General features: G+C 63.6%; 689 protein-coding genes, 3 tRNA genes, 2 rRNA genes, 10 pseudogenes and 4 riboswitches (2 of these 708 cut by a window edge). Of the genes and pseudogenes, 357 read left to right on the top strand and 347 right to left on the bottom strand.

Annotation, left to right across the window (positions count from 1 at the left end; genetic code table 11):
• On the bottom strand, window positions 1–274 hold the beginning of the coding sequence (locus Amn_RS19550; protein ID WP_286290962.1) for a helix-turn-helix domain-containing protein. The gene continues 620 nt to the left of window position 1, outside the view; only the first 274 of its 894 coding nucleotides appear in the window; it begins with the start codon at window positions 272–274; its stop codon lies beyond the left edge, outside the window.
• Between the two features lie 152 nt (window positions 275–426).
• On the opposite strand from Amn_RS19550, the gene Amn_RS19555 reads away from it, so the two are divergent.
• Window positions 427–1,257 (top strand): N-acyl homoserine lactonase family protein, encoded by an 831-nt coding sequence (locus Amn_RS19555; RefSeq protein ID WP_157097054.1) that lies wholly within the window; start codon window positions 427–429, stop codon window positions 1,255–1,257.
• A 24-nt stretch (window positions 1,258–1,281) separates the two neighbouring features.
• Here the strand turns inward: Amn_RS19555 and Amn_RS19560 are convergent, their stop codons facing one another.
• Both Amn_RS19560 and Amn_RS19565 read right to left on the bottom strand, forming a co-directional pair.
• Complete coding sequence (locus Amn_RS19560; RefSeq protein WP_286290963.1) at window positions 1,282–1,752, bottom strand: GNAT family N-acetyltransferase; 471 nt, start codon at window positions 1,750–1,752, stop codon at window positions 1,282–1,284.
• 84 nt (window positions 1,753–1,836) lie between these two features.
• Entirely contained in the window at window positions 1,837–2,448 is a 612-nt protein-coding gene (locus Amn_RS19565) for a LysE family translocator (RefSeq protein WP_286290964.1), read from the bottom strand.
• Window positions 2,449–2,683: 235 nt separating this feature from the next.
• Here Amn_RS19565 and Amn_RS19570 point away from each other — a divergent pair, with 235 nt between their 5' ends.
• Window positions 2,684–2,953 carry a DUF2798 domain-containing protein gene (locus Amn_RS19570; RefSeq protein WP_083948529.1) on the top strand — a complete coding sequence of 90 codons (270 nt, stop codon included), beginning with the start codon at window positions 2,684–2,686 and terminating at the stop codon, window positions 2,951–2,953.
• Between the two features lie 306 nt (window positions 2,954–3,259).
• Window positions 3,260–5,428 (top strand): right-handed parallel beta-helix repeat-containing protein, encoded by a 2,169-nt coding sequence (locus tag Amn_RS19575; RefSeq protein ID WP_286290965.1) that lies wholly within the window; start codon window positions 3,260–3,262, stop codon window positions 5,426–5,428.
• Window positions 5,429–5,471: 43 nt separating this feature from the next.
• Here Amn_RS19575 and Amn_RS19580 read toward each other — a convergent pair whose 3' ends face one another.
• Entirely contained in the window at window positions 5,472–6,083 is a 612-nt protein-coding gene (locus Amn_RS19580) for a TetR/AcrR family transcriptional regulator (RefSeq protein WP_067966292.1), read from the bottom strand.
• 144 nt (window positions 6,084–6,227) lie between these two features.
• On the opposite strand from Amn_RS19580, the gene Amn_RS19585 reads away from it, so the two are divergent.
• The 3 genes from Amn_RS19585 to Amn_RS19595 all read left to right on the top strand — a co-directional run bounded on the left by Amn_RS19585 (window position 6,228) and on the right by Amn_RS19595 (window position 8,047).
• Window positions 6,228–6,926 carry a PspA/IM30 family protein gene (locus Amn_RS19585; RefSeq protein ID WP_286290966.1) on the top strand — a complete coding sequence of 233 codons (699 nt, stop codon included), beginning with the start codon at window positions 6,228–6,230 and terminating at the stop codon, window positions 6,924–6,926.
• Between the two features lie 48 nt (window positions 6,927–6,974).
• On the top strand, window positions 6,975–7,235 hold the full coding sequence (locus Amn_RS19590) for a YiaA/YiaB family inner membrane protein (RefSeq protein ID WP_115731274.1): 261 nt from the start codon (window positions 6,975–6,977) through the stop codon (window positions 7,233–7,235).
• A 155-nt stretch (window positions 7,236–7,390) separates the two neighbouring features.
• Window positions 7,391–8,047, top strand: coding sequence for a methyltransferase family protein (locus Amn_RS19595; protein ID WP_154384851.1), 657 nt, complete (start codon window positions 7,391–7,393; stop codon window positions 8,045–8,047).
• Between the two features lie 4 nt (window positions 8,048–8,051).
• On the opposite strand, the gene Amn_RS19600 is transcribed toward Amn_RS19595, so the two are convergent.
• Window positions 8,052–8,306: a putative hemolysin gene (locus Amn_RS19600; protein ID WP_154384850.1), complete on the bottom strand. Its 255-nt coding sequence runs from the start codon at window positions 8,304–8,306 to the stop codon at window positions 8,052–8,054.
• Between the two features lie 119 nt (window positions 8,307–8,425).
• Window positions 8,426–9,508: a citrate synthase gene (locus Amn_RS19605; RefSeq protein WP_286290969.1), complete on the bottom strand. Its 1,083-nt coding sequence runs from the start codon at window positions 9,506–9,508 to the stop codon at window positions 8,426–8,428.
• Window positions 9,509–9,582: 74 nt separating this feature from the next.
• Between Amn_RS19605 and Amn_RS19610 the strand changes: the two genes are divergently transcribed.
• Both Amn_RS19610 and Amn_RS19615 read left to right on the top strand, forming a co-directional pair.
• Window positions 9,583–10,788, top strand: coding sequence for a citrate synthase family protein (locus tag Amn_RS19610; protein ID WP_286290970.1), 1,206 nt, complete (start codon window positions 9,583–9,585; stop codon window positions 10,786–10,788).
• A gap of 72 nt (window positions 10,789–10,860) precedes the next feature.
• Window positions 10,861–11,247, top strand: coding sequence for a DUF1801 domain-containing protein (locus tag Amn_RS19615; protein ID WP_286290971.1), 387 nt, complete (start codon window positions 10,861–10,863; stop codon window positions 11,245–11,247).
• Here the strand turns inward: Amn_RS19615 and Amn_RS19620 are convergent.
• Entirely contained in the window at window positions 11,244–11,852 is a 609-nt protein-coding gene (locus Amn_RS19620; protein WP_286290972.1) for a TetR/AcrR family transcriptional regulator, read from the bottom strand. The two genes, Amn_RS19615 and Amn_RS19620, sit on opposite strands and share 4 nt — an antisense overlap.
• 86 nt (window positions 11,853–11,938) lie before the next feature.
• Here Amn_RS19620 and Amn_RS19625 point away from each other — a divergent pair, with 86 nt between their 5' ends.
• From Amn_RS19625 to Amn_RS19635, 3 genes are all read left to right on the top strand, one after another.
• Window positions 11,939–12,694 carry an SDR family NAD(P)-dependent oxidoreductase gene (locus Amn_RS19625; protein ID WP_286290973.1) on the top strand — a complete coding sequence of 252 codons (756 nt, stop codon included), beginning with the start codon at window positions 11,939–11,941 and terminating at the stop codon, window positions 12,692–12,694.
• A gap of 31 nt (window positions 12,695–12,725) precedes the next feature.
• Window positions 12,726–13,283: a class I SAM-dependent methyltransferase gene (locus Amn_RS19630; RefSeq protein ID WP_263006499.1), complete on the top strand. Its 558-nt coding sequence runs from the start codon at window positions 12,726–12,728 to the stop codon at window positions 13,281–13,283.
• Window positions 13,284–13,634: 351 nt separating this feature from the next.
• Window positions 13,635–14,021 (top strand): DUF930 domain-containing protein, encoded by a 387-nt coding sequence (locus Amn_RS19635; RefSeq protein ID WP_286290974.1) that lies wholly within the window; start codon window positions 13,635–13,637, stop codon window positions 14,019–14,021.
• Between the two features lie 143 nt (window positions 14,022–14,164).
• On the opposite strand, the gene rpoD is transcribed toward Amn_RS19635, so the two are convergent.
• Window positions 14,165–16,189, bottom strand: coding sequence for an RNA polymerase sigma factor RpoD (gene rpoD / locus Amn_RS19640; RefSeq protein ID WP_286290975.1), 2,025 nt, complete (start codon window positions 16,187–16,189; stop codon window positions 14,165–14,167).
• Window positions 16,190–16,514: 325 nt separating this feature from the next.
• Window positions 16,515–18,455 (bottom strand): DNA primase, encoded by a 1,941-nt coding sequence (gene dnaG / locus Amn_RS19645; RefSeq protein ID WP_067959808.1) that lies wholly within the window; start codon window positions 18,453–18,455, stop codon window positions 16,515–16,517.
• Window positions 18,456–18,808: 353 nt separating this feature from the next.
• Between dnaG and Amn_RS19650 the strand changes: the two genes are divergently transcribed.
• The 3 genes from Amn_RS19650 to Amn_RS19660 all read left to right on the top strand — a co-directional run bounded on the left by Amn_RS19650 (window position 18,809) and on the right by Amn_RS19660 (window position 22,821).
• Entirely contained in the window at window positions 18,809–20,473 is a 1,665-nt protein-coding gene (locus tag Amn_RS19650) for a Na/Pi cotransporter family protein (protein ID WP_286290976.1), read from the top strand.
• 396 nt (window positions 20,474–20,869) lie between these two features.
• Window positions 20,870–22,030, top strand: coding sequence for an amidohydrolase (locus tag Amn_RS19655; protein ID WP_286290977.1), 1,161 nt, complete (start codon window positions 20,870–20,872; stop codon window positions 22,028–22,030).
• Window positions 22,031–22,236: 206 nt separating this feature from the next.
• Complete coding sequence (locus Amn_RS19660; protein ID WP_182573270.1) at window positions 22,237–22,821, top strand: glyoxalase superfamily protein; 585 nt, start codon at window positions 22,237–22,239, stop codon at window positions 22,819–22,821.
• 126 nt (window positions 22,822–22,947) lie between these two features.
• Here the strand turns inward: Amn_RS19660 and Amn_RS19665 are convergent, their stop codons facing one another.
• Window positions 22,948–23,397, bottom strand: a complete 450-nt coding sequence (locus Amn_RS19665) for a GatB/YqeY domain-containing protein (RefSeq protein ID WP_115733732.1) — start codon at window positions 23,395–23,397, stop codon at window positions 22,948–22,950.
• Between the two features lie 289 nt (window positions 23,398–23,686).
• Between Amn_RS19665 and carA the strand changes: the two genes are divergently transcribed.
• Window positions 23,687–24,889 (top strand): glutamine-hydrolyzing carbamoyl-phosphate synthase small subunit, encoded by a 1,203-nt coding sequence (gene carA, locus Amn_RS19670; protein ID WP_067959797.1) that lies wholly within the window; start codon window positions 23,687–23,689, stop codon window positions 24,887–24,889.
• An 89-nt stretch (window positions 24,890–24,978) separates the two neighbouring features.
• Here carA and Amn_RS19675 read toward each other — a convergent pair whose 3' ends face one another.
• From Amn_RS19675 to Amn_RS19690, 4 genes are all read right to left on the bottom strand, one after another.
• Window positions 24,979–25,203 (bottom strand): hypothetical protein, encoded by a 225-nt coding sequence (locus Amn_RS19675; RefSeq protein WP_067959794.1) that lies wholly within the window; start codon window positions 25,201–25,203, stop codon window positions 24,979–24,981.
• Window positions 25,184–25,831, bottom strand: a complete 648-nt coding sequence (locus Amn_RS19680) for an alpha/beta fold hydrolase (protein WP_067959790.1) — start codon at window positions 25,829–25,831, stop codon at window positions 25,184–25,186. The genes Amn_RS19675 and Amn_RS19680 overlap by 20 nt, the downstream gene beginning before the upstream one ends.
• A gap of 102 nt (window positions 25,832–25,933) precedes the next feature.
• Window positions 25,934–26,419, bottom strand: coding sequence for an SRPBCC family protein (locus Amn_RS19685; RefSeq protein ID WP_263006492.1), 486 nt, complete (start codon window positions 26,417–26,419; stop codon window positions 25,934–25,936).
• Window positions 26,420–26,445: 26 nt separating this feature from the next.
• Complete coding sequence (locus Amn_RS19690; RefSeq protein ID WP_154384841.1) at window positions 26,446–26,787, bottom strand: ArsR/SmtB family transcription factor; 342 nt, start codon at window positions 26,785–26,787, stop codon at window positions 26,446–26,448.
• Window positions 26,788–27,085: 298 nt separating this feature from the next.
• On the opposite strand from Amn_RS19690, the pseudogene Amn_RS32640 reads away from it, so the two are divergent.
• Both Amn_RS32640 and Amn_RS19700 read left to right on the top strand, forming a co-directional pair.
• A pseudogene (locus tag Amn_RS32640) lies at window positions 27,086–27,340 on the top strand (ABC transporter substrate-binding protein); the annotation flags it as partial.
• Between the two features lie 61 nt (window positions 27,341–27,401).
• Window positions 27,402–28,073, top strand: a complete 672-nt coding sequence (locus tag Amn_RS19700) for an ABC transporter ATP-binding protein (protein WP_502874731.1) — start codon at window positions 27,402–27,404, stop codon at window positions 28,071–28,073.
• 28 nt (window positions 28,074–28,101) lie between these two features.
• Here the strand turns inward: Amn_RS19700 and Amn_RS19705 are convergent, their stop codons facing one another.
• From Amn_RS19705 to Amn_RS19735, 7 genes are all read right to left on the bottom strand, one after another.
• Window positions 28,102–28,701, bottom strand: a complete 600-nt coding sequence (locus Amn_RS19705; protein ID WP_154384839.1) for a YdeI/OmpD-associated family protein — start codon at window positions 28,699–28,701, stop codon at window positions 28,102–28,104.
• Window positions 28,701–29,957, bottom strand: coding sequence for a TCR/Tet family MFS transporter (locus tag Amn_RS19710; protein ID WP_154384838.1), 1,257 nt, complete (start codon window positions 29,955–29,957; stop codon window positions 28,701–28,703). Before Amn_RS19710 ends, Amn_RS19705 begins: the two co-directional genes overlap by 1 nt.
• A gap of 199 nt (window positions 29,958–30,156) precedes the next feature.
• Window positions 30,157–31,074 (bottom strand): aldo/keto reductase, encoded by a 918-nt coding sequence (locus Amn_RS19715; protein WP_154384837.1) that lies wholly within the window; start codon window positions 31,072–31,074, stop codon window positions 30,157–30,159.
• Between the two features lie 14 nt (window positions 31,075–31,088).
• Window positions 31,089–32,000 (bottom strand): KPN_02809 family neutral zinc metallopeptidase, encoded by a 912-nt coding sequence (gene ypfJ, locus Amn_RS19720; protein ID WP_192315190.1) that lies wholly within the window; start codon window positions 31,998–32,000, stop codon window positions 31,089–31,091.
• Between the two features lie 117 nt (window positions 32,001–32,117).
• Window positions 32,118–32,306: a hypothetical protein gene (locus tag Amn_RS19725; protein ID WP_067959764.1), complete on the bottom strand. Its 189-nt coding sequence runs from the start codon at window positions 32,304–32,306 to the stop codon at window positions 32,118–32,120.
• A 108-nt stretch (window positions 32,307–32,414) separates the two neighbouring features.
• Complete coding sequence (locus Amn_RS19730) at window positions 32,415–34,964, bottom strand: AMP-binding protein (RefSeq protein ID WP_286290987.1); 2,550 nt, start codon at window positions 34,962–34,964, stop codon at window positions 32,415–32,417.
• Between the two features lie 183 nt (window positions 34,965–35,147).
• Entirely contained in the window at window positions 35,148–36,320 is a 1,173-nt protein-coding gene (locus Amn_RS19735) for an MFS transporter (protein ID WP_286290988.1), read from the bottom strand.
• Between the two features lie 147 nt (window positions 36,321–36,467).
• Here Amn_RS19735 and Amn_RS19740 point away from each other — a divergent pair, with 147 nt between their 5' ends.
• Window positions 36,468–36,809 (top strand): ArsR/SmtB family transcription factor, encoded by a 342-nt coding sequence (locus Amn_RS19740; protein WP_067959756.1) that lies wholly within the window; start codon window positions 36,468–36,470, stop codon window positions 36,807–36,809.
• A gap of 2 nt (window positions 36,810–36,811) precedes the next feature.
• Window positions 36,812–37,567: a metallophosphoesterase family protein gene (locus Amn_RS19745; RefSeq protein ID WP_286290992.1), complete on the top strand. Its 756-nt coding sequence runs from the start codon at window positions 36,812–36,814 to the stop codon at window positions 37,565–37,567.
• A gap of 38 nt (window positions 37,568–37,605) precedes the next feature.
• On the opposite strand, the gene Amn_RS19750 is transcribed toward Amn_RS19745, so the two are convergent.
• Window positions 37,606–40,008 carry a DNA/RNA non-specific endonuclease gene (locus Amn_RS19750; RefSeq protein WP_286290994.1) on the bottom strand — a complete coding sequence of 801 codons (2,403 nt, stop codon included), beginning with the start codon at window positions 40,006–40,008 and terminating at the stop codon, window positions 37,606–37,608.
• Window positions 40,009–40,105: 97 nt separating this feature from the next.
• The gene (locus Amn_RS19755; protein WP_067959746.1) at window positions 40,106–40,702 is read right to left on the bottom strand and encodes a TetR/AcrR family transcriptional regulator; all 597 of its coding nucleotides are present in this window, start codon (window positions 40,700–40,702) and stop codon (window positions 40,106–40,108) included.
• A gap of 130 nt (window positions 40,703–40,832) precedes the next feature.
• On the opposite strand from Amn_RS19755, the gene Amn_RS19760 reads away from it, so the two are divergent.
• The 5 genes from Amn_RS19760 to Amn_RS19780 all read left to right on the top strand — a co-directional run bounded on the left by Amn_RS19760 (window position 40,833) and on the right by Amn_RS19780 (window position 47,950).
• On the top strand, window positions 40,833–41,837 hold the full coding sequence (locus Amn_RS19760) for an NADP-dependent oxidoreductase (RefSeq protein WP_083948523.1): 1,005 nt from the start codon (window positions 40,833–40,835) through the stop codon (window positions 41,835–41,837).
• Window positions 41,838–41,930: 93 nt separating this feature from the next.
• Window positions 41,931–42,932 carry an NAD(P)-dependent oxidoreductase gene (locus Amn_RS19765; RefSeq protein WP_286290997.1) on the top strand — a complete coding sequence of 334 codons (1,002 nt, stop codon included), beginning with the start codon at window positions 41,931–41,933 and terminating at the stop codon, window positions 42,930–42,932.
• A 250-nt stretch (window positions 42,933–43,182) separates the two neighbouring features.
• Window positions 43,183–46,677 (top strand): carbamoyl-phosphate synthase large subunit, encoded by a 3,495-nt coding sequence (gene carB / locus Amn_RS19770; protein WP_286290999.1) that lies wholly within the window; start codon window positions 43,183–43,185, stop codon window positions 46,675–46,677.
• Window positions 46,678–46,984: 307 nt separating this feature from the next.
• A complete protein-coding gene (locus tag Amn_RS19775; protein WP_286291001.1) occupies window positions 46,985–47,359 on the top strand; it encodes a hypothetical protein in 375 nt (124 codons plus the stop codon).
• Between the two features lie 225 nt (window positions 47,360–47,584).
• Entirely contained in the window at window positions 47,585–47,950 is a 366-nt protein-coding gene (locus Amn_RS19780) for a hypothetical protein (RefSeq protein WP_067959738.1), read from the top strand.
• A 70-nt stretch (window positions 47,951–48,020) separates the two neighbouring features.
• Here Amn_RS19780 and Amn_RS19785 read toward each other — a convergent pair whose 3' ends face one another.
• Window positions 48,021–48,509, bottom strand: a complete 489-nt coding sequence (locus tag Amn_RS19785) for a GNAT family N-acetyltransferase (RefSeq protein WP_371746484.1) — start codon at window positions 48,507–48,509, stop codon at window positions 48,021–48,023.
• Between the two features lie 2 nt (window positions 48,510–48,511).
• A complete protein-coding gene (locus tag Amn_RS19790; protein WP_286291005.1) occupies window positions 48,512–49,606 on the bottom strand; it encodes a lytic transglycosylase domain-containing protein in 1,095 nt (364 codons plus the stop codon).
• A 235-nt stretch (window positions 49,607–49,841) separates the two neighbouring features.
• On the opposite strand from Amn_RS19790, the gene Amn_RS19795 reads away from it, so the two are divergent.
• On the top strand, window positions 49,842–50,360 hold the full coding sequence (locus tag Amn_RS19795) for a methylated-DNA--[protein]-cysteine S-methyltransferase (RefSeq protein WP_439502347.1): 519 nt from the start codon (window positions 49,842–49,844) through the stop codon (window positions 50,358–50,360).
• 102 nt (window positions 50,361–50,462) lie between these two features.
• Here the strand turns inward: Amn_RS19795 and Amn_RS19800 are convergent, their stop codons facing one another.
• Entirely contained in the window at window positions 50,463–50,789 is a 327-nt protein-coding gene (locus Amn_RS19800; RefSeq protein WP_286291009.1) for a hypothetical protein, read from the bottom strand.
• A 333-nt stretch (window positions 50,790–51,122) separates the two neighbouring features.
• On the opposite strand from Amn_RS19800, the gene Amn_RS19805 reads away from it, so the two are divergent.
• Window positions 51,123–51,332, top strand: coding sequence for a cold-shock protein (locus Amn_RS19805; protein ID WP_067959730.1), 210 nt, complete (start codon window positions 51,123–51,125; stop codon window positions 51,330–51,332).
• Window positions 51,333–51,618: 286 nt separating this feature from the next.
• Here Amn_RS19805 and Amn_RS19810 read toward each other — a convergent pair whose 3' ends face one another.
• From Amn_RS19810 to Amn_RS19820, 3 genes are all read right to left on the bottom strand, one after another.
• Window positions 51,619–52,230 carry a glutathione S-transferase family protein gene (locus Amn_RS19810; protein WP_067959727.1) on the bottom strand — a complete coding sequence of 204 codons (612 nt, stop codon included), beginning with the start codon at window positions 52,228–52,230 and terminating at the stop codon, window positions 51,619–51,621.
• A 102-nt stretch (window positions 52,231–52,332) separates the two neighbouring features.
• Window positions 52,333–53,169 (bottom strand): EAL domain-containing protein, encoded by an 837-nt coding sequence (locus Amn_RS19815; protein WP_286291014.1) that lies wholly within the window; start codon window positions 53,167–53,169, stop codon window positions 52,333–52,335.
• Window positions 53,162–54,073 carry an EAL domain-containing protein gene (locus Amn_RS19820; RefSeq protein WP_286291015.1) on the bottom strand — a complete coding sequence of 304 codons (912 nt, stop codon included), beginning with the start codon at window positions 54,071–54,073 and terminating at the stop codon, window positions 53,162–53,164. The genes Amn_RS19815 and Amn_RS19820 overlap by 8 nt, the downstream gene beginning before the upstream one ends.
• Before the next feature lie 280 nt (window positions 54,074–54,353).
• On the opposite strand from Amn_RS19820, the gene Amn_RS19825 reads away from it, so the two are divergent.
• The 4 genes from Amn_RS19825 (at window position 54,354) to Amn_RS19840 (ending at window position 58,681) form a co-directional block, all read left to right on the top strand.
• Complete coding sequence (locus Amn_RS19825) at window positions 54,354–55,556, top strand: pyridoxal phosphate-dependent aminotransferase (protein ID WP_182573280.1); 1,203 nt, start codon at window positions 54,354–54,356, stop codon at window positions 55,554–55,556.
• 220 nt (window positions 55,557–55,776) lie between these two features.
• Window positions 55,777–56,169, top strand: coding sequence for a hypothetical protein (locus Amn_RS19830; RefSeq protein WP_154384827.1), 393 nt, complete (start codon window positions 55,777–55,779; stop codon window positions 56,167–56,169).
• A gap of 125 nt (window positions 56,170–56,294) precedes the next feature.
• Complete coding sequence (locus Amn_RS19835) at window positions 56,295–56,465, top strand: type II toxin-antitoxin system antitoxin (protein WP_018428911.1); 171 nt, start codon at window positions 56,295–56,297, stop codon at window positions 56,463–56,465.
• A gap of 329 nt (window positions 56,466–56,794) precedes the next feature.
• Complete coding sequence (locus Amn_RS19840; protein ID WP_286291023.1) at window positions 56,795–58,681, top strand: MFS transporter; 1,887 nt, start codon at window positions 56,795–56,797, stop codon at window positions 58,679–58,681.
• A gap of 71 nt (window positions 58,682–58,752) precedes the next feature.
• Here Amn_RS19840 and Amn_RS19845 read toward each other — a convergent pair whose 3' ends face one another.
• Window positions 58,753–59,646 carry an NAD(P)/FAD-dependent oxidoreductase gene (locus Amn_RS19845; RefSeq protein ID WP_263006473.1) on the bottom strand — a complete coding sequence of 298 codons (894 nt, stop codon included), beginning with the start codon at window positions 59,644–59,646 and terminating at the stop codon, window positions 58,753–58,755.
• Window positions 59,647–59,857: 211 nt separating this feature from the next.
• Here Amn_RS19845 and Amn_RS19850 point away from each other — a divergent pair, with 211 nt between their 5' ends.
• Window positions 59,858–60,304, top strand: a complete 447-nt coding sequence (locus Amn_RS19850) for an Rrf2 family transcriptional regulator (protein ID WP_192315163.1) — start codon at window positions 59,858–59,860, stop codon at window positions 60,302–60,304.
• A 160-nt stretch (window positions 60,305–60,464) separates the two neighbouring features.
• Window positions 60,465–60,821 (top strand): annotated as a pseudogene (locus tag Amn_RS32645) (DUF3291 domain-containing protein).
• Between the two features lie 103 nt (window positions 60,822–60,924).
• On the opposite strand, the gene Amn_RS19855 reads toward Amn_RS32645, so the two are convergent.
• Window positions 60,925–62,418, bottom strand: coding sequence for an MFS transporter (locus tag Amn_RS19855; protein ID WP_067959704.1), 1,494 nt, complete (start codon window positions 62,416–62,418; stop codon window positions 60,925–60,927).
• Window positions 62,419–62,515: 97 nt separating this feature from the next.
• Here Amn_RS19855 and Amn_RS19860 point away from each other — a divergent pair, with 97 nt between their 5' ends.
• Complete coding sequence (locus Amn_RS19860) at window positions 62,516–63,193, top strand: winged helix-turn-helix transcriptional regulator (protein ID WP_286291031.1); 678 nt, start codon at window positions 62,516–62,518, stop codon at window positions 63,191–63,193.
• Between the two features lie 115 nt (window positions 63,194–63,308).
• Window positions 63,309–64,223, top strand: coding sequence for a pyridoxal-phosphate dependent enzyme (locus Amn_RS19865; RefSeq protein WP_154384823.1), 915 nt, complete (start codon window positions 63,309–63,311; stop codon window positions 64,221–64,223).
• Between the two features lie 31 nt (window positions 64,224–64,254).
• Here the strand turns inward: Amn_RS19865 and arsK are convergent, their stop codons facing one another.
• Together arsK and Amn_RS19875 are read right to left on the bottom strand one after the other, a co-directional pair.
• On the bottom strand, window positions 64,255–65,448 hold the full coding sequence (gene arsK, locus Amn_RS19870; RefSeq protein ID WP_286291034.1) for an arsenite efflux MFS transporter ArsK: 1,194 nt from the start codon (window positions 65,446–65,448) through the stop codon (window positions 64,255–64,257).
• A gap of 253 nt (window positions 65,449–65,701) precedes the next feature.
• Window positions 65,702–67,291 (bottom strand): ABC transporter substrate-binding protein, encoded by a 1,590-nt coding sequence (locus Amn_RS19875; RefSeq protein WP_263006470.1) that lies wholly within the window; start codon window positions 67,289–67,291, stop codon window positions 65,702–65,704.
• 297 nt (window positions 67,292–67,588) lie between these two features.
• On the opposite strand from Amn_RS19875, the gene Amn_RS19880 reads away from it, so the two are divergent.
• Window positions 67,589–69,640: an elongation factor G gene (locus Amn_RS19880; protein ID WP_263006469.1), complete on the top strand. Its 2,052-nt coding sequence runs from the start codon at window positions 67,589–67,591 to the stop codon at window positions 69,638–69,640.
• Between the two features lie 175 nt (window positions 69,641–69,815).
• Window positions 69,816–70,775, top strand: coding sequence for a protein-methionine-sulfoxide reductase catalytic subunit MsrP (msrP, locus tag Amn_RS19885; RefSeq protein WP_286291037.1), 960 nt, complete (start codon window positions 69,816–69,818; stop codon window positions 70,773–70,775).
• 106 nt (window positions 70,776–70,881) lie between these two features.
• Here msrP and Amn_RS19890 read toward each other — a convergent pair whose 3' ends face one another.
• A complete protein-coding gene (locus Amn_RS19890) occupies window positions 70,882–71,313 on the bottom strand; it encodes a GFA family protein (RefSeq protein ID WP_286291039.1) in 432 nt (143 codons plus the stop codon).
• A gap of 753 nt (window positions 71,314–72,066) precedes the next feature.
• Between Amn_RS19890 and Amn_RS19895 the strand changes: the two genes are divergently transcribed.
• Entirely contained in the window at window positions 72,067–72,606 is a 540-nt protein-coding gene (locus tag Amn_RS19895) for a methyltransferase family protein (RefSeq protein ID WP_192315154.1), read from the top strand.
• A 47-nt stretch (window positions 72,607–72,653) separates the two neighbouring features.
• Here Amn_RS19895 and Amn_RS19900 read toward each other — a convergent pair whose 3' ends face one another.
• From Amn_RS19900 to trxB, 5 genes are all read right to left on the bottom strand, one after another.
• The gene (locus tag Amn_RS19900; RefSeq protein ID WP_286291043.1) at window positions 72,654–73,073 is read right to left on the bottom strand and encodes a GFA family protein; all 420 of its coding nucleotides are present in this window, start codon (window positions 73,071–73,073) and stop codon (window positions 72,654–72,656) included.
• Between the two features lie 28 nt (window positions 73,074–73,101).
• Entirely contained in the window at window positions 73,102–73,569 is a 468-nt protein-coding gene (locus tag Amn_RS19905; protein ID WP_263006466.1) for an SRPBCC family protein, read from the bottom strand.
• 2 nt (window positions 73,570–73,571) lie between these two features.
• Entirely contained in the window at window positions 73,572–73,886 is a 315-nt protein-coding gene (locus Amn_RS19910) for an ArsR/SmtB family transcription factor (protein ID WP_067959677.1), read from the bottom strand.
• Between the two features lie 292 nt (window positions 73,887–74,178).
• On the bottom strand, window positions 74,179–75,075 hold the full coding sequence (locus Amn_RS19915; RefSeq protein WP_067959672.1) for a LysR family transcriptional regulator: 897 nt from the start codon (window positions 75,073–75,075) through the stop codon (window positions 74,179–74,181).
• A 32-nt stretch (window positions 75,076–75,107) separates the two neighbouring features.
• Window positions 75,108–76,082, bottom strand: a complete 975-nt coding sequence (gene trxB, locus Amn_RS19920; RefSeq protein WP_154384817.1) for a thioredoxin-disulfide reductase — start codon at window positions 76,080–76,082, stop codon at window positions 75,108–75,110.
• A gap of 241 nt (window positions 76,083–76,323) precedes the next feature.
• Between trxB and Amn_RS19925 the strand changes: the two genes are divergently transcribed.
• Complete coding sequence (locus Amn_RS19925; protein ID WP_067959664.1) at window positions 76,324–76,794, top strand: Lrp/AsnC family transcriptional regulator; 471 nt, start codon at window positions 76,324–76,326, stop codon at window positions 76,792–76,794.
• Here Amn_RS19925 and Amn_RS19930 read toward each other — a convergent pair.
• The 7 genes from Amn_RS19930 to greA all read right to left on the bottom strand — a co-directional run bounded on the left by Amn_RS19930 (window position 76,791) and on the right by greA (window position 83,198).
• Window positions 76,791–77,729: an IS481 family transposase gene (locus tag Amn_RS19930; RefSeq protein ID WP_067955524.1), complete on the bottom strand. Its 939-nt coding sequence runs from the start codon at window positions 77,727–77,729 to the stop codon at window positions 76,791–76,793. The genes Amn_RS19925 and Amn_RS19930 overlap by 4 nt on opposite strands.
• 119 nt (window positions 77,730–77,848) lie before the next feature.
• A complete protein-coding gene (locus tag Amn_RS19935; RefSeq protein WP_286291054.1) occupies window positions 77,849–78,721 on the bottom strand; it encodes an FkbM family methyltransferase in 873 nt (290 codons plus the stop codon).
• Between the two features lie 102 nt (window positions 78,722–78,823).
• Window positions 78,824–79,615 carry a glycosyltransferase family 25 protein gene (locus Amn_RS19940; RefSeq protein ID WP_182573288.1) on the bottom strand — a complete coding sequence of 264 codons (792 nt, stop codon included), beginning with the start codon at window positions 79,613–79,615 and terminating at the stop codon, window positions 78,824–78,826.
• A gap of 44 nt (window positions 79,616–79,659) precedes the next feature.
• On the bottom strand, window positions 79,660–80,433 hold the full coding sequence (locus tag Amn_RS19945) for a glycosyltransferase family 25 protein (RefSeq protein WP_286291058.1): 774 nt from the start codon (window positions 80,431–80,433) through the stop codon (window positions 79,660–79,662).
• A 12-nt stretch (window positions 80,434–80,445) separates the two neighbouring features.
• Window positions 80,446–81,300: a glycosyltransferase family 25 protein gene (locus tag Amn_RS19950; RefSeq protein ID WP_286291060.1), complete on the bottom strand. Its 855-nt coding sequence runs from the start codon at window positions 81,298–81,300 to the stop codon at window positions 80,446–80,448.
• A gap of 295 nt (window positions 81,301–81,595) precedes the next feature.
• Window positions 81,596–82,681: a glycosyltransferase family 4 protein gene (locus Amn_RS19955; protein WP_502874732.1), complete on the bottom strand. Its 1,086-nt coding sequence runs from the start codon at window positions 82,679–82,681 to the stop codon at window positions 81,596–81,598.
• A 43-nt stretch (window positions 82,682–82,724) separates the two neighbouring features.
• Window positions 82,725–83,198: a transcription elongation factor GreA gene (greA, locus tag Amn_RS19960; protein ID WP_115731214.1), complete on the bottom strand. Its 474-nt coding sequence runs from the start codon at window positions 83,196–83,198 to the stop codon at window positions 82,725–82,727.
• Window positions 83,199–83,479: 281 nt separating this feature from the next.
• On the opposite strand from greA, the gene Amn_RS19965 reads away from it, so the two are divergent.
• Window positions 83,480–84,613 (top strand): PQQ-dependent sugar dehydrogenase, encoded by a 1,134-nt coding sequence (locus Amn_RS19965; protein ID WP_286291062.1) that lies wholly within the window; start codon window positions 83,480–83,482, stop codon window positions 84,611–84,613.
• Window positions 84,614–84,735: 122 nt separating this feature from the next.
• Here the strand turns inward: Amn_RS19965 and Amn_RS19970 are convergent, their stop codons facing one another.
• The 7 genes from Amn_RS19970 to Amn_RS20000 all read right to left on the bottom strand — a co-directional run bounded on the left by Amn_RS19970 (window position 84,736) and on the right by Amn_RS20000 (window position 89,569).
• The gene (locus Amn_RS19970; protein WP_286291065.1) at window positions 84,736–85,026 is read right to left on the bottom strand and encodes a peroxiredoxin family protein; all 291 of its coding nucleotides are present in this window, start codon (window positions 85,024–85,026) and stop codon (window positions 84,736–84,738) included.
• Window positions 85,027–85,294: 268 nt separating this feature from the next.
• Complete coding sequence (msrA, locus tag Amn_RS19975) at window positions 85,295–85,804, bottom strand: peptide-methionine (S)-S-oxide reductase MsrA (protein WP_067959640.1); 510 nt, start codon at window positions 85,802–85,804, stop codon at window positions 85,295–85,297.
• A complete protein-coding gene (msrB, locus tag Amn_RS19980) occupies window positions 85,801–86,259 on the bottom strand; it encodes a peptide-methionine (R)-S-oxide reductase MsrB (RefSeq protein WP_286291070.1) in 459 nt (152 codons plus the stop codon). The genes msrA and msrB overlap by 4 nt, the downstream gene beginning before the upstream one ends.
• Before the next feature lie 70 nt (window positions 86,260–86,329).
• Window positions 86,330–87,229: a LysR family transcriptional regulator gene (locus Amn_RS19985; RefSeq protein WP_154384811.1), complete on the bottom strand. Its 900-nt coding sequence runs from the start codon at window positions 87,227–87,229 to the stop codon at window positions 86,330–86,332.
• Between the two features lie 158 nt (window positions 87,230–87,387).
• Window positions 87,388–87,927 carry a tetratricopeptide repeat protein gene (locus Amn_RS19990; protein ID WP_154384810.1) on the bottom strand — a complete coding sequence of 180 codons (540 nt, stop codon included), beginning with the start codon at window positions 87,925–87,927 and terminating at the stop codon, window positions 87,388–87,390.
• A 646-nt stretch (window positions 87,928–88,573) separates the two neighbouring features.
• Window positions 88,574–89,158: a tetratricopeptide repeat protein gene (locus Amn_RS19995; RefSeq protein ID WP_067959626.1), complete on the bottom strand. Its 585-nt coding sequence runs from the start codon at window positions 89,156–89,158 to the stop codon at window positions 88,574–88,576.
• Between the two features lie 60 nt (window positions 89,159–89,218).
• Window positions 89,219–89,569, bottom strand: a complete 351-nt coding sequence (locus Amn_RS20000; protein WP_067959623.1) for a DMT family protein — start codon at window positions 89,567–89,569, stop codon at window positions 89,219–89,221.
• A gap of 154 nt (window positions 89,570–89,723) precedes the next feature.
• Here Amn_RS20000 and Amn_RS20005 point away from each other — a divergent pair, with 154 nt between their 5' ends.
• The 5 genes from Amn_RS20005 (at window position 89,724) to Amn_RS20025 (ending at window position 94,588) form a co-directional block, all read left to right on the top strand.
• A complete protein-coding gene (locus tag Amn_RS20005) occupies window positions 89,724–90,149 on the top strand; it encodes a DUF3775 domain-containing protein (protein WP_067959620.1) in 426 nt (141 codons plus the stop codon).
• Window positions 90,150–90,651: 502 nt separating this feature from the next.
• On the top strand, window positions 90,652–91,236 hold the full coding sequence (locus Amn_RS20010; RefSeq protein ID WP_246670736.1) for an extensin-like domain-containing protein: 585 nt from the start codon (window positions 90,652–90,654) through the stop codon (window positions 91,234–91,236).
• A 112-nt stretch (window positions 91,237–91,348) separates the two neighbouring features.
• Window positions 91,349–92,350 (top strand): extensin-like domain-containing protein, encoded by a 1,002-nt coding sequence (locus Amn_RS20015; RefSeq protein WP_067959617.1) that lies wholly within the window; start codon window positions 91,349–91,351, stop codon window positions 92,348–92,350.
• A gap of 147 nt (window positions 92,351–92,497) precedes the next feature.
• Window positions 92,498–93,205 (top strand): LssY C-terminal domain-containing protein, encoded by a 708-nt coding sequence (locus tag Amn_RS20020; RefSeq protein WP_286291078.1) that lies wholly within the window; start codon window positions 92,498–92,500, stop codon window positions 93,203–93,205.
• A gap of 93 nt (window positions 93,206–93,298) precedes the next feature.
• Window positions 93,299–94,588: a hemolysin family protein gene (locus tag Amn_RS20025; RefSeq protein ID WP_067959614.1), complete on the top strand. Its 1,290-nt coding sequence runs from the start codon at window positions 93,299–93,301 to the stop codon at window positions 94,586–94,588.
• 58 nt (window positions 94,589–94,646) lie between these two features.
• On the opposite strand, the gene Amn_RS20030 is transcribed toward Amn_RS20025, so the two are convergent.
• Entirely contained in the window at window positions 94,647–95,252 is a 606-nt protein-coding gene (locus Amn_RS20030; RefSeq protein WP_067959611.1) for an NADPH-dependent FMN reductase, read from the bottom strand.
• 102 nt (window positions 95,253–95,354) lie between these two features.
• On the opposite strand from Amn_RS20030, the gene Amn_RS20035 reads away from it, so the two are divergent.
• Window positions 95,355–95,723 carry a winged helix-turn-helix transcriptional regulator gene (locus Amn_RS20035; protein ID WP_067959608.1) on the top strand — a complete coding sequence of 123 codons (369 nt, stop codon included), beginning with the start codon at window positions 95,355–95,357 and terminating at the stop codon, window positions 95,721–95,723.
• Between the two features lie 145 nt (window positions 95,724–95,868).
• On the opposite strand, the gene Amn_RS20040 is transcribed toward Amn_RS20035, so the two are convergent.
• Window positions 95,869–96,261, bottom strand: coding sequence for an acyl-CoA thioesterase (locus tag Amn_RS20040; protein WP_067966274.1), 393 nt, complete (start codon window positions 96,259–96,261; stop codon window positions 95,869–95,871).
• 181 nt (window positions 96,262–96,442) lie between these two features.
• On the opposite strand from Amn_RS20040, the gene Amn_RS20045 reads away from it, so the two are divergent.
• The 4 genes from Amn_RS20045 (at window position 96,443) to Amn_RS20060 (ending at window position 100,729) form a co-directional block, all read left to right on the top strand.
• On the top strand, window positions 96,443–98,059 hold the full coding sequence (locus Amn_RS20045; RefSeq protein ID WP_067959605.1) for a GMC family oxidoreductase: 1,617 nt from the start codon (window positions 96,443–96,445) through the stop codon (window positions 98,057–98,059).
• Window positions 98,060–98,147: 88 nt separating this feature from the next.
• Complete coding sequence (locus Amn_RS20050) at window positions 98,148–99,359, top strand: mandelate racemase/muconate lactonizing enzyme family protein (RefSeq protein ID WP_154384801.1); 1,212 nt, start codon at window positions 98,148–98,150, stop codon at window positions 99,357–99,359.
• A gap of 7 nt (window positions 99,360–99,366) precedes the next feature.
• Window positions 99,367–100,284 carry an NAD(P)-dependent oxidoreductase gene (locus Amn_RS20055; RefSeq protein WP_182573295.1) on the top strand — a complete coding sequence of 306 codons (918 nt, stop codon included), beginning with the start codon at window positions 99,367–99,369 and terminating at the stop codon, window positions 100,282–100,284.
• A 223-nt stretch (window positions 100,285–100,507) separates the two neighbouring features.
• Window positions 100,508–100,729, top strand: a complete 222-nt coding sequence (locus tag Amn_RS20060; RefSeq protein WP_067959595.1) for a DUF6500 family protein — start codon at window positions 100,508–100,510, stop codon at window positions 100,727–100,729.
• Between the two features lie 64 nt (window positions 100,730–100,793).
• On the opposite strand, the gene Amn_RS20065 is transcribed toward Amn_RS20060, so the two are convergent.
• Complete coding sequence (locus Amn_RS20065) at window positions 100,794–101,732, bottom strand: diacylglycerol/lipid kinase family protein (protein ID WP_182573296.1); 939 nt, start codon at window positions 101,730–101,732, stop codon at window positions 100,794–100,796.
• A gap of 248 nt (window positions 101,733–101,980) precedes the next feature.
• On the opposite strand from Amn_RS20065, the gene Amn_RS20070 reads away from it, so the two are divergent.
• Window positions 101,981–102,394, top strand: coding sequence for a hypothetical protein (locus Amn_RS20070; RefSeq protein ID WP_182573297.1), 414 nt, complete (start codon window positions 101,981–101,983; stop codon window positions 102,392–102,394).
• 144 nt (window positions 102,395–102,538) lie between these two features.
• Here the strand turns inward: Amn_RS20070 and Amn_RS20075 are convergent, their stop codons facing one another.
• Window positions 102,539–102,781 carry a DUF1344 domain-containing protein gene (locus tag Amn_RS20075; RefSeq protein ID WP_067959585.1) on the bottom strand — a complete coding sequence of 81 codons (243 nt, stop codon included), beginning with the start codon at window positions 102,779–102,781 and terminating at the stop codon, window positions 102,539–102,541.
• A gap of 463 nt (window positions 102,782–103,244) precedes the next feature.
• Between Amn_RS20075 and Amn_RS20080 the strand changes: the two genes are divergently transcribed.
• Entirely contained in the window at window positions 103,245–103,502 is a 258-nt protein-coding gene (locus tag Amn_RS20080) for a SemiSWEET family sugar transporter (RefSeq protein WP_154384799.1), read from the top strand.
• 111 nt (window positions 103,503–103,613) lie between these two features.
• On the opposite strand, the gene Amn_RS20085 is transcribed toward Amn_RS20080, so the two are convergent.
• The 3 genes from Amn_RS20085 to Amn_RS20095 all read right to left on the bottom strand — a co-directional run bounded on the left by Amn_RS20085 (window position 103,614) and on the right by Amn_RS20095 (window position 106,898).
• On the bottom strand, window positions 103,614–104,456 hold the full coding sequence (locus Amn_RS20085) for a DUF3137 domain-containing protein (protein WP_348640613.1): 843 nt from the start codon (window positions 104,454–104,456) through the stop codon (window positions 103,614–103,616).
• 216 nt (window positions 104,457–104,672) lie between these two features.
• Window positions 104,673–105,734, bottom strand: a complete 1,062-nt coding sequence (locus Amn_RS20090; RefSeq protein WP_182573299.1) for a CapA family protein — start codon at window positions 105,732–105,734, stop codon at window positions 104,673–104,675.
• A gap of 72 nt (window positions 105,735–105,806) precedes the next feature.
• Window positions 105,807–106,898 carry a glycosyltransferase family 4 protein gene (locus Amn_RS20095; protein ID WP_182573300.1) on the bottom strand — a complete coding sequence of 364 codons (1,092 nt, stop codon included), beginning with the start codon at window positions 106,896–106,898 and terminating at the stop codon, window positions 105,807–105,809.
• A 252-nt stretch (window positions 106,899–107,150) separates the two neighbouring features.
• On the opposite strand from Amn_RS20095, the gene Amn_RS20100 reads away from it, so the two are divergent.
• Together Amn_RS20100 and uvrB are read left to right on the top strand one after the other, a co-directional pair.
• Window positions 107,151–107,378 carry an SH3 domain-containing protein gene (locus Amn_RS20100; RefSeq protein ID WP_286291100.1) on the top strand — a complete coding sequence of 76 codons (228 nt, stop codon included), beginning with the start codon at window positions 107,151–107,153 and terminating at the stop codon, window positions 107,376–107,378.
• 302 nt (window positions 107,379–107,680) lie between these two features.
• Window positions 107,681–110,734, top strand: a complete 3,054-nt coding sequence (gene uvrB / locus Amn_RS20105) for an excinuclease ABC subunit UvrB (RefSeq protein WP_286291101.1) — start codon at window positions 107,681–107,683, stop codon at window positions 110,732–110,734.
• 38 nt (window positions 110,735–110,772) lie between these two features.
• Here the strand turns inward: uvrB and Amn_RS20110 are convergent, their stop codons facing one another.
• Window positions 110,773–111,003, bottom strand: coding sequence for a DUF1127 domain-containing protein (locus Amn_RS20110; RefSeq protein ID WP_182573303.1), 231 nt, complete (start codon window positions 111,001–111,003; stop codon window positions 110,773–110,775).
• A gap of 88 nt (window positions 111,004–111,091) precedes the next feature.
• On the opposite strand from Amn_RS20110, the gene Amn_RS20115 reads away from it, so the two are divergent.
• Together Amn_RS20115 and Amn_RS20120 are read left to right on the top strand one after the other, a co-directional pair.
• Window positions 111,092–111,964, top strand: a complete 873-nt coding sequence (locus Amn_RS20115; protein WP_192315113.1) for a LysR family transcriptional regulator — start codon at window positions 111,092–111,094, stop codon at window positions 111,962–111,964.
• A 197-nt stretch (window positions 111,965–112,161) separates the two neighbouring features.
• Window positions 112,162–112,584, top strand: a complete 423-nt coding sequence (locus tag Amn_RS20120) for a VOC family protein (RefSeq protein WP_067959564.1) — start codon at window positions 112,162–112,164, stop codon at window positions 112,582–112,584.
• A gap of 42 nt (window positions 112,585–112,626) precedes the next feature.
• On the opposite strand, the gene Amn_RS20125 is transcribed toward Amn_RS20120, so the two are convergent.
• Window positions 112,627–113,244, bottom strand: coding sequence for a glutathione S-transferase family protein (locus Amn_RS20125; protein WP_286291108.1), 618 nt, complete (start codon window positions 113,242–113,244; stop codon window positions 112,627–112,629).
• A 228-nt stretch (window positions 113,245–113,472) separates the two neighbouring features.
• Here Amn_RS20125 and Amn_RS20130 point away from each other — a divergent pair, with 228 nt between their 5' ends.
• From Amn_RS20130 to Amn_RS20140, 3 genes are all read left to right on the top strand, one after another.
• Window positions 113,473–113,904 (top strand): hypothetical protein, encoded by a 432-nt coding sequence (locus tag Amn_RS20130; protein WP_182573307.1) that lies wholly within the window; start codon window positions 113,473–113,475, stop codon window positions 113,902–113,904.
• Entirely contained in the window at window positions 113,879–114,856 is a 978-nt protein-coding gene (gene dapA / locus Amn_RS20135; RefSeq protein ID WP_286291110.1) for a 4-hydroxy-tetrahydrodipicolinate synthase, read from the top strand. Before Amn_RS20130 ends, dapA begins: the two co-directional genes overlap by 26 nt.
• A gap of 128 nt (window positions 114,857–114,984) precedes the next feature.
• Window positions 114,985–115,248, top strand: coding sequence for a hypothetical protein (locus Amn_RS20140; RefSeq protein ID WP_182573309.1), 264 nt, complete (start codon window positions 114,985–114,987; stop codon window positions 115,246–115,248).
• Window positions 115,249–115,261: 13 nt separating this feature from the next.
• Here the strand turns inward: Amn_RS20140 and Amn_RS20145 are convergent.
• A pseudogene (locus tag Amn_RS20145) lies at window positions 115,262–115,958 on the bottom strand (IS5 family transposase).
• Here Amn_RS20145 and Amn_RS20150 point away from each other — a divergent pair.
• Window positions 115,950–116,261 (top strand): annotated as a pseudogene (locus tag Amn_RS20150) (carboxyvinyltransferase); the annotation flags it as partial. The pseudogenes Amn_RS20145 and Amn_RS20150 overlap by 9 nt on opposite strands.
• 53 nt (window positions 116,262–116,314) lie before the next feature.
• Here the strand turns inward: Amn_RS20150 and Amn_RS20155 are convergent.
• On the bottom strand, window positions 116,315–116,680 hold the full coding sequence (locus Amn_RS20155; RefSeq protein WP_182585758.1) for a hypothetical protein: 366 nt from the start codon (window positions 116,678–116,680) through the stop codon (window positions 116,315–116,317).
• Between the two features lie 136 nt (window positions 116,681–116,816).
• The gene (locus tag Amn_RS20160) at window positions 116,817–117,302 is read right to left on the bottom strand and encodes an Lrp/AsnC family transcriptional regulator (RefSeq protein WP_246340515.1); all 486 of its coding nucleotides are present in this window, start codon (window positions 117,300–117,302) and stop codon (window positions 116,817–116,819) included.
• 102 nt (window positions 117,303–117,404) lie between these two features.
• Between Amn_RS20160 and Amn_RS20165 the strand changes: the two genes are divergently transcribed.
• Both Amn_RS20165 and Amn_RS20170 read left to right on the top strand, forming a co-directional pair.
• The gene (locus tag Amn_RS20165; RefSeq protein WP_286291114.1) at window positions 117,405–118,601 is read left to right on the top strand and encodes a diaminopropionate ammonia-lyase; all 1,197 of its coding nucleotides are present in this window, start codon (window positions 117,405–117,407) and stop codon (window positions 118,599–118,601) included.
• Between the two features lie 87 nt (window positions 118,602–118,688).
• Window positions 118,689–120,044, top strand: a complete 1,356-nt coding sequence (locus Amn_RS20170; protein WP_286291116.1) for a serine hydrolase — start codon at window positions 118,689–118,691, stop codon at window positions 120,042–120,044.
• 78 nt (window positions 120,045–120,122) lie between these two features.
• On the opposite strand, the gene Amn_RS20175 is transcribed toward Amn_RS20170, so the two are convergent.
• The 7 genes from Amn_RS20175 to Amn_RS20205 all read right to left on the bottom strand — a co-directional run bounded on the left by Amn_RS20175 (window position 120,123) and on the right by Amn_RS20205 (window position 129,093).
• Window positions 120,123–123,266, bottom strand: a complete 3,144-nt coding sequence (locus Amn_RS20175) for an efflux RND transporter permease subunit (protein WP_286291119.1) — start codon at window positions 123,264–123,266, stop codon at window positions 120,123–120,125.
• 108 nt (window positions 123,267–123,374) lie between these two features.
• Window positions 123,375–124,514 (bottom strand): efflux RND transporter periplasmic adaptor subunit, encoded by a 1,140-nt coding sequence (locus Amn_RS20180; protein WP_286291121.1) that lies wholly within the window; start codon window positions 124,512–124,514, stop codon window positions 123,375–123,377.
• 52 nt (window positions 124,515–124,566) lie between these two features.
• Entirely contained in the window at window positions 124,567–125,175 is a 609-nt protein-coding gene (locus Amn_RS20185; RefSeq protein WP_067959534.1) for a TetR/AcrR family transcriptional regulator, read from the bottom strand.
• Between the two features lie 214 nt (window positions 125,176–125,389).
• Entirely contained in the window at window positions 125,390–127,123 is a 1,734-nt protein-coding gene (locus tag Amn_RS20190; protein ID WP_154384787.1) for a cation:proton antiporter domain-containing protein, read from the bottom strand.
• Window positions 127,124–127,345: 222 nt separating this feature from the next.
• On the bottom strand, window positions 127,346–127,873 hold the full coding sequence (locus tag Amn_RS20195; RefSeq protein ID WP_154384786.1) for a GNAT family N-acetyltransferase: 528 nt from the start codon (window positions 127,871–127,873) through the stop codon (window positions 127,346–127,348).
• A 6-nt stretch (window positions 127,874–127,879) separates the two neighbouring features.
• Entirely contained in the window at window positions 127,880–128,452 is a 573-nt protein-coding gene (locus tag Amn_RS20200) for a helix-turn-helix domain-containing protein (protein ID WP_154384785.1), read from the bottom strand.
• A 32-nt stretch (window positions 128,453–128,484) separates the two neighbouring features.
• Window positions 128,485–129,093 (bottom strand): TetR/AcrR family transcriptional regulator, encoded by a 609-nt coding sequence (locus Amn_RS20205; protein WP_154384784.1) that lies wholly within the window; start codon window positions 129,091–129,093, stop codon window positions 128,485–128,487.
• 138 nt (window positions 129,094–129,231) lie between these two features.
• On the opposite strand from Amn_RS20205, the gene Amn_RS20210 reads away from it, so the two are divergent.
• Window positions 129,232–129,717 carry a hypothetical protein gene (locus Amn_RS20210; RefSeq protein ID WP_154384783.1) on the top strand — a complete coding sequence of 162 codons (486 nt, stop codon included), beginning with the start codon at window positions 129,232–129,234 and terminating at the stop codon, window positions 129,715–129,717.
• Window positions 129,718–129,750: 33 nt separating this feature from the next.
• Here Amn_RS20210 and Amn_RS20215 read toward each other — a convergent pair whose 3' ends face one another.
• A complete protein-coding gene (locus Amn_RS20215; RefSeq protein ID WP_169808321.1) occupies window positions 129,751–130,416 on the bottom strand; it encodes a class I SAM-dependent methyltransferase in 666 nt (221 codons plus the stop codon).
• A 189-nt stretch (window positions 130,417–130,605) separates the two neighbouring features.
• Here Amn_RS20215 and Amn_RS20220 point away from each other — a divergent pair, with 189 nt between their 5' ends.
• On the top strand, window positions 130,606–131,352 hold the full coding sequence (locus Amn_RS20220) for a polysaccharide deacetylase family protein (protein WP_286291137.1): 747 nt from the start codon (window positions 130,606–130,608) through the stop codon (window positions 131,350–131,352).
• 518 nt (window positions 131,353–131,870) lie between these two features.
• Here the strand turns inward: Amn_RS20220 and gfa are convergent.
• From gfa to Amn_RS20240, 4 genes are all read right to left on the bottom strand, one after another.
• Entirely contained in the window at window positions 131,871–132,443 is a 573-nt protein-coding gene (gene gfa, locus Amn_RS20225) for an S-(hydroxymethyl)glutathione synthase (RefSeq protein WP_286291140.1), read from the bottom strand.
• Between the two features lie 162 nt (window positions 132,444–132,605).
• Window positions 132,606–133,250, bottom strand: a complete 645-nt coding sequence (locus Amn_RS20230; RefSeq protein ID WP_286291142.1) for a VOC family protein — start codon at window positions 133,248–133,250, stop codon at window positions 132,606–132,608.
• A gap of 197 nt (window positions 133,251–133,447) precedes the next feature.
• Window positions 133,448–134,146 (bottom strand): aspartate/glutamate racemase family protein, encoded by a 699-nt coding sequence (locus Amn_RS20235; protein ID WP_286291144.1) that lies wholly within the window; start codon window positions 134,144–134,146, stop codon window positions 133,448–133,450.
• A 38-nt stretch (window positions 134,147–134,184) separates the two neighbouring features.
• On the bottom strand, window positions 134,185–134,907 hold the full coding sequence (locus Amn_RS20240) for a TetR/AcrR family transcriptional regulator (protein WP_286291147.1): 723 nt from the start codon (window positions 134,905–134,907) through the stop codon (window positions 134,185–134,187).
• 108 nt (window positions 134,908–135,015) lie between these two features.
• On the opposite strand from Amn_RS20240, the gene Amn_RS20245 reads away from it, so the two are divergent.
• Window positions 135,016–136,254, top strand: a complete 1,239-nt coding sequence (locus Amn_RS20245; RefSeq protein ID WP_286291149.1) for a glycosyltransferase — start codon at window positions 135,016–135,018, stop codon at window positions 136,252–136,254.
• Between the two features lie 355 nt (window positions 136,255–136,609).
• Here the strand turns inward: Amn_RS20245 and Amn_RS20250 are convergent, their stop codons facing one another.
• From Amn_RS20250 to Amn_RS20260, 3 genes are all read right to left on the bottom strand, one after another.
• Window positions 136,610–136,903, bottom strand: coding sequence for a hypothetical protein (locus Amn_RS20250; RefSeq protein ID WP_286291152.1), 294 nt, complete (start codon window positions 136,901–136,903; stop codon window positions 136,610–136,612).
• 32 nt (window positions 136,904–136,935) lie between these two features.
• Window positions 136,936–137,184, bottom strand: coding sequence for a hypothetical protein (locus Amn_RS20255; protein ID WP_286291154.1), 249 nt, complete (start codon window positions 137,182–137,184; stop codon window positions 136,936–136,938).
• Between the two features lie 96 nt (window positions 137,185–137,280).
• Window positions 137,281–138,195 (bottom strand): LysR substrate-binding domain-containing protein, encoded by a 915-nt coding sequence (locus Amn_RS20260; RefSeq protein ID WP_263006422.1) that lies wholly within the window; start codon window positions 138,193–138,195, stop codon window positions 137,281–137,283.
• A 362-nt stretch (window positions 138,196–138,557) separates the two neighbouring features.
• Between Amn_RS20260 and Amn_RS20265 the strand changes: the two genes are divergently transcribed.
• Together Amn_RS20265 and Amn_RS20270 are read left to right on the top strand one after the other, a co-directional pair.
• Window positions 138,558–140,114: a serine hydrolase gene (locus Amn_RS20265; protein WP_286291159.1), complete on the top strand. Its 1,557-nt coding sequence runs from the start codon at window positions 138,558–138,560 to the stop codon at window positions 140,112–140,114.
• 93 nt (window positions 140,115–140,207) lie between these two features.
• Window positions 140,208–141,119: an agmatinase gene (locus Amn_RS20270; RefSeq protein WP_286291161.1), complete on the top strand. Its 912-nt coding sequence runs from the start codon at window positions 140,208–140,210 to the stop codon at window positions 141,117–141,119.
• A gap of 231 nt (window positions 141,120–141,350) precedes the next feature.
• Here the strand turns inward: Amn_RS20270 and Amn_RS20275 are convergent, their stop codons facing one another.
• Window positions 141,351–141,785 (bottom strand): Kazal-type serine protease inhibitor domain-containing protein, encoded by a 435-nt coding sequence (locus tag Amn_RS20275; protein WP_067959479.1) that lies wholly within the window; start codon window positions 141,783–141,785, stop codon window positions 141,351–141,353.
• Window positions 141,786–142,219: 434 nt separating this feature from the next.
• Here Amn_RS20275 and Amn_RS20280 point away from each other — a divergent pair, with 434 nt between their 5' ends.
• The 4 genes from Amn_RS20280 to Amn_RS20295 all read left to right on the top strand — a co-directional run bounded on the left by Amn_RS20280 (window position 142,220) and on the right by Amn_RS20295 (window position 144,088).
• Window positions 142,220–142,432: a cold-shock protein gene (locus Amn_RS20280; protein ID WP_067959476.1), complete on the top strand. Its 213-nt coding sequence runs from the start codon at window positions 142,220–142,222 to the stop codon at window positions 142,430–142,432.
• A 205-nt stretch (window positions 142,433–142,637) separates the two neighbouring features.
• Window positions 142,638–143,048: a hypothetical protein gene (locus Amn_RS20285; RefSeq protein ID WP_067959474.1), complete on the top strand. Its 411-nt coding sequence runs from the start codon at window positions 142,638–142,640 to the stop codon at window positions 143,046–143,048.
• A gap of 181 nt (window positions 143,049–143,229) precedes the next feature.
• Window positions 143,230–143,442: a cold-shock protein gene (locus Amn_RS20290; RefSeq protein ID WP_018428999.1), complete on the top strand. Its 213-nt coding sequence runs from the start codon at window positions 143,230–143,232 to the stop codon at window positions 143,440–143,442.
• A gap of 205 nt (window positions 143,443–143,647) precedes the next feature.
• Window positions 143,648–144,088 (top strand): BA14K family protein, encoded by a 441-nt coding sequence (locus Amn_RS20295; RefSeq protein ID WP_067959472.1) that lies wholly within the window; start codon window positions 143,648–143,650, stop codon window positions 144,086–144,088.
• Between the two features lie 194 nt (window positions 144,089–144,282).
• Here the strand turns inward: Amn_RS20295 and Amn_RS20300 are convergent, their stop codons facing one another.
• From Amn_RS20300 to Amn_RS20310, 3 genes are all read right to left on the bottom strand, one after another.
• Window positions 144,283–144,924 (bottom strand): MBL fold metallo-hydrolase, encoded by a 642-nt coding sequence (locus Amn_RS20300; protein ID WP_154384770.1) that lies wholly within the window; start codon window positions 144,922–144,924, stop codon window positions 144,283–144,285.
• A 253-nt stretch (window positions 144,925–145,177) separates the two neighbouring features.
• Complete coding sequence (locus Amn_RS20305; RefSeq protein ID WP_154384769.1) at window positions 145,178–145,468, bottom strand: hypothetical protein; 291 nt, start codon at window positions 145,466–145,468, stop codon at window positions 145,178–145,180.
• A 151-nt stretch (window positions 145,469–145,619) separates the two neighbouring features.
• Window positions 145,620–146,513: a branched-chain amino acid aminotransferase gene (locus Amn_RS20310; protein ID WP_154384768.1), complete on the bottom strand. Its 894-nt coding sequence runs from the start codon at window positions 146,511–146,513 to the stop codon at window positions 145,620–145,622.
• Between the two features lie 238 nt (window positions 146,514–146,751).
• Between Amn_RS20310 and Amn_RS20315 the strand changes: the two genes are divergently transcribed.
• From Amn_RS20315 to Amn_RS20330, 4 genes are all read left to right on the top strand, one after another.
• Window positions 146,752–147,282, top strand: a complete 531-nt coding sequence (locus Amn_RS20315; protein ID WP_067959459.1) for a MarR family winged helix-turn-helix transcriptional regulator — start codon at window positions 146,752–146,754, stop codon at window positions 147,280–147,282.
• Window positions 147,272–147,991 (top strand): response regulator, encoded by a 720-nt coding sequence (locus Amn_RS20320; protein ID WP_067959456.1) that lies wholly within the window; start codon window positions 147,272–147,274, stop codon window positions 147,989–147,991. The genes Amn_RS20315 and Amn_RS20320 overlap by 11 nt, the downstream gene beginning before the upstream one ends.
• A 108-nt stretch (window positions 147,992–148,099) precedes the next feature.
• Window positions 148,100–148,339 carry a PA2433 domain-containing protein gene (locus Amn_RS20325; protein ID WP_067966263.1) on the top strand — a complete coding sequence of 80 codons (240 nt, stop codon included), beginning with the start codon at window positions 148,100–148,102 and terminating at the stop codon, window positions 148,337–148,339.
• 373 nt (window positions 148,340–148,712) lie between these two features.
• Complete coding sequence (locus tag Amn_RS20330; RefSeq protein ID WP_154384767.1) at window positions 148,713–150,125, top strand: ATP-binding protein; 1,413 nt, start codon at window positions 148,713–148,715, stop codon at window positions 150,123–150,125.
• Here the strand turns inward: Amn_RS20330 and Amn_RS20335 are convergent, their stop codons facing one another.
• The 3 genes from Amn_RS20335 to Amn_RS20345 form a co-directional block, all read right to left on the bottom strand.
• A complete protein-coding gene (locus Amn_RS20335; protein ID WP_286291178.1) occupies window positions 150,126–150,782 on the bottom strand; it encodes a methionine ABC transporter permease in 657 nt (218 codons plus the stop codon). It abuts the gene before it with no gap.
• Entirely contained in the window at window positions 150,763–151,845 is a 1,083-nt protein-coding gene (locus tag Amn_RS20340) for a methionine ABC transporter ATP-binding protein (RefSeq protein ID WP_192315083.1), read from the bottom strand. Before Amn_RS20340 ends, Amn_RS20335 begins: the two co-directional genes overlap by 20 nt.
• A 74-nt stretch (window positions 151,846–151,919) precedes the next feature.
• Window positions 151,920–152,768, bottom strand: coding sequence for a MetQ/NlpA family ABC transporter substrate-binding protein (locus tag Amn_RS20345; protein WP_286291181.1), 849 nt, complete (start codon window positions 152,766–152,768; stop codon window positions 151,920–151,922).
• Between the two features lie 394 nt (window positions 152,769–153,162).
• On the opposite strand from Amn_RS20345, the gene Amn_RS20350 reads away from it, so the two are divergent.
• Window positions 153,163–154,167, top strand: a complete 1,005-nt coding sequence (locus Amn_RS20350) for a glycosyltransferase family 4 protein (protein WP_067959444.1) — start codon at window positions 153,163–153,165, stop codon at window positions 154,165–154,167.
• A gap of 137 nt (window positions 154,168–154,304) precedes the next feature.
• Here Amn_RS20350 and Amn_RS20355 read toward each other — a convergent pair whose 3' ends face one another.
• The 3 genes from Amn_RS20355 to Amn_RS20365 all read right to left on the bottom strand — a co-directional run bounded on the left by Amn_RS20355 (window position 154,305) and on the right by Amn_RS20365 (window position 155,805).
• Window positions 154,305–154,664 (bottom strand): tRNA-binding protein, encoded by a 360-nt coding sequence (locus Amn_RS20355; protein WP_067959441.1) that lies wholly within the window; start codon window positions 154,662–154,664, stop codon window positions 154,305–154,307.
• A 9-nt stretch (window positions 154,665–154,673) separates the two neighbouring features.
• Window positions 154,674–155,174, bottom strand: coding sequence for a type III secretion system chaperone family protein (locus Amn_RS20360; RefSeq protein ID WP_067959436.1), 501 nt, complete (start codon window positions 155,172–155,174; stop codon window positions 154,674–154,676).
• 316 nt (window positions 155,175–155,490) lie between these two features.
• Window positions 155,491–155,805, bottom strand: coding sequence for an accessory factor UbiK family protein (locus Amn_RS20365; protein ID WP_067959433.1), 315 nt, complete (start codon window positions 155,803–155,805; stop codon window positions 155,491–155,493).
• Window positions 155,806–156,008: 203 nt separating this feature from the next.
• Here Amn_RS20365 and lgt point away from each other — a divergent pair, with 203 nt between their 5' ends.
• The 6 genes from lgt to Amn_RS20395 all read left to right on the top strand — a co-directional run bounded on the left by lgt (window position 156,009) and on the right by Amn_RS20395 (window position 161,711).
• A complete protein-coding gene (lgt, locus tag Amn_RS20370) occupies window positions 156,009–156,863 on the top strand; it encodes a prolipoprotein diacylglyceryl transferase (RefSeq protein WP_154384765.1) in 855 nt (284 codons plus the stop codon).
• A complete protein-coding gene (locus tag Amn_RS20375) occupies window positions 156,860–157,945 on the top strand; it encodes a class I SAM-dependent methyltransferase (protein ID WP_286291190.1) in 1,086 nt (361 codons plus the stop codon). The genes lgt and Amn_RS20375 overlap by 4 nt, the downstream gene beginning before the upstream one ends.
• 105 nt (window positions 157,946–158,050) lie before the next feature.
• Window positions 158,051–158,842: a peptidoglycan editing factor PgeF gene (gene pgeF / locus Amn_RS20380; RefSeq protein ID WP_286291192.1), complete on the top strand. Its 792-nt coding sequence runs from the start codon at window positions 158,051–158,053 to the stop codon at window positions 158,840–158,842.
• A 4-nt stretch (window positions 158,843–158,846) separates the two neighbouring features.
• Window positions 158,847–159,998 carry a M24 family metallopeptidase gene (locus Amn_RS20385; RefSeq protein ID WP_067959425.1) on the top strand — a complete coding sequence of 384 codons (1,152 nt, stop codon included), beginning with the start codon at window positions 158,847–158,849 and terminating at the stop codon, window positions 159,996–159,998.
• Window positions 159,999–160,041: 43 nt separating this feature from the next.
• Window positions 160,042–160,662 (top strand): hypothetical protein, encoded by a 621-nt coding sequence (locus Amn_RS20390; RefSeq protein WP_286291197.1) that lies wholly within the window; start codon window positions 160,042–160,044, stop codon window positions 160,660–160,662.
• Window positions 160,663–160,775: 113 nt separating this feature from the next.
• Window positions 160,776–161,711, top strand: coding sequence for a ribose-phosphate pyrophosphokinase (locus Amn_RS20395; protein ID WP_067959419.1), 936 nt, complete (start codon window positions 160,776–160,778; stop codon window positions 161,709–161,711).
• 77 nt (window positions 161,712–161,788) lie between these two features.
• Here Amn_RS20395 and chrA read toward each other — a convergent pair whose 3' ends face one another.
• The 4 genes from chrA to Amn_RS20415 form a co-directional block, all read right to left on the bottom strand.
• On the bottom strand, window positions 161,789–163,120 hold the full coding sequence (gene chrA, locus Amn_RS20400) for a chromate efflux transporter (RefSeq protein ID WP_286291199.1): 1,332 nt from the start codon (window positions 163,118–163,120) through the stop codon (window positions 161,789–161,791).
• A 1-nt stretch (window position 163,121) separates the two neighbouring features.
• Window positions 163,122–163,925 carry a chromate resistance protein ChrB domain-containing protein gene (locus Amn_RS20405; protein ID WP_157097205.1) on the bottom strand — a complete coding sequence of 268 codons (804 nt, stop codon included), beginning with the start codon at window positions 163,923–163,925 and terminating at the stop codon, window positions 163,122–163,124.
• A gap of 121 nt (window positions 163,926–164,046) precedes the next feature.
• Complete coding sequence (locus Amn_RS20410; RefSeq protein ID WP_286291201.1) at window positions 164,047–164,811, bottom strand: sulfite exporter TauE/SafE family protein; 765 nt, start codon at window positions 164,809–164,811, stop codon at window positions 164,047–164,049.
• A gap of 19 nt (window positions 164,812–164,830) precedes the next feature.
• Entirely contained in the window at window positions 164,831–165,094 is a 264-nt protein-coding gene (locus tag Amn_RS20415) for a hypothetical protein (protein ID WP_286291203.1), read from the bottom strand.
• On the opposite strand from Amn_RS20415, the gene Amn_RS20420 reads away from it, so the two are divergent.
• The 8 genes from Amn_RS20420 (at window position 165,082) to Amn_RS20455 (ending at window position 171,632) form a co-directional block, all read left to right on the top strand.
• Window positions 165,082–165,693: a 50S ribosomal protein L25/general stress protein Ctc gene (locus Amn_RS20420; RefSeq protein ID WP_286291204.1), complete on the top strand. Its 612-nt coding sequence runs from the start codon at window positions 165,082–165,084 to the stop codon at window positions 165,691–165,693. The genes Amn_RS20415 and Amn_RS20420 overlap by 13 nt on opposite strands.
• A 27-nt stretch (window positions 165,694–165,720) precedes the next feature.
• On the top strand, window positions 165,721–166,458 hold the full coding sequence (gene pth, locus Amn_RS20425) for an aminoacyl-tRNA hydrolase (RefSeq protein WP_286291206.1): 738 nt from the start codon (window positions 165,721–165,723) through the stop codon (window positions 166,456–166,458).
• Window positions 166,459–166,545: 87 nt separating this feature from the next.
• Window positions 166,546–166,953 carry a GFA family protein gene (locus tag Amn_RS20430; RefSeq protein WP_286291209.1) on the top strand — a complete coding sequence of 136 codons (408 nt, stop codon included), beginning with the start codon at window positions 166,546–166,548 and terminating at the stop codon, window positions 166,951–166,953.
• Window positions 166,954–167,061: 108 nt separating this feature from the next.
• Window positions 167,062–168,165 (top strand): redox-regulated ATPase YchF, encoded by a 1,104-nt coding sequence (gene ychF, locus Amn_RS20435; RefSeq protein WP_286291212.1) that lies wholly within the window; start codon window positions 167,062–167,064, stop codon window positions 168,163–168,165.
• A gap of 457 nt (window positions 168,166–168,622) precedes the next feature.
• Window positions 168,623–169,420, top strand: a complete 798-nt coding sequence (locus tag Amn_RS20440; protein WP_286291214.1) for an APH(3')-II family aminoglycoside O-phosphotransferase — start codon at window positions 168,623–168,625, stop codon at window positions 169,418–169,420.
• A gap of 235 nt (window positions 169,421–169,655) precedes the next feature.
• Window positions 169,656–170,630 (top strand): magnesium/cobalt transporter CorA, encoded by a 975-nt coding sequence (gene corA, locus Amn_RS20445; protein ID WP_067959398.1) that lies wholly within the window; start codon window positions 169,656–169,658, stop codon window positions 170,628–170,630.
• Between the two features lie 82 nt (window positions 170,631–170,712).
• Complete coding sequence (locus tag Amn_RS20450) at window positions 170,713–171,177, top strand: MaoC family dehydratase (protein WP_286291216.1); 465 nt, start codon at window positions 170,713–170,715, stop codon at window positions 171,175–171,177.
• On the top strand, window positions 171,174–171,632 hold the full coding sequence (locus tag Amn_RS20455; protein WP_067959392.1) for a MaoC family dehydratase: 459 nt from the start codon (window positions 171,174–171,176) through the stop codon (window positions 171,630–171,632). The genes Amn_RS20450 and Amn_RS20455 overlap by 4 nt, the downstream gene beginning before the upstream one ends.
• A gap of 444 nt (window positions 171,633–172,076) precedes the next feature.
• Here the strand turns inward: Amn_RS20455 and Amn_RS20460 are convergent, their stop codons facing one another.
• From Amn_RS20460 to Amn_RS20505, 10 genes are all read right to left on the bottom strand, one after another.
• On the bottom strand, window positions 172,077–173,459 hold the full coding sequence (locus Amn_RS20460; protein WP_286291220.1) for an FAD-binding oxidoreductase: 1,383 nt from the start codon (window positions 173,457–173,459) through the stop codon (window positions 172,077–172,079).
• A 365-nt stretch (window positions 173,460–173,824) separates the two neighbouring features.
• Window positions 173,825–174,370: an adenine phosphoribosyltransferase gene (locus Amn_RS20465; RefSeq protein WP_067959386.1), complete on the bottom strand. Its 546-nt coding sequence runs from the start codon at window positions 174,368–174,370 to the stop codon at window positions 173,825–173,827.
• 179 nt (window positions 174,371–174,549) lie between these two features.
• On the bottom strand, window positions 174,550–175,413 hold the full coding sequence (locus Amn_RS20470) for a cytochrome c1 (protein ID WP_067959383.1): 864 nt from the start codon (window positions 175,411–175,413) through the stop codon (window positions 174,550–174,552).
• A 29-nt stretch (window positions 175,414–175,442) separates the two neighbouring features.
• Entirely contained in the window at window positions 175,443–176,744 is a 1,302-nt protein-coding gene (locus tag Amn_RS20475) for a cytochrome b (protein WP_067959379.1), read from the bottom strand.
• 19 nt (window positions 176,745–176,763) lie between these two features.
• The gene (petA, locus tag Amn_RS20480) at window positions 176,764–177,267 is read right to left on the bottom strand and encodes a ubiquinol-cytochrome c reductase iron-sulfur subunit (protein WP_245432124.1); all 504 of its coding nucleotides are present in this window, start codon (window positions 177,265–177,267) and stop codon (window positions 176,764–176,766) included.
• Window positions 177,268–177,648: 381 nt separating this feature from the next.
• Window positions 177,649–177,960, bottom strand: a complete 312-nt coding sequence (locus tag Amn_RS20485; protein WP_067959373.1) for a DUF6665 family protein — start codon at window positions 177,958–177,960, stop codon at window positions 177,649–177,651.
• A 9-nt stretch (window positions 177,961–177,969) separates the two neighbouring features.
• Window positions 177,970–179,838 carry an ABC transporter ATP-binding protein gene (locus Amn_RS20490; protein ID WP_286291232.1) on the bottom strand — a complete coding sequence of 623 codons (1,869 nt, stop codon included), beginning with the start codon at window positions 179,836–179,838 and terminating at the stop codon, window positions 177,970–177,972.
• A gap of 313 nt (window positions 179,839–180,151) precedes the next feature.
• Entirely contained in the window at window positions 180,152–182,029 is a 1,878-nt protein-coding gene (locus tag Amn_RS20495; RefSeq protein ID WP_286291234.1) for an ABC transporter ATP-binding protein, read from the bottom strand.
• Window positions 182,030–182,233: 204 nt separating this feature from the next.
• The gene (locus Amn_RS20500; protein WP_067959362.1) at window positions 182,234–184,114 is read right to left on the bottom strand and encodes an ABC transporter ATP-binding protein; all 1,881 of its coding nucleotides are present in this window, start codon (window positions 184,112–184,114) and stop codon (window positions 182,234–182,236) included.
• A 155-nt stretch (window positions 184,115–184,269) separates the two neighbouring features.
• Window positions 184,270–184,587, bottom strand: coding sequence for a hypothetical protein (locus Amn_RS20505; protein ID WP_263006402.1), 318 nt, complete (start codon window positions 184,585–184,587; stop codon window positions 184,270–184,272).
• Window positions 184,588–184,867: 280 nt separating this feature from the next.
• Between Amn_RS20505 and Amn_RS20510 the strand changes: the two genes are divergently transcribed.
• A complete protein-coding gene (locus tag Amn_RS20510) occupies window positions 184,868–185,326 on the top strand; it encodes a tRNA (cytidine(34)-2'-O)-methyltransferase (RefSeq protein ID WP_263006401.1) in 459 nt (152 codons plus the stop codon).
• A 164-nt stretch (window positions 185,327–185,490) separates the two neighbouring features.
• Window positions 185,491–185,928 (top strand): redox-sensitive transcriptional activator SoxR, encoded by a 438-nt coding sequence (soxR, locus tag Amn_RS20515; protein WP_154384750.1) that lies wholly within the window; start codon window positions 185,491–185,493, stop codon window positions 185,926–185,928.
• Window positions 185,929–185,978: 50 nt separating this feature from the next.
• Here the strand turns inward: soxR and Amn_RS20520 are convergent, their stop codons facing one another.
• Window positions 185,979–186,752, bottom strand: coding sequence for a DUF4394 domain-containing protein (locus Amn_RS20520; RefSeq protein WP_263006400.1), 774 nt, complete (start codon window positions 186,750–186,752; stop codon window positions 185,979–185,981).
• 167 nt (window positions 186,753–186,919) lie between these two features.
• On the opposite strand from Amn_RS20520, the gene Amn_RS20525 reads away from it, so the two are divergent.
• Together Amn_RS20525 and Amn_RS20530 are read left to right on the top strand one after the other, a co-directional pair.
• Window positions 186,920–187,471 (top strand): sigma-70 family RNA polymerase sigma factor, encoded by a 552-nt coding sequence (locus Amn_RS20525; protein WP_286291244.1) that lies wholly within the window; start codon window positions 186,920–186,922, stop codon window positions 187,469–187,471.
• Window positions 187,468–188,190, top strand: coding sequence for an anti-sigma factor (locus tag Amn_RS20530; RefSeq protein WP_263006398.1), 723 nt, complete (start codon window positions 187,468–187,470; stop codon window positions 188,188–188,190). Before Amn_RS20525 ends, Amn_RS20530 begins: the two co-directional genes overlap by 4 nt.
• 98 nt (window positions 188,191–188,288) lie before the next feature.
• Here the strand turns inward: Amn_RS20530 and Amn_RS20535 are convergent, their stop codons facing one another.
• The gene (locus tag Amn_RS20535) at window positions 188,289–188,546 is read right to left on the bottom strand and encodes a hypothetical protein (protein WP_184766810.1); all 258 of its coding nucleotides are present in this window, start codon (window positions 188,544–188,546) and stop codon (window positions 188,289–188,291) included.
• A 78-nt stretch (window positions 188,547–188,624) separates the two neighbouring features.
• On the opposite strand from Amn_RS20535, the gene hemF reads away from it, so the two are divergent.
• From hemF to Amn_RS20550, 3 genes are all read left to right on the top strand, one after another.
• Window positions 188,625–189,539 carry an oxygen-dependent coproporphyrinogen oxidase gene (hemF, locus tag Amn_RS20540; protein WP_182573325.1) on the top strand — a complete coding sequence of 305 codons (915 nt, stop codon included), beginning with the start codon at window positions 188,625–188,627 and terminating at the stop codon, window positions 189,537–189,539.
• 122 nt (window positions 189,540–189,661) lie between these two features.
• Window positions 189,662–191,479, top strand: a complete 1,818-nt coding sequence (locus Amn_RS20545) for a DEAD/DEAH box helicase (RefSeq protein ID WP_067959342.1) — start codon at window positions 189,662–189,664, stop codon at window positions 191,477–191,479.
• A 275-nt stretch (window positions 191,480–191,754) separates the two neighbouring features.
• Entirely contained in the window at window positions 191,755–192,015 is a 261-nt protein-coding gene (locus tag Amn_RS20550; protein ID WP_192315062.1) for a DUF1344 domain-containing protein, read from the top strand.
• Window positions 192,016–192,176: 161 nt separating this feature from the next.
• Here the strand turns inward: Amn_RS20550 and Amn_RS20555 are convergent, their stop codons facing one another.
• Entirely contained in the window at window positions 192,177–193,547 is a 1,371-nt protein-coding gene (locus Amn_RS20555; protein WP_286291255.1) for an IS1182 family transposase, read from the bottom strand.
• Between the two features lie 274 nt (window positions 193,548–193,821).
• Here Amn_RS20555 and Amn_RS20560 point away from each other — a divergent pair, with 274 nt between their 5' ends.
• Entirely contained in the window at window positions 193,822–194,007 is a 186-nt protein-coding gene (locus Amn_RS20560; protein ID WP_067959336.1) for a DUF1059 domain-containing protein, read from the top strand.
• 59 nt (window positions 194,008–194,066) lie between these two features.
• On the opposite strand, the gene Amn_RS20565 is transcribed toward Amn_RS20560, so the two are convergent.
• From Amn_RS20565 to Amn_RS20575, 3 genes are read right to left on the bottom strand one after another with little or no spacing between them, the layout of a single operon-like run.
• Window positions 194,067–195,323, bottom strand: coding sequence for a CCA tRNA nucleotidyltransferase (locus Amn_RS20565; protein ID WP_067959334.1), 1,257 nt, complete (start codon window positions 195,321–195,323; stop codon window positions 194,067–194,069).
• Window positions 195,320–195,952 (bottom strand): CoA pyrophosphatase, encoded by a 633-nt coding sequence (locus Amn_RS20570; protein WP_067959332.1) that lies wholly within the window; start codon window positions 195,950–195,952, stop codon window positions 195,320–195,322. The genes Amn_RS20565 and Amn_RS20570 overlap by 4 nt, the downstream gene beginning before the upstream one ends.
• Window positions 195,952–196,596: a DUF1285 domain-containing protein gene (locus tag Amn_RS20575; protein ID WP_067966250.1), complete on the bottom strand. Its 645-nt coding sequence runs from the start codon at window positions 196,594–196,596 to the stop codon at window positions 195,952–195,954. Before Amn_RS20575 ends, Amn_RS20570 begins: the two co-directional genes overlap by 1 nt.
• Before the next feature lie 317 nt (window positions 196,597–196,913).
• Between Amn_RS20575 and Amn_RS20580 the strand changes: the two genes are divergently transcribed.
• Genes Amn_RS20580 through Amn_RS20595 form a run of 4 tightly spaced genes read left to right on the top strand, consistent with a single transcriptional unit; the run spans window position 196,914 to window position 203,737 of the window.
• On the top strand, window positions 196,914–197,918 hold the full coding sequence (locus Amn_RS20580) for an AAA family ATPase (RefSeq protein ID WP_067959330.1): 1,005 nt from the start codon (window positions 196,914–196,916) through the stop codon (window positions 197,916–197,918).
• Window positions 197,918–198,832, top strand: a complete 915-nt coding sequence (locus tag Amn_RS20585) for a DUF58 domain-containing protein (RefSeq protein WP_067959328.1) — start codon at window positions 197,918–197,920, stop codon at window positions 198,830–198,832. The genes Amn_RS20580 and Amn_RS20585 overlap by 1 nt, the downstream gene beginning before the upstream one ends.
• On the top strand, window positions 198,829–201,654 hold the full coding sequence (locus Amn_RS20590; protein ID WP_286291264.1) for a DUF4159 domain-containing protein: 2,826 nt from the start codon (window positions 198,829–198,831) through the stop codon (window positions 201,652–201,654). The genes Amn_RS20585 and Amn_RS20590 overlap by 4 nt, the downstream gene beginning before the upstream one ends.
• Before the next feature lies 1 nt (window position 201,655).
• Entirely contained in the window at window positions 201,656–203,737 is a 2,082-nt protein-coding gene (locus tag Amn_RS20595; protein ID WP_286291266.1) for a hypothetical protein, read from the top strand.
• Between the two features lie 14 nt (window positions 203,738–203,751).
• Here Amn_RS20595 and Amn_RS20600 read toward each other — a convergent pair whose 3' ends face one another.
• Complete coding sequence (locus Amn_RS20600) at window positions 203,752–203,922, bottom strand: hypothetical protein (RefSeq protein WP_157097043.1); 171 nt, start codon at window positions 203,920–203,922, stop codon at window positions 203,752–203,754.
• A 346-nt stretch (window positions 203,923–204,268) separates the two neighbouring features.
• Between Amn_RS20600 and Amn_RS20605 the strand changes: the two genes are divergently transcribed.
• The 5 genes from Amn_RS20605 (at window position 204,269) to Amn_RS20625 (ending at window position 205,554) form a co-directional block, all read left to right on the top strand.
• Window positions 204,269–204,475 carry a cold-shock protein gene (locus Amn_RS20605; RefSeq protein WP_067959320.1) on the top strand — a complete coding sequence of 69 codons (207 nt, stop codon included), beginning with the start codon at window positions 204,269–204,271 and terminating at the stop codon, window positions 204,473–204,475.
• A 131-nt stretch (window positions 204,476–204,606) separates the two neighbouring features.
• Window positions 204,607–204,873, top strand: a complete 267-nt coding sequence (locus Amn_RS20610) for a hypothetical protein (protein ID WP_067959317.1) — start codon at window positions 204,607–204,609, stop codon at window positions 204,871–204,873.
• Window positions 204,870–205,124 (top strand): hypothetical protein, encoded by a 255-nt coding sequence (locus tag Amn_RS20615; protein ID WP_067959314.1) that lies wholly within the window; start codon window positions 204,870–204,872, stop codon window positions 205,122–205,124. Before Amn_RS20610 ends, Amn_RS20615 begins: the two co-directional genes overlap by 4 nt.
• 29 nt (window positions 205,125–205,153) lie before the next feature.
• Window positions 205,154–205,294, top strand: a complete 141-nt coding sequence (locus Amn_RS20620) for a hypothetical protein (RefSeq protein WP_165915833.1) — start codon at window positions 205,154–205,156, stop codon at window positions 205,292–205,294.
• 29 nt (window positions 205,295–205,323) lie between these two features.
• Window positions 205,324–205,554 (top strand): hypothetical protein, encoded by a 231-nt coding sequence (locus Amn_RS20625; protein WP_067959310.1) that lies wholly within the window; start codon window positions 205,324–205,326, stop codon window positions 205,552–205,554.
• Between the two features lie 55 nt (window positions 205,555–205,609).
• Here the strand turns inward: Amn_RS20625 and clpS are convergent, their stop codons facing one another.
• Complete coding sequence (gene clpS / locus Amn_RS20630) at window positions 205,610–205,915, bottom strand: ATP-dependent Clp protease adapter ClpS (RefSeq protein WP_286291274.1); 306 nt, start codon at window positions 205,913–205,915, stop codon at window positions 205,610–205,612.
• Window positions 205,916–206,104: 189 nt separating this feature from the next.
• Between clpS and Amn_RS20635 the strand changes: the two genes are divergently transcribed.
• The 4 genes from Amn_RS20635 (at window position 206,105) to Amn_RS20650 (ending at window position 208,652) form a co-directional block, all read left to right on the top strand.
• Complete coding sequence (locus Amn_RS20635; protein ID WP_286291276.1) at window positions 206,105–206,458, top strand: DUF1428 domain-containing protein; 354 nt, start codon at window positions 206,105–206,107, stop codon at window positions 206,456–206,458.
• A 153-nt stretch (window positions 206,459–206,611) separates the two neighbouring features.
• Window positions 206,612–207,565: a helix-turn-helix transcriptional regulator gene (locus Amn_RS20640; RefSeq protein ID WP_286291277.1), complete on the top strand. Its 954-nt coding sequence runs from the start codon at window positions 206,612–206,614 to the stop codon at window positions 207,563–207,565.
• Between the two features lie 230 nt (window positions 207,566–207,795).
• A complete protein-coding gene (locus tag Amn_RS20645) occupies window positions 207,796–208,149 on the top strand; it encodes a hypothetical protein (RefSeq protein WP_154384742.1) in 354 nt (117 codons plus the stop codon).
• On the top strand, window positions 208,146–208,652 hold the full coding sequence (locus Amn_RS20650) for a hypothetical protein (RefSeq protein WP_286291280.1): 507 nt from the start codon (window positions 208,146–208,148) through the stop codon (window positions 208,650–208,652). The genes Amn_RS20645 and Amn_RS20650 overlap by 4 nt, the downstream gene beginning before the upstream one ends.
• Window positions 208,653–208,698: 46 nt before the next feature.
• Here the strand turns inward: Amn_RS20650 and choV are convergent, their stop codons facing one another.
• From choV to choX, 3 genes are all read right to left on the bottom strand, one after another.
• Entirely contained in the window at window positions 208,699–209,880 is a 1,182-nt protein-coding gene (gene choV / locus Amn_RS20655) for a choline ABC transporter ATP-binding protein (RefSeq protein ID WP_286291282.1), read from the bottom strand.
• Window positions 209,877–210,731, bottom strand: coding sequence for a choline ABC transporter permease subunit (gene choW, locus Amn_RS20660; RefSeq protein WP_067959292.1), 855 nt, complete (start codon window positions 210,729–210,731; stop codon window positions 209,877–209,879). The genes choV and choW overlap by 4 nt, the downstream gene beginning before the upstream one ends.
• 129 nt (window positions 210,732–210,860) lie before the next feature.
• The gene (gene choX / locus Amn_RS20665) at window positions 210,861–211,796 is read right to left on the bottom strand and encodes a choline ABC transporter substrate-binding protein (protein WP_286291287.1); all 936 of its coding nucleotides are present in this window, start codon (window positions 211,794–211,796) and stop codon (window positions 210,861–210,863) included.
• Between the two features lie 212 nt (window positions 211,797–212,008).
• On the opposite strand from choX, the gene Amn_RS20670 reads away from it, so the two are divergent.
• The 8 genes and pseudogenes from Amn_RS20670 to Amn_RS20705 all read left to right on the top strand — a co-directional run bounded on the left by Amn_RS20670 (window position 212,009) and on the right by Amn_RS20705 (window position 222,159).
• Complete coding sequence (locus Amn_RS20670) at window positions 212,009–212,623, top strand: thymidine kinase (protein WP_286291290.1); 615 nt, start codon at window positions 212,009–212,011, stop codon at window positions 212,621–212,623.
• A gap of 106 nt (window positions 212,624–212,729) precedes the next feature.
• Window positions 212,730–213,818: a hypothetical protein gene (locus tag Amn_RS20675; RefSeq protein ID WP_067959283.1), complete on the top strand. Its 1,089-nt coding sequence runs from the start codon at window positions 212,730–212,732 to the stop codon at window positions 213,816–213,818.
• 223 nt (window positions 213,819–214,041) lie between these two features.
• Entirely contained in the window at window positions 214,042–215,190 is a 1,149-nt protein-coding gene (locus Amn_RS20680; RefSeq protein ID WP_286291293.1) for a hypothetical protein, read from the top strand.
• 196 nt (window positions 215,191–215,386) lie between these two features.
• On the top strand, window positions 215,387–217,297 hold the full coding sequence (locus tag Amn_RS20685) for an AAA family ATPase (RefSeq protein WP_286291296.1): 1,911 nt from the start codon (window positions 215,387–215,389) through the stop codon (window positions 217,295–217,297).
• 59 nt (window positions 217,298–217,356) lie between these two features.
• Window positions 217,357–217,766, top strand: a pseudogene (locus tag Amn_RS20690) (endonuclease domain-containing protein).
• A 65-nt stretch (window positions 217,767–217,831) separates the two neighbouring features.
• Window positions 217,832–219,118, top strand: a complete 1,287-nt coding sequence (locus Amn_RS20695; protein ID WP_286291298.1) for a DUF6638 family protein — start codon at window positions 217,832–217,834, stop codon at window positions 219,116–219,118.
• 11 nt (window positions 219,119–219,129) lie between these two features.
• Complete coding sequence (locus Amn_RS20700) at window positions 219,130–220,254, top strand: DUF2333 family protein (protein WP_067959273.1); 1,125 nt, start codon at window positions 219,130–219,132, stop codon at window positions 220,252–220,254.
• A gap of 225 nt (window positions 220,255–220,479) precedes the next feature.
• A complete protein-coding gene (locus Amn_RS20705) occupies window positions 220,480–222,159 on the top strand; it encodes a formate--tetrahydrofolate ligase (protein WP_067965347.1) in 1,680 nt (559 codons plus the stop codon).
• A gap of 134 nt (window positions 222,160–222,293) precedes the next feature.
• Here the strand turns inward: Amn_RS20705 and Amn_RS20710 are convergent, their stop codons facing one another.
• Both Amn_RS20710 and Amn_RS20715 read right to left on the bottom strand, forming a co-directional pair.
• Window positions 222,294–222,704 (bottom strand): TipAS antibiotic-recognition domain-containing protein, encoded by a 411-nt coding sequence (locus Amn_RS20710; RefSeq protein WP_067959267.1) that lies wholly within the window; start codon window positions 222,702–222,704, stop codon window positions 222,294–222,296.
• A complete protein-coding gene (locus tag Amn_RS20715) occupies window positions 222,701–223,045 on the bottom strand; it encodes a MerR family transcriptional regulator (RefSeq protein ID WP_067959264.1) in 345 nt (114 codons plus the stop codon). The genes Amn_RS20710 and Amn_RS20715 overlap by 4 nt, the downstream gene beginning before the upstream one ends.
• 239 nt (window positions 223,046–223,284) lie before the next feature.
• Between Amn_RS20715 and Amn_RS20720 the strand changes: the two genes are divergently transcribed.
• Complete coding sequence (locus Amn_RS20720) at window positions 223,285–225,297, top strand: bifunctional metallophosphatase/5'-nucleotidase (protein WP_286291308.1); 2,013 nt, start codon at window positions 223,285–223,287, stop codon at window positions 225,295–225,297.
• 125 nt (window positions 225,298–225,422) lie between these two features.
• On the opposite strand, the gene Amn_RS20725 is transcribed toward Amn_RS20720, so the two are convergent.
• Window positions 225,423–226,544, bottom strand: coding sequence for an acyl-CoA dehydrogenase family protein (locus tag Amn_RS20725; RefSeq protein ID WP_067959261.1), 1,122 nt, complete (start codon window positions 226,542–226,544; stop codon window positions 225,423–225,425).
• Between the two features lie 217 nt (window positions 226,545–226,761).
• Here Amn_RS20725 and Amn_RS20730 point away from each other — a divergent pair, with 217 nt between their 5' ends.
• On the top strand, window positions 226,762–227,454 hold the full coding sequence (locus Amn_RS20730; RefSeq protein ID WP_067959258.1) for a winged helix-turn-helix transcriptional regulator: 693 nt from the start codon (window positions 226,762–226,764) through the stop codon (window positions 227,452–227,454).
• Here Amn_RS20730 and Amn_RS20735 read toward each other — a convergent pair.
• The 3 genes from Amn_RS20735 to Amn_RS20745 form a co-directional block, all read right to left on the bottom strand.
• Window positions 227,451–227,921 carry a GFA family protein gene (locus Amn_RS20735; RefSeq protein ID WP_067959255.1) on the bottom strand — a complete coding sequence of 157 codons (471 nt, stop codon included), beginning with the start codon at window positions 227,919–227,921 and terminating at the stop codon, window positions 227,451–227,453. The genes Amn_RS20730 and Amn_RS20735 overlap by 4 nt on opposite strands.
• Window positions 227,922–228,065: 144 nt before the next feature.
• Window positions 228,066–228,539, bottom strand: coding sequence for a 6,7-dimethyl-8-ribityllumazine synthase (locus tag Amn_RS20740; RefSeq protein ID WP_067959252.1), 474 nt, complete (start codon window positions 228,537–228,539; stop codon window positions 228,066–228,068).
• 76 nt (window positions 228,540–228,615) lie between these two features.
• Window positions 228,616–228,762, bottom strand: a riboswitch (FMN riboswitch).
• A 58-nt stretch (window positions 228,763–228,820) separates the two neighbouring features.
• A complete protein-coding gene (locus Amn_RS20745; protein WP_067959249.1) occupies window positions 228,821–229,375 on the bottom strand; it encodes a sugar O-acetyltransferase in 555 nt (184 codons plus the stop codon).
• A 150-nt stretch (window positions 229,376–229,525) separates the two neighbouring features.
• On the opposite strand from Amn_RS20745, the gene Amn_RS20750 reads away from it, so the two are divergent.
• Both Amn_RS20750 and Amn_RS20755 read left to right on the top strand, forming a co-directional pair.
• The gene (locus Amn_RS20750; protein WP_067959246.1) at window positions 229,526–229,987 is read left to right on the top strand and encodes a hypothetical protein; all 462 of its coding nucleotides are present in this window, start codon (window positions 229,526–229,528) and stop codon (window positions 229,985–229,987) included.
• The gene (locus tag Amn_RS20755) at window positions 229,984–231,366 is read left to right on the top strand and encodes an FAD-containing oxidoreductase (protein ID WP_286291317.1); all 1,383 of its coding nucleotides are present in this window, start codon (window positions 229,984–229,986) and stop codon (window positions 231,364–231,366) included. The genes Amn_RS20750 and Amn_RS20755 overlap by 4 nt, the downstream gene beginning before the upstream one ends.
• A 43-nt stretch (window positions 231,367–231,409) precedes the next feature.
• On the opposite strand, the gene Amn_RS20760 is transcribed toward Amn_RS20755, so the two are convergent.
• Together Amn_RS20760 and Amn_RS20765 are read right to left on the bottom strand one after the other, a co-directional pair.
• On the bottom strand, window positions 231,410–232,177 hold the full coding sequence (locus Amn_RS20760; protein WP_067959240.1) for an isocitrate lyase/PEP mutase family protein: 768 nt from the start codon (window positions 232,175–232,177) through the stop codon (window positions 231,410–231,412).
• Window positions 232,178–232,377: 200 nt separating this feature from the next.
• Window positions 232,378–232,830 carry a MarR family winged helix-turn-helix transcriptional regulator gene (locus tag Amn_RS20765; protein WP_067959237.1) on the bottom strand — a complete coding sequence of 151 codons (453 nt, stop codon included), beginning with the start codon at window positions 232,828–232,830 and terminating at the stop codon, window positions 232,378–232,380.
• Between the two features lie 179 nt (window positions 232,831–233,009).
• On the opposite strand from Amn_RS20765, the gene Amn_RS20770 reads away from it, so the two are divergent.
• The 8 genes from Amn_RS20770 (at window position 233,010) to Amn_RS20805 (ending at window position 244,092) form a co-directional block, all read left to right on the top strand.
• Entirely contained in the window at window positions 233,010–235,439 is a 2,430-nt protein-coding gene (locus Amn_RS20770) for a membrane-bound PQQ-dependent dehydrogenase, glucose/quinate/shikimate family (protein WP_067959234.1), read from the top strand.
• A gap of 404 nt (window positions 235,440–235,843) precedes the next feature.
• Window positions 235,844–237,010: an MFS transporter gene (locus Amn_RS20775; RefSeq protein WP_067959230.1), complete on the top strand. Its 1,167-nt coding sequence runs from the start codon at window positions 235,844–235,846 to the stop codon at window positions 237,008–237,010.
• A 32-nt stretch (window positions 237,011–237,042) separates the two neighbouring features.
• A riboswitch (cobalamin riboswitch) is annotated at window positions 237,043–237,252 on the top strand.
• A 108-nt stretch (window positions 237,253–237,360) separates the two neighbouring features.
• Window positions 237,361–238,176 carry an ABC transporter ATP-binding protein gene (locus Amn_RS20780; protein ID WP_286291326.1) on the top strand — a complete coding sequence of 272 codons (816 nt, stop codon included), beginning with the start codon at window positions 237,361–237,363 and terminating at the stop codon, window positions 238,174–238,176.
• A 16-nt stretch (window positions 238,177–238,192) separates the two neighbouring features.
• Window positions 238,193–239,137, top strand: coding sequence for an ABC transporter substrate-binding protein (locus tag Amn_RS20785; protein WP_263006370.1), 945 nt, complete (start codon window positions 238,193–238,195; stop codon window positions 239,135–239,137).
• Window positions 239,138–239,191: 54 nt separating this feature from the next.
• A complete protein-coding gene (locus tag Amn_RS20790; RefSeq protein ID WP_192315031.1) occupies window positions 239,192–240,199 on the top strand; it encodes a FecCD family ABC transporter permease in 1,008 nt (335 codons plus the stop codon).
• A 243-nt stretch (window positions 240,200–240,442) separates the two neighbouring features.
• Entirely contained in the window at window positions 240,443–242,632 is a 2,190-nt protein-coding gene (locus Amn_RS20795; protein WP_286291334.1) for an anthranilate synthase, read from the top strand.
• Window positions 242,633–242,700: 68 nt separating this feature from the next.
• Entirely contained in the window at window positions 242,701–243,657 is a 957-nt protein-coding gene (locus Amn_RS20800) for a cation diffusion facilitator family transporter (protein WP_286291336.1), read from the top strand.
• A gap of 129 nt (window positions 243,658–243,786) precedes the next feature.
• Window positions 243,787–244,092, top strand: coding sequence for a putative quinol monooxygenase (locus tag Amn_RS20805; protein WP_182575822.1), 306 nt, complete (start codon window positions 243,787–243,789; stop codon window positions 244,090–244,092).
• Between the two features lie 5 nt (window positions 244,093–244,097).
• On the opposite strand, the gene Amn_RS20810 is transcribed toward Amn_RS20805, so the two are convergent.
• The 3 genes and pseudogenes from Amn_RS20810 to Amn_RS20820 form a co-directional block, all read right to left on the bottom strand.
• Window positions 244,098–245,303, bottom strand: coding sequence for a ZIP family metal transporter (locus Amn_RS20810; protein ID WP_182575823.1), 1,206 nt, complete (start codon window positions 245,301–245,303; stop codon window positions 244,098–244,100).
• A complete protein-coding gene (locus Amn_RS20815; protein ID WP_157097042.1) occupies window positions 245,300–246,442 on the bottom strand; it encodes a multicopper oxidase domain-containing protein in 1,143 nt (380 codons plus the stop codon). The genes Amn_RS20810 and Amn_RS20815 overlap by 4 nt, the downstream gene beginning before the upstream one ends.
• A 272-nt stretch (window positions 246,443–246,714) precedes the next feature.
• Window positions 246,715–247,745 (bottom strand): annotated as a pseudogene (locus tag Amn_RS20820) (Bug family tripartite tricarboxylate transporter substrate binding protein).
• A gap of 185 nt (window positions 247,746–247,930) precedes the next feature.
• Here Amn_RS20820 and Amn_RS20825 point away from each other — a divergent pair.
• From Amn_RS20825 to Amn_RS20850, 6 genes are all read left to right on the top strand, one after another.
• Complete coding sequence (locus Amn_RS20825; RefSeq protein ID WP_067959202.1) at window positions 247,931–249,013, top strand: AbrB family transcriptional regulator; 1,083 nt, start codon at window positions 247,931–247,933, stop codon at window positions 249,011–249,013.
• Between the two features lie 83 nt (window positions 249,014–249,096).
• On the top strand, window positions 249,097–249,399 hold the full coding sequence (locus Amn_RS20830) for a DUF6958 family protein (RefSeq protein ID WP_067959199.1): 303 nt from the start codon (window positions 249,097–249,099) through the stop codon (window positions 249,397–249,399).
• A 388-nt stretch (window positions 249,400–249,787) separates the two neighbouring features.
• The gene (gene leuA / locus Amn_RS20835; protein WP_067966244.1) at window positions 249,788–251,455 is read left to right on the top strand and encodes a 2-isopropylmalate synthase; all 1,668 of its coding nucleotides are present in this window, start codon (window positions 249,788–249,790) and stop codon (window positions 251,453–251,455) included.
• Between the two features lie 136 nt (window positions 251,456–251,591).
• Window positions 251,592–253,361 carry a tetratricopeptide repeat protein gene (locus tag Amn_RS20840; RefSeq protein ID WP_067959196.1) on the top strand — a complete coding sequence of 590 codons (1,770 nt, stop codon included), beginning with the start codon at window positions 251,592–251,594 and terminating at the stop codon, window positions 253,359–253,361.
• Window positions 253,362–253,491: 130 nt separating this feature from the next.
• Entirely contained in the window at window positions 253,492–254,292 is an 801-nt protein-coding gene (locus Amn_RS20845; RefSeq protein ID WP_067959194.1) for an alpha/beta fold hydrolase, read from the top strand.
• 154 nt (window positions 254,293–254,446) lie between these two features.
• On the top strand, window positions 254,447–255,049 hold the full coding sequence (locus Amn_RS20850) for a hypothetical protein (protein WP_067959191.1): 603 nt from the start codon (window positions 254,447–254,449) through the stop codon (window positions 255,047–255,049).
• Here Amn_RS20850 and Amn_RS20855 read toward each other — a convergent pair.
• Complete coding sequence (locus Amn_RS20855; protein ID WP_067959187.1) at window positions 255,039–255,974, bottom strand: metallophosphoesterase family protein; 936 nt, start codon at window positions 255,972–255,974, stop codon at window positions 255,039–255,041. The two genes, Amn_RS20850 and Amn_RS20855, sit on opposite strands and share 11 nt — an antisense overlap.
• 53 nt (window positions 255,975–256,027) lie before the next feature.
• On the opposite strand from Amn_RS20855, the gene Amn_RS20860 reads away from it, so the two are divergent.
• A complete protein-coding gene (locus Amn_RS20860; protein ID WP_067966242.1) occupies window positions 256,028–256,522 on the top strand; it encodes an NUDIX domain-containing protein in 495 nt (164 codons plus the stop codon).
• Between the two features lie 285 nt (window positions 256,523–256,807).
• Here the strand turns inward: Amn_RS20860 and Amn_RS20865 are convergent, their stop codons facing one another.
• Window positions 256,808–257,797 (bottom strand): glutathione S-transferase family protein, encoded by a 990-nt coding sequence (locus Amn_RS20865; protein WP_286291346.1) that lies wholly within the window; start codon window positions 257,795–257,797, stop codon window positions 256,808–256,810.
• 273 nt (window positions 257,798–258,070) lie between these two features.
• Here Amn_RS20865 and Amn_RS20870 point away from each other — a divergent pair, with 273 nt between their 5' ends.
• The 5 genes from Amn_RS20870 (at window position 258,071) to Amn_RS20890 (ending at window position 261,639) form a co-directional block, all read left to right on the top strand.
• Entirely contained in the window at window positions 258,071–258,607 is a 537-nt protein-coding gene (locus Amn_RS20870) for a GNAT family N-acetyltransferase (RefSeq protein WP_067959181.1), read from the top strand.
• Between the two features lie 66 nt (window positions 258,608–258,673).
• Window positions 258,674–259,435 carry a 3-hydroxyacyl-CoA dehydrogenase gene (locus Amn_RS20875; RefSeq protein ID WP_067959179.1) on the top strand — a complete coding sequence of 254 codons (762 nt, stop codon included), beginning with the start codon at window positions 258,674–258,676 and terminating at the stop codon, window positions 259,433–259,435.
• A 146-nt stretch (window positions 259,436–259,581) separates the two neighbouring features.
• A complete protein-coding gene (locus tag Amn_RS20880; protein ID WP_067959176.1) occupies window positions 259,582–260,346 on the top strand; it encodes a HugZ family pyridoxamine 5'-phosphate oxidase in 765 nt (254 codons plus the stop codon).
• Between the two features lie 130 nt (window positions 260,347–260,476).
• On the top strand, window positions 260,477–260,773 hold the full coding sequence (locus Amn_RS20885; RefSeq protein WP_067959173.1) for an ArsR/SmtB family transcription factor: 297 nt from the start codon (window positions 260,477–260,479) through the stop codon (window positions 260,771–260,773).
• A 62-nt stretch (window positions 260,774–260,835) separates the two neighbouring features.
• Entirely contained in the window at window positions 260,836–261,639 is an 804-nt protein-coding gene (locus Amn_RS20890) for a TrmH family RNA methyltransferase (RefSeq protein ID WP_286291351.1), read from the top strand.
• 2 nt (window positions 261,640–261,641) lie between these two features.
• On the opposite strand, the gene Amn_RS20895 is transcribed toward Amn_RS20890, so the two are convergent.
• Both Amn_RS20895 and Amn_RS20900 read right to left on the bottom strand, forming a co-directional pair.
• Complete coding sequence (locus tag Amn_RS20895) at window positions 261,642–262,784, bottom strand: coiled-coil domain-containing protein (protein ID WP_286291352.1); 1,143 nt, start codon at window positions 262,782–262,784, stop codon at window positions 261,642–261,644.
• A 105-nt stretch (window positions 262,785–262,889) separates the two neighbouring features.
• A complete protein-coding gene (locus tag Amn_RS20900) occupies window positions 262,890–263,471 on the bottom strand; it encodes a DUF1134 domain-containing protein (RefSeq protein ID WP_067959164.1) in 582 nt (193 codons plus the stop codon).
• Window positions 263,472–263,815: 344 nt separating this feature from the next.
• Between Amn_RS20900 and chpT the strand changes: the two genes are divergently transcribed.
• The gene (chpT, locus tag Amn_RS20905; protein WP_067966240.1) at window positions 263,816–264,445 is read left to right on the top strand and encodes a histidine phosphotransferase ChpT; all 630 of its coding nucleotides are present in this window, start codon (window positions 263,816–263,818) and stop codon (window positions 264,443–264,445) included.
• Between the two features lie 213 nt (window positions 264,446–264,658).
• Window positions 264,659–265,027, top strand: coding sequence for a response regulator (locus tag Amn_RS20910; RefSeq protein WP_067959161.1), 369 nt, complete (start codon window positions 264,659–264,661; stop codon window positions 265,025–265,027).
• 99 nt (window positions 265,028–265,126) lie between these two features.
• Here the strand turns inward: Amn_RS20910 and ctrA are convergent, their stop codons facing one another.
• Window positions 265,127–265,822, bottom strand: coding sequence for a response regulator transcription factor CtrA (gene ctrA / locus Amn_RS20915; RefSeq protein ID WP_067959158.1), 696 nt, complete (start codon window positions 265,820–265,822; stop codon window positions 265,127–265,129).
• A 451-nt stretch (window positions 265,823–266,273) separates the two neighbouring features.
• Between ctrA and Amn_RS20920 the strand changes: the two genes are divergently transcribed.
• Window positions 266,274–266,651 (top strand): flagellar export protein FliJ, encoded by a 378-nt coding sequence (locus tag Amn_RS20920; RefSeq protein ID WP_067959155.1) that lies wholly within the window; start codon window positions 266,274–266,276, stop codon window positions 266,649–266,651.
• Window positions 266,652–266,739: 88 nt separating this feature from the next.
• Here Amn_RS20920 and Amn_RS20925 read toward each other — a convergent pair whose 3' ends face one another.
• Window positions 266,740–267,150 (bottom strand): winged helix-turn-helix transcriptional regulator, encoded by a 411-nt coding sequence (locus Amn_RS20925; RefSeq protein WP_067959153.1) that lies wholly within the window; start codon window positions 267,148–267,150, stop codon window positions 266,740–266,742.
• A 95-nt stretch (window positions 267,151–267,245) separates the two neighbouring features.
• Between Amn_RS20925 and Amn_RS20930 the strand changes: the two genes are divergently transcribed.
• Together Amn_RS20930 and Amn_RS20935 are read left to right on the top strand one after the other, a co-directional pair.
• Window positions 267,246–268,172: an NADP-dependent oxidoreductase gene (locus Amn_RS20930; RefSeq protein WP_067966238.1), complete on the top strand. Its 927-nt coding sequence runs from the start codon at window positions 267,246–267,248 to the stop codon at window positions 268,170–268,172.
• Window positions 268,173–268,256: 84 nt separating this feature from the next.
• Complete coding sequence (locus Amn_RS20935) at window positions 268,257–268,724, top strand: paraquat-inducible protein A (protein WP_286298117.1); 468 nt, start codon at window positions 268,257–268,259, stop codon at window positions 268,722–268,724.
• 102 nt (window positions 268,725–268,826) lie between these two features.
• Here the strand turns inward: Amn_RS20935 and sciP are convergent, their stop codons facing one another.
• Complete coding sequence (gene sciP / locus Amn_RS20940) at window positions 268,827–269,102, bottom strand: CtrA inhibitor SciP (protein ID WP_013529904.1); 276 nt, start codon at window positions 269,100–269,102, stop codon at window positions 268,827–268,829.
• A 268-nt stretch (window positions 269,103–269,370) separates the two neighbouring features.
• Here sciP and mnmA point away from each other — a divergent pair, with 268 nt between their 5' ends.
• Genes mnmA through Amn_RS20955 form a run of 3 tightly spaced genes read left to right on the top strand, consistent with a single transcriptional unit; the run spans window position 269,371 to window position 271,356 of the window.
• On the top strand, window positions 269,371–270,561 hold the full coding sequence (gene mnmA / locus Amn_RS20945; protein WP_286291568.1) for a tRNA 2-thiouridine(34) synthase MnmA: 1,191 nt from the start codon (window positions 269,371–269,373) through the stop codon (window positions 270,559–270,561).
• A 10-nt stretch (window positions 270,562–270,571) separates the two neighbouring features.
• Window positions 270,572–270,952, top strand: coding sequence for a hypothetical protein (locus Amn_RS20950; protein ID WP_286291570.1), 381 nt, complete (start codon window positions 270,572–270,574; stop codon window positions 270,950–270,952).
• Window positions 270,953–270,981: 29 nt separating this feature from the next.
• Window positions 270,982–271,356: a YkvA family protein gene (locus Amn_RS20955; RefSeq protein WP_286298118.1), complete on the top strand. Its 375-nt coding sequence runs from the start codon at window positions 270,982–270,984 to the stop codon at window positions 271,354–271,356.
• 62 nt (window positions 271,357–271,418) lie between these two features.
• Here Amn_RS20955 and Amn_RS20960 read toward each other — a convergent pair whose 3' ends face one another.
• Window positions 271,419–272,372 carry a Gfo/Idh/MocA family protein gene (locus tag Amn_RS20960; protein ID WP_286291572.1) on the bottom strand — a complete coding sequence of 318 codons (954 nt, stop codon included), beginning with the start codon at window positions 272,370–272,372 and terminating at the stop codon, window positions 271,419–271,421.
• 285 nt (window positions 272,373–272,657) lie between these two features.
• On the opposite strand from Amn_RS20960, the gene Amn_RS20965 reads away from it, so the two are divergent.
• Window positions 272,658–272,734 (top strand) — tRNA-Met (locus Amn_RS20965).
• A 168-nt stretch (window positions 272,735–272,902) separates the two neighbouring features.
• On the opposite strand, the gene Amn_RS20970 is transcribed toward Amn_RS20965, so the two are convergent.
• On the bottom strand, window positions 272,903–273,832 hold the full coding sequence (locus Amn_RS20970; protein ID WP_286291573.1) for a sugar phosphate isomerase/epimerase family protein: 930 nt from the start codon (window positions 273,830–273,832) through the stop codon (window positions 272,903–272,905).
• 195 nt (window positions 273,833–274,027) lie between these two features.
• Here Amn_RS20970 and Amn_RS20975 point away from each other — a divergent pair, with 195 nt between their 5' ends.
• From Amn_RS20975 to ugpC, 5 genes are all read left to right on the top strand, one after another.
• Entirely contained in the window at window positions 274,028–274,402 is a 375-nt protein-coding gene (locus Amn_RS20975) for a hypothetical protein (RefSeq protein WP_286291575.1), read from the top strand.
• 160 nt (window positions 274,403–274,562) lie between these two features.
• Window positions 274,563–275,894: an extracellular solute-binding protein gene (locus Amn_RS20980; protein WP_286291577.1), complete on the top strand. Its 1,332-nt coding sequence runs from the start codon at window positions 274,563–274,565 to the stop codon at window positions 275,892–275,894.
• A 76-nt stretch (window positions 275,895–275,970) separates the two neighbouring features.
• The gene (locus Amn_RS20985; protein WP_067958858.1) at window positions 275,971–276,855 is read left to right on the top strand and encodes a carbohydrate ABC transporter permease; all 885 of its coding nucleotides are present in this window, start codon (window positions 275,971–275,973) and stop codon (window positions 276,853–276,855) included.
• A gap of 14 nt (window positions 276,856–276,869) precedes the next feature.
• Window positions 276,870–277,766 (top strand): sn-glycerol-3-phosphate ABC transporter permease UgpE, encoded by an 897-nt coding sequence (gene ugpE, locus Amn_RS20990; RefSeq protein WP_067958855.1) that lies wholly within the window; start codon window positions 276,870–276,872, stop codon window positions 277,764–277,766.
• Between the two features lie 12 nt (window positions 277,767–277,778).
• Window positions 277,779–278,918, top strand: coding sequence for a sn-glycerol-3-phosphate ABC transporter ATP-binding protein UgpC (ugpC, locus tag Amn_RS20995; protein ID WP_286291582.1), 1,140 nt, complete (start codon window positions 277,779–277,781; stop codon window positions 278,916–278,918).
• A gap of 179 nt (window positions 278,919–279,097) precedes the next feature.
• Here the strand turns inward: ugpC and Amn_RS21000 are convergent, their stop codons facing one another.
• From Amn_RS21000 to Amn_RS21015, 4 genes and pseudogenes are all read right to left on the bottom strand, one after another.
• The gene (locus Amn_RS21000; protein WP_286291584.1) at window positions 279,098–280,024 is read right to left on the bottom strand and encodes a LysR family transcriptional regulator; all 927 of its coding nucleotides are present in this window, start codon (window positions 280,022–280,024) and stop codon (window positions 279,098–279,100) included.
• 277 nt (window positions 280,025–280,301) lie between these two features.
• Window positions 280,302–281,921, bottom strand: coding sequence for a TadE/TadG family type IV pilus assembly protein (locus tag Amn_RS21005; RefSeq protein WP_286291586.1), 1,620 nt, complete (start codon window positions 281,919–281,921; stop codon window positions 280,302–280,304).
• Window positions 281,922–282,096: 175 nt separating this feature from the next.
• A pseudogene (locus Amn_RS21010) lies at window positions 282,097–283,296 on the bottom strand (peptidoglycan D,D-transpeptidase FtsI family protein); the annotation flags it as partial.
• Window positions 283,200–284,693 carry a penicillin-binding protein 1A gene (locus Amn_RS21015; RefSeq protein ID WP_502874733.1) on the bottom strand — a complete coding sequence of 498 codons (1,494 nt, stop codon included), beginning with the start codon at window positions 284,691–284,693 and terminating at the stop codon, window positions 283,200–283,202. The pseudogene Amn_RS21010 and the gene Amn_RS21015, both read right to left, overlap by 97 nt.
• 205 nt (window positions 284,694–284,898) lie before the next feature.
• Between Amn_RS21015 and Amn_RS21020 the strand changes: the two genes are divergently transcribed.
• Window positions 284,899–285,780, top strand: a complete 882-nt coding sequence (locus Amn_RS21020; protein ID WP_067958837.1) for a LysR family transcriptional regulator — start codon at window positions 284,899–284,901, stop codon at window positions 285,778–285,780.
• Between the two features lie 92 nt (window positions 285,781–285,872).
• Here Amn_RS21020 and Amn_RS21025 read toward each other — a convergent pair whose 3' ends face one another.
• The 10 genes from Amn_RS21025 to phnF form a co-directional block, all read right to left on the bottom strand.
• Window positions 285,873–286,952 carry an NAD/NADP-dependent octopine/nopaline dehydrogenase family protein gene (locus Amn_RS21025; RefSeq protein ID WP_083948502.1) on the bottom strand — a complete coding sequence of 360 codons (1,080 nt, stop codon included), beginning with the start codon at window positions 286,950–286,952 and terminating at the stop codon, window positions 285,873–285,875.
• A gap of 70 nt (window positions 286,953–287,022) precedes the next feature.
• A complete protein-coding gene (locus tag Amn_RS21030; RefSeq protein WP_067958831.1) occupies window positions 287,023–287,637 on the bottom strand; it encodes a helix-turn-helix domain-containing protein in 615 nt (204 codons plus the stop codon).
• A gap of 30 nt (window positions 287,638–287,667) precedes the next feature.
• The gene (locus Amn_RS21035; RefSeq protein WP_067958829.1) at window positions 287,668–288,243 is read right to left on the bottom strand and encodes a peroxidase-related enzyme; all 576 of its coding nucleotides are present in this window, start codon (window positions 288,241–288,243) and stop codon (window positions 287,668–287,670) included.
• Entirely contained in the window at window positions 288,240–288,740 is a 501-nt protein-coding gene (locus Amn_RS21040) for a CMD domain-containing protein (RefSeq protein WP_067958823.1), read from the bottom strand. Before Amn_RS21040 ends, Amn_RS21035 begins: the two co-directional genes overlap by 4 nt.
• Window positions 288,741–288,750: 10 nt before the next feature.
• Window positions 288,751–290,250 (bottom strand): NAD(P)-binding domain-containing protein, encoded by a 1,500-nt coding sequence (locus Amn_RS21045; protein ID WP_067958820.1) that lies wholly within the window; start codon window positions 290,248–290,250, stop codon window positions 288,751–288,753.
• A 110-nt stretch (window positions 290,251–290,360) separates the two neighbouring features.
• Window positions 290,361–291,446: an ABC transporter ATP-binding protein gene (locus Amn_RS21050; RefSeq protein ID WP_067958817.1), complete on the bottom strand. Its 1,086-nt coding sequence runs from the start codon at window positions 291,444–291,446 to the stop codon at window positions 290,361–290,363.
• Entirely contained in the window at window positions 291,446–292,240 is a 795-nt protein-coding gene (locus Amn_RS21055; protein WP_067958813.1) for an ABC transporter permease, read from the bottom strand. The genes Amn_RS21050 and Amn_RS21055 overlap by 1 nt, the downstream gene beginning before the upstream one ends.
• Entirely contained in the window at window positions 292,240–293,229 is a 990-nt protein-coding gene (locus Amn_RS21060; RefSeq protein ID WP_115731047.1) for an ABC transporter permease, read from the bottom strand. The genes Amn_RS21055 and Amn_RS21060 overlap by 1 nt, the downstream gene beginning before the upstream one ends.
• A 244-nt stretch (window positions 293,230–293,473) precedes the next feature.
• Window positions 293,474–294,583: an extracellular solute-binding protein gene (locus tag Amn_RS21065; RefSeq protein WP_067958797.1), complete on the bottom strand. Its 1,110-nt coding sequence runs from the start codon at window positions 294,581–294,583 to the stop codon at window positions 293,474–293,476.
• Window positions 294,584–295,002: 419 nt separating this feature from the next.
• Window positions 295,003–295,788 carry a phosphonate metabolism transcriptional regulator PhnF gene (gene phnF, locus Amn_RS21070; protein WP_067958795.1) on the bottom strand — a complete coding sequence of 262 codons (786 nt, stop codon included), beginning with the start codon at window positions 295,786–295,788 and terminating at the stop codon, window positions 295,003–295,005.
• An 86-nt stretch (window positions 295,789–295,874) separates the two neighbouring features.
• Here phnF and phnG point away from each other — a divergent pair, with 86 nt between their 5' ends.
• From phnG to Amn_RS21105, 7 genes are all read left to right on the top strand, one after another.
• A complete protein-coding gene (phnG, locus tag Amn_RS21075) occupies window positions 295,875–296,339 on the top strand; it encodes a phosphonate C-P lyase system protein PhnG (protein ID WP_067958793.1) in 465 nt (154 codons plus the stop codon).
• Window positions 296,339–296,944 carry a phosphonate C-P lyase system protein PhnH gene (phnH, locus tag Amn_RS21080; RefSeq protein ID WP_157097024.1) on the top strand — a complete coding sequence of 202 codons (606 nt, stop codon included), beginning with the start codon at window positions 296,339–296,341 and terminating at the stop codon, window positions 296,942–296,944. Before phnG ends, phnH begins: the two co-directional genes overlap by 1 nt.
• Window position 296,945: 1 nt before the next feature.
• Window positions 296,946–298,055, top strand: coding sequence for a carbon-phosphorus lyase complex subunit (locus Amn_RS21085; protein WP_067958786.1), 1,110 nt, complete (start codon window positions 296,946–296,948; stop codon window positions 298,053–298,055).
• A 234-nt stretch (window positions 298,056–298,289) separates the two neighbouring features.
• Window positions 298,290–299,171: an alpha-D-ribose 1-methylphosphonate 5-phosphate C-P-lyase PhnJ gene (locus Amn_RS21090; RefSeq protein ID WP_067958784.1), complete on the top strand. Its 882-nt coding sequence runs from the start codon at window positions 298,290–298,292 to the stop codon at window positions 299,169–299,171.
• Complete coding sequence (gene phnK / locus Amn_RS21095) at window positions 299,168–299,944, top strand: phosphonate C-P lyase system protein PhnK (RefSeq protein ID WP_067958780.1); 777 nt, start codon at window positions 299,168–299,170, stop codon at window positions 299,942–299,944. The genes Amn_RS21090 and phnK overlap by 4 nt, the downstream gene beginning before the upstream one ends.
• Window positions 299,945–300,010: 66 nt before the next feature.
• Window positions 300,011–300,718: a phosphonate C-P lyase system protein PhnL gene (gene phnL / locus Amn_RS21100; protein WP_067958777.1), complete on the top strand. Its 708-nt coding sequence runs from the start codon at window positions 300,011–300,013 to the stop codon at window positions 300,716–300,718.
• A complete protein-coding gene (locus tag Amn_RS21105) occupies window positions 300,715–301,332 on the top strand; it encodes a DapH/DapD/GlmU-related protein (protein WP_067958773.1) in 618 nt (205 codons plus the stop codon). Before phnL ends, Amn_RS21105 begins: the two co-directional genes overlap by 4 nt.
• Before the next feature lie 7 nt (window positions 301,333–301,339).
• Here the strand turns inward: Amn_RS21105 and gltS are convergent, their stop codons facing one another.
• The 3 genes from gltS to Amn_RS21120 all read right to left on the bottom strand — a co-directional run bounded on the left by gltS (window position 301,340) and on the right by Amn_RS21120 (window position 304,502).
• A complete protein-coding gene (gene gltS / locus Amn_RS21110) occupies window positions 301,340–302,545 on the bottom strand; it encodes a sodium/glutamate symporter (RefSeq protein WP_376769279.1) in 1,206 nt (401 codons plus the stop codon).
• 200 nt (window positions 302,546–302,745) lie between these two features.
• Window positions 302,746–303,768: a Tim44 domain-containing protein gene (locus Amn_RS21115; protein WP_182575860.1), complete on the bottom strand. Its 1,023-nt coding sequence runs from the start codon at window positions 303,766–303,768 to the stop codon at window positions 302,746–302,748.
• Window positions 303,769–303,995: 227 nt separating this feature from the next.
• Window positions 303,996–304,502, bottom strand: a complete 507-nt coding sequence (locus Amn_RS21120; RefSeq protein WP_353622411.1) for a GFA family protein — start codon at window positions 304,500–304,502, stop codon at window positions 303,996–303,998.
• A 155-nt stretch (window positions 304,503–304,657) separates the two neighbouring features.
• Between Amn_RS21120 and Amn_RS21125 the strand changes: the two genes are divergently transcribed.
• From Amn_RS21125 to Amn_RS21155, 7 genes are all read left to right on the top strand, one after another.
• On the top strand, window positions 304,658–304,996 hold the full coding sequence (locus Amn_RS21125; RefSeq protein ID WP_182575858.1) for a winged helix-turn-helix transcriptional regulator: 339 nt from the start codon (window positions 304,658–304,660) through the stop codon (window positions 304,994–304,996).
• Window positions 304,997–305,217: 221 nt separating this feature from the next.
• Window positions 305,218–306,060 carry a phosphonate ABC transporter ATP-binding protein gene (phnC, locus tag Amn_RS21130; protein WP_182575857.1) on the top strand — a complete coding sequence of 281 codons (843 nt, stop codon included), beginning with the start codon at window positions 305,218–305,220 and terminating at the stop codon, window positions 306,058–306,060.
• Between the two features lie 91 nt (window positions 306,061–306,151).
• Window positions 306,152–307,063 carry a phosphonate ABC transporter substrate-binding protein gene (gene phnD / locus Amn_RS21135; RefSeq protein ID WP_067966223.1) on the top strand — a complete coding sequence of 304 codons (912 nt, stop codon included), beginning with the start codon at window positions 306,152–306,154 and terminating at the stop codon, window positions 307,061–307,063.
• A gap of 76 nt (window positions 307,064–307,139) precedes the next feature.
• Window positions 307,140–308,093, top strand: a complete 954-nt coding sequence (phnE, locus tag Amn_RS21140; protein WP_286291629.1) for a phosphonate ABC transporter, permease protein PhnE — start codon at window positions 307,140–307,142, stop codon at window positions 308,091–308,093.
• A 4-nt stretch (window positions 308,094–308,097) separates the two neighbouring features.
• Window positions 308,098–309,483: a phosphonate ABC transporter, permease protein PhnE gene (phnE, locus tag Amn_RS21145; protein ID WP_286291631.1), complete on the top strand. Its 1,386-nt coding sequence runs from the start codon at window positions 308,098–308,100 to the stop codon at window positions 309,481–309,483.
• A 99-nt stretch (window positions 309,484–309,582) separates the two neighbouring features.
• Complete coding sequence (locus tag Amn_RS21150) at window positions 309,583–310,290, top strand: DUF1045 domain-containing protein (protein WP_286291633.1); 708 nt, start codon at window positions 309,583–309,585, stop codon at window positions 310,288–310,290.
• A 1-nt stretch (window position 310,291) separates the two neighbouring features.
• Window positions 310,292–311,428 (top strand): alpha-D-ribose 1-methylphosphonate 5-triphosphate diphosphatase, encoded by a 1,137-nt coding sequence (locus tag Amn_RS21155; RefSeq protein WP_286291635.1) that lies wholly within the window; start codon window positions 310,292–310,294, stop codon window positions 311,426–311,428.
• Between the two features lie 45 nt (window positions 311,429–311,473).
• On the opposite strand, the gene Amn_RS21160 is transcribed toward Amn_RS21155, so the two are convergent.
• Entirely contained in the window at window positions 311,474–312,097 is a 624-nt protein-coding gene (locus Amn_RS21160; RefSeq protein WP_154386860.1) for a helix-turn-helix domain-containing protein, read from the bottom strand.
• 114 nt (window positions 312,098–312,211) lie between these two features.
• Between Amn_RS21160 and Amn_RS21165 the strand changes: the two genes are divergently transcribed.
• The 3 genes from Amn_RS21165 (at window position 312,212) to Amn_RS21175 (ending at window position 316,175) form a co-directional block, all read left to right on the top strand.
• On the top strand, window positions 312,212–313,366 hold the full coding sequence (locus Amn_RS21165; RefSeq protein WP_286291640.1) for an NAD(P)/FAD-dependent oxidoreductase: 1,155 nt from the start codon (window positions 312,212–312,214) through the stop codon (window positions 313,364–313,366).
• 79 nt (window positions 313,367–313,445) lie between these two features.
• Window positions 313,446–315,044 carry an ABC transporter substrate-binding protein gene (locus Amn_RS21170; protein WP_286291642.1) on the top strand — a complete coding sequence of 533 codons (1,599 nt, stop codon included), beginning with the start codon at window positions 313,446–313,448 and terminating at the stop codon, window positions 315,042–315,044.
• A 27-nt stretch (window positions 315,045–315,071) separates the two neighbouring features.
• On the top strand, window positions 315,072–316,175 hold the full coding sequence (locus Amn_RS21175; protein ID WP_286291644.1) for a serine hydrolase domain-containing protein: 1,104 nt from the start codon (window positions 315,072–315,074) through the stop codon (window positions 316,173–316,175).
• A gap of 60 nt (window positions 316,176–316,235) precedes the next feature.
• On the opposite strand, the gene Amn_RS21180 is transcribed toward Amn_RS21175, so the two are convergent.
• Window positions 316,236–316,844, bottom strand: a complete 609-nt coding sequence (locus tag Amn_RS21180) for a DUF6969 family protein (RefSeq protein WP_263006304.1) — start codon at window positions 316,842–316,844, stop codon at window positions 316,236–316,238.
• Between the two features lie 21 nt (window positions 316,845–316,865).
• Between Amn_RS21180 and Amn_RS21185 the strand changes: the two genes are divergently transcribed.
• Window positions 316,866–317,204 (top strand): hypothetical protein, encoded by a 339-nt coding sequence (locus Amn_RS21185; RefSeq protein ID WP_286291647.1) that lies wholly within the window; start codon window positions 316,866–316,868, stop codon window positions 317,202–317,204.
• A gap of 67 nt (window positions 317,205–317,271) precedes the next feature.
• On the opposite strand, the gene Amn_RS21190 is transcribed toward Amn_RS21185, so the two are convergent.
• The gene (locus tag Amn_RS21190; protein WP_286291649.1) at window positions 317,272–318,483 is read right to left on the bottom strand and encodes a YeeE/YedE family protein; all 1,212 of its coding nucleotides are present in this window, start codon (window positions 318,481–318,483) and stop codon (window positions 317,272–317,274) included.
• Between the two features lie 105 nt (window positions 318,484–318,588).
• Window positions 318,589–319,512, bottom strand: a complete 924-nt coding sequence (locus Amn_RS21195) for a sulfurtransferase (RefSeq protein ID WP_286291650.1) — start codon at window positions 319,510–319,512, stop codon at window positions 318,589–318,591.
• A gap of 289 nt (window positions 319,513–319,801) precedes the next feature.
• On the opposite strand from Amn_RS21195, the gene Amn_RS21200 reads away from it, so the two are divergent.
• The 3 genes from Amn_RS21200 (at window position 319,802) to Amn_RS21210 (ending at window position 322,881) form a co-directional block, all read left to right on the top strand.
• A complete protein-coding gene (locus Amn_RS21200) occupies window positions 319,802–321,388 on the top strand; it encodes an ABC transporter substrate-binding protein (protein ID WP_192314949.1) in 1,587 nt (528 codons plus the stop codon).
• A 77-nt stretch (window positions 321,389–321,465) separates the two neighbouring features.
• Window positions 321,466–322,047, top strand: coding sequence for a hypothetical protein (locus Amn_RS21205; RefSeq protein ID WP_286291654.1), 582 nt, complete (start codon window positions 321,466–321,468; stop codon window positions 322,045–322,047).
• 276 nt (window positions 322,048–322,323) lie between these two features.
• Window positions 322,324–322,881 carry a transglutaminase-like cysteine peptidase gene (locus Amn_RS21210; protein WP_286291656.1) on the top strand — a complete coding sequence of 186 codons (558 nt, stop codon included), beginning with the start codon at window positions 322,324–322,326 and terminating at the stop codon, window positions 322,879–322,881.
• 15 nt (window positions 322,882–322,896) lie between these two features.
• Here Amn_RS21210 and Amn_RS21215 read toward each other — a convergent pair whose 3' ends face one another.
• A complete protein-coding gene (locus Amn_RS21215; RefSeq protein WP_182576115.1) occupies window positions 322,897–323,379 on the bottom strand; it encodes a hypothetical protein in 483 nt (160 codons plus the stop codon).
• Window positions 323,380–323,386: 7 nt separating this feature from the next.
• The gene (locus Amn_RS21220; protein WP_067958720.1) at window positions 323,387–324,202 is read right to left on the bottom strand and encodes a helix-turn-helix transcriptional regulator; all 816 of its coding nucleotides are present in this window, start codon (window positions 324,200–324,202) and stop codon (window positions 323,387–323,389) included.
• Window positions 324,203–324,911: 709 nt separating this feature from the next.
• On the opposite strand from Amn_RS21220, the gene Amn_RS21225 reads away from it, so the two are divergent.
• From Amn_RS21225 to Amn_RS21245, 5 genes are all read left to right on the top strand, one after another.
• A complete protein-coding gene (locus tag Amn_RS21225; protein ID WP_067966216.1) occupies window positions 324,912–326,714 on the top strand; it encodes a hypothetical protein in 1,803 nt (600 codons plus the stop codon).
• Window positions 326,715–326,855: 141 nt separating this feature from the next.
• The gene (locus tag Amn_RS21230) at window positions 326,856–328,907 is read left to right on the top strand and encodes a type I secretion protein (RefSeq protein ID WP_154387572.1); all 2,052 of its coding nucleotides are present in this window, start codon (window positions 326,856–326,858) and stop codon (window positions 328,905–328,907) included.
• A gap of 603 nt (window positions 328,908–329,510) precedes the next feature.
• Window positions 329,511–331,406: a type I secretion system permease/ATPase gene (locus Amn_RS21235; RefSeq protein ID WP_376769284.1), complete on the top strand. Its 1,896-nt coding sequence runs from the start codon at window positions 329,511–329,513 to the stop codon at window positions 331,404–331,406.
• A gap of 12 nt (window positions 331,407–331,418) precedes the next feature.
• Complete coding sequence (locus Amn_RS21240) at window positions 331,419–332,762, top strand: HlyD family type I secretion periplasmic adaptor subunit (RefSeq protein ID WP_182576113.1); 1,344 nt, start codon at window positions 331,419–331,421, stop codon at window positions 332,760–332,762.
• A 35-nt stretch (window positions 332,763–332,797) separates the two neighbouring features.
• Window positions 332,798–334,420, top strand: coding sequence for a GNAT family N-acetyltransferase (locus tag Amn_RS21245; protein ID WP_182576112.1), 1,623 nt, complete (start codon window positions 332,798–332,800; stop codon window positions 334,418–334,420).
• Window positions 334,421–334,457: 37 nt separating this feature from the next.
• Here the strand turns inward: Amn_RS21245 and Amn_RS21250 are convergent, their stop codons facing one another.
• From Amn_RS21250 to Amn_RS21310, 13 genes are all read right to left on the bottom strand, one after another.
• Window positions 334,458–335,396, bottom strand: a complete 939-nt coding sequence (locus Amn_RS21250) for an IS481 family transposase (protein ID WP_286291674.1) — start codon at window positions 335,394–335,396, stop codon at window positions 334,458–334,460.
• 87 nt (window positions 335,397–335,483) lie between these two features.
• On the bottom strand, window positions 335,484–336,290 hold the full coding sequence (locus tag Amn_RS21255; RefSeq protein ID WP_154386432.1) for a 3-methyl-2-oxobutanoate hydroxymethyltransferase: 807 nt from the start codon (window positions 336,288–336,290) through the stop codon (window positions 335,484–335,486).
• Window positions 336,291–336,333: 43 nt separating this feature from the next.
• Complete coding sequence (iolB, locus tag Amn_RS21260; RefSeq protein ID WP_154386433.1) at window positions 336,334–337,146, bottom strand: 5-deoxy-glucuronate isomerase; 813 nt, start codon at window positions 337,144–337,146, stop codon at window positions 336,334–336,336.
• A gap of 4 nt (window positions 337,147–337,150) precedes the next feature.
• Complete coding sequence (locus tag Amn_RS21265; protein ID WP_067958695.1) at window positions 337,151–337,354, bottom strand: hypothetical protein; 204 nt, start codon at window positions 337,352–337,354, stop codon at window positions 337,151–337,153.
• A gap of 148 nt (window positions 337,355–337,502) precedes the next feature.
• A complete protein-coding gene (gene iolE / locus Amn_RS21270; protein ID WP_182575638.1) occupies window positions 337,503–338,420 on the bottom strand; it encodes a myo-inosose-2 dehydratase in 918 nt (305 codons plus the stop codon).
• 91 nt (window positions 338,421–338,511) lie between these two features.
• On the bottom strand, window positions 338,512–340,362 hold the full coding sequence (iolD, locus tag Amn_RS21275) for a 3D-(3,5/4)-trihydroxycyclohexane-1,2-dione acylhydrolase (decyclizing) (RefSeq protein WP_286291681.1): 1,851 nt from the start codon (window positions 340,360–340,362) through the stop codon (window positions 338,512–338,514).
• 61 nt (window positions 340,363–340,423) lie between these two features.
• Window positions 340,424–342,352: a bifunctional 5-dehydro-2-deoxygluconokinase/5-dehydro-2-deoxyphosphogluconate aldolase gene (locus tag Amn_RS21280; RefSeq protein WP_154386435.1), complete on the bottom strand. Its 1,929-nt coding sequence runs from the start codon at window positions 342,350–342,352 to the stop codon at window positions 340,424–340,426.
• A 170-nt stretch (window positions 342,353–342,522) separates the two neighbouring features.
• Window positions 342,523–343,512 carry an inositol 2-dehydrogenase gene (gene iolG / locus Amn_RS21285; protein ID WP_154386436.1) on the bottom strand — a complete coding sequence of 330 codons (990 nt, stop codon included), beginning with the start codon at window positions 343,510–343,512 and terminating at the stop codon, window positions 342,523–342,525.
• A 154-nt stretch (window positions 343,513–343,666) separates the two neighbouring features.
• Entirely contained in the window at window positions 343,667–344,710 is a 1,044-nt protein-coding gene (locus Amn_RS21290; protein WP_067958676.1) for an ABC transporter permease, read from the bottom strand.
• Window positions 344,711–344,738: 28 nt separating this feature from the next.
• Window positions 344,739–346,280 carry a sugar ABC transporter ATP-binding protein gene (locus tag Amn_RS21295; protein ID WP_169808377.1) on the bottom strand — a complete coding sequence of 514 codons (1,542 nt, stop codon included), beginning with the start codon at window positions 346,278–346,280 and terminating at the stop codon, window positions 344,739–344,741.
• A 93-nt stretch (window positions 346,281–346,373) separates the two neighbouring features.
• Entirely contained in the window at window positions 346,374–347,312 is a 939-nt protein-coding gene (locus Amn_RS21300) for a substrate-binding domain-containing protein (RefSeq protein WP_067958671.1), read from the bottom strand.
• A 320-nt stretch (window positions 347,313–347,632) separates the two neighbouring features.
• Complete coding sequence (locus Amn_RS21305; protein ID WP_067966212.1) at window positions 347,633–348,448, bottom strand: TIM barrel protein; 816 nt, start codon at window positions 348,446–348,448, stop codon at window positions 347,633–347,635.
• Window positions 348,449–348,588: 140 nt separating this feature from the next.
• Window positions 348,589–349,620 (bottom strand): LacI family DNA-binding transcriptional regulator, encoded by a 1,032-nt coding sequence (locus Amn_RS21310; protein WP_067958669.1) that lies wholly within the window; start codon window positions 349,618–349,620, stop codon window positions 348,589–348,591.
• A gap of 161 nt (window positions 349,621–349,781) precedes the next feature.
• On the opposite strand from Amn_RS21310, the gene Amn_RS21315 reads away from it, so the two are divergent.
• The 4 genes from Amn_RS21315 (at window position 349,782) to Amn_RS21330 (ending at window position 353,581) form a co-directional block, all read left to right on the top strand.
• Window positions 349,782–350,870 (top strand): fatty acid desaturase family protein, encoded by a 1,089-nt coding sequence (locus Amn_RS21315; RefSeq protein ID WP_067958667.1) that lies wholly within the window; start codon window positions 349,782–349,784, stop codon window positions 350,868–350,870.
• A gap of 25 nt (window positions 350,871–350,895) precedes the next feature.
• Window positions 350,896–351,210 carry a MocE family 2Fe-2S type ferredoxin gene (locus Amn_RS21320; RefSeq protein WP_067958664.1) on the top strand — a complete coding sequence of 105 codons (315 nt, stop codon included), beginning with the start codon at window positions 350,896–350,898 and terminating at the stop codon, window positions 351,208–351,210.
• Between the two features lie 17 nt (window positions 351,211–351,227).
• A complete protein-coding gene (locus Amn_RS21325; protein ID WP_185910334.1) occupies window positions 351,228–352,448 on the top strand; it encodes an NAD(P)/FAD-dependent oxidoreductase in 1,221 nt (406 codons plus the stop codon).
• Between the two features lie 113 nt (window positions 352,449–352,561).
• A complete protein-coding gene (locus Amn_RS21330; protein WP_067958657.1) occupies window positions 352,562–353,581 on the top strand; it encodes an aldose epimerase family protein in 1,020 nt (339 codons plus the stop codon).
• A gap of 3 nt (window positions 353,582–353,584) precedes the next feature.
• Here Amn_RS21330 and Amn_RS21335 read toward each other — a convergent pair whose 3' ends face one another.
• From Amn_RS21335 to chvE, 5 genes are all read right to left on the bottom strand, one after another.
• A complete protein-coding gene (locus Amn_RS21335; protein ID WP_185910333.1) occupies window positions 353,585–354,355 on the bottom strand; it encodes an SDR family NAD(P)-dependent oxidoreductase in 771 nt (256 codons plus the stop codon).
• A gap of 10 nt (window positions 354,356–354,365) precedes the next feature.
• Window positions 354,366–355,361 (bottom strand): AraD1 family protein, encoded by a 996-nt coding sequence (gene araD1 / locus Amn_RS21340; protein ID WP_154386439.1) that lies wholly within the window; start codon window positions 355,359–355,361, stop codon window positions 354,366–354,368.
• A 156-nt stretch (window positions 355,362–355,517) separates the two neighbouring features.
• Window positions 355,518–356,732 (bottom strand): multiple monosaccharide ABC transporter permease, encoded by a 1,215-nt coding sequence (gene mmsB / locus Amn_RS21345; RefSeq protein ID WP_067958652.1) that lies wholly within the window; start codon window positions 356,730–356,732, stop codon window positions 355,518–355,520.
• Window positions 356,729–358,267, bottom strand: coding sequence for a multiple monosaccharide ABC transporter ATP-binding protein (gene mmsA / locus Amn_RS21350; RefSeq protein WP_154386440.1), 1,539 nt, complete (start codon window positions 358,265–358,267; stop codon window positions 356,729–356,731). Before mmsA ends, mmsB begins: the two co-directional genes overlap by 4 nt.
• 227 nt (window positions 358,268–358,494) lie before the next feature.
• Complete coding sequence (gene chvE, locus Amn_RS21355) at window positions 358,495–359,511, bottom strand: multiple monosaccharide ABC transporter substrate-binding protein (RefSeq protein ID WP_154386477.1); 1,017 nt, start codon at window positions 359,509–359,511, stop codon at window positions 358,495–358,497.
• 338 nt (window positions 359,512–359,849) lie between these two features.
• Here chvE and Amn_RS21360 point away from each other — a divergent pair, with 338 nt between their 5' ends.
• Window positions 359,850–360,836, top strand: a complete 987-nt coding sequence (locus tag Amn_RS21360) for a LysR family transcriptional regulator (RefSeq protein ID WP_067958645.1) — start codon at window positions 359,850–359,852, stop codon at window positions 360,834–360,836.
• Between the two features lie 93 nt (window positions 360,837–360,929).
• Here the strand turns inward: Amn_RS21360 and Amn_RS21365 are convergent, their stop codons facing one another.
• From Amn_RS21365 to Amn_RS21400, 8 genes are all read right to left on the bottom strand, one after another.
• Window positions 360,930–362,108 carry a serine hydrolase domain-containing protein gene (locus Amn_RS21365; RefSeq protein WP_154386441.1) on the bottom strand — a complete coding sequence of 393 codons (1,179 nt, stop codon included), beginning with the start codon at window positions 362,106–362,108 and terminating at the stop codon, window positions 360,930–360,932.
• A gap of 26 nt (window positions 362,109–362,134) precedes the next feature.
• A complete protein-coding gene (locus tag Amn_RS21370; protein WP_154386442.1) occupies window positions 362,135–363,331 on the bottom strand; it encodes a serine hydrolase domain-containing protein in 1,197 nt (398 codons plus the stop codon).
• Window positions 363,332–363,494: 163 nt separating this feature from the next.
• Window positions 363,495–364,520: an extracellular solute-binding protein gene (locus Amn_RS21375; protein ID WP_246670843.1), complete on the bottom strand. Its 1,026-nt coding sequence runs from the start codon at window positions 364,518–364,520 to the stop codon at window positions 363,495–363,497.
• A 117-nt stretch (window positions 364,521–364,637) separates the two neighbouring features.
• Window positions 364,638–365,672, bottom strand: coding sequence for an ABC transporter substrate-binding protein (locus Amn_RS21380; protein WP_067958641.1), 1,035 nt, complete (start codon window positions 365,670–365,672; stop codon window positions 364,638–364,640).
• A gap of 17 nt (window positions 365,673–365,689) precedes the next feature.
• Complete coding sequence (locus Amn_RS21385) at window positions 365,690–366,490, bottom strand: ABC transporter permease (protein ID WP_067958639.1); 801 nt, start codon at window positions 366,488–366,490, stop codon at window positions 365,690–365,692.
• Complete coding sequence (locus Amn_RS21390) at window positions 366,483–367,403, bottom strand: ABC transporter permease (protein WP_154386443.1); 921 nt, start codon at window positions 367,401–367,403, stop codon at window positions 366,483–366,485. Before Amn_RS21390 ends, Amn_RS21385 begins: the two co-directional genes overlap by 8 nt.
• Before the next feature lie 3 nt (window positions 367,404–367,406).
• On the bottom strand, window positions 367,407–368,501 hold the full coding sequence (locus tag Amn_RS21395; protein WP_067958634.1) for an ABC transporter ATP-binding protein: 1,095 nt from the start codon (window positions 368,499–368,501) through the stop codon (window positions 367,407–367,409).
• Between the two features lie 126 nt (window positions 368,502–368,627).
• Window positions 368,628–370,304 carry an amidohydrolase gene (locus Amn_RS21400; protein ID WP_067958631.1) on the bottom strand — a complete coding sequence of 559 codons (1,677 nt, stop codon included), beginning with the start codon at window positions 370,302–370,304 and terminating at the stop codon, window positions 368,628–368,630.
• 254 nt (window positions 370,305–370,558) lie between these two features.
• On the opposite strand from Amn_RS21400, the gene Amn_RS21405 reads away from it, so the two are divergent.
• Window positions 370,559–371,212 carry a TetR/AcrR family transcriptional regulator gene (locus tag Amn_RS21405; protein WP_067966206.1) on the top strand — a complete coding sequence of 218 codons (654 nt, stop codon included), beginning with the start codon at window positions 370,559–370,561 and terminating at the stop codon, window positions 371,210–371,212.
• A gap of 17 nt (window positions 371,213–371,229) precedes the next feature.
• Complete coding sequence (locus tag Amn_RS21410; RefSeq protein ID WP_154386446.1) at window positions 371,230–372,261, top strand: histone deacetylase family protein; 1,032 nt, start codon at window positions 371,230–371,232, stop codon at window positions 372,259–372,261.
• Between the two features lie 92 nt (window positions 372,262–372,353).
• Here Amn_RS21410 and Amn_RS21415 read toward each other — a convergent pair whose 3' ends face one another.
• Window positions 372,354–373,541 carry a TMEM43 family protein gene (locus tag Amn_RS21415; protein ID WP_286291711.1) on the bottom strand — a complete coding sequence of 396 codons (1,188 nt, stop codon included), beginning with the start codon at window positions 373,539–373,541 and terminating at the stop codon, window positions 372,354–372,356.
• A gap of 413 nt (window positions 373,542–373,954) precedes the next feature.
• Here Amn_RS21415 and Amn_RS21420 point away from each other — a divergent pair, with 413 nt between their 5' ends.
• Window positions 373,955–374,656, top strand: a complete 702-nt coding sequence (locus Amn_RS21420; RefSeq protein ID WP_067958623.1) for a helix-turn-helix transcriptional regulator — start codon at window positions 373,955–373,957, stop codon at window positions 374,654–374,656.
• Window positions 374,653–375,408 (top strand): helix-turn-helix transcriptional regulator, encoded by a 756-nt coding sequence (locus Amn_RS21425; RefSeq protein ID WP_286291716.1) that lies wholly within the window; start codon window positions 374,653–374,655, stop codon window positions 375,406–375,408. The genes Amn_RS21420 and Amn_RS21425 overlap by 4 nt, the downstream gene beginning before the upstream one ends.
• A 127-nt stretch (window positions 375,409–375,535) precedes the next feature.
• Here the strand turns inward: Amn_RS21425 and Amn_RS21430 are convergent, their stop codons facing one another.
• Genes Amn_RS21430 through motA form a run of 6 tightly spaced genes read right to left on the bottom strand, consistent with a single transcriptional unit; the run spans window position 375,536 to window position 380,437 of the window.
• Window positions 375,536–375,973 (bottom strand): BspJ family T4SS effector nucleomodulin, encoded by a 438-nt coding sequence (locus Amn_RS21430; RefSeq protein WP_067958619.1) that lies wholly within the window; start codon window positions 375,971–375,973, stop codon window positions 375,536–375,538.
• A complete protein-coding gene (flhB, locus tag Amn_RS21435; RefSeq protein WP_286291718.1) occupies window positions 375,970–377,046 on the bottom strand; it encodes a flagellar biosynthesis protein FlhB in 1,077 nt (358 codons plus the stop codon). Before flhB ends, Amn_RS21430 begins: the two co-directional genes overlap by 4 nt.
• Before the next feature lie 26 nt (window positions 377,047–377,072).
• On the bottom strand, window positions 377,073–378,086 hold the full coding sequence (locus Amn_RS21440) for a flagellar motor switch protein FliG (protein WP_067958615.1): 1,014 nt from the start codon (window positions 378,084–378,086) through the stop codon (window positions 377,073–377,075).
• 49 nt (window positions 378,087–378,135) lie between these two features.
• Window positions 378,136–378,540, bottom strand: a complete 405-nt coding sequence (gene fliN, locus Amn_RS21445; RefSeq protein ID WP_067958613.1) for a flagellar motor switch protein FliN — start codon at window positions 378,538–378,540, stop codon at window positions 378,136–378,138.
• 52 nt (window positions 378,541–378,592) lie between these two features.
• Window positions 378,593–379,525: a FliM/FliN family flagellar motor switch protein gene (locus Amn_RS21450; RefSeq protein ID WP_286291722.1), complete on the bottom strand. Its 933-nt coding sequence runs from the start codon at window positions 379,523–379,525 to the stop codon at window positions 378,593–378,595.
• A 36-nt stretch (window positions 379,526–379,561) separates the two neighbouring features.
• Window positions 379,562–380,437 carry a flagellar motor stator protein MotA gene (gene motA / locus Amn_RS21455; RefSeq protein WP_067958601.1) on the bottom strand — a complete coding sequence of 292 codons (876 nt, stop codon included), beginning with the start codon at window positions 380,435–380,437 and terminating at the stop codon, window positions 379,562–379,564.
• A gap of 154 nt (window positions 380,438–380,591) precedes the next feature.
• Between motA and Amn_RS21460 the strand changes: the two genes are divergently transcribed.
• The 43 genes and pseudogenes from Amn_RS21460 (at window position 380,592) to Amn_RS21670 (ending at window position 418,495) form a co-directional block, all read left to right on the top strand.
• Window positions 380,592–381,716, top strand: a complete 1,125-nt coding sequence (locus tag Amn_RS21460) for a DUF1217 domain-containing protein (RefSeq protein WP_067958597.1) — start codon at window positions 380,592–380,594, stop codon at window positions 381,714–381,716.
• A 7-nt stretch (window positions 381,717–381,723) separates the two neighbouring features.
• Window positions 381,724–382,446, top strand: a complete 723-nt coding sequence (gene flgF / locus Amn_RS21465; protein WP_067958594.1) for a flagellar basal-body rod protein FlgF — start codon at window positions 381,724–381,726, stop codon at window positions 382,444–382,446.
• Window positions 382,447–383,847, top strand: a complete 1,401-nt coding sequence (gene fliI / locus Amn_RS21470; RefSeq protein WP_067958590.1) for a flagellar protein export ATPase FliI — start codon at window positions 382,447–382,449, stop codon at window positions 383,845–383,847. It begins immediately after the preceding gene.
• Window positions 383,831–384,460: a hypothetical protein gene (locus Amn_RS21475; protein WP_286291731.1), complete on the top strand. Its 630-nt coding sequence runs from the start codon at window positions 383,831–383,833 to the stop codon at window positions 384,458–384,460. The genes fliI and Amn_RS21475 overlap by 17 nt, the downstream gene beginning before the upstream one ends.
• A gap of 70 nt (window positions 384,461–384,530) precedes the next feature.
• Window positions 384,531–384,911: a flagellar basal body rod protein FlgB gene (gene flgB / locus Amn_RS21480; RefSeq protein WP_067958577.1), complete on the top strand. Its 381-nt coding sequence runs from the start codon at window positions 384,531–384,533 to the stop codon at window positions 384,909–384,911.
• Window positions 384,912–384,916: 5 nt separating this feature from the next.
• Window positions 384,917–385,333: a flagellar basal body rod protein FlgC gene (gene flgC / locus Amn_RS21485; RefSeq protein WP_067958576.1), complete on the top strand. Its 417-nt coding sequence runs from the start codon at window positions 384,917–384,919 to the stop codon at window positions 385,331–385,333.
• The gene (gene fliE, locus Amn_RS21490; protein ID WP_067958573.1) at window positions 385,333–385,647 is read left to right on the top strand and encodes a flagellar hook-basal body complex protein FliE; all 315 of its coding nucleotides are present in this window, start codon (window positions 385,333–385,335) and stop codon (window positions 385,645–385,647) included. The genes flgC and fliE overlap by 1 nt, the downstream gene beginning before the upstream one ends.
• Window positions 385,648–385,658: 11 nt before the next feature.
• Window positions 385,659–386,447: a flagellar basal-body rod protein FlgG gene (flgG, locus tag Amn_RS21495; protein ID WP_067958571.1), complete on the top strand. Its 789-nt coding sequence runs from the start codon at window positions 385,659–385,661 to the stop codon at window positions 386,445–386,447.
• 59 nt (window positions 386,448–386,506) lie between these two features.
• Window positions 386,507–386,926 (top strand): flagellar basal body P-ring formation chaperone FlgA, encoded by a 420-nt coding sequence (flgA, locus tag Amn_RS21500; protein WP_246340990.1) that lies wholly within the window; start codon window positions 386,507–386,509, stop codon window positions 386,924–386,926.
• Entirely contained in the window at window positions 386,923–388,200 is a 1,278-nt protein-coding gene (locus Amn_RS21505; protein WP_067958568.1) for a flagellar basal body P-ring protein FlgI, read from the top strand. Before flgA ends, Amn_RS21505 begins: the two co-directional genes overlap by 4 nt.
• A 9-nt stretch (window positions 388,201–388,209) precedes the next feature.
• The gene (locus Amn_RS21510; protein ID WP_154386450.1) at window positions 388,210–388,794 is read left to right on the top strand and encodes a MotE family protein; all 585 of its coding nucleotides are present in this window, start codon (window positions 388,210–388,212) and stop codon (window positions 388,792–388,794) included.
• On the top strand, window positions 388,791–389,495 hold the full coding sequence (gene flgH / locus Amn_RS21515) for a flagellar basal body L-ring protein FlgH (RefSeq protein ID WP_067958564.1): 705 nt from the start codon (window positions 388,791–388,793) through the stop codon (window positions 389,493–389,495). The genes Amn_RS21510 and flgH overlap by 4 nt, the downstream gene beginning before the upstream one ends.
• Window positions 389,496–389,504: 9 nt before the next feature.
• Window positions 389,505–390,014, top strand: coding sequence for a flagellar basal body-associated FliL family protein (locus tag Amn_RS21520; protein ID WP_067958562.1), 510 nt, complete (start codon window positions 389,505–389,507; stop codon window positions 390,012–390,014).
• Window positions 390,011–390,742: a flagellar type III secretion system pore protein FliP gene (gene fliP / locus Amn_RS21525; protein ID WP_067958555.1), complete on the top strand. Its 732-nt coding sequence runs from the start codon at window positions 390,011–390,013 to the stop codon at window positions 390,740–390,742. Before Amn_RS21520 ends, fliP begins: the two co-directional genes overlap by 4 nt.
• A gap of 293 nt (window positions 390,743–391,035) precedes the next feature.
• On the top strand, window positions 391,036–392,028 hold the full coding sequence (locus tag Amn_RS21530) for a flagellin N-terminal helical domain-containing protein (RefSeq protein ID WP_067958545.1): 993 nt from the start codon (window positions 391,036–391,038) through the stop codon (window positions 392,026–392,028).
• A 258-nt stretch (window positions 392,029–392,286) separates the two neighbouring features.
• A complete protein-coding gene (locus Amn_RS21535) occupies window positions 392,287–393,384 on the top strand; it encodes a flagellin N-terminal helical domain-containing protein (RefSeq protein WP_067958540.1) in 1,098 nt (365 codons plus the stop codon).
• A 30-nt stretch (window positions 393,385–393,414) separates the two neighbouring features.
• A pseudogene (locus Amn_RS21540) lies at window positions 393,415–393,549 on the top strand (flagellin); the annotation flags it as partial.
• 296 nt (window positions 393,550–393,845) lie between these two features.
• Window positions 393,846–394,829, top strand: a complete 984-nt coding sequence (locus Amn_RS21545; protein ID WP_067958538.1) for a flagellin N-terminal helical domain-containing protein — start codon at window positions 393,846–393,848, stop codon at window positions 394,827–394,829.
• Window positions 394,830–395,119: 290 nt separating this feature from the next.
• Window positions 395,120–396,097 (top strand): flagellin N-terminal helical domain-containing protein, encoded by a 978-nt coding sequence (locus Amn_RS21550; RefSeq protein WP_286291746.1) that lies wholly within the window; start codon window positions 395,120–395,122, stop codon window positions 396,095–396,097.
• Between the two features lie 326 nt (window positions 396,098–396,423).
• A complete protein-coding gene (locus Amn_RS21555; RefSeq protein WP_067958535.1) occupies window positions 396,424–397,425 on the top strand; it encodes a flagellin N-terminal helical domain-containing protein in 1,002 nt (333 codons plus the stop codon).
• Window positions 397,426–397,603: 178 nt separating this feature from the next.
• Window positions 397,604–399,253 (top strand): flagellar basal-body MS-ring/collar protein FliF, encoded by a 1,650-nt coding sequence (gene fliF / locus Amn_RS21560; protein WP_067958533.1) that lies wholly within the window; start codon window positions 397,604–397,606, stop codon window positions 399,251–399,253.
• Complete coding sequence (locus tag Amn_RS21565; protein WP_067958527.1) at window positions 399,253–399,882, top strand: hypothetical protein; 630 nt, start codon at window positions 399,253–399,255, stop codon at window positions 399,880–399,882. The genes fliF and Amn_RS21565 overlap by 1 nt, the downstream gene beginning before the upstream one ends.
• Window positions 399,879–401,201 carry a MotB family protein gene (locus Amn_RS21570; RefSeq protein ID WP_286291754.1) on the top strand — a complete coding sequence of 441 codons (1,323 nt, stop codon included), beginning with the start codon at window positions 399,879–399,881 and terminating at the stop codon, window positions 401,199–401,201. Before Amn_RS21565 ends, Amn_RS21570 begins: the two co-directional genes overlap by 4 nt.
• Entirely contained in the window at window positions 401,198–402,580 is a 1,383-nt protein-coding gene (locus Amn_RS21575; protein ID WP_286291756.1) for a MotC family chemotaxis protein, read from the top strand. The genes Amn_RS21570 and Amn_RS21575 overlap by 4 nt, the downstream gene beginning before the upstream one ends.
• Entirely contained in the window at window positions 402,577–403,872 is a 1,296-nt protein-coding gene (locus Amn_RS21580; protein WP_286291759.1) for a flagellar hook-length control protein FliK, read from the top strand. Before Amn_RS21575 ends, Amn_RS21580 begins: the two co-directional genes overlap by 4 nt.
• Complete coding sequence (locus Amn_RS21585) at window positions 403,802–404,392, top strand: transglycosylase SLT domain-containing protein (RefSeq protein WP_154386454.1); 591 nt, start codon at window positions 403,802–403,804, stop codon at window positions 404,390–404,392. The genes Amn_RS21580 and Amn_RS21585 overlap by 71 nt, the downstream gene beginning before the upstream one ends.
• Window positions 404,393–404,604: 212 nt before the next feature.
• Window positions 404,605–405,273, top strand: a complete 669-nt coding sequence (locus Amn_RS21590; protein WP_067958516.1) for a response regulator transcription factor — start codon at window positions 404,605–404,607, stop codon at window positions 405,271–405,273.
• Window positions 405,274–405,338: 65 nt separating this feature from the next.
• On the top strand, window positions 405,339–406,592 hold the full coding sequence (locus Amn_RS21595; protein ID WP_067958514.1) for a flagellar hook protein FlgE: 1,254 nt from the start codon (window positions 405,339–405,341) through the stop codon (window positions 406,590–406,592).
• 36 nt (window positions 406,593–406,628) lie between these two features.
• Window positions 406,629–408,083 (top strand): flagellar hook-associated protein FlgK, encoded by a 1,455-nt coding sequence (flgK, locus tag Amn_RS21600; protein ID WP_067958512.1) that lies wholly within the window; start codon window positions 406,629–406,631, stop codon window positions 408,081–408,083.
• Between the two features lie 4 nt (window positions 408,084–408,087).
• Entirely contained in the window at window positions 408,088–409,131 is a 1,044-nt protein-coding gene (locus Amn_RS21605; protein ID WP_286291763.1) for a flagellar hook-associated family protein, read from the top strand.
• 26 nt (window positions 409,132–409,157) lie between these two features.
• On the top strand, window positions 409,158–409,505 hold the full coding sequence (gene flaF, locus Amn_RS21610; RefSeq protein WP_067958507.1) for a flagellar biosynthesis regulator FlaF: 348 nt from the start codon (window positions 409,158–409,160) through the stop codon (window positions 409,503–409,505).
• Window positions 409,502–409,942, top strand: a complete 441-nt coding sequence (gene flbT / locus Amn_RS21615) for a flagellar biosynthesis repressor FlbT (RefSeq protein ID WP_286291766.1) — start codon at window positions 409,502–409,504, stop codon at window positions 409,940–409,942. Before flaF ends, flbT begins: the two co-directional genes overlap by 4 nt.
• Complete coding sequence (gene flgD / locus Amn_RS21620; protein WP_154386456.1) at window positions 409,942–410,355, top strand: flagellar hook assembly protein FlgD; 414 nt, start codon at window positions 409,942–409,944, stop codon at window positions 410,353–410,355. Before flbT ends, flgD begins: the two co-directional genes overlap by 1 nt.
• Window positions 410,352–410,618, top strand: coding sequence for a flagellar biosynthesis protein FliQ (fliQ, locus tag Amn_RS21625; protein WP_067958500.1), 267 nt, complete (start codon window positions 410,352–410,354; stop codon window positions 410,616–410,618). Before flgD ends, fliQ begins: the two co-directional genes overlap by 4 nt.
• A 269-nt stretch (window positions 410,619–410,887) precedes the next feature.
• Window positions 410,888–412,531, top strand: a complete 1,644-nt coding sequence (locus Amn_RS21630; RefSeq protein ID WP_067958498.1) for an MFS transporter — start codon at window positions 410,888–410,890, stop codon at window positions 412,529–412,531.
• 220 nt (window positions 412,532–412,751) lie between these two features.
• Window positions 412,752–414,842 (top strand): flagellar biosynthesis protein FlhA, encoded by a 2,091-nt coding sequence (gene flhA, locus Amn_RS21635; RefSeq protein WP_067958496.1) that lies wholly within the window; start codon window positions 412,752–412,754, stop codon window positions 414,840–414,842.
• Complete coding sequence (fliR, locus tag Amn_RS21640; protein WP_067958493.1) at window positions 414,839–415,591, top strand: flagellar biosynthetic protein FliR; 753 nt, start codon at window positions 414,839–414,841, stop codon at window positions 415,589–415,591. The genes flhA and fliR overlap by 4 nt, the downstream gene beginning before the upstream one ends.
• Before the next feature lie 3 nt (window positions 415,592–415,594).
• A complete protein-coding gene (locus Amn_RS21645; protein ID WP_067958490.1) occupies window positions 415,595–415,984 on the top strand; it encodes a hypothetical protein in 390 nt (129 codons plus the stop codon).
• A gap of 61 nt (window positions 415,985–416,045) precedes the next feature.
• Window positions 416,046–416,600: a rod-binding protein gene (locus Amn_RS21650; protein ID WP_154386459.1), complete on the top strand. Its 555-nt coding sequence runs from the start codon at window positions 416,046–416,048 to the stop codon at window positions 416,598–416,600.
• A 10-nt stretch (window positions 416,601–416,610) separates the two neighbouring features.
• Window positions 416,611–417,021, top strand: coding sequence for a hypothetical protein (locus Amn_RS21655; RefSeq protein ID WP_154386460.1), 411 nt, complete (start codon window positions 416,611–416,613; stop codon window positions 417,019–417,021).
• The gene (locus Amn_RS21660; RefSeq protein ID WP_182575624.1) at window positions 417,018–417,557 is read left to right on the top strand and encodes a hypothetical protein; all 540 of its coding nucleotides are present in this window, start codon (window positions 417,018–417,020) and stop codon (window positions 417,555–417,557) included. The genes Amn_RS21655 and Amn_RS21660 overlap by 4 nt, the downstream gene beginning before the upstream one ends.
• A 110-nt stretch (window positions 417,558–417,667) precedes the next feature.
• Entirely contained in the window at window positions 417,668–418,027 is a 360-nt protein-coding gene (locus tag Amn_RS21665; RefSeq protein WP_263006254.1) for an SCP2 sterol-binding domain-containing protein, read from the top strand.
• Between the two features lie 150 nt (window positions 418,028–418,177).
• Window positions 418,178–418,495 (top strand): hypothetical protein, encoded by a 318-nt coding sequence (locus tag Amn_RS21670; protein ID WP_182576010.1) that lies wholly within the window; start codon window positions 418,178–418,180, stop codon window positions 418,493–418,495.
• 850 nt (window positions 418,496–419,345) lie between these two features.
• On the opposite strand, the gene Amn_RS21675 is transcribed toward Amn_RS21670, so the two are convergent.
• Together Amn_RS21675 and odc2 are read right to left on the bottom strand one after the other, a co-directional pair.
• Window positions 419,346–419,987 carry a GNAT family N-acetyltransferase gene (locus Amn_RS21675; RefSeq protein ID WP_154386462.1) on the bottom strand — a complete coding sequence of 214 codons (642 nt, stop codon included), beginning with the start codon at window positions 419,985–419,987 and terminating at the stop codon, window positions 419,346–419,348.
• 116 nt (window positions 419,988–420,103) lie between these two features.
• Window positions 420,104–421,237, bottom strand: coding sequence for an ornithine/lysine decarboxylase (gene odc2 / locus Amn_RS21680; protein ID WP_154386463.1), 1,134 nt, complete (start codon window positions 421,235–421,237; stop codon window positions 420,104–420,106).
• Between the two features lie 549 nt (window positions 421,238–421,786).
• Here odc2 and Amn_RS21685 point away from each other — a divergent pair.
• The 4 genes from Amn_RS21685 (at window position 421,787) to Amn_RS21700 (ending at window position 425,807) form a co-directional block, all read left to right on the top strand.
• Window positions 421,787–422,986 carry an amidase gene (locus Amn_RS21685; RefSeq protein WP_182576012.1) on the top strand — a complete coding sequence of 400 codons (1,200 nt, stop codon included), beginning with the start codon at window positions 421,787–421,789 and terminating at the stop codon, window positions 422,984–422,986.
• A gap of 4 nt (window positions 422,987–422,990) precedes the next feature.
• On the top strand, window positions 422,991–423,899 hold the full coding sequence (locus tag Amn_RS21690; protein WP_067958465.1) for a LysR family transcriptional regulator: 909 nt from the start codon (window positions 422,991–422,993) through the stop codon (window positions 423,897–423,899).
• 77 nt (window positions 423,900–423,976) lie between these two features.
• On the top strand, window positions 423,977–424,642 hold the full coding sequence (locus tag Amn_RS21695) for a DUF1007 family protein (protein ID WP_067958463.1): 666 nt from the start codon (window positions 423,977–423,979) through the stop codon (window positions 424,640–424,642).
• Window positions 424,643–424,646: 4 nt separating this feature from the next.
• Window positions 424,647–425,807, top strand: a complete 1,161-nt coding sequence (locus tag Amn_RS21700; protein ID WP_182576014.1) for a nickel/cobalt transporter — start codon at window positions 424,647–424,649, stop codon at window positions 425,805–425,807.
• A gap of 119 nt (window positions 425,808–425,926) precedes the next feature.
• Here the strand turns inward: Amn_RS21700 and Amn_RS21705 are convergent, their stop codons facing one another.
• A complete protein-coding gene (locus Amn_RS21705; protein WP_067958446.1) occupies window positions 425,927–426,181 on the bottom strand; it encodes a hypothetical protein in 255 nt (84 codons plus the stop codon).
• A gap of 53 nt (window positions 426,182–426,234) precedes the next feature.
• The gene (locus Amn_RS21710; RefSeq protein ID WP_246341060.1) at window positions 426,235–426,687 is read right to left on the bottom strand and encodes a hypothetical protein; all 453 of its coding nucleotides are present in this window, start codon (window positions 426,685–426,687) and stop codon (window positions 426,235–426,237) included.
• Window positions 426,688–426,737: 50 nt separating this feature from the next.
• Here Amn_RS21710 and Amn_RS21715 point away from each other — a divergent pair, with 50 nt between their 5' ends.
• The gene (locus Amn_RS21715) at window positions 426,738–427,454 is read left to right on the top strand and encodes a response regulator (protein WP_182576015.1); all 717 of its coding nucleotides are present in this window, start codon (window positions 426,738–426,740) and stop codon (window positions 427,452–427,454) included.
• Window positions 427,451–428,881, top strand: coding sequence for an ATP-binding protein (locus Amn_RS21720; RefSeq protein WP_286291786.1), 1,431 nt, complete (start codon window positions 427,451–427,453; stop codon window positions 428,879–428,881). The genes Amn_RS21715 and Amn_RS21720 overlap by 4 nt, the downstream gene beginning before the upstream one ends.
• Window positions 428,882–428,893: 12 nt before the next feature.
• On the opposite strand, the gene Amn_RS21725 is transcribed toward Amn_RS21720, so the two are convergent.
• Both Amn_RS21725 and Amn_RS21730 read right to left on the bottom strand, forming a co-directional pair.
• Window positions 428,894–429,100: a hypothetical protein gene (locus tag Amn_RS21725; RefSeq protein ID WP_067958433.1), complete on the bottom strand. Its 207-nt coding sequence runs from the start codon at window positions 429,098–429,100 to the stop codon at window positions 428,894–428,896.
• 147 nt (window positions 429,101–429,247) lie between these two features.
• A complete protein-coding gene (locus Amn_RS21730; protein ID WP_371746477.1) occupies window positions 429,248–429,955 on the bottom strand; it encodes a GNAT family N-acetyltransferase in 708 nt (235 codons plus the stop codon).
• 59 nt (window positions 429,956–430,014) lie between these two features.
• Between Amn_RS21730 and Amn_RS21735 the strand changes: the two genes are divergently transcribed.
• Complete coding sequence (locus tag Amn_RS21735) at window positions 430,015–431,199, top strand: pyridoxal phosphate-dependent aminotransferase (RefSeq protein ID WP_182576018.1); 1,185 nt, start codon at window positions 430,015–430,017, stop codon at window positions 431,197–431,199.
• Between the two features lie 21 nt (window positions 431,200–431,220).
• Here Amn_RS21735 and Amn_RS21740 read toward each other — a convergent pair whose 3' ends face one another.
• From Amn_RS21740 to trhO, 5 genes are all read right to left on the bottom strand, one after another.
• The gene (locus tag Amn_RS21740; RefSeq protein WP_182576019.1) at window positions 431,221–431,916 is read right to left on the bottom strand and encodes a methyltransferase family protein; all 696 of its coding nucleotides are present in this window, start codon (window positions 431,914–431,916) and stop codon (window positions 431,221–431,223) included.
• Window positions 431,913–432,731, bottom strand: a complete 819-nt coding sequence (locus Amn_RS21745; RefSeq protein WP_246341061.1) for a sterol desaturase family protein — start codon at window positions 432,729–432,731, stop codon at window positions 431,913–431,915. Before Amn_RS21745 ends, Amn_RS21740 begins: the two co-directional genes overlap by 4 nt.
• A gap of 113 nt (window positions 432,732–432,844) precedes the next feature.
• Window positions 432,845–433,600 carry an SDR family oxidoreductase gene (locus Amn_RS21750; protein ID WP_067958423.1) on the bottom strand — a complete coding sequence of 252 codons (756 nt, stop codon included), beginning with the start codon at window positions 433,598–433,600 and terminating at the stop codon, window positions 432,845–432,847.
• A gap of 330 nt (window positions 433,601–433,930) precedes the next feature.
• Window positions 433,931–434,683: a tellurite resistance TerB family protein gene (locus Amn_RS21755; protein WP_182576020.1), complete on the bottom strand. Its 753-nt coding sequence runs from the start codon at window positions 434,681–434,683 to the stop codon at window positions 433,931–433,933.
• 118 nt (window positions 434,684–434,801) lie between these two features.
• Window positions 434,802–435,731 carry an oxygen-dependent tRNA uridine(34) hydroxylase TrhO gene (gene trhO, locus Amn_RS21760; RefSeq protein WP_286291797.1) on the bottom strand — a complete coding sequence of 310 codons (930 nt, stop codon included), beginning with the start codon at window positions 435,729–435,731 and terminating at the stop codon, window positions 434,802–434,804.
• A gap of 139 nt (window positions 435,732–435,870) precedes the next feature.
• On the opposite strand from trhO, the gene Amn_RS21765 reads away from it, so the two are divergent.
• Complete coding sequence (locus Amn_RS21765) at window positions 435,871–436,740, top strand: N-acetylmuramidase domain-containing protein (RefSeq protein WP_067958414.1); 870 nt, start codon at window positions 435,871–435,873, stop codon at window positions 436,738–436,740.
• A 156-nt stretch (window positions 436,741–436,896) separates the two neighbouring features.
• The gene (locus tag Amn_RS21770) at window positions 436,897–437,538 is read left to right on the top strand and encodes a 2-dehydro-3-deoxy-phosphogluconate aldolase (RefSeq protein ID WP_286291800.1); all 642 of its coding nucleotides are present in this window, start codon (window positions 436,897–436,899) and stop codon (window positions 437,536–437,538) included.
• A 197-nt stretch (window positions 437,539–437,735) separates the two neighbouring features.
• On the opposite strand, the gene mepK is transcribed toward Amn_RS21770, so the two are convergent.
• Both mepK and Amn_RS21780 read right to left on the bottom strand, forming a co-directional pair.
• Window positions 437,736–439,475, bottom strand: a complete 1,740-nt coding sequence (mepK, locus tag Amn_RS21775; protein WP_286291802.1) for a peptidoglycan L,D-endopeptidase MepK — start codon at window positions 439,473–439,475, stop codon at window positions 437,736–437,738.
• A 356-nt stretch (window positions 439,476–439,831) separates the two neighbouring features.
• Window positions 439,832–441,340 carry a sigma-54-dependent transcriptional regulator gene (locus tag Amn_RS21780; protein WP_286291805.1) on the bottom strand — a complete coding sequence of 503 codons (1,509 nt, stop codon included), beginning with the start codon at window positions 441,338–441,340 and terminating at the stop codon, window positions 439,832–439,834.
• Window positions 441,341–441,482: 142 nt separating this feature from the next.
• Between Amn_RS21780 and Amn_RS21785 the strand changes: the two genes are divergently transcribed.
• The 7 genes from Amn_RS21785 (at window position 441,483) to Amn_RS21815 (ending at window position 448,247) form a co-directional block, all read left to right on the top strand.
• A complete protein-coding gene (locus tag Amn_RS21785) occupies window positions 441,483–443,318 on the top strand; it encodes a M3 family oligoendopeptidase (protein WP_067958406.1) in 1,836 nt (611 codons plus the stop codon).
• Window positions 443,319–443,339: 21 nt separating this feature from the next.
• Entirely contained in the window at window positions 443,340–444,494 is a 1,155-nt protein-coding gene (locus Amn_RS21790) for an aminodeoxychorismate synthase component I (RefSeq protein WP_154386471.1), read from the top strand.
• Window positions 444,443–445,111 (top strand): aminotransferase class IV family protein, encoded by a 669-nt coding sequence (locus Amn_RS21795; RefSeq protein ID WP_286291809.1) that lies wholly within the window; start codon window positions 444,443–444,445, stop codon window positions 445,109–445,111. The genes Amn_RS21790 and Amn_RS21795 overlap by 52 nt, the downstream gene beginning before the upstream one ends.
• A gap of 59 nt (window positions 445,112–445,170) precedes the next feature.
• Window positions 445,171–445,452 (top strand): CopG family ribbon-helix-helix protein, encoded by a 282-nt coding sequence (locus Amn_RS21800; RefSeq protein ID WP_067958397.1) that lies wholly within the window; start codon window positions 445,171–445,173, stop codon window positions 445,450–445,452.
• The gene (locus tag Amn_RS21805; protein WP_067958394.1) at window positions 445,449–445,748 is read left to right on the top strand and encodes a type II toxin-antitoxin system RelE/ParE family toxin; all 300 of its coding nucleotides are present in this window, start codon (window positions 445,449–445,451) and stop codon (window positions 445,746–445,748) included. The genes Amn_RS21800 and Amn_RS21805 overlap by 4 nt, the downstream gene beginning before the upstream one ends.
• Complete coding sequence (locus tag Amn_RS21810; RefSeq protein WP_286291814.1) at window positions 445,745–446,662, top strand: heme-dependent oxidative N-demethylase family protein; 918 nt, start codon at window positions 445,745–445,747, stop codon at window positions 446,660–446,662. Before Amn_RS21805 ends, Amn_RS21810 begins: the two co-directional genes overlap by 4 nt.
• Window positions 446,663–446,801: 139 nt before the next feature.
• Window positions 446,802–448,247 carry a homospermidine synthase gene (locus Amn_RS21815; protein WP_286291816.1) on the top strand — a complete coding sequence of 482 codons (1,446 nt, stop codon included), beginning with the start codon at window positions 446,802–446,804 and terminating at the stop codon, window positions 448,245–448,247.
• Between the two features lie 65 nt (window positions 448,248–448,312).
• Here the strand turns inward: Amn_RS21815 and Amn_RS21820 are convergent, their stop codons facing one another.
• From Amn_RS21820 to Amn_RS21830, 3 genes are read right to left on the bottom strand one after another with little or no spacing between them, the layout of a single operon-like run.
• The gene (locus Amn_RS21820; protein WP_067958390.1) at window positions 448,313–448,600 is read right to left on the bottom strand and encodes a PTS sugar transporter subunit IIB; all 288 of its coding nucleotides are present in this window, start codon (window positions 448,598–448,600) and stop codon (window positions 448,313–448,315) included.
• A gap of 21 nt (window positions 448,601–448,621) precedes the next feature.
• The gene (locus Amn_RS21825) at window positions 448,622–449,083 is read right to left on the bottom strand and encodes a PTS sugar transporter subunit IIA (protein ID WP_154387488.1); all 462 of its coding nucleotides are present in this window, start codon (window positions 449,081–449,083) and stop codon (window positions 448,622–448,624) included.
• A 57-nt stretch (window positions 449,084–449,140) separates the two neighbouring features.
• On the bottom strand, window positions 449,141–450,577 hold the full coding sequence (locus Amn_RS21830) for a PTS galactitol transporter subunit IIC (RefSeq protein WP_286291818.1): 1,437 nt from the start codon (window positions 450,575–450,577) through the stop codon (window positions 449,141–449,143).
• 258 nt (window positions 450,578–450,835) lie between these two features.
• On the opposite strand from Amn_RS21830, the gene omp10 reads away from it, so the two are divergent.
• The 8 genes from omp10 (at window position 450,836) to Amn_RS21870 (ending at window position 459,563) form a co-directional block, all read left to right on the top strand.
• On the top strand, window positions 450,836–451,225 hold the full coding sequence (gene omp10 / locus Amn_RS21835; protein WP_286291820.1) for an outer membrane lipoprotein Omp10: 390 nt from the start codon (window positions 450,836–450,838) through the stop codon (window positions 451,223–451,225).
• A 213-nt stretch (window positions 451,226–451,438) separates the two neighbouring features.
• Window positions 451,439–453,403, top strand: a complete 1,965-nt coding sequence (locus Amn_RS21840; RefSeq protein WP_286291822.1) for a 5'-nucleotidase C-terminal domain-containing protein — start codon at window positions 451,439–451,441, stop codon at window positions 453,401–453,403.
• Between the two features lie 221 nt (window positions 453,404–453,624).
• Complete coding sequence (gene hemH, locus Amn_RS21845) at window positions 453,625–454,689, top strand: ferrochelatase (RefSeq protein ID WP_154387489.1); 1,065 nt, start codon at window positions 453,625–453,627, stop codon at window positions 454,687–454,689.
• Window positions 454,690–454,754: 65 nt separating this feature from the next.
• Entirely contained in the window at window positions 454,755–455,969 is a 1,215-nt protein-coding gene (locus Amn_RS21850) for an NAD(P)/FAD-dependent oxidoreductase (protein ID WP_286291824.1), read from the top strand.
• Between the two features lie 113 nt (window positions 455,970–456,082).
• Window positions 456,083–457,033 (top strand): SPFH domain-containing protein, encoded by a 951-nt coding sequence (locus Amn_RS21855; protein WP_067958370.1) that lies wholly within the window; start codon window positions 456,083–456,085, stop codon window positions 457,031–457,033.
• 36 nt (window positions 457,034–457,069) lie between these two features.
• Window positions 457,070–457,534 (top strand): NfeD family protein, encoded by a 465-nt coding sequence (locus tag Amn_RS21860; RefSeq protein ID WP_154387491.1) that lies wholly within the window; start codon window positions 457,070–457,072, stop codon window positions 457,532–457,534.
• Between the two features lie 121 nt (window positions 457,535–457,655).
• Window positions 457,656–458,261: a TetR/AcrR family transcriptional regulator gene (locus tag Amn_RS21865; protein ID WP_154387492.1), complete on the top strand. Its 606-nt coding sequence runs from the start codon at window positions 457,656–457,658 to the stop codon at window positions 458,259–458,261.
• A 93-nt stretch (window positions 458,262–458,354) separates the two neighbouring features.
• On the top strand, window positions 458,355–459,563 hold the full coding sequence (locus Amn_RS21870) for an MFS transporter (protein WP_154387493.1): 1,209 nt from the start codon (window positions 458,355–458,357) through the stop codon (window positions 459,561–459,563).
• A gap of 33 nt (window positions 459,564–459,596) precedes the next feature.
• On the opposite strand, the gene Amn_RS21875 is transcribed toward Amn_RS21870, so the two are convergent.
• Window positions 459,597–460,595 (bottom strand): KpsF/GutQ family sugar-phosphate isomerase, encoded by a 999-nt coding sequence (locus Amn_RS21875; protein WP_154387494.1) that lies wholly within the window; start codon window positions 460,593–460,595, stop codon window positions 459,597–459,599.
• 150 nt (window positions 460,596–460,745) lie between these two features.
• Between Amn_RS21875 and Amn_RS21880 the strand changes: the two genes are divergently transcribed.
• The gene (locus tag Amn_RS21880; protein ID WP_263006235.1) at window positions 460,746–462,431 is read left to right on the top strand and encodes an outer membrane beta-barrel protein; all 1,686 of its coding nucleotides are present in this window, start codon (window positions 460,746–460,748) and stop codon (window positions 462,429–462,431) included.
• Here the strand turns inward: Amn_RS21880 and bluB are convergent.
• Both bluB and galU read right to left on the bottom strand, forming a co-directional pair.
• A complete protein-coding gene (bluB, locus tag Amn_RS21885) occupies window positions 462,428–463,162 on the bottom strand; it encodes a 5,6-dimethylbenzimidazole synthase (RefSeq protein WP_067966194.1) in 735 nt (244 codons plus the stop codon). The genes Amn_RS21880 and bluB overlap by 4 nt on opposite strands.
• Before the next feature lie 47 nt (window positions 463,163–463,209).
• Window positions 463,210–463,392, bottom strand: a riboswitch (cobalamin riboswitch).
• A 63-nt stretch (window positions 463,393–463,455) separates the two neighbouring features.
• Complete coding sequence (gene galU, locus Amn_RS21890) at window positions 463,456–464,343, bottom strand: UTP--glucose-1-phosphate uridylyltransferase GalU (protein ID WP_263006234.1); 888 nt, start codon at window positions 464,341–464,343, stop codon at window positions 463,456–463,458.
• A 247-nt stretch (window positions 464,344–464,590) separates the two neighbouring features.
• On the opposite strand from galU, the gene Amn_RS21895 reads away from it, so the two are divergent.
• From Amn_RS21895 to Amn_RS21905, 3 genes are all read left to right on the top strand, one after another.
• Window positions 464,591–465,808, top strand: a complete 1,218-nt coding sequence (locus Amn_RS21895) for a lytic murein transglycosylase (RefSeq protein ID WP_154387497.1) — start codon at window positions 464,591–464,593, stop codon at window positions 465,806–465,808.
• Between the two features lie 15 nt (window positions 465,809–465,823).
• Entirely contained in the window at window positions 465,824–467,065 is a 1,242-nt protein-coding gene (locus Amn_RS21900; protein WP_286291836.1) for an SGNH/GDSL hydrolase family protein, read from the top strand.
• A gap of 94 nt (window positions 467,066–467,159) precedes the next feature.
• Window positions 467,160–468,529 (top strand): IS1182 family transposase gene (locus Amn_RS21905; protein ID WP_185910139.1). Its coding sequence is split into 2 segments (ribosomal slippage): window positions 467,160–467,718 and window positions 467,718–468,529, totalling 1,371 coding nucleotides; the frame shifts between segments, so codons are not numbered across the junction.
• Window positions 468,530–468,689: 160 nt separating this feature from the next.
• Here Amn_RS21905 and Amn_RS21910 read toward each other — a convergent pair.
• The gene (locus Amn_RS21910) at window positions 468,690–470,144 is read right to left on the bottom strand and encodes a glutamate synthase subunit beta (protein WP_067958344.1); all 1,455 of its coding nucleotides are present in this window, start codon (window positions 470,142–470,144) and stop codon (window positions 468,690–468,692) included.
• Between the two features lie 116 nt (window positions 470,145–470,260).
• Window positions 470,261–474,991: a glutamate synthase large subunit gene (gene gltB / locus Amn_RS21915; RefSeq protein WP_067958341.1), complete on the bottom strand. Its 4,731-nt coding sequence runs from the start codon at window positions 474,989–474,991 to the stop codon at window positions 470,261–470,263.
• A 501-nt stretch (window positions 474,992–475,492) separates the two neighbouring features.
• Between gltB and Amn_RS21920 the strand changes: the two genes are divergently transcribed.
• A complete protein-coding gene (locus Amn_RS21920; protein WP_154386972.1) occupies window positions 475,493–476,542 on the top strand; it encodes a threonine aldolase family protein in 1,050 nt (349 codons plus the stop codon).
• Between the two features lie 74 nt (window positions 476,543–476,616).
• Here Amn_RS21920 and Amn_RS21925 read toward each other — a convergent pair whose 3' ends face one another.
• Window positions 476,617–477,084, bottom strand: a complete 468-nt coding sequence (locus Amn_RS21925) for an Hsp20 family protein (protein WP_154386971.1) — start codon at window positions 477,082–477,084, stop codon at window positions 476,617–476,619.
• Window positions 477,085–477,548: 464 nt separating this feature from the next.
• Between Amn_RS21925 and Amn_RS21930 the strand changes: the two genes are divergently transcribed.
• Window positions 477,549–478,508, top strand: a complete 960-nt coding sequence (locus Amn_RS21930; protein WP_286291846.1) for an alpha/beta fold hydrolase — start codon at window positions 477,549–477,551, stop codon at window positions 478,506–478,508.
• A gap of 6 nt (window positions 478,509–478,514) precedes the next feature.
• Here Amn_RS21930 and hisN read toward each other — a convergent pair whose 3' ends face one another.
• Entirely contained in the window at window positions 478,515–479,288 is a 774-nt protein-coding gene (hisN, locus tag Amn_RS21935) for a histidinol-phosphatase (protein ID WP_286291850.1), read from the bottom strand.
• 222 nt (window positions 479,289–479,510) lie between these two features.
• A complete protein-coding gene (locus tag Amn_RS21940; RefSeq protein ID WP_067958326.1) occupies window positions 479,511–480,401 on the bottom strand; it encodes an N-formylglutamate amidohydrolase in 891 nt (296 codons plus the stop codon).
• Between the two features lie 228 nt (window positions 480,402–480,629).
• Between Amn_RS21940 and cpdR the strand changes: the two genes are divergently transcribed.
• Window positions 480,630–480,992: a cell cycle two-component system response regulator CpdR gene (gene cpdR / locus Amn_RS21945; RefSeq protein ID WP_018429348.1), complete on the top strand. Its 363-nt coding sequence runs from the start codon at window positions 480,630–480,632 to the stop codon at window positions 480,990–480,992.
• A gap of 126 nt (window positions 480,993–481,118) precedes the next feature.
• Window positions 481,119–481,193: transfer RNA gene (locus Amn_RS21950), tRNA-Val, on the top strand.
• A gap of 83 nt (window positions 481,194–481,276) precedes the next feature.
• On the opposite strand, the gene Amn_RS21955 is transcribed toward Amn_RS21950, so the two are convergent.
• Complete coding sequence (locus Amn_RS21955) at window positions 481,277–482,764, bottom strand: flavin-containing monooxygenase (RefSeq protein WP_182575411.1); 1,488 nt, start codon at window positions 482,762–482,764, stop codon at window positions 481,277–481,279.
• 109 nt (window positions 482,765–482,873) lie between these two features.
• Window positions 482,874–483,326, bottom strand: coding sequence for a cupin domain-containing protein (locus Amn_RS21960; RefSeq protein ID WP_067958320.1), 453 nt, complete (start codon window positions 483,324–483,326; stop codon window positions 482,874–482,876).
• A gap of 247 nt (window positions 483,327–483,573) precedes the next feature.
• Here Amn_RS21960 and Amn_RS21965 point away from each other — a divergent pair, with 247 nt between their 5' ends.
• The 3 genes from Amn_RS21965 (at window position 483,574) to Amn_RS21975 (ending at window position 486,006) form a co-directional block, all read left to right on the top strand.
• Window positions 483,574–484,524, top strand: a complete 951-nt coding sequence (locus tag Amn_RS21965) for an AraC family transcriptional regulator (protein ID WP_246340947.1) — start codon at window positions 483,574–483,576, stop codon at window positions 484,522–484,524.
• A 102-nt stretch (window positions 484,525–484,626) separates the two neighbouring features.
• Window positions 484,627–484,878: a hypothetical protein gene (locus Amn_RS21970; protein WP_182575409.1), complete on the top strand. Its 252-nt coding sequence runs from the start codon at window positions 484,627–484,629 to the stop codon at window positions 484,876–484,878.
• Window positions 484,879–485,238: 360 nt separating this feature from the next.
• Window positions 485,239–486,006: an aspartate/glutamate racemase family protein gene (locus tag Amn_RS21975; RefSeq protein WP_067958311.1), complete on the top strand. Its 768-nt coding sequence runs from the start codon at window positions 485,239–485,241 to the stop codon at window positions 486,004–486,006.
• Here Amn_RS21975 and Amn_RS21980 read toward each other — a convergent pair.
• Window positions 486,003–486,743 carry a GntR family transcriptional regulator gene (locus Amn_RS21980; RefSeq protein ID WP_182575408.1) on the bottom strand — a complete coding sequence of 247 codons (741 nt, stop codon included), beginning with the start codon at window positions 486,741–486,743 and terminating at the stop codon, window positions 486,003–486,005. The genes Amn_RS21975 and Amn_RS21980 overlap by 4 nt on opposite strands.
• Window positions 486,744–486,875: 132 nt before the next feature.
• On the opposite strand from Amn_RS21980, the gene Amn_RS21985 reads away from it, so the two are divergent.
• From Amn_RS21985 to Amn_RS22020, 8 genes are all read left to right on the top strand, one after another.
• Window positions 486,876–487,889: an ABC transporter ATP-binding protein gene (locus Amn_RS21985; protein WP_286291866.1), complete on the top strand. Its 1,014-nt coding sequence runs from the start codon at window positions 486,876–486,878 to the stop codon at window positions 487,887–487,889.
• Between the two features lie 470 nt (window positions 487,890–488,359).
• Entirely contained in the window at window positions 488,360–489,925 is a 1,566-nt protein-coding gene (locus Amn_RS21990) for an ABC transporter substrate-binding protein (RefSeq protein ID WP_286291868.1), read from the top strand.
• Window positions 489,926–489,985: 60 nt separating this feature from the next.
• Window positions 489,986–490,951 carry an ABC transporter permease gene (locus Amn_RS21995; protein WP_286291870.1) on the top strand — a complete coding sequence of 322 codons (966 nt, stop codon included), beginning with the start codon at window positions 489,986–489,988 and terminating at the stop codon, window positions 490,949–490,951.
• Window positions 490,948–491,871, top strand: coding sequence for an ABC transporter permease (locus tag Amn_RS22000; RefSeq protein WP_182575406.1), 924 nt, complete (start codon window positions 490,948–490,950; stop codon window positions 491,869–491,871). Before Amn_RS21995 ends, Amn_RS22000 begins: the two co-directional genes overlap by 4 nt.
• 18 nt (window positions 491,872–491,889) lie before the next feature.
• The gene (locus tag Amn_RS22005) at window positions 491,890–493,089 is read left to right on the top strand and encodes an amidohydrolase family protein (protein ID WP_286291872.1); all 1,200 of its coding nucleotides are present in this window, start codon (window positions 491,890–491,892) and stop codon (window positions 493,087–493,089) included.
• Window positions 493,086–494,048, top strand: coding sequence for an ABC transporter ATP-binding protein (locus Amn_RS22010; RefSeq protein ID WP_192314771.1), 963 nt, complete (start codon window positions 493,086–493,088; stop codon window positions 494,046–494,048). The genes Amn_RS22005 and Amn_RS22010 overlap by 4 nt, the downstream gene beginning before the upstream one ends.
• 49 nt (window positions 494,049–494,097) lie before the next feature.
• The gene (locus Amn_RS22015) at window positions 494,098–494,688 is read left to right on the top strand and encodes a glycosyltransferase (RefSeq protein WP_286291878.1); all 591 of its coding nucleotides are present in this window, start codon (window positions 494,098–494,100) and stop codon (window positions 494,686–494,688) included.
• Between the two features lie 99 nt (window positions 494,689–494,787).
• Window positions 494,788–495,339 (top strand): hypothetical protein, encoded by a 552-nt coding sequence (locus tag Amn_RS22020; protein WP_286291880.1) that lies wholly within the window; start codon window positions 494,788–494,790, stop codon window positions 495,337–495,339.
• A gap of 2 nt (window positions 495,340–495,341) precedes the next feature.
• On the opposite strand, the gene Amn_RS22025 is transcribed toward Amn_RS22020, so the two are convergent.
• From Amn_RS22025 to Amn_RS22080, 12 genes are all read right to left on the bottom strand, one after another.
• Entirely contained in the window at window positions 495,342–496,997 is a 1,656-nt protein-coding gene (locus Amn_RS22025) for a GMC family oxidoreductase (protein WP_286291882.1), read from the bottom strand.
• Between the two features lie 8 nt (window positions 496,998–497,005).
• Window positions 497,006–497,782 (bottom strand): 3-ketoacyl-ACP reductase, encoded by a 777-nt coding sequence (locus Amn_RS22030; protein ID WP_263006219.1) that lies wholly within the window; start codon window positions 497,780–497,782, stop codon window positions 497,006–497,008.
• Window positions 497,779–499,284, bottom strand: a complete 1,506-nt coding sequence (locus Amn_RS22035) for a GMC oxidoreductase (protein WP_286291886.1) — start codon at window positions 499,282–499,284, stop codon at window positions 497,779–497,781. Before Amn_RS22035 ends, Amn_RS22030 begins: the two co-directional genes overlap by 4 nt.
• Window position 499,285: 1 nt before the next feature.
• Complete coding sequence (locus Amn_RS22040; RefSeq protein WP_067958279.1) at window positions 499,286–500,401, bottom strand: ABC transporter ATP-binding protein; 1,116 nt, start codon at window positions 500,399–500,401, stop codon at window positions 499,286–499,288.
• A 4-nt stretch (window positions 500,402–500,405) separates the two neighbouring features.
• Window positions 500,406–501,287 (bottom strand): carbohydrate ABC transporter permease, encoded by an 882-nt coding sequence (locus Amn_RS22045; protein WP_067958276.1) that lies wholly within the window; start codon window positions 501,285–501,287, stop codon window positions 500,406–500,408.
• Window positions 501,284–502,201 (bottom strand): carbohydrate ABC transporter permease, encoded by a 918-nt coding sequence (locus Amn_RS22050; RefSeq protein ID WP_286291889.1) that lies wholly within the window; start codon window positions 502,199–502,201, stop codon window positions 501,284–501,286. The genes Amn_RS22045 and Amn_RS22050 overlap by 4 nt, the downstream gene beginning before the upstream one ends.
• Window positions 502,202–502,365: 164 nt before the next feature.
• A complete protein-coding gene (locus Amn_RS22055; RefSeq protein WP_067958270.1) occupies window positions 502,366–503,619 on the bottom strand; it encodes an ABC transporter substrate-binding protein in 1,254 nt (417 codons plus the stop codon).
• Window positions 503,620–503,704: 85 nt separating this feature from the next.
• On the bottom strand, window positions 503,705–505,225 hold the full coding sequence (locus Amn_RS22060; protein WP_067966190.1) for an aldehyde dehydrogenase family protein: 1,521 nt from the start codon (window positions 505,223–505,225) through the stop codon (window positions 503,705–503,707).
• Window positions 505,225–506,004: an enoyl-CoA hydratase/isomerase family protein gene (locus Amn_RS22065; protein ID WP_067958266.1), complete on the bottom strand. Its 780-nt coding sequence runs from the start codon at window positions 506,002–506,004 to the stop codon at window positions 505,225–505,227. The genes Amn_RS22060 and Amn_RS22065 overlap by 1 nt, the downstream gene beginning before the upstream one ends.
• A complete protein-coding gene (locus Amn_RS22070; RefSeq protein ID WP_286291894.1) occupies window positions 505,997–507,607 on the bottom strand; it encodes an acyl CoA:acetate/3-ketoacid CoA transferase in 1,611 nt (536 codons plus the stop codon). The genes Amn_RS22065 and Amn_RS22070 overlap by 8 nt, the downstream gene beginning before the upstream one ends.
• A 1-nt stretch (window position 507,608) precedes the next feature.
• Complete coding sequence (locus Amn_RS22075) at window positions 507,609–508,610, bottom strand: Gfo/Idh/MocA family protein (RefSeq protein ID WP_067958262.1); 1,002 nt, start codon at window positions 508,608–508,610, stop codon at window positions 507,609–507,611.
• Window positions 508,607–509,650, bottom strand: coding sequence for a LacI family DNA-binding transcriptional regulator (locus Amn_RS22080; protein WP_286291898.1), 1,044 nt, complete (start codon window positions 509,648–509,650; stop codon window positions 508,607–508,609). Before Amn_RS22080 ends, Amn_RS22075 begins: the two co-directional genes overlap by 4 nt.
• Window positions 509,651–509,966: 316 nt before the next feature.
• Here Amn_RS22080 and Amn_RS22085 point away from each other — a divergent pair, with 316 nt between their 5' ends.
• On the top strand, window positions 509,967–511,133 hold the full coding sequence (locus Amn_RS22085; protein WP_286291900.1) for a dihydrodipicolinate synthase family protein: 1,167 nt from the start codon (window positions 509,967–509,969) through the stop codon (window positions 511,131–511,133).
• Window positions 511,134–511,137: 4 nt separating this feature from the next.
• Here Amn_RS22085 and Amn_RS22090 read toward each other — a convergent pair whose 3' ends face one another.
• From Amn_RS22090 to Amn_RS22180, 19 genes are all read right to left on the bottom strand, one after another.
• A complete protein-coding gene (locus Amn_RS22090) occupies window positions 511,138–511,632 on the bottom strand; it encodes an ester cyclase (protein ID WP_067958257.1) in 495 nt (164 codons plus the stop codon).
• Window positions 511,633–511,840: 208 nt separating this feature from the next.
• Window positions 511,841–513,268 (bottom strand): gamma-aminobutyraldehyde dehydrogenase, encoded by a 1,428-nt coding sequence (locus Amn_RS22095; protein WP_286291904.1) that lies wholly within the window; start codon window positions 513,266–513,268, stop codon window positions 511,841–511,843.
• A gap of 19 nt (window positions 513,269–513,287) precedes the next feature.
• Window positions 513,288–514,103, bottom strand: coding sequence for an ABC transporter permease (locus Amn_RS22100; RefSeq protein ID WP_182575398.1), 816 nt, complete (start codon window positions 514,101–514,103; stop codon window positions 513,288–513,290).
• Window positions 514,093–515,064 (bottom strand): ABC transporter permease, encoded by a 972-nt coding sequence (locus Amn_RS22105; protein ID WP_154386954.1) that lies wholly within the window; start codon window positions 515,062–515,064, stop codon window positions 514,093–514,095. Before Amn_RS22105 ends, Amn_RS22100 begins: the two co-directional genes overlap by 11 nt.
• Entirely contained in the window at window positions 515,061–516,059 is a 999-nt protein-coding gene (locus tag Amn_RS22110) for an ABC transporter ATP-binding protein (protein WP_067958246.1), read from the bottom strand. The genes Amn_RS22105 and Amn_RS22110 overlap by 4 nt, the downstream gene beginning before the upstream one ends.
• Before the next feature lie 207 nt (window positions 516,060–516,266).
• Window positions 516,267–517,421: an ABC transporter substrate-binding protein gene (locus Amn_RS22115; protein ID WP_067958243.1), complete on the bottom strand. Its 1,155-nt coding sequence runs from the start codon at window positions 517,419–517,421 to the stop codon at window positions 516,267–516,269.
• Window positions 517,422–517,558: 137 nt separating this feature from the next.
• Complete coding sequence (locus Amn_RS22120) at window positions 517,559–518,470, bottom strand: LysR family transcriptional regulator (RefSeq protein ID WP_067958240.1); 912 nt, start codon at window positions 518,468–518,470, stop codon at window positions 517,559–517,561.
• A gap of 542 nt (window positions 518,471–519,012) precedes the next feature.
• Window positions 519,013–520,077 carry an ABC transporter ATP-binding protein gene (locus Amn_RS22125; protein ID WP_067958237.1) on the bottom strand — a complete coding sequence of 355 codons (1,065 nt, stop codon included), beginning with the start codon at window positions 520,075–520,077 and terminating at the stop codon, window positions 519,013–519,015.
• Between the two features lie 19 nt (window positions 520,078–520,096).
• Window positions 520,097–520,888, bottom strand: a complete 792-nt coding sequence (locus tag Amn_RS22130) for an ABC transporter permease (RefSeq protein WP_067958235.1) — start codon at window positions 520,886–520,888, stop codon at window positions 520,097–520,099.
• A complete protein-coding gene (locus tag Amn_RS22135) occupies window positions 520,885–521,799 on the bottom strand; it encodes an ABC transporter permease (protein WP_502874734.1) in 915 nt (304 codons plus the stop codon). Before Amn_RS22135 ends, Amn_RS22130 begins: the two co-directional genes overlap by 4 nt.
• 63 nt (window positions 521,800–521,862) lie before the next feature.
• Window positions 521,863–522,969, bottom strand: coding sequence for an ABC transporter substrate-binding protein (locus Amn_RS22140; protein WP_067958226.1), 1,107 nt, complete (start codon window positions 522,967–522,969; stop codon window positions 521,863–521,865).
• Between the two features lie 238 nt (window positions 522,970–523,207).
• Window positions 523,208–524,380: an iron-containing alcohol dehydrogenase gene (locus Amn_RS22145; RefSeq protein ID WP_067958223.1), complete on the bottom strand. Its 1,173-nt coding sequence runs from the start codon at window positions 524,378–524,380 to the stop codon at window positions 523,208–523,210.
• Between the two features lie 35 nt (window positions 524,381–524,415).
• The gene (locus Amn_RS22150) at window positions 524,416–524,895 is read right to left on the bottom strand and encodes a DUF2569 domain-containing protein (protein WP_182575394.1); all 480 of its coding nucleotides are present in this window, start codon (window positions 524,893–524,895) and stop codon (window positions 524,416–524,418) included.
• Window positions 524,896–524,904: 9 nt separating this feature from the next.
• The gene (locus Amn_RS22155) at window positions 524,905–526,293 is read right to left on the bottom strand and encodes an aldehyde dehydrogenase family protein (RefSeq protein ID WP_182575393.1); all 1,389 of its coding nucleotides are present in this window, start codon (window positions 526,291–526,293) and stop codon (window positions 524,905–524,907) included.
• 74 nt (window positions 526,294–526,367) lie between these two features.
• On the bottom strand, window positions 526,368–527,738 hold the full coding sequence (locus Amn_RS22160) for a glutamine synthetase family protein (RefSeq protein ID WP_286291922.1): 1,371 nt from the start codon (window positions 527,736–527,738) through the stop codon (window positions 526,368–526,370).
• A gap of 81 nt (window positions 527,739–527,819) precedes the next feature.
• A complete protein-coding gene (locus Amn_RS22165; RefSeq protein ID WP_067958211.1) occupies window positions 527,820–528,884 on the bottom strand; it encodes a TRAP transporter substrate-binding protein in 1,065 nt (354 codons plus the stop codon).
• 85 nt (window positions 528,885–528,969) lie between these two features.
• Window positions 528,970–530,295 carry a TRAP transporter large permease gene (locus Amn_RS22170; RefSeq protein ID WP_182575391.1) on the bottom strand — a complete coding sequence of 442 codons (1,326 nt, stop codon included), beginning with the start codon at window positions 530,293–530,295 and terminating at the stop codon, window positions 528,970–528,972.
• Window positions 530,292–530,762 carry a TRAP transporter small permease subunit gene (locus Amn_RS22175; RefSeq protein ID WP_067958204.1) on the bottom strand — a complete coding sequence of 157 codons (471 nt, stop codon included), beginning with the start codon at window positions 530,760–530,762 and terminating at the stop codon, window positions 530,292–530,294. Before Amn_RS22175 ends, Amn_RS22170 begins: the two co-directional genes overlap by 4 nt.
• Before the next feature lie 68 nt (window positions 530,763–530,830).
• On the bottom strand, window positions 530,831–531,628 hold the full coding sequence (locus Amn_RS22180; protein ID WP_182575390.1) for an N-formylglutamate amidohydrolase: 798 nt from the start codon (window positions 531,626–531,628) through the stop codon (window positions 530,831–530,833).
• 142 nt (window positions 531,629–531,770) lie between these two features.
• Here Amn_RS22180 and Amn_RS22185 point away from each other — a divergent pair, with 142 nt between their 5' ends.
• From Amn_RS22185 to Amn_RS22210, 6 genes are all read left to right on the top strand, one after another.
• On the top strand, window positions 531,771–532,616 hold the full coding sequence (locus Amn_RS22185) for a MurR/RpiR family transcriptional regulator (protein ID WP_502874735.1): 846 nt from the start codon (window positions 531,771–531,773) through the stop codon (window positions 532,614–532,616).
• Window positions 532,617–532,844: 228 nt separating this feature from the next.
• Window positions 532,845–533,999 (top strand): efflux RND transporter periplasmic adaptor subunit, encoded by a 1,155-nt coding sequence (locus tag Amn_RS22190; protein WP_182575388.1) that lies wholly within the window; start codon window positions 532,845–532,847, stop codon window positions 533,997–533,999.
• Window positions 534,000–534,013: 14 nt separating this feature from the next.
• On the top strand, window positions 534,014–537,142 hold the full coding sequence (locus Amn_RS22195) for an efflux RND transporter permease subunit (protein WP_376769272.1): 3,129 nt from the start codon (window positions 534,014–534,016) through the stop codon (window positions 537,140–537,142).
• A 133-nt stretch (window positions 537,143–537,275) separates the two neighbouring features.
• Window positions 537,276–537,761 carry a MaoC family dehydratase gene (locus tag Amn_RS22200; protein WP_281381283.1) on the top strand — a complete coding sequence of 162 codons (486 nt, stop codon included), beginning with the start codon at window positions 537,276–537,278 and terminating at the stop codon, window positions 537,759–537,761.
• A 121-nt stretch (window positions 537,762–537,882) separates the two neighbouring features.
• Window positions 537,883–538,533, top strand: a complete 651-nt coding sequence (locus Amn_RS22205; protein WP_067958193.1) for a TetR/AcrR family transcriptional regulator — start codon at window positions 537,883–537,885, stop codon at window positions 538,531–538,533.
• Between the two features lie 122 nt (window positions 538,534–538,655).
• Window positions 538,656–538,904: a hypothetical protein gene (locus Amn_RS22210; RefSeq protein ID WP_067958190.1), complete on the top strand. Its 249-nt coding sequence runs from the start codon at window positions 538,656–538,658 to the stop codon at window positions 538,902–538,904.
• Window positions 538,905–539,128: 224 nt separating this feature from the next.
• Here Amn_RS22210 and Amn_RS22215 read toward each other — a convergent pair whose 3' ends face one another.
• From Amn_RS22215 to Amn_RS22240, 6 genes are all read right to left on the bottom strand, one after another.
• Window positions 539,129–539,335: a hypothetical protein gene (locus Amn_RS22215; RefSeq protein WP_067958187.1), complete on the bottom strand. Its 207-nt coding sequence runs from the start codon at window positions 539,333–539,335 to the stop codon at window positions 539,129–539,131.
• A gap of 92 nt (window positions 539,336–539,427) precedes the next feature.
• Entirely contained in the window at window positions 539,428–539,976 is a 549-nt protein-coding gene (locus tag Amn_RS22220; RefSeq protein WP_067958185.1) for a sarcosine oxidase subunit gamma, read from the bottom strand.
• Window positions 539,969–542,962, bottom strand: a complete 2,994-nt coding sequence (locus Amn_RS22225) for a sarcosine oxidase subunit alpha (protein ID WP_286291942.1) — start codon at window positions 542,960–542,962, stop codon at window positions 539,969–539,971. Before Amn_RS22225 ends, Amn_RS22220 begins: the two co-directional genes overlap by 8 nt.
• The gene (locus tag Amn_RS22230; RefSeq protein ID WP_154386944.1) at window positions 542,962–543,342 is read right to left on the bottom strand and encodes a sarcosine oxidase subunit delta; all 381 of its coding nucleotides are present in this window, start codon (window positions 543,340–543,342) and stop codon (window positions 542,962–542,964) included. The genes Amn_RS22225 and Amn_RS22230 overlap by 1 nt, the downstream gene beginning before the upstream one ends.
• Before the next feature lie 11 nt (window positions 543,343–543,353).
• On the bottom strand, window positions 543,354–543,788 hold the full coding sequence (locus Amn_RS22235; protein ID WP_154386943.1) for a hypothetical protein: 435 nt from the start codon (window positions 543,786–543,788) through the stop codon (window positions 543,354–543,356).
• Window positions 543,788–545,041, bottom strand: a complete 1,254-nt coding sequence (locus Amn_RS22240) for a sarcosine oxidase subunit beta (protein ID WP_067958180.1) — start codon at window positions 545,039–545,041, stop codon at window positions 543,788–543,790. Before Amn_RS22240 ends, Amn_RS22235 begins: the two co-directional genes overlap by 1 nt.
• A gap of 239 nt (window positions 545,042–545,280) precedes the next feature.
• On the opposite strand from Amn_RS22240, the pseudogene Amn_RS22245 reads away from it, so the two are divergent.
• Window positions 545,281–546,038: pseudogene (locus Amn_RS22245) on the top strand (SDR family oxidoreductase).
• 50 nt (window positions 546,039–546,088) lie between these two features.
• Here the strand turns inward: Amn_RS22245 and Amn_RS22250 are convergent.
• Together Amn_RS22250 and Amn_RS22255 are read right to left on the bottom strand one after the other, a co-directional pair.
• Window positions 546,089–547,303 carry an MFS transporter gene (locus tag Amn_RS22250; RefSeq protein ID WP_502874736.1) on the bottom strand — a complete coding sequence of 405 codons (1,215 nt, stop codon included), beginning with the start codon at window positions 547,301–547,303 and terminating at the stop codon, window positions 546,089–546,091.
• A gap of 96 nt (window positions 547,304–547,399) precedes the next feature.
• Window positions 547,400–548,227, bottom strand: coding sequence for an AraC family transcriptional regulator (locus Amn_RS22255; RefSeq protein ID WP_286291946.1), 828 nt, complete (start codon window positions 548,225–548,227; stop codon window positions 547,400–547,402).
• Between the two features lie 91 nt (window positions 548,228–548,318).
• Here Amn_RS22255 and Amn_RS22260 point away from each other — a divergent pair, with 91 nt between their 5' ends.
• Window positions 548,319–548,729 (top strand): DUF2000 domain-containing protein, encoded by a 411-nt coding sequence (locus Amn_RS22260; RefSeq protein ID WP_246670889.1) that lies wholly within the window; start codon window positions 548,319–548,321, stop codon window positions 548,727–548,729.
• A gap of 48 nt (window positions 548,730–548,777) precedes the next feature.
• Here Amn_RS22260 and Amn_RS22265 read toward each other — a convergent pair whose 3' ends face one another.
• Window positions 548,778–549,962, bottom strand: coding sequence for a glycoside hydrolase family 5 protein (locus Amn_RS22265; protein WP_286291951.1), 1,185 nt, complete (start codon window positions 549,960–549,962; stop codon window positions 548,778–548,780).
• Window positions 549,963–550,201: 239 nt separating this feature from the next.
• Between Amn_RS22265 and rpsU the strand changes: the two genes are divergently transcribed.
• The 5 genes from rpsU (at window position 550,202) to Amn_RS22290 (ending at window position 553,420) form a co-directional block, all read left to right on the top strand.
• Complete coding sequence (gene rpsU / locus Amn_RS22270) at window positions 550,202–550,468, top strand: 30S ribosomal protein S21 (protein WP_067958156.1); 267 nt, start codon at window positions 550,202–550,204, stop codon at window positions 550,466–550,468.
• Between the two features lie 149 nt (window positions 550,469–550,617).
• On the top strand, window positions 550,618–551,457 hold the full coding sequence (locus Amn_RS22275; protein WP_371818626.1) for a tetratricopeptide repeat protein: 840 nt from the start codon (window positions 550,618–550,620) through the stop codon (window positions 551,455–551,457).
• A 22-nt stretch (window positions 551,458–551,479) separates the two neighbouring features.
• The gene (locus tag Amn_RS22280; RefSeq protein WP_067958152.1) at window positions 551,480–552,073 is read left to right on the top strand and encodes an NAD(P)H-dependent oxidoreductase; all 594 of its coding nucleotides are present in this window, start codon (window positions 551,480–551,482) and stop codon (window positions 552,071–552,073) included.
• 68 nt (window positions 552,074–552,141) lie between these two features.
• Entirely contained in the window at window positions 552,142–552,618 is a 477-nt protein-coding gene (locus Amn_RS22285; RefSeq protein WP_067958149.1) for a DUF992 domain-containing protein, read from the top strand.
• Window positions 552,619–552,787: 169 nt separating this feature from the next.
• Complete coding sequence (locus Amn_RS22290) at window positions 552,788–553,420, top strand: LysE family translocator (RefSeq protein ID WP_067966179.1); 633 nt, start codon at window positions 552,788–552,790, stop codon at window positions 553,418–553,420.
• Between the two features lie 73 nt (window positions 553,421–553,493).
• Here the strand turns inward: Amn_RS22290 and Amn_RS22295 are convergent, their stop codons facing one another.
• From Amn_RS22295 to Amn_RS22345, 11 genes are all read right to left on the bottom strand, one after another.
• The gene (locus Amn_RS22295; protein ID WP_154386938.1) at window positions 553,494–554,990 is read right to left on the bottom strand and encodes a hypothetical protein; all 1,497 of its coding nucleotides are present in this window, start codon (window positions 554,988–554,990) and stop codon (window positions 553,494–553,496) included.
• Between the two features lie 147 nt (window positions 554,991–555,137).
• Window positions 555,138–556,535, bottom strand: coding sequence for an NAD(P)(+) transhydrogenase (Re/Si-specific) subunit beta (locus Amn_RS22300; protein ID WP_185910326.1), 1,398 nt, complete (start codon window positions 556,533–556,535; stop codon window positions 555,138–555,140).
• Window position 556,536: 1 nt separating this feature from the next.
• On the bottom strand, window positions 556,537–556,959 hold the full coding sequence (locus Amn_RS22305; RefSeq protein WP_067958142.1) for a proton-translocating transhydrogenase family protein: 423 nt from the start codon (window positions 556,957–556,959) through the stop codon (window positions 556,537–556,539).
• Complete coding sequence (locus tag Amn_RS22310; RefSeq protein WP_286291979.1) at window positions 556,959–558,314, bottom strand: Re/Si-specific NAD(P)(+) transhydrogenase subunit alpha; 1,356 nt, start codon at window positions 558,312–558,314, stop codon at window positions 556,959–556,961. The genes Amn_RS22305 and Amn_RS22310 overlap by 1 nt, the downstream gene beginning before the upstream one ends.
• Window positions 558,315–558,602: 288 nt before the next feature.
• Window positions 558,603–558,851 (bottom strand): aa3-type cytochrome c oxidase subunit IV, encoded by a 249-nt coding sequence (locus Amn_RS22315; protein WP_067958134.1) that lies wholly within the window; start codon window positions 558,849–558,851, stop codon window positions 558,603–558,605.
• Between the two features lie 447 nt (window positions 558,852–559,298).
• Window positions 559,299–560,612, bottom strand: coding sequence for an ABC transporter substrate-binding protein (locus Amn_RS22320; protein WP_286291982.1), 1,314 nt, complete (start codon window positions 560,610–560,612; stop codon window positions 559,299–559,301).
• A 47-nt stretch (window positions 560,613–560,659) separates the two neighbouring features.
• The gene (locus Amn_RS22325; protein WP_286291984.1) at window positions 560,660–561,439 is read right to left on the bottom strand and encodes an N-acyl amino acid synthase FeeM domain-containing protein; all 780 of its coding nucleotides are present in this window, start codon (window positions 561,437–561,439) and stop codon (window positions 560,660–560,662) included.
• A gap of 156 nt (window positions 561,440–561,595) precedes the next feature.
• Window positions 561,596–563,905 (bottom strand): putative bifunctional diguanylate cyclase/phosphodiesterase, encoded by a 2,310-nt coding sequence (locus Amn_RS22330; protein ID WP_286291986.1) that lies wholly within the window; start codon window positions 563,903–563,905, stop codon window positions 561,596–561,598.
• Window positions 563,906–564,044: 139 nt separating this feature from the next.
• A complete protein-coding gene (locus Amn_RS22335; RefSeq protein WP_286291988.1) occupies window positions 564,045–567,521 on the bottom strand; it encodes an indolepyruvate ferredoxin oxidoreductase family protein in 3,477 nt (1,158 codons plus the stop codon).
• A gap of 206 nt (window positions 567,522–567,727) precedes the next feature.
• A complete protein-coding gene (locus Amn_RS22340) occupies window positions 567,728–568,261 on the bottom strand; it encodes a hypothetical protein (RefSeq protein ID WP_286291990.1) in 534 nt (177 codons plus the stop codon).
• On the bottom strand, window positions 568,254–568,850 hold the full coding sequence (locus Amn_RS22345; RefSeq protein WP_067958120.1) for a CGNR zinc finger domain-containing protein: 597 nt from the start codon (window positions 568,848–568,850) through the stop codon (window positions 568,254–568,256). Before Amn_RS22345 ends, Amn_RS22340 begins: the two co-directional genes overlap by 8 nt.
• 93 nt (window positions 568,851–568,943) lie before the next feature.
• Between Amn_RS22345 and Amn_RS22350 the strand changes: the two genes are divergently transcribed.
• The 3 genes from Amn_RS22350 to Amn_RS22360 all read left to right on the top strand — a co-directional run bounded on the left by Amn_RS22350 (window position 568,944) and on the right by Amn_RS22360 (window position 572,400).
• On the top strand, window positions 568,944–569,852 hold the full coding sequence (locus Amn_RS22350; RefSeq protein WP_286291994.1) for a branched-chain amino acid ABC transporter permease: 909 nt from the start codon (window positions 568,944–568,946) through the stop codon (window positions 569,850–569,852).
• A gap of 200 nt (window positions 569,853–570,052) precedes the next feature.
• Window positions 570,053–570,637, top strand: coding sequence for a TRAP transporter small permease subunit (locus tag Amn_RS22355; RefSeq protein WP_067958116.1), 585 nt, complete (start codon window positions 570,053–570,055; stop codon window positions 570,635–570,637).
• Complete coding sequence (locus tag Amn_RS22360) at window positions 570,634–572,400, top strand: TRAP transporter large permease (RefSeq protein ID WP_182575206.1); 1,767 nt, start codon at window positions 570,634–570,636, stop codon at window positions 572,398–572,400. The genes Amn_RS22355 and Amn_RS22360 overlap by 4 nt, the downstream gene beginning before the upstream one ends.
• Window positions 572,401–572,553: 153 nt before the next feature.
• On the opposite strand, the gene Amn_RS22365 is transcribed toward Amn_RS22360, so the two are convergent.
• The 4 genes from Amn_RS22365 to Amn_RS22380 form a co-directional block, all read right to left on the bottom strand.
• Window positions 572,554–573,030: a hypothetical protein gene (locus Amn_RS22365; protein WP_157097018.1), complete on the bottom strand. Its 477-nt coding sequence runs from the start codon at window positions 573,028–573,030 to the stop codon at window positions 572,554–572,556.
• Window positions 573,031–573,196: 166 nt separating this feature from the next.
• Window positions 573,197–573,406, bottom strand: a complete 210-nt coding sequence (locus Amn_RS22370; protein WP_067958110.1) for a hypothetical protein — start codon at window positions 573,404–573,406, stop codon at window positions 573,197–573,199.
• Between the two features lie 380 nt (window positions 573,407–573,786).
• Window positions 573,787–574,896, bottom strand: coding sequence for a TRAP transporter substrate-binding protein (locus tag Amn_RS22375; RefSeq protein WP_067958108.1), 1,110 nt, complete (start codon window positions 574,894–574,896; stop codon window positions 573,787–573,789).
• Between the two features lie 184 nt (window positions 574,897–575,080).
• Complete coding sequence (locus Amn_RS22380; protein ID WP_067958106.1) at window positions 575,081–576,190, bottom strand: TRAP transporter substrate-binding protein; 1,110 nt, start codon at window positions 576,188–576,190, stop codon at window positions 575,081–575,083.
• A 298-nt stretch (window positions 576,191–576,488) separates the two neighbouring features.
• On the opposite strand from Amn_RS22380, the gene Amn_RS22385 reads away from it, so the two are divergent.
• Window positions 576,489–577,262, top strand: coding sequence for a gamma-glutamyl-gamma-aminobutyrate hydrolase family protein (locus Amn_RS22385; protein ID WP_067958105.1), 774 nt, complete (start codon window positions 576,489–576,491; stop codon window positions 577,260–577,262).
• 31 nt (window positions 577,263–577,293) lie between these two features.
• On the opposite strand, the gene Amn_RS22390 is transcribed toward Amn_RS22385, so the two are convergent.
• The 7 genes and pseudogenes from Amn_RS22390 to Amn_RS22420 all read right to left on the bottom strand — a co-directional run bounded on the left by Amn_RS22390 (window position 577,294) and on the right by Amn_RS22420 (window position 583,082).
• Entirely contained in the window at window positions 577,294–577,956 is a 663-nt protein-coding gene (locus tag Amn_RS22390) for an outer membrane protein (RefSeq protein WP_286292002.1), read from the bottom strand.
• Window positions 577,957–578,156: 200 nt separating this feature from the next.
• Window positions 578,157–578,440 (bottom strand): annotated as a pseudogene (locus tag Amn_RS22395) (transcriptional regulator); the annotation flags it as partial.
• 50 nt (window positions 578,441–578,490) lie between these two features.
• A complete protein-coding gene (locus tag Amn_RS22400) occupies window positions 578,491–579,474 on the bottom strand; it encodes a 2-hydroxyacid dehydrogenase (protein ID WP_067958101.1) in 984 nt (327 codons plus the stop codon).
• Window positions 579,471–580,505, bottom strand: coding sequence for a LacI family DNA-binding transcriptional regulator (locus Amn_RS22405; RefSeq protein WP_067958100.1), 1,035 nt, complete (start codon window positions 580,503–580,505; stop codon window positions 579,471–579,473). The genes Amn_RS22400 and Amn_RS22405 overlap by 4 nt, the downstream gene beginning before the upstream one ends.
• 64 nt (window positions 580,506–580,569) lie before the next feature.
• Window positions 580,570–581,508 carry a DMT family transporter gene (locus Amn_RS22410; protein WP_157097017.1) on the bottom strand — a complete coding sequence of 313 codons (939 nt, stop codon included), beginning with the start codon at window positions 581,506–581,508 and terminating at the stop codon, window positions 580,570–580,572.
• 131 nt (window positions 581,509–581,639) lie between these two features.
• A complete protein-coding gene (locus tag Amn_RS22415; protein WP_067966171.1) occupies window positions 581,640–582,152 on the bottom strand; it encodes a MarR family winged helix-turn-helix transcriptional regulator in 513 nt (170 codons plus the stop codon).
• A 198-nt stretch (window positions 582,153–582,350) separates the two neighbouring features.
• Window positions 582,351–583,082, bottom strand: coding sequence for an intradiol ring-cleavage dioxygenase (locus Amn_RS22420; RefSeq protein ID WP_067958097.1), 732 nt, complete (start codon window positions 583,080–583,082; stop codon window positions 582,351–582,353).
• Between the two features lie 184 nt (window positions 583,083–583,266).
• On the opposite strand from Amn_RS22420, the gene Amn_RS22425 reads away from it, so the two are divergent.
• The gene (locus tag Amn_RS22425) at window positions 583,267–584,349 is read left to right on the top strand and encodes a CobW family GTP-binding protein (protein WP_067958095.1); all 1,083 of its coding nucleotides are present in this window, start codon (window positions 583,267–583,269) and stop codon (window positions 584,347–584,349) included.
• 158 nt (window positions 584,350–584,507) lie between these two features.
• A complete protein-coding gene (locus Amn_RS22430) occupies window positions 584,508–585,482 on the top strand; it encodes a WD40 repeat domain-containing protein (protein WP_192314635.1) in 975 nt (324 codons plus the stop codon).
• A gap of 62 nt (window positions 585,483–585,544) precedes the next feature.
• Here Amn_RS22430 and Amn_RS22435 read toward each other — a convergent pair whose 3' ends face one another.
• A complete protein-coding gene (locus Amn_RS22435; protein WP_067958087.1) occupies window positions 585,545–585,997 on the bottom strand; it encodes a hypothetical protein in 453 nt (150 codons plus the stop codon).
• Window positions 585,998–586,071: 74 nt separating this feature from the next.
• On the opposite strand from Amn_RS22435, the gene Amn_RS22440 reads away from it, so the two are divergent.
• Entirely contained in the window at window positions 586,072–586,503 is a 432-nt protein-coding gene (locus tag Amn_RS22440; protein WP_067958085.1) for a MarR family winged helix-turn-helix transcriptional regulator, read from the top strand.
• Window positions 586,504–586,545: 42 nt separating this feature from the next.
• Here Amn_RS22440 and Amn_RS22445 read toward each other — a convergent pair whose 3' ends face one another.
• Complete coding sequence (locus Amn_RS22445; RefSeq protein ID WP_286292010.1) at window positions 586,546–586,977, bottom strand: hypothetical protein; 432 nt, start codon at window positions 586,975–586,977, stop codon at window positions 586,546–586,548.
• A 172-nt stretch (window positions 586,978–587,149) separates the two neighbouring features.
• Between Amn_RS22445 and Amn_RS22450 the strand changes: the two genes are divergently transcribed.
• The 4 genes from Amn_RS22450 (at window position 587,150) to Amn_RS22465 (ending at window position 592,752) form a co-directional block, all read left to right on the top strand.
• A complete protein-coding gene (locus Amn_RS22450; RefSeq protein ID WP_371818624.1) occupies window positions 587,150–588,535 on the top strand; it encodes an aspartate aminotransferase family protein in 1,386 nt (461 codons plus the stop codon).
• 30 nt (window positions 588,536–588,565) lie between these two features.
• Window positions 588,566–589,954 carry a glutamine synthetase family protein gene (locus tag Amn_RS22455; protein ID WP_182575207.1) on the top strand — a complete coding sequence of 463 codons (1,389 nt, stop codon included), beginning with the start codon at window positions 588,566–588,568 and terminating at the stop codon, window positions 589,952–589,954.
• Between the two features lie 111 nt (window positions 589,955–590,065).
• Complete coding sequence (locus tag Amn_RS22460; protein WP_263006161.1) at window positions 590,066–591,304, top strand: putative DNA modification/repair radical SAM protein; 1,239 nt, start codon at window positions 590,066–590,068, stop codon at window positions 591,302–591,304.
• A complete protein-coding gene (locus Amn_RS22465) occupies window positions 591,301–592,752 on the top strand; it encodes a UdgX family uracil-DNA binding protein (RefSeq protein ID WP_182575209.1) in 1,452 nt (483 codons plus the stop codon). The genes Amn_RS22460 and Amn_RS22465 overlap by 4 nt, the downstream gene beginning before the upstream one ends.
• A gap of 43 nt (window positions 592,753–592,795) precedes the next feature.
• On the opposite strand, the gene Amn_RS22470 is transcribed toward Amn_RS22465, so the two are convergent.
• The 4 genes from Amn_RS22470 to Amn_RS22485 all read right to left on the bottom strand — a co-directional run bounded on the left by Amn_RS22470 (window position 592,796) and on the right by Amn_RS22485 (window position 597,291).
• The gene (locus Amn_RS22470) at window positions 592,796–594,061 is read right to left on the bottom strand and encodes a glycerate kinase type-2 family protein (protein WP_286292016.1); all 1,266 of its coding nucleotides are present in this window, start codon (window positions 594,059–594,061) and stop codon (window positions 592,796–592,798) included.
• A gap of 18 nt (window positions 594,062–594,079) precedes the next feature.
• Window positions 594,080–594,586 (bottom strand): heme-degrading domain-containing protein, encoded by a 507-nt coding sequence (locus tag Amn_RS22475; protein ID WP_067958063.1) that lies wholly within the window; start codon window positions 594,584–594,586, stop codon window positions 594,080–594,082.
• A gap of 57 nt (window positions 594,587–594,643) precedes the next feature.
• On the bottom strand, window positions 594,644–595,960 hold the full coding sequence (gene guaD, locus Amn_RS22480; RefSeq protein WP_182575211.1) for a guanine deaminase: 1,317 nt from the start codon (window positions 595,958–595,960) through the stop codon (window positions 594,644–594,646).
• Between the two features lie 110 nt (window positions 595,961–596,070).
• A complete protein-coding gene (locus Amn_RS22485; protein WP_192314617.1) occupies window positions 596,071–597,291 on the bottom strand; it encodes a urate hydroxylase PuuD in 1,221 nt (406 codons plus the stop codon).
• Between the two features lie 147 nt (window positions 597,292–597,438).
• Here Amn_RS22485 and Amn_RS22490 point away from each other — a divergent pair, with 147 nt between their 5' ends.
• Window positions 597,439–598,359: a LysR family transcriptional regulator gene (locus tag Amn_RS22490; RefSeq protein ID WP_067958054.1), complete on the top strand. Its 921-nt coding sequence runs from the start codon at window positions 597,439–597,441 to the stop codon at window positions 598,357–598,359.
• Between the two features lie 27 nt (window positions 598,360–598,386).
• Here the strand turns inward: Amn_RS22490 and Amn_RS22495 are convergent, their stop codons facing one another.
• Entirely contained in the window at window positions 598,387–599,730 is a 1,344-nt protein-coding gene (locus tag Amn_RS22495) for a serine hydrolase domain-containing protein (RefSeq protein ID WP_286292021.1), read from the bottom strand.
• Between the two features lie 107 nt (window positions 599,731–599,837).
• Between Amn_RS22495 and Amn_RS22500 the strand changes: the two genes are divergently transcribed.
• Together Amn_RS22500 and dps are read left to right on the top strand one after the other, a co-directional pair.
• Complete coding sequence (locus tag Amn_RS22500; protein ID WP_286292023.1) at window positions 599,838–600,353, top strand: winged helix-turn-helix transcriptional regulator; 516 nt, start codon at window positions 599,838–599,840, stop codon at window positions 600,351–600,353.
• A 107-nt stretch (window positions 600,354–600,460) separates the two neighbouring features.
• Window positions 600,461–600,949 carry a DNA starvation/stationary phase protection protein Dps gene (dps, locus tag Amn_RS22505; protein ID WP_067958045.1) on the top strand — a complete coding sequence of 163 codons (489 nt, stop codon included), beginning with the start codon at window positions 600,461–600,463 and terminating at the stop codon, window positions 600,947–600,949.
• A 27-nt stretch (window positions 600,950–600,976) separates the two neighbouring features.
• Here dps and xdhC read toward each other — a convergent pair whose 3' ends face one another.
• Genes xdhC through uraH form a run of 4 tightly spaced genes read right to left on the bottom strand, consistent with a single transcriptional unit; the run spans window position 600,977 to window position 606,076 of the window.
• On the bottom strand, window positions 600,977–601,867 hold the full coding sequence (xdhC, locus tag Amn_RS22510; protein WP_067958042.1) for a xanthine dehydrogenase accessory protein XdhC: 891 nt from the start codon (window positions 601,865–601,867) through the stop codon (window positions 600,977–600,979).
• A complete protein-coding gene (gene xdhB / locus Amn_RS22515; protein ID WP_154386414.1) occupies window positions 601,864–604,224 on the bottom strand; it encodes a xanthine dehydrogenase molybdopterin binding subunit in 2,361 nt (786 codons plus the stop codon). The genes xdhC and xdhB overlap by 4 nt, the downstream gene beginning before the upstream one ends.
• 1 nt (window position 604,225) lies before the next feature.
• The gene (gene xdhA, locus Amn_RS22520) at window positions 604,226–605,707 is read right to left on the bottom strand and encodes a xanthine dehydrogenase small subunit (RefSeq protein ID WP_067958035.1); all 1,482 of its coding nucleotides are present in this window, start codon (window positions 605,705–605,707) and stop codon (window positions 604,226–604,228) included.
• Between the two features lie 3 nt (window positions 605,708–605,710).
• Window positions 605,711–606,076 carry a hydroxyisourate hydrolase gene (gene uraH, locus Amn_RS22525; RefSeq protein ID WP_067958031.1) on the bottom strand — a complete coding sequence of 122 codons (366 nt, stop codon included), beginning with the start codon at window positions 606,074–606,076 and terminating at the stop codon, window positions 605,711–605,713.
• 180 nt (window positions 606,077–606,256) lie between these two features.
• Here uraH and puuE point away from each other — a divergent pair, with 180 nt between their 5' ends.
• The 9 genes from puuE to Amn_RS22570 all read left to right on the top strand — a co-directional run bounded on the left by puuE (window position 606,257) and on the right by Amn_RS22570 (window position 617,059).
• On the top strand, window positions 606,257–607,690 hold the full coding sequence (gene puuE / locus Amn_RS22530; RefSeq protein ID WP_067958028.1) for an allantoinase PuuE: 1,434 nt from the start codon (window positions 606,257–606,259) through the stop codon (window positions 607,688–607,690).
• A 17-nt stretch (window positions 607,691–607,707) separates the two neighbouring features.
• Window positions 607,708–608,553: a bifunctional allantoicase/(S)-ureidoglycine aminohydrolase gene (locus Amn_RS22535; RefSeq protein ID WP_067958025.1), complete on the top strand. Its 846-nt coding sequence runs from the start codon at window positions 607,708–607,710 to the stop codon at window positions 608,551–608,553.
• Between the two features lie 23 nt (window positions 608,554–608,576).
• Entirely contained in the window at window positions 608,577–609,077 is a 501-nt protein-coding gene (locus Amn_RS22540; protein ID WP_067966167.1) for an ureidoglycolate lyase, read from the top strand.
• 3 nt (window positions 609,078–609,080) lie between these two features.
• Window positions 609,081–609,674, top strand: coding sequence for a nucleoside deaminase (locus tag Amn_RS22545; RefSeq protein ID WP_067958024.1), 594 nt, complete (start codon window positions 609,081–609,083; stop codon window positions 609,672–609,674).
• A 191-nt stretch (window positions 609,675–609,865) separates the two neighbouring features.
• A complete protein-coding gene (locus Amn_RS22550; RefSeq protein WP_286292034.1) occupies window positions 609,866–611,866 on the top strand; it encodes a CocE/NonD family hydrolase in 2,001 nt (666 codons plus the stop codon).
• Between the two features lie 142 nt (window positions 611,867–612,008).
• On the top strand, window positions 612,009–613,592 hold the full coding sequence (locus Amn_RS22555; protein ID WP_067958019.1) for an ABC transporter substrate-binding protein: 1,584 nt from the start codon (window positions 612,009–612,011) through the stop codon (window positions 613,590–613,592).
• Between the two features lie 15 nt (window positions 613,593–613,607).
• Window positions 613,608–614,567, top strand: coding sequence for an ABC transporter permease (locus Amn_RS22560; RefSeq protein WP_067958016.1), 960 nt, complete (start codon window positions 613,608–613,610; stop codon window positions 614,565–614,567).
• A gap of 10 nt (window positions 614,568–614,577) precedes the next feature.
• Window positions 614,578–615,408, top strand: a complete 831-nt coding sequence (locus Amn_RS22565) for an ABC transporter permease (protein ID WP_067958014.1) — start codon at window positions 614,578–614,580, stop codon at window positions 615,406–615,408.
• A complete protein-coding gene (locus Amn_RS22570) occupies window positions 615,401–617,059 on the top strand; it encodes an ABC transporter ATP-binding protein (protein WP_067958010.1) in 1,659 nt (552 codons plus the stop codon). Before Amn_RS22565 ends, Amn_RS22570 begins: the two co-directional genes overlap by 8 nt.
• Window positions 617,060–617,206: 147 nt before the next feature.
• Here Amn_RS22570 and Amn_RS22575 read toward each other — a convergent pair whose 3' ends face one another.
• From Amn_RS22575 to bcoG, 6 genes are all read right to left on the bottom strand, one after another.
• Window positions 617,207–618,148, bottom strand: coding sequence for an alpha/beta hydrolase (locus Amn_RS22575; RefSeq protein ID WP_286292042.1), 942 nt, complete (start codon window positions 618,146–618,148; stop codon window positions 617,207–617,209).
• Window positions 618,149–618,224: 76 nt separating this feature from the next.
• Window positions 618,225–619,007: a carnitinyl-CoA dehydratase gene (locus Amn_RS22580; RefSeq protein ID WP_286292044.1), complete on the bottom strand. Its 783-nt coding sequence runs from the start codon at window positions 619,005–619,007 to the stop codon at window positions 618,225–618,227.
• Between the two features lie 13 nt (window positions 619,008–619,020).
• Window positions 619,021–621,150, bottom strand: a complete 2,130-nt coding sequence (locus Amn_RS22585) for an acetate--CoA ligase family protein (protein ID WP_286292045.1) — start codon at window positions 621,148–621,150, stop codon at window positions 619,021–619,023.
• 81 nt (window positions 621,151–621,231) lie between these two features.
• Window positions 621,232–622,395 carry an acyl-CoA dehydrogenase family protein gene (locus Amn_RS22590; protein WP_182575219.1) on the bottom strand — a complete coding sequence of 388 codons (1,164 nt, stop codon included), beginning with the start codon at window positions 622,393–622,395 and terminating at the stop codon, window positions 621,232–621,234.
• Window positions 622,396–622,398: 3 nt separating this feature from the next.
• Complete coding sequence (locus Amn_RS22595; RefSeq protein ID WP_286292048.1) at window positions 622,399–623,490, bottom strand: carnitine 3-dehydrogenase; 1,092 nt, start codon at window positions 623,488–623,490, stop codon at window positions 622,399–622,401.
• A 37-nt stretch (window positions 623,491–623,527) separates the two neighbouring features.
• Window positions 623,528–624,445 (bottom strand): 3-dehydrocarnitine:acetyl-CoA trimethylamine transferase BcoG, encoded by a 918-nt coding sequence (gene bcoG / locus Amn_RS22600; RefSeq protein WP_154386402.1) that lies wholly within the window; start codon window positions 624,443–624,445, stop codon window positions 623,528–623,530.
• A gap of 76 nt (window positions 624,446–624,521) precedes the next feature.
• Here bcoG and Amn_RS22605 point away from each other — a divergent pair, with 76 nt between their 5' ends.
• Window positions 624,522–625,502, top strand: a complete 981-nt coding sequence (locus Amn_RS22605; RefSeq protein WP_182575221.1) for a GlxA family transcriptional regulator — start codon at window positions 624,522–624,524, stop codon at window positions 625,500–625,502.
• On the opposite strand, the gene Amn_RS22610 is transcribed toward Amn_RS22605, so the two are convergent.
• The 4 genes from Amn_RS22610 to xylA form a co-directional block, all read right to left on the bottom strand.
• Entirely contained in the window at window positions 625,499–626,269 is a 771-nt protein-coding gene (locus Amn_RS22610; RefSeq protein WP_182575222.1) for a TIGR01458 family HAD-type hydrolase, read from the bottom strand. The two genes, Amn_RS22605 and Amn_RS22610, sit on opposite strands and share 4 nt — an antisense overlap.
• A gap of 50 nt (window positions 626,270–626,319) precedes the next feature.
• Window positions 626,320–626,550 carry a hypothetical protein gene (locus tag Amn_RS22615; protein ID WP_067966164.1) on the bottom strand — a complete coding sequence of 77 codons (231 nt, stop codon included), beginning with the start codon at window positions 626,548–626,550 and terminating at the stop codon, window positions 626,320–626,322.
• Between the two features lie 109 nt (window positions 626,551–626,659).
• Entirely contained in the window at window positions 626,660–627,148 is a 489-nt protein-coding gene (locus tag Amn_RS22620) for a GNAT family N-acetyltransferase (protein ID WP_182575223.1), read from the bottom strand.
• Window positions 627,149–627,273: 125 nt separating this feature from the next.
• Window positions 627,274–628,584, bottom strand: coding sequence for a xylose isomerase (xylA, locus tag Amn_RS22625; RefSeq protein ID WP_067957987.1), 1,311 nt, complete (start codon window positions 628,582–628,584; stop codon window positions 627,274–627,276).
• A 151-nt stretch (window positions 628,585–628,735) separates the two neighbouring features.
• On the opposite strand from xylA, the gene Amn_RS22630 reads away from it, so the two are divergent.
• Window positions 628,736–629,095, top strand: coding sequence for a nuclear transport factor 2 family protein (locus Amn_RS22630; RefSeq protein ID WP_067957985.1), 360 nt, complete (start codon window positions 628,736–628,738; stop codon window positions 629,093–629,095).
• Between the two features lie 17 nt (window positions 629,096–629,112).
• On the opposite strand, the gene xylB is transcribed toward Amn_RS22630, so the two are convergent.
• From xylB to Amn_RS22645, 3 genes are all read right to left on the bottom strand, one after another.
• Window positions 629,113–630,564, bottom strand: a complete 1,452-nt coding sequence (gene xylB / locus Amn_RS22635; protein ID WP_286292062.1) for a xylulokinase — start codon at window positions 630,562–630,564, stop codon at window positions 629,113–629,115.
• A 215-nt stretch (window positions 630,565–630,779) separates the two neighbouring features.
• Window positions 630,780–632,102, bottom strand: a complete 1,323-nt coding sequence (locus Amn_RS22640; protein ID WP_154386395.1) for a tetratricopeptide repeat protein — start codon at window positions 632,100–632,102, stop codon at window positions 630,780–630,782.
• Between the two features lie 10 nt (window positions 632,103–632,112).
• Window positions 632,113–632,736 (bottom strand): LysE family translocator, encoded by a 624-nt coding sequence (locus Amn_RS22645; protein ID WP_067957979.1) that lies wholly within the window; start codon window positions 632,734–632,736, stop codon window positions 632,113–632,115.
• A gap of 179 nt (window positions 632,737–632,915) precedes the next feature.
• On the opposite strand from Amn_RS22645, the gene Amn_RS22650 reads away from it, so the two are divergent.
• The 3 genes from Amn_RS22650 (at window position 632,916) to Amn_RS22660 (ending at window position 635,690) form a co-directional block, all read left to right on the top strand.
• Window positions 632,916–633,647: a L,D-transpeptidase gene (locus Amn_RS22650; RefSeq protein ID WP_067957975.1), complete on the top strand. Its 732-nt coding sequence runs from the start codon at window positions 632,916–632,918 to the stop codon at window positions 633,645–633,647.
• Window positions 633,648–633,801: 154 nt separating this feature from the next.
• On the top strand, window positions 633,802–634,968 hold the full coding sequence (locus tag Amn_RS22655) for a diphosphate--fructose-6-phosphate 1-phosphotransferase (protein ID WP_067957972.1): 1,167 nt from the start codon (window positions 633,802–633,804) through the stop codon (window positions 634,966–634,968).
• Between the two features lie 50 nt (window positions 634,969–635,018).
• Window positions 635,019–635,690, top strand: a complete 672-nt coding sequence (locus tag Amn_RS22660) for an MBL fold metallo-hydrolase (protein WP_067966159.1) — start codon at window positions 635,019–635,021, stop codon at window positions 635,688–635,690.
• Window positions 635,691–635,924: 234 nt separating this feature from the next.
• On the opposite strand, the gene Amn_RS22665 is transcribed toward Amn_RS22660, so the two are convergent.
• The gene (locus tag Amn_RS22665; RefSeq protein ID WP_154386394.1) at window positions 635,925–637,373 is read right to left on the bottom strand and encodes an aldehyde dehydrogenase family protein; all 1,449 of its coding nucleotides are present in this window, start codon (window positions 637,371–637,373) and stop codon (window positions 635,925–635,927) included.
• A 293-nt stretch (window positions 637,374–637,666) separates the two neighbouring features.
• Here Amn_RS22665 and Amn_RS22670 point away from each other — a divergent pair, with 293 nt between their 5' ends.
• Entirely contained in the window at window positions 637,667–638,911 is a 1,245-nt protein-coding gene (locus Amn_RS22670; RefSeq protein WP_067957965.1) for a TCR/Tet family MFS transporter, read from the top strand.
• 7 nt (window positions 638,912–638,918) lie between these two features.
• Here Amn_RS22670 and Amn_RS22675 read toward each other — a convergent pair whose 3' ends face one another.
• The 9 genes from Amn_RS22675 to Amn_RS22715 form a co-directional block, all read right to left on the bottom strand.
• Window positions 638,919–639,914 carry an LLM class flavin-dependent oxidoreductase gene (locus Amn_RS22675; RefSeq protein WP_286292074.1) on the bottom strand — a complete coding sequence of 332 codons (996 nt, stop codon included), beginning with the start codon at window positions 639,912–639,914 and terminating at the stop codon, window positions 638,919–638,921.
• Window positions 639,914–640,687, bottom strand: a complete 774-nt coding sequence (locus tag Amn_RS22680) for an ABC transporter ATP-binding protein (RefSeq protein WP_067957960.1) — start codon at window positions 640,685–640,687, stop codon at window positions 639,914–639,916. The genes Amn_RS22675 and Amn_RS22680 overlap by 1 nt, the downstream gene beginning before the upstream one ends.
• Window positions 640,684–641,787 (bottom strand): FecCD family ABC transporter permease, encoded by a 1,104-nt coding sequence (locus Amn_RS22685; protein WP_154386392.1) that lies wholly within the window; start codon window positions 641,785–641,787, stop codon window positions 640,684–640,686. The genes Amn_RS22680 and Amn_RS22685 overlap by 4 nt, the downstream gene beginning before the upstream one ends.
• Window positions 641,788–641,848: 61 nt before the next feature.
• On the bottom strand, window positions 641,849–642,898 hold the full coding sequence (locus Amn_RS22690; protein WP_067957954.1) for an ABC transporter substrate-binding protein: 1,050 nt from the start codon (window positions 642,896–642,898) through the stop codon (window positions 641,849–641,851).
• 268 nt (window positions 642,899–643,166) lie between these two features.
• Window positions 643,167–643,356: riboswitch (cobalamin riboswitch) on the bottom strand.
• Window positions 643,357–643,476: 120 nt separating this feature from the next.
• Complete coding sequence (locus tag Amn_RS22695) at window positions 643,477–644,958, bottom strand: nucleotidyltransferase family protein (protein WP_154386391.1); 1,482 nt, start codon at window positions 644,956–644,958, stop codon at window positions 643,477–643,479.
• Entirely contained in the window at window positions 644,958–645,632 is a 675-nt protein-coding gene (locus Amn_RS22700; RefSeq protein WP_067957948.1) for a glycosyltransferase family 2 protein, read from the bottom strand. The genes Amn_RS22695 and Amn_RS22700 overlap by 1 nt, the downstream gene beginning before the upstream one ends.
• The gene (locus tag Amn_RS22705; RefSeq protein WP_286292085.1) at window positions 645,629–646,390 is read right to left on the bottom strand and encodes a glycosyltransferase family 2 protein; all 762 of its coding nucleotides are present in this window, start codon (window positions 646,388–646,390) and stop codon (window positions 645,629–645,631) included. Before Amn_RS22705 ends, Amn_RS22700 begins: the two co-directional genes overlap by 4 nt.
• Window positions 646,387–647,439: a serine kinase gene (locus Amn_RS22710; protein WP_154386389.1), complete on the bottom strand. Its 1,053-nt coding sequence runs from the start codon at window positions 647,437–647,439 to the stop codon at window positions 646,387–646,389. The genes Amn_RS22705 and Amn_RS22710 overlap by 4 nt, the downstream gene beginning before the upstream one ends.
• A gap of 48 nt (window positions 647,440–647,487) precedes the next feature.
• On the bottom strand, window positions 647,488–647,913 hold the full coding sequence (locus tag Amn_RS22715) for a PqqD family protein (RefSeq protein WP_182575229.1): 426 nt from the start codon (window positions 647,911–647,913) through the stop codon (window positions 647,488–647,490).
• A gap of 425 nt (window positions 647,914–648,338) precedes the next feature.
• On the opposite strand from Amn_RS22715, the gene Amn_RS22720 reads away from it, so the two are divergent.
• Window positions 648,339–649,226, top strand: coding sequence for a glycosyltransferase (locus Amn_RS22720; protein ID WP_154386388.1), 888 nt, complete (start codon window positions 648,339–648,341; stop codon window positions 649,224–649,226).
• 69 nt (window positions 649,227–649,295) lie between these two features.
• Here Amn_RS22720 and Amn_RS22725 read toward each other — a convergent pair whose 3' ends face one another.
• The 9 genes from Amn_RS22725 to Amn_RS22765 form a co-directional block, all read right to left on the bottom strand.
• A complete protein-coding gene (locus Amn_RS22725; protein WP_154386387.1) occupies window positions 649,296–650,024 on the bottom strand; it encodes a lipase family alpha/beta hydrolase in 729 nt (242 codons plus the stop codon).
• A 55-nt stretch (window positions 650,025–650,079) separates the two neighbouring features.
• Complete coding sequence (locus Amn_RS22730) at window positions 650,080–650,382, bottom strand: hypothetical protein (protein WP_067957933.1); 303 nt, start codon at window positions 650,380–650,382, stop codon at window positions 650,080–650,082.
• Window positions 650,383–650,479: 97 nt separating this feature from the next.
• Complete coding sequence (locus Amn_RS22735) at window positions 650,480–651,367, bottom strand: DUF1684 domain-containing protein (protein WP_246670840.1); 888 nt, start codon at window positions 651,365–651,367, stop codon at window positions 650,480–650,482.
• Between the two features lie 22 nt (window positions 651,368–651,389).
• The gene (locus Amn_RS22740; protein ID WP_286292095.1) at window positions 651,390–652,730 is read right to left on the bottom strand and encodes an acyl-CoA thioesterase/BAAT N-terminal domain-containing protein; all 1,341 of its coding nucleotides are present in this window, start codon (window positions 652,728–652,730) and stop codon (window positions 651,390–651,392) included.
• Between the two features lie 38 nt (window positions 652,731–652,768).
• Window positions 652,769–653,683: an Ldh family oxidoreductase gene (locus Amn_RS22745; RefSeq protein ID WP_286292097.1), complete on the bottom strand. Its 915-nt coding sequence runs from the start codon at window positions 653,681–653,683 to the stop codon at window positions 652,769–652,771.
• Window positions 653,680–654,393 (bottom strand): GntR family transcriptional regulator, encoded by a 714-nt coding sequence (locus Amn_RS22750; RefSeq protein ID WP_286292101.1) that lies wholly within the window; start codon window positions 654,391–654,393, stop codon window positions 653,680–653,682. Before Amn_RS22750 ends, Amn_RS22745 begins: the two co-directional genes overlap by 4 nt.
• A gap of 21 nt (window positions 654,394–654,414) precedes the next feature.
• Window positions 654,415–655,230 carry an ABC transporter permease gene (locus Amn_RS22755; protein WP_067957915.1) on the bottom strand — a complete coding sequence of 272 codons (816 nt, stop codon included), beginning with the start codon at window positions 655,228–655,230 and terminating at the stop codon, window positions 654,415–654,417.
• A complete protein-coding gene (locus Amn_RS22760) occupies window positions 655,227–655,997 on the bottom strand; it encodes an ABC transporter ATP-binding protein (protein ID WP_067957912.1) in 771 nt (256 codons plus the stop codon). Before Amn_RS22760 ends, Amn_RS22755 begins: the two co-directional genes overlap by 4 nt.
• Window positions 655,998–656,029: 32 nt before the next feature.
• Window positions 656,030–657,046: an ABC transporter substrate-binding protein gene (locus Amn_RS22765; RefSeq protein WP_286292108.1), complete on the bottom strand. Its 1,017-nt coding sequence runs from the start codon at window positions 657,044–657,046 to the stop codon at window positions 656,030–656,032.
• Window positions 657,047–657,429: 383 nt separating this feature from the next.
• On the opposite strand from Amn_RS22765, the gene Amn_RS22770 reads away from it, so the two are divergent.
• The 12 genes from Amn_RS22770 (at window position 657,430) to Amn_RS22825 (ending at window position 673,058) form a co-directional block, all read left to right on the top strand.
• Entirely contained in the window at window positions 657,430–658,461 is a 1,032-nt protein-coding gene (locus tag Amn_RS22770; protein ID WP_286292110.1) for a substrate-binding domain-containing protein, read from the top strand.
• 88 nt (window positions 658,462–658,549) lie between these two features.
• Window positions 658,550–660,085, top strand: coding sequence for a sugar ABC transporter ATP-binding protein (locus tag Amn_RS22775; protein WP_286292113.1), 1,536 nt, complete (start codon window positions 658,550–658,552; stop codon window positions 660,083–660,085).
• Between the two features lie 19 nt (window positions 660,086–660,104).
• Entirely contained in the window at window positions 660,105–661,091 is a 987-nt protein-coding gene (locus Amn_RS22780; protein WP_154386425.1) for an ABC transporter permease, read from the top strand.
• A gap of 22 nt (window positions 661,092–661,113) precedes the next feature.
• Window positions 661,114–662,094: a sugar-binding transcriptional regulator gene (locus tag Amn_RS22785; RefSeq protein ID WP_067957907.1), complete on the top strand. Its 981-nt coding sequence runs from the start codon at window positions 661,114–661,116 to the stop codon at window positions 662,092–662,094.
• Window positions 662,091–663,086 (top strand): aldo/keto reductase, encoded by a 996-nt coding sequence (locus Amn_RS22790; protein ID WP_286292121.1) that lies wholly within the window; start codon window positions 662,091–662,093, stop codon window positions 663,084–663,086. Before Amn_RS22785 ends, Amn_RS22790 begins: the two co-directional genes overlap by 4 nt.
• A gap of 19 nt (window positions 663,087–663,105) precedes the next feature.
• The gene (locus tag Amn_RS22795) at window positions 663,106–664,812 is read left to right on the top strand and encodes a glycerol-3-phosphate dehydrogenase/oxidase (RefSeq protein ID WP_154386380.1); all 1,707 of its coding nucleotides are present in this window, start codon (window positions 663,106–663,108) and stop codon (window positions 664,810–664,812) included.
• Window positions 664,803–665,645, top strand: a complete 843-nt coding sequence (locus tag Amn_RS22800; protein WP_067957897.1) for a class I fructose-bisphosphate aldolase — start codon at window positions 664,803–664,805, stop codon at window positions 665,643–665,645. Before Amn_RS22795 ends, Amn_RS22800 begins: the two co-directional genes overlap by 10 nt.
• A gap of 23 nt (window positions 665,646–665,668) precedes the next feature.
• Window positions 665,669–667,192, top strand: a complete 1,524-nt coding sequence (locus Amn_RS22805) for an FGGY-family carbohydrate kinase (protein ID WP_286292127.1) — start codon at window positions 665,669–665,671, stop codon at window positions 667,190–667,192.
• The gene (locus Amn_RS22810; RefSeq protein ID WP_286292129.1) at window positions 667,189–668,805 is read left to right on the top strand and encodes a GMC family oxidoreductase; all 1,617 of its coding nucleotides are present in this window, start codon (window positions 667,189–667,191) and stop codon (window positions 668,803–668,805) included. Before Amn_RS22805 ends, Amn_RS22810 begins: the two co-directional genes overlap by 4 nt.
• A 437-nt stretch (window positions 668,806–669,242) precedes the next feature.
• A complete protein-coding gene (locus tag Amn_RS22815; protein ID WP_286292131.1) occupies window positions 669,243–670,250 on the top strand; it encodes an iron ABC transporter substrate-binding protein in 1,008 nt (335 codons plus the stop codon).
• Between the two features lie 199 nt (window positions 670,251–670,449).
• On the top strand, window positions 670,450–671,967 hold the full coding sequence (locus tag Amn_RS22820) for an ABC transporter permease (RefSeq protein WP_154386424.1): 1,518 nt from the start codon (window positions 670,450–670,452) through the stop codon (window positions 671,965–671,967).
• The gene (locus tag Amn_RS22825) at window positions 671,964–673,058 is read left to right on the top strand and encodes an ABC transporter ATP-binding protein (RefSeq protein WP_286292136.1); all 1,095 of its coding nucleotides are present in this window, start codon (window positions 671,964–671,966) and stop codon (window positions 673,056–673,058) included. Before Amn_RS22820 ends, Amn_RS22825 begins: the two co-directional genes overlap by 4 nt.
• 87 nt (window positions 673,059–673,145) lie before the next feature.
• On the opposite strand, the gene Amn_RS22830 is transcribed toward Amn_RS22825, so the two are convergent.
• Together Amn_RS22830 and torT are read right to left on the bottom strand one after the other, a co-directional pair.
• Window positions 673,146–675,518, bottom strand: coding sequence for a trimethylamine N-oxide demethylase (locus tag Amn_RS22830; protein WP_286292140.1), 2,373 nt, complete (start codon window positions 675,516–675,518; stop codon window positions 673,146–673,148).
• Window positions 675,519–675,631: 113 nt separating this feature from the next.
• Window positions 675,632–676,708, bottom strand: a complete 1,077-nt coding sequence (gene torT, locus Amn_RS22835) for a TMAO reductase system periplasmic protein TorT (RefSeq protein ID WP_154387550.1) — start codon at window positions 676,706–676,708, stop codon at window positions 675,632–675,634.
• A gap of 111 nt (window positions 676,709–676,819) precedes the next feature.
• On the opposite strand from torT, the gene torS reads away from it, so the two are divergent.
• Window positions 676,820–679,744: a TMAO reductase system sensor histidine kinase/response regulator TorS gene (gene torS, locus Amn_RS22840; RefSeq protein ID WP_286292145.1), complete on the top strand. Its 2,925-nt coding sequence runs from the start codon at window positions 676,820–676,822 to the stop codon at window positions 679,742–679,744.
• Window positions 679,745–679,753: 9 nt separating this feature from the next.
• Here torS and torR read toward each other — a convergent pair whose 3' ends face one another.
• From torR to Amn_RS22860, 4 genes are all read right to left on the bottom strand, one after another.
• Entirely contained in the window at window positions 679,754–680,488 is a 735-nt protein-coding gene (gene torR, locus Amn_RS22845) for a two-component system response regulator TorR (RefSeq protein WP_067957866.1), read from the bottom strand.
• Window positions 680,489–680,616: 128 nt separating this feature from the next.
• Entirely contained in the window at window positions 680,617–681,684 is a 1,068-nt protein-coding gene (locus Amn_RS22850; RefSeq protein WP_286292148.1) for a hypothetical protein, read from the bottom strand.
• A 147-nt stretch (window positions 681,685–681,831) separates the two neighbouring features.
• A complete protein-coding gene (locus Amn_RS22855) occupies window positions 681,832–683,334 on the bottom strand; it encodes a histidine kinase dimerization/phospho-acceptor domain-containing protein (RefSeq protein WP_286292150.1) in 1,503 nt (500 codons plus the stop codon).
• A gap of 29 nt (window positions 683,335–683,363) precedes the next feature.
• The gene (locus tag Amn_RS22860) at window positions 683,364–684,056 is read right to left on the bottom strand and encodes a response regulator transcription factor (RefSeq protein WP_286292153.1); all 693 of its coding nucleotides are present in this window, start codon (window positions 684,054–684,056) and stop codon (window positions 683,364–683,366) included.
• A 364-nt stretch (window positions 684,057–684,420) separates the two neighbouring features.
• On the opposite strand from Amn_RS22860, the gene Amn_RS22865 reads away from it, so the two are divergent.
• The 3 genes from Amn_RS22865 to Amn_RS22875 all read left to right on the top strand — a co-directional run bounded on the left by Amn_RS22865 (window position 684,421) and on the right by Amn_RS22875 (window position 688,495).
• Entirely contained in the window at window positions 684,421–685,374 is a 954-nt protein-coding gene (locus tag Amn_RS22865; protein WP_246765198.1) for an ABC transporter substrate-binding protein, read from the top strand.
• A 104-nt stretch (window positions 685,375–685,478) separates the two neighbouring features.
• On the top strand, window positions 685,479–686,507 hold the full coding sequence (locus Amn_RS22870; RefSeq protein WP_286292158.1) for a quaternary amine ABC transporter ATP-binding protein: 1,029 nt from the start codon (window positions 685,479–685,481) through the stop codon (window positions 686,505–686,507).
• Entirely contained in the window at window positions 686,504–688,495 is a 1,992-nt protein-coding gene (locus Amn_RS22875; protein ID WP_286292160.1) for an ABC transporter permease, read from the top strand. Before Amn_RS22870 ends, Amn_RS22875 begins: the two co-directional genes overlap by 4 nt.
• 149 nt (window positions 688,496–688,644) lie before the next feature.
• On the opposite strand, the gene Amn_RS22880 is transcribed toward Amn_RS22875, so the two are convergent.
• The 11 genes from Amn_RS22880 to Amn_RS22930 form a co-directional block, all read right to left on the bottom strand.
• A complete protein-coding gene (locus Amn_RS22880; protein ID WP_286292163.1) occupies window positions 688,645–689,298 on the bottom strand; it encodes an outer membrane protein in 654 nt (217 codons plus the stop codon).
• Between the two features lie 6 nt (window positions 689,299–689,304).
• The gene (locus Amn_RS22885) at window positions 689,305–689,604 is read right to left on the bottom strand and encodes a hypothetical protein (protein WP_286292166.1); all 300 of its coding nucleotides are present in this window, start codon (window positions 689,602–689,604) and stop codon (window positions 689,305–689,307) included.
• Between the two features lie 634 nt (window positions 689,605–690,238).
• On the bottom strand, window positions 690,239–690,640 hold the full coding sequence (locus Amn_RS22890; protein ID WP_286292169.1) for a hypothetical protein: 402 nt from the start codon (window positions 690,638–690,640) through the stop codon (window positions 690,239–690,241).
• Window positions 690,641–691,498: 858 nt separating this feature from the next.
• The gene (locus Amn_RS22895; protein WP_286292172.1) at window positions 691,499–692,389 is read right to left on the bottom strand and encodes an NAD-dependent epimerase/dehydratase family protein; all 891 of its coding nucleotides are present in this window, start codon (window positions 692,387–692,389) and stop codon (window positions 691,499–691,501) included.
• A gap of 366 nt (window positions 692,390–692,755) precedes the next feature.
• Window positions 692,756–693,136, bottom strand: a complete 381-nt coding sequence (locus Amn_RS22900; protein WP_286292175.1) for a nuclear transport factor 2 family protein — start codon at window positions 693,134–693,136, stop codon at window positions 692,756–692,758.
• A complete protein-coding gene (locus Amn_RS22905) occupies window positions 693,129–693,959 on the bottom strand; it encodes an ABC transporter permease (RefSeq protein WP_286292178.1) in 831 nt (276 codons plus the stop codon). Before Amn_RS22905 ends, Amn_RS22900 begins: the two co-directional genes overlap by 8 nt.
• A 2-nt stretch (window positions 693,960–693,961) precedes the next feature.
• Window positions 693,962–694,708: an ABC transporter ATP-binding protein gene (locus tag Amn_RS22910; RefSeq protein ID WP_286292182.1), complete on the bottom strand. Its 747-nt coding sequence runs from the start codon at window positions 694,706–694,708 to the stop codon at window positions 693,962–693,964.
• A gap of 17 nt (window positions 694,709–694,725) precedes the next feature.
• Window positions 694,726–695,757 (bottom strand): ABC transporter substrate-binding protein, encoded by a 1,032-nt coding sequence (locus Amn_RS22915; protein WP_286292184.1) that lies wholly within the window; start codon window positions 695,755–695,757, stop codon window positions 694,726–694,728.
• Window positions 695,758–695,777: 20 nt separating this feature from the next.
• Complete coding sequence (locus Amn_RS22920) at window positions 695,778–696,491, bottom strand: SDR family oxidoreductase (protein WP_286292186.1); 714 nt, start codon at window positions 696,489–696,491, stop codon at window positions 695,778–695,780.
• Window positions 696,488–697,672 carry an NAD(P)-dependent oxidoreductase gene (locus Amn_RS22925; protein WP_286292189.1) on the bottom strand — a complete coding sequence of 395 codons (1,185 nt, stop codon included), beginning with the start codon at window positions 697,670–697,672 and terminating at the stop codon, window positions 696,488–696,490. The genes Amn_RS22920 and Amn_RS22925 overlap by 4 nt, the downstream gene beginning before the upstream one ends.
• A complete protein-coding gene (locus Amn_RS22930; protein WP_286292191.1) occupies window positions 697,666–698,025 on the bottom strand; it encodes a cupin domain-containing protein in 360 nt (119 codons plus the stop codon). The genes Amn_RS22925 and Amn_RS22930 overlap by 7 nt, the downstream gene beginning before the upstream one ends.
• Window positions 698,026–698,090: 65 nt before the next feature.
• Between Amn_RS22930 and Amn_RS22935 the strand changes: the two genes are divergently transcribed.
• The 5 genes from Amn_RS22935 (at window position 698,091) to Amn_RS22955 (ending at window position 700,819) form a co-directional block, all read left to right on the top strand.
• Window positions 698,091–699,062, top strand: coding sequence for a LysR substrate-binding domain-containing protein (locus Amn_RS22935; RefSeq protein ID WP_286292194.1), 972 nt, complete (start codon window positions 698,091–698,093; stop codon window positions 699,060–699,062).
• A 124-nt stretch (window positions 699,063–699,186) separates the two neighbouring features.
• Window positions 699,187–699,489 carry a hypothetical protein gene (locus Amn_RS22940; protein ID WP_286292196.1) on the top strand — a complete coding sequence of 101 codons (303 nt, stop codon included), beginning with the start codon at window positions 699,187–699,189 and terminating at the stop codon, window positions 699,487–699,489.
• Window positions 699,486–699,761, top strand: a complete 276-nt coding sequence (locus Amn_RS22945; RefSeq protein WP_286292199.1) for a hypothetical protein — start codon at window positions 699,486–699,488, stop codon at window positions 699,759–699,761. The genes Amn_RS22940 and Amn_RS22945 overlap by 4 nt, the downstream gene beginning before the upstream one ends.
• 31 nt (window positions 699,762–699,792) lie before the next feature.
• A complete protein-coding gene (locus Amn_RS22950) occupies window positions 699,793–700,359 on the top strand; it encodes an amidohydrolase family protein (RefSeq protein ID WP_286292202.1) in 567 nt (188 codons plus the stop codon).
• Window positions 700,307–700,819 (top strand): amidohydrolase family protein, encoded by a 513-nt coding sequence (locus Amn_RS22955; protein ID WP_286292204.1) that lies wholly within the window; start codon window positions 700,307–700,309, stop codon window positions 700,817–700,819. Before Amn_RS22950 ends, Amn_RS22955 begins: the two co-directional genes overlap by 53 nt.
• 20 nt (window positions 700,820–700,839) lie before the next feature.
• On the opposite strand, the gene Amn_RS22960 is transcribed toward Amn_RS22955, so the two are convergent.
• Entirely contained in the window at window positions 700,840–700,983 is a 144-nt protein-coding gene (locus Amn_RS22960) for a hypothetical protein (RefSeq protein WP_286292206.1), read from the bottom strand.
• Between the two features lie 416 nt (window positions 700,984–701,399).
• Between Amn_RS22960 and tnpA (Amn_RS22965) the strand changes: the two genes are divergently transcribed.
• The 4 genes from tnpA (Amn_RS22965) (at window position 701,400) to Amn_RS22980 (ending at window position 704,436) form a co-directional block, all read left to right on the top strand.
• On the top strand, window positions 701,400–701,801 hold the full coding sequence (gene tnpA, locus Amn_RS22965; RefSeq protein ID WP_286288512.1) for an IS66-like element accessory protein TnpA: 402 nt from the start codon (window positions 701,400–701,402) through the stop codon (window positions 701,799–701,801).
• A complete protein-coding gene (gene tnpB, locus Amn_RS22970; protein WP_286288509.1) occupies window positions 701,798–702,145 on the top strand; it encodes an IS66 family insertion sequence element accessory protein TnpB in 348 nt (115 codons plus the stop codon). Before tnpA (Amn_RS22965) ends, tnpB begins: the two co-directional genes overlap by 4 nt.
• A 93-nt stretch (window positions 702,146–702,238) precedes the next feature.
• Window positions 702,239–703,822 carry an IS66 family transposase gene (gene tnpC, locus Amn_RS22975; RefSeq protein WP_286297879.1) on the top strand — a complete coding sequence of 528 codons (1,584 nt, stop codon included), beginning with the start codon at window positions 702,239–702,241 and terminating at the stop codon, window positions 703,820–703,822.
• On the top strand, window positions 703,819–704,436 hold the full coding sequence (locus tag Amn_RS22980) for a plasmid pRiA4b ORF-3 family protein (protein ID WP_286288506.1): 618 nt from the start codon (window positions 703,819–703,821) through the stop codon (window positions 704,434–704,436). The genes tnpC and Amn_RS22980 overlap by 4 nt, the downstream gene beginning before the upstream one ends.
• 887 nt (window positions 704,437–705,323) lie before the next feature.
• Here the strand turns inward: Amn_RS22980 and Amn_RS22985 are convergent.
• The gene (locus Amn_RS22985) at window positions 705,324–707,018 is read right to left on the bottom strand and encodes a thiamine pyrophosphate-binding protein (RefSeq protein WP_286292209.1); all 1,695 of its coding nucleotides are present in this window, start codon (window positions 707,016–707,018) and stop codon (window positions 705,324–705,326) included.
• The gene (locus Amn_RS22990; protein ID WP_286292211.1) at window positions 706,978–707,406 is read right to left on the bottom strand and encodes a cupin domain-containing protein; all 429 of its coding nucleotides are present in this window, start codon (window positions 707,404–707,406) and stop codon (window positions 706,978–706,980) included. Before Amn_RS22990 ends, Amn_RS22985 begins: the two co-directional genes overlap by 41 nt.
• Window positions 707,407–707,744: 338 nt before the next feature.
• Between Amn_RS22990 and Amn_RS22995 the strand changes: the two genes are divergently transcribed.
• The 7 genes from Amn_RS22995 (at window position 707,745) to Amn_RS23025 (ending at window position 715,243) form a co-directional block, all read left to right on the top strand.
• Window positions 707,745–709,280: an aldehyde dehydrogenase (NADP(+)) gene (locus Amn_RS22995; protein WP_502874737.1), complete on the top strand. Its 1,536-nt coding sequence runs from the start codon at window positions 707,745–707,747 to the stop codon at window positions 709,278–709,280.
• Window positions 709,281–709,661: 381 nt separating this feature from the next.
• Window positions 709,662–710,726, top strand: a complete 1,065-nt coding sequence (locus tag Amn_RS23000; RefSeq protein ID WP_286292214.1) for an alpha/beta hydrolase — start codon at window positions 709,662–709,664, stop codon at window positions 710,724–710,726.
• A gap of 111 nt (window positions 710,727–710,837) precedes the next feature.
• On the top strand, window positions 710,838–711,140 hold the full coding sequence (locus Amn_RS32745; protein ID WP_502874771.1) for a DUF3363 domain-containing protein: 303 nt from the start codon (window positions 710,838–710,840) through the stop codon (window positions 711,138–711,140).
• Between the two features lie 794 nt (window positions 711,141–711,934).
• Entirely contained in the window at window positions 711,935–712,378 is a 444-nt protein-coding gene (gene tnpA, locus Amn_RS23010; RefSeq protein WP_286292218.1) for an IS66 family insertion sequence element accessory protein TnpA, read from the top strand.
• Between the two features lie 200 nt (window positions 712,379–712,578).
• A complete protein-coding gene (locus tag Amn_RS23015; protein ID WP_286292221.1) occupies window positions 712,579–713,106 on the top strand; it encodes a DNA methyltransferase in 528 nt (175 codons plus the stop codon).
• Entirely contained in the window at window positions 713,078–714,280 is a 1,203-nt protein-coding gene (locus tag Amn_RS23020; protein ID WP_286292223.1) for a DNA methyltransferase, read from the top strand. Before Amn_RS23015 ends, Amn_RS23020 begins: the two co-directional genes overlap by 29 nt.
• A 666-nt stretch (window positions 714,281–714,946) precedes the next feature.
• Entirely contained in the window at window positions 714,947–715,243 is a 297-nt protein-coding gene (locus Amn_RS23025; RefSeq protein WP_286292226.1) for a hypothetical protein, read from the top strand.
• A 17-nt stretch (window positions 715,244–715,260) separates the two neighbouring features.
• Here Amn_RS23025 and Amn_RS23030 read toward each other — a convergent pair whose 3' ends face one another.
• A complete protein-coding gene (locus tag Amn_RS23030) occupies window positions 715,261–716,400 on the bottom strand; it encodes a TIR domain-containing protein (RefSeq protein WP_286292229.1) in 1,140 nt (379 codons plus the stop codon).
• A gap of 156 nt (window positions 716,401–716,556) precedes the next feature.
• On the opposite strand from Amn_RS23030, the gene Amn_RS23035 reads away from it, so the two are divergent.
• The 3 genes from Amn_RS23035 (at window position 716,557) to Amn_RS23050 (ending at window position 720,772) form a co-directional block, all read left to right on the top strand.
• Window positions 716,557–717,312 (top strand): AbiV family abortive infection protein, encoded by a 756-nt coding sequence (locus Amn_RS23035; RefSeq protein WP_286292231.1) that lies wholly within the window; start codon window positions 716,557–716,559, stop codon window positions 717,310–717,312.
• Between the two features lie 589 nt (window positions 717,313–717,901).
• Window positions 717,902–718,588 (top strand): hypothetical protein, encoded by a 687-nt coding sequence (locus tag Amn_RS23045; protein WP_286292233.1) that lies wholly within the window; start codon window positions 717,902–717,904, stop codon window positions 718,586–718,588.
• A gap of 492 nt (window positions 718,589–719,080) precedes the next feature.
• Entirely contained in the window at window positions 719,081–720,772 is a 1,692-nt protein-coding gene (locus Amn_RS23050) for a recombinase family protein (protein ID WP_286298134.1), read from the top strand.
• On the opposite strand, the gene Amn_RS23055 is transcribed toward Amn_RS23050, so the two are convergent.
• The 3 genes from Amn_RS23055 to Amn_RS23065 all read right to left on the bottom strand — a co-directional run.
• Window positions 720,729–720,805: transfer RNA gene (locus tag Amn_RS23055), tRNA-Met, on the bottom strand. The two genes, Amn_RS23050 and Amn_RS23055, sit on opposite strands and share 44 nt — an antisense overlap.
• 171 nt (window positions 720,806–720,976) lie before the next feature.
• Window positions 720,977–721,091: ribosomal RNA gene (rrf, locus tag Amn_RS23060) — 5S ribosomal RNA — on the bottom strand.
• Window positions 721,092–721,191: 100 nt separating this feature from the next.
• Window positions 721,192–723,128: ribosomal RNA gene (locus Amn_RS23065) — 23S ribosomal RNA — on the bottom strand; it runs 875 nt beyond the window's last position.

A 723,128-nucleotide genomic window follows, 5' to 3' on the forward strand; every position in this document is an offset into this window, starting at 1 on the left:
CCGGCAGCACGAACACATCACCCGCCACGAAACGCTGGCCGGCGTCGCCGAGCCAGAACTCCTTTTCGCCGCTAAGCACGATGCCGATTCTCGGCATTTCCGAAACAACGCTCACCAGTCGCTCGCGCTCGATGCAGCAATAGCTGAACAGTTGGCGGGCGAATGTGTGCAGCCCCGGCCCGCGCGCCGTGCGGCTCGACATCTCCAGCGGCCGCAGGAGTTGCAGCAGGCGTCGCGACAATGTGCTTTGGGCGTCTTCGACTGGTTTGAGCATACCCCAACAGTAGCACCTGCAATGGCGCTGTCGACGTCACTTTGAGCGTTTCGGGTACATATCGCCGCCATTCCGGGCACGCTCGCCCTGCGCCAGCAGGCCATTTTGCGCGGCGTCGGCAATCGCCGCAGCCGCATTCAAGGAGATCCCAAGTGAAAACTGCACAATTTCTGCTGGCCGCCATGCTGGCCCTGCCGGCCATGGACACCGCTCAGGCCGCCGAGATCGAACTCTGGCGCCTCGATTGTGGATCGATCAAGATCAGCGATCTCTCCGCCTTCTCCGACACGTTGCGCTATCAGGGCGAACAACGCACGCTGACCGACAGCTGCTACCTGATCCGCCACGACGCATCCTACATGCTGTGGGACACCGGCCTGCCGGCCGCACTGCTCGGCGCATCGCAGGAGGGCAACGGCATGAAGCCGAGCCTGTCAAAGACGATCAAGGACCAGTTGTCCGAGATCGGCGTGGCGCCTGACAAGATCGAAACCGTCGGCATCAGCCACAACCATTTCGACCATGTCGGCCAGGCCACCGACTTCCCGCAGGCCAGGTTGCTGATCGGCAAGGCCGACCTCGACGGCTTTCGCGCCGAACCGCCGGCCTTCGCCGTCGACCCGTCGCTGGTCAAGCCATGGCTCGACGGCAAGGCGCCGGTCAATACAGTCGAAGGCGACAAGGATGTGTTCGGCGACGGCTCTGTCGTCATGCTGTCGACGCCCGGCCACACCCATGGAAGCTACTCGCTGCTTGTCCGGCTCGCCGGCAAGGGAGCCGTGCTGTTGAGCGGCGACACCGTACATTTCGAGGAGCAGTTCACGAACAACGGCGTGCCGCCCTTCAACGTCGACAGGGCACAGTCGCTGGCCTCGATGGGCAGGCTTCAGGACATGGCGAAGGCGCTTGATGCGACGCTCGTCGTCCAGCATGATGCCAACGACATCGCCAAGCTGCCCGCATTCCCGGCGAGCGCGAAGTAAGCGGAAATTCCGGGGCGGCGCTGATCAGGCGGCGGCCGCGCCGAGCTGCTTTTCCATGAACACGCTGAGCGGGTCCTCGCGGTAGTCGCCGAAGGGCCCGCGGCGGGCAAAGCCCTGGCGCTCATAGAGCGCCAGGGCCTCATGATTGTCGATGCCGGTTTCCAGGCGCAACAACGACTGGCCAGCCTCGATCACCCGCGCCTCGAGGTCTGCGAGAACGGCCTTGGAAATGCCCTTGCCCCTGGCTTCAGGTACCACCCACATGCGCTTGAGCTCGGCAAAATCGTCCGACAGCGCGACGGCCCCGGTGGCGAGTGCCGTGCCCTGCCCGTCGCGGGCAACGACGAAGCGCACATTGGGCGCCCGCAACGCCTCCAGCGGCAGGAAGTGGTTGCTTTCGGCAGGATAGAGCGAAGCGCCATAGGCGTCGCCCGCCTCCAAAAGCGCGATCACGTCAGGCTTGGCTGGATCTTCCAGGGCAATTTGGAACTGCATTTCGTCAGGCTCGGCTCACAATGGCATCGAACCCGACTAAAGCGCAGCCACGACGGCCGGGCAACCCGGCCGACAGGACCACTTTCAGCGTTCCGTCAGGGCCAGCTTGGCGCCGAGCATGACAAAGGCGGCGGCGAACGTCCGCCGCATCCAGGTCATGACGCGCGGGCTACCCGTCACCTTGTCGCGCACGGCCGCTGCACACAGGCCGTAGATGGCGAAAATGACGAAGGTCGCCAGCATGAATACACTGGACAGTTCGAGCATGCGTCCCAGCACGTTGGCTTCGTTGGGCGCAATGAACTGCGGCAGGAAGGCAACGAAGAAGATCGACAGCTTCGGGTTCAACACGTTGATCAGGATGCCGTCGACCAGCACCTGCCATGCGCTGCGCGGATCGGCATCGGCCTCGACCTTCAGCGCGCCCTGCTCACGCAGGCTTTGCCAGGCCATGTAGAGCAGATAGGCAACGCCGGCATATTTGACGACCTCGAACAACAGCGCGCTGGTGTGCAGCAGCGCGGCAAGGCCGGTCAGCGCGGCGATCAGATGCGGCACGATGCCGAGCGTGCAGGCGAATGCCGCAAGCATGCTCGCCTTGCCGCCGCGCGACAGCCCCGCCGCCAGTGTGTAGACGACGCCCGTGCCGGGCGATGCGACGATGATCAGTGTGGTCAGCAGGAATTCGATCGACACTGGTGTCCTCCCTCAAGGTGCGGCGACCATAAAGCAGGACCTTCACCGGCAAAAGCCACCCGAAAAGCTATGCCCGGCACCGTTGCATTCCGCAACGGTCAAAGCTATCTAGGCCGCGCTGCGTTCCACGCATGCCGTAAGCGTCTCACGTCAAGCAACGCATTCAACCGGTCGCGACCGGGAGGAATGCCATGACTTGCACTCTCGTGATCGACTGCTTCCAATGAGTGATCCCATGAGCTTACGTTCCCATCCCCGCACATGCGGGAAGCTGCCCGCGCGTTATGCCGCCATCATCATGCCACTGGTGCTCTCGGTGCTGATGTCGTCTGTCGTCTCGGCCATCTCGACGCTGAAGAGCCTTGGGCCGACGCCGGCCTTCCTGTCGACCTGGCCCGCCGCCTGGGCTCTGTCCTGGCTGGTGGCGTTCCCGACGCTGCTTCTGGTCCTGCCGCTGGTCAGGCGCATCGTGGCACTTGTCGTCGCGGCACCTAAGGCAAGCTAGAAGCGAAACGCGCCGGGCAGCATGAGCGGCTGCCCCGGCGCGCGGTCTGGCCCAATGGAAAGCCAATTTGCCGCAGCAGTCGGCAACGACCGCTGCGGTCCCGCGCGTGGTCGCCATCTGCCCCAGCGTCCGCAGCGGTTTCTAACAAACCAACCCGGCAACGGCCTAAATTAGCATCAACGCATTGAAACAAAAGGAAAAACGTCGTCAACAGGCGACGCCCGTACAGTCGCCAATTTAATCTGGACTCTTCAATTCAGGTATTTTAGCTCACCGACGTTCAATCGGAAATTTGAAGTACCTGCCATGACATTCCCAAGCCTGTTTGCAGTGGCGCTGGCCTCCGGCACCGCCCTTTCGACCTGCGCCTTTGCGCAAGCCCAGCAGCCGATCCTCGAACTCGAAGGCAACCTTGCCTATGGCGTCGGCAATGGCGGCATCGGTATCTTCATGCCGTTCCTGCTCGACAACGGCAATGGCGTCTTCTTCGACGCCAGCGGCAGCTTCGTCGAAGGTTCGGCACGGCAGGCCTCGTTCGGCATGGGCTACCGCCACCGTGTCGAAGGTGGCTGGCTGCTCGGCGGCTATGGCTATCTCGACGTCTTCAACAGCGAACACGGCAACAGCTTCAACCAGCTGTCATTCGGCGTCGAAGCGCTGGGCCCGGTCTACGAAGCGCGCGCCAATGTCTATCTCCCCCTCGGCGACGACAAGGTCGCAGCAAGCCTGAGCCACGCCTTCGTCTCCGGCAGCGAACTCAAGTTCCAGGCCGGCCGCGAATTCGCCCGCGCCGGCGCCGACACGGAAGTCGGCCTGCGCTTGCCCATCTTCCCCGAAAGCATGAACGCCGAGATGAAGGTTTTCGGCGGCGCCTACTGGTATGATGGCGCGCGCGGCCTCGACGACACGCTTGGCGTCAAGGCGCGCACCGAGGTCAGCTTCTCCGGCCTGCCCGGTGTCTCCGGTTCGACGCTGGCGCTCGGCGCCTCGATTTCCTACGACAATGAGGACCAGACCGAATTCGGCCTCACCGCGCGGCTGCGTGTACCACTCGGCGGATCGAGCCGCACCGGCAAGGCCGCCTTCGATCCGATGTTCCAGCGCGTCGAACGTGCCGATTTCATCCGTACGTATGCCGACAGCGACGGCGTGACCGAGGCCGCTGAGTTTGTCCACGGCGGTCAGGCCGTCGGCAAGGTCGTCTCGATCTCGCAGGCAATGGGTGATGCGACAGCCATCAATGCAGCACTCACCACCGCCGGCACCAACGCGCTGGTGCTCGCCAATGGCGGCATCACGCTCGGCCAGGCGCTGCAGCTCGGCGCCGGCCAGCACATGGTCGGCGGCGGCGGATCGATCGCCGTACGCGGCGCCAACAGTCGCATAGAGGTGGCGTTCCGCAATGGCGGCGACGCAGCTAAGCTGACTGGCACCAACGCCGCCGCCAACGTCGTCAGCATGGCCTCGGGCAGCGAGATCGCCGGACTGACCATCACCGGCGGCCTCGCCGGCATCGCCAGCAGCGGTACCTCCAACATCTCGATCCGCGACGTCGACATCTCGAAGACCGCGGGCGACGGCATCCGCCTCGACAACGTCACCGGCGCCACGATATCAGGCGCCAACATCCACGACCTCTACATCTGCAACAGCAACACCAATTGCGAGTTCGCGGTCGGCCGGCCGAATCGCGCGCCGCACGCCGCGGTCGCCGCGCTCGGCACCAGCGGGCTGACCGTCCGCGATACGGTGATCGACAGCGTCACCTATGGCATCTTCGCCGGCAGCCGCATCGACCAGAGCGACTGGCCGGAGGTGATCACCCACGCCGCCAGCGACATCGTCATCGACAACGTCAAGATCAGCAAGTCGCGCCGCGAAGGCATCCTGCTCGTCGCCGCCAACGACGTGACGATGAACAAGGTCACCGTCGACAATTCCGAACAGGGCCTGGATATGGACTTGGTGGTGCTCCAGGGCACCTCCAATGTCTCCATCACCGACATGACGCTCAAGGGCGGCATCAACGGGCTGATGCTCGTCACCGCCTCGACCCTGCCTGAGAATGCGGTGACGACCAACGTCAATGTCCGCGGCCTCACCATCGACGGCACCCGCAACGCCGGCATTTTCCTCAACCCCGTCTCCGGCATCAGCTTCAAGGACGTCACCATCACCAATGCCGGCACCTATGGTGCCTACATCTACGGCAGCGAGTGGGACTTCCTCGGTGGCCCGGTCAAGAACATCGACTTCGGCAACATGCGCGTCGATGGCGCCAGCAAGGCAGGCCTCTACTTCTCCGGTCCTGCCGAAAACATCCGCGGCGATATCACCGTCGTCGACACGCCGCTCAACTGCCTCGCCGATCAGGGCGCCTGGTCGGGCACTTCGCTGATCCAGACCGACGGCTCGGTGCTGAAGCTCAACGGCACGGCGATCGAAGCGAACAAGCTGAAGACCACCTGCAAGTGACGAACGCGACCCGCGCGGCATCCGTCGCGTGGGTCCCCTCCCGTCATACCCTCTGCCTGAGGCCGGCGACGAAGGTCGTCACCAGAAGCGTGATCTGCTCCGACACGTCCCCTCGTCTACCCTCGATGGCATCGGTCGCGTAGCCGACCGTCACGATACCGTGGACGCTTGACCACAAGGCATGCGCGGCCGTTCCCCTCAGACGCGGATCGGCAATCAGCCCGCTCTTTTCCAGAATGTCGGCAATCAGCAAGAAGCTGCTCGAAAGCCGCTCCTCATATGCCCTGGTTTCGTCCGAGGGCTCACCGGCAAGGCCAGTGGCCAGAAGTGACTGCCAGCTTCCCGGGTTCTCACCGACGAAACGCTGATAGACCCCGGCCAGCGCCAGAAGCAGCCGGACCGGATCGGTCACGCCCTGACGCTCCAGGTCGCCAAGCACCTGATTGCCGACGGTATCAAGTCGTTCGAGCAACCTCGTGTTGACCGCCCGCAAGATACCGGTCAGGTCCCCGAACAGATTGTAGATCGAGCCGACCGCGATCCCGGCCTCGCTGGCGATCGTGCGCGCTTGCAGCTTGGCAGCCCCCCCTTCGTTGAGCAGCCTTTCGGCGATGCCAAGCACCCGCTCCTTCGTCTCGTTGCGATCCAGCGCCATCTTGTTTCCTGCCAATGTTGAAGGCCCGCCATTGCCATCCAGATAGCACAACGCCGCCAAAATGAACATCGTTCAAAATACCTCTTGAACAATGTTCATTTTGTGGTAGCCTTCAAATATGAACAATGTTCAAGGGAGGGAAGCATGATAAGGAATGTCTTCAAGTCGTTGCTGGCGGTTGCGGGAGCCCAGGCTGAAACCGGCCTTGAAAACCGCTTTGCCATCGACCTGATCGAACAACACATCAGGAACGCACAATCCGGCCTGAGCGCCGCCAAGCAGACCCTGGCGACGATCGTCATCCGCCACCGCGGTGAACAGTCGGCGCTCTCGCGCCTTGCCCAGCGCCTCAGTGACCTCGAACAGCGGACCGCCAGCGCGCTTCATGCCGGCGCCAATGAACTGGCGCATGACGGCGCAACCGTCATCGCCGAACTGGAGAACGAACGCGCGGTTCGCCAGGCGACGCTGGCAGCGCTGGAGCAGCGGATCACCCGCATGCGGCTCTCGATCGAGACGGCCCATGCCAAGATTGTCGACCTCAACCAGGGCCTGATCTCGGCCAAGGCGCTCGACGCCGAGCATCGGGCCCAGCGCGGCCTCAACCGCTCGCTCGGCAGGTCCACCGGCTTCAAGGAGGCGGAGGCTCTCATCGCCCGCATACACGACCGTAGCGATCCGCTGGAGGAAGCCTTCGTCATCGATGCCATCGACGACGAATTGAGCGGCGATGCGGTGCGCACAAGACTGGCGAATGCCGGCCACGGCCTGCCCGTCAGGGTCGACGCGACCCAGGTCCTTCAGCGTCTCGCAACCGCCACCGAAATCTCGTCACCCAACTGATCCCTAGATCTCGCCACCCCGCAATGTCGTCACTCAAGGAGGAAAATCATGAGCCCGAACCAGACCTATATCCTGTTCAACGCCGCGTCCGTCGCCGTCGCCTACTTCATGCTCGCCCTGTCGCTGTGGCTGGCGCCGGTCGACCTCTCGACCAAGGGCTACTGGGGCATGGGCGTGCTTCTGCTCACCGGCGCCCTCGTCAATCTGGTCAAGTATCGTATGGACGATCGTCTCGCCGCCGAACTGACCGCCAAGATCGAAAAGGCCCGCAACGAAAAACTGCTCAGCGAGTATGTCGGCAAGGAGTAAGCAAGTAGCCCGACCCGCGCGGTGAAGATCGCGCGGGTCGGAATCTTGATTCTTCAAGGTACGGCCCACGGTTACACACCGCACAGGCCGCCCTTGCATTCTAGGCACTGCTTTCGGCTAAGGTGGGAACGCTTGCATCGGGGACGTGGAAAACATTGCCCTCTCTCAAAATACTCATCCTTGGCGTGGCCGGCACGCTTGTCAGCCTCGGGCTTGCGATTCTCGGCGCGGGCGGCTTCATGGTATTCTTCTCAAACCCGTCCCGCACCGCTGCCGCAATCCTCACCGTCGTCCTGATGGTCGTCGCCCTGCTCAGCGGCGCCAATCTCAGCCCGGGCGAGCAGGAGGACCGCGCCAATCGCTGGGTGCTGCCGGCGCTCGGCGTCATCGGCCTGCTCAGTGCCTTCCTGCCGGCCTATGACGACCGTATCGACTTCTGGACCATCGGCGGCGAAACGATCCGGTGGATCGGCGTCGCGCTGTTTGCCGCCGGCGGCATGCTCCGGCTGTGGCCGTTCTTCGTCCTCGGCAGCCGCTTCAGCGGGCTGGTTGCCATCCAGCCCGGGCACAGGCTGGTCACCTCGGGCATCTATGCGCTCATCCGCCATCCCAGCTATCTCGGCCTGCTGGTCAACGCCCTTGGCTGGGCTCTTGTCTTCCGCTCGGGCGTGGGCGTCATCCTCGTCGGCCTCACCCTAGTGCCGCTGGTCGCCCGCATCCGGTCCGAGGAGCGCCTGCTGCGCACCCATTTCGGCGCGGAATATGACGACTACGCCCGCCGCACATGGCGGCTGGTGCCGGGTCTGTATTGAGTGCCTAATCCTTCGGTGCCACGCATTTCTGGTCGCGGAACAGCGCCCACTCCTCGCAGAGGCTGCCGTCGGGCATGCGGCAATAGCCGGTCTCGTTGCCGCCGGCGTCCTTGCGGATCTCGAGCTTGCCGCCGATGTTGCCGCAATGCACCGAGGCAGGGTTCGCCATGCCGATCGGATTTTGCGGCGGTGCCGCCGCAGCGCCCATCACGGCAAGCGAAATGGCCGCCAATCCCACAGAACTCGCCACCAGCCGCATCGGGCCCTCTCCCTTCAAGCTTCCACCGCTGCATCTAGCGTCGTACCGTCCAAAGGCAATTGCCAAATGAAAAAGCCCGGGGTCATGCCCCGGGCTTTGCGCAATCCGTCAGCATGCTCTCAGGCCGGCATCGGCCCGGTATAGACTGAGGCCGGGCGCAGCAGCCGGCCGGTGCGCTGCTGTTCCAGCGCATGCGCGACCCAGCCCGCCGTGCGGCCGACAGCGAAGACCGGGGTGAACGCCTCGCGCGGGATCTTCAGCGCACCGAGCAGGATGGCGGTGTAGAACTCGACATTGGTGTCGAGACGACGGCCCGGCTTGGCGCGGGCGAGCGCCTCGCGGGCATATCCCTCGACCTCGGCGGCAAGGCCAAGATCCATACCCTCCGAGCCCAACGTGCCCACCGACCGCTTCAGCACGTCGGCGCGCGGGTCGCGCACCTTGTAGATGCGGTGACCAAAACCCATCAGGCGCTCGCCGCGCGCCAATGCCGCGTCGATCCATGGTGCGATGTTGTCGGGCTTGCCGATGGCTTCCAGCATGTCGAGGACAGGTGCCGGTGCGCCGCCATGCAGCGGGCCCGACAGCGCGCAGTAGCCTGCCGTCACCGCCATGAACAGGTCCGCCTGGGTCGAGGCGACAACACGCGCGGCGAAGGTCGAGGCGTTCATGCCGTGGTCGCTGACGGTCACCAGATAGGCGTCCAGCGCCGCCGCTTCTGCGTCGCTCGCAGCCGTGCCGCGCATCATGCGCAGCATGTCGGCCGCCTGGCCGAGGCTGGCATCGGGCGCAACGGGGGCGAGTCCCTCGGCGCTGCGCGCCAGTGCTGCCGCCAGAACCGGCATGGCACCGAGAAGCGCCACCTCGTCGTCGAGACCGTCCTCCCGATCGATCGCGGCGATCGCCGCGCGGAAGCCGGCGCCGAGCGCCAGGCTTTCGGTCGCGGGCAGGATCTTTTCGAGCCGCGCAAAGGCACGGACACGTGCTTCGCCAAGCTCCGCCCTCAATTCGCCGGCTGCGGTTTCCTTGCCGGCGGCCGAAAGCAGGCGGGCGGCAGCCCCCTCGAAATCCGTCTCGGCGGCCAGCTGGGCGACGCGGCTGCCAGCGATGATCAGTTCGCCACCCTCGCCGTCGACATGGGAAAGTGCGGTCATGGCCGCGGTCACGCCGTCCAGTCCGGCGGTGGTCTGATGAAGTGTCATGGGCTTGCTCCTTGCTGCGCTGCAGAAAGATGAAGCTCTTTTCATATTGATCAATCTTGATTAGCTTGATCAATATGAAAAAAGCCTCCGAACCGCTCTATCTCTCGGCCCGCGAGGCCGCGGGCGAGCTCGCCGTTTCGCCGGCTACGCTTTATGCCTATGTCAGCCGCGGCCTGATCCGCTCGGAACCGTCCGAGGACGCCCGTGCCCGGCGCTACCGTGCCGACGACGTCCGAGCCCTTCTGGCGCGGCGTGCCCCGGCCGGCCTCGCCAGCGCCGGAGAGACCGAGGCGCCGGTTCTCGATTCAGCGATTTCGACCATCACCAGCGAAGGGTCGGTCTATCGCGGCGTTCAGGCGGTGGCACTGGCCGAGCACGCGACGCTGGAACAGGCAGCGACGCTGCTGTGGGACATGAACGACGCCGACCCTTTCGCCGCCGCCAACATGCCTGTCATCAGCGACACCATGCGCGCCGTGGCCTCGGTCACCACGGGCGAAGCGCCAATCCCACGTGCCATCGCCATGCTCGCGCTGGCCGGCGGCAACGATTCACGCGCCTTCAATCGCTCGCGCCAGGGCCGCGTCGAGGTTGGTGCCCGTGCCGTCCGTTTGCTCACCTCAGGCATCCTTGGCACCACGCCCTCGCCTGCGCCGATCCATCTGCAGGTGGCCAACGCCTGGGCGCCTGGCCATCCCAGTGCCGAGGCAATTTTCCGCCGCGCGCTGGTGCTGCTTGCCGACCACGAGCTCAACCCCTCGACATGGACGGTGCGCTGCGCCGCCTCCACCGGCATCAACCTCTACGATGCGCTGATATCAGGCCTGGTGGCGCTCAAGGGCCCTCGTCATGGCGGCGCCGGCCCGCTGGCAGCGCATATGGTGGCCGATTTCGCCGCCACCGACGTCGCCGCCAACATCCGCGAACGTGTCGCCATAGGCGACCGCATCCCCGGCTTCGGCCACACCGTCTATCGCGACGGCGACCCTCGCGCCGACAGCCTGCTGACAGCCCTGGCCGAGGCGGGCGCCGACAGGCGCCTCGCCGTCGAGGCACCGACGCTGATCACCGAAGCCACCGGCCTGCACCCCAACATCGACTATGCGCTGGCGGTGATGGTGCGCACCTTCGGGCTGCCGATCGGCTATGAGACAGCGTTCTTCGCCATCGCCCGCTCCATCGGCTGGGTCGCGCACGCCATCGAGCAGCTGACGTCAGGTGTACTGATCCGCCCGCGCGCCCGCTATGTCGGACCCGCGCTGGGGCGTGGCGGCAGCTAAGGGCTGAACTGCACACGATATGGCGCGGCCAACGCGATCGGGATAGCGTGCCTGCAGGGGGAGAACAGCGAGATGATGCGCAAGGAAGTGCCAGCGGAGAGCCCGGAGGCCTATATCAAGGCCTTGAGCGACTGGCACCTCGACATCGTCGAGGCGTTGCGCGCAGCCACTCGTGCCGCGGGCGATCCCGAGACGCGCATCAAATGGGGCCACATCGTCTGCTTCTCCAATGGCCCGGTCCTGCTCATCCGGGCGGAGGAAGCCCGCGTACTGTTCGGCTTCTGGCGCGGCAAGCGGCTGCGCGGCATCGAGCCAAGGCTGAAGGCCGGCGGCAAATACGAGCTCGCCACCATGGAATATCGCGAGGGTGACACGGTGGATGCAGCGCTTGCCGAAAAACTCGTCCGGGAGGCGGTGCGGCTGAACGCCGAAGTCGGCGACCCGACGAAGAGCAGCTAGGCAAGAATTCCGAGATAGCCGGCAACCGCCCGGCGCAACCGCGCCTGCAGATCGTCGAAATCGCGCTCGCCGGCCCGGACGGCGGCGTCGACGATGCCCCTGGACAGCGACATCAGATCGAAGGCCGTGCGCTCCGGCTGGTCGACGCCGTGGTCGCGCAGCACGCCGACGATCAGGTCGCGCATGTCGGCCTTCAGCTGCACCGTCTCCTTGTCGAGCTTGAGCTCGAGTTCCTCGTGCTCCAGCGCCTGCGCCAGCGCCGGCCGCCTGAGATGATGGCGCAGGCTCGCAGACACCATCGCATCGACGGCACGGGTAAGCCCCTTGCCCTCGGCCTCGCGCACGGCACCGACGAAATCGGCCAGCATGTCCTGTCGCATCTGGCGGACCAGCTCGGCCAGTATCGCCTCCTTCGCGGGGAAGTACTGGTAGAGCGTACCGACGGAAACGCCTGCCAACACCGCGACATGATTGGTGGTGAGTCCGGCGCTGCCCGACGTCTCCAAAATGCGAGCAGCCGCCTCCAGGATCGCAGCGCAGGTGGCAGCGCTGCGCTCTTGCCGCGGTGTCTTGCGGGGGGTCAGCCGGGACTTTGATGCGTTCATGGGATGCGAGTATTGGGTGACACAATTATTCGCAATATTTCCCGCACCCAAGTACGGGTCAACAGCCAAGCCCACCAGGTCAGGGAATGCACGACAGTTTCGACTTCAACGACAGGACCGTGCTCGTCACCGGCGGCGCACGCGGCATCGGCCTGGAGCTCTCCCGCCAGCTGGCCGCCAAGGGCGCGCATGTCATCGCGGTCGGACGCGACGCTGCCTCGCTGGATGCGCTGGCGAAGCAACTCCATGGCTCGGTCACCATCCAGCAAGTCGATCTCGGCACATCAGCCAGTGCCGAGGCCCTGTCTCAATGGGTGGCCGAAACGCGCCCGCAGTGCAGCGCGCTGATCAACAACGCAGCAATCATGCATCACACCGATCTGACAGTGGACAGCCAGGCCCGGCTCGACGCCATGTCGGCCGAAATTGCGGTCAACCTGACCGCGCCGCTGCAACTGTCGGTGGACGCTGCCGGTGCTGTCGGCTCATCCCTCCTCGGCCGTCGTCAACGTCACCTCCGGCTTGCCATCGCGCCTAAGCGCGAGGCCGCCGTCTACTGCGCCAGCAAGGCTGCCCTGCGCAGCTTCACCCGTTCGCTGCGCGACCAGTGCCGCGCGGCCAAGCTTCCGATCCAGCTCACCGAAGCCGTCATGACGCTTGTCGACACCACCCTGTCGCGCGCCGGTCCGCTCCGGAAATATCCGCCGGCGCTGGCCGCCGCCGACCTCATAGCCGGCATCGAACGCGGCCTCGACGAGATCTGGATCGAAAGGACCAAGCTCTTGCGCATCGTGCATCGGATTTCGCCCGAGCTTGCCTATTGCATCATGCGCGACCGCTAACCACCTACGCCAAAAGCCAGGACCCGCAAGAATGACCGAATTCAATGCGTTCGCTGCCCAGCTGCTACGCCGGCCCCGTCAGGTGTCGGCCCTTGCCCCTTCGTCGCCGAGTTTGTGCCAGCTCATGGCCAGCCAGCTGCCGCGCTGGGCCCGGCGGGTCGCCGAGTTCGGCCCCGGCACCGGCAACATCACCCGTGAAATCCTGAAGCTCGGCATCGCGCCCGCCGACCTCTTCCTCTACGAGCTCAACCCGGTCTTCTGCCGCATGCTGCGCGACCGCCACCCAGAAGTGACCATTTTTGACGAACCTGCGGAAAAACTGGCGTCCGTAGGACCGCAGCACGTCGACGCCGTCGTCTCTGGCCTGCCGCTGCTGTCGATGACATCAAGCCAGCAGGAGGCGATCCTGTCCGCCGCCTTCTCGCGGCTCGGGCCCGATGGCGTGTATATCCAGTTCACCTATGGGCTGTTCTCGCCGGTGCGCAGCAACATTGCCGAAAGCCTCGGCCTGGAATTCACCCGTTCGCCCCGCGTCTGGCGCAACCTGCCGCCGGCGGTCGTCTACGTCTACCGGCGCAGGCGCAATTAGGCAGGCTTGCGCAGCACCGATATCCGGCGCCGCAATCGCGCCACAGTGACGGGCGAACCAGTTGGCTGCACAAAAACCCGGGTCGCATGTCGCCTGTCGTGAAACTGGATCCCAGCTGGCCCGTCTCGCTGGCATTGCATGCCCTTTTGCTGGCCGCCCTCTTGCTGTTGCCGAGGCCACAGCCATTCAGGGTTCCGGCCGAGGATGCAGTGCCGGTCGAACTGGTGGCACCGGCGCCCGCACCAGTCCAGTTGCCGCGACAACAGGCAGCCTCCGCCGCACCGCTTGGACGTACCCTTGCGCCTGCCACCACCTCCAAGCCCGAGGCGCCGACCGCTCAGCCCCCCCTCTATGGTCAAGGCGCACAGTTTCTACGCGGCAAAGCTGCTCGCCGACCCGCGCAGCCGCCATGCCAGGCAGGCGCTGGCGACCTTTGCTCCCGACGAACGTGCCATCCAGCTGTGCAACATCGAGGCCATGGAGCAGATCCACCGCTGGAAGGCGGAGCTCCGTCCCGATCTTGTCGTCCCCTATGCGACCGGCGATCTCAGGATCGCTGGCGGCTCGTTTCATGCGCAAGGCGGAGCCTTCCGGGCCGGGGGCCGCTGGTACGGCGTAGTCTTCTCTTGCGATGTGACCGCAGGCGCTGTCGCGGCCTTCGAGTTCAGCGTCGGCGAGGCAATTCCCGAGGCCAGATGGGCCGAATACAATCTCGTTGCTGGAAACCCGGAGGACTAGAGGATTTGCAGGAAAAGTGCCTGGCGGTTTTCCGGTTGGGATTGCGCAGGAATATAAGCCCCCCAAACGAAAAAGCCCGGCCAGATGAACTGACCCCGTAAAGTTGGACGGAGAGCCGGGCTTTTTGAACGAGATCGCTGCGATCAGCTGTCGAGGAACGAGCGCAGCTTCCTGGAGCGGCTCGGATGCTTGAGCTTGCGCAGTGCCTTGGCTTCGATCTGGCGGATACGCTCGCGGGTGACCGAAAACTGCTGTCCGACCTCTTCAAGCGTGTGGTCGGTGTTCATGCCGATGCCGAAGCGCATGCGCAGCACGCGTTCTTCACGCGGGGTGAGCGAGGCGAGCACGCGCGTGGTGGTCTCGCGCAGGTTCGCCTGGATCGCCGCGTCGATCGGCAGGATCGCCATCTTGTCCTCGATGAAGTCGCCGAGATGCGAATCTTCCTCGTCGCCGACGGGCGTTTCGAGCGAGATCGGCTCCTTGGCGATCTTCAGCACCTTGCGCACCTTCTCGAGCGGCATGGCGAGCTTTTCGGCCAGTTCTTCCGGCGTCGGCTCGCGGCCGATCTCATGCAGCATCTGGCGCGAGGTACGGACGATCTTGTTGATCGTCTCGATCATGTGCACCGGGATGCGGATGGTGCGGGCCTGGTCGGCGATCGAACGGGTGATCGCCTGCCTGATCCACCATGTGGCATAGGTCGAGAACTTGTAGCCGCGGCGGTACTCGAACTTGTCGACGGCCTTCATCAGGCCGATGTTGCCTTCCTGGATCAGATCCAGGAACTGCAGGCCGCGGTTGGTGTACTTCTTGGCGATCGAGATGACGAGACGCAGGTTGGCCTCGACCATTTCCTTCTTGGCGATCGCTGCCTCGCGCTCGCCCTTCTGCACCTGATTGACGATCTTGCGGAATTCCAGGATCGAAATCGCCGTCTCGGTGGCGAGGTTCTGAATCTCGGCGCGCAGGTCGCGGATCGTGTCCTTCTCGTTCTTGGTGAACTCCTTCCAGCCGCGGCTGGACAGGTTCGAGATCGAGCGGATCCAGTTCGGGTCGAGCTCGGAGCCCTGATATTCCTTCAGGAACTCGTCGCGGCGCACGCCATAGCTTTCGGCGAGACGCAAAAGTTTGCCTTCGTTCTGCACCAGGCGCTTGTTGATGTCGTAGAGCTGCTCGACCAGCGCTTCGATGCGGGCGTTGTTGAGCGACAGCGATTTCACGGCCTTGACGAGCTGATCCTTCAGCTCCTTCAGGCGGCGGTCCTGGCTCGGCGACAGGGTGCCGGCGGCGGCGAGACGGTTCTCGACCTGCTGGTCCTGCAGCTTGCGCAGCTTCTTGTAGGTGTCGGCGATGACGTCGAGGGTTTCCATGACCTGCGGACGCAGTTCCGCTTCCATGGCCGCCAGCGACAGGCTGGCCTCGTCCTCGTCTTCCTCGTCGTCCTCGCCACGGGTGTCGCCACCCACATTGGTGATGTCGTCTTCCTCGTCGCCACCGCGGCGGCGGCCCGCCTTCGGCTCGTCCCTGGGCTTGGCGTCTTCCTCGACGCGCTCGACGATCGGCGCCTGCTTGGCCTCGGGACCGGCATAGGTCGCCTCGAGATCGATGATCTCGCGCAGCAGGATCTTGGCTTCGTTGAGTTCGTCGCGCCAGATGATGATGGCCTGGAAGGTCAGCGGGCTTTCGCACAGGCCGGCGATCATCGTCTCGCGGCCAGCCTCGATGCGCTTGGCGATGGCGATTTCGCCTTCGCGCGACAGAAGCTCCACCGAGCCCATTTCGCGCAAGTACATGCGCACCGGGTCGTCGGTACGGTCGGTCGGCTCTTTCTTGGTCGTGGTCGCGGCAACGGCGGTGCCGGTCTGCTCGGCAAGCTCATTGGCATCTTCTTCGGCATCGCCTTCGGAAGCCTCAGCCTCTTCGCCCTGCTCGTCGTCCTCGACCACGTTGATGCCCATGTCGGAGAGCATCGCCATGGTGTCCTCGATCTGCTCGGAGGTCACCTCCTCCGAGGGCAGCACCGAATTCAGCTCGTCCATGGTGACATAGCCGCGCTTCTTCGCGACCTTGATCATCTTTTTGACAGCGTCATCGGAAAGGTCGAGCAAAGGTCCGTCTGGGGCGCCTTCGCGTTCGGTCTCGACCTCTTCCTTTTCTTTTGTCGCCATTCTTCGCTTTCTCCAGGCGGCCCGTCAGCCGCTTAAACTCTTGGACAGTGCAAATCAGATGCGCTCATCGAACCTGCGCCTGAACTGCCAGTAGCTGTACCTGTGTTAAGTCCAGATTAACCGTGATATCTGTGGCGGAATATCTTCCTGTCCAGTGACAAGTGCCCCAATCCGCATTTTCAGGCCATCGACACGACTGGCGACCTGGCCGCCGGTTAACTTTTTCGAATCGACCTGATTCCGTCATTCCGTCGGAAGGTCAAGCGCCTCTCGCATGATTCGCGCCAAAAAAGCGAATCAATTGCGGGATAATCGGTCCGCAGCGTCAGTTACGACCGCCCCGGCCCGAAGACACCCCGAAGCCTTCGATAAGCGCTTCGGTGGCCTGCACGTCGTGAAACTGCGCCTGAACTTCCACCAGATGTCGGTAGTTTTCGTCGGTAGGATCTGTAGCCAGCGCAGCTTCGGCCTGTTTCAGCTCCTTATGTAAGGTGCGGGCGCTGCGGTGCAAGTGCAACGCCTGCGCGAAGGCGTCGCGGGCGTCCTCGATCGCCGCGTCTTCCAGCGCCGTCCACTGCCGGGCGCGCCGCGCCAGCATCACCGCCCGCCCCCACATCTCGGCACAGGAGGCGCGCTCGATCGCCGCCACAACTGCTTCGCGGGTGTTGGCCTCGCCATGCGCCATCGCATCGATCAGCACCGAATGCAGCTGCTTGAGCTCGCCATGGCTGAGGTCGAGCCGTTCGACATGCTCGAAATTCTCGTCGATCAGCGCGGGGTGGTTGACCAGAGCGACGACGAGTGCCGCCTCGCGCAGAGGCATGATGCCGGCCGTGCGTTTGACCAGCGCCGAACGCGCCAGGCTTTCGGACACGGCAAGCCGACCCGCGGCGGCACCGGCACCACCCTTTTTCCACTGGCCGCGCTCGCCGCTACCCTTGCTGAACGAGCCCCTGCCGCCTTGCCCTTGCTGGCGGCCGCGCTGGCTGCCGAAGAAATTCAGCACCCGCTCGCGCATTTCCTGCTGGTAATGGTAGCGGACGCTCTCGTCCTTGATCCTGCCGGTCAGCTCGCGCAGCGTCTTTTCAAGCTCGGCGCGCCGTTCCGGCGTGTCGAACACCCCGCCCGACGTCTCACGCATCCAGATCATGTCGGACAGCGGTCGCGCCGCGTTGAGCACGGTGCGGAACGCTTCCGGCCCTTCCGCCTTGACCAGGTCGTCAGGGTCCTTGCCCTCTGGCAGCAATGCGAAGCGGGCCGTGTTCCCAGGGGCTACCAGCGGCAGCGCCAGGTCGGCGGCGCGGTAGGCGGCCTTCAAGCCGGCCTTGTCGCCGTCGAAGCACAACACCGGCTCGCCCGACATGCGCCACAACAGTCCGAGCTGGTTTTCGGTCAGCGCCGTGCCGAGCGGCGCCACGACATTTTCAATACCGGCCTGAGCGAGCGCGATCACGTCCATGTAGCCTTCGACGGCGATCACCGTGCCGCCCTTCTGCAGCGCCTTGCGGGCGCGGGCGAAATTGTAGAGCACGTTGCCCTTGTGAAAGAGCTCGGTCTCGGGCGAATTCAGGTACTTGGCCGAAATCTCCGCCGACATCGCACGGCCGCCGAAGGCGATGATGCGCCCGCGGGAATCCGGGATCGGAAACATGATGCGGTCGCGGAAGCGGTCATAGGAAACCGGCACGTCCTCGAAGACGGTCAACCCGCAGGCCTCCATCTGCGCCTTCTCGATGCCCTTGGAGGCGAGGAACTCCTTGAGCGCATTGCGGCTGTCGGGCGCGAAGCCGAGCCGGAACTGCTGCTGCGTCACCTGCGATAACCCGCGGTCGCGCAGATAGGCACGGGCCCGGGCTCCATCGGACGTCTGCAGCCGGTCCTCGAAGAATTTGGTCGCCAGTTCCATGACGTCATGCAGCGAGGCGCGCTCGCGCTCGCGCCGCTCTTCCTGCGCATCGCGCGCCGGCATCGGCACGCCGGCCATCTCGGCGATGCGCTCGACCGCCTCGGGGAAGCTGAGCCCATCCATTTCGGTCAGGAAGCGGAAATGATCGCCCGTCACGCCGCAGCCGAAGCAGTGATAGCGGCCCTTGCGGTCCTCGCAGTGGAACGACGGCGACTTCTCGCCATGGAACGGACAGCAGGCCCAGAAATCGCCCTTCTGGGTGTTGGTCTTCTTGCGATCCCAGGTCACGCGCTGGCCGATCACGGCCGAAATCGGCACGCGGTCACGTATCTCGCTCAAAAATCCGTCGGAAAAGCGCATCGGGTCCTGCTTGTTTCAAACTGATATAGGCGCTCGCCTCGCCGGACACGACTCCTATTCGTTGCCTGCCCGCGGACATGCCCGCTGTTCACAGGGCCTCAGCAGCGCAAACATCCGGCCAGGCATCTCGATTGCGCCGTCGGCCGGTCGCTGTCGAACCGGAATTGCCGCCCTACCTGTCACAATGTGGATGATCGCATCTTGCGATTGCGTGCACACGTGTGCACTATGGACGAAAAATATTATCCGGCTAATCTAAATGGCATGTTCATGACAGTGATTCGCATCCGCGCCAAGAGCACCGTGGCAGCCTCCCAGACAGCCCCCGGCAGCACGTCCATCAGGTGCTCCCGATGAGTGGCTCCGTCGTCCTGCTGCACCTCGCCGGCGCCGTCGCCCTGCTCCTGTTTGCCACCCGAATGGTGCGCACCGGCGTCGAGCGTGCCTATGGCGACGTGCTGCGCCACAAGCTGCGCAACACCATGCGCAACCCGATCCTGGCGGTGCTTGCCGGAACGGCCCTGGCCATCGCTTTCCAGAGCTCGACGGCCGTCACCCTGCTTGTCGGCTCCTTCGCCGGTGCCGGCATCGTCAGCGGCCTCGCCGGCCAGCTCGCCGTGCGCGGCGCCGAGATCGGCTCGGCGCTGGTCATCAAGATCCTGACCTTCGACCTGTCGCTGCTGGTGCCGCTGTGTCTCGTCGCCGGGACGACAATGTTCCTCGCCACCGACCGGCGCAGCTGGCAGCAGACAGGCCGCATCCTCGTCGGCATCGGCCTTCTCGTGCTGTCGCTCGAAATGGTCGGCCAGGCCTCCGAGCCGCTGCGCGAAAGCAAGCTGCTGCCCGTCATCATCGACTATTTCGCCGGCGACCCCGTCACCGCCTATTTGCTCGCGGCCATAGTCACCTGGCTGTTCCATTCCTCGATCGCCGCCGTGCTGCTGATCGTCACCCTTGCCGGCCGCGGCTTCGTGCCGCCCGAGCTCGGCATCGTGCTGGTGCTCGGCGTCAATCTCGGCAGTTCGATCATCGCCCCCCTGCTCACCCGCAACGCCGAGCCGGGCGTGCGCGTCGTGCCGATCGGCAACCTGCTGATGCGCGGCGCCGGCTCGCTGGTCATGCTGGTGGCGTTTCTATGGATCAAGCCGTCGACCGCGTTCCTCGGCTCGACCGGCCCCGACCAGATCATCAACGCCCACATCCTGTTCAACTGCATCATCCTGGTCGCCGGCATTCCGCTCGCCAAACTCGTCTACAGCGCCTCGGAAAAGATCGTGGCGCTCGGCACCAGGACCGATCCGGCCAAGGAGATGGCGGTCGCCGAGCTCAGCGCGCTCAACGAAGCCGCCCTCGACACCCCCTCGCAGGCCCTTGCCAACGCCACCCGAGAGACGGTCCGCGTCTGCGAGACCGTCGAGATCATGCTCCAGCGCATCATCGAGCTCTATGAGAGCCCCGACGCCGACAAGATCAAGGCACTCGCCTCGCTCGACGACCGCGTCGACCGCAAGCACCAGGCGATCAAGCTATACCTCGCCAAGGCCACCATCCGGCCGATGACCGAGGACGAGGCGCTGCGCTGCCAGGAATTGCTCGGCGCCTGCGTCAAGCTTGAGCAGGTCGGCGACATCATCGTCCGCAACATGCTGGCTCATGTGCAGAAGAAGCTCGACCGCGGCCTGGAATTCACGCCCGAAGGCTGGCGCGAGCTGACTTCCTTCCACGCCTCGGTGATGGCCAATGCGCGCCTGGCCTTCAACGTTCTGGTGTCGCGCGACGCCAACACCGCGCGCCAGCTCGTGCTCGAAAAGGACCGGCTGCGCGACGTCGAGAAGCAGACCAGCCAGAGCCATTTCCTGCGCCTGCGCGACGGCACCATCAAGAGCGTCGAGACCAGTTCGATCCACCTCGACACCATCCGCGATCTCAAGCAGATCAACTCCCTGCTCGCCTCGATGGCCTATCCCGTGCTCGAAGAGCAGGGCCTGCTCCGCGGCTCGCGTCTGAAGGCGAGCTGAGCAGCGCACAGTAACGCTTTTCCGCATGCGCACGCCGCGCCTCTTTCCATTGTGCGTTGCGATCCTCCGCACCCCCCTCTGGCCTGCCGGCCATCTCCCCCACAAGGAGGGAGATTAGTCGCGTCGCCGGCGGCGCCCATCCTGCAAGATTGCCAGGCCCCCGCTAACGTCAGTGATTGGGCGTAGCACCGATGACGGCGTGATCTCCCTCCTTGTGGGGGAGATGGCCGGCAGGCCAGAGGGGGGTGCGAAGGATCGCAACGTTGACGATTTGCCTCGTAAGGCGCAACCGGCGCGCTTTTCCCGCACGGCAAAAAGGCTGGCCCCACCAACCGCTCTTGCCTGCCACAGCTAATCCGGGCGACGCTGTTTCCTCCAATCCTAGGGATCAGCAAAATGGCCGCGCTCGACCAGAACACCCTCGTCGCCGAGATGACAACCTGGCGGCGCGGCCTGCATGCCCATCCCGAGTTCGGCTTCGAGGAAAAGCGCACCTCAGCCTTCGTTGCAGCCCAACTCCGGGCTTTCGGCCTCGACGAGGTCGTCGAAGGCGTCGGCGGCACCGGCGTCGTCGGCACCCTGCGCCGTGGATCGGGCAACCGGGCCATCGCGCTCCGCGCCGACATGGACGCATTGCGCATCTCCGAGCAGGCCAGCCACGGTCACGTTTCGCAAAATCCCGGTGTCATGCATGCCTGCGGCCATGACGGCCACACCGCGATGCTCCTGGGCGCGGCGAAGCTGCTTGCCAACGAAGGCGGCTTCGACGGCACGGTGCGCTTCATCTTCCAGCCGGCGGAGGAATGGGGCAAGGGCGCGCTCGCCATGCTCGACGACGGGCTTATGGCGCGTTTTCCCTTCGACGAGATCTATGGCCTGCACAACATGCCCGGCCTGCCGTTGGGCCATTTCGAGACCCGGCCCGGCCCGATCATGTCGGCGGAGGACAATTTCGAGATCGTGCTGCGCGGCCTCGGCCACGCTGCCCGCCCGCATCTCGGCCGCGAGGTGCTGGTTGCCGCCTGCGCCGTCGTCACCAACCTGCAGACCATCGTGTCACGCCGGCTGAGCCCGGCTGACATCTCCGTGGTCTCGGTCACCGAACTCATCACCGACGGCACCCGCAACGCCCTGCCCGGCTTCGCCCGCATCCTCGGCGATGCCAGGAGCTTCCGCCCTGAAGTGAGCGCCGAGATCGAACGGCAGATGCGCATCATCGCCGAAGGCACCGCACTGACCTACAACTGCACGGCCGAGGTGACCTACAGCAGGGAGTTCGTGCCGCTGGTCAACGATGCCGAGGCCACCGCAGCCGCGCTCGAAGCCGCCAGCTCCGTGTTTGCTGCCGGTGCAGTCAACGGCAAGGGCGAGATCGTCACCGCATCCGAGGATTTCGCCCGTTTCCTCGACCATGTCCCCGGCTGCTTCGCCTATATCGGCAATGGCGAGGCCTCGGCGCCGCTGCACAACCCGTCCTTTGATTTCAACGACGACGCCCTGATCCACGGCACCCGCTTCCACGCGGCCATCGCCCGCCAGCGCCTGCCGGTGACGTGATTTTTGAAAAGGAAACGTCGCCGCCATCGCAGCCCATTTGAACTTGCCCGAATCGCCGTCCTTGGCGACACTCTCCTTGGGCCGTGCAGCCTGCCGCTCGCTCCCCAGGGATTGGCGAATGCACCGGAGAACATGGTTGACCCTTGGGTGACCGTCGGCAATGCGAGCACTGACGCTGTATGTCACCCTCTTCAAGGGAACATCCCATGCCATCGCTTGATCGCGTGAAATCCATGGCCAAGGAGCTGCGTGCAGGCCTGGCCGCGCAAGACATCCACCTTGCCCACAGCGCCTGTCTCGAGATCGTCGCCCGCCAGTTCGGCTACGACAACTGGAACACCCTCAAGGCGACGTCCGACGCCAAGGCCGAGCTTGCCGTTTCGGTCGTCGTCGAGCATGGCCGTGAGGAAGAGGCAGCCAGTTTCTACCAGAGGGCGTTCGGTGCCATTCGCGGCGGATCCTACCTGTTCGAGGGCGTTCCGATCTCGATCGACCTGCGGATTGGCGGTGTCGCCCTGCAGGTTGGCGGCGCCAATCCCCGCCGAGAACAGGAACCGCGGCGCGGCGGGCCGTTCTTCCCCAAGGCCCATGGTGCGGTCAGCGCCGTCTTCATCCTCGATGTCGCCAACGTGCAAGCCGCGCTGCAACGAGCGATCGGGGTCGGAGCAACCATTCGTGGAAACCTGGCTGCGGCAACCGACGGCCGCCGCGGCGCAACCGTATTCGATCCGTTCGGCCACATCTGGGGCCTGCGTGACAAGGCCCCGGTCAAGCTCCGCCACGCCGCGTGATGACCTTTCCTCCTCCCGCAAGGGCAGAAGGAAAGGCGCGGCTACCCTCGCGCCCCAAACGAAAAACGCCCCGCGCTGCATCGCAGGCGGGACGTTTCTGTTCACATGGCACAAGGCCATGGCTGCCTACTGCAGCAGCTCCTTGACGATGCCGCTGGCCTTGCCGAAATCCATCTGGCCGGGATAGCGCTCCTTGAGCGCGTTCATGCAGCGGCCCATGTCGCGCAAGCCATCGGCGCCGACTTCCGAAATCACCTGCTGTGCCGCGCTGCGCACCGCCCCCTCCTCCATCTGCTTGGGCAGGAAGTCGGAGATGATGGCGATTTCGTCGCGCTCCTGGGCGGCCAGTTCCAGCCGCGAACCTTCCTCGAAGGCCTTGGCCGATTCCTGGCGTTGCTTGACCATCTTGGTCAGGATCTGCAGGATTTCCTCGTCGGTGACAGGGTCCTTGCCGGCACCGCGATGGGCGATGTCGCGGTCCTGGATGGCTGCCTGGATCAGCCTCAGCGTCGAGGTGCGGCGCTTGTCGCCGGTCTTCAATGCAGTCTTCAGTGCCTCGGCGAGTGTCTCGCGCATGGCCGTTACTCCTGAACGTGTCGCAAACAATAGCGCCGACCTGCCACAGTGGCAAACCGAATGACAATGGCCAACTTCCTGTTTTTGCTAGGAAAAATAATTAGCCACGAATCCCGGAACGGTCATTGACCATGTGCCGGCCTTCGCCTATTGTCCGCGCCTTGCAAGGACTTGTTTGTTTTGTGCACGGGGCCCGCCTGACGGTGGTCGTCCGTGCTTTTCGCTGCGCGATATGGCCCCTTGCGAGCCATTTTTCAAGTCGCGGCGCCCGTTACGCAGGAGCATCGCCATGGCCTCAGAGACCGCCCCCTGGGCAACCGAAGTGCCGACCGCCGTTCTGGTTCTGGCCGACGGAACGGTCATCACCGGCCGAGGCCTCGGCGCCACAGGCAGTGCCGTCGCCGAAGTCTGCTTCAATACGGCGCTCACCGGCTACCAGGAGGTCCTCACCGACCCCTCCTATGCCAGCCAGATCGTCACCTTCACCTTCCCGCACATCGGCAACATAGGCACCAACGATGAAGACATTGAGGACCTGAACCCGGCGACGCGCTCGGGTGCCGTGGGTGCGGTGTTCAAGGCCGACGTCACCAACCCGTCGAGCTATCGCGCCGCCGGTCACCTCGACCAATGGCTGAAGCGCCGTGGCATCGTCGCCATGTCAGGTGTCGACACCCGGGCGCTGACCGCGCTGATCCGCGAGAAGGGCATGCCCAACGCCGTTATCGCATATGCCCCCGACGGCAAGTTCGACGTCGAGAACCTCAAGGCTCAGGCCCGCGCCTGGTCCGGCCTCGTCGGCCTCGACCTCGCCAAGGACGTCACCTCGGGCCAGTCCTCCAGTTGGACCGAGACGCCCTGGGTCTGGAACGAGGGTTATGGCGAGCGCGCTGACGAAACTATGCACGTCGTTGCCATCGACTACGGCGTCAAGCGCAATATCCTGCGCCTGCTCGCCGGCCTCGGCGCCAAGGTGACCGTCGTTCCGGCCAAGACCTCGGCCGAAGACATCCTGGCGATGAAGCCGGATGGCATCTTCCTGTCCAATGGCCCCGGCGACCCCGCAGCGACGGGCGAGTATTCGGTGCCCGTCATCAAGGACCTGCTCAAGACCGAGCTGCCGGTGTTCGGCATCTGCCTCGGCCACCAGATGCTGGCGCTGGCGCTTGGCGGCAAGACCGCCAAGATGCACCAGGGCCACCATGGCGCCAACCATCCGGTCAAGGACCACACCACCGGCAAGGTCGAGATCGTGTCGATGAACCACGGCTTCGCGGTCGATGCCGAGTCGCTGCCCGAGGGTGTCGAGGAGACGCACGTCTCGCTGTTCGACGGCACCAATTGCGGCATCGCGCTCACCGGCCGCCCGGTGTTTTCGGTCCAGCACCATCCCGAGGCCTCGCCCGGCCCGCAGGACTCGCACTATCTCTTCCGTCGCTTCGCCAACCTGATCCGCGCACGGCAGGGCGAACCGGCACTCGCCGAGCGCTGAGGTTCGACGTCATCGGACAATGAGAAACAGGCCCCGCACCGCGGGGCCTGTTTGCGTTTGACGTCAAGTTGCGTGGCGACAGCCCAGCCTCACTTCGGCGCCGGAGTACCGAGAAAAGCGTTGGCCGCCACTGCCACCTGTTGTGCTTTTGCCGGGTCGGCGAGGATGCCCATGTGGGTTGTATCAGACAGCACCATGAGCTGGCTGCGCGACGGACCGTTGACGTCGCCATTGGCGTGGCCGCCGAGCGCGGCATGCATTTCGGCGAGATGGCCGAGCGTCACAACGTCGGCGTCACCGGCGACAAGAAGCACCCGGCTGCGCGATCCTGGCTAGGTCCGCGGTCCAGTCGAACGGCGTCAGCTCAAGCTGCTTGACCTTCTCGACCAACGCCGGGAAGTCCGGCTTGGGCGACAGCTTCTGGTACTCGGCCACCATCGGCGCGCCGGCGAACATGTCGGCGGTCAGGTGCTGCACCATCTCCTTGTGCCCAGGGGCCAGACCCTTGTCGCTGGCCGATGCCGACACGGCGACGATGCGCTCGACGCGATCGGGATGGCGCAGGGCAAGTTGCAGGGCGACGTTGCCGCCCATCGAGTAGCCCATGACATTGGCCTTCGCGACGCCGAGTTTGTCGAGCAGCCCGGCGACATCGTCGGCCATGGTCTCGTAGCTCAGCCCTTCGTCGCGGTCGGCGGTACGGCCGTGGCCCTGCAGCTCGACGGCGATGACCTTGTTCGACCTGGCGAGTTCGCCGAGGCTGGTCGCCCAGTTGGTCTCGATGGTCATGAAGGCTCCGTGGAGCAGGACGAGCGGCGCGCCCTCCCCGTGGATCTGGTGATGCAGTTCCAGCGGCACTGCCTCCCCGGCCGAGACGGCTGACAGTGCGATGGTGGAAAAAAGGGCGAGCAGAGCCGCGCCCGCGATTGCCAGCGTTTTCATTGTCGTTTCCTGTCTTGGGATGAGCGATCCCACCCGGTCGCCGATGCGGCCGCTTGGGTCACGATTGCGGTGGAGAAATTGCCGGCCGGATCCGGTCTAAGATCAGGCGGAGATCAGTTCGCCGAGCAGCTCTTCGAGCTGGTTCATGCTGTCCTGCGCGCCGGCTTCCATGCCCGAGGCGACCATGCCGTCGCGATCCTCGATGCTGTCGAAGCGGGTGACGCCGCTGTAATGGGTCTTGCCGTCCCTCTCCTCAAAGCGATGGGTCTCGATAACAGTCTTGTCTTCGAACATGCCCTCCAGCGCGAAGGTATTGACCAGCTTCTCCGGCTCGTCGACCTCGATGTACCTGCCGATGAAGGCAAAGACGGTACCATCAGGCGTGGTCTGCTCGAAGCGCCACTCGCCGCCGGGGCGGACGTCGAGCTTGACCACCTTGGTCGCGCCCATGGCGCGCGAACCCCACCAGCGCGCCACATGTTCGGGCCGGGTCCAGGCCCGCCAAACCAACGTGCGCGGCGCATCGAAGCTGCGGCTCATGCGGATGATGGGTTCGCCCTCCGGCGTCTCGACAAGCATCTTGTTCATGTCATTCCCTTTCGTATCTCGTGAAATCACTGCTTGTTGGTGTCGTCGCCGCGCTGCATGTCGGCGAGATAGGCGTCGAGCTGATCGAGATTGTCGCGCCACAGGTCGCGATAGGCGCCAACCCAGCCGTCGATGTCCTGAAGCGGGCCGGCCTGGAGCTTGCAGTAGCGATACTGCGCGTCCTTCTCGCGGGAGATCAGGCCGGCGTTTTCGAGCACCTTGATGTGCTTCGACACCGCCGCCAGGCTCATGTCGTAGGGTGCAGCCAGTTCGCCGACGCTCGCCTGCCCCTGGGCAAGCCGGGCCAGGATGGCGCGACGCGTCGGATCTGCCAGCGCGGAAAAGGTAAGGGAAAGAGGATCAGTCATGTCACTATTCAACCAACTAGTTTTTAACTTATTGGTTGAATACAATTCGCTCAAGCGGTTGTCAACCAGTTGGTTGAGAACATCCGGCAAATCTCACCGACGTGAAAAGACGGGTGGCGCGCCCTGCCCGTCGCAAAAAATTCTGCACCACCCGGGCATGCGCGAAATGAGCTGTCCAGCCCGCGACACCAGCCAGACGCGAGCGCTCTGGCGCACTCATGGCCACTTCTTTCGACCCGCCAAAGGCCGGTTCTTCCGCCCCCTACGCCGTTCGCCCAAGCCAGCGCTGCGCGTGCGCCGCACCTTCGTCGAGCAGTCGACCCGCGCCGCCGAATGATCGCGCCAGTACCCCGATGAAGCACGCAAGGTGCTGGCATCCATCCTGTCGAAGCGCGGAGAGAACGCCGAGCTGGCCAAATACTGGACCGGCTTCGGCCTCCGCGAAGGCGCGCAGGCGGTTCCCCGCGACCTCGACTTCTGGATCGCCGTGCTCGAACGCGAGGGGTCGCTACCCAAGGGCAAGCTCAAGGCCGCCGACCTGCTGTCCAGCCCAACGCCGAAGCCAAATCGAACTGTGCCTGAAAAGGCCTGGCCAAAGACATCGGAGAACAAGCATGACCAGCATCGACAGCGGCCACCGCGGCGAGGTTTCGATCCGCGACCTCTCGAAATCCTTCGCCATCAACGGCCGACCGCTGGCGGTGCTGAAGGGCCTGAACCTCGACATCCGCGCCGGCGAATGCCTTGTCATCGTCGGCGCGTCGGGATCGGGCAAGACCACGCTGCTGCGCGTGCTGGCCGGTCTCGAAGTGGCCGATGGCGGCCGGGTGGCGATCGACGGCGAACCGGTGCATGGCGTCGGCTCCGACCGCGCCGTGATCTTCCAGGAGCCGCGGCTGCTGCCCTGGCTGACGGTGGCAACGTCGCCTTCGGCCTCGAGGTGCGTGGCGAAAACCGCGCCCGCGCCGAGGAGCGGGCGCGCGCTGACCGTACAGCCCGAAATCCTTCTGCTCGACGAACCGCTCGGCGCGCTCGACGCCATGACCAAGATCACCATGCAGGAAGAGCTCGCCCGCATCTGGAGCGAGGAGAACGTGACCATGGTCATGGTCACCCACGATCTCGAAGAAGCGGTCTATCTCGCCGACCGGGTGCTGGTGCTGCCCAAGGAGAAGGGTGCCGCCGCCCGCCTGATCGACATCGAGCTGCGCCGCCCGCGCGACCGCAGCGAACCTCGCTTCGTCCGATACCGAGAGGAACTGCTGCACGAGTTCGGCCTGCATTGAACGAGGCCGAGGGCGTCGAGCGTTCCGTTCACTTCTTGCCTTGCGGATAGATCGTTTCGCCACGCTTCAGCATGGCGACGAAGGTCTCGATCTTCTTCTTGCGCCCGGCCTCGGTCTTCATGTTGTGGGTGCGGAAGGCGAGCGCAAAGCGGTTCTGCTCGCTGAGCTTGCCGAGCATTGCTTTCGCCTCCGGCTCGGCATCGATCGCCGCCTGCAGGTCGTGAGGGATCAGCATGTCCTTGCCACTCTTGTAAGCCCGGTCCCAGCGGCCGTCAGCCTTGGCCGCCTCGACCTGCTTCATGCCATGCTCGGTCATCCGCCCCTCGGCGACCAGGCGCGCCACGCTGTCGACATTGATCTGGCTCCAGGTGCCCTTCTTGCCGCGCGGCGAATAGCGTTGCAGGAAACTCCTGCCGTCGAACCCCTTGCGCAGGCCGTCTATCCAGCCCCAGCATAAGACGACTTCGATCGCCTCCTTCGGCGTAATCGAGGTCAGCCCCGATCCGACCTTGTGGACCTTGATCCAGACCTCGTCCTGGCTGTCGTGGTTCCTGCTGAGCCAGGCATAAAAGCTCGCGGCATCGGCGAATTCGTGAACCTTGGCGGGATCGACATAGACTGGTGTCATCAGTTGACCTGCTCCGCTTCTACGGCTGTAGCTTTCCTGGCTGCCGGCCGTTCGACCTTGAAAAGGAACACCATCAGCGCCAGGCCGATGAAGACCCCGCCGACGGCATAGGGTGCGCCGGCAAATGTCACCGGCGCGCTCGGCCCGGTGAACCAGGCAAAGATGCCGGTGTAGAGCAGCGGCGTGATGATGCTGGTGATCGAAAACAGGCTGGTCATCGCGCCCTGCAACTCGCCCTGCGCATCCGGCGGCACCTTGGCGGCGGCCAGGCTCCTCAGCGGCGGGTCAGCGAGTGCTTCGAGGCAAGTCGCCACGATCACCGCATAGATCATCCAACCCTGCCATGCTGCGGCATAACCGAAGGCAGCGACGGCCGTGAAACCGAGACCGATGGCTGCCGTACGCCACTCGCCCAGCCTGGGGATGACTCTGGGAAGCACCAGTGCCATGACAAGCGCGCCGCCGAGGCCGAACACGCCGAGCGAGAAGCCGATCTGCCGTTCGCTCCAGCCATAGCGGTAGCTGCTGACGAAGGACCAGACCGCCGGATACATCATGTGGCCGAGCGCCATCAGGAAGAACACCAGCCCGATCCAGCCGATGCCCTTGTATTTGCGCATCTGCTTCAGCGCGCCGAGCGGATTGGCGCGGCGCCATTCGAAGGCGCGCCGGTTGTGGCGCGCCAGCGTCTCGGGCAGGAAGAACAGGGCCACCAGGAAATTGACGAAGGCAAGTGCTGCCGCACCCCAGAACGGTACGCGCGGGCCGAACTCGCCGAGGAAGCCGCCGAGCACCGGCCCGATGATGAAGCCGACACCGAAGGCGATGCCGAGCAGTCCGAAATTCTTGGCCCGGTTGTCGTCGTTCGAGACGTCGGCGATGAAGGCTGCGGCCGTGGAGTAGCTCGCGCCGCTGATTCCGGCGAGAACGCGGCCGACGAACAGCATCGGATAGGACCAGGCGAGCGCGCAGATGACGTTGTCGATGGCGAATGTCAGTACAGAGGCGAGCAGGATCGGCCGGCGCCCGAAACGATCGCTGAGATTGCCCATCAGCGGCGCAAACAGGAACTGCATCGCCGCATAAACGAAGAAGAGCCAGCCGCCCTCGATCGCCGCCTCGCCGACGCCGACGCCGGTCAGCTCCTGCAGGAAGGCCGGCAATACCGGCATGATGATGCCGAAGCCAATGATGTCGAGCAGCAATGTGACGAAAACGAGCGCAAGGCCTCGTCTGGCGGTCTTCTCATCAACCATGTCGAACCCACAGGCGCCGCTTCGAGGCCGCGAAGATCAGTCGAGCTGCGCCGGCATTTTTCACCCGCGAAAGGCGCTCAAATGCCGGCATCGATCCGCCGGGGGCGTGCGGAAACCTTGCTTATAGATCAAGCACTCATCAAGAACAATACGTGAACATATCAATTATCTTCATGCCAGAACGCCATCCGGCGGAACATTACGGGACCGCGCGGCCCTCGCTTGCCTCGAGAATGGCGAACCAGTGCTGGCGGTCGAGCCTAATGTCCAGCGCCTTGACCAGCCCGGCCAGCCGCGCCGCCTTCATCGTGCCCAGCACCGGCACCAGCCGTGCCGGATGCCTGAGCAGCCAGGCAATGGCAATTGTCGAGATGTCGGCGACACCGATCTCCTCGGCGACCGCCCTCAGCGCTGCCCGCACCCTTTGCTCGCGTGCACCCTCGCCGGTGAACAGCGAACCGCCGCCCAGCGGCGACCAGATCATCGGCGCGTAGCGCAGCCTTTGCGCATGGTCGAGTCGCCCGTCGGTCAGGGCCGAGGTCTCCAGCACCGAATGCTCGATCTGGTTGGTGACGAGCGGGAACGGCAGCCGCGAGGCGAGCAGGTCGAACTGGTCCGGCGTGAAGTTGGACACGCCGACGGCCCGCACCTTACCTGCCGCCACCAGCCGCTCGAAGGCGCGCGCCGTGTCGTCGGCGTCCATCAGCGGATCGGGCCGGTGGATCAGCAAGAGGTCGAGATAGTCGGTGCCAAGGTTGTTCAGCGAACGTTCGACCGAGGCCTCGATATGGGCGGCACCGGTGTCATAATGCTTCAGTCGGTTCTGCGGCCGGTTGGACGAGGCCAGCATGATGCCGCATTTGGAGATCAGTTCGATGCCGGCGCGCCGGCCTTTCCAGCGCGCCAGCCCGGCGCCAAACGCCTCCTCGACCGCGTAGCCGCCATAGATGTCGGCATGGTCGAAGCTGGTCAGGCCGAGATCGACTGATGTATCGATCAGCCGTGCAACCTCCTCGGCGCCAGGGTTCTGGCCGTCGAGCAGCCGCCAGGCGCCGAACACCAGCCGCGATAGCGACAGGCCTCCCGGCACCAGTTCGATGCGTGGAGAGACAGTCATCCGATCGGCCATCGTCAGATCGGATTGTTGAAGGTATCGCAGTCCGACAGCTTGCCGCTCTTGAAGCCAGCGGCAAACCAGCGCTGACGCTGCTGCGAGGTGCCGTGGTTAAAGCTTTCCGGCACGACATAGCCCTGCATGCGCTTCTGCAGCGTGTCGTCGCCGATCTGCTGGGCAGCGTTCAGCGCCTCTTCGATATCGCCCTGTTCGAGCAGACCCTTCTGGTCGGTGTAGTGGCCCCAGACGCCGGCGAAGCAGTCGGCCTGCAACTCGACGCGCATCGACATCTGGTTGGCGTCGGCCTCGCTCATCTGCTGCCGCATCTGGTTGAACTTGGGCAGAATGCCGGTCAGGTTCTGGACGTGATGGCCGACCTCGTGGGCAATGACATAAGCCTGGGCGAAATCGCCGGCAGCGCCAAACTGCTTGGCCAGCTGGCCGAAGAAGGCGGTGTCGAGATAGACCTTCTGGTCTCCAGGGCAATAGAACGGGCCGGATGCCGAGGAGGCGAAGCCGCAGGCCGAGCGCACCTGCCCTGAGAACAGCACCAGCTTCGGTTCCTGGTATTTCAGCCCCTCGGCCTGGAAGATGCCGTTCCAGGTGTCTTCGGTTTCGGCCAACACGGTCGAGACGAACTGGGTCATCTCGTCATTGGCGGGCGCACCGCCCTCGCTCACCTGGCCGCCGCCCGAAACCGGCCCGCCGTCACCGCCGGCCAGGATCTGCATCGGATCGATGCCGCAGGCGCGCAGCGCAAAGAACAGAATGACAAGGATGATGATGCCGGACAGTCCGCCGCCGCCCGTCGACATGCGCGGGCCCATCGGCAGGCGTCCGCCACCGAGGCCTCCGCCAAACCCGCCACCGCCGCCTTGACCGCGCGTATCCTGGACGTTGTCACTCTGGCGGCGGCCTCTCCAGCGCATAGGCGTATCCCTCGATGTTGTCGCAGCCTCGGCCGCTCACTTGAGACAATTAGCTTAACCCCTGCGGCAAGTCACAGGGTTTTTGCTTGGGCCACCCCTCGGCCCGGTACCACAATTTCAGCTTTTCTGCTTGCTGCCGGCGCTCTTGCCGTCGGAGCTTTTCGCCCTCTCCTCGAAGCGCTTTTCGCCCTTCTTGAAGTCGCGGCCGGTCTTGGCCTCGACCTTGCGTTCTTCCCTCGCTGCTGCCTTGCGCAAGCCTCTTGCGGCCTCTTTTCCCTTGGCGGTGGGCGCCGGTGTGATCGCCATGTTCGTTTCCTCCCGAAGGTGCCGCACAACTGCGGCGCTCAGGCAAACGCGAACAGGCGGGCACTCGTTCCCTGCTTGCAAAAGCTCGGCCCCGCCGCGATCGACTCACTATTCCGCCGGCGCGGCCTGCGCCTCGAGCACAGCACCATGGCCGCGCCGGCTGGCAAGCCATGCCGTCAGCGCCTTCTGGGAGTGGAACGCAGCGACGCCGGTCAGGACGCCGGTCACGACGCTCAGCGTGGTCAGCACAGGCCACGGCAGCTGGGGTTGCGGCAGCACGAGCTCCGGCACCAGGCGATGGAACAGGTAGATGTGATATCCGGCCGCCGCCACCGGCAAAGCCAGTGCCGCGACCTGCCGCGGCACTGTGATACGCGGGGCGTAGAGCAGCATGGCGACGCAGGCAAGTTGCAGAATGAACTTGACCCAGGAGCCGGTCCAGTTACCGCCCCAATAGGCCATGAACGGGAAGGCCATGGTCGCCATGCCGAGCACCGCCATGCGCTGCCGCGCCGTCTGCGCGTGAAAGGCGCACCAGCCGAAGACAGCGAGATAGAATACGTCCGACACGGTGAAGATCTGCACCGCGCCGACGGCCCAGACCTTTGGCGCCAGGATCTTGATCGCGATGGTGACGACAAGCGCTGTCATTCCCGCTGCGAACGGCCTTGCCGCTACCTGCTTGCGTACTGCCGGCAACGAGAACAATACCGCGACGATCAGCATCAGCTGCGCATAGGCTTCGACGAACCAGTAGAGATAGGGCAGCATGTGTTTGGGATCGAAGATGCCGAGATTGCCGACGAGGAACACCGACGGCCACAGCACCTCGCCGCGTGCGATCGAAAAGCCGGCGACCAGCGGCGCATAGACGGCGAGATTTGCCGCCACCGCGCGCAACAGCCTCGACGTCTCGCCGCGCATCAGCGCCGCACCATGAAACCGCGCCAGCCCGTAGCCGACAAGCATCACCAGCGCCGCCGCCCCGCCCGGAATGGGCCAGAGTGTGGCGTGATGCAGGACGACGAGAAGGATCGCCAGCGCCCGCATCAGCATGTCGGTGTCGACGATGCGACGGTTTCCCTTCTGGCTGCTCAACCGGGCCAGCGCGCCGACCGGCATCTTCTCCCAGCCCTCGGGGATGCGGCCGAGCTTGCGCTCCAAGGTCAGCGACAGTTGGACATAGAGCAGCGAATCTCCGCCGAGTGCCTCGAAACTGTCAGCCGGCGTCACCCGCCGGGGATAGAAGGCCCGACCAAACGCCTCGATGAGCCCGGCATCGGCCTTCTGGTTTCGCCGCGCAAGCTGCGCCACCGCCTGGTGGTCGACCTTGCCCGAAGCCAGCCGTGGCAAGGTGTCGACCGCCACCGCCTCGACATGCAGCGCCGTCAGTCCACTCGCTTCGATCATCAGCTTGCAAACATCCTCAGGCGCCTCGCCCGACGAAAACGCCGCGACCAGTCGCCGGTCGTCGCCGGTGACCGCCGCCACGACGCCCCGGCTGGCAAGCGCGTGCTCCACCGCCTCGTGGCTGATCCGCAAGCCCGCGATCTTCGACATGCGCTTGAGGCGGCCGACGACGCGGAAGAAGCCGTTCTCGCAACGCTCGGCCAGGTCGCCGGTGCTGAGCTCGCCGATCTCGGCGCCGCGTGCCAGGTCGTTGCGGTCGAGCGCGTAACCCATCATCACGTTCGGCCCGCGATAGACGAGTTCACCCGCCTCGCCGCAGCCGTCGATCCGGCCTCCGTCCTCATGGACAAGCGCCAGTTCGCCGCCCGGAATGGCAATGCCGATGCTATCGGGGTTATCGGCCAGCGCTGCCGGCGGCACATAGGCGATGCGCGCCGTGGCCTCGGTCTGGCCATACATCAGGAACAGCTGCTGCCCCTTGGCTTCGAGCCTGCGCCGGACGGTCTCGGCGAGCCCGGCGGGCATCCGCCCGCCCGCCACCGTCATGAAACGCAGTGACGGCAATTCCTCGGCGCTGAAGCCAGTCTTGTCCATCAGCTCGTAGGAATAGGGCACGCCGCTGATGTTGCTGACACCGGCCGCGCGCAGATCGTTAACGAAGCCTTTGTCGGCCACGCCCTTGGCTGAGACGAACACGCTGGCACCGACTGCCAGATGCGAGTTGAGCACCGAAAGGCCGTAGGAATAATGGAACGGCAGGATCAACGCCGCGCGATCGGCCGGCGCCAGGCCGAGATAACTGGCGATCGCCCGAGCATTGCTCTCGACATTGGTCCGCGAGAGCCGGACGAAGCGGCTCCTGCCGGTGCTGCCCGATGTCGCCAAGAGCACGGCCAGGTCGGGATGCAGCGTCTCGCCTGCGTCCTCGCCCTCAACGAGGCGCCAGCGCCCGTCGAACCGTCTGACGCACAAATCGGGGTGAAAGTCCTCTTCGAATGCGTCGAACGCCGCCGCATCGCCAGGCGCAATCAGCGCCACCGCGTGTCCGCCGGCCAGAGCGGCGAGATAAGCGACGATGGCATGCTCGGAATTGGACGCTTCGAGCGCCACGACCTTGCGCGCCGCGCCGAACTCCGCTGCCATCGCTGCAACGCGGCGCGCCAGTTCGGCATAGCTGATGGCGGCGCGACCCGGAAACACCAGCGCTATCCGCTCGCCAAAACCGGCAAGTCCCTGCAGGAAATCCATTCTTCGCCCACCCCGCCGCTTCGCTTGCAGCCACATGAACGCGCGAGCCGATAGCGCTATTCCTGATAATTTGCATCAAGAAAATGCAAAGCGGCTAATATATATGCCGCCCGGCGGGCAACATCGGGCTTCGCCGGCCGAGCGCAAGACATGCGCTCGACCGACTGGAATGGCGGGTCAACTCTATCGGGCAGCGGCGAGCCGGATCGACCTGTTGCTCGCCGCAAGCACTGCCAGCGCCACCAGCGGAAAAGCGGCGGCGACCAGGCCGAGATCTGATGGCCGGGCGAATTCCAGCACGCGGCCGCCGATGACGGTGCCGAAGGCGATGCCGAAATAGAGCGCCGATGCGTTGAGCGACAGGGTCAGGTGCGCGATCTCCGGACCGAATCCGACGATGCGGCTTGCCTGCGCCGGCGGGAAGGCCCAGCCGATGATGCCCCACGGCACCATCAGCGCGATCAGCACCGGGCCGGCGACATGGTGCGGCAGCAGCTTCAGGGTCAGGGCAATGGCAATGCAGAAGCCCGAAGACATCAGGAGGGAGATCACCACCATGCGCGTCGCGCCGATGCGGTCCGCGAGATAGCCGCTCGACAGGTTGCCGATGACGGCGCCCGCGCCGAAGGCGAGCAGCATGCCCGGCAGTGCGATTTCGGGCAGTCCCGCCCCTTCCAGCGCCAGCGGCGCGATATAGGAGATCACGGTGAAGCCGCCGGCGAGATAGAGCAGCGTCACCAGGAGCGAGGGCAGGATGCCGGGCCGGGCAATGGCGGTGAAGCGCTCGGCGAGCGTCAGCTTGATGCCGCGCGAGCCCCGGGGCAGCCGCACCCACAATATCGCCGCGCAGGAGATTCCAAGCAGTGCAATGGCAACGAAGGTGCCGCGCCAGCCCCACATGGTGGCAATCAACGATCCGACCGGCGCGCCGAGTGCCACTGCAAAGGTCGTGCCGCCGACGACGACCGCGATCGCCCGCGCCCGGTGCTCGGGTCCGGCCAGCGACACGGCGGTTGCCTGGGCAGTCGCAGCATAAAGTCCGGCCGACATGCCCATCACGATCTGCGCGATCAGAAGCCCGGCAAAGGAGCTGCTCATCGCTGCAATGATGTTGCCGGCGACGAACACCAGCATGGTCGCGGCAAGCACCCGGCGACGGTCGATCTCGCCGGCCAGCGCCGACAGGACTGGCGCGCCGATCGCATAGGCAAGCGAGAACGCCATGATCAGGTAACCCGCGAACGGTATTGACACATGCGCGTCGCCGGCGATTGCCGGCAACAGGCTGGAAAACACGAAGCCGACGGTGCTCATGGCGAACGAACCGACCGCCAGCCAGATAAGGCGCTTGTCCATGACAGTGTCCTTAGTTCAAAATATGTTGAACTATTGAACTTATCCCCCCGTCATGTCAATCTGTGTATTCGACCTCTGCTGCCATCCTCATGTCAGCAGCCAGTCCAAAACCTTGAACCGACCAACAAGCGCCGCTACCTTCCGACCATGTCCTTGCCCCATCCAAATCTCGACCAGATCAGCCTTGCCAACGTGCTGTCAGTGCTTGGCGACCAGACCCGCCTCGCCATTGTCGGTTATCTCGCCTGCAACGAGGGTCTGGCGGTGAGCTGCGGCCAGTTTTCCGAGTTCGGCTCCAAGACGAACCTGTCCTACCATCTGGCCAAGCTGCGCGAGGCCGGCATCACCCACACAGAGGTGGCAGGTACCAGCCGGCTGATCTCGTTGCGCCGCGCCGATCTCGACAGCCGCTTCCCCGGCCTGCTCGATTCGATCATCACCGCGGCCCAGGAACTCCCCGCACTCGAGCGCCTCCGCGACGAGGCCTGAGCATGCGCATTGCCGTCATCGCCGACATCCATGGCAACATCCTTGCACTGGAGGCTGTCATCGCCGACCTCGCCCGGCGCGGCGGCGCCGATGTCGTCGTCAATCTCGGCGATCTGGTTTCCGGTCCGCTCTGGCCCAGCGAAACGGCAGCGACGCTGCAGGCCCTTGGCTGGCCGACGGTGCGTGGCAACCATGACCGCCGCGTCGCCACCGACCCGCTCTCCGACATGGGCCCGTCCGACCGCTTCGCCTATGATCGCCTGACGCCAGCCCAGCGTGACTGGATGGAGGCAATGCCGCTGACCTTGGAGATCGCCCCGTCGGTGCTCGCCTTCCACGCCCGCCCCGATCACGACGAGCGCTATCTCTCCGAGGTCATCGATGAAGGCCAGCTCATCCGCGCGCCGCTGAAAGTCATCGAAAGCCGCCTCCGGCAGGTCGACCCCAAATATCGGCTGCTGCTCGCCGGCCACAGCCACCGTGCCGATCTCGTCCAGCTCTCCGGCGGGCGTCTTCTGTTCAATCCCGGCAGCGTCGGCGCCCCAGCCTATGACGACGACACTGCGCCTGCCCATGTCTCTGAGCAGGGCTCGCCGCTGGCGCGCTATGGCCTCGTCGAACTCGACGCTGCCGGCATTGTCACCAGTGTCGATGCGATTGCAGTGACCTATGACTATGAAGCCGCAGCCCACCGCGCCGTCGAGGGCGGCCGCCCGGAATGGGCTCATGCCTTGCGCACCGGCTTCATGCCGGACTGATCCGGCAGTTCGCCCCCACTATCGGCTCTGGCTCCCGGCTAACTGGCCAATTTCCTACGCCGGCCCGGCTTCGACGTCTTCTTGCCGCCACCCGAGCGCGCCGGCTTCGTCGCCGGTTTGAGCGTGCCATCCCTTGCCAAATCCTTCGGCTCCAGTGTCTGCGCCGGCCTGCCGATCGCCTCTTGCCCGGCGCGGACGTCGGCAGCGCGTAGCGTGTCGCCGAAATCAAGCCCGGTAAGGCTCTCGACATGAGCGACGGTCGTCAGGAACTCCGACACCCGCGCCAGTTCCTCGGCATCGCCAAACGCCTCCGCCATGCCTTCGGGCATCACTTCGATCAGCGGCCCCTGGTCGGCGAGCAGTGCTATCGCGCGCAGGTCGTTGCCGTCGTTCCACGCCGCGATTTTCCAGAATTTCAGCGGCACCTTGCTTTCGAAACGATAGGGCGGGTCGCTGTCGGCGAACACTGGCCCGGCAAACACTGTCACCCTTTGGCGCATTGTCACCGCGTTGCGCAGCACATAGGTCTCGACCGCCCGCCAGCGAAGCTTGCCCTTCGAGCCCGGCCGGTTGAGCGCACTGCCCTGGTTGAAGAAGCCGAGCTGCGGTGCCGCATTGGTGTAGAAGAACGTGTCCCGCTCGGCTGCCACCGCCTCCGCATCGGTGCCCCAGGCCGGGTCGCCGCGCAGCGTGATGTGGCCCTTCTGGAAAATCCGCGCCTTGCGTTCGTTCGATGTGGCAATCGGAAAGCCAGCCACTTTCTGTGCGTCATAGAAGGGCTTGTTCATTTGCTCTTCGAGAGCCACGCGGCGGTCCGGTCTGAAATCGTCGCTGGCTTCCGCCCCGCCGATCGACTCGATGCCGAGCTCGCTCAGGCTCGGATCCTCGGTGACCGTCTTGTCGTCGCGGTTGACCGCCTTGATGCGCGAGCCGTCGATGTTGCAGGCGGTGTAGTAGGCAAGCCGCCGCTCGGCGTTCATGACGACGGAAAAATGGTGGTAAGGCAGTTCGAACGGGTCGTCGCCCGGCTTGGCCAGAAGATTCTTGGCCGGCCGCCCAGGCGCGCCGCCGTGCCTGGGCAGCGGCAGCACGAAGCCCGGCACGAAGCCCGGTTCATAGCCGCCACGGTCGTCGAAATTCTCGGTCTTCCAGCTCGCAGCCTCGGCCCCGGGGCCGCCCGTCCTGACCCCGGATTTCGGCGCGGCACCAGTCGATGCCTGTGCCATCAACGGCGCCCGCACGCTGATCTCGATCGGGAATGTCCATATCACCGAGCCGTCGTCGCCCAGGCGGGCCTTGGCCTCGCCATCGCCGCCCGATGTCAGCGCCTGTGCCTTGCCAGCCTTTGCCACCACCCGGTCCGGCTCACCGACCCCCTCCGGCACAGGCTGCAGCTTCAGTCGCCCCGCCTCCTCCCAGATGTCGAGCAATTGCGTCACCGCAGCCCGGCTGCGCGCGTCCATGCCGGCGAGCCGCGTCTCCAGATCGTTGACGATGGCGCTGATACGGATGCCTTCGTTGATCTCCTTGGCCAGCGGCTTGCCGTCGGTGCCCATCACCTCGTGCCATGGCCCGCCCCAGTGATGCAGGGCGATCGGCTCCCATTCGTTGTTGAACACCGGCGAGCCCGACGAGCCCTGTTCGGTGTCGGCGACATAGTGCAGCACATGCAGCGTCTCGTCCCGCGCCACGAGGTGGTTCTCGCGCAGCACCAGCTCCTTGTGGCGGCCGTCGGGATGCTGGACGACATTGGCGATCTCGCCCAGCATGTGCTTGTCGCCGGCACTGGACAGCACCAGAAAGCCGAATTCGTCGAGCGCGCGCGGGCCGCGCCGGCGCTGGCCAATGCCGATCAGCGTGTAGTCGAGCCCGTCTATGTCGTCGGTGACAAAGCACAGATCCGGGTCGAGGAAGAACGACGTCGGCTGCCTGAGTTCGTTGAACTTGTCGCGCTCATAGTCGAACTGCACCTGGAACCGTGCGGCGTCGGCGGCCGTCTGTATGACGTGATGATTGGTCAGGAAAAGGTTCGGCCCAACAAGGAAGCCCGAGCCCTGCGGCATCTCGTTGAGAAAGGCGACCCGGCCGACGGCATCCGCCGCACGGCGGCCGCGCTCGAGGAAGGCAACACCGACAAAATCCAGCGTCGACCCCTGGATCGCCTCCGGCCCCATCGGCTTGGCGGCGGCCATCGCAGGCTTGCGTCCGGCCTTTGCCGGTTCGCCGACAGTCTCGATCGCCGTGGAGATCATCTCGGCCTGTTCGCGGGTCAGGTCGGCCTTGACCTGCAACCGCTCGACGCGGCGACGGCGCTCCGGCTCAGCCGCCAGCGGATTGCCCTCGGCGATGCGCGCCAGCGACGTGTCTATTTCAGGTCTGCTTTTCTTCAACCGTTCACGAACGACACGTTCAACTTCACCGAAGGTCTGGATATCAACCATGCCCGCCCCCTTTGTTGAAGACCCCAAGTATAACTTGAGAGCCTACGCGGAGGTAGCGACGTTTTGTTGACAGCCTTTACGGGCAATATGCCTGAAATCAGCGGCGAAACCGCTCCAGCGTCGCCGTGAACAGCTCGGTCAACGCTGCAACGGCATCGTCATATGAGATACGCCCGGCCGCCGTATCACGCGACACGGCCTCGGCCGCCCCGAGAAGTCCCGACAAGACGGGTTCGCCGATATCGGCGGGCAGATCGACGAAGCGCGAAACCGCATCGCGATATTCCTTGAGATAGCCGTTGCGCAGCGTCTGGCGAAACTCGTCCATCTCCTCCGTGCCCGAGAGTGCCGAAAACACTGCTCCGGCCTCGGGGCCGGCGCGGCTGGCGCAACGCACATAGGCCTCGCCCAGAATGCCGGCCACATCACGCAACGTCTTGCCGCAGCTGGCAAGGGCCTCGCGCTGCGTCGCCAGCTGCAGCTCGTTGTAGGAGGAGAACAGCGCCATCAGCAGCCCCGCCCTTGTGCCGAAATGCTCATAGGCGATCGGCTTGCTTACCCCTGCCCGTTCGGCGACCCGGGCGAGCGTCAGCGCGTCGGTGCCTTCCTCGCGCACAATCTCCTGGGCTGCTTCCAGCAGCTGCGCGCGACGTTCGGCCTTCGGCAGTTTTTTCATCGAACTTGCAGTCGTCATCGCCTTCGCATCCGGTCAGAAATTTTTCGGCCCGTGGCTTGAACATCGCCACACGCTACATATGTTACCATTAGTAACTTACAAAGAGTAAGCTACACATGGTAGATGACTACACATATAGGGGAATTCAATGTCCATTGCAGCCCGTGAAATCCACCTGAAGAGTCGCCCGGCCGGCCTGCCGGGCGCCGACAACTTCCAACTTGTCGAACGCAGCTTGCCGGCTCCTGCCGCAGGCCAATTGCTGGTCAAAACGCTGTTCATGTCGGTCGACCCCTACATGCGTGGCCGCATGACCGACAGGCCGAGCTACATCGCCCCCTTCGAAATCGGCCAGCCGCTTGAAGGCTCCGCCGTCGGTATCGTCGAGCAGTCCGCCCATCCCGAGTTCAAGGCCGGCGACATGGTCAGCCACTTCTCCGGCTGGCGCGATCACGTGCTCGTCGACGCTGCCACCGCAAACAAGATCGACACCTCGAAGGCGCCGGCCGAAGCCTGGCTCGGCCCGTTGGGCATCCCTGGTCACACCGCCTATGTCGGCCTGCTCCGCATAGCCGGGCTCAAGGCCGGTGAAACCGTCTTCGTCTCGGCCGCCGCCGGCGCCGTCGGTTCGATGGCGGTGCAGATCGCCAAGCTCAAGGGAGCCCGTGTCGTCGCTTCCGTAGGCTCGGAGGAAAAGGCTCGCTGGGTCAAGGAACTCGGCGCCGACGCCATCATCAACTACCGCACGGCAGGCGACCTGACCGAGGCTCTGAAAAAAGCAGCACCCGAAGGCATCGACGTCTATTTCGACAATGTCGGCGGCGACCACCTCAGGGCAGCGCTCGAAGCAGCCAAGCCCCGCGCCCGCTTCGCCATCTGCGGCATGATCTCCGGCTACAATGACGAAAAGCCCGTTCCCGGTCCCGACAATCTCGCCGCAATGGTCATCAAGAGCATCAGCATGCGCGGCTTTCTCGTGCTGGATCACTTCGACATCCTGCCAGAATTCATCGCCGACATGGCCGGCTGGCTGGCCGATGGCCGCGTGACCTATCGCGACACGGTCGTCTCGGGTCTCGAAAACGCGCCCCAGGCCTTCATCGGGCTCTTCTCCGGCGACAACCTCGGCAAGATGCTGGTCAAGCTCGACTGACATCCGGCGGCTGGTTCGCTCGCCGCCTTCACCTCATTCCAATCCAGACGTTAGAGCGCCGCCTTCGCGCGGCCACAGAGGAGTACTGCCCAAATGACCACGCACAAGCCCGTCCTGATCATCGGCGGTGCCGGTTTCGTCGGCGCGCTCGCCGCCCGCACCCTGCGCAAGCTGCACCCCAAACTCCCCATCGCCATCGGCGGCCGCAATCTTGAGAAAGCCGAAGCCGTCGCCAAGGAGATCGGCAATGCCGAGGCTGTCGTCATCGACCTCAACCGCAAGGACCTCGGCGTAGCGGCAAACAAAGGCTTCAGCGCCATTGCCATGTTCGTCTATGACGACACGCTCAACGCCCTCCACTACGCCCAGACCAACGCCGTGCCCTATCTCAGCGTTTCGACCGGCATCCAGGAGATCGGACCGGAGATAGCGCTTTATGCCCACAAGGCGAATGCGCCGTTCCTGATGGGCAGCAGCTGGCTCGGCGGTGCCGCGAGCCTCGCCGTCGTGCATTTCGCCAGGCAGTTCGAGACCGTGGATTCGATCGAAATCACCGCCCTTCTCGACGAACACGACATGGGCGGCCCCGCCGCCGAAGCCGACTTCACCCGCCTCACAATGATGTCCAGCACCCTGGGCCTCGAAAGCGGCAAATGGCATTGGAACCCCTCGGGCGAACAAGGCCGCAGCGTGACGAGTGTCGACGGCAGGCAGGTGCCAGGTCTGTCCTATGCACCATTCGACGTCTTTAGCCTGCCGGTCACCACCGGCGCCGAGACGGTGCTGTTCGATTTTGCGCTCGGCGAAACCGCAAGCCGCCATCGCGGCGAGCATTTCTCCACCGAGATCACCATCGCCATCTCGGGCAAGAGGAAAGACGGCACAGAGGGCCGTAGCCGCTACGAATTCGTCCATCCCGAAGGACAGGCGCCGGTCACAGCACTCGCCGTCGCACTAGCGGTCGAGCGGCTGGTAGGCCTCGACGGCAAGGCAGCGCCCGCGCCGGGCCTCTACTTCGCCGAAATGCTCGTGGAAGCGGACCATGCGATCAAGCGTTTCAAGGAATTCGGCGCCAGCATCAAGCAGGCAGCATAGGCCAAAACCCGCTCCAGATGGGCAGTCGCGGACCTCAGCGGCTGCCCTTCCGATATCCGGACACGCACTGTGGGCAACCGACGCGCATCAAAGCCGCATCCCGGCACAGGAAAAGCATTTTTTGGGGTTCCCCCCTCCCCAACCTTCCCCTATAAGGCGCGCCTAGCCTCTAGTTGACTCTCTCTTGCGCACCGGCCGGGATTCTCCCGTCCCGGTTCTTCGCGCAGGCATATCTTACGGACCGTACACAATGGCAAAACGCACCGACATCAAGTCCATCCTGATCATCGGCGCCGGTCCCATTGTCATCGGCCAGGCCTGCGAGTTCGACTATTCCGGCACCCAGGCCTGCAAGGCGCTGAAGGAAGAGGGTTACCGGGTCATCCTGGTCAACTCCAACCCGGCGACGATCATGACCGATCCGGAACTGGCGGATGCCACCTACATCGAGCCGATCACGCCTGAGGTCGTCGCCAAGATCATCGCCAAGGAGCGTCCCGACGCACTGCTGCCGACGATGGGCGGCCAGACCGCGCTCAACACCGCGCTTTCGCTGCGCCGCATGGGCGTGCTCGAGCGCTACAATGTCGAGATGATCGGTGCCGACGCGCACGCCATCGACAAGGCCGAGGACCGCTCGCTGTTCCGCGAGGCCATGGCCAAGATCGGCCTGGAAACCCCGCGCTCGATGCTGGCCAACGCCTCCGACGTCAAGGACGCCGACCGCAAGAAGCATGAGGCCGAGCGCGCCGCGCTGAAGGCCGAGAACCCGGCCAATCTCGACGCAGCCCTCGACGCGCTCGAAACCCAGTGGAACCTCGGCGAAGGCGACCGCAAGCAGCGCTACATCAATCACGGCATGGCGATCGGCGCCCAGGCTCTCGACCATGTCGGACTGCCCGCCATCATTCGCCCGTCCTTCACCATGGGCGGCACCGGCGGCGGCATCGCCTTCAACCGCCAGGAATTCTTCGACATCGTCCAGAGCGGTCTCGATGCCTCCCCCACCACCGAAGTCCTGATCGAGGAATCGGTGCTCGGCTGGAAGGAATACGAGATGGAGGTCGTGCGCGACCGCGCCGACAACTGCATCATCATCTGCTCGATCGAGAACATCGACCCGATGGGCGTGCACACCGGCGACTCGATCACGGTGGCGCCGGCGCTGACCTTGACCGACAAGGAATACCAGATCATGCGCAACGCCTCGATCGCGGTGCTGCGCGAGATCGGCGTCGAGACGGGCGGCTCCAACGTCCAGTTCGCCGTCAACCCGGCCGACGGCCGCCTCGTCGTCATCGAGATGAACCCGCGCGTCTCGCGCTCCTCGGCGCTCGCCTCGAAAGCTACCGGCTTCCCGATCGCCAAGATCGCGGCCAAGCTCGCCGTCGGCTACACGCTCGATGAGCTTGAAAACGACATCACCGGCGGCGCCACGCCCGCGTCGTTCGAGCCGTCGATCGACTACGTCGTCACCAAGATCCCGCGCTTCGCCTTCGAGAAGTTCCCCGGCGCCTCGCCCGTGCTGACCACCGCCATGAAGTCGGTCGGCGAGGTCATGGCGATTGGCCGCACTTTCCAGGAATCGCTGCAGAAGGCTTTGCGTGGCCTCGAAACCGGCCTTACCGGCCTCGACGAGATCGAGATCCCCGGCATCGGCACCGACGGCGACAGCGGCGACGACCGCAACGCCATCCGTGCTGCCTTGGGCACGCCGACGCCCGACCGCCTGCGCATGGTTGCCCAGGCGATCCGCATGGGCACCTCGCTCGAAGACGTGCACGCCATGTGCAAGATCGACCCGTGGTTCCTCGAGCAGATCGCCGGCATCATTGCGATGGAAGCACGCGTCCGCGAGCACGGCCTGCCGCAGGATGCCGAAAACCTGCGCATGCTGAAGTCGATGGGTTTTTCGGACGCCCGCCTCGCCTCGCTCACCAAGACCGAGGGCGAAGCCGTTCAAAAGCAACGCCAGAAGCTCGGCGTCCACCCGGTCTACAAGCGCATCGACACCTGCGCCGCCGAGTTCGCCTCGCCGACGGCCTACATGTACTCGTCCTATGAGCTGCCCTTCGCTGGCGCTGTGGCCGACGAGGCCCAGGTTTCGGATCGCAAGAAGGTGGTCATATTGGGCGGCGGCCCCAACCGTATCGGCCAGGGCATCGAGTTCGACTATTGCTGCGTCCATGCCGCCTATGCACTGCGCGAGGCAGGCTACGAGTCGATCATGGTCAACTGCAATCCAGAGACCGTCTCGACCGACTACGACACCTCAGATCGCCTGTATTTCGAGCCGCTGACGGCGGAAGACGTGCTCGAGATCCTGCGCGCCGAACAGGCCGCCGGCACCCTGCATGGCGTCATCGTCCAGTTTGGCGGCCAGACGCCGCTCAAGCTCGCCGATGCGCTTGAAAAAGCCGGCATCCCGATCCTCGGCACCTCGCCCGACGCCATCGACCTCGCCGAGGACCGTGACCGCTTTCAGAAGCTCTTGCACAAGCTCGACCTGAAGCAGCCCAAGAACGGCATCGCCTATTCCGTCGAGCAGGCCCGCACCGTTGCCGGCGAGCTCGGTTTCCCCCTGGTCGTGCGCCCGTCCTACGTGCTCGGCGGCCGCGCCATGCAGATCATCCACAATGAGGGCATGCTGCAGTCCTATTTGCTCGACACCGTGCCGGGCCTGGTGCCCGAGGACATCAAGCAGAAGTACCCCAACGACAAGACCGGCCAGATCAACACACTGCTCGGCAAGAACCCGTTGCTGTTCGACACCTATCTCTCTGGCGCCATCGAGGTCGACGTCGACTGCCTCTGCGACGGCAAGACGACCTATGTCTCGGGGATCATGGAGCATATCGAGGAAGCCGGCATCCACTCGGGCGACTCGGCCTGCTCACTGCCGGTCCACTCGCTGCCGTCCGACCTCGTCGACGAGCTCGAGCGCCAGACTTCGGCTATGGCGCGCGCGCTCAATGTCGGCGGCCTGATGAACGTGCAATATGCCATCAAGGACGGCACCATCTATGTGCTGGAAGTGAACCCGCGAGCGTCGCGCACCGTGCCCTTCGTGGCCAAAACCGTCGGCAAGCCGATCGCCAAGATCGCCGCCCGCATCATGTCGGGCGAGAGCCTCGACGAGGCCTTTGCCCACTATGGCGAAAAGCCCGATGCCCGCAATCCCGGCCACATCGCGGTCAAGGAAGCGGTGTTCCCGTTTGCCCGCTTCCCCGGCGTCGACATCCTGCTCGGGCCTGAGATGAAGTCGACCGGCGAGGTCATGGGCCTCGACCGCGACTACGCGCTCGCCTTCGCCAAGGCTCAGCTCGGTGCCGGAGTCGACCTGCCGCGCTCGGGCACGCTGTTCGTCTCGGTCCGCGACGAGGACAAGGCCGGCATCCTCGGCGCCGTCCAGCGCCTGTCCGGCCTCGGCTTCAAGGTGCTGGCAACCTCGGGCACCGCGCGCTTCCTCAATGAAAACGGCGTGCCGGCCGAGAAGATCAACAAGGTGCTCGAAGGCCGCCCTCACATCGAGGACGCCATCCGCAACCGCCAGATCCAGATCGTCTTCAACACCACCGATGGCCAGAAGGCAGTCTCGGACTCGAAGTCGATCCGCCGCGCCACACTGATGCAGAAGGTGCCTTACTACACCACCCTGTCGGGTGCTGCCGCCGTCGCCGAGGCCATCGCCGCGCTGAAGGCCGGCTCGCTCGAAGTGCGTCCACTGCAGGATTACTTCAAGTAAAAGCCAGGACGTCGCCACAGCTTCTCTTCTCCCCGTTTACGGGGAGAAGATGCCGGCAGGCAGATGAGGGGCAGCGCAAACGCTGGCACACTTGCCATGTGGCGCATTCATCTGCAGGGCAGAAGAAGAGTTTCACCGGCGCATAACCAGCCCGGGGCGCCCTGCGGCTTCCTGCCGGCAAAGCACTACGGCAGAACTGAAACACGCAGGCGTCGTCTTAACGAAACTGCATGAATTGCCTCGCCCCACCTTCCCACCCGCATAGATTGCAGCTAACTCTTCACCATCAGGTGGGGGGTATTTGCGAATGAAACTGAAAACTATGCGGCTGGCACTGGCACCGGTGCTGGCGGGACTTCTGGTTGCGGCCGTACCGGTCGCGGCAATGGCCAAGGACAAGGGCTCGCTGGCCGGCGACGAAGGCAAGAAGCGGTACGCGGCGCAGTTCGGGAACACGACTGGTCCATGCAAGGACGGTTATAAGAAGTATGTCGCCGCCCCCGGCCACTCGGCCTATGCCCAGACGCATCTTGGTGCCGTCGAAGCCTTTTACTGCGGCGCTTCCCTTAACGCGCCGTCCCAGGCAGCAGCCGAAAAGCAAGCGTTAGAGCGCTGCAATTCGGTCGGCAAGAAGTACAAGATGAAAACCACCGGCAACTGCGCCATCTACGCTTCGAAGTGAGAGGCCGGACTTACCCTCCCCCTTGTGGGGAGGGTCGATCCGCGACGCGGATCGGGGTGGGGGTGGTCGAAGAAGCGCACGCCGCCCACAGACTGGCACCGCGCCAGACCTCGCCTGCTGTCTGAACAGCCGTTCGGCGAAACCACCCTCGGAAGCCCGTCACCTCACCCCCTCGTCATCCCACCCCCATCCGGCTACCCTGCCCCGCCAGCCAGGAATCGCCGCATGCCATACGCCTACGACCCGTTCGACGAGATCCGCCGCGAGGCATCCGGTGTCAGCCTGATCCCGCCACAGGTGGTCGCCGACAACGCCGCCAGGGGACTCGTATTGAGAAGGCAGTTCGGCCGCGGCGGCACAGAGATCGGCGTCGGCCGCGCCGAGGAGCTTGTCGCCCGTACCGAGCTTACGCCCCATACCATCAAGCGCATGGTCAGCTACTTCGCCCGCCACGAGGTCGACAAGCGCGGCAAGAATTTTGGCAACGAGCAGAACCCGTCAGCCGGCTACATCGCCTGGCTGCTCTGGGGAGGGGATGAAGGGCGCGCTTGGGCTCTGGAGATGAAACGCGCTATCGCTGATCAGGCGTAATGCTGTTCGATTATCTGAATAGCCCAAAATCGAAAACATCCATGATGGCTGCTATTCTCGGCTGCAGAATTTAGCCACCCCAGTCCACCTCGGTCATGCCGAGCCTGAGATAGAGCCGAACAGCAGCCGAGTTGTCGACCAGGTTGGTCTTGAGGTCGATATGGCTCGCGCCCCGCGCGGCGAAGGTGTCAAAGACGTGCCACAGCAGCGCCTCGGCGATACCCTTGCCGCGACTGTCGGGACGAACGGCAAGGTCTTTCAGGAAGCCGCTGGTCCAGCTCAAGGCAGCCCCGGTCAACCGGCCCTCGTTATCGAAGACCAGGAAACAAAGTTCAGGGTCAAATTCCGAGTCGGCCTCGAGTCGTGGCCACCACTGGTCGAACGGGCCGTTCATGCCGTCGTCGAAGACGAGCTCAAGCAGATCGTAAAGTGCAACCGCGTCGGAGGCCTGAAACGTCCGCATCGAAAAGCCAGCGGGCCAGCGCGGGGGTCGCAGTTCGCCGGGCAGCACCCTGCGCAGGCGGACGTCGTTTTCCCCCTGCGGCGATGGCATCGGCAAGTCTAGCCGCGGTGACGGGCGCGGTCGCGGCCGAGCCCGGTCTCGTCGAGCAGGCCTTTGCGCTTGGCGTGGTAATAATAGCCGCTCTGGTAAAGCTTGTCGGCCTTGTCCTCGTCGCCATCGGCGACCATGAAAGCGCCGCGCAGATATTTGACCGCGTATTTCAGATTGGTCTCGGCATCGAACAGGCCGCGCGCCGGGCCGTCATAACCCATGCCGCGCGCGGTGGCGTGCTTGATCTGCATCAGCCCCCAATGGCCGTTGTTGAAGGCCATCGGGTTGAAGGTGCTCTCGCGGTTGACCACGCGCCGCACAAGCCGCTCGGGCACCTCATAGAGAGCCGCGTATTTCGAGATCAGCTCGTCGATCTTGCCGCGAGAGGCAAGTGCCGGGCTATCGGGCGCGGCATAGGACGAGGTGGCGAAGCTTTCGGGCGCGACATTGCCCAGCGACGCGACCTGGTAGCTGCGCGGCACCGGCGCGCTGGCCGGCAGGGCATAGTCGGCGATCGTCGGCGCGGACGGAAACTCTCCGACAAGCTTGTCGGCTGTGGCAACGATTTCGCCGCCGGCCATCGGCACCGACATCGGGTCGACCGGGCCCTTGGCCAAGGCAGGAGCCTTGGGCGCGGTGGAGGCAACGGCAACAGCTTTTGCGGCATCAGCAGCAGGCGCGATCGGCGCAGCGGCAACTGCCTTTTCGCCACCAGCAGCGCCAGTCGCCTTTTCGGCACCAGCAGCAGGCACCGGCGGCGCGGCAGCAACGGTCACGGCAGCGGCCTCGCTTGTGGCCGGCGTCGCGGCGTCAGCGGCACCCGCGACATCAGAAGCATCGGCAGCGGGCGCTGCGGCAGCGAGCACGGCAGTGGCCGGCGAAGCTTCGGTGGAGGCATATGATGCGGTCGGCAGCACTGCCACGGTTTCCGGCAGCGCGAGATCGGCGACCTCCGTCGAAGCGGGCGCAATCTCGGCGTTCAAGGCCACGTCGGCGGCCGTCGAAAGATCGGTGTTGAGAGCCGCTGTGTTGGTCTGGCAGCCCGACAGCAATGCCGTCGCCAATGCCACCGAGATCAGCAGGTGAGTCTTTATCGCCGGCAAATGCACACTCTGTTAATGATTTCGTCCCGCCCGACCCTCTCTACAACAACGTATGAGCCCCGGCAATCCACAGGTGGATACGGTTTTCGGGTGGCATGCGCACACAGATCATGGCACATTGTTCCTGATTTGTACCGAATTCACGCCAGCTGCCAGGATGAAAGGAACGGTCGTGGACCCCAGCATTTTCTATCCCCTGCCCGGCCGCGCCGTCTTCGAGACGGCCCTCGGCTTCATGGCGCTGGCATGGAGCAAAACCGGGCTTGTCAGGCTTTGCCTGCCGGAAAAAACCCGCGACGCCGCCGAGCGCCGGCTGCTGCGACTGGCCGGTCAGGCCACGGCCGCGGGCGACCATACGCCGCCACCATGGATCACCGCGCTGATCGCCGACATCAGGCGCTATGCCGACGGCGATGACGTCGATTTCTCCGATGTCCCGGTCGATCTCGCCGGCATCGACGATTTCCGCCGCGACATCTATGCCGCTGCCCGAAACCTTCACTATGGCGAGACCACCACCTATGGCGGGCTGGCCGAGAAGGCCGGCCGGAAGGGTCTGTTCCGCGAAACTGGCTCGGCACTGGGGGCGAACCCTATTCCCCTCGTCATTCCGTGTCACCGCATCCTCGCCGCCGGCGGCAAGATCGGCGGCTTTTCGGCAACCGGCGGCTCGAACATGAAGGAAAAGATGCTGGTGCTCGAGGGCGTGCGCGTTGGCCCGCCGCCATCCACCCAGGCATCGTTCGGGTTTTGACAGGGGATGAAAAGAAGAGCACACAACTGCGGGAGCTGCGCCTGACGGCGCGCTCCGGCGCGCAGAAAGCGTTTCAGAGCGAGATCAATTATCCGCTTGCGTTCAGTCGCTCAGCGGAAACAGCCGGCGCTTGAAGAAATTGCGCTCGATTCGCTTGCAATTGTAGACCGGGCAGGACCGCGCATCGGCCGTCGGTACATATGCCCGGCGCGCCTCTTCGCCGGCCGAGCAAAAATGGTCGTTGGCGACATAACGATCATAACGCGGCACGCCCGACGTCGGCGACGTCCAGCGCAGGATCACCGCGCCCTGGTTGCGCACGACGCTCTGCGTCTGGGCGCAGCTCATTTTCGTCGATACGTAGCGCGACGCGGCCTGCGCTTCGGCTGCCATCAGTGTCAGGCACACGGCAAGCAAAATGGCTTTCATGAGAACCTCCCGGACTTCGCGCAACGGCTGGCGCCGGCCGAACGTTACAGCGCCTCATCTTGCATCGCTCGCAATGCCATGGGCGCCAGGCAATATAACACCCTGCGCCCGCCATGGTTGCATGGCAATTGAGGCAGGTTTCAAGCGCCACTATTTGCAAGGGCTTGCACTTGCGGCCATTTGCCCTTATATCCGGCACGTTGATATTTCGGCCGACAGATCCGTGCCCCGCGACACTCTCGCGTTTGCAGACGTCTCTCCCCAAAATCTCGATACCACGACTGGGCATGCTCGCTTGGTCAAGAAAAACTGCAAACGACAAGGATATTCAATATGGCTACTGGCACCGTTAAGTGGTTCAACGCAACCAAGGGCTTCGGCTTCATTCAGCCCGACGCAGGTGGCGCGGACGTTTTCGTCCACATCTCGGCTGTCGAGCGTTCGGGTATGGGCTCGCTGGCCGACGGCCAGAAGGTCAGCTTCGAAATCGAGCAGGACCGTCGCACGGGCCGTTCGTCGGCTGGCCAGCTCAAGGCAGTCTGATTTAAGGCGCGCGGGAGCGAAAGCTCCAATCGCGATGCAAGTCACGGATGTACTGGCGGCTGCGCGACAAGCGCGCCGGAATCTCTGACCCGAAGGACGATGCGGCAGATTGCCGTGAGCCCGGGTCAGGTGATCCAGGATCAGCTGCTGACAGCGGAAGGCGGGGTCACACCCCGCCTTTTTCTTTTTGCGCAGACAGGGTCGCGGCTCGAAACTCGCCTGGACGTCTTAAAAAGGGGCCCGAAGATCGCATCTTCGGGCCTTCTTGCATTTCAGGATCAGGCGTTCACGGCAGCCAGGTCAGCGGCACATGGCCCTCGTCCGCTGCCACGCGGGCAAGCCAGGCCTTCACCGCAGGGAACGCATCCAGGTCATAGCCGCCGATGGTCGCGTCATGGGTGTAGGCATAGAGTGCAATATCGGCGACGCTCATCGCATCTCCGGCCAGGAACGGCGTCTTCTCGAGCTGCACCTGCATCACCCCAAGCGCCTTGTTGCCGCCGTCGAGCAAAGCCTGCATGCGCTCCGGCGTCGCCTGGGCGGCGCGCTCGGGGTAGAGGAACATCGTCCGCCTGACAGCAACGAAGGGTTCGTGGCTGTACTGTTCGAAAAACAGCCATTGAAAGACCAGCGCCCGCTGGTAGGCGTCTGCCGGCAAAAGCCGTGTCCCTTCGGCCATGTGGAGCAGGATCGCGTTGGACTCGGCAAGGAAGCGGCCATCGTCGAGCTCGAGCAGCGGCACCTTTCCGTTGGCGTTCTTGGCGAGGTAAGCGGGCGTACGTGTGGAGCCGTCGCGCGAGCTGGTCTCGACATGGCGGAACGGCCGGCCGAGCTTGGCCATCAAAAGCCGCGGCTTGTAGCTGTTGCCGCTGTCGCTCATTCCATAGATCGTGATCATCGCATTCACCCCGTTTGGTCAGCGATTATCGTCCCTGAGGTGAGTCGATCCAGCGAATTGTTCTGGTGCGAGGCATCAGCTTTGGTGATCTTTCGTACCGTGTCAGCCGAACAGCGGCACCACCACGCATTCGCCGCGACGATATTGCGACGTTTCGCGCGCCCCTTCGGCAAACACACTGCCGACCAGCTTTGCAGGCTCGAGCAGATCGCCCTGGAACAGGTCGACACCGGCGCCAAGCGCAATTTCCAGGCGGCTCTCATTGTCGATGCCCTCAACGAGCACGTCGACACCAAGCGTCTTGAGTTCCGACACCACCGGACGCAGCAGCCGCCCGGTCGCGGCGTCGGCGCAGAAGCGTTCGAACGAGGCGCGATCGAGCCTGACGATATCGGGCAGCACACGCTTGACGGCGTCGACGTCATGCTGCGCCGAGCCTGGCTGCCCCAGAGCGACACGCATTCCAAGCGCCCGCAGTTCGCAGGCCAGCTTTTCGTCGCCGCCGATCTCGCAGATCAGTTGCGACGCCTCGAAACCTTCGCCCTTGAGGCGCCGGACCATGAAACCCAGATCGTCGAGATCGGGTGCATCACCATTGATGTCCTGCCTGAACAGCAGCGCGATGCCCTTGACGCCCATATTGTGGGCGTTGGCAAGCGGCAACACCGCCCAGACACGTCCGACGATCGCGCGTTCCTCATCGGCTATCTCGGCGAGGAATTCGCCAACCGCGACCGGCCGTCCCTCGCGATACGGCACCACCTGGGCGTCGGCGGCGACCGGCGTCAGGCGGCCGTCTTCATGCCGGAAGATCGGCTGGATCGCGCAACGCAGGCGAAACTCACCGTGAACGCCGAACTCCAGGCCAATTTCGTCGGCGGCGATCCTTGCCACCAGGTCCCGAGGCAACGCGCCAAACCCGAAAACCACGTCACTCATGCACTGTCCTCTTGCCGAAGCTTCGGCTTGATCGCGGCGCGCGAACGGCAACCGCATCGGCAACTCCGGCGGGCAAAAGCTCCGTCCGGTGATCTCCGGCGGCTCCGGGCGCCACCGGTTCGAAGTGGGAAAAATTCGCCGGCACGATTTCCGGCAGGGCCAGAACGAAGCCCTGCACCATCGAGGCGCCGGAACGCTCGGCCAGTTGCAACTGCCAGCTTTCCTCGAGCCCCTCGAAAACTGTGCGGATGCCCTTGTCCTCGAAATTCGCCACCATCTCCTTGAGCAGCGCGAAACCCGCGCCCGACTCCATCAGCCGGCTGATCCAGTGGGCATCGAACTTGACGATGTCGGGCTTGATGTCGCGGATGCGCTTGATGTCGGAGTCGTCCGAGCCGAAATCGTCGACTGCGATGCGCAGGCCGCTCCCTTTCAGCGCCCTGACAAATTCGAACAGCGCCTCTTCCGAGGCCGGCTTCTTCTCGGTGACCTCGCAGACGATGCGGCGCGGATCGATGCCGGTTTCGTTGAGCACCTGGCGCATGTCGCGCAGCGCGTGTTCCGAGATCGAGCGGTCGAGAAACACCGATGGATCGAAATTGATGAAGATCGACGCTTCCTTGGGTAGGAACACGGCGGCGTTCAGGAGGTGCAGCGTCCGGGTCAGCGTTTCGACATGCAGCCGCTCGATGCCTTCCACGGCAGCGAAGAAGATGCCTGGCGGCACGGCCTCAGTCCCGCGAAACGGCCTGATCAGCCCTTCGAAGGCGGTGACCAGCAAGCGGCCCGACTGAAAGGCGTAAATCGGCTGAAACGCGCTGCGCAGGGCATGCACACCCCAGACGCCGGACGCAGATCCGTCGTCGTGCCGGATGATTTGGGCGAGCCCGATGCTCTTCGACACGGTCCGTCCTATTTCCGGAAAGCTGCGAAATTGCCCCGCCAAAATCTCATCGAAGATTTGATCGGCGGTTAACGCGATGGCTCAAACTTGAACGAACGCCGCCCAGCCGACTGTTTATGCACAGCTTCCACCGGCTTCTGGACCATCACATCCAGGCCTCCCGAAACGTCAATCCGCTTGCGATTCCCTGCGTCATGCGACATTACAGCGCCGCACATTCCGTTGGATGCGCAAAGGCGGTCGAGCGACCGCGCCCTTTCCGAACCGGAGACCTGAAGTCATGGCCTTTCTTGCCGATGCCCTTTCCCGCGTTAAGCCTTCCGCGACCATCGCGGTCACGCAGAAAGCGCGCGAGCTGAAAAACGCCGGTCGCGACGTCATCGGCCTCGGCGCAGGCGAGCCGGACTTCGACACCCCGGACAATATCAAGAATGCAGCGATCGAAGCGATCCGCCGCGGCGAGACCAAGTACCCGCCGGTCTCCGGCATCGCACCGCTGCGCGAGGCCATTGCCGCCAAGTTCAAGCGCGAAAACAATCTCGACTACAAGCCGGAGCAGACAATCGTCGGCACAGGCGGCAAGCAGATCCTGTTCAACGCCTTCATGGCGACGCTAAACCCCGGCGACGAAGTCATCATCCCCCGTCCCTACTGGGTCAGCTATCCCGAGATGGTGGCGATCTGCGGCGGCACCTCGGTGTTCGCCGAAACGTCGATCGACAACGGCTTCAAGCTGACGGCAGCGGAACTTGAGCGCAGGATCACGCCGAAGACCAAGTGGCTACTGATGAACTCGCCGTCGAACCCGTCAGGTGCCGCCTACACCGAAGCCGAGCTGCGCGCCATCGCCGACGTGCTGCTCAAGCATCCGCATGTCTGGACGCTGACCGACGACATGTACGAACACCTGACCTATGGCGACTTCGTCTTCAAGACCATCGCCGAAGTCGAGCCCGCGCTCTATGACCGGACGCTGACGATGAACGGCGTGTCGAAAGCCTATGCCATGACCGGCTGGCGCATCGGCTATGCCGCCGGTCCGATCGCGCTGATCAAGGCGATGGACATGATCCAGGGGCAGCAGACCTCGGGCGCCTGCACCATCGCTCAGTGGGCGTCGGTCGAAGCACTCAATGGCCCGCAGGACTTCATCGCCAAGAACAAGGCGATCTTCCAGGCCCGCCGCGACCTCGTCGTGTCGATGCTCAACCAGGCGCGCGGCATCACTTGTCCGTCACCGGAAGGCGCCTTCTACGTCTACCCGTCCTGCGCCGGCCTGATCGGCAAGAAGACGCAAGGCGGCAAGATCATCGACGGCGACGAAACCTTCTGCTCCGAGCTGCTTGAAGCCGAAGGCGTGGCGGTGGTGTTCGGTTCGGCCTTCGGCCTCGGCCCGAACTTCCGCATCTCCTACGCGACGTCGGAGAAGCTGCTCGAGGAAGCCTGCACGCGCATCCAGCGCTTCACGGCATCGCTCGTCTGAGCAAAGCCCTAAGGCGAAAAAGGGAGCCCGGCTTCGGCTGGGCTTCCTTTGCCGGTTGCATAAGGCAACTTTTAATTGTATGCAGATGCCAACAGAAACCTTCTGAATCTCATACGCTATCATACATTTGCATATTGCCGTGCCGGTACAATCTGTTACTCTAAAGTAACTATATCCGCCCCCATTGGCGGAATCGTGCAGAGGCAGTCAGAGGCAGCAATTGTATCAGCGCAGACAGCAGCAGCAGGGGCGAAGGAGCAGAAGTCTGCTCTCATGCCTGTTGTTGTTGTTGCTATCGCTCTTTGCTGCACTCAGCGTCTCGGTTGCATCGACCCACGCGCACGCGGCCGGCTATCATCCTGAAGCAAATCTCTCGCTCGACGAAGGCACCGATCGGGTCACCGATGACCCCGGTACGCTTCCCGCCTGCAGCGACACATGCCTTGCCCTTGCCGAACTGAACGGGGACGGCAGCGACGACAGCGCCCTGCTGCGTATCGCCAACACCCTTTCGGCCGTCGATCTGACCAGCGGTTCGCTGGCCATCGACCCGCTTTTCAGCTTCCTGCGCTACCGAACCAGCGAGCCGCGCGCGCCTCCGGCTCGCGCCTGAACGGCGCAACGCGCCCCACCTGCGCCGCATGATCGGTCGGCAACGGCTACAGCATCAAGCTCGCCGTCAGGGCTGGTCACATCTGCCCCCTCCGGGACATTCCCGAAACAGTCTCAGGAATCATCATGTCTAAGACTCATCCACTCGGATTCCGTATCGAACGCGACCTCAAGGAGGCGCTCGTCAAGGCAGCCAAGGATGACCACCGCTCGGTGTCATCGATGGTTGAGATCATCATTGCAAGGTGGCTGCGCGATCGCGGCTACCTCGTCGAGAAGGAAGAACGGGCCGCCTGAGCCCGCTTCCCCGCAATCCTGCCCGGCGCGCAATTTGGCGCCGGGCAGCATCCGCCGGACATGCCCGGCATACCAGGTCTTCTTCACTGGCAAACGCATAAGTTCAGCCGTCCGCGTTTTCTCGCCAGGCCCTGCATCATCGTTTGCAATGCAGCATAAAAGCCCGCGACGACTTCGCGCTTGCCTCTACGACCAAAGTCATAATCCCAAAGCAGCGATGGATAACGGCCGTATCGCGGCGTTATCAATTCGACGTCGTTTGGTCAGGCGGATTCGCGCGGAGATTGCTCTCCAGGCCCTTGCCGCCGGCACTCTGGGAGGAGATTTTTATGGCAATTTCGGCAACCGCCGGCGCCCGTGCGCGCGGCATGTCGCGAGAAGAGAAGAAAGTCATCTTCGCTTCGTCGCTCGGTACCGTCTTCGAATGGTACGATTTCTATCTTTACGGTTCACTCGCTGCCTTCATCGGTGCGACCTTCTTTGCCTCGTATCCCGAGGCCACCCGCAACATCTTCGCGCTGCTCGCCTTCGCGGCAGGCTTCCTGGTTCGCCCGTTCGGCGCGCTGGTCTTCGGCCGCATCGGCGATCTCGTCGGCCGTAAATACACTTTCCTCGTCACCATCCTGATCATGGGCCTGTCGACCTTCTTTGTCGGCCTGCTGCCCGGCTCGGCCACCATCGGCATCGCCGCGCCGATCATCCTGATTGCGCTGCGCATGCTGCAGGGCCTGGCACTCGGCGGTGAATATGGCGGTGCTGCGACCTATGTCGCCGAGCACGCGCCCGACGACCGTCGCGGCTACTACACTTCGTGGATCCAGACGACGGCGACGCTCGGCCTGTTCCTGTCGCTGGTCGTCATCCTGATCGTCCAGACTTGGCTCGGCAAGGAAGACTTCGCCGCCTGGGGATGGCGCGTTCCGTTCCTGCTTTCGTTCATCCTGCTTGGCATCTCGGTGTGGATCCGTCTGTCGCTGTCGGAATCGCCGACCTTCCAGCGCATGAAGGAAGAGGGCAAGGGTTCCAAGGCGCCGCTGTCGGAAGCCTTCGGCCAGTGGAAGAACGCCAAGATCGCGCTGCTCGCACTGTTCGGCCTCACCGCCGGCCAGGCCGTGGTGTGGTACTCGGGCCAGTTCTACGCGCTGTTCTTCCTGACAAACGTGCTCAAGGTCGATGCACAGTCGGTCAACATCATGATCGCCGTTTCGCTGCTGCTCGGTACCGGTTTCTTCGTCTTCTTCGGCTGGCTGTCGGACAAGATCGGCCGCAAGCCGATCATCATGGCCGGCCTGGCGCTCGCCATCGTCACCTACTTCCCGCTGTTCAAGGCGCTGACCTGGGCCGCAAACCCGGCACTGGCCACTGCCCAGCAGAACGTTCGTGCCACCGTCACTGCCGCTCCTGGCGACTGCAAGTTCCAGTTCAACCCGGTGGGCACAGCCAAGTTCACCACCTCCTGCGATATCGCAACGTCGTTCCTGACCCGCAATTCGGTTCCTTATGACGTCGTCACCACGGCCGCCGCCGGCACTCCTGCCACGGTCAAGATCGGCGAAGCAACCGTCACCTCCTATGACGCCGTCGCCGCCGGCGATGCCGCCAAGGCGAACGACGCCGCCTTCGTCAAGGCGGTCAACATCGCTCTCCACGACGGCGGCTATCCGCTGGTCCGTGGTGCCGCCAAGGTTGCCGACCAGAAGCTGGACGCCTTCGTCGCTGCCAACCCCGAGCTGAAGCTCGACGCAGCCGCGATCCGCGGTGGCGAAAAGGCAACCATGCCAACCGAACAGGCGATCAAGGACAAGCTTGTGACCGCGGAAGAAGCAGCCGGTGCACCTGAAGTCGGCTTCTTCAACATCCCCGGCGGCGGCTCGTTCTCGATGGTCGCCGATCCGGCTGCCGTCAACAAGCCCATGGTGATCGGCATCCTGTTCATCCTGGTCGTGTACGTGACGATGGTCTATGGCCCGATCGCCGCAATCCTGGTCGAAATGTTCCCGACCCGCATCCGCTACACCGGCATGTCACTGCCCTACCACATCGGCAACGGCTGGTTCGGCGGCCTGCTGCCTGCGACCGCCTTCGCCATGAGTGCCGCGGCCGGCGATATCTACTACGGCCTGTGGTACCCCATCGCGATTGCCGCAATGACGCTGATCATCGGTGTGATCTTCGTCAAGGACACGCTGGGCACCAACCTCAACGCCAAGGACTGATCCGCGGCACCAGTAAGAAGAGCCCGGCAGGTGCAAACCTGCCGGGCTTTTTCTTTTCCTGGTCCGACCCTTCAGTCAGCCTCGAACATCAGCGAGCGGTGCGTGGCAGCCCCTGCCATGGCCCCGTCGCCCACCGACAGCGCCACCGAGCCTGCCGCCCGCGCAATGTCGCCACATGCGAACACGCCCTTCACCGTCGTCTGCTTCATCGCGTCGGTCCTGACGAAATTGCCCATCGGCCCAGCCTCCAGTTCGCAGCCCAGCTGTTCGACCCACGGGATCTGAAGCGATGTCCTGGGCATGGTAAACAGCCCGTCCAGTTCAAACATCCGACCATCGTCGAGCACGAGGTCGGCGCCCTCGCCCCTGACCTCGCGGACGAGTGCGGCCTCGACCGTCGCGCCGCGCGCAGCAAGCTGCCGAAGCTGCTCGGCGTCGGGCGTGAACACGCCATTGGCGAACAGCGTCGTCGTGCCCCAGTCGGGCAGCATCAGGGCGTGATGCATGGAGTGCTCCGAAACGGCGAGCACGCCGATCCGGCCCTGGTTCAGCTCATAGCCATGGCAATAAGGACAATGAAAGACGGATCTGCCCCAGCGCTGGCGCAGGCCGGGGATTTCGGGCAGGCTGTCGGAGACCCCGGCCGCCAGCACCAATCGCCTGGCGCTCGCCACACGGCCAGTGCCGAGATCGACGGCGAAACCACCTTCGATCCGCCGCGCACCTTCTGCCCTGCCCTCCAGCCACGTCACGCCGGGATAACGCTCGAGCTGCTCACGCGCCTCGGCGGCAATCGCGCCCGGCTCGCGGCCATCTTGGCCGAGGAAGCCATGGGAATGCGCGGCAAAGCGGTTGCGCCGCTCGCCCACGTCAATGACCAGAACCTTGCGCCTGGCGCGGGCAAGCTGCAGGCCCGCCGACATCCCCGCATAACTGCCGCCGACGATGATGACGTCGTAGTCCATGGCCAAAAATCCTTTGAAGCGGCCCTGTGGTCGCGCTGTGCTTCCCCAGCGGGTCGAAGAGCTTTCGCATTTTCACGACACTTCATATGTTACATGACTGTGGTCGTCAAGCTTCACGCAACTCCTGTTGTTGCGTGACCGACTATCTGTTAGGCCTGACCAGACGCCGGCAGCGAGCTGAACCGCGCCAAAAAGCCGAAAGAACAGCACGATGAGATCCGACACCCGCCTCTCCCGCATGCTGCATGTGCTGATCCACATGCAGCACCACGAGGGAACCGCGACCTCGGACGCAATCGCCATCATGCTCGGCACCAACCCAGTGGTCGTACGCCGGACCATGGCCGGCCTGCGCGATCAGGGTTATGTCCGCTCGGAGAAGGGCCATGGCGGCGGCTGGCTGCTGGCGCGGCCGCTGGAGGAGATCACGCTGCTCGACATCCACAAGGCGCTAGGCACCCCACAGCTCTTCGCCATCGGCCTCGCCGGCGACAACCCGAGCTGCACCATCGAGCAGGCGGTCAACACCTCGCTCGCCGAAGCGATGGACGCGGCCGAGGCGATCCTTTTGGCCAAATTCGGCAAGGTCACGCTGGCGGAGCTGGCCGAGGGCGCGGCGAAGGTCGCAAACGGCAGGCTGACGATGGAGCACCTTTAGGGTCTTTCTTCGCGATCTCACTGCAGGCGACGATCATCCGCAGGCTGACGGTTAACGAGCTTTCACAAAACCGACGATGGAATTCTCTCTCCAGCAACAACGGGTTCTACGTCGATAGAAACCGGGGTCTGGGGAGGAGCCATAAATGACAATAGCGCAGATGAATTGGGGGCGACTGAAGTGCCCGGCCAACGATCCGCGATTGAAAGAATCTATGGACGGCCTTGGAGACGTCTACCGCTTGGCAGAAGCTCACCCTGGGTTCCTGTGGCGGATAGCTGATGACGCAATAGCTGCGGAAACGAAGGCCTGCGGCTTCGACAATCGCATGTCCGCAACTGTCTCGCTCTGGAGGAGCCTGGACGATCTCCACGATTAAACCTTCAACTCACTGCATGGCATCTACCTCAAGCGAACCTCCGAATGGTTCGAGAAGATAGATGAGCCTCAGCTGGTCACCTGGTTCATTGAGAATAGCAACGTCAGACCAACCTTCGCTGAAGCTTGGGAGCACTGATCTCACTTCAAGAATCCGGATTGTCAGATCGAGTATACGGCTGGCGAAAGTAGCGCTGCCGAACCGACTGTCGTCGGGCAGCAACCCTTGTGCATCCGCCCCCTCAGCCGCCTTGCGTGTCGGTCTGCAGCCCGCCGCGGCCACGCAGCAGCAAGCTCAGCACGGCGCCGCAGATGGCGATGGCGCTGCACAGCAATGCGGCGACCTTGAGCGCTTGTCCCAAGGCATCGCGCGCCGCCTCGATCTGCACACCGGCATTGTCCGGCCCAAGTGCTGCGTTCATCGGCAACGCCGCAAGCTGCGGATGGTCCACAAGCGCCAGTTGGTAGAGCATCGTCAGCAGGCTGCCGAGTACGGCGATGCCAAATGCACCGCCCAGTTCGGTGCTGGCCTCGGACAAGCCGGCGGCGGCACCGGCATGTGATGCCGCCACCGAGCCGACAATGACGTCGGTCGTCATGGTGAAGACTGGCGCCAGCCCAAGCGAGAACAGGCAGTAGGCCGCAATCATCAGCGTGAGATCGCCGCTGGCGGCTGCGGCTCCCGCCAGCGCGAAGCCACCGGCTGCGACGAGGAAACCGAGCGCCATCAACGCAACCGTGCCGAGGCGTGATGCAATCGCCGGCGCCGCAATTGCACCGGCGATGAACGCCACGCCCGACGGCGCCGAGGCCACTCCGGCCTGCAACTCCGTCAGGCCGAGGCCGAGCTGGAAATACAGCGCCATCAGCAGGAACATGCCGAAGGCAACGAAAAAACCGAGAATGTTGATCGTCAGCGCTGCCGAAAAACGCGGCGAGGCAAACATATCGAGGTCGAGGAACGGAACCGCGAGCCGCCGCTGCCGGTGCAGGAACAATGTCGTGGCAACAATGCTCACTGCCAGCGCGAGACCGGCCTCGCCGCTCCAGCCGTCCATCGCCACCTTCTTGATGGCATAGACCAGGCCAAGTACCGCCACCAGCAAGCTGAGCGCGCTTGCGACGTCGGGGCGTGGCGCCGCGCCGTCGCGCGCTTCCGGCAGCATCTTCGGGCCAAGAACCAGAAGCAGGGCCATGACGGGCAGGTTGATCAGGAACACGGATCCCCACCAGAAATATTCGAGCAGCACGCCGCCAACCAGTGGACCGACGGCACCACCGGCGGAGAAGCTGGCGATCCAGACGCCGATCGCCTTGCTGCGATCCTCGGGGTGCGGAAACAGGTTGCGCACCATCGACAGCGTCGACGGCGCAAGCGTCGCTGCGGCAATGCCCATCAGCGCGCGCGCCGCGATCATCATCGGCGCCGAGCTCGCGAAGGCAGCGATCAGAGACGCCACGCCGAAGGCGAATGCGCCCCACAGCAACAGGCGCCGGCGGCCGATGCGGTCGCCGACGACGCCCATCGGGATCAGCGCGGCGGCCAGGATGAAGCCATAGATGTCCACCATCCACAACAGCTGAGCCGGCGTCGGGTCGAGATCGGCCGCCAACTCCGGCAGTGCGAGGTTCAGCACCGTCAGGTCCATCGAGTACAGCAGGCACGGCAAGGCGAGGATCGCCATCGCCAACCATTCACGGCGCCCCGCCCGGGGCAAATCGCCATGCTCTTCCATCTTCGCCTCTCCTGGAGCGCTTGATCGACAGGTACGCACGTGACAATGTGGATATGTGTGAACTAATTACTCCTAAAAAGCAACCACTTGGTCTTGAATGAGAACTGAAAAGAGCAGAAGCTACGACGACGGCTGTGCGACGGCGCATGCGCTTGACCTGATCGGTGAGCGCTGGGCGCTGCTTGTCGTCCGCGAGTTGCTCTTCGGGCCCAAGCGTTTCACCGACCTGCGCACCGACCTGCGCACCATCAGCCCCAACGTGCTGACCCAGCGCCTGGAAGCGCTGGAGGCAACAGGCATCGTGCGCCGGCGCAAGCTGCCGCCGCCTGCCGCGTCCTGGATCTATGAACTGACCGAGTGGGGCAGCGAGCTCGAGGACACCATCGTCACTCTGGGCAAATGGGCCGCCCGTTCGCCGTTCCTGGAACAGGGCCTGCCGATCAGCCGGGCCGGGTTGCTGCTGGCCATGCGGGCGATGTACAGACCACAAGACGACGGCGGCTTCTGCATTAGCCTCGACATGCCCGACGGCACGGCTGTCGTCTCCGGCACAGCTGAAGGCTTCGACATCCAGTTCGGCGACGAGGCCTTGAAGTCAGCGCAAGCCATGTTCTCCGGCACCTCAAGCGTTCTCGACAGCATTCTGTTCGGCGGCGTCTCCGTCGAGGCGGCGGTGAAGGCGGGCGATGCCAGGATCACCGGGGACATGTCGGCCATGGCCAAGCTGCTGCGGGCATTCCCGATGCCGCCGGCGGCGCCCGGCCTGGCGCCCTAGCGGCATGCCGGCGCGCTGAGGGCACTGGCTTGGTCGTTTCCCGCACCTGCTTTCTGGCGCAGGTCCTGGACTTGGCTCATAAGCACCAGACATCTTTCGCCGAGGTCGCCACTCCATGCCCCTGCACATCAACACGCCGCTGCTCGAATCCCGGCCGCTGAGCCTCGCCGCCGGGCGCTCGATCTGGCTGAAGATGGATGCGCTGCAGCCACCGGGCTCGTTCAAGATTCGCGGCATAGGTGCTGCCTGCGAACATCATGCCAAGGCGGGCAAGCGCCGCTTCGTCTCGTCCTCCGGCGGCAATGCCGGCATCGCGGTCGCTTACGCCGGCCGCCGGCTTGGCATGCCGGTGTCGGTCTTTGTCCCGGAAACGGCAACGGAATTGGCCAAGGCGCTGATCCGCCAGGAGGGCGCGGAGGTCATCGTCCATGGCGCGTCATGGCAAGAGGCCAACGAACGCGCCATGTCGGCGCTCGATGCCGACACGGCCTTCATCCACCCCTTCGACGACCCGCTGCTCTGGACCGGCCACGCGACGATGATCGACGAGGTCGTCGCGGAAGGTTTGTCCTTCGACGCGGTTGCCCTGTCGGTCGGCGGCGGCGGGTTGATGTCGGGCATTGTCGAGGGCCTGGCCCGCAACAGCCTAGCGCATATCCCGATCATCGCGGTCGAAACAGAGGGCGCTGCCTCGCTTGCTGTCGCCATGGAGGCCGGCCAGCGGGTGCAGTTGCCGGCCATTACCAGCATCGCCACCTCACTCGGCGCCCGCATTGTCAGCGAGCGCGCCTTCGAAGTGACGCAGACCCAGTCCGTCGACAGCGTCGTGGTCAGCGACCATGCTGCCGTCGAGGCCTGCCTGCGCTTCCTCGACGATCACCGGGTGCTGGTCGAACCGGCCTGCGGCGCAACGCTTGCTCTCGCCTACAGCCATATGGATGCGCTCTCGCGCTACAACCGCGTACTGATGATCGCCTGCGGCGGCGCCACCGCGTCGTTGGCCCAGTTGCAGGCGTGGCACACTGCCTGATCCTTCGGCATCGGCCTTGGTGCGCGACGACCTACCAGGGCGAGCGCGCGGCCAGGCGGCCGATGGCGACGAAGATCGCTAGCGCGACAACGCCGAGCAGGATGGTAAAGGACAGCGCCCAGGACATGCCGATGGTGGCCATGGCGAAGGCCAGTGCGAAGGGGGCGACGGCAGAGACGATCAGCCGGGCCGACATGGCGCGGCCCTGCAGCCGGCCGTAGCCGTCGCTGCCGAACAGCGCCAGCGGCAGCGCGCCGGTGACGATGCTGAACAGACCATTGCCCATGCCGAAGATGACGGCGAAGGTCATTGCACCCGCTATCGACGGAGCGGTTGCCAGCAACACACCCACGCCAGCGGTCATCAACACAGCCGAGATGATCGCGAGTGTCAGTGGCGCGAGGTTGATGCCGGCCACCATGTTGATAAAGCGGCTGAGCACCTGGGCGGGTCCGAACAGCGTGCCGACGACGGCAGCCGTGGCGCCGAGCCCAAGGCCTGAGAGCAACGGCACCATGTGGACCAGAATTGCCGCGCTCACCAGGTTCTGTACCGAGAGCGCAATCACCATCAGGGCGAAACCGAGCGGACGCACGGCAGCGGCGAGCGAACCCTCGACATGTTGGTGCGGCTCGGTGGCAATCTGGCCTTGCCCCGTCCGGCGAAACGACAGCCAGGCATGCAGCGGCATGCAAACGACCAGGTTGAGGACGGCGAAGACGAGATAGACCCCCTGCCAAGACATCTGCGCGTGCAGTGCCGTGGTGATTGGCCAAAAGGCGGTCGAGGCGAAGCCGGCGATGAGCGTCAGATAGGTGATGTTGCGCTGGGCGTCGCGCGGCGATATCTGGACGAGCAGCGCAAATGCCGCGCCATACTGGACGAGGTTCGAGGCGACCTGGATCGCCACCAGCGCGATGACGAAACTGATCGCTTCAGGAGCTGCCGCACAGGCGACCAGTGCTGTGGCCGCGACAGCCGAACCGGCCGTCATGATGCGGCCGGCGCCATAGCGGTCAATCCAGTTGCCAAGCCAGGGCGCGGTCAGTCCGCCGACGAGCAGTGCCGCCGACAGCGCGCCGAACAGCCACTCGACCGGCCACGACAAGTCCTTGGCCATGTCGTGGGCAAGAATGGAAAAGCTGTAGTAAAGCGTGCCGTATCCGACGATCTGGGTGATGCCGAGCGCGATGACGGCGGCAATCGGCGAACGCACGGCGGTCATCGGGAAATCGGCTCGTTCTCGGTCTTTGCTGCCGCCTCCTTCCGATGTCCGCCGCATCAGGTCAAGCGGCGTGAGGCCCTGGCACAACTCATGCGCCCTGGTAAAAAGCCAAGCCTTGGTGATCGAAGCAACGTTCGAAGCGTGCGCCCACCCAACCGCAAGCAGGTTGGGCGCGTCGTCCAGAGAGACTGCGCAGTCCAAACAGCAGACAACGCCTGCTCCAGCGTTACCGGAGCAGGCGAAGCGCCCTCGCCTATGCATTCACCCAGCATTTGGTCAGCGCATGACCGCCCATCAGCTCGCCATTGGGATCGTCGACCCAGCCGCCGACCTTGGTGCCGGTCGCGTCGATGTAGTTGTTGAACATCGGCACGATGACGCCGCCCTCGTCGCGCAGGATCACGGCTGCCTGACGGTAGAGGTCCTTGCGCCTGGCCTGGTCGAGCTCGCCGCGCGCCGACAGGATCAGCTTGTCGAAATCGTCTCGGAAGAAGCGGGTGTCATTCCACTCGGCCTTGGACAGATAGGCGATGGAATAGACCTGGTCCTGCGTCGGCCTGCCGGTCCAGTAGGACATCGAGAAGGGCTGCTTGTTCCACACTTCCGACCAGTAGCCGTCGCCCGGCTCGCGCTTGACCTCGAGCGTTATGCCGGCCTTGGCCGCACTCTGCTGGTAGAGCTGGGCGGCATCGACAGCACCTGGGAAGGCGACGTCGGAGGTCCGCAGCAGCACCGGGCCGCTATGACCCGACTTCTTGTAGTGGAACGCCGCCTTGTCAGGATCGTAGGCGCGCTGCTCGATGTCGTCGGAGAACATCGCATAGGCCTTGGTCACCGGCATGTCGTTGCCGATCGAGCCGAAGCCGCTCAACACCTTCTTGACCATCTCCTCACGGTCGACGGCATATTTCAGCGCCAGCCTCAGATCGTTGTTGTCGAAGGGTGCGGTGTTGCAATGAGCGATGAAGACGTAGTGGCCCTTGCCCGGCACGTTGCGGATCTCTACGCCCGGCACGCGCTTGATCAGGTCGACGATCTTCGGTTCGACCCGGTTGATCAGATCGACCTGGCCGCCCTGAAGTGCGGCAGTGCGCGCTGTCGCGTCGTTGATCACAACGATCTCGATCTGGTCGGCATGGCCGCGCTTGTCGGAACCCCAGTAGTTCTTGCTCAACTCGCCGACATGGCGCACGCCCGGCTCGTTGACCATCACCTTGTAGGGGCCGGTGCCGATGCCTTCGGTCGGATTGTCCTTGCCGCCATTTGGCTGAATCATGAGGTGATAGTCGCTGACCACGTAAGGCAGGTCGGCATTGGCCTCCTTGAGCTGGATGACGACATAGTCGCCGTCGACCTTCATGCTTTCGAACTGGCTGACGAAGGCGAGTGCCGCCGATTTCGAATTGGCGTCGGCATGGCGCTCCAGCGTCGCCATCACGTCATCAGGCGTAAGCTCCTTGCCATTGTGGAAGGTCACGCCCTTGCGGATCTTGAAATGCCAGGTCTTGGCGTCGTCGGAGGCTTCGTAGCTTTCGGCCAGGCGCGGCTCGATCTCGCCCGCCGGCGACACTTCCAGCATCTGCTCGCCCCAGCTGCGGCCAAGCGTGTAGGGCACCTGGCTCGCCCATGTCGCCGGGTCGAGGCTGTCGGTGGCGGCACCGCCGACCATGCCGGCCTTGAGCACGCCGCCCTTGACCGGCGCTTGCGCTTGTGCGGCACCGGCCAGCAGCGTGTTGGCCGAAAGGGCCGTGACTCCAAGGGCTGCGGCACGGCCGAGAAAGTCGCGGCGCGACATCCGTCCACTGACGACGAGACGACTGAGATGGTCGAGTTCACGGGACATTGGACTGCGTTCCTTCAGATGGGCGCGACTTGATGTCGTCATGGTTCCCCAACGTAATATTGAGTGGCGGGCCGTCTCACGCTGCCCGCCGGGCGCGACATCTGATGGCGCTTTTGGAATAGCTGGCTTTCTGCTGCCGCCGCATCAACCCTTGCCTTGCAAGGCTCTTGCCCTGCCTTCAAAGCCGTGTGACGATGTCGCCAACGGGGAGGAAGTTCTCAGACGAATTTGCCCGCGACGGCCGCACAGGCCGGCCGCCGCATTCAGGGAAAAATGCCTGAGTGGAGGTCAGCTCTCATGGGTAGTCGCGCCGGAGGAAGACGCACGGGACCGAAGTGCATCGCCATCGTCGGTCCCTTCGCCAGCGGTAAAACCACACTTCTCGAAGCCCTTCTCGCCCGCACGGGCGCCATTTCCAAGCAGCACCCGGTCGCCTCCGGCAACACGGTCTCCGACCACTCGGCCGAGGCCAAGGCGCATGCCATGAGCGTCGAGGCTGTCTTCGCCAACACCCAGTTCATGGGCGAGGCCATCACCTTCGTCGACTGCCCCGGCTCGGTCGAGTTCGCCTTCGAGGCCGAGCCCATCCTTGCCGCCTGCGACCTCGCCGTCGTCGTCGCCGAGCCCGACGAGAAGAAGATCCCAGCCTTGCAGTTGATCATGCGCAAGCTCGACGATCTCGGCGTGCCGCGTATCCTGTTCCTCAACAAGATCGACAAGGCAGCCGCCGGCGTCCGCGACACGCTGAAGCTGCTGCAGCCGGTCAGCCGCACGCCGCTGCTCCTGCGTCAGATCCCGCTGCGCAAGGACGGCGTCGTCGTCGGTTCGATCGACCTCGCGCTGGAGCGCGCCTACATCTACCGCGAATATGCCGAGAGCGAGATCGCCGACATCCCAAGCGACGACAAGGCGCGCGAACTCGAAGCCCGCTTCGCCATGCTGGAAACCCTCGCCGACCATGACGACCAGTTGATGGAGCAGTTGCTCGAGGAGATCGAGCCGCCCAAAGATGAAATCTTCGATGACCTTGCCGCCGACCTGCGCGACGGCGCGGTCACGCCGGTGCTGATCGGCTCGGCCGAAAAGGGCAATGGCGCGCTGCGCCTGCTCAAGGCGATCCGCCACGACGCCCCCGACATCGAGGCAACGCGCAAGCGCCTCGGCATATCCGACGGCAGCGCTGCGGTCGTCCAGGTCATGAAGACCATCCACACCTCCCACGCCGGCAAGCTGTCGGTGTCGCGCATCCTGTCCGGCCAGGTCGCCGATGGTACGGAGCTCTGGCTCAACGCCACCGACACCTCGAAGGTCTCGGGCATTTACCGCTTGCTCGGCAAGGACCAGTCCAAGCAGTCGGGCGCCGGCGCCGGCGACACCGTCGCGCTCGGCAAGCTCGAACATGCCGCGACCGGCCAGACGCTGACCACGGCCAAGGGCGGCATCAAGCCGCTGGTCAAACTGGAGCCGCCCAAGCCGGTCTATGCCTTTGCGCTGCGCCCCAAGGAGCGCAAGGACGAGGTCAAGATGTCGGCGGCGATCCAGCGCCTGGCCGAGGAAGATCCCTCGCTCACCTTGCACCACAACCAGGACTCGGCGGAAACTGTTCTATCCGGCCATGGCGAGATGCATCTGAGGGTGGTGCGCGAGCGGCTCGAAGGCCGCAATCAGATCGCCGTCGAGGGTCACGCGCCGGCGGTGCCCTATCGCGAGACCATTCGCAAATCGGTCCAGCAGCGCGGCCGCCACAAGAAGCAATCGGGCGGTCACGGCCAGTTCGGTGATGTCGTCATCGAGATCAAGCCGCTGCCGCGCGGCTCGGGTTTCGAGTTCACCGACACCATCACAGGCGGCGTCGTGCCCAAGCAATACATCCAGTCGGTCGAAGCAGGCGCGCGCGACTTCCTCAAGACCGGCCCGCTCGGCTTCCCCGTCGTCGACATCGCCATCAACCTGTCTGACGGTTCGTTTCACTCGGTCGATTCCTCCGACATGGCGTTCCAGATGGCGGCGAAGATCGCGATGAAGGAGGGTATGCCGAGTTGCTCGCCGGTGCTGCTCGAACCGGTCATGAAGGTCGAGATCTTCACCCCCTCCGATGCCACGGCGCGCATCATCGCACTGGTGCCGCAGCGCCGCGGCCAGATCCTCGGCTACGACGCCCGTACCGATTGGCCCGGCTGGGATGTCGTCGAGGCGACGATGCCGCAATCGGAGATCGGCGACCTGATCATCGAGCTGCGCTCAGCCACCGCCGGTGCCGCCACCTACCGCGCCGAGTTCGACCACATGGCCGAACTCACCGGCCGCCTCGCCGACGAAGCGATGCAGTCGGGCGGCAAGGCCGCGTGAGATCAGCAGCCGGGCGGTCCACGCGGGTCGTCCGGCAGCTCTCCTCACGCTCTGTTGATCTCCCATCCGGGACGGCGCTGTAACGCGACGACGTTTCCACGCGTATGTGAACGTGACAGCGTTGATTTCGCCGTCCGCAGGGGCGACCTTGCGGCCAGCCTATTGGAGAGCAAGCATGGCATTCATTCACCGCCGACCGTCCTGGGCAATTCCGGAAGCGCTGGCGACGCCCGAGCACATCTTCCTCAACCGCCGCAGCATTCTGGCCGGCATGGGGCTTGGGCTCGCGGCCGCAGCCCTGCCCCGCAAGGTGCGCGCCGAGGAGGCCGATCCGACCGCCGATCTCTATCCGGCCAAGCCGAATGCCACCTACAAGCTCGACCGTGCGCTGACGCCCGAAGCGATCAACGCCAACCACAACAACTTCTATGAATACGGCACCTACAAGGAAATCGCGGCCAACGCCCAGCAGCTCAAGACGCGGCCGTGGGACATCCAGATCGGCGGCCTCGTCGACAAGCCGATGACGCTTGCCATCGACGACCTGATCCGCAAATTCCCGCTCGAGACGCGGCTCTACCGCCACCGCTGCGTCGAGGCCTGGTCGATGACCATCCCGTGGAGCGGCTTCCCGCTGAAGGCGCTTGTCGCCATGGCGAGCCCCAAGACGGATGCAAAATTCATCCGCTTCGAGACCTTCCTCGATCCGTCCATGGCGCCCGGCCAGAACGACTTCGTCTATCCCTGGCCCTATGTCGAAGGCGTCACCATCGAGGAAGCGGCGCTCGACCTGCCTTTCCTCGTCACCGGCGCCTATGACAAGCCGCTGGCCAAGCAGTTTGGCGCGCCGATACGGCTCGTCCTGCCGTGGAAATACGGCTTCAAGTCGATCAAGTCGATCCGCAAGATCGACTTCGTCGCCGAACAACCGGTGGGCCTGTGGGAAGCGATCCAGCCGAGCGAATACGGTTTCTGGGCGAACGTGAATCCCGAGGTCCCGCACCCGCGCTGGAGCCAGGCCAAGGAGCGCGTGCTCGGCACCGGCGAACAGGTGCCGACACAGCTGTTCAACGGCTATGCCGCCGAAATAGGTCAGCTCTACGCAGGCAAGGATCCCGCCAAGCTTTACATGTGATCCCACCTGCATGCCCTCGAAAAATCGAAGCGATTGTCGAGAGGGATCATGCAGTGTCAAAAAGAACTTGGGAGGTGTCCGCGCGCCAGTTTGTGCGCGCGGTGCCCTACTCCGCTTTCGACTCGACATGCCACCATTTTGGCCGACCACCCTTGAACGAGTGGCTCTTCGGCATGAGCTCAATCGCGCCGGGCTTGTCGAACACGCCGAGCAGCAGTGCGACCACGGGCGCGTCGATAGCGCCGAATGAGCTGCCGCAGGCCGGGCAGAAGGCGCGACTGGAATAGTCGGACGAGCGATAGACCGATGGCGCGCCGCCCGGCCCGGTCCACGTCACGCGGTCGCTTGGAAATTCGACCCAGGAAGCGGTCAGCGAACCTGTGTGGCGCTGGCACATGCGGCACGAGCATGTATGCGGCTTGCCGGCCAGTCCGGTCGCCTCGAAGCGGACTGCGCCGCACAGGCAGCCGCCACCAAAGACCTTGGCCTTGGCCACACCCGCCTTGCTCGCGCCCTTGGCCGCATCTGTCATGCTCATGAATGTCCCCCCCAAATGATCCATCTGGCCGCGCCTGGCAAAATATGGATTCGCAGCAATGTCGCCCAGCCTTGACCGGCCGCCGACAAAACAAAAGCGGCGCCCGAGGATATCCTCGGACACCGCTTTTTGCGGACCGTTCCGCGGGAGGCGGGACGGCAGGTCCGCCGCTACGTGGCCAACGTCTTGGGTCGTCGGCAATCTGCTGGACGCGGCGCGTTGCCTGAACCTGGCGCGCACGGGTGATGCCCCCATCTCCCGACGCACCATCACCGCGTCCATGTAAAAACTAGGCGCGTCCCGGGGTACGGGGAATGTTACCGGGGGTTACATGTCACTGTTACGCGGGAGGTTTGGCCTGTTTCAGGCAACAAAAAAGCCGGATCCAAGAAGATCCGGCTGAGTTTGTTTGGAAGTGCCGATTAAGGCTAACCTCCAGAGGGGAACACTCAAGGGCGCTAATGGGAGGAGGAACGCGCCCTGGAGATGATCAATATGTGCTCTCCTTGCCCAACAAACAAGCATCTATTTTGCAATGCACGCATGCAAAAACATACAGGCTGTGGTCTAACGACGTTAGAACCCCGATAGGACCAGTTTTCGCCCCGAAAATCGCAGCCTGAGCATGCTGCAACGCACAACAAACAGCCGTGGCGACGCCAAGGATGACCTGAAATGCCCCGTGCCGGGAGATGCTGGCAAATCGGGCACGGCACGCTCATTGTTGCGGCGAAAGCCAAGCCAATAGGCAACATGCGGAATTTTCGACCTGAGAGATCAAGAGGAGTGCAAGCCTCGCGCAAACCGTCCGCCATCCTCGGCAGCGCCATCTTCTTCATCACGGCACCTGGTGTCGTCGCCGGCCTCGTGCCGTGGCTCGCGAGCGGGCGCTACGGCCTGCCGGTGGCGTCGTGGCCACTCGCCATCCTGGGCGCCGCGCTGGTCGCTGTCGGCCTCGGCGTGGTGCTGCACGCCTTCGCCCGTTTCGCGCTGGAAGGGCTCGGCACCCCTGCCCCGATCGCGCCGACGGACAGGCTGGTGGTCGGCGGCGTCTACCGCCACGTGCGCAACCCGATGTATGTCGCCGTGCTGTCGATCATCCTCGGTCAGGCGCTGATCTTTGCATCTTGGCAGCTTGCCGCCTATGCCGTCATCATGGGCGCTGTGATGGCGACCTTCGTCCGGATCTATGAGGAGCCGGTTCTGCTGCGGCAATACGGTGCCGACTATGAAGCTTACCGCCAAAACGTTCCCGGCTGGCTGCCCCGGCTCACGCCCTGGCGTGGAGCTTAGGCCGGAACAAGATCGGCCAGCCGGAAACGATGTCGGCAGGCGAAGGTTCAGCCGCTCGGCATGCCCGCGAAGGCCACGAGATCGGGATCGATCCTGTCCCAGGCGTGGCCTCGGGCACTGTAGGTCAGCACCTGAGGCTGGAACTGGCCCGGATCATCCAGGCTGCCGGCATGGATCGCGATCGCTTCCGGCGCTGCGGCGAAGGTCACGAACACAGGCGTTCCGCACTCAGGGCAGAAGCCATGAATCTTGTCCTTGCCGCTGTCGGCCACGACCCGCCAATGCTTTGCTTCGCCCGTCATCGCCATCTCGGCGCGCCGGGCAAAGGTCAGGTACGAGCCATGCCCGGTGCCGCTACACTTCTGGCAATCCAGGCACTGGCAGTGGTTCTGGAAGATCGGCTCGTTTGTCGTCTCGTAGCGGACAGCACCACAGGCGCAGCCGCCGGCATAAAGCTTGGTCGTCATTGGGGTTCTCCGGGATGCGGGCAGCCGATCATGCCGTTTTTGGCTTGGCGAAAACGTCGAGGGGACGTCCCGTTTCGAGGAAGGATTTCAGGCTGGACAGAACGATCGGCCAGCCCTTGCTGATTCCTTTCGCCATGCCACTACCGGCTTCGAGTTCGTCATGGGTAACGGTCAGCCGAACCATGGTGTCGTATTCATCGATGTCGAACGTCACCCGACTGTAGCTTGCAGGATTTGCAGCCTCGGACGGGTCTGCCCAGGTCATGACGAGGCGGCTCGGCGGAACGGTCTCGACGACCTTGCCGACAACCTTGACGGCCCGCTCGCCATGGGCCTGGACGTGCTCCCACGTCGAACCCGGATTCCAGTCGGAAATGTTTTCGTGGCCCCAGTAGCGCCTTGCGACATCAGGCTTGGTGATTGCCTCGAACACCTTGTCCGGTGTCGAGACGATGTAGGTCACGTAGACGAAGCTCGTCTTTTCCTGGCTGGTCATTGTCATTCTCCTTCGAGTTCTTTCTTCAGGTCATGCAGCAGGCTGAGCCGCTGGACCTCGAACTTGCGCACCCACCGCTCGTAAACCTCGTGGATCGGAACGGGGTTGATGAAATGCAGCTTCTCGCGGCCGCGCCGGACCGATGTGACCAGGTTGGCCGCCTCCAGTATTCCGAGATGCTGGGTGGCCGATTGCCGAGCCATATCGAGGTTTGCACACAACTCACCCAGCGACTGTCCGTTCTTTTCGAAGAGAAGATCGAGCAGCTTCCTGCGGGTCGGGTCGCTCAAGGCCTTGAATATGTCGTCGGCGTCCATCGTCCTCACTCACTGACCGTCATTAATATGCAGGCAAATACCTGCATGTCAAGTCATGCAGGTATTTGCCTGCATATTAATGTGAACACCTTCGTCCGCTCGGGTTGTCGAGCGGTACAGCCTGCCCGGTCCACGCACAGGCGCCAGGTAGCCGGGAACAGGCCGATCAACGCAGCCGCATTGTCGCTTGGAACGGAAACCGATTGTCGGGGCGCGCCTGCGTTCACGCGTGGGAAAGCCTGCCCTCGCCGAAACGAGGGCTTTTCGCAGCGGGCGTGATCGGAGTGGGAGCCTAGTAGGCCCAACTCCTGGCCTTGGCGATGACGAAGTCGCGGAAGACGTGCAGCTTGGCCTGCTCGCGCATGGCGTCGGGATAGGCGAAATAGGTGTCGAAGGACGGCACCTCGGTTTCGGGCAGGAGTTGCACCAGTCCGGCATCCTTGCCGATGACATAGTCGGGCAGCATGGCGATGCCGGCACCCGTCTGCACCGCCTTCTTGATCGACAGGATGTCATTGATCTGCAGCGTCGGCACACGCTGGCCGCCCTCGAAGTCGCCGACGGTTTCCAGCCAGTTGAGCTCGCTCAGATGCGTCGGCACCGGCACGCCGAAGGTAACAATACGGTGGTTCTTGAGGTCGGCGATGGATGTCGGCTTGCCGTATTTGTTGACGTAGGCCGGCGACGCATAAAGGTGGAAATGCACCGTGAACAGCCGGCGCTGTATCAGGTCCGGCTGCTGCGGCTGACGCAGGCGGATTGCGCAATCGGCCTGGCGCATGGTCAGGTCCAGCTCCTCATTGGCGAGGATCAGCTGGATCTGGATATCGGGATAGAGCTCGAGAAACTCCTGGATGCGCTCGGTCAGCCAGCCGGCGCCGAGGCCGACGGTCGTCGTCACCTTGAGCACACCAGACGGCCGGTCCTTGGTTTCGGTCAGCCGCGTCTTGATCGTCTCGAGCTTCATCAAGACGTCATGCGCCGTGCGGAACAGCATCTCGCCCTGCTCGGTCAGCACCAGGCCGCGCGCGTGCCGGTGAAACAGGGGCACGCCGATGTCGTGTTCGAGCGCGCTCACCTGACGCGAAATCGCCGACTGCGACAGCCTCAGCGTCTCCGCCGCGTGCGTGAAAGAGCCAGCCTCCGCCGCTGCGTGGAACACGCGCAACTTATCCCAATCCAACGCCATTTTTCCCCTCGTTTATAAGGCGTTTGGTCGGCCTATTCGGCCGCTTCGCGATGCACTTCAACTCCCGCCAGATACTTCTCGGCTTCAAGCGCTGCCATGCAGCCAAGACCTGCCGCCGTCACCGCCTGGCGATAGATGTCGTCGGTCACGTCGCCGGCGGCGAACACGCCCGCAACGTTGGTCCGCGTCGAATTCGGCTCGGTCCAGAGATAGCCGTTCGGCTTCTGCTTGAGCTTGCCGACGAACAGCTCGACCGCCGGTGCATGGCCGATCGCCACGAACACGCCGTCCGTAGTCATTTCGGTGATGGCGCCGGTATGCACATTCTTCAGCCTCACGCCGTTGACCGACGGCGGCAGCGGCTTCTGCGCCGGCGCACCGACAATCTCCTCGACTGCCGAGTCCCAGATCACCTTGATGTTGGCCTTGGCAAACAGCCGTTCCTGCAGGATGCGCTCGGCGCGGAAATGGTCGCGGCGATGAACGACGGTCACCGTCTTGGCCAGATTGGAGAGATAGAGCGCCTCTTCGACCGCCGAATTGCCGCCGCCGACGACCACCACGTCCTTGCCGCGATAGAAGAAGCCGTCGCAAGTGGCGCAAGCCGAAACGCCAAAACCCTGGAACACCTGCTCGGAAGGCAGGCCCAGCCACTTGGCCTGAGCACCGGTGGCGATGATCAGCGCGTCGGCGGTGTAGATGGTTCCGGAATCGCCCTTGGCGCGGAACGGCCTGACGTCGAGATCGACCTCGGTGATGATGTCGTTGATCATCTCGGTGCCGACATGCTCGGCCTGCAGGCGCATCTGCTCCATCAGCCACGGGCCCTGGATCGGCTCGGCGAAGCCGGGATAGTTTTCGACCTCGGTGGTGATCATCAGCTGGCCGCCCTGCTGGATACCGGCGACGAGCACCGGTTTCAGCATGGCACGCGCCGCATAGATCGCCGCCGTGTATCCGGCAGGTCCGGAACCGATGATGAGAACTGGCGCATGTTTGGCGGTCATCGAAGGGCCTTCGTGGTCGATGGAAAATGCAGCAGCCGTCAAAACGGGCTGCGGATCGTCCCTAATCTAGGTGTTCACCCACACCCCGCGCAAGGCGGCAAGATGTTACTCCCCCGAAAGCTGCGCACCGAACGGTGCAATTGTTCCGTCTGCGGCGTTTCACCGGCCATGGGCTTCCCAAGGGCTTCGAGTAGTTTTATTACGTCATTGCGCAAGATTCTTGCGCAAACGCGGAGCACATATGCCGATCAAGGCCGACCTCGACGCCATCGACTGGAAGATTCTGCGTGAGCTTCAGGACGACGGCCGCATGACCAATGTCGAATTGTCGCGCCGCGTCGGTATCTCGGCGCCGCCCTGCCTGCGCCGCGTCAAGCGGCTGGAAGACGAAGGCATCATCCAGCGCTACCGCGCCCTGCTCAACGCGCCCGCGCTCGGCATGGACGTCGTCGCCTTCTGCCTCGTCGGCCTCAACCGCCAGTCGGAAGTCGACCTCAAGGCGTTCGCCGACCGCACCCGCAACTGGCCGATCGTCCGCAGCGCCTGGATGGTCTCGGGCGAATCCGACTTCATGCTGCACTGCCTCGCTCCCGACCTCGGTACCTTCCAGGGCTTCGTCATCGAGGAACTGACCTCCTCCCCCAACGTCGACACGGTGCGCACGGCGCTGACCATCAGGCAGGTCAAGGACGACGGCCTGGTGGCGATCTAGGTGTCGTTTCCAAGAAGGTTGTTCAGTCTTTGGAACGGGCTGATGCCTCCAAGGGCCGAGTGTGGGCGTGCCAGGTTGTAGTTGGCTGCCCATTGGTGAATGGCCTTGGCGCGTTCGTTCGATGAGGCGTATGGCCTGGCATAGGCCCATTCGCGCAGCGAAGTCTGGATGAAGCGCTCGGCCTTGCCGTTGGTGCGCGGGGTGTAGGGCCTTGTGCGGATGTGTCGGGCACCGGCACCTTGGAGTGCCTGGGCGAACAGTTTGGAGCGATACGCCGAGCCGTTGTCGGTCATCACCCGCTCAACCCTGGCGCCCAGCCTGGCGTACCAGGCCAGTGCCCGGTTGAGGAACCCGGTGGCATCATCCCGGCCCAGGCTGGGCAGCAGTTCGACATAGGCGAGGCGCGAGGCATCGTCGATGGCGACATGCAGGTGTTCGTAGCCGATGCCTCGGGCGCGATGATGGCCTTGGTGCTGACCCGTGATCCGATGGCCAACGCCGTCGATACGGCCCAAGGTCTTGATGTCGATATGGATCAGTTCGCCCGGCCGCTGCCGTTCGTAGCGCAACACCGGGGGCCGGGGATCGAGCCAGGCCAGCCGGTTCAGTCCCAGCCGGCGCAGCACCAAGCCTACCGTCGAGCGCGCCAGGCCCAAGGACCGGGCAATTGCCGGCCCGGTCATGCGCTGGCGCCGCAACTGCTCGATCCGCGACACCTGCATGGCTGCCAGCCGATGCCGGCAGCGGTGCGGAGCCGAACTGCGATCGTGCAGAACCCGGTCGCCGGCCCGGTAGCGGTCGAGCCAGCGATAAGCCGTTCGTTCCGAAACCCCGGCCGAACCGGCAGCACGCCGCACGCTCCAGCCCTGTTCAATTCGTTGCACCAAAAGCACTCGACCTGACGGCGTCAGACGCGCATTCTTATGGACGTTCATTCGGGGAGCTCCACTGAAGGTTGGTTGGCTTCGCAACCCCAGCTTCTCAGTCCCTCCTCGAATGAACAACCTTCATAGCTTCGACATCTAGGCACAACCCTCGCCCTGCCTGCCAAGCGTTATGGCAGCAGCAGGATGTTTGTTTGGGCGATGCTGATCGGAAGGTCGACGACCTTCATCTCCGCTTGGTTATGTCCATCGAAGATCATGCACTTTTCGTAGTAGCGCGACAGAAGCGCTATGAACTCACGAGCGGTTCCCGGTGGATAGACGCCAGGCGAGTACTCGAACATGACCGGCACACGACGCTCGAAAAGTTCTTGCATCGATTGGCTGGCAAGGGGCTCCGCCCCTTCGATGTCCATCCACACGAAATCGATGTCGGCGGCAAGAACGTCAGCCTCTGCAAGCACCTGCGCCATGGGCTTGATCGCGACCGCCACCTCGCCTTCAGAATTTGGCAGCGGAAACAGACTGCTGCCGCCGAAATTGCCTTCAGCGCGATGCAAATTGCCTGTCGCGATATCGTTTCCGACCGCACAGGGGATGATGGTGACACGTTGCTCAAGATCGTTGTCCGCAACATTGCGCCGAAGCAAAGACAAGTTTCTCGGATCCGGCTCGACGGCGATAACCCTCGCCACTTTGCCAGACCGGCAAAAATACACCGTCTGAGTGCCGATGTTCGCGCCTATCTCCAGCACGGTCGCCCCACCGCTCGGCAAATAGCCTCGACGAGATAGGAAGGCGACCAATGCGTCAGAGAGATGCCGATCAAAATCTCCCGAGAGAAAAATACTTCTCCCGATGTACTCATGTGGCGAAAAAGACATGAAGTGGTCATCGAATTTCATAGTGACCGAGGTGACGTTCGTCAAAAGCACCTCGGATGAAACGCGTCGGCCATGCTTGCCGGAAACCAGTTTCCGGATGAACGCAACCTTCCAATTTCTCAGGGCGTTTTCTATTCCCTTTAAAGCGGCGATCTTCACAATCCCTCAATCCAAAACGTCTGTTTCAGTCCCGTATTTTCCAACGTCCAAATACAGTATCTGCAAAAATGACCTGTAGCCGACCACAGGGGTAAACAAAACTCAGGAAAAAGGAACCCTGATCCTCTCAAGGCCGCGCAAGCGCGAGTTCAAGAACATCCACGCCTGCCGTAAGGGTCTCATGATTTCTCTTAGCGGCTTGCTCAGCCGCTCTTTTTGGCTCTTGAGTTCGGGCCGCTCATCTTCGAGAGTACTTTGGAAACCGACAACCTGGCTCCCTGCTCCAACCAGCATATCCTGAATGCAGATTGCTGGCGTCAACTGGTAGATCGTAAGATCAGCCCAAGCCGTACAAGCCGGATTGAACATGAATTGATCGACCGGATCGACAAAATCCTCACTCAAAGCAATGAGCTTCCGAGCGGCCGACTTCGACAAGATGTAGCCGCTTGCACCAGTATGTGTTGACCGAAGCCTCTTGAGAGAACGTCCCAGGGCAAGCTTGTTGCCCGTTCTGTCGAGGAGGGCATGCACCCTGGTGGTCTCCAGCTTCACCACGTCGGCATCGCCAGGAATCCAGGCATCGTTGCTCAGCAATTCGGCGAGGCCGGATCCGAAATGGACGTCGTCCTCGAAGACCGCCCCATGGTTCTGCTCGGCGTTGGCGATCGCCTCCCAGCACGCCCGGTGGCTGAGAAAGCAGCCTGTTTCCCCAGGTCCGAGCTGGTAGATCAGCCCTGCCCGCTCAGGTCGGTGCAGTTTGCCCTCGGCAATCAGCTTCGCTCCGTCGACAGCCGGCATCCTTGTGAAGTCGAGGCCGAGATCGCTGAAGATCGTGGCCATACGCTGCAGGCGATCGGGCGAGCGATCCAGATTGATCAGGTAGATGTTCATTGGATGGTCGTTCAAATCCTGCCTCAACAAGTGGCCGGCGCCGGTCAGCGGAACCGCACCTTGCCCCATCGCTGCCCCCGAAGACCTGCGCCGACGGACGCGGCAAGGCGCCCAAGCGGTCTGGCAATCTCCCGCATCAGCTTTTCCGTGCCGCGCGCTTTTTCCTGCACCGGCCGTTCGTGTTTCAGCCCGCTGGCCAAGGCATCGGCGGCACCATCCTTGCCGACGACCACCTCCTGGACACAGATCGCCGGGTCGACCTGATATATCGTCAGCGCATTCCAGGCGACGGAGACCGGGTTGAACATGAACTGGTCGACCGGATCGGCGAAATCCGCGCTCAGTTCGAGCAGCTTGCGCGCCCCCTCGCGCGACACGATGTAGGCGCCCGTCCCCGGATGCGTATCGCGCAAGCGCCGTACCGAGCGGTCGCCGGCACGGGCAGCACTGTCGCGGTCGACCAGCGTCCGCACCAAGGTGGTTTCAAGCTTCACCACGTCGGCATCGGCTGGAATCCAACTGGTGTCGACAAGCAGTTCTCGTGCACCGGCTCCGAAGTGGACGTCATCCTCGAAAATCGCGGTGTACTCGCCGTCTGCCTTCGTCGCTGCGTCCCAGCACTTGATATGGCTGAGAAAGCAGCCGATCTCGCCACTGCCCAGGTCGTAATACATGCCCCTGCGAGCCTGCCGGTCAGCCAGATCCCGGCCGTCGACGGCCGACACCCTGGTGAAGTCGAGCCCCAGTTCGCCAAACAGCGACGCCATGCGCTCGAGGCGCTGCGGTGCGCGGTCCAGATTGATGACAAAAATCTTCATTCCCGCGTACGCTTACCCTGCGCGCTGCGTGTCAGATCGCACCGTCAATTCGATGGACACCTTCTTGAACACCGACTGCCTGGCAGTCGCCAGCAGCGCCATGCGGAAGGGACTCGCCAGCTGGCGCCCGACCCGCCAAAATTCATGCGTGAGCTTCGCGATCCCTCGCCGTCTTGCGGAACGAGGATCGCTGCGGTGAAACTGGCGCCGGTCTTGGGCAATCTGGCTCGTCAGCGAGCCGCCGACGGTAGCGTTCGGCGCCCACATGTCTTGAATGCAGGCCGCCGGCATCAACTGCAGCACCACGAGTTCATCAAGGATGCCACGCTCCGGAGAATAAAGAATGACGTCGGCTGGTTCGCAGTGGCGCTCGGTATAGCCGAGCAGGCGGCGCGCGGCAGTCCTCGACACGAAGTAGCCTGCCGACCCCAGTTGCGCCGATTTCAGCCTGCGCAGTTCGTGTCCGGCAAGCTCGCCCCAGGTCTTGTGGGACAATTCGGCCCGGGCCAGATCCGTTTCAGCCCTGACCAGATCCACCCCCGCCGGAATCCAGCGGTCGGACTTCAGGAAGCTCGCGGCATCGGCGGAGAAATGGATGTCGTCTTCGGCGACGAAAGCCCAGTCGTCATCGCCTTCGGCCACCAGCGCCCACGCCTTGCGGTGGCTGAGCAGGCAGGCCACCTCGGCGGGCGACATCGAGTTGACGCCGGAGGACAGGCACCGCAGCCGCTCGAACTCCCGTTCGGGCAGCTGTTTGGCGTCGACCGCCGGCACACGGACTGTTGCAACGTCCATGCCGGCGACCTGCGCCATGAACCAATCGAGCCGGCCTGGCGACCGGTCGAGATTGATGAAATAGATTTTCAAAGCACGATCTCTACCATAGTCGTGCCCCCGACCCGCGGTTGCCATAAGGCAAGCGAGGGCGGGCAGCAAGCCGGGGGCGCATTGCGGTGCAATATAGAGCAACCTTGATCAAGAATTCAGCATTATTTCAGGCGCCCAAGTGTTTTTCCGCATTAATCGCCTTGTTGCAGCTTCCGGTGGAGAACCGGAAAGCAAAACTGACTTAATACGAGAAATTCAAAGCATTTAAGCGGGCGTTACATTAGAATCGGCGGAGAAACTCGGGCCAATGCGGCAAGCCGGCTCCAGGCCCCTGTCAGCCCTTCGCCCACACCTGGTCATAGATCTCGCGCAACCCGGCCGCCTCGTTTTCGAGCCGGAAGCGTGTGGAGACGTCTTCATGCCCGGCAGCGCCATGAGCCTCGGCAAGAGCCGGATCGGCGAGATATGGCCTGATCGCCTCGCGCAAGGCATTTCCATCATTGGCGGCAACAAAATCGCCGGTCACGCCTCGCGTCACGATCTCCGAATAGGAGCCGGCGTCGCTGGCAACGACAGCCGTGCGCGATGCCATCGCCTCGAGCGGCGTCAGCCCGAAGCCTTCATTGCGCGACGGCGCGACATAGAGTGTGACGCGCCGGTACCACACGGCAACGTCGGGCACCTCGCCGAGCAGCAGGATCCGTTCCGACAAGCCGGCTGCCGCGATCCGCTGCCTTAGCTCGTCGCCGAAACCCTTGTGCTCCGCCGTGATGCGCCCGGTGATGACAGCCGTCCACTCGGGATAGTGCGGCAGCAACGCAATCATCGCATCGACGAACAGGTCGGTGCCCTTCGAATGCCTGACCCTGCCGAAGCAGCCGATGGCATATTTGCCGGGCAACCCCGCGGCTGCAAAGGCGTCGTCGGGCCCGCGCGGCGGGTGGAACTTTTCGAGGTCGACCCCGTGCATCACCACCTTGTGCGGCACCTCGAGGAAACGCCCTGACATTAGGCTGGTCGCGATCACGCCATCCATCTGGCGGATCAGCCATTTGGTGAAGGGCCTGTGGTCGCGCTGTGCCGCCGAGGTGAACACCAGCCTGATCTGCGCCCGAAAGAAGTGGCGCAGGACAAGCCCTGCCACCATCTCTGTGTTGCGCCTGGCGTGCCAGATGCGCGGCCGCCCGGTCTCAGGCCGCCTGAGCAGCCAAGGCAGTTGCCACCAGCGCATCTTGGGCAGGCTGTCGGGCAGACTAGGCCCGAACACGGCAATGCCGAGGTTGCGCGCCTGCACCGGCACCAGTTGCACGATGGTGCTGGTGACGCCGGAAAGCCGCTGCTTGAGATTGGGCGCGATCACTTCGGTGCGCGCCATGTCGACCGCGCCGGCGTTTTCGGCGCGGTTGCCTGCCTTGTTCATCGTGTCTGATCCGGCATCGCCACAGCCAATGCCGCCTGTTGCCTCAGATGAACTGGACCTGGACGATCTCATAGCCGCGTGCGCCGCCCGGGGCGTTGACCTCGATGGCGTCACCCACTTCCTTGCCGATCAGCGCGCGCGCTATGGGCGAAGAGATCGAGATGCGGCCCGACTTCACATCGGCTTCCTGGTCGCCGACGATCTGGTAGGTCTTTTCCTCTTCGGTATCCTCGTCGAGCAGCACGACGGTGGCGCCGAACTTGATCTTGTCGCCATTGAGCTTGCTGACGTCGATCACCTCGGCACGCGCGATCAGGTCCTCGAGTTCGTTGATGCGACCTTCGTTGAGGCTCTGCGCTTCCTTGGCCGAGTGATACTCGGCGTTTTCCGAAAGGTCGCCGTGCGAACGTGCCTCGGCAATGGCTTCGATGATGCGCGGACGCTCTTCCTGCTGGCGCCAGCGCAGTTCTTCCTTCAGCGCAGCGAAACCACCCGCAGTCATCGGAACCTTGTTCATAATCGACCTCTCCTGGCCTTTGCCGCGCGGCCTTATGCTGCCGCGAGGCACAAAAAAAGAAAACGGTCCGGCAGCCTCGGCTAACGGAACCGTCTCACCTCTATCTCCGTTGAATATAGCAACCCTGTCGCAGAATTCACGTCAAAAAATGCGTTGGCCACCACTGACGTTGCAGCAGCGCAACCTGACGCTGCGCCCCCTCACCCGCTTGTGATTGAAGCTGTCGCGCTTTGATGCTCTGTAGCGGTTGCCGCAGCAGCCAACGCACCTATGTCGGATAGATGAGCATCAACACACCGCATTTCGTTTTCATCTTCGCATTGGCCGCCTCGCCGGCCTTCGCCCAGACCCAGAGCTTCAACACCGAAGCCGTCACCGTGCGCGCCGACGTCATTGCCGGAGGGCTCGATCATCCTTGGGGCCTCGATTTTCTGCCCGGCAACGAGGCAATCGTCACCGAGCGCTCGGGCCAGATCCGCATCCTGTCGCAGAACGGCTTGTCCGAACCCGTGTCGGGTGTGCCCGAGGTTGCCGCAAGCGGCCAGGGCGGCCTGCTCGACATTGCCGTCGCCCGCGATTTCGCAACGTCTGGCACGATCTTCGTCAGCTTCTCCGAGCCGGGACGCGGCGGCGCCGGCACAGCGCTTGCCCGGGCCAAGCTAGTCCGGGGCGGAGCCAAGGCGCGGCTCGAAGATGTCAAGGTCATATTCTCGATGAACCGCAAGAGCGGCACCAGTCACCATTTCGGCTCGCGCATCGTCGTCAATGACGACGACACATTGTTCGTCACGACCGGCGACCGCGGCCAGGGCGATCGCGCCCAGGACATGCAGGACCATGCCGGCGCGGTCATCCGCATCAACGCCGACGGCTCCATCCCCAAGGATAATCCCTCGCCCGACGGCAAGGCCATGGCAGCCGAAATCTGGTCGAAGGGCCACCGCAACCTGCAGGGGGCGACCTTCGATCCCGTTCTGGGCAGCCTCATCACTGTCGAGCATGGCGCCAAGGGCGGCGACGAGTTGAACCGCCCTCAGGCCGGCAAGAACTATGGCTGGCCAGTCATCACCTATGGCCGCGACTATTCCGGCGCCAAGATCGGCGTCGGCACCTCGGCCAAGGGCTACGAGCAGCCGCTCTATTACTGGGATCCGTCGATCGCGCCTTCAGGCCTCGCCAGCTACCAGGGCGACATGTTCCCGGAATGGAAGGGCGACCTGCTGATCGGCTCGCTGAAGTTCGAGCTTTTGAGCCGCCTCGACCGCGACGCAAAGGGCAACATCCTGGACGAGGAGCGCATTCTCGACGGCGCCTTCGGTCGCATCCGCGACGTCAACGTTGCGCCCGACGGCTCGATCTGGCTTCTGACCGACGAAGGCGACGGAATGATCGTCAGGCTGTCGCGCGGCGACTAAAGCAATTCAAGGAAAAGTGTGCAGCGGTTTTCCGTCCGGAATTGCGGAAAACAAAGCGATAGAGAGATTCCGCGCTTCGAAGAAAAGCGAAATCTCTCTAGCGCCCGCGTGGTTTCAATGCGTCAGGCGGTGGTCGGGCTGCTCATCGCCGAGATCAGCAGGTCGGCATCAAGGTGAAAGTCGTTGAAGACGACCTTGCCGGCCGGATCGATGATAATGAACCACGGCGTGCCGCCGGTACGATAGTCCTGCATGACTGTCGGATAGTGTTCGCCCTCCGGCGGGACGTCGTGCCCGAACGGGATCATCAGCCTGTAGCGCGCCTGTTCGAGCTTCGGCTTGTCGTCGGTGTTGATGCTTGCACCCTCGAACACCGTCTGGATGGCGGCAAAACCGAACTTGTCGGCCGGCAATGCCTCGACCAGCCGCTTCAGCGTCGGAAATCCACGGGCATGGCATCCGGGACACCAGTGCTGGAAGCAGTAGAGTATCTTGCAGCCGTCGCTCAGGTCGGAAAGCCGCAGCGGCTGCCGGCGTCGATCCAGTTTCCGCCCCTGATCTCAGGGGCGCGACGCCCCAGGAGTCCGAGTTCCATGGCATCCTCCTAGACACGCTAAACCGTTCCGGACGCCTGCGTCAGCAAGGCGTCCGGTTGCAGTTCTTTGCGGTGACGTCGTCAGATCAGGCGGCGCTCGACCGGCGCGGCAGCTTCCAGCCCGGGCGGACGAAGTGGCAGGTGTAGCCGTTGGGATAGCGCTCCAGATAGTCCTGGTGCTCGGGCTCGGCCTGCCAGAAGTCGCCGGCCGGCGCCAACTCGGTCACCACCTTGCCCGGCCACAGTCCGGAGGCATCGACGTCCTTGATCGTCTCCTCGGCAATCTCCTTCTGCGCCTCGGAGGTGTAGAAGATCGCCGAGCGATAGCTCGTACCGCGGTCGTTGCCCTGCCGGTCCTTCGTCGACGGGTCATGGATCTGGAAGAAGAACTCCAGCATGCTGCGGAAATCCGTCTTCGACGTATCGAACACGATCTCGATCGCCTCGGCGTGGCTGCCATGATTGCGATAGGTCGCGTTCTGGACGTCGCCGCCCGAATAGCCGACACGGGTGGAGACGACGCCGGGAAGCCGACGGATCAGGTCCTGCATGCCCCAGAAGCAGCCACCGGCCAGAATTGCAGTTTCGGTTGTCATGCAACGTCTCCCTTGTTCACGAATAGCTTCACATAGTGCCCGAGGCCTTCGCTTTCGAGCTCGTCGACCGGCACGAAGCGCAACGACGCCGAGTTGATGCAATAGCGCAAGCCGCCAGCGTCGCGCGGGCCATCTGGAAAGACATGGCCGAGATGGCTGTCGCCATGCGTCGAGCGCACTTCGGTGCGCACCATGCCATAACTGCGGTCGCTGATCTCGACGACATTTTCGGCATCGACCGGCTTGGTGAAGCTCGGCCAGCCACTGCCGCTGTCGAACTTGTCGACGGAGGCGAACAACGGCTCGCCGGAAACCACGTCGACATAAAGGCCCGGCTCCTTTTTGTCCCAGTACTCACCGGCGAAGGGACGCTCGGTCCCATCCTTCTGGGTGACGCGATACTGCTCCGGCGACAGTGCCGAGACGGCGTCGGGATTCTTGTTGTAGGCCCTCATCATCTGCCCTCCATTTCGGTGATGAGTCAGAGATGGGTATCGGAGGGGTGCCTGCGCCAATGCATGTTGGCTATTGTTTCGATGCACCGGCTGAATGCGGCCAGCGATGCGAGCCGACCATCATGCGCAGATGGCGCAGTGCCGGCGCATTGCCCGATCCGCTGACCGAAACGAAGGACACCTGGCGCTCGAGATTCAGCCCCGATACCGGGCGCAGGGCCAGCCCCGGCACGATGGCGGAGAATTCGGGCAACAGGCAAATGCCGGCGCCATCGGCGACGGCCTGCTGCATCCAGTCCTCGCGTTCGGACTGCAGCCGCGGCTGCATCACCAGCTCGGCGTTCATGAAATAGTCGATTGCCTGGCTGCGAAAATCGCAGCCGAGCCGGTCGAGATAGCTTTCGACACCAATTTCCTCCGGCGGAACCATGTCGAACTTCGCCAGCCGATGGCTGCTCGCGCAAGCCAGCATCAGCCTCTCGCTGAACAGCTCGATCACCGACAGCTTCGGGTTGTCGGCGGGTTTGTCGGCGAGGAAGACGCCGTCCAGCGTGCCGGCCAGCAGCAGTCCCGACCCCATCTTCCCGTCGATTGGATGAAGCAGGATCTCCAGCATCGGCATCTCGCCGAGCGCGTGCGTGATGAACCGGCTGATTGGCGCCGGCGCCACCGAATGCGCAATCCCCAGATTGAGGCGCTCGCGCCGGCCCGAGATGCGACTGTTGACCGAAGCACGGATCCTGTCTTCGGCGCCGACGATGGCCGCGAACTCCTCACGGACATCGCTGCCGAGCGAAGTCAGCCGTGTGTCCTTGCCGTCCCGGTAGACCAGCGTGCCGCCAAGCTCATGCTCGAGCTTCTGGATCGCGCGCGTCAGTGTCGGCTGCGCGACACCGCACAATCGCGCCGCGTCGGTGAAGTTCAATGTTTCGGCAAGGGTCAGGAAGTAGCGGATCTGGGCGAGGTTCATGGCCCAACCCTAAGCAATTCCGGGAAAAATGTGCAGCGGCTTTCAGTCAGGAGTTGCGCAGAATGAAGGCCGCGCGACCTGCACTGCCGTCACCGCATTCGTGTCAAGGAAAAGGACCGGGCCAAGCCCGGTCCTTTGGATCATGTCATCGGCACAAATCAGCCGGCGCGCAGATAGGCGTCGATCTGCTCTTCCAGCATGCCGTATTCACGGCAACCCTTGCCACAGCGCTTTTCGATTTCCGACAGCTGCAGGCGGGCGGCCGCGACGTCGCCGAGCATCAGATGCGCCTCGCCCATATATTCGCGCACCAGCGTGTAGTCGGGGTTGTTGCGCAGTGCTTCCTGGTAGTAGCCGAGGCCGACGAGCACGCGGCCGGCCTTGCGGTGGGAATAGCCAAGATAATTGAGGATGCGCGGGTCGGTCTTGTCCTGGGCCAGCGTCAGAACCTTGATCGCCTCGTCATACTTGCCGTCCATGGCAAGCGCACGTCCGGCCGAATAGAGGCTGTCGTCGTCGATCATGCCGGCCTTGGGCGGTTCGCATTTCTTGGTCTTCTTGTTGTAGACCAGGCCATTGTCGCATTTCGGCTCGTCACCGCTGCTGCTTCCGCCACTGTCGGCCGAAAACACCGGCACTGCCAGCAAGGGCAGCGACACCATTGCACCTGCAAGCACTTTCACAAATCGGGTCTGCATCGCTACCTCCTAACATGCGCCCATCGACAGACTAACGCAGATCGAGCTGCTTTTCATCCCGCGCTGAAATCGCGTAGCGAACCGTTCATGCCCAGCTGCTAGCGTGGACGCGCGGAGGCTTGCGGCATGGACGAGATTGACGGCGACGGGCTGCTGCAGCACGACATACCAGCACCTGCCCTTCGCGTCGGCCTGGTCGCCATCGGTGCCTTCGTCGTCAGCATCGCCACCTGGGAGCTTTACCGTGGCGTCTGGCCGCTCAATGCCACGAGCCCGTTCTTCCTGTGCCTCATTCTCGGCGCCTGGTCCGTCGGCGTGCCGGCGATCTGGGGCGGCCTGACGGGGCCGGCGATCCATTGGACAGTCGGCTCCGGCCGCATCGAAATTGTCGAAGCGTCCGTTCAGTCAGGCCAGACATCACCTCTTCGGGCCCGACCAGATCGAACGGTTCGAAACCCGGAAATGCCCTGCCATGGAAGGCGCCAGCAACTGGCGCGTCACCATGACCGCCCGCGACGCCACGCTTCGACACCCGCGACTTCGGCACCCGCAACACCGCTGACGCTTTTCGCGAACGCGTCGGGGGCCTGTTCAACAGTTGACCGCCGCAGCGGCGCCTGCGACGACCTCCGGCAGGCCACGCCTGTCAGCCCTTCAGATAACCGTCGATCTGCTCCCGCAGCAGCCCGTACTCGCGGCAGTCGATGCCGCAGCGCTTCTCGATCTCCGACAGCTGCTGCCTGGCACCGGCAACGTCGCCGAGCGTCAGATGCGCCTCGCCCATATATTCGCGTACCGGCATGTAGTCGGGATCGTCGAGGATCGCCTCCTGGTAATAGCCGATGCCGACGAGGATGCGCCCGGCCTTGCGGTGCGAATAGCCGAGATAGTTGAGGATGCGGGCGTCGGTCTTGTCGTGCGCCAGCGTCAGCACCTTGATCGCGTCGTCGTACCGGCCGTCCATGGCCAGCGCCCGCCCAGCCAGATAGAGGCTGTCGTCATCGATCATGCCGGCCTTGGGTGGCTCGCATTTCTTGGTTTTCTTGTTGTAGACGAGGCCGGTGCGGCATTTCACCGGGTCGCTGCCGCCGCCACTGCCGCTGCCGCCACCCGTTCCGCCGCCACCACCGCCTCCTCCACCCCCGCCTCCGTCGGCGGAGATCACGGGAACGGCAAACAGCGGCAGCGCCACCAGCGCGCCGGCCAGAAGCTTCAGATATTGGCTATGCATGGCCACCTCCACCGATGCGTCCCCCGTCGAGGCAAACGCATCGGCTGAGCTCTTTCGTCCTCAGCCGCGGAAAATTAGTGCTGCCCCGCCGGCGATCAGCGCGAAACCCATGGCGTGGTTCCAGGTGAGGCCTTCCTTGAGGTAGAAGACCGAGAAGATGACGAAGACGCTGAGTGTAATCACCTCCTGCATCGTCTTCAGTTCCGCCGCCGTATAGACCTCGTGGCCGATGCGGTTGGCCGGCACCGCCAGCCAGTATTCGAAGAAGGCGATCAGCCAGGAGAAAATCACCGCCGCATAGAGCGGGGCCGCCTTGAACTTCAGGTGCCCGTACCAGGCGAAGGTCATGAACACGTTGGACGCAATCAGCATCAGCACAGGAAGAACCTTGGGCGAAAGCAGAAAAGCCATGGGGAATACCGCCTGGAGGGGGGAGGAAGGCGCGCTATATCCGCCTCTCCTAAAGTCATGTCAACCACGGCAACCCCGCCGCGAATATCGAGGCAGTGACGTCGCCGCCAAATGCGCTATCATCAGCCGGGGGGAAGGCAACAGGAGCACGCTCGTGCAGCAGCGGCGCGAAAAAGAGTGGGACCTGACCATTGGCCCGGACACCGTCCGGCTGTTCATCCTCAAAGCCAAGGCGATCAGCGCCGGCGTCAACGAAGACTATGAAGACGGCGCCGAGCACGAGGTCGAATATGACGGCGACACCCACGACAACCATCGCCATGATGGCCTCGCCGAGGAAGAGGCGGAAAACCTCACCGAAAAAGAGCTACGCGGGCTGATCGCCGACCTCAATGTCGACCAGGCTGCCGAACTGGTGGCGCTCGCCTGGGTCGGGCGCGGCGACTACGACGCCGCCGAATGGGCGGACGCGGTCGCCGAGGCACGGCAGCGCGGCAATCGTCGTACCGCCAAATACCTGCTCGGCATGCCGATGCTGGGCGACTGGCTCGAGGAAGGCCTCGAGGCCCTGGGCGCCTGAAGCATCGCTCGACACTTCCGCCAGATGACAACGCCGTCACCGAATTTGATCGCGCGGCAGCGTCCCCTCGGCAACCGCGAACGATCGACAACGTTGAGCGGCGATGCACACAGCCAAATCCCGCCTGCTTTCCCTGATCCTTGTCCTGCCGCTGGCGGCCTTCGCAGCGCCCCCGCACGGCTTTGCCGAAGCCAGCAAGGTCGAAGCAAGCAAGACGTCACTACCCAATCGAGCTCCGGTGCCACAGGCCGCACCCGTGCAGGCCATGCCCAAACCGCCCCCGGCTGCGTCGACACAAGCCGGGCAGGCTTTGGTTCCCACACCCGAGCCGCGTCCCGACGTTCCCGACCAGCGGCGAGCCCGAGAAATGTTCGGCCCGCCAATTCCTGAAGCGATGTCGAAGGCTGAAGCAATACCAACAACCGTCCCCATTCCGTCCTCGCGCCCGGATGGCCCCGAAGCACCACGTGGGCGAGAGACGTTTGGTCCGCCGGCGCCAAAGATGCTGCCCGACAAGCGTTCCTACGTCGCGCGGCCGGCTACGATGCCGATCGAGGAGACCGCCTGCCGCACGCGCCTGAAGGTGCTCGGCGCCGAGTTCGAGGAACAGGCGCCGCAAAGCGACGCCGACGGTTGCGTCCTGCCCTTTCCGCTCAAGCTGAAGCGTCTCTCGCGGTCCATCGACATCGAGCCCGACGCGATCATCAACTGTGCCACCGCCGAGACCTCCGCCCGCTTCGCCACGGAAGTCATCGCCCCTGCCGCGAGAACCGAGCTCGGCGAGGAACTGACCGTCGTCGGGCAGGCTTCGGCCTATGTCTGTCGGCCGCGCAACGGCACCCGCAAACTGTCCGAGCATGCCTTCGGCAACGCCCTCGACATTGCCCGTTTTACCCTGACCGGTGGCACGTCGGTCGAGGTCGAGCCGGCGCCGCCGGAGAAGAATGCCAAGTTCCTTGATGCTATACGCAAGGCGGCCTGCGGGCCGTTCAAGACGGTGCTCGGTCCAGGCAGCGACGCCGACCACGCCCGGCACCTGCATATCGACCTCGCCCCGCGCAAGAATGGCGGCACATTCTGCCAGTAGGCCTGCCCCGCCACCCACGCCGCAATTCTGCCCCAGCCGTAAACGCTGCCGCTGATCTTTCTTTTACCCTTGGCGGCTAGGCTTATTCCCTCAAGGGGACAGGAGCCTTCGCATGGCCGCAGATTCGCGCGCCACCATCCCGGTCGGATCGCCGCGAGCCGCGCGCCAGCGCGCGCTGCTGCTCGCCACGACCCTTGTCGCCGTCGGCCTCGCCCTCAGCTCATGCACATCGGGCGATGTGTTCGCGCTCCAGCCCGCCGTCGATGTCGGCTCCCAGACAGCGTCGCTCGGCCCCGTACAGGCCGCTCCTGTCATTGTCGAGCCGCAGTCCGATCCGGCGCTTGTCGCGCAGGCGGCGCCCATGATCGAGCCGACGCTCGACGCACAGGCCGCGCAGTTCGAGCAGATCCAGCCTGAAGCGCCACAGCCTGTGCAGACCGCCGCGCTCGCGCCTGCCCAGGGGCGCGGCATGCAGACGCTGGTGCCGTCCAACCCCTATATGGTCGCCTATCCCAAGCTCGACGATCCCTCCAACGAGCCACAAAGTGCGCCGATACGGCCTGCCGTCATGCCGGCCGACGAGGTTGACTGCCGCAGCGACCTGAAGAAACTCGACGTCACCTACCGCGACCTTCCGCCGATCCGCGACGGCGCCGCCTGCGGTATCGACTACCCGGTCAAGGTGTCGGCCATCGGCTCGGTGCAGATGAAGCCGGCAGCCGTCGTCACCTGCCAGATGGCGGCCAGTTTCGCCGCCTGGACCAAGCGCGACCTCGTCCCCTCCGCCCGGCTGCGCTATTTCTCCGGCGTCAAGACCATCCACCAGGGCTCGAGCTATTCCTGCCGCAAGATCGCCGGCACCCGCACCCTGTCAGAACATGGCAAGGGCAATGCGTTGGACATCATGCGCATCGAGCTGAACAGCGGCCGCGACATCGACGTCGAAAAGCCCGGCCTGTTCGCCTTCCGCACCCGCGGCTTCCTCAACACCATTCGCGCCGACGGCTGCAGCTATTTCAACACCGTGCTTGGCCCCGGCTACAATTACGACCACCGCAACCATTTCCACTTCGACATCAAGCAGCGCCGCAACGGGTACCGCGCCTGCCGCTAGCGTTTGCGCGCCACGTGCCATGAAGCCAGGCAAGATGCGCTTTACAAAAGACATCTCTAATACTTAATCTGCCGATGCAACCCATGATTTGTCCCGAGTTCAATGTCGCGCCACTGCTTTGGCTCGACCCATCGGCAGCGGGGTTTGATGCTACGGGGAAAACTGCACCGACAGGCGACCCTTTGGTTCATTGCGCTCTGCGTGAGCTATCTCGCGCTCGCCTATTTCGCGGCTCCTGAATTCTGGTCGCTCCGTTTCCTGCGCGACGGCCCCCGGCCTGAATCGCTGCTCACCACGACGGAACAAGGCATCCCGGGTGACCCGATCAATATCGGCCTCGTCGGCAGCGAGCTGGACGTGACCGCCGCGTTTGCCGCCGCCGGCTGGGATCGCGCCGACAAACTGTCGGTGAAATCAGCGCTGGAAATCGGCGAAAGCGTGCTGCTCGACCGGCCTTATGCCGACGCGCCCGTCAGCACGCTCTTGTTCAACGGCCGGCGCCAGGATCTCGCATTCGAAAAGCCTGTCGGCAAAAGCGCCGACGTCCGCCACCATGTTCGGCTGTGGCTGACCTTCACGCCCGGTGCCGACGGGCGCCCGACCTGGTACAGTGCGGCGAGCTTCGATCGCGGCATAGGCGTCAGCCACGACACCGGCGCCGTCACCCATCACATCGGACCCGACATCGATGCCGAGCGCGATTCGCTGATCGGCGATCTGACATCGGCCGGACGCATCATCGAGGTAAAGACGATGTCAGGCATCGGCCTGACCAAGGCCGGCCGCAATGGCGAGGGTGACCCCTATTACACCGACGGAAAGATGCTGATGGCAGTTCTGGTGCCTGACAGATAGCCCCAGCCTCGACCCGCTCTTGTGCCGCTGGGGAAGAGTATTTTTGCTGCCGTCTTTTCGAAAGGCCTTAAGCAATGCTATGCAGCGAGCATCATGTTATACGCTGAAATCGCTATCGTGGTCGTCCTCATCTGTGTGAACGGCCTTCTGGCAATGTCCGAACTTGCCATCGTTTCTTCCCGTCCAGCCCGCCTCAAGGCGATGATCGACCGCAACGTCAAGGGCGCCGGGCGCGCACTCGAACTCGGCGCAAACCCGGGCAAATTCCTGTCGTCGGTGCAGATTGGCATCACCCTCGTCGGCGTTCTCTCCGGCGCATTCTCGGGCGCCACGCTCGGCGAACGACTGAGCGGCTTTCTCGCCGCCAACGGCATGAGTGCCGGCGCGTCCAATGCGCTGGGCGTCGGCATCGTCGTTGCCATCATCACCTATGGCTCGCTGATCATCGGCGAACTCGTGCCCAAGCAGATCGCCCTGCGCGACCCCGAAGGCGTCGCCTCTCGCGTCGCCCCCGCCATGTCGCTGCTTGCCAAGGTCGCGCTGCCGCTGGTCTGGCTGCTCGACATTTCCGGCCGCTCGGTGCTCTGGCTTCTCGGTCAGCGCGGCGAGAGCGAGGAAAAGGTCACAGACGAGGAGATCAAGATGCTGGTCGCCGAGGCCGAGCATCATGGCACCATCGAATCCGACGAACGCCGCATGATCGCTGGCGTCATGCGCCTGGGTGACCGCGCCGTGCGCGCCGTCATGACCCCGCGCACCGAAGTCGACTGGATCAATCTGCAGGCCGAAGAGGCCGCCACCCGCAAGCTCCTGATGGAAACGCAGCACTCTCGCCTGCCCGCAGGCGAAGGCTCCGTCGACGCCATGGTCGGCGTCATCCAGACCCGCGAACTGCTCGCCTCGCTGCTTGCCGGCCGTGCTTTCGACCCGCGTAAGCATGTCCGCACAGCACCCATCGTGCACGATCAGGCCGACGCGCTCGACGTGCTCGCCACCCTCAAGCAGTCCGACGTGCCGATGGCGCTGGTCCATGACGAATATGGCCATTTCGAAGGCGTCGTTTCGCCCGCCGACATCCTTGAAGCCATCACCGGCGTGTTCCGCTCCGACCTCGACGAGGACGACGTCGACAACGCCGTCCAGCGCGAGGACGGCTCGTGGCTGCTCGCCGGCTACATGCAGGCCGACGAGATGGCCGACCAGCTCGGCATCGACCTGCCGGAGAATCGCGATTACGAAACCGTCGCCGGCTACCTGCTCTCGCATATGCATCACCTGCCCGCGACCGGCGAATGCGTCGACGCGCAAGGCTGGCGCTTCGAAGTCGTCGACCTCGACGGCCGCCGCATCGACAAGGTGTTGGCGTCGAAGCTGCCTGGCTGACAAAAAAGGCGGCTCGAGGCCGCCCTGAGAGTCGTTGGGAGGAAGCTGAGATTGCCGCTCAGGCAGCCTTGGCTTCTTCGGCAAGCACGTCGGCCTCGCGCGCGATCTTAAGCGCCTTGGCCCACCAGGCGATCTCGGCCACCAGCCCGTTCGCCGACTGGTTGAGGTGCTCGAAGTCGGAGAGTTGCTTCTCGCCCTGACGCACAGCCAGGAAGTCCGCCCAGACGATGTGCACGGCGGCCTTCGTCGGCGCCATCTGCAGTTCCACCGCATGCATGCGCAGCTGCTCGACGGCCCGCGCCCCGCCGACACCGCCATAACCGACGAAACCGGCCGGCTTCTTGTTCCATTCGGTGGCCGCATAATCGAGCGCGTTCTTCAGCACCGCGGTGGGACCGTGATTGTATTCGGCGGCGGTGAAGATATAGCCATCGAACTCGGCCACCTTCTTCTGCCAGCGCTGGGCAACCTCGTTCTGCGACGGCACCCAGGCGGACGACGCGACCTCGTCGAAAAAGGGCAGCGGGAAATCCCTGAGGTCAACGATTTCGACCTCGATATCGGCGTGGGATTTTGCGATCCTGGCAATCCACTCCACCGGCGTGTCGGCGAAGCGTGCGGCGCGCGTCGAGCCGACGACGATGGCGATCTTGGGTTTGGACATGGTAGGAACCTTTCGGGCGTGAGTATCTGGACGACACTGGTAACAAATGGATACCGACGCTATATAGGTGACTGAAAATCAACCGCACAAGGAGGCACTTTTTTGATACCGAGGCACCCGCACCGCACCGAGGATTGCCGCGCCGTCAGCGATATCCTGCAGCGCGTCGGCGACAAATGGACGGTGCTCGTCGTCGGCAAGCTCGGCGACGGTCCGATGCGCTTCAACGAGTTGCGCCACGCTGTCGGTGGTATTTCGCAGAAGATGCTGACCACCACCCTGCGCGGCCTGGAGCGCGACGGCTTCGTCACCCGCACCGTCTTCCCGACAATCCCGCCGCGCGTCGACTACGAGCTCACCGACCTTGGCCGCGAACTGCTGGTGCCGGTGTTCGCGCTCGGCGAGTGGGCGAGGCTCAACCAGGCCCGTGTCGCCGAAGCACGGATGAAGTTCGATACGACGGTGGAGTGACGCACGCGGCGGCATCTCCGCTGCTCGCCGCCCCAAAAATGAGAACCGTGGCAGCGCCGGATTTAGAGCCAGCGCATTGCATCCATGGGCAGGTGAAGTGCTGACATCGCCGGCGCACACGGCTCAAGCCTTGAAGGACGCGCGCCTACTCCGCCGGCACCGGCTTCGGCTTGCCCTGCCCGTCCAGCGCTACCATGATGAAATCGGCGTCGGTCACCTTCTCCATCAAATCCGAGAGATAGCGCTGTGCCCAGGCTTCGACCTTGAGCGTCATCGAGGTCCGGCCGACGCGGTCGACATGGGTGTAGATGCACAAAGTGTCGCCGATCTTCATCGGCTTGGCGAAGGCCATTTCCTTGACCGCTGCCGTCACGACGCGGCCGCGGGCACGCTCGGCGGCGCGGATACCGCAGGCAAGGTCCATCTGCGCCATGACCCAACCGCCGAAGATGTCGCCTGCGGCATTCGCGTCGGCTGGCATCGCCAGCGTCCTCAGCGTGAGCTCGCCCGTCGGCTGGCCATCGGCATACTGAACCATCGTCATTCTCCTCAACAATTCCTCCGTCCACCCGTATCTTCGCGGCATTCGCCGCGTCAACGCCGTATCTCTTGCATCGCCCGGTCGTATTTTTCACAGGCCATGCCGTAAGCGACGCCGAAGCCTGCGACTGAGGCGATAGTCTGACCGCATCGTGGAATTTCGACAGGCCGCCGACAGCATGCAGACGTTCGATTTCATTGTAGTGGGCTCGGGCTCCGCCGGTTCAGTGGTGGCCGAGCGGCTGTCGGCGAGCGGGCGCTTCTCGGTGCTGGTGCTCGAGGCCGGCGGCACCGACCGCCGCTTCTTCGTCCAGATGCCGCTCGGCTACGGCAAAACCTTCTTCGACCCCAAGGTGAACTGGAATTACGCGGCCGAAGCCGACCCCGGCCTTGCCGGCAACAAGGACCACTGGCCACGTGGAAAAATCCTCGGCGGGTCGAGCTCGATCAACGCCATGGTCTGGATCCGGGGGGCTGCCGAAGACTTCGACGCCTGGCGCGAGGCCGGCAATCCGGGCTGGGGTTTTGACGATCTCCTGCCAGCCTTCAAGGCGATCGAAGACAACCAGGCAGGCGGCACCGACCTGCGGGGCACCGGCGGTCCGATCCACGTCACCGACAACAGGAAGAACGTCCATCCGCTGACCCATCGCTTCCTGTCTGCCGCGCAAGCGGCCGGCCTGCCCTTGAATCAGGACTTCAATGGCGCGGCCCAAGAGGGCGTCGGTGTTTATCAAATCACCACCCAAGGCGGCCGCCGCATGTCGGCGGCGCGCGGCTTCCTGCGCCCGGCGATGAAGCGCGCCAACGTCACCGTCGAGACAGATGCACTGGTCACCAAGGTGCTGTTCGAGGACAAGCGCGCCTGCGGCGTCGAATATCTGCAGAACGGTGCCAAGCAGACGGCTCGCGCCGGGCGCGAGGTGATCCTGTCGGGCGGTTCGGTCAACACGCCGCAGTTGCTGCAGCTCTCCGGCATCGGCCCAGCAGCACTGCTCGCCGATCTCGGCATCGATGTGCTGCACGCAAACGAACATGTCGGTCGAAACCTGCAGGACCACCAGGGCATCAACTACACCTGGAAGGCCAAGGTGCCGACCCTCAACCAGCTGTTGCGCCCGTGGTGGGGCAAGGCACTGGCGGGCATGCAGTATCTTTTGCTGCGCTCGGGCCCGCTGTCGATGAGCATGAACCAGGGCGGCGGCTTCTTCCGCACCGACTTGAGCCGCGCCCGCCCCAACATGCAACTCTATTTCCAGGTCTTTTCCACCGTGCTGCCCAAGGCCGGCGAGCGCCCGATCCTGACGCCCGACCCCTTCCCCGGCTTTTCCATCGGCCTGTCCAATTGCCGCCCGTCGAGCCGCGGCGAGATCATGATCCGCTCAGCCGATCCGACCGTGCAGCCGCGCATCACCGTCAACGCCTATTCGACCAACAGCGACGTCGCCGAGATGCTCGACGCGGTCAAATTCCTGCGCCGCATCGCTGCGCAATCGCCCATCGCAGACATCATCGCAGAAGAGGTTTTGCCAGGCCCGTCAATCACTTCCGACGCCGACCTGATTCAGGATTTCCGCAAGCGCTCGGGCACCGTCTATCACCCGGTGTCGACCTGCCGCATGGGCCCGGATCCGACGAGCTCGGTTGTCGATCCCCGGCTGCGCGTCCACGGCCTCACCGGGCTTCGCGTCATCGACGCCTCGATCTTCCCCGACAACATCACCGGCAACACCAACGCCGCCTCGATCATGACTGGCTGGAAGGGCGCGCAGCTGTTGCTGGAGGATGCGGGGTGAGCAGTTTCCGATGTTGGCGCAGCCGCTCATCCTCACCCTGAGGGCTACGCCAAAAATCGACGATGTCACGCGACCGGGAGGACCATCGATGAAGATCACCGACGTCAAGACCTTCGTGGTCAACAACCCGCCCCCTGGCATCGGCGGCAAGTATTTCATCTTCGTCAAGCTCACCACCGACGGCGGCGTCGTTGGTTATGGCGAGGCCTACAACGCCACCTTCTCCGCCCATGTCACCGCGCGAATGATCGAGGACATGGCCGAGCGCTACCTCGTGGGACAGGACCCGCACGACATCGAAAACCTGTTCCGCCGCTGCTATTCCTCCGGCTTCACCCAGCGCCCCGACGTCTCAGCCATGGGCTGCTTTTCGGCGCTGGAAATGGCCTGCTGGGACATCGTCGGCAAGGAGGCCGGCAAGCCCGTCTACAAGCTGCTCGGCGGTCAGGTGCACGAGACGCTGCGCTCCTATACCTATCTCTATCCACACACCGGCAGCGTCCATACCGAGGACGTTGCTCCCAAGAACGTCTACAACGACCCCGACATGGCAGCCGAATGTGCAGCTCTCTATGTCGACCAGGGCTTCGACGCCGTGAAGCTCGATCCGGCCGGTCCTTGGACCGCCTATGACGGCCACCAGCCCCGCCTCATCGACATCGACCTGTCGGTGCGCATGCTGAAGGCCATCCGCGAGGCCGTCGGCACCCGTGCCGACATATTGTTCGGCACGCATGGCCAGTTCACCGCCTCAGGCGCCCTGCGCATGGCTCGCGCCATCGAGCCCTACGATCCCTTGTGGTTCGAAGAACCGGTGCCGCCCGACATGCCGGAGGTGATGGCCCAGGTCGCGCGCGGCACATCGATCCCGATCGCGACAGGCGAGCGGCTGACCACAAAATTCGAGTTCGCCCGCGTCATCGAAAACCGCGCCGCCACTATCCTGCAGCCCGATCTCGGCCGCTCCGGCGGCATTCTCGAGACCAAGAAGATCGCCGCCATGGCCGAGGCCTACCACATCCAGATCGCACCCCACTGCTATTGCGGCCCGATCGTCGGTGCAGCCAACATCCAGCTCGCCGTCACTCTACCCAATTTCCTCATCCTCGAATCGCTCAAGCAATGGGACGGCTTCCACGCCAAGCTGCTGAAAAAGAAGATCGAATGGCAGGACGGCCATGTCATCCCGTCGAAAGAGCCCGGCCTCGGCGTCGAGCTCGACGAGGCGGTGTGCGAAGCCAATCCATATGACGGTCCCCACCTGCACCTGCAGATGGTGCAGACCCCGCTGATGCCGTGAGGCGCGCGTGACCCAGCCCCTCGCCTACGCCTTCATCGGCCTTGGCCATCTCGGCGCCAATCTCGCGGCATGCCTTGTGCGCGGCGGCTTCGAGGTCGTCGTCTACGACCGCAACCCCGAAACCGTCGAGCACCTCGTTGCGCAGGGTGCCGCCGCTGCAAAAAGCCCTGCAGACGCGGCCGCCCGCGCCGGCAATGCCATCACCTGCCTGCCCTCGCCCAAGGCTAGCGAGGCGGTTCTGGTCGGCCCCGACGGGCTGCTGTCAGGCCTGCCCAAGGGCGGCACCTGGATCGAGATGTCGACAAACGGCCGCGACGAGATCCTGCGCCTTGCCGACCTGGCCACTGAGGCCGGCGTCGATACGCTGGAATGCCCCGTCACTGGCGGCGTGCATCTCGCTGCCGAGGGCAAGATCACTGCACTTGTCGGCGGCGACGCGGCGCTCTACGAGCGCCACCGATCGGCCATTGAGGCAATGTGCGCCCGCGCCTTCCTGATGGGGCCGATCGGCTCGGCGGCAGTGATCAAGGTCATCACCAACATGCTCGCCTTCATCCATCTCGTCGCCGCCGGCGAAGCGCTGATGCTGGCCAGGAAGGGCGGCCTCGACCTCGCCCAAGCCTACCACGCCATCGTGGCCTCCTCGGGCAACAGCTTCGTCCATGAGACCGAGAGCCAGTTGGTGCTCAACGGCTCCTATGACATTGGCTTCACCATGGACCTTGCCCTCAAGGACTTAGGCTTTGCGCTCGCCATGGCGCAGGAGGGCGGCGTCCCGCTCGACCTCGCCGCCCGCGTCAACACCATCTTCCAGCAGGGCAAGGTGGCTTATGGCGGCGACGCCTGGTCGACGATGATCGTCAAACTCCTGGAGGACGCGACTGCCACCGACCTGCGCGCGCCCGGCTTTCCGGCGAAGCTGTGAGGCTGACGTCTCTAAACCCTTCCCCTTGTGGGCAGGGTCGGCGCGTAGCGCCGGGGTGGGGTAGTCGAAAGCTCTGAGCCCAGCCAGCCTCCCTTCCGCCTCGCGGATCGGCCTCCCACAGGGGCGGGCAAACGCGTCTGGCACCGCCCCTTCTCGCCCCGGTTTGACACCCGCCCTCGGCTCGACTTACCTCTCGCCACCACCACCCGGGAAGGATTCTCCGATGCGGCCTAGCCTGCGCGCGAAAATACTCGACGTCTGCGCGCGCAAGATCGCCGCCAAGGGCCCTGATGTCGGTCTGTCCTTCTACGCCTTCTTCGCCAACAGGAACGACGACCCAGAGCTTCTGATGGAGGCCGCCGAATGGTGGATCAGGACCCAGAAGCTCGACCACTTCGAAAAGGCCGCCAAGATCGAGGCGATGGTCAGGGCGATGGACGCCTAACTTCCACCCCTTCAATTTCAGCGACTTACGCCAATCCCCGGACTCAGAATCCGAGCCCCTTGAATCAACACCTCACCTTCAAAGCCTTCGCCACCATCTCGTAGGTCGCCGGAATATGCCCGGGCGACTCGCCGTCGATATCGACGAGTGCGGCATTGGCGAGCGGATCGCCCAGCGGTTCGACCGTCACCTTGCGTCCGCGCAGAATGGTGATGGCGGGATGGTTGCGGTGGCGTCCGCCATAAAGCAGGCGCAGGTCGAGAATCAGCTTGAGCTTGCTCGCCGCGCGCAGGATGACGATGTCGAACAGCCCGTCATCGGGAACGGCATCGGGGGCGATCATCATGCCGCCACCGAAGAACCGCTCGTTGGCCACCGCCACGAGCGCCACCTTGGCCTCGACCGGTTCGCCATCGTCGACGGTGATGCGTACGTCCTGGAAGCGGTAGCGCACGAACTCGATCACCGTGCGCCAGAAGAACAGCGCCTTGGCCGGCACCCAGCGCTTGCGCCGGTCGTTGTTGACCGCCCGCACCGTCGCCCCCGACATGCCGAGACTGGCGATGTTGACAAAATGTCGGCTCGCCAGCCGGCCATGGTCCTCGACGAAGGAGATACGGCCAGCGTCGATCAGACGGTCGCTGCCCTCGGCAATGCGCGCGATCGCCGAAGATATTTCGACGGGAATGCCCATACCGCGAGCAAAGTCGGAGCCGGTGCCGCAGGGCAGCACGCCGAGAATGGCCGCATCGCCGGTTTCGGCCTGCATCTGCAAAAGCCCGTCGGCGACCTCGCTGATCGTGCCGTCGCCGCCCGCGGCGATGACCAGTTCGCAGCCAAGCGCCACCAGGTCGCGGGCAAGAACCGCGCCGTCGCCCGGCTCGGTCGTCTCGCGAAACTCGACTTCGCCGAAGCGCTGCGTCAGCGCTGCCGCAACCTCGGTCCAATGCGTGTCCAGTCTGCCGCCGCCGGCCACCGGATTCCTGACGACGCCGACTTTCACGAACGCACCCTCCCCGGCAGCCAACGCGCCGCCGCCTCCGCCTTATTGTTAGCCGCAGAGGCAAATGCGCAAGGGAAAGGTTGCGAAGTTCACATCCTGTCGGCCGCCTTGGCGGAAGAACATGTCGCCGGATGGCTACAACGCTGCCGCGCATGCATAACGCCACCGTCATGCCATGATTGCGGCCAACTGGCGCCGCGATCGGAGCGGAGAAATCGCGGCGTCAACAATCCTTGAGGATTCGGACCGTGATCAAGTCTGCCCTTGTCGCCATGACCATCGTCGGTTGCGACTGCGACGCCAAGCTTTGCGAATATATCGGCGAGACGCCGGCACAGTGGACGTCAGTCGCCGACTGCGAGGCGGCGATGAAGAGCCGCATCCTGCGAGAAGGCAACCACGCCTATCCGTTGGTGACCGGCATCTGCCGCACCACGGTATTTGCCGAGCCGCAGTTGGCATCGGCCCCGGCCGAAATCAAGGAAGCCGAGCCAGCCGAGCGGACCACCGTTGCCGGCATCGTCGAAGGCGGACGCTCGGTCCTCTATCGCACCGCCAATGGCTATGCGCTGGCGCGCAGCGGCCTCAGCGATGCCGCCGCCGGCACGGTTGCCGCAGCAAAACGCTCGTCGAGCTGGCTGGCGGCCAATATCGGCTTCTGAGCCGACCGTCCGGCGGCATGAAAAATAGCCGACCTCGGGAAGAGGCCGGCCATAGTTTGGTTCTGCGTCTTGGAAGGTCTCAAGAACGTCACCCACCCCGCCGGGCGCATGGCAGTGCCGGCAGGGCGGTTGTGCAGACGGCCGTTACGAGGCCGCTTCGATCGCGGTCACAGCACCTGTCGTGTCGTCCACTGTTACCTTGACCTTGGCGCCGGCGGCCAGGCCGTCGACCTTGAGGGTTTCGGGGATGACATAGGTCTTGCCGTCGTCGAGCGTGATCGAGCGTGTCGCCGGATCGACCGACTGGACCGTGCCCTGGACCTCGGCGGCATAGGCGGCACCGATGAAGGCGAGCGAAGCGACGGTCGTTGCAAGGATCTTGTTCATGTCTGGTACTCCCGTTCAGGTCTGTCCCGGCTGGTCCTGCCCTCGTAGCAAGGCCCGCCGAACGAGATGGAGACTGACCTGCGGAATGGTCCGACGCAAATCACGAAGCGTGAAATTATCGAACGTAATCATAGGCTTATTTCCGCCGCATTTGACCGCAACCGGCACATGTCTGGATGCTTCGCCATCACCCCGATCTCGCCCTAGCCCTTGCCAGCCATACGCTGACCGGCGTCACACCGCCGTCATCGCGCCGCCACCCCAAGGTCCGATTCCGGAATGGCCGATCACGAAACGCCGTTCGACATCGGCGTGGACAGATTTTTTCCGCGCGGGCCGCCACCCTCCCGCGACGTTTTGCGCCGTCGTTTCGTTGGTCCAGCTCGCCCGGTTGCCTTCACAGCAGCCGGTGATTCTGGCATAGCTCGCGCCGCACGATTTGTGCTTTTGGGAAGCTCCCGTCTTGAACCCCCTGTTTGAAATCGTCGGCGCCGTCGCCGCCATCCTGACCACTTTGTGCTGGTTGCCGCAGATCATGAAGATCCTGCGCGAGCGCAAGACAAGCGACATCTCGCTCGGCACCAACGCCGCACTCGCCACCGGCATCTCGCTGTGGATCGTCTACGGCATCGCACTCGGCTCGCTGCCGGTCATCGTGTCCAACATCGTCACGCTGGTTTTCATCCTCGCCATCGTCGGGCTCAAGCTCCGCTTCGGCTAGCGGATCGGCCCGAATACCGGATTCGGATTTCGGAAAGCACGATACAGCGCTTCAAGGTATTGGAGCATTCTTTTGCGCGTCCGTACGGACGCGCGCCGCTCCAACCGCGCCCTACGACCCGATTTTGCGCACCAGCGAGGCCGTCGCCAGGATCGTCGCCATGTCGGCGATCATCGGCTCGACATGCACCTTGTAGTCGAGAGCCACATCCGACGCCGGCAGCTCGAAAAAATCCTTCTGGTGTGGCAACAGCAGAAATCCGCTCGTGCCCGACAGCGCGATCCGCGCCGGCTCGCCCGGCCATGCCTCCTTGAGCCAGGTCAGCGCCTGCGCCATCTGCCCCGACACCAGCGGCTGCGCAGCCTCGACATTGTCGCTGCGGAACTCGTAGGCCATATCAAGGTCCTGGACCCCCGACCGGAGTTCCTTCAGGCCACTGCCAAAGAGTTCGCCGAAAAAGCTCAGGACCGCATTGGTCCGGATCGTTGCGACCAGCGTACCCTCAAACGGCTTCTTCAGTCCAAACGCCACGATCACGCCCTGAAAGGTCGTGGAGTCGTGCTTTTCCGCCCGTTGCGTGAGCAGTGTTTCGTACAGCTCGAAATCGAAACCATCGTAATTGCCGGAAATGAAATCATCGATCTCGAGGTTGTTGTACTTGCCAACCGTAGATTCCGGTAAGTTGACAAAGGACGGTGGCGTCGCGCCCCGTTCATGGCGCATATTTTTGATGAAGCCGAAGACGATCGGCAGCAGCTTGTTTCGAAACGATGCGTTGGCGGCTTCGAGCGGCCGCATCGCACGGAAATAGGCGAAGAACGCAGCGATGAAGCCCACGACATAAAGATAGACATGCGGCGTCGACAGCCACTGCTCATTGAGGTCGGCTATGAAGTTGAAGATCAGCGCCAGAACCAGAACTGCAACGATCACGCCGCCGAGATAGAGGGGCACCCGCCACACCGTCGAAAGCCTGATCGCATTGCGCTCGGCCTGATAGGCTTCGAGGTCCTTCTTGATGCCCGCGGTCGTCGCCTCGTCGGGCATGAAACCAGCTGCGCTCATATGTGCCCCCATGGCGCGCCGAGATCGTGCCGCCCACTTACCGGATGATAGCGGCTTTTCGCCAAATGTCGCGGCGTAAACAAGGAGATGCAACGGTATCCGGACTCAGCTGGTGAGGCTGGCGGCAGCGGCTCCGTAAACCGCCTGCCAGCGCGCCCGCACTTTCGTTCCAAGCTCGCCGTCGACCTTGTCGAGCGGCACCATGCTCTCGTGCGCGCCGTCGCGCTGGCGCATGAACGGCACCAGCCGGTAGCTTGCAATCTCGCCACGCGTGTGAGCGTCGGCGCTGACATCGACGACGAGGATCGCGCCGATCCGTCCCGGCCAGGGCTGCCGCGCCAGCGCCGTGCCGAGAAAATCGCCCAGGCCGTAGGCCACCAGCGTGTCGTCGGCGCGCGCCATCGGCTGCACGACATGGGCGTGATGCCCGACAACGAGCCCGACACCCAGCTCAGCCAGTCTCCGCGCCCAGCCACGCGTGACGACGCGCGGAAAATGCCGGAACTCCCAGTCCCAGTGCGGCACCGCGCAAACGAGATCGGCGCCTTCTGCGCCCGCTAACCCGTTGCCGGCCGCGGCAAAGAAGTCATCGGCCATGGCCACGCGCCCAGCGAAAGCCTCCGCGGGCGCATTGCGCCACTGCGTGAATGCGACGAGCCCCAGCGTCAACGAGCCGGCTGCCACCTTGCTCACCTCGGTGGTCGTCCCGATAGTCGCAATGCCAAGCCTGCCCAATGCCGCAAGCGTCGCATGATAACCGTCTGCCCCCTGGTCGAGCACATGGTTGTTGGCCAGCGACAGCACCAGCCGCTCTGGCGCGATGGCAGCCGCCGCCAGCGTTCCGGTGAGAAATTCTTCGGTCATCGCATGATGCGTTCCAAGCCGCGTTCCCAGCCGCGCGCTCGGCCGCTCCACGACAGGGCTCTCGCAATTGCCGACCACCAGATCGGCCGCGGCCAGGAGGGCCGTCAGCTCGCGGTCGAAAATCGGCGGCTGTTTGTTGGCGACGGCGGAAATGTCGCCGACGAATGCCAGGCGCACGCTCTGCCCGGGCTTGGGCAGGAAACGCACCTGATCAGGCAGATAGCCCGGACCGTTACGCCGCAGCGACGGCCTGATGAACCGCGCTGGCCAGGAGATCTTGTAGGAGAAAGGATAGTTGGACACGCCACGCCTGAAATTGACTGCGGCCACCCTAGCAGCTTTTCATTGCGTACAGCTGGCGCTTTCGGCCGGCCGTTACTTTTGCCGCCGCTTCTTGCTCGAGCGGCCGATGGCCAGGCGATAGATTCTGTCGATCTCGCCGACGATCCGCTTGGGGTCGAGCTGCCGTGCGATCTCCTGTCGCCCCGCCTGCCCGACGGCTCGACGCTGCGTCGCGTCGCGCAGGTCGAGTGCTGCCGCCGCCATGCCATCGACGTCGCCGACGGCGAAGCTCTGCTCCCTCGGCAAGAGGTCGACCATGTTGCCGACCCGCGTCGACAGAACAGGTAGCCCGGCCGCCATCGCCTCCAGCGGCGCGATCGGCGCCTGCTCGTCGCGCGAGGTCATCAGAAACAGGTCGAAGGCCGGCAGCAGCTCGAGCGCGTCGTTCCGCAGTCCCGGCAAATGGATTCGGCCCGTGAGCTCAGGCGCCGCGATCGCCGCGTCCCACTCAGCCATGATGTCGTTGCCCTGATTTGTCGAGCCGATGACCAGCAGTTCGGCGTCGACATCCTCGTCCAGCAGCTTGCGCAGCACGCGCACCATGTCGATCTGGTTCTTGCGCCCGCCGAGTTGGCCGACCGAGCCGATCAGGAACGCCTCGTCGCGAATACCGAGGGCAGCGCGAGCCCGCGCCCGCGAGGCGACCGACACCGGCTCGATCCGGCCGACGTCGAACATGTTGGGCAGCAGGTGGATGTGCCGGCGCGAAACCAGCCAGTGCTTGACGTAATAGTCCACCGTCCACTGGCTCAGCCCGATGACCTCATGGGCAAACAGCCATGGCAGCTGGTACTGGCGCGCATGCGCCGTCATCACGATCGGCGTGCCGGCCGCGCAGCGGAACACCAGCCCGAACTTGTTGCCGCGGCTGCCATGGCAGTGCACCACGTCCTCGCCCCAATCGCGGATGGCATAGCCGACGCGGCGGATTTCCCTGGGCGTCGTGGCGAAGTTCGATCCCATCATCCGGACCGGGCCGTCGAAATGCTGATGCTCGATCCACGAACCCAGCGAATGCACCAGCATCACCTCGTGCCCGGCGTCGAGCTGGGCCTGGATCAGGATCCTGGAACTGGTGGCGACGCCATTGAGCGCGCCATGGCCGACAAGATGCGCGATCTTCATAGCGCCGATGTCTGCTGCGGAAAGTGGATCGGAAAGGTCATCTGGCGTCCGGGTCAGGAACTGAGTGCACGCTCTCTAACATCCCGCGACGATCAGGCAAACACGGCTTATGGACGCCACCTCGCCGCGCCCCCACCTCTTGCCGCCTTGTTACCCAGGCATAAAGCATGATGCCTTCAGCACACTGGCGCGCGCAACAATTGCCAGTAATCTCAAGCAGTTCGCAATGAACCGGGTCTGGAGGGACTGTCCATGATGCTTCGAAGACTTGCCACCACTGCCGCCTTGCTGGCCGGGTTGATGGCGTTGCCTGCCGGTGCGATCGCCGCCGAAGCCTACACCACCGGCAACGTCAACGTCCGCAGCGGCCCCGGCACTGGCTATGCCAGGGTCGGCATGCTCTACGAGGGCACGCGCGTCGACCTGCGCGGCTGCGACGGCAACTGGTGCAACGTCTACGGCCCGCGCCTGCGCGGCTGAGTCTCGGCCAACTATCTCGACGAATATGTCGGTCGTCCGCCGGCCGTGGTCGTCGCGCCCACCATCATCGTGCGGCCACCGCACTGGAATCGCCCTCCTCACTGGAATCGCCCGCCCAAGCCACGGCCGCCAAGGCCACGCCCGCCCGGCGCCAACTGCAAGATCGCGCCCGGCTTTCCCTGCCCAAGGTGACAACCTCCTGACAGCCTGATGTCAGGAGCCGAATTACCTCTCCATGCGGGTGCCGGCTTTCCGGCATCCGCGCCCTTTCCATTTTTGCCGAGACCGCCCATATTTCGCTCATGGCCAAATCTCCTGACAAGAAATCGCCCGCTTCGGGAAGCGACAACCGTGCCACACAGCGCAAGCGCGGCGGCAATGGCGTAACCGACTTCCTCGACGCTTCCGAGCCGTTGCATCGCCCCGGTTTCGGCGAAGCGCCGCAGGCCGCGTTCTCGGGCGCACCGCTGTCCGGTTCGATTTCGGATTGGGCCGAAGAGATTGCCCGCGAGGCTGAGAAGCCCCAGCCCAAGGCCAAGAAAATCCCGGAGAAGAGCTCGGCCCCGACCCGTTCGGCGCGTGGCACCTCGATGGGCGGTGCTGCCTCCGCCAAGGAGCGTGCCGCCGCCGGTCTCAACCCTGTCGCCGGCCTCGACATTTCGTTGGAGGACGCGGCGTCGCTGTCCAACTCCGGCGTCACCGCCACCGTCGCGGCGCTCTCGGCCCTGATCGAGAGCGGCAACCCGCTGCACAAGAACGGCGAGATCTGGGTTCCCCACCGCCCCGCTCGACCGGAAAAATCCGAAGGTGGCATCCAGATCGTCATGCAGTCGGAATTCGAGCCGGCCGGCGATCAGCCGACCGCCATCAAGGACCTCGTCGAGGGCGTCGGCAATGCCGACCGCACCCAGGTGCTGCTCGGCGTCACCGGCTCCGGCAAGACCTTCACCATGGCCAAGGTGATCGAGCAGACGCAGCGCCCGGCGCTGATTCTCGCGCCCAACAAGACGCTGGCAGCCCAGCTCTATGCCGAGTTCAAGAAGTTCTTCCCCGACAACGCGGTCGAGTATTTCGTCTCCTATTACGACTACTACCAGCCCGAGGCCTACGTCCCGCGCACCGACACCTATATCGAGAAGGAATCGACCATCAACGAGCAGATCGACCGCATGCGCCATTCGGCGACGCGCTCGCTGCTCGAACGTGACGACGTCATCATCGTCGCCTCGGTCTCCTGCATCTACGGTATCGGCTCGGTCGAGACCTACACGGCAATGACCTTCCAGATGCAGGTCGGCGACCGCCTCGATCAGCGCCAGTTGCTCGCCGACCTCGTCGCCCAGCAATACAAGCGCCAGGACATCAATTTCGTCCGCGGCTCGTTCCGTGTCCGCGGCGACACCATCGAGATCTTCCCCGCCCACCTGGAAGACTCGGCATGGCGCATCTCGCTGTTCGGTGACGAAATCGATGCCATCACCGAGTTCGATCCGCTCACCGGCCAGAAGACCGGCGACCTCAAGTCGGTCAAGATCTACGCCAATTCGCACTATGTGACGCCGCGGCCGACCTTGAATCAGGCCATCAAGTCGATCAAGGAAGAGCTGCAGCATCGCCTGCAAGAGCTTGAAAAGGCTGGCCGCCTGCTTGAAGCCCAGCGCCTGGAACAGCGCACCCGCTTCGACCTGGAGATGCTGGAAGCGACTGGCTCCTGCGCCGGCATCGAAAACTATTCGCGCTATCTCACCGGCCGCCGCCCTGGCGATCCGCCGCCGACGCTGTTCGAGTACATCCCCGACAATGCGCTCGTCTTCATCGACGAAAGCCACGTCACCGTGCCCCAGATCGGCGGCATGTACCGGGGCGACTTCAGGCGAAAGGCGACGCTGGCCGAATACGGCTTCCGCCTGCCCTCCTGCATGGACAATCGGCCGCTGCGTTTCGAGGAATGGGACGCCATGCGCCCGCTCTCGGTCGCCGTGTCGGCGACGCCGGGCAACTGGGAGATGGAAGAGGCTGGCGGCGTCTTTGCCGAGCAGGTCATCCGCCCGACCGGCCTTATCGACCCGCCGGTCGAGGTGCGTCCGGCCAAGAATCAGGTCGACGACGTCGTCGGCGAGATCCGTGCCACCACCCAGGCCGGCTACCGCACGCTGGTCACTGTGCTGACCAAGCGCATGGCCGAGGACCTGACCGAATACCTGCACGAGAACGGCGTCCGCGTCCGTTACATGCACTCCGACATCGACACGCTGGAGCGCATCGAGATTCTTCGCGACCTGCGCCTTGGCGCTTTTGACGTGCTGGTCGGCATCAACCTTTTGCGCGAAGGCCTTGATATTCCCGAATGCGGTTTCGTCGCCATTCTCGATGCCGACAAGGAGGGTTTCCTCCGCTCGGAAACCTCGCTGATCCAGACCATCGGCCGCGCGGCTCGAAACGTCGACGGCAAGGTCATCCTCTACGCCGACCAGATCACCGGCTCGATGGAGCGCGCAATGGCCGAGACCACGCGCCGTCGCGAAAAGCAGATGGTGTGGAACGAAGCCAACGGCATTACGCCAGAGAGCGTCAAGTCGCGCATCTCCGACATCCTCGACTCGGTCTACGAGAAGGATCACGTCCGCGCCGACATCTCGCAGTTCACCGACGGTGCCGGTGCCATGATGGGCAACAATCTGAAGGCCCATCTCGAAGCGCTCGACAAGCAGATGCGCAACGCCGCCACCGACCTCGATTTCGAGAAGGCCGCCCGCATCCGCGACGAGATCAAGCGCCTGCGCGACATGGAACTCGCCATTTCGGACGATCCGCTGGCGCGCGAGGTGGAGGGCCAAAGCCCCGCTTCCGGCCGCGAGAAAGGCAAGCACAACAAGGGCGTCGCCAAGCACCGCACGGTCGAGGAACAGGAGCGTTTCCGCAAGCTGGACGAGGCCCGCGCCGCCGAGGAAGCGGCCAAGGCTGCCCGCCCGAACCTGTTCCGCAAGCCGAAGCTCGACGAGATGGGCGCCGACGGTACGGTTCCCGCAGGCAAGTCGCTGTTTGCCAAGCCTCACATCGACGACATGGGACCAGGCACCGACATGACCACGCCCGCCGGCGCGGTCTCGCGGTCGCTGTTCAAGAAGCAGTCGGCCGCCGAAGCCCACGGCTCCGATTACGGCGTCCCTGACGACGGCAAGTCGCTGTTCAGGAAGAACGACCTCGACGAGATGACCGTCCGCCGCACTGAAAAGCCGGTCGAAGGCGTCAAGCCGATCAAGCGCGCCAAGATCGGCGCCGGCTCCTACGAGGATCCGGCCGAAGCCGCGCGTGCGAAAAAGAAGCCGGGGAAGTCAGGACGGCCGGGGAAGTGAGCAAGCGCAGTTTCACTGCCGGCGACAAAGAACCATAGCTAGCACGGCTCATTGTCCTGATGCTCATCCGGTCGATGCCGCACCAGCCAATCGATATTGCCGCGCGAGATGCAGAGATCCTTCAAGGCGGCATCGTCCAGGCGCGACAGTCTCCGCGCAGCACGCCATTCGCGTAAGGTCGACGCCGCCGAACTGACTGATACCAGGATGGCGCGGGCGAGCATGCCGCCATAGGGGGTCTTGCCTTGATTTTCGATCATGGTCGTCATGGCCGGTCTCCAGGGAATGGGAACAGGCTAGCGACCCGACTGGCATAATGGAAACGAATGTATATTATGGCCTCGATAAGAGGTTCTTATGCCAAACAACATCGATATCGCGTTGCTGAGAGCATTCCTGGCCGTGGTCGACACCGGCGGGATGACCAGTTCGGCCAAGGTACTCAACCTCACACAGGCAGCCGTAAGCCAGCAGGTGAAGCGGCTCGAAGACTGTTTCGGCTGCGCCCTCTTCGAACGCGACCGCAAGGGCCTGAAGCTGACGCCAACGGGCCAGCGCCTTGTCGTTCAGGCGCGCCGCCTTGTCCGCAACAATGACGAGGTCTGGTCGGCGATGAACGAAGCCGAATTCGAGGGAGAAATCCGTCTCGGCATGCCTTCCGATTTCGTCCGCTGCTTCGGCGCACCGATCCTCAGGCAATTCGACCAGGCTTGGCCCCGCGTGCGGGTGTCCCTTGTCTGCGGCTCAAGCCAGCGCCTGCTTGAAAAGCTCGACGGCGGCGAAGTCGACTTGACCTTCGCGGTGGAGAAAAAATGTGGCCACAATGGCGAGACGCTACTATCTGACCCACTGGTCTGGGTCGGTGCCAAGGGTGGCCAGGCCTTCGAACGCGATCCCCTGCCGATATCGACGGACGACGAAACCTGTTTCCTCAGGCCCTTCGCGCTCAAGGCTCTGGCAGACCATGGGCGCGTCTGGCGCTGGGTCTGCGAAGACAGCAATTTCGATCCCATCCTGGCGACACTCGACGCCGATATTGCGGTAGCACCGCTGCTGGCCTCGACCATACCGCCGGGTTTTGAAGTTCTGGGCGAGCGGCATGGGCTGCCGTCCTTGCCAAGCTTCTGGATCAATCTCTATCAGCCGCATGCTGGGCCGACGCGCCTCTCGGCAGAATTGGCAGTGCACATACGCGACGTGGTCGGCACCCGTTCGCAGTTGGTAGCGTGATCCAGGTCGTTGTTTGCAACGGAGCCGCACGCTTTCAGCCTACTTCGGCTCCGATACAAAAGAATCTCGCCGACCATGTCGGATGTGGCGGTCGCCGCTCGTCCTTGCAGTGAGGCATCGGCCGACGGCGGCTACGGATGTCCTGAAATGCGCCACCGCAAGTGGCAATCGGCTCAAGCGAGGAACGGAGACAACTGATGTCGGAAGCTCAAGCATACCCTGCCCCGAAGGTCCTTGGTGGCCTGATCGCCTACTTGCAGGTCGACGGCGCCTTCAAGGCGGCCGAGTTCTACAAACGTGCCTTCGGCGCCGAGCAGGTCTTCGCCTACCCCGCCGATGAGCAGGGCCGGACCATGCACTGCCACCTCTACATCAATGGCTCGTCGCTGATGCTGAACGATGCTTATCCCGAACACGGCCATGCGCACGAGAAGGCGCAGGGCTACGTCATGCAGCTCATCCTCGGCGACGACATCGATGCCTGGTGGAAGCGCGCCGTCGATGCCGGCTGCGAAGTGGTCGTGCCGCTCGACATCATGTTCTGGGGCGACCGCTGGGGCCAGCTGCGCGATCCGTTCGGCGTCGCCTGGGCGATGAACGCGCCGGTCAAGCCGGCCTGACAGTCCTAAACCACGCTGCGCGCCGCCAAGGCGCGCAGCGACCTACCGGTCGTGCGTCTCGCCCGACAAGGGTGTCGCCAGCATCGACGGACGTTGCTCGAACGCGTCGAACCAGGCCGTCAGCCGCGCCCGCCCGCGAAACGACGGAAGCTCGCGAAACGCCATCCACGACAGCGCCGTCGCCACCGCGATGTGCCCGACATTGAGCGGCGCATCGGCATCGATGGCACCCTCAAGCCAGTCGTAGCTCGCCTCGATCTTGTCGCTGTAGCCCTCGGCAAGGGGCTGATAGCGCAGATGCTCGGGCCGCCGTTCCGTCTCCCAGCGCAGGCCGATGCGCGCCTGCGCCAGCCCCTGCGCCACTGCCTGCAGCCGCAGGGCCCGCCAGCGCGCCTCGCCCGCCTCAGGAATCAGCTTCGCACCGTCATGCAACGTGTCGAAATAGGCGCAGATGACGTCGGAATCGAAGATCGGCTCGCCGCCGTCGCGCAAAAGCACCGGCACCTTCCCGAGCGGGTTTTCGGCGTAGACACGCGCATTGCGCAGGGTCGGGCTTGTCTCGTGGTGGATCACCTCCAGCCGGTCGACGATGCCGGCCTCTTGGGCGAACACCAGCGCCTTGCGGGCGAAAGGCGAATGCGTCTGGTAAAAAAGGATCATCGTTTTCCCATGCAGGCTGGCGCCAGTTAGCTACGCCGTTCTAGCCTGCACGCAGCGAGAATTGCGCTCTCATTGGCGCACGCTGGCGCAACTTCGTTGCACGCCTGCCTGCCGTTTCGATACGTTTCCGCATATGGCAACAGGCCGCTTCGTCCCTATGCGATTCATATAAAGCAGCCCGCTTCCCTCTCTCGAATTCACATGGCGCGGAGGACTATCTCTTCCGTCATGAAGCCGGAAACCATCGCAGCCCTGATCGACCGTGTCGCCGACGTCAGGATCCTCCGCGAGCACCACGTCTGGGCAGCCGCCGAAATTCTCGGCTTCGATGACCTCGACAGCACGATGCGCCGCAAGTTCAGGGCGCTGATGGAAGCCGACGCGCTGCTCGACGCGGTGCTGTTGCTTGCCGCGAGCGCCGACCCGCCGAGATCGGTCGGAAACGTCAGGAATCAGAGAGGACACTGGGTCTGTACCGTGCGCTGCGACGCAGCCGGCAACAGACGAACCGCCACGGCCGAACACGCCGATTTCGCCGCCGCCGTTCTTGCGTCACTGCTGGCCAGCCTCCAGCAGCCGACTGTGGCGCACCGCCACCGCCCCCCTTCCCACCAGCATGATGGATCTTCCAGCCATGAACACCAACGCCACGCACAATGACCAGCTTCGCGGTCGCCTTTTCGGCGCCATTTCAGCGCTGCCCACACCTTTCAGGGACGGTGAAGTCGACCTGAAAAGCCTCGCAGCTTTTGTCGACTGGCAGATATCAGAAGGCATCAACGGCCTCGTTCCCTGCGGCACCACGGGCGAAGCCCCGACGCTGTCCTGGCATGAACGCATCATGGTGATCCGCAAGACGGTCACAGTGGCGAACGGGCGCGTTCCGGTCATCCCGGGCACTGGTACCAACAGCACCGAATCGACGATCGCATTCACCGCCGCGGCGCGCGATTTCGGCGCCGATGCCGTGCTGGTCGTCACGCCCTATTACAACCGGAGCCAGGCCGGCATCGTCAGGCATTTCGAGTCCATCGCCGCCAAGGTCGACACTCCTATCATCGTCTACAACGTGCCGGGCCGCACCGGCGTCGACCTGACACCTGCCACCATCGAGCGGCTGGCCGACATACCCAACATCGTCGGCTTCAAGGACGCGACCGGCGACCTGTCGCGCCCAATGGCGTTCGCCCAAAGGTTCGGCGAGCGCTTCGTCTGGCTGTCCGGCCACGACGCCACCGCCTTCGGCTTCAACACCATGGGCGGCAGTGGCACCATCTCGGTGGTTTCCAACATCGCGCCGCGCCTGTGCGCTGCCATGCACAACGCCTGCCGCATCGGCGACCCGCACGCCGCCCGCGTCATCAACAACCGCCTGCGCCCGCTCATTGCGGCACTCGAACTGGAAGTCAACCCGGTGCCGGTCAAGCATGCGCTTCACCTGATGGACAAGATGGCATCGGACGTCCGGCTGCCCCTGGTCGAGGTCGAACCGAATACTGCATCCGCTATCAGCGACAACCTGTCGGTGCTCGACGCGCAGGCCCGCCCCTCGCGCGCGCTCCGTTCCGTCCGGATGGCCGCCCGCGCGGCCCCCAACGCCAGGCATTTATGAGATTTGAATTTCTTCGTCCCGCGCCGCCAATCGAATTCATATGGCGAGGGCATCACATCGTGAAATGCAACGAACCTCTCGAGAGACGGCAGCACCGTTCCCGGGAACTTCAAGAAAGGCACGACATCATGGGTACTCTTGCTCGCGACATCCATCCGGCGCTTCACGCCCACCGCTTCATGGTCGGCCGCGACCCGCAGGGGCGCTGGGTCGTCAGCGACGAACTGGGCATGGTCGGCGGCATCTTTGCCGACAAGGATTCGGCGGTCCGCTTCGCCCTGGCCGAAAGCGACCATATGCCGGGCGCGGTATTCTGCGCGCCTTGCGAGGTCACGCTCAACATCGAGCCGATCTCGGCTCACGAAACCGCAGCCGGCACCGGCCACCACTAGGCTGAATCGACATTCAGCGGATCCAGATCATGGTTGCGGCGATGTGGATGAAGCCGAGGAAGTGGATGGCGCGCCGGTCGTAGCGGGTGGCGAAACGTCGGAAGTGCTTGAGCTTGTTGAAGCATCGCTCAATATGGTTGCGGCATCGGTAGATGAGCGGATCATGCGGGATGGGTTGTGATCTGGAGCGGGTGGAGGGGATGACCACCTTGGCGCCGATTTCGGCGATGAGGCTGCGCAAGGCATTGGAATCATAGGCTCGATCGGCCAGAACGGCCTCAGCGGTGTAGCCTTGCAGCAGCATCGGCGCGGCAAGGATATCGTGGCTCTGGCCAGCGGCGAGCAGGAACCTCAGCGGGCGGCCGAAGCTGTCGGCGAGCATGTGGATCTTGGTGGTCAATCCGCCTCGGGAACGCCCCAGAGCCTGATTTTTGTCCCCCCTTTTCCGGTCGCCGCCTGCTGGTGGGCGCGGACCAAGGTGCTGTCGAGCATCAGGTATTGGTTGTCCCGGTCCTTGGTGAGGTCGTCGAAGACCCGCTCCCAGACCTTCGCCTTGGACCAGCGCGAGAAGCGCTTGTGCAGTGTCTTCCACTTGCCGTAGCGCTCCGGCAGGTCATGCCAATGGGCGCCCGATCGAAGCACCCACAGCACACCATTGACGAAAAGACGGTTTCGCGGGGCGTCCCGCACGAGGAACCACCATGTCGCATCAAGCTGTGCCGCAGCCGGCCATCGCCCGGAAGTCGAAATCCCTGTCTGGAACCGCCCGCGTTCCTGGCGACAAGTCGATTTCGCACCGCTCCTTCATGTTTGGCGGCCTGGCTTCCGGCGAAACCCGCATCACCGGCCTGCTCGAGGGCGAGGACGTGATGCGCACCGGCGACGCGATGAAGGCAATGGGCGCCCATATCGAGAAGCATGGCGACGAATGGGTCATCAAGGGCACCGGCAACGGCGCGCTCCTGCAGGCCGAGGCGCCGCTCGACTTCGGCAATGCCGGCACCGGCTCGCGCCCCCTGGAGCAGTAGCTCCAATGTGCGAATTCACGCCTCCCGCCTAAGCGTGTTCAATGACCCTCATGGCTGCCCCCTCCGGGGCTGCCGGCGGGAAAGGAGCACGGCGCCATGGCAGGTCTCAGCACATTCGCCTTCGCGGCAGGCATCCTCGGAACAGTAGTGGCATTCTCGGTCGCCGATGTGGCACCGATGGTATCAGCCCCAGGTGACCCGGCAGGCCTGTCCCGCAACGATGACCTCATTCTGATCGGCAGCAGGTCGGTCACCGTCTCGAAGTCGACAAGCAAATCCAGCTCGCGCTCGAAAAGCTGCTCCAACGGCAGTTGCACCACCAACAGCGACTCCCAGAGCAATACGGGTACCAGTTCCTCGACAAGCACCTCGACGAGTACCAACTCTTCGAGCAACTCGAACACCAATTCGAACTGATCCGATATCGCTCCATTCAGTTTTCAATGCCGATCCCCAGCACCTCACAGACCCGCTCCGGCGGGTCTCTTTTTTCGCCCATCGGGCCGTTGGGATTCAGATCAAGTCGGCCTCATGGGAATATCAAGCACCCAGCGGTACCGTCAGCCCGGCCTTGACCCGGTCCATCGCCACCAGCGTGCGGAACTTCTTGATGTTGGGATTGGCGAAGAAAAGCCGCCGCGTCAGCGCCTCATATTCGGCCATGCTGGCCACCGTCACCACCAGCACGAAATCCGCCTCGCCGGTGACGTAGTAGCATTGCTGCACCTCGGGTGCCGCACCAAAACTTGCCTTGGTGGCATCGAGCAGGCCGATCTGCTCGCTCTCGATGGAAATCTCGACGATGATGGTGATCGGCCGCCCGACCTTGTCGGGGTCGACGACAGCGACGTTGGCCGCGATGACGCCCCCCTCCTCCATACGCTTGATGCGCCGCTGCACCGCCGGCGCCGACAAATGCACCGCCTCGCCGATCTCGCGCTGCGGCGTTGCATTGTCGCGTTGCAGAATATCGAGGATCTTCAGGTCGAAATCGTCGAGCTCGACAGCTTTGCCGACATTCCTCAAGACATCGTCCCCGCGATACAAACTTGCACAAAACTGGCCAGATAAGAGCGCATTTCTCATGACCGGTGCAATATGAATGCGTCGATCGAGGAGATATCGCCCATGCTTATCCGCAACCAGCACGCCGACTATCGCAAGCCGCTCGAAGCGGTCGATGCGGAAACGCTTGGTATCGAAGCCGCCGAGACGGTCGAACGCTTCCTGTCGCACCGGCCCAACCATCGCCCGACTCCGCTTCGCTCGCTGCCGGCGCTGGCCCGGGAACTTGGCATCGGCGCCGTCCATCTGAAGGACGAGGGTTTTCGCCTCGGCCTCGGCAGCTTCAAGGCCCTCGGCGGCGCCTATGCCGTCATTCGCCTCGTGCTGGAGGCGGCGGAAGCGCGGCTCGGCCGTCCGGTCGCCATCGCCGAACTGCACAGCCCCGAAGTGGCAAAAATCTCCGCCGCCATGACTTTCGGCTGCGCCACCGACGGCAACCACGGCCGCTCGGTCGCGCAAGGGGCGCAGCTTGTCGGAGCGCGCTCGGTGATCTTCGTCCATGGCGGGGTTAGCGACGCGCGCGTTGCGGCCATCGCCCGCTACGGCGCTGTGATGGAGCGCGTCGCCGGCACCTATGACGACTCGGTCGCCGAGGCGGCGCGGGTCTGCGAGGCCAATGGCTGGACCGTCGTCTCCGACACCTCCTGGCCCGGCTACGAGCGCATCCCGGGCCTAGTCATGCAGGGTTACACGGCGATCTTCCGCGAAGCCCTCGAAAAGCTGCCTGAAGCGCCGACCCATGTCTTCATCCAGGCCGGCGTCGGCGGCATCGCCGCTGCCGCTGCCGGCTATCTCGCCAACCGCTATGGCGAGGCGCGCCCGACCTTCGTCGTCGTCGATCCCGCCCGCGCCGCCTGCATCTTCGAGACCGCGCGGCAAGGCAAACCGGTCAAGATCGCCCATGGCGAACCGACCGTCATGGCGATGCTCGAATGCTACGAGCCGTCGCAGGTCGCCTGGCGCGTGCTGTCGCGCGTCGCCGATGCCTTCATGACCGTCGAGGACGAGACAGCAGTCGAAGTTATGAACCTGCTTGCCCGCCCCTTCGACCATGATCCCGTGGTGGTCGCGGGCGAAAGCGGCGGCGCCGGCCTCGCCGGCCTGCTCGTCGCCGCGCGTGACGCCGACATGCGCGCCGCTATCGGCCTCGACGCACATTCGCGCGTCCTGCTCGTCATCACCGAGGGTGCCACCGACCCCGACCGCTACCGCGAGCTCGTCGGCCTGACACCGGGAGATATTACCATCGCTGGGAAGTGACGCGCGGCAGCGCTTCATCGCGCCATGCTAGTGCAATGTCCGCCGCCTATCAGCGATTATCCAGTCTGATATGAGGGCACGTCCGAGATGACCTTTTCTGCCGCGGCAGTTTCCTCCAACCCGCACTTTCCATCCCCGGCCGAGATCAAGCGCATCCTCGTTGAGCGCATCGACCAGCAGCGCCAGAGCGTCGGCATCGTCGTCGGCACTTTCGGCCCGGAGGGCCGCGTCATCGTCTCGCATGGCAATTTCGGCGCCTTCTACGCCCGCCCGGTCGACGCCGACACCGGCTTCGAGATCGGCTCGATCACCAAGGTCTTCACCACGCTGCTGCTCGCCGAGATGGCTGGGCGCGGCGAGGTCGGGCTCGACGACCCGGTCGCCATGCATCTGCCAGCCACCGTCCATATGCCGACGCGCGACGGCTGCGAGATCACCCTGACCGACCTCGCCACCCACACCTCCGGCCTGCCACGTCTGCCCGAAAACATGGCACCGGCCGACGACGACAATCCGTATGCCGACTATTCCGTCGATCAGATGTACGCGTTCCTGTCGGCCTACGAACTGCCGCGCGCCATCGGCAGCCAGTACGAATACTCCAATCTCGGAATGGGCCTGCTCGGCCATGCGTTGTCACGCCGGGCCGGTCTGAGTTATGGCGCGCTGATGCGCGAGCGCATCCTTGCGCCGCTCAACATGCGCTCCACCGCCGATACGCCGGCCGTCTACATGAAGTCGCGCCTGGCCAATGGCCACGACGCCCAGTTGATGCCGGTGCTGAACTGGGACCTGCCGACGCTCGCCGGCGCCGGCGCCATGTTGTCGACCGCCGACGACATGCTGAACTTCGTCGAGATGCTGGTGGATGCGCCCGCTTCGCCGCTTCATGCGGCCCTTGCCACCACCTTGGCCATCCGTCGCCCGACCGGCGCCGAAGGCGACGAGACCGGGCTCGGCTGGGTCATCTCGGGAAGTGGCGACGACCAGGTCATCTGGCACAATGGCGGCACCGGCGGCTATCGCTCCTATCTCGGCTTCATGCCGGCCAAGAGTGTCGGGGTTGTAGCCCTTTCCAACACCTCGACCGAAGCCGGCGTCGACGACATCGGCCGACACCTGCTCGACAGCAAGAACCCGCTCGCCGAACCGCCAAGAGAACGTGTCGCCATCACGCTCGATCCGGCGATCTACGACCGTTATGTCGGCGTCTACAGTCTGGCCCCGGAGTTCGAGATCGCCATCACCCGCGAAGGCTCAAGCCTTTTCGCCCAGGCGACCGGCCAGGGCCGCCACGAGATTTTTGCCGAGAACGACAGCCAGTTCTTCCTCAAGGTCGTCAACGCCCAGCTCAGCTTCGACGTCGGCGCCGACGGCCGTACCACCAGCATGACGCTGCACCAGAACGGTATCGACCAGCGGGCGCCGAAGGTGGCGCCCTAACCACGACGGCCTGCCCAAACGAACACCGGCCCCTGCATGCGGCAGGAGCCGGTTGAAAGCTCAGCGCTTGGCGCGCGACTATTCCGCCGCCAGCGCCGGGTGCTGAACGATCGCAGCGGTGTTTTCGCCCTTCGCCGCGAGCGGTTCGGCCGGCTTGGTCTTCGGCTCACGGCCAAAGAACAGCGCATAGCCGGCCGGCAGCACCAGGATGGTCAGCAAGGTGGCGACCAGGATGCCGCCCATCATCGAATAGGCGAGCGGGCCCCAGAACACGCCCCAGGAAATCGGGATCAGCGCCAGCACCGCCGTCATCGCCGTCAGAACGATCGGCCGGAAGCGGCGCACGGCAGCGCCAATGATCGCCTCTGAGCGCTCCATGCCCGCCGCGATGTCCTGGTCGATCTGGTCGACGAGGATGATCGAGTTGCGGATGATGATGCCGAGCAGCGCGATGACGCCGAGGATCGCCACGAAGCCGAACGGCGCGCCTGAGATCAACAATGCCGCAGCGGCCCCGATGATGCCGAGCGGACCTGTCGCCAGCACCAGCATTGCCTTGCCGAAGTGCTGCAATTGCACCATCAACAAAAGCACGATGACGAGCAACATCACCGGCGCCTTGGCGGCGATCGAGGCCTGGCTTTCGGCCGCGTCCTCGGCACCGCCCTGGATCTCGACCTTGTAGCCGGGAGCCAGGCCGTCGCGCAGCGGCTTGAGATCGGCATAGAGCTTCATCGCCACGTCGGTGGGCTGGATGTGGTCGGGCAGGGTCGCCCTGACCGTGATCGTCGGCAGGCGGTCGCGGCGCCATTCGATGCCCTGCTCCATGACAGGCACCACCTTGGCCACCTGCGACAGCGGCACGAACCCACCAAAGTCGGTCGGAATATAGACGGAGTTGACCGCCGTCAGAAGGTGACGGTTGGCCTCCGGCTCGCGGGCGACGATCGATACCGTCTCCTCGCCGTCGCGGAAATTGTCGAGCGGCGCGCCCTGCATCGTTGCCTGCAGCATCTGGCGGATACGTTGCGACGATACGCCAAGCGCCCGCGCCCTGTCCTGATCGACCACCAGCTTCATCGCCGGCACCTGTTCCAGCCAGTCGTCATGGATGGCGCCGAGTTCCGGCGTCGCCGCGAACTTGGCCTTCACCTCGTCGGCGATGCGGCGCACTTCGGCCCGGTCCGGCCCCATGACGCGCAGCTGCACCGGCCAGCCTGTCGGCGGTCCGAGGAACAGGCGATCGACCTTGCCGCGGATCGAGGGGAAATCCTCGGCCAGGATGGTGCGCAGCTTGGTGATCAGTCGTTCGCGCGCCGGCTCGTCATTGGCCATGATCAGAAGCTGGGCATAGTTCGGGTTGCGCAGCTGCTGGTCCAGCGGCAGGAAGAAGCGCGGCGCGCCCTCGCCGACATAGGTGGCGATGAACTTCTTGTCGGGGTCGTCCATCATGCGCTTTTCCAGCGCCTGGGCCTGCTTTTCGACCTCCTTGATGCTGGTGCCCTCGGGCAGCCACAGGTCGACGAGAATTTCCGGCCGCGACGACTGCGGGAAGAAGTTCTGCGGGATGAACTGGAAGGCAAACAGCGAGCCGAAGAAGGTCACCAGCGTCATGACAAGCACGATGATGCGGTGGCGCACGGCCCAGCTCACCGTCGCGCGCAGGCGGCGGTAGAAGTTGGTATCGAAGGCATCGTGATGACTGCCGGCATGCTTGCGCTGCTTCAGGATCATGTTGCCGAGCCATGGCGTGAAATAGACGGCCACGAACCACGAGATGACGAGGGCGATACCGACGACATAGAACAGCGAGCGCACATATTCACCCGCCGTGGATTCGGCGAAGCCGACGGGAATGAAGCCTGCCGTGGTGATCAGCGTGCCCGTCAGCATCGGGAACGCCGTCGAGGAATAGGCGAACGACGCCGCCTCGACCTTGACCAGCCCCTCCTCGAGCTTTCGCTCCATCATCTCGACGACAATCATCGCATCGTCGACGAGCAGGCCAAGCGCAATGATCAGTGCGCCGAGCGAGATGCGCTGCAGGTCGATGCCCAGCTGGTACATGACGGCGAAGGTGGCGGCGAGCACAAGCGGAATGGTGATCGCGATGACCATGCCCGAGCGCCAGCCAATCGACAGGAACGACACCACCAGCACGATCAGCAGCGCCTCGATCAGCGCCTTCATGAACTCGCCGATGGCTTCCTTGACCACTTCCGGCTGATTGGAGATCTGGTCGACCGACACGCCGTAAGGTAGCGATTCCTCGAAACGCTTGTAGGTCTCCTCGACAGCCTTGCCGACGTCGGTGACCTTGAAGCCCTTGGCCATCACCACGCCGACCTGGACGCTGTCCTGGCCGTTGTAGCGGAACTTGCGCTGGTAGGGATCCTCAAGACCCGATGTCACCGTGGCGATGTCGCCGAGGCGGGTGACCTGGTTGCCGGCGCGCAGTCGCAGCTCGCGGATATCGGCCGTCTTGGACAGGTCGCCCTCGACCGAGATGCGCACCGAATGCGTGCCGGTGTCGACAGCACCCGCCGGGTCGATGTTGTTCTGCCCGGCGATGGTGTTGCGCACGTCGTTCAGCGTCAGGCCGCGTTCGGCCAATGCCTTGGACGAGACGTCGATATAGATGCGCTGCGGCTGGTCGCCGAGGATGACGGCCTTTTCGACGCCGGGCGTCGTCAGCAGCATGTCGCGTGCCTTGATCGCCAGCGTCTTCAGTTCGGGATAGCTGTAGCCCTCGCCCGCGATCGAGTGCAGCGTGATGAAGGTATCGCCAAACTCGTCGTTGAAATAGGGTCCGAGCAGGCCTTGCGGCAGCTCGCTCGAGATGTCGCCGACCTTCTTGCGCACCTGATAAAAGGCGTCCTTCACCTCGGCGGTGTCGGTGTCGCCCTTGACCTGTACGGTGATGATGGCGCTGCCGGCGCGCGTGTAGGACTTGACCCAGTCGAGATGCGGCGTTTCCTGCAGCTTGCGCTCGATCTTGTTGACGACCTGGTCCTGCATCTCCTCGATCGAGGCGCCTGGCCACACTGCCTGCACCACCATGACGCGGAAGGTGAATTCCGGATCCTCACTCTGGCCCATGCGCATCAGGCCGAGCGCACCGGTGATGATGATCAGCCCGAACAGGAAGCGTGCGATGCTCGGGTGCCCGATCGCCCAGCGTGACAGGTTGAAGGGTTGCTTGTCCTGGCTGGAATTGTCCATGGCCGTGGTTCCGATAAGGCGCACGCGGCCGGTATCCGGCACAGCAGATGCGCAGGTTCAAATGTGAATGGCGTTCGCGGCGGCCCTCGGCCGCCGCCTTATGCTGTCTTAGCGAATTGCCGCAGTGGCCTCTTTCGATGCCGCGCGCTGCTCCGGCGTCGGCACCTTGACCCTCAGATTCTCGGCCATGAACTGCGTACCGGCCGCCACCACCAAGTCACCCGGCTTCAGACCGTCGGCAACCTGGACGCCGGCGTCGGCGAAGCCCGCCACTTTGATGTCGCGGGCATGTACCTGTTCGCCGTTGACCACCCAGACGATGTCCTTGTCGCCCTGCTTGGCCAGCGCGCTGAGCGGGATCGCGACGAACGCCTTGCCGTTCTCGACCGACGCCTCGATCGTCGCGCTCATGCCCAAAAGCACCCTGTTGTCGTCGGGCAGGCTGACGCGCACCGAAAACGTCCTGGATTGCGGGTCGGCGCTGCCAGCGACCTCGCGCACCTTGCCGTCGAGCACCAGCCCGGCGTCGGACCAGAAGCTGACCTTGACCGGCTTGCCCTGCTGGAACTGGGCAATCTCCAGCTCGGGCACGGCGATCTGCACTTCCTTGTCGCCATCGACGGCGACCGCGACGACAGGCGTTCCGGCCCCGACCACCTGACCGGTATCGGCGCTGACCGAGGTGACGATGCCGTTCTGGTCGGCGCGCAGCTCAGCATAACCGACCTGGTTTCTCGCCTGCTTCAGCGACGAGGCAGCAGCGTCGCGCTGCGACGACGCCTGCCTGTAGGCAAGTGCCGCCTGCTCGCGCTGCGCTTCGGAGGCGAACTTCTTGGCATAAAGCTGGGTCGCGCGTTCGTCGGCCAGGCGGGCCGTCTCGACCTGCTTTTCCGCCGCGTGCAGATTGGCTTCCGCCGTGCTGACACCCAGTTGGTAGTCGGTCGCGTCGATGCGAGCGAGCAGGTCTCCCGTCTTCACCTTGTCGCCGATATTGACCACCCGTTCGGTGATCTTGCCGGCGACGCGGAAGCCGAGATTCATCTCGGTGCGCGCCTTCACCGAGCCGGAATAGTCGAGCTCACGGGTCGTGCCCATGCTGGCGATCTCGACCACCTTGACCGGGCGGATCGCTTCGACCGTCTCGGTCTTGGCTTCGGAGCAGGCGGAAAGGCCAACGCCAAGCAGCGACACCAGAGCCAGGCTGGCAAGAGGACGCAGGTTCGCATTGAAGGTCTTGAACGAAATCATCGTTCGCACTCCTGGTTGTCTATTGATCTGGATGTCGGCCCGAGGGCCCCGGCTATTTCTTCAGCGCCCTGAGAGCGTAATCAGTAAGTTCCTCGAACGTCGCCCGATTGGGCTTGTTGACGCACTGCGAGACCATCTGCGGATGGCACAAAGTAGCTGTTGCGGCACCGAAGCAGCGCGCGGCGATCCGCGGATCCTGCTCGGCAAATTCGCCGGCGGCGATGCCCTGGGCGATGACTTCAGCCATCAGATCATGCAGTCGGTCGATATGCTTTTCGATGACGTGCCAGTCGCGCTCCAACGCCACGATCACCATCTCATGCACTTTCTCCTGGTCGAGCATCGTCTCGACGGTCAGGTTGTGCTGGGCATAGATGAAACTGCGCAGGCGCTCGGTGGCACTGCCTTCGGCACGCAGGATCTGGCAGGCCATCTGATAGACGGCGCCGAGCATGCGGCCGCAGATCGCCTGGTGGATTTCCACCTTTGAGGCGAAGAAACGATAGATATTCGCCGGCGACATGCCGAGGTCGCGGGCGATGTCGGCGACATTGGTCTTGGTGTAGCCGTAGTGCCGGAACAGCCGCTCGGCTGAATCGAGAATGCGCCCGACAGTCTCCTGTCGCGCCAGATCCACGGGGCTTTCGGCTACATCGTTCATTTCGGGTCGCTCGATTTTACGACTGACGATTTTCGAATTTCGTCAGTCGTAAAACGTAATTCATCTCGCGTCAATCCACTGCACCGCAAAAAATGCAGCCTACTGACACGGCCTCGCGGCTGCCCCTTCGCCGCGAGCGACGGCCAGCGGGAGCGAAAAACGTTCTGACTTCGTCACTTACGCCGCCCAACTGAATCAATCTTCGAGCAGATGACTACTCCGCCCCGGCGCGCTGGTATTCGACGCTGCGCTCGGTCGCGATGCGGTCCTTCAGCACTTCATTGGAGTAGCCGAACTCCAGAAGCGCCCGTCCCGCCAGCTGCAAACCCGCCTCGACGGCGTCGGGAATAACGAATTCCGCGCCCGCCTCGTAGAGCTGGCGCGCATGGGCGGCATCCTGGGCCCGGGCGAGCACGGGCGCATCGCCGCGCATCTGCCGGACAGCATTGACCATCGCCGCCGCGTCCCTGGCGTCGTCGACGGTGACGATGAACAGGCTCGCGCCCGCGGCACCGGCATGGGCCAGGATTTCGGGGCGCGCGGCGTCACCGAGATAGATCTTACGGCCCGCCTTGCGCTCGCGCGCCACGATCTCGGGATTGCGCTCGAGCGCGACGATGTCGGTGTCCTCGGCATCGAGGATGCGGGCGATGGTGCGCCCGACCCGCCCGAAACCGGCGATGACGACATGCCCCCGGAGGTCAGGATAGGTCTCGGTCGAAACCTCCACCGGCTGCCTCGCATCGATCCGCGCGGCGATCCGCCGGCCGATCATCGCCACCAGCGGCGTCACCAGCATCGACAGACCGGCAATGCCCGTCACCAGCGTCGCCGTTGGCGCGTCCAGCACATTGGCTGCCGCCGCCGTCGTAACAACCACGAAAGCGAACTCGCTTGCCGGCGCGAGCAGGAAGCCGGTCTCCACAGCCCGTCCCCGCTCCAGCCCGAAGGCGCGGCAGGCAAAGGTAACGATGGCCGCCTTGACCACCAGCAGCGCCACCAGCCCGGCCAGCACGATCGGCAACTCGCTCCACACCATCGCAAGGTCGAGACCGATGCCGACAGTCATGAAGAACAGGCCGAGCAGCAGCCCCTTGAAGGGTTCGAGGTCGACCTCGGCCTGGTGCTTGAACTCGGTTTCGCCGAGCAGCAGCCCGGCCATGAAAGCGCCGAGAGCCAAGGACAGGCCGGCAGCCGCCGTGAACACCGCGCCGCCGACGATGACCAGCAGCGTCAGCCCCATCAGGAAATCGCGGCCGCCGGCGCGCGCCGCCAGTCGGAACGCGTCCTTGAGCACGAAGCGCCCGAACAGCAGGATGATGACGACGGCGATGCCGCCCTGGATCAGCGCCTCCAGCAGCGCCGGCAGCAGGTTGGCGTCAGGCCCCTGCCCGAGAAAGCCGATGAGGATCAGGATCGGCGCCACCAGCATGTCCTGGAACAGCAGCACCGCGAGCGCCGCCCGCCCCACGGGACCGGCGACGCGCTTCTGCTCGGTCAGCGTCTGCATGACGATAGCCGTCGACGACAGCGCCAGGGCAAGACCGATCGCCAGTGCGACGCGGCTTTCGGCTCCGAACCACGCAGCAATGGCGGTGATGCCGGCAACGCTCGCAAGCGCCTGCAGCCCGCCCGCGCCGACCACCAGGCGCCGGAGCGACCACAGCTTCTCGAAGGACAGTTCGAGCCCGAGCAAAAACAGCAGGAACAGCACGCCGAGTTCGGCAAACGGCTTCGCCGCCTCGGGATCGGCAAAGGTGAAATGGCTGAGCACCGGCCAGCTTTCGGCCAGCGCGCCCATGCCGAACGGCCCAAGCGCCAGGCCGGCAAGCAGGAAGCCGAGCACGCTCGGAATGCACGCCACCCGCATCAGCGGCACCAGCACACCCGCCGCAAACAGGAACACCAGCGCATCATTGAGCCAGATGTTGTGAAGGTCCTCGCCCATATGCGTCCCCGGCGGATCGGCTTGCGTGCCGAGACCGACTCAACGTCAGTCTCGCCGATCATTTATGCCCTCGGGAACGAGGGATGCGAAGAAAGAATATGGCAGCCAGGGATTTAGCCGTATTTCCGGAATCGGTTTCCGAGCCCGCGCCTACCGGACCTTTCGACCCGCGCCGTCAGAAGCCTGCCTATTCCGGCAGCATCAGGCCCTCCGGATTCCTTGCTACAGCAGCTTGTACATCACAGTCGTCGCATCAAGCCGGTCGCTACCGAAGGGATCGCGGGCATAGGCAGGGATTGTTCCCACCATCTGGTAGCCCAGGGCCGTGTAGAGCGGCTCCGCACTGTCGCCGGTGCGCGTGTCGAGCGTCAGCAGGCTGCGCCCCAATTCCCGCGCCCGCCCCTCCACTTCCCGCATCAGCAACCGCGCGATGCCCTGGCGGCGGAGGTCGGGATGCACCATCAGCTTGTTGACGTCGGCGCGGTGCGGCTGGTTGGGCATGGTATCGCAGCCCAGTTGCACGGTGCCGGCGATGCGCCCGTCCTTGTGCGCCACCAGCATGATGCGCATCCCGGCGCCCACGCCCGGCAGCACCTTGTCGCGCCAGAACGCCTCGGCCTCGCTCTGGGCGTATGGCAAAACGAAGCCGATGCTTGCCCCGTCATGCACACAGGCATGCAGCAGCGCGCCGAGCTCGCCGAGATGATGCGAAATGTCCTCGGCCGAAAATGTCGAAATGGCCACGCTCATGAAACCTCACACGACAAACAGAAAATACCTGGCGCCCGTCTCCGCCGGTGTGGCGAAGGCGCTCGGACCGAACAGCTGGTATCTCAGGCAGTCGCCGGGCCTGAGCTCATGCGCCCGGCCGTCGACAGTCACCGTGAGCTGCCCCTCGACCAGCACCAGATGATGCTCGAGCCCCGGCCGCGGCGGCGCGTCATAGGTGATCGTGACGGCCGCATCGAGAGTGCATTCCAGCGCCTCGCCGGCCAGCATCTGCGCCGGCGGCGAGATCGAGCGGCGGCGAAAACCGACCTCCGGGTCCGACCAAACCGTTTGCGCCTCACGCCGCACGAGCGGCGCGAACTCGCCTTCCACCATGTGCATCAGCCGCGACATTGTCAGCCCGTAAGCAGCGCAGAGCTTGCCGAGCACGCTCGCCGTCGGGCTGACCTCGGCGTTTTCCAGCCGCGACAGGGTTGCCCGGCTGACAGTGCTGCGCCGCGCCAGCTCATCCAGCGGCCAACCGCGCCCGGCCCGGAGCGAGCGCAGCCGCTGGGCAATGCGCCGGTCAATGCCAGTCTCATCAGCGAGAGAACATTCCATATATGAGAAATATTCCCATAATAGAGAAGGAGTCAAGCACCGGAAAGCGACTTTACCACCCGTTCGTCCGCACCGATGAACGGCGTGGCGACATCGGCTGGCAGTCCGCGCAAGAGCAACTGCCGGAATAGCGCGTCGGCCTCGGCGGGTGCCATGGCAGGTCGGTGTTCCCGCCACCAGCGCAAGGTCGTGTTGAAGGTCGCCACCATGTGCTGGATCACCAGTTCGCGCGGCAGCCCGCCGGCGGGGCCGGCACCCATCGTCTGGCGCAGCACATCGGCCAGCACCTTGTCCACCGCCTCGCGCAGCACGGCCCCGCCATGGCCGCCGGCCAGAGCGGCCTGGACGTCGGCATATTCGCCGACATGCTCGAACAGCGCCCGCGCTGGATCCCAGCCGCCCTCGACGCCGTCCAGTGCCCCCTGACGGACCCCGACGAGCAGGTCACGCAGCCTCTCCAGGCTGCGCTGCAACAGGTCGTCCTTCGAGGTGAAATGGGCATAGAAGGTCGAGCGCCCGACATTGGCTTCGTCGAGAATGTCATCGACGGTGATCGCTTCATAATCCTTGGCGCGGATCAGCGCCACCAGCGCGTCATAGAGTGCCGTGCGCGTGCGGACCACCCGCCGGTCGATGGCCATTTTAGTCTCCGATTTTCCGGACGTTCCCAGCCAGCGGTCCGTTTCCGGACTTTGGCCCACCCACTGTCCGGCAATTTCCGAACACCGTGTCCGGTATCGTGATAGCCGATGCGCCTTTCGTCAACAGGAGACAATTCCATGACAGCCGCTTCGACGCCCGCCATCTCGGTCAACACCCATCTGCGCGTCGCCGCGAGCGCCTTGCTGCTGCTCGCGCTGACCTCGCTGCACCACGCTTATGGCGCCGTAATCTTTGGCACGCCCTGGCGCCTGCATGTCCTGCTTTTCGTCGCGCCTGCGGCAATCATCATCGCTGCCCTGCTGTATGCTGGTTGGTTTGCCAACACGGAGCGCTCTGCACGCCTGCTCACCTGGGCGGCGGCAGCCGTCGTTTTCGTCGTCCCCATCGTGCTGGTCGGTTATGTCGAGGGCGGCTACAATCATGTCTTCAAGAACATCGTCTATTTCGGCTTCGGCAAAGCGGCCTTCCACGCCATCTTCCCGACCCCGCCCTACGAAATGCCCAAGGACCTGTTCTTCGAGATTTCAGGTCTCGCCCAATTTCCGCTCTCGGTGCTGACCACGGTCCTGACGATCCGCATGCTCAGGAGCTTCGGCAAATGACCCTGCATCCTGACTGTCGAATCGGCTGCGACCTCAGCCGAACGAAAACACCGCACTCGGCTTAGTCGTGGCCGCTTGGCCGGTGCCGACATCAGCCACCGCATGTTCGGCAACCAGTCGAAGCCGTGCATGCGGAAGGTGGGCCCGGCCGGGGTCACCGACGAGCGCCTCGATGCCTGCGTCGACGCAGCGGTCGAGAAAGGCGGTCACCCGCGCACCCAGTTCGGCGTCGTAGAACAGGTCGCCGACCGCAACGATATCCACCTCGGGCACCCGGCCGCCGGTCACATCACCGCTGATGGCAATGATGTCGACACCGTTCAGCGCCGCATTGAGCCCGATCGCGGCCACGCCATTGCGGTCCACCTCGGCCGCGAGCACGGAACTTGCCCCCGCCATACCAGCGGCGATGCCGACCAACCCCGAACCGGCGCCAAGGTCGAGCACGCGCCGCCCCCTCACTGTCTCGGGTCGCTCCAGAAAATGTCGCGCCAGAACCAGCCCGCCGGCCCATTGATAGGCCCAGTAGGGCGGCGGCGCATCGTCGCCGGCGTCATCGGACGCGAGCCGCCACAGCCCGCTGCCCGGATGCGCGGAATAGAGCCTGATTTCGGGAACCGAAGGCACCGCCACGACATGCATGTTCGCGACGATGAAATCGGCGATGTCAGGCTGCTGCGTCATGCCCTGATGGTTCAATGTCCGGCCCCGGCAAACTTGCCGCGACATCTAGCACGCAGCCGGCCACCGCACCGCTGAATTCAGTAGGTCCAGACCCCACCTTTGCACGCCCTGTAATCACAGGGTACCGATGGCGCCGGTGAGAGGTTGCGAGTCACAGGCAGAACGATGCTGAAAGCAGCAGGCAAAAGGCATGGCGCTCCGGGCATGACCATCCTCTGGTTGTTGGCCGCCCTTGTCCTGGCCTGCTCGCCGGTACAGGCGGCGGACCGCACCATCTATCTCACCTTCGACGACGGCCCGCTCGACGGCACCGGCAACATCCTCGATGTGCTGCAGGCGGAAAACGTGCCCGCCACCATGTTCATGGTCGGCTTGCACGCCAAGTCCAGTCCGGAGAGCAAGGCGCTTGTCGCCCGCGCCAAAAGCATGCCCCTGGTCACCTTGGGCAACCACAGCTACAGCCACGCCTTCAACCGGTACCGCAAGTTCTATGCCGACACCGAAGGTGTCGTCGCCGACATGGTGCGGGCCAATGCGGCCCTCGGGTTGGACGTGCCGACCCATGCCCGGCTCCCCGGCCGCAACGTCTTTCGCCTGCCCAACATCTCGACCAACGACCTTTCGATCGACCGCATCGAGATCGGCATCGAGGAACCGGACTACGAGTTCGTCGCCGCCACCGGCTTCTGGCTCTATGGTTGGGATCACGAATGGGTCCATGACGGCACCGGCAAGCCGGTGCAAAGCGTCACCAGGCTCGTCAGCGAGATCGACCACATGTTCACAGGCAAGGTCCGCTTCGTCAGGTCGAACAGGCTGATCCTGTTGATGCATGACGAGATGTTCCAGGACACCTTCAACGGCACCGCCAATCTCACCGCCCTCATCCAGGGGCTCAGGCAGCGCGGCTACAGCTTCGGGCACATCCCCGATTACGACCCGTTGAACTAGCGCAATCCCAGGAAAACTGTGCAGCGGTTCTCCGTCCGGAATTGCGCAAGAACAGGAAGACGGAGAGATTCCGCGGTTCGACGAAAAGCGGAAATGCTCCCGCGCCGGGCAGAAGCCGGAAGAGGCTGGAAATCGAAGGCTCCCACCCCGCGACGGGAATGAAAATCAGGCCATGCCAGGATCTTGTTCATGTCCGCGGCATCGAACGCCTTGAGCGTCTGTGTCTTGACTCACTGCATCTGTTTCCGGATCCGGCTGGCCGGCAACATGATGAACGACGCGCAGGCGTGTTCAGATACGCATCCGCTTTCTGCCGAGACACTAATCCCGGCGCTCCACTTCACCCAACGGTTCTCGAACGCTTTGCATTGCCCCAGGTGCTTCAGTACGACGAGATGAAGCCATACCGTCCGCAAGCGCTCTGCAATCACGAACTGGTTCGGGAGCTCTACTTGCCGAGCTAAAGACAGCATTGGCGAGAAGTGCGGCACGGATCCGTGCCGCCCTGGCGCAACGGCTCAGGCCTTGAGCACACCGGACTTCTTCGCCGTCCAGGTGGCGATGTAGTCCATCAGACCAGGCGACAGGCAGTCATAGGGCTCGAGCCCGAGTTCCCTCAGCCGGCCGCGCACGCCGTCCATTTCGGAGGGGTCGACACCCGCCTCGATGATCGACGACACGAAGGCGGCGAAGCCCGGTTCGGCCCAGCCCGCTTCCTGGAAGCGCTCGGGATGGATGAAGTCGAGGCCCTTGAAGGCATGGTCGCGCTCGACCGGGCCATACATGTGCACACCGCAGCCCTTGCAGGCGTGGCGCTGGATCAGTGCCGACGGATCGACCACCGCGAGCTTGTCGCCATTTTCCAGCACCGTCACGTTCTCATGTGCGGTGACCGCCACGATCGAAAACCTGGCGCCTTCCGGCTTCCAGCATTTGGTGCAGCCGCAGGCGTGGTTGTGGGCAACCTGGCCCTTGATCGCCACCTTGACCGGTTTGTCGGCGCAGGCGCAGACGAGCGTGCCGCCGGTAAAGGCGGCACTGCCGGGTTTGACCCCGCCGTCGAGCGCCGGATGTATCGAAATTGAAGCCATATCCTGTTCCTCCCTGTTCTGGCGTCCGCACGGACACCAACAAAAGTTTTGCGGCAAAGAACTCTAAGAGGCTGGTCCCATACGATACATGTCGCGGCGGCATTTGTGCATATCCGCCGTTCAGATTGCCGTGATTTGGGGCGATCGGCCCGCTTGGCCCGCCTAATCCGCGGGGCCGGCAAACAGGATCAGATTGCCGTCGGGATCAAGCACGATGAAGTTCCTGGCGCCCCACGGTTCCTTGCGCAGCGTCTGGTGAAAGACCACGCCCGCCGCCTGGAAGTCGAGGAACAACTGCTTGATCTCGCTGGCCGTATCGACGGTGATCGAGGCGGATAGCAGGTGCTCGCGTTGGCGGATGTCACCTGCAAACACCGGCTCACATACCAGCCTGAGCGCCAGTTGCGCCCTGTCCCTGACAACCTGCCCGTAGAAAGGCGGCTCGCCATAGACGAAGTCGACCGAAAAGCCGAGTTTGCCGGTAAAGAAATCGCATGATGCCGTGATATCGGCGACGAACAGTTGCGCTGCGGTCGCGGTCAGGGTTGGACGTGTGGTCCGCGTTGTTTGGTCATTCATCACAGGGGCTTCTGATTTGAGCGCCTGCCAGCTTTCAAAACCCTGCTGTCGTGCGACAAGCTCCTGCGCATCGGCGAGCTTGAAGGTGGCCTGCATCACCTCGCTGTCGTCGAGATGCTGGAAGCGCGGCAACGCCGCCCTGATCTCGGCGGCGACGGGATGATAGCCTTCGCGATACCAGCGCAGATATTGCTTGGCCTGCTTCTTGAGGTTTTCGAGGTTCGGCATGGGCGCAACTGTTGGACTTGGTCTGACAGCAGGCGGGCATTGCCCTTTCGGCCTTCGCCGATGCGCCCTACGCAGCCCTGAAATCCTGCCCCGGCTGGCGCGCCTTTGTCAATTGCCATGCAGGACGGGCCTCGGCGCGCAGCCTCACCCGTCGCTTCGGGCGAGAAGAAGCGCGCCGGCCGTTACTCGACCAGACTTCAGCCCAGCGCCCGCTCCACCATCGCTTCGGCGTGGATGCCAGTGGTGTCGAACAAAGGCACGGCGCTGTCTTCCGACCCGACCAGCAGCATGATCTCGGTGCAGCCGAGGATCACGGCCTCTGCCCCGCGCGCGACGAGCCGCGCGATCACCTCGCGATAGGCCAGGCGCGAGCGTGCCTCGACGCGACCCTGCACCAGCTCGTCATAGATGATGCGATGCACCACCGCCCGGTCCTCGGCCTCAGGCACCAGCACCTCGAGTCCATGTCGCTCGGCAAGCCTGCCCTTGTAGAAGTCCTGCTCCATGGTGAAGGCAGTGCCTAGGAGACCAACGCGGCCAAGTCCTGCGGCGCGGATGCGTTCGGCGGTCGGGTCGGCGATGTGCAACAGCGGAATGCCGATTGCCGCCTGCACCTCTGACGCCATGCGATGCATGGTGTTGGAGCAGATGACGACAAAGTCGGCCCCGCCGCGCTCCAGCCGTCGCGCGGCGCCGATCATCTCCAGCGTCGCCTCCTGCCAACGGTCGCTGCTCTGCAACGCCTCGATCTCGGCGAAGTCGAACGACCACATCAGCATGCGAGCCGAATGCAGCCCGCCCAGCCGTGCGCGCACCTGCTCGTTGATGATCCGGTAGTATTCGGCCGAGCTTTCCCAGCTCAACCCGCCGATAAGACCAATAACCTTCTGTGGCATATCCCAGGCTCCTGGGTGACGAATCCGAACCCCAAGCACTAGCCTGCGGCAACGGTCGCGCCAAGCGGGTTCCGGTTCGGCCTGGCTGCCGCCATCGCCGCGACGAACCCCGGCTCCACGAACCGTGCCGTGCCGTCCGGCAGGCCGAGAATGCGGTCGACGGCCAATCCCTGCTCGGCCAGTCGGCGCTCGAAGGCGGCGATCGCCTGACTCAAGGCATCGGCGCCTTCGGCCGCGAGCAGGTCGGCCACGGCGCCATGAGTGACCGCGCCGAGCAGCAGCACCAGTTCGGCCGAGATCAGAGGATCGTTGCTTGCCATGCTGCCTTCGCGCCGGCCCTTTTCGATGATGCGCGCCAGCGCGGGCACCATCACGGCCATCACCGTTCGATGCATGCGGTGGTAGAGCACGATATTTTCAGGCAAGAAGATGCTGGCGAAGGTGGCAATCGCCTCGGCCGCCCTGTCGGTGTCGCGGCCGCGGCGCAAGAACGCGTTGAGTTGCTCGACTGCGCTCATGGCAGGCGTTGCCAGAATCGCCTCGAGTTCGGCCCGGGCGCGCTCAGCGGCCTGACGTGCCAACGCCTCCAGCAACGCGTCCTTCGAAGGGAAGTAGTAATAGAACGCACCCTTCGACAGCCCGACGTCGCCAATGATGTCGTCGACCGATGCCGCCTCATAGCCGCGCGCGCCGAACAGCCGAGCCGCCGCCGCAAGCAGTTCCGCCCGTCTTACTTCAGGATGCCTGACAATCCGGGGCATCTCACCTCCACTCACCGCCTATGCCGCATGCTCCCACCTTATCGCCTCTTGCTAGTGACCGCCAGTCAGTATAACTGACTACTGGTCAGTCCGCACAGGGGAGCCGCCATGCGCATCGCCATCCAGACGCTTGGCACGCGGGGTGACGTCCAGCCCTATGTTGCATTGGCTCGCGGCCTCTTGCGGCGTGGCCACGAGGTCCAACTCGCGGCGCCCGAGCAGTTCGAATCGATGGTCACCCGCCACGGCATCGACTTCTGGCCTTTGCCGGGGGAGTTCCTGGCGTTGCTGGACACGCCTGAGGGCAAGGCGGCGATTGCTGGAAGTCGGGGATTCGGCGCCGGGCTGAAGCTGCTCAAGCATATCCGCCCACTGATGCGCCGCCTGCTCGATGCCGAATGGGCGGCAATCGGCCATTTCGGTCCCGATGTCATCATTCATCACCCCAAGTCGATCGCCTCTCCAGACATTGCCGCGCGACTAGGCCGACCGGCGGTTCTCGCCTCGCCACTGCCCGGCTTCACGCCGACGGCCGCGTTTCCAAGCCCGCTCCTGCCTTTCGCCAACCTGGGCCCGCTCAACCGCCTCAGCCATCTGCTGGCAACGCGCGGCCCGGGCCTGCTGTTTCGGAAGGAACTCGCGCGTTGGCGCGCGCAGTCGCTCGGCGTGCCGTCCGGCCATCGGCCCGGCGCGCCGGCTGTCACGCTCTACGCTTACAGTCCGGCCGTCGTCCCCAGGCCGACCGATTGGGGCGGCGATGTCCTTGTCACCGGATACTGGTTTCTCGACGAGGACGACTGGCGGTTGCCGACCGATCTCAGGGCATTCCTTGCCGCTGGCGACAAGCCCATCTATGTCGGCTTCGGCAGCATGCCCGGTCTCGCCCCCGGCAAGCTGGCGGCCGATGTCATCGAGGCGTTGGCCCGCACCGGCAAGCGCGGCGTTCTGGCGCTCGGCGGCGGCGCTCTCGAGGTGCCCTCACCCCCGGCGCATGTCCATGTCATGACCGCGGCACCGCATGACCGGCTGCTGCCTCAGATGAGCGCAGCCTTGCACCACGGTGGTGCCGGCACAACCGCTGCTTCGCTACGCGCCGGATTGCCAACGATCATCTGCCCGTTTTTCGGCGACCAGCCATTCTGGAGCCGCCGCGTCGCTGACCTCGGCGCGGGGCCCGCCCCACTGGACCGGGAATCGCTGACCGTTGCGGCGCTCGCAGCAGCATTCACCGCCACAGATGCACCTGGTATGCGCCAGACGGCGACTGCAATGGGCCAGGCGATCGGCGCCGAGCATGGCCTCGATATGGCGATGAAGGCCATCGAAGCCCTCGTCCCGCGCGCCTAAACGCAGAGCCCAAAGTCCGGCATCGATTTTCGGAGACAACGCGCAGATTCTACAACCTCGTTTCCGGGCCCAGCGTCCGCTGCTCTGCAGCGCCTCGATCTCGGCGAAATCGAACGACCACATCAGCATGCGCGCCGAATGCGGCCCGCCACGTAGTGTGCGCACCCGCTCATTGATGATGCGGTAATATTCCGCCGAGCTCTCCCAGCTCAAATCCGCCGATCAGACCAATGACCTTCTGAGCCATTTCGCCCCTGCCTCTGCTCGCTCGACCGCAATTTCCAACCCGGCCGGTCTATCGCGCCATCGCCGTAGGGGACAAGCGCGCCGGGACGACTACCGGGATGATCATGCGTCAGTGCAATCCGCCGTGGCAATTGAAGCGTTGCCGGGCCATCTTCACGATGTAGCCGGCATCGGTATCGCCAGCTTCCAGCTCAAGGCCGAAAGGATCTCCGAGCTCATCCCTGATGCCCAGAATGTCGACGAGTGTGCCGCGCGCCGACAGCTGATCCTGATCAGACGGGTTGCAGAATATTGCAACGAGCTCGCAGCCCAATTCATCGTCGCGGAAGTCTTTGAAATAGTCCTTGGCGAGATGGATCGCCGACATACGGCTGTTCATCCAACCCAGATCGGTCGGAGACATGATCAGCCTCCGCAAAAGCGGACGGTAACGATCTACGAGACCCAGGTAGCGGACCAATGCTTGAGTGCTGTTTCGCCATGGACGTCACGTGCCGGACCGCGAAGATAGGGCTCGATCAACAAGGCATCGTCGGCGGCTGCGCAAAGTCCGACGACATACAAGGCTGAATTGATGTCACCCCGATGCGCTCGAAGGATGCCGCGCGCATAATCCAGCTCAAGCGGGCTGACGGTGCCCGCTTTCACCCCTTGCGCCCGTTTTCGAATATCGCCGATGTTCACAGTAGCCTCACACATTGACGTTCGCGGATTTTTGCCGGCGCCTCGAAACGGCGCAAGAAATGGTAGCCAGGAGTTTGATGTCCGCAGCGTCTCTCCCTAACACTGCCCGCCTCTGCCCAGTGTCCGTTCGACCTCGGCCAGGATCCACTCGCGAAAGACCTTGATCTTGGGCACGTTGCGGCGCTCCTCGGGATAGACCAGCCAGAAGCCGGAGCCGTCGGAGCCGACATGCTCGAAGGGCTGGATCAGCGTGCCATTGGCAAGTTCTTCGCGGTAGAAGGTCGGCGTCAGCATCGCCACGCCATGGCCGGCGATGGCGGCGATCGCCTCATAGGCCTGCGAGCCCATCTTCGGTGCTGGGCGCTGCGGCAGCATGTCGGCGGGCAGGCCGGCGCCCACGAACCACTCGCCCCACCACAGGTCGCCGGGGTCTATCTGCGGCAGCCTGAGCAGGTCGGCCGGTTCCTTGACCCCGCCGATCGTCGCGGCGAGCTTCGGGCTCAGCATCGGCGCGAAATCGGTCGGCACGATCAGATGCCCAGCCAGCCCGAGCGGCAAATTCCCGTCATCCCTGCGGATGACGACATCGACCTGCTCGGTCCTGAAGTCGGTGTTGCGGGTCGTCGTCTCGAGCCGCACCGCAAGATCCGGCTGCACCATCTGGAACGCGCCGAGGTGCCGCGCCAGCCAGCTCGCGGCGAATGTCGGCAGCGTCGAGACGACCAGCACACCGCGCGCCCCGCCGCGGGTTTCGCCCCACGCCTCGCCCAGCATCTCGAAGGCGGCACTGACTTTCGGCGCCAGCGCCCGACCTGCTTCGGTCAGTTCGGTCTGCTTGGGCCGTCTCAAAAACAGCGGCGTGCCGGCACGCTCCTCCAGGAGCTTGATCTGGTAGCTCACCGCCGCTTGCGTCGTACCAAGCTCTTCCGCAGCCCGGGTGAAGTTGCCGAGCCGCGCCGCCGCTTCGAAGGCACGGATCGCCGTCAGCGGCGGCAGCTGAACAATCGCCATAAGTTTTCCTTATGCACTCATCCTTACGTTCAGTTGGATTCATAGCAAAAACAGGAGGAAAGAGGAGGCACTTCCTCAACAGAATTTGACTATTGAAAGCCAAGTCCATGACCCACCTCACCCTGGCCGCCACCCTAGGCCCGCTCCAGACATGGCTGACGCAGCTCGCAACGAGCAGCCGCCATGGCCGTCGCCGCGCCGGGTTCGATCCGCGCGAGCTGTCGCTCCACCTTGGCAGGGACCTAGGCTTTCGCGACGGCCGCGACCCGGCCGGCACGGTCAGGTAGCCGTTCCAGCTCTTGGCTTCCCCAATGGCAGGCTGTAGCCTCGAAGGCAGGCTATAAAGCAGGGGGGTCCGGCGCATGCTGCTGTCCGCAAGGTCGTTCGTCCGCCGTCTGGCGTGGCTCTTCCCCGCCCTTGCCCTTGCACCGACGCTCTCATCCGCTCAGACCGCGACGACCGAGCAAGTTACCGCCGCGCTGGCGCAGCTGGAGCAGTTGGCCGAAGCAGCCATTTCAGACGGCAGCGTGCCGGCGCTCGCCATCGGCGTCGTCCACGACGACAAGGTTGTCTTCCTCAAGGGTTTTGGGCTGCGCGCGGCCGGCAAGCCGGAAAAGGTCGACGCCGACACGGTGTTCCAGATCGCGTCGATGTCCAAGCCGATCTCGGCGACGGTCGTGGCAGCACTGATCGGCGACGGCACCGTTTCCTGGGATGCGAAGATATCTGATCTCGATCCCGCCTTCCGCCTCAATGACCCTTACCCGACAAGCCAGCTCACCGTTCGCGACCTGTTTTCCCATCGCAGCGGACTTCCCGGCACCGCCGGCGACGATCTCGAGGAAATCGGCTACGAGCGCGCCGAAATCCTGGGACGGCTCCGGTTCGTATCGCCTTCGTCGAGCTTCCGCGCCGGCTATTCCTACAGCAATTTCGGCCTGACCGAGGGCGCGGTCGCCGCAGCCATCCCGACGGGCAAGACCTGGGAGGACATCGCCGAGGAAAAGCTCTACCGTCCACTCGGCATGACTTCGACAAGCTCCCGCCATGCCGATTTCGTCGGTCGCGCCAACCGCGCCACGCTCCACGTCAAGGCCGACGGTGGCTGGGCCGCCAGGGTCGAGCGGCAGCCGGACGCACAGGCGCCGGCCGGCGGCGTCAGCTCCACGGTGCGCGACCTCGCCCAGTGGCTTCGGCTCGAACTGGCCAACGGCAGCCATGACGGCAAGCAGCTCATCGCAGCCACAGCACTCGACCAGACACATATCCCGCTGATGACGCGCGGCAAAAACCCGGTCAGCGGCGGCCAGTCCTTCTACGGCCTCGGCTGGAATGTCGAGTTCGGCCGCCATGGCCTGAGCTGGGGCCACGCCGGCGCCTTCAGCGTCGGCGCTCGCAGCCTCGTCACCTTGTTCCCTGAACGGCAGCTCGGCATCGTCATTCTCGCCAACGCTTTCCCGACCGGCGTGCCCGAGGGCCTGTCGGACAGCTTCGCCGACCTCGTCTTCGACGGCAAAGTCGGCAAGGATTGGCTGAAGAACTGGAATGCGATCTACGCCGGCATGTTTGGCCCCGCCGTCGCGGCCGCCCAGGCGACCTACGCCACCTTACCCTCGCCTGCCACGCCGGCACGTCCAGCCACCGCCTATGGCGGCCGCTACGCCAACGATTTCGTCGGCGAGGCCGTCGTCGCGGCAGCCGGAGACGGTCTCGTTCTCAAGCTTGGCCCGGACGGTGCCAAATCCTATCCGCTCAGCCATTTCGACCGCGACATGTTCCTGAGCTTTCCCTCGCCCGAACTCCCCGACATGCCGTCGGCGGTCAGCTTCGTGATCGGCGCCGACGGCACGGCGTCGACAATCACCATCGAGGCGCTCGACGGCAACGGTCTCGGCACGCTGCGACGCACCCGGGAGTAAACCAGTCGAATCTGTCGCGCCACACCTCCAGCGTTTGCGGGCGCAGCCTAGACTTCACCGCAACCGCACCCACGCCATTGAGACCAGATCGACATGACCGCATCGCTCCGCTTCCTCGGCCTTCCCGATCGCCTCGCTGATGGCAGCACGCCCCGTGCGGTGATCTTCTCCGCCGCTCATGGCACCACCTATCCCGGCAAGGACAGCAGCGGATATGCCTTGGCCGCCGACGCCATCCGCGCTGCCAGCCAGGACGACGCCACGCTCGTCGAACACTGGGATTTTGACCTCGGCGGCTCGCTGTTCGACGGCAAGCCTGTCTGCTGCACCGACGCCGGCGACATCGCGACCATCATGCACGACAATGCGGCCAACCGCGCCCGCATCGAAGCCAGGACGCGCGAGATCCTGGCACTTGGCGCTGTGCCGATATTGCTCGGCGGTGACGATTCCGTGCCGATCCCCTTCCTCGCCGGCTTTGCCGATCACGGCCCGGTTTGGGTTCTGCAAATCGATGCCCATATCGACTGGCGCGACGAGTTGCTCGGCGAACGCTACGGCTATTCGAACCCGATGCGTCGGGCCAGCGAGATGCCGCATGTCGCAGGCATGGTCCAGGTCGGCATGCGCAGCGTCGGCAGCGCCCGGCTCGCCGAGATCGAGGCGGCTCGGCGCTACGGCAGCCGCTTCGTCACCGCCCGCGAGCTTCATGCCCATGGCGTCGAGGCAGCACTCCGACACATACCTGAAGGCGCGCGGGTCGTCGTCACCCTCGATTGCGACGGTCTCGATCCAAGCATCATGCCGGGGGTCGCCGCACGAACGCCCGGCGGCCTCACCTACACGCAGGCGATCGATCTGATCGCCGGCCTCGGCAAGCGTGCGCGGATCGCAGGCTTCGACCTCGTCGAGTTTTATCCGCCCGCAGACATCGACGGCCTGACGGCCGAGACCGCGTCTCGCCTGATCGTCAATGCGATCGGCGCGATTGTCCGGCAGCGCTGAACCAGGCTGTGCGGGCAACCAGCCTCATGAGCCGGTCCGGGCTCCTACACAGCATTGCCGAACAGCCGCGTGGGCGATGTTCGCGCGCAAGGCGATGACATGAAGCGTCAAGCATCGCCATGTCGGCGACGATTGCCGCATCCACAAGGTTATGTGTTCGTCGGTTGGCGACTGATGCCACGCGAAGATAACTCCCGGCATGGGCTGCCGGGAGATACCAGCTCGATACGCTCAGCAGGGGCCCTGGTCGTCGATGACGCGATAGCCCGAGGAATCGGCTTCACAGGCGTTCGGGAAGGTCCGGAGCGTGTCACCGCGGCGGCCGCAAACAGGGCGATACTCCCTGGTACAGAACTGGTCTCCCCGGCCACCGCCGCCACCACCGCCCCAGCCATCGTCACCGCCACCACGGCATTCGCCGCCACGGATAATGCGGTAGCCGGCGGCCTCCGCCATGCAGGAATTGGCGAAGGTCTGACGGTCGCCGCCACGGCGCGCGCAGACCGGGTCATACTCGCGGGTGCAGAATTGCGGGCCCGGATCGGGGCGCGGCGGGCGCGGGCCGGGACCCGGGCCGTCCTCGACGACCACGCAGGAGGCCAGCATCAGCGACAGCAACGAGGCGACAGTTGCTTTTCGCGCAAAGGTCTTTGCCGAAAAAACCATGAAAACAGCTCCCTCTCATCCCCGCCCGTGCGGGAATTGTTCCAGCCCCTGCCCCGATCCTGGCGATTCTGTCAACGAATGCAATCGGGATCGGCGAAACTGGCGCCAACAGGCGCGGCAATCTGGCCAATGGCGCCTTTAGAAATGTCGTATATTTATGCGACGCTGCGAAGTGCCTACCGCCCTTGCCGCGACATCTTGCAACCTACGCGTTTCCATGCAATATCAGTTTCAGTTCGGGCGTTTGCTGACCCGGAGACTGGAACGTTTTGCACGACCCTTTCCCCGATACTGTGAATCTCTGACGACCCCGTGACTCGGCGGGGGGTTTAATCGTGCGCAAATGCATGACCGCCAAGCAAAACCACCGACGTGCCGCCGACGCCAGGCGGTCGGCATGTCCAGACCACTGAACGGGTGAAGGAGTTCTCCCAATGACCCAGACCGGTACCGTAAAGTTCTTCAACGCAACCAAAGGCTTCGGCTTCATCACGCCGGATGGCGGCGCGAAGGACGTGTTCGTCCATATCTCCGCTATCGAGGCTTCGGGCCTGCGCACGCTCGTCGACGGCCAGAAGGTCAGCTTCGACGTCGAGCCCGACCGTATGGGCAAGGGTCCTAAGGCGGTCAACCTCCGCGCCGGCTAAGCCGCGTAAGGTTTTTTGCTTTGAAGAGGGGCGCGGTGGATCACCATCGCGCCCTTCTTCTTTGGTGGGTGGCTCCGCAATTATCCGTCGCCAAATCAACGAGATAGTCTGCGTCCAGCCGGCGCCACTCTGGCGAGCCACAGCCAACCGTGACATAGTCTTGCCGCGGAGGCAGTATCTGCTTCCCACGCAGAGGAGGCAGACCATGAAGTTGCTGAAGTCTCTGGGCGCAATGCTCCTGGCCGCAGGGCTAGGATATGGCGGGCCGGTCGAGGCGATGCCGGCGGGCAATGCGCCGCAGGCCGATGGCGGGTTGGTGATCCAGGTCCGTGGTTGCCACGGCGACCCGCAGCGCCATTTTGTTCCTCAGTTCGGCCGTACCGAGTGGCATGTCCACCGCCGCCCCGACTGCCGGCCGATCCGGGTCCGCCCGCCGGTCCAGGTGCGCGACTGCCATCGTGAGGTTCGCCGCCACTTCCTGCCGCGTTACGGCAACGTGCCCCACCGCCATGTCGGCCCCAATTGCCGCGTGCGTGTCTATTCGAGGTTCGATCCGCTGCGTCCGCGGCCACCCTCCTGCATCCAGATCGGCCCGATCCGCTACTGCGAATACTAAGCCGCGAAACGCGTTGCATTTGGCCACTTGGGCCCGGTAATTGCCGGGCCTGAGCAGCCTTAGGACAGGTATCGGCAGGCAAAACTTTTGCTTGCCGATGACCCAAAAATGAACGACAAATTTCCACTTCGGGCATTTGCCGGCCCGAAGACTGGAATTGATGGGATCAGAGGAGTTTCCCATGCCGCAGACCGGCACCGTCAAGTTCTTCAATCATGCCAAAGGCTTCGGCTTCATCACGCCGGACGACGGAGCGAAGGATGTCTTCGTTCATATTTCGGCCGTGCAGGCGTCGGGTCTTCCCGGTCTTGAGGATGGGCAGAAGGTTTCTTTCGACACCGAGCCGGACAAGCGCGGCAAGGGTCCGAAGGCCGTCAATCTGACCGTCGGCTGAGAACCTTCAAGGAGGCCGGAGTTCGTGCTCCGGCCAAGCATGCTGCTGTATTCGCCGCAACGCATATTGGCGTTTGTCGGCGGTAGTCTCTTTGACCCATTGCACCTGAAAATCCGTTCAGGCTGCGTTCAGGCGGGCTCCCCTAGACATAGTGTCGACGCTAAATTCTGGCCTTGATACGGGCCGGACGGCGAAGGAGACCGACATGAACCGTATTTTCAAGACCCTCGTCCTTTCGGCGGCAGTTGCCGCTACCACGTTGACCGCCCTGCCCGCGGCCGAGGCCGGCGAGCGCTGGCGCCGTCACAACCGCCACGACAACACCGGCGCGATCGTCGCTGCGGGTGCGCTCGGCCTCATCGCGGGCGCCGTGATTGCTGGCAACGCCAACCGTTCGCAGCCGGTCTATGACGACTATTACGACTACGAGCCGCAGCCGCGCCGCGTCTACCGCCAGGATTATGGCCAGGACTACTATCGCCCCGCCCCGGTGCAGCGCCGTGTGGTCTATCGTGAGAGCTACGCGATCGAGCCGTGGACGCCCGAATGGTACAGCTACTGTTCGGACCGCTACCGCAGCTTCAAGCCGCGCAGCGGCACCTTCACCGGCTATGACGGCGTCGAGCGCTTCTGCGAAGCCAACTGACCGCAGCCACGGGCATGGACTGTGGCGGCCCTCCCTGCCCGGCCGCGGCAGCCAAACCTGAAACAATGACAAAACGGCGCCAGCCTTGCGGTTGGCGCCGTTTTTCATGTGAGGTAGTCCGTTGGGCGAAAGGCTGCTGCGGAGCAGACCGACAGCGGCCGCCTCAGATCAGGCAGACGGCCTGATCGATCCAATCAAACCAGATAGGGATTGCTGCGGCGTTCGTCGCCGAAGCGGCTGCCCGGGCCGTGGCCACAGATGAAGCCGATCTCGTCGCCGAGCGGCAGGAGTTTCTCCTTGATCGACCGGATCAAGGTGGCGTGGTCGCCGCCATAGAGGTCGGTGCGGCCGACAGAGCCCTGGAACAGCACGTCGCCGACATGGGCGAATTTCGCGTCACGGTTGTAGAAGACAACGTGGCCGGGCGCGTGGCCGGGGCAATGCAGCACCTCGAAAACATGAGTTCCGAAGGACACGGTTTCGCCCTCGGTGAGGAACCGGTCAGGCACGCAGTTGCGCACCGAACCGTCCATGCCGAATTTCTGGGCCTGGGTCACCAGATTGTCGAGCAGCGGTTTGTCGGCCTCGTGCGGGCCGATGATGTCGACGCCGAGCGCATCTTTCAGCTCCATCGCGCCACCGGCATGGTCAATATGGCCGTGGGTCAGCCAGATCGCCGTGATCGTGATGCCGTTTTGCTTGAGCACCGACAGGATGGTGTCGACATCGCCGCCCGGATCGACCACGACGCCGGTCTTGTCGTCGGTATCGAACAGGATCGTGCAGTTCTGCTGGAAGGGCGTAACCGGCACGATCCCGGCATTGAGCTGTCCCATGGCGGGTCCTTTCCTTGGAGCGCCGTGCGTCCGAATGGACGCACAAAGGACGCTCCAACTGTGTGAATCTGCGCATCGTGCCTTCCGAAAATCGACACCAATTTTCGGGCCGATGCGCCAAGTTCGCCCCGACATAAGGACTGACGCGCGCTTCGTCCATGCCCATTCTGGTGGGTGGCAGGCAGCGCCTCTGATCCAGAAAATGAAAGGGGCGGCCGCAGCCGCCCAATCCGAATTCCAATCTGTAGCGGGATTATTTCTTCATGGCACCCATGATCGCGCCGACGATGGCCGTCACGATGGCGCCGCCGCCGGCACCACCAACCACATCGCCGAGAATGCCGCTGAGTGCACCTGCCGTTGCCGGATCAGCCGCGCCGCCGAGAAGGCTGCCCAGGATCTGTCCGCCCGCGAGACCGCCGACGCCACCGGCGAGCAATTTCGTCACCTGCCCCATCGCCGCCGTCTTGATCGCCGCGCCGACGGCCTGTCCACCGATAACGCCGGTTACAATTTGTATGATGATAGGAAGAAGCGATTCCATAACAATTCCCTCCAAATTGCATGCCGGCCCTCAGTATGCCGACAGCAACATCAGACCCTGAAATCGGGGAATGTCAAATTGGGCTGGGAAGACGCAGAAAGGGCGGTCCGAAAACCGCCCTTCTTCAAGGTCAATTAATTGATTCTGCTTGTTATTCAGCAGCAATCGCGTGCTTGGGCTGAACCGCCGCAGAATAGTCGTTCATCAGCGTCTTGGCGATTTCGCCGACCTCGAATCGGTACTGCCCGATCTCCGAAACCGGCGTCACTTCAGCCGCCGTGCCGGTCAGGAAGCATTGCTCGAAGCCTTCCAGTTCGTCCGGCATGATCACCCGCTCGACGACTTCGAGGCCGCGATCCTTGGCGAGGCCAATGACAGTGCGGCGCGTGATGCCATCGAGGAAGCAGTCCGGCTTCGGTGTATGCACCTTGCCGTCCTTGACGAAGAAGATGTTGGCGCCTGTGGCCTCGGCGACCTGGCCGCGCCAGTCGAGCATCATCGCATCGGCATAACCCTTGGCCTCGGCCGCATGCTTGGACAGCGTGCAGATCATGTAGAGGCCGGCAGCCTTGGACTTCGACGGTGCCGTACGCGGGTCGGGGCGGCGCCATTCGGCGATGTCGAGGCGGATGCCTTTCAGCTTCTGCGCCGGGTCGAAATAGCTCGGCCACTGCCAGATCGCGACGGCGACATTGATGCGGTTCTTATGGGCGGCGACGCCCATTTCCTCGCTGCCACGCCAGGCGATCGGGCGCACATAGGCGTCCTTGAAGCCCTGCTTCTTCAAGAGCTCGCGGCAGGCATCGTCGATCACCTCGACCGAATAGGGAATGGTGAAGCCCAGGATGCGGGCGGACTCGTGCAGGCGCTCGGTGTGCTCGGTCAGCTTGAAAATCTCGCCGCCATAGGCGCGCTCACCCTCGAACACCGCGCTTGCATAGTGCAGACCATGGGTTAGTACGTGAATCTTGGCGTCGGCCCATTGGACGAACTCGCCGTTCATCCAGATGAATCCATCGAGCTTGTCGAAAGGAACGGATGCCATGGTAAACCTTCCCGCAGGCGGGAGCCTGCCTATCGTTTCGTATCGTTCTTGATGGCCCGAAGGGGCCTGATGGATAAAGCGTAGGCGGGGCAGAATACCAAAGCAAACTCACGATGTTTCGGAAAAAACCACCGCACCTTGCCTTTTCGTTCGCAATCCGCCGAAAAGCTTGGCAAAAATTACCATCGCACCTAATTTATGTCAATAGTGCTGACATAAATTGACGAACAGGAATTCTATGGCACAACGCAGCGGCGCAACCGCCCAACCGATCCGCACCGCCGTGACGGCAGACGAAGGCATCGATTTCTCGATCATCGAGCTGATGTATTTCGCCTATCGCGACTTCACTTCCGACCCCGACCAGATCCTCGCCGAATACGGTTTCGGCCGCGCCCATCACCGCGTGCTGCACTTCGTCAACCGCCTGCCCGGACTGACGGTCGCCGAGCTGCTCGACGTGCTCAAGATCACCAAGCAGAGCCTCGCGCGGGTGCTCAAGCAGCTCATCGACGCCGGCTACATCGTTCAGGTGCAGGGGCCGCGCGACCGGCGCCAGCGCGAACTCTACCCGACGCCCAAGGGCCGTACATTGACACTGGCGCTGGCGCGGCCACAGTCACGCCGCATCCATGCGGCACTGGAGGGCGCGGGAGAGACCGAGCGCGCCTGGATCGAAAGATTCCTCAAGGCGATGGTCAATCCCGAATTAAGGGCGCAGATTGATCATCTGCCCGGAAACACGCCGGGGAAAGACCATGGAGAATAACGACAAGACGGCCAGCCAGGCCACGTTGGGCGACGATGCTCCGCATCTGCTCGTCGTCGACGACGACACGCGCATCCGCAACCTGCTCAAGCAGTATCTGACCGAAAACGGCTTTCGCGTTACTGTCGCGGGCAATGCAGACGAAGCGCGGCGCAAGCTTGCCGGCCTCGACTTCGACCTTCTCATCCTCGACGTGATGATGCCGGGCGAAAACGGCATCGAATTGACCAAGTCGCTGCGTGACCAGAAGGACGTGCCGATCCTGATGCTGACGGCATTGTCGGAGACCGACAGCCGCATCACCGGCCTCGAGGCCGGCGCCGACGACTATCTGCCCAAGCCGTTCGACCCGCGCGAACTGATCCTCAGGATCAACAACATCCTGCGCCGCGGCGGCCCGGCGGCAACACCGAAGGTCGAGCAGTTGGTGTTCGGCCCCTACACCTTCCAGATCGCCCGCCGCGAACTGAAGCGTGGCGGCGAAGCCCTCAAGCTGACCGACCGGGAGCAGGAAATCCTCGCCATCTTCGCCGCGCGTGCCGGCGAGACCATCCCGCGCCATGAACTGGTGACCGGCGACTCGGAAGTCGGCGAGCGCACCATCGACGTCCAGATCAACCGTCTGCGGCGCAAGATCGAGCGCGATCCGGCCAATCCCGTCTGGCTGCAGACGGTACGCGGCATCGGCTACCGGCTCAGCGTGGAGTAGCCGGAGCAGTTCCGGAGGGCCGGTTGTTGAAGCCGGTCACTCCGAGGTAACATGGCCCGCCGGCAACAACTCTTCCGCATTAAGCGGGCCGGCGCGGGAGAAACGGCCATGTTACGTGCTATCACGCTTGCATTTGCCCTGTCTGTCTTGCCTGCCACCGCATTCGCCCATTCCTGCCCGAGCATCATGGCGGCGATCGACGCTGCTCTGCCCGCCTCCACGCTCGCCGAGGCGGACATGACGAAGGTCAAGGAACTGCGCGCCAAGGGCGAACAGTTGCACGCATCCGGCGACCACGCCGGATCGGAAACAGCCCTCAACGAAGCCAAGAAACTGCTCGGCATCTGACCGCCAGACGACTTCGGGCCGTGTCAGCGGCCCGAACCTCGTCATCCCCCGTTCATCAACCTAGTCGCAACGGCGGGCAAATTTTGTTGTGCCGCAACACGTGGGTCGGACGCTCTGTCTGTCCGCGCCCGAGATCATCGACGCACTGGCGACACAGTCTCGGCACAGTTCCGGGTGATCTTCTCCAGGCATCGGTAAATCCAGAGCCATTTGGCGCTGTAGGAAAAAGCCTTATGTTTTCAGCATCGGGCGAGACGGAGTTTGACAACGTAAGCTGTTGAACTTCAAAGACAGTTTCAGAACGATCCGGCGTGGGCTAGGATCGAGGCGAGCCGGCCGGAACCTGACCGGTTGGCGGCAAGTGGAAGGGCGGATGGCAACCACCGACATGGAACGGCCCGGCGGAGGCAGGCTCGGCACACGCATGTGGCGTGCGCTGACGGCTGTGCCGCGCAGCTGGAACCGCTTCTGGCGACGTGTCTCCATCTACATGCCGAAGCGGCTCTACGCGCGCTCGCTGCTCATCGTCATTACGCCGATGATCCTGCTGCAGTCGGTCGTCGCCTTCGTCTTCATGGAGCGGCACTGGCAGACGGTGACTGTGCGCCTGTCACAGGCGGTGACGCGTGACATCGCCGGCATCATCGACCTGCTCGACACCTTTCCGCAGCCCGAAAGTTATGCCCAGATCATCCGCATCGCCCAGGAGCGCATGTCGCTGAAGATCGACCTGTTGCCGGCCGAACCCCTGCCCCCGCCTGGCCCGAAACCGTTCTTCTCGATCCTCGACCAGGCGCTGTCGTCGGAAATCCGCAAGCAGATCAACCGGCCGTTCTGGCTCGATACCGTCGGCAACTCCAACATCGTCGAAGTGCGCGTCCAGCTCGACGACAAGGTATTGCGCGTGTTCGTGCGCCGCAGCCAGGCCTATGCCTCGAACACCCACATCTTCCTGCTGTGGATGGTCGGCACGTCACTGGTCCTGCTGATGATCGCCATTCCGTTCCTGCGCAACCAGATCCGCCCGATCTTGCAACTCACCGAGGCTGCCGAAAGTTTTGGCAAGGGCCGGCCGATGCCGGTCAACTTCCGGCCACGCGGCGCCGAAGAAGTGCGACGCGCCGGTTTCGCCTTCATCCAGATGCGCGAACGCATCGAACGCCAGATCGAGCAGCGCACGGCGATGCTGACCGGCGTCAGCCACGACCTGCGCACCATCCTGACGCGCTTCAAGCTGCAGCTGGCTCTGTCAGGCAGCAAGGTCGACACCGAAGCACTCAGCCAGGACGTCGACGACATGCAGTCGATGCTCGAGGCCTATCTGGCTTTCGCCCGCGGCGAGGCTTCGGAGGATCCCGGCCGCTTCGATCTTGCCACCTATCTCGACAGGCTGGGTGACGAAGCCAAGCTGCGCAAGCGCAAGCTCAAGATCACGCTCGTCGGCGAGCCCGAGGTGCATGTTCGCCCCAATGCGTTCAACCGCCTGCTGCAGAACGTCGTCGGCAACGCCTTCCGCTATGCCAAGGAGGTCGAGGTCAAGGCGGTCCACGATCGCGGCATGCTGGTGGTGATGGTCGACGACAACGGCCCCGGCATTCCGGAAGAGAAGCGCGAAGAGGTGTTCAAGCCGTTCTACCGCCTCGACGAGGCGCGCAATCTTGATTCGACCGGCACCGGCCTCGGCCTGGCCGTCGCCCGCGACATCGCCCGCAGCCATGGTGGCGACATCAAGCTGAGCGACAGCCCGCTGGGCGGCCTGCGCGCCATGATACGCGTGCCGGCCTGATCAGGCGCGGCGATCGAGCCGCGTCACCAGCCTGTCGCCGATCCACTGGATGCCACAGACGAGCACGATCAGCACAGCCACGACCGCAACCATGACAGCCGTCTCGAAACGCTGGTAACCGTAGCGAATGGCGAGGTCGCCGAGCCCGCCCGCACCGATGGCACCCGCCATGGCCGAGGCGCCGACCAGCGTCACCAGCGTAACGGTGAAGCCGGCAACGATGCCTGGCAGTGCCTCGGGTACCAGCACCTCACGGATGATCGCCCAGCGCCCGCCGCCCATGGCGCGCACGGCCTCGATCAGGCCACGGTCGACTTCGCGCAGCGACACTTCGGCGATGCGCGCATAATAGGGCGTTGCGGCAATCGCCAGCGGTACGATCGCCGCCCAGGTGCCGATCGACGTGCCGACGATCAACCGCGTCACTGGGATCAGCGCCACCAGGAGGATGATGAACGGCACCGAGCGGAAGCCGTTGACGAGTGCGCCGAGGATGCCGTTGACCCAGCGATTGCAGGCAATACCGCCGCGGTCGGTGGCAACGAGCGCCAGGCCGAGCGGCAAGCCGAAGACCAGAGAGATCAAGCCCGATGCAGCCGTCATCAGCACGGTCTCCCACAACGAGCGCAGAAGAAGTTCAAGCATTGTCTGTGACATAACCAAGCACCTCGACCCGCGCTTTCCGGGCATTCAGGAATTCGATTGTTTCGGCGATACCGCGCGATGCAGTGTCGACGCCGAGGAACAGCGTTCCGACAGGCTCCCCCTGGATGGTGTCGATGCCGCCATGGACCAGCCGGAACCGGCCGGGAACCGACGTTGCCAGTTCCTGGAGCAGCGGCCGGCGCGCCGCTTCGCCTGCGATGTCGACGCGCAGGATGGCCTCGCGTCCAACGCCGGTTAGCCGTGTGGCGATCGCCTGCGGCAGCTGCGGCCGGATGCCGGCGAGCAGGCTGCGCGTCACTTCGGTGCGCGGGTCGGCGAAGATCGACCACACCGGCCCTTCCTCGACGATTCGCCCGGCATCGATGACGGCGACGCGGTCGGCAATGCTGCGGACCACCTCCATCTCGTGGGTGATCAGCAGGATAGTCAGGCCGAGCTTTTGGTTGATGTCCTTCAGCAATGCCAGGATCGAGCGCGTCGTCTCTGGATCGAGCGCCGAGGTCGCCTCGTCGGAGAGCAGGACCGCCGGCCGCGCGGCGAGCGCGCGCGCGATGCCGACGCGCTGCTTCTGCCCGCCCGAAAGTGCCGCTGGGTAGGCCTTGGCCTTGTCGGCGAGACCGACGAGTTCGAGCAGTTCGGCGGCGCGCCTGAGCCGCTCGTCCCTGGACTGGCCTTCGATCTTGAGCGGCAGCGCGACATTCTCCTCGACAGTCTTGGCCGACAACAGGTTGAAGTGCTGGAAGATCATGCCGATACGTCGGCGCAGCGGCTGCAGATCGCGCTCGCTGAGGCCAGTGATTTCACGGCCCTCGACGAAGATCTGGCCACTGTCGGGTCGCTCCAGTCCGTTCAGGCAGCGGATCAGCGTCGACTTGCCGGCGCCGCTGCGGCCGATGATACCAAGTACCTCGCCCTTGCGCACTGTGAGCGAAACGCCGTCGACGGCCGGTGTCTGGCCGAAGCGCCGCCTGAGGTCGACGATGCGCACCACCGTCTCCGACAGCGCAGTATCGACAGGGGACGCCCCTTCGATGGGTGCAAGATGCTGGGTCATGAAATTCCCTCGGCAATGCGGGAGGCGGCCCGCCATTCATGGCAGGCCGCCTCCATTGTAATCAGTCGTCAAGCTCAGTAGGCGGCGACGCCGGTGCCCTTGTAGACGCGGTCGAACTCGGCCTTGACGGTCGGGTTCTGATAGGCGGCGACAAGCTTCTTGACCCAGGCTTCGTTCTCGCTGCCGGTCTTGACGGCGATGAAGTTGCGGTACGGATTTTCTGCGACCGGCTCCTGGGCGATCCGGTGCTCGGGCGTCAGCCCGCTCTTCAGCGCCCAGTCGGTGTTGACCACCGCGGCGTCGAGATCCTCGACCGAACGGCCGACGATGCCGGCGTCGAGTTCCTTGATCTCGAACTTCTTCGGATTATCGACGACGTCGGCGACGGTTGCCAGGATGCCGATGCCGTCCTTGAGCTTGATCAGGCCGGCGTCGGCGAGCACACGCAGGGCACGGCCTTCGTTGGAGGGATCGTTGGGCACACCGATGACGGCGGCTTCCGGCAGCGCCTCGACCTTGGCGTGCTTCTTCGAATAGAGCCCGATCGGCCACAGGCCGGTGTAGCCGACTGGGGTAATATGGTAGCCCTGCGTCTTGATCTGGTTGTCGAGATAAGGCTGGTGCTGGAAGGCGTTGGCGTCGATCTCGCCGCGCTCCAGCGCCTCGTTTGGTTGGGTGTAGTCGTTGAACACGACGGTTTCGATGGCGAGGCCCTGCTTGGCGGCCTCGGCCTTCACCACGCGCCAGACATCCTCGTCCTCGCCTGAGATGATGCCGACCTTGATCGCGGTCTTATCCTCGGCGAGCGCCTGTTGCGGAACGGTGAAGCTGATGACGGTGACGACGGAGGGGAGCAGCGCGGCAAATGCCGTGCGGCGGCTGATCGTGTTGCGGTTGGAAAGGGACTTGGTGATCTCTGTCATTTCGAATTCTCACTGAGAGCCGTTGGGAGGATGGCTCGCCCCGCTCAATGCGAAGCTTGGCCATATCCTCGGCAAACGCCCCTCTCCAGGCAAAGGATCGGATTTCACGCCGAGCCCCGCCCCGGGAAAAATCGTCACAAAGAAAATACCGGTTCGGGCAGAACCGACCTCGCCCGCGCATGACCCGAAAATCCGAGTCGATTTTCGGGTCATGCATCACTTCAAATCGGTACAGCGTCCTGCGGGCATCCGAGTGGACGCGCGGCGCTGCAGCCGTTGCGAACAAAGCCGTCGTCATTCCAGCGTCATGCAATGCTGCTCAAAGGCGCCTCGCAATGAATGGAGGACCGCTGATTCCCGGCAGGCCGGGACGCGGACAACGGGGAAGACGCCCTTGCGCATCCTGATGGTCACCGACGCATGGCGTCCGCAGATCAATGGCGTCGTCCACACGCTCGAACGACTGGCCGAAACCCTGACCGCCTTCGGTGCCGAGGCCGACTTCCTGACACCCAACATCTTCCGCACCTTGCCGATGCCGACCTATCCCGACATAAGGCTGGCGCTGACCACGCCCGGCAACGTGGCGCGGATCATCGAGCAAAGGCGACCCGACCACATCCATCTGGTGACCGAAGGCCCGCTCGGCATGATGGCGCGGCGCTATTGCCTCGCCAACAAGCGCCCCTTCACCACAAGCTACCACACCCGCTTTCCCGAATATGTAAGCGCCCGTCTGCCGCTGCCGGAGAGCTGGACCTACGGCCTGCTGCGCAATTTCCACAACTCCGGCCAGGGCTGCATGGTCGCAACGCAGTCGCTCGCCGACGACCTGGCATCGCGGGGCTTCGAAAAACTCCGACCATGGACGCGCGGCGTCGACATCAACCACTTCCATCCCGACAAGAAGGTCGAGATGGACCTGCCGCGGCCGATCTTCCTGTGCGTCGGCCGCATCGCGGTGGAGAAGAACCTGCCAGCCTTCCTCGACCTCGACCTGCCCGGTACCAAGGTGCTTGTCGGCGACGGGCCAGAACTCGAAAGGCTGAAGGCAAAATATCCTGAGGCGCATTTCCTCGGGCGCCGCCCGAGCGACGAACTGGCCGAGATCTACGCCTCATCAGACGTTTTCGTCTTCCCGAGCCGCACCGACACCTTCGGCAATGTCATCATCGAGGCGCTGGCCAGCGGCACGCCTGTTGCCGCCTATCCGGTGACTGGGCCGATCGACATCGTCGGCGACGGCATCGGAGGCGTTGTTTCGGAAGACCTGCGCGAGGCAGCACTGGGCGCACTCAAGGTCGACCGCACCGAGGCCCGCGAACGGGCCATGCGCTACACCTGGAATGCCTGCGCCGAAATGTTCCTGGACAATGTGAAGGCGGCTTACGCCGCGTGATGCCCAGCGCATCCGCGGTTCAGGTCAGGCCGAGTCGAAAATGGTGGGTTCCGAGAACCGGAACGGACCCTACATTTGGGTACGTGAGTACCGGAAACGCAGGGAGCCGCCATTTGCAGGCCGGCCTCACCTGAATCCTAGAACAGGCGGCCGCCGTCCGGCACCTTGCGCTCTATGGCGCCGAGCACGACGTCGCCGTCCTCGTCGGGGAAGCCAAGGGTGAGCACTTCCGACATGAACGGGCCGATCTGGCGCGGCGGGAAGTTGACGACGGCGAACACCTGCCGACCCAGCAGCGTCTCGGGCGTATAATATTTGGTGATCTGCGCCGACGATTTCTTGACGCCGATATCGGTGCCAAAATCGATCTTCAGCTTGAACGCCGGCTTGCGCGCTTCCGGGAACGGCTCGACCTCGACGATCGTGCCGGTGCGTATGTCAACCTTGTCGAAATCGGCAAAGCTGATCTCAGCTTTCGGCGCCTTGTGCGAACTCATCCGACAGTCTCAGGCGTTGCCGTGCGTCTCGAACAGCACGCTGGCCAGTGCGTCCTTGGCCGAGGTGCCCGACCAGACGACGAACTGGAAAGCCTGGAAATAGCATTCGCAGGCTTCAAGCGCCGAGGACAGCAGCACTTCGACCTGCTGGCTGGTCGGCTCGACGCCACCGGCGAGCAGCAGCGACTGGCGGAACATGATCGCGCCTTCGGTTTCCCAAAGGTCGAAATGCCCGAACAGCATCTGCTCGTTGATCAGCGACAAGAGCCTGAGAATCTCAAGCGTACGGCTTTCAGGCACCTTGACATCGAAGGCGCATGCCAGATGCAGGGCCTCGAAGTCTTCCATCCAGGAAAACGACACCTGGTACTCGGTCCAGTTGCCGACGACTGAAATCGAGATCTCGTCGTCGCCGGCACGTTCGAACGCCCAGTCGTTGTTATGAGCCACCTGCTCGATGACATCCACCGGATGGATTTCGCGGGAGAACTCGAGTTCGAGAAGTTCCATAAATGCTTCCTGTCGTTCCGGGCGCGTCATCGCGCTCCGCGCGGGGGACACACACGACGAACTTATTCTTGAACTCGGACGACCAGCGCTGCCGGACTCAATACCCCCCAGCCGGACCGCGCCATCCGGTGCACGACGGTGTTTCGAATCGTGCAGTAAATTCAGTGTATTGATCGTGACTCTCGTGAACAGCCCAATTTTTCGCAACGTCCCATTCGGATGTGGAAACAGGCTGCGGCGCAGATTCACAAAGCGCCGGTAAGCGATTCACGACAAAGCACTTTTTCGGATGGCGCTTTGTGGAAAAGTTAACGAATTATTTCTTTGTGCGGGGCTTTGGCGAGGCCGCCGGTGAGGCCGTGTCGGCATCTTCACCGGCGCGGCCGGCGAGTTGAGCCTCAAGTGCCTCGATGCGGGCAACCAGCGCCTTGTTTTCGGCACGTGCCTTGATCGCCATGTCGCGAACCGCCTCGAACTCCTCGCGCTGGACCAGTTCGAGCGAATTCATCGCCCGCTCGGCCTGCGAACGGAACGCGGTTTCGACCTCGCGCCTGACGCCCTGGGCGGCACCCGCGGCATCGGTCATCAGCTTGGCGAATTCATCCAGAATGCGGTTCGGTCCGGTCGTCATGGCTAACCCTCGCGTTGTCCATTCGACGTAGTGGCGCAAGCCCCGGAATGCAAGGATATCGTGGCCCCGACAGGGTGCCAAATGCTGCGGCAAAGATGCCCGCCTGCTCGCAATGACTTCTCGGTTACTGCGGGGTTGCCTGCCTTGACCGTGCCAAAAGCCTGCCGCATGGTCCGCCGCGATTGCCTGCCCTGGAGACTGACTTGAGCGAATACCTTGCCTTGCCGCTGGCTGCCCTGCCCTTTCCGAACATCGATCCCGTCATCGTGCAACTCGGACCGCTGGCCATTCACTGGTACGGGCTGGGCTACATCGTCGGCATCCTGTTTGCCTGGTGGTACGGCAAGCGGCTGGTGACCAACACCCGTCTGTGGCCGAACGGCGTGCTGCCGATGAAGCCCGAGGCCCTCGACGATTTCCTGGTCTGGGCAGCGGCTGGCGTCGTGCTTGGTGGCCGCATCGGCTACATCCTGTTTTACGACCTCGCCCGCTACATCTCCAATCCGCTCGACATCTTCGCGGTCTGGCAGGGCGGCATGTCGTTTCATGGCGGCCTGCTCGGCGTCACCCTTGCCATGGTGCTGTTCGCCCGCAAGCACGGCATCCTCGTCTGGTCGCTGATCGACGTCGTTGCCGCCGGCGTGCCTGTCGGCCTCGGCCTGGTGCGCCTCGCCAACTTCATCAATTCGGAGCTATGGGGCCGGGTGACCGACGTGCCATGGGCGATCGAGTTTCCCACCGGCGGACCTTTTCTGCGTCACCCGAGCCAGATCTACGAGGCCCTGCTTGAAGGCCTGGTCCTGTTCCTCGTGCTGCGTTTCCTGACTCATTCCAGGCTCAAACTGAAGACGCCGCGTTTCATCGCCGGCGCCTTCGTCTGCGGCTATGGCCTGTCGCGCATATTCGTCGAGTTCTTCCGTGAGCCCGACCAGCAGATCGGCTATCTCCTCGGCGGCTGGCTGACCATGGGCATGGTGCTGTCGGTGCCGATGGTGCTGATCGGCCTGTGGGCGATGCTGTCGGCCAAGCCGGTCACGCAGATCGCCAGGCCGGCATGACTGCGCTCAGGACGCGCATCGCAGGCCTGATCGCGGCATCGGGCCCGATCAGCGTCGCCGACTACATGGCGCTGTGCCTGTTCGATCCAACTGACGGCTATTACACGACGCGCGAGCCGTTCGGTGTCGAGGGCGACTTCACTACGGCGCCCGAGGTCAGTCAGATGTTCGGCGAACTCGTCGCCGTCTGGCTTTATACCGCCTGGCAGGCGGCAGGGTCTCCAACCGGCGCGACGTTGGCCGAGATCGGCCCTGGGCGCGGCACGCTGATGAAGGACGTGCTCAGGGTTCTGCAAAAACTCGATAGCGCTTTCGTCGCCGGCGCCTCCATCGCCCTGGTTGAGACGAGCCCGAAGCTGCGAGGGGTGCAGAAACAGACGCTCGCCAGCAGCGGCATCCGGATCGACTGGCACGACACGGTGTCGACGCTGCCCACTGCGCCACTGTTCATCGTCGGCAACGAACTGTTCGACGCCATCCCGACCCGCCAGTTCGTCAGGATCGGTGCCGCTTGGCACGAGCGCGCCGTTGGCCTCGAGGAAACAGGCGAGCTTGGCTTCGTTGCCGGCCCGGCAACGATCGAGACGGCGCTGCTGCCGGTTGCCGCCGCGACCGCGCCAGAGGGTGCGATCTTCGAATTCGCCCCGGCGCGCACCGGCACGATGGAGCAGATCGCCACCCATCTCGCCACCTTTGGCGGCGCCGGCCTTTTCTTCGACTACGGCCATGTCGAACCAGGCATCGGCGACACGCTCCAGGCGCTGCGCAAGCACCACTATGACGACGCGCTCGCAAATCCCGGCGAGGCTGACCTCACCTCGCATGTCGACTTCGCTGCCCTTGCTTTGGCAGCCCGGGCACATGGGCTTGATGCGCATCTGGCAACCCAGGGCGCGTTCCTGCTCGCCATGGGGCTGCTCGAACGCGCCGGCAAGCTCGGTGCCGATGCGGACGCCGCCGGGCGTGAAAAGATCCGCGGCGAGGTCGAGCGGCTGGCCGGCCCCGATGCCATGGGAACACTGTTCAAGGTGCTTGCGGTTGCTCCGCGTGGCACAAGAATTCCCTTCCCCGCCGTCAGTTGACAGCACGCTTGCGCCTGCCCCACTGTCCGGCCTCGATATGGCGAGGCGACCTGTGGCGGCTGGCCCGGCCTTGACGAAATCGCTGACGAGGATGACAAGGCGGCAATGCTGAACGACTCGAAACCGGATCCGATCCGGTCCAACTTGCTCGCCAGCGCGGAGGCCAATGGCATCCGCCACGGTTACTTCACCCGCACCGGCGGGGTCTCCGAAGGCATCTATCAGGGCCTCAACATCGGCGTCGGCTCCGACGACGACCAGACGCGCGTGGCCGAGAATCGCCGCCGCGTCGCCAGTTGGATGGGTGTGCCAGCCGACCGCCTGCTCAGCCTCTACCAGGTCCATTCGCCCGACGTCGTCGTCGCCACCGGCCCCTTTGCCGACGGCCGTCCCAAGGCCGACGCGCTGGTGACCGACAGGCCCGGCATCGCACTCGGTGCCTCTTCGGCCGATTGCGGCCCCGTGCTGTTTGCCGACCCGCAAGCACGCATCATCGGTGCTGCCCATGCCGGCTGGAAAGGCGCCTTTACGGGCGTGCTCGAAAACACCGTTGCCGCGATGGAGGGCCTCGGCGCCAGGCGCGAGCGCATCCTCGCCGTGCTCGGCCCGTCGATCAGCGCCGCCAATTACGAGGTCGGCCCCGAATTCGTCGCCCGCTTCGTCGAAGGCGACGCCGACAATGCCAGGTACTTCACACCGTCGGCGAATGCCGGCCACCACATGTTCGACCTCAACCTCTACACGGTCGATCGGCTGCGCAAGGCCGGCGTTCAGGCGGAAGCTCTGAACCGCTGCACCTATGCGGAAGAAGAGCTGTTTTATTCCTACCGGCGCACCACGCACCGCAAGGAAGCTGATTACGGGCGGCAGATTTCGGCAATTGCATTGGAGGACTGACAGCATGGCGCTGCATTTCGAACGAACCGAATTCGACGCCCGGCGCGACCGGCTGATGATCGAGATGGCCGAAAAGAAGCTCGATGCCGTTGTCCTGTTCGCGCAGGAAAGCATGTATTGGCTGACCGGCTACGACACGTTCGGCTTCTGCTTCTTCCAGTCGCTGGTGGTGATGGCCGACGGCTCGATGACGCTGTTGACCCGTTCGGCCGACCTGCGCCAGGCACGCCACACCTCGATCATTGAAAACATCGTGCTGTGGACCGACCGCGACAATGCGAATCCGACGCTCGACCTGCGCAACCTGCTCAACGATCTCGGCCTGCTCGGAGCGCGTGTCGGCGTCGAATACGACACCCATGGCCTGACCGCGTTCAACGGCCGCCGCCTCGACGAGCAGTTGCAGACCTTCGGCCAGATCGTCGATGCGTCCGGCATCGTCGGGCGTTTGCGCCTGTTCAAGAGCCCGGCTGAAATCGAAAAGGCGGAAAAAGCGGCGAGCCTCGCCGACGATGCGCTCGACGCGGCCCTGCCGCTGATCAAGCAGGGCGGTGACGAAGCCAGGATCCTGGCCGCCATGCAGGGCGCGATCTTCACCGGCGGCGGCGACTATCCCGCCAACGAGTTCATCATCGGCTCCGGCGCGGATGCCCTGCTCTGCCGCTACAAGTCCGGCCGCCGCAAGCTCAACAAGAACGACCAGCTGACGCTGGAATGGGCCGGCGTGTTCAACCACTACCATGCGCCGATGATGCGCACCGTGCTGACCGGCAAGGCCTCCAGGCGCCACCAGGAGCTCTACGACGCCTCGCTGGCCGCCCTGCTGGCGGTTGAAAAGGCGATGACGCCGGGCAACACCTTCGGCGACGTCTTCGACGCGCATGCCCGCACGCTGGAAGCACATGACCTGACCAAGCATCGGCTCAATGCTTGCGGTTACTCGGTCGGCGCCCGCTTTACCCCGTCCTGGATGGACATGCCGATGTTCTACCAGGGCAATCCCGAACCGATTGCCCCCAACATGACTTTGTTCGCCCACATGATCATCATGGATTCGGAAACCGAGACCGCGATGACGTTGGGTCGTACCTATCTGACCACTGAATCTGCACCCAAGCCGCTGTCCCGCCATGATCTCGACTTGATCGTACGATGATTGCGCAGAGCGCTGAGGGGCGTTTGCCAGGGAGTTCGGGCAAATGAGACGTTGGATTTTTGCGGCAGCCTGCCTGTCCGCCTCTGCCGCCCTGTCCGCTTGCAACAGCGCCAAGGACGTCCTTGAACCGTCTGCCGTGGCCCCCACCGAGCAGTCGACGGCACTTGCCAGGACTGAAGGCACCGATGTCGCAGCACCCGCCGTGACGGGTGCGGCAACCGCCGTAGCAGCAGCGGGTCCTGCACCGACGGCCGCAGTGGCCGCTCCGTCACAGACCGCCGCCATCGTCGGCAAAGCGCGCGTGCAGTTCGCCCCGATCGTCGGCGCCACCGTCGAGGCGGCGACGCCTTTGACCCAGCGCCTCGGCGTCAGGGCCCGTGAACGCGGCATCACGCTCGCCGGCAGCACCGACACCACGCCGCCCGGCATCATCATGCGCGGCTATTTCTCGGCAATGACCGAGGGCAAGGACACGACGGTCGTCTATGTCTGGGACGTCTACGACCCCGCCGGCACCCGGCTGCACCGCATCAACGGCCAGCAGACCGCGCCATCGACCGGCAGCGGTGAAGGATGGCCAACGGTAGCGCGCGCGACAATGCAGACCATCGCCGACAACACCATCGACCAGTTGGCCCAGTGGCTGGCGGCAAAACCCGGCTAAGCTGCGGCATTCCGTTCCGGTATGTCGCTTTTTTGGGATTCAATGGCGACTCCGCTTGCAATACGAGCCAAGGCCGCTAAAAGCCCGCTCATATTCACTTCCAGGATCGGCGTATGAAACTCTTCGCGGGCAATTCCAACCGGGTGCTAGCAGAAGCTGTCGCTCGCTATCTCAACATTCCCCTGGGCAAGGCTAGCGTCAGGCGCTTCGCCGACCAGGAGATCTTCGTCGAAATTCAGGAGAACGTGCGCGGCGAGGATGTCTTCATCCTGCAGTCGACTGCCTTCCCGACCAACGATCACCTGATGGAACTGCTCATCATGATCGATGCCTTCATGCGCTCGTCGGCACGGCGCATCACGGCCGTCATCCCCTATTTCGGCTATGCACGGCAGGATCGCCGCGCCTCCGGCCGCACGCCGATCTCCGCCAAGCTCGTCGCCAACATGATTGCGCGTGCCGGCGCCAACCGCGTGCTGACGCTCGACCTGCATGCCGGCCAGATCCAGGGCTTCTTCGACATCCCGACCGACAATCTGTTCTCGGTTCCGGTCATGGCCCGCGACGTCAAGGCCAAGTACAAGCAACTGGGCAACGTCACGGTGGTTTCGCCTGATGTCGGCGGCGTGGTGCGTGCACGTGCGCTGGCCAAGCGCATCGACGCCCAGCTCGCCATCGTCGACAAACGCCGCGAGCGTCCCGGTGAATCCGAAGTGATGAACGTCATTGGCGAAGTCCACGGCAAGGATTGCCTGCTGATCGACGACATCGTCGATTCCGGCGGCACGCTGTGCAACGCGGCCGACGCGCTGCTCGCCAAGGGCGCCACCTCGGTCACCGCCTACATCACCCACGGCGTGCTCTCGGGCGGTGCCGCTGCCCGCATCGCCGGCTCGCAGTTGCAGGAACTGGTTATTACCGACTCGATCCAGCCGACCCAGGCTGTCATGGACGCACACAACATTCGCGTCGTCTCGATCGGCGACCTGATCGGCGAAGCGATTTCGCGCACGGCAACCGAAGAATCGGTGTCGAGCCTGTTCGACTGATTCTTTGCCGCAAGCAGACATTTCAAAGCCCCGCCCGGCATGCCGAGGCGGGGCTTTTTCGTCCCGGCAGCACTTTTTCAGAACATCCGCCAGGCCATGCCGGCGAGCGCCGCGACGGCGAGTACGGCGATCATGTTGGCCTTGAAGCGGATCAGCGCCACGCCGGCGGCGACCGCGATGACCGCTGCAACCGCGTCGAAGCTGCCGATTTCAGGTGCCGGCAGCACGAACGGCCCCCAACCCACCTCGTCGACGTTACCGAACAGGACGTGGAGCCCAAACCACACGGCGAGATTGGCGATGATGCCGACCACTGCCGCCGTCACCGCCGACAGCGCGCTCGCCAACCAGCGCACATGGCGCACCGTCTCGACATAGGGCGCGCCGACGAAGACCCACAGGAAACACGGCACGAAGGTGAACCACAGCGTCACCAACGCCCCGCCAATGCCACCGGCCAAGGGCGCCAGTGCCGCAAGCCGAGCGCCGCCGAGGAAGCCGACGAAGACCAGCACCAGGATCAACGGCCCCGGCGTCGTCTCGGCAAGGCCGAGGCCGGTCAGCATCTCGTCGGGCTTCAGCCAGCCATGCACCTCGACCGCCTGCTGGGCGACATAGGCAAGCACGGCATAGGCACCGCCAAAGGTCACCGCTGCCATCTTGGAGAAGAAGGTCGCTTCCGCCGTGTAGACGTGGGCCGGACCGAGCGCCTGCCACAGGATGATCAGCGGCACGAACCAGATTCCCAGCCAGACGGCGAGCGTGGAGAAGAGCCGCCGCGCGCTGGGCCTTGTCCATTCCGGCATGGCGTAGGCAACGTCATCTTCGTCAGCCGCCTCGGCGCCGCTCTGTTGCAGCCCGGCGAGGTGCAGCACCGCGCCGATTGCCGCCGCCGCGACGACGATCAGCGGAAATGGCAGCTTGAGGAAGGCAATGGCAATGAAGGCCACAATCGCCAGTGCGACCATCGCGCCACCCTTCAGCGCCCGCCTTGACACCTTGATCAACGCCTCGAGCACGACGGCAAGCACTGCCGCCTTGAGCCCGAACAGCAGCCCTTGCACCAGCGCGACATGGCCGACGGTGAGGTAGATCGCCGACAATGCGGTGATGACCAAGGCACCGGGCAGCACGAACAACAGTCCGGCCACCAGACCGCCCCTGATGCCGTGCAGCAGCCAGCCGCAGTAGGTCGCAAGCTGCATCGCCTCGGGTCCGGGCAGCAGCATGCAATAGTTGAGCGCATGCAGGAAACGCGGCTCGTCGAGCCAGCGTTTCTCGTCGACGAGGATCCTGTGCATCAGCGCGATCTGGCCGGCCGGCCCACCGAACGACAAGAGCCCGATCCTGGCGAAGGTCCTCGTCGCCTCTCCGAAGGAAGGGTTGGGGCTTGGCAGCGTGGCATCCATGTCAAACCGCCTTCGCTGGCCAGTTGTGGGTTTCCTGGGTGGCGTAACGGCACCAGCCATAGAGCGCATCATAGAGCGTCATGCCTCTTTCGAGCTGGGCATGATCGTCGCCTTCGATGGCTGACAGGCCGAGCGACATGGCGAGAAGTCCTGCAGCCTCGGGCTCCATGTCAAGCCGCGCCGTATCCGCAGCCCTGACGATGCGGGCGAGATGCAGCAGCGGTGGATCCGACAGGCCGAATTCCGCTATGAGTGTGTCGAAGCTGCAGTCGTCGCCACGGTGCGAATAATGCACGTCCTTGATGTCGAAGGGGATGGCGCCGGTCTCGTCGGCGACGTCCTTGACCCATTCGGCCGAGACGAAGTGGAAAATGGCCAGCGGGTCGATGAAGCGCCTGATCAGCCATGGACAGGCGATGCGGTCGATCTTCGGCCGGGCCCGCGTCACCCATTCGCTGGGCCATGGCAGCCCCGGCTCGAGGCCTGGTGCCTCGCGCGCCACGACAGGCCCGCCAGCCGCAAGCCAGGCGTCGATGCCACCTTCCAGCATCAGCGCATCCGCACCGGCGGCGAGCAGCTTGGTCAGCCCGATCTCGCTGACATTGTGGCCATGCGCACAATAGACGACGATGCTCCTCCCCGCCGGAAACTGCGGCAGCCATTCCCCTACCTTCATGTGGTCGCGCCACAACGCACCGGCGATCCGCGTCGGCGCGGCAGCAAACGCGGCGCGGCGACGCACGTCGACGATCAAAGGACACTTCTCGGTACCGATGAGATGGATCAGTTTTATTGCTGAGATCATTCCGGGCATGGTCTTTCCTCCGCACAACATCGCGAAGGCGGAGCTTGGGCCCTTCGGCCTCACGGGGAGTCCACCATGCCCCCGATATGTGAAGTCTATTTGAAAGCGTCGACCGGTTCAATCATCTCAGCACGCCGTCGAGTGCCGGCAGGCCTATGATCGCGGCGGTGGCGATCAGACCGTAGCAGATGCGCCGGAAGGTTGCCTCGTTGGCGCGACTAAACAGGCGCGAGCCGATATAGAGGCCGATTGCGAAGGTCGGCCCGATGGTCAGCGACAGCCCAACCGTCTCCCAGGTCAGCAGGCCGGCGATGAGGTAGCTGGTGATCGACAGCACACTCGATATGGCGAAATAGAGCACGATGTTGGCCCGCACCGTCAGCGGCGGGATGGCGCCGCCGAGCCAGTAGGCGACGACGGGTGGCCCGCCGACCTGGGCAGCGCCCGAAAACACCCCCGAGGTCATGCCGACCGCCGCCGTCAGGCTGGCATGCGGGCGGCCGTGATAGCGCCAGCCCGACATCAGGAGCGCCAGCAGCCCGGCAACGATGGCGACGATCGCCCAGCGGATCATGACGCCGTCGACATGAGTGAGCAGGTAAGTGCCGCTGGGCACGCCAATCATCGCCCCCAGCGCCATAACCCCGACATTGCCGCGGTCAGCACTGCGCCACGCCTTGGGGATCAGCCCCGGCGTCAGCACCAGGTCGACGATCAAGAGCAACGGCACGGCAAGCTTGGCGCCAATCAGCGCGCTTGCCACCGGCACGAAGATCAGCGCTCCGCCAAAACCCGAGAAGCCGCGCGCGCAACCGGCAACGAAGGCGGCAATGACCAGCACCACGATGGTACCAGTCGAAAGCTGGAGCGAGAGAATTTCGTACATGATGAACTTGTCGGCTTAGTTACTTGAGCTCGGCCTGATACAGGCTTGGCTGCATAAGTGCGAGCAGCCACAGCGGCGCCAACAGCGAGCCAGCCCCAAAACCGGTGCGGCGGTTGCACTTTTTGCCGCCTTCCGATATAGAGCCGCCACCCGCGTAGACACCCTTGGAGGCAACGCGGCGGAAGGCCGCCTCACCCGGCGGCTTTCGACGTTTACGGATCAGGCTTGATTGCCCGCCGTAGGCGCTCCATACAACCGAAAGGAAATGCCATGAGCGAAACATACGAGCTCAAGGCCGAAGCACGCGAACTGGTCGGTAAGGGGTCCGCCCGTGAAGTTCGTCGCAACGGCAAAGTGCCTGCAGTCATTTACGGCGACAAGCAGCCTCCCCTGGCCATCGCCCTGTCCTACAAGGACATCTTCTACAAGATCCATGGCGGCGGCTTCCTGACCACCGTGGCGACGATCGACGTCGACGGCAAGAAGATCAAGGTCCTGCCGAAGGACTACCAGCTTGATCCGGTCCGCGATTTCCCGATGCATGTCGACTTCCTGCGCGTTGGCGCAAACACCGAAGTCAACGTCCAGGTTCCGGTTCACTTCATCAATGAAGAGAAGTCGCCCGGCATCAAGCGCGGCGGTGCGCTGAACATCGTCCGTCACGAGGTCGAGTTCCACTGCCCGGCCAACGCGATCCCCGAGTTCATCACCGTCGACCTCGAGGGCACCGACATCGGCGATTCGATCCACATCTCGGCCGTCAAGCTGCCGAAGGGTGTGAAGCCCGTCATCTCCGACCGCGATTTCACCATCGCAACGATCGCCGGCACCTCGGCATCGAAGTCGGAAGAAGGCGCAACCGAGGCTGCCTCCGAGGCATAATCGGCGCATACCCGGAGAACCCGACACATGCTGCTCTTTGCAGGTCTCGGCAATCCGGGTACGCAATACCAGAACAACCGGCACAATGTCGGCTTCATGGCGGCGGACGCAATTGCCCGCCGCCATTCGTTTTCGCCCTGGACAAAGAAGTTCAAGGGCCTGGTCGCCGAGGGCAACATTGCCGGCGAAAAGATCGTCCTGATCAAGCCTCAGACTTTCATGAACCTGTCCGGCCAGTCGGTCGGCGAGGCCATGCGTTTCTATAAGCTTGCCCCTGCCGAACTCACTGTCTTTTATGACGAGCTGGACCTCGTTGCCGGCAAGGTGAGGGTCAAGGTTGGCGGCGGCGCCGGCGGCCACAACGGCATCCGCTCCATCGACCAGCACATCGCCAGGGACTACCGTCGCGTCCGCATCGGCATCGGCCATCCCGGCGTCAAGGAGATGGTCCACGGCCACGTGCTTGGCGACTTCGCCAAGGCCGACAAGGAGTGGCTCGACGTTCTTCTCGACCTCCTTGCCGACAGCGCCGAACTTTTGACCAAGGGCGACGACAACGGCTTCATGAACAAGGTCACCGTCGGGCTGCGCGACAAGCTTCAGCCGACTGGTGCCAGCGACGCGCCGCCGCCGAAGGCCGCCAAACCACAGGCGCCGAAGGCCCAGAGCCACATACGCCAGGCCCGTCCGAACCAGCCTGCCGTCAAGGTGCCGGAGACCGGGCCGATGGCCGCGATGCTGAAGAAGCTGCTCGGCAAGGACTGAGCGGCAACAAAGACATCCGCTTCGGTTCGTGCGATAAGGGCGCGTAATGCCCTTTGGTCCGACGCAACCGTCAGGCGAGGTGCCACCATGCAATCCCGTACCGCATCCTGCTCCTGCGGGCAGCTTAGTATCGTTGTCGGCGGCGCGCCGCTCGGTGTCGGCGTCTGCCATTGCCTTGCCTGCCAGCGCCGCACCGGCAGCGTCTTCGCCGCCCTTGCCGCTTTCGCCCCGCCCTACACGGTGACGGGCACGGCGACGGAATATTTGCGCGTTGGCGATCGGGGCTCCCGCTACACCTTCCGGTTCTGCCCGGTCTGCGGCACCAGCCTGTTCCACACCGAAGTCGGTGCCGAAAGCGCGTTTGTGGCGGTCGCCGTCGGCGGTTTCGCCGACCCGGATTTTCCAGCGCCGGAAGATTCCGTCTACGACTGCCGCCGCCATTCATGGGTCGTCCTGCCGCCGGAGATCAAGGCGTATGACAAGAATCCCGACTGACGGATGCCATGCGCGGAACCGCGTGCGACGCTGAAAGACTTGACGATCTAAGGCCCTATCGCCCATAGCCCTGTTCAAATTCCGATTTCCCGATAGGACCAAAAGACCATGGGTTTCAAATGCGGCATCGTTGGCCTGCCCAACGTTGGCAAATCGACGCTTTTCAACGCGCTGACGCGCACCGCTGCCGCGCAGGCGGCGAACTACCCCTTCTGCACCATCGAGCCGAACACCGGCGAGGTTGCGGTGCCGGACCCGCGTCTCAAGCAACTGGCCAACATCGCCAAATCGAAGGAGATCATTCCGACCCGCATCTCCTTCGTCGATATCGCCGGCCTGGTGCGCGGCGCCTCGAAGGGTGAAGGCCTGGGCAACCAGTTCCTGGCCAACATCCGCGAGGTCGACGCCATCGTGCACGTGCTGCGCTGCTTCGAAGACGACGACATCACCCATGTTGAGGGGCGCATCGACCCCGTCGCGGACGCCGAGACGGTCGAGACCGAGCTGATGCTCGCCGACCTCGAAAGCCTCGAGCGCCGCATCGTGCAGTTCCGCAAGCGCGGTGCCAGCAAGGACAAGGAAGCGACCACAGTCCTGCCGATGATGGAACAGGCGCTGGCGCTGCTCCAGGACGGCAAGCCGGCCCGCCTGCTGCTCAAGGGCATCGCGGCCGACGACCTCGCCATCCTGCAGGGCCTGAACCTTCTGACTTCGCACCCGGTGCTCTATGTCTGCAACGTCGCCGAAAGCGATGCCGCGACCGGCAACGAGCACACCGCGGCCGTCCAGAAGATGGCCGAGGCGCAGGGCGCCGGCGTCGTCATCATTTCGGCGGCAATCGAGGCCGAAGTGGCGCAGCTGCCCGACGGGGAAGCTCAGGAATTCCTGGCCGACATGGGGCTCGACGAGCCGGGCCTCGATAAGCTCATCCGCGCCGGCTACGAGCTGTTGCACCTCATCACCTACTTCACCGTGGGTCCGAAGGAGACGCGCGCCTGGACCGTGCACAAGGGTGCCAAGGCACCCCAGGCCGCCGGCGTCATCCACACCGACTTCGAACGCGGCTTCATCCGCGCTCAGACCATCGCCTTCAACGACTTCGTCACCCTCGGCGGCGAAGTCCCGGCCAAGGAAGCCGGCAAGGCACGCGACGAAGGCAAGGAATATGTCGTCCAGGACGGCGACGTGATGCTGTTCAAGTTCAACACCTGATCGCCTGGCTCCATCTCATGCGCCTTCGAAAGCCCCGCGTTGCGGGGCTTTTCTTTTGGCAATGAGACCGTCCGATCACCCGGCCTTTGCAAGCCCGCTTTTCAGTCTGCGCCCTCGCAGCGTTAACCTTTTGCTAAGCAAGGCTGACTAGGGTCGCCTGGAGATTTGCAGATCGTCTCCACCTTTGACCACGGATGTACTGGCACTGGATGTTGAGACGCTAGAGAAAGGTCGGGGGCATCCCGGCCTTTTTTGTTTGTCCAGGATGGCGACGTCATACGGCCAAATCCAGCACTTGGACCGGCTCGAGGCTCACTCCTCTTCAGGCAGCCTCATCACCAGCGTTGGACACGATCAACTGGATTGTTCTCGACGGCTCAGCTGCGAATACCTATCTGCGCCCCAAGCGACACGGCGGCGATGCTGCCCGCGCAGCAATTGTCTCTTGAGGGGCCGGATGACACAGCACGCACATGTCGAGATGGATCTTCCCGCGTTGCTGCGCGAGGCACTGGCTAGTTACAGCTGGGACCGGCAGACCATCGGCCATTCGAATGCCGGCGTGTTCAAGCTTGCTGCTGCCGGCAAGCCGACACTGTTCCTCAAGACCGAGGCGACAGGCGATTTCGCCGAACTGCCCGACGAGGTGGCGCGCCTGCGCTGGTTGGACGGCCAGGACATCCCCTGCCCTGAGGTCCTGGCTTTCGAGACTCACGCCGGAACGCACTGGCTGCTGATGACAGCCGTCGCCGGACAAGACCTCGTTTCGCACGAGGTTCCCCCCGAGCAGGCTGTCGCCATCATGGCCAACGCCCTGCGCCGGCTGCATGCACTCGACATCGCCTCCTGCCCCTTCGATCACAGGCTTTCGGCACGCATCGAGGTTGCCCGGACGCGCATGGTAGCGGGCGTGGTCGACGTCGAGGACTTCGACGACGAATGGCTGGGCCAGCCCGCCGAAGTCGTGTTCGAGCAACTGCTGGCGCGCCGGCCCGCCGGCAAGGAAGACCTTGTCGTCACCCATGGCGACGCGTCGATGCCCAATTTCATCGCCGATGGCGGCCGCTTCTCCGGCTTCATCGACTGCAGTCGGCTCGGCGTCGCCGACCGCTGCCAGGATCTCGGCATTCTCTGCTGGAGCATCCACTTCAATCTCGGCCAGCAATGGGTGGCGCCGTTTCTGGAACGCTACGGCCTGCCGGACGCCGAACCGGCGCGGCTCGCATACTACCAACTGCTCGACGAGTTCTTCTGAGCTTGGCGGGGCGGCGACGATCTCCTCGATTGCCATGGAGGACTGCGCCCCCAGCCACCTCGGTCGCGGCGCCCGCATGCCCGCCGCACCTTACCGACTTGCAACTTGACGTCGCAGCCGCGCGGGTCTATCGCGCCTAGGCGCTGGCCCGGCCCTTTCGTGCCCCCGCCGGCACAATCCTTTAACCCCGCCCGCGACCGGGCATGATATCAGCTCCAAATGTGGGAGACCGGCGATGATCAAGGCATTCGTCGTGGAAAACGATCGTCTGCGCCTTGCAGACTCCATTGCGGCCGCGAAAGACAGCATTGTCTGGGCCGACCTGCTCAACCCGACCCGAGAAGAAGAGGCCGAAGTCGAGCAGTGGCTTGGCGTCGGCGTTCCGACGCGCGAGGAGATGGAGGAGATCGAGATCTCGTCCCGGCTCTATGTCGAGGACGGCGCCTACTTCATGACGGCGACGCTGCCGTCGCAGGCCGACAGCGACGACCCGGTGATGTCGCCGGTCACCTTCGTCCTGCGCCGCAACCTGCTGGTCACCATCCGCTATCACGAGCCGAAGGCGTTCCTGTCATTCCCTGTGCGCGCCGAGAAGGCGGCAATCGGCTGCACGTCGGGCGAGACCATCCTCGTCGGGCTGCTGGAGGCGATCGTCGATCGCCTCGCCGACGTGCTGGAACGGGTGTCGCGCGACATCGAGCTGCTGTCGAAAGACATCTTCAACCCGACGGCGACCAAGGCCTCGAAGCGGGACCGCGACTTTCAGCAGGTCCTCAAGACCCTCGGCCGCAAAGAGTCTCTTACGTCGAACATCCGCGACAGCCTGACCTCGCTGCAACGCCTGTCCGGCTTCCTCGCCAACGCGCTGGCCCAGGGCAAGAACGGCAAGGACGCCAAGGCACGGGTCAAGACGCTGTCGCGCGACGTGCTGTCGCTGACCGACCACGCCTCGTTCCTGTCGCAAAAGATCACCTTCCTGCTTGATGCCACGCTCGGCATGATAAACATCGAGCAGAACGGCATCATCAAGATCGTCTCGGTGGCGGCCGTGGTGTTCCTGCCTCCGACGCTTGTCGCCTCGATCTACGGCATGAACTTCGACCTGATGCCGGAGCTGCGCTGGATGCTCGGCTATCCCATGGCAATCGGCCTGATGGTCATTTCGGCCGTGCTGCCGTTCTGGTGGTTCCGCCGCCGCGGCTGGCTCTGAGCCAATGATTGCCCTGCAGCCGGCCTTGCGCGCCCCGCGAGGCCGGTCCAAGGTTATCGTACAAGCTTGAACAGGATTGCCGATGCGCAGCAGCAAGACATGGGCCTATGAGGACCTCGCGGAGGGCGTGATCATCGACCTCGGCAGCAAGACCGTCGTCGCCGAGGAGATCATCGAGTTTGCCTCGGAGTTCGACGCCCAGCTCTTCCACCTCGACGAGGAAGCCGGCAAGGCGAGCATTCTCGGCGGGTTGGCGGCCTCGGGCTGGCACACCTGCTCGATGTTCATGCGCATGCTGTGCGACGCGCTGCTGCTGAACTCGACCTCGCAGGGCGCGCCCGGCATCGACTACGCGAAGTGGAAGAAGCCGGTGCTTGCAGGCGACTTGCTTTCCGGCAAACTGACCATCCTGTCGAGCCGCCTGTCGAAGTCGAAGCCTGGGCTCGGCTTCGTCAGCTGGCGCGCCGAACTGGCCAACCAGAAGGGTGAGCCGGTCTTCGAGCTGGTCAACACCTGCATGTTCCTGACCCGCGAGGCAGCACAATGACCCTCGACGAGTATCTCGGTATCGGTGTCACCATCACGCTTGGCAGCCATCATTTCAGCGCCGAGGCGATCAAGGACTTTGCCCGCAAATACGATCCCCAGCCGTTTCACACCGACGAGGAGGCAGCAAAGGCAAGCGTCTTCGGCAGCCTCTGCGCCTCAGGCTGGCACACCACGGCGGCGTGGATGAAGCTCAACCTCGCCCATCGCGGCCGCGCCTGGGACGGGCCCGGACCAAAGCCCGAATTCGGCCCCTCGCCCGGCTTCAAGAACCTGAAATGGCTGAAGCCGGTCTTCGCCGGCGAAACGGTGACTTTCACCCGCCGCGGCATCGACCACCGTCCGCTCGCCACCCGCCCCGGCTGGAGGATGATGACGTTGCACTCGGAGGGTTTCGACAGCACGGGCGACAAGGTCATCGAGTTCGACAGCGCCGTCCTGGTGAAGGTGGAGTAACGCTGGACATTCCCCTCGCCCCGTCTACGGGGAGAGGGTGGTCCCGAAGGGCCGGATGAAGGGCAGAGCCAGGATCTCTCAGTTATGATCTGCCCCCAATCTCCCTTGCCTCGGAGGGTGCCGTACGAAGCCAACCTTCCACCTCTCGATGCTTCGCACCCCTCTGGCCTGCCGGCCATCTCCCCCACAAGGAGGGAGATCAGGCCTTCATAGACGCCTCGCCTAGTCACCGACACAGCTGCTCCCCCCTTGCAACCTCTCAGAAAGGGCGCCGCCTGCGACGCGACTAATCTTCCTTCTTGTGGGGGAGATGGCCGGCAGGCCAAAGGGGAGTGCGAGGGATCACGACGCTGGCGACTGGAATCGGGAGCGCGCCGCAAGAACAATCCGCCACCCGTGGAGAAGTTTCCCACGGATGGCAGCATGTTCGTCGCAGGCGCCAGCTTATGGCCGGATGTTGTGGTTGACCCGGAACAGGTTTGCCGGGTCGTAGCGGCGCTTGACGGCGACGAGGCGCTGGTAGTTGTCGCCAAAGGCGGCGCGGACGCGTTCTTCGCCCTCGTCATCCATCATGAAGTTGATGTAGGCGCCGCCATGTGGGTTGTGCTTGTGCACCGCGGCCCAGTAGGCGCTGGCCCAGTGCTTCAGCTCGGCCCCTTTCGCCGGGTCGGGGTCGATGCCGGCGATGACCATCGACCAGCGGGCACGCCGTGCGCCCCAGGCGGTGGCATCGGGGGCCACGTCGTGGACGGCGCCGTCGATGGGGTAGAGATGCATCAGCGACAGCTCGCTCGGGCTCTTCGAGCCATGCGCGACATGGGCGGCGATGGCCGCATCCGACAGCTCGTCGACATAGTCGCCCTTCCAGTACCAGTGCAGCCCCTTGGGCAGCAGCGGGTCGAACAGCCCCTGCAGGTCGGCGAAGCCTATCGTCATCATGCCATCCATCAGCGGCTCGGGGAGTGCTTCGCGCATCGGCTGCATCGCCCTGATGCCATCCGTCTCGGTTCCGTTGTAGCAGCTGATCAGCGCGCAGATGCGCCGCCCCCAGATCTCGCGCGGGAACGGATCGCAAGAAGGTACGGTCTTCATGCCGAAGAACATGCCGAGCTCGCGTGGCGCCCCCGGAAGGAAGTCGCGGTACCATCGCATGATCTCGGCAGCATGGGCGATGTCGTAGAAGATCGGCCCGGCATAGACGTCCTTGGCCGGATGGGCCTGGAAGGTGAAGCGGGTGACGACACCGAAATTGCCGCCGCCGCCGCGTAGCGCCCAGAACAGCTCTGGATGCTCTTGGGCATTTGCGGTGACGACGCTGCCATCGGCCAGAACGACCTCGGCCGCGAGCAGGTTGTCGATGGTCAGGCCATGCTTGCGAGTGAGATAGCCGGTGCCGCCGCCAAGCGTCAGCCCGGCGATGCCGGTGCTGGAGACGATGCCGGCCGGCACCGCCAGCCCGTGCGCGCTGGTCGCCCGGTCGACATCGCCTTGGGTGCAGCCGGCCTCGACACGGACGATGCGGCTGATCGGATCGATATCGATGCGCTTCATCGGCGACATGTCGATGACCATGCCGCCGTCGCAGCTGCCCAGGCCCGGGCCATTGTGGCCGCCGCCGCGAATGGCGACGAGCAGTTGCCGGTCGCGGGCATGATTGACCGCCGCAACCACGTCGCCGACGTCGGCGCAGGGCACGATCCAGCGCGGCCTTTTCTCGATCATGGCGTTGTAGAGGCTGCGCGCCGCCTCATAGCCGGGTTCATCCTGGCCGATGAGGCGCGCGCGCAGCCGCTCGGGAAACTCGTGCGAAGCAGTTGACTTCAGCATTGTTGAACACTCGTGTTGGGGAACAAGACGCGCTCGCGCCTCTGCCGCGATCTTGGGTTCGGGCAATGGAGGGCGCGCTTGGCCGGTTGAACCTGCCGCACTCGCGGCACGTCCAGTCCTACGCCGCGTCGATTTCAGCTGTTTTTCTGAACCGGCGCGGGAGTGTTTCGATTGTTTCAGCCGCTGGCGGCCCAGACGGCACCGCTATGAACTGCAACGAAAGCGTCAGGCTCCGCATGCCGTCAAGACGATATGCGGTAGAGCCGGCGCAAGCGGCCTCAGGGTTCGCGGCGAGGCAAAATGTGCAGCAACTAGATTGGAAAAGTGCAGAGGCGTCGATACAACGCCTCAAGGAGCAGTGGCGCTCAATGCCCGTCGAACGAAATCAGCGTACGGACGTCGACGCCGAGAGCTTCGAGCTTCTTGCGGCCGCCGAGCTCGGGCAGGTCGACGATGAAGCAGGCGGCAACGATGTCGGCGCCGATCTGGCGCAACAGCTTGACGGCCGCTTCGGCAGTGCCGCCGGTGGCAATGAGGTCGTCGACGAGGATGACCTTCTCGCCTGCCTTGACCGCGTCCTTGTGCATCTCCATCTCGTCGAGACCGTATTCGAGGCTGTAGGCGATGCGCACGGTCTCGTGCGGCAGCTTGCCCTTCTTGCGGATCGGCACGAAGCCGGCAGACATCTGGTGGGCGATGGCGCCGCCGAGGATGAAGCCGCGTGCTTCGATGCCAGCGACCTGGTCGATCTTGGCGCCGGCATGGGGATGAACGAGCTCGTCGATGGTACGGCGGAAGGCGCGTGCATTGCCGAGCAGCGTGGTGATGTCGCGGAACATCACACCGGGGCGCGGATAGTCGGGGATCGTCCTGATGGCGCCGAGCAGCGTCTGTTCGAGCGAGGTATTCATCGGCGGGGGCTCCGTTGCCGGCGGCGCCGCGGGGGCCTCCCCGCAATCAACGCCCTGGCGCTATGGTTCGCGCATCGTCCCGGTTCGGCACCGGAGATGCAGCGGAAGTTGTGACGGTTTGGAAGGCAAAAGAAAAGGGCGCCTTGTGAGCGCCCTTCACTATGAGTCTGCGGTGCGGCTTAGTGGGCGACGTTGGCCCAGACCCTGCGCTTGGTGGCGTAGACCAGGCCAGCGAACAGCACCAGAAAGATCATGACCGCGAAGCCGGTCTGCTTGCGTGCCTCGAGATGCGGCTCGGCAGCCCACATCAGGAAGGCAGCGACGTCGCGCGAATACTGCTCGACGGTCTCGGGCGAACCATCCTCGTAAGTCACCTGGCCGTCCGAAAGCGGTTTGGCCATAGCCAGCGACTTGCCGGCGATGAAGAACGGATTGTAGTGCGTACCCTCGGCGATTTCCATTCCGGCCGGCGGCTGTTCGTCATAGCCGGTAAGCAGCGCGTGGATGTAGTCGGGGCCGTTCGACGCGTACATCGTGAAGATGTCGAAGACGAAGGTCGGGAAGCCGCGTTCGACGCCGCGCGCCTTGGCGATCAGCGAGAAGTCGGGCGGAGCAGCACCACCATTGGCGGCGGCAGCGGCGGCCGTGTTCGGGAAGGGCGACGGGAAGTGATCGCCGGGCAGCGCCTTGCGGGTGAACATCTCGCCTTCGCCGTTCGGACCGTCCTGCACTTCATACTCGGCGGCGAACGCCTTGACCTGCGCTTCGGAGTAGCCGAGGTCCTCGAGCGTGCGGAACGCCACCAGGTTCATCGAGTGACAGGCCGAGCACACTTCCTTGTAGATCTTGAGGCCGCGCTGCAGCTGGCCTTTGTCGAAGGTGCCGAACGGTCCGGCGAAGGTCCAGTCCATTTCCTTCGGCTTGTGGATCGGGAAGTGCGTCGGCTCGGCAGCGTGGTTCGCTTCCTCGGCAGCGACCGCCGCGCCTGCGGTGCCGGCGAGAAGGAAGCCGATGGCCGCCAGACCGTTGAGAATCTTTTTCATTCCAAAATCCCTTTCAGATTCTCGTTGGTTCAGCCGCGGGTTTCGGGCGCAGCGTTTGCACCGGCCGGATGAGCCGAGCCGCCCTTGTTCTTCTCGAGCACCGCTTCGGTGATCGAGTTGGGCAAGCGGCGCGGGGTCTCGATCAGGCCAAGAACCGGCATGATGACCAGGAAGAATGCGAAGTAGTAGAGCGTGGCCAGCTGCGACATGATCACATAGGCACCTTCAGCGGGGCGCGAACCGAGCCAGCCGAGGAAGATCGCGTTGATGACGAAGAGCCAGAAGAACAGCTTGTACCACGGACGGTAGACGGCCGAACGGACCTTCGAGGTGTCGAGCCACGGCACGACGAACAGCACGGCGATCGAACCGAACATGGCGAGCACGCCACCAAGCTTGGAGTCGATCGGCCCGATGTTGAAGGTGACGGCGCGCAGGATCGCGTAGAACGGCAGATAGTACCATTCCGGAACGATGTGCGCAGGCGTCTTCAGCGAGTCGGCCTGGATGTAGTTGTCGGGGTGACCGAGGAAGTTCGGGATGTAGAAGATGAAGTAGGCGAACACGGCCAGGAACACGACCATGGCGAAACCATCCTTGATGGTCGCATAGGGCGTGAAGGCGACGGTGTCGGTCTTCGATTTCACTTCAATGCCGGTCGGATTGGTCTGGCCGGTAACATGCAGGGCCCAGACGTGCAGCACGACAACGCCGGCGATCATGAACGGCAGCAGGTAGTGCAGGGCAAAGAAGCGGTTCAGCGTCGGATTGTCGACGGCGAAGCCGCCGAGCAGCAGCTGCTGGACCCACTCGCCGACCAAAGGAATGGCGGTGAAGAAGCCGGTGATGACGGTGGCGCCCCAGAAGGACATCTGACCCCAGGGCAGAACGTAGCCCATGAAGCCGGTCGCCATCATCAGGAGGTAGATGATGCAGCCGAGAATCCACAGCAGCTCACGCGGCGCCTTGTAGGAGCCGTAGTAGAGACCGCGCATGATGTGGATGTAGACGGCGATGAAGAAGAACGACGCACCGTTCGAGTGCATATAGCGCAGCAGCCAACCGGAGTTGACGTCGCGCATGATCTTTTCGACCGACTGGAAGGCGAGCGTCGTGTCGTTGGCATAATGCATGGCCAGCACGACGCCGGTAAGGATCTGCGCCACCAGCATGATCGAGAGGATGCCGCCGAAGGTGTAGGCGTAGTTCAGGTTGCGCGGAACCGGGTAGGAAACGAACGAGTCGTGCACCAGCCGCGGCAGCGGCATGCGTGCGTCGATCCAGCGGCCGATGCCGGTTTTGGGCGAATAGGTCGAGTGTCCACCGCTCATGGAATTATGTCCCCCTGCCTCAGCCTATCCGGATCGTCGTGTCGGAAAGAAACTGGAAATTCGGTATGTGAAGGTTTTCCGGCGCCGGTCCTTTGCGGATGCGGCCCGCCGTGTCGTAGTGGGAGCCGTGGCACGGGCAGAACCAGCCACCGAAATCGCCCTGCTGGCCGAGCGGCACGCAGCCCAGATGGGTGCAGACGCCGACCATGACCAGCCAGTTTTCCTTGCCTTCGCCGGCGGTGCGATCGATGTCGGTCGCCTGGGCGTCGCTCGAAATGTTGGCGTTGCGCGCGACCGGATCCTTGAGGTCGGCCATCGGCACTTCCTGCGCCGCCTTGATCTCTTCGGGGGTGCGGTTGCGGATGAAGACAGGTTTGCCGCGCCACTTGACGGTCAGCGACATGCCTGGCGTGAGCGACGAAACGTCAACCTCGACCGACGAAGCGGCGAGCGTCGAAGCGTCCGGGCGCATCTGGTCGATGAAGGGCCAAGCCACGGCGGCAGCGCCGACTGCACCGGCCATGCCGGTAGCGACATAGAGAAAATCGCGGCGATTTGGCTCGCTCGTATCGGTTGCGCTCACGGGACTGATCCTTTTGCCTCAATTCCAACCAGAGGCTGAGCAATTGTCCCCGCTCAACGATGCAAGCCCGACAGCGCATGGCAACCAGGCTAGCGAATTCCTCCGGCATTTGGACTTCGGTTTATGCGTGAAGGCCCTTTTTGTCCAGACGGCATACGGCACATGGGCAGATTGTCGCGGGGGCGATGCAAAGCAGTGGAAAACCCCTGCCAAAGCGCTCGCCGCAGCGGGTTTGCGGGTTGTTCAGCAGTCCCTGACATGCGCGCGGTTTGAGGTCGGCGACGACTGGCTGCGCCTGCACTTGCAAAGCATCGCCAAAGCTCAACTCGCGCCGAGTCGCACCAGCACCTCGCGCGGGATCGCATAGTCGCGGATGGCATCGTCATGCTTGCGCAGGCCGCACAGCTCGCGCTGGATGAAATAGGCATAGACCGCGTCCGCCGCAGCCTTGACGAGCACACGGCGCTGCTCGGCGTCGCCCTCATGCGCATAGAGCTTGGCCAGGGCTTCGCCGACCCGCTCTCCGGCGCGGCCAAGGGCTGCCGCCTTTTCGGCGAGGAACTCGTATTCGAGAACGTTGAGCGTCTGTTCGGAACGGTTGGACAGAATGGAGGGCGGGCGGACGGAGGACATGGCGCGATCCTACTCCGCGGCAAGCCGGTCGGCCAGAAAACCGCCGGACTGGCGCTTCCACAATTGCGCGTAAAGCCCGCCCTTGGCGATCAGCGCGTCGTGGCTGCCCTCCTCGACGATGCGGCCCTCGTCGAGCACGATCAGCCGGTCGAGGGCGGCAATCGTCGACAACCGGTGGGCGATGGCGATGACGGTCTTGCCTTCCATCAGCCGGTCAAGATTGTCCTGGATCGCCGCCTCGACCTCGGAGTCGAGCGCCGAGGTCGCCTCGTCGAGGATAAGGATCGGCGCGTCCTTGAGCATCATACGGGCGATCGCCACACGCTGGCGCTGGCCGCCCGACAGCTTGACACCGCGCTCGCCGACATGGGCGTCGTAGCCGCGGCGGCCGCGTGGATCGGCGACGTCGACGATGAAGTCGTGGGCAGCGGCACGGCGGGCGGCATCGACGATCTCGGCCTGCGACGCCCCTGCCCTGCCATAACCGATGTTGTCAGAGATCGAGCGGTGCATCAGCATCGCTTCCTGGCTGACGACGCCGAACTGGGCGCGCAGCGAGGCCTGGGTGATGTCGCGAATGTCGCGACCATCGATCATGATGCGCCCCTGCTCGACGTCGAACAGGCGCAGCGCGAGGTTGACGATGGTGGTCTTGCCGGCACCTGAAGGACCGACGAGCGCCACGCGCTCGCCCGGCCGGATGTGCAGATTGAGGTTTTCGATCACGCCGCTGCCCTTGCCGTAGTGGAAGGAGACGTTGTCGAACAGGATGTCGCCGGAAGCGCGCGGCAGGACAGCGGCATTTTCAGCATCGCGGATCGCCGGCCGCACTGAGATGGTGCGGGTGGCGTCCTGGATGGTGGCGTAGTTGCGGACGAGCCCGTTGATGTTGAACATCATCCAGCCCGACATCTGGTTGAGCCGGAAAACGAGGCCGAGGGCCGCGGCGATGGCGCCGGTGGAGATGTCGCCACGCGACCAGCTGACTATGCAGATGGCAGCCACCGCCGTCATCATCACGCCGTTGATCAGCGCCACCGCCGAACGCACGGTCGTGATCGAGCGGGTCAGCCTGAATACTGCGCCGAGATAGCTTTCGAGCCCGTCGCGGACATAGGCATGCTCGCGCCGGCCGCTGTCGAACAGCTTGACCGCCATGATGTTGGTGAAGGCATCGACAAGGCGGCCATTGAAGATCGAGCGCTGGTCGGCGGTGGCACGGCCGGCCCGGCGCATCTCGGGCAGAAGGAAATAGACGATCGCGGCGTAGCCGAGGAACCAGGCGAGCACCACCGCCCCCATCAGCGGGTCGAGCGAGACAAGGATGGTCAAGGACAACAACACGAAGGTGAGGAAGGCCCACATCGTCTGCAGCACGTTGACGATGAAGTCGCCGACGGCCTCGCCGCCCTGCACGATCTTGGTGGCGATGCGGCCGGCGAAATCGTTCTGGTAGAAGTCACAGGGCTGTTCGATGACACGCCGGAACGCCTGCCAGCGCACCATGAAGAAGAAGCCAGGCACCACGACCTGCTGTTCGACGATCGCCGAGCCGATGATGATGACGGCACGGACCACAAGGATCAGAACGAGCAATCCGGCAAGCTCGGGCCAGTGGTCGGCGAACAGGCGCTGCGGGGTGGTGGCGTCGAGCAGGTCGATGAGCCAGCCGACCGACCAGTAGAGGGCGGCGTCGATGGCGCCGGCCAAAAAGCCGCTGATCAAGAGCAGCGTGAACGGACCCTTCGCCTGGCGGGCGAAGTAGAGGATGAAGGCCCAGGCGCTCTCCGGCAGGACTTCGCGGTCGGTGTCCTGGAACGGGTCGATCGCGCCTTCGAGGCGGCGCCAGAGTTTTTCGCGGAGGGGGTCGGGGGTCATGGCGTGCTCCGCGCGGGCTGGCGGGAGGTACCCAGCACGGGGTGGCGCGAGGCGCATCGCGCAGATTGGCACCAGATGCTCAGTTGAGGTTGGCATGAGGCACGATGCCGAGGTCGGTGCGAGGCCTGTCGCAAATATTGGCGCGAGGCACCGGTGGAGATCAGGCGCGTCGCCATCGTGCCATTTTCTGCAGCGTCGCACGAGACTTCGTTTCGACCTCTGCATTTGGGCGCGGCGCGGATGAAGGCACGATCTTCCCCCTTGCGCGGGAGATCGCCGGGCCAGAGGGGGGTGCCTCGCACGACAGTAACCATCACGCCGGCCTCGATTCGTCGAGCACGCCATCCTCGTTGAACAGGAAGCCGCCGGACTGGCGTTTCCACAGGCGAGCGTAGAGGCCGTCGAGTGCGAGCAGTTCGTCATGGGTGCCCTGCTCGGCGATGCCGCCCTTGTCGAGCACGACCAGCCGGTCGAGGGCTGCGATTGTCGACAGGCGGTGAGCGATGGCGAGCACCGTCTTGTTCTGCATCAGCGCATGCAGGTTTTCCTGGATCGCCGCCTCGATGTCGCTGTCGAGCGCCGAGGTCGCCTCGTCGAGGATGAGGATCGGCGCATCCTTGAGGAAGACGCGGGCGATCGCCACGCGCTGGCGCTGGCCGCCCGACAGCTTGACACCGCGTTCGCCGACGAAGGCATCGTAGCCTTGGCGGCCACGATTGTCGGCGAGCGTCTGGATGAAGTCGTGCGCCTCGGCCTTGCGTGCGGCGGCAACGACCTCGTCGTCCGATGCATCGGGTTTGCCGAGCTTGATGTTGTCGCGCAGTGAACGGTGGAACAGCGCCGTGTCCTGGCTGACGACGCCGATCTGGCCGCGCAGCGAATTCTGCGTGACGGTTGAAATGTCCTGGCCGTCGATGAGGATGCGCCCGCCCTCAAGATCGTAGAGGCGCAGGATGAGATTGGCGAGCGTGGTCTTGCCGGCGCCCGACGGGCCGACGATGCCGACCTTCTCGCCCGGCTTGACGACAAGCTCGATGCCGTCGAGCACGCCGCCCCCCTTGCCATAGTGGAAGACCACCTTGTCGGCGCGGATTTCGCCGCCCTTGACCGCCAGCTCTCCGGCATCGGGCCTGTCGAAAAGGCCAAGCGGCTGGCTGATCAGCGCCTTGGAGTTTTCAAGCACACCGAGATTCCTGAGGATTCCGTTGAGCTGCATCATCAGCCGGCCAAGCAGCATGTTAAGGCGCAACACGAGGCTGAGCGTGAAGGCGACGGCGCCGACAGTGATCGCGCCCTCGATCCAGAGATGGATCGAATACCAGGCGATGGCCGTAATCATGACGCCCGACAGTGCCGTCAGCGCCAGGCGCACACCGGTGAGCCTGCGGGTGAACGGCCGCAGCGCATCGAGATAGATGTCGAAGCCGGAGCGGATGTAGCGGTCGTCGCCGTCGGCAGCGAACAGCTTCAGCGTCTGCACGTTGGAATAGCTGTCGACGATACGGCCGTTGATCATCGAGCCGGCCTCGGCGGTCGCCTCTGCATGCTTGCGGATCGACGGCAGGTAATGGTTGGCGAGGAAGCCGAAGGCGACGATCCACACGACGACAAGTGCCGCGAGCCGCCAGTCGAGGCCGGCGACCACCGCAAGCGTGGTGACGGTGTAGACCAGCATGAACCAGACAACCTCTATGAAGCTTTCCATCAGGTCGCCGGTCGCCTGCCCAGCCTGCCAGACCTTTGTCGCGATGCGGCCGGCAAAGTCGTTCTGGAAGAAGGAATAGGACTGGCGCGAAACATGGCGATGCGCCTGCCAGCGTACGAGGTTGTAGAAGCCAGGCGTGATCGTCTGTTCGTCGACGAGCGCAGACAAGCCGACGACGAACGTGCGGATGACCAGCACGACGAGCGCCATGAACAGCACTTCGGGCCCCGCGACATCCCACAGTGCCGCCCAGCTACGATCGGCGGGCAAGCCGTCGAGGATATCGACGAGGCGGCCGACGAAATAGAACAGCCCGGCCTCGACAAGGGGGGCGATGCCGCCGATGACCAGCATGGCGAAGAAGGCAAATTTCGCCTGACCGACATAATGCCAGAGGAAGCCCCAGACTGTCGCCGGCGGCCTGAGATTCCTAGGTTCCCGGAAGGGATAGACCCAGCTTTCGAACCATTTGTAGATTCTGTTCATCAGCTCTCTGGGCTATCCGGCTGCAACGACTCACTATTTTCGGCCCAAACCGACCATTGAGGCAACCGTGACTTGGCAGGAGAAACGTGCCGCCAAGCCAGGCGAATCTTGGGCGGCATGTTCACAAAATGAGGAGGGCTGGCCCCGCCATCCGAAATGAAAGAGGCCTTCCGCACCGGCGGAAGGCCTCGACATCGATCCACACTACTCTGCTGCCTGGCTCTTGGCCTCGCCGTCGTTAGCCGCCGCATCCACAACGTCGTCGAGCAGGAAGCCGCCGGATTGGCGTTGCCAGAGGGCGGCGTAGATGCCGCCCTTGGCGACCAGTTCGTCATGGCTGCCCTGTTCGACGATGCGGCCTTTGTCCATGACCACCAGGCGGTCCATCGCGGCGATGGTGGACAGCCGATGGGCGATGGCGATGACGGTCTTGCCTTCCATCAGTCGATAGAGGTTTTCCTGGATCGCCGCCTCGACCTCGGAGTCGAGCGCCGACGTCGCCTCGTCGAGGATCAGGATCGGCGCGTCCTTGAGCATGACACGGGCGATTGCGATGCGCTGACGCTGGCCACCCGACAGCTTGACGCCGCGCTCGCCGACATGCGCCGCGAAACCCTTGCGGCCCTTGGGATCGGCAAGAGTGGCGACGAAGTCGAGTGCTTCGGCGCGCCGCGCCGCCTCGATCATCATCTCTTCGGTGGCGTCGGGACGGCCGTAGAGTATGTTGTCGGCGACCGAGCGGTGCAGCAGCGAGGTGTCCTGCGTCACCATGCCGATGCGGGCGCGCAGGCTGTCCTGCTGGACGGCCGAAATGTCCTGCCCATCGATCAGGATGCGGCCGCCTTCGATGTCGTAGAAGCGCAGCAGCAGGTTGACCAGCGTCGACTTGCCGGCACCCGAGCGGCCGACGATACCGACCTTCTCGCCAGGACGAACGTTGAGCGTGAGATCCTCGATGACACCCTTCTTCTTGCCGTAGTGAAAACGCACATTGTCGAAGGCAATGCCGCCCTTGTCGACGACGATCTCCTTTGCCTCGGACTTGTCTTCGACCAGGCGCGGCATGGCGATCGAAGTGATGCCATCCTGGACGGTGCCGATGCTCTCGAACAGGCCGGAGACCTCCCACATGATCCATTGCGACATGCCCCAAAGGCGCAGCACCAGGCCAAGTACGACCGCGACCGCGCCGATGGAAACGGCGCCGTTGAGCCACAGCGAGATCGACAGGATGCCAACCGACAGAAGCAGCGTCGAGTTGAGCAAATAGAGCACGCCGTAGAGCGAGGTCACCAGGCGCATCGAACGGTAGACCGTATCCATAAACAGCGACATGCCTTCCCTGGCGAAGGTCGCCTCGCGGCGTGAATGCGAGAACAGCTTGACGGTCTGGATGTTGGTGTAGCTGTCGACGACGCGGCCGGTCATTGTCGAGCGCGCGTCGGCCTGCTCTTCAGCCAGCTTGCCGAGACGCGGCACGAAGTAGCGCAGCAACAGCACGTAGCAGACGAGCCACACGATCAGGGGGGCGGCAAGGCGCAGGTCGGCCGAGCCGACGATGATCAGCACGCCGATGAAATAGACAATGACGTAGTTGAGCACGTCGATCAGCTTGACCACGCATTCGCGCACGGCGAGTGCGGTCTGCATCAGCTTGGTGGCGATGCGGCCGGCGAATTCGTCCTGGTAGAAGCTCATCGATTGCTTGAGCAGGTAGCGGTGCACCTGCCAGCGGATGCGCATGGGATAGTTGCCCATCAGCGTCTGCTGGTTGACCAGCGACTGCAGCACCACCATGCCCGGCAGCACGACCATGACGATGAAGGCCATGCCGGCGAGCTTCCAGCCTTCGTTCTGAAGGAAGGTCTCGCGGTTCTGGGCCGACAGCCAGTCGACGATGTTGCCGAGAAAGCCGAACATCCACACTTCCGCAAGCGCGATCAGCGACGTCAGCACGGCGGCGATAATGATGTAGAGCCAGGCACCCTTGGTGTAGTGCAGGCAGAAGGCGACCAGCGTCTTCGGCGGCTCGACCGGTTCCTCCACCGGGAACGGATTCAGTCTGTTTTCAAACCAGCGGAACATTTCAGTCTCTCAGTTCGGTATGCTGCACGCGGCGAATTCCGCGTGGGACGTATCTTGGAAGGTCACTGGCACGGCCATATTACGCCGGATTCTCGGAGTTAAGAGCCGGCGGGGGCTTTCGAAATGTAGGGGGCCGCTGAGGATTCGGCGAATCCTCAGCTATTGCCTCCTGGCATCGTTCCGGCAGCAGGCCGGGTAGCACCCAACCGGCCGGCAAGCCGGCCGATCAGGGCAGCGATGCGGCCGAACAGCGGCCTGTAGCTGGGATCGACGACGACATTCGACAGGTCGACGTCTGGCAGCATGCCGCGATGCGGCCGCCGGCGTACAGGAGGGTGCGCCTTGGGCTGATGCGCGCCGAGCGCCAGCATCATGGCATGGTGCCTTGCTTCAGCTAACTCGTTGCGGTGGGCGAAAAATGCAGAGTCGTGTTCGTTACGGGCGTTGTGCCCGGTGGGGATGTTGACAAACATCGGAATTGTCCTTCGAAAACCGGATAAGGGCTTCTGCGGACCGCGATGCGAATATGCCTGGAATTGTCAGGAAAAGTCGTCGAACCGGTCCGCCCTCAGGCAGTACGTCGCCCACAGTCGGGGCGGTGTGTGTCAAGCAGCATCATGTACCCCTCCATCGGTTCGGGTTGACAATGCAGGCCGTATACTCCCCTTCGCGGCAGAACGCCACAGCATCATCTTCACTTTTTGCTTGGGCACGACTTGCTGTGGCCTTGCTGCCACAGATTAGGATATCAACATGAACGGCCCATTCCGCATCGCGCTCTACCAGCCCGACATCGCCGGCAACACCGGCACCATCCTGCGCATGGCCGCCTGCCTTGGCGTCGCCGTCGACCTGATCGAACCCGCCGGCTTCGACATCTCCGACCGTTCGCTGAAACGCGCCGGCATGGACTATCTCGAAATGGCGGCGTTGACCCGGCACGTCGACTTCGACCGCTTCGAGAACTGGCGCCGAGGCGAAGGCCGACGCCTGGTGCTGCTGTCGACGAAAGCCACCCTGCCCTACACGGATTTCCGCTTCGAGCCAGGCGACGTCGTCATGGTCGGCCGCGAATCGGCCGGTGTGCCGGATCACATCCACGATCTCGCCTTCGAGCGGCTGCTCATCCTGATGCCCGGCGGCGGTCGCAGCCTCAACGTCGCGCTGGCTGCTGCGATGGTTTCCGGCGAGGCGATGCGCCAGCTCGGCTGAAATGGCTGCCGCGAGTCGCAGTGCGGCCGCGGCGAAACAGCCTCCTGGCAAACCGTCGTTCCAGTCGTCTGCAGCGGATCTCGCCATGTCGTCATCCTTCCTTGCACGGTGAAGGATATCCTCGTACAACCTCAACTAATATTGAGGTCAAGCGGGAAATTTCGATGGCAAGCGAACTGACTGTCGGCGAGGTGGCAAAGCGCAGCGGCGTTGCGGTTTCGGCGCTGCATTTCTACGAGACGCGCGGGCTGATCCACAGCCACCGCACGGCGGGCAACCAGCGGCGTTACTCCAGGGACGTGCTGCGCCGTGTGGCCGTGATCCGGATCGCCCAGGACGTCGGCATCTCGCTCGCCGACATTGCCGCCGCCTTCGCCGCCCTGCCTGACGGGCGCACGCCGACGCGTGAAGATTGGAGTCTGCTTTCAACGGGTTGGCGCCACGACCTCGACCACCGCATCGAACAGTTGAAGAAGCTGCGCGACGGCCTGACCGACTGCATCGGCTGCGGCTGCATGTCGATCGACAAGTGCCCGCTGCGCAACCGCGAGGACCGGCTGGCGCGCCAGGGCCCAGGGCCGCGGCGGCTGCTGGTGGAGTGAAACAGGCCGACCCGGGGCGTTGCCTCCCCGGATCAGTGGTGTTCGATGCGTCAGCGCAGGATAGCCAGGTCGCGTAAGCCGGCATCGAGGCCCTCGCCCGCCTTTTCGGCAGCACCGCTCTCCATGTTGACCTTGTAGAGCATGCCGCCTGTGGCCAGCCACGCGGTGTTGGCGCCATCTTCCGACGTCTGGATATCGAAGCCGACGGCGTCGCCGGGCTCGATGCCGAGCTTGCCGATCGTCTTCAGTGTACCGTCATTCGGTTTGGTCTGCTGCAGGAACAGCCCGCCGGCATGGATGTCGTACATCGCCGTCTTTTCGGGCTTGCCGAAGGAATTGGTATAGGCGGTGGCAATGATCTCAGTCGGCATCTCGGCGCTCGCATCGCCAGCCTCGAAGGCGAGCTTGCCGTCTTCGGTTACCGCGCCGGTCGCGGGATCGACACGCAGATTGGTGCCGTCGGACGCAATAACGCGCAGCTTGTCGGCTGCCGGGTTGAAGTCGACGCTGACCTTGGCGCCCTCGGGCGGCAGCTTGGACAGCTTCGACACCGCCGCAGCCGCACCGGTGTCGAGGTTGATGGTGACCAGCGAGCCGTCGCCGGCCAAGCCATAGACCATGTTATCGGACGATCGCAGGTCGATTCCATGGAGCTTGTCGACCCCGGTCACCTCGATCTTCCTGGCCTCGCCCGGCTTGTCGGTGTCGAACCAGATCAAGGTCTTGTCGCCGGAAAGGCCAAGCGCCGGAGCAGCCACTGCCGCTGCGGAAAAGCCGGCGAGCATTGTGCCGGCAAGGGCGATATGCAGTGCGATGCGGTTCATGTCGATCTCCTTCTCATTGGTCGGTGAGCGCTGGTGATTTTGCGTCGCTCGCCGGCCTTACCCACGAGATCGGGTTCTGGATGCAGGACGCCGCAAATTTCTCAGAAGGGCTTGCATCCCCAGATGCATCCGGCGTGTATCATTGCAAACGGGCGAGAAGGGACCGCATGTCGGCTGTCGAACGAAGCGACCAATTCTGTGACGGCCTGATGCTTCGGGTCGCAAGCGGCGACCGCGAGGCGCTCGGCGACCTTTTCGCCAGCGAGGCCGGCAGGCTGATCGCCATCGCCCGCCGCATCCTGCGCCGCAAGGATCTCGCCGAGGAAGCAGTACAGGAAGGCTTCATCGCCGCCTGGAAGCATGCGCCGCGCTTCGACCCGGCGCGCGGCAGTGCCCGCGCCTGGCTGACCACCATCGTCCGCAACCGCGCGCTCAACATGCTGCGTGACGGCCAGCGCCTCCGTCTGACAGGTGACGACATGGCCAGGCACGGCGAAAGCGACAGCAGCGCCGACGCGGCCTTCGAGGCTCTCGACGAGACCGACGCGCTCAAGCATTGCCTGAGCCAGTTGGATGAGGCGCGGCGCAGGTCGATCCTGCTGGCCTATGTGCTGGGCTACACACATGGCGAGATCGCAGCGAAGCTGAACGCGCCGCTGGGCACCGTCAAAGCCTGGATTCGCCGCGGCGTCATCGCCTTGCAGGAGTGCCTGTCATGAGCCGCGACAACGAACGCTTTGCCCACGCCGGCGACTATGTGCTCGGTCTGCTGGATGATGACGCCCGCGCCGAAGCGGAGCGCGATATGGAGCGCGACCCGGAATTTGCCGAGACAGTGCGACGGCTCGCCGAACGCATGTCCAGCCTCGACCACACGGCGAAGCCCGCCGAGGTACCTGCCGGCATGTGGGACGAAATCCTGGGCAAGATTGCAACCCTGCCGCAGGACCACGGCACCTCACCGCCGGCACAAAACGCTGCCAATCAGAACAGCGCGACGCATACGCCCCCCTGGCGCAAACTCGCCCTGGCAGCGTCGCTCGCGGCCGCGTTCGGCCTCGGCTATGCCGGCGGCTTCGTCATGAAGACGGTGCCGGAGCCGGTTGTGCTCGTGGTGCTGCAGACGCCCGACAACACCACGGGAGCGGTGTTCGAGGCCTTTGCCGACAACAGCGTCAAGATCATCCCGCTTGCCGATTTCGAGGTGCCGCAGGACAAGATCATGCAGGTGTGGACGCTCTACGACGCCTCGGTCGGCCCGGTTTCGCTGGGCACGCTGTCCAGCGCCGAGGTGACCACGCTCAAGGGCCAGACGCTGCCTGTGCCCGCGGCCGACCAGCTCTACGAGATCACGCTCGAACCGCGCCCGGGCTCGCCGACCGGGAAGCCGACGGGACCGATCCTGGTCAAGGGATTTGCGAAACGGCCGACTGGTTAGCCAGGGCACCGAAGGGCAGTTTGGAATCTCGCACCAATGGCTTGCAGACGCCAGCTGCGGTTGCGCGGCAGCCCGACTCAGTCTCGGTTTAGAGAAGATCAGTCCGATGTCGGCAGGCGGCGGATGGTGAACTCGATGACGTCGCCGGGGCGCTCGAACCAGCTTTCGATCTCGGTCCAGTAAGCCTGCTTCGGCCAGCGCGAGAACCACTCCTGCGCCTTGAGCCGTGCGTCGTTGCGCGGCAACACGAAGGTCTCGCGCAGGAACCCGTCGCGCGGCCTGCGCTCACGTTCGGCCCGGCTGCGCTGGAGCCTCTTGGCGAGATCCTCCAGCGGCGGTCTGGTCGGTGTGCCCATAAAGAACTCCTTGACCCTTGCGAGAAGGAGATTAGGGATCGCGCCGGACAATTACGAGTCATTTGTGCGGAGCCTAAATTGCAGCGTCCTGAAATCCCGGCGGGACTGCCGGCCGACATCGAAGACAGGAAGGCGCGCGCGCGCGCCTGGTTCGAGGAGTTGCGCGACCGCATATGCCTCGCCTTCGAGGCGCTGGAGGATGAGGTCGAGGGACCGCTGGCGTCATGGGCACCGGGCCGTTTCGAGCGCACGCCCTGGCAGCGCGACGACGGCAAGGGCGGCGGCGGCATCATGTCGATGATGCATGGCCGCGTCTTCGAGAAGGTCGGCGTGCACACCTCGACCGTGCATGGCGAGTTCTCGCCGGAATTCCGCAAGCAGATGCCGGGCGCCGAAGAAGACCCGCGCTTCTGGGCCTCGGGCATCTCGCTGATTGCCCACCCGCAGAACCCGAACGTACCCGCCGTGCACATGAACACACGCATGGTGGTGACCTCGCGCTGGTGGTTCGGCGGCGGTGCCGATCTCACGCCGGTGCTCGACCGCCGCCGCACGCAGGACGACGCCGATACCGTCGCCTTCCACAAGGCGATGCAGTTTGCCTGCTCCAAGCACGCCGGTGTTGCCGACCACCAGAAATACAAGGATTGGTGCGACGAGTACTTCTTCCTGCCGCATCGCAACGAGCCGCGCGGCACCGGCGGAATCTTCTTCGACTGGCAGCATTCGCCTGAGGAGAAGGGCGGCTGGGACGCAGACTTCCGCTTCGTCCAGGACGTCGGCCGCGCCTTCCTCGTCACCTACCAGCATTTGGTGCGGCAGAACTTCAACACCAACTGGACCGACGGCGACCGCGACGAACAGCTGGTGCGCCGCGGCCGCTATGTCGAGTTCAACCTGCTGTATGACCGCGGCACGATCTTCGGCCTGAAGACCGGCGGCAACATCGCCTCGATCCTGTCGAGCATGCCACCTGAGGTCAGGTGGCCCTGAGCCGGACGCATGGCTGCCCTGCCCGCCGTCGCATTGACGTGCGGGCAGCAAAGCTTTAGAGAGCGCGCTTTCCTTGGCCCTCGTCCTTTGGTGACGGGCCTTGCTCTCATTGGAAGATTTTCGTGACGATTTTCGACAACATGGTTCCGGCGCTGGCCGGAGCGCTCGCCGCGCGTGGCTACGAAACGCTGACCCCGGTGCAAACCTCGGTGCTGGCTCCCGAGGCCAGCGGCGTCGACCTCCTGGTCTCGGCCCAGACCGGCTCGGGCAAGACGGTGGCCTTCGGCATAGCCATCGCGCCGACCCTGCTTGACGGCCGCGAGCGCTTCACGCCGGGCGCAGCACCTTCGGCAGTGATCATCGCGCCGACGCGCGAGCTCGCCATTCAGGTGCGCCGCGAGTTCGAATGGCTCTATGCCGCGACCGGCGCCCGCATCGCCTCCTGCGTCGGCGGCATGGACATGCGCAAGGAACGCCGCGCACTCGACGAAGGCGCCGACATCGTCGTCGGCACGCCGGGCCGCCTGCGCGACCACATCACCCGCGGTTCCCTGGACATTTCCGGTCTGCGCGCCGTGGTTCTCGACGAAGCCGACGAGATGCTCGACCTCGGCTTCCGCGAAGACTTGGAGTTCATCCTGGCGGCAGCACCGCAGGAACGCCGCACGCTTCTGTTCTCGGCAACAGTGCCGCCGCAGATCGCCCAGATGGCCAAGCGCTTCCAGCGCAACGCGCTGCGCATCACCGCAGCAGGCGAAAGCCGCCAGCACGACGACATCGAATACCGCTCCGTGCTGGTCGCTCCGTCCGAGCGCGAGAACGCCATCATCAACACGCTGCTTTACTTCGATGCCCAGAGCACAATGGTGTTCTGCGCGACGCGCGAAGCGGTCAAGCACTTCTCGGCGCGCCTTGCCAATCGCGGCTTCGCCGTTGTGGCGCTGTCGGGCGAGCTGAGCCAGGCCGAACGCAACAACGCGCTGCAGGCAATGCGAGACGGCCGCGCCCGCGTCTGCGTGGCGACCGACGTCGCCGCCCGCGGCATCGACCTGCCGAACCTCGACCTCGTCATCCACGCCGACCTGCCGACCAACCCTGATACGTTGTTGCACCGCTCGGGCCGTACCGGCCGTGCCGGTCGCAAGGGCGTGTGCGTGCTGATCGTGCCGTTCCACCGTCGTGGCAGCGCTGCCCGCCTGCTCAAGCTGGCAAAGCTCGAGGCAACGACGCAGGCAGCACCCGGCCCGGCAGAGATCGATGCCCGCAACCGCGAGCGCATGCTGGCGGAACTCACCGACATCGAGGCTGCCGCCGAGGACGAGGCAACGCAGGTCGCCGAAATCCTCGCCGCCCACTCGCCTGAGACGATCGCGCTGGCCTGGCTGCGACAGCAGATGGCCTCGCGTCCCGCCGCCGAAGAGCTCTCGGACCGCCCTGTGCCAGTGTTCGACGCCGCCAAGGCGGAACGTCCCGACAACCGCTTCGAAAGCGGCGTCTGGTTCGCCGTCTCGGTCGGCCGCAAGCACCGCGCCGAACCACGCTGGCTGTTGCCGCTGATCTGCAAGGCAGGCCGCGTCACCAAGCGCGAGATCGGCTCGATCCGCATCTTCGAGAACGATTCGCATTTCGAGATCATCTCCGAGCGTGCCGACGCCTTTGCTGCGGCCGTCGAGGAACAAGGCACCGGCGAAAAGGGCGTGACCATCACCCGTACTGGTGCCGCGCCTGCATCCGACCACGGCGCCAAGCCGAAGAAGCAGCACCGCAAGGGCCAATACGATCCCGCCGACAAGCCACCCTTCAAGAAGAAGGCTTTTGAAAAGAAGCCTTACGAGAAGAAGCCGTTCGAAAAGCGTGCTGGTGACAAGCCGGCCTACGACAAGCCGGCGGGTGCTGGCGCGGCCAAGAAGTACAAGCCAAAGAAGAGGTTCGGCGAGTAATCGCCAAGCTCTCACGGGGTCTTACTTTTTCGTAAGGTTCGCAGTTGCCACATTCGGCGCCACAAACAGAGATTTGGGCGCGGAATGCGGCTAAGTCACCGTTTGAAAATATGTTTTTCGTCTAATATGCCCCTGGCAAAGCACGGCTATTTCTATCGCCGGGGCCGGGAAACGCCGGCGGCTCGATCTCTTGGGCCGCGACGCGACGTGACTGGACGGCCCTTCATAAGGCGGGTCGGTCCATTCGGGCGCCCGCATTCGTCGGAGAGCATGCCATGCGCAAGCTTCTTGTTCCGGCAGCCGCAGCTGCCATTTTTGCAACCTCTGCCGTATCCTTCGCCGCCGTCCAGCATACGGATGGGACGATCAAGACCTTCGACGCCAAGGCGATGAGCCTGACGCTCGCCGACGGCACATCCTTCTTGCTGTCGAAGAAGTTCAAGGATCCCGGCCTGAAGGCAGGCGAAAAGGTTTCGATCACCTGGGACATGAGCGGCACAAACAAGGTGGCTGAGTCCGTCAAGATCGTGAAGTAGCGCCCAAGCCGCGCTGCAAAAAGGGCGGAACACGAGGTTCCGCCCTCAGACTGCTGACGAACCCCGTCGAATTTCGGCGGGGTTTTGTTTTGTGGGTTGATTGAGCTTTTGGATTGATTTCGGGGAGCAGATGCCAAGGCCGTTGCGAGCCGGCTTTGGCCTCATGCGAGGCTTGGTTTTGGCTTTGGCCAGAGGCTGATTGCGATCTTTTTCATGTTCTGGGCGGCGGCTGCGATCAGGCACTGGCAGGCCACGCGTGTTCGCCCTCGGAAGCGGGCATAGCGATGGCCGAAGAGCTGCTTGGCATCGGCGAAGGATCGCTCGACCGTCTCCTTGCGGCGTCGATAGATCGCCTTGCCCCATGCGCTTAAGCGGTTGGCATCGACCCGCTCGCGGACATCCTGCCAGACATGGCGCGTGATGGTGCGCTCGGCCTTGGCGTTTGATGTGCAAGACGCCAGCAGCGGACAGTTGCGGCAGATCGTCGGGTTGCTCCTGTAGTGGCGATAACCGCCGCGATCGGTGGTGGCGTAAGTGAGCAACTGGCCCTGCGGGCAACGATAGCCGTCAAGGTCCGGCTCATGGACGAAAGCGCCCTTCCTCATCTTGCCAGGCTTTGGCCGGGTCGGGTTGCGATAGCCGACGACACCCTGGATGTTCCTGTCCTCCAGGCCCTTGGCGATGCCTGGCGTGGCATAGCCGGCATCCAGCCCCGCCGCCGTGACGTCGAAGCCGAAACGCTCCACCTGGCGGTCGAGCCGGTCGAGATAGACGATCGAGTCATGCACGTTGGCCGGCGTGGCAAACGTGTCGGTGATGATGCCGAAGCCGCCATCCACCGTGCGGTGATCGAGATAAAAGAAGCCCTTCGGCTTGCCCTCGCGCACCATATAGCCAGCCTCAGGATCGGTGCGCGAGACCTTCGTCTCTTTCACCGCAGGCTGCCGCTCCTGCTCCTTCAGCGCCTTCTGGCCGTGCAACGCCCGTTCGGCGTCGATCGCCCGGTCGAGTTCGCCCCAGTAGTCGGCACGCGACTTGGCGACCATGGCAAGGTCGTACTTGCCCTTGTTGGCATTGGCCTTCAGGTGCGTGCTGTCGGTGTAGAGCACCGGGCCGTCGACCAAGCCTGCCCCGATCGCCTGCTCGACAATGCGGTCGAAGATCGCCTGCGCGATCGTCTCGTCCTGGTAGCGCCGGCGTCGGTTCTGCGACAATGTCGAGGCGTCGAACACCTTGTCCGTCAGCTTCAGCCGCAGGAACCACCGGTAGGCGACATTGACCTCGATCTCTCGCACCAATTGCCGCTCCGAGCGCACCCCGAACAGGTAGCCGATGAACAGCGCCTTGAACATCAAAGTCGGATCAAGTGGCGGGCGACCATTGTCGGCGCAGTAAAGCGGCGCTGTCAGATCGTGGATGAACGAGAAATCGATAACACCATCGATCTTGCGCAGAAGGTGATCAACTGGAACCAGTTGATCGAGCGTGACGATCTCAAGTGCGGTTTGTTCAGGGCCGGCTCGCTTCAACATCACCCACTGAATCACAAACCCCCAACTCTCGCCAGGGGTTTGTCAGCAGTCTGAGGGCGGAACACGAGGTTCCGCCCTTTTCATTGATCCGGAACGCGAGCCGGCGGAATCATTTTTTCAACCTGCAGCGTCAACGCACTGACAAAGCGGGATTTTTCCACGAATGCTCGGGCGGACCAACTCAAACTGTCGACTGGCCCACCACCAAGCGCAACCAATCGCCCGATTGCGTGTTATAGTGCACCCCCGAAACGGACGAGGAAGGAGACATCCGATGAAGGAATTTCAGTGCGGGTCGCTTGTCCCCGGCTGCCAGTGGCACACCCGCCACGAGGACGAAGCTGAAATCATTCGCCGCGTGGCCGAGCATATGCGCGAGACCCATGGCGAAACCATCATCCGCGAGACGATGATAGAAGCCATTCGCTCGCGCATCGAGAAGGTCCGCAACGCGGCCTGACCTCTGAATCTCACGCATAGTGCCTTCCGAAAATCGACACCAATTTTCGGGCGTATGCGCTAGACTTTCAGCATCTTGGCGGCGCGCTCGAGCAGCGCGTCGCGGTCCAGCACAAAGCCGCTGTCGACCCACTCTCCTTCCAATGCCTTGAGCAACGAACCGAGTGCCGCGCCCTCGACGCCAAGCGCAGCAAGATCGCCGCCGCGCAAGGGAACGTCGGGCTTTTGCCATGTGCCGATGAAGGACAGCAGGCGGAAATAGCCGCCGGCTTCGATCAGCGCCTTGTCGTCCTGCTCGGCGCGACCGCGCGCTGAGGCGAGATCGAGGCGCAGGCGATCGGCGATGGCGTCGACATTGCCGCGATAGAGCCGCTTGGCCAGTTCGCCCTCGGTAACGGTTGGCTCAACCTTGGTGGTTGCCGCCCACTGGACCAGCCTGTCGGTTTCGACATTGGCAAGCCTCAGCCGGTCGCCAAGGGTTTTCATGCGCGCCGCATCCGGTGGCACGATCGATTCGAGCCGCAGCAGCGGGTCGGCTTTCCAGCCGAGATCGTTCTCTGCGCGGACCAGCGCGTGGATGGCATCGATGCCCCATTTTTCGCTCTCGGGCAGAGCGGCGGTCAGCACGCCGGCCTGGCGCATCCACAACATGGCACGCGACGGATCGGGCGCGCCGAGCAGCCGCTTGAGCTCCGACCAGACGCGTTCGGCGGACAGCCGCGCGATGCCGTCCTTGAGCCGGGCGCAGGCCTTCAGCCCTTCGGCATCGGGACGGCCTTTGCCGTACCAGGCGAAGAAGCGGAAAAAGCGCAGGATGCGCAGATAGTCCTCGCGAATGCGGGTCTCGGCGTCGCCGATGAAGCGCAACGTCCGGCTGTCGAGATCGGTCAGCCCGCCGACAAGGTCGATCACGCTGCCGTCGGCACTGGCATAGAGCGCGTTGATGGTGAAATCGCGTCGTTCGGCGTCAGCCGTCCAGTCGCTGCCGAAGACGACCTTGGCGCGGCGACCGTCGGTCTCGACGTCGGCGCGCAAGGTGGTGACCTCGAATGGCTTGCCGCCAGCAATAACGGTGATGGTGCCATGCTCGGCGCCGGTGGGTGCGGTCCTGAAGCCGGCCGCTTCGGCGCGCCGGACGGTCTCGTCAGGCAGATTTGACGTGGCGATGTCGACATCTGCGACGGGCTCACCGAGCAGCGTATTGCGCACGGCACCGCCGGCGATGCGCGCCTCGCCGCCGTCGGCGTTCAGCACTGCGAGCAGTTTCTGCAGCTGCGGGTCGCTCAGCCAGGAGGCGCCGGCGATAGTTGCGCTCATGTGTAGAGCCTTTCATAGAGCGCGCGGATGATGCCGGCGGTGACGCCCCAGATGTAACGCTCTTCATAGGGCATGGCATAGAAGAAGCGCTCCTGGTCCTGCCAGGTGCGGCTGGCGCGGCCATGATTGGCCGGATCCATCAGGAAGCCGAGCGGCACCTCGAAGACGTCGTCCACTTCACCCTCGTTGACTGTCAGGCGGAAGCCGGGACGCACGATGCCAAGCACCGGCGCGATGCGGTAACCGCTGCCGGTGACATAATCCGGCAAGCGCCCGATGATTTCGATGTAGTCGGAGGTAATGCCGATCTCCTCGACTGTTTCCCGCAGCGCCGCCGCCTCGGGCGAGACGTCAGTCGGGTCGATGCGTCCGCCGGGAAAGGCGATCTGGCCGGAATGGCTCTTCAGCTTTTCGGCACGCTTCGTGAGGATGACCGTCGAGGCATCGCCGTGATCCACCACGGGGATCAGCACAGCGGCATCGCGCAGCCTGTCGTGCACGAACAGTTCGCGCATGTCCGGGTTCAGCACGTGGTCGCCATAGTCGGCAACCGCATCGTTGAGATGCTCCTGTGCGGCGCGCTGGCGGAAATCCTGCGCCGAATAATGCGCTCTCAGGGCATGAACCATCACGCGCTCAGCCGCTCCAGCTTGTCCCAGGGCATTATGGGGTAGACCTCACCCTTCGAACGCACGGCAAACATGTCCTTACCTGATATGTCGATGCGCTCGCCAACTTCGGCGAGCTCGTACATCACCGGACGCGCCACCAGCGCCTCGAGGCGCCCGCGGACCAGCAGGTATGGCTTGAGGCCGCCTGTCTCCGGCTCGTCGACAAAGCGCAGCGGATGCTCCGGGCCAACTTCGACGACATCGCCGACATTGGTGCGAAAGGTCAGGATCTGGTCAGCGCCCTCGCCCGTCACATTCATCTCGACAGCAACGAAATGCGCGTCGACGACGCGGATTCCGACCCGTTCCACCGGGGTGACCAGGTAGGTCTTGCCGTCCTCGTCCTTACGCAGGACGGTCGAAAACAGCTGTACCAGCGGCATGCGGCCGATCGGCGTGCCCAAATAGAACCAGGTCCCGTCGGGCTTGATTTCCATGTCGAGATCGCCGCAAAAATCAGGATTCCAGCGCTCGACCGGCGGCAGGCCCTTGCCGGCGCGGGCGGCACGCGAAATCAGCGCCTCGAGGCCGGCGGTGTCGCCGGCGCGGGTCAGGCCAAGGTCAGTTGCCGCCTCGCGGCTATGGTCAAGGTCGCCAGTCATGGTCACGAAATAGTCACTGTTGTTGCGCTTGTCAGCATAGGCAAGTGATTTAAGTTCAATGCCATGACCTCGCAAAGGTGCGGGCATGGAGATCGCGACGCCCGGGATCGTTTGACCTCTGGGGATTGGGCGGCAGGCACGACGTGCACACGGACGACGCACCGGACCAAGAGGCAAATAATCCTTGTAGATTGACGAAGCGGCCCCCTGTTCTGATGGACGAGAGAGGCACGCTGTAGCATTTTGAGTGAGCGCATCGGCAGTCCGGGAATCGGTTTTGATTTCAGGCGCCGCGCCAGAAGAAGGATCCGGCCCGCATGAGCGTGATGATCAAGGAAACGGCGATGAGCGAGAGCGAGATGATCGCCGCAGCCGAACGTGCGCTTGCCGACATCGCCAAGATCCGCGCTGGCGTCGGCCGCGTCATCTTCGGCCAGGAAAGCGTCGTTGAACGCACTCTGGTGGCGCTTTTGGCCGGCGGCCATGCGCTGCTTGTCGGCGTGCCCGGCCTTGCCAAGACCAAGTTGGTCGAGACGCTCGGCATCGTGCTCGGCCTCGACTCGCGCCGCATCCAGTTCACGCCCGACCTGATGCCATCCGACATCCTCGGCTCCGAGGTGATGGAGCAGGACGACCAGGGCAAACGCTCCTTTCGCTTCATATCAGGGCCGATCTTTGCGCAATTGCTGATGGCCGACGAGATCAACCGCGCCAGCCCACGCACCCAGTCAGCACTGCTGCAGGCGATGCAGGAGTACCACGTGACGGTCGCCGGCGAGCGCCACGACCTACCCGCCCCTTTCCATGTGCTGGCAACCCAGAATCCGCTCGAGCAGGAAGGCACCTATCCGCTGCCGGAAGCCCAGCTCGACCGGTTCCTGATGCAGGTCGACATCCTTTATCCCGAGCTCGAAGCCGAGCGACGCATCCTGCTGGAAACCACCGGCATCGAAGACGCCAGGGCGCAGAATGTGCTCGATCCCGAACGCCTGAAGGACATCCAGTTGCTGATCCGGCGCATGCCGGTGCCCGAAACCGTGGTCGAGGCGATCCTCAAGCTGGTGCGTTCGGCGCGCCCCAGCCAGGGCCATGCCGAGACTGACAAACACGTCTCCTGGGGGCCCGGTCCGCGCGCCAGCCAGGCGCTGACACTGTGTGCCAGGGCGCGTGCCCTCTATGACGGGCGGCTTGCGCCGTCGATCGACGACATCCGCGCGCTGGCGGAGCCGGTGCTGCAGCACCGCATGGCGCTGACCTTCGCCGCCCGCGCCGAAGGCATGACGGTCCGCGACGTGGTGGCGCGGCTGGTCAAGGACATCTGATGGCGCGCATCGGCGAGGCATCGGCACCGGTTGCGACCAGCGATGCGCTTGCCCGTGGCAGGTTGCGCGCCTCGCTGGTGCCTGACCTGCTGGTCGAGGCCCGCCGCATCGTCAACACTGTCATCGCCGGTTGGCATGGCCGCAAGAAGCGCGGCATAGGCGAGAATTTCTGGCAGTTCCGACCCTATGTGCAGGGCGAGGCGATGGCGCGCATCGACTGGCGGCGCTCGGCCCGCGACGACCACACCTATGTGCGCGACCGCGAATGGGAAGCGGCCCACACGGTCTGGCTGTGGGCAGACCTGTCACCGTCGATGCTGTACAAGTCGAAGACGGCGACCGTGTCGAAGGAATCACGCGCACTGGTGCTGGTCTTTGCGCTGGCCGAGCTTCTGTCACGCAGCGGCGAGCGCATAGCATGGCCGGGACTGACCGACCCGTTCAGCGCCCGCAACGGCGCCGAGCGGCTGGCCTCGCATCTGGCGCAAGCCGTTTCACTGCCGGCGAAACCTGATCTGTCCAGCATCCGTCGCTTCTCCGACATCGTCATCATCGGTGACTTCCTCGATCCGGTCGAAGAGACGATGGCCTGGCTCGATACGTTGGCCCGCCATGGCGCCCGCGCCCATCTGATCGAGGTCGCCGATCCTGCGGAAGAGAGTTTCCCCTATGCCGGCCGCACCGAATTCACCGACCCCGAGACGGGCGAAAAGCTGACCGCCGGCCGCGCCGAGCAATTGTCGGACGCCTATCGCAATCTCTACGGCGCGCGCCGCGAGGAACTGGCCGCCTGGTGCAAGCGGCTCGGCTGGAGCTACACGGTCAACCATACAGACCGCCTCGCCTCCGAGGCGCTGGTGCGCGTTCATATGGCGTTGACCTCGGAAGGCCACGGACCGGGAGGGCGCCGATGAGCTGGCTGCCGCTGTCGTTCGGATTTCCAGCCGTGCTGTGGGGGCTGCTCGCCCTGCCCGTCATCTGGTGGCTGCTCAGGCTGACGCCGCCCAAGCCGCAGGCCGAAATCTTCCCGCCGCTGAAGATTTTGGCGCGGGTGTTCAAGAAGGAAGAGACCCCACATCAAAGCCCGTGGTGGCTCACCCTGCTACGCTTGCTGATGGCGGGACTGGTGGTGCTGGCGTTGGCCGAGCCGGTTTTCAATCCGCGCGAGAAACTGCCGACGGGCGGAGCTGCGCTGGCACTTGTGGTCGACAATGGCTGGGCGAGCGCACCGGACTGGAAACGCCGCGTTGCCACGGCCGAACGGCTTATCGCCGATGCCGGTGCATCAGGACAGCCGGTCGTGCTGGCCTTCACCGCCGAAAAGCCCAATGCCGAGATCGGTCCGTTCGATGCGCAGGCAGCACTCGATCGCCTGCGCGCCGCCGAACCGCGGCCGGTGCCGACCGACAGAGGCCCCGTTTACGCACGCGTCGCCACCGTTCTGGCAACTTTGCCCGGCACGAGCATAGCCATTCTCGACGACGGGCTGGCGGGTGCAGGCGACGAGCAAGCGTTTTCGACGCTGCTGGGCCAGAACCCAGCCAATGTGCTGTGGGCCTCGCCCGAACGGCTCGACGCCAAGGGCCTGACATCAGCCGAAAACGAAATGGACGGCTTTGCGCTGACCGCCATCCGCGCGCCGGGCGACCCCGCTCCGGGGGCCGTGACGGCAGGTGCCTTCGACGACAAGGGCCGCCGCATCGCCGACGCCACGCTGGCCTTCGCGCCGGGCGAGACGGTGGCAAGCGGCACGATGACCGTGCCTTTCGAACTGCGCAACGATTTTGCCTCGATCGCGCTCGACGGCCAGGGCCAGGCAGGCGCCGTGCGGGTGCTCGACGACAGCTCCAAACGCCGCCGTGTCGGCCTGCTGTCGCAGTCGGACGCCGACGACTCGCAGCCGCTGCTGGCGCCGCTCTATTACATTCGCCGCGCGCTCGAACCCTTTGCTGACCTGAGCGAGCCGACGAGTTCGGATCTCGCCGAGGCGATCCCGCAAATGTTGGAGCAGAAGCCGGCAATGATTGTCATGGCCGACGTCGGCACCATCCCGCCGCAGGCGCGCGAAAAATTGCTGACCTGGCTCAAGGAGGGCGGCACGCTGGTGCGTTTCGCCGGCTCCCGCCTCGCCGCGGCCGGCAATGACGAGGAATTGCTGCCGGTGCGGCTCAGGCTCGGCGAACGTTCGCTCGGCGGCGCCCTGTCATGGACGGCACCGCAACCGGTCAGCGACTTCCCCAACGCCGGCCCGTTTGCCGACCTGTCGCCGCCCAACGAGGTGACTGTGAGCAAGCAGGTGTTGGCCGAGCCGACGCCTGACCTTGCTGCCAGCACCTGGGCCAATCTCGCCGACGGCACGCCGCTGGTGACGGGCGCCCGGCGCGGCAAGGGCACGCTGGTGCTGTTCCACATCGCGCCGCAGGCGACATGGTCGAACCTGCCGATCTCGGGCAGCTTCGTCGAGATGCTGCGCCGGATCGTGCAGCTGTCGCGTAACCAAGGCACGGCAACCACAGGCATCGAGGGCAAGCCGGCATCGCTGGCACCGTACCGGATGATTTCGGCGGACGGCCGCATTGTGCCGCCGACGCCGGATGCCCGGCCGCTGCTGGCAGGTGCCGGCGCCCTGCCCGTCACGCTCGAAAACCCACCCGGCCTCTATGGCAGCGAAGAAGGTGTGCTCGCCCACAATCTGCTGAAAACCGACAGCACGCTGTCGCCGCTGGTGCGACCGCAGCTTTCTGCGCCGGTGACCGAAATACGTTACGCTTTCGACGAATCGCGCGACCTGAAAGGCTCGCTTGTGGCAGCAGCTCTGGCATTGATGGCGCTCGACACGCTCGCCGTGCTTTGGATGGGCGGCACGTTCTCGCGCCGTGGCGCGAGACGCGGGCGAACGGCCGGCACGGCCGCGGCAGTATTGCTTTGCCTCGGCGCACTGATGGCGCAGCCGGATCTGGCGCATGCCGACGACGCCAAGCCAGGCGACGTCGAGGCGGTCGAGGCTATCTCGAAGACCCGCGTCGCCTATGTTCTGACCGGCGAATCCGCGGTCGATGCCATAAGCCGTGCCGGCATCGCCGGGCTGACAAAATTCCTGATCGAGAAGACCGCGCTCGAACCGGGCGAGCCGGCCGGCGTCGACATCGCCAAGGACGAACTTGCCTTCTACCCGTTGATCTACTGGCCGATCGACCCGGCCGCCGCGATGCCGAGCGAAGCGGCGATCGCCCGCGTTGACGCCTACATGAGGCAGGGCGGCACCGTGCTTTTCGATACCCGCGACCAGTTCGCCAATGGCATTGGCGCCGATGCAGCGAGCCCGGCGACCGAGCGGCTGCGCGATATCCTTTCCAGCCTCAACGTGCCCCCACTGGAGCCGGTGCCGGCCGATCATGTGCTGACCAAGGCGTTCTTCATCCTTCCGGAGTTCCCCGGCCGTTTCAACGGCAGCCCGCTGTGGGTCGAGGCGTCGCTTGAGGCATCGAACGCGGAGGGCCGGCCGGTGCGCACAGGTGACGGCGTGACCCCGATCATGATCACCGCCAACGATTTCGCCGGCGCCTGGGCCATCGACGAAAACGGCGACCCGATGCTGCCAACGGTGCCTTCGGACCCGATGCAGCGCGTCTATGCGCTACGCGCCGGCGTCAACATCATGATGTACATGCTGACCGGCAACTACAAATCCGACCAGGTGCACGTACCTGTCCTGCTCGAACGGCTGGGGCAATAGCATGAACTGGTCCGTCGCCTTCGAGCCCCTGCTGTCGTGGCCTCTTCTGGCGGCGCTGCTCGTGCCGCTCGCCCTGCTCGCTTTTGTCGGCCTTTGGTTCCGCCAGCGCGGCGCCTGGCTGCGACTGGTTGCGCTCGGCGCGCTCGGGTTGGCACTGGCAAACCCTGTGATCCTCGACGAAGAGCGCGAGCCGCTGAAGAGCGTGGTCGCGATCATCGTCGACCGCAGCCAGAGCCAGGACATCGGCGACCGTACCGCCCAGACCAATGCAGCCGTCGAAGGCCTCAAGGAACGGCTGGCGCGCTTCAGGCAGTTCGAGGTGCGTGTCGTCGAGGCCGGCCGTTCCGAGGCCGCCGACGACCGCACCGAAACGCGGCTGTTTGCGGCACTCGAAGGTGCATTCCGCGATGTTCCGCCGTCGCGTATCGGCGGCGCCGTGATGGTCACCGACGGCCAGGTGCATGACGTGCCCGGTGCCCCAGCGATCAGCGCACCGCTGCACGCGCTCATCACCGGCGAGGAGAATGAGCGCGACCGCCGCATCCGCTTCGAGAACGCTCCCCGCTTTGGTATCGTCGGCAAGCCGCTCGACATGACCTATCGCGTGATAGACACCGGAGGCGAGGCCGGGTCGGTCGACGTGCGCGTGTCGATCAACGGTAACCAGGTGTCGGTGCAGCGCGCCTTTGTCGGCCAGGAAATGCCGCTGCAGATCACCGTGCCGTCGGCCGGGCGCAACATCGTCGAACTGTCGATCGACCGGGTTCCGGGCGAGTTGACCGACACCAACAATCGCGCCATAGCCCTCGTCGACGGCATCCGCGAGAACCTGCGCGTACTTCTGGTCTCGGGCGAACCGCATGCCGGCGAGCGTACCTGGCGCAACCTCTTGAAGTCCGACGCCTCGGTCGACCTCGTGCATTTCACCATTCTGCGGCCGCCTGAAAAGCAGGACGGCACGCCGATAAACGAACTGTCGCTGATCGCCTTTCCGACGCGCGAGCTGTTCGTCGAGCGCATCAACGACTTCGACCTGATCATCTTCGACCGCTACCAGCACCGCGACGTGCTGCCGATCCTCTATTACGACTACATTGCCGAATATGTCGAAAAGGGCGGCGCGCTGCTGATCGCCGCCGGCCCCGAATATGCCGGCGAACAGTCGATCGCCAACACACCGCTGATCTCTGCCCTGCCCGCCATGCCCAATGGCGACGTTGTCGAGAAAGCCTTCTATCCACGCTTGACCGAACTCGGTCAGCGCCACCCGGTGACGCGCGGCCTCGAGGGTTCGGCGCAGGAGCCGCCGCGCTGGAGCCGCTGGTTCCGCCAGATCGGCATCGAACAGCCGGAGGGCGAAGTGGTGATGAAGGGTGCCGATGACAGGCCCCTGCTCCTGCTCGACCGCAAGGGCGAAGGCCGGGTCGGCATGTTCCTGTCCGACCAGGGCTGGCTGTGGGCACGCGGCTTCGAGGGTGGCGGCCCGCATGTCTCGCTCTACCGCCGCATCGCGCACTGGCTGATGAAGGAGCCCGAGCTCGAGGAAGAGCGCCTGACCGCAGACGGTCGTGGCATGGTGCTCGATATCCGCCGCCAGACGATGCGCGACGAAGCTGGTCCTGCCCGCGTCATCACGCCGTCCGGCAAGACGCTCGACGTCCAGCTCGCCAAGAGCGACCCCGGCATCTTCACCGGCAGCGTCGAGGTCGGCGAGATCGGCCTCTACCAGGTCGGCAATGGCGACCTGACCGCGCTTGCCCATGTCGGGCCGGTCAACGCGCCCGAATTCGCCGACGTGGTCTCGACCGAAAACGTGCTGCGCCCAGCCGCCGAGGCAACCGGCGGCGACGTGCGCCGCCTCGCCGCGACCGGCATCTCGGCGCTGTCCAACGGCATCTCGCTGCCAAGCATCGTACCGGTGCGCGGCAACGCCGAAGCCTCCGGCCGCGACTGGCTCGGCTTCCGCACCACCGACGACAGCGTGCTGAAGTCAGTGTCGCGTGTGCCGCTGTTCGGCGGTTTCCTCGGCCTTGGCTTGCTGCTGCTGGCGCTTGGCGGAATGTGGTACCGCGAGGGCCGGTAGCCCCTCGAAATAAATCAGCGCAGGCGATTGTCTTCCATCATTTGCAGCTCGCGACGTCGCGAGCCGTCGCTATCGGCGAGCCGCAGACGCGCGATTTCGTCCTTGCGCGCGGTCAGCTTGACCAGCTTGGCCGGCGGCGCGGAAACTTTGACGACTGAGGTTTTCGGCCTTCTCGTGAACATCATGGCTTTGTCCTCGCATGGGGGAAATGCAGTCCGCCGCGAAGGACCAGACGGTCCTGCGGGAAAGCAACTGCCAATTGTCTGCTAGTGCTGAGACGGTATCAGCATTCCACGACCGCGGCTAGACGGACACGATCCGAAATAAATTTTGAAATAGAACCCAGCATGCAAAAAAACACCTTACATAAACCGCAATTAAGGTTTAGAAGTAACCAATCGTTTTTTGGGCCAGCTTGGCTATCGCGGCGTCAGAGGTTCTCGACCCGCCAAACTCTTTCCAAATCGTCGATCTATTGATGTGCGGCAATACTTGCCGCGCGACGACTTTTCTCATTCGAAAGATACTCACATGAACACTGGGACCGTGAAGTTCTACAATGGCCAGAAGGGCTTTGGCTTCATCGAGCAGGCCGGCGGCGGCAAGGACGTTTTTGTCCATGTCAGCGCGCTCGAGCGCGCCGGCTTTTCCGGCCTGGCCGAAGGCCAGAAGCTGAATTTCGAGCTGGAGCGCGACAACAAGGGCCGCGAGTCGGCCACCAATCTTCAGCTGCTCTGATTTCATTTGGCCCGGATCGATGGACGCTGACCACGGATGTACTGGCAGCACCCATCCGGTCCGACCCAGGCACGCTTGAGGCGGCGAAAGCGGGGCATTGCTCCGCTTTTCGTTCATTTCGGGAGACATCGATGACCGGGCGCACCAAACGTTCAACCGTCCATTTCGACAGGCCGTTCGCCTTGCGCGGGATCGAGGAGATCCAGCCGGCAGGCGACTACGACATCGACCAGGACGAAGAGCTGATCGACGGCATCTCGTGGATCGCTTACCGCCGCGTCGCCACCTACATTCACCTGCCCGCGCGATCATCCAATCTGCTGACCAGCCAGGTTCTCGCCATCGACTATGCCGAACTCGAAGCCGCGCTGCGGCAGGATCAGGAAAAGGCCGCATGATCAGGTTCACAAAAGGACCGGCTTCAGCCCCGCGTGTGGAAAAGCCGTCGCATCGCTTCACCGTCGGCCAGATGGTGCGGATCAAGAGCCGGATCGGCATCGCGGTGAAGGACGCAGAGACCTTCCACGTCAAGGCGACGCTGCCGGCCAAGGACGGCTCGCCGCAATACCGCATCCGCAGTGACGGCGAAAACCACGAGCGGGTCACCACGGAAGACAATCTCGAGGGCGTCGAAGCGGTAGCCGAATAGGTTCGCTTCGCAACAGGAAGGGCACGACCATGGCCAAGGGCCAACAACGCAGCAACCGCGAAACCAGAAAGCCCAAGAAGGAGAAGGTCGAAGTCAAAGCCGCGTCCACCTTCGGTTCGCAGGTCAAGCAGGCAGAGACAACATCCTACAAAGGCAAGCCGAAAGGCTGACCTGTTCGCGAACGCGGCTGGAGGCAGATGTGAATTTCGTCATCGAATTCTATCGCCTGCGCAAGGAAGACGGCGCGCACGCGACGCTCGACCGCATTTCCCTCGAGGCGCCGGATATCGACGCGGCCGTCGATGTCGCCAGCTCGCTTTTCCATACGCTCACAATGCCGCAGGTGCCTGACCATGTCCGCATCTGCGACTGGGGCGGACGCGAACTCTATGTCGGCCCGGCCTCGGGTACGGGACCGGCAGCATTGTAGCGGATTGGCGGCAGCCTGCCTGCGGGCATCTTACCCTCTGCTGCGCGGACGCTCCTCACTCCTCCGGTTCTGTCGTGAACTGCAGCGGATAGCCCTTGGCCTTGCCGGCTTCCGTCGCCCGCGTCGCCTTGGTCTCGGCGACATCCCGGGTAAACACCGCAACGACGCAGACACCACGCTGGTGTGCGGTGATCATCACCCGGTAGGCCTGGTCTTCCGACATGTGAAATTCGCCCTTCAGCACCGTGACGACGAAGTCGCGCGGCGTGAAGTCGTCATTGACGAGAATGACCTTGTGCAGCTTCGGCCGCTCGGTCTTGGGACGAAGTTTCGTGCGTGGAACCGTGGTGGTTTCGGGCATGGCAATCGCGCCTCGTGCTCACCTCGCCATAGTATGGGGTTGATCGCAGCGCGCCGCAACGGTTTCGGAAGCCGGCCCTCTATCCGACCTTTATGCGTTGGAGGACGCCTGCAAGAAATTTTCGCCGGCATTGTAGGATCGGCCGGCAGCCATTCGTCCTTGCAACGTCACAACACGAGGAGAAAACGCATGTCTTATGTCGATGGGTTCCTGCTCGCCGTGCCGAAGGGCAAGATCGATGCCTACAAGGAGATGGCGCGCCTCGGGAGCGAGGTCTGGAAGGACCACGGAGCAATCGCCTATGTCGAGTGCCTGGCCGACGACGTGCCTTATGGCGAAGTCACCTCCTTTCCCCGCGCGGTGCAGGCCACGGACGACGAGATCGTCGTCTTCTCTTGGATCATCTACCGCTCGCGCGAGGACCGCGACGAGATCATGAAGAAGGTGATGGCCGACCCACGCTTGGAGGGCGATCCGTCGTCATGGCCGTTCGACGGCAAGCGCATGATCTATGGCGGCTTCAAACCGTTCATCGAAAGCTGACCCCGCTCGACACAATGGCGGTTGCCGGCAGCAACCGGCAGCCGCCCGCTTGACCGCATCGGACGTTCCGTCAATAACAGCAACCCGCATAGGCTGAATGCGCAAATCATTTCGCGCATAGGTAGATGATGCACGCTGAGATGGAACCGTTCGATGCAGCGCCTTTCGACCTTTGACGTTCCCGCACGCGACCGCCTGGCCTACCTGCACGATTTCGTCGCCCGTCATGTCGCCGGCCTTCGCTTTCGGCCTGAAGACGCCGACAACTTTGCCTTCGACGTTTCCGCCTACTTCCTCGACGCCGGCACGACCGTCGGCACCGCATGCTATTCGGCCGTGCTCGGCGAGCGCCCAAAGGACCTGATGGCGGCGGACGGCCGCCAGGACTATCTGATGACCATCCACACCACCGACTATGAGGTGGCGGTGGCTGGCAAGCCGGCCTTGTCGATCAAGGCCGGCGACATCACCTTGCTCAACGAAGCGACGTCGATGGCCTTCGCCTTGCCCAACACGCTGCTGAAGGTCGTGTCCTTGAACGAGGCGCGGCTGGCAGCGCTTGCGCCGCGCATCCGTCAGAAGGCGTTTCATCATATCCGTGCCGATGCCGCCGGCGCCGGGCTGCTGACGGGTTATGCCGACCTGTTGCGGTCGCAGGCACCCGACGGCGAGGCCGGGCGACGGCTTGCCGGCAACCACATCTACGACCTCGCGGCCCTCGTCGTGCAGGGCGCGACCTCGGCCAACGCCGAACCGGTGCGCGCGAGCCTGGGTGCGGCGCGACTGGAGTTGGTCAAGGCCGAGATGTTGCGCCAACTGACCGACCCGGAGCTCACAGTCACCGCGATTGCCGGCCGCCAGGGCGTGACGCCACGCTACATCCAGCGGCTGTTCGAGCAGGAGGGATTGACCTTCTCCGAGTTCCTGCGCGATGCGCGGCTCGACCTCGCCTACAACGCGCTCGGCCTTGCCGGCGCCAGCACGGTGTCGGCGATCGCCTTCGATGCCGGCTTCAACGACCTGTCGCACTTCAACCGCGCCTTCAGGCAGCGCTTCGGCGCGACACCGTCGGAAGTAAAGGCCGCAGCCCTGCGCCGCTGTCAGTAGCACACCGCCCGGTTCGTCCCAGACCGCACCTGTTCGCCCCACGCCAAGACTGAGGCCCTGATGTCGTCGTAAATCGGCGCCGTGGCGGACCGATGCATCCGAAGGGCGGGGGCGCTCATCGACGCATGCGAGGCCGGCCATCGCCGGACCGTCGACTGGGCAGAGTCGACGGTCCGCGCATGGCCCGCATCCAGAGAGTTCGCGCCTTCTCCAGCGAAATCGAGAGATCCATGAAAAGAGCGATTGCATTGATGATGTGCGGCATGCTCGCCGCCTGCAGCCAGACGACGTCGACGACCAGCACCACGACGTCGGCAGGCGCACCCAAGGCGGCAGCACAGTTGGCTCCCAAGGGCAAGAAGCAGACGGCAGCCCAGCGCTGCGAGGAAGCGATGCGCAAGGCGACCCAGGCGCAGACGAATGCCGCCATGCTCGGCGGCGCGCTGTCGATGGTCGGCGGCTTCGGCGGACTTGGCCGCGGCGGCGCGATCGCCGGCTCGGTCGCCTCGGTCGGCGGTTCGCTGGTTCAGGCCAAGGCGCAGAACGACGCCGACAAGGCTCTCGAGGCGGAGTGCATGGGATGAGCGCCGTCTTCAGACGCCGCGTCGCTGGCGGCTTGCTGGCGGCGAGCCTGGCGCTCGGAGCGCTGGTGCTGCCGGCCCGCGCGTTGACGCTCGAAGAGGCCGGCAAGGTGGTGCAGCTATTGGGCGAACTTGAGCCAGAGCTTGGTCGCCTCGCCTATGACGAGGAGGAGGCCGACCGTTGGTTCGACAACGATGCCGGGCTCGACGGCCGCATCGCCAAGGCCGGCTTCGACAGGGAAAGCTGGAAGGAAGCGCTCGGCGCCACCTTCCGCGGCTATCTCGCGACGATCGCCGCCGAACGCTTCGAAGCGACGTTCTCTGGCCTTACGGAAAAGGTCGATGCCAGCGACCTGAATGCCGAGCAGAAAACCGAAATGCGCAGCTTCGTCGAGGAAAAGATCGCCGAGACACGGGCCCTGCGCGCCGAAGGCGCGCAATATATCGACGCCGTGCAGCCTTATGCGGCCAAGCTGGACGAGCTTCTGGGTGATGAGGAAGAGTGATCCGAGCGGCTTTTCTTCTCCCCGTTTACCGGGAGAAGAAAAGCTGTCATCGCCTCAACACAGCACTTAGCACGTCGCGGATGCCGATGGCGCCGACGAAGCGGGACTGATCGTCGAACAGCGCCACGGGCGATGTCTGCGAGCGATGCATGGCAAGCATCACCAGCTTGAGCGATGTGCCTGGTTTCGCCCAGAAGACGTGCGAAGCCTCGTCGGCCGACTTGTCGATCTCGTCGACCGAAACCCATACGGCGGGCTGGCCGTTGCGCTCGGCAGCGGCAACCAGGCCCTGCGCGTCGATCTTGAAGCGCGTGGTCTTGCGCCGATCGAGCCAGAGCCAGCCTTCGCCCGCATCCTCAAGGTCGCGGCGGTCACGCATGACATTCCATGCGGTGAGCACCGACAGCGGATTCACGTTGGCGATGAAGTCGCGGACATAGTCATTGGCCGGACGCAGCACGATATCTTCTGGCGGCCCGGACTGAACGATGCGGCCCCCTTCCATGATGGTGATGGTGTTGCCGATCTTGAGCGCTTCTTCGAGGTCGTGACTGACGAAGATGATAGTCTTCTTCAGCGTCTTCTGCAGCTGCAGCAGCTCGTCCTGCAGTTTGGTGCGGATCAGCGGGTCGAGCGCCGAGAATGGCTCGTCCATCAACAGGATCGGCGCTTCGGTGGCGAAGGCGCGGGCCAAGCCGACACGCTGCTGCATGCCGCCGGACAACTCGTGAGCGTATTTCTTGGCCCAGGGCGTCAGGTTGACGAGGTCGAGTTGCTTGCCGACCTTGGCCTTGCGCTCGGCGTCGGGCATGCCGGCAAGCTCGAGGCCGAGGCCGACATTTTCCTCGACCGTACGCCAGGGCAAAAGGCCGAACTGCTGGAACACCATGGCGACCTGGTGCTGGCGCAGGCGGCGCAAGGTCGGCTCGTCGCAGGAGACGACGTCGACCATCCTGTCGCCGTCCTTGACCATGACCTGGCCACGCGAAACGATGTTGAGGCGATTGACGGCACGCAGCAGCGTCGACTTGCCGGAGCCGGAAAGGCCCATCAGGACAGATATTTCGCCCTCGTTGATGGTCAGGTTGGCGCCGGCGCAACCCAGCACATTGCCGGTCTTTTCGAGGATCTCGGCGCGAGTGGCACCCTTGTCGAGCATGGCGAGCGAAGCGGAGGTGTCGGCACCAAAGACGATGTCGACATTCTTGAAATCGACGGCGACGTTCATTTCTTGCCTCCCACGCCGATGCGCGTCATGCGGTCGAGAACGATGGCGAGCACGACGATCGCCAGCCCTGCTTCAAGTCCGAGGTCGATCTTGCGCGAGCCGAGCGCGCGGTTGATTTCGGTGCCGAGGCCGCCGGCGCCGATGAGGGCGGCGAACACGACCATCGACAGCGACAGCATGATGCACTGGGTGAGTCCCGCCATGATGGTGGGTAGGGCCGCCGGTAGCTCGACCTTCCACAGCAGCTGGCGCTTGGTGGCACCAAAGGCCTGGCCGGCCTCGATGATCGCGGTCGGCACCGACGTGACGCCGAGATGGGTCAGGCGCACCGCCGTCGGAATGACGAAGATGATGGTGACGATCAGGCCGGGCGCGTTGCCAAGACCGAACAAGGTGAGCACCGGGATCAGGTAGACGAAGGTCGGCAGCGTCTGCATCAGGTCGAGTACCGGCAACATGAAGCGGTAGACCTTGGGCTTGTGCGCCGCCCAGATGCCAAGCGGCACGCCGATGGCCATCGAGGCGGCAGCGGCAGCAACGACCAGCACCAGCGTCTCGACGGTCTGCTTCCAAAGGCCCTGATTGATGATGAACAGCAGACCGAGCGCAACCCCTATAGCCAGCGCCCGCGAACGCTGCAGGTACCAAGCGAGAGCCGCGACCAGCGCCACGACCACCACCGGAGGCAGCAGCAGCAGCCCGTCGACGAGCCCGTCGAGCAACAAGTTGAGCCCGTTGGAAAAGCCGCGGAAGATGGCGTTGAAATTGTCGGTGAGGAAGGTGAAGAACGCCTTGCCCCACAGGCCGATCGGAATCTTGTAGGCAGCCAGCAAGTTCGATACCGGATCCATCTGTCCCCTCTCTATTGCTTTCGCAGGCGCCGGTCGCGCCGGCGCTTCTCGCTTAACTTGATACGAAAAAGGGCAGCTGTCTCGCTTCGCTGCCCTTCATCATGTCATTTGCAGGCAAGGACGCCGGCTTTAGCTCGCCAGCGCAGCCTTCACCGCAGCCGTTGCGTCGCCGCCGTCGAAGGTGGTGACGCCGTTGAGCCAAGGCGTTGCTGCATCCGGATTGGCCTTGAGCCAGTCCTTGGCAACGTCATTGGCGTTACCACCCTTGAGGATGGCATCCATCATGGTGCCTTCCATGTCCAGGTTGAACTTCAGATTGCCGAGGAACTTGCCGACATTCGGGCACTCGGCGACATAGCCCTTGCGCACGTTTGTGCTGACGGTGGCAGCGCCAAAGCCCGAGTCACCCATGCCATCGAGATAGGCGATCTTCATCGCACCCATGACCGGATGCGGCGTCCAGCCGAGGAAGGCGATCCACTCGTTCGACTTCATCGACTGCTCGGCCTGGGTCAGCATGCCGGCTTCCGATGATTCGACCAGCTCGAAGCCGGTGAGATTGTTCTCGGGCTTGGAGATCATGTCGAGGATGATGCGGTTTCCGTCATTGCCGGCTTCGATGCCGTAGATCTTGCCGCCGAACTTGTCCTTGAACTTGCCGAGATCGGTCAGCGTCTTGACCCCGCCTTCGGCGACGTAGGACGGCACGACGATGCCGTAGCCGGCGCCGGACAGGTTTTCGCCGATGGTCTCGACCGAGCCGTCGGCGACATATTCCTTGATGTCGGCGGTCATCGACGGCATCCAGTTGCCGAGGAAGACGTCGAGATCCTTGTTCTTCAGCGAGGCGTAGGTGACCGGCACCGACAGCTGGATAACCTCCGGCTCGTAGCCGAGTGCGGTCAAAAGCACCGAAGCGACGCCTGTCGTGGCCTGGATGTCGGTCCAGCCGACATCGGACAGGCGCACCTTCTTGCAGCTTTCGGCATCGCCCGCAAAGGCGGCACCGGCAGTCATGACCGCCGACACGCCGACAGCGGCGGCGAGTAGTTTCAAGCGCGACATATGGAATCTCCCATTCGTATTTATGACGGCAACGCGGTATTGTTGTTGTTCGTCTTTGTCGCGAGCCAAACACCATTTTCCTTTGGATTCAAGTGACATGACGCAACGACAGACGCCGCTGGCTTATCCATCAGCGACATCACAAAGGTTTTTTGCGGTGGATGGCAGGGCTGGCCCCTCCCCGCGCCCGACGGCTTCTGATTAGAAGAACCATGGCCAAGCTCTATTTCCATTACGCCACGATGAATGCCGGCAAGACGACGATGCTGCTGCAGGCGTCCTACAACTACCGCGAGCGCGGCATGACGACGATGCTGTTTGTCGCAGGCCACTACCGCAAGGGCGACACCGGCTACATCTCCTCGCGCATCGGGCTTGAAGCCGGCGCCGAGATGTTCCGCGGCGGCGACGACCTCTATGCCCGCATCGCCGAGCATCACCTGCACACGACCGTCCACTGTATCTTTGTCGACGAGGCGCAGTTCCTCGAGGAAGAGCAGGTCTGGCAGCTTGCGCGCGTCGCCGACAGGCTGGGCATTCCCGTCATGTGCTACGGGCTGCGCACCGACTTCCAGGGCAATCTGTTCTCGGGCTCGCGGGCGCTGCTCGCCATCGCCGACGACCTGCGCGAGGTGCGCACGATCTGCCGCTGCGGCCGCAAGGCGACGATGGTCGTGCGGCTCGGCCCGGACGGCAAGGTCGCCCGCCAAGGCGAGCAGGTGGCGATCGGCAAGGACGTCTACGTCTCCTTGTGTCGGCGCCACTGGGAAGAGGAAATGGGCCGCGCCCAGCCCGACGACTTCATCGGATTTGCCACACCAAGCTAAGTAGCCCCGGCATAATTGCTTTCGCCCGCGGCTGTGTGTCTTTCAATCGCAAGATGCGCCACATATATTCGGCGCCACTGTCCCGCATTCGACACCGGAGGAACGTATGGCAACGCTGCAGAATTTCGATGCCGAGATCGCCAAGACCAAGCAGGTCGTGGAGGACATGCGGAGCAAGATCGAGCAGTCGGGCACAGTGCTCGACAAGATTGCCACGACGGACGCCAAGATCGGCGCCTCCGACTTCGACATCGAGAACGCGCGCATCCAGGACGTGCTGAAGCAGCAGAAGGTGATGGAAGGCAACATCGCCGACCTGATCATCGGACTTGAGGACGCCACCAACGTCTTCGGTTCGGAATTCGAGAGCATGAAGAGCTTCACCGGCTGGGAAACCTTCGTCGGCATCTTCTCCGATTCCAGCAAGCAGCGCATGCGCACCGACCGCGTGCGCAACATGTCGCTGGCCGGCAATCTGCAGGAACTGCTGGTCAAGTCCGACACCATCGTCGGCATCCTGAAGGCGCAGAAGCAGGTCCTCGACGAGCGCTACAAGACCTCGGAGGCCAGCCTTTCCCAGGTGATCGAGCGCCGCAAGGTGACGATGTCAAACCTCGAAGCGACCCAGAAGCGCATCGAGGAGCTGAACCCGCTTCTGCTCGACATCGAAAACAAGATCGCGGCCTCGACCAGCCAGAAGGAGCGCACCGAGCTCGAATCCGAGCGTTCCAAGCTCGCCACAGAATACAACGAGAAGCAGGCCAAGGAGCAGGAAATCCTGGCCGAGAGCCAGACGCTCGAACGCTACACCTCGATGTTCCAGACCTTCGTCGATTCGCTGAACAACCAGATCGCAGCGCAGGCGACGCTGATCAACAAGCTGACCATCGACACCGAGCAGCGCATCGTCTTGTACAAGGCGCTGGAAGACTCGCTGAAGACGGCAGCGCAGCAGGACGTTGCCCACAAGATCAATACGCTGGGCTCGAAGGTCGACAACACCGCCGAAGAGACCATGGCCGGCATCGGCGCCGCCGCCCAGAAGCACATCGGCGACCTGCTCGAACTGCACGAGAAAAACATGGTGGCGACGGCCGACATCCAGCGCCGCAAGAAGCTGGCCGACGACGCGTTTGCCCGCCGCTTCGACGAGGTGCTGAAGAAGCACAACGCTTCGGACTACGTGCAGCCGTAACCTAGCAAGCATCCGCAATGTCGCGCCCTGTCGCGCCCCCCTCTGGCCTGCCGGCCATCTCCCCCACAAGGGGGGAGATTAGGCGGTGGTTGGCGCTTCGCCAGTATTCGGCGATGAAGTTCGGGCGACAGGAAACGCGACAGCCGATCTACCCCCTTGTGGGGGAGATGGCCAGCAGGCCAGAGGGGGGCAACGTCGAGTCCATGCATTCGAGAATTTGCCCATGACCCCCACAGACGACCCAGCCGTCCGCTACTTCGACGCGATTGCGGCGGCGCTCAGCGGGCTTGAAATCTTCATGCGCGACGACCGCTCGCCGCTCTACCGGCACGGCATCGTGGCGAAGGTGGCGGCGGCCTATATCTCGCGACTGGAACGGTCCTTCGCCTGTTGGCGCAACCGGCTCGGCTTCATGGAGACCTTCAAGATTTCGCGCGCCGAGAGCGGCTTCCCGGTGTTCCAGAACGTGCTCGAACTGGAAAACGACCGCAAGACGGCGGCGCAGCGGTTGGCCAGCATCCCACCACCGGGCGAGTTGCGCGAGGAGATGGCCGACTTCATCCTGCGCCACAAGGAATTTCCCGAGGCGCTGCAGCGCTCGATGGCCGAGCGGCTCTATCTCGAGGACGTCAAGGACGGCTCGACCTTCTCGCCCTTCATCCTGGCGCAGACGGCCAAGGTGTCGGTCAATCCAAAGTCGATGCGGCCCTATTATCTCGTCCACTGGGGCAGCTTCGACGGCACTGCCAACCTGCCGCTGATCTATATGGCGACCGTCGAGGATTCGTCGGACGCGATGGTCGAGCAGCTCGTCGACACCGACAGCGGCAGGCTCAACGAGAGGATCGAGATCCCGTTGCCGGTCGACGGCTTGCTCAACCCCGATCTCGCCCACCGCTTCGACGACTTCACCGAGAAGAACTCGGCCTATTCGCTGTCACCGCTGACAGTCGCCACCAATCTCGACAAGGATTTTCCCGTCCTGCACCCCAAGCAGCTCAGGCGGATGGTGCTGGGCCCGTTCTATTCGGCCGGCATCACGGAGCACAATTCGACGGTCAGCGAAGTGCTGGCGAAAGTGCGCAAGGCCGAAAACGCCTGGCTTTTGACCTGGACTATCCAGGAGGTCTACTCCAAGGCCGAGAAGCCCGGCCGCAAGGGCCTGTGGTCGAGCGAGCCGTCGAGCGAGGAGTTCTTCATCAACACCGACGACCTCGAGGCCGCGCGCCAGGGCGTCTCGAGCTACGAGAAACACGCACTGATCCCGCACGAGGCTTACCAGGCGCTCTACGCCGCGGGCGAAGCCGAGAAGATCTTCGGCGGCTACAAGGTGCACATCCTGTCGAAGGGACAGGTGATCTCGGATGTCTGAGAGCAAGGCGGTCGCCCCCACTCCGTCTCGGCTTCGCCTCGACACCTCTCCCCCGTTCGACGGGGGGGAGAGGAAAGACCGCCATCGGGCCTCGCGCCGTTCCTCTCCCTCCGGAGAGGGGAGAGGTGCCGAGCGCAGCGAGGCGGAGTGGGGGAAACCCTGGCAGGACTAAAACACTGATAGCGGGAGAAATCTGATGGACACCGGCCTGACCACGATTTCCGAAGCCGACATCGAGAAGCACCGCGCCACGGCGCAGAGCTTCATCACCCGCATCGTCGTGCTGGAGGATTCCTCCGGCCAATCTGGTACGGCGCTTGCCGGCACCAGCAGGCGTTTCGTCTCGACGGTTTCGGCCGGCTCGATCCGCAAGACGCGCGAGGTCGAGTTGCAGAAGACCGTCACGGCGATCCGCCCCGACGACCAACTGATGTCGATCCCACAGCACACGCTGCTGTTTCGCGCCCGCCGCGGCATTGCGGTGGCGCTTGCCGTTTCGGACGTGTTCTCGCGTTCGACCGATTTGGAGGCGCTGCAGGCCAAGAATGCGCGCAGCCCGCTCGAGGGCGACGAGGCCAGCCATTTCAAGAAGCTGCTGTCGGCGTCGGCCTATGTCGCCGGCTTCACGCTCGCCTCCTACCTTGCCCAGCTGATCGACAGCGACGGCGAAGCGCCCAATGACGTCAGCGAACCAGACTTCCTGTTCGACACGCCCCAGGACGCGGTGAAGTCGATCGTCTCCGGCCTCGACCGAGCGCTGTCGGGCGCCAAGGACGATGCCGACCTTCTGACGCGCGGTCGCGCCTTTGCCCGCACAGCCATCGAGGGCCTGTTGCAGCGCAAGAGCCGCTTCGACGGCATCGGCGCCTTCGAGAACGCCCATATCCGCATCGACGCCGACGACTTCACCCTCGACGGCTTCGACGTCGCGCCGGGCAAGAAGTCGAAGCCGCTGGTGATGACCTTCAAGAAGCCGCAGGAGGTCGTCGGCAACCACATCGCAAAATTCCAGTCGGTCCGGCTAGCCAAGATGCTGATGGCCTATGATTTCGACCGCGAGCTGAACCCGTTTGTCGAGCTCGGCGGCTTCCTGTTCACCTTCATCGGCGACGGCGCACCGGGCACCGGCAAGACCACGCTGATCCAGATGATCGCAGGCCTGGTCAACAATTACTGCCAGGTCGCCGGCTATCCCTTCGCCTACGAGAATTTCGGCGTCGACCAGATCTCGTCCTACCAGGGCAAGTCTGGCCAGAACTGCCGCCAGTTCATCAACAACGTGCTCAACCCGCGCGCCATCGGCTTTGGCACCATCGACGACATCGACCAGGTGGCCGCCAAGCGCTCCGACGACCGGGCGTCGGCCGGCCAGCAGGAAATCACCGGCGTACTGATGGATGCATTCGCCGGTGCCGGCACGGTCGTGCGCGGCAACTGCTCCTTCGGCATGTTCTCCAACTATCCCGAGAATGTCGACGATGCGCTGCGCCAGCGCGCCGGCGCCCGCTGGCTGGTCGACGGCCCGCAGACCCGCGACGACTACATCGACATCTTTGTCCTGCTTGCCGGCAAGAACCATAAGATCCCGCTCGGCGAGCATGAGCTTTATGCCGCGCAGGAGATCCAGCGCGCCGTGACCGAGGCCTATGAGGAGCACGCCAAGCCGCAGGAAGACGGCCTGGAAAAGGTCTACGACCGCTTCATGAAGGACAATGGCGCGCCCAAGACGCTGGCCGACGTCGGCACCTATTTGCACATGATCAAAGAAGCCGAGCCACGCTTCACCGGTCGCGCCATCAAGAACGTCACCGACGCGATCAAGATGCGCGCCATGGACATCGAGCTGCCTGACGAATGGTTCGAAAAACCCGAGGCTTTCATGCACAAGGGCTACGACGAGAAGAAGGCGATGATCGAGGAGCTGCGCGGACCGTTCTCGATGGACATGGTGATGCAGGAGATCAACCGCTACGCCGACAGCGAATTCCGCTACTCCGACAAATCAGACGATGCCGCCGTGTCCAAGCTGTTGCGCGACGCAAGGCTGCGCGAGCGCGCGGCGAAGGAGATGGAGGAGCTGAAAGCGAAGGGGCTGTGGAATGCTTGAGTTTCCTTCTCCCCGTTCACGGGGAGAAGGTGCCCAAAGGGCGGATGAGGGGCAGCGCAGTGCGTGGCGGAAATGAACTCAAGACTTCACGGGCACGGCAGCTTAGGCAAGTGGATAATGATGCCGAGGACAAGCTCTGGTTCGAACTTCGGTCAAGACGCTTGAACGGCTATAAGTTCATTCGCCAGATGCCGGCCCCTATTTCGCTGACTTCGCCTGCCGAGAAGCCAATCTCGTGGTCGAAGTTGATGGCAGCCAACACGCGCACGACATACGGGATGTGCATCGTGACGAGACTATGAATCGAAACGGACGGTCAGTGATCAGAGTTTGGCACATCGATGTGCTCCAGCGACGCAAGCAGCTGCTGGGCACGATTGTTGCCGTGCTTGACGGTCGGCTCGACAACAAGACAATTGCCCTGGATCTGATGTTTCTTCCTGCGCATTCGAACGAGGATCACCTGTGAAGCTTGGTGCTGCCCCTCATCCGCCCTTCGGGCACCTTCTCCCCGTAAGCGGGGAGAAGGAATAGATGGACCTCCTCCGCGACAATGAACTCATCTACGGTCGTCTCCTTCCGGTCGACGAACCGCATTTGATCGGGCGCTATAACAAGGCGCTGACCGCTTTCGGCCTGCCCGCGACGAAGCTCAAGAGTTTCGAGATCGACCGCACCGGCTTCTCGCCAGAGATTGCCGAGGAGCTCGGCGACTACCAGTATCTTGACCCCAACGAGGTCAACCGCCGCTTCATCATCCTGACGCCGTCGCAGATCGACTTGCCGGTCGTGCACACGGCATTCTCCAACACCTCGCAGTTGCTTTTCGAATTCATGTCGAAGAACCAGCGCGCCATCGATGCGCTGACGATCAAGGACGTGATCTACGGCGAGATCGAGGATTCGGTGTCCAAGGTCGAGGACATCGAAGACCTGTTGTCGATCAACCAGGTCGAGTTCCGCGTGCTGTCGGCCGAGGATGTGCTCGGCAAGGCGGCCGAGCTCGGCAAGCTTGTCGACAAGCTCAAGCAGGAGCCCGAGGCCTGGCGCGACGATGCCATGCTCCAGCGCATGGTCGAACTTGCCAAGGTCTGCGGCGATATCCGTGAGAACGCGCTGGTGCCCGACCAGGTGATCTTCCGCCACAACGCCTTCTGGACCAGCCATTTCGGCGGGCTCTACGTCTTCGTCGACCCTGATGTGACAACGGTCATATCAGATCCGTCGGCGCCTGGTTTCCGCCGCTCGCGGCCATGGCAGGTGAGCTATCTCTCGATCAAGGACGCCGACAAGGTGTTCAAGTTCCTGGCGTCGACCGGCCGGCTCGACCTGCCCCGCGCCTCGTGGATCGAAAGCTCGGGCTATCTCGAGCACCGCGCTGAAATGGCTGTGCGCGCCGTGATCCGCGAGGCCGAGCCGAAGCGCGACATCGGCAAGGTCGACAAGGTCTGGCTGCAGACCTGGATCCACAGCCATGCCGACGCGATCAACCGTGACGGCACCTTCCCCTTTCTCAATGCCGCCAAGCGCGAGATCGCCCAGCTCGGCCAGTTGCGGCTGGAAGAGGTATTTCCGCTGCACCGCTTCCTGGTGGTGCGCGCCAAGACCGACCATCCCGACGCCTGGCTGACCAACCGTCTGATCTCCGAATTTGTGCCGTCGGATTTCGTCTCGCGTTATGTCTTCAACAAGCAAGGCTTCTACAAGGATTATGAAGAGCTCAACGAGACCTGGCGATCCAATGTTGTCGACACATTGAAAACCACATATCTGAAAGACAAGGCGGCGTTCCGCGCACAGCTCTACGGCCTGACCGACTGAGGGGATTCCAAATGCTTGATCCGATCGTGAGTTTCTTCACCCGGATGTTTCAGCTGATCGGTAGGGGCCTTGGCTTCGTCATCGGCATATTGTTGCTGCCGTTCATCTGGGCCTGGCGCTGGTTCGTCCAGCGCGGATGGGTGCTGAAGACGCTGGTTGGCGGCGCTGTCGTCGGGCTTGTGGCGCTGTATGGCTACTTTGGCTGGAACACCCAGGTGTGGACCAACTTCAACCCCGACTATGTAGCGACGCATAATTTCGAGAACCGCAATGTCTCGGCCGGCGAGCAGGTTGTCGCCGGCGGCGGCACCGACACCGCCAAGACCTGCGGCCGTTCGGCGATCGCCGACATCTCCGCTGAACTGATCGACCTCAACGTCAACCAGAATGCCTGGATCTCGTCTATGGTCCTGTACAAGACCGGCCTGTTCGGCCTGTCCTGGGATCACACGCCTTTCCTCGACAACAAGGCTTCGTTCCAGCGCGGCATCAACCAGGCGATCCGCCGCACGACCACCGAACTGGCCGACAATCTCGGCCGCGTGCGTGGCACCAGCCAGGTCGATTCCGATCTGCAGGACGCCCGTGGCAACATGCAGTTCGACGAATACACCTGGTATTTCGGCCTGACCCCGTTCGGCCCCAAGACGCCGACCCCAAGCTACTACCGCTCGGCGATCAAGAGCCTGAACAATTTCAACGGCCGCCTCGAGAAGTGCCAGGCGGTGTTCGACGCCCGCGCCGACAATCTGATCCAGTTCATCGACCGCATTTCCAACGACATCGGCGCGACGTCGGCGATCCTCAAGGACCGCGCCGAGAACTACAACAATGGCTGGTTCGACCCGCGCGCCGACGACCGCTTCTGGTTCGCCTATGGCCAGCTCTACGGCTATTACGGCCTGCTCAAGGCGACCCATGCCGATTTTGAGGACGTGCTTAAGACACGCAACCTCGACAATCTTTGGGATACGATGGAGCAGCAGACTCGTGCCGCCCTCAACATCCAGCCCTTCATCATCTCCAATGGTGCTGAAAACGGCTGGTTCATGCCCTCGCACCTGATCACCATGGGCTTCTACATCCTGCGCGTCCGTTCGAATCTGGTCGAGATCAGCAACGTGCTGAGCAGGTAAGGGGATGGCGAATAGCGAATAGGGAGTGGTGGTGAGAGGCGCGCTCCTAGCGTCGCGGCTCCTCTCCACTCGCTATTCGCTGCTCCCTATTCACTCACCTGCCCTGTCGCAATCCGTGCATTGGGCGGCTGTTTTGAGACGGCAGGCGATGGCGATGTCGCGCTTCTATGGCGGCGACTGCGATGGCCGTCGCGCCATTGGAACAAACATTGTGGAGGAGCCGTCATGGCCGAATTCAAGACCGACATCGAGATCGCGCGTGCGGCGAAGAAGAAGCAGATCCAGGAGGTCGGTGCCAAGATCGGCATTCCGACCGAGCATCTGCTGCCTTATGGCCACGACAAGGCGAAGATCTCGGCCGAGTTCATCGCCAATGCGCGCAAGAACAAGGACGGCAAGCTGATCCTGGTCACCGCGATCAACCCGACGCCGGCCGGCGAAGGCAAGACCACCACCACGGTCGGCCTCGGTGACGGCCTGAACCGCATCGGCAAGAAGGCCATCGTCTGCATCCGTGAAGCCTCGCTCGGGCCGAACTTCGGCGTCAAGGGCGGTGCTGCCGGCGGCGGTTATGCCCAGGTCGTGCCGATGGAGGACATGAACCTCCACTTCACCGGCGACTTCCACGCCATCACCACCGCCCACAACCTTTTGTCGGCGCTGATCGACAACCACATCTACTGGGGCAACGAGCTCGGCATCGACACCCGCCGCGTCGTCTGGCGCCGGGTGATGGACATGAACGACCGGGCGCTGCGCCAGATCAACTGCTCGCTCGGCGGCGTCGCCAACGGCTTTCCGCGTGAAGCCGGCTTCGACATCACCGTCGCTTCCGAAGTGATGGCGATCCTGTGCCTGGCAACCGATCTGAAAGATCTCGAGAAGCGCCTCGGCGACATCATCGTCGCCTATCGCCGCGACAAGACCGCCGTCTATGCCCGCGACCTCAAGGCCGATGGCGCCATGGCCGTGCTGCTGAAGGATGCGGTGCAGCCGAACCTGGTGCAGACATTGGAGAACAACCCGGCCTTCGTCCATGGTGGCCCCTTCGCCAACATCGCCCATGGCTGCAACTCGGTGGTCGCCACCACCACCGCCCTCAAGCTCGCCGACTATGTCGTCACCGAAGCCGGCTTCGGCGCTGACCTCGGTGCCGAGAAGTTCTTCGACATCAAGTGCCGCAAGGCGGGTCTCAAGCCGGCAGCCGCCGTCATCGTCGCCACCGTGCGCGCGATGAAGATGAATGGCGGCGTCAAGAAGGAAGAGCTCGGCAAGGAGAATGTCGAGGCGGTGAAGAAGGGCTGCGCCAACCTTGGCCGCCACATCGAGAACGTCAAGCAGTTCGGCGTGCCTGTGGTGGTGGCGATGAACCACTTCGTCTCCGACACCGACGCCGAAATCGCAGCGATGAAGGAGTATGTCGCCTCGATGGGTGCGGAAGCGATCCTGTGCAAGCACTGGGCCAAGGGGTCGGCCGGCATCGAGGAGCTCGCCCACAAGGTGGTGCAGCTGGCCGAAAGCGGCGCCTCGCAGTTCTCGCCGCTCTATCCCGACGACATGAAGCTGTTCGACAAGATCGACACCATCGTCAAGCGCATCTACCGTGGCTCCGAAGCCATCGCCGACAAGTCGGTGCGCGACCAGCTGCATGCCTGGGAACAGGCCGGCTACGGCCACCTGCCGGTGTGCATGGCCAAGACGCAGTATTCGTTCTCGACCGACCCGAACCTCAGGGGTGCCCCTGTCGACCACGTCGTGCCGGTGCGTGAAGTGCGCCTGGCAGCAGGTGCCGGCTTCATCGTCGCCATCTGCGGTGAGATCATGACCATGCCCGGCCTGCCCAAGGCACCGTCATCCGAGAAGATCTTCCTCAACGAACAGGGCCAGATCGAAGGACTGTTCTGAGTTCGGGCGCCATACCCAGACGGAGGGGCGAGGCCGCAAGGCCCCGCCCCTTTTCTTTTTCGGGCGCATCGCTTTCCTCGAAACGCCCATCGCCGTCATTGGCGCAAGTCCCAACAGGCGCGTGCTCTACGACTTCAGGCGGCCTTGCGTCGTGCCCAGGCCTTCATCGCCGTGGGCAGCCAGCTGGCAAGGCCCGGCGCCAGCGTCTCGTAGCGCCGGGCAAAGTCAGGGTGGTCGTAGGTGTCGGCGAGGCCTGCATAGGCATCCATCGTACAAGGCTGCGGCCACATGCGGCTGACCCAGCGGTGGTGGCGCTCGACCAGCATGTCGAGTTCGCGCGCCTCGGGCTCGATGCCCTTTTCCATGGCTGACGCCAGTGACTGTTCGATGTCGCGCAGCTCGGACATCGCGTTGCTCTGCTCATAGCTGAGCTTCGGCGCATGGCTAACTGCCTTGCGCATCGGCCCGCCGTAACGCTCGACCAGCCAGCCTTCATGCTCCGCCTGCTTTTCGGAAAAGCCTTTGTACAGTTCGGCATTCTTCATCGCGCGATCTCCTTCGAGTTTGGCGATCGTGCGATCGATCGTCCTGACAAGCTGGCGGTGGCGGCTTGCCTCGGCCTCCAGCCGCCGGCGCTGCTGCCAGATCGACGCGAGCCGGTCGAAACCGGGCGCATCGAGGATGGCAGCGATCTCGCCGAGCGGATGCCGAGTTCGCGGTGGATGAGCACCTGCTGCAGCCGCAGCAGTTGTTCTTCGCCATAGCTTCGATAGCCGTTCGCGCCGACAAGAACGGGGTTGAGCAGACCGATGTCGTGATAGTGGTGCAACGTCCGGACCGTCAGGCCGGCAAGCCGCGCCAGTTCACTCACAGCATATGCCGTCATCCGACCATGTCTCCGCAGGACCGGATGAGTAGTCCCTCACGCCGCGTGAGGGTCAAGCGAGAGAAAGAAGCAGCCACCGCAGACGGAACCTGGCTGCACCATCCCCGATCTTGTCGTTGCGGCACGCTGTGCAGGAAACTTGTTAGTTCCCAAGAGCTTCATCGCACTGTCATGTGGTCACTCTAGGCCTGCCCGCCATGAGTCCACGCATGTCGCGTGGGACCAGCAAGGAAGACTACATGACTACGCATAAAGGCAGCCTTTCGCGACGTTCGATGCTGAAAGGCGGCGCAGCGCTGGCTGCTACAGCAGCCATATCTCCCTACATCGTTTTCCGCGCGCAAGCAGCGCCTGCGGCTGGTGAACTTGCCATGATCGCCGCGACGCCGAATTCGAACGGCGCCTTTGAAAAGCTCTACCTGCTCAAGGGCGACCCGCTGGCCGGGCCGATCAAGGCGATCGTGACCGAAACGGGCGCGGCCGTCCCCATGTCAGGGCTGGAAATGGGCGAACGCCGCCTGCTGCGGCTGATGCATTTCAACGACTTGCACAACCACATCACCGAAATGCACGCGAAGAAGGGCGACACCCACGTCTTCTCGCAGATGGTCAAGCAGGTGAAGGACGCACGCGCCAACGCCGTCGCCGACGAGGTGGTGCTGTTTGTTTCCGGTGGCGACGATCACACCGGATCGATCTTCGACGAACTGCTTGGATGGTCGCCGGACGAGTTCATCGCCGACGCCGGATACCGCGTCTATTCCGCCGGCGGCGTGGATGTCGCCGTGCTCGGCAATCATGAATTCGACCGTGGCGCTGCCGTGTTGAAGAAGGGCATCGAGACCGATGCCAGCTTCCCGTTGCTGTCGGCAAACGTGCATGGTTCCTCGGACTTGAAGCGTGACGAAGACTACTTCGCCGCCGTGATCGGCGAGGCGAAGGGACTGCGAATCGGTTTCGTCGGCCTGACCACTTCCGTCGACACGCGCGTCGGCCAGCCCGCCGACCCGAAGCTTGCGGTCGCCAGCCCCCTCGAAGCTGTGCGCAACGTGCTGCCGGCGGTGGCGTCGGTCGCCGACATCGTGGTTGTGCTGTCGCACTGCGGTTATGGCGGCGACCAGCACAAGAGCGGCAAGGCGGGCACCGCCCGCACCGTCGGCGAAGGCGACTTCGCCATCGCCCAGGCCATCGCCCCTCTGACGGACAAGCCGATCGTTATCATCGGCGCCCATACCCACACCAAGCTCAACGCCGAGGGTATCGACACCGACAATGTCGTCGAAGGCGTGCTGATCACGCAGGCGCAGGCCCATGGCGCCTATCTCGGCGAGATCGCCATATCGATCCGCAGCGACAACGGCCGCAAGGGCTGGTTCACTTCGGTCGGCCTGCGTCCCACCAAGGCGCGCGACCAGCGCATCAAGGCTGGCGAGGCCGGCTACGAGACCTTCGAACAGGAAGCGGACTACGACGTCGATTTCGAACAGACGCATGTGGCACCGCTGATCAAGGCGCTCGACACGAGACTGAACGAAGTCATCGGCCAGGTTCCGGACGACACGCTCGTTTCGAACGAACGCACCTTCGCCGATCGTTATGTTGGCGAGACCGCGCTTGCCAATTTCATGAACGACGCGCTGGTCAGGCGTTCGGAGGATTTCCCCGGCGGCCGCATCGACGTGGCGTTGTTCAACGCTTCGGGCATCACCTCGGGTCTGCCACAGGGACCGCTCAGCTTCCGCCAGTGGTATGATGTCATGCCTTATGCCGACGGCGTGCACGTGGCCACGATGACCGGCGCCCAGATCCGCGACATGCTCCAGAGCAACGCCAAGCGTGTGCTGCGGCCGGAAGAAGTGAGCAAGGTCGACACTTCAGCCTTCGTTTCGCGCGGCTTCCTGCATTTCTCTTCCGCCCTGCGCTACACGATCAAGCTGAACGCATCTGCCATCGAGGCCACGGCGACGGCCATCACGATCGCGGGCAAGCCGATCGAGGACGTCCTCGATCGGCAGTTCAAGGTTGCGTTCAACACCTACGTCGCGCTGGGCGGTTTTGGCGAAACCTGGAACGGCAAGCCGATCGGCGGCGAAGTGCCCGGCCAGATCCCAAGCATGGACCTCAGGGGCTTGCCGTTCGATCACACCGGCATGGTCTCCCGCAACGAGGTCGTGGCACTCATTCGCGAGGCAAGGACCGTTGGCCCGGACATGGGTCTGACACTGGATCAGCGGGTGCGGATCGAAGCCTAACCATAGCCGGAACCGACTTCGCGGGAACATGCACGTGTGCAGATGTACCGCATTGCGAAAGGCTCGAACACTACATATCAGCCGCCGCGACTGGTCGCGACGGCTGATTGCCTTGGGAGTTATGTTCAGAAGATCGTGTCGACCGGAAGCCCAAGCGCCACAGCCCCGGCATATCGCGCCTGCGGGCCGGATTGAAGCGGGTGGAAGCGCGCGGCCTGCATGTCGCGGAAGCGGCGTTCAAGGCCCTTGTCGCGGTAGAAGGACGAGCCGCCGGCAAGTTCCATTGCCAGTTCAACGACTTCGAGCCCATGGCTGGCGACCAGCGTACGGCCGATCATCACCTCATTGACGCTTTCCGCCGACGGGCGGTTGCGCCCGACCTCCTCGATCATCGAACGATGCGCCATCTGGGCGGCGCGCAGGGCGGTGTCCATGCGGCCGGCAAGGTTGAGTACGGTCTCGCTGGCCGGCTTCTTCCTCGCGATCTCGACAGCAATGTCGCGGGCGCTCTCGGCTATGCCAAGATAGACGGCGTAGATCAGCGGGAAGGCAATTGTGGCGATGATCTGGAACACCGGATGCCAGTGGCCCGCTGCGCGCGAAAAGGCGACCGACGCATCGGGCACGAACAGCCCGTCGATGACGACGTCGTTCGAGCCGGTGCCGCGCATGCCGAGCGTGCGCCAGTTGTCCATCACGCGAACCTCGGGCGCCCGCATCGGCACGCCGAAATGGATCACCTTTTCGCTGCCGTCGTCGGCACAGGTGATCGCCCCGGTCATCAACATGTCGCCGGCGGCAGCACCTGAGGTGAAGACCTTGCGCGCCGTGATGCGGTAGCCGCCCTCGACCTTCTCGGCCTTGCCTGAACCACCGATCCAGTCGGACCCGCCTGACGACAGCAGGATCAGGTTTTCGGCAGCGACGCGCTTGAGCAGCGGTTCGACAGCAGCGACCTTCTGGTGGCGCCAGCGCCAGGCGGGGATGGCCACCTGATGCGTGTGCATGGCAAAGGCGAGCGCTGTCGAGCCGCAAGCCCGCGCCATGATACGCAGCATTTCCGCAAGCTCGGCGATGTCGGCACCGCCGCCGCCCAGTTCGAGCGGCACGCCAGCGCTGGTGAGGCCGGCCTTCTTTAAGAGCGCATAATTGTCGGCGACGAAGATGTCGCCCTCGTCAAACTGCCGCGCCCGCTCGGACAGGGCTGGAACCAGGTCGTTAGCCGCAGCGACCACATCGATCGGCATTGCACCAGTCACGCCGGCTCGTGCCAGCGCAGCGTTATCAAGACTTCTCATCAAGTCGTCTCCTGTTGACCGGCAGGTCAGAGCCAAGGATCGCGCCAAGGGCCGCCCCGGTCCAGTTCAGGAAGTGAATCGCCGGCCGAGCCGATCGTCCCTATGGGCTAGGTGCGAGCATGCTGCTTTTGCGCTATAAGGCCGGGTCTCCTGCGAATGGTGCGAGATGAGCGATCGCGGCGGTTACGGCCAGTTTTGCCCGGTTTCGATGGCGTCGGAAGTGCTGTGCACCCGCTGGACAACGCTGGTCGTGCGCGAAATGCTGATGGGATCGAGCCGTTTCAACGATCTGCGCCGCGGCGTGCCACGCATGTCACCGGCTCTGCTGTCCAAGCGGCTGAAGGAACTTGAGCGCGCTGGCGTGATCCAGACCGAGCGTGGCGGCGCGGGCAGCGTCGAATACCGGCTGACCGAGGCCGGAGAGGATTTGCGGCCGATCATTCTCGGCCTTGGCGACTGGGGCCATCGCTGGGTGGAATCCCAGCTAACCCTCAGGAATCTCGACCCTTCGCTCCTGATGTGGGACATGCGCCGCAACCTCAACCCGCAGCCCCTGCCGCCAAAACGCTGCACGATTCACTTTCTGTACCCCGAAGTGGCGAAAGCGCAGCAAAATTGGTGGCTGGTGGTCGCCGACGGGACAGTCGACCTTTGCAATTCCGACCCCGGCTTCGACATCGACCTCGAGGTCAGGGGATCCCTGCGCAGCATGACATCGGTTTGGATGGGCCTGTCCAAACTCAACCAGGAACTCGATTCCGGTCGGTTGGAGCTCGATGGCGACGACAAGATCGCCCACGCCATGCAGGCCTGGCTCGGCCTGAGTAGCTTTGCGCCGCTGGCGCGCCGGGCACCTTAGGTCTCGCCCGCTTCCGCCCAGGCGAGATACTCGTGCAACAACGGCTCAAGGTCCTCCATTTCGGGGAATTCGTCGAAGCTCCTGACAGCCCCCGTCGCGGCGAAGGGCATCTTCGTCCTGGTATAGGTTTCCATGAAGGGCCGGAACCACGTGGCATCCTCCAGCATGGTCGGACGCACATTGACGAACCAGTCGACACCGACGACACGGGTGAACATCCACGTCTTGCAATGGTCGCAGAACTGGTGGTGCAACTGCTCCCCATGCGCTCCCCCGACAACGGTTTCGCCCTGGGTGACGGCAAAGCCGTCTGCCGGCACCATTGCCGTTAGCGAATAGGCCGAAGACGACATCTTCTGGCAGCCGGGACAATGGCAGGCCGCGGTGCAGATCGGCGCTTTTGACACCTCGATCTCGACGCGGCCGCAGCGGCACGCCCCCTTGAGTGGCAGTGGTATGGACGACATGTCAGCCCCCTTGCATGATGCTTTGCGCATCCTGCAACCGCAGCGTTCCGAAGCATAGGGCCAGCTTCTGGCTTCCGGTGTGACGTGCCATCGCAGGGGCCGTCGGCCCTCCCCTGAGAGGAGGGCCGGGTCGGTGCGATCACTTCAGGCGGCGACCAGGGCGCGTGCCTTGAGCAGTTCGACGCAGGCGTTGGCGGCTTCCTTGCCCTTGACCTTGAAGTGGTCGAAGAAGAAGCGGTGATGCTCGGCGCTGTCGTGGTAATTGTGCGGGGTGAGCACCGCCGACAGCACCGGAACGCCTGTCTGAAGCTGCACATTCATCATGCCGTCGAGCACGGCATGCGCCACGAAGTCGTGGCGGTAGATGCCGCCATTGACGACAAAGGCGGTGCCGAGGATCGCCTGGTAGCGGCCGGTCTCGGCCAACGTCTTGGCAAACAGCGGGATCTCGTAGGCGCCGGGCACGTCATAGACATCGACTGCGAAGCGGCCGTCCGACAGCGTCTCGATCTCGGAGCTGAAGGCTTTCACGCATTCGTCGACGATGTCGGCATGCCAGCGCGCACGGATCACGGCGACGCGGGTTGTATCGAAGTCTTTCGGGGATTGCTGATTCATGGGTCCATCCTTCCGTTTCGAACCAGAATCAGGACGCACGAGACGGAATCCCGGCGGCTTGCGCCTCCGCTTTCCCGTTCGTTCTCTTCCATCCGGACTATGACCGTCGGCTCCGGAGTTGCACCGGATCTGCTGACCCTCCCGTTACCGGGAAGCGCTCGCGGGCTTGGGTTCGAAAACCCTTACCGCCGGTGGGGACTTTCACCCCGCCCTGAGAACATTAACGCCTCACGATATGGCGGCGCGCAGGGGCGCTGTCAATGACAGGAATAATAGTTTCTCTATCCAGAAATCAGCCGTGCCGGATTGCCGACGACGGTCGCGCCGGCCGCAACTCTTTTCGTCACCACCGAGCCGGCACCGACGATAGCGTCGTCGCCAATCTCAATGCCCCCCAGCAAGATGGCGCTACCGCCGATCCAGACATTGCGGCCGATGGTGACCGGCCGGCCAATCTCCAGGCCGGCGCGACGCTGGACCGGGTCCTTGTGGTGCTCGGGGCAATAGATCTGTACGCCGGGGCCGAACATCGTGCCCGCGCCGATGCTGACGGTTGCCGTGTCGAGGATGGTGCAGCCGGCATTGAGGAACACGCCCTCGCCCAGATGAATGTTGAAACCGTAGGCGCAGTGGAACGGCGCTTCGATGCGAGCGCCCTCACCCGCCGAGCCGAGCAACGTTCGTAGCCGGGGCGCGATATCGCCGCGCTCCACGGGCCGTAGCGAGCGGTGCTCGAAGACGGCGTCGGCCGCCACTGCGCGGAGTGCGTCGAGTTCGGCATCGACGCAGTTGTACCAGGCGCCGGCCGCCATCTTTTCGCGTTCGCTCTGAGCCATTTCAAATGTCCTTCCTGCTTGTCCAGCCAAACCACAGAACCGGCCATGCTGCAAAGGTCGAAGCCTCGCGGCTCTGGCGAAACCAGATGGCTGTGCTAGCCTGCTGACAAAGTGCACTTCTGGACCAGACACATCCACGGGGGACGAAGGATGATCTACCTGCTCGCGCTTCTCATCGGCATTGTTGCCGGCCTCAGGGCCATGACCGCGCCGGCGGCAGTCGCCTGGGGCGCCTGGCTCGGCTGGCTGCCGCTGGCCGGCACCTGGGCTGGCTTCATGGGCCACTGGATAGCGGTCGCCATATTCACCGTGCTGACCATTGTCGAATTGGTCACCGATCAGTTGCCGTCGACACCTAGCCGCAAGGTGCCGGTGCAATTTGGCACCCGCATCGTCATGGGCGCGCTGACCGGCGCCGTCATCGGCACCGCTGGCGGCATCGTTGTTGGCGGGCTGGCTGCCGGCATCATCGGCGCAATCCTCGGCACGCTCGGCGGCGCGGAGATCAGAGGCCGTCTCGCGGCTTCCTTCGGCAACGACTTGCCGGCGGCATTGATCGAGGATGCCGTGGCGATACTCGGCGCCCTGCTGGTCGTGAGCATGGTCGTATGAGCACAGCGCAAAGATTCGACGCCATCATCATCGGCTGCGGCCAGGCCGGGCCGCCGCTGGCCGGACGGCTGACGGCAGCGGGTCAGACTGTGGCGCTGATCGAACGCAAGCTTGTCGGCGGCACCTGTGTCAACACCGGCTGCAAGCCAACCAAGACGATGGTCGCCAGCGCCTATGCCGCCCATCTCGCCCGCACCGGCGCCGAATATGGCGTGTCGACCAGCGAAGTCTCGGTCGATATGCAGGCCGTGAAGGCGCGCAAGGACAAGGTAACCGTCGATTCCCGCGCCGGCCTCGAAAGCTGGATCGCCGGCATGAAGGACTGCACGCTGTTTCGCGGCCATGCCCATTTCGAAGGGCCGCATGAGGTGCGTGTCGGCAACGAACTGCTCCATGGCGAGCGCATCTTCATCAATGTCGGCGGCCGCGCCAACATTCCGGACATGCCCGGCGTCAACGACATCGAATATTTGACCAACACATCGATGATGGAGGTGGATTTCCTGCCCCGTCATCTCGTGGTCGTCGGCGGCAGCTATATCGGGCTGGAATTCGCCCAGATGTTCCGCCGCTTCGGCGCGCAAGTGACCGTGGTGGAAAAGGGCCCGCGGCTGATCTCGCGCGAGGACGAGGATGTCTCGGAGTCAGTGAGGGGCATACTCGAACATGAAGGCATCGCCCTCAGGCTGAACGCCGAATGCATCAGCTTTGCCCGGCATCCCGACGGCGTGACCGTCGGCGTCGACTGCACCTCAGGCGACCGTGCCGTAACGGGCAGCCACGTGCTGCTTGCCATCGGCCGCAAGCCCAACACCGACGATCTCGGCCTCGACAGAGCGGGCGTGGCCACCGACAAGCGCGGCTACATCGAGGTCGACGACCAGCTCAGGACCAACGTCCCGCACATCTGGGCGATGGGCGACTGCAACGGCAAGGGCGCCTTCACCCACACCGCCTACAATGATTTCGAGATCGTCGCCGCCAACCTGCTCGACAACGACCCGCGCAAGGTTTCGGACCGCATCGAGGCCTATGCGCTCTATGTCGACCCGCCGCTCGGCCGCGCCGGCATGACGGAGACGGCAGCGCGCAAGAGCGGCCGCAAGGTGCTGGCAGGCCAAAGGCCGATGACGCGCGTCGGCCGCGCCGTCGAAAAGGGCGAGACGCAAGGCTTCATGAAGATCCTTGTCGATGCCGACACCAGGCAGATCCTCGGCGCCTCGGTGCTGGGCACTGGCGGCGACGAGACGATCCATGCCGTACTCGACCTGATGTATGCCAGGGCGCCGATCGAGACGCTGCAGCGCGCGGTACACATTCATCCGACGGTGTCGGAGCTTCTGCCGACGATTGCCATCGAGCTGAAGCCGCTGGCATAGGGTCGGCCCATCCCAGCAACGGGATGGGCCTGTTCCGGTTGGCTTACTCGAAGGCCGCGCGCGCCTTGGCCTCCAGCCATTCCGCCATCTGTCGGTACGGCACCGGGCCATAGCTGATGCGGCCGACGCCAAGCTCGGCCAGCTTCGCCTTTGGCGGCACATGAGCGAGCGCGATGATGTTGACCGGCAGCGAGACCGCCTTGCAGAGCTTGCCGATCAGCGCCTCATTGCCGAGGCCCGGCGCGAAGAAGCCATGCGCGCCCGCCTTGGCGTAGGCTTCTGCGCGTTCGATCGCGGCATCGACAAGCGCGTCGCTGTGTTCGTCAGGCTTGGCTTTCAGGAAGATGTCGGTGCGGGCGTTGATGAAGGCGGGAATGCCTGACGCCTTGACGGCATCGGCCGCCGCGGCGATGCGCTTCACCTGGACAGCGATGTCGTGCAGGCCGCTGCCGCCGACGATCTGGTCCTCGAAGTTGAAGCCGATCACCCCTTCCGCCAGCGCCCGCGTCACTGTCGCTGCGACAGCCTCGGGCTCGACGCCATAGCCGCCCTCGAGGTCCATCGTGACCGGCAGGTCCGTGGCGGCGACGATGCGGCGGATGTTGTAGAGTACCAGGTCGAGCGGAATCTTTTCGCCATCGGCGAAACCGAAGGCAGCGGCAACCGGCCAGCTGCCCGTCGCGATCGCCTTGGCACCGGCCTTGGCGACGATGGCCGCGCTGCCGGGATCCCAGATGTTATAGAGCACCACCGGGTCGCCCTTCACATGCAGGGCATGGAAGGCCTTGGCCTTGTCGATCTGGCTGGTCATGGAATTCTGCCTCTTGGGGTGACTGAAGGTCTGGAACCTAGCAGCGTGACGCTGCTTGGCCATAGCGCAGAATGCGGTAAGTGAGTTGCCAGCGACAGGGGTAATCACCGTTGCGTGGGTCGGACCGTCGCGGCGATGCCATGCCATGACCGGCGAACAACGGTTGCGGCCCAGATAGATGAACCTTTCCGCCCCTACCCTCAGCTGTCCGGATCCGCTGCCAGCAGCCGCTGTTCAAGACGCACAAGCACACCGAGCGCGACCTTAAGTTCCGCGGCGTCCTCGTCGGCCAGAAGCTCGGTGCGCAGGCGTTCGAGGATCAACTCGATCTCCTCGACGCGGCTGCGGCCGGCATCGGTCAGGGACAGAATCTTGGCACGGCGGTCACCGGGATCGCCACTGCGGGTGATCAGGCCGTCGGCTGCAAGCAGATCAACGATGCGCACCAGAGACGGACCTTCGAAACCGAGATGGTCGGCGATCACGCCCTGGCGGATATTGTCGCCCAGCCGCGACAGCGTCAGCAACGGCATGGCGGTGGCATGCGACAGGCCGCAGTCGTCGAGCGCGCTGTCCGCCGCGTGGCGCCAAAGCCGGGCGACGGAGAGCAGGCTCCTGCCGAAACCGGCGCGGTCGGATGCGTCATTGGACATTCGAGAAAGATAACATATTATCTATTAGGATGCGATGAGATTCTCGGCCGGAACACGGTCGCGACGTCTGTGCGGAGGTAGAGGCGAGGAGTTCTCCGCAGAGCGCCGGCATGACGGTCGCGTCCGAAACCGCCCGCCCGGGCGGCTGATTTTCGGTTCAATCTTCGCGAGACATCGACATGGCAGCACAACAGACACCCAGAGGCAGCGGCGGCTGGCTTCTGGTTCTATTCGGCCTGCTCTTGGTCGTCATCGGGGCACCGCTCGTCTACGGCGGCGTCCAGTTGATCGGCCTGGGCGGATCCTGGTATTACGCGCTTGCCGGTCTCGGCGTCATCGCCTCCGGCATTCTCTACGTCATGCGCCGCAGGGCGGGTCTCTGGCTCTACGGCCTGGTGTTTTTGGCAACGATTGCCTGGGCGCTCTGGGAATCCGGCCTCGAATTCTGGCCTTTGATTCCGCGCCTCGTAGCACCTGCCGTCATCGCCATCCCGGCGCTGTTGCTCGCCCCGCTCTTCCCGACGCGCACCGGCAAACGGGCTCCGTTCGCGCTTGCCGGCCTGCTGGTCGCGGCACTTGTCGCTACCGCCTTCTACGGCTTCACCCCACATGGCATCATCAGCAATACGCTCGCCTCTGCCGAGCCCAAGCCGAGCGTTCCTCCGGCAGCCGCCAGCGCCACCGACTGGCGCCATTATGGCCGAACCCCGGCAGGTACACGCTATGCCCCGATCGACCAGATCAACCGCGACAATGTCGACAAGCTCGAGGTTGCCTGGACGTTCCAATCGGGCGATATCCCCTCAGGGACCGCGCAGGACCAGAACACGCCGCTCTTCGTCAACGACACGCTCTACACCTGCTCGCCCAACAACATCGTCCATGCGCTGAACCCGGATACGGGCGAAGTGAAGTGGAAATTCGACCCGAAAGCCAAGTCGCCGCTGTGGCAGCGTTGCCGTGGCGTCAGCTATTACGAGCCGGCTTCGGCACCGAGCGAGGCCAATGCAGCCTCCGCCGACCCGCTGGCACCCGCAAGCGTCGTAGCGTCGACGCCCGACATGCCCGCTGCGGCGGCATCCTGCGCCGCCCGCATCGTCATGACCACCATCGACGCCCGCCTGATCCAGCTCGATGCCAAGACCGGCGAGCTGTGCCAGGATTTCGGCAATGGCGGCATCGTCGACCTCAAAAGCGGCATGGGCGAGATCAAGGACGGTTTCTACTTCCAGACCTCCGCCCCCACCGTGGCGCGTGACCTGATCATGGTCGGCGGCTGGGTGTGGGACAATGTCGAGACAGGTGAACCCTCCGGCGCCGTACGCGCCTTCAACGCCCTCACCGGCGAACTGGTCTGGGCCTGGGATCTCGGCAACCCCGCCATCACCAAGCTGCCGCCGGAAGGCGAAAGCTACACCCGCGGCACGCCCAATGTCTGGTCGACACCGGCCTATGACGAGGCCCTTGGCCTTGTCTACCTGCCGACCGGCAACGCCACGCCCGACTTCTTTGGCGCACATCGCTCGAAGGCCGCCGAGGACTATACCGCCTCGGTCGTCGCCCTCGACATTGCAACCGGCCGCGAACGCTGGAAGTTCCAGACCGTGCATCACGACATCTGGGACTACGACGTTCCCGCCCAGCCGGCGCTCTACGACGTGCCGGATGGCAAGGGCGGCACGGTTCCGGCGCTGATCCAGATCACCAAGCGCGGGCAGATCTTCATGCTCGACCGCCGCGACGGCAAGCCGATCGCCGAGGTCGAGGAGCGCGCCGTTCCGCAGACCGGCGGCGTGCCGGAGGACTTCCTGTCGCCGACTCAGCCCTATTCGGTCGGCATGCCGGCGATCGGTGCGGAGCCGTTCGCCGAGGCCAAGATGTGGGGTGCGACGCCTTACGACCAGCTCTACTGCCGCATCGAGTTCAAGAAGATGCGCTACGAGGGCGAATTCACGCCTCCCGGCCTGACGCGTTCGATCATCTTTCCAGGCTACTATGGCGGCATGAACTGGGGCAGTGCGGCGATCGACGAGGCCCGGGGGTTGCTGATCGTCAACGACATCCGCATGCCGCAGTTCGCCCAGCTGATGCCGCGCGAGGAGACCGACAATTATGGCGGCTCGGCAGCCCATGACGGCCTGTCGCAGCAGAAGGGCACGCCCTATGGCGCGCTGAAGAACGGCTTCATGTCGCCGCTCGGCGTTCCCTGTCACCAGCCGCCTTATGGCACCTTCACCGGCATCGACCTCAAGACCCGCCAGATCGCCTGGCAGGTTCCGGCGGGCACGCTGCAGGATACCGGTCCGCTTGGCATGAAAACCGGCCTGCAGATCCCGATCGGCATGCCGACGCTGGGCGGTCCGATCGCGACGTCAGGCGGCCTCGTCTTCTACGCCGGCACGCAGGACTATTATCTGCGTGCACTCGACGTGGAGACGGGCAATGAGTTGTGGAAGGGCCGGCTGCCTGTCGGCGCCCAGTCTACGCCAATGACCTTCGTCTCGCATGAGAGCGGAACGCAATATGTGGTCATCTCGGCCGGCGGGGCGCGCCAGTCGCCTGACCGCGGCGACTACATCGTCGCCTACAGGCTGCCCAGGCAGAACTGAGTCTGGGCGCATCGACATCGGAAGGGGCGCCTCGGGCGCCCTTTTCATTTCTGGCCGGCAAGGGCGGTACCCGTGCGACGAACGGGTACCCGCCAGTAGCCGTGCTCGCCCAGCGCAGCGTGCCCCCGGCCTGCGCGTCATCGGCGAAGCCGAGGGCCTGCCGCCTCTGCCCGAGATGGAAATCGGCATATTGCGCAACCCGCAGGCCGCCAATTCGGCAGTCGACCGGCTCTACGAATTTCTCCGACGCGACCTCACCCAGCAATCCTGATCGTCTCAGCTAGCGCCTTGCGCACTTCTCCTATGCGCCAGGTGCATTGCTGCAATGCGGCAACGTCGCTTGTGCCGCGCCGGACATGAGGAAATTGTGCGTCTAAATCGTTTCAGCTCCCCTGAGTCCGCCCATGCCCTTGCCGATCCTCGCTCTGGCCGTTGCATCCTTTTGCATCGGCACCACCGAATTCGTGATCATGGGCCTGTTGCCGGAGGTCGCCGCAGACCTCGGCGTGTCGATCCCGGCCGCCGGTCTTCTGGTCACCGGCTACGCGCTCGGCGTCGTCGTCGGCGCCCCGATCATCGCGGTGGGCACAGCGAAACTGCCGCGCAAACCGGTGCTGATCGGGCTCGCCATGATGTTCGTCTTCGGCAACCTGCTCTGCGCCATCGCCCCCACTTACTGGACGCTGATGATCGCCCGCGTCATCACCGCCTTTGGTCACGGCGCCTTCTTCGGCATCGGCTCGGTGGTGGCGGCAAGCCTGGTCCCAACCAACAAGCGCGCCAGCGCAATTGCGTTGATGTTTGCCGGCCTGACATTGGCGAACATCCTCGGCGTTCCCGGCGGCACGGCACTCGGCGAAGCCTATGGCTGGCGCGCCACCTTCTTTGCCGTCGTCGTCATCGGCCTGCTCTCGGTGGCGGCCATAGCCTGGCTGGTCCCTGCGGGCGTCGCCCCTCCCGGCAAGGGCGGGGTATCAGGCGAGGTCAAGGTGCTGGGCAAGCTCCAGGTCTGGCTCGCCATGATCATCTCGGCGCTCGCCTCGGGCAGCCTGTTTGCCGTCTTCACCTACATCAAGCCGATCCTGACCGACGTCAGCGGCCTCTCGGTTGAATCGGTCACCTGGGTGCTGCTGCTGTTCGGCGGCGGCATGACCATCGGCAACATCATCGGCGGCAAGCTGGCCGACTGGAAGCTGATGCCCACAGCCATCGGCGCGCTGGTGGTGATGGCGGCGATCCACGTCGCCTTCGCCGAACTCAGCTCTTCGGCGCCAGCGGCGATCCTGCTCGTCTTCATGTGGGGCGTCATCACCTTCGTCATCGTGCCGCCGATGCAGATGCGCGTCGTCGAAACCGCTTCGGAGGCACCGAACCTCGCGGCCACCCTCAACCAGGGCGCCTTCAACGCCGGCAACGCCGCCGGCGCCTGGGCCGGTGGTGCTGCGATTTCGATGGGCGTGAGCTATGCCGACCTGCCCTTCGTCGGCGCGGCCATCGCACTGTCTGCCTTCGGCGTGGCGCTCATTTCCTTCGCGCTCGACCGCCGTGACGCAATTCAGCAGGCGGCATGACGCTTTAGCGATTGTCAGCAACCCGTCGCTGCTGTAGCCACGACAGCGATGGTTCCTGCTATCCGGTTCGGGCAGCAGGTTAAATGGGAACACGGTGAGACGTCCCCGACGCGAAACCGTGGCTGCCCCCGCAACTGTGAGCGGATAGCAATTCGGAAACATGCCACTGGCCGAAAGGCCGGGAAGGCTCCGAGGCGCGATCACCCGCAAGCCAGGAGACCTGCCATCATCCGATTAACTCAACCGGCCGGGGTGTGCCGCGGAGATGATGATGGTTGCGACTGCCTTCTTCGGTACCGGCGCGCTTTCCGGATCGTTCTGCTGCCTCCGCCCGACCGCGGAGACAGGGCATGCTCGATTGCGTCCACGCCGCTAGCCGCCTTGTAGGCACCACCCCGGCACTGCTCGAACTCGATGGCGTCAGCTGGGGCCCTCGTGCTTCGCAGCCGATCCTCGAGCCGATCAGCCTTGCGGTTGCGCCGGGCGAGTTGCTCGCCATCGTCGGCCCCAACGGCGCCGGCAAGTCGAGCCTGCTGCGCTGCCTCTACCGCTACCACAAGCCGACTTCGGGCACTGTCCGCCTCGACGGCACCGACATCTGGAAGATGAAGCCGCGCGACTGCGCCCGCCGTATCGCGACCGTGCTTCAGGAAAGCGCCTCGGACTTCGGCCTGACCGTCGCAGAAATCATCGAGTTGGGCCTGACCCCGCATGTCACGAGTTTCGGCACCAGCGACCGCGACTACGACCAAGTCGAGGCAGCCCTTGCCCTGCTCGGCCTGACCGCACTCGCTGCGCGCGACCTCTGCTCGCTGTCGGGCGGCGAAAAGCAGCGCGTGATGATCGCCCGGGCATTGGTGCAGCGACCCGACCTTCTGATCCTCGACGAACCGACCAACCACCTCGACATCCGCCACCAGCTCGAAGTGCTGGAACTGCTCGGCAATCTCGGCTGCACCGTCATCGTTTCCCTGCACGATTTGGCGCTCGCCTCGGCCCATGCCGACCGCGTGCTTGTCATGGACGGCGGCCGCGCCATTGCCTGCGGCGCGCCCGCCGACATCCTGACGCCCGATCGCATACGTGACAGCTTTTCCGTCGGAGCGACCCTCGACGACCATCCCGTCACCGGTCGTCCACGCTTTTCCTTCCACCTCGAACGCTGAACATCAAGGAGCCTCCATGCGCCTGCCCATCATCGCCGCCGCCCTGCTCGCTACCTGCGCAACAGCTATGGCCAGCGGCTTCCCCGTCACCGTCAAGAGCTGCAACCGCGACGTCACCTTCGAGGCCGCGCCCAAGCGCGCCGTCTCGCACGACGTCAACCTGACCGAGATGATGCTGGCGCTCGGCCTCACCGACCACATGGCGGGCTATTCCGGCATCTCCGGCTGGAAGACGCTGAGCGAGGATTTGCGCAAGGGCGTCGGCGAACTGCCCGAACTCGCCCCACAATACGTCAGCAAGGAAGTGCTGCTCGGCGCCGACACCGACCTGTTCTTCGCCGGCTGGAACTACGGCATGAAGGTCGGCGGCGACGTCACTCCGGATACGCTCGCGCCCTTCAAGATCGCTGTCTACGAGCTGACCGAAAGCTGCATCCACATCATGAAGAAGGACAAGTCGTCGCTTCAGGACATGTATGCCGACCTGCTCAATCTCGGCGCCATTTTTGGTGTGCGCGAGAAGGCGGAGGTCCTGGTGGCAGGCTATGAGAAGGAACTCGCCGACTTCCAGGGCGAGCTGCCCAAGCTCGACAAGCCGGTCAACGTGTTCATCTACGATTCCGGCGAGCAGAAGCCGTTTACCGCCGGACGCTACGCCATGCCGACTGCCATTATCGAGGCAGCCGGCGGCAAGAACATCGTCGACGACGTCGAGTCGAGCTGGGTCGAGATCGGCTGGGAGCCGGTCATCGAGCGCAATCCCGACATGGTGGTGATCGTCAACTACGGTGAGGTAACTGCCGAGCAGAAGATCGACTACATGCGCACCAACCCGGCCTTCAAGGACATCGAGGCAGTGAAGAACAACCGCTTCTTCGTGCTCGAATACAACGAGGCGACGCCGGGACCGCGCAACATTGCGGCGATCAAGCGGCTGGCCGCCGCGATGCGGGCCGACTGAGCCGTGTCGCATCGCCACCTCGTCACAGGGCCAAGACACGTCCTGATCCACGCCATGCCGGCCCTGATACCGGGGCTGGCCGTGGTGCTTGTGATAGGCATGATCATTGCCGTCGGCGTCGGCCCGGTGGCGATCCCACTGGAAACGGTGTGGGGCGTCATTGCCAACAAGCTGATACCGGGAAGCGTCGAGGCGGTCTGGTCGAGCGGACGCGAGAATATCGTCTGGGACGTGCGCGCGCCGCGCGTCATCCTGGGCGCCATCGTCGGCGCCTCGCTGGCGCTGGTGGGGGGAGCCCTGCAGTCGGTGACACGCAATCCGCTCGCCGATCCGCATCTGCTCGGCATTTCGTCGGGCGCGGCCTTCGGCGCGATCATGGCGCTGATCCATGCCGGCATGGTGCTCGGCACCGTCACCGTACCGGTCTTCGCCTTTGCCGGCGCGCTGGCGGCAACCGCACTGGTGCTTGCCATCGCCAACCTGGCGCGGGCGCAGTCGGCCGGCCAGCTGATCCTTGCCGGCGTGGCGGTGAGCTTCATCATCTCGGCCGCAGGCAACCTCTTGATCTTCATCGGCGACCCCAAGGCTGCCCATGTCGCGATCTTCTGGATGCTTGGCGGGCTCGGGCTGGCGCAATGGAGCCATCTGCCCTATCCGCTGGCAGCCCTTGTCCTGTGCGGCGTCTGGCTGATGACGCAGACCCGCAACCTCAACGCCATGACGTTGGGCGACGAAAGCGCAACCGCACTCGGCATCCCGGCGCAGCGCTTCCGGCTCAAGGCCTTCGTCGCCTGCGCGCTGCTGACCGGCTGTGCGGTTGCCTACTCCGGCGTCATCGCCTTTGTCGGCCTGATGATCCCGCACATCGTGCGCTTCTTCGTCGGTGGCGACTATCGCCGCGTGCTGCCGCTGTCGGCGCTGGTCGGCGCCATCTTCCTGATCGCCGCCGACATGGCCGCACGCACGGTCGTGCCGCCGCAGGACATGCCGCTCGGCATCGTCACCGGGCTGATCGGCGGCATTGCTTTCGTCATCCTGATGCGGCGACGGACAACAAAGTGAGGGTCAGTTGGTAATGCAATGCAAGACGACGCAAATCCGGTTGCGTGGCCCCGAATTCGCCGCTATGCATTCCGCCATGAACACGACTTCGCTCCAGAACATTTGGTGGCGGGCCAGCTGACAGCGGCCTCTTGAAGCGCGTGCGCGTGAAGATTGTGATGGCCGCAACGGGATTTCCGGGCGGCCATTTGCTTTTTTCGAACCAGGCTCCGGACGCTCCCACTGCAAGAGATGGAGACGGGAATGACGTTGGAATTGCTTGAAGACGGCGCCGAGCGCTACGTGACGTCAGGCGGGGTGTCGATCACCCGGCAGCGCCACGAAACCGCCTATCACGGCGCGATCGAGACCTATCTCGACGGGCTCAACAGCCGGCGCGGCGCGGTGTTTTCCTCCAACTACGAATATCCCGGCCGTTACACCCGCTGGGACACCGCCATCATCGACCCGCCGGTGGTAATCTCGGCACGCGGACGCGCAATGAAGATCGAGGCGCTGAACGGCCGCGGCGAGGTGCTGCTGCCGGTGATCCGCGCGGTGCTCGCGCCGCTCAATGAGCTGACGATCACCGAGACCTCCAAGCGCCTGATCGCGCTCGAGGTGGCGACGCCCGGCCGCGTCTTTACCGAGGAAGAACGGTCGCGCGTGCCTTCGGTGTTCACCGTGCTGCGCGCCATCACTGCCTTGTTCAAGTCGGACGAGGACAGCAATCTTGGCCTCTACGGCGCCTTCGGCTACGACCTCGCCTTCCAGTTCGACCCGGTCGAGCACACACTGGTGCGCAAGGACAGCCAGCGCGACCTGGTGCTGTTTTTGCCCGACGAGATCCTTGTCGTCGACCATTATTCAGCCAAAGCCTGGCACGATCGCTACGACTATTCCGGCGCGGGTTTCTCGACCGAGGGCCTCGCGCGGGACAGCGTCGTCGAGCCGTTCAAGGCGTCCGACCGCATTCCGCCACGCGCCGACCATGAGCCGGGCGAATATGCCCAACTGGTGCGCCGGGCGATGGACAGTTTCAAGCGCGGCGACCTGTTCGAGGTCGTGCCCGGCCAGATGTTCTACGAGCGCTGCGAGACGGTGCCGTCGGAGATTTCGCGCCGGCTGAAGGCGATCAACCCTTCACCCTATTCGTTCTTCATCAATCTCGGCGAAGGCGAGTATCTGATCGGCGCCTCGCCGGAGATGTTCGTCCGCGTCAACGGCCGCCGCGTCGAGACCTGCCCGATCTCGGGCACCATCAAGCGTGGCGACGACGCCATCTCCGACTCTGAGCAGATCCTGAAGCTGCTCAATTCGAAGAAGGACGAATCCGAGCTTACCATGTGCTCTGATGTCGACCGCAATGACAAGTCCAGGGTTTGCGAGCCAGGCACGGTACGCGTCATCGGCCGCCGCCAGATCGAGATGTATTCGCGGCTGATCCACACTGTCGACCACATCGAGGGCCGCCTGCGCGAGGGCATGGATGCCTTCGACGCCTTCCTCAGCCACGCCTGGGCCGTGACGGTCACCGGCGCGCCCAAGCTGTGGGCCATGCGTTTCATCGAGCAGAACGAGAAGAGCCCCCGCGCCTGGTATGGCGGGGCGATCGGCATGGTGCATTTCAACGGTGACCTGAACACCGGCATGACGCTGCGCACCATCCGCATCCAGGACGGCATCGGCGAGGTGCGCGCGGGCGCCACTTTGCTCTACGATTCCGTTCCCGAGGAAGAAGAAGCCGAAACCGAACTGAAGGCCTCAGCCATGCTCTCCGCCATCCGCGACGCCAAGACCGGCAACGCTCCCGGCACCGAGCGCGCCACCGCGCGCGTCGGTGAAGGGGTCAAGATCCTGCTCGTCGACCACGAGGATTCCTTCGTCCACACGCTGGCCAACTACTTCCGCCAGACCGGCGCCGACGTCTCGACCGTACGCTCGCCTGTGCCGGACGAAGTCTTCGACCGGATCAAGCCCGACCTGGTCGTGCTCTCCCCCGGCCCCGGCACGCCGAAGGACTTCGACACGGCGGCAACGATCAAGAAATCCAGGGACCGCGACCTGCCGATCTTCGGCGTCTGCCTCGGCCTGCAGGCACTGGCCGAAGCCTATGGCGGCGAGTTGCGCCAGCTGGCGGTGCCAATGCATGGCAAGCCATCGCGCATCCGCATCTCCAAGCCGGGCATCGTCTTCTCCGGCCTGCCCAAGGAAGTGACCGTCGGCCGCTACCACTCGATCTTTGCCGATCCGGTGCGGCTGCCCTCCGACTTTGTCGTCACGGCGGAGACTGAGGACGGCGTCATCATGGCGTTCGAGCACAAGAAAGCACCGATCGCCGCGGTGCAGTTCCACCCCGAATCGATCATGACGCTCGGCCATGACGCCGGCATGCGCATGATCGAGAACGTGGTAGCCCACATGCCGCGCAAGGCCAAGGACAAGGCGGCCTAGCCAACATCGACAACCTCCCCTCTCGCGGCTGCTTGGCCGCGGGCGGGTAGCAGCCATCAAGCGAGATCATGGTCCAGACCGAAACGAAGGGATTTTCAGCCGGCGGCAGCCAGCCGACATCGGCCAAGAAGCGCGTCGCAAGACTGGCTTTCTGGTCGATCATCATCGGCGGCGCCGTGATGGGGCTGAAATTCGTCGCCTGGTGGCTGACGGGTTCGGTGGCGCTCTATTCGGACGCGCTGGAATCGATCGTCAACGTGGTTGCTGCGATGGCCGCCTTCTGGGCAATCAAGGTCAGCCACAAGCCCGCCGATCTCGACCACCAGCACGGCCACCACAAGGCCGAGTACTTCTCGGCCGTGCTCGAAGGCGTGCTGATCATCGTCGCGGCCTTGCTGATCCTGTTCGAGGTATGGCGCAGCTGGGGCACGCCGATGGACCCCGAGCAGCCCTGGCTCGGCCTCGGCATCAACGGTATTGCCGCCGTGGTGAATGCGATCTGGGCCACCATGCTGATCCGCGTCGGCCGCGCAGAGCGCTCGCCGGCGATGGTCGCAGACGGCCATCACATCATGACCGACGTGGTGACGTCGGCCGGCGTGCTTGTCGGCCTGGTCGGCGCAATTACCACCGGCTGGACGATCCTCGACCCGGTGCTGGCGGTCATCGTGGCGCTCAACATCCTGTGGCAGGGCTGGCACGTCATGAGTTCGTCGATGAACGGGCTGATGGACCGCGCCGTCGAGCTGGAAGACCACATGCGCATCCGCGACATCATCTCGGCCAACTCCAAGGGCGCGATCGAGGTTCACGACCTCAAGACCCGCATTGCCGGCCGCGCCACCTTCATCGAGTTCCATCTCGTCGTCGACGCCGACATGAGCGTCGGCGAAAGCCATGTCATCTGCGACCGCATCGAGGATGCGCTGAAGGAGGAAATTCCCTCCGTGCGCATCATCATCCATGTCGAGCCGGATGACGAAGCCAAGCTGCCCAAGGGCACGGTGGCGGTTCCCTTCGCCTGAGCTACCTTTGCTGAACTCTGGCCCGTTTGTCAGGATGATGTCGGCTTGAACCGCGGACCTCGGCCGTCAGGCTGGACAAGTGCTGCCTCGCAAGCACAATCCGGGCAACGAAGCGATGCGAGTCCTGAGATGTACGGATTGATAGGGAAGATGCGGGCCCAGGCCGGCAAGCGCGACGAACTGCTCGGCATCCTGCTTGGAAGCACCAGTGCCATGCCGGGATGCCTGAGCTATGTCATCGCCAGGGATCCAGCCGACGCCGACGCGATCTGGATATCCGAGGTCTGGGACAGCAGCGCAAGCCACAAGGCCTCGTTGCAACTGCCCGAGGTCAAGGCGGCGATTAGCCGGGCAATGCCGATCATCGCCGGCTTCGACACCAGCATCGAGACCGAGCCGGTTGGCGGCTTCGGGCTGGACTCCTCCGGAGGCTAGCCCCTCTAGATCTTCACCAGCATCGCGGTGAGGTACATGAAGCCGGCGCCGGCAGCGAGGCCTGACATGACTGCCGGGCTGAACAGGCCATCGCCCTCAGGCCCTTCGCGGCGGCGCATCATGGCTGTCACCTCGACGATGACCTGAAGTATCGCGCCGGCGCCGATGGCAAGCGCCAGTGCCGACCATTGCGGCGCAAACGCCAGGCTGCCGATCCACAGGCCCAGCACCGCCGGCCCGCCGGCCAGCAGCGTCAACCAGGCGAAGGTCCAGAGCGCGATGCGCTCGCGCAGGATGGGTGCGGCGATGCCGATGCCTTCGGTTACGTTGTGCAAGGTGAAGCCGATCACCAGGAAGGTGCCAAGCCCGGCCGCACCTGCCGCGAACGCAGCGCCGATCGCCAAGCCCTCGCCGAAATTGTGCAGGCCGATGCCGATGGCGATGTAGGTGGCGAGCACCAAACCCTTTGGCGCGCCGTTGCGCCGACCGATGCCCATCAGGATCAGGAAGCTCGCCGCAGCGGCCAGAACCACCATCGCGTTGCCCTGGAAGACTGCAGCCGATTCGGCCGCAAGCTCGAAGGCGTCGCCGATGGCATCGACCATCAGGAAAGCGAGCAGGCCGACAGTCACGGCAAGGAGGAAGTTCATGCCGTTGCGTCCGACGCCGCGCAAGGCGGGATAGAACATCAGGCCGATCGTCACCGGCACGACGCCGACGAAGATGCCGAGGATCGCCTGCGACAGCAGGCTGGAGTTGGTGGCAATGGGTGTTGCCACCGCAACCGGAATGTCATGGGCGAAGGTGGCACCGGTATTGGTCACCAGGTTGATCGCATGCGCCTCGCCAAGCACCCAGGGGAACGGCACCTGGATCCAGGCGGAAGAACCTCGCGCCAACGGTCCTGGTGGATCCAGGGTGAATTGCCAATAGGCATCGTCGACCTGGACCTGGGCGATCGTCATCGGTTCCGAGCCGCCGGCGCGGACCAGTACGCGAATGCCGTCGCTGCCGAGGATGACGCGCTCGAAGGCAATGTCCTCGACCGGTGGCGTGCCGTTGTTGAAGCGCGCCAGCGGATTGATTGAAACCAGAACCGCAATGGCCGCGGCAAAGGCGAGCAGCGGCAGGATGATCCACCACAGCGCACGGCGTGGCGATGCAGAACCCGGCAGTTCGGCTTCGGTCTCGGAAAAGGGCGCGTCCCTCATGCCACGTCCTCCACGACGTCGAACATGCCGACCCAGCCCAGCTCGGTAAACTCCGACTGGTGCGGATGGAACATGTAGAGACCGGTCTCATGCTCGGCGAAGGTGAACTCGATGATGCCGCGCTGGGCCTGGCACTGGGTGATCAGGTCGACGGTCCTCAGCGTTGGCGTCAACGTCGTGCCCTGGTCGAAATAATCGAAGAAATTGGCATGCAGGTGAAACGAATTGATCGGGTCGAACTCGACGACATTGATCAGGTAGATCCGCACCGGCTTGTTCCTGGCGATGCGGATCGGCGTGTTCATGTAGGTGTGCGCCACCGTGTTGACGGCATAAAACTCGTTCTCGCCGTCAAAGTTGGTGTCGAAGGCATTCATCACCATGACGAATTCCTGCCAGCCGGCATTCTCCGGCGAGCCGTAGAGCCGCGAACGGGCGACATCGGCCTGCTCAGGGTGGCGCGTCGGATCGGGATCGATGACGAAGGCGCCGTACATGCCCTTGTGGATGTGCCGCTTCAGCGGCAGCGCGTGACAATGATAGAGATGGCAGCCGAACGGCTTGGCGTCGAACTCGTAGATGAACTCATCGCCGGGATTGATCAGGCCGGCACCCGGCACGCCGTCCATGCGCGCGGCGTGGATGCCGTGGAAGTGCATCGAATGCGGATGCGAGCCGTAGTTCTTGAACACGATGCGCAGGCGCTCGCCTTCGGTGGCGCGCAGGGCCGGGCCGGGAACGCGGCCATTGTAGGTCCAGGCCGGGAACATCACGCCTGGCGCGATCTCGATTTCCTTGTCTTCGGCAACGATCTCGAAGGTCCTGAGCGTGCGCCCGTCAGGTAAGGTTGATGTCGTGCCGACATCCCAATCGGTCAGCATCTTGGCCGGATCGAAGCCGTTGCGGGCACTGTCGACCTCGCCGACGGTGACCATCGCGCCATGGGCGCCGCTATGGTCACCTGCCGGAGCCGGATAGGCGTCAGTGCTCGAAGGCGGCCGAGCGGCACCGGCCGCATGGCCATCATGGGACGCCTGCCCCACCGCTGCTGTGACGCCTGCAGCCGTTGCCCCCGCAGTGCAGATGCCGCCTGCCAGCACCAGCCTGCGGCTGAGCCGCTCCCCAAACCATGTCGGCATTTCAACCATCCCAAGCCATTTGCAAATGCGAATGATTTGCATCATGCTCTTGCAAATGGCCGCGTACAAGCTGAATCTGATCGATAGCCGATGGACCTAAACTGACGCGATGACTCAATAATCCTGTGGCGAGGCGAGTTGCGGGCGATGATCATGCGAGAGAGAAATGCCCGAGCCTTGCGGCGCAACCGGTTGAGAAGCACAGCTGTACAGAGGGGCGATGTGTGCGATACGTCCGCGACATGCGCCGTCATATGAAGAGTGGCAGTGAATCAGGATCGTAGAAATTCCGGGCAAGCCGCTGAACGGATTATCTGTTCTGAGCGCCGGCATCCGCTTCGGAGTGCTCGCGGACGACAGCGCTGTGCCTCGATGCCGATGACGTCGATACCCGACTGAAGCACTTCGGTTGTCACAACTGCACGGCGGCCAGCTCCGTCTACGATGACGGCCGGGTCGGTCATCGCCTCGTTGGCCGAGGCATTCAGGCGATCGACAACCTCCTTCGGCGTGCCGGCGGGCGCAAACAGCGCGTTCCAGGTATAGGTCTCATAGCCCGGCACGCCGGCTTCGGCGATTGTCGGTACGTCGGGGAAGGACGGCGCCCGCTCGGCCGTGGTGACGCCCAGGCCTTCAGCGTGCCGCCCTTGATGTGCGAGGACGAGGACGGCAGATTGTCGAACATGATCGGCACTTGGTTGCCGACGACGTCGTTCAGCGCCGGACCAGCACCCTTGTCGGGAATGTGCTGGATGCCGACGCCGGCCATTGCCTTGAACAGTTCGCCTGACAGATGCAGCGGCGTGCCGTTGCCTGACGAGGCATAGGCATATTTGTCGGGCTCGGCCTTCAACAGCGCGATCAGCTCCTGCACGTTGTTGACCGACAGCTGCGGGTTGACGACGAGCACATTGGGCACGACGACAAGCAGCGAGACAGGGGTAAAATCCTTTTCCGGATCGTAGGGCTTGGTCTTGAGGATGAGCGGGGTTGAGCGCGTGCGTGGCAACCGTGCCCATCAGGATGGTGTAGCCATCCGGTTCGGCGCGGGCGACACGGTCGGCGCCGATGTTGCCGCCGGCACCCTCGACATTCTCGACGATGACCTGCTGGCCGAGATCATCGGACATCTTCTGCTCGATGATGCGGGCGACGACATCGGTCGAGCCGCCGGCGGCAAGGGCACCACCAGGGTCACCGTCCGGTCCGGGAATTTCTGGGCTATGGCCTGCGGCGCCAAGGCCAGCAGCGAAGCAGCAGAAAGCCCGAGGGCCAATGTCATGCGGCGGGTGAATTTCGTCATCGGTACGCACCTCCCTTTTGGCGGTGGCACCTCGTTGCCGACTGTGTGGAGCGGCGAGCGTATGAACTTTGCCTACGCTGTCAATGCGACGTTGGACGTTCGGCAGAGGAACGAGGGTTGCCTGGCGCTGCATCTGCGGACAACACGGGCTGACACATCATCCCGAATAGGTCTAAGACGACGGCATGAAGCCTGACCCGCAGCCTGCCGCTCCGCTCACCGATACGAAGCCTTTGGTGCAATGGGCCCTGCTGCTCATCTGTTCGGTTCTGCTTGCCGGACTGTTCGAGCTCGTGCACCTGCCGGCCGCCCTGCTTGTCGGGCCGATGCTGGTCGCCATCGTACTCGGCAGCAGCGGCGCCACGGTGCGGGTGCCGCGGCCGCTTTTCGTTTCGGCGCAGGCACTCATCGGCTGCCTCGTCGCCAGTTCGATTTCTGCAGACATCTTCGTCACCTTCGCCGCCGAATGGCCGCTGTTCCTGAGTGCGGCCATCGCCACCGTCGCCGCGAGCAGCTTCCTCGGCTGGTTCATCTCGCGGCTGAAGGTGCTGCCCGGCACGACGGCCGTTTGGGGGTCGGCGCCGGGCGCCGCGACCGCCATGGTGCTGATGGCCGACGCCTTCGGCGCCGACGCGCGGCTCGTCGCCTTCATGCAGTATCTGCGCGTCATCATGGTTTCGATCGCCGCCGCGGTCATCGCACGGCTCTGGGTCGACACGTCAGGCGTCGAAGCGCCAGGCATCGAGTGGTTCCCGGCCATCGCCTGGCCGGCATTCGGCGCGATGATCGGCGTCGCCATTGTCGGCGGCACGCTTGGCCATCTTCTGCGCATCCCCTCGCCCTACTTCGTCGGCGCGATGCTGGTTGGTGCGGTCGTCCATCTCGGCTTCGGCGTCGAGCTGCAACTGCCGGAATGGCTGCTGGCCATCGGCTACACGCTGATCGGCTGGTCGATCGGGCTCAACTTCACCCGGCCTATCCTGCGCCACGCCGCACGCGCCCTGCCTCAGGTGGTCGGCTCCATCGCCGCCCTGATGGCCTTTTGCGGCGCGCTGGCCCTTGGCCTGCACCTCATCCTCGGTGTCGACCCGCTGACCGCCTACCTCGCGACCAGCCCCGGCGGCATGGATTCCATCGCCATCATCGCCGCCGCCTCTAAGGACGTCGACCTGTCCTTCGTCTTGACGCTGCAGATGCTGCGCTTTCTGATCGTGCTGGTGTTTGGCCCGGCGCTGGCGCGGCTGGTGGCTCGCGCGATCAAGGACTGAGCGGCCGAAAAAAGGCCTCGCCCCTGTAGGATCGGGCCGTCTGCTTGCGTCCTTTGATCGTCAGACGAGGAAGGAGAGCAGACATGGAATCTCATACCCCAGCGAAAATCATCATCGAGAACGTCAACCATCCCGGACAGGCCAAGCCGGCAGATGCTGCCATGTACCAGGCGATGAAGCAGGCGATCCTTGAGGTACTGCCGGCGAAATCACCTGGAATGACCGTCGCCGAAATGCAGGAATGCGTGCGCGGCCGCCTGCCCGAGCAGCTCTATCCCGACGGCGCCAAGTCGGGCTGGTGGACCAAGGCGGTGCAGCTCGATCTCGAGGCGAAGGGCATCATCACGCGCGAGAAGGTCAGCCCGCTGCGCCTGCACAAGGCCTGATCCGGAAGCTGCTGCGTCAGAAAGGCCGGATACAGCACCGCGCATCGTGCCGGGCGGGCTTGCGCGGTCCATGCGCCTCCTGTAAGAGAGCGCCATGTCGTCGCGCAAGATCAACGAAATCTCCCGTCCGGCCGCTTTTGCGGGCGAGACACTGCGCGCCCTTTCCTCGGCTCTTCTTCTTCTCGGCCTTATCGGCGATCGCCGGGCTCGTTAAGGGAGCGTCCGGCGGTCGAATTGCCGCCGAGGCATATGCTCCTTTGCTCTTCACAACAGAACCGAATTTCTGATTTAAGACCGCTGAAGCATGCGCGCGTTGTCGTGCATGGCGGCCAAGAGAACGAGACCGACAATGAGCAAGACCACTCCCGCTTCCGGCCGAAGTGCTGGCATGCCGTCCGCCGCCATTAAGTACCAGCCCTACCACAAGATCGACCTGCCCGACCGGACCTGGCCGTCCAGAACCATCGACAAGGCGCCGATCTGGTGCTCGGTCGACCTGCGCGACGGCAACCAGTCGCTCGTCGATCCGATGGGCCACGACCGCAAGGCGCGCATGTTCCAGCTGCTGCTCGACATGGGTTTCAAGGAAATCGAGATCGGCTTCCCCTCGGCGTCGCAGACCGACTTCGATTTTGCCCGCTGGTGCATCGAGGAAGGCAATGTCGCCGACGACGTGTCGCTGCAGGTTCTCGTCCAATGCCGCCCGGAACTGATCACCCGCACCTTCGAGGCGCTCGAAGCTGCACACAAGCCGATTGTGCATTTCTACAACTCGACCAGTGAGTTGCAGCGCCGCGTGGTGTTCGCCAAGGATGTCCAGGGCATCAAGCAGATCGCCACCGACGCTGCCAAGATGATCACCGACATGGCCGCCAAGGCCGGCGGCGGCTATCGCTTCCAGTACTCGCCGGAAAGCTTCACCGGCACCGAGCTCGAAGTCGCACTGGAGATCTGCAATGCAGTCGCCGAGATCGTCAAGCCGACGCCCGACAACAAGCTGATCATCAACCTGCCCTCGACCGTCGAGATGGCGACACCCAACATCTATGCCGACCAGATCGAATGGATGTGCCGCAACCTCGACAATCGCGAAAACCTGATCATCTCGCTGCACCCGCACAACGACCGTGGCACCGGCATCGCCGCCACCGAACTCGGCCTGATGGCTGGCGCCGACCGTGTCGAAGGCACGCTGTTCGGCAATGGTGAGCGCACCGGCAACGTCGACGTCGTGACACTGGCGCTCAACATGTTCACGCAAGGCGTCGACCCGATGCTCGACTGCTCGGATATCGAGCGGATCAAGCAGGTCTACGAATATTCGAACCAGATGGTCATTCCGGAGCGCCACCCTTATGTCGGCGAACTGGTCTACACCGCCTTTTCCGGCTCGCACCAGGACGCCATCAACAAGGGCATGAAGGCGATCAAGGTCGCCAACAAGCCACTGTGGGAAGTGCCCTACCTGCCGATCGACCCTCAGGACGTCGGCCGCAGCTACGAGGCGATCATTCGCATCAACTCGCAGTCCGGCAAGGGCGGCATAGCCTATGTGCTGCAGGCCGACTACGGCCTCAACCTGCCGCGCTCGCTGCAGGTCGAATTCAGCCAGGACATCCAGCAGATCACTGACAGCGAAGGCAAGGAAGTGTCGCCGAAGCGCATCCACGAGCGGTTCCTCGAGCGCTATGTCGACCAGCCGGGCGCCCGGATAAAGTTCGTCGATCACCAGACCTTCCCCGACACCGAGGTGAAAGGCCGCCGGGTCGTCGAGGCGACCATCCTCGACAATGGCAAGGAAATCGTCATCAAGGGCACCGGCAACGGCCCGATCGACGGCTTCGTCGACGCGCTTTCCCGCCACATCGGCATAGATCTGTCGGTGCTCGACTATTCCGAGCACTCGATCCAGCGCGGATCGAACGCCTCCGCCATTTGCTACATGGAAGTCGAACATCCGGCCGGACGCCTCTTCGGCGCCGGCATCAACACGAATATCGTTGCCGCTTCACTTGAGGCTGTGGTTTCCGCAGCCAACCGGATCGTGTCGAGATAAGTCTAACTGCAGTCCGCAGAAGCCTCGCCCGTGGATAACGGGCGGGGCATTTGTGCATCGTTGCTGAGCGCGCTTGTACACTGACGCCAGCCGACTATGATCAGGCCGTTCGTACCGGTTGGAAAAGGGTCGACACTTGGTTGCCTCCACGCCTGCTGCCCCCGCAGTGCGCGAAGCGCTTGAGCGGCTTGTTGCCAGCGAGACCTTTGGCCGGTCCGACCGGGCACGCAAGCTGCTGCGCTATATTGTCGAACGTGAGCTCGCCGGCGAAGCCGAGCGATTGAAGGGATTTGCCATCGCGGTCGACGTCTTCGGCAAGGACGCCGAGTTCGATTCGGCGACCGATGCCGTCGTCCGTGTTCAGGCAGGACGCCTGCGCGAGCTTCTGGCACATTATTATGCCGCTGAGGGCAGCAACGATCCGATCCGCATCGGCATACCGCGCGGCAGCTATGTCCCGACCTATGAGGCGCTCGCCGAGTTTCCTCCAGCGTCCCCTCGCCCCGCCGAAGCACAGCACAACGGTTCGACTGCGGTGCTGGCCCGGGTCGAATCAGGCCTTGCCGAGAACGAGCCGCATCATGCCGAGGAGGCTCAGGCCGGCCCGGCCTACTCCGGCACCAGCGTCAAGCGGCAGTTGCGCTACTTCTGGGCGGCTATGGCGCTGGTCATCGTCATGCTCGGCATCCTTGTCTTCCGCAACATCGGCGGCCCGATCGGCTTCGAGGTTGCCGGGCTGAACAACTTCCGCGGTGCCACTTCGAGCATCAACGACACTGTCGACCAGCTGCCGGCCGTGCACATCCATTCGAGCTCCGAGGGCGGACAGACGGCGCGCGTGGCAACGGTGCTGCGCACGGCACTGTCCGGCTTCGACACCATCGACCTGATAGCCCGCGAACGGTCCGATACGGTCAGGCGCGCCGACGCCACCGATTTCGACTTCACCGTCGATACCGGCCCAAGCGCCGGATCGGTGCTGGTCGAGCTGCAGCACATGGCCAGCGGCCGCATCCTCTTGTCGCGCGTGCTCTCGCCGCAGGAGATCAGCCCTGATGTCATCGACGATCGCATCGCCGACATCGTCTCTTCGGCCATCCCGGCTTCCGGCATGATCTACAGTTTCATCGAGCAGAACGGACTGCAGCGCGGACTGACGTCCTGCCTGCTGCTTAGCGGTGCCTATTACATGGACCAGAACGCCACCAAGCACCGCGCCGCCTATCAGTGCATGGACGACCTCTCCAAGCGCAGCGCCAAGTCGCCTGTCGTCTACGCCGAGTTGGCCTCGCTGCAGTTGGAAGCGGTCACCGACAATTATCCCTACCCGCCCAATGCAACGACCGAGGGCGCCTACGCGCTGGCCCACAGCGCCGTTCAGATGGGCTCGACCAGCCCCTACGCCCATCGCGCCTATGGCTATCTGCAGACGCGGACCGGCGATCGCACCGAGTCCATCAGGTGGATGCGCAAGGCCTATGAGCTCAACACTTACGACCTGACCATGGCGGCATCCTATGGCTATGCGCTCATTCTTGGCGGCAGCTACAGCGACGGCGTGCCGATCATGAAGCGCGCCGTCGAAAGCGCCAGCGCGCATCCGGGCTGGTGGGACTACGGCCTGTTTCTGGGCGAATTCATGCTCGGCAACCGCTACGCCGCGGCCCGCGCGGCAAGCGCGCTGGCGACGAACAAGAAACCGCATTACGTGGCAGCGCGCCTGATCGCCGCCAACTTCGTCGGCGACACCAAGCAGGCGTCCGAACTGTCAAAGGAGATTGCGACGCGCTACCCGGTTTTCGCGAACGACCCGGCAGCCACCTTCACCAAGGGCAAATACCCGGCGGAATTGACAAAGGCGTTGACCAAGGCGCTACGCGCCGCCGGCCTCGGCCATCAGACCTGAGCCCTCGCTAGCTCTCAGGCGTATTTTCTGCATAATAAATTTGCGTGTTTGACGCTCATACGTTGTTTTACAACTTGCTACTTTCAGTTTACAACTTTTCGTGAATTTCTATCCGACCTTTTGAGCAAAAATGAATTACCCCATCCATGCCGCCGTTCGGGGAAGCGGCAAGAATGTAGTCGTCCTGCTGCACGGTTTCGGCGGAATTGGCGGTGTCTGGGACGACGTCGTTGCCCACCTAGATGGCGCATGCATCACAATCGCCTATGACCTGCCGGGACACGGGCTGTCGCTCGACTATCCCAAGGCCGGCTCGGCCAAGGTGGCGGCAACTGCCGTTCTGGCCGATCTGGCGGCGCGTGGCATAGACCGCGCCCATTTCGTCGGCCATTCGATGGGCGGTGCAGTGGCGACGCTGGCAGCACTGTTCGATCCCGAACGGGTCGCCTCGCTGACATTGCTTGCACCGGGCGGCTACGGCCCTGAGATCAACGGCCCGCTGCTTAGGCGCTATGCGGCTGCCGCCTGCGCCGAAGAAATCCGCGCCTGCCTCGCCGAAATGTCGAGCCCCGACAGCACCGTTCCGGAAACTACGGTCCGCGATCTTGCCGAGATGCGCAACCGACCCGGCCAGACGGAAAAGCTCATCGCCTTTGCCGCGGCGATGACCGCCGAAGACAAACAAGGCGTGATCCCACGCGAAAACCTGGCGACGCTGGCGATGCCGGTGATGGTGGTATGGGGCACGGACGATGCCGTGCTGCCCTACAGCCATGCCGACGCGCTGCCTTCGGGCTTCCTCATCCACCATGTGCTGGAAATTGGTCACATGCTGCCGGAGGAGACGCCGGCGCTCGTAGCCGACATCGTCAGCCGCATGGTCCGCCGACGCCAGCGTCGTCGGCCAGACGTTGCCGCCTGCGACAGCTGATCTGCCAGGTGATGCGTTGCCGCTTCTAAGCACCTGCAGGGCAACCGTTTTCAGCTCCTCGGCGGCCAGCGAAAATGAGTTCACGCAGGTTACAATTCCGCCGCGATCGTAGCTATGTTAACGGTTGCTTAAACGTGATCCGGGGCAACAGGCGATGAGCGACGACAGGGCGACCGCACTGAAGCAGGCGCACCCGCTGGCGGACGCCATCCGCGACGTCAAGAACGCCAATGCCGACCGCAGCGACGTGGTCGTCGACCTGCGCGATGCCCACCGCATGCGGCTTGAGCTGCTTGCCGCCGAGCTTGAGCCGGTTTTCGCCGACGTGCCCAAAGACATCGACAACTTCGATTTCGTTATCTCTTCGGGGCTGCAGCCCAGGCTGTGGATCGACGCAGTGAGCCATGTCGGCCTCGGCCGCGACCGCCGCACCTTCCGCTTCGTCCGCGACACCCGTGTCGGCCGTGTCGTATTGGCCGAATCCACCGACGCCAAGCGCATCGCCGACCAGGTGACGCGCTATATCGCCGAACGAATCGTCGAGCGCCAGCAGATGATGGAGGGTGGTGCGGAACCGGCGCTTGCAGGCTTCGCCAGGGGGCCAGTGGCTGATGCCGAGCCACCGCTGCGGCACAGGCCAGCCCTGCCGGGCATCATGGCGGGTTTTGGCCTGCTTGTTGCCGGTGCTGCCATCGGCATCGCCGTCATGGCGGTGCTTTACTGGCTGCGCCTCGCTGCCACCGGCATCATTCCCTGACCAATGCAGCCGAGCGCGGAACCGCTGCGCTCAGATCGAAGGTTCCGATCTCGGCCGATGGCATAGCCGGTCCGGACAGACCACGACGGGTAAGCCTGACATTCCAGTCCCCGGACTGGCCGGAGATGTCGAGCAGGTTGAACTGCGCCGCCGGCTTGTGTCCTCCCGGCGCTTGGCCTGCCGCGGCAACGCCGACAACAGGCACGGCCCCGTCGCGCCCGTCGATCCAGTGCAGCGTCGGCAGATGCGAATGGCCATGAAGCACCAGCTCGGCGCCATGTCGTCTGACCAGCTTTTGGAACTTGCCGATGCCGAACAGGCGCTTGTGCTGGCCCACAGCGCCGCGAACGGGCGGATGGTGGATCATGATCGCCCGGAACAGGCCGCGCTTGCCTGTTTCGTCGAGGACCCTGCCCAGCCGCTCTGCCTGCCCTTCGCGAAAGAAGCCGCTGGCCATGAAGGGAGCCGTCGCGCGCGCCGTCGACACACCAATCAGCGCAACACCCTGCCGCACGCGCAGATAGGGAAAGCTCGTCGAACTGATCGCGCCATGCACGCCGTCGCCATGCATCCACGGCGCCCAGGCATGGCAGGCCTTGTCGAAGGCCCCGGGCACATAGGCATCATGATTGCCCGGCACGACCGAGACATCGGCTGGTTCGCCCAGCGTTTCGAGCCACAGCCGCGCCAGCGCGATTTCGCCATCGAGCGCCAGATTGACCAGATCGCCTGTCACCGCGAGGTGGTTGGGCGCCTGCACCTTGAGGTCGGCGACGATGGCATCGACAATGCCGTCATGGTGATGCCGGCGGCGGTTCCGCTGCCAATTGACGTAGCCGACCATGCGCTTGGAGGCGAGGTCGCGATAGGTTACATCCGGAAGCGGACCAAGATGGACGTCGGAAATATGCGCAAGCCTGAACATCGTTTCCTTTTAGGTCACGCGTTCCAAGCTTTCCACCCATGGCGGCATGCCTGATGAGCAATGTCGCCACTTCCCCTCGCCAGGGTTCATGGACGCGGCTGCGCGGAAGGCTGTTCCACTTCTATTTCCTGCTGCGGCGGCCGATGACGCTCGGCGTGCGCGGCCTCGTCCACGACACCGCCACCAACTCGGTCTTCCTGATCCGCCACACCTACGTGCCCGGCTGGCAGCTGCCGGGTGGCGGCATCGAGATCGGCGAGACCTTTGTCGAGTCGCTGGCGCGTGAACTGGAGGAGGAAGGCAACATCGTCCTCACCGCGCCGCCCATCCTCCGGTCGATCCACCTCAACAAGCAGGCGACAAAGCGGGATCATGTCGGTTTCTACCTGATCGAGGCCTTCCGGCAGGACAGGCCGAAGCAACCCGACCACGAGATCGCCGAGGCAGGATTTTTCCCGCTCGACGCGTTGCCGGAGGGCACGACGCCGGCGACGCGGCGGCGGATTGCCGAGGTGTTCGAGGGCAAGGAAGCATCGCCCTATTGGTGAGAGAGGGATGCTGTTCTTCGCGCAAGCACTGGGTGGAGAGACGGCAATGCGAATTCTGGTCGTTGCCAACCATGAAACCTCCACCCGATTGGTCGCCTTCCCGGCAGTTGCGTCGAGTTCCGGCCAACTTCCGCTCTCCAGACGACAAGCGGCCGATGGTGTTGGCATCCGAGCATGAATCGAAAGGTCTGCACCTGAGCATTCGACCCCGACTACCCTGACGCGCTCCACGCCCTCATGGTTCGACAGGCGCACCATGAAGGCTTGGCACTCGGCGCAGGCAGCTCAAGCCGCCTTCAGCAACTTCCCCCGGTTGTGCGGCGCGTCGAGGTCGATCTCCGGCCCAAGCGGGATGATACCGGTCGGGTTGATGCCGGTGTGGCTGCCGTAATAATGCGCCTTGATGTGCAGCATGTTCACCGTCTCGGCGACGCCTTGCACCTGGTAGAGGTCGCGCAGGTAGTTCGACAGGTTCGGGTAGTCGGCGGTCCGGCGCAGATTGGTCTTGAAGTGTCCGACATAGACCGGGTCGAAGCGCACCAGCGTCGTGAACAGCCGCCAGTCGGCCTCGGTCAGGGTGTTGCCGACGAGATAGCGCTGGCGTGAGAGGCGGTCTTCCAACGTGTCGAGCGCGGCGAACAGTTCGTTGAATGCCTCCTCATAGGCGGTCTGGCTGGTGGCGAAACCGGCGCGGTAGACGCCGTTGTTGATCGAGGGATAGACAAGCTCGTTGACCGCATCGATCTCGCCGCGCAGCGGCTCGGGGTAAAAGTCAACCGCGGCGTCGCCCCATGCGTCGAAAGCCTGGTTCAGCATCCGGATGATCTCGGACGACTCGTTGGAAACGATCGTCTTTTCCTTCTTATCCCACAGCACCGGCACGGTGACGCGGCCCGAATAGGTCGGATCGGCCATGGTGTAGATCTGGTGCAGGTAGTCGAGGCCGTAGAGGGTGTCGCCAGTGGCGCCGTCATCGCTGCGGAACGTCCAGCCATTCTCGCCCATGTAGTGATGGACGACCGACACCGAGATGATGTCTTCTAGCTTCTTCAGCGCGCGGAAAATCAGCGTCCGGTGCGCCCAGGGACAGGCGAGCGAAACATAGAGGTGGTAGCGCCCCGGTTCTGCCTTGAAGCCACGTGTCCGGCCTGCCGCCGGCATGCCGTCGACGGTGACGAAATCGCGCCATTGCGAATGCGAGCGCACGAATTTGCCGCCTGTCGACTTGGTGTCGTACCAGCGATCCTGCCATTTGCCTTCAACCAGCAATCCCATCGTGAAATCCTTTCGTTTGCCACGATGTAGGTGCCCGGCGACCGAAGCCGAAGCGCAACTCGCTGAACGGATTGTCAACGCAGGACGCACATCGGCCAAATGCACGATGGACGGGCGCCGAAAATGATGGTAGCGGGCATTTCGATGTCACATTGCTTTGCAAATATCCGGGTCGACCGACGACGAATGAGCGCACGCGCTTGAAGCGCTGACTTGCGACTGCTGCGGCATGCCCCGCGGCACCTCATCCCACGGTACCGGATTGCAAAAAACATGACCCTCGCCGACGTCACCTACATGCCGGAAGCTCCGGCGCACGATCTCGAAATCGATGAAATCAACGCCGAGGCCTTTGGCCCGGGTCGGTTCACACGCGCGGCCTACAAGATCCGCGAAGGCGGTCCGCACGACCGCTCGCTGTCCTTCGTCGCCATGCATGGTGGCCAGGTCATCGCCTCGGTCAGGATGACGCCAATCGCCGCCGGCGCCGGCCGGGCACAGATGTTGGGCCCGCTTGCCGTGCGCCCCGACTTCAAGAACATGGGCATCGGCCGCAAGCTGGTCGCCATGGCGCTCGCAGCAGCGGAAAAATCCAGCGAACCCGCCGTCATACTCGTAGGCGACGAGCCTTATTACGGCCCGCTCGGTTTCGTGCGCATTCCGCGCGGTCAGATCGAGATGCCGCGGCCGGTCGACCTTAACCGCCTCTTGGCGCATGAGATCGTGCCGGGCGCGGTTGCCGAATTGACGGGCGAGGTCTGCCACGCCAACCTGGCCAAGACACCGCAACGCACGACCGAGCCGGCCTAGCCGCCGATGACTTGCCCGTGCCGCCCATCTTGCTAATTCAGTAACAGCAGAAGAGGACAGGCTGACATGAATCCAAACGGGCAGATTGCAGTGGTCACCGGCGCCGGCTCCGGCCTTGGCGAAGCCACCGCGCGCGCACTCGCTGCCAAGGGCGCCAAGGTCGCGATCTTCGATCTCAGCCTCGAACGCGCCGAGAAGGTCGCCGCCGACATCGGCGGTGTCGCCGTGCGCTGCGATGTCAGCAATGAAGAAAGCGCTGTTACGGCATTTGCCGAAGTGGAAGCCAAGCTCGGCACGGCCCGTATCCTGGTCAACTGCGCCGGCATCGCCGTCGGCGTGAAGACTGTCGGCAAGGACGGTCCGCATCCGCTCAGCGTCTTCCGCCAGGTGATCGAGGTCAACCTGATCGGCTCCTTCAACATGATCCGGCTGTTTGCCGACGCAGCCTCCAAGCTCGAACCGCTGGCCGGCGGCGAGCGCGGCGTCATCATCAACACCGCCTCGGTCGCCGCCTATGACGGCCAGATCGGCCAGGCCGCCTACTCCGCCTCCAAGGGCGGCGTCGTCGGCATGACGCTGCCGATCGCCCGCGATCTCTCGCGTTCGGGCATCCGTGTCGCCACCATCGCGCCCGGCATCTTCAAGACGCCGATGATGGCGGCGATGCCGCAGGAGGTGCAAGACTCGTTGGGTGCCGCCGTTCCGTTTCCGCCACGTCTGGGCGAACCGTCGGAATATGGTGCGCTGGCATTGCACATCGTCGAGAACCAAATGATCAATGGCGAGACCATTCGCCTCGACGGTGCCATTCGCATGGCGCCGAAATAGGCGCCAGCCGTCCCAGGATCGGCTATCCTGCAGCCCCGGCAGCGCAAGCTTCCGGGGCTGTTTTGCTTGTGGCGAAACGACCCCCTTGCCAAAGCCTGCCCACCTTGGATAAGTAGATTGAATTAGTCATATTTGATGGTGAAGCAGTGGAAGAGCGCAAGAAGGACGTGTTTCTGGAGACCACCGCGGAAGCGGCAGCGCTCGCGCGTTCGCTGATGCGCAAGGCCCGCCATGGTGCGCTTGCCGTCATCGAGCCGGAAACCGGCTCGCCACTCGCCAGCCGGGTCGGCACCGCAACCGACGTCGACGGCACGCCGCTGATCCTTATCTCAGGCTTGTCCGCTCACACCAAGGGCATCGTCGCCAATCCCGTCTGTTCGCTTTTGGTCGGAGAGGTCGGCAAGGGTGATCCCCTCGCCCATCCGCGCATCACGCTGTTCTGCCGGGCGCGCAAGCTGGAACGCGGCACGCCGGAGTACGCCCGCGCCGAACGTCGCTACGTCAACCGCAATCCCAAGGCCAAGCTCTACATCGGCCTCACCGACTTTACCGTCTTTCGGCTGGAACTCGAGCGCGCCAACCTCAATGGCGGCTTCGGCAAGGCCTATCTGTTGAGCCGCGACGACCTGCTGCTCGCCGGCCCCGCGGTGGACGCGATCGCGGAAGCCGAACAGTCGGCTCTCGACCACATGAATTCGGATCACACCGAAGCGACCACGATCTATGCCACCCATTATGGCCGGCTCGACGATAAGGGCTGGGTGCTCAGCGGCTTCGATCCTGAAGGCATGGATCTGGCCGCCGGCGACGAGACCGCACGCGTGCTTTTCCCTGCGTTACTTGCCGAGGCCGCCGATCTCAGGCGAAGCCTTGTGGAAATGGCAAAAGAAGGTCGCGCAGCGAAGTCTTGATTTTTTCAGCGAAAGCTGATTTGTCCTATTTTAGACAGATTGATCGCTGATTCCATTGATCATCTGGTTTGGTAATCCGTCGTTGTTGCCCCCATGACGCCGGAAAGCATGACTGATACACGGGGTACCCATGAAACCGAAAAAACTGACGGACAATGCGGAAGCTGCTGCTTCCTTGCTCACACTTATGGGCAATGAAAAGCGGCTGATGATCATGAGCCATCTGCTCGACACGGAAATGTCGGTCGGCGCGATTGCCGAAAAGGTGTCATTGAGCCAATCGGCGCTGTCGCAGCACCTGGCCCGCTTGCGCAACGAGGAATTGGTCGAGACACGTCGCGACCGGCAGATGATCTACTACACCTGCAAGTCCGAAGCCGTGCGCAAGCTGCTCGGCACGCTGGAAGGCATCTTCGAGGACGCCTGATCTTCAGCTGACAAAGCCTTTCCAGGCTCCCATAGCGGACTGCCCTCCGCTATGAAGCTACCATGAACATCATCCGCATCGACGACCCGGCCGACCCGCGCGTGGCCCCCTATCTCGACATCCGCGAGCGCGATCTGGTCGGTCGCGAAGGGCGCTTCATCGCCGAGGGCAAGGTCGTTCTCAACGTGCTGTTTGCAGCGCGGCGCTTCGACGCGGATTCGGTGCTGGCGCTCGAAAACCGCCTCGCCGGTATGAGCCAGACCCTCGCCCTTGCTCCCGAAGCCATGCCGGTCTACGTCGCCTCGGGCGCCGTCATGGACGCCATTGCAGGCTTCCACATGCATCGCGGCATCCTGGCCATCGGCCGCAAGGGAGCGACGGCTTCAGTCGACGACGTGCTTGCCGCCCTGCCCGAACGCGCGCTGGTGGCGGTGCCGGTGGGGATCTCCAACCACGACAATATCGGCTCGATCTTCCGCAACGCGGCTGCCTTTGGTGCCGACGCGGTGCTGCTCGACCAGACCTGCTGCGACCCGCTCTACCGCAAGGCAATCAGGGTCTCAGTCGGTGCAGCGCTCAAGGTGCCGTTCGCCATAGGCGGCACGGCCGGCGAGCTTGCCGACGCACTTACCCGCCACAGCTTCGAACAGCTGGCGCTGTCGCCCGCGGGCAAGGCCGACATCAGGGACATCAGGCGCCCCGCCCGGCTGGCGCTGTACCTCGGCACCGAAGGCGAAGGTTTGCCCGAGCCGCTGCTGAGAAGACTGACGACGGCAAAGATCCGGATGGCGCCTGGTTTCGACAGCCTGAATGTCGCGGCCGCATCGGCGATCGCGCTGCATCACTTCACCGAAGCATCAGAATAGGCCTATTCGGCGGGGACAGGTTTCTGCAGCGCCCGGACGCGATCGGCAAGGCTGATCACGGCTGGCGCATCGACGGGCGTACGGGCCTCACCAGATGCGGCAAGCGCCTTGGCAATAGGCGAGTCAGCGCCCTCGAGCCGAGCGGTGAGCGCCACGACTTCGGCGGCCAGTTCGTGCATCTGCTCGCGCAGCTGCGAATCCTCGCTTGGCGACGACTTGGTGCGTCCTGCCTTCGACAACTCGCCCTTCAGCCGCTTGTTCTCGCGCGTCAGCGTGGTCAGCCGCACTTCCAGGCGCTCCCGCTCCATCGCCTGCGCCGTGCCATTGACCGCTGCCGTTTCCGGCGCGGCCTGCGGGCCCTTCAGCTGCTCGCGCACGCGGGCGAGTTCGGTTTCGCGCAACCGGCCGAGCTCCGCCTCGCGCCGCTCCAGCTTGTCGTCGCGGTCACTGAGTGAAGACACCATCTGTTGCAACCTCTTGTCCAGTTCGACAGCGCGCTTGGTTTCCGCCAGGAGCGCCTCGCGCACGGCCTTGTTGTCGGCTTCGAGTTCGACGACACGCTTGTCGGTGTCCTTGCGCTGGCTGCGCAGCGCCGACATGTCGTCGGAGAGCTTGCCAATCTCGCTTTCGCGGCTGACCAGCTCGATCTGGCGGTTGCTCGAGGACAGGCTGGCCTCGTCATACAGCCTGCCAATCTCCTCGATCTCCTGTGCCCGCTTCTCCAGCATGCTTTCGGCTTCGACGAGCTGGGCGGCAAGAGCCTTGATCTGTTCGTCGCGCTTGGCGATGTCCTCTCTCAGGCTGCCGCGCGCGGCTTCCAGTTCGCCGACGGTGCGATCCTTGTCGGCATGGTCGGTGACGTGGGCCTTTTGCGCCTCACGGCTCCGGCTAAGCTCGACGGCCTGCGTCAGGAGCTTTTCCTGCGCCGATTTGAGCTGAACCTCGACTTTGCGCAGCGCCATGGCGTGCTCGGCGCGCAGACTGTCCTTGTCGGCGCGGATTTCATCGAGGGTCATCGGAAGCTTGGCTTCGACCCGCTGGCGGGTGACCGAAACGGCACGCCGCCAGACCGACGGCGCAATCAGCAGCACCACGAAGCCGGCGGTCAGGAAGCCAAGAACGAAAAAGAGGATCGACTGAACCAAGGCACTTTACCCGTTACGGATACGCGCGAGTTTGCCATGTTCCCATGGCAGGAATCCAGCACCGCCGCAACAAAATGGCGCCCAATCGACCCGTTCTTCACACAATCAGAACGGATTCCAGGTCGGCTGCTGGGTCAACTTCAGGTAGCCAAGATTGACGCCCAGTCGCGCGCCGACACCGGTACGCACGGGCACGAGCAAAATGTTGCCGCGCTTGAGGACGTTGAAGCCAACGCCGGCAACGACATAGGCCGAACCCGCGACGCCGCCATAACGGTCATAGAGGTTGTTCACGTCGTCCAGGTTGTAGACCAGGATCATCGTGCGCGAGCCCTGCCCGCCGAAATCCCAGCCCAGCGACGGCCCCTGCCAGAACACCTTATGGTCGCCGGCATTCTTGGTGTAGAGCGTGCCCTCGCCATAGGTCAGGCCGCCGACAAAGGCACCCGATCCCTCTTCGCCAAGCACGTAGCCGTTCGGCAGGCCATAGGACGCGAAAACCTTCTCGACCACGCTGGCGAGACCGCCAGACGTCGAGCCAAAGAAGCGATGGCCGGAATCAAGGATCTCCTGCGAGGTATATTGCTGCGCGCGAGACGCAGATGTCGAAAATGCCAGAACGCCGACAAGGACGAACATCGCGGCAACAAGCCGGGCAAAAGTCCGGCCATAGAATCGGGAAATCATGCTTCCAAATCTCCGTCAGGGAGCACACTTTCTCGACGCCCCGGACCCGCTGCTACTCTTGATGGCGGCTGGCTGGTCCAACTTCGGCAAACTATGCCGTAATCCTTTTTCAACCATTAAACTGACCTACGAAGATGGCGGATCGAAGGCACGACCGGGCGTTAAAAAGCCCGGAGTTGCGCAGAAAAGCCACCATTTCGCGCAAGCGTTATCGGCTGTTTCTTGCCGCATGAGGCGGCGCTGTGTAACCAAGAGTACTGTAAGGCCAGCCCTGATTCGTACTGTCGGGCTTCGTGGCCGCCAGATCGTGGTTCAAGTCATTTTTTGCCCGAGGGATGCCGTTCATGGCCGAGTTGTTGACGCTTTCCGCCCCTGACCTCGCAGCGCTGCTGTGCAGCCGCGTCTGCCACGACATCATCTCGCCGGTCGGCGCCATCAACAATGGCCTCGAACTGCTCGACGAGGGCGGCGCCGACGAGGACGCGATGCGCCTCATCCGTACCAGCGCCCGCAACGCCTCGGCGCGGCTGCAGTTCGCCCGCATCGCCTTTGGTGCTGCTGGCTCGGCCGGCATGCTGATCGACACCGGCGACGCGGAATCGGTTGCGACCGCCTTCCTCAAGAACGAGAAGCCGGAACTGACCTGGAGTGGCGGGCGCGCACTGCTGCCCAAGAACAAGGTCAAGCTGCTGCTCAACCTTTTGCTCGTCGCCCATGCGGCGATACCGCGCGGCGGCAAGCTCAGCGTGACGCTGGAAGCCGTCGAGACGGCGCCGAAATTCATCCTGTCGGCCAGCGGCCCGATGTTGCGTGTGCCGCCAAAATTCCTCGAGCTGCACTCCGGCCACAAGCCTGACGAGCCGATCGACGCCCATTCGGTGCAGCCCTACTACACGCTGCTGCTGGCGCGCGAAGCCGGCATGACGATCTCGATCCACGCCACGCCGGAAGAGATCCTGCTCACTGCCGAGTAATCGGCACGACGTTTCAGTATTGTCGAAGCATTGTCGTCATCGCCTGGTGGCAACGGTCTCGTGACAGCGTGCGCGCGCTTGGGCGCGACCGCACGCGCCGAAGTTTCCAAGAATTTTACCATTCGGGTTTTCGGCTTCTTTACGCCGCCCAGCTAAGGTCACGTTGCATCCGGCGCGACTGACGCGTCCGGCTCCCGCAAAAAGGACCGGGATATGAAGCGTTGCCTGTTCGTCGATGATTCGAGCGTCATCCGCAAAGTCGCCAAACGCATCCTCAACAGCTCCGAGATGGTCGTCGTCGAGGCGGCATCCGGCGCCGAGGGGCTGGATATGTGCGCCTACGACATGCCCGACATCATCGTCGTCGACGGCGGGCTCGAGGACATGAGCACCACAGACTTCATCCGCCGTGTCCGCGCCATCGAAGGCCGTGTCAAGCCGCAGATCGCCATCTGCCTGACTGAGGTCGACATCGGCGCCATCATGCGCGCCAAGCGTGCCGGCGCGCAGGGCTATCTTCTGAAGCCGTTCACCAGGCCGCAACTGCTCGACCGCTTTCGCGCCTTCGACGTCGCAGCCTGATTTCGCTCCTGGCACGACAGACACCTAGCGAGAAACTGTGCCCAGAAAAAAGAAAACCCGGCACGAAGGCCGGGTTTTGACTGAAGTATCCAGAATAAATCAGGCAATTTCGCGAAGTTCTTCCGGCTCACGCAGCACATAGCCGCGGCCCCAGACAGTTTCGATGAAGTTCTGGCCACCGGATGCAGCGTCGAGCTTCTTGCGTAGCTTGCAAATGAAGACGTCGATGATCTTCAGTTCGGGCTCGTCCATGCCACCATAAAGGTGATTGAGGAACATTTCCTTGGTCAGCGTGGTGCCCTTGCGCAGCGAGAGCAGCTCCAGCATCTGGTATTCCTTGCCGGTCAAGTGCACGCGCTGGCCACCGACTTCGACCGTCTTGGCGTCGAGATTGACGATCAGGTCGCCGGTGATGATGACCGACTGGGCGTGACCCTTCGAACGGCGGACGATGGCGTGAATGCGTGCCACCAGCTCGTCCTTGTGGAACGGCTTGGTCATGTAGTCATCGGCGCCGAAGCCCAGGCCGCGCACCTTGTCCTCGATACCGGCCATGCCGGAGAGGATCAGGATCGGCGTCTTGACCTTGGACAGGCGCAAAGTACGCAGAACCTCGTAACCCGACATATCGGGCAGGTTCAGGTCGAGAAGGATGATGTCGTAGTCATAAAGCTTGCCGAGATCGACGCCTTCTTCGCCGAGATCGGTCGTGTAGACGTTGAAGCTTTCCGATTTGAGCATCAGTTCGATGCTCTGTGCGGTTGCACTGTCGTCTTCTATCAGCAGAACGCGCATTCAAATCCCCTTTTCTGCTGCCGGAACGTCTTCTCGGTCTAATCCATACCGGCCCAGTGCTACTGAATCGGAGGCTGCCATCGAATGGTTAACAAAACCTAATTTCGTATGGAAGACCATATCAGAAATTTTAACCGGCGCATACACCCTCTTGAATCCAATCATGAATCACACGGTCAACATCTTAACGCGCTGCATTAACAAGGTTGCCTAAGCGACTCCGGACACGACCCGATCACATTCACGGCGAAAACCAGAATCTTTACCGGGCTTTAAGTCTCGATGGGTATGATTAACGATGCCCGTAAACGAATGGTTACCGACGGACAAAAACTTTAAAAGTTTGTTTTCCATAGTCGGGAGTTCAGAACCGGTTCCGGCGCGGCACGGTCCATTTGGGCCGAAGTAGGCGAGTAGAAGTGCGTTTTTCGGTGTTCGGGAGTATCGGGTCATGAAGTCACGTGAGAACCTGGTCAGGCTCAAGCAGTTTCAGGTGAACGAAAAGCGCCGCCAGCTGATGCAGCTTGATTCGATGATCGCCGAGTTCGACCGCATGGCCAGCGAGCTCGAACTGCAGATCGTCGCCGAGGAAAAGAAGGCGGGGATCACCGATCTCAATCATTTCGCCTATCCGACCTTCGCCAAGGCCGCGCGGCAACGACGTGACAACCTGAAAAACTCCCAGCATGACCTGGCGCAACAGCGCGCCGCTGCCGAATCCTTACTCGCCGAAGCTGAAGCGGAGCTGTCCAAGGCGGAGGCTCTGGAGTCGCGCGATCGCAACACCCGCGACGCCGACGGCACCGGTCGCAGCGCGATGATCGGCTAAAAAGTCAATTTCTCCCGCACTTTGCCGCTGCTCGCGCGGCAGCGAGCCGTTTGGCGCCTCGAGCCATCCGCTCGGCCCAAGGCCCCTGCTAGGTCCTGAGTTCGGCCGGCTCTCCTTCGGCAGCCAATGATTGGGCACGCGAATCACGAATTTCGGGCGCATGGCGCTCCGCCCAGACACGGATCTGGTTGAGCAGATCGGCGAGGTTACGGCCGAGATCGGTCAGCTCGTACTCGACGCGCGGCGGTATGACCGGGAAGATCTCGCGCCGCACCAGCCCGTCGCGCTCCAGAATACGCAGTGTCTGCGTCAGCATCTTGGGCGTGATGCCCTCTACCTTGCGCTGCAGCTCGCCATAGCGCCGCCGGCCCGGCTTCAAGGCACCGACGACCAGATAGACCCATTTACTCGCCAGCATCTCGAGCACGGTGTGCGACATGCATTCGCGTCGGAAGGCGTCATAGCCGAACGGCGTGTCGGGGGCGCAATCACTATCCATGGGGTACCTATATATCATTGAGGTACATTCTAGACAAGCGAGTGATACTATCCAAATGATAGTGGCACATGCATCCACCCAAGGAGGACATTCTCATGCGTGCCATTACCCAGAACACTGTCGGCGGACCTGAAGTGCTCGAACTCGCCGAACAGCCGACACCACAGCCCAAGCCCGGCGAAGTGCTGATCCGCATCAAGGCTGCCGGCGTCAATCCGGTCGATGCCGCCGTGCGCGGCGGGTTCTACCCCCTTCTTGGCGAGCCGCCCTTCGTGCTCGGCTGGGACCTGTCAGGCACTGTCGAAGCGGTTGGCGCCGGCGCCAACGGCTTTGCAGCAGGCGACGAGGTCTTCGGCATGCCGCGCTTCCCGGCACAGGCCGGCACCTATGCCGAACTGGCGGCAGCACCGGCAAGCGAGATCGTGCACAAGCCCGAGGCGCTCGACCATGTCACGGCAGCCGCCCTCCCCCTCGCCGGCCTGACGGCCTGGCAAGGCCTGGTGACAGCAGGCAAGCTCAAGGCCAACGACCGTGTCCTGATCCAGGCGGCCGCCGGCGGCGTCGGCCACCTGGCCGTACAGATCGCCAAGGCGCGGGGCGCTTATGTCATTGCCACCGCGAGCCCCGGCAAGGTCGATTTCGTCCGCTCCCTCGGTGCCGACGAGGTGATCGACTACACCTCGGACGATTTCGTCGCCAAAGCCGGCCCGGTCGATCTCGTCTTTGAGGCGCTCGGCGGCGATCATCCTGAGAAGTCGCTGGAAGCGCTGAAGGACGGCGGCACGCTCGTCGTGCTGCTCGGCCTCAGCGACAAGGCCGCAGCAGAGGCTGCATCACGTGGCATCAGGGTCGAACGCATCTCGGTCCGGCCGGATGGCGATGGCCTGAAGGAACTGGCGAAACTGACGGAAACCGGCAAACTCAAGGTCCATGTCGCCAGGAGCTTCCCGCTCGACCAGGCCGGTGCCGCGCATGCCTTCCTGGCGACCAGACCAAAGGGCAAGGTCGTTCTGGCACTTTGAGAGCGACGCCTGAATTCCTGCAACAACGAGCCGGGCAATGCTGCCCGGCTTCTCCATCATCCGGACTTTCGCTATAGCTTGCCGATGCGCACGCTTTTGCCATTGATCCTGTTTGCAGCTTCGATCTGCTTCGCGCTCGGCATCGTGTTGCCGCTGATTCATGTCGATCGACTGTATTTCTTCGCCGATGAACCTTCGTTGATCGGCATGATCGCAGCATTGTGGCGTGGTGGCGATTGGCTGCTGGCGATTGTCGTCGCCATGTTTTCGGTGGTCTTTCCCGCGATGAAGCTCGGCCTGCTGCACAATGCGGCCTATGGCCAGGCAGCCGGCGCCGTCAGCATTCCCGGCTGGTTTCGGGCCCTGTCCAACTGGTCGATGCTCGACGTCATCCTCGTTGCGCTGGTGGTCTTCGCCGCCAAGACATCAGGCCTCGCCACGGCCTTCACCAAACCTGGTCTGTGGTTCTTCGCGGCATCGGTGATGCTGACTGCAACCGCTTCAACCGTCATAAAGAGGAAGCCACGGGACAGCGCACAGGCAGCTCATTGAGGCAATGCGTTTCAGGTAGCAATTCGGGGAAAGCTCAGCCCGAAAGCAAAAAGGGTGCGGCAAGCCGCACCCTTTTCTGTTGGTTGGCCGCAACGGCCGGTGTCAGTGGCGGTATTGCTGGATGCGCGTGGTGCGCAGGCCGGCAAGGCCGTATTCGTCAATGGAAGCCTGCCAGGACAGGAACTCCTCGGTCGTCAACTTGTAGCGTTGGCACGCTTCGTCAAGACTGAGCAGTCCTCCCCTGACCGCGGCGACCACTTCCGCCTTGCGGCGGATAACCCACCGGCGCGTGTTGGTCGGGGGCAGATCGGCAATCGTAAGCGGGCTGCCGTCCGGCCCGATAACATATTTGACACGCGGTCTAACCAGATCGGTCATCGTACTCTCTACTAAAAACTCAAAGACCCAATCACCTGTCACACTAGCGCCACAGCTTTAAAAATTGCCTAAGCGTACACTAAGAGCTAAGTAACGAACGTGAACAGAACGTTAGACTCTCAATCCGCAATTTAACCACCTGCTCAGTTGGCTGGTTTCTCGCCGAAAAAGGTGGGCCAGCGCGCTCCGGGTGGCACTGCGATGAGGCTTGACCTATATTGCAGCCATTGGCATGCAGCCGACCTATAGACAGCGGAACGCAATCCCGATGAACAGCCTGGACCTGCCCGGACGCCCCGAAGACACCCGCGTGGTTGTTGCCATGTCGGGCGGTGTCGATTCTTCAGTCGTGGCCGGCCTGCTGAAACAGGAAGGCTATGACGTCGTCGGCGTCACGCTGCAGCTCTACGACCATGGTGCCGCAACCCACCGCGCCGGCTCCTGCTGCGCCGGTCAGGACATCGCCGACGCTCGCCGCGTCTCCGAGACGCTCGGCATTCCACATTACGTGCTCGACTATGAAGAGCGCTTCCGCAAGGCCGTCATCGACCCCTTCGCCGAAAGCTATGTCGCGGGCGAGACGCCGATCCCCTGCGTTTCGTGCAACCAGACGGTCAAGTTCGCCGACCTGCTCGCCACCGCGCGCGAGCTCGGCGCCGATGCGCTCGCCACCGGCCACTACATCCGCTCCAAGCAGAACGGTGCCCACCGCTCCCTGTACCGCCCCGTCGACGCCGATCGCGACCAGAGCTATTTCCTGTTCGCCACCACCCAGGAGCAGATCGACTATCTGCGTTTTCCCCTTGGCGGCATGTCCAAGCCAGACGTGCGCGCCGCTGCCGAGCGCATGGGCCTGACGGTTGCCGCCAAGCAGGACAGCCAGGACATCTGCTTTGTGCCGCAGGGCAAATATTCCGACATCATCGCCAAGCTCAGGCCTTCGGCCGCCAATCCCGGCGACATCGTCCATATCGACGGCCGTGTGCTTGGCCGCCATGAAGGCATCCTGCGCTATACCATCGGCCAGCGCCGCGGCATCGGCATCGCCTCGGGCGAGCCGCTTTATGTCGTCCATATCGACGCCGAGCGCGCGCGCGTCGTCGTCGGCCCGCGCGAGGCGCTGGAGACGCACAAGATCTTTCTGCGCGGCATGAACTGGCTCGGCGACGGCGCCCTCTCGGCGGTGCCGGCTGGCGGACTCGAGCTTTATGCCAAGGTGCGCTCGTCGCGCCCCCCCCGCCCCGTCGTACTGCATCACAAGGGCGGCGCCACCTGGGTCGAGCTTGTCGACGGCGAGTCGGGCATAGCACCGGGCCAGGCCTGCGTGCTCTATTCAGACGAAGGCAACGAGGCGCGCGTCTTCGGCGGCGGCTTCATCGAGCGTTCCGAGCGCCATGCCGACGCCGAGGCGATGCTGTCGCGGCTGGCTGCAACGCCGGGTTCGATCGCGGCGGAATGAGCCCACCTCGATGGCGCTGGCGTATCTGAAACGCTGGGCAAAGAGGCTCACCTGCACGGTAATCGCGGCCTATCTCGCTTTTTTTAGCCGTGAGGTGCCTTGGCTTCCCAAGCTGATCGTGATCGGCATCGCCATAGGTACCCTAATCGCAGGGAAGATGCTGAGCGACACGATCTCAACCGATGTGCCCGGCCGGATCCTGAGTTTGGCCAGCATCATTGTCGCGATCGCCACGATGCATAAACTCACGCCACCCAAACTGATGAGCGGATTCCGTTCTCGCGCCGACGGACCGGTCATCCAGTCGTATGTCTCCGCCTACTTTGAGTGCCTCGCCGTGATCGCCGTGCTTTCCATCTTGTTTGTTACGTGGTGGGCGGTCACAGAATGACCATTCAGTCCGGCAACCAGCCCGGCGGCATGCTGGAAGCAGCCAAGCGCTGGGCGCGGCTTCTGAAGCGCGATGTCGTGGCGCTCTATCTTGCGGCGCGCAGCCCGCTGACGCCATGGTTTGCCCGCGTGGCGGCTGCCTGCGTCGCCGCCTATGCGCTCAGCCCTGTCGATCTCATTCCCGACTTCGTGCCGGTGCTCGGCTATCTCGACGACCTGCTGATCGTGCCCCTGGGCATCTGGCTGGTGATCGGCATGATTCCGCCCGAACTGATGGCTCGCTTCCGTGCCGAGGCAACCGAAATCACCGCCCGGCCGCGCAGCATGGCCGGCCTCGCCTTCGTCATCGTGGTGTGGCTGGCAGCGCTTGCGCTTGTCGGCTGGTGGCTGCTGCGAAGGGAATAAGGGACAGACTGCGCCAATGGCGCGCAACCCTTTGTTGGCCTACTCCATTACTCCCACAAAGGTCAGTCGTGCGTGACCGTGCCTGCCGTGAGAATCCTGAGCACGCCAAGCGCTTCCTCGGCGCCGGTGCGCGGCTCTTCGCGCGTCTGGATGCAGTGGATGAAGTGCTCGAGCTCGCGCGTCAGCGGCATGGCGTTCTCGATCGGAATGTAGGTCGGCTCGTTCATCGTCGACGTCCACTGCCCCTCGTCCTGCCAAACGGCGTGGCGATAGAGCGCCAGTTTGCGCTCCTGCGGCTCGACGTCGTCGAACACCGCCATGCCCTTGGTGCCGACGACGGTCAGCCGGCGCTCGCGGTAAGGGTTGAGCCGCGAGGCGAACAGGTGCCCGCGCAGGCCGTTGGGGAAGCGCATGTGCAGATGGGCGAAATCGCTGAGGTGGTTGAGCACGGCAGCCCCCTCGCCGCGCACCTCGATCGGCGCCGTGCCGGTGATCGCCAGGATCATCGACAAATCATGCGGCGCCAGATCCCACAGCGCGTCGTTCTCGGCGTGGAACTTGCCGAGACCGAGACGGTGCGAGTGGATGTAGCCGACATCGCCGAGCTCGCCCCTGTCGACAAGCGCCTTGAGCCCTTCGAAGGCCGGGTGAAAACGCAGCACGTGGCCAGTCATGAAGACGCGGCCATTGTCGCGCGCGGCCTTCACGGCGCGCTCGGCATCAGGCACGGTTAGCGCGATCGGCTTTTCGACCAGCACGTCCTTGCCGGCCTCGACGGCACGCACGGCAAAGTCGGCGTGGAACTGCGGCGGCAACGCCATGACGATCGCATCAACATCGTCGCGGGCGAACAATTCGTCTGGGGTCAGCGCGATGCAGCCATGTTCGCCGGCAAAGCGTTCGGCCCGCGCCGAATCGACGTCGGAAACGGCATGGAGGGCGCCAAGCGACTTCAGGGTGCGGATGTGGTTACCGCCCCAATAGCCGCATCCAAGGACTGCAATACGCGGTTTCATCAGGCTCTTTCCAAGGAGAATTATGCCGGCAGACATAGTCCCGGCACCTCGCCAACTCAACCCCGCGCGTTGCGCCATAAGCGCCCGACGCGTCCGCGAAGGCGGTGGAATGGCGCTTTCGGCGAGTTGCCCAAGGGTCAGCCGATGCGTCAGACATTTATCCTGAAACGCCCGATCTCACTGCTTGACAGGCTCGCCATCGAGACATTATATCCGCCCAACCTTGGCGAACGCATCGACGCCTGCCTCTCACAGAGACAGTGATCTCGGGCCTTCTCCAACCCTGGCGGGATAGCTCAGTTGGTTAGAGCACGGGAATCATAATCCTGGGGTCGGTGGTTCGAATCCACTTCCCGCTACCACTTCCTCACCTCAAGACAGCATGCAGCCGGCGTAGCAGATGCCGCTTTCGGGGTTCGTCCCCACGAGCGCTCGTCGTCGTTGAGGCATTTTGCTGCCTGCCAGACGCGCCTCATTGACGCGCGGCGCCGGGAAGCTCGGCGCCGCAGAGATGGATGTTGGACGCTCGATCAGGCGGCGCGGGCCTGACCGATGACCTGGGCCTTGTCGGCCAGCGCCTTGGTCGCATCGACGGTTTCCTCAGCGGCGTACCAGTAGCGTTGCTTGAGCTCGATATTGAACAGCACGCCCTCGGGGAAGCTGCATTCGGCCATCAGCGTTTCCCAGGGGATGTCGCCCCAACCGACCGGCAGGTGCAGGTCGCCATGGCCGTAGGCGAGGCGCTCACCCTCGGTAAACATCCAGATGTCGTCCTGGCGGCCGAAGCTGTCATGCATGTGGAGATGGCGGGCATACGGCGCCAGCGCCTTGATCTCCCCGACGAAATCATCGCGGCGGCCGTCGAAGTCGAGCTTGAGATAGGCGTGGCTGAAGTCGAGGGTCGCGACGACATTGGGGTGGGCGATGGCCTCCAGTTCGCGGGCGAGGCGCGACGGCGACGAAGCATGGATCTTGCCGTCATAGCCTGCAAACAGCGTCTCGACGCAGAGAAAAAGGCCGTGCTGGCGGGCGATCTCGCCAGCCTTGGCCAGCCATTCGCGCTGGCGGCCATAGGCGGCCTCGATGCCATGGCCCTGCTGCAGCGGTGTCAGGCCGGAGTGCATGACATAGTTTTCGGCGCCGACCTCAGCCGCTATTTCAAGCGAGGCCTCGAGCACCTCGAGGTGGCGCGGCAAGCGAAATGCCTCGTCCATGAAGTTGATCGCCAGCGGGCCATGTACCGAGAAGCCGACGTCGCGGCCGGCAGTGGCGCGCTTCAGCGCCTCGAGCTGCGGCCTGCGGATCCTGCCACCGACCACGAGGTCCATGTCATATGTGGGCAGCTCGATCGACTCGACGCCCAAGGCTTCAATCATGTCGAGCTCGTCGCTGAAGTCGGAAAGGTCGTCGGCGCGCTTGTGCGCTGAAATGCCGGTGCCGGCGGTGCCATTGGCAAGCATGGTCTGTTCCTCGTCTTGGAGAATGGCGGGGCATCGCCCCTCGGGTGAAAACCGTGGGCAGACTGGTCCGGCTACGTGTCAGCCGTTTTGCGTGAGCGTGACGCTTTGCTGACAGTGCACGGGCGCCATCGGCCATGGACATTGGCCGGCAAATGTCATTGAATCGTCATCGCAACGTCATGAACGGGTACCGCGATGCGACGCTTCCTGCAGGTGCTGTTGATGCTGTCGGCCGCGTTTCCGCCGATGTCGGCCGCTCTCGCGGGCGAGCTCAGTTCGGGCGAAATCCGCAACGAACTCGTCGGCCGTTCGATCTCGTGGTGGGAACAGGGCGGCTGGTTCAGTGGCCAGATGATGCTTTTGCCCGACGGCCGCGCCGAGATCAGCATCGATGCGCCGAAGCGGGCCGGCGATAGCGGCCGCTGGATGGTGCGCGGCGACCAGCTCTGTACCGTCTGGGGCGATTTCCGCTCCGGCCTGGAGAAATGCTACTCGCTCCAGCGCGGCGCGGCCGGCCGCTTCGAGACCAGCGGCGGCAACGTCTTCGAAGTCAGGGAAGCCGGCGTCTGACAGACTGCGTTCTTGGATGAGAGCAGCTGCGCGGCCGCCATTCCACGCTGTCGTTGATTGTCGTCATTCTGTCACCGGATCAAGACGTGCCTGTCATCCCGTCAGGGTACGGGCTGCAGCGAGCATTGTGCTCGCACCAGCTTCCTGAGGGAGACGACGGATGAAACGACTGTTCCTGCTTGCAACTGCGGCAAGCGCCATTGCGACGGCCGCCGGTGCGGCCGAGCGCACCAAATTCGATTTCTGGTACGGCCTGACCGGCGACCTCGGTGAGGTCGTAGCCAAGCACTGCCAGCTGTTCAATGAATCGCAGGACAAGTACGAGGCGGTCTGCACCGGTCAGGGCGGCTACGACAAGGCCGAGCAGAACACGATCGCCGCTTATCGCGCCAAGCAGCAGCCGACGATCGTCCAGATCTATGACGCCGGTACCGTCAACTTCATGCTGTCGGGCGCCATCTATCCGGCCAACAAGTTCACCGAAGAGCACAAGCTCGACATCGACTGGAAGGGCTACTTCCCCGGCATCGCCAACTATTACGCCACCTCCGGCGGCGACATGTGGTCGTTCCCCTACAATTCGTCGACGGCCGTGTTCTACTGGAACAAGGATGCCTGGGCGAAGATCAACAAGACCAGCGCCCCCCAGACCTGGGCCGAACTCGGCGAAGACCTGAAGGCCATGAAGGCCGCCGGCGTCGAGTGCGGCTTCGCCTTCGACTTCGACACCTGGATGAACCTCGAGCAGTTCTCCGCCACCAACAACCTGCCCGTTGCCTCTATGGACAACGGTTATGGCGGCCTCGGCGCCGAGCTGGTCTTCAACAAGACCGCCTTCGTCGACCATATGAAGGACTTCAAGAGCTGGCTCGACGCCGGCTACGCCAAGATCCAGACCACCCAGGTCGGCAAGAACCTGGTGCAGTCCTTCGCCGACGGCAGCTGCGCCTCGACAATCACCTCGATCGCCAACCACGGTACGGTCAAGAACACCCAGGTCGCCGGTCTCAACTGGGACGTGGCGATGCTGCCGGTGATCGATGCCACCAAGCGCACCAACTCGCTGGTCGGCGGCGCCTCGCTGTGGCTGATGCAGGGCAAGACGGACAAGGAATACGAAGCTGCCGCCGCATTCCTGAAATATGTGACGGCTGCCGACACCGGCGAGAAATACATCGCCGAGAACACCGGCTACATCCCTGTTACCACCAAGGGATTCGACCTGCTCAAGCAGGAAGGCTTCTACAGCGACCCCAAGCATACCGGCCGTGAGGTCGCCATCGCCTCGCTGACCGCTTCCGACGTCGGCCCGCTGTCGCGCGGCATCCGCCTCGGCAACTTCACCTCGATCCGCGCCGAAGTCCGCGCCGAACTCGAGGCCGCCTTCACCGGCCAGAAGGACATGCAGACGGCCCTCGACGCGGCCGTCGAACGCGGCAACCAGATCCTGCGCCGCTACGAGCAGACCTACAAGGGCGCTGCCCTGCCCTGATCCTCAGGCTCGGGGTCAGTCGGGCGCCGCTCTCCGCGGCGCCCATTTTTCAGCATAGCGGACCGGGAGACGTTGCTTGGAAAAGCGCGCCACTTTCTCCAACCTGTGGCTGGCGGCAGCCTTCATCGCGCCGCAGATGCTGCTCATCTTCGTCTTCTTCTACTGGCCTTCGGGCGAGGCGCTCTACTGGGCGGTCACACTCGAGCCGCCATTCGGCGGCAGCAACGACTGGGTCGGCCTGCTCAATTTCCAGACCGTCTTCGCCGATCCCAAATATTGGAGCTCGGTGCGGATATCGCTCGCCTTTGCCGGCATAGCCACCGCGCTGTCGTTGGTCATCGCCGTTATCCTCGCGCTGTTCGTCGACAGACGGTTGCCCGGACACCAGGTCTACAAGTTCACCTTCTTCCTGCCCTACGCGCTGGCAGCACCCGCCGTCGGCCTTGCCTTCCGCTTCATCTTCTCGCCGGATGCGGGCTTCGTCTCGGCCATCAACCGGGTCTTTCCCGACATCTGGAATCCCGCGCTCGATGGCTATGACGCCTTTGCCCTGATTGTCTTTGCCCAGAGCTGGAAGATGGTCGGCTACAACTTCATTTTCTTCCTGGCCGCACTCCAGTCGATACCGCGCTCGGTGATCGAGGCTTGCGCCATGGACGGCGCCGGCGTGATGCGCCGTATGCGCGACGTGCAATTGCCGCTGATCGCGCCGACGCTGTTCTTCCTGATCGTCATCAACATCACCGACAGCTTCGTCGACAGCTTCGGCATCGTCGACATCACCACCGGCGGCGGCCCGGCCCGCGCGACCGACCTGATGGTCTACAAGATCTATGCCGACGGCTTTCAGGGCAAGGACTACTCGCTCGCTGCCGCCCAGTCGATCGTGCTGATGCTGCTGGTCATCGCCCTCACTGTCATCCAGTTCCGCTACGTCGAGCGGCGCATCCACTACAGCTGACCGGAGCGCCAACCGTGATCGAACGTACTCCCATCCTCGACTTCGCCACCCACGCGCTGCTGATCTTCAGCCTGGTCGCACTGCTGATCCCGCTGTGGATCGTGTTCGTGGCGGCGAGCCACGACTTTCACACCGTCAACCAGGTGCCGATGCCGCTCTGGCCCGGCGGCCACCTGTTCGAGAATCTGTCCGCCGCCTGGGAGCGGGGTAACTTCGACCGGGTGATGCTGAATTCGCTGATCGTCGCAGGCGGCGTCACCATCGGCAAGATCTCCATCTCGGCGATCTCGGCCTTCTCGATCGTCTACTTCAACTACCGCCTGCGCATGGTTTTCTTCTGGCTGATCTTCATCACCCTGATGCTGCCGCTGGAGGTGCGCATCGTGCCGACCTACGCGGTTGCAGCCGATGCGCTGAGGCCGTTCCAGTCGATGCTCGATTTCGTCGGCATCAGCGTCAATCTGCCGGAGTGGAACCTGCTCAACTCCTATTCGGGTCTGATCCTGCCGCTGATTGCCACCGCCACCGGCACGTTCCTCTACCGCCAGTTCTTCCTCACCGTGCCCGACGAGTTGACCGAAGCCGCCAAGATGGACGGCGCAGGCCCGGTACGCTTCTTCTTCGAGGTGCTGTTGCCACTGTCGCGAACCAACATGGCAGCGCTCGCCACCATCATGTTCGTGTGGTCTTGGAACCAATATCTCTGGCCGCTGCTCGTCGTCACCGACCACCAGAACTACGCCACCGCCACCATGCAGTTGCAGAAGGTCGTGCCCGGTCCGTTGTTTGGCGAGCCGCCGGTCTGGAACATCGCCATGGCGGCCAACCTGATCGTCCTGGCCCCGCCGGTGCTGGTGACCATTCTTCTGCAGCGCTGGTTCGTGCGCGGCCTCATCCAGACCGACAAGTAAGGAGACCAGACCATGGCCCAGATCGCCATTCGCGGCGTGCGCAAGACCTACGGCAAGAACGAGGTCGTGCACGGCATCGACCTAGACATCTCCAGCGGAGAGCTGGTCGTCATCCTCGGCCCGTCCGGTTGCGGCAAGTCCACGCTGCTGCGTATGGTCGCCGGACTTGAAGCGATCTCCGACGGGGACATCTCGATCGCGGGCAAGATCGTCAACAAGCTCGAGCCGCGCGAACGCGGCTGCGCCATGGTGTTCCAGAACTACGCGCTCTATCCCCACATGACGGTCGCTGACAACATCGGCTACGCGCTCAAGATCGCCGGTATCTCGAAGGCCGACCGCCGCGAGCGTGTGAAGGCGGTGGCGACATCGCTCGGCCTTGGCGAGTTCCTTGACCGCAAGCCGGGCCAGCTGTCCGGTGGCCAGCGCCAGCGCGTGGCCATGGGCCGGGCGATGATCCGCGAACCCAAGGTGTTCCTCTACGACGAACCGCTGTCGAACCTTGACGCGCGGCTGCGCGTGGCGATGCGCGTCGAGATCCGCAAGCTGCACCAGCGCCTGGGCGCAACCACCCTGTTCGTCACCCACGACCAGATCGAGGCGATGACCTTGGCCGACCGCATCGTTGTCATGAACAAGGGCGTCATCGAGCAGGTCGGCGCGCCTGTGGAAATCTACCAGCGCCCGGCGACAACCTATGTCGCCGGCTTCATCGGCACGCCCGGTCTCAACCTGCTGCCCGGCACCATCGATCCGGCCAAGGGCATCATCACGCTCGAGGACGGGCAGGAACTGGCCTATGACCGTGGCCGCTGGCCCGCGGCGGTTCTTGGGCCGATCACCGCCGGCTTCCGCGCCGAGGCAGTGGAACTCGGCTCGGGCGGACTGTCGGGAACCTACGAATTCTCGGAAGAACTCGGCGCCGCCCAACTGGTCCACGGTACGGTGGCGAAGTCGATCGTCATCGCCCACATCGTCGGCAGCAGCCGGCGCAAGGCGGGAGAGCCGCTGTCGTTCCGGGTCGCGCCGCAGCATCTCCAGCTGTTTGACCAGCGCAGCGGCCGCCGGTTGAGCGGCGAAAAGAGCCCTGAAGTTTCGCTGGACGCCGCGTCCGACATCGTTGCCGAGCGACCGATGCTGATGCCCGCCTGACAGGTGAGAACGACGAAGCCATTGAGCCCAAGCCATTGGCTTGACTTGTGCCTCTGTGAGGCCGGCCCCGCCCCCTCTCGCCAGGCCCTTTTGCTTGGACTTACGGATGCGCGTATCCAACTTCCGCTACCGGTTCCTCACTTTGAGACGGCATGCGGCCGGCGAAGCAGACCTTCCTGCTAGCCCGTCATCTGCTGGATGATCCATTTCCTGAAGGCGATCACGCCTGGGCTTCGCCTTTGTGCCGGCGACGTCACCAGGTGGTACTGCAGGTCCGACGGGATGATCTCGTCGAAGCATTTGACCAGCCGCCCCGCGGCGAGGTCGTCGGCGACAAGCGAGGACCGTACCAACGCCAGCCCAGCATCCTGCCGGCACGCCGCGATCATGTCGGAGAATGTCGGGAAGCTCGGCCCGGCCTGAAAATCGAACGGTCCCTCCACGCCGTCGACAGCAGGAAACTGCCCCTTCCCGTCGTAGATCTGCCCATGCCAGCGCTCCCAATCCAGCACCGTGTGCCGGGCGCCTTCATAGCGCAGCAAGGGTGCCGCGCGCAGTGCCTGGCGACTGGGCAGAGCCCTGGCAACGGCCGGTGACGAGACGGCGAATTCGTAGTCCTCGGTAAGGCGGAAGGCTTCGGTGCCCGGCAGTGTCCCCGCCAGACAGATCGCAACGCCGATTTTGTCGATGTCGAAGCGGGCGCGCCGGTATTCGATGGTCACGCTGACGTCGATCTCTGGGTGGGCGACGCAGAAGCCGCCGAGCCGCGGCTGCAACCACTGGCTGGCGAATTCCGGTGTCGTCGAGATGCTGAGCTGTTCGCTCCGGAGGCTCGGGCGCGCCGTCTCCAGCACCGCCTCCAGCGCCGACAGCGCCGCGACGATATCAGGTATCGCCTTGTCGGCCAGGACTGTCAGCTCGACACCCTTCCTGCTGCGCACGAACAGCGGCGTGCCCAGCCAGGCTTCAAGCTGCGCGATCTGATGGCTGATGGCCGTCTGGGTCAGCCCGAGCTCCTCGCCCGCTTTGGTGAAGCTGCGTGTGCGCGCCACCGCTGCCATGGCGCGGAGCGTCTGCAGCGGCGGCAGGCGGGAGCCCTGTTTCATGAAATTCCTTCATGCCAAGAGTGACGGTACTTCATTGTACCCGACGCATGGCGGCATGCAAATCGTGGAGAGCTATGAAACAGCTGCCGGTCGTTTCTATGAAGAAAATCTCTGATACAGTCAGGCGCGTGTTGCGGCGCTTTCGCCGCCATGGTCGCCCGTCTTCTCTCCCGAGTTACCTCCAGCGCGACATCGGCCAGCCGCACAAGCCTGATCGGCCACGCCATTGGGCCGACTTAACGCCCGACGGCTTGTCCCATCGCATGATCGAGCAGTCTCAATGGGTGATCAGCAGCGGCGAGATCGAGTTCGCGATGGTCTGGAACGCCGCCTTCAGCTCGGCGATGTTCTTGGTCGGGAAGTAGTAGCCCGGACCCGTCGCGCAGGTGCTGTAGAGATCGCGATTGGCCGGGGTGTCGGCACCCAGCACCACCGTGTAGACGACGACATCCTGCTTCTTCAAATCGGCACAAACGGTCTTCGTCGCCTCGTTGACCTTGCTGAGCGCACCGCTACGACTGGTCGAGCCCATGCGCCCCGTGTCGAGGTAACTGTAGGCGCCGTAGTCCGACTTGTTGATGGCTTCCGAAGACGCGCCGAAGACGTTGTTTTCGCCGTCGGTGAAGACGACGACAACCTTGGTGGTATCGGGCGCCTTGAAGGCATCGCCCTCGGTGAACGGCGCGCCCGGCGAAAGCACGCGATACCCCCAGGCGAGGCCCTCGGACACGTTGGTCCCCGAACCGTACCAGAAGTTCATGTTGTCGAGCTCGCCCTTGGTCTTCTTGACCGGATCGCCGCCAATCTTGGCGAGGTCCTCGGTCAACGGGACCACAGGCGTCGCGCAGCCATAATTCGGGCCGTTGGTGTCGTTCGGGGTTTCCTTGAGAATGGAACTGTCCCGAATTGTCTTGTCCCGATACTTGTCCCAGGATTGCTGCTTTGCGCGGTCGGTGTCATTCTTGCCGACCAACTTCTCGTTCAGATAGCTGTTGTTGTATTTGTTGCCATTGTTGCCGGTCTTGACGGCGTCGCCCGGCTCGTCGGGCGCAAAATAGGGCACGAACAAGGTTTCCGGAATGCTCAGGTCGGGCGGCGTGTCGTCAAGCGCATAGCTGCCACTGCGGGCTTCGACACAACCCTTCCATTCACCGGTCGGGCCGCTCTTCCAGTTGTCCTTCAGGTACTTGAAGAGCTTCCAATGGCCAATGCGATTCTTTGGGTCGTAGTTGTTGAAGTTCTTGCCGTTCCACGACTTGTCATCCAGCGGGATGAGCTCCCTGGTATCGATCCACGACTGACTGAAACCCTTGTCGCTCTTGATGTTCACGGCAGTCACGAACGGCACCAGTGCTGCCCGAATCTGGCGCTCAGGCCGGTCGGCCTTGACCTTCTGCAAGGTCCTGATGATCTCCTTGGAGCCCTCGATCAGCGCCGCCATGTTGGCCGCGCCCATCGAGCCGGTGTTGTCGAGCACCAGCGCGACTTCGAGCTTGGAATTCGATTCAAACGCATTGGCCGTGGCGGCGACGGCCGAGCTCTGTCCGAAGATGAAGGAGAAGTTCAACTTGATGTTGGAATCGGCGGTGGCGGTGGTCTTTATTTCGTTGACAGTCTGCTCAACGAAGAGCTTGGCCTTGGCGTTGACCAGCGCCGGCTTGTTGGCAACGTTGGCGGCAAAGAAAGCGTCAAAGGTGGCCTGGCGAGTGCCGGTCTGATCGCTCAGTCGCGACGCCGCCAGCACCGCAGAATCGAGCGCGTTCTGCAGGTCCGATCTGGCCTTCATCAGATTGGCGATATCGAGCGCGAAGCCGACGGCGGCCAACAGCACAGGCAGCAAGATCGCGAACATCATCGCGAAATTACCGCTTCTCGACAGCCAGAAGCGTTTGAGCACGACAGCCTCCCCGAAATCCCGCAGAGGCTTTTGCATACAAACAATTTAAATTGAGTTTAGCGGATTTCATACAACCGCAAGATGGCCTGCATGGCACTCAGAGGTCTCCCGCAGCGTCAATTTCCTTGCCGTCACGATAGGCCACGCCAGTCCCCAAGGACTGCGGCTGCAAACCAAGCATCGGCAGGACGCGCCGGAGGATGGCGCCGCCAAGTGGAACGGCATTCCACCCTGAAGTCCTGAAGCCGTATGTCTCGGGCAGACCCTTGGGTTCATCCAGGATCGTCAGCAAAAGGTATCTCGGCTTGTCGGCCGGAACCACGGCCATGAACGAGGTCATCACCAGGTCCTCGACGTATCGGCCGTTGACGACCTTCTCCGCCGTGCCCGTCTTGCCACCGACGAGATAGCCTGCGACGGCTCCGTTCCTGGCGGAACCGACCTCGGCGTTGTAGCGCAGCAGGTAACGCATGGCGTCCGCCGTGGCAGGCGAGACGAGCCCCGAGCCGACGACGCGGCCGGCGACCGGGGCGCCCTTGATGAAGGTCGGGGTGATCAGGCGGCCGCCATTGACCAGCGCTGCGATGCCCATGCTTGCCTGCAATGGCGTCACCGCAATGCCATGACCGAACGAGACGGTTGCCGTCGTCACATCGCTCCAGCTTCGCGGCAGGATCGGGGCGGCGCTCTCCGGCAGTTCGGTGCGCAGTCGCGACATCAGGCCGAAGCGCGTGAGGTAGGCCCGCTGCGCTTCACCGCCCAAGGTCATGGCAATCCTCGCCGTCGATATGTTTGAGGAGTAGATGAAGACCTCCGGGATGGTCAGCATGCGGTACTTGCCGCGATAATCGTGGATCATCTGCCGCCCGAACTGCAGCGGCTTGCGCGCATCGATGACCGACTTCAGCGTGAACTGTCCGGAATCGAGCGCCATCGCAGTTGTCAGCGCCTTGAATGTCGAGCCCATTTCGAACGCGCCGGCACTGATGCGGTTGAGCCGCTCGGGCTTCAGCGCATCGATGGGCACGTTGGGGTCGAAATCGGGAAACGAGGCCAGCGCCAGCACCTCGCCATTGTCGACGTCGAGCAGCAGGCCGGCACCTGCCTTGGCCTTGAAGCGTGCCATCGCCTTGAGGGTTTCGTCGGCAAGGGCGTGCTGGACGCGGACATCGATCGTCAGAGCTACCGGCTCCAGCTTCCTGGCATCGCCGGCCATGCCGGCGAGATTGAGCTCCTGCAGACCCTGACCGTCGATCCACTTCTCGATACCCGAGATGCCTATGTTGTCGAGATCGACTGCGCCGAGCACATGAGCGGCCAGCGGACCGTTGGGATGTCGAGGGCCGCGGCATAGACGAAGGGCTTGAACGCCGATCCCGGCTGCCGATAGGCCTGCGTGGCGCGGTTGAACTCCGACTGGGCAAAGGAGAACCCGCCGACGCTCGCCAGCACCCGGCCGGTGTGCGGATCCATCGAGACGAGCGCGCCCTGCACTTCCGGCACCTGCCGCAGTACATAGCCGTCGTGCTGCTTCTCAACATAAACGACATCCCCGGCCGCAAGCGCGCCTGCCGATGTCTTGCCCGCCTTTGGGCGCCTCAGTGCCCAGCGCATCGACTGGGTGCTGATGTGGGCGATTTCTCGCGCCTGCCGGCTGCCTGAAGCCTGGCGAAGGCCAATCCTGATGCCCTCGTCGGCCGCGCCTAGCACAACCGCCAGGCGCCATTCCGGCACGTCGGCCAGTGGCACGATGCCATCAAGTGCTTGTTGCCAATCGCCATCGGTCGCGATGCGGGTCACCGGTCCGCGAAAGCCCCTGCCCTGATCATAGTTTACGAGCCCGCGCCGCAGCGCTCTGACCGCTGCTGCCTGCAGCTTGGGATCGAGCGTCGTGCGCACGGCGAGGCCGGCGGTGTAGAGCGCAGCGTCGCCATACTGCTCGGCGATCTGTCTGCGCACCGCCTCGGTGAAGTAACTGGCATCAGCAACCAACAGGTTCGGTGCGCGCGTCTTCGTACCGAGCGGCAAGGCCGCCGCAGCGCGCGCTTCATTCCGGTCGACAAATCCGTTGCGCAGCATCTGGCCGATCACCCAGTTGCGTCGTTCGACGGCTCGCTCGGCGTTGAGATAGGGATTGTAGTTGTTCGGCCCCTTGGGCAGCGCGGCAAGATAAGCCGCCTCCGCAACCGAAAGATCGCCGACCGGCTTGTCGAAATAGGTCAGTGCCGCCTCGGCGATGCCATAGGCGCCGAGCCCAAAATAGACGTCGTTGAAATAGAGCTCGAGGATCTCGTCCTTGGAAAAGGCGCGTTCGATGCGAACGGACAGAACCGCCTCGCGGACCTTGCGTTCCAGCGTGCGGTCCGAGGAGAGCAATAGATTCTTGGCGATCTGCTGGGTGATCGTCGATCCGCCGATCATGCGCTGACCAGAACCGAAGTTGGCCATGTTGGCCCAGACCGCGTTGACGAGCCCGGACATGTCGATGCCGGAATGGCTGTAGAAGCCCTTGTCTTCCGCCGACAGGAACGCCTGCCGGACACGATCGGGCACGGCGGCGATCGGCAGGAAAAGCCGCCGCTCGCGCGCATATTCCGCAAGCAATGCGCCATCATAGGCATAGACCCGGGTCATGACAGCCGGCTCCCAATCCGCCAGTTCGCGGTAGTCGGGCAGATCCCTGGTGATGTCGGCGACCAGCAAAGCCAGGCTGCAGGCGGCCGCAAGCCCGGTCAGGACGAGGAATGAGAACAGATGGCTGATGAATTTCATGATGGGCAGCTTGTCAGTTGGAAGCAGGCCCCAGGAAAATGGGCGAACGACTACAGCTCACAGGCTCCACCCCAGCCCGCGAACAGGTCATAACCTGCAGGTTTTGTTCGATAACGGCCGCAAACTGGCAAAATCCCGTGACCTCGACAAACACTCAATATTTTGGTTACCCATGAGAAAAATATGGGCATAGGACCAAAACCACGTGGAAACGTCGCAATTGCCGCTGAACGCGCTGCGAGCCTTCGAGGCTTCGGCGCGCCATTGCAGCTTCACCCGGGCCGGCATGGAGCTGTTCGTGTCGCAGACCGCAGTCAGCCATCACGTGAAGTCGCTCGAGGACCTGCTCGGGGTGAAACTGTTCCGTCGGCTGCCGAGGGGACTGGCGCTGACCGACGAGGGCGCGGCCCTGGCGCCTGTGCTGACAGACGCCTTCCGGCGCGTCACCGCGACGATGAGCCGGTTCGAGGAGGGGCACTTCCACGAAGTGGTGACTGTCGGCGTGGTCGCGACCTTCGCCGTCGGCTGGCTGATGGAACGACTGCCGGCGTTCCACCAGGCGCACCCCTATCTCGACCTCAGGATCATGACCAACAACAACCGTGTCGACCTCGCCGGCGACGGTCTCGACCTGGCGATCCGCTTTGGCGACGGCTCATGGCGTGGAACCGAGGCGATGCAGCTGATTGCCTCGCCATTGTCGCCGGTCTGCTCGCCCGTGATGGCGGCGCGGCTGACACAGCCGGCGGACCTCGCGCGCGTCGAGCTGTTGCGCTCCTATCGCGCCGACGAATGGACGCGCTGGTTCGAGGCGGCAGGTGCGCCGCAGCCGGTGTTGCGCGGTATGATGTTCGATTCGTCGCTGGCCCTTGCCGAGGCTGCTGCCCGCGGCGTCGGCGTAGCCCTGGTGCCGATCAACATGTTCGAGCGCAATCTCGACGACGGCCGCCTCGTCCAGCCGTTCGAGACGACGGTTTCAACCGGCGACTACTGGCTCACCCGGTTGAAATCCCACCCGGTGACAGCTGGAATGCAGGCCTTCGAGAACTGGTTGCTGCAGCAGTTCGGCGCTCCGGGCGCAGCCTGACCCTTACCCCGAGGCAGCGGCCAGCTGCCGCCGGAGCAACAAAAAGCGGCGCAGCGACCCGCCAGGAGCGCCGCGCCTGCGGTGCCCAGACCTTAAGCTATCGCATATCCGTCACGGCAAAGGCCGTTGAGCTCGGCCAGCGACATGGCGTCGAGGTCGAGCGCGGTCAGCAGGTCGTTCTCGGCAGTAAAGTCGCGGCCATACATGGCCGAGAAGATGCGCACGCCGGCTTCGTGCAGCTCGGCGGGGTAGCCTGCCAGACGGCCGATCTTGGCGGTCATGACCAGGCCGAAAGGCACGTCTTCGGTAACATAGCGGCTGTCGGCAGTGGTCGGGCCCTGGCCGCCATTGCCGGCCTCGTGCATCTCCTGGTTCATCTCAGAGATCGAGCTCATCGGCACGTGGAAAGACAGGTGGAAGTGCTGGAAGATGTTGCGCACTTCGAGGCCGAGCTTGGTGGCAATGGCGATGCGTTCCTCGTCGAGCTGCTCGAGCAGGCGGCCGACATTCGGCGTCACGTTCTGGCCCTGGCTCCAGGTTTCACCGCGCTCCATGCGCGTCATGTTGCCGAGCGCGATGCCCATGTGGTTCTGCGGGTTGAGGTTGGACAGCGCGATCGCCATCAGGCTGCCGCGGTCGACGAAGCGGTCGCCGAACAGCGTCTGGCAGACGGCAAGGCCGTCGGCGCTGCGCGATGCCGGAACGGTGGCGAGATCGACCTTCTTGCGCACGGTGTTGACGTTGACCAGCGTCGGGCTGAGCTGGCGACCGGATACGACAGTCGTGCCCCAGCCTACAACAGGCGCGACGACACCGCGCGCAGCCAGCAGGCGCGACAGATAAAGCGCGCCGAAGGATGCGTGCGAGCTGATGATGACGGTCTGGTCGGCCCTGACGTAAGGCGCGATGGCGTCGAGAACGACCTTGTGGCCATAGGCCGGCAGCGCGATCACGATCGCTTCGGCGCCGGCGACGAGCGCTTCGGCGCTCGGAGCAGCAGCCGGATGGAAGGTGCCTTCGACGGCGCCCTGGGCAACCAGAGCTTCGCCCTTGGCCAGCGCCTTGGTGCGCTCGCCCGACGGCGACCACAGCGTTGCCTTGTGGCCCTGCTGTTCCAGAAACACCGCCGTGCCAAAGGCGATCGAACCCGCGCCGACAATACCTACCTTCATTTTCAACATTCCCTTTTGGATCAAATTCATTTCAGCCCCGGCGCTCCCATTGCGGGCGCACCGGGGTCGTTCATTTCGGGCGAATCAACGCCCGGGTCGTGCTGCTGCCGACCTCCCCCGATGCCACCACCAGGAAAGCCCGCGCACCGGCCGGGCCAACACTGGTCAGCGAGTGTGCGACGTCGGCCGCATAGCGCGCCGTCTCGCCGGCGCGGACGATCATCTCGTTGCCGGCGCTGCGCACCACGATCTCGCCTTCGGTGCAGTGCAGATGCTCGATCGTGCCTGTGCCGTGGGGATCGCTGATCAGCTTGCCCTTGAGCTCGAAGCTCAACAGATACCATTCGATCAGCGGCACCATGCCGGCCGGCGACAGGATCTGCAGCGTGCAGCTGCCGTCGGCGCTGCGGATGGTCGGCGTCAAATTCTCCGGCTGCAGGTCGATGCGGTCGCCACGCTCCTCGCTGGCGCCGCTGATCAGGCTGTTGAGGTCGATGTTGAGCGCGCGGGTGAGATGCCACAGCGTGCCATAGGTCGGGTTGGCGTTGCCGCGCTCGATCTCCGACAGCATCGAGCGCGAGACGCCCGATCTGGTCGCGAGGTCGGCAAGCGTCAGGTTCTGCTGCTTGCGATATGCCTGCAGGCGCGGCCCGATTTCCGGCGGATTGACCGAATGTATGTTCATTCCGATTCTCCATTCCGACGCCACGGGCAACTATTCGGCGAGCGGTTCTCCAAGCGTGTGCATCAGCCGGTTGGCCCAGCCGAACAGCGACGACGACAGGATCAGGTCGAGGATCTCGTCCTTGCCGAGACCGGCGTCGACAAGCGCCTGCATGTCGGACGCATCGGCGTCCGAGGGGCATTTCGACAGCTTGACCGAAAAGTCGAGGATCGCCTTCAGCCGCGGCGAAATTACCGCTTCGACACCGTCGGCGAAGATCGCCGCAATGACGGTCTCGTCCTTGGCCAGCTGGTTGTAGCGGCTGGCATGCACCGCCGCACAGTAGATGCAGCGGTTGACGATCGACGCGCCGACGGCGCCGATCTCGCGCTCGGCGCGCGACAGGCCGCCCTTGTTGTACATCACCCCGTTGAACAGCGGCGAGCGGTGAGTCAGCGTCTCGACGTCATGGGCCAGCACCAGCACGTAGTCCGACACCTTGGTGTTGGACGGCGTGATCTTCAGCGCCTCGAGCTGTGCCGGAGTGGCATCCGCGAGATCGAGCGGCTTGACGTATGGCTTCCACTCGGGAACCGCGGTGGTGAATTCGTGAACGACCTTGCTCATGCCAGTCCCCGCATCAGCCGCAGCCCGGCGGCAACCCTGATCTGATAGCTGACGAAAGCGACGAGCTCGGACAGGCGCACGATGTCGGCGTCGGTTAGCCCGGCTTCCTGCAGCAGTTCGATATCGCGGCGCGTCGCATCCTTGGGCGCATGTGCCACGAGATCGACATGGCGGATCAGGGCCTTGAGCCTGATGTCGCCGCCGCCGTCGAACCAGATGTCGGCAATGCGCGCGGTGTCGCCTGAGGCGCCCGAGCTGTCGAGCAGGGTTTCGAAATGCGCCTCGAAATCGCCGGCGTCGTTGATCTTGGCGATGCGGCAGGCCAGGGCTGCGCGCTCGGCATGGGTGAGACCGCCGGGTTCAGCGGGCGTCAGCGCCGCATCATGCGTCTGCTGGGTTAGCGCCATGATGTCGGCGCGGCCGGCGACGACCGCCGCCAGTTCGCTGCCCGGCGCTATGCCGACGATCGCGGCGATCACGTCTATGGTGTCAGTCATGCCGTTCCTCTTATGCCTGCTTGCGGGCGGCTGCCGGCGCTTCGTCCGGCAAGGGCGATGCCGTCCACTCGTCACCGCGCAGTTCGGGCGTGTCGTAGTCGAGCAGGCGCTGCCAGTACTGGCCGAAATTCTCGCTGTAGAGCTTTGCGGCGATCTCGCGCGCCAGCCACGCCGCACCTTCGCTGATGCCCGGTATGTCGCCGCTCATCTTGCCAAGGCTGGCGGCCGCCCCGGAGTTGAAGCTGTGGATGTTGGCCAGCCACGGTGCCTGTCCCGGCTCGCGTTCGAGAAAGGTGAAGTCGTTGGCAAGATAGGGGTAGTTGCCAAGCTCGGTGTTTTCCTGGCCTTCAGGTGGCGTGAAGCGGTCCTGCCACAGCAGGATCTTGTCGGCGTAACCGTCGAGCTCCTTGCGCGCCAGCGGATCGACGCCGAAGCCAGTGCCGAGGATCAGGAAGTCGCAGCGGACCGCCTTGCCCTGCGAGGTCGAGATGACGATCTCGTCGCCGTCGAGCTCGGCCTTCTCGACCGCCGCATCGAAATGGAACCAGGCATTGGGATGCCGGCTGACACGCATCGTCGAGCCACGCGGCGCTGGCGTCTGGGTGCGCAGCGAATAGTTCATGATCTGCCAGCGCCGGGCATCGCCGAGCTGCGGGAAGGCAGCGGTGAAGCCGAACGAGCCGATGCCCATCAGCTTGTTGATACAGGGCATCTGCTTGCGGCGGATGAGATGGCGGACTTCCGCCGCTCCTGCCTCCAGCGCCTCGGCGGCATTGTCGACGGCAGATGCGCCGACGCCGACAACGACCACGCGCTTGCCGCGCAGGGCAGCGAAGTCGATTGCATCGGAGGAATGCGCCCAATAGTTTCGCGGCAAGCCGTCGACAAAACCGGGAATGCTTGGATGGCCCATGCCGTCACGGCCGGTCGCCATCACCACCTTGCGGGTCAGCACCGATTTTTCCCGAGCGCCCTCGCCCGACAGCGTCAGCCGCATCAATTCGCCTTCCGGCACGATCGTCTTGACCTCGACGCCGTTCTCGACCGGCAGGTCGAGCACCTTGCGGTACCAACGCAGATACTCCATCCACATCGGCCGGGGGATCTTGTCGAGTTCAGCCCAGGTATCGTTGCCGAACTGGGCGACATACCATGCACGAAAGGTCAGCGACGCCATGCCATAGGCCGGGCCGGTCAACTGCTTGGGCGAGCGCAGCGTCTCCATCCGGGCATAAGTCAGCCACGGCCCCTCGAAGCCCGTCGGGCTGCGGTCGAAGATGCGGATGTTCTGGATGCCGGCACCGAAGAGGGCGAAACTCGCGACCAGGCCGCACATGCCGCCGCCAATGACGACGACGTCATGGACCTTTTCTTCCCCCTCGGCTGATGTCGGCACCACCCAGTTCGACGGCGGGTAGCACAGGCAGGCCAGCTCGTCGCGAACACGCTGTTCGAGCTCGGCGAGGCCGGCGGCGGCCGCTTGCAACGGCGCTTGTACGTCAAACGCCATAGGTCGCCCCTGGTGTCCGGTCGAATTCGTCATGTCGCATGTCCTGCCCTGCCTGCTGTCGGCCCGCACCGGTTCTCGACGCGCGCCGCCCTTGCCGCCTGTTTGTCGTCTCAGTTGTGCGCGTGGCGGTCGGGGATGACCGTCGTCGTCTCTGGCTTCCAGCCGACCCAGATTTCCTCGCCATTGAGCTGGCTGACGTCGGCGGGATGGACCAGCGCATTGAGCATGGTCCCGTCGCCGACCTCGACCGAAAGCGAGGTGTGGTTGCCCTTGAACACGCGCTGGCGGATCTTGCCCTTGATGCGGTTGCCACTCTCCGGCTCGGCGGCCGAGCAGTGGATCGCCTCGGGGCGCAGCACGACATAGAGGTGGTCACCGGCCTTTGGCGTAAGCCCGCCCTGTGCTGCCTTGATGGTGACGCCGTTCCAGTTCAGCGCTGCCTGGTCACCTTCGGTGCCGACGACCGTGCTGCGCAAAAGATTGGTCTCGCCGATGAAGTTGGCGACGAACACAGAGCCTGGACGGCCATAAAGCGTGTTCGGGTCACCCATCTGCTCGATGCGGCCCTTGTTCATGACCACGATCGTGTCGGACATGGTCAGCGCCTCTTCCTGGTCGTGGGTCACGAACATGAAGGTCTTGCCGGTCTTTTCCTGGATCGACTTGAGCTCGATCTGCATCTGCTGGCGCAGCTTGGCGTCGAGCGCCGACAGCGGCTCGTCGAGCAGCAGCACCTCCGGATCGGGAGCCAAGGCGCGCATCAGCGCGACGCGCTGGCGCTGGCCGCCCGACAGCTCCGACGGCAACCGCTTGGCATAATCCTGCAGTTGGACAAGCTCGAGCAGCTCCGAGACGCGGCGGTGGATGTGCTGGTTGTCAAACCCCTTGAGCTCGAGGCCGAAGGCAATGTTCTTGGCAATGCTCATATGCGGAAACAACGCGTAGTCCTGAAACACGATGTTGACGTTGCGCTTGTTGGGCGGCACGCGCGTCACGTCCTTGCCGCCGAGCAGGATGCGGCCGGAGTTCGGCGTCTCGAAGCCGCCGAGCATGCGCAGCGAAGTCGACTTGCCGCAGCCGGACGGGCCGAGCAGCGTGACGAACTTGCCCGCCTCGATGCTGAGGTTCAGGTTCTCGACGGCAACATGCTTGCCGTAGCTCTTGGTGACATTGTCGAACTGGACGACGGGTTGCATCAGCGGGTCCTCGCGCGGCGGGTCATGTATTCGGCGTAAAGTCCGACGGCGGCGGTAACCACCAGGACGAGTGTCGCCATTGCGTTGATTTCAGGAGACATGCCGCCCTGCACCTTGGCGAAGATCAGCATGGGAAGGGTCGGACGATAGCCGCCCAGGAAGAAGGTGCGCACGAAGTCGTCGATCGACAGAAGCACGCAGAAGATCATGCCGCCGACAAGCGCCGGCCCGAGATAGGGCAGCGTGACGCGGAAGAAGGCAACGATGCTGTCGGCACCGAGGTCACGCGCGGCATCGACGAGATTGCCCGGCATCGAGCGCAGGCGGGTCAGCGCCATCACCACCACGAAGGGCACTGCATGCACCGTGTGGCCGAGGATGATGGCCGCGGTTCCCGTCGGCATGTCGATTGTCGAGATGAAGATGCGCAGCGAGATGGCCGAGATCATGCCTGGCACGACAGCCGGAAGGCAGGCGAGCGCGAAGATGATGACCTGGCCCTTGATGCCTTCGGCGACGATCAGCATGGCGATCCAGGTACCGAGCGTGGTTGCGGCGAGCGTCGAGGCGGCGGCGATCATCACCGAGTACAGGCAGGCTTCCAGGAACTGCTTGTCCTGCATCACCTTGGCATACCAGTCGAGGGTCCAATCGCCGATCGGGAAGGCGACGAAGTTGGCGTCCTTGAAGCTCATCGCCATCATCAGCGTGAGCGGCAGGAGCAGGTAAAGCAGGAAGGCCCAGTAGATCGCCGTCAGCGACGTGCGCGGAGCGTCTGCAAACATGTTGCGCATCAGAATGCACTCCTTTTCTTGCCGCCGACGAGGCGCATGAAGATGCCTGCGGTGATCAAGGCGGTGACCAGCATGATCAGCGCAAAGGCGGCGCCGACCGGCCACTTGTCGCTGGCGCCATGGAAGAAGCCGCTGATGGTTTCAGGAAACAGCACGGTGTTGGGTCCGCCGAGCAGCATCGGGGTCGCGAAGACGCCGATGCAGGTCAGGAACACCAGCGAGCAGCCCGAGACGATGCCGTCCTTGGACAGCGGCAGGATGATCCGGCGGAAGCGGGTGAACGGACCGGCGCCCAGATCGGCAGCCGCATCCAGATATTGTCCCGGGATCTTCTCGATCGCCGAATAGAGCGGCAAAAGCATGTAGAGGCAGATCAGGTAGACCAGGCCGAAGCCGAGCGAGAACGAGGTGTAGAGCATCGGGATCGGCCGGTCGATCAGGCCGATCTCGCGCAAGAGCACGTTGACCGCGCCGCGGTTGGCAAGAAGCATGATCACCGAGAAGGTGCGGATCAACTCACCGGCCCAGAACGGCACCAGCAGCAACAGCAGCGCCTTGGAACGGCCCTCCGGCTTGACGACCTTGGCGACGTAGTAGGCCACCGGGTAGACCACAACCAGCGTCACCGCCGTCGCTGCCGTGGCGAAGATGAAGCTCTTGATCAGCGGCGTGAAGTAGAGCGATTCCTTGAAGAAGATCGCGTAGTTGTCCAGGGTGAAGTGCGATTCCACACCCGGCAGCACCGGGTAGTGGGACATCAGGCTGATCTTCAGCATCTGATAGATCGGTCCGACATGCAGCATGATCAGCCAGACCAGCGGCACCCCGGCCAGAAGGATGATCCGGCCGATGCGGGACTCGACAGCGGCCCCCAGCGTATGCCGGTAGAGCGCGGAATTGACCACCTTGGCGATGCCGGTCGAATATTTGGGCACCGGCGCGTCGCCTCGCCCTGCCGCATAGCCGGCTGTCGTGTTGCTACTCACCATCAAACAATCTCGGTTGGCGCAGCCCAACTTGTACCGCCAGGTATTGCCGGCAGGTCAGTCATCGCGCGTTGTGGGACTACAGCGCCTCGCTCAGAACGCTGTAACTCTCTGAACCGGTGCATGAGCCCACCCGAAAACCGTGCCCGATTTTCGAGGGTCATGCACATGACAGGCCGGCAGCCTGTCCCGGAGATCGTCGCAGCGCTCCGGGACAGGCGATGGGCCGTGCGAGGCTTTCGCCTCGTCAGGCCGCTTTGACCTCAGCGGTCGCCCGGTCGATCATCTCGTTCTTCATGTCGCGATTGACCGACGAGAAGAAGACGATGCGCTCAAGCTCTTCCTGGGGCAGCGTCGAGGCGAGCTTTTCGCGGTCGTTGAGCAGGTCGGCGACGCCGTTGATCGTCGAGCTGTAGCCCGACTGGCGGGTCATTGCGGCCCCCACCTCCGGGCTTGCCAGCACGGCATCGAGCAGCTTGTAGGCGTTCTCGGCGTTGGGCGCGTTGTTGACGACGTTGAGCGTATAGCAGAAGCCGAACGTGCCTTCCTTCGGCACCGACAGCTTGATCGGATGACCGTCCATGATCAGCTTGGCAGCCGGACCCGACCAGGAATGGCCGAGATAAATGTCCTCGTTGATGAACATCTGCTGCACTTCCGAGCCGGCGTCATAGTACTTGCGCACCATGTCCTTGTGCTTGATGAGGAAGTCGCGCGCTTCGTTGGTCGCCTTCTGCGCCACGTCGGCCTTGTCGACATAGCTGACGAAGTCGCCGTCATGGCCGAGATACTGCATGACGATGGTCATGAAATCGCTGACGATATAGGAGGTCTGCCCCTTGTACTGCGGGTCGAACATGATCTCCCAGCTCGGCGCTTCCTTCACATAGTCGACATTGCGGGCGAGCCCCTCATAGCCGGCGAGGATCGGCAGGCCCCAGAGATTGTCGTCGACGCGCGCCCAGGCAGCGTTCTGGTAGGCCGGGTTGAGGTTCTTCCAGTTCGGAATCTTGCCGGTGTCGAGCGGCTGCAGCAGCTTCGAGGCGATGAACTGCGAATAACGATGGCCGGCGACGGTGACGATGTCGGTCGAAGGATTTGCGCCCTCGGCGGTGAGCAGATTGTATTGCTTGCCCTGGTCGTCGGTCAGCCGGATGTTGACCTGAATTCCACTGTCCTTCTGGAACTTGTCGAGGAATTCCTGCGGCAGGAATTTGTCGTAGGTGGTGATGTTCAACACGCCGTTCGCAGCCCAGCCGGGGGTCGGGCGGATCACGGCGGGCATGGCAAGGACGGCGGCGCCACCACCAAGCATCTTCAGCGCGGTACGGCGGTTCGGTACCAGAATATTGTTCATTATGTTCCCCATTTGGATAATATCGATCACGCGCACGGCTTTCGCCGCGCAATAAAACCCGCCCTCACGCAGTCGAAAGGACTGCGCGACCGACAAGCCGGCGAAGAGGTATTCTCAGCGGTGTTTTACAGACTACTAATGAACTGGCGCAAAGTCCTCCACCAAGCCAGTCCTGAATTCCGACATTCCGTCCGCAAATTCCACTAAACTGGAATTTTTCTCTAAACCGGACAAATGTCAAGCATTGTTAGAAAGAATCTTGTTTGCCCACCAACATATGCAGCCAGCAGACCCCGCATAGGTTTGCGCTAGCAGCCAACTAAGCACGGCCATGGGAATCGCATCCAAACGCCAGGAATCGACGATACGCTGAGATGAACCGCCATGCGCCTTGGCGGCCGCGGCAAATAGCTGGAACCTCAGGCCTCCGTCGAGACGCTGAGCTCGACCCTGTCGGCGACAAAGCGGGTTTCAGCGTACTGGACCGACACGCCTGCGGTGTCGACGTTGATCGCCCAGGCGACGAGTACGATGGCGCCGGCGGACAGCTTGAGATCGGTCAGGTCGGCGGCATCGGCATGGCGCGCCGAAACCAGTGTCGACTTGCGGAAATAGTCCTCGATTCCAAAATGCTGGAAAGCGAGCGTGATCGACGCGGTCTCGGCGTAGACCCGTGCGAAGTCGGGGAAGCGCTCGGCGTCGAACCAGCTCGTCGCGCGCGACACCGGCCGGCCGTCGGCCTCGCTCAGCGTTTCCAGCCGGAGCACCGGCGCATCCGGCGCAAGCCCCAGGGCTTCGGCGACACGGCCGAGGGCAGGCTCTATGGCGTCGGCCAGGAGGATGCTGCGGCGCTCGCGTGTCTGCTCGCGCAGCCCTGTGGAAAAGCGCGTCCGCGCCGAAATTGGGTAGGAGAGCTTCTGGCGGCTCTCGACGAAAGTGCCGCGCCCCTGCTCGGCGCGCAACACACCTTCCTGGACAAGCGCGGCAATGGCACTGCGCAAGGTATGGCGATTGACGCCGAAGCGTTCGGATAGGATCATTTCGGGCGGCAGCTTGCCATCGGCGCCCAGAGTTCCAGCCGATATCGCCTGCCTGATCTGGTCGGCGATCTGGCGCCACAGCGCCACCCCGCTCTTGCGTGTCACCGCCTGTTCTCGTCCCTGCCCGCTCAAATCCACCGTCCCAGTTTGCGACTTGTCATGCATCCGTCACGGAGCCTCGCTACAAGCCCATTGTAAGTTGTTCGATTGTATAGAACAATAGACAAATGTGAAGTGGAGCAGCGAAAGCGATGGACCGACGGCAGGAAAGAGAACTGGAGACGGCGCGCAAGACGGCCATGGCGGCGCTTTCGCTAGCACCAGTGGACGAGTTGAAGCGGCTGTGCGCGGCGGCAGGCATTTCTGGCGAAGCCGAGATGCTGCGCGGACCGGAGACCGGTCTCGTGTCGGTTCGTGGCCGTATCGGCGGCGGCGGCGCGCCGTTCAACTTCGGCGAGGCGACGGTGACCCGCGCCACGGTGCGTTTGCCGAGCGGCGAGATCGGCCATTCCTATGCGCTCGGCCGCGACAAGGACAAGGCCCGCCTTTCGGCCATCACTGATGCCCTTTGGCAGAATGCCGACCGCCGCGCCGACATCGAAGAGAAGGTCATCGCACCGTTGCGTGCCGCACAAGCCGAAGCCGATGCGACCAGTCGTGCCGAGACGGCAGCGACCAAGGTCGACTTTTTCACCATGGTGCGTGGAGAGGACTGATGGATCAGATGGATGTGATTGACGGCGGCTTTGCCGCCCCGGTTTTTAATGCCCAGACGGTATTCCGCGCCGTCATGGACGCCATGGCGCGTCCCGGAACGGTCCAGCAGGTAGCTGGCCTGGCACAGCCGCCTGCACCGCTGGCGGCAACCGCAGGCGCGGTGGCGTTGACCTTGTGCGACCACGACACTCCGCTCTGGCTCGATGCCGGGCTGCAGGTCTCGTCGGCAAAGTCCTGGCTCGGCTTCCACACCGGCGCGCCGCTGGCCGCGACACCGGCCGACGCGCATTTCGCCCTTGTCGCCAACCCGGCCAACCTGATCTCGCTCGAAAACTTTGCGCAAGGAACGCAGGAATATCCCGATCGCTCGACGACACTGATCCTGCAGGTCGACAGCCTGACCGATGGCGCGCCGCTGCATCTCGAGGGCCCCGGCATCGAGACGACTGACAGCATCGCGCCGACGCCTCTGCCGCGCCATTTCGTCGAGCAGTGGAAGCAGAATGGCGCCCGCTTCCCGCGCGGCGTCGATGTGATCCTGGCGGCGCCCGGAGCGGTCGCCTGCCTGCCCCGCACTGTCCGCGTCAAGACGATGGAGGCCTGATATGTACGTTGCTGTCAAAGGCGGCGAAGCCGCCATTGCCAACGCCCATCGCCTTCTCGCCGACCGCCGCCGCGGTGACCGCTCGGTGCCGTCGCTGCGCATCGAGCAGATCGTCGAACAGTTGGCGCTCGGCGTCGACCGCGTCATGTCGGAAGGCTCGCTCTATGACCGTGAGCTTGCCGCGCTCGCCATCATGCAGTCGCGCGGCGACCTGATCGAGGCGATCTTCCTCGTCCGCGCCTATCGCACCACCTTGCCGCGCTTCGGCTACACGAGGCCGATCGACACGGCTGCCATGCAGGTCGAGCGCCGTGTCTCGGCGACCTACAAGGACCTGCCCGGCGGCCAGCTGCTCGGCGCGACCTTCGACTACACCCACCGCCTGCTCGACCCGGAACTCGCCACCGATGCCGAGGTGGCCACTCCTGAGCAGCGCGAAGGCGACGGCCAGCGTATGGCGCGTGTGTCCGAGATCCTCGCCCATGAAGGGCTGATCGAGGCCGACGGCGAGCTGCCCGAGGACCACCTCACGGGTGACATCACTCGCGAGCCGCTCGAGTTTCCGATGGAGCGCGACATCCGCCTGCAGGCGCTGTCGCGCGGCGACGAGGGTTTTCTTTTGGCGCTCGGATACTCGACGCAGCGCGGCTATGGCCGCAGCCATCCCTTCGTCGGCGAGGTCCGCATCGGCGAGGTCGAGCTCGAGCTCGACGTACCTGAACTGCCCTTCCCCATAAGCCTCGGCCGCATCCGCGTAACCGAGTGCCAGATGGTCAACCAGTTCAAGGGCTCGGCCAAGGCGCCGCCGCAGTTCACCCGCGGCTACGGGCTGGTCTTCGGCCAGTCCGAGCGCAAGGCCATGGCAATGTCATTGTGCGACCGCGCGCTGCGCGCCGGCGAACTGGGCGAGGACATCACCGCCCCCGCGCAGGACGAAGAGTTCGTCATCTCGCACTCAGACAACGTCCAGGCGACCGGCTTCGTCGAACACCTGAAGCTGCCGCACTATGTCGACTTCCAGGCCGAACTCGACCTCGTCCGCCGCATGCGCGGCGAGCATGAAAAGCGTCAAGCTACAGATCAGACCGAGACAAGGGAGGCAGCCGAATGAGTTCTCCCAACTCAATCGCCCAAATGTCAGGAGCCGAGGTCGCGTTCCGGAGCACCATCATTCTCCCAGGCTCGCCTTGTCGGCTTTGGCTTGCTCCGCGCGAAAAATGCGACAGCAGTTACAGCAAGGGCCACCAGCACCAAGACACGAATCCACCCCGAAGAATCCATGCGGCTCCCCCTCGTTGCGATGGTCAACACGGTAAAGAGTTAGCGCAAATCGGATCTGCCTGCCATGTCTGACATCGCAACCTACAACTTCGCCTATCTCGACGAGCAGACCAAGCGGATGATCCGCAGGGCGATCCTCAAGGGCATTGCCATTCCCGGCTACCAGGTGCCGTTCGCCAGCCGCGAAATGCCGATGCCCTATGGGTGGGGCACCGGCGGCGTGCAGGTGACCGCCGCGATCATCGGTCCTGAGGACGTGCTCAAGGTCATCGACCAGGGCGCCGACGACACGACCAATGCCGTCTCGATCCGCGCCTTCTTCCAGAAGGTCGCCGATGTCGCAGTGACCACCGAGACGGCGAAGGCGACGATCATCCAGACCCGTCACCGTATCCCGGAATATCCGCTGACCGAGGGTCAGACGCTGGTCTACCAGGTTCCGATCCCCGAGCCGCTGCGCTTCCTCGAACCGCGAGAGACCGAGACACGGAAGATGCACGCGCTCGAGGAATACGGGCTGATGCACGTCAAGCTCTACGAGGACATCGCCAGGCACGGCCGCATCGCCACGACTTATGCCTATCCGGTCAAGGTCGAGGGCCGCTACGTGATGGACCCCTCGCCGACACCGAAGTTCGACAATCCCAAGATGCACATGTCGCCCGCGCTTCAGCTGTTCGGCGCCGGCCGCGAGAAGCGTATCTATGCCGTGCCGCCCTTCACCAGGGTGGTCAGCCTCGATTTCGAGGACCATCCCTTCGAGATCCAGACCTTCGACCAGCCCTGTTCGCTGTGCGGGGCCGCGCAGGTCTATCTCGACGAGGTCATCCTCGATGACAAGGGCGGGCACATGTTCGTCTGTTCCGACACCGACCATTGCGAGACGCGCCAGGCCTGCGGCCATCGCGGCCACCTCTCGCCCGATATCCTGGAGCCTGCCCAATGACCGATGAACCGCTTCTGCGCGTTACGGCGCTGTCCAAATATTACGGTTCGCGCATCGGCTGCGAGGACATCTCCTTCGACCTCTGGCCGGGCGAAGTGCTGGCCATCGTCGGTGAATCCGGCTCGGGCAAGACCACCTTGCTCAACTGCCTGTCGACGCGGCTGCTGCCGACGTCGGGCACTGCGAGCTACCGCATGCGCGACGGCCAGTGGCGCGACCTCTACCGCATGAGCGAGGCCGAGCGCCGCTTCTTGATGCGCACCGACTGGGGTTTTGTTCACCAGAACCCCGCCGACGGGCTGCGCATGACTGTGTCGGCCGGCGCCAATGTCGGCGAACGGCTGATGGCCGTCGGTGACCGCCACTATGGCAACATCCGCGCTACCGCAGTCGATTGGCTCGGCCGCGTCGAGATCGACGAGGAGCGAATCGACGACGAACCCCGCGCTTTCTCGGGCGGCATGCGCCAGCGCTTGCAGATCGCCCGCAACCTCGTTACCGGCCCGCGGCTGGTGTTCATGGACGAACCGACCGGCGGCCTCGACGTGTCGGTGCAGGCACGCCTGCTCGACCTGTTGCGCGGACTGGTCACCGACCTCGGCCTCGCGGCCATCGTCGTCACCCACGACCTCGCCGTCGCACGGCTGCTGTCGCAGCGCATGATGGTGATGAAGGACGGCGATGTCGTAGAAGCCGGTCTCACCGACCGTGTGCTCGATGATCCGCGCGCGCCCTACACCCAGCTCCTCGTCTCCTCCATCCTGCAGGTCTGAGCATGGTCCCGAAAAGTGGTTCCCGGTTTTCGGGCAAGATCATGCTCATCAAGGAAAGATTCTGACATGGCCACTCCCCTCATCGTCTCGGAGGTCTCCAAGGCCTTCACCATGCATCTGCGTGGCGGCATCCGCCTGCCGGTGGTCGCCAATGTCTCGTTCTCGGTCAGGGCTGGCGAATGCGCCGTGCTCGGTGGCCCCTCTGGCGCCGGCAAGAGCTCGATCCTGAAGATGGTCTACGGTAACTACGGCGTCGACCAGGGCCAGATCATCGTCGATCACCATGGCCAGCTTGTCGATCTTGCCACTGCCAATCCGCGCACCGTGCTTTCGGTGCGTCGCGACACCATCGGCTATGTCAGCCAGTTCCTGCGCACCGTTCCGCGCGTCTCGGCACTCGGCGTCGTCGCCGAGCCGCTGGTCGCCCGCGGCACCGAACGCTCCGAGGCTCATGCCCGCGCCTCGGAACTGCTCGGCCGGCTGAACCTGCCGGAACGTCTGTGGAGCCTGCCGCCCGCCACCTTCTCCGGCGGCGAGCAGCAGCGCGTCAACATCGCCCGTGGCTTCATCACCGACCATCCGGTGCTCCTGCTCGACGAGCCGACGGCATCGCTCGACGCCACCAACCGCGAGGTGGTGATCGGACTGATTGAGGAGAAGAAGCTGAAGGGTGTGGCCCTGCTCGGCATCTTCCACGACGCCGACGTGCGCGAGGCGGTCGCCGACCGCATCATCGACGTCACCACATTTGCCGCCGGAAAGGTCGCAGCATGAGCCGCAAGCTGTCCGAACAGCCCTGGATCCACCCATCGGCCGAGGTGACGCAGTCGACGCTCGGCCGCTGGACCGAAGTCTCCGAGCGCACCCGCATCAGCGAAAGTTCGCTCGGCGACTACTCCTACGTCATGCAGGACTGCAGCCTGTGGTGCACGACGGTCGGCAAATTCTCCAACATCGCAGCAAGCGTGCGCTGCAACGCCACGAACCATCCGACCTGGCGGCCGACGTTGCATCACTTCACCTACCGCGCCTCGGACTATTGGGAAGATGCCAGCCACGAGACCGAGTTCTTCGAATGGCGCCGGTCGAACGCGGTGACCATCGGCCACGACACCTGGCTTGGCCACGGCTCGACGGTGCTGCCGGGCGTTACCGTCGGCGACGGCGCGGCGGTCGGCTCGGGCGCTGTCGTCACCAAGGATGTCGCGCCCTACACCATTGTCGCCGGCGTGCCCGCCAAGCCGCTGCGCGAGCGCTTCGACCGCACGACAGCGGATCGCTTCCAGGCGCTGGCTTGGTGGGACTGGGACCACGCCAGGCTGCGCGTTGCCCTCGACGATTTCCGCAACCTCTCGGCGGAAGAGTTCCTGGAAAAGCACGGCGGCTGAGGAGCCCTCACCCCGCCAGGAAAAACTGGATCGCGATCATGTTGACCAGGTCGACGAAAAACGCCGAGACCAGCGGCAGGATGATGAAGGCGTTCGGTGACGGGCCATAGTGCCTGGTCACCGCCGTCATCGACGCGATGGCGGTGGGCGTGGCGCCGAGCGAAAGGCCGGTAAAGCCGGCGCTCAGCACCGCCGCCTGGTAGTCTCTTCCCAAAAGCGGGAACAGCACGATCAGGATGAAGGCCACAGCGAGCAGCGCCTGCATGGCAACGACGACCAGCAGCGGGCCGGCAACCCCGGCAAGCGTCCAGAGCTGCATGCTCATCAGCGACATGGCGAGGAAGGCCGAGAGCGAATAGTCGGAGATCAGCGACATTGCGGGCGAGCGCGCTGGCCATGGCATGCGCGGAAAGATGTAGGGGATCGTGTTCGACAGGACGACCCCCATGATCAGGCAAGGCACGAACAATGGCAGCTTCACGCCCATCGCCGTGACCGGGCCGTGAACCAAATAGCCGAGCACCACGGCGACGTTGACCAGCAAAAGCGCCTGCATGAAGTTCGACTTGTCGATCGGCGCGGCCTCCGCCCGGGCGACGGCCGATTCCCCGTCGGGTCCGCTCGCGTCGGCGGTTAGCTTGCCACGCTCGATGAGGAACTTTGCCACCGGCCCGCCGAGGACGCTGGCGACGATCAGCCCGAGCGTCGCCGCGGCGGTGCCGACTTCAAGGGCGGCCGGAAAACCGTGCTCTGCGGCGATCGCCGGCGCCCAGGCAATCGTCGTGCCATGGCCACCGACAAAGGCGATCGACCCCATGATGACGCCTGCAGCAGAGGGCAGGCCGAACAGCCAGGCTCCAAGCGTGCCGACGCCATTCTGCAGAAAGACGAAAAGCACGGTCAGCACGCACAACACCGCCAACGCCCGTCCCCCGACCAGCAGGTCGACCAGCCGCGCATTGACGCCGACGGTGGCAAAGAAGATGACCAGCAGCCTGTCGCGCGTGGTCATCTCGAAGACGATCTCCGTGCCTGACAATTGGTAGAACGCCAAAACGGCCACGGCCGCGAGAAACCCGCCGGTGACCGGCTCTGGTATGTTGTAGTTGCGCAGGAAAGCAATGTGACGGTTGAGCAGCACGCCGACGAAATAGACGATGATGCCGAGCGTGAGCGTCAGGAAATCTGGCGAAACGAAAACATTGTCGGCCATGGCCATCCGAGCTTCGCCTGGACACCCGAACGAAGGTGCCGGATCGGATGATCCCGATCTCCCGAGCTCTCAACCTTGCCCAGAATAATTTCGAGAGCAATTGGATTTGCGGCGCAACCGAGCAGGCACCGCCCGACGCGGAAACGCCCGCGCCTCCCTGAAAGGGAAGACCGCGGGCGTTGTAATCAGTCTGAAACGGTTCAGGCGTCCTGGATAGCCGAGAGCTGCCAGTCGCCGCCGTTCTGGCGGACGAAGGTCCACAGCTCGGTCGTCTCGCTCGGCTCGTTTGCGTCGCCGTCCACCACTTCGCCGGTCGTGCGGTTGCGGGTCACGTCGATCGACGAATAGTTCATTGCCGCAGTGGCGTAGTCGCGGTCGCCTTCGTTCCAGCTTTCGGCAATGTCGGCCTGCAGGAGCTGGACGTTGGTCACGTCGTTGCGGACGCCGTTCTGAGCGTTGTCGGCCAATTCTTCCGAGAGATAGGACACCATCTCCGGCGTCACCAGGCGACGCAACGCCTTGTGGTCCTCGCGGCCAAACGCTTCCTGGACCTCGGTCAGCAGGCGCTGGAACGTGTCGAGATCTTCGCCCGACACGGTAATGTCCTTGCTGGCAGGCTGCTGCGGCGCGGCCTCGGCGCGGCTGCTGCCGATGCTCGGAATGCTGAACGAACGGCTGCCGCCATTGGCCTTGCCGCTGTCTCCAGACGGTGCCGCGTCGCGGTAGTTGAAGTTACCGCCGCCGGCACCCGCGCCGGCCATCGCCGGACCGGTGGCTTGGCGCGAACGGAAGAAGCGCAGGGCGAGCCAGATGGCGCCGCCGATCAGCAGCAGTTGCATCAGCATGCCGAACATGCCGGCGATGCCGCCAAAGCCTTGGCCCATCATCATGCCGAGCAGGCCACCCATCAGCAGGCCGCCGATCATCGCGCCGCCGAAGCCGCCCATGAAGCCGGGGCGCTGCGGTGCAGTCGCGCCAGGACGGGCTGCACTGGTGGCGGCCGGGTTGGTTGCCTGACCGGTGTTGGGCGTCATCGAACGCTCGACCGGCGCGGTCGGCTGCGGCGCGGTGCGGGTCGGCGGCGCCGACTGGAAGGTACGCGTACCCCTGCTGCCGAAGCTGCCGCCGCGCCGTGCATCGGCGTGGTCGACGGCAATCATGGAGAAGGCGAGGAACAGGCCCGCGAAAAGCGTGGCGAAGCGGGTCGTTCGGGACAATTTCATCAGCGGATCCTCAAAGTGTCGTCCGCCCTCATATAATGACTAACAACTGTAGTGTCAGGGTTTGCAGGCCAAGTTTTGGCAGATTCTTGCCGAAATTCGGCAAGATATTGATTCGTCATGCTTTTTCCAGGATTTCCGCAAGTGGACCTTATGTCCGACCGGCAGCTGCGGCCGTCAGCGGGCTGCGCTTGAGTACAATGCTGACAGCCAGCTGCCTGGTTTTCGTACTACTCCTTGTGATTTCCCTTTCGAGGCGAGCCCGCCTCGGGCACACCTTCGAGACAAAGCCAATCGTGCTTGCTGTTCGGCCAGTGGAGCACGACCGGCGCCGGGAACCCCTGATCCTCCAGGCAGCCAACCGAGACCGACAGCGCCGCCGTCAACGCTTCCGCCCGCATGAAGACGACCGATCCACAGGTGGTGCAGAATGTCTGCTCCAGCCATTGTCCCGACGCGCCGGCTCGCCGCCACGACCTGGTCTCGCCTTCCTGGCTAACGACGGCGGAATCCGCATAGATGGCGCGGTAGGAGAATGCCGTCCCGGTGCATCTCTGGCACTCGGTGCAACTGCAGGCATAGACTCGTCTCGGCTCCCCGGCGAGGACGAGTTTCACGCCGCGACACGAACAGGTGGCGGTGCGTTTCGTCTCCCCGTCATGCATGCTGGTAGCCCTGGTCGAACAAAGTTCGGACAATGGACGAGCCCATACGGCCCGTGCCGAGCACGCAGACATCTATATTCACGATTTTTCTCCGAAATGCGAAGGCCCCTTGCGACGAGGGGCTGGTTCATGTTTGGCGCGCGCTCGGACCAAACATATGTACCGTCACTGCATTGAGAAGTACGCACTTTGAAGTAAGCCGTTGATATCATGACAGGAGCTGGAAGATGAGGCACAAGGAACCGGACAGCTGCGGTTTTGCCGCAGCCATGCAGGCCATCGGCGGCAAGTGGAAAACCGCGCTGCTGTGGCAACTGCACCTGCGGCCCCATCGCTTTGCCGAACTGCGCCGCTTGCTGCCGGGCATCAGCGAGAAGGTGCTGACGCAACAATTGCGGCAGATGGAGACCGACGGGCTGATCAGCCGGCATGCTTATGAAGAGGTGCCGCCGCGCGTCGAATATTCGATCACGCCGCTGGGCTTGAGCCTGAACGATGCCGTGACAGCAATGTCGGCATGGGGCAAGCAGCACGAGAACTGGAAAGACCGCCAACAGGCGGCCTGACACAGGCAGAGATCACAGCGGGCCATCGCGGTTCGCGAAAGCCGATTTCAGAAACGGGATTCCAAAAAGCAGCGATATTTGCCCTCAAAAGCCGTGTTTTTCGCGCTTCGGCCTGTGCATCGTAACAAAACTGACATGGTCCCGACATTGCAGCTTCACGTCCCGGGTCTAGGCCCATCGCAGACAAGGGCGAAAAGGCCCGACGGGACAGGGAAGCCAAGATGCTCGAAATCCGCAACGTGACGCGCCGCTTCGGCAAGAATGTCGCCGTCAACGGCGTCAACCTCAAAATCCAGCCGGGCCAGATGGTCGGCATCATCGGCCGCTCCGGCGCCGGCAAGTCGACCCTGCTCAAGACCATCAACCGCCTGATCGACCCGAGCGAGGGCTCAATTTCCTTCGACGGCACCGAAGTGTCGTCGCTGCGCGGCACGCAGCTGCGCCGATGGCAGCGCGACTGCGCCATGATCTTCCAGCAGTTCAACCTGGTCCCGCGCCTCGACGTCTTGACCAACGTCCTGCTCGGCCGCCTCAACCACCGCTCCACCGCGCTCAACCTGCTCTCGATCTTTACGCGTGAAGAGCGCATCCGGGCGATCGCCGCACTTGAGCGCCTCGACATCGCCCGCACCGCCCTCCAGCCGGCTGGAACCCTGTCCGGTGGCCAGCAGCAGCGCGTCGCCATTGCACGTGCCCTGATGCAGGAGCCCAAGCTGATCCTCGCCGACGAGCCGATCGCCTCGCTGGACCCGCTCAACGCCAAGGTGGTGATGGACGCGTTGCGCGACATCAACCTGCGCGACGGCATCACCGTCATCACCAATCTGCACACGCTCGACACCGCACGCACCTACTGCAACCGCATCATCGGCATGCAGGGCGGCGCTGTGGTCTTCGACGGCGCGCCCGAAGACCTCACCATCGAGGCCGTGCGCCTCGTCTACGGTGCCGACGCCGACGGCACTGAAATTTCCGAAGCCATCACCTCGACCAGCATCCGCCCGGTCAAGGTCAGGGTTCCCGTATCCGCCGCACCTCTCGAACCGGCCTACGCCCCGGCCTGAGGCTGCTCGCGTTCGTCTCGCCCACGTCAAGGGCCGGTAATCATCAACTGCAATGACCCGGCAAGGTGCTGGGCCAAACTGGAGAACTGTGATGTTCAAGAAAGCACTTCTGGGTGCCGCTTCGCTCGCCGTGCTGGCGATCGGTTCGGCCAATGCCGCCGACCTCAAGGAATTCCGCATCGGCCTGATCGGCGGCGAAAACGAAGCCGACCGCCTGCGCAACTTCCAGTGCCTCGTCGACCAGCTGCCCAAGGCCATCGGCGTCGAGAAGGTGTCGCTGTTCCCGGCCGCCGACTATGACGGCACCATCCAGGGACTGCTCGGCGGCACGCTCGACTACGCCGAACTCGGCGCTTCGGGTTACGCCAAGATCTACCTGCAGAACAAGGACGCGGTCGAGCCGATCCTGACCACCGTCCAGACCGACGGCGCCACCGGCTACTACTCGATCATGGTCGCCAAGAAGGACTCGGGCATCACCAAGCTCGAAGACCTCAAGGGCAAGAAGCTCGGCTTCGCCGATCCTGACTCGACCTCGGGCTACCTGATCCCGGTCACCTCGTTGCCGAAGGACCTCGGCGGCGTCGCCGTCAAGGACTTCGTCGCCGAGACCGGCTTCGGCGGCGGCCATGAGAACCTCGTCCTCGAAGTGCTCAAGGGCACCTTCGACGCCGGCACGACCTTTGGTTCGGGCGTCGGCGAGTTCAAGGATGGCTACACCTCGGGCAACCTGAAGAAGATGGTCGACAAGGGCATCCTCGACATGGACGACCTGGTCGAAGTCTGGAAGTCGCCGCTTATCCCGAACGGCCCGATCGTCGTGCGCACGTCGCTCGATGCAGACATCAAGAGCAAGTTCAAGGACTACATGGTCAAGCTGCCGGAGACAGATCCGGCCTGCTTCGCGGCCATCCAGGGCGGCGACTTCAAGGGCTTCACCGAAGTCACCCCGGAATTCTACCAGCCTGTGATCGACGCCCGTAAGGCGCAGATCGGCAGCTAAGCCCCGAAGGCAACTCGGACGCGCCGCGCAGCAATCGCGGCGCGTCCCTTTTTATCCGGGATCGGACGGAACCCCAATGACAATGCCCCTCTCGGAAGCCGGCCTCGCGGTCGAGCAGCACTGGCGCGAACTCGCCAGTCGCCGCCGCCTCTATACGGCGGGTGGCCTGTTCTTCCTCTTCATCGCGCTGTCCGGATCGCTCTGGTTCGCCAATGACAGCAACGCCGGCAAGTTCTTCGACCGGCTGCCGCATTTCTTCGATTTCGTAGACCAGCTGATCCCGCGCGACGGCCTCGAGGTCTGGCGCGCCATGTTCGACCTGCCTTCGCCCTATGCCGACGGCAGCCTGAAATTCGATTACCCCGAAGGGCGGATGTATCTGTTCGGCTCGGTCTACATGCCCGAATACGTCTACAAGATGCTGGAGACGATCAACATCGCGTTGGTCTCGACGCTGATCGGTTTCGCCGTCGGCTTCCTGCTCTGCTTCCTGGCGGCTTCCAACCTCGTCACCCAGCGCTGGCTGCGCTTTTTCGTCCGCCGCTTCCTCGAAATCCTGCGCGCCTTCCCCGAGATCGTCATCGCCGGCTTCTTCCTCGCCATCCTCTCGATGGGCGCGATACCGGCGATCATCGCGGTGTCGCTGCACACTATAGGCGCGCTCGGAAAGATGTTCTTCGAGGTGGTCGAGAATGCCGACATGAAGGCCGACGAAGGCCTGCGCGCCGTCGGCGGCAACTGGCCCGAGCGTGTCTGGTTCGGCATCGTGCCGCAAGTGATGCCCAATTTCCTGAGCTACGGCCTGCTGCGCCTCGAGATCAATGTCCGCGCCTCGACCATCATCGGCGCTGTCGGCGGCGGCGGCATCGGCGAAGCACTACGCCTGTCGATCAGCCGCAACCACGAAGCCAAGACCATCGCCATCATCATCCTCCTGTTCTGCACCATCGTAGCGGTCGACCAGTTCTCGGCCTGGCTGCGCAAGAGATTGGTTGGCGAACAGGCCTTCTCCTTCGGCCGTGGGGACTAAGATCATGACCACCCTTTCCCTGACCGACATGCAGGCGATCTCCGAGCGCCATCCCGACGTTTTCGCCGGCTCCTGGCGCAAGGCCCTGACCGGCTGGGCCGTTGGTCTGGGCCTTGTCGCCTATCTCGCCTTCGCCTGGTGGTTCTTCGCCGTCGGTGCCGTGCTTGCCGGCGGCAACTGGGGCATCGCCGGCACCTACCTCGCCGACTGGGTTTCCTACGAGGTGCGGCCGCAGATCGACTTCAAGGACGACCGCCTCGACATCAGCTACGCACGCTTCTCGTCCTATCGCGCCGACCGCCATCCAGACTGGCTCGACATCACCCAGCCGGCCGGCGCCGCCATCGCCGGCAACAAGGCGCCTGCCGATCGCGTCGTTGCCCATATCGGAACCGCCACGACGATAGACATCGCGCCTGATCGCGTGATGGTCGCCCATGGCGGCGAAACTCTTGACGTGACCATCGTGCCGGGCCAGAGCCTTTCGGTCACTGGTTCCCTGCCCACCTGGGCGACGCAGAAAGCCCCGAGCCAGAAGATCCTTGCCGATTTCGGCTTTGCCGGCGGCCTGCAGATCGATGAGGACGACGTCAAGATCCGCCACCGCTTCTTCGGTTGGGAGAACTTCGTCTTCGACGCCAACTCGCCCTTCTGGGGTAAATCGACGAGCGAAGTGCTGTCACTGATCTCCTCTGGTGAACGTCTAGACCCCAACAGGTCCAACGCCGCCCTTGCCTGGGACAACATCGTCAACAATTCGGAATGGCAGCACGGCGACGTCTGGCTCAAGCTCGCCCAGACCATCGTCATGGCCTTCGTCGGCACGCTCTTCGCCAGCCTGCTCGCCTTCCCGCTGGCATTCCTTGCGGCGCGCAACATCACCCGTAACCGCCTCGTCAACCAGGTCGCCAAACGCTTCTTCGACTTCCTGCGCTCGGTCGACATGCTGATCTGGGCACTGTTCTTCACCCGCGCCTTCGGGCCCGGCCCGATCGCCGGCATCTCGGCAATCTTCTTCACCGACACCGGCACCTTCGGCAAGCTCTACTCCGAGGCGCTGGAAAACATCGACGACAAGCAGCGCGAAGGCATGCGCTCTGTCGGCGCCTCGCCCGCCTCGGTCCAGCGTTATGGCGTCGTGCCGCAGGTGCTGCCGGTGCTGATCAGCCAGTCGCTCTATTTCTGGGAATCGAACACCCGTTCGGCCACCATCATCGGCGCCGTGGGCGCCGGCGGCATCGGCCTCAAGCTGTGGGAAGCGATGCGCACCAATTCCGACTGGGAAAACGTCGCCTATATGGTGCTGCTGATCCTGATCGTGGTGTTCATCTTCGACAACATCTCGACTGCATTGCGCCAACGCCTGATCGGCAACAAGGCCAATCACTGAACAAATGTGGCCGGCCCTTGCAAAGGCAGCAAAGTCGGCCACTACTTCGTCAAACTGTCACGCAAATCATCTATCGCACGGCCTTCCAGGAACCTCTCCATGCGCTACGCCATCTATTTCACGCCCGAGCACGATGATCCGCTGTGCCGCATCGCGGCCGGCTGGCTCGGGCGCGACGCGTTTGGCGGCGCAGTCACGGCGACAAAGGCGTTTGGCGCGCTGTCGGCCGCGGAGGTTGCGTTCCATACGGCAGCAGCTCGCCGCTACGGCTTCCACGCCACGCTCAAGGCGCCGTTCCGTCTCGCCGACGGCATGTCCGAGGCTGCGCTCATCGATGCGCTGGACGCCTTCGCAAATTCCACCGTGCCGTTCGACATACCGCGCCTGAAGCTCGCCCAGATCGATGGCTTCTTTGCGCTGGTTCCTGCCGAACCGCTGCCTGAACTCGACAGTTTTGCCGGCAATGTGGTGACGGCGTTCGAGCCGTTCCGCGCTCAATTGAGCGACGCCGAGATCGCCCGACGCAACCCCGACGCGCTGTCGCCGCGCGAATGCCGCAACCTCAGCCAGTGGGGCTATCCTTACGTCTTCGATACCTTCCGTTTCCACATGACCCTGACCGGCCGCATCGCTGCCGAAGAAGCCGCGCGCGTCCGCACCGCAATTGAGGAATGCCTTGGCGACACGCTCGACAAGCCGGTACCGGTGGACGGCCTGGCCTTGTTCGTCGAGCCGTCTCCGGGTGCGCCCTTCGAGGTGCGGACCTATCGCGCACTGGGCAAGCAAGCTGAAAGAAAGACCGCCTGAGATGACCGACCTTGTCCTGAAGAATGCCCGTATCGTCCTGGCGGACGACGTGATCGACGGCTCGATCGTCGTCCGTGACGGCAGGATAACAGAGATTTCGACCGGCCCGAGCGCCATCGGCGAAGACATGGGCGGCGACTACGTCATTCCCGGCCTCGTCGAACTTCACACCGACCATCTCGAAGGCCATTACGCGCCGCGACCGCGCGTGCGCTGGAATCCGATCGCCGCCGTGCTTGCCCATGACGCGCAGGTGGCGTCGGCCGGCATCACCACCGTGTTCGACGCGCTACGCGTCGGCATGGACGAGGATGCCGACATGACCTCAGCCGACATGCGCCTGCTTGCCGATGCGATCGAGGACAGCGTGCGCGCCGACCGCGTCCGCGCCGATCACTTCATCCATCTGCGCTGCGAAGTCTCGGCCGGCGACTGCCAGGACAGTTTTGCCGTGTTCGACGGCGATGACCGCGTCAAGCTGGCCTCGCTGATGGACCACGCGCCCGGCCAGCGCCAGTTCGTCAACCTCGAAACCTACGCTTACTACTACCAGCGCAAGCTCAAGCTGAACGACGTCGAGTTCCAGAAATTCTGCGACAAGCGCATGGGCGATTCCGCCCGCAATTCGGCCCCCAACCGTGGGGCGATCTCAGCTGCCTGCCACGCGCGCGGCATCGTGCTGGCGAGCCATGACGACGCCACCACGGCACATGTCGATGAGGCGATCGCGCAGGGCATCCGCGTCGCCGAATTTCCGACCACGCTCGAAGCCGCCAACGCCTCGAAGGGGGCCGGCCTCGGCGTGCTGATGGGCGCGCCCAACGTCATGCGCGGCGCCTCGCACTCAGGCAACGTCTCGGCCCGTGCCCTTGCCGAACACGGCCTGCTCGACATCCTGTCGTCGGACTATATCCCCTTCAGCCTGATCCAGTCGGCCTTCTTCCTTGGCGAAGTCGTCGACGGCATCTCTCTGCCGCAGGCAATGGCGATGGTGTCGAAGAACCCGGCAGACGCCGTCGGCCTGACCGACCGCGGCGTCATCGAAGCCGGGCGCCGTGGCGATCTGGTGCGAGTGCGGGTCGACGAACATGTGCCGGTCGTGCGCACCGTCTGGCGCGAAGGCCGCCGTGTCGCCTAAGCCACTCCAGGAACTGGCGCGTTTTGCAACTTCCAGCAAGACGCTCTAGGCGCCGACCTTCTCTTCCTCATTGAGGCCGATCAGGGTCTGCTCCATATCGGGCTCGTCGCCGGAGCAGACGCACAGCATTTCCGCATCGCCCTCGCCGACCGAGAGGTAGGCGTGGCCCATGGTGCTGTCGATATAGACGCTTTCGCCAGCCTTGAGCCGCACCGGCGCATATTGCTCGGTGTGGACCTCGATCTCGCCTTTCAGCACGATCAGGAACTCCTCGCCGGCATGGCTGGTCAGCGGACCGAACTGCTCGAGTGTGCGCGCCCGTGCATCGGCCAGAATCGGCACCATCCGCTTTCGCACCAGATCGGTGGCGAGATAATAATAGTCGTAGTTGCGCGTCAGCTGGCGCAGCGTCGTGCTCTTCGACGTCACCGACCGGCGCGTACGCGCCGTGGGCTGCTTTGAATCGCCACTCAACAGCTCGGTGACATGGATGCCGAGCCCGCCGCATATCTGCAGCAGCTTGTCGTAGGTCAGCGACATCTGGTCGTTCTCGACTTTTGACAACGTCGACACCGCGACGCCGGTGAGGTGGCTGACGTCCTGAAGCGTCCAGCCATGTTGCCGTCTCAGGTTGCGCAGGCAGTCGCCGAGATTCGGCTGTTCGGACATTGGCATCTCCATCACCTGACTATGTTAGCTAGTCCAACTCCTTCCTTGTCGCAAGATTCACCCATATTTTTCCTATCCGCTAATTATTGACCAGATCAGAAAATGATTTTACGAATGGCCATGCATTCCACGTCCCACACCCCCAGAGTTATCGTCATTGGCGGCGGCATTGCCGGCCTTTCGCTCGCAGCCGCAGTCCAGCAATGGGCCGAGGTGACGGTGATCGAACGCGAATCCCAGCTCGGCTACCACGCCAGCGGGCGCTCCGCTGCCCTGTTCACCGAAACCTACGGCAACACGCTGGTCCGCGCCCTGTCGGTGGCAAGCCGGCAGGCCATCATCGATGGCGGCTTCATCGAGCATGTGCGTGGCGCCCTGCATTTCGGCGGCCCCGACGACGACGATGCCATCGACAAGCTCGCTGCAGAGTACCAGGCACTGGTGCCATCAGTGCGGCGGCTGTCGCCTCGGGACGTTAGCGAGCTGGTGCCGCTGATCGCGCCGGAGCGGACCTGCGGTGCCGTCTACGAACCGGGTGCCGTCGACATCGACACCGGCAAGATGGTCCAGGCCCAGGCCTCGGCACTGAAGGTATCGGGCGGCAAGATCGTTACCGGCGCTGATGTGCTCGAAATCAAGCGCACGCCGGAAGGCTTCCGCGTCATCACGGCGTCGGGCATCCACGACGGCGACATCGTCGTCAACGCGGCAGGCGCGTGGGTCGACGTCATCGCCGGCCGTGCCGGCCTGTCCGGCCTGGGCTTCATGCCCAAGCGGCGCACCGCCTTCCTTTTCGACCCGCCCGCCGGCGTCGATGTGCGCAGATGGCCGCTCGTCGTCGACCTGCACGAGCGCTTCTATTTCAAGCCTGATGCAAGCCGCCTGATCGGCTCACTCGCCGACGAGGCCGACACAGAACCCTGCGACGCCTATCCCGAGGACGTCGACGTCGCCACCGCCGCCTACAACATCGAGGAAGCGACCGGTCTCGATGTCGGCCGGCCGTCGACGCCCTGGGCCGGCTTGCGAACCTTTGCGCCAGACCGCACGCCGGTCGTCGGCTTCGACCCCCGCCTGCCCGGCTTCTTCTGGCTCGGCGGCCAGGGCGGCTACGGCTTCCAGGTGTCGCTGACATTGGCCCGTTTGGGATCGGCACTGATGCGCGGCGAGCCACTGCCTGATGATCTCGTCGAACTCGGCATAACCTATGGCGCGCTCGCGCCGGACCGTTTCGTGCAGGCGAACGGCATCGGCGCCGTGGGCACGTAGACCTCAGGCAGCAAGCATCTCGGCGCTGTGGGAGGAGAACCGCTGCGCGCCACAACCAACCATAAAGGGAGCGATAACAATGACTTCTTCTGGCATGTTTCTGCGTTCGGCGCTTGTCGCCTCGACCATGATGTTCGGCGGCCAGGCCTACGCCAAGACACTTGTCTATTGCTCGGAGGCCAGCCCCGAGACCTTCAACCCGATGCTGACGGTGGCGGACTCCACCATGGATGCGGCTGCCAAGACGATCTTCAACCGCCTCGTCGAATTCAAGCCGGGCACCACCGAAGTCGGACCTGCCCTGGCAGAGAAATGGGACGTCTCCGAAGACGGCAAGGTCTATACCTTCCATCTCCGCAAGGGCGTGAAGTTCCATTCCAACGACACCTTCACGCCATCGCGCGAGTTCAACGCCGACGACGTGCTCTACACCTTCGAACGCCAGCGCGACACCGCGAACCCCTATCACAAGCTGTCGAACGCATCTTACGAGTACTTCTTCGGCCTCGGCATGGGCTCGATGATCAAGAGCATCGAGAAGGTCGACGACTATACGGTGCGCTTCACCCTGACCGAAGCCAACGTCACCTTCCTCGCCGGGGTCGCGCTCGACTACCTCTCGATCCTGTCGCTCGAGCAGACCGAAAAGATGGTCGCCGCCGGCACGCCCGAGGTCATCGACCAGCGCCCGGTCGGCACCGGACCTTTCATCCTGCAGGCCTACCAGCAGGACGCGCAGATCCGCTACGCCGCCAACAAGGACTACTGGAACGGCGCGCCCAAGATCGACACGCTGATCTTCGCCATCACGCCGGAGCCGGTCGTCCGCGTCACCCGCGTCAAGGCCAATGAGTGCCAGGTCGCCGCACCGCCACCGGCCGCCGCACTTGCCGAGATCAGGGACAATCCCGAGATCGACATCCTCAGCCAGCCGGGCCAGAACATCGGCTCCGTCGGCTTCAACACCGAGCACAAGCCGCTGGGCGACGTGCGCGTGCGCACGGCACTCGCCAAGGCGATCAACCGCCAGGCGATCGTCGAGGCCGTCTACCAGGGCGCGGGCAGCCTCGCCGGCTCCGTGGTGCCGCCGATGCAGCTCGGTGCGGTCACCGACGCCGCGATCGACTACGATCCGGAAGGCGCCAAGAAGCTGCTGCAGGAAGCAGGCCTCGACGCCGGCACCAATATCAAGCTTTGGGCCATGCCGGTGTCGCGCCCCTATAACCCCAATGCCCGCCGCATGGCCGAAATGATCCAGGCCGACTGGGCGGCTGTCGGCGTCAAGTCGGAGGTCGTCACCTTCGAGTGGGGCGAATACCTGACCCGGACCGGCAAGGGCGAGCACGACGCCTATCTGCTCGGCGGTTCGAGCGACAACGGTGATCCCGACAACATGCTGTCCTTCTCTTTTGCCTGCGACGGTGTGAAGGGTGGCTCGAACCGTTCGCGCTGGTGCAATCCCGAGTTCGACAAGCTGCTCGCTGCCGGCCGCGTCACATCAGATCCGGAGAAGCGCGCCGAGATCTACCGCGCCGCTCAGGCGATCCTGAAGGCAGAGGTGCCTGAAGCGCCGATCGCCCATTCGGTGGTCTCGATCCCGGTGCGCAAGAGCGTGCTCAACTATGTGATGGATCCGTTCGGCCGGCAGAATTTCGCCGCCGTCGACGTCGCCGAGTAAGGCAAGCAACGGAGAAAGCAGACAGTCATGCGCGAAGACCTGAACCGTCTGCTCGAAACCTACCGCGCCGAGGGCGCGGTAGGCGCCTCCCTCGCCTTCGCGCGTGGCGACGGCGAGGTCGTTGCCGTCACCGCGGGCGTATCGGACAAGCAGCTCAACCTGCCCGTCACACCGGACCAGCTGTTCAAGATCGGCAGTTGCACCAAGACCTTCGTCGCGGCGGCGCTGATGAAGCTCGCCGAGGACGGCAAGGTCGATCTCGGCGCGCCGATTTCAGCCTGGTTCCCCGACCTGCCGCGATCGGGCGAGGTGTCGGTGCGCCAGCTGATCAACCATCGCGGCGGCTTGCCGGAGTTCGAATACGACATCCCGATGGACCCGAGTCGGACCTGGACGCCGGCCCAACTGGTCGAGCTCGCCTTCAACGTCGGCGGGCAGACTGCACCCGGCGGCCCGGCGGTCTACAACAACACCGGCTATGTGTTGGCCGGCATGCTGATCGAAGCGGCATCCGGCCTGTCGCTCGGCGCCTATCTCCGCGAAAAGGTCCTCGGACCGCTCGACCTCGAGGACACATGGTCGCCGGCGACCGAAAGTTTTCCGTCCGGGCGCATCGTGCGCGGCTACTATCATCGTCCGAAGCCTGTGACAGGTGCCGTCGCGACGCTGGCCGAAGGCGGCGAGATGTGGCGCATGGACGGCGTGCTGCCCTATTCCGACGATTTGCAGGACTCCTCGGACAGCTTTCCCTTTTCCGGCGCCTATGGCTGCGGCGACATGGTGTCGACGCCGAGTGACATGGTGGTCTTCATGCGCGGGCTGTTTGACGGCAGCCTCCTGCCGGCACCGCTGTTCCGCGAAATGAGCGAGAACCGCGCAGAAGTCAGCTTTCCCGGAACCCGGATGCGCGAGACAGGTGCCGGCCTGTTCCAGAGCAGCTACGCTGACCGCCCGTTCTTCGGCCACCAAGGCAGCATTCCGGGCTACGTCGCCGTCATGCAGCACGAGCCCAGGTCCGGCCTGACGGTGGCCATGGCCTGCAATGCCGGCTCGGGCAACCGCCTGTCCTTCTATGCCAGCAGCATGCACCCCGTGTTCGACCAGGCCATCAGGATCATCCTGAGGGGATAGCGCACCGGCCCCGAAATCGGGACCGATTTCAGGAAAGCACGACGCGCAGTTCCAATGCGTTCAGACGCCCAGGCCGGCGGCCATCTGGCGAAGGTCAACGCCGAGTTCGGACGTCACCTCCAGCGCGCGGTCGTCGCGCGCTGGAGCGCCATTCGCCTGATGATGCGCGGCCAGTACGCGGTCGCGCTCGCGGATCAGCGCCCTGATCTCCTCGCCATAGAGCGCCAGCACGGCACTCAGCCAGCGATTGACCAGGTAGGACGGCCGGGCAAAATGTAGGTCGAAGCGCGGCAAGAGCGCGATCGTCGCCTCGGCTTCCAACCAGTTGTCGCCGACGACCCATTGGTTGACGGTGAACAGACGCAGCAGCCGGCCATAGGCGTCGACGCCGACCGCCACCACGTGGTGGATCGGCCCGTTGGCGCCTTCCGGCCTGACGAAGCAATGGAAATGACCGTGTTCGGCCTGCCCCTCCTGCGGCGGGTGGCTGTGGTAATACCACTGCGCACCCGTCTCAGCGTCGAACACGTCGCCTTGGGGAAAATGCTCCCAGGCGGCCACCGACTTGGCCTCGCGCAGCGTCTCGAGCAGCACGTTGCTGCTCGATTTCGCCAGCACCTGCTCGCAAAACAGCGCCTGTCGCGCCGCCTCCACTCTCATCTCGTCCATCCTTGGCCTCCGGGCCGCAGCTTGGCCTATTGCGGCTGGGCCGCGCAAGGCGAGGCTGCGGGAGCGGCAGCGCATGGAGATGCGGCAGGTGCGGGAGCTGCCGCGCAGGGCGAGGCAGCGCCGCAAGGGGCGACGGCCGCCGGAGCGGGTGCCGCCGAGCAAGGCGAAGCTGCTGAACATGGCGACGCTGCCGCGCATGGGGATGCTGCGGCACAAGGAGCGGCCGCGGCACAAGGCGATGCGGCCGAGCAGGGCGAAGCTGCGGCACGAGGCGAGCTTGCAGCGCACGGGTTACCGGCGGCGCAGGGCGTTGCCGGCGCGGCGGCAGCGGGTGCAGCCTTCGGCACGGCAAAGCGGTAATGGTCGACGGCGACGGCCGAGGTGGCGGCGAGGAAGGCCGTGCCGAACAGCAGAGTGTTGCGCGCGCTCATTTCTTGAACCCATCGAGACCGAAGAGCGGACGTAGAGCGACACCGCCGAGGCTGCCGACAAAGGCCGAGGCGAACCACAGCCAGCCATGCACACTGCCCGAGGCGATGCCGGAAAACAGCGCACCGACATTGCAGCCGAAGGACAGCCGCGCGCCATAGCCCATCAGCACGCCGCCGATGGCCGCCGCCAGGAACGAGGCGAAAGGCACATGCACCTTGGGCGCGAACTTGCCGGCGAGGCCTGCGGCCAGCGCGGCTCCCAGGATGATGCCGAAATTCATCACCGAGGTGATGTCGGCGAGCACGCTGGAGCCCAGCGCCTTGGCCGGCCCGGGCCAGGTCCAGAACGCCCAGGTCTCGACCGGCACGCCGACCGCCTGCGCCACCTTGGCGCCCCACAGGCCAAAGCCGAAGGTCACCGACCACGGATGGCCGGCAGTGACCAGCGTCGCGACGTTGAGCCCGGCGAGCAGAAGCCCTGCCCCGATCAGCGGCCACGGACCGTGCAGCAAGCGGCCCAAGCCCTGGCGTGGCGCGGGTTTTGCCGTCTCGATGGCGCCATGGGCACGACGCTCGACCAGCACGGTGAGGCCGGCGACGGCCGCCAGGCCGACAAGTGTAACGATCACTCCGCCCGTCACGCCAAGTGTTTTGCCGAGACTGATCTCGGGCAGCGACGGCAGCGCCAGCCACCACGGCAGATGCGCCGTGCCGATGACTGCGCCGACGATGAAGAAGATCAGCGTCACCAGCATGCGCGAACTGCCGCCGCCGACGGTGAACAAAGTGCCCGAGCCGCAGCCGCCGCCGAGTTGCATGCCGAGACCGAACATCGCGGCACCCACCAGCACCGACACGCCGACCGGCGCGAAGGCGCCGACGAGCGCCTGGCCGTTGAAGCTGCCGAGCGACAAAAGCGGAATGAAGACGACCGCTGCCGCGGCGATCATCAGCATCTGGGCGCGGATGGCATTGCCACGCTGCTCGACGACGAAGCGGCGCCAGCCGCCAGTGAAGCCGAAGGAGGCGTGGTAGAGCGTCAGCCCAAGCAGGCCGCCGATCACAAACAGCACCGCCTGGCGCGTGTCGATCACCTGGCCGATGGCGAGCCCGCCGAGGATCAAGGCAAGCCCGACAAAGACGACAGGTCCCTTGTCGAGGTTGACGCCAGCGACAGGTGCCGGCGCGGTGGCATTTATCTCAGTCATTTCAGATCAGTCCGGGACATTCTGGAAGTGTAGGCGTGGCCGCTGCAAACGAAGATGTCCAGGATCGCTCCCGGACATCGTCATGTCGGCCCTGCCCTCTGGCGATCAGTTGCCGGGCTGCACGGGGCGTGCCGGATCGGCGGCCCATTCGGCCATCGAACCATCATACATCTTGGTGTTCTTGTTGCCCTCGACCTCGCTCAGGCCGAACCACACCACCGACGCCCAGTGGCCCGTGTTGCAGAAGGCGATGTTCTGCTCGTCCTTGGCCAGGCCAACGGACTGCGACAGGCTTCCAACCGCTTCCTTCGACGCAAAGGATGCCTTTTCCGCGTCATAGAGCTTGCTGTTTTCGAGATTCTTCGAGCCGGGAATGGTGCCGGCAACACGGACGACAGGGCTCTTCGCCTCGCCCTTGAACTGCGCGGCCGGGCGACCGTCGATCAGTTTGATGCCTTCGGCGCGTGCCTTTTCGACATCGGCGGTCGTGGCCAGAAGCTCCTTCTTCAGTTCGCCCGTGAAGGCGACCGCCGCGGGCTTGGCGACATCGGTTGCCAGTTCGCCGCCGGCGGCTTCCCAGGCGCGGGCGCCGCCGTCGAGGATCGACACGGCGTCATGGCCGAGCACCTTGAAGGTCCAGTAGACGCGGGTGGCGCCGCCGAATTCCGAGGAGTCGGTGCCATTCGGTACGATGACGACATGGCTGTCATTGCTGACGCCAAGGTCGCCGATGGTTTTGGTGATGGTCTCGAGCGGCGGCAGCATCCCGGGAACGCCATTCACCTCGGCCCGCCAGCCGACCGTCGAATAGGGAGCGCTGACGGCACCGGGCACGTGGCCCTTGGCGTAGGGGTTGGCGCCATCCTTGGCGGCATCGCGCACGTCGATCACGACGAGGCTCTTGTTGCCGAGGTTGGACTTGAGCCAGGCGGCGTCGACAAGCGGCTTGTCGGTCAGGCGTTCGGCCTGCGCGCCGGTGGCAAAAGCCAAACCGGCAGTAACGACTGCAGCCAACAGAGAAAAGCGCATCGGACAACTCCAGGAGAAAACGATTCCAAAAACAGACATTGAGAGCAACAGTAATCCGGAATCGCGACATGAACACGCCATCCGAGACCCAAAGCGGCGGGGATTTCGAAACAGAATACGCGAAGCATGGATAAAATTGGGAAACAATTCCATGCATCATGCCGCATGTTCATATGCGGGCAAAAGAATATAACCCCTTCACAAATCGGCCTATTACGACGACTTTCTGATCGACGCCGCCGAGCCGATGATTTGGGCCGCAGCAACGGCTCATGAGGGGACAAGAGGCATGCGTTTGTTCAAGGCGATGGTTGCGGCGATGTTGGGGATGGCGCTCGCCGTTTCGGTTGCGTTCGCCCATACGCCTGACGATACGCTTGTTGTCGCCGATGCCATCGACGACGTCGTGACCCTTGACCCGGGCGAGGTCGGCGAGGTCGGCGGCGTGCTGACCAGCAGTCAGATCTACCAGTCGCTGCTCACCTTCGACGTCGACGACCCGACCCGCATCAGGGGCCTGCTCGCCGAAAGCTGGGCGATTTCGCCCGACGGCAAGACCTTCACCTTCAAGATGAACCCGAAGGCGCGCTTTGCCTCGGGCAATCCGGTGACGGCGTGGGACGCCGAATTCTCACTGAGGCGGGTCATTCACCTCAAGTCGCGCTCGGCCTTCATCATCGGCCAGTTCGGCTTTTCGCCTGACAATGTCGACGACCGCATCAGGGCGCTGGACGACCAGACCCTGGTCATCACCCTTGCCGAAACCTATTCGCCGAGTTTCCTGTTCTACTGCCTGTCGTCCTACATGGGCGCAATCGTCGACAGCAAGATCGTCAAGGCGCAGGAAGTAAACGGCGACTATGGCAATGGCTGGCTGAAGGCACAGAACTCCGCAGGATCGGGGCCGTTTGCGCTCAGCAAATGGCAACCGAGGGAGTCGATCCTGCTGACCCGCAATGACAATTATTGGGGCGAGCCGGCCAAGGTCGAGCATGTGCTCATCCGCCATGTCGCCGAAAGCTCGGCCCAGCGCTGGCTGCTCGAAACCGACGAGATCGACATCGCAAACCGGCTCGGGCCCAACGATTTCGACACGCTCACCAACAACCCGAAGCTGTCCATCGTCCATGGTCGCTCGGGCAACATCTATTACATGGGCCTGAATGTCAGGAACCAGTATCTCGCCAATCCCAAGGTGGTCGAGGCGATGAAGTACCTCGTCGACTACCAGGGCATCGTCGACACCATTTCACGCGGCACCATGGAAGTGCACCAGACGCTGGTGCCCAACGGCTTCCTCGGCGCCATCGCCTATACGCCGTTCAGCTTCAACGTCGAAAAGGCGAAGGCGGTGCTGGCCGAAGGCGGGGTCAGCGGCGAGTTCTCGCTCGACATGGTGGTGTGGGACACCCAACCCTTCACCGATTTCGCCAAGGCAATCCAGGCCACCATGGCGCAGGCGGGCGTCCATCTCAATCTGCAGGTGATCGGCGGCCGCGAATGGCTCGAGCGCTACCGCAACCACGACCTCGACATCTGGCTTGGGCTATGGGGGCCTGACTATCCCGACCCGCACTCCAACGCGAAGGCCTTCGCCGTCAACAAACAGGATGCTCCCGACGGCTCCGACAGCCTGGCCGACCGCTTCGGCTGGAACGCCGGCCGGCTTTCGCCCGATGCCATGGCTGCGGTGCGCGAGCAGGACACGGCCAAGCGCAAGGCCATGTATGAGGCGATCCAGAAGGTGCATACGGACACCTCCCCCTTCATCATGATGTTCCAGGAAGTGCGCAAGGTCGGCGTCAGCGCGCGGGTCAAGGGCCTGATGATGGGCACGACCTTTGCCGACGACCGCTATTGGGCGGTATCCAAATAAACGGCCCCAGCCGGGGCTATATCCGCTGCATCCAACAATAAACCGGGCGGCTGTCGCCGCCCGGGATCTCCAGCATGTTGCCCGATCAGGTTCGGTCAGGCTCAGTCACCGGCGCCGCCACCCGAGCCGCCGCCGGCTCCACCGGCACCGCCGCCCGAGCCGCCACCGGCTCCACCGGCACCGCCGCCACCAGTATCGCCATCTTCGCTGCCGCCGCCACCGCCGCCGCCGCCGCAACCACCGCCGCCGCCGCCGCCGCCGCCGCCGCCACCGCCGCCGCCGCCGCCGCCGCCGCCGCCACCGCCGCCGCCCCCGCCACCGCCGCCGCCGCCACCGCCGCCGCCGCCGCCACCGCCGCCGCCATCGCCGTCGCCGTCGCCGTCGCCATCACCGTCGCCGTCGCCATCACCACCGCCGTCGCCGTCGCCATCACCACCGCCGTCACCGTCGCTTCCGGTGCCGCCGTCATCGCCGTCATTCTCGCTACCGGCCAATACGGCCGCGATCAGCGACGTGGTCAGTGGTGGGCATTGCGCCAGTTCGTCAGCCGACATGATGCTGCTGCGATTGAGCGCGATGCAGCACATTTCATAATTGCTTTGGGAAAGTGGCTGGCATTGCGCGGCCGTCATGCGTGGCCGGATGTTGCTCTGGGCTGATGCGGGGAAAACAAAACTGACCGCCGCAAGAGCCGAGGAAACCAGCAGAATCGTGTGAATCCTGCGCACGCAGGTTGGGTACGTCGTCATTTCTTCCTCCTGAGGGAAAAAACGCGCCCGTCCCCAAACTGGCGCTATGATCACGCGTTCCGATCATCGGAAACACTTTGTTAAGCATACAACCTTTTGAAATCGGTGCAAAGGCCGCCAGCATGGGTTGATTTATCTAGCTCTAATATGCTGTCTGCTAGTACCCGTTGAGAGGGGGAACAGCACATGTACAAGTTCGCGGCGCTTGTTGCGATCGCCTTGCTTACGGCTGGCTGCAGCCAGTCTGTCACCTCCGGATCAAGCATGAGTACGGTCGGCTATGCCTTTGCCCCGCCGGCGGCAAATACCTTTTGCACTAGACAACCCGGACTATGCAGCACCGCCGGCAAGACCAAGGTGATGGCGCTGACGGAGGCGCGCATGAACGACCTCAAGCGGGTCAATGTCTCGGTCAACCAGCGCATCCGGCAGCGCGAGGACATCGCCACGACAGGACGTGACGACGACTGGCGGCTGCCGACATCGGTGGGCGACTGCGAGGACATCGCCATTCTCAAGAAGAACGAGCTGCGCAAGCTCGGCTGGCCGGCATCCACGCTTCTGTTGACCGTCGCCACCTATGGCGGCACCGGACACACGGTGCTGACGGTCCGCACCGACAGCGGCGACCTCATCCTGGACAACCACACCGGCGCCATCAGGAACTGGAAAAGCACGCCCTACCGCTACTTTGCGCGGCAGTCGCAGTCGGAAAGCGGAAGGTGGACGCGGATCGGCGTTTGAGGATGCCCAGCCCGCTCAGTGCGGGAATTGATTTTCCTCGACGATCTTCCAGATCTGCCGGTTGATGTCCCTGATCGCCTCGATCGAGGCCGAGATGCGATGCATCTCGTTGTCGTCCAGCTCCTCGTTCTTGCCGTAGCGGACGCTGTCCTTGCTGTCGAAGATGCGCATCAGCTGGGTGCTGGCGCGAGTGCCGGTCTCGTCGAACGAGTAGATGCAGTGGCTGTACTTGTTGCGCAGCTTGCCCTGGTGGGTCAGTTGGTCGGCCACCGACAGCACGGCGTCGCGGCAGACCTGCGGTGTCTTCGCCATCTTTGCGAGGCGCTCGACAAGATCAAGGCGCGCACGCGTCGTATTAAGAGTGAGGAAGATGATGATCGCCGTTTCCTTGTCGACCTTGGCAAGACCGGCGATCAGATAGATGAGCAGGCTTTCGGTGTTGGTCCAGGTGTAGTTCAACTGGCCAACGGTAAGCAGCACGTCCTGGAAACGCGGCATCGCGCGCTCATGACAAGGTATGCTGAGCGTGCGGCACGACGCCGTCGCTGCTGACGCGACGATCGCCGACGCTGTCGCGCCGCTTGTGATAGACCGCCGCCGCCTCGGTGCGATTGTGCGCGCCAAGCTTGGTGATGATGTTGTGCAGGTGGATCTTCACCGTATGCTCGGACAGCCCGAGCGCCGCGGCGATCAGCTTGTTCTGCAGGCCGCGTGCAACCATCGCCAGGATCTGCAGCTCGCGCTCCGTGAGTTCGTCGAAATCGTCGGTTTCGCCGTCCTGCGCGACGGGCGCCTTCGGTGACGGGGCTTCAAGATTGGCGATCGGTCCGAGCACTCCGGCGCGGCGTCGTTCGACGATCGGCTCGAACAAGGACAGCGGGAAATACTCGCCGCCGCGCAACACCAGGCGCACCACCGACAGCCAGACGTCAAGCTTCAGGTTCATCGGCAGAACACCACGAACGTTCCGCGCGGTGACGACATCACGGATCGAAACCTCCTGCCTGCCGTCTTCCTGGATCAGCATGACCTGTGCCGAGGGGTGCAGAAGCGCCAGCCGTTCGGACTGGGCCGCGACCTGCGGCAGTTGCTTGGCTTCGACCAGGATCAGCGAAACCGGAGCCTCGAAGCCGACGCACGCATCGGCAAGCGTCGGCACCTGCTCGACAGTGATCCAGTGAAATTCGCGTTCGATTGCGAAAATCAGGCTCTCCGACACGAAATCGGCCGGAGCGACGATCAGCAACGTCTTGCAGGTCTTCTGTGCGGAGCCATCTGCTCCGTTAGCGCGGCGTGCGCTGGGAATAGCCACTCGGTACATGAGGTCTCCCACCCAATGTTCACAAAGCTATTTCTTCCCCCATTGCCGCCTAAGGGGAGCATTAGTTAATAGCATATACGTCTTGTTAACGGTTCGGTATATCCAAGATGAGCTATCGAGGGCGCTGATGTAGCCCATCCGGTCAATTGGACCGCCGCGCGAGCTAGCCCTTCGGCCTAAGCTGACCTGCCCGATCGAGCGATCAACGCTGCGTTTTTTCATCCGCAACAAGCAGCCGGAACTTGGCCGTTTCCCAGATCGACGACACGTAATTGTACAGTGATTGCAATAGCTCAATATTTCCCGCCGATTCTCGGCTGCAATAGCTAGATCGCTATCGCGAGTTCTTGGGCCGCCCGCCCAAACAGCCTAGCGCGAACTGTCAGCTTACAATTTCGGGGTCACGGCCACAGACTTTGTTGGTTCAAGCAACATGGGCGTGGGTGCTTGAGAATCCGCAATAAGTCGCGATTTGGGCCAGCTGTAGCGGCCTTGCGTTCACGACATTGTGAGAATCCAAGTCTCCCACCCCCGCCAGCAAGGGGAGGGCTTCCACCGACCAGAATGAGTTCAGGGTACCCGGCTATCAGTCCCCTCAGCCTGGCGACCCTTCGTTTCTCCATCGAAAACTCAACCGTCCGCGTGAACCCGAGACCGTGTTAGAGATGAAAACGGTCAAGTGATCGCGGTCCCAACCGAGGACAAGACGATGTCTGATCGTAACAGCAACAATCTCAATGCGTTTGGCCTGCAATTCATCGGCAACGAGATCGAATTGGGCGGCGACAGCGAGAACGAAAACAAGAACGAAAACGAGAACAAGAACGAAAACAAGTCTGAGAACGAGAACGAGAACAAGTCCGAGAACGAGAACGAAAACAAGTCCGAGAACGAGAACAAGAACGAGTCCGAAAACAAGAACGAGAACGAGAACAAGTCCGAGAACGAAAACGAGAACAAGAACGAATCCAAGAACGAGAACGAAAACAAGAACGAGAACAAGACCGAGACCAAGGTCGACGTCGACGTCGACGTTGATGTCGAGCTCGAAGGCCGTCTCGGCGACTACAAGGAAGACAACGACTTCGCCGACATCCATGCCGGCGGCGACATCAAGGGCGACGTGCTCTTCAGCAAGGACGGCGACGTCAATTACGATCCGGGCGACGACATCAGCTTCAAGGACGTGCTGACCGGCGCGATGGGCGCCAACAGCAACGCATTCGTCATCACCCAGACCGCCGACATGGTCGACAACGACAAGCTTGAAGAAGCGACCGTCAAGAACGACGGCTACTTCAAGCAAGACTTCGACGCCAAGGGCGGCCACGCATCCGCTGAAGAAGGCATCAATGCCGACGGCGGCGGCGGCGGCGGCGGCGATGCCAAGGGCGGCGAAGCCGACGGCGGCGACGGTGGCAACGCCAAGGGCGGCGAAGCCGACGGCGGCAAGGGCGAAGGTGGCCTGGCACTGAGCGCGGCCTTGGGCGGCGACGCCAAGGGTGACACCAAGGCTGACAGCGGCGACAGTAAGGGTGGCAGCGCCGACACCGACGCTGACGGCGGCAAGGGCGACGGCGGCAGGGGCGGCGATGGTGGTACCGGCCTCGGTCTCGGCCTCGGTCTCGGCCTGGGTGCCGGACTTGGAGTTGGCGCGAGCGAAGCTGACTCGGGCGATGCCAAGGGTGACGGCGGCAACGCCAAGGCCGACAGCGGCGACGCCAATGCCGATTCCGGCAAGGCTGACGCCGGCAATGGCGGCGACAGCGGCGACACCGAAGGCGGCGATGCAAAGGGCGACGCTGGCGACGGCATCGACGCATTCGTACCGATCATCCCCGTGCTGAACTTCGGTGAAGGCGGCGACGCCAAGGGCGACGGCGGCAACGCCAAGTCCGACACCGGCCGCGGCGGCGACGCCGATTCCGGCAAGGCAGACGCCGACAGCGGCGACGCCAACGCCAATGGCGGCGATGCCAAGGGCGATACCGGCGATGCACTCAGCGCAGGCTTCGGTGCCGGCTTCGGCGCAGGCTATGGCGAAGGCTCCGGTGAAGGCAATGGCGGCGGCGGTGGCGGTGGCGGCGCAGGTACCGGTGGTTCGGCGACCGCAGGCGCAGCAACGGGCGGCGCAAGCACGTCCGGCGGCGCATGGGCCTATGGCGACGGCGACGGCGGCAACGCGCTGAGCGGTGCCTGGGCTGACGGCACTGGCGGCAATGCTACGGGCGGCGCAGCCTGGGCTGGCGGCGGCGGCGGCGGCGGCACGGTCGGCGCAGCTACGGGTGGAGCCGGTGGCGCAGGTGGCGCAGGCGGCAGCTGGGGATCGGGCAACAGCGACGACGGCTATGTCACTGGTGAAAGCTTCGCCAGCGCCGACGCCATCATCGACACCAGCGCCTTCAACCAGCAGATTGTGATGGGTGCCAATCTGCAAGGCAATACGGTCGACATGACCGTTGTCGGCGGCAACTTCACCGAGACGCTGACTGGCGAAGACGACAACGCCTGATCGCCCGGCGCCGGTCGGATGATTTGCGACCAACAGCCAAACGAAACGGACTGCGCGGAGTTTTCCGCGCAGTCCTCAAACGTGACCGGCGGCGGCGCCTAGGCGCTGCTGTTCCGTTCGCAAAGGGCGGAGGCTAGGCAGATGAATTCCGTTTATTTAGACAAGGTCTCTGAAGCGATTGCCCATTTCGTCGGGTTGTTCGAGACAAACGTCGAGGAAGCGCGACAGAAGCAGGCCTATGACGGGTTCAGGGCGAACCAACAGGCCCAACAGGAGCTTCCGGACCCTCAGACCGTCGCCATCAAAGTCGATGCCTCCCATACCCTCAAGGATTTTGATCCGAATGTGCCGTATCTGGCGATGCGGCCCGAGATCGAGCAGGTCACCGTCTGGTCGAAGGTTGCCTTCACTCCTCCGGACATAGAGATACCCGACGGACCGTTCCTTCACAATTTCACCCGCCTTCCCGATGGCACCACGGTCGGATCGGGCGGTGTCGTCCTGCCTCAGATTGAGCCGCCCGGCGATTTGGCCGCTATCGTCAACCAGGAAATCCGGCTGTCCGACGACGATTATGTCGGCTTTGGCGGCAGCGGGTTGAAATTCACCCCGGCGGCGCTGGACAACAGTTCGCTCGACGAGTTGCAGCAGGCCGCGGCCGACCTGTCGCCGATCGACGACCTGACGCTTCCAGGCACGACCGAAGAGATGGCCACCTTCGTGACGACCGCCCAGGCGCGGCTCACCGGATTCAGTGGCGATGGCCATGGCAATGCGGAGGTCTTCACCACGAAGGGCGAAGCACTCGAAGGCACCTACTTCAATGGCCAGCTTGTCGACGAAGCCGACGTCCCGGACATGGAGGACTACGTCAACTTCCTCAAGGACGACGACGACGACGACGAAGAGGATGCAGGCGGCCCCGACGGCCCGCTCGACATCGACACGCCTCCGGACTCCGGCGACTTCATGGACGGCTGGGGCGACGGCACGGTGAACCCGAGCGTCGAGATCACCACCGGCGGCAACACCGTCATCAACAATGCTGTCGTGGTCAACGAATGGGTCTCGGCAGAGGTCATGGCCGTGATTGGCGACCATTACTCGCTGAACGCCATCGTGCAGATCAACGGCACATGCGATGCCGACAGCGTCGGCTCGGCGATCGGCGGCTGGCCGTTTGATCCAGGTGGCGAGAACGAGAGCTTCAACATCGCGATGTTCAAGCACATCGATCCTTCGGCAGGAGAAACCGACGCGACTCCCGACGCCCCGCCCAGCTTCCCCGCTTACTACGTGGTCACCGAAATTTCGGGCGACCTGCTGATGATGAACTGGATCGAGCAATACGCGTTCGTCATGGACAATGACATTGTCATCGCTTCCTCGTCCGGTGTGCAGTCGGTCGTTTCGACCGGCGACAACACCGCCTTCAATGGCCTCAGCCTGTACGAACTCGGCAGCTACTACGACCTCATCATAGTTGGTGGCAACGTCTACGACGCCAGCATCATCCATCAGCTCAACCTGCTGATCGACAACGACATGATCGGTGCCGTCGACGGCTTCGAGACGACTGGCGAAGGCTCCGCCTCGACGGGCGGAAACCTGCTGTGGAACCAGGCGAGCATCGTCAATGTCGGTGCAGGCACCTGCGAGCCGCTGCCGGATGGCTATGACACCGCCTCGGCTGATCTCGCTGCCGGCAACAAGGAACTGCCGACGTCCATTCTTCAGGACGCCGCCTTCGCAGGCATCGGCGTGCTGCGCGTACTCTACATCTCGGGCGACATATACAATCTGCAATACATCAAGCAGACGACCGTGGTGGGCGACAGCGACCAGGTAGCGCTTGCCATGAACGAGATGGTCGCCAATCCTGACGCGGATTGGACGATCGCCACCGGCGGCAACCAGTTGGTCAACGACGCCACGATCGTCGACGTCGACGGCTACTCCAAGATCTATGTCGGCGGCGACAGCTACTCCGATGAGATCCTAATCCAGGCCAACCTCGTGTCGAGCGAGCCGGATCTGGGAGGGCAGGACCCGGACACACTTGTCAGTGAAGCTGTGGCTTTCCTCGATGACAGCAATGGCGACGACACCGGCGACGCTTCCCAAGGCACCAACATCGCACCGCAAGCCGCAGATTCCGGATCGGCCGACGTCATGCAGCACATGCTGGGCTGAGCCGAATGAGAGGGGCGCAAGATGACTGACGACCGTGAAAGCTGGAGTGGTTTTCATAATTTGCCTGATGAAGGCGACAACCAGGACTGTTCGCCGGCACCTCCGCGGACATCGGAGCCCAAGCCCTTGCCGCAGGCTCGGCTGTCGAGTGCAATAGCTCCCCAGGAGCAGGCGCTCGACAGGCTGGAACGCTACATCGACAACGTGGTGGGCGAGTTGCGCGACGCTGCCGGCGACAAGCCGACCGCTCAGGCAGAACGCAAGTCACCGGAAACCTCGACCCCTGCGCCGCAGGCTGTACGGGCGGGCCCGCATCAACCACCCCAGAGGCCATCAGAGCCCTCGATCATACCTCCGGAGCGGAGCGCTACGGCTCAACGCCCCCCAGCGTCTGCCCCCGCCGAAACAGCGCCCGGCACGCCGCCGCATCAGGCTCAGCGTGCGGCTCCGGAGGAACCCATTGCCGCGCCCCAGCCCCAGGCAGTTGCTCCTCAGGCCAGGCCTGAATCCAAAGAGGCGCCGCAACCGGCAACCACGGCAGCATCGGCTCCCCCTCGCCCCGACATGCGGGTAAGTGAGCCGCAGGGACCGGCAAAGACTGAAATGAAAGATACGTCGATGCCGGTTGGCAAGGTGATCGACGCCGACAACGGCCCGATCAAGCCGAAGGAAAAACTGCCTGAAGCCAAAGGCCCAAGCGGCGGCGACATCGACAGCGGTGGTAGCGGCGGTGGTGGTGGCGGCGGCGGTGGCAGTGGCGGCGTCTTCCACAAGCGCCTTGGCCCGATCGACTTCTCCGCCTCGCTGAAGATCGGCCTCAACGTCGTCAAGCGCAACCTGTTGATCGTCATGTTGTTCACTCTGGCCAGCAACGTGCTCGTGCTCGCAATCCCGCTCTATCTGTTCCAGATCTCCGATCGCGTGCTGACCAGCCGCTCCGTTGACACTCTGGTCATGCTGACGATCGTGATCGTCGGCGCCGTGATCCTTCAGGCGATGTTCGACGCGATCCGTCGTTTCATCCTGATGCGGACCGCCGTCGAGGTGGCTGCGCAACTCGGCGCACCGATCCTGAGTGCCGCGGCGCGCGCCGCGCTGCACAGCAACGGCCGCGAATACCAGACGCTCAGCGACCTCGGACAACTGCGCTCATTCCTCGTTTCGGGCACCTTGCTGTCCCTGCTGGATGCCCCGCTTGCCCCATTGTTCGTGCTTGCCGTGTTTCTTGTGCATCCGCATCTCGGCTTCATCGTCGTCACATCGGCGTTGCTGCTGCTCGTGATCACCATCATCAACCAGCGCTCGACGGCTGCCTCCTTCAGCGAAGCCAATTCGTTCCAGAGCAAGGCCAACCTGCATCTCGACTCGATGTCGCGGAATTCGCAGATCATCAACGCGCTCGCCATGATCCCGGAAGCCGTGCGCATCTGGGGCAAGGACACGGCCGGCTCGCTCAGGGCGCAAGTCCTCGCACAGGACCGCAACATCGCCTTCGCCGCAACATCCAAGGCAGTGCGGTTGCTGACGCAAGTCGCAATGCTAGGCTGGGGTGCGCATCTCGCCCTGGATGGCCATCTCAGCGGCGGCATGGTCATCGCCGCGTCGATCATCGCCGGCCGCGCTCTCGGCCCTATCGAGGGTGCCATCGAAGGCTGGAACCAGGTCGTACAATCGCGCGCCGCCTATGGCCGCATCGCCAGCCTGCTGCAAAGCTCGCCGCTCAATTTCGAACGGCTGAACCTGCCGCGGCCGGAAGGCCGCCTCGACGTCGAACGCCTGCTGTTCGTGCCCCAGGGCACCAAGCGGGTCGTGCTCAACGGCATCACCTTTGCCCTGGCCCCGGGCGACTCCCTTGCGATCATCGGCAATTCGGGCGCAGGCAAGACCACGCTCGGCAAGATGCTTGTCGGCTCGATCCTGCCGACTTCGGGTAATGTGCGCCTCGACCTGATGGACCTGCGCAACTGGGACCAGCGCCAATTCGGCGAGAACATCGGCTATCTGCCGCAGGACGTTCAGCTGTTCCCTGCCACGATCAAGGCCAACATTGCCCGCATGCGCGAGGATGCCAGCGACGCCGATATCTACCAGGCGGCCATGCTCGCCGACGTGCATGAGATGATCGCCACCTTGCCGCATGGCTACGAGACCTTCGTCGCAGCCGACGGCGCACCGCTTTCCGGCGGCCAGAAGCAGCGTATCGCGCTCGCCCGCGCCTTCTTCGGCAACCCGCGCATGGTCGTGCTGGACGAGCCAAACTCGAACCTCGACGCCGCCGGCGACGTGGCACTTGCCCGTGCACTGCAGCACGCCAAGGACAACAAGATCACCGTCATTACCATCACGCAGCGTCCGGCACTTCTGCAGAGCGTCGACAAGATTCTGTTGCTGGTCAACGGCACGGTGGCCCTGTTCGGCAAGCGACAGGACGTGCTCCAGGCACTTGCCCAGCGCGGGTTGAGCATCGAGGGCGGCTCGTTCGGCCATCAGATTCCGTAAGGGGACAAAGTCATGAGCGATACGGCAATCGTCAAGGTCCATGACCTCGAATGGTACGCCGACGTACCGCGCTCGATCGGCAAGCAGACAAAGATCGGCCTCCTGCTCATAGCGCTCACTTTTGGCGGCTTCGGCACCTGGGCTCTCACGGCTCCGCTCGCTGCCGCCATCATCGCCCAGGGTTCGTTCGTCGCCGCCGGCCAGAACAAGATCGTGCAGCATCTGGAAGGCGGCATCATCAAGGAACTGCTGGTTAGCGAAGGTGACGTCGTCACCTACGACCAGCCTCTCGTCCGCCTCGATGAAACAGCAGCCGAAGCCAGCGAGCGTCAGCTCTTCCTGCGTCAGGTTCGCCTCGATGCCATCGCCGCGCGGCTGAATGCCGAGATCAGTGGAGCGGTGAACATCTCGTTTCCAAAGAGCGTCACCGACAACCTCGATGACCCCGAGATCAAGCCGATCGTAGACGGTCAGCAACTGACCTTTGACGCCGCACGCAGCAAGTTGCAAAGCGAGATCGGCCTGCTGAAGCAGAACATTGCCGCCTATGTCTATCGATCGGGCGGCTACGACGAACAACTGGCTGCCGTGCGTCGACAATTGACGCTCATGCAGGAAGAATATGCAGGCAAGAAGAAGTTGCTCGACAAGGGTCTGCTCCGGGCTACCGAAATCAAGGCGATCCAGCGCGCCATGGCCGATGCCGAGGGGCAGATCGGCCGCCTTGCCGCTCAGGTTTCCGAGATCGGCGCCGAGGTCATCAAGCTCGACCAGCAAATCAAACAGGCAGAAGAAGCCTACAAGCAGGCTGCACTCGAGCAGTTGCAGAACCTGGAGGGTGACCTCGATACGATCCGCGAGCAGCTTCGCCAGGCGAAGAGCATCCTCAGCCGCGTGACGATCAACGCCCCGGTCGCCGGCACCATCGTGCGCATGTATTACCACACATCAGGCGGCGTCATCGAAAGCGGCAAGCCGATCGTCGAGATCCTGCCGTCGGACGTGCCGCTCGTCATCGAGACGCTGATCTCCCGTACCGACATTGACAGTGTCCGTGTCGGCCAGAAGGCAACGGTACAGCTTACCGCGCTTAACCGGCGCACCACGCCGGTGCTCGAAGGCGAGGTGATCTACGTCTCCGCCGACGCGCTGCCGGACACGTCGGGTCCCGTCGCACGCGAAGTCTATGTCGCTCGCGTCAGCCTGTCGGCGGACCAGATCTCGCGCGTCCATGGCTTCTCGCCGACGCCCGGCATGCCCGCCGAGGTGCTGGTCCAGACCGAGGAGCGGACATTCTTCCGGTATCTGACCAAGCCTATTGCCGACAGCATGTCGCGCGCCTTCATGGAACGTTGAGCAAAGGGGAAACCATGTCATCGAGGGGGACAGAGATGCAAGTCGACGTTATTACCGATGTTGAAACGCTGGCCAAGCTGCGGCAGGACTGGGAGCGCCTGTACAAGGCCGATCCGGAGGCGCAGTTCTTCGTCTCCTGGGCCTGGCTGGTGCCCTACATGCGTTTCTACAAGGGCGCCTGGTTCGTGCTTGCCGCTCGCCTCGGCAACCCGGGATCGCCCTATGTCGCGCTCATGCCGTTGCGTATGCGCACCCGCATGAGCGGCAAGACCGGACTATTCTTCAACGAGATCAGCATGGCCGGCAACAATGCCGCCGACTACACCGGCGCCATCTGTGATCCCGTCCATGCCGAAATGGCGTTGAAGGCCTTCGGCCGCCACGTTGCCCAGATGGGCTGGGCGCGGCTCAATCTCGAAAACCTGCGCATGTCGCGCGAGCGCGTCTTTGCCTTCATCGGCCAGTTCTCGCGCGACATCTTTGCCATGCGCGAGTTCAGCCGCGTCAATGCCGCCGACAATGTCGACAACTGCCGCTGCTTCGCGGCCGCCTTGCCCGACACATTCGACGGCTATCTCGACAATGTGCTCAGCACCAACACCAGGCAGAAGCTGCGGCGCTTCCTGCGCAAGGTCGATGCGGGGGAATTGCGCATCACCCGCGCCGATGCCGACACCTATGAGCGCGACATCGACACGCTGCTCGACCTTTGGCGGATAAAATGGGGCGCCCGCAAGGGCGACCGGCTCGCCGCCATCCTGCACAACAATCGCCGCGTGCTACGGGACAGTTTCCGAAACGGCACGCTTTACCTGCCGGTCCTGTGGCAGGGCGACCGGCCGCTGGGTGGGCTTGCCATCTTCGTCGATCCGGTCAAGAAGGCGTTGCTGTTTTTCATGGCCGGCCGAGACGAGGCCGTCACCTCCATCCCTACCGGCCTGATACTGCACGGCCACTGCATCAAGCTGGCGATCGAGAACGGCCTCACCACCTATGATTTCTTGCGCGGCGACGAGCCCTACAAATTCGCCTTCGGTGTGACCGAGAGCAAGATCAACTGCGCCCAGATCTACACAAAGAGCGGACGCAACAACGGTGATCGCCTCGATACCCGGTCGCTCAACGGCATCTTCGCCGAGGTCACGCGTTTGCATCAGCAGGGGCAGCTGGAACGGGCGGAAAACGGATACCGCCAGATCCTCGCCACCGACGCCACTTATTCCCGCGCGCTCTACGGCATCGGCCAGCTTTTGTCGGCCAAGGGCGAACACCGCGAGGCGCTGGTCCACTACCAGACGCTCGCCAATTCGGTGCCGACATCGGCCAAGGCCTGGCTCAGGCTTGGCATGGAGCTGCAGGCGCTGTCCCGGCACATCGAAGCGGCGGAAGCCTTCCGCAAGGTGCTGTCGCTCTCACCCGATTTCGCCGGCGCCGAATTCTCGCTCGCCAAGAGCCTCGCAGCACTCGACCGCATCGAGAACGCCATCGAAACGTTGGAAGCATTGGAGCACAAGCTTGAAGCCGCCTCGCGCGACGACACGCTGCTGGCCAAGACCAGGATCATGCTCAAGCGGCTGAAACTTGAAAGCCGGCCGAGCTACATCATGCTCAATCCGGATCGGAAGTCGGTGACGCGCGTTCTGAGTACGGCGCTTTAGACGCCGATATGCGAACCGCCTTCCGGAGCGGGCAGGCCTAGGTGTCGTTTCCAAGAAGGTTGTTCAGTCTTTGGAACGGGCTGATGCCTCCAAGGGCCGAGTGTGGGCGTGCCAGGTTGTAGTTGGCTGCCCATTGGTGAATGGCCTTGGCGCGTTCGTTCGATGAGGCGTATGGCCTGGCATAGGCCCATTCGCGCAGCGAAGTCTGGATGAAGCGCTCGGCCTTGCCGTTGGTGCGCGGGGTGTAGGGCCTTGTGCGGATGTGTCGGGCACCGGCACCTTGGAGTGCCTGGGCGAACAGTTTGGAGCGATACGCCGAGCCGTTGTCGGTCATCACCCGCTCAACCCTGGCGCCCAGCCTGGCGTACCAGGCCAGTGCCCGGTTGAGGAACCCGGTGGCATCATCCCGGCCCAGGCTTGGCAGCAGTTCGACATAGGCGAGGCGGGACGCATCGTCGATGGCGACATGCAGGTGTTCGTAGCCGATGCCTCGGGCGCGATGATGGCCTTGGTGCTGACCCGTGATCCGATGGCCAACGCCGTCGATACGGCCCAGGGACTTGATGTCGATATGGATCAGTTCGCCCGGCCGCTGCCGCTCGTAGCGTAACACCGGGGGCCGGGGATCGAGCCAGGCCAGCCGGTTCAGTCCTAGCCGGCGCAGCACCAAGCCTACCGTCGAGCGCGCCAGGCCCAAGGACCGGGCAATTGCCGGCCCGGTCATGCGCTGGCGCCGCAACTGCTCGATCCGCGACACCTGCATGGCTGCCAGCCGATGCCGGCAGCGGTGCGGAGCCGAACTGCGATCGTGCAGAACCCGGTCGCCGGCCCGGTAGCGGTCGAGCCAGCGATAAGCCGTTCGTTCCGAAACCCCGGCCGAACCGGCAGCACGCCGCACGCTCCAGCCCTGTTCAATTCGTTGCACCAAAAGCACTCGACCTGACGGCGTCAGACGCGCATTCTTATGGACGTTCATTCGGGGAGCTCCACTGAAGGTTGGTTGGCTTCGCAACCCCAGCTTCTCAGTCCCTCCTCGAATGAACAACCTTCATAGCTTCGACACCTAGGCCTGCCCGCTCAGAAAATCCTCGAACTTGCGCATCTCTCCGGCGTCGACGCCGACCATATGGTTCGCCGCCGGATAGGCGCCGCTGGCAATGTCGCCGGCATATTCTTTGAACGCCGCAATCCGCTCCTGCTGGATGCGGTCATGCTCAGCCGCGAGGTTGCGATACACCTTGGCGTGGCGCGGATAATGGCCGCGATTGAGCCCGAGCACGTCCTCTGCAAACAGGTATTGCGCATCGCAGCCCGCACCGGCGCCCATCGAGATCAGCACCAGCGAGCTGCGCCTGGAGATCGCGCTCGCCACTTCGGCCGGCACCACCTCGATCTCGGCTGCAAAAGCGCCCGCCTGCTCCAGCGCCTTGACCTGCCGCCAGACGAGCTCGGCCGTTTCTGCCGTCTTGCCGACCGCCTTGAAGCCGCCCGTCCAGGTCGAATGCGTCGGGATCAGCCCGACATGGCCGCAGACCGGGATATGTTCGTCCGCCAGCCGGCGGATGGTCCGGTCGCTCGCCGAGCAGTAGACCGCATCGGCGCTCGCCGCCTTGAGCTTCACCGCCGTGCGCAGGATCTCGTCTGATGTCGCCCCCATCATGCCGTACTCGTCGCCGGGCACGGCAAAACATGTTGGGGCCGCATCGCGGAAGCGCGGGTCGAGCATCAGCGCATAGGTGACGGACAACAGGTCGATGCCGGCGCGCTCGGCCGCCTCCGCCTCCTCCAGCGACGTCACCCGCAGCTTCGACAGTTGCCTCTTGCCCTTCAACGCGCGCAGATCCGCGACCGTTGGCCTGTTGCGTGCCATCGTTTCGTCCTCGCTCCTGGAATATATTGGGCTTTCTGACGCCTCAGGCCTTCAGAAGCCACTCGTGCTCTTTGGCGTTGTGGAACTTCCAGGTCCGCTTCGGCCCCGCCATGACATTGAGATAATAAAGGTCGTAGCCGTGGCAGGCAGCGCAAGGGTGATAGCCCTTGGGCACCAGCGTCACGTCACCATCCTCAACTGCCATCGCCTCGTCGATCTCGCGATGCCCGGCATCGTTGAACTCGGTGTAGACGCGCTGGAAGGCAAAACCCTGCGGCGGGTTGAGCCGATGGTAATAGGTCTCCTCCAGCAGTGATTCAGCGGGGAGATTGTCCTCGTCGTGCTTGTGCGGCGGATAGCTCGAGGTGTGGCCGCCTGGTGTGATGACCTCGACCACCAACAGCGAATCCGCCGGATCGCCTTCGGGCAGAATGTTGGTGACGTAGCGTGTGTTGGTGCCCTTGCCGCGCGTTTCCTGCTTGACGTCGTCGGGACCGATCACCCGTACCGGCAGGTTTCCGCCGAGGCCGGGAGCCGTGCAGACGGCGAGCTCGACATTCGTGTCGGCCCTGACCGACCAGTCGCCGCCAGCCGGCACATAGACCGACCAGGGCTTGCCTTCGAAGGGCGACATGCGCTCGCCGAGCATGCCGAGATCGTCCTCGCCGACCCGCACATGCGCCTTTCCCGAAACCAGCACCAGGCAGGTTTCGCGGTCGGCCGTCCAGTCGCCGAAGGTATCGCCGGGTTCCAGCTTGTGCAGGTCGAAACCGACATAAGTCCAGCCGGCGGATTCAGGCGTGACGTGCGTGACGCGCCCGGTGCCGTGCTTCGGCTTGATCAGCAGTCTCGACATCTCGTCACTCCTTGTCGGTGGCGGCGTCGTCGCCAGGCTTGTAGGCGATGAGGAACTGGTAGGCACCGAGCGCAGCCATGCCGCCCGCGAGCGTGCCCCAGAATGCGGATCCGGTGGCAAACTCGAAGATCGACCAGGCGGCGCAGAAGCCGACCAGCGCTATGCGCCTCCACAACGGGCGAAGGAACGGATGGTTCTGGTCGTTCATCAATTGCGTGTTGCCTCGCCGATCAATTTCTGCGGATGGTAACCGGCCCCCGCGCGACGCTCAAGCACTACGCGCCGCGCGTCGGAGCCCCGCAAAGGACGCCGTGATGGAGGCAGCCATCCCGACAAATCGACGCCGACTTTCGGGGTCATGCGGCGGGAAAGCCCTGTGTTTCCACCGTGTAGCCCGCCGCAGTCATCACCCGCATCAACTCGGCATGACCGACCTGAGCCATCTTCAGCGGCGGGCTCTTCTTCGGATCCTGCTCTGCCTCGACGACGAACCAGCCCTCATAGCCATGGTCGGCGAACTTCTGCACGATCGCACCGAAATCGAGCGAGCCGTCGCCCGGCACGGTGAAAGCGCCCAGGGCCACCGCGTCGAGAAAGGACTGCCTGGTCCAGTCGAGCGCCTTGATGACGTCCAGACGCACGTCCTTTACATGGACGTGGCTGATGCGCTTGTGGTGGCTGTCGATGGCACGCAACACGTCGCCACCGGCAAAGGCGAGATGGCCGGCATCGAGCAGGAGCGGGATGCCCTCGCCCGACTGCTTCATGAAGGCATCGAGCTCGTGTTCGAACTGCACCACCGCAGCCATGTGGTGGTGATAGGACAAAGGCATGCCCTGCTCGGCGCACCACTCGCCGAATGCGGTCAGCTTTCGGGCATAGGCCTTCATCTCGTCGTCGGAGAGTACAGCCTTGGTTGCCAGCGGCTTCGAGCGGTCGCCCTGGATCGAGCGGCCGACCTCGCCATAGACGATACAGGGGGCATCGACCGCCTTGAACAGCTCGATCATCGGCTGGATGCGATCCTTGTTGGCGGCGAGGTCGTCGTTGACGAGCGTGCCCGAGAACCAGCCGCCGCACAAAGTCACGTCCGCCTTCTTCAGGATCGGCAGCATCTCCTCAGGCGTGCTCGGAAACCGGCGTCCCTGCTCCATGCCGGTAAATCCAGCCGAGCGCGATTGCGCCAAGCATTCCTCCAGCGACACGTCATCGCTCAGTTCCGGAAGGTCGTCGTTCCACCACGCGATGGGGGACATGCCCAGTTTGGCTTTCACTTCAGTTCTCCAGTGTCATTCTCTGCCGTCGCAAAAGACAGCCTCAATTCGCTACCATCAGCGCCAACATCCCAGGTCCAATCACAACCCCTCAATCCCCCACCCGCTGCAGCTTCAGTTTTTCCTCATAGCCCTTACGCGCGGCATTGACCTCGACGCGTGCGCTCACCTCGGGCACGGCAACGTCCCACCAGTGCCCCCCCTCGCCGGTCGAGATCAGCGGGTCTGTGTCGATCAACACAACCGTCGTCCTGTCGCTCTTGCGGGCGCGGTCGAGCGCGGCCTCCAGGTCGGCAATCGACGCTGCCTTCTCGGCATTGGCGCCCAGGCTTTTCGCATGCGCGACGAAGTCGATATCAGGCAAGATCTCATGCCTGGAGTCGCGCAAGAGGTTGTTGAAGTTGGCGCCGCCAGTGGCCATCTGCAGCCGATTGATGCAGCCATAGCCCCTGTTGTCGAGCAGCACGATGGTGAGCTTGAGACCCAGCATGACAGACGTCGCAATCTCGGAGTTCAGCATCAGATAGGAGCCGTCGCCGATCATGATGACGACCTCCTTGTCAGGCCGCGCCATCTTGGCGCCCAGGCCGCCCGCAATCTCGTAGCCCATGCAGGAGAAGCCGTATTCGGAATGGTAAGAGCCGGGTTCGCCCGCCTGCCACAGCTTGTGCATCTCGCCCGGCAGGCCGCCAGCCGCATGCAGCACGATGACATCGCTGCCCAGCGTGCGCTGCACGGCGCCGATCACCTGAGCGTCTGAAGGCAATGTGGCATTGGTCGCCGCCGTCACCTTGGCGGCTGCCTTGCGCCACTCGGCCTTGGCTGACTTGGCGTTCTCTGTCCAGGTCACAGGCGCCTTGTAGCCGGCGACGGCGGCACCGAGCTCCATGAGACCTTCCCTGGCATCCGCCACCAGCGGCAGGGCCATGTGTTTGCCCGCGTCGAAGGACTGGACGTTGAGCCCGATGATGGTCTTGGCCGCGTTCTTGAACAGCGCCCATGAGCCGGTGGTAAAGTCCTGCAGCCGCGTGCCTACGGCCAGAACGACGTCCGCCTCCTCGGCAAGCCGATTGGCCGCCGCTGTGCCGGTGACGCCGACCGCCGCCATGTTCAGCCCATGCTCGTCTGATAGCGCCGACTTGCCGCCTTGCGTCTCACAGACCGGGATGCCGGTCGCCTGGACGAAGCGGTCGAGTTCTTCCGAAGCACCGGAATAGAGCACGCCGCCACCGGCGACGATCAGCGGCTTCTTCGCCGCTTGAAGCACCTCGGCAGCGACAGCCAGTTCGTCGCGGTCCGGACGCGGCCGGCGTGGCGTCCACACGCGCTCGGCAAAAAAGCTCTCGGGATAGTCATAGGCCTCGGCCTGAACGTCCTGGCAGAGCGACAGCGTCACCGGCCCGCACTCGGCCGGATCGGTCAGCACCTGCATGGCGCGCGCCAGCGCCGGGATGATCTGCTCTGGACGGGTGATGCGGTCGAAATAGCGCGACACCGGACGGAAGCAGTCATTGGCGGATACCGTGCCATCGCCGAAATCCTCGACCTGCTGCAGAACCGGGTCGGGCACGCGGTTGGCAAAGACGTCGCCGGGCAGAAGCAAAACCGGCAGGCGGTTGACATGGGCGAGTGCCGCCGCCGTCACCATGTTGACCGCGCCCGGGCCGATGGAGCTCGTCGCCGCCATCACGCGCCGCCGAAAGTTGGTCTTGGCAAAGGCGATCGCCGCATGCGCCATCGCCTGCTCGTTGTGGGCGCGATAGGTCGGCAGTTCCTCGCGCACCTGGTAGAGCGCTTCGCCGAGACCGGCGACGTTGCCGTGGCCGAAGATCGCCCACACGCCACCGAACAAAGGCACCATCTTGCCGTCGATCACGGTCATCTGCCGTGTGAGATAGCGCGTCAGCGCCTGCGCCATAGTCAGGCGAACGGTCTTGGTCATCGTCTTCTCCTCCCGCTTCAGCGGCGCATCCTGAGATGCCGGCCTCGCCTCAGCTGTCTGTTTATGCCGCCCGACGGTCGCGCGCGGCAAGCCATGCCTTGGTCAGCTGCTCGAAACGCTGGGCCATGTCGTCGACTGCCGCCTTGTCGTCCATGCGGCCGGCCATCCACTCTTCCGCCGCGTGGGCAAAGATGCTGCGCCCGACGGCGAACCCCTTGACAATGGATGCGTCAGACGTCGCGGCGAAGGCCACTTCGAGCTCGGCCAGCGGTGCCTCGAGCCCAAGCAGCACCACGCCCCGGCAGTAGGGATCGTTGGTGGTGATGACCGCCTCGATCTTCTGCCACGCGGCGGCCGAAGCCTGCGGCTCGAGCTTCCACCAGTCGGGCTTGATGCCGAGCGCGTAGAGTTCTTCCAGAGCGCGCGGAATGGTGTTCTCGTCGAGCTTGCCGTGCTTGCCGGCGATGATTTCGATCAACAGCTCACGGCCGACCTTTCGCGCGGCCTCGAACAGGGTGCGCAGCTTCTGCTGCTGCTCGGCCTTGAGCTCAGCGGAATCGTCGGGATGGTAGAAGCACAGGCACTTGATGCAGTGCTCGACCGGCCACTCCACCAGCTGCGAGCCGATGTCCTGCGAGAATTCGAAACGCAGCGGCCGCGAACCCGGCAGCTCCACCGGCCGTCCCAGCCAGGAGAAGGGATGGCGGGCGAATTCGAACATCGCATCGCGACCGAACTTCTCGTCGATCAACATGCCGTAGCCGTCGCGGCCATCGGCAACCTTGGCCGCCGCTTGCACAGCCAGCACCTTGAAGTCTCGGACACGCTGAGCATCCGCACCCGTGCGAGCGGCGATGTCTTCCAGCTGGATGCGGTGGTCGCAGGCGAGCGCCATCATTGACGGGATCTCATGCCGGCGCGTGGTTGCCCAATGCACGTGGTTGATCGCCTCGTCCTTGCGCAGCGCGCGTTCCTTGCTGCCGTTCCTGAGGAAGAATTGCAGCTCATCGAAGGTCGGAATCTCCGGCGAGCAGAGCAGACGCGACACGGCGAAGGCACCACAGGCATTGGCCCAGGTCGCCGATGTCGCCAGGCTCTCGCCGCCCAGCCAGCCACGCAGGAAACCGGACATGAAGGCATCGCCCGCACCCAGCACATTGTAGACCTCGATCGGAAACCCCTTGCCGACGATGCCAGCCTCGAGATCGTCCGAGATCGCCCCGTCATAGACGATGCAGCCCATCGGCCCGCGCTTCAGCACGATCGTCGCGCTGGACAGCGACCGGATGGTCTTCAGCGCGGCGAGCAGCTCGCTTTCGCCCGACGCGATCATCACCTCTTCCTCAGTGCCGACGATCAGGTCGCAGCCGGCCAGCACACCCTTGATATGGTTCGACACCTTGTCGGACGCGATGTAGCGGCTTTCACCGGCGGCGTGGCCGGCAAGGCCCCAGAGGTTCGGGCGGTAGTCGATGTCGAACACCACCTTGCCGCCGCTTTCCTTGATCAGCTTCATCGCCTTGCGCTGGGCGGCATCGGTGTTGGGCCGCGAGAAATGCGTGCCCGTGACGACGATCGCCCGCGCCGACTTGATGAAATCGGGGGCGATGTCGGCTTCCGACAACGCCATGTCGGCGCAGTTTTCGCGATAGAAGATCAGCGGAAACGTCTTGTCGTTCTCGACCGAAAGAAGCACCAGCGCCGTCAGCCGCTCCTTGTCGGTGACGATGCCGCCGTCTGATACACCCTCGCGCAGCATCTGCTCGCGGATGTAGCGGCCCATATGCTCATCGCCGACGCGGGTCAAAAGCGCCGAGCGCAGCCCGAGCCGCGCCGTGCCGATGGCGATGTTGGCGGGGCAGCCGCCGACAGACTTGGCGAAGGACGCCACGTCCTCCAGCCGCGATCCGGTCTGCTGGCCGTAGAGATCGACCGAGGCGCGCCCGATGGTGATGACGTCGAGTGTAGGCTGGTTCTTGGGGTCGGTCATTTTGTCCTCCCGGTCGCTCCGCCGCGCCGGCCTGCCCGCAGATCAGTTAGCAGGCCACACAATGCAATTTCAATTCCAATTGTCCGTCATCAGGAATTTTTATTCCATCAACAGATTGTGGCTGTGCGCCCCGAGTCCAATTGCCCCGAGGCGACTGTCCGCCCGTTGGCTTAGAGCCGTACGGTCTTGCCGTCCTTGGCCGACTTCAGCGCCGCATCGGCCAGCTTCAGCGCCATCAGGCCGTCCTTGCCGTCGGGCGAGATCCTGGCACCCTTGGTCACCGAAGCGACGAAGGCGGCGATCTCGGCGGCATAGGCTTCGGTGTAGCGGGTCATGAAGAAGTCGTGCAGCGGCGGGCGAGTATAGCCCTTGCCGTTGGCGACCTCGATTGAAACGGCGCGCTGGTTCTCCGCCGCCACCATGCCATCCGAACCATGCACCTCGATGCGCTGGTCATAGCCATAGGTTGCGCGACGCGAATTGGTGATGACGCATTGCTGGCCGGTCGCGGTCTCCAGAATGACACTGACGCTGTCGAAATCACCGAGCTCGCCGATCTTCTTGTCGACCAGCACCGAGGCGGTTGCCGTCACCGCCACCGGTTCGGCACCGAGCAGGAAGCGGGCCATGTCGAAGTCGTGGATGGTCATGTCGCGGAAGATGCCGCCCGAACGCGTGATGTATTCGGCCGGCGGCGCGCCGGGATCGCGCGAGGTGATCACCACCTGCTCGACCTTGCCGATGGCGCCGTCGTCGATCGCCTTGCGCACAGCGGCGAAATGCGGGTCGAAACGCCTGTTGAAACCGACCATCAGCGTGCCGCCGGCCTTCTCGACCACGGCAAGGCACTTTTCGACACGCTTGGCGTCGAGGTCGATTGGCTTTTCGCAGAACACCGCCTTGCCGGCGAGCACGAAGCGCTCGATCAGGTCGGCATGGGTGTCGGTCGGCGTGCAGATCACCACCGCGTCGATGTCGGCCGCTTCCTCGATCTGTTCGATCGTACGTACGTCGCAGCCGTAGGCCTCGGCGAGATCGTTGGCCGCCTTTTCGAAGGCATCGGCCACCGCAACGAGCTTGGCCTGCGGGTTGGAGGCCACGGCCTTGGCGTGGACCTTGCCGATGCGGCCTGCGCCGAGGACACCGAACCGAACTGTCATGACAACCTCATTTCCTTGGCCCGCGCCGTCCGGGCCTGCAATCTTGATCTTTGGGGAGGGGCCGCCCGCCGACGGGAAGCCGGGCGGCCTGATTCTGACATGATCCCGAAAAGTGGAAACCGGTTTTCGGATAAGATCATGTCCAAAGCACTCTTTACGCCTTCTTGCGCTTGTTCTGGCGATGCTGGTCGATGATCACGGCCGCAACGATGATGATGCCCTTGATGATTTCCTGATAGTAGGCGCCGACCTTGAGGAAGGTGAAGCCCGAAGTCAGCACGCCGAGGATGATCGTGCCGATCACAGTGCCGGTGATGCGCCCGACGCCGCCCGAGAGCGAGGTGCCGCCGATGACCGCAGCAGCGATGGCGTCGAGTTCATAGGCCACGCCCATGCCCGGCTGGCCTGAGGCGGCGCGGGCCGCGGTCATCACGCCGGCCAGTCCCGACAGCAGACCGGCAATGGCATAGACCTTGATCAGGTGGCCGCCGATATTGATGCCCGAAACGCGTGCCGCCTGCGGGTTGGCGCCGATGGCATAGGTGAACTTGCCGTAGCGTGTGTAGGTCAGCGCGATGTGGCAGATGACGGCAACCAAGAGGAAGATGATGACCGGCAGCGGCAGCGGAAAGCCGAGGATGTTGAAGCTCTTGCCAAACCAGGTGAAGCTGTCGTCGAGCAGCGCCACCGGCTGGCCGAGCGTATACCATTTGGCGAGGCCGCGCGCCGACACCATCATGCCGAGCGTGGCGATGAAGGGCGGTATCTTGGTCCGTGCTACCAGGGAGCCGTTGACGATGCCGGCGAGAAGGCCGACGCCGAGGCCGGCGAGGATCGCCCAGATCGGCGACATGTCGGTCAGCGCGGGATAGACGGCGCGCGGATTGGCCGATGTCTGCGCCAGGCTCGCCGCGACCATGGCGGCGAGACCGACGACCGAGCCCGACGACAGGTCAACGCCGGCGGTGATGATGACCTGGGTCACTCCGACCGCGATGATGCCGATCACCGACACCTGCAGGATGATGATCGACAGGCGCTGCTTGTTGGCGAGGAAGCTGTCGCCGACGAAGATCCAGCCAAGAATCTCGAAGACGATGGCGATACCGATCAACACGCCGAGGATGGACACCTCCGGCGGCAGGCGCTTCTTGCTTCCGATGATGTTTGCGGGACCCGCAATCTCGTTCGTCGACATGGTTCTTCCACCCTTGAGCTGATTGGCGTCAGTGCGACGCGAGTTCCATGATCTTGACCTGACTGGCCTCGGCGCGGTCGAGGAAGCCGGTGACGCGGCCCTCATGCACCACCATGATGCGGTCGCTCATGCCCAGGCACTCGGGCATCTCGGACGAGATCATGACCACCGCCACCCCCTGCCCGGCGAGCTTCGAGATCAGGCGGTGGATTTCGGCCTTCGCGCCGACATCGATGCCGCGCGTCGGCTCGTCGAGGATGAGGATCTTCGGCTTGGTCAAAAGCCAGCGCGCGATCAGCACCTTCTGCTGGTTGCCGCCGGACAGGTTGATGATCGGCTCGGCCATGTCTGGGGTCTTCACCCTCAGCGCCGCGCTGATCTCGACCGAATCCTTGCCGAGTTGTTTTTGCTGCACGAAACCGTTCTTGACATAGTCTGACTGCAGCACCGCCATCTGGGTGTTTTCCTGGATGTCGAGCAAGAGGAAGCAGCCGGTTTCCTTGCGGTCCTCGGTCAGGAAAGCCATGCCGTGCTTCATAGCCGTGGCCGGGCTGTCGACACGGACCGTCTTGCCGAACAGCTCGATGGTGCCGGCGTCCGACGGCGTCACGCCGAAGATCGTTTCGGCGATGTTGGAGCGGCCCGAGCCGACGAGACCGGCAATGCCGAGGATTTCGCCTGAACGCACGTCGAATGAAACGTCGGAGAAGACGCCCTTCAGCGTGAGCCCCTTCACCGACAGCACGACGTCGCCGATCAGCACCTCCTCCTTGGGGAACATCTGGGTGATCTCGCGCCCCACCATCATGCGGATGATGTCGTCGCGGGTCACCTCGGTCGACGCCTTGGTGGCGATGTACTTGCCGTCGCGAAACACCGAGAACTCGTCGGCGATCTCGAACAGCTCGTTCATCTTGTGGGTGATGTAGATGATGCCTTTGCCCTGGGCGCGCAGCGCACGGATGATGGTGAACAGGTGGTCGACCTCGCGCTCGGTCAGCGCCGAGGTCGGCTCGTCCATGATCAGCACGTCGGATTCGTAGGACACCGCCTTGGCGATCTCGACCATCTGGCGGCTGGCGACGGTCAGCGTACCCACCTGAACCTCGGGATCGATGTCGATGTTGAGGCGCTTGAACAGGTCTGATGTCTTGCGGCGCATCTCGCCATGGTCGACGAAGCCAAGCCGGGTCAGCGGCTCGCGGCGGATCCAGATGTTCTCGGCCACCGTCATCGGCGCCATCAGGTTGAGTTCCTGGTGGATCATGGCGATGCCGTGTTCGAGCGCATCGAGCGGCCCCCGCAGCTTGATGTCTTCGCCGCGCAGCTTGAAGCTGCCGGAGTCGGGCGTGTAGATTCCGGCCACGATCTTCATCAGCGTCGACTTGCCGGCGCCGTTCTCGCCCATCAGCGCATGTACGCTGCCGCGTTTCAGACGCAGCTGGACGTTGTCGAGGGCGACGACACCCGGGAATTCCTTACGAACGTTTTCGACCTCGAGAAGATAGCCGCCATCCACCGCGGCACCGCCCGCAGGCGCCGCTTCCATCGTACCGGTGCTTTGCATGATTGGTCCTCCCAGGCCCGCCCGACTGTTGCGCGGGTCAAGGTCCTCTTGGGGAAAATGCGCCGCCGTTTGCGACGGCGCATTGGTCAGATCATATCAGTTCTTGGTGGTGTACTGGTCCATGTTCGCCGGGGTCACCAGCTCGAACGGCACCCAGACGGGCGACGTCACGGCTTCGCCCTTGGCGAGCTTCATGGCGGTTTCGACCGCACCGCCACCCTGGGCGGCGGCGTTCTGGAACACGGTCACATCGAGGTCGCCGGCCTTCATGTAGGCGAGCGCTTCCTGGGTCGCATCGACGCCGGCCACGATCACGGTCTTCATGTCCCAACCGGCCGCCTTCATGGCGTTGATGGCGCCGATGGCCATGTTGTCGTTGTTCGAGATGACGGCGTCCGGCTTGTGGCCCGCGGCGATCCAGTTGGTCATCAGGTCCTGTGCCTTGACCGGATCCCAGCCAGCGGTCTGTTCGTCGATGACGTTCAGCTTGACGCCGCAGTCGCTGCCGGCGTTGACATCATGGATGTCCTTGGTGCGCATCACAGCCGCCTGGTTGGCGAGGTCACCGACCATGATCAGGATGCCAGCCTCGGTCTTGCCGGCTTCCTTGAGGATGCGGCAGACTTCCTTGGTCTCAAGCGTGCCGGAATCGACTTCGTTCGAACCGACGAAAGCACCCTTGGCACCGAGCGCGCCGACGTCGATCGGCTCGCGGTTGACGTAGACGATCGGAATGCCGGCGTCGGTGGCAAGCTTGGTCATCGGCCCGGTGGCCGAGGTGTCGACCGGATTGACGATGATGGCGTCGACCTTGGCGGCGATGAAGTTCTGGACCTGGCTGAGCTGCTTGTTGACGTCGTCGTCGGCGATCTCGATGACGACCGGCTGGCTGGCGTCAGCCGCGGACTTCTCGATACCCTTGCGCAGGACGGTCAGGAAGGTGTCAGAATTGGCCATGCTGACGCCGATATCGCCGGCAAACGCAGTGCCGGACATCAGCGCGGTCATGGCTACGCCGAGCAGGAATTTCCTCATGTTCACTCTCCTCCAACAATGGTGCCCGGCTGCACCCCGACGTGCCGGAAGCCCGCGGTCGGCCGCAGGCTCGTCTCTACGAGAGGCACCATCGCTCCTCCGCGATGCAAGATGCGCCACTCGCTTCCCGATGCCGGCCCAAATTCAGAATGTTCGGGCCGTGTTTTTTGTATATGAAATGTTTATTCCATATTGAGGCCAGACGTCAAGAGACATTCCATTGCCTGCCTATCAATCCTTCGGGGAGCAACGAATTGCGCCGCCCGGTCGCCCGGGCGGCGCTGGAGATGACGGCTATTTCGCTGGATGGAGCCGTTGCGTCAGACCCGCGAGCGGATGAACGCAATGCTCTCGGCAAGCGCTGCGCGCGGCTCGGTAAGCTTCTGCACGACAGGCGAAAACGGCTCGAAGGAGAGCAGCCCCTGATAGCCGCCAGACACCAGCGCACGGATCTGGCCGACATTGTCGAGCCGGTCGGCTGCATCGACCAAGACCCGGTGCGGGTCGCGCATGTCGGAGACCGTCACCGCAGGGTCGTCGACGCCTGAAATGTGCACTAGGCCGGTCATGCCTGGGAAGATGTCGGGCTCGCCGGCAAGATGATGATGGAACGTGTCGTGCACCATTCGAAAAGTGTCAGTTCCATCGACATCCTCGATCGCTTCGGCCGCCTCGCGCTTGGAGCGCAGCGAGCAGATCTCGAAGCCGAGCGGCTCGACAAGTCCACGCACGCCGCGATCGCCGAGGATCGCGGTCAGCGCCGTCAGCGCCGTCCTGAGGTTACGCTGGCGCTCGCCATCGGCCTTCCCCGTGCCGTCATTGACCGGAACCAGGACCAGCGCCGCAGCACCGGCGTCGCGGGCATAGTCGGCGAGTTCGATCGCCTCGGCTTCGCGCGCGGCGCTCCATTCGTTGAAGCGCTGCAGGGCGTTGATGGTTGCAATGGACATTCCATTTTCCGCTGCCTGCGCCTTGATGGCCGCAGCCGGCGTGCCGTCGATGATGGCGTTGCCTGAGAGGTCGTTGCGGATTTCGACATCGCTCAGGCCAAGGTCCCGGCACAATGCGAAGAACGCTGCCGGCTTCAGCCCGGGTGCCACCATATGGTTCAGCGCGAATGTGAGCTTGCTGGGCATGCCGAATTTCTCCTCCGGGATCGCGGGGCGGCGCATCGATATTTATGTTCCAATCTACCTATAAAATAGAACAGTCAATCCGAAATATGATGCGAATCTATCATTTGATGATAGATTCGCATGGCCGGCAGGCCACACCGTCAGATATTCTCCGGCAGGAAGATGTCGAACGGCAGGAAGGTCTGACCGGGGGCGTTGGCCGCCCCCTCCTCGATCGCATGCGCCATCAGCCCGACAAGTTCGCGGCACAACGACGCCAGCGGCGTCGCAATCACCATCGTTGCAAGGTTGTCGGCCAATGCCACGCGTGTGTCCAAGGTGATCTCGTTGCAGATCAGCACCGGCAACGGATCGGGCTTAGCCTGGCGTAGCGCCGAGATCGCCCCTTCGATGCCACCGCCGGCAACGTAACAACCGACGAGATTGTCATGCTTGCGGAGCAGGTCGTCGACGACCTCGTGGGTGGCTTCCCAGGACTCGTTGTTGACGATGGTTTCGAGCAGCGTGAAGTCGGGCGCATGTTCGCGGAAGAAAGCGCGAAAGCCGATCTCGCGCAATTCGTGGCCATGGAAGCGATGGCTGCCGACGAACAACGCCACCTTGCCCGGCCCCCGCGCGCATTTGGAGATCATCCACGCGGCGGTGCGTCCGACCTTGAGGTTGTCGATGCCAACGTACCCCTCGCGAATGCCCGTCGCGAAGTCCGACAGCAGCGCGAAGACGGGAATGCCGCGCTGCTTGAGTTCAGCAACCGCCGCCGTCACGCTGGGATGGTCGGGGCTTACCAGCGCCACTGCATCGCAGCTTGCCGCCAGCCGCCGCAGCCGTTCCAGAATCTCCTCCGGCGAGAGCGTCTCGGCAAATTCGATGACACCAGCACCGCGAAACCCCGTCGCCTGGGTTATCGCCTTCTCCAGTTCACCGGCGAAGGCACGGTAAAACACGTCTTTCGGCCGCAGCAGCACGAAGCCGAGCCGATACACCGGCAGTTCCTTGCGCATGCGCTGCGCGATCAGCCCGGCCGCATGATAGCCGATGGATGTCGCCGCCTCGTAGACGCGGCGCTGCGTTTCCTCGCGCACCGGCAGGCGCCCGTTCAGCACACGGTCGATGGTTGCAACGCTGACGCCCGAGGCGTGGGCGAGATCGGCGATTGTCGGGCGCTTGCTCATGTCCAATCCCTGGGTTTTGTCGCAGCTTAGCGCATCATGATAGAAAATGATAGAAACCATCATGCAATGATTGAAAATATTGCATCATGAGTTAGCATTCTTCCAGTGAACGATGTCCAGCGCCCATCGCGGACCTGTTTCCGACTTCCAGGGAGAGAGCCATGACCGTGACGCCTTTGGCGCGCGACTACAGCCTTGTGGGAGAAAGCGCGCATCGCGCCGTCGAAAGCGGCCTTGCGGCTGCCGAGTGGTACCACACCGACATTCCGCGCAAGCAGATGAAGGAGCTGATGCAGCGCTCCGACGGTCCGGCCATCCGCGACACCGCAATCTGGCTCGGCCTGCTCATCGCCTTCGGTACTGCCGGCGCGGCGCTGTGGGGCAGCTGGTGGTGCGTGCCCTTCTTCCTCTGCTACGGCGTGCTCTACGGCTCGGCAACCGACTCGCGCTGGCACGAATGCGGCCACGGCACCGCCTTCAAGACGCAGTGGATGAACGACGCGGTCTATCAGATCGCCTGCTTCATGATCATGCGCAATCCGGTGACCTGGCGCTGGAGCCACACCCGCCACCACACCGACACCGTCATCGTCGGCCGCGATCCAGAGATAGCGGTCATGCGCCCGCCAGACCTTCTGCGCGTCGCGCTCAATTTCTTCGGCCTGCTCGATGCCTGGCACGCCATGGTTGACATGGTCCGCAACGCGGCCGGCATCATCGGCGCGGAGGAAAAGACCTTCATCCCCGAGAGCGAGCAGCCCCGCGCCATCCGCATCGCCCGAATCTGGCTCGCCATCTATGTGGCCACCATCATGCTGGCACTTTATCTCGGCTCATGGCTGCCTTTGATGCTTGTCGGCCTGCCTCGCCTCTACGGCGCCTGGCATCACGTGCTCACCGGCCTTTTGCAGCATGGCGGCCTCGCCGACAACGTCATCGACCACCGCCTCAACAGCCGCACGGTGCTGATGAACCCCGTCAGCCGCTTCATCTACTGGAACATGAACTACCACGTCGAACATCATATGTTCCCGATGGTGCCCTATCACGCGCTGCCGAAGCTGCATGAGCTGATCAAGCACGACCTGCCTGCGCCTAGCCCCTCCATGTGGGACGGCTACCGCGAGATGCTGCCGGCCTTCGTCCGCCAGCTCCGCAACGAGGACTACTTCGTCAAGCGCGAGCTGCCGCCGACGGCACGGCCCTACCGCGAGGACTTCCATAGCGAGACGGCGCTGGCTGCCGAATAGCCGTTCGAAACCCAGGGAGAGAGACATGAGCGACTGGATCGAGGCCTGCGCGGCCGACGACATCGACGAGGAAGACGTGATCCGCTTCGACCATGCCGGGCGCACCTTCGCGCTTTACCGTAGCCCGGAGGACGAGTTCTTCGCCACTGACGGCTTGTGCACCCACGAGCAGATCCATCTGTCGCAGGGCCTGGTCATGGGCGACATCATCGAATGCCCCAAGCACAATGGCCGCTTCAACTACAAGACCGGTGCGGCGCGCGGCGCGCCCGTCTGCGTCAACCTCAGGACCTATCCGGTGAAAATCGACGCCGGCAAGGTCTTCATCCAGCTGGGCTGACTGACATGGCGGCGGGAATGATCATCATCGGCGCCGGCGAAGGCGGCACGCGGGCCGCCTTCGCCCTGCGGGAAGCCGGCTATGACGGCACCATCACGCTTGTCGGCGCGGAGAGGCATCTGCCTTACGAGCGTCCACCGCTGTCCAAGGAGGCGATGACATCGACCGATGCACCCGCCATCAAGGCGATCGCCGACGCCGCACGCCTCAAGGAACATCGCATTGACCTGGTCGGCACCACCACCGCGACATCGATCGACCGCGCCAACCGCTCGGTCCGTCTCACCAACGGCTCCGACCTAGAATACGACAAGCTGTTGATCGCCACCGGAGCCACACCGCGCCGGCTGCCGCTTGCCGGTCTCGGCTCGCGCTGCGTCTATCTCCGGACCTTCGATGATGCGTTCGCCATCCGTTCGCATCTCGGTCCCGGCTGCCGGATAGCCATCGTCGGCGGCGGCTTCATCGGCCTCGAACTCGCGGCATCCGCCCGCAAGCTCGGTGCGGACGTCACCGTCATCGAGGCTCAGTCACGCATCCTGATGCGCGGCGTGCCGGAAGACATCGCAACCGTCGTCCACGAGACGCACGCAACCGAAGGCGTCGACATCGTCTGCGGCGACGGCATTGCGACCATCAACGACAGGGCTGACGGGGTACGCATCACGCTTGCCAGCGGCCTGCAGGTCACGGCCGATCTCGCCATCATCGGCATCGGCGCCGTGCCGGTCACGACACTTGCCGAAACCGCGGGCCTCACCCTCAACAACGGTATCGCCGTCGACGCGCAGCTACGCACCAGCGACCCTCTGATCTTCGCCGCCGGCGACTGCTGTTCGTTCCCGCTTGCCGTCTATGGCGGCCGCCGCGTCCGGCTGGAGGCCTGGCGCAGCGCCCAGGAGCACGGCGCGCTCGCTGCGCGCAACATGCTCGGATCAGAGGAGGCCCATGCCTGCGTTCCCTGGTTCTGGTCCGACCAGTACGGGCTCAGCCTGCAGATCGCCGGCTTGCCCGACGAAGGCGAGCGCACCGTCCGCCGCGACCTCGACGACGGCGCCTTCATCCTGTTCCATCTCAAAGAGGACGGCCGACTCGTCGCCGCCAGCGGCATCGGCCCGGGCAATGCGGTTGCGCGCGACATTCGCCTCGCCGAAATGCTGATCGCAAGATCCGCCCGCCCCGACATCGGCGCGCTGGCCGCGCCCTCGGTCAAGCTCAAGAGTCTGCTTGCCGCGTGACACGGAGCACGCACCCGTCAGGACGCGCAAGGCAGCTGGCAAAAGCCGCTTGAGAATCGTGCCGGTTTGCAGGAACCTGCGCTGGGCGCGAGGGCCGCGCGGAGCAAACGACAATGCCGATCAGCGAATTCGGTCAGATGGCCGACGGCACGGTGGTGCAAGCGATCGACATCGCCGCCGAAGGCATCGAGGCAAGGATCCTCACCTTCGGCGCGACACTTGCCGACCTCGTCGTCGCAACGCCTGACGGCCCGCGCTCGGTCATCCTCGGCTTCGACGATCTTGACGGTTATCTCAACCATGGCGGCTATTTCGGCGCTATTGCCGGACGTTGCGCCAACCGCATCGCCGGCGGCAGCTTCGAGCTCGACGGACAGACGTTCGAGCTCGATCTCAACGAGGCGGAGCGCACGCATCTCCATGGCGGCAGCGACGGTTTCTTCCGCCGCAACTGGCTCGTCGTCGACGCCAACGACAGTTCGGTGCTGCTGGCGCTGATCTCGCAGGCAGGGGATCAGGGCTACCCCGGCAAGGTTATCGCCACCTGCCGCTATTCACTCGACGCCGGACGCCTCACCATTGCGCTCGGCGCCCGTGCCGATGCCCCCACATTGGTCAACCTCGCCGCCCACGCCTATTTCAATCTCGATGGTGGCGGCTCGATCCTCGACCATCGTCTGAAGATCGCCGCCGAGGCCTACACACCTGTCGACGCGAACAACATCCCCACCGGCGAGGTGCCTGCCGTCGACGGCACGCCGTTCGATTTCCGTGAGCTTCGCCCGGTCCGCAACGGAATGGACGAGGCACACAGCCCTTATGACCACAACTGGGTACTTGCCATGCAGCCGGCGCCCGAGCCGTGGCATGCGGCGAGGCTCGAAGGCCCGCTGTCCGGCATCCGGCTCGATCTCTGGACCACCGAGCCAGGACTGCAGCTCTATGACGGCGCCTTCCTGCCGGTTGTCCCGCCCTTGCGCGGCGGCATCGCGCCCGTCCGCCACGGCGCGCTGTGCCTCGAGCCGCAACGCTTCCCCGACGCCATCCACCACCCGCACTTCCCGAGTGCCGTGCTGAGGCCTGACGAGATCTATTCGCAGGTCACCGAATATCGCTTTTCGATGGTCGAGTGACCGTTACACCCAACCGCCATCGACGACAAAATTCTGTGCCGTGCACATCATGGAATCGTCGGCCGAAAGAAACAGCGCCATGCGCGCGATGTCGTCGGGCAGCACCCGCCCTGCCAGGCACTGATTTGCATCGATCTCGGCATTGGCTGCATCGTCAACCCAGAGCTCAAGCTGGCGCTTGGTCATCACCCAGCCCGGTACCAGCGTATTGACCCGGATGCCATGCTTGCCGAGATCGCGGGCGAAGGAGCGCGTCATGCCGTGCACGGCAGCCTTGGAAGCGGCATAGGCAGGATAGCCGCCCGAGGCCTTCATCCAGCCGATAGAGCCGAGATTGACGATCGCACCGCCGCCGGCGGCGATCATGCCGGGTGCCACCGCCTGGATGGCGAAGAACGAGTGGCGCAGATTGACCGCGACACGCGCATCGAAATACTCCGGCGTCACCGCGCGCCAGTCGTGGCGGGTGTCGCTCGCGGCGTTGTTGACCAGCGCCATGGTCGGACCCTGCAAGGCCTCGATCGCGGCTATCGCCTCGCGGTAGGCCGCGATATCGGTGATGTCGCAGGCATGGAAGGCGACGGAAGCGCCCATGCCCGCCAGCTCCTCGGCAAGCGCCATGCCCTCGGCTTCGGCAAGGTCGACAAATCCGACTTTCGCTCCCTGAGCGGCAAAGGCCCGCACCATCGCCTCGCCAATCCCTGTCGCTCCGCCGGAGACGAGCACCGGCCGCCCGGCCAGGCTCGGATATCTAGCCATCATGGCGTCGCTCATCGCCATCACCTTACAATGTCCTGACCGCGATGGGGGCCGCTGCCCGCGCCTGTTTCAACGGATTGCGCAGCGGCAGTCCGAATTCCGCCGCCTCGATCTCGAACACGTCACCGGGCTCCGTCTTCACCCCGTCAGCGAATGACAGCGTCGCCGTTCCGAACATGTGCACGTGCACGTCGCCCGGTTGGCGGAAGACACCATATTTGAAGTGATGATGTTCGAGATTGGCGATGGTGTGGGACATGTTGGCCTCGCCGGACAGGAACGGCTTTTCCCAGATCGGCTTGCCGGCGCGAATGATACGCGAGGCACCCTTGATGTCGTCAGGCAGTTCGCCGACGAGGATTTCCGGGCCAAACGAGGCATTCCGCAGTTTTGAATGGGCGAGATAGAGATAGTTGATACGCTCGGTGACGTGGTCGGAGAACTCGTTGGCGAGCGTGAAGCCGATGCGATAGGGCGTGCCGTCGTCGCCGACGAGATAGACGCCTGCAATCTCCGGCTCCTCTCCGGCATCGAGCGCGAAGTGCGGCGACACCAGCGGCTTGCCGGGATCGACGACCATGTTGCCGTTGCCCTTGTAGAACCATTCCGGTTGCACACCGACCTGGCCTCGCGCCGGCCTGCCGCCCTCCAGCCCCATGCGGAACATCTTCATGGAATCGGTCAGCATCTCCTCGCCACTGGCGTCCAGCTTCTTGTGCATGCTGTCCCGCGTCGCCGCCGAGCCCAGATGGGTGAGCCCGGTGCCGGTCAGATGCAGATGCGCCGGATCGGGATGCCTGACCGGCGACAGCACCTGGCCGGCGCGGCCGGCGGCCTCGATGTCGACGGCCTCGCCAAGGCCGCGGTCGGCGACGATGGCCGCAAGCGTGGTTCCGGCGCGCACCGCCTCCAGGGCCAGCGCGTAGATCGACTTGGCGTCGTTGACCAGCCGCGCGGTCCCGCCTTCCCGCACCGCCACACGGCTCTTGCCGTCGGCCAGGATTATCTGGGACATCAACATTCCTGCACTCCTTCCGTCTCGCCCCGGCCGGCCTCGTTTCCGGCGCCCGGCAAGACTTTCCCGTCGCGCCACGCACATGCGCAGCACGCCTTGCCTGTTATCTTCGAGATTGCGGGCCCGCTCCCCCGGGCGCCGCGGCCGGTCGCTCCCTGCGGCCTAGGCCTTCTTCTTGTTGTAGAGGTCGAAGGCGACAGCACCGAGCAGAACCAGGCCCTTGATCACCTGCTGCCAGTCGATGTTGATGCCCATGATCGACATGCCGTTGTTCATCACGCCCATGATGAAGGCGCCGATGACCGCGCCCGCCACCTGACCGACACCGCCCAACGCCGAAGCACCACCGATGAACACCGCAGCAATCACGTCGAGCTCCATGCCGGCACCTGCCTTAGGCGTCGCCATGTTCAGACGGGCGGCAAAGATCAGTCCGGCAAGTGCTGCCAACGCCCCCATGATGGCGAAGATGTAGAATGTCAGCCGCTCGGTGTGGATGCCCGAGAGAGCAGCCGCCTTGACGTTGCCACCCATCGCATAGATGCGCCGGCCAAAGGTCATACGCTTGGTCACGAAAACGAATGCGGCGATGAGCACGCCCATCACGACAAGCACGTTGGGCAGGCCGCGATAGGACGCCAGCATATAGAGCAGGAACAGCACGATACCGGCCATGACGGCATTCTTCAGCACGAAGAAGCCGAAGGGCTCGGCATCATAACCGTGGCTCTCGCGGTTGCGCCGGCTTTTCAGCGCCGCAAAGAGCATTCCGGCGACGATCAGCAAGGCAATGACGATGGTGGTAGCGTGCAGCTTGACCCCGCCGATCGTCCACGGTCCGATCGGGTCGGGGATGAAGCCCGCCGACAGCATCTGGAATTCCGGCTGGAAAGGCCCGACCGAGCGTCCGCCGAGCAACCACAGTGCCAGCCCCTTGAACACCAGCATGCCGGCAAGTGTGACGATGAAGGACGGGATTTTCATATAGGCGATGAAGTAGCCCTGGACGCCACCGATGACGGCGCCGACGCATATGCATATCAGTCCGGCAAGAAACGGGTTGAAGCCGAAATCGACCATCAGCACCGCCGCGACCGCGCCGATGAAGCCGGCGACCGAGCCGACCGAGAGGTCGATATGCCCGGCGACGATGACCAGCAGCATGCCGAGCGCCATGACGATGATGTAGGAATTCTGCAGGATCAGGTTGGTCAGGTTGACCGGTTTGAACAGCACACCGCTGGTGGTGAACTGGAAGAAGATCATGATAGCGATCAGGGCAAGCACCAGCCCGTATTCGCGCAGGTTCGCCTTGATGGCATCTTGCGCCGTCGCCTTGGCGGAATTGACCGTCGGGGCAGCTGTTTCCGTGCTCATGCGGCTTTCTCCTCGCCGCGGACGATCGCCCGCATGATCTTTTCCTGGCTGGCTTCGCTGGCCTTCATCTCAGCGACGATGCGTCCCTCGTTGAGCACATAGATGCGATCGCAGATGCCGAGAAGTTCCGGCATTTCCGACGATATCACCAAGATGCCCTTACCCTCGTCGGCGAGCTTGTTGATGATCGTGTAGATTTCATACTTGGCGCCGACATCGATGCCGCGCGTCGGCTCGTCGAGGATCAGCACGTCGGGGTTGGCAAACAGCCACTTCGACAGCACCACTTTCTGCTGGTTGCCGCCGGAAAGGTTGCCGGTGATCTGGTAGACGCTGGACGAGCGGATGTTGGTCTTCTTGCGATACTCGTTGGCGGCCCTCAGTTCGGCATTGTCGTCGATCACGCCCAGCTTCGACGAGACGCTTGGCAGGTTGGCGACCGTCACATTGTGCTTGATGTGGTCGATCAGGTTGAGGCCGTAGACCTTGCGGTCCTCGGTGGCATAGGCGAGGCCTGCCTTGACCGCCTTGCCGACCGTCGAGGTGTCGGCTTTCTTGCCGTGCAGCAGCACGTCGCCGGTGATGTTGGTGCCGTAGGACCTGCCGAACACGCTCATCGCGAACTCGGTGCGCCCGGCCCCCATCAGGCCCGCAATACCGACGACCTCGCCCTTACGCACCGACAGGTTGACGCTCTTGATGATCTGCCGCTCCGGATGCAGCGGGTGGTGCACCGACCAGTTTTTCACTTCGAAGATGGTCTCGCCGATGTTCGGCTCGCGGTGTGGATAGCGGTTCTCAAGGCTGCGCCCGACCATCGAGGTGACGATGCGGTCCTCGGTGATATCGGCCTTGTCCATCGTCTCGATCGACTGGCCGTCGCGGATGATGGTGATCTGGTCGGCGATGCGCTTGATCTCGTTCAGCTTGTGCGAAATCATGATCGAGGTCATGCCTTGCGCCTTGAACTCGACGAGCAGGTCGAGCAGCGACTGGCTGTCCTTCTCCGACAGCGAGGCCGTCGGCTCGTCGAGGATCAGAAGCCGGACGTCCTTGGCCAGCGCCTTGGCGATTTCCACCAGTTGCTGCTTGCCGGTACCGATGTTGGTGATCAGCGTGTCGGGATCCTCGCGCAGGCCGACCTTCTTCAACAGCTCGGCGGCACGCCGGCGCACCTTGTCCCAGTTGATGATGCCGTTTGTTGCCTGCTCGTTGCCCAGGAACATGTTCTCGGCGATCGACAGCATCGGCACGAGCGCAAGCTCCTGATGGATGATGACGATGCCGCGTTTTTCGGAGTCATGGATGCCGTTGAAATGGCATTCCTGGCCTTCATAGCGGATGTCGCCGGAATAGCTGCCGAAGGGATAGACGCCGGAGAGGACCTTCATCAGCGTCGACTTGCCGGCGCCGTTCTCGCCGCAAATGGCGTGGATATCGCCGCGCCTCACCTTGAGATTGACGTTCTCGAGCGCCTTGACGCCCGGGAAGGTCTTGGTGATGTCGCGCATTTCCAGAATGATGTCGTCACTCATGGTCCCTCGCTCGAAGTGGCGCCCCGCCTGTCCAGGAAAATGCACCCGGAAACGGAGGTAGCGTACTCTCTTTGGAACGGAGCTCCACCCCCTCCTTGCGCGGGTCTCGACACGCGCCCGCGCCCGGCATTGGCTGCCTTCGGCGTTGATGCGGGGAGCCCGCCAAGCGGGTGTCCGGTCCCTTGAACCGCTCCCCGCAATTGCAGGGGAGCGGCAAGGCGGAAGGCTTACTTTATCTCCTCGGCCTTGATGTAGCCGGAGTCTACCAGGACCTTCTGGATGTCGTCCTTGACCACCGACACGGGCACCAGCAGGTAGGACGGAACCACCTTGACGCCGTTGTTGTAGGTCTTCTCGTCGTTGATCTCGGGCTTGCCGCCGGACAACGCCGCATCGACTAGGTTCGCGGTTACCTTGGCCAGTTCGCGGGTGTCCTTGAACACCGTCGAGTACTGCTCGCCGGCGATCATCGCCTTGACCGAAGGCACCTCGGCATCCTGACCGGAGATAACAGGCCATGGCTGTTCGGCCGTGCCGTAGCCGACGCCGCGCAGCGACGAGATGATACCGCGCGACAGGCCGTCATAGGGCGCGAGCACCGCATCGACACGGCTGCCGTCGGAGTAGTTGGCCGACAGGATGTTGTCCATGCGGGCCTGCGCCACCGCCGCATCCCAGCGCAGCGTACCGACCTTTTCCATGCCCATCTGGCCCGACTTGACGACCAGCGTGCCCTTGTCGATCAGCGGCTGCAGCACCGACATGGCGCCGTCGTAGAAGAAGAAGGCGTTGTTGTCGTCGGGCGAACCGCCGAACAGCTCGATGTTGAACGGACCTGGCTTGTCAGGATAGCCGAGGCCCTTGAGCAACGAGTCTGCCTGGAGCACGCCGACCTTGAAGTTGTCGAAGGTGGTGTAATAGTCGACATTGCCGCTGTCGCGGATCAGGCGGTCATAGGCGATGACCTTGACGCCCTTGTCGGCCGCCTGCTGCAGCACCGCCGACAGCGTGGTTCCGTCGATCGAAGCGATGATCAGGGCCTTGGCGTCCTTGGTCACCATGTTCTCGATCTGGGCGAGCTGGTTCGGGATATCGTCTTCGGCATACTGCATGTCGATGGTGTAGCCCTTGGCTTCGAGGGCCGCCTTGAGCGCGTCGCCGTCATTGATCCAGCGCAGCGACGACTTGGTCGGCATGGCGATGCCGATCGTCCCCTTGTCCTGGGCATGGGCCTGATAGGACATGGCGGCGAGGCCAACCGCGAGGGCGGCTACGAACGTCTTGATGATCTTCACCTTCTCTCTCCCTTGTGAAGTGCCGGCGCGCGGACGCAAGCGCTCGCGCGTGGCCCCGCCATGAACGGCGCGGCAAAGCCAGGTATGATGCGTATTCCTCCAAAAGGCCGCGAGCCCTGCGTTTCCTCCGCTCGATGCTCCAGCGCCCGGCTGGCTGACATCGAACTCGCGACGGTCTCAACGTCGGGGAATGTGGCATAACAGTCAAATGCAAAATCGGCTGCACGGGATATCATTTCTGGTATGCTTCAAAGCCAGTTCAAGGCTGCGCAGGAGGGAAGGACGCGATGGTCGACATCCGGGACGACGCCAGGGTAAGCGGCACCAGCCTGCGCATCAACGACAACGAAACCTTGCTGCGCAGCGGCCTCAAGCTGCGCCATATGCGCATGGTGGTGGCGCTGGAGGATCACGGCCAGATCAGCGCCGCCGCCCAGGTCATGAACATCTCCCAGCCCGCTGCCTCGCGCATGATCTCCGAGATCGAGGACATCCTCGGCGTCGAGGTCTGCGAGCGGCTGCCACGAGGCGTCCGGCTGACGCCCTATGGCGCAGCCCTTGCCCGCCGTGGCCGCGCCATCCTGCTCGAGATGCAGCAGGTCGACCGTGAGATCTCCGACCTCAAGTCCGGCAAGGGCGGCTCGGTCGCCATGGGCGCGGTGACCGCACCCGCGATCGAGCTGGCGGTACCTGCCATCCGCAAGATCCGCGAGCGCTATCCGCGCATCGAGATCAGCGTGCAGATCGAGACAAGTGCCGTCCTGGCACGCGAACTCCTCGCCTCGCGCCACGATTTCATCGTCGCCCGCGTCCCCGACGATCTCGATCCGCGTTTGTTCGAAAGCCGCATCATAGGCATTGAGAAGGCCTGCCTCATCGTTCGCCGCGGCCATCCCCTGGCCGGCTCCGGCACTGTTCCGCTGGAACGCCTTGCCGAATTCGACTGGGTTTTCCAGCCCGGCGGTTCGCTGCTACGTCAGACGGTACAGGGCATCTTCATGAGCCGAAACGTCCGCATGCCCGACCGCATCCTCAACACCAGCTCATTGCTCTTGACGCTGGTGATGGTGGCGCAGTCGGACGCCATCGCGCCGATCGCGACTGACGTCGCCAATTTCGTCAACGCCAAGAGCGGTCTCGACGGCACGATCGAGATCCTGCCGATCGCCTTCGACATCAACGTCCAGCCCTACAGCCTGATCACCGTGCGCGGCCGCATGCTGTCACCGACAGCCCAGTTGCTGCACGACCACATCCTGCGTGAGATCGCATAGGCGACCTCACGGGACCGGAGTGCCTTGCCCCCAGGAAGTGAGGAGAGTTAGCCCGGCGAAACCGTGTCGGATGGACACTCGAGAGTTCGGCCCTCACACCCTGGCGCACATCGCCTCGAAGAACGCGACATTGTCGAGGTCAAGCGGATCGTCGACCGGCAGCGCCTGCGACGACATCTTGGAGATCACCACCTCGGCCTTGGGGTCGATGTAGAGCCACTGGCCGTGGATGCCGATGCCGCAATAGGCTTGGGCAGCATTGGCGCTCTGGTACCACTTGTTGCGATAGCGCCCGTGGGCGAACAGGTTGGTCATCGTACCGCGCTGCCAGGCCACTGCATCGCCGCCATGGATGGTGTCTTCGACCCAAGCCTGCGGCACGATCCGGCCGCCTTCGGCAACACCGCCCTGCCGCATCATCTCGCCGACACGCGCGAGGTCGCGCACCGCCACCGATACGCCGCCCGCCGCGCGCGCCGAGCCTTCCGAATCGACGCTGACGAAGGCATCGCGCACCGCGCCCAGCGGCTGCCACAGCTTGTCCGCCATCAGCTCGGCATAACGCTGGCCAGAGGCGCGCTCGACGATGATGCCGAGCAGGTCTGAATTGGGCGAGCGGTAGCGGAAGGTCTGGCCGTGCGGCTCGTCCAGCGGCTGCAGTGAGACGAGGAACTCGCGCAAAGTTTCCGATCCGCCGCCCGGGTTCCACATCGTGGCGCGGCGATAACGGGCAAAGGCGCTTTCGGGGTCGAGATAAGCCTCCTCGAAATCGAGGCTGACGGTCATGTCGAGCACGTGACGCACAGTGGCTTTGGCGTAGACCGAGCCGGTCGCTTCGGGCACGTAGTCGGTCACCGGCGCATTCGGGTCGAGCTTGCCCTCGCCTTCGAGGCTGCCGGCAAGGACCGCCGTCAGCGACTTCGAGATCGAAAAGATGATGTGCCGTGCCTCGGGCCGCATCTCGGGCGCGAACCAATCGCCGACGAAGCGCCCCTTCTTCATCACCGCAAGCGCATCCGTCGACGAGCGCTCGAGGAAACCGGCCACGCTCTCGTTTCGGCCGTTGATATCAACGATTTCCGTCAGAAGCCCGGCGAGATCGACGGGCGCGCTCTCGACCTTGCCCTCCAGGGCCGGGATTCGCGTGCTGCGCACCATCTCGCCGACATTCTGGAAAGCCCAGCGGTTGAACGGCTTCTCGCGCCAGTTGCCGAGCGTCACGGCCTGGCGCGCAAAACCGAATGCCTGCTCGAAGGCGTTTGATGACGTCATGATATGTCCTTGCTGCTATGTTCCGGTCAGGCGAGTGCGGCTGCGATGGTGTGCACAGCCTTCAGGGTCGCCACCGAATAGGGAACCGAAGTGAAGTCGGGCCAGGTCGACAGCTTCACCGTGACCATGCCGGCGTCGAAATTGATATGGATCAGTTGCCCGAACACGCCGCGGCACATCAGCGTCCGCGAGCGCGGGTCTTCGATCCAGAACTGGTTGCGATAGCTGGCCTCGGGCATCGAGGTGCTGAAGTTGGGGCCATGCATTCCCCGCCGGGTCTCGGCGATCCAGCCGGCAGGCACGATGTCGGCGCCGTCCTCCAGGATCGTCTGGCCGAAGCGGGCATAGTCGCGCAGCGTCGCGTTGAAGCCGCCGTCGGCAATGGCGTAACCGGCGCTGTCGACGGTGAAACAGGCGCTCTCCTCGGCGCCGATCTTCTGCCACAGCTCTTCGGACACCAGTTGCGGCAGCCGCCTGCCGGTCGCCCGCTCCATGATGAAGGCGAGCACATCAGTCTCGATCGAGCGGTACTCGAAGGCAGCGCCATGCGGCCTGGTCGTTTCGGTCAGGCGCTGGATCAACTCGAACATATGCCGTGGCCAGTGGAAGCTGGGGTCGGCATCCGCGGGGACCGGCTTCCAGCCGCCGGCGACGTCGACCTGGCCGATGTCGGAATAGGGGTCGGTATAAGCCTCGCTGAAACGGACACCCGTGGTCATGTCGAGCACCTGCTGAACGGTCGCCCCCTTCCAGCCGGTCGTTGCCAGCTCCGGCAGATAGTCGGTCACCAGCTTCTTCGGGTCGACGATACCTCGCCCCGCAAGAATGCCGCATACCGTGCCCGTCACCGATTTCGCCACCGATTGCGACAGATGCAGCGTGCGTGGCGTCATGCCGTTGAAGTAGCGCTCATAGGCGATCTTGCCGTCCTTGAGCACGAGGAAGCCATCGGTGTAGGTCTCGTCGAGCAGCCCCGAAAGCGTCGTCGGTTTGCCCCCGCTGTCCACGACCGCCAGGCCGTCGAGATCTGTCTCGGCGCGCGGCAATTCACGAACCGGACCTTCGCCGCGCCATACCTCCGCCGTCGTCACGATCTCGCGCACGTGCTGAAACGCCCAGCGGTTCCACGGCGGCATGTCCCATTGCGCCTTCGGTACCTTCATCGCCGGTGGCGAGCCCTGCATGATGGGTGGCGGCGCATCGCTGTTTCTGTAGGAGCTCATGTCTCTCAACCTTGTCTCTTCGCCACCCATGGTGGAGACGATGTCGGACCTTCGACAAACTCAAAACCAGATGCGGGACGGCACAAACGCTTCAAGGCCTGGTGCTGCCCCTCATCCGCCCTTCGGGGCACCTCCTCCGGCAAACGGGGAGCAGGAACAGCCCCTACTTCTGCAGGTCGGTCCAGATCTTGGTGTAGATCGCATCGACCTCCGGCGGGCACATCAAGGCCATCGTGCCATGCGCCTTGCTCGCTTCCGGAATAACGATTTCAGGCGCGTCCTTCATCTCGGCGGGCATGAACTTTTCCGAGCCTGCAATGCCGTTGGCATAGCGGTGATAGGCGGAAAGCCCCGCCGCGATTTCGGGATCCATGATGAAGTTCTGGAACAGCTTGGCGTTCTCGACGTTCTTGGCGTCCTTCAACACCACCACGTTGTCGCTCCAGTAGGTGAAGCCTTCCTTCGGATAGCCGAAATTCACCTCAGGACGCGCCAGCCGGATGCGCAGCGCGGCCCCGTTCCAGGTTGTCGAGGCCTGGAAGTCGCCGGCCTTCATCTTGTCGATCGCGCCATACTCCATAGCGACCCAGTTCGGTTTCGCCGCCACCAGCAGGTCGCGCGCCTTCTTCAGCACCTCCTTGTCGTCGGTGCATTGCTGGCCGCCGACATAGCGGATCGCCGCCGTCACCACGTCCTTCATCTCGGGGACGACATTGACCTTGCCCTTCAGCTCGTCGGGTGTCTCGAAGATGATCTTCCAGCTGTTGATGTCGCCCTTGTAGGTGCTGGTGTTGACAACCGTGCCGACCGTGCCCCAAGCCCAGGGCACCGAGTATTTGCGGCCGGGGTCGAATTCGGGGTTGGCCCAGTCGGGCGACACGTTCTTGAAGTTCTCCATGCCGCCCGGATTGGTCTCGAGCAGCAGACCTTCCTTGATCCAGATCGGCAGATGCGTCTGGGAGGGAACCGCGATGTCGAAACCGCTGCCGCCCTGGCGCACCTTGGCGAGTGCGGTGTCGTTCGAGTCGTAGTCGGTGATCGTCACCTTGACCTTGTACTTTTCCTCGAACTTCTTGATCACCTCGGGGTTGGTGTAGTTGCCCCAGTTGTAGATGTTGAGCTGGCCTTCGGCGCGGGCAAAGCCGGTCGCCGCAAACAGCGCGATCGCCGCGACGGCAGTGGACATCATTGGTTTCACAGCAGGTCTCCTCTTCATTTCAGACTGTGAGCACCCTGCCAGTGGCAGGCTACATCAACATCACGGCCGGACCGGGTCCGGCCGTGATTGTTTCTGATCGGGCAGAACTTACTTCTGCAGTTCGGTCCAGATCTTGGTGTACAGGGCGGTCACCTCGGGCGCGCAGGTCTGGAGGATTTCGCCGTTCTTCTTGAACTCCTCCGGCACCACGACTTCCGGCGCGGACGTCATGTCGGCTGGCATGAACTTCTCCGAACCGGCGATGCCGTTGGCATAGCGATGGAAAGCCGAGTTCATCGCCGCGTTTTCCGGATCCATCATGAAGTTCTGGAACAGCTTGGCGTTCTCGACGTTCTTGGCTTCCTTCAGCACCACCACGTTGTCGGACCAGTACTGGAAACCTTCGGTCGGATAGCCGTAGTGGATGGCTGGGTTCTTCAGCCGCTGGCGCAGGGCCGAGCCGTTCCAGTCGCTGGTTGCCTTGAAGTCGCCGGCGCCCATCTTTTCGATGGTGTTGTATTCCATGGCGATCCAGTTCGGCTTGGCGGCAACGAGAACGTCGCGCACCTTCTTCAGCACTTCCTTGTCGCCGGTGCACTGCTCGCCGCCGACATACTTGATCGCGGCATGCAAGACGTCGTTCATCTCGGGAACGACGTTGACCTTGCCCTTCAGCTCGTCCGGCGTGTCGAAGACGATCTTCCAGGTGTTGATGTCGCCCTGGTAGACGTCGGTGTTGACGACCACGCCGACGGTGCCCCAAGCCCACGGCACGGTGTACTTGCGGCCCGGATCGAAGGCCGGGTTGGCCCATTCGGGCGCGACGTTCTTGAAGTTCTCCATGCCACCGGGATTGGTCTCGAGGATGAGCCCTTCCTGGATCCAGATCGGCACGTAGGTCTGCGACGGCATGGCGACGTCGAAGCCGGTGCCGCCCTGGCGCACCTTGGCAAGTGCGGTGTCGTTCGAGTCGTAGTCGGTCACTGTTACCTTGACGTCGAACTGCTTCTCGAACTTCTTGATCATGTCGGGGCTGATGTAGTTGCCCCAGTTGTAGATGTTCAGCTCGCCGGCTGCGGAGGCGAGGCTGGTCGAGGCAAGCAGCGCAAGGCCGGCGGCCATCGACATGGATTTCAGATTCATCATTCCACTCCCGTTGATTAATCCCGTTTCCTGCTCAAGAAGAAGAACAGCGTGACGATGACGACCGACAAGAGCAGGAAGACGGTCGATATCGCATTGACCTCCGGCGTGATGCCGCGGCGGATCTGCCCCAGCATGTAGGTTGGCAAGGTGTCCTGCCCGCCCGACTTGACGAATTCGGTAATGACCACGTCGTCGAGCGAGATGACGAAGGCGAGCATCAGGCCGGCTATGATTCCCGGCCAGAGCAGTGGCAGCGTCACGCGGCGGAACGCCTTCCATGGCGTGGCGTAGAGATCGGCCGCAGCCCGTTCGAGCGTCAGGTCCATGTTCTCGAGGCGCGCCCGGATCGGCAGATAGGCAAAGGGAATGCAGAACGCCGTGTGCGCCGCGATCAGGTAGCCGAGGCCGTTGTAGCCGCTGGCGATCTTGATCTGCGCAAAGAAGATCAGCAGCGCCACGCCGGTGACGATCTCCGGCACCATCAGCGGCTGGTTGATGAAGGCGTATTTGAACGTCAGGCCGCGATAGGTGCGCGTCCGCGTCGTCGCCAGTGCCGCCATCGTTGCCGCGATGGTGGCGATGATCGCCGCCGAGGAGGCGATCTTCAGCGACCGCCAGGAGGCGTCGACGACCTGCTGGTTGGACCAGGCGGCGACGAACCAGCGCAGCGAGAAGCCGCCCCAGTCGGACACCGAGCTCGACTCGTTGAAGGCGAAGATCACCAGCACGGCAATCGGCAGGTAAAGCAGGAAGAAGCAGGCGCAGGCGATCGTCGTAAAACCGGTCTGCTGCCTGATCGAGAAGCGCTTAGCCATGACGCACCTCCGAGCCTGCGGTGTTGCGGACGTAGACGAGAAGCGCCACCATCACGATCGCCATGACGGTGATCGAAAGTGCTGCCCCCAGTGGCCAGTTGCGCCCTTGCCCGAACTGCAGCTCGATCAGGTTGGCGAACATCATGTTCTTGCCGCCACCCAGAACGCTCGGTGTCACATAGGCGCCGATGGCCGGGATGAACACCAGGATCGAGCCAGCGACGACACCGGGCCTGACCAGCGGGAAGATGATCCGCTTCAGCACCTGCCAGCGCGTGGCATAAAGATCGTAGCCGGCCTCGACGAGGCGGAAGTCGAGCTTTTCCATGCTGGCATAGAGCGGCAGCACCATCAGCGGCAGGTAGACATAGACCATGCCCACCATGATGGCGAAGTCGGTGTAGAGCATCTGGATCGGCTGGTCGATGATGCCGAGATTGATCAGCGCCGTGTTGATCAGGCCTTCGTTGCGGATCACCTGCAGCACGGCAAAGGTGCGGATCAGCAGGTTGGTCCAGAACGGAATGGTGATCAGGAACAACCAGATGTCGCGCGTCCGCTCCGACCGCGTTGCGATGAAATAGGCCGTCGGAAAACCGAAGACCAGCGTCGCCACCGTCGCCATGAGAGCGAGTTTCAGCGAGCGCCAGAAGATGGTGAGATGGGCGCTGGCAAAGGACAGCGTGTCGTCGAAGATGTCGCGTTCGAGGAAAACCGAGACCCAGCCCTCGGTCGAGAACTTCCACTGGACGTCGCCGTAGGGTCCGGGCGTCAGGAACGAATAGAGAAGCACGATCAAGAGCGGGCCGGATGCGGCCAGAAGGATGATGATCAGCGCCGGCGCCGAGAGATACCAGCGGTTCCTGATCTCCCGCGCCTCTGCCTGCTTTTCGATTTCGGCTGCGGTCGCCATGGCTCAGTCCTTCAGGATCTGGGCCGCATCGTCGCCCAGGACGATGCCGACGCGCTCGCCGCGCTCGAATTCCACCATCGCGCCGCGCGTGTTCTGCTGGCGCACGGTGAAAGCCTCGCCGTCATCCAGCCTGACATGCACATGCGTGTCGGTGCCGAAATAGACGACGTTTTCGACCAGGCCCGAAATGTCACCCTTGCCCTTCACCGCCTTGGCGTGCTCTGGCCGGATGACGACGGTGGCATCGCCGTCGGGCTTGAAGCCATCGGCGACCGTCGCCGAGATCGTCGCGCCGGACTTCAGCGTCACCTTGGCCTTGCCGCCGTCGATGCTGTCGATGCTGGCGTCGAGGAAATTGGTTTCGCCGATGAAGTCGGCGACGAAGCGAACCGCCGGCCGGTCGTAGATCTCGCGCGCCGACCCGACCTGCAGGATCTTGCCCGACGACATCACCGCGATGCGATCGGACATGGTCAGCGCTTCTTCCTGGTCATGGGTGACGAAGATGAAGGTGATGCCGGTCTCGTGCTGCAGACGCTTGAGTTCGATCTGCATTTCCTTGCGCAGCTTGTAATCGAGCGCCGACAGCGGCTCGTCGAGCAACAGCACCTTGGGCTGCGGCGCGAGCGCGCGGGCCAGCGCCACGCGCTGTTGCTGACCGCCGGAGATCTGGCTGGTGCGGCGCTTGGCGAGCTTTTCCATGCGCACCAGCTTCAACATCTCGGCGACGCGGGCGTCGATCTCGGCGCGTGGCTTGCCCAGCATCTCAAGGCCGAAGCCGATGTTCTCGGCCACCGTCATATGCGGAAACAGTGCGTAGGACTGGAACACCGTGTTGACCGGCCGCTTGAATGGCGGCAGCGGCGCGATATCGCTGCCATAGAGCAGGATCTCGCCTTCCGAAGGAAAATCGAAGCCGGCGATCAGGCGAAGCAGCGTGGTCTTGCCGCAGCCGGAAGGTCCAAGCAGCGTGAAGAACTCGTTTTCCCTGATCGAAACCGAAACGGTATCCAGCGCTGCGACCTGCGCCTCTCCCGTCCCGAATACTTTACGAACCCCACGAACTTCGATCGCATTCTTACCCGGTGTGTCCGGCACGCAAACGCCCCATTTGTTTCGTCCACTTTTGCAGTGAAACTTTTTTCCCCGTTCAATTGTCACCACACCCCGTCAGGCTTGGCAACAACGGCTCGTCGTCATGTCGCCGGGCATCCGCCCTGCGGCTCATGCCTGGTAGCTCACCCGCCCTCCGCAGATGGTCGTCACAGGCCGCACCTGGTGCAACACCGCCGGATCGGTTGCCTCGATGTCGGCCGAGAGCACCACCAGGTCGCCGAAATAGCCTGGTTTCAGCTGGCCCTTGCGGTCTTCCTTGAACTCGGCGTAGGCGCCCTCGACGGTGTAGCCGGCCAGCGCCTGGTGCAGCGAAACGCTCTGGTCGGGCATGTCTTCAGCCCATGGCTTTCGCAGCATCGCTGCCTGCATGCCCTCGATCGGATCGATCGGCGCCACTGGCCAGTCGGAGGCAAACACCACATGCGCGCCTGCCTCGATCAAGGTCCGGGTCGGATAGGCATAGGGCCAGCGCTGGCGACCGATGCGCGATACCGTCGGCTCAAGAGGAAAGCTCATCGCACCCGGCGGGTGCGGAGGCTGCATCGAAGCGATCACGCCGAGGTCGACGAAACGCTGGATGTCGCTGGCCGTGGTCAGCTCGACATGCTCGACACGGTGGCGGCTGTCGCGCTTCCCATTGACCTTCGCGGCCGCCTCGTAGCCGTCTAGTACGGCGCGTGTCGCGCCATCGCCGATCGAATGCACGGCGATCTGCAGGCCGCGCCGGTCGATCTCGGTGGCGATACGTTTGAACTCCTCGGGCGAAAACAGCGGCTCGCCGACCCAGTCGGGACGATCCGCATAGGGCTCGATCATCACGGCCGTCCAGGAGTCCAGCACGCCGTCATAGAACATCTTGACGAGACCCGACGACAGCCAGTCGCCGTCGTAGCGCTCGGCCATGACGGACGCCTTGTCCAGCGCGTCTGGCGTCATGAAGTTCTTGTAGTGGAACGGGATCTGCACCCGGCAGATCAGATCGCCCTCTGCCTGGACTTCCGACAGAAGCTCCAACTGGTAGAAATTGCCGTCCATGTTCTGGATCGAGGTGATGCCGTGGCGCGCGCACCAATCGAGGCCGCGGCGCATGATGGCGCGGTCGCCAGCGCGCTCGTCGCCTTCGGGCACAGGATCGGGCTCGCCGCCGGTCGACAGGCCGAGCCGCACACGCTCCTCGCCGGCAAGCTTGAGCACCGGGTTGAACGCCTCGTTCTCGCGCAGCTCGCCCTCGGCCAGGCCATCGTCGCCCATGACGATCTCGTTGCCGGGCGTAAGTTCCCGCCCGTGCAACACATCGGCCATTTCGAGCGCCTTGGTGTTCGCCCAATAGGTGTGATGGTCGGGGGCCGCCATGATGAAGGCCCGGTCGGGCAAGATGGCGTCGAGGTGATGGCGCGTCACGCGCTCGCCGCCGAGAATGGTGTAGTCGGCGCCCTGGCCGACAAGCATGCGCTGGTTCGGGCGAGCAGCCGCATAGGCCAGCACCGCTTCGCGCAGAGCATCAAGGCCATGCACGCCGGCAAGCTGAAGATGCGCCAGTTCGGCCGCACCCGAGAAGAGATGCATGTGCGCTTCGATGAAGCCAGGAACCACCGATCCGCCGCGCGCGTCGATAATCTTTGTGTCGGGGCCGCGCAGCGCTTCAACGGTGGCGTTGTCGCCAACGGCCGCGATCAGTCCATCTACGACTGCCACCGCTTCGGCCGTGGGCCGGGTCGAGTCCATGGTCAGCACGCGGCCGTTGATGACGATCAGATCGGCATTGCGAACCGGTTGGACAGACATCGCGACTCCGCGCACTTGACTGACTGATACCGTTCACGCCCGCACCGGCTGCCCCGTCCCAAGGAGTGGCGCAACCAGACAGCAGGCTGAGGCCGGTTCGCTGTCCCAAGGAATTCCTCTTTCCCTAAAGACAGCATCGAGAAAAAATGCGACTAATTATTCGCGTTTGTCAATATGCGGGTTTTCCGGGGATGCGTTGTGGAGGACGCCCCTGGTGTATGCTGGCGACGAGCAGGGAGCGAGAAGTCCAGTCCGTGAAGAGCAGTCTCACAAAGAAGGCCACGACGGCGCTTAGCCCGCGCAAACAGCCGCGACAGGAACGGTCGAGCAAGGTCGTCGACAGGATCCTCGACGCCGCCCTGATCCTGACCAGGGAACAGGGAACCAAGACGCCGACGACGCTGGCCATCGCCCAGCGCGCCGGCCTGTCGGTCGGCTCGATCTACCAGTACTTCCCCAACAAGGAAGCCATCCTGCTCGACCTTGCCCGGCGCTGGCTCGGTGCCTTCCCGGAAGTGATCGCCAAGCGCATTGCGGCTCCCCGCCCGACCAATCGCGACGAATTCCAGCAGGAGGTGGACAAGCTCTTCGTCGACACCTCCCGGCTCTATCTCGACAACGCCACGCTGATGCCGGTCATCGAGGCGATCACCGGCAATCCCGACCTCCGTCCGATCCAGAACGAGTATGACGACCAGATCATCGCGCTCTATGCAGCCTGGCTGCAGCATGTGAACCCGGCGCTCGACGACGGCATCGCCAGCCGGCTCGGCGTGGTGATGATGGAAGTCGGCCACGTCTGCCGTCTCGTCGGGCTCAAGCGCGACCGCAAGGCCTTCGATCTCATCCAGGACGACGTCAAGACCATGTGGCTTGCCCTCGTCGACCCCTATCTCGACCTCAACTAGAACCAGGAAGGATTTTCATGAAGACAGTCTTTTCGCCGCTTCACGCCGGCCACAGCGGCCAGATGGAGCTTGTCGCCGGCGCCATCGTGCCCGGCTTCGAAAAACCCTCGCGGGCCGAGATCATCAAGGCGCGGGTCGAAGACCAGAAGCTCGGCGATATCCTAGCGCCCGAGATACATGACCTCGCCGCCGCCAAGCGCGTGCACGCGGCCGACTATATCGATTTCCTGCCGACCGTCTGGCCGGAATGGGAAGCAGCAGGGAAAACCGGCTCGGCCATCCCCTTCGCCTGGCCGACACGCGGCCTGCGCGGCGACGTGCGCCCGCAGACCATCGAGGCACTGCTCGGCTACTATTCCTTCGACGGCGGCGCGAGCTTCGTGAAGGGGACCTGGGATGCCATCAAGTCATCCTATGACGTGGCGTTGACAGCAGCTCAACTCGTCAAGGCCGGCGAACGTGCCGCCTTCGCGCTCTGCCGTCCGCCGGGCCACCACGCCGGTGCCGCCTTCATGGGCGGCTACTGTTTCATCAACAACGCCGCCGTCGCCGCCCAGTGGTTCCGCGACCAAGGCGCAAAGCGCGTCGCCGTGCTCGACGTCGACTATCACCACGGCAACGGCACTCAGGAGATTTTCTACTCACGCGCCGACATCCAGGTCATCAACCTGCATGGCGACCCGATGACCGAGTATCCGTTCTTCCTCGGCCATGCCGACGAACGCGGTTCGGGCGAAGGCGAAGGCTTCAACATCAACTACCCGATGCCCTTCGGCACCACTTTCGACAAATGGAACGAGGCACTGGAAGACGCCTGCCGGAAGCTCGCTGCCTATGCGCCTGACGTGGTCGTGGTCTCGCTCGGCGTCGACACCTTCGAGAAGGACCCGATCAGCCACTTCAAGCTGACCAGCGCCGACTATCCGAAGATCGGTGCCCGCATCGCCAAGCTCGGCCTGCCGACCTTGTTCGTCATGGAAGGCGGTTACGCCGTCGACGAGATCGGCGTCAATGCCGTCGGCGTGCTGACCGGCTTCGAGGGACGGTAATCCTCAAGCTCTCCCTTCTCCCCGCTTGCGGGGAGAAGGTGCCCAGAAGGAGCGGATCAGAGGCAGCACCGGGCTGCCCAGCCGTTCTCAGGTCACTGCGCCGAAACAGTTCCCGCAGCCGCCAGTGCCGCTGCCTTCTTCCGTCCAAGCCGCGTCAGCAGCCAGGCAACCGCAAGCCCGCCAAGCGCGATGCCTATCGCCAGCAGCGGCCGGTACCAGAACCATGCGACCGCGATCGTTGCAGTGCCCACCAGCAAGGCCAGTACGAAGGCGACAAGCCCGGTGCCCATGCGCACCATCGAGCCTATGAAGGGGATCACATCGGCAATCACGCCGAGTGGCGCCAGCAGCAGTCCGAAGCCGATTGCCAGCAACAGCAGGCAGCCGACGCGCACCAGCCAGGTGATAATGGTGTTGGCACTGACTGCGTCGGCGAACATCTTTTCCGCCGGCACCCTGCCGCTGTCGACAAGCAGCAGCTCGTCGCCGGCCACCGTCTGGTAGGGCGCAAACCGCTCGCCCGTCTGGCGGCCGATGACACTGATGTCGCCGAGCGGTACCAGCCGGCACTCGATGCGGTAGTCACCGATGGCTGGAGAAGCCGGATTTGCGCCGAGATAGATGCGCCCGTCCAAGACGTTGACGCGCTCGGTGCCGGGATAGGCGGCGGCAATGTCCGGCAACTGGCTCGGCGTGATGGTCAGCGGATTGCTGTCGCCGATGCGGTCGAACACCGGCTCGTCAAGCGTAAAGGCGCCAAGCTTGCCTTCATGGATCTGAAACGTGCGCGAGCCGAGCGCCATGGCGGGGTTCTGATGATTGGCCGGCTGCTTGAACTCGGCCGAGTCGATCGGCCGGTCCTGCCATTCCTTGGCGTAGCTGTAAGTGGTGACGGTTTCCTCGCCACCGCCCAGCTTGGTGTTGGTCTCCGATTTGGAATTCTCCACCCACTGGAACATCTCGACGGTGCGCACCAGCCGCACGCCCTTGGCCTCGATGGCAAAGTCCGGATCGCTGACGGCGTCAGAGGTCATCACGGGCCCCGTGGTGTGCACCAGCTCGCCCTCATTGGCGGCGTCGATCTTGTCGACGGGCACCGACACAACCGCACCGGCACCCTCCGCCAGCGAGCGCGCCGTGGTCACCGCCCGGCCCTCGTTCCAGAACAGCACCACGACCATGGCAAGGACGAGGACGAACCCGACCAGCACGCCTCCGACCGAGCGCCTGACGCGCCCGAACCACGACACGCTGGTCACTTCACGAAACTGTTCGCTCATCTGCTATCCCTGCCCCACGCGACGCAGCGTTAAGCCGAACGGGCCAGGCGATCAATGGCCATTCTCGCGAAGCTTTCCCGAAGGTTTCCGCAGCGTTTCCGGCTGCCTTGAGTCTGTCGAAGGACTCTGAATTAACTTTTTGTCAATTCTGTTTGCGGAGCGATTCGCGAGGGGTTAAATTGAACCCGAATCAGCCGGTCCACGGGGGGGCGCGGCGAACCACCAACTCTCTGAAATACCGGGATTTTTCTCGGTTGAGAGCGCGTCAGGCTTCGCGCGACCCGCACGGATTCGGCCGATGGATGCATAAGGCGTCCGCGTCGCGTTTCTAGCGTCATAGTCACGAGTATTTCGACCGGTTCGGGCGCCGCCCAGACCAGGTACCCTTATGGATTCCGGCAGAAGTTTCTGAAATGACCGCCCTCGCCGCTCGCAACGAACAGACCACCGTCGCAGCAAGGCTCGCATCCAGAAGCGATCTCACCGCTTTTTTCATGAACCTGACCGACGAGATCGGTGCAGACGGCTACATGCTGGTCGCCATCGCCCAGGATCAGGAGCGCGACAATCTCCAGATCATCGCCTCGAACTGGATCTACGACGCCATCCAGCTCGCCGGCCATGCACTGATCGCCGGTCTGGCTCAGGGCCCGTTCGCCAGTGCGCCGGGCGCACGCCCGCAGAGCGTGCTGGCCTCCCAGGCGCCCGCCATTCTCGGCGGCGAGGAAGCCCGCCTGCTCGACGTGCTCGGCCATGCCGAAATCTTCGCACTTCGCCTGCATGTCGGCCGCCAACGCCTGTTCGTATTGTTCTCGGCTGCCGAGGCCGGTCGCATCGATCCGAACGTCATGCCGCGCACCCAGCTCGAATGTTGCTATGCCCTGTCGCAGGCGCCCAGCGTGCTGGCCGCAGCGACAATGCAGGACCCCTTGTCGGACCGCGAGCGGGAGTGCCTGTTCTGGGTCTCCGAGGGCAAGACCACCGACGAGGTGGCGCTGATCCTCGGCGTGTCGTCCAACACCGTCAACAGCTACATCACCCACGCGATCCAGAAACTGTCGGCCTCCAATCGCGCCATGGCGATTGCGACCGCAATCAGGAGCGGCATCATTTGAGCTACGCCCAGGCAAAGCAGCTGAGCCGCGCACGCGATTATGAACAGGATGTTCCGTCCGCCCCTCACCCGATCGGCCTGCAAGCCGTAACGCTCGCGGACGCCGCCAAGCGCTGCCGCTGGATCTCGGTCGATCTCGGCGCGCGCGATTTCGCGCTGTGCCTGGCAGGTCCACCCGCAGAAAGCGGCCGGCTGACGGCATGCTTTGATTCCGACTATCCCGGCTCCATGTCGGCTGCCCGCCTGCTCGGCGGCAGCATCGGCGAACACCTGATGCGCCATGCGCGCCAGTCGACCGCGCCATGCTGGTGGACGGATGACGCTGATGCCCCTGAGGTCTTTTCAGCACTCACCTGGACCAGCCGCATCGAACCACTCGCCCAGAGTGGCCGCGGCATCGCATTTCCTGTTTACACCGATCGCGGCCAGGTCGGCCTCTTCATCTTCGGCGGCCCGGAGCTTTCGCCCAACCCGCAGACGCTGCACGACCTGCACGGCCGCTGCTTTGCGCTGTTCGATGCGGTGTCGCGCATCATCTCGCCCCAGTCACGCGACCTCCCGTCGATGTCGCGCCGCGAGATCGAGTGCCTGAAGCTGACCTCTCGCGGCTACACCAGCGAAGAGATCGCCAAGCTGCTCAAGCTTTCGGTGCACACCGCCAACCAGTATCTCACCCAGACGACGCAGAAGCTCAACGCCGTCAACCGCATGCATGCGGTCGCCAAGGCGCTGCGGCTGGGCCTGATCGACTAGCGCTGGTCGGGGTTTCGGGTCAGGCCGAGCCAAAAATGGCCGGTACCGAGAACCGGAGCGTACATTCAACCTACGTGAGCACCGGAAGCGCAGGGAGCAGGCATTCGCAGGCCGGCATCACTCGAATCTAGGCAGCTTCGGCCTGCGGAGTCCGCCTGATCATCGCATGCTGGATGGCGGCGGCGAGATATTCCGTGTTCTTTTCCGGCTCCGGATCCGGTTTCTCGAACGACACATAGTGGACTTCCACTGACGCGTTGGTCGCCGTCATCGACAGCTGGAAATAGACCACCGCCCCTTCCGGCCTGAGCTCGAGGTCGAGTACGATGCGCGGGCTACCCGTCCAGCTGACATGCGCCTCACCGCCCAGTCCGAGGCGCAGCGCGCCCGGCATGAAATAGAGCTCCGCCGCAGAATCGACCAGGTCGGCCACGTTGGCAAAATGCTCGAGCCTGATGAAGGCGATGTAGTCGGCAAGGTCGACGAGGCGCAATTCGCGCACCACCGGCTGGATCGCCGTTGCAACAAGTACTTCACGGGTCGAAGCGTACTGCTGATTTTTCATGACGGATTGCGCTGAGCCTTGTTTCCGTAAACGATCCGCACCAGTTCGGCGACGGCCTGGTAGAACTGCGATGGAATGACACTATCCACTGAAACTTGCTTGTACATGGAGCGGGCGAGCGCCACGTCTTCGAACACTGGAATGCCGTTCTGTTCGGCTATTTCGCGAATCTTCAAAGCGACCAGGTCCTGCCCCTTGGCGAGCACGACAGGTGCTGCATCCTCGTTGCGGACGTAGCGCAACGCGATGGCGAAGTGGGTCGGATTGGCGATCACCAGCGTCGCCTTGGGCACCGCGGTCATCATGCGCTGGCGAGCGCGGTCGCGGGCGATCGAGCGCAGCCGGGCCTTGACGATCGGATCGCCTTCCGACTGCTTCATCTCGTCCTTGACCTCCTGCTTGGTCATGCGCTGTTCCTGGAACCAGTGGAAGCGCGACCAGACGATGTCGGCGACGCCGATCACCCCCATGACGAAGACGATCGCCACCAGGATGTCGACGGTGATGCCGCGGATGACGTCGCCAAAGGCCACCGGATTGGTGATCATACCGGCCAGCAGCCGGCGATGATCGTCCGACAGCACGAAGTAAAGCACGATCATCACGAAGCCGAGCTTGCCCAGCGACTTCAGGAATTCGACAAGGCCCTGAGAGCCGAACATGCGCTTCCAGCCCTTGGTCAGGGAAATGCGTTCGGCTTGCGGGCGGATGCGCTCGCCGACGAACTGCGGCACGTTCTGGATCAGCGACGCACCGACGCCCGCCACGATCAGCATCACGAACAGGCTGGCGACCGCGCGTGCGATCTCGACCGCCACCGCCTGGTAGAGTTCGATGACGTCGCGCTCGGTGCCGAGCGGCCAGGCCTCGGGCTTTTCGAGGAAATTGGACAGGAAGACGCCGAGTTCGGCGACCGACGAGCTGGCAAAGAACACGGCATAGACCATGATCGCCAGGAACGAGGTGAAGATCGCGACTTCCTTGGAGACGGGCAACTTGCCCTTCTCCATCGTGTCGCGGATTTTCTTCTCTGTCGGTTCTTCTGTTTTGGAGTCTTTGTCCTCGTCCGACATTGCTCAGCAGACCGCGTCGGATAAGGTCAGGCGGCGTCTTGCGCGGATGGCAATTCGAGGAGGCCCTCGTTTGACATGCGCAAGGCGGTGGAAGCGATGGTCTTGCGGGCACGCAGGATGTCGGCCGGTTGAATGCCTTCCGATCCCTGGCTCAGTTCGGACTCGATCATGCGGCGCGAGCGCGCGCTGATCGACGACAGCACGGCCTCGGCGAGCGGCAGCGGCGTTCCACGTAGGGCCATGGTGATGAGTTCGGTCGAGAGTCCATCGAACAGAGCCACGCGCGCCTTCTGCGACATCGACGTGATGTCCTCGAAGGAGAACAGGCGGGCGCGGATGGCATCGAGATCGGCCATGCCGACTTCCCGCAGGTCGCTCATCACCTCTTCGAGCTGCGACTTGTCCAGTTCGTTGAGGACGCTGGCGACGCGCGTTTGTCCGACCGATGTATCCTTCTGGGCGCTCTCGGTCAGCACGTGGTTGCGCAGCTGCTGCTCGACCAGCTTGGTCGCCGCCTCGGGCACGTTGGCCAATTCCATCATGCGCTTGATGATCTCGCTGCGCACCGGCTTTTCCATCGACAACACCACGCGTGCCGCATAGGTCGGCGCCAGGTTGGACAGGATCATCGCCGCGGTCTGCGGATGCTCATTCGCAAGGAAAGTGCCGATCTGCGTTGCTTCGAGCCTTTCGACCTGCGGCCACACCGGCGGCAGGTTATCCTTGATCATCAAGGGTTCGCCATTGCCCATCAGGGCGTTCATTTCTTCCGGCGACAGCGACTCGTTGAGGATGGTGTCCATCTTGTCGGCGGAATCGAGCAGGCCGGCACCTTCGGTGAACTCGGCCTCGAACTCGGCGACGATCCGTTCGAGATCGGCCTGGGGAATCGTACGCAGCAGCCGCGCGCCTTCGATGAGCGCCTTGAGCTCCTCCTGCTTGAAGAACTTCAGCAGACGGCTGGCCGATGGCTTGCCCATGGCCACCAAAATAGCCGCAGCCTTCTGTGGCCGCGTCAGCGACGCCAGCGACGTGGTCATGCGGAGGTCTCTCTGGAAGCAGGGGTAAGCACAGTCAAAAGTCCAGTCCTCAGGCGCTCTTCGTCGCCGCTACGATTTCGGTCAGGCGGATGCCGAAACGCGACGGATCGCTCTCAAGTACCGTGATTTCGCCACGTGCGATACGCCTTCCGTTGACCACGACGTCGACAGGTTCGCCGATGCGGCGGTCGAGCGCAACCGTCGAGCCCTTCTGCAGCGCCATCAGCTCCGACACCGGCATTTCGGTGCTGCCGAGCACGATCTGCACTTCGACCGGAATGCCGAAGATCACGCTGCTGTTGCCGGCTGCCGCCGCTGCACCGCCGGCGCTTGGCCGCTTTTCCTCTTCGCTCAGCACGCCGCGCAATTCTTCGATGGCACGATTGAGCTGATCGTCCTCGACTTCTTCGATTTCGGGCTTTTCGACCTCGGGCTTGGACTGTGCCTTGCTCATCGGTGTTCTCCAGTTCTGTCGTTCGCGGCGGCTGGTGCTGCTGGGCAGCAGCTCAACCCGCGACGATCCCTTCAATTGTTTCTTCTGTAGAGTCGAACGGACGTCGGATGCGTACTGTGTAATTCTGGCCGAGCTTGCCGAACTCGCAGGCAAACAGTGTCTTGCCGCGAGCGGCGATGACAGCGTTGGACTGGGTGTTCTCGGCGAGCTCGATGACCTGCCCGACCTGGAGACCAGTCAGTTCGCCAAGCGTCATGCGCCCGATCGGCATCGAGGCCTCCAGCCTCACGGTCGAGCGCATCAGCTCGTCGGAGAAGCGCGAGCGCCATTCGGTGGTCGGAGCAGCACTCGTCTCGACCTCTGCCGGGCGGCGATCCGAAACCAGCACGCGCTGCGGCAGCGTCAGCGTCAGCGTACCGCGCGAAGCCATCGTCGACACGGTCAGCACGATGCGCGCCGACGGCCCGTCGCGAAACACATGCTTCTTCATCATCGCGCCGGTGATCGCTTCGGGCGCCGGCAGCTTGACGCCAAGGCCACCGTCCGGCCCCTGCGCGTTCATCGCGCGCGCCACATCCTGGATCAGCAGCGAGACAACGCCAAGCTCGATCGACGACAGATCGCGGTCGATCGGGGCAATGTCGCGGCCGGCATCACCGCCGAACATCAGGTTGACCAGGATGGCGATCGCCTGCGGATCGAACGTCATCACCAGGCCATCGGGCGAAAGCTTGGTCGGGGCGACGGTCATCGCCTGGTTGCTCTTGCCTGCCTTGGCATCCGTCATGCGGCCAAGCTTGATCTCGCCAACCTCGACGAAGACAGACGTTGGCAGTGCGTGGTTGATGGCCTCGGCAATAGCGGTTGCCGCGCGTTCGGCAAGGCGGCGCGCAGCGGCAAGCACTTTCTCCGGCTCGCCGGTATCGCCCAGCAGGCGCTCGATGACGACATCCCGCGGTTCCGCCGGGCTTGCGGTGGTATTCATGACTTGCGATGCCCTTTGTCAGCGTCCCGCATTGGCTCAGGCGGCCTTCTTCTCGACGATCGCCGTGTTCAGCGTGCTCTGCTCCACCGAATCGATCGACGGACGATCATAAGACGAGATCGTCTTGCGGCCGAACTCGATTGCAACCTGCGGCAGCGAGCCGTTCATGTAGGCAAGCAGCGTCTGCTTCACGACGATGTAGAGGCGGTTCTTCTTCTCGCGCACCGTCTTGATCTTGGTGGCGATCGGCGCGACCACGGCATAGGACAGGAAGATGCCGAGGAAGGTGCCGACCAGTGCCGCACCGATCAGGCCACCGAGGATTTCGGGAGACTGGTCGAGCGCGCCCATCGCCTTGACCACGCCAAGCACCGCAGCAACGATGCCCAGCGCCGGCAGGCCGTCACCAACGGCGATCAGCGCGTGATAGGACTTGAGCTTGTCGGCGCGGATGGTCTGGATTTCCTCGTCCATCAGCGCCTCGATCTCGTGCGAACGGGCATTGCCGATGATGATGATGCGGCAATAGTCGCAGATGAAATGCGTCAGGTCGTAGTTCTTGAGCACCAGCGGATAGGCCTGGAAGATCGGCGAGTCGTCGGGGTTGTCGATATGCGCCTCGACCTCGGACCGGGTCTTGGTGCGCAACTCGCGCATCAGCGAATGCAGCACGCCCAGCGTCTCGAGATAGTCCTGCTCTTTCGGCACTGCCTGCTTGAGCGCTTCGACGATCGCCTTGCCGGTATCCTTGACGGTGGCCATCGGGTTGGCAACCAGGAACGTACCGAGGGCCGCACCGCCAATGATGACGAGTTCCCAAGGCTGCATCAGGACGTCCAGGTGTCCACCCATCGCCATGAAGCCGCCGAGCACACAGCCCAGCGTCACGACGAGCCCGATCAGAATGCCCACAGCAGGTCCTTCCGCACTTTCAAAGCAACATACAGGCACAGATAGCGGCCGTGCCTTGTGTGAGGCTTGAAGGATCATCGCAAAGCCATTCAGCCTCGCGCAAGCAATGGGGCGTAGCCTTCACCGTCTATGCTGCGGCGGAAGGGCTGTTGTCGTGCTCAATACCTATACAAGCTACCACCTGATCGCGCGGGATCTCGGCAAGGCCTTGGATCGCGTGGAGAACCAGCCCACTGTCGAGCGCGACACCGAGTACTATCTCAAGAACATCACCAAGGTGAAAAGCATCGACGAGTTCGTCAAGAACGACCGTCTGTTCAAATACGCCATGAAGGCGCACGGCCTGCAGGACATGGCCTACGCCAAGGCCTTCATGGTCAAGGCCCTGAAGGAAGGCGTGGCCAAGGAAGACAGCTTCGCCAACAAGCTGACCGACAAGCGCTACGCCGAATTCGTCAAGAGCTTCAACTTTGCCGAGCTCGGTGACAAGGCCACCGTCTACACCAAGGCGCAGCAGGGCGCGGTCGACAAATACCTGATCCGGGTCAAGCTCGATGGTGTCGACCCCAACTCCGAAGCGGTCAAGAAGGAGGTCAAGTATTACCTCGACAACATCGTCAAGGTGACATCGGCCAAGGACCTTATGTCCGACACCAGGCTCTACACCTTCGCCATGAAATCCTTCGGCATCGAAGGGTCGATCCCCAACAAGGAGATGATGGAAAAGGTACTGGCCGGCGGCGTTCGCGACCCGAAGAGCTACGCCAACCAGATGACGGACAAGCGCTACGCCGCGTTTGCCAGCACCTATAACTTCGAAGCACTCGGCAAGGATGCGACGACCTACAATGCCGCGCAGCGTCCGGCGGTCGACAAGTATGTCCGCCAGACCCTGGAAGAGGACGCCGGCAAGGACAATGAGGGCGTGCGCCTCGCGCTCTATTTCGAGCGCAAGGCCCCCTCGATCACCAGCTTCTACGAAGTGCTCGCCGACCCAGCGCTGGCCAAGGTCGTGCGCACCGCGCTCGGCCTGCCTGAATCATTCGCCTCGGCCAACATCGACCGTCAGGTCAAGCTGTTCGAGGACAAGCTGAAGATCGAGACCTTTGCCAATCCCAAGAAGCTCGGCGAATTCCTCAAGCGCTTCACCAGCCTCTGGGAAATCAACAATCCGTCCTCCCCGGTGCAGGCCTCCGTCGGCACCCTGTTCGGCTCGTCGTCGCCGGCCTACGGCGTTTCGACTGACGTGCTGTTTGCCATGCAGAAACTGAGGTTCTGAGAACATCATGCAGAACGGTCTTTACGTCGCCCTTTCCGCCCAGGTGGCTCTGGAAAAGCGTCTCAACACCATTGCCGACAACGTCGCCAACGCCTCGACCGTCGGCTTCCGCGCCACCGGCGTGAAGTTCGAGGACGTCGTTTCCGGCCTCGGCCCGAAATCCGTCTCCTTCACCTCGCCGGGTGATACCTACCTGTCGACCCAGCATGGCGCGATGCGTGAAACCGGCAACCCGTTCGACTTCGCCATTCGCGGCGACGCATGGTTCGGTATCGAAACGCCTGCTGGCGTCGTGATGACGCGCGACGGCCGCTTCTCGATGACGGCGGAAGGCCAGCTCGTCACCGTCGAGGGCCATCCGGTGCTCGACGCCGGCGGCGCGCCGATGCAGCTTGACCCACGTGCCGGACCGCCCACCGCGGGTTCCGACGGCTCGCTGCGCCAGGACGGACGCCTCGTCGGCGCCATCGGCCTCTATGAGTTCAACCCTGGTACCAATTTCGTCCGTTACGGCAACTCCGGCGTCATTCCGCCGACGGCGCCCGAGCCGGTCGTCGACCGCATGGACGCCGGCATCGTCCAGGGCTTCGTCGAGGAGTCCAACGTCAATCCGATCAAGGAGATGAGCAAGCTCATCATGGTGCAGCGCGCCTTCGAGAACACCGCCGCTCTGATGCGCCAAACCGAAGCGTCGTTCTCCGACGCCATCAAGACGCTCGGCTCGAAGTAAGTGAGCAACGCGCTGGCCAACATCCGCGACGAGCCCCAGGCGGTCCACGACAACCGGCTCGAAGCGCTCGAGCGGATCCAGCACCGCTTCGCCGACGACCGCCTGCTGGTCAGACGCGGCGGGCAAGTGACCGAGATCGCATCTACCCACTACAAGGTCGGCGGCCTGTCGCTCAGCGCGCGCCTCGGCGACATCGTCGAACACCGTGGCCATGGCCGCAACCGACGCGGCGAGATCGTGCAGATTGGCCGCGACGAGGTGCTGGTGGCGCCTTATGAAAGCAGCGGCGAGGTCGGCGTCGGCGATGCCGTCTTCACGCGTGGGCCGATCGCCATCACGCCGCATCCGAGCTGGCGCGGCCGCGCCATCGACGCGCTCGGCCGCCCCATAGACGGCGGCGCACCGTTGGTCCGCAGTGCCAGGAACGATGCCACCGAAGCGATCCCGCCTGCGGCGCTCGCCCGCCAACGCGTCGAAACAGGCTTCTTGACCGGCGTCCGCGTCATCGACATCTTCACCCCGCTGTGTTTCGGCCAGCGCATGGGCATCTTCGCCGGCTCCGGCGTCGGCAAGTCGACGCTGCTTGCCATGCTCGCCGGTGCGGATGCCTTCGACACCGTCGTCGTCGCCCTGATTGGCGAACGCGGCCGCGAGGTGCGCGAATTCCTCGAAGACACCATCGGCGTCGCTGCCATGGCCAAGACGGTCGCGGTCGTCGCCACCTCGGACGAGAGCGCGATGATGCGCCGCCGCGCGCCCGACACCGCGATGCGTGTCGCCGAGCATTTCCGCGACAAGGGCCACCGCGTCCTGCTGGTGCTCGATTCCATCACCCGTTTTGCCCATGCCCTGCGCGAGGTCGCCATCGGCGCCGGCGAGCCGCCGGTGGCGCGCGGCTATCCCGCCTCCGTCTTCACCGAACTGCCCAAGCTGCTCGAACGCGCCGGCCCCGGCATGGAGGGCACGGGATCGATCACCGCCATCATCTCCGTGCTTGTCGACGGCGACGACCACAACGATCCCGTCGCCGATTCCGTGCGCGGCATTCTCGATGGCCACGTGGTGCTCGACCGTTCCATCGCCGAGCAAGGTCGCTATCCGCCGGTCAATCCACTGGCTTCGATCTCCCGTCTCGCCTCCAAGGCCTGGACGCCGGAGCAGCGCCAGCTCGTCAGCAAACTCAAGGCACTGATCTCGCGCTTCGAGGACACGCGCGACATCCGTCTGCTCGGCGCCTACCAGCCGGGCGCCGATCCCGACCTCGACCTCGCCGTGAAGCAGGTGCCGGTAATCTACGAAGCGCTCGGCCAGTCGCCTGCCGACGGGCCCTCGCTCGATCCGTTCTCCGACCTCGCACGCCATCTGAAATCCAGGGATAGAACACATGTTCAGGCGGAATGACCCGGCAAGCGAATTCCTGGAGATGATCGGCTCCAAGGATGAGCCGCGCACGCTGATGCAGCGGCTCGGCCTGAAACGCCGGCCGCTGACCATCACGCCGAAGCACGAGAAAAAGCGTGATCACCGCAGCGATTTCATCATCGCCGCCCTCGGAATCGCACTCGGGCTCACCTGCGCGCTGTTTCCCTGGTACATCTTCTTCAATCAGGACAAGTTCGGCATCCGGGCGATGAAATTCTCCGGCGGCGGTCAGAACGACCAGGCGGTCCCGCTTGTCATGGGCGAGCAGGTCGAACGTGTCGGCGCGCCGATGACGGCCGAAGACATTCCGCCGATGAAGCTCGACCTGTTTGCCACCGGCTCGCTGCGCCCCAACAAGGATGAAGCTGGTCTTGCCGGCATAGCCGAACAGCCCTTTCCCGGACCGAAGATCGAATTCAAGCTCGTGCACATCGCCAATGGCCGCGCCATGGTCGAGGACGACGCCGGTGTCTGGGTGGTGCAACGCGGCTCCGTGCTGCCCGATTCGAGCCGCGTTGCATCGATCGAACAGCGCGACGGCAAATGGGTGCTTGTCACCTCGCGCGAAGAGGTCTTCCAGGTCGCGCAGTAGCGGCCGGGCCCCGCGCAAGGCCCGCGCAAGACTGAGGCCATAGTGTTTGGAAATCTGCTCGGAGATTTCCATGGACCCCGTCAACCTGTTCGATCTGGCTGCCCAGCAGGCTCGCTGGCTCTCAGTGCGCCAGAACGCCATCGCCGGTAACGTCGCCAACGCCAACACGCCCGGCTATCGGACCAACGACATCGAGCCCTTCGAGAAAGTGCTCGACCGTTCGCGCGTCGCCATGGCGTCGACCCAGACGGGCCACCTCACCGGCGGCGCCACTGAAGCCGGTTACGCCATCAGGCCGGAGGATCCCAAGCACGCCGTTCTGCCTTCGGACAATACGGTTGCCGTCGAGGAAGAGCTCATGAAAGCCGGCGAAGTCCGCCGCTCGTTCGAACTCAACACGGCCATCGTCAAGGCCTTCCACCGCATGATCATGCTGAGCACGAAGGCCTGACCGGGATGGATCCGCTCGTCGCCGCCCTCAAGGTCGCCGGTTCCGGTCTCGGAGCCCAGTCGGAACGCCTGCGCATCGTTTCGGAAAACCTCGCCAATGCCCAGTCGACCGGCAACACGCCGGGCGCCGATCCCTATCGTCGCAAGACCGTCAGCTTCGCCGCCGAACTCGACCGCGCCACCGGAGCCTCGACCGTCGAGATCGCCTCGATCGGCCACGACCAGACGGCTTTTCCGCTGGAGTTCCAGCCCGGCAACGAGGCCGCCGACGCCGCCGGTTTCGTCAAGATGCCCAACGTCAATGTCATCATCGAAATGGCCGACATGACCGAGGCCAACCGCTCCTATGAAGCCAACCTGCAGGTCGTCAAGCAGGCGCGCGAACTCATTTCCATGACGATTGATCTTATGAGGAATCAGTAATGATCGGCTCCATCAGCCCAGTCGGCACCCAGCTACTGTCCAAGCCGACCAGCGTTGTGCCCGAGGCCGGCGCGGCTGCGGCAGGCGGCGGTGTCGCCTCGTCCTTCGCCGCCGCCCTCGCCGACGCAGCGACCGAAGCGCACAACACCTTGCGCCAGGCCGAGCAGCTGTCGCTCTCCGGCCTTCAGGGCAAGGCCGACACGCGTGAGGTTGTCGATGCCGTGATGAGCGCCGAGCAGGCCCTGCAGGCCGCCGTCGCCATCCGCGACAAGATCGTCACGGCCTATCTCGAAGTCAGCCGCATGGGCATCTGAGGAACAACCCGATGAAAGCGCTTGCAATTGCCGCCACGGGCATGAATGCCCAACAGACAAATCTCGAGGTGATCGCGAACAACATCGCGAACATCAACACGACCGGCTACAAGCGCGCCCGCGCCGAGTTCTCCGACCTGCTCTACCAGGTCGACCGCACCCAGGGCGTGCCCAACCGGGCCAATTCGGCGATCGTGCCGGAAGGCGTCTCGATCGGCCTCGGCGTCAAGACATCTGCGGTGCGCAACGTCCACATCCAGGGCGTGCCGACCAACACCGGCAACGAGTACGATCTCGCGCTGACCGGCAAGGGCTGGTTCCAGATCGAAGGCGCCGACGGTCAGACGCTCTACACCCGCGCCGGCTCCTTCAACAAGAACGCCACCGGCCAGCTCGTCACCGTCGACGGCTTCAACGTCATCCCAGCGATCAACGTGCCGCAGGACGCCGTCGAGGTCATCGTCAACAATTCCGGCCAGGTCTTCGCCCGGCTCGACAACCAGACGGCGCTCCAGCCGCTCGGGCAGCTGACGCTTGCCAACTTCGCCAACGAGGCCGGCCTCGCGCCGCTCGGCGACAATCTCTTCGCCGAAACCGAAGCGTCGGGCGCGGCCAATGTCGGCATTCCCGGCGACCCCGGCTACGCCACCATCCGCCAGGGCTACCTCGAAAGCTCCAACGTCGATCCGGTCAAGGAAATCACCGAGCTGATTTCGGCACAGCGCGCCTACGAGATGAACTCCAAGGTCATCCAGGCGGCCGACGAAATGGCCGCCGTCGTCTCCAAGAACATCCGGTGAAGATTATGCGGCGACGGCACGCCCTCCTCTACATCCGCTCGGCAGTCCTTGCTTTCGCCATGCTTGGCGGCGCAGCGCAGGCTGCCGACCAGGAGGTCGTGCTCGTTCCCAACCGCGTCATCTATCCCGGCGAGACGATCGCCTTGTCCTCGCTCAAGGAAGTCACCCTCAAGCCGGGCAAGGTGCGCCCCGACGCAGTCGCCACCATGGCCGACGAGCTCGACGGCCGCATCGCCAAGCGTACGCTTTTGCCCGGCCGCTATGTTCCGATCACCGCGCTGCGCGAGGCCTGGCTGGTCGACCGCGGCGCTTCCGTTCAGGTCGTCTTCGCCTCCGGCCCGCTGATGATCTCGGCCGCGGCCGTGACGCTCGAGCCAGGTGCAGCCGGCGACGTCGTCAAGGTCCGCAACCTCGACAGCGGCAAGGTCTTCACGGGCACGGTCATGGCCGACGGCTCGATCCGCGTGGGTGCCATATGATCCGTAGACTGTTGCTCGCCGCAATCGCCGTGTTCGGCCTGCAAACCGCTTATGCCGACGGCCCCGATGGCGTTCCGGCCGGTCAGCTAAAGGCCGGCGGCAAGGCGGCTGCCGGCGGTTACGCCACAACCGAATTCGGCGGCGGCAATGGCGGCGACGGCGACTTCATCGCCACCTCGGGCGATGGCGGCCGTCAGACCACGCTCAATTCGGGCACCGCCGCCAATCTCGTCAATGTCCGCATCAAGGACGTCGCCTCGCTCCAGGAAGCCCGCGACAACCAGGTTGTCGGTTACGGTCTCGTCATCGGCCTGAACGGCTCGGGCGACAGCCTGCGCAATTCGCCCTTCACCGAGCAGTCGATCCGCGCCATGCTCGAAAATCTCGGCATCGCCTCCGAGGATGGCCGGGCGCGCGTTCGCAACGTTGCCGCCGTCATCGTCACCGCCAACCTGCCGGCCTTCGTCCAGGCCGGCGCACGCATCGACATCAACGTTTCCTCGCTCGGCGACGCCTCATCGCTGGCCGGTGGCACACTTGTGATGACCCCGCTCAAGGCGCCCGATGGCGAGATCTACGCCGTCGCCCAAGGGTCGGTGCTGGTCTCCGGCTTCAACGCGCAGGGCAAGGCCGAGCAGGTCACGCAAGGCGTTCCGACCTCCGGCCGCGTTCCCAACGGTGCCATCGTCGAACGCGAGGTCAAGGCCCGCTTCGCCGACGAGAACGTGCTCACGCTGCAGCTGTTCAATCCTGACTTCTCGACCTCGGTGCGCATTGCCGACGCCATCAACGACTATGCCCGCCACCGCTTCGGCAAGCGTGTCGCTGGCGAGCAGGATTCGCGTGTCGTCGTCATCCGCAAGCCCGAAGGCGTTTCGACCGCACGCTTCTATGCCGAGCTTGAGAACCTGATGATCATGTCGGACGTCCCCGCGCGGGTCGTCGTCGACGAGCGTACCGGCACCATCGTCATCGGCAACGAGGTCAAGATCTCGCGCGTCGCGATCAGCCACGGCACGCTCACGGTTCGCATCACCGAGCAGCCGCGCGTCGTCCAGCCCGAGCCGTTCTCGCGCGGCGAAACTGCGGTCGAAGATGCTACCGTCATCGAGACAGAGCGTGCCGATTCCAAGCTCGCCTTGCTCGACGGCCCGGATCTGCAGACGCTGGTCGCCGGCCTCAATCGCCTCGGCGTCAAGCCGGATGGCATCATCGCAATCCTCCAGGGCATCAAGTCGGCAGGCGCGCTGCAGGCCGACCTGGTGGTCCAGTAAGCCATGGCCATGACCAACGCCCTCTCGCACATCCGTCGCCACGCACTTGCCGCGGCAGCACTCGGCGTCGTCTTTGCCGGTGCCGCATCCGCCGAACAGGCCGCGCCGAAGGCGCCCGTGGTCCAGGGCACGCCGACGCGGGTCATCGAGCGCGAGGCCCCGAAGGAACCCGTCGAGGCTGCCGTGCCGCCGGTCGAACAGAGCGAGGTCGAGCGCTTCTGTTCCAACATTGCCGACGCTGCCCGCGACCGCCGTTACCAGTTGCAGGCCGAGGAGTTGAAGAAGCTGCAGGCCGAGGTCGACAAGCGCATCGCCCTGCTCGAGGAGCGCAAGACCGAATACGAAACCTGGCTGAAGCGCCGCGAGGTCTTCCTCGCCCGCGCCGAGGAAGGTGTCGTCCAGATCTATTCACGCATGAAGCCCGATGCCGCCGCCGAGCGCCTGGCGGTGATGAACACCGACCTCGCCGCCGCCATCATGATGAAGCTCGACGCGCGCAAGGCGAGCGTCATCCTGAATGAAATGGAAAGCAAGGTCGCGGCGGAACTGACCCGCATCATCGCGAGCGCCGCACGCCGGGAAGACCCCACATGATCAGAAAAGCCCTCCTCGCCGCAGCCATGGCCAGCCTTGCCGGCTGTGGCTCCAACCTCAAGGAAATCGGCAAGGAGCCGACGATGTCGGCCGTCGGCTCCGGCATCGAGGATGGCAGCTCGTCGATGTACCGCTATCCTGAATCGCCTGCCGCACCGCCGAAGCGCTTTTCGCTGTGGCAGGACAAGCAGAGTCGCATGTTCACCGACCCGCGCGCGCTGCAGCCGGGCGACATCCTGACCGTCAAGATCGAGATCGACGACAGGGCCCGTTTCCAGAACGAGTCCGAGCGCAACCGCGTCACCAACCGGACCATTGCCGCTGGCCTCAATGTCGAATGGGACGGTGCCAAGACCGGTGGCAAGGGCGATGGCAGCGCCGGCTCCAAGTCGATTTATTCCGGCGACGGCGCCACCACGCGGTCCGAGAAGCTCAACCTGCTCCTCGCCGCCGTCGTCACCGACGTGCTGCCCAACGGCAATATGATGATCCGGGGCTCGCAGGAGGTGCGCGTCAACGCCGAGCTGCGCGTCTTGACCATCGCCGGCATCGTCCGTCCGTCCGACATCGGTCCGGAAAACACTATTCCCTACGAGCGTATCGCCGAAGCCCGCATCTCTTATGGTGGCCGCGGCCGCATCACCGAGGTCCAGCAGCCGCCATACGGCCAGCAGTTCCTCGATCAGGTCCTCCCCTTCTAGGTCCGGGACATGTCAGACATAGATCAGTTCCTCCCCCAGAAGCCCGGCCCCTCGCTGGTCGTCCAGCTCGGCATCCTGGCGGTGCTGACCGTCGGAGCCATCGGCATGGGCTGGCTGTCGGGTGGCTACCTCAAGGGCGAGAGCACACCTGTCGAGCAAGCTGCTCCCGAAGCGCCCAAGGCCCACGCCGCCAAGGAAGAAGCGCCGGCCGAGCATGGTCCGGCCAGCGAAGCTGCAGGCACTCTGGTGCAATTGCCGGCCATCACCGCCAATCTCGCGGCACCCGACACGATGTGGATTCGCCTCGAGGTCTCGCTGGTGCTCGACGCGCCGCAATCCGCAGACCTCGCCGAGCGCGTCCACCAGGACCTGCTCGCCTACGTGCGCACGCTCCGGATCCACCAGGTCCAGGGCGCCAGCGCTTTCCGCCACCTCAAGACCGACCTCGACGAACGCGCCGCGATCCGCAGCGATGGCCACGTCAAGGAAGTGCTGATCAGAACGTTGCTCTTCGAATGAAAAAGTTCCTGGCCACCGCAGCCATCCTCGCTGGCGCAATTGCGCCGGCGAGCGCGCAGCAGCTCGACCTGAGCCAGCTCGGCAACACCGATGGCGCCACCATCGGTTACATCATCCAGATGTTCGGCCTGCTCACCGTGCTTTCGGTGGCACCGGGCCTGCTGATCATGGTGACCAGCTTCACCCGCTTCGTCATCGCCTTCTCGATCCTGCGCACCGGCATCGGCTTGCAGTCGACGCCGGCCAACCTGATCCTGATCTCGCTGTCTTTGTTCATGACCTTCTACGTCATGGCGCCGACCTTCGATCAGGCCTGGCAGAACGGCGTCAAGCCGCTGATGGACAACCAGATCACCCAGGTTGAAGCTGTCGACCGCATTTCCGACCCGTTCCGCACCTTCATGATGCGCAATGTCCGCGACAAGGACTTCAGCCTGTTCGCCGACCTCGCCCGCGAACGCGGCCAGACGGTGTCGGAAGACAAGGTCGACCTGCGCATCCTGGTCCCGGCCTTCATGATCTCCGAAATCCGCCGCGGCTTCGAGATCGGCTTCCTGATCGTGCTGCCCTTCCTCGTCATCGACCTGATCGTCGCCACCATCACCATGGCGATGGGCATGATGATGCTGCCGCCGACAGTGGTGTCGTTGCCATTCAAGATATTGTTCTTCGTGCTCATCGACGGCTGGAACCTGCTCGTCGGCAGCCTCGTTCGATCTTTCACCTAGATCACCGCGCGTCCGCTTGCGGGCGCGCCATCACCGGAATCCGGGATGACGGCCGCAGTCCGCTTTGCGCGAACTGCGGCCAACGTGTTTTTGGGGCGCGCACAAATCCCGGGAAAATCAGCAAGTTAATGCGCGTTAACCATACCGCTTAGACCTTTGGTAGCTTCTATCGTGGAGATTGCCGGGCATGGCGGGTGATCCTCACGGAGAGATCATGGGCATGATGCCGCTCCGCCATACCGGTCGATCCGGTATGTCCCTGTACCTTTGCATTTCCTAGGGGCGTAATTCCCATGTCCAGCATCAATACCAACGCGTCAGCAATGACGGCGCTGCAGACGCTTGCAGCCACCAACAAGTCGCTCAACGTCACCCAGGGCCGTATCGCCACGGGTCTCCGCGTTGCAGAAGCCTCCGACAACGCCGCCTACTGGTCGATCGCCACCACCATGCGTTCGGACAACAAGGCGCTTTCCACCGTTCAGGATTCGCTCGGCCTCGGCGCGTCGAAGGTCGACACCGCCTACACCGGCATGAACAAGGCCATCGACACGCTCAATGACATCAAGGTCAAGCTGGTCGCCGCCAACGGCGCTTCGGCTGCCGACAAGGAAAAGATCGACACCGAAATCAAGGCGCTGCAGAGCCAGCTGAAGGCCTATGCCGACGGCGCCACCTTCTCGGGCTCGAACATGCTTTCGGTCGACACGACGACCGGCCATGCCGTCGCCGGCACCGCCGACGACGTCAAGATCGTTTCGGCCTTCAACCGCGATGCATCGGGCACGGCCTCGATCTCGACCATCGACGTCAAGGTTCAGGACATCAAGCTCTATGACGCCTCGGCTGCCTCCACCGGCCTGACCGATGGTATCCTCGATGCACACCGCCTCGGCACCGGCGCGCGCGTCGCTGCCGCCTCGAACCCGACGGCCGGCGCTGCCGCTGTCGGCACCGACACCTACACCGTGGCGACGCTTTCGGTTAAGGGCTTCAGCGATACCCAGATCGGCGCCATGCTCGGCGTTGTCGAAGGCGCGCTGAAGGAAATGACGACTGCCGCCACCAACCTCGGCGCCGCCAAGAGCCGCATCGAGCTGCAGAAGGCCTTTACGTCCAGCCTGATGGACTCGATCGACCGCGGCGTCGGCCAGCTCGTCGATGCCGACATGAACAAGGAATCGACCCGCCTGCAGGCCCTCCAGGTCCAGCAGCAGCTCGGCATCCAGGCGCTGTCGATTGCGAATGGCAACTCGCAGTCGATCATGTCGCTGTTCCGCGGCTGACCGAACCGTCTCAGGCATTCCGTATCAGGACGGGCCGCACCTCAGGTGCGGCCCGTTTTGCGTCTGCCCGGAGCATTCAAAATAAATCCCAAGATTATCCGCAATGTTTCTAACGCTTAGCGATTTGGTAGGGAGTATCGGAGAGATTACCCGGCATGGCGGGTGATCCCTCGGGGATCATGGGCATGATGCCGCTCCGCCATACCGGTCGATCCGGTATGTCCCTGTACCTTTGCATTTCCTAGGGGCGTAATTCCCATGTCCAGCATCAATACCAACGCGTCAGCAATGACGGCGCTGCAGACGCTTGCAGCCACCAACAAGTCGCTCAACGTCACCCAGGGCCGTATCGCCACGGGTCTCCGCGTTGCAGAAGCCTCCGACAACGCCGCCTACTGGTCGATCGCCACCACCATGCGTTCGGACAACAAGGCGCTTTCCACCGTTCAGGATTCGCTCGGCCTCGGCGCGTCGAAGGTCGACACCGCCTACACCGGCATGAACAAGGCCATCGACACGCTCAATGACATCAAGGTCAAGCTGGTCGCCGCCAACGGCGCGTCTGCCGCCGACAAGGCCAAGATCCAGACCGAAATCAAGGCGCTGCAGGGCCAGCTGAAGGCCTATGCCGACGGCGCGACCTTCTCGGGTGCCAACTACCTCTCGGTTGCCTCCGACAAGAACGCCGCGGGCGCCGCAGCAGCCGCCGACACCGGTGTCCAGCAGGATGCCAAGATCGTTTCGGCCTTCAACCGCGACGCGTCGGGCACCGCGTCGATCTCGACCATCGACGTCAACGTCGAAGGCATCAAGCTCTATGATTCGGGTGCCGGCACCCCGGCCAACGTCAAGAACGCCGGTATCCTCGACCGCCAGACCGCAATCTGGAGCTCAAAGGCTGCCCAGACTGCCTACGACAGCGCCTATGCTGCCTCGGTGGCAGGTGGCGGCACCGACACCGCATCGGCGACGGCTGCCGCAACCGCGGCCGCAGCAGCTGACGGCACGGCTACGTCCATCGCTGGCGTCTCCGTCGCCAACCTCGACATCACCGCTGCCGGCGTCACCGACGCCTTCATCGGCTCGATGCTGAGCAAGGTCGAAGGCGCGCTCAAGTCGATGACGACCGCTGCAACCAACCTCGGCGCTGCCAAGAGCCGCATCGAGCTGCAGAAGGCCTTCACCTCGAGCCTGATGGACTCCATCGATCGCGGCGTCGGCCAGCTCGTCGATGCCGACATGAACAAGGAATCGACCCGTCTGCAGGCCCTCCAGGTCCAGCAGCAGCTCGGCATCCAGGCGCTGTCGATCGCCAACGGCAACTCGCAGTCGATCATGTCGCTGTTCCGCGGCTGATCGAACCGTCTCAGGCACATCTTGGGAAAACAGCTCGTCGATGCCGACATGAACAAGGAATCGACCCGTCTGCAGGCCCTCCAGGTCCAGCAGCAGCTCGGTATCCAGGCGCTGTCGATCGCCAATGGCAACTCGCAGTCGATCATGTCGCTGTTCCGCGGCTGATCGAACCGTCTCAGGCACATCTTGGGAAAATGGGCTGCACTTCGGTGCGGCCCATTTTTATTTCGGATCTTCTTCCGCTCGACACGCCACCGGGCAGCCCGGTCAGCCAAATATTCTACAAATCGGCGTTGGTTAATCGGCCATTTTCTCGAAAGTTAGAGTTTTAGAAATGTCTATACGACATTGATGCTTCATGGCGGGTGATCGACAACGATCATGGGCATGATGCCGCTCCGCCATACCGGTCGGTCCGGTATGTCCCTGTTTTTTGTTGTTTTTTCGGGGCGTATTTTCCCATGTCCAGCATCAATACCAACGCGTCGGCAATGACCGCGCTGCAGACCCTGTCTGCCACCAACAAAGCTCTCAACACCACCCAGGGCCGTATCGCAACGGGTCTCCGCGTCGCGGAAGCTTCCGACAACGCCGCTTACTGGTCGATCGCCACCACCATGCGTTCGGACAACAAGGCCCTGTCGACGGTCCAGGATTCGCTCGGCCTCGGCGCGTCGAAGGTCGACACCGCCTACACCGGCATGAACAAGGCCATCGACACGCTCAACGAGATCAAGGTCAAGCTCGTCGCCGCCAATGGCGCGTCGAACGCCGACAAGGCCAAGATCCAGACCGAAGTGAAGGCCCTGCAGGACCAGCTCAAGTCCTATGCTGACGGCGCGACCTTCTCCGGCACCAACATGCTGTCGGTCAACAGCGGCGCCGCCGCTTCTCCCGACGTCAAGGTCGTTTCGGCCTTCAACCGCGATGCATCGGGCACGGCCTCGATCTCGACCATCGACATCAAGGTCGAGAGCATCAAGCTTTATGAAGCCGGCACTGGCGTCGCCACCACCGGCAAGGGCATTCTCGACTCCGAGCGTACCTCTGCTGGCGTCGAAGGCACGGCCAATGCCGTCACCCTCGGCACTTACGATGCCGCCGACACCTTCCAGGTCGCCACGATGAAGCTGACGGACGGCACGCTGTTCGCCAACGACCAGCAGCTGACCCAGATGCTCGGCGTTGTCGAAAGCGCGCTCAAGGACATGAACACGGCCGCCACCGACCTCGGCGCCGCCAAGAGCCGCATCGAGCTGCAGAAGTCGTTCACCTCGAGCTTGATGGACTCCATCGATCGCGGCGTCGGCCAGCTCGTCGATGCCGACATGAACAAGGAATCGACTCGTCTGCAGGCCCTCCAGGTCCAGCAGCAGCTCGGCATCCAGGCGCTGTCGATCGCCAACGGCAACTCGCAGTCGATCATGTCGCTGTTCCGCGGCTGATCGAATCGTCTCTGGCATTTTGCATCAGAGCGGGCCGCACCTCAGTGCGGCCCGCTTGCGTTTGGGTCCGCACCCGTGTTGTCGCGCTGAAAGATCGAGGAAACTCCAAATATTTCAATGTTCTAACAAACGAACCTCATACGGTTGTTAGCAGTTCGGTAAGGTTAAGATGCGATAGTCCTTGGCATGGCGGGTGACCCCTTCTTGGCGATCATAGGCATGATGCCACGCCGCCATACCGGTCGATCCGGTATGTTCCAGTATTGCTTTTTCCTAGGGGCGTAATTCCCATGTCCAGCATCAACACCAACGCGTCGGCAATGACGGCGCTGCAGACGCTTTCCGCCACCAACAAGTCGCTGAGCACCACCCAGGGCCGCATCGCCACAGGTCTGCGCGTTGCTGAAGCTTTCGACAACGCGGCCTACTGGTCGATCGCAACCACCATGCGTTCGGACAACAAGGCGCTCTCGACCGTGCAGGATTCGCTTGGCCTCGGCGCTTCGAAGGTCGACACCGCCTATACCGGCATGAACAAGGCCATCGACACGCTCAACGACATCAAGGTCAAGCTGGTCGCCGCCAACGGCGCATCGGCTGCCGACAAGGAAAAGATCGACACCGAGATCAAGGCCCTCCAGAAGCAGCTCCAGGCCTATTCCGACGGCGCCACCTTCTCCGGTACCAACATGCTCTCGGTCAAGAGCGGTGCTGCGGCAACCGCAGCCGACGACGTCAAGATCGTCTCCGCCTTCAACCGCGACGGCGCCGGCTCCGCTTCTGTGTCGACCATCGACGTCAAGGTCGATGACATCAAGCTGTTCGAGACCGGCGGTGCTGCCGCCATCAAGACCGGCATCCTGGATGGCCAGCGTCTCGGCACCACCGGCGTCCGTGCCGCCCTGTCCGCCCCGACCCCCGGCACCGATGCCGCAACCGACACCTACTCGGTCATGACAGTTTCGGTCAAAGGCTACTCCGATGCGCAGCTCACCAAGCAGCTTGGCGTTGTCGAAGCAGCACTCAAGGAAATGACGACGGCCGCTACCAACCTCGGCGCTGCCAAGAGCCGCATCGAGTTGCAGAAGGCCTTCACCTCGAGCCTGATGGACTCCATCGATCGCGGTGTGGGCCAGCTCGTCGATGCCGACATGAACAAGGAATCGACCCGTCTGCAGGCCCTCCAGGTCCAGCAGCAGCTCGGTATTCAGGCGCTGTCGATCGCCAACGGCAACTCGCAGTCGATCATGTCGCTGTTCAAGGGCTGATGCCCCGGCGCCAAAACATCTCCAGTCGTGAAATCGGGCCGTACCCCATGGGTGCGGCCCGATTTCATTTTGCCCTGTCCGCCGCCTTCTCCTCGCCTGGCGGCGCCGGATAGCTTCGCGCAAGTTACGGCGAGCATAGATTCCGCCACGTAACGGTAAATGCGAAGGCCTGTCGTCGTGTGGTCTTTAATCTGCCGTTAACCATAAGTTCGTAGTTATGGTTAACCAATTGCTATGACGGTTCGGCTGCCACGGGCAGAACGTACGGCATCCGCAACCGGTTCGCGGCGGCAGATCGCGCGGCTCTGACAGAGGGGTTTATTTCGATGTCCAGTATTATGACCAATGCTTCGGCGTTGACGGCGCTTCAGAGCCTCAACACCACGAACAAGGCTTTGAACACCACCCAGGCCCGCATCTCGACCGGCTTCCGCGTCGCGGAAGCCTCCGACAACGCCGCCTACTGGTCGATCGCCACCACCATGCGCTCCGACAACAGGGCACTCTCGACGGTCCAGGACGCGCTCGGCCTCGGCGCCTCGAAGGTCGACACCGCATATACCGCGATGCACAAGTCGATCGACACTCTCAACGACATCAAGGTCAAGCTTGTCGCCGCCGCCAATGGCTCGGACGCCGACAAGAACAAGATCGACGTCGAGATCAAGGCGCTGCAGGCACAGCTCAAGAGCTATGCCGACAGCGCCAGCTTCTCCGGAGCCAACTGGCTTTCGGTCAATTCGACGACAGCTGCCGGCCATTCGGCGGCCGGCGTCCACAATGACGCCAAGATCGTTTCGGGCTTCATCCGCGACAACTCGGGCACAGTCACGCTGGCAACGATCGACATCAAGGTCCAGAGCGTGAAGCTCTACGACGCCGCAGCCACCAACAACGTCAACAAAGGCATCCTCGAAGGCCTTCGCCTCGGCACCACGGGCGTGCGCGACAACACCGCCGTCAACCCGACGACCCCGGGTGCAGCGGTTGCCGCCACAGACGGCTACGCCGTTGCGACCCTTTCGGTGAAGGGCTTCAGCTTCGACCAGATCCTGCAGATGGTGAAGGTCACCGAAACGACCCTCGCCGAGATGACCGACGCCGCCACCACGCTCGGCGCGGCCAAGAGCCAGATCGACCTTCAGAAGACCTTCACCACCAGCCTGATGGACTCCATCGACCGCGGCGTCGGTCAGCTCGTCGACGCAGACATGAACAAGGAATCGACCCGCCTGCAGGCCCTTCAGGTCCAGCAGCAGCTCGGCATCCAGGCGTTGTCGATCGCCAATTCGAACTCGCAGAACATCCTGTCGCTGTTCAAGAGCTGACGCCTCGGCCCCGAAAGCCGGTTTCGGCGTTCGGAAACGCCTGAATCCAGGTTGCACTTCGGCAACAACAATCCCGACGAAATGCCATGGGCCGCGCAACTTGCGCGGCCCATAACATTTTCGCACAAGCTTCGCGGGCTAGGGTCTCTCCGGAAAGTATTGCGGGGAACTTACGCACGTGCCCGAACAGCTACAGAGCATCGTCGCCAATCTCAGGAGTTTCGGCCCACGCCGTCTCGCCATGCTGGGTGGTATCGCAGCACTGGTGATCGCCATCGTCGGCGTGGCATCCGTCTATCTCAACCGTCCTGCCTACGAGACGCTCTATGTCGGCCTCGAACGCTCCGACGTGAACCAGATCGGCATGGTGCTGGGCGAAGCGGGCATCGGCTTCGACGTCGCCTCCGACGGCACCACCGTGCTGGTCCCAGCCGGCAGCACCGCGCAAGCCCGCATGCTGCTCGCCGAAAAAGGCCTGCCCACCAGCGCCAATGCCGGCTACGAGCTGTTCGACAATGTCGGCTCGCTCGGCCTCACCTCCTTCATGCAGCAGGTCACCCGTGTCCGCGCATTGGAAGGCGAGATCGCCCGCACCATCCAGTCGATATCAGGCATCAAGGCCGCCCGTGTTCACATCGTCATGTCCGAGCGCGCCAATTTCCGCCGCGACGAGCAGAAGCCGTCGGCCTCGGTCGTCATCCGCGCCGCCAGCATGGATGCCGACAAGAGCGCCATGTCGATCCGCCATCTCGTTGCCGCAGCCGTCCCCGGCCTCGATGCCGAGCGTGTGACGGTTCTCGATTCGAGCGGCAATTTGCTCGCCGCCGGCGACGACCCCAACAATTCGAGCGCCGCCCGCTCCATCGGCGTCGAGCGCACCGTCGAAACCCAGATCGAGGACAACATCCGCCGTGCGCTGGCAGCCTATCTCGGGCCGGACAATTTCCGCGCCAGCGTCAAGGCTGACGTCAACACCGACTCGCGCCAGACCGAAGAGACGATCTTCGATCCGGAATCACGCGTCGAGCGCTCCGTCCAGGTGGTCCGCGCCAACGAGAATTCCAACCAGAAGCAGTCGTCGACACCTGCCACCGTCGAGCAGAACCTGCCCGATGCCGAGGCCGCTGCCACCGACGGCCCGCAGTCGACCTCGGCCAGCGACCGCAAGGAAGAGATCACCAATTACGAGATGAACTCCAAGCGCATCGCCACGGTGTCGAATGGCTATTCGGTAACCAAGATGTCGATCGCCGTGGTTGTCAACCAGCAGCGCCTGGCAGCCATCCTCGGCAAGGACGCGACGCCCGAGGCCATCGCCGCCCGCGTCGCCGACATCCAGAAGATGGTGACCTCGGCCACCGGCTTCGACGAAAAGCGCGGCGACCTGATCAACGTCTCGGCGGTCGAGTTCATCGACGGCCTCGACGGCGAGGTCATCGAGAGCCCCGGCATCATGGCCTCGATCGGCCAGCACGCAGGAACGATGATCAACGCCGCAGCCTTCATCGTCGTCGTTTTCCTCGTCGCCTTCTTCGGTCTGAGGCCGATGGCAGCAGCACTGTCCGGTTCGTCCGCAGCTCCTGCCCTGCCCACCTTCGCCGGGCCGAGCTTCGAGGAGATGCAGCGCGCCTTGCCGAATGCAGAGGGCATGGCCTCGTTCGAGGAAGAGCCCGCCGCATTGTCCGACCAGCGGCCGCACGCCATGGACGACCTGCGCAACAAGCTGCGCCCTGCCCCGCAGGACCGCCTCGCCCGCATGGTCGACATCAATGAAGAGCGCACCGCACTGATCCTGCGCAAATGGGCCGGTAACGAGGTTGCCGCGTAATGTCGATCGCAGCGCTTTTTGAACGGCTGACCGATTTCGCACCGCTCGCGCCAAATCCGCATCCGCATGCCGGCCAGCCCGAGACCTCGGCCACGGAATATCCCAAGGCGGTTCCGGATCTGGATATCCCGGCAATCGTCGCCGAAGCCGTCGCCCAGGCCGAGGCCGATCTGACCACACGCCTGAGCGAGGAGTACGAGCTGGTGCTCGAGGCCGAGCGCCAGCGCCACGCCGAGGAGGTCGCCTCGCTTGGCGCCCGCTTCGGCAGCGAGGCCGGCGAGGTCATCGCCAAGCGCATCGCCGAGATGGAGACGCGTATCGTCCACCTCACCACCGACGCCGCCGCCCGCGTTGTCGCGACGCTGGTCAGTGACGACATCCGCCAGCGCTCGATCGATGCCCTGTCCAGCGCCATCATTGCCGCCTGTGCCGACCGCGAAGCGGTGCGCATCAAGGTCAGCGGCCCGCAGTTCCTGTTCGACGCGCTCGCTGCAGCCATCGGCCATCGCATCGACAATGTCGACTTCATCGAAGCAGTCGGCTTCGATCTCAGCGTCGCGATCGACGACAACCTGTTCGAGACCCGCCTCGGCGAATGGTCTTCGGCGCTTTCCGAGACCTTGCCATGAACGGTCCTGACGGCGCCGAGCCACGCCACGAGATCGTCATCGTCAGGCGAGCCCATTCCGACCATGACGACGGCCACCATGGCGGCGCCTGGAAGATCGCCTTCGCCGACTTCATGACGGCGATGATGTGCTTCTTCCTCGTCATGTGGCTGATCAGTGCCGCCAACGAGCAGACCAAGGCGGCTGTCGCCAGCTACTTCAACCCCGTCAAGCTGGTCGACCGCAATGCCAGCCGCAAGGGCCTCGAAGAACTCGGTGACGGTCCCAATTCGGTCGGCCTGACTGCCGAGAACCCGCAGGAAGCCAGCGCCAAGGCAGGCTCCGATGGCCGCGGCAATGCCGGCCCGTCGACGGAGAAAAACTCCGCTGACGCCAGCCCTGCCGCCAACCGCTCCGACGAGCACCTGTTTGCCGACCCCTACGCTGTGCTCGCCGAAATCGCCCAGGACACCGGCGCCAAGGCCAACATCTCGGAACGCAGCGAAGGTGGTGCCCAGAATGCCGGTCCGGCCAGCGGCGCCTCTGGCGGAGAAGCCTATCGCGATCCGTTCGCACCCGATTTCTGGACCGAGCAGGTGGCAACGCCTGCCGCCGAAGCAAGTGCCGAGCGCGCCGCGATCGAAGGCGAACCGGCAAAGCCCGGCGACAAGACCGAGCGTTCGGCCAAGACCGATCCGGTGAAGGCCGAAGAACAACAAGCCAAGCCCGCCGAGCAGGCGCCACCAGTCCAGGCAGCACCGGCTCCCGCAGCGCGCGAAACCGCCGCCAAGCCGGGCGATGCTCCCGAGCGCGACACCAACGAAGCTGGAGAATTGGCCGAGGCGCCAAAGCCCAGGGACGAGGCACCGACACGCGAAACCGTCAACGATGCCGACGCCATCCGCCGCGAACTCGCCGAGGCGATCAAGTCGGGCGGCGCCCTGCCCGACGGTCTCTCGGTCGTCGCCACAGACAAGGGCGTCGTCATCTCGGTCACCGAGCAGTTCGATTTCGGCATGTTCGAAATCGGCTCCGCCGTGCCGCGCAAGCAGCTTGTGCTCGCCATGGAAAAGATCGCCAAGACGCTTGCCACCCACGAGGGCAACATCTCGATCAACGGACACACCGACGCGCGTCCGTTCCGTGGCGGCGGCTATGACAACTGGCGCCTGTCCACCTCGCGCGCCCACTCAGCCTACTACATGCTCGCCCGCGCCGGGCTTGACGAAAAGCGTATCGTCGAGGTCGCCGGTTTCGCCGACCGCAAGCTGAAGGATAAGGCCGAACCGTTCTCGGCCACCAATCGGCGTATCGAAATCCTGCTGGAGCGCGCCGAATGAGGCTGGCGGCAACCCTGTCCGGTGCCGCGCTGATCGCCCTGCTGGTCGCGGGCGTACCCGGCCGTGCCGTGGCCAGCGATGCGCCGGCGCTCGAGCCTTACCAGCTGGTGCGCTGCCTGCAGCTGTTGCAGGACCGCATCGCCTCCGGCGATCAGGCTTCGCTGCCGTTGCAGCGCCGGCTGCTCGAAATGACCGACGAGCGCATGCGAACCGCCGATGTCGACGCATTCAAAGATCCCAAGAATTTTCGCGCCCTGCTGATCTATGCGATGAGCGGCGGCAACCCGCTGACCATCGAGCAGGTGGTTTCGCGGCTGGAGCTTGAAGAGGCCGACCAGAAGCTGGCGCAAGGCGTCATCGATTATCTCCGAGGCAAGCCCAAGGGCACGGTGGAGGCGCTGGCCGCGATCGACCCGCTGACGCAGATTTCTGAACTCGGTGCCTTTCTGGCGCTGGTCAAGGGTTCGGTCAGCATCGCCGAACAGCCCGAGCAGGCGATGAAGCTGTTCGATCAGGCCAGACTGCTCAGCCCCGGCACGCTGGTCGAGGAAGCCGCCCTGCGCCGCTCGGTTGCGCTCGCCAGCCGGCTCGAAGATGGCGGCCGCTTCCTGCGCAACTCGACGCAATATGTTCGCAGCTACCTGCGTTCGCCTTATGCCAGCCAGTTTGCCGATGCCTTCGTTGGCGGCGTCGTTGCCCTGCACAAGTCGATCAATCTCGACACGCTCGCCGAAATCACCGCGATGATGGACGCCGAGCAGGAACGGGTCGTCTATCTCCGTATCGCCCGCCGTGCCGCCATCGACGGCCTGACCGAACTGTCCACCTTTGCCGCTGCCAGGGCCGTGAAGAGTCGTGACGGTGCACCCGGCGGTGCTGACCCGCGCGCCCAGCTTTATTCCGGCCTGTCGTCGGTCACCTCCGGCACCGCCGCAGACATACTTGGCAAGCTCGGCGGCATCGATCGCGACAAGCTGTCCAAGGGCGACCGCGCCTTGCTCGACGCCGTCGAGGCCGTTGCCTCGGAGCTGACGTCGGCTGTTCCGGCGGCACCCGCAAGCGCATCGAAACCGCTGGATATCGGCGATCTGCCGCCGGCGGCGATCGAGATCACGCCGCCACCGGCGGATCCGATGATCCCCGACGCCGTCGAGGCATCTGCAGAGGCTGCGCCCGCCCAGTCGGCGGCCCCCGAGGTCCCGGCAGCAGCACCCGCGTCGCCTCCGGCTGAGCAGCCGGCAACGGTCGCGGCGCCCAGGGTCGTGCCACTGACAGTGCAACAACAACCGGAACCAGCGGAACCGGAAGATCCCAAGATCACTGAAGCGCGCCGCACGCTTGAATCCATTGACGAACTGCTAGGAGGCTCCCCCAAATGACCGACGCCATCAGCGCGGCCCTGGTGAGCCCGCTCGCGCGCCATTCATCCGGCCATGAGCGCAATGCCCTCGCCAGCAATGACGACCAGCCTGATTTCGGCCAGGCGCTGGGCTCACCGAACAAGGGCGAGCCGAAATCGAAAGGTCATGCCGCCGATCACGATGCCCCGCGCCAAAAGGGCCTGAACAAGCTCGCAGAGCGGCTTGCCGCACGTGACGCGCTCGCCGAAGCCGAGGGCAAAACACCCAGGATCGGCGAAGCTGCCGAGGACGCGACACCCGAAATAGCCGAGCCACAGCCGGATGCCACGACGAAGGACGTCAAAGCGGAAAAGACCGAAGAGCCTGCATTGCCGCTGGTGCTTGCACTGAGCGAATTACGCAAGGCGGGCGCCCAGCCGGCAAAGGCTGGTTCCGCCGACGCGACCGAAGTCGAGGAGAGCAAGGCCAGCGCACAGCCAGAGGCTGCAGGCGATGCGTCTGAGCCGGAACTCGCAGCCCTCGTCACGAGCGGCAAGACCGCGCGCCAAGCTACCACCGGAGCCGCGCCGCAGTCCGCGGCACCTGTTTCGGCACCCGCGACAGGCTCCACGCCCGAGACGCAGCAGGCAGCACAATCCGGCACGCCGGAAACCGCCAGCGACGTCGCAGCCAGGGTCGACAAACCGGCACGACCGACACCTGTCAGGCAAGCCGAACAACCCTCCGTCGGCAACACCGTCACCGTCATGTCGGAGCAGTCGATCCCCGCACCGGCGAGCACTGGCGGGGGCAGCACCGCGGGTGCGCTGGCGCTCGACATCGCCTCCGCGGCTACGCGCCATGTCGCTGCCGTATCATCGGTCCAGCAGCTCCAAAACAGCGCATCCAGCACACCCGGCGCGCAGGCTCTCAAGATCCAACTGCGCCCCGTCGAACTGGGCATGGTCACAGCCAATCTTCACCTCGCCGGCGAGCAACTGTCGGTTGAAATCGAGGTTGAGAACACCGAGGCCTACAACAGGCTTTCGTCCGACCGCGAGGCGATCAACAGCGCCCTTCGCGGCCTCGGTTTCGACGTTGACCGCGTCACCATCCTGCAGCCGCAGTCGACGAATGCCCGCGCTGACGGCGGCGCTGCCAACGGCTTCGCAGGCCGTGACCAGGCATCCGCCCAGTCGGGCGGGACAGGTGGTGAAGGTGGCAATTCCAGCAATGGGCGTCAGAGTGGGAACGCTGCAAATGACGAAAGCAATTCGCGCAACATCTCGTCGTCTGGCGCTGATCGCCCTGGCAGCAGCCGCTACATCTAGCGCCGCCACCACGATCGCTGCAGCTGCGGCCAATCCGTGCGAGCCTGAGATCCTGCGCGCCGCCGACCGCTACGGCGTGCCGGTGGGCATTCTCTATGCCGTTGGTCTGACCGAAACCGGAAAGAAGGGCAGCTTGCAGCCTAACGCCTTGAACATAGAGGGAAAAGCCGTCTTTCCCAGGAATGAGGCCGAAGCCGTTGCGGCCTTCGAGACTGCGCGTCGCGAAGGCAAGACACTGATCGATCTCGGCTGCATGCAGATCAACCACCGATACCACGCAACCGAATTCCGCTCGGTGCGCGACATGCTCAATCCGCGCCTCAATGTCGACTATGCCGCGCGCTTTCTCGTCAGCCTGCACTCGCGTCATGAGTCCTGGTCGATGGCGGTCGCGCGTTATCATGCCGGCCCCAACAACGACCCTGCACAAAAACGCTACGTCTGTCGCGTCATCGCCAACATGGTCGCCACCGGCTTCGGCCGCTGGACGGAAAACGCCCGGACCTTCTGCAACCCATAGGCGTTTCCAGCCGAACCGAACCAGACACGGGCCGTTACCCCACCCCTCATTACAGGCTTGCGCAAGGATGCACGCATATCGTGCAACCTGTTCAACCCATGCGATTCCAGACTCCCTAAAAAATAGCGGCAAGAATTCACGATTGGTCGCCTTGGTCCCGACCCATTACCGATTGGTTAACAGGGCATTTTTACTGATTCGGGGGCGGAATCATGATCGTAATCGTGGACGAGCGAGAGCTCGTCACCAACGGATATAATTCACTCTTCGACCGGGAAGGTGTGGCGTGCGCAGGCTTCCGTTCGACCGAATTCGGCGAATGGGTTTCCAGCGCTCCCGACGAGGATCTGCGTTCCGTTCGCGCCTTCCTCATCGGCGACTGCAACGAGGGTTCGATCTCGCCGCGTCAGCTGCGAGACCGTACCAAAGCCCCGGTCATCGCCCTCAGCGAACAGAACAACCTCGAAAACACGCTCAAGCTTTTCGAGTCGGGTGTCGACGACGTCATCCGCAAACCCGTCCACATTCGTGAGATCCTTGCCCGCATCTCGGCCATCCGCCGTCGCGCCCAGGAAGACACCGGCTTCACCCAGATCGGGGCAATGCGCATCTTCATGGACGGCCGCGACCCCGAGATCGACGGCGAGCCGATGCCGCTGCCGCGCCGTGAGCGTCGCATCCTTGAGTATTTGGCAAGCAACAGCGGCCGTCGCGTCACCAAGACCCAGGTCTTCAACGCGATCTACGGTGTCTTCGACGAAGAAGTCGAAGAAAATGTCGTCGAAAGCCACATCTCGAAGCTGCGCAAGAAATTGCGTGAGCGTCTTGGCCACGACCCGATCGATTCGAAGCGTTTCCTCGGCTACCGGCTGATCGTCTGACCAGCCTCGCGCAAGACATGCCACGTAACTTCACCAGCGTGGCATGAGATTTGAGGAGACCACCGATGAGCCTTTACGGAATGATGCGAACCGGCGTTTCGGGCATGAATGCCCAGGCGAACCGGCTGTCGACGGTCGCCGACAACATCGCTAACTCGAGCACGACCGGCTACAAGCGCGCCTATACCGAATTCTCGTCGCTGGTGCTGCCCAGCACGCCCGGCGCCTACAATTCCGGCGGCGTCACCACCAAGGTTCTGAACGCAGTCGCCAAGGACGGCACGCTCCAGTACACGACGTCGGGCACCGACCTCGCGGTCCAGGGCAACGGCTTCTTCGTCGTCCAGGACGCGTCCGGTTCGCCCTACCTCACCCGCGCCGGTTCGTTCGTGCCCGACGGCCAGGGTCGCCTCATCAATGCCGCCGGTTACCAGCTGATGGGCTACAGCTACGCAAATGGCATTCCGGCCGCCACCGCCAACGGCTTCGATGGCCTGGTGCCCGTCCAGATCTCGAGCTCCGAGCTCACCGCGCTGCCGACCAAGAACGCCACCTTCACGGCCAACCTGCAGAGCGACGCTGCCGTCTCCGCCGGCCCGCTCCCGAGCACGAATGCCGCCGGCGCGACCTATACGTCGAAATCGTCGATGGTCATGTACGACAATCTGGGCGCCAAGAAGATCGTCGACATCTACTACACCAAGACCGGCGCCAATACCTGGGACGTCGCCGTGTACGACCAGTCCAAGGCGGCGGCCGGAACCTCATTCCCCTATGCCGCAGGCGGTCTGCTGACCAACAGCACCATGACCTTCGACGGTACCACCGGCAAGCTGACCAGTGCCGGCAGCCTCAGCTTCACCGTCCCGAACGGTGCGCCGGTGACCCTCGACATCTCCAAGATGACGCAGCTGGCATCGCCCTACACCGTGACCAAGGCCGTTGCCGACGGCAACGGACCGAGCACCATCGAACGTGTCGAGATCGACACCGACGGCACCATGTACGCCCAGTACGCGGACGGTTCGATGAAGCCTCTGTTCAAGATTCCTCTGGCCGACGTGGCAAGCCCCGACCGTCTCAACAGCCTTTCGGGTAACGTGTTCCGCGAGAGCGCCGACTCCGGCCCGGTCCAGATCGGCTTCGCCGACTCGGGCGGCCTCGGCAAGATGATCTCGGGCGCGCTCGAAAACTCCAACGTCGACATCGCCGAGGAACTCACCGCGATGATCGAGTCCCAGCGTAACTACACTGCCAATTCCAAGGTCTTCCAAACCGGAGCGGACCTGATGGATATCCTCGTCAACCTGAAGAGATAGGACTGACGGGCTTATCGCCCGCTGGAAAAACATAGCATGTCGCTGTCGTCTGCCATTAGCATAGCCCAATCTGCGCTTCGCAACACGTCGCGCCAGACAAGCACTGTTTCCCGCAACGTCGCGGATGCATCAAATCCTGACTACGTGCGCCGCACAGCCGTGCTCGCCAGCACCGGCCCCGGGGCGCGCGTGGTCGAAATCCAGCGTGCGACCAACGAGCAGCTGTTTCGCCAGAACCTGTCTGCCCTGGCCGACTTCACCGGCCAGAACACCCTCCTGGAGGGGCTGCAGAAACTTTCGCTCGACGTCAACGGCTCGGAAAACAAGGGCTCGGTCGCAACCCAGCTCGGCAAGTTCCAGCAAGCGCTGCAGCTTTACGCGGCAGCCCCCTCCAACCAGAACCTCGGCACGGCGGCGATCGACGCCGCCCGCCAGGTGGTGCGCTCGCTCAACGACGGCAGCGATGCCATTCAGCGCATCCGCACCGAGACCGACAGCGAGATCGCGACCACCGTCGATGATCTCAACAGGCTGCTCGCCGATTTCGAGCAGGCCAACAAGACGATCATCCAGGGCACCCGCGCCGGCCGCGACGTCAACGACTCCCTCGACCAGCGCGACGCCATCCTGAAGAAGATTTCCGAGATCGTGCCGATCTCGACCTTCAAGCGCGGCGACAACGACATGGTCATCACCACAGGTGATGGCACCACCCTGTTCGAGACCGTCCCACGCGCGGTCACCTTCCAGCCGCTGGCGGGTTACTCCGCCGGCGTGACCGGCAACAAGATTCTCATCGACGGCGTGCCGCTTCAGCCAGGCGTCGGCGCCAACACCAACGCCGGCGGCAAGCTCGCCGGCATGATACAGCTCCGCGACAGTGTCACCACCACGATGCAGGCGCAGCTCGACGAGATGGCGCGCGGACTGATCACCGCCTTCTCGGAGACGGCACCAGCCCTTGCCGACCAGGCCGGCCTGTTCACTTGGTCCGGCGGCCCGGCGGTCCCGCCGGCGGGCGTACTGGTCAATGGCCTTGCGCGCTCGATCAAGATCAATCCGGCGGTCGACCCGCAGATCGGCGGCAATCCCAAGCTGTTGCGAGATGGCGGCATCAACGGCGCGGCCTATGTCAAGAATCCCGCCAGCAACGCTTCTTATGCCGACCTGCTGATCTCTTATGGCAACCGCATCGACCAGACGATGACTTTCGATCCGGCCGCGGGTATCGCCACAAGCTCGAGCCTCAGCACCTTCTCGACCAATTCGATCGGCTGGTTCGAGGGCATGCGCAAGCAGGCGGACACCGCCGCCCAGACCAAGGAAGCGCTGGCTATCCGCACCGCCGAGGCCCTGTCAAACGATACCGCTGTCAATGTCGACATCGAGATGTCGAAGATGCTGGAACTCGAGCAGTCCTATCAGGCCACAGCCCGGCTGTTGAAGGCGGTCGACGACATGCTGGCAGCCCTCCTGGGCGCGGTGAGATAGCGCGATGAAAGCGACGTTCGTCTCCACCTCCGCGGTCACCAGCGCCCTGCGCTACTCGATGCTGCGCCAGCAGTCCGAGCTCATCAAGGCGCAGAAGGAGGCCAGCTCCGGCTTTGTCGCCGACACCGGCTTGGCGCTTGGCGCCCGCACCGCGCAGTCGGTCACGCTCCATCGCGACCTCGAGCGCCTCGATGGCATTGTCGACAGCAACGGCCTGGTGTCGTCGCGCCTGTCAGCGACGCAGAAGTCGCTCAACGAGGTCGGCAAGGCCGCACAGACCTTCCTTGCCAGCCTGACCAGCAGTTCCTCCGGTGATGCCGCCTACGCGCTGACCCAGAAGGCGGCGCGCGGCACGCTCGACACGTTGACCTCGGTGCTCAACACCAGCCTCAACGGCGAATATCTGTTTGCCGGCACCAACACCGACGTCAAGCCGATCAACGAATTCAAGGCCGGCTCGCCGGCCAAGGCGGCATTCGACACTGCCTTCCAGACACATTTCGGCTTCACGCAGAACGATCCGGCGGCGCAGTCGATCTCGGCCACCCAGATGGACACCTTCATGACCTCGGTCGTCGAGCCGATGTTCCTCGGCGCCGGCTGGCAGGCCAATTTCTCCAATGCCACCGACCAGGGCATCACCAGCCGCATCACGCTCAACGAAACCACCGAGTCCTCGGTCAGCGCCAACAATGCCGGCATCCGTAAGGTCGCCATGGCCGCCGCCATGGTCAGCGACCTGCTCGGTTCCAATGTGGGCGCTGCGGCCCGCGGCGCGCTGGTCACCCGCGCCGTGTCGATCATCGGCAGCGCCATCAGCGACATAGGCCAGCTGGAATCGCAGACCGGCATTATCGAGCAGCGCGTCACCAACGCCACCGATCGCATCAAGATGCAGATGGACCTGTTCGAGCGCCACATCATCAACACCGAGGGCGTCAACCCCGAAAAGGCGGCGACACGCGTCAGTGACCTGATTTCGATGATCGAGAGATCCTACGCATTGACGGCACGTATCCAGAAGCTCAGCCTGATGAATTACCTCTGACCTGAACGGCAACAAACGGGACGCATATGTATCAATTCTCCTATGCCGACATTCAGACCGACTCCGTCGCCGATGCGCGGGATCGCGAACGTCAGCTTCTCAGCCGCTCGATCGACATGCTGATAAAGGCCAGCGAAGCCGGAGCCAATTCCAACGAGGCGATCGCCGCACTGAACTTCACCAACCGCGTCTGGACCTCCCTGATGGACGATCTCGGCAACCCCGAGAATGCTCTCCCCAAGGAGCTCCGCGCCAACCTCATTTCGATCGGCCTGTGGCTGCTGCGCGAGTCGGAAGACATCCGCCAGGGCCGCTCCGAAAGCTTCGAGGGCCTGATCGAGGTCTCGCAAATCATCCGCGACGGCATACAATGAAAAACACGCTCAAGATCTCGCTGAAGGCCAACGAGAAGATCTACATCAACGGTGCCGTGGTGCGCGCCGACCGCAAGGTCTCGCTCGAACTGCTCAACGACGTGCAGTTCCTGCTCGAGAGCCATGTGCTGCAACCCGAGCAGGCCTCGACGCCGCTGCGCCAGCTCTACTTCATCCTGCAGGTCATGCTGGTCGATCCGATCGGCGCGGTCCAGGCGCGCGGCATGTTCCGCCGCTCGCTGCCGCTGCTGCTCGCCACCTTCGACAATGCGGAAATCCTCTCCAGCCTGAAGCATGTCGACCGCCTCGTTGCCGAGGATCATGTCTACGAGGCGCTGAAGACCATCCGTTCCCTCTATCCACTCGAACAGCGCATCATCGCCGGCGAAGAGACGGCAACGGTGCAACCCGCCCGCGCAGCCGGAGGCAGATTCTGATGCCCATCGATTTCTCCGTGACGCCGCCTGTCGGCTCCAACACCGGCGCCAACAAGTCGACCGGCTCCAAGACCCAGGTCGACTACCAGTCCTTCCTCAAGCTGCTCATGGCGCAGATGAAGAACCAGGACCCGACCAAGCCGATGGAATCGACCGAATATGTGGCGCAGCTCGCCACCTTCTCGCAGGTCGAGCAGTCGGTGCAGATGAATGCGCGCCTCGACCAGATCCTGCAGTCCTCGGCGCTCGCCCAGGCAGATGCCCTGATCGGCCGCAACATCACTTCGGCCGACGGCAAGACGTCGGGCACGGTCACCGAGGTCCGTCTCGCCAAGGACGGCGTCACCGCCGTGCTGTCCGACGGCAAGACCGTCGCGGTCGTCGCGGGCGTCAAGGTCAAGGCTGCCGCGTGAACGAAGCCGATGCCCTCGACCTTGTCCAGTTCGCCATCTGGACGGTGCTGACTGCCTCCGCGCCCGCGGTGGCGGCAGCCATGCTGGTTGGCGTCGGCATCGCCCTGATCCAGGCCCTGACCCAGATCCAGGAAATCACGCTCACCTTCGTGCCCAAGATCGTCGCCATCTTCCTGGTGGTAGCGCTGACCGGCCCGTTTATCGGCGCCCAGATTTCCAGCTTCACCAACGTCATCTTCGAGCGCATCGAAAACGGCTTCTGATGGCTGCGTGGCAAGCCTGTTCGCGCACCGCGACCTGAGACCGTCCCTGTGGACCTTAGCCGCGCCGCCACTGGACCATGCCGGCATCGTACAAATGGGTTCACCCGGCCAGCCGATCATGGTCTAGTCATTCCTGCATGATCGAAATCGATTCCCCGAGCAGGTCGTGCATCCACAGGAGGGCCACGGCGTCCTTTGCGCCTCCCGAAGGAGGCTTGGCGCCGTAGCGGCAAATCACACGAGGGCACCCGGCTCAGCCGGCTTGGCGCATGGACGACGACCACCAGTACGAGCAAGGTTCGGCGCTCGCGCCCTTCAAGCACGGCATCTTCCGTTCCGTCTGGTTCGCCAGCCTGGCTTCGAATTTCGGCAGTCTGATCCAGTCTGTCGGAGCCGCCTGGTTGATGACCTCGATCGCCACCTCGTCCGACATGGTGGCGCTGGTCCAGGCCTCGATCTCCCTGCCGATCATGCTGTTTTCGCTCGCGTCGGGCGCACTCGCCGACAGCTACGACCGCCGCCGCGTCATGCTGACCGCGCAGTGCTTCATGTTCGCCGTCTCGGCGGCGCTGACACTGTTTGCCTATCTCGGCCTGATCACGCCCTGGCTGCTGCTCACCTTCACCTTCCTCATCGGTTGCGGCACCGCACTTAACAACCCGTCCTGGCAGGCCTCCGTCGGCGACATGGTGCCCCGCACGGTGATGCCAGCGGCCGTCGCGCTCAACTCGATGGGCTTCAACATGACGCGCAGCGTCGGCCCGGCCATCGGCGGCATCATCGTCGCCACCGCAGGTGCTGCGGCCGCCTTCGCCGTCAACACGCTGAGCTACTTCGCCATCATCTTCGTACTGTTTCGCTGGCGCCCGCAATATCCGGCAAACCCGCTGCCACGCGAAACGCTCGGCCAGGCCATGGGTGCAGGCCTGCGCTACGTCGCCATGTCGCCCAACATCGGCAAGGTGTTGCTGCGCAGCTTCGCCTTCGGCTTCACCGCCGTCGTCATCCAGGCACTGCTGCCGCTGGTTGCCCGCGACCTCGTCGCCGGCGGCCCGCTGACCTACGGCATCATGCTCGGCGCCTTCGGCGTCGGCGCGGTCGGCGGCGCGCTGATCAGCGGCCGCATCCGCAGCAGCATGACGAGCGAAACCATCGTGCGCTCGGCCTTTCTCGGCTTCGCCTTCTGCAGCTGGATCGCCGCCTTCAGCTCCAATGCCTGGCTCACCTCGGCCGGCCTGCTCGTCGGCGGCGCCTGCTGGGTGCTTGCGCTTTCGCACTTCAACATCACCGTGCAGATGTCGACCCCACGCTGGGTCGTCGGCCGGGCGCTGTCGATCTACCAGATGGCAACCTTCGGCGGCATGGCGCTGGGCAGTTGGATCTGGGGTCTCGTCGCCGAAAGCAACGGCGCGGCCACCGCCCTGATCGTTGCCGGCATCGTCATGCTGGTCGGTGCGGCGATCGGCTTCCTGCTGCCGCTGCCCGAGCACACAGCGCTCAACCTCGACCCGCTCAACCGCTTCCGCGAACCACACCTGGCGCTCGACGTCCGGCCGCGTTCGGGGCCCATCGTCATCTCGATCGAATTCATCATCCGCGAAGAAGATGTACCGGCCTTCCTCGACGCCATGACCGAGCGCCGCCGTGTCCGCCGCCGTGACGGCGCCCGCAACTGGGTGCTGGCGCGCGACCTTGAAAACCCCGAGATCTGGGTCGAAACCTACCACACCCCGACCTGGCTCGAATACATCCGCCACAACCAGCGCGCCACCCACGCCGACGCCGTCATCGGCGACAAGCTGCGCGCCTTGCACAGCGGCCCCCAGCCACCCCGCGTCCACCGCCTGATCGAACGCCCCACCAGCCTGGCGGCAGCCCTCGGCAGTCACAAGGGGCATATCGAGCTGCATTAGGCGTAAGGCCGCATCGACCGTCGCGAAGCCTGCCCTCCTTGCCAGCTCCATCGCGCGGTCCTTTGACGCCGAAGATTGGCATAAAAAGACGCCCGTCGAAGCTCCGTTGCGTGCCAGCTGCCGCATCTTTTCGCCTGCCTCCCACCCTCGCGCAAGCTTGGCGCAATAGGGTCAGGAAGCCGTGGCATTGGCGCGCGGCGGGATTCGATCGGAAGCATCAATGGCGATCAGCGAAACCATTTCAGGCGCAGGCGTTCCAGCCAGGAACGGACGCGACGTCTTCTTCGCCGTCGGCATCGTCATCATCCTCGCCGTCCTGTTCCTGCCGATCCCGGCCTTCCTGATCGACGTCGGCCTTGCCTTCTCGATCGCCATTTCGGTGCTGATCCTGATGGTCGCGCTGTGGATCCAGCGCCCGCTCGACTTCTCGTCGTTCCCGACCATCCTGCTGATCGCCACGATGCTGCGCCTGTCGCTCAACATCGCCACCACGCGCATGATTCTGTCGCATGGCAATGAAGGCACGCATGCCGCCGGCTACGTCATTTCGGGCTTCTCGAACCTCGTCATGTCCGGCGACTTCGTCATCGGCCTGATCGTGTTCCTGATCCTGATCGTGGTGAACTTCATCGTCATCACCAAGGGTGCGACGCGTATCGCCGAAGTCGGCGCCCGCTTCACCCTCGACGCCATTCCCGGCAAGCAGATGTCGATCGACGCCGACCTGTCGGCCGGCATGATCGACGACAAGACAGCGCAGTTGCGCCGCCGCGAACTGGAAGAAGAAAGCTCCTTCTTCGGCTCGATGGACGGTGCCTCGAAATTCGTCCGAGGCGACGCCATCGCTGGCCTGATGATCACCGCCATCAACATCGTCGGTGGTATCGCCATCGGCTATTTCCGCCACGACATGGGCATGGGCGAAGCCGCTGACGTGTTCATCAAGCTGTCGGTGGGCGACGGCCTCGTCACCCAGATCCCGGCGCTCATCGTCTCGCTCGCCGCCGGCCTGCTCGTCTCCAAGGGCGGCACCCGTGGATCGGCCGACCAGGCGGTGTTCGGCCAGCTCGGCGCCTATCCACGCGCGCTCTATGTCGCCGCCGGCCTGCTGTTTCTGCTCTCGCTCGTGCCCGGTCTGCCGATGTTGCCGTTCCTCTCGCTTGCCGTTGCCATGGCAGCACTCGGCTACTTCATCCCGATGCAGCACAAGCGCCGCATGGCCGAGGTCGACGCTGAAAGGGAGCAGGTCGAGGCCGACAAGGTCGAAGAGGAAAAGAACTCGGTCAAGGCATCGCTCGCCACCGCCGAGATCGAGCTGCTGATCGGCAAGCAGCTGTCGACGCGCCTGCTCGCTACCCATCAGGAACTCGCCTTCCGCATGTCGAAGATGCGCAAGAAGTTCGCCACCCAGTACGGCTTCGTCGTGCCGGAAGTGCGCATGACCGACGACTTCTCGATTCCGCCCAAGAGCTACCAGATCAAGGTGCACGGCACCGTCGTCGCCGAATACCAGATGCGCGTCGGCGAAATCATGGTGCTGCTCGGCTCGCGCGATCTGCCAGACATTCCGGGCGAGGAAGTGCGCGAACCGGCTTTCGGTATGCGCGCCTTCTCGGTGCTCGATTCCTTCGCCGAGGACCTGAAGCGCGAGCAGTTCACCTTCGCCGACAACATGTCGGTGCTGCTCACCCATCTCTCCGAGGTGATCCGCAACAACCTGCCGCAGCTCCTGTCCTACAAGGACATGAAGGCGCTGCTCGAGCGCCAGGACCCCGAATACCGCAAGCTCGCCGACGAGATCTGCACCTCGCACATCACCTATCCCGGCCTGCAGGCGGTGCTCAAGCTTCTGCTCGCCGAGCGCGTCTCGATCCGCAACCTGCACCTCATCATCGAGGCAATCGCCGAGATCTCGCCGCATGTCCGCCGCACCGAGCAGATCGTCGAGCACGTCCGCATCCGCATGGCCCAGCAGATCTGCGGCGACTTGAGCGAAGGCGGCGTGCTCAAGGTGCTGCGCCTCGGCAACCGCTGGGATCTCGCTTTCCACCAGAGCCTCAAGCGCGACGCCAAGGGCGAAGTGCGCGAGTTCGACATCGATCCGCGCCAGCTCGAGGAATTCGGCCAGGAAGCCTCCAAGGCGATCCGCACGCATCTCGAAACCGGTGAGCGTTTCGTGATCGTCACCGCACCCGACGCACGTCCCTATGTCCGCATGATCATCGAAAGGCTGTTTCCGACCCTGCCGGTGCTCAGCCATGTCGAGATCGCCAAGGGCGTCGAACTGCGCGTGCTCGGTACCGTCTCATGAATGCCGCCGCGCAAGGCATGGTCCTTGCGGCGTTCCTGGCCTTCTGTCGCATCGGCGCCTGTTTCATGCTGATGCCCGGAATCTCCAGCGTGCGCGTGCCGATGCATGTCAGGCTGTTCGTCGCCGTCGCCGCCACCGGCGGGCTGCTGATCCACCTCTGGGACCAGATCTTCCCGTTCGTCGACGCTCGTCCCGGCGTGCTGATGCCGATGATCGCATCCGAGCTTCTGATCGGCGGCCTGATCGGGCTGATGGCCAGGCTCTACATCCTGGCGCTGATGTTCATGGGCTCGGCGATCGCCATGCTGATCGGCTTCGGCGGTGTCGGCGGCCACGCCATCGAGGAAAACGAGCCCCAGGCAGCGCTTGCCTCGATCATCTCGATCGCGGCGCTGATCCTGCTGTTTGCCTTCAATTTCCACCACGAGATCATCCGCGCACTGGTCGCCTCCTACCAGGTCGCGCCGGTCAACATGTTCTTCAATCCGCAGGCAGCCCTCGTCGACGTCACCGACACGCTGTCGGAAAGCTTCATGGTGGTGCTGAGGCTGGGCAGCCCCTTCGTCGCCTATGCCATCCTGATCAACCTGACGATCGGCTTCGTCAACAAGCTGACGCCGCAGATCCCGGTCTACTTCATCTCGCTGCCCTTCGTCGTCGCCGGTGGCCTGGTGCTGATGTATTTCGGCATCGCCACCATGCTCAGCCTGTTTGCCGACGGCTTCGTCGACATCACCGTGGGAAGGTAAGGAATGGCCGCGTCGCGCAGGGATCGCCTGAAGAAGCTGGTAGCCGTGCAGGAGCAGCTCAAGGCGCTGCACGAGACGCGCCATGCCGGTTTTGTCGCCAATGCGATTGCCGCCGAAGCCGAGGCGCAATCGCTGTCGGACAGCTTCGACAGCACCGAAGGCATCTCCCAGCTGTTCCCTGAACTCTACCATCGCCGCATCAAGGAGGCGATCGACAAGAAGCAGCTCAATCTCGGCCTCGCCAATGTCGAGGTCGGCAAGATCGCCACTGCCACCGCCCGCACCAACATGGTCGAGCGCGCCTACCGCGAGGTCCGCCGTCAGGATGAGCGTGACAGCGCCGACCGCGAACGTCTCGAAATCATTGAAAGAAAGTCGGCTGAAGACAAGTAAGGTTGCCGCAAGCTTGACCCTCCACAATCAGCAGTAACGTAACCCGGAAAGGCGAGCCGCTTTGGCCATCTCCCCACCCAGTGACATCATTCTGGATGTAGCCAAGGCCGTCGAGCCATCAGGCATCCAGGCTGCGCGCGCGGCGCTTGCCAACCGGACCGCCAGCGCGGCCCCGGCCGGAACATTTTTGCTCACCGAAGCCGCCGTCACCGGCGGTGTCACGCGCCAGCCGGACAAGACCTCGGCCGATGCGTCGATGAAGAAGTTCGAGGCAATGGTCCTGCAAACCTTCATCGGCAACATGATGCCGAAGAACACCGAAAGCGTGTACGGCAAGGGCATGGCCGGCGACATGTGGAAGTCGATGATGGCCGAGCATCTCGCCAACCAGACCGCCGAAGCCGGCGGCATCGGTATCGCCAAGACCGTTATGCGCGACCACTACATCAAGGACGAGCAGGTGGTGCCGGTCAGCGGCGTCGCTGGCGGGCCTGAAAAGGCGGCACTCGATGAACAAATGAGCCAGGCCACTGCGCTCATTCAGGAATTGCAGCGGAAGATGGTGCGCTCGCTGGGAAGCGACGATGCCGCCTCCGCCACTGACACAAAATCGTAGAGGATAAGATATGTCGGATCTCTCCGAATACAGGACGAACCTGCCGGTGACGGCCGATCTCATCGACGCTGCCCGCCCGGGCAACGTCGCGGCCATCATCAGCCGGATCGAGGATGCGGTCGAAGAAGAGACCGCTGCGATCCGCACCGACGTCCATTTCGACATCAAGGCATCGAACGCCCGCAAGAGCCGCTATCTCTACGAACTGACCCGCGCCACCAAGGGCCTGGTCGAGGGCGACTACCCGAGCGAGCTCAAGGTCGGTGTCGAACGCCTGCGCGACAAGCTCGTCGCCAATGAACGTGCGATCCTCGCTCATCTCAGCGCCGTCAGTGAAGTCGCCTCCCTGCTCCGCGACGCCATCCAGCGCTCCGAAGCGGACGGCACCTATTCGGCAAACGAATTCGGGTGGGCGCGGTGATCAAGTTCATCGCGGCGGCGCTGTGGATTGTCGCCGTGACCCTCGGCTCGGTCTTCTATTCGTTCCAGGCCGCCGCCAACCTGCCGGCGACCGAAGAGCAGATGCCGCTGCTCGGCGGTCTCGACTATGTCAAGACCGACGTCATTTCGGTGCCGTTGCTCAAAGGTGAGCGCGTGCACGGCTATTTCCTGACGCGCCTCGTGTACACGGTCGAACCCAAGGAAGTCGGAAAGCTATCGGTGCCGATGGCCTCGCTGCTTGTCGATCAGGTCTATTCCTATCTCTACGGCAATCCGCAGATCGACTTCACCGCATATGAGAAGCTCGATCTGGACGGCTTTCGCAACGGCATCCGCGACGCCATCAACGCCCGTGTCGGTTCGAAGCTGATCCACGAGGTAATGGTCGAGCAGATCGACTTCCTGACCCCCGACGATGTCCGCGACAATGCCGTGCGCCAGCGTGAATCGGCTGCTGCCGCAGCAGAGGCCGAGGCGGCAAAGCCAGCCGAAGCAGGCCCGGCCAAAGCACATTGAACCCGACAGGCAGCCAAATTGGCTGCCTTTCGCGCCACGTCGCGTGACCATCGCCAGCCAATTCTACGTTGACGTAAACGTAAGATGCCAGTTATAGGAATTGCAGTCCTGTGACATGGCCGGCTCGTCCGGATTGGTCCGGGGAGGCCGGGCGCAAAGCGCCTTTCAGGAAAGACCAGGAGAGAGCCATGAGCATTCAGGCAGTCGCAGACAAGATCAAGGCGAAGGTGGAGAGCGCCGGCTTTGGCCGCTCGATCAAGTTCGACACCGGCAGCGACGGCGTCATCGTCATCGATGGCACCACCCTGTCGACGACCGATGGCCCGGCCGACTGCACCATCAAGCTGTCGCTCGACGATCTCGAGTCGCTGATCGCAGGCGAGCTCAACCCGACGATGGCGTTCATGACCGGCAAGATCAAGGTCGAGGGCGACATGTCGGTGGCCATGGGCCTGAGCCAGCTGCTCTAAGCCGACAAGACCATCGGAATTGGAAAAGCCCGGCGGTGACGCCGGGCTTTTTCTATGCAACCCACGCACTTTCGGCACACACGCAATGCAACCGTAATGCACGTGGTCCACATCGCTCGCCAGGGACGATTTTGCGACGTGGAGTATCATATGACCCGAAATCGACTGGCCGCATTGGCCGCGACCCTGTGCGTCGTCGCCCTCGCCGGCTGCGTGGACGACCGCTATGGCCGCGACTGGGACGGTCCCAGGCACGGGCCGCGCAGCTGGGACGGCCCCAGAGGCGGGCCCCGTAGCTGGGATGGTCCGCGCGGGCCGCGCAATTGGGATGGGCCGCGCGAATACCCCAGGCATGGCCCGCCGCCGCGTCCCAGCAGTGAACCGCTCGACTGCCGAGGCGGACCGGCAACGACGCCGTCGCCCGATTGCATCGACCGGCCGCGACCGCGCCGCTTCTCCAACGACTGACTGCAAGGGCCGGGCTCGCCCGGCCTTTCTCATTCGTGAGGGACAAAGGTCCGACCCCGGCGGCCCGGTAATGTCCCCACAACAATTGAAGCCCACATCGCCCCGGTCAATTCCAGCCGGAGTGTCCTGTGAATCGAAATCGACTGATTGCCCTGGCTGCGACCCTGAGCGTGCTTACGCTCGCAGGCTGCGTGGACGATCGCCACGGCCCGCCGCGCTGGGACGACACGCGCTATCCGCCGCGCCACGGCGGCGATTACACTCGCTACCCGCCGCGCCATGGCGACAACTACACGCGGGATCCGCGGCGTCATGGCGGAGATCAGCCGCGCTGTCACCCCCGCCCACCTGTGCCGCCAATGCCGCCACGCCCACCCCGTGCACCACGCCCGCCATTCTCGGAGCCGATCTTCTGCACCCAGGAATATGGTCGCCCGCGGCATTCCCATTGCGACGACAGGCGGCGGCCACACCGTGGCGGCGACCAGTACTACACCACCAACCAGTGAGCGACGGCGCCGTGCCTCGTCGAGGCACGGCGCTTTGCCCGTCCCATAGCCGACGTGGAGTCGAAAGTGCGTCGAAACCGCCTTGCAGCAGTGGCAATGGTCATGGCTAGCGTTATGCCGCTGTCGGGCTGCGGCTACCTTGTCTCGGCAGTCGAGTTGAGTGACGAGCACACCACAAGCCAACAGCGGCCCTCGCTGTTGCCGCAATCGCCGCAGCCGTCAATCGCCTGCGTCAAGGAGAGAACGCCGTCGCCGACCTGTTTCCCGGCTGCGCCAGGCCGTATTTCGGCCTGGAGATAACGCGTTCCGGCTCACCTCAGGCAGCCGGGCGGACACTCCGGCTAGAGTGCGGCACGGCCCGTCGGACGCGCAAAGGACACGCCAGCGTTTTCCGATCCCGCACCGCCCTTACCGAACGTCGAGTCCGCCCTGCGCGCCGGGGCGCCGAGCTTGCGCCCGGCCGCCTTGAGCACGCCTTTGGCGCCGTCGAGCGCACCGGAAACGAGTTCCAGCGCGAGGAAGCGGTCGCGCTCATATGGGCCGGGCATGGCAAGCTGGCCGGTCTTCGCGGCGGAGAAGCCGAAACGCGCATAGTATGGCGCGTCGCCAACGAGCAGGATGACGCGGTGGCCAAGGCGGGAGGCTTCGGCGATAGCCAGGCGCATCAGCGCCGAGCCGATGCCGGTGCCCTTTGCCGCCGGATCGACGGCGAGCGGGCCGAGCAGCAGCGCAGCAGGACCGCCCTCGCCCAGCCGCACGTCCCACAGCCGCACGGTGCCTACGACCGAGCCCTTGGCATCGCGCGCGACCAGCGCCAGGCCCTCGGATGGGCGGCGACCGCGGCGCAGCTTCTCCGACGACTTCTTGCGCCGCTTCGGGCCCATGGCACGGTCAAGCAGTACCTCGCGCGCGGCGATGTCGGCCCGGGTTTCAGCCACGATCACGATGTCGGGCAAGATTTTGGCAATTTCTTCAACGTTCATTTCCGCGATCCTTCACGAGCGGAGATCTGTTCCACAAGCGAACCCGACCGGGCGTGCAGAGGCACGCCCGCCGGGGTGATCTGAACGGCTCCGGCGGCGGGCGCCGTTTCGAGCCGTCAGATCACGTAGGATCGGAGAGGCTCGAAGCCGTTGAAGGCGACAGACGAGTAGGTCGTGGTATAGGCGCCGGTACCCTCGATCAGCACCTCGTCGCCGATGGTCAGCGACAGGGGCAGCGGGTACGGTGTCTTTTCATACATCACGTCGGCCGAGTCGCAGGTTGGGCCGGCGAGCACGCAAGGTGCCACCTCGTCGCCGTCGCGGTCGGTCACGATCGGGTAGCGGATCGCCTCGTCCATCGTCTCGGCGAGACCGCCGAACTTGCCGATGTCGAGGAACACCCAGCGCACATTGTCGTTGTCGGCCTTCTTGGAGATCAGCACGACTTCCGACTTGATGACGCCGGCGTTACCGACCATGCCGCGACCCGGCTCGATGATGGTCTCCGGGATGTTGTTGCCGAAGTGCTTGGACAGCGCCTCGAAGATCGCCTGGCCATAGGCCTGGGCCGCCGGCACGTCGCGCAGGTAGCGCGTCGGGAAGCCGCCGCCCATGTTGACCATGCCGAGCATGATGCCTTCTTCGGCGAGCTTGGCGAACACCTTCTTGGCGTCAGCAAGCGCACGATCCCAGGCCGTCAGGTCGGTCTGCTGCGAGCCGACATGGAACGACACGCCAAAGGCATCGAGGCCGAGCGACTTGGCAACGCGCAGCACGTCGACGGCCATTGCGGGCACACAGCCGAACTTGCGCGACAGCGGCCATTCGGCGCCTTCGCCGTCGGTGAGCACGCGGCAGAACACGCGGGAGCCGGGAGCGGCACGCGCCACCTTCTCGACCTCTTCGACAGAGTCGACGGCGAACAGGCGGATGCCGAGTTCGAAGGCACGTGCGATGTCACGCTCCTTCTTGATGGTGTTGCCGAAGGAGATGCGCTCGGCCGGGGCGCCGGCATCCATAGCCATCTCGATTTCGGCGACCGAAGCGGTGTCGAAGGACGAGCCCATGCCGGCGAGCAGGCGCAGGATCTCAGGCGCCGGGTTTGCCTTGACAGCGTAGTAGACCTTGGACTCAGGCATCGCCTTCTCGAAGGCGCGGAAATTGTCGCGCACGACATCGAGGTCGACGACCAGGCAAGGGCCGGACGGACGTCGGGTGGCGAGGAAGTCGAGGATGCGCTGAGTGGCCATAGGTCTCTCCATCGCGCGGTCCTGCCGCGCAAAAATCATCAAGCTGCGGGACGGCCGTTCCCGGCCGCGGAATCCCACGGTGGACAAAGACATGACCGCTATTTGATGGATCCAGCCTGTGGAGACCCTGGAACCACAAATGCGCTTCACGCGGCGATGAACCTGAGCCAGCCCGGCTTCGGTTCGCTTTGTCTGCCTTGGCTTGGAAATGGGAAGACCCGTTCCGCACTGCCGGCAATGAAGGTGTGCCTCTTCAGTAACCCCGGCTTTTGGACAGCCGGAAGAGAACCAGAAAGGCCCGCACCGTCGTTGCTTCAAGGTGTCCTCGATTTTGCGGTTGGCCGCCAAATCGACTGGAGGGGTTAGCTCCAGTTACCTTACCGATTTCCTCGCCATTCGAGGGATCGGCGGACACCCACAGGCACGTGCGACTTTGGGCAAGCGCGGATATATGGCTCGTCACCGTCACAATCAATTAAAATCTCATGGCGGGTTGAAAAAATTCAACCATCGAACAATGTTGGAGACATCGTAAACAGGCTTCGAACGATGACCGGCACATCCGACCGCTTCAACGCTTTTCTCGATGTGCCGCAAGCACCTGTTTTAAATGCGGAAACCGGGTCCTTGGCGAGGCTTCGGCTGGCAGTCAAGGATATCTATGACGTCGCCGGCTACAAAACCGGCTGCGGCAACCCGGCAAAGGCTGCAAGCGCCGAAACAGCCACAAGAACCGCGCCTGCGATACAGATCCTGCTTGATGCCGGCGCGCGATTCGTCGGCAAGACCCAGACCGACGAACTTGCCTTCTCGCTGATGGGCCAGAACGCGCACTTCCCGCACCCGATCAATCCCGCCGCGCCGGACCGCGTCACCGGCGGTTCGTCGTCGGGCTCGGCTGTGGCGGTCGCCGGCATGCTCGCCGACATCGCCATAGGCTCCGACACCGGCGGCTCGATCCGGGCACCGGCGAGCTTCTGCGGACTGATCGGCCTGCGCACCACACATGGGCTGATTTCGCTCGACGGCGCGATGAAGCTGGCGCCGAGCCTCGACACATTCGGCTGGTTCGCACCCGATATCGACGTCTATGAGACCGTGGCGAAGCTGCTCATCGGCGAGGACGCCCATCGCGGCCAGCTGAAAAGGCCCGTGGCGCTCGACTGGCTCGACAGCCTGCCGACCGGCCCGGATGAAGCGGCAGAGTACCAGCGGATGCGCCGGCGTGCCGGAACCGCCCTTGGCCTGATCGCCAAGGCTGGCCCTCTCTCTTTTTCATCAGACGAGCTCTATTGGTGCTTCCGCAAGATCCAGGCCTTCGAGGCCTGGCAAGAGCATGGAGCCTGGATCGCTTCCGGAGATCGTGGCCTCGGGCCGGGCGTCAAGGAGCGTTTTGAGTTCGGCGCCACCATTTCCGCGTCAGACTATGCCGCCGAGATCGAAAGGCGCGACGCGTTTCGCCAGGAGCTGGGCGTGCTGCTCGGCACGGACGGCATTCTGGTCCTGCCGACGGTACCGGGAGCCGCGCCCCTGGCCAGCGGCAGCCATGACGAACTTCTCGCCTATCGCGAGCGCGCTTTGATGCTGCTCTGCCTGTCCGGCCTGTCGGGCTTCCCCCAGATAACGCTGCCGATCGGCACGGTCGACGGCGCGCCGTTCGGGCTGTCGCTGCTCGGCCCGGCCGGCAGCGATCTCGCGCTGATCCGGTTGGGACGCCGCGTGCTCGACACTGCCGGCACAAAGGACTGATGCCATGGACACACTCACCCGCATGCGCGCCTTCATCGACGTGGTCGAGGCCGAAGGCTTTTCCGCCGCCGCGCGCAAGATCGGCCGCTCCAAGGCGCTGCTGTCCAAATATGTGCGCGAGCTCGAGGACGAACTCGGCGCGCTGCTGCTCAACCGCACGACACGGCAGTTTTCGCTGACCGAGGCAGGCCATACCTATTACAGGCGTGCCTCCGAGATCATCCGCGAGGTCGACAGCCTAGCCGATGCTGTGCGCGAATCCTCGGGCGACGTGCGCGGCCGGGTCAAGCTGTCGGCGCCGCGCACCTTTGCCGACGCGCCGATCGGCCGCTCGCTGATCGAATTCGCCAAGGCACATCCTGATATCGTGCTCGAGATTCATCTCGACGACCGCTTCGTCGATCTTGTCGAGGAAGGCTTCGACCTCGCCATCCGCATCTCCAGGCTGGAGAACTCGTCGCTGATCGCCCGGCGCTTGGCGCCGTTCGGCATCCGGGTCTGCGCCTCGCCCGAGCTGATCGAAAAATACGGCATGCCGACAAAACCGGCGGATCTCGCCAACGTGCCCTGCATCATCGACACCAACGGCCGATACATGTCGAACTGGCCATTCTCCGGCGAGACCGGCGACGTCATGACCGTATCGGTCTCAGGTCCGATGGAGGTCAACAGCCCGATGGCGGCGCGGGCCGCGGCCGTTGCCGGACTCGGCTTTGCCATCCTGCCCGATTTCATCGCCGCCCCCGATCTCGATTCCGGCCGGCTGGTACCGGTGCTCGACGACCGCCGCCTCGGCGGCGGCGGCATCTTCGCCGTCTACCCGCACCGGCGCTACCTGCCGGCGAAGATCCGGGTCTTCGTCGACTTCCTGGTGCAATGGTTCAAGACCAACCCCTGCAATCATGCCGTTTAGTTGAACGGCCGCCGTCCCACTTTCGCCCGGTTTCTGATAATTGTCGGCATCACCCAACATGTCGGGCCGCCGGAGCAATGATTCTGAAGATTTCCAAGACGACGCTAGCCACGGCGGCAGTGGCCTTGCTGACCATGACGGTGCCGGCGAGCGTTCACCCGCACGTCTTCGCCGAAGCGCGGCTCGACGTCGTGCTCAATCCCGACAAGACCGTGAAATCGCTCAGGCATCTCTGGCGCTTCGACGACCTGTTTTCCAGCACGGTGCTGATGGAGTTCGACAAGAACTCCGACCTCAAGCTCGACGACAGCGAACTGGCCGAGGTCTCCAAGACGGTGTTCGAATCGATCGGCGAGTACAATTACTTCCAGGTCGTGACAGTCGACGGCAAGGACATCGCCATGAAGCCGCCGGCCAATCTCGTCGCCAATTTCGAGGACCAGCAGCTCATCATCCTGTTCGAGACCGAGCCGAAGGAGCCGCTGAAGCTTGCCGGCAAGATCGATTTCGGCGTCTACGATCCGACCTTCTACACGGCGATCGATTTCACCGAAGACACCAATCTGAGCGTCGCGGACCTCCCCCCGATCTGCACCAAGACAGTGGTCCGGCCCGACCCGGACGAAGCAATCGCGCAGAACCAGTCGAAGCTGACCGATGCGTTCTTCAACGACCCGTCGGGCACCGACATGAGCAAGATTTTTGCCACGCGCCTGGAATTGAACTGCCCAGCCAAGGGGTGATGCAGTGAAGAAGACGACCATCCGAGTGATTTTCGCGCTTCTGGCGCTCAGCTATGTGCTCAGCCATTTCGCGGTCCGGGCGCATGCCCAGAGTTCACTCGGCATCGGCACCAACGAAGCGATGGTGCCGTCGACCGGCCTCTTCTCCGAGCTGCTCAACTGGATCAACGTTCATCAGCAGCAGTTCTACCGCTCGCTGACCGGCTCGCTGAAGGCGATGCGCGACGGCGACAGCGGCGGCATCTGGCTGCTCGTCGGCTTGTCCTTCGCCTATGGCATCTTCCACGCCGCCGGCCCCGGCCACGGCAAGGCCGTAATCTCGTCCTATATGCTCGCCAACGAAGTGGCGTTGCGCCGCGGCGTGATGCTGTCCTTCGTCTCGGCCTTCCTCCAGGGGGCGACTGCCGTTGTGCTGATGACGCTGGTGTTCCTCGTCCTGCGCGGTACATCGGTGTCGATGACCAACGCAACCTGGTTCCTGGAAACGGTGAGCTACGCCCTGATCGCCGCCTTCGGCGCCTGGCTGCTGTGGAAGAAACTCAAGCCGATGGCGTTCCTGGCAGGTGCGGCTCCGGTACACAGCCTGTCGGCAGCCCATGTCCATGCGCATGGTCATCATGATCACGACCACGCCACCTCAGGCCACGACCATCATGACCACGCCACGTGCAGCCACGATCATGCGCACGATCATCACGATCACGCTCACCAAGCCCACAACCACGCGCATCATGACCACGGGCACAGCCCGCATGCTCACGCCCATCACGCTCACGCCGTGGGTGAAGTCTGCTCGACCTGCGGCCACTCGCACGCGCCGGATCCCAGGATGCTCGAAGGCAAGCATTTCGACTGGCGCACCGCATGGTCGGCGGTTGCAGCGGTCGGTATCCGCCCCTGCTCCGGCGCGCTGATCGTGCTCAGCTTCGCCTTCCTCAACGGACTTTGGGCCGGCGGCATCCTGTCGGTCTTCGCCATGGCGCTCGGAACCGCCATCACCGTCTCGGCACTTGCCATCATGGCAGTGACGGCGAAGAACTGGGCCGTTGCGATAGCCGGCGACGGCCGCGCCGGAAACCGCGTCCACAATGCCATCGAGATCGGCGGCGCGGCACTCGTCATGCTGCTTGGCCTGGTGTTGCTGGCCGCTAGCCTGAAGGCCTGAGCGGGCTTGGCGCCCGCGACGTCCTGAACTGCCAATCTGCGCGCAAAAGAAATCCGCCCTGGAGTTGCGGCTGCCAGGGCGGATTTCTTATGAACCACGACCTGCGTGGCGTCGGGTGCTTACATCGTGGTCTTCTTGGTCGTGGCGGCCGGCGCGACGTGCTTCTTGTGCTTCTTGACCTTCTTGTGCGTCGGCTTCTTGCTCGCGACCTTCTTCACCAGCGGAGTGACCGTCTTGGTTGTGGTCGTGGCGGCAGCCGCTGGCGCTGCCGTGTAGCCGGCAGCGTTGGCCGAGCTGGCGGTGAGCACCGGGGCCGAGAAGGCCATGGCGACGGTCATGCCGAGAGCGGTCAGCAGGGTCTTGTTGACGTTCATGATCAGTTTCCTTTGCACAAGTGCATTGTTGGGGGCCTTCTTGAGCTTGCCGATCAGGGTTCGATCGGTTGCGCTCCAAGCATCTTCAGTGCTGTCGCATAGGCGCGGATGCCCTGGGCCTGCTGGTTGCCGGCACAGAATTTCATCGCCTTTTTCTGAAAGGCTTTCGCTTCGGCGGCCCGTTTCGCCTCGGCATGTTCAGCGATTTCATCGGTGAATTGCTGCTGCAGCCTGTTGCAGCGATCGGTCCTCGTAACTGTTCCCTTTGCCTGCGGCTGGGTGCTGGCTGCGCCAATTGAAAGTGCGGCGAGCAGTACGATCATCGAACTGGTCACTAACTTTCGCATGTCGGTTCCAGCACCCGTGGTTGAAGCAGCACGGTTGTTATCGCGGACCGACTTGTCGGGTTTCTTTCCGGTTTGCAGTGTTTTGTTTCTGGATTGTAACTGCCGCCTCAGGCGCTCAAGTTCTCGTGTTTTCTGGTCAAAACCTTGGTTCGACCTCATTTCGCCAAGGTCCGCGCCGATGCCGCTCGCATCGACCTGAGGTGCGAAAAGTGAAGACCGATGCCCATGTCCTGATCGTTGACGACGACAGGGAAATCCGCGACCTGCTCCAGGAATTCTTCGTCAAGCACGGCATGCGCGTCTCGGGCGCGCGCGACGATGACGAGATGCAGGCAGCCCTGCGCCGCGCCCCTGTCGACCTGATCATCCTCGACGTGATGCTGCCCGGCAAAAGCGGCCTCGACATCTGCCGCGACCTGCGCACGCATTCGAGGATCCCGATCATCATGCTGACGGCGGTCACCGAAACCATCGACCGCGTCGTCGGCCTGGAGATGGGCGCCGACGACTACGTGCCAAAACCCTTTGACCCACGCGAGCTGCTGGCCCGGGCACGCGCCGTGCTGCGCCGGCCGAGTGCCGCGGGAACGACGCACCGGCCGGTGCCGCAAGTCTACAAATTCGCCGGCTGGACGCTCGATGCCTCCCGCCGCCGGCTGCTCAGGCCCGACGATATCCGGGTCGAGCTGACGACCGCCGAGTTCAACCTGCTGCACACGCTGGTGCGCAGCGCCCAGCGCGTGCTCAGCCGCGAGCAGCTGGTCGAACTCTCCAACCAGAACGGCGACTACAGCTATGACCGCAGCGTCGACATCCTGGTGAGCCGCCTGCGCCGCAAGATGGAAGACAATCCGCGCGCGCCGAAGCTGGTGCTGACCGTGCGCGGCGGCGGCTATCAGTTCGTGCCCGAGGTATCAGCCGAATGAGATGGCTCCTGCCACGGTCGCTGCCGGCCTGGGTGCTTCTGATCGTCATCGCCGGGCTGCTGTCCATCCAGGTCTCGACGCTCTCCATCGTCTCGCGCGAACGCGTTGCCTCCAACAATATCCTCGACCTGTTTCGCCTCAACGACCGGGCTTTGTCGCTGGCAAAGCTGCTGTATGCGGAACAGCCACTCGATCGCACCCGCATCGCCGCCGGCCTCTCCGTTCCGCCGCATGTGCTGACCACTTCGGATGCGCCTGCCGTCAGCTCGGTCATTCCCGCGGATGACGAAATGGCAGAGCTCGAGGACATCATCGTGGGCAGGCTGTCGAAATACGGCATCCAGGAAGCTCGCGTGCGCCGCGAAATGCCGAAGGCACGGCCGAGCCAGAATTCAGCGGAACCCGACCAGAGCGTGGGCAGCGTCGAACGCGAACTGCTCGACCTGTCATCCGACATCACCAACAGCGACACGCTGGTGGCGTCGATCGAGTTCAAGGACAGCCAGTGGCTCAATTTCACCATGAAGGCGACGCCACCCAGTCCGGTCCTCAACAGCGACAGTCTGCCGCTCTACGGATCGGTGGCAGCCCTGGTGGTGGCGCTGTCGATCTGGTCGCTGCGCCGGCTGACGGCACCCTATCGCGCGCTCGAAAGTGCCGTCCGGCGGATCGGCGCAGACCTGAAAAGCCCGCCTCTGGATGAACGCGGCAGCAGTGAATACATGTCGGCGGCACGGGCGGTGAACACCATGCAGGCGCGGCTGAAGGAATATGTCGAGGACCGCGAATTGCTGGCGGCCGCGCTCGCGCATGATCTCAGGACGCCGCTGACGCGCATTCGCCTGCGCCTGGAATTGCTGCGCAACTCGCCGCTTCGCACCGCACTTATGCACAATCTGGCCGACATCGAGGCGATCTCGGCCTCCGTACTCGACTTCGCCACCTACGAGGCCAGGGACGAGGCGTTGGAACGGATCGACTTCTGGTCGCTCGTCGATTCGATCGCCGACGGCAATCCGCATGTCGTCTTCGACGGCGCTCGCCACCACGCCCGTGGGCTCGTCTGCCAAGGCCAGGCGATCGCGCTGCGCCGATGCGTGGCCAATCTCGTCGACAATGCGGTGAAGTATGGCGGCAAGGCCCGCCTGGCCTTGTCGCAGGTCGGCGGGCACGTGCTGCTCACCATCGACGATTCCGGCCCGGGCATTCCGGAGACAAAGATGGAAACCATCTTCCGCCCGTTCATCCGTATCGAAGGTTCGCGCAACCGCCAGACCGGCGGCTTCGGGCTCGGCCTGACGATTGCCCGCAACATTGCCCGCCGCTTTGACGGCGACGTTGTCCTCAAGAACCGCAGCGGCGGCGGCTTGCGCGCCGAGCTTAAGATACCGCTGGCCGGAACCGTGAAGGCCGCAGCGGTCGGATAGGATCAACCTGTTTCAGTTGCCGTTCTTGCGCTGGCTGCGGCCGCGCAGCCAGAACACGCCGAAGAAGGCAAGAACGAAGCATACCGCGATGACACCGGCGGCGGCGGTCGAATAGTTGCCGACGGCGAGCATCACCTTGGGCAGGAAAAACGCCGCGACGCCGAAGATGATCATGATCCATGCGGCGGCGACGGCGGCATGGCGGGTCTTGGTGTCCATCGGCGTGGCCCTAACATCTCGTTGCGTCCGGACCGATGCCGGCAAGTTCAGCTACATAGCGCCCGTTGCCGTTTCAGCCAACGCGCCATCACCGGTTCGATTGTCGCACGCATAGCTGTTGGGGCCAAAAGGCGCCCGTGGGCACCTTCAGGCGCCGAACTCGGCGCGGAAATCCTCAAGCTTGCGCTTCTGCTGGCCTGCGGCATCGAAATTGGCCGGATCGAGCCAGGCGTCGTAGGCCTTGAGCAAGGCCGGCCATTCCTTGTCGATGATCGAATACCAGGCGGTGTCACGGTTCTCGCCCTTGGTCACCATGTGCTGGCGGAAGATGCCCTCGAACTTGAAGCCGAAACGTTCGGCCGCCCGCTTGGACGGTTCGTTGCGATTGTTGCACTTCCACTCGTAGCGCCGATAGCCGAGCTCGAAGATGTGGCGCGCAAACAGGAACTGGGCCTCGGTTGCCGCCGGCTTGCGCGAGACGATGTCGCTCCAGTAGATGTTGCCGATCTCGATGACGCCGAAATTCGGGTCGATGCGCATCAGGGTCTGCCGCCCGGCCATCTTGCCGCTGGCCTTGTCGATGACGACGAAAAACAGCGGGTCCTCGCTCGCCGCCGATTTTTCGAGCCAGGGTTGGAAATCGGCGCGGGTCTGCGGCTTGGTGTCGAAGAGCCAGCGGAAGCGGCCCTCGGCATCTTCGGCGGTCGCCATTTCGTACAGGCGTTCGCCGTGTCTTGCGGCGTCCAGCGGCTCCAGGCGGACATACCGTCCCTCGAGATTTATGCGCTCGGGGCGCGGCCGCGGCTTCCAGTCCTGCAGGTTCTCGGACAAGGACGTCTCCAATTCGTTTGACATGGTCGCCCCAACTCTCGCAAAAATCCGGTGCCCCCAACAGAACCAGACGGATAGCCGGAATGCTCCACACGATTGCCGCCTTCGACCGCCTCGGCGAAGAAAATGCCTTTGCCGTATTGGCCCGCGCTACGGCCCTGCTCCATGAGGGGCGCGATATCGTCAACCTGGGCATAGGCCAGCCCGACTTCCGCACGCCCGAGCATATCGTCGAGGCCGCGATCAAGGCCTTACGTGATGGCCATCACGGCTACACACCGGCCAATGGCCTGTTGGCAACGCGCGAGGCGGTGGTGCGGCGCACCCTTGCCACGACAGGCGTCGAGGTGTCGCCGGAGAGCGTCATGATCATGCCCGGCGGCAAGCCGACGATGTTCGCCGCGATCCTGATGTTCGGCGAACCGGGGGCTGAAATCCTCTATCCCGACCCGGGTTTCCCGATCTACCGCTCGATGATCGAGTTCACCGGCGCAACACCGGTGCCGGTGCCGATGCGCGAGGCCAACGGCTTTGCCTTCTCGGCCGAGGAGACGCTTGCACTGATCACGCCAAAGACGCGGCTCCTGATCCTCAATTCGCCGGCCAATCCAACCGGCGGGGTGACGCCGCGCGTCGAGATCGCCAAGCTGGTCAAGGGCCTCGAAGGCCATCCGCATGTCGCAATCATGTCGGACGAGATCTACGACGTCATGACCTATGACGGAGAACGCCACGTCTCGCTGCTGACCTTCCCTGAAATCCGCGACCGGCTGATCGTGCTCAACGGCTGGTCCAAGACCTGGGCGATGACCGGCTGGCGCATGGGCTGGTCGATCTGGCCGAATGCGACCGTAGGCGGCCGCCTCTACGACAAGGTGCGCAAGCTCGCCGTCAATTGCTGGTCCTGCGTTAACGCGCCGAGCCAGTTCGCCGGCATTGCCGCCATCGACGGCCCTCAGGACGACGTCGAGCGCATGATGCGCGCCTTCGACAACAGGCGCCGTATCGTCGTCGAAGGCCTGAACGCCATACCGGGCATTTCCTGCGTCACGCCGAAAGGCGCCTTCTACGCCTTCCCCAACATCAGCCAGACCGGCTGGAAGGCCAAGAAACTGGCTTCGGCCCTGCTCGAGGACGCCGGCGTAGCGCTGATCGGCGGGCCGGACTTCGGCATATTGGGTGAAGGCTACATCAGGCTGTCCTACGCCAACTCGGAAGAGAACATCCTGCGGGCGCTGGAACGCATCGAGGCGTTCCTGGCGAAATAGCCGGGCGTTTCGATCTACGCCTTACTCGGCCGGCAGCGTAGGCGTCGCTGCCGTGCCGGGCCGGTACGGCGTCAGCGTCGGGATGACCATCGGAACGTGGCGGGCATAGTCTTCATACTCGGCGAACGTCGCGCGGAGGATGCGTTCCTCGTTGACCATGCGGCGGTACTGCAATGCCCACCACAGGATGAAGAGCAGGGCAGACCAGATCGACCAGCCGGCGACAACCGCGCCGAGCGTCGTGACGGCTTCGGCAGCGTAAAGCGGGTGCCGGACGATCGCATACGGCCCCTGGACGACCAGTTGGCGGGCGGCGGCCATGATCGAGAACGAACGTCCGAGATAGATCACGCACCAGATCGACAAGACAGTACCCGCAACCATCAGGCATGAGGCAAAGATGCGCAGGCCGATGCCTGGGCTTCCGGTCGGCAGGACGACGAGGAACATCAGGCAGAACGTGCCGGCGATCGCCGTCAGGCGAGGTTCGATGCCCGATGATACGTTCTTCGGCGCGTGCCGGATGACGGTGAGGAACACGATCAGGGCAAGGAAGACCAGGCCCGCGACGCGCGACGCGAGCACGAAGCCCCAGAGATCGATCTGCTCCCGCATCTGGACGGTCGCGATGATCGAAACCGCCTGCATGATCGCCAGGTACAGAAAGATCGAAATCATCAGGCCCTTGCCGGCCACATCTTCCAGGCGGCTGTTCATTTCTGGGTCTCTCCGATTGCGGAAGGCAGGCTGACGTCGTCGAGCGGCTTTCCGGCCACAAACGGGTAGGCCAGCTGCTCGTGATAGAGCTGAGGCACCGGATCGTCGGTGCCGTATTTCGACGGCATGCGGTCGGGCATGTAGAGCGTGCCGCCGATCACGTCGAGGAACGGCAACTGGCCGGCGAAGTTCTTGTCATAAGCCTGGCGCTCATTGGCGTGGTGCCAATGATGGAACTTCGGCGACGCAAAGATCCACTTCAACGGGCCGAAGCCGATGCGGGTGTTGGAATGAACCAGCACCGACTGCCATTGGTAGATAACCGCATAGATGACGATGGCCGCAGGCGAGAAGCCGAGCGCGAACAGCGGCAGATAGGACGCCGACTTGGTGAGGATCTGGTCGACCGGATGCACCCGGTGCCCAGCAAGCCAGTCCATCTCCTCGATGCTGTGATGGACGGCATGAAACCGCCACAGGAACGGCACGGCATGGAAGGTGCGGTGGGCGAGATAGAAGCCGATATCGGCGAGGATGATCACCTCGATCGTCTGGAGCCAGATTGGTTGGCTGCGGACTGCCGCGCCTACGCTCCCCGGCACGATGTAGCCAAGGCCGACCATCATGAGTGCAACCACCGACAGCAGGCCGATCTTGATGACGATGCCGTTGAACAGGAGGTAGAAGACGTCGTTGAGCCAATGGCGGCGCAGCGTCTTCTGCTCCTCGTGATGCGGGACCAGTTGCTCGAGGGGGATGAAGATCAGCGCGATGACGAGAAGCGCCTTCAGATCCACCAGATCGCTCAATTGCATGCCAAAATCCGCCTTCAGAAGCCACTTCGACGCGTAAGCACCGTTGTGTACTACTTCTGGGTTAACGGCTGTTTGCGACGGACCGAGGGATTGTCGGGATTTGACCGGCCGCCTCAACCGCGTCCGACATAGGGCATTTTGGTTGCCATGACGGTCATGAACAACACGTTCGCGTCAAGCGGCAGGCTGGCCATGTAGACGACGGCCTCGGCGACACGGGCGACGTCCATCACGGCTTCCGCAGCGATCGAGCCATTGGCCTGCTGCACGCCCACGGACATCGGCACGGCCATCTCGGTCAACGCATTGCCGATGTCGATCTGGCCGCAGGCGATGTCGAACGGGCGGCCGTCGAGCGCCAGCGTCTTGGTGAGACCCGTGATGGCGTGCTTGGTCGCGGTGTAGGGCACAGAGCCGGGGCGCGGTGCATGGGCAGAGACCGAGCCGTTGTTGACGATGCGTCCGCCCATCGGCTCCTGTCGTCGCATCGCCGCGAAGGCTGCCCGCGAGCACAGGAAGGTGCCGGTGAGATTGACGGACACGACCTCGTTCCAGGCCTCGACCGGGATTTCGTCGATGGTCGACGCCTTGTAGCCCATGCCGGCATTGTTGAAGAGCAGGTCGACGCGGCCGAATGCCTCGGTGATGGTCTCGAACATGTCGTCGACCTGGTCGGGCCTGGTCACGTCGCAGACGATGGCCAGCGCCTTGGCGTCTGTCTTGCCGGCGTCTCGGATCGCTTCATCGAGCGCATGCTTGCTGCGGCCGCAGAAGACGGTGTTCCAGCCCTCCTTGAGCAAGGCTGTCGCCACAGCCTTGCCGATGCCCTTGCCGGCGCCCGTAACCACCGCAACCCTGTTGCTTGCCATGATGAAGCTCCTCCCTGCGCATGACCGATCGCCGGCGGCAGATCATTGGTAGCGCGAGCAGTCTAAAGCACGGCCCCGAAAATCGAAATAGACGGCGCGCCGTTGGCAAAGGGCCAGAACGGACCTGCGCGTCGGTCATCGAGGATTGGGTGCGTTGGTGAGGATAAGACACACAAAAAGGGCGGTCATTGGCGACCGCCCAGTCTTTGATCGAACCGTGCTTGGGAGGAGGAGAGCCGATCCGAGTAAGAAAATGATGCGCCCGGGCGGTTAACAAATCCTTAACGCAAAAAAACGCCTTTTAGGCACCGCCCGGCGCCTCCCGGTCTGTTACCAGCGCGGGTTGACTTGCGGATTGGCCGATGCATCGACGACCGGCACCTTGACGCTCGAAACCGTCGCCTCGATGTGGTCGACAAGCGCGTCCGGCAGTTGCAGCCGGCCGGCGAGCAGGTCGAGATAGCCGCGCTCGGCGCGGGTGTCAGGATCGATGGCCAGGCGTGAGGCGGTGTAGAGCTCGACCTTCTGTGCCTCGGTCTGGGCCGCAGCGACGATCGCGTCGAGATCGAGCGGCGAATTGAGCTCCTCCATCAGGAACTGCTCGGCGTCGGAGCCGATGCCCGACAGGCTGAGCTTGTCGCCGATCTTCTTGCGCTCGTCATCGTCGATATGGCCGTCAGCCTTGGCGGCGGCGATCATGGCGCGGATCAGCATCAGCGCGAACTCGGTCTCGCCCTGTGGCGCCTGCGATGGGTGGAAGGAATTGTCGGACGGCGGCGGCAAAAGCTGCGGCTCGGCATCGGGGGCGGCAGTTGCCTGCTCGGGCGCATTGCCGGCCTTGTAGTTCTGGTAGGCCTTGTAGGCCAGGCCGCCAATGGCCGCGAGACCGCCGACCTTCAGCGCCGTGCCCGCAACCTGGCGGCCGGCACCGGTGCCGAGCAGCACGGCAACCAGCGCGCCGGCCGCAAGCGGATTGTCCTTGGCGAGTTGGGTCGCCTGCCCGGCCTTGTCGCGCACGGTGGAGCCGGTTCCCGGGATCTTGGAGCCGAGGAGATCGTCGAGCAGCTTTTTGGGGTCGAACATGGATGCCTCCGGTTGGAATATCGGTCGCCGAGAGGTAGGCGGACGATCAAGACATTACAATGACGCCCGTCAATTTGGCACGGTCGTCAATTTGGCGAGATCGGCCGGAAGCGGAGGGCTAACTGCCGATATGAGGGCTGGAGCCACGCTTTTCCGCCAATTCCACCTGGCGATGGCGCTCAGCATAGCGCGCGCGGTCTTCGTCCGTGCGGGCATCATGGCAATGCGGGCAGGACACGCCCGCCTCGAATGTCGGCGACAGAAGCTCTTCCGGCATCAGCGGATGCCGGCAGGCGCGGCACAGCTCGGCCTGCCCTACGACAAGCCCGTGCGACACCGACACACGCTCGTCGAAGACGAAGCACTCGCCCTTCCAAAGGCTCTCTTCGGCCGGCACGTCCTCAAGATATTTGAGGATGCCGCCCTTGAGGTGGAAGACATCATCAAGGCCGATCGACTTGACGTACGCCGTGGCCTTCTCGCAGCGAATGCCGCCGGTGCAGAACATCGCCACCTTCTTGCCTTCGAGCTCGCCGCGATGGTTTTCGACCCAGGCCGGGAACTCGCGGAAACTCTTTGTCCGCGGATCGACAGCGCCGGAAAAGGTGCCGATCGACACTTCATAATCGTTGCGGGTGTCGACGACGATGGTGTCGGGATCGGAAATCAGCGCGTTCCAGTCGCTCGCCTCGACATAGGCGCCGACGCTGGCGAGCGGATCGATACCCTCGACGCCCATGGTGACGATTTCGCTCTTCAGCCGCACCTTCATGCGGTGGAACGGCATCTCCCCAGCCGTGCTGTACTTGACCTCAAGACCGGAAAATTCCGGCATGGCCTCGAGATGGGCGATCAGCTCGGCGATCGCCTCTGCGGTGCCGGCGACGGTGCCGTTGATGCCTTCGCGTGCGAGCAGCAGCGTCCCCTTGATGCCACGGCCGCAGCAGAAGACGGCGAGCGGCGCGCGCAAAGCCTCGTAACCCTCGAGCCGGCAGAAGCGGTAGAGGGCGGCAACGCGGAAAAGAGACTGCGGTGTAGACAGGTTCATCGCCGAGCCACTAACGCTTTGGCCATTTTTTTTCAACGTGCAGCTGAAAGCGGAACGATTACAGTCTGTTGTCGATTCGACCTGCGCCCAGCGGTAAAATCTTCTTCCAACGGACGCCTGGATATGGAGAAGACCGCGCATGTTCAGCAGGCAAACGGCAACGGAAATCGAAAAGGCGGCCAGCGAGTTCGGACTGGAGCCGGCGGCGCTGCTGGCCATCGCCGAGATCGAGAGCGCCGGCCAGGTATTCGCCAAGATCGACGGCCGCAACGAACCGCTGATCCGTTTCGAGGGGCACTATTTCGACCGCAGGCTTTCCGGCGCAGCGCAGGAGCGTGCCCGCGCCGAAGGGCTGGCCTCACCGAATGCGGGTGCAGTCGCCAACCCGCGCGCCCAGGCAGCGCGGTGGCAGATGCTCGAACGGGCAGCCTCCATCGACCACCAGGCCGCCTATGAATCGACGTCCTGGGGGCTCGGTCAGGTGATGGGGTCGCATTGGCAATGGCTCGGCTTTGACGATGTCGATGCGCTTGTGACCGAGGCACGTTCAGGCGCCGCCGGCCAGGCCCGGCTGATGACGCGCTATCTTGACAAGGCGGGGCTGACAAGTGCGCTGAACGATCACGACTGGGAAGCGGTCGGCCATGGCTACAACGGACCCGGCTTCCGCAAGAACGGCTACCATCTCAAGCTGGCGGAGGCCTACAAGCGGCAGATCGACGGCCCTGCCCCCGGCGACCTCACCATGATGGTCGGAACGCGCGGTGAGTTGGTCACCGAACTGCAGGAAGCGTTGGTTGCCCTGGGCTATCCCGTCGACACGGACGGCATCTACGGCCAGGGCACTGCAGCCCAGGTCAAGCGTTTCCAGGCTGATCATGGCCTGGGCGCCGATGGCATCGCCGGTCAGCGTACCCAGGCAGCCATCATCCAGGCTCTGTCTCTTGGCAACCGCCACTTGTGGTCGAGCCTCAAGCGCTGGTTGGCCGGCATTTTCCGCCAGGCATAGACTGCTTGCGCTCTAAGGCGTAGGGCTTCGGCGACAGCGACGGCCTTCGACCCACCGCGCTCATTCGGGGCGCAACACCATGTCGCCAAAGGCTTCGTGGACTTGGAATGGCGGGTCTGTTAAATCGGTTGAAAATTGACAGCGGAGTGAGATGCCATGACCAGCAAAACCCAGAAACTGCTTGCGCTGCTGGATGGCCAGCCGGTCATTCCTGTGCTGAAGATCGAGCGCGCCGCCGACGCCGTGCCGCTGGCCCGCGCGCTGGCGCGAGGCGGTCTCCGGGCGATCGAGATCACGCTCAGGACCGATGAAGCACTGGAATGCATCCGCCGTGTCGCCGCCGAGGTCGAGGACTGCATCGTCGGCGCCGGTACCATCCTCTGCGCGCGCCATTTCGACGAAGCCGTCGCCGTCGGCTCGAAATTCATCGTCAGCCCCGGCCTGACGCGCGAGCTGGCAGGACACGCCGCGCAAAGTGACGTGCCGCTGTTGCCGGGCACCATCACGCCGGGCGAAATCATGGGCGCGCTTGAAGCCGGGCTCGACTTCCTGAAGTTCTTCCCCGCCGAGCAGGCCGGCGGCGCATCGTTCCTCAAGGCACTGGCCTCGCCCATTGCCGGAGTAAAATTCTGCCCGACCGGTGGCATCTCGGCCAAGAACGCCAGGGATTATCTCAGCTTGCCGAACGTCGTCTGCGTCGGCGGCTCGTGGGTCGCCCCGGACGACATGGTCAAGGCAGGCGACTGGGCCGGCATCGAGGCGCTTGCCGCCGAAGCGAACAAGCTGCGCAAGAACTGAGTTTCTTGCCTTGGAGCAATTCCAGGAAAAGTGTGCAGCGGTTTTCCGTCCGCAATGCACAAAAACAAGAAGATAGAGAGATTCCACGATTCGAAGAAACGCGGAAACGCTCTAGCCCCCAGCGGGAAAAGGTGAGACCAAAAACAAAAAAGCCGCGCAGGTTTCTCCGCGCGGCTTTTTGATTGTCTTGATGTTGATCAGTTCGTCGAGAACCGGGCCACCGAGAGGAATTTCACGGCTGTGCCGGAGAACTTGTGGGCGCTTGCCGACTGGTCGCCCTGCTGGAAGCCCGCCGTGTAAACCTCGGTCGGAGCCGTCCGAACCATGTTGTAGGCAAAGCCGGGCGCCTTGGTGTTGGTCGTGACCGTCGTCACCTGCGTGCCGCTGCGCAGTGCCCAGCGTGCGGCGTCGGGCGCAGCGGCAACGACCACGGCCTTGGGATCCGGCTTGGCTTCCTGAGCCAACGGGCGGGCCGACTTGCGCGTCGTCTTGACGTTGCCACCGACGGCCGCGGCAGGGTCGGTGCCGGCCGAGGCGGTGGCGATCGCGTTCTTGGGCGTTGCAGCTGCAGGAGTTGCGGTTGCAATTGCCTCGGGCTGGTCGAAGACCGAACGCGGCTCCGGCTGCGGCGCAAGCGAGGCGATCTCAAGTTCGTCCTGGGCGGACTCGTCTTCGGCGGGAATGTCGTTCGCAGCGGCCAGGGCAGCTTCAACGGTCATGTCCTGCGGACGGGCCGACGGCAGCGGTGCGTTGACGTCGCTGGCAATTGCAGGCGCGTCATCCGTCGAGGCCAACGCCATCAGCACGTTCTGGCTCTCGGGCTTGAGCTCGGCCGGCGGAGTGTGGTTCGGGCGCCAGGTCGGCAGCGGCACATTGGCTGCGATCTGCTGCTCGACGGCGGTCGGCTGCTCACCTTCGGCCAGCGGTGCCGAAGCAGCACCGAACGGCACGTTCTCGGCGGTCGCCATGCCAACCTCGGCCTGCGGCCGCGGGGCTACACCTGGCAGTGGAACGCTGCGCGCCGGCAAGGCCGCGATGATGGTCTCGGGCGCCTGCTGGTCAGGTGCCTCTTCGGCCATCTGTGGGATCTCGGCGCGCTGCGCATTCTCGGGCGCCACGATCTGGATGCCGGGCAGCGCCTTCTGAACCGGTGCCTCCGCTGATATGGCCTTGGTCGGCGCCTTCTTGGGCTGAACGGCGGCCACTGCGATTTCGCCGGTATCCTCTTCCTCGTCGGCACCACCGCCGAACAGCGCGGCAAACAGGCCGCCGCTGCGCTTGGCAGGCGTCGCACTGGCAAGCACGAAGTCACCGCTCGCCTTGCGCGACTGATAGGAGGCCAAAGCCTGCTCGAAGCCGGGCAGCGGCTTGCCGTCGCTCGGCACGTGCAAGGTCTTGCCCGATGGGAACACCGCGACGAGTTCCTTGCGGCTCATGCGTGGCCAGTGGCGCACATTGCCTACGTCCATGTGGACGAAGGGCGAACCAGAACGCGGATAATAGCCAACGCCGCCGGCCTGGACACGCAGGCCCGCGTCACGCAGTTTCTTCAACGGCACGCCCGGAATGAAGAAGTCCATCGCCTTGCCGAGCATGTGCTGGCTTTTTTCCGCAACGCCGCTGGAGCGGCTGCGCAGCAGCGAATTGGTCGCCGGCGAGCGATAGGCGGAGACGACGTGGATGTAGTCGCGGGCACCGGAGGAGCGATAGGCCTCCCAGACCACGTCGAACAGACGCGGGTCCATCTTGGTCGGCTCGTTGCGGCGCCAGTCGCGCAGGAACTGATTGAGCTTCTTGAGGCCAGCCTGATCATAGCGGCCATTGCGCTTGAACGTGATCTCAGCCCGCTCACCCGTGTGGGTGTAGTACAGCTTGAGTGTCCGCGTTTCGGCGGAGGCTGTCGCCTGAGAGGCTGTCAGGAAACCAAACGTTAGCATCGCGGCTGTAAGCCACTTCTGCCAACCATTCGATTTCGAGCGACGCCCTTCGGTGTTCTCGATCCTATTCAAATCAAAAGGCCCTGTTAGGCTGCCATCTGTCCCCGGATTTGAAGCCCGGACACGCTTACGGATTCGCGTCCGAATATCGATCCTAATGGTTAATCACTGCTTATTGAAGGCGAAATGCGGTAACACCATGGCGATATTCCAGCAAAAAGGAATCGCACCTTTTCATGGTAAACCACTGGTTTAAACCACAAAAACACCACTGAACAAATACGCACGAAACTGTAGTGCGCTGCGCCCCGCAAGCGACACGCAAGCTTTAAATCAAAATCAGCGGCAACAAAATTTCAAGAGGCCAACCGCTCGCTGCGACCGGTCTCGGGATCGATGCCGTATTCCTTGAGTTTACGATACAGCGTCGAGCGGCCGATTCCCAGCCGCCGAGCGACCTCGCTCATCTGGCCGTTGTAGTGATCGATGGCGAGCCGGATCATCTCCAACTCGACATCGGCAAGCGCCCGGACATTGCCGCGCTCGTCGAGCGCACGCAGCATTCCCGGCCGAAGCCGCTCCGGTGCCGGCGGCTGAAGGGCTGCGGCAGACGTCGGCCTGTCCACGACGATCTTGGCTGCCGCGGGCACGGCTTCGCCGCCAAGATCGACCACGCCTTCGACCTGGGCGCGGATCTGCGGGAACTCGTCCTCGGTAAGGATATCGCCCTCGGACAGCACGCAGGCGCGGAACACCGCGTTTTCGAGCTGCCGGATGTTGCCCGGCCAGTCATAGGCCTGAAGCAGCGCCAGCGCACCTTCCGAGATCATCGGTATGCGGCCATGCGGACTGGCGGGCGCGACACGCGAGATGAAATGGCTGACCAAAAGCGGGATGTCGTCGCGACGGTCGCGCAGCGGCGGCACGAAGATCGGATAGACGTTGAGGCGGTAGAAAAGGTCCTCGCGGAACTTGCTGTCCTTGACCTGCTGCAGAAGATTGCGGTGCGTCGCCGAAATCAGCCTGATGTCGACCTTGACCGTCGCGCGCCCACCAACCGGGTCGACCTCGCCCTCCTGCACCGCGCGCAACAGCTTGACCTGCACGTCGAGTGGCAGGTCGCCAATCTCGTCGAGGAACAGCGTGCCGTGGTTGGCCTCGACGAACTTGCCCGGGTGTTTCTCCGTCGCACCGGTGAACGAGCCTTTCTCATGGCCGAACAGGATGCTCTCGACGAGATTGTCGGGAATGGCGCCGCAATTGACGGTGACGAAGGGTTTCGAGCGGCGGTCGCCGGAGCCCTGGATGGCGCGCGCCACGAGCTCCTTGCCGACACCCGATTCGCCCTCGATCAGGATCGGGATGTTGGAAGCTGCGGCCTTCTGGCCGAGTCGGATGACACGGTCCATGGCCGGGCTGCGGGTGACCATGTCGCGGAAGGTGAGCAAGCCGCTGCCGCGGCGTGCCGTACGGCGCACCTGGTCCTCGACCGCTTCGACCTTGAGCGCGTTGTCGATTGCCGCCGCCAGCCTGTCCGGCGAGGCCGGCTTGACGACAAAGTCGAAGGCGCCGTTGCGCATCGCCGAAACCACGGTTTCGATGCCGCCTTGGGCGGTCTGGACGATGACCGGAAGAGCGATGCCGCGTTCGCGCATCGCCTTGAGCACGCCGATGCCGTCGAGCCCGGGCATGGACAGGTCGAGGATGATCACGCAGATCTCGCCCGCGCGGGGGCCGTCGAGCATGCGCAGCGCGGCTTCGCCGCCGTCGACAGTTATGGCGGTGTGGCCGAATTTCGTCACCGCGGCGTCGACGAGGCGACGTTGTACGGGATCGTCATCGACTATGAGAATCGAACCTGCCATGAATGTCCGCAATATGCCCGCAGTTGCTCATTGGATGTGGATCATCCTGGCACAGGGTTCTAAATAAGGTTTCAAGAAAGCCGGTGAACGAATCCCTTAGGATTGAATCCAACCGGTCAAAGTCAGTGAAAAGGAAGACGCAATGCGTTGGAATTCCGGGCAACAGATGTCGGCCACTGCCTCCGCCGGGAGCGCGGCAGGGCTGGGCGAACTGCCCGAATGGAACCTTGCCGACCTCTATTCCAGCATGGACGCGCCGGAGCTTGCCCGCGACCTCGAAAAAGCCTCGGCCGATGCCGTTGCCTTCGAGGCGCGCTGGAAAGGTACGCTTGCCATCGAGGCCGGGCGCGGGGGCGCCGGCAAGCTCGGCGAGGCGATGCGCACCTATGAGGCGCTGGAAGAGCTGGTCGGCCGCGTCGTTTCCTACGCCGGGCTCGTCTATGCCGGCGACACCTCCGACCCCAAGCGCTCGAAGCTCTATGGCGACGTGCAGGAAAAGATGACGGATGCCAGCGCGCATCTTCTGTTCTTCGCGCTCGAGCTGAACCTGGTCGATGACGACCTCATCCTCAAGGCGCTCGATGCCGACCCGGCTTTCGGCCATTACCGTCCCTGGGTGCTCGACCTCCGCAAGGACAAGCCCTACCAACTCGAAGACCGCGTCGAGCAGCTGTTCCATGAAAAGTCGATCACCGGGCGCGGCGCCTGGAACCGGCTGTTCGACGAGACCATGACCGACCTGCGCTTCAACATCGGTGGCGAGGAGCTGGCGCTCGAGCCGGCGCTGAACATGCTCCAGGATCCCGATGGCGAGGTTCGCAAGGCAGCATCAGACGCGCTTGCCGCGACCTTCCGCAAGAATCAGCGCGTCTTTACGCTGATCACCAACACTTTGTCCAAGGACAAGGAAATCTCCGACCGCTGGCGCGGCTTCGAGGACATCGCCGACTCGCGCCACCTCGCCAACCGCGTCGAGCGCGAGGTCGTCGACGCGCTCGCGGCAGCCGTCCGCGCCGCCTACCCGCGCCTGTCGCATCGCTACTACAAGATGAAGGCCAAGTGGCTCGGCATGGAGGTGATGAACCACTGGGACCGCAACGCGCCGCTGCCCGAGACGCCGCAGGCGACGATCGGCTGGGACGACGCCAAGGATACGGTGCTGACCGCCTACCAGCGCTTCTCGCCCGAAATGGCCGAGATCGCGCGTGACTTCTTCGACCGCCGCTGGATCGACGCCCCGGTCCGCCCCGGCAAGGCGCCGGGCGCCTTTGCCCACCCGACGGTGCCGTCGGCGCACCCCTACGTGCTGCTCAACTACATGGGCAAGCCGCGCGACGTGATGACCCTTGCCCACGAACTCGGCCACGGCGTGCACCAGGTCCTTGCAGCCGGCCAGGGCGCCCTGATGGCCTCGACGCCGCTGACGCTTGCCGAAACGGCAAGCGTGTTCGGCGAGATGCTGACTTTCCGCTCGCTGCTCGACCGCACCACGGACAAGCGCGAGCGCAAGGCGATGCTGGCGCAGAAGGTCGAGGACATGATCAATACGGTCGTGCGCCAGATCGCCTTCTACGAATTCGAGCGCAAGGTCCATTCCGAACGCAAGAACGGCGAGCTGACCTCGGACCAGCTCGGCCAGTTCTGGCTCGAGGTTCAGGCCGAGAGCCTGGGGCCGGCGATCAAGCTGCGCGAAGGCTACGAGGTGTTCTGGTCCTACATCCCGCACTTCATCCACTCGCCCTTCTACGTCTATGCCTATGCCTTCGGCGACTGCCTGGTGAATTCGCTCTATGCCGTCTACCAGAATGCCGAGCGCGGCTTTCAGGACAAGTATTTCGAGATGCTGCGCGCCGGCGGCACCAAGCATCATTCGGAGCTGCTGAAACCGTTCGGGCTCGACGCCACCGATCCCGCCTTCTGGCAGAAGGGGCTTGCCGTCATCAGCAGCCTCATCGACGAACTGGAAGCGCTGGACTGATCGCGTCCCCAGGCAACTGTCATGACTGGTCCCCACTCCCCCTTCGTCCTGTTCAGGGACGACCCCGCCGGCCGCGAGGTGCTGTTCGAGGCACCGCGCGAGATCATCGTTGCCCAGGACGCTGCGGATTTTTTCCCGGCATTGCAGGCAGCCCAGAAGGCGCACGAACAGGGCAAGTGGCTCGCCGGCTACTTCTCCTACGAGGCCGGCTACCTGCTCGAACCGAAGCTGCGGCCGCTGCTTCCCCGCGGCCGACGCGCGCCGCTGGTCTGCCTCGGCGTGTTCGACCAGCCGTCGGACAACGACCGTCCGGCATCGCGCGCGGCCGTCACCAACGGGCCGATCTTCGATGCACGGGCGACATGGTCGGAAGCGGACTATGAGCGCCGCTTCAACAAGCTGCACCAGCACCTGCGCCAGGGCGACTGCTACCAGGCCAACCTGACCTTTCCGGTCCAGGCGCAGTGGTCGGGCACCCCGCTAGACGCCTTCGACGCCTTGATTGCCCGGCAGCCGGTGAAATATGGCGCGCTGGTCTCGCTCGGCGGCCCCACGGTGCTGTCGCGCTCGCCCGAACTGTTCTTCGAGATCGACAGCGACGGCTGGATCGAGACCCATCCGATGAAAGGCACCGCCCCGCGCGGCAAGACGCCGGAAGAGGATGCCGCCCTCAGGGAGTTCCTGCGCAACGACGAGAAGAACCAGGCGGAAAACCGCATGATCGTCGATCTGCTGCGCAACGACATCTCGCTGATCAGCGAAGTCGGTACACTCGACGTTCCCGAGCTGTTTCGCATCGAGAGCTACCCGACGGTGCACCAGATGGTCAGCACCGTGCGGGCGAAGCTGTTGCCCGATCTCAGCATCGAGCAGGTCTTCGCGGCTCTGTTTCCGTGTGGCTCGATCACCGGAGCTCCGAAAATCCGCGCGATGGAAATCCTGCGCGAACTGGAGAGCACCCCACGTGACGTCTATTGCGGCGCCATCGGCTGGATAGCGCCCGGCGGCACGATGCGCTTTTCGGTGGCGATCCGCACCATCACGCTGCATGAGGACGGCGAGGCCGTCTACAATGTCGGCGGCGGCGTGGTGTTCGATTCGACTGCGGAAGCGGAGTATGCGGAATGTCTTCTGAAAGCACGCTTCGCCACGGGCACGGTTCCGGCTTCGACCTGATCGAGACGATGCGCTGGGAGCCGGCTGGCGGTTTCCTCCGCGGCGATCTGCACCTCGCCCGGCTCGAAGCTTCAGCACGGGCCCTTGGCTTCGGCTTCGACCGCGAAATCGTCGGGCAAAACCTGAAACGTGCAGCCACCGGCGACGCTGCCTTGCGGGTCCGGCTCGCCCTTGCCGCCGACGGCAGCACAGACGTCACCACCCAGCCATTCGCAGCGCTTGCGCCTGATGCCATGTGGACGATACGCATCGCTGCGACTCGTCTCGACAGCTCAAATCTGCTGCTGCGCCACAAGACCACGCGCCGCGAAGCCTATGACCGTGCCCGCGCCGAGTTTTCCCGCGAAAAAGCCGACGAGATGATCCTGCTCAACCAGGCGGGAAACGTCTGCGAAGGCACCATCACCAGCATCTTTGTTGATCTTGACGAGGGTGGACCACTCGGGACGCCTGCACTTGCTTGCGGCCTGCTTGCCGGGGTTTTGCGCGGCGAAATGCTTGAGCGCGGCGAAGCCGTCGAGACCATTTTGAGCTTAGATGACCTTGGCGGGGCATCAAGACTATGGGTCGGGAATTCGCTACGCGGGTTGATACCGGCAAAGCTGGTGCGAGGTTAGGTTTGACTCACCGCGATAGTCGACTACATTGTTCCCAGGTGCATTTGTAGAGCCTGAACATGGCCAGCGAATCCAAATTCTCTATCAGCCTGCCCGACGATCTGCGCTGCGAAGTAGACGATTATGCAACGCTGACGAGACGTTCGCGCGCCTTCATCATCAAGGAAGCAGTGGCCGCTTATGTCGGAGACCAGCAGGCCTATCTCGCCAGCGTGCGCGAGGCCGAACGCGAGGCCGACGAAGGCACATTCGTGCTGGGAGAAACCGTGACGGATTGGCTGGCGTCATGGGGATCCGAGAGTGAACTGCCAGCTCCAGAAGCAGGCGCCGCCGAGACATGACGCTACGCATCCTTCCCCGCGCCGTCCGTTATCTCGCCGAGCTCCGCACGACCATTGCCGCTGATGACCCAGAAATGGCGCAGAAGGTCGGCGAGCGCATCATCAAGGCGCTGCGGCTGATCGAGGAGCGGCCCGACATCGGGCGCCCGACCGCCGGTCGCGAGTCCGTACGCGAATGTGCGGTGCCCGACCTGCCCTACTTCATTCCGTACCGCGTCAAGGACGGCAACATAGAAGTGCTGCGTGTCTACCACACCAGGCGCAATCGCCCGCCGCAGTGGCCGACCACCCTGTGATCCCTGCGCATACGCCGTACGACGGCACCTCCAAACCTTTCGCCATCGGACTGAAACAGGCCGAAGCGCGCGACTGGATCGAGCTGGACGAGCATCTCGAAGCCTATCTCGCGGAGAAGGACCGGCTCTACGCCGAGATCCCCGACAAGGTCTTCGTCGCCGAGCCTGAGACGCGTGCGGCCCAGCAGGAGGTGCTTGACCTTCTGGTCGCACACTTGGTCGAGCGCTATCCGGAGACCTATCGCCTCGAAGGCGGGCGCTGTGTGATCGCAGGCTCCGGCCGCTCCGTCGACGTCACCAACGCTGGCGACAACCCGTTGATTGCCGCGTCAAAACTCGTCCAGGAAGACCTGATCCTGATGCGGCAGGGTGAAAATGGCTGGAGGCTGGCCGCCGGTTCGCTGTGCTTTCCCTCGTCGTGGCGGCTGACCGAGAAGTTCGGCAAGGCGATCCACGACATTCACGGCCCCGTCCCCGGATTCGGGCCGGGCACTCGCATGAACGAGCTGATCGCCCGCATGTTCGACAAGCTCGCGGTCTTGGTCGAGCGCTTCAACTGGTCGGTTCAGGCCAATGGCGAGCTCTATCACCCGCTGTCCGATCGTCAGCGTTTAGCCCGCTCGGCGGAAACGGATTCGACCTTTCCCTGTGCCGACGTCGCCGCCCACGCCTTCATCCGCGTCGAGCGCCAGACCCTGCACAAGCTGCCCATCTCAGGTGATATCCTTTTCACCATCCGCATCTATCTCGACCCGCTGGCGGTGCTTGCGCGCAATCCCGACAGGGCCCAACTGGCCCCGTCTTTCGCCGGACAACTGATGAGCCTCGACCGGGATCAGCTCGACTACAAGGGCCTGACCGCCGACCGCGACAGGTTGGTCGGTTTCCTCAACGGCATCGCCTCCGCCGGCTAAGAATAGCGGCATAACGTCCGGTTCCTACAGGATGTGGGAACTGGATTCGCTTTATTGTGACAAGCATGTATGGTTTAGCCGTTGAAGCCGGGTCAATCGGGGCCCGGCTCTTTTAGTGTGAGAAGGAGTGCCATAAAAAATGGCGAATGAAAAATGGCCCGTTTACGGTGAGATTACTGGTCCTGTTGTGATGATCGGCTTTGGTTCGATCGGCCGCGGAACGCTCCCCCTCATTGAACGCCATTTCAAGTTCGACAAGTCGCGCATGGTGATTATCGATCCCAGCGACGAAAACCGAAAACTCGCGGATGAGCGTGGCATCAAATTCATCCAGGAGGCGGTAACCAAGGACAATTTCAAGGCGCTTTTGACGCCGCTGCTGACCAATGGCGGTGGCCAGGGCTTCTGTGTCAACCTCTCGGTCGACACCGGTTCCGTGGAGCTCATGCATCTGTGCCGCAAGCTCGGCACGCTCTACGTCGACACCGTCATCGAGCCGTGGCTCGGCTTCTACTTCGACAACAGCGCCGACAATGGCGAGCGCACCAACTACGCGCTGCGCGAGACGCTGCTTGAAGAGCGGCGCAAGCACCCGGGCGGAACGACAGCCGTTTCGACCTGCGGCGCCAATCCCGGCATGGTCTCGTGGTTCGTCAAGCAGGCGCTGGTCAACCTGTCCAGGGATCTCGGCCTCGACTTCGAGGAACCGGCAACCAACGACCGTGACGGTTGGGCCGCGCTGATGAAGAAGGCCGGCGTCAAGGGCATCCACATCGCCGAGCGCGACACCCAGCGCACCAAGAATCCCAAGCCGATGAACGTGTTCTGGAACACCTGGTCGGTCGAAGGCTTCATTTCGGAAGGTTTGCAGCCGGCAGAGCTCGGCTGGGGCACCCACGAGACCTGGAAGCCCAAGAACGCCAAGAAGTTCAAGAAGGGCTCCAAGGCTGCGATCTATCTCGAGCAGCCCGGCGCCAACACCCGCGTGCGCACCTGGTGCCCGACACCCGGCCCGCAGTACGGCTTCCTGGTCACCCACAACGAGGCGATCTCGATCTCCGACTTCTTCACCGTGCGCTCGAAGAAGGGCAAGGTGACCTACCGCCCGACCTGCCACTACGCCTACCATCCCTGCAACGACGCGGTGCTGTCGCTGCACGAGATGTTCGGCGCAGCCGGCAAGGCACAGCCCGTCCATCACGTGCTTGACGAAAACGAACTTGTCGACGGCTCGGACGAACTCGGCGTGCTGCTCTATGGCCACGACAAGAATGCCTACTGGTACGGCTCGCAGCTGACGCTCGAACAGGCGCGCAAGCTTGCGCCTTACCAGAATGCCACTGGCCTGCAGGTCTCGTCAGCCGTGCTCGCCGGCATGGTTTGGGCGCTCGAAAACCCGGAAGCCGGCATCGTCGAAGCCGATGAGGTCGACTACAAGCGTTGCCTCGACGTGCAGAAGCAGTATCTCGGACCGGTCAACGGCTACTACACCGACTGGACGCCGCTTGAAGGCCGCCCCGGCCTGTTCGAGGAGGATCTCGACAAGGAAGACCCCTGGCAGTTCCGCAACATCCTGGTGCGCTGAACGCGTTACCGGAAAACGAAAAGGGCGCCGCGAGGCGCCCTTTTTGCTTGCTCGCGGAGGTGGAGCTACTTGCGCAGCTCGGCCTCGATGTCGTCGAGCGCCTTGTCCTTGCCGATGCCGGTCAGGAAGGCGAGCCCCTTGATGACTGGGACAGTCACCGACGCCGAAATGGGTGTGGTCGACACGATGAGGTCGACATTGTCGGCGAGGCTCGGCACTTCGGTCGCCTTGCACTGCATGGCGTTGAAGATCAGCCCGCGCGATTTCATGGCTTCGGTGACGGTAGCGTTGACTGCCGTCGAGGTGGCGACGCCGGTGCCACAGGCAAAGAGAACGGTCTTCTGTTTGGCCATCGAGTAAATCCCTTCCTATGGCTAGCCGAGCACTGCGCCGATGTCTTCGATCGACCTGGCGTTGCTGAGGCTGGCAAGCGCCGCCTCGCTCTGGATGGTGTCCATGATTTCCTGAAGCATATCTATCTGCTTGTCCTTGTCGTTGATGGCAAGCAGGAACACGTAGCCGACAGGCACCGCCTCGTCAGGATCTTCCATGTTGGCGAAGTCCACCGGCTTTCGCAGCACGGCCAGCGCGATACCCGGTTTCAGGACATGCTCCGGGTCGGTGTGCGGAATGGCGACATTGAGGGCGTAGCCGAGCGGCAGGCCGGTCGGCATCGTCGCCTCGCGCTTTACCACGGCGCCCGCATAGGACGGCCGGACATAGCCGAGCGCCTCGAGCTTGCCGGCAAGCAGGCGGATGACCGCTTCGTTGTCTTGTGCCTCGACCCCCAGGGCAATGGCTTGGGGATCGAGAAAGTTCATCAGGGCTCGCGCCATTCAACTACTCCAGTGTCCGAAACCGGCGGCACGCGCCGCCGGTCCGGGTTTTCGATGTCAGGCGTGTGCCGAAGCCTTGGCGCGGACGGCAGGGGCTGCCTGCTCGGCTTCATCCTCGGCGCCCGCCGCACGCTCCCATGCCGCGCTGTTGCGGCGGTAGAGGACGAACAGCAGAGCAATCACCGCCGCGAGCAGAACCAGGCCGGCGATGGCGAGGCCCTGGATCGCTTCGATGATCACGTAAGGGATCCACAGGAAGCCGTCGACGACAGAGGTGATCTGCACCGCATTGGCCGGCATCTGGAAGCCCGACGAGACGGCAGCACTTGTGAACAGCGGCGCCAGCGCGTTTGCAACATAGAAGCCGAGCGCCAGCGTGACGGTGCCGACGATGACCATGCGGAAGACGTTGCCCTTGAGCAGCGGCGCGGTCATGGCGACAATGAACGGAATGACTGCAAGATCGGCGAACAGGATGACGCGGTTGCCGGGCAGGATGACCGACAGCACGATGGCGATCGGTACCAGGATCAGCGACGACGAGATGGCGGCGGGGTGACCGATCAGGATCGCCGAGTCGAGGCCGACGAGCAGCTCACGGTCACCGGTGCGCTTGCGGACGAATTCCTGGGCGGCGTCCGAAACTGGCAGCAGGCCTTCCATCAGCACCTTCACCATACGCGGCAGAAGCAGCATCACAGCAGCCAGCGTCATGCCCGTCGTCAGCACCTTGGACAGCACGGTGCCGAAATCGCCGGCGTTGTAGTAGGCGATCACACCAAGCACGAGGCCGATGATCAGGCCGAGCACGACCGGCTCGCCGAAGACGCCGAAGCGCTTCTCGATGGTCTCGGTCGAGATGTTGATCCTGTTGATGCCGGGAATGCGGTTCATGATCCAGTTCAGCACGATGGCGATGGGCAGGATCTGCGCCGAGGCCAGATGCGGCACCGACACACCTGGAATGCCGTAGAACTGCTGCACCGCGCGTGCCGACCAGTCGGCGAACAGCAGCGCAAGCGCTGCGACGAGCGCTGCGACCGCCAGGCCGTAGCCGAGGCTGCCGGTAGCGGCGGTGGCCAGCGAACCGACGAAGGCAAAGTGCCAGAAATTCCAGACGTCGACGTTGAGCGTGCGCGTCAGTCGCAAAAGCAGCAGCGCGATGTTGACGGCAATACCGATCGGAATGACCCACAGGCCGACCGACGAGCCGAAGGCAATGGCGGCAGCCGACGGCCAGCCGACATCGACGATGTCGCGCTGGATGCCGGTGTTGGTGACGATCGCCTTGGCGACGTCGCCGATCGAGCCGAGCATCAGCCCGAGCACCAGGTTGATGCCGATGAAGGCGACACCGATGGTGATGGCGGCGCGGAACGCCTTGCCCACCTTGGCGCCGAGAACCACAGCGATGATGAAAATGACGATGGGCAACAGTACCGTTGCTCCAAGCGTGTCCACGGCCGCTTTCAGGCCGGTCAGAAACGAATCCATATTGCCTCCCCAAGGCGTCTAAGTTGCTCCAGGCACATCCCTTGCCCAGAACATTTGTGTTTTACGGTATACGAAAGTTGCATCGTTTACAAAAACTGTCAATCTACCCATGCGGTCCCGACGGCCCAACGGGCGGGCAAATCGGCCACAGTCGCGGTCAATTCGCAATTGCCCGACCGACGATGTCGACCGGCAAAGCCTTGCCTTTAAAGCAAAATCGGGCGATTGAAGGCTGCGGACTGAGGAGAGGATTCTTTCATGACGACTTCGCGCAAAATTGCTTCGGCCGGAGTGCTTGCCTTGCTTGCGGCCGCCATTGCCGGCTGCTCGACCAGCGGCGGCGGATCTTCGGGCGGCGGTGGCATGAGGCCAGCGCCGACGGGTGTGGAAGGTGCCTGGCTCGACGCCAAGGGCACTGGGCTCTCCACCTTTGCCGCCGGCTCGTTCCAGACGGTCGCGACCGACACCGGCCAGAAGCTCTCGGATGGTACCTACATCCTGACTGGCGCCAACTCGGTCCAGATCAACGGCACGTCGCTGATCCGCCAGTCGCCGATCAGCTTCAACTGCCTGCTGATCTCGGCCAACCAGCTCAACTGCACCAGCTCGGCCGGCCAGCAATTCACCCTGACCCGGCGTACCGCCTGACGGCATTCCGGGCCCGCTTCGGCGGGCACGGCATCTCCTTTCAGGCTTCCGGCGCTGCCTGAAGCCATGACCGGCAAGTAAGCCGGCTTTTCGTTTCCGATTCTCCCTTGCATCCGAAAATTCGGAATGTGAACATGGCGCCAAGGAATGTGTAACATTCCGGTCAAGCGAAGACGCTAAACGTCTCGCGGGGGTCATTCGGGAGATTTCATCATGAAGAGATTGGCTGCCATTGCGGCTTTGTCGGCCTCGGCATTCGGCTATTCCGCCGCGCCGTCATTCGCCGACTATACGTTGACCATCATGCATATCAATGACTGGCACAGCCGCATTGAGAGCAACAACAAGTTTGAATCGACCTGCTCCGCCGAAGAAGAGGGCAAAGGCGAGTGCATCGGCGGTGCCGCGCGCCTGGTCACGGCGATTGCCGAACAGCGCAAGAAGCTCGAAGGCCAGAACGTTCTCTTGCTCAATGGCGGTGACAACTTTCAGGGCTCTTTGTTCTACACCACCTACAAGGGTGCGGTTGAAGCCGAATTCCTCAACCAGATGAAATTCGACGCCATGACCGTGGGCAACCACGAGTTCGACGACGGCGAAGAAGCACTGGTGCCTTTCCTCGAGAAGATCCAGTTCCCGGTTCTCTCGGCCAACGTCCACCCGAATGCCCAGTCCAAGGTCGGCGACCGCATCAAGCCGTCACTGGTGCTCGAAGTCGGCGGCCAGAAGATAGGCATCATCGGCGCCGTCACCACCGACACCCCGGAAGTCGCCTCGCCCGGCCCGAACATCGCCATCGAGGACGACATCAAGACGATCACCGCCGAAGTCGAGAAGCTGAAAGCCGAGGGCGTCAACAAGATCATCGCGCTGACCCATGTCGGCTATCCCCGCGACAAGGAACTGATTGCCAAGATCCCCGGCGTCGACGTTGTCGTCGGCGGCCACTCGCATTCTCTGTTGTCGAACACCGACGCCAAGGCCGAGGGCCCCTACCCGACGATGATCGACAACCCCGAGGGCTACAAGGTTCCGGTCACCCAGGCCGCGTCCTACTCCAAGTATCTCGGCGAGTTCACCGTCACCTTCGACGACAACGGCGTGGTCAAGGAAGCCAAGGGCGACCCGATCTATCTCGACAATTCGGTCAAGCCGGACGAGGCGGTTCTTGCCCGCATCAAGGAACTCGGCGCGCCGATCGAGGAGCTGAAGAACAAGGAAGTCGCCGAGAGCACCGACCTGATCGACGGCAGCCGCGACAATTGCCGCGCCCGCGAATGCGCGATGGGCAACCTGATCGCCGACGCCATCCTCGACCGGGTCAAGGACCAGGGCGTCACCATCGTCTTCCAGAACGGCGGCGGCATCCGCGCCTCGATCGACAAGGGCGTAGTGACAATGGGCGAAGTGCTCACCGTCCTGCCGTTCCAGAACACGCTCGCCACCTTCCAGCTCTCCGGCAAGGACATCGTCGCCTCGCTTGAAGCAGGCGTCAGCGAGATCGAGGAAGGCAAGGGCAAGTTCCCGCAGGTCGCGGGCCTGAAATATTCCTTCGACAAGTCGGTCGCCGCCAACGCCGGCCGCATTAAGTCGGTCGAGGTGATGGACGGCGGCGCCTGGAAGCCGATCGACGAAGCCAAGGTCTACACTGTCGCGACCAACAACTACGTCCGCCAGGGTGGCGACGGCTACAAGCTGTTCGCCGCGAACGCCACCAATGCCTACGACTATGGTCCGAGCCTCGAACAGGTCGTTGCCGACTATCTCGGCAAGAACCGTCCGTTCACGCCGAAGCTCGACGGCCGCATCACCGAGATCGCCGCGACCGTTGCCGCAGCGCCTGCTGCCGAGCCGGCAAAGCCGGCTGAAGCCGCCCCCGCGGCAACGACCGAAGCCGCACCGGCAACGCCTGCGCTGCCGAGCGCCTCGGGCGAGATCGCCGGCACACCGCCGACAGTCGAGCCAGCCAAGCCTGCCGAGGCAACTGCACCCGCTGCGGCGTCACCGGCTGCCGCCGGCAAGTCGCACACCATTGCCCGCGGCGACACCTTCTGGGATCTGGCCAAAACCTATCTCGGTGACGCGACCAAGTGGCAGGCGATTGCCGCGGCCAACCCGGACGCCAAGGCCGAGGACCTGCATATCGGCGGAACGCTTTCGATCCCGTCGGCAAACTGAACAGGGCTACTTGCCTGAGCAAACCCGCCCGGCATGCCGGGCGGGTTTTTACATTCCGGGCAGGAGAATCGGGCAATAGGGCAGTACGCAATAAGGTACTGGGGCGACAAAACCCTACTCCCCAGCTGCCCTGTTGCCCTATTCCCTTGCAGGGTGCGGCCAGACGCGACATTGAATGCCCACCCCATTCAATTAGGTATCCCGCCTAACGGAGACACCGAATGAACCTGACGACCACAATCGACGAGACATCGGCCAAGGCACTGGGGGCGTTTCCAAACGGTCATCCGGCGGTGCGCAAGGGCAAGGTCGGCGTTCTCCTGGTCAATCTCGGCACGCCCGACGGCACCGACAAGAAGTCGATGTGGCGCTATCTCCGCGAATTCCTGTCCGACCCGCGCGTCATCGAGATGCCCAGGGTGCTTTGGTATCCCATCCTCTACGGCATCGTTCTCAACACACGGCCGAAGAAGTCGGGCGAGAACTACAAGAAGATCTGGAACACCGATCGCGATGAGTCGCCGTTGCGCACCTACACCCGCGCCCAGGGCGAGAAGCTGGCAGAAGCGCTCAGCGACCTGCCTGACGTCGTTGTCGACTGGGCCATGCGCTATGGCAACCCGTCGACCGAGAGCGTCGTCAAGAAGCTGATCGCTCAGGGTTGTGACCGCATCGTCATGTTCCCGCTCTATCCGCAGTTTTCGGCAACGACGACGGCGACCGCCAGCGACCAGCTGTTCCGCGCGCTGATGAAGATCCGCGCCATGCCGTCGATCCGCACGGTTCCCGCCTATTATGACGAGCCGGTCTATATCGAAGCGCTGGCCCGCTCGATCGAGCAGCACCTGGCCAAGCTCGACTTCGAACCGGAGGTCATCCTCGCCTCCTATCACGGCATCCCGAAGCCCTATTTCGAGAGGGGCGACCCCTATCACTGCCATTGCGTGAAGACGACGCGGCTGCTGCGCGAGCGCCTGGCGATGAGCGACAAGAAGCTGATGACCACCTTCCAGTCGCGCTTCGGTGCGCAGGAATGGCTGCAGCCTTACACCGACAAGACCGTCGAGCGGCTGGCCAAGGAGGGCGTCAAGTCGATCGCCATCGTCAACCCCGGCTTCTCGTCCGACTGCATCGAGACGCTGGAGGAGATCGCCGGCGAAAACGCCGAGATCTTCCACCACGCCGGCGGCAAGAATTTTTCCCACATCCCTTGCCTCAACGACAGCCCGGAAGGCATGGCGGTGATCGAGACGATCACGCGTCGCGAGCTCATGGGCTGGGTCTAACCGCCGGCGGCGGAACCTCCACCGGCGCGCGGCGTTGACCACGGGCCAGGGAGATCCGCCCGTCTATGACCCGCAAGCTCGACCTCAGGACCGGACGGCCCGTCTGGTACGCCTACCGCGCACCGTCCGTTCCGACAGGCCGGCTCACCCGCGACATCAGGACCGACGTAGCCATCGTCGGCATGGGCATCAGCGGCGCATTGATCGCCGAAGCCCTGACCGATGCTGGCCATGCTGTCGTCTGCATCGACAGGCGCGGACCACTCCTCGGCTCGACTGCCGCGACCACCGCGCTCGTCCAGTTCGAGATCGATCAACCGCTGTCGAAACTCGCCCGCAGCATCGGCCGTGAACAGGCCGAACGTGCCTGGCGACGTTCGCGTCTTGCGGTGTTGAACCTCAGGACGCGCGTCGGCGAACTTGGCATCCGTTGCAACATGGAAACCAGGTCTTCGCTCTATCTTGCCGGCGATGTTCTGGATGCGCCGGCATTGCGCGACGAGGCAGAAGCCCGGCGCCTTGCCGGCATTCACGCCACCTATCTTGCCGCATCCGAACTGCAAGACCAGTGCGGCATCCGACGCCAGGGCGCCATCCTGAGCCACGACAATCTGGCACTCGACCCGAGAAAGCTGACCGCCGGGCTGTTGCACAGGGCGCTGGAGTGCAAGGCACGCTTCTACGCCCCCGTCGAGGCTGTCTCCATCCAGACCGGACGCGAAGAGGCGGTGGTGGTGACGGCGGAAGGCCCGACGATTACGGCCGGCCATGTCGTGCTGGCGACCGGCTACGAACTCGTCGCCAACCTGATACCCGCCACCGACCACAAGATCATCTCGACCTGGGCGATCGCAACAAAACCACAAAGGCAGGCGCTTTGGCCGGGCAGGCATCTGATCTGGGAGGCCTCCGACCCCTATCTTTACTTGCGCGCGACGACGGACGGTCGGGTGATCTGTGGCGGCGAGGACGAGGATTTCGCCGATGAGGTTCGGCGCGACGCGCTGATCGCCGAAAAATCGGATCGCATTTCGGCGAAGCTGAAGCGGCTTTTCCCGCGACTCGATGCCAAACCGGCATTCGCCTGGGCCGGTTCGTTCGGGACCACGCCGACCGGCCTGCCCTGTATCGGCACCATCCCCGGCCACCCGCGCATCCATGCAACCATGGGTTATGGCGGCAACGGCATCACCTATTCACGCATCGCGGCGGAGATCGTCAGCGCCGGCATTTCCGGCCACCGGGATGCCGACGCCGACCTGTTCGACTTCCCACGCTAAGCCGGACGACATTTCCGGCTTGCTGTGTTGTATCGCCGCTGAAACGCCCTTAAGTCTTCAACGCATGTGGCGCGACTTGTGAATCGCGCACTCAACTTGCGGGGGAGTTTCGCATGGGCTTCAGCGGCTTCGATATCGTCATCCCGGTACTTGTCGTTCTCGTGCTCCTGGTGCTGTTCGCCGGCATCAAGACGATTCCCCAAGGTTACAACTACACTGTCGAGCGTTTCGGTCGTTACACCCGGACGCTGACGCCCGGCCTCAACCTGATCATCCCCTTCATCGACCGCATCGGCGCCAAGATGAACATGATGGAGCAGGTGCTCGACGTGCCGACGCAAGAGATCATCACCAAGGACAATGCGATGGTCGCCGTCGACGGCGTTGCTTTTTATCAGGTGTTGAACGCGCCGCAGGCGGCCTATCAGGTCGCCGGCCTGCAGAACGCCATTCTCAACCTGACCATGACCAACATCCGCACCGTGATGGGTTCGATGGATCTCGACGAGCTGCTGTCGAACCGCGACGCCATCAACGAGCGCCTGCTGCGCGTCGTCGACGAAGCGGCACACCCCTGGGGCATCAAGATCACCCGCGTCGAGATCAAGGACATCAATCCGCCGGCGAATCTGATCGAATCGATGGGTCGCCAGATGATGGCCGAACGCAACAAGCGCGCCCAGATTCTCGAAGCCGAGGGCATGAAGCAGGCGCAGGTTCTGGAAGCAGAGGGCCGCAAGGAAGCCGCCTTCCGCGACGCCGAGGCGCGTGAACGCTCCGCCGAGGCCGAGGCACGCGCTACCCAGGTGGTTTCGGAAGCCATCGCCAAGGGCGACGTCCAGGCGATCAACTACTTCGTCGCGCTGAAGTACACCGAGGCGCTGGCCAAGGTTGGAACAGCCAACAACAGCAAGCTTGTCCTGATGCCGATGGAGGCGTCGTCGCTGATCGGCACACTTGGCGGTATCGGTGAGATCGCCAAGGAAGTCTTCCGCGACGGCGGCACGGCAGGCGGGCAGCGCCAGGCCTCCCGTCCGCCGAGGATTCCGCCCGAACAGGGCTGAGCCTCTGACCGGACGAGGTGAATTGAGGAACCGCACATGATCGCCAGCATCGTTGCCGAACTCGGTCCCTGGAACTGGATGCTGCTCGGCTTCATCCTGCTGTGTCTGGAAATCTTTGCGCCGGGCGTATTCCTGCTGTGGATCGGCATCGCCGCGCTGATCGTCGGCTCGGCGTCGCTGCTGCTCTGGGACGCGGCGTTCTGGACCTGGCAGGTGCAGGTCCTGATTTTCCTGGTGCTCTCGCTTGCCTCCGCCTATGTCGGCAAGAAGCTCGTTCGCGACCGCGAACAGGCATCCGACCAGCCCCTTCTGAACAATCGTGGCGCCCAGATGATCGGCCGCACGGCAACGCTGGCCGAACCGATCAGGGAAGGCCGGGGCCGCATCAAGCTCGGCGACACGACTTGGCGGGTCTCCGGCCCCGATTTGCCCGTCGGCGCGCAGGTGCGTGTCATAGGCGCTGCCGACACCGATCTGGAACTGGTGGTGGAGCCGGTCTGAGGCAAGCTCTCCTGATCGCTTGAGCGGCACCTCGCCCGCCCCCTGGAGCATCCCTTTGACTTGACCACATGACCACGCTCAATTATTAGATTGATCAATCTAATAATAAATGAGAGCGCGGATGCGCAAGGTCGACCCAGAAAAGTTCGAGGCAAAAAAGCAGCAGATCCTGACTGCGGCGATCACCTGTTTTACCCGGAAAGGTTTTCACGGCACCTCGACCGCGGAAATCTGCGCCGAAGCAGGCATGAGCCCCGGCAACCTGTTCCATTACTATCCGACCAAGCACGCAATCATCGCGGCAATCGTCGAGCAGGATCGCCGCGAGACGGCGGCCTATTTCGCACAGATCGACAACAGCCAGGACCTGTTCGGCGAGATCCTCAAATTCATGGACGTCGTGCTCGAACTGGCCGCCGACCCGGCCTATTCGAGCCTCGCACTCGAAATCGCGGCGGAGGCGATGCGCGACCAGCAGATCGCAGCCCTCGTCACGGCCCATGACGCCGAAATGCGCACAGCACTCGCCCTGATCCTGCGCGATGCCGCCGCGCGCGGCGAGATCGGGCCGGGGCTCGATCCTGCCGACGGCGCCCAATGGATCTCCGCGCTCATCGACGGCGTGTTCGGCCGCGTCGCCGTCGACCCCGGCTTCAAGCCGCTCGAGCAAAAGAAAACATTGCATCTGCTGTTGACCCGCTTTCTCAGGCCGGGAGCAACGACATAGGCGAGACAGACGGGCACAGGCCGGCAAGGCTTGCCCCGGAAATCCTGGAAACCAGAACCAGCAAAGGATGCTGCGGCTCGCAGCGAAACTGTCATGAACACCTTGCGCCTTGCCAGGACACGCGCCCCGTTTGCCGGGCTGCAGCTGGCCAGTATCTTCTTCAGCCTGGGCAATGCAATCACCGCCATCGTCTATCCCTGGCTGGTCTACGACCTCACCGGCAGCGCCAGTTGGATGGGCATCGTCGCCTTCGTGACACTCGCTCCGGCTATTCTCGGCAGTGCGTTTGGCGGCCCTGTCGCCGAAAGACTCGGCATCCGCCAGACCGCCATGATCGCTGTCGGGCTCGGCTGCGCAGCGTCGATTGCCGCCGCCCTGCTCTACGGCTTCGGCATGCTGACCATCGGTGCACTCGTCGCGCTTGCCTTGCTCGGCGCCATATTCGACGGCCCCGGCAGCGTCGCGATCGAATCCCGCGTTCCCGAAATCGCGCGTCTGGCGCGCATGCCGCTGCTGCGCGCCAATGCCATCGACGACCTTGTCGACAACGGCGCTGCCATCGTCGGGCCGGCGATCGCTGCCTTGCTGGTGGCGATCGTCGAGACCTCTACGCTGTTGTGGATCATCGCCGCACTCAACATCGTGACCGCATTGATGACCGCGCTCAGCCTGCCCCAGTTCCGCCTGCGGCAGATGTCCTCAACCGCGTCCACTGAACTGGCTGGCGCGATGCGCATCATCTTCGGATCGGTCCGCCTGCGGACGGCCCTGCTGCTGGCAAGCCTTGGCACCGGCACCTTCGTCGCACTCGAAAATGTTGCCCTGCCGGCAATTCTGCGCGCCGAAGGGCAGTCGGCTTCGACATTGGGACTCTATCTCACCGCCGCCGCGGCCGGTGCGATAGCGGTCAACCTTGCAATGGCCGTAATCGGCGGTCGGCCCGCCTTGCGCAGTGTCTTCGTTGCCGCCTTCGTCGGCCTGGCCGCCGGCGTCATCATGCTCGTGATCGACCGCGCGGTGCCCACGCTGATTGCATCAGGTGCAGTTCTCGGCATCGCCGCCGGCCCGCTCTCGCCTGTTTTCACCACCCTGTTGCAGACCAGTGCGCCGAAGAACCTGCGCGCCCATGTCATCGGCGCATCGATCGGAATGATCCTCGTCACGGCCCCGCTTGCCGCTCTCGTTGTCGGTGCCGCGCTGGATCTGTTCGGCCCGACAGCTGTTCTATCGGCATGCGCGGCCATGCTTGCCGCCTGCGCGGTCATCGGCGCGCTCGCCCTCGGTCCGGACGAAGCTGAGTAGGGGGCCGTCAGGCAGTTGGCAGCAGGGCGCCGGTCAGGCGGCGCCAACCCGGAGCAGATCGTGGAAGTGGATGATGCCGACAGGCTTGTCGCCTTCGACCACCGGGATGGCGCTGATGTTGTGCTCGTTGAGCATTGCCGTCGCAGTGCCCGCCAGCATCTGCGGCGGTACCGTCTTGGGCTGTCGGGTCATGATGTCCTCGACATTGGTCTCGGCGAGATTTCGATCGAGATTGCGCGCCAGGTCACCGTCGGTGACGATGCCGGCCAGCCGGCCCTGCTCGTCGACGACAACGACGCAACCGAAACGCTTCTTGGACAGTGTCTTTACTGCCTCCGGCATCTTGGTGCCGACGGCGACGATCGGCATTTCCTCGCCCTTGTGCATCAGGTCGCCGACCGGCATCAGGCTCGCGCCGAGCTGGCCGCCGGGATGGAAGGTGCGGAAATGATCGGCAGTGAAGCCGCGCGCCTCGAGCAAAGCTACGGCCAGCGCGTCGCCGACGACGAGTTGCAGCAGCGTCGACGTCGTCGGCGCAAGACCGTGCGGACAGGCTTCCGGCGCCCGGGGCAATGACAGGACGACGTCGGCCTGACGCGCCAAGGCGGACGTATCGCCGGCCGTCAGCGCAATCAGCGGGATCGAAAAGCGCCTCGAATAGGCAACGATACCCTTGAGCTCTGCTGTTTCACCCGACCAGGAGAGTGCGACGATCGCGTCTTCCCTGGTGATCATGCCGAGATCGCCGTGAATGGCTTCCGAAGGATGGACGAAATAGGCCGGAGTCCCGGTGGAGGCCAAGGTCGCCGCCAGCTTGGAGCCGATATGCCCACTTTTGCCGACGCCGGTGATGATCGCCCGGCCGCTGAGCTGGCCCAGGATCGAGACAGCCCTGGCGAATGGCTCGGCGAGCGGGCCTTCAAGCGCTGCGACAAGCGCGGCGATGCCGGCCTGCTCGATGGTGACGGTGCGGAGCGCGGAGGCGATCGACGCCTGCCCGTCCGGCTCTTTTTTCAGCGATCCAGCGTGCATGGCGCATGCGTTAGCGCGTCGGCGTGCGGCTGTCCATGATTATCCGCCCAAAACGAGGCCTCTCAGGGCGTGCGGGAAACGCTCCGTTAACCATGGCGATTTACCAGTTGGTAAGTGCGACGCCCTTGCGTCGGCGAAGCAGTGGGAAAGATGGCGCAGATCAGGCCGGAGCAACGGACACAGACCACGGCACTCCGCATCTTGCTGGCGACGGCAAGCGTGGCGACGTTGCTGTGCGCCGCACCGCTGCATGCCCAGGAAACCGCCTTGCGCGGACCGGTCAGCGAAGACGACATCAACAACACCCTGCGGCTTTACAAAAGGCGCCCTGCGGCCGAGCAGGCGCAGGACCAGGCACCGGCCTACCAGCCGGTCAGCCCCGGCGCGATTCCAACCCAGGCTGACGCTGAGGCCACCGATTTGTTCAGCGAACCGCCCAACGCCGACGGCACATCGGCCGGCTCCTTGCCATCCGCCCGTCCGCCCACGACCGCGCGCCAGCGCGCCCGCGAGGCACGCGAGCGGCTGGCCGGCACCGCCGCGCCGACGGCTGCCGAGCGGCCAGCAGTGCCGGCAGCCGACGAAGAGCTGACCACCGGCACCGTGCGCCAGGGCACCGTCGATTCCGAAACGGAGATCGAGAACGGACCCGAAGCCGAGCGCCAGCGCGCCATCGAAGGCCGCAGGCCTCAGCCGGATGCGAACCCGTTCGAGCCGACTGGCATCCGTTTCGGCACCTTCGTTCTGAAGCCGAGCCTTGAACAGGGCGTCACCGCGACGTCGAATGCGGATTCCAGCTTTAACGGAAAGTCGGCCGTTCTGTCCGAGACGACTCTCAGGCTGAACGCCGCGTCCGATTGGGAGAGCCATTCGGCGACCATCGACGCCTATGGCAACTACCGAAAATCCATCTCCGGCCAGGAGGTCAAGGATCTCAGCGGCGGCATCGACGGGCGGCTGCAGCTCGATCTCGCCGACGACATGCGCGCATTGGCGCGGCTCGGCTACAGCATGCGCCCGGAATCGACGTCGTCGCCCGTGGTCATCTCCGGCACCGCCGAGCGGCCGACCCTGCACACGCTGAACGGCGCGCTGGGTGTCGAAAAGGCCGTCGGCAAGTTCCGCTTCGGAGTGACCGGCGAAGCTGTCGACGAAAGCTACAGCGACGCCGAACTGACCGACGGCACCACGCTCTCACAGAAGGACCGCGACTCCAGGCTCTATACCGGCAAGGTCCGCGTCGGCTACGAGGTCTCACCGGCGTTGACGCCCTTTGGCGAGGTCGAATTCGGCCGCCGGGTCTATGACCTGCGCTTCGACACCGCCGGTTTCGAGCGCTCGTCCAAGCGTACCGGCGCCCGCGCCGGCGTCGAGATCGACATGGGCGAAAAATTCGGCGGCGAGATTTCGGCCGGCTGGATTTCGGAGGATTTCGACGACGACCGGCTGAAGACGGTTTCCGCCGCGACGATTGCCGCTGATCTCAGATGGTCGCCGATGCGCGGCACGATCGTCGGCCTGACCGGCGAAACCCTGGTCGAAGGTTCGACCACTGCCGGCGACAGCGGTTCGGTGCTCTACAACGGCCGCCTCAGCGTCGAACGGCAGATCCGTTCCAACCTGACTGCATTCCTCGCCGGCGGCGTCGGCTACCGCGACTATGCCAGCTCGAACGACCACGAGCTGAGGCTCAGCGCCGAAGCGGGCCTGACCTGGTGGCTCAACCGCTACGCCGGCCTGACCGGCAAGCTGCGCCATGAGACCTTCGACAGCACCTTGCCGTTCCGCGACGCCAAGACCAACAGCGTCTTCGTCGGGTTGAAAATCCAGCGCTAACCTGCTTGGGGCAAACCGCCGATCGCGGCGGCTGCGGCCCTCAAGGCCGTCTCCCCCTGCCCCGCATAGACCTCGCTCATGATCAGCTCGGCAAGCGGCAGACGGCATCCCCAGCCATGGCGCTCGAGATCGGGCTTGTCGGCGAATTCGCTGACGTGGCCGACGCAGAGATAGGCCACCGGCACGACGTGATCGGGAATGCCTAGCAACTGCTTCAGCGCCTCGCGATCGAGGATGCTGACCCAGCCGACGCCTATGCCCTCGGCACGCGCGGCGAGCCAGAAATTCTGAACTGCGCAGACGGTGCTGAAGAGGTCCATCTCGGGATTGTGCCATCGCCCGAGCGGAGAGTTTGCCGAACGGCTGCGGTCGCAGGTGATGACCAGGTTGAGCGGGCTTTCGCAGATGCCTTCGAGCTTGAGCTTGCGGTACAGCTCCCGCCGCTCCTCGGCGATCTCAGGCAGTTCCTGCTGCCGCGCCGCAAAGAACAGGTCGCGGACCCGCTCGCGTCGTTCGCGATCTCTGATGACGATGAAGTTCCACGGCTGCATGAAGCCGACCGACGGCGCGTGATGGGCAGCCAGCAGCAGCCGCGCCAGCACATCGTCGTCGATCGGATCAGGCAGAAAATGGCTGCGAACGTCGCGGCGCGTGAAGATGGCGCGGTAAACGGCATCCTGTGCGGCGATATCGAAACAGCCTGAAGCGGCCTTCAACTGGTCAGCAAGCATCGCATATCCCCTGGCGAGCATGTCGGTTCCCTCCGCCTGACCATGCGGAGGTCGATGTCTGCCGGGCCGGTCTTCTGGCTCGAGTTCAACCCGTCTGCGGCGCCTTCCCGTTGGATGAACAGTGGCCTCTGCCGATACGGTCCCTCTTACAGCGTTGGGCACGCCACGGATTTGCACCGTGTTCCCGATTCTCCCGCATCGCTGCGGGCACCTGGCAGGGTATTTCTAGCGGCAGCAGCGGCCGAAAGCCATCGCACCGTGCGTCCAATCCTGACGCACAGGCGACATGTGGCTTATTTGCCCAGCTTGATCTCGCCGAGCAGCCCTTCGATGACGCCGGCCATGCTCCTGCTGAGATCGGAGCGCGACAAGGCAAAGGCAACGTTGGCTTCGACGAAACCTTCCGGCGAGCCGCAGTCGAAGGTGCGGCCGCGATAATGATAGCCGTAGAAGGACTGCATCTTCTCGAGCTTGAGCATGGCGTCGGTCAGCTGGATCTCGTCGCCAGCGCCACGCTCCTGGCTTGCCAGGATCTTGAAAATCTCCGGCTGCAGAATGTAGCGGCCATTGATGAACAGGTTCGAGGGTGCCGTGCCCTGCTTGGGCTTTTCCACCATGCCCTCGATCTCGAAGCCGGTGTGAACCGACTTGCCCTTGCCGACGATGCCGTATTTGTGCGCCTCGGCCGGGTCGCATTCCTGGACGGCGATGATGTTGTTGCCGGTTTCGGCATAGAGCTCGACCATCTCGCGCATGCAGCTCTTTTCCGACTGCATGATCATGTCGGGCAACAGCAGCGCGAAGGGCTCGTCGCCGACCAGCTCGCGCGCACACCACACTGCGTGGCCAAGGCCGAGCGGTACCTGCTGTCGCGTGAACGAGGTCTGGCCCGGGGCCGGCTGCAACCGCTGCAGGCGCTCCAGTTGCTCGGTCTTGCCGCGCTGGGCCAGCGTATCATAAAGTTCGAACTGGACGTCGAAATGGTCTTCGATGACCGCCTTGTTGCGGCCGGTGACAAAGATGAAATGTTCGATGCCCGCTTCGCGCGCCTCGTCGACCACGTACTGGATCACAGGGCGATCGACCACAGTCAGCATTTCCTTGGGGATAGACTTGGTGGCAGGCAGAAAACGCGTGCCAAGGCCCGCGACCGGAAAAACTGCCTTGCGAACTCTTTTCATTGCGTGGTCGTCCGATAGAGGGATGTATCGGACGCCAACTTTGCCACGCCCGAATTGATGAATACTGAATGCGTTCACATATTCAGCGACAGCGGGCAAGACCATTGATCACGCGATCTTGATTGTCCGAACAGCTAGGTGGACAATCCCTCAACCCGCTTTTCGTTCCCCAACGGGTCTATGGTAAACTGATTGATAACCGGCATCGGCGATGAATCGTGTTTCTGATCTCTCCAAGGAGGAAAGAATGCCCCTTCGCAAGACCGCCAAAGGCCTCCTGAGCGCCGCTGCCCTTTCGCTGGCATTGATGCTTCCGGCCGGCCCGGCGGCCGCCGAAGCCGGTTTCCAGCGCTGGGTGGCGAGCTTCCGCTCCGTCGCCGCAGACAACGGGATTTCCGGTTCGACCTATGACCGCGCCTTTCGTGGCGTGACCTCGGCCGACCCCGAAGTACTTGAAAAGGCCCGCTTTCAGCCCGAATTCACCGCGCCCGTCTGGGACTATTTCGACAATCGCGTCCATGACCAGTCAATTGCTGTCGGTCGCGAGATGGCGCGCAAGTGGAAACCTTGGCTCGACCGCATCGAGGCCAAGTATGGCGTCGACCGCTACATCCTGCTCGCCATCTGGTCGATGGAATCGAACTACGGCGAGATTCTCAAGAACGACAAGGTGATGCGCAATGTCGTGCGCTCGCTGGCGACGCTCGCCTATGGCGACCAGCGCCGGGCGAAGTTCGCCCGCACCCAGCTGATCGCGGCGCTGAAAATCCTGCAGCGCGGCGACATCGACGAAAGTCACCTCGTCGGCTCCTGGGCCGGCGCGATGGGCCACACCCAGTTCATCCCGACCAGCTACCAGGCCTACGCGGTCGATGCCGACGGCAATGGCAAGCGCGACATCTGGAACTCCGTGCCCGACGCGCTCGCCACCGCAGCCAACCTTCTGAAGAAGAACGGCTGGCAGGCCGGTAAGACCTGGGGTTACGAAGTGGTGCTGCCCGAGGGTCAGAAGTTCCCGACGGGATCGCTGACGCTCGACAAATGGGCATCGCTCGGCATCGAACGCGCCAACGGCAAGGCCTTCAAGCGCGGCTCCGACGTTGCCACCCTCAAGGTGCCGGACGGCCGCGGCGGACCGGCCTTCCTGATGACCAAGAATTTCTCGGTCATCAAGCGCTACAACAACGCCGACAAATACGCGCTCGCCGTCGGCCTTCTTGCCGACGAGATCGCCGGCTATGGTGGCCTGGTGCAGGACTGGAAGCGGCCGTTCACCAAGCTCAGCTTCGAGGAAAAGCAGGAGTTGCAGAAGCGCCTGTCGGCGCATGGCTATTACGACGGCAAGAGCGACGGCAAGATCGGCGAAGGTTCGCGCTCGGCCATCAAGGCATTTCAGGCACAGCTGGGCTTGACGCCGGACGGTCATCCGAGCATGGAAGTGCTGAAGTTCCTGCGGCGTAACTAGCAACCGGAGGCTGTATTGGCATTCACGCGTCGTCCGCGGTTTTCGCTGTTGCGCCTGACGACGCCACTGGTCGCGGTGGCGGTCGCCTTGACCGCCATTTCGTCGACAATGCCGACGCCGGCCGTGGCGCAGGAAGGCATTCTGCGCAAATGGTCCCTGCGCGACCTGTTCATGCCGCGCCGCGAACCGCGCGTCGATCCCTTCATCATTGACGAGCCACAGCCGCGCAAGAAGATCCGCAAGACGCCACGCAAGCCAAAGGCAACCGCCGGCAATGTCGGCAGAGCTGCCGATCCGGCCGTTCCGGTGGTCGAAAAGCTGGCTGACGCGCGTGTCGTGCTGGTCATCGGCGACTTCCTCGGCGGCGGCATTGCCGAGGGGCTGGGCACGGTCTTTGCCGAGAATGCCAAGATCAGGGTCATCGACAAGACCAACGGCTCGTCGGGCCTCGTCCGCGAGGACTATTACAACTGGCCCGAGAAAGCCAAGGCGCTGATCGAGCAGGAAAAGCCTGCCGCCGTCATCATCATGATGGGCTCTAACGACCGCCAGCAGATGCGGGTCGCCGACACCCGCGAGCCACCGATGAGCGCCGCCTGGACCAAGGAGTACACGGCGCGCGCGGACAAGCTGGCCAAGGCCATCGCCGACACCAAGGTGCCGTTCCTGTGGGTCGGCATGCCCGCCTTCAAGTCGTCGAAGATGAACACCGACATGCTCGCCTTCAACGACATCTACCGTGCTGCAACGGAAGCCGCAGGCAGCGAATTCGTCGATGTCTGGGACGGCTTCGTCGACGAGGCCGGCGCCTTCGTCACCAGCGGCCCCGACATCAACGGCCAGCCGGTGCGCCTGCGCGCCGACGACGGCATCAACGTCACCCGCGCCGGCAAACGCAAGCTCGCCTTCTTCGCCGAAAAGCCGCTGAACAAGCTGCTCGGCATCACGCCTCAAGGTACCGAAACCGTCGTGCCGGCAAGCCTGCCGCAGGCGACGCCCGGCGAACTCAATGTGCCTGTCAACATCGACCGGACGGTGCCGGTCTCGCTCTCCGATCCGGAACTCGACGGTGGCACGGAGCTTCTCGGCGGCCAGACGGCTGCCACGTCCGACCCGCGTTCTCCAGGCGAAAAGCTTGCCGTGCAAGGCATCGCCCCCGCAGCACCTGCCGGCCGCATCGACGACTTCTCCTGGCCGCCAAAGCCGCTGCCTGCAGCGCAAGGAACCGAAACGACGACCGCCATCATCAGGCGCTAAGGTTGTCGACCGGAAACGAAAAAGGCGCCTCGCGGCGCCTTCAGACTGCTGACAAACCCCTGGCGAGAGTTGGGGGGTTGTGATTCAGTGGGTGATGTTGAAGCGAGCCGGCCCTGAACAAACCGCACTTGAGATCGTCACGCTCGATCAACTGGTTCCAGTTGATCACCTTCTGCGCAAGATCGATGGTGTTATCGATTTCTCGTTCATCCACGATCTGACAGCGCCGCTTTACTGCGCCGACAATGGTCGCCCGCCACTTGATCCGACTTTGATGTTCAAGGCGCTGTTCATCGGCTACCTGTTCGGGGTGCGCTCGGAGCGGCAATTGGTGCGAGAGATCGAGGTCAATGTCGCCTACCGGTGGTTCCTGCGGCTGAAGCTGACGGACAAGGTGTTCGACGCCTCGACATTGTCGCAGAACCGACGCCGGCGTTACCAGGACGAGACGATCGCGCAGGCGATCTTCGACCGCATTGTCGAGCAGGCGATCGGGGCAGGCTTGGTCGACGGCACGGTGCTCTACACCGACAGCACGCACCTGAAGGCCAATGCCAACAAGGGCAAGTACGACCTTGCCATGGTCGCCAAGTCGCGTGCCGACTACTGGGGCGAGCTCGACCGGGCGATCGATGCCGAACGGGCGTTGCACGCCAGAAGGCGCTGAAGGAGCAGGAGCGGCAGCCTGCGGTGAAAGAGACGAAGGTCTCGCGCACCGATCCTGAGGCAGGCTATATGGTGCGCGAGGGCAAGCCGAAGGGCTTCTTTTATCTCGATCACCGCACGGTGGATGGCGGCTTCGGCATCATCACCGACACGTTTGCCACGCCGGCCAACGTGCATGACTCGATCGTCTATCTCGACCGGCTCGACCGCCAGGTGGAGCGTTTCGGCTTCGACGTCACGGCGGCGGGGCTGGATGCCGGCTATGCCACGCCAGGCATCGCCAAGGGCCTGGAGGACAGGAACATCCACGGTGTCGTCGGCTATCGCAACCCGCCCCGGCCAAAGCCTGGCAAGATGAGGAAGGGCGCTTTCGTCCATGAGCCGGACCTTGACGGCTATCGTTGCCCGCAGGGCCAGTTGCTCACTTACGCCACCACCGATCGCGGCGGTTATCGCCACTACAGGAGCGACCCGACGATCTGCCGCAACTGTCCGCTGCTGGCGTCTTGCACATCAAACGCCAAGGCCGAGCGCACCATCACGCGCCATGTCTGGCAGGATGTCCGCGAGCGGGTCGATGCCAACCGCTTAACCGCATGGGGCAAGGCGATCTATCGACGCCGCAAGGAGACGGTCGAGCGATCCTTCGCCGATGCCAAGCAGCTCTTCGGCCATCGCTATGCCCGCTTCCGAGGGCGAACACGCGTCGCCTGCCAGTGCCTGATCGCAGCCGCCGCCCAGAACATGAAAAAGATCGCAATCAGCCTCTGGCCAAAGCCAAAACCAAGCCTCGCATGAGGCCAAAGCCGGCTCGCAACGGCACTGGCATCTGCTCCCCGACATCAATCCAAAAGCTCAATCAACCCACAAAACAAAACCCCGCCGAAATTCGACGGGGTTTGTCAGCAGTCTGAAGGCGCCTCGCGGCGCCTTTTTTGTTTGCTTGGTTCCGGCCAGCTTAACGCGGCAGGACGCTCGACCCCATCAGGTCGGCATCTATCGAATGCGCGGCCTGGCGGCCTTCGCGGATCGCCCAGACAACAAGCGACTGGCCGCGGCGCACGTCGCCGGCGACATAGAGCTTGTCCACATTGGTCTTGTAGTCGCGGTCGTTGGCGGCAACATTGGTCGAACGGCGGCTGTCGGTGGTGATCTCGAGCTTGCCCTCGAGTTCCTTGACCATACCGTCGGCGAGCGGCCCGGCGAAGCCGATGGCGATGAAGGCGAGATCAGCGCGGATGACGAACTCGGTGCCCGGGATCGGCTTGCGCTTGTCGTCGACTTCGCAGCACTTCACGCCGGTCAGCTGGCCTTCCTCGCCGATGAACTCCAGCGTCGCCACCTGGAACTCGCGCTGCGCGCCTTCGGCCTGCGAGGACGAGGTGCGCATCTTGGTCGCCCAATAGGGCCACACGGCGAGCTTGTTCTCGCGCTCCGGTGGCTGCGGACGGATGTCGAGCTGGGTAACGCGCACGGCCCCCTGGCGGAATGCGGTGCCGACGCAGTCGGACGCCGTATCGCCACCGCCGACGACGACGACATGCAGGCCACCAGCGACGATCGGTTCCGACTGCCAGGCAACCGACTGGATGTCTTCGCCGCCGACGCGCTTGTTCTGCTGGACGAGGTAAGGCATCGCGTCATGCACGCCCTTAAGGTCGTCGCCGGGAATGCCCGCCGGACGCGGCGTTTCGGAGCCGCCGCAGTAAAGCACGGCATCATATTCGGCCAGGAGCTCGGTCACCGGCTTGTCGACGCCGACATTGACGCCGCAATGGAACGTCACGCCTTCGCCCGTCATCTGCTCGACACGACGGTCGATATAGTGCTTCTCCATCTTGAAATCAGGAATGCCGAAACGCAGCAGGCCGCCGGGACGGCTCTCGCGCTCATAGACATGCACGTCGTGGCCGGCGCGGCCGAGTTGCTGCGCCGCTGCCATGCCGGCAGGGCCGGAACCAATGACAGCGATCTTCTTGCCGGTCTTCTTCTCCGGCGGATAAGGCCTGATGTAACCGGTCTCGTAAGCCTTGTCGGCGATCGCCTGCTCGACGGTCTTGATGGCGACAGGAATGTCCTCGAGGTTCAGCGTACAGGCTTCCTCGCAAGGTGCCGGGCAGATGCGACCGGTGAATTCGGGGAAGTTGTTGGTCGAATGCAGGTTGCGGATCGCGTTGTCCCAATCGCCATTGTAGACGAGGTCGTTCCAGTCCGGGATCTGGTTGTGCACCGGACAGCCCGTCGGGCCATGGCAGAACGGAATGCCGCAATCCATGCAGCGCGCAGCCTGCTTTTCGACTTCCTTGTTCGACATCGGCAGCGTGAATTCGCGGAAGTGCCGGATGCGGTCGGAAGCCGGCTGGTACTTGTGCACCTGCCGGTCAATTTCGAGAAAACCTGTAACCTTGCCCATCGTAACTCTCGTCAGTCATGCCCAGCACCTCGGCGCGGGCTTAGAATTCCACCACTTCAAATGAAGCATGCGATGGCAGGCGCCCTGTTCGGGCGCCGCCGGAAGATCGTCACGGCTTACTCCGCCGCGACGCCCATCCTCATGCGCTCCATCTCGATCAGTGCGCGGCGGTACTCCACCGGCATGACTTTGCGGAATTTGGGTCGGTAGCTCGCCCAGTCGTCCAGGATCTGCTTGGCACGGGTCGAACCGGTGTAGTGCATATGGTTCGAGATCAGCTGAACCAGGCGCTCCTCGTCATGGCGTGTCATGTCGCCCGAGACGTCGACACGGCCCTTATGGGCGATGTCGCCACCGTGATGGTGCAGCTTCTCCAGCATGTCGTCCTCTTCAGGGACCGGCTCGAGCTCGACCATCGCCATGTTGCAGCGCTCGGCGAAATCGCCTTCCTCATCGAGGACATAGGCGACGCCGCCCGACATGCCGGCTGCGAAGTTGCGGCCGGTCTTGCCGATGACCACCACCACGCCGCCCGTCATGTATTCGCAGCCATGGTCACCCACGCCTTCGACGACGGTAACGGCGCCCGAGTTGCGGACGGCGAAACGTTCGCCGGCGACACCGCGGAAGTAGCACTCGCCTTCGGTCGCACCGTAAAGCACGGTGTTGCCGACAATGATTGAATCCTCGGCAACGATCCGGGCGTCATCCGACGGGCGGATGACGATGCGGCCGCCGGACAGGCCCTTGCCGACATAGTCGTTGCCGTCGCCGACCAGCTCGAACGAGATACCGCGTGCCAGGAAGGCACCGAAGGACTGTCCGGCGGTCCCGGTCAGCTTCACCGAGATGGTGTCCTCGCGCAGGCCCTTGTGCCGGAAGCGCTTGGCGACCTCACCCGACAGCATCGCACCGGCTGAGCGGTCGACGTTGCGGATGGTTGCCTCGATCTTCACCGGCTGGCGCGTTTCGAGCGCCGCCTTCGCCTCGGCGATCAGCTTGCGGTCGAGAACGTCGTCGATCGGATGCTTCTGGCGCTCGGTCCAGTGGACGGCTTCGCGCGGCGCATCGGGCTTGTAGAACACCTTGGAGAAGTCGAGGCCACGCGACTTCCAGTGGTTGATCAGCTCACGCTTTTCCAGCAGGTCGGCGTCACCGATGATCTGATCGAGGTGGGTGTAACCCATTTCGGCCAGCAGCTCGCGCACCTCTTCAGCGACGTAGAAGAAGTAGTTGATGACGTGCTCGGGCGTGCCCTTGAAGCGCTTGCGCAGCACCGGATCCTGGGTGGCGACGCCAACCGGGCAGGTGTTGAGATGGCACTTGCGCATCATGATGCAGCCCGCCGCGATCAGCGGCGCGGTCGAGAAGCCAAACTCGTCGGCGCCCAGCAGAGCGCCGACGACGACGTCGCGGCCGGTACGCAGGCCGCCGTCGACCTGGAGCGCGACACGCGAACGCAGGCCGTTCAGCACCAGCGTCTGATGCGTCTCGGCGAGGCCCATTTCCCATGGGCTGCCGGCATGCTTGAGCGAGGTCAGCGGCGATGCACCGGTGCCGCCGTCATAGCCTGATATCGTGATGTGGTCGGCGCGCGCCTTGGCGACACCTGCCGCAACCGTGCCGACGCCCACTTCCGACACCAGCTTGACCGACACGTCGGCTGCCGGGTTGACGTTCTTCAGGTCGTAGATCAGCTGCGCCAGATCTTCGATCGAATAGATGTCATGGTGCGGCGGCGGCGAAATCAGGCCGACACCTTGGGTCGAGTGGCGGGTCTTGGCGATCGTCGCGTCGACCTTGTGACCAGGCAACTGGCCGCCCTCGCCGGGCTTGGCACCCTGCGCCACCTTGATCTGCATCATGTCGGAGTTGACGAGATACTCCGTCGTCACGCCGAAGCGGCCGGAAGCCACCTGCTTGATCGCCGAACGCTCGGGGTTCACGCCGCCACCGGGCAGCGGCAGGTAGCGGTCGGGCTCCTCGCCGCCCTCGCCGGTGTTCGACTTGCCGCCGATCTTGTTCATCGCAACGGCAAGCGTGCTGTGCGCCTCGCGGCTGATCGAGCCGAAGGACATGGCACCGGTCGAGAAACGCTTGACGATCTCGGCCGCCGGCATGACGTCGTCGAGCGCGGCCTTCTTGCGCCCGCTCTCCTCGGCCAGCTTGATGCGGAACATGCCGCGGATCTGCTGGGCACGTGCTGTTTCGCTGTCGATCTGGGCGGAGAACTCCTTGAAGGTCGCCCACGAGCCCGAACGCACGGCGTGCTGCAGCGAGGCAACCGCGTCAGGCGTCCACACATGGGCTTCGCCGCGCATGCGATACATGTACTCGCCGCCGACTTCGAGCGCATTGCGCAGAACCGGGTCTTCGCCGAAGGCCGATTCGTGACGGCTGACGGTCTCGGTCGCCACCTCTTCCAGCCCGACGCCTTCGATGTTGGTCGCCGTGCCGGTGAAGTACTTCTCCACGAAGTCGGTCTTCAGCCCGATGGCGTCGAAGATCTGCGCGCCGCAATAGGACTGGTAGGTGGAGATGCCCATCTTGGACATCACCTTGAGGATGCCCTTGCCGATCGACTTGATGTAGCGGCCGACGACCTCCGAGCCATCCACTTCAGGCGGGAACTCGCCCCGCTTGTGCATGTCGGTCAGCGTGTCGAAGGCCAGATACGGGTTGATCGCCTCCGCGCCGTAGCCGGCAAGGCAGCAGAAGTGATGCACCTCGCGCGGCTCGCCCGATTCGACGACAAGGCCGACCGAGGTGCGCAGGCCCTTGCGAACCAGGTGATGGTGCACGGCCGCCGTCGCCAGCAGCGACGGGATGGCGATGCGGTCCGGACCAAGCTGGCGATCGGACAGGATGATGATGTTGTAGCGGCCCGCGACCGCCGCCTCGGCGCGCTCGCACAGACGCTCGATCGCACCCTGCATGCCGGCAGCACCTTCCGATGCGGCATAGGTGACGTCGATGGTCTTGGTGTCGAAGCTTTCCTCGGTGTGGCCGATGGAGCGGATCTTCTCCAGGTCGGCGTTGGTGAGGATCGGCTGACGCACTTCCAGACGCTTGCGGCGCGACGTGCCGACGAGGTCGAGAATGTTCGGGCGTGGACCGATGAACGAGACCAGGCTCATCACCAGCTCCTCGCGGATCGGATCGATCGGCGGGTTGGTGACCTGGGCGAAGTTCTGCTTGAAGTAGGTGTAGAGCAGCTTCGACTTGTCCGACATCGCCGAGATCGGCGTGTCGGTGCCCATCGAGCCGACTGCTTCCTGGCCCGTCGTCGCCATCGGCGACATCAGGAGCTTGGTGTCTTCCTGGCTGTAGCCGAAGGCCTGCTGGCGATCGAGCAGCGAGACGTCCTTGCGCAGCGCACGCGGTTCGACCGGCTTCAGTTCCTCGAGGATCAGCTGGGTGTTGGACAGCCACTTCGTGTAGGGGTGCTTGGTCGCGATCTCGGACTTGATCTCCTCGTCCGAGATGATGCGGCCCTTGACCAGGTCGATGAGCAGCATCTTGCCGGGCTGCAGACGCCACTTCTTGATGATTCTCTTTTCATCAACCGGCAGCACGCCGGCTTCGGACGCCAGGATGACCCGATCGTCGTCGGTGACCATGTAGCGGGCGGGACGCAAGCCGTTGCGGTCGAGCGTGGCACCGATCTGGCGGCCGTCGGTGAAGCACACCGCAGCCGGACCGTCCCACGGCTCCATCAGGGCCGCGTGATATTCGTAAAAGGCCTTGCGGTCGGCATCCATCGACTTGTTGCCGGCCCAGGCTTCCGGGATCAGCATCATCATGGCATGCGCCAGCGTATAGCCGCCCTGGAACAGGAACTCGAGCGCGTTGTCGAAGCACGCCGTATCCGACTGCCCCTCATAGGAGATCGGCCAGAGCTTGGAGATGTTGTTGCCGAACAACTCGCTGTCGACCGAGGCCTGGCGCGCCGCCATCCAGTTGTTGTTGCCGCGCACCGTATTGATTTCGCCGTTGTGGGCGACCATGCGGTAGGGGTGCGCCAGCTTCCATGACGGGAACGTGTTGGTCGAGAAGCGCTGGTGGACGAGGATCAGCGCCGTCTCGAAGCGCGGATCGGAAAGGTCCTTGTAATAAGCGCCGACCTGGAAGGCCAGGAACATGCCCTTGTAGACGATGGTGCGCGCTGACAGCGACACGCAATAGGCGCCGATGTCCTTGTTGTTGTGCTCGGCATAGATGCGGCCGGAAATGACCTTGCGCAGCAAATAGAGGCGCGCCTCATACTCCTCATCGTCGTCGACTTCGGGCGTGCGCCCGATGAACACCTGGCAATGGAACGGCTCGGAAGCAGCGATATCAGGTGCCTTCGACAAAGAGGCGTTGTCGACCGGCACATCGCGGAAGCCGATCAGCGGCAAACCTTCCGACTGCGCCGACTCGCGGATGATGTCCATGACATGTTCGCGCGTCGCAGCATCCTGCGGCATGAACCAGTGGCCGACGCCATACTGGCCGGGTGCCGGCAGATCGATGTCCTGCTTGGCCATCTCCTCGCGGAAGAACCGGTCGGGGATCTGCACCAGGACACCGGCGCCATCGCCCATCAGCGGATCGGCGCCGACGGCGCCGCGATGCGTCAGGTTTTCGAGCATGAACAGACCGTCCTTGACGATCTGGTGCGACTTGATGCCCTTCATCTGGGCGATGAAACCGACGCCGCAGGCGTCATGTTCGTTGCGCGGATCGTAGAGGCCATGCGCTGCATAGCCGGTGGTGGTTCGGAGATGATCGGTTTTATTGTTGGCCGCTTTCGTCTGCGCGGCCGGCACAAAACCCGTCGTCACAGATGGCGTCAACTCCGTCATCGTCTATCTCCATTCCAGCCCGATCCGGGCAGTTTGCCTTGGGACGGCAGTATGCCGATCCGTTCACCTTCAGATATGCTCGATATGCAGCGGCCCAGCGCCGTTCGTCGGCGCTAAACCGCAGTCGGGACAGACGTGAACGGATTGCTCCGACCTCAGCCCTGACCCTAGCCCGCAGCGGAAGCCGGACGCAGCGTCATCATACGCCAAATCCGGTTCGTATTGGGCAGATAAATAAGACAGCACTGCTGTCCTAAATTTTGTATGACAGAATTCTTGAATACGCACAAGACCGATTCACGAATTTTCCGCCTCTGCAAAGACCGAAAATTACGTCAAACCGTCGCATGGCGTAATTTTTGAACACCCGGTCAAAACAGCACTTTTCCTGCCTCAATCGATTTCTGGACCCCGCACTTGCCGAAGATCGGCAAATCCGGTCTAGCTCGCGCCTACCCCCTGCCACGCAGTCTCCCGCAGCCATATTACGGACCGACGAAAATGTTCTTCGCATCAGACAATTGGGCCGGCGCTCACCCCAAGATTTCCGAGAGACTGCATGCCAGTGCTGCGGGCTTCAGCCGCGCCTATGGCGACGGCGAGCTCGACAAGGCCGTCTATGCACGGTTCTCCGAAGTTTTCGAGCGCGAGGTGGCGGTGTTCTTCGTCGCCACAGGCACCGCAGCTAATTCGCTTTCGCTCGCCGCATACGGCAAGCCCGGTGGCATTTCCTTTGCCCACCGCGAGGCGCACATTCTCGAGGATGAATGCGGCGCGCCTGAGTATTTTTCTCATGGTTCGCGGCTCTACCCGGTCGATGGAACGCTCGGGCGCATGGACATCGGCAATCTCGAGCGAGCGATCGGCCGCTACGCCTCCGAAAACGTCCACGGCGGACGCCCGGCGGCGATTTCCATCACCCAGGCGACCGAGGTCGGCACCATCTATCGTCTCGACCATATCGCGGCCGTCTCCGCCGTCGCCCGCAAGCATGCGCTGCCGCTGCACATGGATGGCGCCCGCTTTGCCAATGCGCTGGTGTCTCTCGACGTCTCGCCGGCGGAAATGACCTGGAAACGCGGCGTCGACATCATCTCCTTCGGCGGCACCAAGAACGGCTGCTGGTGCGCCGAGGCGATCGTCATGTTCGATCTCGACCGTGCCAGGGAAATGGCCTTCCTGCGCAAGCGTTCGGCCCAGCTGTTCTCCAAAGCGCGTTTCATCTCGGCGCAATTCGACGCCTATTTCGACGGCGGCCTGTGGCTGGAAACGGCGCGTCACGCCAATGCGATGTCGGCGAGTCTTGCCCAGGCTTTCGAAAGCTCGGCCGTTGCGCGCCTCGGCTGGCAGCCTGAGGCCAACGAGGTCTTCGCCATCATCAGGAAGGATGTTGCCGAAAAGGCCCAGGCGGCAGGTGCCGCCTTCTACACCTGGCCGACCCCGACGTCGCTCGCCGGGCAGATCAGCGATGACGAGGCGCTCTATCGCTTCGTCACCTCCTTCGCCACCACCTCAGACGACATCGGCCGGTTCAGCGAACTGCTGCGTTAGGCGCAGTTACGGATAGCGGACAACAAAAAAGGCGGCGCTGGAGGCGCCGCCTTTGCTGCTTGGGAGGAGCAGTCTTAGTTGACCGTGTTGGCCTCGATCTGCTTGGCCTTCGCTGGAGCAGCGGAGATCTCGATCTTGCGAGGCTTGTGCTCTTCAGGAATGTTGCGCTTGAGATCGATGTGAAGCAGGCCGTTCTTGAGGGTCGCGCCGACGACCTCGACATGGTCGGCAAGCTGGAAGCGCCGCTCGAAGGCACGCGAGGCGATGCCGCGATAGAGCAGCTCCGAACCTTCGCCGGCGCTTTCATTGGCGCGCTCGCCCTTGACCGTCAGCACATTGCGATGGGCTTCAATCGAAATCTCGGTTTCCGAGAAGCCTGCGACCGCCATGCTGATGCGGTAGGCGTCCTCGCCGGTGCGCTCGATGTTGTAGGGCGGATAGGTGGTGCCGCCGTCAGGCTGGCCAAGGCCATCAAGCATGTTGAACAGACGGTCGAAGCCGACAGTCGAGCGGTGGAGCGAGGAAAAATCAACGTGACGCATGGGTGTTCTCCAGTGAGCAACAAGGTTTGCGCATGACCTGTGCCGAAACCCATTCTGGCGTCCCGGCGGTGATCAGCGGCCCCGATATTGGGCGCCGCAGGAGACATTTGGGGGGCGCCCAAAGCCATTTCAAGACATCTTTGCGAGAGCTTTTTCACCGCCGCCAGGATGAACCGAAGATGAACCGCCCCTTCGGTATCCGTTCAGGTCGGCCGGCCTAGAGTGCACCCAAGTTCAAGAACAGGCGGCACCACATAATGCCGCCGACGAAGCCGAACCGGGTTGCAACGTCCCTTCCTCCCGGAACGACAGAGGCCGAAGGCAACCCGCAAGCTGCCTTCGGCCTCATTCGATTCCGATTGGCGTTTCCGCTTCGCACGGATTTCCTTTGATTTTCTCGGTGCGGCTTTCTATCACCCTCGTATCGCCAGATCCCACGGCAGCGAGTGCCAAGCCGAGCGCTGATGACGGACTTGTTCCACGAAATCCCCGGCAATCCGGTACCCGAGCGGGCAACCGTCGGCCACTTCAACGCACATGACAGCAAGCAGTTGCGTTATGGCCTGTTTCCCGCGACTTCGCACCCGTTCAAGGGCACGGTGATTCTGCTGCCGGGCCGCAACGAGTGTATCGAGAAGTATTTCGAGACCATTCGCGATTTGTCAGTACGCGGCCATGCCGTCGCCACCTTCGACTGGCGTGGCCAGGGTGCATCCGAGCGGCTGCTGCGCGACCGTCACCGCGGCCACGTCAAGACATTCGACCACTATGTCAGGGATCTCGAGGCCTTCTTCGAGCAGATCGTCTTGCCCGACTGCCGCGGCCCATTCTTCATCCTTGCCCATTCAAGCGGTGCCTTGATCGCCCTTCTCGCCGCACCGGCGATGATCAACCGCGTTCAGCGCATGGTGCTGGTGGCGCCGTTCCTGTCGGTCGTCGGCGCGCCGTTCTCGATGTCAGCTATCAGGCGCATCACGACGCTGCTGTGCTGGATCGGCCTCGGCAGGCTCTACGCCGCCTGGGGCCCGCGGCCGCGCGAAGGCACGCCCTTTGCTGTCAACAAGCTGACCAGCGACGAACGTCGCTATCGCCGCAACATCCTGCTCTACGAGACCTATCCCGAACTCTCCGTCGGCGGGCCGACGATCGCCTGGCTGCGGGCGGCTGCGACGGCCTCGGAAACCGTGCGCGACCCAGCCTTCATGGCCTCGCTCAAGGTGCCGATGCTGATTGTCACGGCCGGGGCCGACCAGGTGGTCTCGACGCGCGACGTCGAGCAATATGTCCACGGATGCCGTGTCGCCTCAATGCTGACCATCGATGGCGCCCGCCACGAGATCCTGCAAGAAGTCGACATCTACCGCGAGCAACTGCTCGCGGCGTTCAGCGCTTTCGTGCCGGGAACGCCTGTGACGGTCGAATAGGCTGCTTCAGCCCATCAGCACCTTCAGGGCCGCAGCATGCAGCTCGGGCGTTGCCGCCGCGATGATGTCGCCACCATTTTCCGCCGGGCCGCCCTCGAAGGTCGTGACGATGCCACCGGCCTGCTCGATGATGGGGATCAGCGCCACGATGTCGTAGGGCTTGAGTCCCGGATCGACGACGATGTCGACCTGGCCCGCCGCAACCATGGCGAAGGCGTAGCAATCGGTGCCGTAGCGGGCGAGCTGGACCTGGCTCTCGAGATGGTCGTAGCGCTTGCGCATCTCGCCCTTGAACAGGCTTGGCGTCGTGGTGAACATCGTCGCATCGGCAAGCGACGTGGTCTTGCGCACGGCAAGCTTGCGCGGCCCGCCCGGGCCCTCGTAATGCGCGCCCTTGCCGTCGGCGTAGAACAGCTCACCGGTGAAAGGCTGCGACATCAGGCCGGCGACCGCATCGCCGTCGACGGTCAGCCCGACCAGCGTGCCCCAAACCGGCAGGCCGGAGATGAAGGCACGCGTGCCGTCGATCGGGTCGATCACCCAGACATGGCTGTTGCCGAGGTTTTCGCTGCCATGCTCCTCGCCGAGAATGCCGTGATCGGGAAATTCGGCATTGATCAGCGCGCGGATGGCACGCTCGGCCTCCTGGTCGGCCTCGGTGACCGGGTCAAAACCGCTGGCAAGCTTGTTTTCCACCGCCGCGAGACGCCGGAATCTCGGCAGCGTCTCGGCTGCTGCTGCAGTTGCGATCCGTCGCATAAACCCGGCGTCGACCATCATTCACCCCATCTCCAACTGTGGCGTGGATGACACGCCACGACCCCGCTCGGCAATAACCACATCACCGTGAATTAAAAAGCCCAAAGGCGCCTTGACTTTTGTGCAGCGCACAATAATCTCGACTTCGGACAGTTCTCCTGTCCATGCCCTCCTTGGGCGTTTCCTCCCTAGACTTCGACCGCTCTCCGGAGCGGTCTTTTTTTAACCACCGGCCTCGGGCGGCTACTCTGCGGCCAATGGCAGGTCGAGGAAATGATAGTCTGGTATTGCCATGAGATCCCCGGAAAACCGGGCCAGATCGTCGGCAAGCGCATAAAATCCAGCGGATTTCTTGAACGTTCGTTCGTCCATATAGAGCCCGCGATTGATCTCGATCTGCAGCGCGTGAAGCTTCCGGGCCGGGCGGCCGTAGTGTTCGGTGATAAAGCCGCCGGCGTAAGGTTTATTGTGCGCCACAGCATAACCCATGGCCGCCAGCAGCCCGATTGCCCGCTCTGACAGAGCAGATGCAGCAGAGGTCCCGAAACGGTCACCGACGATGAAATCAGGCCGTGTGCCATTGTCGCCGAGACGGACCGATGCCGGCATCGAATGGCAGTCGACGAGCACGGCATAGCCAAACCGGGCATGGGTCCGGGTAACCAGCCGCTTCAACGTCTCATGATAGGGCTTGTAGACGGATTCGATTCGCCCGATCGCCTCCGACAGCGGCAGCCGGCCGGGATAGATATCCAGCCCCTCGCCCACCAGCTTCGGCACCGTGCCCAGCCCTCCGGCGACGCGCGCCGAGCGGACATTGGCGAAAGGCGGCACCGGCTCGGCGAACATCCGGGGATCGAGTTCCCACGGCTCGCGGTTCACATCGAGATAGGCGCGTGGGAAGTGAGCGGTCAGCATCGGCGCGCCCAAGGCGACGGCCGCGCCGAACAGCTCGTCGACATAGCAGTCCTCCGAGCGCCTGATCGCGACGGCATCGAGCCTGGACATGGCGAGGAACCGGTCGGGATAACAACGTCCGCTGTGCGGCGAATTGAACACGAATGGCACACGCTGCTCGGCACTCGTCCGGACTTCGAACGGCGGCAGCTCGGCGAAATCTTCGGCTGGCGTCATCTTTCGTGATGGACCTGCGAAATGCACTCACTCATCTATCGAAAGTGCCACCTGCGGCGGCCAGTGTCCAGTCGTTCAGGCGGTGGAAAGTCGGCTCTTATTATGCCTTTGCGTCACTCTGCTGACACGGCATTCACTTGATGTTTACCGTCCAGGACTCATATACAAGATGGTTAACGAAGCCCCTGCTGGGGGGCGGCTTCGACCGCTGATTCGGACGGGATACTTATGGCACGCATTCTTCTGGCAGAAGACGACGACGATATGCGTCGCTTCCTGGTCAAGGCGCTGGAACGCGCAGGTTACCAGGTGAGCGACTTCGACAATGGCGCAAGCGCTTACGAGCGGCTGCGCGAGGAACCTTTTTCGCTGCTTCTGACCGACATCGTCATGCCGGAAATGGACGGCATCGAACTGGCGCGCCGCGCAACCGAGATCGACCCCGATCTCAAGGTGATGTTCATCACCGGCTTCGCGGCTGTCGCCCTGAACCCTGATTCGAAGGCACCACGCGACGCAAAAGTGCTGTCGAAGCCCTTCCATCTGCGCGATCTCGTCAACGAAGTCGAGAAGATGCTCCACGCCGCATAGGCGTTTCCCCAGCGTCGCCAAGGGAATTGATCGCGCCGCTGAAGGAATTGACGATCCGGCGCGTTTTTCCGCCAAACACGCTATTGACGCGCCGGATCAAAAATGGTGTATCCGCCCCCATCGGATGGGCGTGTAGCTCAGCGGGAGAGCACTGCATTGACATTGCAGGGGTCACAGGTTCAATCCCTGTCACGCCCACCATCCGAACTCCCTGATATCACTTGCTAATATCGACCAGCGCCCGACGGACAGCCGGACTTGGCACAGTTGTTTGCGTCGTCCTTTTACGCCGCCCGATAATCCGGCGCGCTGTTGAGATAGCCCGCATAGGCATCGGCGTTTGGCGGCGCGAAGTTTTCGGCCAAGACGTTGCGCCGCCGTTTGGTTGCGCCGATGTCAGCCAGCAGTTCGTCGAAATGCTTGAAATGATAAGGCGCGACGCACAGGCCACCATAGACGCCAGCCGCCGGCCGTTCGTCGCGCTTCCAGCGCAGCATCATCTCGATGTTGTCGGTCATCTCCTGGTGCGTCGGCTGACGCCCCAGCTTGCCGTCCGCATATCGCACCAACCAGTTGGCGGCGAGTTCAGCACTCAGAACAGTGCAGAATGACGAGTTGAAGCCGACGAAGCCCATGTCGGGCAAATCGGGGTTGGCGATGACGCGATAAAGCCGGTACTGCCCGTCGGGCTCGACCAGCTTGCGCCGGTATTCCTCCGGAAGGAACGGCACGCCGGATTTCCAGCCGACGGCGAGAATGGCCATGTCGGCCTTGACCCGCTCGCCGCCCGACAGGACCACCGTGTCCTTCGCATAAGAAGCGATGGTGCCCTGGATTGCCTTGATGCGCCCATCGGCGACCATGTCGAAGAAGCCGGGCGTGACGATCGGTACCGAGCAGTTGATGCTGGTCTCGATCGGCACCTTCGGCCTGAGGCCGGTCTTCTTCAGCTTGAGTTGCAGCGAAAGCAGGCTTTCCAGCCCGCGCCAGTTGGCCCAGACGAACGGCTTGGCCATGGCATGCGCCAGTCGCGCCAGCAGAGGCTGGTTCCAGCTCGGGAACATCACCTCCTGGGCACGGACATAGAGGATGCGCTTGAAGTTGATCAGGCCGCCGATGAAGTAGGGAATACGCCAGACCGGCTCGAGATAGACGATGGTGACGGCGGCTGCACCCGAATTGACGGCGTTGACGGCGATGTCTGTCGCCGACTTGGAGAAGCCGAGCACCACGACCCGCTTGCCCCGCACCGTCGCCGGATCGGTGTATTCGGACGAGTGCAGCACCTGGCCGCCGGCCGCGACGAACGTGTCCTGACCCGGATGCACCAGCTCGCGTTTCTCGCTGAAATTGCCCGTGCAGACGGCAACGAAGTCAAAATCCCCAGTGACCGTCGTGCCGTCGCCAGTTTCCAGTTCGACGGCCCAGCCTTTGGCGCCATTGCGCCGCTGCATGGAAACAACCTTGGTACCGTAGCGGATCAGCGGCACGAGCCCGTTCTGCTCGGCGTAACTCTTGAGATAGGCGTGGACCTGCGTGCCTTTCGGCCATTCCGGATAGTTCTCCGGCATCGGCATCGAGGTGTAGCGATAGAGATCCTTTGGGCTTTGCGTCTGAACGTCGGGATAGGATCGCGACGGCTCCCAGACCCCGCCCAGGTCGTAACCGCGCTCGACGATTTCGACATCATGTCCGCGCTGCCTGAAGGCATGTGCTGCCGCAAGCCCGCTGACGCCGGCGCCGATGACGCAGACTTTCTTCTTCTCGACCATCTTGCTGTTCCTTGTGTGCCAGGATGCAGGGTTCGCCAGGACGCGAGCCGGCCTTCGCACGCGACCCGTGTCGCGCGCGCCAGGCAGATTCCCGTTGGAAGCTGGCAGCCTAGTCGTTGGCTTCGGGCGGCAGGAAGTTGACCTCGTGCTGAGCCGAGACCTTCACCACCTCGGCCGGGTCGGCGAGGTTGTCGAGCCGGTTGAACAGTTCTTCCAGCATTCCAGCCGGCGAAACCCAGAACAGGGCCTTGGTCGGCTTGTCGGACTTGTTGAAGTAGCCGTGCGGAATGCCCCTGGGCATGCGCACAAGATCGCCCGCCTTGGCCTTGACCCATTCGCCGTCGAGCTTGAGGTCGAGCTCGCCTTCCTGCACCAGGATGAACTCTTCCTGGTTCGGATGGATGTGCACGGGCACGAACTGGCCCGGCTCGCTGTTGGTCTCGAAGGCGAAGGTGGCGTCGCACACCGCCTTCGGGAAATAGACCTGTCCAAGGATGTTCCAGGTCTTGCCGGCATAGCCGGTGCCCTGGCGCGTGATGCCCTTGGCGAGTTCATTGCTCATGTGATGCTCCCTTTGCTTTCGAAGGGCCTACCCGAGGCGACCCTTTCATTTGTTCCACGCATAGATTGCTGCGGGTATCTTTAAAGCACTAGCCGGAATGCGCGATGACTATCCAGAAAGCGCAAAAATGCTGCCGGCACGACCTACTGCCGCTCATTTTCATTGGCAGCTGGAGGATCGGTGCTAGTCTGCCCGAATGCTGATGGAAGAGGCGTCCGTCCGAAGGGTACCGCTTTCAGACCATGTCTTGTTTCAGTCGAACGATCTCGACTGCGCCAGGGAGCGGGTCGCCCAGAAGTTTTGCAATCACCGACTGGACATCATCGGTGAGAGGACAGCTTTTCGCGTCACGCACAATCATGCGCCCGGCGAGATGATCTCGCTGAACTACATCAGCTATGGCGCCGACGTGCTGATCGATCCGGGCGAACTCGGCGACTTCTACCTGATCCAAATGCCGATCTCCGGTTCAGCCACCGTCCGCAACGGCACACGCGAGTTTCTGACCGACCGCAGCGTCGCCTCCGTCCTCAACGCCGACCTGGCGACAAGGATGAAATGGTGGCAGGGCTGCGCCCAGTTGCTCGTCCAGGTGCGAAAGGCGCCGCTGCATGCCTTTGCCATGCGCTTGCTCGACCGCGATATCCAGGGGCCGCTGATCTTCGACCCGCTGATCGATTTCTCCCGGCCCGAGATGCAGGCATGGCGCCGTCTTGCCAATTCGCTGTTCCATGCCGCCGATGCGAAGGAACCGCTGCACGGCCCGGGCCTGCACAACGTTCTGCATGAGCAGCACCTGCTCGAACTGTTCCTGCGCAACCAGCCCAACAACATGAGCCTGTTCTTCAACGAGCACAGGCCGGGTGCAGCCCCCCGCCACCTGAAGCGGGCAGAAGAATTCATCCGCGCCAATGTCGCGGCACCCATCGGTCTGCATGAGATCGCCGAAGCCGCCGGCGTAGCCCCCAGGACCTTGCAACTGGCTTACCGCAACGCCTTCGGCATCTCGCCCATCCGTGCCCTGACCCGCGAACGCATGCGCCGTGCCCGTTTCGACCTCGTGGCGGGCGAAGCCAGCGTCACCGACGTCGCGCTGAAGTGGGGCTTCACCCATTTCGGCCGCTTCGCCGCCGAGTACCGGCACGAGTTCGGCGAGCTCCCTCGCGAGACGAGAAAAGCCAGCGCTCTGCCGCAGTAGCTTGCAGGCGCTTGGCGCAACGCTTTACCCTCCTTCCCGACAAGCAAAACCGCCAGATGGTGTTCGTCGCCCGAGTCACTCGACAATCACTGGAGCATACCTATGCCCGACCTCCCCCGGATGGCGTCGCCCTTGCAGGCGATCCTGATGTCGGAGCTATCAAGGGGAAACAGTATTCTCTCGGTCGGCGACTGGCCGCCGGGCTGTCGACTGTTCGTCATGCTGGCGCGTCCGTTCAGGAAGAAATACGCCATGTCTGGCGATGTGGAATATGCCTTGGTCAACGACCCGCACTATTGGAAAGCCGAATATCGCTACAGGAACGGCGAGGAATGCCTTGCCTGCGGTTTCTAGGTCTGTTCTCGACCGAAGCTGAGCTACTCAACATGTATACAATTAGCATAGCCTCCAGAGGCGCAAGCCGCCCCGGAAAACCACGCAATAATTGGCTTTACGCTACAGCCCGTTGCAGTGCAGCAAAATCCCAAATCCTTCAAATGCTTGTGCTGCCAGCTAGGATAGCCCGGGCATCCGTGCGCAAACCCGCCGCCATCAGTCCTGCGACGGGCGGCCACTCGTATTCGTCTATCCCGCAAAATCGCCGGATACCGTGTTGACAACAGCAAATTACATCCAATACGAATACATGATAGTATACAATTTTAGGCTGGGAACTACCGACACCCGGCGAGGCCAGCGGCTTCAGAGGATCGCATGAGAATTAAGCTCATCAATCCCAACACCACCCAGTCGATGACCGATCTCATCGGTGATGCGGCGCGGGCGGTTGCAGCACCGGCAACCGAGATCCTGGCGGTGACCTCCCGCTCCGGCGCCGCCTCGATCGAAGGCCACTACGATGAAGCGATGAGCATCATCGGCCTTGTCGACGAGATCATGGATGGGCCGGCCGCCGACGCCTACATCATTGCCTGTTTTGGCGATCCCGGTCTGCTTGCGGCGCGCGAGATATCAGGCGCGCCGGTGTTCGGCATTGCAGAAGCCGCCATGCACGCGGCAAGCTTCGTCGCCACCGGCTTTTCAGTGGTGACGACGCTCGAACGCACGCGCATCATCGCCGAACAGCTGGTCCGCAACTACGGCATGCAGCATCATTGCCGCCGCGTGCGCGCCACCGACGTTCCGGTGCTGGAGCTGGAAAAGCCGGAATCGAACGCCCGCGCGATCATCCTTGCCGAGTGCGAGAGGGCGCTGTCCGAAGATCGCTCCGAGGCCATCGTGCTCGGTTGCGCCGGCATGGCCGATCTTGCGCATTATCTCGAAGACCGGCTGCAGGTTCCCGTCATCGACGGCGTGGTTGCCGGCGTCAAATTTGCCGAGGCCATTGTCGGCATGGGCCTGAAGACCTCCAAGCGCGGCGATCTCGCCTATCCGCTGCCCAAGACCTATCGCGGCAAGCTCGCCGGCTATGCACCCGAAACGCGCCTCGCAAACGCCGGAACGACGAGAAAGGTCAGTTAGGCCAACGGTTTGAACAGCGTCTTGAAGTCGACGCGCACGGGGTGGTCGGACAGGTCGATCTGAGCCTCGATATGACGGAGATGGTGGTCCATGTACTGCGCAGCTTTTTTGCCGTCCCGCCGCTTCAGGGCGTCCACGATCTCCTTGTGCTCGCTGTACGAGCACGGCACCGCACCCGGCGATTCGTACAGCGCGATGATCAGCGACGTCCGCGACACCAGTTCGTGCACGAAGTCACGCAGCACCTCGTTTCCGGCAAGCGAAGCGAGTTCACGATGAAAATCCCCGGAGAGCTGCAGCCGCCTATGTTTGCTGTCTTGCTCGACTGCCTCCGCCTCGGCGCTCACCATGGCCGTCAGCCGATCGACGTCTTCCCTGGTTATCGTCGAGGCGAGCTTTTCCGCAAGGATGCATTCCACGCCGCGCCTGGCTTCGAACACCTGCCGCGCCTCCTCGATCGAAGGCTTGGCGACGAAGGCGCCCTTGTTGGGGATCAGGTCGACCAGCTTCTCGTGCGACAGCCGCTGCAGAACCTTGCGGATGATGGTGCGGCTGACGCCGAAGGCAGTCGCCAGCGCGTCCTCCTGCAAGGGCGTGGCGGGGCGGATCTGGTGGTTGATGATCGCCGCGTAGATTTCGCCGTGAATATGCTCGTCGGTCGGGCCGCCGCGCTTTTTGGTCTTGCCGCTCTGGCTCGACGAAACGGCGGTCTTCGAAGCGTGGGGCTCGCGTAGCATGTCACGATCCTGATGAATTGACCTGGTGAATTGGGCATAAGGAGGACTTGGTATGTATTCTATCCTCTACAGTCGCTGCTTGGAACATGCCTTTTCCCTTGGCACAACCCTTGAACGCATGGCGGTGCTCCCATGACTGGACTGGCCTTTGATCCGGGAGCGGCGGCGCAAGCTGCCGCCGTCCTCGATGTACACAATCTGCGCATCGAGTTTCCGCTGCGCCAACGCTCGCTCGTCGCCGTCGACGACGTTTCCTTCAGCATAGGCCAGGGCGAAATCCTCGGCGTCGTCGGCGAATCCGGCGCCGGCAAGTCGCTGACCGGAAGCGCCCTGATCGGGCTGCTTCAGCCGCCCGGGCGCATATCGGGCGGCACCGTCCATCTCTCCGGCCAGCGCATCGACGACCTGCCCCAGGCCGAACAACGCAAGCTGCGCGGCCGCCATATCGGCGCGATTTTCCAGGACCCGCTGACCAGCCTCGACCCGCTGTTCACCGTCGGACGCCAGTTGACAGAAACCATCCGCGCGCATCATCCGGGCAATGCCGAGACCGCACGCGCCAAGGCGCTACAGCTGCTGCGCGAGGTCGGCATCGCCGATCCGGAAAACCGCTTCAGCCAGTATCCGCACCAGTTCTCGGGCGGCATGCGCCAACGCATCGTCATAGCACTGGCGCTTGCCGGCGAGCCGGAGCTGATCATTGCCGACGAGCCGACGACGGCACTCGACGTTTCGGTCCAGGCCCAGATCATCGGGCTGTTGAAGCGGCTTGCGGCGACCCGTGGCACCGCGATCATGCTTGTCACCCACGACATGGGTGTCATCGCCGAAACCGCCGACCGGGTCGCGGTGATGTATGCCGGCCGCGTCGTCGAGATCGGCCCCGTCGACGAGGTCATCCACCGGCCACGCCACCCCTATACTGCCGGGTTGATGGGCTCGATCCCGTCGCTCAATCGCAAGGCCGACCGGCTTGCCCAGATCGATGGCTCGATGCCGCGCCTGGGCAGCTGGCCGGTAGGCTGCGCCTTCAATCCGCGCTGCCCCAAGGCCGGAGACCGCTGCCGCAGCGAACTGCCCCGGCTCGCCGATGCCGGCGGCACATCCGCCGCCTGTTTCATCCACCAGGGCGGCACGACGCTCTGACGGCAGAACAGCCGCCCCAAGGATGGCGCTGCCGCGGTCTGAAAATGGCCTTCGATTTCGATAGCGTCGCCCGTTGCGACGGCGCTGGTTTCGCCACGCCCATGCCCCTGCCGTACAGCTCAAATTTCAGGCATTGTTTGTATACAATTGATGCCATTTTACGCATACAACACTGTAGACGAAGCGTATTCGATGTGAAATCATCCCTCCTGTCGGCTCTCAACAGGCTAGGCTCCAAGTGACAAGTGCTCGAGATCAGAACGGATCGAAATGGGCATTCCCCGAACCTCGGGGGATGAGAGGATCGCGGTTTCGTTCCTGTCACGCCGGCCACACAGCCTTGTTGAACCAGTTCTCGAACCCGATGGATGCGGCGGCTTTCGGCATGCTCGACACCCTGGCCATCGGCATGCCGACGCCCGAACGAGACAAGACAAGTCCAACAATCAAGAACTGTGTGGGAACAGCCGATGAACCGTTATCTGAAACTCCTTCTCCTCACCTCCTGCGCCGGCCTCGCCATCAGCGCGGCTGAAGCCAAGACGCTGCGGTTCGCTGAATCGCAGGAAATCAGTTCGATGGACCCTCACGCGGCGCGTGAGGATTTCACGCTCAGCCTGATCGGCAACGTCTATGAAGGCCTTGTCCGCTGGAACAAGGAGCTCAAGATCGAGCCGGCCCTGGCCGAAAGCTGGGAAACGCTGTCCGACACTCAGTGGCGCTTCCACCTGCGCAGGGGCGTGGAGTTCCACAACGGCAACCCGTTCACCGCCGACGACGTGATCTTCTCCTATGAGCGTGCCGGTTCGCCGGGCTCGCCCTTCGCCGGCCTGCTCGAGCCGATCGCCGGGATCGCCAAGGTCGACGACCACACCATCGACATCACGCTCAAGCGCAAATACGCGCTGCTGCTCAACGATTTCGCCGGCTGGTACATCCTCGACAAGGAATTCCAGGAATCGATCGGCGCCCAGAAGCCGCTCGACCTGTCGACCAACACCGGCGGCGCGATGATCACGCAAGGGATCGGCACCGGACCGTTCAAGGTCGCCAGCCGCGAGCCCGACGTGAAGACCGTCTTCGTCGCCAACGAAAAATGGTGGGACAAGCGCGAGCACAACATCGACGAGATCGTCTACACGCCAATCGCCAACAATGCCACGCGCGTCGCGGCCCTGCTCTCCGGCGAGGTCGACTTCATCCGCAACGCGCCGCCGCAGGACGTCGCGCGCGTCGAGGGAACACCCGGAATGCAGATCATGCGCGCGCCACATCTGCGCAACATCTTTTACGGCATGGACCAGCAGTCCAAGACCTTGCCCGGCCTCGATTCCAACCCGCTCGCCGACGTACGCGTCCGCAAGGCGATCTACCAGGCCATCGACATCGACGGCATCAAACGCTCGATCATGCGCGACAACAGCCGCCCGTCGGCGATCATGATGGCGCCGCAGTTGCCCTTCTACGACGCCAGCCTCGACGTCCGCTTCCCCTTTGATATCGAGGCGTCGAAGGCACTGCTCAAGGAAGCGGGTTATGCCGACGGCTTCACCTTGCCGATGGATTGCCCGGCCGGTTCGTTCATCAATGACGAGCAGATCTGCCAGGCAACTGTCGGCATGCTCGCCAAGGTCGGCATCAAGGCGCAGCTGACGATGCACCCGCCTGTGCAGTTCGACACCGAGCTGCCCGCCGGCAAATACTCTTTCTACATGCTCGGCTGGGCCGGCCTGCCGACGCTGGACGCCTACAACATCATCTCGGCGACCTTCCACACACCCACCGGCGACCTCGGCGCCTGGAACCCGAAAGGCTATTCCAACGCCCGCGTCGACGAGCTGATCCCGCAGATCGGCACCGAATACGACACCGAGAAGCGCCAGGAGATGATCTCCGAGGTGATGAAGCTGCACCGCGACGAGGTCGGCAAGATCATGCTGCACCAGCAGTTCCTGACCTGGGGTATGAGCGACAAGGTCCACGCCATCGTACCAGCCGACGAATACACGCGGTTCTGGTACTACACGATGGACTGACGATTGATCGGAGGCTGGGCGCCACGCGCGCCCGGCCTCTTCTCCATTTCAGAGGCTGAGATGATTTCCTTGCTCGCCACGCGACTGACCAGCGTCATCCTCGTGATGCTGGTCGTGTCGGCGCTTTCGTTCTCGATCTTCAATTTCCTCGGCGACCCGGTGAACAACATCCTCGGCGTCAACGCCACGCTTGCCCAGCGCGAGGAACTGCGTGTCGACCTTGGTCTCGACCAGTCGACATTCGTCCAGTTCTGGCGCTTCGTCGAACGTGCCGTGGTCGGCGATTTCGGCATCTCCTATCGCAACCGCCAGCCGGTGGTCGACCTGATCCTCGCCCGCCTGCCGGCGACGCTGGAGCTCGTCATGTGCGCGACCGTCATTGCCCTTGCCACGGGTATCCCGATGGGCGTCTATACGGCGCTCAAGCCACGTGGCCTGTTGAGCCGCAGCCTGCAGTTTGGGTCGCTGCTCGGCATCTCCATGCCGCAGTTCCTGATCGGCATGCTTCTGATCCTGGTGTTCTCCGTCGAACTGCGCTGGCTCTCGGCCTTCGGCCGCGGCGAGGTCGTGACGCTGGGTTGGTGGACGACTGGCCTGCTCACCACATCAGGCATCAAGGCTCTGATCATGCCGACCATCACGCTCGCCGTGTTCCAGGTGTCGATGATCATGCGGCTCGTGCGCGGCGAAATGCTTGAGGTGGTACGCACGGATTTCGTCAAGTTCGCCCGCGCCCGTGGCCTGTCTGACCGCGCCGTCTATCTGACGCATGCGCTGCGCAACAGCCTGTTGCCGGTCATTACCATCACTGGCCTGCAGATCGGCTCGCTGATCGCCTTCGCCATCGTCGTCGAGGCGGTCTTCCAGTGGCCCGGCATGGGCATGCTGATCCTGCAGGCCATCGAATTCGCCGACTTCCCCGTCATGGCCGCCTATCTCGCCTTCGTCGGTTTCAGTTTCGTCACGATCAACCTGGTCGTCGACCTTATCTATCTCGCCGTTGATCCAAGGTTGCGCGCAAAATGAGCCAGCTCGTCCTCCGACTAAAAGCCTTTGGCAACAGCGAACTGGCCTGGCGTTTCAGGAACTCGCCGCCGGTCATCTTCGCCGCTGTCGCGCTGATCGCGCTGGTGTTCTGTGCCGCCGCCGCAAGCCTGATTGCGCCTCACAATCCGTTCGATCCGGCCACCCTCAACATCATGGACGCCCGCCTGCCGCCGGCATGGATCGACGGCGGCAGTTCGACCTACCTGCTAGGCACCGACGAGCAGGGCCGCGACATCCTCTCCACCATCTTCTACGGTATGCGCGTGTCGATCCTGGTCGGCATCGCCGCCGTCGCCTTCTCGATGACCATCGGCGTCGCACTCGGCCTGATCGCCGGCTATCTCGGCGGCTGGGTCGACACGGTCATCATGCGGCTCGGCGACATCCAGCTCAGCTTTCCGACCATCATGATCGCCTTTTTCATCGACGGCGTCGCCAAGATCGTCATGCCGATCGGCATGCGCGAGGAGATGCGTTTCTACGTCGTCATCCTGGCGATCGGCGTCGCCGACTGGGTGCAGTTCGCCCGCACCGTGCGCGCCGCCACCATGATCGAGCGCCGCAAAGACTATGTCGCCGCAGCCCGCATCAGCGAGGTCGGCAACGTCCGTATCCTGCTTGCCCACATCCTGCCCAACACCATCGGCCCGGTGCTGGTGCTGGCAACGCTCGGCCTCGGCGTCGCCATCCTCACCGAAGCGATCCTGTCCTTCCTCGGCCTCGGCATGCCGCCGTCGCAGCCTTCGCTCGGAACCCTGATCCGCGCCGGCAACGACCTGCTGCTGTCGGGCGAATGGTGGATCTCGCTGTTCCCCGGCGCCGCACTCGTGCTTCTGGTGCTGGCCGTCAACATCGTCGGCGACTGGCTTCGAGACGTCCTCAATCCTCGCCTTCGCTAAGACCACGGAACAGCAATCATGACCAACCTTCTGCTCACCAATGTCCGCCCCGATGCCGGGAGCGCGGGCAACATCCTGATCGAGAACGGCCGCATCGCGGCGATTGGCAGCAATGTGACGGGCCCTGACGGCATCACGGTCGTTGACGGTAAGGGCGCGATCGCCATTGCCCCCTTCGTCGAGGCGCATGTCCATCTCGACAAGATCCTGTGGGGCCTGCCCTGGCACAGCATCAATGTGCCGGATTCACTCCGCGCCATGATCGACAACGAGGTCGAGATCCGCCGCAGATTGCCCTGGTCTGTCGCCGAGCGCGCCGGCAATCTGATGCGCCAGTGCGTCGCCAACGGCTCGACCCACATTCGCAGCCATGTCGACATCTCGCCCGAATACAAGCTCGACAATCTGCATGGCGTGCTCGCCGCATGGGAAAGGACCAAGCACGCCGTCGACCTCGAGATCGTCGCCTTCCCGCAACTCGGCATGCTGATCGAGCCGGGTACGGCAGAGCTTATGGAAGCAGCCCTTGACGAAGGCGCCTCTGTAATCGGCGGCATCGACCCGGCCAGCGTCGACGGCGACGCGAAGGGCCATCTCGATACCATTTTCGGCATCGCCCACCGCAAGCAGGCCAAGATCGACATCCACCTGCATGAGCGCGGCGAGCTCGGCCTCTACGAACTCGGCCTGATCGCCGAGCGCGCCAAGGCGCTTGGCATGCAGGACAAGGTCATCGTCAGCCATGCCTTCTGTCTCGGCACCGCATCGCGCGACGAGCTCACCCGCATGATGGACCTGCTCGCCGAGGCCGGCATCGGCATCATCTCGGCGGTGCCCGGCGACATCCCCTTCCCGCCGATGTTCGAGCTTGCCGACTATGGCGTGCGTTGTGCTGTGGCGTCGGATTCGTTGCGCGACACCTGGAACCCGCATGGCAATGGCGACATGCTGGAGCGCTGCTGGCTGTTGTCCTGGCGCAGCAACTGCCGCACCGACGCCGAGCTGACGGCTGCCCTCGACATGGGTACGAAGCGCGGCGCCGACCTGCTCGATCTCGCCGGCCATGGGCTGGATGTCGGCTGCGACGGCAGCCTCGTGCTGATCGAGGGTGAAAACCAGGCCCAGATCGTCGTCGACCGGCCCAAGCGCGCGCTGGTGGTCAAGCGCGGCCGTATCGTCGCCCGCGACGGCAGTTGGATCGATGGTGGCGGCGCATGAACGCAATCGTTACCGAACAGCCCTTGCTCAAGGTCGCCAATCTCGGCCGCACCTTCGATGTTTCAGCACCCTTCCTGCAACGCCTGGCAACCGGCGCCCCGCGTCGCAGCGTCAAGGCCGTCGACGGCGTCAGCTTCGCCATTCGCCCCGGCACCACCTTCTCGCTGGTTGGCGAATCCGGCTGCGGCAAGTCCACCGTCGCACGCCTCGTCGCCGGACTGGAAAGGCCGACCGTAGGCGCCGTCGAGATCCGCAAGGACAGCGGCGAGCGTGTGCGCTTGCAGATGGTGTTCCAGGATCCGGTCGGCAGCCTCAATCCACGCTGGCGCATCGGCCAGAGCATTGCCGAGCCCATGGCGCGAAAGCTTGGCCGCATTGAGCGCCGCAAGCGCATCGGCGAGCTGCTGGTCACCGTAGGCCTGGCACCCAGCGACGCCGACAAATATCCGCACGAATTCTCCGGCGGCCAGCGCCAGCGCATCTCGATCGCCCGCGCGCTTGCTGCCGAGGCCGAGCTGCTTTTGCTCGACGAACCGACATCCGCCCTCGACGTGTCTGTGCAGGCACAGGTGCTCAACCTGCTCAAGGAGCTGCAGCAGAAACTAGGGCTGACCTATCTGTTCATCAGCCACAATCTGTCGGTCGTGCGTTTCCTCACCGACCGCATCGGTGTGATGTATCTCGGCCGCCTCGTCGAGGAAGGACCGGGCGAAATCATCCTCGAAAACCCGCAACACCCCTACACCAGGCTGCTGCTCGAAACCGTGCCCGACCTCGAAGCGCCGAAGCGCGACCGCGCGCCCTTGGGCGGCGACATTCCGAGCCCGCTCAACCCGCCCAGCGGCTGTACCTTCCACCCGCGCTGCCCGCTGGCGATGGACGTCTGCAAGAAGGAACGGCCGGAACTAAGGCACTCGGCAGCCGGCGCCAACGTCGCCTGCCACGCCATTCAAGACTGAGCAGCAAGGCACAACGCAAGGCCAGTTCCCGCACATTAGATCCGAAAGGTTGCCAACCTTCGGCATGCGCCGGCCGTTCATTCGGGCGGTCGGCAAAGAAGGGCTCGACCTTTCGGTTGACGAGCCTCTCATCACACGCCAGAAAGTATTCACCAAAGCCACGCTTCGCCTTCTGGTTGCTCGCCACGGCTCTGCTGGACGGCCGCATGCCGGGCACCTGTCTTGGGCCTATGGAGCTTCGCACCCCATGAAAATTCCCAGGAAGCTCGGTCATATCTGGATAGGCCCGAAGCAGCAGCCGTCGCAGTGGATGCAGAGCTGGATCGAGCGGCACCCGGACTGGGAATACACGCTCTACGACAATGACTTCCTCCGTAACGGCACGTTCAGGACTCGCGCCCAGATCGACGAGTACATGAAGCGCGGCGCTTATGCCGGTGCCGCAGACCTGCTGCGCTTCGAAATCCTGTACGCCCAGGGCGGCTACATGGCCGGGCGGACAGCATTTGCGTCCACCCGGTCGATGAATTGTTCGATGACGGTGGAAGCCTCTACACTGTCTACGAAAACGAATTCCTGCGCGGCCAGTTGGTTGCCCCGATCGTTGCGGCTGCGCCGGGCCATCCATTCCTGGACCTGATCCTCTCCATACTGGAAAAGCCCCCCGGCCGAACTGGACGAGCCCTGGAGGAACGGCATCCTCGCCACCGCCGGAGGCCCCGCCTTCATCGTCGATACGGTGAAGGCGCCCAACGACAGCATTCCGGCCGCCATCGCCATTCTCCGCAATGCCCAGCCAGCCAACAAGCGCGCAGTGATCGGCTTTATCTCCGACTATACCGGTGGCCCGAGGAAGGGCACCGCACTTGCATACGACCTCGCCTACCAATGTTCGGACCAGTTCATCTTCGTCGGCGAAAACGGCCATCGCGCCCGCCCTACCGCAGAGGACAGGAACAGCGGCAAGTTCATCGACTTCCTCTTGCCAAAGGAGGCATCTGACTATGTCAAGGCAACCTCGCGGCCGAACGAACTGATCCTTCTGAAGGGGTCACAGACCCAGCATCTTGAACGGATCGCGCTCAGTTGGACACACGATGTCCAGTGCTGGAACCAATTGCGGCAAGTACATCGACTGTCTGCAATGCGGAATGGTCGAGGTTCCCTACCACGATCATCGCAAAGCCCGGAAAGCTCGTTCGCGGGCCATGCGGAACAAAGGCAGCCAATCCACGGACTGAGGGCATGCCCCCTCGCAGGAGTGACGGGCGAGGCCTGGCCCTCCGGGTGAAACTAGCTTATCTCGGCCCTGGCCCGTGGTCGGGTGTCGTTGCGCTCATATGTGAAAATCGCCGGTGGCAGCGGGTCGCGGTTGCGGATGATGTCGGCGCCTTTCTCACCCATCATGACAGTCGGGCCATTGGTGTTGCAGGAGGGCACGCGCGGCATGACCGAGCTGTCGCAGACACGCAAGCCCTCCATGCCATGTACCTTGAGCTCAAGGTCGACGACAGCCATATCGTCGGTGCCCATCTTGCAGGTGCCGACAGGGTGATGGTCTGTCTTGGCGTTGGCGCAGCCATAGTCGAACAGCTGTTCCTCGGACACCTTGTCCGGTCCGGGCAGCCGCTCGGCCAGCACGAATGGCTTGAGCGCTGCCTGCTGCATGATCTCGCGTGCAACCCTGAGACCTTCGATCGACATCTTGCGGTCGTGCGGATCGGCCCAGTAATTGGGGTCGATCAGCGGAGCCGCCGCCGGGTCGCTGGACGCGAGCCGCACCGTGCCGCGCGAGCGCGGATGCAGATAGGCGGAGTTGAGCGTCACGCCGGCGTTCTTGAGCCTGGCGACGCCGGCCTCGATGCCCGAACCAAGGCCGAGATGGAACTGGATGTCCGGCGAACGCGCGTCGGGATCGGCGTACCAGAAGCCACCCGTTTCAAAGAGGCTCGACGTCACCGGCCCGGTGCGGAACAGCACATATTGCAGTCCTGCCCACAGCGTCCGATGCAGCTTGGCGACGTTGTCGTAAGTGTGATCGCCGGTACATTCGGAAATGACGAACAGGTCGAGATGGTCCTGCATGTTTTCGCCGACACCCTTGAGGTCGTGGACGACAGGCACGCCGACGCTCTTCAGGTGATCGGCCGGGCCGATGCCCGACTGCAGCAGAAGCTTGGGCGAGCCGATGGCCCCGGAGGACACCAGCACCTCGCGCTCGGCGCGGATGATTTCGCTGCCATTGCCGCTCGCGACCTCGACACCGACAGCCCTGCCCTTCTCGAGCACGATGCGCGTTACCCGTGCGCCGAGCCGGACGGTCAGGTTGCGCCTGTCCTTGATCGGGGCGAGATAGGCCATCGAGGCCGACGAGCGCCGCTTGTTGCGCTGGGTCAATTGATAGTAGCCGACGCCGGCCTGCTGTTTGCCATTGAAGTCGTGATTGTAGGGAATGCCGAGCTCCTGGCCGGCGCGGATATAGGCATCGCAGATCGGCAGGGCAGCCGACGGCATCGACACGCCGAGTGGCCCGCCATAGCCATGATAATCGTCGGCGAAACGCTGGTTGTCTTCCGAGCGCTTGAAATAGGGTAACACCGAGCGGTAGTCCCAGCCGGTGCAGCCGTCCTCGCTCGCCCACAGATCGTAGTCTGCGGCGTTGCCGCGCGTGTAGAGCTGGGCGTTGATGCTGGAGCCGCCGCCGATCACCTTGGCCTGGGTGTAGCGCAAGACGCGGCCTTTCATGTGCTTCTGCGGCACGGTTTCCCAGCCCCAGCTGGCCACGCCCTTGGTCATCTTGGCAAAGCCCGCCGGCATGTGGAACAGCGGGTTCCAGTCGCCGCCGCCGGCCTCAAGTAACAGTACGCGCACATCGGAATCTTCGCTCAACCGGTTGGCCAGCACGCAACCGGCTGGACCCGCACCTGTGATGATGTAGTCGTAAGTCATCTCTGATCTCAAAGTCGCGCGACCGACAGCGCACCGTCAGCCCTGATGATGGAGCCGGTGGCAAAGCCGAAGCCGCCGCTGGCGAGTGCCGCCGCGATGCGGCCGATGTCGTTCGGCTCGCCCCAGCGTTTGACCGGCACGAGGCCGTCAGCGATGAGCCGATCGTATTTCTCCGAGACTTTCGCCGTCATTTCGGAGCGGATGATTCCGGGCCGGATTTCGAACACGTCGATGCCGGTGCCGGCGAGCCGCAGCGTCAGCCCTTGGGTGAATGCGGCAAGCCCGGCCTTCGACATGCAGTAGTCGAGCCTGTCGGGCGACGTCATCTCGGCCGAGATCGAGGTGATGTTGATCACCGAGCGCGGATGCAATGTCGGTGGTGCGATGAGCATGGCCCGCAGCACCGCCTGGGTGAAGAACACCGTGCCGCGCAGATTGACCGCCATGATGGCGTTGAAATTCTCGGGCGTCATCTCGAGGAAATCGCCGCGCACCCTGGACGCGACACCGGCATTGTTGACCAGGCAGTCGATCTGCCCGAAATGCCCGACGATCCTGTCGACCGTGCCGGCATGGCCGTCGAGGTCGGCAAGGTCGGAGGCGAGGAACAGCACGCGCGCACCGTGTTTCTCCAGCCCCGATACCGCCTCTGCCGAGGCAACGTCTTCCTCGCGATCAGTGATGGCGAGGTCGAAGCCCGCCCTGGCAAGCGCTTCGGCAACGGCAAGGCCGATGCCGCGCCGCGCGCCGGTCACCAGTGCCACCGGTTTTGCCGCCACTTTCATGCCGCCAGATCCTTTTCAGCGATGTGGTCGGCAACCCGCAGCGCCTGCGCCGCGATCGTGAGCGCCGGATTGACCGCCGCCGATGTCGGCAGGAAGCTCGCATCGACCACGAACAGGTTCGGATGGTCGAAGGCGCGGCAGAAGACGTCGAGCGGGGCGTCCTTGGGGTCGCTGCCTATCCTTACCGTGCCGCACTGGTGCGACGGCGTGCGCTTGTCGAAGGCGCGTGAGACGACGACCGGGAAACCTGCGCTGCGCAGCACCTGCTTGAGCTTGGCCACCAGCCGCTCGTGCGCCTGCCAGTTGCTGCGCACCCATTTCAGCACGATGCGGTCGCCATCGACCATGACCCGGCTTTCCGGCGACGGCAGGTCCTCGCTCATGGCGTAGAAGTCGATCGAATGCGCCGTTGTCAGATTCAACAGCCACTCCGGCACGGCGGGCATCGCGCCCTTCAGGATGGTACCCAAGATGCGCCCGAGCAGCTGGACGTTGCCCAGTGGCGGCCCGCCCTCGCCGTCGGAGAGATAAAAATCGTTGAAGCCGAAGGTCTTCTGGTAAACCGAGTCGTTGCGGAACCAGGGGCTCATGGCGATGACAGCCGTCGAATTGTGGTTCATGAAGTTGCGGCCGACCTGATCGGAGCGGTTGGCGAGGCCGCTGGGGTTGCTGTCGTTGGCCGAGCGCAGCAGAAGCACCGCCGATTGCACAGCCCCTGCCGACAGGATCACCAGCTTCGGTCGCAGCACTGTTGCCTCGCCATTGCGCAGGTAATGAACCGCAACGATTCGCCCGTCGGCGGCCGACTCCAGACGCGTCACGCGCGAGCCGGTCTGCAGCTTGACGTTCTCATGCTTCAGCGCCGCGGCCAGCGCCGTCGTCTCGGCATCCATCTTGCCGTCAAAGCTGTTGGGGTGGGCGTCCCACGGCGTCTTGCCCTTGGCCAGCCAGCGCTCGATATCGACACCGAGCGGCAGCGAAAAGGGATGCATGCCGTTGGCCTTGAGGCGTGCCCGCACCTTCGAGATCGCGGGCTCGTCGGCAACGGGCTTCAAGCCATAGGGCTGCGAATGCACGGGCTCTGTCGGGTCCTCGCCGAGCGTACCGCGCACCTGATAAAGCTCTTCGGCCCTGCCGTACCACGGCTCGAGGTCGTCATAGGCAATCGGCCATGCCGGCGACACACCGTCGAGATGCTGCATCTCGTCAAAGTCCTCGCGGCGGTAGCGCGTCAGCACGGCGCCGTAGAACTTCGAATTGCCGCCGACATTGTAATAGTTGCCCGGATTGAAGCCGGTACCGTCGGCCTCATACCAGGTCTCGTCAGGGCGGAAATGCCCGCGCTGGAAGATGGCGCGCTGGTCGCGATTCTCCGGCCGGTCGGCGATATGGCCACCAGCCTCAAGCACGAGAATCTCCGCGCCGGTCGTGGCGAGCCCTGCAGCAACAGTAGCGCCGCCGACACCCGAGCCGATGATGACGATGTCAGGCTGTCCGGACATGTCAGGCGATGCGCAGCTGGCTCTTCGGGTCGAAGAACACCGCCTTGTCCAGGTTGAAGGCGAGCTTCGTCTTCTGGCCGGCATGGATCGCGGCGTCGGCACGCAGCCGCGCCACCACTTCCTTGCCGCCGAGCTTGGTCACAGCGAAGGTGTCGGAACCGGCAGGCTCGACCACCTCGATCAAACATTCGCCCTCGGCGATCGACCTGGCGTTGCGATCGGCACCATCCGGGTCGGTCAGTGCTTCCGGACGGACACCGAAGATGATCTCCTTGCCCGAATAGCCACCGAGCACACCATTGGCATTCTTGATCGGCAGCGCCAGCGGCTTCTCGCCCGGCCTTTCGAGCATGACGTTGAGCCCGCCCTCGCCGTTTTCGAGGCGCGCGGTCAACAGGTTCATCGCCGGCGAACCCATGAAGTCGGCGACGAACATGTTGGCCGGACTGTTGTAGATCTCGGCCGGCGTGCCGAACTGCTGCAGGGTGCCGTCCTTGAGCACGGCGATCTTGGAGGCCAGCGTCATCGCTTCGATCTGGTCGTGGGTGACATAGACGATCGTCGTCTTCATGCGCTGGTGCAGGCGCTTGATCTCGGTACGCATGTCGACGCGCAGCTTGGCGTCGAGGTTGGACAGCGGCTCGTCGAACAGAAAGACCTGCGGATTGCGCACCAGCGCCCGGCCCATGGCAACACGCTGGCGCTGGCCGCCGGAGAGCTGGCTCGGCTTGCGGTCGAGCAGGTGGCCTATCTGCAGGATGTCGGACACCTGCTTGATCGCCTTGTCGCGCTCGTCCTTGGGCACGCCGCGGATTTCCATGCCAAACGCGATGTTTCCGGCCACCGTCATGTTCGGGTAGAGCGCGTAGGACTGGAACACCATGGCGATGTCGCGCTTGGACGGATGCAGCCCGGCGACCGAATTGCCGTTAATGGAGATCTCGCCCGAGGTGATCGGCTCGAGCCCGGCTATGGTGTTGAGCAGCGTCGACTTGCCACAGCCCGACGGGCCGACGAGCACCAGAAAGCCGCCCTTGTCGATCTCGATATTGATGTCCTTGAGGATCTCCACCTGGCCATAGTTCTTGTAGAGATTGCTGATCTTGAGAAACGACATGGGCTTACCCCTTGACCGCGCCGGCCATCAGGCCGCGCACGAAATAGCGTCCGGAGACGATGTAGACGATGAGGGTGGGCAGAGCGGCGAGGATCGCGCCGGCGAAATGCACGTTGTATTCCTTCACGCCGGTGGACGAGTTGACGAGGTTGTTGAGCGCTACCGTCAGCGGGATCGAGTTGAAGCCCGAAAACGACGAGCCGAACAGGAAGTCGTTCCAGATGTTGGTGAACTGCCAGATGACGGTGACGACGATGATCGGACCCGACGACGGCAGCAGGATGCGCCGAAAGATCTGGAAGAAGCTCGCGCCGTCGATCTGTGCTGCACGCACGAGTTCGGTCGGGAACGCCTCGTAATAGTTGCGGAAGAACAGCGTGGTGAAGCCGAGGCCGTAAATGGCGTGGATCAGCACAAGGCCGGTGATGGTGCCGGCAAGGCCGGTCAGGCCGAGGATGCGCGCCGACGGGATCAGCACGATCTGGAACGGAATGAAGCAGGCAAGCAGCATCAGGCCGAAGACGATGTTATCGCCCTTGAAGCGCCATTTGGTCAGCACATAGCCGTTGAGCGCTCCGAGGATGGTTGACAGCGCCACCGCCGGAACCACCATCATCACCGAGTTCAGGAAATAGGGTTTCAGCCCCGTCGGCGAGACGCCGATCTGCGCAGTCGACCAGGCCGACAGCCAGGGCGCTATCGTCCATTGCTGCGGCAGCGCCAGCATGTTGCCCTGGCGTATCTCGTCCAGCGGCTTCAGCGAATTGACGACCATCACATAGAGCGGCAGCAGGTAGTAGACCGCAAACAGGATGAGAACGGCATAGATCAGCGCACGGGCGAAGATGCCGTTACGGGTGGCGACGTCCTGGGAGGCGGCACTCATTTCTTCTTCCCCCCGAGTTCGGAGTAGAGGTAGGGCACGATGATGGCGAAGATCATCATCATCATCATGATCGCGGACGCAGCACCCATGCCCATTTCATTGCGGCCAAAGGTGAACTTCTGCATGAACAGCGCCGGCGTCCAGGTCGCAGTCCCCGGTCCGCCGTCGGTCATCGCCACCACAAGGTCGTAAGACTTGATGGCGAGGTGGGCGAGCACCACGAAGGCCGACAGGAACACCGGCCGCATCAGCGGAATGATGATCCGGCGATAGATGGTGAGCGTCGAGGCGCCGTCGATCTGGGCGGCCTTGATGATTTCGTTGTCGACGCCGCGCAGGCCGGCGAGGAACATCGCCATGACGAAGCCCGACGATTGCCACACCGCAGCGATGACGATGGTGTAGATCGCCATCTGGCCTTCCTTGATCCAGCGGAACGAGAAGCTTTCCCAACCCCATGACTGCATCACGTGCTCGAGGCCGATGCCGGGGTCGAGAAACCACTTCCAGGCGACGCCGGTGACGATGAATGACAGCGCCATCGGGTAGAGATAGATCGGGCGCAGCACGCCCTCGCCGCGGATTTTCTGGTCGAGGAAGATCGCCAGCGCCAGTCCGATGAAGCTGCAGATGACGATATACAGCACCGAGAAGATCGCGAGGTTCTTCAGCGCCGTGATCCAGTTGGGATGGTTGAACAGCCTGACATAGTTGTTCAGGCCGACCCAGGTCGAGAAATCGGGCAAAAGCTTCGAGCCCGAGAACGACAGGAAGGCCGTGAAGACGATGAAGCCGTAGACGAAGATCAGGATCAACGCGAAGCTCGGCGCCAGCACGATCTTCGGCAGCAGGTCCTGCAACGTCGCGCGCGGGTTCGTCACCGCGCGGGGTGCGGTCGTGGTGAGATCGGCCATGGGGTCCAGCCTCTGGGTTGTCAGGTCAGGATGTGCCCCGGCCGAAGCCGGGGCACGAAGTTCGGTGAAGGGCCTGCCGTGGCCCCGCTGCTACACAGCTCCCAGGCGTTCGCCGCCTGCCATCGTGCCACCGGCACGATGGATTTGCTGCGCATACCGGCGTCTCACCCCTTGGCGGCGGCAACCGCTTCGGCCAGCGCCTTGGCGGCGGCCTTGGAGTCGAGTTCGCCGTTGAAGTGACGGGTAACGACGTCGTAGAGCGCGTTCTTCACCGCGGCCGGTGCGGCATAACCATGTGCCATCGAGCCGAACAGCTTGCCACCGGAGCTGGCTTCCGCCAGGTCCTTGATGCCCTTCTTACCGCAATCGTCAAAGGCGGTGTCAGGCACGTCGGTGCGTGCCGGCACCGAGCCCTTGACCACGTTGAACGACGACTGGAAGGCCGGATCCTCGATGTCGGCTGCCATCTGCAGCTGCGCCTTCTTCTTGTCGTCGCCAACCTTGAACATCATGAACATGTCAGAGTTGAAGGTGACGGCGCCCTGCGTCCCGGGGAAGCGGATGCAGACGAAGTCGGTGCCCGGCTTCTGGCCGGCCTTGAGGAACTCACCCTTGGCCCAGTCACCCATCATCTGCATGCCGGCCTTGCCCTCGATGACCATGGCCGAGGCAAGATTCCAGTCGCGGCCAGAGAAGTCCTTGTCGACATAGGTCTTGAGCTTGGCCATGCGGTCGAAGGCTTCGACCATCTTGTCGCCGCCAAGTGCGGCCGGATCGAGATCGATCATCGACGACTTGTAGAAGTCGGTGCCGAGCGACAGCACGACGGCGTCGAAGATGGTCGCATCCTGCCAGGCCTGGCCGCCATGGCCGAGCGGGGTGATGCCGTTGGCCTGCATCTTGTCGAGCACCGCGACCAGCTCGTCCCAGGTCTCGGGCGCCTTGCCGCCGGCAGCGTCGAGCGCCTTTTTGGAGATCCAGACCCAGTTGGTCGAGTGCACGTTGACAGGTGCTGCAATCCACTTGCCGTCATGCTTGGCGAAGTTCTGCAGTGCGGCCGGAACGACCTTGTCCCAGCCTTCCTTGTCGGCCACTTCGCCGAGATCGCCGACGACGCCCTGGTTGGCCCAGTCGGTGATGTCGAAGCCAAGCGCCTGCACGGCGGTGGGCGGATCGCCTGCGGTGACACGGGCGCGCAGCGCGGTCATCGCCGCTTCGCCGCCGCCGCCGGCAACCGGCATGTCTTTCCAGGTCACGCCCTGGCCTTCCAGGTTCTTCTTCAGCACGTCGAGTGCTGCTGCCTCACCGCCTGACGTCCACCAGTGCAGAACTTCGACGCTTTCCTCGGCCTGTGCCATCGGCATAGGCGCGGCAAACAGTGCCGCCACGGCTGCCGTACTCATCAAAAACTTACGCATTCCAGTTCCTCCCGGGTTGCAAGTTCCTCACGCGTCATTGCGTGTCATAAAATCCCTTCGGCCCCGCCTCTGGGAATTCCTCCGTTCAGCCGCGCGCCTCCTTCGGCATCCAATGGCCGGTGCGCGGTCCGATATGCATGTTGAGCGTCTTGGTCTCGGTGTAATCCTCGACCGCATGGCGGCCGAGCTCGCGGCCGATGCCCGATTGGCGGTAGCCGCCGAAGGGCAGCTCCGAGGCGCCGTCCATGAAGGTATTCATCCAGACGGTACCGGCACGGACTCTACGGCCGACTGTCAGGCAGGTGTCGAAGTCGCGGCTCCAGACGCCTGCCGACAGACCATAGTCGATCGAATTGGCGATACGGATCGCCTCGTCAGTGGTCTCGAAGGCAAGCACCGAAAGCACCGGTCCGAACACCTCCTCTTTCGCCACCGCCATGTCGGGGGCGACCGACGACAGGATCGTCGGCTCCATGAACTGGCCGAGGCCGAGATCAGCGGCAGACCCGCCGACAGCAACCCTCGCACCGTTCTCGCTCGCACCTTTCACGTAACCAACGATCTTCGCAAGATGCTGCGGCGTGATGATAGCACCAACCTGCGTCGATGGGTCGAGCGGATCGCCGACCTTGACCTTGGCCGACAGAGCGGCAACGCGGCTGGTCACCTCGTCGGCGACGTCGCGATGCACGATCAGGCGCGAGCCGGCATTGCAGCACTCGCCGGCGTTGAAATAGGCGCCGAAGACGGCCGCATCGACGAAGTCATCCAGATTGGCATCAGGGAAGACGATCTGCGGGTTCTTGCCGCCGAGCTCCAGTGACACTTTCTTCAACGTTTGCGCGGCGTTGGCCATTGTCAGCTTGCCGATACCGGTCGAGCCGGTGAACGACACCATGTCGATGTCGGGGTGGCTGGTCAGCGGCGCACCAGCCTCCGGCCCGGTTCCGACGATGATGTTGACCACGCCCTGGGGAACCCCTGCCGCCTCCAGAATCTCGCCGAGTACCAGCGTCGAGCCTGACGTCAACTCCGACGGCTTGACCACTGCCGTACAGCCGGCGGCCAGCGCAAAAGGCAACTTCTGGCTGACGATCAGGAACGGGAAATTCCACGGCGTGATGATCGACACCACGCCGATCGCCTCGCGCAGGACCACGCCCAGCGTGCCGTCGCCCAGCGTGTTGTAGCTCTCGCCATGCAGGTCCCGCGCAAGTGCTGCCGCATAGCGCCAGATGTCGGCGGCACCGCCAAGTTCGCCCTTGGCCTGGGAGATCGGCTTGCCTGACTCGATACAATCGAGGAAGGCGAGTTCATCGGCACGCGCGTCGATGATGTCGGCGGCCCTGAGCAGGATGCGCGAGCGCTCGGCGCCGGTCATGCGCGGCCAATGTCCGTCGTCGAACGCCTTGCGTGCCGAGGCAATGGCGCGGTTCGCATCGATAGCAGTCGCGGCCTCGTAGCGGCTGACAACGGCGCCATGGCCGGGGCTGGCGCGCTCGATGGCCTTGCCTTCGGCGCCGGCGGTCCATTTGCCGTCGATCAGCATCTTGAACTCGCGGACCTTGAAGCCGTCGAGCGGCTTGGGACGCATCAGGACCGTCATCACCATTCTCCTGCAAACTTGGCGGCACGCTTCTCGCTGAAGGCCGCGACCCCCTCCTTGAGGTCTCCGGTCTTGGCCACGAGAATCGAGCCCAGCGCCTCGACGGCGGTGCCATTGTCTTCACCATTCGCGGTGGCGATCATCAGTTTTGCGACCTCGACTGCCGCAGGCCCCCGCGCCGCGACCCGGGCCGCATAGGCGCGCGCCGCAGCCACCGCCGCGCCGGTCTCGACCACATGGTCGACCAGCCCGAGCCCTGCTGCCTCGTCGGCGGAAAACACCTCGCCGCCCAGCGCCATACGCCTCACCACCTGCGCACCGGCGCGCCTCACCAGACGCTGTGTGCCCGACCAGCCCGGCACCATGCCGAGCCCGGTTTCCGGCAGGCCGATCTTCACATGACGCTCGGCAATGCGGATGTCGGCGGCTATCGCCAGCTCCAGTCCGCCGCCCAATGCATGGCCGTTGATGGCAGCGATCACCGGTACGCGCAGCGTCGCCAGGCGTTCGAACACGCGGTGGCCGAAACGCACCCAGGCATGGCCGAACTCGTTGGGTGTCATTTCGCCCCAGGCCTTGATGTCGCCGCCGGCCGAAAACGCCTTGCCCTCGCCGGTGAGGATGGCGACGCGGATTTCCGCATTGGCCTCGACCTCGTCGCAGGCCTGGGACAGCGCCTTCAGCATGTCTATATCGAAGGCGTTGAGCTTGTCCGGCCGGGCCGCCGTGATGATCGCGACAGGACCCTCGAACTCGACCCTGATGCGCTGGTCAGCCATGGATGCCCTCCAGCTTGCGCACCGGCTTGCGCGGCAGCTTCAACCTGATCGGCGCTTCGGCGAACAGGGCAGCATCCATCTGCTTGAGTTTGTCCGACACGATCAGCGGGAATTCCGACTGGTCGAGAATATGCGTCTGCAGTTCGACGCCCGGCGCGATCTCGGTCAGCACAATGCCTTGAGGCATAAGCTTCATCACACAGCGTTCGGTGACATAGGTGATGTCCTGGCCCTGTTCGACGCCGCGACGCCCCGAGAAGGTGACATGCTCGACCTCGTTGACCAGCTTCTTGAGCTTGCCTTCCTTCTCGACCACCAGCTTGCCAGCCTCGATGTCGAGCTTGGCGCCGGCATTGAACATGCCGGAGAAGACGATCTTCCTGGCTCGCGCCGTGATGTCGATGAACCCCCCGGCACCCGCCGTCACATGTGGCCGGAAGCTGAGCTTGGAGACGTTGACCGAGCCGTTGCGGTCGATCTCGAGGAACGACAGCAGCGAGGCGTCGAAACCCGCGCCCTGGAAGTAGGTGAACTGGTAGGGCGACGGCATAAAGGCATCGGCATTCGACGCGCAGCCGAAAGCGAAATCGAGCAGCGGCACGCCGCCGACGGCACCCTGCTCGATCACCCAGGTGACCTCACCATGCAGCCCTTCTTCAAGCAGGATGCGCGGCACGTTGGCCGAAATGCCGAAGCCGAGATTGACCGCGCTGCCGGCCTCGAGTTCCTGAGCGACCCGGCGGGCGATGACCTTCTGAAGGTTGAACTCGGGCACGCGGAAGCTGTCGAGAGGCCGCATGATCTCGCCTGAAATCGCAGGGTCGTAGAGCGTCTGCGTCGTCTGCTTCTGCTCGGGGTCGACGACGATGTAGTCGACCAGCATGCCCGGCACGCGCACATCGTGCGGGCGCAGCGAGCCGTCCTTGGTGATACGCTTGACCTGGGCAATGACGATGCCGCCATTGTTGCGCGCGGCGAGTGCCTGGTCGAGCCCGCCGAGATAGGCGCCTTCATGTTCGTAGGTCAGGTTGCCGCGCTCGTCTGATGTCGTTGCCCGAATGATCGCCACTTCAGGCTTGATAGCTGGGAAGAACAGCCAGTCCTCGCCCTCGAAGCTGACCTTCTTGACCAGCGGTTCGGCCGCAGCACGCGCATTCATGGCGCAGCCCTGCCGCTCGGGATCGACGAAGGTGTCGAGCCCGACCTTGGTCATGACGCCCGGCCGCTTGGCGGCAGCCTCGCGATGCATGTCGAACATGATGCCGGACGGCACGTTGTAGGCAGCCACCTCCTCATTGCCGATCATCTGCCAGATCAGCGGCGGCTCGGCGCTCGACGGCCCCGACGGATAGGAGCCGCCGATGATCGTCTTCAGCAGGCCCTTTTTGGCGATATGGTCGACACCCTTGATGCCGCTCATGTCGCCGGCGGCGATGGGGTGCAGCGTCGTCAGGTCGCGCGGATGGCCTGTAGCCTCGAAGCGTTCGCCGATCGCCTTCAGCGTCAGGTCGGGACAGCCTAGCCCGCTCGACGACGACACCGAGACCACCGCACCATCGGGTATCAAAGCAGCGGCCTGGGCGGGAGTGATGTGCTTGGTCATGTCAGAGCCCCGCCTCGATCGCCACTGCCTTGCCCGTCGCCGCCGACTTGACCACGGCAAGACCCGTCGCCAGCGACCATACGCCGTCTTCGCCCGTGGCAGACGGTCTGCCCTTGCCGGCGACAGCATCATGGAACGCCTGCAGGCCCGCTTCGTAGAGATTGCGCTGGTCGAGATCGAGCTCGTGTTCGCCCTCGGCATTGCGCAGCACGACCGAGCCGACCGGCTTCTGCGTCATGACATTGCGCGCGATCAGCGAACCCTCGGTGCCGTGCACCTCGAAACCGGTCTCGGCGAACTTGGTGGTGAACGCGTCATGGAACTGCGCGATCACGCCTGACCTGAAGCGCAGCACGCCCATCACTGCGTCTTCGAGGCCCGCCTGCCCCATGCCACCCGCCTGGCTGAAGGCGACGGCCTCGACTGGATCGTCATTGAGCACGAAGCGCAAAGTGTCGGCGTCATGCACCGTGATATCGAGGATCACGCCGCCGCCGGCCTGCGGCTTGTCGAGCCGCCAGCCCTGCAGATGCGGCGGAAGATAGACGGCATGAAACACACGCGCCGCCAGCGGCTTGCCGATACGGCCTACGGCAATTGCGTCGCGCATCGCCCGGTGGCTTCCCGCATTGCGCAGATGGTGGTTCGTCGCCAGGACGACCCCGGCATCCTTCGCCTCATGCACCATTGCCCGGGCGTCAGAAATGGTCAGCGCCAATGGTTTCTCGCACAGCACATGCTTGCCGGCCTTAGCCGCGGCAATCGCCTGTTCCACATGCAATTCGTTGGTGGTCGAGATGTAGACGGCGTCGATACCGGCATCGCCTGTAATGTCCTCAAGCGACGTCACCGACTTCGCGATGCCGTTCGCCTGGGCATAGTCGCGGCCGCGCTCGGCATTGGTGCTCATGACGGACACCACCTCGCCGCCGGTCGCACGGATCGCGCCGATGACCCATTCCCTGGCGATGGTGCTCGCCCCGATCAGACCCCAGCGCGTCATGCGGTCACCGCCTCTCGTTTCATCCGCTGTGCCGCGCCGCAGCTCTCGCGCACCACCAGCCGCACCGAGGCGACCAGCGCCTCAGGCTCGAAATCGCCTGAATTGATCTGCTTGAGCAGGAGTTGCGCCGCCCTCCGGCCCATGCCCTGCGGATCGACCGAAACAGTGGTCAGCGCCGGCACCGCAGTTTTTGCCTCGATCACGTCGTCGAAGCCGATGACGCCGAAATCGACGCCCGGTTCGATGCGGGCGCTGCGCAGCCCGTCGCATGCGCCGAAGGCTACCGCATCATTGAAGCAGAGCGCCGCCGTCGGCCGGTCGGCCATAGACAACAGCCGCTCGACCGCCGCCACTCCGCCTGCACGCGACGGCGCCGAACTGATCACCAGCTCGTCCGAGGCATCGAGCCCCGCCTCCACCAGAGCGTCGCGAAAACCGCGCATGCGTTCGTCGAATACAGCCGTGTCGTTGAAGCCGCCGAGGAAGGCGATGCGCCGATGACCGAGCTCGATCAGGTGGCGCACGGCAGCTGCAGCCCCGGCATGTCCGTCCGACACCACGGAGGAGACCTTGAGCCCCGGCACGTTGCGCGCCACCAGCACGACAGGAATGCCGCTGTCGACCAGCGGCCGGAGATCGGCTGATGTCGTCCCGCGCGCCGGCGACAGGATCAGCCCGGCCATGCCATGCTCGCGCATCGAGGCGATCACCTCGGCCTGGCGGTCGGGATTCTCGGCCGAGTTGGCCATGAACTGGATGTAGCCGGCCGACTGCACCACCATGTCCATGCCCACCGCCAGTTCGGCAAAAAAGCTGTTGGTCAGGTCATTGACGACGATGCCGACGATCTTGGATTTCGACTGGCGCAAATTGGCGGCGCTGCGGTTGTAGATGTAGCCGAGCTCGCGGATGACGGCGCCGACCTTGGCGCGGGTCGTTTCATTGACCAGCGAGCTGCCTTGAAGGACGAGCGACACGGTCGACTTCGACACGCCGGCGGCATGCGCAACATCGACAACTGTCACCTTCGGCTGCTTCAAAACGATCCTCCTGGCGAGCGTCTCTGGCTCCCTTTTCCGAGTCCAATAATTGGAACGTTCCAAACTGTCAAGCAAGGAAGAACGGCGATACCATCCTTTTCACATCGGCAGAACCCAAAGGCCTTGGCCACCAGAATGCCAGAATTGTACACAATTCGCGCTTTCAAACGATTTGTAATGCTATTTTGCCCTGAAGCCGTCCAAGCATATCGATGCACCGCCCGATCGACCGGCACACCTGCGCCAGACCTCACAATTCCGGCTTGAAATTTGGAACGATCTAAATTACCAGATGCAACCGATCAGGGAGGAACCCATGGCCAAGGCAGTGAAGCTTCCGCGGACAGACCGCTCGATCGAGACCTACACACTTGTCGGCACACCGATCGAACGACCTGAAGCCGCCCCCGTTTTCAATCGTATCGCCTACGCGGCTGCGCATGTCATCTCCGACCCGTGGGCCGACACGCTGCCCTGGAACAGCCCTGTAATCGACTGGGATGCGACCATGGCCTTCCGCCATCATCTCTGGTCGCTGGGCTTCAAGATCGCCGAGGCGATGGACACCTCGCAGCGCGGCATGGGGCTGGATTGGGCGGGCGCGCAGGAGCTGATCAGCCGCTCACTCGCCGAAGCGCGCACGGTGCCGGGTGCCGACCTCGCTTGCGGCGCGGGCACCGACCAGTTGCCCAAACAGGATGCCAAATCACTCGATGACGTCATCTCGGCTTACGAGGAACAGCTCGGATTCATCGAGAAGCATGGCGGCCGCGCGATTCTGATGGCGAGCCGGGCGCTCGCTCATGTCGCGAAATCCCCCGACGACTACCGCAAGGTCTACGGCCGCATCCTTGGCCAGGCCAAGGACAAAGTCGTCCTCCACTGGTTGGGCGACATGTTCGATCCCGAACTCACAGGCTATTGGGGCGGCGACCGTTTCGAGGACACGTTGCAGACCGTGCTGTCCATCATCACCGATCACCAGGACAAGGTCGAAGGCATCAAGATCTCGCTGCTTGACCAGGCCTATGAGGTCGAGCTGCGCCGGCGTCTGCCCCAGGACGTGATCTGCTTCACCGGCGATGACTTCAACTATGCCACCCTGATAGAAGGTGACGGCACGCGCCACAGCCACGCGCTGCTCGGCATCTTCGATGCGGTAGCGCCCCAGGCATCCAAGGCGCTGGCAGCCTTGGCCAAGGGCGACCTCGCCACCTTCCGCGGCACCATCGAGCCGACAGTGCCGTTGTCGCGCAAGATTTTCGAGGCGCCGACGCAATATTACAAGGCCGGCGTCGTCTTCCTCGCCTGGCTCAACGGCCACCAGAGCCACTTCACCATGCCCGCCGGCATGCAGTCGGCAAGAGGTGCACTGCACTACGCCGACATCTTCCGCCTCGCCGACCGGGCCAATGTGCTGGACAGGCCGGACCTCGCTGCAGCGCGCATGACGGCGCTGATGACACAGTACGGCTTCGCCTGACCGGCTACATCAGGCCAAGCTGCTTGTAGAAACCGAGCGCGTCATAATAGTCGCTCTGGCTGGCGATCTTGCCATCCTTGACCGAGAACATCGAGGCGCCGGTGAAGGCAAACTTCTTGCCGGTCGCCTTGGTGCCGTCGGCCCAGTCGCCGGTGTTGGTGCCGGAGAATTCCCATTCGAACGACACGCGGTCGTCCTGCACCACGGGCTTGCCCTTCATCGTCCAGACGGCATCGGGTACAGCCTTCAGGAAATTGTCGATGACGCCGGTCTTGGCCGCCTCCTTGCCCTCGACGGGCTTGCCGACCGAAGCGTCGTAGTAGACGACGTTGTCGGCGAAATGTTCGGCCGCCTTGGCCGAGTCATGGGCATTCCAGGCGGCGAGATAGGCGTCGACGACAGCCTGCGGCGTGTCCTGCGCCAGCGCCGGGCCGATGGCCGGAGCCGTAGCGAGGAATGCAGCAATGGCTGCGGATGCGAGAAACTGACGACGATGCATGTCTTTTCCTCCCTTGTTTCCTTTGCCCCGTTCACGGGGAGAAGGTGGCCCGAAGGGCCGGATGAGGGCGGGTACGACAAGCTCTGCTCCCTCATCTGCCTGCCCGTCCAGCCGGATCCCCGCAGCCTGCGGCAGCGTCCCGGCATTCGCTGGCCTGCCATGATGCCACCGGCATCATGGCCTTCGCGCTGCGCGCGAAAACGGCCGCTCACCCATGCGCGATCATGACATGGCGTACGGCGGTGTAGTCCTCCAGCGCGTAGACCGACATGTCCTTGCCGTAGCCGGACTGTTTGAGACCGCCATGCGGCATCTCGTTGGTCAGCATGAAGTGCGTGTTGATCCAGGTGCAGCCATATTGCAGCCGCGCCGCGGTCGCCATGCCGCGCGAGATGTCCTTGGTCCACACCGACGACGCCAGGCCGTAGTCGCTGTCATTGGCCCAGTTGACCGCCTCGTCGACGTCGGAGAAACGCGTTACCGAAACCACCGGGCCGAACACCTCGCGGCGCACGATCTCGTCCTCCTGCAGCGCGCCGGCGACGACCGTCGGCTGGTAGTAGAAGCCGCCGCCCTCGCCCGGCTTGCCGCCTGTGGTGATCTCGATGTGCTTGAGCTCGGAGGCTCGTTCGACGAAGGAGGCAACGCGGTCGCGCTGACGCCTGGAGATGAGCGGCCCGATCTCGTTTTCGGTGTCGTCGGCCTGGCCGTAGCGGATGGTAGACACTGCTGACGACAGGTCGGCGACGAGCTTGTCGTAGACCTTTTTCCCGGCGTAGATGCGGCAGGCCGCCGTGCAGTCCTGGCCGGCATTGTAGTAGCCGAAAGCGCGCAGGCCGATGACCACGGCGTCGATGTCGGCATCGTCGAAGACGATGACCGGCGCCTTGCCGCCGAGTTCGAGATGCGTGCGTTTGACCGACTTGGCCGCCGCCTGCAACACCTTCTTGCCGGTGGCGACGTCGCCGGTAATCGAGATCATGCTGACCGCCGCATGGTTGATCAGCGCATTGCCGACACTCTCGCCGCGGCCGAGCACGACATTGACCACGCCTTCCGGCAGGACCTCAGCGAGAATCCTGGCGAGCTTCAGTGCCGTCAGCGGCGTCTGCTCCGAAGGCTTGAAGACGACAGTGTTGCCGCCGGCGATTGCCGGTGCCAGCTTCCAAGCCATCATCATCAGCGGATAGTTCCACGGCGCGATAGAGGCGACGATGCCTACGGGGTCGCGGCGGATCATCGAGGTGTGCCCGGGCAGATACTCGCCCGCCACCAGACCCGGCATCGAGCGCACCGCGCCGGCGAAGAAGCGGTAGCAGTCGACGATAGCCGGAATCTCGTCATTGAGCACGGCGTTGATCGGCTTGCCGCAGTTGAGTGCTTCAAGCCTGGCAAAGGCTTCCGCCTCGGCCTCGATGCGGTCGGCGATCTTGAGCAGGTAGCCCGAGCGCTGCGCCGGCGTGGTCTTCGACCACGTCACGAACGCCGTCTGCGCTGCCGTAACCGCCGCCTCGATCTGCGCCGGCGAGGCCTCCGGCAGGCTGAGAATCGTCTCGCCGGTGCGCGGGTTGAGGATCGCTTCCTCGGTCTCTGTTCCCCGCTCGAATTTCGAGCCGATGAGCATCTGGGTGTCCATGATTTGTCCCTTTCGAGGCTTATTTGCCGGCGCCGGCGATCTGGTCGCCTTCGCGGGTCAGGTAATAGGCGGCAAGGATGGGCAGCAGGGTCGCGAGCACGACGACCATGGCGACGACATTGGTGACCGGGCGCTGGCGTGGCCGGACCAGTTCCTCCAGCATCCAGATCGGCAGCGTCTGCTGCTGTCCGGCGGTGAAGGTGGTGACAATGACTTCGTCGAAGGACAGCGCAAAAGCGAGCATGCCACCGGCCAGAAGTGCCGTGCCTATGTTGGGCAGGATCACATGCCTGAACGTCTGGAAGCCGTCGGCGCCGAGATCCATCGATGCTTCGATGAGCGAGCCCGAGGTCCGGCGGAACCTTGCCACCGCGTTGTTGTAGACGACCACGACGCAGAACGTCGCGTGTCCCAGCACGATCGTCCAGAACGAGAACGGGATCTCCGCCAGGCTGAAGGCCGAGCGCAGTGCGATGCCGGTGATAATGCCGGGTAGCGCGATGGGAAGGATGACCAGCAGCGAGATCGCCTCGCGGCCAAAAAACCTGGTCTGGCTGACGGCAGCGGCGCAGAGCGTGCCGAGCACCAGCGCGATACCGGTCGAGATCGCCGCGACCTGCACCGAAAGCCCCAGCGCCTGCCAGACGTCGGCACGTCCCCACGTCACGGCGAACCACTGGGTGGTAAAGCCGGGCGGCGGCCACTGGTAGCTCTTCTCTTCGGTGGTGAAGGCGTAGACGAAGATCAGCAGGATGGGCAGGTGCAGGAAGGCAAGGCCCGCGGCAGCTGCGATCTTGAGGCCGGTCGGGGCAGATTGCGAGCGGTCAGAGCGCATCGAAGGCTCCCATGCGTTTGGCGCCCCAGAGGTAGAAGCCCATAATGACGACGGGCACCACGGTGAAGGCGGCGGCGAGCGGGATGTTGCCGGCGGTTCCCTGCTGGGCATAGACCGCCTGACCGATGAAAAGCCTGGACGTGCCGATGATCTGCGGGATGATGTAGTCGCCCAGCGTCAGCGAGAATGTGAAGATCGAGCCGGCAACGATGCCGGGCAGCGCCAGCGGGAACAGCACGTTGCGGAACGTCTGCCTTGGTGACGCGCCGAGGTCTGACGAGGCCTCGACCAGATTGCCCGGCACACGTTCGAGTGCTGCCTGGATCGGCAGGATCATGAATGGCAGCCAGACATAGACGAAGACGATGAATGTGCCGGTGAACGATACCGACAGCGAGTTTCCGCCAATGACGGGCAGCGACAGCCAGCTGTCGAGCAGCCACGACAGATGCAGTTTGGCAAACAGCCAGGTCAGGATGCCTTCTTTGGCGAGGATCAGCTTCCAGGCATAGATCTTGACCAGGTAGCTCGACCACAAGGGCAGCATGACCCCGAGATAGAACAGCGCTTTCCAGGTGCCGCGGGCATAGCGCGCGGCGTAGTAGGCGATCGGGAACGCGATGATGGCTGAAGCCAGCGTCACCACTGCGGCCATCGTCACCGTCCGGACGATGATGTCGAGATTGGCCGCCTGCAACAGGTCGCCATAGGTCTTCAGCGTCAGCTCGCGGCTGATCAGCCCGGAGAACTCGTCGATCGAAAAGAAGCTCTGCGCCAGAAGTGCGATCAGCGAGCCGATATAGACGACGCCGAGCCAGAGCAGCGGCGGCGCCAGCATCAGGAACAGCAGCAAGCCCGGCTTGCGCCACAAGAGGTCCGAAAACGAGCCGGCCAGTCCGCCGCGCCGGGGCAGGATCGCCGCAGCCACGTTGGATGTGCCTGACACAGCCTGGACGCTCATGCCTGCTCCTCCATGAGGTGGAGCTGGTCGCGGTTGAAGGTCAGCATGACATGGGCGCCGTCCTCGGGCACGGCAGTACCTGACGGCAGCGTCGCGTGCAGTCTCAAGCCGTTGGCGTCGAGCGAAAGTTTGGTGGCCGCACCCAGATAGTGACGCGAGACGACGCGCGCCGCGACGCCGTCGCCAGACGTGTCGGAGCGGACACGGATCTGCTCCGGCCTGAGGCTGCCCCAGCGGTGCTGGCCGGCATAACGCTGGACAAAATCGGGCGGTAGCACGTTGGACGAACCGACGAAATCGGCGACGAAGCGCGAGGCCGGGCGCTGGTAGATTTCTTCTGGGGCACCGACCTGCATGATACGGCCGTCATTGAACACGGCGACCCGGTCGGCCATCGACAGCGCTTCGCCCTGGTCGTGGGTGACGAAGACGAAAGTGATGCCCAGCGCCTTCTGCAATTGCTTGAGTTCTTCCTGCATGCTCTCCCGCAGCTTGAGGTCGAGCGCGCCGAGCGGCTCGTCGAGCAGCAGCACCTTGGGCTTGTTGACCAGCGCACGCGCCAGCGCCACACGCTGCCTCTGGCCGCCGGACAGCTGGCCCGGCTTGCGGCCGCCGTAACCCGGCAGTTGCACAAGCTTGAGCGCATCTTCGGCGGCGCGGTGGCGCTCGTCCTTGCCAACGCCCTTGACCATCAGGCCGTAGGCGACGTTGTCGAGCACGTTGAGATGCGGAAACAGCGCGTAGTCCTGGAACACCGTGTTGACGTTGCGCCGGTAAGGCGGCACGCCCTCGGCACGTTCGCCGAAGATTGAGATGCTGCCCGAGGTCGGCTGCTCGAAGCCGGCGATCAGCCGGAGGCAGGTGGTCTTGCCCGAACCCGAGGGACCCAGCATGGCGAAGAACTCACCAGGCTTGATCTCGAGGTCGACGGCATCGACCGCGCGCACCGCGCCGAAATGGCGCGAGGTTTTCTGAAAGGCGACTGCTGGGGTCATCGTCTTTGGCTTCCGATGTCTGGGCCATGTGCGCCCGGGTGATGGCCTGGCCATGGCAACGCATCCGGCCGACCCACGGCCGCCGATGCTTGTCTGCCGCCGTCAGGCGGTCGTTTAAGCTCGGTTGGTGCCTCCGCCCCCTCTCCCCGTGGGGAGAGGGTCGGCCGCAAGCGGCCTGGCGAGGGGGGCATCGTTTCGTTGCCGGCCTCAGCGGCCGCCGATCACGCCGATATAGTCTGACACCCAGCGATAATAGGGCACGCATTGGTCGTTCTGGCTGGCGCATTTCGACACTGGGGTCCGCCAGAACTTGATCTTGGCGAAGTCCTCGAAGCCGTTGGCCTTGCAGCCCGCATCGGTCAGCAGTTCGTTGCCCTTGCAAGCAGCCGGCACGACCGGGTTAGACCCGAACCACGCAGCAAGATCGCCCTGCAGCTTGGGGTTCAGCGAATGCTCGAGCCACATATAGGCGCAGTTCGGATTGGCGGCATCGACATGCATCATCGTCGTGTCGGCCCAGCCGGTGGCGCCTTCCTCCGGGATCGTCGAGCCGACGGGCTGCTTTTCCGAGCCAAGCAGGTTGACCTGGAATGGCCACGATCCCGAAGCCACGACGCCTTCGTTCTTGAAGTCGTCGACCTGGATCATGGCGTCGTGCCAGTAGCGGCCGACAAGCGTACGCTGGACGCGCAGCAGGTCGAGGGCCGCCTTGTACTGGTCCTCGTTGAGCTCGTAGGGATCCTTGATACCGAGGTCGGGCTTGTGGGCCATCAGGTAGTTGGCAGCGTCCGCGATGTGGATCGCGCCGTCATAGGCCTGGACGCGTCCCTTGTTGGGCTTGCCGTCGGGCAGGTCCATCGGCTCGAACACGACGTTCCAGCTCTTCGGCGCTTCCTTGAAGACGTTGGTGTTGTACATCAGCACGTTGGGCCCCCACTGATAGGGCACGCCGTAATGCTGGCTGTCGACGGTGAACCACGGCGCATCCTTGAGGCGCTCATCGATGGTTGACCAGCTCTTGACCAAATCGGTATTGATCGGCTGGACGCGCTTGCCGGCGACGAGGCGGAGCGAGGCGTCGCCCGAGGCAGTGACGAGGTCGAAGCCGCCTTCGTTCATCAGCGCGACCATTTCGTCAGACGTGGCTGCAGTCTTGACGTTGACCTTGCAGCCCGACGCCTTTTCGAACTCCGTCACCCAGTCGTAATTCTTGTCGGTCTCGCCACGCTCGATGTAGCCCGGCCAGGCGATGATGTTGACCTGCCCCTCGCCCTTGCCGATTTCCTTGACCTGCGCCACCGCCTGGCCGGAAAAGCTGCAGGCCAAGGCGATTGCCGTGCAGGATTTCAGAAATGTCTTCATCTCGATCCTCCCATGTGCAGGAACCGCTCTCCCATTGGCGGTGTTGCCCTGAGACGAAAGGTGCTGCGAAAGCGCAGGTTTCGCAAATTCATTCGAAAGAAGGGTGATATCGGTTTTTCCGATACCGAGCAGATGCGTCAAAGCTTCTGGCGAACAGTCCGCTGTGCTTGCGCGATGCCGATGAAATCGCGCGCCGCGGCTGGCAACGACGAGCCGCGCCGCCACACCATGCCGACCTGCACCACCGGCAGCGAACCCGAGACGTCGCGGGACTCGATACGATCGCCTTCCAGTGACCACGGCCGGTAGACGAGGTCGGGCAGCAGTGCCACCCCTGCCCCTGTCGCCACCAGCGAACGCACCGCCTCGACCGAACGTGTCCGGAAGGCGACATGCGGCTTGGCACCGATCGCCGAAAGCAGTTTGCCGGTGTTTTCCTCGATCTCGTCGACCGACAGCATGATCAGTGGCTCGGATGCGATGTCGCCCACGCTGATGATTTCTGCCGAGGCGAGCGGATGGCCGAGCGGCAGCCAGAGACGATAGGCGGAGACCTCGAGGATTTCCGATTGCAGAGCCATGCGGTCACGCAGGTTGGAGGTGACCATGACGGCGAGATCGAGCTTGCCGCCGACAAGCAGATGCTCGAGGTAGTCGCCATTGTCCTCGATGGCCGAGATCTCGACAGCCGGATGGGCGCGGCGGTAGCGCGCAAGCAGATCGGACAGCACGTAACCCGCAACCAGCGAAGTGACGCCAAGTTTGAGCTGTCCGGTCGCGGTCGCCTGCCCGCCGAAAAAGGTGCGCCGGGCGTCGGAGACGTCGGCCAGGATCTTAGTGGCGTGGCGCAGGAACTGGTGGCCCTTATGGGTGATGTTGAGTCCGCGCGGATGACGCTCGAACAGCTCGACGCCGAGGTCGGCTTCCAGCTCCTTGATCGCCTCGGTCACCGACGACTGCGAGATCGACAGGTTCTGCGCCGCGCGCGAGATCGTGCCCTGCTCGGCGACGGCAACGAAGAATTGAAGCTGGCGAAGCGTGAAGGCCATGGCCGGAGTAGACAGGGCGGCGGGGGATTTGGGAAGGCCCTCGCCAAACCACGCTTGTTGTAACGATGGGGAAAGGCGCGCCACTATCGATCGTATCCCGGGCGAGCGAAGCGAGACCCGGGATGACGTGTCAGAGTCGACAGAGCGCGAAAGGTCCGATGCCAAATTGCGCAGACAGCGATCCTTCGCACCCCCCTCTAGCCTGCCGGCCATCTCCCCCACAAGGAGGGAGATCACCCCTTCATCCCCGTCCCAGCCAAACACCAACGTCGCAAAGCCAATCCTTACGACGCAGCAGGATGGGCGCCGACCGCGCCGCGACTAATCTCCCTCCTTGTGGGGGAGATGGCCGGCAGGCCAGAGGGGGGGAAGGAATGAGGCGGTCGAGATTGGCACCGACACGCTCGGAGCAGCCTGCCAATAGAACTTCACGACCATAGGAGTTCTCTTCCCGCTCAAATCGGATAACGTGCAAAAAAATAAGGCGGGAAATCCCGCCTCTTTGAAATGCCAATGGTCCGCGCGCGAAGGGCAGCGGCCCCCTAGTGCAGCACCAGCACGTCTCCGGAGGAGAAGCTGATTTCGGTCTTCTGGCCAACGACCGGCGGTGGGCTGCTCGGGCTGTTGAAGGTGTCGAGCGAGACGACGTTCTGGCCGACGCCGACGCGGACGCGGATGACCGAGCCCAAGAAATGCACGTCGGCGATCTGGCCGGTGAGGTTCGAATCGTTGCCGGCCTTGCGGCCGAGCGAGATCGCCTCGGGACGCAGCGCCAGCGACAGCGTATCGCCTGACTTGGAGCCGTTGAGCTTGCCCTTGAGGCCGATCTCCTCGGCGTTGATCTTGACAGTGCCGGAGGCGGCGTCGCTGATCGTGCCTTCGAGCACGTTGAGCGTGCCGACGAAATTGGCGACGAACTTGGTCGACGGGCGGTTGTAGATCTCGAACGGCGTGCCGGTCTGGTCGGCGCGGCCCTCATTCATCACCACGATGCGGTCGGACATCGACAGCGCCTCCTCCTGGTCGTGGGTGACGAAGATGGTGGTGATGCCGAGCTTCTTCTGGATCGAACGGATTTCCTCGCGCAGCGAGATGCGAACCTTGGCGTCGAGCGCCGACAGCGGCTCGTCGAGCAGCAAGAGCTTGGGCTTGGGTGCCAGCGCGCGGGCAAGTGCTATGCGCTGCTGCTGGCCGCCGGAAAGCTGGTAGGGATAGCGGTCGCCGAAGTCGGGCAGCTTGATGATGCCGAGCATCTCGTCGATGCGCGCCTGGGCCTCCGCCTTGGGCACGCCGGCAACCTTGAGGCCAAAGCCGATGTTCTGGGCGACGGTCAGGTTGGGGAACAGCGCATAGGCCTGAAACACCATGCCGATGTTACGCTGGTTGGGCTTGAGGCCGGTGACATCCTTGCCGCCGATCAGCACCTTGCCGGCGCTGGGCTCCTCGAAGCCGGCGACGATGCGCAGCATGGTCGTCTTGCCGCAGCCCGATGGTCCGAGGAACGAGACGAACTCGCCGGCACCGACGTCGAGGTTGAAGTCCTTGACCACGGCGACGTTGCCGAAGGATTTCTTGACGCTCTGGATGGAAAGGAAGGGATCGGCCATTGGCTTGTGCTCTTCTTGTTCAGTTCGGGCGGTTTGCCGACTTCGGCGCGAAACGGGCGAGGATCTGGATCACCGACATGCAGCCCCAGGTGATGGCAAAGGCGATGACCGCAAGTGCCGCCGGCTCATAGGCGCGGTTGGCGCCGATGTTCTGCAGATACGGACCGAAGGCCGGACGGTTGAGCAGGCTGGCCAGCGTGAACTCGCCGATGACGATGGCGAAGGTCAGGAAGGCGCCCGACAGCACGGCGATCAGCACGTTGGGCAGGATGACGCGGGCGATGATCGTGGCCCAGCCGGCACCGAGGATCTGCGCGGCTTCGGTCAGCGTGCGCACATCGATGGTGCGCAGGCCGGTGTCGACCGCACGGTACATGTAGGGCAGCGCCAGCGTGGCATAGCCGATGACCAGCAGCGCATCGGTGCCACGCGCCGAGCCGAGGAACGGCAGCGGCGAGTTGGAGCCATACATCCTGATGTAGCCGAAGACGATGACGATGGCCGGGATGACGAGCGGCAGCAGCGTGATGAACTCGACGATCGGCCGGAGATGCGGCATGCGCAGCCTGATCCAGTAGGCCGTCGGCACGACGAGGAAGACGCCGAGCAGGATGGTGAAGACTGCAACCGTTACCGAATAGCCGAAGGTTTCCTGGAAACGGCTGTCGCCGAGCACGACACGATAGGCGTCGAAGGAATATTCGCCGCGGCGCATGCGCAGCGAGAACTCGAAGGTGGCGATCAGCGGGATGAAGAAATAGGCGGCGCCGACGGCAAAGACGAGCCAGGCCCAGAAACGGGAGGTCTTCATTTGAGCCACCTCTCCGAGCGGGTTCGGAACCAGATGTAGAAGATGTTGGCGAGGCCGGTGACGACGATCATGCCGAAGGCCAGCGCATAGCCGAGATGTGGGTTGTGCAGCACGTCACCGCGGATCTGCGCATAGAGCTTGATCGGCACGATGTTGAGCGATGAGCCGGTAAAGGCATAGGCCGTGGCGATGGCGCCGAAGGAATTGGCAAACAGCAGGATGACCGTGCCGAGGAAGCTCGGCCACAGCACCGGGATGACGACCATGCGCCAGTACTGCCAGGTGGTGGCGCCGAGCGTGGCGGCCGCCTCGCCCCATTCGCGCTTCAGGCCGTCGATCGCCGGCGTGATGATGACGATCATCAGCGGAATCTGGAAGAACAAATAGACAAGGATCAAGCCCCAGGACGTCAACACGTTGAATCCCAGCGCGTAGATGTCGATGCCGATGCCGCGCAGCAGCACCGTGACCAGGCCGAGGCGGCCAAGCGTCGCGAGGAAGGCGAAGGCCAGCGGCACGCCGGCGAAATTGGAGGCGACGCCCGAAAACGTCATCGTCGACGAGCGCACCCAGCTCGGCAGGCCGCCGCGCACGATGGCGATCGCCATTGCAAGACCGATGAAGGCGCCGATGGTGGCCGACCAGAAGCTGATCTTGATCGACACCCAATAGGCGTCGCGGATCGAAGCGTCGAGGAACAGCTGACGGATATTGTCGAGCGTGTACTCACCCTGGTCGTTCTGGAAGGCGCCGATGACGAGATAGAGCGTCGGCAGGATCAGGAACATCAAGGCGAAGATGAAGAACGGCGCGACGCCGAGCCAATGGGTCGGCAAGCGGAAACCGCGGGTCGCATCCGGCGGAGCGGAGCGTGCGGCGATGGCCGGGTCGGATATGCTGGCTTGGGTCATCGGAGCGCCGTCTCGAGAGAAAATGCGGGCGGCCGCGAAGCCGCCCGCGATGGCAGAGATCAGTTACTGAACGTTGGCGCCGACAACGGCATCCCACTGCTTGGTGATCGCTTCCTTGCCCTTGGCCTGGTCTTCAAGCGTCGGGAACACGGCCTTTTCATAGGCAGCGGCCGGCGGCAGCTTGTCGAGCATTTCCTGCGGGATCTTGCCATTCTTTGCGAGATCGTTGAAGCGGATCGGGTGGCAGTAGCCCTTCAGCCAGCCGAGCTGACCTTCGTCGGAATAGAGATACTCCATCCACAGCTTGGCAGCGTTCGGGTGCGGCGCATAAGCGCTGATCGCCTGGACGTAGACGCCAGCAACGACGCCCGAAGCCGGGACGATGACGTCGACCGGCGGGTTGCCGTTCAGCGTGTCGCGGCCCGCAAGGGCGTTGTAGTCCCAGGTGATCAGGATCGGGGTCTGGCCCTGGGCGAGGGTCGCCGACTTGCCGATGACCGGCACGAAGTTGCCCTTGGCGTTCAGTTCCTTGAAGAAGGCGAGGCCCTTCTCGGCGGCCGAGGCGGCGTCGGTGGCACCCGAGCCGAGACCGGCGGCATAGACGCCCTGGATCGCCTGATTGGACGCGCGCGGATCACCGGCAAGCGCAACCGAGTTCTTATACTCGTCCTTGAGCAGGTCGGCCCAGTCGGCCGGCGGGTTCTTGACGAGGTCCTTGTTCACTTCGAAGGACAGCACGCCGTAATAGTCGCCGTACCAGTAGCCTTCGGCGTCCTTGGCGGTGTCGGGGATCGAATCCCAGGTCGCGACCTTGTAGGGCTGGATCAGGCCGTCGGCCTTGGCCTGCGGACCGTAGGAGAGACCGACGTCGATGACGTCAGGCGCCTGCGGGCCCTTGTTGTCCTTGTTGGCCTTGATCGCCTCGATCTCGTCGCTGGAGCCCGCGTCGGGGTTCAGCTCGTTGACGGTGATCTCCGGGTACTTCTTCTTGAAGCCTTCGATGACGGCGCCATATCCGCACCAGTCATGCGGCAGCGCGATCGTGGTCAGCTGGCCCTCCGCCTTCGCGGCGGCTTCGAGTGCGGCCATATCCTGGGCCGACACAAAAGCCGTCGTCACCATCAGCGACGCCGCGCTTAGGGAAAGCACTTTCCCTGCAAACTTGAACATGTGTTCTCTCCGTTGAACTGACGCCATGAGACGCCTGCGATGCGGTAATGGCTTCATGTGACAGTCGCATGAAAGTTCCATGAAGCCACCGCCCGCAGTGGAAAAAAGTTAACTACTTTTAATCGGTTGTCGCAATCGTCGCCGTTGTTTACCGGCTAATTAAATTCCGGATGTCCCCCGAGCCCTCCCCCTTTGTTTTGCCGACTATACAATTCGGGATCGTGTCCGAGCACTAGTCTCAAACCGTCCCTTCGATGGCGTTTTCAAGCAAGCCGAGCGCGGCCTTCTTGGTGAGCTTGACCGGGTTGCCGCCTGCGGTCGGGTCGACCACCGCCATGTCGGCGATCAGGGTCTTGCGCTTCTTGTCCATGTCGAGACCCTTGATCAGGCCCGGCAACGCATGCGGCACCTTGAGTTCCTTGCGCAGCTTGATCACCGCCTTGGCAAAACCGTCGAAGCCGCCCTTGATTCCGCAATAGGCCGACAGGCGGACGATCTTTTCCTCGATGGCGTCGCGGTTGAAGGCGAGCACATAAGGCATGAAGACGGCGTTGGTCATGCCGTGATGGGTGTCGTAGAGCGCGCCGATTGGATGCGACAGCGAGTGAATCGCGCCGAGGCCCTTCTGGAAGGCTGCGGCTCCCATGGCGGCAGCGCTCATCATGTGGGCGCGGGCGGTGAGGTCCTTGCCGTTGGCGAAGGCCTTGGGCAGGTTCTCGAACACCAGGCGGATGCCCTCGACGGCGATGCCGTCGGCCATCGGATGGTAGCCCGGCGCGCAATAGGCCTCGAGGCAGTGGGCGAAGGCATCCATGCCGGTGCCGGCGGTGATGAAGGAGGGCATGCCGACCGACAGCTCCGGATCGGCAATGACGATTGCCGGCAAGAGCTTGGGGTGGAAAATGACCTTCTTGGTGTGGGTCTCTTCGTTGGTGATGACGCCGGCGCGGCCGACCTCGGAGCCGGTGCCGGCAGTGGTCGGCACGGCGATGATGGGGGCGATGGCGTCGGAGTTGGCGCGGGTCCACCAGTCGCCGACATCCTCGAAATCCCACACTGGCAGCGTCTGGCCGGCCTGGAAGGCGATCAGCTTGCCGAGATCGAGCGCCGAACCGCCGCCGAAGGCAATGACGCCGTCATGCTTGCCCTTCTTGAACACGGCAATGCCGGCGGTGAGGTTCGATTCGACCGGGTTCGGCTTGACGTCGGAGAAGACGCCATAGGGCACCTTGGCGTCGTCGAGGATCTTCAGCGTGGATGCCACGACCGGCAGCTTGGCGAGCCCGGGATCGGTGACGAACAGCGGCTTCTTGATGCCGGTGGCGGCAAGCACGTCGGGCAGTTCGGAGATGCGGCCGGCGCCGAAACGGACGGTGGTCGGGTAGTTCCACTTGGAAACGAGTTTGGACATGTTTTCTTGATCTCTTGAAGGTTGGTTCGAAATCGTCAGTTGACGAAGGTGTTGGCCACGCGCTCGGAACGCATCATGTAAGGAATCCAGATTGCAGCGGATAAGAAGGACCGCGCTATTCCCCGAACGGTCTCCTTGTCGAAGATTTCGCTGCCTGGCTCTGCAAAGAGCGCGTAGGCGACAGACGCATCGGCGAGCAGGAAAACCGGCGCCGCAGTTGCCCAGATCATGTACCAACCTGGGAACATCTCCAGGCGTTTGAACATGAAAAACAACAGAACAACCGGAGCGACAACCGTCAGAACGATATTGCCCGCGGTCTCCGCAACAATGAAAACTGCCAGCCGGGTATCGAGATACTGCCAGCCGCTGAACACTTCGGCATAAGCTGTGAACTGCAGCACACCGACAATCGGAGCGGCAAACAGGCCCAGCATCGGCAGCAACAACCAGCCACCTATGCCGACGGGCCCCGGAGCCGGAGTGCGTTTGTCGTCCAGGGCCGTATCAGCCATCCGGTTCCCCTAGATCTTCTCGCGCAGGTGATAGGACTTCGGCCGGGTCAGGTTGTCGTAGCCGATCTGCGACAGGGCGGCGCCCTTGCCTGTGTCCTTGACACCGGTCCAGACGAGGGCCGGATCGAGATAGTCGCAGCGGTTCATGAACACGGTGCCTGTTTCGACACGATCACCGACCGAAATGGCGTGCTCGGTGTCGGCGGTCCAGATCGAAGCGGTCAGGCCGTAGGGGCTGTCGTTCATCAGCGCGATCGCCTCCTCGTCGTTGCGCACCTTCATGATGCCGACGATCGGGCCGAAGCTTTCCTCGCGCATGACCGACATCTGGTGGTCGACATTGGTCAGCACCTCGGCCGGCAAATAGGGCGAGCCCTCCTTGTCCTGGGCGTCTTTGGTGTTCATGTGCGCGACAGCACCCTTGCGCAGCGCTTCGGCCTTCTGCTCGCGGATGAAGTCGGCGAAGCGCGCCTGCGCCATCGGGCCCATCGTGGTCGCCTGCTCCAGCGGGTTGCCGAGCACGTAGCTCCTGGTCTCGGCGATGAAACCCTCGATGAACTGGTCGTAGATCTTCTCGTGGACGTAGACGCGCTCGATGCCGCAGCAGCACTGGCCCGAATTGAAGAACGCGCCCTCGACGAGGTTGGCGACCGCATGGTCGAGCTTGGCGTCGGGCAGAACGTAGGCCGGATCCTTGCCGCCGAGTTCGAGGCCGAGCGTCATGAAGGTGCCCGCGGCTGCCTTCTCGATGGCGCGGCCGCCGGCGACCGAGCCGGTGAAGTTGACGTGGTCGATCTTGCCCGAGCCGAGCAGCTTCTCGGTCTGCGCGTGGTTGAGGACCAGGTTCTGGAAGACGTATTTCGGCAGGCCGGCGGCTTCAAAGGCACGGGCGAAGCGCTCACCGACGAGCAGCGTCTGAGCGGCATGTTTGAGGATGACGGTCGAACCGGCGATCAGCGCGGGCACGATGGTGTTGACGGCGGTGAGATACGGATAATTCCACGGCGCAATCACCATGACCACGCCCAGCGGGTCCTTCTTCACATAGCGGCGGAAGCCGTCCTTGGGATTGGACGCCGGCACCGGCGCGAGCGCGCGCTCGGCGATCTCGACCATGTACTGGGTGCGTTCCTTGACACCGCCGAACTCACCGCCATAGCGGGTCGGCCGACCCATCTGCCACGCCAGTTCGGGCACGATCTCGTCGCTCATCGCAACCAGCGCCTCGAGCATCTTGAGCATGTAGGCGGCGCGCTCGGCGACCGGCACGCGGGCCCATTCGGCCTGTGCGGAACGCGCGCGTTCGACCGCTGCATTGATCGCCTGGTCGGAAGCGACCGGCCGCTCGACATAGATCGAGCCATCGATGGGGGATTTGAGTTTGACCGTCTCGGTCATGTCTATTGTCCTTCCAAGTTCAACACCCTCCCCTGGCCGGCGGGCCAAAGGAGGGTCACGCAGTGATGGTGACTTTAGTACCGCTCGAAGCCTCTGTGCAGCTCCCAGTCGGTGATGCGGCGGTCATATTCGAACTGTTCCCAGCGCGCGGTGTGGACGTAGTGATCGACGACCTCCTCGCCGAGCGCTTCCCTCAGCATCTTCGACGACGCCAGCGTCTCGGTGGCATCGCGCAGGGTCTTCGGGATTTCGGGCAGGCTGGCGGCCTGGTAGGCATCACCGACGAACGGCTTCTGCAATTCCAGCTTCTCGTCGATGCCGGCGAGGCCGGCGGCGATCAGCGCGGCGAAAGCGAGATAGGGATTGAGGTCGGCGCCACCGATGCGGCACTCCATGCGGATGCCCTTGGTGCCCTCGCCGCAGAGGCGGAAGCCGGCGGTGCGGTTGTCCTCGCTCCACATGATCTTGGTCGGCGCGAATGTACCCGACTGGAAGCGCTTGTAGGAGTTGATGTAAGGCGCCAGGAACCAGGTGAACTCCTTGGCATATTTGAGCTGGCCGGCCGACCACTGCTGGCCGAGCTTGGACAGGGTCCACTCAGCACCCTTGTCGTAGAACAGCGGCGTCTTGCCGTCGGCGCTCCACAGCGAATTGTGGATGTGGCTGGAATTGCCGGCGAGGCCGTAATTGTACTTGGACATGAACGAGATCGCCTTGCCCTCGGAGGCTGCGATCTCCTTGGCGCCGTTCTTCAGGATGACATGGCGGTCGGCCATCTCAAGAACTTCGGCGTAACGGACGTTGATCTCTTCCTGGCCAGGGCCCCACTCGCCCTTGGAATTCTCGATCGGGATGCCGGCGGCTTCCATCTCGTTGCGAAGCCGGCGCATGACACCTTCTTCCTTGGTCGTGATGCCGATCAGATAGTCGCCGATATAGGGCGACGCGGTGTCGAGGTTCTGCCAGTGCTTGGCGCGGGCCGAATCGTAGGTTTCGGAAAACAGGTAGAATTCGAGCTCGGAGGCAAAATAGGCGAGATAGCCGCGCTCCTGCAGCCGCCTGACCTGCCTGCGCAGGATGCCGCGCGGCGAGTGCGCCAGATCTTCACGCGTATGGTGATCCTTGAGGTCGCAGAGCAGCAGCGCCGTCTTTTCGAGCCAGGGCACGTTGCGGATGGTGTTGAGGTCGGGCTTCATGACGAAGTCGCCATAGCCTTTCGACCAGCTCGCCGCCTTGTAGCCGGGCACCGGCTCCATATCGATGTCGTTGGCAAGCAGGTAGTTGCAGCCATGCGTCTCGTCATAGGCGGATTCGACGAAATACCTGGCCAAAAACCGCTTGCCAATCAGACGGCCCTGCATGTCGACGGCGCAAGCGAGCACCGTGTCGATCTCGCCGGCGGCGACAGCCTCCTTCAGCTGATCGAATGTAAGATTTCCGGCCATTTACTGCTCCTGGGCGTTTGAAACCTGCGTAGGCACGGTCCGCCCGCACACGCGGACGGACCTGTTTCCAAAGATGGCTGCTCAGCCGTAACGGTAGGGCGGGCCGGCTTTGATCATCGAATCGTTGTACTTCTTGATAATCTCGACGACCTTTGCGCTCCGCGGGCTCTGGCCAGCGACCTCATCCCAGAACTTCGTCGCCTCGTCCTCGACCTGCTTCCATTCGGCGTCCGGGATGGTGGTCAGTTCGAGCTTTCCAGTGTTGCGGTAATTCGCCTCACCGGCCCAGTACCAATGCAGCCGGTAGTAGTGCGAACTGTCGATCGCCATGCGCAGAAGCTGCTGCAGGTGTTCGGGGACGGCCTTCCATTTCTCGGTGTTGACGAAGTACGAGCCGGCCCAGGCGCCTGACAGCGGGTTGGTCAAGAAGTACTTCAAGACGTCGGCCCAGCCCACCGTGTGCATCTCGGTAATGCCGCACCAGCAAACGCCGTCGAGTTCGCCGGTCTGGATCGCCGGCTGAACGTCCTCGTACGGAAGCGACACAGGCACGACGCCGAATTTGGACAGGAACTGGCCGCCGGTCGGGAAGGTGTAGACCCTGAGGCCCTTGAGGTCGGCCAGCGACTTGATCGGCTTGGTGGTGCCGAAGTTGCAGGGGTCCCACGAACCCGTGCTGAGCCAGGTGACATCCGGAATCTCGGCATAAGCCTCCTCCCAGACTTCCTTGAGCCCGTGCCAATGCCAGAGCGCAGGAACGTCGAGCGAGTAGCGCGAGGCGAGCGGGAAGTAGGCGCCGAACACCCTGACGTCGACGGGCGCCGCGGCCGAGTCGTCGTCGCTCTGGGCAAAGTCGATCGTGCCAGACTGGACCGCGCGGAACAGTTCGCCGTGCGGAACAAGCTGGTCAGCCGTGTAGAGCTCGATCTCCATCTCGCCATTGGCAGCCTTGTTGAACCAGTCGATCGAGTTTTTGACCACGTGCTCGGCCAATGCCGGCCCGGCGTAGGTCTGCATACGCCACTTGATCGGGCTCTGCGCCTTCACATAGGGCGTGGCCAGCGCGGTGGCGCCAACAGCGCCCGCACTCGCCAGCACGGATTTCCGAAGAAACTCGCGCTTGTTAAGGGTCTTCCTGTCGTCCATCTCACTTACTCCCATTGCTTGCTTCGTTCACATTCGGGATGCCAGTTCGTTCGGTGCCGCCTCCTCCCTTTCCGTCATGCCAGCCTCATCGGCCCGTGACTTGCGACGGCAGCCAGAGTGCTATCTGCGGAAAGACCATGATGAGTATCAGCGACAATACCATCAGCGCGAAGAAGGGCATGATGGATCGGTAGATGTCGCCCAGCGTGATCTCCGGTGGCGCCATGGCCCGCATCAGGAACAGATTGTAGCCAAACGGCGGGGTGATGTAGGCGATCTGGCAGGTGATCGTGTAAAGGATGCCGAACCAGATCGGATTGAAGCCCAGACTGATGACGAGCGGGATATAGAGCGGAGCGACGATCACCAGCATGGCGGTGTCGTCGAGGAACATGCCCATCACGACAAAGGACAGGAGCATCAGCACCAGAATTGTCCAGGGCTCGAAATCCCAGGTGTCGACCAGCACTGTTTTGACAGCCTTCACTGCGCCAAGCCCGTCATAGACGGAGCTGAAGCAGAGTGCGCCAAGGATGATCCACAGGAACATGCAGCTGATCGACAGTGTGTTGCGCGTCGATTCCTCGAAGACCTTGCGGTCGAGGTTCCCTGACAGCCAAGCTGCCACCATGGCAAGGGCGGCACCAACCGCCGAGCTTTCCACCAAGCTGGTAGTTCCGGTCAGGAACAGCCCCATCATGATGGCGAAGATGGCGATCGGCAGCAGGCCGGCCCGCAGCAGCCCGAACTTTTCCGACCAGGTGATCTCTGCCCGCTCTTCCGCCGGCAGCGCAGGACCAATCTCCGGCTGAAAGTAGCAGCGGATGGCGACATAGCCGGCGAAGATGAAGGCCATCAGCAGGCCGGGGCCGACGCCCGCCAACCAGAGGTCGAGAACCGGCTGGCGCGCGATCATGGCAAACAGCACCAGCACGACGCTGGGCGGTATCAGGATGCCGAGCGAGGAGCCGGCCTGCACGACGCCTGTCACCATGACCTTGTCGTAGCCATGGCGAAGCAATTGCGGCAGCGCGATGGTCGCCCCGATTGCCATGCCGGCGACCGACAGGCCGTTCAGCGCCGCGATCAACACCATGAGTCCTATCGTGCCGAGCGCCAGCCCGCCTCGCACCGGCCCGAACCAGACATGGAAGAGCCGATAAAGATTGCTCGCCATGCCCGATTCCGAGAGCATGTAGCCCATGAAGATGAAGAACGGCACGGTGATCAGGGGATACCAGTTGAGCACCTGAAAGGCGGCATTGAAGGGCATTTCGAACGAGCCCTGGCCCCACAGCCAAAGCGCCGCTGCCGAACCAACAAAGCCAATGACGCCGAACACGCGCTGCCCGGTAAACAGCAGCACCATCATCGTTCCGAACATGAAGAGGGTAATGAATTCCGAACTCATTCAATCGGCCTTCCACGCGCTGCCGCGACGTCCTTGAAAAAGTTGGAGATGCACTGCAGCAGCAGCATGAAGACCCCGAAGGTCATAATCACTTTGATTGGCCACAGCACGGGGGCCCAGGCTGAGTAGTTCTTCTGGCCGTAGACGATGGCGTAGTTCGTACTGGAGACGCCACCGCCGAGGAGCACCGCAAGATAGAATATGACGAAAAGAACGGTGATCGCGTCGGTGACAGCCCGCTTCCGAGCGGCGAGCCTGCTGTAGAACAGGTCCATGCGTACGTGTCCGCCGAGTTGCATCGTATAGGCGCCGCCCAGAAGATAGTAGGCAGAAAGGGCGAACTGCGACATCTCGAGCGCCCAGTTGAAGGGCACACCAAGCAGCAGCCGCGAAATCGTCGAGCCGAGCAGGATCGCACCCATCACGTAGAGCAGATACATGGCGCCACGGCCGATGCGATGGTTCATCGCATCGACGTACCGGACGAATAGAATTGCGGCATTCGGCAATGACTCGTTCTCCGTTCGGCCAGTTGTCAGGCGTTTGCCTGGTGGGGAGCGGCCTCGCCCGCTTCCGGTTCGAGCTCTGCAAAGATGCCCGTGAGCAGATCCGCCCATTTCCGCTGCCCGGCCGGAGCCGAAATTTCGTCGTTGCGGATTTCGATCATCGCGCATGGCAGACCGCGCGACCTGCCGTGGTGTTCCAGGGTGAAGTAGACGCGGTCGGCCGGCGCATAGGGCTCGTTGACGCCGACAGTGATGCCGTCGAGCTTGTCGAGCGCAGCGATCAGCGGCGCGGCGAGCCGAGCGTCCTCGTCATGGATGATGCCGATGTGCCACGGGCGCGAGACGCCCTTGTAAACCGGAGTGAAGGAATGGACAGACACCAGTCTCGTCTCCCGCCCTTCGCGGAGCCGCTCCGAAACGACCTCGTCGATCGCCTCGTGGAACGGGCGCCACGATAGCGCGATTCGCGCCTCGCGCTGCGAGGCGGTGAGAGCGGCGTTGCCGGGAATGGCTGTCGTCTCGCTGATCTCCGGGATCAGGTCATGAGCGGCGAGCGGCCGGTTGCAGTCGATGGCAAGGCGCGACACGCAGGATTCGACAAGCGTCGCATCAAGGCCCTCGGCCATGCGTTGCGACACCGGCAAGGCGCCCGGATCCCAGGCAATGTGGCGCAGCATTTCGGACGCCTCGAGACCAAGCGTGCCGTAGTTTGCGGGCAGATGATTTGAGGCGTGGTCGCACAGGATGACAAAAGGACTGCGCCCGGCCCGGTTCGTCACCCGGACGGCATTCGACATTGCACGCGCAGCGGCCTGGCCCGTTCCCATTCAGTCATCCCCGGGGCCGTATCGTATGTTACGTATTCTTGTTCATTGCGCCCCTGCGGATGATTTCATACACATTGGTTGAGTTTGTCAAATGTCATTTCGGGCCTGAGGCGGACTGTGCGCTGGGCCAGGACGGCAGTGGATGCATCAGGGGATGAGGATGGTTTCGAGCGTTGCCGAACTGATCACCGAAAGGATCGATGCCATGCCGGCGGGTGAGCGCCGGGCAGCCCAGACGCTGATCGCCGCCTATCCGCTGATCGGGTTGAAGACGGTGGCCGAATTCTCGCAGCAGGCCGGTGTGTCCTCGCCCACCATCCTGCGCTTCGTGGCGAGACTCGGTTTCCAGAACTACCCCGAGTTCCAGTCGGCGCTTCAGGACGAGCTGGCAGCCCAATTGCAGTCGCCCGCCTCGCGAACGACAACCACGCCGTCGCTGCTACCCGCCTCGACAGCGCCCATACTCGAAGCGGTGCTCGAAAACATCCGCGAGACCTTCCGGCACATTTCCGACAGGCAGCTCGCCGACATTGTCACCCAGTTGGCTGGCCCGAAAGGGCACGTCTATCTCGTCGGCGGCCGCTTCACCGACCCGCTGGCGCGCTACATGGCGGCCCACCTCAACCTGATTCGGCCTGACGTCACCCATCTCGTCGGACAGGAAAGCCTGTGGCGCGACAAGCTGATCGACATGGGCAAGCGCGACACGCTGCTGATCTTCGATATCAGGCGCTATCAGGACAGCCTGATCCGCTTTGCCGAGAAGGCCCATGCCAGGGGCGCCACCATCATCCTGTTCACCGACCAGTGGCTCTCTCCGATCGCGCGCTTCGCTCGCCACGTGATCGCAGGGCGCACGGCGGTGCCGTCGGCGTGGGATTCGTCATCGGCGCTGTTCGTCGCCGCCGAAACGGTTATCGGCGCGCTGACCAGCAAGCTCGAAACGGAAGCGGCAAGACGCATCCGCGCGATCGAGGACTTGCGCTGAGCGCGCGGTAAATCCTGCAAATATTACGCAGATTTAATGTGCCAGACAGCCAGATTTGCCCTAAGCCTCGGCTGACGAACTAGGCTATACTGGCGCGCCCCGATGGGCTTGCGCCCGGTTGCCGACGAACGATCCCTTGGCAAGGTGCGGCAACAGTGCAGTGCTTTGCCAGCGATGAGACGCCACGTGTTCCCGAGTGGAACGAATACGCAGCAGACCGGAGTACGCATGGCCGCCTGGAAGCAGATTGTCTTGGCACTTGTCATTGTACTTGCGGCAGCCGCCGGATGGGTGCTGCTGGTGCCGAGTTCGCGCACGGTCCTTGCCAGCTGGGGCATCGACTGGGCCCAGGCCAAGACCGAACAGCCACAGGCGGCAGCGCGCAACGGCGGCAACCGCCAGGGCGGCAATCGTGGCGGCCAGCCGCAGACACCTGTCGTGACGCAGACGGTGGCGTCAGGCACGATCAACGACCGCCTGTCGGCGATCGGCACCGGGCGGGCACTCAACTCGGTTGTCATCAACCCTTACGCATCGGGGCGGCTGACTGAAATCTCGGTCGCAGCCGGCGAGAAAGTCACAGCGGGCACGGTGATTGCCCGGCTCGATTCCGATTCGGAAGAGATCGCGCTCGAACGCGCCCGCATCGCCCAGGGCGACGCCGAGGCATCGCTGGAACGTATCAAGGCGCTGCGCGCCACCAACACGGCAACCACCGTGCAGCTCAAGGAAGCCGAACTCGCCGTCGAGAATGCGCGTCTGGCCGTGCGCGACGCAGCGTTGGCGCTCAACCGCCGCACCATCACCGCGCCCATTGCCGGCATCGTCGGCATCCTGCCTGTCGAGGCCGGCAACTACGTCACCAGCCAGACCACCATCGCCACCATCGACGACCGTTCTAGGATCATCGTCGACATCTGGGTGCCGGAGCGCTTCACCGGGCTGATTTCGGTCGGCGCGCCGTTGAGTGCAAGCTCGGTCGCGCGCCCCGGCCGGGTGTTCGAAGGCGAGGTCAGTGCCGTCGACAATCGCCTCGATGAACAGAGCCGCACGCTGCGCATCCAGGCGCGGATCGACAATGACGACGACGCACTGCGCGCTGGCATGTCGTTCCAGGTCGCGATGCAGTTTCCCGGCGACACCTATCCCTCGGTCGACCCATTGGCGATCCAGTGGGGTGGCGACGGCGCCTTCGTCTGGGCGCTCGACAACGGCAAGGCCAAGCGCGTGCCGGTGCGCATCATCCAGCGCAACACCGACAGCGTGCTGGTGCAGGCGGCGCTGACATCAGGCGACAAGGTGGTGACCGAGGGCATCCATACGGTGCGCGAAGGCGCCGAGTTGCTGATTGCCGGCCGCGAGGCCGGCGGCAGCGGCTCCTGAGCGGGAGCGCCGGCATGAGCACAATGCAGAACGAGAACGCCGAAAAAGGCATCACCGCACTGTTCGTGCGTCGACCGGTGCTGGCCTTCGTCATCAACACGCTGATCGTGGTCGCCGGCCTCGCCGCCTTCTACGGCGTCGAGGTGCGTGAGCTGCCCGACGTCGACCGGCCGGTCATCACGGTATCGACCGGCTACTCCGACGCCGCGGCCGAGATCGTCGACCGTGAGGTGACGGCAGTTGTCGAAGGGGCTGTGGCGCGCGTCACCGGCGTCAAATCGATCTCGTCGAGCTCGTCCTACGGCAACAGCCGGGTAACAGTCGAATTCAATGACGGCGTCGACCTCAACGTTGCCGCCTCCGACATGCGCGACGCTGTCGGCCGGGTGACCAACTCGCTGCCCGACGACGCCGATGCGCCGCGCATCGTCAAGGCCGACGCCAATGCCGACGCTGTGATGCGGCTGGCGGTGACCTCCGACACCATGCCGGTCGAGGACATGACGATCCTTGTCGAGGACCAGATCGTCGACACGCTGGCCGCCGTCGACGGCGTCGCCGACGTGCAGACCTATGGCGACCGCGCCAAGATCTTCCGCGTCGACATCGACCAGGCCAAGGTGGCGAGCCTCGGCCTGACGCTGGCCGACATCTCGAACGCGCTGGCGAGCGTGTCATTCGACGCACCCGCTGGGTCGCTGACCGTCGGCAATCAGGACCTGATCGTCCGCGCAAGTGCGGCTGTGACGACGCCCGAGGCCTTCGAGAGCATCATCATCAACGGCAAGACCAAGCTCGGCGACGTCGCCACCGTCACGCTCGGCGGCGACCCGGGCTCGACCTCCTTGCGCTCCGACGGCAAGACCGGCATCGGCATCGGCATCGTGCGCCAGGCTCAATCGAGCACGCTCGACATCTCCAAGGGCGTGCGCGCGGCAGCAGAGAGGATCCAGACCACGCTGCCCCCCGGCATGACCATCCGAGTGACGTCGGATGACGCAACATTTGTCCAGGGCGCCATCCACGAGGTCGAGATCGCGCTGATCTTGTCGGTAACGATCGTTCTGATCGTCATCTATGCCTTTCTGCAGGACTGGCGCGCGACGCTGATCCCGGGCTTTGCCATGCCGGTGGCAATGATCGGCACGATCGCCGGCATCTATCTTGCAGGCTTCTCGGTCAATATCCTGACGCTGCTGGCGCTGGTGCTGGCGACAGGCCTCGTCGTCGACGACGCCATCGTCGTGCTCGAAAACATCGTCCGCCGCCGCAATGAGGGCATGGGCCCGCGGGCGGCTGCAGTGCTTGGCACGCAGGAGGTGTTTTTCGCGGTGGTGGCAACGACGGCGACACTTGCCGCAGTGTTCATCCCGATCTCGTTCCTGCCCGGCCAGACCGGCGGCCTGTTTCGCGAGTTCGGCTTCGTGCTGGCGATCTCGGTGCTTCTGTCGTCGATCGTGGCTCTGTCGCTGTGTCCGATGCTGGCCTCGCGCATGCTGACCGAAAAGAGCATCGAGCACAGCCATGGCGGCGTGCTCGGCAAGATCGGCACGAAGCTCGCCGCGCTCTACAAACTCTGCTTGCATGCCTGCCTCAATGCGCCCGCTATCGTCATCCTCGTGTCGCTTCTGTTCGCGGGCGCGGCATATGTCGCCTTCGGAAGCGTGCGCCAGGAGCTGACGCCGACCGAGGACCGCTCGCTGGTGATGCTGCGCGTCTCGGCCCCGCAAGGCGTCAGCCTCGACTACACCGCCTCGCAATTGCGCCGCATCGAGGGGCTGATCGAGCCGCTGCGCAAGTCGGGCGAGATCGAGAGCACCTTCGTCAGCGCCGGCATGGGCAACAACAACAATAGCGGTTTCATGGTGCTGTCGCTGGCGCCGTGGAGCGAGCGCAGCCGCACCCAGCAAGAGATCGCCGCCGACATCCTGGCCCGCACCAGCCAGGTGCCCGGCGTGCGCACCACGGTCGGACAGCCCAACAGCCTGGGCATTCGCGGCGCCGGCAACGGCCTGCAATTCGCGCTGATCGGCAACAGCTATGCCGATCTCGGCACCGCCGCCGCCAAGGTGCTGGCCGAGATGGAGAAGGATCCGCGCTTCCGCCAGCCGCGGCTTTCGACCGACGCCAACCAGCCGCAGTTGTTCGTCACCGTCGACCGCGAGCGCGCCTCCGACCTCGGCATCGACATCAAGGGCCTGTCCCCTGCCCTGCAGGCGATGCTCGACGGCCGCAAGATCACCAGCGTCTTCATCGAGGACCGCAGCTACGACGTGAAGCTGGTCTCGACCACCAATCCGATCAACGATTCGACCGACCTCGAGAACATCTTCATCAGGACGACCGACGGCCGCTTCGTGCCGGTGTCGACGATCGCCACGCTCAGCGAACGCGCCGTGCCGCCGTCGCTGTCACGCGAACAGCAGCAGCGCTCCGTCGCCATCACCGCTGGCCTGGCCGACGATTTTGCGCTCGGCGATGCACTGAAGGAAGTCGAGCAGATCGCGGCACCGGTCCTGCCGGCGGGCAGCCGCCTGCTGCCGCTCGCCGAGGCGGCGACGCTGAACGAGACCAGCGGCAGCATGCTGACGATCTTCGGCTTTGCCATCGTCATCATCCTCTTGGTGCTGGCGGCCCAGTTCGAGAGCTTCGTTTCGGCTGTCATCATCATGGCGACGGTGCCCTTGGGCCTCGCCTGCGCCGTTTTCGCGCTGATCCTGACCGGCACGTCGCTCAACGCCTACAGCCAGATCGGGCTCGTGCTGCTTGTCGGCGTGATGGCCAAGAACGGCATTCTGGTGGTCGAGTTTGCCAACCAGTTGCGCGACCGCGGCATGGGCGTGCGCCAGGCGATCGAGGAAGCGGCAACGATCCGGTTGCGGCCTGTCATGATGACGATGATCTGCACCGTGCTCGGCGGCCTGCCGCTTGTGCTGGCCCAGGGCGCCGGCGCCGAGGCGCGCATCGCGCTCGGCTGGGTGATCGTCGGTGGCCTCGGACTCGCCACGATCTCCACACTGTTCCTTACGCCGGTGGCCTATCTGCTGCTCGGACGCTTCATCACGCCCAAAGTCGCCGAGGAGAGCCGCCTCAAGCGCGAGCTCGAGGAAGCCGCCTACACCGGCGTCGAGCCGGCCGAATAGCAAAATCATCTGCTGATACTGGCCAATCTGCGACTGTTTTGGCGCCGCAAGCGATGACATGGCGTGTCTGATTCTGTATCAGTCCTCGCAGTTACAGCGCCGCATGACTTTTTCTTATGCAGGACAGGATGCAATGAGCCTGAAATCGATCACCCTCGACGAACTTCAGGCCAATCTCGGTAAGGAGGTTGGCGTCTCGCCATGGCGTACCGTCACCCAGCGCATGATCGACCAATTCGCAGACGCGACCGACGACCATCAGTTCATCCATTGCGACCCCGACCGTGCTGCGGCCGAAACGCCTTTCGGCGGCACCATCGCGCATGGCTTCCTGACCTTGTCCCTGCTTTCGGCGATGACCTTCGACACGCTGCCTTCGCTCGAAGGCGGCAGCATGGGCATCAACCAGGGTTTCGAGGAGCTGAAATTCGTCGCCCCTGTGAAAACCGGCTCGCGCATCCGCACCCGCTTCGTCCTTTCTGGCCTGAAGATCCGCCCGTCCGGCTGGATCCAGGCGACGCATGATGTGACGATCGAGATCGAGGACCAGAAGAAGCCGGCATTGACGGCGCGCTGGCTGACCATGACGTTCGTCGAGCCCAAGCGCGAAACCGCCTGACCCCTGGCCGCCCCTCAGCCGGCCTTAGTCCCGATGAGCTACGTCGTTGATCGCCTTGCCGCATCATTGGCCGGCGTATAGACTCGGCCAATCTGATCAAGGGAAGTAGTAGGGCGGGTTCTTGTCCAGCAGTGCAGCACAGCGACGCGAACTCCAGAAGGCCGAACTCAGGGCCGAACTGGTGGCGGCGGCCCACGCGCTCGTACGGGAAGAAGGCTACGAAGGCCTGACGATCCGCAAGCTCGCCACGCGGGTCGGCTATGCGCCGATGTCGGTCTATTCCTATTTCGCCGACAAACAGGAAATTCTGATGGCGCTGGCCGAGGATGCCTTCGCCGACTTGGCGCGGCGGATGCGGCAGAACCAGCCCGAGGATCCCGTCGAGGCAATGCGGGCGGCGCTGAGCGAATATGCGGAATTCGGCCTCGGCAATCCCAACGAATACCGCACCGTGTTCATGACCGAGAAGCTGAAGCATCCGCCCGAAGAGACGTTCGACGAGATGGAGCGAGAGAACCCGGCTTTCCAGATCATCATCGAACGGGTGCATGCCTGCCTTGCCGCCGGCGTGCTGAAAGGCGATGCACGCGCCATCGCCACCGCACTGTGGACCGTTGCACACGGCTCGGTGTCGCTGCTGATCACCTTCCCCTTCTACCCCTTCGGCGATCCGAAGGCCTATGTGATGCGGATGGGCGACCTGGCCATGGCAGGCCTTGCCGCCAGCGAGACGCCGCCGCTCACCGACGAACCCGGCAAGTGCCCTGGGTAGCAGTGCAGTCAGTGCATCCATAATAATTTCGTACGCGTACGGTTTATCCCTTGCAAAACGCAGGGTGCGGCCGTATCTGTAAGTCACACCGTACACGTACGGTAAAATTTACGGAGATGACAATGCGACGGACTATTCTGGCGCTCGCGGCTCTCGCCGCGACGAGCGGCTTTGCAATGGCAAACGACACCCACAAGACGACGCACCAGCCCACTGTGTGCACCCAAACCATCTCGGGCCAGAAGCTCGACTGTGGTTCGACCGGCTCGATCAAGGACGACAAGGGCCCGCAGACCACCAACGCAATCGGCGCGGAGAAGCCGCGCATCGGCATCGACGTCAATCCCTGGATCGTACCGAGCTTCAACTGAGCGGTTTCTCAGTACCTCCAGAAAAGCCGCCCGTCCCAGGGCGGCTTTTTCGTTTCTGGGGGCTTGCTCGTCCGGTCCGTAGCAGGTGTGGTCGTCGCTGAGGGTTGCGCGCTTTGCCCAGCGTCACGTTTCGTAGGTCACAGCCTGGATCCTAGGATCCGGGCCGTGACCTCGCCACCACCCGGGCGGCCCCGGTAGCGCGCCGCATGTCATGGCGCGAGAGCCTAGTGCTTCCCGCCCTTGGCGTCGCCTGTCGGCGAACCGGAAATCGTCGTCGAGGTGACCGACACCGGGTCGCTGGCAGGAAAGCTGTCTTCCAGGGCCTCGTCGAGTTCCTGCTGCAGGACGTGCTGATCCTTCGGCCGTTCGTCGTTGCGGCGGGCGCGCCTTTCGCGCTTCGGCCGCATCCGGCCGGTGGTTTGCACGGGCATGGATTTGTCCTCTCTTCAGCGTCGAGAACAAACGCCTGCCCTGCCCCGAGGTTCCGGGGCGAGGCAGCTCTTCTGAAGAAAGCTCGCGCGAACTAGCCGTCGCGGGCCGCCTCTGACAGGAAGCCCCAGACATAGTCGGAGAACGAGCGCCAGCATTCCAGACGGAAGGCATCCTCGCCGGTGCGCAGAAGCACCATCTCGACCTTGCCGAGCACGGTGCGCGAGGCGGCACCCACCGGGAAGGCTGCAAGCGACAGGTCCTGCGGGCAGCCGGCATTGATGGTATCAGCCGCATTGGGGCCAATGACGGCGATGCCGACATTGCGATGCGAGACATCGACCGCCGAGTGCAGGCCCTTGACCGAAGCGCAGTCGCCGATGGGATCGCCGCCGGCCTCGTCGATAACAAGCCATTCGTCAGGGCCGAGCCAGAGCACGGTGCGGCCAGCCTTGACGGCCGAGCTCTTGGGTTTCTCCGGAAGGGTCACGCCGATCGCCTTGGACAGCGCGGCGACGGCGGCTGGGCGGGCACGCAGCGACATGCGGCTGGCCGGTTCCAGAACCTTGAGCGAAACGCCATGCCCGCCGAGGCTTTTGCCGGCATGCGCCGGCTGACGGGTTGCGATTGCGACCTTAGCCATTGAGGCGGTCTCCCTTCTCGTCGAAGAATACGGTTCCGGTGACTTCCACCTCGATGACGCCATCGGGCATCGGCACGTAGAGCGTCTCGCCAATCCGGTCGCGACCGCCGAGCACGAGGCCCATGGCGATCGAGCGGTCGCAATTGGCCGACCAGTAGCTCGAGGTGACGTGGCCGATCATCTTCATCGGGATCGCCTGCTTGGGGTTCTCGACGATCTGGGCACCCTCTTCGAGCACAGTGCGCGGATCCTTGGTCTTGAGGCCAACGAGTTGCTTGCGGCCCTTGGCGACAAGGTCGGGGCGCGTCATGCCGCGAATGCCGACGAAGTCGGTCTTCTTCTTGCCGACAGCCCAGTCGAGGCCGGCGTCATTGGGCGTGACGGTGCCGTCAGTGTCCTGGCCGACGATGATGTAGCCCTTCTCGGCGCGCAGCACGTGCATCGCCTCTGTGCCATAGGCGCAGGCGCCGTGCTTCTGGCCCTCGGCCCACAAAGCTTCCCACACCGCGCGGCCATAATCGGCAGGCACGTTGACCTCGAAGCCGCGGTCGCCGGTGAAGGACATGCGGAACAGGCGGGTCGGCACACCACAAATCATGCCCTCGCGCACCGACATGTGCGGCATGGCCTCGTCGGACATGTCGATGCCCTCGACCAGCGGCGCGATGATGTCACGCGAGTTGGGGCCTTGGACCGCAATCACGGCCCACTGCTCGGAGACCGAGGTCAACCAGACGTCGAGATCGGGGAACTCGGTCTGGAGATAGTCTTCCATGTGGTTCATGACGCGGGCAGCACCGCCTGTCGTCGTAGTGACGTGGAAGCGGTCCTGCGCCAGGCGGCCGACGACGCCGTCGTCATAGATGAAACCGTCCTCGCGCAGCATGATGCCGTAGCGGCAGCGGCCCACTTCGAGCTTCTCCCACGGGTTGGTGTAGAGCAGCTCCATGAACCTGGCGGCGTCAGGACCGACCACCTCGATCTTGCCGAGGGTGGAGGCGTCGAACAGGCCGGCAGACTTGCGGACGGTGACGCATTCGCGGTCGACGGCTTGATGCATGTCTTCGCCGGCGCGTGGAAAATACCAGGCGCGCTTCCACTGGCCGACATCCTCGAACACCGCGCCATGGCTCTCGGCCCAGCTATGGGTCGGGGTCTTGCGCGTCGGGTCGAACAGCCCGTGGCGGGCGTGGTTGACGATGGCGCCGAAGGTCACCGGTGTGTAGGGCGCGCGGAAGGTGGTGAGTCCGACGGCCGGGATGTCCTTGTTCAAGGCCTCAGCCGCGATGGCAAGGCCGTGCATGTTGGACGTCTTGCCCTGGTCGGTGGCCATGCCGTTGGTGGTGAAGCGCTTGACGTGCTCGATCGAGCGCATGCCTTCATGCACTGCCTGGCGGATGTCCTTGGCGGTGACGTCGTTCTGGAAGTCGACGAAGGCCTTGACCGTGGTACCGGCACCGGCGCCCGGGCCGGAACCGAGCATACCGCCGGTCCAGCCTTCGGAAGCCTCGACCTTGAGCGTGACACCCTTGCTTGACGTGGCCCCAGCATCGCGGGCGGCATTGGCGCCGGCCTCAAGCGCCTGCGCGACGGTGTCTTCGAGCGAGTCGGAGCCGTTGCAGGCGCCGACCGAGACGCAATCCTGAGCATAGGTACCGGGCAGGAAGCGCTTGGTGGCGTCGTCGAAAGCAACCTTGCCGCGCGACTGCGAGAACATGTGCACCGATGGCGTCCAGCCGGCTGACATCAGCAGCGCGTCGACGGCGATGGTGCGCTCGGCGCCGCCGCCCTTGGCCTGCACGGTCATCGACTTGATCCGCTGGCTGCCATTGACGCTGGTGACGGCGCGGCCATGGTTGACCTCGATGCCGAGCGCGCGTGCTTCATCGACAAGCGGGCCAGACGGGTTGTCGCGCAGGTCGACGACGGCGGCGACGCCGACGCCGGCCTTCTTGAGGTCGATGGCCGCGGCATAGGCGCTGTCATTGGCGGTATAGACGCCAATCTGTCTGCCGACGACGACGCCGTAATGGTTGAGGAAGGTGCGCGCCGCGGATGCCAGCATGACACCCGGGCGGTCATTGTTGGCAAACACCATGTGACGCTCGATGGCGCCGGTGGCGATGACAACGCGCTTGGCGCGAACCTGCCACAACCGCTCGCGCGGCTCGTCGCGGCCGGGGCGCGCAAGATGGTCGGTGACACGCTCGACGAGGCCGACGAAATTCTGGGCGTAGTATCCGAAGGCCGTGGTGCGCGACAGAACGGTGACGTTGTCCATTGCGGCGAGTTTCGCCACCACAGCTTGCGCCCAGCTCCAGCCGTCCTGGCTGTCGATGACGGCGCCTTTTTCATAACGCAGCGCGCCGCCGAACTCGGCCTGCTCGTCGCAAATGATGACGCGCACACCGGTTTCCGCAGCCGCAAGCGCGGCGGCCAGGCCGGCAGCACCGCCGCCGAGCACCAGCACCTCGCAATGGGCGTAGAGCGCCGAATAGTGATCGGGGTCGGGCTGGTCCGGTGCTACACCAAGACCGGCCGCGGCGCGGATATTGGGCTCGTAGAACTTGTGCCAGGCAGCCTTCGGCCACATGAAGGTCTTGTAGTAGAAGCCGGCCGAGAACATCGGCGACGCGATATCGTTGACGGCACCGACGTCGAAGGACAGCGACGGCCAGCGGTTCTGCGAGGCGACGGTCAGGCCGTCATAGAGCTCCTGCACGGTGGCCCGCACATTGGGCGTCTTGCGCGCAGCGTCGCGGCTGACGGTGACCAGCGCGTTCGGCTCCTCGGCGCCAGCGGAGAGGATGCCGCGCGGACGGTGATACTTGAACGAGCGGCCGACGAGATGCACGCCATTGGCGAGCAGCGCCGACGCGACGGTGTCACCGGCAAGGCCGGTCATCGACTTGCCGTCGAAGGTGAAGCGCGCGGTCTTGGCCGGCGTCAGGCGGCCCTGGCCGGAAATGCGGTAGGATCCGGCCATCATGCCTCTCCCTTGGTCGAGCGTTTTGCCTTGGGCTTTTCGTTGAGCTGGTCAGGCGGGCGGTTGGCCCAGGCGGCCGGGCCACCGTCGGCCTTGAGCTTCTCGAGGTCCGGCTTGGGCTCGCCGGCCTTGTAGGTCAGAAGGAAGCGGTCGGTGATGGTGTCGCGGGCGGCGTTGAAGAAGCGCGCGCAGCCATGGATGTGGCGCCAGCGTTCGAAGATTACACCCTTCGGGTTGGAGCGGATGAAGAAGAACTTTTCGAAGTCCTCGTCGCTCTCGGCGGCGATGTTGGTCGAGCGCGCGATATGCGCTTCGCCGGCATTGCGGAACTCGAGCTCGGGACGCTCTTCCTCGCAATAGGGGCAGTGAATGAGAAGCATCTTGATGATCCCTAGAGTTCGCCGGGGCCGACAATGGTGCCTTGCGGCTGGTCGCAGAGCCGCCGCCCCAAGGCCTCGAACGGAGCGACGCGCTTGATCAGCGTCTCGACGTTGTCGGCCGGCAGGAACAGGTCGCGGCTTGAGATGTTGAGGAAGGTAAGCTCGAACGGGTTGGCCGAGACGATGACGTGGCGCCCAGGCGGCGCATCGTGCTCATCATCGGGATCGTCAGGCGTGTCGATGAAAGAAACGACCCGGCGCCCGCCACTCCACACACACGCAAGCAGGCCCGAGGCGACCGAGAACGGCCACTCCGCCTCGTTGTCGCTGCGGCTGATCGTCTGCAGCCGGACCTCGCTGGCGTCAGGTACGTGCAGCATGCCCTTTTCGTCGGCAAGGACGAAGGGCGCGGCCACGGCCGCTATGGTGGCGGCGAGCGTTGTCATCAGTGCGCGACGGCCGCGGCTGCCGCCTCATCGATGAGACGGCCGGTGCGGAAGCGCTCGATGGTGAAGGGCGCGTTGATCGGGTGCGGCTCGTCGCGGGCAATGGTGTGGGCAAAGACGTTGCCCGAGCCCGGCGTAGCCTTGAAACCACCCGTGCCCCAGCCGCAATTGACGTAGAGCCCCGGCACCGGCGTCTTGGCCAGGATCGGCGAACGGTCCGGCGTGACATCGACGATGCCGCCCCACGAACGCAGCATCTTCATGCGCGTGAACATCGGGAACATCTCGCAGATCGCATCGAGCGTGTGGTTGATGATGTGCAGGCCGCCGGTCTGCGAATAGGAAATGTACTGGTCGGTGCCGGCGCCGATGACCAGCTCGCCCTTGTCGGACTGCGAGATATAGGCATGTACCGTGTTGGACATGACAACGCACGGGAATACCGGCTTGACCGGCTCCGATACCAGCGCCTGCAGCGGGTAGCTTTCGAGCGGCATGCGCACGCCGGCCATGTTCATGATGACCGAGGTGTGCCCTGCGGCAACGACGCCGACCTTCTTGGCGCCGATGAAGCCCTTCGAGGTCTCGACGCCCGAGACGCGACCGTCGGGCGTACGGCGCACGCCCGTCACTTCGCAATTCTGGATGATGTGGACGCCGCGATCGGAGGCGCCGCGGGCATAACCCCAGGCAACCGCGTCGTGGCGAGCGGTGCCGCCGCGGCGCTGCAAGGCGGCGCCAACGACAGGATAACGCGCCGAGGCCGAGATGTTGAGCGGCGGGCAGAACTCCCGCGCCTGCTCGGGCGTCAGCCATTCATTGTCGATGCCGTTGAGACGATTGGCATGGACATGGCGCTTCAGCACCTGCACGTCGTGAACGTTGTGCGCCAGCATCATCACGCCGCGCGCCGAATACATGACGTTGTAATTGAGGTCCTGGCTGAGACCGTCCCACAGCTTCAGGGCGTGGTCGTAGATGCCGGCCGATTCGTCGTAAAGATAGTTGGAGCGGATGATGGTGGTGTTGCGGCCGGTGTTGCCACCACCGAGCCAGCCCTTTTCCAGCACCGCCACATTGGTGATGCCGTGCTCCTTGGCGAGATAATAGGCGGTTGCCAGGCCATGGCCGCCGGCGCCGACGATGATGACGTCGTATTCGCTCTTCGGCTCGGGCGAGGACCATTGCTCCTCCCAGCCCTTGTGTCCCCGCATCGCCTCGCGGGCTATGGCAAAAACCGAATATTTCCGCATTTTTTCAGGGCCTCGCTGATGCCGGAAGCTTGGGAGCGCGAGGTGTAGCACTAGCGAAATCCGACGGCCAGCCTTGGACTGTTTGCGACGGCGACTGCCGTTTTGCGCCATGGGTTTGCGCCATCGGGTTCGTCGTCGATTTCCGCCGCAGGTATCGGGTGGCTGGCAAGCCTGGCAATTGCGAATGACACGAGCAGGCCAGCGGAGCCCGCTGGCTGAACGTGCATGGAGCAAGAACGATGTTTGGACTGAACGGAAAAGTGGCTCTGGTGACCGGAGCGAGCTCTGGCATCGGCCGGGCGACGGCGAAGCTGTTCGCTGCGCAGGGCGCCAAGGTTGTGCTGGCGGCACGTGGGGCGACCGGGCTGGAAGCGCTGGCAGCGGAGATGCGGGCCGACGGATGCGAGGCAGCGACGCTCGCCGGCGACGTCAGGGACGAAGGCTTCGCGCGTGCCCTCGTCGAGCTTGCTACCACCGAATTCGGCGGTCTCGACATTGCCTTCAACAATGTCGGCCTCGTCGGCGAAATGGGCCCGATCACCGGGTTGGAACTGGCAAGCTGGACAGAGGTGATGGAGACCAATCTGACCAGTGCCTATCTCGGTGCAAAGCACCAGATCCCGGCAATGCTGGAACGTGGCGGCGGCGCGTTGATCTTCACCTCGACCTTCGTCGGCTACACCGCCGGCATGCCCGGCATGGCGGCCTATGCCGCGAGTAAGGCCGGCCTGATCGGCCTGACGCAGGTGCTGGCTGCCGAATATGGCGCGCAAGGCATCCGCGTGAACGCCCTGTTGCCCGGCGGCACCGACACGCCGATGGCGACGTTCAAGACCGCCGAAGAACGCGCCTTCGTCGAGGGTTTGCACGCGCTAAAGCGCATCGCCCGACCCGAGGAGATCGCCCGCTCGGCGCTTTATCTCGCTTCGGAAGCCTCGAGCTTCACCACGGGGCCGCCCTGCTGGCCGATGGCGGCGTGTCGATCAACCGACTCTGAAATTGGCACGGCCCCGAGTTGCGAATCTCCGGGCCGCCAAGGCGATCCGATCAGGCCGCGCCGAGCCGCGCGGCCTTCATGTTGGGCAGGAACACGGTCAGCAAGCCCAGCATCGGCAGGAACGAGCAGAGCTTGAAGACATATTCGATGCCGCGGGAGTCGGCGATCACACCCAGCACCGCGGCAGCGATGCCGCCGATGCCGAAGGCGAAGCCGAAGAAGATGCCGGCGATGAGACCGACGCGGCCGGGCACCAGCTCCTGGGCGAAGACGACGATGGCGGAGAAGGCCGACGCCAGGATCAGGCCGATCAGCACGGTCAGCACCTTGGTCCAGAACAGGTCGGCATAAGGCAGCATCAGCGTGAACGGCAGCACGCCGAGGATCGAGAACCAGATCACCGTCTTGGCGCCGAAACGGTCGCCGATCGGGCCGCCGAGGAAGGTGCCGAGTGCCGCCGAGCCGAGGAACAGGAACAGCAGATACTGCGATTCCTGCACCGACACGCCGAAGCGCTCGATGACATAGAAGGTGTAGTAGCTCGACAGGCTGGCCGTGTAGGCCTGCTTGGAGCAGACCAGAATGGCCAGCACGACCAGCGCCGAAATGACCTTGTTGCGCGGCAGCGGATTGAACAAGGTCGGTGCCGCGCGTTTGGCGGCGCTGACGATGTGGCGGCTGTACCAGACGCTGACGCGGATCAGCACGACGATGCCGACCATCGCCGCGATCGAGAACCAGGCGATACCACCCTGCCCCAGAGGCACGACGATGAGGGCGGCGAGCAGCGGCCCGAGAGCGGAACCGAAATTGCCGCCGACCTGGAACAGCGACTGAGCAAGGCCGAAGCGGCCGCCGGAGGCGAGACGCGCGACGCGTGACGATTCGGGATGGAAGATCGCCGAGCCCAGGCCGACGAAGGCCGAGCCGACGAGCAGCATCGAATAGCTGTGCGCGAAAGCCAGCGTCAGCAGGCCGATCAGCGTCAGGCACATGCCAATGGGCAGCGAGAATGGCAGCGGCTTCTTGTCGGTGTACATGCCGATGACCGGCTGCAACAGCGACGCGGTGACCTGGAAGGTCGTGGTCAGAAGGCCGATCTGCCAGAAGTCGAGATGATAGTCGTCCTTCAGCATCGGATAGAGCGACGAGATCAGCGACTGCATGACGTCGTTGAGGAAATGGCTGAAGCTGACCGCGAGAAGAATTGCCATCACCGTACCATCGGCGGACGACGAGCGGGCTGACATGGCGGTATCGGTCACGGCATTAACTCCGGGCGCATTTCAAGGGACAGGTTGCAATAGACCTGCCCGGCCGAGCTTTCATGGTGCACGATGCGGTACTGTGGGGGCCAGTTGTCACGCTTGGGATGCACTGGCCAGCGTCGCAAAACGCCCCGGCGTGATGCCGAAACGGGCGCGGAAATGACGCGTCATGTGGCTCTGGTCGGCAAAACCCGAGGCCGCCGCAGCCTCGGCCAACCCCTCGCCCGCGGCCATGCGGGAGCGGGCGTGCGCCAGCCTGCGCCCGACGAGATAGCGGTGCGGCGAGGTGCCGATCAAGCGGCGGAAGGCGCGGGAAAGTTCGAAACGGTCGAGGCCGGTGATGCGTTCGAGATCGCAAGACGTCACCTGCCGGTCGAACTCTTCGGTCAGGAACGAGCGTGCTACGGCGACCTCGTCGACGGGCAGTGCCGCCACGCGCTGCAGCCCGGCGTCATCGCTGCGCCGGGCCAAGTGTGCTGCGACATCGGATATGAAGGCATTAGCCTGCAGCGGCTCCATCGGATAGGGGAAATCGGCGAAGGCATCGTCGATCAGAGCGGCAAGTGCGGCATCGCGCTCGACCACTTCGGGCACGAAGGGCAACAGGCGGTCGCGGCCCAGCGCCCGACAGACGAGCCACGGCTCGATGTAGAGCATGCGGTAGGAAAAGCCCTCGGGCACACCGGCATGGCCGTCATGCACCTCATCGGGATGGATGACCATGCATTCGTCCCGGACGCTGATCCGGTCGCTGCCACGATAACGGAAGGCCTGCGCGCCCCAAAGCGTGTGGCCGACGGCATAGGTTTCGTGGCGATGCGGATCGTAGGCGTGGCCACCGAAGCGCGCGACCAGACGCTGCAGCCCGTGGACCGGCTCGTCGGTGGCGATGAAGTCTTCGGTCATTGATGCGGGAGACATCATGCGGGGTCCGCGCTGGCTGAAACCGCAATGTCGTGGCGCTCGCACAAACGTTCAAGACCCTTGCGCCGGACGCGGCTAGCCTTGGGTCATGATGTACCCGACCAAGACCGCTCTCATCCTCCTCGACGAACTCGCGCCCTGGCAGAAGGTGAATGTCTCGGCATTCCTGACCGGCGGGCTGATGCACGGTTATCCCGAAATGGCAGGCGAGCCCTATAAGGACAATGACGACAATTTTTATCTCGCGGTGATCCGCGAACCGGTCTTCGTCTATGGCGCGGACAGCCAGACGATACGGCGAACCTTCGAGCGGGCTCGTTCGCGCGGCATGGCGTTTTCGATCTACACGCGGCCGCTGTTCGTAACGAACAACGACGCCGACAACCGCGCCTCGGTGGCGGCAACCCCTGCCGCCGGGCTCGACATCGTCGGGCTCGGCCTGCATGGCGACCGCAAGCTCATCGACAAGATCGTCAACGGACTGAAGTTTTTAGCGTAGCGCAGTTCCGGGGAAACTGTGGTCCGTCCGGAATTGCGCCAATAACGATTACTTGCCCGCCGCCAAGCGCTTGGAGATCGGTTCGAACTCGGACGTCGACTTGCGCTTGACCGGATCGGGCTCGTTATTCTCCTGCGCTTCCCAATATTTCCAGTTCACCTTGCCCGAGCCAAGCTCGTAGTCCATGCCGTCCCAGGCGTCTTCGCGGAAGCTGTAGAAGGCCCAGTGCAGCTTGTCCTCGTCGAGGTTGGTCAGCACGTCCTCGAGATACTGCTTGCAGAACGGCAGGCGGCGCATGCAGCCGAACTCGCCGGCGACGACGCGGTTGCGCGCGATGCCGCGGCTGTCCGCCCACTCGACCGGCTGGTCGAGATAGGCGCGGACGCGCTCGGCATCCCATCTCTCCTCGCCGTTGCCGTAAGGTACCTTGCCCGGATAGGCGTAGGGCTTGTCGCGCTTCATGTTGGGCGCGCTGGTCGCGGCATAAGGCTCGTACATGTGGAAAGAGTAAAGGACGCGCTGATCGGCGAGGTCCGCCGGCCAATAAGAGAAGGCGTCGGCCGCGGCATACCAGCCGGCGTCGACCATGATGGGGGTCGCAGGATCGACTTCGCGGATCGCCGCGATGACCGTGTCGTAGAAGGCCCTGAGATCACGCGAGCTGCCGGCATTCTTGGTGTACCAGGCGCGCATCTCGGCGATGTTGGCGTGCTCGGCGAGCCCCCCTTCCTTTTCCGGCGTCGGCTCGTTGACGATGTTGTAGGCAGCGACGGCCGGATGGTCCTTGAGTTCGCGCGCCAGGTCGCGCCAGAAGGCGGCGGCCTGGGTCCAGTAATCCTTGTCGGCCCACAGGCGGCCGTCGAACTTCCTGTCGTTGTTCTGGGCCCAGCGCATGCCGGGAAGCGATAGCGGTGCGATGACAACCTTGAGGCCGGCCTTGTCGGCGCGGTCGAGCACTTGTTTCAGCGTCTTCACGTCGGAGGCGACAAGGCCGTCATACTTGTCGGCGGTGCCGATCAGGAAGTCGCGCTTCTCCGCCTTCCACTTGTCATAGGACAGGCGCACCCAGGTGGCGCCGTAGCCGCGCAGCGCATCGAAATAGGCCTGATCCGGCGGCAGGCGGTTGAAGCTGTTGCCGCCATGCTGCGGCTTGTCCCAGAAGCCGATGAGATCGGCCGCGTGCGCCTCCGGAATGGCGGCAGTGAGCGCCAGGGCGAAAATCAGTGAACGCATGGAGGGGCTTGCCTATGGGAACTGGAAATGAGAGTGGCTTCCTTGACAAGGAATGCGGCGGAAGTGGGCACGGCGCGGCGCCACTTTTCGCACAGACCGCAGGAAGTGCGGCCTTTGCAGTGGACAAGCAGGGCTGATTCTGCTATCTGCCGCCAACAATTCCCGGTGGAACCCATCGTGGAGGCGTTGTGGCTATTGCCGTAGCCTCCAGATTACGAACCCGAAAGACAGGATCACACGTGCAGGTACTCGTCCGCGATAACAATGTTGACCAGGCGCTTCGCGCGCTGAAGAAGAAAATGCAGCGCGAAGGCATCTTCCGTGAAATGAAGATGCGCGGTCACTACGAGAAGCCTTCGGAAAAGCGTGCTCGCGAAAAGGCTGAAGCCGTTCGCCGCGCCCGCAAGCTGGCCCGCAAGCGCGCCCAGCGCGAAGGCCTGCTGCCCAGCACGCCGCGCCCGGCTGCTGCCGCTGGTGCAGGCGCTGGCGCACGTCCGGCACGTTGATCTGCCAATCTTTGGTCCTTTTCGAAGGATAACGACAAGGTGGGGCGACCAAAAATCGCCGCCACCTTTTTGTTTTGTCCGGACGTCACCGGACGCGGCGCTCAAGCCGTAGAGGCGCAAGCGAGGGACACGCAGCGATGAATGCAGTCATGAGCAACCGCAACTCCCTGCTGCGCGGCGGCGCCATGACAGCTTTGGTGCTGGTATCCATGGCCGTTGCCAGCTGCCAGTCGTCCGGCCCGGCCGGCGAGTTGACCCGCATCGACACGATGCAGGGTTCGAGCGAGAACATCTCGTCGCTGAGTGCCGTCATCTCCAGCAATCCCAACGACCCCGAAGCCTACAATGTGCGCGGCTCGGCTTATGGCCGCGGCGGCAAATACCGCGAGGCACTGCAGGACTTCGACCGGGCACTGCAGCTCAACCCGAACTTCTACCAGGCCTACTCGAACAGGGCGCTGATCTACCGCTTCATGGGCAACCAGGCCTCGGCGCTGGCCGACTACAACAAGGCGATCCAGCTCAACGCCTCCTATGACGCTGCCTATATCGGCCGCGGCAATCTCTACCGCAAGGCGGGCCGCACCCAGGACGCCTTCAACGATTTCCAGAAGGCGATCGAGCTCGACACCACCGACCCGCGCGCCTACCACAATCGCGGCCTGATCTATCAGCAGCAGGGCCAGCACGCCTTTGCGCTCGAGGATTTCTCCAAGGCGATCTCACTGTCGCCTGACGCAGCCGAGCCGTATAACGGCCGCGGCCTGTCCTATCTCGCCACCGGCGACGACGACAACGCCTTCGCCGACTTCAATATGGCAATCAAGCTCGACGGCAAGATCGCTGAAAGCTGGGCCAACCAGGCGCTGATCTACGAGCGTCGTGGCGACAAGGCCAAGGCCGCCAAGGCTTATGCCGAGGCAGTGCGCCTCGACCCCAACTACAAGCCTGCTGTCGACGGCCTCGCCCGCACGCGCGGCGGCGCCTGACCGTTCGCGACGAGGCATTGCCGTGAACTGCCTCGTCGTGCTGTCGCATCCGCTGCCCGACAGCCTGAACCGACATTTCGCAGAGACGGCAATCGCCGAGCTCACCGGCGCCGGCCATCAGGTCGAGCTGCTCGACCTCTACCGCACAGCTTACGATCCGCGCCTGACACCCGCCGAGCGTAGCTCCTATTATGGCGAGCGCTTCGACGCATCGGCACTCGACGCCCACCCAAAAACCTTGCGCGAGGCCGAGGTGCTGGTGCTGGTGTTCCCGACCTGGTGGTTCGGCCTGCCGGCGATGCTGAAGGGCTGGGTCGACCGGGTGTTCGCCCCTGGCATCGCCTTTGATCACGGCAGCAATTTCGGCCCGATCAAGCCGCTGCTCGGCAAGCTCCGCCATGTCGTTGTCATCACCACACTCGGCAGCCCGTGGTGGATTGACCGGCTGCTCATGCGCCGTCCGGTGCGCCGCATCCTGAAATGGGGTGTGTTCAAGGCTTGTGCGCCGAAGGCCCGCTTCGCCATGCTGTCGTTTTATGCCGCAGAAAAGCCGCAGCCGGAGCGCGTGATGCGTTTCGCTGGCGAGATTCGCCGGCGATTGCGTGAGATCGGCTAGCCGCGCCTGAAGGAACCTTTCGGCGGCTATGCGGTTGATATCGCTTCATGCCTGAAAGGATTCCCCCAATGAAAAAGCTCGCCATCCTTGCCCTTGCCCTGGTGCCCTTTGCGGCACCCGCACACGCGCAGTTCGGCGCCAAGCTCGGCATGCTCAGCTGCACCGTCAACGGCGGCACCGGCTTTGTCATCGGCTCGAGCAAGGACATGCAGTGCACGTTTACGCCAGCCTTCGGCAACCGCGCCCAGGAGATCTATTCCGGCCGCATCAACAAATACGGCGTCGACATCGGCACCACCACCGGCGGCGCGCTGGAATGGTTGGTACTGGCGCCGAGTCGCGACGTCTATGACCCGGGCGGCCTCGCCGGCAACTATCTCGGCGCGACAGCCGAAGCGACGGTCGCCGTCGGCCTCGGCGCCAACGTGCTCGTCGGCGGCTCCGGCCGCTCGATCGCGCTGCAGCCGGTCAGCCTGACCAACCAGACCGGCCTCAACGCCGCCGTGGCGATCGGCGCGCTGCAGCTGACCGCACCTCTCAAGTAAGCTGCAGTCACCGTTTCAAAGTGCCGGGGTGCAAACAGCGCTCCGGCATTTTTTGTGCCGATGACGCGGCATCTGCCGCAATCGTTCGGTCGCACTTGCCCTCTTTCCCGGTTCGAGATTTCCGGGCATTTCTGCGCCCAGCTGGAGATCCAGCGCGGAGGGAATGTGAATGCCCGAGACAGCCAGCCTGATCGCATTTGCTGCCATTGCCCTTGGCATGGTGCTGACACCGGGCCCCAACATGATCTACCTGGTGTCGCGTTCGCTGAGCCAGGGCCCCAGGGCCGGCCTGATCTCGCTCGGCGGGGTGGCGCTCGGTTTCATCGTCTACATGCTGTGCGCGGCCTTCGGCATCACGGCGCTGATATTCGCCGTTCCTTACGCCTATGACGCCATCCGCTTCGCCGGCGCCGCCTACCTGCTCTGGCTCGCCTGGCAGGCCCTTCGCCCGGGTGGACGTTCGCCCTTCCAGGTGCGGCAGCTGCCCAAGGACACGCCGCGCAAGCTGTTCGCCATGGGCTTTCTCACCAATCTGCTGAACCCGAAGGTCGCCGTGCTCTATCTGTCGCTGCTGCCGCAGTTCATCGATCCGGCCGACGGCAGCGTACTGAGCCAGCTTCTGGTGCTCGGCACGATCCAGATCTCGATCAGCATTACGGTCAACGCACTCATCGCCATCTCCGCCGGCTCGATCTCCACCTTCCTCGCCAGCAACCCCGGCTGGGTCGCGGTGCAACGCTGGCTGATGGGCACGGTGCTGGCCGGTATGGCCGTGAAGATGGCAACCGAAGCCCAGCGCTAAAGTGTGTGGCGGTTCTCCGTCCGGAATTGCGCCAAAAAAAGAGATCCGCGATTCGAAGAATAGCGGAAACGCTCTAGACGGCCGGATCAGCCGGCTTGATGCGCCGGCGCGCGGCGGGCCGCGGCTTAGACGGATCGGGGTCCGCCTTACGGCCGAGATCGACGGCGTCGCGCAGCACGTCGAGATGGCTACGCGGGCCGCGCTCACCAGAAGGCAGCACCTCCCAGCCCTCGGCCGCCGTCGACCAGTAATTGGTGTGGGTGAAGATACGGCCGAGCGCCCAGGTCAGGCTGACCTGGATGTTGAGGATGCCGGGGCCGAAATTTTCGACCAGCGGTCCGGAGATCGGATCGCCGGTCAGCCAGCCATTGCCCTTGTCGTGGATGTTGGTCCAGCGCGTCGCGGAAAAGACCGCAGCGTGGTGTGGGTATCTAGGCGACCGCGAGGGGTAGAGGATGTTGGGGTTCTTGCCCTCAGACACCGGCGGGCATGTCGACAGCAGCCGCTCGTCGACCGCCTTGGCGAAGTCGGCCGCATTGTGCGTAACGAGGAACTCGGCATGGGTGAGCGGGCTGCCGAAGGTGACGAAATCGCTGACCTTCCAGCTGTCGAGCTTGTCGGACGGTGCGGTGCTCAGCTGCCGATAGAGCTGCCATTGCAGGCCGCGAAACTCAGCCAGCTCTGCGGCATCCATCGTGACCTTGGCGCGCCCGGCGCTGTCGATGGGCAGCGCCTTCTTGCCGACAGCGCGGAACGCCTTGAGCAGCTCCGGCTCGCTGCGCCTGTTGCGGCCGCTCGGCGCGCGTTCGGCCCACAACAGCTGCAATATGTCGTAGGCGACGATGGTGCCCAGGCTGTGGGCGACAACGACGATGCGGTCATAGGCCGGGTCGTCGTTCAGCCCGCGCAGCAGCGCCAGCCCCCTCTCCCGCACCTCTGTTCGCTTGACGATGGTGTCGGGCTCGGCCCGGACATAGATGGCGACGTCGCCGAAATAGGGCACTAGGAACTGGCTGACCAGCCAGCCGACGGCCACGGCAGCGATGCTCCAGACCCAGCCGGGGAAGAGCACCTTGCCCAGCCCGAACCACTCGATCAGGTTGGGAACGATGAGCAGCGTAGCGATCAGCGCAGTGACCGCCCAGGCGGCGATGTAGAGCCGCCGTGCATCGACGGGCACATCCGACCACTTGCGCAGCAAAAGGCCCCTCACCCAGGCTACAAGGCGCTGGACGGTGGTGCCCTGAGTAATGTCGGACCAGTAGAGCTCGTAGAACTCGGTCCGCCGTCCGTCGACGTCATCGGGCGTGGTGATGCGGCGCAGCTCGTAGGACCGCGCGCGCCGGTCAGGGTGGACCCAGCTCTTGTTGATCAGGCCATCACCGTCGGGATCCGGCTTGCGCGCACCGAACTTGCCTTCCGTCCGACTGAGATCGGAACTCCAGACAGCACTGACGAAGCTGCGGATGGTATCCATCGGCCGCTGCTCGCCCATGCCGTGGACGATGACCACGGCCTGGCGCGCATTGTCCTTGGCCGCAGGCCGTATTGGTGCGGGGCTGACATTCATCGCAAATCCCCCCTGACAAGAGCGAAGACTATTCAGCAAGCAGACTGTTCAGAAACAGGGGCAGCCTATGCCAGTTCAAGGCAACAAAAAAGCCCGGGTGTTGCCGGGCTTTTGTTTGTCGGGGTGTGGAGGGGCTGATGTGTTGTCTCAGTGATCCATGGCCTTGACGATTTCTTCGGTCATCTTCTTGGCGTCGCCGAGCAGCATCATGGTGCCGTCCTTGTAGAACAGCGTGTTGTCGATGCCGGCATAGCCGGAGCCGAGCGAGCGCTTGACGAACAGGCAGGTGCGGGCCTTGTCGACGTCGAGGATCGGCATGCCATAGATCGGCGAGCTCTTGTCGTCACGTGCCGACGGGTTGGTGACGTCGTTGGCGCCGATGACATAAGCGACGTCGGCCTGCGAGAACTCCGAGTTGATGTCTTCGAGCTCGAAGACCTCGTCATAAGGCACGTTGGCCTCGGCGAGCAGCACGTTCATGTGACCGGGCATGCGGCCGGCGACCGGGTGGATGGCGTATTTGACTTCCACGCCATTGGCCTTGAGCTTGTCGGCCATCTCGCGCAGCGCATGCTGGGCCTGGGCCACAGCCATGCCGTAGCCCGGCACGATGATGACCTTCTGGGCGTTCATCATCAGATAGGCCGCGTCGTCGGCGGCACCTGTCTTGACCGTGCGCTGGATGCCGTCGTCGACAGCTGCCGCCGTCTCGCCGCCGAAGCCGCCAAGAATGACCGAGATGAACGAGCGGTTCATGCCCTTGCACATGATGTAGGACAGGATCGCACCCGACGAGCCGACCAGCGCACCGGTGATGATCAGCGCGAGATTGCCCAGCGTGAAGCCGAGTGCCGCAGCTGCCCAGCCCGAATAGGAGTTGAGCATCGACACCACGACAGGCATGTCGGCGCCGCCGATCGGGATGATCAGGAGCACGCCGAGCACAAGCGACAATGCCACGATCAGCCAGAAGATGGTCGTCGACTGGGTGGTGACCAACAGCACGATCAGCACGACCAGGCCGATGCCGAGGGCAGCGTTGATCAGGTGGCGGGCCGGCAGCATGATCGGCTTGCCCGACATGCGGCCGTCGAGCTTGAGGAAGGCGATGACCGAGCCGGTAAACGTGATGGCGCCGATGGCAACGCCAAGGCTCATCTCGACCAGCGCCTGGCCGTGGATGGCGCCGACGGCACCGATGCCGAAGCTTTCGGGTGCATAGATCGCGGCAGCGGCGACCATGACGGCGGCCAGACCGACGAGGCTGTGGAAGGCAGCGACCAGCTGCGGCATCGAGGTCATGGCGATGCGCCGGGCGGTGACCGCACCGACGCCGCCGCCGATGACGAGGCCGAGCACGATCAGGCCGAGGCCTCCGGCAGAGGGCTTGGCCAGCGCCAGCGTGGTCACGATGGCGATGCCCATGCCGACCATGCCGTAGGTGTTGCCCTTGCGGCTGGTGGTCGGATGCGACAGGCCACGCAGCGCCAGGATGAACAGGATGCCGGAGACGAGATAGAGGAAGGAAGCGAGGTTCAGGGTCACGTCACTTGTCCTTCTTCTTGTACATCGCCAGCATGCGCTGGGTGACGAGGAAGCCGCCGAAGATGTTGACCGAGGCCAGCACCAGGGCGACGAAGCCGAAGCCGGTGGCAAGGCCGGAAGCGGCGATGCCGACGGCGAGCAGCGCACCGACGACGATGACCGAGGAGATGGCGTTGGTGACGGCCATCAGCGGCGTGTGCAGCGCCGGCGTCACCGACCAGACGACGTAGTAGCCGACGAAGATCGCCAAAACGAAGATGGCGAAGCGGAACACGAACGGGTCGACCGCCCCGCCGGTGACGGCATGTGCCGCATTGCCGGCAGCTTCGGCCGCACCTTCAGATGTGGCGAGATCCTGGACGCCGAGCCGGACGGCGGCAACCGCCTGGTCGAGCTGGTCGAGGGCTTTCTGAAGACCTTCCATCACGCGTCTCCCTCAGATGATGTCTTCGCGCCGGCGCTTGGCGCCGACTTCTTGGCAGTGGCTTTTTGGGCAGCGGGCTTTTTCGCAGCCGCCGGTTTGTCCGCTTTGGCGGGGGCCGGCTTCTTCGCCGTTGCCTTGGCAGGAGTTGCGCTATCGCTCGCCGGGTCGTCACCGCGGTTCTGGCCGGCCACGATCGGCTTGGGCTTGTCCGCAGCCGCAGCGGCATTGGCGAAGTTCGGATGCACCACCTTGCCGCCATCGGTCAGCATGGTCGCCTTGACCAGCTCGTCGTCGCGGTTGATGGCGATCTGCTTGGTGGTCTTGTCGACCATGGTCTCGAGGAAGGCGAACAGGTTCTTGGCGTAAAGCAGCGAGGCGGAGGCAGCGACCCGGCCCGGCACGTTGAGATGGCCGACGATCTTTGCCCCATTGGCCGTGGTCACGACCTTGCCCGGCACCGCACCCTCGACATTGCCGCCGCGCTCGACGGCGAGGTCGACAAGCACCGAACCCGGCTTCATCGAGGCGACCATTGCCGCAGACACCAGCTTCGGCGCCGGACGGCCCGGGATGAGTGCCGTGGTAATCACGATGTCCTGCTTGGCGATGTGCTCGGCGGTCAGCGCCGCCTGCTTGGCCTGGTACTCCTTGGACATCTCCTTGGCGTAGCCGCCGGCGGTCTCCGCTGCCTTGAACTCCTCGTCCTCGACGGCGAGGAACTTGGCGCCGAGCGAGGCGACCTGCTCCTTGACAGCCGGACGCACGTCGGTGGCCGTCACGATCGCGCCCATGCGGCGTGCGGTGGCGATCGCCTGCAGGCCGGCGACGCCGACGCCCATGATGAACACCTTGGCAGCAGGAACCGTGCCGGCTGCCGTCATCATCATCGGCAGCGCCCGATCATATTCGGCAGCACCGTCGATGACCGCCTGATAGCCGGCGAGATTTGCCTGCGACGACAACACGTCCATCACCTGGGCTCGGGTGATGCGCGGCATGAACTCCATGGCAAACGCCGTCACCCCCGCCTTGGCCATCGCCGCCACACCGGCCTCGTTGCCATAAGGATCCATGGTGGCAAGCACGGCAGCACCCGGCTTGTAGCCCTTGACCTCGGCCTCCGAGGGACGGCGCACCTTGAGCACCACATCGGCCTTGGCGGCATCGCCGGCCTTGCCGATGACAGCCCCCACCGCCGCATAATCGGCATCGGGAATGCGCGACAAGGTGCCTGCACCCGTCTCGACAACAACCTCGAAGCCAAGACCCACAAGGCGTTTCACCGTATCCGGTGAAGCCCCCACACGGCTCTCAATCGCATCCAACTCTCTGGGTATGAATATCGTCTGGCCCACCGTGACGTCCTTTCGGCTGGAACCTTACCAAACGTAAAGTGCCGGACGCACACAGACGCGTCGGCGCCTTACCAACGAAATCGACTGGGCTAGTGACGAAAAGACCGCCGACGCACCCGCACCAAAAACTTATCAGGACCATGCCCTGCCGGGCGCTTCGCCGGCAAGGTTATTGCGTGCAGCCGCTTTTGGTCCACGCCCTTCGCAGGAAGACCGTCGGTTCAGCTTCGACCGGAAATTGGCCGTGACACGAACCGGCGCGGGAACCCGGCGGCTGCCGGAAATCAATCAGCGGATATGGGTCGGCACGTCGCGCAGCAGATAGCCGCCGACGCCGCAGATGATCAGAAACAGCACGAGGCTGGAGAAGAAGCCGGCCGGCGTAAAGAAGCCGAAGGCCATGGCGATCATCAGCGCCACGCAGAACAGCGTGCCGTATTTGGACAGCATAATGAACATCGAATAGGTTTTCTCGTGCTCGGCGTAATCCATCTGCGCGCCAAGTTCGATCGGGCCGGTCGGCGTGGTATCAGCCATGAGAGTCCCCTCCGGAAAACGAGTTCAAGGGCACATACCTAAATGCGCGCTGCAGGGCAATGGAAAGATTGCCCCTTTGGCTGCGACAAGATTATCAATCCCCAACGGGGAAATAAATGCTCATTTGATCAAACGCAAGCGTTTGTTGCGAAAGCGATGACTGATATTGCGATGCCGGAATGGTGGCGGGTTTCGAAAAGCAGGGTGGCTGGCAGTGCGGAGGTGCCGTCCAGATGCGAATGAAAGCCTAGCTGACCTGGTTCGCGACTGGTCAGGCTGGGGCGGGTTCAGGTTGCGGCGGTTCAGGCCGGAAGCCTTCCGACTACCTGGGGGCGCCGGGCTCCGCACTGGCGGTGGATGAGGGCGAGAATGAGTTCAGTATGATCAGGCAAGGGCACGCCGCCACAGCGAGAGCCGCGCCGATTACTGGCCAAGGGGACAATGATGCTAGTTCTTGCAAGCCTCGTTGAGCGACCATGGCGCATGCGACGTGGCGAACTTGTTGGCTTCCTGATCGACCAGCGGGGCGATCATCTTGGCATCGGCGGTCAGCGGGTGCGATGCCTTGACGAAGCGGTTGCCGTCCCACTGCAAAAGCCAGGCGCTGCCATTGCCGGCATGGTTGGCGCAGGTCGTCGCGAACGGGCCGATCATGCCTGACATGCCGAGGGCTGCCAGCCTGGCATCGTCGATCTTGAGGTTCTCCAGCCCCCAGCGCATCTGTTCGCCGCTGATCAGCCTTTTGTCGAAGTGCTCCTGGGCCGCCTTTATCGCCTCGGCCGACAGCATCGAGATCATGACGCCGCGCTGGTAGAACAGCTTGTCGGGCGCCTCGGCAGGCGTCTGCGACTTGCCGGCGTCGATGACATATTTGCGGATGTCCTTGATCACCTCGGCATCCGGCACGGGCAGGTTCCACGACAGGGCGCGATAGCCCTTGGCCGCCTCGCCCACAGCCTTCAGGTCGTCGTCATGCGCCGACCACCAGATGCCGACGAGCCTGTCCATCGCAAAGCCCGATCTAACCGCCTCGGCCAAGGCACCCGCATTCATCGCGCCCCAGCCCCACAAGAGCACAAAATCCGGGCGCTCGGCCTTGATCTTCGCCCATTGCGCCGACTGGCTCTGCATCTCCTTGGCCGCCACAGGCACGGGCAGCAGCGTGAAGTCAAAACTGTCGGCATATGCCTGCAACAGCGGGATCGGCTCCTCGCCATAAGGACCGTCGAGATGCAAAAGCGCGATCTTCTTGCCACGCAGATGGTCGAGGTCGTCGCCCGATATGCCCTTGAGCATCATCGAGGCGCCGTCCCAGTAGCTGACCGGAGGATTGAAGGCCCAGGGAAAACGCTTGCCGTCTGCCATGGCCGAAAAGCCGTATCCCGGCGCGAGCACAGGTACCTTGTCGACGCTGGCCTTGGGCAGCAACTCAAGAGTGATCGCGGGCGACCCGGGCTGGGTGACAAGACTCGACGCCTTGGCCTTGTCGTAGCACTCCAGAGCCTTGTCGACGCTGAAGCCGGTCTCGCACTCGTCGTAGTTCAGCCTGATGCCGTTGATACCGCCGTCGCGCTCGTTGAGCATCAGCATGTAGTCGCGCTGGCCGTCCATCAGCGGAGTACCGGCATCGGCGAAAGGGCCGGTGCGAAAGGTCATATTGGCGACGGTGAGCGTGTCTCCAACAGCCAGCACCGGAGCGGGCAGGATCATCCCGAGCAGCAATGCGGCCCGCAACAGGTGTTTTGTGGTCGGCGTCGTCATTGTTCCCGCGGATTCCGGATCACATTGCCGCCGACCTTACGCGAAGCTCAGGCGGCTTCGCGAAAATATTTTGCCGTCGGCAGGATGGTCAGCGGCGCGAGCTCGCCCATCGGCTGCCTGCTGAACATCAACCTTTGTTCCATCGGCGTCGACTTGAAGAATGGGAAACGCTGGAACGAGCGCTCGCGGATGCTGTTGACGTCGGCGCGATAGAGCACGACCTGGTAGTTGAGGCCGGGATAATCGCGCAACTCGCCGATCTGCTCCGACTTGTAGATGCGGCGGTAGAAGCCGGCATGCTCGGGACGAATGGTCGACAGGCAGTAAGGCGCGTCGAAATAGAAGCAGGCCATGCCGGCCAGGCGCAGCGTGAGATAAGGTATCTGCGGATAGACACGCGACCAGTCCGGATCTGCAGCGAAGCGGCTGGGATCGACGAAGTTGGCGCCGGCCGCCAGCTGGGGGCGCAGGATATCGCCATAGACGGTCGTCGACGGCGACGCCGGCGTTTCGCGACAGGCATGATGGATGCGCAGCGTGCTGACCAGTTGGCCATCGATGTAGATGCCGAATTTGTAGCAGTTCTCGGCATCGTCGAGATCATCATGGATGGTGTGGTCGGGATTTTCCGACACCATGTCGCTCAGACGGTACGACTTGTAGCGGAGGCGATAGATGTCTTCGAGGTCTTCGCCCTTGTCGCAGCGCCGGTATTCGGCCCGCTCGAGCAGACTTGAAACATGGCTCGCGAAACTCGAGCCTTCACCGGACACACTGCCACTCTTGACGTCGGCGTCGCCGCCGGACGTCGCTTGATGGATCGTCATGGTATTCCCCGTACTTCCGCCCAATCGAAGGGTAGCGGAGGCCGGTTTGATGTAAAGATAAAATTCAAAATGTTCCTATTTACCTTCCATTAAGGTTAACAATTAATGGAAAAACAAGCGTTTTTGCCAGTTGCGCGACCTGCCCTTCCGCTTACTTTATCGACGGGCTGAAATGCGTGCGAGACCGATGTCCTTGGCAAAGGGCCAGACGGTGTTGGACATGGTTTCAATGCCGGACGACGACAGCGCCGAACCGAACAGGAAGCCCTGGACGAGGTCGGGGTGGACCTCGACAGCGAGGATCTTGAGCTGTTCGAAGGTCTCGACGCCCTCGACGGTGACCGACAGGCCGAGCGGCCGTGACAGGTCGACGATGCCTTTCAGCAGCTTCAGCGAGCGCGGATTCTGCGCGACATCGGCAAGGAAGCTGCGGTCGATCTTGACCTTGTCGAGCGGCAGCTTGTGCAGATAGCTCAAGCTGGAATAGCCGGTACCGAAGTCATCGAGCGCAATGCGCACGCCCAGTGCCTTGAGTTCCTCGATGTAGCTGCGCGTCGACGACTTGTCGTCGAGCAGCGCCGTCTCGGTGACTTCGATTTCGAGACGATGCGGCGCGAGGCCTGAAGCCACAAGCGCGCCGCGGACCTTCTCGACGACATCGCGGTCGCGGAAGTCCTTGGCGGACAGGTTGACCGACACGCCGATCGGCGCCGGCCACTTGGCGCATTCGGCGCAGGCTGCCTGCAGCACGAAGGTGCTGATGTCGGAGATGATGCCCATCTCCTCGGCGAGCGGAATGAAGGTTGCCGGCGAGACCGGGCCAAGCTCTGGATGGTCCCAACGGCACAACGCCTCGCAGCTGGCGATACGCATCGTGCTCATCGAAACGATCGGCTGGTAGACCACGCGGAGCGCGCGCGCTTCAACCGCATTGCGCAGATCGGCCTTCATCAGCTGGCGATTGCGGAAGGCGGCGTCCATCACCGCCTCGAACAGCTGCCAGCTGTTCTTGCCGGATTCCTTGGCCTTGTAGAGCGCGAGGTCGGCCTTGACGATCATCGCATCGACATCGGATTCACGCACCTTGCCGAGCACGGCGCCGCCGCTGGCCTGGATGCGCAGCACATGGCCAGCGACATCGACCTCGCCCTGCAATTCGGCGAACATGCGGTCGAGCATCAGCTTGAGATGGCTCTCGTCATCGACCTTGTCGAAATAGATCATGAACTCGTCGCCGCCGAAGCGGCTGACCTTGACGGCATCGGAGGCAAACGCTGCCAGCCGCTCGGCGACGGCGTAGATCAGCCCGTCGCCGACAGGATGACCAAGCGTGTCATTGACGCTCTTGAAGTCGTCAAGGTCGAGCACGGCGAGCGCGCACAGCCGTTCGCGGTCGCCGGAGAGTACGCATTCAGCCGCCACTTCATGGAAATAGGCGCGGTTGGGCAGCCCGGTCAGGCCATCGTAGCGGGCCATGAAACGAATCTTCTCTTCGGCGGCGACACGAGCTGTCACGTCCTCGAAGGTGATGACGCCAAGCTCCTGGCTGCCTTCGCGCGCCGAGAACTCCAGGCACTGGCCGTTGGCGAGCGAGACCAGAACCTTGCGGTCCCTGCCCTCGCGCAAAGCGCGGGTCAGCTGTGCCTCGATGTAGCGGCAATCCTTGAGCGCGAGTTGGCCGCCGGCGACGCCGCGCATCAGCAGGCCATGGATCGAGCGGCCGAGCAGCGCCTCGGGCGATTTGACCGACATCAGATGCGCAGCTTCCGCGTTGGCCACAGCCACGCGACCGTCGGGGCCGAGCATGACCAGGCCGTGCGACATGGTGTTGAGGGCACGATTGAAGCGCTGGGCGATGCGGTTGGCCTTCTTCTCCTCCGGCACTGCGGTGAACAGCACGTCGCGCACCGTGTCGGCGAATTTGCGGATGGCGTAGAGGAACGGCGCTGACAGCAGGCCCAGGAAGACGTGGTAAAAATCGCCACGCAGCAGAAAGCCGAGCGAGATCGCCCAGGTCATTGTCACGGTGAAGATCATCACCATGCGCGGCGAGCCGTAATTGCGGCCGGCAATCGAGGTGGCCGATGCAAGCGTCACGCAGACCGAGGCGATTTCGGCGAAAGGATCATAGGCGAAATAGATGCCGGCGAGGCAGAACGAGCCCAGCGCCAGGCCATGCAGAGTGCCATAGAGGATGTAGTCGTTTTCGCGCTTGTGCGCTTCTTCCCACGTCGTGGCAGCCGGTAAGCTGTTGTATTTGCGGAAGTTTCGCATGCGCAACGTGGCGACGAGCACCATGAACAGCGCAACGACAAGATAGAGCGGGTGAGCGGTTTTCCACCAGACGACGCCGATCAGGACCGTCTGCGCAACCATACCAACAGCCAGCGTCGCGCCATCGCGGAAAAGCGTTTCCACGAAGGGTATGTAGACGTCGACCGGTATCTCGTTGTTTCTTCTGCGCATCCGAGGCCTGCCTGGGAGGCCAAGGACTGCCACATCCACCTTAAGAAAGGCTTAGAAAGCGCGCACTTATACGCCAGTAACGCCACTCAATCGCGTGCCACAACTTCTAATTTAGGTTCAGGTAAACAAGTCGTATCGCCTATTCGGCAGCCTGGAGCGTGGGGCTTACCGGCGCGGCAGCCAACCTCTTGACCAACCGTTCCCGTTCCCCCGATGCCTTGTCGACGCTGGCATGCTTTACGTGACCATAGCCGCGGATCAGCTGCGGCACCGATGCCAATGCGGCCGCAGCGTCAAGATTGTCGCTCGTAAGTGCGCCCCGGATCAGCTCGAGATCGGCCTCGTAGCGGTCGAGCAATGCACGCTCCATACGTCGCTCGGCGGTGTAGCCGAAGATGTCGAGGGCACCACCCCGCAGGCCCTTCATCGCCGAAAGCAGCCTGAAGCCCTTCATCATCCACGGACCGAAGCTCGATTTGCGCGGCACCCCGTCAGCACCCTTGCGGCCGAGGATCGGCGGCGCAAGATGGAACTCAAGCCGGTCGTAGCCTTGGAATTGCTTGGCCAGCTCGCGTTGGAACGAGCCGTCGGAATAGAGCCGCGCAACCTCGTATTCGTCCTTGATCGCCATCAGCTTGAACAGCGAGCGCGCCGCCGCATCGGTGACGATTGTCGAGCCCGGCTTAGCCTTCTGCTCGGCGGCGCGGAGCGCGGCGATGCGGCCGGTGTAGCGCTCGGCATAGGCAGCGTTCTGATAGGCTTTCAGGAACGCGGCGCGGCGCGCGATCATCTCATCGAGTGTCTGGGCGACGACAGGCTCATCGCCGCGGGTGGTCCGGCCGATCATGGCGCGGACGAACTCCGGATCATGGGCGGCGCGGCGGCCCCAGCGGAACGCCGCGACATTCATCGCCACCGCTTCGCCATTGAGAGCGATCGCCTTTTCGACCGCTTCAGTCGACAGTGGCAGGCCGCCATGCTGGAAAGCAAAGCCGAGCATGAACATGTTGGCACCGAGCGAATTGCCGAACAGCGCAGATGCGGTGCGGGTGGCATCGAAGAAATGCGCGTTCGCCTCGCCCGCCGCATCGCGGATCGTCTTCTTCAGCCGCTCCGTCGGCAGCGAAAAGTCGGCCGAGCGCGTGAACTCGCCGGGCATGATCTCTGCGGTGTTGGCGACGAAGATGGTGTGGTTTTCGCGAACCGCCGCCAGCACCTTCTTGGCGCCCGACACGACGAGGTCGCAGCCGAGGATCAGGTCGGCCTTGCCGGCCGAGACGCGGATGGCGTTGATGTCGTCCGTCGAACGGGCGATGCGGACATGGGTGAACACCGAACCGCCCTTCTGGGCGAGGCCGGCCATGTCGATCATGCCGCAGCCTTTGCCTTCGAGGTGGGCGGCCATGCCGAGGATCGCGCCGACGGTGACGACACCAGTGCCACCGACGCCGTCGATGATCGCTGCCCAGCCGTCGCGGTCGAGCGCAAAAGGCTTCGGCTCCGGCACACCCTGCAACGCGTCACTGGTTCCGGCGATGCCTTCGGCCTTGCGGATCTTGGCACCATGCACCGTCACGAAGGACGGGCAGAAGCCGTTGACGCAGGAAAAGTCCTTGTTGCAGCTCGATTGGTCGATCTTGCGCTTGCGACCGAACTCGGTTTCGACAGGCTGGATCGAGACACAGTTGGACTTGACGCCGCAGTCGCCGCAGCCCTCGCAGACGAGCTCGTTGATGAAGACGCGCTTGTCCGGATCGGGAAAGGTGCCGCGCTTGCGGCGACGGCGCTTCTCGGCAGCGCAGGTCTGGTCATAGAGCAGGACGGTGACGCCCTTGATGTCGCGCAGCTCGCGCTGAACGAGGTCGAGATCGTCGCGGTGATGGAAGGTTGTACCGGCAGGAAACTGAGAACGGCCGCCATATTTGTCCGGCTCGTCGGTGACCACGGCGATGCGCTCGACGCCCTCGGCACGGACCTGGCGGGCAATCATGTCCACGGTCAGGCTGCCTTCATGCGGCTGGCCGCCGGTCATCGCAACCGCGTCATTGTAGAGGATCTTGTAGGTGATGTTGGCATCCGAGGCGAGCGCGAAGCGGAGCGCCAGCGTGCCGGAGTGGTTGTAGGTGCCGTCGCCGAGATTCTGGAAGATGTGCTCGCGCTTGGTGAACGGCGCCTGGCCGACCCATTGCGCGCCCTCGCCGCCCATGGCGGTGAAGCCGACGGTGCTGCGGTCCATCCACAACGACATGAAGTGGCAGCCGATACCGGCGCCGGCGATCGAGCCCTCAGGCACCTTGGTCGAGGAATTGTGCGGGCAGCCGGAACAGAAGAACGGCGTGCGCGACGCCACGTCCTTGGTGTCGGCCAGCATCGCTTGGTACTGGCGCAAGCGGCTGACGCGGGCGGCGATCTCTTCCGACGGGCCGATGACCTTGAGCACGCGCTCGCCGATGGCAATGGCGATGTCGTTGGGGTCGAGCGCGCCCTTGGCCGGAAACAGCCAGTCGCCGCGCTCGTCCCGCTTGCCGACGACCTTGGGCTGCATCGAGGTGCCGTAGAGCTCCTCGCGCACCTGAACCTCTAGCAACGAACGCTTTTCCTCGACGACGACGATCATCTCGAGGTCACGGGCAAACTCCCTGATGTGCTCGATGTCGAGCGGCCACGGGCAACCGACCTTGAACAGGCGGATGCCGAGCTGGTTGGCGCGACTCTCGTCGATGCCGAGATCGTCGAGCGCCTGGCGCACGTCGAGAAAGCTCTTGCCGACGGTGATGATGCCGATCTTGGGTTTGCGGCCGCCGGAATAGACGATGCGGTTGATGTTGTTGGCGCGGATGAACGCGGACGCAGCCGCCCGCTTGTATTCGTGCAGCCGCGCTTCCTGACCGAGCTGGTCGAGCTCGTGGCGGATGTTGAGCCCGCCTGAGGGCATGTCGAATTCGGGGATGACGATGTTGAGCCGACCGAGCGAGGCATCAACGGAGGCCGTCGATTCGATGTTGTCCTTCACGCATTTGATTGCCGCCCAGGTGCCGGCGAAGCGCGACAGGGCAAAGCCGTAGAGTCCGTAGTCGATCAGCTCCTGCACCCCGCCCGGATTGAGGATCGGGATCATCGTGTCGACGAACAGGAACTCGGTGGCGTGTGCGTTGGTCGAGGATTCGGCGGTATGGTCGTCGCCCATCAGCGCCAGAACGCCGCCCTTCTTCGAAGAGCCGGCGAGATTGGCATGACGGAAGACATCGCCCGAGCGATCGACGCCGGGACCCTTGCCGTACCAGACGGAAAAGACGCCGTCGTGCTTGCCTTCGCCCATAAGCTCAGCCTGCTGCGAGCCCCAGCAGGCCGTGGCGGCGAGTTCTTCGTTGAGACCGGGCTGGAAGACGATGTTGGACTGCGCCAGCTGCGTCTTGGCTTTCCACAGCTGCAGGTCGAGGCCGCCAAGCGGCGAGCCGCGATAGCCCGAGACGAAGCCCGCCGTATCGAGGCCGGCGAGCCTGTCGCGCTCGCGCTGCATCAGCAGCATGCGGATGACGGCTTGCGCGCCGGATAGAAAAATCCGCTCCTTGCCCAGATGGAACTTGTCGTCGAGAGCGACGTCGTGAAGCGTCATCAGCATTTCCTGTGCCCCAACCACCCTCGATTCGGGCGGCTGACCTTGGGTAGCTTAGCGATAGCTTTTCCGGGCGCGGCTGTCGCGTCAAACGAAATTCTTTGCCTGGGAAAAAGAACAATCGAAGGTGCCGATCGGCGTCGACCGCGCACGAATACGCAAGCGGAAGCCGTCCAGGCGAATGAAAATTTCCGTCGGAGCGAAGCTCAGGCAGCGGGAGGACAGGTCACGCCGCGGCCTCCGGGCAGGTGACCGTCGGGATGCCCCTCAAGTTCCGGATTGGGATCGTAGAACGGGCCGACGACCAGCGGCTTGTCGGGCAGCACCGACTGGTCCTGCGACGAAGCCATGGTCGTCTCCAGCGCCTGCATCAGTTCGCCCTTGGCATTCTCGATGCGGATCGACACCTTGTAGGGCCTGTCCTTGACCACGCATTCGAGGGGCGGGCTGTTGATCGTGACCTTGTCGTTGAGCGGCCATATCTTCTGGCGCACGACGATGGCCGCGCCGCCCGCGGGGTTTTCGAATGTCGTGATTGCGACCTCGCCCTCGCCGACCGGCTTGAGCGGCTTAAGCGTCACCAGATATTGCACTGTCGCGACCCGGTAGTTGAATACGAACAGCCGGCCGGACAGCTCGAAATGTTCCCCCTCGCCGCCGCTTTCGCGGCAGCCAGCCAATGCCAGCGACACAAGCGCCGAAAGGGCAAAGGTAGCACGCAAGAATCCACCTTTAGGCATTCTGCACCTCCTTGCGCCTGCTGTAATGGCGCCGCGCCTTCTGGCGGTTGCCGCAGACGGCCATGTCGCACCAAAGCCGGCTGCCGTTGCGGCTGCGGTCGACGAACAGCCAGTTGCAGTTGGGGCAGATCCGGAGCCGGGACATGGTGCCGGCAGACAACAGCGACAACGCCGATACGGCGAGTGCTGCCTCGAAGGCCAGCGGTTCCGGCGCAGCACCGAAGGGCGCATCGGCGCTCAGGCTTTCGCGCGCCCCAGTGAGTCCGTTGGCACAGGCGTTGAGGAAACCGGGCATGTCTGCCGTGGCCAGAGCGCCATCGACAACACTGCGGCGCATCAGGCGGTCGGTTGTTTCACGGATGGAAATCACCTTGCCGGCAATCGCCTGTGGGTCGGGGGCGGCAAGCACCCTGCCCTTGAGCTCGTCGGCGCGCAAGACACTGGCGGCCGCGGCGAAGCGGGCGATCTCCGAGGGGTCGTCGAAACGGTCGAAGCTGCGCTCCGCGTCGCCGCGCAGCACCACCGTGTTGGCGGTGTCGAGCGCAAGCACGCCGCCGGAGAAACGATGCCGGGTCCAGGAAACTGCCATGCCCAAATCTAACTGGTAAACGCAATTTGACAAGTTAGAATCACGAGCGCAATCTTGCGCCACGGGACAGCTCCCTGCGCCGCCGGACAACGCATGCTCTATTTCCTGCAACAGCTTCTCAACGGCGTGCATTCGGCCGCGATCTACGGCCTGCTGGCCTTCGGCTATGCGCTGGGCAACGGCCTGCTCCAGCGTACCAATCTCGCTTATGGCGGCATCTTCGCCTTCTCGGGCCAGACGATGATCCTGGCCGCCGTCTACGGCTACCAGGCGTTGTGGCTGACGCTGCCTTCGACAATCGCCTTCGGCATTGTCGTGGCGCTCGCCTACGCCACGCTGGTGAGCCGTGTGCTTTCGCACTCGGTCTTCGCCCCGCTCGCCGGCCGTTCGCCCAACGCGATCGTCGCCGCCACGCTCGGCGTGATGATCGCCTTGATGGAACTCAGCCGCATTGCCGCCGACACGCACGACTACTGGCTGCCGCCGATGCTGGCGACGCCGGTGGTCTTTGCCTCTGGCGGCAATTTCGTCGCGACGATGACAGTGATCCAGCTGATCAATACGGCGACGGCAGCAACCGTCATCATCTGGGGCGCCGCCAAGCTGTCGCACTCAAGTTTCGGCCGGAACTGGCGGGCCGTCGCCGACGATCCTTTCGCCGCAAAACTCTGCGGCATCGACACTACAAAGGTGTTTCACCGCGCCTTGCTGTTCGGCGGCATGTGCGCCGGCCTGGCAGGTGTGTTGGCAGCACTTTACTACGGCAATCTCGGCTTCGGCGCCGGCCTGGTCTACGGCCTGAAGATCCTGTTCATCACCGCGGTCGGCGGCTACTACGCACCGGGAAAGGCAGCACTCGGTGCTGCCGCCTTCGGCATCGCCGAGTCGCTATGGGCCGGCTATTTCCCGATCGAATGGCGCGACGCCTGGATGTATGGCCTGCTCGCGGCGATGCTGGTGTTGACCGGCGACCGCAAGGACGCGCCAAGCCCGGCTGCCTGACCGCGAAAATCGTCTTCGACTTTGGTCGCATGCCGCGCGGCCTGTGGGCCTTTTCCTCGTTTTGCCACCTTCGCAGCAATTGACGAGTACCGCTCGTTATGTTGACGCCGGCCCCATGACCGGCATACCCATGGCATCGGGAGTGCCGAAAAAAGAACGTCGGGGAACAACGGCTGCCCCACACAACCTGGGAGGAATGCATGGCAGGGCTTCTCGCTCTATCCAGAGCCATTGACCGTATCAACGAAGCGATCGGCAAGACGGTGGCGTGGGCGATCCTGCTCGCCATCCTCGTCAGCGCAGGCAATGCGGTGATCCGCAAGGCATTCAACATGTCGTCCAACGCCTGGCTAGAACTGCAGTGGTACCTGTTCGGTGCCGCCTTCATGCTGGCAGCCGCCTACACGCTGAAGCAGAACGAGCACATCCGCATCGACATCGTCTACGGCATGTTCTCGCGCCGGGTGCAGCATTGGATCGACCTGCTTGGCCATATGCTGTTCCTGATGCCCTTCGTCATCCTGATGATCTTCTACTTCATCCCCTATGTCAGCCTGTCGTTCCGTTCCGGCGAGATGTCGTCGAGCGCCGGCGGCCTGATCCTGTGGCCGGCAAAGGCGCTGCTGCTGATGGGCTTCATCCAGCTCGGCCTCCAGGGCATTTCCGAGATCATCAAGAAGATCGCCATCATGCGCGGCGACATGGAGGATCCGACGCCGTTCATCTCCGCGCACGAGCAGGCTGAACTCGAAGGCAAGGCGCTGGCCGACGAGGTACGCTCATGATCGAGTTCATCGCCCAGAACATGGCGCCGATCATGTTCTTCTCGTTGATCGTGTTCATGCTGCTTGGCTACCCGGTCGCATTTTCGCTCGCCGCCAACGGCTTGCTGTTCTTCTTCATCGGCGTCGAACTCGCGCCCTACTCGAATGGCTCGATCAACTTGTCCTGGCCATTGCTCTACGCCCTGCCCGAACGCTTCTGGGGGGTCATGTCGAACGAGACGCTCCTGGCGATCCCCTTCTTCACCTTCATGGGCATCGTGCTTGAGCGATCAGGCATGGCCGAAGACCTGCTCGACACCATTGGTCAGTTGTTCGGACCGATCCGCGGCGGCCTGGCCTATGCCGTCATCTTCGTCGGCGCGCTTCTGGCAGCGACCACCGGCGTGGTGGCCGCCTCGGTCATCGCCATGGGCCTGATATCTCTGCCGATCATGCTGCGCTACGGCTATGACCGGCGTGTTGCCTCCGGCGTCATCGCCGCGTCAGGCACGTTGGCGCAGATCATCCCGCCCTCGCTCGTGCTCATCGTGCTCGCCGACCAGCTCGGTCGCTCGGTGGGCGACATGTACAAGGGCGCGCTCATCCCCGGCCTGGTGCTGACCAGCATGTACATGGGCTACATCCTCTTGATGTCGATCATCCGGCCGAAGTCGATGCCGGCGCTGCCGCTCGATGCCCGTACGCTTGGCCACGGCGTGACCTCGCTGTTTGCGGCATTGGTGCTGGCAGTGGCGATCGCCTATGCAGCACATGTCTATCTGTCGCCAACACATGGCGCCAACGCCGACATCCTCGGCGCCTGCGTCGGTGTCGTCGTCATCTACATCGCGGCCATCCTCGACCGCGGCCTCAAGTTCAACCTGATGTCGCGGCTGGCGCAGCAGGTGATCATCGTGCTGATCCCGCCTCTGGCGCTGATATTCCTCGTGCTCGGCACCATCTTCCTCGGCATTGCGACGCCAACCGAAGGCGGTGCGATGGGTGCGGTCGGCGCGCTGATCATGGCCGCGGCAAAGGGTCGGCTGTCGTTCGACGTCGTCCGCCAAGCGCTGGCATCGACGACCCGGCTATCGTCCTTCGTGCTGTTCATCCTGATCGGCGCCCGCGTCTTCTCGCTGACCTTCTATGGCGTCAACGGCCATCTCTGGGTCGAACACCTCTTGGTGTCGCTGCCCGGCGGCGAAGTCGGCTTCCTGATCGCCGTCAACGTACTGGTATTCCTGCTGGCCTTCTTCCTCGACTTCTTCGAGCTGGCCTTCATCATCGTGCCGTTGCTGGCGCCCGCCGCCGACAAGCTCGGCATCGACCTGATCTGGTTCGGTGTGCTGCTCGGCGTCAACATGCAGACCAGCTTCATGCATCCGCCGTTTGGCTTCGCGCTGTTTTACCTGCGTTCGGTGGCGGCGCGCGTGCCTTATCTCGACCGTATCACCGGAAAGAACATCCAACCGGTGACGACGGGCCAGATCTACTGGGGCGCCGTCCCCTTCGTCTGCATCCAGATCATCATGATCGGACTGACCATCGCCTTCCCGCAGATGGTCATGCATTACAAGGGCAAGCAGGTCGATCCGTCGACGATTGAGATCAAGATGCCCGAAATGCCGGGGCTCGGCGGTGGATTGGGCGGCGGCCTCGGCCTGCCTCCGCTCGGCGCGCCTGCCCCCGCCCAGCCAGGGACAGCGCCGGCGCAACCGGGCACCGCCCCGGTTCAACCGGCGGCTCCGGCAAACGATCTGACGAAGCCACCGAGCTTCAACTGATCCTCAAGCAGCAAAAAGGTGCCGAAAGGCGCCTTTTTCTTGCCCCTCCGGCAGGCTAGGCCGACCCGGCTTGCGTAACCAGAAGCCCGCCCCGTCGCCGCAGGAAGGCGGCGTCGGCTTCTGAACCGGCAAGGTCGATGCCGACCGCATAGGCTACCGCGGCTTCGCTGAGATGCCCCGTCCGCGACAGAAGCTCGGCGCGCGCCGCATGATAGGACTGGTAGTCCTTGAGTTCGGCCGCGAGCGTATCGAGCGAGCGCGATGTGGCCTCCGGCCATCCCGCTTCCGACAGCGCGACCGCCGCCTGAGGCGCGCGACAGCGGTCGGCTCGAGCCGCAGCAGGCTGTCATAGAGCAGCACGATCTGCGGCCAGTGGGAGACCTCTCCCTGCACGTGGCAGGCGGCAATCGCCGCCTTGATCTGGTACGGGCCGAGTGCGCGGCGCTGCATCGCCATCTCGATCAACCCGAGACCTTCGTCGATCTGTGACCGGTTGCATTTGGTCCGGTCCTGGTCGGCCAGCGCGACCGTCACCCCGTTGGCATCGACACGGGCATGGCCTCCGTTGGCCGGGCCGACGGCATAGCCTGAAGTGTAGATGTGGTAGATGATGGCAAGCACTGACTGCAACCGTGTTGCCCATTCGTCAGGCCCCGGCCGCGCGACGGCCTTTGTCCCTGCTCGTCTCGGCGTCGAGAATGACGCGCGATCTCCGTCGTCGAAAGGCCGCCGCTGGTCCGCGGCGTGGGTGCGACCTGCGATTTGGTTTCCGACGCAGGATGGCAGCAGGTGAAGATCAGACGCAGGCGTTCGTCGAGGTTACGTCGGGATCCTCGGCGGCCTCGCCGCGGACCAGCGGCTTGACGTCATCGACCTGGCGCGCTTCCGACCTGTTCTGCCTGATGCGGTCGACCACCTTGCGATAGGCGGCCTGGAGCCGCCAGCCTTGCGGCGAATGCGGGCACGCCGTTGCGGCTCCAGTGCGAAACCGCCGACACCAACGCATCCTGAAAGGCTTCCTCGGCGAGCGGGAAGCTGCCCAGACGGGCGATCAGGGCGGACATCGGCCGCCTCCGGTTTGAGTTGCCTATGAACCAAGAACGGAAGCCATGAGGTGGCCGAAAAATGGCCGGTTCGGTACGTTCGGTCACTTCCCTCTCTGTGGAAGCCTGCCCACCGCATCGCGAGAGGACACACGGCCGGACCGCGATGGCACTAGCCGCGCGACCGACGGGTCTAAGACAACCCTTCACGATCTCCGGTCGTCACCGGCGTCCTGAACGCAACGGAAAAGCCCCGGGGCGTGCAAGGTCCCGGGTTTCGGACGGCTGCTGGCGGCAAACTCTCATTTGCCGTCAGCTCGGCGCAACGGACGCGTTTCTCGGCTCAGAGCGCCTCGGTGCGCTGCTGGACCATCATGAAGGTGTCAAAGGTGTATTCCGACAGTTGCGCCCAGAGATAGGCGTCCTTGCGGAAGGCGACCTGGCTGTCGAATATCTTCTTGAAGTCGGCATTGCTGGCCGAGATCTCGCCATAGGTCTGGTTCGAGGCCTCGAAGCAGGCCTTCATGACCTCCTGGCTGAACGGCCGCAACTGGGCGCCATTGGCCACCAGCCGGCGAAGTGCCGCCGGGTTCTTGTAGTCATAGGTCGCCATCATGTCGCAATTGGCGGCCTGGCATGCCGAGGTGAGCGCCACCTGGTACGGCTTGGGCAGTTCCTGCCACTTGGCAAGGTTGACCAGGGCATGCAGCGTCGGCCCGCCCTCCCACCAGCCGGGGTAATAGTAGTAGGGCGCAACCTTGTGGAAGCCGAGCTTCTCGTCATCATAGGGACCGACCCACTCGGCGGCGTCGATGGTGCCTTTCTCCAGCGCCGGATAGATGTCGCCGCCGGCAATCTGCTGCGGCACCAGTCCAAGCGTTTCCAGCACCTTGCCGGCGAAGCCGCCGACACGCATCTTGAGGCCCTTGAGATCGGCGACGGTGTTGATCTCCTTACGGTACCAGCCGCCCATCTGGGCCCCGGTGTTACCACAGGCGAGCCCGTACAGGCCTTGCTTGGCGTAGAACTCGTTGAGCAGGTCGTGGCCGCCGCCGTGGTAGATCCATGCGTTCATCTGACGGGCGTTGAACATGAAGGGCACCGCCGTCGCAAGCGCAAATGTCGGGTTCTTGCCCCAGTAATAGTAGGACGCGGTGTGGCAGCATTCGACGGTGCCCGCCGCCGCGGCATCGGCCGCCTGCAGTCCGGGAACGATCTCGCCGGCGGCAAACACCTGGATGTTGAAGTTTCCGTCGGTCGCCTCGCGCACGTATCTGGCCATCGTCTCGCCGGCGCCATAGATGGTGTCGAGCGCCTTGGGGAACGACGAGGTGCATCGCCAGCTAACCTTGGGCAGTGATTGCGCGATTGCCGGTGCTGCAAGCAGCGCGGCGGAAGCGGCTGCGCCCGCGCCGGTAACGCCGGCCTTGCGAATAAAGGATCTGCGGTCCATTCCTGAACTCCCATTGTTGTTGACAGTGAGTGCGTGGAACGGCGCCGGGCCCCTGATTGTTATGATCGGCGCCACCGCACACGTTACACGCGGCAGTAGAAAACGCCACTGGCAGAGCAGGTGTCCGGAAACAAAAAAAGACCCCGGAGCAATGCCCCGGGGCCCTTTCTAAACAGGCGGAAGCTTAGAGCTTGCCGTTGCGCTGCTGGATCATCATGAAGGTGTCGTAGTTGTATTCGGCGATCTGGGCCCACAGATAGTGGTCCTTGCGGAAGCCCTTGATCGAGTCCCAGATCTTCTTGAAAGCCGGATTGCTGGCTTCCATCTCCGCATAGACCTCGTTGGCCTTGTCGAAGCAGGCCGAGAGGATTTCCGGACTGAACGGACGCAGTTGCGCGCCGTTGGCAACCAGGCTCTTCACCGCCGTCGGGTTGAGGAAGTCGTACTTCTGCAGCATGTTCGCGTCCGCAGCTTGGGCAGCCGTGCGCAGCAGTGCCTTGTAGGCTGCCGGCAGTTCGTCGACCTTGGCCTTGTTGAACATGAAATGGACCGTCGGGCCACCTTCCCACCAGCCGGGATAGTAGTAGTAGGGCGCGACCTTCTGGAAGCCGAGCTTCTCGTCGTCATACGGGCCAACCCATTCGGCAGCATCGATGGTGCCCTTTTCGAGCGCCGGATAGATGTCACCGCCGGCGATCTGCTGCGGCACCACGCCGAGCCGCTCCACGACCTTGCCGGCGAAGCCGCCGATGCGCATCTTCAGGCCCTGCAGGTCGGCGACCGTGTTGATCTCCTTGCGGAACCAGCCGCCCATCTGCACGCCGGTGTTGCCGCCGGGCAGACCATAGAGACCCTGGGTCGCCAGGAATTCGTTGAACAGGTCGATGCCGCCGCCATGATAGTGCCAGGCGTTCATGCCGCGTGCGTTGAGCGCAAACGGCACGGCCGCACCCAGCGCCCACGTGGGGTCCTTGCCCCAGTAATAATATGCCACCGTGTGGCAGGCTTCGACCGTACCGGCGGTCGTGGCGTCGGCCGCCTGCAGGCCGGGCACGATTTCGCCGGCAGCGAAAGGCTGGATGGTGAAGTTGCCGTCGGTGGCTTCCGACAGGTGCTTCGACAGGACTTCAGCACCGCCATAGATGGTGTCGAGCGACTTGGGGAAAGACGACGCGAGCCGCCATGTAATCTTGGGATTGGACTGGGCAATCGCCGGTGCCGCGAGCGTCGCAGCGGCCGCGGCCGCTCCCACGCCGGTGGTACCGGCCTTCCTGATAAATGAACGGCGATCCATCAAAATCCTCCCATAGTGGACCGAAAGACATGCGACGCTGGGGAAATATTTGGCCTCCCACCACTCACGCCGACCGCGACAATACACGGCGAAGGGGATGAGTAAAGCACGCCCGAGAGGGCGGAGAAGCTTTGGCCGCGCAAAACGCTGCGGCAGCGCAAGCATCTAAAACTATAGTCTAAGCCCGCCCGGCCTGGCACATACGAGATGTGCAAACTTGTGTTGGAAAAGCGCCTCGGGATCGCCTATTTTGTAGGCAAGGAAACAGCCTGCTTTCCACAAGGATTCGAACCCCATCATGCACCAGCCGCTCGTCGCCGTTTCGTCAGACGTCAAGCAGTTCGAGAACTACACCTGGCATGCGGCGCCTCAGCAATATCTCGAGGCGGCGATCTCGGGCGCCGGGGTGCTGCCCGTGCTGGTGCCCAATTTCGGCGACCGCCTCGACCTCGATGAGCTGCTCTCGTCGGTCGACGGCGTCATGCTGACGGGTTCCAAGTCAAACGTCGATCCTCGCCTCTATGGCGAGGAAGCGACCGAAGCGAATGGCCCCTACGACTTCGCCCGTGACTCGACCACCATGCCGCTGATCCGCAAGGCGATCGAACGCGGCGTGCCGCTGCTCGCCATCTGCCGCGGCATTCAGGAGCTCAACGTGGCGCTCGGCGGTTCGCTCGCCACCGAGATCCAGGAGCGCGAAGGCATTGCCGATCACCGGGCTCCGGTCAGCGACAACCAGGACGAACGCTTCGCCATCCACCAGGTGGCGACCATCAAGCCGGGCAGCTGCCTTGCCGGCGTGTTCGGCCCAGGCGACATCCTGGTCAACTCGGTCCACCGCCAGGCGGTCGAGCGCCTGGGATCGAAGCTTCAGGTCGAGGCCGTAGCGCCTGACGGCACAGTGGAAGCCGTGTCGGTTCGAGACTCGCGTGCCTTCGCGGTCGGCGTGCAATGGCACCCCGAATACTGGGTCAAGTCCGACGACGTCTCGCAACGCATCTTCAAGGCATTTGGCGATGCGGTTCGCGCGCATGCGATCGCCCGGACTGCGGCACGGGCCGCGGCGGAGTAGTCGACTACGTTCCGCCGACGACCGGGTTCGATCAGAACTTGTAGCTGACGCCGAACCGCACTGCCTGGGTCTTGAGCTCGGTGACGTGGTTAAAGCCGCTGTCGGTGGCAGGGTTTTCTGTGAAGCTGCCGAAATCCGTGTAGCGATAGTCGATCCGGGTCGTCCAGTTGCGCGACAGCGCGTACTCCACGCCGCCGCCGACGGTCCAGCCACTCTTGGTGTGCGTCCAGCGGTCGGCGTCGCCATCGTAGGTGGTTTCGATGCGGGCGACGGCGAGTCCGCCTGTTGCGTAAAACAGCGCCGGACCGACCGAATAGCCGAGGCGCGCCCGCAGCGAGCCCTGAACCTCGATCTGGTTCTCCACCAGCCCGGCGTAATCGGATTCGACCGCCCCCTTCGCCCCGGACACCTCGAGATCGGCCTCTGTGCCAACGACCAGCTGGTTGAACGCATGATTGTAGCCGACATGGATGCCGCCCAGGCCGCCATTGGCGTTCCACGAATCCCGCCAGTCTGTAACCCCGGTTTCACGGCCGACATTGTGGCTGTCGACATCGCCCCAACCGTAGCCGGCCTGGGCTCCGACATAGAAGCCCGACCAGTCGAACCCGGGCTCGACGCTCGCGGCATCCGCCGCCATCGCGTTGCCCGCAGCGGCAAGCAGGATTGAAGAAACGAGAAGAATCGATCTCAAGATACACCCCCAAGTAGATATCATGCGGGCGATACATCCTTTTTGATGCAGAGGGAAGACACCCTACGGGGGAAGCTGCACACGTACACAACCTTATGGTGCGCAAGCGCAACATGTAACGATGGTCTAATATGACAGCTTGGAGACGCTTCGGCTGTCCTCACCCACGGGATCGAGGCGCCAGTGTTCCCGATGGGTCGTCAGCAGCCTTGTCCGGACTTTGGCGCGATTGCGTGTTCCTTCGGCTTTCCTGTGGACTGCCTGACATGCAGCTCGGACTTGATCAGTTCCTGCGACGGGCGGCGCGACGGCCGACTTAGCGCACGCCGTTCCAGCGCCGGCGTCACGATCTGCGCTTCCGCAAGGTCATAGCCGATGGCCGAGACGTCGATGCTCGGCACGAGGCCGGCGCGCGCAAGGCCGTCGGGTCGATGGCGACGAGGTCGTGCCAGCAGCAGACGGCAGCCGGCCTGTCCTTCAGCGCCCGGCGCGTCCTGATCGGGGGACAGGTCGATCCCAGACAGGTTGGCTCAGCTAGATTCTTGCCGTCACATGCCCGGTCTCGGGTACCGGCGTCAGCGCCCGGCGCGCATGTGAAAACCACGAAAAGATGTTGTCGGCCGCAAGGTCGGCCATCGCTTTCCGGGTATGAACTGTGGCGGAGGCCACGTGGGGCAGCAACGTAGCGTTCGGCAAGTCGATGAGGGCCTGCGGCACGTTGGGCTCGTCAGCGAAGACGTCGAGGCCGGCGGCAAGGATCGTGCCTTTCGACAGGGCATCGACAAGCGCTGCCTCATCGACGGTGGCGCCACGGCCGACATTGACGAAAACCCCGTTGGCGCCGAGCGCCTCGAAAATGCCGGCATCGACAATCTTTGCGGTCTGCGGCGTGGCAGGCGCAACCGACACAAGCGTGTCGACAGACAAAGCCAGTTCCTTCAGCGTCGGATGGTAGGCGTACGCCAGGCCCTCGACCGGGCGGCGGTTGTGGTAGGCGATCGGCAGTCCGAAAGCTTCGAGCCGGCGGGCGATGGCACGACCGATGCGGCCCATGCCGAAGATGCCGATGCGGCGGCCGCGCAGCGTGCCCGGCGTCAGCCGATAGCCGCCCTCGCTGACCCAGCGCCCGTCGCGCAGCCATGCCTCGGCCCGCGGCAGTTCGCGCACCGTGTTGATGAGCAGGCCGACCGCAGCGTCGGCAACTTCTTCGGTAAGGACATCGGGCGTGTTGGTGACCATGATGCCGCGCAAGCCGGCATGGCGCGCGTCGACACCATCGTAGCCGACGCCGAAATTGGCGATGATCTCGAGATTGGGCAAAGCGTCGATGAACGCCGCATCGACCTGTCCCGCCGAGGCTATGCCACGCACCCTTGCCTTCATCTCCTCTGTCAGCAGCGCGGGATCGCTGGATGCCAGATGGACAAGAGAAAATGCCGACCTGAGTCGCTCGGTGACGCGGGGGTGCAGCAGTCCGGGAATCAGGACTGACGGCGCCTCGATGGCTGGCACAGTCATGTGCGCTCTTTGGGCTTTCCCGTCGACTGCCTGACATGCAGCTCGGGCTTGATCAGTTCCTGCGACGGGCGCACCGACTGGCCGTTGAGCTTGTCGAGAAGCGCGCTTGCCGCTCGACGGCCGACCTCGCGCTGGCCGTTCCACACAGTGGTCAGCGCCGGCGTCGCGATCTGCGCTTCCTCGAGATCGTCGTAGCCGGTGACGGAAACGTCGATGCCCGGCACGAGGCCGGCACGCGCGATGCCGTTCATCAGGCCGATGGCGACGAGGTCGTTCCAGCAGCAAGCTGCGGTCGGCTTGTCCTTCAGCGCCAAGAACTGTCCGGCCGCCTCGAAGCCGCCCTGCTTGGTGCGCGGTCCGGCGATGCGCCAGGTCGGCAACACTTCCAGGCCCGCCGCTTCCATGGCGTTGAGATAACCCTGATAGCGGTGGCGGCCGGTCGAGGTCTGGTCGGTGCCGCCGATCATGGCGATGCGCTTGTGGCCGAGCGAGATCAGGTGGTTGGTGGCAAGCGCCGTGCCATAGGCGTCGTCGCCGCGAAAAACGGGCACCTCTGCACCTTCGACAGAGCGCGCGATCAACACCGCCGGCAGGCCGTTCTCCTCGGCCATGATGATATCCTCGGGCGGCGTGCCGATGGCCGGCGACATGATCACGCCATCGGCGCCGAGCTGCAAAAGCGTGTCGACGAAGGTGCGCTGCTTCTCCAGATCGTCATAGTGGTTGGAGAGAATGAAGGTCTGGCGGCTGCGGTCGAGCTCGCTCTCGATGGAGCGCAGGATCTCAGCATAGAACGGATTCATGATGTCGTGGACGACGACGCCCACGATGCCCGAGCGCGAGGTGCGCAAGCTGGCGGCGCGGCGGTTGTAGATGTAGCCGATCTCGCGGGCATGCTGCTTGATGCGATCACGGGTGACGTCGGCGACAAGAGGGCTGTCGCGCAGCGCAAGCGACACGGTCGCGGTCGAAACGCCGAGCGCGTCGGCTATCGTCGAAAGCTTGATCTTCTGAGCCAGCGGGCCCTCCATCCGCAAGCGTGGCCGGACGGTCTTTTAAACCGTTTAAAGCCGTATGCCATTGTTCAACGGCAAATCAAAGCTTTTTTGCCAGCTCTTCGGTTTCGGCACTCGGCGCGGCGCGGTTCCGGACCCTCAGCGTGTGCTCGCGGTGGATGATGTAGAGGCCGCTGGCAACGATGATCGCGGCACCGGCAAGCGTCCAGCGGTCGGGCAACTGGTCGAACACCAGCCAGCCCAGGATGATCATCCAGACCATCTGCAGATAGGGGTAAGGCGCAAGTGCCGTGGCAGAGGCGCGCTGGTAGGCCTTGATCAGCAGCCAGTGGCCGAAGCCGCCGAAGACGCCGAGCCCGAACAACACCAGCCAGTCATAAAGATGTGCCGGCAGCGAACCGGCGAGCGGCACGGCCGGCAGCATGAAGAGCGCAGGAACCACTGCCGAATAGAGGATCAGGCTCTCGGCCGTCTCGCGCCTGCCCATCAGGCGCGTCATGATGGTGTAGAGCGACGAGCTCAGCATGGCGCAGAGCGAAAAGATGTGCCCCATGTCGAAGCCGCCGAAGCCCGGCCGGGTGATGACGAGCACGCCGATGAAGCCGACGAAGACCGCGAGCCATCGCCGCCAGCCGGCCCATTCGCCAAGCAGCGGCCCGGCAAGGGCGGTGATGACCATCGGGCTGGCGAAGTTGATCGACACGGTTTCGGCCAGTTGCAGGGTCTGCAGCGCGAGGAAATTGAAGATCGTCGAGCCGAACATGAAGACGGCGCGCAGGATCTGCAGCCACAGGCTCTGCGGCACCAGCCGCTCCGGCCGCTCCCAGGCCTTGAACAGCACGAGCACGATCAGCGCATGCACGGCAAAGCGCACCCAGGTGACGAAGGGTGCCGCCATGCCTGATGTGACGAGATGCTTGGCGCTGGTGTCGAGGAAGGAAAACACCAGGCCCGAGGCAAATATCAGCAGGATCGCCGATGATGGCGTTGCGGTTTCTGCTGGTTTTTGAGGAGACACGCTGGCAGGCCGGGCAAATGACTAGGGATGCTTGGCTATTGCGCCGATCGCGGTTGCCCGGCAAGGCAAAAGACGTGGACCAGGCTATTTTCCATCCCGGATACCGGGATGGAATGTCTCTGCCGTGACGGTTACTCCGCCGCTTCGGCTTCCACTTCGGGCTCGACCTCGGTCGTGCCCTCGACGTCGGCGGCAGCCTCGTCGTCGATCAGGGTCAGGTCGGACAGGTTGGCCTCGATGCGCAGAAGGAGCTTGGAAAGCTGCTTGACGTCCTTCTTGTCAAAACCTTTGAGCGCTTGCTTTTCGGTCTTCTTGACCGACTTTTCGACGGCGCGGATGGCGTCACGGCCGGTCTCGGTGAGGAAGATGTGGGCCTGGCGGGCGTCGGTGTCCGATGCGCGCTTTTCCAGGAATCCCTGGGCCTGCAGCCGGTTGATGGTCTTGGTGATGGTCGGCGGCCGCACGCCGAGGCGAGAAGCGAGCTGGCCGGGGGTCTGGCCGTCATCATCGTGCAGCGACAGCATGATCTGGTCCTGGCCGGCATAAAAGCCATGCGCCAGAAGCCGTGCGGCCAGCGAGGTGCGCGCCAGTCGGGCGACCTGGTGAAGCCGGCTCATCGCCGCGCCTTTGTTGGACTTGGACATCCGCATCTCCTGCGCCACGCCTCGTACCGTGATGGCCGAGAATAGTTGCTGCGTGGCCCTTTGCAATCGACCGCACGGGAGATTGTTGCCTGCTCGTTTTGCCGGCAACCGACCACCCGCACGAGCGCTCTGTGCCAGACGCATGTTACAGTTCGATGACAGATACGCTTCGCCGGCAAATCTTCCGGGCGATAGACGTCATCCTGCCCGTCTCACGGCAACGATCATCAGCGCCTCGTAGGCGGATGCGGCTTCGCGCACCGTGCTCTGCACGCCGGAACCGGCGCGGCGCAGTATGCCGTCGTCGGCGTTCATCGTGTCGCGTTGTCCGCCACGCTGATTGTAGGGCGCCCTGGTCGAGAAGATCTGCTCGCTGAGATCGTCGGGAAAGAACATCTGCCCGGTCATGGCCCTGCCCTCCTCCGGAAACGCCTTGAAGTGAATGTGGGTGGTGCGACCGCGGTACCAGCCGGGATAGATGGTCTGGAAAGTCGCGATGCCGGCCGTGTCGGCCCGCTGCCAGCCGCGCAGGAATTTTTCGCCTGACGTATCGACGTCGCGATTGTCGCCCTGGCCGGGATAGCCGGAATAGTGCCCCGTGGCATCGCAGTGCCAGAGGTCAACACGCGCGCCCTCGATCGGATTGCATGCTTCATCGACGATCTGCAGGCGTACGGTGAGGCCGACGCCTTCGCGGCCTTCGGTGATCTCGCTGCGCTCGAGCTCCGGGTCGAAATAATAGGGGCCTTCGGTGGTTTCGGGTGTAATCGAGCAGACGCCGGCTTCCGGCAAGAGCAGCGAGCTCGCTTGCGGCGAGGCTTGCTTCGCAAACAGCTGCACCGGCACGAGCGCGCTGCCGCCCGCCGTCACCGCAATCAGGCCAAGTGCCCGGCGGCGGTTGAGTGTGCTGGGGAAAGGTGCCTTGCGCATGGCTGGGTGTCTCCACGAATGGGTCGGCAAGCCCCTTGCCTGACCGTCAATCTAGGTGCGGTCGCACCTCGCTCCCAATGAAACTTCCGTAATGTTCATCAGGTGGCGCCACCGTGCCGTTTGAGACGTGCAAAAGCTTGGCCGGCATCCTATATGAGGCCTCTATTCGATCCCGAGGACGACCATGACCGAAACCCAGACCCAAATCCCCGTCACCGTGCTGACCGGCTATCTCGGTTCCGGCAAGACGACGCTACTCAACCGCATCCTGTCCGAGAACCATGGCAAGCGATATGCGGTCATCGTCAACGAATTCGGCGAGATCGGCATCGACAACGACCTGATCGTGGAATCCGACGAGGAAATCTACGAGATGAACAATGGCTGCGTCTGTTGCACCGTCCGCGGCGACCTGATCCGCGTCGTCGAAGGCCTGATGCGCCGCCCGGGCCGTTTCGACGCCATCGTCGTCGAGACCACCGGCCTCGCCGACCCGGTGCCGGTCGCCCAGACCTTTTTCATGGACGACGACGTCCGCTCCAAGACCAAGCTCGACGCGGTGGTGGCGCTCGTAGATGCCAAGCACCTGCCGCTGCGCCTCAAGGACAGCCGCGAGGCAGAAGACCAGATCGCCTTCGCCGACGTCGTCGTGCTGAACAAGACTGACCTGGTTACATCAGACGAGCTGCGCGACGTCGAGGCTGCCGTGCGCGCCATCAACCCGTCCGCCAGGATCCATCGCACCACCCGCGCCGGCGTGGCGCTCGACCAGGTGCTCGACCGCGGCGCCTTCGACCTGAAGCGCGTGCTGGCCGACGACCCGCATTTCCTCGACGCCCATGATCATGACCACCACCACGATCATGAATGCGGCCCGAACTGCGACCATGACCACCATCATCACCACCACGATCATGACCATCATGATCACGACCACCACGAGCATGGCGCGGTGTCGCCGATCCACGACGTGACGGTGCAGTCGGTATCGCTGCGCGGCGGCGAGATGGATTCCAAGAAGTTCTTCCCCTGGATCGAGAAGATCACCCAGATGGAAGGCCCCAACATCCTGCGCCTCAAGGGCATCATCGCCATCAAGGACGATCCGGACCGCTACGTCATCCAGGGTGTGCACATGATCATCGAAGGCGACCACCAGCGTGCCTGGAAGGACGACGAAAAGCACGAGAGCCGGCTGGTGTTCATCGGCCGCGAACTCGACGCCGAGCGCCTGAAGCGCAGCTTCGAGGCTTGCCAGGCAGCCTAGCCATCGGAAAACCCACGGCCCTCGATGTATCGGGAGCCGGTCGCTTGCCTCGCCTCAGATGCGAGCTGAGCGCCAGCGTCGACCCAGTGTCGAAGTTGACGCTTGCTCACCCTGTCCTTAGGGGTGAGGACAAATCAGCACCGGAAGTTTTACAGCCCATGCCGACAGTCGCCCCGCTTGATCTCGACGGACATTGCGTCACTGCAAGCTTCCTCGACGACATTCCCTTCTTTGCGCTTGCCGACGGCATGGTGCACTGGCTCGACCATGGCCAGAAGTCGGTCAGGCTGCATGACGGGCTGCTGTCGGCGACGACGACGGCCAAAAACGACCTGATGATCTCGGGCGGCGAAGACGGCAAGGTGATGACGCTGACCTCGGCCGGCGTTACGGCTGAACTGGCGAGCGTCGGCAAGAAGTGGGTGACGTCGGTCGCTTCAGGCCCGCAGGGAGCCGTGGCTTACGCCAGCGGCCGCAATGCCTGGGTGCGCTTCGCCGACGGCAAGACCAAGGAGTTCGCCCACCCGCGCTCGGTCGAGGGCGTGGCCTTTTCGCCGAAGGGCATGCGCATCGGCGTTGCCCGCTACAATGGCGCGACGCTGCATTTCCCCGCCGCCGACGGCACGCCGACCGAACTGCAATGGGACGGTGCGCATACCGGCATCACGTTTTCGCCCGACGGCGCATTCCTGGTGACCACCATGCAGGAAAACGCCCTGCACGGCTGGAAACTCGTCGATGCCAAGCACATGCGCATGACCGGCTATCCCGCCAAGGTGAAGAGCCTGTCGTGGAGCGCCAAGGGCAAATGGCTGGCCAGCTCCGGCGCGCCGGCGGCGATCGTCTGGCCCTTCACAGGCAAGGACGGCCCGATGGGCAAGGCGCCGCTGGAACTCGGCACGCGCGGCAACACCATGGTGACCTCGGTTGCCTGCCATCCGAGCGAAGACATCGTCGCCATCGGCTATGAAGACGGCATGGTGCTGGCGGTCCGTTTTGCCGACGCCAAGGAAGTGCTGCTGCGCCGCCCCGGCAAGGGCGCCATCACCTCGATGGCCTGGGACAAGGAAGAACGCCGTCTCGCCTTTGGCAGCGCCGCCGGCGATTGCGGCGTCATCGACATCACCGGCTAGCACAATTCCAGGGAGAGACGTGAAGCGGCTTTTCCTGGAATGATGCGGATTCCGCGCGAAACTCAGCCGGCGCGTACAGCCCCCGCCGGCTTGCGCCGCAGTGCCAAGCCGTCGCGCATATTGAGCGACAGAAGCGCAATGTTGAGGGCTCCGGCCGCCAGCTCCAGTGTCTGCACGATGATGAAGGCCGTATCGAAACGGCCTTCCGCCGCCCAGCCGGCAAGTACATAGGCCGACGGCAGCAGCACCAGCAGGCCATTGGCGGCGATGATGCGCATGCGCCGCTTCTTGTGCTGGACGCCAGGGCGCCTCCAGCCCTTGCCGAGCGAGAATCCCGTGCCACCGGCAATGATCATCGCCGGGATGAGCACCACCATGCCGGCGAGAATTACGGCCTTTGCCGTGGCGATGATCTCGGCGTTGGCGGTTAGTTCAGCGGCAATTGTGGCAATCCAGAAACAGCTGACAGTGAGCAAGGCAACCCCGCCGGCCGCGGCATGAAGTTTCGCTTTCATCGTCGAATCTCTAGTTTACATAGCAAGCTATATATCGTTGCATAGCATGCTATTCAACAGCTATTCCTCGCGGCATGGCTTTTCAGAAAGAACGCTCCGCCGGATATCTCGCCAACCAGATGGCACGCCTGTTCGCCAAGGGCCTGCACGAGCGCATCCGCCCCCTCGACCTGGCGCCGGCGCAGTTCATGACGCTGCTGGCATTGTGGGACGAAGATGGGCTGACGCAGATCGAACTGGTGCGGCGCCTCGACGTCGAACAAGCGACGATGGCCAATACCCTGACCAGGATGGAGCGTGATGGGCTGATCGAACGGCGCGCCAACCCGGAGGACGGGCGCTCGCAGGCAATCCACCTGACGCCAAGGGCAAAGGCGCTTCGCGACCCGGCCACGGCTGCCGCCCGCGCCCAGAACGCAGCTGCCCTGGCGGACTTTTCCGAGGAGGAACGGGAAACCTTCCTGGCACTGATGCGGCGCGCCATCGCCGCCATGCACAAGGACTAAACGCGCGCCTGCGGGACAAGCGCGTCGGCCTATCCGGCCGGACTATTCGACCAGGCAGGTGGCCCGGCCGGTGAAATTGTAGGTCTTGCCGTCGCCGCCGGTGGCGTCCGTCATGTCGAACACCGTGACCGAATACTGACCGATATAGTCGCCCTCGTCGCCTGACTTGGTCCGGACCGTGATCTCGAGATAACCATGCGGTTTGTCGGATCCGCGCTCGCGGTAGACCACCATGCGCAATTCCTCGCCGTCGAGCCAGTATTGCGCGAGATGGTCGCGCTCGAAGCTCATCTTGCGCAGGTCCTGCGAAATCGCCTTGTGGGAAATCTCGATTTCGCCGCGGAAGTTGAACACCGGGCTGCCCATGCCGCGAGTGACGCCACTCTCGATGGTCAGCTTCACTGCCTCATCCTTGGCACCGCAAGAGAGCCCGCCAGAGGCACCGGCCGGGCCCGCCGCAAGCAGGATCGACATGGCAGTCATCATAGCACGCATCGCTCATCACCCCCAAAGCACAGTGTCATGATCGCCATTGCGATCGATGGGTCAAGATGGCCGCGCTGAGCCAACAGAGACCCTTGCAACGGCCAGTTGCCGTTTGTGGGAACGGCTGGCTAGAGTGGCGCCCGTCTGTCCAATGGGAGCCATGATGAACCGTATCGAACGACCTGAAGCCACCGAAGGCGGCGTGCCTTTGTCGCGCATCGCCGAACTTGCAGCGACGGAGGCGGACATCTTCCGCCGCGCCCGCCCAAAATCGGAGGCCGCGGTGGGCAACGGCATGGCCGGGTTCTTCAACGGCGTCCCGATGCACTGGATGAAAGACTGGCCGACGCCCTTCCCCATCCTGGTCGACAAGGCGAGCGGCGCCACGATCACCGACATCGACGGCATCAGGCTGGCCGACTTCTGCCTTGGCGATACCGGCTCGATGTTCGGTCATTCACCGGCACCCGTCGCCCGTGCGATTCGCCGGCAGGCGGCCCGCGGCCTGACCTACATGCTGCCGTCGGAGGATTCGCTCACGCTCGGCCTGCTGCTGGCAAGGCGCTTCGGCCTGCCGCATTGGCAGATCGCGACGACAGCCACCGACGCCAACCGCTTCGCCCTGCGGGTCGCCCGCGCCATCACCGGCCGCGACAAGATCCTCGTCTTCAACGGCTGTTACCACGGCTCGGTCGACGAGACGATGGTGCGGCTCGACGGCGGCAAGCCGATCAACCGCCCGGGACTATCAGGCGAGTTCCGCGATCTCACCCAGCGCACCCGCATCGTAGAGTTCAACGATCTTGCGGCGCTGGAGAAGGCGCTGAGCCATGGCGACGTCGCCTGCGTCATATCAGAGCCGGTGCTGACCAATTCCTGCATGGTGCTGCCCGAGCCGGGCTTCCTCGAAGGCGTGCGCACGCTGACGCGGCAAGCCGGCACGCTGCTCCTGATCGACGAGACCCACACCATCTCGACCGGCCCCGGCGGCTATACAAGCAAGCACAATCTCGACCCCGACCTGTTCGTGCTCGGCAAGCCCGTCGCTGGCGGCGTGCCGGCCAGTGTCTGGGGCATGAGCGAGGAGGTCGCCGCCCGCTACGCCGCCTACAATGCCACCAAGGAGCCGGGCTATTCCGGCATGGGCACGACGCTGTCGGCCAATCCTCTGCAGTTCGCGGCGATGCGCGCCACGCTCGAAGAGGTGATGACGGAGGCGGCCTACGCCCACATGGAAAAGCTGGCCGAACGGCTGGCCACGGGGCTCGACAAGGCGATCCGAAAACGGAAACTGCCTTGGCACGTGATGCGCGTCGGCGCCCGCGTCGAATTCATCTTCGCCCCCGGTCCGCTGCGCAATGGTGGCGAGGCCGAGCATGCCCACGCCTCCCGGCTGGAGGCTGCCATGCATGTGGCGCTGGTCAATCGCGGTGTCCTGATCGCGCCGTTCCACAACATGATGCTGGTCTCGCCGGTGACGACAGCGCGGCAGGTCGACAAGCTGATCGCAGCTTTCGACGACATTGCCGCCCGTCTTGCGGTATGAGACAAGGCAGAAGGACAATCGAGTGACATCATGACATCACCTTCCGGCTCGACCGTCGACGAAGCGAGAGCCTTCCTCGACGCGAACCCCGACATCGAAGCCTTCGATATCGTGCTGACGGACGCCAATGGCGTCGGCCGCGGCAAGATCATCCGCCGCCACGAACTGATGGGACTTTACGAAGGCGGGCGCCACCTGCCCATCTCCATCCTCGGCCTCGACATCACTGGCGAGGACGTCCACGAGACCGGGCTGATCTGGGATTCCGGCGATGGCGACCTCCGCGCCTGGCCGATACCTGGCACGCTGAAGCCTTTGCATGGCACCAGCCCCGCCCGCGGCCAGGTGCTGATGTCGATGTTCCATCTCGACGGCGCGCCAATGACTTCGGACCCTCGTCTGGCGCTGAAGCGACAGGTCGACAGGCTGGCTGAAAAGGGCCTCTATCCTGCCGGCGCCTTCGAGCTCGAGTTCTTCCTGCTCGCCAACGAGCGCGACAGCGACGGCAAGGTCCAGCCGGCCCGCGCCGTGCTCGATGGCCGCGCCTCCGGCAAGACCGAGGTCTATTCGGTCGATCACCTGCATGGCATGGAGCCGCTGTTCTCCGACATCTATGCCGCCGCAAAAGTGCAAGGCATCCCGGCCGAGACCGTGATCTCGGAATATGCGCCGGGTCAGTACGAACTCACCTTGCGCTACCGCAAGGACGTGATGCAGGCGGCCGACGACCTGTTGATGCTGAAGCGCCTGGTGCGTGCCCAGGCCCGCCGCCATGGCGTCACTGCCTGCTTCATGGCCAAGCCGATCGAGAAATATGCCGGTTCGGGCATGCATTTTCACGTCTCTCTGCTCGACAGCGACGGCAACAACGTCTTCACCGAGGCCGCGGAAGGCACCTGGGAGCCGAAGCTGCTGCATGCGCTCGGCGGCCTCGCCGAGACGATGGCGGAATCGATGCTGGTGTTTGCGCCGCATGCCAACTCGTGGCGTCGCTTCGTCTCCCAGTCCTACGCACCGGTGGCCCCCACCTGGGGCGTCAACAACCGCTCGGTGGCGCTGCGCGTACCGGCGGGCGACGCCAGGAACCGCCGCATCGAGCACCGTCCCTCCGGCGTCGACGCCAACCCCTATCTCGTCGCCGCGACCATCCTCGCCGGCATCTCGAAGGGGCTGGAGGAGCAGCTCGATCCTGGCCCGGAAACGTCTGGCAACGGCTACGAACAGGCCGAAGGTACTGAAAGCGTGATGCCACCGGACTGGCGCTCGGCGATCGAGGCGGCGAAAGCGTCGGAGTTTCTCCGTGAGGCGCTGGGCCACGACCTGCACCGCACGTTTACGGCGATCAAGGAAAGCGAATATTTCCGCGTCGCCCGCACGGTGAGCGAGCTCGACTACCACCTTTATCTGCACGAGGTGTGATCCCCGGGAATGGCGGTTGATCCGCCATCCACTCCAGACGCGTCGTTCACAATTTGCCGCATCACAGCGAACCCTCTGGCCTTGGCAGCAAAAAGAACATAGCATGAACAAATGGCAGTTCTTTCGACCCGCGAGAAACTCGCGATCCTTTCCGACGCCGCGAAGTATGACGCTTCCTGCGCCTCGTCAGGCGCCGGCGGGCGCGACTCGCTCAAGTCTGGCGGCATCGGCTCGACCGAGGGCATGGGCATCTGCCACTCCTACGCCCCCGACGGCCGCTGCATCTCGCTGCTCAAGATCCTGCTGACCAATTTCTGCATCTACGACTGCAGCTACTGCATCAACCGTTCGTCCTCCAATGTCCGCCGCGCCCGCTTCACGGTCGACGAAGTGGTGCGGCTGACCATGGATTTTTACAAGCGCAATTACATCGAGGGATTGTTCCTCTCGTCAGGCGTCATTCGCTCGCCCGACGAGACCATGACGGAGATGGTGGAGGTGGCGCGGCGGCTGAGGCTCGACGAGAAATTCGCAGGCTACATCCATCTCAAGACCATCCCCGAGGCGTCTGCCGAGCTGATCGAGAAGGCAGGCCTCTATGCCGATCGCCTGTCGATAAATGTCGAACTGCCGACCGATGAGGGCGTGAAGCGGCTGGCGCCGGAAAAACGGCCGGAGACGATCCGCGTCTCGATGGCAAAGCTGCGTTCGAAGATCGAGGAGAAGGCGGAACCGACGCTGAGGACGAAGACTCGCGAGCGTTTTGCACCGGGCGGGCAGTCGACGCAGATGATCGTCGGCGCCGACGCCACTTCAGATGCCCGCATCCTCAAGACCAGCGCCCGGCTCTATGGCAGCTACCAGTTGCGCCGCGTCTACTATTCCGCCTTCAGCCCGATCCCCGACGCCTCCTCTGCCCTGCCCCTGAGGAAGCCGCCGCTGATGCGCGAACACCGGCTCTACCAGGCAGATTGGCTGATGCGCTTCTACGGCTTTGAACAGGGCGAGATCCTCGACGGCACGCCTGACGGCATGCTCGACCTGGAGATCGACCCCAAGCTCGCCTGGGCGCTGCGCAACCGCGCCTCCTTTCCCCTCGACGTCAACCGCGCCGACAAGGAGAGGCTGCTGCGCATCCCGGGCCTCGGCACGCGCGCAGTGGAGCGTATCCTGGAGACCCGCCGCTTCAAGCGGTTGCGGCTCGATGACGTTGGCCGTCTTTGCCAATCCATCACCAAGGTCCGCCCGTTCATCGTCGCCGACGGCTGGTCGCCGGGCGCCGCCACCGACGCTGCACGGCTGCGCGAGGCGATTGCGCCGAAGCCGCGGCAACTCGAGCTGTTCCGATGACCGGCCAACCCGCCTTCCCACTGGCCGCCTACGCCGTGCATCTCGCCGGCCCGACCGACTTCGACGGCTGGCGCGATGCGGCACGCAGGCTGAGCACCAACGAGGTGAAGCCCGAGGACATCGAATGGCATGTCGGCGGCGAAGGGGACGAGCTGCCGGCGCCGACCCCGGGCGTCGAACTCAGGGTCTCCCGAGATTTCATCGAGCGCGCGGCCATCGTCACCTGCCATTCCGACAGCGAACGTTTCGCACTGCTCTATCGGCTGCTGTGGCGGCAGCGCAGCGAGCCTCATTTGCTCCGCATCGCCTCCGACCCCGACGTGCGCCGCTTCGAGGCGATGGAAAAGTCGGTCAGGCGCGACGAGCACAAGATGCATGCCTTCGTCCGTTTCCGGAAGATCGGCGACGGTGACGAAGAGCGCTTCGTCGCCTGGTTCGAGCCTGACCACTTCATCCTCGAATTGGCAGCACCGTTCTTCGTGCGTCGCTTTACCGGCATGCACTGGGCGATCCTGACGCCACACGGCTCGGCTGAATGGGACCGCGAAAGACTGGCGCTAGGCCCCGGCGCTTCGAAGGATGATGCGCCCGCCGCCGACCAGTCGGAGGAGATGTGGCGGACCTATTTCGCCAGCATCTTCAATCCCGCCCGCCTCAAGGTGAAGGCGATGCAGGCGGAGATGCCCAAGAAGTATTGGCGGAACCTTCCCGAGGCGTCGCTCATTCCGGAGCTGATATCAGGCGCCGACGCGGCTGCCCGGGAAATGATCGCGAGGATGCCGACGATGCCCGCAGCGCATCACCAGGCGATACAAGCCAGACACTGGCCGGCTTTGGAGCCGTCGCCGGAGACAGAGGCGCATTCGATCGACGCTCTGCGCCAGCAAGCAAGCCAGTGCCGGCGCTGTCCGCTGTGGAGCGAGGCGACGCAGACGGTGTTCGGCGAGGGTTCTGACAATGCCGAACTGGTGTTTGTCGGCGAGCAGCCCGGTGACCAGGAGGACCTGCAGGGCCGGCCATTCGTCGGCCCGGCCGGCAAGATCTTCGACGCGGTGCTCGGCGAAGCCGGCATCGAGCGGACGGCAGTCTACGTCACCAATGCCGTCAAGCACTTCAAGTTCGAACCGCGCGGCAAGCGTCGCATCCACAGCAAGCCCAATGCCGGCGAGGTGCAGGCTTGCCGCTGGTGGCTGGCGCAGGAGTTGACGCTGCTAAAGCCGAAGCTGATGGTGGCGCTCGGCGCGACCGCGGCCCAGTCGCTGCTGGAGGCGCCAGTGGCGATCACCAAACAGCGCGGGCAGACCATCAAACGCGACGACGGCCTCGCCGTTTTCCTGACGATCCACCCGTCCTACATCCTGCGCATCCGCGACCCGCAGGAGGCGGCAGCCGAGCGCGCCCGCTTCGTCGCCGACATCAGGACGGTGCGCGAGATGATGGCAGGCTAACGCAAGGCCAGACCCGTCCCACCCGGCAAAAGGCGTATGCCAGCTACCGGATCAGGATCGCCCTGAGGTCGTTGACGTTGGTGCCGGTCGGCCCGGGGACGAAAAGATCGCCCACCGAGTTGAACGCCGTCCAGGCATTGTTGCCGGCCAGCATCGCCTTGGCGTCGACGCTGACAGCATGCATGCGCGAAACAGTGGAGCCGTCGGCAAAGGCGCCGGCATTGTCCTCGGAACCGTCGATGCCGTCGGTGTCGGCGGCCAGCGCGTCGATGCCCTGGAGGCCGTCGATGCCGATGGCGAAGGCAAGCAGGAACTCGCTGTTGCGGCCGCCCTTGCCCTTGGCCCTAAGGGTCACCGTGGTCTCGCCGCCGGACAGGATCAGCACCGGCTTGTTGAACGGCCGGTTGCGGGTCGCGACTTCGCGGGCGATGGCCGCATGCACGCCACCGACCTCGCGTGCCTCGCCCTCGATGGCGTCGGAGAGGATAACGGTCTCAACGCCCTGCATGCGCGCGGCTTCGGCGGCAGCGTCGAGCGACACGGCGGCAGAGGCGATGACATGCACCTCGTTGCGGGCGAAGCGCGGGTCGGTCGGCTGCGGCGCGTCGGCGGCAGCCGAGTTGATGTGGGCCATGACATTGGCGGGCAGCGCGATGCGGTAGGTTTCGATCAGGCGCAGCGCATCGGCGCGCGACGCCTCATCAGGCACCGTCGGACCCGAGGCTACCAAAGCCGGACTGTCGCCGGGAATGTCGGACACGACAAGCGAAACGACGCGGGCGGGATGCGCCGCTGCAGCCAGCCGGCCGCCCTTGATGCCCGAAATGTGCTTGCGAATGGTGTTCATCGCCGAGATCGGCGCGCCGGAAGCGAGCAGCGCCTCATTGACGGCGATCTCATCGGCAAGGGTCAGGTTCCCCGCCGGCGACGGCAGCAGCGCCGAGCCGCCGCCCGAGATCAAAGCGACGACGAGGTCGTCCTCGGTCAGGCCGGAGATCGTCTGGAGCAGAAGCTTCGCCGCTTCGAGGCCGTTGGCGTCGGGCACCGGGTGCGAGGCCTCGACGATCCTGATGCGCTCGCAAGGGGCGGCAAAGCCGTAGCGGGTGACCACCACGCCCTCCAGCGGTCCGTCCCAGGCTTTTTCGAAAGCGGCCGCCATCTGGGCCGAGCCCTTGCCGGCGCCAATGACAATCGTCCGTCCCTTGGGCTTTGCCGGCAGGTGGCGGCGGATGGTGAGCTCGGGATCGGCGGCCGCCACGGCGGCTTCGAAAACGCTGGTCAGCAACTGCTTCGGGTCGGTCATGGCCATCGGGACGTTCAAACTCTTTCAGCTGTTCGCAACGGGGGGCAAGGCGAGTTCGCGGCTGGGAATGCCGAGATGCTCGGCGACCGCCGCCACCACCACCTCGTGGTCCTGGCGCTCCGGCAGTCCTGAAACGGCAATGGCACCAATGACACCGACGCCCTTGACCTTGATCGGGAAGCCGCCGCCGGCCAGCACATAGTCTTCGATGGGCAAGGCCTCGCCGATCGGGAAGGTACGGTCCTCGCGGGCCTTGGTCAGCACCATGCGGTAGCTGCTGCGGTGGAAAACCTTGACAACATTGATCTTGCGCCGCGCCCATTCGGTGTTGCCACACGTCGAGCCCGGCAGGGCGCAGTAAAACAAGGTCCGGTCCCAAAGCCTGATGTCGACCACGATCGGCAGCTTTTCGGCAACGGCGCGGGCGCGGATGGCCGAGCCGATATCGAAGGCAACCGCCTCGTCGAAGCGCTCAAAGACCAGTCGGTCCTCCTGCTCGGCGATCTTTTTCAGGTCCTCGGCTGCTGCCATCGTCCGTTCCTCCGTCAGACACGGCTCACATGGCAGACGCGAGGCAATGACGCAAGGTCAGGCAGCCTGATCCATCGTCGTCTTGGCGGCTTTGCCTGCGACATAAACTTCCACCACGGCGCGGTCGTCGCCGAGCGTCTGCAGCAGGAACAGCTCCTCGGCCAGCGTGCCGCAGCGCTCCATCCTGAGCCGCATGCCAGGCGTGGCGCGGGCGTTAAGCACCACGAGGTCGGCGTCGGTGCCGACGTCGAGCGTGCCGACCTTGTCTGCTATCGACAGCGCCTCGGCATTGCCGCGCGTCAGCTGCCAGTAGGAAGCCAGCGGGTTCAGCTTCTCGCCGTTGAGCGCAATGACCTTGTAGGCCTCGTCCATGGTGCGCAGCATCGAATAGTTGGTGCCGCCGCCGACGTCGGTGGCGGTGGCGATCCGGAGCGGCCTGTCACGCTTGCGGTAGCGCTGGTAGTCGAACAGGCCCGAGCCAAGGAACAGGTTGGAGGTCGGGCAGAACACGGCGATCGAGCCATGCTCGGAGATCGCGTCGGATTCACGCTCGCCGAGATGGATGCAGTGGCCGAGCAGCGTGCGTTTGCCGAGCAGGCCGTAGTGTTCGTAGACGTCGGTATAGTCGCGCGACCAGGGGTAGAGCTCCTGGGTGAAGGCGATCTCGGCGTGGTTTTCCGACAGATGCGTCTGGATGTGCAGGTCGGGATGCTCGCGCGCCAGCTGGCCGGCCATCTCCATCTGCTCGGGGGTCGATGTGATGGCGAAGCGCGGCGTAATGGCATAGTGCTGGCGGCCCTTGCCGTGCCATTCCTTGATCAATGCCTTGGTATCGTCATAGCTCGCCTGCGGCGTATCGAGCAGACCGTCGGGGGCATTGCGGTCCATCATCACCTTGCCGGCGATGTTGAGCATGTTGCGCTCATGCGATTCGGCGAAGAACGCCTCGGCCGACTGCTTGTGCACCGAGCAATAGGCGGCAACGGTCGTCGTGCCGTGGCGCACCATCTCGTCGAGGAACAGGCGCGCGATGCGGCGGCCATGCTGGGTGTCGATGAAGCGCGTTTCCTCGGGGAAAGTGTACTTGTTCAGCCATTCCAGCAGCTCGGCGCCATAGGACGCAATGATCTGCATCTGCGGGATATGGACATGCCCATCGATGAAGCCGGGCAGGATCAGATGCGGGCGATGGTCGACGACCTTGGCGTCACCGGCCTGGGCCGCGATCTCCGAATAGGCGCCGACGGCCGCGATCTTGCCGTCGCGCATCAGCACCGCACCATCTTCCTCATAGGCATAGGACGCATGGTCGTCTGCGCTATCGGGCCAGCGCAGGAAGGACAAGGTACGGCCGCGAAGGAGTGTGGTGGTCATGATCGAACTCTACAGGCTTTCTGGCGTGGCCACATCGCGGCCCGTTTTGCCGCGCGTCAAGGTGAGCGCGACGAGCGCGCCTCGAACTTTCAATCCGTAGGTCGCAGGCGCTACTTGCGCGCCTGTTCATACCAGGCGACCAGCAACGCCCGCTCCTCGGGTGTGATCTGGGTCACGTTGGCCGGCGGCATGGCATGGCTGCGGCCAGCCTGCAGGTAAATCTCACGCGCATGCAAGGCGATTGCGTTGTCGGTCTCCAGCACCACGCCCTTCGGCGCATGGTAGACGCCTTCGTAGGACGGCTCGTTGGCGTGGCACATGGCGCAGCGGCCGAGAACCGTGTCACGAACCTTGGGGAACTGGGCTGCGGCAATATAGGGCTCGGTGAGGACGGAGGCGTTCTTGTCCTCGCCGGTCAAAACCTTGGGCACGGTCGACAGCCACATGATGACGACGAACAACAGGGCAGCGGCGAGCCAGGTCCAGTGCGGGTTGCCTTCACGCTTGTGCACCGTGTTGAAGTAGTGGCGGATCAAGACGCCGATGATGAAGATGAGCGCGGCGATGATCCAGTTGAACTCGGTACCGAAGGCCAGCGGGTAGTGGTTCGACAGCATCAGGAATACGACCGGCAGGGTCAGGTAGTTGTTGTGCGTCGAGCGGGTCTTGGCGATCTTGCCGTATTTCGGGTCAGGCTTGCGGCCGGCGATGAGGTCGGCCACGACGATCTTCTGGTTCGGGATGATGACCATGAAGACGTTGGCCGACATGATCGTCGCGGTGAAGGCACCGAGATGCAGGAAGGCGGCACGGCCGGTGAACAGCTGCGTATAGCCCCAGCTCATGAACACGACGACGACATAGAGGATGATCATCAGAAGCGTGTCGTGGTCGCCCAGCTTCGACTTGCAGAGCAGGTCATAGACGATCCAGCCGAGACCGATCGAGGCGAGCGAAATGGCGATGGCGACAGGCGCCGACACGTCGAGCACGTTGCGGTCGACAAGGAACAGCTCGGCGCCGCCGTAATAGACCAGGCAGAGCAGCGTGAAGCCGGACAGCCAGGTGGCGTAGGATTCCCACTTGAACCAGGTCAGGTGCTCCGGCATCTGGGCGGGCGCCACCAGGTATTTCTGGATGTGGTAGAAGCCGCCGCCATGAACCTGCCATTCCTCGCCATGGGCGCCGACCGGCAGGCCGTCATGCTTGCGCAGCCCGAGATCGAGCGCGATGAAGTAGAACGACGAGCCGATCCAGGCCATGGCGGTGATGACATGCAGCCACCGCACGGCGAAGCTCGCCCAGTCCATGAAAAACGCCAAGTCGTACATCCGCCGTCCCTTTTTCGCAGCGTGCCGATCTTACGATGCCCGATGCATTGGGGAAGTGAAAGGATTCGCGATGACTTTCAAAAAAATCTGGAAAATACTAGCGTAGCGCTGCACGGCACAAGCCGGCTATGGAACCATCGGTCTCGCATGGCATATCTCGACAATATCGCGGTCTTCGTTCGCGTCGTGGAACTCGGCAATCTCTCCGCCGCGGGCCGTGACATGCGCATTTCGCCGGCGGTCGCCTCCAACCGCATCAAGGAACTGGAGAAGCACCTCGGCGTGCGCCTGTTCAACCGCACGACGCGCCAGTTGATGCCGACCGAGCACGGCAACGTGTTCTATTCCGGCGCCAAACAGGTGCTGGAAGCGATCACCGAGGCCGAAGCCGCGGTCTCGGCGCTTTCCGGCCAGCCGCGCGGCACCATCCGCGTCACCGCCCCGCTCGGTCTGGGCCGTCGGCTTGTCGCCTCGGGCATTCCCGAATTCCACGACAAGTATCCCGACATCGAGGTCAGGCTCAGGCTTTCGGACCACAATGTCGATATCCTCAAGGAAGGTCTCGACGTTGCCTTCCGGCTCGGCGTGATCGAGGATTCCAGCCTCAGGATGCGCGGCATCATGGAATGCGAGCGGGTGCTGGTCGCAGCACCCAAATATCTGGAAAAGCGCGGCGAACCGGAAAGCGCCAATGAGCTGATCGGCAAGAAGCATGACTGCCTGATGCTGCGTTATCCCGGCTCACGCGAATATTTCTGGACGTTGGAGACGCCCAACGGGCCGACCAAGTTCGAGGTCCACGGCCCGTTCGATTCCGACGACGGCGACGTGCTGACCGGCTGGGCGCTGGCCGGGCGTGGCATCATCAACAAGCCGCGCTTCGAGGTAGAGCCCTTCATCCGCGACCAGCGGCTGAAGATCATCCTGCCGCAGACGCCGCCGACGCCGGTGCAGTTTGCCGCCGTCTATCCGCACAAGAAGCTGCAGGACCCGAAGGTCCGGCTGCTGCTCGACTTCATGGCGGAGCGCTGCCACAAGCTGATCAAGGATATCCTTGCTGGCAAGTGAGGCGGGCGAAGACGTTAGGCCGGCACCTCATCCCTCGATCGCCTGGTAGGCCGAGGTCCAGAAGTCGACATAGTGCTTGGGCGCCTCGGGCGAATCCATCAGCTTCTGGGACAGCAGGATGCCGGCAAGGTCATTGGCCGGGTCGGCATAGGCAGAGGTGCCATAGCCGCCGTCCCAGCCGAACCTTCCCGGCGTCGTAAAGAGATTGTCGCGCTTGAGCGCCACCGACATGCCGAGCCCCCAGCCGGAATTGCCGTTGAAGAACATCGCAGCGCTCGCCTTCTGCTCGTCGGTGAGCTGGTCTGACGTCATCAGCTCGACCGAGGCGCGCGACAGGATGCGCTGGCTGCCAAGCTTGCCCTTGCCGAGCATCATGCGTTGGAAGGCGAGATAGTCGTCAGCCGTAGAGACAAGCCCGCCGCCACCGGATTCGAAAATGGCCGGCCTGGCGAACAGCCCGCCCTTGGCCTCGTCATAGACGCCGAGCTTGCCGCTCTGGAAATCCCTGGAATAGGCGGTAGCAAGCCTGTCGACCTTCTCGGCCGGCACATGGAAGCCGGTGTCCTTCATGCCGAGCGGGCCGAAGATGCGCTCCTGCATGAAGGCGGACAAAGGCTGGCCGGCCACGCGCGCGACAAGCACGCCGGCGACGTCGAGGCCGGTGTGGTAGAGCCAACCCTTACCCGGCTGATGCGCGAGCGGTAGGGAACCGACGGCCTTCATGAAGGCATCGGGCGAGCCGCGGTACAGGTCGGCACTTGGCGCGATGCCGGCTTCGGCCATCGCATGCTGCACCGGATAGGCGAAGGGATAGACCATGATCGCGCCGACGCCGAAGCGCAGGGTGAGCAGGTCGCGCAGCGTGATCGGCCGGCTGGCCGGAACGGTGTCGGTGAGCTGGCCGTCGATGGCGTTGAGCACCTTGCGGTGGGCAAGCTCGGGCAGCCATCTGTCGACCGGGTCGTCGAGGCGCAGCCTAGATTCCTCGACCAGGATCATTGCCGCGACCGCGGTGACCGGCTTGGTCAACGAGGCGATGCGAAAGATGCTGTCGCGGCGCATCGGCGCCGTACCGCCGAGCGCAAGCGCACCCGCTGCCTCGACATGGGTCTCGCCGCCGCGACTGACCGCCCAGACGAGGCCCGGCACGTCGCCGCTTTCGACATGGCCCGCCATGACCTTGTGCATCCGCTCGAGGCGGTCGGTTGCGAACTTGCCTGTCATTATCGTCGTGCTCCCTGATCCTGTTGTCGTCGCGCTTGCCGCGGCTGACTGTTCCTGCTGCGCCGATGCCGGCGCGGGCAGCAGCAGCGCGGAAAGGGCTGCGCCCTTCATCATCGTGCGGCGGTCCATTCCTGAAATGCCGTTCATGTCTTCCTCGCTGGCCGAAAGAGATCCAAACTGATTGCATCTACTAACTGGTTGCAAAATAGGCAGACTGATTTTATATTGCAACTGGTTTTTTGGAGACACTTTGCATGAACCAGCAGCATCGGTCGGGCTGTCCGATCAACCTCACCCTCGAGGTGGTCGGCGACAAATGGAGCCTCATCGTCCTGCGTGACATGATGTTCGGCAATCGCAGGCACTTTCGCGAGTTGCTGACGCAGTCTGAGGAAGGCATCGCCTCCAACATACTCGCCGACCGGCTGCGTCGGCTGCTCGACGACGGGCTGATTAGCAAGGCCGACGATCCCAGCCACAAGCAGAAGGCGATCTACTCCCTGACCGAGATGGCGATAGAGTTGCTGCCGGTCTTCGCCCAGATCGCCGCCTGGGGCCGCAAATGGCTGCCGGTCAGCGAAGAGCTCAGCATCCGCGCCGAACTGCTGGAAAAGGGTGGGCCTGAGATGTGGGAGCGCTTCATGGAAGAGCTGCGCACTGACCATCTCGGCGAGCCGCTGTCGGAGGCAGCGCAACAACGGCTTCCCGTGCGCCTGGAACTGCAGGCGGCCTATCTCGAAGTCGTCGCCCGTAACGCCGGATCAGCTTGATTCTCCACTAGGCCAGCCCGGAACCGAACTGTCATATGGCTGTTGTAGCCTGCGTGAGCCGCCTGCCAGTCGCCGGGCGGCGCGACCAGCCATCAAGGAGGAGGCACGTGATTTCCCATCCGACGCGCAACGATCTCAAATCCAACGCCAAGAAGGTTTCGATCGAGCTTCTCAACGCCCGGCTCGCCGATGCGATCGACCTGGCGCTGATCACCAAGCAGGCGCACTGGAACGTCAAGGGGCCGCACTTCATCGCCATCCACGAGATGCTGGACGGCTTCCGCAAGGATTTGGACGAACACGTCGACACCATCGCCGAACGCGTCGCCCAGCTCGGCGGTGCCGCCCTAGGCACCTCGCAGGTCGTCGTCGAGGCCAGCAAGCTGAAGCCCTATCCGACCGACATCTCCAAGACCAAGGATCATATCGCAGCTCTGATCGACCGCTATGCCGACGCCGCGAAAAGCGTGCGCACGGCCATCGACGAGACTGGAGAGGCCGGCGACGCCGATACCGCCGATATCTTCACTGCCTATTCGCGCACGCTCGACAAGTCGCTGTGGTTCCTCGAAGCCCACATCCAGGAAAGCGAATAGCCGCCAGCCTGGTTGCCGCCACGCCGGTCAGTTCGCCCTGACAAGCGCGGTCATGATCTCGGCTGCGGCGAGCGCCGCAATGACGGCGGGACGCTTGTCTTTCACCGCGTCACCGCCGATCGGACAGATCAGCCCCGCGAACTGTTCGTCGCTGCCACCTGCGGTCTTGAGAAACCAGCTCCTGAACGTCGCCTTCTTGGTCTTGGAGCCGATCATGCCGACATAACAGGTGTCATCGCGCTTCAACGCTTCGGCGACGATCAGGAAGTCGAGCGCGTGGTCGTGGGTCAGAACGACGAAGGCCGAGCCTGAGGGGGCTTCGCGAACCATCTCTTCCGGCATCGGCGTCAGCCGCGTGACGACATTGTCGGGCATGCCTTCGAGCGCGTCGGCGCGGGTCTCGACGACGACGACGTTGAGCGGCAGGAGCGCGAAGGCAGATGCCAATGCCTGCCCGACATGGCCGCCGCCGAAGACATAGACATGCGGACGTCCCGCGTCGGATGCCTCGGCGCCGGCCAGCAGATCGGCGCGCATCGCTTCGTCGACGTTCCTGACGGCAACCTCGACGCGGCCGCCGCAGCACTGGCCGATCTCCGGCCCGAGCGGAATGTCGAGCGTGAGGCTGTCCTTGGTTTCACTGGTATGGTCGAGATAGCGCGCCGGGACGGGATCGCCGGTGACGTGCTCCATGACCGTGCTGCGCTTGGACGAACCGGCCAGCATGGCACGCGCGGTGTCGATCGCCATGAATTCCAGCTGACCGCCGCCGATGGTGCCGAAGATGCGCTGCGGCGACACCAGCATCCACGCGCCTTTTTCGCGCGGGGTCGAGCCCCTGGCCTCGGCCACCTCGACCAGTGCCACCGAAGGCGCTGCGTCAAGGAAGGCCCGGAGGCTCTTGGCGGTCGCGGTCACTTGGCCTGGGCCGCCTCGGCCCGGAGGCGTTCGATCGCCATCAGCACGCGCTCGGGCGTCGCCGGAGCGTCGAGGCGCGGACAGATCTTGTGGTCGGCGACACTTGCCACCGCATCCGACAGCGCATGCAGCACTGCCATGCCATGCGGCAGCGGCGGCTCGCCGACGGCCTTCGAACGATGGATCGTCGGCTCATAAGCCTCGGACCAGTCCGTCAGCGCGACGTTGAAGACTTTGGGCCGGTCGGAAGCGAGCGGGATCTTGTAGGTCGACGGCGCATGCGTGCGCAGCCGACCCTTGCCATCCCACCACAACTCTTCGGTGGTCAACCAGCCCATGCCCTGGATGAAGCCGCCCTCGACCTGGCCGATATCGATGGCCCGGTTCAGCGAACGACCGGTGTCATGCAGGATGTCGGCGCGCTCGACAACATATTCGCCGGTCAAAACGTCGACCGATACCTCGGCGCAGGCCGCGCCATAGGCGTAGTAGTAGAAGGCATGGCCCCTGCCCTTGCTGCGGTCCCAATGGATCTTCGGCGTCTTGTAGTGGCCGGCGGCCGACAGCTGGATGCGGTTGAGATAGGCCTGCTTGACCAGGTCGTTGAAGGCAATCTCCTGATTGCCGACGCGCACGCGGTTGGGCAGGAACACCACCTGGTCGGCCGGCACCTGGTACTTCTCGGCGGCGAAGTCGGTCAGCCGCTTGCGGATCTGCCGCGCCGCATCCTGGGCCGCCATGCCGTTGAGGTCCGCGCCCGACGATGCTGCCGTGGGTGCGGTGTTGGGCACCTTGGCCGTGGTGGTCGCGGTGATCTTCACCCGGTCGAGGTCGATCTGGAACTCTTCCGCCACCACCTGCGCCACCTTGAGATGCAGGCCCTGCCCCATCTCGGTACCGCCATGGTTCATGTGCACCGAGCCGTCGGAATAGACATGCACCAGGGCACCGGCCTGGTTTGACTCGGTTTTGGTAAACGAGATGCCGAACTTGACCGGCGTCATCGCCAGGCCGCGCTTGACGAAGCGGCTGTTGGCGTTGAAGGCTGCGATCTCGCGGCGGCGGCGGGCATATTGCGCGCTGTCCTCGAGCTCGGCCACGATGCGCTGGATGATGCAGTCCTCGACCTTCTGGTGGTAGGGCGTGAGGTTGCGCTCGCCCGGCGTGCCCATCGGATCGTAGAAATTCAGCTTGCGGATTTCGAGCGAGTCCTTGCCGACGGCAAAGGCGACCTCGTCGATGACGCGCTCGGCGCCGACCATGCCCTGCGGGCCGCCGAAGCCGCGAAACGCCGTATTCGACACCGTATTGGTGTAGAGCGGCGCCGACTTGGCATGCACGTTGGGATAGAAATAGGCGTTGTCGCAGTGAAACAGCGCACGGTCGCCCACCGGACCCGACAGATCGGCCGAGAAGCCGGCATTGAGCGCGAACATGTAGTCGACGCCGAGGATGCGGCCCTCATCGTCGAAGCCGACCTCGTAGTCGATGGCGAAGTCGTGGCGTTTGCCGGTGGCGGTCATGTCCTCGTCACGGTCGAGACGGACCTTGACGGCGCGCTTGTGCTTCTTGGCGGCGATCGCGGCGATCGCAGCACACTGGTTGGCCTGGGTTTCCTTGCCGCCGAAGCCGCCGCCCATGCGCCGCACTTCCACCTGGACTGCATGGCTCGGAACGCCGAGCACATGGGAAACGAGATGCTGGGTCTCGCTCGGTCCCTGCGTCGAGCAATAGACAGTTACCTCGTCGTCCTCGCCGGGCACGGCGAGCGAGACCTGACCTTCGAGATAGAAATGGTCCTGGCCGCCGAGCTTCATCCGCCCCTTCACCCGGCGCGGAGCAGCGGCTATCGCCGCTGCTGCGTCGCCGCGATTGAGCGTCAGCGGCGTTGTCACCTGCTTGTCGTTCTCGGGGTCGAGGTCCCAGATACCAAGGATCGCCGGCAACTCTTCATACTCGATCTTGGCAAGGCGCGCCGCCTGGCGGGCCTGCTCGCGGGTCGTGGCGACGACGGCGAAGATCGGCTGGCCATGGAACTGGACTTTGCCCTCGGCCAGGACCGGGTCGTCATGCATGCCACTCGGCGACACGTCGTTCTCGCCGGGCACGTCGGCATAGGTCAGCACGTCAACGACACCGGGGGCCGCGCGAACAGCCGCGAGGTCGACCGACTTCAGCGTGCCATGGGCGACATTGGACAGGCCGAGGCCGACATGAAGCGTGCCTGCCGGTTCCGGCATGTCGTCGATGTAGATCGCCTCGCCGGCGACGTGCTTGTGGGCGGAGTCGTGGCGCTGGTCGGTGTGGACGCCGCCGGAGATCTTGGCGGCCTTGAGGTTCGGTTGATGCTGGGTCATGTCACGCAGCCTCGTATCTCGACACCGTCAACGGCGCCTTGGTGTCTGTCGTCTCCATGTAGAAACGCAACAGCAGGTTCCTCGCCGCCAGCGCGCGGTATTCGGCGGTGGCGCGCATGTCGGTCAGCGGCGTGAAGTCCTCGGCGTATTTGGCCATAGCTGCCTCCACCGTTGCTTCGGTCCAGGGCTGGCCGACCAGGGCCGCTTCGACCGCGCTAGCGCGCTTCGGGGTCGCCGCCATGCCGCCATAGGCGATGCGGGCTTCGGCGACGGTGCCATCCTTGGCAAGGCTCAGCCAGAAGGCGCCGAGTGTTGCGGTGATGTCCTCGTCCCGGCGCTTGGTGATCTTGTGGACGGCGAAATGGACGCCCTTCGACGGCACCGGCACATGCACGGCCTCGACGAACTCGCCCGGCGCGCGGTCCTGCTTGCCATAGGCGATGAAGAAGTCCTGCAGCGAAATCGTCCGCCGTGTCTTGCCCTTGCGCAGCGTGAGCGTCGCGCCCAACGCGATCAAGGGCGGCGGCGTGTCGCCGATCGGCGAGCCATTGGCGATGTTGCCGCCAATGGTGCCCATGTTGCGCACCTGCTCGCCGCCGATGCGGTCGATCAGCGGGCCAAGCGCCGGAATGTGCTTCGACAGCGTCTCGAAGGCTTCGGTATAGGTGACGCCGGCGCCGATCGTGATTACGCCCCTGTCATGTGACAGGCCCTGCAGGCCCTCGATGTTGGCGATGAAGACGACGGGCGCGATCTTGCGCATATGCTTGGTGACCCAGAGGCCGACATCGGTCGAGCCGGCGACCACGGTCGCTGTCGGCTCTGCTTCGAGCACGGCGGCGAGATCGTCGACAGTTGCCGGGATGACGAAGCGGTCCTTGCCTTCCCCGACCTCGACGCGTACGCCGTCACGGAAGGCTTCGAGCCGTGCGGTGATCGCCTTGCGCTCGACCAGCAGCGGATCCTTGGCGACCTTGCCATAGTCGGAAATGGCGCGTGCTGCGCGCATGATCGCCTCGTAGCCGGTGCAGCGGCAGAGATTGCCCTGCAGCGACTTCTCGATCTCGGCGTCGGAAGGCTCCGGCGATTTCATCCACAGGCCATAGAGCGACATGACGAAGCCAGGCGTGCAGAACCCGCATTGCGAGCCGTGGAAATCGACCATCGCCTGCTGAACGGGGTGCAGCCGGTCGCCGCCGCCGGCGAGATGTTCGACAGTCACGACATGGCAGCCGTCGAGCGAGCCCATGAAGCGAATGCAGGCATTGACGCTTTCATAGGTGAGCTTGCCGCCGGAGAGCCGGCCGACCAGCACCGTGCAGGCGCCGCAGTCGCCTTCGGCGCAGCCCTCCTTGGTGCCGCGCAGCGAACGCTGCAGGCGGAGATAGTCGAGCAGTGTAGCGTCTGGAGCGACATCGGAAAGCTTGATGTCCTCGCCATTGAGGATGAAGCGGATGTGATTGCGTGTCTTGACCATCGTCATGGCTCAACTGCCCCGATAGGTGGAATAGCCGAAGGGGGAAATCAGCAGCGGCACATGATAATGCGTCGGCTCGGCCATGCCAAAGCGGATCGGCACGATGTCGAGGAAAGCCGGCTTCGGCAGCTCGGTGCCCAGGCCACGGAGATAATCGCCGGCAGCGAAGATCAACTCGTACTCCCCGGCCCGGAACTCGTCGCCGGCCAGAAGCGGCGCATCGCAGCGTCCGTCGGAATTGGTCGCGACCGTCTTCAGCAGCGTGCGTGCGTCGCCGTCGATCCGGAACAGCGAAACCACCAGGCCTTCGGCAGGCTTTCCGGTCGCAGTATCAAGGACATGGGTTGTGAGGCGTCCGCCTTCGGCCTTTGTCATTCGCTCTCCCTATTGGCGCTGAACGCCATCGTCATGGATTTTGCGCCATTTAAGGCCATTGCATAAGGTGCGGTCGAGCAGAGCACTACAAAAAGACTTTCAAAATTTTTCGAGGGAATGTCTGACGCACCTTTCGTTATTCTGCTCAAGTGCCCGGCAAGAATCCGGTTTTGAGGGAACATGCGTTACGTAAGAGATATGCGCGGCTACGGCGCAAACCCACCCCACCCGCAATGGCCTGGCGACGCGAATGTTTGCGTGCAGTTCGTGGTCAACTACGAAGAGGGCGGCGAAAACAACATCCTGCATGGCGACGCCGCTTCGGAAGCGTTCCTGTCGGAGGTGGTCGGCGCGGCACAATGGCCGGGCAAGCGCCACTGGAACATGGAATCGATCTACGAATACGGTGCCCGCGCCGGCTTCTGGCGGCTCCACCGCATATTCACCGAAGCCAATGTTCCTGTCACCGTCTATGGCGTGGCGACAGCCCTTGCACGTTCGCCCGACCATGTCGCGGCGATGCAGGATGCCGACTGGGAAATTGCCTCTCACGGCCTGCGCTGGATCGACTACCGCGATCATGCGGAAGCCGACGAACGCGCCGACCTGATCGAAGCTATACGCCTGCACACCGAAGTGGTCGGCGAACGCCCCAAGGGCCTCTATCTCGGCCGCACCTCGGTCTATTCGGTGCGGCTCGCCGCTGCCGAAGGCGGCTTCGAGTGGATTTCCGACACCTATGACGACGAGCTGCCCTACTGGCTCGACCATGACGGCCACGGCAACGCGATTTCACCGCAACTGGTCATCCCCTACACGCTCGACGCCAACGACATGCGTTTTGCCACAGCCCAAGGCTTCAATTCGGGCGACCAGTTCTACGCCTATCTCAAGGACAGCTTCGACACGCTCTATCGCGAGGGTGCCGCTGGCCGACCGCGCATGATGAGTATCGGTCTGCACTGCCGCCTCGTCGGCCGCCCCGGCCGCGCCGAGGCGCTGCGCCGTTTCATCGAATATGTACAGGGTCACGACAAGGTCTGGCTGGCCCGCCGCCAGGACATCGCCCAGCACTGGCGCGACACCCACCCCTACCAGCCACAGGCGCTGCGTCCCTCGCGCATGGGCCGCGATGAGTTCGTCCAGCGCTTCGGCTCGATCTTCGAGCATTCGCCCTGGATCGCCGAGCGCGCTTTCGAATTCGAGCTCGGTCCGGCGCACGACAGCGCCGGCGGCCTGCACAACGCACTCTCCCGCGCCTTCCGCTCGGCGAGTGAGTCGGAGCGGCTCGGTGTTTTGACCGCCCACCCCGACCTTGCCGGCAAGTTGGCCCAGGCCAAGCGCCTGACCGAGGAGTCGACGAAGGAGCAGGCCTCCGCCGGTCTCGACGCGCTGACCGACGCCGAGCGCGCCCGCTTCACCGAGCTCAACACCACCTATGTCGAGAAGTTCGGCTTCCCCTTCATCATCGCCGTGCGCGACAATGACAAGGCAAGCATCCTCAAGGCATTCGAGACCCGCATCGCCAACAACCGCGACCAGGAATTCCTGACTGCCTGCAAGCAGGTGGAACGTATCGCCTGGTATCGACTTCACGACCTCCTTCCCCGCTGAGACCCCCGTCAGAAACCATGACAAAACGCTCCTACTACGCGCCGAAAGGCGGCCTGCCTCCCCAGACGGATCTGATCACCGATCGCGCCGTCTTCACCGAAGCCTATGCAGTGATCCCGAAGCGCGAGTTTTCGGACATCGTCACCAGCTTCCTGCCGCACTGGGACAAGGCGCGCGCGTGGGTGATCGCCCGCCCGCTGTCGGGCTTCGCCGAGACCTTCTCGCAATACATCATGGAAGTGCAGCCTGGTGGCGGCAGCGATAGGCCGGAGCCGGACGCGGGCGCCGAGGGCGTGTTCTTCGTCGTCGAAGGCGAAGTGACGGTCACGATTGCGGGCAAGAGCCATGTGCTGACGCCGGGCGGCTATGCCTATTTGCCGCCGGCGAGCGAGTGGACGATGCGTAACACCGGTTCGGAAACCACGCGGTTCCACTGGATCCGCAAAGCCTATGAGTATGTCGACGGCCTCGACACGCCCGATCCACTGTTCCTCAACGAAAACGACATCGCGCCCAACCCGATGCCCGACACCAACGGCGCCTGGGCGACCACACGCTTCGTCGACCCCAACGACCTGCGCCACGACATGCATGTCACTGTGGTCACCTTCGAGCCGGGCGGCATCATTCCCTTCCCCGAAACCCATGTCATGGAGCACGGCCTCTACGTGCTCGAGGGCAAGGCGGTCTACCGGCTGAACAACGACTGGGTCGAGGTCGAGGCCGGCGACTTCATGTGGCTGCGCGCCTTCTGTCCGCAAGCCTGTTATGCCGGTGGCCCTGGCAAGTTCCGCTACCTGCTCTACAAGGACGTCAACCGCCACATGCAGCTCGGCGCCTTTAACGCCACGCGCCGCCGCTAAGGACCAAAGCCATGTCGGGTGAGATGAAGCGGATCGTCGCCAAGCCGCTGACGCGGGAGAACTTCGCCGAGTTCGGCGAGGTGATCGACACCAACTGCGACACACACTACCCGATCAATTCAGGCAAATGCGAGCGCTACCATGCGCTCGCCCGCGCCGAGGCCGCCGGTCCGGACGGCCACGTCATCATCAACATCTTCAAGGGAACGCCCTACGCATTTCCCTTGAAGCTTTCCATGGTCGAGCGCCACCCGTTCGGCAGCCAGGCGTTCATCCCGCTCACCCCGCGCCCCTACCTCGTCGTCGTCTGCCACGACGTCGGCGACGGCCCGGGTGAGCCGCACGCCTTCATCACCGCACCCGGCCAGGGCGTCAACTATCCCAGCAATCTCTGGCACGGCGTGCTGACGCCGATCGGTGAAAGCCAGGACTTCGTCGTCGTCGACCGCGGCGGCACGGGCCCCAATCTCGAAGAGTTCCATTTCTCACACCCTTACGAAATCACCCTTCCGGAAGGCTTCTGACACATGGCCGAACTCTCCCTCATCGAACGCCTCTTCGACGTCATCGAATACGACATCGTGCCCAAGACCGCCGAAGGCGTGACGAAGGGCAACAAGCTGTTCGGCGCGGCACTGCTTGCCAAGGACGATCGCTCGCTCATCCTCGCCGAGACCAACAACGAACTCGAGAATCCCCTCTGGCATGGCGAGATGCATTGCCTGAAGCGCTTCTACGAGATGCCCAAGGCAACCCGCCCCGAGACCAAGGATCTGATCTTCCTGTCGACCCACGAACCCTGCTCGCTGTGCCTGTCGGCCATCACCTGGGCAGGCTTCGACAATTTCTACTATCTCTTCAGCCACGAGGATTCGCGCGACAGCTTCGCCATCCCGCATGACCTCAAGATCCTGAAAGAGGTCTTCACCCTGGAACCAGGCGGCTACAACGCCGAAAACGCCTACTGGAAGAGCTTTTCGCTGCGCAAGCTGGTGCGCGAGCTACCCGAGGCCGACCGCAAGCGGCTGGAGGAGCGCGTCGCAACAATCTCCAAGCGCTACGACGAGATGTCGGAGACCTACCAGGAGAGCAAGGCCGACAACGACATCCCGCTGAACTGACGCGGACAGGCCAGAGACATCCGCTCTCTGGCTCATGCAACACCCCTTGCGTTTGGCACCCTGCCGAGTGCATGACCCCGAAAATCGAGGTCGATTTTCGGCCAAGGATCATGCACAGACTTAAGCGCTACAGCGTTCCTTTGCGCGTCGCAGAACGCGCGGCGCCGTAGCGACGTCGCAGGGAGCCAAGCATGAAGACCATCACCGAATTTCCGCGCGACATCGTCGAGTTTCCCGACATGGGCATCGTCATGCCCGACGGTGTCAGGCTGTCGGCGCGGGTGTGGATGCCGGCCGATGCCGACCAGGACCCGGTGCCCGCCATCCTCGAGCACCTGCCCTACCGCAAGCGCGACGGCACGACGACGCGTGATTGCCTGACCCATCCCTATTTCGCCGGCCACGGCTATGCCTCGATCCGCGTCGACATGCGCGGCAACGGCGATTCCGAAGGCTTGATGGACGACGAATACTCCGACCAGGAGTGGCAGGACGCCTGCGACGTCATCGCCTGGGCAGCAAGCCAGCCCTGGTGCAACGGCAAGGTCGGGATGATGGGCATCTCCTGGGGCGGCTTCAACGGCCTGCAGGTGGCGGCCCTCCAGCCCAAGGCGCTGAAGGCGATCATCACGCTGTGCTCGACCGACGATCGCTACGCCGACGACATCCACTACAAGGGCGGCCTGCTGTTGAACGAGAACATGGGCTGGGGCGCAACCATGCTGTCCTACTCCTCCAGGCCGCCGGATCCGGCGCTGGTCGGTGAAAAGTGGCGCGATATGTGGCTAGACCGGCTGGAGCATGAGCCCTTCCTGCCCGCACACTGGCTGAACCACCAACGTCGCGACGCCTACTGGAAGCGCGGCTCGGTCAACGAGGACTACTCGGCCATCAAGGCCGCCGTGCTCGCCATCGGCGGCTGGGGCGACTCCTACAAGAACACCGTCTCGCGCCTGGTCAGCAACCTCAAGGCGCCGGTCAAGGGCATCGCCGGGCCATGGGTGCACAAATATCCGCATTTCGCCGTGCCGAAGCCGGCCATCGGCTTCCTGCAAGAGGCTTTGCGCTGGTGGGACCACTGGTTGAAGGGCAGGGAGACCGGCGTCGAAGACGATCCGGCGATGCGGCTCTACCTCATGGAGTCCGAGCCACCGCGCGAGTGGTATCTGGAGCGCCAGGGCCGCTGGATCGCCGAGCGGCAATGGCCTTCGCCAGAGATCGCGACCAGGACCCTGGCGCTCGGCACCAACGGCATGTTGGCCGAGGGCGTCGAGCTGGAGGCGCCGGTGTCGATCAACTCGCCGCAGGATTGCGGCATGGATGGTGGCGAATACTGCGCCATCTGGCTCGGGCCGGAACTGCCGGGAGACCAGCGCGCCGACGACGCCAAGTCGGCCTGCTTCGACGGTGCCGCACTCGAGGCACCGCTCGACATCGTCGGCAGCCCGGTCATCCGGCTGAAGCTAGCCGCCGACCGCCGGCGTGCGATGGTGGCGGTGCGCCTGTGCGACGTCCAGCCCGACGGTGCCTCGACGCGTGTCACCTATGGCGTGCTCAACCTCTGCCAGCGCAACAGCCATGAGTTCCCCGAGGACGTGGTGTCAGGCGAGACGATGGAGATCGCATTCAAGCTCGACGACATCGCCTACCGCGTCGCTGCAGGTAACCGGCTGCGCGTCTCCATATCCTCGACCTACTGGCCGCTGGTCTGGCCATCGCCGGAAGAGGTGACGCTGACGATCCACGGTGGCGCGATCGAGCTGCCGGTGCGGGCCTCGGGCAAAGGCGACGAATGGACGTTCCAGGAACCGGAGGGCGCCACCCCCTGGCAGATCGAAACACTGCGCGAGGACAGCCACCTCCGCAAGGTCGAACGCGCGGACGGCAAGGTCACTCTTCGCATCGTCGACGACTTCGGCGAGACCCGCGATCTCGACCATGGACTGGCGGTCGGTGAGGTCGCCCGCGAGTCCTGGAGCATCGATCCTGCCGACCCTCTCGCGGCCCATGGCGAGACCCATTGGGCCCAGACGCTGAAACGCGACAATTGGTCGGTCAGGACCGAAACCTTCACCACCATGCGTTCGGACGGTGAGAATTTCCATCTCACCGGCCGCATCGAGGCCTATGAAGGCGAGATTCTGGTTTTCGAGCGCAATCTCAGCGAGATCGTCGCTCGCGACCACATCTGACGTTCAGAACGACTGTTCCGAATGCGACATGGCGAATGCGCCACTCGATGTCGCATTCGGCCTTGCCGATGCCCTTACGTTACGGTCAATATTGCCACCAGAAGTCGAGCAATAACGACCGCCAGAGTGAGGAGCCTTTCCAATGTCAAATGAACTGGAATATCTGAGCCGCCGAGTCGCTGCGGGCAAATTGAACCGTCGCGATTTCCTGGGCCGCGCCGCGGCCTTGGGCGTCACGGCAACCTTCGCCAACTCGTTGCTGGCCAGCGCCGCCAAGGCCGAAGGTCCTGTGAAAGGCGGCATCCTGCGCGCCGGCATGCAGGGTGGTGCGGCCACCGACAGCCTCGACCCGGCATCCTGGTCGAGCCAGGTGCCTTATTTCTTCGGCCGCCAGTGGGGCGAGCAGCTGGTGCAGATCTCGCCCGAGGGCGAGCCCAAGCCGGCGCTGGCCGAGGAATGGGGCGCGTCCGACGACGCCAAGACCTGGACCTTCAAGATCCGCAAGGGCGTGCAGTTCCACAACGGCCAGGAGATGACGCCGGCTGACGTCGTGGCCACCATCGAACGCCACTCCGACGAGAAGGCGAAGTCCGGCGCGCTCGGCCTGATGGGCGGTATCGCCTCGGTCAAGGCCGACGGCCAGAACGTCATCTTCGAACTGAAGGACGCCAACGCCGACCTGCCCTTCCTGCTCGACGACTACCATTTGATGATCCAGCCCAATGGCGGCAAGGACAAGCCCGACGCCGGCATCGGCACCGGCCCCTACAAGATCACCGTCAACGAGGCCGGCGTGCGCCTCGGCGGCGAGAAGTTCGCCAACTACTGGCGCGACGACCGCGGCTTTGCCGACCAGATCGAGATCATCGTCATCAACGATGCCACGGCTCGCACCTCTGCATTGCAGGGTGGCCAGGTCGACATCATCAACCGCGTCGAGCCGAAGATCGTCGAGCTGATCAAGCGCGTACCGGGCGTTGTCATCCGCAATGTCGCCGGCCGTGGCCACTACGTCTTCATCGCTCATTGCAACACCGCGCCCTTCGACAACAACGACCTCCGGCTGGCGCTGAAATACGCGCTCGACCGCGAGGAGATGCTGCAGAAGATCCTGATGGGCTACGGCTCGGTCGGCAACGACACGCCGATCAACAAGGCCTATCCGCTGTTCACCGAAATGGAGCAGCGCAAGTTCGATCCCGACAAGGCCGCCTTCCACTACAAGAAGTCGGGCCATTCCGGCTCGGTGCTGCTGCGCACCTCCGACGTCGCCTTCCCAGGTGCTGTCGACGCCGCCCAACTCTACCAGCAGAGCGCCGCCAAGGCCGGCATCACGCTCGAGGTCAAGCGCGAGCCCGGCGACGGCTACTGGTCGGAAGTCTGGAACAAGCAGCCCTTCTCGGCCTCCTACTGGGGCGGACGCCCGACGCAGGATCAGATGTACTCGACCGCCTATTATTCGAAGGCCGAGTGGAACGACACGCGCTTCCAGCGCGAGGACTTCGACAAGATGCTGTTTGCCGCGCGTTCGGAACTCGATCCGGAGAAGCGCAAGAAGATCTATGCCGACATGGGCCAGATCGTGCGCGACGAAGGCGGCGTCATCACGCCGATGTTCAACGACTTCATCGACGCCACCAGCGCCAAAGTCGGCGGCTGGGTCGATGACGGCAACCAGGAGATGATGGGCGGCTACGCACTGTCCAAGTGCTGGCTCAACGCCTGATAGGGCATTGAGCGCATGTCCAATCCGATCCTGAAACTGATCGCCCAGCGCATTGCGCTGGGCCTTCTCTTGCTTCTGGCCGTTTCGGTCCTGATCTTCGCCGGCACCCAGATCCTGCCCGGCGACGTCGCCCAATCCATTCTCGGCCAGTCGGCCACACCGCAGGCGCTCGCCAATCTGCGCGAGGAACTCGGCCTCAACGCGCCCGCCTATGTCAGGTATTTCCGCTGGCTCGGCGGCGTCTTGACCGGAGACCTCGGCACCGCCCTCTCGAGCCGGCAGGACATTGCCACCGCCATTGGCGGCCGGCTGTGGAATACGCTGTTCCTCGCCTTCTGGGCGGCGATCGTGTCGATCCCGCTGGCCATCATCCTCGGCCTGCTTGCCGTGCGCTACCGCAACGGCTGGATCGACAAGACCATTTCCGGCCTGGCGCTGGCCTCGACCTCGTTGCCGGAGTTTTTCGTCGGCTACCTGCTCGTCTACTTCTTCGCCGTGAAGTGGCAGATCTTCCCCGGCATCTCCACCGTCTATGACGGCATGCCGTTCCTTGAGCGCATGAAGGCCATCGCCCTGCCGGCGACCGCACTCACGCTGGTGGTGCTCGCCCACATGATGCGCATGACGCGGGCGGCTATCCTCAACGTCATGCAGTCGGCTTATATCGAGACCGCCGAGCTCAAGGGCCTGTCGCCCTTCGAGATCATCCGCAAGCACGCCTTCCCCAATGCGATTGCGCCGGTCATCAACGTCGTGATGCTCAACCTCGCCTTCCTCATCGTCGGCGTCGTCGTCATCGAGGTGATCTTCGTCTATCCCGGCATGGGGCAATACCTGGTCGACCATGTCGCCAAGCGCGACGTGCCGGTGGTGCAGGCAGTCGGGCTGATCTTCGCTGCCGTCTATATCGGCCTCAACATCATCGCCGACATTGCCGCCATCGTGGCCAATCCGCGCCTCAGGCATCCGAAGTGAGGGGCGCACCATGCTTGACCTGAAACGTATTCCCCTTGGCGCCGCGATCGGGCTGGTGCTGACCGCACTGTTCCTGATTGCGGCGATCTTCGCGCCGCTGATCGCACCTTACGGCCTGGGCGAGATCGTCGGCGACGTCTGGGCCCCGATGTCGTCGCAGTTCCTGCTCGGCACCGACAATCTTGGCCGCGACCTGCTCTCGCGCATGATCTTCGGCGCGCGCACGACGATCTTCATCGCCGTGATGGCGACGGCGTTGTCGTTTTCGCTGGGCGCGATCCTCGGCTTCACCGCGGCCGTCGTCGGCGGCTGGTTCGACACGGGCATGTCGCGCTTCGTCGATCTGTTGATGGCAATTCCGACGCTGATCTTCGCGCTCGTCGTGCTGTCGGTGCTGCCATCGACATTGGTGACGCTGATCCTGGTCATGGGCATCCTCGACGCCACCCGTGTCTACCGCCTGTCGCGGGCGGTGGCCGTCGACATCAACGTCATGGATTTCGTCGAGGCAGCCAAGCTGCGCGGCGAAGGCAAGGGCTGGATCATTTTCCGCGAGATATTGCCCAACGCGCTGTCACCGCTGATTTCCGAACTCGGTCTGCGCTTCATCTATGCCGTGTTGTTCCTGTCGGCACTGTCCTTCCTCGGCCTCGGCGTGCAGCCGCCGGATGCCGACTGGGGTGGCATGGTCAAGGAAAACAAGGACGGCATCGTCTTTGGCATCCCGGCAGCTCTGATACCGGCCGCCGCGATCGCAGCGCTTGCCATCTCGGTCAATCTCGTCGCCGACTGGGTGCTCAACCGCACCACCGATCTCAAGGGAGGACGCGGCAATGGCTAAGGCACCTGCGAACGGCTCTGGCCCACTGCTCGACATCCGCGACCTCAGGATCGAGGCCAAGGTCTATCCGCCTGGCGAAGCGCCACGCACCATCACGCTGGTGCACGACGTGTCGCTGACGCTCGAAAAGGGCAAGGTGCTCGGCCTGATCGGCGAATCCGGCGCCGGCAAGTCGACGATCGGCTTGTCGTCCATGGCTTATGGCCGCGGCGGCGTGAAGATCACCGGCGGCGAGATCATCCTCAACGGCCGCGACATCCGAAAGGGCGGCACGCAAGGCATCCGCGCTTTGCGCGGGCGCGAGGTCTGTTATGTCGCGCAGTCGGCGGCGGCGGCCTTCAACCCGGCGCATCGCCTGATGGACCAGGTGATCGAAGCCTCGATCCTGCACGGTGTGTCGAGCCGAGCAGAGGCCGAGCGGCGCGCGGTTGCGCTGTTCAAGAAGCTCAGCCTTCCCGATCCGGAAAACATCGGCAAGCGCTTCCCCCACCAGGTCTCGGGCGGCCAGTTGCAGCGCGTCATGACCGCCATGGCGCTGTGCTCTGAGCCTGACCTGATCGTCTTCGACGAGCCAACGACGGCGCTCGACGTCACCACCCAGATCGACGTGCTTGCCGCCATCAAGGAGGCGATCCGCGACACCGGTGTCGCCGCCCTCTACATCAGCCACGACCTTGCCGTCGTCGCCCAGGTCTCGGACGAGATCATGGTGCTGCGCCACGGCAAGCTGGTCGAATGGGGCGGCACGCAGCAGATCATCAAGGAGCCGCGCCAGGAATACACCTCGGCGCTGGTCTCGGTGCACGAGATCGCGCACGAGGAAAAGAAGCCGGGCGCTTCCCCCTTCCTGTCGGTCAGGAACGTGACGGCCGCCTATGGCGGCGGCAAGATCAAGGTGCTGAAGAACGTCTCGGTCGACATCCTGCCCGGCCAGACGCTCGCCGTCGTCGGCGAATCCGGCTCTGGCAAGTCGACCCTGGCGCGCGCCATAACAGGCCTTTTGCCGCCCGAGGAAGGCAGCATCACCTTTGCCGGGCGCGCACTCGGCAACCGTCTCGCCGACCGCAGCCGCGACGACCTGCGCGAGTTGCAGATGATCTACCAGATGGCCGACGTGGCGATGAACCCACGCCAAACCGTGGGCACCATCATAGGCCGTCCGCTGGAGTTCTATTTCGGCATGGGCGGCAAGGAGCGTGATGCCAAGGTCGCCGAACTGCTCGACAAGATCGAGATGGGGCGCGGTTTCATCGATCGCTACCCGGCCGAGCTCTCCGGCGGCCAGAAACAACGCGTCTGTATCGCCCGTGCGCTTGCCGCCAAACCGAGACTGATCATCTGCGACGAGGTGACGAGCGCCCTCGACCCGCTGGTCGCCAACGGCATCCTCAAGCTGCTGCTCGGGCTACAGGCCGAGGAAGGCGTCGCCTATCTGTTCATCACCCACGATCTGGCGACGGTGAAGTCGATCGCCGACTCCATCGCCGTCATGTATCGCGGCGAAGTGGTCCGCTACGGGCCGAAATCCGAAGTGCTGAAGCCGCCCTTCGACGCCTACACCGACCTGCTGCTGTCGTCGGTGCCGGAGATGGAGATCGGCTGGCTGGAAAAGGCGATCGGCGGACGCAGGATGGCAAGCGCTGGGAATTGAAGCGGAGGCCCTTCCCTCTCCCCGTTCACGGGGAGAGGGTGGCCGCGCAGCGGTTGGGTGAAGGGCAGCTCCACGTTTGAGGAAGTGGCGCCGCCCCTCATCCGTCTGCCGGTACCTTCTCCCCGTGAACGGGGAGAAGGAAGCCAATCACCATACCCACTCACCGCGCCCCAGCGCCGCCACAGCATCGACGATGCGCGTGAAACTTGCCCGGGCGCGGCCGACGGTGTGGCGAGCGCGCAGATAGCCGTGCACCAATCCCGGCTCCTCGTGCCGGAAGGCCTTGCCGCCAGCGGCAACAATGCGTTCGCCATAGGCCTCACCATCAGACGACAGCGGGTCGCATTCGGCCGTGACGACGACTGTCGGCGGCAAATTGGCGAAGTCGGCGTCGGCCAGCGGCGACAGGGTGATGTCGCCGGTGCGGTCCTCGCCACCGGTGCGGATGTCCTTGTAGAATTCGAGGTCGCGCATGGTCAGCATCGGCGCCTCGGCGTGAACGACGTAGGAACCGCGTACGCGATCGCCGCCAAGGCCCGGGTAGACCAACACTTGCCCGACCGGACGACGCTTGTGGCCGCGCGTCGCGTGGCTGACGGCGGCGGCAATGTTGCCGCCGGCGCTGTCGCCGGCGAGCACGATTGGCTGGCTGCATTTGGCCGTAGCCCATTCGAAGGCGGCCATGGCGTCATCGAAAGCAGCCGGATGCCGGTGCTCGGGCGCCAGCCGGTAGTCGACCGACACGACGTCGTAGCCGGTGCGGCCACACAGCTCGGCACAGACATCGTCATGGCTGTCGAGCCCACCGAGGATGAAGCCGCCGCCATGGAAATAGAGCACCACCGCTTCCGGCGCCTTGCCGGCCAGGCGGTAGATGCGGATAGGCACGTCGTGAGCTGGCGCCGTGATTGCCGTCGTCTCGGCCGACACGCCCTCGGGATAGCCGGCGAAGAATTCCCGGCACATGCGATCGTAGATCTCACGCTGCTGGACAATGGTGTAGTCGATGGTATCGGGCGGATAACAGGCGTTGGTGCGCTCGATGAAGGCCCAGGTCTCGGCATCGATGAGTTTGCTGTAATCGGTCATTGGCGCAGGCTCCGGTAGCACTCCTGCGCGCGCCTCGTGGGGGCATGACGGAACTCGACCATGACGTTAGGCTTCCCTACTTCCCCTTCCACACCGGATCGCGCTTCTCCGCAAACGCCTTGAAGCCTTCGAGATTGTCCTCCGAGGCGTAGAGTTCGTCGACCGTTCGGAATTGCCGCTTGGTGATGCGGTTCATCGTTTCCTGGAAGCAGGTGCCCTCGGCCGCGCGCGCCACCTCCTTGATGGCGGCGAAGACCAGCGGCGGACCGCCGGCGAGCAGGCGGGCGATCTCCCAGACACGATCCTCGAGCCTGTCGGCCGGCAGCACCTCGTTGACCATGCCCCAGCGATGCGCCTCAGCGACGTCCATCCAGCGGCCGGTGAGCAGAAGGTCCATCGCCACGTGGTAGGGAATGCGCTTGGGCAGCTTGATGGTCGCGGCGTCGGCAAGCGTGCCCGCGCGGATCTCGGGCAGTGCGAAGCTCGAATGCTCGGAGGCGTAGATCAGGTCGCAGGACAGCGCCAGTTCGAAGCCGCCGCCCACCGCCATGCCGTTGACGCAGGCAATCACCGGCTTGTTGAGGTCACGCAGTTCCTGCAGCCCGCCGAAGCCGCCGACGCCGTAGTCGCCGTCGACCGCATCGCCACTGGCGGCGGCCTTCAGGTCCCACCCGGCCGAGAAGAATTTTTCCCCCGCCGTCCTGACGATGGCGACGCGCAGGCCGTCATCGTCGCGAAAGGTCTTGAAGGTCTCGCCCAGCAGCCGTGACGTCGCGAGATCGATGGCATTGGCCTTGGGCCGGTCGAGCGTAACTTCGAGGATCGCACCCTCGCGACGGGTTTTCACGACATCGGACATTTTTTCTCTCCCTCTAGGCCGTCACCAGCAGCGCATCCGCAATCCAGGCGCCCTGCCCTTCACCACAGACGATCAGCGGATTGATATCGAGTTCCTCGATTGCATCGCCATGATGGGACACGAAGCCTGATATGGCCATGATCGCATCGATTGCGGCACCGACATCCGCCCTGGCGCGGCCGCGATAGCCTTGGAGCAACGGGGACATCTTCAGCCCCGTGAGCGCCGCTGCAACCTCGCCGCGCGAGGCGGGCAAAAGCAGCGTGGCACTGTCTTTCATCAGCTCGACCAGTACACCGCCGCTGCCGATGGTCATGACGGGCCCGAACAGCGGATCGCTGGTGACACCGACGATCAGCTCGGCCACACCGCCCAAGACCATCTTTTCGACATAGAGGCCGGAGCCGAGCAGCAAAAGGGCTGCAGCCGCCGCGTGGACCTCCTCGCCGGTCCGCAGGTTGAGCCTGACGGCACCGAGTTCGCTCTTGTGGGTCACGCCGAGCGCCTTGAGCGCAACCGGATAGCCCAGCGACTCCGCAGCCGCTATGGCCTCCGCAACGCTTGCCGCGCGACGACCGCTCGGCACGGCCAGGCCGGCGTCGCGCAGTAGGAACTTGGCAGCGGCTTCGTCAAATATCGCCTTGGCGTCGCCCCTTTCTAGCCTTTGGCCGGAGCGGGATGCATCAGCACCACGCCCTACCGCCGCAGCAACCGGCCTACGCCACGCCTCGCCGACAAACGCGGCAGCCTCTGCCGCGTCCATCGCCTCCGCTATGCCCTGCAACGGCACGATGCCGCGCGCAAACAGGTCGGCGGCGTGCTCCTCGGTCAGGTTCTCCGACATCGACGCCACCACCGCGCCAGACGCGCCATTGGCTTTCAGCGCCGCCTCGAAGGCGCGCACCGTCGGCCACCAGTCGGCATCCGAGCAACGGTCGTTACGCGGGAAGTCGAGCACCAGCATGTTGAGGTCGAAGCTATCAGATGCCATGGCGGTGAAAGTGGCCGTCATCGCCGATTCGTCGTTCCAGATGAAGGTGTGGTAGTCGAGCGGATTGGCGACCGCCACAAAAGCGCCGAGCGTCGATTTTATCCGCGCATAGTGGTCAGGCTTAAGCGCCGGGAAACGCACCCGCCGGCCCTCGGCACTGTCGGCCATGACGGAGGCCTCGCCACCCGAACAACTCATCGACGACAGCGTGAAGCCGGGCAGTGGTCCCAAGGCATGCAGCAGTTTCAGCGTTTCGAGCAGTGACGGGATGGTATCGACACGGGCGATGCCCAGCCGTTTGAGGAAGGCATCCGACGCGGTGTCGGAGCCGGCGAGCGACGCGGTGTGCGATATCGTCGCCTTGCGCGCCTGCTCGGAGCGGCCAACCTTCATGGCGACGATCGGCTTGTTCAGTTCACGTGCGCGCACAGCCAGCCGCTCGAAGCCGTCGACCGTGTCGAAACCCTCGATGTGCAGGCCGAGGCACGACACGCGCTCGTCCTCGATCAGGCCCAACGCCATCTCGGAGAGGCCGGTCTGCGCCTGGTTGCCGGCCGTCATCAGGAAGGCTACCGGCAAGCCTCGCTTCTGCATGGTCAGGTTGCAGGCGATGTTGGACGATTGCGTGATGATGGCAACGCCGCGCCCCTCAGGCGCGAGCCTCTGGCCACCGTGCTGGTCGGGCCACAACAGTGCGCCGTCGGCATAGTTGATCAGGCCATAGCAATTGGGTCCGATGACGGGCATCGCACCGGCGGCCGTTACCAGCTCGGTCTGCAGCCGCTCACCATCGGCATCGTCGTTGCCTGCCTCGAGGAAGCCCGAGGCAAAGCAGATCGCCCCGCCCGCGCCACGCGCGGCGAGTTGCGCGATCACCTCGATGGTCAGGAAGCGGTTGACGCCAACGAAGGCGGCGTCGGGCGCCGCCGGCAGCTCTGCCACCGAGCGAAAGGTTTTGATGCCCTCGACCTCACCCTTTGTCGGATGCACCGGCCAGATGTCGCCGGCAAAGCCCATCTTCAGGCACTGCTTGACCACGGCGGCGGCTTGCGAGCCGCCGAAAACGGCAATCGACTTCGGTCGCAGCAAACGCTCGAGCCGCGTTCGCCCTGCTGGCTTCGGGGTGGAGGTGGTCAAAGTCGAGCTACTCATTTCCACCCCCACCCGGCCCTGCGGGCCACCTTGCCCCGAAGAGCAAGGTCAAACTTTTTTGCCGCCTGCGCAGCCCCGAGATCATCCGCCCACCGCCCTGAGCAGCGCGCGGGAGATGATGTGGCGCTGGATCTCCGAAGTGCCTTCCCAGATGCGCTCGACGCGGGCGTCGCGCCAGATGCGCTCCAGCGGCAGGTCGTCCATAAGGCCCATGCCGCCGTGGATCTGGATCGCTTCATCGGCGACGAATGCCAGCATCTCGGTAGCCTTGAGCTTGGCCATCGCCATGTCCTGGTCGGTGACCGTGCCCTGGTCGTATTTCCAGCCTGCCTCCATCACCATCAGCTCGGCAGCCTTGAGCTCGGTCGCCATGTCGGCCAGCTTGAACGACACGCCCTGGAACTTGCCGATCTGCTGGCCGAACTGCTGGCGCTGGGCGGCGTATTCGACGGCATGGTTCAATGCGCGTTCGGCGCGGCCGAGGCAGGTGGCGCCGACCTGCAGGCGCGTTGCGCCCAGCCAGCTGTTGGCGACTTCAAAACCCTTGTGCACCTCGCCAAGGACCTGGCTCGCCGGCAGGCGGCAGTCGTCGAACTCCAGCACCGAATTGGTGTAGCCGCGATGCGAGACGTTGCGATAGCCGTCGCGCACGGTGAAGCCAGGCGTGCCCTTGTCGACGAAGAACGCGGTGATCTTCTTGCGTTTTCCACGCGGACTGTCCTCTTCGCCCGAGGCCATGAAGACGATGGCGAAATCGGCAATGTCGGCGTGGGAGATGAAATGCTTGGTGCCGTTGAGCACCCAGTCGCTGCCATCCTGGACGGCAGTCGCTCTCATGCCGCGCAGGTCGGAACCCGCACCCGGCTCGGTCATGGCTAGACAGTCCGACTTCTCGCCGCGGATGCAAGGGAAAAGATACTTCTCGCGCTGCTCCGACGTGCCGGCGAGCAGGATGTTGGACGGGCGCGCCACGCAGGTCCAGTGCAACGCATAGTTGGCGCGGCCGAGCTCCTTTTCGTAAAGCAGCCAGGTCAGCGTATCGAGCCCGGCACCGCCGACATCCGCCGGCATGTTGGCAGCATAAAGCCCAGCCGTGATCGCCTTTGCCTTGATGTCCTCGATCAGCTCGCGCCTGAGATGACCCGTGCGCTCGACCTCCTGCTCATGCGGATAGAGCTCGTTCTCGACGAAGGCACGCGTCGTGTCGACGATGAGTTGCTGTTCCTCGGACAGACCGAAATGCATGGCTTAGCCCTTCTTCTTGGCCGGAGCCTTTTTCAGAGCCTTCTTAGCCGGCTTGCTCGCCTTGGCCTTTTCGGCGGCCTTCGAGACCTTCGGCTTGGCCTGGGCGGCGAGCTGTTTGGTGTAGTCCTTGTAGAGCGCGCCGGCGCCCCAGCCCTTGCCCTTGTTCTGCTTCGACAGCGCATCCATGATCGCGACAAGATTGTCGTCGCGGATCTTCTCCAGCTCGCGGATCGACCACTTGCTTGATTGGTCGTCGGACTGGCCGGCGATCAGGTCGACGAGTTCGTCGTTGAACTCCGGCACATCCATCAGCTTGGTCCACGGCCACTGCAGGCAGGGCCCGAACTGGGCCATGAAGTGGCGCATGCCCGCTTCGCCGCCGGCAATGCGATAGACCTGGAACATGCCCATCTGGGCCCAGCGCAGGCCGAACCCGTAGCGCATGATGTCGTCGAGTTCCTCGACCGAGCAGATTCCGTCCTTGATCAGCCACAGCGCCTCGCGCCAGGCCGCTTCGAGCAGGCGGTCGCCGACAAAGGCCTCGATCTCCTTGCGGATGACAACCGGCTTCATGCCGATCGAAGCATAGATCTCCTTGGCGACCTCGATGGCCTCGGGGAACGTCTTGATACCGCCGACAATCTCGACGATCGGCAGAAGATAGACCGGGTTGAACGGATGGCCGACAACCAGTCTTTCAGGGTGATTCTTCATCGCCACCTGCATGTCAGACGGCTTGATGCCCGAGGTCGACGAGCCGATGATCGCATTGGCTGGCGCGTGCATGTCGATCTCGGCCAGCACCTTGTGCTTGAGATCGAGTCGCTCAGGCACGCTTTCCTGGATGAAATCGGCGTCTGCCACCGCCTCGGCAATTGTCTTGGCATAGGTCAGCTTGCCTTCTTTGGGCAGCCCGCCGGGCACCATCTGCTTGTAGGCGCGGCGCGCCCCCTTCATCACCTCGCTGACTTTGCGGGTTGCCTCCGGGTCGGGATCGAAGATCGACACGTCGATGCCGTTGAGCAGCAGCCGCGCCACCCAGCCCGCGCCGATCACCCCGCCGCCAATGGCGGCTGCTTTGGAAATTGTGTTCATGAACATGCCCCTCCCGGCAGATTTGGACTTGCGGCCATCAGGCCGCCAGCGGCGCGCGCTTGACGAGGTTGAGCTTCTTACGCACCTCTTCCGGTCCGATGACCCGCGCGCCCAGGGTCTCGACGACGGCGACCGCCTTCTCGACCAGTTGCGCATTGGTGGCGAGCACGCCCTTGTCGAGCCAGAGATTGTCCTCGAGGCCGACGCGCACATTACCGCCGGCCAGCACCGCTGCGGCCGCATAGGCCATCTGGTTGCGGCCCAGCGAGAAGGCCGAGAAGGTCCAGCTCTTCGGCACGTTGTTGACCATCGCCATGAAGGTATTGAGGTCGTCGGGCGCACCCCACGGCACGCCCATGCACAGCTGCACCAGCGCGTCGGGCGCAAGCACGCCCTCCTCGACCAGCTGCTTGGCAAACCATAGATGACCGGTGTCAAAGGCCTCGATCTCGGGCTTCACGCCCATCGCGGTCATCATGCCGCCCATGGCGCGCAGCATGCCCGGCGTGTTGGTCATGACGTAGTCGGCCTCGGCGAAGTTCATCGTGCCGCAGTCGAGCGTGCAGATCTCCGGCAGACACTGGCGCACATGCTCGACGCGGTTGGTGGCGCCGCCCATGTCGGTGCCGGCTTCCTTGAGCGGCAGCGGGCTTTCGACGCCGCCAAACACCATGTCGCCGCCCATGCCGGCGGTGAGGTTCAACACCACGTCGACATTGGCTTCACGGATGCGCTCGGTCACCTCGCGGTAGAGATGGATGTCGCGGCGCGGCTTGCCGGTCTCCGGGTCGCGGACGTGGCAGTGGACGATGGCAGCACCGGCCTTGGCTGCCTCGATAGCCGAGTCGGCGATCTGCTTGGGCGAACGCGGCACCAGATGGCTGCGATCCTGCGTGCCGCCGGACCCGGTAACGGCACAGGTAATGAAAACCTCACGGTTCATCTCGAGCGGCATCGCATTCCTCCCTTACGAAACTTGACGGATCATTGCGCCGCTTGCGTCGTCTTGTTTTGCGTTTTACGAAAGCCAAATGGCAAAAAGCGAAAAGCCGACAATCTTTCGCGAGGAGCGCTCGCCGCTCAAGGTGACGATGCTGGTTTTCTCCGGCGCGTCGATCATGTGCGTGGCATCAGCCGTCGACCCGCTGCGTGCGGCCAACCGCATATCAGGTGAGACGCATTTCGACTTTCGGCTGGTATCCGCCACGGGCGAGCCGGCGATCACCACCTGCGGCCTGCCGGTAGCGGTATCCGGCGCCTTCGACCCAGACGAGCCCTGCGACGTGCTGATGGTCATCGCCGGCTTCGGCACCCAAGGCTACACCACCTCGAAGCTGCTCGGCGGCATCAGGCGCTGTGCCCGCCAGGCGCGAGCGGCCGGAGGCATCGAGGCCGGCACCTGGCTGGTCGCGCGTGCCGGGCTTTTGGAAGGCCGTGCCGCCACCACCCATTGGGAAGACATGGAGGATTTCGCCGCCGCCTTCCCCGACGTCGAGGTCCGCCCCGACCGCTACATCATCGACGGCCCTGTCTTCACCTCGGGCGGTGCGGCTCCGACCTTCGACCTGATGCTGCATCTGGTGCGCTCGCGGCTCGGCATGGCCACCGCGCTCGATGTCGCCAGCGTCTTCATCTACGACCAGTCGCGTGCCGCCACCGACGCGCAGCCGCTGGTCTCGCTTGGCCGGCTCGACGGCTACGACCCGCGCCTCGCCCAGGCGATCCGGCTGATGGAAGCACATGTCGACCAGCCGCTGACGATTGCAGCAATCGCAAGGCGTGCGGGCGTGACGGCACGCACGCTCGAAAGCATTTTCCGCGGCTCGATCGGCGAGACGCCCGGCGCCTATTATCTCAGGCTGAGACTGAACGCGGCCAGGCGGCTGGTGGTCGACACGCGTGTCAGCATGGCCGAAGTGGCGGAGCGCACCGGCTTTTCATCGGCTGCCGCATTCTCGCGCAGCTTCTCGCATGCATTCGGCACACCACCGGTGAGAATGCGCAAGGGTTAGCCCCGGCGGGCGAGAATCCACTCGACCGCCGCCGCGAGATCGTCGACGACGGCATTCGGATGCGGCGCGTGGCGGCTTTCGTCGCCGGCGCGATACTTGCCGGTGCGCACCAGAAGCGCCGAGCCGACACCCGCCCTCAAGGCACCCGCAACATCGCTTTCGGCATCGTCGCCGACCATCACCGCCTGTCCCGGCAGGCAGTCCAACCCGGCCAACGCGGCATGGAAGAAGTCCCGCGCAGGCTTGCCCAGCACCGTCGCCTGCTTGCCGGCCGCAAATTCGAGCGCCGCGACGAAGGCGCCCGCATCGAGGCTGAGCCCGCCATCGGCATCCTTGAAGGTGCGGTTGACGGCAAGCGCGAGAAACTCAGCACCGTCGATCAGCTGGCGGAAGGCGGCGTTCATCGCTGCATAGGTGAAGGCCTCGGCGGCATCGCCAACCACCACCGCCTTCCTGTCGCCGAACATGTTGCCGGCGAATTCGGGCACGAGGTCGGGATGCACCAGGAGATGGGGCGCGCAGCCTCCGCGGGCGAGCCAATCGACCGCAGCACGCGCCGGCGTGAACAGCTCGTCACTGCTGACGGAGACGCCAAGGTTGGCAAGTTGTGCAATGATCGCCCCGTGCGATGAACGCGTCGTGTTGCTGACGAAGCGGATCGGCAAGCCCTCGGCGCGGAGCCGCCCGATGGCAGCGACCGCGCCCGGTATCGGCGTGTCGCCGTCATAAACGACGCCCGAGAGATCGAGCAGCACCGCGCGTATCATGCAAGGAGGCTGACCGACCGCCCTGGCTTCGTCAAACCACGCTGTTGGGATCAGGCCGCCTGGTTGACGACGCCGTCGATGCGCGAACGCATGCTCTGGGCCAATATGGCCTCGAGGCGTGACGCAACCGCCCGGGTCCATTCGTCGGAAAGCTCAGGCTCCAGCAACGGCGGTAATGCCATCAGCCGGTCGACGATCGAACCGGTCTCCGACCTGTTTAGCAGGGCGTCGATCGCCGGTTCGTGGCCATGTGTGATGAAAGTCTCTTGTTCCCGTCTCATGGCGCGGTAAGTCGCTGATTCGACTGGCATCTTGAGGGCGAGAAAGAGGCAATTCAGGGGCAGGCGTGCACCTGCGCACCGGGGCTCAACCCATGCGATTCCTGTCCTGTCACCGTCCGCGACCGAGCGACTTTTCGAACAGCACAGTGGTCAGCCCGCTGTCCCATTCCTCGTCGGGATAATTTGCCGTCTCGACATAGCCGAGCGCGCGGTAGAAGGCCTGGCTCTGCTGGTTGAACGTATCGGTTTCGAGCCGTACTTTCGGCAAACCGGCCTTGCCGATCTCCTGTTCGGCCCGCGCCAGCAGCAGCCTGCCGAGGCCGAGGCGCTGGAATCTGCCGGAGACGTGCAATGCTTCGATGAAGTCGCCACTCCAGTGGACCATGCCGGCGACCTGGCCGTCGACTTCCGCGACCCAGAAGGCGGGGCCGTTTTCATCGACATAACGGCCGCCGACATCGGACGAGAGGTAGCGTTCGGCAGCCGCTTCGGTGATCTCCGGCCGCCAGGTGCTCTCGAACGTGTCGGCCAACACCTGCTTTACCGCGGCGAAGTCCTCTGTATTCGCCGGCCGCACCAAGATGTTGCGCATGTCCATGCTCTCTCTCCTGCTTTCCAGGCGTCCATCTAGCAGCAGGACTGCGTTTGGGCATCGGACAGTGCGGACAAGAAATGGCGCCAGCCCTCGGGGCCGGCGCCGTCGTTCATCGTCGTGCGAAGCCGTCAGACGTAGCGGTTGACGACGTTCTCCAGATATTCCTGCCGGCCCGACTTCGGCTGCGGCTCAATGCCGGCGGCGACGACGCGCGCGGCGATCTGCTCGAGGCTGCGTTCGCCAGCCAGCATCGCCTTGGCTTCAGCCGAATTCCAGCCGGCGTAACGCGCCTCGAGCGGACCCGACAGCGCCTTGTCCTCGATCATCTTCGCCGCGGCCTTGAGGCCGCGCGCGCAAGCGTCCATGCCGCCGATATGGGCGACCAGCAGGTCTTCGGCGTCGAGCGACTGGCGGCGCAGCTTGGCGTCGAAATTGGTGCCGCCTGACTTGAAGCCGCCACCGGCAAGCACGTGGTAATAGGCAAGCGCCATTTCAGGCACGTTGTTGGGGAACTGGTCGGTGTCCCAGCCCGACTGGTAGTCGTTGCGGTTCATGTCGATGGAGCCGAAGATGCCGAGCGCATTGGCGGTCGCCAGTTCGTGCTCGAAGGAGTGGCCGGCCAGGATCGCGTGCCCCTGCTCGATATTGACCTTCACCTCGTTCTCCAGCCCGTACTTCCTGAGGAAGCCATAGACGGTGGCGACGTCGTAATCGTACTGGTGCTTGGTCGGCTCCTGCGGCTTGGGTTCGATCAGGATGGTGCCGGTGAAGCCGCTTCTGTGCTTGTAGTCGACGACCAGATTGAGGAAGCGCCCGAGCTGGTCGAGCTCACGGCCCATGTCGGTGTTGAGCAGAGTCTCGTAGCCCTCGCGACCGCCCCACAACACGTAGTTCTCGCCCTTGAGCCGCTTGGTGACATCCATGCAATGCTTCACCGTCGCCGCCGCATAAGCAAAGACATCGGGATCGGGGTTGGTCGCGGCACCCGCCATGAAGCGGCGGTTGGAGAACAGGTTCGCAGTGCCCCACAAAAGCTTGACGCCTGTCTTGGCCATCTTGGCTTCGAAATAGTCGGCGATCTCGTCGAGGCGCTTTGCACTCTCGGTGAAGTTGGCACCCTCCGGCCGCACATCGGCATCGTGGAAGCAATAGTAGGGAACGCCCAGCAGCGAAAACAGCTCGAAGGCGACATCGGCCTTCAGCCTGGCGTTCTCCATCGTCTCGCCAAACCAGGGCCGCTCGAAGGTCTGGCCGCCGAACGGATCGCCGCCCGGCCAGGCGAATGTATGCCAGTAGGCAACGGCGAAGCGCAGATGGTCTTCCAGCCTTTTGCCCAGCACCACCTCGTCGGCGTTGTAATGGCGATAGGCCAGCGGATTGGTGCTGTCGGGGCCTTCGTAGCGGACGGGCTTGATGTCGCCGAAATAGCCGGTGCTCATGGCAAAACTCCTTTCAGTGAATACGCATGACCGCCCGTTTTGGGGCGGTCGCCGAATTTCCGTGTTCGATTACCTCAGGCGTAATTGGTTTCATTCGCGCCCGCTGCGACAAGGGTGGCGTCAACCAAGACGTGTCAGACGGAGAGCAGAAATGACCGACTACAACGCCATCGCCGAGGCCTATTTCGTCGCCTGGAACGAGACCGACGCCGCCGCCCGCAAGGGACTTGTCGAAGCTGCCTTCGCCACCGGCGTCAGCTATCGCGACCCGATCATGCAGGGCGACGGCCATGCCGGCATCGACGCGCTCATCACCGGCGTGCACGGCCAGTTTCCCGGCTTCCGCTTCAAGCTGAAGGGCAAGGCCGACGGCTTCGGCGACAACATCCGCTTTTCCTGGGGCCTTGGTCCCGATGGCGCGGAAGCCGTGATAGAAGGCTCTGACTTCGCCACCATCAAGGACGGGCGCCTGAGCCTCATCACCGGCTTTCTTGACAAGGTGCCGGGCTGATCTGGCACGCTCGGCGTTCACATTGTCCCCCGGATCGCCGCATAGAGCTTACGATAGCGCTGGTAGGCCTCGTCATAGGCGCCTGCCAGTGCTCCCACAGGTTCGATGGTTTCGGCGGTATCAGGCGGCGTGCAAACCTGGTGCGGGTCAGCACCTTCGGCAGCGATCAGGCCGAGACGCGCAGCGCCGAAGGCAGCCCCGAAATCGCCGTCGGCGGGAATGTCGACCGGCACGCTGAGGGCAGTGGCGATCGCCTTCAGCCAGTAGCGCGAGCGTGAGCCGCCGCCGATGGCGGTCACCCGCGTCAGCGTCGTTCCAGCCGACGCCAGCGCTTCAAGACTGTCGCGGAAAGCGAAGGCAACGCCTTCGAGCACGGCCTGGGTCAGGCCCGCGCGGTCGATCTCATGGGCCAGGCCGGTAAACGAGCCGCGGATCACCGCGTCATTGTGTGGGGTCCGTTCGCCCGAGAGATAGGGGAGGAAGGTGACACCTGAGGGAGCGCGCAATTCGTCGCCGAGTTCGCGTGTCAACTCGGCCGCGTCCTTGCCCGATATGTTGCTCAGCCAGTTGAGCGAATCCGTCGCCGACAGGATGACGCCCATCTGGTGCCAAGCCTGCGGCAACGCATGGCAGAAGGTGTGAACGGCACTTTCCGGGTTGGGCAGGTAAGCGCCATTGGCCGCAAACAGCACACCCGACGTACCGAGCGACACGAAGGCAGCACCCGGCTTGACGGTGCCCATCCCGCAGGCGGAGGCGGCATTGTCGCCCGCACCGCCTGATATCACCACGCCCTGCCCCATGCCCCATTTCGAAGCCAGTTCGCCGCGCAGCGTGCCTGCCTGGTCGGTACCCTCGACCAGCGACGGCATATGGTCGGTGCTAAGGCCAGTGGCGGCGAGCAGCTCCGGCGACCAGCGCCTCACCGCGACGTCGAGCCAGGAAGTGCCGGCCGCGTCGGACATTTCGGAGATGTATTCGCCTGACAGCCAGAGCCTGAGGTAGTCCTTGGGCAGGAGCACCTTTGCCACCTTGGCGAAGATGTCGGGCTCGTTGGCCTGCACCCAGGCGAGCTTGGGGGCGGTGAAGCCAGGGAATACGATGTTGCCGGTGATCTTGCGGAAGCGCGGATCGGCGTCGAGGCTGGCCGCCTCGGCAAAGCTGCGCGTGTCGTTCCAGAGGATGCAGGGGCGCAGCACCTTTCCCGCGGCGTCGAGCAGCGTTGCGCCATGCATCTGGCCGGAGAGGCCGATGCCACGCACGGCGGCAAGTTCTGTTGGATGCGCGGACCTGAGCTCGGCGACCGCCTCTTCTGCGGCGCGGATCCATTCGGCAGGGTCCTGCTCGGACCAGCCGTGATGCGGCCTGGAGACGTCGAGCGAACCATGGCCGGAACCAATGATCTTTTGGTCGGCGTCCATCAGCAGTGCCTTCACGCCTGACGTGCCGAGATCGAGCCCCAGATACATGCCATTCCTCCCGAATGAGCGACGCGGACGGCAAGCGTCCATCCTCTCACGTCATTGGCCGGCCTTCATCGCCAACAGGCAGAAACGGCCAGGCCATCGTCCCGTTCCTCCGACGGACGCTGCTTATTAGCAAACATTCCGGGGTCGGGTCGACATTTATTTCGGAACTCGCAAAAAATAAAATCAAACGCCTCGGAAAGCGCTGTCAGCCCAGATCAGCCATGCGCGAGCAGCGCGGCGCGCTGGACGAACAGGCTCGAGAGCGGACTGGCCGGCCGCGCGTTGTTACGGGCGGAGGCAAGCTTCACGGCAAGCGCATCGTTGCCGTCGCGCAGGGCCGCCTCGATCAGCGTCAGTTCGATCACGTCGCGCTGGGCATGGCTGCCACCGAAACGGTGGGCGATAGTCCGGACAGGCTCGAGCAGCCGCACCGTCTCGCCATAACGCCCTTCCCCGAAGGCCTTGATCGCCAATGTGACGGGATGGCCGACATCCCGGGCGAATGCGGCGTTGTCATCGTCGCGGGCAATCGCCTCGCGCTGGGCATAGAGCATCGCCTTAGCCGGCGCTTCCAGCCCGGCGCCGACAAAGGCCATCATCGCGTGTGCATCGTTGAAGGCATAGTTGCCGGCCGCGGCCTTCGGTGCCCAGTTGGCGGCAAGGCTCGCCCAGCGCTCGCCGACATCGACACCGCCGAGATTGAGCCGCCACAGGATCGCCGAGGCATCGACCATGTTGAGCGCCAGCTTCGATTGCGCGCCGTAGATCGGTCCGTCATAAAGCGCCAGCACCTCGTCGGTCTCGCCGAGATCGTAGTGAAACAGCGCCAAGTGCCACCAGTTGTGGACCTGGAGAAAGCTCTCCTTCGTCCACGCGTCGGTGTTGCCGCGCATCCAGGCGATGCCATCGCGCTGGCGGCTCTGCATCTCCATCACATGCGCCACCGCATGCTGGGCCCAGCCGTCGCGCGGCTCGAGCTCGACCGCCTCGCGCCCCAACGCCTCGGCCCTGGCATAGTCGCCCATCTCCTCGAAACCGAAGGCCTGCATGCCGAGTATGGCGTGATAACCGGGCATGCCCATGCCCCATGACGATAGCGCCCTGGCGATACGATCGCGCAGCATCGGGGCGTTTCCGGTGAAGAAATCGATCTGGTGCCCGGCCTGCAACGCCAATGCATCGGTGGGATGCTCCGCCGTCAGCTCGCTGAGGATACGCCCGGCCTCATGCCAATGCCCGCTAGCGAGGCGTCCGAGAGCCGCGACATGGGCCTTTTCCCTCGCCGTCGCCGCGAGCCCTGCAGCCGCAGCGTGGCAATCCCGCGCCACCGCCATCGCCTCAAGTTCAGTGGAGAGGCCATAGAGCCAGCCCTTGAGTACATGCGCCATGGTAAAGTCGGGCGCGGTCGCGATCGCTTTGTCGGCCGATCCGACCGGATCGCCGACAAAGCGCTGGAGTTCGCTCACCCCGCGCTCGTAGTGCGCAGCCGCCGCCGCATCGGCGCCGCTCAGCGCAAGCCCGAGCCCGTCCTTCACCATCACAGCTTCCTCAGTGCCCGGAGCGGGTGGCCGCAGCGGCAATGCCGGCGCCGACCAGAAGCGTGCCACCGGTACGGTTGAAAATGCGGATCGCGCGAGGATTGGACACGACACTTCGCGCCCGTGCAGCCACCAGCGCGTAGCCGAAGGCGTTGGCGAAGGCGAGCGTCAGGAAGGTCAGCTCGAAGATCACCATCTGCGTCCAGAAATCGCCGCTGCGGTCGAGGAACTGCGGCAGGAAGGCCACGAAAAAGGTGATGCTCTTGGGGTTCAGCGCGGTCACGATCCAGGCATGCGCCATCATCTTGGCGGCAGACGCGGCATCCGTGCGCGGTTTGGCGTCCAGCGTGCCACCGGCGCGGAACAGCTTGATGCCGAGATAGATCAGATAGGCGGCACCGATCCACTTGACGATGGTGAAGACTGTGGCGGACGCGGCAAGCAGCGCGCCGATGCCCAGCATTGACAGCGTCATGGCGGTGAAATCGCCCAGCGCCACGCCGACGGCCATCGGCAGTGCCGTGCGCCAGCCCTGGCCGAGCGCGTAGGATACGACGAGCAGGATCGTGGGCCCCGGGATGACGAGAAGCACCGCGGACGCGGCGGCAAAGGCGGCCCAGCTTTCAAACGACATGGCAACTCTCCCTCATTGGATGCGGGATCAAGCTCCGGCTCCGCGCCGATGTAAAGCCCTTAACGCGCGGCAGGCGGCGTTCATGCTTTTTCAACCATGAATGGTGAAAATACACGCGATCCACAGCCGGAGTTTCACTCCGGTGCCTGGCCGCCCCGCGTATAGAGTGGAATTGTGCCGTGTCGAAGTCGCCTGCTCCGAAGACCGAATTTTCGAAACTTGCCTCGCGTCGCAACGTGCTGTTCGGCCTCGGTGCCGCTGGCTTGGTCGCCGGCTGCAGCCGTGCCATGGACTTCGAGTTGCCGGCGATGGGCCTGGACAACACCGTCACCGGTTCGGTCCGCCCGCAGATCAGCGTCGACAAGCAGGTCACCAGCCCGAATGTGATGTATGCGTCCTTCACCGACGAAGGATTCCAGCTGCCGGAAATCCCCTTTGCCAAGGTCGATCCGAAATTCCGCCGCCAGATCGTCGTCGATCCGACCGGCGAAGCCCCCGGCACCATCGTCGTCAAGCTGCAGGAACGTTTCCTCTATCTTGTCCAGCCCGGCGGCGAAGCCATCCGCTACGGCGTCGGCATAGGTCGCGACGGCTTCCTGTGGAGCGGACGCGCCAACATCCAGTATGGCAAGAAGTGGCCGACCTGGACGCCGCCGCGCGAGATGATCGCGCGCAAGCCGGAGCTGGTGAAATGGGCCGGTGGCCAGCCAGGCGGCCTCGACAATCCACTCGGGGCGCGTGCCCTCTACATCTTCCAGAACGGCCAGGACACCGGCTACCGCGTCCATGGCTCGCCCGAATGGTGGACCATCGGCCAGGCGATGTCGTCGGGGTGTGTGCGCATGATCAACCAGGACGTCATTGACCTCTACAGCCGCGTCAACGGCAAGACGCCGATCGTCGTCGGCTAAAGCAGACGGCCGGAGCGGAAGCTCCGGCCCGCTCATCTCCGAAACCTTACGAACCGGTTGAATCTCCCATTGCGTCGCTTCGCCAGAAGGGCGAATGTGCCGGAAAACAGCGCCATTCCGACGGCGATTTCCGGCACCCTTGGGGAGGACGACCATGCCCTCGACATTCGTGATTGCGCAAGGCGGCGGACCGACCGCCGTCATCAACCAGACCATGGCGGGTGCCGTGCTCGAAATCCGCCGCCGCCATCCCAAGGCGCGGGTCCTCGGCTCGCGGCACGGCGTGCGCGGTATCCGCGACGGTGACTATGTCGACTTGACCGACATCCCTGAGGAGCAGTTGCTGCGCATCGCGGCGACCCCGGGCGCGGCCCTCGGCAGCACGCGCGACAAGCCTGATGCCGCCTATTGCGATCTCGTGCTCGAAGGCCTGAAGAAGGCCGATGCGCGCGCTTTCATCTATATTGGCGGCAACGACACCGCCGGCACCCAGCAGATCCTGACGGATGCGGCCCAGGGCAGTATCGCCTTCGTGCACGCGCCCAAGACCATCGACAACGACCTCAAGGAAAACGACCACACTCCGGGCTTCATTTCGGCGGCGGAATTCGTCGCCGGCGCCTTCCTCTCGGTCGATCTCGATTTCCGCGCCTTGCCCGGCATCTATGTCGGCATCGTCATGGGCCGTCATGCCGGCTTCCTGACCGCCGCCGCCGCCGCATGGCGCGACGAAGACACCGATGGGCCGCACCTGATCTACGTTCCGGAGCGTGCCTTCTCCGTGCCGCGCTTCATCGACGAGGTGAAGGAGACGCTGGCCCGCCATCGTCGTTGCGTCGTTGCGGTTTCCGAAGGCGTCAGCACCGCCGACGGCAAGGCGTTGGTCGAGAGCATCGTGCCTGCCGACAAGCTTGAGCGCGACGCCCATGGCAACATCAAGCTTTCGGGCAGCGACCTGAGCCGCGCCTTCGAGAACGCGCTCGCCGAAGGCCTGCCGGGCAAGCGCGCCCGTGTCGACGCGCTCGGTTACATGCCGCGCGGCTACATCGGCGCGGTCAATGCCGTCGACGCGCAGGAGGCCTTCGACGCCGGCGTCTTCGCCGTCGATGCGGCCGACAAGGGCGGCGGCTCGGTGGCGCTGAAATATGAGGGCGGCAAGACCGTGTTGAAGCTGGTGCCGCTGGCCAATGTCGCCGGCAAGACCCGGCACATGCCCGACGACTACATGTTGCCAGACGTCAACCATCTGTCCGAAAAGGGCATGGACTATCTCAGGCGGTTGGTGCCCGGCCGCTTCAAGATCGGCAGGCCCTTCGTGTGAAGCCCCGTCCCGGCTGGTTTTCGAGAACCATCGTCGACGCGACGACGACGATGCTGAGCGAGCCCTTCGTCACTGACTATTGTCGCGCCAATATGTGGCTGGTGCGCGGCCGCGACCTCGACATGCTTGTCGACACCGGCATGGGCATCTGTGCGCTCGCACCCGAAATCGACATCACGCCGGGCAAGCCGCTGCTCGCCGTAGCAACCCACGTGCATCTCGACCATGTCGGTTCGCTGCACGAATTTGCCTGGCGTGCCGGCCCCCGCGTCGAAGCGGAATTCTTCGCGACGATGCCCGACGAGGCCACCTATGCCAATATGTTCCGCAATTTTCCCGGCGCGGTTTCGGAACTGCCCTGGCCCGGCTGGAGCTCCGCCGACTATGCCATTGTGCCTGCGCCGCTTGACCGCCTGCTTGAAGAGGGCGATGTCATCGAGCTTGGCGATCGCAGCTTTACCGTGCTGCATCTGCCCGGCCATTCGCCCGGTTCGATCGGCCTGTTCGACTGCCATGACGGCACGCTGTTCTCGGGCGACGCCATCCATTGTGGGCTTCTGGTCGACGACATGCCGGATTCCGACCGCACCGCCTATTGTGCCACCATGCGGCGCCTCATCGATCTGCCGGTAAGCATCGCCCATGGCGGCCACGCCGACAGCATCGATGGCACAAGGATGCGTAAGATTGCCATGGAATATTTGAGGCGGAACGGGGGTTAAGAGAGGCGGTTTCGCTTGAAGCCCCTCTCCGTGTCGGGCTTCGCCCGAGCCACCTTTTCCCCACTCCGTGAGGGAGAGGAAACGCCAATCACGCAGGCCCTAGCGAAATTGACTGGTCTGCACAGGTAGAGTGCGACCTCGCAGAAACTTGGGTTCCTCGCCCCCACAACGTGGGGGAGAGGTGGCACGGCGAAGCCGTGACGGAGAGGGGGAACCTCTTGAGACGAAAAGAGATCAGCCCAGACCTTCCTCGAACCCGCTGATCGCCTTGACCTCGAGGAAATCCTCGATGCCCCATTTGCCGCCCTCGCGGCCGAGGCCGGACTGCTTGTAGCCGCCGAAGGGGCTGCCATAGGGGCGGTCGGTGCCGTTGATCTGCACCATGCCGGCACGGAGCTTGCGCGCCACGCGTTGGGCGCGCGCCTTGTCGCCGGTCTGGACATAGGCCGACAGGCCGTAGGGCGTATCGTTGGCGATGGCGATGGCTTCCTCTTCCGTTTCGAACGGGATCATCGCCACGACAGGGCCGAAAATCTCCTCGCGGGCGATGCGCATGTCGTTGTTGGCGTCGGCAAACACCGTCGGGCGTACATAATAGCCGCGGTTGAAACCTTCGGGCCGACCGAGGCCGCCGGCAACGACACGCGCGCCCTCCTTGATACCGGCATCGATCATGCCCTGTACCTTTTCGAACTGTACGTCGGACGACAGCGGGCCGATGTGGTCGCCATCCTCGGCCGGGTTGCCGACCTTGACGGTAGCGGCATATTTCGCCGCGATGTCGACCGCCTTGGCATAGACCGGGCGCTGCACCAGCATACGTGTCGGGGCGTTGCAGGACTGGCCGGTATTCTCGAAGCAATGCGCCAGCCCACGCGTCACCGCGTCGGTGAGGTCAGCGTCGTCGAAGACGATGTTGGGCGACTTGCCGCCCAGTTCCAGCGCCACGCGCTTGACCGTCTCGGCGGAAGCCTTGGTCACGGCCACGCCCGCGCGGGTCGAACCGGTGAAGGACATCATGTCGATGCCGGGATGGCGCGACATCGCCTCGCCGACTGTCGGCCCGTCGCCATTGACCATGTTGAAGACACCGGCCGGGAAGCCTGCTTCCTCCATCATCTCGGCAAACACGATCGACGACATCGGCGCGATCTCAGACGGCTTCAGCACCACCGTGCAGCCGGCTGCCAGCGCCGGCACGACCTTCAACGCCACCTGGTTCATCGGCCAGTTCCACGGCGTGATCAGCCCGCAGACACCGATCGGCTCGCGCACGATGCGCTCCTGCGGGTTCTTGTCGTTGAGCGGCTCCTCGAATTCGAAGCTTTTCAGCACCTCGATGAAGCTCTTGATGTGGCCCGAGCCGCTGGCTGCCTGCTGTTCCAGCGCCAGCTTGATCGGCGCGCCCATCTCCCAGGAAATCGCCTGGGCCATGTCTCGCACTCGCCTGTTGTAGGCGGCGAGCAGCTTTTCCAAGAGCGCGATACGTTGTTCGCGGCTTGTGGCGCTCCACGCCGGGAAGGCGCGCTGCGCTGCGGCAACCGCCTTGTCGACGTCGGCGGCGGATCCCAGCGAGATCACCGCGAAGGGCTGCTCGTCGGCCGGGTTGATGACGTCGAGCTCTTTGGCGACCGTCGGCGCGACCCACTTTCCGTCGATGAAGAAATCCGTCTTGCGCAGCATGGCAGGCTCCTTGGTGCATGGGGATCATGCACGGTTTCACAATGCTACAGCGTCCTTTGCGCACCCAATTCGACGCGCGGCGCAGTAGTGTCGGCAGTCTTGTAGAACGGCGCGCGGCGCGCCCGTGTCTCGAATCCGACCGCATTTGTAGGTCGGCTTTTTCAAGGCGTGAAGACTTGGTTCAGCGCTTCGGTGCTCTTGCCCCAATGTCAGTAGGTTTGGACAATATACGCCGCCACGGCTGGATCGCGCGTCAGGTTGTTTTATAAGGCACGTCCATCGAGGCCACCATCATGTCCATCACAGCGTCGCGGCGCCAGGCGGCAATCGCCTTCATCTTCGTCACCGCCGTTCTCGACATCGTCGCCATGGGCATCATCATTCCGGTGCTGCCTTCGCTGATCGAGGAGTTCGCCGGGTCCAACGCCGATGCTGGCTGGATCAACGGTGTCTTCATCGCGCTGTGGGCTTTCATGCAGTTCGTCTGCTCGCCGATCATCGGCTCGCTGTCCGACCGCTATGGTCGCCGTCCCGTCATCCTCTTGTCGACGGCGGGCCTTGCCGCCGATTACGTGCTGATGGCGCTGGCGCCGAACCTGTGGTGGCTGGCGCTTGGCCGCATCGTCGCCGGCATCACCTCGTCGAGCTTCACAACCGTCTTCGCCTATATGGCCGACATTACCCCGCCCGAGGGCCGCGCCCGCGCCTACGGCCTGATCGGTGCTGCCTTCAGCGCCGGTTTCGTCGCCGGTCCGCTGATGGGCGGCTTCCTCGGCGAGATCTCGCCACGCGCGCCGTTCTGGGTGGCGGCGGCAATGAGTGGGCTCGCGTTCCTCTATGGTGCCTTCGTGCTGCCGGAATCTCTGCCGCGCGAAAAGCGCATGTCGTTTTCCTGGCGCCGCGCCAATCCGTTCGGCGCGATGATGCTGCTGCGTTCGCACCCTGAGCTCACCGGGCTCGCCGCAGTGACCTTCCTGCTGCATTTCGCCCATCACGTCTTTTCGGCGGTGTTCGTGCTCTATGCCGCCTATCGCTACAACTGGCATGCCTGGGAGGTCGGCACGCTGCTGGCAATGGTCGGGGTGCTCGACATGATCGTCCAGGGTCTGATCGTCGGCCCGGCCGTCAAGCGCTTCGGCGATCGCGCTACGATGGTGTTCGGCCTGTTTGCCGGCGCCTTCGGCATCGCCTGCATGGGCCTTGCGCCTACGGGATTCTGGTTCTCGCTGGCGATCATTCCGAACGCGCTCTGGGGCCTCGCCATGCCGACGACGCAGTCGCTGATGACCCAGCGCGTTTCCGAATTCGAGCAGGGCCAGTTGCAAGGCGCCAACATGAGCGTGGCGAGCATCGCCGGCGTCGCCTCGCCGCTGTTCTTCGGCGCGGTCTATGCCTGGACCGTGCGCGACGGCACGCCGCTGCCCTATCCCGGCCTCGCCTTCTACCTCGCGGCGGTCGTGCTTTTCGGCGCGGCCCTGCTGGGCTGGGTGGTGGCGCGCAAGGCAGACCGTGCCGATGCGGCCGACAAGGCCGCCTGAGACGCGCTCAGGCGGGCCGCAAGGCTGGCAGCACCTCGCGTCCGAAAAACTCCATGTCGGCGAGCGCCGCCGCCATGTCGACGATGCCGTTGCCGTTGAAGACCAGGCGCATGGCATCGATACCCGTAACTGCCGCCAGCGCCTTGAGCTGCGCCACACAATCGTCCGGCGAGCCTGCAATCACCTGCCGCGCCATGGCCGTCTGCCGGTCGGGCATCACGATCTGGTCAGTAGACCGCCCTGCGGCCTTTGCCGACGCAACCCGACGTTCGAACAGCCGCGGCACGAGCTCTTCGAGCTTGCCCATCGCCTGCACCTTCGTCGGAGCGATGCAGACATAGCGAGACAGTTGCGACGCCCGCAGACGGCAGGCATGGCCCTCCTCCTCGAGGATTGCCTGGTAGGTGGCAAGCTGCCCGACTTCAGGCGGATCGAGACTGAGCAGCAACGGCAATCCCTCGCGGGCGGCGAAGCCAAGCGTGTCGCGCGAAGTGCCGGCGACATAGACCGGCACCATCTCGCCTGGAAGAAGCGGTCCAACCGAAACCTCCGAAGCCGGCCAGCACGCGCCCTCTTCGATCCTTGCGCCTGATGTCCAGGCATCGCGCATGATCCGGTAGGAGTCCTCGAAACGAGCCCTGGTGCTCTCGGCGGCGATGCCCAGCGCGGCAAGCGTCGCCGGATGTGTGCCACGGCCGATGCCCAGGTCGATGCGGCCGCCGCTCTGCCAGTGCAACTGTGCCACCTCCTCAGCCAAGAGGAATGGATGGTAGAGCGGCGTCACCACGATGGAGGTGCCGACCCGCAGGCGCTGCGTCCGGGCAAGGATGGCGGAGGCGAGGATCAAGGTCGACGGATAAGCCTGCGGCGGGTTCTGGAAATGAAACTCGTTGAACCAGATGCCGTCGAAGCCCATGCGCTCGACGTCTTCGCAGAGCCGCAACACCGAAGCGTGGCTCTGGGCCCTTCCCCCTCGCGCAAAGCCTGAAATGTCGAGCCGCATCAGGTCAGCTCGTGCGGGGCAAAAACGGGAATGTCGCGCAGCAGCCCGATCTCTACATTGACGCCATAGACGTCGCGCACCGTCTGTTCGGTCAACGTGCTCCGCCAGTTGCCATGGCCGACAACGGCGCCCTTGTCGAGCAGGAGCAGGCTGTCGGAAAAGCGGGCGGCGAGCGACAGGTCATGAATGGCGACCAGTGCCGTCACACCTCGTTCGCGCGCGATCTCGGCCACCACGCGCAGGGTGAATAGCTGGTTGCCGATGTCGAGCGCGCTCGTCGGCTCGTCGAGCACCAGCACCTCGGTCTCCTGCGCCAGGGCACGCGCAAGCATCACACGCTGGCGTTCGCCGCCGCTGAGCTCCGACATCGGACGGAAGGCGAAATCCTCGAGTCGCAGCCGCCTGAGCATGTCCTCGACGACGGCGAGATCACCACGGCTCGGGCTCGCCCCCATATGCGGTGTGCGACCGAGCAGGCAGGTCTCGAACACCGTCGCTGGAAAGCTGAGCGGCGAGGATTGCGGCACATAGGCGATCCGGCGGGCGCGGACTTTGGGCGACATTGCGCGGATGTCGTGGCCGTCGAGCAGGATCCGCCCCGACGACGGCGTGGCAAGGCCGAGCACGGTCCGCACCAGGGTCGACTTGCCGGCACCATTGGGGCCGATGAGGCCGAGTATGTCGCCCTTCGTCAGCCCGACCGAGACCTCGCGCAGCACGGGGCGGCTGCCATAACCGAAGCTGACCTTGTCGACGGAAAGATAGTCGCTCATGAAAAATACTCCGAGCGCCTGGACAGGATCAGGTGCAGGAACAGCGGCACGCCGACGAAGGCGACGACGATGCCGACCGGAATGACTGTCGGGCTGAACGCCATGCGCCCGACAGTGTCGGCCAGAAGCAGCAGCATGGCGCCGCAGATCGCCGAAAACGGGATGAGATGGCGATGGTCGCTGCCGATCAACAGCCGGGCGACATGCGGCCCGATCAACCCGACAAAGCCGATCACGCCGGTGAAGCTGATGACCACCGCCGAGACCACCACCGACAGCACGACGGCGATGCCGCGCAGCAGCGCGACATTGATGCCGAGCGAACGCGAAACGTCGTCGCCGGCGCTCGTCAACGCGTTGAATTGCCAGGCCCGCGACTGCGCCAGCGGCAGGGCGACCAGCAGTGCCGCACCAGAGACGGCAACCGCATCCCAGCCGATGCCGTTCAGGCTGCCGAACGTCCAGTGCACGACCCGGGCCAGTTGCTCCTGGGTGGCGACGAACTGCACGGCTGCGGTCATGGCGCTGAACAGGTACATCAGGGCAATGCCGGTCAACACCATCGTCTGTGCCCCCATGCCGCGCAGCCAGGCCATGGAGAACACCAGCACGGCGCAGCCGAGCGCGAACAGAAATGCCGTCAGCGGCACGAAATAGAGCCCGGCGGCGCTGAAGCCTATGCCGAACATGATGGCGATCGAGGCACCGAAGGCCGCCGCCGAGGACACGCCGATCGTGTAGGGGCTAACCAGCGGATTGCGGGTGATCGCCTGCATCAAAACACCGGCGAATGCCAGTGACCCACCGGCTACCATGGCCATGACGACGCGCGGCAGGCGCAGATGAACGAGCACCCGCGCCTGCTGCGGATCGACCTCGGCGACGAAATGACCGAACGAGACCTTTTGCAGGATGACCATGAGCAGCGTCACCAGCCCCGTCTCGGCGATGCCGACGATGGCAACGCCGCCGGCGACGAGCAGCAGCACAAGCAGCGACCACAAGATGACAGCCGCCTTGCGATAGCCGGCTCGGTGGTAGAGGCTGGAAATGCCGTCGGATTGGCCACGCGCCAAACCGGCACTGCTTGCGATGTCCATGGTCTAGGCTCCGGATTGAGAGGGTACGCCGCCGCCTGACGGGCGGCGGCGTGCTGGTCGATCAGTTGGAGGCTGTGCCCTGGTAGGTCATGCCGCCCTGGAACGGCAGCCCCTGGTAGATCTCGATCCATTCCTTCATCGCAGCCTCGGGATCGACGTCGGTGAAGAGGTCGGGATAGAGCCACTTGGCGACCTGCAGCGCGCCGGTGACCTTGGACGAGCCGCCGGCGAGGTAGTAGTTGATCAGGCGGACATCGCCCGCCTGCCCTGCCGGCGTGCCTGATATTTCCTCGCGCGCGACGATCGCCCTCCAGCTCTCGGCGAATTTTGCCTCCGGGATGGTCTGGTAGGAGCCGGGCTGCAGCTTGATCACCAGGTCGGGCTTGCGCGCGATGATCTCCTCGGGATCGACGGTGAAGCTGTTTTCGTTGCCGCGCGACGACGGCTCCTTCTTGATGTCGATGTCGCCGAAGACATTGGTGCCGCCGCCGGCCTCGATCATGTCGTGCCAGCCTGAGCCGGGCGTGACGGTCACGAGATCACGGACCTCTTCAAGATAAACCTTCTTACGCTCGACGCCCTTCAGACGCTCGGCCAGCAGGTCCATGTACTTGGTGTAGTAGGCGTTCAGCGCATCGGCCTTTTCCTTCTCGTCGAACAGCTTGCCGAACAATGTGACGTTTTCGACATGCTGCAGCGTGTCCCAGGCGGTGACGACCAGCACCGGAATGTCGAAGGCTTCGAGCTGCTTGGCTGCCTCCTCATAGACGCCGTTGCGAGGGATGATGACCAAGTCCGGCTTGAGCGCAACGATCGCCTCGTAATTGGGCTGCGTCTGGCCTTGGCCGACAATGTCGGCTTCCTTGAACTGCGGCCAGTAGGTCGGATCCCGCATCGTGCTGGCATCGACGCCAACGACCTTGTCGATGGCGCCAATGGCGCGGGCGAACTCGACCGCGTAGCGGTTGAAGATCACCGCCCGCTTGATCGGCAGTTCCAGCTCGACCGTTCGGCCGGCATCGTCCGTGAAGCTATCCGCGGCCGCCGGCGCAAGGCCAATGGCGGATGCCGCGGCGAGCCCGAGCCAAAGGATCCAATGTCTGATGTTCATGATCTCTCCTTGCTTGAAAGGGGTGCGCAACGCCTGGCGTTGCCATGCCCGGAAGGCGTCCGGGACAATAGGTAGAGGCGCGATGCCACGGCAGCAGGCGACGAATGCGTCTGCCCAAACTTTCGATATTCTGGGGAAACCGTTCTTCCCGACATCGCCGCGCCAACCTCTGACTGCCCTGGCGGGGATGCGGAAATGCAGACCTGGCGAAAGCCGCAAACGGGCTTCCGGACGGGAACCGGCATTCCTGTGGCACACCCCGACCACGGAATCTCACTCTGTCAGGCAGGTCTCCTGGCTCGCGGGTCCTAGCCTTGTCGCCCGTCTTCCCGGCACGAATGCCAGTGACACAGGGGCAATAGGCTCACCGCTTACAGTTGCGGGACAGCTCCGGTTTCGCACCGGATTCCCTCTTAGCTTCCACCTCGCGGCGGAAGACCATGACGGCGCCAACCTATCGACGGCCAAGGTAAAGTCAAGTTGCCATCCGGGACTATACAGGGCGGCATTTGCCTGAGCCGCGACGATGCTGAGACCAGGTTGCGCGGAACTGCAGGCAGCGCAAACTGTTCTCCGGCTTAGCGAGCCGGCGAAACGGTCACCGAGACGATCTGGAACGGCACCGCACCATAGGTGGCGACCGTCTGCTCATGCTCCCACGCGCGGAACTGTCGCGACGGCCGCGCCGACAGCACCAACGCGCCATCCGCCTGGTCTGGCCGGATGGTACCGCGAAACCGCAAGGTCAGCCGGCCGCCTGATTTACCCAGCTTGCGATAGCGCAGCCGCGCGAAATGGCATTCGCCGCCATTCAGCTCCATCTCGATGCGACGGCGCACCGGCGGCACGTCCAGCCGCACGACAATGTCGATCTCGGCAGGCGCACCGCCAACTGCCGCCGGCGGCAACGGCACCTGCTGCGCCAGTGCCGGGGTGACCTGCCCCGCACCATCGCCCGCCTGTGTGCGCCGACCATGCCAGACGACGCCGGGCAGCTCGCGCTCACGGACAGCGCGTTTCTTGCGCATGCGCAACTGCTTGGCGACACCGCGTGACAGCCAGGTCAGACCCTTGAAGTCGGTCCGCGGCTTGGCCTGCAGCAAGGCAGCGATACGGGCGGCGCCGGCGCGATCGGCCATGTCGACCACCTGCTCCAGCACATCGTCGGGAACCGGCACCGACATCTCTGCTTTCAGATAGCTCAGCGCCACCGCCGTCGGCACGGCAAGGTGCCTGCGGGCGACGACGTCGCAAAGCACGGCCCAGTCGACGCCGCCGGCGCGGATCGCCGAGGCTGTGTCGACCAGCCAGTCGCTGTGGGTATGAGCGTCGAGGCCGCCATGGCCGATCGCCAGCGTCACCCGGTCGGCGGTCGAAGGGACCAGCACGTCGAGACTGGTGAAGGAGGCCGGCGTGGCGCGCTGCCAAACCGCAGCGTCGTCCGCCTCATCTGCCTGCGACCAGTCATAAGCGACCTGGTGCAGATCGATGTCGCCATAGCTGCCCTTGAAGAAATTCATCGACCGCACCGCAGCTAACCGCGGCTTGAGATATTGGGGACTGACCCCTGTCGACACCTGCCAGTCGCCATGACGCAGCATGTCGAAGGCGGCCACCATGTGCTCGGGGTGCACAAGGATGTCGATGTCGTGCGCCACCCGGCCGCGCTGTGCCGCCGGCTCCACCGCGATGCGGCTCGCGCCCTTGAGCAGCATGATCGGCACGCCGGCCGCGACGATGGCCCTCAGTGCGGGCTCGGCCTCGCGCATGGCAAGCCGCGACTTGGTCCACAGCATCTTCTGCAGGCCAGCGAGACGCGGATAGGCGGGATGCATCGCCAGCGCCTTGCCGAACCGGTCGGCGATCGCGGCAAGCAGCCTGTGCTCGCGGAACTCGACGGCATCGATGTCGTTGGCATCGAGCCACCGCAAGGCCTGCGTCTGCGCGACCGCATGGTCCGGCAACAGCACCGCCTTGAGCAACTGGTCGAGACCGTTGGTTGGCCATGCCCAGCCATAGTCGGGGAAGCGCCGGCCGATGCGGCGTGACGTGGATGCCATCAGCCCTGTCCGGCGTTCTTGAGCTTGCGCCGCAGCATGGCCATTCTTGCGACCTCGAGATAGCCACGGTCGCGCTCGGGATCGCGGCCGTAGGACATGCTTCCCGGCAGGATCCGGCGCAGGGCCAGGACCTCATCGATCATGCCGAGCTGGTGGCCGTCTTCGCGGGCCCGGCCAAGCCAGTCGACCATTTCACCGCGGTTGCCTGGCGGGTCGATCACCGGGCCGACGGAAAGCGCCACCTCGCTACGGACCAACATCGTCGTGCGCGACCAGCCGGGCGTCACCTTGCCGGTGCCATCGTCTGGTTCGCCATGCCGAAAGGTTCGCCACTGCGTGAACACGGCAGCCAGCTGCGGCGCCTCTTCCAGCCTGCGAAACTGACGCTCGATCTTGTCGCCAAGCCACAGATCGTCGGCGTCGACAGTTGCAATGAAGGGCGCCCTGGCCAGCGCGAAGCCGCGCGTCGTGGCACTGCCCGGTCCGGAGTTGTCCTGCCTGACATATCGGACCGGAACGCCCGATTGCCGCGTCACCGCCTCGGTCTCGTCGGTCGAGCCGTCATCGACGACGATGATCTCGGCAGGCGGCACTGTCTGCGCGGCAACCGAGCGCAGCGTCTCGGCGATCGTGCGGGCCGCGTTCCAGGCGGGAATGACGACGCTGTAGCTCATGACCGCAGCGGCGCCCCATCGCCCGACGGATGCGCCACCTGGATGAAACCTCTGAGGTCGCCGAGCGTCGGGTCGGCCTTGCGGCGGCGCATCGATTTCTGCATCGCCTTGAGGAACTCCCGCCGCGACTCGACGACGTTCCGGGTCAGATTGTGTTCATGGCGGCGGTAGTAGAGCGCGATCGTGTCGGGAAAGACAAATCGCGCCCTCTGCTCGAAGATGCGAAACAGGAAGTCGGTGTCCTCTGCCTGCGCCAGCTCCTCGTCGAAATCGCCGATCCGCGCGATCAGGCTGCGCCGATAGATGCCGGCCGACAGATGCACGCCGCGAAAGATGCGGTCGTCGCATCCTGCAACCGGCTCGAGCGTCTCGTCGTCGATCTGGTCGACCATGCGCATGTAGGAATAGGTGAGTTCGAGCGCCGGATCGGTCTTGAAATAGGCAAGGTCGGCGGCAAAGCGCCCGGCGGGTGAGATGTCGTCGGAATCGATGAAGGAGACGAACTCGGTGTCGTCAGAGAGCCGGCGCAGGCCGGCATTGCGCGCCTTGGTCACGCCTGAATTGGCTTGTGAGAACAGGCGGATCGGCGCGCCGTCGGCGATGAATGACCGCACAGCCGCCACGGTACCGTCGACCGAGCCGTCGTCGATGACGATGATGTCGAGCTGCGCGGCGTCGCTCTGTCGCAAAACCGAGCGCAGCGCCGAGCCGATGTAGCTCTCGCGGTTGTAGACGGGCAGCACGATGCCCAGCTTCATGAATTGCCCCTATCCAGAAACGCGGCGATCGTCTCCGCGATCTCGTTGCCGCGCGTGCCCAGTGTCAAAGTGTAGCACGGCAACCGACGTGTCAGCTCGCCAAAGAAACGAAATCCGCTTTCGCGTTCGCCCGGCATCTGCGCGATGCCGGACGGCGCCAGCGCCATAAGCGCGTCCTTGCGCGAAAGCGGCGTGATGGTGCTTTGCGCGGCGCCCGATATCTGCGGCACAAGCAGCGCCACGATGTCGAGTTCACTGGCGACGCCACGCGGGCAAAGATCCTGGACCCTGAACTGGTACTTGCCTTGCCAGTTGAGGAGGCCTGGATCGGGCAACAGCCGAGCTAGCCCAAGTCGGTCGAAACCCGCCTGGTCCTGCTTCAGCGTCGTGAACAATGGGCGCGCCAGCGAACGGTCACCGTCGAATTCGACCAGCACGTAGTCGTCACCGACGCTGTCGAGCCCGGCAAGCAGGCCCGAGGCGACCGTGCCCGACTTGCCGGCGCCGCCGGCCCCGGCCAGCAGCACGCCCCTGCCGCCCTTGCCGAGCGTTCCGGCATGCGTGAGGCGCATGCCGCGCGCCGCATATTCCCAATGCAGGAAGCAGCGCAGCGGGGCACCGAACTCCCATGGCGGGCAGCCGTCGGCGGACCGCATGAGCTGCACGCCCAGCCGCTTTTCGACATCGTAGAACTGCCAGTAGCTGAGGTCGTGGAAGTAATGGCCGCGCAGGCCGTTGGCTTCGAGCCGCTCGGAAAACATGTTCGGATGAAACAGCGCCTCGCCCCACAACGCCGGCTGCGGAATCGAGCCAATGCCAGGGTGGGCGAGAAAAATCCGCCCCGGCGTCGCCGGTCGTCCGGCAGCTATCTCTGCAACCATGCCATGGCCAAGCGCCCTCGCCAGTTCGCCGTGATCGGAAAACACGTCGATCGCCAGGCCGGGCAGCTCGACCCGGCTTTTCCCGGGAAAGGCATCGGCATTCGCCTCGCAGGCGGCGAGGAGCTCGCGCGCATAGTCGGCAAGATCGTCAAGGGTTACACGTCGCATCGGAACCTGAAGGCAGCAAGTGGTATCGAAATGCGCCGGAAACCGGCGCTACTGCTTCACCGCCGGCCAGCCGGCAGGCTCGTCGACGTCGTGGATCGGGTCGACCATCACCAGGTCGGCGAGCTCGTCGTGCATGTCGATCTTGAGCGCCTCGCGGGCCGCCGCCAGGCGCTGCGCGAGCTCGGGCGACAATGCGGCCGATGCCATGCCGGTCGCAGGCGAAAGCAGTCCATACTCGTTCAGCCTGGCAATGAAAGCATCCAGGTCGGCGGCGGAAAGCTGTCCGCTGCCGCAGGTGCGGCCGACCAGACTTGCCGGCGGAACCTGTGCGATCAGCGCTTCCCATACACAGCTGCCGCTGTCGGAGAAGCCGAAATACCTGCCGCTGGCGAGGTCGAGAACGACCGCGTCACCATCGAACGTCTCATAGACGATGTCGTTGCCCGAGACCGCGTAAATTGTCGAATACCCCACGCCTGCCCTACCCCTAGGTTTTTTCCCGGCAAACTGCTTATCAAGCAAATGCACATATAAGCAACAGCTGCGGGCCGGGATATCTATAGGGTTGCATTGCAAAACGCAATACTCGCGTCCAGATTGTTTTTGGTGGCAATTTTCGGCACCTCTCCGTGGCCCTTCTCTGTCGGGTGGTTCCCATGCGATAGGTGAGCCTTGGATGGGCACGGCTTGTGGGCAACATGCGACTGAAGAACAAGCTGAGGCTAGCTTACCGAACCCGAATCCACGCCGGACCCGGCTTTGCACCTGATGCAGCGACAAGGGCTGGAGCAGAACTCAGGATGGCAGCGGGGCGGCTCGACGACGGCTCGTGCCCCGTATTTACCTCCTCGATGCTCAATCACGCGCCACTCGGCGTTGCGAACTATCTTGGATCTCGCTTGGCCGCCCGCCCTGCCCTGTTTCTCGTCTGGTTCACTTGGGCGATGCGCAAGGAGCGGCAGGTCCTGCGGACGCTGACCGCTGAGCGGCTCTATCGCCGCCGCTTTCCCGAGCATCGCTTCGTCTTCATGTGCAACGAACTCGAGGAAGTCGCGCTATTTCGCGAGAATGGACTGAACGCGCTGTTCTGCAGCCACAATGCCCTGGCCGACGAACAGACGTTCAAGCCCGTATCTGGTGTCGAGAACACCTACGATGCCTTCTACAACGCCATGATCAGTCCCTGGAAACGCCGTCACCTGGCCCGGTTGGTGCCAAGCGCCGCGCACGTCTTCTACGAATCGCGCCTCACCGGACGACAGAAGACCGCCGATCTGCTCGACGAGCTCAAGCGCATGATGCCAGCGCATCACTTTCTCAACCCGCACGATGGCCACCGCATCGAGAAGCTCGATTGGCAGGCGATCAACGCCGTCATGGCGGCGAGCGCCACCGGCCTGTGCCTGTCGGCGGAAGAAGGCGCGATGTATGCCAGCATCGAATACCTGCTTGCCGGCCTGCCCGTCGTCTCGACGCCCTCGATCGGCGGCCGCCATATCTTCGGCGACCCCGAGACATGGCTGACAGTGGAACCCACTGAAGAAGCGGTTCGCGACGGCGTCGCTCAGATGAAAGCGCGGAACGTGCCGCGCGAGCGCGTCCGCGCCGTCACGCTTGCCAAGGTCCACGAACATCGCAAGCGGCTGCGCGCCTGCGTCCTGGTGGAGACCGATGGCCGGGTCGACCTGCCTGACGACTATGGCCACGCCGTCTATCGCCGTCTCAACAACTGGCAGCGCGGGCTCGATTTCGAGCGCATGCTCATCGACGACTACCACAGCGAGTGACGCCGATGCGGCACTTCCTGCCAGCTGTTCAGGACTTTTGCAGCAACCAGCCCGCCGGGCCTTCCCCGCTCAGTTGCCCAGCCCGCGCCGCAGCAGTTCGCCCAATGTCAGCTGGTGGTCGAACCGTCCGTCGCGCAGGAAGTTGATCGTCTGGGCGATGACCAGCGGATTGTTCATCATGAAGGTGTGGGTGGTCGGCAGCACGATGTGGTCGACCATGCCGGCGAGCCTGGTGCTTTCCACCGACACCTTGCCGTCATTGGGCCCGTCGAACATCGTCGACAGGATCGGGTTCACGCTGCGGTCACCGGCGATGATGCCGACCTCGAAATCCGCAGCATCGAGCTGGTTCGGAACGCTGTCCGGCCCCGTGCCGAGCTGCATGCCGGCGGGGCCATTGAGCATCTCGAACAATTTGAGGCCGCCGAGCGTGTCGACGACCTCGGAGCCGTGGTTGGGCGGCGCAAGCATCACCACCCGGCCGAGATTTGGCGGCCGGTTGTCCTTCAGCCAGGCCCGGAGCAGGATACCGCCCATCGAATGGGTGACGAAGTTGACCCTGGCTGCCGGACCGCACTTTGCCGCCGACGCACCGACATGGGCGATCAACTGCCCGATTGGCGCCTCGACCGAAGGATAGGTGTCGCTGACGACGGCGTAGTCGAGTTTGGTGAATGTCTCTTCCATCAGCAGGAAGGACACGTCGGAGCGCGCGAGGCCATGCAGCAGCACGACGCAGTCTTGCGCAAAGGCGGCCGACGACATCAGCGACAACAACAGGGCAGACAACAGTCGCATGCGCGAAGCTAGACCGGATTGCCCGATAGCCTCAAGGACGAGATCATGAGCCGCCTCAGGGAACGTCGTCGCTGGCGGCAGGCCCGCCCTCGCCCTCGAGCATCGACAGTCTTTTGGTCACCGACCGGCTGAACTTCAGGCGCACGCCCGCGCCATTGCCGCCCTCCTCGGGGATGAAGACGGCGCCGTAATGTTCCAATGCCGCCTGAAGCGCGCCAATGGCGGCATCGTCCGGGATGCCGGTCTTGCGTTCGAAGGCCTCGATATCGGCCTCGTCGACGCTGGAGGCCACAGCCAGTCTTTGCCGGCTGATTTCCACCAGCGCACGCGCCGCCCTGCACATCGCTCCCGTCATCATCGCCCGCGCCTCCTGTCGAAACAGAAGTGATTGCAAATGGCGAGGTGTCTGTCACCCCACCACATCGGGAACCGCACGCGCGAGCGGCAAATGCCTGTCAGGCGGCGTCTGTGCCAGCCTGATAGGTCATCGTCCTGACCACGTCCCGCGCCGGGCGCTTTTCACCGGCGAGAACCTCGAAATCGAGCTGGTTCTCGCGCGGGACCAGCGGACAGGTGACGAAGTTGGTGAAGGCGCATGGCAGCGCCACCGCATAGTTGAAATCGATCCAGTCGATGCGGCTGTTGGTGCCGTCGGTGAACTGCAGTTCGATGACGCGGCCGGCACCGTAGGTGACGGGGCCACTGGTCTTGTCGCGGACATGGGCCACCGGCTGCACGCCCGTTGCCGTGTCCTTGCCGATCAGCTCGATGGAATAGCTCTTGCCATTGTGCTCGAAGGTGAAGGTGCCGATCCGCGGCGTCGATTCACGCACACCGGCTTCGACGGTTTCCGCCTCGTATTCGGTGATATCAGTCGGCGTGTAGACGCCGGGAATACGCCATGCTGGATCGTAGTCGAATGCGGAAACGCCCGCCTCCTCCACCGTCGTCGCCACGCGCGGATCGCGCACGCGCACACCATAAAGCGACTTGCCGTCATTCCTGCTGCGCAGGATAGCTTCGACCTCGTTGACACCGAAATAGACGGGCTCGCTTTTGCCGTGGCCATAGGTCTGGTTGCGGCCCGGAATGATCTCGATCGGCTCGGTCGGATAGGTGCCATTGACGGAGAGGTTCGGCCCCGAAGCGGGCGGGGTGAACATGACCTTGCTGTCCTCGACCGACCAGGTTCCGGGGAGCAGGTCGAAGCTGACGTCCTTGTCGCCGGCTTCCAGCCAGTACTGGGCGACCAGCGAGGTCCAGCCATAAGGCCGGAACATCTTGGCGACATGAGCGTAGCGCCATTCGCGCCACTGGCCTTCCAAATGTTCTCTTGTGGGCATGTTCGTCTCCCTTTCGAAGAATTCAGCTTTTTGCGTGGGCATTCTGGTGGGTGGCGGCCCCGGTGATCTCGTCCAGGAAGGCGAGCATGCCGCGCCAAGAGCCGGTGTCGGCCCTCGAATTGCCGGAGGGCGTGCCGCCATTGGTGTAAGGGACCTTCGACACCGGATGCAGGCGACTGATCTGGGTCGACGGCACGATCGGCAGGTTGATGGCGTGACCGGCATCGTCGAAATCGAGATGCCTGACCAGATGACGATGGTCGTGCTTCCGCAAGGCCGAAGCGACCATGCGGGAATAGAGGCTGGACGGCCAGGCGCGGTCGTCACGGCCCGAGATCAGCAGCACCGGACCCGCAATGTTCTCGACTGGAATGCGCGCGCGGGCCGCAAGCTTGGTGTCCTTCAAGCCTTCGAAGAAGACCGAGTGATGCCGGCTGGGCGGAGCCTCGCCGGCCCAGGGATGCCAGTGCACGGCGGCATTGTCCTGCCACAGATGGGGCAGCGGAACGCCGCCCCTTGTCCAGGTCGTGCCTTGCCAGCCGCCACGTGCCGGATCGCCCGCGCCCTGGGCGCCATGGACCACAGCACCTGGCACGAAAGCAATCACGGCGGAGACCAGTTCAGGGAACGTGGCGCCGAGCAGGAGCGCGAGTTCGCCGCCGCGCGACTGGCCGCTGACAGCGACGAAGCCGTCTTTCGGCTGGAGCTCTCGACGCGCCCAGCGCAGGCCGGCCTCGAGATATTCGAGCGGTGTTTCGGTGATGAAGGGCGACAATCCCGGCGCCTTGAAGTAGCCGAGCGCAAAGGCCTGGTAACCACGGGACGCAAGCAGTGCTGCGCGCGGTTCGTTGATGCCGCCGCCCGAGCCGTTGAGCACGACCACGACAGGATGAGGGCCTGGCCCGGCCGGCGTGAACAGCGTGCCCACCAGTCCTTCCTCACGGATCTCTCGACGCCCCACCCCGGCTGCGGCGAAACCTTGGGAGAGGCTGGCTTCGGCTCGCACGCCAGCGGCGGTTTCAGCCGTCAGCGTCGTGTGCATGGGTTGCATGACGTCGTCGGCAAAAAGTTCGGCGCTGGCGCTGTCGAGCGCCTGCTGGCTCCAGATCAGCCCCATGCCTGAGACTTCGGCATAGTCGCCGCCGACCGGTGCGTCACGGGTGAGGTCGACCACGCCCTGCGCGTCGGCCATGAAGGTCGCCTGGCTCATCCAGGTCACGCCACGCGCCCGTGCCGTGCGCGCCGAGATGGCGACCAGTTCGTCCGGCGCGAGGCCGGAGACGACGATCCGGCGCGGCTCGTCGATCAGTCCGTCGACGACATCGATGGAAAAGACGGGGGCGGAAGCAGGCTTTGTCGTCATCTGAATTACAGTCTCTGCGGATGGTTTGGCCGGCGTGATCATCGGCCTGACGGGCCGGTCATGCGGGCGAGATGGGCGTCGAGACGCTGGGCGAAATCGGCGTCCAGCTCGGTTTCCAGCGACAGGCTGCCGCCGCGCGGCCAGTGACCACCGCCCGTCGTCCAGTCGCGTTGCAGGCCGGCGAGCCTTGTTTGCCAGTCGATGTCGTTGCCGGCCCGGGCCGGATCGACGGCGAGGATGAACACGCCGCGGCCTTTCGGATCGCCCCTGCCGCCGCCGGCGACGCCGGCCATCAGCTCGACCACCAGCCCGAGCAGCGAGCCGATCTGGCCGCCGCGCGGCAGCAAGGCCGCAACCTCGGCAGCGATGCTGGTCGGCCGTCCTTCGCCGTCGAGCGCGATGCCGTCGGCCAAGGGTGCGCCGGAAGCGCGGGCATTGCGGATATCGGCCATGGTTGCCGTACTGGTGGCGACGTCGATGACGACGCGGTTCGAGCCTTGCCCGATGGCAAGCGCCAGCGGATTGGTGCCGATCACCGGATGCTTGCCGCCATGTGGCGCAACGAATGGCGGACCCTCGGCGCCGGCGATGGCAAGCAGGCCGGCATCGGCGAGGTGACGGACGAAAGGCGCGAGTCGGCCAAAACCCCTGACGCCGCGCAGGAACACGGCGGCGATGCCGAACTGTCGGGCCGCCCCGGCAAGGTCGAGCACAGCGTCGGCGACCGCCAGCGGCGCAAAGCAGGAGGAACAGTCGATCCAGTTGATGGCCTGCGCGCCATCGCGCGCCGTCACCGGGGCGACATCGGGCGTCCATTCGTCGAGCATGGCGATGCCGAAGCGCGGCAGGCCGAGCGCGTCGGCCTCGACCAGGGCCGAAGCCGCGAGCCTTGCTGCCGGAGTGCCGCCCAAGGCGGCCGACAGCCGGCCGGTCGCATCAGGAATCGTGATCATTCGCCCGGGCTCCGCGTCGTGCCGCCAAGCTGGATCTCGCTTGCCGAGAGGTAGCCCAGCGTCATCAGGCGCTCGATCAGGAACTCCCGGGAGTGCTTGATATGGGCGAATTCGATCGCCGCGGCGCGCTCGCCGTCGCCGGCTGCGATCGCATCGACCAGTGCCGTGTGCTCGTCGGAATGCTCGCCTGCCTTGACGGTGAAATCGATGGCAAAGCGCAGCAGGCGTTCGAGCTCGTCGAACAGGGTCTCCGAAAGCGCGACGACACGCTTGTTGCGGCTGCAGCGGGCAATGGCGAGGTGAAAGCGCCGAGCCACCTGCTGCATGGTGCCGATATCCATCGGCTGGGCATATTCCCTCACGATCTGGCGCAGCAGCGCGATTTCCGCCGGCGTGGCGTAACGTGCCGCCTGCCGCGCCGCATGCGGTCCGATCGCGGCGCGCATGTCGAGGATGTCGTGCACCGCCTGGAAGGTGATGGGAGCGACGCGATAGCCGCTGCGCGGCAGGATCGTCACCAGTCCATCGGCGGCAAGCTTCTGCATGGCATCGCGCACCGGCGTCTTCGACACCTCGTACTTGCCGGCGATTGAAGCAGCATCAAGCGTCGTCCCCGGCACGATCTCGCAACGCATGATCTCCTGGCGGAGCGCCAGATAGATGCGCTCGGAAACGGGTGCATTCACGGTGGGGTCGGCGTCGACGATCATGAGCTTGTGCTCCTCAGCCCCTCAGTGTTTTGCCCAGGGCACGAAACGCCGTTCCAGCGCCTCGAGCGCGAGAATGGTGAGATAACCCAGGGCCGAGATCACCACGATGCCGACGAACATGCGCGACACCGCAAAGGTCTGCCACGACGCCCAGATGAAGAAGCCGACGCCGCTGCGCGCGCCAAGGAATTCCGCCGCCGCGATGATGATGTAGGACGACCCCGCGGCCAGCCGGAGCCCGGTGAAGATGTTGGGCAGAGCCGACGGCAGTGCAATGCGGAAAAATGTCTGGAAGCGCGTAGCGCCGGCGTTCTTGGCAACGTCGAGATAGATCTGCGGCGTCTGCATCACCCCGCCCATCGTGTTGTAGAGCAAGAGGAAGAACACGCCGATGGCGATGACGACGAATTTCGAGGCGTCGCCGACGCCGAAGATCAACAGGATCAGCGGCAGGATGGCGATCTTCGGCACGGGGTAGAGTGCGGCAAAGATCGGCCCGAGCACCCGCCGCGCCGGCTGCGACAGGCCGAGGATCAGGCCGAGCAGAATGCCCGGTACGGCACCCATGACATAGCCGACCGAGACGCGGCGCAGCGTGGCACCGATATGGTCGAAGATTTCGAAGCTGGCGATCATCTGCCAGGCGGTGCCGGCAATGGCACTGGGCGGGGGGAAGAAGCGCCGGTCGATGACATTGAGCTGCGAGGCGATCTCCCATAGCAACAACAACAGGATCGGGCTGAAATAGGAGATGGTGCGGAACAGCCGCTCACGCTGGGCCGGAGCCTTGAGCTGGCGGATCTGTTCTTCGGTCAGCTTTGCGGTGATGAGGCTCATGCGTGGCGCTCCGGCGAAGTTGAGGCCAACAGCCGCCAGACCTCATAGGTGAGGTCCCAGAAACGCTTGTCGCGGCGCATCTCCACGACGTCGCGCGGCCGGTCGAAGGGGACAGTGAGATCGGCGATAATGGTGCCGGGGCGCGGCGACATCACCAACACCCGGTCGGCCAGTGTCAGCGCTTCGTCGACGCTGTGGGTGATGAACACGACGGTCTTGCCCGTCGTCTCCCAGATGCGCAGCAATTCCTGCTGCAGCACCAGCCGCGTCTGTTCGTCGAGTGCGCCGAACGGCTCGTCCATCAACAGGATCTCGCGGTCGTCGACAAGCGCGCGCGCCACCGAGACGCGCTGCTTCATGCCGCCGGACAGCCGGTGCGGCAGCGCATCGGCAAAGTCGGTCAGCCCGGTCAGTTCGAGCAGTTCGTCGACGCGCATCCGCCGCTTTTCGGCAGAAACGCCCTTCAGGCTGAGCGGAAAGCCGACATTCTCGCGCACGGTGAGCCAGGGCAGCACCGACGCCTCCTGGAACACCATCGCTGGCGGGTTTTCGCTCCGCATGTCGATGCTGCCGCCGAGCTTGCTTTCAAGCCCGGCGAGGATGCGCAGCACCGTCGTCTTGCCGCAGCCGCTGGGACCGACGATGCAGACGAATTCGCCGCGCTTGACCTCGAACTCGACCTCGTAGGCAGCGACGGTCGTGCGGTCGCTGTCGGCGTCGTAGAAGGCCTTGGTGAGGTTGCGCACCTCGATCGCCGTTTCGCTCATCGTACCCGCCCCTTGCGGCAACGCGGCCTGGGTCACTTCTTGCCCACCAGTTCGTTGGCGCGCTTCAGCAGGTCGCTGCGATAGACCGAGGAGATGTCGACGTCGCCCTTGTATTCGAGGTCGCCGCGCTTGCGGAAGAATGCCTCCTGCTCACGCACGGAGTTCAAGTCGATCGACCCGTCTTCCGAACGAATGGTGTAGGCTATGCCCTGCAGCAGCGATCTTTCCGTGCCGGTGTAGCGGGCGACGATGTCGAGCACCTTCTCGTCCTTCCAACCGCCATTGTCGAGCTGGCGCGCAGCCTTGAGATAGGCAGCGAGGAAATTGACGACGGCATCCTCGTGGCCCTCCACGAACTCCTTGTTGAACGCGATGAAGCCAAGTTCGGTGCCGAAGGTATGGTCCTCGACGAGGCGACGACCCAAGCCTTCGCGCTCGAGCTGCAGGGCGAAGGGTTCGATGCTCCAGCCGGCCTCGAGGCCGCCATTGGCGAAGGCGGCGGCAGTCGCAGGCGGCGGCAGGTAGATCGCCTCGACGTCGTCGACGGTCAGACCACCCTTTTCCAGCGCCTTGGCGACCGAATACATGCCAAAGCCGCCAGGCCCTGGAATACCGACACGCTTGCCCTTGAGGTCGGCGACCGTCTTGATGCCTTCGTCCCAGGCCTTCTGCGAGACCATGAAGGGCGACGGCGACGGCACGGTGTCGGGCATCTTGGCCGAGGTCGCGACGATGGCGACCGTGGCGCCCGCATTGATCGAATTGAACAGCCCGGCACCCCAGGTCGCAGCGCCCGCCTGGACGTTGCCTGAGGCCAGCATCTGGATCGTCTCGGCAGTGCCGCTCTTCGGCGACAGGGTCACGTCGACGCCGTATTCGTCGAAATAGCCGAGGTCCTCGGCGAGGAAGAACGGCGCATAGTCGGCAAAGGGCGAATAGAGGAATTCGATCTTCGGCTTGTCCTCAGCCAGCGCGCCGCTGGCGGCTCCGGCCAGAAGGCCCGCGGCGAGAGCCGAGACAATAAACCCGCGACGATTGACGGCAACCATAAGAACCCTCTCCATTGAGCGATCAGCCAGACTTTGATGTCCTGGATTTTGCAACTGATGCATCACATGGCGAAGGTGATATTTTCTAATTGGATTGGCAAGTGGAAAAATCTTATCCGCGAAGGTTGGCCATGGCAGCACGCTGGCACAAAGGTCTAGCTGTAGCGAACACAGAGACCCGACCAGCCCCGGCGCAAATTCAGAATCGCGAGGCTTGATCTGAAATATATTTCAGTATATGAATTTTATTGACATATGCTGGGTGAGCTGTAATCTCCAGACCGTCGGGTTTCGGGAGGAAGTCCGGCGGCAATCAATCCACATAGCGGCGCCTGGGGCGCCCGCGACGGTCATTGAGGATGGCTTCGGCCAAGGGAGGAAACTTGCGCAAATTTTTGAGCACGCTCGCAATCGCGGCGGCTGCGTCGACCTGTTTGGCTTCGACCCAGGCGCTTGCCGAAACCGCCAACCCGTTCAAATGCGAGCCGGGTGAGAAATACGTCATGAACGTCATGGTCTCGGGCGTCGAATACTGGTTCCCGGTCTATGAGATGTTCAAGCAGGCCGGCCAGCAGTTCGGTTGCGAGACGGAATACACCGGCACGCCCGAATACGACGTCAACAAGCAGATCGCCACCTTCGACCAGGCGCTCGCCCAGAAGCCGGCCGGCATCCTGGTCCACCCGATGAACTCCGACCCGTTCATCGAGCCGATCAACCGCGCCATCGAGCAGGGCACCGCCGTCGTCACCTTCGCGGCCGACTCACCCAACTCCAAGCGCACCTCCTTCATCACTTCGGACAATCTGGCCGAAGGCACCTATGCCGCCGATGCCGTCGCCAAGGCGATGGACGGCAAGGGCGAGTATGCCGTGCTGGAAAATCCCGGCCAGGACAACCACGACAAGCGCATCTCGGCCTTCATCGCCCGCATGGAAGCCAAATGGCCCGACATGAAGCTGGTCGGCCGCGCTGCCTCGAACCAGGACCCGACCAAGGCCTATCAGGCCGTTCTCAGCCTCGCCCAGGCGCATCCTGACCTCGGTGCGGTGTTCATGCCGGAAGCCAACTCGGCCATCGGCGCTGCCCAGGCGGCCAAGGAAGGCGGCGGCAAGATCAAGGTCATGCTCGCCGACGTCAACGCCAAGATCCTTGACATGATCAAGGCCGGCGAGATCTACGGTTCGGTCAACCCCAACCAGGGCATGCAGGGCTATATGGGCTTCATGCTGCTGTGGCTGGCCGCGCATCCCAACCTGATCGACCCGATGAACGACACGAAGCGGTCAGGCGCCAACGGCATGAGCGTGCCCTTCATCGACAACGGCTTCTCCATCGTGACCGCCGAAAATGCCGACGACTTCTATTGGGACAAGTATCTCAAGCGTCGCGGCACCAAGGGCATCGAGGAATAAGCTCGCATCCCTTGCCGCTCGCGGCAGAAAACCCGGAAGGGGACCCTGGTCCCCTTCCCCTTTGTGGCGCCCATCGCAGGAGCATGGCGTGACCGAGACGCCCATTCTTGAAATACGCGGCCTGTCCAAGGCGTTCGGGCCGGTAAAGGCGCTCAGCGACGTGCAGTTCGAGCTCAAGCGCGGGGAAATCCATGCGCTGTGCGGCGAAAACGGCGCCGGCAAATCGACGCTGATGAACATGATCGCCGGCGTGCTGCAGCCCGACCGGGGCGAGATCCTGATCGACGGCACAAGTGTTTCGATCCCCTCGCCGGCGGCAGCCCAGCGCCTCGGCGTAGCACTCGTCCACCAGGAGATTGCGCTCTGCCAGGACGCGACGGTCGCCGAAAATATCTACATGGCCGCGATCAATGCCCGTCGCGCGCCGCTGATGAATTTCCAGAAACTCTATGCCGACGCGCAGAAGGTGATGGACCTGCTCGCGCCCATTCCGGTGCGCACCAAGGTCGCCGACCTCTCCATTTCCAGCCAGCAGCTCGTCGAGATCGCCAAGGCGCTGACGCTGGACTGCAAGGTGCTGATGCTCGACGAGCCGACCGCGGCGCTGACCGAAAGCGAAGCGCAAAGGCTGTTTGCCATCGTCCGCGGCCTCAGGGATCGCGGCATTTCGGTGGTCTATATCAGCCATCGCATGGCCGAGATTTTCTCGCTCTGCGACCGTGTCACCGTCTTCCGCGACGGCCACTATGTCGCCACCGACCCCATTGCCAAAAGTTCGCCCGACGACGTCGTGCGCAAGATGGTCGGCCGCGAGATCACCCAGCTCTATCCCGACAAGCTGGCTCAGGAGCCGGGCCACAAGCTGCTTTCGGTCGAAGGCCTATCGGATGGCGACCGCTTCAGCGGCGTCAATCTTGAGCTCCGGGCCGGAGAAATCCTCGGTATCGGCGGCCTGATCGGCGCTGGCCGCAGTGAAATTGCCCAGAGCATCTGTGGCCTCAGGCCCGTGATGTCGGGCACCGTCGCGCTTGACCGCCAGAGCTTGCGCATCTCGAGCTACAGCGATGCCGTCAAGGCTGGCCTCGTCTATCTCTCCGAAGACCGCAAGGGCTCGGGCGTGTTCCTCGACATGTCGATCGCGGCCAATGTCTCCGCACTCGACCTGGGCAAGCTGACCGGTTCGCTCGGCCTGCTCGACCGCAAGGCCGAGGACAATCAAGCGACGGACCTGACCAGGCGCCTCAGCGTGCGTATGGCCGGCATCGATGCCAAAGTGTCGACGCTGAGCGGCGGCAACCAGCAGAAGGTGGCGATCGCCAAGCAATTGTCGATCGATCCCAAGGTCATCATCATGGACGAACCGACGCGCGGCATCGACGTCGGCGCCAAGGTCGAGATTCACCGCCTGCTGCGCCAGCTTGCAGCCAAGGGCACCGGCATCGTCGTCATCTCCTCGGAACTGCCGGAACTGATCGGCCTGTGCGACCGCGTGATCGTGGTGCGCGAGGGCCGCATCGCCGGCGAACTCGGCGCCGACGCACTCGGCGAGGAAGCCATCATCATGCTCGCCTCGGGCGTCCAGAACTCTTCAAATCAAGAAAAGCAGGCTCAAAATGTCGCCTAGGGAAGCCGGAGAAACCGTGATGCACGCCGAGATCAAGGCACCCGACACCGCCGGGCGCATCAACTTCGCCCGCCTCGCCTCAATGCGCGAAGCCGGCCTGATCGTCATCATTCTGGCGCTGTGCATCGCCATGAGCTTTGCCTCGCCACACTTCCTGACATGGGGCAATTTCCGCGCCATGCTGATGAGCTTCTCGATCGAGGGCATCGTCGTGGTCGGCATGACCATCCTGCTGATCGTCGGCGGCATCGACCTGTCGGTCGGCTCGGTGGTCTGCTTCTCGATGGTGGTGTCGGGCGCACTGTTCCTTGCCGGGCTGGACCCGTGGACGGCGAGCCTGATCGGCATCGGCACAAGCGCCTTGATCGGCGCTGCCATGGGCTTTTTCGTCACCGTGGTCGGGCTCAACCACTTCATCACTTCGCTTGCGGCGATGGTCATCGTCCGCGGCCTGTGCCTGGTCATCACCAAGGGCACGCCGCTGTCGCTGTTTTCGCTGCCACCGGAATTCAAGGCCATCGGCCAGGGCAGCCTCCACGGCCTGCCCTATGTCATCATCATCTTCGTCGTCGTCGTTGCGATCTTCGACTTCCTGCTGCGCCGCGCCACTGCCTTCCGCAAGGTGTTCTACACCGGCTCCAACGAGAAGGCGGCGCAGTTCTCCGGCATCAAGACCAAGCAGGTGAAGTTCTGGGTGACGGTGCTGTGCTCGACCCTCGCCGGGCTGGCGGGTGTCATCTACATGGCCCGCTTTGGTGCTGCGACGCCCACCTTCGGCGCCGGCATGGAGCTCAACATCATCGCGGCGGCGGTGATCGGCGGCGCATCTCTCAATGGCGGCTCGGGCACCATCTTCGGCGCCATTCTCGGTATGGCACTGCTCTCGGTGGTCACCAGCTCGCTGATCCTGCTCGACGTCTCCGTCTACTGGCAGGACATGATCAAGGGCTGCATCCTTCTGGCGGCCGTCTCCATCGACCACTTCCTGCACCGCAAGAAGTCCTGAGCATCAAGCACGAGACACCATCATGGCTCCCCCCAACACCCGCGACGACATATCGACCGTCCGCCAGATGCACCAGGCACTCGTGCTCCACTATGTCGAGGGCAAGACCCAGGCCGAGATCGCCAAAGAACTCGGCATCTCGCACGCCACCGTCAACCGGCTGATCAAGCGCGGCCACCAGCTCGGCCTCGTCGAGATCAAGATCAAGTCGCCGATCGACCATCTCGTCGACATCGAGACGCGTCTTGTCGCGCTCGGCGGCATCGAACGCGCCGTCGTCGTACCCTCGGTATCCGACAATCCGCAGACCGCGCTGCAGCGGGTCGGCGAGGCCGCCGCCCGTCTGCTGCTCGACACCATCAAGGATGGCGACACCATCTCGATCACCGGCGGCAAGGGCGTCAGCGCACTTGTTGCCGGGCTGAAGCCCGGTCGCAGCTATGATGTCGAGGTCATCCCGGCCACCGGTCTCGTCCAGGGCAAGCACTACACCGACGTCAACCACGTCGCATCGCTGATGGCCGACAAGCTCGGCGGCCGCGCCTACCAGGTGCATGCGCCCTTGTTTGCCGACACGCCGGAACAGCGCGAAATGCTGATGGGCGTGCGTTCCGTTGCCGATGTCTTCCGCAAGGCGCGCGAGGCAGATGTGGCGGTTGTCGGCATCGGCTCGATCTTGACCGACGACTCCAGCTATTACGACCTGCACCCATCATCGAGCGCCGACCGGCAGGCCATCCAGCAGTCGGGCGCATCGGGCGAGTTGCTCGCCCACCTGATCGACAGTCGCGGCAAGCTTTGCGGCTACGCCCTCAACCGGTCGCTGGTGTCGCTGACCTTGGATGAATTCGCCACCATACCGCGCTCGATCGGCATCGCCAGCGGGCCGAGCAAGGCCGCGCCCATCCTCAGCGCCATGCGCGGCAACCATCTCGACACCATCGTCACCGACGAGGCGACAAGCCTCCAGATTCTCGACCTTGCCGAACAGGAGGCAGCATGAGCTCCCGACAGATCCAACGCCCCATTGGCCGCTCCGGCGTCTCTGCTTCGGCCGTCGGCCTCGGCACCTGGGCGATCGGCGGCTGGATGTGGGGCGGCACCGACGAGCAGGCCTCGATCCGCGCCATCGAAGCCTCGATTGAATCAGGCATCAGCCTGATCGACACCGCGCCTGCCTATGGCCTCGGCCGCAGCGAGGAGATTGTCGGCAAGGCGATCAAGGGTAAGCGCGACAAGGTGGTCATCGCCACCAAATGCGGTCTCAACTGGCATTCCGGCAAGGGCAACCACTTCTTCGACCAGGATGACAAGCCGGTGCACCGCTATCTCGGCGCCGACGGCATCGCCCACGAGATCGAGCAGAGCCTCAACCGCCTCGGCACCGACTACATCGACCTCTACATCACCCACTGGCAGGATCCGACGACGCCGATTGCTGAAACGATGGCGACGCTGGAAAAGCTCAAGGCAGCGGGCAAGATCCGCGCCATCGGTGCTTCCAACGTCAGCGCCGAGGACCTCGAGCTTTATGTCTCCGCTGGCCAGATCGACGCGATCCAGGAACGCTATTCGATGATCGATCGTGAGATCGAGACCAGCCTGCTGCCGATCACCCAGCGCAACGACATCGCCACGCTCAGCTACTCCTCGCTGGCGCTCGGCCTGTTGACCGGGACGATCGATCCCTCGCGTGAATTCACCGGCGATGACCAGCGCAAGGGCAATCCACGTTTCTCCGCCGCCAACAGGCAGAAGGTGGCAAAGCTCAAGCAGGCCATCGCGCCGGTCGCTGAACAGCACAAGGCGTCGATGGCCCAGATCGTCATCGCATGGACACTCGCCCAGCCCGGTATCACTTTCGGCTTGTGCGGCGCGCGCACAGCCGAACAGGCGCTCGACAATGCACGGGCCGGCGAGATCACGCTTGGCACGAACGAATTGGCAATCATCGACACGGCAATCGCCGCGCATCTCACCGCCATGGATGCCTGAGCGAAAAGGCACAGCCCACATGAACCGCAACGACACACTCGCCGCTCTGCGAGAGCGGCCCGATATTGCCGTGCTGGTGATAGGCGGCGGCATCAACGGCATCTCGGTGTTCCGCGAACTCGCGCTGCAAGGCGTCGACGTCGTGCTCGCCGACAAGGGCGACTATTGCTCAGGCGCCAGTGCTGCACTGTCGCGCATGGTGCATGGCGGGCTTCGCTATCTCGAAAACGGCGAGTTCAAGTTGGTGCGTGAATCGCTGGTCGAGCGCGACCGGCTGCTCAAGAACGCCCCGCACTATGTCGCGCCGCTGCCGACGACGGTGCCGATCTTCGACACCTTCTCCGGCATCGCCAACGGCGCGGTCCGCTTCCTCGGCCTGACGCGCAATCCCAGCCGCCGCGGCGCGCTGGTGATCAAGGCCGGACTGACCATGTACGACCTGTTCACGGCAGCACGGCGATTGATGCCGAAGCACCGCTTCCGCGGCCGTGCCGAAACACTCAAGACATGGCCCGCGATCAATTCCGATATCCGCAGCTCCGCCACCTATTACGACGCCTGGGTCAGCCGTCCCGAGCGCCTCGGCCTGGAGATGTTGTTCGACGCATTGGCATCGAGCCCCACCGCGCACGCCCTGAACTATGCCGCGGTCGCCGCATCCAACGACGGCCTCGCCCTTACCGACAGCTTGACCGGCGAGGTCCTGCAGCTCCGCCCCAAGCTGATCATCAACGCCACCGGTGGTTGGATCGACCTCACCAACAAGGCCATTGGCGCGGCCGCCCCGCGCATGATGGGCGGTACCAAGGGCTCGCACCTGATCGTCGACAATGCCGAGCTGCATGACGCGCTTGGCGGCCACATGGTCTATTACGAGAACGAGGATGGCCGCATCTGCATCCTGTTTCCTTATCTCGGCAAGGTGCTGATCGGTTCGACCGACATCCGCGTCGATGATCCCGACCAGGTCCGCTGTGAGGACGACGAACGCAGCTACATCCTGCAGTCGCTCGCTTTTGTTTTCCCCACGATCGTGATCGCCGAAGAAGACATCGTCTTCCGCTTTGCCGGCGTGCGCCCCTTGCCTGCCAGCGACGACAGCTTCACCGGGCGCATTCCGCGCGACCATTTCTGCGAGTTCGTGGAACCAAGCGGCGGCCTGCCGGCGACCTTGTGCATGATCGGTGGCAAGTGGACGACCTTCCGCTCCTTCGGCGAGATGGCGGCCGACATGGCGCTCGAGCGCCTCGGCCTGACGCGCCATACCGGCACCCAGGACCTCGCCATCGGTGGCGGACGAGAATTTCCCGCCGCCTCGGATGCATGGTGCGCAAAGCTGGCGGAACAGCACGGTCTCAATATCGAACGCGCGCATGCCCTGCTTGAGCGTTACGGCACCTCGGCGGTCGATTTCGCGGCTGCCTCCGACCCGATGCTGGTGGGCTCCGACTATTCGACCGGCGAAATCCGCATGATCGTCGAGCGCGAGCAGGTCGAATGCCTCGCCGACATATTCCTGCGCCGCACAACCATCGCCATTTCGGGCGGGCTCAACCTCCAGCTCATCGAGGCCGTGCTCGCCATCCTGGCCAACCACAAAGGCTGGAGCGCCGCCGAGGCCGCCGCCGAGCGCAGCGCCTTTCTCGCCTTGCTCGCCCATCAGCACGGCATCGCACTTTCCGATCTCTCCCAGACGAACGACAAAAGGAGCGCCCTATGCGCCTGAACCACAAAGTCCGCATGAACAGGCTGTTCGGCGGTGGCCGCTGCCTCGACGTCGCCATCGATCACGGCGTCTGCAACGAACCGAGTTTCCTCAACGGGCTTGAGGACATGGCAAGCGTCGTCGGTCAGCTGGTCAAGGCTCGTCCCGACGCCATCCAGATGAACTACGGCCAGGCCGACCTGCTGCAGACCGTTCCGGGCAAGGACAAGCCCGCACTCGTGATGCGCATCGACATGGGCAATCCCTACAACAAGATCCGCCATCGGGCGATGTGGGCGGTGCTTCAGAACGAGGCCGAGCCTTTGCTCGGTGCGATCGAGATGGATGCGGCCTGCGTCGTGGTCAATCTGTTCATGCTGCCGGATGAGCCCGACCTGTTCCGGCAATGCGTCCAGAACATCGCACGCGTCCGCGCCGACTGCGAGAAATACGGTCTGCCGCTGATGATCGAGCCGCTGGCGATGCTGCCCGTCGACCAGAGCGGCGGCTACATGGTCGACGGCGATGCCGAAAAGATCGTCACGCTGACCCGCCTCGCCCGCGAGATGGGCGCCGACATCATCAAGGCCGACCCGACCACCGATCCCAACGACTTCCACCGCGTGGTCGAGGCGGCACGCTGCCCGGTCCTGGTGCGTGGCGGCGGCAAGGAGGATCTGCGCACAGTCTTCGACAAGTCGGCGGCGCTGATGTCGCAAGGCGCGATGGGGATGGTCTATGGTCGCAATATCTACCAGCATGCCCATCCGAGCGCGGTCGTTCGCGGACTGATGGCGATCATCCACGACGGCGCGGATGGTGCCACAGCCTTCGACCTGTACAAGCAGGCTTGAAGCAGCGGCATCGGGAGGAGCCAATGGGCACGTACATTCTTGGCCTAGATGCGGGCAACACCGTCATCAAGGCGATCATCTTCGACACGTCAGGGCGCGAACTTGCGCTCGCCGCCCGCGACGGCCGCTCCTGCATGCCGAAGCCAGGCCATGTCGAACGCGACCTCGACGAGCTCTGGCGCAACGCCATTGCCGTCATCGGCCAGTGCATCGACCAGGCCGGCATCGACGCCGGTGACATCGTTGCCATCGGCTGTGCCGGACATGGCAACGGGCTCTATGCGCTCGACCGCGACGGCGCTCCGCTGATCGGCATCCAGTCGCTCGACACGCGCGCCATAGGCATCGTCGACGAATGGGCCGAACAGAATGTCGGTGACCGCACCTACGCCCATTGCCTGCAAAAGCCGTGGGCGGCACAGACGCCCACCCTGCTCGCCTGGATCAAGCGCCATGCGCCCGAGCTTTTCAGCCGCATCGGCACGGTGTTTCTGTGCAAGGATTTTGTCGTCAACCGGCTGACCGGCGCACGCTCCACCGATACGTCTGACATGTCTGGCTGCGGCCTGCTTGAAATGCCCAGCCGCCGCTACGCTCAAGACCTGCTTGCCGCTTACGGGCTTGGCGACTGCATGGAGCTTCTGCCGCCTGTGCTGGAATCGGCCGAGATCGCCGGTCACGTCACGCCAGAGGTCGCGGCCCAGACCGGCCTGCGCGCCGGCACGCCAGTGGTGGCAGGCCTGTTCGATGTCGTTGCCAGCGCTGTCGGCTCGGGCGTCACCCGCACGGGCGCAGCCTCGATCATCGCCGGCACCTGGAGTATCAACCAGGTCATTACGGACGAGCCGATCCGCGATCCTTCGATTTTCATGCTGTCGACCTTCGACCCCAGGCGCTATCTGGCGATCGAATCGAGTGCCACCTCGGCCGCCAATCTCGAATGGATCGTCCGCGAGTTCTTCGAGCATGGCCATGACGGCGACGCTTCGCCGTTCGAATTGTGCAGCGAACTCGTCGCGTCTGTCGACCCCGATGGCGACATTCCGATCTACCACCCCTTCCTCTATGGCTCGCAGCAGAACGGCCACGCCCGCGCCGGATTCTACGGCGTCGCCGGCTGGCACACGCGCGGCCATATGTTGCGCGCCTTGTTCGAGGGCGTTGCCTTCGAGCACAAGCGCCACGTCGAGACCTTGTGCAAGGCGGGTGCCATCTTCGACGAGGTCACATTGTCGGGCGGCGGCTCGCGCAGCGCCGTCTGGCCGCAGATCTTCGCCGACGTACTCGGCGTTCCGGTCACCGTGGCTCGCAGCCGCGAGACCGGCGCGCTGGGCGCCGCCATTGCCGCCGCGACCGGCTTTGGCCTCTTCGCCGACTATGCTGAAGGTGCGACGGCGATGACCTCGGCCGCCCGCCACTATACGCCCAATGGCGCGATTGCCCCTGTTTATGCCAGGCGCTATCGATTGTATGGCGAGATCAACCAGGCGATGGCCCCGATCTGGCAGCGCATCGCCACTGAGCAGTCCGAGCAGGCACCGCAGTGACCGAAGCATCCTCCTCATTTGGCGACCATGACTACGTCATCGTCGGCGCAGGCTCCGCCGGTTGCGTGCTTGCCAATCGGCTGTCCGCCGATCCCCGCAATCGCGTGCTTTTGCTCGAAGCCGGTGGTTCCGACCGCTATCACTGGGTCAACATCCCGATCGGCTACCTCTACTGCATGGGCAATCCGCGCACCGACTGGCTGATGAAGACCGAACCAGACGCCGGCCTCAATGGCCGCAGCCTGAACTACCCCCGGGGCAAGGTGCTGGGCGGCTGCTCATCGATCAACGGCATGATCTACATGCGTGGCCAGGCCGCCGACTATGATGGCTGGCGCCAGGCCGGCAATGTCGGTTGGGGTTGGGATGATGTGCTGCCTTACTTCCTGAAGTCGGAAGACCATCACGCCGGCAAGAGCGCCATGCACGGGTCGGGCGGCGAATGGCGCATCGAAAAACAACGCCTGTCCTGGCCGATCCTCGACGCCTTCCGCGACGCCGCCGAGGAACTCGGCATCCCGCGCACCGACGACTTCAACACCGGCACCAACGAAGGTTCCGGCTATTTCGAGGTCAACCAGCGGGGCGGCGTGCGCTGGAACACCTCCAAGGCCTTCCTGCGCGGCATAACCGACCGCAGCAACCTGCGTGTCGTCACCGGCGCCGAGACCGAGCAGCTCGAATTCGACGGCAGGCGCGTTACCGGCCTCGTCTTCCGCAAGGACGGCCAGTTGCATCGCGTCAAGGCAAGCCAGACAATCCTCGCCGCCGGCGCCATCAACTCGCCAAAGATTCTCGAGCTCTCCGGCGTCGGCCGGCCCGAGCTGCTTTCAGGCCTCGGCATCGAAATCCGTCACGCGCTGGCCGGCGTCGGCGAAAACCTGCAGGACCATCTGCAGATCCGGACCGTGTTCAAGGTAACGGGGGCGGCGACGCTCAACCAGCGCTACCACAATCTGTTCAGCCGCGCCGCCATGGGGCTCGAATATGCGGTGAAGCGCAGCGGCCCGCTGTCGATGGCGCCGAGCCAGCTCGGCATTTTCGCCAAGAGCGATCCGCGTCTCGAAACGCCCGATCTCGAATATCACGTTCAGCCGCTCAGCACTGATCGGCTGGGCGAACCGTTGCACCGCTTTCCAGCCGTCACGGTGTCGGTCTGCAATCTGCGTCCCGAAAGCCGCGGCAGCGTGCACATGGCTTCATCAGAGGCGCGCGAGGCAGCGAAGATCAGGCCGAACTATCTCTCCACCGACGGCGACCGCAGCACCGCCATTGCCTCGCTGCGCCATGTCCGCCGCCTGATGAAGGCCAGGGCCGTCGCGCGCTTCGCGCCTGAGGAAGTGCTTCCAGGGACCCAGTACGACAGCGACGCCGATCTCATCCGCAAGGCCGGCGACATCGGCACGACGATCTTCCACCCGGTCGGCACCTGCAAGATGGGGTCTGACACAATGTCCGTGGTCGACGACCGCCTGCGCGTCCACGGCCTCGACGGATTGCGTGTCGTCGACGCCTCGATCATGCCGACGATCGTTTCCGGCAACACCAATTCGCCTGTCATCATGATCGCCGAGAAGGCAGCCGAAATGATCCTCGGGGACCGCCGCGCCTAGCCGCAGATCGTCTGGGCCAAAAGAAAATCGCCTGGGGTAATGCAATCGTGACCCACTGGAACGGGGTCACGATTTGCAGCCGATTGTCTTGACCGCCCCGCCACGCGGTGCGGCGTCGGCACAAATTTCCAAGAAACGCCGGCTAACGGCGGATCTGGCGGTCGGGGTCCAACGCTTTCTCCACTTGCGATCAACATAGCACCAGTCCGACAGGCCTGGCTTGTTCGAGTAACGTCTGACTTCGCGACAGCGAATGACTTCGCTCAAGTTTCCAGCAGCCTTCTCGATACGGCCCAGCTCCCAGCATCGTTCACCGAATGCGCCTCGCCAACGCCTTCCCTGGCGTCGACATGTCCATCCATGTTGACTACGCTACTCATGTATTGCTGCCGCCTGTCCGGCCCAGCACACACCTTCAGCTTCCAAGGAGTGCCCCCGTGAAGTCCACCCATTTCGCTTTGACCAGCGCCGCCCTGCTGTTGGCCCTCTACGCCTCGTCCGCTCTGGCGCAGGATGCCGAAGGCATCGTCATCTATAACGCCCAGCACGAAAGCCTGACCAACGAGTGGGCCGAAGCCTTCACCAAGGAAACCGGCATCAAGGTGACGATCCGCAAGGGCAGCGACACCGAGTTCGGCAACCAGATCGTCGCCGAAGGCAAGCTGTCGCCGGCCGACGTCTTCCTGACCGAGAACTCGCCGGCCATGGCGCTGGTCGACAATGCCGGGCTGTTCGCGCCTGTCGAAGCCGACACGCTGGCGCAGGTGCCCGAGGAATTCCGTCCCGCCAACGGCCACTGGACCGGCATTGCCGCGCGCAGCACCGTCTTTGCCTATGACAAGACCAAGCTCACCGCCGACAAGCTGCCGAAATCGCTGCTCGATCTGGCCGATCCGAGCTGGAAGGGTCGCTGGGCGGCCTCGCCGTCGGGCGCCGATTTCCAGGCCATTGTCGGCGCGCTGCTCGAACTGAAGGGCGAGGCAGCCACCGTCGAATGGCTGAAGGGCATGAAGGCCAATTTCACCGCCTATCGCGGCAACAGCACCGCCATGAAGGCGGTCAATGCCGGCGAGGTCGAGGGCGCCGTGATCTACCACTATTACTACTATGGCGATCAGGCCAAGACGGGCGAGAACAGCAAGAATGTCTCGCTGCATCTGTTCAAGAACCAGGATCCTGGCGCCTTCGTCAGCATCTCTGGAGGTGGGGTCCTCGCGTCCAGCAAACACCCCAAGGAAGCCCAGGCGTTCCTCAAGTGGATCACTGGCAAGACCGGCCAGGGCATCCTCAGGACCGGCACCTCGTTCGAGTATGCCGTCGGCACCGGCGACGAGTCCAACCCGGAGCTCACCCCACTCAAGGACCTGCAGGCGCCGAAGGTCGAGGCCTCGAAGCTCGACAGCAAGAAGGTGTCCGAGCTGATGACGGCGGCCGGGCTGCTCTGAATGCCACTGCGCCAATCAAGCTCCCGCAACACGGTCGCGGGAGCTTTCGCACCTGAAGGGCTTGCCAAGACGGCGGAATTCCTTCACCGGATGGTCACCTATTCCTCGCCGCGAGGCGAACCGGGAGCCTGGAGTGACGCCTTCGTCGGCTGAATATCATCCTTCGCGGCCATCGACCCCAGCCGCAGCCTGGTCCCGCCTGCTGCCGACATCCTGGATCGCGGTCGCGGCGGTGCTGGTGTCGCTGTTTGCCCTTTTGCCGCTCGGCTTCATCATCTGGGTTGCGATCCAGACCGGCTGGACCTCAGTTGCCCAGTTGGTGTTCCGGCCACGCGTCGGCGAACTCTTGGTCAACACGCTTTCGCTCGTCATCCTCGTCGTGCCGATCACCGCGCTTTTGTCGGTGGCCCTGGCCTGGCTGACCGAACGCAGCGACTTGCCCGGCGCACGTTTCTGGTCGGGGCTGTCGGTAGCGCCGCTCGCCGTTCCCGCCTTCGTCCATTCTTATGCCTGGATCACCCTGTTTCCATCCATGCACGGCCTTTTCGCCGGCGTGCTGATTTCGGTCATTGCCTATTTTCCCTTCATCTATCTGCCGGTGGCAGCGACGCTGCGCCGGCTCGATCCGGCGCTGGAAGACGCTGCCGCCTCGCTCGGCAACACCCCTTGGCGCGTTTTCCTTCGGGTCGTCCTGCCCCAGCTCAAGCTCGCCGTGCTGGGCGGCGCGCTGCTCGTTGGCCTGCACCTGCTTGCCGAATACGGCCTCTATGTCTTCATCCGCTTCGACACCTTCACCACCGCAATCGTCGACCAGTTCCAGTCGACCTTCAACGGACCGGCGGCCAACATGTTGGCCGGCGTGCTGGTCGTCTGCTGCCTCGTGCTCCTGGCGCTCGAAGCCATGCTGCGCGGCGGCGAGCGCTACGCCCGCGTCGGCTCGGGTGCTGCGCGCACCGCTGTGCGCACAAGCCTCGGCCGCGCCACCGTGCCTTGCCTCGCCTTGCCACTGATCACAGCATCGCTGGCGCTCGGCGTGCCATTCCTGACCGTCGGCCGCTGGCTCGTCGCCGGTGGCGCCGGCGTCTGGAACCTCGATGTCATTAGCCTCGCGCTGTGGCAGACGCTCGTGCTGGCGCTCGGCGGCGCGCTGCTCACCGTCGCCATCGCCATTCCAATGGCGTGGCTGTCGATCCGCCGCCCAGGCCCACTGCCGCGCCTGCTCGAAGGCTGCAACTACATCGTCGGCTCCTTGCCCGGCGTGGTCATCGCGCTCGCTCTGGTCACGGTCACTGTGCGTGTCGCGATGCCGCTCTACCAGACCGTCGCCACCATCCTTGCCGCCTATGCGCTGATGTTCCTGCCCCGGGCGCTGGTGTCGCTGCGCGCCAGCATCGCCCAGGCTCCGGTCGAGCTCGAACAGGCGGCCGGCAGCCTCGGCCGCAGCCCGCTGCGCGCGCTGTGGTCGACGACGGTGCGCCTCTCCGCGCCGGGCGCCGCCGCCGGCATTGCCCTGGTTGGGCTTGGCATCACCAATGAACTCACCGCCACCCAGATGCTCGCGCCCAACGGCACCCGCACGCTCGCCATGGCCTTCTGGGCGATGAGCAACGAACTCGACTATGCCGCAGCCGCACCCTACGCACTGATCATGGTGGTGATGTCGCTGCCCTTGACCTGGCTCCTTTATGTACAGTCGCGACGGATGGCCGGCCGATGAGCTTTCTTCACCTGCATGGCCTGCGCAAAGCCTATGGCAATGTCACCGCCGTCGACGGCATCGAGCTTGCGGTCGCAGTCGGGAGCCGCACCGCCATCGTCGGCCCCTCGGGCTGCGGCAAGACCACACTGTTGCGTCTCATCGCCGGTTTTGAGGCCCCCGATGCCGGCAGCATCGTGCTTGATGGGACCGAACTCGCGGGCAATGGCGATGTCGTGCCGGCGCATCGCCGCGGCATCGGCGTGGTGGCGCAGGACGGCGCGCTGTTTCCCCATCTCAGCATCGCCGACAATATCGGCTTCGGCATGAAACGCGACAAGGATGCGCGCGACGAACGCATCGCCGACCTCGCTTATGTCGTCGGCCTCGACAGGGGCATCCTCAAGCGCCGCCCGCACCAGCTCTCCGGCGGCCAGCAGCAACGCGTGGCACTCGCCCGTGCCATGGCGCGCAAGCCGCGCCTGATGCTGCTCGACGAACCGTTCTCGGCTCTCGACACGGGCTTGCGCGCCTCGATGCGCAAGGCCGTCGCCGAACTGCTCGAACAGGCCGGCATCGCCACGATCCTGGTCACCCACGACCAGGCCGAGGCCCTGTCTTTCGCCGACCAGGTCGCTGTCATGCGCGACGGCGCCTTCTCGCAGGTCGGCGCGCCACGCGACCTCTATCTGCGCCCGAAGGACCGGATGATCGCCGAGTTCCTCGGCGACAGCATCATCCTTCCGGCGCGTATCTCAAGCGGCATCGCCGAATGCGCCATCGGCCACATCGGCGCTGACAGCACGAGCCCGCGCGACGTCGCCCGTATCATGCTGCGCCCGGAGCAGGTCTTCCTTGAGCCGGCGTCGCGGGCAGACGTCGCCAATCCGCCACCCAACGTGGTCTTCGGCGAGATCATCGAGGCAGAGTTCGCCGGCTCGGTAAGCACTGTCGCGTTGCGTGTACTCAACAGTCTCGACCCGCCCGACGCCGCCGTTATCGGCAACCACCCGCTCATCCTGCGCCGGTCCTTCGTCGACGCGCCAACGGTGGGCGCGATCGTACGGATCAGCGTCCACGGCAAGGCTCACGTCTTCGATGGCACCGCCTGATCAGGCTGATCCCGCCGCTACCAACAGAAAGCCCCGCGATTGCGGGGCTTTTGCGTTGTCGAAGGTGATGTGTGGTGCCGGTTGCGCCTACGAGCGTGGGCGTTCCTTCTTGGGGTCGTAGTGGGCGAACGGCACGATCCTGGCCGGCAGGCGCTTTTGCTGGCCGTCGAGCTTGCCGACTTCGACCTCGGTGCCGATCTCGGCATGCGCTGCCTCGATGCGAGCGAGTGCGATGTTCTTGCCGAGGATCGGCGAGCGCATCGACGAGGTGACGATGCCGATCTGTGCGCGGCCGATATGGACGCAGTCGCCGTGGCCGACAGCGACATTGGCGTCGATGTCGAGGCCGACAAGCTTGTGGATCGGATTGTCCTTGCGCCGGATCAGCGCCTCGCGGCCGATGAAGTCGTCGGTCTTGGTCTTCAGCGGCACGGTGAAGCCGATGCCGGCCTCGAACGGGTCGGTCTGGTCGGAGAACTCGTAATTGGCAAAGATCAGGCCGGCCTCGATGCGCACCATGTCGAGGGCTGCAAAGCCCATCGGCTTCAAGCCATGCGGCTGGCCGGCTGCCCACACCGCGTCGAAGACGATCTCGGCATCGCGCGGATGGCACCAGACCTCGTAACCGAGCTCGCCGGTGTAGCCCGTGCGCGACACCACCACAGGGACACCCTGTGCATCGCCGATGCGGCCGATGGTGAAGCGGAACCATTCGAGCTCACTGAGCGCCGGCTGGTGCGGCGGCGTCCAGACGATCTCCTTCAGGATGTCGCGGCTGTTCGGGCCCTGGACGGCGATGTTGTGCATCTGGTCGGTCGAGGAGCGGACCAGCACCTTGAGGCCGAGTTTCTCCGCCTGCTCGCGCAGCCAGACGCCGGAATAGTCATCGCCGCAGATCCAGCGGAAATTGTCCTTGCCCAGACGCAGCAGCGTGCCGTCGTCGACCATGCCGCCATGCTCGTAGCACATGGCGGTGTAGACGACCTGACCGACACCGAGCTTCTTGACGTCGCGGGTCAGCGTGTACTGCATCAGGGCTTCGGCATCAGGGCCGGTGACCTCGAACTTGCGCAGGGCACTGAGATCCATCACCACCGCCTTCTCACGGCAGGCCCAGTATTCGGCGATGGCGCCCTCCTTGGCGAATTCCTGCGGCAGCCAGAAGCCCTTGTATTCGATGAAGTTGCGGGTGTGCTTGGCAAAGCTTGCGTGGAAGCCGGTCTCGCGGGTCATCTTGGGTTCTGCCTCCGGGGTCGTGCGTCGGGCGATCGCGCGCTGGAATGTGTTGGAGCCGGAATAGGTCCGGACGTGGATGTCGGTGAGGTTCCAGCCATTGGCCGGCGTGGTGTCGTCGGGACAGGCGGAGGAGACGCAGACGATGTCGGTCAGCGCTCTCAGCAGCACATAGTCGCCCGGCCGCGACCACGGCTCGTCCGAGAACATCACGCCATGGGCGTCGATGCCGGTGTTGAAGAAGAAGTTGACCGCCATCCAGCCGGCACGGGCATTGACGCCATGCGGCACAAGTGCGCCGTTGAAGTTCTCCGAGCAGTTGATGTGGCCGGGATAACCGATGTCGTCGTAATATTTGGCATAGCAGGCGAGCGCAAAGGCATCATGCCGGCCGCAGGTGTCCTGCACGACCTCGACAAGCGGCTCGAAATCCTGATCGAAATATTTGGCATGCAGGCCGGGCATCGGATAGGCGTGGCCCATCAGCGAGCGGGTGGCGGTGACGTCGAGTGCGAGGTCCCTGCCCTTGTCGAGCTTGCGGGCGGAAAAGCACTGGAAGTCGGTGCACTGGCGGCCATCGACGTCGATGATCTGGATGTAGTCGCCGGCCTTGACGAAATAGCTCTCCGCCGTCTTCGACTTGACCCTGACATCGAGCACCGGATCGGCGAGCGGATCGGGCAGCTCGAAGCCGCCTGACACGGCACGGACCTTGGCCCGCTTGACCATCACCACCAGAGGCGTCGTCGTGTCCTGGCTGTCGACCGACATCGGCGCCCCGGGTGCGGCAATCACCAGCGAGCCCGGCCGCGAGACGACAAAACGCTCCTCGACCCCGGCAGCGGTCGCACCATCGAAGAAGCGCACCGCCTCGACCCGGCCAAGCTCGAGCTTGCGGCGGGCGAGGCCAAGCCGAAACTTCTGCAAGCTCTCGTCGCCATCGACGAGCAGCGCCTTCAGCCCCGACGCATCGCTGTTCGAGCGTGTCGACAGGATACCCGGATCGGCGCGGCCGGCAGCATCAAACGCCACCAGCTCGCACGCCTGCCCGCCTTCGAGATTGCGCACCGTCACATGATCGCCGGCCTCGATGTCGATCAGCACCGCACCGCCACCAGGCACGTGATAGCGCTCCATGCCGGGCAGCAACAGGCCAGGCTGCACAACCAGGCTCGGACGCGGAGGGCCGGCCACAACTTCGGGGTAGACCACATTTGTCGCAACCATCACCGCCCTCCTCGCAGCACACCGCAGCCACCTGCCAGATTAGCATCCGACTGTGAACCGGTCCGCCGCGGCATGTGAAAATCAGCACAGCAAATGTGAAAAATTGTTATCGGCTACTGCACGTCGAACGTCGGCTTGAACCAGGCAGGGGCCAGGCTGCGTTCCAGGTCGAGCGCCTGGATATTGTTCCTGTCGATCACCTCGACCGGCGGGCCGACATGGCGGTAGTGCAGCGTGCCCTCGATCGCCCGGATCGCCTGGTCGATGGCGATCCGACCCTGCAGCGGCGGTGAGTCGGTCGGCGCCGCCACCACCTTGCCCCGGTTGATTTCGCGGAAGGTACCATGGGTGAAATAGTCGGCCAGAACCTGGACGTGGTTGGCCCTGCCCTGCGCCCTGAGGATGCTGACCGCAGCATCCGCCGTGGGCGCGCTGCCGACGATGTAGTCGATATCGGGCTGGGCTTCGAGCATCTCCTCGATCAGCAGGAGCTGGATCTCGACGCCGGTGTCGCCCCATTTGACCGCAGCAATCTCGGCCGAACTCTGCTTCAGCGCGCGCTGGAAGCCGGCTTCGACGAATTTCACCCAGCCTGCACCCTTTGGCCCGGGAAACCAGGCGACGCTGACCGGCATGGTGCCGGCCGGATGCAGCCGCGCCAGATAGGCACCGATGGACTGCCCCATCTCCTCCCAGGAGACCCCCGATTTCGCCGAGATGCCGGCGTCGTCGATGTCGTTGACCGCAGCGATGACAGGGATGCGCCTGGCGATATCCTTGATCGTCGGTGTCAGCCCCTCATAGGACACAGTGCCGACGATGAGCGCGTCGGCGGTGGCGCTGCAGGTGCGGATCTGCTCGATCTGGCGCTCGAGATTGGGATAGCCGCCGGCCTCGACGACGGTCAGTTTGACGCCCGCCGAACGCGCCTGCTCGACCATGCCGTAATTGACGCTGACCCAGTAGGAATCCTTGAGATGCGGATAGGACGCACAGATGCGCCACGGCTTCGCCGCTTTGACGACCGGCTGGTAATCGATCGTCGCCGGCTGCCTGGAATAGTCGAATGGCGGCTCCCAGGCGTTCAGCTTCCACGTCGTTTCAGCGGCCCCGGCGGACTGGGCGATACTGCAGGCGACAAAAGCCGTGGCGATCAGGTTCAGGCAGTGGCTTGGGGCGGGGGCACGCATCGTCTTACGCTAGTGCATGACCCGGAAAATCGAAATCGATTTTCGAAAAGGATCATGCCCACCCAGAAGCTGCAGCTTCCGCTGGCAGCGCAAACCATGGTTATATGAGCCATGCTTCATAGGTTCGGCATCGGCGGGAGGCTGTTTCTCGCCTTCCTGTGCATCACCGCACTGTCCCTGACATCCGGCATCGTCAGCTGGCTGATCCTGCGCAACATTGCCGATGCCCAGGCCGTGGTGAACGCCCAGGCCTTGCCCGCAGTGGCGGCGACCCAGCGCACCGCCGAGCTCAGCGCCAAGCTGATCGCCACCGCTCCTGCCCTTGCCGCCGTCACCTCGCGCGACGAACTGCTCGCCGAACAGGCCAAGCTCGCAACGCTGTCGCAGGAGATCGTCAAGTCGCTCGCCGAGGTCCGGCGTCTATCGATCGACCCCGAGCTCGTCGAGGCTTTTGCCGGCTCGGTCGAGAAGATGCTGGCCAACCTCAAACAGAACAACGAGCTGGTGCGCCAGCGTCTCGACGAGGACAAGGCCTATCGCGACAGCGCCGAGGCGGCGACCTCGGCGGCGCAGTCGGTGCTGCTGCTTTCGGAAACTTTGATCTCCAACGCCTCGGCCGGCGCTTCGGCGGTGACCGCCGGTCTCTATGGCCTGATCGGCGATCCCGGGCGCCGGGAAGATGCCTACATCGCGCTCGACCGGCTGATCGAGCACGACATCTACCTGATGGAGCGCATGTACGAGCTGCGCCACCGCAGCGCCCAGATCAGCCTGCTGATCAACCGGCTGAGCCGCGCGGAGACAAAGGCCGAGATCAGCGAGATCAGCGGCATCTTCCAGGACCATGTGAAGGTCATCAGGCGCCGCATCCTTAGCATCGACGATCCCGTTCGGCGCAAGCAGGGCATCGAGTTCTTTGGCGCCATCGAGGCCGCCGCCGGCGACGTGCCCGTGTCGGGCTCGATCTTCGGCCGCCGCCAGCGGGTCATCGACCTAGCCGGCAGCCTGAACGCCATGGCCGAAGCCAACCGCGATCTCGCCGTGACGCAGAACCAGATCGCCCGCAACATTCTCGACCGCTCCGACGAGTTCGCCCGCACGACAGCCGAGCGCGCCGACAATGCTGTGCGCATCGGCGTCATCGTGCTTGTCGTCACCCTGCTCGGCGCCATCCTCGCCTCGGGCGCCATCGTCTGGTTCTATGTCGAGCGCAACCTCGTCCGCCGCTTGAGCGGCCTGTCGCGTGCGATGCAGCGGCTGACGACGGGTGATCTCGACGTCACCGTCACCGACAGCGGCGACGACGAGCTGCGCACCATGGCGGTGGCCGTCAATCAGTTCCGCGACGAGTCGCGACGCCGGCTCGAGTTGGAGCAGGAACGCGCCCGCATCACCGACGAGCTCCGACGCCACCGCGAGGAGCTGCAGCAGCTTGTCGAGGAACAGACCGAGCAGATCAGGCTGGTCAACACGCGCCTGCGCCAGGAGGCGATCGACCATGACGAGGCGCGCGCCCGGGCCGAGCAGGCGAGCAGCGCCAAGTCGGCCTTTCTGGCGACGATGAGCCACGAGATCCGCACGCCGATGACCGGTATGCTGGGCATGATGCGCCTGCTCGCCGACAGCAAGCTGGGGCCGAAGCAGCGCGAGCATCTGTCGGTCGCGGCCAGCTCCGGTGAAGCCCTGCTCGGCATTCTCAACGCCATCCTCGACTACTCCAAGGTCGAAACGGGCAATGTCGACGTCGACGAGGTCGATTTCGACCTCGGCAAGCTGGTCAGCGGTGTTGCCGCCTTCATGCGCCCGATGGCCGCCGAAAAGGGGCTCGACCTCACGCTGGTGCTCGACAACAAGCTTTCGCCCGCCTTCAGCAGCGACGCCGGCAAGATTCGCCAGATCCTGTTCAACCTGGTCAGCAACGCCATCAAGTTCACTGAGCACGGCCAGGTCACCGTCGACGTCAAGGTCGTCGCCAACCGCAAGGACATGCAGACGTTGCGTCTTGCCGTAGCGGACACGGGCATCGGCATCGCGCCCGAGCGGCAGCAGGACGTTTTCCAACCCTTCACCCAGATGGACGCCTCGATCACCCGCCGCTTCGGCGGCACCGGGCTCGGCCTTGCCATCAGCCGCGAGTTCGCCAGCCTGATCGGCGCTGAACTCAGCGTCGCCTCGGAGGCCGGAAGGGGCAGCACCTTCATGCTCGACATGACGCTGCGCAAGGCCAAGGCAGCAGCGCTTTCGGCCCAGAAACGCCAACGCGGCCGCAAGACCAAGCCCGCGGCCTGCAACATCCTGGTGGTCGAGGACGACGACGCCACGCGGCTGGTCTCGACCACGGTGCTGGCCAATGCCGGTCACCGAATCACGGCGGTCAGCTCCGGCTATCTCGCGCTTGAGGCAATCGGCGAGTTCAGACCCGACCTCGTCGTCATGGACGTCAGTCTTCCCGGCATCGACGGCATCGAGACGATGAAGCGCTTACGCGAGAAGCTTGGGACGCCCGACCTGCCTGTCGTGGCGATGTCGGCGCACGTGTTCAAGGCCGATGTCGAGCGCTATCTCGACGCCGGTGTAGATGCCTTCGTTGCCAAGCCGATCGTCCACGAGCAATTGCTCGACGCCGTAGCCTCGCTCGGCGGCCGGTCCGTGCCGCAACAGCCACAGGACGTGGTCGCGCTCGATATCGCTGCCTTCAAAGCCGACGTCGACGCATTGGGCTCCGAGACGGTGCGGCGGCTGCATCGCATCGCCCATGACAGCCTGCCCCGGCGCTTCAAAGCGATGCGCGACGCGGTCAAGGCGGATGACCGCGAAGCATTGCGCGACCTTGCCCACGCCACCCGCAGCACGGCCGGCTCGCTCGGTTTTCCACGTCTCTTGCAGGCGGCTGAAGCTCTCGAGACGGCGGCGGCGCAAAGGCCGGCAGCTGAGCTCAGGCAGATCGTCGGCTCTTGCGAAACGGCCTTCGCCGACGGATCGCGGCAATGGGAACAGATGCTCGAAGGCAGCGCCGACCCCGTCCTGCCGGCCTAGAGCTATCGCCTAAAGAGCCGCAGCGACGCGCCCGGGCTGGACGGCGTCCGGCGCGAAGAAGTAACCTTCGCCATGAGCGGTGACGATGATGCGCGGCGTGCGCGGATTGTCGTTCAGCTTCTGCCTGAGACGCCTGACCAGCACGTCGACGGTGCGATCGCTGGCATCCCATTCGCGCCTTGATATCTCGTGCAGCAGCCGCTCCCGCGACAGCACCTGGCCGGGATTGGCTGTCAGCACCGACAGCAGCTTGAACTCGGCTCCGGTCAACTCGACGAAGGTGCCGTCGGCTGCCTGCAGCGTGCGGCGAGCAACCTCCAGCGTCCAGCCATAGAAATGCCGCGTGGCCGTAGCCGGTTGCGGTATCCGGCCCTTGCCGACGCGGCGCAGCAAGCCCTTGACCCGGGCGAGCAGCTCGCGATGCTCGACCGGCTTGGTGACATAGTCGTCGGCGCCGATCTCGAGCCCGACGATGCGGTCGACAGTGTCGGTGCGCCCGGTGACCAGGATGATGCCGACGTCGGACCGCTCGCGTTGCTCACGCGTCAGCTTGAGCCCATCCTCACCCGGCAGATTGATGTCGATCATCAAGAGATCGGCCGGATGCCTGGACATGATGGCACGCATCTGATCGCCGTCGCCGGCCTCGCTGACCTTGTAACCTTCGGCCAGGAAATAGCCCGCAAGCTTCGCCCGTGTGACCGGGTCATCCTCGACGATCACTATGTGATGCTGAGCCCGCATGCCATTCTATCCTCCCGACTTTTGTTGACATCATTTCACAAGTCGGGCGGCCCGGGCAACGACGGAAGGAGCCGGCGCACTTGTCATGGCGTCGCCGGCCCCTGCATTATTGCCTGGGATCTGTCACGTCAGCCTTTCCTAGCCGAGAAGCAAGGCAGGACATCTTCCTTGAAATACGGCTCCTGGTTGACCCAGAACATGTAGCTAACCTTCAGGAAATCCTGCGCAAAGGCATGAAGGCTCGGCACCAGGTTCGTGCGCTTCGTCACGATGTTCGTCGAGCCTGTCTCGCCGACATAGTTGCCGTCCTGGACCGCAATGCCGAGCGGAACGCTGAACTTGCCTTCGTGCATCATGGCCAGGGCATGGTTGAGCTGGCCCTTTTTCTTGTACATGAGATCGGGAGCCCCCATGCCGACGCCGATCTTGTCGCCAAACTCATAGATTCCGCGCAGATATCCCTTGTCCTCCCAAGGCAGCCATTCGCCGGGCATGAAGTTCGCGTAGAGCATGGTGGTTGACTTGGGGAATGCGGCCTTCATGGCTTGCATGTTGGTCTTGAGCACCGCCACATATTTGTCCGGGGTAAAGGACGTATCCGTCTCCTTGGAAACACCGATGGCCGTTTCCTGCAGGTTGACGCCCTCGACAACGCCGTCGAACTGCTTGCCGAGTGCCGCAAGCAATGCCGCGAAGCGCGCCTGGACTTTGGCGTTCCAGCGCTTGGCAACCCAACCTTCGACAACTCCGTCGTCGGTATGTTGGGCGGTGACGCCGCCGTCATAGTCACCTTTCAGCAGATAGTCGGGCACCGGCTTGTATTCGGGTGAGAAGGATGCATCCTGCAACTGGATGAAAAGCCGCTTGCCATGCTTGGCCAGGTAGTCGATGTCGGACTGGATCGATGAGAAGTCGTAGTGTCCTTCAGTCGGCTCAAGCTGGCGCCACACATACATGATCTGCGCGCCTGCGAAACGCTCGCTGGTCAGGAAGGCATGGTCGCGGATCGCGTCGCGATCCCGGCTGAAATAGACGAAATGCTCGATCTTGTCCGCCGGCAGCGGACATGTTGCATCAGTGTATTGCTTGTAGGCGTTGGCGTATCGATTGGCGGGATTGTCCCATGCCATCGAGGATGTGGCGGCGATCGCGGCACAAAGCGTTACGACGGCGCCAAGAAGACGTTTCAACTTCATAGGTCTACCCTTGAGTGGATCGGGGCCAGCAGGCCCGTGACCCTTAGACGTCTAGTTTGCGGATGACCCGCATTCGCCGTCGAAGTGGTGCAACTCGTGTGCAGATTCCGTGCAGGCCAGCTCGAACGCAATGCGCTCCGATGGAAGCTAGCCGAACTCGATCTCGAAAACCGCACCGTCCGAAGCGGCAATCGGCGTCAGCCGCGCACCATAAAGCTCGAGAATGGCCACCACGATGGCCAGTCCAAGCCCCGTTCCGCCCTCCTCGCGACGCGTGGTGAAAAACGGTTCGACCATGCGGCCGAGGTCGATGTCGGCAAATCCCTCACCATTGTCTGAAAGCCGGAGCGTCCGTCCATCCCAATCGAGGTCGAGCCTGGTCGCCCCATGATGGCGGGCATTCCCCGCCATGTGCGCCAGTACCGTTTGTCCATGCGCAACGGAGAGGGGCAGGATGGCATCCGGAGGAGCCAGGCTGATATCAAGCCCGGAAATCTCGGGCAGCATATCTCGCAACTGGCCAGGTTCACCGCGCATAGCTTCGCGTGACCTTGTCATGTCGCGAAGCTGGTGGAGCAGCAAATCCATCCGCTCTCCCTGGGCCCTGATGGTGCCTATGAGACTTTGCTGCGCAGCATCGGACAGGTCGCCATCCTCGAGAAGCTCGGCAGCTCCCATGATCGAGGTAACCGGCGATTTGAGCTCGTGGGTGACGTGGTTGGTGTAGATGCCGATTTCCTTGCTGCGCTGCGACAGCGTGCCGGCCATGGTGATGACCGCCTCACCCAAGTCTGCGATCTCCCGCATGCCATAGTGGCCGAGCGGGGCTAGCTCGGAATGGCTGCCATTGGCGACCATTCTCGACTGGTCGCGCAGGGCGCGGATCGGCCGTAGCATCGTCCGCACAAGCAACGTTCCCACGACTGCGGCGCTCAACAGCGTCACGACGGCCAGGACGATGACGGCGCTGCGCTCGCCGGCAAGATATTCCGTCAGCCCGGGAGCGGTCCTGGACATATAGACCGCGCCGATAACCCGGTTGTGGCTGATGACGGGATAGGCAACCAGCACCCTGAACCCTGTCCCGCCGCCAAGCACTGCGAGGCGCAACCGCGTACCCGCTTCACCCCGCCAGCGCAGTGCGGCCCCGACATCGCCTTGCAGCGCCTGCCGGACCTCTGGCACGGCGGCAAAACTCGCTGACTCGCCAGCGAGCATGTCTATGCCCTGATGATCCAGGAAAACGACAGTCGAAAGTGTCGTGCGGCTGGCATTGTCGGCCAAGGCACCCAGCCCCGGCGCAATCCTGAGATAACGCGGATCGAGTCGCTCCGCGGTCGGCACCGGATCGGGGCGGACGGGCTCGACCACATCCTGGCGCAGGTTCAGGAGCGGTCGAAAGGTTCGTGACGCAGCACTCCAGAAAATGCGCTTGGGCGGCGGCAGATAGAAGCCAGGTACAGCCCCGCCTGCTTCGAGCGGCTCGGCCTCGAACGCGACGGCATAGGCGCCGGCATAGATCGCCGCTTGCTTGATCAGCGAGGCCTCCGTCTCGTTGACCAGCCGATTTGTTCCGATCTGCAACGCCAGCGTCGTCACGACCGGCACCGCCAGCAGGCTAACGCAGACGATCGCCACAACCAGCGGCATGGATGGCCGCCATTTCCGGACGATCCGGCTCACGCGGTGCCTGGTCCGGCGACACAATTGCCAAGCCGTAGGCCCACCCCTCGCACCGTTTCGATTATGTCGGAGTAACCAAGTACCGCCGCCTTGGCGCGAATGTTGCGGACATGGCTGTCCACCGTGCGTCCGGACAAGGTGTTGTTCCCGCCATAGGCCTTGTCGATCATCGCCCCCCGACCGACGACGATCCCGGGCCGGACCGACAGGATCTCCAGCACCGAAAATTCCGTTGCCGTCAGCGGCAGATCTTTTCCGGCAAGCGAGCAGATGTGGCGTTCGCTGTCGAGACTGAGGTCGCCGTGCCGCGTGATACTGCCTGCCTGCTTGCCGCGTGCCAGTATGGCCTTGATCCGCAGCAGCAGTTCGCGCGGCGAGAACGGCTTGCTGACATAGTCGTCCGCCCCCAGCTCGAACCCCACGATCCGGTCGACTTCGTCGTCATGCGCCGTCAGGAAGACGATCGGGACATGCGAGCTGGCACGGATCGCCTTGCAGCATTCGATGCCGTCCATGACAGGCATGCCGATGTCGAGCACCACCAGGTCGGCATTGTGTCGCCGCAACTGCTCCAGCGCCAGGCGTCCGTTGGCCGCCTGCTGGACATGCATTCCCGCCCTTTCCAGTGCAATGCCGATCACGTTGCGGATGTCCGGGTCGTCATCGACAACGAGAATGCTGGGGTTCATAGCGCGATCACCAAGGAGACATGCCGGCTGATGGTCGACACCAGCTTCTTCTATCGAAGCGGGCAATTGCAAGCCAAGCACTGTCCGACAATCTCGACGACAAAAGCGCGAAGATGATGGCGCGCCTGCCGCCTCGCCGACCTGATGGCCTGTCCTCGGGAAACAACGCGCGACTTTCACCGCGCGACAGGCTGCCTATTAACATCATTTCACAAGTCGACTCACGACTTTTACACCCCGGCCGACACCGGTTCACTTCTCGTCGCTATCTTTGCGGGGATGGCGCGGAAATCCAACAGGCACACAGAGGCCGGCATCCCGCCTTCCATGGGAACAATCGCAACACACAGGAACGGGAGGTTCAATGACCCATTTTACCAAATCCGCAACCATGGCCACGATCATGGCTTTTGCGGCCGGCACGGCGTTCGCCCAGGATTCCACCGACCCTATCAAGATCCCAACCCACAACTGGTCGAGCCAGATCGTCGGTGCCCACATCGTCGGCAAGCTGCTCGAGAAGGGCGGCGCCAAGGTCGAATACGTCTCCGCCGACAGCCAGGTCGTCTACACCGCTCTTTGCGAAGGTGACGTCAGCCTCGTGCATGAGGTCTGGGAAGGCGCCTTCGGCGTTGCCTTCCAGAAGGTGGTCAAGGAAGGCTGCGTCGTCGATGCCGCCACCCACGACGCCAAGACACGCGAGGAGTGGTGGTATCCGACCTATGTCGAGGAGGTCTGCCCCGGCCTGCCCGCCTGGGAAGCGCTGAACGCCTGCGCCGACAAGTTTGCCACCGCCGAAACCGCGCCGAAGGGCCGCTTCCTCGGCGGTCCTGTCGACTGGCTCAAGCATGACGCAGAACGCGTCGAGGCCCTCGGTATGAACTTCGAGGTCGTCAATGCCGGCTCGTCCGCCGCCCTGTGGGCCGAGCTCGAATCCGCCGTCAAGCGCAAGGAGCCGATCGTGCTCTTCAACTGGACGCCCAACTTCGTCGAGGCGCTTTATGACGGCAAGTTCGTCGAGTTCCCGGCTTTTGATCCCAAGTGCAAGGACGACCCGGCCTGGGGCTCCAACAAGGAGCTCAGCTACGACTGCGGCAACCCGAAGGACGGTTATCTGAAGATCGCTGCCTGGAAGGAATTCCCGACCAAGTGGCCCAAGGCCTACGCCATCCTGCAGAAGATCAACTTCTCCAACATGGACATCGCCGTGCAGGCGAAGCTCGCCGACATCGACAACATGGAGCCCGAGGCGGCCGCCGACAAATGGCTGGCCGACAATGAGGCGCGCTGGAAGGCCTGGATGGGTTCCGCCAGCTAACCCTCCGCATCCATCCGTCCCATCATGGCGTCGTGACGCCCGCGTAAATGCGGGCGCCACCTCGCCGCGCATACCCCATCGGCCCCCTTTGGCGAGAGGCAGACATGTCCGAAGCAAAAATCGCATGCCGCAACCTTTGGAAGCTCTACGGCTCCGATCCCGCCGGCTTCCTGCGCCGCAACCACAACAATCCTTCCATCGAGACCATCAGGGCCGAAGGCTACGTCCCCGCCGTCCGCAACGTCTCCTTCGATGTGATGCCGGGCGAAATCCTCGTCGTCATGGGCCTCTCCGGCTCGGGCAAGTCGACCTTGCTGCGTTGCCTGGCGCGGCTGATCGAGCCGACCTCGGGCGAGGTCATGTTCGAGGGCCGCGACATTCTGGCCGCCACGGAGCGCGAGCTGATCGATCTCAGGCGCCACAAGATGGGCATGGTGTTCCAGCACTTTGCCCTGCTGCCCCACCGCACCGTGCTCGACAACGTTGCCTTCCCGCTCCAGGTTCGCGGCACCGATCGCCAGAAGCGTGAGAGACGCGCCCGCGAGGTGATCGAACTCGTCGGGCTGAAGGGCCGCGAGGGCTATTATCCGCGTGAACTCTCCGGCGGCCAGCAGCAGCGCGTCGGCATCGCCCGCTCGCTCGCCGTCGGCCCCGACGTCTGGTTTCTCGACGAGCCGTTCTCGGCACTCGATCCGCTCATCCGCCGCGAGATGCAGGACGAATTCCTGCGCCTGCAGAAGGTGCTCAACAAGACAATCGTCTTCATCACCCACGATTTCGACGAGGCGATCCGCGTCGCCGACCGCATCGCCATCATGAAGGACGGCGTCGTCGAGCAGCTCGGCACCGCCGAGGAGCTGGTGACCTGCCCGGCCACCCCTTACGTCGCCGAGTTCACCCGCAACGTCTCGCATGATCGCCTGCTGTCGGTTCGCGCCGTCATGGCGCCCGCATCCTCTCGAAAGCCGGACGCCGCTGCGGTCCAGGCACAGGCCCTGATCGCCAGCGTCGCCCGCCAGGTGCTGACCTCGGAGCGTCCCATCGACGTCATCGACGACGCTGGCGCGCTCGTCGGTACGCTGACCCGCGACGGTCTGATCGATGCTCTCTACGGCAAGGAGCAGTGTGCATGAGCGCCGCGACACTGACCCGCCAGGAGGCGATGGAACCGCAGAAGCCGCTGGCCGCAATGACCAGGCCGCTGCTTGTCGTTCTGCCTTTCCTCGTCCTGCTGCTTGCCGCCTCGCTTTTGCCCGACTGGGCGGTGCAGGTGCCCAAGGGCTGGACTATTCCGTTCGTCGACTGGGCGAACATGGTCTTCGACCATTTGCGCGACGACGCGATCTTCGGGCTGTTCTCGTTCCGCGACCTGACGCGCGGTGCTGCCGAGCTGATCACCTGGCCGCTGGCCTTCGTCGAGGGACTGTTGGTCTCCGGCTTCCCCGATATCGGCATCGCCGCCATGCCCTGGGTCATGACCGCCGGCCTGTCAGGCGTGCTCGGCTGGTATCTCCGTGACTGGCGCCTTGGCGCGCTGGCGGCAGGCTGCGTCGCCTACATGGCGATCTTCGGCAAATGGGAATTGTCGATGATCACCTTGTCGGTAGTCCTCGTCGCCGCACCCATTGCCGGTCTCATCGGTTTCGGCATCGGCATTCTCGCAGTGAAGAAACAGTGGTTCGAAGCGCTCGTCGTGCCGCTGCTCAACGTGCTGCAGTCGTTGCCGCATTTTTCCTACCTGATCCCGATCGCCATCTTCATCGGCGTCGGCCACAAGGCCGGCGCGATCGCCACCGTCATCTTCGCCATTCCGCCGATGGCCCGTCTTACCATCCTCGGCCTGAAGGGCGTTGCCGAAGAGGTGCGCGAGGCCGGCAAGATGGCCGGCTGCACCCGCTTCCAGACCCTGTGGATGGTCGAGATTCCGTCGGCGCGCCAGCCGCTGCTCGTCGGCGTCAATCAGGTCATCATGCAGTGCCTGGCGATGGTGGTCATCGCCTCCTTCGTCGGCGCCCGCGGCCTTGGCCATGACCTGTTGTTCCGGCTCCAGGCGCTGAAGATCGGCCAGGCGCTGGAAAGCGGCGTCGCGATCGTCCTGATGGCGATCACGATCGACCAGTTGAGCCGCGCTGCTGCCCACAAGGAGCCCTCGCATCTCGCGCCCGACGCCAGCCTGCTGCAGCGCTTTCCGTTCCTCGCCGCAGCGCTGGCCGTCATTGCCGCGTCGCTGTTGCTCGCCGCGATCACGCCTTACGCCCAGGCCTGGCCTTCGGAGCTCGCCCTCAGCACCGCCCCCTTCTGGGATGCCCTCGTCGACTGGATCACCGTCACTCTCTACGACCCGTTGCAATACCTCCGCAACGCCATGCTGCTCTACGTGCTGATCCCGATCCGCGACCTGTTCCAGTCGATCCCCTGGACGGCGATGGTGGCTCTTGTCGCCGCGGCGGGCTGGTCACTCGGCGGCTTCAGGCTCGCTGCGATCGTCTCCGGCTTCGTGCTGTTCATCGCCTTCGCCGGCTATTGGGAGCGCTCGCTGATCACCGCCTATATGGTGACTGTCGCGGTGCTGCTGTGCATCATGATCGGCCTGCCGATCGGCATCTGGGCTTCGCGCAGCGAACGCCGCACCGGCATCGCCAAGCTCCTGTGCGACACCTTCCAGACCTTTCCGTCCTTCATCTACCTGATCCCCGTGATCATGCTGTTCAAGGTCGGCGACGTCGCCGCGATCTCGGCGATCATCATCTATGCGATGATCCCGATCGTACGTTACACCATCTTCGGCCTGCGCAACGTGCCCCAGGAGATCGTCGAGGCCGGCATCACCTCGGGCTGCACGCAAAGGCAGCTTCTGTGGAACATCCGCATGCCGCTGGCCTTCCCCGAGATCATGCTCGGCATCAACCAGACGATCATGTTCGCCCTGTTCATGGTCATCATCGCCGCCTTCATCGGCACCAAGGACATCGGCCAGGAAATCTTCCGGGCGCTGACCTTCAACGATGCCGGCAAAGGCCTCGTCCTGGGCCTCTGCGTCGCCTTCATGGGCCTGACCGCCGACCAGCTGATCACGGCATGGGCAACGCGGCGGAAACAGCAGCTGGGGCTGGCAGGCTGACCACCGGGCCTTCGGCCCGTCGCACCACCTGGACGATCGACAGCCGACTGGCCCGTAGCCCATCGCCATGCAGGAGGAACTTTCGTGGCGGCCCGCTGCGCCGGCGGAAGTGTGCTTCTCGCCGGCGCAGCCAATCCCGTCAGGACAGATCAGAACTTGTAGTTCAAGCCGACCTTGCCGCTTGAAAGGCTGAGGTCGTAGGTATCCCCATCGAACTCCTGCTCGCCAAGCCCGTAATAGGCGTACTCACCGAAAACCGACCAATTGGCATTGAGTTTCAAAGCGACGCCGGCGCCAGCCGTGTACCCGGTGTATGTAGGGTCGGCGGATCCTCCCGGGTACTTTATCGCAGTATCCGCCACGGCCAGACCGGCCAGGCCGTAGAGCAACACGCTGTCGAAGGCGACACCGCCACGGGCGGTCAGGCTGGCCAGCCAGTTGACCTCCATGGAGATGTTGGGAAATGGCCCGAAGCCGAAGTCGTAGTTACCGCTCAGGCCACCCCCGGAGACATCGCCCTGCACACCGAGCACAAAGTTACCGAACTGCGCCAAAGCGCCGACCTGGCCGCCGGCGAGCAAGCCGTCAAGCTCGAAGCCTGCCTCAAAACCAGGAACCCATTGTTCCCCTTGCGTCGCGGCGCCATCGGCGAAACCGACATGCAGGCCGGCGTAGATCCCGCTCCAGTCCGTCGCGTCAGCATACGCCGTGCCGGCTGGGGCAGTCTCGGTAGACACGTTTTCCGCCCGCGCCGTCCCCACGCTCATCGCAATCAACGCAGAGGTCATCAAAAAGGCCAGCATGTATCTTCACAGCCTAATATCCTTCAATATATGTCGCTTCAGTTTCAATATAGATCGCTTCAGTAGCGTCGCCTGACAGGCGCCGTCGCCATCGCAAAAAGTGTAGACAGTGTGCTGGGCAGTCAGACCTTTTTGTTCCGGCATGTCAACCAAGCAAAGCGATATTCCCAGTTGATCGAAACTATGGCCGCGCTCTGCAATCCCGTTGACGGTAGTGCGCGGGATCTGGGCTAGGACGTCTCGGCCATCCGGCACTACACGATCGAGGAAGCCTGCGAAATTCGTTCCGACGGCCGTCCACTTCATTCTGGCACCTGGCATAAAGCGGGCGAGATAGAGCTGCGCGGCGGTATGGGGAACTGGGCACGATCCTGAACTGGACCGAGCGACAGGCTGTTGGCCCTGCAACCAAAAACACTCCCGGAGCAAGGCTCACGGGAGTGTCGTTATCAATGGTTCTGGGGCCAGGCTTTGGCTTTTATCGCGCTTTGCTTGTGGGTAAGCGTCCGGTCAAGGGCTTGGAGGGAACCGCGACGAAGATCGTTCCGATCTCAAGCAGTGGTCTCTGGACCCTCGAGATGAGTTTGGTTCGCCGTTCCTGTCACGTCGCCTTCAATACAATTGTGCCAGCGATCCGGTCGTGAAGTGCGACACGGCTCGCGAGAACAGACGCACACAAAATGCCCAGCCAAACCATGGGCACGATCGCCCCAGCGCCGAGACGGCCCCTTGTCCAGATAGCCGGAGCCCCGTCGCCTGGTTGAGAGTAAGTCCGAATGAAAATGACGAGTATAGTAACAATGCCAAAGCTGGCGCCAGAACAGCCGTCCGAATGACTGCACGAGCTACCGGAAGGCGTCGTTGTTTGGTGTCATTGACGCTCGTTACGCGCAGCCAGCCAGCCGTTTGCCGAAAGTCGCGCCGCCCCTCGCTTCGGCGATCAACCGGTAGACGAGGAGAAGCGCGAATGCGAGCCAGTCAAGGACAATGATCTTCCCTTCGACCAGCCCCCCTGTCTGTTGAGGTAGTAATATTCCGGAGCCCGCGTTTCGTCGTTGTTTCGCGCCCCAAATAGCCGTGCCGTTGGCAGGCCAAGAACAGTTTCGCTGCAGTCATCGATGAAGAAGGCGCCGGCCTCCAATGGTGGCAATACGCCCGCATTCGCTGGCCCACATAGATTGACGAAGAACCAGGTTTGGCCCTGCACCTGACCGTTGGTTGAAAGATACAATGACGCGAGGATCAGTTGAGTGACGAAAAGGATGCCGAGTGCGTCGATTGCGATGGCTGCAACGCGACGAAGGATACTCGCATTCTGCGTCTGTCGACTGGCCACTGCCATTTCTCCCCACCCAGCAGGAAGATATGCACAGCCTCGACTCGATGTTTCAAGTGATCTGGATAGTCAGATAGTCGGCTTTGGCTGTTGCGTGCCCCTGATGCGCTTCAAGCTCGGGCTGTCACGTGGTTCGAGACAGCAAAAAGCCCGCCGTGGTTTTCACCTTGGCGGGCTTTTATTGTTGGTTTCGGGGACAGGATTTGGCTTTTTGTCCCGCTTTGTCGGCTTTGGCTCCTAGCGGGCCGCTGATGCAGGTTGAACTCGACCGTCACCTGCGTCCAAATACCAAAACAGCCCAGACAAGCTGGGCTGTTTTGGTATTTGGTTGCGGGGACACGCAACTACCGATTCCGACATTTGCTTCAGATCGCAATTTGAAAGTAATGACTTGGCCATTGAAGAAACGATCGGAGGTGCTGTCTGCACAGCGGGTTCACTCTCCGACCCCGTTGCAGTCGTCCGGCCCGGACTGCGGCTACTTGAAGTGGACGGAAGCAGAACCAATGTGATCGAAGGTTGTTTGCCGACGCTGCGATAAGACCGGACATTCAGCTTTGCTAGCAGCAGACACTCTTCATTTTTGGCTGCTGCCCGACTTGGACCAGATGCCCCGCTTACGCCGCCAATTTGGCACCTTCAACGACAGAGATTTGACGGTCGTCTCGTACGAGCGGCAAAGGGTTTTCTCGAACCACAGAAACGTTCTGAACTACGATAAAGTTAAGATGAGCAAGAATGAGTTTTCCTCCGTGTTTATACGTGGGGTTGGCGCCATGTCGGGCGGGCTGCAGTGACTGGCGGCATAGGGTCGCGAAAGCCTGGTCAAAAAGGGTAGTTTCCCCACCACTCTGCAGCGACGCTCTATTCCGATTTCGTCATTATGCGCGAACCGGCAGGTAACACTTCGAGGCTGCGTCGAGCCATCTGCGCCATCACTTCATCAAAGTTGAACATGGATTGCCATCCAAGACCGCTCTTAGCCCGGCTTGCATCATAAACACGATCAATAGTTAGTGGCAGGCGCCATCCTCTCTGGTCAAACTTAGCAGCAATATCGGGCGCCCTACGTCTGACGACTGAAGCCGCATCTATCGAAAGACATTCGCAGTCCTCCATGGTGAATGGACTGGTGGCCGACACAATATAGCGCTGGAAAGGCGCACCGCTATTCGACAAGGCTGCGACGTGGGCGTCAGCGACGTCGCGCGCATCGATGCCGCGGTGTAGCCTGTAAGCTGCCATTATGTCGCCTGGCTCCGGGAAGCTCCGCGACATACGTAGAACCCGCACGGCAAATTCCGGACCAGCCAATCCTTCCAGTACATATTCAGCTTCAAGCTTGGTCCGATGATAAATGCTCGTCGGCAAAGGGGCCGTGTCTTCATCTATCCATGTGCAGGAACCGACCGAAACGGCATGCCCATACAAGGCCGTCGTGCTGGTGAAAACGAACCGTTTCACGCCTGCGGCGATCGCTTCCCTTGCGATGAGTTCAGTTCCCTTCACGTTGATGCGCTGAAATTCTTCATTTGGCACAGTGCCAACATGAGGGGCATGGAGTGCGGCAGTGTGAATTACCGCGTCTGCTCTTCGAAGTACCGTGCGCAGCAGCATCTCGTTGGCGATGTCGCCGACAACATGGGTGGTCGAAAATGGAGAGCGGTCAAGGCCAACGATTTCGTGTTGGCAAGACAGAGCGCCAAAAATTGCGCGGCCAATTCGCCCGGAACTACCCGTAAGTACTATACGCATAGATAGCTTTCAAATACCTCGTTGTGCTCATTTATGAGCGTTAGGTGATCGATACCGTACAGGTCTGATCGATTCTGATGAAAGTAGCTTGTCGGACATTGAGACAAGCAGCAAGGTGCTAACGCGCGCTCGCAATCTACTCTGTCGTGACGACCTCCTGGCGATCACCAATTCGCCCGCATTTGTCCGCGGTGGGCAGCCCGGTACCGGCTGCCCACCTACGGCCGGTGTCATATGTCGCGAAGACAACGCCAAAAATTTTCCCGTTCGTCGCAAAGTCGAATGTCCAGCTGGCCGAACAACGCCAGCTGGTTTGGCGGGACAGCCTGGCTCTCGGGCAGCAATTGCGTGTTGGGACGAGAGCTGTCAGCGGACGATTGCAGTCAACGGTGTTGAATGGGAGGCCAGTAGCCGCCATACCGAGCTGGTCCGCTCCCAGACGGCCACTGTCTGGTTCGTCAAGTTGCGCAACTCGCCCCTAACCGTCACGTCCATTGCAATCGTGCAGAAGACGAGAGCAAACTGTCCCCGGTCTAACACCATGCGGTTGTTGCGGTCGATCCGGTGATAGGTCAAAGCACCGGTCCTGATGGCGTCGACGTAGGAAACCTTGCTATCCGCCGAGCCGGTGGAATGGCCGTAGACCAGATCGTCATGGAGGAGCGTGTTCAATGTCTCCAGATCTGCGGCGAGGGTCGCGGAGTAGCGGGCATCGTCAGCCGCTTCTACGGTCAAGTGTTCACCCATGGCGGCCATCCGCCCGGCTGCGCCAGTCGAGCTTGGAGCCGACATGGCTGACGACGCTGTAGACAACAAACGACAGCAACGCTGCAAGCAAGGCTACGGCATAGACGAGGTCGCCGCGATAGAGCTGCATAGCCTTGTTGATCACATAGCCGAGGCCGGTCGATGAAATCATCCACTCGGCGGCGATCGCCACAATGATACTATTTGTGCCGGTGATCTCCTGGGCCGCCACAATGTGCGGGAGGGCATAGGGTATCTTAACCTTGAAGAACGTTTCGAAAGGGCTAGCGTTGAGCACGCGCATGCGGTCGAGCACCACCTCGTCGGTGGAGAGCAGGCCGTGATAGGTATTGACCATCACTGGGAAAAACCCTGCAATTACCACGATCGCAACTTTCGATCCGATCGTATCACCGAAGGCCAGCATCAAGATCGTGACCAGGGCGACATAGGGCACGTTGCGGATGGTGATCGCCGCGGGCATGACCACATGACGCCAGAGCGGCGATGCGGTCAGGACTACTGCTAGCCCGATGCCAACGACATTTGCCAGTAAAAATCCCAACAGCGCGACCTTCAATGTCTCCCAGAGATGGAAACTGATTTCGTCCCAATCGTTGACCAGCGCCTCAAGCACCCGGCTTGGCTGCGGGATCACGAACTCCGGCAGGTTGGACGTGTAGATTGCAAGGTACCAGAGGCCGAGGATTGACAGCAGCGGGACCACGATCTTTGCAATCAGACGCAACGCGCGAAGCCCTGCGGCAGCGAGCCGTCCGCCGACCTCCATGGAAGCCTGTTGGTCAAGTGATACTTCTCTCATGGTTAGCCCTCCGCGTGGCGTTTGGATGTCGCGCCTGAAAGCAGGCCGCGGACATGTGCCGCGGCCCTGACGAAGCGCGGGTCAGACCGGAAACTCTGCGTGCGAGGCCGAGGCGAGCCGATCTCGACGATGTCCAGGACCCGTCCGGGTGAACGCGAGAACACTACCAAACGGTCTGCGAGGACCACGGCCTCGTCGATGTGGTGGGTGACAAAGAGCACGGTCTTGGGACGTTTGCGCAGTTCCTCACCAAGCCAGTCGCCGATCTCCTCGCGCCGCATCTCGTCGAGTGCGGAAAAGGGCTCGTCCATTAGGAGCACATCAGGGTCGTGGCTGATCGCGCTGGCAATATTGACGCGCTGCAGCATACCGCCGGAAAGCTCGCCAGGCCGTTTGTACTCATGCCCGGCCAAACCGAAATCCTGCAGAAGTCCAGCCGAGGGGTACCCCGGTCGGCGGGCGATCTGTTTGGTGAAGGTCACATCGGCAAGCGCCGACTTCCACGGCAGCACAGCTGGTCGCTGCGAGACGAGGCCGAGCTGCCGTGCCTGGCGCGCCTGGCGCGGAGAAGCGCCACCAACCAGGATTTCGCCAGCGCTTGGGGTGGCAAGATCCGCCACCATCCTGAGCAAGGTTGTCTTGCCGCAGCCAGACGGACCGACCAGCGCTATGAACTCCCCCGCCGCGATTTCGAGATCGACTTTTTCGAGTGCGACCATTTGGCCGAAGCGGCGCGTGACGCCGCGCACACTGATAGCGGAGGCCATTATCGTGCCTCCGGACCAGGTAAGAACTTGTTGGTCATCACCGTGTCGACCGGAATTTCGCGCGGTATCTCGCCAGCTTGCTTGTAGAAGGTCACCATCCGGGCCCAGACATCCGGGTTCATCCACAGAAGTCCGTTTTTTCGGGTGTCGTCGCTTTCGAAAAGATGCTGCTGGTTCTTCATCTGCCACATGACTTTTTCCGGCGTATCGACCTGTCCGGGGTAGGCTGCGACGATCTTATGGGCCTCAGTGGGATTTTCGAGGACGAAGCGGAGACCTTTGGTCAGAGCGCGGAGGTATCGTTTCACGAGTTCCGGGTTCTTTTCTATCATCGCATCAGTGGCAAAGATGACTTGCGGGTAACTCAGCGTGCCGTACTTGGCGTAAGGAATTGCCTTCCAAGTCTTGCCCTTGAGATTCTCTGGGGCGTCGGGTTTGGCCGCCTCGATTTCGATCTGGTACGGCTGGTTGATCATGAAGGCGCTCATGAAGTCGACCGAGCCGACCAGCAGCGGCTCGGCTCCCCCCTGCACGGTCGTGATCGTCATCGTGCTCGTGTCCAGGCCGTTTTCCTTGGCGAAGGCGCGCAGCAGGAAGTCACCGTCCGCCTGGATGCCGATACGCTTTCCTTCGAGATCCTTCGGCGTCGGCTCGGGTGCATCGGGATCGGTTATGGTCACATAGCTGTAGGGACTGTCCTGGTAGAGGGTGCCGAGCGCAATGATATTGATCGGATCCGGCGCAAGCCGGGCCGCAATGACGAAGCGGCCGTTGACCGAGATGCCGAAATCTGCCTGGCCAGCGGCGACGATCGGGACAGGATTTTTACCCGGTCCGCCGTCGCGGATGATATGCTCGATACCTTCCTCCTTAAAGTACCCGTTCGCATCGGCAACGAGCACCGGTGCGAACTGACCGTTGCGAAGCCATCCGAGCTGAGTGGTGACCGTTTCGGCCCAAGCGCTGCCGGCAATGAGCAGCATCGTCGACCCGGCGAGAAGCGCCGCTCCAGTTTCAAGAATTCGTGGCATTCCTGTTCCCCTTTTTTTGTTCAGTTTATCGTTGAGCCACCGTCCACCACCAGGGAGGCGCCGGTTACATATGGGTTGGCCATTGCTGCCAGCACCATCGCCGCGACGTCCTGCGGCATCCCCACGCGGTGTGCTGGCGTCTTCTTCGCGTAGTCCTCAAAAAACGTCTTCCGCCTCGCCGGCTCCAGTCCAGACCACATTGGAGTGTCGGTGAGCCCTGCGACGATGGTGTTGACGCGTATCGGAGCGAGGTCGATTGCGAGGCCCCGCGCGAGCCCTTCAACAGCGCATTGCGCGGCGGTGACCATCGCGCGGCCCTGCATCGGCTTGCGGCTAAGCGCGCCGATTATGAAGGAAAGCGAGCCTTTTCCAGCAAGCCGTCGGCCAGCCATCTGCGCGACATGGAAGGTCGACCAGAAGCGCGTGTCGAAATGCCCTGCTGCAGCAACCGGATCGATGTCAGCGAAATCGCCTGTTAGTGCGGTCGGACCTGCGGCCAAGCAGACATGGTCGAGCTTGCGAACTTCCTCAAAAAGAGCCGCGACCGAATGGCGGTCGGTGACGTCCACAGCGAGCGCGCGTATGCCGTCCGGTCGCGGCATCAGCGCCTTTCGAACGGAGCGGCTGGCAACTGTCACGGTCGCGCCGGCCATTTGCGCCAGCTGCGCGACCGCCTCGCCGATGCCGCTTGTGCCGCCGATCACCAGTACATTCTGGTTCGCAAGATTGCTCATTGCTTGCCGGCCTCACTGTTCGCCACAGCGGAAAACTGGAAGCCACGATCGTCGAGGAAGGCGCGCGCAACCTCTTCCTGCAAATGCAGCGGATACGGGTGCACGCCGGGCTTGCTGTCCGCTGGCATTTCGGAATGCATCCAGTGCGCACCGCGCAGGATCAACCCGTTGAAGATGTCCCAGATGTCGGTGCCGAACGGTCCAGCACCAGAAGCGAGGTTCAGGGCATCGCCGCTGCAGAGAAGGAGCAGTTGCTTGCCCTCGACGGTGAAGACATCGATGCGGTTGCGCAGCTCGCTCCGCTCCTGACGGTTGATCCAGTCGATCGACAATTCGCGCGCCGAATGCCCGGCGTTGACGAAGACCGTGCCCTGGCGCGCGACCGCGTAATGCTCGGGCTTGATGATCCCGTCGCGGCCGGTGACAGTGACGACGATATCAGCCAACGCCACGCCGTCATAGAGGCCCGTCACTTGATGGCCATGGAACACGGCCTCGGCGGAGCGCAGCGCCGATGTGTCGGCGACGAGCACGTGGCCGCCAAGGTTGCGGGCGCGTTCACAAATGCCCTTGCCCACAGGGCCGAAACCGACGACCAAGATCTTGCGGCCAAACAGGCTCATGCCCGTAAGGTAGGCAAAGGCCGACCAGAAACTTTCCGCGACATGAAAGCGATGCTCGATCGAGTTCTTGAGCTGCGAGTCGTTCCAGTCGAAGATCGGAAACGCCATCTGCTCACCGTCCAGGCGATTTGTCCCTGTACGCGTACCCTCGAGCGCCGCACGCGGCGACCAACCCTGCTCCTTGCAGGCAAGCAGCAGCGCTGCGCCAGAGCTCAGTACGTAGTCGGGCTTTTCGGCCACGGCGGCGGCGAGATAGGATTTGTAATCGTGCATCGACATGCCGTTGTGGGCGAACACTTTCGCGCCCCGCTGCCGCAGATATTCGACAGTCGGATCGGAGACCGCGTTGGGATGCGACGAGCCTGCGACGATCTCGGCGCCCGATGCCATCAGCGCCTCGAGGAGTGGTGCGGTGTTGGGGCTCAGGATCTTCCAGACCCCAATCTTGGCGCCGGATAGGCTGCGTCCCTTCATTGTGCCTGAGATACGGTTGAAGACGGTGGACAGGCGTTCCTGCCAGGCGCGTTCGCCATCGTGTATCGTGATCTGGTTTAGCATAGGATGTAGTCGCTCGGTTCGTATGCCGGGGTCGATACGAGCAGCACTGAAAGCTGCTCGTCGTCGGCTGCTGCGAGGAAATGTTTCTGACCGACCTCAACGAGGTAGGCGTCACCTGCGGTCAGCCTATGCTGCACGCCTTCGATGGTGAGAAAGCCGCTGCCGGACACGACGTAGAACAATTCGTCGGAGGCACGATGGAAGTGCTGCGGCTTGCGCACACCGCTCTCGATGACTTCGAGGGCGACGCTAAGATTGTCGCGGCGCGGATCGCTTTGCCGGCCGAGGAACTGGGTTATGCGGTATTTATCCGGCTCCGGGACGTTGACCGGATCCTCTACCAAGTGTGGCATGCCTTCTCCATTGACATTGCTCTGCCCGAAGGTCAGATCGATTGCGGTGAAGGCATCATCGGGGGATGGCCGCAGCCACTCAACCTCTCAAAAGCTCGACCGGAGTTGAATTGAACTCAATGGAACATCTTGGCCGAAAGCTACCCTCCATCACAGCCTTACGGGCATTCGACGCCGTTTGCAGGGCTGGCAGCATGAATGCCGCGGCTCGCGAGCTGAACGTCACCGCCGGCGCGATCAGCCGGCAGATCAAGTCGTTGGAGGAAGATCTCGGGGCGCCACTCTTCCGTCGAGGCAACACCAGCGTCCGGCTAACGCCGTTCGGCGAGCGGCTGCGCGACGGCATCGTGCCGGCGTTCGACCGTATCGAAAGCGTGACACGCGAGGCCCGTGACCATAACCGTATCGGGCCACTGACAGTCGCATGTTTGCCGACCTTCACCTTGTTGTGGTTGTTGCCGCGTCTTGGCCGTTTCGCCGAGTTTGCCCCCAAGACGGAACTGCGTATTGTCTCGCTGCTTAGCCGCGACATCGACTGGGAAAACAGCGAAATCGACGTCGTCATCGATGTCGGTCGCTGGCCGGTGCGCAGCGACCTGATTCAAACCTCGTTCATGCAGGATACGCCGGGGCTCGTCGCCGCGCCGGGCTACTGGGAAAAGCTCAAGGCGCAAACCCCTTCCGGTAGGGATGAAGAAGTGCTTGCCTCCGGAACCTATCTCTCCATTCGTAGCCGGCCATATCTGTGGCGAACCTGGTCGGCGAGCAGCGGCCATGTTCTGCCTGCCGAACCGCGCGAGATATGGGTCGATCACATGTTCCTCGCGCTGCAGGCCGCCAAGTCGGGCATCGGCTTTGCGCCTGCGCCAAAGGTCTATGTCGATGAAGACATCTCGGAGGGTCGCCTCATTGCGCCGCTCGGCTTCGTCAAGAAGCCAGTGCCGTACTATCTTGCCTGGCCGCGCAGCCGCTCGGACGACCGCCGGATCCGGTCGCTTATCGGCTGGCTGAAGCGCGAAAACGCCCGGGTGATATAGTCGCAGACGCACATTGATCCCAGATCAACTCCGACGGCCTTTCCTTCGCTTGAGCTTTGACGCTCCAAACTTCCATTGTCTCCGCGGGCCTAGCCCAAAGTAACGGAAGCTTGCGGAGGAGATCATGACTGCAACAACTCCCGACCTCACCGAAAATCTCCTGGCGCCGATCGCGGCTCGTTGCATGCACCAGGAAAGCAACCTTCCCGGTCGGATCATCGGCACGGATCCGGTCAATACTAGTTTCGTAGTACCCCCGCGCGCCTCTAATGCAGAGGGGCAGCCGGTCGTAGCGACGGAGCAGTTTCTACCAGCCTTGGATCGCGCCCTCGCCTCATCCAAGCCGCACCTGACCCAGATCAGGTTCGATCACAAGACATTGACACCGGGTAAAAGTCTCAGCGCCGTCCATGCGGCAGTCTCATGACGAAGGCAGGCGGCTTCGACGATGCTCGCGTTGCCAGCGGCACTTCCGGCAGTGTCGTGGCTTCCCGCCTCGCGCAAGCTGGTGCCCCAGCCTGTCTGATCGATGGTGGTCCGGAGCGACAGCGCCTTGTGGTCGCATCGGTGGTGCCGTCCATCGTCGGCAACAACAGCGCTTCGACTACCAAGGCCGGTGAGAAGGGCGCCAAAGTGCCGCTTCGGGCGGCAGATTCTTCAAACGAAACCATCGCTGCAACCGATCTCGGGGCAGTCTAACGTTTTTTGTCCAATTACATCTGGAGACACCGTGACAATCTCACCTTCCGCCAATCTCGCTGGGACGATCGCCGCGTTGCCGAAGATCGAGCTACACGTTCATCTCGAGGGCGCGATCCAGCCCGTGACCCTGCTCGAACTGGCCAAGCGCCATGGCATTCAGCTGCCGAGCTCCGATGAAGCTGGTCTGCGCGAATGGTACAAGTTTCGCGACTTTCCGCATTTTGCCGACATTTATCAGCAAGTGTCGAAGTGCCTCCGCACGGTCGATGACATCGAGCTCATCTGTTACGATTTCCTCGCCTTCCAGCACCGGCATAACGTCGTCTACACCGAATTCCACTTCACCGCATTCACGCATTTCGGCAACTACGGACTCCCCTTTCGGGGCCAGCTCGCTGCGCTCAACCGAGCCAGGCGCCGAGCTAAGGAGGAATTCGGCATCGGATCAGGCATCATAGTCGACATATCGCGGAACAAGCTCAACTCGGATGAGGGGCTGATAGTCGCCGACTGGGGTAATCGATGCGCACGGAGACGGCGTCGTGGCTCTCGGGCTTGGCGGATACGAACCCGGCCACCCGCCGAGCAAATTTAAGGCCGCACTGGATCGAGCCCGAGACGCGGGTGTTCCACGGGTCATCCATGCAGGTGAGACCAGCGGCGTCGATAGCATTCGCGAGGCGGTGGCCGTTGCGTCGCCGGTCAGGATCGAACACGGGGTGTTCGCGCTCGAGGACCCGGAACTTGCGGCACGGATGCGTGATCAAGGCATTGTTTGCGATGTCTGTCCAACCAGCAACATCATGCTCGGTGTGTTCAAACGCTGGGAGGACCACACGCTGCCGCACATGCTCGCTGCCGGGCTGCTGCCCACCCTCAACACTGACGATCCACCTATGTTTGGTACTGACATTTCGATCGAGCACGCAAGCGCCGTTGAAAAACTTGGACTTACGATCGAAGATCTCCAAACGATGTATCGCAACGCCGTCCACGGAGCACTGTGTTCCCAGAGCGACAAGAGCGCATTGCTGGAGATCCTGGCTAAGACGTAGCTGTCCGGTGAGCGCCCCGATCAGGCTGCATTGAGCAGGCGCGTTTTGCGCGCAAGTTTCCACGGCAGCAGTTCGTGGAGGAGGATCTGTGAAGTGGTGGCGATGCCAACCAGGCGATCGAACCGACGTCGTTGAGCTTTGGCGGTCGTGATCAGCGTGGTCATGGCCGCAGCCTGCGTCGCGCCATATTCGGATCCGGCAATGAGCCAGGATTTTCTGTCCAATGCTAGCCAACGAGAGCCTGCTTGGCGGCATGTTCGCCAGGCAGATCCCGCCGCTGTCGGGAAGGCAATGAAGCGCTGCCAGCGCCTGGGCAGATAGTCGATCGGCCTGATGACACAGGCGACCGACATTGCTTGCTGAGCGAGGCTAAATGTCTGCTCAGTTTTGTGTTTGCGAGGATGTGTCCTGGCCTTTGTTGCGGAGCGTTTTGCACCAAGATGGCCCCAAGCCCTGGGCAGTGTGAGACCATGTATCCAGGAGATCCTGTAGTTCTTCCTTCGTATCCCTCCGGTGAGGACCGCCTTGCGGGCTGAGGGCGAACGTCGGAAGTCCTAGGGATAATCCTAGGAGTAGCCCTATGACGATGCCGCGGGTGGAGGTGATCACGTCGGTCGAGAGACGCCGGCGGTGGTCGCGTGAGGAGAAGGAGAGCCTGGTCGCGGCGTCTCTTGAGCCTGACGTGTCGGTGTCGGAAGTCGCGCGATCGGCGGGCATTCACGTCAGCCAACTCTTTCGATGGCGCAAGGACCTGTGTGATCGGGTCGATGCCGGTCCCTCGCAATTGGTCGCGGTCGAGATCGTTCCTGCTGCTGCGCCGCCCGCCGTTGAGGCGCCGGCGCCATCGGCGTCTCCCGGCCGACGTCGCCGCAAGAGCGGCATCATCGAGATCGAGCTTGGCGGCGGGCGCCGCGTCCGCGTCGATCGCGACGTAGATGCCGAGGCGCTGCGGCGCGTTCTGGACGCGCTCGGGTCCCGATGATCCCGGTTCCGAGCGGCGTGCGGGTATGGCTGGCGACCGGCCACACCGACATGAGGAAGGGCTTTCCGGGCCTGGCGCTGGTGGTGCAGGAGACGCTAAAGCGTGATCCGCACAATGGTCATCTGTTCGTCTTCCGCGGCCGTCGCGGCGATCTGATCAAGGTTCTGTGGCACGACGGCCAGGGCGCCTGCCTGTTCTCGAAGAAGCTCGAGCGCGGCCGCTTCATCTGGCCATCGCCGGCCGACGGCGCAGTCACTATCACGCCGGCCCAACTCGGCTATCTGCTCGAAGGCATTGATTGGCGCATGCCGCAGAAGACCTGGCGGCCGACGGCGACCGGCTGACGATTTTGGCCTTGCACATGGCGGTGGATGTGATTCCATCGATTGGTGTCCGCCGCTGAATCGCTCCCTTCCGACCTCGCCGCCGCCCACGCGATGATCCTCGCGGAGCGCGCCGCGCGCGTTGAGGCCGAAGCCCTTGCCGCCCGCGCGGCGGCGGTCAGTTCCGGGACGGAGGCGCTGATTGCACGACTGAAGCTGGAGATCGAGAAGCTCAGGCGCGAGCTCTATGGCAGCCGTTCGGAACGCAAGGCCAGGCTGCTCGAGCAGATGGTACTACAGCTCGAGGATCTGGAGGCGGACGCATCGGAGGACGAACTCGCTGCCGAGAGGGCGGCGTCCCAGACACAGACGGTTCGCTCATTCGAGCGCCGGCGCCCGTCGCGCAAGCCGTTCCCGGAGCATCTGCCGCGCGAGCGCGTGGTAATTGCCGCACCCGAGAGCTGCCCGTGCTGCGGATCGGTCCGGCTGTCTAAGCTGGGCGAGGACGTCACCGAGACGCTGGAGGTGATCCCGCGCCAGTGGAAGGTGATCCAGACGGTGCGCGAGAAGTTCTCGTGCCGGCAGTGCGAGGCGATCACGCAGCCACCGGCGCCGTTCCACGTCACGCCGCGCGGCTTTGCCGGCCCGAACCTGCTTGCCATGGTGCTGTTCGAGAAGTTCGGCCAGCACCAGCCGCTGAACCGGCAGAGTGAGCGTTATGCCCGCGAAGGCATCGAGCTGAGCCTGTCGACGCTGGCCGATCAGGTCGGCGCATGCGCGGTGGTGCTGCGTCCGCTGCATGCGCTGATCGAGGACCATGTGCTCTCGGCAGAGCGGCTTCACGGCGACGACACTACGGTGCCGATCCTGGCGAAGGGCAAGACGACCACCGGTCGAGCCTGGATCTATGTCCGCGACGATCGGCCCTTCGGCGGTGCATCACCACCGGCAGCCCTGTTCTACGCATCCCGCGACCGGTCCGGCGATCATCCCGAGCGGCACCTGAGGCAGTTCACCGGCATTCTGCAGGCCGACGCCTATGCCGGCTACAACCGGCTCTACCTCCGCGACCGCAAGCCCGGACCGGTGACGGAGGCGCTCTGCTGGAGCCATGCGCGGCGCAAGTTCTTCGTGCTTGCCGACATCGCCGCCAATGCTCGTCGGGGAAAGGCCGCGCCGCCGATCTCGCCGATCGCCTTCGAAGCCGTCAAACGCATCGATCTCCTGTTCGACATCGAGCGCGACATCAACGGCTTGGCTGGCGAGCAGCGTCTTGTCGTCAGGACCGAAAGAAGCGCGCCGCTCGTCGCCGAGCTGGAAGCATGGATGCGTGGCGAGCGTGCCAGGCTCTCGCGCCACGCCCCGGTCGCCCAGGCGATCGACTACATGCTCAAACGCTGGGCGGGCTTCGCTCGTTTCCTCGAAGACGGGTGCATCTGCCTGACGAACAATGCTGCCGAACGGGCGCTGCGCGGCTTGGCTCTCGGCAGAAAGTCGTGGCTCTTCGCTGGGTCGGACCGTGGCGCCGATCGCGCGGCCGTCATGTATACCCTGATCGGCACGGCAAAGCTCAATGATGCTGACCCGCAGGCTTGGCTCGCCGATGTGCTCGCCCGCATCGCCGACACGCCGCAAAGCCGGCTGTCCGAACTCCTGCCGTGGAACTGGAAGGCGCAATCTGCAAGATTGGCGGCATGAGCCACGCCGATCGCATCGCCCGCATCAGGATCCAGCTCGATGACTGGCAGCCAGCCATCTGGCGGCGCGCCGAGGTGCCGCTGACGGCAACGCTCAAGGCCTTGCACGACGTAATCCAGGCGGCCATGCCGTTTGACGACTATCACCTGTTCGAGTTCCGCGCCGACGGAAGGCGCTACGCCATCCCTAATCCCGAATGGGATAGCCTGCGCGATAAAACCTACTCGGCGAAGACCTTGCGGCTCGGCTCGCTGGTCGATCGCGGCATCATGCAACTGACCTACACCTACGACTTCGGTGACGACTGGAGGCACACGATCACGATCGAGGCGGTCGCCGATGCCGATCCCGCCGCCGAGTATCCCCGCTACATCGACGGCGCCGGCCGCGCCCCACCCGAAGATGTCGGCGGCATCCCCGGCTTCGAACTGTTCCTCGACGCCATCGCCGATCCCAAGCACGAGCAGCATCGCGAACTCAAGCGCTGGCACGGCCGTCCGTTCGATCCCGCACATGCCGATGAAGACGAAATCCAAACCCGGATGAAAAAGCTCGCCAGACGCCGCGCTCTCGGCAAGGTCGGCTTCGAGAAAAGCCGTAGTCAGGCACGCTGACAATCCAAGGCGGCCGCGGCCCCCACCGGAGGCTTACCTTCCTTCAACTTCCGGATGGTCTGCTATGACGTAGTTCCGTGCTGCCGGAAAAGATCGGCGGGCCTGATACTGGGAAGCACCAAGAGCTTGGCCGAACCAGTAGTTCCCCGCGAAGACACTGGATCTTGCGAGGAAGTGGCCGTCTCAAGAGTACTGTTGTTAGCCAGCTGGAACACTACGCGAATGGCACGTCCTGATTTCACCCGGAAATGCCATACATCAGAGCCAAGGATAAGCTCCAAGCTTAGCGGAGCCATATGCTGTCGTGGCAGAAGGCCTCAACGGTTGTTTCGCCGGCATTTGAAGCGTGTGCTGAGTTGGAAGCCAATGCCGTTATGAAAGCTTCCGCTCATGTCAACACTCAATGGCAGAACGACTTCATGAGCCGTAGTAACGAACGTCATTGTGCGTGACGTACTATAGGCCACACGCTCATGACAGGCAGGACAAAGTGAACGGAGCCCGTTCGGATTTCTCGAGATACCGGAAGGACGCCCTCCCCTTTTGCACCTGGAATTGACCAGTCATCGTAGTCCTGGCTATGTCCCCTGAGATAGATCATCACATTGATTGAACCGCCGCGCCGGGCTCTTCGCCAGAGAGACAATGTAGCACTCGGTTTTTAGCTGCTTTTGAGTAATGGTCGTGTGCCCGACGTCGCGTCAGGGCATCAAAAACGGAGATGTGCTCACCAGGCCTCCGTACGCTGAGGGTGCAGAAGTCAGGGGATGACGACCGCGCCCCCCTGACTCCAACACAAAAGGCATGCGCCTGCTTCGAAAAAGCGGGCTGCTACAATGCAGTCGTGGTCTTCTCTTGCGTCATTTTGTTGTGACTACGGCATAAACCTAGTTTCGAGCGGCAGCGAAGCCGGCATCTCGAATTTCTGTCAGAGATTGCAGGGGCGTGAGCGCCTCGGGGTCAATGGCTATTTCCAAGAGATAGGGTGCCTCGGCGTCAAGGGCCCTACGAAAAGCGGCCTCGAAAAGTTCAGTCTTGTCGATGCGTTCGCCAGCAACCCCAAATGACTTGGCAAAGGTCACGAAATCCGGATTGACGAGATCCGTTGCGATCACACGTCCAGGAAAATGCCTTTCCTGGTGCATGCGGATAGTGCCAAGCATGCCATTGTTCACGACAATGAACACGACGTTGGCGCCCACATGAACGGCCGTGGCCAGTTCCTGGCTGCACATCATGAAACATCCGTCTCCGTTTAAGGAGACGACGTGGCGGCCGGGGTGCGCCAGCTTAGCACCAATCGCTGCCGGAACGCTGTATCCCATCGCACCAGAGGTCGGCGCAATCTGTGTTTTCGGCTGACGGTATCTGAAGAAGCGATGAAGCCATACGGTGTAGTTCCCTGCACCGTTTGCAATGACAGCGTTGTCCGGTAGCATGTCCCGCATGGTCTTCATGACCGTTGCCATATTGACCTGCCCAATAGACTTCGGCGTGCTCTGAAACGCTTCGTATTCTATGCGAGCGTGATTTGCCCAATCTTTCCAGTCTCCGGTGATCTCATCCAGCGTCTCGACAGCCAAGCGCAGAAAAGCTCTAGGGGACGAATTGATGGCGAGATCCGGCTGATATACCCGACCCAGTTCAACAATGTTGGGATGGATGTGAACCAGTTTCATCTCGGCGGTTGGAATGCCTATCAAGGTGTACCCTTTGGTGACGTTCTCTTCGAGTTGCGTCCCCAGGGCGATGACCAAATCGGACTCTCTGAGGCGTTGCGAGAGTTTCGGGTTCTGCCCAAGCCCGAGATCTCCCACGTAGAGGTCGTCGTCGTTGTCGAACGCGTCCTGGGACCGAAATGCTGCTGCGACCGGAACCTTGAATGTGCGGGCGAACTGGGCGAGCGCCATACAATCGTCAGCGGCCCATGACCCACATCCGACGACCATCAACGGACGTTTCGCGTACGTCAGCAGTTCTCCGAAGCGGAGCACCTCTTCCCTGCCCGCGCTTGGCTGCACGTGACTGTAGCGGACAGCGTCCGGGACATCGGCTTTGCCAGAGAGCACGTCTTCGGGCATCGAGATGATCACTGGACCGGGCGTTCCCGACGTAGCGACGGAAAAAGCACGTGCAATCTGCTCGGGAATTCGGCTCGGATCGTCCAGTTCGACGGTCCATTTCGCCATGCCGCCAAACATCTGGTTGTAATCGACTTCCTGGAATGCCCCGCGGCCACGCATTCTTCTTGCAACCTGTCCGATGAACAGCAGCATCGGCGTGCCATCATGCGCTGCTGTGTGGACTCCGATCGATGCATGGGTGGCGCCAGGGCCGCGTGTCACCATGCAGATCCCGGGCTTGCCAGTTGCCTTTCCATAGGCCTCGGCCATGTTCGAGGCACCGGTCTCTACACGACAGGTTGTTACCCGGACACTGTCAGTGTGGTCATGAAGTGCATTGAGGACATCAAGAAAACTCTCTCCGGGGACGGTGAAAACGCGTTCAACTTGGTGGGCCAGGAGTTGATCGACTAGAATCTCAGCTCCGGTTCGCATTTTGGTCACCTTGGTTGAACCCATCTTGTGGCTGTTCCTGATCGAAGAAGCGATTTGGCTTCAGGAATACGGACAGCAAAAGCGCCCCTTCTTCCGAGCGGGCGGAGTGACGGCTGCCTGCCGGGCGCCACACAAAGTTCCCGGCGGTCGTGGTGCCGTCGTCGTCACCGAACGACCCCTTCAGAACGTATGTCTGCTCGATCCTGGTATGCTCATGGAGCGGGAGCGTTGCACCAGGCGCCCAATCAATAAGAACTGTCTGCAAGCCCCGTTCTATGTCTTCCAAAAGCACCTTGATCTTGATGCCAGCCCAACGCGTCTCCCGCCATTCTATGTCTTCCACCGTGACGAACCGCGAATCCAGTTCGCCTAGCTGTTCCTGTCCGGCCAAGCCAGGAGTTACTGCGACCATTGCCTTCTCCTCTGTCTACGAGCTGTTACGCGTGCAACGCTCGGCCGACATCCGCTGAAGATCAAGGATCGTTATTTTCAACTCACTTTCCTTCAACTCAACTCGAAATGCGGTGAGTTCGGCTGGCCAATTTCGACCGGGGTACGTTAGGGTTGCTGCGAACTGTACTGCTTCGCGTGCCATTTGCGCATCGCGGAGCGCCCACTCCAGTACCCTGGCTAAAGCTCCATCGACGGATCAGGACAGCCGGGCATTTCTCGGCTCGAACTTTTTACGCGCGTGTGATGGCGCAGGGCCGGTCGATAAAAACTCTGAACGAAAGCGGAAGAGGATCACTCGTGAGCCACATGATTACCGGGTCGCACCTCGTTGCGGGCGAATGGAGGGCTACCAAGAAAAAGTTCCTCTCATCGCCTGCTTCCGGTCAAGCACTTCCCTATTCTGTCGGCACGCCGGAAATTGTCGAAGAGGCCTGTAACGCTGCGGAGGCCGCATTTCAGTCTTACTCTGCATTGTCGCGCGCTGATAGGCGGCGTTTTTTGGACAACATCGCCTTCAAGATTGAGTGCATTGGAGATGACATCGTCGAGACTGCATTCAAGGAAACGGGGCTTCCCAAAGCGCGTCTTGACAGCGAGCTAAAGAGGACGGCCGGGCAGCTGCGATTGTTTGCAAAACACATCGCCGAGGTCGGCTTCCTTGATCTCCGGCATGATCGAGCGCTGCCCATGCGCCAACCGCTTCCGCGCCCGGACCTCCGTATGATGCAGCGCGCAATCGGCCCAGTCGCGGTATTCGGTGCCTCCAACTTTCCACTTGCCTTCTCCACGGCTGGAGGGGACACCGCAGCAGCGCTCGCTGCGGCGTGCCCTGTCGTCGTAAAGGGGCATTCAGCCCATCCGGGGACTGGTGAACTGGTCGCTCAAGCGGTCAATGACGCGAGGCGTGCCTTTGATCTGCATCCAGGAGTGTTCTCGTTTATCCAGGGAGGCGACCGAACAGTTGGTCAGGCACTGGTTACACATCCGTTGATCAAAGCTGTTGGCTTCACCGGGTCACATGCCGGCGGACGGGCGCTATTCAATCTGTGTGCAGATCGACCCGAGCCAATCCCGTTCTTTGGGGAGCTGGGGTCGATAAATCCCGTCTTTGTCCTACCTCAGGCGCTCGCCCACGAAGCGGAACACCTGGCAATTCGCTGGGCAGCGTCGCTCACGATTGGTGCAGGACAGTTCTGCACCAATCCCGGAGTCGTGTTTCTTCCAAAGGGCCAAGGCGAGGCGGAGTTCTTGGACGCGGCCAAAAGGGCTCTTGGCCAGCACGGCGAACAGACGATGCTTACGGAGGATATTGCCGAGTCTTTTCGAATGGGCCAGGCTAGGATCCGGGACGTTGCAGGTGTAACGGAAGTCGTGTCGTCGCCGTCGTCGCCGAGATGCGCGACTCCGGCCATCTATCATGTCGAGGCAGCCAGGTGGCTGCAGGAGAAGGCCTTGGCGGAAGAGGTGTTCGGGCCGTTGGGGATTATCGTTTCGTGCGAATGCAGCGAGCAAATGAAAGATATCGCCCAAAAACTCGACGGTCAATTGACTTGCACCATCCACATCACGCCGAACGACAGAGATGTGGTCGCTGACCTTCTTCGGATCCTGGAGCGTAAGGCTGGCCGGCTTATCGTCAACGATTTCCCTACGGGGGTCGAGGTAGCTGACAGTATGGTTCATGCGGGTCCATATCCATCTTCGACCAATTTCGGCGCCACCAGTGTCGGCACACTGTCCATAAGACGGTTCCTGCGCCCAGTCTGCTATCAGAACTTCCCGCAAGAGTTTCTGCCAGGTGAATTGAAGGACGTGTCATTCGCACGAGCCTAGATCGATGCCAGCCGTCGGCCGGTTGGCATGGCGTCGGCCGGCTTGTCGCGCCCAATTCTGGCTGCCTACCGTGCTGTCGCCGAAGCCCTGCATGGGTTCAGTGGCACCAAGAGGATCTCGAGGTGGATCCGCACACAACAACGCCCGTGGACTCGTCGCACGGTACTTCAAGATTTTGCCGGGTGGCTATCGGCTGTTGCTGCACTATCCGGTCAGGGCGTCAGGCAAGTAAAGTAAGCCAAAGGCTATCTGCCGCCGCGCGCAACCATCGCGACCGCCTGGTGGCACCGTGCCTGGAACGCACCTATGTGCATATGGGCGTCGAAGTGCGCCACTGCCGCGGTCAAGGCGGCGCGTGTGTAAGTGCGTTGCGCTTCAATATTGACGTTCTGCACGGATACTGGGAGCTTAGCGATGAGGGTGAACAGAGTTCGAACCAGCTTTCAGTCGGGAGGCATCACGTGCGTCGGCTATGTCTACCGCCAGGCTGATGCTGAATCAGCATTGCTGCCATGCATCGTGATGGCGCATGGGTTCGGCGGCACCCAGGAAGGCTCGTTGAAAAGCACTGCGGAAGACTTCGCGTCTGCTGGTTTCATGGTCCTGACATTCGATTATCGCTACCTCGGCGAGAGCGGTGGCGACCCGCGCCAGATCATCTCGATCAGCGGGCAGCTTGAGGACTGGCATGTGGCAGTTGGTCATGCACGTTCGCTTCCGGGTGTCGACCGGGCAAGGATCGCCATATGGGGAAGTTCGCTCAGCGGCGGCCACGTGGTCGAAGTGGCAGCCCGGGACGATAGGATCGCCGCCGTCGTGGCACAGGTGCCCTTCAACGGCTTCCCCAGCAAGATCGAAGGCCGGAGCAGAGCCGAAACATGGCGGCTGATGCTTGCAATCATCAAGGACTGGTGGCGTGGCGCGACCGGAAGACCGCCATTTTACGTGCCTGCCGTCGCTCCGCGCGGCGAGCTCGCGGTCATGGCATTCGACAAGGCTGCAGATATCATCAGGTCCATGTCCAACGAGACCTGGCGTAACGAAATTGCGCCGCGGGTGCTTCTCGAAATGATGTTCTCCTATCGGCCGGGCCGCAAGGCGCACCGGCTGAAGATGTCGATCTTGGTGTGCCTCGCCGAAAACGACGCCCAGACGCCCTCCCGTCTGGGCCGCAAGATTGCAGACAATGCGCCGCTGGGAGAACTCCGCCGCTATCCATGCACGCATTTCGACTTCTACCGAGACAGCATTCGTCAGACTGTCGTCGCTGACCAGATAAGCTTCCTCGAGACCCAACTCGTCATGCGGCCGAACTACAGGCGCAGGGCCGATCCGGTGCAGACCATCGGCACATCAGGCGATGCCCGCCCAACCGTTCCGGTGCGCGAGCATCGCGAAGCAGAGCCGCATGATGGCGGCATCGTCGATCATCGGCCGCTTCGTTGACAAATATCTGACCGCCGAACTGGACGAGAATCTGACCGTCATTGGCGACAGCATCGATGGCCGCACGCATCATATCGACCGTGGCGACGCGCCCGTCAGCCGAAGGGCGGCATCGCTTGCAGGCGCGATCTCCTCGCCGCACCGTGCGAGTGCGAGGTTGCCCGCGTCGGCGGCGAACTGGCCGCGACGAAGGGCCTGCCGTTCCGAGCCACCACCGATGGCAAGAATGTCTCCGGCAAGTTCACCGGGACCGTCCAGCTATCAAGCGGCAAGTTCGCACTCGTCGAGCAGAGCCATGATTTCACGTCGCCTCGCTTCGACACGCAACAACGCCCCTTGCTTTGGCGCGAACCGTTCGCTTGGCGACAAGCGATCCTAAAGTCCTGGACGAGGCGGGGATTGCGTGGGTCATAAACTTCGATGCTGACAGCGTCGCCAAGCTCCATGCTACGGCAAGAGATGGCTTGGGACTGACTGGTGCACTCCGGAAATTGCTTCGTTGCCGAGCGCGCCCGTTATATCAGTCCGTATATATGGGCGGCTGGTTCATGAGCGATATCGGTCGGCAGTTATTAGGTTAGACTCGGACTGATTGTTGCGCCGTGCGAAGCTTAGTAGCGCTGCGGCTGCAACGCTTAGAGGCAGGGCTTGGGCGGAGATTTGCTGGTCGATGGTCTATACCGCATCGTCAGCGCGGCCGACAATGTCGGCCTTGCTGTCGTAAAGTTGGATGTCCTGGATTGCGGCGACGAAACGCAAATCACTCTACGAGGGTATGGATTTGCGCCCCTGCCCTCGCATCTCGTTCGGCCGTATGCCGTTGGCAACTGTGCGGAAACTTCTGGCGGGGTCTTGATCAGACGCAGGCCGTTCTCCAGAAACACAACTATACTGCTCTCGAATAACACAACGGCCGACGCAGATCCGGGCATGCACAGCGCTTGAATTGCAGATCGGCTACCGGCTGCCTGAACAACTACCATGTGCATGCGAAGGTACTGAAATCTCCCACAAAAATCGAGCAGTATGCCCGCGACCAGTCGGCATGCACCGGAAAACGCAAGCCATGCCAATGGCTTAGCGTGTTTCGGGCATGCGCTTTTATCTCGCCGTCCTCTGTCGTTTCGTAAGCGTCCGGTCCCGACACCTCGTTGGCGTAGTGCAAAATCGCTGCATGTGGAGTTCCTTCGTAGCAAGGAGGGTCTCCGGTGAATTTGAGACATTTCGAGAACACGGCGCGTAAGTCCTTCTGGGTGGTTCACGTCGAAGCGTGGCGTCAGAGCCGGTTGGCGCACACAAACTATTGCCGCCATCACCATCTCAACCGGCGTATATTCGAGCGCTGGCTTGACCACCTGATGGGCAAGGAAGCAGCGCGCAAACATGCGGAATCGCAGGCACAATTGCGCCGAGAAGCGTGTCCGCAACAACGCCAGAAAGGGCCGCGCCGGCGTCAACGCCAACGTTTTGGCGTGAGCACGGATGTGCGCAATCGTGTGCTTCGGGCGTTCTGGGCAATGCATGTCGAGGCGATGAACTGGACCGGCATGGGCGTTCGCGAATACGCCGCGGCACTGCATCTTTCGCCCTATGCGCTGCGCCGTTGGCGTGACCGCTTGGAGCTGGCGAGGCCGAGCCCCGACGGGTACTAACGGCCGGCGCTGGTCCGTGTAATCAACCTGGCCAGTGTCTTCGACCCGAGCGCCAGCCTCCCGTAGCAGTTGAGACAATCGCTTTTTGGACTCCTTGCCAAAGGCGCGGTTGGCGGCAACCGCGTAAAATTCCGTTAATAAATCCGATATTCTTAAATATTTAACCACATCCTGCAACTCTGTTGTTGGGGAGTTACGCTATGAATGAACTTCATTTTGGCGATAATCTTGACGTACTGCGAGCCATGCCTGCAGAGTCGGTCGATTTGATCTATCTAGATCCGCCATTTAATTCGAACGCAAATTATAATGTCCTCTATGGTACCAAGCACGGTGGCGCGTCGAAAGCTCAATCCCATGCGTTCGAAGATACCTGGACTTGGGGCATAGACGCGCAACGAGCGTTGGACGAGACGGCAGCGCGCCATTTTGAAGCCGGTGCTTTGCTTGACGCCTTTCAAAAGGTATTCGCCGGCAGCGATATGATGGCGTACCTTGCGATGATGGCTGTTCGCCTGATTGAGATGCGGCGCGTCTTAAAGCCCACCGGATCGCTCTACCTCCACTGTGATCCCACAGCCAGCCACTATCTAAAATTGATCTTGGACGCGATCTTCACCGTTAGGAACTACCGAAACGAAATCATCTGGAGGCGCACCAGCGCCCATGCAAACGCGAGCCAGCGGGCCGCAGCCGTGCATGACGTACCAAATCTATACACCCTATAGCCCCGAATACGTCGCGGAACATTTTGTCCACAAGGACCCCGATGGACGCCTCTTTAGACGGTCGGACTTGGTCAATCCTGCGGTTAGGCCGAATCTTCGTTACGACTATCACGCGAGCAATGGCCGCGTGTACAAGCCTCACTCCAATGGCTGGAAAGTGTCACTCGAAGTCATGCGGCAGTTGGACCGGGAGAACAGGCTTTTTTTCCCCGCGAAGGACGACGCACGGTTGCGAAAGAAGATTTATCTAGACGAGAGCCCGGGTGTAGCAGCTTCCGACGTCTGGGACGACTTGCCGCCTATACATGCCAGCTCACAGGAACGACTGGGATACCCGACACAGAAGCCTGAGTCACTTTTGGAGCGCATTGTTTCCGCGTCATCAAACAAGGGTGACGTTGTGTTGGATCCATTTTGCGGGTGCGGCACGGCTATTCACGCCGCCGAACAGCTAGGTCGCAAGTGGATTGGTATTGATGTCACCTACCTCGCCATCCACGTCATTGAAGAACGCCTTGTGAAGGCATTCGGCCATAGAATTAAGGGTAGCTATACTCTTTACGGGCGCCCCGAGGATGCCGAAGACGCGAAGGCTCTCGCCGCACGTGATTGGCTCGAATTCCAAAAATGGGCCGTGTTCACACTTGACGGCTTGCCCAAGGACAGACCTGGCGCTGATGGCGGCATCGACGGCATTATTCGCTATCACCAACTTGGCAAGGACCGTGCGAGCCGCGCGATAGTATCAGTGAAGGGCGGTTTGAACGTAGGCGTGGATGCAATTCACAAACTTAAGTCCGTGGTAAAGCGCGAAGAAGCGGAGATAGGCGTTCTCGTTTGCGTTAATCCTCCGACAGGACCAATGCTTCGCGAGGCCGCATCCGAAGGCGAAACTGGCCCCTCAACGAGGCGCGTTCCAAGGATTCAAATCGTCACTATCGAGCAGCTCTTTCACCCAGCCCCTGTTCTTCTGCCGGGAATGGTTGACCCGCCCGAGGTGCTATCAGCTCCGTTGTCGCCGGCCAAACGCGGGCGAAAGCGGGTAGAGGGCCAGACGGAGATGCTTTTCCCAATAGAGGGTACAGCGGAAGCGCAAAAGCGCAAAAGCAATCGAACAATTCGCTCCGTCGATATCGAAGTTACCAGATCGGCCTACACGCGTAAATCCAAATAGGCTATTTCGCCTTTTCGCCTTCGTCCTTTGGTGGCGACGACTTTGGTGATGAAAATCTGCCCGCGAAAGTACCGAGTTCTCTCATTGCCCCGCTGCCGCGCCCCATGCACAGCGCTGATCCAGCGGCGGCAAGCAGGGCGATAGCCGCCCTGTGCCGAGCGCAGCGTGACACAATTCTATCGTTTGCAGCACGGCAGGGACCGCAACTGGCAGCCCAGTGGGGTGTTAACCCTCGCCTTGTGGTGGCCGACCTGGATGCTGCCTTGCGCATCATGTTGACGGAACTGGCCGACGAGCCGATCCCGTACTCGGACGACGCCCCATGACGCCCGCCGAAAGCACCGAGGGCGCACACCCGCGAGGGCGAATAATGCCGGCGCCGCACGGCCAGGCGGTGCGGGAGTGGTGGCGCGAAGGACTCGCCGTCGATCAATCAAACAGCGAACGGCTTGGGGTTTCTAATGATCGTTGACACGATTGGGACAGCGATTGAAATTCGGCTCACCGACCAACAGGCCGCCACCGAAAGCTCAATGAGCAACGAAAGCGTCTCGGGATCAAAGTGCTCGACCTCGAGGAAATAAGCGGCGTATCGGCTAGTGCTTTTTTGCGTGGAAAAGCACCACCCGACGGCCGTCATCGGCGCGCAGCCCATCGTTTCAAAACATGGTGTCGATTGCCGAAACACTCGGTTTTGAGACGATCATGCGCAGCATGGCAGGGCGCGACCTTCACATTGGCAGCGCCAAGGCCGCCATGATCCTTATCAACGCCGAGCGGCGGTCACGCGGCTGGACTTTTGCGGACTGTCAGACGGCTTCCGGTATTTGCGCTTCGACATTCTTCGCCTTGGCGTCAGGCTCACATGATGCCCGTATGTCCACCATGGTCGCGATAGCGGGCGCGATGGGGTTTGACTTGGTCTTGAGAGAACGGGAAGGCTCGCGGTACGTCCGCGCGTGATGGCACTCCCATCGTTTTCAGCTAGCGTCGACCACCCCTTCGCGCTCCAGTACCGCTCTGATATCCTCAAAGATCGCGGATATGCGACCGGCCGGAAACCTGACCTGCCCTAGCCCTTGGATATTGGTGAATTCTTCACATCCCTCCTCCAGTAGGACGATAGCCTTCGTGAAACCAAGTCTGCCTTGGAACAATCCGACTTCATGGATGACGTTCATGCGGGCCTGCATCTTGCCATCGGCACGTTCATCTTCGGCGGTCATGATCACAAAGGCCACCGCAGCGGAATCAAGCATCTCCGAAAGGCGGGCGATATTGGTGATGCCGGCGACCGGCACTCTGTTGAACTCATCGTGAGGCAGGGCTAGCCGGTCCTTTACGAAGTCCTTTAGCTCGCGCCAGGCCGATGAACGGCCGTGTCCGATAAAGACGTTGGTCCCAATGCGGTCATCCGATTTTTTCTGCTTTGCCTTGCGCTCCAAATGGGAACCCGCCTTTCGCGCGATTTTTGCGGCTCGTTCGCAGAGATCTTGAGGCAGCTTCAACGAAGCGACTTCGGCCTTCACCAACACATGAGGTGGCACCCTGGTCCCTTGGCCGACTGCGGTTGTATCCCTCGTCATTACCTGACCCTTGTTGTGCCAGCGGTCCGCTATAGCCAAAGGCGACAGGGACTCCAATGGCTCAAGTTCTTCGAGCAACTTGCTCAGAAACCTGTCCGCCCGATGCTCAATTTCGTTGCTGAGAATGGATACGATATTTGCTTTGGCGTCATCGAAGGCCGCGAGAGCATCTTTTGTGTCCGACCGAGCCTGGGCCAGATCGGAGAAGCCGGCTTCACCTTCTATAGAACCCCTGACCTCAGCGGGGTCATACTCTACCCATTCACCGTTAGAACTCTGGCTGTGCATAGTATCCATCAGGCCCCACTCTTGACTAAAGTGCGCTCCTGGAGGGGCAGGCCTCAGGCCTTCGTAATACACATTGGCGTGATAGCCGAGCCAGGATCCTGAGGCTGAACGATCTAGCTGTCTGGCGGCGCTTTCCAGCGAAACTAGTCCTTTGATCCACGACGAACCCAACAGCGTAGCGGCTTGCCCTTCGAGCTTAGTCGCAATCTGGTAAAGCTCATTAGAAGCGTCCATTCCATCCCCCATGCAAGTCTCCGGTAGCCCAGCTTCCTATATCATCACGGGACTACGGCACAGGCACCTCGATGACGTTGTTGGGATTGTCAAGCGCGCTTGACCGATTCCGTCAGTGTAGCGGAAAGCTTAGAAAGAGAGGGGTAGGTTAAATTCGGGGAGATTCGGATGAGCAACGCAGTCGATCATCAAGTCAGAGTAATAATTCAGAACGCCGGTCGGTTAGTGCAGGACGCGGAAATATTGTTCGAGAACTGGCGGCACGCATCGGCACTGGTCCTTGCAATTTACGCTATCGAGGAACTTGGCAAGGCCTCGCTCGTCACGTGGAAGGGCCTTACAGAGACCACGGGCAAGCAGCCGCGCTGGCACGAGAAGAAGCAGTCGGTGCTGGGGTCCCTGTACGGAGCGTATGTTGCCGTCGCATCCGTCAGCGTGGTGATGCAGCGTGTCGGCGTTGATGAGGGGCTCTCCGGCAAGCCAGAGTTCTTCCATTCGTTCGTGGATGCGCTCAAGACCCATCCCGAGACGGCTGCCTTCGCTGATGGACTGTTTGAGGCGGTCGTCGAGATTGCTGCTGAGGGTCTGGCTACCGACAAGAAGGCGCATCTCCTTCGCGAAGCAACCCAGGGCACCATCGAGAAGCTGAAGCGGAACGCCCTGTACGTCGATCTGCCTTTGCAGGAGCACAGTCCGGCAACGGTCACGAGGGAGACCGCTGGCGAGTGGGTTCATCACGCCCGCTTCTTCTACGACTTCAAACGGGGCGCTGGTGTTGGGCATTATCCAGTTATCCTGCCGGATGAGAGCTTCGACAGACTATTCGGCGAACTGAAGTCAGTGCTCGCGACAAAACGGATGGAGCGAACGCCCTCCGGATTTCGCTACGTTGACGGTACGGGAGACCCCAGCGACCAACCCTAACGACGACGGCATAGCCTCTCGCACATATCTTCAGCGCGCTCGCGACCGACTGCATAAGCAGTCTTCGGTTCTGAGTTTCGAGCCAGCCGTACGCTTGGGCCGCCACCATTTTCCGGAATGAATGCGTCGATCGTCGAACTCTTTAGCTGTTCGCCACGTTCAAGACGGGCGATCGTATCAGGCGATACCTCCGCGTTTCGAGCAAGGTCTCGCGTTCCCTATCAGCGTGACGCGTGAAATCACATTGAAGCGCAGCCAGTCTTTCGAACACCTGGTCGTCTCTGCCGCCGGCCGTCAACGTGGCACTATTTAGGAATTAGTCCGCTTTCTACCAAACGACGAATAGCCTCAGAACGCGTGGGTAGATCAGGTTGGTTACGACGCCATTCGTCGATCCGCGCCAGCAGTTCGCTGGAGAGCCGCAACTCAAAGCGTTCAGTTTTCATTTCCGAGGAGCTAGGCGTGTTTGACAATATGCGCGTCCGTAATGTACGGTATGTACGTAAAAATTACTGCCTTGCAGCCAAGCGACGTGCTCCAACACGCCGCTTGGCCTGACCATAAACTAAGCTGTTGAGGAGCTGGGATCATGGCTGATTCCGACCATAGCATGAGTTTTGTGCGCGTCACGCGGCGGCTGGCGCTTGGCGGGTTGTTTGTCGTCAGCAGTGAGTGGCCTTTGGGCGGGAATGCGCTGGCCCGGGCGACAGCGGGGACAGACGTTGTGCCGACTCCAGCACCAGACCCAGCGGTGGAGGTGTGGCACGATTGGAATGCCGCATATGAGCAAGCAATGTGGCGCTGTGACCGGCTGCAGGAACTCGAGGCAGCACTTGCCGAGCGAGTGGATGGGCTTTGGACGGTTGTGAGCAGCCCTGACGGCGAGGAGACCATCGTTTGCTCGAAGGCAGCGCTGGACCGGTTTATCGGCGAGCGAACGGACATGGCGGAGATCCGCGCCAAGGCCGAAGCTGAACTCGACGCGCGACAAGCACATTTCGAGGTGGTTGCGACGGAGATCGGTTATTTCGAGGGACTGAGAGCTGAGCAGGCAGGCTTTGCAAGGGTCGCGGCACTGCTGGAGGCGCTTTCCGGGACGCCCGCCGTCTCGCTTTCAGGCGTTGTAGGCAAGCTCGATGCGGTGTTGCGCAACGGCGCGGATTGGGAAGATCGTTCGGCCTTTCCCTGGCCACAAATCCGCTCGGCGCGCGAGGATCTGATGCGGATCGGGCGCCAGCTGACACCGCATGCGTTTTTCCCGGACGGTAGACGGTGAGGCTCGCCTCTCCCCTGCCCTATCGGACAATTCGCCGGGTGGCCTCATTGCATGTGGCTTTCACGGCGGAGCCGGTCAAGGTCAAGGCGGGTTGGCGCCAAGGCCTTGACCGGCGTTTCTGTTTAGGAGAGGGCGCCGAATGCAGGTCATTGCGCGCCACGTTGCTACGACCGCATTTTCCCCCTTCCCGGCCAGCATATCTGGCAGCTTCATCGCCGCTTCGACACCACGAAGCGAGGAAGCCTATGGCAGAAGACAACGTGACGGCCGCCGACGCACGGCACTCTCCGAGCACCGACAGGCCCAGAACCCATCCGGCGATCCTGGCTCTCGCCTGGCTGATCGGCCGCGGCATGGCAAGAGAGCGCTTTGCAAACACAACGGACGCCAGAGCCGGCCCCAACTCTCACGCGGCCAAGGCAGAACCACCGGGCGAAAGAGCCGGCGACGGCAACTCCGACACCAGCTAAACCGAGAGCATTGTTCATGACCATGCGCGTCGCACTTTATGCCCGCTACTCTTCCGACCAGCAACGGGCAGCCTCGATCGAGGACCAGTTCCGACTCTGCCGCGAACATGCGGCGCGCGAAGACTGGGAGATCGCCGGCACCTACCAGGATGCCGGCATCTCCGGAGCAAGCCAGATCCTGCGGCCCGGGATCCAGAAGCTGGTCCGCGACGCCCAATGCGGATTGTTCCAGTTGGTACTGGCCGAGGCCCTTGACCGCATTTCTCGCGACCAGGCCGACATTGCAACACTCTACAAACATTTGAAGTTCGCCGGCGTGCCGATTGTCACGCTCGCAGAGGGCGCGATCTCCGAACTGCATGTCGGCCTCAAGGGCACGATGAATGCCCTGTTTCTCGGGGATCTCGCCATGAGGACCCGGCGCGGATTGCGCGGCCGCGTCGAACTCGGCAAATCCGGCGGCGGGCTGTGTTACGGCTATCGTGTCGTCAGGCGTGTCGACGAGCGCGGCGAACAGATCAAGGGCGACCGCGAGATCGACACCGATCAGGCCGATGTCGTCCGCCGCATCTTCCGAGAGTTTGCCGTAGGCATCAGTCCACGCGCCATCGCCAAGAACCTCAACGACCAGGGCATAACTGGCCCCGCAGGCAAGCTGTGGAACGACACCACGATCCGCGGTCATGTCAGGCGCGGCACAGGCATCATCAACAACGAACTCTATGTCGGTCGACTGATGTGGAACCGCCAGCGCTATGTGAAGGATCCCGCAACCGGCAAGCGCGTCTCCCGGCTCAATCCGGAGAGCGAATGGATCGTCACCGACGTGGCCGAGTTGCGCATCGTGGGCGACGAACTCTGGCAAGCGGTCAAGGCGCGCCAGAGCGAGATCGCAGACAGGTCCGTCAACCTGACCACTGCTGTCCGCGCTCACCACATGCGCAACCGGCTGAGCAGTGCCCGCCGGCCGAAGTCACTGCTGTCGGGGCTTGTCTTTTGCGGGTGCTGCGAGGGCCCCTATTCCCTGCGCAGCGTCGACCGCTTCGCCTGCTCCAGCCACACCAGCAATGGCTCATGCCCGAACAAACGCACCATAGCGCGGAGCGAACTGGAACAGCGGGTGCTCGCCGGCCTGAAGAACCGGATGATGGCGCCGGAGGCAGCCGCGGTCGCGATGAGGGCCTGCGCCGAGGAAACGAACCGTCTCAACCGTGAGCGCCGCGCCAATGCCGACGGCTGGAACGCAGAATTGGTAAAGGTCGAGAAGCAGATCCGCAGCATCATCGAGGCCATCAAGGCCGGGATGTTTCAGGTGAGCATGAAGGCCGAGATGGACGCGCTCGAGATGCGCAAGGTCGATCTCACGAACCAGCTTGCCGCAGCTCCCCAGGACAAGCCGGACCTGCTGCCGAGCATATCGTCACTCTATGCCCGGAAGGTGGCGCATCTGACCGAGGCGCTCAACCATCCGGACGACCGGCCGCAGGCCGCAACCGCGCTGCGATCGTTGATCGAGAAGATCGTTCTGACACCTGGCGCGAAGCGCGGCGAGATCGAAGCTACGCTGTACGGAGAACTGGGCACGATCCTGAACTGGACCGAGCGGCAGGCTGTTGGGTCTGCAAACAAAAACACTCCCGGAGCAGGGCTCACGGGAGTGTCGTTATCAATGGTTGCGGGGACAGGATTTGAACCTGTGACCTTCAGGTTATGAGCCTGACGAGCTACCGGGCTGCTCCACCCCGCGCCACCGGACATTTTGCGACAGGCAAAATGTCCTTTTTCAACGCTTTCCGACTTTTGCCACGGGCAAAATGTCTTTTTGTCTGGCTTTTGCCAAAGGAAAGGGCCGCTTACGCGGCCCGTCTACCCGTTGGCGGGCCTTTTGTATCGAGAAGATTTAACATGCGCTTGGCAGACCTGGCAGCGACTTACTCTCCCGCGTCTTGAGACGAAGTACCATCAGCGCTGGAGCGTTTCACGGCCGAGTTCGGAATGGGATCGGGTGCAGCCGCTCCGCCATAACCACCAGGTCGGCAAAGCGCATGTTAATCGAGAAGCTGTTTTTGTGCTTTTGTCGTTTTTCGTGACGATCCCTTTGGGATCGCACTGCGATGAACATAAGGAATGAGAACGATCAAGCCTATCGAACTATTAGTACCGGTAAGCTTCATGCGTTGCCGCACTTCCACACCCGGCCTATCAACGTGGTCGTCTTCCACGGTTCTCAGGGAATACTCGTTTTAAGGTGGGTTTCCCGCTTAGATGCCTTCAGCGGTTATCCCGTCCGGATATAGCTACCCTGCTATGCGGCTGGCGCCACAACAGGTCCACCAGAGATCCGTCCATCCCGGTCCTCTCGTACTAGGGACAGATCCTTTCAATATTCCTACACCCACGGCAGATAGGGACCGAACTGTCTCACGACGTTCTGAACCCAACTCACGTACCGCTTTAAATGGCGAACAGCCATACCCTTGGGACCTGCTCCAGCCCCAGGATGCGATGAGTCGACATCGAGGTGCCAAACAACCCCGTCGATATGGACTCTTGGGGGTCATCAGCCTGTTATCCCCGGCGTACCTTTTATCCGTTGAGCGATGGCCCTTCCACACGGGACCACCGGATCACTATGACCGACTTTCGTCTCTGCTCGACTTGTCAGTCTCGCAGTCAGGCGGGCTTATGCCATTGCACTCGACGACCGATTTCCGACCGGTCTGAGCCCACCATCGCGCGCCTCCGTTACTCTTTAGGAGGCGACCGCCCCAGTCAAACTACCCACCATACATTGTCCCGGACCCGGATAACGGGCCGCGGTTAGACATCCATAGAGATAAGGGTGGTATTTCAAGGGTGGCTCCACCAAGGCTGGCGCCCTGGCTTCAAAGCCTACCACCTATCCTACACATGCCACTACGAATGCCAATGTAAAGCTATAGTAAAGGTGCACGGGGTCTTTCCGTCTAACCGCAGGAACCCCGCATCTTCACGGGGAATTCAATTTCACTGAGTCTATGCTGGAGACAGCGGGGAAGTCGTTACGCCATTCGTGCAGGTCGGAACTTACCCGACAAGGAATTTCGCTACCTTAGGACCGTTATAGTTACGGCCGCCGTTTACTGGGGCTTCGATTCAAAGCTTGCACCTCTCCTCTTAACCTTCCAGCACCGGGCAGGCGTCAGACCCTATACGTCGTCTTGCGACTTCGCAGAGCCCTGTGTTTTTGATAAACAGTCGCTACCCCCTGGTCTGTGCCACCCTCACCCTGCTTGCGCAGGAAAGGGTCACGCTTCTTCCGAAGTTACGCGTGCAATTTGCCGAGTTCCTTCAGCATAGTTCTCTCAAGCGCCTTGGTATACTCTACCAGTCCACCAGTGTCGGTTTCGGGTACGGTCTATAAGGAGGAGCTATTTCCTGGAACCACTCCGCTGCAGGGATCAATCCAATAAGACCCCACAACATACGTGATCCGTCACTTCCTCCAGGCCCACGAATATTAACGTGGTTCCCATCGTCTACGCATTTCTGCCTCGACTTAGGGGCCGGCTAACCCTGCTCAGATTAGCTTTAAGCAGGAACCCTTGGACTTTCGGCGGGGGTGTCTCTCACACCCCTTACGTTACTCATGTCAGCATTCGCACTTCTGATACCTCCACCGCCCCTCACAGGTACGGCTTCGTCAGCTTACAGAACGCTCCGCTACCGCTTGCAGCAAGCTGCAAACCCTAAGCTTCGGTGTATGGCTTTAGCCCCGGTACATTTTCGGCGCAAAGACCCTTATTTAGACCAGTGAGCTGTTACGCTTTCTTTAAATGATGGCTGCTTCTAAGCCAACATCCTGGTTGTTTTGGGATCCTCACATCCTTTCCCACTTAGCCATAACTTGGGGACCTTAGCTGTAGGTCAGGGTTGTTTCCCTTTTCACGACGGACGTTAGCACCCGCCGTGTGTCTGCCGACTAGTACTCCCAGGTATTCGGAGTTTGGTTAGGTTTGGTAAATCGGTGAGATCCCCTAGCCCATCCAGTGCTCTACCCCCTGGGGTATTCGGTCGACGCTCTACCTAAA

It is taken from the genome of Aminobacter sp. Y103A (assembly GCF_030294925.1).
Taxonomy (GTDB): domain Bacteria; phylum Pseudomonadota; class Alphaproteobacteria; order Rhizobiales; family Rhizobiaceae; genus Aminobacter; species Aminobacter ciceronei.

Coding starts and splice junctions, on each gene's coding strand:
- Amn_RS19560 (WP_286290963.1), bottom strand. CDS start 1,752: ATGCAGTTCCAAATTGCCCTGGAAGATCCAGCCAAGCCTGACGTGATC.
- Amn_RS19570 (WP_083948529.1), top strand. CDS start 2,684: ATGAGCTTACGTTCCCATCCCCGCACATGCGGGAAGCTGCCCGCGCGT.
- Amn_RS19575 (WP_286290965.1), top strand. CDS start 3,260: ATGACATTCCCAAGCCTGTTTGCAGTGGCGCTGGCCTCCGGCACCGCC.
- Amn_RS19580 (WP_067966292.1), bottom strand. CDS start 6,083: ATGGCGCTGGATCGCAACGAGACGAAGGAGCGGGTGCTTGGCATCGCC.
- Amn_RS19585 (WP_286290966.1), top strand. CDS start 6,228: ATGATAAGGAATGTCTTCAAGTCGTTGCTGGCGGTTGCGGGAGCCCAG.
- Amn_RS19590 (WP_115731274.1), top strand. CDS start 6,975: ATGAGCCCGAACCAGACCTATATCCTGTTCAACGCCGCGTCCGTCGCC.
- Amn_RS19600 (WP_154384850.1), bottom strand. CDS start 8,306: ATGCGGCTGGTGGCGAGTTCTGTGGGATTGGCGGCCATTTCGCTTGCC.
- Amn_RS19605 (WP_286290969.1), bottom strand. CDS start 9,508: ATGACACTTCATCAGACCACCGCCGGACTGGACGGCGTGACCGCGGCC.
- Amn_RS19610 (WP_286290970.1), top strand. CDS start 9,583: ATGAAAAAAGCCTCCGAACCGCTCTATCTCTCGGCCCGCGAGGCCGCG.
- Amn_RS19615 (WP_286290971.1), top strand. CDS start 10,861: ATGATGCGCAAGGAAGTGCCAGCGGAGAGCCCGGAGGCCTATATCAAG.
- Amn_RS19620 (WP_286290972.1), bottom strand. CDS start 11,852: ATGAACGCATCAAAGTCCCGGCTGACCCCCCGCAAGACACCGCGGCAA.
- Amn_RS19625 (WP_286290973.1), top strand. CDS start 11,939: ATGCACGACAGTTTCGACTTCAACGACAGGACCGTGCTCGTCACCGGC.
- Amn_RS19630 (WP_263006499.1), top strand. CDS start 12,726: ATGACCGAATTCAATGCGTTCGCTGCCCAGCTGCTACGCCGGCCCCGT.
- Amn_RS19635 (WP_286290974.1), top strand. CDS start 13,635: ATGGTCAAGGCGCACAGTTTCTACGCGGCAAAGCTGCTCGCCGACCCG.
- rpoD (WP_286290975.1), bottom strand. CDS start 16,189: ATGGCGACAAAAGAAAAGGAAGAGGTCGAGACCGAACGCGAAGGCGCC.
- dnaG (WP_067959808.1), bottom strand. CDS start 18,455: ATGCGCTTTTCCGACGGATTTTTGAGCGAGATACGTGACCGCGTGCCG.
- Amn_RS19650 (WP_286290976.1), top strand. CDS start 18,809: ATGAGTGGCTCCGTCGTCCTGCTGCACCTCGCCGGCGCCGTCGCCCTG.
- Amn_RS19655 (WP_286290977.1), top strand. CDS start 20,870: ATGGCCGCGCTCGACCAGAACACCCTCGTCGCCGAGATGACAACCTGG.
- Amn_RS19660 (WP_182573270.1), top strand. CDS start 22,237: ATGCCATCGCTTGATCGCGTGAAATCCATGGCCAAGGAGCTGCGTGCA.
- Amn_RS19665 (WP_115733732.1), bottom strand. CDS start 23,397: ATGCGCGAGACACTCGCCGAGGCACTGAAGACTGCATTGAAGACCGGC.
- carA (WP_067959797.1), top strand. CDS start 23,687: ATGGCCTCAGAGACCGCCCCCTGGGCAACCGAAGTGCCGACCGCCGTT.
- Amn_RS19680 (WP_067959790.1), bottom strand. CDS start 25,831: ATGAAAACGCTGGCAATCGCGGGCGCGGCTCTGCTCGCCCTTTTTTCC.
- Amn_RS19685 (WP_263006492.1), bottom strand. CDS start 26,419: ATGAACAAGATGCTTGTCGAGACGCCGGAGGGCGAACCCATCATCCGC.
- Amn_RS19690 (WP_154384841.1), bottom strand. CDS start 26,787: ATGACTGATCCTCTTTCCCTTACCTTTTCCGCGCTGGCAGATCCGACG.
- Amn_RS19700 (WP_502874731.1), top strand. CDS start 27,402: ATGACCAGCATCGACAGCGGCCACCGCGGCGAGGTTTCGATCCGCGAC.
- Amn_RS19705 (WP_154384839.1), bottom strand. CDS start 28,701: ATGACACCAGTCTATGTCGATCCCGCCAAGGTTCACGAATTCGCCGAT.
- Amn_RS19710 (WP_154384838.1), bottom strand. CDS start 29,957: ATGGTTGATGAGAAGACCGCCAGACGAGGCCTTGCGCTCGTTTTCGTC.
- Amn_RS19715 (WP_154384837.1), bottom strand. CDS start 31,074: ATGACTGTCTCTCCACGCATCGAACTGGTGCCGGGAGGCCTGTCGCTA.
- ypfJ (WP_192315190.1), bottom strand. CDS start 32,000: ATGCGCTGGAGAGGCCGCCGCCAGAGTGACAACGTCCAGGATACGCGC.
- Amn_RS19725 (WP_067959764.1), bottom strand. CDS start 32,306: ATGGCGATCACACCGGCGCCCACCGCCAAGGGAAAAGAGGCCGCAAGA.
- Amn_RS19730 (WP_286290987.1), bottom strand. CDS start 34,964: ATGGATTTCCTGCAGGGACTTGCCGGTTTTGGCGAGCGGATAGCGCTG.
- Amn_RS19735 (WP_286290988.1), bottom strand. CDS start 36,320: ATGGACAAGCGCCTTATCTGGCTGGCGGTCGGTTCGTTCGCCATGAGC.
- Amn_RS19740 (WP_067959756.1), top strand. CDS start 36,468: ATGTCCTTGCCCCATCCAAATCTCGACCAGATCAGCCTTGCCAACGTG.
- Amn_RS19745 (WP_286290992.1), top strand. CDS start 36,812: ATGCGCATTGCCGTCATCGCCGACATCCATGGCAACATCCTTGCACTG.
- Amn_RS19750 (WP_286290994.1), bottom strand. CDS start 40,008: ATGGTTGATATCCAGACCTTCGGTGAAGTTGAACGTGTCGTTCGTGAA.
- Amn_RS19755 (WP_067959746.1), bottom strand. CDS start 40,702: ATGACGACTGCAAGTTCGATGAAAAAACTGCCGAAGGCCGAACGTCGC.
- Amn_RS19760 (WP_083948523.1), top strand. CDS start 40,833: ATGTCCATTGCAGCCCGTGAAATCCACCTGAAGAGTCGCCCGGCCGGC.
- Amn_RS19765 (WP_286290997.1), top strand. CDS start 41,931: ATGACCACGCACAAGCCCGTCCTGATCATCGGCGGTGCCGGTTTCGTC.
- carB (WP_286290999.1), top strand. CDS start 43,183: ATGGCAAAACGCACCGACATCAAGTCCATCCTGATCATCGGCGCCGGT.
- Amn_RS19775 (WP_286291001.1), top strand. CDS start 46,985: ATGAAACTGAAAACTATGCGGCTGGCACTGGCACCGGTGCTGGCGGGA.
- Amn_RS19780 (WP_067959738.1), top strand. CDS start 47,585: ATGCCATACGCCTACGACCCGTTCGACGAGATCCGCCGCGAGGCATCC.
- Amn_RS19795 (WP_439502347.1), top strand. CDS start 49,842: ATGGCGCTGGCATGGAGCAAAACCGGGCTTGTCAGGCTTTGCCTGCCG.
- Amn_RS19800 (WP_286291009.1), bottom strand. CDS start 50,789: ATGAAAGCCATTTTGCTTGCCGTGTGCCTGACACTGATGGCAGCCGAA.
- Amn_RS19805 (WP_067959730.1), top strand. CDS start 51,123: ATGGCTACTGGCACCGTTAAGTGGTTCAACGCAACCAAGGGCTTCGGC.
- Amn_RS19810 (WP_067959727.1), bottom strand. CDS start 52,230: ATGATCACGATCTATGGAATGAGCGACAGCGGCAACAGCTACAAGCCG.
- Amn_RS19815 (WP_286291014.1), bottom strand. CDS start 53,169: ATGAGTGACGTGGTTTTCGGGTTTGGCGCGTTGCCTCGGGACCTGGTG.
- Amn_RS19825 (WP_182573280.1), top strand. CDS start 54,354: ATGGCCTTTCTTGCCGATGCCCTTTCCCGCGTTAAGCCTTCCGCGACC.
- Amn_RS19835 (WP_018428911.1), top strand. CDS start 56,295: ATGTCTAAGACTCATCCACTCGGATTCCGTATCGAACGCGACCTCAAG.
- Amn_RS19840 (WP_286291023.1), top strand. CDS start 56,795: ATGGCAATTTCGGCAACCGCCGGCGCCCGTGCGCGCGGCATGTCGCGA.
- Amn_RS19845 (WP_263006473.1), bottom strand. CDS start 59,646: ATGGACTACGACGTCATCATCGTCGGCGGCAGTTATGCGGGGATGTCG.
- Amn_RS19850 (WP_192315163.1), top strand. CDS start 59,858: ATGAGATCCGACACCCGCCTCTCCCGCATGCTGCATGTGCTGATCCAC.
- Amn_RS19855 (WP_067959704.1), bottom strand. CDS start 62,418: ATGGAAGAGCATGGCGATTTGCCCCGGGCGGGGCGCCGTGAATGGTTG.
- Amn_RS19860 (WP_286291031.1), top strand. CDS start 62,516: ATGAGAACTGAAAAGAGCAGAAGCTACGACGACGGCTGTGCGACGGCG.
- Amn_RS19865 (WP_154384823.1), top strand. CDS start 63,309: ATGCCCCTGCACATCAACACGCCGCTGCTCGAATCCCGGCCGCTGAGC.
- arsK (WP_286291034.1), bottom strand. CDS start 65,448: ATGACCGCCGTGCGTTCGCCGATTGCCGCCGTCATCGCGCTCGGCATC.
- Amn_RS19875 (WP_263006470.1), bottom strand. CDS start 67,291: ATGTCCCGTGAACTCGACCATCTCAGTCGTCTCGTCGTCAGTGGACGG.
- Amn_RS19880 (WP_263006469.1), top strand. CDS start 67,589: ATGGGTAGTCGCGCCGGAGGAAGACGCACGGGACCGAAGTGCATCGCC.
- msrP (WP_286291037.1), top strand. CDS start 69,816: ATGGCATTCATTCACCGCCGACCGTCCTGGGCAATTCCGGAAGCGCTG.
- Amn_RS19890 (WP_286291039.1), bottom strand. CDS start 71,313: ATGAGCATGACAGATGCGGCCAAGGGCGCGAGCAAGGCGGGTGTGGCC.
- Amn_RS19895 (WP_192315154.1), top strand. CDS start 72,067: ATGCGGAATTTTCGACCTGAGAGATCAAGAGGAGTGCAAGCCTCGCGC.
- Amn_RS19900 (WP_286291043.1), bottom strand. CDS start 73,073: ATGACGACCAAGCTTTATGCCGGCGGCTGCGCCTGTGGTGCTGTCCGC.
- Amn_RS19905 (WP_263006466.1), bottom strand. CDS start 73,569: ATGACCAGCCAGGAAAAGACGAGCTTCGTCTACGTGACCTACATCGTC.
- Amn_RS19910 (WP_067959677.1), bottom strand. CDS start 73,886: ATGGACGCCGACGACATATTCAAGGCCTTGAGCGACCCGACCCGCAGG.
- Amn_RS19915 (WP_067959672.1), bottom strand. CDS start 75,075: ATGGCGTTGGATTGGGATAAGTTGCGCGTGTTCCACGCAGCGGCGGAG.
- trxB (WP_154384817.1), bottom strand. CDS start 76,082: ATGACCGCCAAACATGCGCCAGTTCTCATCATCGGTTCCGGACCTGCC.
- Amn_RS19925 (WP_067959664.1), top strand. CDS start 76,324: ATGCCGATCAAGGCCGACCTCGACGCCATCGACTGGAAGATTCTGCGT.
- Amn_RS19930 (WP_067955524.1), bottom strand. CDS start 77,729: ATGAACGTCCATAAGAATGCGCGTCTGACGCCGTCAGGTCGAGTGCTT.
- Amn_RS19940 (WP_182573288.1), bottom strand. CDS start 79,615: ATGAACATCTACCTGATCAATCTGGATCGCTCGCCCGATCGCCTGCAG.
- Amn_RS19945 (WP_286291058.1), bottom strand. CDS start 80,433: ATGAAGATTTTTGTCATCAATCTGGACCGCGCACCGCAGCGCCTCGAG.
- Amn_RS19955 (WP_502874732.1), bottom strand. CDS start 82,681: ATGAACAAGGCAGGCAACCGCGCCGAAAACGCCGGCGCGGTCGACATG.
- greA (WP_115731214.1), bottom strand. CDS start 83,198: ATGAACAAGGTTCCGATGACTGCGGGTGGTTTCGCTGCGCTGAAGGAA.
- Amn_RS19965 (WP_286291062.1), top strand. CDS start 83,480: ATGAGCATCAACACACCGCATTTCGTTTTCATCTTCGCATTGGCCGCC.
- msrA (WP_067959640.1), bottom strand. CDS start 85,804: ATGACAACCGAAACTGCAATTCTGGCCGGTGGCTGCTTCTGGGGCATG.
- msrB (WP_286291070.1), bottom strand. CDS start 86,259: ATGAGGGCCTACAACAAGAATCCCGACGCCGTCTCGGCACTGTCGCCG.
- Amn_RS19985 (WP_154384811.1), bottom strand. CDS start 87,229: ATGAACCTCGCCCAGATCCGCTACTTCCTGACCCTTGCCGAAACATTG.
- Amn_RS19990 (WP_154384810.1), bottom strand. CDS start 87,927: ATGCAGACCCGATTTGTGAAAGTGCTTGCAGGTGCAATGGTGTCGCTG.
- Amn_RS19995 (WP_067959626.1), bottom strand. CDS start 89,158: ATGCATAGCCAATATCTGAAGCTTCTGGCCGGCGCGCTGGTGGCGCTG.
- Amn_RS20000 (WP_067959623.1), bottom strand. CDS start 89,569: ATGGCTTTTCTGCTTTCGCCCAAGGTTCTTCCTGTGCTGATGCTGATT.
- Amn_RS20010 (WP_246670736.1), top strand. CDS start 90,652: ATGCTGCCCGACAAGCGTTCCTACGTCGCGCGGCCGGCTACGATGCCG.
- Amn_RS20015 (WP_067959617.1), top strand. CDS start 91,349: ATGGCCGCAGATTCGCGCGCCACCATCCCGGTCGGATCGCCGCGAGCC.
- Amn_RS20020 (WP_286291078.1), top strand. CDS start 92,498: ATGCTACGGGGAAAACTGCACCGACAGGCGACCCTTTGGTTCATTGCG.
- Amn_RS20025 (WP_067959614.1), top strand. CDS start 93,299: ATGTTATACGCTGAAATCGCTATCGTGGTCGTCCTCATCTGTGTGAAC.
- Amn_RS20030 (WP_067959611.1), bottom strand. CDS start 95,252: ATGTCCAAACCCAAGATCGCCATCGTCGTCGGCTCGACGCGCGCCGCA.
- Amn_RS20040 (WP_067966274.1), bottom strand. CDS start 96,261: ATGGTTCAGTATGCCGATGGCCAGCCGACGGGCGAGCTCACGCTGAGG.
- Amn_RS20045 (WP_067959605.1), top strand. CDS start 96,443: ATGCAGACGTTCGATTTCATTGTAGTGGGCTCGGGCTCCGCCGGTTCA.
- Amn_RS20050 (WP_154384801.1), top strand. CDS start 98,148: ATGAAGATCACCGACGTCAAGACCTTCGTGGTCAACAACCCGCCCCCT.
- Amn_RS20060 (WP_067959595.1), top strand. CDS start 100,508: ATGCGGCCTAGCCTGCGCGCGAAAATACTCGACGTCTGCGCGCGCAAG.
- Amn_RS20075 (WP_067959585.1), bottom strand. CDS start 102,781: ATGAACAAGATCCTTGCAACGACCGTCGCTTCGCTCGCCTTCATCGGT.
- Amn_RS20095 (WP_182573300.1), bottom strand. CDS start 106,898: ATGAAGATCGCGCATCTTGTCGGCCATGGCGCGCTCAATGGCGTCGCC.
- Amn_RS20100 (WP_286291100.1), top strand. CDS start 107,151: ATGATGCTTCGAAGACTTGCCACCACTGCCGCCTTGCTGGCCGGGTTG.
- uvrB (WP_286291101.1), top strand. CDS start 107,681: ATGGCCAAATCTCCTGACAAGAAATCGCCCGCTTCGGGAAGCGACAAC.
- Amn_RS20110 (WP_182573303.1), bottom strand. CDS start 111,003: ATGACGACCATGATCGAAAATCAAGGCAAGACCCCCTATGGCGGCATG.
- Amn_RS20115 (WP_192315113.1), top strand. CDS start 111,092: ATGCCAAACAACATCGATATCGCGTTGCTGAGAGCATTCCTGGCCGTG.
- Amn_RS20120 (WP_067959564.1), top strand. CDS start 112,162: ATGTCGGAAGCTCAAGCATACCCTGCCCCGAAGGTCCTTGGTGGCCTG.
- Amn_RS20125 (WP_286291108.1), bottom strand. CDS start 113,244: ATGATCCTTTTTTACCAGACGCATTCGCCTTTCGCCCGCAAGGCGCTG.
- Amn_RS20130 (WP_182573307.1), top strand. CDS start 113,473: ATGAAGCCGGAAACCATCGCAGCCCTGATCGACCGTGTCGCCGACGTC.
- dapA (WP_286291110.1), top strand. CDS start 113,879: ATGAACACCAACGCCACGCACAATGACCAGCTTCGCGGTCGCCTTTTC.
- Amn_RS20140 (WP_182573309.1), top strand. CDS start 114,985: ATGGGTACTCTTGCTCGCGACATCCATCCGGCGCTTCACGCCCACCGC.
- Amn_RS20165 (WP_286291114.1), top strand. CDS start 117,405: ATGCTTATCCGCAACCAGCACGCCGACTATCGCAAGCCGCTCGAAGCG.
- Amn_RS20170 (WP_286291116.1), top strand. CDS start 118,689: ATGACCTTTTCTGCCGCGGCAGTTTCCTCCAACCCGCACTTTCCATCC.
- Amn_RS20175 (WP_286291119.1), bottom strand. CDS start 123,266: ATGGACAATTCCAGCCAGGACAAGCAACCCTTCAACCTGTCACGCTGG.
- Amn_RS20180 (WP_286291121.1), bottom strand. CDS start 124,514: ATGATTTCGTTCAAGACCTTCAATGCGAACCTGCGTCCTCTTGCCAGC.
- Amn_RS20185 (WP_067959534.1), bottom strand. CDS start 125,175: ATGAACGATGTAGCCGAAAGCCCCGTGGATCTGGCGCGACAGGAGACT.
- Amn_RS20190 (WP_154384787.1), bottom strand. CDS start 127,123: ATGGGCGAGGACCTTCACAACATCTGGCTCAATGATGCGCTGGTGTTC.
- Amn_RS20195 (WP_154384786.1), bottom strand. CDS start 127,873: ATGAGCGTGGCCATTTCGACATTTTCGGCCGAGGACATTTCGCATCAT.
- Amn_RS20200 (WP_154384785.1), bottom strand. CDS start 128,452: ATGGAATGTTCTCTCGCTGATGAGACTGGCATTGACCGGCGCATTGCC.
- Amn_RS20205 (WP_154384784.1), bottom strand. CDS start 129,093: ATGGCCATCGACCGGCGGGTGGTCCGCACGCGCACGGCACTCTATGAC.
- Amn_RS20210 (WP_154384783.1), top strand. CDS start 129,232: ATGACAGCCGCTTCGACGCCCGCCATCTCGGTCAACACCCATCTGCGC.
- Amn_RS20220 (WP_286291137.1), top strand. CDS start 130,606: ATGACCATCCTCTGGTTGTTGGCCGCCCTTGTCCTGGCCTGCTCGCCG.
- gfa (WP_286291140.1), bottom strand. CDS start 132,443: ATGGCTTCAATTTCGATACATCCGGCGCTCGACGGCGGGGTCAAACCC.
- Amn_RS20230 (WP_286291142.1), bottom strand. CDS start 133,250: ATGCCGAACCTCGAAAACCTCAAGAAGCAGGCCAAGCAATATCTGCGC.
- Amn_RS20235 (WP_286291144.1), bottom strand. CDS start 134,146: ATGCCACAGAAGGTTATTGGTCTTATCGGCGGGTTGAGCTGGGAAAGC.
- Amn_RS20240 (WP_286291147.1), bottom strand. CDS start 134,907: ATGCCCCGGATTGTCAGGCATCCTGAAGTAAGACGGGCGGAACTGCTT.
- Amn_RS20245 (WP_286291149.1), top strand. CDS start 135,016: ATGCGCATCGCCATCCAGACGCTTGGCACGCGGGGTGACGTCCAGCCC.
- Amn_RS20250 (WP_286291152.1), bottom strand. CDS start 136,903: ATGTCTCCGACCGATCTGGGTTGGATGAACAGCCGTATGTCGGCGATC.
- Amn_RS20260 (WP_263006422.1), bottom strand. CDS start 138,195: ATGGCGATTGTTCAGCTGCCGCCGCTGACGGCGATCCGTGCCTTCGAA.
- Amn_RS20265 (WP_286291159.1), top strand. CDS start 138,558: ATGCTGCTGTCCGCAAGGTCGTTCGTCCGCCGTCTGGCGTGGCTCTTC.
- Amn_RS20270 (WP_286291161.1), top strand. CDS start 140,208: ATGACCGCATCGCTCCGCTTCCTCGGCCTTCCCGATCGCCTCGCTGAT.
- Amn_RS20275 (WP_067959479.1), bottom strand. CDS start 141,785: ATGGTTTTTTCGGCAAAGACCTTTGCGCGAAAAGCAACTGTCGCCTCG.
- Amn_RS20280 (WP_067959476.1), top strand. CDS start 142,220: ATGACCCAGACCGGTACCGTAAAGTTCTTCAACGCAACCAAAGGCTTC.
- Amn_RS20285 (WP_067959474.1), top strand. CDS start 142,638: ATGAAGTTGCTGAAGTCTCTGGGCGCAATGCTCCTGGCCGCAGGGCTA.
- Amn_RS20290 (WP_018428999.1), top strand. CDS start 143,230: ATGCCGCAGACCGGCACCGTCAAGTTCTTCAATCATGCCAAAGGCTTC.
- Amn_RS20295 (WP_067959472.1), top strand. CDS start 143,648: ATGAACCGTATTTTCAAGACCCTCGTCCTTTCGGCGGCAGTTGCCGCT.
- Amn_RS20300 (WP_154384770.1), bottom strand. CDS start 144,924: ATGGGACAGCTCAATGCCGGGATCGTGCCGGTTACGCCCTTCCAGCAG.
- Amn_RS20305 (WP_154384769.1), bottom strand. CDS start 145,468: ATGGAATCGCTTCTTCCTATCATCATACAAATTGTAACCGGCGTTATC.
- Amn_RS20310 (WP_154384768.1), bottom strand. CDS start 146,513: ATGGCATCCGTTCCTTTCGACAAGCTCGATGGATTCATCTGGATGAAC.
- Amn_RS20315 (WP_067959459.1), top strand. CDS start 146,752: ATGGCACAACGCAGCGGCGCAACCGCCCAACCGATCCGCACCGCCGTG.
- Amn_RS20320 (WP_067959456.1), top strand. CDS start 147,272: ATGGAGAATAACGACAAGACGGCCAGCCAGGCCACGTTGGGCGACGAT.
- Amn_RS20325 (WP_067966263.1), top strand. CDS start 148,100: ATGTTACGTGCTATCACGCTTGCATTTGCCCTGTCTGTCTTGCCTGCC.
- Amn_RS20330 (WP_154384767.1), top strand. CDS start 148,713: ATGGCAACCACCGACATGGAACGGCCCGGCGGAGGCAGGCTCGGCACA.
- Amn_RS20335 (WP_286291178.1), bottom strand. CDS start 150,782: ATGTCACAGACAATGCTTGAACTTCTTCTGCGCTCGTTGTGGGAGACC.
- Amn_RS20340 (WP_192315083.1), bottom strand. CDS start 151,845: ATGACCCAGCATCTTGCACCCATCGAAGGGGCGTCCCCTGTCGATACT.
- Amn_RS20345 (WP_286291181.1), bottom strand. CDS start 152,768: ATGACAGAGATCACCAAGTCCCTTTCCAACCGCAACACGATCAGCCGC.
- Amn_RS20355 (WP_067959441.1), bottom strand. CDS start 154,664: ATGAGTTCGCACAAGGCGCCGAAAGCTGAGATCAGCTTTGCCGATTTC.
- Amn_RS20360 (WP_067959436.1), bottom strand. CDS start 155,174: ATGGAACTTCTCGAACTCGAGTTCTCCCGCGAAATCCATCCGGTGGAT.
- Amn_RS20365 (WP_067959433.1), bottom strand. CDS start 155,805: ATGACGACCGGACCGAACCGCATTCTGGATGAATTCGCCAAGCTGATG.
- Amn_RS20375 (WP_286291190.1), top strand. CDS start 156,860: ATGACTGCGCTCAGGACGCGCATCGCAGGCCTGATCGCGGCATCGGGC.
- pgeF (WP_286291192.1), top strand. CDS start 158,051: ATGCTGAACGACTCGAAACCGGATCCGATCCGGTCCAACTTGCTCGCC.
- Amn_RS20385 (WP_067959425.1), top strand. CDS start 158,847: ATGGCGCTGCATTTCGAACGAACCGAATTCGACGCCCGGCGCGACCGG.
- Amn_RS20390 (WP_286291197.1), top strand. CDS start 160,042: ATGAGACGTTGGATTTTTGCGGCAGCCTGCCTGTCCGCCTCTGCCGCC.
- Amn_RS20395 (WP_067959419.1), top strand. CDS start 160,776: ATGAAACTCTTCGCGGGCAATTCCAACCGGGTGCTAGCAGAAGCTGTC.
- chrA (WP_286291199.1), bottom strand. CDS start 163,120: ATGGATGCCACGCTGCCAAGCCCCAACCCTTCCTTCGGAGAGGCGACG.
- Amn_RS20405 (WP_157097205.1), bottom strand. CDS start 163,925: ATGATCTCAGCAATAAAACTGATCCATCTCATCGGTACCGAGAAGTGT.
- Amn_RS20410 (WP_286291201.1), bottom strand. CDS start 164,811: ATGTACGAAATTCTCTCGCTCCAGCTTTCGACTGGTACCATCGTGGTG.
- Amn_RS20420 (WP_286291204.1), top strand. CDS start 165,082: ATGAGCGAAACATACGAGCTCAAGGCCGAAGCACGCGAACTGGTCGGT.
- Amn_RS20415 (WP_286291203.1), bottom strand. CDS start 165,094: ATGTTTCGCTCATGGCATTTCCTTTCGGTTGTATGGAGCGCCTACGGC.
- pth (WP_286291206.1), top strand. CDS start 165,721: ATGCTGCTCTTTGCAGGTCTCGGCAATCCGGGTACGCAATACCAGAAC.
- Amn_RS20430 (WP_286291209.1), top strand. CDS start 166,546: ATGCAATCCCGTACCGCATCCTGCTCCTGCGGGCAGCTTAGTATCGTT.
- ychF (WP_286291212.1), top strand. CDS start 167,062: ATGGGTTTCAAATGCGGCATCGTTGGCCTGCCCAACGTTGGCAAATCG.
- Amn_RS20440 (WP_286291214.1), top strand. CDS start 168,623: ATGACACAGCACGCACATGTCGAGATGGATCTTCCCGCGTTGCTGCGC.
- corA (WP_067959398.1), top strand. CDS start 169,656: ATGATCAAGGCATTCGTCGTGGAAAACGATCGTCTGCGCCTTGCAGAC.
- Amn_RS20450 (WP_286291216.1), top strand. CDS start 170,713: ATGCGCAGCAGCAAGACATGGGCCTATGAGGACCTCGCGGAGGGCGTG.
- Amn_RS20455 (WP_067959392.1), top strand. CDS start 171,174: ATGACCCTCGACGAGTATCTCGGTATCGGTGTCACCATCACGCTTGGC.
- Amn_RS20460 (WP_286291220.1), bottom strand. CDS start 173,459: ATGCTGAAGTCAACTGCTTCGCACGAGTTTCCCGAGCGGCTGCGCGCG.
- Amn_RS20465 (WP_067959386.1), bottom strand. CDS start 174,370: ATGAATACCTCGCTCGAACAGACGCTGCTCGGCGCCATCAGGACGATC.
- Amn_RS20470 (WP_067959383.1), bottom strand. CDS start 175,413: ATGAAAAAGATTCTCAACGGTCTGGCGGCCATCGGCTTCCTTCTCGCC.
- Amn_RS20475 (WP_067959379.1), bottom strand. CDS start 176,744: ATGAGCGGTGGACACTCGACCTATTCGCCCAAAACCGGCATCGGCCGC.
- petA (WP_245432124.1), bottom strand. CDS start 177,267: ATGGCCGGTGCAGTCGGCGCTGCCGCCGTGGCTTGGCCCTTCATCGAC.
- Amn_RS20485 (WP_067959373.1), bottom strand. CDS start 177,960: ATGTCCTCCGTCCGCCCGCCCTCCATTCTGTCCAACCGTTCCGAACAG.
- Amn_RS20490 (WP_286291232.1), bottom strand. CDS start 179,838: ATGACCCCCGACCCCCTCCGCGAAAAACTCTGGCGCCGCCTCGAAGGC.
- Amn_RS20495 (WP_286291234.1), bottom strand. CDS start 182,029: ATGAACAGAATCTACAAATGGTTCGAAAGCTGGGTCTATCCCTTCCGG.
- Amn_RS20500 (WP_067959362.1), bottom strand. CDS start 184,114: ATGTTCCGCTGGTTTGAAAACAGACTGAATCCGTTCCCGGTGGAGGAA.
- Amn_RS20505 (WP_263006402.1), bottom strand. CDS start 184,587: ATGTTTGTCAACATCCCCACCGGGCACAACGCCCGTAACGAACACGAC.
- Amn_RS20510 (WP_263006401.1), top strand. CDS start 184,868: ATGAACGGCCCATTCCGCATCGCGCTCTACCAGCCCGACATCGCCGGC.
- soxR (WP_154384750.1), top strand. CDS start 185,491: ATGGCAAGCGAACTGACTGTCGGCGAGGTGGCAAAGCGCAGCGGCGTT.
- Amn_RS20520 (WP_263006400.1), bottom strand. CDS start 186,752: ATGAACCGCATCGCACTGCATATCGCCCTTGCCGGCACAATGCTCGCC.
- Amn_RS20525 (WP_286291244.1), top strand. CDS start 186,920: ATGTCGGCTGTCGAACGAAGCGACCAATTCTGTGACGGCCTGATGCTT.
- Amn_RS20530 (WP_263006398.1), top strand. CDS start 187,468: ATGAGCCGCGACAACGAACGCTTTGCCCACGCCGGCGACTATGTGCTC.
- Amn_RS20535 (WP_184766810.1), bottom strand. CDS start 188,546: ATGGGCACACCGACCAGACCGCCGCTGGAGGATCTCGCCAAGAGGCTC.
- Amn_RS20550 (WP_192315062.1), top strand. CDS start 191,755: ATGCGCAAGCTTCTTGTTCCGGCAGCCGCAGCTGCCATTTTTGCAACC.
- Amn_RS20555 (WP_286291255.1), bottom strand. CDS start 193,547: ATGTTGAAGCGAGCCGGCCCTGAACAAACCGCACTTGAGATCGTCACG.
- Amn_RS20560 (WP_067959336.1), top strand. CDS start 193,822: ATGAAGGAATTTCAGTGCGGGTCGCTTGTCCCCGGCTGCCAGTGGCAC.
- Amn_RS20565 (WP_067959334.1), bottom strand. CDS start 195,323: ATGAGCGCAACTATCGCCGGCGCCTCCTGGCTGAGCGACCCGCAGCTG.
- Amn_RS20570 (WP_067959332.1), bottom strand. CDS start 195,952: ATGGTTCATGCCCTGAGAGCGCATTATTCGGCGCAGGATTTCCGCCAG.
- Amn_RS20575 (WP_067966250.1), bottom strand. CDS start 196,596: ATGACTGGCGACCTTGACCATAGCCGCGAGGCGGCAACTGACCTTGGC.
- Amn_RS20580 (WP_067959330.1), top strand. CDS start 196,914: ATGAGCGTGATGATCAAGGAAACGGCGATGAGCGAGAGCGAGATGATC.
- Amn_RS20585 (WP_067959328.1), top strand. CDS start 197,918: ATGGCGCGCATCGGCGAGGCATCGGCACCGGTTGCGACCAGCGATGCG.
- Amn_RS20590 (WP_286291264.1), top strand. CDS start 198,829: ATGAGCTGGCTGCCGCTGTCGTTCGGATTTCCAGCCGTGCTGTGGGGG.
- Amn_RS20595 (WP_286291266.1), top strand. CDS start 201,656: ATGAACTGGTCCGTCGCCTTCGAGCCCCTGCTGTCGTGGCCTCTTCTG.
- Amn_RS20600 (WP_157097043.1), bottom strand. CDS start 203,922: ATGATGTTCACGAGAAGGCCGAAAACCTCAGTCGTCAAAGTTTCCGCG.
- Amn_RS20605 (WP_067959320.1), top strand. CDS start 204,269: ATGAACACTGGGACCGTGAAGTTCTACAATGGCCAGAAGGGCTTTGGC.
- Amn_RS20610 (WP_067959317.1), top strand. CDS start 204,607: ATGACCGGGCGCACCAAACGTTCAACCGTCCATTTCGACAGGCCGTTC.
- Amn_RS20615 (WP_067959314.1), top strand. CDS start 204,870: ATGATCAGGTTCACAAAAGGACCGGCTTCAGCCCCGCGTGTGGAAAAG.
- Amn_RS20620 (WP_165915833.1), top strand. CDS start 205,154: ATGGCCAAGGGCCAACAACGCAGCAACCGCGAAACCAGAAAGCCCAAG.
- clpS (WP_286291274.1), bottom strand. CDS start 205,915: ATGCCCGAAACCACCACGGTTCCACGCACGAAACTTCGTCCCAAGACC.
- Amn_RS20635 (WP_286291276.1), top strand. CDS start 206,105: ATGTCTTATGTCGATGGGTTCCTGCTCGCCGTGCCGAAGGGCAAGATC.
- Amn_RS20640 (WP_286291277.1), top strand. CDS start 206,612: ATGCAGCGCCTTTCGACCTTTGACGTTCCCGCACGCGACCGCCTGGCC.
- Amn_RS20645 (WP_154384742.1), top strand. CDS start 207,796: ATGAAAAGAGCGATTGCATTGATGATGTGCGGCATGCTCGCCGCCTGC.
- Amn_RS20650 (WP_286291280.1), top strand. CDS start 208,146: ATGAGCGCCGTCTTCAGACGCCGCGTCGCTGGCGGCTTGCTGGCGGCG.
- choV (WP_286291282.1), bottom strand. CDS start 209,880: ATGAACGTCGCCGTCGATTTCAAGAATGTCGACATCGTCTTTGGTGCC.
- choW (WP_067959292.1), bottom strand. CDS start 210,731: ATGGATCCGGTATCGAACTTGCTGGCTGCCTACAAGATTCCGATCGGC.
- choX (WP_286291287.1), bottom strand. CDS start 211,796: ATGTCGCGCTTGAAACTACTCGCCGCCGCTGTCGGCGTGTCGGCGGTC.
- Amn_RS20670 (WP_286291290.1), top strand. CDS start 212,009: ATGGCCAAGCTCTATTTCCATTACGCCACGATGAATGCCGGCAAGACG.
- Amn_RS20675 (WP_067959283.1), top strand. CDS start 212,730: ATGGCAACGCTGCAGAATTTCGATGCCGAGATCGCCAAGACCAAGCAG.
- Amn_RS20680 (WP_286291293.1), top strand. CDS start 214,042: ATGACCCCCACAGACGACCCAGCCGTCCGCTACTTCGACGCGATTGCG.
- Amn_RS20685 (WP_286291296.1), top strand. CDS start 215,387: ATGGACACCGGCCTGACCACGATTTCCGAAGCCGACATCGAGAAGCAC.
- Amn_RS20695 (WP_286291298.1), top strand. CDS start 217,832: ATGGACCTCCTCCGCGACAATGAACTCATCTACGGTCGTCTCCTTCCG.
- Amn_RS20700 (WP_067959273.1), top strand. CDS start 219,130: ATGCTTGATCCGATCGTGAGTTTCTTCACCCGGATGTTTCAGCTGATC.
- Amn_RS20705 (WP_067965347.1), top strand. CDS start 220,480: ATGGCCGAATTCAAGACCGACATCGAGATCGCGCGTGCGGCGAAGAAG.
- Amn_RS20710 (WP_067959267.1), bottom strand. CDS start 222,704: ATGAAGAATGCCGAACTGTACAAAGGCTTTTCCGAAAAGCAGGCGGAG.
- Amn_RS20715 (WP_067959264.1), bottom strand. CDS start 223,045: ATGACGGCATATGCTGTGAGTGAACTGGCGCGGCTTGCCGGCCTGACG.
- Amn_RS20720 (WP_286291308.1), top strand. CDS start 223,285: ATGACTACGCATAAAGGCAGCCTTTCGCGACGTTCGATGCTGAAAGGC.
- Amn_RS20725 (WP_067959261.1), bottom strand. CDS start 226,544: ATGCCGATCGATGTGGTCGCTGCGGCTAACGACCTGGTTCCAGCCCTG.
- Amn_RS20730 (WP_067959258.1), top strand. CDS start 226,762: ATGAGCGATCGCGGCGGTTACGGCCAGTTTTGCCCGGTTTCGATGGCG.
- Amn_RS20735 (WP_067959255.1), bottom strand. CDS start 227,921: ATGTCGTCCATACCACTGCCACTCAAGGGGGCGTGCCGCTGCGGCCGC.
- Amn_RS20740 (WP_067959252.1), bottom strand. CDS start 228,539: ATGAATCAGCAATCCCCGAAAGACTTCGATACAACCCGCGTCGCCGTG.
- Amn_RS20745 (WP_067959249.1), bottom strand. CDS start 229,375: ATGGCTCAGAGCGAACGCGAAAAGATGGCGGCCGGCGCCTGGTACAAC.
- Amn_RS20750 (WP_067959246.1), top strand. CDS start 229,526: ATGATCTACCTGCTCGCGCTTCTCATCGGCATTGTTGCCGGCCTCAGG.
- Amn_RS20755 (WP_286291317.1), top strand. CDS start 229,984: ATGAGCACAGCGCAAAGATTCGACGCCATCATCATCGGCTGCGGCCAG.
- Amn_RS20760 (WP_067959240.1), bottom strand. CDS start 232,177: ATGACCAGCCAGATCGACAAGGCCAAGGCCTTCCATGCCCTGCATGTG.
- Amn_RS20765 (WP_067959237.1), bottom strand. CDS start 232,830: ATGTCCAATGACGCATCCGACCGCGCCGGTTTCGGCAGGAGCCTGCTC.
- Amn_RS20770 (WP_067959234.1), top strand. CDS start 233,010: ATGGCAGCACAACAGACACCCAGAGGCAGCGGCGGCTGGCTTCTGGTT.
- Amn_RS20775 (WP_067959230.1), top strand. CDS start 235,844: ATGCCCTTGCCGATCCTCGCTCTGGCCGTTGCATCCTTTTGCATCGGC.
- Amn_RS20780 (WP_286291326.1), top strand. CDS start 237,361: ATGCTCGATTGCGTCCACGCCGCTAGCCGCCTTGTAGGCACCACCCCG.
- Amn_RS20785 (WP_263006370.1), top strand. CDS start 238,193: ATGCGCCTGCCCATCATCGCCGCCGCCCTGCTCGCTACCTGCGCAACA.
- Amn_RS20790 (WP_192315031.1), top strand. CDS start 239,192: ATGCCGGCCCTGATACCGGGGCTGGCCGTGGTGCTTGTGATAGGCATG.
- Amn_RS20795 (WP_286291334.1), top strand. CDS start 240,443: ATGACGTTGGAATTGCTTGAAGACGGCGCCGAGCGCTACGTGACGTCA.
- Amn_RS20800 (WP_286291336.1), top strand. CDS start 242,701: ATGGTCCAGACCGAAACGAAGGGATTTTCAGCCGGCGGCAGCCAGCCG.
- Amn_RS20805 (WP_182575822.1), top strand. CDS start 243,787: ATGTACGGATTGATAGGGAAGATGCGGGCCCAGGCCGGCAAGCGCGAC.
- Amn_RS20810 (WP_182575823.1), bottom strand. CDS start 245,303: ATGAGGGACGCGCCCTTTTCCGAGACCGAAGCCGAACTGCCGGGTTCT.
- Amn_RS20815 (WP_157097042.1), bottom strand. CDS start 246,442: ATGCCGACATGGTTTGGGGAGCGGCTCAGCCGCAGGCTGGTGCTGGCA.
- Amn_RS20825 (WP_067959202.1), top strand. CDS start 247,931: ATGAAGCCTGACCCGCAGCCTGCCGCTCCGCTCACCGATACGAAGCCT.
- Amn_RS20830 (WP_067959199.1), top strand. CDS start 249,097: ATGGAATCTCATACCCCAGCGAAAATCATCATCGAGAACGTCAACCAT.
- leuA (WP_067966244.1), top strand. CDS start 249,788: ATGCCGTCCGCCGCCATTAAGTACCAGCCCTACCACAAGATCGACCTG.
- Amn_RS20845 (WP_067959194.1), top strand. CDS start 253,492: ATGAATTACCCCATCCATGCCGCCGTTCGGGGAAGCGGCAAGAATGTA.
- Amn_RS20850 (WP_067959191.1), top strand. CDS start 254,447: ATGAGCGACGACAGGGCGACCGCACTGAAGCAGGCGCACCCGCTGGCG.
- Amn_RS20855 (WP_067959187.1), bottom strand. CDS start 255,974: ATGTTCAGGCTTGCGCATATTTCCGACGTCCATCTTGGTCCGCTTCCG.
- Amn_RS20860 (WP_067966242.1), top strand. CDS start 256,028: ATGAGCAATGTCGCCACTTCCCCTCGCCAGGGTTCATGGACGCGGCTG.
- Amn_RS20865 (WP_286291346.1), bottom strand. CDS start 257,797: ATGGGATTGCTGGTTGAAGGCAAATGGCAGGATCGCTGGTACGACACC.
- Amn_RS20870 (WP_067959181.1), top strand. CDS start 258,071: ATGACCCTCGCCGACGTCACCTACATGCCGGAAGCTCCGGCGCACGAT.
- Amn_RS20875 (WP_067959179.1), top strand. CDS start 258,674: ATGAATCCAAACGGGCAGATTGCAGTGGTCACCGGCGCCGGCTCCGGC.
- Amn_RS20885 (WP_067959173.1), top strand. CDS start 260,477: ATGAAACCGAAAAAACTGACGGACAATGCGGAAGCTGCTGCTTCCTTG.
- Amn_RS20890 (WP_286291351.1), top strand. CDS start 260,836: ATGAACATCATCCGCATCGACGACCCGGCCGACCCGCGCGTGGCCCCC.
- Amn_RS20900 (WP_067959164.1), bottom strand. CDS start 263,471: ATGATTTCCCGATTCTATGGCCGGACTTTTGCCCGGCTTGTTGCCGCG.
- chpT (WP_067966240.1), top strand. CDS start 263,816: ATGGCCGAGTTGTTGACGCTTTCCGCCCCTGACCTCGCAGCGCTGCTG.
- Amn_RS20910 (WP_067959161.1), top strand. CDS start 264,659: ATGAAGCGTTGCCTGTTCGTCGATGATTCGAGCGTCATCCGCAAAGTC.
- ctrA (WP_067959158.1), bottom strand. CDS start 265,822: ATGCGCGTTCTGCTGATAGAAGACGACAGTGCAACCGCACAGAGCATC.
- Amn_RS20920 (WP_067959155.1), top strand. CDS start 266,274: ATGAAGTCACGTGAGAACCTGGTCAGGCTCAAGCAGTTTCAGGTGAAC.
- Amn_RS20925 (WP_067959153.1), bottom strand. CDS start 267,150: ATGGATAGTGATTGCGCCCCCGACACGCCGTTCGGCTATGACGCCTTC.
- Amn_RS20930 (WP_067966238.1), top strand. CDS start 267,246: ATGCGTGCCATTACCCAGAACACTGTCGGCGGACCTGAAGTGCTCGAA.
- Amn_RS20935 (WP_286298117.1), top strand. CDS start 268,257: ATGCGCACGCTTTTGCCATTGATCCTGTTTGCAGCTTCGATCTGCTTC.
- sciP (WP_013529904.1), bottom strand. CDS start 269,102: ATGACCGATCTGGTTAGACCGCGTGTCAAATATGTTATCGGGCCGGAC.
- mnmA (WP_286291568.1), top strand. CDS start 269,371: ATGAACAGCCTGGACCTGCCCGGACGCCCCGAAGACACCCGCGTGGTT.
- Amn_RS20950 (WP_286291570.1), top strand. CDS start 270,572: ATGGCGCTGGCGTATCTGAAACGCTGGGCAAAGAGGCTCACCTGCACG.
- Amn_RS20955 (WP_286298118.1), top strand. CDS start 270,982: ATGCTGGAAGCAGCCAAGCGCTGGGCGCGGCTTCTGAAGCGCGATGTC.
- Amn_RS20960 (WP_286291572.1), bottom strand. CDS start 272,372: ATGAAACCGCGTATTGCAGTCCTTGGATGCGGCTATTGGGGCGGTAAC.
- Amn_RS20970 (WP_286291573.1), bottom strand. CDS start 273,832: ATGCTTGCCAATGGCACCGCCGGCACCGGCATTTCAGCGCACAAGCGC.
- Amn_RS20975 (WP_286291575.1), top strand. CDS start 274,028: ATGCGACGCTTCCTGCAGGTGCTGTTGATGCTGTCGGCCGCGTTTCCG.
- Amn_RS20980 (WP_286291577.1), top strand. CDS start 274,563: ATGAAACGACTGTTCCTGCTTGCAACTGCGGCAAGCGCCATTGCGACG.
- ugpC (WP_286291582.1), top strand. CDS start 277,779: ATGGCCCAGATCGCCATTCGCGGCGTGCGCAAGACCTACGGCAAGAAC.
- Amn_RS21000 (WP_286291584.1), bottom strand. CDS start 280,024: ATGAAACAGGGCTCCCGCCTGCCGCCGCTGCAGACGCTCCGCGCCATG.
- Amn_RS21015 (WP_502874733.1), bottom strand. CDS start 284,693: ATGAAATTCATCAGCCATCTGTTCTCATTCCTCGTCCTGACCGGGCTT.
- Amn_RS21025 (WP_083948502.1), bottom strand. CDS start 286,952: ATGAAGGTAGGTATTGTCGGCGCGGGTTCGATCGCCTTTGGCACGGCG.
- Amn_RS21030 (WP_067958831.1), bottom strand. CDS start 287,637: ATGAACATACATTCGGTCAATCCGCCGGAAATCGGGCCGCGCCTGCAG.
- Amn_RS21035 (WP_067958829.1), bottom strand. CDS start 288,243: ATGAGCAAGGTCGTTCACGAATTCACCACCGCGGTTCCCGAGTGGAAG.
- Amn_RS21040 (WP_067958823.1), bottom strand. CDS start 288,740: ATGACTGACACCATAGACGTGATCGCCGCGATCGTCGGCATAGCGCCG.
- Amn_RS21045 (WP_067958820.1), bottom strand. CDS start 290,250: ATGGCGTTTGACGTACAAGCGCCGTTGCAAGCGGCCGCCGCCGGCCTC.
- Amn_RS21050 (WP_067958817.1), bottom strand. CDS start 291,446: ATGCAACCCGTCGTCCAGTTCGACAATGTCACCAAGAGCTACGGCAAG.
- Amn_RS21055 (WP_067958813.1), bottom strand. CDS start 292,240: ATGCGCAACATGTTTGCAGACGCTCCGCGCACGTCGCTGACGGCGATC.
- Amn_RS21060 (WP_115731047.1), bottom strand. CDS start 293,229: ATGGTGAGTAGCAACACGACAGCCGGCTATGCGGCAGGGCGAGGCGAC.
- Amn_RS21065 (WP_067958797.1), bottom strand. CDS start 294,583: ATGAACAATATTCTGGTACCGAACCGCCGTACCGCGCTGAAGATGCTT.
- phnF (WP_067958795.1), bottom strand. CDS start 295,788: ATGCATGACAAGTCGCAAACTGGGACGGTGGATTTGAGCGGGCAGGGA.
- phnG (WP_067958793.1), top strand. CDS start 295,875: ATGGACCGACGGCAGGAAAGAGAACTGGAGACGGCGCGCAAGACGGCC.
- phnH (WP_157097024.1), top strand. CDS start 296,339: ATGGATCAGATGGATGTGATTGACGGCGGCTTTGCCGCCCCGGTTTTT.
- Amn_RS21085 (WP_067958786.1), top strand. CDS start 296,946: ATGTACGTTGCTGTCAAAGGCGGCGAAGCCGCCATTGCCAACGCCCAT.
- Amn_RS21090 (WP_067958784.1), top strand. CDS start 298,290: ATGTCTGACATCGCAACCTACAACTTCGCCTATCTCGACGAGCAGACC.
- phnK (WP_067958780.1), top strand. CDS start 299,168: ATGACCGATGAACCGCTTCTGCGCGTTACGGCGCTGTCCAAATATTAC.
- phnL (WP_067958777.1), top strand. CDS start 300,011: ATGGCCACTCCCCTCATCGTCTCGGAGGTCTCCAAGGCCTTCACCATG.
- Amn_RS21105 (WP_067958773.1), top strand. CDS start 300,715: ATGAGCCGCAAGCTGTCCGAACAGCCCTGGATCCACCCATCGGCCGAG.
- gltS (WP_376769279.1), bottom strand. CDS start 302,545: ATGGCCGACAATGTTTTCGTTTCGCCAGATTTCCTGACGCTCACGCTC.
- Amn_RS21115 (WP_182575860.1), bottom strand. CDS start 303,768: ATGAAATTGTCCCGAACGACCCGCTTCGCCACGCTTTTCGCGGGCCTG.
- Amn_RS21120 (WP_353622411.1), bottom strand. CDS start 304,502: ATGTCTGCGTGCTCGGCACGGGCCGTATGGGCTCGTCCATTGTCCGAA.
- Amn_RS21125 (WP_182575858.1), top strand. CDS start 304,658: ATGAGGCACAAGGAACCGGACAGCTGCGGTTTTGCCGCAGCCATGCAG.
- phnC (WP_182575857.1), top strand. CDS start 305,218: ATGCTCGAAATCCGCAACGTGACGCGCCGCTTCGGCAAGAATGTCGCC.
- phnD (WP_067966223.1), top strand. CDS start 306,152: ATGTTCAAGAAAGCACTTCTGGGTGCCGCTTCGCTCGCCGTGCTGGCG.
- phnE (WP_286291629.1), top strand. CDS start 307,140: ATGACAATGCCCCTCTCGGAAGCCGGCCTCGCGGTCGAGCAGCACTGG.
- phnE (WP_286291631.1), top strand. CDS start 308,098: ATGACCACCCTTTCCCTGACCGACATGCAGGCGATCTCCGAGCGCCAT.
- Amn_RS21150 (WP_286291633.1), top strand. CDS start 309,583: ATGCGCTACGCCATCTATTTCACGCCCGAGCACGATGATCCGCTGTGC.
- Amn_RS21155 (WP_286291635.1), top strand. CDS start 310,292: ATGACCGACCTTGTCCTGAAGAATGCCCGTATCGTCCTGGCGGACGAC.
- Amn_RS21160 (WP_154386860.1), bottom strand. CDS start 312,097: ATGTCCGAACAGCCGAATCTCGGCGACTGCCTGCGCAACCTGAGACGG.
- Amn_RS21165 (WP_286291640.1), top strand. CDS start 312,212: ATGGCCATGCATTCCACGTCCCACACCCCCAGAGTTATCGTCATTGGC.
- Amn_RS21170 (WP_286291642.1), top strand. CDS start 313,446: ATGACTTCTTCTGGCATGTTTCTGCGTTCGGCGCTTGTCGCCTCGACC.
- Amn_RS21175 (WP_286291644.1), top strand. CDS start 315,072: ATGCGCGAAGACCTGAACCGTCTGCTCGAAACCTACCGCGCCGAGGGC.
- Amn_RS21180 (WP_263006304.1), bottom strand. CDS start 316,844: ATGGACGAGATGAGAGTGGAGGCGGCGCGACAGGCGCTGTTTTGCGAG.
- Amn_RS21190 (WP_286291649.1), bottom strand. CDS start 318,483: ATGACTGAGATAAATGCCACCGCGCCGGCACCTGTCGCTGGCGTCAAC.
- Amn_RS21195 (WP_286291650.1), bottom strand. CDS start 319,512: ATGCGCTTTTCTCTGTTGGCTGCAGTCGTTACTGCCGGTTTGGCTTTT.
- Amn_RS21200 (WP_192314949.1), top strand. CDS start 319,802: ATGCGTTTGTTCAAGGCGATGGTTGCGGCGATGTTGGGGATGGCGCTC.
- Amn_RS21210 (WP_286291656.1), top strand. CDS start 322,324: ATGTACAAGTTCGCGGCGCTTGTTGCGATCGCCTTGCTTACGGCTGGC.
- Amn_RS21215 (WP_182576115.1), bottom strand. CDS start 323,379: ATGCCGCGTTTCCAGGACGTGCTGCTTACCGTTGGCCAGTTGAACTAC.
- Amn_RS21220 (WP_067958720.1), bottom strand. CDS start 324,202: ATGTACCGAGTGGCTATTCCCAGCGCACGCCGCGCTAACGGAGCAGAT.
- Amn_RS21225 (WP_067966216.1), top strand. CDS start 324,912: ATGTCTGATCGTAACAGCAACAATCTCAATGCGTTTGGCCTGCAATTC.
- Amn_RS21230 (WP_154387572.1), top strand. CDS start 326,856: ATGAATTCCGTTTATTTAGACAAGGTCTCTGAAGCGATTGCCCATTTC.
- Amn_RS21235 (WP_376769284.1), top strand. CDS start 329,511: ATGAAAGATACGTCGATGCCGGTTGGCAAGGTGATCGACGCCGACAAC.
- Amn_RS21240 (WP_182576113.1), top strand. CDS start 331,419: ATGAGCGATACGGCAATCGTCAAGGTCCATGACCTCGAATGGTACGCC.
- Amn_RS21245 (WP_182576112.1), top strand. CDS start 332,798: ATGCAAGTCGACGTTATTACCGATGTTGAAACGCTGGCCAAGCTGCGG.
- Amn_RS21250 (WP_286291674.1), bottom strand. CDS start 335,396: ATGAACGTCCATAAGAATGCGCGTCTGACGCCGTCAGGTCGAGTGCTT.
- Amn_RS21255 (WP_154386432.1), bottom strand. CDS start 336,290: ATGGCACGCAACAGGCCAACGGTCGCGGATCTGCGCGCGTTGAAGGGC.
- iolB (WP_154386433.1), bottom strand. CDS start 337,146: ATGTCGAGACTGCTGATCAAGCCGAAGCACGGCACCGGGCGCGTCACG.
- Amn_RS21265 (WP_067958695.1), bottom strand. CDS start 337,354: ATGAACGACCAGAACCATCCGTTCCTTCGCCCGTTGTGGAGGCGCATA.
- iolD (WP_286291681.1), bottom strand. CDS start 340,362: ATGACCAAGACCGTTCGCCTGACTATGGCGCAGGCGCTGACGCGCTAT.
- Amn_RS21280 (WP_154386435.1), bottom strand. CDS start 342,352: ATGACCGACCCCAAGAACCAGCCTACACTCGACGTCATCACCATCGGG.
- iolG (WP_154386436.1), bottom strand. CDS start 343,512: ATGACAGTTCGGTTCGGTGTCCTCGGCGCAGGCCGCATCGGCAAGGTC.
- Amn_RS21290 (WP_067958676.1), bottom strand. CDS start 344,710: ATGTCGACGAACGAGATTGCGGGTCCCGCAAACATCATCGGAAGCAAG.
- Amn_RS21300 (WP_067958671.1), bottom strand. CDS start 347,312: ATGAGGAAATTCCTGCTCGGCGTAGCCATGACCGCGCTGATGTCCGGC.
- Amn_RS21305 (WP_067966212.1), bottom strand. CDS start 348,448: ATGCCCAGCAAGCTCACATTCGCGCTGAACCATATGGTGGCACCCGGG.
- Amn_RS21310 (WP_067958669.1), bottom strand. CDS start 349,620: ATGAGCAAGCGCCCGACAATCGCCGATCTCGCCCACGCCTCGGGCGTC.
- Amn_RS21315 (WP_067958667.1), top strand. CDS start 349,782: ATGACCGTGACGCCTTTGGCGCGCGACTACAGCCTTGTGGGAGAAAGC.
- Amn_RS21320 (WP_067958664.1), top strand. CDS start 350,896: ATGAGCGACTGGATCGAGGCCTGCGCGGCCGACGACATCGACGAGGAA.
- Amn_RS21325 (WP_185910334.1), top strand. CDS start 351,228: ATGATCATCATCGGCGCCGGCGAAGGCGGCACGCGGGCCGCCTTCGCC.
- Amn_RS21330 (WP_067958657.1), top strand. CDS start 352,562: ATGCCGATCAGCGAATTCGGTCAGATGGCCGACGGCACGGTGGTGCAA.
- Amn_RS21335 (WP_185910333.1), bottom strand. CDS start 354,355: ATGAGCGACGCCATGATGGCTAGATATCCGAGCCTGGCCGGGCGGCCG.
- araD1 (WP_154386439.1), bottom strand. CDS start 355,361: ATGTTGATGTCCCAGATAATCCTGGCCGACGGCAAGAGCCGTGTGGCG.
- mmsB (WP_067958652.1), bottom strand. CDS start 356,732: ATGAGCACGGAAACAGCTGCCCCGACGGTCAATTCCGCCAAGGCGACG.
- mmsA (WP_154386440.1), bottom strand. CDS start 358,267: ATGAGTGACGACATCATTCTGGAAATGCGCGACATCACCAAGACCTTC.
- chvE (WP_154386477.1), bottom strand. CDS start 359,511: ATGTCCTATCAGGCCCATGCCCAGGACAAGGGGACGATCGGCATCGCC.
- Amn_RS21360 (WP_067958645.1), top strand. CDS start 359,850: ATGGTCGACATCCGGGACGACGCCAGGGTAAGCGGCACCAGCCTGCGC.
- Amn_RS21365 (WP_154386441.1), bottom strand. CDS start 362,108: ATGACGTCATCAAACGCCTTCGAGCAGGCATTCGGTTTTGCGCGCCAG.
- Amn_RS21370 (WP_154386442.1), bottom strand. CDS start 363,331: ATGAGCTCCTACAGAAACAGCGATGCGCCGCCACCCATCATGCAGGGC.
- Amn_RS21375 (WP_246670843.1), bottom strand. CDS start 364,520: ATGATGTCCACTGCCGTCGCGGCGATCGCGCTGTTTGCGGCGACCGGC.
- Amn_RS21380 (WP_067958641.1), bottom strand. CDS start 365,672: ATGAATCTGAAATCCATGTCGATGGCCGCCGGCCTTGCGCTGCTTGCC.
- Amn_RS21385 (WP_067958639.1), bottom strand. CDS start 366,490: ATGGCTAAGCGCTTCTCGATCAGGCAGCAGACCGGTTTTACGACGATC.
- Amn_RS21390 (WP_154386443.1), bottom strand. CDS start 367,403: ATGGCGACCGCAGCCGAAATCGAAAAGCAGGCAGAGGCGCGGGAGATC.
- Amn_RS21400 (WP_067958631.1), bottom strand. CDS start 370,304: ATGTCTGTCCAACCGGTTCGCAATGCCGATCTGATCGTCATCAACGGC.
- Amn_RS21410 (WP_154386446.1), top strand. CDS start 371,230: ATGAAGACAGTCTTTTCGCCGCTTCACGCCGGCCACAGCGGCCAGATG.
- Amn_RS21415 (WP_286291711.1), bottom strand. CDS start 373,541: ATGAGCGAACAGTTTCGTGAAGTGACCAGCGTGTCGTGGTTCGGGCGC.
- Amn_RS21420 (WP_067958623.1), top strand. CDS start 373,955: ATGACCGCCCTCGCCGCTCGCAACGAACAGACCACCGTCGCAGCAAGG.
- Amn_RS21430 (WP_067958619.1), bottom strand. CDS start 375,973: ATGAAAAATCAGCAGTACGCTTCGACCCGTGAAGTACTTGTTGCAACG.
- flhB (WP_286291718.1), bottom strand. CDS start 377,046: ATGTCGGACGAGGACAAAGACTCCAAAACAGAAGAACCGACAGAGAAG.
- Amn_RS21440 (WP_067958615.1), bottom strand. CDS start 378,086: ATGACCACGTCGCTGGCGTCGCTGACGCGGCCACAGAAGGCTGCGGCT.
- fliN (WP_067958613.1), bottom strand. CDS start 378,540: ATGAGCAAGGCACAGTCCAAGCCCGAGGTCGAAAAGCCCGAAATCGAA.
- Amn_RS21450 (WP_286291722.1), bottom strand. CDS start 379,525: ATGAATACCACCGCAAGCCCGGCGGAACCGCGGGATGTCGTCATCGAG.
- flgF (WP_067958594.1), top strand. CDS start 381,724: ATGCAGAACGGTCTTTACGTCGCCCTTTCCGCCCAGGTGGCTCTGGAA.
- Amn_RS21475 (WP_286291731.1), top strand. CDS start 383,831: ATGTTCAGGCGGAATGACCCGGCAAGCGAATTCCTGGAGATGATCGGC.
- flgB (WP_067958577.1), top strand. CDS start 384,531: ATGGACCCCGTCAACCTGTTCGATCTGGCTGCCCAGCAGGCTCGCTGG.
- flgC (WP_067958576.1), top strand. CDS start 384,917: ATGGATCCGCTCGTCGCCGCCCTCAAGGTCGCCGGTTCCGGTCTCGGA.
- fliE (WP_067958573.1), top strand. CDS start 385,333: ATGATCGGCTCCATCAGCCCAGTCGGCACCCAGCTACTGTCCAAGCCG.
- flgG (WP_067958571.1), top strand. CDS start 385,659: ATGAAAGCGCTTGCAATTGCCGCCACGGGCATGAATGCCCAACAGACA.
- flgA (WP_246340990.1), top strand. CDS start 386,507: ATGCTTGGCGGCGCAGCGCAGGCTGCCGACCAGGAGGTCGTGCTCGTT.
- Amn_RS21505 (WP_067958568.1), top strand. CDS start 386,923: ATGATCCGTAGACTGTTGCTCGCCGCAATCGCCGTGTTCGGCCTGCAA.
- Amn_RS21510 (WP_154386450.1), top strand. CDS start 388,210: ATGACCAACGCCCTCTCGCACATCCGTCGCCACGCACTTGCCGCGGCA.
- flgH (WP_067958564.1), top strand. CDS start 388,791: ATGATCAGAAAAGCCCTCCTCGCCGCAGCCATGGCCAGCCTTGCCGGC.
- Amn_RS21520 (WP_067958562.1), top strand. CDS start 389,505: ATGTCAGACATAGATCAGTTCCTCCCCCAGAAGCCCGGCCCCTCGCTG.
- fliP (WP_067958555.1), top strand. CDS start 390,011: ATGAAAAAGTTCCTGGCCACCGCAGCCATCCTCGCTGGCGCAATTGCG.
- Amn_RS21530 (WP_067958545.1), top strand. CDS start 391,036: ATGTCCAGCATCAATACCAACGCGTCAGCAATGACGGCGCTGCAGACG.
- Amn_RS21535 (WP_067958540.1), top strand. CDS start 392,287: ATGTCCAGCATCAATACCAACGCGTCAGCAATGACGGCGCTGCAGACG.
- Amn_RS21545 (WP_067958538.1), top strand. CDS start 393,846: ATGTCCAGCATCAATACCAACGCGTCGGCAATGACCGCGCTGCAGACC.
- Amn_RS21550 (WP_286291746.1), top strand. CDS start 395,120: ATGTCCAGCATCAACACCAACGCGTCGGCAATGACGGCGCTGCAGACG.
- Amn_RS21555 (WP_067958535.1), top strand. CDS start 396,424: ATGTCCAGTATTATGACCAATGCTTCGGCGTTGACGGCGCTTCAGAGC.
- Amn_RS21565 (WP_067958527.1), top strand. CDS start 399,253: ATGTCGATCGCAGCGCTTTTTGAACGGCTGACCGATTTCGCACCGCTC.
- Amn_RS21570 (WP_286291754.1), top strand. CDS start 399,879: ATGAACGGTCCTGACGGCGCCGAGCCACGCCACGAGATCGTCATCGTC.
- Amn_RS21575 (WP_286291756.1), top strand. CDS start 401,198: ATGAGGCTGGCGGCAACCCTGTCCGGTGCCGCGCTGATCGCCCTGCTG.
- Amn_RS21580 (WP_286291759.1), top strand. CDS start 402,577: ATGACCGACGCCATCAGCGCGGCCCTGGTGAGCCCGCTCGCGCGCCAT.
- Amn_RS21585 (WP_154386454.1), top strand. CDS start 403,802: ATGACGAAAGCAATTCGCGCAACATCTCGTCGTCTGGCGCTGATCGCC.
- Amn_RS21590 (WP_067958516.1), top strand. CDS start 404,605: ATGATCGTAATCGTGGACGAGCGAGAGCTCGTCACCAACGGATATAAT.
- Amn_RS21595 (WP_067958514.1), top strand. CDS start 405,339: ATGAGCCTTTACGGAATGATGCGAACCGGCGTTTCGGGCATGAATGCC.
- flgK (WP_067958512.1), top strand. CDS start 406,629: ATGTCGCTGTCGTCTGCCATTAGCATAGCCCAATCTGCGCTTCGCAAC.
- Amn_RS21605 (WP_286291763.1), top strand. CDS start 408,088: ATGAAAGCGACGTTCGTCTCCACCTCCGCGGTCACCAGCGCCCTGCGC.
- flaF (WP_067958507.1), top strand. CDS start 409,158: ATGTATCAATTCTCCTATGCCGACATTCAGACCGACTCCGTCGCCGAT.
- flbT (WP_286291766.1), top strand. CDS start 409,502: ATGAAAAACACGCTCAAGATCTCGCTGAAGGCCAACGAGAAGATCTAC.
- flgD (WP_154386456.1), top strand. CDS start 409,942: ATGCCCATCGATTTCTCCGTGACGCCGCCTGTCGGCTCCAACACCGGC.
- Amn_RS21630 (WP_067958498.1), top strand. CDS start 410,888: ATGGACGACGACCACCAGTACGAGCAAGGTTCGGCGCTCGCGCCCTTC.
- flhA (WP_067958496.1), top strand. CDS start 412,752: ATGGCGATCAGCGAAACCATTTCAGGCGCAGGCGTTCCAGCCAGGAAC.
- fliR (WP_067958493.1), top strand. CDS start 414,839: ATGAATGCCGCCGCGCAAGGCATGGTCCTTGCGGCGTTCCTGGCCTTC.
- Amn_RS21645 (WP_067958490.1), top strand. CDS start 415,595: ATGGCCGCGTCGCGCAGGGATCGCCTGAAGAAGCTGGTAGCCGTGCAG.
- Amn_RS21655 (WP_154386460.1), top strand. CDS start 416,611: ATGTCGGATCTCTCCGAATACAGGACGAACCTGCCGGTGACGGCCGAT.
- Amn_RS21670 (WP_182576010.1), top strand. CDS start 418,178: ATGACCCGAAATCGACTGGCCGCATTGGCCGCGACCCTGTGCGTCGTC.
- Amn_RS21675 (WP_154386462.1), bottom strand. CDS start 419,987: ATGAACGTTGAAGAAATTGCCAAAATCTTGCCCGACATCGTGATCGTG.
- odc2 (WP_154386463.1), bottom strand. CDS start 421,237: ATGGCCACTCAGCGCATCCTCGACTTCCTCGCCACCCGACGTCCGTCC.
- Amn_RS21685 (WP_182576012.1), top strand. CDS start 421,787: ATGACCGGCACATCCGACCGCTTCAACGCTTTTCTCGATGTGCCGCAA.
- Amn_RS21690 (WP_067958465.1), top strand. CDS start 422,991: ATGGACACACTCACCCGCATGCGCGCCTTCATCGACGTGGTCGAGGCC.
- Amn_RS21695 (WP_067958463.1), top strand. CDS start 423,977: ATGATTCTGAAGATTTCCAAGACGACGCTAGCCACGGCGGCAGTGGCC.
- Amn_RS21705 (WP_067958446.1), bottom strand. CDS start 426,181: ATGAACGTCAACAAGACCCTGCTGACCGCTCTCGGCATGACCGTCGCC.
- Amn_RS21710 (WP_246341060.1), bottom strand. CDS start 426,687: ATGAGGTCGAACCAAGGTTTTGACCAGAAAACACGAGAACTTGAGCGC.
- Amn_RS21720 (WP_286291786.1), top strand. CDS start 427,451: ATGAGATGGCTCCTGCCACGGTCGCTGCCGGCCTGGGTGCTTCTGATC.
- Amn_RS21725 (WP_067958433.1), bottom strand. CDS start 429,100: ATGGACACCAAGACCCGCCATGCCGCCGTCGCCGCCGCATGGATCATG.
- Amn_RS21730 (WP_371746477.1), bottom strand. CDS start 429,955: ATGTCAAACGAATTGGAGACGTCCTTGTCCGAGAACCTGCAGGACTGG.
- Amn_RS21735 (WP_182576018.1), top strand. CDS start 430,015: ATGCTCCACACGATTGCCGCCTTCGACCGCCTCGGCGAAGAAAATGCC.
- Amn_RS21740 (WP_182576019.1), bottom strand. CDS start 431,916: ATGAACAGCCGCCTGGAAGATGTGGCCGGCAAGGGCCTGATGATTTCG.
- Amn_RS21745 (WP_246341061.1), bottom strand. CDS start 432,731: ATGCAATTGAGCGATCTGGTGGATCTGAAGGCGCTTCTCGTCATCGCG.
- Amn_RS21750 (WP_067958423.1), bottom strand. CDS start 433,600: ATGGCAAGCAACAGGGTTGCGGTGGTTACGGGCGCCGGCAAGGGCATC.
- Amn_RS21755 (WP_182576020.1), bottom strand. CDS start 434,683: ATGTTCGACCCCAAAAAGCTGCTCGACGATCTCCTCGGCTCCAAGATC.
- trhO (WP_286291797.1), bottom strand. CDS start 435,731: ATGAACCTGTCTACACCGCAGTCTCTTTTCCGCGTTGCCGCCCTCTAC.
- Amn_RS21765 (WP_067958414.1), top strand. CDS start 435,871: ATGTTCAGCAGGCAAACGGCAACGGAAATCGAAAAGGCGGCCAGCGAG.
- Amn_RS21770 (WP_286291800.1), top strand. CDS start 436,897: ATGACCAGCAAAACCCAGAAACTGCTTGCGCTGCTGGATGGCCAGCCG.
- mepK (WP_286291802.1), bottom strand. CDS start 439,475: ATGCTAACGTTTGGTTTCCTGACAGCCTCTCAGGCGACAGCCTCCGCC.
- Amn_RS21780 (WP_286291805.1), bottom strand. CDS start 441,340: ATGGCAGGTTCGATTCTCATAGTCGATGACGATCCCGTACAACGTCGC.
- Amn_RS21785 (WP_067958406.1), top strand. CDS start 441,483: ATGCGTTGGAATTCCGGGCAACAGATGTCGGCCACTGCCTCCGCCGGG.
- Amn_RS21790 (WP_154386471.1), top strand. CDS start 443,340: ATGACTGGTCCCCACTCCCCCTTCGTCCTGTTCAGGGACGACCCCGCC.
- Amn_RS21795 (WP_286291809.1), top strand. CDS start 444,443: ATGTCTTCTGAAAGCACGCTTCGCCACGGGCACGGTTCCGGCTTCGAC.
- Amn_RS21800 (WP_067958397.1), top strand. CDS start 445,171: ATGGCCAGCGAATCCAAATTCTCTATCAGCCTGCCCGACGATCTGCGC.
- Amn_RS21805 (WP_067958394.1), top strand. CDS start 445,449: ATGACGCTACGCATCCTTCCCCGCGCCGTCCGTTATCTCGCCGAGCTC.
- Amn_RS21815 (WP_286291816.1), top strand. CDS start 446,802: ATGGCGAATGAAAAATGGCCCGTTTACGGTGAGATTACTGGTCCTGTT.
- Amn_RS21820 (WP_067958390.1), bottom strand. CDS start 448,600: ATGGCCAAACAGAAGACCGTTCTCTTTGCCTGTGGCACCGGCGTCGCC.
- Amn_RS21825 (WP_154387488.1), bottom strand. CDS start 449,083: ATGGCGCGAGCCCTGATGAACTTTCTCGATCCCCAAGCCATTGCCCTG.
- Amn_RS21830 (WP_286291818.1), bottom strand. CDS start 450,577: ATGGATTCGTTTCTGACCGGCCTGAAAGCGGCCGTGGACACGCTTGGA.
- omp10 (WP_286291820.1), top strand. CDS start 450,836: ATGACGACTTCGCGCAAAATTGCTTCGGCCGGAGTGCTTGCCTTGCTT.
- Amn_RS21840 (WP_286291822.1), top strand. CDS start 451,439: ATGAAGAGATTGGCTGCCATTGCGGCTTTGTCGGCCTCGGCATTCGGC.
- hemH (WP_154387489.1), top strand. CDS start 453,625: ATGAACCTGACGACCACAATCGACGAGACATCGGCCAAGGCACTGGGG.
- Amn_RS21850 (WP_286291824.1), top strand. CDS start 454,755: ATGACCCGCAAGCTCGACCTCAGGACCGGACGGCCCGTCTGGTACGCC.
- Amn_RS21855 (WP_067958370.1), top strand. CDS start 456,083: ATGGGCTTCAGCGGCTTCGATATCGTCATCCCGGTACTTGTCGTTCTC.
- Amn_RS21860 (WP_154387491.1), top strand. CDS start 457,070: ATGATCGCCAGCATCGTTGCCGAACTCGGTCCCTGGAACTGGATGCTG.
- Amn_RS21865 (WP_154387492.1), top strand. CDS start 457,656: ATGCGCAAGGTCGACCCAGAAAAGTTCGAGGCAAAAAAGCAGCAGATC.
- Amn_RS21870 (WP_154387493.1), top strand. CDS start 458,355: ATGAACACCTTGCGCCTTGCCAGGACACGCGCCCCGTTTGCCGGGCTG.
- Amn_RS21875 (WP_154387494.1), bottom strand. CDS start 460,595: ATGCACGCTGGATCGCTGAAAAAAGAGCCGGACGGGCAGGCGTCGATC.
- Amn_RS21880 (WP_263006235.1), top strand. CDS start 460,746: ATGGCGCAGATCAGGCCGGAGCAACGGACACAGACCACGGCACTCCGC.
- bluB (WP_067966194.1), bottom strand. CDS start 463,162: ATGCTTGCTGACCAGTTGAAGGCCGCTTCAGGCTGTTTCGATATCGCC.
- galU (WP_263006234.1), bottom strand. CDS start 464,343: ATGAAAAGAGTTCGCAAGGCAGTTTTTCCGGTCGCGGGCCTTGGCACG.
- Amn_RS21895 (WP_154387497.1), top strand. CDS start 464,591: ATGCCCCTTCGCAAGACCGCCAAAGGCCTCCTGAGCGCCGCTGCCCTT.
- Amn_RS21910 (WP_067958344.1), bottom strand. CDS start 470,144: ATGGGCAAGGTTACAGGTTTTCTCGAAATTGACCGGCAGGTGCACAAG.
- gltB (WP_067958341.1), bottom strand. CDS start 474,991: ATGACGGAGTTGACGCCATCTGTGACGACGGGTTTTGTGCCGGCCGCG.
- Amn_RS21920 (WP_154386972.1), top strand. CDS start 475,493: ATGTTCTTCGCATCAGACAATTGGGCCGGCGCTCACCCCAAGATTTCC.
- Amn_RS21925 (WP_154386971.1), bottom strand. CDS start 477,084: ATGCGTCACGTTGATTTTTCCTCGCTCCACCGCTCGACTGTCGGCTTC.
- Amn_RS21930 (WP_286291846.1), top strand. CDS start 477,549: ATGACGGACTTGTTCCACGAAATCCCCGGCAATCCGGTACCCGAGCGG.
- hisN (WP_286291850.1), bottom strand. CDS start 479,288: ATGATGGTCGACGCCGGGTTTATGCGACGGATCGCAACTGCAGCAGCA.
- Amn_RS21940 (WP_067958326.1), bottom strand. CDS start 480,401: ATGACGCCAGCCGAAGATTTCGCCGAGCTGCCGCCGTTCGAAGTCCGG.
- cpdR (WP_018429348.1), top strand. CDS start 480,630: ATGGCACGCATTCTTCTGGCAGAAGACGACGACGATATGCGTCGCTTC.
- Amn_RS21955 (WP_182575411.1), bottom strand. CDS start 482,764: ATGGTCGAGAAGAAGAAAGTCTGCGTCATCGGCGCCGGCGTCAGCGGG.
- Amn_RS21960 (WP_067958320.1), bottom strand. CDS start 483,326: ATGAGCAATGAACTCGCCAAGGGCATCACGCGCCAGGGCACCGGCTAT.
- Amn_RS21970 (WP_182575409.1), top strand. CDS start 484,627: ATGCCCGACCTCCCCCGGATGGCGTCGCCCTTGCAGGCGATCCTGATG.
- Amn_RS21975 (WP_067958311.1), top strand. CDS start 485,239: ATGAGAATTAAGCTCATCAATCCCAACACCACCCAGTCGATGACCGAT.
- Amn_RS21980 (WP_182575408.1), bottom strand. CDS start 486,743: ATGCTACGCGAGCCCCACGCTTCGAAGACCGCCGTTTCGTCGAGCCAG.
- Amn_RS21985 (WP_286291866.1), top strand. CDS start 486,876: ATGACTGGACTGGCCTTTGATCCGGGAGCGGCGGCGCAAGCTGCCGCC.
- Amn_RS21990 (WP_286291868.1), top strand. CDS start 488,360: ATGAACCGTTATCTGAAACTCCTTCTCCTCACCTCCTGCGCCGGCCTC.
- Amn_RS21995 (WP_286291870.1), top strand. CDS start 489,986: ATGATTTCCTTGCTCGCCACGCGACTGACCAGCGTCATCCTCGTGATG.
- Amn_RS22000 (WP_182575406.1), top strand. CDS start 490,948: ATGAGCCAGCTCGTCCTCCGACTAAAAGCCTTTGGCAACAGCGAACTG.
- Amn_RS22005 (WP_286291872.1), top strand. CDS start 491,890: ATGACCAACCTTCTGCTCACCAATGTCCGCCCCGATGCCGGGAGCGCG.
- Amn_RS22010 (WP_192314771.1), top strand. CDS start 493,086: ATGAACGCAATCGTTACCGAACAGCCCTTGCTCAAGGTCGCCAATCTC.
- Amn_RS22025 (WP_286291882.1), bottom strand. CDS start 496,997: ATGACTTACGACTACATCATCACAGGTGCGGGTCCAGCCGGTTGCGTG.
- Amn_RS22030 (WP_263006219.1), bottom strand. CDS start 497,782: ATGAAAGTGGCGGCAAAACCGGTGGCACTGGTGACCGGCGCGCGGCGC.
- Amn_RS22035 (WP_286291886.1), bottom strand. CDS start 499,284: ATGTCCGGACAGCCTGACATCGTCATCATCGGCTCGGGTGTCGGCGGC.
- Amn_RS22040 (WP_067958279.1), bottom strand. CDS start 500,401: ATGTCGTTTCTCAAGATCAGCAATCTCTACAAGAACTATGGCCAGGTG.
- Amn_RS22045 (WP_067958276.1), bottom strand. CDS start 501,287: ATGAGTGCCGCCTCCCAGGACGTCGCCACCCGTAACGGCATCTTCGCC.
- Amn_RS22050 (WP_286291889.1), bottom strand. CDS start 502,201: ATGGCCGATCTCACCACGACCGCACCCCGCGCGGTGACGAACCCGCGC.
- Amn_RS22055 (WP_067958270.1), bottom strand. CDS start 503,619: ATGCGTAAGTTTTTGATGAGTACGGCAGCCGTGGCGGCACTGTTTGCC.
- Amn_RS22060 (WP_067966190.1), bottom strand. CDS start 505,225: ATGACGGTCCTGATGCGTCCCAAGCCGCTCGACGGCTTCAAGGTCCGC.
- Amn_RS22065 (WP_067958266.1), bottom strand. CDS start 506,004: ATGGCTGACCAGCGCATCAGGGTCGAGTTCGAGGGTCCTGTCGCGATC.
- Amn_RS22070 (WP_286291894.1), bottom strand. CDS start 507,607: ATGACCAAGCACATCACTCCCGCCCAGGCCGCTGCTTTGATACCCGAT.
- Amn_RS22075 (WP_067958262.1), bottom strand. CDS start 508,610: ATGACGCGCTGGGGTCTGATCGGGGCGAGCACCATCGCCAGGGAATGG.
- Amn_RS22085 (WP_286291900.1), top strand. CDS start 509,967: ATGGCCAAGGCAGTGAAGCTTCCGCGGACAGACCGCTCGATCGAGACC.
- Amn_RS22090 (WP_067958257.1), bottom strand. CDS start 511,632: ATGCATCGTCGTCAGTTTCTCGCATCCGCAGCCATTGCTGCATTCCTC.
- Amn_RS22095 (WP_286291904.1), bottom strand. CDS start 513,268: ATGGACACCCAGATGCTCATCGGCTCGAAATTCGAGCGGGGAACAGAG.
- Amn_RS22100 (WP_182575398.1), bottom strand. CDS start 514,103: ATGCGCTCTGACCGCTCGCAATCTGCCCCGACCGGCCTCAAGATCGCA.
- Amn_RS22105 (WP_154386954.1), bottom strand. CDS start 515,064: ATGAGCGTCCAGGCTGTGTCAGGCACATCCAACGTGGCTGCGGCGATC.
- Amn_RS22110 (WP_067958246.1), bottom strand. CDS start 516,059: ATGACCCCAGCAGTCGCCTTTCAGAAAACCTCGCGCCATTTCGGCGCG.
- Amn_RS22115 (WP_067958243.1), bottom strand. CDS start 517,421: ATGAAGACATTTCTGAAATCCTGCACGGCAATCGCCTTGGCCTGCAGC.
- Amn_RS22120 (WP_067958240.1), bottom strand. CDS start 518,470: ATGGCCTTCACGCTTCGCCAGCTTCAATTCTTCGTTGCCGTCGCCGAG.
- Amn_RS22125 (WP_067958237.1), bottom strand. CDS start 520,077: ATGGCCGATCCCTTCCTTTCCATCCAGAGCGTCAAGAAATCCTTCGGC.
- Amn_RS22130 (WP_067958235.1), bottom strand. CDS start 520,888: ATGAAGACCTCCCGTTTCTGGGCCTGGCTCGTCTTTGCCGTCGGCGCC.
- Amn_RS22135 (WP_502874734.1), bottom strand. CDS start 521,799: ATGACCCAAGCCAGCATATCCGACCCGGCCATCGCCGCACGCTCCGCT.
- Amn_RS22140 (WP_067958226.1), bottom strand. CDS start 522,969: ATGTTCAAGTTTGCAGGGAAAGTGCTTTCCCTAAGCGCGGCGTCGCTG.
- Amn_RS22145 (WP_067958223.1), bottom strand. CDS start 524,380: ATGTCCAAACTCGTTTCCAAGTGGAACTACCCGACCACCGTCCGTTTC.
- Amn_RS22150 (WP_182575394.1), bottom strand. CDS start 524,895: ATGGCTGATACGGCCCTGGACGACAAACGCACTCCGGCTCCGGGGCCC.
- Amn_RS22155 (WP_182575393.1), bottom strand. CDS start 526,293: ATGACCGAGACGGTCAAACTCAAATCCCCCATCGATGGCTCGATCTAT.
- Amn_RS22160 (WP_286291922.1), bottom strand. CDS start 527,738: ATGGCCGGAAATCTTACATTCGATCAGCTGAAGGAGGCTGTCGCCGCC.
- Amn_RS22165 (WP_067958211.1), bottom strand. CDS start 528,884: ATGGACGACAGGAAGACCCTTAACAAGCGCGAGTTTCTTCGGAAATCC.
- Amn_RS22170 (WP_182575391.1), bottom strand. CDS start 530,295: ATGAGTTCGGAATTCATTACCCTCTTCATGTTCGGAACGATGATGGTG.
- Amn_RS22175 (WP_067958204.1), bottom strand. CDS start 530,762: ATGAACCATCGCATCGGCCGTGGCGCCATGTATCTGCTCTACGTGATG.
- Amn_RS22180 (WP_182575390.1), bottom strand. CDS start 531,628: ATGGGAACGGGCCAGGCCGCTGCGCGTGCAATGTCGAATGCCGTCCGG.
- Amn_RS22185 (WP_502874735.1), top strand. CDS start 531,771: ATGCATCAGGGGATGAGGATGGTTTCGAGCGTTGCCGAACTGATCACC.
- Amn_RS22190 (WP_182575388.1), top strand. CDS start 532,845: ATGGCCGCCTGGAAGCAGATTGTCTTGGCACTTGTCATTGTACTTGCG.
- Amn_RS22195 (WP_376769272.1), top strand. CDS start 534,014: ATGAGCACAATGCAGAACGAGAACGCCGAAAAAGGCATCACCGCACTG.
- Amn_RS22200 (WP_281381283.1), top strand. CDS start 537,276: ATGAGCCTGAAATCGATCACCCTCGACGAACTTCAGGCCAATCTCGGT.
- Amn_RS22210 (WP_067958190.1), top strand. CDS start 538,656: ATGCGACGGACTATTCTGGCGCTCGCGGCTCTCGCCGCGACGAGCGGC.
- Amn_RS22215 (WP_067958187.1), bottom strand. CDS start 539,335: ATGCCCGTGCAAACCACCGGCCGGATGCGGCCGAAGCGCGAAAGGCGC.
- Amn_RS22220 (WP_067958185.1), bottom strand. CDS start 539,976: ATGGCTAAGGTCGCAATCGCAACCCGTCAGCCGGCGCATGCCGGCAAA.
- Amn_RS22225 (WP_286291942.1), bottom strand. CDS start 542,962: ATGGCCGGATCCTACCGCATTTCCGGCCAGGGCCGCCTGACGCCGGCC.
- Amn_RS22230 (WP_154386944.1), bottom strand. CDS start 543,342: ATGCTTCTCATTCACTGCCCCTATTGCGAGGAAGAGCGTCCCGAGCTC.
- Amn_RS22235 (WP_154386943.1), bottom strand. CDS start 543,788: ATGACAACGCTCGCCGCCACCATAGCGGCCGTGGCCGCGCCCTTCGTC.
- Amn_RS22240 (WP_067958180.1), bottom strand. CDS start 545,041: ATGCGGAAATATTCGGTTTTTGCCATAGCCCGCGAGGCGATGCGGGGA.
- Amn_RS22255 (WP_286291946.1), bottom strand. CDS start 548,227: ATGTCTCCCGCATCAATGACCGAAGACTTCATCGCCACCGACGAGCCG.
- Amn_RS22260 (WP_246670889.1), top strand. CDS start 548,319: ATGATGTACCCGACCAAGACCGCTCTCATCCTCCTCGACGAACTCGCG.
- Amn_RS22265 (WP_286291951.1), bottom strand. CDS start 549,962: ATGCGTTCACTGATTTTCGCCCTGGCGCTCACTGCCGCCATTCCGGAG.
- Amn_RS22275 (WP_371818626.1), top strand. CDS start 550,618: ATGAGCAACCGCAACTCCCTGCTGCGCGGCGGCGCCATGACAGCTTTG.
- Amn_RS22285 (WP_067958149.1), top strand. CDS start 552,142: ATGAAAAAGCTCGCCATCCTTGCCCTTGCCCTGGTGCCCTTTGCGGCA.
- Amn_RS22290 (WP_067966179.1), top strand. CDS start 552,788: ATGCCCGAGACAGCCAGCCTGATCGCATTTGCTGCCATTGCCCTTGGC.
- Amn_RS22295 (WP_154386938.1), bottom strand. CDS start 554,990: ATGAATGTCAGCCCCGCACCAATACGGCCTGCGGCCAAGGACAATGCG.
- Amn_RS22305 (WP_067958142.1), bottom strand. CDS start 556,959: ATGGAAGGTCTTCAGAAAGCCCTCGACCAGCTCGACCAGGCGGTTGCC.
- Amn_RS22315 (WP_067958134.1), bottom strand. CDS start 558,851: ATGGCTGATACCACGCCGACCGGCCCGATCGAACTTGGCGCGCAGATG.
- Amn_RS22320 (WP_286291982.1), bottom strand. CDS start 560,612: ATGACGACGCCGACCACAAAACACCTGTTGCGGGCCGCATTGCTGCTC.
- Amn_RS22325 (WP_286291984.1), bottom strand. CDS start 561,439: ATGACGATCCATCAAGCGACGTCCGGCGGCGACGCCGACGTCAAGAGT.
- Amn_RS22330 (WP_286291986.1), bottom strand. CDS start 563,905: ATGCGCAGAAGAAACAACGAGATACCGGTCGACGTCTACATACCCTTC.
- Amn_RS22335 (WP_286291988.1), bottom strand. CDS start 567,521: ATGACGCTTCACGACGTCGCTCTCGACGACAAGTTCCATCTGGGCAAG.
- Amn_RS22340 (WP_286291990.1), bottom strand. CDS start 568,261: ATGCCTAAAGGTGGATTCTTGCGTGCTACCTTTGCCCTTTCGGCGCTT.
- Amn_RS22345 (WP_067958120.1), bottom strand. CDS start 568,850: ATGGCAGTTTCCTGGACCCGGCATCGTTTCTCCGGCGGCGTGCTTGCG.
- Amn_RS22350 (WP_286291994.1), top strand. CDS start 568,944: ATGCTCTATTTCCTGCAACAGCTTCTCAACGGCGTGCATTCGGCCGCG.
- Amn_RS22355 (WP_067958116.1), top strand. CDS start 570,053: ATGGCAGGGCTTCTCGCTCTATCCAGAGCCATTGACCGTATCAACGAA.
- Amn_RS22360 (WP_182575206.1), top strand. CDS start 570,634: ATGATCGAGTTCATCGCCCAGAACATGGCGCCGATCATGTTCTTCTCG.
- Amn_RS22370 (WP_067958110.1), bottom strand. CDS start 573,406: ATGCGTTGGTGTCGGCGGTTTCGCACTGGAGCCGCAACGGCGTGCCCG.
- Amn_RS22375 (WP_067958108.1), bottom strand. CDS start 574,896: ATGGACCGCAGATCCTTTATTCGCAAGGCCGGCGTTACCGGCGCGGGC.
- Amn_RS22380 (WP_067958106.1), bottom strand. CDS start 576,190: ATGGATCGCCGTTCATTTATCAGGAAGGCCGGTACCACCGGCGTGGGA.
- Amn_RS22385 (WP_067958105.1), top strand. CDS start 576,489: ATGCACCAGCCGCTCGTCGCCGTTTCGTCAGACGTCAAGCAGTTCGAG.
- Amn_RS22400 (WP_067958101.1), bottom strand. CDS start 579,474: ATGACTGTGCCAGCCATCGAGGCGCCGTCAGTCCTGATTCCCGGACTG.
- Amn_RS22405 (WP_067958100.1), bottom strand. CDS start 580,505: ATGGAGGGCCCGCTGGCTCAGAAGATCAAGCTTTCGACGATAGCCGAC.
- Amn_RS22415 (WP_067966171.1), bottom strand. CDS start 582,152: ATGTCCAAGTCCAACAAAGGCGCGGCGATGAGCCGGCTTCACCAGGTC.
- Amn_RS22420 (WP_067958097.1), bottom strand. CDS start 583,082: ATGCGCAAGGCACCTTTCCCCAGCACACTCAACCGCCGCCGGGCACTT.
- Amn_RS22425 (WP_067958095.1), top strand. CDS start 583,267: ATGACCGAAACCCAGACCCAAATCCCCGTCACCGTGCTGACCGGCTAT.
- Amn_RS22430 (WP_192314635.1), top strand. CDS start 584,508: ATGCCGACAGTCGCCCCGCTTGATCTCGACGGACATTGCGTCACTGCA.
- Amn_RS22435 (WP_067958087.1), bottom strand. CDS start 585,997: ATGAAAGCGAAACTTCATGCCGCGGCCGGCGGGGTTGCCTTGCTCACT.
- Amn_RS22440 (WP_067958085.1), top strand. CDS start 586,072: ATGGCTTTTCAGAAAGAACGCTCCGCCGGATATCTCGCCAACCAGATG.
- Amn_RS22445 (WP_286292010.1), bottom strand. CDS start 586,977: ATGTCGATCCTGCTTGCGGCGGGCCCGGCCGGTGCCTCTGGCGGGCTC.
- Amn_RS22450 (WP_371818624.1), top strand. CDS start 587,150: ATGATGAACCGTATCGAACGACCTGAAGCCACCGAAGGCGGCGTGCCT.
- Amn_RS22455 (WP_182575207.1), top strand. CDS start 588,566: ATGACATCACCTTCCGGCTCGACCGTCGACGAAGCGAGAGCCTTCCTC.
- Amn_RS22460 (WP_263006161.1), top strand. CDS start 590,066: ATGGCAGTTCTTTCGACCCGCGAGAAACTCGCGATCCTTTCCGACGCC.
- Amn_RS22465 (WP_182575209.1), top strand. CDS start 591,301: ATGACCGGCCAACCCGCCTTCCCACTGGCCGCCTACGCCGTGCATCTC.
- Amn_RS22470 (WP_286292016.1), bottom strand. CDS start 594,061: ATGGCCATGACCGACCCGAAGCAGTTGCTGACCAGCGTTTTCGAAGCC.
- Amn_RS22475 (WP_067958063.1), bottom strand. CDS start 594,586: ATGGCAGCAGCCGAGGACCTGAAAAAGATCGCCGAGCAGGAGGACCGA.
- guaD (WP_182575211.1), bottom strand. CDS start 595,960: ATGACCACCACACTCCTTCGCGGCCGTACCTTGTCCTTCCTGCGCTGG.
- Amn_RS22485 (WP_192314617.1), bottom strand. CDS start 597,291: ATGTACGACTTGGCGTTTTTCATGGACTGGGCGAGCTTCGCCGTGCGG.
- Amn_RS22490 (WP_067958054.1), top strand. CDS start 597,439: ATGGCATATCTCGACAATATCGCGGTCTTCGTTCGCGTCGTGGAACTC.
- Amn_RS22495 (WP_286292021.1), bottom strand. CDS start 599,730: ATGAACGGCATTTCAGGAATGGACCGCCGCACGATGATGAAGGGCGCA.
- Amn_RS22500 (WP_286292023.1), top strand. CDS start 599,838: ATGAACCAGCAGCATCGGTCGGGCTGTCCGATCAACCTCACCCTCGAG.
- xdhB (WP_154386414.1), bottom strand. CDS start 604,224: ATGACCCAGCATCAACCGAACCTCAAGGCCGCCAAGATCTCCGGCGGC.
- xdhA (WP_067958035.1), bottom strand. CDS start 605,707: ATGACGATGGTCAAGACACGCAATCACATCCGCTTCATCCTCAATGGC.
- uraH (WP_067958031.1), bottom strand. CDS start 606,076: ATGACAAAGGCCGAAGGCGGACGCCTCACAACCCATGTCCTTGATACT.
- puuE (WP_067958028.1), top strand. CDS start 606,257: ATGCGTTACGTAAGAGATATGCGCGGCTACGGCGCAAACCCACCCCAC.
- Amn_RS22535 (WP_067958025.1), top strand. CDS start 607,708: ATGACAAAACGCTCCTACTACGCGCCGAAAGGCGGCCTGCCTCCCCAG.
- Amn_RS22540 (WP_067966167.1), top strand. CDS start 608,577: ATGAAGCGGATCGTCGCCAAGCCGCTGACGCGGGAGAACTTCGCCGAG.
- Amn_RS22545 (WP_067958024.1), top strand. CDS start 609,081: ATGGCCGAACTCTCCCTCATCGAACGCCTCTTCGACGTCATCGAATAC.
- Amn_RS22550 (WP_286292034.1), top strand. CDS start 609,866: ATGAAGACCATCACCGAATTTCCGCGCGACATCGTCGAGTTTCCCGAC.
- Amn_RS22555 (WP_067958019.1), top strand. CDS start 612,009: ATGTCAAATGAACTGGAATATCTGAGCCGCCGAGTCGCTGCGGGCAAA.
- Amn_RS22560 (WP_067958016.1), top strand. CDS start 613,608: ATGTCCAATCCGATCCTGAAACTGATCGCCCAGCGCATTGCGCTGGGC.
- Amn_RS22565 (WP_067958014.1), top strand. CDS start 614,578: ATGCTTGACCTGAAACGTATTCCCCTTGGCGCCGCGATCGGGCTGGTG.
- Amn_RS22570 (WP_067958010.1), top strand. CDS start 615,401: ATGGCTAAGGCACCTGCGAACGGCTCTGGCCCACTGCTCGACATCCGC.
- Amn_RS22575 (WP_286292042.1), bottom strand. CDS start 618,148: ATGACCGATTACAGCAAACTCATCGATGCCGAGACCTGGGCCTTCATC.
- Amn_RS22580 (WP_286292044.1), bottom strand. CDS start 619,007: ATGTCCGATGTCGTGAAAACCCGTCGCGAGGGTGCGATCCTCGAAGTT.
- Amn_RS22585 (WP_286292045.1), bottom strand. CDS start 621,150: ATGAGTAGCTCGACTTTGACCACCTCCACCCCGAAGCCAGCAGGGCGA.
- Amn_RS22590 (WP_182575219.1), bottom strand. CDS start 622,395: ATGCATTTCGGTCTGTCCGAGGAACAGCAACTCATCGTCGACACGACG.
- Amn_RS22595 (WP_286292048.1), bottom strand. CDS start 623,490: ATGAACACAATTTCCAAAGCAGCCGCCATTGGCGGCGGGGTGATCGGC.
- bcoG (WP_154386402.1), bottom strand. CDS start 624,445: ATGCCGCTCGAGATGAACCGTGAGGTTTTCATTACCTGTGCCGTTACC.
- Amn_RS22605 (WP_182575221.1), top strand. CDS start 624,522: ATGGCAAAAAGCGAAAAGCCGACAATCTTTCGCGAGGAGCGCTCGCCG.
- Amn_RS22610 (WP_182575222.1), bottom strand. CDS start 626,269: ATGATACGCGCGGTGCTGCTCGATCTCTCGGGCGTCGTTTATGACGGC.
- Amn_RS22615 (WP_067966164.1), bottom strand. CDS start 626,550: ATGAGACGGGAACAAGAGACTTTCATCACACATGGCCACGAACCGGCG.
- Amn_RS22620 (WP_182575223.1), bottom strand. CDS start 627,148: ATGGACATGCGCAACATCTTGGTGCGGCCGGCGAATACAGAGGACTTC.
- xylA (WP_067957987.1), bottom strand. CDS start 628,584: ATGAGCACCGGCTATTTCGGCGACATCAAGCCCGTCCGCTACGAAGGC.
- Amn_RS22630 (WP_067957985.1), top strand. CDS start 628,736: ATGACCGACTACAACGCCATCGCCGAGGCCTATTTCGTCGCCTGGAAC.
- xylB (WP_286292062.1), bottom strand. CDS start 630,564: ATGTATCTGGGGCTCGATCTCGGCACGTCAGGCGTGAAGGCACTGCTG.
- Amn_RS22640 (WP_154386395.1), bottom strand. CDS start 632,102: ATGGTGAAGGACGGGCTCGGGCTTGCGCTGAGCGGCGCCGATGCGGCG.
- Amn_RS22645 (WP_067957979.1), bottom strand. CDS start 632,736: ATGTCGTTTGAAAGCTGGGCCGCCTTTGCCGCCGCGTCCGCGGTGCTT.
- Amn_RS22655 (WP_067957972.1), top strand. CDS start 633,802: ATGCCCTCGACATTCGTGATTGCGCAAGGCGGCGGACCGACCGCCGTC.
- Amn_RS22660 (WP_067966159.1), top strand. CDS start 635,019: ATGCTGAGCGAGCCCTTCGTCACTGACTATTGTCGCGCCAATATGTGG.
- Amn_RS22665 (WP_154386394.1), bottom strand. CDS start 637,373: ATGCTGCGCAAGACGGATTTCTTCATCGACGGAAAGTGGGTCGCGCCG.
- Amn_RS22670 (WP_067957965.1), top strand. CDS start 637,667: ATGTCCATCACAGCGTCGCGGCGCCAGGCGGCAATCGCCTTCATCTTC.
- Amn_RS22675 (WP_286292074.1), bottom strand. CDS start 639,914: ATGCGGCTCGACATTTCAGGCTTTGCGCGAGGGGGAAGGGCCCAGAGC.
- Amn_RS22680 (WP_067957960.1), bottom strand. CDS start 640,687: ATGAGCGACTATCTTTCCGTCGACAAGGTCAGCTTCGGTTATGGCAGC.
- Amn_RS22685 (WP_154386392.1), bottom strand. CDS start 641,787: ATGGACATCGCAAGCAGTGCCGGTTTGGCGCGTGGCCAATCCGACGGC.
- Amn_RS22690 (WP_067957954.1), bottom strand. CDS start 642,898: ATGAACATCAGACATTGGATCCTTTGGCTCGGGCTCGCCGCGGCATCC.
- Amn_RS22695 (WP_154386391.1), bottom strand. CDS start 644,958: ATGGCATCCACGTCACGCCGCATCGGCCGGCGCTTCCCCGACTATGGC.
- Amn_RS22700 (WP_067957948.1), bottom strand. CDS start 645,632: ATGAGCTACAGCGTCGTCATTCCCGCCTGGAACGCGGCCCGCACGATC.
- Amn_RS22705 (WP_286292085.1), bottom strand. CDS start 646,390: ATGAAGCTGGGCATCGTGCTGCCCGTCTACAACCGCGAGAGCTACATC.
- Amn_RS22710 (WP_154386389.1), bottom strand. CDS start 647,439: ATGCGACGTGTAACCCTTGACGATCTTGCCGACTATGCGCGCGAGCTC.
- Amn_RS22725 (WP_154386387.1), bottom strand. CDS start 650,024: ATGCGACTGTTGTCTGCCCTGTTGTTGTCGCTGATGTCGTCGGCCGCC.
- Amn_RS22730 (WP_067957933.1), bottom strand. CDS start 650,382: ATGATGACGGGAGCGATGTGCAGGGCGGCGCGTGCGCTGGTGGAAATC.
- Amn_RS22735 (WP_246670840.1), bottom strand. CDS start 651,367: ATGCCCACAAGAGAACATTTGGAAGGCCAGTGGCGCGAATGGCGCTAC.
- Amn_RS22740 (WP_286292095.1), bottom strand. CDS start 652,730: ATGACGACAAAGCCTGCTTCCGCCCCCGTCTTTTCCATCGATGTCGTC.
- Amn_RS22745 (WP_286292097.1), bottom strand. CDS start 653,683: ATGATCACGATTCCTGATGCGACCGGCCGGCTGTCGGCCGCCTTGGGC.
- Amn_RS22750 (WP_286292101.1), bottom strand. CDS start 654,393: ATGATCGTCGACGCCGACCCCACCGTGAATGCACCCGTTTCCGAGCGC.
- Amn_RS22755 (WP_067957915.1), bottom strand. CDS start 655,230: ATGAGCCTCATCACCGCAAAGCTGACCGAAGAACAGATCCGCCAGCTC.
- Amn_RS22760 (WP_067957912.1), bottom strand. CDS start 655,997: ATGAGCGAAACGGCGATCGAGGTGCGCAACCTCACCAAGGCCTTCTAC.
- Amn_RS22765 (WP_286292108.1), bottom strand. CDS start 657,046: ATGGTTGCCGTCAATCGTCGCGGGTTTATTGTCTCGGCTCTCGCCGCG.
- Amn_RS22780 (WP_154386425.1), top strand. CDS start 660,105: ATGCACGCCGAGATCAAGGCACCCGACACCGCCGGGCGCATCAACTTC.
- Amn_RS22785 (WP_067957907.1), top strand. CDS start 661,114: ATGGCTCCCCCCAACACCCGCGACGACATATCGACCGTCCGCCAGATG.
- Amn_RS22790 (WP_286292121.1), top strand. CDS start 662,091: ATGAGCTCCCGACAGATCCAACGCCCCATTGGCCGCTCCGGCGTCTCT.
- Amn_RS22795 (WP_154386380.1), top strand. CDS start 663,106: ATGAACCGCAACGACACACTCGCCGCTCTGCGAGAGCGGCCCGATATT.
- Amn_RS22800 (WP_067957897.1), top strand. CDS start 664,803: ATGCGCCTGAACCACAAAGTCCGCATGAACAGGCTGTTCGGCGGTGGC.
- Amn_RS22805 (WP_286292127.1), top strand. CDS start 665,669: ATGGGCACGTACATTCTTGGCCTAGATGCGGGCAACACCGTCATCAAG.
- Amn_RS22825 (WP_286292136.1), top strand. CDS start 671,964: ATGAGCTTTCTTCACCTGCATGGCCTGCGCAAAGCCTATGGCAATGTC.
- Amn_RS22830 (WP_286292140.1), bottom strand. CDS start 675,518: ATGGTTGCGACAAATGTGGTCTACCCCGAAGTTGTGGCCGGCCCTCCG.
- torT (WP_154387550.1), bottom strand. CDS start 676,708: ATGCGTGCCCCCGCCCCAAGCCACTGCCTGAACCTGATCGCCACGGCT.
- torS (WP_286292145.1), top strand. CDS start 676,820: ATGCTTCATAGGTTCGGCATCGGCGGGAGGCTGTTTCTCGCCTTCCTG.
- torR (WP_067957866.1), bottom strand. CDS start 680,488: ATGCGGGCTCAGCATCACATAGTGATCGTCGAGGATGACCCGGTCACA.
- Amn_RS22850 (WP_286292148.1), bottom strand. CDS start 681,684: ATGAAGTTGAAACGTCTTCTTGGCGCCGTCGTAACGCTTTGTGCCGCG.
- Amn_RS22855 (WP_286292150.1), bottom strand. CDS start 683,334: ATGCCGCTGGTTGTGGCGATCGTCTGCGTTAGCCTGCTGGCGGTGCCG.
- Amn_RS22860 (WP_286292153.1), bottom strand. CDS start 684,056: ATGAACCCCAGCATTCTCGTTGTCGATGACGACCCGGACATCCGCAAC.
- Amn_RS22865 (WP_246765198.1), top strand. CDS start 684,421: ATGACCCATTTTACCAAATCCGCAACCATGGCCACGATCATGGCTTTT.
- Amn_RS22870 (WP_286292158.1), top strand. CDS start 685,479: ATGTCCGAAGCAAAAATCGCATGCCGCAACCTTTGGAAGCTCTACGGC.
- Amn_RS22875 (WP_286292160.1), top strand. CDS start 686,504: ATGAGCGCCGCGACACTGACCCGCCAGGAGGCGATGGAACCGCAGAAG.
- Amn_RS22880 (WP_286292163.1), bottom strand. CDS start 689,298: ATGCTGGCCTTTTTGATGACCTCTGCGTTGATTGCGATGAGCGTGGGG.
- Amn_RS22885 (WP_286292166.1), bottom strand. CDS start 689,604: ATGAAGTGGACGGCCGTCGGAACGAATTTCGCAGGCTTCCTCGATCGT.
- Amn_RS22890 (WP_286292169.1), bottom strand. CDS start 690,640: ATGGCAGTGGCCAGTCGACAGACGCAGAATGCGAGTATCCTTCGTCGC.
- Amn_RS22895 (WP_286292172.1), bottom strand. CDS start 692,389: ATGCGTATAGTACTTACGGGTAGTTCCGGGCGAATTGGCCGCGCAATT.
- Amn_RS22900 (WP_286292175.1), bottom strand. CDS start 693,136: ATGGGTGAACACTTGACCGTAGAAGCGGCTGACGATGCCCGCTACTCC.
- Amn_RS22905 (WP_286292178.1), bottom strand. CDS start 693,959: ATGAGAGAAGTATCACTTGACCAACAGGCTTCCATGGAGGTCGGCGGA.
- Amn_RS22915 (WP_286292184.1), bottom strand. CDS start 695,757: ATGCCACGAATTCTTGAAACTGGAGCGGCGCTTCTCGCCGGGTCGACG.
- Amn_RS22920 (WP_286292186.1), bottom strand. CDS start 696,491: ATGAGCAATCTTGCGAACCAGAATGTACTGGTGATCGGCGGCACAAGC.
- Amn_RS22925 (WP_286292189.1), bottom strand. CDS start 697,672: ATGCTAAACCAGATCACGATACACGATGGCGAACGCGCCTGGCAGGAA.
- Amn_RS22930 (WP_286292191.1), bottom strand. CDS start 698,025: ATGCCACACTTGGTAGAGGATCCGGTCAACGTCCCGGAGCCGGATAAA.
- Amn_RS22935 (WP_286292194.1), top strand. CDS start 698,091: ATGGCCGCAGCCACTCAACCTCTCAAAAGCTCGACCGGAGTTGAATTG.
- Amn_RS22940 (WP_286292196.1), top strand. CDS start 699,187: ATGACTGCAACAACTCCCGACCTCACCGAAAATCTCCTGGCGCCGATC.
- Amn_RS22945 (WP_286292199.1), top strand. CDS start 699,486: ATGACGAAGGCAGGCGGCTTCGACGATGCTCGCGTTGCCAGCGGCACT.
- Amn_RS22960 (WP_286292206.1), bottom strand. CDS start 700,983: ATGACCACGCTGATCACGACCGCCAAAGCTCAACGACGTCGGTTCGAT.
- tnpA (WP_286288512.1), top strand. CDS start 701,400: ATGACGATGCCGCGGGTGGAGGTGATCACGTCGGTCGAGAGACGCCGG.
- tnpB (WP_286288509.1), top strand. CDS start 701,798: ATGATCCCGGTTCCGAGCGGCGTGCGGGTATGGCTGGCGACCGGCCAC.
- tnpC (WP_286297879.1), top strand. CDS start 702,239: ATGATCCTCGCGGAGCGCGCCGCGCGCGTTGAGGCCGAAGCCCTTGCC.
- Amn_RS22980 (WP_286288506.1), top strand. CDS start 703,819: ATGAGCCACGCCGATCGCATCGCCCGCATCAGGATCCAGCTCGATGAC.
- Amn_RS22985 (WP_286292209.1), bottom strand. CDS start 707,018: ATGGGTTCAACCAAGGTGACCAAAATGCGAACCGGAGCTGAGATTCTA.
- Amn_RS22990 (WP_286292211.1), bottom strand. CDS start 707,406: ATGGTCGCAGTAACTCCTGGCTTGGCCGGACAGGAACAGCTAGGCGAA.
- Amn_RS23015 (WP_286292221.1), top strand. CDS start 712,579: ATGAATGAACTTCATTTTGGCGATAATCTTGACGTACTGCGAGCCATG.
- Amn_RS23020 (WP_286292223.1), top strand. CDS start 713,078: ATGACGTACCAAATCTATACACCCTATAGCCCCGAATACGTCGCGGAA.
- Amn_RS23025 (WP_286292226.1), top strand. CDS start 714,947: ATGGTGTCGATTGCCGAAACACTCGGTTTTGAGACGATCATGCGCAGC.
- Amn_RS23030 (WP_286292229.1), bottom strand. CDS start 716,400: ATGGGGGATGGAATGGACGCTTCTAATGAGCTTTACCAGATTGCGACT.
- Amn_RS23035 (WP_286292231.1), top strand. CDS start 716,557: ATGAGCAACGCAGTCGATCATCAAGTCAGAGTAATAATTCAGAACGCC.
- Amn_RS23045 (WP_286292233.1), top strand. CDS start 717,902: ATGGCTGATTCCGACCATAGCATGAGTTTTGTGCGCGTCACGCGGCGG.
- Amn_RS23050 (WP_286298134.1), top strand. CDS start 719,081: ATGCGCGTCGCACTTTATGCCCGCTACTCTTCCGACCAGCAACGGGCA.